At 46.4% G+C, this 653,212-nt stretch carries 661 protein-coding genes, 19 tRNA genes, 2 rRNA genes, 9 pseudogenes, 11 riboswitches and 2 other annotated features (1 of these 704 cut by a window edge); of the genes and pseudogenes, 216 read left to right on the forward strand and 475 right to left on the reverse strand.

Annotated features, from left to right (window positions below; translation table 11 throughout):
* Positions 1-134: 134 nt before the first annotated feature.
* On the reverse strand, positions 135-1,061 hold the full coding sequence (gene cyoE, locus H2R00_RS07085) for a heme o synthase (protein WP_043927531.1): 927 nt from the start codon (positions 1,059-1,061) through the stop codon (positions 135-137).
* A 402-nt stretch (positions 1,062-1,463) separates the two neighbouring features.
* Here cyoE and H2R00_RS07090 point away from each other — a divergent pair, with 402 nt between their 5' ends.
* Positions 1,464-2,372 (forward strand): COX15/CtaA family protein, encoded by a 909-nt coding sequence (locus H2R00_RS07090; RefSeq protein WP_154996633.1) that lies wholly within the window; start codon positions 1,464-1,466, stop codon positions 2,370-2,372.
* A gap of 82 nt (positions 2,373-2,454) precedes the next feature.
* Here the strand turns inward: H2R00_RS07090 and pyc are convergent, their stop codons facing one another.
* The 4 genes from pyc to glsA form a co-directional block, all read right to left on the reverse strand.
* Positions 2,455-5,898, reverse strand: a complete 3,444-nt coding sequence (gene pyc / locus H2R00_RS07095) for a pyruvate carboxylase (RefSeq protein WP_182070732.1) — start codon at positions 5,896-5,898, stop codon at positions 2,455-2,457.
* A gap of 78 nt (positions 5,899-5,976) precedes the next feature.
* Positions 5,977-7,188, reverse strand: coding sequence for a putative lipid II flippase FtsW (ftsW, locus tag H2R00_RS07100; protein WP_154996637.1), 1,212 nt, complete (start codon positions 7,186-7,188; stop codon positions 5,977-5,979).
* 329 nt (positions 7,189-7,517) lie between these two features.
* Entirely contained in the window at positions 7,518-7,799 is a 282-nt protein-coding gene (locus H2R00_RS07105; protein ID WP_003181465.1) for an Fpa/YlaN family protein, read from the reverse strand.
* Between the two features lie 132 nt (positions 7,800-7,931).
* Positions 7,932-8,876 carry a glutaminase A gene (gene glsA, locus H2R00_RS07110; protein ID WP_411802188.1) on the reverse strand — a complete coding sequence of 315 codons (945 nt, stop codon included), beginning with the start codon at positions 8,874-8,876 and terminating at the stop codon, positions 7,932-7,934.
* Between the two features lie 102 nt (positions 8,877-8,978).
* Here glsA and H2R00_RS07115 point away from each other — a divergent pair, with 102 nt between their 5' ends.
* The gene (locus H2R00_RS07115) at positions 8,979-9,461 is read left to right on the forward strand and encodes a peptidyl-prolyl cis-trans isomerase (protein ID WP_154996641.1); all 483 of its coding nucleotides are present in this window, start codon (positions 8,979-8,981) and stop codon (positions 9,459-9,461) included.
* Positions 9,462-9,595: 134 nt separating this feature from the next.
* Here the strand turns inward: H2R00_RS07115 and H2R00_RS07120 are convergent, their stop codons facing one another.
* A complete protein-coding gene (locus H2R00_RS07120) occupies positions 9,596-10,924 on the reverse strand; it encodes a PhoH family protein (RefSeq protein ID WP_154996643.1) in 1,329 nt (442 codons plus the stop codon).
* A 155-nt stretch (positions 10,925-11,079) separates the two neighbouring features.
* Here H2R00_RS07120 and H2R00_RS07125 point away from each other — a divergent pair, with 155 nt between their 5' ends.
* The 4 genes from H2R00_RS07125 (at position 11,080) to H2R00_RS07140 (ending at position 14,235) form a co-directional block, all read left to right on the forward strand.
* On the forward strand, positions 11,080-11,694 hold the full coding sequence (locus H2R00_RS07125; protein ID WP_043927522.1) for a YhcN/YlaJ family sporulation lipoprotein: 615 nt from the start codon (positions 11,080-11,082) through the stop codon (positions 11,692-11,694).
* 120 nt (positions 11,695-11,814) lie between these two features.
* Positions 11,815-12,021, forward strand: a complete 207-nt coding sequence (locus H2R00_RS07130) for a YlaI family protein (RefSeq protein WP_003181456.1) — start codon at positions 11,815-11,817, stop codon at positions 12,019-12,021.
* Between the two features lie 138 nt (positions 12,022-12,159).
* The gene (locus H2R00_RS07135; RefSeq protein WP_182070733.1) at positions 12,160-13,656 is read left to right on the forward strand and encodes a monooxygenase; all 1,497 of its coding nucleotides are present in this window, start codon (positions 12,160-12,162) and stop codon (positions 13,654-13,656) included.
* A gap of 72 nt (positions 13,657-13,728) precedes the next feature.
* A complete protein-coding gene (locus tag H2R00_RS07140; RefSeq protein WP_182070734.1) occupies positions 13,729-14,235 on the forward strand; it encodes a MarR family transcriptional regulator in 507 nt (168 codons plus the stop codon).
* A gap of 22 nt (positions 14,236-14,257) precedes the next feature.
* Here the strand turns inward: H2R00_RS07140 and H2R00_RS07145 are convergent, their stop codons facing one another.
* Positions 14,258-14,578, reverse strand: coding sequence for a YlaH-like family protein (locus H2R00_RS07145; RefSeq protein ID WP_003181448.1), 321 nt, complete (start codon positions 14,576-14,578; stop codon positions 14,258-14,260).
* A gap of 57 nt (positions 14,579-14,635) precedes the next feature.
* A complete protein-coding gene (typA, locus tag H2R00_RS07150) occupies positions 14,636-16,474 on the reverse strand; it encodes a translational GTPase TypA (protein ID WP_154996651.1) in 1,839 nt (612 codons plus the stop codon).
* A gap of 160 nt (positions 16,475-16,634) precedes the next feature.
* Between typA and H2R00_RS07155 the strand changes: the two genes are divergently transcribed.
* The gene (locus tag H2R00_RS07155; protein WP_043927517.1) at positions 16,635-16,823 is read left to right on the forward strand and encodes a YlaF family protein; all 189 of its coding nucleotides are present in this window, start codon (positions 16,635-16,637) and stop codon (positions 16,821-16,823) included.
* A 149-nt stretch (positions 16,824-16,972) separates the two neighbouring features.
* On the opposite strand, the gene H2R00_RS07160 is transcribed toward H2R00_RS07155, so the two are convergent.
* From H2R00_RS07160 to H2R00_RS07170, 3 genes are all read right to left on the reverse strand, one after another.
* The gene (locus tag H2R00_RS07160) at positions 16,973-17,428 is read right to left on the reverse strand and encodes a GNAT family N-acetyltransferase (RefSeq protein WP_154996653.1); all 456 of its coding nucleotides are present in this window, start codon (positions 17,426-17,428) and stop codon (positions 16,973-16,975) included.
* Positions 17,421-18,215, reverse strand: a complete 795-nt coding sequence (locus H2R00_RS07165; RefSeq protein WP_154996655.1) for an inositol monophosphatase family protein — start codon at positions 18,213-18,215, stop codon at positions 17,421-17,423. The genes H2R00_RS07160 and H2R00_RS07165 overlap by 8 nt, the downstream gene beginning before the upstream one ends.
* Positions 18,216-18,356: 141 nt before the next feature.
* The gene (locus H2R00_RS07170; protein ID WP_003181425.1) at positions 18,357-18,545 is read right to left on the reverse strand and encodes a YkzI domain-containing protein; all 189 of its coding nucleotides are present in this window, start codon (positions 18,543-18,545) and stop codon (positions 18,357-18,359) included.
* Positions 18,546-18,788: 243 nt separating this feature from the next.
* Between H2R00_RS07170 and H2R00_RS07175 the strand changes: the two genes are divergently transcribed.
* Positions 18,789-19,424 carry a YktB family protein gene (locus H2R00_RS07175; RefSeq protein ID WP_154996657.1) on the forward strand — a complete coding sequence of 212 codons (636 nt, stop codon included), beginning with the start codon at positions 18,789-18,791 and terminating at the stop codon, positions 19,422-19,424.
* A gap of 51 nt (positions 19,425-19,475) precedes the next feature.
* Here the strand turns inward: H2R00_RS07175 and H2R00_RS07180 are convergent, their stop codons facing one another.
* Positions 19,476-19,751, reverse strand: a complete 276-nt coding sequence (locus H2R00_RS07180) for a UPF0223 family protein (protein ID WP_043928437.1) — start codon at positions 19,749-19,751, stop codon at positions 19,476-19,478.
* Positions 19,752-20,005: 254 nt separating this feature from the next.
* Here H2R00_RS07180 and H2R00_RS07185 point away from each other — a divergent pair, with 254 nt between their 5' ends.
* Positions 20,006-21,478, forward strand: coding sequence for an aminotransferase class I/II-fold pyridoxal phosphate-dependent enzyme (locus H2R00_RS07185; RefSeq protein ID WP_182071036.1), 1,473 nt, complete (start codon positions 20,006-20,008; stop codon positions 21,476-21,478).
* A gap of 43 nt (positions 21,479-21,521) precedes the next feature.
* On the opposite strand, the gene H2R00_RS07190 is transcribed toward H2R00_RS07185, so the two are convergent.
* Positions 21,522-21,641 carry a GapA-binding peptide SR1P gene (locus H2R00_RS07190; protein ID WP_020451249.1) on the reverse strand — a complete coding sequence of 40 codons (120 nt, stop codon included), beginning with the start codon at positions 21,639-21,641 and terminating at the stop codon, positions 21,522-21,524.
* Positions 21,642-22,162: 521 nt separating this feature from the next.
* Between H2R00_RS07190 and H2R00_RS21180 the strand changes: the two genes are divergently transcribed.
* Positions 22,163-22,393 (forward strand): hypothetical protein, encoded by a 231-nt coding sequence (locus H2R00_RS21180; protein ID WP_234112978.1) that lies wholly within the window; start codon positions 22,163-22,165, stop codon positions 22,391-22,393.
* A gap of 111 nt (positions 22,394-22,504) precedes the next feature.
* Here the strand turns inward: H2R00_RS21180 and lpdA are convergent, their stop codons facing one another.
* From lpdA to H2R00_RS07220, 5 genes are all read right to left on the reverse strand, one after another.
* Positions 22,505-23,917, reverse strand: a complete 1,413-nt coding sequence (lpdA, locus tag H2R00_RS07200; RefSeq protein ID WP_182070735.1) for a dihydrolipoyl dehydrogenase — start codon at positions 23,915-23,917, stop codon at positions 22,505-22,507.
* A gap of 4 nt (positions 23,918-23,921) precedes the next feature.
* Complete coding sequence (locus H2R00_RS07205) at positions 23,922-25,214, reverse strand: dihydrolipoamide acetyltransferase family protein (protein ID WP_154999119.1); 1,293 nt, start codon at positions 25,212-25,214, stop codon at positions 23,922-23,924.
* A gap of 163 nt (positions 25,215-25,377) precedes the next feature.
* Entirely contained in the window at positions 25,378-26,355 is a 978-nt protein-coding gene (gene pdhB, locus H2R00_RS07210) for a pyruvate dehydrogenase complex E1 component subunit beta (RefSeq protein ID WP_020451245.1), read from the reverse strand.
* A 3-nt stretch (positions 26,356-26,358) separates the two neighbouring features.
* Positions 26,359-27,474: a pyruvate dehydrogenase (acetyl-transferring) E1 component subunit alpha gene (gene pdhA, locus H2R00_RS07215; RefSeq protein ID WP_003181403.1), complete on the reverse strand. Its 1,116-nt coding sequence runs from the start codon at positions 27,472-27,474 to the stop codon at positions 26,359-26,361.
* Positions 27,475-27,873: 399 nt separating this feature from the next.
* Entirely contained in the window at positions 27,874-28,542 is a 669-nt protein-coding gene (locus H2R00_RS07220) for a YkyA family protein (protein ID WP_154999118.1), read from the reverse strand.
* 258 nt (positions 28,543-28,800) lie between these two features.
* Here H2R00_RS07220 and H2R00_RS07225 point away from each other — a divergent pair, with 258 nt between their 5' ends.
* On the forward strand, positions 28,801-28,932 hold the full coding sequence (locus H2R00_RS07225; protein ID WP_043928431.1) for a YjcZ family sporulation protein: 132 nt from the start codon (positions 28,801-28,803) through the stop codon (positions 28,930-28,932).
* A 120-nt stretch (positions 28,933-29,052) separates the two neighbouring features.
* Positions 29,053-29,607 carry a peptide deformylase gene (gene def / locus H2R00_RS07230; protein WP_154999121.1) on the forward strand — a complete coding sequence of 185 codons (555 nt, stop codon included), beginning with the start codon at positions 29,053-29,055 and terminating at the stop codon, positions 29,605-29,607.
* A gap of 37 nt (positions 29,608-29,644) precedes the next feature.
* Here the strand turns inward: def and H2R00_RS07235 are convergent, their stop codons facing one another.
* On the reverse strand, positions 29,645-30,421 hold the full coding sequence (locus H2R00_RS07235) for a Cof-type HAD-IIB family hydrolase (RefSeq protein WP_154999117.1): 777 nt from the start codon (positions 30,419-30,421) through the stop codon (positions 29,645-29,647).
* A gap of 399 nt (positions 30,422-30,820) precedes the next feature.
* Between H2R00_RS07235 and H2R00_RS07240 the strand changes: the two genes are divergently transcribed.
* Together H2R00_RS07240 and rnjA are read left to right on the forward strand one after the other, a co-directional pair.
* The gene (locus H2R00_RS07240) at positions 30,821-31,030 is read left to right on the forward strand and encodes a DNA-dependent RNA polymerase subunit epsilon (RefSeq protein WP_154999116.1); all 210 of its coding nucleotides are present in this window, start codon (positions 30,821-30,823) and stop codon (positions 31,028-31,030) included.
* A 4-nt stretch (positions 31,031-31,034) separates the two neighbouring features.
* Entirely contained in the window at positions 31,035-32,702 is a 1,668-nt protein-coding gene (gene rnjA / locus H2R00_RS07245; RefSeq protein WP_154999115.1) for a ribonuclease J1, read from the forward strand.
* A gap of 49 nt (positions 32,703-32,751) precedes the next feature.
* On the opposite strand, the gene ade is transcribed toward rnjA, so the two are convergent.
* From ade to H2R00_RS07265, 4 genes are all read right to left on the reverse strand, one after another.
* On the reverse strand, positions 32,752-34,473 hold the full coding sequence (ade, locus tag H2R00_RS07250) for an adenine deaminase (protein ID WP_182070736.1): 1,722 nt from the start codon (positions 34,471-34,473) through the stop codon (positions 32,752-32,754).
* Positions 34,474-34,600: 127 nt separating this feature from the next.
* On the reverse strand, positions 34,601-35,263 hold the full coding sequence (locus H2R00_RS07255; RefSeq protein WP_020451237.1) for a potassium channel family protein: 663 nt from the start codon (positions 35,261-35,263) through the stop codon (positions 34,601-34,603).
* 63 nt (positions 35,264-35,326) lie between these two features.
* A complete protein-coding gene (locus tag H2R00_RS07260; RefSeq protein WP_154999113.1) occupies positions 35,327-36,664 on the reverse strand; it encodes an ATP-binding protein in 1,338 nt (445 codons plus the stop codon).
* Between the two features lie 167 nt (positions 36,665-36,831).
* The gene (locus tag H2R00_RS07265; protein WP_182070737.1) at positions 36,832-37,119 is read right to left on the reverse strand and encodes a transcriptional regulator AbhA; all 288 of its coding nucleotides are present in this window, start codon (positions 37,117-37,119) and stop codon (positions 36,832-36,834) included.
* A 306-nt stretch (positions 37,120-37,425) separates the two neighbouring features.
* Between H2R00_RS07265 and mreBH the strand changes: the two genes are divergently transcribed.
* The 3 genes from mreBH to H2R00_RS07280 all read left to right on the forward strand — a co-directional run bounded on the left by mreBH (position 37,426) and on the right by H2R00_RS07280 (position 39,961).
* Complete coding sequence (gene mreBH / locus H2R00_RS07270; RefSeq protein WP_003181381.1) at positions 37,426-38,433, forward strand: rod-share determining protein MreBH; 1,008 nt, start codon at positions 37,426-37,428, stop codon at positions 38,431-38,433.
* 73 nt (positions 38,434-38,506) lie between these two features.
* Positions 38,507-38,638, forward strand: a complete 132-nt coding sequence (locus H2R00_RS07275) for a protein YkpC (protein ID WP_003181378.1) — start codon at positions 38,507-38,509, stop codon at positions 38,636-38,638.
* Positions 38,639-38,728: 90 nt separating this feature from the next.
* Positions 38,729-39,961, forward strand: coding sequence for an aminopeptidase (locus H2R00_RS07280; RefSeq protein ID WP_182070738.1), 1,233 nt, complete (start codon positions 38,729-38,731; stop codon positions 39,959-39,961).
* A gap of 399 nt (positions 39,962-40,360) precedes the next feature.
* Here H2R00_RS07280 and H2R00_RS07285 read toward each other — a convergent pair whose 3' ends face one another.
* Complete coding sequence (locus H2R00_RS07285; protein ID WP_154999110.1) at positions 40,361-40,735, reverse strand: YybH family protein; 375 nt, start codon at positions 40,733-40,735, stop codon at positions 40,361-40,363.
* A gap of 55 nt (positions 40,736-40,790) precedes the next feature.
* A complete protein-coding gene (locus H2R00_RS07290) occupies positions 40,791-42,410 on the reverse strand; it encodes an ABC-F family ATP-binding cassette domain-containing protein (RefSeq protein ID WP_154999109.1) in 1,620 nt (539 codons plus the stop codon).
* Positions 42,411-42,582: 172 nt separating this feature from the next.
* On the opposite strand from H2R00_RS07290, the gene H2R00_RS07295 reads away from it, so the two are divergent.
* Both H2R00_RS07295 and H2R00_RS07300 read left to right on the forward strand, forming a co-directional pair.
* Positions 42,583-42,825, forward strand: coding sequence for a hypothetical protein (locus H2R00_RS07295; RefSeq protein ID WP_075753038.1), 243 nt, complete (start codon positions 42,583-42,585; stop codon positions 42,823-42,825).
* A 12-nt stretch (positions 42,826-42,837) separates the two neighbouring features.
* Positions 42,838-43,107, forward strand: coding sequence for a hypothetical protein (locus tag H2R00_RS07300; protein WP_003181365.1), 270 nt, complete (start codon positions 42,838-42,840; stop codon positions 43,105-43,107).
* A 51-nt stretch (positions 43,108-43,158) separates the two neighbouring features.
* Here H2R00_RS07300 and lepB (H2R00_RS07305) read toward each other — a convergent pair whose 3' ends face one another.
* The 12 genes from lepB (H2R00_RS07305) to H2R00_RS07355 all read right to left on the reverse strand — a co-directional run bounded on the left by lepB (H2R00_RS07305) (position 43,159) and on the right by H2R00_RS07355 (position 56,002).
* Positions 43,159-43,719 (reverse strand): signal peptidase I, encoded by a 561-nt coding sequence (gene lepB / locus H2R00_RS07305; RefSeq protein ID WP_182070739.1) that lies wholly within the window; start codon positions 43,717-43,719, stop codon positions 43,159-43,161.
* A gap of 166 nt (positions 43,720-43,885) precedes the next feature.
* Positions 43,886-45,781 (reverse strand): PTS fructose transporter subunit IIABC, encoded by a 1,896-nt coding sequence (locus H2R00_RS07310; RefSeq protein WP_182070740.1) that lies wholly within the window; start codon positions 45,779-45,781, stop codon positions 43,886-43,888.
* A gap of 13 nt (positions 45,782-45,794) precedes the next feature.
* Entirely contained in the window at positions 45,795-46,706 is a 912-nt protein-coding gene (gene pfkB / locus H2R00_RS07315) for a 1-phosphofructokinase (protein WP_075753044.1), read from the reverse strand.
* Complete coding sequence (locus H2R00_RS07320; protein ID WP_154999107.1) at positions 46,703-47,458, reverse strand: DeoR/GlpR family DNA-binding transcription regulator; 756 nt, start codon at positions 47,456-47,458, stop codon at positions 46,703-46,705. Before H2R00_RS07320 ends, pfkB begins: the two co-directional genes overlap by 4 nt.
* Positions 47,459-47,744: 286 nt before the next feature.
* Positions 47,745-47,909 carry a hypothetical protein gene (locus H2R00_RS21185; protein WP_244958294.1) on the reverse strand — a complete coding sequence of 55 codons (165 nt, stop codon included), beginning with the start codon at positions 47,907-47,909 and terminating at the stop codon, positions 47,745-47,747.
* A gap of 106 nt (positions 47,910-48,015) precedes the next feature.
* Positions 48,016-48,390 (reverse strand): Yip1 family protein, encoded by a 375-nt coding sequence (locus H2R00_RS21190; RefSeq protein ID WP_244958295.1) that lies wholly within the window; start codon positions 48,388-48,390, stop codon positions 48,016-48,018.
* Between the two features lie 202 nt (positions 48,391-48,592).
* On the reverse strand, positions 48,593-49,786 hold the full coding sequence (locus H2R00_RS07330) for an ABC transporter permease (RefSeq protein WP_182070741.1): 1,194 nt from the start codon (positions 49,784-49,786) through the stop codon (positions 48,593-48,595).
* Positions 49,783-50,475: an ABC transporter ATP-binding protein gene (locus H2R00_RS07335; protein ID WP_182070742.1), complete on the reverse strand. Its 693-nt coding sequence runs from the start codon at positions 50,473-50,475 to the stop codon at positions 49,783-49,785. Before H2R00_RS07335 ends, H2R00_RS07330 begins: the two co-directional genes overlap by 4 nt.
* Positions 50,472-51,608, reverse strand: coding sequence for an efflux RND transporter periplasmic adaptor subunit (locus tag H2R00_RS07340; RefSeq protein WP_182070743.1), 1,137 nt, complete (start codon positions 51,606-51,608; stop codon positions 50,472-50,474). Before H2R00_RS07340 ends, H2R00_RS07335 begins: the two co-directional genes overlap by 4 nt.
* A complete protein-coding gene (yknW, locus tag H2R00_RS07345) occupies positions 51,609-52,292 on the reverse strand; it encodes a YknW family membrane protein (RefSeq protein WP_154995909.1) in 684 nt (227 codons plus the stop codon).
* Positions 52,293-52,411: 119 nt separating this feature from the next.
* Positions 52,412-54,232: an ABC transporter ATP-binding protein gene (locus H2R00_RS07350; RefSeq protein WP_154995911.1), complete on the reverse strand. Its 1,821-nt coding sequence runs from the start codon at positions 54,230-54,232 to the stop codon at positions 52,412-52,414.
* Between the two features lie 12 nt (positions 54,233-54,244).
* Positions 54,245-56,002 carry an ABC transporter ATP-binding protein gene (locus H2R00_RS07355; RefSeq protein ID WP_182070744.1) on the reverse strand — a complete coding sequence of 586 codons (1,758 nt, stop codon included), beginning with the start codon at positions 56,000-56,002 and terminating at the stop codon, positions 54,245-54,247.
* A gap of 266 nt (positions 56,003-56,268) precedes the next feature.
* Here H2R00_RS07355 and H2R00_RS07360 point away from each other — a divergent pair, with 266 nt between their 5' ends.
* On the forward strand, positions 56,269-56,646 hold the full coding sequence (locus H2R00_RS07360; protein ID WP_154995913.1) for a Rok-like winged helix domain-containing protein: 378 nt from the start codon (positions 56,269-56,271) through the stop codon (positions 56,644-56,646).
* A 31-nt stretch (positions 56,647-56,677) separates the two neighbouring features.
* Here the strand turns inward: H2R00_RS07360 and moaD are convergent, their stop codons facing one another.
* The 6 genes from moaD to H2R00_RS07390 form a co-directional block, all read right to left on the reverse strand.
* Complete coding sequence (moaD, locus tag H2R00_RS07365) at positions 56,678-56,911, reverse strand: molybdopterin converting factor subunit 1 (protein ID WP_154995915.1); 234 nt, start codon at positions 56,909-56,911, stop codon at positions 56,678-56,680.
* Entirely contained in the window at positions 56,908-57,402 is a 495-nt protein-coding gene (locus tag H2R00_RS07370; RefSeq protein ID WP_182070745.1) for a molybdenum cofactor biosynthesis protein MoaE, read from the reverse strand. Before H2R00_RS07370 ends, moaD begins: the two co-directional genes overlap by 4 nt.
* Positions 57,381-57,908 carry a molybdopterin-guanine dinucleotide biosynthesis protein B gene (mobB, locus tag H2R00_RS07375; RefSeq protein ID WP_154995919.1) on the reverse strand — a complete coding sequence of 176 codons (528 nt, stop codon included), beginning with the start codon at positions 57,906-57,908 and terminating at the stop codon, positions 57,381-57,383. The genes H2R00_RS07370 and mobB overlap by 22 nt, the downstream gene beginning before the upstream one ends.
* On the reverse strand, positions 57,875-59,167 hold the full coding sequence (locus H2R00_RS07380) for a molybdopterin molybdotransferase MoeA (protein WP_182070746.1): 1,293 nt from the start codon (positions 59,165-59,167) through the stop codon (positions 57,875-57,877). Before H2R00_RS07380 ends, mobB begins: the two co-directional genes overlap by 34 nt.
* Positions 59,168-59,185: 18 nt before the next feature.
* Positions 59,186-60,199, reverse strand: coding sequence for a molybdopterin-synthase adenylyltransferase MoeB (locus H2R00_RS07385; RefSeq protein ID WP_220462698.1), 1,014 nt, complete (start codon positions 60,197-60,199; stop codon positions 59,186-59,188).
* Between the two features lie 105 nt (positions 60,200-60,304).
* A complete protein-coding gene (locus tag H2R00_RS07390; protein ID WP_182070748.1) occupies positions 60,305-60,892 on the reverse strand; it encodes a molybdenum cofactor guanylyltransferase in 588 nt (195 codons plus the stop codon).
* A 152-nt stretch (positions 60,893-61,044) separates the two neighbouring features.
* On the opposite strand from H2R00_RS07390, the gene H2R00_RS07395 reads away from it, so the two are divergent.
* Positions 61,045-62,001: a coiled-coil domain-containing protein gene (locus H2R00_RS07395; protein WP_182070749.1), complete on the forward strand. Its 957-nt coding sequence runs from the start codon at positions 61,045-61,047 to the stop codon at positions 61,999-62,001.
* Positions 62,002-62,145: 144 nt separating this feature from the next.
* Here H2R00_RS07395 and rok read toward each other — a convergent pair whose 3' ends face one another.
* From rok to fadH, 17 genes are all read right to left on the reverse strand, one after another.
* A complete protein-coding gene (gene rok, locus H2R00_RS07400; protein WP_020451209.1) occupies positions 62,146-62,733 on the reverse strand; it encodes a transcriptional regulator Rok in 588 nt (195 codons plus the stop codon).
* A gap of 546 nt (positions 62,734-63,279) precedes the next feature.
* Positions 63,280-63,738: a TlpA family protein disulfide reductase gene (locus H2R00_RS07405; protein WP_154995930.1), complete on the reverse strand. Its 459-nt coding sequence runs from the start codon at positions 63,736-63,738 to the stop codon at positions 63,280-63,282.
* Positions 63,739-63,827: 89 nt separating this feature from the next.
* On the reverse strand, positions 63,828-64,370 hold the full coding sequence (gene ahpA, locus H2R00_RS07410) for a biofilm-specific peroxidase AhpA (protein WP_003181325.1): 543 nt from the start codon (positions 64,368-64,370) through the stop codon (positions 63,828-63,830).
* Between the two features lie 294 nt (positions 64,371-64,664).
* Positions 64,665-64,910 carry a YkuS family protein gene (locus tag H2R00_RS07415; RefSeq protein ID WP_003181323.1) on the reverse strand — a complete coding sequence of 82 codons (246 nt, stop codon included), beginning with the start codon at positions 64,908-64,910 and terminating at the stop codon, positions 64,665-64,667.
* Between the two features lie 62 nt (positions 64,911-64,972).
* Positions 64,973-66,097, reverse strand: coding sequence for an N-acetyldiaminopimelate deacetylase (locus tag H2R00_RS07420; RefSeq protein WP_154995932.1), 1,125 nt, complete (start codon positions 66,095-66,097; stop codon positions 64,973-64,975).
* Between the two features lie 69 nt (positions 66,098-66,166).
* Complete coding sequence (gene dapD / locus H2R00_RS07425; RefSeq protein WP_003181319.1) at positions 66,167-66,877, reverse strand: 2,3,4,5-tetrahydropyridine-2,6-dicarboxylate N-acetyltransferase; 711 nt, start codon at positions 66,875-66,877, stop codon at positions 66,167-66,169.
* Between the two features lie 105 nt (positions 66,878-66,982).
* Positions 66,983-67,435, reverse strand: a complete 453-nt coding sequence (locus H2R00_RS07430) for a flavodoxin (RefSeq protein WP_182070750.1) — start codon at positions 67,433-67,435, stop codon at positions 66,983-66,985.
* Between the two features lie 29 nt (positions 67,436-67,464).
* Positions 67,465-68,358, reverse strand: a complete 894-nt coding sequence (locus H2R00_RS07435) for a WD40/YVTN/BNR-like repeat-containing protein (protein ID WP_182070751.1) — start codon at positions 68,356-68,358, stop codon at positions 67,465-67,467.
* Positions 68,348-68,827 carry a flavodoxin gene (locus tag H2R00_RS07440; RefSeq protein WP_182070752.1) on the reverse strand — a complete coding sequence of 160 codons (480 nt, stop codon included), beginning with the start codon at positions 68,825-68,827 and terminating at the stop codon, positions 68,348-68,350. The genes H2R00_RS07435 and H2R00_RS07440 overlap by 11 nt, the downstream gene beginning before the upstream one ends.
* A 136-nt stretch (positions 68,828-68,963) precedes the next feature.
* Positions 68,964-69,839: a transcriptional regulator CcpC gene (locus H2R00_RS07445; RefSeq protein ID WP_154995940.1), complete on the reverse strand. Its 876-nt coding sequence runs from the start codon at positions 69,837-69,839 to the stop codon at positions 68,964-68,966.
* Between the two features lie 142 nt (positions 69,840-69,981).
* Positions 69,982-70,425, reverse strand: a complete 444-nt coding sequence (cbpB, locus tag H2R00_RS07450; RefSeq protein WP_003181307.1) for a cyclic-di-AMP-binding protein CbpB — start codon at positions 70,423-70,425, stop codon at positions 69,982-69,984.
* A 180-nt stretch (positions 70,426-70,605) separates the two neighbouring features.
* On the reverse strand, positions 70,606-70,785 hold the full coding sequence (gene abbA, locus H2R00_RS07455; protein WP_003181305.1) for an antirepressor AbbA: 180 nt from the start codon (positions 70,783-70,785) through the stop codon (positions 70,606-70,608).
* Positions 70,786-70,923: 138 nt separating this feature from the next.
* The gene (locus tag H2R00_RS07460; RefSeq protein WP_020451199.1) at positions 70,924-71,442 is read right to left on the reverse strand and encodes a ribonuclease H-like YkuK family protein; all 519 of its coding nucleotides are present in this window, start codon (positions 71,440-71,442) and stop codon (positions 70,924-70,926) included.
* A gap of 218 nt (positions 71,443-71,660) precedes the next feature.
* Complete coding sequence (locus tag H2R00_RS07465; RefSeq protein ID WP_043927448.1) at positions 71,661-71,903, reverse strand: YkuJ family protein; 243 nt, start codon at positions 71,901-71,903, stop codon at positions 71,661-71,663.
* Between the two features lie 460 nt (positions 71,904-72,363).
* A complete protein-coding gene (locus H2R00_RS07470) occupies positions 72,364-72,990 on the reverse strand; it encodes a DUF3993 domain-containing protein (protein ID WP_182070753.1) in 627 nt (208 codons plus the stop codon).
* A 110-nt stretch (positions 72,991-73,100) separates the two neighbouring features.
* Positions 73,101-74,321, reverse strand: a complete 1,221-nt coding sequence (locus H2R00_RS07475; RefSeq protein ID WP_182070754.1) for an EAL domain-containing protein — start codon at positions 74,319-74,321, stop codon at positions 73,101-73,103.
* Positions 74,322-74,389: 68 nt separating this feature from the next.
* Positions 74,390-75,154: a 2,4-dienoyl-CoA reductase gene (gene fadH / locus H2R00_RS07480; RefSeq protein WP_154995948.1), complete on the reverse strand. Its 765-nt coding sequence runs from the start codon at positions 75,152-75,154 to the stop codon at positions 74,390-74,392.
* 145 nt (positions 75,155-75,299) lie between these two features.
* Here fadH and H2R00_RS07485 point away from each other — a divergent pair, with 145 nt between their 5' ends.
* From H2R00_RS07485 to H2R00_RS07500, 4 genes are all read left to right on the forward strand, one after another.
* Positions 75,300-76,157 carry a metallophosphoesterase gene (locus H2R00_RS07485; RefSeq protein WP_182070755.1) on the forward strand — a complete coding sequence of 286 codons (858 nt, stop codon included), beginning with the start codon at positions 75,300-75,302 and terminating at the stop codon, positions 76,155-76,157.
* Between the two features lie 177 nt (positions 76,158-76,334).
* Positions 76,335-76,832 carry a L,D-transpeptidase family protein gene (locus H2R00_RS07490; protein ID WP_154995952.1) on the forward strand — a complete coding sequence of 166 codons (498 nt, stop codon included), beginning with the start codon at positions 76,335-76,337 and terminating at the stop codon, positions 76,830-76,832.
* A gap of 88 nt (positions 76,833-76,920) precedes the next feature.
* Positions 76,921-78,222, forward strand: a complete 1,302-nt coding sequence (locus H2R00_RS07495; protein WP_154995954.1) for an MFS transporter — start codon at positions 76,921-76,923, stop codon at positions 78,220-78,222.
* A 141-nt stretch (positions 78,223-78,363) separates the two neighbouring features.
* On the forward strand, positions 78,364-78,825 hold the full coding sequence (locus tag H2R00_RS07500) for a YkyB family protein (protein WP_076794238.1): 462 nt from the start codon (positions 78,364-78,366) through the stop codon (positions 78,823-78,825).
* A gap of 29 nt (positions 78,826-78,854) precedes the next feature.
* On the opposite strand, the gene H2R00_RS07505 is transcribed toward H2R00_RS07500, so the two are convergent.
* From H2R00_RS07505 to H2R00_RS07515, 3 genes are all read right to left on the reverse strand, one after another.
* Positions 78,855-79,772, reverse strand: coding sequence for a chemotaxis protein (locus tag H2R00_RS07505; protein WP_154995956.1), 918 nt, complete (start codon positions 79,770-79,772; stop codon positions 78,855-78,857).
* 73 nt (positions 79,773-79,845) lie between these two features.
* Entirely contained in the window at positions 79,846-81,165 is a 1,320-nt protein-coding gene (locus H2R00_RS07510) for an MFS transporter (RefSeq protein WP_154995958.1), read from the reverse strand.
* Between the two features lie 96 nt (positions 81,166-81,261).
* Positions 81,262-81,786 carry an RDD family protein gene (locus H2R00_RS07515; protein WP_154995960.1) on the reverse strand — a complete coding sequence of 175 codons (525 nt, stop codon included), beginning with the start codon at positions 81,784-81,786 and terminating at the stop codon, positions 81,262-81,264.
* A gap of 171 nt (positions 81,787-81,957) precedes the next feature.
* Here H2R00_RS07515 and H2R00_RS07520 point away from each other — a divergent pair, with 171 nt between their 5' ends.
* Both H2R00_RS07520 and H2R00_RS07525 read left to right on the forward strand, forming a co-directional pair.
* Entirely contained in the window at positions 81,958-82,116 is a 159-nt protein-coding gene (locus H2R00_RS07520) for a protein YkzT (RefSeq protein ID WP_176275789.1), read from the forward strand.
* A 191-nt stretch (positions 82,117-82,307) separates the two neighbouring features.
* A pseudogene (locus H2R00_RS07525) lies at positions 82,308-83,488 on the forward strand (aminotransferase A); the annotation flags it as partial.
* Between the two features lie 14 nt (positions 83,489-83,502).
* Here H2R00_RS07525 and H2R00_RS07530 read toward each other — a convergent pair.
* Both H2R00_RS07530 and H2R00_RS07535 read right to left on the reverse strand, forming a co-directional pair.
* Complete coding sequence (locus H2R00_RS07530) at positions 83,503-85,314, reverse strand: PAS domain-containing protein (RefSeq protein WP_182071037.1); 1,812 nt, start codon at positions 85,312-85,314, stop codon at positions 83,503-83,505.
* A gap of 161 nt (positions 85,315-85,475) precedes the next feature.
* Complete coding sequence (locus tag H2R00_RS07535) at positions 85,476-87,584, reverse strand: peptidoglycan D,D-transpeptidase FtsI family protein (RefSeq protein WP_182070756.1); 2,109 nt, start codon at positions 87,582-87,584, stop codon at positions 85,476-85,478.
* Between the two features lie 345 nt (positions 87,585-87,929).
* On the opposite strand from H2R00_RS07535, the gene H2R00_RS07540 reads away from it, so the two are divergent.
* Complete coding sequence (locus H2R00_RS07540; RefSeq protein ID WP_154995969.1) at positions 87,930-88,691, forward strand: CAP domain-containing protein; 762 nt, start codon at positions 87,930-87,932, stop codon at positions 88,689-88,691.
* Positions 88,692-88,735: 44 nt separating this feature from the next.
* Here the strand turns inward: H2R00_RS07540 and H2R00_RS07545 are convergent, their stop codons facing one another.
* The 4 genes and pseudogenes from H2R00_RS07545 to H2R00_RS21505 form a co-directional block, all read right to left on the reverse strand.
* A complete protein-coding gene (locus H2R00_RS07545) occupies positions 88,736-89,608 on the reverse strand; it encodes an NAD(P)-dependent oxidoreductase (RefSeq protein WP_154995971.1) in 873 nt (290 codons plus the stop codon).
* Between the two features lie 13 nt (positions 89,609-89,621).
* Complete coding sequence (locus tag H2R00_RS07550) at positions 89,622-90,407, reverse strand: SDR family oxidoreductase (protein ID WP_182071038.1); 786 nt, start codon at positions 90,405-90,407, stop codon at positions 89,622-89,624.
* Between the two features lie 107 nt (positions 90,408-90,514).
* Complete coding sequence (locus H2R00_RS21500) at positions 90,515-91,462, reverse strand: methyl-accepting chemotaxis protein (protein WP_411809448.1); 948 nt, start codon at positions 91,460-91,462, stop codon at positions 90,515-90,517.
* 42 nt (positions 91,463-91,504) lie between these two features.
* Positions 91,505-92,380: pseudogene (locus H2R00_RS21505) on the reverse strand (cache domain-containing protein); the annotation flags it as partial.
* Positions 92,381-92,601: 221 nt separating this feature from the next.
* On the opposite strand from H2R00_RS21505, the gene H2R00_RS07560 reads away from it, so the two are divergent.
* A complete protein-coding gene (locus tag H2R00_RS07560) occupies positions 92,602-93,264 on the forward strand; it encodes a GNAT family N-acetyltransferase (protein ID WP_182071039.1) in 663 nt (220 codons plus the stop codon).
* Positions 93,265-93,307: 43 nt separating this feature from the next.
* On the opposite strand, the gene splB is transcribed toward H2R00_RS07560, so the two are convergent.
* From splB to H2R00_RS07600, 8 genes are all read right to left on the reverse strand, one after another.
* Positions 93,308-94,336 carry a spore photoproduct lyase gene (splB, locus tag H2R00_RS07565; protein WP_154995979.1) on the reverse strand — a complete coding sequence of 343 codons (1,029 nt, stop codon included), beginning with the start codon at positions 94,334-94,336 and terminating at the stop codon, positions 93,308-93,310.
* Between the two features lie 73 nt (positions 94,337-94,409).
* Positions 94,410-94,643: a transcriptional regulator SplA domain-containing protein gene (locus H2R00_RS07570; RefSeq protein ID WP_154995981.1), complete on the reverse strand. Its 234-nt coding sequence runs from the start codon at positions 94,641-94,643 to the stop codon at positions 94,410-94,412.
* A 120-nt stretch (positions 94,644-94,763) separates the two neighbouring features.
* Positions 94,764-96,482, reverse strand: coding sequence for a phosphoenolpyruvate--protein phosphotransferase (gene ptsP / locus H2R00_RS07575; protein WP_076793876.1), 1,719 nt, complete (start codon positions 96,480-96,482; stop codon positions 94,764-94,766).
* The gene (locus H2R00_RS07580; protein WP_003181247.1) at positions 96,482-96,748 is read right to left on the reverse strand and encodes a phosphocarrier protein HPr; all 267 of its coding nucleotides are present in this window, start codon (positions 96,746-96,748) and stop codon (positions 96,482-96,484) included. The genes ptsP and H2R00_RS07580 overlap by 1 nt, the downstream gene beginning before the upstream one ends.
* A gap of 100 nt (positions 96,749-96,848) precedes the next feature.
* Complete coding sequence (gene ptsG, locus H2R00_RS07585) at positions 96,849-98,945, reverse strand: glucose-specific PTS transporter subunit IIBC (protein WP_182070757.1); 2,097 nt, start codon at positions 98,943-98,945, stop codon at positions 96,849-96,851.
* A 222-nt stretch (positions 98,946-99,167) separates the two neighbouring features.
* Positions 99,168-100,013: a glucose PTS transporter transcription antiterminator GlcT gene (gene glcT / locus H2R00_RS07590; protein WP_154995987.1), complete on the reverse strand. Its 846-nt coding sequence runs from the start codon at positions 100,011-100,013 to the stop codon at positions 99,168-99,170.
* 132 nt (positions 100,014-100,145) lie between these two features.
* A complete protein-coding gene (locus H2R00_RS07595) occupies positions 100,146-101,117 on the reverse strand; it encodes a LacI family DNA-binding transcriptional regulator (RefSeq protein WP_182070758.1) in 972 nt (323 codons plus the stop codon).
* Between the two features lie 221 nt (positions 101,118-101,338).
* The gene (locus tag H2R00_RS07600) at positions 101,339-102,064 is read right to left on the reverse strand and encodes an NPP1 family protein (protein ID WP_182070759.1); all 726 of its coding nucleotides are present in this window, start codon (positions 102,062-102,064) and stop codon (positions 101,339-101,341) included.
* Positions 102,065-102,550: 486 nt separating this feature from the next.
* On the opposite strand from H2R00_RS07600, the gene H2R00_RS21375 reads away from it, so the two are divergent.
* The gene (locus H2R00_RS21375) at positions 102,551-102,685 is read left to right on the forward strand and encodes a hypothetical protein (protein ID WP_003181237.1); all 135 of its coding nucleotides are present in this window, start codon (positions 102,551-102,553) and stop codon (positions 102,683-102,685) included.
* A gap of 69 nt (positions 102,686-102,754) precedes the next feature.
* On the opposite strand, the gene H2R00_RS07605 is transcribed toward H2R00_RS21375, so the two are convergent.
* The 6 genes from H2R00_RS07605 to H2R00_RS07630 form a co-directional block, all read right to left on the reverse strand.
* The gene (locus H2R00_RS07605; protein ID WP_182070760.1) at positions 102,755-103,849 is read right to left on the reverse strand and encodes a M24 family metallopeptidase; all 1,095 of its coding nucleotides are present in this window, start codon (positions 103,847-103,849) and stop codon (positions 102,755-102,757) included.
* 162 nt (positions 103,850-104,011) lie between these two features.
* A complete protein-coding gene (locus tag H2R00_RS07610) occupies positions 104,012-105,919 on the reverse strand; it encodes a heavy metal translocating P-type ATPase (protein WP_182070761.1) in 1,908 nt (635 codons plus the stop codon).
* Between the two features lie 254 nt (positions 105,920-106,173).
* On the reverse strand, positions 106,174-106,665 hold the full coding sequence (gene stoA / locus H2R00_RS07615) for an endospore biogenesis thiol-disulfide oxidoreductase StoA (RefSeq protein ID WP_182070762.1): 492 nt from the start codon (positions 106,663-106,665) through the stop codon (positions 106,174-106,176).
* Positions 106,666-106,728: 63 nt separating this feature from the next.
* Entirely contained in the window at positions 106,729-108,069 is a 1,341-nt protein-coding gene (locus tag H2R00_RS07620) for a polysaccharide biosynthesis protein (RefSeq protein ID WP_154995999.1), read from the reverse strand.
* Between the two features lie 178 nt (positions 108,070-108,247).
* Positions 108,248-108,859 (reverse strand): cell wall hydrolase, encoded by a 612-nt coding sequence (locus tag H2R00_RS07625; RefSeq protein ID WP_182070763.1) that lies wholly within the window; start codon positions 108,857-108,859, stop codon positions 108,248-108,250.
* A gap of 228 nt (positions 108,860-109,087) precedes the next feature.
* Complete coding sequence (locus H2R00_RS07630; RefSeq protein WP_182070764.1) at positions 109,088-109,282, reverse strand: protein YkzS; 195 nt, start codon at positions 109,280-109,282, stop codon at positions 109,088-109,090.
* Positions 109,283-109,448: 166 nt separating this feature from the next.
* On the opposite strand from H2R00_RS07630, the gene H2R00_RS07635 reads away from it, so the two are divergent.
* Positions 109,449-109,637 (forward strand): YkvS family protein, encoded by a 189-nt coding sequence (locus H2R00_RS07635; protein WP_003181225.1) that lies wholly within the window; start codon positions 109,449-109,451, stop codon positions 109,635-109,637.
* A 349-nt stretch (positions 109,638-109,986) separates the two neighbouring features.
* Here the strand turns inward: H2R00_RS07635 and H2R00_RS07640 are convergent, their stop codons facing one another.
* The 3 genes from H2R00_RS07640 to H2R00_RS07650 all read right to left on the reverse strand — a co-directional run bounded on the left by H2R00_RS07640 (position 109,987) and on the right by H2R00_RS07650 (position 112,027).
* Positions 109,987-110,841, reverse strand: a complete 855-nt coding sequence (locus tag H2R00_RS07640) for a DUF1672 family protein (protein ID WP_182070765.1) — start codon at positions 110,839-110,841, stop codon at positions 109,987-109,989.
* A 416-nt stretch (positions 110,842-111,257) separates the two neighbouring features.
* Positions 111,258-111,572, reverse strand: a complete 315-nt coding sequence (locus H2R00_RS07645) for a MafI2 family immunity protein (protein ID WP_154996005.1) — start codon at positions 111,570-111,572, stop codon at positions 111,258-111,260.
* Positions 111,573-111,742: 170 nt separating this feature from the next.
* Positions 111,743-112,027 carry a DUF1433 domain-containing protein gene (locus H2R00_RS07650; protein ID WP_411802187.1) on the reverse strand — a complete coding sequence of 95 codons (285 nt, stop codon included), beginning with the start codon at positions 112,025-112,027 and terminating at the stop codon, positions 111,743-111,745.
* Between the two features lie 107 nt (positions 112,028-112,134).
* Between H2R00_RS07650 and H2R00_RS07655 the strand changes: the two genes are divergently transcribed.
* The 7 genes and pseudogenes from H2R00_RS07655 to H2R00_RS07680 all read left to right on the forward strand — a co-directional run bounded on the left by H2R00_RS07655 (position 112,135) and on the right by H2R00_RS07680 (position 117,838).
* Positions 112,135-113,562, forward strand: coding sequence for a lipase (locus tag H2R00_RS07655; protein ID WP_182070767.1), 1,428 nt, complete (start codon positions 112,135-112,137; stop codon positions 113,560-113,562).
* Positions 113,563-113,573: 11 nt separating this feature from the next.
* Complete coding sequence (locus H2R00_RS07660) at positions 113,574-113,906, forward strand: hypothetical protein (RefSeq protein WP_154996009.1); 333 nt, start codon at positions 113,574-113,576, stop codon at positions 113,904-113,906.
* Positions 113,907-114,563: 657 nt separating this feature from the next.
* Positions 114,564-115,046, forward strand: a complete 483-nt coding sequence (locus H2R00_RS07665) for a DUF2975 domain-containing protein (RefSeq protein ID WP_154996011.1) — start codon at positions 114,564-114,566, stop codon at positions 115,044-115,046.
* A gap of 10 nt (positions 115,047-115,056) precedes the next feature.
* Positions 115,057-115,278 carry a helix-turn-helix domain-containing protein gene (locus H2R00_RS07670; RefSeq protein ID WP_182070768.1) on the forward strand — a complete coding sequence of 74 codons (222 nt, stop codon included), beginning with the start codon at positions 115,057-115,059 and terminating at the stop codon, positions 115,276-115,278.
* Between the two features lie 129 nt (positions 115,279-115,407).
* Positions 115,408-116,199 carry a DUF817 domain-containing protein gene (locus H2R00_RS07675; RefSeq protein ID WP_182070769.1) on the forward strand — a complete coding sequence of 264 codons (792 nt, stop codon included), beginning with the start codon at positions 115,408-115,410 and terminating at the stop codon, positions 116,197-116,199.
* Positions 116,200-116,395: 196 nt separating this feature from the next.
* Positions 116,396-116,569 (forward strand): annotated as a pseudogene (locus H2R00_RS21195) (DUF8096 family protein).
* A 138-nt stretch (positions 116,570-116,707) separates the two neighbouring features.
* Positions 116,708-117,838: a Rap family tetratricopeptide repeat protein gene (locus H2R00_RS07680; protein ID WP_154996015.1), complete on the forward strand. Its 1,131-nt coding sequence runs from the start codon at positions 116,708-116,710 to the stop codon at positions 117,836-117,838.
* A gap of 781 nt (positions 117,839-118,619) precedes the next feature.
* Here H2R00_RS07680 and queF read toward each other — a convergent pair.
* The 5 genes from queF to H2R00_RS07705 all read right to left on the reverse strand — a co-directional run bounded on the left by queF (position 118,620) and on the right by H2R00_RS07705 (position 122,263).
* Positions 118,620-119,117, reverse strand: coding sequence for a preQ(1) synthase (gene queF, locus H2R00_RS07685; RefSeq protein ID WP_009328607.1), 498 nt, complete (start codon positions 119,115-119,117; stop codon positions 118,620-118,622).
* Between the two features lie 21 nt (positions 119,118-119,138).
* Complete coding sequence (queE, locus tag H2R00_RS07690) at positions 119,139-119,870, reverse strand: 7-carboxy-7-deazaguanine synthase QueE (RefSeq protein ID WP_182070770.1); 732 nt, start codon at positions 119,868-119,870, stop codon at positions 119,139-119,141.
* A complete protein-coding gene (gene queD, locus H2R00_RS07695) occupies positions 119,863-120,303 on the reverse strand; it encodes a 6-carboxytetrahydropterin synthase QueD (RefSeq protein WP_154996019.1) in 441 nt (146 codons plus the stop codon). The genes queE and queD overlap by 8 nt, the downstream gene beginning before the upstream one ends.
* Before the next feature lie 2 nt (positions 120,304-120,305).
* Entirely contained in the window at positions 120,306-120,965 is a 660-nt protein-coding gene (gene queC / locus H2R00_RS07700) for a 7-cyano-7-deazaguanine synthase QueC (protein ID WP_043927469.1), read from the reverse strand.
* A gap of 137 nt (positions 120,966-121,102) precedes the next feature.
* Positions 121,103-121,147: riboswitch (PreQ1 riboswitch) on the reverse strand.
* Positions 121,148-121,228: 81 nt separating this feature from the next.
* A complete protein-coding gene (locus H2R00_RS07705) occupies positions 121,229-122,263 on the reverse strand; it encodes a YkvI family membrane protein (RefSeq protein WP_154996021.1) in 1,035 nt (344 codons plus the stop codon).
* 220 nt (positions 122,264-122,483) lie between these two features.
* Between H2R00_RS07705 and clpE the strand changes: the two genes are divergently transcribed.
* The 3 genes from clpE (at position 122,484) to motB (ending at position 126,356) form a co-directional block, all read left to right on the forward strand.
* Complete coding sequence (clpE, locus tag H2R00_RS07710; RefSeq protein ID WP_182070771.1) at positions 122,484-124,580, forward strand: ATP-dependent protease ATP-binding subunit ClpE; 2,097 nt, start codon at positions 122,484-122,486, stop codon at positions 124,578-124,580.
* A 200-nt stretch (positions 124,581-124,780) separates the two neighbouring features.
* A complete protein-coding gene (gene motA / locus H2R00_RS07715; protein ID WP_020451149.1) occupies positions 124,781-125,584 on the forward strand; it encodes a flagellar motor stator protein MotA in 804 nt (267 codons plus the stop codon).
* Positions 125,577-126,356, forward strand: coding sequence for a flagellar motor protein MotB (motB, locus tag H2R00_RS07720; protein WP_154996025.1), 780 nt, complete (start codon positions 125,577-125,579; stop codon positions 126,354-126,356). The genes motA and motB overlap by 8 nt, the downstream gene beginning before the upstream one ends.
* A 23-nt stretch (positions 126,357-126,379) precedes the next feature.
* Here motB and mhqR read toward each other — a convergent pair whose 3' ends face one another.
* A complete protein-coding gene (gene mhqR / locus H2R00_RS07725) occupies positions 126,380-126,835 on the reverse strand; it encodes a MarR family transcriptional regulator MhqR (protein ID WP_154996027.1) in 456 nt (151 codons plus the stop codon).
* A gap of 237 nt (positions 126,836-127,072) precedes the next feature.
* On the opposite strand from mhqR, the gene H2R00_RS07730 reads away from it, so the two are divergent.
* Positions 127,073-128,584, forward strand: a complete 1,512-nt coding sequence (locus H2R00_RS07730) for a sporulation kinase KinD (protein WP_182070772.1) — start codon at positions 127,073-127,075, stop codon at positions 128,582-128,584.
* Positions 128,585-128,645: 61 nt separating this feature from the next.
* Here the strand turns inward: H2R00_RS07730 and H2R00_RS07735 are convergent, their stop codons facing one another.
* Positions 128,646-128,888 carry an aspartyl-phosphate phosphatase Spo0E family protein gene (locus H2R00_RS07735; RefSeq protein WP_154996030.1) on the reverse strand — a complete coding sequence of 81 codons (243 nt, stop codon included), beginning with the start codon at positions 128,886-128,888 and terminating at the stop codon, positions 128,646-128,648.
* 214 nt (positions 128,889-129,102) lie between these two features.
* Here H2R00_RS07735 and H2R00_RS07740 point away from each other — a divergent pair, with 214 nt between their 5' ends.
* Together H2R00_RS07740 and fosB are read left to right on the forward strand one after the other, a co-directional pair.
* The gene (locus tag H2R00_RS07740) at positions 129,103-129,435 is read left to right on the forward strand and encodes a YkvA family protein (RefSeq protein ID WP_234112954.1); all 333 of its coding nucleotides are present in this window, start codon (positions 129,103-129,105) and stop codon (positions 129,433-129,435) included.
* Positions 129,422-129,886 carry a metallothiol transferase FosB gene (fosB, locus tag H2R00_RS07745; protein ID WP_154996032.1) on the forward strand — a complete coding sequence of 155 codons (465 nt, stop codon included), beginning with the start codon at positions 129,422-129,424 and terminating at the stop codon, positions 129,884-129,886. Before H2R00_RS07740 ends, fosB begins: the two co-directional genes overlap by 14 nt.
* 26 nt (positions 129,887-129,912) lie before the next feature.
* On the opposite strand, the gene H2R00_RS07750 is transcribed toward fosB, so the two are convergent.
* The 5 genes from H2R00_RS07750 to H2R00_RS07770 form a co-directional block, all read right to left on the reverse strand.
* On the reverse strand, positions 129,913-130,452 hold the full coding sequence (locus H2R00_RS07750) for a 1,2-dihydroxy-3-keto-5-methylthiopentene dioxygenase (RefSeq protein ID WP_182070773.1): 540 nt from the start codon (positions 130,450-130,452) through the stop codon (positions 129,913-129,915).
* Positions 130,453-130,471: 19 nt separating this feature from the next.
* Positions 130,472-131,095: a methylthioribulose 1-phosphate dehydratase gene (locus tag H2R00_RS07755; protein ID WP_182070774.1), complete on the reverse strand. Its 624-nt coding sequence runs from the start codon at positions 131,093-131,095 to the stop codon at positions 130,472-130,474.
* Positions 131,056-131,754: a 2-hydroxy-3-keto-5-methylthiopentenyl-1-phosphate phosphatase gene (mtnX, locus tag H2R00_RS07760; protein ID WP_182070775.1), complete on the reverse strand. Its 699-nt coding sequence runs from the start codon at positions 131,752-131,754 to the stop codon at positions 131,056-131,058. The genes H2R00_RS07755 and mtnX overlap by 40 nt, the downstream gene beginning before the upstream one ends.
* The gene (gene mtnW / locus H2R00_RS07765; RefSeq protein ID WP_182070776.1) at positions 131,751-132,968 is read right to left on the reverse strand and encodes a 2,3-diketo-5-methylthiopentyl-1-phosphate enolase; all 1,218 of its coding nucleotides are present in this window, start codon (positions 132,966-132,968) and stop codon (positions 131,751-131,753) included. The genes mtnX and mtnW overlap by 4 nt, the downstream gene beginning before the upstream one ends.
* An 84-nt stretch (positions 132,969-133,052) precedes the next feature.
* A riboswitch (SAM riboswitch) is annotated at positions 133,053-133,152 on the reverse strand.
* 49 nt (positions 133,153-133,201) lie between these two features.
* Positions 133,202-134,392, reverse strand: coding sequence for a pyridoxal phosphate-dependent aminotransferase (locus tag H2R00_RS07770; protein ID WP_154996038.1), 1,191 nt, complete (start codon positions 134,390-134,392; stop codon positions 133,202-133,204).
* Positions 134,393-134,487: 95 nt separating this feature from the next.
* Here H2R00_RS07770 and H2R00_RS07775 point away from each other — a divergent pair, with 95 nt between their 5' ends.
* From H2R00_RS07775 to mtnA, 3 genes are all read left to right on the forward strand, one after another.
* A complete protein-coding gene (locus H2R00_RS07775) occupies positions 134,488-135,267 on the forward strand; it encodes a carbon-nitrogen family hydrolase (protein WP_182070777.1) in 780 nt (259 codons plus the stop codon).
* Positions 135,268-135,350: 83 nt separating this feature from the next.
* A riboswitch (SAM riboswitch) is annotated at positions 135,351-135,494 on the forward strand.
* Positions 135,495-135,576: 82 nt separating this feature from the next.
* Positions 135,577-136,773 carry an S-methyl-5-thioribose kinase gene (gene mtnK / locus H2R00_RS07780; RefSeq protein WP_154996043.1) on the forward strand — a complete coding sequence of 399 codons (1,197 nt, stop codon included), beginning with the start codon at positions 135,577-135,579 and terminating at the stop codon, positions 136,771-136,773.
* A 5-nt stretch (positions 136,774-136,778) separates the two neighbouring features.
* Entirely contained in the window at positions 136,779-137,840 is a 1,062-nt protein-coding gene (gene mtnA, locus H2R00_RS07785; RefSeq protein WP_154996045.1) for an S-methyl-5-thioribose-1-phosphate isomerase, read from the forward strand.
* Between the two features lie 6 nt (positions 137,841-137,846).
* On the opposite strand, the gene H2R00_RS21200 is transcribed toward mtnA, so the two are convergent.
* The 3 genes from H2R00_RS21200 to H2R00_RS07795 all read right to left on the reverse strand — a co-directional run bounded on the left by H2R00_RS21200 (position 137,847) and on the right by H2R00_RS07795 (position 140,767).
* A complete protein-coding gene (locus H2R00_RS21200; RefSeq protein ID WP_003181063.1) occupies positions 137,847-137,960 on the reverse strand; it encodes a hypothetical protein in 114 nt (37 codons plus the stop codon).
* 91 nt (positions 137,961-138,051) lie between these two features.
* Entirely contained in the window at positions 138,052-138,549 is a 498-nt protein-coding gene (locus H2R00_RS07790) for a methylated-DNA--[protein]-cysteine S-methyltransferase (RefSeq protein ID WP_154996047.1), read from the reverse strand.
* 7 nt (positions 138,550-138,556) lie between these two features.
* Positions 138,557-140,767, reverse strand: coding sequence for a PAS domain-containing sensor histidine kinase (locus tag H2R00_RS07795; RefSeq protein ID WP_182070778.1), 2,211 nt, complete (start codon positions 140,765-140,767; stop codon positions 138,557-138,559).
* 309 nt (positions 140,768-141,076) lie between these two features.
* Here H2R00_RS07795 and H2R00_RS07800 point away from each other — a divergent pair, with 309 nt between their 5' ends.
* A complete protein-coding gene (locus H2R00_RS07800) occupies positions 141,077-142,102 on the forward strand; it encodes an acyltransferase family protein (protein WP_182070779.1) in 1,026 nt (341 codons plus the stop codon).
* 52 nt (positions 142,103-142,154) lie between these two features.
* Here the strand turns inward: H2R00_RS07800 and H2R00_RS07805 are convergent, their stop codons facing one another.
* The 5 genes from H2R00_RS07805 to htpX form a co-directional block, all read right to left on the reverse strand.
* On the reverse strand, positions 142,155-142,337 hold the full coding sequence (locus H2R00_RS07805) for a protein YkzE (RefSeq protein WP_154996051.1): 183 nt from the start codon (positions 142,335-142,337) through the stop codon (positions 142,155-142,157).
* Positions 142,334-142,549, reverse strand: coding sequence for a protein YkzP (locus H2R00_RS07810; RefSeq protein WP_043925371.1), 216 nt, complete (start codon positions 142,547-142,549; stop codon positions 142,334-142,336). Before H2R00_RS07810 ends, H2R00_RS07805 begins: the two co-directional genes overlap by 4 nt.
* A 47-nt stretch (positions 142,550-142,596) precedes the next feature.
* Positions 142,597-144,597, reverse strand: a complete 2,001-nt coding sequence (locus tag H2R00_RS07815) for a penicillin-binding transpeptidase domain-containing protein (RefSeq protein ID WP_182070780.1) — start codon at positions 144,595-144,597, stop codon at positions 142,597-142,599.
* 112 nt (positions 144,598-144,709) lie between these two features.
* A complete protein-coding gene (locus H2R00_RS07820; RefSeq protein WP_154997287.1) occupies positions 144,710-146,059 on the reverse strand; it encodes a TrkH family potassium uptake protein in 1,350 nt (449 codons plus the stop codon).
* A 148-nt stretch (positions 146,060-146,207) separates the two neighbouring features.
* Positions 146,208-147,101, reverse strand: a complete 894-nt coding sequence (gene htpX / locus H2R00_RS07825; protein WP_182070781.1) for a protease HtpX — start codon at positions 147,099-147,101, stop codon at positions 146,208-146,210.
* A gap of 141 nt (positions 147,102-147,242) precedes the next feature.
* Here htpX and H2R00_RS07830 point away from each other — a divergent pair, with 141 nt between their 5' ends.
* Positions 147,243-147,962: a DUF1836 domain-containing protein gene (locus H2R00_RS07830; RefSeq protein WP_154997295.1), complete on the forward strand. Its 720-nt coding sequence runs from the start codon at positions 147,243-147,245 to the stop codon at positions 147,960-147,962.
* A gap of 134 nt (positions 147,963-148,096) precedes the next feature.
* Positions 148,097-148,294 carry an alpha/beta-type small acid-soluble spore protein gene (locus H2R00_RS07835; RefSeq protein WP_043925366.1) on the forward strand — a complete coding sequence of 66 codons (198 nt, stop codon included), beginning with the start codon at positions 148,097-148,099 and terminating at the stop codon, positions 148,292-148,294.
* Positions 148,295-148,306: 12 nt separating this feature from the next.
* Here H2R00_RS07835 and H2R00_RS07840 read toward each other — a convergent pair whose 3' ends face one another.
* The 4 genes from H2R00_RS07840 to H2R00_RS07855 all read right to left on the reverse strand — a co-directional run bounded on the left by H2R00_RS07840 (position 148,307) and on the right by H2R00_RS07855 (position 152,095).
* A complete protein-coding gene (locus H2R00_RS07840) occupies positions 148,307-149,398 on the reverse strand; it encodes an anti-sigma factor domain-containing protein (RefSeq protein WP_182070782.1) in 1,092 nt (363 codons plus the stop codon).
* Positions 149,395-150,150: an RNA polymerase sigma factor SigI gene (gene sigI, locus H2R00_RS07845; protein ID WP_154997281.1), complete on the reverse strand. Its 756-nt coding sequence runs from the start codon at positions 150,148-150,150 to the stop codon at positions 149,395-149,397. The genes H2R00_RS07840 and sigI overlap by 4 nt, the downstream gene beginning before the upstream one ends.
* A gap of 294 nt (positions 150,151-150,444) precedes the next feature.
* Complete coding sequence (locus H2R00_RS07850; protein ID WP_154997279.1) at positions 150,445-151,212, reverse strand: TerC family protein; 768 nt, start codon at positions 151,210-151,212, stop codon at positions 150,445-150,447.
* A 271-nt stretch (positions 151,213-151,483) separates the two neighbouring features.
* Complete coding sequence (locus H2R00_RS07855; protein ID WP_412095688.1) at positions 151,484-152,095, reverse strand: DedA family protein; 612 nt, start codon at positions 152,093-152,095, stop codon at positions 151,484-151,486.
* Positions 152,096-152,413: 318 nt separating this feature from the next.
* On the opposite strand from H2R00_RS07855, the gene H2R00_RS07860 reads away from it, so the two are divergent.
* The 3 genes from H2R00_RS07860 to H2R00_RS07870 all read left to right on the forward strand — a co-directional run bounded on the left by H2R00_RS07860 (position 152,414) and on the right by H2R00_RS07870 (position 156,940).
* Entirely contained in the window at positions 152,414-154,066 is a 1,653-nt protein-coding gene (locus tag H2R00_RS07860; RefSeq protein ID WP_154997275.1) for a diguanylate cyclase domain-containing protein, read from the forward strand.
* Between the two features lie 147 nt (positions 154,067-154,213).
* Positions 154,214-155,086 carry a non-homologous end joining protein Ku gene (gene ku, locus H2R00_RS07865; protein ID WP_154997273.1) on the forward strand — a complete coding sequence of 291 codons (873 nt, stop codon included), beginning with the start codon at positions 154,214-154,216 and terminating at the stop codon, positions 155,084-155,086.
* Between the two features lie 3 nt (positions 155,087-155,089).
* Complete coding sequence (locus H2R00_RS07870; RefSeq protein ID WP_182070784.1) at positions 155,090-156,940, forward strand: DNA ligase D; 1,851 nt, start codon at positions 155,090-155,092, stop codon at positions 156,938-156,940.
* Positions 156,941-156,945: 5 nt separating this feature from the next.
* Here H2R00_RS07870 and H2R00_RS07875 read toward each other — a convergent pair whose 3' ends face one another.
* Both H2R00_RS07875 and H2R00_RS07885 read right to left on the reverse strand, forming a co-directional pair.
* Entirely contained in the window at positions 156,946-157,407 is a 462-nt protein-coding gene (locus tag H2R00_RS07875) for a MarR family winged helix-turn-helix transcriptional regulator (protein WP_020451117.1), read from the reverse strand.
* A gap of 459 nt (positions 157,408-157,866) precedes the next feature.
* Positions 157,867-158,022 carry a protein YkzB gene (locus tag H2R00_RS07885; RefSeq protein WP_154997268.1) on the reverse strand — a complete coding sequence of 52 codons (156 nt, stop codon included), beginning with the start codon at positions 158,020-158,022 and terminating at the stop codon, positions 157,867-157,869.
* A gap of 191 nt (positions 158,023-158,213) precedes the next feature.
* Between H2R00_RS07885 and H2R00_RS07890 the strand changes: the two genes are divergently transcribed.
* Positions 158,214-158,546 (forward strand): MerR family transcriptional regulator, encoded by a 333-nt coding sequence (locus H2R00_RS07890; protein WP_020451114.1) that lies wholly within the window; start codon positions 158,214-158,216, stop codon positions 158,544-158,546.
* A 43-nt stretch (positions 158,547-158,589) separates the two neighbouring features.
* Here the strand turns inward: H2R00_RS07890 and H2R00_RS07895 are convergent, their stop codons facing one another.
* The 3 genes from H2R00_RS07895 to H2R00_RS07905 all read right to left on the reverse strand — a co-directional run bounded on the left by H2R00_RS07895 (position 158,590) and on the right by H2R00_RS07905 (position 161,142).
* Complete coding sequence (locus H2R00_RS07895; RefSeq protein WP_182070785.1) at positions 158,590-158,985, reverse strand: hypothetical protein; 396 nt, start codon at positions 158,983-158,985, stop codon at positions 158,590-158,592.
* Between the two features lie 90 nt (positions 158,986-159,075).
* Positions 159,076-160,431, reverse strand: coding sequence for a magnesium transporter (gene mgtE / locus H2R00_RS07900; RefSeq protein WP_154997263.1), 1,356 nt, complete (start codon positions 160,429-160,431; stop codon positions 159,076-159,078).
* Positions 160,432-160,678: 247 nt separating this feature from the next.
* Positions 160,679-160,843: riboswitch (M-box (ykoK) riboswitch) on the reverse strand.
* A 140-nt stretch (positions 160,844-160,983) separates the two neighbouring features.
* Entirely contained in the window at positions 160,984-161,142 is a 159-nt protein-coding gene (locus tag H2R00_RS07905; protein WP_244958296.1) for a transcriptional regulator SplA domain-containing protein, read from the reverse strand.
* Between the two features lie 290 nt (positions 161,143-161,432).
* On the opposite strand from H2R00_RS07905, the gene H2R00_RS07910 reads away from it, so the two are divergent.
* From H2R00_RS07910 to H2R00_RS07925, 4 genes are all read left to right on the forward strand, one after another.
* Positions 161,433-162,386: a S8 family peptidase gene (locus H2R00_RS07910; RefSeq protein WP_003181011.1), complete on the forward strand. Its 954-nt coding sequence runs from the start codon at positions 161,433-161,435 to the stop codon at positions 162,384-162,386.
* A gap of 131 nt (positions 162,387-162,517) precedes the next feature.
* A riboswitch (cobalamin riboswitch) is annotated at positions 162,518-162,706 on the forward strand.
* A 150-nt stretch (positions 162,707-162,856) separates the two neighbouring features.
* Positions 162,857-165,145, forward strand: a complete 2,289-nt coding sequence (gene metE / locus H2R00_RS07915; RefSeq protein WP_154997260.1) for a 5-methyltetrahydropteroyltriglutamate--homocysteine S-methyltransferase — start codon at positions 162,857-162,859, stop codon at positions 165,143-165,145.
* A gap of 207 nt (positions 165,146-165,352) precedes the next feature.
* Positions 165,353-165,667, forward strand: a complete 315-nt coding sequence (locus tag H2R00_RS07920; protein ID WP_154997258.1) for a DUF5082 domain-containing protein — start codon at positions 165,353-165,355, stop codon at positions 165,665-165,667.
* Positions 165,664-166,377: a hypothetical protein gene (locus H2R00_RS07925; RefSeq protein WP_182070786.1), complete on the forward strand. Its 714-nt coding sequence runs from the start codon at positions 165,664-165,666 to the stop codon at positions 166,375-166,377. Before H2R00_RS07920 ends, H2R00_RS07925 begins: the two co-directional genes overlap by 4 nt.
* A 60-nt stretch (positions 166,378-166,437) precedes the next feature.
* On the opposite strand, the gene H2R00_RS07930 is transcribed toward H2R00_RS07925, so the two are convergent.
* Positions 166,438-167,070 (reverse strand): histidine phosphatase family protein, encoded by a 633-nt coding sequence (locus tag H2R00_RS07930; protein WP_154997253.1) that lies wholly within the window; start codon positions 167,068-167,070, stop codon positions 166,438-166,440.
* A gap of 146 nt (positions 167,071-167,216) precedes the next feature.
* Here H2R00_RS07930 and guaD point away from each other — a divergent pair, with 146 nt between their 5' ends.
* The gene (gene guaD, locus H2R00_RS07935) at positions 167,217-167,687 is read left to right on the forward strand and encodes a guanine deaminase (protein WP_154997251.1); all 471 of its coding nucleotides are present in this window, start codon (positions 167,217-167,219) and stop codon (positions 167,685-167,687) included.
* A gap of 28 nt (positions 167,688-167,715) precedes the next feature.
* Here the strand turns inward: guaD and H2R00_RS07940 are convergent, their stop codons facing one another.
* Positions 167,716-168,378, reverse strand: coding sequence for a hypothetical protein (locus tag H2R00_RS07940; protein WP_154997248.1), 663 nt, complete (start codon positions 168,376-168,378; stop codon positions 167,716-167,718).
* A gap of 71 nt (positions 168,379-168,449) precedes the next feature.
* The gene (gene ohrB / locus H2R00_RS07945; RefSeq protein WP_182070787.1) at positions 168,450-168,863 is read right to left on the reverse strand and encodes an organic hydroperoxide resistance protein OhrB; all 414 of its coding nucleotides are present in this window, start codon (positions 168,861-168,863) and stop codon (positions 168,450-168,452) included.
* A 160-nt stretch (positions 168,864-169,023) separates the two neighbouring features.
* Between ohrB and H2R00_RS07950 the strand changes: the two genes are divergently transcribed.
* On the forward strand, positions 169,024-169,476 hold the full coding sequence (locus tag H2R00_RS07950; protein WP_182070788.1) for a MarR family winged helix-turn-helix transcriptional regulator: 453 nt from the start codon (positions 169,024-169,026) through the stop codon (positions 169,474-169,476).
* 244 nt (positions 169,477-169,720) lie between these two features.
* Here the strand turns inward: H2R00_RS07950 and H2R00_RS07955 are convergent, their stop codons facing one another.
* The 13 genes from H2R00_RS07955 to H2R00_RS08015 form a co-directional block, all read right to left on the reverse strand.
* On the reverse strand, positions 169,721-170,146 hold the full coding sequence (locus H2R00_RS07955) for an organic hydroperoxide resistance protein (RefSeq protein ID WP_234113188.1): 426 nt from the start codon (positions 170,144-170,146) through the stop codon (positions 169,721-169,723).
* A gap of 108 nt (positions 170,147-170,254) precedes the next feature.
* Complete coding sequence (locus H2R00_RS07960; RefSeq protein ID WP_154996703.1) at positions 170,255-171,502, reverse strand: glutamate-5-semialdehyde dehydrogenase; 1,248 nt, start codon at positions 171,500-171,502, stop codon at positions 170,255-170,257.
* 13 nt (positions 171,503-171,515) lie between these two features.
* On the reverse strand, positions 171,516-172,613 hold the full coding sequence (gene proB / locus H2R00_RS07965; RefSeq protein WP_154996705.1) for a glutamate 5-kinase: 1,098 nt from the start codon (positions 172,611-172,613) through the stop codon (positions 171,516-171,518).
* 61 nt (positions 172,614-172,674) lie between these two features.
* Positions 172,675-172,892, reverse strand: a binding site (T-box leader).
* 55 nt (positions 172,893-172,947) lie between these two features.
* A complete protein-coding gene (purU, locus tag H2R00_RS07970; protein WP_182070790.1) occupies positions 172,948-173,850 on the reverse strand; it encodes a formyltetrahydrofolate deformylase in 903 nt (300 codons plus the stop codon).
* A 104-nt stretch (positions 173,851-173,954) separates the two neighbouring features.
* Complete coding sequence (locus H2R00_RS07975) at positions 173,955-174,269, reverse strand: DMT family transporter (RefSeq protein ID WP_154996709.1); 315 nt, start codon at positions 174,267-174,269, stop codon at positions 173,955-173,957.
* On the reverse strand, positions 174,269-174,598 hold the full coding sequence (locus H2R00_RS07980; protein WP_020451095.1) for a DMT family transporter: 330 nt from the start codon (positions 174,596-174,598) through the stop codon (positions 174,269-174,271). The genes H2R00_RS07975 and H2R00_RS07980 overlap by 1 nt, the downstream gene beginning before the upstream one ends.
* 59 nt (positions 174,599-174,657) lie before the next feature.
* A riboswitch (guanidine-I (ykkC/yxkD leader) is annotated at positions 174,658-174,760 on the reverse strand.
* 46 nt (positions 174,761-174,806) lie between these two features.
* The gene (locus H2R00_RS07985) at positions 174,807-175,328 is read right to left on the reverse strand and encodes a DinB family protein (RefSeq protein ID WP_182070791.1); all 522 of its coding nucleotides are present in this window, start codon (positions 175,326-175,328) and stop codon (positions 174,807-174,809) included.
* 4 nt (positions 175,329-175,332) lie between these two features.
* A complete protein-coding gene (locus tag H2R00_RS07990) occupies positions 175,333-175,833 on the reverse strand; it encodes a small multi-drug export protein (protein ID WP_182070792.1) in 501 nt (166 codons plus the stop codon).
* 92 nt (positions 175,834-175,925) lie between these two features.
* Complete coding sequence (locus H2R00_RS07995; protein WP_182070793.1) at positions 175,926-176,675, reverse strand: DUF1129 domain-containing protein; 750 nt, start codon at positions 176,673-176,675, stop codon at positions 175,926-175,928.
* A gap of 4 nt (positions 176,676-176,679) precedes the next feature.
* Positions 176,680-177,012, reverse strand: coding sequence for a PadR family transcriptional regulator (locus tag H2R00_RS08000; protein ID WP_075753181.1), 333 nt, complete (start codon positions 177,010-177,012; stop codon positions 176,680-176,682).
* Positions 177,013-177,129: 117 nt separating this feature from the next.
* Complete coding sequence (locus H2R00_RS08005) at positions 177,130-178,437, reverse strand: pectate lyase family protein (protein ID WP_182070794.1); 1,308 nt, start codon at positions 178,435-178,437, stop codon at positions 177,130-177,132.
* Between the two features lie 209 nt (positions 178,438-178,646).
* The gene (locus tag H2R00_RS08010) at positions 178,647-179,381 is read right to left on the reverse strand and encodes a DUF421 domain-containing protein (RefSeq protein ID WP_154996720.1); all 735 of its coding nucleotides are present in this window, start codon (positions 179,379-179,381) and stop codon (positions 178,647-178,649) included.
* Between the two features lie 118 nt (positions 179,382-179,499).
* Positions 179,500-180,018, reverse strand: coding sequence for an acyl-CoA thioesterase (locus H2R00_RS08015; RefSeq protein ID WP_154996728.1), 519 nt, complete (start codon positions 180,016-180,018; stop codon positions 179,500-179,502).
* Between the two features lie 191 nt (positions 180,019-180,209).
* Between H2R00_RS08015 and H2R00_RS08020 the strand changes: the two genes are divergently transcribed.
* Positions 180,210-181,097: a dimethylarginine dimethylaminohydrolase family protein gene (locus H2R00_RS08020; RefSeq protein WP_182070795.1), complete on the forward strand. Its 888-nt coding sequence runs from the start codon at positions 180,210-180,212 to the stop codon at positions 181,095-181,097.
* 91 nt (positions 181,098-181,188) lie between these two features.
* Here the strand turns inward: H2R00_RS08020 and H2R00_RS08025 are convergent, their stop codons facing one another.
* From H2R00_RS08025 to proG, 10 genes are all read right to left on the reverse strand, one after another.
* Positions 181,189-182,202 (reverse strand): ABC transporter ATP-binding protein, encoded by a 1,014-nt coding sequence (locus tag H2R00_RS08025; RefSeq protein ID WP_182070796.1) that lies wholly within the window; start codon positions 182,200-182,202, stop codon positions 181,189-181,191.
* A gap of 19 nt (positions 182,203-182,221) precedes the next feature.
* Positions 182,222-183,109: a C40 family peptidase gene (locus H2R00_RS08030; RefSeq protein WP_182070797.1), complete on the reverse strand. Its 888-nt coding sequence runs from the start codon at positions 183,107-183,109 to the stop codon at positions 182,222-182,224.
* A gap of 15 nt (positions 183,110-183,124) precedes the next feature.
* A complete protein-coding gene (locus H2R00_RS08035; RefSeq protein ID WP_182070798.1) occupies positions 183,125-184,204 on the reverse strand; it encodes a mandelate racemase/muconate lactonizing enzyme family protein in 1,080 nt (359 codons plus the stop codon).
* 17 nt (positions 184,205-184,221) lie between these two features.
* Positions 184,222-185,154: a S66 peptidase family protein gene (locus H2R00_RS08040; RefSeq protein ID WP_234112941.1), complete on the reverse strand. Its 933-nt coding sequence runs from the start codon at positions 185,152-185,154 to the stop codon at positions 184,222-184,224.
* A gap of 73 nt (positions 185,155-185,227) precedes the next feature.
* Positions 185,228-186,883 carry a peptide ABC transporter substrate-binding protein gene (locus H2R00_RS08045; protein ID WP_411802186.1) on the reverse strand — a complete coding sequence of 552 codons (1,656 nt, stop codon included), beginning with the start codon at positions 186,881-186,883 and terminating at the stop codon, positions 185,228-185,230.
* A 1-nt stretch (position 186,884) separates the two neighbouring features.
* Positions 186,885-187,883, reverse strand: coding sequence for an ABC transporter ATP-binding protein (locus H2R00_RS08050; protein ID WP_182070801.1), 999 nt, complete (start codon positions 187,881-187,883; stop codon positions 186,885-186,887).
* 6 nt (positions 187,884-187,889) lie between these two features.
* The gene (locus H2R00_RS08055) at positions 187,890-188,849 is read right to left on the reverse strand and encodes an ABC transporter permease (RefSeq protein ID WP_154995016.1); all 960 of its coding nucleotides are present in this window, start codon (positions 188,847-188,849) and stop codon (positions 187,890-187,892) included.
* Between the two features lie 4 nt (positions 188,850-188,853).
* Entirely contained in the window at positions 188,854-189,780 is a 927-nt protein-coding gene (locus tag H2R00_RS08060; RefSeq protein ID WP_020451079.1) for an ABC transporter permease, read from the reverse strand.
* A 15-nt stretch (positions 189,781-189,795) separates the two neighbouring features.
* On the reverse strand, positions 189,796-190,620 hold the full coding sequence (locus H2R00_RS08065) for a D-aminopeptidase DppA (protein WP_182070802.1): 825 nt from the start codon (positions 190,618-190,620) through the stop codon (positions 189,796-189,798).
* A gap of 217 nt (positions 190,621-190,837) precedes the next feature.
* Positions 190,838-191,650, reverse strand: coding sequence for a pyrroline-5-carboxylate reductase ProG (gene proG, locus H2R00_RS08070; RefSeq protein ID WP_154995022.1), 813 nt, complete (start codon positions 191,648-191,650; stop codon positions 190,838-190,840).
* A 159-nt stretch (positions 191,651-191,809) separates the two neighbouring features.
* On the opposite strand from proG, the gene H2R00_RS08075 reads away from it, so the two are divergent.
* Positions 191,810-193,111: a S1C family serine protease gene (locus H2R00_RS08075; protein WP_425321883.1), complete on the forward strand. Its 1,302-nt coding sequence runs from the start codon at positions 191,810-191,812 to the stop codon at positions 193,109-193,111.
* A gap of 144 nt (positions 193,112-193,255) precedes the next feature.
* On the opposite strand, the gene H2R00_RS08080 is transcribed toward H2R00_RS08075, so the two are convergent.
* Both H2R00_RS08080 and H2R00_RS08085 read right to left on the reverse strand, forming a co-directional pair.
* Positions 193,256-193,618, reverse strand: a complete 363-nt coding sequence (locus tag H2R00_RS08080) for a hypothetical protein (RefSeq protein WP_154995024.1) — start codon at positions 193,616-193,618, stop codon at positions 193,256-193,258.
* A gap of 256 nt (positions 193,619-193,874) precedes the next feature.
* Positions 193,875-194,828 carry a ring-cleaving dioxygenase gene (locus H2R00_RS08085; protein WP_154995026.1) on the reverse strand — a complete coding sequence of 318 codons (954 nt, stop codon included), beginning with the start codon at positions 194,826-194,828 and terminating at the stop codon, positions 193,875-193,877.
* 321 nt (positions 194,829-195,149) lie between these two features.
* On the opposite strand from H2R00_RS08085, the gene H2R00_RS08090 reads away from it, so the two are divergent.
* On the forward strand, positions 195,150-196,478 hold the full coding sequence (locus H2R00_RS08090) for an APC family permease (protein WP_182070804.1): 1,329 nt from the start codon (positions 195,150-195,152) through the stop codon (positions 196,476-196,478).
* A gap of 36 nt (positions 196,479-196,514) precedes the next feature.
* Here the strand turns inward: H2R00_RS08090 and H2R00_RS08095 are convergent, their stop codons facing one another.
* The 22 genes from H2R00_RS08095 to ggt all read right to left on the reverse strand — a co-directional run bounded on the left by H2R00_RS08095 (position 196,515) and on the right by ggt (position 226,409).
* Entirely contained in the window at positions 196,515-197,399 is an 885-nt protein-coding gene (locus H2R00_RS08095; RefSeq protein ID WP_154995030.1) for a carbohydrate ABC transporter permease, read from the reverse strand.
* Between the two features lie 18 nt (positions 197,400-197,417).
* Positions 197,418-198,371 carry an ABC transporter permease gene (locus H2R00_RS08100; RefSeq protein ID WP_182070805.1) on the reverse strand — a complete coding sequence of 318 codons (954 nt, stop codon included), beginning with the start codon at positions 198,369-198,371 and terminating at the stop codon, positions 197,418-197,420.
* A gap of 40 nt (positions 198,372-198,411) precedes the next feature.
* Positions 198,412-199,935: an extracellular solute-binding protein gene (locus H2R00_RS08105; RefSeq protein ID WP_411809446.1), complete on the reverse strand. Its 1,524-nt coding sequence runs from the start codon at positions 199,933-199,935 to the stop codon at positions 198,412-198,414.
* An 87-nt stretch (positions 199,936-200,022) separates the two neighbouring features.
* On the reverse strand, positions 200,023-202,614 hold the full coding sequence (locus tag H2R00_RS08110; protein ID WP_182070806.1) for an exo-rhamnogalacturonan lyase family protein: 2,592 nt from the start codon (positions 202,612-202,614) through the stop codon (positions 200,023-200,025).
* A 177-nt stretch (positions 202,615-202,791) separates the two neighbouring features.
* Positions 202,792-204,789 carry a beta-galactosidase gene (locus H2R00_RS08115; protein WP_182070807.1) on the reverse strand — a complete coding sequence of 666 codons (1,998 nt, stop codon included), beginning with the start codon at positions 204,787-204,789 and terminating at the stop codon, positions 202,792-202,794.
* Positions 204,786-205,430 carry a rhamnogalacturonan acetylesterase gene (locus tag H2R00_RS08120; protein WP_154994602.1) on the reverse strand — a complete coding sequence of 215 codons (645 nt, stop codon included), beginning with the start codon at positions 205,428-205,430 and terminating at the stop codon, positions 204,786-204,788. The genes H2R00_RS08115 and H2R00_RS08120 overlap by 4 nt, the downstream gene beginning before the upstream one ends.
* Positions 205,431-205,445: 15 nt before the next feature.
* The gene (mgrA, locus tag H2R00_RS08125) at positions 205,446-206,438 is read right to left on the reverse strand and encodes an L-glyceraldehyde 3-phosphate reductase (RefSeq protein ID WP_182070808.1); all 993 of its coding nucleotides are present in this window, start codon (positions 206,436-206,438) and stop codon (positions 205,446-205,448) included.
* Between the two features lie 144 nt (positions 206,439-206,582).
* Positions 206,583-208,469 carry a rhamnogalacturonan lyase gene (locus H2R00_RS08130; protein ID WP_182070809.1) on the reverse strand — a complete coding sequence of 629 codons (1,887 nt, stop codon included), beginning with the start codon at positions 208,467-208,469 and terminating at the stop codon, positions 206,583-206,585.
* Positions 208,470-208,537: 68 nt separating this feature from the next.
* On the reverse strand, positions 208,538-210,169 hold the full coding sequence (locus tag H2R00_RS21205) for a rhamnogalacturonan acetylesterase (RefSeq protein ID WP_244958297.1): 1,632 nt from the start codon (positions 210,167-210,169) through the stop codon (positions 208,538-208,540).
* A gap of 20 nt (positions 210,170-210,189) precedes the next feature.
* Complete coding sequence (locus tag H2R00_RS08145) at positions 210,190-212,058, reverse strand: rhamnogalacturonan lyase (RefSeq protein WP_182071043.1); 1,869 nt, start codon at positions 212,056-212,058, stop codon at positions 210,190-210,192.
* Between the two features lie 182 nt (positions 212,059-212,240).
* Complete coding sequence (locus H2R00_RS08150; RefSeq protein WP_154994596.1) at positions 212,241-212,852, reverse strand: YesL family protein; 612 nt, start codon at positions 212,850-212,852, stop codon at positions 212,241-212,243.
* A gap of 14 nt (positions 212,853-212,866) precedes the next feature.
* Positions 212,867-213,526: a YesU family protein gene (locus H2R00_RS08155; RefSeq protein WP_234113183.1), complete on the reverse strand. Its 660-nt coding sequence runs from the start codon at positions 213,524-213,526 to the stop codon at positions 212,867-212,869.
* Between the two features lie 19 nt (positions 213,527-213,545).
* Positions 213,546-214,262 carry a rhamnogalacturonan acetylesterase gene (locus tag H2R00_RS08160; RefSeq protein ID WP_182070810.1) on the reverse strand — a complete coding sequence of 239 codons (717 nt, stop codon included), beginning with the start codon at positions 214,260-214,262 and terminating at the stop codon, positions 213,546-213,548.
* Between the two features lie 13 nt (positions 214,263-214,275).
* The gene (locus H2R00_RS08165) at positions 214,276-216,561 is read right to left on the reverse strand and encodes a helix-turn-helix domain-containing protein (RefSeq protein ID WP_182070811.1); all 2,286 of its coding nucleotides are present in this window, start codon (positions 216,559-216,561) and stop codon (positions 214,276-214,278) included.
* Positions 216,562-216,606: 45 nt separating this feature from the next.
* Positions 216,607-217,641 (reverse strand): glycoside hydrolase family 88/105 protein, encoded by a 1,035-nt coding sequence (locus H2R00_RS08170; protein ID WP_182070812.1) that lies wholly within the window; start codon positions 217,639-217,641, stop codon positions 216,607-216,609.
* An 18-nt stretch (positions 217,642-217,659) separates the two neighbouring features.
* Positions 217,660-218,469, reverse strand: coding sequence for a carbohydrate ABC transporter permease (locus H2R00_RS08175; RefSeq protein WP_234113182.1), 810 nt, complete (start codon positions 218,467-218,469; stop codon positions 217,660-217,662).
* 87 nt (positions 218,470-218,556) lie between these two features.
* Positions 218,557-219,474, reverse strand: coding sequence for a carbohydrate ABC transporter permease (locus tag H2R00_RS08180; protein WP_182070813.1), 918 nt, complete (start codon positions 219,472-219,474; stop codon positions 218,557-218,559).
* 34 nt (positions 219,475-219,508) lie between these two features.
* Positions 219,509-220,810 carry an ABC transporter substrate-binding protein gene (locus H2R00_RS08185; RefSeq protein ID WP_182070814.1) on the reverse strand — a complete coding sequence of 434 codons (1,302 nt, stop codon included), beginning with the start codon at positions 220,808-220,810 and terminating at the stop codon, positions 219,509-219,511.
* Between the two features lie 141 nt (positions 220,811-220,951).
* Positions 220,952-222,118, reverse strand: coding sequence for a response regulator transcription factor (locus tag H2R00_RS08190; protein ID WP_182071044.1), 1,167 nt, complete (start codon positions 222,116-222,118; stop codon positions 220,952-220,954).
* A gap of 2 nt (positions 222,119-222,120) precedes the next feature.
* Complete coding sequence (locus tag H2R00_RS08195) at positions 222,121-223,857, reverse strand: sensor histidine kinase (RefSeq protein WP_182070815.1); 1,737 nt, start codon at positions 223,855-223,857, stop codon at positions 222,121-222,123.
* A gap of 13 nt (positions 223,858-223,870) precedes the next feature.
* A complete protein-coding gene (locus H2R00_RS08200; protein WP_154994990.1) occupies positions 223,871-224,515 on the reverse strand; it encodes a YesL family protein in 645 nt (214 codons plus the stop codon).
* 136 nt (positions 224,516-224,651) lie between these two features.
* Positions 224,652-226,409 (reverse strand): gamma-glutamyltransferase, encoded by a 1,758-nt coding sequence (ggt, locus tag H2R00_RS08205; RefSeq protein WP_154994988.1) that lies wholly within the window; start codon positions 226,407-226,409, stop codon positions 224,652-224,654.
* A gap of 332 nt (positions 226,410-226,741) precedes the next feature.
* Here ggt and H2R00_RS08210 point away from each other — a divergent pair, with 332 nt between their 5' ends.
* From H2R00_RS08210 to H2R00_RS21210, 5 genes are all read left to right on the forward strand, one after another.
* Complete coding sequence (locus H2R00_RS08210) at positions 226,742-227,359, forward strand: DUF47 domain-containing protein (RefSeq protein ID WP_003180884.1); 618 nt, start codon at positions 226,742-226,744, stop codon at positions 227,357-227,359.
* 12 nt (positions 227,360-227,371) lie between these two features.
* Positions 227,372-228,370 carry an inorganic phosphate transporter gene (locus H2R00_RS08215; RefSeq protein ID WP_075753239.1) on the forward strand — a complete coding sequence of 333 codons (999 nt, stop codon included), beginning with the start codon at positions 227,372-227,374 and terminating at the stop codon, positions 228,368-228,370.
* 109 nt (positions 228,371-228,479) lie between these two features.
* A complete protein-coding gene (locus tag H2R00_RS08220; RefSeq protein ID WP_154994986.1) occupies positions 228,480-229,226 on the forward strand; it encodes a type II toxin-antitoxin system SpoIISA family toxin in 747 nt (248 codons plus the stop codon).
* Positions 229,226-229,399: a type II toxin-antitoxin system SpoIISB family antitoxin gene (locus tag H2R00_RS08225; RefSeq protein WP_043925301.1), complete on the forward strand. Its 174-nt coding sequence runs from the start codon at positions 229,226-229,228 to the stop codon at positions 229,397-229,399. The genes H2R00_RS08220 and H2R00_RS08225 overlap by 1 nt, the downstream gene beginning before the upstream one ends.
* A 95-nt stretch (positions 229,400-229,494) precedes the next feature.
* The gene (locus H2R00_RS21210; RefSeq protein WP_003180875.1) at positions 229,495-229,626 is read left to right on the forward strand and encodes a hypothetical protein; all 132 of its coding nucleotides are present in this window, start codon (positions 229,495-229,497) and stop codon (positions 229,624-229,626) included.
* A 62-nt stretch (positions 229,627-229,688) separates the two neighbouring features.
* Here H2R00_RS21210 and H2R00_RS08230 read toward each other — a convergent pair.
* The 40 genes and pseudogenes from H2R00_RS08230 to H2R00_RS08425 all read right to left on the reverse strand — a co-directional run bounded on the left by H2R00_RS08230 (position 229,689) and on the right by H2R00_RS08425 (position 261,238).
* Positions 229,689-230,961 (reverse strand): annotated as a pseudogene (locus H2R00_RS08230) (MFS transporter).
* 50 nt (positions 230,962-231,011) lie between these two features.
* Positions 231,012-232,025: a zinc-binding alcohol dehydrogenase family protein gene (locus tag H2R00_RS08235; RefSeq protein WP_182070816.1), complete on the reverse strand. Its 1,014-nt coding sequence runs from the start codon at positions 232,023-232,025 to the stop codon at positions 231,012-231,014.
* Positions 232,026-232,050: 25 nt separating this feature from the next.
* A complete protein-coding gene (locus H2R00_RS08240; RefSeq protein WP_182070817.1) occupies positions 232,051-232,899 on the reverse strand; it encodes an SDR family oxidoreductase in 849 nt (282 codons plus the stop codon).
* Positions 232,875-233,972: a mannonate dehydratase gene (uxuA, locus tag H2R00_RS08245; protein ID WP_182070818.1), complete on the reverse strand. Its 1,098-nt coding sequence runs from the start codon at positions 233,970-233,972 to the stop codon at positions 232,875-232,877. The genes H2R00_RS08240 and uxuA overlap by 25 nt, the downstream gene beginning before the upstream one ends.
* Positions 233,973-233,992: 20 nt before the next feature.
* Positions 233,993-235,009 (reverse strand): zinc-binding alcohol dehydrogenase family protein, encoded by a 1,017-nt coding sequence (locus tag H2R00_RS08250; RefSeq protein WP_182070819.1) that lies wholly within the window; start codon positions 235,007-235,009, stop codon positions 233,993-233,995.
* Positions 235,010-235,031: 22 nt separating this feature from the next.
* The gene (locus H2R00_RS08255) at positions 235,032-235,709 is read right to left on the reverse strand and encodes a GntR family transcriptional regulator (protein ID WP_182070820.1); all 678 of its coding nucleotides are present in this window, start codon (positions 235,707-235,709) and stop codon (positions 235,032-235,034) included.
* 99 nt (positions 235,710-235,808) lie between these two features.
* On the reverse strand, positions 235,809-236,873 hold the full coding sequence (locus tag H2R00_RS08260) for a peptidoglycan recognition protein family protein (protein WP_182070821.1): 1,065 nt from the start codon (positions 236,871-236,873) through the stop codon (positions 235,809-235,811).
* A gap of 52 nt (positions 236,874-236,925) precedes the next feature.
* Positions 236,926-237,189 carry a phage holin gene (locus H2R00_RS08265; protein WP_154994969.1) on the reverse strand — a complete coding sequence of 88 codons (264 nt, stop codon included), beginning with the start codon at positions 237,187-237,189 and terminating at the stop codon, positions 236,926-236,928.
* A gap of 14 nt (positions 237,190-237,203) precedes the next feature.
* Positions 237,204-237,467 (reverse strand): hemolysin XhlA family protein, encoded by a 264-nt coding sequence (locus tag H2R00_RS08270; RefSeq protein ID WP_176275900.1) that lies wholly within the window; start codon positions 237,465-237,467, stop codon positions 237,204-237,206.
* 85 nt (positions 237,468-237,552) lie between these two features.
* Complete coding sequence (locus H2R00_RS08275; RefSeq protein WP_182070822.1) at positions 237,553-238,728, reverse strand: XkdV family phage structural protein; 1,176 nt, start codon at positions 238,726-238,728, stop codon at positions 237,553-237,555.
* 153 nt (positions 238,729-238,881) lie between these two features.
* Positions 238,882-239,268 carry a phage tail-collar fiber domain-containing protein gene (locus H2R00_RS08280; RefSeq protein WP_182070823.1) on the reverse strand — a complete coding sequence of 129 codons (387 nt, stop codon included), beginning with the start codon at positions 239,266-239,268 and terminating at the stop codon, positions 238,882-238,884.
* Positions 239,269-239,281: 13 nt separating this feature from the next.
* Positions 239,282-240,202 (reverse strand): YmfQ family protein, encoded by a 921-nt coding sequence (locus H2R00_RS08285; protein ID WP_182070824.1) that lies wholly within the window; start codon positions 240,200-240,202, stop codon positions 239,282-239,284.
* A complete protein-coding gene (locus tag H2R00_RS08290) occupies positions 240,189-241,232 on the reverse strand; it encodes a baseplate J/gp47 family protein (protein WP_182070825.1) in 1,044 nt (347 codons plus the stop codon). The genes H2R00_RS08285 and H2R00_RS08290 overlap by 14 nt, the downstream gene beginning before the upstream one ends.
* Entirely contained in the window at positions 241,225-241,650 is a 426-nt protein-coding gene (locus H2R00_RS08295; protein WP_043925288.1) for a DUF2634 domain-containing protein, read from the reverse strand. Before H2R00_RS08295 ends, H2R00_RS08290 begins: the two co-directional genes overlap by 8 nt.
* An 18-nt stretch (positions 241,651-241,668) precedes the next feature.
* Complete coding sequence (locus H2R00_RS08300) at positions 241,669-241,977, reverse strand: DUF2577 domain-containing protein (protein ID WP_154994959.1); 309 nt, start codon at positions 241,975-241,977, stop codon at positions 241,669-241,671.
* Positions 241,974-242,954 carry an XkdQ/YqbQ family protein gene (locus H2R00_RS08305; RefSeq protein WP_154994957.1) on the reverse strand — a complete coding sequence of 327 codons (981 nt, stop codon included), beginning with the start codon at positions 242,952-242,954 and terminating at the stop codon, positions 241,974-241,976. Before H2R00_RS08305 ends, H2R00_RS08300 begins: the two co-directional genes overlap by 4 nt.
* Before the next feature lie 56 nt (positions 242,955-243,010).
* Positions 243,011-243,667, reverse strand: coding sequence for a LysM peptidoglycan-binding domain-containing protein (locus H2R00_RS08310; protein ID WP_182070826.1), 657 nt, complete (start codon positions 243,665-243,667; stop codon positions 243,011-243,013).
* A complete protein-coding gene (locus H2R00_RS08315) occupies positions 243,660-247,586 on the reverse strand; it encodes a transglycosylase SLT domain-containing protein (RefSeq protein WP_182070827.1) in 3,927 nt (1,308 codons plus the stop codon). Before H2R00_RS08315 ends, H2R00_RS08310 begins: the two co-directional genes overlap by 8 nt.
* A gap of 3 nt (positions 247,587-247,589) precedes the next feature.
* Positions 247,590-247,727, reverse strand: a complete 138-nt coding sequence (locus H2R00_RS08320; protein WP_176276257.1) for a hypothetical protein — start codon at positions 247,725-247,727, stop codon at positions 247,590-247,592.
* A gap of 41 nt (positions 247,728-247,768) precedes the next feature.
* Positions 247,769-248,218 (reverse strand): phage tail assembly chaperone, encoded by a 450-nt coding sequence (locus tag H2R00_RS08325; protein WP_003180832.1) that lies wholly within the window; start codon positions 248,216-248,218, stop codon positions 247,769-247,771.
* Between the two features lie 164 nt (positions 248,219-248,382).
* Positions 248,383-248,826 (reverse strand): phage tail tube protein, encoded by a 444-nt coding sequence (locus H2R00_RS08330; RefSeq protein WP_020451024.1) that lies wholly within the window; start codon positions 248,824-248,826, stop codon positions 248,383-248,385.
* A 1-nt stretch (position 248,827) separates the two neighbouring features.
* On the reverse strand, positions 248,828-250,174 hold the full coding sequence (locus H2R00_RS08335) for a phage tail sheath family protein (protein ID WP_154994953.1): 1,347 nt from the start codon (positions 250,172-250,174) through the stop codon (positions 248,828-248,830).
* Positions 250,174-250,398, reverse strand: coding sequence for a YqzN/YkzM domain-containing protein (locus H2R00_RS08340; RefSeq protein ID WP_154994951.1), 225 nt, complete (start codon positions 250,396-250,398; stop codon positions 250,174-250,176). Before H2R00_RS08340 ends, H2R00_RS08335 begins: the two co-directional genes overlap by 1 nt.
* Entirely contained in the window at positions 250,399-250,839 is a 441-nt protein-coding gene (locus H2R00_RS08345; RefSeq protein ID WP_154994949.1) for a phage portal protein, read from the reverse strand. It abuts the gene before it with no gap.
* 12 nt (positions 250,840-250,851) lie between these two features.
* Positions 250,852-251,340 (reverse strand): HK97 gp10 family phage protein, encoded by a 489-nt coding sequence (locus H2R00_RS08350; protein ID WP_154994947.1) that lies wholly within the window; start codon positions 251,338-251,340, stop codon positions 250,852-250,854.
* Complete coding sequence (locus H2R00_RS08355; protein ID WP_154994945.1) at positions 251,337-251,693, reverse strand: YqbH/XkdH family protein; 357 nt, start codon at positions 251,691-251,693, stop codon at positions 251,337-251,339. The genes H2R00_RS08350 and H2R00_RS08355 overlap by 4 nt, the downstream gene beginning before the upstream one ends.
* Positions 251,690-252,064, reverse strand: a complete 375-nt coding sequence (yqbG, locus tag H2R00_RS08360) for a protein YqbG (protein ID WP_023856716.1) — start codon at positions 252,062-252,064, stop codon at positions 251,690-251,692. The genes H2R00_RS08355 and yqbG overlap by 4 nt, the downstream gene beginning before the upstream one ends.
* A 102-nt stretch (positions 252,065-252,166) precedes the next feature.
* On the reverse strand, positions 252,167-253,102 hold the full coding sequence (locus tag H2R00_RS08365; RefSeq protein ID WP_154994943.1) for a phage major capsid family protein: 936 nt from the start codon (positions 253,100-253,102) through the stop codon (positions 252,167-252,169).
* Between the two features lie 17 nt (positions 253,103-253,119).
* Positions 253,120-253,968, reverse strand: a complete 849-nt coding sequence (locus tag H2R00_RS08370; RefSeq protein WP_182070828.1) for an XkdF-like putative serine protease domain-containing protein — start codon at positions 253,966-253,968, stop codon at positions 253,120-253,122.
* Positions 253,969-253,975: 7 nt separating this feature from the next.
* Complete coding sequence (locus H2R00_RS08375; protein WP_182070829.1) at positions 253,976-255,490, reverse strand: phage portal protein; 1,515 nt, start codon at positions 255,488-255,490, stop codon at positions 253,976-253,978.
* Positions 255,469-256,791: a PBSX family phage terminase large subunit gene (locus tag H2R00_RS08380; RefSeq protein ID WP_182070830.1), complete on the reverse strand. Its 1,323-nt coding sequence runs from the start codon at positions 256,789-256,791 to the stop codon at positions 255,469-255,471. The genes H2R00_RS08375 and H2R00_RS08380 overlap by 22 nt, the downstream gene beginning before the upstream one ends.
* Entirely contained in the window at positions 256,788-257,588 is an 801-nt protein-coding gene (locus H2R00_RS08385) for a terminase small subunit (RefSeq protein ID WP_182070831.1), read from the reverse strand. Before H2R00_RS08385 ends, H2R00_RS08380 begins: the two co-directional genes overlap by 4 nt.
* Before the next feature lie 145 nt (positions 257,589-257,733).
* Positions 257,734-258,237, reverse strand: a complete 504-nt coding sequence (locus tag H2R00_RS08390) for a sigma-70 family RNA polymerase sigma factor (protein WP_182070832.1) — start codon at positions 258,235-258,237, stop codon at positions 257,734-257,736.
* A gap of 118 nt (positions 258,238-258,355) precedes the next feature.
* Complete coding sequence (locus tag H2R00_RS08395; RefSeq protein ID WP_154994935.1) at positions 258,356-258,559, reverse strand: XtrA/YqaO family protein; 204 nt, start codon at positions 258,557-258,559, stop codon at positions 258,356-258,358.
* On the reverse strand, positions 258,556-258,897 hold the full coding sequence (locus tag H2R00_RS08400; RefSeq protein WP_182070833.1) for an XkdD/Y8K6 family phage-associated protein: 342 nt from the start codon (positions 258,895-258,897) through the stop codon (positions 258,556-258,558). Before H2R00_RS08400 ends, H2R00_RS08395 begins: the two co-directional genes overlap by 4 nt.
* Before the next feature lie 99 nt (positions 258,898-258,996).
* The gene (locus H2R00_RS08405) at positions 258,997-259,167 is read right to left on the reverse strand and encodes a hypothetical protein (protein WP_182070834.1); all 171 of its coding nucleotides are present in this window, start codon (positions 259,165-259,167) and stop codon (positions 258,997-258,999) included.
* Complete coding sequence (locus tag H2R00_RS08410) at positions 259,167-259,967, reverse strand: ATP-binding protein (protein ID WP_182070835.1); 801 nt, start codon at positions 259,965-259,967, stop codon at positions 259,167-259,169. Before H2R00_RS08410 ends, H2R00_RS08405 begins: the two co-directional genes overlap by 1 nt.
* Positions 259,867-260,691 carry a helix-turn-helix domain-containing protein gene (locus H2R00_RS08415; protein WP_182070836.1) on the reverse strand — a complete coding sequence of 275 codons (825 nt, stop codon included), beginning with the start codon at positions 260,689-260,691 and terminating at the stop codon, positions 259,867-259,869. The genes H2R00_RS08410 and H2R00_RS08415 overlap by 101 nt, the downstream gene beginning before the upstream one ends.
* The gene (locus H2R00_RS08420) at positions 260,692-260,988 is read right to left on the reverse strand and encodes a YjzJ family protein (protein WP_154994926.1); all 297 of its coding nucleotides are present in this window, start codon (positions 260,986-260,988) and stop codon (positions 260,692-260,694) included.
* Positions 260,978-261,238 (reverse strand): helix-turn-helix transcriptional regulator, encoded by a 261-nt coding sequence (locus H2R00_RS08425; protein WP_182070837.1) that lies wholly within the window; start codon positions 261,236-261,238, stop codon positions 260,978-260,980. Before H2R00_RS08425 ends, H2R00_RS08420 begins: the two co-directional genes overlap by 11 nt.
* 173 nt (positions 261,239-261,411) lie before the next feature.
* Here H2R00_RS08425 and xre point away from each other — a divergent pair, with 173 nt between their 5' ends.
* Positions 261,412-261,765: an HTH-type transcriptional regulator Xre gene (gene xre / locus H2R00_RS08430; protein ID WP_154994922.1), complete on the forward strand. Its 354-nt coding sequence runs from the start codon at positions 261,412-261,414 to the stop codon at positions 261,763-261,765.
* A 188-nt stretch (positions 261,766-261,953) separates the two neighbouring features.
* Positions 261,954-262,610, forward strand: coding sequence for an ImmA/IrrE family metallo-endopeptidase (locus H2R00_RS08435; protein ID WP_182070838.1), 657 nt, complete (start codon positions 261,954-261,956; stop codon positions 262,608-262,610).
* 12 nt (positions 262,611-262,622) lie between these two features.
* Here the strand turns inward: H2R00_RS08435 and H2R00_RS08440 are convergent, their stop codons facing one another.
* A complete protein-coding gene (locus tag H2R00_RS08440; protein WP_182070839.1) occupies positions 262,623-263,270 on the reverse strand; it encodes a poly-gamma-glutamate hydrolase family protein in 648 nt (215 codons plus the stop codon).
* Positions 263,271-263,490: 220 nt separating this feature from the next.
* Here H2R00_RS08440 and H2R00_RS08445 point away from each other — a divergent pair, with 220 nt between their 5' ends.
* From H2R00_RS08445 to H2R00_RS08470, 6 genes are all read left to right on the forward strand, one after another.
* Positions 263,491-265,539: a T7SS effector LXG polymorphic toxin gene (locus tag H2R00_RS08445; protein ID WP_182070840.1), complete on the forward strand. Its 2,049-nt coding sequence runs from the start codon at positions 263,491-263,493 to the stop codon at positions 265,537-265,539.
* Positions 265,540-265,543: 4 nt separating this feature from the next.
* The gene (locus H2R00_RS08450; RefSeq protein WP_182070841.1) at positions 265,544-266,026 is read left to right on the forward strand and encodes an immunity protein YezG family protein; all 483 of its coding nucleotides are present in this window, start codon (positions 265,544-265,546) and stop codon (positions 266,024-266,026) included.
* A 376-nt stretch (positions 266,027-266,402) separates the two neighbouring features.
* Positions 266,403-266,816 carry a regulatory YrvL family protein gene (locus H2R00_RS08455; RefSeq protein WP_154994915.1) on the forward strand — a complete coding sequence of 138 codons (414 nt, stop codon included), beginning with the start codon at positions 266,403-266,405 and terminating at the stop codon, positions 266,814-266,816.
* 31 nt (positions 266,817-266,847) lie between these two features.
* Entirely contained in the window at positions 266,848-267,084 is a 237-nt protein-coding gene (locus tag H2R00_RS08460; RefSeq protein ID WP_244958298.1) for a hypothetical protein, read from the forward strand.
* A 110-nt stretch (positions 267,085-267,194) separates the two neighbouring features.
* On the forward strand, positions 267,195-267,773 hold the full coding sequence (locus tag H2R00_RS08465; protein WP_154994913.1) for a TetR/AcrR family transcriptional regulator: 579 nt from the start codon (positions 267,195-267,197) through the stop codon (positions 267,771-267,773).
* 16 nt (positions 267,774-267,789) lie between these two features.
* The gene (locus tag H2R00_RS08470; RefSeq protein ID WP_182070842.1) at positions 267,790-269,214 is read left to right on the forward strand and encodes an MDR family MFS transporter; all 1,425 of its coding nucleotides are present in this window, start codon (positions 267,790-267,792) and stop codon (positions 269,212-269,214) included.
* Between the two features lie 56 nt (positions 269,215-269,270).
* On the opposite strand, the gene H2R00_RS08475 is transcribed toward H2R00_RS08470, so the two are convergent.
* A complete protein-coding gene (locus tag H2R00_RS08475; protein WP_154994909.1) occupies positions 269,271-270,011 on the reverse strand; it encodes a LysM peptidoglycan-binding and 3D domain-containing protein in 741 nt (246 codons plus the stop codon).
* 429 nt (positions 270,012-270,440) lie between these two features.
* Between H2R00_RS08475 and H2R00_RS08480 the strand changes: the two genes are divergently transcribed.
* On the forward strand, positions 270,441-270,989 hold the full coding sequence (locus tag H2R00_RS08480; protein ID WP_154994907.1) for a DL-endopeptidase inhibitor IseA: 549 nt from the start codon (positions 270,441-270,443) through the stop codon (positions 270,987-270,989).
* A 44-nt stretch (positions 270,990-271,033) separates the two neighbouring features.
* On the opposite strand, the gene H2R00_RS08485 is transcribed toward H2R00_RS08480, so the two are convergent.
* Both H2R00_RS08485 and H2R00_RS08490 read right to left on the reverse strand, forming a co-directional pair.
* Complete coding sequence (locus H2R00_RS08485; protein WP_154994905.1) at positions 271,034-271,411, reverse strand: VOC family protein; 378 nt, start codon at positions 271,409-271,411, stop codon at positions 271,034-271,036.
* 47 nt (positions 271,412-271,458) lie between these two features.
* Entirely contained in the window at positions 271,459-272,331 is an 873-nt protein-coding gene (locus H2R00_RS08490; protein WP_182070843.1) for a DMT family transporter, read from the reverse strand.
* Between the two features lie 91 nt (positions 272,332-272,422).
* Here H2R00_RS08490 and H2R00_RS08495 point away from each other — a divergent pair, with 91 nt between their 5' ends.
* Positions 272,423-273,310, forward strand: coding sequence for a LysR family transcriptional regulator (locus tag H2R00_RS08495; protein WP_154994901.1), 888 nt, complete (start codon positions 272,423-272,425; stop codon positions 273,308-273,310).
* A gap of 57 nt (positions 273,311-273,367) precedes the next feature.
* Here the strand turns inward: H2R00_RS08495 and cysI are convergent, their stop codons facing one another.
* Complete coding sequence (gene cysI / locus H2R00_RS08500; RefSeq protein ID WP_154994899.1) at positions 273,368-275,086, reverse strand: assimilatory sulfite reductase (NADPH) hemoprotein subunit; 1,719 nt, start codon at positions 275,084-275,086, stop codon at positions 273,368-273,370.
* A 27-nt stretch (positions 275,087-275,113) separates the two neighbouring features.
* On the reverse strand, positions 275,114-276,943 hold the full coding sequence (locus tag H2R00_RS08505; RefSeq protein WP_182070844.1) for an assimilatory sulfite reductase (NADPH) flavoprotein subunit: 1,830 nt from the start codon (positions 276,941-276,943) through the stop codon (positions 275,114-275,116).
* A gap of 319 nt (positions 276,944-277,262) precedes the next feature.
* Here H2R00_RS08505 and H2R00_RS08510 point away from each other — a divergent pair, with 319 nt between their 5' ends.
* Both H2R00_RS08510 and H2R00_RS08515 read left to right on the forward strand, forming a co-directional pair.
* Positions 277,263-278,153 (forward strand): LysR family transcriptional regulator, encoded by an 891-nt coding sequence (locus H2R00_RS08510; RefSeq protein ID WP_182070845.1) that lies wholly within the window; start codon positions 277,263-277,265, stop codon positions 278,151-278,153.
* 135 nt (positions 278,154-278,288) lie between these two features.
* Positions 278,289-278,648, forward strand: a complete 360-nt coding sequence (locus tag H2R00_RS08515) for a hypothetical protein (protein WP_225852966.1) — start codon at positions 278,289-278,291, stop codon at positions 278,646-278,648.
* Positions 278,649-278,734: 86 nt separating this feature from the next.
* Here the strand turns inward: H2R00_RS08515 and H2R00_RS08520 are convergent, their stop codons facing one another.
* Positions 278,735-279,313, reverse strand: a complete 579-nt coding sequence (locus H2R00_RS08520) for a maltose acetyltransferase domain-containing protein (RefSeq protein ID WP_182070846.1) — start codon at positions 279,311-279,313, stop codon at positions 278,735-278,737.
* Between the two features lie 398 nt (positions 279,314-279,711).
* On the opposite strand from H2R00_RS08520, the gene H2R00_RS08525 reads away from it, so the two are divergent.
* The 3 genes from H2R00_RS08525 (at position 279,712) to abnA (ending at position 281,675) form a co-directional block, all read left to right on the forward strand.
* Positions 279,712-279,784: transfer RNA gene (locus H2R00_RS08525), tRNA-Val, on the forward strand.
* A gap of 240 nt (positions 279,785-280,024) precedes the next feature.
* Positions 280,025-280,075, forward strand: coding sequence for a hypothetical protein (locus H2R00_RS21215; protein ID WP_228767678.1), 51 nt, complete (start codon positions 280,025-280,027; stop codon positions 280,073-280,075).
* A gap of 649 nt (positions 280,076-280,724) precedes the next feature.
* On the forward strand, positions 280,725-281,675 hold the full coding sequence (gene abnA / locus H2R00_RS08530) for an arabinan endo-1,5-alpha-L-arabinosidase AbnA (protein WP_182070847.1): 951 nt from the start codon (positions 280,725-280,727) through the stop codon (positions 281,673-281,675).
* Here the strand turns inward: abnA and H2R00_RS08535 are convergent.
* The 5 genes from H2R00_RS08535 to H2R00_RS08555 all read right to left on the reverse strand — a co-directional run bounded on the left by H2R00_RS08535 (position 281,672) and on the right by H2R00_RS08555 (position 284,918).
* A complete protein-coding gene (locus H2R00_RS08535; RefSeq protein ID WP_182070848.1) occupies positions 281,672-281,947 on the reverse strand; it encodes a hypothetical protein in 276 nt (91 codons plus the stop codon). The genes abnA and H2R00_RS08535 overlap by 4 nt on opposite strands.
* Positions 281,907-282,341, reverse strand: a complete 435-nt coding sequence (locus H2R00_RS08540) for an SMI1/KNR4 family protein (RefSeq protein ID WP_182071045.1) — start codon at positions 282,339-282,341, stop codon at positions 281,907-281,909. The genes H2R00_RS08535 and H2R00_RS08540 overlap by 41 nt, the downstream gene beginning before the upstream one ends.
* 180 nt (positions 282,342-282,521) lie before the next feature.
* A complete protein-coding gene (locus tag H2R00_RS08545) occupies positions 282,522-283,895 on the reverse strand; it encodes a serine hydrolase (protein ID WP_182070849.1) in 1,374 nt (457 codons plus the stop codon).
* A 179-nt stretch (positions 283,896-284,074) separates the two neighbouring features.
* Positions 284,075-284,362: a hypothetical protein gene (locus H2R00_RS08550; RefSeq protein ID WP_244958299.1), complete on the reverse strand. Its 288-nt coding sequence runs from the start codon at positions 284,360-284,362 to the stop codon at positions 284,075-284,077.
* A complete protein-coding gene (locus H2R00_RS08555) occupies positions 284,349-284,918 on the reverse strand; it encodes a MarR family winged helix-turn-helix transcriptional regulator (RefSeq protein WP_182070850.1) in 570 nt (189 codons plus the stop codon). The genes H2R00_RS08550 and H2R00_RS08555 overlap by 14 nt, the downstream gene beginning before the upstream one ends.
* Before the next feature lie 218 nt (positions 284,919-285,136).
* On the opposite strand from H2R00_RS08555, the gene H2R00_RS08560 reads away from it, so the two are divergent.
* Positions 285,137-286,291: a DUF819 family protein gene (locus H2R00_RS08560; RefSeq protein WP_244958326.1), complete on the forward strand. Its 1,155-nt coding sequence runs from the start codon at positions 285,137-285,139 to the stop codon at positions 286,289-286,291.
* 45 nt (positions 286,292-286,336) lie between these two features.
* On the opposite strand, the gene metC is transcribed toward H2R00_RS08560, so the two are convergent.
* Positions 286,337-287,512, reverse strand: coding sequence for a cystathionine beta-lyase (metC, locus tag H2R00_RS08565; RefSeq protein WP_154994883.1), 1,176 nt, complete (start codon positions 287,510-287,512; stop codon positions 286,337-286,339).
* Positions 287,502-288,626, reverse strand: coding sequence for a methionine biosynthesis PLP-dependent protein (locus tag H2R00_RS08570; RefSeq protein WP_182070851.1), 1,125 nt, complete (start codon positions 288,624-288,626; stop codon positions 287,502-287,504). Before H2R00_RS08570 ends, metC begins: the two co-directional genes overlap by 11 nt.
* Before the next feature lie 64 nt (positions 288,627-288,690).
* Positions 288,691-288,807: riboswitch (SAM riboswitch) on the reverse strand.
* 127 nt (positions 288,808-288,934) lie between these two features.
* Between H2R00_RS08570 and H2R00_RS08575 the strand changes: the two genes are divergently transcribed.
* From H2R00_RS08575 to uptA, 10 genes and pseudogenes are all read left to right on the forward strand, one after another.
* Positions 288,935-289,882, forward strand: coding sequence for a helix-turn-helix transcriptional regulator (locus H2R00_RS08575; protein WP_182070852.1), 948 nt, complete (start codon positions 288,935-288,937; stop codon positions 289,880-289,882).
* Positions 289,883-289,962: 80 nt separating this feature from the next.
* Positions 289,963-290,451: a DinB family protein gene (locus H2R00_RS08580; RefSeq protein WP_154994877.1), complete on the forward strand. Its 489-nt coding sequence runs from the start codon at positions 289,963-289,965 to the stop codon at positions 290,449-290,451.
* 11 nt (positions 290,452-290,462) lie between these two features.
* Entirely contained in the window at positions 290,463-290,918 is a 456-nt protein-coding gene (locus H2R00_RS08585; RefSeq protein WP_154994875.1) for a helix-hairpin-helix domain-containing protein, read from the forward strand.
* Between the two features lie 111 nt (positions 290,919-291,029).
* Complete coding sequence (locus H2R00_RS08590; RefSeq protein ID WP_107661697.1) at positions 291,030-291,752, forward strand: esterase family protein; 723 nt, start codon at positions 291,030-291,032, stop codon at positions 291,750-291,752.
* Between the two features lie 64 nt (positions 291,753-291,816).
* Positions 291,817-292,326, forward strand: a complete 510-nt coding sequence (locus H2R00_RS08595; protein ID WP_154994873.1) for a YjcG family protein — start codon at positions 291,817-291,819, stop codon at positions 292,324-292,326.
* A 9-nt stretch (positions 292,327-292,335) separates the two neighbouring features.
* Positions 292,336-292,755 carry a GNAT family N-acetyltransferase gene (locus H2R00_RS08600; RefSeq protein ID WP_076790557.1) on the forward strand — a complete coding sequence of 140 codons (420 nt, stop codon included), beginning with the start codon at positions 292,336-292,338 and terminating at the stop codon, positions 292,753-292,755.
* Positions 292,756-292,919: 164 nt separating this feature from the next.
* A complete protein-coding gene (locus H2R00_RS08605; RefSeq protein WP_182070853.1) occupies positions 292,920-293,315 on the forward strand; it encodes a GtrA family protein in 396 nt (131 codons plus the stop codon).
* A gap of 43 nt (positions 293,316-293,358) precedes the next feature.
* Positions 293,359-293,445: pseudogene (locus H2R00_RS21220) on the forward strand (hypothetical protein); the annotation flags it as partial.
* A gap of 152 nt (positions 293,446-293,597) precedes the next feature.
* Entirely contained in the window at positions 293,598-293,777 is a 180-nt protein-coding gene (locus tag H2R00_RS21225) for a hypothetical protein (protein ID WP_244958300.1), read from the forward strand.
* A gap of 93 nt (positions 293,778-293,870) precedes the next feature.
* Complete coding sequence (gene uptA, locus H2R00_RS08620) at positions 293,871-294,458, forward strand: undecaprenyl phosphate transporter UptA (protein ID WP_043925657.1); 588 nt, start codon at positions 293,871-293,873, stop codon at positions 294,456-294,458.
* Between the two features lie 37 nt (positions 294,459-294,495).
* Here uptA and H2R00_RS08625 read toward each other — a convergent pair whose 3' ends face one another.
* Entirely contained in the window at positions 294,496-294,753 is a 258-nt protein-coding gene (locus H2R00_RS08625) for a hypothetical protein (RefSeq protein ID WP_176275948.1), read from the reverse strand.
* A 121-nt stretch (positions 294,754-294,874) separates the two neighbouring features.
* Between H2R00_RS08625 and H2R00_RS08630 the strand changes: the two genes are divergently transcribed.
* Positions 294,875-297,154 (forward strand): ATP-dependent helicase, encoded by a 2,280-nt coding sequence (locus tag H2R00_RS08630; RefSeq protein WP_182070854.1) that lies wholly within the window; start codon positions 294,875-294,877, stop codon positions 297,152-297,154.
* Between the two features lie 38 nt (positions 297,155-297,192).
* Here H2R00_RS08630 and spoVIF read toward each other — a convergent pair whose 3' ends face one another.
* The 5 genes from spoVIF to H2R00_RS08650 all read right to left on the reverse strand — a co-directional run bounded on the left by spoVIF (position 297,193) and on the right by H2R00_RS08650 (position 298,639).
* The gene (spoVIF, locus tag H2R00_RS08635) at positions 297,193-297,450 is read right to left on the reverse strand and encodes a sporulation-specific transcription regulator SpoVIF (protein ID WP_003180710.1); all 258 of its coding nucleotides are present in this window, start codon (positions 297,448-297,450) and stop codon (positions 297,193-297,195) included.
* Between the two features lie 126 nt (positions 297,451-297,576).
* Complete coding sequence (locus H2R00_RS08640; protein ID WP_011197781.1) at positions 297,577-297,708, reverse strand: YjcZ family sporulation protein; 132 nt, start codon at positions 297,706-297,708, stop codon at positions 297,577-297,579.
* A 79-nt stretch (positions 297,709-297,787) separates the two neighbouring features.
* Positions 297,788-297,997 (reverse strand): protein YjzK, encoded by a 210-nt coding sequence (locus H2R00_RS08645; protein WP_182070855.1) that lies wholly within the window; start codon positions 297,995-297,997, stop codon positions 297,788-297,790.
* Positions 297,998-298,080: 83 nt separating this feature from the next.
* The gene (locus H2R00_RS21380; protein ID WP_255204428.1) at positions 298,081-298,206 is read right to left on the reverse strand and encodes a hypothetical protein; all 126 of its coding nucleotides are present in this window, start codon (positions 298,204-298,206) and stop codon (positions 298,081-298,083) included.
* Positions 298,207-298,282: 76 nt separating this feature from the next.
* Positions 298,283-298,639: a DUF1360 domain-containing protein gene (locus H2R00_RS08650; protein ID WP_182070856.1), complete on the reverse strand. Its 357-nt coding sequence runs from the start codon at positions 298,637-298,639 to the stop codon at positions 298,283-298,285.
* Between the two features lie 146 nt (positions 298,640-298,785).
* Between H2R00_RS08650 and H2R00_RS08655 the strand changes: the two genes are divergently transcribed.
* The 5 genes from H2R00_RS08655 to H2R00_RS08675 all read left to right on the forward strand — a co-directional run bounded on the left by H2R00_RS08655 (position 298,786) and on the right by H2R00_RS08675 (position 301,363).
* Positions 298,786-299,172 carry a spore coat protein gene (locus H2R00_RS08655; protein WP_182070857.1) on the forward strand — a complete coding sequence of 129 codons (387 nt, stop codon included), beginning with the start codon at positions 298,786-298,788 and terminating at the stop codon, positions 299,170-299,172.
* 48 nt (positions 299,173-299,220) lie between these two features.
* Positions 299,221-299,574 carry a spore coat protein gene (locus tag H2R00_RS08660; protein WP_154994859.1) on the forward strand — a complete coding sequence of 118 codons (354 nt, stop codon included), beginning with the start codon at positions 299,221-299,223 and terminating at the stop codon, positions 299,572-299,574.
* Between the two features lie 67 nt (positions 299,575-299,641).
* Positions 299,642-300,148 (forward strand): spore coat protein, encoded by a 507-nt coding sequence (locus H2R00_RS08665; RefSeq protein WP_154994857.1) that lies wholly within the window; start codon positions 299,642-299,644, stop codon positions 300,146-300,148.
* A 132-nt stretch (positions 300,149-300,280) separates the two neighbouring features.
* Positions 300,281-300,763, forward strand: a complete 483-nt coding sequence (locus H2R00_RS08670; protein ID WP_043925650.1) for a CotY/CotZ family spore coat protein — start codon at positions 300,281-300,283, stop codon at positions 300,761-300,763.
* 150 nt (positions 300,764-300,913) lie between these two features.
* The gene (locus tag H2R00_RS08675) at positions 300,914-301,363 is read left to right on the forward strand and encodes a CotY/CotZ family spore coat protein (RefSeq protein WP_154994855.1); all 450 of its coding nucleotides are present in this window, start codon (positions 300,914-300,916) and stop codon (positions 301,361-301,363) included.
* A 37-nt stretch (positions 301,364-301,400) separates the two neighbouring features.
* Here the strand turns inward: H2R00_RS08675 and H2R00_RS08680 are convergent, their stop codons facing one another.
* The 10 genes from H2R00_RS08680 to H2R00_RS08725 form a co-directional block, all read right to left on the reverse strand.
* Positions 301,401-301,880 carry a CotO family spore coat protein gene (locus tag H2R00_RS08680; RefSeq protein ID WP_154994853.1) on the reverse strand — a complete coding sequence of 160 codons (480 nt, stop codon included), beginning with the start codon at positions 301,878-301,880 and terminating at the stop codon, positions 301,401-301,403.
* A gap of 103 nt (positions 301,881-301,983) precedes the next feature.
* Entirely contained in the window at positions 301,984-302,760 is a 777-nt protein-coding gene (gene fabI, locus H2R00_RS08685; RefSeq protein WP_003180687.1) for an enoyl-ACP reductase FabI, read from the reverse strand.
* A gap of 156 nt (positions 302,761-302,916) precedes the next feature.
* On the reverse strand, positions 302,917-303,735 hold the full coding sequence (thiD, locus tag H2R00_RS08690; protein ID WP_154994852.1) for a bifunctional hydroxymethylpyrimidine kinase/phosphomethylpyrimidine kinase: 819 nt from the start codon (positions 303,733-303,735) through the stop codon (positions 302,917-302,919).
* A 24-nt stretch (positions 303,736-303,759) separates the two neighbouring features.
* A complete protein-coding gene (locus tag H2R00_RS08695; protein ID WP_003180683.1) occupies positions 303,760-304,770 on the reverse strand; it encodes a thiazole biosynthesis adenylyltransferase ThiF in 1,011 nt (336 codons plus the stop codon).
* The gene (locus H2R00_RS08700) at positions 304,767-305,534 is read right to left on the reverse strand and encodes a thiazole synthase (RefSeq protein ID WP_009328814.1); all 768 of its coding nucleotides are present in this window, start codon (positions 305,532-305,534) and stop codon (positions 304,767-304,769) included. Before H2R00_RS08700 ends, H2R00_RS08695 begins: the two co-directional genes overlap by 4 nt.
* A gap of 6 nt (positions 305,535-305,540) precedes the next feature.
* Positions 305,541-305,744: a sulfur carrier protein ThiS gene (gene thiS, locus H2R00_RS08705; RefSeq protein ID WP_145680409.1), complete on the reverse strand. Its 204-nt coding sequence runs from the start codon at positions 305,742-305,744 to the stop codon at positions 305,541-305,543.
* On the reverse strand, positions 305,741-306,850 hold the full coding sequence (gene thiO / locus H2R00_RS08710; RefSeq protein WP_182070858.1) for a glycine oxidase ThiO: 1,110 nt from the start codon (positions 306,848-306,850) through the stop codon (positions 305,741-305,743). The genes thiS and thiO overlap by 4 nt, the downstream gene beginning before the upstream one ends.
* The gene (gene tenI / locus H2R00_RS08715) at positions 306,834-307,445 is read right to left on the reverse strand and encodes a thiazole tautomerase TenI (protein ID WP_182070859.1); all 612 of its coding nucleotides are present in this window, start codon (positions 307,443-307,445) and stop codon (positions 306,834-306,836) included. Before tenI ends, thiO begins: the two co-directional genes overlap by 17 nt.
* Positions 307,420-308,121, reverse strand: a complete 702-nt coding sequence (tenA, locus tag H2R00_RS08720) for a thiaminase II (protein WP_154994844.1) — start codon at positions 308,119-308,121, stop codon at positions 307,420-307,422. Before tenA ends, tenI begins: the two co-directional genes overlap by 26 nt.
* Positions 308,122-308,204: 83 nt before the next feature.
* Positions 308,205-308,313: riboswitch (TPP riboswitch) on the reverse strand.
* 59 nt (positions 308,314-308,372) lie between these two features.
* Positions 308,373-310,217 (reverse strand): monovalent cation:proton antiporter family protein, encoded by a 1,845-nt coding sequence (locus H2R00_RS08725; protein WP_154994842.1) that lies wholly within the window; start codon positions 310,215-310,217, stop codon positions 308,373-308,375.
* A 272-nt stretch (positions 310,218-310,489) separates the two neighbouring features.
* Here H2R00_RS08725 and prpE point away from each other — a divergent pair, with 272 nt between their 5' ends.
* Complete coding sequence (gene prpE / locus H2R00_RS08730; RefSeq protein ID WP_182070860.1) at positions 310,490-311,230, forward strand: bis(5'-nucleosyl)-tetraphosphatase PrpE; 741 nt, start codon at positions 310,490-310,492, stop codon at positions 311,228-311,230.
* Between the two features lie 14 nt (positions 311,231-311,244).
* On the opposite strand, the gene H2R00_RS08735 is transcribed toward prpE, so the two are convergent.
* Genes H2R00_RS08735 through H2R00_RS08750 form a run of 4 tightly spaced genes read right to left on the reverse strand, consistent with a single transcriptional unit; the run spans position 311,245 to position 313,998 of the window.
* Positions 311,245-312,120, reverse strand: coding sequence for an RluA family pseudouridine synthase (locus H2R00_RS08735; protein ID WP_411802196.1), 876 nt, complete (start codon positions 312,118-312,120; stop codon positions 311,245-311,247).
* Positions 312,121-312,146: 26 nt separating this feature from the next.
* A complete protein-coding gene (locus tag H2R00_RS08740) occupies positions 312,147-312,947 on the reverse strand; it encodes an NAD kinase (protein WP_154995000.1) in 801 nt (266 codons plus the stop codon).
* 18 nt (positions 312,948-312,965) lie between these two features.
* Positions 312,966-313,601 (reverse strand): GTP diphosphokinase, encoded by a 636-nt coding sequence (yjbM, locus tag H2R00_RS08745; RefSeq protein ID WP_043925636.1) that lies wholly within the window; start codon positions 313,599-313,601, stop codon positions 312,966-312,968.
* A 31-nt stretch (positions 313,602-313,632) separates the two neighbouring features.
* Complete coding sequence (locus H2R00_RS08750; RefSeq protein WP_154994836.1) at positions 313,633-313,998, reverse strand: UPF0738 family protein; 366 nt, start codon at positions 313,996-313,998, stop codon at positions 313,633-313,635.
* Between the two features lie 130 nt (positions 313,999-314,128).
* Between H2R00_RS08750 and H2R00_RS08755 the strand changes: the two genes are divergently transcribed.
* The 5 genes from H2R00_RS08755 to H2R00_RS21230 all read left to right on the forward strand — a co-directional run bounded on the left by H2R00_RS08755 (position 314,129) and on the right by H2R00_RS21230 (position 317,526).
* The gene (locus H2R00_RS08755) at positions 314,129-314,701 is read left to right on the forward strand and encodes a CYTH domain-containing protein (RefSeq protein WP_182070861.1); all 573 of its coding nucleotides are present in this window, start codon (positions 314,129-314,131) and stop codon (positions 314,699-314,701) included.
* Between the two features lie 12 nt (positions 314,702-314,713).
* Positions 314,714-315,367, forward strand: a complete 654-nt coding sequence (locus H2R00_RS08760; protein WP_154994832.1) for a lytic transglycosylase domain-containing protein — start codon at positions 314,714-314,716, stop codon at positions 315,365-315,367.
* Positions 315,368-315,649: 282 nt separating this feature from the next.
* A complete protein-coding gene (locus tag H2R00_RS08765) occupies positions 315,650-316,048 on the forward strand; it encodes a globin domain-containing protein (protein WP_154994830.1) in 399 nt (132 codons plus the stop codon).
* On the forward strand, positions 316,045-316,947 hold the full coding sequence (spxH, locus tag H2R00_RS08770) for a protease adaptor protein SpxH (RefSeq protein WP_043925631.1): 903 nt from the start codon (positions 316,045-316,047) through the stop codon (positions 316,945-316,947). Before H2R00_RS08765 ends, spxH begins: the two co-directional genes overlap by 4 nt.
* A gap of 411 nt (positions 316,948-317,358) precedes the next feature.
* Positions 317,359-317,526, forward strand: a complete 168-nt coding sequence (locus H2R00_RS21230; protein WP_234112886.1) for a hypothetical protein — start codon at positions 317,359-317,361, stop codon at positions 317,524-317,526.
* A gap of 58 nt (positions 317,527-317,584) precedes the next feature.
* On the opposite strand, the gene pepF is transcribed toward H2R00_RS21230, so the two are convergent.
* Together pepF and H2R00_RS08780 are read right to left on the reverse strand one after the other, a co-directional pair.
* A complete protein-coding gene (pepF, locus tag H2R00_RS08775; protein WP_315941034.1) occupies positions 317,585-319,414 on the reverse strand; it encodes an oligoendopeptidase F in 1,830 nt (609 codons plus the stop codon).
* Positions 319,415-319,626: 212 nt separating this feature from the next.
* The gene (locus tag H2R00_RS08780) at positions 319,627-320,775 is read right to left on the reverse strand and encodes a competence protein CoiA family protein (RefSeq protein WP_182070863.1); all 1,149 of its coding nucleotides are present in this window, start codon (positions 320,773-320,775) and stop codon (positions 319,627-319,629) included.
* A gap of 119 nt (positions 320,776-320,894) precedes the next feature.
* Here H2R00_RS08780 and H2R00_RS08785 point away from each other — a divergent pair, with 119 nt between their 5' ends.
* Both H2R00_RS08785 and H2R00_RS08790 read left to right on the forward strand, forming a co-directional pair.
* Entirely contained in the window at positions 320,895-322,490 is a 1,596-nt protein-coding gene (locus H2R00_RS08785) for an ATP-binding protein (protein ID WP_154994824.1), read from the forward strand.
* A gap of 22 nt (positions 322,491-322,512) precedes the next feature.
* Positions 322,513-323,232, forward strand: coding sequence for a response regulator (locus H2R00_RS08790; RefSeq protein WP_154994822.1), 720 nt, complete (start codon positions 322,513-322,515; stop codon positions 323,230-323,232).
* Between the two features lie 19 nt (positions 323,233-323,251).
* Here H2R00_RS08790 and H2R00_RS08795 read toward each other — a convergent pair whose 3' ends face one another.
* From H2R00_RS08795 to H2R00_RS08820, 6 genes and pseudogenes are all read right to left on the reverse strand, one after another.
* Complete coding sequence (locus H2R00_RS08795) at positions 323,252-324,757, reverse strand: tripartite tricarboxylate transporter permease (RefSeq protein ID WP_043925626.1); 1,506 nt, start codon at positions 324,755-324,757, stop codon at positions 323,252-323,254.
* Between the two features lie 22 nt (positions 324,758-324,779).
* Complete coding sequence (locus tag H2R00_RS08800) at positions 324,780-325,235, reverse strand: tripartite tricarboxylate transporter TctB family protein (protein WP_176275973.1); 456 nt, start codon at positions 325,233-325,235, stop codon at positions 324,780-324,782.
* A gap of 98 nt (positions 325,236-325,333) precedes the next feature.
* Positions 325,334-326,350, reverse strand: a complete 1,017-nt coding sequence (locus H2R00_RS08805) for a tripartite tricarboxylate transporter substrate binding protein (RefSeq protein ID WP_244958301.1) — start codon at positions 326,348-326,350, stop codon at positions 325,334-325,336.
* Between the two features lie 276 nt (positions 326,351-326,626).
* Positions 326,627-327,934 carry a family 8 glycosyl hydrolase gene (locus H2R00_RS08810; protein ID WP_182070865.1) on the reverse strand — a complete coding sequence of 436 codons (1,308 nt, stop codon included), beginning with the start codon at positions 327,932-327,934 and terminating at the stop codon, positions 326,627-326,629.
* A gap of 277 nt (positions 327,935-328,211) precedes the next feature.
* A complete protein-coding gene (gene mecA / locus H2R00_RS08815) occupies positions 328,212-328,850 on the reverse strand; it encodes an adaptor protein MecA (protein ID WP_009328831.1) in 639 nt (212 codons plus the stop codon).
* Positions 328,832-328,960 (reverse strand): annotated as a pseudogene (locus H2R00_RS08820) (hypothetical protein). The gene mecA and the pseudogene H2R00_RS08820 overlap by 19 nt, the downstream one beginning before the upstream one ends.
* A gap of 171 nt (positions 328,961-329,131) precedes the next feature.
* Here H2R00_RS08820 and H2R00_RS08825 point away from each other — a divergent pair.
* Positions 329,132-329,794, forward strand: a complete 663-nt coding sequence (locus H2R00_RS08825; protein WP_154994815.1) for a TerC family protein — start codon at positions 329,132-329,134, stop codon at positions 329,792-329,794.
* 31 nt (positions 329,795-329,825) lie between these two features.
* Here H2R00_RS08825 and spxA read toward each other — a convergent pair whose 3' ends face one another.
* The 7 genes from spxA to H2R00_RS08860 all read right to left on the reverse strand — a co-directional run bounded on the left by spxA (position 329,826) and on the right by H2R00_RS08860 (position 336,792).
* Positions 329,826-330,221, reverse strand: coding sequence for a transcriptional regulator SpxA (gene spxA, locus H2R00_RS08830; protein WP_009328833.1), 396 nt, complete (start codon positions 330,219-330,221; stop codon positions 329,826-329,828).
* A gap of 177 nt (positions 330,222-330,398) precedes the next feature.
* Positions 330,399-330,977, reverse strand: a complete 579-nt coding sequence (locus H2R00_RS08835) for a GNAT family N-acetyltransferase (protein WP_003180619.1) — start codon at positions 330,975-330,977, stop codon at positions 330,399-330,401.
* Positions 330,978-331,207: 230 nt separating this feature from the next.
* A complete protein-coding gene (locus H2R00_RS08840; RefSeq protein WP_154994813.1) occupies positions 331,208-332,131 on the reverse strand; it encodes an ABC transporter ATP-binding protein in 924 nt (307 codons plus the stop codon).
* Position 332,132: 1 nt separating this feature from the next.
* Positions 332,133-333,200, reverse strand: a complete 1,068-nt coding sequence (locus tag H2R00_RS08845; protein ID WP_154994811.1) for an ABC transporter ATP-binding protein — start codon at positions 333,198-333,200, stop codon at positions 332,133-332,135.
* A gap of 13 nt (positions 333,201-333,213) precedes the next feature.
* Positions 333,214-334,131 (reverse strand): ABC transporter permease, encoded by a 918-nt coding sequence (locus H2R00_RS08850; protein WP_003180613.1) that lies wholly within the window; start codon positions 334,129-334,131, stop codon positions 333,214-333,216.
* A gap of 4 nt (positions 334,132-334,135) precedes the next feature.
* Positions 334,136-335,071, reverse strand: a complete 936-nt coding sequence (locus H2R00_RS08855) for an ABC transporter permease (RefSeq protein ID WP_154994809.1) — start codon at positions 335,069-335,071, stop codon at positions 334,136-334,138.
* Between the two features lie 95 nt (positions 335,072-335,166).
* Entirely contained in the window at positions 335,167-336,792 is a 1,626-nt protein-coding gene (locus H2R00_RS08860) for a peptide ABC transporter substrate-binding protein (protein WP_154994807.1), read from the reverse strand.
* Positions 336,793-337,253: 461 nt separating this feature from the next.
* Positions 337,254-337,475: a binding site (T-box leader), on the forward strand.
* A 52-nt stretch (positions 337,476-337,527) separates the two neighbouring features.
* Between H2R00_RS08860 and trpS the strand changes: the two genes are divergently transcribed.
* On the forward strand, positions 337,528-338,520 hold the full coding sequence (gene trpS, locus H2R00_RS08865; RefSeq protein WP_182070867.1) for a tryptophan--tRNA ligase: 993 nt from the start codon (positions 337,528-337,530) through the stop codon (positions 338,518-338,520).
* 244 nt (positions 338,521-338,764) lie between these two features.
* Here trpS and H2R00_RS08870 read toward each other — a convergent pair whose 3' ends face one another.
* From H2R00_RS08870 to H2R00_RS08910, 9 genes are all read right to left on the reverse strand, one after another.
* Positions 338,765-339,517: a YjbA family protein gene (locus H2R00_RS08870; protein ID WP_182070868.1), complete on the reverse strand. Its 753-nt coding sequence runs from the start codon at positions 339,515-339,517 to the stop codon at positions 338,765-338,767.
* A 128-nt stretch (positions 339,518-339,645) separates the two neighbouring features.
* Entirely contained in the window at positions 339,646-340,560 is a 915-nt protein-coding gene (opp4C, locus tag H2R00_RS08875) for an oligopeptide ABC transporter permease (RefSeq protein WP_075218384.1), read from the reverse strand.
* A gap of 18 nt (positions 340,561-340,578) precedes the next feature.
* Complete coding sequence (locus H2R00_RS08880; protein WP_182070869.1) at positions 340,579-341,529, reverse strand: ABC transporter permease; 951 nt, start codon at positions 341,527-341,529, stop codon at positions 340,579-340,581.
* A 75-nt stretch (positions 341,530-341,604) separates the two neighbouring features.
* Positions 341,605-343,236, reverse strand: coding sequence for a peptide-binding protein (locus tag H2R00_RS08885; RefSeq protein ID WP_182070870.1), 1,632 nt, complete (start codon positions 343,234-343,236; stop codon positions 341,605-341,607).
* Between the two features lie 112 nt (positions 343,237-343,348).
* Positions 343,349-344,332, reverse strand: coding sequence for an ABC transporter ATP-binding protein (locus H2R00_RS08890; protein WP_182071046.1), 984 nt, complete (start codon positions 344,330-344,332; stop codon positions 343,349-343,351).
* A 42-nt stretch (positions 344,333-344,374) separates the two neighbouring features.
* Positions 344,375-345,349: an ABC transporter ATP-binding protein gene (locus H2R00_RS08895; RefSeq protein ID WP_075753440.1), complete on the reverse strand. Its 975-nt coding sequence runs from the start codon at positions 345,347-345,349 to the stop codon at positions 344,375-344,377.
* Positions 345,350-345,540: 191 nt separating this feature from the next.
* Positions 345,541-346,329: a DUF2268 domain-containing putative Zn-dependent protease gene (locus H2R00_RS08900; RefSeq protein WP_182070871.1), complete on the reverse strand. Its 789-nt coding sequence runs from the start codon at positions 346,327-346,329 to the stop codon at positions 345,541-345,543.
* An 87-nt stretch (positions 346,330-346,416) separates the two neighbouring features.
* Positions 346,417-347,655 carry a beta-ketoacyl-ACP synthase II gene (fabF, locus tag H2R00_RS08905; protein ID WP_073426285.1) on the reverse strand — a complete coding sequence of 413 codons (1,239 nt, stop codon included), beginning with the start codon at positions 347,653-347,655 and terminating at the stop codon, positions 346,417-346,419.
* Between the two features lie 21 nt (positions 347,656-347,676).
* The gene (locus tag H2R00_RS08910; protein ID WP_073426284.1) at positions 347,677-348,615 is read right to left on the reverse strand and encodes a beta-ketoacyl-ACP synthase III; all 939 of its coding nucleotides are present in this window, start codon (positions 348,613-348,615) and stop codon (positions 347,677-347,679) included.
* Positions 348,616-348,784: 169 nt separating this feature from the next.
* Between H2R00_RS08910 and H2R00_RS08915 the strand changes: the two genes are divergently transcribed.
* The gene (locus H2R00_RS08915) at positions 348,785-349,018 is read left to right on the forward strand and encodes a hypothetical protein (protein ID WP_154997989.1); all 234 of its coding nucleotides are present in this window, start codon (positions 348,785-348,787) and stop codon (positions 349,016-349,018) included.
* A 51-nt stretch (positions 349,019-349,069) separates the two neighbouring features.
* Here the strand turns inward: H2R00_RS08915 and H2R00_RS08920 are convergent, their stop codons facing one another.
* The 4 genes from H2R00_RS08920 to H2R00_RS08935 all read right to left on the reverse strand — a co-directional run bounded on the left by H2R00_RS08920 (position 349,070) and on the right by H2R00_RS08935 (position 351,701).
* Positions 349,070-349,240 (reverse strand): ComZ family protein, encoded by a 171-nt coding sequence (locus H2R00_RS08920; RefSeq protein ID WP_073426311.1) that lies wholly within the window; start codon positions 349,238-349,240, stop codon positions 349,070-349,072.
* A 25-nt stretch (positions 349,241-349,265) separates the two neighbouring features.
* A complete protein-coding gene (locus H2R00_RS08925; protein WP_073426282.1) occupies positions 349,266-350,219 on the reverse strand; it encodes a BMP family ABC transporter substrate-binding protein in 954 nt (317 codons plus the stop codon).
* A gap of 85 nt (positions 350,220-350,304) precedes the next feature.
* Positions 350,305-350,880: a hypothetical protein gene (locus H2R00_RS08930; RefSeq protein ID WP_073426281.1), complete on the reverse strand. Its 576-nt coding sequence runs from the start codon at positions 350,878-350,880 to the stop codon at positions 350,305-350,307.
* 86 nt (positions 350,881-350,966) lie between these two features.
* Positions 350,967-351,701: a hypothetical protein gene (locus H2R00_RS08935; RefSeq protein ID WP_154998011.1), complete on the reverse strand. Its 735-nt coding sequence runs from the start codon at positions 351,699-351,701 to the stop codon at positions 350,967-350,969.
* 240 nt (positions 351,702-351,941) lie between these two features.
* Here H2R00_RS08935 and H2R00_RS08940 point away from each other — a divergent pair, with 240 nt between their 5' ends.
* Positions 351,942-352,127 carry a YjzD family protein gene (locus H2R00_RS08940; protein WP_003180576.1) on the forward strand — a complete coding sequence of 62 codons (186 nt, stop codon included), beginning with the start codon at positions 351,942-351,944 and terminating at the stop codon, positions 352,125-352,127.
* Between the two features lie 72 nt (positions 352,128-352,199).
* Here H2R00_RS08940 and H2R00_RS08945 read toward each other — a convergent pair whose 3' ends face one another.
* Complete coding sequence (locus H2R00_RS08945; RefSeq protein ID WP_003180573.1) at positions 352,200-352,379, reverse strand: YjzC family protein; 180 nt, start codon at positions 352,377-352,379, stop codon at positions 352,200-352,202.
* A gap of 181 nt (positions 352,380-352,560) precedes the next feature.
* Between H2R00_RS08945 and H2R00_RS08950 the strand changes: the two genes are divergently transcribed.
* On the forward strand, positions 352,561-353,373 hold the full coding sequence (locus H2R00_RS08950; protein WP_182070872.1) for an undecaprenyl-diphosphate phosphatase: 813 nt from the start codon (positions 352,561-352,563) through the stop codon (positions 353,371-353,373).
* A gap of 34 nt (positions 353,374-353,407) precedes the next feature.
* On the opposite strand, the gene argF is transcribed toward H2R00_RS08950, so the two are convergent.
* The 9 genes from argF to H2R00_RS08995 form a co-directional block, all read right to left on the reverse strand.
* On the reverse strand, positions 353,408-354,358 hold the full coding sequence (argF, locus tag H2R00_RS08955) for an ornithine carbamoyltransferase (RefSeq protein WP_154997991.1): 951 nt from the start codon (positions 354,356-354,358) through the stop codon (positions 353,408-353,410).
* Positions 354,346-357,435, reverse strand: coding sequence for a carbamoyl-phosphate synthase (glutamine-hydrolyzing) large subunit (locus H2R00_RS08960; protein ID WP_182070873.1), 3,090 nt, complete (start codon positions 357,433-357,435; stop codon positions 354,346-354,348). Before H2R00_RS08960 ends, argF begins: the two co-directional genes overlap by 13 nt.
* Positions 357,428-358,492, reverse strand: a complete 1,065-nt coding sequence (locus H2R00_RS08965) for a carbamoyl phosphate synthase small subunit (protein ID WP_182070874.1) — start codon at positions 358,490-358,492, stop codon at positions 357,428-357,430. Before H2R00_RS08965 ends, H2R00_RS08960 begins: the two co-directional genes overlap by 8 nt.
* Before the next feature lie 68 nt (positions 358,493-358,560).
* Complete coding sequence (locus H2R00_RS08970; protein WP_244958302.1) at positions 358,561-359,718, reverse strand: acetylornithine transaminase; 1,158 nt, start codon at positions 359,716-359,718, stop codon at positions 358,561-358,563.
* Positions 359,715-360,491: an acetylglutamate kinase gene (gene argB / locus H2R00_RS08975; protein WP_182070875.1), complete on the reverse strand. Its 777-nt coding sequence runs from the start codon at positions 360,489-360,491 to the stop codon at positions 359,715-359,717. The genes H2R00_RS08970 and argB overlap by 4 nt, the downstream gene beginning before the upstream one ends.
* A 13-nt stretch (positions 360,492-360,504) precedes the next feature.
* Positions 360,505-361,725: a bifunctional ornithine acetyltransferase/N-acetylglutamate synthase gene (gene argJ, locus H2R00_RS08980; RefSeq protein ID WP_182070876.1), complete on the reverse strand. Its 1,221-nt coding sequence runs from the start codon at positions 361,723-361,725 to the stop codon at positions 360,505-360,507.
* Between the two features lie 19 nt (positions 361,726-361,744).
* A complete protein-coding gene (gene argC, locus H2R00_RS08985) occupies positions 361,745-362,782 on the reverse strand; it encodes an N-acetyl-gamma-glutamyl-phosphate reductase (protein ID WP_182070877.1) in 1,038 nt (345 codons plus the stop codon).
* A 342-nt stretch (positions 362,783-363,124) separates the two neighbouring features.
* Complete coding sequence (locus H2R00_RS08990; RefSeq protein WP_075754968.1) at positions 363,125-363,433, reverse strand: metal-sulfur cluster assembly factor; 309 nt, start codon at positions 363,431-363,433, stop codon at positions 363,125-363,127.
* A gap of 62 nt (positions 363,434-363,495) precedes the next feature.
* Positions 363,496-364,263, reverse strand: a complete 768-nt coding sequence (locus H2R00_RS08995) for a prolyl oligopeptidase family serine peptidase (protein ID WP_182070878.1) — start codon at positions 364,261-364,263, stop codon at positions 363,496-363,498.
* A 122-nt stretch (positions 364,264-364,385) separates the two neighbouring features.
* Between H2R00_RS08995 and H2R00_RS09000 the strand changes: the two genes are divergently transcribed.
* The 4 genes from H2R00_RS09000 (at position 364,386) to guaC (ending at position 366,785) form a co-directional block, all read left to right on the forward strand.
* Positions 364,386-365,198 (forward strand): Cof-type HAD-IIB family hydrolase, encoded by an 813-nt coding sequence (locus H2R00_RS09000; RefSeq protein WP_176276000.1) that lies wholly within the window; start codon positions 364,386-364,388, stop codon positions 365,196-365,198.
* A gap of 97 nt (positions 365,199-365,295) precedes the next feature.
* Complete coding sequence (locus H2R00_RS09005; protein ID WP_003180548.1) at positions 365,296-365,436, forward strand: hypothetical protein; 141 nt, start codon at positions 365,296-365,298, stop codon at positions 365,434-365,436.
* A gap of 1 nt (position 365,437) precedes the next feature.
* Positions 365,438-365,626, forward strand: coding sequence for a DUF3813 domain-containing protein (locus H2R00_RS09010; protein ID WP_043925592.1), 189 nt, complete (start codon positions 365,438-365,440; stop codon positions 365,624-365,626).
* Between the two features lie 178 nt (positions 365,627-365,804).
* Positions 365,805-366,785, forward strand: coding sequence for a GMP reductase (guaC, locus tag H2R00_RS09015; protein ID WP_154998000.1), 981 nt, complete (start codon positions 365,805-365,807; stop codon positions 366,783-366,785).
* 101 nt (positions 366,786-366,886) lie between these two features.
* Here the strand turns inward: guaC and H2R00_RS09020 are convergent, their stop codons facing one another.
* Both H2R00_RS09020 and H2R00_RS09025 read right to left on the reverse strand, forming a co-directional pair.
* Complete coding sequence (locus tag H2R00_RS09020) at positions 366,887-367,339, reverse strand: BsuPI-related putative proteinase inhibitor (protein ID WP_280527947.1); 453 nt, start codon at positions 367,337-367,339, stop codon at positions 366,887-366,889.
* A 15-nt stretch (positions 367,340-367,354) separates the two neighbouring features.
* On the reverse strand, positions 367,355-368,197 hold the full coding sequence (locus tag H2R00_RS09025; RefSeq protein WP_182070879.1) for a YitT family protein: 843 nt from the start codon (positions 368,195-368,197) through the stop codon (positions 367,355-367,357).
* A gap of 164 nt (positions 368,198-368,361) precedes the next feature.
* Here H2R00_RS09025 and H2R00_RS09030 point away from each other — a divergent pair, with 164 nt between their 5' ends.
* The gene (locus tag H2R00_RS09030; RefSeq protein WP_154998003.1) at positions 368,362-369,222 is read left to right on the forward strand and encodes a DegV family protein; all 861 of its coding nucleotides are present in this window, start codon (positions 368,362-368,364) and stop codon (positions 369,220-369,222) included.
* Positions 369,223-369,263: 41 nt separating this feature from the next.
* Here H2R00_RS09030 and H2R00_RS09035 read toward each other — a convergent pair whose 3' ends face one another.
* A complete protein-coding gene (locus H2R00_RS09035; RefSeq protein WP_154998006.1) occupies positions 369,264-369,470 on the reverse strand; it encodes a spore germination protein in 207 nt (68 codons plus the stop codon).
* A gap of 155 nt (positions 369,471-369,625) precedes the next feature.
* Between H2R00_RS09035 and H2R00_RS09040 the strand changes: the two genes are divergently transcribed.
* Positions 369,626-369,748 carry a DUF3941 domain-containing protein gene (locus H2R00_RS09040; RefSeq protein WP_154998008.1) on the forward strand — a complete coding sequence of 41 codons (123 nt, stop codon included), beginning with the start codon at positions 369,626-369,628 and terminating at the stop codon, positions 369,746-369,748.
* A 37-nt stretch (positions 369,749-369,785) separates the two neighbouring features.
* On the opposite strand, the pseudogene H2R00_RS09045 reads toward H2R00_RS09040, so the two are convergent.
* Positions 369,786-370,654, reverse strand: a pseudogene (locus H2R00_RS09045) (CvfB family protein).
* A gap of 141 nt (positions 370,655-370,795) precedes the next feature.
* On the opposite strand from H2R00_RS09045, the gene H2R00_RS09050 reads away from it, so the two are divergent.
* The 3 genes from H2R00_RS09050 (at position 370,796) to metH (ending at position 376,794) form a co-directional block, all read left to right on the forward strand.
* A complete protein-coding gene (locus H2R00_RS09050) occupies positions 370,796-371,287 on the forward strand; it encodes a YajQ family cyclic di-GMP-binding protein (RefSeq protein WP_003180528.1) in 492 nt (163 codons plus the stop codon).
* Positions 371,288-371,364: 77 nt separating this feature from the next.
* Positions 371,365-371,476: riboswitch (SAM riboswitch) on the forward strand.
* 79 nt (positions 371,477-371,555) lie between these two features.
* Positions 371,556-373,385 (forward strand): bifunctional homocysteine S-methyltransferase/methylenetetrahydrofolate reductase, encoded by a 1,830-nt coding sequence (locus H2R00_RS09055; RefSeq protein WP_182070880.1) that lies wholly within the window; start codon positions 371,556-371,558, stop codon positions 373,383-373,385.
* A complete protein-coding gene (metH, locus tag H2R00_RS09060) occupies positions 373,378-376,794 on the forward strand; it encodes a methionine synthase (protein ID WP_182070881.1) in 3,417 nt (1,138 codons plus the stop codon). Before H2R00_RS09055 ends, metH begins: the two co-directional genes overlap by 8 nt.
* 71 nt (positions 376,795-376,865) lie before the next feature.
* On the opposite strand, the gene H2R00_RS09065 is transcribed toward metH, so the two are convergent.
* On the reverse strand, positions 376,866-377,828 hold the full coding sequence (locus tag H2R00_RS09065; protein WP_182070882.1) for a helix-turn-helix transcriptional regulator: 963 nt from the start codon (positions 377,826-377,828) through the stop codon (positions 376,866-376,868).
* Between the two features lie 111 nt (positions 377,829-377,939).
* Between H2R00_RS09065 and H2R00_RS09070 the strand changes: the two genes are divergently transcribed.
* Complete coding sequence (locus H2R00_RS09070; RefSeq protein WP_154996694.1) at positions 377,940-378,773, forward strand: dehydrogenase/reductase SDR family member 1; 834 nt, start codon at positions 377,940-377,942, stop codon at positions 378,771-378,773.
* A 177-nt stretch (positions 378,774-378,950) separates the two neighbouring features.
* The gene (locus H2R00_RS09075; RefSeq protein ID WP_154996692.1) at positions 378,951-379,391 is read left to right on the forward strand and encodes a GNAT family N-acetyltransferase; all 441 of its coding nucleotides are present in this window, start codon (positions 378,951-378,953) and stop codon (positions 379,389-379,391) included.
* 41 nt (positions 379,392-379,432) lie between these two features.
* Here H2R00_RS09075 and H2R00_RS09080 read toward each other — a convergent pair whose 3' ends face one another.
* The 7 genes from H2R00_RS09080 to H2R00_RS09110 form a co-directional block, all read right to left on the reverse strand.
* Positions 379,433-381,247, reverse strand: coding sequence for an IucA/IucC family protein (locus H2R00_RS09080; RefSeq protein ID WP_182070883.1), 1,815 nt, complete (start codon positions 381,245-381,247; stop codon positions 379,433-379,435).
* Between the two features lie 16 nt (positions 381,248-381,263).
* On the reverse strand, positions 381,264-382,607 hold the full coding sequence (locus H2R00_RS09085; RefSeq protein WP_182070884.1) for a lysine N(6)-hydroxylase/L-ornithine N(5)-oxygenase family protein: 1,344 nt from the start codon (positions 382,605-382,607) through the stop codon (positions 381,264-381,266).
* Entirely contained in the window at positions 382,582-383,136 is a 555-nt protein-coding gene (locus H2R00_RS09090; RefSeq protein WP_154994125.1) for a GNAT family N-acetyltransferase, read from the reverse strand. Before H2R00_RS09090 ends, H2R00_RS09085 begins: the two co-directional genes overlap by 26 nt.
* Entirely contained in the window at positions 383,133-384,899 is a 1,767-nt protein-coding gene (locus tag H2R00_RS09095; protein ID WP_154994123.1) for an IucA/IucC family protein, read from the reverse strand. Before H2R00_RS09095 ends, H2R00_RS09090 begins: the two co-directional genes overlap by 4 nt.
* Positions 384,896-386,407, reverse strand: a complete 1,512-nt coding sequence (locus H2R00_RS09100) for a pyridoxal phosphate-dependent decarboxylase family protein (RefSeq protein ID WP_154994121.1) — start codon at positions 386,405-386,407, stop codon at positions 384,896-384,898. The genes H2R00_RS09095 and H2R00_RS09100 overlap by 4 nt, the downstream gene beginning before the upstream one ends.
* A complete protein-coding gene (locus H2R00_RS09105) occupies positions 386,391-387,737 on the reverse strand; it encodes an aspartate aminotransferase family protein (protein WP_154994119.1) in 1,347 nt (448 codons plus the stop codon). The genes H2R00_RS09100 and H2R00_RS09105 overlap by 17 nt, the downstream gene beginning before the upstream one ends.
* A 287-nt stretch (positions 387,738-388,024) precedes the next feature.
* On the reverse strand, positions 388,025-389,497 hold the full coding sequence (locus H2R00_RS09110; RefSeq protein WP_182071049.1) for an aminotransferase-like domain-containing protein: 1,473 nt from the start codon (positions 389,495-389,497) through the stop codon (positions 388,025-388,027).
* 98 nt (positions 389,498-389,595) lie between these two features.
* Here H2R00_RS09110 and H2R00_RS09115 point away from each other — a divergent pair, with 98 nt between their 5' ends.
* The 4 genes from H2R00_RS09115 to H2R00_RS09130 all read left to right on the forward strand — a co-directional run bounded on the left by H2R00_RS09115 (position 389,596) and on the right by H2R00_RS09130 (position 393,982).
* Positions 389,596-390,201 (forward strand): LysE/ArgO family amino acid transporter, encoded by a 606-nt coding sequence (locus tag H2R00_RS09115; RefSeq protein WP_154994117.1) that lies wholly within the window; start codon positions 389,596-389,598, stop codon positions 390,199-390,201.
* A gap of 101 nt (positions 390,202-390,302) precedes the next feature.
* Positions 390,303-391,772 (forward strand): spore germination protein, encoded by a 1,470-nt coding sequence (locus H2R00_RS09120; RefSeq protein WP_182070885.1) that lies wholly within the window; start codon positions 390,303-390,305, stop codon positions 391,770-391,772.
* Between the two features lie 6 nt (positions 391,773-391,778).
* Positions 391,779-392,897: a GerAB/ArcD/ProY family transporter gene (locus H2R00_RS09125; protein WP_182070886.1), complete on the forward strand. Its 1,119-nt coding sequence runs from the start codon at positions 391,779-391,781 to the stop codon at positions 392,895-392,897.
* Positions 392,894-393,982: a Ger(x)C family spore germination protein gene (locus H2R00_RS09130; protein ID WP_182070887.1), complete on the forward strand. Its 1,089-nt coding sequence runs from the start codon at positions 392,894-392,896 to the stop codon at positions 393,980-393,982. Before H2R00_RS09125 ends, H2R00_RS09130 begins: the two co-directional genes overlap by 4 nt.
* 103 nt (positions 393,983-394,085) lie before the next feature.
* Here the strand turns inward: H2R00_RS09130 and iolX are convergent, their stop codons facing one another.
* The 4 genes from iolX to H2R00_RS09150 all read right to left on the reverse strand — a co-directional run bounded on the left by iolX (position 394,086) and on the right by H2R00_RS09150 (position 397,830).
* Positions 394,086-395,114 carry a scyllo-inositol 2-dehydrogenase gene (gene iolX / locus H2R00_RS09135; protein ID WP_182070888.1) on the reverse strand — a complete coding sequence of 343 codons (1,029 nt, stop codon included), beginning with the start codon at positions 395,112-395,114 and terminating at the stop codon, positions 394,086-394,088.
* A gap of 166 nt (positions 395,115-395,280) precedes the next feature.
* Positions 395,281-396,324 (reverse strand): LacI family DNA-binding transcriptional regulator, encoded by a 1,044-nt coding sequence (locus tag H2R00_RS09140; protein ID WP_154994107.1) that lies wholly within the window; start codon positions 396,322-396,324, stop codon positions 395,281-395,283.
* Positions 396,325-396,380: 56 nt separating this feature from the next.
* The gene (locus H2R00_RS09145) at positions 396,381-396,938 is read right to left on the reverse strand and encodes a GNAT family N-acetyltransferase (protein ID WP_182070889.1); all 558 of its coding nucleotides are present in this window, start codon (positions 396,936-396,938) and stop codon (positions 396,381-396,383) included.
* Positions 396,939-396,966: 28 nt separating this feature from the next.
* Positions 396,967-397,830, reverse strand: a complete 864-nt coding sequence (locus tag H2R00_RS09150; RefSeq protein ID WP_154994103.1) for an AraC family transcriptional regulator — start codon at positions 397,828-397,830, stop codon at positions 396,967-396,969.
* Positions 397,831-397,950: 120 nt separating this feature from the next.
* On the opposite strand from H2R00_RS09150, the gene H2R00_RS09155 reads away from it, so the two are divergent.
* From H2R00_RS09155 to H2R00_RS09165, 3 genes are all read left to right on the forward strand, one after another.
* Positions 397,951-399,291, forward strand: a complete 1,341-nt coding sequence (locus H2R00_RS09155; protein ID WP_154994101.1) for an MATE family efflux transporter — start codon at positions 397,951-397,953, stop codon at positions 399,289-399,291.
* A gap of 201 nt (positions 399,292-399,492) precedes the next feature.
* The gene (locus H2R00_RS09160) at positions 399,493-399,834 is read left to right on the forward strand and encodes a P-II family nitrogen regulator (RefSeq protein WP_154994099.1); all 342 of its coding nucleotides are present in this window, start codon (positions 399,493-399,495) and stop codon (positions 399,832-399,834) included.
* 55 nt (positions 399,835-399,889) lie between these two features.
* Positions 399,890-401,269, forward strand: coding sequence for an ammonium transporter (locus H2R00_RS09165; RefSeq protein WP_182070890.1), 1,380 nt, complete (start codon positions 399,890-399,892; stop codon positions 401,267-401,269).
* Between the two features lie 110 nt (positions 401,270-401,379).
* Here H2R00_RS09165 and asnB read toward each other — a convergent pair whose 3' ends face one another.
* On the reverse strand, positions 401,380-403,221 hold the full coding sequence (asnB, locus tag H2R00_RS09170; RefSeq protein ID WP_182070891.1) for an asparagine synthase (glutamine-hydrolyzing): 1,842 nt from the start codon (positions 403,219-403,221) through the stop codon (positions 401,380-401,382).
* 164 nt (positions 403,222-403,385) lie between these two features.
* Between asnB and H2R00_RS09175 the strand changes: the two genes are divergently transcribed.
* Positions 403,386-403,952, forward strand: coding sequence for a DUF2777 domain-containing protein (locus tag H2R00_RS09175; protein ID WP_043927357.1), 567 nt, complete (start codon positions 403,386-403,388; stop codon positions 403,950-403,952).
* A 38-nt stretch (positions 403,953-403,990) separates the two neighbouring features.
* Here the strand turns inward: H2R00_RS09175 and H2R00_RS09180 are convergent, their stop codons facing one another.
* The 5 genes from H2R00_RS09180 to H2R00_RS09200 form a co-directional block, all read right to left on the reverse strand.
* On the reverse strand, positions 403,991-404,347 hold the full coding sequence (locus H2R00_RS09180) for a YisL family protein (protein ID WP_043927356.1): 357 nt from the start codon (positions 404,345-404,347) through the stop codon (positions 403,991-403,993).
* 133 nt (positions 404,348-404,480) lie between these two features.
* Positions 404,481-405,533, reverse strand: coding sequence for a ribosome small subunit-dependent GTPase A (gene rsgA / locus H2R00_RS09185; RefSeq protein ID WP_182070892.1), 1,053 nt, complete (start codon positions 405,531-405,533; stop codon positions 404,481-404,483).
* A gap of 459 nt (positions 405,534-405,992) precedes the next feature.
* Positions 405,993-406,202 carry a hypothetical protein gene (locus H2R00_RS09190; RefSeq protein WP_182070893.1) on the reverse strand — a complete coding sequence of 70 codons (210 nt, stop codon included), beginning with the start codon at positions 406,200-406,202 and terminating at the stop codon, positions 405,993-405,995.
* Positions 406,203-406,350: 148 nt separating this feature from the next.
* Complete coding sequence (locus H2R00_RS09195) at positions 406,351-407,256, reverse strand: fumarylacetoacetate hydrolase family protein (RefSeq protein WP_154994091.1); 906 nt, start codon at positions 407,254-407,256, stop codon at positions 406,351-406,353.
* 152 nt (positions 407,257-407,408) lie between these two features.
* Positions 407,409-407,951, reverse strand: coding sequence for a CotG/ExsB N-terminal domain-containing protein (locus H2R00_RS09200; RefSeq protein ID WP_154994089.1), 543 nt, complete (start codon positions 407,949-407,951; stop codon positions 407,409-407,411).
* A 165-nt stretch (positions 407,952-408,116) separates the two neighbouring features.
* On the opposite strand from H2R00_RS09200, the gene H2R00_RS09205 reads away from it, so the two are divergent.
* Both H2R00_RS09205 and H2R00_RS09210 read left to right on the forward strand, forming a co-directional pair.
* The gene (locus H2R00_RS09205; RefSeq protein ID WP_182070894.1) at positions 408,117-409,202 is read left to right on the forward strand and encodes a CotH kinase family protein; all 1,086 of its coding nucleotides are present in this window, start codon (positions 408,117-408,119) and stop codon (positions 409,200-409,202) included.
* 162 nt (positions 409,203-409,364) lie between these two features.
* Positions 409,365-409,544, forward strand: a complete 180-nt coding sequence (locus H2R00_RS09210) for an aspartyl-phosphate phosphatase Spo0E family protein (RefSeq protein WP_154994131.1) — start codon at positions 409,365-409,367, stop codon at positions 409,542-409,544.
* Between the two features lie 82 nt (positions 409,545-409,626).
* Here H2R00_RS09210 and H2R00_RS09215 read toward each other — a convergent pair whose 3' ends face one another.
* A complete protein-coding gene (locus H2R00_RS09215; RefSeq protein ID WP_154994086.1) occupies positions 409,627-409,920 on the reverse strand; it encodes a DUF3784 domain-containing protein in 294 nt (97 codons plus the stop codon).
* A 181-nt stretch (positions 409,921-410,101) separates the two neighbouring features.
* On the opposite strand from H2R00_RS09215, the gene H2R00_RS09220 reads away from it, so the two are divergent.
* Genes H2R00_RS09220 through H2R00_RS09245 form a run of 6 tightly spaced genes read left to right on the forward strand, consistent with a single transcriptional unit; the run spans position 410,102 to position 412,041 of the window.
* Positions 410,102-410,323, forward strand: a complete 222-nt coding sequence (locus tag H2R00_RS09220) for a spore germination protein (protein ID WP_075754903.1) — start codon at positions 410,102-410,104, stop codon at positions 410,321-410,323.
* 12 nt (positions 410,324-410,335) lie between these two features.
* Positions 410,336-410,581: a spore germination protein GerPB gene (locus tag H2R00_RS09225; protein ID WP_043927345.1), complete on the forward strand. Its 246-nt coding sequence runs from the start codon at positions 410,336-410,338 to the stop codon at positions 410,579-410,581.
* 21 nt (positions 410,582-410,602) lie between these two features.
* Positions 410,603-411,208: a spore germination protein GerPC gene (gerPC, locus tag H2R00_RS09230; protein ID WP_182070895.1), complete on the forward strand. Its 606-nt coding sequence runs from the start codon at positions 410,603-410,605 to the stop codon at positions 411,206-411,208.
* Positions 411,205-411,384, forward strand: coding sequence for a spore germination protein GerPD (locus H2R00_RS09235; RefSeq protein ID WP_009328893.1), 180 nt, complete (start codon positions 411,205-411,207; stop codon positions 411,382-411,384). Before gerPC ends, H2R00_RS09235 begins: the two co-directional genes overlap by 4 nt.
* Entirely contained in the window at positions 411,381-411,767 is a 387-nt protein-coding gene (locus H2R00_RS09240) for a spore germination protein GerPE (protein WP_154994084.1), read from the forward strand. Before H2R00_RS09235 ends, H2R00_RS09240 begins: the two co-directional genes overlap by 4 nt.
* 55 nt (positions 411,768-411,822) lie before the next feature.
* Positions 411,823-412,041 carry a spore germination protein gene (locus H2R00_RS09245; RefSeq protein WP_016885923.1) on the forward strand — a complete coding sequence of 73 codons (219 nt, stop codon included), beginning with the start codon at positions 411,823-411,825 and terminating at the stop codon, positions 412,039-412,041.
* A 44-nt stretch (positions 412,042-412,085) separates the two neighbouring features.
* On the opposite strand, the gene sbcC is transcribed toward H2R00_RS09245, so the two are convergent.
* From sbcC to modA, 6 genes are all read right to left on the reverse strand, one after another.
* Entirely contained in the window at positions 412,086-415,478 is a 3,393-nt protein-coding gene (sbcC, locus tag H2R00_RS09250) for an exonuclease subunit SbcC (RefSeq protein WP_182070896.1), read from the reverse strand.
* Positions 415,475-416,656 (reverse strand): exonuclease subunit SbcD, encoded by a 1,182-nt coding sequence (sbcD, locus tag H2R00_RS09255; RefSeq protein ID WP_182070897.1) that lies wholly within the window; start codon positions 416,654-416,656, stop codon positions 415,475-415,477. The genes sbcC and sbcD overlap by 4 nt, the downstream gene beginning before the upstream one ends.
* 65 nt (positions 416,657-416,721) lie before the next feature.
* The gene (addA, locus tag H2R00_RS09260) at positions 416,722-420,414 is read right to left on the reverse strand and encodes a helicase-exonuclease AddAB subunit AddA (RefSeq protein ID WP_154994078.1); all 3,693 of its coding nucleotides are present in this window, start codon (positions 420,412-420,414) and stop codon (positions 416,722-416,724) included.
* Positions 420,401-423,901: a helicase-exonuclease AddAB subunit AddB gene (gene addB, locus H2R00_RS09265; protein WP_182070898.1), complete on the reverse strand. Its 3,501-nt coding sequence runs from the start codon at positions 423,899-423,901 to the stop codon at positions 420,401-420,403. Before addB ends, addA begins: the two co-directional genes overlap by 14 nt.
* A gap of 108 nt (positions 423,902-424,009) precedes the next feature.
* Positions 424,010-424,666, reverse strand: a complete 657-nt coding sequence (gene modB, locus H2R00_RS09270; protein WP_154994075.1) for a molybdate ABC transporter permease subunit — start codon at positions 424,664-424,666, stop codon at positions 424,010-424,012.
* An 8-nt stretch (positions 424,667-424,674) separates the two neighbouring features.
* A complete protein-coding gene (modA, locus tag H2R00_RS09275; protein ID WP_234113169.1) occupies positions 424,675-425,430 on the reverse strand; it encodes a molybdate ABC transporter substrate-binding protein in 756 nt (251 codons plus the stop codon).
* 240 nt (positions 425,431-425,670) lie between these two features.
* Between modA and H2R00_RS09280 the strand changes: the two genes are divergently transcribed.
* From H2R00_RS09280 to H2R00_RS09295, 4 genes are all read left to right on the forward strand, one after another.
* Entirely contained in the window at positions 425,671-426,111 is a 441-nt protein-coding gene (locus H2R00_RS09280; protein WP_182070899.1) for a ferritin-like domain-containing protein, read from the forward strand.
* A 123-nt stretch (positions 426,112-426,234) separates the two neighbouring features.
* On the forward strand, positions 426,235-426,876 hold the full coding sequence (locus H2R00_RS09285) for a response regulator transcription factor (RefSeq protein ID WP_244958327.1): 642 nt from the start codon (positions 426,235-426,237) through the stop codon (positions 426,874-426,876).
* A complete protein-coding gene (locus H2R00_RS09290) occupies positions 426,873-428,240 on the forward strand; it encodes a sensor histidine kinase (protein ID WP_182070900.1) in 1,368 nt (455 codons plus the stop codon). Before H2R00_RS09285 ends, H2R00_RS09290 begins: the two co-directional genes overlap by 4 nt.
* 83 nt (positions 428,241-428,323) lie before the next feature.
* Positions 428,324-429,565, forward strand: coding sequence for a cell wall-binding repeat-containing protein (locus H2R00_RS09295; protein ID WP_182070901.1), 1,242 nt, complete (start codon positions 428,324-428,326; stop codon positions 429,563-429,565).
* A 20-nt stretch (positions 429,566-429,585) separates the two neighbouring features.
* Here the strand turns inward: H2R00_RS09295 and H2R00_RS09300 are convergent, their stop codons facing one another.
* A complete protein-coding gene (locus tag H2R00_RS09300; RefSeq protein ID WP_182070902.1) occupies positions 429,586-431,346 on the reverse strand; it encodes an SgrR family transcriptional regulator in 1,761 nt (586 codons plus the stop codon).
* A 142-nt stretch (positions 431,347-431,488) separates the two neighbouring features.
* Here H2R00_RS09300 and H2R00_RS09305 point away from each other — a divergent pair, with 142 nt between their 5' ends.
* Together H2R00_RS09305 and H2R00_RS09310 are read left to right on the forward strand one after the other, a co-directional pair.
* Positions 431,489-432,679 carry an MDR family MFS transporter gene (locus H2R00_RS09305; RefSeq protein ID WP_182070903.1) on the forward strand — a complete coding sequence of 397 codons (1,191 nt, stop codon included), beginning with the start codon at positions 431,489-431,491 and terminating at the stop codon, positions 432,677-432,679.
* A 74-nt stretch (positions 432,680-432,753) separates the two neighbouring features.
* Positions 432,754-434,373 carry an AMP-binding protein gene (locus H2R00_RS09310; RefSeq protein WP_182070904.1) on the forward strand — a complete coding sequence of 540 codons (1,620 nt, stop codon included), beginning with the start codon at positions 432,754-432,756 and terminating at the stop codon, positions 434,371-434,373.
* A gap of 43 nt (positions 434,374-434,416) precedes the next feature.
* On the opposite strand, the gene H2R00_RS09315 is transcribed toward H2R00_RS09310, so the two are convergent.
* From H2R00_RS09315 to H2R00_RS09325, 3 genes are read right to left on the reverse strand one after another with little or no spacing between them, the layout of a single operon-like run.
* On the reverse strand, positions 434,417-434,986 hold the full coding sequence (locus H2R00_RS09315) for a manganese catalase family protein (RefSeq protein WP_003180413.1): 570 nt from the start codon (positions 434,984-434,986) through the stop codon (positions 434,417-434,419).
* Between the two features lie 21 nt (positions 434,987-435,007).
* Positions 435,008-435,271, reverse strand: a complete 264-nt coding sequence (locus tag H2R00_RS09320) for a spore coat protein CotJB (RefSeq protein WP_182070905.1) — start codon at positions 435,269-435,271, stop codon at positions 435,008-435,010.
* A gap of 5 nt (positions 435,272-435,276) precedes the next feature.
* Positions 435,277-435,510 (reverse strand): spore coat associated protein CotJA, encoded by a 234-nt coding sequence (locus H2R00_RS09325; protein ID WP_152847512.1) that lies wholly within the window; start codon positions 435,508-435,510, stop codon positions 435,277-435,279.
* A gap of 211 nt (positions 435,511-435,721) precedes the next feature.
* Between H2R00_RS09325 and H2R00_RS09330 the strand changes: the two genes are divergently transcribed.
* Positions 435,722-436,876, forward strand: coding sequence for an AbrB family transcriptional regulator (locus H2R00_RS09330; protein WP_154994057.1), 1,155 nt, complete (start codon positions 435,722-435,724; stop codon positions 436,874-436,876).
* Between the two features lie 23 nt (positions 436,877-436,899).
* On the opposite strand, the gene melA is transcribed toward H2R00_RS09330, so the two are convergent.
* From melA to allB, 18 genes are all read right to left on the reverse strand, one after another.
* Positions 436,900-438,198, reverse strand: a complete 1,299-nt coding sequence (gene melA / locus H2R00_RS09335; protein ID WP_182070906.1) for an alpha-glucosidase/alpha-galactosidase — start codon at positions 438,196-438,198, stop codon at positions 436,900-436,902.
* 30 nt (positions 438,199-438,228) lie between these two features.
* Positions 438,229-439,059: a carbohydrate ABC transporter permease gene (locus H2R00_RS09340; RefSeq protein ID WP_182070907.1), complete on the reverse strand. Its 831-nt coding sequence runs from the start codon at positions 439,057-439,059 to the stop codon at positions 438,229-438,231.
* Positions 439,060-439,983 carry a carbohydrate ABC transporter permease gene (locus H2R00_RS09345; protein ID WP_182071050.1) on the reverse strand — a complete coding sequence of 308 codons (924 nt, stop codon included), beginning with the start codon at positions 439,981-439,983 and terminating at the stop codon, positions 439,060-439,062. It abuts the gene before it with no gap.
* Positions 439,984-440,025: 42 nt separating this feature from the next.
* Positions 440,026-441,279 (reverse strand): ABC transporter substrate-binding protein, encoded by a 1,254-nt coding sequence (locus H2R00_RS09350; protein WP_182070908.1) that lies wholly within the window; start codon positions 441,277-441,279, stop codon positions 440,026-440,028.
* Positions 441,280-441,392: 113 nt separating this feature from the next.
* Positions 441,393-442,430, reverse strand: coding sequence for a LacI family DNA-binding transcriptional regulator (locus H2R00_RS09355; RefSeq protein WP_244958303.1), 1,038 nt, complete (start codon positions 442,428-442,430; stop codon positions 441,393-441,395).
* A 171-nt stretch (positions 442,431-442,601) separates the two neighbouring features.
* Positions 442,602-442,718, reverse strand: coding sequence for a hypothetical protein (locus tag H2R00_RS09360; RefSeq protein ID WP_003180390.1), 117 nt, complete (start codon positions 442,716-442,718; stop codon positions 442,602-442,604).
* Positions 442,718-443,815: a Rap family tetratricopeptide repeat protein gene (locus tag H2R00_RS09365; RefSeq protein WP_182070910.1), complete on the reverse strand. Its 1,098-nt coding sequence runs from the start codon at positions 443,813-443,815 to the stop codon at positions 442,718-442,720. The genes H2R00_RS09360 and H2R00_RS09365 overlap by 1 nt, the downstream gene beginning before the upstream one ends.
* A 237-nt stretch (positions 443,816-444,052) precedes the next feature.
* The gene (locus H2R00_RS09370) at positions 444,053-444,343 is read right to left on the reverse strand and encodes a DUF2690 domain-containing protein (protein WP_342355839.1); all 291 of its coding nucleotides are present in this window, start codon (positions 444,341-444,343) and stop codon (positions 444,053-444,055) included.
* Between the two features lie 134 nt (positions 444,344-444,477).
* Positions 444,478-445,731, reverse strand: coding sequence for an MFS transporter (locus tag H2R00_RS09375; protein ID WP_182070911.1), 1,254 nt, complete (start codon positions 445,729-445,731; stop codon positions 444,478-444,480).
* Positions 445,732-445,945: 214 nt separating this feature from the next.
* The gene (gene arcC / locus H2R00_RS09380) at positions 445,946-446,878 is read right to left on the reverse strand and encodes a carbamate kinase (protein ID WP_182070912.1); all 933 of its coding nucleotides are present in this window, start codon (positions 446,876-446,878) and stop codon (positions 445,946-445,948) included.
* A gap of 5 nt (positions 446,879-446,883) precedes the next feature.
* A complete protein-coding gene (locus tag H2R00_RS09385; RefSeq protein WP_182070913.1) occupies positions 446,884-447,654 on the reverse strand; it encodes an oxamate carbamoyltransferase subunit AllH family protein in 771 nt (256 codons plus the stop codon).
* Positions 447,651-448,916, reverse strand: a complete 1,266-nt coding sequence (locus tag H2R00_RS09390) for a YlbE family protein (protein ID WP_182070914.1) — start codon at positions 448,914-448,916, stop codon at positions 447,651-447,653. The genes H2R00_RS09385 and H2R00_RS09390 overlap by 4 nt, the downstream gene beginning before the upstream one ends.
* Positions 448,916-450,673 carry an acyl-CoA synthetase FdrA gene (locus tag H2R00_RS09395; RefSeq protein ID WP_154999596.1) on the reverse strand — a complete coding sequence of 586 codons (1,758 nt, stop codon included), beginning with the start codon at positions 450,671-450,673 and terminating at the stop codon, positions 448,916-448,918. Before H2R00_RS09395 ends, H2R00_RS09390 begins: the two co-directional genes overlap by 1 nt.
* Positions 450,674-450,690: 17 nt before the next feature.
* Positions 450,691-451,740 (reverse strand): ureidoglycolate dehydrogenase, encoded by a 1,050-nt coding sequence (gene allD, locus H2R00_RS09400; RefSeq protein WP_182070915.1) that lies wholly within the window; start codon positions 451,738-451,740, stop codon positions 450,691-450,693.
* A 26-nt stretch (positions 451,741-451,766) separates the two neighbouring features.
* Complete coding sequence (gene allD / locus H2R00_RS09405; RefSeq protein WP_182070916.1) at positions 451,767-452,795, reverse strand: ureidoglycolate dehydrogenase; 1,029 nt, start codon at positions 452,793-452,795, stop codon at positions 451,767-451,769.
* Between the two features lie 15 nt (positions 452,796-452,810).
* Complete coding sequence (allE, locus tag H2R00_RS09410; RefSeq protein ID WP_154999599.1) at positions 452,811-453,599, reverse strand: (S)-ureidoglycine aminohydrolase; 789 nt, start codon at positions 453,597-453,599, stop codon at positions 452,811-452,813.
* A gap of 17 nt (positions 453,600-453,616) precedes the next feature.
* A complete protein-coding gene (allC, locus tag H2R00_RS09415) occupies positions 453,617-454,846 on the reverse strand; it encodes an allantoate deiminase (RefSeq protein WP_154999600.1) in 1,230 nt (409 codons plus the stop codon).
* Positions 454,847-455,399: 553 nt separating this feature from the next.
* Positions 455,400-456,764 (reverse strand): allantoinase AllB, encoded by a 1,365-nt coding sequence (gene allB / locus H2R00_RS09420; protein WP_154999601.1) that lies wholly within the window; start codon positions 456,762-456,764, stop codon positions 455,400-455,402.
* 448 nt (positions 456,765-457,212) lie between these two features.
* Between allB and H2R00_RS09425 the strand changes: the two genes are divergently transcribed.
* Positions 457,213-458,826, forward strand: a complete 1,614-nt coding sequence (locus H2R00_RS09425) for a PucR family transcriptional regulator (RefSeq protein ID WP_182070917.1) — start codon at positions 457,213-457,215, stop codon at positions 458,824-458,826.
* 40 nt (positions 458,827-458,866) lie between these two features.
* On the opposite strand, the gene H2R00_RS09430 is transcribed toward H2R00_RS09425, so the two are convergent.
* Positions 458,867-460,108 carry an MFS transporter gene (locus H2R00_RS09430; RefSeq protein ID WP_182070918.1) on the reverse strand — a complete coding sequence of 414 codons (1,242 nt, stop codon included), beginning with the start codon at positions 460,106-460,108 and terminating at the stop codon, positions 458,867-458,869.
* Between the two features lie 451 nt (positions 460,109-460,559).
* Between H2R00_RS09430 and H2R00_RS09435 the strand changes: the two genes are divergently transcribed.
* Entirely contained in the window at positions 460,560-462,335 is a 1,776-nt protein-coding gene (locus tag H2R00_RS09435; protein WP_182070919.1) for a S8 family peptidase, read from the forward strand.
* A gap of 161 nt (positions 462,336-462,496) precedes the next feature.
* Here the strand turns inward: H2R00_RS09435 and lepB (H2R00_RS09440) are convergent, their stop codons facing one another.
* Together lepB (H2R00_RS09440) and H2R00_RS09445 are read right to left on the reverse strand one after the other, a co-directional pair.
* Complete coding sequence (gene lepB / locus H2R00_RS09440) at positions 462,497-463,015, reverse strand: signal peptidase I (protein ID WP_043927308.1); 519 nt, start codon at positions 463,013-463,015, stop codon at positions 462,497-462,499.
* 12 nt (positions 463,016-463,027) lie between these two features.
* A complete protein-coding gene (locus H2R00_RS09445) occupies positions 463,028-463,639 on the reverse strand; it encodes a TVP38/TMEM64 family protein (RefSeq protein WP_043927307.1) in 612 nt (203 codons plus the stop codon).
* Between the two features lie 206 nt (positions 463,640-463,845).
* Between H2R00_RS09445 and H2R00_RS09450 the strand changes: the two genes are divergently transcribed.
* On the forward strand, positions 463,846-464,211 hold the full coding sequence (locus H2R00_RS09450) for a YhjD family protein (protein WP_152847534.1): 366 nt from the start codon (positions 463,846-463,848) through the stop codon (positions 464,209-464,211).
* On the opposite strand, the gene H2R00_RS09455 is transcribed toward H2R00_RS09450, so the two are convergent.
* Entirely contained in the window at positions 464,205-464,783 is a 579-nt protein-coding gene (locus H2R00_RS09455; RefSeq protein ID WP_154999609.1) for a competence protein ComK, read from the reverse strand. The genes H2R00_RS09450 and H2R00_RS09455 overlap by 7 nt on opposite strands.
* 272 nt (positions 464,784-465,055) lie before the next feature.
* Between H2R00_RS09455 and H2R00_RS09460 the strand changes: the two genes are divergently transcribed.
* Positions 465,056-465,289, forward strand: coding sequence for an IDEAL domain-containing protein (locus H2R00_RS09460; RefSeq protein WP_003180353.1), 234 nt, complete (start codon positions 465,056-465,058; stop codon positions 465,287-465,289).
* Positions 465,290-465,356: 67 nt separating this feature from the next.
* Here H2R00_RS09460 and H2R00_RS09465 read toward each other — a convergent pair whose 3' ends face one another.
* A complete protein-coding gene (locus tag H2R00_RS09465) occupies positions 465,357-466,214 on the reverse strand; it encodes an SDR family oxidoreductase (protein ID WP_043927304.1) in 858 nt (285 codons plus the stop codon).
* Between the two features lie 119 nt (positions 466,215-466,333).
* Here H2R00_RS09465 and H2R00_RS09470 point away from each other — a divergent pair, with 119 nt between their 5' ends.
* The 4 genes and pseudogenes from H2R00_RS09470 to H2R00_RS09480 all read left to right on the forward strand — a co-directional run bounded on the left by H2R00_RS09470 (position 466,334) and on the right by H2R00_RS09480 (position 470,153).
* Entirely contained in the window at positions 466,334-467,884 is a 1,551-nt protein-coding gene (locus H2R00_RS09470) for an FAD-dependent oxidoreductase (RefSeq protein ID WP_182070920.1), read from the forward strand.
* A gap of 216 nt (positions 467,885-468,100) precedes the next feature.
* Positions 468,101-468,472, forward strand: a pseudogene (locus H2R00_RS21510) (protoglobin family protein); the annotation flags it as partial.
* 9 nt (positions 468,473-468,481) lie between these two features.
* A complete protein-coding gene (locus H2R00_RS21515; protein WP_425321884.1) occupies positions 468,482-469,279 on the forward strand; it encodes a methyl-accepting chemotaxis protein in 798 nt (265 codons plus the stop codon).
* A 301-nt stretch (positions 469,280-469,580) separates the two neighbouring features.
* The gene (locus tag H2R00_RS09480; protein ID WP_154999607.1) at positions 469,581-470,153 is read left to right on the forward strand and encodes a histidine phosphatase family protein; all 573 of its coding nucleotides are present in this window, start codon (positions 469,581-469,583) and stop codon (positions 470,151-470,153) included.
* Between the two features lie 33 nt (positions 470,154-470,186).
* Here H2R00_RS09480 and H2R00_RS09485 read toward each other — a convergent pair whose 3' ends face one another.
* The 4 genes from H2R00_RS09485 to H2R00_RS09500 all read right to left on the reverse strand — a co-directional run bounded on the left by H2R00_RS09485 (position 470,187) and on the right by H2R00_RS09500 (position 474,296).
* Positions 470,187-471,209 carry a FecCD family ABC transporter permease gene (locus tag H2R00_RS09485; RefSeq protein WP_182071051.1) on the reverse strand — a complete coding sequence of 341 codons (1,023 nt, stop codon included), beginning with the start codon at positions 471,207-471,209 and terminating at the stop codon, positions 470,187-470,189.
* Positions 471,209-472,207, reverse strand: coding sequence for a FecCD family ABC transporter permease (locus tag H2R00_RS09490; protein WP_182070921.1), 999 nt, complete (start codon positions 472,205-472,207; stop codon positions 471,209-471,211). The genes H2R00_RS09485 and H2R00_RS09490 overlap by 1 nt, the downstream gene beginning before the upstream one ends.
* A 73-nt stretch (positions 472,208-472,280) precedes the next feature.
* The gene (locus H2R00_RS09495) at positions 472,281-473,258 is read right to left on the reverse strand and encodes an ABC transporter substrate-binding protein (protein WP_182070922.1); all 978 of its coding nucleotides are present in this window, start codon (positions 473,256-473,258) and stop codon (positions 472,281-472,283) included.
* A gap of 108 nt (positions 473,259-473,366) precedes the next feature.
* Positions 473,367-474,296: a DMT family transporter gene (locus H2R00_RS09500; RefSeq protein ID WP_154998535.1), complete on the reverse strand. Its 930-nt coding sequence runs from the start codon at positions 474,294-474,296 to the stop codon at positions 473,367-473,369.
* A gap of 384 nt (positions 474,297-474,680) precedes the next feature.
* Between H2R00_RS09500 and H2R00_RS09505 the strand changes: the two genes are divergently transcribed.
* Positions 474,681-475,817, forward strand: a complete 1,137-nt coding sequence (locus H2R00_RS09505) for a S8 family peptidase (RefSeq protein ID WP_182071052.1) — start codon at positions 474,681-474,683, stop codon at positions 475,815-475,817.
* A 57-nt stretch (positions 475,818-475,874) separates the two neighbouring features.
* Here the strand turns inward: H2R00_RS09505 and H2R00_RS09510 are convergent, their stop codons facing one another.
* The 4 genes from H2R00_RS09510 to H2R00_RS09525 all read right to left on the reverse strand — a co-directional run bounded on the left by H2R00_RS09510 (position 475,875) and on the right by H2R00_RS09525 (position 478,787).
* Positions 475,875-477,131 (reverse strand): M48 family metallopeptidase, encoded by a 1,257-nt coding sequence (locus tag H2R00_RS09510; RefSeq protein WP_182070923.1) that lies wholly within the window; start codon positions 477,129-477,131, stop codon positions 475,875-475,877.
* Positions 477,132-477,202: 71 nt separating this feature from the next.
* The gene (locus H2R00_RS09515; protein WP_043927058.1) at positions 477,203-477,514 is read right to left on the reverse strand and encodes an AzlD domain-containing protein; all 312 of its coding nucleotides are present in this window, start codon (positions 477,512-477,514) and stop codon (positions 477,203-477,205) included.
* Positions 477,507-478,223 (reverse strand): AzlC family ABC transporter permease, encoded by a 717-nt coding sequence (locus H2R00_RS09520; RefSeq protein ID WP_011197726.1) that lies wholly within the window; start codon positions 478,221-478,223, stop codon positions 477,507-477,509. Before H2R00_RS09520 ends, H2R00_RS09515 begins: the two co-directional genes overlap by 8 nt.
* Positions 478,224-478,235: 12 nt before the next feature.
* Positions 478,236-478,787 carry a helix-turn-helix domain-containing protein gene (locus H2R00_RS09525; RefSeq protein ID WP_182070924.1) on the reverse strand — a complete coding sequence of 184 codons (552 nt, stop codon included), beginning with the start codon at positions 478,785-478,787 and terminating at the stop codon, positions 478,236-478,238.
* Between the two features lie 189 nt (positions 478,788-478,976).
* Here H2R00_RS09525 and H2R00_RS21600 point away from each other — a divergent pair.
* Positions 478,977-479,243 (forward strand): annotated as a pseudogene (locus H2R00_RS21600) (YhfM domain-containing protein); the annotation flags it as partial.
* A gap of 89 nt (positions 479,244-479,332) precedes the next feature.
* Here H2R00_RS21600 and H2R00_RS09530 read toward each other — a convergent pair.
* The 3 genes from H2R00_RS09530 to H2R00_RS09540 all read right to left on the reverse strand — a co-directional run bounded on the left by H2R00_RS09530 (position 479,333) and on the right by H2R00_RS09540 (position 482,778).
* A complete protein-coding gene (locus H2R00_RS09530; protein WP_154998543.1) occupies positions 479,333-480,874 on the reverse strand; it encodes a fatty acid--CoA ligase family protein in 1,542 nt (513 codons plus the stop codon).
* A gap of 161 nt (positions 480,875-481,035) precedes the next feature.
* Positions 481,036-482,025 carry a lipoate--protein ligase gene (lplA, locus tag H2R00_RS09535; protein ID WP_154998546.1) on the reverse strand — a complete coding sequence of 330 codons (990 nt, stop codon included), beginning with the start codon at positions 482,023-482,025 and terminating at the stop codon, positions 481,036-481,038.
* 18 nt (positions 482,026-482,043) lie between these two features.
* Entirely contained in the window at positions 482,044-482,778 is a 735-nt protein-coding gene (locus tag H2R00_RS09540) for an MBL fold metallo-hydrolase (RefSeq protein ID WP_154998548.1), read from the reverse strand.
* 157 nt (positions 482,779-482,935) lie between these two features.
* Between H2R00_RS09540 and yhfH the strand changes: the two genes are divergently transcribed.
* From yhfH to H2R00_RS09555, 3 genes are all read left to right on the forward strand, one after another.
* Positions 482,936-483,070, forward strand: coding sequence for a protein YhfH (yhfH, locus tag H2R00_RS09545; RefSeq protein WP_076793296.1), 135 nt, complete (start codon positions 482,936-482,938; stop codon positions 483,068-483,070).
* Between the two features lie 306 nt (positions 483,071-483,376).
* The gene (locus tag H2R00_RS09550; RefSeq protein WP_154998550.1) at positions 483,377-484,663 is read left to right on the forward strand and encodes a glutamate/proton symporter GltT; all 1,287 of its coding nucleotides are present in this window, start codon (positions 483,377-483,379) and stop codon (positions 484,661-484,663) included.
* Positions 484,664-484,819: 156 nt separating this feature from the next.
* Positions 484,820-485,017: a hypothetical protein gene (locus tag H2R00_RS09555; RefSeq protein WP_154998552.1), complete on the forward strand. Its 198-nt coding sequence runs from the start codon at positions 484,820-484,822 to the stop codon at positions 485,015-485,017.
* 78 nt (positions 485,018-485,095) lie between these two features.
* On the opposite strand, the gene H2R00_RS09560 is transcribed toward H2R00_RS09555, so the two are convergent.
* Positions 485,096-486,133, reverse strand: a complete 1,038-nt coding sequence (locus H2R00_RS09560; protein ID WP_154998554.1) for a M42 family metallopeptidase — start codon at positions 486,131-486,133, stop codon at positions 485,096-485,098.
* A 106-nt stretch (positions 486,134-486,239) separates the two neighbouring features.
* On the opposite strand from H2R00_RS09560, the gene H2R00_RS09565 reads away from it, so the two are divergent.
* Positions 486,240-487,235 carry a ketoacyl-ACP synthase III gene (locus tag H2R00_RS09565; RefSeq protein ID WP_154998556.1) on the forward strand — a complete coding sequence of 332 codons (996 nt, stop codon included), beginning with the start codon at positions 486,240-486,242 and terminating at the stop codon, positions 487,233-487,235.
* Positions 487,236-487,292: 57 nt separating this feature from the next.
* Here H2R00_RS09565 and H2R00_RS09570 read toward each other — a convergent pair whose 3' ends face one another.
* The 6 genes from H2R00_RS09570 to H2R00_RS09595 form a co-directional block, all read right to left on the reverse strand.
* A complete protein-coding gene (locus H2R00_RS09570) occupies positions 487,293-489,455 on the reverse strand; it encodes a YhgE/Pip domain-containing protein (RefSeq protein ID WP_154998558.1) in 2,163 nt (720 codons plus the stop codon).
* A gap of 73 nt (positions 489,456-489,528) precedes the next feature.
* Positions 489,529-490,101, reverse strand: coding sequence for a TetR/AcrR family transcriptional regulator (locus tag H2R00_RS09575; protein ID WP_154998561.1), 573 nt, complete (start codon positions 490,099-490,101; stop codon positions 489,529-489,531).
* 198 nt (positions 490,102-490,299) lie between these two features.
* The gene (gene hemY, locus H2R00_RS09580; protein ID WP_154998563.1) at positions 490,300-491,712 is read right to left on the reverse strand and encodes a protoporphyrinogen oxidase; all 1,413 of its coding nucleotides are present in this window, start codon (positions 491,710-491,712) and stop codon (positions 490,300-490,302) included.
* 15 nt (positions 491,713-491,727) lie between these two features.
* On the reverse strand, positions 491,728-492,666 hold the full coding sequence (gene hemH / locus H2R00_RS09585) for a ferrochelatase (RefSeq protein ID WP_154998564.1): 939 nt from the start codon (positions 492,664-492,666) through the stop codon (positions 491,728-491,730).
* Positions 492,667-492,739: 73 nt separating this feature from the next.
* Entirely contained in the window at positions 492,740-493,801 is a 1,062-nt protein-coding gene (gene hemE, locus H2R00_RS09590; RefSeq protein ID WP_182071053.1) for a uroporphyrinogen decarboxylase, read from the reverse strand.
* Between the two features lie 125 nt (positions 493,802-493,926).
* Positions 493,927-496,065: a transglycosylase domain-containing protein gene (locus H2R00_RS09595; protein ID WP_154998568.1), complete on the reverse strand. Its 2,139-nt coding sequence runs from the start codon at positions 496,063-496,065 to the stop codon at positions 493,927-493,929.
* 132 nt (positions 496,066-496,197) lie between these two features.
* On the opposite strand from H2R00_RS09595, the gene H2R00_RS09600 reads away from it, so the two are divergent.
* From H2R00_RS09600 to H2R00_RS09610, 3 genes are all read left to right on the forward strand, one after another.
* Entirely contained in the window at positions 496,198-496,701 is a 504-nt protein-coding gene (locus H2R00_RS09600) for an antibiotic biosynthesis monooxygenase family protein (RefSeq protein ID WP_154998570.1), read from the forward strand.
* Between the two features lie 108 nt (positions 496,702-496,809).
* Entirely contained in the window at positions 496,810-498,186 is a 1,377-nt protein-coding gene (locus tag H2R00_RS09605) for a hypothetical protein (protein WP_182070925.1), read from the forward strand.
* Positions 498,187-498,326: 140 nt separating this feature from the next.
* The gene (locus H2R00_RS09610; protein ID WP_182071054.1) at positions 498,327-499,487 is read left to right on the forward strand and encodes a M20 family metallopeptidase; all 1,161 of its coding nucleotides are present in this window, start codon (positions 498,327-498,329) and stop codon (positions 499,485-499,487) included.
* Positions 499,488-499,517: 30 nt separating this feature from the next.
* Here the strand turns inward: H2R00_RS09610 and H2R00_RS09615 are convergent, their stop codons facing one another.
* Genes H2R00_RS09615 through H2R00_RS09625 form a run of 3 tightly spaced genes read right to left on the reverse strand, consistent with a single transcriptional unit; the run spans position 499,518 to position 502,237 of the window.
* Positions 499,518-500,228: an EcsC family protein gene (locus H2R00_RS09615; protein ID WP_154998575.1), complete on the reverse strand. Its 711-nt coding sequence runs from the start codon at positions 500,226-500,228 to the stop codon at positions 499,518-499,520.
* 52 nt (positions 500,229-500,280) lie between these two features.
* Positions 500,281-501,504 (reverse strand): ABC transporter permease, encoded by a 1,224-nt coding sequence (locus H2R00_RS09620; RefSeq protein ID WP_154998577.1) that lies wholly within the window; start codon positions 501,502-501,504, stop codon positions 500,281-500,283.
* Complete coding sequence (locus H2R00_RS09625) at positions 501,497-502,237, reverse strand: ABC transporter ATP-binding protein (RefSeq protein WP_154998579.1); 741 nt, start codon at positions 502,235-502,237, stop codon at positions 501,497-501,499. Before H2R00_RS09625 ends, H2R00_RS09620 begins: the two co-directional genes overlap by 8 nt.
* A 527-nt stretch (positions 502,238-502,764) precedes the next feature.
* On the opposite strand from H2R00_RS09625, the gene H2R00_RS09630 reads away from it, so the two are divergent.
* From H2R00_RS09630 to H2R00_RS09640, 3 genes are all read left to right on the forward strand, one after another.
* Complete coding sequence (locus H2R00_RS09630) at positions 502,765-503,184, forward strand: HIT family protein (RefSeq protein WP_009328949.1); 420 nt, start codon at positions 502,765-502,767, stop codon at positions 503,182-503,184.
* A 199-nt stretch (positions 503,185-503,383) separates the two neighbouring features.
* Entirely contained in the window at positions 503,384-504,457 is a 1,074-nt protein-coding gene (gene serC / locus H2R00_RS09635; RefSeq protein ID WP_003180262.1) for a 3-phosphoserine/phosphohydroxythreonine transaminase, read from the forward strand.
* A 142-nt stretch (positions 504,458-504,599) separates the two neighbouring features.
* Positions 504,600-505,127, forward strand: a complete 528-nt coding sequence (locus H2R00_RS09640; protein ID WP_154998581.1) for a tryptophan transporter — start codon at positions 504,600-504,602, stop codon at positions 505,125-505,127.
* A gap of 91 nt (positions 505,128-505,218) precedes the next feature.
* On the opposite strand, the gene yhzF is transcribed toward H2R00_RS09640, so the two are convergent.
* Positions 505,219-505,410, reverse strand: coding sequence for a membrane protein YhzF (yhzF, locus tag H2R00_RS09645; protein WP_003180258.1), 192 nt, complete (start codon positions 505,408-505,410; stop codon positions 505,219-505,221).
* Between the two features lie 161 nt (positions 505,411-505,571).
* Between yhzF and H2R00_RS09650 the strand changes: the two genes are divergently transcribed.
* Together H2R00_RS09650 and H2R00_RS09655 are read left to right on the forward strand one after the other, a co-directional pair.
* Complete coding sequence (locus H2R00_RS09650) at positions 505,572-505,928, forward strand: YtxH domain-containing protein (RefSeq protein ID WP_154998583.1); 357 nt, start codon at positions 505,572-505,574, stop codon at positions 505,926-505,928.
* Positions 505,929-506,121: 193 nt separating this feature from the next.
* The gene (locus tag H2R00_RS09655) at positions 506,122-506,742 is read left to right on the forward strand and encodes an HTH-type transcriptional regulator Hpr (protein ID WP_043927088.1); all 621 of its coding nucleotides are present in this window, start codon (positions 506,122-506,124) and stop codon (positions 506,740-506,742) included.
* Here the strand turns inward: H2R00_RS09655 and H2R00_RS09660 are convergent.
* On the reverse strand, positions 506,739-507,086 hold the full coding sequence (locus H2R00_RS09660) for a YhaI family protein (RefSeq protein WP_154998585.1): 348 nt from the start codon (positions 507,084-507,086) through the stop codon (positions 506,739-506,741). The genes H2R00_RS09655 and H2R00_RS09660 overlap by 4 nt on opposite strands.
* A gap of 213 nt (positions 507,087-507,299) precedes the next feature.
* On the opposite strand from H2R00_RS09660, the gene H2R00_RS09665 reads away from it, so the two are divergent.
* Together H2R00_RS09665 and H2R00_RS09670 are read left to right on the forward strand one after the other, a co-directional pair.
* Positions 507,300-507,815: a DUF3267 domain-containing protein gene (locus tag H2R00_RS09665; protein WP_154998587.1), complete on the forward strand. Its 516-nt coding sequence runs from the start codon at positions 507,300-507,302 to the stop codon at positions 507,813-507,815.
* A 78-nt stretch (positions 507,816-507,893) separates the two neighbouring features.
* On the forward strand, positions 507,894-508,109 hold the full coding sequence (locus tag H2R00_RS09670; protein WP_003180249.1) for a hypothetical protein: 216 nt from the start codon (positions 507,894-507,896) through the stop codon (positions 508,107-508,109).
* A 53-nt stretch (positions 508,110-508,162) separates the two neighbouring features.
* Here H2R00_RS09670 and H2R00_RS09675 read toward each other — a convergent pair whose 3' ends face one another.
* The gene (locus tag H2R00_RS09675; RefSeq protein WP_003180247.1) at positions 508,163-508,261 is read right to left on the reverse strand and encodes a YjcZ family sporulation protein; all 99 of its coding nucleotides are present in this window, start codon (positions 508,259-508,261) and stop codon (positions 508,163-508,165) included.
* Positions 508,262-508,387: 126 nt separating this feature from the next.
* Entirely contained in the window at positions 508,388-508,474 is an 87-nt protein-coding gene (locus H2R00_RS09680) for a YjcZ family sporulation protein (RefSeq protein ID WP_003180245.1), read from the reverse strand.
* Positions 508,475-508,637: 163 nt separating this feature from the next.
* Between H2R00_RS09680 and H2R00_RS09685 the strand changes: the two genes are divergently transcribed.
* Positions 508,638-509,498: a peptidylprolyl isomerase gene (locus tag H2R00_RS09685; protein WP_154998589.1), complete on the forward strand. Its 861-nt coding sequence runs from the start codon at positions 508,638-508,640 to the stop codon at positions 509,496-509,498.
* 44 nt (positions 509,499-509,542) lie between these two features.
* Here the strand turns inward: H2R00_RS09685 and H2R00_RS09690 are convergent, their stop codons facing one another.
* From H2R00_RS09690 to H2R00_RS09715, 6 genes are all read right to left on the reverse strand, one after another.
* Positions 509,543-509,776, reverse strand: a complete 234-nt coding sequence (locus tag H2R00_RS09690) for a sporulation YhaL family protein (RefSeq protein WP_154998591.1) — start codon at positions 509,774-509,776, stop codon at positions 509,543-509,545.
* A gap of 68 nt (positions 509,777-509,844) precedes the next feature.
* On the reverse strand, positions 509,845-510,789 hold the full coding sequence (gene yhaM, locus H2R00_RS09695; RefSeq protein WP_043927095.1) for a 3'-5' exoribonuclease YhaM: 945 nt from the start codon (positions 510,787-510,789) through the stop codon (positions 509,845-509,847).
* 49 nt (positions 510,790-510,838) lie between these two features.
* Positions 510,839-513,805, reverse strand: a complete 2,967-nt coding sequence (locus tag H2R00_RS09700) for an AAA family ATPase (protein ID WP_182070926.1) — start codon at positions 513,803-513,805, stop codon at positions 510,839-510,841.
* A 13-nt stretch (positions 513,806-513,818) separates the two neighbouring features.
* Positions 513,819-515,045 (reverse strand): metallophosphoesterase family protein, encoded by a 1,227-nt coding sequence (locus H2R00_RS09705; protein WP_182070927.1) that lies wholly within the window; start codon positions 515,043-515,045, stop codon positions 513,819-513,821.
* A gap of 119 nt (positions 515,046-515,164) precedes the next feature.
* Positions 515,165-516,433, reverse strand: a complete 1,269-nt coding sequence (locus tag H2R00_RS09710; protein WP_182070928.1) for an ABC transporter permease — start codon at positions 516,431-516,433, stop codon at positions 515,165-515,167.
* Entirely contained in the window at positions 516,426-517,322 is an 897-nt protein-coding gene (locus H2R00_RS09715) for an ABC transporter ATP-binding protein (protein WP_154999623.1), read from the reverse strand. The genes H2R00_RS09710 and H2R00_RS09715 overlap by 8 nt, the downstream gene beginning before the upstream one ends.
* Positions 517,323-517,439: 117 nt before the next feature.
* Between H2R00_RS09715 and H2R00_RS09720 the strand changes: the two genes are divergently transcribed.
* Positions 517,440-517,625, forward strand: a complete 186-nt coding sequence (locus H2R00_RS09720) for a YhzD family protein (protein ID WP_003180228.1) — start codon at positions 517,440-517,442, stop codon at positions 517,623-517,625.
* 76 nt (positions 517,626-517,701) lie between these two features.
* On the opposite strand, the gene H2R00_RS09725 is transcribed toward H2R00_RS09720, so the two are convergent.
* The 8 genes from H2R00_RS09725 to H2R00_RS09760 all read right to left on the reverse strand — a co-directional run bounded on the left by H2R00_RS09725 (position 517,702) and on the right by H2R00_RS09760 (position 524,847).
* A complete protein-coding gene (locus tag H2R00_RS09725; RefSeq protein ID WP_154999624.1) occupies positions 517,702-517,980 on the reverse strand; it encodes a hypothetical protein in 279 nt (92 codons plus the stop codon).
* A gap of 4 nt (positions 517,981-517,984) precedes the next feature.
* Positions 517,985-518,122 (reverse strand): hypothetical protein, encoded by a 138-nt coding sequence (locus tag H2R00_RS09730; protein WP_182070929.1) that lies wholly within the window; start codon positions 518,120-518,122, stop codon positions 517,985-517,987.
* The gene (locus H2R00_RS09735; RefSeq protein WP_182070930.1) at positions 518,112-519,230 is read right to left on the reverse strand and encodes a Rap family tetratricopeptide repeat protein; all 1,119 of its coding nucleotides are present in this window, start codon (positions 519,228-519,230) and stop codon (positions 518,112-518,114) included. Before H2R00_RS09735 ends, H2R00_RS09730 begins: the two co-directional genes overlap by 11 nt.
* A 126-nt stretch (positions 519,231-519,356) precedes the next feature.
* Positions 519,357-520,133, reverse strand: coding sequence for an enoyl-CoA hydratase (locus H2R00_RS09740; protein ID WP_154999626.1), 777 nt, complete (start codon positions 520,131-520,133; stop codon positions 519,357-519,359).
* 135 nt (positions 520,134-520,268) lie between these two features.
* Entirely contained in the window at positions 520,269-521,786 is a 1,518-nt protein-coding gene (locus H2R00_RS09745) for a coproporphyrinogen III oxidase (protein WP_154999627.1), read from the reverse strand.
* Between the two features lie 143 nt (positions 521,787-521,929).
* Positions 521,930-522,793, reverse strand: a complete 864-nt coding sequence (locus H2R00_RS09750; RefSeq protein WP_043927105.1) for a Cof-type HAD-IIB family hydrolase — start codon at positions 522,791-522,793, stop codon at positions 521,930-521,932.
* Between the two features lie 447 nt (positions 522,794-523,240).
* Positions 523,241-523,594, reverse strand: a complete 354-nt coding sequence (locus H2R00_RS09755; RefSeq protein ID WP_154999628.1) for a YlbF/YmcA family competence regulator — start codon at positions 523,592-523,594, stop codon at positions 523,241-523,243.
* A 122-nt stretch (positions 523,595-523,716) separates the two neighbouring features.
* Positions 523,717-524,847 (reverse strand): DUF445 domain-containing protein, encoded by a 1,131-nt coding sequence (locus H2R00_RS09760; RefSeq protein WP_182070931.1) that lies wholly within the window; start codon positions 524,845-524,847, stop codon positions 523,717-523,719.
* A gap of 330 nt (positions 524,848-525,177) precedes the next feature.
* On the opposite strand from H2R00_RS09760, the gene H2R00_RS09765 reads away from it, so the two are divergent.
* From H2R00_RS09765 to H2R00_RS09785, 5 genes are all read left to right on the forward strand, one after another.
* On the forward strand, positions 525,178-526,263 hold the full coding sequence (locus H2R00_RS09765) for a YheC/YheD family endospore coat-associated protein (RefSeq protein WP_154999630.1): 1,086 nt from the start codon (positions 525,178-525,180) through the stop codon (positions 526,261-526,263).
* Positions 526,260-527,618 (forward strand): YheC/YheD family endospore coat-associated protein, encoded by a 1,359-nt coding sequence (locus H2R00_RS09770; RefSeq protein WP_182070932.1) that lies wholly within the window; start codon positions 526,260-526,262, stop codon positions 527,616-527,618. The genes H2R00_RS09765 and H2R00_RS09770 overlap by 4 nt, the downstream gene beginning before the upstream one ends.
* 143 nt (positions 527,619-527,761) lie before the next feature.
* Positions 527,762-527,980 carry a YheE family protein gene (locus H2R00_RS09775; RefSeq protein WP_182070933.1) on the forward strand — a complete coding sequence of 73 codons (219 nt, stop codon included), beginning with the start codon at positions 527,762-527,764 and terminating at the stop codon, positions 527,978-527,980.
* A gap of 18 nt (positions 527,981-527,998) precedes the next feature.
* A complete protein-coding gene (locus tag H2R00_RS09780; protein ID WP_182070934.1) occupies positions 527,999-528,880 on the forward strand; it encodes a helix-turn-helix domain-containing protein in 882 nt (293 codons plus the stop codon).
* A gap of 115 nt (positions 528,881-528,995) precedes the next feature.
* Positions 528,996-530,102, forward strand: coding sequence for an ABC transporter ATP-binding protein (locus tag H2R00_RS09785; protein WP_182070935.1), 1,107 nt, complete (start codon positions 528,996-528,998; stop codon positions 530,100-530,102).
* A 40-nt stretch (positions 530,103-530,142) separates the two neighbouring features.
* On the opposite strand, the gene H2R00_RS09790 is transcribed toward H2R00_RS09785, so the two are convergent.
* Positions 530,143-530,367, reverse strand: coding sequence for a hypothetical protein (locus tag H2R00_RS09790; RefSeq protein ID WP_076793266.1), 225 nt, complete (start codon positions 530,365-530,367; stop codon positions 530,143-530,145).
* 129 nt (positions 530,368-530,496) lie between these two features.
* On the opposite strand from H2R00_RS09790, the gene H2R00_RS09795 reads away from it, so the two are divergent.
* The 4 genes from H2R00_RS09795 (at position 530,497) to H2R00_RS09810 (ending at position 531,797) form a co-directional block, all read left to right on the forward strand.
* A tRNA-OTHER gene (locus H2R00_RS09795) sits at positions 530,497-530,572 on the forward strand.
* Between the two features lie 31 nt (positions 530,573-530,603).
* On the forward strand, positions 530,604-530,807 hold the full coding sequence (locus tag H2R00_RS09800; protein WP_003180196.1) for an alpha/beta-type small acid-soluble spore protein: 204 nt from the start codon (positions 530,604-530,606) through the stop codon (positions 530,805-530,807).
* Between the two features lie 199 nt (positions 530,808-531,006).
* On the forward strand, positions 531,007-531,150 hold the full coding sequence (locus tag H2R00_RS09805; RefSeq protein ID WP_182070936.1) for a hypothetical protein: 144 nt from the start codon (positions 531,007-531,009) through the stop codon (positions 531,148-531,150).
* A 20-nt stretch (positions 531,151-531,170) separates the two neighbouring features.
* Complete coding sequence (locus H2R00_RS09810; RefSeq protein WP_234112807.1) at positions 531,171-531,797, forward strand: NAD(P)-dependent oxidoreductase; 627 nt, start codon at positions 531,171-531,173, stop codon at positions 531,795-531,797.
* Between the two features lie 19 nt (positions 531,798-531,816).
* Here H2R00_RS09810 and bmrD read toward each other — a convergent pair whose 3' ends face one another.
* Together bmrD and bmrC are read right to left on the reverse strand one after the other, a co-directional pair.
* Positions 531,817-533,835: a multidrug resistance ABC transporter ATP-binding protein/permease BmrD gene (gene bmrD, locus H2R00_RS09815; protein ID WP_154999691.1), complete on the reverse strand. Its 2,019-nt coding sequence runs from the start codon at positions 533,833-533,835 to the stop codon at positions 531,817-531,819.
* Positions 533,832-535,586 carry a multidrug ABC transporter ATP-binding protein BmrC gene (gene bmrC / locus H2R00_RS09820; RefSeq protein WP_154999692.1) on the reverse strand — a complete coding sequence of 585 codons (1,755 nt, stop codon included), beginning with the start codon at positions 535,584-535,586 and terminating at the stop codon, positions 533,832-533,834. The genes bmrD and bmrC overlap by 4 nt, the downstream gene beginning before the upstream one ends.
* Positions 535,587-536,107: 521 nt before the next feature.
* On the opposite strand from bmrC, the gene H2R00_RS09825 reads away from it, so the two are divergent.
* The 5 genes from H2R00_RS09825 to H2R00_RS09845 all read left to right on the forward strand — a co-directional run bounded on the left by H2R00_RS09825 (position 536,108) and on the right by H2R00_RS09845 (position 542,108).
* A complete protein-coding gene (locus H2R00_RS09825) occupies positions 536,108-536,608 on the forward strand; it encodes a universal stress protein (protein ID WP_154999694.1) in 501 nt (166 codons plus the stop codon).
* A 779-nt stretch (positions 536,609-537,387) separates the two neighbouring features.
* Positions 537,388-537,642: a heterocycloanthracin/sonorensin family bacteriocin gene (locus tag H2R00_RS21520; RefSeq protein WP_367303120.1), complete on the forward strand. Its 255-nt coding sequence runs from the start codon at positions 537,388-537,390 to the stop codon at positions 537,640-537,642.
* A gap of 124 nt (positions 537,643-537,766) precedes the next feature.
* Positions 537,767-539,620 (forward strand): putative thiazole-containing bacteriocin maturation protein, encoded by a 1,854-nt coding sequence (locus H2R00_RS09835; RefSeq protein ID WP_182070939.1) that lies wholly within the window; start codon positions 537,767-537,769, stop codon positions 539,618-539,620.
* Complete coding sequence (locus tag H2R00_RS09840; RefSeq protein ID WP_182070940.1) at positions 539,620-541,554, forward strand: TOMM precursor leader peptide-binding protein; 1,935 nt, start codon at positions 539,620-539,622, stop codon at positions 541,552-541,554. The genes H2R00_RS09835 and H2R00_RS09840 overlap by 1 nt, the downstream gene beginning before the upstream one ends.
* Positions 541,555-541,631: 77 nt before the next feature.
* Entirely contained in the window at positions 541,632-542,108 is a 477-nt protein-coding gene (locus H2R00_RS09845) for a DUF4944 domain-containing protein (protein ID WP_154999699.1), read from the forward strand.
* 15 nt (positions 542,109-542,123) lie between these two features.
* Here H2R00_RS09845 and H2R00_RS09850 read toward each other — a convergent pair whose 3' ends face one another.
* Positions 542,124-543,104 carry an aldose 1-epimerase gene (locus H2R00_RS09850; RefSeq protein WP_182070941.1) on the reverse strand — a complete coding sequence of 327 codons (981 nt, stop codon included), beginning with the start codon at positions 543,102-543,104 and terminating at the stop codon, positions 542,124-542,126.
* A 236-nt stretch (positions 543,105-543,340) separates the two neighbouring features.
* On the opposite strand from H2R00_RS09850, the gene nhaC reads away from it, so the two are divergent.
* Complete coding sequence (gene nhaC, locus H2R00_RS09855) at positions 543,341-544,699, forward strand: Na+/H+ antiporter NhaC (RefSeq protein WP_182070942.1); 1,359 nt, start codon at positions 543,341-543,343, stop codon at positions 544,697-544,699.
* A 40-nt stretch (positions 544,700-544,739) separates the two neighbouring features.
* Here the strand turns inward: nhaC and dat are convergent, their stop codons facing one another.
* Positions 544,740-545,591 (reverse strand): D-amino-acid transaminase, encoded by an 852-nt coding sequence (gene dat / locus H2R00_RS09860; protein ID WP_154999703.1) that lies wholly within the window; start codon positions 545,589-545,591, stop codon positions 544,740-544,742.
* Between the two features lie 298 nt (positions 545,592-545,889).
* Between dat and H2R00_RS09865 the strand changes: the two genes are divergently transcribed.
* Together H2R00_RS09865 and H2R00_RS09870 are read left to right on the forward strand one after the other, a co-directional pair.
* The gene (locus H2R00_RS09865) at positions 545,890-546,801 is read left to right on the forward strand and encodes a polysaccharide deacetylase family protein (RefSeq protein WP_154999704.1); all 912 of its coding nucleotides are present in this window, start codon (positions 545,890-545,892) and stop codon (positions 546,799-546,801) included.
* Positions 546,802-546,934: 133 nt separating this feature from the next.
* Positions 546,935-547,429, forward strand: coding sequence for a GNAT family N-acetyltransferase (locus H2R00_RS09870; RefSeq protein WP_154999706.1), 495 nt, complete (start codon positions 546,935-546,937; stop codon positions 547,427-547,429).
* 44 nt (positions 547,430-547,473) lie between these two features.
* Here H2R00_RS09870 and H2R00_RS09875 read toward each other — a convergent pair whose 3' ends face one another.
* From H2R00_RS09875 to H2R00_RS09885, 3 genes are all read right to left on the reverse strand, one after another.
* On the reverse strand, positions 547,474-548,193 hold the full coding sequence (locus H2R00_RS09875; protein ID WP_244958329.1) for an NAD-dependent protein deacylase: 720 nt from the start codon (positions 548,191-548,193) through the stop codon (positions 547,474-547,476).
* A gap of 59 nt (positions 548,194-548,252) precedes the next feature.
* Positions 548,253-549,329, reverse strand: coding sequence for a mechanosensitive ion channel family protein (locus H2R00_RS09880; RefSeq protein WP_154999708.1), 1,077 nt, complete (start codon positions 549,327-549,329; stop codon positions 548,253-548,255).
* A 183-nt stretch (positions 549,330-549,512) separates the two neighbouring features.
* On the reverse strand, positions 549,513-549,620 hold the full coding sequence (locus tag H2R00_RS09885) for a YhdX family protein (RefSeq protein WP_003180159.1): 108 nt from the start codon (positions 549,618-549,620) through the stop codon (positions 549,513-549,515).
* 192 nt (positions 549,621-549,812) lie between these two features.
* Between H2R00_RS09885 and H2R00_RS09890 the strand changes: the two genes are divergently transcribed.
* From H2R00_RS09890 to crcB, 3 genes are read left to right on the forward strand one after another with little or no spacing between them, the layout of a single operon-like run.
* Entirely contained in the window at positions 549,813-550,517 is a 705-nt protein-coding gene (locus H2R00_RS09890) for a glycerophosphodiester phosphodiesterase (protein ID WP_244958305.1), read from the forward strand.
* Positions 550,518-550,532: 15 nt separating this feature from the next.
* Positions 550,533-550,934, forward strand: coding sequence for a fluoride efflux transporter FluC (locus H2R00_RS09895; protein WP_154999710.1), 402 nt, complete (start codon positions 550,533-550,535; stop codon positions 550,932-550,934).
* Complete coding sequence (gene crcB / locus H2R00_RS09900; RefSeq protein ID WP_154999711.1) at positions 550,931-551,287, forward strand: fluoride efflux transporter CrcB; 357 nt, start codon at positions 550,931-550,933, stop codon at positions 551,285-551,287. Before H2R00_RS09895 ends, crcB begins: the two co-directional genes overlap by 4 nt.
* Positions 551,288-551,522: 235 nt before the next feature.
* On the opposite strand, the gene H2R00_RS09905 is transcribed toward crcB, so the two are convergent.
* The 4 genes from H2R00_RS09905 to H2R00_RS09920 all read right to left on the reverse strand — a co-directional run bounded on the left by H2R00_RS09905 (position 551,523) and on the right by H2R00_RS09920 (position 554,795).
* Complete coding sequence (locus H2R00_RS09905; RefSeq protein WP_154999713.1) at positions 551,523-552,200, reverse strand: N-acetylmuramoyl-L-alanine amidase family protein; 678 nt, start codon at positions 552,198-552,200, stop codon at positions 551,523-551,525.
* On the reverse strand, positions 552,163-552,450 hold the full coding sequence (locus H2R00_RS09910) for a hypothetical protein (protein ID WP_154999714.1): 288 nt from the start codon (positions 552,448-552,450) through the stop codon (positions 552,163-552,165). Before H2R00_RS09910 ends, H2R00_RS09905 begins: the two co-directional genes overlap by 38 nt.
* Positions 552,451-552,922: 472 nt before the next feature.
* A complete protein-coding gene (locus H2R00_RS09915; RefSeq protein WP_154999716.1) occupies positions 552,923-553,324 on the reverse strand; it encodes a transcriptional regulator in 402 nt (133 codons plus the stop codon).
* Between the two features lie 97 nt (positions 553,325-553,421).
* On the reverse strand, positions 553,422-554,795 hold the full coding sequence (locus H2R00_RS09920) for a hemolysin family protein (RefSeq protein WP_182070943.1): 1,374 nt from the start codon (positions 554,793-554,795) through the stop codon (positions 553,422-553,424).
* 314 nt (positions 554,796-555,109) lie between these two features.
* Between H2R00_RS09920 and H2R00_RS09925 the strand changes: the two genes are divergently transcribed.
* The 4 genes from H2R00_RS09925 (at position 555,110) to H2R00_RS09940 (ending at position 558,919) form a co-directional block, all read left to right on the forward strand.
* Positions 555,110-555,535: a Cu(I)-responsive transcriptional regulator gene (locus H2R00_RS09925; protein WP_154995036.1), complete on the forward strand. Its 426-nt coding sequence runs from the start codon at positions 555,110-555,112 to the stop codon at positions 555,533-555,535.
* Positions 555,536-555,595: 60 nt separating this feature from the next.
* Entirely contained in the window at positions 555,596-556,915 is a 1,320-nt protein-coding gene (locus H2R00_RS09930; RefSeq protein ID WP_182070944.1) for a hemolysin family protein, read from the forward strand.
* A 130-nt stretch (positions 556,916-557,045) separates the two neighbouring features.
* Positions 557,046-557,642, forward strand: coding sequence for a TetR/AcrR family transcriptional regulator (locus tag H2R00_RS09935; protein WP_154996569.1), 597 nt, complete (start codon positions 557,046-557,048; stop codon positions 557,640-557,642).
* Positions 557,639-558,919 (forward strand): acyl-CoA thioesterase/bile acid-CoA:amino acid N-acyltransferase family protein, encoded by a 1,281-nt coding sequence (locus H2R00_RS09940; protein ID WP_182070945.1) that lies wholly within the window; start codon positions 557,639-557,641, stop codon positions 558,917-558,919. Before H2R00_RS09935 ends, H2R00_RS09940 begins: the two co-directional genes overlap by 4 nt.
* A 30-nt stretch (positions 558,920-558,949) precedes the next feature.
* On the opposite strand, the gene H2R00_RS09945 is transcribed toward H2R00_RS09940, so the two are convergent.
* From H2R00_RS09945 to H2R00_RS09955, 3 genes are all read right to left on the reverse strand, one after another.
* Positions 558,950-559,297, reverse strand: coding sequence for a DUF805 domain-containing protein (locus tag H2R00_RS09945; protein ID WP_182070946.1), 348 nt, complete (start codon positions 559,295-559,297; stop codon positions 558,950-558,952).
* 156 nt (positions 559,298-559,453) lie between these two features.
* Entirely contained in the window at positions 559,454-560,053 is a 600-nt protein-coding gene (locus tag H2R00_RS09950; RefSeq protein ID WP_182070947.1) for a lysophospholipid acyltransferase family protein, read from the reverse strand.
* A 124-nt stretch (positions 560,054-560,177) separates the two neighbouring features.
* Positions 560,178-561,173: an aldo/keto reductase gene (locus tag H2R00_RS09955; RefSeq protein WP_182070948.1), complete on the reverse strand. Its 996-nt coding sequence runs from the start codon at positions 561,171-561,173 to the stop codon at positions 560,178-560,180.
* A 150-nt stretch (positions 561,174-561,323) separates the two neighbouring features.
* Here H2R00_RS09955 and H2R00_RS09960 point away from each other — a divergent pair, with 150 nt between their 5' ends.
* From H2R00_RS09960 to H2R00_RS09975, 4 genes are all read left to right on the forward strand, one after another.
* Positions 561,324-561,866, forward strand: a complete 543-nt coding sequence (locus tag H2R00_RS09960) for a cupin domain-containing protein (RefSeq protein ID WP_182070949.1) — start codon at positions 561,324-561,326, stop codon at positions 561,864-561,866.
* 281 nt (positions 561,867-562,147) lie between these two features.
* Complete coding sequence (gene sigM, locus H2R00_RS09965; protein ID WP_011197692.1) at positions 562,148-562,639, forward strand: RNA polymerase sigma factor SigM; 492 nt, start codon at positions 562,148-562,150, stop codon at positions 562,637-562,639.
* Positions 562,632-563,702 (forward strand): anti-sigma factor, encoded by a 1,071-nt coding sequence (locus H2R00_RS09970; protein WP_154996558.1) that lies wholly within the window; start codon positions 562,632-562,634, stop codon positions 563,700-563,702. Before sigM ends, H2R00_RS09970 begins: the two co-directional genes overlap by 8 nt.
* On the forward strand, positions 563,690-563,980 hold the full coding sequence (locus tag H2R00_RS09975) for a hypothetical protein (RefSeq protein ID WP_003180123.1): 291 nt from the start codon (positions 563,690-563,692) through the stop codon (positions 563,978-563,980). Before H2R00_RS09970 ends, H2R00_RS09975 begins: the two co-directional genes overlap by 13 nt.
* A 30-nt stretch (positions 563,981-564,010) precedes the next feature.
* On the opposite strand, the gene H2R00_RS09980 is transcribed toward H2R00_RS09975, so the two are convergent.
* Positions 564,011-564,445 (reverse strand): GNAT family N-acetyltransferase, encoded by a 435-nt coding sequence (locus H2R00_RS09980; protein ID WP_182070950.1) that lies wholly within the window; start codon positions 564,443-564,445, stop codon positions 564,011-564,013.
* A 112-nt stretch (positions 564,446-564,557) separates the two neighbouring features.
* Between H2R00_RS09980 and pdxR the strand changes: the two genes are divergently transcribed.
* Together pdxR and H2R00_RS09990 are read left to right on the forward strand one after the other, a co-directional pair.
* Positions 564,558-565,967 (forward strand): MocR-like pyridoxine biosynthesis transcription factor PdxR, encoded by a 1,410-nt coding sequence (gene pdxR, locus H2R00_RS09985; protein WP_182070951.1) that lies wholly within the window; start codon positions 564,558-564,560, stop codon positions 565,965-565,967.
* A gap of 77 nt (positions 565,968-566,044) precedes the next feature.
* On the forward strand, positions 566,045-566,932 hold the full coding sequence (locus H2R00_RS09990; protein ID WP_182070952.1) for an AraC family transcriptional regulator: 888 nt from the start codon (positions 566,045-566,047) through the stop codon (positions 566,930-566,932).
* 37 nt (positions 566,933-566,969) lie between these two features.
* Here the strand turns inward: H2R00_RS09990 and H2R00_RS09995 are convergent, their stop codons facing one another.
* The 5 genes from H2R00_RS09995 to H2R00_RS10015 form a co-directional block, all read right to left on the reverse strand.
* Complete coding sequence (locus H2R00_RS09995) at positions 566,970-568,598, reverse strand: pyridoxal phosphate-dependent decarboxylase family protein (RefSeq protein WP_182070953.1); 1,629 nt, start codon at positions 568,596-568,598, stop codon at positions 566,970-566,972.
* A gap of 21 nt (positions 568,599-568,619) precedes the next feature.
* On the reverse strand, positions 568,620-569,978 hold the full coding sequence (locus tag H2R00_RS10000) for a sodium-dependent transporter (protein ID WP_154996548.1): 1,359 nt from the start codon (positions 569,976-569,978) through the stop codon (positions 568,620-568,622).
* Between the two features lie 143 nt (positions 569,979-570,121).
* The gene (locus H2R00_RS10005; protein ID WP_154996546.1) at positions 570,122-570,991 is read right to left on the reverse strand and encodes an SDR family oxidoreductase; all 870 of its coding nucleotides are present in this window, start codon (positions 570,989-570,991) and stop codon (positions 570,122-570,124) included.
* Between the two features lie 82 nt (positions 570,992-571,073).
* Positions 571,074-572,138: a PQQ-dependent sugar dehydrogenase gene (locus tag H2R00_RS10010; RefSeq protein WP_182070954.1), complete on the reverse strand. Its 1,065-nt coding sequence runs from the start codon at positions 572,136-572,138 to the stop codon at positions 571,074-571,076.
* Between the two features lie 121 nt (positions 572,139-572,259).
* Positions 572,260-573,351, reverse strand: a complete 1,092-nt coding sequence (locus tag H2R00_RS10015) for a citrate synthase/methylcitrate synthase (protein WP_182070955.1) — start codon at positions 573,349-573,351, stop codon at positions 572,260-572,262.
* 110 nt (positions 573,352-573,461) lie between these two features.
* Between H2R00_RS10015 and H2R00_RS10020 the strand changes: the two genes are divergently transcribed.
* Positions 573,462-574,340 (forward strand): LysR family transcriptional regulator, encoded by an 879-nt coding sequence (locus H2R00_RS10020; protein WP_182070956.1) that lies wholly within the window; start codon positions 573,462-573,464, stop codon positions 574,338-574,340.
* Positions 574,341-574,387: 47 nt separating this feature from the next.
* Here the strand turns inward: H2R00_RS10020 and H2R00_RS10025 are convergent, their stop codons facing one another.
* From H2R00_RS10025 to hmpA, 3 genes are all read right to left on the reverse strand, one after another.
* Positions 574,388-575,227 (reverse strand): C40 family peptidase, encoded by an 840-nt coding sequence (locus H2R00_RS10025; protein WP_154996537.1) that lies wholly within the window; start codon positions 575,225-575,227, stop codon positions 574,388-574,390.
* A gap of 415 nt (positions 575,228-575,642) precedes the next feature.
* Positions 575,643-577,052: a SpoVR family protein gene (locus tag H2R00_RS10030; RefSeq protein ID WP_154996535.1), complete on the reverse strand. Its 1,410-nt coding sequence runs from the start codon at positions 577,050-577,052 to the stop codon at positions 575,643-575,645.
* 96 nt (positions 577,053-577,148) lie between these two features.
* Entirely contained in the window at positions 577,149-578,363 is a 1,215-nt protein-coding gene (gene hmpA / locus H2R00_RS10035; protein WP_182070957.1) for an NO-inducible flavohemoprotein, read from the reverse strand.
* Between the two features lie 258 nt (positions 578,364-578,621).
* On the opposite strand from hmpA, the gene nsrR reads away from it, so the two are divergent.
* On the forward strand, positions 578,622-579,053 hold the full coding sequence (gene nsrR / locus H2R00_RS10040) for a nitric oxide-sensing transcriptional repressor NsrR (protein WP_154996531.1): 432 nt from the start codon (positions 578,622-578,624) through the stop codon (positions 579,051-579,053).
* 31 nt (positions 579,054-579,084) lie between these two features.
* Here the strand turns inward: nsrR and H2R00_RS10045 are convergent, their stop codons facing one another.
* A complete protein-coding gene (locus H2R00_RS10045) occupies positions 579,085-579,411 on the reverse strand; it encodes a YqzG/YhdC family protein (protein WP_411802371.1) in 327 nt (108 codons plus the stop codon).
* Between the two features lie 196 nt (positions 579,412-579,607).
* Here H2R00_RS10045 and H2R00_RS10050 point away from each other — a divergent pair, with 196 nt between their 5' ends.
* Positions 579,608-579,856, forward strand: coding sequence for a YhdB family protein (locus tag H2R00_RS10050; RefSeq protein WP_003180102.1), 249 nt, complete (start codon positions 579,608-579,610; stop codon positions 579,854-579,856).
* Positions 579,857-579,885: 29 nt separating this feature from the next.
* Here the strand turns inward: H2R00_RS10050 and H2R00_RS10055 are convergent, their stop codons facing one another.
* The 10 genes from H2R00_RS10055 to H2R00_RS10100 form a co-directional block, all read right to left on the reverse strand.
* A complete protein-coding gene (locus H2R00_RS10055; RefSeq protein ID WP_182070959.1) occupies positions 579,886-580,404 on the reverse strand; it encodes an NADPH-dependent FMN reductase in 519 nt (172 codons plus the stop codon).
* Positions 580,405-580,408: 4 nt separating this feature from the next.
* Positions 580,409-581,059, reverse strand: a complete 651-nt coding sequence (locus tag H2R00_RS10060; protein ID WP_154996525.1) for a response regulator — start codon at positions 581,057-581,059, stop codon at positions 580,409-580,411.
* Positions 581,047-582,195, reverse strand: coding sequence for a GAF domain-containing sensor histidine kinase (locus tag H2R00_RS10065; protein ID WP_244958306.1), 1,149 nt, complete (start codon positions 582,193-582,195; stop codon positions 581,047-581,049). Before H2R00_RS10065 ends, H2R00_RS10060 begins: the two co-directional genes overlap by 13 nt.
* 119 nt (positions 582,196-582,314) lie before the next feature.
* On the reverse strand, positions 582,315-582,512 hold the full coding sequence (locus H2R00_RS10070) for a helix-turn-helix transcriptional regulator (RefSeq protein ID WP_154996521.1): 198 nt from the start codon (positions 582,510-582,512) through the stop codon (positions 582,315-582,317).
* Positions 582,513-582,533: 21 nt separating this feature from the next.
* On the reverse strand, positions 582,534-582,992 hold the full coding sequence (locus H2R00_RS10075) for a DUF6773 family protein (RefSeq protein WP_182070961.1): 459 nt from the start codon (positions 582,990-582,992) through the stop codon (positions 582,534-582,536).
* A 129-nt stretch (positions 582,993-583,121) separates the two neighbouring features.
* Complete coding sequence (locus H2R00_RS10080; RefSeq protein ID WP_154996517.1) at positions 583,122-584,870, reverse strand: phospho-sugar mutase; 1,749 nt, start codon at positions 584,868-584,870, stop codon at positions 583,122-583,124.
* Positions 584,871-585,054: 184 nt separating this feature from the next.
* Positions 585,055-586,722, reverse strand: a complete 1,668-nt coding sequence (gene glpD, locus H2R00_RS10085) for a glycerol-3-phosphate dehydrogenase (RefSeq protein WP_182070962.1) — start codon at positions 586,720-586,722, stop codon at positions 585,055-585,057.
* A gap of 144 nt (positions 586,723-586,866) precedes the next feature.
* On the reverse strand, positions 586,867-588,357 hold the full coding sequence (gene glpK, locus H2R00_RS10090) for a glycerol kinase GlpK (RefSeq protein WP_154996513.1): 1,491 nt from the start codon (positions 588,355-588,357) through the stop codon (positions 586,867-586,869).
* A 42-nt stretch (positions 588,358-588,399) separates the two neighbouring features.
* The gene (locus H2R00_RS10095) at positions 588,400-589,215 is read right to left on the reverse strand and encodes an MIP/aquaporin family protein (protein WP_154996511.1); all 816 of its coding nucleotides are present in this window, start codon (positions 589,213-589,215) and stop codon (positions 588,400-588,402) included.
* Between the two features lie 227 nt (positions 589,216-589,442).
* Positions 589,443-590,000: a glycerol-3-phosphate responsive antiterminator gene (locus tag H2R00_RS10100; protein ID WP_154996509.1), complete on the reverse strand. Its 558-nt coding sequence runs from the start codon at positions 589,998-590,000 to the stop codon at positions 589,443-589,445.
* A 175-nt stretch (positions 590,001-590,175) separates the two neighbouring features.
* Between H2R00_RS10100 and H2R00_RS10105 the strand changes: the two genes are divergently transcribed.
* Positions 590,176-591,168 carry a quinone oxidoreductase family protein gene (locus H2R00_RS10105; RefSeq protein WP_154996507.1) on the forward strand — a complete coding sequence of 331 codons (993 nt, stop codon included), beginning with the start codon at positions 590,176-590,178 and terminating at the stop codon, positions 591,166-591,168.
* 93 nt (positions 591,169-591,261) lie between these two features.
* Here H2R00_RS10105 and H2R00_RS10110 read toward each other — a convergent pair whose 3' ends face one another.
* The 8 genes from H2R00_RS10110 to H2R00_RS10145 all read right to left on the reverse strand — a co-directional run bounded on the left by H2R00_RS10110 (position 591,262) and on the right by H2R00_RS10145 (position 599,343).
* Positions 591,262-592,173, reverse strand: coding sequence for an AEC family transporter (locus tag H2R00_RS10110; RefSeq protein ID WP_154996505.1), 912 nt, complete (start codon positions 592,171-592,173; stop codon positions 591,262-591,264).
* A 159-nt stretch (positions 592,174-592,332) separates the two neighbouring features.
* Complete coding sequence (locus H2R00_RS21525) at positions 592,333-592,575, reverse strand: transposase (RefSeq protein ID WP_182070963.1); 243 nt, start codon at positions 592,573-592,575, stop codon at positions 592,333-592,335.
* Positions 592,576-593,004: 429 nt separating this feature from the next.
* On the reverse strand, positions 593,005-593,805 hold the full coding sequence (locus H2R00_RS10120) for a formate/nitrite transporter family protein (protein ID WP_154996503.1): 801 nt from the start codon (positions 593,803-593,805) through the stop codon (positions 593,005-593,007).
* 246 nt (positions 593,806-594,051) lie between these two features.
* Positions 594,052-595,683 carry a ribosomal protection-like ABC-F family protein gene (gene abc-f / locus H2R00_RS10125; protein WP_182070964.1) on the reverse strand — a complete coding sequence of 544 codons (1,632 nt, stop codon included), beginning with the start codon at positions 595,681-595,683 and terminating at the stop codon, positions 594,052-594,054.
* Between the two features lie 334 nt (positions 595,684-596,017).
* On the reverse strand, positions 596,018-597,556 hold the full coding sequence (locus H2R00_RS10130; protein WP_003180073.1) for a bifunctional GNAT family N-acetyltransferase/carbon-nitrogen hydrolase family protein: 1,539 nt from the start codon (positions 597,554-597,556) through the stop codon (positions 596,018-596,020).
* Between the two features lie 23 nt (positions 597,557-597,579).
* Complete coding sequence (locus tag H2R00_RS10135; RefSeq protein ID WP_059230677.1) at positions 597,580-598,242, reverse strand: HAD family hydrolase; 663 nt, start codon at positions 598,240-598,242, stop codon at positions 597,580-597,582.
* A 138-nt stretch (positions 598,243-598,380) separates the two neighbouring features.
* Positions 598,381-598,785 carry a CBS domain-containing protein gene (locus H2R00_RS10140; protein WP_411802123.1) on the reverse strand — a complete coding sequence of 135 codons (405 nt, stop codon included), beginning with the start codon at positions 598,783-598,785 and terminating at the stop codon, positions 598,381-598,383.
* Between the two features lie 189 nt (positions 598,786-598,974).
* On the reverse strand, positions 598,975-599,343 hold the full coding sequence (locus H2R00_RS10145; protein WP_154996497.1) for a YhcU family protein: 369 nt from the start codon (positions 599,341-599,343) through the stop codon (positions 598,975-598,977).
* 112 nt (positions 599,344-599,455) lie between these two features.
* Here H2R00_RS10145 and H2R00_RS10150 point away from each other — a divergent pair, with 112 nt between their 5' ends.
* A complete protein-coding gene (locus H2R00_RS10150) occupies positions 599,456-600,373 on the forward strand; it encodes an RluA family pseudouridine synthase (protein WP_182070965.1) in 918 nt (305 codons plus the stop codon).
* A 32-nt stretch (positions 600,374-600,405) separates the two neighbouring features.
* Here the strand turns inward: H2R00_RS10150 and H2R00_RS10155 are convergent, their stop codons facing one another.
* From H2R00_RS10155 to H2R00_RS10165, 3 genes are all read right to left on the reverse strand, one after another.
* Positions 600,406-600,990, reverse strand: coding sequence for a class D sortase, LPxTATN-specific (locus tag H2R00_RS10155; RefSeq protein ID WP_182070966.1), 585 nt, complete (start codon positions 600,988-600,990; stop codon positions 600,406-600,408).
* Positions 600,987-604,643 carry a 5'-nucleotidase C-terminal domain-containing protein gene (locus H2R00_RS10160; protein WP_182070967.1) on the reverse strand — a complete coding sequence of 1,219 codons (3,657 nt, stop codon included), beginning with the start codon at positions 604,641-604,643 and terminating at the stop codon, positions 600,987-600,989. Before H2R00_RS10160 ends, H2R00_RS10155 begins: the two co-directional genes overlap by 4 nt.
* Positions 604,644-604,755: 112 nt before the next feature.
* Positions 604,756-606,780 (reverse strand): PAS domain-containing protein, encoded by a 2,025-nt coding sequence (locus H2R00_RS10165; protein ID WP_182070968.1) that lies wholly within the window; start codon positions 606,778-606,780, stop codon positions 604,756-604,758.
* A 52-nt stretch (positions 606,781-606,832) separates the two neighbouring features.
* Between H2R00_RS10165 and H2R00_RS10170 the strand changes: the two genes are divergently transcribed.
* On the forward strand, positions 606,833-607,015 hold the full coding sequence (locus H2R00_RS10170; protein WP_154996486.1) for a hypothetical protein: 183 nt from the start codon (positions 606,833-606,835) through the stop codon (positions 607,013-607,015).
* A 455-nt stretch (positions 607,016-607,470) separates the two neighbouring features.
* A complete protein-coding gene (locus H2R00_RS10175) occupies positions 607,471-608,118 on the forward strand; it encodes a spore coat protein (RefSeq protein ID WP_154996484.1) in 648 nt (215 codons plus the stop codon).
* On the opposite strand, the gene H2R00_RS21240 is transcribed toward H2R00_RS10175, so the two are convergent.
* The 3 genes from H2R00_RS21240 to H2R00_RS10185 form a co-directional block, all read right to left on the reverse strand.
* Positions 608,108-608,320 carry a hypothetical protein gene (locus H2R00_RS21240; RefSeq protein ID WP_244958307.1) on the reverse strand — a complete coding sequence of 71 codons (213 nt, stop codon included), beginning with the start codon at positions 608,318-608,320 and terminating at the stop codon, positions 608,108-608,110. The two genes, H2R00_RS10175 and H2R00_RS21240, sit on opposite strands and share 11 nt — an antisense overlap.
* Positions 608,321-608,329: 9 nt before the next feature.
* Positions 608,330-609,007 carry a hypothetical protein gene (locus tag H2R00_RS10180; RefSeq protein ID WP_244958308.1) on the reverse strand — a complete coding sequence of 226 codons (678 nt, stop codon included), beginning with the start codon at positions 609,005-609,007 and terminating at the stop codon, positions 608,330-608,332.
* Positions 609,008-609,126: 119 nt separating this feature from the next.
* A complete protein-coding gene (locus tag H2R00_RS10185; protein ID WP_182070969.1) occupies positions 609,127-609,687 on the reverse strand; it encodes a YhcN/YlaJ family sporulation lipoprotein in 561 nt (186 codons plus the stop codon).
* 145 nt (positions 609,688-609,832) lie between these two features.
* Here H2R00_RS10185 and H2R00_RS10190 point away from each other — a divergent pair, with 145 nt between their 5' ends.
* Together H2R00_RS10190 and H2R00_RS10195 are read left to right on the forward strand one after the other, a co-directional pair.
* Entirely contained in the window at positions 609,833-611,629 is a 1,797-nt protein-coding gene (locus H2R00_RS10190) for a S9 family peptidase (RefSeq protein WP_182070970.1), read from the forward strand.
* A gap of 47 nt (positions 611,630-611,676) precedes the next feature.
* Complete coding sequence (locus tag H2R00_RS10195; RefSeq protein WP_182070971.1) at positions 611,677-612,018, forward strand: hypothetical protein; 342 nt, start codon at positions 611,677-611,679, stop codon at positions 612,016-612,018.
* Positions 612,019-612,063: 45 nt separating this feature from the next.
* Here H2R00_RS10195 and H2R00_RS10200 read toward each other — a convergent pair whose 3' ends face one another.
* From H2R00_RS10200 to H2R00_RS10215, 4 genes are all read right to left on the reverse strand, one after another.
* Positions 612,064-613,449, reverse strand: a complete 1,386-nt coding sequence (locus H2R00_RS10200; protein WP_154999409.1) for an L-cystine transporter — start codon at positions 613,447-613,449, stop codon at positions 612,064-612,066.
* 126 nt (positions 613,450-613,575) lie between these two features.
* Positions 613,576-614,394, reverse strand: a complete 819-nt coding sequence (locus H2R00_RS10205; RefSeq protein ID WP_182071055.1) for a MetQ/NlpA family ABC transporter substrate-binding protein — start codon at positions 614,392-614,394, stop codon at positions 613,576-613,578.
* Positions 614,395-614,415: 21 nt separating this feature from the next.
* The gene (locus tag H2R00_RS10210) at positions 614,416-615,066 is read right to left on the reverse strand and encodes a methionine ABC transporter permease (RefSeq protein WP_182070972.1); all 651 of its coding nucleotides are present in this window, start codon (positions 615,064-615,066) and stop codon (positions 614,416-614,418) included.
* A gap of 2 nt (positions 615,067-615,068) precedes the next feature.
* Complete coding sequence (locus H2R00_RS10215; RefSeq protein ID WP_154999410.1) at positions 615,069-616,070, reverse strand: methionine ABC transporter ATP-binding protein; 1,002 nt, start codon at positions 616,068-616,070, stop codon at positions 615,069-615,071.
* 99 nt (positions 616,071-616,169) lie between these two features.
* Positions 616,170-616,283, reverse strand: a riboswitch (SAM riboswitch).
* Positions 616,284-616,586: 303 nt separating this feature from the next.
* Between H2R00_RS10215 and cspB the strand changes: the two genes are divergently transcribed.
* Complete coding sequence (gene cspB, locus H2R00_RS10220) at positions 616,587-616,787, forward strand: cold shock-like protein CspB (protein ID WP_003155376.1); 201 nt, start codon at positions 616,587-616,589, stop codon at positions 616,785-616,787.
* Between the two features lie 115 nt (positions 616,788-616,902).
* On the opposite strand, the gene H2R00_RS10225 is transcribed toward cspB, so the two are convergent.
* From H2R00_RS10225 to queG, 17 genes are all read right to left on the reverse strand, one after another.
* Positions 616,903-617,844 carry an ABC transporter permease gene (locus tag H2R00_RS10225; protein ID WP_182070973.1) on the reverse strand — a complete coding sequence of 314 codons (942 nt, stop codon included), beginning with the start codon at positions 617,842-617,844 and terminating at the stop codon, positions 616,903-616,905.
* A complete protein-coding gene (locus H2R00_RS10230; RefSeq protein ID WP_182070974.1) occupies positions 617,837-618,760 on the reverse strand; it encodes an ABC transporter ATP-binding protein in 924 nt (307 codons plus the stop codon). The genes H2R00_RS10225 and H2R00_RS10230 overlap by 8 nt, the downstream gene beginning before the upstream one ends.
* Positions 618,761-618,779: 19 nt before the next feature.
* Complete coding sequence (locus H2R00_RS10235; protein WP_182070975.1) at positions 618,780-619,481, reverse strand: ABC transporter ATP-binding protein; 702 nt, start codon at positions 619,479-619,481, stop codon at positions 618,780-618,782.
* Positions 619,478-619,852 carry a GntR family transcriptional regulator gene (locus tag H2R00_RS10240; RefSeq protein WP_182070976.1) on the reverse strand — a complete coding sequence of 125 codons (375 nt, stop codon included), beginning with the start codon at positions 619,850-619,852 and terminating at the stop codon, positions 619,478-619,480. Before H2R00_RS10240 ends, H2R00_RS10235 begins: the two co-directional genes overlap by 4 nt.
* A gap of 4 nt (positions 619,853-619,856) precedes the next feature.
* Positions 619,857-620,624 carry a hypothetical protein gene (locus tag H2R00_RS10245; protein WP_182070977.1) on the reverse strand — a complete coding sequence of 256 codons (768 nt, stop codon included), beginning with the start codon at positions 620,622-620,624 and terminating at the stop codon, positions 619,857-619,859.
* Positions 620,625-620,756: 132 nt separating this feature from the next.
* Positions 620,757-621,089, reverse strand: coding sequence for a hypothetical protein (locus H2R00_RS10250; protein WP_182070978.1), 333 nt, complete (start codon positions 621,087-621,089; stop codon positions 620,757-620,759).
* Positions 621,090-621,102: 13 nt separating this feature from the next.
* Complete coding sequence (locus H2R00_RS10255) at positions 621,103-621,633, reverse strand: NAD(P)H-dependent oxidoreductase (RefSeq protein WP_182070979.1); 531 nt, start codon at positions 621,631-621,633, stop codon at positions 621,103-621,105.
* A gap of 17 nt (positions 621,634-621,650) precedes the next feature.
* Positions 621,651-623,216 carry a DHA2 family efflux MFS transporter permease subunit gene (locus H2R00_RS10260; RefSeq protein ID WP_411802194.1) on the reverse strand — a complete coding sequence of 522 codons (1,566 nt, stop codon included), beginning with the start codon at positions 623,214-623,216 and terminating at the stop codon, positions 621,651-621,653.
* Between the two features lie 63 nt (positions 623,217-623,279).
* Complete coding sequence (locus tag H2R00_RS10265) at positions 623,280-623,912, reverse strand: HlyD family secretion protein (RefSeq protein ID WP_043927260.1); 633 nt, start codon at positions 623,910-623,912, stop codon at positions 623,280-623,282.
* A gap of 307 nt (positions 623,913-624,219) precedes the next feature.
* Positions 624,220-625,386, reverse strand: a complete 1,167-nt coding sequence (gene yhbH, locus H2R00_RS10270) for a sporulation protein YhbH (RefSeq protein WP_154995336.1) — start codon at positions 625,384-625,386, stop codon at positions 624,220-624,222.
* Positions 625,387-625,560: 174 nt separating this feature from the next.
* A complete protein-coding gene (gene prkA / locus H2R00_RS10275; RefSeq protein WP_154995338.1) occupies positions 625,561-627,456 on the reverse strand; it encodes a serine/threonine protein kinase PrkA in 1,896 nt (631 codons plus the stop codon).
* A gap of 398 nt (positions 627,457-627,854) precedes the next feature.
* Entirely contained in the window at positions 627,855-628,556 is a 702-nt protein-coding gene (locus tag H2R00_RS10280; protein WP_154995340.1) for a hypothetical protein, read from the reverse strand.
* Between the two features lie 14 nt (positions 628,557-628,570).
* Positions 628,571-629,281: a polymer-forming cytoskeletal protein gene (locus H2R00_RS10285; protein ID WP_182070980.1), complete on the reverse strand. Its 711-nt coding sequence runs from the start codon at positions 629,279-629,281 to the stop codon at positions 628,571-628,573.
* A 14-nt stretch (positions 629,282-629,295) separates the two neighbouring features.
* A complete protein-coding gene (locus H2R00_RS10290; protein ID WP_182070981.1) occupies positions 629,296-629,910 on the reverse strand; it encodes a YhbD family protein in 615 nt (204 codons plus the stop codon).
* 99 nt (positions 629,911-630,009) lie between these two features.
* On the reverse strand, positions 630,010-630,492 hold the full coding sequence (gene trmL / locus H2R00_RS10295) for a tRNA (uridine(34)/cytosine(34)/5-carboxymethylaminomethyluridine(34)-2'-O)-methyltransferase TrmL (RefSeq protein WP_154995347.1): 483 nt from the start codon (positions 630,490-630,492) through the stop codon (positions 630,010-630,012).
* A 37-nt stretch (positions 630,493-630,529) separates the two neighbouring features.
* Complete coding sequence (locus H2R00_RS10300) at positions 630,530-631,432, reverse strand: amidase domain-containing protein (protein ID WP_154995349.1); 903 nt, start codon at positions 631,430-631,432, stop codon at positions 630,530-630,532.
* Positions 631,433-631,495: 63 nt separating this feature from the next.
* On the reverse strand, positions 631,496-632,644 hold the full coding sequence (queG, locus tag H2R00_RS10305) for a tRNA epoxyqueuosine(34) reductase QueG (RefSeq protein ID WP_154995351.1): 1,149 nt from the start codon (positions 632,642-632,644) through the stop codon (positions 631,496-631,498).
* An 80-nt stretch (positions 632,645-632,724) separates the two neighbouring features.
* Here queG and H2R00_RS10310 point away from each other — a divergent pair, with 80 nt between their 5' ends.
* Positions 632,725-633,354 carry a hypothetical protein gene (locus H2R00_RS10310; RefSeq protein WP_154995353.1) on the forward strand — a complete coding sequence of 210 codons (630 nt, stop codon included), beginning with the start codon at positions 632,725-632,727 and terminating at the stop codon, positions 633,352-633,354.
* Between the two features lie 107 nt (positions 633,355-633,461).
* Here the strand turns inward: H2R00_RS10310 and H2R00_RS10315 are convergent.
* The 7 genes from H2R00_RS10315 to H2R00_RS10345 form a co-directional block, all read right to left on the reverse strand.
* A tRNA-Gly gene (locus tag H2R00_RS10315) sits at positions 633,462-633,535 on the reverse strand.
* Positions 633,536-633,677: 142 nt separating this feature from the next.
* Entirely contained in the window at positions 633,678-633,947 is a 270-nt protein-coding gene (gene rpsN, locus H2R00_RS10320; protein WP_023856470.1) for a 30S ribosomal protein S14, read from the reverse strand.
* A 107-nt stretch (positions 633,948-634,054) separates the two neighbouring features.
* Complete coding sequence (locus H2R00_RS10325; RefSeq protein ID WP_154995355.1) at positions 634,055-634,339, reverse strand: hypothetical protein; 285 nt, start codon at positions 634,337-634,339, stop codon at positions 634,055-634,057.
* Complete coding sequence (locus H2R00_RS10330; protein ID WP_154995357.1) at positions 634,336-635,244, reverse strand: PqqD family protein; 909 nt, start codon at positions 635,242-635,244, stop codon at positions 634,336-634,338. Before H2R00_RS10330 ends, H2R00_RS10325 begins: the two co-directional genes overlap by 4 nt.
* Entirely contained in the window at positions 635,234-636,703 is a 1,470-nt protein-coding gene (locus H2R00_RS10335) for a hypothetical protein (protein ID WP_154995359.1), read from the reverse strand. The genes H2R00_RS10330 and H2R00_RS10335 overlap by 11 nt, the downstream gene beginning before the upstream one ends.
* Positions 636,669-637,415, reverse strand: a complete 747-nt coding sequence (locus tag H2R00_RS10340) for an ABC transporter ATP-binding protein (protein ID WP_154995361.1) — start codon at positions 637,413-637,415, stop codon at positions 636,669-636,671. Before H2R00_RS10340 ends, H2R00_RS10335 begins: the two co-directional genes overlap by 35 nt.
* A 107-nt stretch (positions 637,416-637,522) precedes the next feature.
* Entirely contained in the window at positions 637,523-637,735 is a 213-nt protein-coding gene (locus H2R00_RS10345) for a hypothetical protein (protein WP_020450662.1), read from the reverse strand.
* A 549-nt stretch (positions 637,736-638,284) separates the two neighbouring features.
* Between H2R00_RS10345 and H2R00_RS10350 the strand changes: the two genes are divergently transcribed.
* Entirely contained in the window at positions 638,285-638,491 is a 207-nt protein-coding gene (locus tag H2R00_RS10350) for a helix-turn-helix transcriptional regulator (RefSeq protein ID WP_020450660.1), read from the forward strand.
* Complete coding sequence (locus H2R00_RS10355) at positions 638,488-638,946, forward strand: hypothetical protein (protein WP_065643538.1); 459 nt, start codon at positions 638,488-638,490, stop codon at positions 638,944-638,946. The genes H2R00_RS10350 and H2R00_RS10355 overlap by 4 nt, the downstream gene beginning before the upstream one ends.
* A 29-nt stretch (positions 638,947-638,975) precedes the next feature.
* On the opposite strand, the gene ssuD is transcribed toward H2R00_RS10355, so the two are convergent.
* The 26 genes from ssuD to H2R00_RS10485 form a co-directional block, all read right to left on the reverse strand.
* Positions 638,976-640,106, reverse strand: coding sequence for an FMNH2-dependent alkanesulfonate monooxygenase (gene ssuD / locus H2R00_RS10360; RefSeq protein ID WP_182070982.1), 1,131 nt, complete (start codon positions 640,104-640,106; stop codon positions 638,976-638,978).
* Positions 640,107-640,119: 13 nt separating this feature from the next.
* Positions 640,120-640,956, reverse strand: a complete 837-nt coding sequence (locus tag H2R00_RS10365) for an ABC transporter permease (RefSeq protein WP_182070983.1) — start codon at positions 640,954-640,956, stop codon at positions 640,120-640,122.
* Positions 640,953-641,906, reverse strand: coding sequence for an aliphatic sulfonate ABC transporter substrate-binding protein (locus tag H2R00_RS10370; RefSeq protein ID WP_182071056.1), 954 nt, complete (start codon positions 641,904-641,906; stop codon positions 640,953-640,955). The genes H2R00_RS10365 and H2R00_RS10370 overlap by 4 nt, the downstream gene beginning before the upstream one ends.
* A gap of 56 nt (positions 641,907-641,962) precedes the next feature.
* Entirely contained in the window at positions 641,963-642,730 is a 768-nt protein-coding gene (locus H2R00_RS10375) for an ABC transporter ATP-binding protein (protein ID WP_176276201.1), read from the reverse strand.
* Positions 642,731-643,190: 460 nt separating this feature from the next.
* On the reverse strand, positions 643,191-644,966 hold the full coding sequence (thiC, locus tag H2R00_RS10380; RefSeq protein ID WP_182070984.1) for a phosphomethylpyrimidine synthase ThiC: 1,776 nt from the start codon (positions 644,964-644,966) through the stop codon (positions 643,191-643,193).
* 147 nt (positions 644,967-645,113) lie between these two features.
* Positions 645,114-645,222: riboswitch (TPP riboswitch) on the reverse strand.
* A gap of 149 nt (positions 645,223-645,371) precedes the next feature.
* Positions 645,372-646,136, reverse strand: coding sequence for a type I 3-dehydroquinate dehydratase (aroD, locus tag H2R00_RS10385; RefSeq protein ID WP_182070985.1), 765 nt, complete (start codon positions 646,134-646,136; stop codon positions 645,372-645,374).
* Positions 646,137-646,535: 399 nt separating this feature from the next.
* Positions 646,536-649,343, reverse strand: coding sequence for a M14 family metallopeptidase (locus H2R00_RS10390; protein WP_182071057.1), 2,808 nt, complete (start codon positions 649,341-649,343; stop codon positions 646,536-646,538).
* A 198-nt stretch (positions 649,344-649,541) separates the two neighbouring features.
* The gene (locus tag H2R00_RS10395) at positions 649,542-650,867 is read right to left on the reverse strand and encodes a TGS domain-containing protein (RefSeq protein ID WP_182070986.1); all 1,326 of its coding nucleotides are present in this window, start codon (positions 650,865-650,867) and stop codon (positions 649,542-649,544) included.
* A gap of 431 nt (positions 650,868-651,298) precedes the next feature.
* Positions 651,299-651,380, reverse strand: a tRNA-Leu gene (locus H2R00_RS10400).
* A gap of 14 nt (positions 651,381-651,394) precedes the next feature.
* Positions 651,395-651,483, reverse strand: a tRNA-Leu gene (locus H2R00_RS10405).
* A 10-nt stretch (positions 651,484-651,493) separates the two neighbouring features.
* Positions 651,494-651,564, reverse strand: a tRNA-Cys gene (locus tag H2R00_RS10410).
* A gap of 14 nt (positions 651,565-651,578) precedes the next feature.
* Positions 651,579-651,653, reverse strand: a tRNA-Gly gene (locus H2R00_RS10415).
* A 53-nt stretch (positions 651,654-651,706) separates the two neighbouring features.
* A tRNA-Gln gene (locus tag H2R00_RS10420) sits at positions 651,707-651,778 on the reverse strand.
* A gap of 8 nt (positions 651,779-651,786) precedes the next feature.
* Positions 651,787-651,859, reverse strand: a tRNA-His gene (locus H2R00_RS10425).
* Between the two features lie 20 nt (positions 651,860-651,879).
* Positions 651,880-651,953: transfer RNA gene (locus H2R00_RS10430), tRNA-Trp, on the reverse strand.
* Positions 651,954-651,960: 7 nt separating this feature from the next.
* A tRNA-Tyr gene (locus H2R00_RS10435) sits at positions 651,961-652,045 on the reverse strand.
* A gap of 7 nt (positions 652,046-652,052) precedes the next feature.
* Positions 652,053-652,125 (reverse strand) — tRNA-Thr (locus H2R00_RS10440).
* 3 nt (positions 652,126-652,128) lie between these two features.
* A tRNA-Phe gene (locus tag H2R00_RS10445) sits at positions 652,129-652,204 on the reverse strand.
* Between the two features lie 10 nt (positions 652,205-652,214).
* Positions 652,215-652,291: transfer RNA gene (locus tag H2R00_RS10450), tRNA-Asp, on the reverse strand.
* Positions 652,292-652,305: 14 nt separating this feature from the next.
* Positions 652,306-652,382 (reverse strand) — tRNA-Met (locus H2R00_RS10455).
* Positions 652,383-652,403: 21 nt separating this feature from the next.
* A tRNA-Val gene (locus H2R00_RS10460) sits at positions 652,404-652,479 on the reverse strand.
* A 117-nt stretch (positions 652,480-652,596) separates the two neighbouring features.
* Positions 652,597-652,671 (reverse strand) — tRNA-Glu (locus tag H2R00_RS10465).
* A 14-nt stretch (positions 652,672-652,685) separates the two neighbouring features.
* Positions 652,686-652,777: transfer RNA gene (locus H2R00_RS10470), tRNA-Ser, on the reverse strand.
* Positions 652,778-652,783: 6 nt separating this feature from the next.
* Positions 652,784-652,858, reverse strand: a tRNA-Asn gene (locus tag H2R00_RS10475).
* 9 nt (positions 652,859-652,867) lie between these two features.
* Positions 652,868-652,983: ribosomal RNA gene (gene rrf, locus H2R00_RS10480) — 5S ribosomal RNA — on the reverse strand.
* A gap of 171 nt (positions 652,984-653,154) precedes the next feature.
* Positions 653,155-653,212, reverse strand: a 23S ribosomal RNA gene (locus tag H2R00_RS10485); it runs 2,866 nt beyond the window's last position.

Raw genomic sequence — 653,212 nt, forward strand, 5'->3', positions numbered from 1 at the left:
AAAATACCATCTATGTATGAACGTAAAGCCGCCTTGTTAAACATAATCGAAAAAATCGATAAGGCGGCTTTTACATGATTGTTGTCTGCTTGAAGTGTTAAGTGACAGCCTTCAATGTGATGAATTATAGAGTTCTATCCAATTTTAAAAAGTGTAAATACGACCATGGCAACGAAAAATATGGTCAAGTAATTTAATGAATATACAAACATGAGCGTTGCCCACTTCATGATATTTTTGCTTCTGTAACCGACCAGACCGCAAACGAGCCAGCCGATATTGAGTACCGTCCCTAAAATGACGATCGGCAGTCCGAGTCCGCCAAGGAAAAACGGCAGCGGCATTAAGCAGGCAATCCAAATGATGATTTGCCTTTTCGTCACTTCAAAACCGTGTACAACAGGCAGCATCGGAATATTTGCGGCTCTGTATTCCTCCGTTTTCTTAATCGCAAGCGCCAGAAAGTGGGGAATCTGCCAAATAAACATAATTAAAAACAGCACCCACGCCTCAACTCCGATGGAACCTTGGACAGCGGTCCATCCGATCAAAGGAGGAACAGCCCCTGATACACTTCCGATGATCGTATTAACGGTATAGCGGCGCTTTGACCACATCGTGTAAAGAAACACATACGTAAAGACGCCGACAAACCCTACTGCGGCAGCTGTCAGATTGGTCATCAGCAGCATGATAAAACCGAGCGCAGTCAGCAGAATGCCGAACCACAATGCCTGTGAAGGCTGGATTTTTCCAGTCACCGTCGGCCTTGTTTTCGTCCGCTGCATGAGCTGGTCAATATCACGGTCATAGTAGTTGTTGATGACGCATGATCCTGCAATAATAAGCGAGGACCCCGCTAAAGTGAACAGCACGATATCAAGGTTTCCTAGAAAGCTCAGATTTGAAAAGTAAAAAGCGAGCCACATGCCCGTAAAAGTTGTTATCAGGTTCGAGTAAACAATCCCGACTTTGATCAGGGCGAGGAAATCTTTCCATGCTGTCGTCTCTTCTATTTGTCCATTCATTGCTGTATCAGCTGTAATTCTTGTTTCAGCCATAATACTAACCCCCCTTACTCAAACCTTCATCACGTCAAGAGAAGCGGTATATTCATAAAAAACCTACAACTCTATCATACAAGATTACCGGTTGGAAAAAAACAGCCTATTAAATATTAATCGACAAACCGGTTTATATTTGTGAACTTTTTATGACTTTCTTTACAGATGAAGGAAAAGTTGTGAACAAGAGCGGAAAACCACTGTCATTCTAATATAGTTCTATCAAACGAAGCCAGAATTATCAAGTCTTCAAAACCAATAAAAATGTGAACGCCTTCTATTGCATTTTTGTGAACAATAATCATTATGAATTGCAGCAGAACATCAATTCGCTTACACTTGAAGATGGTAAATATCTTTTTATTAGTCAGTTTGCATTAAAAAAGGAGAATTGAATTTATGAATAAAGCATTAAAAGGCTTGGGAATTATCACAACTATCGCCATGCTTTTCGTGCTGATCGGCGGCGCCCTCGTCACAAAGACGGGTTCAGGAATGGGCTGCGGCAGATCTTGGCCGCTTTGCAACGGAAGCATATTCCCGGCTCTAACCCTTGAATCGATTATCGAATGGAGCCACAGGTTTGTCAGCGGCACATCCGGCATCCTTGTGCTGGCTCTCGCCATTTGGTCTTGGAAAAAAATCGGCCATATCAGAGAAACGAAATTTCTCGCGGTGATGTCGGTCGTCTTTCTCATTCTTCAAGCGCTCTTGGGTGCTGCGGCGGTTGTCTTCGGGTCATCGTCCCTGATCATGGCTTTGCACTTCGGAATCTCGCTTATTTCCTTTGCCTCTGTCCTGCTGTTGACGCTCCTGGTGTTTGAAGCTGACAGCAAGCAGAAAGCCGAATCGTTTTATATAGGAAAAACCATGCAGTTTCATATGATAGGAATCATTATATACACATATATCGTCGTTTATACAGGCGCATATGTCCGGCATACGAAGTCAAGCCTTGCGTGCCTTGATTTTCCGATGTGCAGCACGCAAAACGGCTGGCTTCCCGGGAAGTTTCACGAATGGGTGCAGATGGGACACAGGGCTGCGGCGCTTCTTCTGTTCGCCTGGATCATCGCGGCAGCTGTACATGCAGCCAGACAGTATAAAAATCAAAAACGCATTTATTGGGGCTGGATGATTTCCCTGATCCTGATCATCCTTCAGGCTGCCTCAGGAATTGCGGTTGTCTACAGCAGACTGGATTTGGGATTTGCTCTCGCCCACGCTTTCTTCATTTCCTGCGTGTTTGGAATCCTTTGCTACTTCCTGCTGCTTGTGGTGCGCTATCGCAGGCAGGTGCAAAAATAAAAATAAACGGTTGATCCTCCGCCTGTTGCGGGGGATTTTTTCATTAAAAAGAGGCCGCCGACAAAAGTCAGCGGCCGCAATTTTATTTTTTCAGCTCAATAAGGAGGTCGCCGGTTTGAATGGCTTCTCCGTTTGTTACGTGAATGTTTTCAACAGTTCCTGAAAACGGAGCCTGGACGGTCGTTTCCATTTTCATCGCTTCATTGATCATTAAATGATCGCCCTTCTTCACTGGGTCCCCTTTGCTTACAAGAAGCTTAATCACCGTTCCCGGCATGGATGCCGCGATATGATTCGGGTTTGAACGGTCGGCTTTCACCTTTTGATGAACGGACGATTTGATGCTTTCGTCTTTAATGACCACTTCGCGAGGCTGGCCGTTCAGTTCAAAATAAACGACTCTCGTCGCATCAGGGCGCGGTTCCCCGATAGAGACAAGTTTGACGATCAGCGTTTTCCCTCTTTCAATCTCGACCTCGATTTCTTCGCCGAGCGTCATGCCGTAGAAGAAGGTCGGTGTATCAAGCACAGAGATGTCCCCGTACAGTTCCGCTGTCTTCACATACTCGGTAAACACTTTCGGATAAAGCGCATATGCGACAGCATCCTGGTCGGAAAGCTCCAGATCATGCGTTTCCTTAAACTCCGCTTTTATATCGTCAAACGAAACCGGTTCAAGCAGTTCTCCAGGGCGTACTGTAATCGGCTCCTGCCCTTTTAAAATCAGCTTTTGCAATTTTTCAGGGAATCCGCCGTGAGGCTGGCCGATATACCCTTTAAAAAGCTCAACAACCGAGTCAGGAAAGTCGAGAGATTCTCCCCTTTCGTAAATATCATCTTCCGTCAGGTTATTTTGCACCATGTAAAGCGCCATATCCCCGACGACTTTAGATGACGGCGTAACCTTTACGATGTCCCCGAACAGGTGGTTAACCCGGCTGTACATTTCTTTCACTTCATTCCAGCGTTCGCCGAGGCCGACTCCCTTAGCCTGCTGCTGAAGGTTGCTGTATTGGCCGCCAGGCATTTCATGCTTGTAAATTTCGGTATGAGGCGCATTCATGCCGCTCTCAAACTCGCTGTAATATTTTCTGACAGACTCCCAATATTGAGACAACGACTCTACCGCATCGACATTGAACTGCGGACGGCGCTTATCGCCTTCAAGCGCATGGTAAAGCGAGCTTGCGCTTGGCTGTGATGTCAGACCCGCCATAGAGCTGACCGCTACGTCGACGATGTCGACGCCTGCTTCTATCGCCTTCGCGTACATAAAAATACCGTTGCCGCTCGTATCGTGCGTATGCAAGTGGATCGGAATGTCGATCGTCTCTTTCAAAGCTGACACCAGTTCGTATGCCGCTTGAGGTCTCAGCAGGCCGGCCATATCTTTAATGCCGAGAATATGCGCCCCCGCTGCTTCAAGCTCTTTTGCCATTGACGTATAATATTCAAGGTTATATTTGGTTCTGTTCGGATCGAGAATGTCCCCGGTATAGCAGATCGCCGCTTCGGCAAGCTTGCCTGACTCGCGCACTGCATCAATGGCGAGCGTCATCCCTTTAACCCAGTTCAAGCTGTCAAAAATGCGGAATACATCGATTCCAGCCGCAGCAGATTCGCTGACAAACTTTTTAATCAGGTTGTCAGGGTAGTTTGTATACCCGACGGCATTCGAAGATCTCAACAGCATTTGAAACATCGTATTCGGAATTTCCTTCCGCAGCTCCTCGAGCCTTTTCCACGGGTCTTCTTTCAAGAAACGGTAAGCGACATCAAATGTGGCGCCGCCCCACATTTCAAGGCTGAAAAGCTCTGGCCAGAGTGCAGCCGTCGGATTGGCGATTTTTTTCAGGTCATGCGTTCTGAATCTTGTCGCAAGCAGTGACTGATGGGCATCGCGGAACGTCGTATCAGTGAGGAGCACTTCCTCTTGATCTTTCACCCATTTGACGAGCCCTTCGGCTCCGCGTTCATCAAGAATCTGTTTTGTTCCGCTTGCGATTGGCTGATCGACATCTGTTTTGACGATCTGCGGCTTATCGAACTCAGGCTTCTTCTTTTTATCGATGCCCGGGAAGCCGTTAACCGTTACGTTCCCGATGTATGTCAGCATTTTTGTTCCGCGGTCTCTCTGCTTAGGAAAGACAAAGAGTTCAGGCGTTGTATCGATAAAAGACGTATCGTATTGCCCTGTGAGAAACTTTTCGTGCTTCGCCACATTTTCAAGGAAAGGAATGTTCGTTTTGATTCCCCTGATCCTGAATTCCTGAAGGTTGCGGACCATTTTGGCTGCCGCCTGTTCAAACGTCAGCGCCCAGGTTGAAAGCTTAACAAGCAGCGAGTCGTAATAAGGCGTAATGACAGCGCCTTGAAAACTGTTTCCGGTATCAAGCCTCACCCCGAAACCGCCGCCTGAGCGATATGCCATGATTTTGCCTGTGTCAGGCATGAAATTGTTTGACGGGTCTTCAGTCGTAACCCTTGACTGGATCGCATATCCGTGCAGCGTGATGGCATCCTGGTTCGGAATGCTGATTTCGCTGCTGTCCAGACTGAATCCGGCAGCAATCAGGATTTGCGTCTGTACGATATCGACACCCGTCACCATTTCCGTAATGGTGTGCTCCACCTGAACACGCGGGTTGACTTCAATAAAGAAAAACTCATCGTTCGCAACTAAAAATTCGACCGTACCGGCATTGACATAGTCAACATTCTTCGCAAGCTTAACGGCGGCTTCGCAAATCTCTTCCCGGAGGGATTCTGACAGCGAAACGCTCGGCGCCACTTCGATGACCTTTTGATGACGCCTTTGCACAGAGCAGTCGCGGTCGTAAAGGTGAACAACGTTCCCTTCTTTATCTCCAATAACTTGAACTTCAATGTGCTTCGGCTTTTCGATCAGCTTTTCGACATACACTTCATCATTGCCAAAAGCCGCTTTCGCTTCTGATTTCGCCCTGTTATAGGATTCCTCCAGCTCCGATTCGTCTCTGACGATCCGCATGCCGCGGCCGCCGCCGCCAAGCGACGCTTTAATAATAAACGGATATCCGAACTCCTCCGCAAATTGTTTGACCTCCGCTATATCAGCCACTGGTCCGTCGCTCCCCGGTATGACGGGAATTCCTGCTTTTTCAGCTTGTTCACGGGCTTTTACTTTATCTCCAAACATATCGAGGTGCTTGGAGGTCGGCCCGATAAAGATGATGCCTTCCTCTTCACACCGCTTTGCAAACTGAATGTTTTCTGACAGGAAGCCATAGCCTGGATGGATGGCATCCACATGGTTGCGTTTTGCAATCTCGATGATACCTTCAATATCAAGATAAGCGTCAATCGGCTTTTTCCCTTCGCCGACCAGGTATGCTTCATCGGCTTTGTATCTGTGGTAAGATCCGCTGTCTTCTTTAGAATAGATCGCTACCGTACGGATATTCAGTTCTGTGCAGGCGCGAAATACGCGGATAGCGATTTCCCCTCTGTTTGCAACAAGAACTTTTTGAATAGACTGTTGTGACATGTCGTTCCCCCTCATCCGCTGTTTTAAGTATGTATCTATTCTAAATGAATCGGATGGGCATTGTACACGCTTAGTTTTTTAAAAATTTATACTTTTTTTATATTGATTTTCTTTGGTTTTTGTAGTATTAACAGGCTGTTTTCGTTTGAACCGATCAAAGTATTCATTAAACATGCTGATGTTCACCAATATCCCCGCGCTTGCCATCAGCAGAATGAGCGATGACCCTCCATAGCTGATAAACGGAAGCGTCACACCTGTCAAAGGAATCAAGCCGGATATGCCGCCCAGGTTCACGAAAGACTGGATGGCGATCATGCTCGATATCCCGATCGCAAGCAAGCTTCCAAACGGATCGTCGCATTTTCTTGCAATATAAAACCCTTTTAAAACGATAAAAGCAAGCAGCAGTATGACAAAAAGGACACCGAAAATACCGAGCTCCTCAGCGATGACCGCCATAATAAAATCGGTGTGCGTTTCAGGCAGATACCCATACTTCTGTACGCTCTCGCCGAGGCCTAGGCCGAACAGCCCCCCCGAACCGATCGCCAAGTAGGAATTGACGACTTGAAAGCCTGAATCTCCCGCGTCTTTAAACGGGTTTTGGTAGCTTTCAAACCGCTTCATCCGTCCCTCTGTTAAAATGCTGTCCCAGTTGAAATAAATGAGCGGGCTGACGAGCACAAGGACAGCCCCGGCCAAAAGCACGAGCTTTAACAGCGTTTTGCCGCTGAATCCAGAGCACAAAATGATGCACAATGCGATTAAAGCGATGATAAAAGCTGTTCCCACATCCGGCTGAGCAGCGACCAGCGCGCAAATGAAAAGCGTGATGATCGCAGGAGGTGCGATTCCGGCTCCCAAGTTGTCAATATAGCTTTGCTTTTTGGCATAGACGGAAGAAAGATACAAGATGACGGTCAGCTTGACAAACTCCCCCGGCTGGATGCCGTAATTCGAAACCCTGAACCAGCTTTGGGCATTCCCGGCCACATGTCCGACAACAAACAGCGCGAACAAAGCGACGACGGAAATGAGCAGCAAAAACTTTTGGAATTTTTGATTGGCAAAAGCCTTATACGGAAAAAGCGCCGCGCCTAAAAATATGACGGTTCCAAGCGCTAAAAATATCAGCTGCCTGTCAAAAAAGTAGCTGCTGTCTTGTCCGTACCTTGTCACGGCTGTGATCATGCTTGAACTGTACACCATGACGAGCCCGAACCCGCACAGCAGAAATACAGCAAAGATTAATGAATAATCATAGGATTTAAGCATTCTTTTTATCATATTATCCTCTTCCTTACTTGCCTTCAAAATGTGTTTGTGGTAACTCCTTCGTTATTTTACTACACTTTCTTAAAAAGCACGAAAGATACCTTTTTCATAAGACTTCGAATCTCGTCAGAAAGAAAAGTCCGTCTATTCCAAGACTGCCATTCTATTTTTTTATCGGCATACCGTGCGTCTTCGTTTATTCGGCACGAACAGCGGCCATTCCTTCATCAATGGGCGTTTTCTTTCTCATTCCATAACAAAAAAGCCTGCCGGCAGTTTGTTTCTATCGAAACGTCGTCGACAAGCTGACTCAGACAGAAAGATTCTTCTGAGGTGTTCATTTATTTTTTTGTAAATGCATCATGTAATGCAGACAATTCACGTTCCAGCCTGTAAAGCAGTTCTTTACCCTCTTCTTCATCCACTAATCCAAGGCGGACAGCAAAATCAATTTCCCTAGAGAGTCCGAACATTTGTGTATCTAAAACCTCTTCATAAAGAGGACATTGAGGCATCGTTAAGTTGTCCATTTGCACTTGAATCAGCTTTAAGATTTTATCAGCATCACGTTTTAACAAGGCAAGTGCTTTTTCACGATGGTCGACTACAATCTCAGACGCCAAAAGTATCCCTCCGTTCCCCAGGCGAGTACCTAATTCTTCTATTTATGATAAAGCCTCAGCCGAAAAAAAGCAAGCTATTTCTGTCCTTTCGCCATATTTCCAAGACTCGTGTTTTAAGCTTCCGCTCACATTTTAAAAAATGCTTAAACTGTAATTCGCAGATAATAGCTCTAAAAGCCGGATTCCGGCGATGCTGTTTCCCTTTTCATCGAGCGAGGGCCCGAAGATGCCGATGCCGAAACGGTATGGGGACAGCCCCATGATCCCCCCAGAAACACCGCTTTTGGCGGGAATGCCGATTTTGATTGCGAATTCGCCGCTGGCATTATACATTCCGCATGTGACCATAAATGTCTTGCAAATTCTCGCGATATCCTTCGGTATGATTTGCTCTCCCGTTTCGGGATGTTTGCCGTTCAAAGCAAAAACAGAGCCGATTTTCGCCAGGTCTAGGCTGTTCATTTCAATGGCGCACTGTTTTGTATATACATCCATGACATCCTCAACCTCAGCCTGAAAAATGCCGTGCTCTTTCATGTAATAACACATCGCCCTGTTGACCATTGAGGTTTCAAATTCAGATTCGGCGACCTTCTCACATATGGTAATGTTCCGGTTATTTGCCAGTTTTTTAATAAAATCAAGCAGTCTGCCGATCTTATCAGTGTTCGTCTCTCCCTTAATCATGCTTGTGACCACCAACGCTCCGGCGTTTATCATCGGATTCAGCGGCTTCCCCGGGTTGACGGTTTCAAGTTTGATGATGGAGTTAAACGGATCACCAGTCGGCTCTTGTCCTACATAATGAAACACTTTTTCCGGGCCGTGATCGATCAAGACGAGGGCAAGCGACAATACTTTTGATATGCTTTGCAGAGTGAAGGCTTTTTCCACATCCCCCGCTGATATACACGTCCCGTCTGTAAAGTAGACCGCCGCCGACAAATCGTCCTCCGATAATTCGGCCAAAGCCGGTATGTAAGATGCAACCTTTCCTTTGTCCGTCACTTTTTTCGCTTCTGTGACAAAATATTCGAGCTCCTCATTATCCCGGCAATTCAAGTTTTTTCCCTCCATCCGATCTTCATTGCTGTTATCTTTCCCGGAGAGGGCTTTTGTTATGAGAAGTGACAATTCGAAAGAAAGCGCTTATAATTTTTGTGAGGGAGTGGTAGAGACATGAGCATTGTAACGATCACAGGAAATGTAAAGTATCCGATTACGCTCGATCCGAGCGTCTGGATTTTTGATGACCGAAAATTCGATCTCGATCAGTTCTTTTCACATTTCGGAGAGGTAAAAGATGAAGATGACGACCTTGTGATTGACAGGGAACGGCAAATTAGAGAAGGTGCTGTATCACCGCCGACGCTGAAATCAGAGAAAAAGTATGAAAAGGAAAAATTGCTTGACAGCACTTTCGGGATCAAGCTTGAACCTTTTTTGAAAAATGCGGAGGTGTCAGGCTCCGCCGTCAAATGCCTCTTCAAAACGGAAGGTGAAGACGTCTCCATTCCGATCGAAGAAGCGGGCGGCATGATTCTCTGCTTCAGCAACAAAGGCAAGCCGCTTGGCGAAGACGGGCCTGTACACGTTTATTTTCCCGACGGTTCAAACAGGATGACTCCTGTGAAACAAGTAAAAGAAATTCACATTGTTTAAAGCAGCAACTGGTGCGCCGGAGGCGATGAAACACTCCGCCTCCCCTTTTCCCGGCCGGGTTTTCGGCTCTTGCCGGCGACCCGGCCCGCGTGCTGTGCAAGTTGAAACCTGGGTTAAAAGCCCGGGTTTTTTAATTACAGCAGATCAGCAGCAAGCCTTGCAAGCCGGGAGCGCTCTCCTTTTAAAAGCTTTACGTTTCCGGAAATTTTTTGATCCTTAAAACGCTCTACAACATAGGCCAGGCCGTTGTTCATCGCATCCAGATAAGGATGGTCGATCTGTTCGGTGTCTCCCATCAATACGATTTTGCTGCCTTCCCCGACGCGAGTCAGAAGCGTTTTGACTTCATGCTTGGTCAGATTTTGGGCCTCATCAATGATGATGAATTGGTCGGGAATGCTTCTGCCCCTTATATATGTGAGAGCTTCGACTTGAATGGAGCCCATCCCCGCTAAAATATCATCAAGTTCCCCCGGCTTTTTTGCATTGAACAAGTATTCCAGGTTATCAAAAATAGGCTGGACCCACGGGCGAAGTTTTTCTTCTTTTTCACCCGGAAGATAGCCGAGATCTTTTCCGACAGGAACGATCGGCCTTGTGACAACAAGCTTTTTAAAATTCCCCAGATCCTCTGTCTGCAGCAGCCCCGCTGCCAGCGCAAGCAGAGTTTTCCCTGTGCCGGCTTTTCCGATCAGGGTGACAAGCGGAATATCTTGTCTTAAAAGAAGTTCCAGCGCCATCGTCTGCTGAACATTTCGCGAACGGATGCCCCAAACCTGCTCCTGATCAAAAACAAGCTTTTTCACGGTTTTTCCGCTTTGATCAACGATTCCAACCGCAGAGGATGATCCGCCGAGCGCGTCCTTCATGACGACAAACTGGTTCGGACACAGCGTCTCTCTGCTGATTTCGTCAAGCGGCAAACAGTGATGTTCAAAAAATGAATTCATCTGATCCGAGCGAATGTACAGATCCGTATAACCGCTGTATATATCATCATTGTCGACAACCCTGTCGTGCAAAAAATCCTCTGACATCAAGCCGATGGCATCGGCTTTGACGCGGATCAGCATATCTTTGCTGACAAGGATAACCGGCCTGCCGCCTTCTTTCGTTTCTTCTTCTAGGCTGAGGTTTTTCGCTACGGCTAAAATGCGGTTGTCGCTAGTTTTTTCGATAAAGATTTCCTGAAGCTGCTGAAAAGAGCGATGATTAAGCTCGATTCTCAAGCTTCCTCCGTTTGGGAGGGGAACATTTTCATACAGCCTTCCTTTTAAACGCAAATCATCTATCAATTTAGATACGCGCCTTGCATTCCTCCCGATTTCATCCATGTAGCGTTTCTTTGAATCGACTTCTTCCAATACGACAGCCGGGATGACAACCTCGTTATCTTCAAAAGAAAAGATTGAATTCGGATCCTGCAATAACACATTCGTATCTAGCACATAAATTTTACTCAATCTTCCGCCTCCTGATCAGGATTTTTAGCCTTTTCTTTTCATTTGGGTTAAAAGCTGATGGAGCGCCCGCTAAAATATATGTTTTTATGAATAAAGATAGAAGGTTAATTCAACAATAAAAAATAATGAAAGCATTTTTAAGGAGGCAACCTCAAGTGCGAATCTTTTTTTTGATCCTAATTCAAACCGTTATGCTGCTTTCAGCCTGCGGCATTCAAAATAATGCCCGAAATGAAGCGAATGAGCTTCCCGGCAACAGACCGATTCATGTAAAAAACAGCGCCCAGGAGCCGGTAAACCGTGAAGACGGACAAGCCATCTCACGGCGCCTTGTGAAGATCACAGAAAGCGTTCCGGGTGTCAATGATGCGACCGCTGTCGTGCTCGGCAGGCTCGCCGTCGTCGGAATTGATGTGAAAGACAATTTGGAACGCAGCAAAGTAGAATCCATTAAGTATTCGGTCGCTGAAGCTCTGCAGAATGACCCTTACGGAGCAAATGCCGCCGTTGTCGCTGATCCCGACACTGTAAACCGCCTGCGGGCAATGGGCAGAGAAATTCAAGCGGGACGTCCTGTCAAAGGGATTCTCGACGAGCTGGCAGCCATCGTCGGGCGCGTCCTTCCTGAAGTGCCCAACGACGCAACAGACAACCAGCAAACAAATCCTACAAAATCCAACAACGACCAGCTGAATGAAAGAAACCAGAATCAGCTCGAAAAGAAGCAGAATAACCAATCGAACAAGCATATGAAAAATCGGCAGCAATAACTTTAAAAAAGCCTGTGCCACTGTTTTCTTGACGGCACAGGCTTTTTCCTTTTTTCTAAAGGAGAAAATTTATTTGTCCGATTGATTAAGGTATAATGAATCGTAAGCGAGGTGAATCAAGTGAGGGTAAAGTGTTCATTGTGTGACAAAATCGAAAAAATCGATGATGACACACTCATTGCCAAACGTCTCCGAAACCGGCCGATACATACCTATATGTGCCATGAATGCAGCGAACGAATTAAAATCAAAACCGAAAACCGGATGAAAACCGGCCGTTTTAAGTTATATCCGCACAGAAAAGATAAAGAGCAGATCAAGTCATAAAAGCATGGACAAGCTCCATGCTTTTTCATTATATTTTTGTTACACAAGTAACAAAACAAAAGAATATAGTTGATAAACATTTTCATTTATAGTATCTTTAAATTGTTTCATACGCAACAAAAAAAGGAGTGGTTGATCATGGATTTTGATGTACTGATTGCAGGCGGCGGCCCCGTCGGTCTGCTGACGGCTTCCGAGCTGGCTTTAGCCGGCGTCCGGACCTGTATTGTCGAACGGCTGAAAGAGCCTTCTCCATTCTCAAAAGCGCTCACACTGCATCCGCGCTCAATCGAAATACTTGAAATGAGAGGGCTTGGAGAACGGTTTAAGCAAATTGGCAAGCCGATCCCTTCGGGGCATTTCGCCGGTCTGAAGACTGGATTGGACTTTTCTGCGCTTGACACGCAAACCAATTTTACATTGTTCATCCCTCAGTACGAAACTGAGAAGGTGCTTGAGGAACATGCGCGAAATCTCGGCGTCTCCATCCTTCGCGGTCATGAAGTTCTCGCTGTCCGCGAGCATGAGGAAACCGCCGAGCTTGTTGTCCAGGGTCCGGATGGCCTGTCCTTACTAACTGCTTCCTATATCGTCGGTGCTGACGGAGCCGGAAGTATCATTCGCAAGCAGGCGCGCATCGCTTTTTCCGGAACTGATGCAAATATTACTGCAATGCTTGGTGATGTGTCGCTTGAAAATCCGCCGGAATCTCATTTCTATACTTGCGAGAACCGTGAAGGTGCCGTTGTGATCGTGCCTTTAGACGGCGGCATTTTCCGCGTCCTCATAACGGCGCCGCACATGCCTCAAGCTTTGCTTCACGAGCCCGTCACACTGGAAGAATTAAAAAAAGAACTCAAGCGCATCTGCGGCACGGACCTTGGAATGGACAACCCGGTTTGGATGTCCCGCTTCGGAAATGCCAGCAAGTTGGCGGAGCATTACCGTTCCGGCAGAATTTTCTTGGCTGGAGATGCCGCGCATATTCATTTTCCCGCAGGAGGGCAAGGTTTAAATGTCGGGCTACAGGACGCGATGAACCTTGGCTGGAAGCTCGCAGCAAAGATCAACGGACGGTGTCCCGACTGGCTGCTTGACAGTTACCATAATGAAAGACACCCTATCGGGGAAGCGCTGCTCGTCAATACACAAATCCAAACAAAGCTGTTTGATTTTACGCGTGAAGGGCTGTACCTCCGCGAATTATTATCCGGCATTCTCGAATTTTCAGACGTCAATCGTTATCTGGCAGAACAAATTGCAGCGCTCAACGTGCAATACGAAGCAGATGAAGAGATGCCTAAACATGAGCTGAACGGAAAACGACTGCCAGATATTGACCTGACCCTTTCAGATGGTACTGTCAAACGACTTTACACTTTTCTCGGCGATGGATTCTTTTTATTGGCAGCATTCGGGAAAGAACTGAAGGAATTTTCCGGACTTCCTCATGTCCGGCTCATGCAAGTGAAAGCAATTGACGGCAGGCCTGAATGGAATGGCGTAAAGGCAGCGCTGATCCGTCCTGACGGCCACGTAGCCTGGGCTGTCGACGAATCCATGGAAAATACGGAGCAATTGATTGCTGACGGTATCCGCCGCTGGTGCGGAAACTCTCACCTTCAGTCTGTTTAACCATTTTGTTTCATGCGCAACTAAATGGTATAATCAAAGCAGAAAAATCGATTAAAGGAGCCGGTTTTCTGCATGGAGCATTTAACACACGCCAAACAAGACATATTTGACCTGTACATCAGGCTCATTCATCAGCAGGAACAGCATGAAACCATCATGAAAGAGCGCATCTCCGCAGAAATGAAAAAGATGGAGCACGAATTCCGAGCCGAACTGAAACTCAACATGTCTGACGTCCATACGATCAGCTGCATTGGCGACCACGAACCGATCAACGTCACCTCGATTTCCGAGAAGATGGCATTTTCAAAAGCGACGGTCTCAAGGATCACCGCAAAGCTGACCGAAAAAGGCCTCGTCAATAAAACTCAGCTCAGCGACAATAAAAAAGAAATCTACTTCCGTTTAAGCCAGAAAGGGAGAAGCATCTATCACCTTCACCAGCGGGAACACGAAAAAATCGAACAAAGCTTTAAACGATTTTTAAGCAGGTATTCATCTGACGAGATCCTTTTTGCCAGAGCTTTGTTTCGGGACTTATTAACGGCAGATTTTTGGGCGGATACAGAAAAGACATAGCCTTCTTTGGCTATGTCTTTTTCTACGTATTCGCCCCCGTCTGCTCTTTTTTCGAACGGTGCAGACGGATTTTGTAAATCGAAAGGATTAAAACGGCTACGATCAGCCCTTCTCCAACCGGCAAAAAAACGCCGAAGAAAGTTAAAAACGTACAGCCTAATGCCAGAAAAAAGTAAATGATGGCCGTTTTCAACAGCGGCAGCCGTTTGGCGAAACCCAGTTTAAAGACGACCGCAGACAGAACGAAGATGGTGGCATAAAGCCACCACATTCCCGCCTCAGGATTCTGGTCCACTTTATAGAGAGCGGCAAAAAACGACAGCCGTTCACTTACATCAGTCAAAAAGATTCCCCTCCCCTTTGCTTAGTTGGGTTGCTCTTTTTTTAGGTTCTGCAAATGTTACGACAATCCTGCCAGCTTTTTCTTTTTCGCTGCTTTTTCGCGTTCGTTTTTGTCGAGAATTTTCTTTCTCAATCTGATGGATTCAGGTGTGACTTCGCAGTACTCATCCTCGTTCAAGTATTCAAGCGACTCTTCAAGCGACATGATACGCGGTTTTTTCATGCTGACCGTCTGATCTTTCGTCGCTGAGCGCACGTTTGTCTGCTGCTTCATTTTGTTGATGTTGACGACAAGGTCGTTTTCACGGTTGTGCTCGCCAACGATCATGCCTTCATATACTTCTGTGCCCGGCTCGACAAAAATTACGCCGCGTTCTTCAACGCCTTGAATGCCGTAGGCTGAAGCTTTCCCGGTATCCATTGAGACAAGCACGCCTTGACGGCGCCCGCCGACTTGCCCTGGCTCAACTGGCTGATAGCTGTCAAACGTGTGATTTAAAATCCCGAAACCGCGTGTAAGGGAAAGAAATTCGGTTGAGTAGCCGATTAATCCGCGTGAAGGGACATTGAAAATCAGACGGACCTGACCGTTTCCGTTATTGATCATGTCGATCATTTCACCTTTGCGCGCACCCATTGATTCCATTACAGATCCAGTGTGCTCTTCAGGCACATCGATTTGCACGCGTTCAACAGGCTCACAGCGAACGCCGTCGATTTCTTTAATGATGACTTCCGGCTTCGATACTTGCAGTTCAAAGCCTTCACGTCGCATGTTTTCGATTAAAATCGACAAATGCAGCTCACCGCGTCCTGATACAATCCAGGCATCAGGTGATGGCGTCGGATCGACTCGAAGGCTGACATCTGTCTGAAGCTGCTGTTCAAGACGCTCTTCAATCTTCCTGGCCGTGACATATTTTCCTTCGCGACCGGCAAAAGGACTGTTGTTAACCGCAAACGTCATTTGAAGCGTTGGCTCGTCAATGCGAAGAACCGGAAGCGCCTCCTGATGCTCAATCGGGCAGACAGTTTCTCCGACATTGATGTCTTCCATTCCTGATACCGCGACAAGGTCGCCGGCTTTCGCTTCCTCAATCTCGACTCTCTTCAATCCCTGGAAACCGAAGATTTTCGTGACACGGAACGGTTTGGCAGAACCGTCAAGCTTCATTAAAGCAACTTGCTGTCCGACTTTCATCGTTCCTCTGAACACGCGTCCGATTCCGATACGGCCGACATAATCATTGTAGTCAAGCAGAGCCACCTGGAACTGTAAAGGATCCTCATGGTTATCGACAGGACAAGGAATATGGTTGACAATCGCTTCGAATAAAGCTTCCATGTTTTCATCCTGCTGCTTCGGATCTGCTGATGCGGTGCCGTTGATCGCAGAAGCGTAAACAACCGGGAATTCAAGCTGTTCTTCATTGGCATCAAGCTCGATAAACAAATCGAGCACTTCATCTACGACCTCTTCAGGACGGGCAAAATCACGGTCAATCTTATTGACAACAACGATCGGCGTCAAGTTTTGCTCAAGTGCTTTTTTCAGCACAAAGCGGGTTTGCGGCATGCAGCCTTCATAAGCGTCCACAACAAGCAGAACACCGTCGACCATTTTCATGATCCGCTCAACTTCTCCGCCGAAGTCTGCGTGTCCTGGAGTATCCAAAATATTAATGCGTGTATCTTTATAATTAATCGCTGTATTTTTCGCTAAAATCGTAATACCGCGCTCTCTTTCCAAATCATTGGAATCCATTGCGCGCTCAGCCACGTTTTCATTTGCACGGAATGTGCCGGCCTGATGGAGGAGCTGATCCACAAGCGTCGTTTTTCCATGGTCAACGTGGGCGATAATAGCGATATTGCGAAGATCTTCTCGAAGTTTCACATTTTCATCTCCTAAAAAATTTAGATAATCTTTCATATTATAACTGACGAACGAAGTTATTTCAATTTGTTTCAAATTTCCAGCTTCGTTTGACCCTTTCTATTCAGCGTGATTTTCTGTAAACTAACAGTAGACTTCATACTAAGGGGATGGAAAAACAGTGAAACAAATCAAGTGGATTTTCTTATTATTTGCACTTGCTGCAGTCATCAGCATTATGATGATCGGAGTTGCAATCGCCCAAAAAAGCGCAGCCGGCGTCGCAATCGCCATCGCGATTCTGATCGTGATTATGGGGAGCGGTTTTACACTCAAAAAAAGAATGCGCGAAAAAGGCCTGCTCGAATAGGAAAGGAGCCCCTTCCGGCTGAAGGGGCTTTTGATTGTCAAACACGCACCCCCGCGTAAATCATAGTCTTGCACCATGTTCATCCCTCTATGGTCTGAAATAAATCCGAAAAAAATGAGACCTGTTGTCAAACAAGTCTCATTGCCGCATCAAGCAAGGGGCAAAACCATAATCAAATATCGTTTTCCCTCTTCATCTTTTTCCGTCTTCAGCTGTTCAAATCCTGAACGGGCAAGCATGTTCAGCCACTCGTCCTTTTCATAAGGCACTGCCGCAAACAACGCTTTATGCCCCTTTTCTCTCAAGCGTTTTCCGATCGTTTTCATCACTTCTTTTGCCCGGCCTTTTTTGCGGAAATCGGGATGGACAAGAAGGGTTCCAAGCCAAGGCTTGCCATTAGAAGGCGCCCATTCGAGATGAAAGCTGAGAGCCGCCGGCAGGCCCCTGTCTTCCCACACGAGCCATTCACCGTTATACATCGCATAAGCATTCATATACCGTTCCAGGCTGATTCCGTCAAGCTCTTCCTTCGCCCATCCCGGGCTCGCTTCGGCCAGCTCCTCAAAAAAGGCGAGATCAGAAGAAGAGAAAGACCTGCTATTCATGCGGCAAATATTCGTCGAAAATCGCCCGGTGAGCTGCCGGATTGCCGGCTACGATGCTGTGGTTTTCAAGAAAATTGAGCGGCTTCCCGTCAATGGTCGTATATGTTCCGCCGACCTCGTCAAGCAGGATGCAACCGGCTGCGTAATCCCAAGGAGCCAGCCTCATCGTCACATACACATCCATTCTGCCGGCCGCTACATAAGCAAGTTCCAAAGCCGCTGAACCGTATGAACGGGTCCCTCTGACACGCTTGACAAGCGGGGATAATACGTTTGGATCGATCCGTCTGTTCTCGGTGATCCATGTCGCATTGATGGCCAGAATCGATTCTTCAAGTGGCACTTCTTTCATCTTGCCGAGCTTTGTATCGTTCATGTAAGCACCTTCGCCTTGAAAAGCATGATAAAGCTCATCATGAGTCACATCATAAATCAAGCCGATTTTGCCTTTACCGTTTTCAAAAATGCCGATTGAAATCGCAAAATTGCGTTTTTGATGAATAAAGTTCATCGTACCATCGATCGGATCGATGATCCAAACGATGCCGTCCAAAGATGTGAGCTTGTCCCCTTGGCCTTCTTCGCCAAGAATATGATGATCCGGAAAAACCGATTGGATTTTCTCAATGAAAAAACGCTCTGTTTCTTTGTCAATGTTTGTAACAAGGTCATTTGGATTCGATTTCGTTTCAATCGTCATCTTTTCTTTCATTGATTGCTTAATTCTCTGACCAGCTTCTTTCACCCAGCTTTTCGCCAGACGGTCGATTTCCTTCCAGTTTGTCATCACACTACCTCTTTTCTATGTATACCTGTTGATTTATTCATAGCATACTGATATTAACCGGGAAAAATCAAGAAAAATGACAAATGATCAGGCAGCCCAGATAAAAACGAACCTCTCAAACGGTTCGTTTTTATTATGGTTTCAACCATGTAATCTGATCCATTCTTTTCTGAGTCGTTCCAGTTTGCGCTTGCTCAACTCGATTTGGGTTTCATCCTTTTTTTCCATGGCTTCAAAAAGCGTTGCAAGTTCATAATCGACCTCAAGCCTCCAAACAGCGGCCCGATTGTCTTTTTCCTCTTTCAATCCTTGTTTTACAATTGGTTTCATGTGCCCTACGCCCCCTCCAGAGAAAGTTGATTTCAAAAAGAATCCTTCTGGTTATAGTCCTAAGCGTGATTTATATTAATTTCTTATTCATATCGTATGAAGTGCTCAAGCATTCGCAACGTTATTCTAAAAATTGTGTGTTTACCTAACGATTCCCCAAAATCCGCAAGACGAAACGTAATTTTTTGTTTGAAAAGCCGACTGTGATACAATATCTTTACTGATTGGACAAGGAGGAAAACAATGAGCAGTCTGCGTTTTACTGAAGAAGATTTTCGTACATTTACAATAGAAGGTTTAGATGCGCGGATGAGCGTTCTGAAAGAAACAGTGCGCCCGAAACTTCAAGGGCTCGGCGATCATTTTGCGCCTGTTCTGTCCGCTTTAACAGGAGACGAAATGTTTGTCCACGTCGCAAAGCACGCGCGCCGCTCAGTCAATCCGCCAAACGACAGCTGGGTTGCTTTCGCAAACAATAAGCGCGGCTATAAAAAGCTGCCTCATTTCCAAATTGGTTTATGGGAAACCCATGTTTTCGTATGGTTTGCATTGATCTATGAGTCTCCTCTCAAGCAGGAATACGGCCAGCTGTTTAAGAAGCATCTGCAGGACATTGAGGGCAACATTCCTAGTCGCTTTTTCTGGTCGGCCGATCATACGAAACCTGATGCCAAGAGACAGTCTGAGATGAACGATAAAGATCTGGAAAACCTGTTTGAACGGCTCGTCAATGTGAAAAAAGCAGAAGCGCTTTGCGGTATTCAGCTTTCAAAAGACGAAGTGCTGCAAATGAGCGAAGAGGCGTTTCTATCCGAAATCGAAGCGGCTTTTGAAAAGCTCGCCTTCCTTTACCGCCTGACGCAGAAAGTATCGGTTTAATCAAAAAGGGATGGCCTGTTGTGCCATCCCCTTTTGTTTTGGATTTTCTCATTACATTTTAATTTTCGTATCTTCCGTTTGTTCCTTTGCTTTTTTGACTGCCTGATACGGAGAGTAATCGCTCGCCTCTTCAAACTGGCTGCACAGCTTTTTTTCCTCCGCTTTTCCCGGAACGATTTCTTTAAAGCGGCGGTAAGCACTCATCAGCACGTCGCGTTCTACGCCTTTTTCGTAAGCGAGCTCAACCGTCTGAAAAAACGATATGACGTCTATCGCTTCCTCTGTGCTCCAGTCTTCATTCATCGGATATTGGTACCCTTCTTCCATTTGGTTCATCTCCTTGTGCAGTTCGGCCTGACGGCTTGTTTAGCTATAGTATTGGTTTTCTTTTTTGCGACTATCCAAAGGGACCTAGAAGCCCTTACAGGAAAGATGATAAAATGATCTTTACATTCTTTCAAGAACATAATATAATTCATTTGTTTTATGCCATCAAGCAAAAACGCAAAATAACTCAACGATTTTTGATAAAGAATAGTCTTTAAAGAAATAGCAGGTTTATCATGAAGGTGGGAAAACAATTGTTGCAGCACGAAACACCCCTATATACCGGATTAAAAAAACACGCCGGCAAAAACCCGATCCAGTTCCATATACCGGGGCACAAAAAAGGCTCTGGGATGGACCCTGAATTCAGGGAGTTTATCGGAGAAAACGCATTAAGCATAGATTTAATCAATATCGAACCTCTCGACGATCTGCACGCACCGAAAGGAATTATCAAACAGGCGCAGGATCTGGCGGCTGAAGCATTCGGAGCCGACTACACGTTTTTTTCCGTCCAAGGAACGAGCGGCGCCATCATGACGATGGTCATGGCCGTATGCGGCCCTGGAGACAAAATCATCGTTCCGAGAAATGTTCATAAATCGGTGATGTCAGCGATCGTCTTCTCAGGCGCAATCCCGATCTTCATCCATCCGGAAATCGACGATGAGCTGGGGATTTCACACGGAATCACCCCTGAATCAGCGAAAAAAGCGCTGCTTGAGCATCCTGACGCAAAAGGGCTCCTCGTTATCAACCCGACTTATTTCGGCATAGCTGCTGACTTAAGAAGCATCGTGGAACTGGCTCATTCATTTCATGTCCCTGTGCTTGTTGACGAAGCGCATGGCGTTCACATCCACTTCCATGAAGATCTGCCTCTTTCGGCCATGCAGGCCGGAGCGGATATGGCGGCGACGAGCGTTCATAAGCTCGGAGGCTCCCTTACCCAGAGCTCGATTCTCAATATGAAAGAAGGTCTTGTTTCAAAGGAAAGGGTTCAATCGATTTTAAGCATGCTGACGACCACATCGACCTCCTATCTATTGCTCGCTTCACTTGATGTCGCAAGAAAACGCTTAGCCACAGAGGGACACGCACTGATCGAACAAACGATTAAGCTCGCTGATGAAACAAGGAAGCGCATCAATGATATCAATGGTATTTCATGCGTCGGAAGGGAAATTCTCGGCTCCAAAGCGGCTTTTGATTATGATCCGACCAAATTGATCATTTCAGTGAAAGATCTCGGCCTGACCGGCCATGATGTGGAAAAATGGCTGCGCGAGTCATGCCAAATCGAAGTGGAGCTTTCTGACTTATACAACATCCTGTGCATTTTTACACCGGGAGACCGGAAAGAGGATGCGGATGCGTTGGTCAAAGGCTTAACCGACATCGCTCAACAGGCCGCTTCAGCTGCGGAAAACAGACGCAAGCCTGAAGTGCTTCTGCCAAACATTCCGGCGCTTGCGATGACACCGCGTGACGCTTTTTATGCAAACACGGAAATCATCCCCTTCAAAAAAGCAGCTGGCAGAATCATTGCCGAATTTGTTATGGTTTATCCGCCAGGGATACCGATCTTCATTCCAGGCGAGATCATTACCGAGGATAATATCACTTACATTGAAAAGAACCTGGAAGCAGGGCTGCCTGTTCAGGGACCGGAAGATGACACTCTCCATATGATCCGAGTGATTAAAGAACAGCAAGCCATCCTGTAAAAACATAAAAGCATGCGGCCCTTAAATAGCCGCATGCTTTTTTCTATTCTTCCTCTCTAAGATGGCAGTTGCACTGTCCGCACGTTCCGTAAAGAATCGTCACTTTTTCATCTTCAAAATGCTGAATGGTTTCATTGCAGTCTTGACAAACGATCGTGCCCATCTTACATTCCCCTTTTCTTTTCAAAATGGAAGCGTTTAAATTTGTTACCTCTATAATATTATGTCACATTGATATTGTCAACGGTAAATTGTATAACACATTTAAATCATTTTTGCTCTTTTTTTAAAAAGTCCATTCATGTTATATATGTATTCCTGCTTAAAGCTTAAGCAGAACGCTTCCCCGCTGATCCCGACTATATACCTAGCAAATACGTTCACCCTACAACATCTCATAAAAAAAACAGCAGTTATCAATTGTGTAACAAATGGGTAACAACGAAAGATTATTTCAATTATCATGATAAAATAGGAATTGTTTACTAATCGAACAGGAAAATCGGCTTGCATTATATAGAGAGGTGAAGAGACGTCATGTGGTTTCGAGCAATATTCACCGCCGCAATTTGTTTCCTTTTTTTGACGAGTGGATGTTCTTTATCTCACATCATGCCTGACCAGCATCACCAAAGCGCCAACCAACGCCACCTCAAGCTCCTCTTTTTTTCCGATGACGAGCATATGGAGCAGGAAGTGGCTTATTATGATGCGCTTTTGGATTTAAAAAAAGAATTTCCAGAACAGGTTTCAAATATGGAAATTTCACATGATAAAGGCCAGTGGAAAAAAGAGGTTAAAATCTTTCCAAGCTTGCTGCTTGTTAATGATAAGAAAGTACTAGTTAAAATTGAAGGAAAAATAAAAGATAAAGATAAAATTGTAAAGCTTCTTCAAAAGGAATTGAAGCATTAAAAATCCCCTGCACATGTGCAAGGGGATTTTTAGCTTCACAAATATCTCGGGCAATAGTCATGCAAGGCTAGAAAACATAAAAACCCCCTTTGCAGGGGGTTTTTCTTTAAATTATTTTACAACGTGAATCGGCATGCCGATGGCAACTTCTGCAGCTTCCATTGTGATTTCTCCCAATGTAGGGTGAGCATGGATTGTCATTGCGATATCTTCAGCAGTCATTCCTGCTTCGATTGCCAAGCTCAGCTCAGAAATCATGTCAGAAGCGCTTGCTCCGGCGATTTGTGCACCGATGACTAAGCCGTCTTCTTTGCGTGTTACAAGTTTAAGGAAACCGTCAGTTTCGTTTAATGACAGCGCACGTCCGTTTGCTGCAAACGGGAATTTGGCTGCAGTCACTGATAAACCTTCTTCTTTAGCCTGTGCTTCAGTGTAGCCCACAGATGCAAGTTCAGGCTCAGAGAAGACGACCGCAGGAATTCCGAGATAGTCGATTTCCGCTGCTTCTCCGGCAATCGCTTCAGCAGCAATTTTACCTTCATAAGAAGCTTTATGTGCAAGCGGAGGACCTTCGATGATGTCACCGATCGCATAGATATTCGGAATGTTTGTACGGCATTGTTTGTCCGTTTTGATGATGCCGCGGTCGGTCATTTCGACGCCGACTTGTTCAAGTCCGAGCTCGTCCGTGTTTGCAACGCGGCCGACAGTGACAAGTACGTAGTCCGCATCGATCGTTTGCTCTTCGCCTTTCACTTCGAACGTAACAGTTACGCCGTCAGCTTTTTCTTCCACGCCTTTAGCCATTGCTTTTGTATGGATTTCGACGTTGCCTTTTTTCTTCAGGTTGCGTTTGACAAGAGAGCTCATTTGCTTCTCAAAGCCTGGAAGGATTTCTTCTCCGCCTTCAAGAATGACAACTTCAGTACCGAAGTTTGCATATGCAGTACCGAGCTCTGTTCCGATGTAGCCGCCGCCGATGACAACGAGCTTCTTAGGAATTGCTTTCAGTGCAAGCGCGCCTGTTGAATTCAGTACGCGGTCGCTATATTTGAAGTTTGGCAATTCGATAGGGCGAGAACCTGTTGCGATGATCGCATTTTTGAACGTGTAAGTCTGAGCTGAGTTCTCATCCATCACGCGTACAGAATTGCTGTCTACAAAGTACGCTTCGCCTTTTACGATGTCGACTTTGTTGCCTTTCAGAAGGCCTTCAACACCGCCGGTAAGCTTATTAACGACAGAGGCTTTCCATTCTTGAACTTTTGTAAAGTCAACTTTTACGTTTTCAGCAGTGATCCCCATCTCTTCAGAATGCTTCGCATTCTCATAGCGGTGGCCTGCATTGATCAGCGCTTTTGAAGGGATACATCCGACATTCAGACATACGCCTCCAAGATTGCCTTTTTCAACGATTGTTACTTTTTGTCCAAGCTGAGCAGCGCGGATGGCAGCTACATAGCCGCCAGGTCCCGCACCAATGACAAGAGTATCTGTTTCAATAGGGAAATCTCCTACTACCATTACATTACGCCTCCATTAAAATTAATTGTGGATCGTTCAGCAAACGCTTGATGTGATTTAATGCGTTTTGTGCAGTTGCGCCGTCGATCATACGGTGGTCAAAGCTTAGAGAAAGAGCCAGAACAGGTGCAGCGACGATTTCGCCGTCACGAACGACAGCTTTCTCAGCGATGCGGCCGATTCCAAGGATCGCAACTTCCGGATGGTTGATAACCGGTGTGAACCATTGACCGCCGGCAGAGCCGATATTCGTAATTGTGCAAGAAGCGCCTTTCATTTCAGCAGGAGCAAGTTTGCCTTCGCGTGCTTTTGTCGCAAGCTCGTTGATTTCGTTTGAAATCTCAAAAACAGCTTTGCGGTCCGCATTTTTAACGACTGGCACAAGCAGGCCTTTTTCAGTGTCTGCCGCAATACCGATGTTGTAGTAGTGCTTCTGAATGATTTCATCTGTATTGTCGTCAATTGATGTATTCAGTACTGGATATTTTTTCAGAGCTGATGTTAAAGCTTTTACCACGTAAGGCAGGTAAGTCAGCTTAATTCCTTGATCAGCCGCAACTTGTTTAAACTGCTTGCGGTGAGCGACAAGGTTTGTCACATCGACTTCGTCCATTAGTGTAACGTGTGGAGCGGTATGTTTTGAGTTGACCATAGCTTTTGCGATGGCTTTGCGGATTCCGCTCATTTTCTCGCGTGTTTCAGGGAATTCGCCTTCAGGCACTTGAACCGCCGCTGCAGGTTTTTGTGCAGCAGGCTCTGCTTTTTCTTCAGCTTGAGCAGCCTGAGCGTCTCCGGCAGTTCCTCCGTTTAAGAAGCTGTCGATATCCTCTTTCAGAACGCGGCCGTTTTTGCCGGAGCCTGAAACATTCACGATATCAACGCCTTTTTCGCGGGCATACTTGCGTACAGATGGCATTGCAATGACGCGCTTATTCGGATCTGCATCCGCTTGCTCGTTTGCTTTCGCTGCTTCTGCAGGTGCATCAGTTTCTTGTTTTTCAGCTTCTTCCGCTTTCGCTTCACCTGATTCGTCGCCTTTGAATTGAAGATCTTCGTAACCTGGTGCATCAAATGTGATGATTGTCTGCCCAACGGTTGCGACTGTTCCCTCTTCAACTTTTAATTCTAATACTTTTCCTTTAACAGGTGAAGGGATTTCTACAACTGCTTTATCGTTTTGCACCTCTGCCAAAACGTCGTCTTCGTTTACCTCGTCGTTTGGCTTGACGAACCATTTCACGATTTCGCCTTCGTGGATTCCTTCCCCGATATCCGGAAGTTTAAATTCAAATGCCACAGTTCTCGACCTCCTAAGATTATTACGTAGTTGATATAGTGGTCAGCCTCTTGTTTGAGGCCGACTGTCAGTATACGGCTACAGTTTCTCCGACTGACTGTGGAAATGCATGAAGGGAAAAAGGCTGATATCAGCTTTTCCCTTTTGAATTGTTCAGATCTAATTAAAATTCCAATACTTTTTTCGCAGTTTCAAGCACGTCTTTATGGTTTGGAAGCCATACGCTTTCAGCTTGAGAGAATGCGAATACAGTATCAGGAGCAGTGACGCGAAGCACTGGAGCTTCGAGGCTCAAAATCGCGCGGTCGTTGATTTCAGCAACAACGTTTGCAGCCACTCCAGCTTGTTTTTGCGCCTCTTGAACGACGATCGCGCGGCCTGTTTTTTCTACAGATGCGATGATCGTGTCAATGTCAAGCGGGCTGACTGTGCGAAGGTCGACAACCTCAGCAGATACGCCTTCTTTTTCAAGCTCTTCCGCCGCTTTTAATGACTCGTGAACCATCGCTCCGTATGTGATGATGGAAAGGTCTGTTCCTTCGCGTTTCACATCGGCTTTGCCGATTTCAATTGTGTATTCCTCTTCAGGAACTTCCTGACGGAATGAACGGTAAAGTTTCATGTGCTCAAGGAAAACAACCGGATCATTATCGCGGATCGCAGAGATTAAAAGTCCTTTAGCATCGTACGGAGTTGAAGGAATGACGACTTTAAGTCCAGGCTGCTGTGCAACGAGTCCTTCCAAGCTGTCCGCGTGAAGTTCAGGCGTGTGAACACCGCCGCCGAACGGAGAACGGATTGTCACTGGAGAAGTCCAGCGGCCGCCGGAACGGTAGCGCATCCGTGCCATTTGTCCGGAAACTGAGTCCATCACTTCGTATACAAAGCCGAAAAATTGAATTTCCATTACAGGACGGAAGCCTTGTAAGCCTAAGCCGAGTGCAAGGCCGCCGATACCAGATTCAGCAAGAGGAGTGTCAAATACGCGATCCTCACCAAACTCTTTTTGCAATCCTTCAGTCGCACGGAACACGCCGCCGTTAACACCGACGTCTTCTCCGAAAACTAAGACATTTTCGTCATTTTTCAGTTCTGTGCGTAACGCATCAGTGATTGCTTGAATCATTGTCATTTGCGCCATGGCTTACTTCGACTCCTTCTCTTTATAAATTTCCTTTTGTTCTACAAGGTTGTAAGGAAGCTCTTCATACATGATGTCGATCAGGTCGGTCACTTTTTGCTTCGGCTCTTCGTCAGCTTTTTTGATCGCCTGCTTGATTTCTTCTTTCGCTTCTTCAATTACCTTGTTTTCTTCTTCTTCAGACCAAAGGCCTTTGTTTTCCAAGAACTTGCGGAAACGGACAAGCGGATCTTTCTGCTCCCACTCATTCTCGATTTCTTTCGTACGGTATTTTGTCGGATCGTCACCGGCCATAGTATGAGGACCGTAACGGAAGCAAAGCGTTTCGATCAGGGTAGGGCCTTCGCCGTTTACAGCGCGCTCGCGTGCTTCACGTGTCGCAGCGTATACAGCAAGGGCATCCATGCCGTCAACTTGAACGCCGACGATACCTGCAGCCGCAGCTTTTTGGGCGATTGTTTGAGCTGCTGATTGCTTTTCAACAGGTGTAGAAATCGCATAGCGGTTGTTTTGAACAACGAAAATAGCTGGAGCTTTATACGCACCGGCAAAGTTGATTCCTTCGTAGAAGTCACCTTGGGAAGCACCGCCGTCTCCAGTATAAGTGATCGCCACAGCCTGTTTGCCGCGTTTTTTCAAGCCGAGTGCAACGCCAGCCGTTTGGATGTATTGCGCACCGATAATAATTTGCGGTGAAAGCGCATTAACATCATCCGGCATTTGGTTGCCGCGGAAGTGTCCGCGAGAGAACAAGAATGCTTGATAAAGCGGAAGTCCGTGCCAGATCAACTGCGGAACATCACGGTAGCCCGGAAGAACGAAGTCTTCTTTTTCAAGCGCGAAATGCGTAGCAATTTGAGAAGCTTCCTGACCGGCAGTCGGCGCGTAGAAGCCAAGGCGGCCTTGTCTGTTCAAAGAAATAGAACGCTGATCCAAAATGCGTGTATACACCATGCGGCGCATTAATTCTTTTAATTGATCATCAGATAGATCCGGCATTGCCGCTTCATTAACGACTTCGCCTTCTTCATTCAAAATTTGAAACGTTTCGAACTGCTTTTTAATGGCATCGAATTGCTTTTTGCTATCAACGATTGCTTTTTTCGTTTTTGCAGCCATATTAAAGTCACCTCTTCCTTTCTTTTGACAGTCATAGACGTGTATCCCTTATACATACAGAATTAGGGTGTCCTAAATTGACGGGCGCAACTCATATTTATTTCTTATTAGCCGCTTTGATGGTTGTCGAAACTTTTATGTAAGGACAGCACAACGCGTTCTAAAACTGTATCATTTATAGTTTATGACAAACTAATACAACAAGTTCCACCAAGGCTAAGTTTACACCAGTCGATCATGCTCGTCAATCGATTTCATTCCTGAAATTCAATAAATGTATTCGCTTTACCGGATTTCTGTTTCAGCGTTGTCCAGACTGTTACAAACTGTTCTAGTATAGATGACAATCTGTATTACAATAGCAATACAGATTCTGTCGAAAAAAAGAGGGCTGAACATTCAGCCCTCTTTCATCTCAACCCCCGCAGCCTTGTAAAAATCTTTTCTGGCTTTGTTGTAGTCCTTTGTATACTCATTGAAATGCTTGCTTTCTTTCAGCACTTTGTCATACGATTGATTGATTTTTTTCAGCTGCGCCTCAAGGTCATCCAGTTCAAGACCTTTATTTTTGAGCAGCTTGTACAGCTCTTTGTCAAGGCCGATCGCGTTCTGATAGGCGTCATAAAGAGAGTCGTATGCTTTGTAGCGCTTTTCCATATAAGACGCAGCGTTCTCAGCCTTCTTCCTGACCTTCTGATCATCGATTTTTTCTGCCGACGCTTTATTTGCTTCAAACTCCCGCTTTGCCTCGTCTATGCTTTCTTTCTCAGCATTCAAGTGCTCCTCGCGTTTGCCGGCTGTCTTCAGCGCTTTATCGGAGAGCGCAGCGATCCGGTCAAAATCGTCCATATTGAGCCTGATCATCTCCTCGTAAAGCTTTGATTCGGCTTTTTCCAGACTTTTAAGAGAACCCTGCTCTTGTTTAAAAGGCTCTTCCAATTCCACGATCTTCTCCAACGAGCCGTGAAACGACTCGACAGGATCCTTCCAGAGACAGCCCGTTAATACAAATGCAGCCGTGCAAAAAACGACGATGCCTGCGGGCACCCGCATGTTTGAAAATTTCACTCTGAATTTCCCCCAATCTCGACAAATTCCACTATAAAATGAATTCGTTTGTTTGACAACAGAAGTCTAAAGCATATGGACAAGCCGATATCAGATCGGTATGCCCTCGCCTTCGCTTTTAGACCAAAACATTTAGGGAAAATTCCTTGAAGTTGGGCATTCGACTATACAACCTTTGGACTTTTACATAATTTATATTAGACGCCATGCCTACCAAAAAGAAAAGGCTGTGCGTAAAATAACGGAGGAGGTCTTCATATGTACGGTTATTGCTGCCCTGGATACGGGTACGGCGGCGGCCATGGATACGGCTACGGCCGCACATTCGCTTTGATCGTCGTTCTCTTTATTTTGCTGATTATTGTAGGGGCCGCTTATTTAGGCTGCTAGCCCCGATGAATCCGTCATGACCAGCCTCCTTTAGGCTGGTCATTTTATCGTGCACAGAGATTGCGCGAAAAGAGCAAGATCCGCTATACTTTACATAATGAATCGTTGGGAGTGAAGATGTTGATCACAATGGAAAACATTGTCCGCGACGGCCACCCCGCTTTGAGAACCGTCGCCGAAGAAGTTCAATTGCCAGCAAGCGAAGAAGAAATCAAACAGCTGAGCGAAATGATCGAGTTTGTCAAAAACAGCCAGGACCCTGAAATCGCTAAAAAATACAACCTTCGTCCCGGTGTCGGTCTAGCCGCTCCGCAAATTAATATCAATAAACGAATGATCGCCGTTCATGCCGAAAGTGAAGACGGGACACTATACAGCTATGCGCTTTTCAATCCGAAGATCGTCAGCCACTCTGTGCAAAAATGCTACTTGACAAGCGGCGAGGGCTGCCTGTCTGTCGACGAACCGATTCCCGGATATGTTCCGCGCTATGAACGGGTCCGAGTCAAAGGTACGACACTTGAAGGCGAAAACATCGACATCCGCTTAAAAGGATATCCGGCAATCGTATTCCAGCATGAAATTGATCATTTAAACGGCATTATGTTTTACGACCATATCGACAAAGAAAACCCGCTAAAACAACCTGAAAATGCAACACCTGTCGGCAGGTAATGTCATAAAAAAAACGGATCATGTTTGATCCGTTTTTTTATGATCTCAAAAGTCCGAGCGCTTCTACCGCGTATTGAATGCCGTCTTCATCGACGGGCTTTGTGACAAAGTCGGCTATTTTTTTCAGCTCGGGCACAGCGTTGCCCATCGCCACTCCGGTTCCCGCAAATTCGATCATCTGCAGGTCGTTCAGACCGTCGCCGAACGCGTAAGTATCCTCTCTGTCGAACGGAAGCTTTTCAATGACTTTTTTAATTCCTTCCGCTTTCGAACCGCCGGAAGGCAGCACATCTGTAGAGCGCTCGTGCCAGCGGACAAGATCAAACTCCTTAAACCGACTGTACCGCTCTTCCTCGTCTTGCGTACAGAACAAGAGGACCTGGAAAATGTCCCTACCTTTAAAATAAGCGCGATCCTCTTCCGGCGGATTGACTTTTAAGCTGCCGATCCCTTCATGGACGAACGGATGGCCGGCAGTTGTCGTGCGCATCCCCTCTTCCCCCATGAACACGAGGGGGTGGCCGCAGCTGTCTGAATGCGCAAGCAGCGCTTCCAGTGACTGCTCGGCAATCGGATTTTTATAAATGACCTCTCCTTCAAAAACGACATATTGTCCGTTATAAGAGACAAAAGAATTGATGCCCAGTTCTTCAAGAACAGGCCTGACCATAAACGGCGCCCGGCCTGATGCGATGAAAACATGATGGCCGTGCGCTTTCAAATCGGAGACGGCCTGTTTCGCGGTGGCGGGAATACGTTTATCATGATCATAAATCGTTCCGTCAATATCAAAGAAAATCAGCTTTTTATCCATGGCAGTGAATCCTTCTCCCTTAGCTAGTATGATTGATGGTTCTCCTGTACCATCATACAAAAACTGTGTACGCGAGAAAACCTTTTCACTCCAAAATCAAAACAAAATCAACATGCCAATAATATCCATGTAACAATAGACAGATTCATCATATAATAGAACTAAAGAGATACGGAAGTTACTCAGACAAGTCAGAGAAAGGAGGAATCCGTATGCTTCGCCGTCTGCGGAAAAAATTAAAAAAACAGCTGAATGGCATGATGCGCAGAAAGTCGATTGCCTAAAAGGACCTTCACTCGTGTGGAAGGGTCCTTTTTTTCTCAGGCGCTTTTCTTATGAGGCAATTTCGAATATAATAGAAAGATGAGTCTAACAATCGGCAGTTAAGGAGAGATTTGGATGATCTATAAGGTATTTTATCAAGCAAGCAATGACGAAGTACCTGTTCGTGAAAAAACAGATTCAATTTTTGTGGAAGCTCAATCTGAACGTGAAGTCAGATCTAAATTAAAACAAAACAACTACAATATTGAGTTTATACAGCAAGTTGAAGGCGCTTTTTTAGAATATGAAAAGCAAAGCGAAAATTTTAAAGTATTGGAGTTATGAATGAATGAAATTTGTTAAAAATGATCAAACGGCTGTATTTGCCCTTGGAGGACTTGGGGAAATCGGCAAAAACACGTATGGGGTCCAGTTCCAGGACGAGATCGTGCTCATCGATGCGGGGATTAAGTTTCCGGAAGACGAGCTTCTCGGAATCGACTATGTCATCCCCGACTACACTTATTTAGTCAAAAACGAAGAAAAAATCAAAGGTCTTTTTATTACGCACGGACACGAAGACCACATCGGCGGAATTCCGTACCTGCTCAAACAGGTGAACATTCCAGTTTACGGCGGACAGCTCGCCATCGGCCTTCTCAGGAAGAAGCTTGAAGAGCACGGTCTGCTGCGCCAAACAAAGCTTCATATCATTGAAGAAGACGATATCGTCAAATTCAGAAAAACGTCGGTTTCTTTTTTTAGGACGACCCACAGCATTCCGGACTCATACGGGATTGTCGTAAAAACACCGCAAGGAAACATCGTACATACCGGTGACTTTAAATTCGATTTTACACCGGTAGGCGAACCCGCCAACTTGACCAAGATGGCCGAAATCGGAAAAGAAGGCGTGCTCTGCCTGCTTTCAGACAGCACAAACAGTGAAATCCCTGATTTCACGATGTCAGAGCGCAAAGTCGGAGAAAGCATTGATGATATTTTCCGAAAAGTCGAAGGCCGGATCATCTTCGCAACCTTCGCGTCAAACATCCACCGCCTGCAGCAGGTGATCGAAGCAGCTGTTGCAAACGGACGGAAAGTTGCCGTATTTGGGCGAAGCATGGAGTCGGCGATTGAAATCGGTCAAACGCTCGGGTATATTAAGTGTCCGAAAAATACTTTTGTTGAAGCGAATGAAATTAACAGGCTGCCTGCCGGCAAAGTGACGATTCTCTGTACCGGAAGCCAAGGCGAACCGATGGCTGCACTATCTCGAATTGCAAACGGCACACACCGGCAAATCTCAATCATTCCCGGGGATACGGTCGTATTTTCATCATCTCCGATCCCGGGCAATACGATCAGCGTCAGCCGCACGATCAACCAGCTTTACCGGGCTGGTGCCGATGTCATCCACGGAGCTGTGACTAACATTCATACATCAGGACACGGTGGACAGGAAGAGCAAAAGCTGATGCTCCGCCTCATCAAGCCAAAGTTTTTCATGCCGATTCACGGTGAATACAGAATGCAGAAAATGCATGTTAAACTGGCGACAGACTGCGGAATCCCTGAGGAAAACTGCTTTATTATGGACAACGGCGAAGTGCTTGCTTTGACAAGCGAAGAAGCCTCAGTCGCCGGTAAAATCCCGTCAGGCAATGTTTATATTGACGGAAGCGGCATCGGCGACATCGGCAATATTGTGCTTCGCGACCGCCGGATTCTTTCCGAAGAAGGGCTTGTCATTGTCGTTGTCAGCATCAACATGAAAGAATTCAAAGTGTCCGCAGGGCCTGACTTAATTTCCAGAGGATTTGTCTATATGAGAGAATCCGGTGATTTAATCAATGATGCCCAGGAACTGATTTCAGGACACCTTAAAAAAGTGATGGAGCGCAAAACGACACAGTGGTCTGAAATTAAGAACGAGATCACAGACACGCTCGCTCCTTTCCTCTATGAAAAAACAAAACGCCGGCCGATGATCCTTCCGATTATTATGGAAGTCTGATCGCGGATTCAGCAAAAAACGGATGCACCCCGAAGGGGCATCCGTTTTTTTATGGTTGAACCGGGATATGCCTGAACGCTTTAACATCAAACAATCCTTCCGTCGTCATTTTAATGTCGGGAATAACCGGAAGCGCTAAAAAAGAAAGCGTCAGAAAAGGATTAAACATTCCTGAAAATCCTGTCTCTGTTAATGCAGCATGGAGAGATTTCAAGCTTTCGTTTACCGCCTCAAGCGGTTTGTCCGACAAGAGGCCGGCGATCGGCAAGGCGACGGATTGAAGCTCCTTCCCTCCTTTTGCAATGGTGAGGCCTCCTCCGATTTCTCCGAGACGTTCAATCGCTTTTAAAATGTCTTGATCATTTGTACCGACGGCGATTAAATTGTGGGAATCATGAGAAATTGTTGTCGCGATGGCGCCTTCTTTTAAACCGAAGCCCCTGACAACGCCGAGTCCGATTCCTTTAACGCCGCGATGGCGCTCAATCACTGCAATTTTCAACAGATCGCTTTCCAGATCCGGCTGAAAAAAAGCCCCGCTTTTCGGCTTGGCCAAGGACAGCTTTGTTTCAAGCTGATTGGGGATAATGTCAATGACCCTGATTTCATTCCCTTGAACGATCGGAATTTGCAGATCATCCTCATGTAACTCAGAAAGATGCACAGATCGGAGCAGACCGGCTGCCGCTTTGCTGCCCGTCCATTCGCTTTGTTCTGTCCCGCTCCAGATCACGCCGTTAATCATCGTCTTTGAAATGCTGACGTTCTCAAAATCGCTGATGAAAAGAAGGTCCGCATCATAACCCGGGGCAACCGCTCCCTTCGTCTTTAACCCGAAGCATTCTGCTGCATTCATGCTGCCCATTTGATATGCAAGAAACGGGTCAAGTCCCTCTTGAATGGCAAGCTTGACCTGGTGGTTAATGCTACCTTCATCGACCAGTTCATCCAAATGCTTATCATCCGTACAGAAAAAGAAGCGTCTCGCATTTTTCTCGTTGACCGCTGGCAAAACACGACGCGTATTCTTTGCCGCAGACCCTTCTCTCAGCATGACGTACATTCCTCTTCTGACCCGTTCAAGCGCCTCTTTAGGTGTTGTGACCTCATGGTCTGTAAGCACGCCCGCCGCTCTGTAGACATTGACAAACCCGGCTGACAAGCCGGCCAGATGTCCGTCGATCCGCTTGCCAGCTTTATGGGCATCAATGAGCTTTTGCACCATATCCGGCTCTCCGGCTTCAACGGCCACATAGTCCATTACTTCCGCAAGCCCGAGCACCTCTTCGCGGCTGTAAAAAGGATGTAAATCCGCAGCGTTCAAAACTGCACCCGATTTTTCAAATGGTGCCGCGGGTACACAAGAAGGGAGCATAAAATGAATGTTCAGCCCGGTCATTTCAGCCTGCTCCAGCATGAACTCAAGACCCTTCACACCTGAGACATTCGCGATCTCGTGAGGATCGGTGACAACGGTTGTCACACCGTGGGGAATCACCGCTTTGGCAAATTCGGGCGGCGTCACCATTGAAGACTCAATATGGACATGACCGTCGATAAAGCCGGGAATGATCATTTGTCCCTCAGCGTCAATCGTATTCTCCCCCTCATAATCGCCCAAACCGACGATGGCCCCGTCTGTGATGGCTATGTCCGTCTCTAACCATTCCTGATTAAAAACATCCATGACCTTTCCGTTTTTAATTACAGTATCCGCTTTTTTGCGATGACTGGCGGCGCCAAGCCGGCGAATGAACATCTCTTTGTCCAAAGGTATATGTCCCCTCTCTTTTTTATATGTATATGGTTCAATATCGTAGCCGAATCGCTTGGAACAGTCAATGAAAAGATAAAAAAAACCGCGGGCTGTGGGGTTCCCGCGGCTGATCGATGGCATTTTAATGTTGAAAGACTTTCTTTTCAAATCTCTCAATGTCAGGATTTGAGCCGATGACGATTAAAATATCGTCCTTCTGAATCTCTTCAGTGGCAAGCGGAGATACGATGACTTCTTTCCCCCGCTTGATCGCGACAATATTAATTCCGTATCTGGCCCGGATATCAAGGTCAAGCAGCGTATTTCCGGCTAGTTTGCCGTTCGCTGCGATTTCGACAAGGCTGTGTTCATCAGAAAGTTCAAGATAATCAAGCACATTGTTGGAGACGATGTTGTGGGCGATTCTTTTTCCCATTTCACGCTCCGGATGAACAATCCGGTCCGCTCCGATTTTGGATAATACTTTTTCATGATAATCGTTTTGAGCTTTTACGGTAATCATTTTCACACCAAGCTCTTTCAAGATCAGCGTTGTCAAAATGCTCGCTTGAATGTTCTCTCCGATCGCTACAATGACGTGGTCAAAATTGCGCAGTCCAAGGTTTTTCAGCACAGATTCGTCTGTTGTGTCTCCTATCACAGCGTGTGAAGCAATTTTGGCGTATTCGTTTACGCGATCTTCATCTCTGTCGATCGCCATTACCTCAAGCCCTTCTTCACTCAATGCTTTGCAAATGCTGCCGCCGAACCGGCCGAGTCCAATTACTGCAAATTCTTTTTTCATCGGTAATTCCTCCATGGGTCAATCTTGAACAAATTCTATCATATGAAGTGGAATTTTTCCTCTTTATTTTATCGTTGCGCGGCTGCAGCATCCTTGCTGTATGTCGTTCTCTTCGGATGCCGCACCTTTGTCGATCGGAAGCAAAATGTGGAATGTGCTTCCCTCGCCCAATTCGCTGTCGATTTTCATTTCACCGTTGTGAGCGCCGATGATATTCAGGCAAATCGTCAGCCCAAGACCTGTACCTTCTTCTTTTGTTGAGAAGAAAGGCTCCCCGAGCTTTGCCAAATCGGCTTGGGAAATCCCGCCGCCTTCGTCTTTGATGCTGATTTTCACATAGTCCCCTTCTGCCTCCGAGGAAATCGTGATTTTCCCGCCGTCAGGCATCGCTTCTATTCCGTTTTTAATTAAATTGATGAATACCTGTTTGATTTGATTTTCATCACCGTTTATTTCCCACTCCTCCCCGTGCTGAAACGCTTTTTCGATCTTAATGTGGGAAAGCACGGCGTTGGTCTCAAGAAGCGTTGCTACCTGCTGAAGAACCGAATTGATTTTGATCTTTTTAAATTGAACCTGGTGCGGTTTAGCCAGTACAAGCAGTTCTCCGAGCACAGAATCGATTCGTTTAATCTCAGAGAAAATAATGTCAAAGTAATCTTTCCGGTCAGGATATTCCGCTTTCATCAGCTGCAAAAATCCGTTTACAGATGTCAGCGGGTTCCTGACTTCGTGAGCGATTCCCGCGGCGAGCTGCCCGGCCATCGCCAGCTTCTGAGACTGCATGGCCAGCCGCTGATTCGACTTGAACAGTTCCATCTCCGCTTTTTTCCGTTCTGTCACATCAGTCAGCGTTCCCAAGCTGCCCGTAAATTGACCGTTTTTATAATAAAGTTTATAGTGAACTTCGCCCCAGAACTTGCTCCCGTCTTTACGATGGTAGAGCACCTCGATCCTTCCTTCCGGCTCCTTGTTCTTCAGCTGGGCGATCAGGTGATTCGAAATCCGATCTTCATGATCGAAATAATCGTTGTACATCGTTCCAAGGCTCTGTTCAACACTGTATCCGGTCAAGGATGTCCACGCCTGATTCAAAAATGTTATATATCCTATTCGGTCCGTCTGAAAGACGATTTCCTGAAGGTTATCCATGATGCGGTTGGTTTCTGAGGAAAGCTCTTTATATTTCTTTTCGCTTTCCTTCAATTTATAGACAAGCTGATTTGACTCATCGATATAAAGCGTGAGCCACCAAACGCTGATTAATGTCACCAGCGTAAACAGCAGATCAACCGTCCAATTGATTTTATTTCCCAACACCCCATAGAATAAAAAATTCCAAAACATGATAAAAGTCATTGCCAGCACGGTTGCAATGATTCGTCCTTGATATCTTTTCATACCCCCACCTGCCACTTGTATTTCTCAGTCAATTGTAACATTCTTTACACCACATTTGAGAGGATTGTTCGAAGTATTTATCGTCTCTATGGCTGAATTTTTCAGTGACGGCGGTTTTATCTGCTGCTGGTGCAAGAAAAAGCCCTTCTGATGAAGAGCGTAGAATCTTATGCTTTCACTCCGTTTAAGGCAGCATTGATTTCTTCCAAAAGCAATTCGGCTCCTTCAGGACTCAGCGTAATTTTTCCATTTCCATACTCGCGGTTTTCAGAAGTGATTTCACCGGTCATCAGGCACACACCGTGCGGTTTATATTTTTTCAGGACAATTTTATCTTGGTCGACAAAGAATTCGATGCTGTCCTTGATCGAGATATCCAAAGCTCTTCTCAATTCAATCGGCATCACGATCCGGCCGAGTTCGTCTACTTTTCTCACAACTCCTATTGCTTTCAAAACTTTCGCCTACTTCCTCTATTGTTTCTATTTTTCTAAGATATTGTCTTAGCATAACGATAGACGAACGAAGACTGAAAAAGGTTTCCCTTATCAAGCGTTTCTTCGACAAAAATTCGGTCATAAAAATGAAATAATTTTCTCATCATGTAAATATGAGGACAGCATTTTACAGATTGGTTTCAAAATCGTCACAAACCCCCACAAACCGCCGATCATTTGAGAAAATTTAAATGAAATTCATTTTTTCAGCACGAAGAAAATTTCGTTTTTCGGAAAAATTTTAAATAGAGATTGGGTGAAAACATGTTTCAAACAACCGAGATCGGAATTGATCTAGGCACAGCTAACATATTGGTTTACAGCAAAAACAAAGGAATCATTTTAAATGAGCCTTCCGTTGTCGCCGTGGATACGGAAACAAAGAGCGTATTGGCGGTCGGCACAGAGGCCAAAAACATGATCGGGAAAACACCGGGAAAAATCGTCGCGGTCAGGCCGATGAAAGACGGAGTCATCGCCGATTATGACATGACGACAGACCTCTTGAAGCAGATTATGAAAAAAGCCGGAAAGAACATCGGCTTTACGTTCAGAAAGCCGAGCGTCGTCGTCTGCACGCCGTCCGGCTCAACAGCCGTTGAAAGGCGTGCGATCAGCGATGCTGTCAAAAACTGCGGAGCCAAACAAGTCCATTTGATAGAGGAGCCTGTCGCCGCCGCCATCGGCGCAGATCTGCCTGTCGATGAACCTGTCGCAAACGTTGTTGTCGATATCGGCGGCGGCACGACAGAAGTGGCAATCATTTCATTCGGAGGCGTTGTCTCGTGCCATTCGATCCGGATTGGCGGCGATCAGCTTGATGAAGACATCGTGTCATTCGTCAGAAAAAAATACAACCTGCTGATCGGTGAACGGACGGCCGAAGAAGTCAAGATTGAGATCGGCTACGCATTGATTGACCATGAGACGAAAACGATGGAAGTCAGAGGGCGCGACCTTGTCACAGGCCTGCCGAAAACGATTACCCTGGAATCAAAAGAGATTCAGAAAGCGATGCGCGAATCGCTCCTTCATATTATCGAAGCCATCAGAGCGACGCTTGAAGACTGTCCTCCGGAGCTGAGCGGAGACATTGTCGACCGGGGTGTGATTTTAACCGGAGGAGGCGCGCTTTTGAACGGCATCAAAGAATGGCTGTCACAGGAAATCGTTGTGCCCGTGCATGTTGCTGCAAATCCGCTTGAATCTGTCGCCATTGGAACGGGTCGTTCTCTCGAAGTGATCGATAAATTGCAAAAAGCGGCTAAATAATTTTTATTTTCGCGTCTTTTTTCCCGACTTCTTTCATATCGTGAGGAATGGAGAAACGATAAGGAGGAAGAACATGCTTAGAGATATGGGAAGACGCCTGGCCATCACCGTTATTTTAAGCGGTATTATTCTCGGGGGGATGAGCATCTCCCTTGCCAACATGCCAAGCTCGCCCCCCGGCCAAACGGCCAAAATCAACCGTTAAAAAAGATGCAGCCTGAACCGGGCTGCGTCTTTTTTTCTTTTCAATCAAATATTTGATATGATGTTATGGACAATAAAGGAGGTTTTGCCAATGAATTCGTTTACTGATAAACTGAGCAAATATGCGAAGCTTGTGGCCGAAGTCGGTGTAAACGTTCAAAAAGGACAGCAAGTCGTGATCAACGCGTCAACAGAAGTACGCGATTTTGCCCGGCTTCTCGTCAAAAGCGTCTATGAGAGAGGGGCAAAAAACGTGACGGTCCGCTGGCAGGATGATGAGGTGACAAGGCTGAAATATGAGCTGGCCCCTGCGGAAGCCTTTGAAGAGTTCCCTGAATGGGAAGCGAAAGGTCTGGAGACGCTCGCCAAGGAAGGCGCCGCTTTTATTTCCATTGTCTCTTCAAGTCCTGATCTTTTGAAAGGCATCGATTCCAAAAAAATCGCAGCCCAGCAAAAAGCGGCCGGAAAGGCGATGCATACATACAGGCAAATGATTCAGTCGGATAAAGTCAGCTGGACTGTCGTCGCAGCACCTTCGCCGGCCTGGGCGAAAAAAGTATTCCCTGACGCAGATGAAGAGACAGCGGTGCAAAAGCTGTGGAATGAGATTTTCAAAACGACCCGCGTCGACCGTGAAGATCCTGTTCAGGCGTGGAAAGACCACGATCAGACTTTGCGCGATAAAGTAAGCGTCTTAAATGACAAGCATTATCATGCCCTTCATTACCAAGCAAAGGGAACAGATTTGACGATCGAGCTTCCTGAGAAGCACCTGTGGGTCGGCGCCGGAAGCACTAACGAAAACGGTGTCGAGTTCATGGCCAATATGCCGACAGAGGAAGTTTTCACCGCTCCGAAAAAAGACGGGGTGAACGGCACCGTTTCAAGCACGAAACCGTTAAGCTACGGCGGCAATTTGATCGACGGCTTTACACTGACATTTGAAAACGGACGGATCACAGACGTCAAAGCTGAACAAGGTGAAGAAATTTTAAAAGAGCTGATCGAAACCGATGAGGGTTCACACTACTTAGGCGAAATTGCGCTCGTTGCCCACGATTCGCCGATTTCCAAGTCCAATATTCTGTTTTACAACACGCTGTTCGATGAAAATGCCTCAAACCACCTCGCGATCGGCAGTGCATATGCATTCAACATCGAAGGCGGAAAACAGATGTCGCGCGAGGAGCTGGCGAAAGAAGGATTAAACGAAAGCATCACACATGTTGACTTCATGATCGGTTCAGGAGAAATGAATATAGACGGAATTACAGCAGACGGAAAAAGAGAGCCGATTTTCAGAAACGGCAACTGGGCGATATAAAGCCTTCCGCAAAAAAAGACCTCAGAAAACTTCTGAAGTCCCAGATTGTTGAGAAAATCCCAAAACGACCTTTTGTTTTGGGATTTTGTCATCCTTTCAGCGTGACCCGCAACCCTTGCAGTCTAGGAAGGCTGAGCATCGGAGCGGACTTTCACAGGATGTGATGACGGCGGCGTTCAGGCAGGACGCCTAGGCGGTTATCTGCCGATCCTTCCTCTATTCGTGAGCACTGACGCGCAAGCCTGACAACGAATGCGAGGGTTTGTCGACACGCTGAGACCTCAGAAAACTTCTGAGGTCCTTTTATATTGTGTCCGCATACCGCCAGCACTTCCTGACTTCTCCCGTACATAGATGGCGGCTGCAACAGCTGAAAAGCCGGTCCAATGCTCCGCCTCCTCATGGTTTGGGCAAACTGCTTAAATGTTCATGCTTCAGTTTCCAGCTTCCTGACTCGTCCTTTACAAATACGTTTGTCGCACGGCCTTCCCCTTGAACCGGTTCACCTCTATAAAATCCTTTCCATTCGTATGTATAAAGACAGACGGCCTGTTTGTCTGTTTCCGTGATCCAGCTGACATGACTGGCGCTGTATACTTCATTTTCGATCAGTTTCCAGGCGTTTTCAAAATAACGCTGAATTTCCTCAGAGCCCGAGCACGTTTGATCCGAGAACCAGTACACAGCGTCGGGATGAAGGAGCGCTTTGACATTCTCAAACTCATGTGTGTTAGTTGCTTGAATATATTGCTCAAGAGCCTTTCGGCATGACACGGCAACCATCTCCTTTTTATAAAAAAACCCGCTGTTTAAGGCGGGTTTTCTATCATTATGCGTAAAGTTCAGCAAGCTTGTCCTGAACCGTTTTGTCTTCCAAAAATTCATCGTAGCTCATTTGTTTATCGACGATTCCGTTTGGCGTGATCTCGATGATCCGGTTGGCGATTGTTTGGACAAACTGATGGTCATGAGATGTAAACAGCATGGCGCCTTTAAAGCTGATTAAACCGTTATTCAGCGCTGTAATGGATTCGAGATCCAAATGGTTGGTCGGCTCATCAAGCATCAGCACATTGGCGCCGGACAGCATCATTTTGGACAGCATGCAGCGGACTTTTTCTCCCCCTGACAAAACGCTTGCTTTTTTCAGCACTTCTTCCCCGGAGAACAGCATCCGGCCTAAAAATCCGCGCAGGAAGCTTTCGCTTTGGTCATGCGGCGAAAATTGGCGGAGCCAGTCGACAAGGTTTAAATCGCTGTTTTCAAAATACTCGCTGTTGTCTTTCGGGAAAAACGCCTGGGATGTTGTGACGCCCCATTTAAACGATCCGCTGTCAGGCTCCATTTCCCCGGCAAGGATTTTAAAGAGCGTAGTAGCGGCAAGCTCATTCCGGCCTGTAAAGGCGATTTTATCCTCTTTATTCATCATAAAGCTGACCGAGTCAAGCACCTTGACACCGTCAATCGTTTTCGACAGGTCTTTGACAACAAGCACATCGTTTCCAATTTCGCGTTCAGGGGTGAAATGTACGTACGGATACTTGCGCGATGACGGTTTAATATCGTCAAGCGTAATCTTTTCAAGCAGTTTTTTTCTTGATGTCGCCTGCTTTGATTTTGAGGCGTTGGCGCTGAATCTGGCGACGAACTCCTGGAGCTGTTTGATCTGCTCTTCTTTTTTCTTATTGGCTTCCTGATTCATTTTAAGCGCAAGCTGGCTTGATTCATACCAGAAATCGTAGTTTCCGACATAAATTTGAATTTTGTTAAAATCCAGGTCGGCGATATGCGTACATACTTTATTCAAAAAGTGGCGGTCATGCGATACGACGATAACCGTATTCTCAAAATTGATTAAAAACTCTTCAAGCCACTGGATCGCCTGAATATCCAAGTGGTTGGTCGGCTCATCAAGAAGAAGGACGTCAGGTTTTCCGAACAGGGCCTGTGCAAGGAGGACCTTCACCTTTTCGGAACCGCCGAGATCAGCCATTTTCTTCGTATGAAGTTCTTCAGCAATGCCGAGGCCTTTTAACAAAATCGCGGCTTCCCCTTCGGCTTCCCAGCCGTTCAGCTCGGCGAATTCACCCTCAAGCTCTGCGGCGCGGATTCCATCTTCATCTGAAAAATCAGGTTTCATGTAAATCGCGTCTTTTTCCTGCATGACTTCATAAAGGCGTTTATGCCCCATGATCACGACTTTCAGCACTTCATGCTCTTCATACTCAAAGTGGTTCTGTTTCAGGACGGCAAGGCGCTCGCCCGGGCTCATATGGACCTCGCCCGTCTGAGGCTCAATTTCACCTGACAATATTTTCAAAAAAGTGGACTTTCCGGCACCGTTTGCTCCGATCAATCCGTAGCAGTTTCCGGGCGTAAACTTAATATTTACATCTTCAAACAGCTTCCGGTCCGCAAACCGCAAGCTGACATTTTGAACAGCTATCATTTAATATCCTCCATCTATACTTCATTAAAAAGAGTATAACACGAAAATTCCGCAAGAGAAATGCTTTGCTTTTTTACGATAAAGTTTGAAAGAAAAATATATTAAAAAAACGCCTACTTCCCCTTTCCTTGTGACAATATGTTACAATTATTGAAGAATGGGGGAAGGAATAATGAAATTGAAAGATGACCCTGATATCATCAGATGGATCAATTCAAGGCCGCGCCAAGCGCTTTTCGTGTCAGTGGCCATGGTGATTTCTACAATGTCTATCGGGCTTTTTAAAGGGTTTGATATGTGGACGTCGGACTTTTTTATATTTTCCTGTCTGCTGATCGGCTTCGGCCTCCTTGTGGGATGGCTGCAAAAGATATATTATAAAAAGGTGATATTTGAAGAAAACTCGGATCGTTAGACGGAGGAAAACATGAAGCTTATCACTTTGACGGAATACTGCATGTTTATTTTTTTCGCAGGGGTTTATCTTGCCATAACCGGCTTTACAGCACGTGATCTGGGGCTTTACATCGGGATTGCCATGATTTACGTGTTCGTTCATATCGCGGCGAAACGAATGCTGTCAAAGCGGGGAAAAGAAGCCGCGGAAATCAGAATCTTGTACAGCGTTCTTCTGATTATGGCCTCTGTGTTCGTTACCGTACTGTTTATCGCAGTGCTGGCATCACTATCCGCATAAATCAAGCAAAAGCAAAAATGCCTGATTGTCCAAATGGACATCAGGCATTTTTCAGTCTGTTTTTCGGATTTCGTTGAACGGGAAAAACACAAATTGTGAAGTCCCGGCCACTCGTTTTTTATCAATCAGTCCGAGTCCGTTCCGGCTGTCCATTGACCTCTGACGGTTGTCCCCCATCACGAAATACTTGCCTTCCGGAACCTTCATAGGGCCAAAGTCGCCCGTCAGCTTGACGCCGACTGCTTCAGCCTCTTTTCTGTTTTCCGAAAGATACGGCTCAGACACCTTTTTCCCGTTTATGTACAGCGTGTCATCTTTCATTTGCACAGTATCTCCCGGCAGGCCGATCAAGCGCTTTACATAATGGACATTTTTTTCATCGCCGTCGATAATGACGATATCTCCCCGCTTAAATTCGCCTACGTATTTAACCGTTTTATAGACGAACAGCCGCTCTCCGTCGTGCAGCGTCGGGTCCATTGATGTACCTTCGACTAAATACGGTTCGAATAAAAATGCCCTGATCAATAACGCCAGAACGACTGCAATAATAATGGCTTTTACCCATTCAAAGAGAGAGTTTTTATTTTTGGTGGATTTTTCTTCAGTCAAAACGCTTCCTCCTAAAAACAGTCTGTCACAGCATACATGCAAAAATAAAAGCTTTCCTATACTTTATCACAAGTTCCCGCGGAATACATAATCCCCGCGCTCACTCCGGCAAAAACAGTAAAAAAGAAAGTGCCACGAGAGGGATTACTGTGGCACTTTCAGCACTTTATTTTTCAGTTGGAACCGGCTTTTTCAAGATGCCGAGAATCAAAGCTGTCACAACCGCGCCGATCAAGATGCTGAGGAGATACAGCAGCGCATGATTCGTCGTAAAGAAGAGAACGAATATTCCGCCATGCGGGGCTTGCAGTGTGACATGGAAAAATTGAGACAAACCGCCGGCAACTGCTGATCCGATGATACAAGAAGGAATGACGCGTGCCGGATCTGCGGCCGCAAAAGGAATCGCACCTTCAGTAATAAATGACAAGCCCATCACGTAGTTGGTAATTCCGGCTTCGCGATCCCGTTTTGAGAATTTATTTTTAAAGAAAGTCGTTGCAAGGGCAATTCCAAGCGGAGGCACCATACCGCCTGCCATGATGGCTGCGTGAGGTCCAAAGTTTCCAGCTTCAATCATCGCAATACCGAATGTAAAGGCCGCTTTGTTGATCGGACCGCCCATATCAATCGCCATCATACCGCCTAAAACAATACCCATTACGACAAGGTTTCCTGTTCCAAGACCTTCAAGCCAATGTGTCATACCATCCATAATGAACTTGACAGGCGTATTGACAACATAATGCATGATGATTCCAGTCAAGAATATTCCAAACAGCGGGTAAAGCAGCACAGGTTTTAATCCGTCAAGCACTTGCGGCAGACCAGCGAACACTTTTTTCAACAGTACAACAATATAACCAGCTAAGAAACCGGCAATCAGGCCGCCTAAGAAACCGGCGCCAGCTTGTGTCGCCATGAAACCGCCGACCATACCAGGCGCAAATCCCGGACGATCTGCAATGCTCATCGCGATAAATCCGGCCAATACGGCGACAATTAATCCAAGTGCATTCGTTCCGCCAATATTATTTAATACTGCAGCGAACTCATTATAAGTGGGATCACCCGGTTTGGTCGCGTTAATTCCCCAGAAGAACGAAAGCGCAACTAAGATCCCGCCTCCGACGACAAATGGCAGCATGTTGCTGACACCGCTCATCAAGTGTTTGTAGAAACCGCCGCCTTTTCCTTTGGCAGCTCCGTCTTCTGAAGCGGATGCACCGCCGCCTTTACCCTGATAGATAGGCGCGTCTTGTTTCAGCGCCTGCTCAATCAGCTCTTGCGGACGTCTGATACCTGCTGTTACAGGTACTTCAATGACATGCTTGCCTTGAAAGCGTTCCATTTCAACCTGTTTGTCGGCGGCGACAATGATCGCAACCGCATCTTCGATTTCCTGTGCCGTCAGACCATTTTTAATACCGCTTGAACCGTTCGTTTCAACTTTGATATCAACGCCAAGCTCTTTCGCTTTTTCTTTCAAAGCATCCGCAGCCATGAACGTGTGGGCGATCCCTGTCGGGCATGCTGTAACCGCAAGGATTTTTCCTTTTGCTGATGGTGCAGGAGCCTCTTCGGCCTGCTCTTCTTCTTCATCATCATCTTTATCATGCTGATTGATGATGTCGATGATTTCGTCTTCAGATGAAGCTTCAAGCAGCTGTTTGCGAATCTCTTCCCTCATAAGCAAAGTCGACAGTCTTGACAACGCTTCGAGGTGAGTGTTATTTGCACCGTCTGTAGCGGCGATCATGAAAACAAGATGGCTTGGCTGGCCGTCAAGGGATTCATAATCGACGCCGCCTTTTGAACGGCCGAACGCGATCGCAGGCTCTTTGACGCTTGCCGTTTTCGCATGAGGGATGGCGATGCCTTCGCCGATACCGGTAGAACTTTGTTTCTCGCGGTTGATCACGGCTTCTTTGTAGCCTTCTTTATCATTCAACTTGCCCGCCTGATCCAAAACGCTGACGAGTTCTTCGATAACGTTTTCTTTCTGGCTGCTCTCAAGGTTTAACTTGATCGTATGCTTTGTTAGTAGCTCAGTTATTTTCATAACCTTTCCTCCTTTAAATCGCTTTGACTTGAACTTCCGGAAGCAGCTTGTGAACGAGCTCTTCCGTTCCCAGCTCCTCTGAAAAGGCAGTTGCGCTTCCTGACGCGACACCTAAGCGAAAAGCTTCTTTGATGTCGAGCTGTTTTTCAATGCCTGCAAGAAAGCCTGCAACCACTGAGTCTCCTGCGCCGACTGAATTCACGAGCTTTCCTTTAGGTACGTTGGCATGGTAGACGCCGTCTTTTGTAAATAAAAGGGCGCCTTCTCCAGCCATGGAAACGATCGCGTTTTCGGCACCGCGTTCAACGAGTTTCTTTCCGTAAGGCACCGCTTCTTCCGCTGAAGTGATGGTTGTCCCAAACATTTCACCGAGCTCGTGATGGTTCGGTTTCATTAAAAGCGGCTTCATTTCTGCTGCTTTTAAAAGCGCCTCACCCGAAATATCAACGACAACCCGGACATTTTGCTCTTTACACTTTTCTGCAATCTTTTCATATGTGTCCTGCGGCAATGAAGAAGGAATACTTCCTGCCAATACGACAATGTCCCCTTCTTTCATCGCTGAAAACTGGTCTAAAAAGGCCGCGAAGTCTTCTTCGCTGATGACCGGCCCCTGCCCGTTGATTTCCGTCTCATCCCCGGTCTTCAATTTGACATTGATGCGCGTGTCTCCATTCACCTCATGAAAAGCCGTTTCAAGCTTCTCTTCTTCGAGAAATGATTTGATATATCCCCCGGTAAAACCGCCGATAAAACCGAGAACTTTAGAAGGTACATGGTGTCTGTTCAGAACGCGTGAGACATTGATTCCTTTGCCTCCGGGATATTTCGTGTCATAGACTGAACGATTCAGCCCGCCTACAGAAAATTCTTCAACGTGAACAATATAGTCGACCGATGGGTTGAGAGTTACAGTGTATATCATGTTTTCACTACCTTTACGACAGTTTTTTCTTGATAGTTATCAAATGAATGTTTTGTAGATCCTGCTGTAATGATAGTTGCTTCGTCTAAACCGGCAAAGGCAGAAAATGAAATTTCCCCAAACTTGGAAACGTCAGCTAAAATAAATGCTTTTTTCGCCTGGTTGACAGCTTTTGTTTTCAAAAGCGCTTCTTCAGGATCCGGAGTCGTAAACCCCGCTTCCTTATGAATGCCGTTGACGCCGATGAAGCTTTTGTCAAACCGGTATTGGCTGATGGCTGATAAAGCCGAACCGCCTACGATCGCTCCGGTTTTATACTTCACATACCCGCCTAATAAATAAAAAGTAATGCCTTTTTTACCCAATGCCTCAATGTGCATGACTCCATTTGTAACAACGATAATATCCATCTCTGGATCGATAAAATCGATCATTTGCAATGTGGTCGTTCCGGCATCAAGGTAGATACAATCGCCTTCTTCAAGAAGTGAGGCCGCTTCTTGAGCGATTTTTCTCTTTTCATGAAGGTTTTTGGATGATTTCTCTAGCATGTCAGGCTCGGTACGAATATCGGAAAGCCTTGATGCCCCTCCATGAACACGCTTTAAATATCCGCGGGCTTCCAGCGTCGACAAATCTCTTCTGATCGTTGACTCAGATGCATTCGTTAAATTCATTAAGTACTGGATTTTCACGACATCGTGCTTTTCAATCTCGTCAATAATCAGCTGATGCCGTTCGGGAGTCAACACATTATCACCCCTTTTGGAAACGCCTTCATTTAGCTTACAATTTCATTGTAAACGCTTTTTCGACATAACTCAACAAAAATCTTTCAAAATCATTCAATAACCATCAAAATCTTTCACATTTCAACATATTAACGTGATATGTACCGTTTGTAAACTGTATAAACTATAAAAATCCGCAAAAATATGTGACATTATTATTATCTATTCTTTCAAACATCATTCAGATACCAACGATAAAACCTCATGCTCAGCGCATGAGGTTTTACAATCTGCATTCTGTTCCCGTTTACTGAATATTTTCTATAAATACTTGATACAGGCCAGATAAATAAGACAACACCAACATGAATACAAATAAAACGGAAACGCCGATCCATGATGCCCGTTTTGAAGCGCCGGCAGCTTTTTGCAGGCCGACAGCTACTAATGCATACGACCAGATTGTAAACAAATCAAACATCCCAAGGACACTCAAGAGGAGCTCTTCGGCCGGAATATACCCAGCAAGCGATGCAAACGGAAACACGACTGGAGAATTCGAAAAGTAAAAAACTAAACTAGTAATGAACATCTCTGATTGCAGTTACAAAAGTAGCAAATACAGACAGAGACACCATGCAGATGAAACTGGTTTCTCCATTTCCTATTTTAGAGATCAGCCATAATACTAAAGCGCTGAGAACAAAAAATATAAGCGTTTGAAAAACCTTGCTGGTCGCTGCCATACCAGGATTGATATTCAAACCAAGAGATTGATTCAATTCCCGGTAGACCAAGTAAACTGAAAAGGCGGATAACGCCAGCACGATGAACATCGGCAGCCAAATCGCAGGTCTCTCTCTCATTCTTTCAAACTGCCGGACAGGACTCGTCATGATGCCGAGCAGTGACGGTTTTTTTACTTGCGATGTTGTTTCTACATTTGCTTCCACTTTAAAATTCCTCTGACATACCTTTTCATATAAAGATCATTTCACAGCACTTTCAAGTCTATCATTATGAAGTGAAAAGTTCATTTTCCCATATAAGAAACCGCCTTGGGAGGCGGTTTCGATCTTGCGATAGTCTGACGCACCGGCATGTGGTCACTCTTTCATTTGGATCTTTCTCTGCTGCCGCTAGCCTCTTAACGCTTTACTCATACCTCAGTGCATCAATCGGATGAAGGCGGGCCGCTTTATTGGCCGGGATGAGGCCAAAGATAATCCCGATAGCCATGCTGAACAGGACGCCTCCGAGGACCACCTGCCAGGAAACGAGCGACGGCCAACCGGCAAAAATCGATACGAGGGCTGCTCCGCCGTATCCGAGGCCGATGCCAAACACCCCGCCGATCAGCGTGATCAAAGACGATTCTATTAAAAATTGCATCAGAATCTGGCCTCTTGTTGCACCAAGCGATTTTCGAATCCCGATTTCCCTCGTCCGTTCAGTGACCGACACCAGCATAATATTCATGACACCGATCCCGCCAACGAGTAAAGAAATGCCTGCAATTGAGCCGATGAACATCGTCATAATCGTTGTGATCTGGCTGATTCCGGTCGCTATGGCCTCCATGTTCATCACTTCATAAGAGTCCGTAGTGCCGTGATTCTTGTTGACGGCCGCTGCAGCCTGCTTTCCGACGGCTTGCAGATGGTCGGCAGACTCAGCTTGAACGGAGACAGAGTCATAATCACTGATGCCGAATGACGATTTTAACATTGAATACGGAACATACATCTCATTCATCCCCAACGCAAGCAGCCCGGTTTCTTCTTTCAATACGCCGATGATTTCAACAGGCTGGCCATTTATCCATACGACACGGCCGAGCGGGGACTGCTGAGAAAACAGTTCTTCCGCAAGCTTCGGCGAGACGATGGCGACCCTGCTTCCAGCATGGTAGTCCTCTTCTGAAAATTCTCTTCCCTTTTCGACTTCCATCGAATTGATGCCGATATATCCGTCATTAATGCCGTTTACAGCGGCATCCGTTTTTTCATCCCGGAAGCGGACATTCATGGACTCGGTTGTTTTCGCAACGACATGTTTCACGCCTTCGAGTGACTTTAAACTTCTGATGTCTTCTTCGGTGAAGCCGGCGTCTAAATAGGCGTTGGGATTGGCCGTTAATTCTTCATTGCTGGGCTGATAATAGATTTCGACCGTGTTGCCGGGTCCGCTGATCGTCTGCTTGAGCATCTGCTCTCCTCCTTGCCCCGCTGCGACAACGACAATAACAGAGCCGACACCGATAATGATTCCGAGCATTGTTAAAATCGATCGCAGCTTATGGGAAAGGATGGAACTTAACGCCATTCTCAAGTTTTCGATGAGATTCATTGCACCGTCCCCCTCCGCTCTGTTTCCGGCGAGACGATCACACCGTCCCTCACCATGATGATCCGGCTTGTATAATCTGCAATCTCCGGTTCGTGGGTCACGAGCACCACCGTCGTACCTTCCTCATTCAATTCGGTGAATTGCTCCATGATGTCCCGGCTTGTTTTCGTATCGAGCGCTCCGGTCGGTTCATCAGCCAATATCAGCTTAGGTTCATTGACGATCGCTCTTGCGATGGCTACACGCTGTTTTTGGCCGCCGGAAAGCTCGTTCGGCATATGGCGCATTCTGTCCTTGAGCCCGACTTTTTCAAGCGCCCGTTCAGCCCGCTCCCGCCGCTCTTTTCTTGGAATGCCGGAGTAAATCATCGGAAGCTCCACATTCTTTATGGCATTCAGGCGCGGCAGAAGCTGAAACTGCTGAAAAACAAAACCGATTAAACGGTTTCTGACGCCGGCAAGCTCCCTTTCCCCATATGATGAAATATCCTCGCCGTCCAGCCTGTAAATACCCGATGTCGGGCGGTCAAGACAGCCGATAATGTTCATGATCGTCGATTTTCCCGAACCGGAAGGCCCCATGATGGACAGATATTCTCCCGTTTCAATTTTCATATTGATCTCTCTGAGAACATCAATGGTTTCCCCTCCGATTTGGTAGCTTTTTTTCACTTGGGAAAGCTCAATCATTGAAGCTTCACTTCCGTTCCGCTTTTCATGTCCTCGGCCGGGTTTGCGATAACCCGGTCCTTGTTCGTCAGACCATCGGTAATTTCAACGACGCCATCTGCTTTCTCACCGGTTTTGACATTGATCCGTTTTGCCTTGCCGTCTCTGACGACATACACGTATGATTGATCATCATCCTGCTTGACGGCATCTTCAGGAAGAGCCTGAATGATTCTTTTGTCCGTCTGGATTTTGAGAATCATGTTAAAGCCGGGCTTTGCTTTAGGACGCTCCCCTTTTATTTTGACTTCAAATGGGTATTGAACAGCTTGTTCCTTTCCTCCTGCGGCACCTGCAGACGCCTCTTCTTCGGGAACCAATCCGACTTGTGAGATCCTGCCCCGCCACTCTTTATTTTGGATGACATCCGAAGTGATGGTCACGTTCTGTCCCTTTTTCACTTTCAATGTGTCATACTCTGATAGCACCCCTTTAACGACAAGCTTGTCCTCGTTGCCTATATGTATAACCGGCTTTTGAATATCCGATTGCTTTGCGACGGCTTGTTTGTCAACGGTGATAACCGTCCCGTCAATGCCGCTTTTCACTTGCAGAGCTGCCGATTTCTTCTCGAGCGTTTCCTTTTGCAGATCGGCTTGTTTCAGTTCTAGCTGGAGCGATTTTTCTTCCATTTCAAGCTGTGACCGTTCGTCATCCATTTGCCTCTTGGCTTTTTCCGCTCCGAGCTCAGCCTTCAGCTCGTCTTCCTTGTTTTTTAGGCTGCTGATTTTTCGCTTAACCTGTTCAAGCTGAAGCTCCTTCGATTGAATGGATAAGGCGTTCTGCTCTTTTTCCAGGCGAATTTCTTCATTCGTATAGGTGAAAAGCACATCTCCTTTTTTCACCTTGTCGCCTTCTTTTACTTTGATGTCGGCAATTTCTCCTTTTTCAGGTTCAAAATAATTGTATTGTTCGTTTGCAAACTTAAGGGTACCCGGAACCATGACTTCAGAAGAAATCTCTTTTTCTTCCAATTGCACGGTTTGGACCGCTGTTTCAGCCCCTCCGCTCGTTTGAACCGAGCGGTAGAGGTTGAGTCCGATAAAAAGCACAGCAGCCCCAACAATGACGATGCCGATCCATATTTTTTTCATTTACATTGCTCCTTCAAATGAATCGAAGAAATTGATCGCCATTCCGGCTGTTAAAGCGAGCAGAATGGAGATCACAAATAAAATGATCACACCGGTCCAAGCCGCTTTTTTGGATATGCCCCCAACCTTTTGGAGACCCAGGGCAACCAATGCGAGCGACCAGATGGTGAAAATATCAAATACACCCAATACCGATTTGAGCGGCTCGTCTGCCGGGATGATGCCGTTTAAAGACGTGACGATGATCGTGGGATCAATATTTGAATAATAGATCACAAGCCCGCCTATGAATTGCCCGATAGCCGCAATAAAATATGTAAAAACAGACAGCGAAAACATGTGAACAAAATTGGTTGTTCCTCTTCCGATTTTGACAATCAGCCAATAGATTAAAGCGCTGATCAGCAAGGCAATCACAAAGCCGAAGATCCCGCCGACGATGCCGATTCCCTTCATAGCTGCTTGAAATGTTTCAGCATCCACCGGCATTTCCGACAAATCGGAAGATAACACCGTTTTTTCGCTCAGCATATACCCTCCGGTAACCGACAAGATTAAAACAATGACAAGCGGAAACCAGAAAGCTGGCTTTTCTCTCATTCTCTCGAATTGTTCTCCGGGACGGGTAATCATTCCGAGCAATGACGGATTTTTCACTTTTTCAGTTTCTAAATTCGTTTCCATATGTATCCCCCTTAAAAAATGAATTACCAGTTTATACGCAGAATGGCCTAAAATGTTTCACAACTGTTCTCAAAAAAACGCCCCGGCCGCATTCCCAAAACATGCGGCCGCGGACGGTTTCAGTTTCGCTGAAACATTTGATACTGCGCTTTCACCAGCTCATAATACATTCCACGTTTTTCGATCAATTCCTGGTGATTTCCTTCTTCTATTTTCCGGCCGTGGTCAAGAACCAAGATTTTATCCGCATCCCTTATCGTTGAAAGCCTGTGAGCGATCATAATAGCCGTTCTGCCATTGAGCAGGGTTTTCAATGCAGCCTGTATCTTGACTTCCGTTTCTGTGTCAATGCTTGCGGTTGCTTCATCAAGGATCAGAATCCGGGGATCTGCCAAAAGAGCCCTCGCAAATGAAATGAGCTGCCGCTCACCTGCAGATAATACATTGCCGCGTTCTTCCACTTCTGTGGCATATCCATGCGGAAGCGCTGAAATAAACGAATCGGCTCCGACAGCTTTTGCCGCTTCGATCACTTCTTCATCGGCGGCGTTTGGACGGCCAAAACGAATATTTTCCATAATCGTTCCGGAAAAAATAAACGTATCCTGCAGTACGATGCTGATTTGCGAACGAAGATCGGAAAGCGAGATATCGGTAATCGGTATTCCGTCCACTTTGACAGTCCCGCCTGTTGCATCGTAAAACCTGCTGATCAGATTTGCGATCGTCGTCTTCCCTGATCCTGTATGTCCGACAAGCGCGAGCGATGATCCCGCCGGTATCTCAAATGAAATGCTGTGCAGCGCCTTTCGATTTCCGTCATAAGAAAATTCCACCTGTTCAAATTCGATCCGGCCTTTTAATTCTTTTATTTTGACCGCATCTTCCTTGTCTGCAACACTCGGCTTTTCATCCAGAAATTCAAATATCCTCTCCGACGAAGCCATCCCCATCAACAGCTGGTTGTATACTTGGCCGAGCCTTGAAATCGGCTCCCAGAACATTCCGAGATAGAAGGCGAACGATACAAATACACCGATCGTAATCGTTTCATTGATAATCAAGCTTGAGCCGTACCAGATTAAAATGGCCGTCCCGACAGCATTTGTCATTTCTACAAGCGGGCGGAATGTCGCATTTTTTTTCGTCGCTTCCCGCCAGGCTTCAAAGTTCTCACTGTTGACGCCTTCAAAATACATCATATTCTCTTTCTCCTGCGTAAATGCCTGAGTGACCCGGATGCCTTGAATGCTTTCGTTCAAATGGGAATTCAGCTTGGACTGCTTTAAGCGCACCTTTTGCCAAGATCGCCGAATTTTCCTTCTGAGATTGGTAGAAATGAAGAACATAACAGGCAGCGTCACCATGATGGCGATGGTCAGCTCAGGACTGAGCGAAAACAGAATGACGATAATTCCAAAGAGAAGCAGGACATCCATCAATAGATTGATGACTCCGCTCGTAAACAGTTCCTGCAAGGAATTGATGTCATTCATGATCCGGACAAGGATGGAGCCTGCCGAACGCTCGTCGAAAAAGCGGTGTGACAGCCGCTGAACATGCGTAAACAAATGCTGTCTAAGATCATAAATGACATGTTGGCCAAGCTTGTTCATCCAGCGAATTCTTAGCACATTGCTAACATAATTGACAAGATATAATCCGCTGATGACGGAGATCAGAATCACAAGAAGATTCATATCCCGGCCTGCGATTGCCTGGTCGAGCGCATAGACGCCGATCAAAATCGGCACCGCCAGCCGGATCGCCGCCGAGATCATGACCGTTAAAAACGACAGCGGCAGCAAATTCTTTCGGTAAGGCTTTAAATATTTGAGCAGCCTCCACATCTGCGCCCAGTTAAAAGGCTTTTCAATGATTTGGTCTGAAGTATAAAAAAACCGGTTCATCAACGTTTGTTTTTTCGCCTGATTTTCCATAGCAAGAGCCTCCTATCCTGCAAAATGCGGCTCATTCAACACATTTTGATCTTTATACTGCAAATCAAAAATCCGTTTGTATAAACCGTTTTCTTCCATTAATTGTTCGTGTGTTCCCCTTTCCTTTACAACACCTTTATCGAGAACAAGGATTTCGTCAGCATGCTTTAAGGATGAGATTCTGTGAGCGATGATGAAAGTCGTCCGATCCCGCATGACTTCCCGCAATGCAAGCTGAATGCGGTGCTCCGTTTCCATGTCAACGGCACTCGTTGAATCATCCAGAATGAGAATGCCCGGGTTCAGACAAATTGCTCTCGCTATCGCAATCCGCTGTTTTTGGCCACCGGAAAGCCCGAGCCCCCTCTCGCCGAGCATCGTATCGTATTGGTTCGGAAGCTCCATGATAAAATCGTGCGCCTGGGCTCTTTTCGCGCTTTCGACGATCTCATCCATTGATGCATCAGGCTTTCCATAAGATATATTTGACCTGATCGTTGATGAAAATAAAAACGATTCCTGCGGGACGACGCCGATATTGGAGCGCAGCATCTTTAATGAGTAGTGTTCAAGCGGCTTGCCGTCGATCGTGATCCGGCCGGATGTCGGCTCATAAAAGCGGCTCAGCAGTTGAATGATGCTGCTCTTGCCTGACCCCGTCGCACCGATTAACCCAACCGTTTTGCCGCGCTCGGCCTGAAAAGACACTCCATGCAGCGCTTCTGCATTTTCTTCTGTATATTGAAGGGAAACATCGCTGAATACGACATCACCGTTCAGCCTGCCGTTTTTTACCGCATGTCCGCTGTCGGTGATTTCCTCCTCGGCATCAAGAATTTCCAGCAGCCTCTCTCCTGATGCTTTCGCCTGTGAAAACAGGTTGATGACATAACCCAGGTTCATGATCGGCCACATCAAGTAATTGACGAGACTGAAAAAAGCGACAAGCTCACCCGGTTTTAAGCTGTTCTGCATCACGAGCCAGCCGCCGAACGACAGCAGGGCAACGAGGCAGATATTGCCGATAAACTCCATCAGCGGAAAGAATTTCGACATGATAAACGAAGCGTTTAAATTTTTAGTTCGAAAATGGTCATTTGAATGAGTAAAGTTTTGAATCTCAAAATCTTCTTTTGATAAAGATTTAACGGTATTCATGCCGCTGATATTTTCCTGAACTTTCGTATTTAAACGGGCGAAAGATTTTCTTATGCTCCGAAAAGCGGGATGCACTTTTTTGTCAAACCTGTAGACAGCCGCTCCTAAAAACGGCAGAGAAGCAATCGTAACTAGAGTCAGCGGCACAGAATACGAAAACATGACAGACAGACTGAAGGTGACAAGCAGGATAAATCGAATCGCCTCAGCAAAACCGAAAGATAAAAAGAATCTGATGCCTTCGACGTCAGCCGTAAGCCTCGACATTAAATCTCCCGTTTTAGCGCTGTCATAATACTTGAACGGCAGACGCTGCAATTTCGCATACAGCTCTTTTCTTAACCGGTAGACAGAGCGGATTCCGAACATATCTCCAAGATACTGATGAAAAAAAGTGGCTGCACCCTTCGCCGCCATGACAGCGATGAACCCAAGGCTGATCCATATGACCATACCGTACCTTCCGCCGAGAATCACATCATCAATTGTCAATTGCAGAATAATCGGGTAAACAACGGTGATCGCCGTCATAAGAAGCATCGACACAAGCGACCACAAGAACATTTTTTTATAAGGCCAATAAAAATCTTTTAGTTTTTTAAGGGACTCCATTTGCACCAGCACCTTTCCAATTCATGTAAAACAAGGACACATCATCTAATATATCGGTTTACGAAATAAAATTCCACCGATTTTAAAAAATTCAGACTTATTATGGAGTTTTCCCCCTTCTTCCGTTTGAAATAAAGCCTGTTTAAAATGTGACAGCCGATAAAAAATAGTTTTTCAATGTCAAAGGAAATTTTTTGATGAATGAAGGAAGATGATGTAAAATAATAGAAAATGTTATCAAATTATGAATGACGGAGTTGATTGCAATGTCGAAAAGAGAGGCTTTAAAAAAACAGCTTCTCCTCTTAGGTGAATTGGAACAAAAAATCTGGAAGGACTTCCGGAAAGAACGCGAAGGGATTTATGCAAGGTTAGGAGAACTTGACAGACAAATCCAGCGACATAGACGTTCCAATAAAGAGTATTATGCAGCACATTGCGTAGACATTATTAAACAGCAAAAAGGAAAAATTGTAACGACAAAAGAACTGAAAATGAAACTGAAAGAAAGAACCAATTTTAACGTTCACCGTATTAGTGAGCTTTATGACCTGATTCAAAAATTAGAACCAAACATTTCGAAAGAACGGCGCGGCTGTTTTCTTTATCTTGAAAACGGCTCTAAAAAAAACGTCGGTCGGTGACAGGCTCTATGCCTGAACCGACCGACCGTTCTCATCCTCCGCTGACCGGGGGAATAAGAGCAACCGTATCTCCCGACTTGACCTCACTGTTTCCTCTTCTGTACACTTCGTTCACAGCGATCATCGCCCGGTCCGTCCCCTGAAGATTGTAAGTTTCTTTTAAAAACTGTCTGATATCGTCTGTTGTCGTCTTTTCTTCATCTATATCGATGCTCTGCGTCCCCGCTTGTTCCGCAAGCTGGGCAAACAGCAAAATTTTAATCAATGGTCAGCACCTCTTTTTCTGCCGGAAGCCGCTGCTTCCATATCTGGTTTCCCTTCCGGGTATTCAGTTGTCTCAAGCTGGTCGCCGATCCAAGTCTCGCCGTCCTCCCAATGTTCTTTTTTCCAAATCGGGACGATTTGCTTTATCCTTTCGATCGCATATTCGTTCGCTTCATACGCCGCTTTCCGGTGAGGCGACGACACGGCGATGACAACGGCCGCATCAGAAATGTCCAGCCTGCCGATGCGATGGGTAATCGCTGCAGCTGTACCAGGCCATTTTTCATTGATTTCTTTCCCGATCTGAGCGAGCATGCTGACCGCCATCGGAACATAGGCTTCATATTCGAGATAGAGGGTCTTTTTTCCATTGGTCCATTCTCTCACTGTTCCGATAAACGTCGTAATGGCACCGGCTTCCCTTCTTTCAACTTTTTTGACGACATCTTCGATGACAATCGGCTCTTTTGTTATGACAAATCGTTCAGACAAATGCCTTCCTCCTTTAGATGTTTCAGAATAAAAGCCACGGCACTCGGGTCTTCAATATGAAAGGATGGAACATCCGTTTTCGGCTCGCTCTGCTGATAAATGACGGCGATGATGCCATCCAATTCCTTTAAGAGCTGGCAGTCCGCTTCGTTTCTGATCATGACAACTTTTTGATACGGCGCATGTTTAAATCCTTCGATGAGAAGACATTCAACTGCTAAAACACCGTAAGCGGCAATCAGTTGGTCAAGCGTCCACTCGCCGCGCGCCGTCAGCTGAAAAACGCCTGCTCCTTCGACACCGGACGCAGCCGCCCCAGCCCGAAAAAAGCGGTCGGAATCCTTTCCTTCGGCAAAAGCATCCGGTTCTCCTCCATGTCCGTGATGTTTCAGGCAGCCAACCTTGACGCCGAGCTGATCGAGCTTTTCCGCCAGTTTTTCAACGAACGTCGTTTTGCCGCTGTTTTGGTACCCTACGATCTGGAGGATTGGAAAATGTGCGGCCACAGCTGTTCACTTCCGTTCTCATCCCGGTATAAAAGAACATGCACTCCTGCCCCGGCTTCATAGCCTCTCGTTCCGCCCGGCAAAACCATCAGGGCATTGGCATCTGCCAGAGACGTTACGGCGCTCGATTTATCCAGACCGACAGGCTCCGCATGAAGCGTGCCGTCTTTAATCGATACAAACGAGCGGACAAACCTTGTAAACGGATTAGGTTTTGGAAAATCCTTGGTTAAAACAGCTTCTGCACATAAAGAATACGGCTTCGGATGTTGCAACCAGGTGCGCAGGGACGGCTTGACGAACAGCTCGAATCCAACGAAGCAGGCTGACGGGTTCCCTGACAGCCCAAACAGCAATTTGCCGTTTAATTGAGCGACAGTCGTTACACTTCCCGGACGCATCGCCACTTTATTAAACAGAACCTCGGCACCCAGCTTTTCGTAAATTGCCGGCAGAAAATCAAAGTCCCCTACGGATACCCCTCCGGTCGTAATCAGAAAATCCACCTTGTCCAAAGCTTTTTCCACCGCTGCAAAGCTTTCGTCAAATTGATCAGAAATCTTTCCTAAATAAAGGGGTTTTCCGCCTGCCTCTTCAACCTGAGCGGCCGCCATGCCTGCATTGCTGTTGCGGATTTTTCCGGGAACGAGAGGATCGCTGACATTCAGAAGCTCCGTCCCGGTGGCAATGATGCCTACCACAGGCTTTTTGACTGCAGGAACCGCTGCATATCCGAATGTTGCAAGCAAAGCGACAACACCCGGCGTTATCCGGGTTCCTTTCTTCACAAGAACCGATCCTTTTCTCGCATCTTCTCCGGTTTTTGATATATTTTCTCCCGGCTGCAGTGTGCGCTTCAACACCATATAGTTTTTACCGTCTTCTGAGAAGGTTTTTGTCAGCTCAAGCATGACTACCGCATCAGCGCCCTCCGGAATCTGCGCTCCCGTCATAATTCTGACGGCTTGAAAAGGGCCGAGCTTTTTACCCGATACGGCTCCGGCTCCAATGTGATCAACCACCTCAAATTGCAGCGGATTTTCCCGCGAAGCACCGGCGGTATCGCAGGCTCGGACAGCAAAGCCGTCGTAGGGCGAACGGTCAAAAGCGGGTACATCATGATCAGCCTTGACATCTTCGGCTAAAAATCTATGGAGACTCTCCTCAAGATGAATCCACTCTGTATCTCCCTGCTTCTGGTGCCGAGAAACACGCGCAGCGGCTTCAAAAACTGGAATGGGCGTTCTTTTTTCAATCATTAAAAAAACCTCCTGTTGTTACATTCCGATCACTCTCGCCAATATGGAGTTGGCTTCTTTTATATCATTTGTGCCGTGTACAAGGGCTCTTCCATCGTTAAATATAACGATTCTGAATGTCTCATATTGTACATGCAGCAAATAATCATTGGCATCCACTTTTCCGATGCCCGAAAGCTTTTTCATGAGCTCCTCTTTAGGCAGCCGTTTTAACATATCGCTGCGAATTTGGACGGTCTCTCTTCCGCACAGCACGTCGGCTTTCTTTTGGCTCATGTCGCTGAGAAAAGGATAAACCGGCGTTTCTCCGCACGAAGGGCATTTCTCATTGCGGCCGATCTGCATTCGATAGTGGGTATTAGCCCATAAATCAAAGGTGACAAAAGCGGTTTGCAGCGCTTCTTGCTGGCCCGTTAAGATTTTTAAAATTTCAGCTTGCTGATAAGCCGACACCATTTGAACGGCCGGCGAAATAATCCCCGACGTGTCGCATGTAGCCCCGCCAATCGGAACATCTTCAAACAGGCAGGCAAGGCACGGCGTTTTTTTAGGAATAATCGTCATATACATGCCCTGACTGCTGACACAAGCGCCATAAACCCACGGAGTGCCCGTCTCCTGCGCAAGGTCATTGATGATCATGCGGGTCTCAAAGTTATCCGTTGCATCGATGACAGCATCCGCCTCTTCGATTAGCGGTCTGAGTGTTTCAACGGTGCCGTCTGCAACATATGTACGAAGCTCAACACCGCGATTGATCTGGGAAAGACGGTCTTTTGCAGCTGCCGCTTTCGGAAGCCTTTCCTCCGCGTCTTTCTCTGTATAGAGCTGCTGCCTTTGCAAGTTGCTCCATTCCACATAATCGCGGTCTATAATAGACAGTGTACCGATGCCTGCGCGCACAAGCCCTTCAGCAGCTGACGTGCCAAGCGCCCCGGCTCCGACGATCAAAACATGGCTCTGCCTGATTCTGTCCTGACCCGCCTGTCCGATGTTTTGATATCTGATTTGTCTTGAATACCGTTCATGCATCAGGATGATCCCCTTTACTTCCTTTTCTATATCATACCATTTTTCAGTCTGCTGTCTTTTGAAAAACACCTTCCGAAAAACCCTTGCAATCTATGATAAAATATTTCATCCCGGAAAGAACGGTTCTATTTTATCTAAATCCGACTTTTTATTGACATTTATAAATTCCCGCGGCTCTGCCCCGACCGCTTCTGCTTCAATGTACTTGACGCGAATGCGGTCGAGAAAACTGCTGATCTTCAGTTCGTTCTGCTGAAGCTGTTCGAGGAGGACGGATTTCACCCTTCTGTGGTAGACGGCAATAAGCGGCTGCGTCCTTCCGTCTGCAACCGGCACGACGGCGTCATCCGCCGGTGTCATCTGCCGTTTTAAAGCCGAGATGGTCTCCTTCCGGACAAGCGGGGTATCACAAGCCGAAAAAATATAGCATTCCCCTTCCGTCCGCTCCATGGCTGTGTACATACCGGCAAGCGGCCCTTTCCCTCTGAACGGTTCGAGATCTTCCAGCACCGCTTTTTCCCCGAGTTCTATAAACCGCTCCGTCAGGCCCGGACGGCTCAATATCAGGACGTCGTCTCCCAGCGCCTGTTTGCACCATTGATAAAGCGGCTTACCTTTCCAGCGGGCAAACGCCTTCGGTTCCCCAAAACGGCGCGAAAGTCCCCCTGATAATATGACATGTATTTCTTTCATGCAGCTCAACCTTCCTTCACGTGTTCCTGTCTGCGAACATCATAGCAAAACTTTAGAAATCCGAACAAGTCTGTAAAATCTCTTTTTCAAGAGGCATGGCGGGTTTCATTTATGCATATTGTAGTTGTAACATGTATAGGGGGCTGGTCACCATGAAAAAAACATCGGGTTCGCTGCCTTATTTTCATGATTTATCACAGGAAAACCTTTTTTTAAAGGCGGAGCTGGCAAGATCACATCAATTGATACACGAGCTTGAAGCAAGCTATTTTCATCAGAAAAATCATAAGCTCAGCCGGGAAAACGCAACCATGAAACAGCAGCTTCAGCAGCTGTCAATCGAACTGGAGCGGGTCTCGGCAAACAAGGAAGACGAGTCGGCCGAAACGCTCAACCGGATAAAAAGCGAACTGCTGGGTAAAATCGTTGTCCTTCAGGAGCTCCTTCAAAAAGAAACCTATGCAAGAAAACAAGAGATAGAAGAAAAGCACCGCCTTCATTTAACAAATGTAAAAGCCGAAGAGGAGAAGAAAAGCTTACATAGCCAGATAGAATACGAAAAGCTTCATGCAGAAAGAGAAAAAACGCTGAGGGAAAAAAAGGAGCAGGAGCTCAAAAACGCTGCCCATGAAAATGCCCGCCTGAAAGACGAACTTCACGCTAAAAGTCTTCAGCTCAAACAAATCGAAACAGATGTCGCGGTATTAAAAGAGCGGGTGACAGAAACGAAAAGCCGCCTTTTAGAAGCTGAAAAAACGAAAGAGGCGCTGTTTTACGAAACGATTCTATCTTATAAAAGGCAACTCGATGAAAGTGATAAGTGGATCGCTTCTCATTTTGCCGATATTGATACATTTCAGCAGACGGAGAAAACGCTTGAACAAAACGAGGAGGTCTTTGAACGGTCAGAACAGATCGAAGCGGTGCTTCAAACTGTTACAGAGCAAGTCGATCAGCTCCAACAACAATTGAGCGCCATCAAACAAAATGATACGAAAATGGATCAGAAAATAACAGAGTGGAAAAAACAGACGAAAGAAGAAACACCCCCACAAAAATGGGTCTATCAAATCAAACGGAAAGACAAAGAAACAAAACCTTTAAATTGAATACCACTTTAAGGAATAATTTGGATTTTATAAAAAACCGCTTGAGTCGATTGTCTCAAGCAGTTGATTGGGCGGCGCGTTTAAAGCGGCCGCCTTTATGTTTCCGCAAAATGGAAACGCTATCTGGAAAAGCAAGGGTTTGACCTATTGCTGCTCTGTCTCAGTAGAAATCTCACCCTCTAATATATATTGACCGCGGTATGGTTTTTTGACTTCCGGGTACATTTTAATCAGGCTTTGCATAAAGGTTGTCATATTAGGGATCTCAAGTCCGCTCTCTTTTTCGATTTCCTTTTGAAGTTCGGAGCTTTTAATGGCCGCATTATGGCGTTTTAATGTTTTAATCGCCGCTTCACGCAGTTTTGCAGCTTTTGAGCCTGGACGTGCTGTACCCCTTCTGCGCCTTGTCGTTCCATCTGGAATTCCGGCAGGCAGTGAGGAGGTTTGCGGAGAAGTCTGCTGCTGGTTTTTTTGAGATGCTTGCGGCTGCTGTTGCTGCTGCTGGTAGCTCTTCATCTCCTGCGCAGCTAATTCAGCTAAAACAGGAAGAGATTCAGTTTTACGCTCTGGGCGAAAATCTTTTTTTGTATCATTAAAGCTGGATGGACGATCCAATTCACGCAGCTTTGCATATATGTTATCCCGCTCAATTTGATACTCCCTAATCACCTTAACTTCAGCCTCATTCAGCTGCTCTAATCTTAAACGCAATGCTTCCCTCTCGTTAAACATACCGTTTATACCCTCCTATCAGATAAATAAACCTTCCAATAAAAATATTAGATTACCAAACTAATTTTATCAACTATTTTTTCGTTTTTCTACTGTTGATTTCCGTTAAGAAAATAGAACTAAATTTCCGAAAAACTTGAAGCCTGAGGAGTTTTTGAAGCATTTCGGCCTACTCTAAAGACATTGTCGAAAAATGGTAAATAATGAAGGAACCTAGAAAATTACTTTTCCCTGAAACATAATTTAGGAATAGAATCCACTGTTTAATCATGATGGAAAGTGTGAGATATCAATGATTATTCCGGCTTATAAATCCAGAATATTCAAAATTGCCAGATTTCACTTGTCGAATTTGCAATCTTTTATGCACGGGGAAAGCCAGAAATGCTCCTGAAACAAAAACAGGCTATAAGACTCATCAAATGAAATAAACAGTGTCAAATGATCTATTTGTCAAAAGAGGCGGATAGAGGAAATTTTTTTTGTTTTTTTGTGATTGGGAGACTGAACAAATAAAAAACCCCATGAAAACGGGGCTTTTCATCTTTAGTCAGCAGACTGTTCTGTTTCGGCAAGAACGCGGTTCACACGTTTTTCGAGCATTTTCATTCCGCTGCCTCCAGCTTGAAAATGGCGAAGCTGGCCTGTTTTATCAAATACGTAATAAGCAGGGACATATTCATTTTCGAAAGCGTCAGTCAGCTTATGGTCGCTGTCAACAAAAATAGGTTGAGTGATATCATGTTCAGCGGCAACCTCTTTGATTTTGTTCAGGTCTAAATCGTCTTCTGAACGCGGCATATGCACGGCCACCACGTTTAGTTTATCACTGTAGCGGTCGCGGAATTCATTGACTTGCGGCATCGCCTCTTTGCACAAGTGGCAGCTGATGGACCAAAAATGAATTAATGTCGGCTTTTCTCCGATAAGCTGCTCTTTTGTCACTTCTCCGTTTAACCACTCTTTTGCGCCGGTCAGTTCCGGCATCGGCTGACGTAATTTCATGTTTTTTCCTCCATTGTCATTTTTGTCGATTAAAAAGGTCTAACAAATGTTAGACCTTTCCAATCTGATTTCTTATCTAAGAATAAAAATTAAAGGGTAGCTTGTCCCGGTTTCCAGTTTGCAGGGCAAAGACCGCCTGTTTGCAGCGCTTGGAGCACGCGCAATGTTTCGTCTACATCACGGCCGATGTTGTTATGGAACACTGTTTGATATTGAAGTTCGCCTTCTGGATTAATGATGAACAATCCGCGAAGCGCAACACCTTCTTCTTCAATCAGTACGCCGTATTCACGGGATACTTCATGGTTTGTGTCGGCAGCAAGCGGGTATTTCAGCTGGCCGAGACCGTTATCTTTGCGGTCTGTGTTAATCCATGCCAAGTGAGTGTGGATGGTGTCAGTTGAAACGCCGATAACTTCTGCATCAAGGTCTTCAAACTCGTCATAGCGGTCAGACATTGCTGTAATTTCTGTCGGACACACGAAAGTGAAGTCCATTGGATAGAAGAATAGAACTGTCCATTTATCATTTTTCATGTTTTCTTCAAGGCTTACTTTTCCGAATTCTTTGTTTGCAAGAACCGCTTCCATTTCAAAGCGCGGCGCTTGTTTACCTACCATGCGTTCTGCCATTTTTATGTATCCCTCCAATTGTGATTTTTGGGTTCTGTTACCCATATCAAAATGAGAATTTAAATATTAAATTCTCATTTAGTTAATAACATCACATACATAATTCATTATAATACTTACCATATTTTTAGTCAATATTAATTGATAATAAATTTAAATTAGCGGCTGTTCTTTTATAAGCCTTTAAAAAAGTGTAACATGCCGTCGGATGAGGAAACAACCGTTTAACACGCAGTAGACGTTTTTTTGGAAAAACAAGTTAAAACCGAAGCTGGAACTTCGGTTTTATGTCTATTACTGAAGTTTTTGCTCAACCTGCTGACAGATTTCATCGGCAGTTAAACCAGTCGCCTGGATGACAGATGCTCCGGTCATCGTATCTGAAATCCCGAGCATGTCAGTGTCCAGACCGGTGACAACGCAGCAGTCGCATCCTTTTGCATCGTCTTCGGTTTTCATCGTTACAACCTCATACCCTTTTTCCTTCAAAGCAGCCTCGACATCAGAAAGAGATTGTTCGATTCCGATTTTTTTCGACATGAAGAAACACCTCCACCAATTAAGATGCCACTTTTGCCGATTTTTTATACCAGCCGCTTGATCTAATTGGCTTTGGAAGAAAAATAAGCGGTCATGACACGGACTGCCGTCTCAAGCGCTTCCTCTTTCGGCTGCAGTTTGGCATGGTGAAGTCCGTAAGGTGAATCGACGCCAAGCCAAAACATGAAGCCCGGATACTTTTTCAGCATATAGCCGAAGTCCTCCCCTGTCATCGCTTCTTTTGAACGGACGACCTCTGCAAGGCCGTTTTCAGAAACGAACTGCATAAAGTCTTCGACTAAACCGCTTGAATTGTAGACCTGATAATATGCTGCAGGATAGCTGACTTTACCGCTGCATTGATAAGCCGTTTCCAGGCCTCTCACCATGGCCTCGATCCTTTTCTTTACCTGTTCCATTGACGCTGGGGACAGCGTCCTGATCGTCCCTTCAAGCCTTGCTTCCTGAGCGATAATGTTTTGTGCCGATCCGCCTGTAATCGTCCCGATGGTAATGACAGCACTGTCCAGCGGATCGACATTCCTGGCTACGATCGACTGCATTTGCGTAACGAGCGAACTGGCGGCGACCACCATATCTTCTGCAAGGTGGGGATATGCTGCATGCCCGCCCTTTCCTTCAAGTTCGATTACGAGCTCTGACGTATTGGCAAAGAGCAGCCCGCTTTTCGTTCCGATCGTTCCGACCGGGAGCTCAGGTGCGATGTGTAGCGCTGTGATCATGCTCGGCTCCCACTTTTTAAACAAGTCACTTTCAAGCATCGGCTCAGCGCCGCCCGGTCCTTCTTCAGCCGGCTGGAACAAAAACAGCAGATCTTGTTTAACCGGGTGGCTGACGAAATGATCGATGATGCCGAGGGCGATCGTCATGTGGAAATCATGCCCGCACGCATGCATCCTGTCCTGATGAACGGAAGAAAAAGGGTATCCGGTATCTTCCCGAATAGAGAGCCCGTCCATATCTGCCCTGTACGCCAAAATCTTTTCAGGGGCTGTCCCTTTAACCTTTACAAACAGTCCGGTTCTCCACTTTTCAATTTCAATCCGGTCTTCCGGATGCTTTGCTAAGTGGTTCAAAAGATAAGCCTGTGTCTTATATTCCTGAAAACCGAGTTCAGGAATTTGGTGCAGCTCTCTGCGAATCGCTGCTAATTCGTCCAATTTCATCTTTCTAACCTCCCCGGCGATATGAAAATGCGTGGATTGTCACATCCACGCACTTTTCGCTGCCGCTTCTTAAAGCTGGCGCAATTCCTGTTTGATTTCTGTTTTGCCTTTTGTTTTTTCATCGATGTCTTTGATTTTTTTCGCAGGCGTTCCCGCGACTACTGTGTAAGGCTCAACATCTTCCACAACGATCGCGCCGGCAGCAACAACGGCTCCTTTTCCGACAGTCACGCCTTCAAGTACGACGGCGTTTGCACCGATAACGACATCGTCTTCAATAACGACAGGTTTTGCTGAAGGAGGCTCAATGACACCGGCAAGCACGGAACCGGCTCCGATGTGGCAGTTTTTGCCGACGGTAGCTCGTCCGCCCAGCACGACATTCATATCGATCATCGTTCCTTCTCCGATCACAGAGCCGATGTTGATGGAAGCTCCCATCATGATGACGGCGTTATCGCCGATTTCCACTTGATCGCGGATGATCGCCCCCGGCTCGATGCGCGCTTTAATATTTTTCAAATCGAGCGTTGGGATCGCCGAATTGCGGCGGTCGTTTTCGATGACATAGTCTTCAATTTTGCCTTTGTTTGCTTCGAGCGCAGCTTGAATCTCCGCCCATTCTCCGAATACAACCCCTGTATTGCCTGTAATAAAAGGCTTGGCTGAAGCGCCGAAGTCAATTCCTTCAAGGTCGCCTTTCACATACACTTTAACAGGTGTTGATTTCTTACTATTTTGAATAAATGAGATAATCTCATTTGCATCCATCATTTTCATTATGTAAGTCCTCCTTCTCTTTTTCTCCTCATTACTGTATCAAAGGAAAGATTTAAAAACAAGAAAAAAAGGAAAGGGGCGTCCCGTTTCCTTTTTTATCAAATGTCATGCCGGAACTTCACATTTCTTTGCAAAATCCCTGCCGAATGCAAGCAGCATATCTTCTTCTTCATCCTCCGGATTCATTTCGATTTTAACGGACGAAAGCAACACGTCTCCGCCAAGCTCTGTGATTTTGTCCTCAAGAATGTCGACGGCACCGCAAAAATGCTCGTAAGAAGTATCTCCGGACCCGAAAACGGCAAACGTCTTGCCTGTGAAATCCATCCCTTCCATATCATCGTAAATATCTAAAAACTCATCTGGAAGTTCCCCGTCGCCCCATGTATAGGCGCCAAATATCATGTGCTGATAATCGTTAAAGAGCGCCGCATCTACATCCATCGCTTCATGGCGGTCCACTTCAGCCCCGCCCTCAAGAAGGCCTTTCTCAATTAAATCGGCCATCGCCTCTGTATTTCCAGACATGCTTGCATAAACCAGCAAAACTTTCCCCATCGTTATTCCTCCTATAAAACGCTATAAAATCAGTGGGCTGCAGCAGGCTGTTCATAAGGTCTGACAAATTTGCATTCATAAAGACCTGCGCAAAAGAAGTTCTCCTTTTGATTGGCCACTCTGAACCCATGCCCTTTAATCGTGTCAAACCATTTCAGCTCCCTTTCATAGAAATCAAGCTGATAAATTCTTGAAAAGCCGTCTCGGTCTTGCGCCGATGTGACATAGATGATTCCGTTGTCTTCGGACACATCCAGGAAAGATTCTTCATGCTCAACAAGGCCCTGCCTGATTTGTATTTCATCATTTGTGTGAATGTTGACCAAATCGACGGCACCGTGATTTCCCTTTTTGGACCCCATCGCACATACCAGCCATTCGCCTTCAAATGCGATCATCGAGGCGGTCATGCGGCCGGTTTCTTTTTTGATCATAAAAGCCGACTCTGATGCAAAATCGTATGCCCAAACACCGCCGTGCACTTCATGAATCTGCGTCCCGATGTAAAGGCGCTCTTCATGGAGGCACAGAGAGCGAATAACGGGCGGATGACTCAAACCGGAAAACGGCTTGACGATTTTCCATGAAACGCCGAAATCCTCCGATATGTAAATGCAATGCTTCCCATGTGCACATACGAAGCCGTCTGTTCTCCCTGTGATCGACCAAATCGTGGCGTTTGTCGGAAAGCTTGAGATTGACCAGGTTGCACCTTGGTCTGACGATCTGATAATCGTTCCCCTCTCCCCTACGCCGAACAAATAATCGCCGATATAGGTGATGGAACAGATTTTGCTTTTTAATTGAAAGAGCTTTTTCCAGCCTTGCTCAAGTGAATAGTGAAAAATACCTTCCCGCTTGATGGCGACAAAGTAACCGGAATGCTTTGCCGAAGCAACGGCCGTTGCACCTTTATGAAACATGGGTCTCAGCCTGCCGTTTTTGCTGCTCTGCCCATCTTATAAAGCCTTCGGCAAATTCCTTGCAGCATTCGGCATCTTCATCCGTTTCAGGGGCAAGCTCTATTTTCAGGGTCTCTCGATAAAGATCAGCGCCGGTTCGTTCAAGCATGCTGTAAAACGTGTTGACCGCTTCGCAAAACCGGGGGTACGCATAATCGCCGGATCCGAAGCATGCCGCTTTCTTTCCTTTAAGGTCAAGCGAAGAGACCTCTTCGTAAAACGATTCCGCTTCATAAGGAAGATCCCCGTCCCCCCATGTGTAGGTGCCGATTAAAAAAAGATCATATTCAGCCAATGAGTCGGTATCGACATCATCCATTTCCTGAATTGCGACATCAAAACCGTTCTCTCGCAATGTATCTTTGATGATCATCGCGATATCCTCCGTATTGCCTGACATGCTGGCATATGCAATCAATGCTTTAGACAACAGAATCACCTCTATAATTGATAATGATTTTCATTATTATATAGATACACTTTAAATGATAATGATTATCAATGTCAATAAATCATACAAAAAAAGCAGTCTCCTTTTTGGAGTCCTGCCTTTCTAGTGTTTATTCTTATTCCATTGCCGTACATTCTTTCACAACCTCTACAAACGCCTGTACTTGCTTCAGCTGGAAAGCCGGCTCATAACCGAGCAGCCACGTATCTCTGCCGATTGCTTTTCCTTTAGCGTCAAGCAAAGGGATTTGATGAACATGGCTCGCGCTTCCGTGAAGCGTTACCGATGGAAGGATCGCATAACCGATTCCGTGGAAAGCCATCTGTTTGCATGTTTCAATTTGGTCGACAATAATGGTTTGTTTCGGCGATGTTTTGAACTTTTGGTGCCACCAGTGCTGAATTTCCTGATAGTACGTGCTGTCGCTTTTGAACTGGATGAACGGCCGTTCCGTTTTGGCAATGTCCTCAATGTTTCGGATCTCTGTATCGACAAGGTACAATTCGTCCCGCATCAAGTAGTGCTTCGGCCCTTTCCATTCCGGGTTTCCTCTGATAATGCCGATATGAACATGGTCTTCGTAGAGGCTTTTCAGCATTTCGCTGCTCCAGCCGGTGATGAGGGAAATTTTCACATTTGGATATTGTTTGACGTAGGTTTTCAGAACGTTCGGAAGCCAATGCTGCCCGATGATCGAAGCCGCCGCCAATTTGAGCGTACCGTGAATCTCGCCCTCCAGCTCATCTATATTCTCTCTCACTTTTTCCTGTTCCAATGTCACATCTTTTGCAAACTGGATGATTTTTTCTCCGGCAGACGTTACAGTCAGCCCTTTTTGCGATCTTAAAAAAATTTTCGTTCCCCATGATTTCTCAATGGTTTGCAGCCGCTGGGACAAAGCCGGCTGGGAAACAAACAGGCGTTCAGCCGCTTTCCGCATATTTAATTCTTCCGCCAGAACGACAAGCATGTGAAGCTCTTGAAGCTGCATGGACATTCCTCATTCCAATAAGTTTTTCTTATCATACATTTAATCAAACGGCTGTTTTTTAATCAAGCGGGAAGTCAGGCTTCGGGGTATGTGCGGAGGGTTGGATGTAGCTCTGCAAATAAAAAATAGGCCGCTGTCGCGCCTATTTATTCAACGTCCTTAAATGCTTATTCAGCTGTTTTAATACGACACGCCTTGTAAAAATGCCTTCGAAAACCTGCTCTTCATTTTCGACACATACAAACGCGTTGTTAATGACCAGTCCGAACCCTTTCAAGATCGGGTCGTCAATTTTCAAGCGGGGGATGTCTGTCAACATAACTTCTTCAACATGAATCTTGTCAAGCTTCTCAAATTCGATTCGTTCCAAGCCGAAGATTTTATCCATGATCATATTCGTTCCGATTAATCCGTGCAAACGGAAAGAAGCGTCAAGTACAGGGATCGCGGTATATCCGGTTTTTGTCAAAACGAGAAGGGCATGTTCCAGATTGTTTCCGACTTGAACATGAGCTACTTTATCAGCATCGATCATAAACTGACCTACTGTCGTTTCAAGAAGTTCATCTGATTGCAAACTAATCATGATTTTTCGACTCCTTTTCAGCTTTAATCCATCAACGCATAATTTCCCTATACTACAATAATATAAACAGTATCAATATTTGTCGAAAACTTTCCTTTCTTTCAAGGTCAGTTTATCATTCAATATCCTTTTAGGAAACAAAAAAGATACTCTAATGAGTATCAATTGATATAATCTGACCTAATTTTCAGACCGGACACGGTCGTATAAGGTAACCAGTTTCTTATATGTCAGGCTATCCACATTTTTTGTACCCGTTTCTATATCATTGATCTCACTGCTTAGTAGCTCTACGGCATACTCATGGTCCAAAAGTACGTTCAGCAACAGTTTTCTCTCTTCTTCTGAAAAGCGTTCCATTCTTAACCAGCCCCCTAATTGATTTAGCTAGAGTCAGAAACGATATGTTCTCTCTAGTTTCTATAGGGCTAGAATATGAAATTGCAAATCAAACGTCAACCGCACATTTCGACATCTGTTCGATTTTCTTTCAAACAATTATTTTGTATACCGGTTTGCATAGCTTGAAGCTGTATAGGAGTCAGGTTTAATTTTGGCGCAGATCCCCATCGAAGTGATCCGGCCCGTCATTTCCTGGATTAAATCCTTTGTCATTCCTTTTTTTCCGATATCCAAGTGAACTTCAAGGGTTAAATCTGCTCCCTCGTCTGTAAACGGAAGAAGCAGATCCATGATTTCATTAAAATAATCATTTAAAAGATATGCGGCAATCTCTTGGCTGTAAGCTGTTTCAAGCGATATTTTCTCCCTGAGGCTATGTATCGGTCTGTTGACAACCGTGTTTTTCAGACAGCCCCACGCTCCTTTGCCTTTGCGGTGCAAATGGATAGCGGTGATAAACTTTGTGCAGTTCTGATGGATCTGCGAGTCTGTTCCGACGGACAGCAGGTAGCTAGCCCGCGGATCTTGGCGTATGAACGCCTTCAGTCTCCCGATCACTTCAGGAAATGTCATTTGATCTTCAGAAAGATTGTAAAAAAGAAAAGAATCAGCCATTGGAATGCCCCTTTTCATTTTTGATCCGCACCGAAGATGGAACGATTCGTCTGTCTGCTATCCTTTTTTAGTCGGTATATTTTTCAAGCTGAACCCGCAGCTCCCACATCTGTAAATTACATTCTGATTGGACTGGGCTGTCAGAACTTGATCCATATGCTCGGTTGTTTTGCAATGCGGACAAATAACGCTTGGAAAAGCTTTCATGCCATATCCTCCTATTGCTGAAGCAGTTCAAAGATTTCGATTGAAATCATATCGATGTTATCAAACGGAAATGTAGTAGGCTTATCACCTTTTTGAAAAACTGTCAGCTCAAATGTTTGGTTTTTTTCAAAATATTTTACGCTGCAAATTTTTTCTCCGTTTACTTCAAAATTGCGCTGCGTCGGTTCTCCGGCAGCCTCCGCAGTCTCTTGCAGGCTCTGCAGTCTCGTGATGATACCCATTAATTGTGACATTCTAAAAAAGACTCCTTTCAAAAAAACAACTTCAGGATCAACAAGTATTAATTATAATACAAGTTCTACAATGCATCATACCACAAAGTATCAGCCGATGACATTTTTCCTTTTTGATCATGAAAAAGAAAAACCGCTTTTTCATAGTTTGAGTTTTCTTTTTTCATGTCATACATGAAAAATATTTTTTTGACTGCAGAGGAGCCTATTTTAACCACCAATTTAGATTTATGGAGCAACAAGATTGTCTTATTCCTTTTCCCGTGCCTAAAGCCCAAAAATCCCGCGGCTATTTGAAGTGCGGGATTCCATGCAAATAAAAAACTTGGCGGGGGCAGCGCCAAGTTTTTTAAAATCTTGATCTGATAGAGGGGTTGGGGAACAGAGAGGTTCATCTCTCTATAATTAAATGATAATGATTATCAGTATCATTGTCAATGGTTTTCTTTAAATTCTTTTTTTAGCTGAAAAATCCGGCCAATGTCCAGTTAACATCGATGACAAAAAGCGGGAATACAGCCTGGTCTGCTTCCTTGTTATCCGCAAAACTCGAGCTTGTTTCTTTCTCATCCGGTTGTTCGAACATCATTTCTTTTCCAGCCGGTTTTGTATCAGATTGACCGATATCCGTTACTTTGAAGCTGCCTCCGATATTCTTCAGCGTCACCGTCTGATAATTTTTTTGATATGAAACAGGACCGCCGTTTTGATCTCCAACACATTCATATACGGTATAGCTCCCGTCTTTTTCCGCCACTTTTGTGTCTTCATCATAGCTGAAGAAAGGGATTGCAATTTCAGGCGCGTCTGTCCCGTAAAAAATCCACCCCGCTTGTTCGGGAAAGGCGTTCGCCTCTACATACTTCGCTGCCATGGCGTGTTCCATATAAGGCTCCAAGAGGGATATCATGTCTGTTTTTGTTCTTTCCTTTTCGGTCAGCTGAAGATGGACGTCTGATACGGATTGAAGGGTCTCAAATAACGACGCTCTTGTCGGTTTTTCTCCGGCTTCGGCAAAATCCGCACAGAGGAATACAAAAGTCACAGTCAAAACCGTGCACAGTAAGGATGACCGAACGTTCTTCATATGATCCGCCCCTTTTTAGCATATATATTTTCACATTTTCCTTTATATACGCGAAACAAACCTCTCGGGATTCATTTTTTCCAAAAGAAAAAGCGGCGAATGGCCGCCGCTTAAATTAATCCGTCTTGTTCGTATAAATATGAATAGGACAGGTCAATGAACAGATACAATTCTTCATCCATCGGATAGGAAAACGTTCTGATCATTTCCCCCGTTTCGATATCGCTGTACAAATCGCTGAAAAACCCTTTTCTCATCGTTCTCATCCTCATGATATTCTCGAGAAAATAAGGGCGCCAGCTCCAGTTTTTCCCGATGTATTCAGGCTGAAATATCCATGCTCCGTCATGTTTAAATACGTTTTTCGTCAGCTGAATACCGTCTTCATCGCACATGTAAATTCTAAAGCTGCAATCTGTCAGTTCTTTTCCGAGATTGAAGAGAAACTCATCGTCTGACTGAGCTGTTTTCTTTAGCGATGTGACAAGCTGATGAATCCGTTTGTAAAACTGCTCAGAGTGGTCGTACAGAATGGTTAGCTTCTTCTTCTCATGCGTGATAAACTGGTGAAACTCGGCCTGCAGCCGGTCCTTTATTACATCCCGTTCGATAAATTCATCCTTAGGCAGCTCAAGATACTGCCCCTGAAAATATCGGCCTCCGTTTCTCCATGCGTATTGCAGCTGAAAGCTCGCCTCAATATCTTCGTAAAGCAAAGCGGCTCCAATTTTTCTGGCAAGGAGCGATATGCTGTACAGCACATATTCATAGGAAGGCGAAGGAGAAGACAGCTTGAGCGGCTGAAGGTCAATCTTTAACAAATCCGGGGAAAGAAGAGCGATTCTGTCGAGATTGCTGCTTTCCTTTCCAATATTATCAACAGCGACTTTAATTCCGTATGTACGGTAATAGGTCAGCAAATGATGCAGCTGTTCAATATCCCCTTCAAACTTTTGCTCCGTGATTTCGATAACGAAACGGCTGAGCTCGAGCCCTTTATCCTGATATTCCATCAACAGGTCGAGGAACGATTCACCGTGATCCATCATCAGCACATTTGCATCTTGATTGACGAAGATGAGCAGGTCGCGCCCGCTGTCCAGAAAATGATCAAGTGCCTGGCGGATCACCTTGAGGTCAACCTCTTTCTTGTATTCTTCCGGAATTGTCGGATCAGAAAAAAACGGCCCGAGACTCTTCACTTCAGATTCTACCTTGATACGCCCCAACACTTCATAGCCGATCACCTTTTGTTCTTCAGCACTGAAGATCGGCTGATAGTAAGGAATGACATCTTCAATGTTCGTTAAAATATCGAGTGGATCCAACATGGCATATCACCTGCTTCTAATCTTTGTCTGATTATACCATACCGGCTCACACCTTTGAATTTGAAATCTTAAAACGGACGGGGATTCAGCCACTGACCGCCATCCATCGTCACACACTCCCCATTGACATATCCCGCCTGTTCAGAAAGCAAAAATGCGGCGAGTCCCGCAATTTCTTCAGGGGTGCCCAGCCTTTTGAGCGGAACGCTTTTAATTGTCGCGCGCGCGGCTTCTTCTGATTCAAACAATTTTTCGGCTCCGCCCGTCCTCTCGATCGGACCGGGCGCGATGGCATTGCACCTAATCCCGTATGCACTTCCCCACTCAACGGCAAGCGTCCTTGTCAGCGACAGCACACCTGCTTTTGCCGCCGCGGAATGAACGACACCAGCACCAGCGCCCCATGCATATGTCGCGACCATATTTAAAATCTGGCCGCGTTTCTTTTCCTTGATCCAGTAGCGGCCGGCCGCCTGGCTGCAATAAAATGTCCCGTTCAGCACGATATCGATGACCGCCTTCCAGCCGTTAACCGACAGTTTTTCAGCAGGGCAGATAAAATTGCCTGCGGCATTGTTAACCAAAGCGTCGATCGTGCCAAAGCGTCCTGCCGTCTCTGTGATCATCTGTTCCACATCTTCAACAGACCGGACATCCATCCGGCATATGGCCACCTGTCCCGCAAATGTTTCAATTTCTTCTTTGGCCGCTTCAAGTGTTTCTTGTGTTCTGCCCGTAATCATTACATTCCAGCCTTCTTCAGCCTGCTTTTTGGCGATCGCTTTTCCCATTCCGTTCGACCCGCCGGTCACGATTACAACTTTTCTGTCCATATCCATCCCCCTCGTTATGAATGAGTATTCATTCAATTCATAGTTTATCATATAAGTTAAAAAAAATTAACAAAACATGCGGACTGTCCTAAAATGTCTTTTCTGGATGATATAATGTAGAGATTCTATTAAAGGTTGGTTGATTATGAAAAATCCGTCCAGAAGACAATTTTTAAAAGGCATCTTAGGCCTTGCCGCAGCAGGGCTCTTTACCGCTGCCGGCGGCTTGGGCTATGCGCGCTATCTCGAACCGCACATGGTTGAAACGAACTTGATTCCCATTCGGCATCGGCTCATTCCTAAAGGGTTTGATCAATTTCGGATGGTTCAGTTCAGCGACACCCACTTAAGCGAATACTTTACAGCAGACGAGCTTTCAAATGTTGTCAGCCAAGTGAACGCCCTCTCCCCGGACCTTATCGTATTCAGCGGGGATTTAATAGATAAACCGCATCGCTACCGGGAACACGAGCGTGCTGTAAATGCCTTAAAAAAGCTTTCAGCCCCCTATGGAAAGCTAGCAATATTCGGAAACCATGATCACGGAGGCTATGGAACAAAAGTCTATCAGACGCTCATGACATCGGCCGGTTTTCGGGTGCTGCGAAACGACTTGATGAAGCTTGAATTGATAGACGGAAGCGTGATTGAGATCGCTTCACTCGATGATTTGATGCTCGGCAGCCCGGACTATGAAGGCATCCTGTCAAAGCTGAGCGAAAAAGCCTTCTCGATTTTGCTCGTCCATGAGCCTGATGCTGCTTTAACGGCAAAACAATTCCCCGTCAATTTGCAAATATCCGGACACACCCACGGCGGACAAATTCAGATTCCCGTATTCGGTCCTTTAATCACGCCTCCGTACGGAGAAATTTATACGGAAGGGATGTATGAAACAGCCGGAATGAAAATTTATGTCAATCGAGGAATCGGCACGACCAGGCTGCCGCTCCGCTTTCTGTCAAAGCCTGAAATCACCGTGTTCCAGCTTGAATCCATTTAATCTTGACCGGCCCTTTGGCTCAAAACGCAAGGCATCTGCATACATTAAGTAAAAACCTTCCCGCTCCTTTCATCCAATCTTTATCAAAAAAACGAAACTTCCCCAGCCTCTTTCCGTCTATATATTAGCAGCGGAAAAGGCTCTCTTTTCGTTTTTGAAAAGGAGATGTGCTGATTATTGCTGATGTACCAAGTAAAACCTGGAGAAACCCTGGAAAGCATCGCCGCCGATTTTAGAACGACCCGGCAGGCTTTGCTGCAGGCGAATCCGGGCTTAAACGGCGGCCAAGTGTCCGCAGGCCAATCGATTATCATTCCCGGCATTAGAAACCCGGACACAATCCCTTACCGGATTGTCGTGTCTCTTCGCGGGAGAACGCTCAGATTGTATGAGCAAGCCAGACTTGTAAAAACATATCCGATTGCCGTCGGAAAAATCCTCACACAGACGCCGAGAGGCGAATTTGTCATCGTCAACCGGCAGCCAAATCCGGGCGGCCCGTTCGGTGCCTACTGGCTGAGCCTGTCAAAACAGCACTACGGCATCCATGGAACGAATAACCCTGCGTCAATTGGCAAAGCTGTTTCAAGGGGATGTATCCGCATGCACAATCGGGATGTTCTGGAACTTGCTTCTATCGTACCTAACGGAACCCGAGTGTCCATTACACCTTAGGCTAGTACATTTCCAGACAAATGCAATTTGAACAATCCAACATCTTGTATTAAGATATAATGGGACCTTTAGGGTAAGGAGCGTATATATGGATCTTTTTAAAAATCGTAATTTCGTCCGACTTTTTTTCGCAGCTTTCGCTTCTCAAATGGGAACGACAGTCGGAAATATGGCTTTCGCTTTTTTCTTGCTCGACCGGTTCAGCAGCCAGCCGGCCTATACGACAATCGCCGAGCTGATGTATTCCTTGCCGACGGTTTTCGTATTCTTTATCGTCGGGGTGGTCGCTGACCGTTTTGACCGCAAGAAAGTCGCGGAAAACTGTGATTGGATCAGAGCGGGACTGACTGTCGTTCTTTTCTTTGTATTGTATCTTCAGATGATACCGCTTGTGTTTTTAGTCCTATTTATCAGAAGCGCGGTTACAAAATTTTTCTACCCGGCCGAAGCAAGTTTGGTCCAGGCCATTTTAAGAAAGGATCAGTATGCAAAAGCAGCCGGACTGAACCAGATGCTTTTCAGCCTGTTTCTATTGTTCGGCGTAGGAATTGGAGCTTTTATGTACAAGACGATCGGCCTGCATGGAGCAATCGCTCTTGATTTTGTGAGCTTTATCGTATCCGGCTTTTTAATCCGTTCCTGCGATATTCCGCTTGAAGCGCGGCAGCCGAACGGAAAAAAAGGATGGAAAAATATGACTATTAAAGATTCGATGCACGATTTTAAGGAAGGCATCGTTTATATATTAAAAAACAAATTGCTTGCCTCTCTTGTATTCGGATATTTTGTCTTCGGGCTTGTAAGCGGCGGACTTTCGGTTCTGCCGATGTTTAAAATGAAGTATGAGCTGTCCCCTGACAGTTATGAGTGGCATACTTCCCTCTTTACCATCGTACTCGGTATCGGACTTTTGACAGGGATTGCCGTCGCCGCTCTGCTTGAAAAAAAAGTGAAGCCGGCATACATGATGTCAGTCCCGATTTTTATCGCAGGTGCCTTTATCATCCTGCTTGGCTTTACAGATCAATTGCCCGTATATTACTCGGCTGCGTTTCTTGCCGGAATATGCATCGGGCCGATCAACACAGCTCTTGGCGGCTGGATTCCTAAAATCGTTCATCCAAGGCTGATGGGAAGGGTCAGCGGGTGGACCGATCCGCTGACAATGCTGGCGCAATCCTCAGCGCTTGGCATGATCGCTGTCCTATTCCCGGGAATTATCGCCGATGTGGATTATATATATTACGGTTTGGCAGGAATTATTCTGCTGGCGGCGCTGTACTACTTTATCGCCTTGCCTAAATTAAGCGCCGAGAGTGCGGAAATCGACGTTCAAGCAGCGCTGAAGAGACAAAAAAGTACAAAAGCAAAAATGAACTCTGTTTTATAAAGATGAAAACGCGCGATTCCTTAAAAAATCGCGCGTTTTTTCTATGAGATATTTGCATTTTCTGTTCTATTTCGTATAATTTAGACATAAGCCTTGCATCTTTAGGAGGTGATCTAGAAACGAATGGATAGGAGAGAAAAAATGGACGACCATAATCATACGAAAGAATTAAAACCGACAGTTGAAAACCTTTCAAAAGCGATTTATACAGTTAATCGCCATGCGAAAACCGCGACTAATCCCAAATACCTGTATCTTCTGAAAAAGAAAGCTTTGCAAAAGCTGCTCAATGAAGGAAAAGGTAAAAAGGTAGGCCTTCACTTTTCGAAAAATCCAAGATTCAGCCAGCAGCAGTCTGATGTGCTGATTTCTCTCGGAGACTACTTTTTTCACATGCCTCCAACAAAAGAAGACTTCGCAAACCTTCCACACTTAGGTACATTAAATCATTCGTATCGGAACCCTAAAGCTCATATGTCCTTGAATATAGCGAAACAGCTTCTTCAAAACTACACGGGAATAAAGGAAAAACCGCTCGTCACAAACCGGAAGCGCCCAGCCACAAAGCCCGTCTTCAAGAAGCTTGGCGAAAGCTATTTCTAATATAAAAAAGCCTCGAAAAGAGGCTTTTTTTAGTTTTTGAAAATATATTTATCAAGCTTTTCGATCAGTTCGTTGAGCTCAGGCTTGCTGATTTGTTCATCAGCTCCGACTTGTTCCCCTTTATGGCGAAGATCGTCTGTGATCAAAGAAGAGAAAATCAAGATCGGCAGCTCTGTACTCAGCGGGTTATCTTTTAACAGCTTTGTGAGCCGGTGTCCATCCATCTGCGGCATTTCAATATCCGTGATCATCAGATCGACTTTTTCGTGAAGAGCTGTGCCGTCTTCCATCAATTGAAGCGCATGTTCGTAAGCGTCTTTTCCGTTTTCAAAAGACACGATATTGTTGTATCCCGCTTCATTCAGCTTTTCCACTAAAAGCCGCAAGAGGAGCGGAGAGTCCTCAACAATCATCAGCTTTTTATCAGTCCGTCTCTGATCAAATTTTTCATTTTTCATTTGATAAGGGTCCATACCTGACTCAGACTCAAGATCAAAAATGATTTTTTCGTAATCAGGCAAGAAAATCATTGTGCCGTCGAGCTTAATGATGCCGGTAAGGTGACGGTCCATCCCTTGATTTAAAGCAGTCGGCTTCTCAATTTCTTCCCATGACACTCGATGAATCTGCGAAACCGCTCCTGTGTGAAAGACGATTTTCCGCTTGTTAAATTCCGTCACAATGTATTTTTCTTGATGCTCGTCTTCACCGTGCTCGACGCCGAAGAAAGAGAATAAATCAATGACGGGAAGAATTTCCCCGCGCAATGTGATCATGCCCTCCATATGCTTGTGCGAATGAGGCACCTTCGTAATTTCAACCGGCTGAATGATTTCTCTGACTTTCATGACATTTATGCCGAAAATGTTGAGACCAACTTCGAACTTCACGATTTCTAATTCATTGGTTCCCGAACTTAATAAAATTTCCTGTTGGTTTGAAGACACTGATATCCCTCTCTATCCTACTTTGTGTTTACTTTTTATATCGGCGTCTTTTATTAAAAGTTGATGCTCTAGATTAAGCTTTTGCCTTAACATTTTGATGAATGATCAGGCCGATCGCTGCCAATAACACTAAAGATCCGAAAGCCATTCTGCTGGCCATGTTCCCGAGATCTCTGAACAGCAAAGTAATCGATCCGTAGAGGACCGGACCGAAAATGGAAGAGATTTTCCCCGACAAAGCAAACAATCCGAAAAATTCGCCTCTTTTATGTTCGGGTGTCAGCTCGATAATCAGTGTCCTTGATGCGACCCATGTGCCTCCAAGCGAGATGCCGAACAAGCTTCCCGCAATCCAGAACAAGACTGTTGACGTTGTGCATGCTCCGATCGTCAAAGCGGTGATCATAATGGCGGCGACAAGGCTGACCGCGTGCTTGGCGCCGATTTTTTTCGTCACAAAGCCGAGCAGAAATGAACCGATGATGCTTGATACCGTCGAAACGAGGTAAAGCAAAACGAATTGTCCGGTCGTAAAACCGATGACCGTTTTTGAATAAACCGCCATCATGGCTATTGCTGTCGCAAGCGCATCATTCAGGAAAAAGTAGGCGATCATGAATAAGAAGACCGGTTTGTACAGACGAATGTCCTTAAACGTCTGCACGATTTCCCTGTATCCGCTGAAAAACGATTTCTTTTCTTTCGGTTCCGGTTTTCTTTTCTCTTTCGTGAAGAGCAGATATGGAAGAGAAAAAAGCAGAAACAAAAGAGCCGACGGGATGAATGCGCGGTGAAAATCCTGATTGCCGACAAGAAGGTATACCGTTAAGCCGGCTAAAGTGCCGATATACCCGATCGCAATCCCGAATCCTGATAAGAGCGGGATTTCTTCTTTTGTCCCCAAGTCAGCCAAAATCGTATCATAGAACACCAAGCTTGAATGATAGAAAAACTTTGCGGTCACAAACATGATGACGACAAGGATCAAGGATAACGGAAGACCATATATGTCCTTTTGAAACGAAGCGCCGGCAAAAACCCCCATCAAGATGGTGCACAAAACACAAATCATCGTAAACAGACCGATGTATTTTTTCTTTCTGCCCGTTCGGTCGATCAGCACTCCGAATAAAGGCGTGAAAATGACGAGCAGAAAGCTTGCGGCTGCGTTCGAATAGGAAATAAAAGTGCTTGCCACCTGATTCATGCTGGCATTTTCGCCGACTGCCTCCTGCAAATAAAAAGGAAAAAAGATCGTCACAATATTTGATGAAAAAATCGTGTTTGCAAAATCGTATAACGCCCAAGAAAGAATCGGCAGCGTCAAAAAGAGCTTGATTCCCGTTCTTTGCGCCCGCTTTACAGCTTGTTCACGTTCCGGCTGAGTATCCATCTGGATTGATGCCTCCTTATTTTTATTCCTGCCGTGAAACATTTTCCTGAACAAGACAGCACGCATTCAAGCTGAAAGCGTGCTGTCTTTTGCCCGTTATTTTTTTACGACAATGGTTCCTGCCAACATATCATGAAGCGCCTGGCGCCTTTCTGTGAAAAAGGCCATAATGTAGCCGATCATCAAAATCGGAGATAGAAAGCTTTTGGCTAGAAACCTTCCGGCCGCACGGCCAAAAGAGATTCTTCCGCCTTCTGCTTTCGCCACCTGAACGTTCATGATTTTCTTGCCGAGCGTCCCTTGCCATTTGGATGATTCCATCAGCGTGTAATAAAGAAAATACACAATAAAAGTAATACTCCCAACGATCGCTATGGTTTTGAACATGCTGACGAAAAACGTAAAGATTTCCTGATCGCTCAAATACTCGGGATCAGTCTCCATCATGAGCATGATATCCGAATTTCCCAACATCAACGTCGCTGTTAAAACGTACGTGAAAATATATGCGGGAATCCCGAGAATCAATCCGTCGAGCAGGGAAGCTACAAAACGCGCGCCGATTCCGGCATACTCGCTCCTTTCAGGAGCAGTTTCGTGTTTGTCTAATTCCAATTCCAATGTGCTTTTCCTCCTAACATCTTGACTTCTATATACTACTAAGACTCGCTGAACATTATCAATACGTATTACGTTTTTTTAAAGTTAAATTAAAGTACGGATCACAAGTTTTTCATTGACTTTGACATTTATCGTGTTACAATGGTCAAGGATTTTTCAGGAAAGGTGTTTATGATGGGAACAATTGTAACGATTAAAAATCATGAAATGACCATTTTAGAAGGGGTCAGCCGGGCCGTTTACACAGAAATGCTCAAGGATGCTTCAGACAGTGAAGAACAAATATATATTTCGTGGAAAGAAGATGTTGACTCCGATTACGGCTACTAAACGGAACATAACGTAAGGCAATCGTTTGATTGTCTTATTTTTCTATCTGCCGCCATCCGCATGTCCGCATACCTTGCATTGTTTTGCATATACTTGTTACGAGTTTTTATAAAATTGATTGATTAAAAGATGACAATTGGTCTGATGATGGTAAAATAAGATAAACCATAACATTTTTAAGGTGATGCTAAATGGAACATTTGCTTAATCCAAATGTAAAAGAAATCGAAATCTCAGGGATCCGCAAGTTCTCAAACCTTGTATCCCAGTACGAAAACGTAATCTCTTTAACAATCGGCCAGCCTGATTTCTTCACCCCCCACCATGTCAAACAGGCCGCCAAAAAAGCGATAGATGAGAATCAAACGTCCTACACTCACAACGCCGGATATCCTGAGCTGAGGCAGGCTGTACAGCTTTATATGAAGAAGAAAGCCGATTTAAATTATGAAGCGGAAAGCGAGATCATTGTGACGACGGGAGCCAGCCAGGCCATCGATTCGGCATTCCGCACGATTTTATCACCCGGCGATGAAGTCATTCTTCCGGGGCCGGTATACCCCGGATATGAGCCGATCATCAAAATGTGCGGAGCGTCTCCATTGATTATTGACACCACATCCCACGGCTTTAAGCTGACAGCGAAATTGATCGAGGAAGCGCTGACGCCGAAGACAAAATGTGTTGTTCTTCCTTATCCGTCAAATCCGACGGGAATGACGCTGTCTGAAGAAGAGCTGAAAGACATCGCCTCCCTTTTAAAAGGCCGGAACGTTTTTGTGCTCTCAGATGAAATATACAGCGAACTCACTTTTGACAGACCGCACCACTCCATCGCATCTGTGTTAAGGGACCAGACGATCGTCATCGGCGGGCTTTCCAAATCCCACAGCATGACAGGCTGGAGAATCGGATTTTTATTTGCACCGAAGGAAATCGCCAAGCATATTTTAAAAGTCCATCAATACAACGTATCATGCGCTTCATCGATCTCCCAAAAAGCGGCTCTGGAAGCCGTCACTAACGGGTTTGATGACGCACTGATTATGCGCGAGCAATATAAAAAACGGCTTGACTACGTGTACGACAGACTTGTGACAATGGGCCTCGATGTGATTAAACCGTCGGGAGCATTCTACATTTTCCCGTCCATCAAATCGTTTGGAATGTCTTCCTTTGATTTCTGCATGTCGCTTCTTGAGGAAGAGGGGCTTGCGATCGTGCCGGGCAGCTCGTTTTCTGAATACGGGGAAGGCTATGTGAGGATCTCTTACGCATATTCTCCTGATACGCTAAGGGAAGGTCTTGACCGGCTGGAGTCCTTTGTTTTCAATAAGAGGCAGTCGATACAGACTACGTAAACAACGGCTTTTACGCCGTTGTTTTTTATTTTGGAAATGAAATCTTAAATGTCGTGCCTTTTTCTGCTTTGCTGTCGACTTCGATTGTTCCGTTGTGATTTTCGATGATATTGAATGTAACCATCAAACCGAGGCCTGTTCCTTTTTCCTTCGTCGTCAAGAAAGGCTCTCCGATCCGCTTCAGGACATGTTCAGGTATCCCTTCTCCTTCGTCCTCCACCTCGACGATGACCGAATCGTCGGTTTCTCTGACGCTCAAATGAACTGTCCCGCCGTTTGGCATGGATTCGACGGCGTTTTTGATCAGGTTGATAAACACTTGCTTTAATTGATTTTGATCCCCTTTTATATAGATTTTGTCGTCTGTGAGGATCGGATTGATCAAAATCCCGTTTAAGTTGGCCTGCGTTTCTAAAAGCGCCGTCACTTCGCGGATCAGCCTGATCAGATCAAGTTTTTCTTTCAATGCGTTTTGCTGCGGCTTTGCCAGCATAAGAAGCTCGCTCAAGATCAGTTCGATTCTGCTTAATTCGGAAAAGATAATATTAAAATAATGTTCATTTTCTTCCATCGTGGGCTTCATCAGCTGTAAAAATCCTTTGATCGCGGTGAGCGGATTGCGGATTTCGTGGGCGATCCCGGCTGCAAGCTGTCCGGCGATCGACAGTTTTTCCGAACGCACCATCAGCTCTTCGGTCTGCTTGCGTTCAGAAATATCCCTTAAAATCACCTGAACGGCCGTTTCCCCGAAAAATGTCGTAGGGATGCAAACCATTTCTGTATAGATGAGCCTTTTTTCAAATGTATACCACGTCTGCTTTATAATTTCAGATTCGGATTGGCGGTCTGTGATCCGTTTCAGCCTCGCTTTGACACCTTCATGATCGCATGGGTGCAGATGCTCGTAAATATCTTTGCCGATTAAATCCTCATACGTCTTTGCTTCAAACAGACGAATGCCCGATTCATTCATAAAGACCCATCTTCCTTTATGAATAACGGCTATCGTATCGATTGAGTTTTGAATCAAGAGCTGATAGCGCTCCCTGCTTTTTTGTAGAATGGTCTGAAATTTCTTCCTCGATGAAATGTCAATGAGCAAGAGAAGCTCCGCTTTCTTGTTTTGATAAATGGTCGGCGCCGCCTTGACTTCAAGGTGAATCTGCGTGCCGTCGAGCTTATGCCACGTTTGCTCGATCATTCCGACATCAAGTCCCTGCTGCATCCGCTTGATACGGTTTTTAACGATGTCATGGTACTCTTTCTCGATAAAATCGTAGGAATACTTTCCGATAATTTGCCGTTTATGCTCGGCGCCGAGCAGGTTGACCATGGCGTCATTGACGTAGACTATTTCCCCTTGAACGCTGATGCACAGAGGGTTTGGCAAGCCTTCCACCATCGCTTCGAATTCCTCTTTTGCCGGCAGCCTGGCGGCTTCTTCCGGAGTGTCTTCCTCTTTTATGGAGCTTTTTTTCTTAGAGGGACGGTCTTCAAACACTTTCATTTTGAGTACAATTTCGCGTTCTTTTTCTCCAACATGGGTCGTCACGAAATCGATTGATGCTTCGATCCAGACCATCGTGTAGTCTTTTTTCACAAATCTGAAGGTGCAGGGCAGCAAATGATGCTCATTGTAAAAATAGCTTTCTACCAGAAAAAGATCGTCTTCATGTAAATAGTCCTTCAAATACGTACCGATCAGTTCATTCTGCTCGTAGCTTAAAAGCTCTTTGCAATTTGCTGATATGTATATAAAACGGCCGTTAGCTGACAGGACTGCCTGTAAATTCATATGAGGCTTATATTGCTCAAAACGTTTTGTTTTTTGTTCCATCATATCCCTCCTTTATACCCTATTCATGACCAGCATTCTTTAAAACTATTTTGCTTAAAAGGATTCGCTAAAATACGAGAAATCTCCTTCTAAACTTCTAGCATTCGTCAAATTTTGATAACAAAAAAAGAACCCGGAAAAAAATCCGTGTTCTTTTTTGTCTAATCCTTGCTGTATTTTTTTTGCAGATCGACATAGGCTTTGACGATTTTGGCGGCGATGTTTTTGTTCATCTTCGTTTTGTCGTCAACAGACGGGACGACAACGCTGAAGGCGACCTGCGGATTTTCTGACGGGTAATAGCCGGCAAAGGTGATATTATAAGTATCTTTTCCCCACCAGTTTCGGTTTGTGCCGTAGTAGTGCGTCTCTGCCGTTCCGGTTTTGCCTGATACGTCAAGCGAACCGAATGCGCCGGCTGCAGTTCCCGTCTGGGTTACTCTTTTAAATCCTTGCTTAACGATAGCGATGTCGCTTTGGGAATTGTTGATACGATTCAGAACATTGGCAGAGCGCTCTTCAATGACTGGACCGAGTTTTTCGCTTTCAGGCTGGTGAATGCTTTTCACGACTCTCGGCTGCACCCTGTATCCACCGTTGGCAATCGTTGAAACATATTGGGCGAGCTGCAAAGGCGTATACGTGTCAAACTGGCCGATCGCTTCATCGAGCAGGAGTCCCCCGACAACCTTAGGATTTGTCTGCATTCCGGCAGACTCCTGGGGCAGGTCAATCCCCGTTTTTACCCCAAGCCCAAACTGATTGTAGTAATACCTCATTTTCTTTAAGTCCTCAAGACCAGCCGGAAGTGGGCCGCCCGGTTTATACGTGATTCCTGCCATCCTCATAGCCACATGAAACATATAAACGTTTGAACTTTTTTCCAGCGCTTTAACTTCATTTGCCCAACCGATAGAATTTGTGTAAGATCCTTTTTTTAGCCCCCCTATGAAGGTCAGCTTTCCATTATCATAATAACTCTGCCCATGCGGCATGCCGTCCTGATAGCCGGCCAGCACGGTCGCGCCTTTGACGGCCGATCCCATTTCGTACTGGGTCGTAAACGCGCCGATTGAATAGTCGGTGATTTTGCCGTCGATGATTCGCTTTCCAGCCATGGACAGGATGTCTCCGTTATTCGGGTCCATCATGACGACGAACGCTCTGTCCAGCATGTAGTTTGAGCCGCGGAATTTATTAAGCTCCTCTTCGATAGCTTCTTCGACTTTCTTTTGGAGCTCCATGTCGAATGTCAGCTGCAGATCGTAGCCGCGTCTTCCTTCATCAACCGTTTCCTGGCTGATAACCTTGCCTGAGCGGTTTTCTGTATATTGCACTTTCGCTTTTTTCGGATTTAAATATTCTTCATATTGATACTCGAGATAGCTTTTTCCCACTCTGTCATTCCGGGCATATCCCCTTGTCAGGTAGAAGTCTTCCCGGTCCTTGATAAGCCCTTGCTCAGGCGTTGTGACGCCTCCGAAAATGGAGTAGAGCGTTTTTTCATAAGGATATTTCCTGGTCCAGTCCATGATGACATCAACGCCGGGAAGCTCTTCAAGATGCTCGGAAACGCGTGAGACTTCCTCATACGTTAAATCGTTGGCCGGCATCTGTTTTGAAGCCTTCTCATCAAGGAGCTGTGCATCGTTTTTCCCCGCGGTTTTCGGGCTCATCGCTTTGACGATTTGCGGCTCATACGCATAGCCACCTGAAAACCTTCTGAAAATCGCGGCGACTTTAAGCTCGTCTTTGTCTTTTTCCAGCGCTTTGATCTCTTCCGCCGGAACGCGGTCTACCTGCAGCTTGTATGTTTCGTCAGACTTGAGGGTTTTCTCGCCGTCTTTCAGAAGTGCAGCAGCTTTTTTCGGATGTCTTGCAAGCCAGTAATCTTTCAAATCTCTCTCTTTCAGAAACGATGTATCGATATCGATTAATTCTGCGAGTTTTTTGGCTGTGCTGATTTTTTCCTCCGTTTTTGTGCTAGTCATCACCGTATATGTGATCGCGGGAACGCTTTGGTTGTCGACAACCACCCGCCCGTATCTGTCATACATTTTACCCCGCGGTGCCGGGTATGACGCAATTTTCGCCTCTGTTTTCGAGGCTTCCTGCTCATACGCCTCTCCATTGACGATTTGCACGAGGCCCAGCTTGACAATCAGCGCAGCGAACAAAGTGAACACCGCAAAGAAGTACAGGTTGATCCGCCATATACGCGAACGCCTGCTCTTTTTGATTTCAGCCGGATCATGTTGAGATTCTGTCACTGAAACTCTCTCTCCTCTCACAATATTCAATTTTTACATTAATTAACTGAGATATATTGTAACACTTTTGTAATGGTTGTTACAATCTAAAGTTCTTAAAAAAGCTGTCAATCTCTTTTTATATTAAAATTTAACTAACACATTTAAATTTTACCACGTTTGTAACAAGACGTGTAAAAGAGCGATCTGGTTGCATATTGGCAGCAAAGGGTTTTTCTTTTTTTATGTCAAAATTAACAAAAATACCTTTTCGAAGGGAATATATGGATCTATTATTTCAAAAAAGCCGTGTTATGATTCTAGTGTACGAAACAACAACTACAACATTTAGGAGGATTACTGTTTATGAAAAAAGCTTTTCTTTTATCAGCAGCAGCTGCTGCAACGCTCTTCACATTCAGCGGCGTTCAACACGCAGACGCTAAGGAGCAGCAGCAAGTACAAGTCAAAACCGTTCATTCCATAAATGTAACTGATCTCGCCGGCAAACTGAATATCCAAAACATGGACCAGCTTTCAAAAGCTGACCAGGAAAAAATTCAGTCCCTGCTTCATTCTTATATGAAACAAGCAACTCAACAGCCTAAAGCTTCTGCACCGAAGTCTTCTGCACCTAAAGCTTCAAAGCCTGAAAGCAAGCAGACTCAAAAACAGGAAGCTTCAAAGCCTGCGGCTTCAAAAGAGCAGACTTCACAGCAAAAGCAAGATACAGCGCCTGCATCTTCTTCTGTAAGCGCGTATGAAAAAGAAGTTGTTGAACTGACGAATGCAGAAAGAAAGAAACAAGGGCTAAAACCTCTTACATTGGATGAAAAACTGAGCAAGGTTGCCCGTACAAAATCTCAAGATATGAAAGATAACAATTATTTTGATCACAACAGCCCGACCTACGGTTCTCCATTTGACATGATGAAAAAATTCGGCATCACATACCGCACTGCCGGAGAAAACATCGCGAAAGGCCAAAAAACGCCTCAGGAAGTTGTCAAAGCTTGGATGAACAGTGAAGGCCACAGAAAAAACATTATGAACCCTAACTTCACGCATATCGGTGTTGGATATGTGAAAGACGGCAACTACTGGACTCAGCAGTTCATCGGAAAATAAGAACCAACAAAAAACCACTTGCATGCAGCAAGTGGTTTTTTTCGTTATTTGTATTCTGTCCAAAGCTTGTACAGACTTTGGGTGCCACTGTTTTCTTCACCTTTTTCAACAAGGGTGTCGTAAAGGCTTTTCGCAAGCTCGAGCCCCGGCATTTTCTCGCCCATCAACTCCGCTTCTTCAAGGGCGATGCCCATGTCTTTAACAAAATGTTTGACGTAAAAGCCCGGTTCAAAGTCGCCTTTCAGCATTCTAGGCGCGAGATTTGAGAGCGACCAGCTTCCCGCAGCTCCGGTCGTAATGCTTTTCAACACGTTGTCAGGATCGAGTCCGGATTTTTTGGCGTAGGCCATCGCTTCAGCGACACCGATCATACCTGCAGCAATCGCAATCTGATTGCACATTTTCGTATGCTGGCCGCTTCCGGCCGGCCCCTGATATTGGATGTTTTCACCCATGATCGAAAAGATCGGGTAACATTCATCATAAGCTTTCCGTTCTCCTCCAACCATGATGGCGAGCGTGCCGTTCTTCGCGCCGACGTCCCCGCCTGAAACCGGGGCATCCAAAGCGTAAAGTCCTCTCTCTTTTGCACCAGCCTCGATTTGTTTGGCGAGCGAAGGCTTGGAAGTCGTCATATCGATGAGGTAAGAACCTTTTTTGGCATTTTCAATAATGCCTTCGCTTCCAAAGTAAACCTCTTCAACGTCTTTTGGATAGCCGACCATTGTGATGATCACATCAGACGACTGCGCCAGTGCTTTGACGGATGATTTCCATTCCGCCCCTTTTTCCACGAGGCTGTCCGCTTTCTGTTTCGTTCTCGTATAGGCGCTGACAGGATAGCCTGCAGCCAAAATATGCGAAGCCATGCTGTTTCCCATTACACCGAGTCCGATAAATCCGACCGTTTTTTTCATGGTGTCATCCCCCTTAAATTGCTTTTACCATTCCGCCGTCTATCAGCAGCGTTTGTCCAGTCATATATGTATTGCACTCTGATAAAAGGAAGCTTGCATACTGTGCAAAGTCGTCAGGTTTTCCGTAGGATCCGAGCGGAATCTCTTTCTCATAGCTTTCTTTCACCTGCTGCTCGGAAAGGCCTGTTTGTTCGGCTTTCAGCCGGTCAAGCTCTGCCACGCGGTCTGTCGCGATTCTCCCCGGGGCGAGCGTGTTGATCAAAATGCGGTGTTCGGCCAACTCTTCAGCAATCGATTTTGTCAGACCGACGATTCCCATTCGAAACGTATTGGAAAGCAGCAATCCCGGAATCGGTTGTTTGACTGATGATGAAGCGATATTAACGATGCGTCCTCCATCCTTTTTTAGATATGGAAAAGCTTCGCGGATTAAACGGACATAGCTGAGCAGATGCAATTCAAATGATGAGGTCCAGTCATCGTCTGTCAGATCCAGCAGGCTGCCGCCCTTCGGTCCTCCGACATTGTTGACAAGCATATCGATCGTTCCAAATGTGTCAGCGGTCTTTTGAGCGAGCGCTTTGATCCCGTCGGCGTCTGCAAGATCGCATACTTGATAAGAGACGGTGCCGCCGCCGAGTCCGTTCAGCTCTTCCGCAGCTTTTTTCAAGTCCGCTTCGTGTCTCCCGGACAGCATGACATTTGCCCCTTCTTTCGCAATGGCTTTGGCGATCGCATTGCCGAGTCCTTTGCTGCTTGCAGCCACAAGCGCTGTTTTGCCATTCATCTTTAAGTCCACAATCATCACTCCCTTCCTTCTTATAGTGTAACACGTATATTCTGAAAATTGGGATTGTGAGCGTTGAAAAAAGAGAAGTCCCTCTTTCAACAAGAGGGACCTCTTTATTACACATTAAACTTATTGATCGCATTTAATAATTCTTGGTTGGCCTCGCTCAGCGCTTCAGCCGATTTTGCAATGCTTTCCAGCGCTGTCAACTGCTCGTTTGTCGAAGCGCTGACTTCTTCCGCAGCCGCGGCGGACTGCTGGGAAATGGCTGAAATGCTCTGAATCGAGTCGGTCATTTTTTGCTGCTCTCCGCTCATATCCGAGATTTCAGAATAAATGTGGTCAATTGAGTTGACGAGCGCCTGCATTTCTGCAGTAATTTTGCTGAGCGCCTCTCCTGTCTCGTGAATCATTCCATTTTGCTCTTCATTCATCTTGCTTGCTTCCGTCATCGCTGAAACGGCTTCTTTCGTTTCCAGCTGAATTTGCTTGACCGTTTCGCTGATGTGCTGTGAAGAAACCGCCGATTGTTCAGCCAGCTTTCTCACCTCTTCTGCAACTACCGCAAAACCTCGTCCGCTTTCGCCGGCACGGGCCGCTTCAATGCTGGCGTTCAGTGCAAGCAGGTTTGTTTGATCAGAGATCGCCGAGATGGCTGTAACAACGTCTTCGATGTTTTTCGTTTTTTCTTCAAGCTGCAAAAGCATATGCTCCACTTTCTTCGTTTCCGAGTTTGCTTCATTTGACTTTGCAAGCAGCTGCCCGAGGGCATCGATTCCTGTGTAGCTTGCTTCTTCTGATGTTCTCGAAAGCTGTTTGATGCTGTCGGCATGATGTTCAATTTCCTTAATTTTGACTGACAGCCGTTCGGATTGTTCATTTACATTTTCGACCTCTGCCGCTTGTTCTGTCGCGCCTGTTGCCACTTCTTCGATCGCTTTAGCGATCTCATCGCTCGCAGAAACCGTTTCTTCAGAAACAGCGCTTAATTGATCGGTTGTATCCGACACTTTTCCAGACGATGATCTGACTTGCACAATCATTTCTTTCATGTGTTCGACCATCTTGTTAAAGTCTTTTGTCAATATACCGATTTCGTCTTTTGAGGCAGAGGCTGTTTGGACCGTCAAATCACCGCCAGCAACTGCCTTTGTTTTGGCAATCAGCTGCTTAATCGGGCCTGTGATCGTTTTGGCAAGGAAATAGCTTAAAATGATCGCCGCTGCCAAAGCAATGATTGAAACGATCATGACTATTTTGTTCATTTCCTGTGCGACCCACATCAGCTTCGCCGTGTCGAATTGCGTACCGACTTTCCAGCCCGTACCGCCGACGGTCTGATAAGCGATCACCGTATCTTTGCCTACTTTGATTCCGTCTTTAGATGACGGGATGTCCCGATATGTTTTGTCTTTCGATATATCGTCACCTTGTTTTGACGGGTGGGCGAGCATTGTCCCGTTTTGGTCCAAAATAAATGCGTAGCCGTCATAAGGCATCTTTTGATTTTCGATAATTTTGTTCAATGAATTCAATGACAAGTCCATACTGACAACGCCTTCAACTTGATTATTGACGACGATGGCTTTTGCCGCAGTAACTGTCATATCTCCGGAAACCGCATCTTTGTAAGGTTCCGTCCAAACGACTTTGTCGGGTGTTTTTGCAGCTGACGTATACCATGGCCTTTCAGCCGGATTATAATCATGATCAAAGGTCGTTTTCGGAAATGTAAACATTTCCTTTTTCTTTGTGCCGATATAGGCTAAATTGACATACTCATTTTTTTCTTTTAATTGTTTTAATTCATCATTGACGATTTTTATAATTTTTTTATCCCCGTCTTTTAAGAATGAGTGAGCCATTTCTCCATCACTTATACGATTCAAAGAAATCTCGTAGTTTTCTAATTGAAGCTCAATATTTCTTTTAATTGAACCGAGGAGGCTGGACGTCGATTCTTTCGCTTCATCTTCAAGCATCGATTTCAACAAATATGTTGTCGAAAACTGTAGGACGATAACCGTCAAAACCAACAGGACGGCAACAAATCCAGCAATTTTGACATGCAGTTTTTTAAACAAATGAAACCCTCCTTTACATGCACCTTCATATTCTTTTTATCGGCTAAAATTTCGCAAAATTAAGATAGCCTGCTAAAATAACGATATAATGAAGGAAATATGAAAAGGAGTGATGGGCGATCTATAAACAGTTCTACGTCGATAACGGCACTTCTTATCAGCAGGTGGACATCCGCAATTACAGCAAAAAAGATATTCCCGATTTGATTGCTCTTCAAAGAGAATGCTTTCCGCCTCCGTTTCCGGAAGACCTTTTGTGGAATGAAGAGCAGCTCTATTCCCATATTGAACGATTTCCCGATGGAGCGCTTTGCGCGGCTTCCGAAGGCCGAATCATCGGTTCGATGACGGCGCTCATGACAGATTTTGATCCGCATCATCCACATCACAGATGGGATGAAGTGACAGACAACGGGTATATCGGCACACATCAAAACGATGGAAATTCCCTTTATGTCGTCGATATTTCCGTGTCCCCGGACTATCGAAAACTCGGCATCGGAAAGCGACTGATGCAATCCATGTATGAACTGACGGTTTTTAAAGGGCTCAAGCGGCTCATTGGCGGCGGGCGGATTCCCCATTATCACAAGTCGGCTGCAGAAATGACGCCCGAACAATATGTTCAGGCTGTATTGGACGGGGAAAAGCGCGATCCCGTGCTCTCATTCCTGCTTCATTGCGGACGCTCGCCAGTTTGCGTGATTCCCGGCTACATTGAAGATGAGGAATCGCTTGATTATGCGGTCTTAATGGAGTGGAAAAATCCTTTTTTAAGATAATGTTTTCAAAACAAAAAACAGAGCTTTTCTAATTAAAGCTCTGTTATGTGAAATATTCGATTTTTGCTTCGGGAAAATAGTTGTCGATATACGATTCAAGGGCGCTGCGAAGCTCTGCTTCTTCATCCTTCTGGTAGATATATTTGCCAATCCCGTATCTGCCCCATTTATAGCGCCGTTTTTCTTCATCCAGTTCGAGCTTTGTCTTTGGATAGTTTTTTTCAATGACTCTTTTTGCAGGCTTCGTGAATCTATGCTGGATCATTTCAAAGGTAATGTCGCGCCTCGCATGCTGCGGCAGCGCACGATCGAGCTTTTCGAGCAGCACTCTGTAGCCTTCCTGCCAGCCGTCATGAATATAAATCGGAGCAATGATAAAACCGAGCGGATAGCCCGCCTCCGCTACTTTCACAGCGGCTTCAATCCGTTTATCCAACGGAGATGTGCCGGGTTCAAAGCTTTTGATGACATAGTCGGCATTCACGCTAAAGCGGAATCGCGTTTTTCCGTTGTGCTTGGCATCAAGCAAATGGTCGACATGATGGAATTTTGTCACGAAACGCAGTTTTCCGTGGTCGGATTGACCAAAATGCTCAATTGCTCGTTTTAATGTGTGTGTCAAATGGTCAATTCCAACGATATCAGATGTACAAGAAGCTTCAAAGCGCGTATCTTCGGGAGCGCGTTCTTTCATATATTGATCCGCCTGATCAAGTATTTCCTCCACATTGACGTACGTTCTGATGTACGGCTTGCTGCCCATTGTCGTCTGCAGATAGCAATAATGACAGTGACCCATACACCCTGTTGCAAACGGAATCGCGTATTCTGCGGACGGTTTTGACGAATCGAACTTCAATGTTTTTCTGACGCCGATCACCAAAGTGGATTTCGCATTTCTGTATTTTTGCAGGTGGCCTTCCCCCGGGATATTCCTCACCTGGTTGTGTGAAGTCGTTTCCCTGATCTCAAGCCCCATGCTTGAAAACTTATCCCTCAGCTCTTTTCCAAGCGGATATTCGAGCGCTCTCGGTTCAATATAGACGAGCTGGGGAACAAACGGTTTTACCATTGGAATTAGACACATCCTTTGCTTATTTTCGTTACTTTTTGCATTTAGAGGATGTGATATACCGGTAATGTCTTCATGTCACATCAAATAATTCACGGTAAAGCTGTTCCGCCTCTTCATATGAAGAAAAAACGGCATCATCTTCGGCAAAGGCGTGATATGTATCATACATAAACAATGCCAGTTCACCTTCGTGAAGCGGATGATCAACGACTTCAGCTTCCTTTATATGCGCCACATTGGCGGCATGCGGGTTCCGGTAAATGACATAGACCTCATCTCCCGGTTTGAATGGCTGCCTCGGCATATCAGAATCCCCCTTTCTAACAAATGGTCACATGTATTATCTCCTCCGCGGCCGGGATCATTCAGATAACCAAAAAAACCCGGACGGGCATTGGTTATGCCGGTCCGGATTTTCAATTGCTTATGCCATATTGAAGGTTTCTTTTACGAATTGTACAACCTCTTCTGTTGTGCTCATGGACAGAATTTGCTCTTTGAACGATTCTGTTTCTTTTTTAGAAAGCTTGCTGATTTGCGTTCTTGCCGGAAGGATTGACGTCGCACTCATTGAGAACTCGTCCAGTCCAAGACCGAGCAGGATCGGGATCGCAATTTCATCTCCCGCCATTTCGCCGCACATGCCGACCCATTTTCCTTCTTTATGAGCCGCTTCAATGACAAGCGTGATCAGGCGGAGAATCGCAGGATTGTATGGCTGGTAAAGGTAAGATACCCGCTCATTCATCCGGTCAGCAGCCATCGTATATTGAATCAGGTCATTCGTTCCGATGCTGAAGAAATCGACTTCTTTAGCGAATTGATCAGCGATCACCGCTGTTGAAGGGATTTCAACCATCATACCGACTTCAATGTCGTCGGAAACTTGTTGGCCTTCAGCTTGCAGCTTTTCTTTTTCTTCTAAAAGAATCGCTTTCGCTTCTTTAAATTCGTTTACAGTCGCGATCATAGGGAACATAATTTTTAAGTTTCCATATGTACTTGCCCGAAGCAGCGCACGAAGCTGCGTTCTGAAAATCTCTTGCTCATCAAGGCAAAGACGGATCGCTCTGTATCCTAAGAAAGGATTCATTTCTTTTGGCAGTTCTAAATATGGAAGCTCTTTGTCTCCGCCGATATCAAGAGTACGAACGACAACGGATTTGCCTTCCATACGCTCAAGAACGGTTTTATAGGCATCAAATTGCTCCTCTTCTGTCGGAAGCTGATCTCTGCCCATGTAAAGGAATTCAGTCCGGTAAAGGCCGACTGCTTCTCCTCCATTTTCCAGAACGCCTTTTACATCATCAGGTGTGCCGATATTTGCGGCAAGTTCCACGTGATGGCCGTCACTCGTTACAGTCGGTTCGTTGACAAGCTTCGCCCATTCGGCTTTTTGCGCCAGGAAGGCTTGATGCTTTTCTTCGTATTCGCTGATTATATCCTGGGAAGGATCAACGATGACATCGCCATTGATGCCGTCAACGATAACCGTTACGCCGTTTTGAATGCCTTTCGTTGCCGCTTTTGTGCCGACAACAGCCGGAATTTCAAGCGAGCGCGCCATGATGGCAGAGTGAGACGTCCGTCCGCCGATATCTGTTGTAAACCCTTTAACAAAGTTGCGGTTTAATTGCGCAGTATCAGACGGTGTCAAGTCTTCGGCTACGATGATGACCTCTTCAGAGATCAGGCTCGGGTTCGGAATTTCCACGCCGAGAAGATGCCCTGTGACACGCTTGGTGACATCGCGGATGTCTGCAGCGCGTTCTTTCATATATTCGTTATCCATCGACTCGAACATTGTGACGAACATGTCAGCCGTTTCTTTTAAAGCGAATTCCGCGTTGACAGAGTCCGATTTGATTTTGTCTTTAATCGGGTTCAACAGTTCCGGATCGCTTAATACTAGCAAATGTGCAGAAAAGATTTCCGCTTTATCTTCGCCAAGCTCTTTCAAAGCATGGTTTTTAATAGTTTCAAGCTCTTTCTTAGAACGCTCGATGGCGTCTTCAAAACGATTTACTTCCGCATCAGAATCAGAGATGTTTTTCTTTTCAACCGTTAGATCAGGCTCCTCAAGCCGATATGCTTTTGCGATCGCAATACCGGCTGAAGCGCCTATTCCTTTTAATTCAAGCATTATTCGCCTAAACCTTCGCTTTTCATTGTTTCTTCAAGTGCGGAAAGAGCATCATTTTCATCAGCGCCGGAAGCAGAAATCGTAATTTCAGCACCTTTGGCAATACCTAGTGACATAACACCCATAATTGATTTAAGGTTAACGGTTTTTCCGTTATATTCCAAATTGATATCTGCATCATATTTGCTTGCTGTTTGTACAAGAACAGTCGCTGGACGAGCGTGGATTCCAGAATCTGCAGTTACTTTAAACGTTTTTTGTGCCATTTTTTATCAATCTCCTTTTAATTTAAAGCTTTTAGTACATTCACAATATTATATCATACAGCCGTACATGTCATCTGACAAGTACGGCCATTTTGTGAATTTATTTTTCGATGCGGACGATCTCGTCCTGTGTCAGGCTGACATTGCCTTCTGCCTGCAAGCTCACGCTTTCGCCTTCTTGAAGGTTCGTGAACACGACCGGCGTCATCAGGGAAGGTACGTTGTCCTTCACTTTTTCAATGTCAACTTCAAGCAGTTTCTGGCCAGGCTCAACACGATCACCTTCAGAAACAAATGCAGTGAAGCCTTCGCCTTTCAGGCTGACCGTATCGATTCCAAAGTGGATCAGAATTTCTCTGCCGCCGTCAGACTGCAGACCGATCGCATGCTTTGTCGGGAATACGTTCAGCACTTTACCTCTTACAGGTGAGACAACTGTGCCTTCTGCAGGAAGAATCGCGAATCCGTCGCCCATCATTTTTCCGGAGAATACTTGGTCCGGAACATCTGTAATCGGATGAAGTTCACCCGCAAGCGGTGAAACGAATACTTCTTCACCGGATTCGTTTTGAAGAGGCTCGACCATAGCTTCTTCGATTTGCTGCTCCACTTCCTCGGCAGCGTTCGGCGCTTTTTCAGGACGAGGTGTCCGGCCTGACATAATGTCTTGCATTTGCGATTTTAAATTGTCGGATCTTGGTCCGAAAATCGCTTGGATGTTATTGCCGACTTCCAGTACACCTGATGCGCCGAGTTTTTTCAAGCGCTCTTTGTCAACTTTCTTCTGATCGTTGACTGTTACGCGAAGTCTTGTGATACAAGCGTCAAGGTGCTTGATGTTTTCCTGGTCACCCATTGCTTCAAGAATTTGATAAGGAAGATCTCCTGCTGCTTCTTTGCCTTCATCAGCGGATTCTGCAGCTGCATCTTCGCGTCCAGGCGTTTTCAAGTTGAACTTGCGGATGGCAAATCTAAATCCGAAGTAGTAGATGACAGCCAGGACTAAACCGACAGGAATAACAAGCCACCAAGCAGTACGGTTCGGCAGAATTCCGAACAGGAAGTAGTCGATCAAACCGCCGGAGAACGTCATCCCGATCTTAACATTCAAAATATCCATCATCATGAATGACAGGCCGGCAAACACACAGTGAATCGCAAACAGAATCGGAGCGACAAACAGGAATGAGAATTCGATCGGCTCGGTGATCCCTGTTAAGAATGCTGTTAAAGCTGCTGACCCCATAATACCGGCAATAAGCTTTTTGTTCTGCGGTTTTGCTTCATGATAAATGGCAAGCGCTGCCGCAGGAAGGCCGAACATCATGAACGGATACTTACCGGTCATAAATGTACCCGCTGTCAATTCGACTCCGTCTTTGATTTGCGCCATGAAAATTCTTTGGTCACCGCGGACAATTTCTCCCGCCTGGTTCGTATAGCTGAAGAACTCATACCAGAACGGCGAGTAGAAAATGTGGTGAAGACCGAACGGAATCAGAGCCCGCTCAATCATTCCGAAGATGAGAGCTGCGACCGCTTCATTGGCTGCAAGCAGGTTCGTCGAAAAGCTGTTCAGTGCCCCTTGGATCGGCGGCCAGATAAACAGCATGACGAGACCCAGCAGCAATGCGCAAATAGATGTAATGATCGGAACAAAGCGCTTTCCTGCAAAGAATCCTAAATATTGCGGAAGCTCGATTGTGTAGAAACGGTTGTACATGGCAGCGGCCAGGACACCGACAATAATACCCCCGAATACCCCTGTTGCCAATGTCGGTATCCCGAGCATTGTCGTATATTCCGGATGGTTTTGAGTAAAGAACTGTGCTCTTTCAACTGCGTCGCTTGGAATCGAACCGTTTTGAAGAAGCACTGCACTCATTGTGACATTCATAACAAGATATCCGATAATAGCGGCGATTCCGGCAACACCGTCGCCGTTAGCCAAACCGATGGCAACCCCGACTGCGAAAAGGAGCGCCAAGTTGGTGAACACGACGTCACCTGAACTTTCCATCACTTTCGCAACAAGCTGAACGGTGCTGTTCGTTAAGAATGGTGCGACTTTTGTCATCTGCGGATTTTGCATGGCATTACCAAGCGCGAGCAGAATCCCTGCAGCCGGCAGGATGGCAACAGGAAGCATCAGCGCCCGTCCAATTTTTTGCAGAACGCCAAATAGCGATTTAAACATTTTTTAACCCCCTCTAAGGATAGTTTGACCTTACAGCAAAAATTCATGACAACTTCGTTCAAAAGACTGCTTTTTCATCCAAATAAACCGTTTACATTTCGCCTTTAGAACGACAAAAAAGGCATGGTGAAAGCGGGTACACTAAGAAACAAAAGACAGCGTCTTCATTTCTTCCCTTTTTTCACTCATGCCTGATCGAATCAGTAACACGTTATAAAGGCGTTATGAAATTTTATTAGTTAAACGGTACAAATGCAATGTCAAATAAACGGCTTCTGCCTCATGAACTGGTTTCTTGAGCGCTTGCTGCAAGATCTTGATCATCTTCCAAGCAGTATTGTAACACAGCGGATATTCCGTTTTCAACAACAACATTAATTTTTCCGGTTCCTGAATCGGCTCGTCCCGTTTTATCCTGTCAATCGTAAAGCGCAAGTGCCTGATCAACCGCAAATAGTTCACGCTTTCCCTGTTGACTTGCATCTGGAACGAATCTTCGATGACTTGGACAAGCCTGGAGATCAGTTGTGAATGCTGATTGACTTCAGAAAGCGGGCGGTTCGTCATCGCACTGTGGATATGAAGTGCGATAAACCCGATTTCTCCTTCAGGCAGCTGAATGTCGGATTGTTCATTAATCATATCGACGGCTTCTTTGGCGACTTCGTATTCCTTCGGATAAAGCGATTCCGTCTCAAGCAAAAACGGATTCTTCATATCAAATCCCTTTTCTAAGCGCTTAACCGCAAATGCGATATGGTCCGTCAGGGCGACATGAATGTGTTCGTTCAGCGGCTGGCCGATTTTTTGCGCGATATGGTAGATGACATCATTGGCGATATCAACCATTTTTTCATCGACATAAGTGAGGAGCTTCTTATACTGCGATTGTTCCTTATCATTTTCCAGGATAAACATTTTTTCATAGTTCTCATGTTCGATAAGATCTCCGCGCTTTTTACCAAAACCGATTCCTTTGCCAATCAAGACAACTTCTCTGTAATCATCATGGAGAGCGATTAAAACGTTGTTGTTGAGTACCTTTTCAACGGTAAAGGATCTGTTCACGATCCTCAGCTCCTTTTTGTCATCAATCTCTCATATCGTACAAAACTCATGAAAGCGCGTCAATTTATTTTGACGTTTTTGATGAAAAATGTCGAATTTTGATCACTGTCTGGAAAATGATTGATGTTTTAATTACACAGTCGCCCTTTTGACCAGCTTGTAAGGAACGGTTTGTTTTTCCGGGTCGGCACCGCTGATTCTTTTTTGCAAAAGGCGAAACGCATGCTTCCCCATTTCCTTTATATTGATTTTGATCGTTGAAATGCCTAGCACTTCGCTGATCGGCTGGTTGTCACAGCTTAAAATGGCGAGGCTTCCGGGAATATCTACCTGATGACGCTGCGCTTCAAGAAACATACCGGCTGATACTTGGTCGTTGGCGACAAATACAGCTGTCGGCTTCTCCTCCATCCCTCTCCATTCGGAGAACAGTTTTTGCCCGTCGGTAATCGTCAGCGACCGCTCAAATACCCACTCTTCCCGGTAAGGCTCCCCGATTGCGGCCAAAGCTTCCTTGTATGCCTTGAGGCGAAAGTGGCTGTTCATGCCGTTTTTCCTTGCCAAACCAATCGCGATTTTTGTGTGCCCTTTTTCAATCAAAAAATCCAGTCCAAGCTGGAACGCTTCTTTATGCGGAATGCTGACCGTTGAAAAATGCTGCTCGCTTGAGTCCTGGCACAGGATGAACGGACCGGTCTCACGCCAGTCCAAAAGCGCTTCATCAGACATCGCTTTTGAACAGAAAATCAGGCCGTCCACCTGTCTTTGTTTCAGCTGCTCCAATGCAAAAACTTCTTTTTCCAATTGATAATTTGTTTGATAAAGCGAAAAGTGAACGCCTTCCTTCGCAGCTTCTTCAGCGATTCCTTCCAGCAGCTCGCCGAAATAAGGAAGGCTGATGGTCGGCAGCACAACCCCTATCATATTGGAAAAGCCTTTCGATAAATGAACGGCATGCATATTCCTTGCATATTCGAGCCGTTCAATCGTCTCAAGAACTTTTTGGCGCTTTTCTTCTTTGACATACGGGTGGCCGTTGAGAACCCTTGAAACAGTCGTGATGGAAACCCCTGCGGCTTCAGCTATTTTCCTGATATTTGCCATTCGTTTCCCTTCTTTCATTCAAATCTTTTCGTACGTGCCGGATCATTTCATCATCATAAAGAAATTATATCGCTTGTAGCCATAGATTTTGATCTTTTTCGGGAATTTTTTTCGGGGTTCTATTGATAAGCGAAGAAGATGTTTGGAGGAGGTACAGGCGGCAAAAAAAATCGGCTGATATGAAAACATTTCACCAATCAGCCGGATACACGAAATATTTTTTATCTAAACCATGCTTTTCCTAGGTTATTCGTGAAATTGTGATCATTGAAAGGAACGTTTGCGCTTCCGAAATCCGTTGTGTTCAATGCGTTTCTTGCGGCAGGCGTCAAATCTTCCCATCCGATGAGAGGCTGGGTGCCGCCCTTTGCACTGTCCACATATAGGCTGTGGTTGATCGGTGGTTGCGGAGCATCATAGCGGATCTTTGGATGATCGCCTTCCATAATATTGTTGTTTGGAGCTGTTTTTTGAAATTTACCGTGTTGAGAATAAGCGATGGAAAGCATTTTTGGATTTTGATTTGCCGGATTATCGATCCATACGACGATTCCTTCCCAATCATGTCGATGGCCGAATGCTTTTAAAGGCAGAGGTGAATCTTTAGGAAAATACCATGCATACATAATCGCCCAAACTCCATTATACCATGCAGAACGGGAGTAAACTTGTCCCACGCTTTTGCTGCAGTGGCCTTCGGGCGCTCCTGTAGGCTCCAGGCCTCCGCTTGTGTTGCCTTGCGCGTCAACTGCGGGAAAAGGGACGCAGCCGCTCGCGACCTTCAAAAAAGGCTGAAAACGTTTGGCCGCTTTTTGAGAAAGCGTCACAGGGGTTACTTCGCTGAAACCTTGCACTTTGTCATGATCAATGACTTTCGCGTCAGCTGCCGGTACGATACTGAAAAAAGCAAACATCGACAAAAACAGTACATATCCTAATTTTTTCACTCTTTGCTAGCTTCCTTTCAGAGAGGTAATAAACTTCAAATCATTAGAAAAATCCTTCATGCTTATTTGTTGTGGGGGTGAATCCGCAATCGTTGCGGAGACTGAAATATTTGGATGCGAGATGAGAAGATTTTGCCTAAAACAGATTTAATTTGTCAGCGGTTTTCCCGTTTAATCCCCCCTTTCCTTCTGAGCTTAGTATACAAATTTTTCACATGAGAATAATGATGCAAACCGATTATCTTTTGATCAATCTAAATCACCAAAACGAAAGCAGGTAAGCGTCATCGATTCATTCATCAAACGATCATCATAGGACTTTTTTGGCAGCATCAGTGTCAATAATATGAAGCTGAATTCCTGAACCCCCTGACATCAGGGGGTTTTCTTTATTGATTTAGGGCTTGCTATGGAAAGCATTTCATAATTTAGAATGAAGGCAGCACCGGTGCTGAACACGTTTTCATTCCAGAAAGGAGAAGAAAAATGGGTATCTTCATTCTGATCCTCTTATGTATCGTTATCGTGCTGTCTTCAAAAGCAGCGATGAAACCGCTCAAAGAAAAACACGAGATCAAACCATTCCGTTCCTTTGACGATTTTTTTATTTCAAAGGATTGACGGCGAGATGAAAAGACAAACCATTCACGTCCGGAATAAAAAAGAACCCGCGCAGGCGGGTTCCATTTTTTACGAAATGACAGTCAGCTGTTTTGGATACTTTGTCAGCGCTTCTGCTCCATCGGCTGTGACTAGTACATCATCCTCGATGCGAACGCCTCCGATTTCCGGCACATAAATGCCGGGTTCAATCGTGTATACCATGCCCTGTTTTAAAAGCTCGTCATTGTTATGGCTCATGGACGGGTATTCATGAGGTGAAATCCCGAGCCCGTGCCCGAGACGGTGAGGAAAGTAATCACCATAGCCCGCTTTTTCGATGATGCCGCGCGCTTTCAAATCAAGATCGCCGATTCTGACACCGGGTTTGCTCATCTTAAGTGCCTCCGTTTCGGCCTGAAGCACCGTATCATATATTTCTTTTTGTTTTTCGCTCACATTTTGATAGACGAGCGTTCTTGTAATATCAGAGCAGTATCCGTCAATGATCACGCCTAAATCAAAGAGGACGAAATCGCCCGGCTTAAGGGTGCGGCTGCCCGGGTTTCCGTGCGGCTGTCCCGACTTTTCTCCGAAAAGGACCATTGTGGAAAACGACATCCCCTGGACTCCTTTTTTCTTCAGTTCATATTCGATTTTAGCGACGACATCGATTTCCGCTATGCCCTCTTTTAATGCGGCGGCGCCTGCTTCAACTCCGTAATCGGCAAGCTTGGCCGCTTCGCGGAGTATGCTGATTTCTTTTTCGTCTTTGATGACGCGGATTTGGTTCAGCCTTTCCTCTGCAGAGACAAGTTCCGCACCGTTAGTGACTCCCTGCAGCATTTCAGCGCGCGACAGAGCAAGCGTTTCTTTTTCAACCGCTACTTTTGAATATTGGCCGTTCCGCTTTTGAAGCCCTGAGGATATGAGTTCCCAAGGGTTTTCATGATCCCCGTATCCGATGATTTCATACGCCCAGCCGGCTGCTCTTGCCTGGCCGGCCTCCATTTGCGGACAAACAAAAAACGGCTCTTCATCTTGAAAAATAAAAACGCCCATCAGCCGTTCGTGCGGTTCTGTATAAAAGCCGGTGAGATAAAATACATTTTCTTTTGAATGAATAAAAGCCGAAGATATGTTTTTTTCTTTCAGCCAGGAAGAGATTTGTTCGATTCTTTCCATGCTCTGTTCACTCCTTGAGACAGTTTCCGTACCATACATTTAACATGTAAAAGCATCACATCCATTGTATCAGTTTTTCCCGTCTCTTGCTCACCGGTTATGTATGCGTCGCCTCTTTCTCAAAAAGAAAAACGGCTGCCGTTAACGTGCAGCCGTTTTTTTTTAGGATTTCAACAACCTGAGGCCGTTTAAAATAACAAGCAGTGTGCTTCCTTCATGCCCGATGACACCGAGCGGCAGATCAAGAATTTGAAGGAAGTTGCTGCAGATTAAAAGACAGATCACAGCAAGCGAGAAAATGACGTTTTGTTTAATGATCGTATTCATTTTCCGGGAGAGCCGAATCATTTTGGTCAGTCCTGTCAATTCGTTTTTCATTAAAACGACATCAGCTGTTTCCAGTGCAACATCTGTTCCTTCCCCCATTGCGATCCCCACATCAGCGGCGGCTAGGGCCGGTGCATCATTGATTCCGTCTCCCACCATAACGATTGTTCCGTATGTTTTTTTCAGCTTTTTCGCTTCCTCTACTTTTCTGTCAGGAAGACATTCTGAAACGACGATTTTTAAGCCCGCTTCGCGTGCGATAGCCGCTGCGGTTTCAGGCTGATCCCCTGTCAGCATCGCCGTCTGAACACCAAGCGCGTTCAGCTCTTCGATCACCGCTTTTGCTTCCGGTCTGATTTGGTCTTTTAATGCAAAACACCCCGCGATTTTTTCGCCTTTTTTCATAAACACAATTGTTTTTCCTTGCTTGGCAAGCTTCTGAACAGCCGCCGTGAGAAACTGCCCGGCTGCCTCTTCCCCGACAAATCCGGCTTTGCCGATCAGCCATGTCTCTCCACGGTATTGAGCCTGAACGCCAAACCCTGACGTCTCCTCGATCGACACATTCGCGGCAGGCTCGATGCCTTTTGCTTCTGCATACTCGACAATGGCTTTGGCAAGCGGATGACCTGACTGCTTCTCAATTGCAGCAGCAGCCTCCAAGCATTCGCACTCCCCGATATCAGCAGCTAGAAGCATGTCTTCCACGCCAGGCTTTCCGTTCGTAATCGTTCCCGTTTTATCCAATGCAACAATTTTGCTGTTGCCGAGCTTTTCAAGGAAGACGCTGCCTTTGACAAGCAGGCCGTTTCTTGCGCCATTCGAGATCAGCGACAGCGCGGCAGGCATGATCGAAGCGACAAGGGCACATGGCGAAGCGACGACCATGAACACCATCGCTCTGTAAAATGTCTCGCTCCAGCTCCAGCCAAGCAAAAAATGCGGCAGAAAGAGCAGCAGTCCGACAGCAAGCAAAACCCCTTTAACGTAAATATTTTCAAATCGCTCAATGAACGCCTGTGACGGCGAAACGCTGTTTTGCGCAGACTCAACAAGCCGGATGATCTTTTTGAACAACGAATCTTCATTTGCCTTTGTGACACGGACCGTGAGTGATCCGCTTAAATTGACAGTCCCCGCAAAAACCGCGTCTCCGAGTGTTTTTTCCGCGGGGATTGATTCGCCAGTTAGAGCCGATTCGTCGATACTCGTTTTTCCGGTTTCGATTTCCCCGTCTGCCGCAATGCGTTCTCCAGGTTTAACAAGAATGAGGTCGCCCGCTTGAAGATCGGCTGCCGCCACGGTTCTTGTCCCTTCTTCTTCAAGCAAAGCGGCTTCCTCCGGCTCCAATTTCATCAGCGATGTCAAATCGCGTTTGCTTTTATTTAATGTATACGTTTCAAGCGCTCCGCTGAGAGAAAAGATAAAAATTAAGACGGCCCCTTCAGCCCAGTAGCCGATCAGCGCAGACCCGACTGCCGCAAAAATCATCAGGAGTTCAACATTCAGCGTTTTTTCCGACAGCGTTTCTTGTATACCTTCTTTCGCTTTGGCAAAGCCGCCGATACAAAAAGCTAAAATAAACAGAACAACGGACAATGTTTCATTGCCGGACAACAGCCAGCCGGCAAGAATCAACAAGCCCGACAAAAGCGCAGCAATCAATTCCCCGTGCTGCCTCCAATTTTCAAAGTGAAACGTGTGACGGTTTTGCTGCGATTGCTTCCCGATCTCTAATTGCATCTCCAATATCCTCCCTAATTGAGAATGTAATTCATCGTCAATTTCCTTCTTAAAAAACAAATTGCCGCCTCATCGGCAGCATAAACATTAAGTATTTTATTTATATAAGGGTATGACTGCTTCTTGTCCATTGAACACACCCTTTTCTATTTCTCATTATAGCACGGCATTCTACGTTTTCAAATAATAATTATTATAATTTCCTTATGATATTAATTATCATTTACATACCAAAAAAAAGCTGAACTCCCGGCTCAGCTTTTCCCTGCCCATTCCTTCATCTGTTCTACAGTAATGGGTCCGACAACCGATTTCTCCAGCTCTCCTTTTTCATTAAAGAAAAAAGTTGTTGGAATCGTCATGACATTGTAAGCTTTCATCATTTCGCCCTTTTTGTCAAAAACGATCGGAAATGTCAGCTTGTTTGCTTTAATAAACTGTTTCACCTTCTGTTCGTTTTTTTCAGCATTCAATAAATTCACGGTCACGAGCTTTACGCCGGATTGCTTGCTTTTATAGTAGGATTGGAATCGCGGAAGCTCTTCACGGCACGGCGGGCACCAGGTCGTCCAAAAATGAACGATCGTCTTCTGGCCTTCGGCGGGAATGACGACGCGCTGCCCCTCCACCGTGTTCATCTGCATGACTGCCGGCGAAGCATGTTTTGCAGAGGCCTGCGGCTGAAATACGAATGCCCCGATAAAAAGCAGCAGAATGAGCGGATAAATAAGACTGATTCTTCGCATGTGAACTCCCCTTCTTTTTAGTATTAGCTTCCCCGCAAAAACCAAAACTATGAAGAGAGTCAATTAACGGCTTTCAATTCTCGGAGAGCGAGATTTGTTTGTTAACAAAAGTGTGACGCCCAGCTCTTTGCAAATCGTCACATAATGCAGCGCCGTCAGCAAAATCATACCGGTATTCATCGCAAGAATGATCCCCGTCATCTGCAAAGTCTGCATGGACCCGAGAACATACATCATCAAAAACGACAAGACACTGGCCCAAACGTTATGGTAAAAGGCATCTTTGGCCAACCCCATTCCGATTAAACAGGCCTGAAACGGCATGGCAAAAAAGTGGAATAAAAAATACGGCCACAACATTTTAAGGTAAAAAGACGCCTTGACCGAATCGAAAAATAAATGGGTCAGCGGCTCTGCAAAGTGATACATCACCATGACGGACGGTATGCCGTAAAACAGCGTGATGAAGATCGCCTGTTTAATCCGTTTGATCACTCTTTCGTATTGTCCGTAAGCGTAGCTTTCAGAAATGCTCGGGATCATGACGACCATCAGTGAATGGGCGATAAAAGCCGGAAAAAAGCCGATTGTCATCGCCACACCCGAAAGCATGCCGAACTGGTCGATGGCCGATGTTCTCGATACGCCAGCGGCAAGCAGCGTCCCCTTCACCAAAAAAGGTTCAACGGCATTTGTCACAGCGTGAAATACGCGCAGCCCCGTCGTCGGGATCGAAACAGTGAGCAGGCGCTTTAAAACATCGTTTCTCCGCAAGTGGATCTGCTGCCCCTTTTGAGCGGCGCGCCTGACCAAAACAAACTGCGAAAACAAATAAACAAACACGACCACTTCACTTGCAACGAGGACAAACAATGAGATCAGAAGAGAAGTATCCAAATCAAAGGAATACCATTGAAAAAATAAAAACAAGCCGATGAGCTGAAAGATTTTTTTCAGTGCATTCGCCGTTGCGATTTTACCCATTTGCTGAACGCCCATGAAGTAGCCTCTCGCGATCGATGTGAATGCAACCGTAGGGATCATCCCGATCACAAGTCCTCTGATCAGAGGGTGATAAGAATCAAAAACCGGAATAAATGGAAGTATGATCACTGCAGCCGCCGTGGAGAAAACCGTGCAGACCGCAGTCATCCGCAATGCATGTTTCAGCATGCTTTCGTGCAGCTTCGGGCTGGACTCGGCGATAAACTTCGATATCGATACAGGCAGCTCAAGGCTCGCAATCACCACGACTAAAAAAATGGAAGGCAAAACACTCATGTAGAGCCCCATGCCATGCTCGCCAAGCTCCCGTGCAAGAATCATGTTGATGACGAATTCAAGACATTCTGCAAAAAAAGCAGCTAGCGAAAGAAGAACGATTCCTTTTACAAAACGGTTCATGAGGTCTCTCCTTGTCTCACGGGTTTATCCCATCATATGAGACAAGTCTAAAAATTATTTTCTTTTTAATGAAAATTGATTTTCATAAAGTATCAAAAACAAATTTTTTCTTGGGCTGTGAAAAGTGAGAAAGAATCGCACATAAAAAGCAGCCAAGGCGGATGGCCCTGACTGCTGTTTAGATCGCAAAGACATGATTGCCGATGCGCTTCACGACTTTTCTCGTTTTAATCCAGTCATCAGAAGCGATGTCGGGATTATAGAAAAATAAAGCGTCTGTTTCTTTTTTATTTTGATCTACCGCTTCTTCCACAGCTTCAACTGATTCGCGGTCTGCTTTTTTCTCGATGCTGCCGTTTAGAACGGGCTCAAAAGCGTTTCTTTGATAGATCACGCTTTTTACGCTGTCAGGAAATCGGCTGTCTTCCACCCGATTCAGGACGACATTGGCGACAGCCACTTTTCCTTCAAATGACTCGCCTTTTGCTTCGGCATGTACAAGCCTTGATAAAAGATCTTTTTCTTTTTGTGTAAGATCTGTCGTCTCTTCTTCAACTTCTTCTATTTCCTCCTCCTCTTCAGCTGGCAGATAGGCAGCTTCAATGAAGCTTTTTTCATCTGTCAATTGAGAAAAAGCAGGATTTTCTTCTTGTTTAAGGCTTTCCATCAGCCGTTCCATTTCCTGTTTGTCTTTTTTCGAGAACAACATGACAGCTTGAGCATGCTCGATTCTTGCCGCCGGCAGCATGCAGATTAAAAACGCAGCTAGCGCAGCAAACTTCGATTTCATTTCCTTCCTCCTTGTCAAATCTTCATCGAAAAAAACATATGTTTTACAGTAACAAGACGAATTGCTGATTTCATTGCCAAAATGTTGGCATGACTTCCATCAAACCGTCCGGTTGTCACATTATTGCAGACAGCCGGACGATTTCATGCAGAAAACACCAAAATCTCCAGAAACATATGCCTTCACACAAATAAAAAAAGCTTTCTCAGCCGGTCTGAGAAAGCTTTTTTAGCTTCTTGCCTCTTTCATATATTGAAATATAATATCTCCGCCATGCTGGGCAATGCCGCGAAAATGCTTAAAATCTTCCTGCTTTGTTAAGATGGCTCTGAAAGAAAGAAAATCTTCCTTTTTCACATGGAGCTCATAAATGCTCCCTGATCTTAATTGCTCGATCTGATCGATGGCATTTTGCTCTGTCACCTATTCTCTCCCCTTTTCTCTCATCATCTTTAACTAATTAACTATATCATTAAGTCACACCGGGTACAACAATAGTGATGCCGCTTCCCAAATCGCTTTACTTCTCCAAGAAAATATTGCAAAATACTTTCAATAGGTTAATTTACTTTAAAGGAGAGGAAGTCACTTGAAAATTGCAAAAGTCGGGAACGTCATCGAATTTAAAAACGGACTCACCGGAATCGTAGAGAAAGTAAACGAAAACTCTGTGATCGTCGATGTCACGATTATGGAAAACTACAGAGACTTGGAACTGGACTCCTTAACCGTCGTCAATCATAAAAACTATAAAATTATTAAAGACTCCCTGCATTAATCAGCCGCCCTTCACAGCAAAAATTCACGATTTCCACGCAGCTTTATTTCCACAAGTTTTTCTACAAAAGGAAAAACCGCCTGCCACCCGGGTCCGGCGGTTTTTTTCCTCTGTTCCCACATCGTCCCGAAGAAGTTTGATATTTCAAGCATCGCGCAGTGCCGTAATGGATGTCGCTTTTTGATTGAACAACTGAATAAGCCGGCGACCGTGCGGAATGAAATGAATACCCGACCGCTTTCCGGCTCCCTTAAACATTATTTTAAAATAGATGACTTTATCTTTCCGGCCCTTATCAATACAGAAAATTTGATCGTTCTCCTTTTCAAATTATCAGTTTAGGAAGACATTATCGTCCAAGCGTGCTTTTTCTTGGATTATAACCTAAGTTTTTATCGATTCTATTGTCATTCAAGTAAATGCTGTAAGTCCCTGGGGCCAGCTCTTCCATGTCTTCGATATCCTGCACAACTTGATTATAAATGCGTTCGCTTGGCCTTGTATGTGCTTTTTTCATATATAACTGTATAATGATATCACATGATTTTGGGGTGATTTCTTCATCCTCTAATTTCTCTTGCCAATCTTGTTTACTTCTTTTCGGATTTTCTAAATATGCTGAATAAAGGTCATCCTTCCAATCCGCATTTAAAGAAACAGCATAATAGGGTGTCTGATATCCCTTACCGCTTGTGTTATCAACGGCTGCCTGCGTTTTACCTACAACCGGTTCATCTTCTGTCAGCTTCTCTAAATAGTAATCTAGCGCGGCAAATTCGTCTTCAAAAGCCAGTGCGTATATCGCGCTTGTAATCGAGTCTTTCACGTCCAACTCCGATGAGCTGATCGCGTCAGTCTGCACCTCTTTCTTGTCCAAATCAATTTTAATTTTTGCGCTTGTATAGAAATGCAATTTTCCGACTGATTCAGCATACACAGTAACAAATCCATGCCCTCCGACAATGTTATGGATTTTTACCTTCGTTCTATATTGATCCAAGAAATAATCTTTTACAGTTTTTTTAACCTCATCTCGATGCGCTTCTGCAATCTCAGCGGTTTCTGCTTGATAACCTTTACTATGAATATGGAAGTCTTGTCCTGTGTAATCTTGGACGCTAATTTCAGAATCCTCTCTGTTCTGACATCCGCCTATAAACAAAAGTAAACCAATTCCAAGTGCTGCTGCTTTTTTATATTTCAAAAATGTATCCTCCAATTCATACTGCATCCCTACTATACGATTTTATTGAATCCCATTCCATGTTTGCTAATTCTTAGGTCTGTTTCATTATAAATCATATGAAGTGTATTTTTGGAGTTAAACATATAAAACAGGATAATAGAACTAATAAAATATGAATTATTAAGTTCTTTAGTTCTAGAGGAAAAATTCCTTTCAAAAGGAATAGGCGTGCAACGATGCACGCCTACTCAACACGAATATCTTTTTATTATTATGAACTTGGACGATTTTGAATGTGGTTTCCCGATAACCAACTATGCATATTAAAGCTTTAAGCCATATAATCAGAAAATGGATTCACCTTTCGGTTATTACACGTCACACCATATCTATGAAACAAATTATTATAAATCAAATTTTCGTTGTTTTACAGCTTATCCTATTTCCGCATGCAAGTTATCTTCCCATCTTAAAAATGCCCAAAACTGCAATTTATCCATTTTTAATGGAAACTGATGATTGATATACTCTTCTTCGCAATCCTTAATGACTGGAAAGTCAGCAAGTACCTCTGTACAAGCTACGCTCAGCATTTCTTTTTCATCGTCTGTAGGCTCCCCGTTAAAATAACCTTTCCAGTATAACGTTTCATTTTCTAACTTTACTGCGAGTCCCCTTAATTTGTATGGGATTGCCCCCAATAAAGCGTAATGACAACTGATGATTAAATTATTCATTGTCGAATCCATAATTTCAATATCCACCTCAAAATAATAAGCTTTTTTCTAAAGTATACCCTTCCTCCCACAGATTGAGTTGAACTAAATCGTTCCGGCTATTTATTGTTTGAAGATCGGGAATTTTTGGGAACGTTATAGAAGTAAGCAAAAAAGGGTTTGCTCATTGTTAAGCGGGGCCTTTAATATCCGCAATCTTTATCTCTACACTCTTTTTTCATAACAGCATCAACACTATGACTCATTATCTTATGATTAGACGGATCGTATATACCATCAAATTTTTTATTTTTATCTTTATTGTAATACCCAAACACCTGTACGCCGCCCATTGGGTCTATTTCATATCTATCCTCGAACTGAACACTATCTATCCCTTCATAATTTGCCTTCAAGAATTTTTCCATATGTATTTTTGCAGTTTTAAACTCTTCAATTTCTTCATTATGTTGTGCGTTGTTCTTCACAATAAAACCCCCGACTGCTATAATTACTAAAGCTAGAATTATAAGGTATTCTTTCAAAAAAATTCATCCTTTCAAGACCATTTTACACTAAATTTGTGAGGTTTTGTATGAGTAAAAACATAAAAGTTCCAAATCTGTCGGATAGCACTTATTATTCATTAAGCAGAAATGCGTATAAGTATGATCAACTTAAAGAAAAATTAAAAAGTAACACGCCAATTGTAACAGAAAACAAGATTGGTTGGTACGTTGAGCGCGTTCGAAACGACGACGACACCGGCCTCGATGCGGTTGTTCTGTCACAAGCCGAAAAGAGAAACGGCAAGTGGGTAAAATCCGATAACCCGAAAAACGTCGTTGTAGCTTTTGCTGGAACAGACCCAGGAAAGGACCCGTTAAGTGACGTAGAACAAGCGGACGTTAACAATATTGTCTTAGGAAACGATCCGAAAGATAAAACACAATATGTCGTCAAGAAAGATGCGAGAGATACATCTACGACACTTGGGAGATATACAGGTTCGATGGAACAAACTGCCATGCTTGAGTCCGGAGATTATAAATTAATTACAAAAACCTCGCAAATCGATCAAGCTGATCAACTTGTGCGGGAAGTCAAACAAAAGTATAAAGGTACCTCAACGATTATTTCAACCACCGGACACTCTCTAGGAGGAGCAGAGGCGGAATACAGCGCGGTCAACAATGATATTTACGCTGTTTCATTTAACAGCCCATCAATTGTTAAATTACATTCAGAAAAAAAACAAAAGGAAATTAATAATGGAGACTATAACCCTTATGTAAAGTCAATTGTCAATCCGGATGATATGGTCGGTGCCGGTTGGTGGGACGAGTTTGATCGCCACAATGGGACTACCATTTATACAAAAGATCCTTCTATCGCAATGGCTAATCGCGAAAAGAGGCTTGACGGTAATAAACTCCAACAGGTCGGAAGAAACCTTCTGTATTTCGCTAATACGCTAATCTTTCAAAATCCCGATACACACTGGGTCGGCAGCAATAATTTCTCTTTCGACGAAAACGGCAACGTTCAAAATATAGAGGGCGATGAACTCGTTTATGACAAAAATTTAAAAGCGATGCTTCCACCGGAAGTTGCTTCCGCCAGCGGCACGATTAAAATCACCCCGGAAGTCGCCAAACAGCTCGCGCAAAAAGTAAATGCGATTATCAACGATCTGCGGACGATGAAACGGGAAGCCGAAAACGCTTATCAGGAACACGACGCCGAGATCAACGACCTGAAACATGATACCTACCGTCAAGTCGGTCACGGTTTATACGACAAGCTGACGCTTGACGATGTAAACAATACGCTGAATAACCTGGCGCAGTCTTTTGACAAAAAAGGCAATCCGCTCTTTTACGATGTTCATGCCGAAAAAGCGTATATTGCTTCATTAAAGGACACGATTTCAGATTTAGAAGACATCAGCGGATACCTGGCACAGATGGCAAAAGATTTTAAATCGAAAGACAAAATGCTGGCAAATTGGCTTAAGCTTTAGGAGATGAAACAATGGAAAATTTCAATAAACTGGCTTCACTCAACAACTTAAACGGAGATCAAGAAGATACGCTCCTCATACGGCGCAACCAGCTTCAAATGCTGAAAACGGGCATGAGAGGAACAGCCGCAACTAAGCTTGAAGGCATTAAAACTACACTAAGACCGAAGTTTAAAGTAGACGATATGCAAAAAGAAATGAACAGCGTCTATTCAGCACTTCTCTACAGTTTCGAAGGAAAAGCGCAGCAGGCGCTCGCTCAGCGAATCAGCCAAAGCGCCCAGCAGCTTATTAATACGGAGAAAGACGGAGAAAGTTTTGTGAATGGATTCAAGACAAGATGAAGGCGCCTTAATTGGCGTCTTATTTTAATTTAAATCTACACTCTCTGCTCTGTGTTTACCACAATAAAAAGACGTCGATCATGCGTCAGCGTCTTCTACTTCACCTCAAATAACTCCTCGACTCTTCACGTTAAAAGGAAAGACACGCCAATCGCCAGCTGTTTTATTTTATAACACAACATATGCCAGTCGACTTGTTGATACATATTCCTTTAAAGCTATTCTATTATAAATTCAAAATATGTTTGGGAAAAATCGATTCTTTTTCACTCCTCGACGATCTGTAGGATTCAGTACGCGCTTAACATATTTAGGGCTTTTATTTGCAAATAGGCGGAATGGTTTTGCTGAGTCCCGGCTTAACAACCGCGTAATTCGATCGTGATTTTTGACTTATCCCGAACCTGCGCATATAAGTTATCGTTCTAAACCGATTTGAGCTTGATTGTTTGGGTTCGGCGGAAGCCGTAAAGGCCGGCAAGAGGTGTGTGTAATCCGCTGACGTGTTGTTATAAACGGCTTTGTTTCCGCAAGTAACGCCATCTTGTCTAAAATTTCATAACAATAATAAAATCATCAATTTCAATATATTTTTATTGTAAAACGATAAATAGTGTGTTAAATTCAAATCGACAAAAATAAGTGAGGTGCTTTTTTATGAAACGAGGATCAACACTATTTTTAAAGATAGCTGTTATTCTTATTGGAATTCCAGTTCTTGCTTTGTGCATATTTTTTGTGCCGGGAATAGCGAATTTTACAGCCGAATTGTATCCAGATATTTCTTATCTGAAATATCTCGTTTATATCGATTTGTATGCAGCGGCGATACCTTTTTACTTTGCTCTGTATCAAGCCTTTAAACTTTTAAGCTATATTGACCAGAATAAAGCTTTCTCAGAATTATCTGTCCGGGCTTTAAAGAATATAAAATACTGTGCAATCACCATCAGTATTTTATTTGCGGCAGGCATGCCACTCTTCTATCTCATCGCGGAGATGGACGACGCGCCAGGCATCATACTCATCGGATTGGTCCTTATTTTTGCTTCAATGGTTATCGCAGTCTTTGCTGCTGTTCTCCAAAGGCTATTGCAAGAAGCGATCGATATAAAATCAGAAAATGATTTAACAGTCTGAGGTGAAAACAATGGCAATTATCATCAATATTGACGTGATGCTGGCTAAAAGGAAAATGAGCGTAACAGAACTATCTGAGAGGGTTGGAATCACAATGGCGAATCTTTCTATATTGAAAAATGGAAAGGCAAAGGCCATTCGATTATCAACTTTAGAGGCGATTTGTAAGGCTTTAGAATGTCAACCCGGAGATATTTTGGAATACCGAAGTGATGAAGACAACCAGGATTAAAAAATTATTTAATATGGAAAGAAACAAGATATTCGGCGGTGATCCTATGCGCATACCCGTAAGTCTGTTTAGCTGCTATACTAAGCTGGCCTTGCATATATGCAGAAAAAAACTTCGGAGGCACACATCATGAGAGCACTAAAACAACTCGTTCGTTTTGGTTGGGAGCAGTCCCTGTCATGTTTATTTCCTGTCGTTATTTTTGCCTCTTTGGCTATTACACAAATCATCTCTCTTCCCTTCCTGCCGCGGTATGACTGGCTGCTCATCATCTGTGTTCTCATGCAATGGTGGATGGTGCGTTCCGGTCTAGAAACACGGGATGAACTAAAGGTGATCACATTGTTCCACCTTATTGGACTAGCTCTTGAACTTTTCAAGGTGCAAATGGGTTCCTGGTCTTATCCGGAGGAAGGTTACTCCAAAATCTTTGGAGTGCCTTTGTATAGCGGCTTTATGTACGCAAGTGTAGCCAGTTATCTTTGCCAAGCGTGGAGGAGGCTTAAGGTTGAACTGGTTAAGTGGCCGCCGTTTTTGGTCGTTGTACCTCTTGCCGCTGCGATCTATTTGAATTTTTTCCTCCATCATTATTGGATTGACGTCCGCTATTGGTTATCTGGGCTTGTGATGATTGTCTTTTGGAAATCATGGGTCACATACGAGGTTAATGGCATTCGTTACCGTATGCCGCTCGCACTTTCTTTTGTGCTCATCGGATTTTTTATATGGATAGCCGAAAATATCGCAACGTTTTTTGGAGCCTGGACATATCCAAACCAAACCAGTGCGTGGAATCTCGTTCATCTAGGAAAGGTGAGTTCATGGCTCTTATTAGTGATTGTCAGCTTTCTAATCGTAGCCACGTTAAAACTGGTTAAGGAGAAAGATTCCACTAGAGTGGATGCCGGTCAATTTTTATAACTTATTTTAACGGGTATCAAAGAGCTATGGGACCTGTTGCAGACATCAATAAAAAATTTTCTTTAAGCTGATCATTCACATATCGAATTACTCCTTTAGTAGGTCATAAGACTTGATCACCAAGATTCATTTTCCTGGAGAAAACATTGAATCCTCCGTCCTCTTACGTATCCTATTAGTTGGAGATCGTTGGCGAATGGATTACGAAATAAAAGGATATGATATTACGGTGGTATACGATTATAACGAATAACCGGACGGTCTTTATGGTCGGTGAGACAACTGTGATTATCCGCTATTCAAGAGCTCGGTGAAGGACGAAATTTACCTTCGAGAATGCTGCAGATGTGGCATGAATAAGAGCATATAGAATATCAGGCGCCTTAACAGGCGTCTTTTTGTATTGCTTTAATTGCGGTATGCCGAAAATTTTTTCATTTTTCAACCTATTATCTCCCTAAGTATAGTAATATATTTACAAAAAGGAAATAAAAAGGGAGAGGTGGAAGTGAAACAGTTAATACCCTCGTCAAAAGTCGGAGTGAAAATACACGAATGGTATAAAATGATAAGAGAGTTTAGTGTACCGGATGCAGAGGAGTTAAAAGAAGAAGTAGAGAAGGAAATTAATCAAATGGAAGAGGATCAGGACTTACTCCTTTACTATCAGTTGATGTGTTTTAGACATCAATTAATGTTAGAATATTTAGAACCTACTAACAAAAGAAAACAGGGACGATCAATCCATGAATTGTTGAAACAAATCGAGGAGCCTCGAGGAGATTTAAATGACCTCCTTAGTTACTACTCATTTTTCTTTAGGGGCATGTATGAATTTGAGAAAAAACAGTACATCAAAGCGATAGAGTTTTATCGAAACGCAGAAAAACAGTTGTCTCTCATTACGGATGTTATAGAACAAGCCGAGTTTCACTTTAAAATGGCTGAAGCATACTACATCATGAAACAGACTCATGTATCCATGTATCATATATTGAGGGCCTTTAAAATATACAATAATCATGAACTCTACACAGTCCGTAAAATCCAATGTTTATTTGTTATCGCGGGTAACTATGACGATTTAATGTGCCACGACAAAGCCTTGCCTCACTTGGAAAACGCACTTCAATTAGCGATAGAGATCGACAATAAAAGGCTCATTAGTTCTGCCTATTTTAATATAGCCGACTGTCATGAATGTATGGGGGACATTGATGCAGCAGTTGAATATGCTGAAAAAGCCGTAGAGATTAACCTAAAAGAAGAATATAATAACCTACCACAATCATTATATTACTTTACTCAACTTCTTTTTAAACAGAAAAACTACGGGCGCGCAATCGAGATATTTCGTATTGGTAGACAAACAGCTCAAAAATTCAATGATACCCTATTCACTTCACTATTTGAATATCTCGAGGCGTTATATATCTATTCTGTGAATAAAGAAGAGATTTTAGAGGTATTTAAATACTTGGAAGAGAATAAAATATTTGCATACATAGAAGAGCTTTCGCTTGAAGTCTCCAACCAATACCTTGAAAGAAAAGACCACAGAAACTCAATCGAGTTCCTTCAAAAAATGATGTATGCGCAAACACAAATTAAAAAAGGGGAGTGTCTCTATGAGTATTAAAAAGCTCGTTATTCCCATTTTAGCCGCCGCGATATTAACGATGGGTATTAGCGCTGTTTCAGCAACCGACCAGTCTGACGGCGTATATCAAATCGCTACCCGTAAGCAAACGTAAGAAACGCCCCGCATTGGGGCGCTTTTTCATGTCTACAGTTTCTTAACGTTAAACATCGTAATAAACTTCTTATCAGCTGTCGATAAAATACGGTAAGATTAACGTATACCATTCCGACTCAGTGCCAACCTTCCTTTAAAAACCTCCACAAATTCTTCAACGCTCCTCCCGTCTATAACGATCGATTGTTTCTTTCGTAAGCCCTCTAACATCTTCACGTTACATATTTGTGTGTAAACGTCAGAATGAGACATGCTCTTGACACTATGTTTTAATCGCCGCTCTTCGTCTCTCCTGTATATACCTCCCATCCCCTCCTCAAAGTCAGAATAACTAAATTTTTATGTTTAAAGAAAAAAACAGAAAACATCCTTTTTAACAGGCGGACAAAGCTATATTTTTTCACGAATAAATGAACAAACAAGACTAAAAACAGATAAATACCGAACGCTAGAGCATTCGCAGTTAACGACGAACTGACAAGCGGAGACGTTAACGAGGCGAGTGACGACGAAGTTTCCTCCTCTTTACCTTTCAATTAACAATTCGAATCGTATTTCATATACCCGGACTAGCATTCGACCAATGCGCTGTAATTGTTCGTGGAAATTTCGAACAAAAAAGACGCGTAACAGTACGCGTCTCGGTCACACATCGATGCACCTCTTACCGATTATCAATCGTCTCCGGGTACAGATCATGATTCATCATCCGATACTCGGCCATTTTTTCATACTTTGTGCCGGGCTTGCCGTAGTTGGTGTACGGGTCGATTGAGATTCCGCCTCTCGGCGTGAATTTGCCCCAGACTTCGATGTAGCGCGGGTCCATCAGCTCAATTAAATCGTTCATGATGATGTTCATGCAGTCTTCGTGAAAATCGCCGTGGTTTCGGAAACTGAAGAGATACAGTTTCAAAGACTTGCTTTCTACCATTTTTTTATCAGGGATGTAGCTGATATAGATCGTGGCAAAATCGGGCTGTCCGGTTTTCGGGCACAGCGATGTGAATTCCGGACAGTTGAATTTCACGAAGTAGTCCCTGTTTTCGTGTTTATTCGGGAAAGACTCAAGCACTTCCGGAGAATAGTCAAACAAATAATTGGTGCCTTGATTTCCAAGAAGGGTCACGCCTTCGAGTTCTGAATCTTTTCTTGTCGTCATCATTCATCTTCCTTTCTTAAATCAAACGCCCCGTTTGTTTCCCCAGATCAGGGTGTGGAGCTGCGGGAGAACGCGGACGCGGTTCAATTCAGGGTCGCGCGTGACCGCTTCTACCAGCTGTTCATATTTTTGAAGCAGCCGTTCGACGAGCCGCTCTTGGTCTTCTGTATGAACGTCATCATTTCCGACCTGGAGAAAAAACGGGATATCGGGATAACGCTGGTGAACTTGCTTTGCAAATTGAAGGTCGTCCGCCGTAAAAATGACGACCTTCAAACTTGCCGCTACCGCCCGGCCGTGTTCTTTCAGTTTTTCAACAATATGATCAAGCTTGTTAAAATCGGTTTTCATATTGGAGCTCGGCGGCTTTGGCGAAATTGTTAAATCATCGATTCCGGTAAACCAGTCTTGATAAAACGTCCCTTGCGTCTCAAGCGCTGTCCGTATACCGTTTTCTTTTAAAAGGGAAATCAGTCCGTCCAGCTGTTTTAAAAGCGCCGGGTTGCCTCCTGAAATCGTAACGTGCGAGAAGGCGTTTCCGCCGATGTCTTTAAGAGAATCATATACTTCTTCCGCGGTCATCCATTTGATGTCTTTTTTCGCCGAACCGTCCCAGGTAAAAGCTGAATCGCACCAGCTGCACGAATAGTCACAGCCGGCTGTTCTGACAAACATCGTCTTTTGCCCGATGACCATCCCCTCTCCCTGAACCGTCGGACCGAAAATTTCAAGTACGGGAATCGGCTTAGCCATGCTGAACACCCGGTTTCGGACGGTACACAACATAGCTTGTCGGCGTTTCCCTGACAAACACCTGGACGCAATGCGGACGGTTTTTGAGATCTTTCAAATAAGCCTCTACTTTATCGTAAATCGTTTTCGCCACCACTTCTGTCGAAGGGATCCGATCCGCACTTTCACCCGAAAATTCCTGATGATCATTTAAAAGCGTATGATCGTATTCTCCGTGAATCAATTTTTTAATGGTGCTGAAGTTGACAAGGAAGCCTGATTCATTCAACTCATCCCCGGCAATCGTGATATTGATTGTATACGTATGGCCGTGGACTCTGCTGCATGCGCCTGCATCCTCTCTCGGAATAAAATGCGCGGCTGACATCTGCATATCTTTATTTAATTCAAAAGAGTAAGGATGGCTTGGTTGCGGATAAATTTGTGTAAGCACTGTTAAGCTCGCTCCTTTTTCATTTTCATATATTCATTGTAGCCGTTCGCCCGAAGCTTGCAGGCCGGGCATTCGCCGCAGCCGTCGGCAATGATTCCGTTGTAGCACGTCAGCGTCTCGTTTTTCACGAAATCAAGCGCATCAAGCTCATCGGCGAGCTCCCACGTTTCCGCCTTGTTCAGCCACATCAGCGGCGTGTGGATGACAAACGGGCGCTCCATCGCCAAGTTGACAGTGACATTGCAGGATTTGACGAACTCATCCCGGCAATCCGGATAGCCGCTGAAATCCGTCTCGCATACGCCTGTTATGATGTGCCGCGCGCCGACCTGGTAGGCCAGGATCGAAGCAAACGATAAAAACACGAGGTTGCGTCCTGGAACAAAAGTGGACGGAAGCTCGCCTTCTTTCGCCTCAATCTCGATATCATCCCTTGTCAAAGCATTCGGCGCGAGCTGATTTAACAGTTCCATATCAAGAAGGTGATGCTTGACGCCAAGCTTTTCAGCGATCTTTTTCGCGACTTCGATTTCCTGCTTGTGCCGCTGATTATATTGAAAGGTGACCGCCTCCACCTCCTGAAATTGCCGAAGCGCCCACAAAAGGCAAGTCGTACTGTCCTGACCGCCGCTGAATACGACGATCGCTTTTTCCTGTTTCATAATTCCTCCTTCTCCGCTTTTCGTCACATTTCATAAAAGAAGAGATTCAATGATATTTAAACGAAAAAACACCTTTCTCTGTGAGAAAGGTGCTCTAGCAAAAAAACAATAAAAAAGGCCATACCCCAAGGATACAGCTTTCCTTAGTTTTTTATAGAGGGTTTTGCTAGAACCTCTCCCGCAGTTTCAAGCGGATTTTGTTTCAATTTTCCTTCGCCATCTTATCACAAATCGCACGTTTCGCCAAGTGCAATGCCTGCCATTCAACGGGCAGGCACCCTTTTGACGATCAGAAAGAAAATAAAGATGAGGCTCAGCTGGCCGAATAAAGGATAAATGGTCGATATCAGCTTTCCGTAGCCGATTTGCCCCGTCAAGTAGATTGTCAGCAGGATGAACATGAATACATAAAGACTTTTCATATGAATATATTCATTAATCTGCTTTTCAAGACCGTATAAATTGCCGATGACTGATGTGAAGACTTCCCCGAAAATGATAAACAGATAGATGATATGGACAGAGTGCTGGACAATGAATACGACCTGTGCCATCGGGACTTCGTATAAAAGGACATCAGGCAATGTTGAAAGAGACAGAAAGCTCGCGATCAACACAAGGGTAAGCAGACACCCACCGATTAATGCTCCTTTTATAATCAGCCGTTCAGATTTCAGTTCAGAAGCGATCGGCACGAGAACAGCCTGTGCGAGCGACAAATTAAAAGCGCCGTACGAAACGGCGGATAAAATCCAATCGGGGTTTGCCGAAAATGCCGCCAAATTGTGTATCTCCGGCCCTCTGAAAATAAACGAATCAAACAGGACGATGACTGTGAACAGGAGCAGCAGCGGAACGACAATGACATTGACGCCGAATATCCCTTTGACGCCCTTCATCATGACAAACAGACTCAAGGCAATCGTCGCAATCATCCCCGCTTGGTTTGAAAAGCCGAGCTGTTCCTCAAATATCGCCCCCGCTCCAGACAGCATGACAGACGTCACCCCGAGCAAAATCACAAGCATGAAGACATTCACAAATTTTCCAAACGTATTGCCGAATAAATATTTATTCAGCTCCTGATAAGATTTGGCATTGATTCTGACTGCAATCAGCATCATTTTTGCACCGAGAAACGTAAACATCAGTCCGCTGATCAAAATTCCGGCCAATCCCGGCCAGCCGAATCTTAAAAAAAACTCGACGATTTCTCTTCCAGTTGCAAATCCGGCTCCGACGACCGTTCCTACATAAACAAATGCCAGCTGAAAGGCTGATCCTTGTGATTGACTCATACGACTCCTCCGTTAACGAATTCCCTTTCTACACCATATGAGCCATGTCCTTTAAAAAGAAGGACAACTTCTCATCAAGGAACAAAAAGGAAAAAGCATAGAACTTGAAAGTCAAAGAAGGTCAATGTATACTAATAGTCAGAAATGGTCAAACTGCAGACCATTTTTTCAAAGTCAATTGGTCAAAAAAGGTCAAATTAAATAAAGGGGGTTTTGGCAAATGCGTTGTCAACATTGTCAAAAAAATGAGGCGACGATTCGCCTAAACATGCAAATCAACTTTACAAAAAAACAAATGGATTTATGTGAAGACTGCTATAAAGAGCTGACTCAGCCTTCTATGTTTTCAGGAAATCACTTTTTTGGCGGCGGAGGTTCTTTCTTCAGCCAACCATCACAAGCGCAGACGCAAACCGCTGCCAAAAAAGGTTTGCTCGATGAACTTGCCGTCAATTTAACGAATGCCGCAAAGACAGGCTTAATCGATCCGGTGATCGGCCGCGATGATGAAGTGGCCCGTGTGATCGAAATCTTAAACCGCAGAAATAAAAACAATCCGGTCTTAATCGGTGAACCGGGCGTCGGTAAAACAGCCGTCGCTGAAGGACTCGCTCTCAAAATCGCCGAAGGCGATGTTCCAAATAAATTGAAAAACAAAGAGCTCTACCTGCTTGATGTTGCTTCCCTTGTGGCAAACACCGGCATCAGAGGACAGTTTGAAGAAAGAATGAAACAGCTGATGAAAGAGCTGAAAGAACGCAAAAACGCGATCTTGTTTATTGACGAAATTCATCTTCTTGTCGGAGCCGGCTCTGCAGAAGGCTCGATGGACGCGGGCAACATTTTAAAACCTGCGCTTGCCAGAGGCGAACTGCAAGTCATCGGCGCTACAACATTGAAAGAATATCGCCAAATTGAAAAAGATGCAGCGTTAGAGCGCCGCTTCCAGCCGATCATGGTGCACGAACCGACAATTGAGCAGGCCACAGCGATTTTAAACGGGCTTAAAGAAAAATACGAAGCATATCACGATGTGACTTACACGGATGAAGCGATCAAAGCCTGTGTCGTTCTGTCAAGCCGCTATATTCAGGACCGCCATCTTCCCGATAAGGCAATCGACCTTTTGGATGAAGCCGGTTCAAAAGCGAACTTGAAAATCGACACGGTCAGCGGTGAACAAGCTTCGCAACGCCTGAAAGAAATCGAAGCGGAAAAAGCCAAAGCGCTCCAGGAAGAAAACTACGAGCTTGCAGCAAAGCTCCGCGACGAAGAAGAAGCGCTGCACAAAAAAATGGAAAACCAGGCGGAAGAAAAACGGGCAACTGTTGAAGCTGAAGACATTCAAGCAATCATCGAACAAAAAACCGGCATTCCGGTCGGCAAGCTTCAGCACGATGATCAGAAGAAAATGAAAGAGCTTGAAGCAAACCTTTCAAGCCGCGTGATCGGTCAACAAGAGGCGGTGAAGAAAGTTGCAAAAGCCGTCAGAAGAAGCCGCGCCGGACTAAAATCCAAAAACAGGCCTGTTGGTTCATTCCTGTTCGTCGGCCCGACCGGCGTCGGAAAAACAGAACTTTCTAAAAGGCTTGCGGAAGAACTGTTTGGCACGAAGGATGCCATCATCCGCCTCGATATGAGCGAATACATGGAAAAACATGCCGTATCAAAGCTGATCGGTTCACCTCCTGGATATGTCGGCCACGAAGAAGCCGGACAGCTCACTGAAAAAGTCCGGAGGAACCCGTACAGCATCGTTTTACTCGATGAAATCGAAAAAGCCCATCCTGATGTCCAGCACATGTTCCTGCAAATCATGGAAGACGGACGTCTGACAGACAGCCAGGGGCGGACGGTCAGCTTCAAAGATACCGTCATCATTATGACTAGCAATGCCGGAGTATCTGAAAAGCGGACAACCGTCGGTTTTAACCGAGAAGAACAAGTAATGGGCGAACAATCAATGATCGATTCCCTAAGCGGCTACTTTAAACCGGAATTCCTGAATAGATTTGACAGCATCATCGAATTCCAGCCGCTCGAAAAAGAAGATTTGGTCAAGATCGTCGACCTCTTGCTGCAAGAGCTTGAAGAAACGTTAAAAGAGCAAAACATGACGCTCGAAGTTTCAGATGAAGCAAAAGAAAAAATCGCTGAAATCGGATACCATCCGGCCTTTGGCGCCCGCCCATTAAGAAGAACCATTCAAACAGCAGTCGAGGATCAAATGACCGATCTGCTGCTTGAAGAAGAACACATCAAAGGTTTTGCGGTTATCGTTGAAAACGATGAAATCCGGGTGAAAACCACCGCATAACACAAACACAACGGCCTCCGCAATTGGAGGCCGCTTTACATACAACGTAAGAATCACAAAAGTTCTATTTTTTTACATTAAATAACCCTAAAGTCCCTTTTCACCATGATTTTGCAACAATTTAAGAAACACCCTAAAGTTCCTATCACGCAACACCGATAATAACGATAGAAAAGTTAGTTAAAGGAATTGGTGAAAAAATGGACAAAACATCGTTAATTGGAATCATCTTAGCTATCATCGGAGTAGGTGTCGGCATGGTCATGAAAGGTGTCAGCCCTTCCGTTCTCGTCAATCCCGCGGCATGGCTGATCATCCTTGTCGGGACAATCGCAGCAGTTGTGATCGCTTTTCCAATCCGCGAGATCAAAAAGGTTCCCAAACTCTTCGGCATCTTGTTCAAAGAGAAGAAGATGATCGAAATCAACGAACTGATCCCGATGTTTTCCGAGTGGGCGCAAATCGCAAGACGCGAAGGACTTCTCGCTTTGGAAGCAAATTTGAATGAGATCGATGATGAATTTTTGAAAAACGGCATGAGCATGGCGGTAGACGGCCAAAGTGCCGAATTTATCAGGGACGTTTTAACTGAAGAAGTTGAAGCAATGGAAGAAAGACATCAAGTCGGAGCGGGTATTTTTACCCAGGCGGGCACATACGCGCCGACACTCGGCGTTTTGGGCGCTGTTGTCGGACTGATCGCCGCGCTTGCGGATATGAGCGACACTGAAGCGCTTGGACACGCGATCAGCGCCGCGTTTGTCGCCACCCTTCTCGGGATCTTCACCGGATACGTGCTATGGCATCCTTTTGCCAATAAATTAAAGCGGAAATCCAAACAGGAAGTCAAAGTCCGCGAAGTCATGATTGAAGGCATCCTTTCGATCTTGGAAGGCCAGGCGCCAAAAGTCATTGAACAAAAGCTTTTGATGTACGTCTCTCCAAGCGAACGCTCCAGCATCGTCATCCCAGAAGGAGACAAAGGAGACAGCAGCAATGGCTAGAAAAAAGAAGCACAAAAAAGACCATGAAGAACACGTGGATGAGTCTTGGCTCATCCCATATGCCGACTTGCTGACACTGCTTTTGGCCCTGTTCATCGTACTGTTTGCCATGAGCTCGATCGACGCCAAGAAGTTCGATATGCTGTCAAAATCATTCAATGCCGTATTTACCGGGGGAACAGGAATGATGGATTATTCCAGCTTCACCGAGCCGAAAACGAGTACAACCGAAGACGGAAAAAGCCCTGACCAAGCAAAAGATCTCTCTCAAGATCAAAAAGAAAAAGACAAGCAGTCGCTGAAAAAAATTCAGGAGCAGGTCAACCGGTTTATTAAAGAGAAGAAGCTTCAAAAACAGGTCAATACGAAGCTGACAGACGAGGGCCTCCTCCTTTCCATCGAGGATAATATCTTTTTCGATTCCGGAAAAGCGGAGATCCGCCAGCAGGACATTCCGCTCGCCAAGGAAGTATCCGACCTTCTCGTATTGAACCCGCCCCGCAATATCGTAATCAGCGGACATACGGACAATGTGCCGATTCGAAATTCTCAATTTAAATCAAATTGGCATTTAAGCGTCATGCGGGCTGTCAATTTCATGGGGCTTTTAATCGAAAATCCAAAGCTTGACGCCAAGATATTCAGCGCGAAAGGCTACGGGGAATTTAAACCGATCGCTTCAAATGACACCGAAGAAGGAAGAAGAAAAAACAGACGTGTTGAAATCCTCATCCTGCCGATCGGCCAGGAAAATCTGAATAAAAAAGAATAGGAAGCTGCCTTTTGGCAGCTTCCTTAGTCTTTGCCCTTATAAATATTTCTTGCGTTCAGTCCGACTTTTTTCAGCATTTCGATGCAGGCTTCTTTCTCCTCATCGCTCAACACGCTGATCATGTGGTGAAGCTCTTCTGCATGACCTGGAAAAATCTTCTCCAAAAGCTCGGTGCCTTTATCTGTAATTTGCGCATAGGTCACCCTGCGGTCGGTCGTACAGGCTCTTCTCGCGATAAGCTGCTTTTGCTCAAGCTTGTCAACCACATATGTAATACTCCCGCTCGCCAGAAGAATCTTATCCCCTATTTGCTGAAGGGGCTGATCCCCTTTATGATAGAGGAGTTCTAAAACGGCAAACTCGGTTGGGTTCAGACCATGATGATGAATATGTTTATTCATATGATCATTAATGGATCTGTACGCTCGAGATAATACAATAAATAATTTCAAGGACTGTTCCTGTTCTCTATTACTCATATCTCTCATCTCCAAAGAAACAACTACAGGAAAACATTAATAAACTATGAGGAAAATGTCAACTGTTAACATTCAAACCATGTTATGATGAGTAGGAATTGAACATCAAATAGATATATCCGGAAATTCCCCGGTATTGTGTCCTATTTTCACGGTATTGGTTATCTTTTCTATAAATCGGCTCTGACTAGTGATATAATACCTCTATTCCTGTATCGATTGGGAGAGAGTAAAAACATGCGCAATTTTAAAAATATATGGAAGAAAATCAGGCTTTATTTGATCTTGGTGATGATCCCCGCCTTCATTATAAGCTTTTTTGTATACGAACAAGAACGAGAAAATATCACTGAAAAGCACCGTCAGACTGCGACTCTCATGCTCAATATTCACCGCAACCAAATCAACTACCTGATCGGCGAAACTGAAGCAAGGCTCAGCTCCCTTGCCACGGCCCTCAACCACCCTGTTAATGAGCAGCATATCAAACGAATCCTGACGGAAACGTATAAAAAAGAACCGCGTTTTTCAGCTTTATACCTTTTAAATGAAGACGGCGATGTTATGGTGAGCACGTCTACCGTCAAAGAAAAAAAGGCGCTTTCGTACAAGAACATTCTGCAAAAAGCGGAAAAATCAAAGAAATCCGTGATCACAGACGATATACATACAGTGTCGGACAGGCTGGAGCTGAATATATTTACTCCTGTCTTTGACAGCGAAGGCAGAACGACAAATTTTCTGCTGGCTTCGATCCGCGTCGATTATCTGAAAAATATCATGAACGTCTTAAGCCCTGAGCTTTACATCAAAATTCTCAATCAGAAGAATCAAATTGTCTTTACGGCAGGCCATTCTCCTCCTGAGAAGCCGGACGGCGGTACCGTCGACGCTTTTTTGGACCAGATCGACTGGAAGCTTGAAGTTTATCCGGAACCGGTCCAGCTTGATGAAATCGTTCACAGTCTTCTGCTGTCATTTTTAAGTATTTTCATTCTGCTGAATATTATGTTCCTCCTGCTCCAGTATGTGCTGCTGAAGCGGCGGACAAAGCAGGAGCGCGCCCAAAATGAAGCGCAGAAGCTCGAATTAATCGGCACCCTGGCGGCGAGCACCGCCCATGAAATCAGAAACCCGCTGACAGGTATCAGCGGCTTTATCCAGCTCCTTCAAAAAAAATATCAATCAAAAGAAGATCAAATGTATTTCTCAATTATCGACCAGGAAATCCGGAGGATCAACCAGATTGTCAGCGAGTTTCTCGTGCTCGGAAAGCCGACGGCAGAGCAGTGGCAGCTCAACGCCATGAATGAAATGATTGACGAGATCATGCCGATTATTCATTCTGAGGCAAATTTATATAATGTGGAAGTGGAAGTTCAAGACTGCGGAGAAGATCCGGCTTATGTATATTGTAAAAAGGATCATATTAAGCAGGTTGTCTTGAACGTCGCCAAAAATGCTCTTGAATCGATGAAAAACGGCGGAAAGCTGCTCATTCAAATCGAACATGATCAAGAGAAGGCGCAAATCATTGTGAAGGATATCGGAGAAGGTATTCCAAAAGAAATGATGGAGAGTATTTTCCAGCCTTTTGTCACGTCAAAGGAAAAAGGAACAGGACTCGGCCTTGTCGTGTGCAAGCGCATCATTTCCATGTACGGGGGAACCATTCAAATCGAAAGCGAACGGCATAAAGGAACGACTGTGACGATAATGCTGCCGACTTCAAAGGAACAGGATGACTGAGGCTTCCCCGTTTCCTGTAAAGAGCCTGCCTTCCTTACGGCAGCTCTTTTTCGTTCATCCACTATGCCGTATATTTTTCAACGCTCAGACAGTCGATGCAGCCTAAAAAATCTTGCAGCAGATTGTCCGGCGCGTTTTCATTCATAGACAATTTTTGATATTCATAGATTAATTGATCCAGCTCCTGGCTCCGTCTGATCGTTTCATCCCCTGTATATCCATAGATTTCAGCGGCTTCAACCATCATTTGCCGCTTCTTGCTGATGGAAACGAGCAATGCTTCTTTTTCAACATACCTTTGCATACGCTTCACCCCTTACCGACATATCGTTTCTTAGAACCATCCAGATTTTGCGTACTTGAGCATTATTACAGATTATACTTATTTTGTAAACCTATTTTTCAAAAAAATATTTTGAAATCGAGTATAATAGATTTGTGGAATTAAAGGTGTAATACCCATCGATGAAATATGGTAAACATCTTTACAAGAGTTCATGCGGATAGAAGGAGGTTTTATGATGCGCCAAATGATGAAAAAACCAGTTTCAAGGCTCCGAACCGTCTTTGCCGTGAAAGAAGCGTATTCAGGCCTCTTATTGTTTTTCAGAGCATTTAGAGCCTGGAGAAAGGGAGACTACCCCTTATTCCCGAAAAAAACGATTTTACTGGCCGCGCTGGCATTTATTTATGTGCTGTCTCCGATCGATTTGATTCCCGATGTTCTCGCAGGCATCGGCTGGCTTGATGATGCGGCTGTACTCGCTTTTCTGTTCAGACAGATAACCAAAGAGCTGGACGGATTTGAAACACATCTAATGGGAGGAATAAACGGCAATGGCAAACAATAAAATTCTCGGCATCAATCATCTCTTGTTTTCGGTCTCTGACCTGTCCGTCTCTATTTCATTCTATGAAAAGGTGTTTGATGCCAAGTGGCTCGTAAAAGCCGAGAAAACCGCTTATTTTGACCTGAACGGCATCTGGCTCGCATTAAACGAAGAGAAAGACATTAAGAGACAGGAAATTCACGACTCTTACACCCATATCGCGTTTTCGATTCAACAGGAAGATTTGCCGTTCTGGGAAAAGAAATTACACGATTTAGGTGTAAACGTGCTAAAGGGCAGAAAACGGCACGAAGGCGACAAAGATTCAATTTATTTCTCAGATCCAGACGGCCATAAGTTCGAGCTTCACACCGGCTCTGTATTTGACCGTCTTCAATACTATCAAAATGAAAAACCGCATCTCTCATTTCATGAAGGCCACATCAAGGCCCTTTATGACAGAAACAAATAAAGAAAGCGTCCAAGTGGACGCTTTCTTTATGGCCGGTTCACACTCTCTTTCTCATAAATCGGCACCCAGCCCTCTGTCGTCACAAAGATTCTGACAGCCACGACTTTCCGGTCTTCCTGAAGCGTGAAATAATGGCGGGTGTTTTCAGGAACGGAGATCAAATCCCCCGGATTTAAGAGGACATCAAAAAATGTACCGTCCTTTCCTTCTATCGCAAAGATGCCGTGGCCGCTGACGATAAATCTGACTTCATCGTCTGTATGATGATGCTCCTGTTTGAAATTCTTCAAGAGCTCATCGAGTTTCGGATTTTGGTCGGAAAGCGAGATGACATCGCTCGCTTTATAGCCGCGGCGTTCTGAAATGTCTTTGATTTCAGCGGCAAAGACGTCTAAAATCTCCTGTTTCTCTTCATCGGTCAAATCGTATTTTTCTTTTAAGCCGGCCGGTAGTTTTGTGATGTCCCACTTTTCATAAATAACCTCCTGCCGCTTTAGAAATTGTTCCACTTCTTCCTGCTTTTCAATGGTCGTGTTTTGTTCATCATGGATCCGAATTGTCGCCATGTTTTCTCCCCCTTTTTAATTAAACGTGATAAGCCTGCAAAGCTTTCAGCTTTAAATGCCAGCTGAACAAGAATTCATATGCTTCAAGCATCCGCTTTGCTTCAAATGCCGTTTTTCCCCAGACGGTAATACCGTGGCTGCGAATCAGCACTGCGCCTGAATCGCCTGAAAGGTGCCCGGCAAAATCCGCCGCCAAATCCGGAATATGAGCACTGTTTTCGATAATCGGGATCGTCACCTCCGCATTTTCCTCCCAAAGCCCGAGCGCCTTTATGATTTCCTGGCCTCTGAATGTCACTTGCTTTTCTTTTGCATAAAGCTCTGAGATGACATTGTTGTCAATCGTATGGACATGAAGACAGCAGCCGGCGTTTGTATTTTGATAGACAAAGGTGTGCAGCAGCGTCTCCGCCGACGGCTTCAGCGCATGTCCGGTCTCCGCCGGCCTCCCCTCTTCGTCCGCCAGCAGAAAATCCTCCGCGGTCTCTTTTCGCTTATCTTTTCCGCTTGCCGTGATGAGAAATCGCAGCGGGCCTTCTGATACTTTGATTGACAGATTACCGCTTGTCGCCGGGAACCAATCCCTTTCCGCAAGCTCTTTTTTTACCTCGGCAAGTTCCTGCCGTTTTTGCTCAATAGCCATCCTTTCACCTCCGCGGTCTCTTCAAGTATTCGTTTTGCATCGTGGAAATCGCCGAATGCTGCGTGCTTCAAACCGAGCCCTTCACATTCGCGCAGCAAATAATCGCGCGCGATGCACAAGTCGGAACATTTGGCAGCTTCAACATCTGTAACAGAGTCCCCGATCATGACAACAAAATCGTCCCGACCTTTCAGCCGGCGGATGATGGAAGGCTTGCAGCATCCGCATTCATTTCCGCAGCCCCCGTCACACGGATACGGCCAGCGGATCTCGATATTGCGGCCTGTGAAGCCGGCCTCGTTGCAATAAATGCGGTTCTTTTCAACAATTCCTTCAAGCAGGGGATAGACGAAAAAATCCATCCCTCCGCTCACGACGTAAAACGGAAGACCCTTCTCATCCAGGAAAGAGACAAACTCTTTAAACCCGGGGCGGATCTCGGCTTGTTTCAGTACATATGCCGTAATGTCTTCTTTCAGGCTGCTCGGCAGCAATTCAAACATTCTGCCGACTCCGTCCTTAATCGATATGTCCTTGGACAGAACCCCGTCTTTTAAAGCAATCCACTCTTTTGGAGCAAATTGTTTCATAATGCTGATGATGTTGTCGTTTGTTGTGATCGTTCCGTCAAAATCACAAATGATAAGCGGCTTCCTCATACAGAAACCTCAACCCTTCCCCATTTTTCAAGGGCGAGCTTCAAATCGGGAGAACGCTTTGCTTTTTCTTCGACAGGCTCCGCTTCCAGGACGGCATCAATGACCGCCCGAAACGCTCTTCCTCCGCCTGCCGCTCCGTTTGGATGACCGTGAATCCCCCCGCCTGCATTGATGATATGGTCAATGCCAAAGTCTTTCATCAAGAGCGGGACCATGCCGGGGTGAATACCGGCCGACGGCACCGCGAATGTCGGTTTAAAAACGTCTTCCTTCGTGCATTCATCGTATATGGCAAGCGCAGCCCGCTTCGGCAGAGCAACGCTTCCGTACGGAGAAGGGAACAGGCTGAAATCAGCACCCGCATACCGGTTCAGCTTGCCGAGCAAGAGCGAATGGGAAAAACCGTAATGCGGCGACGAAGTGAGTGCGCCGCTTACTGCCGGGTGCGCCATGATCGGCAGCGGAATGTCGTCGTCTTCCGCAAGGCTTTGCAAAACATCGAGCCCGTAGGCATACACATTAAGCAGCAAAACATCGGCTCCGAGCTCGGCTGCTTTTCTCGCCTTCGATTTCAGCTCCATTGTCCTGCCCGTCAGATTGACGGCATACAGGGTTTTACGCCCTGTTTCTTCAAAGGCAGCCTTAAGCACTTTCCTTCCTTCTGTGATTCGTTTTTCAAAGGGGGCACTGCCTGTTTCAAATAAGATTTCATCGTCCTTGATCAAATCCACTCCGCCAAGCGCCTGCTGCCTCAGCTGTTCCTTCAAGTCTTCCATATCGCGGCCAATGACGCCTTTAAAAATGCTCATCAACAGAGGCCTTTCAAATTCGCCGATTTTTTTCCGGATCCCGTATACGCCGAATTTCGGACCCGGCAATGATTGTTTAAAATACTGCGAAAACTCCAAATCAGCCAATTTGATTTTTCCATCGAGAGACAGCTTGCCAAAAACGGTCGTCAGCACAGCGGGAATGTCGCTTGTAAAATTGGCTTCCGGATAGGCGATGGTAACCGTTGCCTGTTTTTCCCCCAGTGCGCTTTCTGTTTCTTCGACCTTGACGACGCGTCCTTTATGCTTTTTCAGCTGCTCCTGCTTTAAGAGCGGCAGATCTGTCCACGATCCGACCGTCAGCCCGATCGCGATTTGCTCAGCCCGCTTTTCTGCGTCACATCCTGGATCTGCCAAAATATATGTTGCCAAAAGTTCACTCATTGTGTAGCTCCTTCCTGCTTCATTCATATAAAAAAACCTCTTTTGCTGCTTTAGCTAAAAGAGGTTTCGCTTTTCAGGTTCGAATCCTTATCTCTCAGCGTCAGCTGCAAGAATTAGCACCGTGCTTAAAAAGTCGGTTGCCGGGCTTCATCGGGCTTGTCCCTCTGCCTGCTCTTGATAAGAATATTGATTTTATAAATTATTTTGAATTATCCCATCGTTTTTCCCGATTGTCAATGACTGTGGCCGGTCTTTTTGAATATATTCAGCTCGGCAATACGCGAAGCCGCTTCCCGGAGCCGCTCTTCGCTTGTCAAGAGGCCGACTCTCACGTATCCTTCTCCGTGTTTGCCGAAGCCGATGCCGGGCGCTGTGACGACGTTCGCTTTTTCGAGAAGCAGATCGGAAAAAGACTCAGATGTATATCCGTCGGGAACAGGCATCCAGGCGAAAAAAGATCCTTGCGGAGCATCCGCATGCCAGCCGATATCGCGGACCGCACGAATCCATGCATCCCGCCTTTTTTCGTAGCGCTCATTTTGCTCCTTGACACACGCTTGATCTGATAGGAGCGCGGTCGCCGCGGCGTCTTGGACCGCTTTAAAGAGGCTGACATACATATGGTCCTGATAAAGGTTCAGCGCTTCGATCACAGAGGCGTTGCCAACTGCAAACCCGACCCGCCATCCAGCCATATTATACGTTTTGGAAAGCGTGTAAATTTCGATTCCTGCGTCTTTTGCCCCCGCCGTTTCCAGAAAGCTGACAGGCCTCTTGCCGTCGTAGCCGATCGCGCCGTAGGCAAAATCGTGGACGACGCAAATTCCGTTCGACTTGGCAAACCGGACGGTCTCTTCGAAAAAAACAGGTGTGGCTTGGGCACCGGTCGGATTGTTCGGATAATTTAAATACATGAGCTTCGCTTTTTCTTTCACTTCCTTCGGAATCCGACTGTAGTCAGGCAGAAACTGATTGTCCGCTGTAAGCGGCATCGTTTCCATGTTCGCTCTTGCCAGCTCAACGCCCGACCAGTAGTCGGGATAACCCGGATCGGGAACGAGCACGGTATCCCCCGAATTTAACAAACATTGCGGGAGCTCGACAAGACCGGCTTTTCCGCCGAACAATACAGCGACTTCGCGTTCGGGATCGAGCTCTACGCCGTATTCCCTTTGATAGAACGCGGCTGCCGCCTCCTTCAGTGAACGACTGCCGCGAAAGGAGGAATACTGATGGTTTTCAGGGTTGCGGACGGCTTGCGCCATTGTATCAACGATGTGATCCGGTGTCGGCTGATCCGGATTCCCCTGACCGAGATTGATCACATCATGGCCGGCGGCAATTTTTTCATTCACCTTTTTGACCAAGGAAGCGAAAAACTGCTCAGGCAGCTGTTTCAACACATCTGAAAGCTCAAATTTCATACGATTCACCCGCTTTTGAAAAATTCTTGAAATGATAGTCCATCATCATATATTGTTAAATGTAAAATGTAAAGAAAAAAATGAGGTGATCCAGATTGAAGCTGACAATTTCATGCCTGCAATTCGATATCGCATACGGAAATCCTTCTGAAAATTTCAAAAAAGCGGAGCAGCTGATCGAACAGGAAAGCCGAAAGGCGGATGTCTTTCTCCTTCCCGAGCTGTGGACGACGGGTTATGATTTAAAAAATCTCGGCTCCATCGCGGATGAAGAAGGCAGGCAAACGAAGAGATGGCTGCAGGAAACGGCAAAAGCAAACCGGGTCCATATCGTATGCGGCTCAGTCGCCGTCAAGAAAAAAAGCGGTGTATACAATATCATGTACATCGCAGACAAAAACGGAAATTTAATCAAAGAATACAGCAAAGCTCACCTTTTTCAGCTGATGGACGAACACCTCTATTTGTCATCTGGCTCAGGCGACGGGAGCTTCGAGCTTGAAGGGATCACGGCTGCGGGGTTTATCTGCTACGACATCCGATTCCCGGAATGGATCAGAAAACATACGAGCCAAGGTGCAGGCATCATCTTTGTATCGGCGGAATGGCCGCTCGCCCGCCTCGATCACTGGCAAAGCCTTTTAAAAGCCAGAGCAATTGAAAATCAGTGCTTTGTCGCAGCCTGCAATCGTGCGGGAAAAGACCCGGCAAACGAATTTGCGGGCCACAGCATGGTCATTGATCCGCTCGGCCGCACCCTCGCTGAAGCAGGACGCGGAGAAGCGGTCATCAGGGCCGAAATCGACCTCGTGGACATTGAAAAAGCGCGGGGGCAAATTCCGGTTTTTGAGGACATTCGCAAAGATTTATATTAAAAAAGTGTTGACAAAAAAACTGAGATGCTGGTAACATGTTCAACAACTGACCGAACTGAAATTTCAAAATTTTATATTGAATTCTCTTATCGAGAGTTGGGTGAAGGACTGGCCTAATGACCCCAACAGCAACCGACCGTAATACCATTGTGAAATGGGGCGCGAAACTTTGCGCCGCTAGGGCACGGTGCTAATTCCATCAGACTTTAAATTCTGAGAGATAAGAGAGGCGTACACGACAAATCAGCCTCTTTCTCTCGACGAGAAAGAGGTTTTTTATTTGTTAACGACATTTAGGGGGAATTACATATGACCGTAACGAAAACTGCAGCATACGAAACTTTGACTGAAAGCTCCGCGGCCGCGCTTGCCGTCCGTCTCGGGCTTTTTCCAAGCAAAAGCACCTTGACATGCCGGGAGATCGGGGACGGAAACTTGAACCTGGTCTTCCGCGTTTACGACAAAGAGCAGCAAAAAGGGTTGATCATCAAGCAGGCGGTGCCTTATGCAAAAGTCGTCGGCGAAAGCTGGCCGCTGTCGCTTGACAGGGCAAGAATCGAAAGCAGTGCGCTGATCCGCCAGGCTGAGCATGTCCCGCACCTTGTCCCGAAAGTGTACTATTCTGACACCGAGCTTGCCGTCACCGTATTGGAAGACCTTTCTCACTTGAAAATCTCCAGAAAAGGACTGATTGACGGGAAAGATTATCCGCATCTGTCGGAAGACATCGGAGAATTTCTTGGAAAAACGCATTTTTACTCGTCTGAATATGCGCTTGACCCAACGGTTAAAGAGCGGCTTGTGAAGCAGTTTACGAATCCGGATCTGTGCGATATTACAGAAAACCTTGTGTTCACAGACCCTTTCTTTGACCATGAGACGAACGACTTCGAAGAAGAGCTTCGCGATGAAGCGGAAGATCTTTGGCGCAATGAAGCTTTAAAAATTGAAGCGGCAAAGCTGAAACAGCGCTTTTTATCCGCGGAGGAAACGCTGATCCACGGCGACCTGCATACAGGCAGCATCTTCGCCGGTGAAGAAGGCGAAACAAAAGTCATCGACCCTGAATTTGCGTTTTTCGGACCGATCGGGTTTGACATCGGACAGTTTATCGCCAACCTGCTGTTAAACGCGCTTTCCCGCGAAGAAAACAGGCGGGCCCCTTTATACCGCCATGTCGAGACCGTCTGGAATACGTTCAGCCGGACATTCAGCGAAGCATGGGAAAACGATGCTCTTGAGGCTTGCAAAAATGAGAAAGGGCGCCTTGAATCAGTCCTGATACAGACGTTTGAAGACGCAGCAGGCTTTGCCGGCTGCGAAATGATCCGCCGGACGATCGGCCTCGCTCATGTTGCGGACCTTGATACAATCGTTCCGTTTTCCCGGAGAATCAGCCAAAAAAAGCTCGCCCTTAAAATAGGCGCAGCATTCATAGAAAAACGCAGCGGTTTCCGAACGCCAAAAGACATGATTGAAGCGTTTCGAAACGCGCTTAAGGAGTGAATGACATGCCGGAACAATTTGCGGTGCCCCGCTCTGTCGAATGGGAAGAAACATCGGTAAAAATCCTGAATCAGCAAAAACTTCCCGAAAAGACGGAGTACCTGCACCTCACAACTAAAGAAGACGTCTATGATGCGATCCAAACGCTAAAAGTGAGGGGTGCGCCTGCCATCGGCATTACAGCCGCCTTCGGGCTCGCTCTATGCGCACAAAGCATCAATACATCTGACGTTTCCGTATTTCTGCGGGAGCTCGACAAAATCAAAGATGAACTCAATCAGGCAAGGCCGACAGCCGTCAATTTATCCTGGGCCCTCAATCGGCTGGTAAAAAGTACGGAGGGCGCAAAATCGGTCAATGAAGCAAAAACAAATCTGATCCACGAAGCCATTCAGATCCAGGTTGAAGACGAAGAAACGTGCCGGCAAATCGGACAGAATGCACTGCATTTGTTCAAATCGGGCGACAGCATCATGACCATCTGCAATGCCGGCTCGATCGCGACAAGCAGGTACGGTACAGCCCTTTCCCCGTTTTATCTCGCCAAAACAAAGGATCTAGACCTTCATATTTATGCCTGTGAAACAAGGCCTGTTCTGCAGGGTGCGCGCTTGACGGCGTGGGAGCTTATGCAGGGGGGAATTGACGTGACGCTGATTACAGACAGCATGGCTGCCCATACGATGAAAGAAAAAAACATTTCAGCCGTCATTGTCGGAGCGGATAGGATCGCAAGAAACGGAGATACAGCCAATAAAATCGGAACATACGGCTTGGCAATCCTCGCCAAAGCCTTTCAAATCCCGTTTTTCATCGCTGCTCCCCTGTCAACTTTTGATGTCTCGATTTCATGCGGCGACGACATTCCGATTGAAGAACGCGATCCGGATGAAGTCAGACAGATAAACGGAACGCAAATAGCGCCGCAAGAAGTGCCTGTGTTCAATCCTGCCTTTGATGTCACGCCGCACGATTTAATCTCTGGAATCATTACGGAAAAAGGGATTATCACAGACAGATTTGAAGAAGAAATTGAAGCGCTGTTTTCCGCTGAAGCCCTTACTTAGGCCGCTTTAGCGGATTTTAATCGATTTGATGATGTCTTTCTTTTGCTCTTCGGTCAACACGTGCAGCTTGACGAACAATTCCGCGTATCCTGCTATTTTTTTCGGGCGGTTTGTTTTCACTTATTCGTCCTCCTTTTTTACCAAGGCCAACATTTTTAACTTAATAAAATTATATGTCGCGGACGAAAAAAAGAAACGGCGTGCTCGTATATTATTTTCCCTTATACGCAATATTTTCGATGTCGAGCAGCACCGCTTTTTTATCCGTTTCATTTCCGGAATACCCCGTCAATGAACGATTTTTGCCGATGACACGGTGGCACGGGATCAAAATCGGCAGCGCATTTCTTTTATTGGCCTGGCCAATTGCGCGAACCGCTTTCGGATTCCCGACGGCGCATGCGATGTCTAAATAGCTCCGTGATTCACCATACGGGATCGACTGCAGCGCCTCCCACACCTTTTTCTGAAACGGAGTTCCATCCTGGCGGAGAGGAAGGGTGAACGTTTTCCGCTCCCCCTTGAAATATTCTTCGAGCTGGCGCTTGGCCTCCTTCAACAATTCCGTTTCGGCCGGGTGAAGCTCCAAGCCGTCTTGTTGAAGCTGTTTTAGTTCATCTTTTTCAAATAGCAAGTGTATAATGTGGTTGTTTTCCTCGACAATGTAAGCTTGTCCAAAAGGCGAGGTCATTTCAATATAAAAGCCCACGATGCGATTAAGCCTCCTCCTCATGCTGCTGTCTGATCGGGAGAGTCAGGTGGAATGTCGTGCCTCTCCCTTCTTCACTTTCAACTTCGATTTTTCCTTTATGTTCTTCAATAATTTTATAACTGACCATGAGCCCGAGTCCAGTCCCCCGTTCTTTTGTCGTGTAAAAAGGTTCGCCGAGCCTCTTCAATTTGTCTTCTGTCATGCCGATTCCTTCGTCAGCAAGCGAGACAATGATATGGTCGTCTCCTTTCGGTTTGATCGACACATATACGTTGCCTCCGTCAGGCATCACTTCGATCGCATTTTTCAAAATGTTGATAAATACCTGTTTCAGCTGATTCGGCTCGCAGTAGATCAGCGGAATGCCGCCTTCGCACTTCAGATGCATCTGCACGTTGTCAAGGTTTGCCTGTGCGTGCAGCAGATCCATAGTGTCCTGCATGATTTTGACGACATTTTTTTCTTCATACATGATCGCCTGCGGTTTTGCAAGGATGAGAAACTCCGTAATAATCGATTCAATCCTTTTGAGCTCTGATGTGATGACATTAAAATAAAGCGCGTGATCCTCATTTTGGATGCTGCCTTTCAGCAGCTGGATAAATCCTTTTAATGCCGTCATCGGGTTGCGGATTTCATGGGCAATTCCGGCTGCGAGTTCTCCGACGACATGAAGGGTATCAGACTTGCGGAGCCGTTCTTCAAGCTCTTTTCGTTCCGTCACGTCTCTGAGCATCGCCAAATTCATATTTTGAATGATGTTTCGCTTAAATGAAAATTCAAGAATCCGTTTTTGGTCGCTCAGCAGGAATGGAATATCATTATCCATTTCTTCAAAGGAAATCGTTTTAGCGGGAGAAGCCGCGTTTTCTATGTGATAGCCGGAGATGACATCAAGAAGATTGGACGTTTTCAGCTGTTCAAGAGGGATGCTGAGAATTTTTCCGGCAAGGGGGTTCGCATCGATAATATCGTACTGGTTGTTGAAAAGAACGATTCCGTCCATTGATCCGTTGAATACTTTTCTGAACTTCAATTCGCTTTCCCGCAATTCTTGTTCCATTCGTTTTCTGTCGCTGACATTTCTCAAAATGGTTAAGTCCTGGCTGTCGAACATGATCCGTTTTGACGTGAACTCAAGCTCCTTATATTGTCCGTTTGCCATACGAAACAACAGTTCCGCCCGGATTTCCCCTTTTTGATCGTACTGCTTTTGAATGGCATGATACCGCTGATCAGTTTGGTCAATAAAATCTGTCATCTTCTTGTTGAGCAGCTGGTCCATCGGCAGTTCGAAGATTTTGCAGGCCGACTGGTTCGCTTTGACGATGCGGCCGTCGTTATTCATCAGTATGATGGCATCCATCGCATTTTCAAAGACTTCCCTAAAGCGTTCTTCGCTTTTAAACAGCTGTTTTTCCATCGAGCGTTTCTCGGTAATATCCCTCATAATCGACATGTAAAAGCCGTTTAAAATATTCGAGGTTATCGTCAGCTCAAACAGCCTGTCTTCTCCTGATCTGAGCCTGACAGGAAGCTCCCCTTTTGCTTTCCCTCTTCTGAAAAGAGCGTTCCAGATTTTATCGAGCCGCCCCTTGTTTTCAGGAGATACGAATTGAGACAGCTTAAGTTTTGAAAGCTCTGATTTTTCGATTTCGAAGCTCTGGCAAAACGAATGGTTTGCATCGATGAAACAGCCTTGTTTATCAAAGATGACGATTCCTTCTACCGCGCGGTGAAACAAATCTTTAAACAGCTTTTCATTGATGGTGCGCTCCCGCTCCAATATTTTTTTCGATGAAATGTCTCTCATGACGACAAAAAAGCAGTCCTCACCGATTCCTTTGCTTGCAGTAAACTCGATATATTTGACAGATCCGTTGTCAAGCCTGATAGCCACTTCATTTTTCGCATATCCCCGCTCTAAAAAGCGGTGAATGTTCTGGTTCAGTTCATCCGGCGGAACGGCGTGCAGAAAATCGAGCGCCGACCGGTTCAGCAAATTCTTTTTTTGGCTTTGCAGAATCTTGCAGGCGGCATCATTCGCCTGGATGATGGTCATCTGTTTATCCAATATAAAAATAGCGTCCAGCGTCCCGTTAAACAGCAGTTCATACTGATACAAATCCGCTTTCAGCTTGGCGTTTTCTTTCTTCAGTCTGTTCAGCTGGTTTTGCAGATTTAAGGATTCATTCAAATCAAGAGTTTCCTCCATTTATTACACTCCTTCTTGAAAACCTGTCCTCCAATTATTCTACAAACCGGAAAATCTTCCTTCATTTGTTTCGAACTTTTACAACCTTTCCGCCTATTTTACAGGAAGATGACGATATAAAAGTTCCTTACTGTTCAATTACATTGGCCTAACAATAAGACTTAATGCATAGGAAAACACATGCTTTCTATTTTAAAATTTTAAAATGAGGCAAGACTGGTGGAAGACGTCATTCCGGAAAGAATGTGCCGGGGTTCTGACGCTTCCCGCATCGGCGCCTCCTGAGAATGTTTGTGAAAGGGTGATGTTATGGCGAATTCCCGCGACAGCTATTTCGACAATGCAAAATTCCTATTAATTTTTCTCGTCGTATTCGGACATATAATCAGGTCCTATATTCATGATAATGATGCACTGCTTCATATTTATAAATTTATTTACACGTTTCATATGCCTGCTTTTATTCTCATATCAGGCTATTTTGCAAAAGGGTTCAACCGCCCCGGATATGTCAAAAAAATCGCCTGGAAGCTGATCGTTCCTTATTTGATTTTCCAGGGAATCTATACGCTGTTTTATTCTTTTATCGATGATCAAAGCTTAACTGCCGCAAATCCGATTGAACCGCAATGGTCGCTTTGGTTTTTGCTGAGCTTGTTTTTTTGGAATCTCCTGTTGTTTCCGTTCACAAAACTGCCGGCGAAATGGGCGTTTGCCGCAAGCTTTGTGATCGCCGTTCTTGTCGGGTATATCGACCTGATCAGCAACACGCTCAGCCTCTCCCGCACGTTTGTTTTCTTTCCGGTCTTTTTGGCGGGCTATTATTTGCAAAAAGACCATTTTAAAATGCTGAAAGGCTGGAAAGGCAAGCAGGCCGCTCTAGCCGTTTTAGCAGCAACGTTCGTTTTCTACTTTTTTGTAGACTTCGATTACTCCTGGCTGTTCGGTTCCAAGCCTTATTCGGAATTCGGCGATGTCGGGATAAAAAGCGGGTTAAACCGGGTGGCGCTTCTAGTCATGACGTTTGCCTCAACCTTCGCGTTCATGGTGCTTGTGCCTGAAAGGCGGTATTTCTTTACCCTCTGGGGAACGCGCACATTTTATGTCTACCTGCTGCACGGCTTTATCATTAAGTCGTTCAGAAAGACGGGTGCGGAAGAATGGCTTGCCGATTATCAAAGTCTGACGCTACTAATCATCGCTACGGCGATTTTAACCTTCTGCTTATCAAGCGGATTTGTGAAAACGGTGGCCCAGCCGTTCATCGAATTGAAGATGACGAATTTAATGCGGATGTTGAAAAAAGACAACGGATATAACCCTTATTTAAAATAAATGAAGGTCCAAATCGTTTCCGATTTGGACCTTTCTCGTTTGCTCTGCGGTTTCAATCTTTATCCCGCTTCTGCCCGTTCGCCTTATTGTTCTTCTTTTTATTGTTCTCGATCACATCGATAAACTTAAAGGCGTTGACATCGCCCAGTTCGTTCGAAAATTCTTCCTGAAGCACATCTGGATTCATCGGTTTTTTATGGTTTTGCATATCCTTGCTTTTTTGATTTTTTTTCATTGGTGCGATTCTCCCTGCTTCCCGTGTTTCGAGTTGCGGTTGGCGCCCCTGTCTCCGTTTTCGGCATCATATTGGGTCATGTATTGATGATCATGCATGCTTTCAGCAGGCGTTTTATTGTTAAGAGCCGCTTCATTTCTGGCAACTTTTCTTTTCATGATGACATTCCTTTCTTTTGTCGTTTCATCCATATCCTTTCCGTTTCCGTACATTCCACACATCCAGTTTTCGGCAAAAAAATAAGCACCCTGAAGGGTGCTTATTTAAATACTTTTTTCACTTTATTGACGACGTATGAGCTGCCGCCGCGGTCTGAAACATCCTCGACCATCATCGTGATTAAAAGGTTTTTGTTTTTATAATCATAGGCAGTGAACCAGCCGTTTTCTTTGCCTTTTTCGTCTTTTTTCGTTTTCAGTTCGGCCGTTCCCGTTTTCCCTGCAATCGTGAGCCCTTTGACAACCGGCTTGTAAGCCGAGCCGCGCGGGTCTTCTACAACGCCTTTCAACCCTTTTGTAATCGCTTCTGCTCCACCTGTAGGCAGGACGTTTTTATGCCATATTTCTTTCTCTTCGCCGTCCTTTTTGATCAGGTACGGCTTGATCAGATTACCGTCGTTCAAGAAAGGCGTATAGCTTGCCGCGAGGTGTATCGGCGACATCAGCATTTGCCCCTGTCCGTATCCTGAATCGGCAAGGAGAATATCCGAGTCGATTCCTTCGTTTGATATGGAGGAAGACTTCGTCGGGAATTCATAATCAAGCTTTTCCTCAAAGCCGAATGATTTCAGGCCTTCGACAAATTGATCCTTACCTGTGTCAAGAGCAGTCTGCGCGAAATAAATGTTGTCTGATGTGATCAGCGCGTTTTCCAAGTTGACATCGCTTAATCGATCGGAAACCCGTGTGACTTTATATCCGCCCCATGACGAATCTTTCTGCCATTCCTTTCCTTCGATCTTTTTAGGTTCATCCGCTTTGATCGCTTCATTTTTCAGACCGATTGAAGCTGTGATCGGTTTGATCGTTGAACCAGGAGCATAGGTTTTATTAAATTTAGAGGTGAATGGCGCAGACGCATCTTTGTTGAGCTTTTCCCATTCTCCTTTTTTCCAGCCGAACAAAAACCCGTTCGGATCGTATGAAGGCGCGCTGACAAGCGCCAACGTTTCTCCAGTCTGCGGCTCTAACGCAACGGCAGCGCCGGAGTCATCTTTTAACTGGTTGTACAGTTCTTCCTGTTTGTTAATGTCGATCGTGGTGTGGATGTCTTTTCCGTCTTTTGCATCCTTTGAGGCAACCGTCGCGCCTGATTCAGGGATCGAAATCGTCCAGCCGATTTCTCCTCTGAGCTCTTTTTCATAAATATGTTCGAGACCGACGATTCCAAGCAGTGAATGCTCGCTGTAGCCTTCTTTATTCTGTTTTAATTCCTCTTCGGTAATCGGCCGTATGTAACCGGTAAGATGTGCCGCTTTTTCACCGTAAGGATAGTATCTTGATTGCGTATCCTGTTTCAAAACCCCAGGGAGAGAGGTTGCTTTTTTTAGAAGCTCGGTGCTACCAGGCTTCACTTTTTTCAGGGGAACGAATGAATCGTCCGTCACCCAGCTTGCGGACAGCTGTTTTTCAATGTCTTCTTTTTCCATATCCAGCATATTCGTGAGCTTTTTGATGACACCGTCTTTATCATCTCCGAGCTGCCCCGGAACGACGCCGATTTCAGGCACTGTCGCATTCGTTGCGAGGGCCTTTCCGTTTCTGTCATAAATGTTGCCTCTCGCTGGCTCCTTCGCGGTAATCCGAATGGTCTCCCCTTCCTTCAGCTGTGAAAAAATAAAGGATGGGTTCCAGTTGACTTTCCATGAAGTGTCTCCGTCTTTTTTTTCTTTGACAAGCTTTGCCTTGCCTTCAAAAGAAACGGGGCCGGCCAATGTATTCATGCTGACTTTAAACGGTATTGTCACTGCATCTTTTTTCTCTTTATCTTTTTCATCTTCATCATTGTCGACAGTTGAAACCTTCAAATCGGAAACACCGATCTGTTCATAAATGGATTGATTGCGCTTGATGAAATCGTCTTTTGAAATCGATTTTTGCGCTCCAGCCGACAGCTGTTCATACATTTCTTCAAATTTTTGCTCGTTCCATTTGTCTACATATTGGTCCATGCTTTCTTTTGCTGTCGGCTCGTTAGAACAGGCTCCGGCGAGCAATAGAAATCCGGCGGCTATAAACAAATGGATGACTCTCTTTTTCATCGTTGCTTCCCCCTTTTTTTCAAGTCCGCCATTTAAGCATTATATCATACAAATAAATACAGCGACCGACTTTATGATCATAAAAAAAGACAGTTTAACTAAACTGTCTTTCTTATCCGATAATAATTCTTTCCTTTGGATAATGGTAATTCGCTTCGATTTCTTTTCTGCCGAATAAATAGAGCAGCGTGACAATGCCGATTCGGCCGATGAACATCAGAAGGATGATGACGCTTTTGCCAATCGTGCTCAGATCTGGGGTGATGCCCATCGACAAGCCGGTCGTACCGAAGGCCGAACACACTTCAAACAGCAGTTCAAGCAAAGAATGCTTTTCCGTCACTGTCAAAATGAGTGTCGAGCCGAAAACGAGAATAACCGCCATCAGCGTCACAATCAATGATTTCATTAAATCCGCCTGGTGCAGTTCCCTTTTGAAAACCTTCACCGATTTATTTCCCCTCGCGAAGTGGAACAGCGCCAACAGATTTAAGGCAAAGGTCGTTGTCCGGATGCCCCCTCCGACAGAGCTTGGCGAAGCGCCGATAAACATGAGCATGCACATAAATAAAACAGTCGTATGCGTGAATTGGCTGATGTCGATCGTTGCGAGTCCGCCGCTCCTGGTCGTCGTCGACTGAAACAGCGAAAAGAATAATACCTCGTGCCACGATTTCCCTGAAAAAGCAAAGCGCGCTTCCATGGCAAATATGCCGATCGCACCTCCAATCACTAAAAGGAAAAAAGTGACTGATGTCAATTTGGTAAACAGGCTGAAAGAGAATTTGCGCTCTTTGCTGAGCAGAAAATCCTTCACCTCGATGAGAACCGGAAAGCCGATCGCTCCAAGAATGATCAGCATAATCACGATAAATTGAACGAAATAATCATGCTGAAACGGAATCAGCGAGTTGCCTGTAATGTCGAAACCTCCGTTGGTCGTTGCACTGATGCTTGTAAAAAATCCGTGCATAAAGGCTTCTCCAGGTGTCTCAAAGTACTTTAAGAAATAAGTGCCGAGAATCAGCCCGCCAAACAGCTCGATCAGCAGGATTAAGCCGAGCACGTGCTTCATCAGCTTGACAAGGCCCGATAGGTTGGATTGATTTTGATCGGTCATAATCAGCCGGCGCTCTTTCAAGCCGATCCGCTTGCCGAAAATCAGCCAGACGAATGTTCCCAGCGCCATCACGCCGATCCCGCCAAATTGCAGAACAAACGCCAAAATCCAAATTCCCGCCGTGCTGAATGTATCAGCTGTATCAACAACCGTCAAACCGGTTACACTCACTGCGCTCACCGCAGTAAAAAGGGCATCGATAAAAGACCATTCCACACCATTCTTGTGTGCAACAGGCAGACTCAATAAAATAACGGAAACCGTCACCGCCAAAAAATAATAGAGCGCGATCAGCTGTACAGGAGACAGCACGCGCAATAGTTTTCTCAATAAAACCTTCATAATCGTTCCTTCTTTTTAATATTCAAAAGTTGCGCTTCTTCTGTATAACGTGTTCCATTTTAAAGGAAACATGCTCTTATGTACAGCCGCTTTTCGATTTTTAAATTTAAAAAGCAAACCCCCTTGGAAAAGGGGGTTTGCATATTGATTATTTTGCTTCCAAACGGCGGATTCTGTCGCTTAAATCAGGGTGTGTTGAGAAAAGCGATGTGTGCTTTTTCCCGTTGATTTTCAAAGTTGCAACAGATGCCTGCTCTTCTTTAATTCTTGAAGTGTACTGCTCAAGCGAGCGGAGCGCGTGAATCATCTTGTCCTTGCCTGCAAGGTCTGCTCCTCCTCTATCCGCATGATATTCGCGGTGGCGGGAGTACGCAAACACGACAAGGCTTCCGAGAATAGAGAACACAATTTGGAAGACGATGACCGCGATAAAGTGAACGATCGGCGCCAGCTCTTCACGGACAACGCGTGAAACAGCCCATGCCGCAATCCGGGCGAAGAAAACAACGAATGTGTTGACAATTCCCTGAAGGAGCGTCATCGTCACCATATCGCCGTTAGCGATATGCGCCACTTCGTGGGCAAGTACGCCTTCCACTGCGTCGTCATCCATTTCCTGAAGAAGGCCCGTCGATACAGCGACAAGCGAGCGGTTTTTAGACGGCCCGGTGGCAAAGGCATTCACTTCACGTGAATTGTAGATGCCGACTTCAGGCATTTTTGTCAGTCCGGCAGCACGGGACAGCTTATATACCCGGTCAACGAGCTGCTGTTCTTCGTAGCTGAGCGTTTGCTTATCAGGATTCAGCACCTGAACGCCCATCGCCATTTTCGCCATCCATCTTGACATCAACAGCGACATAAAAGAACCGACAAAACCGACAACAGCACTGAATACGAGAAGCGCAACAATATTGATGCCGCCGTCAGCCGTGAAATACGTGCCTACGCCTGTCAGCGAACCGATAATGGACAGCACGATACCGATCGTCGTAATGACTAAAATGTTCGATAAAAGAAAGAGAAAGATTCTTTTTCCCATGATTACCTCCATGTTATAATAAGATCAAATGAACTTGTATAATAAAATTATACGGCATAGAATTGAAAATGCAAGTGATAAGACGTAAGATAATGTTTATATTGTTTGCTATTTCATTTTAATACATAATGAGGTGGAATGATGAAACCTTTTAAACTGACTCGCCTGGAAATGGCCAAACTGATGTACGCTTTAAAAGGGCAGCTGGATGTCAGTCCGCTTGCGATTCTTTTGAGATCGGCCGATATAGCGCCTGATGAGCCGGAAGATAATTTGGACATCCCCGAATTCATTGTCCGGTACGAACGGAAAAAACAAAAAACGGAACATGGACTTTCCACAAATGAAATTGTTGAACTTGGAAATTTGTGCGAACTGACATCTTTAAAATCGACAGCCATCCAAAACTGGATCAAACGCGATATAAAAGATTTGATGGGACATCCGGAACTCGGCAAAAAATATTCCATCGACCAAGCCGTCATCCTTCTCATTGTACGAGACTTAAAATCGGTTTATGACTTCGAAACGATCCGTCCGATCTTAACAACGGTTTTTAATACGATTACAGACCGCTCCGATGATGTGGTGAGTCCGCTGCGCTTTTATGAAGGGTATGCGCGGGTTCTTGATCATGTATACCGGATCAAAGACTATACGCTCAATGAATCGACGCTCGAAAAAATCGTCATCGAACAGACTGGCCAGCTCCGCGATTTTTACAAAGATCTGGCCGATCCCGAATGGAACAAAGCGAGAGACATCACCGCAGTCACAGTGCTGTCCGTCATCGCTTCGCACATTCAGGCGACCGCCCATTCCATGATTGACAGCGTCTTCTTAAAATATGATATGAAATAATCGCCGCTGACCGGCGCGCCTGGCTTTTCAATAGCCAGGCGTTTTTTTGCACCTTCAACAATTGCCAGCATAAAAAGCCTCCGTCCAATTCAAACTAAACAAGCAGTACCAATTGAAAAAGGAGTTGAGAATGCATGGCAAGAACGAATAAGCTCCTCGTTCCAGGGGCAGAGCAGGTTTTAGACCAGTTCAAATACGAAATCGCCCAAGAGTTCGGCGTCCAGCTCGGCTCGGACTCGGTTGCTCGGTCAAACGGGTCTGTAGGCGGGGAAATGACAAAACGACTTGTACAGCAGGCACAAGCTCAATTGAATGGGCATACTGACAAATAAATATCCTTTGGATTATTCGCCGGGACCGCTCGGCGGATATTCTTGTTTATTCGTTTGGTCAGAAGGCTTTTTCTCCTTTTGGTAAGGAGGTGTTTTAGAGCTCTCTTGATTTGAACCGGAACCGCTTTTCGGCGTTCCTTCCTCCGTCCGCTGACCGTCTTTGTCATTATGGTTATGTTCCTGAGGGTTTTGGGTATTAGGGGATTTTGACTCCTTTTCTTTTTCCATTTCTTGATCAGATTGAGACTGATCTTGATCTGAAGGTTTTTCGCCGTCCGGATGATCTTCCGTATCTGATTCTTCATCATCCGTATGTTGTTCCGGCTGATCTTCTTCTTTCACAGCTTTCTCCTTTTCTCCTGTGTTTTCTTCCTGCTGTTGATCATCTTTCTTATCTTTATTGTCATCATCTTTGTTTTTGTCTTCTAATTCATCTTTGTGGGAGCGGATATAACGGCCTGTTGAAATGCCTTCTTTTTGGGCTTTTGCACGCGTATCAAGGTCTGATTCCACCGCTTCCATCTTATAATTCTGCTGCTCGTATTTTTTCGCTACATCATCGATTTCACTTTTTACTGTCGCCTTATACGTGTCATCTTCATTGTTTTCGTATACTGTGGCGATAAGCACTTCTTTAGATTCGGTGACATAACCGCTCTTGTCGCTGTCTTCGACAATTTCACTGATCACTTCTTTAAAGTCAGACTTTTCCCAATTTTTTATACTATCCATTAAGTCCTTCCCATCCTCGTTCAGCGGCACCAAATCGATAACTTCACAGTTTTTGTTGAGCGTCAATTCAAAGCTTGGGTTGATATCGATCGTCATGTAGGCGTATGCTTTATTGTTTAAAACATCAGGGATGATCATGAAAGCGAGCAGCATGATCGCCGCGATTGAAAAAACGCCGGCTTTCAGCGGACGGAGCGCAAGCAGGTCAAAAAAGCCCGCACGCCTCCTCGACATTCTCGTCTCCGCGGGAAAAGCAATTTCCTGACCGATTTCATAATCTTCCTCTGTGCTCTTTGCTTTTAAAAATTGTCCGTCAGGGGTTAGCAATGTGACGAATTTTTTATTTTTTTCTACAATAATTCCTCTTCTCATGAATTGAGCACCCCTTTTAGATAATCTTTAAGGTAAACATAATCGCCCGTTATAATGATCGCCATAGCAATGATATATTTGCGGTTTCTCTCTACGGTTTTTCTGCTGACTGCCACCAGCTTCTCAAGCTGTTTGACGGGAAGCTGCTTCTTTTCAAACAAGATCTTTTTTAATTCTTCATGTTCGACTAGCGTATATGCCACTTTGATGGCGTTTTGCCTTGCATCCGTATGTTTCGGGGAATGCTCCAGCAAATCGGAAAAAGACAGGCCAAAACTTTTAAGCCTTTCTTTAAAATGGAGAATCTCCTCCCGCCTTTGCTCCTGTTCGAGCATGCGGTTGAATTCATGAATGGAAAGCTCCGCTTCAATCATGCTTTGGGAGGATTCCTGTTCTTCTCCTTCTTGCATGTCCATATAGATATTCTGGGCATTTCTCGCTTCTTTTCTGATATAATCAATGACTTTGCGCTTAATGATCAGCTCTGCAAATGCCAGCAGAGAATTTCCTTTATCTGAAGAATATTTTTCAATGGCTTCATTGAATGCAATCAAGCCGATGCTGAATTCATCATCTTTTTCATCTATATATCGTTTGCACACGGATGAAACCGTTTTAGCCACAAAAGGCTTATACTGATCGATAAGCTCGTTTTGCAACTGCTGATTTCCTTTTTGTATGCTTATTACAGACTCTTCTAATGTTTGTTTCTTTTTTCCTGTCTTAAACAAAAGGCTAAGCACTGGTTTCACCTCAGTTCCTCCCTATACTACTCATTAATGATAGCTAATTTGATAGGGATTCGCAAAGGAGAAAACGCGGTATTCATTTCTAATTTTTCAATTGTGACAGTCATTTGTTTGATCTCCTAGAACAATTCGTGATCTGTTTGACGATTAAGGGGGTTTTCCCGCCGTTTTTGTAACATGCCTGTTAATAAAATGAAATCTTATTTCGGTTGATCTAGGGCAATCTTCCCCGTCGCTTCCTCGTGCGGGCAAACAAAAAAGACCGCCGGTAAGACCCGGCAGTCTGGTGAAGGCTGTTTACTCCTCTGCAGCTTTATTCTCGTGTTTGTTCGGATTTGTCATAAACCATCCCCCGAGCGCAATGGCAATCAGCACCGCCCAGAAGATGAACTTCCAAGTACCTGAATGAATAAAATGTTCAGAGACGATGTTGATTTGCGGGTGTGCGAGCGTATAGAGCGTCAGTTTCACACCAACCCAGCCGACAATCAGAAAAGCAGCCGTTTCCAGGCTCGGACGTTTCTTTAACAAGTTCACAAATTGACTTGCAGCAAAACGCATAATAATCAGTCCGATGATCCCGCCGGCTAAAATCACCATGAACTGTCCGCCGTCAAGTCCGCCGATTTGCGGCAGGTTCGTTGTCGGAAGTGTGACAGCCAGCGCAACCGCCGCCAAAATCGAGTCGACGGCAAACGCGATGTCTGCCAGCTCAACTTTGATAACTGTCGGCCAAAAACCGCTTTGCTTCGTCTCTTTCACTTTGTCGTCCTTTTTGAAAACGTGGGTTTTCAAAATATGATGGACGGAAATGTAAAGCAGATAAACGGCGCCGATCGCCTGCACCTGCCAGACGTTGACAAGGAAAGAGATCGCAAACAAAGCGCCGAACCTCATCACAAACGCGCCGGCCAACCCGTAGAAGAGCGCTTTTTTTCTGTCTTTTTCAGGCAAGTGTTTAACCATGACCGCCATGACTAGGGCATTGTCCGCGGCCAAAATGCCTTCGAGCCCGACTAAGATGAGAAGAACCCAACCATATTCAAGTAATAATGCTGCATCCATTTTGTAATTCCTCCTAAGTGATTGTCTCTTTCTCTTATTCCCGCTAATGCGGCAGGGTATTTTCAGAAAACAAAAAAGACCTCTGCCAACATTAGGCAAAGGTCTTGCTAGACATGGTTATCATTGATTAAAACATGCCAACAAAGCCGATGGATGAACATCCATGAACTGACGACTTTGTTTCCGGTTTAACATCCGGACGCTACTCCCCTTTGGGATAAAAGAAAATATTGAATTATAAGATAATATTAACCTCATATGCGCCCGGCTGTCAATCCTTATTTTTATTTAAAAAGGCTGAAACGTTTTGCGATTTGATTTTGTTCCGCCTGCCTTTCATCCAAAGGTAAAGAACGAACAAAACGATGAATCCGATGCCGACCGGAAGAAGGTATCCGTCCAATAAGCTGCCGACCTTACTCCAGTTTTCGCCGAGGTAAAAGCCTAAATAGACATAGACGAACGTAATCGGCGTGATCGCAAGGAATGTATAAATACAAAATACCCACACATTCATTTTAGCGAGTCCGCACGGAATGGAAATCAGCGTTCTGATTCCCGGTATAAAACGGCCGCTGAATGCGACAAACCCGCCGTGCTTTTCAAAAAACCTGTCCGATTTTTCGAGCGCTTCAGGCTTGATGAAGAAGTATTTGCCGTAGCGCTCCAAAAACGGCCGCCCCCCGTACCTCCCGAGCCAGTAAAGCGTCAGCGGGCCTGCAACACCGCCCAGTGAACCTGCTGCAACGACCCCGATCAGCGACATATCGCCTTGATACACCCAGTATCCGGCAAGCGGAAGAACGATTTCAGCCGGCACGAATTCGATACACAGCGCCAGAAAAATACCTAAATACGAGAGGCTTTTAAACGCCTCAGCCATTGATAAGATAAACTCTTCGATATCGACCACAACCTTTGACGATTGATAATTTCAAGTTCTAAAGAACGTACAAAAATGATTTTAACACAAATCGGGAAAATTGAAGAGCAAAACGGGAAGTCCTCCTTAAAAAGAACAGGAGGATATCATTTTTTATTGGCGAATTTCATTATGTATAGTATAATTCACGAATTATACCGGGTTTAGCGCTATTGCCGCTTTTTTTATGTCAACGGTTAAGAGTACGGCAGTCTAGCCTTTCAATACAGTATAGAAATTTAGACTTTTCATCATAAGTACAAAAAGGCGGAGAAGAAAGTGACAGAAGTTTTTGGTGAATATAATGGATGGTTCGTCCTATTATCCTATATCACTGCGGTTTTGGCAGCTTACACAGCCCTTGATTTATCTGAACGGGTCGTACATACAAAAGGCAGGAAAAATATAGGATGGCTTTTGGCCGGTTCCCTCACGATGGGGCTTGGCATCTGGTCTATGCACTTTATCGGGATGGTGTCATTTCAGACAGCCGAAGAAATGAAATACGATTTGAGATTTGTCTTGTTTTCGATTGTTGCCGCTTTCGCAGGCTCGCTCATTTCATTTTATGTTGTGAATGGAAAAAAACCGACGAATGCAAGACTGGCGGCCGGCTCCCTTGCAATGGGAAGCGCGATTGCATCCATGCATTTTATTGGGATGGAGGCGATGGAGAATATGACAATCGTCTATCATCCCGTTCTTTATGCCGCCTCTTTTGCAATCGCCATTTTTGCCTCCTTCGCTGCCTTAAAACTGTCAGTTGTATTCGCCAAAAAAACCGGCTCCTTTCGGATATTGTTCATTAAAATCGGAAGCGCGCTTTTAATGGGCGGCGCGATTTCCGGCATGCACTATACCGGAATGGCAGCTGCTACGCTTTTCATGGCTGACGGCCGTGACACAGGCCATGAAGGAATCGATACAGTTGAACTGGGCATCATGATCGTGCTTGTCAGCCTGATGCTTCAATGCTTCTTGATTTTCGGAGCCTTCACTGACAAGCGTCTGCTCCTTCATATCGAAAAAATTAAAGATAATGAGGAACGATTCCAGTCCTTGATCAACCACAATATTGATCCAATCTACGTTTTTTCGCTTGAAGGCAAGATGCTTTCCGCCAATTCATCGGGATACAGCCTTCTTGAAAAAATGGGAATTGAGCATGAGCGCCTGTCATCCGTTTTTCAGCAGGAGGACCATGACAGGCTGCTCGGCTGGTTTCTTCAAGTCCAAAATGAAAAACAGGCCATCAACCGCGATACGGAAATCGTGACAGCTGAAAAGCGTTATGATTTAAATGTGACGCTGATACCGGTTTACGTCAGAAAGCAGCTCGACAGCATTTATGTCATTTGCAAAGATATGACAAACCAGCGTGAAGCAGAACGCAAAATCCATAGAATGGCCCACTATGACGCGTTGACAGATTTGCCAAACAGACGGTATGCAGTCGACCATCTGGCAAATGTTCTAAAGCGGCAGGAAACGGGGACGGCCGTGTTGTTTTTGGATTTAAACCGTTTCAAAGTGTTTAATGATGCCCTTGGCCACGACGTCGGGGACCTGCTGCTGGTGGCGGCAGCACAGCGTTTGGCTTACTGTGTGCCCGATCAAGGCTTCATCGCCCGGCTGGGCGGTGATGAATTTATCATTGTCACTCCTTTACAAGGGACAGATCAGCTGACCAGGCAATTGATCAGTCAGTTTGAAACGCCTTTTCACATTAAAGAGCACCGCCTCAAAACATCCGTCAGTATCGGAATCGCCGTTTCTCCGGCCGATGGAACAGACGGTGATGAGCTGATGCGAAAAGCCGACATGGCCATGTACGCCGCAAAGCACAAGAGCAAAAGCAGATATCGGTACTTCTCGTCTTCCCTCGCCAGAAAGAACAGACCGTCATTGCAGGAGGAAACCGAGCTGAACTAAGCGCTTTCTCCAAGCAAATCACTGTACCGCCGCAAGCATCCGGGCTGAATTCCGGATGCTTTTTTTCGCTCTGTTATCCATAAGTTGCTATTCATGAAACAATCTGCAGAGAGGCATCAATAAAAGAAAAGGAGTTGAACCGAACCGATGCATACGATGTGGAAAGGCTCAATCAGCTTCGGCCTTGTCAATATCCCCATTAAACTGTTTGCAGCGACAGAGGATAAGGATATTAAATTAAGGTCGCTTCATAAAGAATGCCGCGCCCCTATTCAATATGAAAAAAAGTGCACAAACTGCCATCAGGAAATCGCGCCCGACGACATCGTCAAAGGCTACGAATATGTTAAAGGCAAATACGTCGTCTTATCGGACGATGAGCTGAAACAGCTCAAAGAAGAGCAGGAAGAAAAGGCCGTCGAAATTGTTGATTTTGTGCAACTAAAGGAAATCGATCCCATCTATTTCAACCGTTCATATTTCGTCGGACCGGGAGATAACGGTGTAAAAGCGTACTCACTTTTGCGCGAAGCGCTCAGAAAAACAGAAAAGATCGGAATCGCCCATATGACCATCCGCTCAAAAAAACAGCTCGCTATTCTTCGCGTCTACGAAAACTGCATTTTAATGGAGTCCATCCACTACCCTGATGAAGTCCGAAACGCAGCCCACGTACCCGGTGTTCCGGAAGAAACCGCGGTCAACGAAAAAGAGCTGCAAACCGCGATTTCACTAATAGACGAGCTGACGACAACATTTGCGCCTGAACAATATGAAGATACGTACAGAATCGCGCTGATGGATAAAATCAAAGAGAAAATCGACCAAAATGAAGGTGTCACGCCAAATGCTGGGGCCGCCGCTCCGCGCGAGGATGTCATCGATCTCGTGAGCGCTCTCCAAGCCAGCATCGAACGGACAAAAACGCCTGACCGGGAAGCAGCAAAAGCGCCTGTTGCAAAAGGAACCGGTGAGAAAAAGAAAAAAACGTCGCGCAAAAAAGCTTCAGAGGCAAAATAAAAAATGGGAATCACGATGCAGCCCGTATTGACTACATCCGCTCCCACAGGCGGCAATTGGCGGTATGAAGCCAAATATGACGGGTATCGAGGACTTTTAAAGATTTCGCAGTCCGGCGAAGTTTCGCTGATCAGCAGAAACACGCAGCCGCTCGAAAACACCTTTCCGGAAATTACGGAATTTGCAAAAAGTATGATCGAAAATCTCAAAGAACACTTGCCGATCATGATTGACGGGGAAATTGTGTCGTTGACAAACCGTTTTCGTTCCCGGTTTGAATACGTCCAAAAAAGGGGGCTAAGCAAAAAGGCCGAGTTAATTGAACAAGCTTCCGCGAAGAAACCGTGCCAGTACTTGGCTTTTGATTTATTGGTCTTTAAAGGAGAAAGTTTAACCTCGCTCCCCTATACCGAACGAAAACGCATGCTTTCCGACCTGATGAAAGAGCTCGGCTTGCCGATGGCTCCCGATCCGATGGCTCATGCACGAATTCAATACATCCCTGACACTTCTGATTTCCACGCCCTTTGGAATGCTGTTAAAAGGTTTGACGGCGAGGGAATTGTCGCGAAGAAAAAAGACAGCCGCTGGGCTGAAAATAAAAAATCGGCTGAATGGCTCAAGCTCAAAAACTACAAAAAAGCTGCTGTATTTATGACAGGCTATAACATGGCAAACCGTTATTTGACAATCGCCGTCTATGACCGCGGTCAAATCAAAGAAGTCGGTTCGGTTTCCCACGGACTCGGAGAACAGGAAAGAAACGCCATTCTTTCGATCGTCAAGCAATACGGAACCGAAACAAAGCCCGGCGAATATACCATTGATCCGTCGATTTGCATGACGGTTCATTATTTAACGATTCATTACGGGACATTGCGCGAGGTGTCGTTTGTTTCATTTGAATTAGACATGGCATGGGAAGATTGTACTTACAAGCGGCTGCTGCTGCATTCAAGAAACGTCCATCCCGACTTGCAGCTGACAAGCCTTGATAAAGTCATCTTTCCTAAAAGCAATAAAACAAAAGCGGATTACATCGGATATCTGAATGAAATCGGCGATTTTCTGCTTCCGTTTCTCGACAATCGGGCCCTTACCGTTATCCGTTATCCACACGGTTCCGGCGGAGAATCTTTTTTCCAAAAAAACAAGCCCGACTACGCACCCGAATTTATCACGTCCATTCGGGATGATGAGCACGAGCATATCATCTGCAGCGATTATTCGGTTCTGCTGTGGCTTGCCAACCAGCTTGCGCTGGAGTTCCATATCCCTTTTCAAACGGCCGATACGGCCCATCCGACCGAAATCGTTTTCGATCTTGATCCGCCTTCAAAGTCGGAGTTTCCGCTGGCCGTCAGAGCCGCGGAAGAGCTGTACCGTTTATTTGATCAGCTCGGCCTCTCATCATTTCCAAAGCTGTCGGGAAATAAAGGGATACAAATCTATATTCCGATTTCAAAAAACGCCTTTACTTATGAAGAAACCCGCCTTTTCACAAGCTTTGCGGCTTCTTATTGTGTCTCGCTTTTTCCCGATCTGTTCACAACCGAACGCCTGATTAAAAACAGGGGAGGAAAACTCTATATTGACTATGTGCAGCATGCTCCGGGAAAAACGATCATCTGTCCGTATTCCACAAGAGGCAATGAGCTTGGCACAGTAGCCGCACCGCTGTTTTGGGATGAAGTCCATTCAGACTTGTCACCCTCTAATTTTACGATGGAGGCTGTCGTCAAACGCACAAAGGAACTCGGATGCCCTTTCGAAAGCTTCTTCAGACAGCCCCAAGACAAACAGATCAAAGCTATTCTCGATCACTTAAAAGAAAATGACCGTTCGGAAAACTGACTTTTTCAGCGAAACAATAGGTGCTGGCTGTGGATTCCGGCTTTTTTCAGAAGGGCCATCAGCTGCTCCTGTTCCTCTTTTGTCAAGCCTGAAAAAGCCCGTGCAATTCTCAGGGAGTGGATCGGATAAATCTCATCGAGATATGCCTTTCCCTTCTCCGTCAAATTCGCATAGACAGACCGTTTATCTTTCGGGTCCTGCTCTCGTTTGATGAAACCGTTTTTTTCCAGTTTGTCGATCACATAGGTTACGTTCCCGCTTACAAGGAGCAGCCTCGAGCCGATTTGCTGCAGCTTTTGGGCTCCCCTCGTATACAAAAGCTCCAATACAGCAAATTCTGTAGGATTAAAGCCGTGTTCCTTGCTGTCCCGAATACTATGTTCTGAAACGCTTTTAAAAGCCCTGGCAAAAACCTTGTACAGCGACATAGCACGGTGAACTTCTTCCTCATTAAACGAAAGTCTCATATCATCTACCTCTTATACTATTTTCTTAAAATGAACCCGGGAAATGAAAACCCTTACAAATGTAGAAAAAGAAAGGGTCATGCTTTCCCATATTCTATATGTATATATTTTCGTTATCCGAAAGAAAACTCCTGCTTATTTTTTTTAAGATATTAAAAAGAAGCCCGTTTTTTTCAAAATGGCCGATTTTGAAAACGGGCTTTATTTTTCCGAAAAAAATAAAAATATTCATTTCTGAGTTCCGTAATCGTCATCCTCTGCAAAACATCCTGATTATACTCACCGAGTGAGTTCAGTTTTTTTAAATAGTGGTTTCTTTCCTTTTCCAAAGCGTTTTTTAACAATCTGCTCATGATCTTCTCCTTTCATTTTCGTTGATTGTATACTATAAGAATAGACCTTATTTATTAACCAGGCTTTAAGGGCTTGTAAAGTTTGCTTTCACTCCCCCTTCCGGATTTAAGAGGACTTTTGATAAAAGCCGTTCTGCACCGCTCTCAGCAGCGGAAACGCATCCTTGCCGGCAAGCTTCATTAATGTCTCGAGCAATTCGTCTCTCTTATTGTCTAAGGCAACGATTTCTTTGGCGAGTGAGATTGCTTTGTGTTCCTTCATCCAACGATTCCCCCTCATCAGTCTGTACCTACAGCATACAAAACACTTTTACCCATTGCATGGTTCCTGTAAACTTTTCTTCCGTGGTTTTTTAAAAAGTTTTTCAACAATGTTAGATTTTCTAACAGATGTCAGGTTTTTTCGCGCGTTTTCTTATATAATACAAAAAAAGTCATCTTAGGGGTGGGAAAATGACAGTCGAAGATCTTTCTTATAAAGATAAAAAAGTGATTTCAATTGGCATTGTCAGCGAGCTGACGGGTCTGTCGGTCAGGCAGATCCGCTATTACGAAGAACGCAAGCTGATCTATCCGCAGCGCTCTTCAAGAGGCACGCGCAAATATTCCTTCGCTGACGTCGAACGGCTGATGGAAATCGCAAACAAGCGGGAAGACGGTGTTCAGACGGCAGAAATCCTCAAAGATATGCGCAAAAAAGAACAGAGGCTGAAAAACGACCAGCAGCTCAGAAAGAAAATGCTCGAAGGACAGCTTAACGCTCATTTTAAATACAAAAACCGCTAAAAAAAACGAATCATTCCCTCCGGATGATTCGTCACCTGTTTTCCTACTGTTTCGTTTCCTTTATGTATCCAATGAAATCAATCATAACGCCTTTATCTGGATCATTGCGTATCCGAAACGCGATCGTTCCGGGCTGACCGGTATTTTCCATCTTATAAGCGGCATGAAACACATGGATGCTCGCTTCAGAAATTTGAAAATCATCAGCATGAAGCCCGGAAATTCCCCATTTCTGTTTGTCTTTCAGGATTGTTTCCGGAGAAGGGTTTGCGCCCTCCACGTACAACCGCTTCATCTTTGATAAATCATCGTCCAATATTGCCTCAAGCATATTCTCAACTGCGACGAGCCGCCTGTCCTTTCCTTCATCTTCATTCTGACAGCCGGCAACAATCATTGCAACGGCTAAACAAATCAGCACAGCTGCAATCCTTCTCATACCAATCCCCCCTGATCTCTGCCTAAAATATAAAGGCTTTTACGAATTCTGGCAAGCAAAAAACCCTCCCTAAAAAAGGAGGGCTGCTGCTTACAGCGAATGAATGAATGCAGTTGCAATGCCGAAGTAGATCAACAGTGACAAAATGTCATTTAATGTTGTGATCAGCGGACCTGATGCAATCGCAGGGTCGACGTTGCACTTGTGAAGGATGATCGGGACGATCGTTCCCGCCATCGTTCCGATGATCAGCGTGGCAAAGAGCGAAGTCCCTACCACAAATCCGAGCAGCAGATTCCCCTGCCATACAATCGCGATTCCTGTAATCACGACCGCACACACAATACCGATAATAATGCCGGCCTTGAGCTCCCGGAAAATCAAGCGGAAAATCGTTTTTTTATTGAGCTCTTCTTTTGACAGCCCTCTGATAACGACAGCGAGGGACTGTGTTCCGGTGTTACCCGTCATTCCTGCGATCATCGGCATAAAAAAGGCCAATGCGACAACCTGCTGCAGCGTGTCTTCAAAATAGCTCATGATGCTGCCTGAGATCAAACCGATGAACAGAAGCAAAATCAGCCACGGCAGACGTCGATATGCAGCGACATACGATTTTGTATCAAACGTGATCGCTTTACCTGATGCAGCAAATTTTTCGTAGTCTTCATTTGCTTCTTGGATGACGATGTCAATAATGTCATCGACCGTTACGATCCCGACAAGCTCATGGTTTTTTTCTACAACGGGAATCGCCAGAAAGTCGTACCGCTCAATGAGCCTTGCGACTTCTTCCTGATCTTGAAGAGCGTCCGCCGATATGACCCTTGTAAACATTAATTCCTGTACCTTCTCATCGGGTTCTGCCAAAATGAGATCCCGGTATGAGATAACCCCGACAAGCTGCTTTTGTTCATTGATTACGTATAAATAGTTGATGGACTCTGCGATTTCCGCAAAGCTTTTCAGCTTGACGACCGCTTCTTTTACAGTGTAATGCTGCGGAATCCAGACATAGCGGTTTGTCATGATTCTTCCCGCTGTTTCAGGCGGGTAGTTCATCAGAACGCGGACCGCTTCAGATTCTTCCGCTTCCATGCTGGAAAGAAGCTGGTCTTTCAGCTCTGAGTCCATTTCTTCAAAGAGCGCGGCAAGGTCGTCGTTGTCCATTTTATTCATCACATGGATCGCCTTTTCCTTGCCGACCTTGTTCAGAACGACAAGCTGCTCTTCTCTGTCAAGTTCGCCCATGAGATCGGTAATGTCTTCAACCGTTAAAAAAGACAGATACCGGCCGCGATGCTTTTCGGGCATTTCCTTAAACAGAATCGCCATATCATAAGGCTGCAGTTCCTCTAAAACGTTTTGAAACTCTTTTCGTTTTCCGTCTCTCAGTAAAATAATAATGCGTAAAATCAGTTCATCATATGTCATGTTTTTTACCATGGCAATCTGTACCTCCCTTTTCAGGAGATCCTTATATCACCATAGCAAAAGGGGTGAAGTATAAGGATCTCCTCATCAATCAATGTGTGATGCTGTAAAATATTTCTCGTATGTTTAAACCGCCTCGAATGGGGAGAATCCATACTTCCACCTCCTTGATTAATACGGAAAGTTCACTTTCCTCAAAAAATAAAAAAACACCTATTCATCGAAATGAAGGTGTTAAAAGCCATACAAAATAAAACCCTAACGCCTTCCATCGTAGAGCTTTAGCACTGTATGGCATAGGCAGCATGCCAGCTGCATTAAAAATCACCTTAGATCGATGATTTCTGTTGACCCATTGGCGTCTTTGGACATTTTTGGGCAGCAGCGTATCTCCATACAGGAGCCTCACCTAACGAAGAGCTGTATTTACCGGACACAATGAGATTACAGAAAAAAAGGATAACTGTCAATAAGAAAAGCAACTTTCATGCTCTCTATTATGTGTTGATACCCTTTTTCGTCAAAATTAAACCAGCTCTTTCGCCGAGGTGCCGAGCTCCGTTCTTATTTTTCGCTTTCCTGTTCAAGGTCGTCCTTTGACAGCAGGTGATAGTTTTCGTGCAGCAAAAGCGCGTATTCTCCTTCATATTTTGGATGCGGCACAAACTCCGCCTGCTCGATTGATAATTCGTCTCTTTTTTCATCTTCATGTTCTTTCATCATGTATCAACTCCTTTTTTTTAATAGGATATCCTTTTGCCGGGATAATATGATGAAGCGAAATCTCATATATCTAGTGATTCTCTCGCCCTTTCACCGCTTTCACAGGTCTTTTCGCTTACAATTCCAGCATTGTTCGCAGTTATTCGACTTTTCTCCTCTATTATCTATATTTTTTAACTTTTCATAAAATTCATACAAATGAACCTTTTTTTAACAAAGTGAATGTTTTACAATAAAATCACGCACCTTGTAACCCATCTAAAGCAGCATATAACAAGGAGGGCTTTGAAATGCAAATGCGATTAATTCCTTATGTCACTGACACAAAGCTGATGGACGTGAACGAACTGCCGGAAGGAATCGATGCGATTAAGGCACCGGAGCTGTGGTCACAAGGTTTTAAAGGAAAAGATATCACTGTCGCAGTGCTTGATACAGGCTGTGATGCAACCCATCCAGATTTGGCAGACCGAATCATCGGAGGCAGAAACTTTACTGATGATGACAACGGAAAAGAAGATCAATTTCATGATTATAATGGACATGGCACCCATGTGGCGGGTACGATTGCCGCAAACGATCAAAACGGAGGCATTTCCGGCGTAGCACCCGAAGCGAACCTATTAATCGTCAAGGTGCTCGGCGGTGAAGACGGCAGCGGGGATTATGAATGGATCATCAACGGGATTAACTACGCCGTCGAGCAAAAAGCCGATATCATTTCAATGTCGCTCGGCGGTCCTGCCGACGTTCCGGAATTGAAAGAAGCGGTGACAAACGCCGTGAAAAGCGGAGTGCTTGTCGTCTGCGCCGCAGGAAACGAAGGCGACGGCAATGACCGTACAGAGGAGTACTCATACCCGGCTGCATACAACGAAGTCATCGCTGTCGGGTCCGTGTCATTGACACGGGAGTCTTCCGAATTCTCAAACGCGAACAAAGAAATTGACCTCGTTGCACCTGGAGAAGAAATCCTCTCTACATTGCCTGATCATCAATACGGAAAGCTGACGGGAACATCGATGGCTACACCGCACGTCAGCGGCGCGCTCGCTCTCATCAAGTCAGCTGAAGAAGAGGCGTTTAAACGGAAACTGACAGAACCCGAACTGTATGCTCAGTTAATCCGCCGCACGCTTCCTCTTGATTACTCAAAAGCGCTGATCGGCAACGGATTCTTATATTTATCAGCGCCGGAGGTACTGGCGGAAAAAGCCGGCGAAGCAAAACTTCTTTCCCTTTAACAGCCTAAAGGAGGCTGCCGACAATGTCGGCGGCTTTTTTCATGGCCTTGCATAAGGCTGAATCTTTTTAATTGCAAGAATTCAAAAATTATTTTGACTAAAAGATCGTGGCGGTATATAATCTACTAAACAATTTCATCGCCGGGAACATGGTAATCTAACGAGGTTAGATTTTAAAAGGGAAGTTTGGTGAAAATCCAACGCGGTCCCGCCACTGTGAATGAGGAGGTTATTTCATAAAACCCACTGTTTCTATATGGGAAGGGGGAAATAACCGTCGATTCATGAGCCAGGAGACCTGCCTGTTCTGACGCACCAAAAACCTACGGTCGATAGGAGGTGTTCGAGTTGACGTAACAATCGCTACGTTTATTTCTCGTTCGCAAAATGCTGTTTTCAGGCATTCACCTTCTCATTGTCCGAAGTGTGAGTGTCTTTTTTTATTGAACACTAAAAGGAGGAGACCAGAAATGACTAATGTAAAAACGAGCAGCTTGGGTTTTCCAAGAATCGGCTTGAACAGAGAATGGAAAAAATCGCTTGAGGCTTATTGGAAAGGAAACACTGACCGTGAGACCTTTTTAAAAGAAATGGACGATCAATTTTTAGCAGCGCTCCAGACTCAGCTTGATCAGCAAATCGATATCATACCGGTTTCCGACTTTACCCTGTACGACCACGTTCTTGACACGGCGGTGATGTTCAACTGGATTCCAAAAAGATTCAAGGATGTAAATGATCCTTTAGATACTTATTTCGCAATGGCGAGAGGCACGAAAGATGCTGTATCGTGTGAAATGACAAAATGGTTTAACACAAACTATCATTACATTGTGCCTGAATATGAAAAAGGCGCACAATACCGTGTGACAAGAAACAAACCGCTTGAAGATTACAAAAGAGCAAAAGCAGCATTGGGAACAGAAACAAAGCCCGTCATACTCGGCCTTTACACTTTCGTAGCCCTTGCAAAAGGCTATGAACAACAAGACATCAAAGATATTTATAACCAACTGACACCTCTTTACATCCAGGTTCTGAAAGAGCTTGAGCAGGAAGGCGTCAAATGGGTGCAAATTGACGAACCTGCTCTTGTGACGGCTTCACATGAAGAAGCGGCTGCTGTCAAAGAAATCTATCAGACGATGACAGAGGAAGTCCCTGGACTGAATATCCTTCTGCAAACCTATTTTGACTCGATTGATGCTTATGAAGAGCTGATATCGTTTCCTGTCGCCGGAATTGGGCTTGATTTTGTTCATGATAAAGGGAAAAACTTCGAACATCTAAAAACACACGGTTTTCCTAAAGACAAAGTCCTTGCCGCCGGCATTTTAGACGGACGCAACATTTGGAAAGCCAATCTCGAAGAGCGCCTGGACCTGACACATGAGCTGATCCAGAGAGCGGGTGTTGACGAAGTCTGGATTCAGCCTTCAAACAGCCTGCTTCACGTCCCTGTCGCAAAACACCCTGGCGAACATCTTGCCGATGATCTCTTGAACGGTTTATCTTTTGCAAAAGAAAAGCTTCTGGAGCTTACACTGCTGAAGAACGGACTTGTTTCCGGAAAAGCGGCCATCCAAGCGGAAATCGATGAAGCTCACAGACACCTTCAAGCTCTCAAACAGTACGGTGCAGCCACAAATTCGGCCTTTGCCGAAGAAAGAGACAAGCTGACTGAGGAAGACTTTAAACGCCCGACAGCTTTTGAAGAAAGACTGCGGATTCAAAATGAATCTCTCGGACTTCCCCTATTGCCGACAACAACGATCGGCAGTTTCCCACAGACGGCGGAAGTGCGGAGCGCGCGGCAAAAATGGCGGAAAAAAGAATGGTCCGACGAGCAGTATGAAGCATTTATTCAGGAAGAAACAAAGAAATGGATTGATATTCAGGAAGAGCTCGGACTTGACGTTCTCGTTCACGGAGAATTCGAACGGACAGACATGGTTGAGTATTTCGGCGAAAAGCTCGGAGGATTCGCCTTTACTAAATACGCCTGGGTTCAGTCCTACGGTTCCCGCTGCGTCCGGCCGCCGGTCATCTACGGAGATGTCGAGTTTAAAGAGCCGATGACGGTAAAAGAAACAGTTTATGCCCAATCCTTGACCTCGAAGAAAGTCAAGGGCATGCTGACAGGGCCTGTTACCATTTTAAACTGGTCCTTTGCCCGCTATGACCTGCCGAGAAAAGAGATTGCCTTCCAAATCGCCTGTGCCCTCCGTAAAGAGGTTGAGGCGCTTGAAAAAGCAGGCATTCGAATCATTCAGGTCGATGAACCTGCCTTGAGAGAAGGCCTGCCGCTTAAAGAACGGGATTGGGACGAGTATCTCAAATGGGCTGCCGAAGCGTTCAGACTGTCCACTTCATCCGTGGAAGATACGACGCAAATCCATACGCATATGTGCTACAGCAACTTTGAAGATATCGTAGACGCGATCGAAGATCTTGACGCAGACGTCATTACGATTGAGCACAGCAGAAGCCACGGCGGATTCCTTGATTATCTGGAACAGCACCCTTACCTGAAAGGGCTCGGGCTTGGCGTATATGATATTCACAGCCCTCGCGTCCCTTCCAGCGATGAAATGCTCACGATCATAGAAGACGCGCTGAAAGTCTGCCCGGCTGATCGCTTCTGGGTCAACCCTGACTGCGGTTTAAAAACGAGACAGCCTGAAGAAACGATCGCAGCGCTTAAAAATATGGTTGAAGCAGCCAAACAAGCAAGAGGCAAACTGGCTCAGACTGTTTAATTTCACAAAAAATCCAACACAAACGCCGCCTGTTCACACGGGCGGCTCTTTTCATGGCCTCAGTCCTTTTTAGGCCGAAAGAACCGTTATATAAGGTACGTCCGCCCAAAAAACATTAAGACTTTTGATTCATTCGTACGATTTCCTTCCGTATCCTTTTCTTTTAACATATTTGTAGTAGATGATGGAAGGGAAGGAAAATATGTAGTGATTGACGATGGAATAGCGTTAGAACGAAAAATCAAACGAAAAATATATCAGGAAGACATTCACTCTCTTCAGCTATACGTAAAAGACGTGAATGCCGCCATTGATGAGCTGAGGCAGGAAAGTTCTTCTATTTTAAAAGCACACCAAATGTATATCAACGGATGGCGCGGACAGGCGCGCGAAATGTATGACGCGCTTTTGGACGATCTTGACCGAGCGGAATCGCGCGTGTATGACAGGCTGAGAGCCATTAAAGAGCAGGCGTCCGAAGAAATTGAGCGGCTTCAGCTGAAAGCCGAGGAGCTGACATGACGATCCGGCTGAACATCAATGATCTGCACGCGCTCGCCCGCCAATTTCGCTATTCCCACCAGCGAATCAGCGATTTAATACACCTTTTGAACCGCCATTTTCATGTTCTTTTCTCCAGCGTGAAAACAGCAAGGACATACGGCATCGATCAGGCGCAATCCGAAATGGAACATGAACTCAAAGGATTTTTACACACGCTCGAAGATTTGCACCATCTCCTGCACTTTACAGAAATCCGCATGAAAAAGACCGACCAGATGCTTGCAGAGAAGCTCTTCAACAGCGGCGGGCGTCTGGCGGGCTACCTGCCGATCATGTCTTTTTTGGCAGCAGCCAAATGTTCCTCTGACAGCTACAGACTGACCGCTCCGCCGCTGTCTGAACCGCTCGCTCTCATGAAGCAGATCAAACAAATCGGTCTGTCAGGACTCTTTACGAAAAAACGAGCAGCAGCATATATTCAGTTTGATGAAGAGGGACAGCAGCAGCTGTGGTCAGCACGCCGCATGATCAGCCGCACAATCGCCGACAACCTTTGCCTTCTGGCATATCAGCAAATCGCAAAAGGCCCGCTTTCTCTTACGGTCTTACTTTTCGGAAAAAAAGCGGAAGCAGATGCGGCAGATGTCAAAACCGTTTGTCTTTCAAAAAACAAACCGATTTCCGCTGCCACGCTTCACAGTTTCAGTGCGAAAATATATTCCGGCTAAGAGGTGCAGGCCTCGCTAATAGAAAAAGCCTGATTTCAACAATCAGGCTTTTTGGCATGCCTACCAGGTGGCATTCTTTGCTTCTACTCTATGTTCCCCGTCTCCTTCTCTTTCGATCGTGACGCTTCCATCCTCGGAAACTGTTACAACCGCAAGAGCTGTGTCATGAACATAGCTTGAATTCCATAGTTCACTGACCGGCCTCTTTTTCAACACATTCAAGAGCATCAAAATAAACACGGAATGGCTGACAATGAGGACATTGCCTTCCCGATGGCGGCGGAGAATGAATTCATACGCCTGGCTGACCCGTTTTTCAAAATCGTAAAAGCTCTCCCCTTCATCAGGCATGTATGTTTCAGGCGCATTAAAATACGCTTCGAGCAAGTCAGGATCGCTTTGTTTGATCTCATCATACGTTTTTCCTTCCCAGCGGCCGATCGAGATTTCTTTTAATCTGTCGTCTGTTATAAAGGGAATGCTGCGGTTCTGCAGCATAGCCCGCGCGGAATCAACGGCCCTGCCGCTTGGACTGGAATATGCAGCCTGGAATTGAACACCTTTCAGCCGTTCGCCGAGGGCATTTGCGTTTGCCAGCCCCAAAGCCGTTAAATTGGAGTCTTCCCAGCCTTGCATTCTTTTTTCTATATTCCATTCCGTCTGACCGTGTCTTGCAATATACAATGTAAGCAAAACATCATCCCCCGTTCATCATACTAGCATTCATTGTATGCGATGTGCGGTTTGAAATCAAACATACTGAATATTCTGATACAAGTTTATTTTGCCGGATTCATCAGCTATAATAAGAAGGCAGGACAACCAAGGAGGATACAGAAATGAATCATGAAACATTTTTGCAGCGCGCAATCGACCTTGCGGTGGAGAGCGTGAAAAGCGGCACAGGCGGACCTTTTGGCGCTGTGATTGTCAAAGACGGCCAAATTATCGCCGAGGGAAAAAACAATGTCACAACAAGCAATGATCCGACAGCGCACGCGGAGGTAACGGCTATTCGGCTCGCCTGTGAAGCACTTGGCGATTATCAGCTGAACGACTGCATTCTTTATACAAGCTGTGAACCGTGCCCAATGTGCCTGGGAGCCATCTACTGGGCGAGACCGAAGGAAGTTTACTTTGCCGCTCAGCATTCAGATGCCGCATCGGCCGGTTTTGACGACTCTTTTATTTATGAAGAAATCACCAAAACGAAAAGCGAACGGACAATTCCTTTTTATAAAATGGACCTTCAAGCAAAGCTTGAGCCTTTTCTTACGTGGGAAACGACCGATCAAAAAGTGGAATATTAAAAAAAGCTTCCTTATAAAGGAAGCTTTTTCATTTTGAAGCAGACGGCTCATACCATTCAAGCTTTTGATCTTCCGATTCAAAGTCAAGGCTTTCTGCTTTTCCATCCTTTTCAATTTCAAGCCTGACGATTTTCCCTTTCAGTTTTTCAGGTGCTTCGGCAACATCCCTCTCAAAATCGGCTGTTTTCTGATAAGTTTTTTCCCCTGCTTTTGTTTTGATTGTAATGTTTTGCTCCGACTCACTGACAAACGTGGCGATGATTTTTCGGCTGCCGTCTTTCTCCTGCTCATATACGCCATTTTGGTCGGCTTTTGACTGCGGCATAAGCTCGGCTTCTTCCGCTTCTTGCGTTTTTCCATCCACCTCTACCTTCACAAGCTTCCCGATTAAGTCATCATGGTCTTCTTCGCTGTGAAAGCGGCTGCTTTTCGGGACAATCAGTTCCTTATCCTTTATTTCGAGCGTGATTTGGTCATCTTCGGCATGAACATACTTGCCTATCAAATCAAAATCTTCTTCAGACCGGATATTTTTGTCAAGAGAATATGTTTTCAAATCAGGCGCTTTCTGTTTGGCCGTATCAGCCGAGGGTTGATCTCCGTTGTTCTCCTTAGCTCCGGTTGCGCATCCTGCAAGGACAAAAGCGAGAGAGAGCACGGTGTATACAAGCGCTTTTTTAAGATATGACATATGCTGCTCCTTTCTAAAAAAGAAAGCAAACAAGCTTTGTTTGCTTTCTCGTTTTCACCTTTGTGTTTGAATTATTTTACTTCAAGACTGACGTCGATATTTCCTCTCGTCGCTTTTGAATAAGGGCAAAAGTCATGAGCGGCTTCGACCAGCTCTTTCGCTTTTTCTTTTTCTACCCCGCCCGATGTGACGATCAGCTTGACGCCGATTTTAAAACCGCCGTCACTCTCATCCTTCAGCAAGCTTACATGGCCTTCGACCTCAGAATCGATATCAATGCCTTTTTGTTTTGCGACATGCTCCAATGCGCCACCGAAGCACGCCGCGTAACCCGCCGCAAAAAGCTGTTCAGGATTTGTCCCTGATTCGCCTTCTTTTTTTTCATTTGGCATGACAATGTTGTGGTCCAAAACCCCATCATCTGATTTGACATGTCCGGATCTTCCGCCTTTTGCCGTGACTTTTGCTGTAAATAATGCAGTCATCCTGATTCCTCCTTACGTTTTTTTCCTCTACTCTTTATATTTCACAAAACGAGTTTTTTAAACATCCGTTTTTGTTTTTTTGGGTTTTCAGCCGAACAATGGGAAAAGAACGCAAAATCTTATACAATAAAAAGGAACATAGAAAAGAGTTGGTGAAACGATGGCAAATGAATTTGAACATATGAGGCTTGACAGACAGCTTTGTTTTCTCCTTTATGCAAGCTCGCGTGAAATGACGAAGCTTTACAAGCCGCTGCTTGATAAACTCAATATTACGTATCCTCAGTACCTCGCACTCCTTTTATTATGGGAACACGAGGAATTAAGCGTCAAAACAATGGGTAAGCTCCTTTATCTCGATTCCGGCACACTGACGCCGATGCTGAAGAGAATGGAGCAGCACGGGCTTTTAACAAGAGAGCGGTCGCCTGAAGATGAACGGTCTGTGATCGTCAGGCTGACAGCAGGCGGCCAGGCACTTCAAGAAAAAGCTAGCAGCATTCCGCAACACATGATCGCCCAGACCGATCTGTCGGCTGACGAACTGAAAAACTTGAAGCAAACGCTTGAATCCCTTCTTGCTTCATTGACGAAAAAAACAGATGCGCAGTAAAGACAGCAAAAAGGCGCCTTCGATGTGAAGGCGCTTCAGATTGTTGACAAAATCCCAAAACGGCTTTTTGTTTTGGGATTTTGTCATCCCTTCAGCGTGATTGAAAACCCTTGCAGTCTAGGAAGGCTGAGCATCGGAGCGGAGCGAATGTTGGAATTCGTGAGCACCGACGCGCAGGCCTGACAACGAATGCGAGGGTTTGTCGACACGCTGAGGCGCCTTCGATGTGAAGGCGCCTCTCTTTTTAAGAAATAACTTCAAGGTTGACATCAACATTTCCGGAAATTGCTTTTGAATACGGGCAAACGGTATGAGCTTGATGAACGAGTTTTTCGAGCTCCGGCTGTTCAACGCCGGTTCCCTTTACTTGCAGCGTGACACTGAGCTTATAGCCTCCATCTGCTTCATCTTTCAGAAGGCTGACGTTCGCCGTCACCTCCGTTTCCATTTTAAGACGCGCTTTTTGGGCGGTCAATTGCAATGCACTGTCAAAGCATGCCGCGTATCCGGCGGCAAACAGCTGCTCCGGATTGGTGGCATTTTCGTTCTCTTTGGCTTTTGGCGTTCCCGGCATGGCCAGCTCCAGTTCAAGGACGCGGTCAGATGAGGTGACTTGTCCGTCTCTGCCACCTTTGGCAATAGCTTGCGAGGTAAATAGCGGTTTCATGATTATCGTCTCCTTCAATTTCAATTGTGCACAATTTAATTTTATAAAATTAAATACAATAACGCAACAAAAAAACATCCTGTCTGCATGGCAAGACAGGATGTTACACTTTCATATCCGGATTTGTCCGTTTCCTTTAATGATATATTTAGAAGAAGTCAGCGCTTTAAGGCCCATCGGCCCCCTTGCGTGAAGCTTTTGCGTGCTGATGCCGATTTCGGCGCCGTAGCCGAATTCAAAGCCGTCTGTAAAACGTGTGGAAGCATTGTGGTAAACCGCTGCAGCATCAACAGACGTTAAGAAAAACCGGGCGTTTTCCTGATTTTCAGTCAGAATCGCTTCCGAATGACGTGTGCCGTACTGCCTGATATGCCGGATGGCTTCATCGATCCCGGCGACGGTTTTGATGCTGACAACCGGCGCAAGAAACTCGGTTTCCCAGTCTGTCTCGCGAGCCGGAACCGCAGATGGCAGCATCGTGCATACGGCCTCGTCTCCCCTGATTTCGACGCCTGCTTCTTCAAGCTTTTGAAGCAGCGCTTTCGTATGCTCTTCCGCCCAGTCTTTATGGATGAGCACCGTTTCAATTGCATTGCAGACAGAAGGACGCTGCGTTTTGGCATTGATGACAACCTGCTCGGCCATGTCGGGCTTTGCCGATTCATCAATGAATATGTGACAGTTCCCTGCGCCTGTTTCAAGCACAGGCACTGTGGATTCCCGCACCACCATATCGATGAGGTTTTTCCCTCCTCGCGGAATCAGCACATCCAAGCCGTCGTTTAAAGTGAACAGCTGTTTTGCCGTTTCCCTGCCTGTATCTTCAATGAGCTGAACGGCATCCTGCGGAAGCGCAGATTGTTCGAGCGCATCCCTGATCACGCGGACGAGCGCTTGATTGCTGTTGATGGCTGATGAACTGCCCCGCAGAATGACGGCATTTCCCGTTTTCAAACAGAGGGTTGCGGCGTCGACCGTTACATTCGGACGGGCCTCGTAGATCATTCCGACGACTCCGAGCGGCACCCTGACATTTTCAATGAAAAGCCCGTTGTCTTTGCGGATCGTTTCAAGCGTTTCCCCCACAGGATCTTCAAGCTTAATGAGCAGCATGACGGCGTCTGCCATATCATTCAGCCTTTCCGGCGTTAAGGCAAGGCGGTCAAGCAGCGCAGGCGAAACGCCTTTTTCTTTGCCGCGGACGATATCTTTCTCGTTTTCTGCTAATATCTCATCTTGCTTAAAACGGAGCGCCTCAGCGATGAAGGAAAGCGCCTCATTTTTCTTTTCAGTCGGCTGATGAACCAGTTCTTCCTTTGCGACTTTGGCCTTTTTTGCTTTTTCAATCACTTCGCTCATCTTTTTCATCCCCTTATTCTTTAATGCTTACCCAATCATTTCGATGGATGACTTCTATCCCTTCTTCATGATGGAACTCATCGCTTCGTTTCCCTTTCACCTCTTCAAGCTCTGCAGCGGAGTACAGCGTTTGGCCTTTCCCGGCCAACCCGTTCGGCCCGTAAACTTCGACAACCGCCCCTTTCGAAAAATCTCCGAATATTTTTGTTACGCCGGCCGGCAGCAGGCTCCCGCCGTTTTCGGTAATCGCCAGCTCCGCCCCCTCATCAACGGTAATCTTCCCTGATACAGGAGAATGAAAGGCGATCCACTGCCTATGATTGTTGACGGAAGACAGGTCGGATTGGCCGATATAGGTACCGTCCCCGTTTCCTTTTAAAATCTGAATCAGCTTATCATCTCCCTCTCCGGAGCCTATGAAAACATTGACGCCGAGTGAAAGAGCGGTTTTTGCCGCCAAAAGCTTCGACTTCATTCCGCCCGTCCCGACTTTTGAACCGGCGGAAGCGGCGCAGCCCAAAAGTTCGTCCGTAATTTCGGGAATGTAATCAAAACGGCGGGCATCAGGATGCTCAGCCGGATTCGAGTCATAAAGGCCGTTAATATCCGTTAAAATGATGAGTTTGTCGGCATGAAGCAGTCCGCTCACCAGGGCAGAAAGCATGTCATTGTCCCCAAACGTCAATTCTTCAACAGATACCGAATCATTTTCATTAATAATCGGGACAAGCCCCCGTTCAATCAGTTCCATAATGGTCGCATATGCATTTCGATACCGTTCCCGTTTGGCAAAATCGTTTCTCGTCAATAAGATTTGCGCAGGCTTGATATCGTGGTCTGCAAAATGCTCAATGTATGTTTGCATTAACAAGCTCTGGCCGACGGCCGCTGCAGCCTGTTTTCCCTTTAGCGTGACAGGCCTTGCGGGATAGCCGAGCTGTAAAAATCCCGCAGCGACAGCACCCGACGAAATGAAGATGACTTCGTGGCCTTCTTTTTTCAGAGCAGCTATCGCTCGAACATGGTCATTGACCTTCTCCTCATCGATGCTGCCTTTCGAGTTGGTTAATGAACTGCTTCCGATTTTAATGACAATCCGTTGTTTTTTCACGTTTTTCCCCTCCGAGATGATCTGGCAGAAGCCAATAAAAAAAGCCCTTTTCGTCCAAATAAAAAAGGACGAAAAGAGCTTTCCGCGGTACCACCTTCATTGAATGCGCAGAAAAAAGCGCATTCCTCTTTCCCCTTTAACGCCAGGGTATGCGCCCAGGTTTTCCCCCTGGGACTCCGAGGCAGGTTCGGCAGGTTTCATGTGGTGAAATGTTTCAGCATGCCATTTCACTCTCTTTCACAGAAAGAACTGCTTACTGGCCCTCTTCAACGCTCGTGATTTTTTATTATTATGCCTAGGAAAAACGCCTCTGTCAAGAGGTAGATCTAACAATTTAATTGAAGACGATCGTCTTGTTTCCATGCACGATAATCCGGTCTTCCAAGTGCCATTTGACCGCTCTTGCCAAAACGCTTCTCTCAATCGTGCGGCCGATGTTTTTCAATGCTTCCACATTGTCTCTATGGTCGACCCGTTCGATATCCTGTTCGATGATCGGTCCTTCATCCAATTCGTTTGTCACATAATGCGATGTTGCCCCGATCAGTTTAACGCCTCTTTCATATGCCCGTTTATACGGATTCGCTCCGATAAAAGCCGGCAGGAAGGAGTGGTGAATATTAATGATTTTGTTCGGATGAGCCGAGACAAAATCAGGCGTTAAAATCTGCATGTAGCGGGCGAGAACGATGACATCCGCACGATACTCTTCAAGCCATTCCAGCTGCTGTTTTTCCACTTCCTGACGGATGTCTTTGTTCGCTTTCATGTAAAGGAACGGAATATTCAGCGATTCAACGGTTTCTCTTGCATCTTCATGATTGCTGATAACCGCTGCAATTTCCGCCATCAAATTGCCGCTCTGCCATTCCCATAGAAGTTCATTCAGGCAGTGAAGCTCTTTTGAAACGAAGATAGCGACGCGTTTCAGCTCGCTCGCCAAATTCATGCTCCACGTCATTCGGAAAGACTCCGCCACAGAGGCGAAAGTCGCTTTCATATGTTCGATCTTTTCGCGGATGCCTTCGGCTTCAAACTCAATCCGCAGAAAGAACCGGCCTCCTTCGGGGTCTGTCGTATACTGGCTCGATTCAATAATATTCGCACCGTTTTCAAATAAAAATGAAGACACGGCGGCAACGATTCCAGGCTGATCCGGACAGCTGACCAGAAGGCGGGCCTTATCGTTATTGATTTCCTGATATTGCGATAACTGCTGTTTCATATATGCATTCATTTTCGTAAAAACCCTCTTTGCTTGTAATTCGTAAACTATCTTTTCATTATACTGGAGTTTATTGAAAAATCAATTTACGAAATCCCATTTGCATCAACCAGACTCTAGCTAATGAGTTTCAGCCCGACGGCAGATCCCAAAATGAGCGCGATGAAAAAGATGCGTTTTCCGTCTTTCGGCTCTCCGTAAAACAGGATCCCGACAAGCGCACCTCCAACCGTGCCGATCCCTGTCCAAACTGCATACGCCGTTCCCATCGGCAGCGTCTCCATCGCAAGGGAAAGCAAGAAAAACGAAGCGGCAAAACCGATGATCAACAAAAAGATCCATCTCAGCCGCTTGTCTTTATGAAACTGGTTCATCATCGTCACGCCGAGCATTTCCAGCAGGCCGGCGGCGATTAGGTAGATCCATTCCATTATGACGCCTCCCCTTTCTCTTCATTTGTTACAAGCTTCAAGCCGATCACGCCGCAAAGCAAAACACCGATCAGAGCAAGCTTGGCGATATTTGCCGGCTCATGAAACAAGACGATTTCACAGACGACTGTTCCCGCCGTGCCGAGACCGGTAAATACGGCATACACGGTTCCGACAGGCAGCTTCTCCCCCGCCTTCACCAGTATATAAAAGCTCATCGCGACGGCAGCCGCCGTGCCGATCCATTCAAGAGCCGAATCAGCGTGTTTCAGCCCCATGACCCAGCCAATTTCAAACAAGGCTGCAAGTATGACACTGCCCCATCTCATCAAAATCCCTCCAATTCATTTTCAGCAAAAGAAAAAACCCGGGCTATCGATGAAAACGATACTCCCGGGCTTTTATCCCTCCGTGTGCATATGAACAAATCATATGTGTTTTCTCTCGGACCAGGCCACATCGGAATGTGCGGAACCCTAGAAAACTTTAACGCTTTGAAGTTTGCTAATTAGCATCATACCAAATCATACGAAAAAATCAACTGTTTTGCCTGCGGAACTCTCTTAAGCAGGCCTGGATATGCGCCTGGTGATAGCGGTTATGATCAGACATGTGCCAGATCCCCCAGCGGATCGTCGCAAACCCTCCCTCATACGGAACCTTCTTCAGCAAGTCTTTTTCCGAAAAGCCTTTAGCGGTGTGTTTCAACATCTCCAACACCTCGTCATACCACTCGATGAACACGGATAAGGGTACGCCTTTTACCTCGGGCAATCGTCCGTTTTCATCCGTCATCGGCCCGTATTTCTCTTCCAGCTCTCTTGGAAATTCTCTTCCCTTCAGCCTGTAAACCCAGCGGATATCGACATTGATTAAATGATAGATCAGCTGGGCGATGCTGTTTTTGTCGCCATGCTCACCCTTAAATTCCAGCTCCTCCTGACTGATGCCGGAGACGATTGATTTCAGCCGGTCGATGTTTTCATTGACCGCTGAAAAAAGCACTCCGACTGTCGGCGCCATCTCTTCAACTGGAGATAAATCTTTCAAAAACTGCATGTCTTCACTCCTCCTGTTTAAAGATATTTTTCAGCAGCCCTTCATTTTCAGGAGCGAGGAAACTGAAACCATAGTAGGCAGCGACAGCCGATGCCGTTGTCCATACTGCGAGACTCCCCGTCATCCACAGCGCCGTTTGCCGGCGCCTTGCCCCAAAGCCCATGCACATAAACGCGGTTAAGTGGGAGCCGATAAAGAAAGGTCCGACGAAAGAAAGGCCCGGGATGCCGTAGGTCAGCCATATTTTTTTCGCCCTGCTTTTCCTTTTTGAGAGCTTACCAGTCTCCGTTCCCAGCTCCCCGCGCCTTCTTTCAAGCCACGCCTTTACTTTGTCAATTAAAAAAATAAGCAGCAGTACGGTTAATAGATTTCCGAATAGTGCGATAATAGCAGACGGTACGGGTTTAAGACCGGCAATGATCGCTAGCGGCACGACACCGATCACTTCAAACCACGGAATCGCAGCCAAAATAAAGACGAGTACATAGCCCCACATCATATTCATATATCGGCCACCTTTCATGCTCTGATCATAAACGTTGTGATCGCCAAAAGGCAAGAGTCTTTACCTTAAAAAATATAATGCTCTTTCGGATTTCATTCATATTGAGCCGTATTTTTGGCACGCTTTGTTTCAATGAACATGACGAGCAGCAGCCCGATATAGGGAATATAAGTTTCTGCCATCATGGCTCCCGCTGAATCCCACTTCATATACTGAAACAAAAAATGCGTTCCAGCTAAAAGCAGCGGCAATATGGACAAGGCTCCAGCTTTCAACCTGAAAGACAAACATACGATCACAAGAAACGACAGAGCCATAATCAGCCAGCGGCTTCCCCCTTCAAACGAAAAAACCGGTGTCCCGAATTGCCGGTCAATAAAAATAATGGCCAGAATCGGAAAAAACGTCAAAGCGGCGTACATCATCGTATACATGAAGGCCGTTTTCTTCCCTTTAAACGCTGAAATCCGGCCCAAAAGCGGTAACATAACCGCTGCCAGCAAAATGTAAAGCGGATAGCCTGCCAGCGTATAGACAGAATAATCGAGGCTGTCGTTCACGGCATCACTGAATATAAAATAGGATATCGCGCCGATTAAAATGGCAAAGAACAACTTAGCGATCTCCCCCGGCTTTGATGAAAGCTCTTTTGACAGCGCTTGAACATATGACTTGGGAGAATCCCCCAAAATTTGCCGGACGGTTTTTCCCTCCTTTTCTCCTTCCAAGGCATGAACGGTCAGCTCATCCATGATTCCTTCGATTTCTTTGTCGCTTTTTCCTAAAGACATTAAGTACATTCTCATGTCGTCCAATACGTTTTGCATGTCCTTTGATAGCACGATTTCACTTCTCCTTCAGTTTTTTTTCGAGCAGCGCATTGACGTTCCCGGATAATGCTTTCCAACGGCCGATGAACGATTGAAGCTCCGCTTCGCCAAGGGGCGTAAGTCTGTAATATTTTCTCTTCGGGCCGCTCGCCGACCGTTTTAGTTCGGTCTCCACCCATTTTTCCTTTTGCATGCGGAGGAGAATCGGATAGATGCTTCCTTCGCTGATATCTGAAAAACCGTATCCCGCAAGCACCTTTGTCATTTCATAGCCGTAAATCTCCCCCTCGGATATGACGGCAAGCAGACATCCTTCTAAAATCCCTTTCAGCATTTGCGTTGAACTCATAAGCCACCTCTTTTATGTATCTTGCAATACAAGATACACGAATCATAACATATGCTATTTTGTATTGCAAGATACCTGAACAAAAAAGCGGACATCCACATGTCCGCTTTGCGTATGTTACTTCAGTTTTCCTGCGCCTGCCTGTGCTTCAACGATTGCCGGCACATCTTCTGCGTCGTCGATTTTTTCAAACAGCGTCGGCTTCCAGCCGGCCGTTTTTTTAATAGACGCATGGTTTGCTTGGTTGTATGTGCTGACAACATCGATTTTTGCGACGCTTTTTTGGTCGTTTACGACCGTATCTTTTTCATATAAAGCGTCACCTTTAAAGACTTTCATCAGTTTTTGAGGCTTCGTTCCTTCCGGCAGGTCGAAGTAGTTGTCCTCCGCATAAATTTTTGAAGAATAGCCTACACCCCATGAGTAATTGTAGCTGTCTTTCGTGCTTTTAAAATAATTGTTGTAGATGTGCACTTTTCCGTAGCGGACGCGCGGAGCCCGCTCTTTAATATTTTCGTAGAGATTGTGGTGGAATGTCACCCTTAAATGCCCGTTGTCTGCTTTATAGCTGTCGCTTGAGCCGATAATCGTGTTTTTAGAGTGTCCTGAAAATATGCTGTAGGATACCGTAATAAAATCCGACTGCTTTTTGATATCCAGCAGTCCGTCGTGATGCTGGAATTCGCGCCCGAAATACTTTTCAGTCAGTTCATCAGGCTGATCTCCGTCATTGAATGAGCAGTGGTCGATCCAAATATATTTGGACGTTTCGATCAGCAGATTGTCATATTCCGAATTCCAGTTTCCGCTGCTTCCATCTGTCGGATCCCAGCCAGGAAAGAAATCGTACGCGTTTTCGAACTCGATATTGCGGATGATGACGTTTTCTGCGTTTTTGACATAAAAGCCTCCGCCGACGATTTTCGCATCATCTCCGAGCCCGATAATCGTCGTGTTCGAACCGACTCTGATCAAGACCCGTTCCTTCTGATTGTCTTTCGAGCGGAGCCTTGCCTCTTCAAGCTTTCCTGACGGCTCCTTTTTTCCCCATTTCTTCGGATCATAAGCTTTGAGATACGCTTCGATCGAGTATTCAGGGTCTTTATAATCATCATAGCCTAAAGGATTGTTTTCATCATCAACACTAAGATTGATTGTTCCCTTCACATAGATGATCTTCGGCGTATCATTTTCGCTGTTCTTTTTGTTGTCTCCCCCTAATGCCTCAACAAGCTGCTTGCGGTTTTTGACCGTATATACTTGATCAGAAGAAGCGTCAGCGCCTCCGGTCGTTCCTTTTCCGTAAGCGCCCCAGCCGTCTTTTGATCCGAGAACGTCACGTCCGTAGTCTGCCGCTTCGATTGGCACAGAAGTGCCGAGCAGCAGCAGGGCACCCAAAATCATTACACTAAAAAACCTTTTCATCAATTGCACCTACCATCAAAATTTTTTCACAAAAACTAATATATGCTATAAAAATACAGAAAACAACATATTTTCCTCCTGTTTTTTGTGACACCATTTTCAACTTTTATGACAAATGCCCTGTTTCATTTTATGTACGAAGAAAAGAACAGACTCTTGATACTTTTCTGAAATAGTACGAATTAAAAAAATCGCCTATTCGGCGAAAATTAATGGTCTTGCCCCGGTTTATAAAGATACGGATCATCGGTTAACGGGCTGCCGGGATCTTCCGCATCAATCATAATTTCATTTTTTTCGTTCAGGGTGCCGAGCGTAATGGTTGGCAGCATCGCTTGCTCAATCCCTTTATCCTCTAATTTTTGAAACAACCATTCTTTCGTTTTTTTCAAGTATTTTAAATTGTGTTCGATGATTTCGCCGTCTAAAATGAGCGGAATCGGCACGAAATTCCGCTTCGTCTCCAAGTTGAGGTCCCGCGGCTGTACCGGCCTTGCTTCCGATTTGGGAATCACGCTGATCTGACCCGATTCTTCAATCAGAGCGATGTCGATATCTTTCGGGTCGGCATAGCCTTTTTCGCGCAACTTGCCGAGCAGTTCATTGACAGTCAGCCGCTCTCTTTTTAATCCCCCTTTATCAATATTGCCGTTTCGAATCAGCACGGTCGGGCTGACGACAAGAAACCATCGCCATTTATTGTGTAATGAGAGCTTTTCAATCAACAAATAAAAGATCAGAAAGGTAAGAGCATAATAAATGGACATTGAAATTTTAGAAGTAAGAATCGGTTCGCTGATGATCGTTCCGATCGCAAATGTCAGCAAAAGGTCGAAGTTCGTCATTTGCGAAACGGCTTTCTTCCCTGCGATTCGAAAAAGAATATAAGCTATAGAAAACACTAAAGCAGGCTTGGCTAAAAAAGTCCATACAAATTCAAGCATCTCATTCAAAACTTCTTTCCGTTTTTTGTCATTTATTTTGAACAGATATTGGTTTGTGTATTCATTACACAGCAAAACCCCGGCAACTGATGCTTGAGCCGGGGTTTTGATCGTATGTTTACCAAGGTTTGTCTACAGCCAGCGCCTGAGCCAGCGCTTTGCTGTGTTTGCGATGGTTTTTCCGTTCTTCGGCACGCTGACGGGCGGTCTGGTGCAGCATCATTTCTTCTTCAGACTGCGGTACAACTTGAGGAACGGCTTGAGGGTTGCCGTCTTGATCAAGCGCCACGAAGGTTAGAAAGGATGTCGCCGCAAGCTTTCGTTCGCCTGTCAGCAAGTGCTCTTTAATGACTTTGACGAATACCTCCATGGACGTTCTGCCAACCCATGTCACATAAGATTCAAGGCAGACGGAATCCTCCTGGCGGATCGGTTCGAGAAAATCGACGGAATCCATGGAAGCCGTCACGGTTTCACACCTCGAGTGTCTCGCTGCCGAAATTGAGGCGATATCGTCGATATAGCTCATCAGCTTGCCGCCGAACAAGGTGTTGTGATTGTTCGTGTCAAGCGGAAACACCCTGCTTGTTTTGACAACTTTTGATTCTTTGCAGTATCTTTTCTCAGGTCCATTCATCATCCATTACTCCTTTGATGTCTACTAAGATGCGTTTGTAAAGTGGATTTTTTCTTTATTAAACACTATTAGAATTCATTTGTCTAAACTTTTTTATCCGGCTGACTTGTCAGATTTTCTGGCTAAAATGTTTATTTCCTGATGCAGGAAGGGAATAATGAAATGACTAAAGAGAGGACGGGGGAATCAAAATGGACTCAGCAATATCGAAAAAAAATCGCGGGGCGGGCTGCACAAGCGAATACGATGTCTTAAAAAAAGTGGTGTTATGCAGACCGGAGTATATGGAGATCGCAGAAGTGATCAATGAAACACAAAAGTATTTCCAAAAGGATAATATTGATAAAACGCTGGCCGTCCGCCAGCATAAAACATTGATAAAAGAATTGGAGAGCCGGGGTATTGAAGTCGAGCTTCTGCCTGCTTTAAGCCAATTTCCGGAACAGGTCTTCACGCGTGATATCGGGTTTACGATCGGAGATACTGTGTTTTCCGCTCAGCTTTCAGCCGACATCCGCCAGGGCGAAGAAAACGTCCTGCAGGAATGGCTGGCAAAAGAACAGATCGCCTTTGCCACATTTAATGAAGGATATCAAATCGAGGGTGGCGACATCCTCGTCGACCAAAATACCATATATGCCGGCATCAGCCACAGAACGACGTTTTCGGCCGTCCAAGAGCTGAAGCGCAGGCTTCCCTCTTATGAAGTCGTACCGGTTCCATTTGAAGAGACTTTCCTTCATTTGGACTGCGTCTTCAACATTCTTTCGCCGACAGAAGCGCTCGTCTATCCAAAAGCCTTAGGAGAAAGAGAATACGATGTCTTGAAAAAACGCTATGACATGATCGAAATTACGGATGATGAACAGTTCCGACTCGGCACAAACGTCCTGTCCATCGGCAATAAAAACGTGATCAGCCTGCCTGATAACCGCCACGTGAATCAGGAGCTCAGAGAAAGGGGCTATACGGTCATCGAAATCGACTTATCCGAGATCATAAAATCCGGCGGATCTTTCAGATGCTGTACATTGCCGATTGAACGTACTTCTACTGGATGTCACGACGGCAGCGCCTGACCCTTATTCCATTTGGCATCAGCGACTTAGCAAATGGAGAAGTTGGCGGCAAGCTAAGGAGCCCTTTTTACAGGGCTCCCTTTTTCTATATTCACCTCGCCTGCAGTGTCACCTTCATGCCGGCCTCCTCTTTTCTCACGTCTCTGTCATACAGATGGCAGGCGACAAAATGACCGTCGGCGGCTTCTTTTAACATCGGTTTTTTGGCGGCGCAAATGTCCATCGCGGCGGGACACCTCGTTCTGAAAACGCAGCCGCTCGGCGGATCGATCGGACTTGGCAGCTCGCCTTTCAGTATGATTCGTTTCCGCTTATCCTCCACATCCGGATCGGGAATCGGGATAGCCGATAAAAGCGCCTGGGTGTATGGATGCAGCGGTTCTTGATATAGCCGGACGCTGTCGGTGATCTCGACCATGTGCCCGAGATACATGACGCCGATCCGGTCACTGATGTGTTTCACCATGGAAAGATCGTGAGCGATAAATAAAAACGTGAGCCCTTTTTCCTTTTGCAGCTTTTTCAAAAGGTTGACGACCTGCGCCTGGACAGAGACGTCAAGTGCCGATATCGGCTCATCAGCGACGATAAATTCAGGTTCAAGCGCAAGCGCTCTGGCGATGCCGATTCTTTGCCTCTGCCCGCCGCTGAACTCATGGGGATAGCGATTGGCAAAGCTTTTGTGCAGACCAACTGCTTCCAGGAGCTCGTCCGCCTTTTCAAGACGCGCCTTTTTCCCACCGTACAGGCCGTGGATTTCCATGGGCTCTGTCATAATCTCCCTGACCGTTAACCTCGGATTTAATGAAGCATACGGGTCTTGAAAAATCATTTGAATTTTGCGGTTGTACTGGAATGATTCATCATCGGTCAGATTGTGGATGTTTTTCCCCCGATATGTAATCTCGCCTTCTGTCGGCTGATAAAGGCGCATCAGCACCCTTCCGGATGTCGACTTGCCGCAGCCCGATTCTCCGACGAGTCCGAACGTCTCTCCTTCTTTAATATCAAATGAAATGCCGTCGACCGCTTTGACCGTTTTGCCCCTTCCGGCGTCAAAGTGCATTTTCAGACGGCTGACTTTCAATAAAGCGCCGGTTTGCATGCCAATCCCCCCGTTTTATTTAAAAATAGCGCCTGATGGCACACAGCTCTTTTTCATAAATTGTGCCTTTAAGAGGTATGACCTCAATCGATTTGCCCGTTTTTGGAGAGTGAAGCATCTGTCCGTTTCCGCAGTAAATGCCGACATGATGAACCCGCCCTCTGCCTTCTTCATATGCGAAAAACAGTAAATCGCCCCGCTTCGGGCTGCTGAAGGACACCTCTTTTCCGCCTTTCGCCTGATCGACGGCATCGCGCGGAGCGGAGCGGCCGTTCGCCTTTAGCATATTGAAGACAAAGCCTGAGCAGTCGTAGCCAAACCCGCTCATCCCTCCCCAAAGATAGGGCAGATTCAAAAACGCCTGACCGGTTTGAACGATGTCGTCTCCGCTGCCTTTTACAGGTGTTTCGAGGTCCGCATCTCCTTTTTTCAGCCATTTGCGGCCGAGCGGTGTGTCAACTTCAAACCAGATGCCGTCCGAAGACAAGACCGGCAGCTTGGTGAGAAAACTCAGCTCAAGGACTTTCGTTTTCTTGTCGTCATATAAGAAAGCCGTCGGTTTTTGAATGACGGCGCTTGCCTCAGACTTCGCCGGGCTTTTTTCGACCAGGCAGTCTTTTGGAATCCAGCCCGGGTAGCCGCGTTCGTCTTTTGCAGACGGCTGTCCTGGAATGATGACGAACGCCCAGTCTCCCCGCTCTTGTAGAAGTTGCACATCTTCTCCGAAAAGCACTTGTGTTTGAACAAGGTTTGCCGTACACAGCTCAAGACGCTCCTCGTAGGACAACGCGTCAAGCCAGCTTCTCACATGCACGGGATTTTCCAGCATCATCCGATCAATGCGGCGCGGTGCTTCCGGACTGGTCCAGACATTGGCGACTGAGACGGCTGTCGTATAAAGGCTCATTCGTCTTCTCCCCTCTCAATGATTGACTTTCGTGATTCCAAGTCCGGGAGCATCCGGTATCGTGATCGTTCCTGCATGATAGCGGATGCCGCCTTCAACGATATCCTCCTTCAGCATGAGCGGCGCATCAAAATCAAATTTTGTGACATTTTTCTGGCTTGCTGCGAAATGGGCGGCTGCTGTGATGCCGAGCCTTGTCTCGATCATGCTCCCGGCCATGCATTCCACTCCGCACGCTTCTGCCATGGCGTTGATTTGCAGCGCCTGGCGGATGCCGCCCGATTTCATCAGTTTAATATTGATGAGATCGGCGCTTCTCGTTTTCAGCACGTGAAAAGCATCCCTTGGGGTAAACACGCTTTCGTCCGCCATAATCGGCGTATCGACGGCATCTGTCACCTGTTTCAAGCCTTCGAGATCGTACCGGTGGACCGGCTGTTCGACAAGCTCGATCGAAAGCCCCTCATCCTCCATTTTCCGAATGGCTTTGACGGCCTCTTTCGCCGTCCAGCCTTGATTGGCGTCCACGCGGATCCGGACAGCGGGCCCCGCTTGTTGGCGGATTTCCCTGATCCGTTCGAGGTCTGTTGCGATGTCGTTTTTTCCAACCTTAATTTTGAGCGTACGAAACCCTTCTTTTACATAACGGACCGCGTCTTTCCCCATTTCTTCCGGGCCATTGACGCTGACGGTAAAATCCGTCTCGATCTCCCGCCTATATCCGCCCAGCAATTGATACAGGGGAAGACCGCAAAGCTGTGCCAAGCAATCGTAGACGGCTGTTTCAACAGCGGCCTTTGCGCTTGTATTTCCGATAATCAGCTTGTCGATGTCATGAAATATCGCCTCAGCCATTCGCAAGTTGCACCCGGTGAGGGCGGGTGCGAATATCGTGTTGACTGCCCCCTCAATACTGTCAAGCGTCTCACCGGTAATAACAGCAGTCGGAGGCGCTTCTCCCCAGCCTGTCATCCCGTTTTCAGCCGTTAGTTTAACAATGACGGCTTCTGCGGTGCGGACGGTTCGAAGCGCCGTTTTAAACGGCTTTTTCAGCGGAACGGCGATGCGGTTTGTCGTAATCTCGGCAATCTTCATGGCGGCCTCCTTTCCCATTAAGAAATTCCCGGGTCGATGGTGAGCCGTTTTTTGCCGGCGTCAAGGACGGCTTTCACCCCCACCGGAACGGCGATATTCGGTGAACAATGGCCGATTTTAAAGCCTGACAGCGCCGGTTTTCCTTCAGAGGCAATATAATCTTGGAAAACCTCTTTTAATGTGAGCGACTCATCGCGTTTTTTCTGGGTGCAGTTATGAAAATCGCACAACAGGATGCCGGCGGCGTCCGATAATTTCCCGGCCATTTTCAATTGATTCAGCATCCGGTCGATTCGGTAAGGCTCTTCATCGACATCCTCGATAAACAAAAGCTTTCCTTTCGTATCGATTTCATAAGGCGTACCGAGCGTCGTCACCAGAAGGGCGAGGTTTCCGCCGACGAGCTCCCCTTCCGCCGCACCGTTTACGAGCGTTTCCAAAGGCGACAGTTCTTCTGTATAAGTGAGCGTCATTTTTTGAAACAGCTGCTGAAAGGAGTGCCGGGTGAGCGGATGCACGTCTTCTTTGCCGATGTCCGAACTGAGCATCGGGCCGTGAAATGTAATAAGTCCGGTGTTTTGCCTGATCGCTGTAAGTAAAAAAGTGATATCTGAATAGCCCCAAAAAATTTTCGGGCGGCTTTTGATGAGCCGGTAGTCAATTTTCTCGGCTATCCGTGCCGTGCCGTAACCTCCGCAGGCACAGATAACAGCCTTGACCGAACGGTCTTCAAACATGTCGTGCAGATCCAGCAGACGCTCTTCATCGCTCCCTGCCAAATAGCCGTGTCTTTCGGAGGCTGAGCGTCCCATTTTGACTTCAAGTCCGAGCTCTTTTAAAAACCGGACGGCGCGGTCAAGCTTTTCGGGGACAGGCGGACTGGCCGGTGCAATCACACCAACCGTATCTCCCTTCATTAACCTTTGAGGTGCAGTATTCAACAGAGACATCCCCCTTTATGAAAAGTCCGTCCGCCTCTGTGCGGTGGCACGCACAAAGAAAGTGGCAGACGGACAAGTTTGATCATGACGTTTTTTCGGCCCATTTCAGTTCAATGTAGCCGACTGGATGACGGACGATGCCTTTCACATTCTCCTTTTCCAAATGGACTTGATTGTAGAAGTGGATCGGTATGATCGGCATCCCTTCAAACAGCAGTTCTTCAGCCTGATGCAGCAGCTCAGTCCGCTTTTCTTCGTCAGCTTCATTTTTCGCCGCCTTGATCAGCTCGTCATACTCTGAATTGCTCCAGCCGGTTCTGTTCATTGCATTACCCGTTTGAAAGCTTTCCAGGAAGTTGATCGGGTCAGCATAGTCAGCCAGAAAAGAGCTTTGGGAAAATTGGAATTTGAGCGCCTTCTGTTCTTCAAGGAACGTGTTCCATTCCATATTGGCGAGCTTCACATCGACGCCGAGCGTACTTTTCAGCTTTTGCTGAATCGCTTCCGCCATTTTTTTATGCTCCGGTTTTGTGCTGTATGTCAGCGTAACGGCAGGCAGCTTTTCGTAGTTTTCTTCCTTCATGCCTTTTTCGAGCAGCTGTTTCGCTTCATCGGCGTCATATTTGAGCAAGTCGCCGCCTTCCTCGCGAAAATCCTTGCCGTTCGGTCCTTTGATCCCCGGAGACACAAACCCGCGAGCCGGTTTTTCACCGTTTTTCGTGACATAATCGACGATTTCCTGCTGATCGACGGCCATCGCAAACGCTTTTCTGATCTTTTCATTCTGGAACGGTTCTTTATTGACATTGAACCTGTAATAGTAAAGACCTGCCTGATCGAACACCTTCACCTCGTCAGCGCCCATCAGCTTCTCGCTCATTTCAGCCGGCACATAAGCCGTATCGAGCTCATTCGACTCGAACATTTGGTAGTCGGTATTTCTGTCATCGACCATTGCCCATATCACTTTATCAAGCTTCACAGTATCCCGGTCCCAATACGTATCGCTCTTTACCATCGTAAAGCTTTCATCATGCTTCCATTCTGTCAGTTTAAACGGACCGTTGCCGACGAATGTAGCAGCTTCCTCATGCCATTTCGGGTTTTTTTCGGCGACTTTCTGAGGAACCGGGAAAAAAGCCGGATTGGCTACAATGCTCAAAAACGACTGCTGCGGACTTTCGAGCGTCACCTTAAGCGTCTTTTCATCCACCGCTTTGACTTTGACATCATCCTTTGCACCTTTTCCGCTGTTAAAGGCCTCACCGCCTTCGATAAAGTAGCCTAAAAACGCGGCAGAGGAGCCCGTTTTCGGATCGAGCAGACGCTTCCACGCATATTCAAAATCCCCAGCGGTTAAAGGGTCTCCGTTTGACCATTTGGCATCATCACGGATTGTAAAAGTATATGTCTTCCCATCGTCGGAAATGTTCCACTTTTCGGCGGACGCAGCTTCTGGTTCATGGTCTGCGCCAAGCCTTGTCAAACCTTCCATCAGATTATTCAGCGCTTGCCATGAGACATTATTAAAGCCGATCGGCGGATCAAAAGATGTCGGTTCATTTTCATTGTTCAGCCTCAGGACCTGTTCTCCAGCCGTTTCTTTCGCTTTCTTCTTCGTTTCCTGCCCCGCTTGTTCATTTGCCGTACATCCGAACAGCAAAATGATCGCAAATGCGGCAGCCAACACGCTCGCTAGCCTTTTCATCAAATCCCCCCATTTGAAAATCGATCTCATGTTATGTCGTCAGTAAAGCACGTTTCGCCCTTTCATCTTGAAGCCAGCAGCACACACGATGACCCGCCGAGACTTCTGTAACGGCAGGATGAACCCTGCCGCACACTTCCATTGCATGGGAACAGCGCGCCGTAAACGGACACCCTTCAGGCGGAGAAAACAAATCTGGCGGCGTCCCGTCAATCGGAACGAGGTCTCCACCTTCAAGGTCAAGCCTCGGAACGGAATGCAGCAAGCCTTTTGTATACGGGTGCTGCGGACGGTAAAAAATATCCCTCCTCGCTCCCGTTTCAGCTATTTTCCCGGCGTACATCACGGCGATTCTATCCGCCGTCTGTGCGACTACGCCTAAATCATGGGTGATTAAAATGATGGATACCCCGGTTTTCCGCTGAATGTCTTTAAACAGCTCAAGAATTTGCGCCTGAATGGTAACATCAAGCGCGGTCGTCGGTTCATCCGCAATCAGAATCTCCGGTTCGCAAATGAGCGCCATGGCAATCACGATCCGTTGCCTCATCCCTCCGCTGAATTGATGCGGATACTGCCTCAAACGCTCTTGCGGATTCGGAATCCCGACAAGCTCAAGCATCGAAATGACCGCTTTTCGAGCGTCTGTTTTAGATACGGGCCGATGTTCCAACAGCGCTTCTGTCAGCTGGTCTCCGACGGTCAAGGTCGGATTCAGGGCCGTCATCGGATCCTGGAAGATCATTGAGATTTCGGCCCCTCTGATCTTTCTCATCTCTTTTTCGGACAGATTGCGCAAGTCTTTTCCCTTAAAGCGGATCGCGCCGTCTGTGATCGTTGCCGAAAATTTCGGCAACAGCCGCATGATGCTGTGCGATGTCACGCTTTTTCCGCATCCCGACTCGCCGACAATCGCAAACGTCTCCCCCTCATATAACTCAAAGCTCACACCGCGGACGGCTTTGACCGTTCCGCCGTATGTCGCAAATGAAACATGCAGATTCTCGACTTCCAATACTTTTTTCCGCAAAATACATTACCTCCTCAGCTTCGGATCTAACGCATCCTGCAGCCCGTCTCCAACAACATTAAAAGCGAACATTGTTAATGAAATAAAGAAAGCGGGAAAAAACAGCCGCCACCAGTGACCCGACAAGATCACCGGAAGGCCGTCGTTCGCCATGACACCCCAGCTCGCAAACGGGGCTTGAATGCCCAAACCGAGGAAACTGAGAAATGCTTCGGCAAAAATGGCCGACGGCACCGTCAAGGTCATCTGGACGATGATCGCTCCCATCATGTTCGGAAGGAGATTCCGCCTGATGATCCTTACCGTTTTCGCTCCGAAGGTTTTGGATGCGAGGACATGCTCATCATGCTTCACCTTCAAAACCTGCCCCCTGACGATCCGCGCCATGCCGACCCAGCCGGTGACAGTCAGCGCAACGATGATCGTCCCGAGTCCAGGCCCCATCATGACCATGAGAAGAATGACGACCAATAAATAAGGCAGTCCGTGCAGCACTTCGATGACCCGCATCATGACATGGTCTGTTTTGCCGCCTTTATAGCCGGCGATGCCGCCATAGATGACGCCGATTGCAAAATCGATCAAAGCCGCCATAACACCGACAAACAGAGAAATCCTCGCTCCATACCACGTTCTTGTAAACACATCGCGGCCGAGCTCATCGGTTCCGAACCAATGCTCCATCGACGGAGGCAGGTTTTGCTCGGAAAGCGTCTGCTGGGTGACGCTGTGCGGAGAAAGAACCGGTCCGAGTACAGCCATGATGAACAGGAAGATTAACACGCCCAACCCCGCCATCGCCAGCTTGTTTTTCCTTAAAATCCGCCAGGCGTTCTGCCAGTATGACAGACTCGGCCTTGCGACGGATTCACGCTCATCCTGCTTCTGTTTCAGCGGGGCAAACCATTCAACAGGGATATCACTGCCTGAAGACGCTTCGTTTTCTGTGCGAACTGGAAGGCTCATAAGCTCACCCTTTCTTATGCAGTTTAATACGCGGATCCAGTATTCCGTAGGCCATGTCGACGAGAAACAACATGATGATGAGGATGATGCTGTAAAAAACGGTGGTGCCCATAATCACGGGGTAATCGCGGGAGTTGATGCTTTCAACAAAATATTTTCCCATGCCCGGAATCGCAAAGATTTTTTCGATGACGAAGCTCCCCGTTAAAATCGCAGCGGTAAGCGTCCCGAGAATCGTTACGACAGGCATAAGGGCGTTTTTCAGCGCGTGCTTCATGACAATTTTAAAAGGGGAAAGCCCTTTAGCCCGGGCTGTTCGGATATAATCCTGTGTCAGCACTTCAATCATGCTGGAGCGGGTCAGCCTTGCGATAATCGCCAGCGGCCCCATCGCCAAAGCCGCAGTCGGAAGCACCATATGAAGCGGGCTCGTCCATGTCGATGGAGGGAATATGTTCCAATTGACAGCGAATTGCTGTATCAGCAAGGTCGCCATAATAAAGTTGGGAACCGAAATGCCGAGAACGGCAATGGTCATCGCTATATAGTCGATGATGCCGTTTTGCCGCAGCGCGGCAAAGATTCCGAGTGCGATCCCGGAAATGACCGCCACAATAAGCGCCGTCATCCCCAGCTCAAACGAAACAGGGAACCCTCTTGACAGCAGATCGTTCACGCTTTGCGAAGGCTGCTTGATCGACGGCCCAAAATCAAAGGTAACGATCGACTTTACATAATACAAATATTGAACAAAGAGAGGCTCATCCAGCTGGTAGTAAGCCTCAAGGTTGCGCTGAACCGCTTCATTCGTGTTCCTTTCTTCATTGAAGGGAGAGCCCGGAATCACTTTCATCATCACAAAAGTCAATGTCGTGATCACCAAAATGGTCGCCAGCATCGACAAGAGCCGCTTCATGATGTAACCTGCCATCTTCATCCCACCTTCCTAGGAGAATGTCGTTCTCATCGCTAGCTCGGTCATGACAAGCATCGCTTGATAGGCTTCAAGAATGTCTTTCGCTTGATAGCGGACAGTCGTCGTTTGCGGTTCGATTTCAGCACCCGGCATTAAACTCGCCCACTCGGCTTGGCCGTAATTGGCAAATTCTATCCGCAGCACCGGCCTGTCCGGAGGCGTGAGCGGCTTGACTTGACCGCGGTTTTGAATCGCATATGCCGTCCGTTCTCTTAAAAGCCGCCCCGCTTTCTCCGGTGTCAGGCATTTGATCGCCGAACGGGAGACCGTTTCCTTAACGGCCGCTGTCGTTACGTTTGGAATCAGCTCCTCCGCCTCAACCGCCGCCTCGCTGTCACCGGCAACCATGATGACCGGGACGCCGTAATAACCGGCAACATAAGCGTTGAACCCCATCTCGCCCACCGCCTGATCGTTTATGTAAAAATGTCTGACGCCGAAAATCATGCTGTGCGACATCACGCCTCTCATCGATGCTCTCGCATGGTAACCGACGAACACAGCTCCATCGCATGTATCATCAAGTCCCTGAACCATCGAAAACGGTTTGACATCTCCCGAAATAAGCTGCGCTTCAGGATGAAGCCGCTCAATTAAAAGGTTGTTCATTTTAGAGTGGCTGTCATTGACAAGCACCTCTCTGCATCCGCTTTTGAACGCTTCGTCAATCACATGATTGGCCTCGTCCGTCATGATCTTCCGGCCTCTCTCATAGTTCAGCTTGCTTGAATCGACGAACGTATCATCCGGAAGCCCGGAAATTCCCTCCATATCAACAGACAGATAAAGCTTCACAAAAAACCACCCCTTATGAAAAACGTCTCAAATTTTTTATTATTTTGGGAATATTCTAACAAATTATATTAGAATTTTAATAGAAATGCAATAACCATTGGTAATTTTAGAAATTTAATATAAAATTGGAATTTTGATGAATCTTGTCGAACTCAAATAAAAAAGCTGCCTGATCAGGCAGCTTTGGGATATAAGGATAGGTCGATCATGCCGCGGCTCACTGCCGGCGGACAGCGCCTTTAATATCCTCATATTTCTTCATCGTTCTGGCAAACAGCTCGTCAAAGACTTCCGGCATGGCATCTTGGATGACTTCCGCTCCTTCTGCGGTTATGCCGCCTTTTGTCGCGACCCGATCAAGCGTTTGTGCAAACGTCATGTCTTTTTCCATTAACAGCTTGCCCGTTCCCAGCAATGCATGAATCAAAAAATGAAACGCTTCTTCTTTCGTGAGACTGCTGTTTCTGACGGCAGCTTGAACAAATTCTTCAAAAATCGAAGCGATGAACCCCGGTGAAGAGCTTGTTAAATTGCTCGCAGCGTCAATATCTCTCTCATGTATCTGTTTGACTGTGCTGAAAGCGGAAAGATATTCTTCCAGCCGGCTTTTGTCCGCCTCAGCTACCCGCTCGCCGTGGACAACAAGCGAAACGCCGATCCCGACTTCAGATGTAAGTGTCGGAATGTATCTCGTCACCTGTCCGCTTGTCCAGTCGTGAAGACGGTCAAGCTCGATTCCCGCGGCAATCGAAACAATGTGCACATCCTCCTGAAGAAACGGCTGTATTTTCTCAAGCGTTTCTTTTACCGCCATCGGCGGAACACAGATGAAGATCAGGCCGCACTGTTTGGCGAGCTCTTCCGCTGATTGACAGGCGACATTTGGGTAAAGCTTTCTCAGCTCCCCTGTTTTCCCGTCATTCCTTGAGCTGACGATCACCATGTCATCGCTGATTTTCTCCTGATCAAGCAGTTTGGCCGCAATCATCCGGGCCATGCTTCCGTATCCGATAAATCCAATCTTTTTCAACGTTTAGAACACCTCTGACATGTCATATTATAAATAGGGACCCTATTTATAATATCCTTTTTCTTTGACAATTTCCCACAATGTTTTCATGTTTATCCCACAGTCTTTGTTTATGATTGAAGCATCAAAGGATATGATAACAATAGGAGCGTGAAAATGATGGAATATAATAGAGAAGATCAGCTTGAAACGAAAAACGAACTCATCGTCTCCGATCAAAAGCCTGACCAGGCGATAAAAAAAGCAGAACAGCAAAAGCGGAGACTCTCGTGGATGACGCCGATCCTCAGCGGCATCATCGGAGGAAGCCTCGTTCTCGGCGTCACGACATACCAGCATAACAAAGACGAAACGGCCAATGCATCCGTCCAGACACAAACAAACGAGACGACGAATTCAGCGGCTTCTTCCAATCATGCGAACACCGAAAAATTGTCCAGCACCAATTCGTCTGACATTTCAACAATGGTGGAAAATGTATCTCCCGCCATCGTAGGTATTTCAAACTATCAAAAACAAACAGAGAACGGTATGTTCAGTTTTGAAAGCAACAGCAGCAGCAGTTCAAACGAAGAAGAAACAGGCACAGGTTCAGGTGTCATTTATAAAAAAGCAAACGGCAAAGCATACATTATTACAAATAACCATGTTGTCGAGGGCGCGTCGAAACTGACGGTTTCCCTGTCAAACGGCAAAGAAGTGGAAGGTAAATTGCTTGGCAGCGATTCCTTGACAGACCTTGCTGTTGTTGAAATTTCCGCTGATCACGTGGAAAAAGTCGCATCTTTCGGCGATTCGTCAAGCTTGAAAGCTGGCGAATCGGTCATTGCAATCGGAAACCCGCTCGGCAAAGATCTGTCCCGCACGGTGACGCAAGGCATCATCAGCGGTGTTGACCGAACCGTTTCAGTAGATACATCCGCAGGGCAAACCGAGATGAACGTCATTCAAACAGACGCGGCCATCAACCCCGGCAACAGCGGAGGCGCCCTTTTGAATACAAAGGGTGAAGTGATCGGCATCAACAGCATGAAAATCAGTGAAAGCGGAGTAGAAGGCATCGGATTTGCGATTCCAAGCAATGATGTCAAACCGATCGCGGAAGAACTGATGTCTAAAGGAAAAATCGAACGCCCGTACATCGGAATCGGCATGATGGATCTTGAGCAGGTGCCGGAAAACTATCAAACAGGCACCCTCGGATTAAGCGGGAGCCAGCTAAACAAAGGCGTCTACATCCGCCAGGTCGCTTCAGGCTCCCCCGCTGAAAAAGCGGGCCTTAAAGAGAACGATGTCATCGTCAGCTTTAATGGAAAAGAAACCGATACCGGAAGCGCCCTGCGCAACCTTCTTTACAACGATGCAAAAGTCGGAGATACGGTAAAGGTTACCCTTATTCGAAACGGCAAAACAATAACAAAACAAATCACACTTGACCAAAAAGAATCCGCATCATCTTAACAGCATGCCCCCTTAAGGCCGCCAGCTGTGCCGGATGCCTTTTATATAAAGGCTCTGTTAAATTTGGATGTTGTTAAATACGCAAAAATAAAGGGATATGTAACTCACCCGATTCTGGAACAATTAAAAAATTTAAGAACCGTCTTATATAAGACGGTTCTCCAAAGATTCGATTGCCAGTTTTAGTGCAGTCAAGCGACGCTCATTTAATGTTTTTTGAGGACTGCCTTCTTTTGCTTTTGCTATTTGTTTTTCAATAGATGGAATGATACCTTTCAAAACTTCTTTAGTAGTCAATATGATTTCTTCGTTATAGCCAAAATCTTCTCCATTCCAAGTACCTTTTAGGCTTTCTAAACCAATTTTCACTGCGTTTAGTCTCTTTTTGACAAGAGTTGTGTTTGAACCGTTTTCTGTCGTGCTTTTATAAGCATTTGTTAGTTTATTAAAAGTTGACTCCAAAGATTTAATGGACAAATCTTGGATTTCTTGGCTAACAGTATTCATATACAAACCTCACTTTTCATATTTAATAACTCAACATTTTATAAATTCTATTCAGCAATATAGTTCGATTGTTGAAAACTGGTAATTTGCCGATATACTTTAACAGTTGCAAACGCTTTGCTCACCTTGATAACCTCTAACCGAATGTTTGTTCTCATCTTGATTATACCAATATTTCGGAAATTTATCAAATATCAACATTTACGTTTAACAGAGCCTATATAAAAAACGAGGTCCTTTTCGGGACCTCGTTTTTTTATCGGATCGGTTTCAGCCGCGCTTCAATCTCTTTCCGCCGATGTTCGAGATACGGCGGAAGTGCAAGGCTCTGTCCGAGCTCATCGATTGATTCATCAACGGCAAAGCCCGGCCCGTCAGTCGACAGTTCAAAAAGTATGCCGTTCGGTTCTCTGAAATACAGCGCCTTAAAATAATAGCGCTCCACAATCCCAGAATTCGTAAAGCCGTTCTCACTGATTTTCTCATGCCACTGCTTAAGTTCTTCTTCATTTTTGACGCGGAATGCGACATGATGGACGCTTCCTCTTCCGGGACGCTCTCTTCTGCTTTCATCTGACTCTTTCACATGCACCTCCGTGCCTGCTCCTCCTTCACCCGATTCAAAAATGTGAAGCGTTCGGCCGGTTTCATCAGCCTGTTCCTCACCGATTTTATGAAAGCCGAGAATATCGGTAAGCACCGCCGCCGTCGGACCGGCGTCCCTGACAGTCAGTTCGACCGGGCCGAGCCCCCTGATCGCGACATCCTCAGGAATGACGCCGTTTTTCACAGGCACTCCATGATCTTTTCCCTTTTCATCAACCACAAGCATCATGTTCTGTCCTTCATGGTCTAAAAAGCGGAGAACGCTCCGCCCCGCACGAGTCTCGATACCGTCAATCTCTGCGCCGAGCTCATGAAGCCGCTTCTTCCAAAATTCGAGTGCTTGTTCGCCGGGAACCCGAAGTGATACGGCCGAAATGCAGTTCGTCCCTTCCCGCCTCCGGGCAAGCATCGGAATCTCGAAAAATGTCAAATCTGAACCTGGAGACGCGACTTCATCCCCGTAAAACAAGTGGTACATCGTCGGTTCATCCTGATTGACCGATTTCTTTATCAGTTTCATGCCAAGCCCTTTGACATAGAAATCCAGGTTATGTTGGGCGTTCGCCGTTAAAGCGGATACGTGGTGAATGCCATTTACGTTCATTCTATCATCTCCTCATCAAATATCTCGAATTCAAGATTTCTTCTTTCTCCAAAATAGGCGATTTGATTTGAAAAGTCAACCAAATCGTCTTCCCGGTCGGGCGATTCCTGCCGCTTCCCGAAAAAACTAACAATGAATCCAAAAACATTTATTAAAGTTCGGTTATTGATAGTTCCTCCGGGTTTTACGACCTTAAAACGTTTAACATATACAAGAAATACGAAAATCAGAAAATTTATTTAATTTTTCTTTTTTAAAAAAGGTATTACAATATAAAAATAGTTTTCTATAAAAGAGATCACATCAATGGGAGGCATAGCTATGAATGCAGAAGCAAACGGACTAAAAAAAGAGATAGGCTTGTTATTTGCGCTATCTCTTGTGATTGGAACGATCATCGGTTCCGGTGTGTTTATGAAGCCCGGCAGCGTGCTTTCCTATTCCGGAAACGCACAAATTGCTCTTTTCGCCTGGCTCCTCGGCGGAATCTTAACGCTTGCCGGCGGGCTGACAATCGCCGAACTGGGCGCACAGATTCCAAAAACGGGCGGGCTTTACACATATCTTGAAGAAATTTACGGCGAGTTCTGGGGATTCCTATGCGGCTGGGTGCAGATCATCATCTACGGACCGGCCATCATCGGCGCACTCGGATTATATTTCGGCTCGCTTGTGGCCAACTTGTTTTCCTGGGATAAATCATGGACTGCACTCATCGGCATCATCACCGTCGCCTTTTTATGCCTCATCAACATCGTCGGAACAAAATACGGCGGAGCGGTTCAGGCGGTCACAACGATCGGAAAGCTGATTCCCATTGTATGTATCATTGTGTTCGGTCTATGGCAGGGCGATGAACATATTTTCAGTTCTGTCACGGAGAGCATCGCCAGCCAAAACTTTGGAGCGGCGGTATTGGCGACGCTATTTGCGTATGACGGCTGGATCCTTCTTGCAGCACTCGGCGGAGAAATGAAGAATCCGGAAAAAGTGCTCCCGAAAGCGATGACAGGCGGCATACTGATCGTCACAGCCTGCTACCTGTTCATTAACTTGGCGCTGCTTCACATTCTTCCTGCCGATCAGATTGTCAAGCTCGGCGAAAATGCGACAAGCACAGCAGCGACCATGCTGTTCGGGCCGATCGGCGGCAAGCTGATCTCCATCGGAATTATCGTCAGCATCTTCGGCTGCTTAAACGGAAAAGTTCTGTCTTTTCCGCGCGTGATCTTTGCGATGGCTGAGAAAAAACAGCTTCCGTTCTCCCGCTGGATCTCGCATGTTCATCCGGCATTTCATACGCCGTGGATCGCAGTCATCGTCCAGATGATTTTCGCTGTCATCTTAATGATCATCAGCAATCCTGAAAAGCTGTCAGAGGTTTCGATTTTTATGATTTACATCTTTTATGTCATGGCGTTTTTCGCAGTGTTTATTTTGCGGAGACGGAAGAACGGCCAAGGGAGATCTTACAGTGTGCCGCTCTACCCTTACCTGCCTGTTGCGGCTATTCTCGGGTCATTGTTTGTCCTTGTCAGCACGCTCATCACAGACTTCTACAGCTGCCTGTGGTCGATCTTGATCGGCCTCGTCGGTCTCCCGGTTTATTTTTGGATGAAAAAAAGAAATAAAAACGGCTCAGCTGCCTGAGCCGCAAGCCGCCGGCTCATGAGCCCGGCGGTTTTTTTATCCCTTCACAGACCCGATCAGAATGCCTTTGGCAAAATGCTTCTGCAAAAACGGGTACACGGCTAAAATCGGAAGCGTCGCAATGACGATGACGGCCAGTTTGATCGATTGTTCAGGCGGTACCGTTTCCATCATATCATTCGTCGTCCCCGTCAGATCCGAAAGAATCGTCACTTGGCGCAGTACCATCTGCAGCGGCCATTTCGCGCTGTCATTGATGTACAGCAAAGCATGGAAAAAGTCGTTCCAAATGCCGACCGCATAAAACAGCGCAAAAGTCGCAATAATCGGCTTTGAAAGCGGCAGTGCGATCCTTAAGAACACGCCGATTTCTGAACAGCCGTCAATCTTTGCCGACTCCTCAAGCTCTTTCGGAAGCTGCTGAAAAAAGTTTTTAATAATAATGAGATTGAACGGATTGATAGCCATCGGCAAAATCAGCGCCCAGTAGGAATCGAGCAGCCCCAGTGATTTGACGACGATATACGTCGGAATCATTCCTCCGCTGAAAAGCATCGCAAAAATAACGAGATTCAAAAGCAGGTTCCTTCCCTTGATGTGCCGTTTTGCAAGGGGATAGGCCATCGTAAATGTAAAAAAGAGCTGGACGATCGTTCCCACGACCGTAATGAACACAGACACCCCCATGCTCCTGATAAATGTTGGCGTTGAAAAAATATAGCGGTACGCATCAAGCGAAAATGTCTCAGGAAAGATAAAGAAGCTCTTTTCCGCCAGCTCGGCCTCCGTGGCAAAAGACCCCGCGATAATATACAGAAAAGGCAAAACGGTTATCAGCCCGCAGCAGCCGAGAAAGATCACATTAAACCAATCGAACACCCGACCCGCTTTTGTGTTATGGATCGTTTCCGCACCGGACATCCCTTTCACCTCCATTCATTAAAACAGACCGTCCTGGTCGAACTTTTTCGCGATATAATTGGCTCCGAATATCAGGATGATCCCGACAACCGATTTGAAAAGTCCGACTGCCGTACTGTAGCTGTAGGCGCCCTGCGTAATTCCGACAACATAGACATACGTGTCAAAGATTTCAGCCACGCTCCGGTTTAAGGAGTTGGTCATTAAAAAAATCTGTTCAAAGCCGATGTTCAAAAAACTGCCGATTCTTAAGATGAGAAGCACGACGATCGTGCTTCTGATGGCCGGAAGGGTAATGTGCCACATTCTCCTCAATCTTCCTGCACCGTCCATCACTGCCGCTTCATACTGCTCTTGGTCAACCGACGCGAGCGCCGCCAAAAACAGGATCGTTCCCCAGCCCGTCTCCTTCCATATGCTTTGCAGGACAATCATCGGCCTGAACCATTCGGGATCCGAGAGAAACGCAATCTCTTTGCCTGTTATGCTTTGCAGCATTTTATTAATTACGCCCGTATCAACCGTAAAAAAGACAAACGTCATGCTGACGACGATCGTCCATGAGACGAAATGCGGAACATATATAAACGTCTGAATGCACCGTTTATAGATGGCGTGCCGCAATTCATTCAGCATGAGTGCAACAATCAGCGGAGCCGGAAATGCAAAAATCAAATCGAGAGCGGCCAGCATGAGTGTGTTGCGGAGCAGGCGGAAGAAGTCAGGGTTCATAAAGAAATCTTTAAAATACTCGAACCCGACCCATTCGCTCTGCCAAAATCCGAGATAAGGCGAATAATCTTTGAATGCAATTAACACGCCCCACATCGGCCAATATTTAAAGATGAGAAAATATAAAACACCGGGAACAAGCAGAAGATAGAGCCATTTATCCCGTTTTACGGCTTGCAGCCCAGTCGGTTTCTTTTCTGGCTTAACAGCGGTCTTTCCTGTTTTTGCGGTGATTTCCATGTGCCGCATCCCCCCTTCGTATGCTGTTTAAAGACCTGAGCTATTTAGTCTCCTTGTAGCGCTTGTTCAGTTCTTTCATCAAATCTTCGCCGCCGCTTTTATACCAAAGCTGAACGGCATCTTGAAAGCCTTTTTCATCGATGTCGCCGATGATAAACTGCGTTTTGGCATCGAGGATGATGTTGTCAAGCTGTGCCCCTTTTTGGGTGTATACATCTGAAACGAGCGATTCGGCCGGGTTGAATACGGCGATTTTTTCCCCTTCTTTAAGAATCTGTTCACGGTGTTTGAACAGCTTTGATTCTTGTTTTTCCACATAGTATCTTTGTTCCGGAATGCCCATGCTGAACTGTGCAAGACCTTCGTGCTCATAGAGCAGTTTTTTATTGTTTTTTTCAAGGGACGTGTACGTTCCGTTCTCAAGCTTATAGTTGCGCCCTTTTATGCCGTTGTTGGCAATGATCTGTGCCTCTTCATCGTTCATTTTGTCTAGGAAGCCGAGCACTTCTTTCAATTCTTTTTCCGTTTTGACGCTCGCTTTCGGGATGGCAATCATTCCGGCGTATCCTGATGTCGGGAATGTATACGTTCCTTTCGGGCCTTTGACCGTACCGATGACGTCGATCACATCCTTGTTGCCGGGATCGGCTTCCTCCATTGCGCTTTGAATTTGCGATGCCCGCGAACCGGTATCGACGATCACACCCGCTTTTCCTTTGACGACTGGATCGTTCCACTTCGCTGAGTCCATTACGGCGAAGTCTTTATTGATCAGCCCTTCATCATACAGTTTTTTGAAAAAAAGCAGTGCTTCCATATACTCTTCTGTCGTGAAGTCCGGAATGAGCTCCCCTTTTTCGTCTATTCCGTAGCGGTTTGGAGCGCCGAACCACGTCTGCATAATATCCCATGGGCTTCCGTTGCCAAGCCCCATCCATTTCGGCACTACCATGCCGTACGTATCGTCTTTTCCGTTTCCGTCGGGGTCTTTTTCTTTAAACGCTTTTAGCACGTCGTAAAATTCGTCGATTGTTTTCGGCATCTCCATGCCGACATTTTCGAGCCAGTCCGTTCTGATGATGATCGAAGCGCGAATCAAGTCCCTCGCCCTGTAAATGCCGTAAATCTCGCCGTTAATAGAACTGTTCTTCATCACTTTTTCATCGGCCTTTCCTAGGTTCGGGTAGTCTTTTAAATAAGGTGAAAGCTCCCAGAATGCACCTGATTTGACAGACTTGATAAATCCTGGCGACTTGTCCGTGACGACGATGGCTTGCGGCAAATCTCCCGAGGCCATGACGATGTTGAATTTATCATTATAGGAAGAGTTCGGAACCCACGTCACTTTAATTTGTTTTTTCGTGTATTTTTCGAGCGCTTTTAAAGACGGGCTGTTTTCTCCCGGACTTTCCGGCGACAGGAGCGGAGCCATAATATGAATGGCATCTTTCTCTTTTCCTTTCCCGTCTTGATTGGACGTCTCATTTGCACTGCACCCCATCAAGAGCAAAAAGACAGCGGGTGCAGCGAGCCATTTGTTTCCCTTCAGCTTCAGTCTTGCCATTTTACAATTTCCCCCTTTTGATCGTCTCAATTGTTCCACTCAAATTTAAAGCGCTTACATTTTTCCGACAACCTTCATTTTTTGCCTTCATCCGCGAGCGGGATGATCTTTCATTGCCTGAATGATCTTTTCTTGCATGTCCTGATCAGGTGGCATATCTTTGAGCAGCTCCAGCACGGCTATTGTGTTGAGGCACCATTGTGAGACGCAGTTTGTCGTGACCCAGGGGATTTCCGTGATCGTTTTCCAGGCATGGACCTGTTTTGGAGCGATCGGCAACGGTGTATGGCTTTGTTTTTCATCCAGCAACAGGCGCCATGCTTTTTCGGCAAGCTTCCGGTCTTGGCGGAGCCGGGCAGCATAAGCGGCCATGGCAGCGGAGAACATCGGCCAGTGAAATAGATCATCGTGAAGCTTCCCGCCGCTCCTCTTCCGCTTTTCTTCATCAGTCAACAAATAAAATTCGCCGAATTCGCCGAGCATCTCCTTCCATTCGTCATTCTCCAGCAGTTCTGCAAGCTCCATCCATGTTTGCGGGGCGCCAAAGGCGATGACCATATGATAGCCGCCATGATTCCCGTCACCCATATGAAGCAGATCTGAAGCTTTAGGATCGTATCCGAAAGTCGGCCCGGATAACAGACGCAGCGGCAGTTCTTTAAGCCGGCTGATCCCCCGTTTGATTTTATCAAGGTACGCTTCATCACCGGTCCGCTCCCATTCCGTCAGCCAATTGGAACAGAACGCCGCCCAGTCGGGGCCTACTCTGGCATGGGCGGGGAACTCTTTTTCCGGATAATAGGCTCTCATCGGATCAAGCGTCTCAAGCGCTCGATCGGCATCTTTCACCTCGGTTAACACATCCCCCGTCCTCTCGTCCGCCGTCAAAAAATAATAAGGCTTATGGAGGCCGGCCATGCTGATTCTCGCTTCCTTACAGCCGCAGCCCCAATGAAGGACATTGTGCCTTGAACCGAGGCCTTTATATTCTCCGAAATGGTAGCAGTCAACTTCGCTAGTGTGACGGGTCATCGCTTCCGCCATTCTGAAGACGTCTTCCCTCCCGGATCTGAAAAAAGACTGCCAAAGCCAGAGATTCGGTACGAGTTCCGTGTTTTGCCATGCATAGCCGCCAAGGTCGTATCGCCATACATGCCGGACGGCATCATACGTATGCATCACATCACCGTAATGCCAATAGCCGTACCAGTTCCGCTGATCGACTTCGTTCATGTAAAACTTGAGTGCCTCGTCAAGCTGATCTTCAAGCGCCGCTGAAAGCGGGCGCTGTTTATCTTTCAGGCTCCAAACGCCCAAAGCGCGGGTGTGATAATAATAGTCCGGCTCACAAATAAGCAGCAGGGGGTTTTGCCATTCGTCCGCCGCTCTGTTCAGCTCTTCATCGCTCGGCGGATTTGCAAAACAGGCGAGATTGACTTCGCTCGTATTGGCAATGCCGACGGCCGTCGACCTCATTTCGGCAAACCCTTCATATGCGCTTTCAACATGAGTGTCTTTTGAATAATGGCGGAAGTCCATCGCTTCAGCTTCAGGAGGCCAGAACCAAACCGTCAATTTCGTTTCGCCACCGGCAAGACCTTGCGCTTCAAGCGATGACGGATACTTTTCAAAGAAGTTCCTGAGTCCGAGCGCGATGCCGCCGTTTTCCCCGCCTGCATACATCAGCCCTTTCGCTCTTCCCCCTTGAATCGCATCCACCCAGGCGCAGTCTTTGCCGGTTCGCTTTTTTAAGCGCCAGTGAACAGGTGAATCCTGAATGAGCTTGAAATCGTTCCAGACGGCGTTTCTCTCCGCATCGCGCACAATTTCCGACTCTTCCGGTACAGGCTGTCCCGCAATCTGTCGTTCATAGAACCCGTTTGTTTCATTAAATCTTCTCGTCACAAGCAGCTGAGAAGCCTCTCCGTAAATCCCTCCGTCGGCTGCATAGCGAATATGCCTGTTCCTTGGCGCTCCGCTCAAAACCGCGTTCATCTCTAAAGCGAGTCCTTTGATCCACTCCGTTTCTGCGTTACAGTCGACGAAGATCGTGTGCATGATCCGGATGGACGGGACACCGGCATAGAAAGAAAGCCTGACGGTAAAAGGGAGCCAAACATCCATGCCTTCACCGCGGTGGACGCCTTCAATCTTGATGACTGTCTTGACCGGACCGTTTTGTTCGATTGCCGCACGTTTAACCATGCTCTCAAACCGGGCAATATGATACATGCTTTGTGAATCTGAGCCGCTTCTTTTTTCTTTTAAAGCGATGAGCCGTCCTTCTTTCGCCATCATTTCCCCGGAAATGGAAATCGAACGGATGAGTGACGGCCCCGATTTACCAAGTTTGCAGACTATCGCGCCCGTATTCACCGTGATTTCATCTTTCTGCTCGCTGACATGCACGACGTTTTTCGGTGCGCCGGGCTCCCCTTTTTGCAATATAAGTCGGCTGCCGCTTTCTTTTGGAAATACTGCGGCATGGCCCGTCCATTTAATCGAGCCGTCAGGCCAATACGCGAGCGGCCATGTTTGCAAACACGGGGCGTTTTCCGAAGCAATGGCGACCGTCTCCCCTTTTTGCAGCACTCCTTTTGCCCAAGGCACTCCCCAAGTCACCCCGCCGAACGCGGCAGGCGCCCTATTCAGCCATTTTAGTTCAGCCTGTGCTTTCACAAGCGTTCCTCCTTTCTTTTCAACCGGTTGGTCAGTGAATATTTTCCTGTTTAGCCTATTGACCGTCAATATTCCTTTTTTGCTTATGATAGAAAGGTGCCTGCTCTTTTTTTGCAGGGATCATCCCTTTTTTTGCAAAACGAAACAAAAAAGCCGCGGGCAAGCGCCTGCGGCGATTCATTTATTCTCTGAAAACAAAATCACACGGTATTCGTGCGGGCCGAGTGTCATGCGTCCGGATACGGGCCTGTCGGATAATAGATCGGTTCCGTTTCCGTCAAGTGTCACTGCGCCTCCTTTGCCGTCCATATTGATCACGACCCAGACAAGACCGTCTGCTCCTTTCCGGGGCGCGACGACTGTTCCGGGAGTGGCTTCGGTTTTCTGCGTAACGCCCGCTTCTTCGGCATAATGGCTGATCAGCTTTTTCATCATGATGTCTCCAGCTTCGCCTGCCGGCATCGACCCGAGCATGACGATTTTTCCGTTTCCGCATTTATGTTCTGTGATGAACGCTTTACCTGATGCCGGGCCTTTCTCAATCATCCCGACAGCCTTGGTGCCTCCGGCTTCAAAAACAGCGCTCCACAAGCTCAGCGGCGCCTTTACGCCAAACGCTGTTCCGCTTGAGTTCCGCTCATCCATCGGGAATGTAAAAAGCGTTTTGACACCGGAACATTTCTCCAAATCACCCAATCCGCAATCGGTGTGAATCGTATGGTGCTCTGTTCTTCCGCCCGTCAGCGGACCCGCAATCCAAATGCCGCCGCTTTTTGCAAATGCTTCGGCTTTTTTGATAAACGCAAGCGGAAGATAGTGAATAAACGGCGTAAACAGCAGTTTATAGCCGGCAAGCGGGCTCCCTTCAAGAATGACATCCCTGTGAATGCCCATCTTTAAAAATCTGTCATAAAACTCGGTGATCAGCGTTCTGTAATGAAGATCCCGATGAGGCTCCGTTTTCAAAAACACCTTCGCACGGTCCGAATAGACGACAGCTGTTTCAGCCTGCAAAGGAGCCGTTGCCAGCATGATGTGCTCAACCTCTCGTCTCGCCCGCTCGACTTCGAGCACATTTTCATATCCAACATCAGGCTCCCCCCATGCGCTGAGCACTGCCCCGTGCGGCTGTTCAGACCCGGCTCTCTGCTGGCGCCACAGCCAATAGCAGAACGCGGCTCCGCCAAGAGCATAAGAAGAGACAGCTTCAGCTTTCAAATAGCCGTTTTGATGAGGCACCGCATAACTTTCAAGCGAAGCGCTATAGGAAGGGCTCGTCTCCATCACCCAAAACGGCCGTCCTTTTTTGATGTTTCTCCATAAATCACAATTAAACAAAAAGGCGGCGCTGTTTTCCTGGCTGGCGTACGTATCAAACGAGGCAAAATCAAGGCTCTTGAAAAGGTCTTCATGATCAACCCCGAACATGACGCTGCTGTTATGGGTGATCGGGGCATTGGAGTATGCTCTGATCACTTCAGCCTGCTCACGCGCAAATTCAGAAATCGTGTCCATCGAAAACAGCTGATACATCGTCCTTAAAGAAGAATTGTGCAAAAACGGGGTCGGTCCGGGCTGCGGAACTTGCTCGAAGCATTGATACGTTTCACTCCATACACCCGTACCCCATGCCTCATTCAGACGGTCAATCGTCTGATAGCGGTCTTCAAGCCATTTGTGCCATAATGTGTTGCACGTTTCACACATGCATTCTGCGACATGGCATTTGAATTCATTGTCAAGCTGCCATCCGATCAATCCCGGCAGTTGTCCGAGCTCTTTGGCGATCTGTTTGATGATCAGGCGGGCCCGCTCTCTGAAATGCGGATGGTTTGTGCAGGCATGCTGCCTCGAACCGTGTCCCATCGTCTCCCCTTTTTCATTCACATGCATTCTTTCCGGGTGCCCGTGGGTCAGCCAGATCGGCGGCGTCGCAGTCGGTGTGCACATGACCGTTTCAATTTTGTTGTCGTAGAGCTTTCGGATGACGCCGGCAAAAAATCCGACATCGATCCTCCCTTCTTCCGGCTCCATCCTTGACCAGGCAAACTCTCCGATTCTGACAACATTGATCCCGGCTCGCTTCATCATCCTGATATCTTCATCCAACACATCCTCGTCCCACAATTCGGGATAAAAGCAAGCGCCGTGGTACAGTTTTCCGTTCATCTTCATACCGTCTCTTTGACAAACGGCAGCCCGAGCTCTCGAATGCCGGCCGAAACGAGCTTCGCCATTTCCCGGGCCCCTTTTTTCGTAAAATGTGTGTAGTCGTTGACATTTTCCGAGATCATAAAATATTTAAATACCTCGCTGTACCCTTTTTCCGCAAAGTGCTGAAGACTTTTGTCCATTAAATCGATCAAGCGGACATTTTCTTCACTTGCCACCTGCTTCATCGCAATGCAGTAGTCCGGGAAGTCGTTCAAAAAGACGCCGTCCTTGTAATGGAGCCTTGCGACAGGCGTGATGAGAAGCGGCGAGGCTCCTTTTTGACGCGCGCCGTCGACGTACATTTTCAAGTATTGTTTATACGTCGTATACGGCTCTGTATAGCGTTCTGGTTTGTCTTTTGACGAGTCATTGTGCCCCATCTGAACGAACAGCCAATCATCCTGTTTGATCACATCCAAAATCGATGCAAGTCTTCCCTCTTCAACGAACGTTTTTGAACTCCGGCCCCCGATTGCCCGGTTGATCACCTGTACATTTCCGGATAAATAAGACTGGAGAAATTCGCCCCAGCCTCCCTGAGGCGAATCCGCCTTATAATTCTGCACGGTCGAATCGCCGGCCAAATAGATGCTGATTGTCATCACGACCACTCCTTATTATGAAAGAATTTTATCAATTGTGTCGAGCTCTTCAGCTGAGAATCGAGCGGACTTAAGAGCCGCGGCATTTTCTTCGATCTGTTCGGTTTTACTTGCGCCGATCAGCACCGAGGTGACGCGCGGATCTTTTAAAAGCCAGGCTATTGCCATTTGCGGCAGGGACTGTCCGCGTTCGGCCGCCACTTGATTCAACTTGCGGACTTTGCCGAGCACGTCTTCTGTGATGCCCTCGGCCTGCAAAAACGGACTGTTCGCATCAGCGGCTCTTGACCCGGCGGGAATCCCCGTCAAATATTTCTTTGTTAAAAGCCCTTGGGCAAGAGGTGTAAACGCGATCGCCCCGGCTCCTTTTTTCTGCAGCACTTGCAGCAGGGCTTTTTCCGGTTCTCTGTGGAACATTGAATATTTGGGCTGATGGATGAGGAGCGGAATCCCGTATTCTTGCAAAATATCAGCCGCCTTTTCGGTCTGTTCAGCGCTGTAGTTCGACAAACCGACATATAAAGCTTTTCCTTGCCTGACGATGTGGGCGAGCGCTCCCATCGTCTCTTCCAATGGTGTATGGGGGTCAGGGCGGTGCGAATAAAATATATCGACATAATCAATGCCCATTCGTTTTAAACTTTGATCAAGGCTTGCCACAAGGTACTTTTTTGACCCCCAATCGCCGTATGGTCCAGGCCACATCGTATAGCCGGCTTTCGTGCTGATGACCATTTCATCGCGGTAGCCGGCAAAATCGGTTTTCAGCGCTTTTCCGAATGTTTCTTCGGCAGAACCGGGGGGCGGACCGTAATTATTCGCCAAGTCAAAGTGGGTGATACCCAGATCGAATGCTTTTCTTAACAGCGCTTTGGCATTTTGAAAGGAACTTGCTTCTCCGAAATTGTGCCAAAGCCCTAAAGACAGAGCAGGCAGTTTTAATCCTGAATGTCCGCAACGGTTGTATTTCATATTTTCATAGCGTGAATCACTCGCCTGATACCCCATATGAATCCCTCTTTTCATTTTGTAATGAAATCGCTTACCACTCATTTTATGGGAACAGGCTGTGAGATTACAATCATACTTTTTTGTATATTTAATAATCCTGCCGGTGCCCCGTGCATATGCATGATGAACCGCCGGTCTCTGTCATTCTTCATTTCTCTTACAAGGAACGGTATAAATATTCGGCCGGGGCGGCTTTTTCATTCCGGTTCCCAAATAAAATCCGGGGTGAGGCGGCTGATTGTAAGCGACATTTTGCCATGCTACCCCCAAGCGGTAGACGGGATCGTGCATGAACGTATAGAAACGGTGTTCAGTCAGCTCGGTCGTTGTGTATATTCGCAGAGCATCGCTTCGGACCGTGCGGAACACGACATCTTCGCGCCAATCGCCGAATAGATTGGCCTGAAGCACAGGCGTCCCTTTCGTCCAATTGTTAGACAGCGTTCCATCAGCAGTGAGCAGATTGACCAGCCTGCCGCTGTGATAGTCCCATTTATCAATTTTGGGGATGCCGGCGGGTTCTTTCCAATCGTGGTCAAGCAGCTCGCGGAGAAGATCACCGTCCCACCAAATCGCAAAATTAGCCGAAGCCGGAGCGGCGTCGCTAAGCTTTTCGCCCTTACTCGTATAGAGGCCGTATGATTTTCCTTCATTACCCGGGGGATCGATCGCCCAGACAAGCGCGCCTTGATAGCGGGGATCGATATGCGCGGCCATTCCCCGCCCAACATCTGTATCAGCCGGCACTCCCCAGAGGATTTCCCCTGTACCCGCATCGCGAAATGAGAGGCCGTACGGAAGGCGCGGATCTTCATGCACTTGAAAGACTTCCAGCCCGGGCCGATCCGGGTCAAGATCGCTCACGTGCATGGCGTCACCGTGTCCAAGCCCTGTCGTATAAAGCCCTGTTCCGTCATGATCAACGGCCATCGCGCCATAGACAATCTCATCTTTCCCGTCATCGTCGACATCAGCAACACTCAGACTATGGTTTCCCTGCCCTGCATAGCCTTCGTTACCGGGCTTGTCGCTGTCAAACGTCCACAGCTTGGTCAGCTTGCCGTCCCGGAAGTTGTAAGCGACTAGCACCGTTCTTGTGTAATAGCCGCGCGCCATGACAAGGCTCGGCCTTTCCCCGTCCAAATAGGCGATGCCTGCCAAAAACCGGTCCATGCGGTTGCCGTATCCGTCTCCCCAGTCCTCAAGCCTTCCACGGGGCGGATCGTAATCGACGGTTGCCAATTCCCTTCCCGTTTCCCCGTGAAAAACCGACAAATATTCAGGCCCGTCCAGAATTCGTCCATCTTCATTTCTGTAATCGGCAGCCTGATCGCCGATCACCCGTCCGGTTCCATCAACCGTTCCGTCAGCCGTCTTCATGGCGATTTCCGCTTTTCCGTCGCCGTCAAGATCATAGACCATCAATTGGGTATAATGGGCGCCCGCGCGGATGTTTTTCCCGAGATGAATCCTCCACATGAATGTCCCGTCAAGCTTATAGGCATCAATGATGACTTCCCCGGTATAGCCGTTGTGCGCGTTATCTTTCGAATTGGACGGGTCCCATTTGAGCACAATTTCGTATTCTCCGTCGCCGTCGAGGTCTCCGATGCTCGCGTCATTGGCGCTGTACGTGTACATTGCGCCGTCAGGAGTTGTCCCGCCGTCAGGCTTGTTTAACGGAACATCCAAGTACGGCTTCTGCCAGACAGCTGTTTTGTGTGACGTCTCGACTTCCTTATCTCCGAGAACCTTTGTCACATAATAGACCGATTTTCCGTTTCCGTGTTTATCAAGAAAGTTGGTCGATGATGAAATAGGTGTTGAGTTAATTCTGTGGCCGTTGCGATATAGGTTAAAAGCCGTTTCTTCCGGATCGGTTCCTAAAAGCCGCCAGCTGAGAAAAACCCCTTTTTTTGTTTTTACGGCCACAAGTCCGCGGTTTAAGTGTTCCATTTGCCTCGGTTTTGCCGCCGTTTTCACCGGCCGAACGCGTTCAGCTGCTGCATGTCTGTCTTTTTCTCCCATAGTCCTCTCTCCCCCTTTACGGTTTGGAATGGCGAACAGGAGAACCGGAGACCGGCTCTCCCGACACCTTATTTCTTAAGCAAATGTTTCAGCGGATACATGTTCAAATTGGAGATTTCTTCTGTCACGAGCCTTGCCAACTGGTTGGCACCGAACTCGTGAAAATGCACCCTGTCCTGGATTCCGTCCGGATAATTCGGGCTTTCTCCCGGCTCTAAAAACATAAATACGTTTTTAGTCGCTTCAACGCCGATCTCGTTGTAATAATCGATGCTTTTTTTGTTTAAATCGATCACCGGAACGTTCATTTCCCGTCCGAGCTGTCTCATTGCGTTCGGATATTCTCCAATGCTGTTATAAAAAACGCCCTTTTCATCATAGGTTCGTTTACTTTGAGAAGTGACGAGCACAGGCCGTCCTCCTTTTTCGCGGGCTTTGTCAATATATGTTCTCAAGTATTCCTGAAATGTCGTATACGGATCTGTATGGCGGGCCGGATCTTGCCCGGCGTCATTGATGCCGAACTGAATCAACAAATAATCGCCCCGTTTCATCCGGTTCAAAATCGTATCCAGTGACCGTTCATCCACAAAACTTTTCGCGCTTCTCGCGCGTTTCGCCTGGTTGTCGATGACGATTTCATCCGAGAAATAGCCGTCTAAAAATTGCCCCCAGCCTGCCATCGGCGCATAACCTGGTTCATAATCGGAGACCGTGGAATCTCCCGCCAGAAAGACCGTCGTCTTGTCATCTGTTACATGATAAGCCGTCTTCGTCATGACTAACGCATTGAGGCGCGGCGCTGTTCTCGCCGTTAAAGCTTGAATGGAAAGGCGGCCGCCGGAAATATGAATCGGAAACGTTTTTTCGTTATATCCGCCCGCTTCCGCTCCAAACGAATACAGCTGAAGCATGCCGTTTGCCCGTACATCCATGTTCGTTTTTGCCCGCGCATCTCCGGTTATCATCTGGACATTATATTGACCGTCAGGCAAATCGACAGTAAACGCCGTCCCATCCGGAATGCAGAAGTCTGAACGAAGCGGGTCGGCCGTACCGCGGTCCGTACAAGACACCTTTGCCGTGTCGTCAAATCCGTAGCCTTTTAGAGGGGTATAAGCCGATTGAGAGCCTACCGGAATAAAGCCCGAAGCAAGAGGCCCGTCACCAAAATCAAACTGATACACCTTCGAAATTTCGACGGCATACACTTTTGGCTGAGGCCCTTTCCACTCCAAATCGAGGCGCCCGTCTTCCACCGAAACGGTGAACGCTTTTTCGGCTGAGCTTCCCTTTGCTCCGGCCGGGATCGTTCCCATTTCCTCTCCTTCGGCATAAATCTCTAATTCACCGCGGGATGAGGCAAATACGGTCACGCGGTATTTGCCGGGGGAGAGATCCGCCAGAAAAGCCGTCCGGTTCAAGACACAATAGTCTTTCTTGAGCGCTTCTTTTTTTTGCGTCTTTTTGCACACAGCGCTCCCTGCCTGTGAAAATCCGTAGCCTACACCATTTTGATACGCGGAGGCCTCGTTCACTTTCACATAATCCTTCTCAGCGGGACCTTTTCCAAAATCGAACAGAAAAAGATCCTGACTGTGATGTGCAGCAGCGGCTTTCGGCTGCGCAGGTCCCCCCATTCCCGTGATGAAGAAGAAAAGGAGGGGGATGACCCATACGCAGCGAACATATCGCTTCATTATGCAGCTCCCCTTTTTCATCAGCGTGTATAAATGTTCGGCTTCTCCGGTGTCTGCATGCCTTCGCCTAAATAAAAACCGGTGTGTGGCGGCTGGTTGTAGCCGACATTCTGCCAGGCGATCCCGAGGCGATAGACTGCATCATGCATCAGCGTATACATGCGGTGCCCCGTCACATCTGTCGTCGTGTAGATGCGCAATTCGCTGCTGTCATCCGCTCGCCAGACCACTTCTTCGCGCCAGTCTCCGAGAATGTCAGCCTGCAGGGACGGCGTCGCTTTTGTTCCGTTATTTGCCGACGCTCCGGACGCTGTCAGCAAGTTAACGGTTCGCGAATTTCGATAATCCCATTTATCAATTCTGTTGCTGTCCAGAAGCTCTCTTTGGAGATCGCCGTCCCACCAGATGCCGAAGTTCGTTGATGAAGGCAATGTGTTTCCGATTTTTACGCCTTTTGCCGTATAAAGACCGCCGTTCGCCCATACTTCCGCTCCTTCGTAGCGCGGATCGATATCAGCTGCCATTCCGCGTCCGACATCCTTACCTGCGTGAACTCCCCAGATAATCTTTCCTGTTTTCGCATCCCGGAAGGACAAGCCATAAGGAGAATTGCTGTTTTCATGCACTTGAAAGACTTCCAGTCCCGGTCTTGACGGGTCCAGATTCCCTGTGTGCATGGCATCCCCATGTCCCCATCCGGTTGAATAGAGGCCTTTTCCGTTATGATCGACAGCCATCGCTCCGTATATGATTTCGTCCTTTCCATCTCCGTCAACGTCAGCGACGCTCAAACTGTGGTTGCCTTGACCGGCATAGGCGCCATTTCCGGGAGCATTCGAATCGAACGTCCACAGCTTGGTCAGCTTTCCGCCTCTGAAGTTGTAAGCGACAAGCACTGTTCTCGTGTAATACCCGCGTGCCATGACAAAACTCGGCCGCTCCCCGTCAAGGTATGCGACACCGGCAAGAAAGCGGTCAACCCTGTTGCCGTAGCTGTCTCCCCAATCGGCTACATTTCCCCGGGCGGGTTCGTAGTTGACCGTTGTAAGCTCAGCACCTGTATCGCCTTTAAAAACCGTCAAATATTCGGGCCCTGACAAAATTCTGCCTTGGGCATTGCGATAATCGGCGTTTGCATTGCCGATCACCTTTCCCTTGCCGTCTTTCGTCCCTTCGGCCGTCTTCATGGCGATTTCCGCTTTTCCGTCACCGTCAAAGTCATAGACGAGAAACTGCGTATAATGGGCGCCGGCGCGAATGTTTTTGCCGAGGTTGATTCTCCACATCATGGTGCCGTCAAGCTTGTATGCGTCAATCAGCACATCTCCCGTGTATCCGTCCTGTGAATTATCCTTTGAATTGGAAGGATCCCACTTGAGAATGATTTCATATTCGCCGTCTCCATCAAGGTCGCCGACGCTCGCATCATTGGCGCTGTATGTGAATGACACCCCATCAGGCGTTTTTCCCCCGGCCGGTTTTTGCAGCGGAACAGATTTGTATTGTTTATTCCAAACTCCGACGGTTTCAGAAGGAGCCTGCTCCATGCCGTTCAAAACGGCGCGCACTTGGTAAACGGCATTCGAATCCCCGCCCGCATCTTGATAGTTTGTACTCGATGTAATCGGGGAACCGTTCAGCTTCTTTCCGTTTCGATACACATTAAATGAAACAGAAGACGGCTCGGTTCCGAGCAGACGCCAGCTGACAAAAACACCGTTCCCCGTTTTAATAGCGACAAGCCCCCGGTTCAGCGACTCCATTTGCCTTGCCTGCGCAGCCGTGCGCCCATCTGCTTCCGCTCGTTCCGAGAAGCCGGTCACAAGCGTGATGAATAAAAGAGATGACGCGGCCAACAGTTTCTTCCACCTTTTCTTTCCTTTTTTCATCATCTTCTCCCTTCGTCATTTTTGTAAGCGCTTACTTAAAAGGGATTCTATTACGGCTTCCATTTTTATTCAATTGCACTTTTTTGCCGAAGGGAAAAGATGTGTTCAAGTCCGGTCTTAAGCGGTTCAGCCTTTACAATTGATACTTTTTTGCTCACTTTTCTCATTTTTGCACGGTTTAGCTAGCCTTCCAGACGCAAAAAACAGCGATGTGCGATGAACATCGATACAAGAGCAAACAAACTGACACCATAAAACGGGATCAGACCCGGAACCGTCAACAGCACATAAACGACCAAGCCTCCTGCAGCTGCCATTCCGGCCGTCGTCAAAGGGCGAACGAGACCGATCAGCGCAGCCTGTGAAAAATAGCGGGCAAACGGCAGCTGAACATGAACGTATAGCGGAAAAATATAAACGAAAACCACGAAATACATCAGCCCGGCCATCAGTGTGGCATAGCTGATCATGATCGAAAATAAATCCGCACGGACGCGGAAAAATTGATAGTTTACGAATAAAATTGTTCCGGCGGCGAAGAGGATGAAGCCAAGTCCGTTTGTTTTGAAAAACTCTTTTTTATACGTTTGATAAAACGTTTTGAATACCGGTGCGTCTGTCCGGCCGAGCAGCCACTTGCGCACGACCGTGAACATCGCAGCCGTGCTCGGAGCCCAGCCGAAAACAATGCCTCCTCCCAGCGTGAATAAAACCCAGAGCCCGTTCAGCCAGGCGATTTTCATGATCGCTTCACAAGCGCCGTATATCATCGCCATCACGCCTTTTTCCCGCATGTCCGATTCTCCTTTCAGCCGCGCAGCAGCCTGCGCACTTCAAAGTTGGCATAGGCTGCTTTCAGCGGAGCCATTTGTCTGAAGCCGATTTTTCCTCCGCCGTAAACAGGACCGAAACGCCTGCCGTCATCCGTCCATTCCAAAATGGGCAGCCCGTTGATTGAAAAATGAACACATGCCCCGTCCTTTATGAGCTTCATCCGATAGGGAGGCAAAGCGTCATCAGCGGGCGGAAGCGGATCGGCTCCCTCACAGACGAGGTGAAATCCGCGGCTTTTCCTGAGGTTGCATGTTCGGAATGCTCTTTCATCAGCATGCTTATGCCTGAAATACGACAGGTGCAATGTGTTGATGTCCCCTGAATGATATTGCGGATATTTCCCTGTTCTCTCCGCCAGCTGCCCGTCAAATAAATCTTCCCCATTGATCCCGGTGGCTGCAAAAAATATCATGCATAAGCCAGGCTCCCGCACAGGGTGGAAATCCCACTTCACAACAATTCCATCAGGGAATGTCTCAGGACACCAGTAAACAAAATGGGCATCATCTCCATATTGCTCAGCGTCGAGCTCGTTCTCCATCTGCATGCGGCCCTGCGGAAAACGAACGATTCCTTTCCCTTCCATCACCCAGCCGCGGAGATCTTCAGGGGATGATAAAGGGTTTTGATACATCAGGCTTCCTTCTCTTACATTATACTCCGGCACGGAAATCGCTCCTTCCACAATGAAGATAGGCCGATAGAGGCAGACCAAGCTCTCTGATTCCTTCTGTTACCAGCCTGGCAACTTGACGGGCTCCTGCCTCGGAAAAATGGGTATTGTCTTCGATTCCATTTGGATAATGAGGGTGCTCATGCGGCTGAAAGTGGACAAACAGCCGTTTTGAGCCTTCGATTCCGAGAGATTCATAGAGCGCTTTTGTTTTGGACCATAAATCGATCAGCGGCACTTCGAAGCTGTCAGCGAGCGCCTTCATCGCTTTCGGAAAATCGCCAAGCGTGTCAGCGGGCTTTCCGTTTTGATCAAAACGTCTGCGCTCTGCGGAGGTGATCAAAACCGGAGTCGCCTGTTTTTCACGAACCGCTTCCACATAGCGGGCAAGATGCTCCTGATAGGTTGTATACGGGTCTGTTCCGTATGGCTTTTGATCGTTGTGCCCGAACTGGATCAACACATAATCACCAGCCTCAAGCCGCTCCGTGATATCATCGAGTCGGCCTTCATCAATGAAGCTGTTCGAACTGGCCCCGCCTTTTGCCATATTCACAACCGCCGCCTCATCTGAGAAAAACAGCGGAAGCATCTGTCCCCAGCCGGCCATCGGCGCTTCATGCGGGGGACAGTCTGCGACTGTCGAGTCCCCTGCCAAATATACTGTCACTTTTGGCTTTTTGTCTGTTCGTTTCATAGCACTCTCCCTTTCACGAAGATTCCTGATGAATCTGCCTGTAGCGGCTCGGTGGAATGCCGACCTGCTTCTTAAAAATCCGGTTGAAATAGCTGTGTCTGTAGCCGACCTCTTCAGAAACGTCATGGATTTTTTTATTCGTTTCAAGAAGGAGCTCTTTCGCTTTTTCGATTCTGAGGCGAGTAACATAGTCGATAAAATTGATGCCGGTTACTTGTTTGAAAGCTTTGCTCAGCGTATACGAATTCGTCCCGGCTTGATCAGCGCAGCTTTCAAGGGAGATATCGTTCATATAATCCTGATGAATCATCTCAAGCACCTGTTCGACAAGCCGTTTTTGCTGTCTGTTTTTCCTTCCTTCCATCTCTTTAAGATAAGGGCTTATGACACGCTCCATCATCCAGCCGACGGCCCTTTCCGGCTCCCTCAGCTCTGAAAGCTCCTGCAGCAGATTTTTTCGGCTGAACAATTCATAAGGGTGAAGGCCGGAATGAAAGATCTCTTCTTGGATCTTTGCGAACAGCTGCATCATGCCCGGCTGGATGCGGATTTCCGTTTTTCCTTTTTCAGACAGCTCCCGGATGAACAGCCTGATCCTTCTTTCGACTTCATCCCTTTCTTCAAGGCTCAAAGCCCTGACTACCTCTTTTTCAAGAGCGAACGGATAGTATGATTCAGCGGGAGGCACGTCTTCCCGCCGGCTTAAATCGATCACCTGGCTGGCGTTTTCGAACTGTCTGTAATGCCTGCCTTCTTTCACCTCTTCATAAATGCCGGGAATGTCTTTTAACATGTCAGCGGTTTTTGATACCGTCACTGTGACGTGGAGTCTGGATACGCCGTAGATCACATCCGTCAGCTCACGCACAAATTGGGCGATTTCTTCCTTGAAGGCTGTTTTCCGGCCGCTCATCAGCAGCACCGCGAGCGATAACGAACGGACATCGCTCATATAAATATGGTTGAATGTCCTTCCAGCAAGTTCGCGCGTAATGTTGCCCAACAGAAAGCCCGCCAGACTTTCGTCCTTTTTTGTAAAAGATCCGTTTCCTTCATAGAGTCCCGTCAGCTGAACATCGATGATGGTAAACACATTGTCTTTCGCTTCCCAGCCCCATCTTTTCAGACGATCTCTCAAATTCCTCTCTGATTCATCTGCAAAGTATCCGCTTAAAAGGCGCTGAAAAAAAACGTTTGCAGCCTGGGGCATTTCCTTTTTCAGTCTGCCGCTTTCCTCTGATAGGTCTTCCCAGCGCTTCTCGAGCCAATGAAATTCATCAGGAAAATGGGCGGCCTTTCCCTCTCCTGAGCAGAGCTTGATCAGCCTCGCGACAGGTGAATAAATTTTGTGTGACGCATACCATGCCAGAATGAAGGCAAGAACGATCCCGGCGATGCTGACCGACGCGACGAGCTTCGATAAAAACAACACCGGAGCCGTAATCGCCGACATCGGTGAAGCCGAGACATAGGTCCATTCCTGGTTCAATCTGTCCATTCGTCCATATGAAACGGAATACACCCCTCCGCTCCAATCCATAACAAAGGAGCCCTGTTGCTTCTTTTGTTTCTCAAGCCTCTCTTTTATAACGCTTTCAAAATTGGTTTTGCCGCGTTTGCTCCCAGAAAAAACGGGCTTCTGGTCATGATGAAAGAGGAGCGCTGTTCCTTTTGAATAAGGTGAAAGGCTTTCCAACAAATGTCCCATTTCTCTTTGATCAAGCGTCAAAATCAGCGCACCGAACGGTTCTGAGATGCCTCCGGGAATTTTGTGGACAAGCGCCATTCCGGAAGGAGCGCCGCTCATGTCTTTCCAATAAACGTTTTGACCGCCTTCAAGCAGCGAATGATAAGCCTTTAAGATTTTCCGGTCGGTCATTCCGCTGTATTCCGGATTTAAGAGAATCGGCTCCTTCCCTTGAATGAACAGTTCAACCTTGTGAATGAGCGGATTTTGATCCTGAAGCAAAAACAGCGATTTTGAGAGCCTGTACGTCGTTTGAAAATCCGTTTGCAGATCGGCATCGGCCAGACCGTTCATCAGGCGCGGATCATATGCAAGCTGGGAGAGCATGGTCTCAAGCCCTTCCAGCTTGTCATCGATTTGGCTGATTTGGCGTTTCACCTGGTTCTCGTGCAGATGTTGGAGCTCTTTTTCAATTTTTGCAGCCGAAAACAAATAGATTCCTGCACCCGTCAATAAGCCGGGAATACACGCAATCAGCAGGATCAGCACAAAGCTTTTTTTAAAAAAACTCCCTTTACGCCGTGAAACATATCTTTGATGCAGCTTTTTCATCCCTCTCCCCCCACTGCAATGAAAAGAATGTTTCTTTTTCAATTTCTATTGGAACGCGCGCGACTTGGAGCGGACGACGTCGGCCAAAAAGGTCAGGGCAAGCCCCTGTCCCCAGCCTTGAATCCGTTTATAAGGCACGTCTTTGTAGCCCTGCGCATCCCGCATCACCGCTGTACCCGCTGAAACGCGTTCCACCCTTCCGTCAGGCGCGACCGCATCTGTAATGGCTGATAGCGCCTTCTGAACGGATTTGTGGTATAGCGAGCCTCTGGACAGCAGGCTGGAAGCAATCCCCGCAGATCCTGACACTTCAAGATATGAATCCGGATCCGTCAGTACGGTGTGCCATAAACCTGAAGGATGCTGAAGCCTGACAAGCGCGCTCAACAAGTCTCGGAGTGAACCGTCAATGATCATATATGAAGGATGCGTAACATCGATCAAAGGGAGCGCTTTTGCCATCGTCAAAGCTGCCCATCCGTTTCCCCTTCCCCAAAATATGCCTGACAGATTGTTTTTGGCCACATGGTCCCATCCGTGATAATAGAGATTGGTCTCCATGTCCTGCAAAAATTCTTCATGGCCGTGATACTGGCGGAGCCCGTCTTCAAAATATTCCTCGCTGCCGACAAGTTTTCCGATTCGGAGAAGGAACAAGCCCGCCATCATCATCGTATCGACCCATGCCTGTTCAGGGAATACATGTTTCTCTGAGTTGACGGTGTGCTGCAAAACCCCGTCTGCGAACCGAGGCGCTTCGTGAAGCACAAAGTCCGCCATTTGCCGGGCGGTGTCAAGATAACGGTCATCTCCTGTCGCCTGGTAGAGCGATAGAAGGGTATGGCCGATGGATACCCCGTTGATCGACAGCTTAGGCAAGCCGTCTTCAAGCTTTTCATCTGTCCAGTTTTTCAAAAGCTCGAGGTATTCGTCATTTTCGGTTGCTTCATACGCCTCAGCCACACCGTAAAACGCGACGCCGCCCGGCCAATCCCATTCGAAATCCATCTCAAATGTCCGCTTGACGATTCTGTCGATCACTTCATTCAGCTTTTCTTCATCAAAAACAAGCTTTGTCATGCACGCTTCTCTCCTTTTTTATTTTAATCCGCTCATGCTGATTCCTTGGACGATCGATTTTTGAAAGACGAAAAACACGAGGATCACCGGGACGAGTGAGACGACTGACATCGCAAACATCGCCCCCCAGTTAGACGCCGTTTCCGTATCTAAAAACAGCTTTAGTGCCAGAGACACCGGGTAAAGCTCCGGCTTGTTCAAGTAAAGAAGCGGATTGATCAGCTCCTCCCACTTCCAGTAAAACGAGAAGATAGCGGACGTCGCGAGCGCCGGGGCGATCAATGGCAAAATGATTCTGAAAAAGATGCCGAGACGGCTGCAGCCGTCAATCTTTGCTGCTTCATCGAGTTCTACCGGGATCGTCCTGATGAACTGAATCATCAGAAAGATAAAAAACGCGTGCCCGAAAAATTGGGGAACAACGATCGGCTTGAATGAATTCAGCCAATCCAGCTTTGCAAAAATGATGTACTGCGGAATCATCAGCACCTCGTGCGGCAGCATCATCGTCACCATCATGCAGCTAAACCAGAATGCCTTCCCTTTAAACGGAATCCGCGCGAATCCGTAAGCGATGAACGCAGAGGACAAGACCGCGCCGACCGTCGAGAGGCCGACAATGATAAGCGAATTTTTAATAAATGTGATGAACGGCTGTCCGGCGATCCCTTTCCAGCCCTCTGTATAATTGGACAGGATCAAAGGGTCCGGGATGAGCGAGTGGGATGTGGCGAATATGCTTGCACTTTCTTTAAACGAGCTTGCGATCAGCCAGATCACAGGATACAAAAGGATGATCGCAAGAATGGCCGTCGCGGTATGAAACACGAGATGCCCGGCTCTTTTCTTTCCATTTCCTGCTGGAAGCGGGGCAGGCGCCGCCCGCCCCGAAATGTCTTTTACCGGCTCCACCAGCTACCCCTCCTTCGATTCATAATGCACCCATAAGGATGAAGTTTTGAACAATATGAATGTGACAAGGCCGATCAGGATCAGCATCACCCATGCCATCGCCGATGCGTAGCCCATTTGGAAAAAGTTGAAGGCCCGCTGGAACAAATAGAGGGAATACAGAAGCGTCCCGTCAAGCGGACCGCCTTCCCCTTTTGAAATAATGTAGGCCGGCGTAAAGGTCATGAAGGCTGAAATGGTCTGCATCACCAAGTTAAAAAAGATGATCGGGCTGAGAAGCGGGAGCGTAATGAGAAAAAACCGCTGAAACCTGTTTGCACCATCGACGCTTGCCGCTTCCTGATACATTGGCGGGATATTTTTCAATCCGGCAAGAAAGATCAGCATAGATGAGCCGAACTGCCACACCGACAAAAGAATCAAGGTCCACAATGCGCTTGTAGGGTCCTGATACCAAAGAATTTTCTTGTCAAAACCGAGGAAGAACAAAAGCGCATTGATGACACCGTCATTGCCAAATACATTGCGCCACATAATCGCAACTGCCACGCTGCCGCCGATGATGGACGGAAGATAAAAGAGCGTCCGATAAATGCCGACACCTTTTTCGGCTCTGTTCAAAATCACCGCGATGAAGAGCGCAAACGCGAGGCGCAGCGGCACACCGGCGAGCACGTAATAAAACGTCACTTTCAGCGAGCCCCAGTATTTTTCATCATCGGTCAGCATCGCCTTATAGTTGTCAAGGCCGACCCATTTGGGCGGGGTGAACAGATCGTAGCTGGTAAAAGACAGAAACAGCGAGGCTCCCATCGGAATGACGGTAAAGCACAAAAATCCGATAATAAACGGGGAAATAAAGGCATAACCCGCCAAATTGTCAATTCTTTTTTTTCGCTTCACGTTCACTTCCTCCTGCAATTGATGAGCGGCCTTCCTTCACTTGCCCCGCTTATCATTGTTGATTTCTTTTCAGTATGGCGTCCGCTTCTTTTCTGAACTTCGCGGCTCCTTCTTCAGGCGTGATCTTTTTAAACAAAATTTGGTCTGACGTGTCTTTTAGCAGCTTGATGACTTCGGCGCTGCCGATCGGTTCAGGCGGTTCAGCTTCCCCCGCGTACTCTGAAGCCCGTTCGACATATTCGAAAATCTTTTTCTCCTCTTCGCTCAGTTCTGACTTTACCGTTTCCGCTATTTTGGATGAAACCGGCACGCCTCTTTCTCCTTTGATCAAGGCATTGGCTTTTTCATTGTTAATAAAGAAGTCGATGAATGCAGCCGCTTCTTTTTTCTGCTCGGAGCTTTTCGGAATTGAAAACAGCATGCTCGGCCTTAAAAACAGCGCCTTTTCTTTCCCTTGTTCAGGAGGCAGCTTTAATGACAGGGGCGCATCGGTCAGCTGTGCGAACGCCGCGAACTGATTTGAATAATTCCATGTTGCAGCGGTTCGGCCTTTGACGATAAAATCGTCCTCCATTCCCTTCACTTGCGCGCTTTCATCAGGCGTCGGCGAAGCTTTTTCATCGACGAGCTTCACCTGCCGCTTGAAGTAATCGACAAACAGCTTGTCGTCTGAATAAGCAAGTCCTGTGCCGTCCTCTTTATAAAAGCGCTCGCCCTTCGTCCTCAGGTAATACGGAAAAAAGACATCAGGCGGATGCATGCCGTTTGAACCGTATTGCCCTGTCTTCTCCTCGACCTTCAGCGCCAGGTTTTCAAAATCGGTCCACGTCCAGCTGCTGTCGTCAATCTCAACGCCCGCTTCTTTTAACATGTCGTCATTGGTAATCACCGACAGCACATTCACACCGAGCGGGAAGCCGTATAACTGATCACCGATTTCGCCGCCTTTGATCGTCTTTTCATCAATCGATTCGGTATTGATCGTCCCGTCCTTGACATACGGAGTCAGATCTTCAAGCTGGCCTTTCTTGCCGTATTGGGAGAGATACGCCATATCCATCTGAATCACATCGGGCAGCTGGCCCGCCGCAGACATCGGGGCAAGCTTTTTCCAATAATCGTCCCAATTCGCAAACTCCGCTTCGATTTTGACATGCGGATGTTCCTTTTCATACAGCTCGATGATTTTTGATGTATAATCATGCCGAGGCTGTCCGCCCCACCATGCGACCCTCAAGGTAACCTTCTTTTTGCCGTCCGCACCGGCCGTCTCTTCAGTGTTTGAACTGCATCCGAACAGGCCGAGCATCAGCAAAATGCAAAAAGAGAAACACACAAATCTTCTCATCAACATTCCCCCTCCTTAATTTGTAAGTGCTTACATTTCATTTTAAATTCAACTTTCTGTCCCAGAAACTCAAAAAACAGAGAAGAATGTTAAAAAAACAGAGATTCCGTCAATGCGCAAAAAAACCGCCGGATAGACCCGGCGGCATTAAAACGTGTTTTCTTCTTTTTTTCGAAATTCTGATGGGGTGAGTCCCGTATATTTTTTAAAGACAAGGCTGAAGTATTTCGGATTGTGGCCAAACCCCAGTTCCTCTGCCAGAGTGCCGATGGCCGTGTTTTTAGACTTCTTCATCTTCGCGATCGCTTTTTCGATGCGCACCTTTGCGACATAGCTTGAAAACTTCTCACCGGTTTCCTGTTTAAACAGCTTGCCGAGATAATCCGGGTTCATGTACAGCATGTTGCGGGCTGCCCATTTTAGCGAAAGCTTCGGATTTGAGGCCTCCTTTTCAATGAGATCAAGCACTCTCCCAATTAAAACCGATGTCTCCCCTTCATCTTGGCCGATCTTTGCGTATGCCTTTTCGTACATGAAGGAGGCTTCGCTAATATTGCCGCTTTCGCTGAGTGATGCCTCAGGTTCAAATCGGAGCAAGCGGCGTGAAAGCTCTTGGACGCTTTTCATTTTTTCCTCAAGCACGGCAGGAGCCAATGCTCCGTCTACTGCACAGACAAGCACTTGTTGAACGCGGGCCGAAGCGATGACAGAACCGTTCAGCACCTTATCCGCAATGGACTCAACGCCATGTGCATAATCTTTGTCCTCCCCGTCCCGGACGGAAAACATAATCAGCCTGATGACCTTTTGCTCTGAAAAGAAGCGCAGGCACGCTTCATCCTCGAAGCTGCCGCCAGTAACCAGCTCTTTTAACATCTGCTTCATAAGATGCGGCTTCATCATCTCCAGATCGGTTTTCACTTTTTGCGCCGATTCCTCTTTTTTCAGCTCGCCGATCACGCTTTGAAGCGAATCTGTAATATGGCTCTCATTGCAGGGTTTGAGCAAATAATGCCTGACTCCGTATGACATCGCTTTTTTTGCATATTCAAACTGGCCGAAGCCCGTCAGCAAAATAAACCGGATTGACGGGTGGTCGCGGGACACTTTTTCGATAAGTTCGAGTCCTCCCATCCCAGGCATTTTAATATCGCTGATCACAATGTCAGGCCGCTCTTTCATAATCAGGCGGTAAGCGTCTATCCCGTTTTGGGCGGCTCCGATTAAAGACGTCCCGAACGAATTCCACTCGATCATGCTGGAGATGCCGTCAAGAATAATCCGTTCATCGTCCGCCAACAGCACTTTATACATCATCACACCCCGCTTTGAAATGGTATTTTAATCATCATTTCGGTTCCCTTGTTCTTTTCGCTTGAAATCGTCAAGCCGTACCCTTTGCCAAACATTAGCTGAATGCGCTCATCGATATTTTGCAGCCCGATTCCTCTGCCCCTTGTCCGGACAAGCTCCTTTCTCGCTTTTTCCAAAAAGTCTTCATCCATGCCCGGGCCGTTGTCGGCAACCGTTAAATAAACAAACCCTCCTTTTTTATATGCTTTGATTTGAATATGGCAAGGTTCAATGAAAGGCTCAAGACAGTATGTAATCGCATTTTCAGCCAAAGGCTGGAGAACAAGCTTTGGTATGCGGCATTTTTTCACCGATGGCTCAATATCAAGCTCAAAAACAAGCCGCTCCTTAAAGCGAAACCGCTGAATGGTAAAATAGTGGAGCACGATTTCAGCTTCTTCTTCGATCGTCAGCACGTCGGTTTTCATATTGATGGCATTCCTGAGCAAAAACCCGAGAGATTCCGTCATCTTTGAAATTTGCGGCTGATGGTTCGTTTTTGCCAGCCAGTTGATCGACTCGAGCGTGTTGTATAAAAAGTGGGGGTTGATTTGCGCTTGGAGCGCTTTGAATTCCGTCTCTTTCAGCATCAGCTGCTTCTTGTAGTTCTCTGCAATCAGTTCATTGATCCGTTCAACCATTGTAAAAAAGTTCCGGTTTAAGACGCTGACTTCATCCTGCCGGTCTAAAGGAGCACGAGTGAGCGGCGCCAGTTTAAAATCGCCGTTTTGGACATTTTTCATGGCCGCCACCAGCTTCTCAATCGGACTCGTAATGCCCTTGGCCATTTTTCTTCCAAAGAGAACCGCAATCAGAAAGAAGAGGATAAAAAGGGAAATCAGTATCGTCTTCATCGCAGAGATTTTCGAAAACATAGCGTCAAAGGGGATCAGGCTCCAATACGTCCAATTCTTATACGCTGATTTGACATATGAAACGAAAAAGCGCTGGCCGTTTTCCTCCACAATGTCATATCCGTTTTCAGCATGAGAAGATAAACGGAGTCCATCGGTTTGGCTGAAAGGCATTTCAGAAAAAAACAGCTCCCGCCCGTCCGACATCGCAATCTTGCCCGCGCCTTCCCCCCAGTCTTTCGGAAGGTCGCCAATGACTCGTTTTAAATCGGCGACAATCACCACGGTTCCCAGGTGGTCAAGGTTTAAACGTTCATAGGAGCGAATTTCCCGGACGGATAACAGCTCGCCGGTTTCACCCGGCATAGGCTCCCACGTGTTGCTGCCTTTTTGGCGCGACGCTTTTTCGATCAGCGCATTCTTTTGCTCCCGCAATGCTTCGATTAAATTCGCCCCTGCGGAATACTCAGTGCCTGAAGCATCAAACAAATGAATCGATTTAATGTACCGCTTAGAGCCGGTATATTCGGCAAGCTTATCCCAAATTTTGCTTTTCATCCGGTAGCGCCCGTATTTGTTTTGGCCGCGGCCGGCTTTCAGAAGGTTCGCTTGGATGTCTGCGTCAGTGGTGATTTGATATGACACATCCTCAATCTTTTTCAATTCATCTTCAATGCTTTTTGATGATAACATCAGCACCTGTGACGACTTCCTGTAAATCTGCTGGTCATATACACGGAACGCGTATTGAACACCGCTCAAGATCAGGATGAGCGAAACGGCCATGATCAGTGAAATCAAAATAAACAATTGATCTTTAATTTTTAAATGCTGATAACGGTTCACCGAACGAACACCTTCATTTCAAGCGTGTGACGGCAGCCTGCTTGTCTGTCCGGCGCCCGTCGATTGCACGGAAGGCCTGAAACGAAAGCTTTGTCAAAATGAAGCTTAAAGCACTGCCGCTGAAAAACAGAAGAAATGTGACATGAAATAAAGCGAGCAGAATCAAACCAAACGCGCTGATCAGCATGAAAAACGAGGTGAGCGGACGGGAAAAGCCGATGATGAAGCTGTATTTCAGCACTGCAATCCGTTTTAAATCGTAGTGGACATCGATTGGAAAAGCGTATAAGAGGATGATGGCATAAATGATAAACAAACTGATGAACAGGCTTAAGACAACCGGCTGATCGTGAAAATAGACGACCGCAATTTGAAAATCAACAAACAGCAATAAGCCGACCAAGCCCAATATCAAACCGAGAACGCTTGATTTCGCCCATTTCTTTTTAAACGCCTGAAAAAACGTCTGAAACACCGGAATCTCCGTCTTTCCCAGCGCCCACTGTCTTGTCACAGCGAACATCGCGGCAGTCGCCGGCGCTAAACCGAAGATGACCGCTCCCGCCAGCGTAAAACCGATCCACAGCAGATTCAAATAGGCGAGCCGCATCACCCACTCGCAAAAGCGGTAAAATCCATTTGCCAACGTGTGAATCATGGTATCCCTCCTTCATTTCTCAGTAAACGCTTACAAAAAATATATTTCTCTTCTTTCGAAAAAAATCCTCTTTTCCCAGCTCGCTGACAGACGGAAGAAGGCTTGATCTAAAAGCCTTAGACCAAGCCTTGCTCTGCTATTTAGCCGATGTCTTAATGTTGACGCCGACCGCCGTCCCGTTTCTGCTCGAATCGGCAACCCCCATAAATGTTTTGTTCTCCCGGTCAATGAAAATGCTTTGGACATTGCCGATATCAACCGGATTCGCGCCGAATCTGTGGCCGAAGTCATTGAGCTTCAGTCTGACATCCTTCGGCATTCCGGATTCATAGCGGTACGAAGTCAGGCTGTTCGTATAGATTCTCGGCTCTTCAATCGCATCCTGAAGGCTCATGCCGTACTCAAAATAATTCAAGATCGTCTGGAAAACGGAAGCAATGATCGTCGTTCCGCCCGGGGAACCGACAGTCAGCACCGGTTTTTCGTCTTTAAACACGATCGTCGGCGTCATGCTTGAAAGCGGCCTTTTATTCGGCTGCACTTCGTTGGCTCCGCCTGGAACCGCATCAAAATCGGTCAGTTCATTGTTTAAAAACAGTCCGTACCCGGGCACTAAAATCCCCGTTCCAAAAAGCTGTTCAATCGTTGTCGTATAAGAGACAACATTGCCCCACTGATCCGTGACGGTAAAATGCGTCGTCTCCCCGATCGTTTTATCTTCAGGCTGAGGCACGATTTCATAATTCGGCTCTCCCGCTTCGTATTTCCAAGGATCGCCCGCTTTCACATCGCGGTTCATCGAATCAAGGCTAATCAGCTGCTGCCGCTCCTTAATATAATCGGGATCGAGCAGCCCTTTCAGCGGAACATCGACAAATTCCGGATCGCCCGCATATGCCGCCCTGTCCGCATAGGAGAGGTGCATCGTTTCCGCGAGCAGATGATATTTTTCAAACGATTTTGGATCGTATTGCGATAAATGAAAATCATCAATCAATTTCAGCATCTGCAGCATGAACACTCCGCCTGAGCTTGGAGGAGGCATGCTTGCAATATCATAGCCGTGGTACTCGCCCCAGATCGGCTTATCTGTTGTGACCTCATAACGGGACAGGTCATCAGGTGTCATCGAACCCCCGAAATCCTGCACAACATCTGCAATCGCCCGGCCGATTTCTCCATCATAAAAGGCTTTTGACCCTTCTTTCCGTATTAATTTAAACGTCTTGGCCAAATCCTTTTGTACGAGGGTATCGCCTTCTTTCAAAGGTTCACCGTCCGGAAGGAAAATATCCTTTGCGGCCGTTTTGCTCAGCTTGTCCTGATGGTTCTTTATCGCGTCAGCTAAAACCGAATCGATTGGAAACCCTTCTTCTGCAAGCTTAATGGAAGGCGAGATCAAGTCTTCCATTTTCTTTGTTCCCCACTTTTTATGCGCTGCTTCCAGCCCTTTCAGCGTTCCCGGCACACCGACCGCATTTCCGTGTCTCGACCTTTCTGAAAAAGGAATAACCTTTCCGTCTTCATCCAAAAACATGTCAGGTTTGGCACCCTCTGGAGCACGCTCCCTGCTGTTGATGATCGACGTTTCCTTCGTCTCACCATCGTAGACCATCATGAACCCGCCGCCGCCGATTCCCGACATCATCGGCTCTGTTACATTCAGTGCGTACTGGATCGCAATAGCTGCATCAATGGCATTCCCGCCCTTTTTCAAAACTTCGGCTCCGATTTTTGATGCAAGCGGATGGGCCGTAGCCACCATACCGTCTTTTCCGACGGCGACTTTATCACCATCTCCGCCGCTCATGACCCCTTCTGCTTTCGAGACCGGACTGAAAAAGCAACCAACCGCCAAGCAAAACGCAACAACTAAGAAAGCTAACCGTCTCATCAGATCACCTTCCTTTCCAGTTTATTACTACTATAACAGGAAAATGAACTGAAAATAAGGAAAACTCTCAATTTTCTATTTTTTTGAACCTAAACTCCTAAAATCTATAAAAAAATCCTGTCATTCGTCCTTTTGGCACAATGATATAAAAGGATAAACCGCCTATTATCATCATAAAATCCCGGCTGGCAGTTGGTGCTTGCGCCCAACTAAAAGGTGTGAAGATTTTAAAATTAAATGGTTTTTTTCGACTGCACCTGTTTTTTTTCGACAAAAAGTTATATAATATTTTGATGTGTGCATTGTCTCATTTAAACAATGGAGGGTTACAAATGTTGAAAAGAAAAAAGGACAAGTTTTCCGTGCTTTTGACGGAAATTGCAAAAAATTTAGATGAAACAGCTGAGTATTTTGTTAACTATAAAGTGACGAATCAGACAACCCTTAAAGAATTCGCGGATACCTTAAAAGAGTATGAGACAAAAGGAGATAATTATGTACATACGATGATTAAGGAGCTGAACAAAGCATTTATCACGCCGATCGAACGCGAGGACATCCTTCAGCTTACAAACAGTCTCGATGATGTACTCGACGGCATCGAGCACTTTTCGGCCATGATGGAAATATTCTCGATCACATCTTCAGATGAGCATATTGATAAATTCAGCGGCTATATCAGAGAATGCGCAAAAGAAATTCTGGTGACGATTGAATTGCTGGCGGAAAATCGCCTGAAAGAAATTCAGCCGCACGCCATTAAAATTAAAGAATACGAACATAACTGCGATAACCTGCACCGCAAATCGCTGAAAAATCTTTTCGGTAAAGAGACAGATCCGATTAAAGTGATCCAGTACAGAGAAATCTATGAGACGCTTGAAGAAATCGCAGATTCATGCCAAAGTGTAGCAAACAATTTAGAAACCATCATAATGAAAAATGCGTAACGAGGGATTATAATGGATCTTTTATTTGTATTAACCATATTGATTGTCATCTTTGCTTTGGCATTTGACTTTATCAACGGCTTTCATGATACGGCAAATGCGATCGCCACCTCGGTATCGACAAAAGCGTTAAAACCAAGGCACGCCATCATTATGGCCGCTGTCATGAACTTCGCCGGCGCCATGACGTTTACAGGCGTAGCGAAAACAATTACGAGCGACATCGCCGACCCTTTCAAGCTGGAAAACGGATCGGTCGTGATCCTTGCAGCTCTTATCGCCGGCATTACATGGAACCTAGTGACCTGGTATTTCGGAATTCCCAGCAGCTCTTCCCACGCGATCATCGGAGCGATTGCCGGAGCTGTCATCGCATCGGAAGGATTCGCCGCGATTAAATACCACGGATTTATTAAAATTATCGAAGCACTTATATTATCGCCCATTTTGGCGTTTGTTTTAGGATATTTGATCTACAGCATCGTCAAAGTCATTTTTAAGAACAGCAATCTGGCAAAAACGAATAAGCGGTTCCGGCGCGTTCAAATCGCGACAGCTGCCATTCAGTCCTATACGCACGGCACGAACGATGCACAGAAAGCGATGGGTATCATTACGATGGCTTTAATTGCGGGTAACTTGCACAGTACAACCGACATCCCGTTCTGGGTGCAGTTTGCATGCGCCACGGCCATGGGTCTCGGAACATCTGTCGGCGGCTGGAAAATCATCAAAACCGTCGGCGGAAAAATCATGAAGATCCGTCCCGTCAATGGTGTCTCTGCAGATTTGACTGGAGCCCTCATCATCTTTGGTGCGACGATCGTCCATTTGCCTGTCAGCACGACACACGTCATTTCTTCATCCATTTTAGGTGTGGGTGCCTCCCACCGGGTGAAAGGCGTAAACTGGGGCACCGCAAAGCGGATGTTGATCACATGGGTTATTACCCTTCCCATTTCGGCAACCATCGGTGCATTTGCCTATTTCATACTTGATTTATTCTTTTAATCAGCACACTCCCGTCCGAATCTAGGACGGGAGTTTTCATGTTTAAAAGAAAGCCGGCATAACAATAGAATAGGAACTGCACTATTTCTCGGGAAGAGGGAAACAAGTTATGCTGCTATTTTATCAATTCCTTGTTTGGCTCATTGTTTTGGCGCTGTCTCTGTACGTGGCTGCCGTGTGGTGTTTTGAAAAAAAGCTCACCGAAAAAACGGTCGCGATCCGAAAAACGTGGTACCTGCTTTATGTTATCGGCGCCGTGATTTATTGGACGCACGATCCGCAGTCGATTTTCACGAACCCGCTTCATTACCTGATCGTTGCCGTTTTTTTCACGCTGACAGACGCTTTTATTTTCTTAAACGCCTACTTTAAAAAGCTCGGCAGCTCCGAACTCGCGACAGACACAAGAATGCTTCTCGAAGAAAACAACGACCTCCTCCACACGTATCAAAACAGGCTGAAAACGTTTCAATACCTATTGAAAAACGAACCGATCCACATCTATTATGGAAATATAGAAGCGTATGCAGAAGGCATCGAAAAGCTCATCAAACGGTTTGCCGAAAAAATGAATATATCCGCTGCACTTTGCGAATATAATTCAGAAGAAAGCAAGGATCATTTGCTTGAGCATATGGAAAACCGGTTCGATGTTCAAGAAAAGCTTGAGCGCAAAGACGTTTATTATGAAGAAAACGGAAAAATGGTCCTCATTCCTTTTTCCATCCACGATTTTGACTATGTCATGAAGTTAACCTCAGAAGACCTTGTCACAGAATTTGATTATCTCCTGTTTACTTCTTTAACAAGCATCTATGATCTTCTGCTACCAAACGAAGAGGAAGGTGACGACTGATGGAGCCTGCTTTTCAGCAAGACCAGGAAAGCGTAAAAAAGCGCCTCGCCTTTAAAATGTTTAAAAAGCAATCCAAAACCAATATCGCGAAATACGAAGTCAGCCCCCATACCGAACGGATTTTCCGGCAAAACGAACGGCTGATCGGCGAGTATAAAAGAAAAAAAGCTTAAACGAGGACGGGAAAATTTCTCCCGTCCTTATTCCGTTTTCCCGTTTCATACATACAATAAACCAATCAACTAAAAGCGCTGAATTAGGTGATGCTGTGAAAAAACTGAAAAAACAAGTCAAACACGTCGATTTCGCAAAATTTGGCCTATCGGACTATACCTCTCTTCTCAGAAGAAGAAGCGAGAAAATCATTAAAACGCTGAACAGAAGAAAAAACAAACCGTGAAACTTGCACTTTCACCCTCCTTCTCTGCTGAGAAGGGGGTTATTTTCATGTCTACAGGAGCATCATAAAGGATGCCCCTGTCCGCCTTCTCCAACAGGTTGAGGCAGCTTTTCAGAACGTATCGGTTTCACAAATAAAGCGACGCAAATAGAACCTGCCACCGCCCAGCCCTCCCGCAAGCAAAAAAGCGCTTGTGAAAGCCCCGGTGTACTCGACGATGTACCCTGTAACCGTCGGACCGATTATGCCGGACGTATTGGCAAGAAAATGCATGAATCCGCTCACGCCCCCAACCCTGTCTGGATGAACGATATCCTGTATAATCGCCCAGTATGTGATGCCGGTCAAATACAAAAAGAAAACCGATAGTGCGACAAGTGCAACAGCTCCAAACGCGGTAGTGACAAGCCCGGCAAATCCAATGCATACCGCCGCAGCCAAAAGGCAGCACACAAGCACGGCTTTTCTCGAAAACATCTGTTTGCCCGTCAGCTTGAACAGATAATCTGAAATAAATCCCCCAAGCGCAAGACCTAGAAATCCGACAACCCACGGTATAATCGTTGCAACGCTCATATCGTGAATGCTCAGCCCCCGGGCTGTCGTTAAATAGCTCGGAAACCACGTTAAGAAAAAGAACAAAATATAGTTATAGGAAAAGAATGCGAATGCCGTAAACAGCACGGTCGGCTGCTTCAAATAAAAAGACAGCGGGATGCGGGTGTCCTTTTTCGGACGCACTTCTTTTTCAGCGGACAAACTGTGGGAATCATCCGGCTTATCTTTCATGAATTTTATCCAGAACCAAGTCCAGACAAGCCCGATGATCATGATCAACACAAAGGAAGCTTTCCACCCCCAATGGATGGCAATCAATCCGACGATCGGACCTGAAATGGCTCCGCCGAGCGGCGTTCCGCACATTGTCATGCCGAGCGCTCTTGCTCTTTCTTTTTGCGGAAACCAATTGTTGACCGACTTGCTCGTTGCTGCTGACAGCGGACCTTCCCCCATGCCGAAAATGACGCGGATGATGAACAGTGAAACGAAATTATATGTCAGTGCAATGGCGCCGCTGAAAACCGACCATACGACCATTGCGGCCGACAGCGTATGTTTCGCTCCGTATTTGTCTGATGCCCAGCCGCCGATAAAATTAAAGATGGCATATCCGATGAAAAAACTGCTGAACAGCATGCCCATCTGCGCCGGACGTATGTTCAAATCTTCCTGAATAAAAGGAGCAGCGACAGACAATGCCGAACGATCCAAATAATTAATTACTCCCGCCAAAAAAAGCATCACGATGACAAACCCGCGGCCGTTTGAAAACATGGGCAACCCCCTCTTTCCAGTTTTAGAGAACGCTTTCATTTTGTGCGATCTTACAGATGGATCAACACTTTCACAGGATTGGTTTCCGGAGCAAGTGCTGATTGAAATCTGTCAACAACATCGCGGAACGCAATCTGTCCGGTAATAAACCGGTTCGCATCCGCTCCGCCATCCCTGATGGCTTTCATCACCGTCTCAAAATCGCTTCTTAATGCGTTGCGGCTGGATAAAATCGTCAGCTCCCGCTTGTGGATTTCAGGATCGGGCATGGCCAGATGGTCGTTGATCAGTCCGACATAGATGAGCCGTCCCCCGTGTGCGACGTACTGATAAGCGCTGTTCATCGATGCAAGATGCCCTGTCGCGTCAAAGACAGCCGTCGGAAAGTCGCCGTTCGTCAACCGTTTGATCTCCTCTGCCGCATGTTCTCCCGCTAATACGACTTCATCGGCTTCAGCCCATTCGCGGCTAAACGTGAGGCGCTCTTTTCTAACATCCATCGCGATGATTTTCGCCCCCTTCAATTTTGCGAATTTCATCACGCTGAGTCCGATGGGCCCCGCTCCAACGACAAGCACCGTTTCCCCTTTTTTGATATTTGCCCTTTCTGCAGCGTGGGCGCCGATGCTCAAACATTCAACGACAGCGGCTTCGCTGAGCGTCAATCCTTCTGTTTTTATCAGGTGGTCTGCCGGGATATTTATGTATTCCCGCATTCCCCCATCTGTATGGACACCGAGGACGTTCAGATTCACGCAGCAGTTGGGCCGGCCGTTCCGGCAGGCGATGCATGTCCCGCATTCCAAATAAGGAATAATTGACACTTGATCGCCCGGCTTGAACGTTCCGCCGGTATCATTGATGCTGACAATTTCACCGGACAGTTCGTGTCCGAGCACTCTTGGATAAGAGAAAAACGGCTGTCTTCCGCAATAAGCGTGAAAATCCGTCCCGCAAATTCCGATCCGTTTAATGCGGACCAATGCTTCCCCATCCTTTAGTTCCGGCATTTTCACATCCGTCATTTTAAAATGATAAGGCTTTTCACACACAATCTGCTTCATGTATCGGCCTCCCCTTTATCGCGTTTTAGACACCGGCATAAGCAGTAAATCCGCCATCTACCGGCACTGTTATGCCGGTAACAAACCCGGACATATTCTCATCCGCCAGCCAAAGCAGCGTCCCCAGCAAATCTTCCGGTTTGCCGAAACGCTTCATCGGGGTGTGAGAGATGATCTTCTTTGCTCTATCAGTAAATTCGCCGTTTTGATCAAGAAGAAGCCGTTCATTTTGATTGGTTAGGAAAAATCCCGGGGCAATGGCGTTGACCCTGATTCCCGTTTCGGCCAGATAGACGGCCAGCCATTTCGTAAAATTGTCGATGCCCGCTTTCGCCGCGCTGTATGCAGGCACTTTCGTCATCGGGGTTTGGGCGCTCATTGAAGAAATATTGATCACGGATGCCCCTTTTTGATTCAGCATCATTTTTGCAAATTGCTGTGTTGGAATGAAAGAACCGAGGAAGTTTAAATTGAGAACAGAACCGACATCATCGCAGTTCAGATCAAATAATGTCTTAATGTTGTCCTGGAAGAGGTGCTCGGAGTTGAATGTTTCATCTGATGTCGTGCCATTGGGGTGATTACCGCCGGCCCCGTTCACCAATAGATCACAGCCGCCGAATCGGTCAGCCACAACACGTTTCGCCTGTTCAACGCTCTGTTGATTGATGACATCACACTCAACGGCAATCGCTGCGCCGCCGGCTTTTCGAATAGCTTCGGCCACGAGCTCTCCTTTTTCAACGGTTCGATTAAGAATGGCAACATTCATACCCTGCCGGCCGAGCTCTTTCGCCATCGCGCCGCAAAGCACCCCGCTGCCGCCTGTGATGACCGCAGTTTTTCCCGCTAAATTTTCATGGATTTCAAGCATTGTGAAGCCTCCCGTTTTTCTCTATTAAGCGAATCCCATATGCCCCATAAATACATGATGCCGAGCGCCCTGTCATACAGACCGTAGCCTGGCCTGCACTTTTCATCCCAGATGTGGCGGCCGTGATCCGGACGCACATAGCCTGAAAAACCTGTTTCATGATAGGCTTTGACAATCCCGCAAATGTCAACGGTGCCATCTTTTGTTCTGTGCGATGTTTCGATAAAATCACCGTTTTCGTAGACTTTGACGTTTCGGATATGGGCAAATGGAATCCGGTCGGCATACGCATGGATCATGGCGGAAAGATCGTTTTCGGGGTTGGCCCCCAATGAACCGCTGCACAGTGTCACGCCATTAGCCGGATGATCGACAAGCTGAAGCAGCCGCCCGATGCGTTTTCCTGAAGTCATGATGCGCGGGAGTCCGAAAACCGGCCACGGCGGATCATCGGGATGGATCGCCATTTTGATTCCGCAGCGTGCGGCGGTTGGAATGATGTGTTCAAGAAAATAGTGAAGATGGCTCCACAGATCCTCCTCCGTCACATTTTGATAGGCTTCAAACAGCCTTGTCACATGTTCCAGCCGCTCCGGTTCCCAGCCGGGCATCGTGAATTCGCGGTGATTGGCGATTTGATCGACAAGCGCAAAAGGGTCGATTGTGTGCACCTTTGCGTGCTCATAAAACAGAGCGGTGGAACCGTCTGGAGCCTTTTTGTATAAATCGGTCCGCAGCCAGTCAAATACAGGCATAAAATTGTAGCAGATCACTTTTACGCCGGCTTTGGCCAAATTTTCAATCGTTCGCTTGTATTTTTCAATATACAGATCTCTCGTCGGCAGCCCGAGCTTAATATCCTCATGAATGTTAACGCTTTCAACGACTTCAATGTGAAAACCGTGCTGTTCACACTGCCGTTTCACCTCTAAGATCTCTTCCAATGGCCATTCTTCACCTGGCGGCTGATGGTGAAGCGCCCAAACGATGCCCTCTACACCGGGAATCTGCCTGATCTGCTCAAGGGTGACGGAGTCGTTTCCTTCTCCATACCATCTGAAAACCATTTTCATCACACTTCCTCCTCACCGATTCAATAAGATAAAATGATCTTTGTGACCTGATGGGGACAGTTTTTCGCTTTTTTCAACGCCTCTTCTATTTTCATAAAAGGCATGATCTCAGTGACAAAAGACCGGGCTATTTCAGGGTTTTCATTCAAAAATTGAATAACGCCGGAAAATTGATTGACGCTGTGTTTTGTTCCATAAATTTCAATATCTTTCTTTGTGAGAAGAAGACCCGGAATCGTCACATTCTCCCCCGTTAAGCCGACAATAACAATGCGCCCGGCAGCAGCTGCCAAATGGACAGATTGCTCAATGGTCGCGGGAATCCCGGCAGCTTCGAACACAATCCCCGCTCCTTCTCCGTCTGTCAGCTTCAGAATCATTTGCTCGGCATCCTCTTCACCAGGCTGAATAACGGCATCCGCACCGAATGACTCGGCAAGCTCAAGCCTTTCCCTTACAGGATCGACAGTGATCACACGAACGTCAAAGCGCTTTTTAATCTGTGCCAAAATCGTTAACCCGATCGGACCCATTCCCAATATGACAATCGTTTCGCCTGTTTGAATATCTGCCCGCCGAACCGCCTGCGCTCCGATTGAAAACGGCTCGCACAACGCAGCGGTTGCAAAATCCATTTGCTCAGGAATCGGATGGACATGCGTTTCCGGAACAATGATAAAATCAGCGAACCCTCCTCTGCGAACCGACCCAATCATATCGATATTCACACAGGCGTTTGTCCTCCCTTTCCGACAAGGGTAGCAGCCTCCGCACGGAATAGCCGGTTCAATGACAACCCGTTCGCCTGCGGATCGCTCCCTCACACCGGCCCCCGTTTTTTCAATGATGCCTGCAAGCTCATGGCCAAAGATCTGAGGGTACTGTGCATATGGATTTGAGCCGTCGTAAAAATGCACATCACTGCCGCAAATCCCGGCGGCTTTTACCTTGACAAGGACTTCGCCGCTGGCCGGTTCGGGACGCGGAATGTCGCGAAATTCAATCGAAAAAGGCTTCGTCATCACCGCAGCTTTCACATCACCACTCCTTTTAAAACGCTTACTTTTTGAAATAACCGGGAAACTCATCAACGAGCATCTCTTTATCGACGATAACCAGCTGCAAATGCTCTTCGGCAATCTCCTTGGCTTTTGCCTTCTGTTTTGTCTGAATCGCTTCTGTTAATGCCGCGTGTTGCTGATGAATCGTGTTCCAGTTAAAATCGGCGGCAAGCCTTAAAAAGCGGATTCTTTGGAAGGGAACGTTCATCTGCTGAATCGCAGCCCAAACATTCGCTTTTCCACAGCCTTCAAAAATCGTCTGATGAAAGGCTTCATCTAATTCAAACAAACTTTCATAGTTTTTCTGTGCGATCGATAATTCCTGCATCTTCACATTCTGTTCCAACTTAAACATAGCTTCCTGAGGAAAGTCTTCACACGCCAGTTCAGCTACAGCCTTTTCCAGGTTTTCCCGCATAAACCTCGCTTCCTCCACCAGGTCAAGATCGATGAGCGATACGCGGGTTCCTTTCTGCGGATAGACTTCGAGAAGCCCTTCTCTCGATAGCTGCAAAAAAGCCTCTCTGACCGGAGTGCGGCTGACTTCATACCGTTCTGAAATCTCTTTTTCCGATATCAGCTCACCCGGCACAAGCCGAAACTTCATGATTTCTTCTTTCAGCATCTGATAGATTTGGTCTCTGACAGAACGCGGGTTTAATTGTTTCATTGTCATGACTCTCACCTCCTCTCTGCCATACTACCATACAAGTATGGTTGTGGAATAGATGTTTTTCGAAAATTTCAAAAATATAAAGGAACTTTAAAAGTTCCTTTATTTCAAGAAGGCCATCATTTTCGCTTTTGTTTTCGGTCCGTATATCCCGTCCGCTCCCAAACCGTACATCAACTGAAAACGTTTCACCGCATTTGCCGTCTTCACTCCGTAGTATCCGTCGATCCCGTTGTTTTTGGCCCCTTTATCAGGGTAATAATAAAGAGCCGCAAGGGCTGTCTGGATTTGTGTGACGGCCGTTCCTTTCATCAGCGGGTTTTTCACCTTATAAATGCCGGCCGGGAGGGTCCACGTTTTGCTCTTGCTGCCCGCTGACGCTTCAGCGGCCGAGAGGGCTTTTTCAGTTGACGGGCCGTAAATGCCGTCGGCTTTAATTCCCGCTTTCTTTTGTAAAGAAACAACCGCCTGCACCGTCTCGTCTCCATAGCTTCCGTCCGCCCCGTACTTAGGCAGCGAAAAGCCGGCCGCGATCAAGCGCGTTTGCAGCTTTTTCACATGAGCGCCTGACATTCCTTTTTTGAGTATGATGCCAGATGACGAACTTGTCTGGCTGGTAGAGGCAGCCGACACGGATACGGTTTTCGTTCCCAAAAGGGCGTCTACTCTTTTACGGAAAGCTGACAATTGGCCGGCATCTCTCACCCACGGGGTTGGACAGCTTTTGTTGGTGACATCGTAATGGCGGACAATCCGATCTGCGGACAAACCGTATGTCTTGCACAAATCCGCTACAAGCTCTGCCGCATTGCGAATCGTCTCTTCATGGATAGTACCGTCTTTTTCTACGCACATTTCAACCCCGAGCGCCGTGGTATTGGCATTCGGCTTCAGGAAGCTGACATAGCAGCGGTTTTGATCATGCGCATGATAAGCGACTTCATGATCGGGAATAATATGCTGCGCCTCATGACGGTCGACAAAATAGTGAGCCGATGCATAACGCTTGTCAGCAATGCAGGTGCCATTGAAATAATTGCGCTCATTCAAAGCCGAAGCCCCGGGCGTCGCCGTCCAATGCATGACAATTCCTTTGACTGCCGCAAGCTTCAGCCCGGGACGGGTGTATTGATTGATTTTTACAAAGTTCTTGATTACTTTGACCAAACTTCATCATTCCTTTTCAAATGCAATTCAGGAAGCCGCCTGAAAAGCAGCTTCATTTCGTTAAACCTTTTTTCTGTAAAACTTCTTTTTGCATTTTCCCTTTGCTTGTCACATAGTTGTTCTTATACCAGGCAATCAGCGATGCAGCGATCGTAAAAGCCGCAGACCCGGCTGAATAGAGGGCATCCGCCAATGTATGAATCTGATCTTCTGTGACCGGTAAAACCGGCTTTCCAAACATGATCAACGTCTGATTGACCAGCGCAATAAAAAGAAGCACCGTCCTGACGACCGTGCCTTTGTCCATATGTTTCATGATGATGTCCTCCCTTATTTCTGCAATAAATTATAAAAAACAGCGATCGCGCCGCCGATGATGCCGGTGCTGACCGCTGTAATAATCGCGCCTGTGATGCTGCGCTTGATCCAAGTTGTATTCTCTTCGATTTTGTTCAGCTTTTCGTTAATCGAGATGATTTGCTGATCGTGGCGGTCTGATGTTCTTTCGAGTGTACTGACGCGTTTTTCGAGTATTTTTTGCCCGGACTTTAATTCTGTAATCTCTTTCTGAAAAATATCGTTTGATTGCACCATCTCTTATCCCCCCTTTACACTTGTACCTCGATATTTATTATGCTGACAAAAAAGTATGTTATCGAAATTTATAACCCCTTACTTTTTAAAGGGGAATCACTTCATCTAAACCATAAGATGTAATGTTCTCAAGTTTATCTGCAATCTGGCCTTCCAATCTCATATTTCCATCAGGTTCAATATATAACTTAGTCATCCCTGTGGTACCGAAAATCGGAACAATTCTGCTTCGAAATTTTGACGGCCGATAGGCTTCCGGAAGTGTCCCAAAAACAACACCCCTTTTTGTCACAATTTCCCCCTCTAATATTAGAAGTCCGCCCATTAAACCACAACGCACCTTTCGATCACCATGGGAAGCTCCGTTCTTAAGGGGAACTTCGGTCCATGATGGCTCTAAATCAGCAGCTGTTATAATTCGCTTCCATCCCTTGAAAATTCCATCAGAATGAACAGATCCATGCCATAATGTATTATCATAAGTACGCCATGCATATATTGTTTTTCGTTCTGCATCAGCCTCAATGACATCATAGGTAAACCAGGAACTATCTTGGACCGGGTTATTTTGCACCTCATTCCCTAATGCAACATAAAATCCGGTCGGCAGTTTTAGAATATCTGCTCCACCTTGTAATCTTGTCCTTGAACCTTGATCATTCGTTAACTTGTATAATTGTCCGCTACTCCATTTTTTACGTTCTTGGACGGAAATATGAAGGTCGGGGTTGTCCGCATGAGCATCTACTTTTGTTTGAGACCCTTCCGTAGTTTCCAATTCCGTCCATTCCGTCCATTTGCCTCCCGAAATTGATTTTCGATAGGTTTTATTTGCTCTGTCAAAAGCGATAATTTGTCCTTCATTTCCCTCAGGATTACATGTCCAAATTCCCCTGATAGAAGGCCCTGGGCCGTTTAGTGCCCCTGACTCCGCCGTAAAATGAATAAGCCCTGTATGCTGCGGGAGAACCACATGAAAATCTTCATTTTCACGAATATTAATTTTTCCTTGCCCATCTTCCTGAGTAATATTAAACAATTGACTCTCATTCCATTTGTGTCGATCATTTTCAGTAATATGCAGTGTGCTGTCTTTTACATGTGAATCTAGCTCTTTTTTTGTTGCTGTTTTTTGATCGATCTCATCAATATAGTTTGCAATCAGTTGATCATTTTCATTGAGCTGATCGACAACTTTATTAAAAAGATCAGCATGTGCCCGATCTGTTGTTTTAAAACTCATTGGTCTTTTTATATCCATCCTGTCTTCGCCTCTCATTCAATTGTGATGACTATTGCTGTATTTTTTTTATTTCTGTTTGGCACCACTCTGGTGTATTTTGTTTTCTTATTTAGGATAAAAAACAGGAACCGGGCGTCTCGGTTTTTGGATGTCCACCTTGTTTCAGCTCCTTTAATAAATGTCGTCGATTTCAAAGACGAACTCGATGTCGCCGTCTTTTTGCTTATCTGTCATCGTTCTGACCGCTGTAAATTTTCCGGCTTCATCAACAAGGGCGAGCTCGTTGATCGTTTCCCCTGCCAGTTCGCTTTCTCTCAATGTACATGTATAGCGGACTTTCGCCGGCTCCATGAAGACAAAGCTGTCGATGTCCTTTTGCAGGAGTTCGTTTTTCAGCGCCTGTTCGTTGCCCTGTAGAGGAACAGGTTCGCCTTTATCGTTTGTACCTCCGTTTCCGAAAGCCATTTTTGTGATTTTGGTGAGCTTGCCGCCCTCAGCCCGTGCTTTTGCCATTTGCTGTCTTGCATAAAGCGTTGTCACTGTTAATTGTTGTGCCATTTTGATTTCTCCTTTACAATGCGATTTTTTGCGCCGCTGCTGCCAGCTGCTTTGTACCGTCGAGCAAAAATGCGCCGTTTAGCGTCCACCACTTCTCTCTCATTTCAAGCGCGCCTGCTTGCTTAAATTCATGCTCGCATTTGCAGCTGATTTTGAGGGATTGGACCTGTTTGTTTTGATTGCTGATGCCGGTTTTCATGCCTGCTTTTGCTTGCTGTTTCCACCGGTTTTCAGCGGCCGCCTTCATTGTAAAGCTCGAGGCGGACCGAATGTTTTGCCGCTTCTTGTGGCGCAGTGTGAGCTGCTGTTTAAACCTGCGGGGCAGACCGTCGATTTCTCGAAAACCGTTCAAGTAGAATGCATCATCAAGCAGATACTGTCCGTCCAAATAGACCGGTATCGTACCGAAAAAGCCGTTTTCACTTCTTAAAACGAGCCTGTTATGAACGCTTTTCGGCGGCCGACATTCATAATGAAACCCGCCCCGGAATGTATAAGCCAAATGGGCGGGCTTCATATGATTGACGGTTTGAATGATCGAAGGTATAAACTGCAGATCTTCACCGTTTACACTCAGCAAAAAATGATACCGTCCGGCCGTCAGTCTGACGGAGGCAGACGGCTGTTTTAAAAAAGCATTAACCGCTCGCTCGATCGAGCGGCTTGTAATCGGCGGAATATTGGACATCTTGGTTAACAGACGGGCCCTTCGAATATCGACGCCGTCTGAAGCCTCGCGTCTGACATTCAAAATCTTTTCCCACCTGTCCAGCCCCCATGTGGCCGTCGTGACGAAAAGCTGGTCCGTCATATCGAAAATCTCTTGATTTTGCCTTTCAAATTCAGGCGCTTCAGCCGTTATAATTTCTTGAATCTCCCGGATTTCCGTCAAGTATGGCGGCAGATGAAAAGCCATTTCATCAATCTTGCTCAATGATGGTCACCTGCCCCAGCTTTGGAATTTCCGTTTCTGTCAACTGCAGATTTTTCGCTTCCCCGTTGATGAAGACTTCCGAATAGTCACTGACAGAGGACGATTTATAGATCATATTGTTGATCTGCGAGAGACGGATGACACTTTCTTTAAAGGCCATTTCTTTAAACAATTCTGTGATTTTTTCTTCAATTTCCTGTTTGGCCTCATCGATCGTCCGGCCTGATTCAGGTATGATTTTTGCAGATATGCTCACGTCTTTCCATACCGCGCTTTCAACTGCGGTATAAGCTCCGATCGGCGCCATACCTTCCCCTTTGCCTGGATCGGGATCGATATACTGCTTGACTCTTTCGATTAATGCGTCAGAGGCTGGCTCCATTTTGGCGTTTGTAATGACAACTTTTACGGTTCCCTCGCCATTCCACAGCGGAAAGACCTTCGCTTTGCCGACGCCGTCCACTTCTTCGGCCCATTGTTTGTAATGCAGCTGATTCGCGCTGACCGCTTCCCTACGGACGCGGATCAAATACCTTTCATACAGGGATTCATCCGTCTCCTCGTCGCGGCCGGGAATTTCAAGGCTTCCCATAACCGCTTTTTCAAGTCCGGGAATGGTATCGAGCGGAAGCAAAGGCCGCCCCGAAAAATTGGCGTTTCCTTTTGTCCCGGCTGTTTCACATTCCAGCTTGCCGTCTTCGAGCATGGTAAAATATAAGTCTTCCAGAAAGAAACGGGTTCCGGGGGGAACCGATACTCCATCCGTAAATGCCGCAGACCAAATGGCTTTTGACGCCCGATAGCGCTCAAGACCGGCCTCAGCCGCCCTTCTGTCCAAATATTCGCCTTCAGCCGTATCCGCATAAACCAAATTCAGTACTTGATCAAGCCAAATATAAGAAAGCGCCAGCTCGGCAGCTGCCGGGGCAAGCGCATTCCAAATAACGCTGTTTTCACGCTTGTCAATCTCATCTGAAACCCGCTCAAGCATGCGTTCCATGATCTCTTCAAATGTCTGGTTTTCAAACATCTTCCCCTATCACCTCCTCGATTTCCAACGTCCCTTCATCGGTTTCAACCGAAAAGGACACGTGGAAGGCATCGCCTTGACGCTCAATCTCGAAATCGGTTACCGCAGAAATTCGGTCGTCGTAAATGAGGGCTTCCTCAATCAGTCTCGGTATCTCCATTTCTTTATAAGCGTCGGTCGTTTCATGATCTGAAAGAACCTCCTGCAGCTCATTTCCGATGTTATGGCTGTATACGGCGTATGCGTAGCGCTCAGTTCTCAGCGCCATGTAAACCATTTGTTCGACCGCTTCGAGTCCTGAAATCATATCACCCGTCATCCTGCCTGTTTCAAAATCAATTTTGTACGTTTTTGAAGTCTCAATCACTTCGCTGTCATCCTCGATATCTTCAAAAGATACTTCCGGTGAAAGAGCCACCCGAGCCACCTCCTACTCCTATATCCTGTCAATCACAAAAAACGACTGCCCTCCAGGCATGGCCGCAATCATCACGTGGTCGCCGGCATGCAATTGATTGTAAAAGCGAATCGTTTTGTCTTCTCCGTCAATCCGGATCTGTTCCGTATGTTCTGTCAAATGCCTGGCCACCACCAGTAAGTCGGAGGGGATCACCAATTTATCATGATTGCGGAGCTTCAGCTTAAGCGGAGAAGCGGACACGACTTCAGCCGGCATGACATCGACAGGCGATTCAGCGTTTACGGCTCCAAGAGCCAGCTCTTTTATCGCATCGCTTAATTTCATGAAGACGCTCCTTCAGGTATGGTGTTTTTAGCGACGACATCAATCGTCATCACATGCTTTGTCCCTGTAAAATCGTGTTTATCTTTATCAACCCAATAGGTCCCTTTAATGCCCGCTTCCGGAATCGATATATAAACCGGCAGTCCGCTTTGAACTTCCGGTATGCCGAGCGCCTGTATGCTTTTCAGCTCTTTTTTGACGCCTTTCTTTTCCGCCTGTATCTTCTTCGCCCGGTCGCGCAGCTGCGCCTCGTTAATATCATCCGAAACCGTCTCTGTGTACTGGAGTACGCCGAATTTTTTCATACCGGCTTCATCGCTGGCGGATGCGGTATAGGTTTTGTTATCTTTCTGCTTTCTCAGTTTCACCCGGGTTGCCGTTTCATCAATTGACGTACTGTAAGCGTAATCCGTAATGTTCACACCCGTTTCCAAAACCCAGATATTCTCCGGTTCGGGCCACGCTCTTAAACACAGCTTTCCCTTTTCGGCATACAGCTGATAGTTTTTTCCGGTTTGCTTTTTTGTTTCCCGCAGCGCTTTTAAAATGATGTCATATAGGCTCGTATTGTCTTTAAAGACGAGCGATTTAATCGTATGCCCCGTGTTTGCAATAGCGCCTTTGGGAATTTGAAAGTCGCTCGCAATTCGTTTGACAATGTCAGCGGCCGTTTTGTTCGAGAATACATATACATCCTGATTTTTCACCAAGTACTGAAGCATGTCGTACGCTTTAAACGTAAGCGTATATTCTTTCGGCACCCTGCTGAAAACAATTCCGCGAAACAGTTCTTTTCCTTTCCATTTAAATAAAACGGTATCGCCTTCCTGCACGCTGTAATATTTGTGGCTTCCCTGCTTGATCACAATCGACGCTTCGATCGAACGAGGGGCCTGGTACCTTTCTCCTTCCAAGGTGACGCTTTCGGTGACAAGTTCATACCATTCGCTTTCTTTTATGACAAATAATTCGATCATCGCTATCCCCTGCTTTTGATTTAACAGAAAAACGCCGGTTCACCCGGCGCTTCGTTTTATGGTATTTTCAGCTTTTGCCCCGGAAAAATCCAGTGCCCCGGCTGTTTGATATTTCGCTTGCTTCGTTTGATCATCGCCTGTTTGTTCGCATTCCAAATTTTCCGCCATTCCTGGCTGTTTCCGTAAAAACGGCCTGCGATGTGCCAGAGCGTATCGCCTTTTTTGACAGTGTACATTTTTGGAGCCGGTTTGGACAGCCGTTTTTTCTTCGTTTTCTTTTTTTGTTTGATCTTCCGAGGTGATGCTGTTTGATATTCTTTTAATGTGAGATCAAAATCGCGGTCGCCAATATCCTTTTCACCCTCACGATGCGAAAAGTTTTCGATGCTGCATGTGAAATTGATCTTCGTTCCCGTCACGAGAAATTGAACCGGTTTTTTTGCTTTCATCCACTTCTCAATTTTGAGAATCGCGTTCTCCGGCGAAAGAAACCCTTTGTATTCGGAGAGCGGAGAATACTTTTTCGGAAAATGAGACGAAAATGAAATCGTCTTTGCTCCCGGTTCATTGATAAAGGTGACCTCGCCGAATTTTGACACCTTTACAGATTCGTTGGCAAGATTATTGCTGACGTCAAGCTGCTCGGGAAGCACAGGGAGGCGCAGCTTTTCCTTTCCTTGTGTCAGCCAAAATTCGTACACGGATTTAGTCATAAGCTACGCTTCCTTTCGTCCCAATATGAATATCCCGTTCAAGCTCATCGACAAGAGCGCGCTTGATTTTCGCAATCAATGTTTCCTGGTCGCGCTCACTGTGATAATGATTGTCTCCGGTAATATAGATGTTGACTTCTTTGACGCCGCTTTCAGCCGGCTGCCGGGATCGTGCCCCACCTGCGGTGGCTGCAGCCGCCTGACCGTTTGAAATTGAACCTGACCCTTCAGCCGGGTCATGCACTTCCATCCCGAGCGCGCCTGCAGCCCGCTGAAGCAGATATCTGCCGCGGATGCCGCGTTCTTCGGGAATGATCCATTCGCGCTTGCCGCCTTCACCCACGCGGGCGATCTGCTCGCTAGTGATCAGGCCACCGTTGGCATAGCCTTTATAAGCTCCGCCTCTTGCCATGCTTTTAATCCCTGGGGTGTTAAATGGCGACCCGTATCGCGATTTGATGTAGTTGATGGCCGCTACCGCGTTGTGAACAGGATTGAAAATATCATTCATTCCTTTTCCTTTGTAAGCATTAAACGTTTGGCCGATCGTCTGCATCAAGCCTCTGCTCGGGTCCCCCCGCTTAGCGTTAATGTCCCAGCCGTTATAGGCGCGCGGATTTCCGCCGGATTCCTTTTGAGCAATGACAGAAAGCGGCTGTAGCCACGACACCGGTGAACCGGTAGCCATGATCGCCTGCATCAGCCACGACTTTACATTTCCGCCGACGGCGCCGATTCCGGAAAACGCAGCTGCCAGTGAGCCCGCTTGTTTTTCCGCAAAACTTTTGACATCGACAGAGCTTAAACCTTTGACAATCCCGACCGACGCGAAACGCCCGAGACTCATCATAACCCGGGACGGAGAATGAATATCTAGTTCTTCGCGGAACGCTTTTTCCACTTTTTTCGCCAAGTTTTTTGCAGCTTGAGAAACTTCGCTGCCTTTTCCATTCATGCCGCTGATAAAGTGTCCGACCATTCCCGATCCCCAGCCTGCAGCCGACTGTTTCGAATCAAGGAACGGCTTGTTGATATTTTTATCAACATACTGTGACGTCCCGGTCGGTGTCGCATTTTGCCCGGATGCAAAGTTTCTGACTGTATTTGCGCCCCAGGAAGATGACGTTTTCACCGTTGTTTGATAAGGCGCATTTACTTTTGCTTGAAGAAAACCGCCGGTTCCGGTCGCGGAAGCATTTTGCCCGGAAGCGAACCCGGCAACCGTCTGTTTTCCGTAGTTAGACGATTCTGCCGGCAGGCTGCTAAACGGCTTGCTGATGTTTTTTTGCTTCCATTGATTAAGGGAAGGAGCGTTTGAGCCGATCCCTTTGTCAAAACCGCCGGTGAATTCCCGGCCGAAAGCCTGCGCCTCTGCCTCTATATTCCCGACGCCGACAGCAGGCGACACAGAAGCCGAATATGAAGCTGTGCTTGAAACCGGAGAAGAAGTTCCCCCGTCTCCCGCCGCGGCTCCCATGTCGTCAACAACACGCATACCGAGCTTGGTCGCGGCCTGGGCAAGCAGCATCTTCCCGCGTCCCCGGTTGTTTTCCGTCGGGATGACGAATTCGTTTCCGGCTTCACCGATCCAGGAGATGGTCGGTTTTGTGATGTAGCCGCCTGTGGCATTTTTATCAGGATCTTCTCCTGTCATGAAGTTGATGACGGCATCAATACCGCCGCCAACCTTTTCCCATATTTTGCCTACCCAGCCGAATGCTTTCTCAAAACCGTCGCTTATCAATCCTGCAATCTTTACAATTGGCTTTTGAATATTTTTCTCAAACCAGCCGGCGACGCCTTCCCAAATGTCTGTTACGGTTTTTTTGGCCGCTTGAAATTTTTCTCCAATCGCTTCTTTTACGGTTGAGAACGTATTTTTTAACGGATTCCAAACCGTATTTATAAACCATGAGGAAACCGCGCCCCAAATTCTTTTGATCATGTTCCATGTGAATTGAAAACGATCCCATATTCCGGTTGCCACTTCAATGACTTTTGAAACCACGGGGTTCCAAACATTTTCCGCAAACCAACCGGCGACAACCATGAATGTCTCTTGAATCATCGTCCAGGCTGTTGTCAGCTGATTCCAGATGCCTGTCGCTACTTCGATCACCTTGCCGACAATCGGATTCCAGACATTTTCTGCGAACCAGCCGGCGACAACCATGAATGTCTCTTGAATCATCGTCCAGGCTGTTGTCAGCTGATTCCAAATCCCTGTCGCTACTTCGATCACCTTGCCGACAATCGGATTCCAGACATTTTCCGCAAACCAGCCCGCCACTGTCATGAATGTTTCCTGAATCATCGTCCAGGCTGTTGTCAGTTGATTCCAGATCCCTGTCGCTACTTCGACCACCTTGCCGACAACCGGATTCCAGACGTTATCTGTAAACCAACCTGCTATCATCGACCAGTTTTCTTGAATGGCTCCGAGTGCCTCAGCCGATTTATCTTTTATCGTATTCCACGCTTTCTCGACACCGCCGTTGTCATCGAACATCTTCCCGAAATATTCACCGATGCTTGAGCCGCCTGTACTTCCGATTAAGCCTCCAATAGCACCGCCGATTGCCGTTCCCCCCACAGGGAGAATAGCTGTGCCAATTGCCGCACCTGCTGCTGCACCAGCTAAACCGCCGGCAATTCCTCCGCCTGCTGAACCGACTTTTTCGCCTGCGTTTTCTTTGTTCATATCTAGTAATTCTGTCGCAGACAGTGCAGCTCCAAGGTACGGAACTTTTTTCCCGACACCTTTTCCAAACTTGCCAAGCCCTTTGAGGAACTTTCCGCCCGGCTTCTTTGTTCGATTTTGTTTTGAACCTGTTTTATTGTCGGACTTTTCGCCTTTGCTACCTGGCTTTTTGCTCGTTTTCGGATCGTTTGTTAAAGACTTTCCCCTTTTACCGCAGCAACAACATACACATTTCACAGGTTTTTTTGTGGCATTTTCTTTGTTGTCTTTCTTTTTATTGCTTTTTCCCAGAAGCTTATCCAAGCCTTTATCGAATAGGTTATCCATCATTTTTTCAGGATTAATTGAGATTTTTTCAGCAATTTTTTCTTTTAATCTTTCGACTGTCTTTTTTTTATATTCATCTATTTTACCCTGCCACCATGTTGCGAGCTTTCCTTTTCCAAAATTAGTTAGTTCTCCAAGTTTCTCTTTCCCTTTTTGCAAAACCGTATCCCAAATGGAACTTGCCTGACTAGCCTCAGGAGATTTGCCTGATTCATTTTTCTCGTCTGTTTTTGAGCTTTGCGTTCCTTGATCATTTTTTGTTCTTTTCTTTTCAATATCATCGAGCTTTTTTTGCAAGGCATTCAATTTCGCGGTGGCCTGGTCGTTAATCGTAAGGGTGGCCTGATATTCCCTTGCTAAATGATTTTTCAAATAGGAGGAAATCCTGCTGGCTGTCTGGGTGATTTTATCAATGACATAGAGGGTTGCAGAGTATCCTTTTTGCAATGCACCCTTCATGTAGCCGTAAATTTTTTGAACTGCCGGGGTGACTCGGTCGTTAACGGCTGCAGTTAAGAAGTATTCAGCCGATGCCAAATCAGACATGATGCTTCTGATCTTTTGAATGCCCGGTGTCGCCTGATCATTTATTACAATTGAAAATTGATAGTTGTCAGGCAGCTTTTGTTTGAGCTGATTTGAAATATTGTCGATGGTTCTGCCGGCCTTATCAACTGCTGAAATTTCAAGCTGCCATGATTTCAGGTTGGCTTTTAAGAAAACATTTAGTTTTTTCAATGTTTTCTCTGCTGTTTTCGTTTTTATTTGCATTGTGAACGGGCGGCTGAGCTTTTTTTGTCTTTTTTCCAGGTCTTTAAACCCCTTCTGAATCCTCCGCAGCTTCTTAGACACCCGGTCTTCAAGTTCAAAACGTGCCGTCAGTTTTGCCATGGATTATGTACCTCCTTTCCGCGCTTCTTTTTCCAGGATCTGAAGTTTGTAGCTGATGAGTCCGTATAATAATGCTTTAAACGGTTTTGGGGCTTCGTACAGCTCCCGGAGCTGGGATGGAGAATAGTGAAGTTCGTGCATCGCGAAATAGAGATACACCGCTTCTTTATTCCCATCCTTGATTAGTTTTTTGCTTCTTCTTCCAGATCTTCAAGATCGTCTTCAAAGCCGTTGATTTCAATCGCTTTGTTGAGCCAGTTCGCATATTCCCCTCCGACAGAGAGAACGCGTTTGGCCACTTCGACCGGGTCGGCCGTTTTATAGGCTTCTCTTAATTCCTTTGAACGGAAATCAGGATAGATCGTCGATTCAATGGCGATTCTGGCGTAAAAGCGCTGGGTGTCGAGATCCTTGACGCGGCCTCTGCCTTTGATGTTTTTATAAGTTGTATTTTCTTTTTCAAGCTCGTCAATGCGCTCGGTTGTAATCGGCTTAAACACAAACGGAATGACATTGCCCTTTTTATCGACGAACCGCTTTGAGATCGGCACTTTGATTTCTTCGGCTTCAACGGTTTGTCCCGGCATAAAAAAGGATAAATCATATACTTTTTCTTCTTGTTTTTCACTCATGTCTGCTTGCTCCTTTAACATTCAATTTTTAAATTGGCAATGAAAAAGCACCCTCGGCTTGGCGAGAGTGCTTGGTGTCATATGTCCTGACTACTGAATCGGCTTCCTTCTTTAAGACCAGCCTTTGCAGCCTATGTTTGAAAAGCGGGATACGGGGCTCTTTTTTAAAACGTATCTTTCAGTTTTTCAGGAACGTCAAAATCTTCAAATGTGAACGGAACTTCTTCTTCGAGCGCTTCTGAGTCGACGTCAAGGCCGGCGATTTTGGCTGAGTCAAAATTCACGTCATACAGTGTGACCCGTTCCGTTCCGCGGCCTGATGACTGGTCGTCAAGGACGGCCTGGAGCGTGAAATACGGGTCTTCGCCTTTTTTCACATAGTTCATCATTAATGTGACAAATTGAGATGTGACTTTATAAAATGTCGCCGTTCCAGTGCCGTTTGCACCTGTTGTCTTATGGCCCGTCATGCGGCGGCCCATAATATTGACTTCAGCTTTATTCTTTTCGACGTTTGCCTCAAATGTTTTGATGTGAGCCATCTCTTGTCCGTCGAGAAAAAGACGGCCTTCTTTTCCGGAAATCGTGTTTTGCGCTTTTAATGCCATATTATTTTACCTCCACATTAAAGTAGAATTTTTCTGCTGCATCAACCGGCTGAACGGCCAAATCGATTAAAAACCCGTCGCGGTCTTCATTCAGTGTAATGGCAATATCGCTTTCAGAATCAAAACCGGTGATGCCGCCGGCTTCCTGAAGCGCCGTCATATACTGAATGATCAGCGTTTTGACGTACTGCAAACCATCGTCTGATGCAGGGATATCGCTGCCGCTTGCTTTTCGTGCTTTGATTAAAGCCTTTAATTCGCGGGTCAGGTCATTGTTGACTCCATCGAGAACGCGGATGATTTTATTTTTCGAGAATTTTTTGTTCTTATCGGCAGTGAAGCTCGTTAAAGAATTGATGTCTTTTTCGACGCTGACCGATTGATCGCGTGCATCAAACGTAAATAAAAACTCGCCTTTTTTCAGACGTTCGATGACCTGGTCTTCATCCAGACGGTCCAGGACATCAACAGCTCCTTCGTATTCGACAAATGTGAGCGACTGGTTAAAAGTCGCGCCTGCGCTTGCTCCGGCAACCCATGCCGTCGCTTTTTCAGGAGTGATTTCTGTGCCGTCTTCCAGCACGACGCCTCCCGTTACATTAATGATGCCTTCATAATCTCCGGCATAATCGGCGACAACGCCTTGGACTTTCTGGCCCTGCTTGTCGCGAAGGCGTTTGATGAAAGCAGCAAAAGTGGCTTTCAGCTGTTCATTGTCTGCAACCGGAAGTGCGATCGTATTGAAGTATTCCGTTTCGGCAGCATCCAAAAACGCGGTGTAATCGGCAACGCTTGCTGTTCCGTTCTCTCCGCCTTTCAGCTTTGTGCCCGCTGTCAGTTCAAGCGCGCCTTCCCCTTGAAACGCGACGTACGCATTTGAGGTAAGCTCTTCTGCCGTTTTGACGGTTTGTCGGTCAGCTTCATCTGTTCCGACAAAGGTTGTGACATCAAACTTTTTAGAATCGAGCACATTTTCGGAAATGCGGATCGAGATGTCGTTTCCTTTCTCGCCCCCGTATTTTGCCGTTACGCTCAGCGTTTCGCCGATTTGGGCTTTCGCCGGCGCCCCTGTGTTCAGACGGTACAGCAAAACGGTCTGTGCGTTTTTCTTCGCTTCGCGGAAAAGCAGAAGAGACGGATCATCGATGTTCAATCCTACTTTTTTATTTAAATCTTCAATGCTGGAAATCGATACGAATGTTTTCGGCTCCCCCCAGCTCATGACGACAGGGAGGGCAACTGTGCCGCGGTCCCCGACGGAAACCCGTTCCTCTGCTGTCGTTTTAAAATTAAAATAAATGCCGGCACGATCTTTTTCTTTGCCTGGTGTAAATGTTCCGCCGTTCATTAATTCATGACCTCCTTGGCTAAAAATGTTTGAATAAGCTGACTTGCCTCAGGTTTTGAAATCTGCTCTTCTTTCACATGAAAAAGAGCACCGTCGAGAACTTCCGGTTTAATGCCGAAGAGCTCTTTCGCGTGCTCCCTCAGATCTTCGATGTAGAACAGCGCTTCACGTTCCTCTTGAGGCGCCTTTTTTGCTTCTGTCTTTGTTTTTTTGCTGACTGTCAATTATTTCACCCCGTTTGTAAAATCAATTGTTTCCAGAGAAAGTTCGTTTTCCCGTCTGTACCAGTAGCGGCTGTTCCATTGAATAATAATGGACGCGGTGCCGGAATCCCCTATCCTCGTCTCGATCCGGCTGATCCTCAAGCTGTCCCCTGTGCCTTTACCCGATCGGCCAATGAGCGGTATGATGTGCCGCGCTTCCCTTACGGCGTCTGCAATGCGCTCGGCATGATCGTGAGCCTGCTGCGAATCATGGTGAAACAGTTTCACATTCAGGGTGAAGACTTTTTTAAATGTTGAAACCGTATCATTCTCATCAAAAACAGAAGGGGGAGGAAAATATAGCGACGGTATTTGAAAATGATCAGGTATTTCCTTTTCATAACAGACGACAGGAAAGACTTGATAAAAGAAATTCATGACAGATCCCGTTTCGTCGTTCAAAGCTTCACCTCCTTACAGGGAATTCAGCCATTTTTGCAGCTTTTCATGCAGGCGTTTTTCAAATAAACGCTCAAATATGTAAAGCGCATGCTCCCAATAGCCTGTTCCCTTTACCCATTGCCGTTTTAAGGCCATGCCGGACGATGAACCGGGATCATATTGAAACCGGCCGCCGTGCCATTGTCCCGGAATCCACCTGACTTCATCTTTTCCGCCTGACCAATGGCCGTCATTTACGAATGAGGCATACTCTAACTCCGTCCCGACTTCAAGCGTGAGTCCGCCTTTTTCGATTTCCCACCTGTTCCCTTCGGCCCCCCGCTTGAACGAGCGCAAAAGGCTGCCGGTATCAATCGATCCGGCGCGCACGATTTCGTCACGGACCAGGTCCAAAAAATCGGTTCCCGCCTTTTCAAGCCACTTGGCAGCTTCAGTTCGAAAGCCGCTCTGCCCCGCTTTTTCCAGCGTCTGCGACAGCTGTTTCAATCCTTTGATTTTCATAGTTTTTCATCCCTGACCGCTAAGACTTCCAGGTGATGGCCTTTGATGTTGCGCGGCTGCTGAAGCGTGTAGCTGACACCGTTCCAGACCGCCTGATCGTGAAGGCGCACATCTGCATCCGCCGGAAAATGGGCCAAATATGAATGATAAATGACCTGTTCGGGTTCTTGCTGGACGATCGACTGGTTTTTTTCCGTAAAATAGCAGGGAACATTTTGAAGATCAGGTGTGTCCCCGTATGTGCGGATCGGCTGCAGGTATGGCGCGGGAATGCCGTACCTTGCTTCCTCGGCCTGGTCTTCCTTTAGATGATAGATATCGCAGCGGTCGCTTAATAATTTTTTGTAGCTCATAGCGGCCGCACCTTGAATCGAACAGATTCATAATCAAGAATAAATTCTTCGAGCAGTTTATAGACGTCGGGCTTCGCCAGGCCTCCGCTTCTTGAGAGCGTATAGGAGTAGTCACCCAATTTCTCAGATTTGTAGCCTTTCAAAAGCGATTCATCACCGTTTTTCAATGCAAAGTATTGTGCCAGCTGCAGCAAAGCGAGCCTTGCCTTTTCCGGCAGCGGATCATATTTTTCATCTGTAAAACGATGCCCCGTTATCTGCTCGGCTTCCGCTTCAGCTTCAAGGATATCCTGCCGCAGCAATTCCTGCGGCCGGTTTTTCACGGCTTCAATAACGGAATATTGGATGATATCGTCGGGCGTGATCAGCATGTTCATCACATCCTTCCAGAGCTTTTAGCTGTTGTCCGGGGCGCACGGACTCGTTCCCCGCCGATCGGCTATGCTTTCATTGGAAGCGTTCGGACTCAGCATTTACTCTTTTACATTGACGATTTTTGCAACCGCGTCTTCTTCTTCGAATTTGCTGTCCAGTTTTGCCGTCAGGACAATGATAAATTTGCGTGCGCGAATGTCTTTATCGACTTCAATTCTGATATTGCGCGAGAAACCGAGAATGATATTTTTCGGATGTGTCAAAATAATGTCTGATGCTTCGGCGGCCGCATCTCCTTCTCCGTATGAATACGGCTGAATATTTGAGACCCCTTTAACAGGCACGCCAAAAGCGGTTGAAAGTCCGCCCTGAACTGCCGCATCCCCGAGAGTGGTTTGACGGTCTGCGACGCGGTCTTTCCATTCAATCTCCTGACCGAGCGATGTGTAGAATCTGAATTCCTGTGGAACGCGCATATATTTTGCCGGAACAGCTTTCAGCCCCTGTTTGAAAAGCTGTCGGCTGATTTGCTCCCCGCCCGCATCGACGATGTGGGAGACCGACTGCTTCCGGATCCCGTCGAGCTGGGCAAGATATGGATCTGAAGACGCGACATCACCGTTGACGATCAGTTCTTCAATATCCACAGCAGCCCGTTCCGCCAGCATTTGCATCAATGTCTGTTGAAGGCCGTCTTTTTCAATGTTATTTTCGAGCGTGTCATAAGTAATGTTGACTTCGGCAATGACTTCTTTTGCATTCAGCTCGACCGTGCTGGTCACCGGTGCGGTTAATTGGTCTTTCGCCAATGCTTTACCTTCATCAGCCGCTCTTAAAATCCGCTGGCCAAAACCGATCTTTTCAAATTTTTGCGAGTCGTTTTCCATTTGAATCACGCGCGATTCGCTGAAAATTGTCGGCGTGTTTTGCACCATTCGAATAAATGCAGAAGCCTGCGCCGGATTCATTAATCCTCCGCTTTTCAGCGTCGCAAGCGACATCTCGGCTTTACGAATAATCTCTTGATTTCTCATTGTCTTCCTCCTCCAAATTAAAGCAATCCGCTCCAAATCGATTTTTTAACTTCTTCTTCCCCGTCTTTTTCAGCCGCTGCCTGCTTTGAGGCGCCTCTCATCTTTTCGAGTGCTTCAATGCGTGCAATAAGAGGGGCGAGCATGTCCTCGACGATTTCCTTCACATGTGCGTCTTGGTCTGTCTGCTGCTCTTTTTCGTCTGCCGCTTTATCCCCTTCCAAATCGTCAAGACGTTTGAGAAGCGGAGCCAAGACGGCTTCAATCGTTCCTTGAACTTCTGATCGTTTCATCTTTTTTTCTTCCTCTCCCGTTTTTTGTTTGTCGCCGGCAAAAAACTGCTTAAACAGCTGAAAGAAACTGCCGGTCTCATCGGTTTCAGAGCCGGCGCGGGGCGGGTGCTCGACCGTTTCGGCAGTGCCCGCCATGCTGTAGCCGGTGATGCTTCCTTTTTTAATCTGTTCCCAGATCTCATCACCGGCTTTTGTCACCAGCACCCAAGAGCCTTTCACAATCGTTTCGCCGTTTACTTCAAAATCTGCAGGCGCTACGTAGGACTCCACGACTTCTCCGACGCCTCCCTGGAAATTGTGATCCTTGTCGATCTTCCGGGCATTTTTCAGAAAACCGTGGGCGGCTTTTTGGATTTCTTCAGCCGTCATAAAATCGCCGTGGGCATCCGCAATGTCCGGCTCGTAGACCACGCCGTAGACGAGCTTCTTTTCATCCTCGGCTTTTGCAATCAGCTTGACTTCCTTTTGAAATGTCGGCGGTTCACTCGACTTCGTCATGAAAAATTTCTTTTTGTTCGCCGCTTTGTCGACATAACTGACGAAATTGATCTTGGCATTTTTAAGCTCTCTCGGCACGAAGTGTTCACCTCCTTTCAGTGATCTGTTTCAATGTCTCGACGGCTTCCTGCAGTTCAGGCAGCAGTGCTCCGGCTTCCGCTTCATTATTCTTTAAGCTTTCCTGGTAAACGAGCGGCCTGCTGAATTCTTCCTCCGGCCATTCATCAAGCGTCTTGCCGAGCACTCTGCCAGCCAGGTCGCGCAAATCATTTGCAGATACCGCTCCCGCCTGAATAAAAGGACCGAGTACTTTTGCAATCTCAAGCGGATCGCGAAAGTCCGGTCCTTTCAGCTGGAGCCTCGCGTGAAAAATCTTTAAATCACGGAGAAACAGCGTATTCAGCTTGCCGATCAATATTTTCCGCTCCGGTTCAAAAACCTGTTCTTCGGTGATTTTGCGGGCGGTATCGGCTGTCGCCCTGTTATATTCATGGGCATCACCAGTGTAGAGCGGCGGGAGCCTGAAGGAAGAGCGAATTTTATTCCGCGTTTTCTCGTCATATTCAAGAAACAGCGCATCTTCCTGCAAAATTTCGGCGAGGGATTTGATGTCAACTTTCACCGGCGTAATGTCCTGGCTGCCGTGAATGTCTTTTTCCTGGGCGATCCCCTCCGCTTCGATGAGCAAAAATTTGTGGGCATTTTCAACGCCTTCCAAGTCGTTCATGTATTCCTGCAGCTCTCTGTACGAAGCCTCTGAGAGCATGCCGTTTTCAACCGTAATGACGGCCGGTACGTGCCGGCCTTGTCTGAAGTACATATAATTCAGCTCTTCCGCTTTCCTCGCTCCGTACAGGTTGACAATATTTCCGATCCAGCGGGGAACGCCGTAGACGCCGCTGCCGATTTTAAAATGGATCGCTTCATTCGCGCTTCGTTCAGGAGGAGTCTGTCTGTCAAACTCTCCGGTGGTCATATCCATGATCCGCGGATCGCCGTACTCTTTAAAGTACACTTTCCTGCCGTCAATCATCTGAACGTACTTGCGGAACCTTTTTTCCCTTTTGATGTTTTTTAGCGATCCGTTTTCCATGTAGGCGAATTCAACTTCGATCGGTTCTGTAAATCCGCATACGCGCATATTTTTGACATCGAGATATTCAATTCCGGCCGGCTGCCCCGCACCGTTTCTGAGCACCTCCAAAAACCCGTTCCCCGTTTTTTCGCGGTCCTCTATCATATGGCTTAAAATCGTTTCAGCCGATTCATCAAAATGAAGATGGCGGCAAAAATCTTCAAGCCTTGTCCAATCGGTCTCAGCAGCTTTTTTCTTATCGGGCTTCACATCCGCACCGTTAAAATCAAAAGCGTATTCTACATCGAGCCCGAAACCCGCAATATTCGTTTTATAGGCATCAATGCATTGCTGGAGAATTGAAGAATATTCGGCAATGGCTTTCAGTTCTTTCAAATTGTACGGCGGAGCGATAATATCATCGCCGTAGATCTCCGAAAATTGGTCTTCATAGATTTGTTTTGTTACAGGCCCGTGAAAACGGGATTTCATGACTTTCGCTCTTACCGTTTGCTGAGTGGACATACGCTTCTCCCCCTTTTCCTGTTCGGCCGTTTTCTCGCTTCCGGCTCATCCTTCAAATCGGTGACTTCATAATCATCAAGCGCGTACCATAGCGCGGAAAGCGTGTGCGGATCAATTGTAAACTGATCCTCCTTCAGATTGCCGTCTTTATCCGTCGCATAGGTCAGCGGCTGCAATTCGTAGATCGTATTGGCACATCGGTCAGAACAGAATATTTTTTTAAACCGCTTGATTTTTTTCGTATATTGCAGGCGTGAGCCTTGGAACTTGCGGGCTGCGGTCATGTTGAAACCGTTTTGCCTGAAAAACTGAATGCTTTTCGGTTCGGCCGGATCAGCTTTGATCAGCTCTTTCGTAACCGTGAATTCGTTAAGCTCTTCGGCCGTCTTGTCATCTGTCATTTTATTTTTGTAGTACTCCCAATAGATATATAAATATTTTTTGTCGGGATCGACGGCCGCCCGGACGACGGCATTGTAGGATTGCTCAAATCCGAAATCCATTCCGGTTCTCTTCAGCGGGTTGGAAATGGCGGAGATTTGTCTCATGACCTCCTCATGCTCCATCACTTCAAATTGCGGCAGAACCCTGATGCCGTTTACCCCGAACCGTCCTTTTCTGGCAATCCGGTACAGGTCAGGATCATATGCTTTCATATCATCAAGCTGTTTGAGGTAGCTTTTCGGCAAAAACAGGTTGTCATCCGCTGTGGAATGGTGGTAATACGTATCACCGACGACAGCGACCCGCTTTTTATACAAGACCTCATCATCCAAAATAAACCGCTTGTTCCGCTCATCCTTGAAAAAGTGTCTGTACGTCCAGTTTGACTGGCTGACGGGGTTTGTCGTCAACATCATATACAGCCTGTGATCAGGATGCCTCAGCCGGCCGATCAGTTCCTTGAAGCCCTCATACTTCACTTCCGAACATTCTTCAATCCAAATCAGCGAGATGTTGTTGATGGATTTCAATTTCGCGGGGTTGTCCATCCCTTTAAAAATAATCCGGCTGCCGTTTGCAAACCTGATGTGCATCGGTGAAGAAACCGCCTCGGCCGCCTTATGAACACCCAGCTCATCGATAATGGATGCGAATAAAGAAAAAGTCGAATCCCTGTGTGTTTCAAACACTTCCCTTACGACAAGAGCGGTCCGCTTTTCCTGAAGCAGCTTTAATACGACTTTTAAAGCGGTATGATAGCTTTTCGACGAACCGTATCCGCCGACAAGAAATTGAAACGTCTGATCCCAGTTAAACAAATAATCTTCAAAATGCGGATTGACTTCTTTCATGATCAAGCCGGATCACCTTTTCGGGCGATGACCACTTCAACGGGACCTGGTTCCGCATCTTTGTCGGCTTTTTGTTTGGCGAGCTTCAGCTTCTCATCTTCAATTTTCCGCTTAAATGAATCAGGGAAAAGGTCAAAATACTGTGAGAGCTTATCGAGCGCCTTCATTTTATCGGCCAGCTTGATTGCGATTCCTTCTTTCCCAAGTTTCGCTTCCGTGATGACTGTACCATCGACGAGGTCGGAATGTTTCACATCGACAAAGCTGATCTCTTTCATAACCGGATTGTTTTCTTCATCAAACAGCGGTCCGGACTTTCCGACAGCCTGGACCTCTTTTTTGCCGAAAGTCACATAATCGGTCATATCGGCAAACGCGATTTTCACATAGACTTGGAGAACATCCATCGCCTCGACGAATATCTCCCCTACCATTTCTTTTTTGATCCGCCTGATTTCATCGGCCACCTTTTCGTTTTTCAGAAGCCGGCAGCCTGTCACATGGGCGCTGGCCGGGGAATAGCCCGCTTTTACCGCCGCTTGGGTGGCATTGAAGCTTTTCACATAATAGATGCAAAACAGCCGCTGCCGTTCATTCAGCCCTTCATTGTGGATGTCTGCTTTTGCTCGGTTCGTGTCATCCCCGTTTAAAACCTCTTTCCAGCAGTCGCGGGTTTTCCAAACGCTGACTTTTTTATTTGAAACACCGAGTTCTCTTGCGATTGCAAGATTCGTAATGTTTCCCCCGTATTTTTGATAGAGACGAAAAGCTTCATCCCTTTTTGGATCCCTTTTCCTTGGCATTGTTCATCTTCACCGCCTCTCATCCTCGGAAACAGTAATATTTCATCGCTATATGAATCTTCCATTTATGAACAGTATGCTCTGTTATATTTTTTTCTCTTTTCACTTATAGGTGGCAAACGTATGACAAAAGACAGATATATCGTTATGCCATACAATCGAGAGGCTTTTCGGTTTGTTTCGCGATTTTCAGCTGTGCCCGTTTCACATTGGTTTGAACAGTGGACTTTTTGATGCCGAGCATGGTGGCAATCCGCTCATAGGAAAACTGTTCGACCTTATGTAAAATGAAGATTTCTTTTTCACGTGCCGTAAGGGCAGACAGTGCGGTTTCAATCCGGGCTTTATCGTATGCTGACACTTCCTGAGCCGGTTCAAATGCAATCTGTGCTGAGAACGTGTCGATGATCTGCGGATCTTTCAGGAGCATCCGTTTATAAGCATCTCGCCTGTCAATCGCCCGTCTGATTCCCGGCTCTCTTCCGTTTTCAAGCCAATCGATCACATATTCCAAATCGGTCATCATATTTCTGATCAGTTTTTTATCTTTCAGCTGTTCAGCTGTCAGCCCTTGTTCATCTTGATAAGGCCGATACAGCTTTTTCGTGTTTTTCAGCGCTCTTTTATATTCAAAAAGTAAATCTTCCATTTTGGTGTACCTCCGTTTTTTTGAAATAAAAAAGGACACCAATCAGCCGCACAGTAAGATGTGCATCTGATCAGCGTCCGCAGGCTTTCCGTCTTGGACAAATATTCAAGTTGTAGAGCTATAGCTTATAGCCGATTTCAAATTCGACCCTTGCGAGGTCTCCCTTTCTCGTTTCAATGACGGTTTTGCCGTGTTCAGGCGCCTCGGCCTGCCATGCCGTGCCGTTCATTCCGTCAAGGACGATTACCGTCACCTTTCCTTTTTTGATGCGGCTTGCAAGCGTTGTAGCGTGGATATCTGTTAACTTTGCCGGATGGTTCATCTTTTTTCCTCCTCTTCAAATTCCGCTTTTGCGACGACTTTTTCTAAAATATTCATCAATTGATTCTCAACTGAATCACTGGGAGCGGGCCGTTTTCGCCTCAAATAGGCAAGCGTGAGCTTCGCTGCGGTCAAAAGTTCGGGAGCCGCAGCGATTAAGCGGGCATTTTTTTCCTTGGAATATGCGCTGTAGTCGGCGACTTTGGCAATCACCCGCCCGTTGGAATAAGGAAACCGTTTCTTTTCGGCTTTGCTGTAAGCGGAATAAATGTACAGGTCGGTATTTGTTCTGACGACGCGCCATGGTGATGGGCTGTACGCCTCACTTTCGTTCTTCACGTATATCTTCCTCACTTTCCGTCTTCTTCGTGCCATCGTTTCATTTGTGCGTCTCTTTTTGCCGCTGTCCAGATGATGAGAATCATCGCTTTTAAACATTTAAGCAACTTGTTTCACCCTTGTTTTCATTTTTGCAATCAGCGCTTCCAGATGTTTGATCACATCCGTCAAATCACCGCTTTCAGCGCGGCAGTTTGGACAAGCGCGGAAAATCGTTCCGATCCTTGCGTCCTGATGGACTGATTTTCTCCCATTACATAGCGGGCACATCAAACCATCCCCTCCAGTCTATGATTGATGCCGAAAGAGCTCCCGTTCAGGACGACGAGAAAGTCCTGGCACATTTCAACCAGCCTCGTTCCGAGCGCTTCGTCTATGCTGACAATTTCTTCAACGCTTAGCTCGCTGGACAGCATGATCGGCTTATGGTTCAAATACCTGTAATTGACGACGGCATATGTCTGTTCGATCTGCCATTCCGTCGCCCGCGGCCTGCCTCCCACCGGCTTAAACAGATCATCGAGAAACAGCACATCGACTTGCTTCATTCGGTTCAGCTTATCCTCAAGCAACGAAAAGTCCTGTTTTAAATCATTGAATCCTTCGACAAACGGAAAATAAAGGACGGGTACGAAAAGCTTCCTCATCAGCTCATTGGCGGCGGCCGTCAGCAAATGAGTCTTCCCTGAACCGGGTCGTCCCAAGAGCGCGATGCTGTTTCTGCGGCTTTCCTGAATGTCCCGGTAGGCTTGTACATATTCAACGGCGCATTCATACGCCTCTTTTACAGATTGATGCTTTCCTTCCGTCTTGAATTGAGCAAAGTTTAAGTTTTTAAATTGTTCGGTGATTTCGCTCGACTTCAACAGCTTTTGCGCTTTGCGCCATTCGCGGCAGGTGCATGATACCCATACTTCCATCGTTCCGCGCCGTTCGATAAATCCGAGTTCATCTTTGCACTTCGGACAGTCATACCGTTTTGCGGCGGATTCTTCCGGTTTGTCCCCCTGTGATAGACGGCTCCTGTTCCTTAGTTCGTCCATGACCTCTTCGATTGTTCTTTTGGGCATTGTTCTCCCTCCTGACAGTTGTTTTCGCTTCCGTTTCAGCCAGCCGGCCGATGATATATTTTTCACAGTAGCTGAAGACCTTGATCGTTTCATGGCGGCTTCGGCGCCGCGTCTCATACTCCTCAAAGCATTGTTCAAGCCATTTGATTGTTTGCGGAAGAGACACTCCGCGGGCGACAATCCGGGCGATGGCCTGATAGTCTTTTGATGAGGGATGGACAGGCTTTCCTTCCTGCAAAGACCTGAGAGCGGCAAATCGTTCTGCTATTGTTTTTATGGAACTCATATTATGTTTTGTGTTAATTTGTGTGATATCTTTATTGGATTGGACAAGCTTGTCCGCACGGCCAGTCTCTTCTGTCCGATCAGGCAGTTCTGTTCGGACATGGCTGGCATAGGCAAATTTCTTTGAATGTCTGACTGACAAAATCATTCCGTAAGGTGCTCTTGTGACTGCAATGTAGCCGTTTCGTTCGAGAAGAGCGAGCCACCTTCTGATCGTTTTTTCGTTGACGCCGAATTGAAGAGCCAGTTCTGCTGCTTTCAGCGGCTTGTTGCCGAGCACGATGCCCCATGTCATCCCATCGCGTTTGATTTCCTTTGTTGTTGAACTGATGCACCATAAAAACAGCCAAATGGCATTGCCTATTTTCTCGTAGTGCACAGGTGTTAAAAGCCCTGAGTAAACCGAAAAGGGATAGCTTTGATTCAGCGGACGGGACATTCATCTTCCCCCTTCCTTCTGCCTTTTGCAGTTCAGCCTGAGGTACCGTTCGTATTGGCCTTTATGATCGAATTGGAATACAGGCTTGCCGTCTTTCGTAAAAGCGATGAATCCCCCGGCTTCGCCGAGCCGCCATTGATCAAACCGGTCTGAGCTGTAGGAAATCACAATTTTACCCATGCTGCCTCCTTGTGGATATCCGGCGAGTCCGCCGGGTCTTCGCATTTGCTCTCTGTCGGCTTCCTTTGGATAGCCGTGCGTTCGAATGTGCGTGACCATCGGATGTTCAAGATTCATGACATCGCCTTCTTTCATACAGAGCTTCGTTGATACAATATGTATCAAAACAGACCTGAAAAAGATCGGGAAACAGCAATCGATCAGGCAATGAGTAAAGCGTTTCGAATTTCAGCATCGTTTCTCTGCCGGGATTGCGTGTTCCCCTTTCGATTTTGCGAACATAAACCTCGGAGAGTCCAAGTCTTTCCGACACTTGCTTCTGCGTCCATCCCCTCTTAGAACGCTCTTCGATCAACCGTTTTCGCACATGTTCTCACTCCCTGTTTTTTGATACAATACGTATCTTATGGTTTGATTATATACGATACAATTCTTATCATCAACACTTTTTTGATACTTTTTTTATCATATGTTTATTTCGATACATTTTGTATCTATAATAGAGATAAACATGCCGAATTGAGGAAGAGAGGTCATTCTATGTTAGGCGGCAGACTGAAGAGCCTGAGAGGAAAACGGACACAGGAAGAAGTGGCGAAGCAGATCGGTGTATCTCGGGCCCGCTACTCCCATTACGAAAACGGAAGAAGCGAGCCGGACTATGAAACATTAAAAAAACTCGCCGAATACTATAAAGTGACGATTGACTATCTATTGACAGGAACGGAAAAGAAAAAAACGATTGAAGACGAAATCGCAGATCCGGATCTGCAAATTGCATACCGCGACATGCAGGAATTTTCCCCCGAAAGCAGACAGCAGGCCATCGAGTTCATTCAATACTTAAAAGAAAAAGAGAAGAAACGAAAGCCCGGAGATAAACAAAACGGATAAATAAGGAATTTTTATTAAACATGACCTGGTGAGCGCCGATTTAATAGATAAGACGATAAAAAAGGGAAAGATTTGCTAAAGAGGCTGCTCATCGTATATGATAGATTTGCATGAAATCATGACAGCCCCTTTGACGGGCTTTTCTTTCCCGCTAAAAACAGAACATTCGTTCGAAAGGGTGTCTCGTATTGAAGTTTTATTTGTCTCACCTAGAAGAATACGTCAAAAATATGTATCAAAAGTTTGGTTTTTTTGAACCTCACCACATTGATATGAATCGCATAGCCGCTCATTTTAATATTTGGATTCACTATGAAAATGTCAACAGCATGATGATTAAGCATGACGGCATGTATAGCATTATTCTCAACAGCAGCCTTTCAAAGGAAAAGCAGTGGGAGGATTTTGCCCATGAGCTGTGCCACGTATTAAAGCATGCGGGAAACCAGCTTTACATGAATCAGATGTTTAGGGAGCTGCAGGAGTTCCAGGCCAATCAATTTATGTACCATTTTTGCGTCCCTACTTTTATGCTTTTAAAAATGGATTTTCCTCAGCTGCGATGCCAAGCCGCTAAAATGATCGCCGACCTCTTTAAAGTCACGGAATCGTTCGCTGTCAAGCGGATCGAGCTCTTTGAAAAACGGCAAGCCGGGATCCAGTTTCATGAGGCGTGGATGGCAAGCCTTTCCCAAGAAAGCGAATCAGCGAATGCTGCACGTCTTGAAGAAGAAGACGAACTTGCACGCTACCGGCGGGAAACCCGCCGCCCGTACGCAGCAGCAAACGGCCTCGGCAAATTGGTCGCGGCAGAAAGCCGGCCGGCGTATATGCTGAGAAAATAAAAAACAGCCGGCTCAACTGCCGGCTGCACTCGGCCCATATGCGATGCGGGCCCCTTCCTTCAAAGCTTTGACATAGCGGGAAAACACCTCATTTTGAGACGTTCGCCTGCCCTTTAATGTGAATTTCTCAAACATCGCCTTCCGCTGGGCAGTGCTGATTTCAAATTGCACGCTTAAACCGGTTTGGCAGCGATTGTTGATGCTTGCAGGGTTTGTACCTGAAAGATATCCCCTTTCAGCGGCCAGCTCCGCAGAAAAACCGTGCTTCTCCAATGTCTCCGCAAACATCAAGGCGCGCCTTCGATCTGTCCCCCCGATGAGCGTATGCCGGCGGATAGGCTCATCATATCCGTGAAACGCCAGTATATATCGATGTCCCGCAGCCATTCGCACGGCAAGCGGGCAGTCAAAATGGGCGCTTGTCACATGAAGACTCTTATTGCCGCGCCTTTTCAATCCTTCCAATAAATAAACCGAAGAACCCTCTGCAAAAGCCCTGACAATTTCACTGATGCCCGGCTCGATTCCGCCCCCGTGGGGAGCCATCACAAGCAGAGCGCTCCCTGCATCCCGCGCAGCCACCGAATAATCGGTCCCTTCTATTTCGTTTTCTACCATCTCTGTAAAGCTGCCATATTGGTCAGTTAAAGCCCGCTTCATCTTTCGATTTTTGCACCTGCCTGTCCTGTTTTTATGTAGTGTACCGGGAGTCGCAGCGGTTGTAAATATGTTGCCTCCAGGAAAATGAAATCTCTAGTAGGTATATAAACCTAAATCGAAAGGTTCATTTTATTGGGTATACAGGATGTATTCACCAATACCCTTCCGTAAAGTGGTAAACTCTAAAATGATTGCAACTTTAGTATTAGAGGAGAATGCCATGAAGACTCTGGACGTTCAGGCGCTGCACAAAGCGATTGATCAAACGGTGGAACAATTAAAGCAACAATCGGAAGAAATCGTCAACATTAAAAAAAGCGTGGAAGGTATCACGTCGCTCAACGATGCCTTAAAAGGAAAAGGCGGCGACGCAATACGGAATTTTTATAAAGAGTGTCACACCCCATTCCTTCAATTTTTTGAAACTTTTATCGAGGAATATCAATCAGCATTGAAGAAAATCAAAAGTGCATTGAATTCCCTGGAGCCACAACACAATGGATATATTTCGCAAGCCTTCCTCGATAATGAGCTGGAACAAGGAGTGAAAGATGCCGATCGCACCACGAAGCGTTTGGTTTCTAAAACGAATGCTACGATCGCTAAAGTCAGCCATATAGTCGATTTGCCGGAATTAGATGACAGTAATTTTCACGAGAATTACTCGAAAGCTTTAAAAGAAATCAATCAGACAATTGAAAAATTACATACATTCGACAGGGAGCAGACGAACACCATCAAAGCCGCTGAAAACGACTTAGGAACAATGCAAAGATACATCGCTAGGCTTGAAAAAATGTACACAGGCCCTAAAATTGAAATCACCGGCTATCAGAAAGGTTCTATTTTAAAACAGGATAAAATGGATACCTTGAGTGGAAACCAGGAAACAGCGATGGGCGTTATGTTGGCTAAGCTCGATAAGAGATCAAAACTCGAAAAGGAAGTTAGTGAAGCTAACAAACAGGTTAATAAAATCTCTCACCTAAAGGAAAAGCTCGAAAATGTCATTGATCCTGATGAATTTGTTGAGATTGCACAAGAGATTGGAATTGAAAATCTGACAGAAAAGCAGCAAAATTACTATTTTTACACTATAAATCGAAAACGAAAACAAAGTGGTATCATGGGGCGTATTAAGCAGGGCATTGAAGAAGGAATAGAAGATGTGGCCGTCGATACAGTGACAGGAATACGAGATACCATAACCAATCCAAAAGAAACGCTAGAGGGCATTGCCTACACAGTCACCCACCCTGTAGAAACATTTGAAATCATAAAGAAAGATATCGAGGACTCCTTCGTGAGGGACGTCATCAATGGTGATGCAGAAAGCAGGGCGAGATGGTTTACATACGCTACCGGAATGGTTGCGTCATCCATTGTCGGAACGAAAGGTGCAGACAAAGTTAGCAAGTTGGCTAAGGCGGGCAAGATGGGAAAAGCCGCATCTAAGATAAAGGATGTCTCTAAAAAGACAGCTAGCAAGGGCATAGAGAGTGCGAAAAAGGCAGGTAAGAAAGCAGCTGATAAAGTTGTCAGGGATTTTAAAGATATTAAAAATCTCATTCCGAAAGTCCAAATCGCTTCTCCTCAACTAGCTTTAGCCAATGCTGGTAAAGTTCCGTTCAATACGATAGATGGATCTCGATTGAAAGATAAATTAATTCAACAAACCAAAAAGATTTCTGATCAAGCAAAACAAGCAAGAAATCGAATGGTCAGCATCATTGCGGGTGTTTCTTCCAAAACAAAAACAGACATTAAAGTAGACTCAAAAACCATCCATAAAGTGAAATATGGTGACCATTTCACAAGAGTCAAAAGAAGAAAGGTGTTAAAACCGAACATTGAGTATACAACGCCTGTAGGCTATACTTATAAAACTGATCATAAAGGACGTATTACAAATGTCAGCGGCAAACTAAATTTGGGAGCAGCAAAGAGAAACAAATACGCCCAAAGAATTGCCGGCCGTGAAGATCGATTAAAAACCGATGAGGGCGGTCATCTCATTGCAAGTATATTCGAAGGGTCTGGAAAGCTTGACAACCTTGTGCCGATGGATGGTAACTTAAATAAAGGAGAATGGAAAAAGCTTGAGAACATGTGGGCCAAACACCTCGAAAAAGGAAGGAAAGTTGAGGTTAAAATACAGCCAGTATACAAGGAAAGTTCACAAAGACCTACTATGTTTAGAATAGATTATAAGATTGAGAAAAAAAGATGGGTTCGAGTAGAATTTGAAAATCAACCTGGAGGTAAATAGGAGTATGGATGAAAATAAATTAAACATGCTATATCAGAAGATTGCAGAGACAGTAATTGGGATTATACCTGAAGAATGGTCAAAAGTTTATATTTATGGTGAAATCACTGAAGGTGTACGAAAAGGATTCTTTTTTTATCACCCTGAAGGAAGTGATTCACCAATATATTGCCATGATATCCCTGAAATTTTTGAAATAGGACAAGAAAATTATGATAGCCTTTTAGGAGAAATGTTAGATCATTTAGAAGAGCTGTGGTACGAGTTTAGAGATAGTGATCAAGAGACTTGGACAAATCTAACCATGATGATTAAAAGTGATGGTGAGTTCAATATCGATTATGATTATGAAGAGTTGTCAGATGCTGATGATTATGAAAGAAGTATTATCTGGGAACACAAATATTTAGGACTCTGGCCAGAAGATGAAGATGATAAGGAATTTTTAGAGCAATACCTTGAATCTCATCATGATGAAAAAGAATAGAGAATATAAATGAGATTTAAAAAAAGCAATTGAACCAAAATCGAAAATCATCTAAGTCACGAAAAAGATTCTTTGGGTAAACACGTCGGTTTAAGAACAAGCAAATACGAAATATGATTAACAAAGTGAGGTTGCCGGCTGGCAGCCTTTTTTATTTGGGATCCTATCCTCTTGATTGCAGCCTTTATGAAGACGCTCCAAATATGTTATATGGTGATTAATTAGGTCTCGAAAAACATCTTAGGAACTTTTCAGAATGCTCTCTTCACTCTCCCCATCCACACAAACTTTAACCCCCAAATCTCATTTATAACTCACAACCGGATATTTTTCTGATATCATGAATATACACTGCATGATTAGGAATGAATGTTTAATGATTAAAAAAACTCTCGGTACCATGTTCGCAGTGACTATGATCTTTCTTTTGATCCTCACTGTGTTTACGCTCTTATTCGGGTCTTATTATTTCGGCGTTGCCGGTTTTTTTGCGATTTTCGGCGTTACATACGAATCGCCCTGGTCGCTCTTCTGGTATATCCTTTTATCTTTTGGCCTCGGCGCGCTGTTTGAAATCCCGGAAAAAATTCTGAGCTTTATGATCGGGCATAAAGCCGTGACCTTTATGATCGAATGTTTTTTTACGTGGCTTGCCATCCATCTCGCTGATGAATTGATGGACAGCATCACCATCCCGCTGGATGTCGAAATCATCGCCTGTCTGTTTTTATTTGTCATTCATCTGGCATTTGAAGACAACAAAGAAAGAAACCAGACATACGAGGATTGAGAAACATTTCCTGCGAAGGGAGAACAGAACAGTGACGTTTTTCATTTTACTGGCCGGATTGTTTCTTTTGATTCAACTCAAAAGACCGTTCCGCAAGAAAATGTTCGGCTATGTTTTTTTGGCCGTTTATTTAACGGTGCTCGCACTCTATACCATCAACTCTGCTTTTGTTCACTTCATATCTGACAGCCTTTTGTCGATCTTGGCAGCGATTGCTGTGGCGCCTCTCATTGCCGGCTTTCTGAAGCCTTCAGCGGATTCGCGGTGAACCCCCATATGGACAAATCGTCCTTTTTTTAAAACAGGCCTTCAAAAAAGGTCTTTTTTTTCGTTAAAATTATATAGACCGATCAGTATAAAGTATAAGGGAATGATAGAATGGCAGAAAAAATGAGCAGCCGCGACAAAATATTGCGGGCGGCTTCACGCTTGTTCCGCAAACAAGGCTACCATGCCACAGGTCTGAGCCAAATCACAGCCGAAAGCGGAGCGCCTCGGGGATCGCTTTATTATTATTTTCCCGGCGGCAAAGAAGAGCTGGCGCAAGAAGCGATTCAATTAACCGGGGAAAGAATCAAAGCGTATATATTGTCAGTGATCCGCCGTGAAGCTGATCCTGTCAAGGCGTTTCAATCTTATATCCAGATGATGGCTGACGGAATCGAGGAGTACATCATGGAAGAAAACGATGATATTCCGATCGTATCCGTCGCCGCAGAAACGTGGTCGTTCAGCGAAAGGCTCCGCCAAACGTGTGAACAGGTTTATCAAGACTGGCAGCTTGTCTATCAGGATAAACTGCTCCAGTCAGGCTATGCGCCGGAAACTGCCGAGACGCTGAGCGTCGCGATACAAGCGATGATTGAGGGTGCGTATGTGCTCTCAGTGACGAAAAAAAGCGGCCGGCCCCTTAGTGCAGCCGCCGAACAAATTCCTTTTTTACTAAAACGATCATAAAGGGTGGGACATGCAAATGGAACAAGCTAAAAAAGGCTCCTTCATGATTATCGCAATCTTAATCGTCGGAAATTTTCTCGCTCTAATTAATGAGACGGTCATGAATGTGGCTTTGCCGAAGATCATCGACGATTTCGGCATTTCAGCGAACACGGCCCAGTGGCTGTCAACCGGATATATGCTCATGATCGGCATCGCTGTGCCGATTACCGCGTTTTTAATGCAGCGCTTTACGACAAGGCAGCTGTTTCTGTCTGCGATGACGTTATTTACAGTGGGAACCTTGCTGGCCGGAATCGCTCCGGTCTTCCCGCTCGTTCTCGCAGGACGGATCATCCAGGGTTCGGGTACGGGCCTGATATTGCCGCTTGTGATGAATGTGATACTGACTTTAATTCCGCCGCAAAAACGCGGAACGATGACCGGGATCCTCACGCTCGTTATTTTATTTGCCCCGGCGATCGGTCCGGTCATATCAGGCTATATTGTCGAGCATTATTCATGGCGGGTTGTTTTCTTCATGATGCTGCCAGTATCGGTCTTCATGATTTTTTATGCGGCGTTCCGCTTGAAAAATGTAACCGAACTGACGTATCCGAAAATTGACATATTATCAATTCTTTTATCGACCGTCGGGTTTGGCGGAATCGTTTTTGGCTTCAGCAACGCCGGGGAAGCAGCGGGCTGGAGCAGTCCGAAAGTCATCATCGGACTGGCGGCCGGTGTCATCGGATTAATATTGTTCGTCATGCGCCAGCTCAAATTGAAAGTGCCGATGCTAGATATGAGGCCGTTTCGTTCAAAAATTTTTTCCGTCTCGGTTATCCTGATGTGGATCGTGATGATGCTGCAGTTTTCGATGATGCTGATTTTGCCGCTTTACTTCCAGATGGCGCTTGAGCTGTCACCGCTTTATACAGGCATTCTTATGCTGCCGGGCGGCCTTGTCCTGGCGATGACATCTCTTGTTGCAGGACGCCTGTTTGATAAGCTTGGCTTTAAACCGCTGTTGATCACCGGATTGATCATTGTGATTGCCGTCCTTTCGCTGTTTACGAATATTTCAAGCGATACGCCGATGGCGGTCGGAATGATGCTGTACGCCGGCTTCACACTCGGCGTCGGGTTGACGATTGCTCCGATTATGACGCTCGGTTTGAACCAGGTGCCAAAACCGCTGTACCCGCATGGTTCGGCGATTATGAATACGGTCAATCAAGTGTCAGGGGCCATCGGTCCGGCATTGTACACGACGATCCTGACGACCGTTTCGAATCGCTTTATCGCGCATTCTTCAGGAGGCAGCCGTCAGGAGCTGCACATGCAAGGCATGACAGAAGGCGTTCATATGGTTTATTTCGTAGCCATCGTCTTTGCAGCCGCTGCTCTTGTGATTTCGTTTTTTGTGAAAAGCAGACGCGCGGAACATCATGCAGCATAAATATCGGTCCTCAAAAAAATGCAGGAGGCATGAAACGCCTCCTGCATTTTTTTATATTAGTTTAAAATTTTGACCTTTACGGTTTTGACGCCCCAATTGAAAGCGTCTTTTTTATCTGGAATAAATACGTCTATTTTATGGCCTTTAATGGCGCCGCCGGTATCTTCAGCCGTCGCTTCGCCATAGCCTTCCACATATACTTTCGTACCGAGCGGAATCACGCTTGGATCAACCGCGATGACTTTCGCATCACGGTTCGCATTCAGGTCGACTCCCGTTTTTGTGATGCCCGAAATGCCCCCGTCATTTGCCGTATACGCAGTTGCTGTCACTGTGATTTCCTTTTGCACGTTGACAGGCTGATCGTTTTGTTTTTGCGCGGACTCTTGTTTCACAGGTGCTGTTGCAGCCGTTTCTCCTGCTTCTCCGTTTATCGCAAGCGTTTGCCCTGCAATAATCAAGTCTGACTTCAGGTTGTTCCGTTTTTGAAGATCGCTTACAGTCACACCGAACTCTTTTGCGATTTTTGAGAGCGTGTCCCCTGGCTGAACGGTGTACTGCTTTTCTTCAGATTTTTCTTCTTGAGAAGAAATGTTCAGCTTTTGACCCGGTAAAATCAGATCTGTAGAAAGCTGATTCCATTTTTTTAAGTCCTTGAGGTTCATTCCGTAGTTTTGAGAAATCCCCCAGAGCGTGTCTCCTTTTTGAACTTCGATTTCTTTTGCTGAGGCAGTCGCTCCGAATGCAGTCGCCGACATAGCCGCGGCTGCAGCCAAGGACATGATTGTCTTCTTCATAAGTTAAATCCTCCCTTGTTAGCCCTTTTGAAACTAACAGGGAAAATCGTAACACAGCAAAATGTCATCGCTATGACAGATTGATGCGAATTTCGTTACAGTTTTTTTACTGGTAAAGTTTGATTTTATATAAAATTCTGATTTTTAACAACATTATTCATTTATGTTTCAGTCGTTCTCTTTCCTGTTTTGACGCAGGTTTAAGCTGGAATTCTTTTTCAGTATAAGATGTTTTTTCAACATGATGCTTTTGTGTTTATGAGCAGAGAAATCCGGGAAACGAATCAATATACGTAAACCCCAGCTGCTTTTATGTCGTCATATATAAGAAAACAGCGGAGGAAAATTTTTCCCGCAAACCTCTTGTAATCTATCTGTAATTATTGTAACATTTGTAACATAAGAGATATATTTAAGGAGAGAGGAACATTGAAAAAGTTAATCGCTTGTTTATTAGCTGTTTTACTGATCTTGCCTGCCGGAGCGTCTCTCGCAGCGAAAAATCAAACATCAGGGAATTTAACAAATAAGCAAGTCATGCAAATGACCTTGCAGGCACGGGAGCACTTTTGGAATACGATGAGCGGCCACAATCCAAAAGCGAAAAACTCAACTTGCCAATCCAAAACATTTGAATACCGCGGTCTTCCATATACGTATATGTGCAGTGAATTCAGCACAAAAGCAAAATTAACAGACTACTTGACACCAGTTTTCACAAAAGACGCCATTAAAAAAGGATTTGAAAAATACAACATCATTTCTTATAAAGGAAAAATGGCCGTGCCTGTCGGCGATGGGGATAACCTCTTAGGATGGGACAAGGCAAAAATCAAACTGATCTCACAAAAAAATAATACCCGCACATATGAATTTTCCGTACCGGCATTGGATGGATCAGTGACCGCGAAAAGAAAGATCACGTTTGTGAAAGAAAACAACAAATGGAAAATCAATCAGCTCGATGCTGCCATCTAAACGAAAAAAGCTAATGTCTAAAAACGGACATTAGCTTTTTGCCGTCAAACGGTCAGCTCAACGATGTTGCCGTCAGGATCCAGAATGACGCTTTCATAATACCCGTCTCCCGTGACGCGCGGCTTTCCGGCAACTTGGTATCCTTCCTTTTCAAAATGGCTCGTCATCTCGTCAACCTCTTGCCGCGATCCTAAGGAAAACGCCATATGTGCATAGCCGCAAGCGTTTTCCTCTCCTTTTGCAAGATCGGGGCGTCTCATCAGCTCAAGCCGTGTTCCCGATTCAAATTGAATGAAATATGATTCGAAATGCTTTTTCGGGTTGACGTATTTTTCATTCGCCTTTCCGTGAAAAAACCGGGTATAGAAATCTTTCATTTCCTCTAAATTGTTCGTCCATATGGCGATGTGTTCGATTTTCATCAATCTCCCTCCCATTTCATATTACCATATAGACCCTCTGCCTTTTTTTACACTTTTTTAAATTGATAAGTATTCATAAAAATCCCGATACAGATCATGAATGCGCCGATCAGGATGCTGAATGTGACCGGTTCATGCAACTGCAGCCAGCCGAATAAAAGGCCTAATACGGGGACAAACATTAAAGCCATCGATGCTTTTGACGCTTCGATTTGATTCAGTATCCAAAACCAAACGACGAACGTCAAAGCCGTAGAGAATAAACCGTTAAACAAAAGAGACAAGATCGCTTCATTTGACCAGTGAATCGGCCGGGACGGTTCCAGTATAAAAGAGAAGATCAATAACATCACCGCCCCTGTGAGAAGCTGCCATGCATTCATATGAATCATATCTGTATGTTTAAATTTCAGTTTGCTATAAACATTGGCGATGCCCCAGCTGAGCGCTGCGATTAAAACACAAAGTTCTCCAAATATGACGTTTTGATCAACATGCAGAATCCCTCCTCCTAATATAAACAAAAGACCGATCAAACCAGAAAACAAACCGAGCATTTTATACACATTGATTTTCTCGTTTAATTTAAAATGACTGATGACAGTAACAAAAATGGGCATGGTGTACACCAAAACAGACGTTTTTCCCGAATCGACAAACTGCATGCCGTAAGTTAACACCCCCATATAACCTAAACCCATCAATAAACTCATCACCAGATAATGCTTGATATTCTCCTTTCCTATTGAACGTTTCCTTCCTTTGAACAAGAGAATCACAAACAAAGGAACTGCTCCGATGAACAGCCGCAGTGCCGAAAATAAAACAGGGGGAATGTCAGTGATTGCGATTTTCATTGTCACCCAGGTATACCCCCAAATAAGTGTTACAGAGATGATTCCAAAAAGTACTTTAAACATAACCCGTCACCTTTCTTCTTTGTTTCATGTACAGCATATGCTATATTGACATATAACTGAAATACATTTTTATTATCGGGGGTATAACCAATTGGTTATGAATATGAACAGCCTTCACATCTTTGTGAAAGTCGCGGAGACACTAAATATGACAGAAGCCGCCAACGAACTGTATATTTCACAGCCGGCCGTGAGCAAAGCTATAAAAAGTATGGAAACGTCGCTCGGGGTCAAATTGTTGATTCGGGATAAACAAAACAAGATAAAGCTCACTGACGCGGGGAAGGAAATCGTCGTACTGGCCAGACAGATGATCGTGATTGAAAACAAAATATACCAGGTGGCCGATCAAGAAAATCATCTGCTCAGGGGGAAAGTTAAGGTTGGCTCGTTCCCTGCCGTCTCAGCGAATATTTTGCCGCAGGCTATCGCCTCCTTCAGATCAAAATATCCGCTCGTACAAATCGAGCTGATCGAGGGTACCTCTGATCAAATCAAGCAATGGGTTGAAACTCGCCTGGTTGATTTAGGAATCGTCGCCTCTCCATTTGACGGGTTCGAAAGTCAAGTATTGTTCCAAGACCGGATGGCGGCCGTCATTCCTGAGCAATATCATCACTTAAAAGACGCACCATTCATTGATCTGAAAAAACATCAAAATGAATTGATTTTTTGTAAAGGCGGGCACGAAATTGCCGTATCTCAAATCTTTCAAAAACACCGCCTCGAATTAAAAGAAAATCTGACTGTGCAAAACGCGGAAACATTGGTCAATATGGTCAATAACAACTTGGGGATCGGCTTGATTTCAAACTTTTCGCTTTCCTCCGTGTCCCATCAGTTAATCAAAAAAGACATCTCTCCTCAAATTATCCGCGAGGTCGGCCTGATTACACCTTCATTTGAAGAAGCAACACCTGCGGCTGCCGAGTTTATGAAAATGATCATCGAATCGGAAACGGCCCGGTCATTTTCGTAAACAGAAAAACGCCTCAGCACCAATCAAAGGGCTGAGGCATTTTTTTTAAAATGACCATCAATCATGGAAATTCGTTCCGTCCGTCGTTTCTTTAACAATTCCGGCGCGGATGACGAAATCTCCGAAATGTTCTCCTTCATTGCGTTCTTTCGCATAGCGCGGAAGAATGTCGCGAAGTTCTTTTAAAATTTCTTCTTCACCGATGTTTTCCCGGTACATTTTGCTCAGACGGCTGCCATCAAAAGCCGCGCCGAGGTACATGTTGTACTTTCCCGGAGCTTTTCCGATGAAGCCGATTTCGCCGAGCGCATGGCGGGCGCAGCCGTTCGGGCATCCTGTCATGCGGATCGTAATCTCTTCATTCTTCAAACCGTTTTCCACAACGATTTCATCAATTTTGTCAATCAGCTTCGGCAAATACCGTTCCGCTTCGGCCATCGCCAATCCGCACGTCGGCAGTGCGACGCATGCGATCGAGCTGCGGCGGAGCGCTGTATAATGCTTGCCGTCAGTCAAACCAAACTGTTCGATCAGCTCGCTGATCTTTTTCTTCTTTTGACTTGTGACATTTGCAATGATCAAGTTTTGGTTGGCTGTGAGGCGGATATCACCAGTATGAACTTTGGCTATTTCCCTTAAGCCGGTCATCAGCTTGTAATCATCATAATCAGTAACACGACCGCCCTCAATAAACATCGTAAAGTGCCATCTTCCTTTTACGCCCTTGACCCAGCCGTAGCGGTCGCCGTTATGCTCGAAATAATACGGTTTTGCTTCAGCGAGGCTCCAGCCGAGGCGGTTTTCCAGTTCGTTTTTGACCGTTTCCAAGCCGAGGCGGTCAATCGTGTACTTGAAGCGGGCATTTTTGCGAACCGAGCGGTTTCCGTAGTCACGCTGGATCGTAATCGTTTTTTCGGCGACATCGTATAACTGGTCAGGCTTGCAGAAGCCAATGACTTTGGCAAGCTGCGGATACGTTGCTTTGTCCCCGTGGGTCATGCCCATGCCGCCGCCGATCGCGACGTTGAAGCCGATGAGCTTGTCATCCTCCACAATCGCGATAAACCCGAGATCCTGTGAAAATACGTCGATATCATTTGACGGCGGAACGGCGATGCCGATTTTAAATTTCCGCGGCAGATACAGCGGTCCGTACATCGGTTCGACTTCTTCCGCATCAGGCGTACCGGCCACTTTTTCTTCATCAAGCCAGATTTCATGATATGCCCGTGTGCGCGGCAGGAGGTCATCACTCAGCTTTTTCGACCATTCATACACTTCTGCATGGATTTCTGATTGATACGGATTGGAAACGCACATGACGTTCCGGTTAACATCGCCGCATGCTGCAATGGTATCTAGCATGGCTGAATGGATCGACTGTATCGTTTTTTTCATATTCCATTTTAAAATGCCGTGCATTTGGAAGGTTTCCCGGGTTGTCAGCTTCAATGTGCCGTTTCCATATTTCCGGGCAAGCTCATCCATGACAAGCCACTGTTCAGGCGTTGCGACACCGCCCGGCATCCGGACGCGCAGCATGAACTGATACGCCGGCTCAAGCTTCTGCTTTTGACGCTCATTGCGGAGATCGCGGTCATCCTGCAAATAGCTGCCGTGATGCTTCATCAGACGGTTGTCGTCATCGGAAATTCCGGCTGAAAGCGGCTCGAGCATCGATTCCTTCAGGGTGCCGCGCAAATAGTTGCTTTCTTTCTTAATGCGTTCTACATCGCTCGGCGGTCCTTCAGGCGCTTTTAAAATTTCGTTCCCCATGTTGAAAAAGTCCCCTTTCAATCAAAATCAGTATACATCGCGCTGATAGCGTTTTTGCTTTTTCATTTCTGCCAGGTAGGCTTCAGCTTCCTCACGGCTTTTGCCGCCTTCTTTTTCGATAATTTCAAGCAATGCGTTCTGAACATCTTTGGCCATGTTGTTCTTGTCACCGCAAACGTAGAAAGCCGCTCCCTCTTCAAGCCACTCAAACAGTTCTTTGCTGTGCTCCAGCATGCGGTGCTGTACATATACTTTTTCTTCCGTATCCCGCGAGAACGCGACATCCATTTTTGTCAGCACGCCGTCACTCAGCCACTTTTGCCATTCTGTCTGATATAAGAAATCGGTGACGAAATACTGATCGCCGAAGAACATCCATGATTTACCCGGTGCTCCGGTTTCTTCGCGCTCCTGCATAAATGATCTAAACGGCGCAACGCCTGTGCCAGGACCGACCATGATAATCGGAGCCTCCGGATTCTCCGGCAGCTTAAAGTTTTTATTCGGCTGAATGAAAACAGGCAGCGTGTCGCCAGGCTGAAGGCGTTCGGCACATAAAACCGAGCAGACCCCTTTTCGGTCTCTGCCGTGCGTATTGTAGCGGACAGCACCGATCGTCAAATGCACTTCATCCGGATTTGCAGCGAAGCTCGATGCGATCGAATAAAGACGCGGCGGCATTTTTCGAAGAATCGAAACAAATTCCTGCGGAGCTGCTGCGATCGGACCGAAATCCCGAACAAAATCAATCAGGTCGCGGCCGGCGATATACGCTTTTAATTGATCCGCATTTTCCGAAGCGGCAAGCTCGCGCAGCTTTTCATTTTCAATGAGTTCTGCCGCCTGCTGAATGAATTTCTTTGTCAGCACCGTAATTTCAAAGTAAGAAGTCAACGCTTCTTTTAGTGAAAGGTTTTCCCCTTGATCAACAGTGATGGTAACATTCGGATCCCATTTCAGCTCGGCCAGCAGCATATCGACGAGTTCCGGGTCATTTTCCGGAAAGATGCCGAGCGCATCACCAGGTTCATAAGTCAAGCCTGAGCCTTCGAGCGATAATTCAAGATGGCGCGTTTCTTTATTTGAGCCGCGGCCGTTTAAATTCAAATTTTCCAGCACTTCCGCTCTGAACGGATTTTTTCTCGAATATACCGTTTCTCCTCCTGTGGCTTGCGGAGATGCCGGTTGAGCAGGTGCGGCGCTTGTGCCCTGTTCCTGTCCTTCGTTTAAGCTTGAGATGACACCGTCAAGCCATGTTGCAGCCGGCTCATCATAATCGAGATCGCAATCGACGCGCGGATGGAGCCTTGTGCCCCCAAGCTCACCAAGCCGCTGATCGAACTCTTTTCCGGTCTGGCAAAAAAACTCATACGATGTGTCGCCAAGAGCGAGCACAGAATAACGGAGATCATCGAGCTTCGGAGCCCGTCTGCCATGGAGAAATTCATGGAATGACAGCGCGTTGTCCGGCGGATCCCCTTCACCGTGGGTGCTGACGACGATCAGGAGGTTTTTTAGTTTCTTCAATTGATTCGGTTTAAAATCGCTCATTGCAGAGACGGTGACTTGAAATCCCCGTTCTGTAAGTGTCTTAGCCGCGTTTTCGGCAAGTCCCTGTGCATTTCCTGTCTGCGATCCGAATAAAATGGTCACTTCTTTGGAAACAGGCTGGGCCGGGCTTGCAGCCGGAACTTCCGCCGGCAATGTTTCAAGCGCCGCCGCGGCATCGGCGGTTTGCACAGCCGCCAGATAACCGCTCAGCCAGGCTTTTTGTGATGCCGTCAAAGTTGGCAGAAGGCGGTTGAGGAGCTCTGCCTGCTCCTGATTAAAAGGACTGTTCATTACCTGAAGTTGCAACGATATCCACCTCACTAAGGAATAAAAAAATCATGACTTGTTTTGAAACGGAAAAGGATTACACTCATCATATATCCACTATTCCTATAAATCAAATCGGTTTTATTGACGCAAAACATCTGTCGATCACGGCTTTTGCTGCTAAGAAATATTGTAAGCGCTCACTCATCACGTCCCCTTTGCCGCTCGGCGTCAGCCTGCTTCAAACCAAACATTCCTAAAAAAGATTCTAATTTAAAGTTTACTGGAATACTCAACATTAGTAAAATATATATTAATTATCACAGCTATTAAGATTTTTAATAAAGGAGAGATTCGTGTGCATTATGATGCGCTGAAGACATTCGTTACCCTTGCAGAAGTCAAAAATTTCACGAAAACGGCCGAGCTTCTTCTTATGTCGCAGCCGAGCGTGAGCATGCACATTAAAAATCTTGAAAAAGAATTCCAGACGAAATTATTTGAACGCTCTCCGAAATATTTAAAAATCACGCCAACCGGTGAAATTTTATACGACCGCGCCAAACAAATGATCACCATCTATGAACAAACGCGTCAAGACATTCTCGATCACCACAACTCGATCAAAGGCGAGCTGAAAATCGGCGCAAGCTTCACAATCGGCGAATATATTTTGCCATCGCTCTTGTTCGACCTTCAAAAAGAATATCCTGAGCTCGAACTCAAGGCCGTCATTGGAAATACGGAAGAAATCGTGCAATCCGTCCGCCTGTACAAAGTGGACATCGGCTTGATCGAAGGACAGACAAATGAAAAAGAGCTTTCTGTACACGCCTTTATGCAGGACGAATTGTTTATCACTGCTTCAAGCGATCATCCGCTTGCGGCCAAACAGGACGTGACAATGGCCGATCTGCAAAATCAAACGTGGGTAACGCGCGAAGTTGGCTCAGGCACACGCGAATACTTAAACCATGTCATCCGTTCAAACGGTTTAAAAGTGAAGTCGTTTCTGACGATCAGCAGCAACCAGGGGATCAAAGAAACGCTCATGACGGGCATCGGGCTGTCTCTCCTGTCTGAAAGCGTCATTGAAAGAGACGTACAGCACGGAAACCTTTCCGTGATCCGGCTGAAAAATCAAACCTTTAACAGGACGCTTTCCTATATATATTCACCCGTCATGCAGGACAAGAAAAATGTGAAAACCTTCATTAACGCTTTGAACAAAAGAACAGCTTCGGGATGATGATCCGTTCTTCCTGCCGCTTCACGAATTGTTTGTTTTCGTTTGTCCAATGTGTGAATCATCATTGGAACCGATTGACTAGCGGTCGGTAATACCATATCCTGGAATCATCACATAGGAAAAGAGATGATGGTTATGAAGTGGTTAGGTAAAAGTTTAGTTGCTTCATCATTACTGGCGGGTATGCTTGCTGTTTCAGGAAGTCCCATGCATGTACAAGCCCAGGAACTCTCTAAAACTGAAAATCTCTCTTCTCACGCATCTGCACAAGGAATCATCGCCCCTCAGGCGATCGTCATCAACAGGCCGATGAAAGTCGGACAGGAAGATCAATACGTCGGCATTTCGAACGTTTCCTACAGCGGCAGCGCCATTACCGTCAGAATCACTTCGGACCGCGTGTACGTAAAAGCCGTCAGCCCAGGCAAAGCGACATTTTCTTATCTCAATTCATTGGGACAGCTGGTCATCAACAATATTACGGTCACCCGATAGCACCTTATCCGCGGGAGGAAACTGCTTCCGCGGATGTTTGATCAGCTCTGACTTTCACCGTGACTATTCCAAAATAAAAACACCAATCACATAGAATTGGTGTTTTTGCCGTCAACGTATTTAAGTATTTTCGCCGGATTGCCGCCGACGATGGCATTGTCCGGGACATCTTTTGTCACGACGGCTCCGGAAGCTATCACTGCATTGTCGCCGACCTTGACGCCGGGATTGATGACCGCACTGCCGCCAATCCAAACGTTCCGGCCGATGATGACAGGTATTCCGTACTCCGCACCGCTTATCCTTTCGGACGGATCGAGCGGATGGGACGCCGTATAAATATGGACACCCGGTCCGAGCATACAATGATCGCCTATCCGGATTTCGCATACATCGAGGAAAACACAGTCAAAATTGGCGAAGAAATTTTCCCCGACATGTATGTTAAAGCCGTAATCACAGCGAAACGACGGTTCGATGTGGATCGTTTCCCCTGTTGATCCAAACAGCTCTTTGATTAGCTTGGTCCTTTTATTGTCGTCGATTTCGTTCGAATGGTTGAATTCATTCGTCATTTTGCGCGCCTTGAGTCTGTCATGGCACAGCACCGGATCAGAAGCATGATAAAGCTCTCCGTCCAGCATTTTTTGCTTTTCTGTTTTCATTGGTTTGATCTCCTTGACAGGTATCTTATATTCGCTTTCTGTTCTACAGCAACTGCAAGACTAAACCGCACACTTTTACGATAAAACAAATATTGATGAGCAGCAAAAGCAAAATAACAGCGCTCCTCTTCTCATGTTTGATTTCATAAACGAATTTCCAAATGAAAAAAACGGCTAAAACTACAATTAAAGTACTATCAATGCTTTTAAGTATCAGATCCATTCAATCCCCGCTCCCGTTTGATGTCTATATAAGCCGATTTTTTCATAACGCGCGGGAGTCTGCAAGCCTCTTTCTCAGTTCTCTCAAAAAAAATTAAAAAAACAGTTGACGAACCCATCTAATCTGCATATAATAGAACTTGTCAGCAAAACAAATACCCAGTGTTACATATCATGATTCCGTAGCTCAGCTGGGAGAGCGCTACCTTGACAGGGTAGAGGTCGCTGGTTCGAGCCCAGTCGGAATCATACCGAATCGAAACAGCAGGAAAAACGTTGATTTCCAACGGATTTCCTGCTGTTTTTGCGTTTGATTTTTTCAATTCCCACCTCTAAAAACTCTGTCTTCATTCAACAAAAAACAGCCGCTGATTGAAAGTGTTATGGTAAAATATTCTTTGTACAAAGTTCGGGCTCACTCAAGGGAAGCTGGCTCATCCCCTATGAAAGGGGGTGATGCTTATGACGACATTCGAAACAATCTCGTTAATGATTGCTTTTGGCATGTTAATTGCCGTGTTGTCGAAGAAAGAAAAATAGACTTCCCTTGAGCCCTGGTAAAGTTCATAGGGAAAGTCTATTTTAAAATGACTGAGCCAAGCCCTTGTTGGGCCGATTTGTACACGCGACTCGACTGTTGACGCAGTCGGGTCTTTTTTATTTTATGCATTTCTTAAAGAAAAAATACACCTGAACGTTTGACCCGTGCGTTGGAGACGCACCTGTGGTCTTTTTGTGATGCATTTAATTTTGACAGTCTATCTTCAAATTCATATTACCAATTTCAAACCACTAAATCAACTAAAAGTGTCATTCACCTTCCGGGGCAAATGAAGATATTCGAGGGCAAACCGTGCTCTCCTCCAACGCTTTTTATAATCCACATTATTTTCTCCAGAACATCTCAAAGGTTTTATAATTCATCCAATCTAAAAATATTCCAAGATGAGTCAAAATAATTACATCACCCCTTTAAGATTCAGACAACGAAATGACTTTTGGGTGATTGTTTTTTTAATATGGGTATCTTCTGAGTTTTATGCTTTATTTCAGGACTAAAAAACAAGTCCTTTGTCTGATTGAGAGAGGCCGAACCCCTGCTAAAATAAAGTGCGTGTTGTTGGGAAATATTTCTCTAAAAAGGAGGGCCGATTGTTAAAGGACATCGAAATTTGAAAGGAGAACAACTGTGGCTAAATCTATCATTTCTGGTTTTATTTTATTTTTTCTGCTTATTTTCTCGGCAGCTGAACCAACATCTGCGGCTTTTTGGGATACAAAAGGAGACAACGTTATTCATGATCCTTCCATGATTAAAGAAGGAAATACATGGTATACATTCGGTACTGGTATCGGCAATGGAATCCGCGTCATCAAATCGACAGACGGAAAAACGTGGAGCGCAGCGCCAAGTATATTTCCAACTCCATTATCATGGTGGAAAAAGTACGTGCCACACCATGAAAAAAACCAATGGGCGCCTGATATCAGCTATTATAATGGTCGCTATTGGCTTTATTATGCGGTATCCGCGTTCGGCTCCAATACTTCGGCGATCGGACTCGCTTCAACAGACCGAATCTCTTCCGGAAATTGGCGCGACGACGGACTTGTCACCCGGACGACGACCTCGAACAATTATAATGCGATCGACCCTGAAATGATCGTTGATAAAGAAGGAAATCCGTGGCTGTCCTTCGGCTCGTTTTGGAGCGGCATCAAGCTGACAAAGCTTGATAAAAAAACGATGAAACCTACAGGGAAGGTTTATTCCATCGCATCAAGACCGAGCCATGGCGGAGCGGTTGAAGCGCCGTCTATCACATATAAAAACGGCTACTATTATTTATTCGTTTCGTTCGATAAATGCTGTCAAGGTGTGAACAGCACGTATAAGATCGCTTACGGCCGCTCAACCAAAATTACGGGACCTTACTATGACAAAAGCGGCAAGAAAATGACGGAAGGCGGAGGCACAATCCTCGATTCCGGAAACGACCAATGGAAGGGCCCAGGCGGCGCAGATATCGTGAACGGCAACATCATCGTCAGACATGGTTATGATGCGCTTGACAACGGGGCGCCTAAGCTGCTGATCAATGATTTAAACTGGGATTCCAAAGGCTGGCCGAAGTATTAGTTTTTAAACCAAGCAGATGTTTTCTGCTTGGTTTTTACTGTTATTTTAGCAGTTCCAGCTGTATAAACACTCCATCCCAAAATGATCATGCCACTGTATTCATCATCCAGGGCTCGTTCAACAGATCCTACATCTGCGTATAACAAAACGGATTTTAAAAGTGCCCCATTTTCCTTTTTGGAAGAAAGTCTTGAAAGGCAATAGCCAATCAAGGTCAAATCAAAAAAATATTTAATCTGCCATATCTTCAAAGTATCGATTATTTTGATCAACTTTTTTAATAAATTCCTCTAGAGAGTCAGCTATTTTTTTATCCAAAAAGAATACTGGAGACTTATCCGTATCATTTAAATCAAGCGTTAAATATACACCTTCATTTACCTCATAAAAAACAAGCTTGTCTTCATCTTCATATATATCATCTAAATCAGGGTCAAATTCGTAAATATCTTCCCTTAAAGTGATATCTGCGATAGTAGCGGGATCTAAAAGTCTGTTTATTGCATTATTATTCCCATTTATAAACCCGTACCCAATCTCTAAATAAAATTCTCTGAGCTCTTTAGGAAATAGAAAACCAAGTCTATCTTCCGCTTTTATTAGATCGTTTTCTTTTAGCTCATAAAACTCATGATGACTATTTTTTATAAAATTAAATTTGTTCAGCCTCATTAACCTCCTTAGACATCCTTTTAGATGGTGCACCTTTACTATGAATATTCGCTTGATGTTTCATCAGGAAATTCAGCCGGGCAGATATCCCCAAATTACATAATCAACCTTCCAACGATAAATTTCCTCCTGACAGACAACAGAGCCAGGCCGCCAAACTCTCAATCAAAACGGTCATAGCTTGCTGTTTGATTCCACTGTCCGCACCGCTTCTTCCTCTGCGCCATTTTGATATATAATCAAGCGGGTTACCATACCATTCTCCAAAATAAATTCCACTTCAACAGACAATGACCTGAGGAAAAAGCGCGTTTCCGAGGCTGGAAATAATTCAAAACGGATCTGTCCGGTGATTTGCATATAAATCCGGTCCTTATCAACTGTCACATCAGCGGCGGTGCCATCCTGAAGTGAATAACTTCCGACATATCTTTTGTAAATGGCCGGATCGATCTCTTTTTTCTTTTTATCGGCAGGGCGATCAGGGATTTTGTAGGCCTTGTCAAACAGGATATTTTCAACGGCTTCAAAGATGGCCTGTTCATATTCATCATCCTGTTCCACATTGCTCAAATAAATGAAGGTTTTTCGTTGATCGATATATCGGATCATTACGGTTGAATAGCCTGGCCAGCCGCCGCTGTGACCGACAATTCTCCCTGTTTCAGGACTATCCCGAAGCACCCATCCACACCCGTAATCTATAGACTCTCCGTTTTTCAGAGACGCGGGAGAAAAAGCAAGCTCTTTTGAGACTTGATTGATCAAACAATCTGTATATAAGGCTTGATCAAACAAATATAAGTCATGAATGGTTGAGTTTACGGTTCCGTCCCCCTGAATCCCGTCAAGATAGCAGACATATTTTGTTTCTTCAAGGTCATCAGGCAGAACGTACTGTGCTGTATGCACGTCATACACATATCCATACGCATAGTTCTCAATGGTTTCAGGTTGAAGCCTTCTGTTATACACCCTTGAGTTCCGCATTTCCACCGGTTCAAAGATACTTTTTTTCATATATTCAGCAAAACTCAGACCGGATGCCTTTTCAACGATAACCGCAAGCAGCACATATCCCGTATTGCTGTACAGCCAAGCTTCACCCGGGGCAAAATAGCGTTGCGGCTGATGATTCATCAGCATATCAACGATATCTTGATTAACAGCAATCTTGTTATGATCCCAATGTTGTAGAAACCACTCCATATAATCGGGCAGACCCGACGTATGTGTCAATAAATTGTGAATCGTTATGCCCTGATAGGGAAATCCGGTTATCCACCGTTCTACGGGATCCTCAACATTCAATGCCCCTTGCTGTGCTAATTGAAGGATGCCCAAAGCAGTGAACGGCTTGGATAGCGATGCTAATTCAAATAAGGAATGTTCCTTCAATAAACGCTTATCTACCAAGTTTGCATAACCGAAGGCACCTTGATAAAGAATGTCTCCGTCTTCAGCGACTAACACCGCCGCGTTGATCTGACTTTTTTCATTTAACACACTAAACAGGTTAACAAGTTGTTCTCTTTTGTTCTGTTTCACTTTTCCACCTCCCTTTCTTTATACGCATATGGAAATAAGAGGTTTCAACTGAAAAAAGACAAGAATGGTTTCTTGTCTTTGAAATCACTATTCTACAATTCTAATAAGTTTCTGAACATCCTTTTCGCAAGTCATTGATTGATCTACGATACGATCCATTAGATCCAGCACAATGAATGTCAAATTGACTGTTGATTGCGGCGAAAAAATGTTGCAAACAGCAATAAAACGTTGCTTAAAAGACTTGTGGCCCCTAACCAGACGAGCCATTCTGCGTCTGTCCCCCAGGAACATCCAATGATGATCAGGGCAATGCAACTTGAGAAAAAGGGTCCTGTCCTGTCTAATTTCGTGCCGCGGCGAAAGGTTTCTTTTGTCTGCCGGAATTTATCTTTTGCATGATACAGCTTCTCCTTTACCTTGATTTTAAAAATTGTTACTTTTGCATGAAGATCATTTTTCATCATTTTCTCCTCCATAGCGGCGTTTCTCAAATTCTCCGAGAATCTTTTCTGTATCTAACGGATTCCCCACGCCAAGCTGAATGTTTGCATTCTCCTCAAAACCGTCCTGTTCTTCACCGTCAAAACGGTAAAGCTTTTGCAACAGCCGCCAAAATGTCGCAACCTCTTCGGATGTAAACTGCTGAAACAAGTCGGCCAAGAAATAGACGGACCTTTCGGAACAATCCACCAGCGCTTTCTTTCCTTCAGGGGTCATTTCAATATTAATGGAGCGTTTGTCTTTTTGGCTTGGCACTGATTTGACATAGCCTTTTTTGATCAGGCCGGTCATCAACTTGTTGGCGGTTTGTTTGGTTGTGCCAAGCTTTTTGGAGATATTCGTAAGCGTGGCAGTTTCAGTCGGCAAATGCGCGATGGCGATGAGCGCCATATGTTGCCTGGACGTTAATATTTCCATGTATTCGTCACCTCGGGTTTGCACCTTATTGACAACTGAAAACAATGTCGCATAGCTTTGCTGCATCAAATGTAATTCGTTGATTAAGCCGTTGATGTCCATTTGTTCTCTCCTTTAAATATAGTCAACATGTTGACAAATTTACAATACCCTCTTTCAGCAAACTTGTCAACATGGTGACTATTTTTTCTAAATCTATTATCATTGATCAATTAGGCATTCCGTTTTACACTATTTAATTATCAGATAATTCAAAATACCAATCGCAAACAGGGGGGTTATTTTTGAAATCTTCACTCATTTCACCGGATGATGCATGGATGCTTTGGGGGTTTATTGCGGTGTGGGCGGCTGTGAGCATTTATTTGGAGCAGCGGTTTCGCTGGGCTGCGGCTGTATCGGGGGCTGTACTGGCACTGGGCGGATCGATGCTGTTTACGAATGCAGGGATTCTTCCGGCCGAGTCGCCCGTTTATGATGCGGTGTGGTCCTATGTTGTTCCGCTTGCGATTCCTTTGCTGCTTTTTCAAATCAATGTGCGGAAGATCCTGAAAGAAAGCGGCAGGCTTTTGATGATATTTTGTATCAGCGCCCTCGGCACTGCGGCCGGAAGCGTCATTGCTTTTTTTCTGTTTAAGCATCAGATTCCGCACCTTGATAAAATCGGCGGGATGATCAGTGCCTCTTATATCGGAGGAGGCGTGAATTTTGCGGCGATGGCTGCGAAGTTCTCAACTCCCGGTGAGTATGTATCATCGACGGTGGTTGCGGATAATTTTATGATGGCTCTTCTTTTTTTCATTTTAATGGGGATACCGGCGCTTAAATGGTTTCAAAAACGCTTTGGCGTTCAAGAAGGGGCGGGCGGCCGCGAAAATCAGGCGGAAGCCTATTGGAAGAGAAAAGAGATGTCCTTACAGGACATTGCTTTAAACATCGGAACCGCCTTTGCGATCGTTGCTGTATCTGTAAAAGCAGCGGCCTTTTTCAAAGAGCGTTTTGCTTCTGACGGCGGGTTTCAGTTTCTTGCCTTTATCCTGGGCGACCAGTTCCTGCTGCTGACGACGCTGACAATTTTGCTGACGATCGCCTTTCCCCGCTATTTTGAACGGCTGCGCGGCTCACAGGAAATCGGGACTTATTTGATTTACTTATTCTTTGTCGTGATCGGCATTCCGGCAGACTTGCGGATCATCTTCATGAACGCCCCGCTCCTCCTTGCATTTGTCTTTGTGGTTGCCATGTCCAACCTGATTGTATCGCTCTTCGCCGGAAAGCTGTTTCGTTTTCGGCTTGAGGAAATTCTCTTGGCCTGCAACGCATCTGTCGGCGGTCCGACAACAGCGGCGGCGATGGCGATTGCCAAAGGCTGGCAGGGCCTCGTTGCTCCGGTGATGCTGGTCGGGACGTTCGGATATTTGATTGGTAATTATGTCGGCACCCTCTTGGGCACATGGTTTTCCACCCTCGTTTAAACGGCCAAAAAAGCCGCAGATTCCCTGAAGAATCCGCGGCTTCTTTTATGAACGGGCGAGGGCTCCGGATACGGCTTCCAATGCTTGAGCAAAATCGGCTTGCAAATCATCGGCATGTTCCACGCCGACGCTCAGCCGCAGAAGGCCGTCGGTAATTCCCCGTTTTTCCCGCTCTTCTTTCGGCATGGCAGCGTGTGACATTTTCGCCGGGTAGGAAAGGATCGACTCCACAGCGCCGAGGCTGACGGCAAAGACCGGAAGAGAGACATGTTCCACGACCTGTTTCACGGCTTCTGAATTCTCCAGCTCGAACGAAAGGACGGCGCCGGCGCCGTATGACTGGTGCCTGTGAACGGATGCACCCGGATGCGAAGACAGCCCTGGATAATACACTTGTTTGACGGCCGGATGTTTTTCGAAAAATTCGGCGAGCTGCTGAGCCGTCCTGCTTGCTTTTTCAAGCCGCACTTGGAGCGTCTTCAGCCCTCTCAGCACAAGCCAGCAGTCTTGGACGCCGAGAACAGCGCCGAACGAATTTTGTAGTTTATAGAGTTCTTCTCCGAGCTTTTTGTCTTTCACGACGGCAAGGCCTGATAATACGTCGCTGTGTCCGCTTAAAAACTTCGTCGCGCTGTGAAGCACAATATCGACGCCGAGCTCAAGCGGTCGCTGCAGCGCCGGGGTCATGAACGTGTTGTCAAGGAACGTCAGACAGCCGTGCGCCTTGGCAAGCTTGACGACCCCTCTGATATCCGTAATGCCGAGCGTCGGATTTGACGGTGTTTCAAGATAGATGACTTTTGTGTTTTCCTTTATGTTTAAAGCAATTTCATTTAAATCCGTCATATCGACGAAAGTATGTTCAATCCCAAAGCGGCTCAGCACTTCCGTAATCATCCGGTAAGTGCCGCCGTACACATCTTTTGTGACGAGCACGTGATCGCCCTTTGACAAAAGCAGAAAGGCGGTGGAAATCGCAGCCATTCCGGATGAAAAAGCAAATCCTCTCGTCCCTCCCTCAAGCTCGGCTATCGTGTCTTCAAGCGCCTTTCTTGTCGGTGTGCCTGACCGGCTGTAGTCATATTCGCCGAATTTGTCAAAAGAATCTTGATGAAAGGTTGACGCGTGCTGGATCGGCACGCTGACGGCTCCGGTTGCTCCGTCCGTTTTATTTTGGTTATGAACAAGCCTTGTTTCAAGCGTCCAGTTTTCATGACTCATGCGGAACCGCCTCCCCTTTCACTTTTTCCAGCGCAGCTTTGAGATCCTGCTTCAAATCTGAGACGTGTTCGATTCCGACTGAAAAGCGCAGAAGCCTGTTGCAGACGCCGTTCGCAATTCGGATGTCTTCCGGGATATCCATGTGGGTCTGTGTCGCCGGGTAGGTGATGAAGCTTTCGACTCCGCCGAGGCTTTCGGCGAAACAGATCGTCTTAAGATTTTTTAGAAACGGATTGACCCATTCTTCTTTTTGAACGCGGAATGACAGCATGCCACCTTTTCCCGGATAAAGAACATCGGCAATTTCCTCCTGCTCTTCCAAAAAGGCCGCGAGCTCACGGGCGTTTTCCTGATGCTGTCTCATCCTAAGAGCCAGCGTTTTCATCCCTCTCATTAAGAGCCACGAATCAAACGGCGATAATACCGCGCCGATGGCGTTTTGGTGCTGGAACATTTCCTCAGACAGCTCTTCGCCTTTTGCGACGACAAGCCCCGCCAAAAGGTCGTTATGACCCCCCAAATACTTCGTCGCGCTGTGAATGACAAGATCAGCGCCGAGCTCAATCGGCCTTTGCAGAACCGGTGTATAAAACGTATTGTCGACAATGAGCAGCAAGCCGTGCTCTTTGGCAATTTGCGCGATTTTTTGAATGTCTGCTTCCTGCATGAGCGGATTTGTCGGCGTTTCTACAAACAGGGCCTTTGTATTGTCCGTGATTTTCGACTTGATACAGTCTTCGTCTGAAAAATCGTCGTATAAAAAGCGCAGTCCGTATTTCTTCCATTCGTTTTCAAAAAGGCGGTATGTTCCCCCGTACAAATCGGATGAAACGATGAGCTCATCCCCGCTTTGAAACAGAGCCATGATCGTCTGAATGGCAGCCATACCAGAACTGAACGCAAAGCCGCGCGTTCCCCCTTCGAGTTTCGCGATTGCATCTTCAACAAGCTGTCTTGTCGGATTTTTTGTGCGAATGTAATCAAATCCTGTGGATTCCCCGATTCCTTTGTGCCTGTACGCAGAAGAGAAATAAACGGGAGGATTGACGGTTCCGGTTATTTCATCACTGCGGTTGCCGATTTGCGCCAGCGTTGTTTGTACATGTTCAGTCATATGACACCATCCTTTAAAAAGTAAAAACCCCTTCTTCATAAGAAGAAGGGGGATTATTCGCTTCTTCTTATCTTCCAAGCATCTGCTTGCTGGATTTAGCACCTTGGTACACTGACGTCGTCAGTGCAGACCGGTTGCTGAGGTTTCAAAGGGCCAGTCCCTCCACCTCTCGTGATAAGAATCTCTTCAATATTCTGATTGTTCTTTACTTTAACCTAATTCAAGACATTTTTCAAGGGTCATTTTTAAATCTTTCTTCATATTGAACATGGTATGATGAAATCAAATGACCGGATCGGAGGAATCAGATGCCCAAAACAGAGCGATTAATCGAATTGATGATGACCATTCATACAAGACGAAAATTTACGGCCGGGGAGCTCGCAGCAGAATTCGGAGTTTCCTACCGGACGATTCTCCGCGATCTGGACGAGCTGAGCGCACTCGGCGTCCCGATCTATTCTGAAACAGGCGCGAACGGAGGCTATTATTTGCTGAATGAGCCTGTGCTTCCGCCGCTCTTTTTTACACAATCAGAGGCGGCGGCTATGTTTTTCGCGTATCAATCTTTGCAGTTTTTCGGATCGCTCCCCTTTGATGCGGAAACGCGGATGGTTTTAAAAAAGTTCTACCGTCACCTTCCCGCGGAAACACAGGAGCGGATTGATGCGATGAAAGACAGAATCGTGTTCTGGAATCCGCATCGACCAAAAGCCGCCGAACATTTAGAGACGCTTCTTGACGCAGCCACCACTCAATCCGTTTTGACGGTCGTTTATGACGGAACAGACGATTGCAATGAGAGATCCATCCAGCCCATCGGCTTATACAGCTGGAACGGCTTCTGGTACTGTCCGGCCTATTGCTTTAAAAGGCAGGCGTTTAGACTGTTCCGCGCCGACCGCATCCTCCGTGCGGAAAAAGCGGACAGCGGGCAGGCCCGTCAGCTTCCCTATCCATCGGTTCTCAGCTGGATCAAACATTCGGAGAGCGAGTGCCCTGAACCGGTGCGGCTGCAAGCGGAACTGACACGCAGAGGAGCCAGGCGGGCTGCGGCTGATGTGGATTTATTCAAGATCCTCACCATGCGGGATGACGGAACGGGGGCGATCGATACAAACATCCCCAGGTCTGAACTTGAGTATTTCGGGGAACTTTTGTGGAACCTCGGCACTGAGGCAACTGTAAAAGAACCCGCGGAAATCAAGCTTCAGCTGAAACGAAAGGCTGCTGACATTTTAGCGAAGTACGGCTGACTTTTTTTAAGAATCATGACAAAGCCTGTCAGGATTAGGTGATACTTTTAGAATAAAACCAAATGGAAAGGATGAAGCAAATGAATCAAGTTCAAGCGCTGCGTGGCGATTTGTTCCACGAAATGGAGACGGGCATCCGCTCCACGTGTCATCTTCTGAAAAAAGTGAAGGAATCTGACTGGTCTTACCGGCCCGCCGACCGCATGCGAAGCCTGAAAGAACTGGCAAGTCATTTGGCGGCCATCCCTGAAGCCGACTTGGCCATCATGCAGGAAAAGGAAGAGGACGTCATCGCCCGGATTGAAAAGAAATATGGTGCATTGCAGTCGGCTGACCAAATGGCTGAAGCTATGCAGAAAGGATTCGACGCTTTTCAAACGTATATGACCTCCCTTTCCGACGAGGAATTTTTGACGAAGAAGACAAAGCCGTTTTACCTCGATGAAGGGATGACCCAAAGCCGCTGGCTGACAGAAACGCTTACCCACGTCTTCCATCACAGGGCCCAGCTGTTTAATTATTTAAAACAGCTCGGCTATGACGTCAACATGTTCGATCTTTATCTTTAAAAGGTGATCATATGAAGCTGCCTCTGACAAAAGAAGAACGGTCAAACTTAAAGACAGCCAAGGTAAAAATAAAAAACACGGCACATATGGATCTGTCCGCCCTTGCACATGCGCTCGGTTCGTCTTTGAAACGCGCCGTATACATCAAAGCGCTCGCCCAGTTTCAAACGGTTCCTTCCATCGGGCCGAAAATGGCGCAGTGCGCCGTTGACCTAGGCTATTATTCTCTCGATGACATCAAGCATGAATCAGGTGCGGATTTGATCATCCGCCTCGAAAAACTGAAAGGCTACTGGGAAGACCCTTGTGCAGAAGATGCGCTGCGCTGCATCGTCCATTATGCCAACGATCCCGAAAGCGGTAAAAGCTGGTGGGATTTCACAGCGGAAAGAAAAAGGTACCGCGAGCGATACGGATACCCTCCGGATAGACCGTCAACGCCATGGTACGAAAAAAAACGATCATAAAAAATCACGGCTGCCGAACAAATCGGCAGCTCTTTTTGCTTCTTTCACAAGAGAATTTCGTGTTACAATGAATGGAAACGTTCACAAACATTATTTCTGGAGGAATTCACCTTGGCTATGAAAACAGGAGTCATTCAGGAGAAAAAGCTTTTTTCGGAAGAGCTCGGCGAGGAAATGGAGCTTCTCGTCTATTTGCCGTCATCCTTCTCGCCGCTTTACAAATATCATGTGATCATCGCACAGGATGGACATGACTATTTCCGGCTCGGGCGCATCAGCAGGCAGGTGGAAGAACTGTTGGCGAACGGTGAAATCGAAAGAAGCATCATCATCGGCATTCCGTACAAAAACGTACAGGAAAGAAGGCTTACATACCATCCGGAAGGGTCAAAATTCGAAGCGTATAAACGTTTTTTGGCAAATGAACTCGTCCCTTTCACCGACAGAGAGTATCCGACATACCAAGTCGGATCAGGCAGGACGCTAATCGGGGATTCGCTCGGAGGAACGGTCTCTCTCATGACGGCACTTGACTACCCGAATATGTTCGGGAACGTCATTATGCAGTCTCCTTATGTCGACCGTCATGTTCTCGATAAAGTGAAACAGTCCGATTCCCTGCAGCTTATTTCAATTTGCCACCAAATCGGCGAGAAGGAAACCGCCGTCAAAACGACCGATGATCAAATTTTGGACTTCACAGGTCCAAATGAGCAATTAAAAGAATTGCTTGAAGAAAAGCAGACAAACTACGATTTCAAAGCTTTCGACGGCGATCACAAGTGGACGTACTGGCAGCCGCTCATCACCCCCGCTTTAAAAAAAATGCTGTAGCTCTCTGTATATCGGCCCATCTTTGATATACTAAACCATATCAATTGTTTAAGGAGGGAACAAAATGAAATACGGTATTGTGCTATTTCCATCAAAAAAACTTCAGGACATTGCAAATTCCTACCGAAAACGCTATGACCCGAATTACGCTTTAATTCCGCCCCACCTTACATTAAGAACACCTTTCGAAGTGTCTGAAGACGAGATCGAGGGCGTCGTTCGACACCTGAGGGAGCTTTCAAAAGAGCTGAAACCGGTCACGCTGAAGATTACAAAATTCAGTTCCTTTGCCCCCGTCAATAATGTCATTTACATGAAAGCCGAACCGACAGAGGAATTAACGCAGCTTCATGAAAAAATGTACAGCGGCGTTTTGGAAGGCAAACCCGAATATGCGTTTGTTCCCCATGTCACAGTCGCACAAAAGCTGTCAGATGATGAGCATTCCGACGTCCTCGGCACGCTGAAAATGAGAGACGCGTCACACGAAGAAGTCATCGACCGCTTTCACCTGCTTTACCAATTGGACAACGGATCATGGACCGTCTATGAAACTTTTATTTTAGGAGCGTGAAGAAAGCCAGTGGAAGCCGTCATTGTGAAGAATCAACAACAGCTTGAAGACGCCTTCTTTGTTAGAAAGGAAGTCTTTATCAAGGAGCAGCACGTATCACCGGAAGAAGAAATGGATCATCTTGATCAGGAATCTTCACATCTCGTCATCTATGACGGAAAAGAGCCGATCGGCGCTGGCCGCCTCCGGCTTGTCGACGGCTACGGCAAACTTGAACGAATCTGTGTGCTGAAAAGCCATCGCTCTCTCGGCGTCGGCAACCTGATCATTCAGGCGCTTGAAGAGGAAGCCGCCAAGCAAGGCGCAGCTCAATTCATGCTGAACGCGCAGACACAGGCTGTTCCCTTTTACGAAAAACACGGCTATAAGGTCGTGTCTGAAGAATTTTTAGATGCGAATATCCCCCATGTCAAAATGGTCAAAAAGTAACCGTTCCGCTTTTTAAGCGGAACGGTTTTTCTTTTCCTCAGAAAACATTTCATAGTTTGTTCATCTTTTGTTTATCGTTTATTCAACATTGTCTATTAAAGTTGTTTCTAAGCTTTTACGAAGCCCTACACAAAATAGTCGGGAGGTAACAGCCGAATGCCGTTATGAACAAAAACAACATCACCACACTCGTTCGTTTCGGAACAGTCGGAGCCGGGAACACACTCGTTGATTTCGTCGTGTTTTTTCTCCTTACGTCGCTCCACGTCCCCTACCTGGCCGCACAGTTGTTTTCCTATTCGGCAGGCGTGGCAAACAGCTATATCTGGAATCGGACATGGACGTTTCAAGTAAAGGAAAAAGCGCATAGCGCGGAGATCATCCGGTTTATCATGATCAATCTTGCAGCAGCGGGCGCTACGTTTGTGCTTCTGTATATCTTTCAAAAAGCCGGCCTGTCCCTTTTTGTCAGCAAAATGTCCGTGACAGTCGCGGGAATGGCGATCAACTTTATCGGAAACAGGCTTTGGGTGTTTCAAGAACCCGGAACAGATTCATAAAAAAGACCAGGAGTGAATAACCATGAAAGTAAAAAAAGCAGTCATCCCAGCACGCAAGTTGGAAGGAAGCCGCTTTGATATCGGAGACAAGCTGGGCAGTTTTAAAGCGAGTACGGAAATCGCTCTTATGCCATCAGGGATTATATTCACGTCCTCGATCTGGCTTCCGCCCACCTGGCGGCCCTTTACGGGTTATATGAAGACAGACTGAAGCAAAATGTTTATAATGTAGGGACAGGGGCCGGACATTCCGTAAAAGAAATCATTGAAACCGCGGAAAACATGACAGAGCGAAGCATTGCAGCAAAAACGGACGAGCGCAGAGCGGGGGATCCGCCAGTGTTGGTGGCGGACAGCCGGACACTGCAGGAAGATACCGGCTGGAAGCCGCAATACAGCGATTTACAAACCATCATTCAAAGCGCATGGCAATGGCACAGAGCGTATCCGGACGTTTTTTGAGATTCGCTTGTTTCCCGCGCGGGCGGCAGGGAAACGTCCCGGTGGCTGCTAACGTTCGGCTGATGAAATCAAAAGCAGGGAGAAAAAACGAAAATGGGAAGCATAGTGAATGATATTTTAATGTGGCTGACCGATCTTGGCTATTTCGGCATTGCGATCGGTTTAATGATCGAAATCATCCCGAGTGAAATCGTACTGGCCTACGGCGGATACTTGGTGTCCAACGGCTCCATTACGATGACAGGGGCCGTGATCGCCGGCGTCATCGGGGGAACGATTGCTCAATTGTTTTTATACTGGATCGGCTACTACGGCGGACGGCCGTTTTTATACAAATACGGAAAATACTTATTGATCCAAAAGCATCACATTCAAACAGCCGAAAAGTGGTTTGAGAAATACGGCGGAGGCGTCGTCTTTTCTGCCCGCTTCATTCCCGTGGTCAGGCACGCCATCTCCATTCCGGCTGGCATTGCGAAAATGCCAATTTTAAAATTCACGGGTCTGACAGTGCTCGCCATCATACCGTGGTCGATACTATTCGTCTACCTCGGCGTACAGCTCGGCAGCCGGTGGGACCATGTTGAAAATGTAGCGAGAACGTACACGATTCCGATTATGATCGGGGCGGCCGCTATGATTATTCTGTATTTCGGACTCAAAAAACTGCGCAGAAAATAACGAAAACCCCGGTATAAAAGCCGGGGTTTGTTTCATCTCAAACGGATTCGTTGACATAGCGGCCGCTTTCCGCCTTTTCCGCAACACGGCGGTTGAGCGTTTTTCTCCTCTTCTTTTCCATGACCCGACTAAAAGCCGCAGTCTGGTTTTCCTCTCTTTTTTCGACTTCGCGGTAGGCGCGCTCGCTTGGGATATTGGCGGTTTTTTGTATATAAGCATAGTTCGATTTTTGGCCGATGCTGCGATTGGCGTACTGTATATATTGATCATTGCGGACAGGCGGTAAATACCCCATTCGATCTCCTCCTCATCAGCTTTAATTCCCAAAAATCTACTGTTTTAAACGGTTTTCATTTGATATGATAGACGTTGTCTCATGACACTAGACGACTACCCATTAATTGGAGGACCTCTTTTTGAAATGCGCCCGATTCAATAACCGAGACATTCATATACATACATATTCGAGAGAACACCTGCAATTCCTCTTTGATGAAGCAAGAAAAGACAGAATTACGTGTAAACATTGCGGCTTGCCGCTCAGACTGAAATTGTCGATTCATGAAGAACCGCATTTTTTCCACCGGGAAAACGGGGATTTTTCTCAATGTGAAGCAGCATGCTTAAATGAGGAGACAGAGAAAACCAAACAGAACGATTATACTGAAAGCGGCATGTTCCGCCTTCCGAAAGGCAAAGCGATCGGAGAGGAAAAGAAGGCGGACGCGGACTTCTGGACGCCGCCTCGCGAAGCTTCCATCCATTCTCCTTTCTCTCCAGCGGCAGAAACGGCTCCGGAACCGGTCTTTCCGAATGTGCCGCTGAATGAAAAACAGCTTGCCGCCGTGACGGCCCCCGAAGAACCCCTTCTCGTTCTGGCCGGCGCGGGAAGCGGAAAAACGCGGGTATTAACCGCGCGGGCGGCTTATATGATATCCCGGCTTGATATCCCGCCTTCTGCGATTTTGCTCGTCACATTCACGACAAAAGCCGTGAAAGAAATGAAAGAGCGGATGGCGTCGCAATACGGATTGCCGATGCAGACTGTGAACCGCCTCGTGACAGGCACCTTCCACAGCTTTTTTTACAAAATTCTTTATCACCATGATCCGGCCAAATGGAATGGTGAGCACCTGCTAAAATGGGAATGGCAAAAAGAACAGTACATCAAAATGGCCCTTGCCGAAGAAGGGCTTGATGAAAAAGACTTTCCGGTTGACCAGGCGATCCAGCAGATCGGCTACTGGAAGAACGCTTATCTTCCGGGCGAACAGATTCCGCTTGAAGACGAATGGGAAAAGCGGGTTCACCGGCTGTACCGTCATTATGAAGAACAAAAAGCTGCGCGGCGCCAATTCGATTTCGACGATATGGCATCTGCATGCTGGCAGCTGTTCCAAGAACAGCCGGACATTTTAAAACGATACCAGACGCGCTTTCACGCGATTTTGATCGATGAATTTCAGGACATTAACCCTGTTCAATATGCCATCATCAAGCTCTTGGCAAGCCCCGAAAACAACCTGACCTGTGTCGGGGATGATGACCAGTCAATCTACGCGTTCAGAGGCAGCAGCCCTTCTTTTATACTCGATTTTGAAAAAGACTATCCGAAGGCGAAAACGGTCCGCCTCACGACGAATTACAGATCGAGCCATCCGATTGTGGCAAGCGCCGATATGGTCGTGAAGAAAAACAAAAAGCGTTTTCCGAAAACATTAAGCGCCGCGAGAGATGACCGCCAAAAACCGCTCTTATTTTATCCTTATGATGAAGAGGAAGAAGCGATTATGATCGTCTCTGATATCCAAGAAAAAATTGAAATGGGCGCAAAACCTGATGACTTCGCCATCCTATACCGGACAAACAGCAGCGGCCGCGCAATCTTTGAACGTCTGCACCAGTCAGCCATTCCGTACACGGCTGAACAAGGTGTCCGGTCGTTTTACAGCAGGAGGATCGTCCGGCAGATGCTGGCCTATCTCTACTTAAGCCAAAATCAGGATGACGCGGAAGCCGTCAAACAGATTTTACCCGCCCTCTTTCTCAAGCAGTCCGCTTTAAACACGCTTAAAGCGCTCTCGATTACAGAAGATTGCACGATGGTTCAGGCGCTTGAAAAACTGACCGACATCAAACCGTTTCAGGTTGATAAAATTAAAAAAATCGTTCCTTTTTTCACAGGCTTAAAAACGATGAAACCGGTTGAAGCCATCTCTTTCGCAGAGGAAAAGATGGGCTTTTCCGATTACCTGAAAAAGCGCGGAAACGAAGGAAACAAGCTCGAAAAAGGGTCTGACGATCTGCGGGATCTCAAAACAGCGGCAAAAAAATTCAAAACGATCCCCGAATTTCTTGAGCATGTCGATCATATGAGAGCCGCCGAAAAGCAAAAAGCTGACGGATACGGTGTTCAGCTTTTGACGATTCACCGTGCGAAGGGGCTTGAATTTAAAACGGTCTATATCCTGGGAGTGCAGGACGGCTCGATTCCGCATGACTTTGCCCTGGAGACAGCGAGAAAAGGCGATGAAACCGCTCTTGAAGAAGAACGGAGGCTGCTGTATGTCGCCATGACACGGGCCGAGGACCGCCTGTATATCAGCGTCCCTTCCTTCAGAAGGGGAAGAACGGCATACCGCTCAAGGTTTTTACAGCCTATTTTACGCCCGAATCCCCAAGTCCAGCTGCAATAAAAGACACCGTGCCCTCCTTTTATCGGAAGGCGCGGTGTTTATTTTTTGCTGTTCATCATTTTCGCGATCGTATTGAAATCCATTTTTTCCTTGCCGCTTACAATGGATTCAACAATCTTATCTTCCATTTCCTGCGGAACCCGTTTGTTCGCCAATTTAGCGACGCGCTTAATCACACTGCGGACTGTTTTTTCATCCTTGAAGTTGGCATTTTGCAGCGAATTTGCGAGCTGCATGACGTCATTCATGCTGACGCCCGTTTTCTTTTCGATGTTTTTGAAAAATTGATTGTCCATACCTATGCCTCCTTTTTGGGAGTGATACGCTATCTTATGCATGTTTGAAAAGCCTTGTGCTTTTCCCGTTCAAAAAGAAGAGAGCCCGGCACACATGCCGCCGCCCTCTTCGCATCAACTCAAAAACTAATATTTAAAAGAAGCGCCGACAATAATTAGAAGAATAAACAAGACAACGATCAATACAAACGTTGAACCATAGCCGCCGCCATAGCCGCCGCTGTAGCCACCGCCGTAGCCTCCGCAACAAAAGCCCATCTAAAGCACCTCCTTTTCTCCCTACACGATATGACATTTGATAGGATTCGCTTGGATTGATGCATAGGGCTTCTGTGGATTATTTAAAAATGCCTGGCAGACTCCCGTCCTCTCCCAGCCATTTTTCGGCATTCTCTGCAAACGCCTCGATCTGCCTGCCGAACTGTTCGGCCGAGCGGTCAAACGTCTCCAGTTCTTTCTGCTGCTCAAAGATCACCCGGTCATGGCCGGCTTGCATTTGATCGTGTTGGCGGGATATCGATTCAACCAGCTGTTCAAATAAATTCATCGCTTTTCCCCCTTATGATGGTGTATGCATCAGAAGGAAAATTGGCAACAAAAAAACCGGATATAGTCCGGCTTTTTTTGATATTAATAGGTTCTCCTTTTTTTGCCGCATCCGCAGCCTTTTTTCTTCACTTTTTTTGAGAAAGTGGACTGATGATTGCTGGAAGCGTTCGTTAATCGGCCTTGCTGCCTTCTTTTCACTTGTCTCATTGCATTCCTTCCTTTCTCATGCTTATACGCCATTATATGAGTCTTCTTTTCAAAGTTGCTAATGATAAATCCCCATTCAATCGAGCCATTTGGACACGATCGTTTCCAGTACTCCAGCAAAACCCGCGATGGCAAGCAGAAGAATCAGCCATTCGGCAATGGCCGGAACAAATGCGTAAAAAACAAGCAAAAACGCGGTACACCACACGCCCGTGCACCAATAGCAGCTCAACAGCTCGCCGACCCACGCTCTCACGCCTTTTCCTTTCATGACAAGATACGTCTCGGTCTCTCCCGTTTTTTCGTTTTTTTCTTCAACCTCTTCATGAAACAGACTTCTAAACGGCGCCATGATCGTGTCGAACACAATCAGCCTCGTCAGCCGAAATACCGCGATAGAAAATAAAATAAATAAAAACCAGCTTTGTATCACAGGGCTCCCCCTTCCTGTTTCCAAATATATGCCGGAACCGCCTTCCCTAAAACAGCAAATTTGGGTGCTGAAATGTATGTTTTCCTCATTCCGCTATGGTACCGGTCTGCATTTAATAAAGTGTGGATAAGAAAGGAGTGAAAGTTATGTCGTTTCATGAAAAAGCCGAAGCGCTGTACGCAGAAACATTTGACGAATTATACCGGGAATATGACCAGCTCATTGAAGTAATTGATTCAGAACATGTCACGGTAAACACGGCAAACATAACAGCAGCTCTCTCTTTACAAGCCATTGTGATCTCTTTGACGATTTTATCGGCTCAGCTTGCGATCGAAGACGAGGATACAGCAGACATTGTCTCAGAACACCTTTTAGCCGTACACAGGCTGCAGAGCAGGAGAAGAGTCATCATCAAAGTCATGGGCAGCCGCAATGTCACCATTACGCTTTCCTCGCTGGAGATTCTGCTTTCCGTCCAAGTTTTAACCGAAGTGCTGATCGCGCTTATCACAGAGCTTGACATACTTTAAGCCTTCCTTTCTTTCTAATATTTTTTAAGAAATTGAGGTGAAAAACAATTGGCAGATCGCGAAAAGCTTAAAGCGGAAGTAAATCCGCTGACTAATACGCTTGTGCAAAATATCCTTAGAAAACACGGCGTTTCAAAAGACAATGTGCGGACACTGTCTGAGGAAGAAAAAGAAAACATCTTAAAAATACTCGAAGATTTAAAGGCGCAGTCCGAGGCTCTCATCCAGCGGCAGCAGGAAAAGAAGAAAGAAGCGAACAATGAAGCATCATCACAATCCGAAGAACGCCCGAGACGAAGAAGAGAACGTTCAGGTAAAAATAAATTAAGAGAAAAGCTGAGACAGAGAAGGCAGCAGGAGAACACCGCCCAAACCGAAGAAAAAAATGGGGATTTGGAGTAGGGTATCTGCCATATACAAGTTCGAGCCTTCAAACATTTAATAATAGTAAATGGAAGGAGGAAAACAAATGGAAACTAGACCATATTCTTGGGTTGCATTAGATCCTGAATGCGAGCATCCGGGAACAGAGTATTATCCGAGACATCCAAAGAAACACGTTTGTGACGATTACAACTGCAAATGCGGCAAAAACGATGCATTTATCAATCAGGAGCTCGACCAGCTTAACCTGAACAAACAGCTGTCAGATGAGACGATTATCATCAAGGATTCTTGCGATATCCGAGTATCTACAGAGGATACTCAAGTTGTCGCATCTGTTATGACTGCGGTACAGACGGCAATTGTTACAATCGTTCTGGCAATCATTGACGATGCTGATCTCGCCGAGCTTGTATCACAAGACTTGCTGCAAGTGACAGCAAACAAGCAAACAAACCGTCAAAAATTAATTATCGACAATTCACGCGATGTCACAGTTACAACAGAAGATACCGATGTCGCCGTCTTGGTCAGCACAGCTGTCCAAACGCTTACAGTTGTTATCGCAACACTTATCGTCGGACTCCTTTAATACAAAAAAGCAGAGCCATCAAGCTCTGCTTTTCTTCATTTTTATAGACGATTACCCACACCAACAAGGGCACGGGTACATATGTTGTTAAAGACTAAAGTCAAATATCCCTATAAAAAGGAGCTGAAATCCATGAGCTGCGGAAAACACCATGGCCGGCATGAAAATTGTGTATGCGATGCAGTAGAACAAATTATAAAAGAACAGGATGCAGTTGAAGAAACATGTCCGACGAGCTGCTTCGGCAATCTGCTGAGTCCGACGGTTTCCGGTAAAGACACCATTCCGTTCCTTTTGTACGACAAAAAAGGCGGTTTATTTTCAACATTTGGAAATGTCGGCGGATTTTCAGATGATATGCAGTGCTTCGAATCGATTTTCTTCCGGGCAGAAAGTCTAAAAGATTGCTGTGCAACGCTTTCAATCCTGAGGCCTGTGGACATAAACGGCGACACATTAAGCGTCTGCCATCCTTGTGACCCTGACTTTTTCGGGCTTGAGAAAACGGACTTTTGCATTGAGGTTGACTTGACTTGTTTCTGCGCGATTCAATGTCTGTCACCTGACCTAGTTGATCGCGCAGCAGACAAAAAACACAATCAGCACCACGGTTAAAAGGTGTAGGACTGCATCAAGCCGGCCGATATGATCGGCTTGATGCCAGTCTTTTCACGAAAGCTGCCGGCTTTCGGCAGCTCCTTTTACCAATAGAAAGGCCAGGCCGAAAAACGAAATTTTAAATCCTGAATTAGGAGGGATCATAACATGACGAGATGTTCAGCCGAAAATTGCGTGTGCGAAGCCGTTGAAAACATTCACGATCTGCAAAACGCCATTGAGGAAGAAGGCTGCCCGACAAGCTGCTTCAGCAACCTGCTTTCCCCTTCGAGACACTTAGGCGACACCATTCCGTTTATTATATACACTTCAAAGTCTAAGCCGTTCGTAGCGTTTGGAAATGTCGGAGAGCTTCAGGCAGGCCCTTGCTTCAGCACCGTGTTTTTCAGAGTTGAAAAGATTGATGACTGCTGCGCTACATTGAGGTTGTTGATTGCCTTTGATGATAATCGCCGCGTTCTCGATTTCACGGAAGATAAAGACAAAATTTGCGATGTGTTCCGCTTGGAAAAAACAAATTTCTGCATTGAAGTGGATCTGGAATGCTTCTGTGCGATCGAATGCTTAAATCCGCAACTGATCAATCGTTCAAAATAAAAAGTCCCTGAATCGGGACTTTTTTTATCGTGTGAATTTAAAAGCCGAGCGGGTGCAAGGAAGTAATGCTCTCGATCGGCAGTTCCGCCGGAGCCCCTTTGCTCGACGTTCTGACAAATACGGAACCCCCTTTCTTTTCGACGATCGTTCCCCTGTATGTCTTCCCATCTGCTTCAATGAGACAAAGGGTTTTCGGCATATTGCCGGGAAGGCTTGCCAAAAAGTCGATTTTCTCGGCGATGGTCATCTTGCTGAGCGGCTTTTTAATCGGTTTGACTCCTTTTTGGGACCGATTCGCCTCATCGCTAAGCACCGCTTCAGCGTCGGCTTTTTCGTCGGGCCGGGCGGCTTCATCCTGCTGTTCCTGTCGCAGGGCTTTTTGTTCGGAAGCGTCGGGCTTTGCTTTCTTCTTTCTTTTAATCAGAATATCCTGCATGTTCGCCTCTGCCTTATCATAGTCCGGCTGCACAATATACATGAGCGGCTTTTGCTCCGCATCGTTTTTTCTGCTAGACATCTTGATCCCTCCGATCTGTTCATGGTATATCTATATGCAAAAAAGGAGAAATCAGAAGAAAAGAAAAAGCAATCCTTTAGCGGATTGCTTTTTTAGCGCTATTTTATCGCGCGATGATATGGTAGCCTGAATCAACATGCAGGTTTTCGCCGGTCATGCCGCGGGAAAGGTCGCTGAACAGGAAAGCAGCCGTGTCGCCGACTTCTTCCGGAGTCGTTGTGCGGCGAAGCGGCGCGCGCTCTTCGATTTCTTTTAAAATCGAGTTGAAGTCGCTGATTCCTTTTGCGGACAATGTCCGGATCGGCCCTGCGGAAATGCTGTTGACGCGGATTCCGTCTTTTCCGAGATCGCTCGCCAAGTATTTGACGCTGGCATCAAGCGATGCTTTCGCAACACCCATGACATTGTAGTTGGATACAACGCGCTCGCCGCCAAGGTATGTCAGCGTGACGATGCTTCCGCCTTCAGTCATGATGCCGCGCGCCGCTTTAGCGACCGCTGTCAGAGAGTAAGAGCTGATATTGTGTGCGAGCAGAAAACCGTCGCGGGTAGTATTTAAGTATTCGCCAGCCAAGTCTTCTTTGTTGGCGAAAGCGATGCAGTGTGCAATGCCATGGATGACCCCGACTTCTTTTTTGATGTCGGCGAAGCATGCTTCAATTTCCTGGTCATTTGTGACATCACAAGGAAGTACGATTGAATCGTTTCGCTCCAAAGAATCAGCCAGCTCCTTGACCGATTTTTCAAGCCGCTCACCCGCATACGTAAAAATCAGCCTTGCGCCTGCATTGTGAAGCGAGCGGGCGATTCCCCATGCGATGCTTCGTTTATTTGCTACACCCATGACGACGATATTCCGGCCTTCTAGTGATAAATTCATATGTATGAAATCCTCCTAATGATTAACATTTTATTAGTACCTGATCATAATATATAGTATCACAATTAATAGCAGGCTGACAATTTCAGAATATAAAAAGCGGCAGAGACCGTTTTTGATGCTCTGCCGCGATATTGATTCTTTCTTATTGCGGGACTACAGTTCCAACCCTGCGTTGGATAACTTTTGATATGCAAAATGGTTGGTCGGTCCGTGGCCGGCTCCAAAATCAAGGCTGTGTACAACCGCTTCGTGGACGAAAGCCTCAGCGATGCGGAAAGCTCCTTGAATCCCGTTTCCTTTCGCTGTTTGTGCCGTAAGAGCGGCGGCAAATGTACAGCCTGTTCCATGGGTATTTTTCGTCTTAATATAGGAATTGGTTTTTTCTGTGAACGTCTCTCCGTCAAAGAGGAGATCGGTTACTTTGCCATCCTCAGGCTGATGACCTCCCTTGATGATAATGTTGCGGACGCCCATTTCATGCAAGTCACGAGCTGCTTTTTTGCGGTCTTCCATTGTTTGAATGCTTCTCCCTGTCAGCACTTCGGCTTCGGGAATGTTTGGCGTTACCGCATAAGCAAGCGGAAGAAGGCGCCGTTTCAATGTTTCAACAGCTTCCTCATTCAATAGTGAAGCGCCGCCTTTGGCGATCATGACAGGATCGACGATCACACGTTTAAGCTCATATGTTGCAATTTTTTCAGCACTGACCTCAATCATCTCCGCGCTCCACAGCATCCCTGTTTTCACGGCGTCAGGTTTTAAATCTTCTGCCACTGCATCAATCTGTGCGCCGAGCGCTTCCGGAGAAAGCGGGTAGACGCCGTGAACCCCTGTTGTATTTTGCGCAGTGACTGCTGTCAAAGCTGTCATGCCGAAGACGCCAAGCTCCTGAAATGTTTTAATGTCGGCTTGAATGCCGGCTCCGCCTCCTGAATCCGATCCGGCGATTGTTAATGCTTTATATATGCTCATGATGTTTGCACTCCCTTCGGCCTTTTAGCCAATCCACCTGTGATATATCGTTTTCGCGCGATTGATATCATTCGTTCCGTGAATTAAAGCACGTCCATCCCGAAAAATCACGAACTTAAAATCCTCCGCACGGCAGGAAACTAAATAAGGATTTCCCGTCACATTTAAACCGGCTTTTTTTAATTTGGCAGCAAGCGATTCCAGTTCCAGCGGCTGTTCCGCGGCCGGCCTGATCTGAACCGTTTGTCTGCCGCAAAGAACGGCTGCTTTTGTTTCGTTTTCAGCTGAAAGAAACGGAAACTCACCTTTTCCGCACGTCGGACATGTCTCATGTTTAAGCGTGTCAGCCCGGACTTCAGACCGCTCATTTGTCCAAATATCAAATGAGCGGAGCATCCCTGACGGTTCATGCCCGGTCAGCAGCTTCAGGGCATCTGTTACCTGGTATGCAGCAACCTGCTGGACGACCGGACCGATCACCCCTGCTGTGTCACATGTCATGGTATTCGCAGGCAAATGCCCCAAAAGACAGTGAAGACACGGCGTTTTTCCCGGAATTACGCTATATGTGATGCCATAGCTTGCGACACACGCGCCGTACAGGAAAGGGATGCCTAATTTGACCGCCGCGTCGTTCATGATCAGCCGTGTTTCAAAATTATCCGTCGCATCGACGATCAGGGACGCTTCCTCCGCAAGCTCGAGCGCTTTTTCCGCAGTAACATCCGCTACGATTCCGGTTACTTGAACAGAGCTGTTGATCAGGCGCAGCCTTTTTTCAGCGGCGGCGGCCTTTGGCATATGATCAATCACATCCTGTTCCGTATAGAGCTGCTGGCGCTGGAGATTGCTCCATTCCACATAATCCCTGTCGGCTATCGTCAGCGAACCGACCCCGGCCCTCACCAGCATTTCTGCGCTGGCCGCGCCCAAAGCCCCAGCACCGATCACGAGGACGCGGGCGCGGCTTAATTTTTCCTGGCCGTCCGGTCCGATCGGGTGAAAGAGCTCCTGTCTTGAATACCTGCCGGTCAAATCGTCAACTTCCCTTCTTCAGGGCTGCTGGCGATGCCGTAGTTCTTTTCCGGAATTCGTCCGGCAAGATATCCGAGCCTGCCCGCTTCAACGGCAAGCTTCATAGCCTTCGCCATTTGAACCGGATCTTTCGCCCCGCTCACTGCCGTGTTCAAAAGTACCCCGTCAGCACCGAGTTCCATTGCGTATGCCGCATCTTTCGGAGAACCGATTCCGGCATCCACGATAACGGGAACCTTAGCCTGTTCAATGATGAACGACAGGTTGAGCGGATTGATGATTCCTTGTCCCGAACCGATCGGAGAGGCCCCGGGCATAATGGCGTGCACGCCGAGCTCTTCAAGTTTTCTCGCGAGGACGACATCATCCGATGTATACGGCAGTACAATGAAGCCTTCTTCAAGCAAGGTTTCTGACGCCTTCAGCGTTTCTACCGGGTCCGGCAGAAGCGAACGGTCACAGCCGATCACTTCGACTTTGATCATGTCGCAAAGACCGCTTGCTTTGGCAAGCTTGGCGATCCGGACGGCTTCCTCAGCCGTTTTTGCTCCTGCCGTATTCGGCAAAAGCGTATAACGGCTTAAATCGAGCTGCTCCAAAAAATTAGGCTGAGATTCTTCAAAAATATTCATCCGTCTGACGGCAAACGTCAGGATCTCCGATTCAGATGCGCTGACGGCCTCTTTTTGAATCTCAAATGACGGATACTTCCCTGTACCGAGCAATAATCTTGATGAAAATTGACGATCTGCGATTTTTAACATAACGGTTTATCCCCCTCCGACAAAATGAACGATTTCGATGACATCGTGTTCTTCCAGTTTGACTGATTGATATTGGTCTTTTTCGATAATCTGCCTGTTTTTTTCAACAACGACAACACGATTTTCCAGATTGTAGGACTCGAGCAAATCGTAAATCGTGCCGCCGTCATCTCTCCACTCTATTTTCCGGCCGTTGAGCTGAATGTTCACCTGTGCACAGCCTCCTTTCGCTCCGCTTTAAACGCCTCGATCCACTCTGTTTTGACTGGATTGCCGAGGATCATGTCTGCCATCATCTCACCGGTTGCAGGTGCCAGGAGGATGCCGTTTCTGAAATGTCCGGCAGCAAACAAAATCCGGTCATTTTCAGGGTGTGTGCCGATATATGGATTGCCATCCCCTGTTTCAGGTCGCAATCCGGCCCAGCATTGGTCAATTTTCATGGATTCAATGTCAGGGAACATCGACTTGGCCTTTCGGATCAACTCCTCGATTCCGCCAAGTTCCGGCTGTTCATTCCAATCCCCGGGCTTCATTGTCGCGCCGACAACAAGCTTTCCGCTATGACGCGGAACGATGTAGCAATGATCATGGTAAAGCGTCCTCGTCAAAGGGATGCCGTCATTCCATACGGATAGGCACTCCCCTTTGACGGGATAAAACCTTTTGTCTAAGCCGATCTGTTTAAAGAAAGCTCCGCTCCACACACCGCTTGCAATAACAGCGTGCTCCGCCTCCGCGGTCCCCGAAGCGGTTGTGACGCGAACGGCCCCCGCTTCTGGTTCTACCGATAAAACGGGCGTATACTCGAAGATATCGGCACCGAGCGTCCGGGCCCCTCTGGCAAATGCCCTGCACACTGCAGCCGGTTCGACATGGATGTCGTCTCGAATAAAATTAGCTCCGAAAATCCCATTTCCTGCATGCGGTTCCAGCTTATATACTTCATCAGCTTCAAGCCATTCCACAGAATCCAGTGCAGCCATTTGCATCAGGTGTTCGCGGTCGCTTTCTGAAAATGCCAGCTTTAATATCCCTCCGTCATGCCTTCTGATATCAATGCCGCTTATGTCTTTCAATTCGCCCGTCAGCCGCTGATAGGCTTTTTGGCTGGCTCTGGCGAATTCGAAAAAGGTACCGGGTTTATCGCATTCCGCATGGGCGCCGAGCATACCCGCAGCTGCACTCGTCGCTTTTTTGCCGACTTCCCTGCTTTCAAACACGGCCGTTTTTTTTCCCGCTTTTGCAAGATGATAAGCGATGGATGTCCCGATGATGCCTCCGCCGATCACGATCGTATCATAGCGCTTTCTCATATGAATCTCCCTTCGCGAGACAGGCAAGCCGCGCGGCCGCCTCATCCGGTCTGTCATGGGAAAAGATCCCCGACATCACGGCGATGCCGTCTGCCATTTTGACTTCCGCCAGACGTTGTTCGGTAATGCCTCCGATCGCAATGACCGGAATGCGGACAGCCGCCTTTACTTCAGCCAGGCTCGCAGTCCCTCTTCCTTTCCGGCCCTTTTTACAGTCCGTTTCAAAAATGTGGCCGAACAGCACGTAATCTGCACCTTCAGTTTCAGCCCGAACCGCTTCTTCTGGTGAATGTACGGACTTTCCGATTTTCAAATGCGGAAAACGGCTCCTCACACTTTTGACGGAAAATCCGTGTGAAGGCAGCTGAACCCGGTGAATGTGATGAAACAAAGCGATATCCACCCTGTCGTTGATGATGAGCTTCCGCTTATCAACGCCTTCTTCGGCCAGGCGTTCGATTAAGCTCGATATTTCGCTTACTTTTTTTGACCTTTCCCTGATGTGGATAAAGTCAACGGCATCTTGAATCGAAATGATTTTTGCTGCAAGCTCTTCCACAGAGTGCTTGTCATCGGTGATCGCGTGCAGATGCAAGCTGATCCACCCCGCTTTTTGACCAGCTTTCTTTTTGATAGGCCATATCCCAGAACCGGTATTCGTAGAAGCTGGAGATGACAAAGTTCTCCTTCATCTTCGCGCGCGTTTTCTCATCGGCGTTTTCAGCCAGCTCATCGAAGCGGTTGATCTGTTCCGTCACAGATTTTTTAAACCAGTCTCCTCCGTATGTCGCGATCCATTCCTGATAAATCGCGTTGTCAGGCCTGCACGTTTTCAGCGTTTCGCCGACGTCATAATAAAGCCAATAGCAAGGAAGCAACGCAGCCAGTATTTCCGCAAAACTGCCGCTGACGACAGAACGGTACATATGCGATGTGTACGCATACGCTGTCGGCGACGGCTGAAACGACTCCAGCTCTTCCTTTGTGATTCCCAATAGATCGGTGAATTTCCTGTGAAGCGACATCTCGGCTTCATATGTGCCTTTCGCGTGTTCGGCCATCCGGCTTGTCGTATATAGATCGTGAGCATATGCCGCTCCAAAGGATTGGACTTTGGCAAAGTGGGTCAAATAGTAGGAATCCTGCATGACATAGTATTTAAATCGGTCAACCGGAAGTGTGCCGTCTCCAATTCCTTTAATAAACGGATGGACAAAACTGCCTTCCCACCATGTTGCAGCGCTGTTTCGGCATTCTTCTGAAAACTTCATTTCGAGGCTCCTCCTTCGATTCTGAACATAAAAAAACCACTTTCCCGCAAGGAAAGTGGTTTGGAATTTGCATATATACATACTCAAATACCGTGCCACTTCCCTACGCAGGTTTGAACCTGTTCAGGTTATGAGGGTCTAAAAGTCACACTTTTATCTCAGCCCTTATCAAGGACTCCCCTAGTGGAAAACATTTCTTGTTCATTCAGTTTATACTTTTATCTTATCACGAATTGCAAAATGGTCAAGCGTCAGTCTCCAAGCGTTTTTTTCAATTCCGCAATATATTCGCGCGAACCGGTGGCGATCAGCCTGTCACCCATTTGCAGCCTTGTATCCCCGTGGGGCACGATGCTGTCAACCCCGCGGAAAATCCTGACGAAGATGACATCTCCCGTAAACGGAAACTCCCTTAACAGGACACCGTCAAATCGCTCATTGCTCATATTGATCTGATACAGCGACGCATCCTGGTTCGTCAAGAGTTTCATAACGCCAGGCGCCTCGATAAGCGCGCGCAGCAGCGTTTTCGTAGAAAGCAGAATGGAGAATGTATCAATTCCGTTTTCTTTCAGCCTGGATTCAGCGTCTGGAGAATCTGCGCTGGCGATAATTCTTGCGACTTTCTGCTCCTTCGCATAAAGGGCGATCCCTGTATTGCGCTCTTCGCTGCCCGTGGCCACGACGAGTATATCCGTTTGAAAAACACCGAATGCTTGAAGCGTCTCATATTCATAATCAGGCAAAACTTCAACATCAAACACCGGATCCGCCAGCTTTTCTTCCTTCTTTTCCTGCCGGACATGCAGGATTCTGACGTGATAATCTTCTGGAGAAAGTTCGAGCGTAACCGGCAGCGTCATTTGATTCGCGCCGATAAAGGTGATCGTCTTTTTCTCTTTTTCGCTTTCCGTTTTCGGCATTAATTTTTTAAAGCCGGTCGGTGTGATGATACATGTAATGACAGCCACCAAAATCAGCGCGCCGGACATCTGCGCGTCAATGACGCCGATGCGCTCGCCGATCGTTGTCGCCGCGATCACCAGAGAAAGCGTGGAAGTCAGGAGAAAACCGGAAGCCAGCACGGTTTTCATGTCATACCACTTTTTCAAAAACAGCACCGGAACGACTTTGCTGATTAACAGAGCCACAAACAGAAGCGGGATCATCACTAAAATTTTCGGATTGCCAAACAGCGACCAAATGTCCAATTTGACGCCTGTCATGACAAAGAAGATCGGGATGAGGAACCCGTAGCCGAATGAATCAAGCTGCTGAACGAGCTCTTTGTTCGGCGAAAGCAGCGAAACAAGCACCCCGGCTAAAAACGCGCCGAGAATGTTTTCTGCACCGAGCGACTCGGAAAGCGCCACGAGTACGATGATCAGCGTAAATATCGCCCTTGTGCCGATCTGGATCGTGCCTTTTGACAGCACTTCGACAAAAGGCCGCTTTTTAAATACCCTTCCGAAAAGGTATAAAACGACGCCTGCGGCAAATAAGATCATTAGCAGCCACATATTGCTGTTTTCGTCGCCGTAGATTGAGGCGAACACCGCAAGCAGTATCATCGTGACAAGATCGGCAATCACGGCGACAAGCAAAATAATCTGGCCGATATTCGTCTTCATGAGCCGCTCTTCCTTCAGCGTCGGAACGACAACCCCAAGCGAAATTGTCGAAATGATCAGCGTCATTAAAAAGGCGTTGTCAATAAATCCTGCCATGACAAAGCTGTAAGAGAGGCCGAGCGATAATATAAAGACGGCAATAAAGATGACGGAAGCCGTTTTAAACGTATTCGGCGCTTCCTTTCCGCTCGGAAGCAGCTGCTTTTTCTTTCCTTTTTCAAATACGGAAAAATCGATTTCAAGCCCGCTTAAAAACATTAAAAAGATAAAACCGAGCATCGATAAAGTTTCGAGCCATGTATCGTGCTGGGCCACCAGATCGAACCCGCTTTTTCCGATAATAAGACCCATGATGATTTCAGCGACAACCACCGGTATGCTTAACCTGAAACGGTGCAGCAGAATGGGCGTTAAAAATGCGATAATCAGTACGACAACTAAAGATGAGACAGATGTGTGCTCCATAAACTGGTACCTCCTCTAAACCGGTTTCCGGGTATGATTAGCGTTCCCTTTTTTAAAAATAAAAGGGACATATTTTTAGACATTTTCATGTGGGAAAAGAACCGTCTGAACTCTTTTCTCACAGGTGTAAAAATCGATTTTAACAATGCTCGCTCAGAAAAAAAAGTAATATGCCTGATTTTCTCCGCCGAAAGTTGCAGAAGCTTTATTTATATATGGCTCGGGGCAATGTATATACATATGAAAAATAAACGGACAGGAGGTGGAAACGCATGAAATACGATGTAATCGGTGATATTCACGGGTGCTATGATGAAATGATTGCGCTGATTGAAAAGCTCGGCTACTCGCTGACATCAGGGTTTCCCGTTCATCCGGAAAACAGAACACTTGTCTTTCTCGGGGATTTAACAGACAGAGGGCCAAAATCGCTGGAGGTCGTTGAATTTGTAGGACGGGCCGTTGAAGAAGGAGCTGTGCGATATGTACCCGGCAATCACTGCAATAAGCTGTACCGTTTTTTCAAAGGAAATCCGGTGAAGCTGCAGCACGGGCTGGAAACGACGGCGGCTGAATACAGAAACCTTCCGAAACAAAAACAGAAGGAAATCAGAGAGCTTTTCATGCGCCTTTATGATGAGGCCCCGCTTTATGAGATCCTGCATAACGGCGAACTTGTCGTCGCACATGCCGGCATCAAAGCGGAAGACATCGGCAAAAAGCCTGTCGGAAAAGTAAAACAGTTTGTGCTCTACGGAGATATCACAGGGGAAACGCTGCCTGACGGACGGCCAGTCAGGCGGGACTGGGCTGCTCATTACAAGGGCGAGCCGTGGGTGGTGTACGGCCACACCCCTGTCAAACGCCCGCGGATGGTTCATCATACGATCAATATCGATACCGGTTGTGTATTCGGCAACAGGCTGACCGCTTTCAGATTCCCCGAACGGACAACCGAATCTGTCCCCTCCTCTTTGCCTTATGATGAGTCAAGATTCCGCATGGAGCCATAAAAAAGAGAGCTTATTCAGCTCTCTATCAACTGTCTCATATCATGCGGCACCGGCGCTTGAAACGTCAGCTCTTCCATTGTAAACGGATGAAAAAACGTCAATCTCTCACTGTGGAGCGCCTGCCGATTGATGAAGCCGCGGGTTCCACCGTACAGCGTATCACCGCACAAGGGATATCCGATATGACTCATATGGACGCGGATCTGATGGGTTCTCCCGGTTTCCAGGCGGATAGAGACATCCGTCATGCCGCTGAACCGCCTGTTCACCCAAAAATGCGTCACCGCTTTTTGCCCGTCCGGGATCACCGCACGCTCGATGATGCTCGATGATTTTCTGCCGATCGGCGCATCGATCGTTCCCTGCTCTTCTACGATCAAACCGTGGACGACCGCCCGGTATTGCCGTTTGACGGCTCCCTTTTTTTGCAGTCCCGATAAAAGTGAGTGGGCGAAGCGGTGCTTGGCTACAAGCATGACACCCGATGTATCGCGGTCAAGCCTGCTCACCAGGTGAACGGTCGCGTGTACGCCCGTCCGCTGATAATAATGAATCAGACCGTTCGCCAGACTGCCTGATGGATGCTCACGCGAGGGAATCGACGACAGACATGGCTGTTTATTTAATACGAGGACGTGGTCATCTTCGAACAAAATATTAAGCGGCACTTCTTCCGGGCGCAAAGATTCGCTCATTTTTTCCGGAGGGAACTGAATGACGAGCTCGTCCCCTTTTTGAAGAACGTATCTGACCGTTACATGCCCGCCGTTTACCAGCAGATCGCCGCCTCCGAATTTGATGTCCGTCAGCATCCTTTTTGAAATGCCCAGCCGCTGGACGTATTCTTTCAAAAGAACCCCGCTGTCCTCTTCTGTTATGATCTGTTTCATCAAAAAATCGCTCACAGCAAACCTTCCTATTCTCCTTTTCCGATAAAGGAATCCTGGACCCTTTTCCAAAACGGAAACGGCCGAAAGCGGGCAAACCTGATATTTTCGTTTGCGACGCGGCATTGAATCGACTTGACGTCTTTATGCAGCAATGTCAAGTGGTCAATCGCGACTTGAAACGTCACATCATTAATCGGTTTAATTAAACAAGTGTGATGCTCAGGCAGAATAAGCGGAGATCCGACCGTCCGAAACACCCGGTTGTTGATGGACGCCATTTCAGCCAGCTGGATTGCCCTGATGGACGGATGAATAATCGCACCGCCGAGCGCCTTGTTATATGCCGTGCTTCCTGAAGGAGTCGACAGGCAAAGGCCGTCGCCGCGGAACGTTTCAAAAAGTTCCCCTTTAATCTCGACATCCGTCACAAGCGTCCCTTCAATGCTCTTGATCGTACATTCGTTCAGCGCCAAATATCTCGCTTCATCGCTGCCGTCATTGTAGCGGACGATGACTTCCAATACCGGATATTCAACAATTTGATACGGCGTTTTCGCAATCGCGATCACGAGTTTTTCAATCTCATTCGGGACCCAGTCGGCATAAAAGCCGAGATGCCCGGTATGAACCCCGACAAAAGCCGTTTTGTCAAGGCGGCCGCTGTATTTGTGAAATGCGTATAAGAGCGTTCCGTCACCGCCGACGGAAATGACGATATCCGGCTCTTCTTCATCGCATTCAAGACCGAAATCGAGCAGATACGTCTGAATTTTGCTTTTCAATGAATCTGAAACCGCGTTTCCTTTGGACGATACCGCAAACTTCATCATTCAATCTCCTTTCCCCTATCCGTCATCCTCATCCTTTTTCTTGCGTGAAAATGCCACCTGAGCCTCCTGAATCTCGCCCCTGATCTCGGACATTTCCATATCGAGCCTTGATGCTGCTTCCGAAGCTCTCTGAAGCCTTAATTTTACTTTTTCCGGAATGTTGCCGCTGTATTTATAATTTAAAGAATGCTCAATCGTCGCCCAAAAATTCATCGCCAGCGTCCGGATTTGAATCTCAACCAAAATCTGTTTTTCCCCGTTGATTGTCTGCAAAGGATACAGCACGACGAGATGGTAGGAGCGGTAGCCGCTCTCTTTATGTTCCGCGATGTAGTCGCGCTTATCCACCACCGTGAAATCCTTTCTTGCCAGAAGCATATCGACGACAATGCGAATATCCTCAAAAAATTGGCACATGATTCTGAGCCCGGCAATATCTTGCATGCTTTCAATGTTGTGCAGAGGAATGTTTTTTCGCTTGGCCTTTTCAAGAATACTCGGAACAGGCTTCACCCGCCCCGTCACGAATTCAATCGGTGAATGCTCCTCCTCGTATTCGTAAAGGGTCCGGATCCCTTTCAGCTTCACTTTCAGCTCTTCAACAGCCTGCCGGTACGGCGCTAAAAAATGCTCCCATTGTTTTTCATCCATAAACCTTCCCCCAATTTCATCGCCTTTTTTTCTAGAGGAATATCCGTTTCACTCTCTCTTCCATTTCTTCGCCATAATTTGCATTATCTTTAATATTCTCTATTAAATATCCGAGCTCATCATGGAATCCGTTAAGCTCCAGCTCCGAGTTTCCGATATGTAAAAACACAGGAAGACCGGCGTCCAGAGCCGCTTTAAGATCGGACCAGATGCCTTCGTTTAAAATGACGTATTCATAGGATTCGTCCTGTTCAAGTATGTATACAAATGCAAAATGATCGGAGTCTGTCAGCATGCGTCCGGCCGGTTTCCGCTCCGCTCCGTCATTGATTTCGCTGGTCAACACCAGCCGGTCGTTTCGCAGATTGGCTTCTGTAATCTCAATTCTGTTCTGCATAATGCTCTCCTTTACAATAAAAGTACAGATTCATTTTATCATATCAGCTTCAATATTGATAAACGTTCCTTCTCAAGAGATAATAAGGAAAATGCAATTTTACCAGCTGAGAGGATGAAAAAATTAAAGAATGAGCCAGGAACTTGAAATCGAATTTAAAAATATGCTGACAAAAAAAGAATTTGAGAAAATCAAATCATATTATCAATTTACCTCCGAGCAATTTGTTATACAAAAAAACCATTATTACGATACGCCTTCCTTTTCTTTAAAAGAAAAAGGAGCGGCCTTAAGAATTCGCGAAAAACAGCAGCGATTTGTACTGACATTAAAAGAGCCGGCGCCTGTCGGACTGATGGAAACCCACCAGGAGCTGACCCGGAAGCCAGAATTCGAAACGTTCACGATTCCGCATGGGCTGGTATGTGATCGCCTGAGGCACCTCGGCATTGAACAGGACGAGCTCATCCTTTTCGGAACGCTTGCGACAAGCCGTGCAGAAAAAAAATTGCCGCAGGGCTTAATTGTTTTGGACCACAGCCGATACTTAATGGTAGAAGACTTTGAAATCGAATTCGAAGTGACAGACTATGAACGCGGAAAACGGGATTTCTCTGAACTGCTGAAATCGTTCGGCATCCCTGAGCGTGAAACCAAAAACAAAATCGTCCGATTTTATGAGCAAAAACTTAAAGATCAATAAGGTGGGAAAACAATGAACATCAACCATTTGGCCGCCCTCTTGGAACTCCAGGCGATACGGTCGTTTTATCCGGCTTCAGACAGCGGTTCCGAAGATGCGGGTTTTGATTTCAGCTCGATTTTAAACCAATATTTAAGCAATGTCGGCGGCTTGGAGTCTTCACAGCCCGCGGTTGTTCCGGCTGTTTCGACAGCGTCTCAGCTTCAGGCGCCGCTGACAGCTGAAAAGCCTGCAGCAATTGCGGCCGTCCCATCTGCCGCAGCGAAACCCGTCTCTTTCGGCAGCCAAAATCAGAGCATTGACCAGATCATCAAAAACGCCGCAGAAAAATACGGAGTCGATGAGAAACTGATTCATGCCGTCGTCAAGCAGGAATCGCGCTATCAGGAGAAAGCGGTCAGCCCGGCCGGCGCCATGGGCCTGATGCAGCTCATGCCGTCCACGGCGAAAGCGCTCGGCGTGAATAACGCTTTTGACCCCGTACAAAATATAGAAGGCGGAACAAAATACTTGAAACAGATGCTTGATAAATACAGCGGAAATGTGAAGCTCGCATTAGCGGCATACAATGCCGGGCCGGGAAATGTCCAAAAGTACGGAGGCATTCCCCCTTTTAAAGAAACGCAAAATTATGTAAAAAAAATCACCACAAATTACTACGCTTAAGCCGGAAAGGACGCTTTCCGGCTTTTTTGCCTGCTTTTACTTCCTCTTTGATCCTCCCGGTATTAAAAATACACATTTAATAAGCGAATATGATATGATATTTGAAACAAAAACAGCGATTTTCGCCTACAGGCAGAAGTCGGTTTGTTTGTAGAAATGGAACGAGGTTGCTAAAATAAGTATATACAATCTTGAAATAATAAATGATGCACAAGATAAATATTTTTTTGCAATAGGAATCGGTATATTTTCCTATTAGCCATATTAAAAGGAGTAGTCAACATGGGACAATCGTTTAACGCACCTTTTGAAGCGATTGGAGAAGAGCTTCTATCGCAACTTGTTGATACTTTTTATGAACGTGTAAAGCAGCATCCGCTGCTCTACCCGATTTTTCCGGACGACTTAACGGAAACGGCAAGAAAGCAGAAGCAATTTTTAACGCAATATTTAGGCGGTCCGCCGCTTTATACAGAAGAACACGGACACCCGATGCTGAGGGCGCGGCACCTGCCGTTTCCAATTACACCGGAACGGGCGGACGCATGGCTTTCGTGTATGAAAGAGGCAATGGATCATGTCGATTTAAAGGGCGAAATCAGGGAATTTCTTTTTGAAAGGCTGACATTGACAGCCAGACATATGGTAAATCAGCCTAAAATGGAGGATGGTTCACATTGACACTTAATCAGCGTGACCAATTTTTCTCCCATTGCCACGGACATCCGCAAAAACCGATGGAAATTTATATGTTTGTCGACCCTTTATCTCCCGAATGCTGGGCTTTGGAGCCGGCGATCAAAAAGTTGAAAATCCGCTACGGCCGCTTTTTCACATTAAGGATCATCGCCGCATGCAGCATCACAGCGCTGAACGTTCAGAAGCGTAAAAAGCACCGCCTCGCAGAGGCTTGGGAAAAGATCGCATGCAGATCTGGCATGTCTTGTGACGGGACGCTCCTGCATGACAAAGCACTCTCTGCACCTTACCTTGCCTCGCTCGCTTTAAAAGCGGCGGAACTGCAAGGCAGAAAAGCAGGGCTGCAGTTTTTGAGATGCATGCAGGAAAACTTGTTTCTCAATCAGCAGGATATCACCGAAGAACAGGTGCTGTTAGCGATTGCAGAGCATACACAGCTCGATCTGGAGGAATTCAAAAGGGATCTTCATTCGCAGAGCGCCGTGAAAGCCCTGCAATGCGATTTGAAAATCGCTGCCGAAATGGAAGTGGCATCTGTTCCGACTCTTACGTTTTTTAACAGCCTCCGCGAAGGAGAAGGCTTAAAAGTAACCGGAAATTATTCATATGAGATTTACGAAGAAGTATTGTTTGAGATGCTCGGCGATGAGCCGAAGCCTTCACAAACACCGCCGCTCGAACTTTTTATCGAATACTTTCAATTTGTAGCCGACAAAGAGATTGCCGTCGTATACGACTGGACGCTCGAACAGGTGGAACGGGAAATGAAAAAGCTCGCGTTCGCCCGCAAAGTCGAAAGAGTGGAAGCCAAACACGGCATGTTCTGGCGCTATATAAACGAACATCACGATGCCGGACCGCTCTATCAATGCGAAAAATAGCACGGGTTTCCCCCGTGTTTTTTCTCGCACAAAAAACGAACGCATGTTCCTTTTTAAGTCAATAAGAAACCGCGCCGGGATAAGCGCGGTTTCTATTATGTCTTAACGACAACAAAGGGGATGGGAGAAATTTTTCACGGTCAAACAAAGGGGTAAATGTTTGTTTGTGATCAATTTCACATCTTTATAATATCAAATCATGTCGAGTTTTGACAACTGATTTAATTAGTTTTCACATTTTTGTCACAAAAACATAAATAATAGATGTCCATCATATGATCAAAGTAACAAAGAAAACGAGCCCGCCGAACGCTGCCAAACCACGAATTATGCGGGCTCGTGCCCGGTTTTGCTGCGCTTTTTGCGCCTCGCTCCCACTGTTATATTTTATCAGTCCTTAGGAGGGTTTTTATGCTTCAGATCATTTTGGGACTTGCATCAATATTATTTTTTTTCGTCTTGAACATTTTAGGGTTGATGAATATGTTTCCCCTTTATATTACGTCTCCCCTCTTATTTATATCAATCCTTTTTACGATCAACCGCCTTAACCACCGCAAAACGTTTAAAGGTTTTTGACAGCATCGCGAACAAGGCTGCCGGTATGACCGGCAGCCCCTTTCAATGCATTCGCGTTTTATGAATGATTGACTTTTTGGAGAAGTTCTTCCATTTCGTTCAGCTGCTCTTCAAACTTTTTGCACGCAGCTTCGATCGGCTCTGAAGATGTCATATCGACGCCGGCTTTTTTCAGTACTTCAATCGGATAATCAGAGCTTCCCGCTTTCAGGAATTCAATATAGCGGTCAACAGCCGATTTTCCTTCTTTTAAAATCTGCTGGCTGAGCGCCTGAGCTGCACTGAAGCCTGTTGCATACTGATATACATAATAATTGTAATAGAAATGCGGAATTCTTGACCACTCAAGACCGATTTCCTTATCAATCTCAATATTGTCACCGAAATATTTCTTATTCAAATCATAGTATATGCTCGTTAACAGCTCAGGTGTCAACGGTTCCCCTTCCTGGGCTTTGACATGGATCTCATGTTCAAATTCGGCAAACATCGTCTGTCTGAAAACCGTTCCCTTAAAGCCTTCAAGCATATGGTTCAAAATATAGAGCCGCTGTTTTTCATCGTCGATTGTATTCAGCAGGTATTCTCCCAAAAGCGCTTCATTCGTTGTAGAAGCAACTTCGGCTACGAAAATGCTGTAGTTTCCGTACGGGTAAGGCTGATATTTTCTCGTATAGTAGCTGTGCACGGAATGGCCGAATTCATGGACAAGCGTAAACAAGTTGTTGACATTGTCCTGCCAGTTCATCAAAATATACGGATTGGTTCCGTAGGTTCCTGAAGAATAGGCGCCGCTTCGTTTTCCTTTGTTTTCATACACATCGACCCAGCGGTTGTTCAATCCTTCTTGCAGGATGGATGAATATTCTTCCCCCAAAGGCTTAAGACCCTTCAGCATATAGTCCTTTGCCTGCTCGTATGTGACTTTCATTCCGGAATCCTTTACCAGCGGGGTATACAGGTCATACATGTGCACTTCATCAAGCTCAAGCACTTTTTTTCTAAGCTCAACATAGCGTTGAAGAAGCGGGAGATGCTTGTTGATCGTGCTGACAAGATTGTCGTAGACTTCTTCAGGAATGCTGTTGCGCGACAATGCCGCTTCCCGCGCCGATTTATAATGTTTAACCTTCGCATAAAAGTTGTCTTTTTTCACAGCTCCGCTGAGCGTGGAAGCGAGCGTGTTTTTAAAACGGCCGTATGTTTCGTAAACCGCCTTGAATGCCGCGCGGCGGACATCGCGGTTCTCGCTTTCCAAAAAGGTGATATAGTTGCCGTGCGTGAGCTGCACCTTTTCCCCATTTTCATCGGTGATCTCCGGAAATTCCATATCGGCGTTATTCAGCATGCCGAACGTATTGGAAGGAGATGAAAGAACATCAGACGCTTCGGCCAAAATCCCTTCCTCTTCCTCGCTCAGCACGTGAGGACGCTCTTTATTGATTTCTTCGAGAGCGTGTGAGTAAAGCTTTAACTCCTCTTTTTCCAACAGGAACTGCTGAAGCTTTTCTTCCTGAATCGATAATATTTCCGGCACCATGTAGGCCGTGGCGCTCGCAGCCTGGGTATAGAGGTTGGCCGCTTTATCATTGAGGCCTTGGTAAAAAGAATTTCCCGTATCCTGATCATAGCGCATGTGAGCGTAAGTATACAGCTTCCCGAGACGCTCCATCACCTTATCCTGATAAGTCAGCGCTTCATATAATTCATCGGCGGAATGGCCGAGCCTGCCCTTGAATTCGGAAAGCTTGGGCAGCAGTTCTTTAACGGCTTGAAATTCCTCGTTCCAAGCATCATCTGACGGGAAGATATCCTCAAGTCTCCACGTGTCTTCTTGCCTCACCTCTTCTCTTGAAGGCAGTTTCTTCGATTTTTTTTCTTCAGCCACTGTCAATCCCCTCGCTTTCTTTACTCCAAGTCCATTGTTGTCCAATAAACTTGTATTGTGTTTATCTTCTGTTTTTTCACCGTCTTTTGTCAAATCATATGCGAAAAAAAAGACACAAAATCCCGCCGTTAAAAAATAAAATACATATCTTTTGATCTGAAACAGCCCGGACACCACCTTCCTTTCTTTAGATTGAACGAAAGGCTTGATAATCATTCGGAAAAATAATGTTCATCCCTTTTTAAGAGCGCCTCTAGCCGCGGCTCCGGAACAACAGAACCCGCGGAATAATAAAATTCCTCTTTCCTCTCCAAAAATCCTTTTTTATGCAAAAAACAAATGTATTCACAAACGGCCTCCGCAGCCGTTTTCCGTCCGCTCCATCTCAGCTTCAGCCTTTTGCCTTTGATGAGCCAGTCCATATAATGAACCGCAGACTGCAGGCGAAACGCATCATGCTTCGTCATAAATAAGAAAAGGTACCCTTGCCACACATAAACCGGGTGGGCAAAAATATAGCCTGAGGGCACCGGGAGAAAGACTTCAGAGGGGAAAAACGGGAGCGGAAGCTGATACTTTTCATAAAAGAGCGCGGCAATCTGCTTCGCTTCTTTTGATAAAAAACGCACGGTCGACATTCGAAAACTGCGGATGTTTTCTTTCCAACCTTTAAGCTGGAGAGTCGAACGGCTTTCTCGGGTGGTTAAATCGCCCCAGCCTGCATCAGCAAGGGGAAGAAAACGCAAGGATGCGGATGTTTTGTTTGTTTGAAAGGGAATCAGGTGTTCGAGGATGATGAAAGCCTTTTGTTCGGGGCAAAAAAACAGGAGCTTGAGAGGCTTCTCGCTTTTTTGAATGAACTGCCAGTGAAACCGTGAAAGCTGAAAAAAACTCCCCGTCAAGCGTCTTACCCGGTTACCGCCGAGAATCCACAACGGCTCGATTCCCAGTTTGAGAAAGCCTTCCGTCCGTTTTCGGTATGCTGCCGCATTGAGATTCGCACATTGAAATTCAACCGCAACCTGGCGGGTTTCGTGTTCCAGAAGCAAATCGGGCCTTTGTCTGATCTCTTGCAAATACGGTTCAAGCACCGGGCTGAATCCTTGTCTGCCGAGCCATTCGTACAACAGCCGTTTTCCTTTCAGGTGGTAGGGACTCTCCGGTTCATGGGGCACCGGGCATGCTTCACCAGGCTTATGAGCGAAATGCGGGAGCTTGACGGGACCGATTTTCAAGTCGAGTTCACACCGGCAAACCGGACAGTAAAATGCATGTCTTTTTCTCAATCGCTTGAGATCTTCGGTTTTATATCCGTCGGCAAGACAGATGATCTCTTCTTGATCGATCATTGCGCTGAACATATTGTCTCTCTCCTTCCTGTTTGATCAAGTATTCAACATGGACGGGAGCTTTCCTTTTTTTGAAAACGCTTCAAATTCGGGCCGATTTTATATAAAGTAGTATTATAGAACTCGAAATTTTGAGAAAAGGAGTTTTTGACATCAAACGGAAGCTGACGACCAAGCTCACTTTGCTGATTCTTACCCTGCTATTGATCTTGCTTTCTGTCATGAGCGGCCTCTATTTAATCATTTTAGAAAATTCTTTAAAAACACAAATCCAAGCCAGAGCGCTCGATATGGCGAAAACGCTCGCCCAGATGCCTTCCGTTCAGGAAGCGTTTGAAACGGATGATCCGTCTCGAACCCTTCAGCCAATTGCAGAAAATGCGAGAAAACAGTCCGGTGCGCATTACATCGTGATCGGCTCGGCGGATGCGATTCGCTATGCTCATCCGGATCCGAGAAAAATCGGCAAACCGATGGTCGGCGGAGACAATCAGCGCGCTCTTGAAAAAGGAGAAGCATACATTTCGGATGCCGTCGGCACGCTTGGCCCGGCTATCAGGGGCAAAGCGCCGATCCATAATGAAAACGACGAAATCGTCGGAATCATTTCAGTCGGTTTTTTAAAAGAAAATATTCAGGATATCGTCTATCAATATCAGACAAAATTAATATTTTTATTGGGATTTGTCGTACTGATGGGGGTTTTGGGAGCCGTCTATATTTCCCACAATGTCAAAAAGTCCATTTTCGGCCTTGAACCTTATGAAATTAATCAATTATATACTGAAAAACAGGCGATTACAGAATCTGTGCACGAGGCCTTGATCGCCATCAATAAGCATGAAGAAATCACGCTTTTGAATAGAAAAGCGTGTGAGCTGCTTCGCGTCGAAAGCGAAGATCAGTGGCTCGGCAAACCGATTTCAGAGCTTCTTCCGGATACGCTGCTCCCCGAAGTGCTGAAAACGAAAACGGCGCAAAAAGATCAGGAATTAACGATCGGAAACGAAGAATTAATCGTCAACAGAGTGCCGATTTTCGAAAACGAAAAAATCCGCGGTGCCGTTGCGAGCTTCAGGAGAAAGACGGATATTGACGAACTTTCCAAAAAGCTGGCGCAAACTTCGCAATACGCGGAAGGTCTGAGAGCCCAGACTCACGAATATTCAAACAAGCTGAATACAATCGCGGGACTGATTCAGCTGGAAAGCTATTCTGAAGCGCTCGAATTGATCCAAAAAGAGAATAAAAGCCATCAGGAAATGCTGCGATTTCTCATCCATTCGATTCCTGATCCGCTTCTTTCCGGATTGCTGCTGGGAAAGGTCAACCGAGCCAAAGAGCTGCACATCAACCTGGAAATCGATGAGAGCTCAAAATTAGACGCTTTGCCGGAGGAAATGGATAAAGGGAAATTCATTACGATTTTGGGAAATTTGATTGAGAATGCCTTTGACGCCGTTTCCCACAAAAAAGACCGCAGCATCCTTGTCTTTTTGTCAGACGGGGGAGATCACATATTAATTGAAGTCGAAGACTCGGGAGACGGTATTCCCGCGGGGGAACAGGAGCGGATCTTTCAAAAGTTTTATTCGACAAAAGCGGCTAACCACCGCGGTCTCGGCCTCTTTTTAGTCAAAGAAGCCGTCAATGCGTTAAACGGGCAAATTAAAGCGGATAAAAGCGACCTTGGCGGAGCATTGTTTACTGTCGTGATACCAAAATAGAGAAACGCTGGGGGACTGACCTATGAAAGCATTACAAGTGTTTATCGTGGAGGATGACATCAGGAACGCTGACATTCATCAAAAACTGATCAGCAAAATTGAAGGATTTTCTGTTATTGGAATCGCAGAAAACTTTCAAGATGCAAAAGATTTGCTTCCGGACGTGAAACCCGACCTTGTCCTGCTCGACATTTTTCTGCCGGACGGCTCCGGTATGGAGCTTCTCTGGCTGATCAGACAAAAGCTCAGGCATACAGACGTGATGATGATTACGGCGGCTAAGGAAGTCGAATATGTCGAACAGGCGATTCGCGCGGGAGCCGTCGATTATTTGATCAAGCCGATTATGTTTTCCAGGCTGAAAGAAACGCTGTTAAACTATCGGTCTTACCGCCTCAAGGTAAATGAAATGTCTTCAATCGATCAGACAGACGTTGACAGCTTGATGGCAAAAAGGCGAAGTATCATGAAAGAAAAACAAACCGCTGAAGCCGATTATCCGAAAGGAATCGACGGCCTGACGCTGAAAAAAGTAGCCGGTGTTTTAAACAAAAGCGAAAACAGCGATGGCATCACCGCCGAAAACCTCGGGCGCACCATCGGTGTCAGCCGGACGACCGCAAGGCGTTATTTAGAATTTTTAGCTGCCGAAAAGCATGTAAAAACAGAACTTTACTATGGAACCGTCGGGCGTCCCGAGCGGCGCTACAAGCCCGTAAAAAATGAAAGTCCGGAAACGTAGCGTTCCGGACATCAAAAGCCTAGCCTTCCAAATCGATCGACTTTTTATTTCTGTTCTTCATTGCCCGGGAAATCGGCGGCACGATGAGAGACAAAAGAGCCGTAATCAATAAACCGATTGTGACGGGACTTTCAAAAAACACGGACAGGCTTCCTGATGACAGCGTCATCGCTTGTCTGAATGATTCTTCCATCAAACTTCCAAGAATAAAAGCCAAAATAAACGGAGCCGCTGGAAAAGACAGCACTCTCATAAAATATCCGAGTATCCCGAAGAACACGAGAATATAAAGGTGTACGACATTAAATGTCACGGCATAGACGCCGATCAGGCAGAAAACAAATATGAGCGAAATCAAAAGCTGCTTCGGAATCAGAAGAATTTTTGACAAGAAAGGAATTAACGGCAAATTTAAAATCAGCAGAAATAAATTGCCGATATACATGCTTGCGATCACGCCCCAGAACACGTCGGGATGATCCGTCAGCATGAGCGGTCCCGGCTGAACGCCGACGACCAAAAGTGCTCCGAGCAGGACGGCCGTTGTCCCTGATCCGGGAATTCCGAGTGTCAGGAGGGGTACGAATGCGCCGCTCGTTGCCGCATTGTTCGAAGTCTCAGGTGCAGCGACTCCTTTAATATTTCCCTTGCCAAACGTTTCAGGATGTTTTGAGATTCTTTTCTCCGTAATATAAGAAATAAATGATGCAATCGTCGCCCCTGCACCAGGCAGGATGCCGAGCAAAAATCCGATGACCGAATGCCTTGCGATCGGTCCCGAAATCTCTTTCATTTCGCTTTTCGTCACCTTCAGGCTGCCGACTTGAGACGCTCCCTCTGTCATCGGCTTGTTCCGCGTCTTGATTAAAAACGCAACTTCAGCAAGTGCAAACAAACCGAGAGCCACGATCAGAAAATCGATTCCTTCCAGAAGGCTTGCCGCACCGAATGTAAACCGTTCGGTCCCCGTCTGCGGATCAATCCCGATGGTAGCCGTCATAAAGCCCAATGTCGCAGAGATCAGCGCTTTAACCGTCGATCCTTCGGAAAGGCTTGAAATCGCCACCAAGCCGAGCATCATCAATGCAAAATATTCTGTCGGCCCAAATGTCACCGCAATGTTTGCCATTGTCGGCGCGACGAGCATCAGCGCAACCACGGTAATCGTTCCGCCTGCAAAGGAGCAAATTGCAGCGATGGCAAGGGCTTTTCCCGCTTTCCCCTGCTTTGCCATCGGATAGCCGTCAAACGATGTTGCGACAGTGCCCGCCACTCCGGGGGCATTTAACAGAATCGATGACGTTGAACCGCCAAAGACCGCTCCGTAGTAGACGCCCGCCATCAAAATTAACGCGGAGGCCGGGTCCATTCCATAGCTTAATGGGATCATAATGGCAATCGCGGTGATCGGCCCGAGCCCGGGCAGCATCCCGATAACCGTCCCGATCAGCACCCCGATAAACGCGAACATGATATTCTGCGGAGTCAGCGCCACCTGAAACCCGTATAAGATACTATCTAACATGCACTTCCCTCCTTATGTTCGATTAAAGAGGCATAACCCCCTGTGGAAGCATGATGTTGAGTACATAATTGAATGAAAAATAAATTGTGCTGCTGAAAATTAGTGAAACGATCGCAGCCGTTTTCCAATTTCGATATCCCAACACCGCGGGCAAAACGATCAGCAGCATCACCGTAGAAAGCAAAAATCCGATGAATTCTAAAACCGAAATGTAGATCAACAGAGAAACAACACAAAGCATCATGACTTTGACGTCTTTTTTCTTCAGCTGAAACAGCTTTTTCACCGTTGTATCCTTTTGATCTTTTTCAAAAAACAGAAATATTCCCAAAATGAGAAGTAATATGCCTAAACTTTTCGGCAGCACATCCGCATCGATTACCGCGTACGGATAGCTGTCTAAATTAAAGCTGAGCGCCAAGTAAATGGCTGCAACAGCCAAAATGATGACAGAAACGGCCCGGTTTGTGATTCTCATGGTTTACACCAGCCTTTCTCGATTTCAGCTTGCCGGTCGCCGGCTGTGCCGGGCAAAGCTTTTAGGCCCTGCGGACCGGCAACCTTGCGGAGACCATTTTATTTGTCACCCAATCCGATATCATCAAGGAGCGCTTCCATTTCTTTATATTGAGCGTCAAGATAGTCTTTGAATTCTTGATGGCCCATAAAGTTATCCGTCCACCCATAGCTGTCCCGAATCGATTTCCAGCTGTCTTTTTCCATCATCTCTTTGATTTTTTCCTCATAATACTTTACGGCGGACTCACTCATTCCCGGAGGTCCCATAAATCCTCTCCAGACCGTAAATTCATCATCTATTCCCTGCTCTTTTAAAGTCGGGAAATCCTTGACGGTATCTCCTTTCATGCGCTCGGGAGCGGTGATGGCCAGCACTCTGACTTTTCCGGCGCGCGCCTGTTCGGCCGCTTCACCGACACCCGTCGAGTAGACGTCGGCTTTTTTCCCGAGCAGCATGCTCATTCCGGCGCCGTCTTGCGCCGTAATGTATTTCAGCTCTTTCGCATCAACGCCCGCCTTTTGAACAGCGCTGACAAATTGCATATGGTCCATGCTTCCCGGAGAAGACGTCCCTACAATAGAGGCTGCTTTCGGATCTTTTTTAAGCGCATCCACAAGGTCTGTCATCGACTGATAAGGCGAATCTTTATGAACGACAAACGCTCCGTAATCGGCAATCACGCTTGCAATCGGCGTAAAATCACTGTGGCCGTACTGGGATTGTCCGTTTAAAGGCACGAACAAAATCGGCGGTGATGTGACAAACAACGTATGATTATCACCTTTTTTGCGGTGGACATACGACCATCCGGACGCTCCCCCGCCGCCCGGTTTGTTGACGACAGCCATCTTTTCAATCATTTTTTCTTCACCCAAGATTTTTGAGATCGTTCTGGCCGTTGTATCCCATCCCCCGCCGGCTCCGGCAGGCGCAACGACCTCAATTGCTTTTGAAGGCTTAAAGTCTTTTTCATTCGCGGCTTTATTTGAAGCCGTGTTTCCGCCGCATCCTCCCAAAATCAGCGCAAACACAAGTAAAATCGTAAAGCCGGAACATCTGCCCCTCTTTGTCATGTTGTGCTCCCCCTTCATTGTAATCGCTTTCATTATAGCTTCCTTGTCTTTCCGTGCACAGTTTAACTGCATAATATTCTTTTTGTTCATAAAGTTCACAAAAAAACCTTCCCCAAATATAGATGGGGGTTGAAGTCCCTGATACTCATTACAATTACACTTCTTCATCAAAGGAGAGGATATTTACGAAAGACTCACAACGACGGAATACTCCTGCCAATTAACAAACCCTTCTCCGCAGAGAAGGGTCAGTCTATCAATTTGAAATTACATTCTTTAAGGAAGATACATCGTAAATTTGCCGTTTGCCACCAGGCTGTTCAACATGTAAAGGCAGGATCCGTAATAATCTTCAGGAATATAGGCGCTGTTAAACGCATTGGCAAACCCTGTCCTTAATGAAGCATCGCTTGCTGCAGTCGCGCCGCCTGCATTGGCGGCAATCAGGCCCACCGGACTTCCTTTTTTAACGGCCGTCCCATTCAGCGTATATTCATGGGCCGTTCTCCCGTAGTTTTCCCGTTTCATAAACGTCAAGAACTTGTTAACCGCTTTTTGCTCGCTGGTGCGATATGCGTTATCTGCCGAGGACCAAAGTGTATAATCCATGGCGATATGAGACACCGTCCGCCAGGCATCATAACTGAAATTGCGGTCTGTTTCCGTTGAGGAATGTGCCGCGTCGCTTACACCGTCGAAGCCGGCTTCATCAGGAAAGAGCCCTGTGGCGGCATTGGTGACGGTTGATCCGTTATTTAAAACACTTTTAAACGTCGTTTCTGACAAGTATGTTCGAGATTTGTTTGCTGCATCTTTCCAAAAATACTGCTGACTGCTTCTGGCGCTTTTAGCGAATAACTCAAAAAAAGCAGGAACGTGATAGGAAGGATCCGTCCAATTGACATAAGGGCCGAATCGAACCATCGCATAGCGCTGATCCTTGCTGTTTTTAATAAAAACTCTCGATTCCTTGCCAGCTTTGGCGTATTCACCGTCACCGGCCAAAGCGTCAAGCATGTCTTGAGCCCGCGCTTTGTAATCATACGGGTATTTTTTATCACCCCAGCGGCCAGACGCCATCATGAGCGCTGCAGCAAACCAGACTTCACCGTCAGATGCAACGTTCTGATCAATGGTTTGCACGTCAGAGCCGTTCGTTTTCATATGCCAGCTATGGTAGCCGTACAAACTGTCATTTCTGTCAGAATGGCGCATATGTTTGCGGACGAAATCCCACAGCCTTTGGAATTTATACTCATCATTCATTTGCAGCGTAATCATCATCCCATAGCTCATACCCTCTGTTTTGACGCTGTAGTAACCATTGCCCAGGTTATCGTCCGTCATCGAAGCGATGTAAGCTGAACCGTCCTTCATATAATGAAACAGCGATCCGCCTTTACCATCGCCTTTCGCATCAAAATACTTTTTATAGGCCTGATTCAAATTGTTTTTGCCCATTGTTCCGAGAATATCCGGGGTCTTGGAATGTACGGCCGCCATGGCTGTTTGAGAATAAGCAGCACAAAAACATGTTAAACCAATAAAGACAGCCATGATCCATTTTAAACATTTTCGTTTCAAATCGTTCTCACCTTTCAATATTTGTCATGATACCTCATCCATCTTAATCATTGAGGTTGGGAAGTGTATAGATGATATTGACCTATTCGGTTTGGGCCGAAATAATTGTTTTCTTTTGAAAGTGGTAAGCCGTTTGAATGATGCAGAATGGGAGGATTGAAGCTGTGGGGAACTTAAACTAATGAAAATACTTCTTATCATTGTCTTTATTATATTTGTTCCCACTGTGTATAGGAACGGAGAAAATTAAAGCCGGCTTCAAAAGAAACCGGCTTTTTTATGCAAAGTGCTTTTTTATTGTATGAAGAGCATGATCCGCTGCAATCAGTTTTCCATACTCTTTCAGCATATGAATCGTCATCTTTGATTCTGAGGCATACTCCAGCAGAATGCTCAGCTGGTTTTCCACCTCTTCATCAGGCAGTTCATTGAAATCCACGAATAAATAATAGCGGTTTTCATGAGAGTACAATGTCGTTTGGCAACCGCTGACAGACATTTTTGACAGTGAGATTAAATCCTCAAAATCGTCAAATTTTAAAACAAACTGCAGTTTCTGCTCTTCTGCCTGCTCTTCTTTTTGAAAGTCGTCAAGCAAAGCATCAAGGCTTTCTTCTGCTACATGCTGTTTTTTATCTTCAGGAATCGGCAGTTCCAGCTTTTGTCCGTCTTTGGACAGCTGAGCTCTTGTCACAATGATTTCCAATCCCTTGTCAAGGGCCTGCACTTGAATCCAAAGGGGGCCTTCAACGGCAAACTCTTCTTCTTCGTGCACTTCGTCCATCATTTCCCAAAAAAGCTCTTCACTGCGTTCTCGATTGTACCAAATTTCTTCTCTGTCAAACCCGCGGTCTTCGATATCTCCGTAGGAAATATAAAACTTAACCGTGTGTTCGTTTATTCTTTCGATTTCCATTTGCCAACCTTCCCTTCTTTGTAAGATGTTGAAGGGATAACTAAGCTCCCAATTAATTGTACTTTACTACACTTTACCCATTACGTCCACTTCTTAACCTTATCCCTGATCAATCTTTATTTTCTATTTTATGATAAAAAAGGCGGAAAAGAAATAAAAACGCCTCCAAGGTCAAGCTAACATATTTTCCGGCCTGCTTCATATATTAGTTGTACAAGCAGCAGCTATAGATTTGGGCGACTTTTTAGGCAAGTCCCAAAGGCAAAGCGAGGTGCCAGTTGATGGAACACGATATACTGATGTCGTTCCTTGTGATCATCGGAATCGATCTCATACTTGGCGGCGACAACGCTGTTGTGATTGCAATGGCAAGCCGTCATTTGCCTCCCCGGCAAAGGCAAAAAGCGATCATCATCGGCACATTGATCGCCATCATGATGAGAATCGCGCTAACCATGGCAGCAGTGTACCTGCTCGCGGTTCCTTATCTGCAATTTATCGGAGGAATCTTCCTGTTGTACTTAGGATATCAGCTTCTGATCGAGAAAAAAGATGCCCAGCAAGTCAAAGGCGGGACATCTTTATTTAAGGCGATCCGCATCATCGTGATTGCCGATTTGTTCATGTCCCTTGATAATGTGATTGCGGTCGCTGGAGCTTCGCACGGACGCCTGATGCTTGTCGTTGTCGGCCTGATGGTCTCCGTTCCGGTCATCATTTGGGGCAGCAGGCTGATTCAAGCGGCCCTTGCTAAATTCCCGCTCTTCATATACGCAGGAAGCGGATTGCTCGCTTATACTGGCGGCGAAATGATTGTCAGGGAGCAGGAGTTGTCTTCCTTTATGGCGCAGCACAGCACCCTCGAAATGCTGCTGCCCGTCCTTACGGTTATTTTTGTGATTTTAGCCAGTATTTATTATGAACAGACGAGTGAAAAGCATTAAAAAAAAGAAGGCTGAAAAATTCAGCCTTCTTTTAGTTTGCGAGACGCTGCGCTTCACGAAGCTGGAATGTGCGCACTTTGCGCGGCAGGAAGCGGCGGATTTCGTCTTCGTTGTATCCAACCTGCAGGCGCTTTTCGTCAATGATGATCGGACGGCGCAAAAGGCCCGGATGTTCATTGATGAGCTGGTACAGCTCTTGAAGCGGCATTGTTTCAAGGTTGACGTTCAGCTTTTGGAACACTTTGGAACGGGTTGAAATAATTTCGTCTGTTCCGTCTTCCGTCATTCGTAAAATCTCTTTTATTTCATCAATTGATAAAGGCTCTGAAAAAATATTTCTTTCCGTAAACGGAATATCATGTTCTTCTAACCATGCGCGCGCCTTTCTGCAAGACGTGCAGCTTGGGGATGTATATAATGTAACCATATTGCTTCACTCCTTAAAAAGTAGAATGAAATTAGCCTATTCTTAAATTGAAATAACTCTAAAAAAGTAATCTTTATTGAGTATTATACTATAAAAAAGTAAGTGTGAACAGTCTGTAACAGAAATTTTTTGACAATCCAGCGACTTTTGCTTTTTTATGCCATGTGTTATTCTCATTTAGCTTAATTCATCGAAAATGTTCTTCTGTTTATGATCGTCAACAATTGTAAGGACGTCATCCACATCTTCATAAGATTCTCCATACCATTTCTCATCTTTGTATGTATGGATTTTTTCGTACGTTTCTTTCATCGCGTCAAACACTTCTTTCTCTGTGTTTGATTTTGGAGACCAATACAAAATCTCCATTTTGTTCACTTTGCCGGTTGCAAGTGACCGGCGGCGGTAACCAATCGACTCAGCGTGTTTAAAGTTTTCCTTTTGATAAAATTTTAGACGTTTCGCCGTATCGGCATCATCTTCATCCACGGGCTCGACTTCGAGGAGGATCGGTTTGTTTTTCTTTTTCAGCTTCTCAATCAGCTTGGAACCAAGTCCCTGTCCTCGCGCGTCTTTAGAAACGAATAAATAGTCGATGAAAATAAAAGAGTCGAATTCAGCGTACATCAACACATGATGACGGCCTTCTTCTTTATGGTAAATATCGTTTTGTTCCTTTAATAATGCTTCCATGTGCTCTTTTGATTTCATTTCTTCAATTGGGAAATACTCGCTAAGCTTCTCATACCAGTTCATTGATTTGCTCCTTATGGATGTTCTAATTTCACACTTTAGATATACCCGCTTTCTTTTTAGTTTAAACAAAATCTTTTTTAGAAAGGAGCTTCAGTGAGCTGAGCATGTTACCTACATATACTAAGACGGTTGTCTTCCGCTAAGGTTTCAAATTTTTTCTCAAAAAAATTGCCGGCGGTTGTTCGGCATTAAAAAAAGACAGCCGTCAAAAGGCTGTCTTCCTGCTTCATTTATTTAGATTGATAGGTTTTAAATTCTTCCTCTGTACACATGACGAAATGGCCGGGCTTTACTTCGCGGAGTTCCATTTGTTCGTCACCTTTCAGCTGATGGACAGACGGATCATACGCCTTCCGCACGCGCGTGCGCTCATAATCCGGATCAGGCAGCGGAATGGCGGAAAGCAATGATTGTGTATACGGATGAAGCGGATTTTCATACAGTTCATCTGCCGGCGCCAATTCAACAAGCTTCCCGAAATACATGACGCCGATCCTGTCGCTGATATATTTGACCATCGACAGATCGTGGGCGATGAAAAGGTATGTCAGTCCTCTTTCCTTTTGCAAATCCTTCATTAAATTGACGACTTGCGCCTGAATGGACACGTCCAGAGCAGAGATTGGTTCATCGGCAATGATGAATTCCGGTTCGACCGCAAGCGCCCTTGCGATTCCGATTCGCTGGCGCTGTCCGCCGGAAAACTCGTGCGGATAGCGGTTCGCGTGCTCTTTATTTAAGCCGACGAGATTGAGGAGTTCATGAACGCGCTCAAGCCGCTCTTTTTTCGTTTTGGCTAAACCGTGGATGTCAATTCCTTCTGCGATGATGTCGGCAACCGTCATCCGCGGGTTCAAGGATGCATACGGATCCTGAAAGATCATCTGCATCTTCCGGTTGAATTCGAGAAGGTCCTTGGCAGACTTTTTGTCGTGGACATTCTTTCCCTTAAACAAGACTTCTCCGGAAGTCGCTTGATACAAACGAATGATCGAACGGCCGGTCGTCGACTTTCCGCAGCCGGATTCTCCGACAAGACCGAGCGTTTCTCCTTTGTAAATGTCAAAAGAGATTCCGTCAACAGCTTTCACAATCCCTTTCGGTGTTGAAAAATGCTGTTTTAAATTCTTGATTTCGAGCAGTTTTTCTGCCACGTCATTCACCTTCTTTCACTTGAACCGGTTTTTCATACTGATTTTTAAACTCTTTCATCTTGCTTTGGACAGCCGCCGGCGGCTCGACTTTTGGAGCGTCCGGATGCAAAAGCCATGACTTCACATAGTGTGTATCAGATATTTTAAACATCGGCGGTTCTTGTTCAAAATCGATTTTCATTGCATACGGGCTTCTTAATGCAAAGGCATCGCCCTTCGGCGGATTGGTCAAATCAGGCGGAGATCCCGGTATCGCCATTAATTCTTCATCACCGTCGTTGTCAAGGCTCGGCATTGAGGCCAACAGTCCCCATGTATACGGATGCTTCGGATTGTAGAAAATCTCGTCGACCGTACCGATCTCCACAATCTGTCCCGCGTACATGACGGCGACTCTGTCTGCGACGTTCGCAACAACGCCGAGATCGTGTGTAATAAAAATGATGGATGTCTCGATCTTTTTCTGCAGGTCTTTCATCAGCTCTAAAATCTGCGCCTGAATCGTCACATCAAGAGCTGTCGTCGGTTCGTCCGCGATTAAAAGCTTTGGATTGGCTGCAAGCGCCATCGCGATCACAACGCGCTGCCGCATCCCGCCGCTGAATTCGTGCGGATACTGGTTGACGCGGCGTTCAGGCATCGGAATTCCGACCAGGCTGAGAAGCTCTATCGCCCGCTTATTGGCCTCTTCCTTTGAGATCTTTTCATGCTTAAACAGCACTTCTGTGATTTGACGGCCGACTTTCATCGTCGGGTTCAAAGAAGTCATCGGATCCTGAAAGATCATGCCGATTTCTTTTCCCCTGATCGACTGCATTTCTTTTTCCGTTTTCGGAACCAGGTCTTGTCCGTCAAATAAAATTTGTCCGTTTTTAAAATAGCCCGGCGGCATCGGAATCAGTTTCATAATTGCCTGTGAAGTGACGCTTTTACCTGATCCGGATTCACCAACGATCGCAAGCGTCTCTCCTTTGTCAACATGAAAGTTGACGCCGCGGATCGCCTGTACTTCTCCGGCGTATGTTTTAAAAGAAATGGCTAAATCTTTCACTTCAAGTAAGTGTTTCATCTTTCTCACTCCTTTATTTACGCAGCTTCGGATCTAAAGCGTCGCGCAGTCCGTCGCCGATAACGTTGAATGCAAACATGGTCAGACAGATAAAAGTAGCCGGGAAGAACAGGCGCCACGGGTAATATTCCAATCCCTGCACACCGTCTGTTGCCATCGTTCCCCAGCTTGCAAGCGGCTGCGGAACCCCGAGGCCGAGGTAGCTTAAAAACGCCTCATAGAAAATAGCCGTAGGCACGGTTAATGTCATGGTGACCAAGATCGGGCTCATGATGTTGGGCAGCAGGTGCTTTCTGATGATGCGCGAGTTTTTCGCTCCCAATGTTCTTGAGGCGAGCACAAACTCTTGATTTTTAAGCTGGAGTACTTGTCCACGGACGATTCTCGCCATGTTGATCCATCCCGTAATAACCATCGCCACGATCATCGTGATCAAGCCTTTTCCCATAACAACGAGCAGCAGGATCGTCATTAATAAGGAAGGAATTGCCCATAAGATATCTGCAATTCTCATCATAATTTCATCCGTACGTCCGCCTCTGATGCCGGAAATCGCACCCCATATCACACCGATCAAAACGTCGATCAGCGCAGCAGCGAGTCCGATTGTCAGCGAGATGCGCGCGCCGACCCATGTACGGACGAATACGTCCCTTCCAAGGTCATCTGTTCCAAACCAGTGCTCACCGCTTGGCGGCTGGTTCGCATTCGTTAAATCTGTTTCTTCATATTGAAAGCTTGAGAACACCGGCGCGAAGATAGCCATCAGAGCGATCAGGATCAGAACCACCAGTCCAAACAGCGCCAGCTTGTTTTCTTTAAATCTCAAGAATACGTCTGTCCAAAAAGAAAGGTTTTTCTTTGAGATCTTTTCGGCTTCGCTATGGTCAACAGCTGCAGGTTCAAACATGTCTTTTGGTATTTGCTGCATCCTCTTACTCCCCTTTCTTAGCGCCAAACAGTTTAATGCGCGGATCAATTAAGCCGTATAAAAGATCGACAATCAAGACGCAAAGCAGCAAGATTGCCCCGAAGAAGACGGTAACGCCCATGATCACCGTATAGTCTCGGTTCGTAATGCTTGTGACAAAGTGCATGCCGAGTCCTGGTATACCGAAGACTTTTTCGACGACAAACGTTCCTGTCAAAATGGACGCCGCCATTGGCCCCATATATGTAACAACCGGCATGATGGCATTTCGTATCGCATGCTTAAACGTAACGGCTGATGTGCTCAAACCTTTTGCACGCGCCGTGCGGATATAGTCGCTGCTCAACACTTCAAGCATGCTCGAGCGCGTCAAACGGGCGATAAACGCCATCGGCATCGAGGAAACAGCGATTGCAGGAAGCACAGTGTGTCCCCATGACTCCCATTGCGCGACAGGGAACATGCCCAGCTTCATTGCCAGCACGTATTGGAGAAGTGCAGCCATGATGAAGTTCGGCACAGAGATCCCGACAACCGCAATGATCATCGCTGTGTAGTCCTGCCAGTTGTTTCGCTTAAGCGCGGCGATCACGCCGAACAATACGCCGAAAGCCAGAGCAAGGCAAATCGCTTCCAATCCGAGTGTAAAAGAAATCGGAAAACCTGAGCTGATCAAGTCATTCACAGTTTGTCCCTTATATTTAAATGACGGCCCGAAATCCCACTTTGCTACCGATACTAAATAATCGAGATATTGTTTAAAAAGAGGCTGGTCTAAACCATAGTAGGAATTGAGACTGGCTTCAATTGCAGGGGGAAGTTTCCTCTCGCCTGAAAAGGGTCCGCCCGGTATCGCTCTCATCAGGAAGAAGGTAGCTGTTACGATAACCCAGAGAGAAATTAACATATAAACAAGACGACGGCCTAAAAATTTAATCAATTTTACACACCTCCGAATATTCAGTCTATTAACTTCTTTTCATAAATAAAAGTATATGGGGGGAAAGTCTAAGCCCCATATACTTTCATGCAATTTTATTCAAAATGCGCGGTTTTGAAATAGATCTCACCGGTACCAGTTAGAACAAAGTCTTTTAAGCTTTCATCATGAAGATACGGCATTGTGTAGAAGTAGATCGGCGCGACCGGTAGCTCATCCATGATGATGCTTTCTGCTTCTTTCATCAGCTCGATGCGTTTCGCTGAATCAGTTTCTCTTGATGCTTTATTCAGCAGCTCTTTATACTTCGCGTTTTCCCAGTTCGTATCATTGTTTCCGCCTTCTTTGTCGCGGTATGTTTCAAGGAAGTTCATCCCGTCGTTGAAGTCGGCGGTCCAGCCTAAACGGCCGATTTGATAGTTTCCGGCATGGAGCTTATCGATGTATACGTTCCATTCTTCATTGCCTAATTCGACATCTACGCCCAGTTCCTTGTTCCACATTTCCTGAACGGCTTGAGCGATTTTTTGGTGCGCTTCATCCGTGTTGAAGGAAAGCGTGATTTTCGGAAGATCTGACGCTTTTTTCAAACCGAGCTCTTTCAAGCCTTTTTCCAAGTATTCTTTCGCTTTATCAACATCATGGTCTTTGAAATAACCTTCATTGGACTCAAAGCCGTGGACTGCCGGCGGCACTAATCCCATCGCAGGCAGCTGTTCCGCTTGCGTGATATTTTTGACGATCGCTTCGCGGTTGATCGCGTATGTCAGGGCTTTACGGATGTTGACATTGTTCAGCGGAGCCGCTTCAGTGTTGAATTTGTACAGGTAAACCGATGCGAACGGATCGATTTGCAGGCCTTCTTTTTTCAGGCTTGGAATCGCATCCGTTGAAATCTGATCTAGCGGCTGTCCTACAAAGTCAAGCTCGCCTTTTTTGTACATGTTCAGACCCGTGTTCGGATCGTTGACCATCGCCATATTGATTTTCTTCAGCTTAACAGCGTCTTTATCCCAGTACTGGTCGTTTTTCTCCAGTACGATGTTTCCGCCGTGCTTCCATTTCGCCATCTTGAATGGTCCGTTAGATACGTAGTTCTCGTCTGCGTTTGTGTACCATTTCGCATTCTTCTCTGCTACCTTTTTATTGACTGGCATATATGTGTAGAATGCTGTCAGTTCAGTAAAATAAGGTGTCGGTTTTTCAAGCTCGACTTTTAAAGTCTTATCATTAACAGCTTTAACGCCGACATCTTCAATTTTCCCTTTGCCGGTGTTCGCTGCTTCCCCGCCTTTTAAGTAGTAAAGCTGATACGCATATTGCGATTCATTTTTAGGGTCGAGCGCCCATTTCCATGCGTATTCAAAATCCTCTGCTGTTACAGGATCTCCATTTGACCATTTCGCGTCGCGGAGCGTGAATGTGTATGTTTTCTGGTCGTCGCTGACTTCGATTTTTTCGGCTGCCGCTTCAACCGGCTTTCCGTCTTTACCGATTGTCGTCAATCCTTCAAAAGTCTGACGAAGCACGTTCGCAGACACCGAATCGTTTGCAAGTCCCGGATGTAGTGAAAACGGTTCTGTTTTAATGTTGACATTTAATGTGTCTTTCCCTTTGCTGTCTTTTTTACCGCCGTCACCGGAGCTTGAGCCGAAGCCGCAGGCGCTGAGGACGAGTGTGAAAATGAGCATTAAACTGATAAATGACAAACGCTTCTTCAAAGAGAAACCCCCCCAATTTCTTGTTTTTTTAGTTCCTTACTCCTGAACATTCAGATTTATCATAAAAAAGTAATAGGCCCACTTGCCATACTTTTTCCTCTGTTTCGTCTTTTCTGAATATTTGTTATGTAAGAAACCTGTAACACCGAGGTGAACAAATTCATTATAATTAATAGAATAATTTATTGCAATATTAATTTTCAATTATTTTTTTATTCAAACTATTTATGATTGTCAGGTTTTCTGCCAAATGTACAAATACACTTCTCTGTTTTAAAGCGTAACCACATTAAAAGGAAAGTTAATGTTTTACAGGTTAAAACGTTTTACACGTATAACATTAACCATTCTTTATATCGAACCAGATGCCGCCGCGCCAACTTTATTCAGCCCGGTATTCGTTTTCTTTTCCCCGAGGCTGTCGACTTTCATTTAAAATTTATATATAATAAAATTACGAATAACATGCGATGAAGAAGAAGAGTACACATTTCTCCCCATTTAAAGAGAGTCCGCGGTGCTGGGAGCGGATAATGGCGAATGTGGAATGGGCTTCGGAGCAGCTGACCGAACACGGATAAGTAGGCTCAGCCGGAGAAGACTCCGTTACAAACGTCTAGAGCGATTTCATTTTGACCATAATGAAATAATCAGGGTGGCACCACGGTTCATTCGTCCCTTTTCTTTTAAGGGAAGAATGGGCCTTTTTATTTTGAAATGGAAAGAGGGATTCACATGAAAAAAACGATTTTTTCCGGTATCCAGCCGAGCGGCTCTGTCACCCTCGGCAACTATATTGGAGCGATGAAGCAGTTTGTCGACTTGCAGGATGACTACAACTGTTACTTCTGCATCGTCGATCAGCACGCGATCACAGTCCCGCAGGACCGGCTCGCGCTGAGAAAGAACATCCGGAACCTTGCCGCGCTGTATTTGGCGATCGGCCTCGATCCGAAAAAAGCGACGCTGTTTATCCAATCGGAAGTGCCTGCACACGCTCAGGCGGGATGGATGCTTCAGTGCGTCGCCTACATCGGCGAGCTTGAGCGCATGACGCAGTACAAGGATAAATCAGCCGGAAAAGAAGCCGTCGTCTCCGGGCTTTTGACATATCCTCCATTAATGGCGGCCGATATCCTGCTTTATGGAACAGACGTCGTCCCTGTCGGCGAAGATCAGAAGCAGCATCTTGAATTAACCCGGAATTTGGCGGAGCGTTTCAATAAGAAATACAATGACATCTTCACGGTTCCAGAGGTTAAAATACCGAAAGTCGGCGCCCGCATTATGTCGCTTGCCGACCCGCTCAAAAAAATGAGCAAATCCGATCCGAACCAAAAAGCGTTCATCACCCTGCTCGATGAACCAAAACAGCTCGAGAAAAAAATCAAAAGCGCTGTCACGGATTCCGACGGAATCGTCAAATATGATAAAGAAAACAAGCCCGGGGTATCCAACCTTCTGACGATCTATTCGATTCTCGGACAAGTTTCAATCGAAGCGCTTGAAGCAAAATACGAAGGCAAAGGCTACGGCGAATTTAAATCAGACCTCGCCGAAGTCGTTATCGGCGCGCTGAAGCCGATTCAAGACCGTTACCACGAATTGATCGAATCTGAAGAGCTGGACCGGATTTTGGACGAAGGCGCAGAACGCGCAAATCAAACAGCAAACAAGATGCTGAAAAAAATGGAAAATGCAATGGGGCTTGGCCGAAAAAGACGCTGATCCAAGAACACCTTCTGATTGTTCGATAATCAGAAGGTGTTTTTCATAGAGAACAGCCGCCGCTCCGAATTCACCTGCCTTCGGATCACGATACTCCTATAATAAATGATTCAAAACACATATCTACAGTCCTTCATTGACCGCTTTGTCAGAAAGACAGCTCACATTTTTTATTTTTCAATATAGGATTTTCACTTTTACAAATAAAAAGACCGCCGCACTCCCGGCAGTCTTGATTCTTCATTTAGTTGACTTTAGACTCATTCTCAATTTCCCAAAGCTTTTCAAAAAACGGCTGTCCTTTAATCAAATTTTCACAAAAGTCCCTGTGCTTGTCTGACCACCCGTCGATCGTCTCATTGAAAAGCATGTCCCAAATCTCTTCAAATGTCATGCGCTTGATCTGTTCATACATATACGGGTTCCATTCGGTGTACCAATAGGCGATTTCGGCTCGGTTTTGAAGCCCTTTGAGCTGATCGAGCGCCATGAACAGCAGCTGTTTGAGCTGGCGTTCTTTTCTCGTTAATCCTCTGACATGCTCCGGTGATAAGGATAAAATGTGGTATTCCTTGGAAGATTGCAGCTTCTCTGGTGCAAACTCGTAAGTATCCGCTTCAACGTCCTTCACCATTTCATAAACGAGCTGCTCCTGTCTCGGAATGAGGCGGCTTTTTCTTACCGGTATTGTATAACCGGCCGTATCGACCGCGAGAATACCAATGCCATCCGTTACGACGAAACAATGATCAAGCTGTGTCCGCTCATGATTTTTGCGAATATACGCTTTTTGATGAACATCGTTTAATAATTCGGCCGGAAGCTCTGACAAATCATTTTCTATGTAGTGAAACAAAACAGACGACACCCTTAACAAAGGCACCTGGTCAAGCAATTCAACACTGTCTTCCTTCCGCCATTCATGAAAGTGGCAGACGTTGTAGCCATTTTCTTCTCCCTCAAACCAATTCACCCACACATCATGAAGAAACAACATTTCTAACCCCTCACTTTTAATAAAAACTGTTGTCCACAGTATAGGCAAGGGGGAAGGAATTTATTCCAACCGGCTGAGATTATGGCAATTACAATCAAAAAAAGCCAAGGGCGGCACCCCTCAGCTTTTTATTTAATATTCTTCGGATCAAGCGCATCGCGGAGTCCGTCTCCTAAGAAGTTAAAGCACAGCACAGTGAGCAGGATCATCAGGCCCGGGAACAGAGGGTACCACCACGCCTGGATCATAATCGTAAAGTTCTGTGCGTCCTGAAGCATATTGCCCCAGCTTGCCATCGGCGGCTGAACCCCGAATCCAAGATAGCTTAATGCCGATTCCGCAAGGATTACGGTACCGACGGAAAGCGTCGCGGCAACGATAATTGGCCCCATCGCATTCGGAAGAATATGAGAAAAAATGATTTTGTAATTTCTTGTGCCGATCGTTTTCGCCGCCAAGACGAACTCCCTCGACCTCAAGGACAAAAACTCGCTCCGCACGAGGCGCGCCGTCGTCGTCCATCTCGTTAAGGCGAATATTAAAATCAGTTTATCTATGCCCGGCTGAAAGATGGTGACCAGCGTGATCAACAGAAAGATGTCGGGTATGGATAAAATAATATCAACGATTCTCATCAAAATGGCATCAATGATTCCCCCGAAATAGCCGGCGATCGCCCCGACAACCGTGCCGATGGTGATCGAACCGAGGACGGATGCAAAACCGACGAGCAGCGAGATTTGTGCGCCGTACAGCAGGCGGCTGAAAATATCCCGGCCGAATTTATCCGTTCCCATCAAATGCTCCGCGCTCGGCGCTTTTAATTTATTCATGAGATTTTGCTGTTCCGGCGGGTATGGAGCAATCAGCGGTGCAAACAAGGCCGACAGTACAATGATAAGCAAGAGAATTCCGCCGATGACAGCGAGCTTGTTTTTGAAAAACTTCTCGAAAAAGATTTTTGTCATCGTTTCCGGTTTTTGCGAAATGTTTTCTTGAAGCCCGATCTCAGCTGAAGGCACTTGTGGATTTGGCTGTGTCATGATTAACTCCCCTCTTTCTTAATACTCAATCCGCGGATCGATGATCGCATACAGGATGTCTGCTATTAGATTGCCGATGACAACCAGTACAGCGGATATGACGGTCATCGCCATAATCACGGGATAGTCTCTTTGAAACGCGGAATCAATAAACAGCTTCCCGAGTCCAGGCCAGCTGAAGATCTGTTCGGTCACCACCGCGCCGCCGATAAAGGATGGAATCATCAGTCCGAAAATCGTTACAACCGGGAGCAGTCCGTTCCGCAGTCCATGCTTGTACACGACCCGATTTTCTTTAAAACCTTTTGCTCTCGCCGTCCGGATAAAATCCTGGCGCAGCACATCCAGCATGCTTGACCTTGTATATCTTGTAAGCCCGGCCATATCCGCGGTGGCGAGTACGAAAGCAGGCAAAATTAAGTGATGAATCCGATCCCACAAACTAAAGCCCGAATTCAGCGTCATCACGCCCCCGGTCGGAAACCAGCCTAAATTAACGGATAACACCATAATTAAAATTAAACCGAACCAAAAGTTCGGAACGGCAAGTCCGATAAAAGACGTAAACGTAATGCCGTAATCAAGCTTTGAATAGGGCCGCCTTGCCGAGAGCACGCCGAGCGGGATCGAAATCAAAAGCGCCAAAATCGTTGATACGAGCATTAATAAAAGCGTATTGGGAAGCCTGGCAAGAATCAAATCGATAACAGGCGTTCCTTTCCTGACGATCGATGTGCCGAAGTCCCCTTTCACCATATTGCCGAGCCATTTCAAATATTGAATATGTTCGGGTTCATTCAGTCCGTATTTTTCGATGAACTTCTCGCGGTCAGCCTGTTTGATGGACGGGTCCACCATCAGTGACACCGGATCACCGGGAGCCGCTTTCATGATCGCGAAAGAAAGAATGGTAATCCCAAACAGGATCGGAATCGACATCAGCGTTCTCCGAATAATGTATGTAACCATCTTCTATTCCCCTTTTATCATGGATTTTAAAGAGCAGGGAGAGGACATCCCCTCTCCCTTTTAGAGAATATTAGATTATTTTTTCAGCCACCATTTGTTCACTTCATAGAAATCGTTTTTCGGATGGAATTCGAAGCCTTGCAGGTTTTTAGGGATCGCCCGGTGGTAGTTGTAATAGAACAGGAATGTATACGGCTGATCTTCGGCGATCATTTTGTAGATTTTCTCGTAAGCTTTCGAATATTCTTTTCGGTCCTTCAGTTTCTTCGCGTTGACGAGAAGCTTATCGACTTCTTCATTTTTGTACCATATGTTATTTAAGCCCGCTTTCGATTGGCTGGAATGGAAGATGTCATATTGATCAGGGAAGGTCGCCAAGCTCCAGCCGAGCAGGAGTGCATCATAATTCCAGTTCGGCGCGCTCGTTTGTTCAATTAAAGCGCTGAACTCGACGATTTGCGGCTTCGCTTCGATACCGATTTCTTTCAGCTGCTGCTGAATGACAACTGCGGCATCTTCGCGCACTTTATTTCCCTGGTTCGTTTTAATGGTAAAGGAGAACTTTTTGCCGTCCTTGTCTAAAATGCCATCACCGTCTGTATCTTCCCAACCCGCTTCTTTGAGCATTTTCTTCGCTTTTTTCGGGTCGTATTCAAAGATCGGAATATCGGCTTCTTTCGGATAGTTCCACGATACAGGGCTTTCCGGAATATTCGCGACTTCCCCATCGCCGTCCAGAACATTTTGAACGATCGATTCGCGGTCAATCGCATGGGTTAAGGCCTGGCGGATTTTTTTATCTTTAAACAGCTCATTTTTTTCGTTCCAGCCGATGTATGAATAGTTCAAGCCAAGATCAGACTCAAGCTTGACATGATCGAATTTTTCGACCGTCTTCACATCAGTGCCCGGGACGACGAAATAATTAATGTCTCCAGCCTGAAGCTGGGCGATCGCCGCATTGGCATCCGGAATCACTTTGTATGTCAGCGTGTCAAGGTATGGTCCTTCACCGTAGTAATCTTTAAATGCTTCAACTTTAACGTACTGTCCTTGTTTCCACTCTACGAATTTAAACGGTCCCGTTCCGATCGGTTTTTTCCTGTTAAATTCGTGTTCGCCAAGGTCTTTAATCGGCACGTCCCCTAAAATATGCTCAGGAAGGATTCCGTAGCTTAAAGAGACAGGCAAAAATGAAGGGTCCGGATGCTTAAGCTTGAATTCAACCTCGTAGTCTCCCTTTTTCGTCACTTTATCAATCATTTCAAAATTGGAGCCGCGTTCACCGGCATAGTCTTTGCTCAATGGGATGTTATACGTAAACACGACGTCATCGGCCGTAAAGTCCTCGCCGTCATGCCATTTTACGCCTTTTTTCAAAGTCACGTTATACGTTATGCCGTCTTCCGACTGATCTATTTTTTCAGCAAGCTTCATCGTCGGATTTAAATCGGTGTCAGAGCCGACAAGGCCGTCAAAAATAAACCCTTCAATATCAGAGCTTGACGCATCGGTTGAATACAAAGTGTTGAACATCGTAGGCTCCCCTGTAGAACCGATGACCAAGTCTCCGCCCTGCTGCGGCTTCCCGTCAGATTTGCCTTCCTTTTCGTCCCCTCCGACTTCGCCGCTGTTACAGGCCGTTAGAAAGATCGATAAGATCAGCAGCAAGCTTAAAATTGAAAATCCTGTTTTGCGTTTGCTCATTTTATGAATTCCCCCTTATTAAACTGTTGTCCTTCTTTCCACCCGATTGACCCCCGTTTTTTAAAGAAGACATTCCCCCTCTCAAGGATTTAATATGTGACGGCTTCCCCCTTTATTCGTAAAGGTGGCACGCCACAAAATGGTTTGTTTTCACTTCCTTGAAAGCGGGTTCGGCTTCCGCGCAAATCGCTTTTGCGGCCGGACACCTCGTATGAAATACACAGCCTTTCGGAGGGTTGGCGGGGCTCGGCAGCTCGCCTTTTAAAACGATTCGCTCCCGCTTTGTCCCGCCTTTCTTCCTAGTGACGGGAACGGCGGACAGAAGCGCCTGCGTATATGGATGAAGCGGATTGTCGTACAGCTCATGCTTGTCTGTCAGCTCCATCATTTTGCCGAGATACATGACACCGACCCTGTCGCTGATATGGCGGACGACGCTCAAATCATGGGAAATGAACAAATATGTCAGATTGAATTCTTCCTGAAGCTCTTCCATCAGGTTGATTACTTGAGCCTGGATTGACACGTCCAATGCGGATACCGGTTCATCGGCGATAATAAGCTCCGGATTTAAGGCGAGCGCCCGCGCGATTCCGATCCGCTGGCGCTGCCCCCCGGAAAATTCGTGGGGATAGCGGTTCGCAAACGACGGGTGCAGCCCGACCTTAGCCAAAAGCTCTTCGGCTTTTTCGTTGCGCTCTTTGAAATTGTACATATGATGCGTGTTGAAGGGTTCTTTGATGATGGATCGCAGCGTTTTTCTCGGATTCAGTGAGGCAAACGGATCTTGGAAAACCATCTGGATGTTTTTGCGGACGCTCTTTCTCAACGCTTCTTCCGACAAACTTGAAATGTCGCGGCCTTTGTAAAAGATCTGTCCTGCCGTCGGTTTATAAAGGCGGATCATCGTCCGTCCGGCGGTCGACTTTCCGCAGCCCGATTCACCGACAATGCCGAGCGTTTCGCCGCGTTTAAGCGAAAAACTGATGCCGTCCACCGCTTTGACGTCGCCGATTTTTTTCTGAAATATCCCTGAGCGGATCGGAAAGTACTTTTTGATGTCTTTCAGCTCCAGAAGGGATTGTTGTGGGTTCATTTCCTGTCCGGGCTGTAATTGTTCAGCTGATGAAGTCATCCCTTATTCTCCCTCCTCATATAAAAAACATCTGACAGACCGGCCGTCCGGGCGCGTTTTCAAGCCCGGCTGCGCTCCCCAGCATTTGTCGACCGCGCTCGGACACCTCGGAGCAAACCGGCAGCCGGCCGGAAGGTTGTCAGGCGTCGGCACATTTCCTTTAATGGCTGTTAATTTTTCAATGGAGCCTTCAATGACAGGGATGGAGTTTAACAGTCCTTTTGTATAGGGATGCAGGGGTTCATCGAATAGTTCGTCTACTGTGGCATTTTCAACAACTTGTCCGCAATACATGACGATCACACGGTCCGCAATTTCGGACACAACGCCGAGATCGTGGGTAATGAGAAGTATGGAGGTATCGAATTTGTCGCATAGGTCTTTCATCAGTTCCAGCACTTGGGCTTGAATGGTGACGTCAAGCGCTGTTGTCGGTTCATCCGCGATGAGCAGCTTCGGATTGCAGCTTAAGGCAATGGCGATCATGACCCTCTGCCTCATGCCGCCCGACAGCCGGTGCGGATATTCTTTCATCAGCTCGCCTGCCCTTGAAAAACCGACAAGCTTTAATAATTCTACCGCTTTTTTGGCGGCTTCTTTTTTCGATAGCTTTTTATGATAGATCAGCACCTCTGTGATTTGTTCGCCGATCGTCAAAACCGGATTGAGCGAGGTCATCGGCTCCTGAAAAATCATCGAGATTTCATTTCCGCGGATCTTGCATAAATCTTGTTCCTTGTATGTAACGAGATCCCGTCCTTCGAGCTTGATAGAACCGTTCATGATCTTTCCGCCCGAGCCCTCGACGAGTCCCATGATTGACAGAGACGTGATGCTTTTACCGGATCCCGATTCGCCGACCAGCGCCACGGTCTCCCCTTTTTTAATTGAAAAATCGACGCCGTCCACTGCGGGTATCGGCTGCTTTTTTCTGAAAAAATAAGTTTTTAAATCATTGACTTCCAGCAATGCGCTCATCCAGATTCCCCTTCCATAGACCAGAAGTTAAATATCACAAAAAACTAATATATTACTTTTTTAGAATTTTCTTAATATGACTGAATTATCTTAAAATTTTATAGTTGTATATTATTACATCATCATTACAAAAGCAAGGAGTTTTTTGATTTTTTGTAATAATATTAATTTAATCCCATAATTTTAGTATTTTAAAGCGATAGCTTTATAAAGTCTTCTGACGGAAAGGCTAAAACATCGGCAACCTTCAAATTTCGAGCCGATAAATGTTTTTTTACAATACTGTAACCGACAGCATATCCGAGCATGTCTGGATAATGTCCTTTTCCAAATAAAATATTGGAGAATAGTCGGCCATCGTGTCGGCGCAGCTCGAAATGCGGCTTTACGAACCGGTCTTGAAAATGGCGAAGCTGTTTTTCGGTGTAATATGACGTCCATGCGGCTGTTTCAGCTTCCCCCAACCGTTCAAAAACGGCATTTTCTGCAAGGCCTTCGAGAATAATTGTATCAAGCAGCGTCATCTTATTTTCTTCTTTCGGCATATTTTCTAACCGGCAAACGTGATTATATTCGTGCGTCATGATAGCAGAAATCGATGGCCGGGGAAGATCGGCCGATAAAAACAAAAATAATTTGTCGCTGAACGCAAGGCCTGATTTAGAGCCGAATTCGACGCGGATTCTGCGGTTTCTTTCATCGACCGGCAGGATGAAAATCGGAACATCCGGCCCGTTCCATCTTTTGCAGAGCAGCTGTTCTTCCCGTCTGACATGCTGAAATACGCCGTTTTTCTTAAGCTGCTTCATCGTATGCTCACCGTCCGTCCACGAACGGAACATGCCGTGGGTCTGCAGGTGGCTGACAATCGCCGCCGCATCCGCTTTTGAAGCGCCTTTAAAGTACGGGATGAGAAAGTTTGACAATTCCTGCACGGATGAAGCCTGTTCAAGCCATTCATACGTGCTTGCTATACTCATTTTAGATCACACTCCTTTTTCATCTGTATGGTATGCATGCTAAAAAAAACGGCCACCATCTAAAATGGCAGCCGTTTATATTTGCGGTTATTCATATTTTTTGAAAATCAGCGTTGCGTTGTGTCCGCCGAAACCAAGCGAGTTGCTGAGCACAACATTTACGTCCTGGCGGCGGGCTTTGTCCGGTACATAGTCCAGATCGCAATCTTCATCAGGTGTTTCGATATTGATTGTCGGAGGAATGATGCCTTCCTTAATGGCAAGGACGGAGAAAATCGCTTCGATGCCTCCGGCAGCCCCGAGCAAGTGCCCTGTCATCGATTTTGTCGAGCTGACGGCAAGCTTGTAGGCATGCTCTCCGAACACTTCTTTAATCGCGATCGTTTCAAATTTATCATTGTACGGTGTGCTTGTTCCGTGCGCATTGATATAATCAATGTGCTCAGGGGACAGACCCGCATCTTTGATCGCTTCTTTCATGGCTCTGACGCCGCCTTCCCCATTTGGCGCAGGAGCCGTGATATGATAGGCGTCTCCCGTTGATCCGTAGCCGACCACTTCCGCGTAGATTGTCGCTCCGCGGTTTAATGCGTGCTCAAGCTCCTCAAGAACGACGATTCCCGCTCCTTCTCCCATGACGAAGCCGTCGCGGTTTTTGTCAAATGGACGGCTTGCCGTTTTCGGATCCGGATTAGTGGAGAGCGCTTTATTGGCCGAAAAGCCGGCAAATGACATTCTTGTTAGCGGGGCTTCCGTTCCTCCGGAGATCATGACATCTGCATCGCCGCGCTGAATGACTTTAAAGGCGTCGCCGATTGAGTTTGTCCCCGTTGCGCAAGCTGTCACCGTACAAGAGTTGACCCCTTTTGCACCGAGAGAGATCGAAATCTGGCCGGTCGCCATATCAGGAATCATCATCGGTACAAAGAACGGGCTGACGCGCCGCGGTCCTTTTGTTAAAAATGTTTCGAACTGCTGTTCAAGCGTTTCAAGGCCGCCGATCCCGGAACCGACCCAGACGCCGACCCGGTCTGCGTTGCTCTCGTTAATGTCGAGCCCCGCGTCTTCCACGGCCATTTTCGCCGACACAACGGCATATTGTGTGAAGCGGTCCATTTTTCTCGCTTCTTTTTTATCCATATAATCTTCTATCTTAAAATCTTTCAGTTCTGCGGCTACTTTAGCAGGATACTCGTCCGCGTTCACCCTTGTAATCGGGCCGACCCCAGAAACCCCGTTGACCGCGTTGTTCCAGCTCGTTTTGACGTCATTACCAAGAGGTGATAAAGCTCCTAATCCGGTAATGACTACTCTTTTACTATTCATAAGTTGCACCTCACCTTTCTTTTAGCGGCCCCAGCGCATGGCGATGGCTCCCCATGTCAAACCTCCGCCGAAGCCGACCATCACAATGACGTCACCGTCTTTTATTTTACCAGCTTCAAGCTCTTCCACAAGAGAAATCGGAATAGAAGCAGCTGATGTGTTTCCGTATTTATGAACCGTTTTAGACATTTTTTCGACTGGAAGCTCCAAACGTTCGCGCGCCGCTTCCATGATCCGGATGTTGGCTTGATGCGGCACCAAAAAGTCGACATCCTCTTTGGATAATCCGGCTTTTTCAATAACATTTACACTGGATTCACCCATTTGGCGGACGGCAAACTTGAACACTTCTCTGCCATTCATGATTGTATGATCTTTTTCATCCAAGTACAAGTGCTTTCCGCCTCTGCCGTCTGCACCGAGCTCAAAGGACAGAATCCCTTTATCGTCGCTGACAGGCCCGACAACTGCGGCGCCCGCACCGTCTCCGAACAGAACAGCGGTATTGCGGTCATCCCAGTCCGTAATGCTTGAGAGCTTTTCAACTCCGATGACAAGCACATGCTTATACGTTCCGGCTTCAATAAACTGTTTTCCAGTGACTAAGCCGTACATAAAACCGGCGCACGCTGCGCTGATATCCATTGCACAGGCATTGAATGCGCCGAGCTTTTCTTGAATCATGCAGGACACTGTCGGAAATGCCTGATCAGGAGTAACGGTGGCGACGAGAATCATATCAAGATCTTCCGCCTCGATGTTTGCATCTTCCATCGCTCTTCTCGCGGCGGCGACAGCCATGTCGGACGTCATCTCATCTTCGGCTGCGATTCTTCTTTCTTCTATGCCTGTTCTTGTACGAATCCACTCGTCAGAAGTTTCAACCATTTTTTCCAAGTCGAAATTGGTCAGCACCTTTTCAGGGATGTACCGGCCGATTCCAATAATTCCAGCTTTCATAGGAAAGACTCCTTTATTCATGATTTTTTCCAACTAATGTTATGAGTAATTATTAGTATCTGGTACTAATCCTACCCTATTTTTTTTTAGTTGGCAATATATTCGTCTAATCTAGCAGACCAAAACCTTCATATAGTAGTGATATATATGAAAAAGGAGGAGATGAAGAGTGGCGAACGACGATTTTTTCACAAAAATGATGTTTGGTGCAAACGCACCCGGCAGGCATGAAGAAGAGCCGGAGGCGGAGACTGAAACCGCCGAAGACGCTGAAGTTTCCCAGGAAGCCGATTACATGCACGTGTTAAATCAAGTCGGACAAATCATGGATTCGATCGATGAGCTGAAGCCCGTGTTTAAAGAAATCGGGTCAATGGTCAGCGCTTTGAAAAATAAGATATAAAAAAGCCACTTCTTCTGAAAAGTGGCTTTTTAACCGTTTGCGGGCGTTCCATCAGGCGTCTGAACCGGCGTCCGCTTTACCGAGCTCGTAAGCCTCGGCCATCACTTTTGTAAACAAGTTCATGAACGGCTCAAGCATTTCCGGCGAAAGTTCGATTCCCGCTTTCTCCATCTCTGCCTTCGCTTCCGGAACGTATTTCATAGCAATTTGCAAAAATTCCATCGATTTTTCGTGCACTTTGATCACCTCAATGTTCGTTTGGCAGTTTGTTCGTTTTTTTGTATTCGTCAATCAGCCGTTTCATCTCTTCTTGAAATGACTGATCGACAACAGGGCTGAATTTCCCCATCTCGATGACGCCTTCTTGAATGTCAAATGACCGCTTGCCGCCTTTAAGCGTTCCTTTATTAAATTCGTCGGCGGTGAGTTCATAAGCGTCGTCTACATGCTGTATGGTGCTTGTCAAAACGACATTCTCACCCAATTCCGACTGGTCGCTTACATAGCCGATAGCGTACAGCCCGTCCTTTTTGATTTGTTCAATGACAGGGACATTATACCCGTCTCCGGCCGGATACACAACATCCGCGCCTGCCTCCTTCATTTTTTCATACAGTTTGACGGCATTTTCACTGTCGTCCCACTGGCCGACATATTCTGTCATCACCTCAATGTCCGGATCGAGGTATTTTGCTCCTTCTGCAAACCCTTCTACTTCAGGCTGCCATTTATACGTTGCGAGGACTCCGATTTTCTTTGTTTTTGACTGATGGGCCGCCGTCATTCCGCCGAAAAATCCCATCGCTTCGCCTTCAAGCGATATGCTTGTCACATTTTGGTGTTCGGCTTTAGAGTTCATTAAAACAAAATGAATATCAGGATAATCTTTGCATATCTCATTAAAGGCTTTTTCGTATTCGCTTCCGTGCCCGTAGATGAGGTTGACGCCTTTTTTGTGAAAATCTTCTACAGCCATTTTAATGGCCGCATCATTGTTGATTCCTTCTTTATAATAGACGTCGACATTGTAGACGGATTGTATTCTTAATAATCCTTTATATCCTTTGGTTCCCCATACTTGATCACTTATCGTATCAGGGACAAGCAAACCGACTTTTTCAATTTTCCCTTTCAGCGGCGATTGTCCGCAGCCGCTTAGCGTCAGGAGAATGAAAAAAATCGCGACAAGCCTGTACACCATGCCATGTTCAACTCCCTTTCGAAAAAAAAGCAATTCAAATCTATCTTTATTGTATCCTTTCAAGTGTAAATTAGGAAGATCTTTCTTATTTTTTGTCGAAAAATGTAGACATTTGTCTGTTCCATTCTTTAATGATCTCATCGGCTTTGTCGTATGGCGTCCTCTGTACAAACCGCAATGCTGAAAAGTCTTTTTCGACAGCACAGGCAGCGGCTTGTGCGGCCGCGTCGTTTACAAAAAGCGCTCCGTCCCTGTTTTGTTTATCCTCGGCCCTGACGTCCCACGGACCGAACAGATCCGGAAGCACAATCAGTTCAACCCCCTTTTCCTCCATGCTTGCCCGTAAAGCCTCTTCGAATTGTTCTTGATAGACAAACAGAATAACAGGCTTGTTTTCAACGCCTGCAGCCAACGCTTCTTCCGGCACGGAGCCTGTGTATTGGATGAAGACTTGTTCGTACGGGGCTTCAAGCTCTTTTTCGATGAGGCGGAAATGCTGGTTTCTTCCCAGCCACATCAGCCGCTCTTCGAGGTACATCAACTTTTTTTCGTCGCTTGTCTGCTCCAACTTGACATCTATATTTACACCCTCTTCAAGAAGATGTTCACAAAATGAAAGGCCGAAGAACTCATCTGCTCCATATACAAGTGCCGGCTTCATTCGATGGACCACCTTTCGTTTCAGCTTTTTTAACCAAGCAAAAAACAGCCCTTTTTACCATTTGCGGGCTGCTATTATTCTATTCTCTATAAGACTTTTTCATGCGTTTTGAAAAAGTTCGCGATTGCTGAATGAATGCGCTGAGGATGTTCAGACAGGTGCAGGGTGAGCCCCACGCTGTGACGGCCTTTAAGCTGACGCTCCTCAAACGTTTTGGCATGAATCATATACGGATACGGTGAGCCGTTCAGCCTTTGCCAAATATGGACAGGCACGAGATTGTGATAAGGGGAGATGCTTTTGAACGGATAATCGGCAGCCTCCCGCTCCGAAATTCCGTAGCTTTCGGCAATTTCTTTAATAAACTGTTTGTAGAAAAACTTGTTTTCTTTTTCTCGTTTATGATGAGCCTGAAGATCGAGGCAAGGATTAACCATCGCTGCAGAACGTATTTGGTTCGGGATCGAGCGAAGGAGTTCATCTGCAATAAGCGCGCCTGTGCCTTCCGCCAATAGATGAATTTTTTTATTTAAAATCTCTTGTTTGAACACGTAATGTATCAGCTGTTTGGCGTATGCAACCGCTTTTTCGGAGCCCCAGTGCCGGCCGAATAAATTGCTGTTTACCAGTGTATAGCCTTTGTTTCTCAGGCCCGTTAGAAGCTGATTCCTCCCGTAATGCTGAAGCCAGAAGCTCGAATCTTCCCCGACGAAATGGTTCCGGTCGCCGAAAATGAACACCAGAAAACCGTTCGGTCTGTACGGAAGATGAACCACATTCCATTCTGAATCCACTTGAAAAAAACGTTCGGTTATTTTCATCACTTGCCTGCCTCCTTCCTGCCGTAATCTGCTCATTATTTTATGTCGTACGTGCATCAAACGAATAAGGAAAAGTCCCAGTCTACATGATGAAAAATGAACTTTAATTAAATGCCCTTTCTGATATTTCTGAAATCAGGGTTGAAAGCCCTGTCTTGTTCACTAAAATGTCTTTTCCAGCTGGCTATGTATATGGTATGATAAGTTTTAGAATTGAATGAGAAGGACGAGGTGGGAAACATGCGATTTGTGGTCGCTTTTTTCTGGACATTTCTTTTGACGCAGATGGCCTGCTACATTGTCGGCGCCATGAACGGTGCTGGGTATGACCTTCAAACCAGTGTCATTATGGGCTTTATCATCACCGCAGCCGTTATTGTTCTTGGAGAAATTATGCCTGTTAAACAGGATGCAAGTCAACATTAAAACCCCGGCTTTAAAAAGCGGGGTTTTTTTGCTTTAGGCAGGCAGCCGTCCGAAAATACCGACGGCTGTTTTTTAAGGCTTTCTTTTATATGTCCAGAGCCGGTTATGGTTGGAGGTTTCAGGGAAGAACTCGCCGGCGCTCAATTTGATTTGCTGAGGGTTCTGAACCATGCTTCCCGTTTCGCCGATCTCCACATACACTCCATTATTGGGCGCTTTTTGGCCCGGCCGGAATTGACGCTGCTGTCCCATTTGCTTCACTCCCTTTTACCATTAGATTGCCCCGTTCTCTCAAAAAACATGTCGATTTTATCTTTACATTTGTTTGCTTTGTATAGTTTAATGAGAAAAGCGTTCCGAAAATTGAAACGAATCGCCCGTTCATTCCGTCTTTTAAAAGGGCGTCACAACTTGTGGGAAACGGAGGAATATCATGGATTTTTTAATGTTGATCAAGTATATCCTTTTAGGGTTGCTTCAGGGATTCACAGAGCCGATCCCTGTTTCGTCAAGCGGCCACTTAGTGCTGGCACAGCACTTTTTGGGCTTGAACATTGAAGGCTTCAGTTTTGAGCTTTTGATGAATGCCGGTTCTTTAATTGCCGTACTTCTCGTTTATAAAAACGATATTTTCAGGCTGGCGGTAAACGGGCTGTCTTATGTCACATCAAAAAATGAAAAAGGAAAAGCGGACTTCAGGTTTATCATCTATCTGATCATCGCCACGATTCCTGCCGGTGTCATCGGCGTTTTATATGATGATGAGATTTCGGCTTTCTTTAAAGACGGCGTCCGGATCACCGCGGTTACTTTGCTGATCACGGGTCTGGCATTGTTTCTCATTCGAAATTTGCGCGGCCGGAAAAACGACGGCGAAATCAGACTGAGAGACGCCGTGATCATCGGCTTGTCGCAAATGGTTGCACTTGTTCCCGGCATCAGCCGTTCGGGAGCGACGATCGTTCCTGCGATGGCGCTCGGCCTCAAATCTGAAACTGCGCTCAGGTTTTCATTTTTACTGTACATACCGGTCAGCCTTGGCGGAACCATTTTAAGCATTACCGATATTTTTCATGATCCGCGTTTAGGAGAGCTTTTCCTTCCTTATTTGTTTGCGTTCATCGCATCGATTATAGCTACATACTTCTCATTGCGCTGGTTCATGAATATTATGGCGAAAGGAAACTTGGTTTATTTCTCAATTTACTGCTTTGTCATCGGCATCGCCGTTTTGATATTCGCCTAAAAAACAGCTGATCAACTGATCAGCTGTTTTTTATTTAAGATAACAGTGCTTTTAATAAAGCTTTCTGGACGTGCAGGCGGTTTTCAGCCTGCTGAAATACCGCTGAATTCGGACCGTCGATGATCTCTGCAGTGACCTCTTCCTCCCGGTGGGCAGGAAGGCAGTGCAAAAAGACGTAATCCGGTTTGGCATGGGAGACAAGCGTTCCGTTGACTTGGTAAGGAGCAAAGATGTTCATCCGTTCTTCGGCTTCCTCCTCCTGACCCATGCTTGTAAAAACATCGGAATAGATGACATCCGCTTGTTGAACGGCTGACACGGGGTCATTTGTGATTGTGACGGCCGCTCCGGATTCTTCGGCGAATGCCTCGGCCAGTTTTACCACGTCCTGATTCGGCTCATACCCTTTAGGCGAAGCCACCGTAATGTCGCATCCCACCTTCGCGCAGCCGATTAACAGCGAATGTGCGACATTGTTTCCGTCTCCAACATAAACGGCTTTCAGCCCTTTTAATGTTCCTTTCATCTCTTGCATCGTCAAGAGGTCACTAAGCGCCTGACACGGATGAAAAAGATCAGTCAATCCGTTGATCACTGGAATCTCGGCGTGCTTGGCAAGCTCTTCGACTTTTTCGTGTTCGAATGTGCGGATCATGATCGCGTCGACATACCGCGAAAGCACTTTCGCGGTATCTGCGATCGTTTCCCCTCTGCCCAGCTGCATGTCTTTACTGCTTAAAAACAGGGCGTTTCCGCCGAGCTGCGCCATTCCAGCTTCAAACGATACGCGCGTTCTCGTCGACGATTTTTCAAAGATCATCGCCAATGTTTTTCCTTTAAAGATGTCTTGAATTTTATTTTGCTTCATTGCTGCTGCCTCTTTCAGCAAATAGACGATCTCTTCTTTTGAAAAGTCCTTGAGGCTTAAAAAATCCTTGCCCGACAGATTGATCTCCCGGGTCGCCCCGATGTTTACAGTAGACATGTCTCCACTTCCTTTTTATATAAATCTTTTAGCGACACGGCTTTAGTCGTTCCATGCCCGCTCGTCAAAAATGCCCGCACCGTCTCTTCCTCCGTCATCACCGCCACACCGTGGGTGACGGCTTCCATCCGCTGCTTTCTCGCCTCTTTTGACTCAGCTAAATGGATGTGCAGCGCTTTGTCTTTCCGTTTGATCCAGCCCGGAAAATCGTCCGACTGTACGGTGAAGCCCGCCTGCTCTGCGAGAGAACAGAGTTCCCCGGCCCCTTCCATGTAAATGCAGCCTTTCGTTTGCCAGATTCCCGCAAAGATTTTCTTCAGGGCGCTTTCCGGATTGAAGCCGACATACATGCCTTCACCGGTCGATTTCATTTCCGGCCCAAGCTTCAAATCGACATCCTGAATAGCGTGTGATGAAAAGACAGGGAACTTCACGGCAACGCCGCGTGAATTTTTGGCGGAGGGCTTCAATTCTTTGAGTGACGAACCGGCTAACAGTTTCGCCGCAAGCGGGATCATCGGAACTCCCATCACTTTGCTGACAACCGGAACTGTCCGGCTCGCCCTCGGATTGACTTCAAGGATGAGCAGTTCATCCGCGTCCGCTATAAATTGAATGTTCATAATGCCTTTAAATCCGAGCTTGCGGACAATTTTTGCGGCAGCATCCCGAGCGGCGCTTTTCATCTCCGGAGTGACCGAAGGCCCCGGCAAAATCGCGTAGCTGTCACCTGAATGCACGCCCGCTTTTTCAATATGCTCGATAAAAGTCGGGATATAAAGATCGTCGCCATCGCTGACAAGGTCGATTTCAAACTCTTTTCCGGATACGTATTGATCGATCAGAATCGGGTAAGGCATTTGCGATGCTCCGCCCAGCAGCTCTCTGAGCTCCGCTTCAGAGTGAACGATCATCATGCCCATTCCGCCGATCACATATGACGGCCTGATCAGCACAGGATAGCCGATTTCGTTTGCTTTCTGCACCGCTTCCGCTTTTGATGAAGCCGTTTCTCCTTTGGCATGGGAGATGCCGAGCTCGTCAAGAAGCTGATAAAATTGATCGCGGTCTTCAAGTATGTCAAGGGTTTCCGATGATGTTCCAAGCAGGGTGATACCCGCTTTTTCAATCGCTTCCGCTACATTGATGGCAGATTGGCCGCCGAATTGAACAATCGCAAAGTCAATGTCTTCTGCTTCAGCGACATTGAGAATATGCTCGGGTGTAATCGGTTCAAAGTACAGACGGTCTGCCATTTCATAATCCGTGCTGACGGTTTCCGGGTTGTTGTTCAGCATGATCGTTTCAAACCCGAGGTGTTTCAGCGTCATTACGCTATGAACGGCGCTGTAGTCAAACTCGACCCCCTGGCCGATCCGAATTGGGCCTGAACCGATGATCAATGCCCGCTTTTTCGTTTTTCGAGAGATGTCTCCGTCGCTTTTCCCGAAATACGTTGAATAAAAATAGTTTGTCTTCGCATCAAATTCAGCTGCGCATGTATCGACGATTTTAAAGGATGCAGTAATGCCCATTTTTTTGCGGAGCGCACGCACTTCTTCTTCCGTCTTTCCGGTAAGGGAAGCGATCGTAAAGTCGGTAAATCCCTTTTCTTTCACCTTTTGCAAAAGGCTGACGGACAGCGCGTCCCCCTGCTCCATTAACGAGTTTTCCAGCTCAATGATGTTAGAAAAGACATGAAGGAAATAATCATCAATTTTCGTTTTCTCGTGTATCTCGCTGATGGAAGTCCCCCTGCTCAGCAGCTCCATAACCGCAAAGAAACGACGGTCATCAGGGGTCTCAAGCAGCTTCCACAACACTTCTGAAGATACGCCGCCAAGTTCGGGCAAATGTGTTCCTGACGTTTTCAGCTCAAGGGATGCGACGGCTTTTTGCAGGGCCGCTTCAAGATTACGGTCAATCGCCATGACTTCCCCTGTCGCTTTCATTTTCGTGCCGAGCTTACGGTCGGCATGTTTGAATTTGTCAAACGGCCAGCGCGGAAATTTGACGACGACATAGTCAAGCGCAGGCTCGAAGCTTGCATACGTCGAATCTGTGAGCGGATTTTTCAGCTCGGCAAGCGTGTAGCCGACTGCCAGTTTAGCCGCCATTTTTGCGATCGGATAGCCGGTCGCTTTTGAGGCGAGCGCTGATGAACGGCTTACTCTCGGATTAACCTCGATGACATAATAGTTTTTGCTCTCCGGGTCAAGGGCGAATTGAATGTTGCAGCCGCCGACAACATCGAGCGCGGAAATGATCTTTAAGCTGGCAGAACGCAGCATTTGATAGTCCGCATCCGTTAATGTCTGCGACGGGGCGACAACGATCGAATCCCCCGTATGGACGCCGACCGGATCGATGTTTTCCATATTGCAGACGGTAATGCATGTATTGTTTCTGTCACGCATGACTTCGTATTCGATTTCTTTAAAACCGGCAATGCTTTTTTCGACAAGGCATTGATGGATCGGGCTTGCGAGGAGGGCGCTTTCGATTAAAGGCAGAAACTCCTCTTTCGTCGCCGCGATGCCGCCTCCTTTTCCGCCCAGTGTATAGGCCGGCCGCACGATAATCGGAAAACCGATTGAGAGCGCAAAACGAAGCGCATCATCTTGATTGTCAACGATTTCTGAATCCGGCACAGGTTCGTTCAGCTCTTTCATCAAGGCGCGGAACTTTTCCCTGTCTTCACCCTTTTCGATCGTATCGACAGATGTTCCAAGCAGCTTCACTCCGTATGCTTTAAGAATGCCTGCCTTTTCGAGCTCGACAGCTAAATTCAGCGCTGTCTGTCCGCCCAGATTGGCGAGCAGTCCGTCCGGTTTTTCGCGCTTGATAATTTGTGTGAGGCTTTCCATTGTCAAAGGCTCAAAATAGATTTCATCTGCAAAAGATTCATCGGTCATGATTGTCGCCGGGTTGCTGTTGACGAGAATCACCCGGTAGCCTTCGCTTTTCAGCGCCATGCAGCCCTGTGTTCCGGAGTAGTCGAATTCAGCGGCCTGCCCGATGATAATCGGCCCAGATCCGATAACGAGAATGCTTTTGATGGTTTGATCTTTAGGCATGGGCGATCTCTCTCCTTGCTTCGTTCAATTTCTGCAAATATTCGCCGAATATCCATTCGCTTTCAGCCGGTCCCGGATGGGCTTCCGGATGAAACTGAACGGATATGACAGGCAGTGTTTTATGCATCAGCCCTTCTACTGAACCGTCGTTGACATGATGAAACCTGACGGAAAATTCATTTTGGCTGATCGTGTCCCGATCCACGACATAGCTGTGATTTTGGCTTGTCATGAACACGCGTCCGGTCTCTTTGTCCATGACCGGATGATTGGCTCCCCTGTGGCCAAACGGAAGCTTATACGTATCGCTTCCGAATGCGAGAGCGATCAGCTGATGCCCGAGGCAGATGCCGAGAGTCGGATATGAAGAGATGATATCCCGGAGCGCATCCATATATGGAAGGATCGCTTTCGGATCGCCCGGCCCGTTTGAAAGGACGATCCCGTCCGGATTTAGCTTTGAAATGCCGTCCATCTCTTGATAGGGAACGACCGTTACTTTGCAGCCCCGGTTTGCAAGCGATGAAGCGATCGACTTTTTATAGCCGAAATCGATCAGCGCAATATGCGCATTCCCTTCCCCATAAGGGCCATTTTCGTTTTGTCCGGCAACCTGTGCCGCATAGTTTTCCAGCTGGCGCGGAGCCGGAATGCCGTCCTTTTGTTTTGTCAATTTGGCATTCAGCGTCCCCTTTGCCCTGATATGCTGAACAACCGCTCTTGTGTCCACGTGCGACAAAAGCGGAACATCCCACTTTGCCAAGTATTCCCGAAGGCTTTCTGTCGCCTGATGGTGGGAAAACCTGTCGCACGCTTCATAGACGACAACACCTTTCACCTGTGGCCGTTTGCTTTCATCATCGCTTTCATTGATTCCGTAGTTGCCGATCAGCGGATACGTAAAGACAATAATCTGGCCTTTATATGAAGGGTCTGTCAAAACCTCCTGATAACCGGTCATGCCCGTAAAAAAGACGACTTCACCGGTGCATCCGTCAAGACCGTCCAGTTCACCGCTGAAGGATGTACCATCTTCAAGAACTAAATATCCTTCCATCTTATGCCCACCTTTGATGAATAAATAATGATATTCATGAATTTTTATACCGACATATCGAAAAAAAATTACCGTTTTACAACCGAATGATTTGCCATGACAGCTTTCAGCTTCTCCACGGCCGCTTTGATTTCGCTTTTCGCAACCGTCAATGGCGGCAGGAGTCTGATGACGTTCGGACCCGCAGGAAGAACGAGCAACCCTTCCTTTTGAAGCGCTTCGATCAGCGGCTGCACGGGTTCTTTGCACTCGATTCCGGCGATCAGCCCTTTCCCACGGATATCTTTCACAAGCGGAAATTGGAGCTTATCTTTCAGCTGTTGATGCAAAAATGCTCCTTTGGCGCTCACTTCTTCGAGAAAACTGCTCTCAAAAATGGTCTCCAACGTGGCGTTTGCAGCAGCCATCGCCAGCATGTTCCCTCCGAATGTCGTGCCGTGGGAACCCGGCGAGAACGCTTCTGAAAGCTCTTTTTTCCCGATGACCGCTCCGACCGGAAAACCGCTGCCTAGCCCTTTCGCGACGGTGATGATATCGGGTGAGAGCCCTTCGTGTTCGTATCCGAAAGCTTTACCGGTGCGGCCGATTCCGGTTTGAACTTCGTCAATGATAAGGAGAGCCTGCTTATCGCGGCAAAAATCTTGAACGCTCTGCAGAAACTCTCTGCTCGCCGGGATGACGCCGCCTTCGCCTTGTATCGGCTCCAGCATCACTGCCGCGATATCTTTTTCGTCCTGCAATTCGGCAAATGCTTTCGGCTCGTTGTAAGGGAGGTAATGGAATCCTTCAAGCATCGGTCCGAATCCAAGCTTGATCTTTTCCTGTCCGGTTGCGGCCATTCCCGCATACGTGCGTCCGTGGAACGATTGCTGAAACGTTACGATTTTTGTTTTTTGCGTATGTTTTCGCGCAAGCTTTACCGCCCCTTCATTCGCTTCCGCCCCGCTGTTGCAAAAGAAGACAAGATCGCCTGCACTGTTTTTCGCAAGGAGCTGTGCAACCTGTTCTTGAAGCTCATTTTGAAACAAATTGGAAACATGCCAGACATCATCAAGCTGTTTTTTGACAGCAGCTGTTACTGAATCAGGGCAATGCCCGAGATTGCAGACCGCGATTCCCTGGACGAAATCGAGATAGGCGTTCCCCTTCTCATCCTGAACGATCGTGCCTTTCGCTTTTTTAATATTGATATTCCAGCGGCTGTACGTCTGAAATAAGTGACTCACGATACGGCCTCCTTTTGTTTGATGATTTTAGTGCCGATGAAATCGTCTTTCGTCAGGAAAGATCCTTTCCCGCTCACAATCATCACTTCATTCACTTCATCTGTGAGAGCTTCTTTTGCGGAATGTACTTTTGGTATCATGCCTCCCGAGATCACACCCTCAGCAATCAGGCTTTCAATGTCTTCGGACGTCAGCTCTTTCAGCATTTCTTCGTTTTTCATAATCCCTTTGACATCTGTCACAAACATCAATTTGTCAGCGCGCAAGGCTGCGGCAACAGCCGACGCCGCCAAATCGGCGTTCACATTCAAGGTCTCACAGCCATCCGTCATCGAGAGCGGTGCGATAACAGGAATAAACCCTTTTTCCATGAGCGCTTCGGCCATTCGGCCGTTTACTTTTTTAATGCGCCCGACCTGCCCGTATTCTTTTTCATTTAAATAGTCAGCGAGGAGCAGTCCCCCGTCTTTTCCTGACACGCCGACAGCCGGAAGGCCGTGCTTTGCCAGCTCAGCAACGAAAAATTTGTTGATCGAACCGGACAAGACCATTTCAGCGACTTCAAGAACCGCTTTTGTCGTCTTGCGCTGTCCGTTGACGAATTCGGTTCGAATATTGAGTTTTTTCAGCATCTTTGTAATATCGGGTCCGCCCCCGTGGACGAGCGCGATTTTCCAGCCGCTTTCAGTCAGCTCTTTCAGATTTTGAAAAAATTCGTCCGATAGTTCGCGGATGACGCTTCCGCCGCATTTAAAAACGATTGTTTTCCCCATTGTGATCCCCTTTTTACGTACGATAGCTCGCATTGATTTTGACGTATTCATAAGTTAAATCGCAGCCCCAAGCCGTACCCTTTCCTTCACCTTCCTGCATGTAAACCTCGATTTTCACTTCGCTGTTTTCTAAATATGTTTTGGCCAGCTCTTCTGAAAACGGCTGCGGTTCGTTATTTTTAAAAAGGCATTGACCGCCCAGGCGAATTTCCACCATCTCCGGTGTCACAGCAGCCATGCTGTCCCCGATCGCGACAACGATTCTGCCCCAGTTCGCATCCGTTCCGTAAACCGCGGTTTTTACAAGGTTTGAGCCGACGATTTTTTTGGCGATGATTTGCGCTTCAAGATTGCTTTTGGCGCCGTTCACTTCAACCTCGATCAACTTTGTCGCCCCTTCCCCGTCTCTCGCGATTTGTTTGGCGAGGTCTGTGCAGACAAGCTGCAGGCCTTTTTTGAAAACCGGCCAATCTTCGTGTTCTTCATGGAGGCGCTCATTTCCGGCGCATCCGTTCGCCATGACGAGCACCATATCGTTAGTCGATGTGTCGCCGTCGACCGTTATCTGGTTGAACGAAACGTCCGTAATTTCCCTTAATGCCCTTTGCAGCGCGCTTTCTTCGATGCATGCATCTGTCGTGACAAAGCCGAGCATTGTCGCCATATTCGGGTGGATCATCCCCGACCCTTTGGCCGCTCCGCCGATCGTTACTTTTTGTCCTCCGATCATCAGTTCATAGCACGTTTGTTTGATCACGGTGTCCGTCGTTAAGATCGCTTCTTCGAAATCGCCTTCGGCAGGCTTTGTCTCGGCGAGAAGGCTGATGCCTTTTGTGATGTTCTCCATATTGAGGTATTCGCCGATGACGCCGGTTGAGGACACGGCCACCAGTTCCGGCTCGATCCCGAGCATATCAGCGCTTTGACGGCGCATTTCATATGCATCTTTTAAGCCCTGCTCTCCCGTGCATGCGTTGGCATTGGCACTGTTGACGATGACGGCTTGCAGATGCGCGCTTTTTTTGAGGCTTTCCTGCGTCACCTTGATCGGCGCAGCTTGAAAGTGGCTTTGGGTATAAACGGCGGCGCTCACCGCCGGTCTTGAGCTGATGATGATTCCAAGATCTTTTTTTGAATAGCGGAGGCCGCAGTGGACCCCTTTTGCCAGATAGCCCTTAGGCGAAGCGACGCTTCCGTCTGTTTTTTTTATGCTGTCTTGACTCACCTGAATCATAAGTTTGTTCTCTCCCGTCTTATGGATAAATTGGCGTAAATTCAAGCCCGGCGGTTTCGCTCCAGCCGTTCATAATGTTGAAGTTTTGAACCGCCTGACCCGCAGCTCCCTTCATCAAGTTATCGATCACTGACACGATCGTCACTCTGTTCGTCCGTTCATCAACGGTAACGCCGATATCGCAAAAATTGCTGCCGTACACCTCTTTAGTTGCAGGGTACGAACCGTTTTCTCTTACCCTGACAAAGTACGAATCTTTATAAAATTTAGAAAAAACAAGTTGCAGCTGTTCGGCATCCATGCTGTCTTTCAGCTCTGTATAGATGGTCGCCATAATGCCTCTTGTCATCGGAACTAAATGCGTGCTGAATGTGATCGGTTTAAATGCGGAGTCCCACTGTTTGACAGCCTGCTCGATTTCAGGCGTGTGCTGGTGTTCGTTTACCTTGTATATTTTAAAGTTGTCATTGACCTCTGAAAAATGAGTGCCCATCGACGCCTTTCTGCCTGCCCCCGACACCCCTGTTTTTGCATCGATGATGACAAAAGATTCGTTGATGCTGCCGCTTTTGACGAGCGGCGCCAAGCCGAGAAGAACCGCTGTCGGAAAACATCCTGGATTGGCTATGTACTGCGCCGTTTTAATGTCTTCCCGATTCAGCTCAGACAGTCCGTATACCGCTTTTTGAAGCACGTGTTCAGGCGCGGCTTCCCTTTTGTACCACTTTTCATAGACGCTTGGGTCCTGTATCCTAAGATCGGCGGACAGGTCAATAATCGGTATGTCATATGCATCAAACTGTGGCGTCAGCCGGCTGGATACCCCGGGAGGCGCTGCCATAAATAAAAAATCGATTTCGTTCGCAATCTTCTTAACCTCGATTGGTTGCAGATGTTGATCTGTCAGTTTTACAAGGTGCGGGTATGCGGCATCATAGCGGGCTCCCTCATCACTCGATGAATACAATATGCATTCACTTGCATAAGGGTGAGTCCTCATAATCCTCATGATTTCTGCCCCTCCATAGCCAGTAGCACCTATAACACCTATTTTCAAAACAAGTTCACCTTCTTGGTCTTTGTGAAATTATTTAACATTATAACATGAATAAAAATTAATTCAATTGTATATTTAATATTTTTTTATTCATCTTTCATATTGGTGCTTTCCTCCCGTCGGCGGTCCTTTTCTTCGGCTTGGTCGTGCTCCGTTCTTCCCTTCCCGGGTTCTCCGCTTTTCAAACCGGAAAATGTGCCGGTTGCCGTTTTCAATAAAAAAGAACGCTTGTACAAGCGTTCTTTTTTATAACGTGAGAGGCGATCTGCCTGGATACTCTTCGGCGGCTCCCTTATTCGAAAAAGAAAGAGCCTGTCACGGTTGAGCAGGCTCTAGAATCGTTTATTGTATGCCAAGTGCGATTTTCGCATATCGCGACATTTTGTCCCGTGTCCAAGGCGGATTCCAGACGATTTGAACGTCAACTTCCTTGACTTCCGGAATATCTGCCAGCGCTTTTTTGACTTCATCTACAATGATCGGCGCCAGTGGACAGCCCATTGAAGTCAAAGTCATGGTCACGTCTGTTTTGCCGTTCTCATCCATATCCACGTCATATACAAGGCCGAGATTAACGATATCGACGCCCAGCTCAGGGTCAACGACCTGTTCAAGGGCGCCCATGATGTTTTCTTTTAATGCTTCATCCACTCTTCCTCACTCCTTTTTTCATCAGTATAACGCACTTCGTTCATTTTCTAAAACGATAGTACTTACAGGTGCGCATCAAACCATTCGACTGTTTTCAAAAGACCTTCCCTCGATACTTTATGTCCGGCCCGCTCGTCTTCGATAAAATGCAGCAAATCAGGCTGAGCTTCATACAGCGGAATAATCGATTCATAGAAGCGGCGCGTCAAAGCAAACGGAACGGTGCCATCCTGTTTGCCGTGCCAAAATAAAAGCGGCCTCGTGTTCAATTTGTCCGGCTGAAGACTCAAGTCAAAACGCTTCAGTTCTTCGCGCTGCCGTTCGATTTGTTCTTCTGTGAAAGGAAGTTCAATTTTCTTTTCACGCATAAATGCGAGCTGCTGATCAAAAAATTCTACATAGGCGGGACTGCCCATTAAACTGACGGCAGTTGTAATCCATTCGTATTGGGTCAAAGCGCCGAGCGTGACAATGCCGCCCATCGAAGTTCCGGCGGCGCCGATACGGCCCTTTTCAATCAGGTTTTCCTGTTCAAAGTGGTTTTTCAGCACTTCGAGCTCTTTGATTTCATTCGTGACAATCTCCCAAAACCTCGGGGCGAGCTCTTCCTGGGTGAGCTGTTCATCCCTCTCCCCGTGATAGAGAGCCTCGGGCAGAATCACGCGCATTCCTTTTTCGGCAAGCAGGTATGCGAAGTGAAGGTTATGCTCTTTTGCGCTTGTAAAACCATGTATGAAGAAAACAAGAGGAAGAGCTTTCTCTTTTTTCTCCTCTTTTACAATATGCAAAAGAGGAATGTTTGAAATATGTTGCTTCTCGATTATGATCACGACTGTTTCTTCCTCCTTTTAGGATATCCATCATCATCAGTTTAACATGTAGACAATAAAGAAGGTAAAAAGATACACTATAGGTATGTCAGAACTTTCAAATTCACAATAAAGGAGCATTTATGGAGACAAAACCATATTTAATTGCATTGGACTTAGACGGTACATTATTAAAAGACGACAAGACCATCTCGGAAAGCTCCAGCGAAGTCATCCGCAAGCTGCGGGAAGATGGACATTACGTGTGCATTTCTACGGGAAGACCGTTCAGAGCAAGCTCCATGTATTATGATCAGCTCCAGCTTGATACGCCGATCGTCAATTTCAACGGGGCGTTTGTCCATCATCCTAAAGATCAAAGCTGGGGACGCTTCCATACATCTCTTGATCTCGAGGTGGTCAAACAGATCATTGAAGTCAGCGAGACGTACAACGTACATAATATCCTTGCTGAAATTGTCGATGATGTTTATTTTCATTATCATGACGAAAAACTGATTGATGTCTTTACGATGGGCAGCCCGAATATTACAGTCGGAGATTTAAGAACAAACCTCGGCCAGGATGTGACAAGCGTACTGATTCACGCAAAAGAAGAGGATGTTCCGGCGATCCGCTCCTACCTGTCAGACGTTCACGCGGAAATGGTCGACCATAGAAGATGGGCGGCCCCGTGGCATGTGATCGAACTGATTAAAAGCGGCATCAATAAAGCGGTCGGCTTAGAGAAAATCACGGACTACTACGGGATACCGCCTGAGCGGGTGATTGCCTTCGGCGATGAAGACAACGACCTTGAAATGCTCGAGTTCGCAGGCTGCGGCGTGGCGATGGGCAACGGCATCGAAGGGGTAAAAAGCGTTGCAAACAAGGTCACAAAATCGAACGAAGAAGACGGTATCGCAGTCTTTTTAAAGGATTACTTCGCTTTATAATTTTATAATTTGCCATTCATAAACGGCTTTTCAAAACGGCAATACTATGAGAAGACGGCCGCATCAGACCGTCACTCGTGTTAAGGGGGAATTCAAGATGGGTAAACGCAGCAAATCAAAACGGTTTATTCAGCAAGGCAAGGATTCGCTTAAACAGCATGCCGCCAGGTTCCCTTACCGCTCCACATTAGAAGAGGCTGAACAGAAGAGTGGCCCGACGGAATGCGGAGGGCTGTAACATGAGAAACGAACTGTTTCAAATGGCCAAAGCAGCCGTACATGAAGCTGAAGCTTCGGCGGATTCAGGCGAAAAGGCGAAAGCTGTTGCAAGAGCCAAAAACGCCCTTTCCTCAGCATTTGCCAATTCAACTGATGCCGAACGGCGCCAGCTTCACAATCTTCAGGAGCAGCTAGATCAACTATCATAAACACCCACCGGCTTTTTTGACAGCCGGAAAGGAGTCTGTGCCATCGGCACGGCTCCTTTTTTATTTTTCTGCTTTCAAAGCATAAAAATTTGACATCGGAAGCAAAAGGAAGTACATTATAAAAGGCGAACATTTTATATCAACAATAAATAAATATTCGTTTTTGGGGGTTTTTATATTGGAAAATGTGTTTGATTACGAAGATATTCAACTAATTCCTGCAAAGTGCATCGTCAAGAGCCGTTCTGAATGTGATACATCCGTGCAGTTTGGCGGAAGGACATTTAAACTGCCTGTGGTGCCGGCCAATATGCAGACCATTATAGATGAGGCGCTGGCTGTTTCATTAGCGGAAAACGGTTACTTTTATGTGATGCACCGCTTTGAGCCGGAAACACGGATCGATTTTATTAAAGACATGAAGGCGCGCGGTTTGTTTTCTTCAATCAGCGTCGGAGTTAAAGATGAAGAATACGCATTTATCGAAGAGTTAACGAGAGAGAATCTCACACCTGAGTACATCACGATCGATATCGCCCACGGTCACTCGAACGCCGTCGTCAACATGATTCAGCACATAAAAAAACATCTTCCGGACAGCTTCGTGATCGCAGGAAATGTCGGAACGCCTGAAGCTGTCAGAGAACTTGAAAACGCCGGAGCCGACGCTACAAAAGTCGGCATCGGTCCCGGAAAAGTCTGCATTACAAAAATCAAAACCGGTTTTGGAACGGGCGGATGGCAGCTGGCTGCGCTGCGCTGGTGTGCAAAAGCGGCGAGCAAGCCGATCATTGCAGACGGCGGCATCCGCACCCACGGGGACATTGCCAAATCGGTCAGATTCGGGGCGACGATGGTCATGATCGGTTCGCTGTTTGCCGGACACGAAGAATCGCCTGGAGCAACGATCGAAAAAGACGGCAAGCTCTACAAAGAATATTTTGGTTCGGCTTCTGAGTACCAAAAAGGCGAAAAGAAAAATGTCGAAGGCAAAAAAATGTACGTGGAGCATAAAGGGGCGCTCATGGATACGCTGACGGAAATGGAACAGGATCTGCAGTCGTCCATTTCTTATGCGGGAGGAAACAAGCTCGATGCGATCCGCAACGTAGACTACGTCATCGTTAAAAATTCTATTTTCAACGGGGATCAATATTAACGGTCACAGGATGGGTGGCAGCGGTGTTCAGTCAGCCGCCAATCCTTCTGCCTGGCAGAATACAAAAAAAAGCATCCTTCCCGGGATGCCTTTTTTGATGGCTATTTTACTTCAAACGTTTTGCCGGCCCTCAAAGTCGCCAACTGTTCCGATCTTCCCAAAAATGTCACGTTTACTTCATATGTGCCGGGTTCAGGCACCTCTTTCCATACATCAGTAAAATCGTAAGACTCTTTCGGATTAAGCGTCATCGTTTGGAACGCCTGTGTAAACATTTTTCCTTTCGAGTAGCGGTACCTTTCATTCCCTTCTTTGTCGCTGACGATCAGCTCAAATTTCTGTCCGCTGCTGAATTCAAACTCTGCCGTATCATCCGTATGGTTCACAACCGACATTCGAAATTCGATTTCTCCCTGCTTCTGGACGGGTTCAACCGTCAATGTCACGCTCCCGTTATCCACTTCCCCTGATACCTCCTTATCGGGGACTTGATCCCCGTTTTGCCCGCATCCACTGACAAACAGCAGCATCACAATCATGGAAATCAGCCGCATTCATTCACCCTTTCATTAATCTTTGCGGAAAAACCCTAAAACCTGTGTTGTCTGTACGACGTTTGTGAAAGCTTTTGGATCAACTTCTTTAATAATTTTTTCCAAGTCGTACAATTCATACCTTGTGATGACAATCATCATCATTTCTTTCTGTTCATTCGTAAAGGCGCCTTTCGCCGGAACGGTTGTAATTCCGCGGACCATCTTTCCGTAAATGGCTTCTTTGATCTCCTCCGCTTTCTTTGTGACAATCATAACGGTGAGCTTGGCGTGGCGGGTGTGGATGGCATCAATCACCCTGGTTGTCACATATAGTGTAACGAGCGTATATAATGCTTTCTCCCACCCGTTCAATAATCCTGCTGTTAAAATGATCGCACCGTTTAAAATAAAGAAATAGGTGCCGACCGGTTTGTCTTTCCACTTCGCCAGGATCATCGCAATGATATCCAAACCGCCCGTTGAAGCCCCGTATTTAAGGGTCAGGCCGATTCCGACCGCGGCGATCACCCCGCCGAACACGGCATTGAGCAAAATATCGTTTGACAGGCTCGCCTCAGGGAGCATCCCTAAAAAGACCGTCGTCAAAGCCACGCTCAAAATGCTGTAAACCGTAAATGAGCGCCCGACCTTCAGCCAGCCTAGAATCCCGACGGGAATGTTTAAAATAAACAATAGCGTCCCCGTTGAAAAATAAATCGGGCTGTACTGGTCAAGCGCACTCGATAAAAGCTGCGCCACCCCCGTAAAACCGCTGGCGTAAACATCGGCGGGAATCAGAAACAGATTCAATCCGATGGCATTTAACAAGGCGCCGATGATGACAATGAACAATTTTTTTGCTTCCGCTATGACCATATTTAGTTCCTCCGCTACTTTCGTATATATTTGGTTTACCCTTAAAACAATATTTTGAAAACGTCAATGTAAAAATATATGATATAGTTGACCTAAAAAACGAAGTATGCCGAAGGACAGCTTGTTGTCCTTTTTTAACCATTTTTTAGAAAGAAGGGGTTCAAATGAACGTTCACCTTTTAGCAGACAGTGCGGCAGATTTGCCGAAATCTTTTTATGATGAACATCGCATCTCATTTATTCCGTTAAGGGTGCTGCTTGATGAAAAAGAATACGATGATCTTCTGACGATTCAGCCTCTGGACGTTTATGAAGCGATGCGCGAAGGCAAAGCGCCGAAAACGTCCCAGCCGTCCATGATGCGGTTCAAGAATGCATTCAGCGAGCTGGCCAACGAAAACAAACCCGCTCTCTATATCGCCTTTTCTTCAGAGCTTTCCGGAACATACCAGACGGCTGTGATGGCGGCAAACGAAGTCAAGGAAGAGTTCCCTGATTTCGATCTGCGGATCATCGACTCAAAATGCGCTTCATTAGGCTATGGGCTCGCGGTCAAGCACGCCCTTAAACTCGCAACTAACGGCAATACAATACAAGAAATTGAATCGTCTGTAAAGGACTTTTGCGAACATCTTGAACATATTTTTACCGTTGATGACCTGACTTATTTGGCAAGAGGCGGAAGAATCAGCAAAGCATCGGCATTTGTCGGCGGTTTGCTGAATATTAAACCGCTTTTGCATGTTGAAGACGGCAAGCTTGTCCCCCTGGAAAAAATCCGGGGCAAAAAGAAGCTGCTCAGACGGATGATCGAATTGATGAAAGAAAGAAGCGTCGATTTGAGCGGCCAGACCGTCGGCATCAGCCACGGAGATGACGAAGAGACGGCAGAAGAAGTCAAACGGATGATCGAAGCCGAATTTCAGCCGGGGGAAATCGTCGTCAACATGGTCGGTTCAGCAGTCGGCGCCCATTCCGGACCCGGAACATTGGCGGTCTTTTTTCCGGGGAAAGACAAAAGATAAGGTAAAACAGAGGCCTGCTTGATAAAAGCAGGCCTTCTTCGTCAGCTATCTTCGGTGACTGTCCTTTCATCAGCGGCCGGTGTAAGCGCTCCATCAAGAAAGCCGGCAGCCGCCGTCGCGACATCAGGGCCTCCAGACCCCTCGACCACTTTTTCCATTGTGATCGGACAAATTTTGAACGCACCGCCGAAATTGACGACCCCTCCTGATGAAACACGATGAATGTAAACTGAGCAGCAATGTTTCATACCAAGTCTCCTTTTATTGGGTCTTATGATATGTGTATGCTGACTGAACAATAAGGCATAAACTTCCCGGCAAAAAACATCGCGATTGGTAGAGTACATAGTTTCGCCGGCAGTGAGCAAGGTAAAAGCGACATTTTGACGGGAGGTGCTTCCTCATGAAAGATAATGATAAAAAGCCGGTTGACAATAACGCCGTCAACCAGCAGAAAAACCGGCTCGCCGAAAAGAACAGACAAGCCGGTAAACACCAGGGATCAAAGAAGCCTCATCACCTGTAAAAACCGGCGGCGTCCGCATCGGAACGCCGCCTCATGATTATTTTTTCTCGTACGTCCAGCCCTCTTCCTGATAAACTTTATCCTGTTTCATCAGATGGCCGAGCGCCCTTTTAAATGCTGCTTTGCTCATGTTGAAGCGCTCTTTAATATCCTCCGGGTCGCTTTTATCCCAGAACGGCATCGCGCCGTTTCTCGTTCTCATATAAGTCAGAATTTGTTCCGCATCAACCGACAAGGCATCCTGCTTTCTCGGCAGAAGCGACAGATTAACAGAACCGTCTTCTTTTACTTTGATCACCCTTGCGGTCAGCTTTTCGCCGAGCCTCGGCTCTTCCTTTCGCTCAGAAGAATGGATGAAGCCTCTGATGCCGGCTTCAGAAATCATAAAAGAGCCCGATGCGATCAAGCGGTAGATCGTCCCGGTGAGTTCTTTATTCATCAGGTCGGGTGAAGCTTCGGTAAACAGCTCGCTGATCTTGTCCTCCGGCGCCGGTTTGGCAAACATCCTTCCGTGCCCCGTGATTTTCAGCATACAGTACAGCCTGTCCCCTTTTTGCGGCCATACTGATTCATACGGCGGGAGATGCTCTGTCGCGACGAGGGCGTCTTTCGAGAGCCCGACATCGACGAAAACCCCCATTCCGCTGACGGCATCAACGACTTCCACCCAGCCGTACTGTTCAGCGCTGATGATCGGCTTTCTCATCGTAGCCGCCAAACGATCTTCATGATCGACATACAAAAAGACATCGACCTCTTCTCTGTCTTCAATATCCTCGGTGATCTCGCTCTGATGCAGAAGGACCGCCGTATCGCCGTCCGTCAAAAAGTAACCGTAATCGGCTTTATGATCTATTTTCAATGTTAGCTGCTGTCCTGGTTTCATACTGCTTCTTCCTTTCTTATCCGCCTGTTTTTCTTTTACTTATTATTCCTCCAATGTTCAAATTATTGCCAGATCGCGGCCAGGCAAAACCGCTCGATATTGGAAGTTTCACCTTATTCTACTATAATTGACTCATAAGTAAAATGGATGGAGGTTTTCACATGGCGAAAGAAAGCTCATTTGATATCGTCTCAAAGGTTGAACTGCCTGAAGTTCAAAACGCAATCCAGACCGCTCTCAAGGAAATCGGCACACGCTATGATTTCAAAGGGTCAAAAAGCAGCATCACACTCGAAGGAGACGAGCTCGTTCTCGTATCAGACGACGAATTTAAAATGAACCAGCTGAAAGACGTGCTTGTCGGCAAACTGATCAAGCGGAACGTCCCGACGAAAAACATCGAATACTCAAAGCTCGAGAACGCTTCAGGCGGCACGGTCAGACAGCGCGGAAAGTTAGTTCAGGGCATCGATAAAGAAAACGCAAAGAAAATCAATAACCTGATAAAAAAATCGGGTCTGAAAGTTAAATCGCAAGTGCAGGATGATCAAGTCCGCGTAACCGGAAAAAATAAAGACGACCTTCAGCAAATCATCGCGATGGTGAGGGAAGCCGACCTGCCGATTGATGTCCAATTTATAAATTTTCGATAAATTCTTAATTTACTGTTGATTATTCCCCCGATTTTCGGTAAATTGAGTAAAAGTAATCAATAGAAACTAAATAGCTGTTCTTATCAAGAGAGGCAGAGGGACTGGCCCGATGAAGCCTCAGCAACCGGTGAATGAATATTCATGACCAAGGTGCTAAATCCAGCAAGCAGTCTGCTTGGAAGATAAGAAGACGGACAAATGTCGATGAAAAGTCTTCTGCTCCACAGAAGACTTTTTTGTTTATCAAGAATGATTAAGGGGGAAAACGATGGGTTTTTTGGAGGATATAAAAAGCAAAACGTTAATCGCTGACGGCGCAATGGGCACGCTTCTGTATTCCTATGGGATCGACAGGTGTTTTGAGGAACTGAACATCTCCAAGCCCGAAGAAGTGAGACGCGTCCACGAAGCGTATGTACAGGCCGGTGCCGACATCATTCAAACGAACACGTACGGCGCAAACTTCATCAAGCTGTCCAGATACGGACTCGAAGACGAAACAAAACAAATCAATGAAAAAGCGGTCCGTCTCGCCCGCTCCGCCGCCGGCTCTGCTTATGTTCTCGGTACGCTCGGCGGTATCCGGACGTTCAACAAAAACTCGTATTCTCTCGAGGACATTAAAAGAAGCTTCCGCGAACAGCTCTATCTTCTGTTAAATGAGCAGCCGGACGGACTTCTGCTCGAAACCTATTATGATTTAGAAGAAGCGCGCGAAGTTTTAAAGATTGCCAGAAAGGAAACGGAGCTGCCGATCATTTTGAATGTCTCGATGCACGAAGAGGGCGTTCTTCAGGACGGAACCCCGCTTGTGGACGGTCTGAAGCAGCTGGCATCACTCGGCGCAGACGTCGTCGGCATCAACTGCCGCCTCGGCCCTTATCATATGATCAGAGCGCTTGAAGAAGTCCCGCTTTTAGAAGACGCCTATCTTTCCGTCTATCCGAACAGCAGCCTCCCATCCCTTGTCGAAGGCAGGCTTGTTTATGAGACGGATGATGAATATTTCAGGGAAAGCGCGGAGGAATTCCGCAATCAAGGCGCACGGATCATCGGCGGCTGCTGCGGAACGACGCCGAACCACATCAGAGCGATGGCTGAGGCGGTCAAGGGGCTTCCTCCAGTCACCGAAAAACGCGTGAAAATCAGAAAGAAAGCGGCGCTTGCCGTTCAAAACGAAAGGACAGAGCCCGCTCTTGACGATCTGGCCAAGCAGAAACGGTCCATTATCGTCGAGCTCGATCCTCCAAAACAATTAAACTTTGAGAAATTTTTGCACGCCGCAGAGGAGCTAAAATCAGCCGGAATCGATGCACTGACATTGGCGGACAACTCGCTTGCAACACCGAGGATCAGCAATGTCGCCTGCGGCGCGCTCTTAAAACAGCGCCTCGATATGAGGTCGCTGATCCATATCACATGCAGAGACCGCAACCTGATCGGCCTGCAGTCCCATTTAATGGGCCTCGATACTCTGGGGCTGTCAGACGTGCTGGCGATTACCGGCGATCCGTCGAAGATCGGCGACTTTCCGGGAGCGACTTCCGTCTATGACCTGACATCGTTCGATTTGATCAGCCTGATCAAGCAGTTTAACGAAGGCTTGTCCTATTCGGGTAAACCGCTCGGCAAGAAAACGAATTTCTCAGTGGCGGCCGCCTTCAACCCGAATGTCAGACACATTGACAAAGCGGTGAAACGGCTTGAGAAAAAAATCGCCTGCGGCGCAGACTATTTCATTTCTCAGCCCGTCTATTCAGAGGAGCAGCTCATCAAAATCCACGAGGAAACGCGGCATCTTGAAACACCGATCTATATCGGCGTCATGCCGCTGACCAGCAGCCGCAATGCGGAATTCATCCACAACGAAATCCCCGGCATCAAGCTGTCCGATTCAATCCGCGAAAAGATGGCGCTGGCAGGAAACGACAAACAAAAACAGGCCGAGGAAGGGCTCGCGATCGCCCGCTCCCTGCTTGATGCAGCGTGCGACCTGTTCAACGGCATTTATCTGATCACACCGTTTTTGCGGTCTGATTTAACAGCCGAGCTGACGGCATATATCCACCAGAAAGAAAAGGAGAAGACAAATGTCTAACATCAATGACCAGCTGAAGAAAAAAATCCTCGTCCTTGACGGTGCGATGGGAACGATGATCCAGGACGCCGGTTTGTCCGCCGCAGACTTCGGAGGCGAGGCATATGAAGGGTGCAATGAATTTCTAAGCATCACGGCGCCCCATGTCATTCAGGGTATCCACGAAGCCTATCTCGCCGCTAAAGCCGATATCATCGAGACCAATACGTTCGGAGCCACCCGGCTCGTTCTGGACGAGTACGACCTCGGACATCGCGCCTATGAAGTCAACCTCGCTTCAGTCAAACTCGCCAAAGCGGCCGCCGAAAAATTTTCAACACCTGAATGGCCAAGGTTTGTCGCCGGTGCGATGGGTCCGACGACAAAAACCCTTTCCGTCACCGGCGGCACAACCTTTGACGAGCTGATCGATAACTATGAAGAACAGGCAAGCGCGCTGATCACGGGGGGAGCCGACCTCTTGCTGCTCGAAACGAGCCAGGATATGCTGAACGTTAAAGCCGGTTTTATCGGCATCAGACAAGCCTTCGAAAAAACCGGCAAAACTCTTCCGCTCATGGTGTCAGGCACGATCGAACCGATGGGCACGACACTGGCCGGCCAGGATATCGAATCGTTCTATATCTCCCTCGAGCATATGAAGCCGGTCAGCGTCGGTTTAAATTGCGCGACGGGCCCGGAATTTATGACAGATCACATTAGAACCCTATCATCCCTTGCGAGGACGGCCGTCAGCTGCTATCCGAATGCCGGCCTCCCCGATGAGGAGGGGCAATACCATGAATCACCGCAATCGCTGGCGAAAAAAATCAAGGCGTTTGCTGAAGAAGGCTGGCTGAACATTGTCGGCGGCTGCTGCGGAACGACGCCCGCCCATATTGAAGCGCTGGCCGATGAAGTAGCCTCACTGCCGCCGCGGACTGTCCCTTCGGGAGCAAAGCCGCACACCGTCTCAGGAATCGACGGATTAATTTATGAAGAAACGATGCGTCCCCTTTTTGTCGGGGAAAGGACAAATGTCATCGGATCGAGAAAATTCAAGCGGCTGATCGCCGAACAAAAATTTGAGGAAGCATCCGAAATCGCGAGAGCCCAAGTGAAAAACGGCGCCCATGTCATCGACATCTGCCTCGCAGATCCGGACCGCGATGAAGCGGAAGATATGGAAGGGTTCTTAAAAGAAGCGATGAAAAAAGTAAAAGCCCCTTTTGTCATTGACTCGACAGACAAAACGGTAATCGAAAAGGCGATGAAATACTCACAGGGAAAAGCGATCATCAATTCGATCAACCTTGAAGACGGCGAAGAACGGTTCACTGACATCCTGCCGTTCGTCAAACAGTTCGGAGGCGCGCTCGTCGTCGGAACGATCGATGAAGAAGGAATGGCGGTCACCGCGGAAAAGAAGCTGGCCGTCGCAGTCCGGTCGCATCAGCTGCTCACCGAAAAATACGGAATACCAGCCAGCGATATCATCTTTGATCCGCTCGTCTTCCCGGTCGGAACGGGTGATGAACAATACATCGGCTCAGCTAAAGAAACGATCGAAGGCATCCGCCTCATCAAAGAGCGGCTCCCTGAATGTTTAACGATTCTCGGCGTCAGCAACGTCTCATTCGGTCTTCCGCCCGTCGGCCGGGAAATCTTAAATGCTGTATTCTTGTACCACGCAACACAGGCTGGGCTCGATTACGCGATCGTCAATACGGAAAAGCTTGAGCGGTTCGCTTCCATTCCCAAAGAAGAAGTCGAAATGGCTGAAAAACTTCTGTTTCAAACTGATGACAAAACGCTCGCATCCTTCACTGACTTCTACCGAGGAAAGAAAAAAGCGGACAAACAGCCAAAAACGTCCCTTTCCCTGGAAGAGCGCTTGGCTGAGTACGTCATCGAGGGTACGAAAGAAGGCTTGATTCCCGATCTCGAACAAGCGTTGAAAAAATTCAACACCCCGCTCGACGTGATCAACGGTCCGCTCATGGACGGCATGGCAGAGGTCGGACGGCTGTTTAACAACAATGAACTGATCGTCGCTGAAGTGCTGCAGTCGGCAGAGGTCATGAAAGCTGCCGTTTCCTTTCTCGAACAATATATGGAAAAGAAAGACGACAGCGGCAAAGGAAAGATCATTTTGGCAACCGTTAAAGGCGATGTCCATGATATCGGCAAAAACTTAGTCGACATCATTTTAAGCAACAACGGCTACAAGGTCGTCGATCTTGGGATTAAAGTGACACCGCAGGAGTTAATTGAAGCGATCCGCAAAGAGAATCCCGACATCATCGGTCTGTCCGGCCTGCTCGTCAAATCGGCTCAGCAAATGGTCGTTACGGCACAGGACCTCGACAAAGCGGATATTTCCATCCCGATCATGGTCGGCGGAGCCGCGCTTTCAAGAAAATTCACGAACATGAAAATTTCGCCTGAATATAAAGGACCTGTTTTATATGCGAAGGACGCCATGGACGGCTTATCGCTCGCCAATCAGCTGCGGACGGACCCGTCGCAGTTTCTCGAGAAAAAAGAAACGGCTGCACCCGCCGCCGTCGCAGAAAAGAAGCAGACGAAAGCTGTGATTGAAATGCTTGAAAAGCGGGCGCACGTCCCGAAGGCGCCGGTCTTTCAGCCGGAAGACTTGAAGCGGCACTATTTGAAAAACATCGACCTTTCCTATATCGTGCCGTATGTCAATGAACAAATGCTGCTCGGCCATCACCTCGGCTTGAAAGGAAAAGTCAAAAAACTCCTGGCTGAACAGCATCCGAAAGCACTGGAGCTGAAAGAGCTGATTGACGAGTTGCTGAGAGACGGAAAAGAACAAGGCTGGTTCGATCCCGCGGTCGTCTATCAATTTTTCCCTGCGTACAGCGACGGGGATTCGCTCCATATTTTAGACCCCGGTAATAAAGACAGCATCCTTGAAACGTTTGTTTTTCCAAGGCAGGAAAAACTTCCGTACCGCTGTATTTCCGATTACGTCCGACCGAAAGGAGAGCTTGATTATGTCTCGTTCTTTGCCGTGACGGCGGGCAGGCATGTAAGAGCAGCCGCCAACCGCTTTAAAGAGGAAGGCGACTACTTGAAAAGCCATGCGGTACAAGCGCTCGCTCTTGAGCTGGCCGAAGGGCTCGCCGAACGGACGCACCAGGTTATCCGCGACCGCTGGGGCTTCCCTGATGCACCCGACTTCACGATGGAACAGCGTTTTCAGGCGAAATACCAGGGACAGCGCTATTCCTTCGGATACCCGGCCTGTCCGAATCTCGAAGATCAGGAAAAGCTCTTCAGACTCATTCAGCCCGAAGGAATCGGCGTTCACTTAACAGAAGGCTTTATGATGGAGCCCGAAGCTTCCGTATCAGCGATCGTTGTCTCCCATCCGGAAGCCAGATATTTCAATGTTCATTAATAAACGACCCTGCCTGCCGTTTGCAGCCGGCAGGGTTTATCATGTATGTTCGTAAATATGCCGCGAATATTTCACGATTTATAATGAGCAACAATAGATTCAGCCATTTTAAGTATCTTTCCGTGCAGTTCTTTAGGCTCAATAATCCTCATGTGCTCTGCGAATCCGAGTATATACCTTTTTGCTTCATCTTCCGTATCAAAAGATAATGTAACGGGTACCCAGCCCTCCTGATCGATCTCATTTGTTTCGATGATCCGCACAAAATGATTGGTAAACGACAGCCTCGGCAAGATGGCCTGCGCCGCCTTCACCCGCACTTCATACGTCGGTAACTTTTCGATAAATTCCTTTGTTGAAGACTGCCATACGTGAGCAAGATCAAAGTTTTCGGGCCTTTCAAATGTTTCACGAACAGGAATGGCAGATTGAATCCGTGAAGCCCTGTAATTTCGAATCTCCCCATTTTCTTTAGATGCAATCAGATACCAGTTTGACCCTTTAGCCACCAGTCCAAGCGGCGCTACAATACGAGCAGCCGTTTGTCCGTCTGCCCGCTGATAGACGATTTTTAATTTTCGATCTTTCCATATGGCATCTTTCAGCACTTCAAAGGATACTGCTTTTTCTTTCTTATGACGCCATGAACGGGTATCAATATATATTCGGTTCCATACATCTTTTGCGTTTTGACGATATACCGAAGGCAGCGAGGCTATCAGTTTATTTCGGGCTTCTTCGGATATGCGGGTTAATCCGAGATCGTCAAGCAATTGTTCAGAAAGCGGGACAAATAATGCGCGTATTTCAGATTCTTTTAAGCCGGTTAAAGTGGTTTGGTAATCATCAAGCAATGACCAGCCTCCGTTTATGCCGCGTTCGGCCACAACGGGAATCCCCGCTCCGCTTAAAGCCTCCATATCCCTGTAAATCGTCCGCTCAGAGACCTCCAGCCTTTCCGCTAATTCTTTCGCCGTCATTTGTCCTTGTGCCTGAAGCATTAAAAGAATAGATATCAGTCGATCCCCTCTCATATGACCACCTTTTTTATCAATGAATGAATTTATTTAATAAAATAAGACAATGGTTGTCAAGATTCATCTTTTATAATCAACATATCTTTTATGTTGAAAGGAATGGGATGAATGAAACCGCTGAAAGGAAAAATCGCTCTCGTAACAGGCGGAAGCAGAGGCGCCGGCCGCGCCATTGCTGCAGAACTTGGAAAAGCCGGTGCAACTGTTTATATAACAGGCCGCAGCATCAGGGGGGCTTCCACGAATCAATGGCCCGGTACAATTGATGACACCGTGTCACAAATTGAAGCTGCCGGCGGAAAGGGTATAGCTGTAAGATGTGATCATACGAACGATTCAGAAACAGAGGCTGTCATCGCTAAAATTCGCGAAGAACAAGGAAAACTGGATATTTTGATCAACAATGTGTGGGGTGCGCACGATTTGGGTGTCGAGGCAAAGCCTTTTTGGGAATTGTCATTGAAAAATTGGGATACGATGTTTACCGCAGGGGTGCGTGCCCAGCTTGCGACGAACCACTTCGCCGTGCCGCTCCTTCGCGAAAATAACCAAGCTCTTATCATTCACACGACCTTCTGGGATGAGAACAAGTACACCGGACAGTTTTATTACGATTTAGCCAAGAATGCAATCGTCCGCATGGCGTACGGACTTTCATTGGAATTAAAACGGGACAATATTGCCGTTCTTGCCGTTTCGCCGGGATTTATGAGAACCGAACTTGTGCTGAAACACCATGAATCAGATGAGGCGCATTGGCAGGAGTCAGAAGATTTAAGGAGAACCGAAACGCCTTATTATGTCGGACGCGGAATCACAGCATTGGCTAAAGATCCGGATGTGATGGAGAAAAGCGGACGTGCGTTAAGAGTTGGTGATTTAGCCAAAGAGTATCAGTTTACCGATGTGGATGGACGATATATTCCGCCATTTACGATATAGGGATTAGGGACCGCCTCCCGGGGGAAATGATTCTTTAAAGGCAGATCAGGTGATGATGATCATTCTGCTTTGATCGTTTCCGCCAGCGTTATATATAATAGAATGACAGTCATGATTTATAGCAGCATGCTGAAAATCGATCGCCCTCATCTGATCTGCAACTGAAGGAGGAATCATATGATTGAAGTCAAACCAATAAACGCGGAAGATACGTATGAGATCAGGCACCGCATTCTCCGGCCGAATCAGCCGCTTGAAGCATGTATGTATGAAACCGATTTGCTCGGGGGTACGTTTCACCTCGGTGGATATTACCGGGGCAAGCTGATCAGCATCGCTTCCTTTCATAATGCCGAACATTCAGAGCTTGAAGGCCAAAAACAGTATCAGCTGAGAGGGATGGCGACGCTTGAAGGGTACCGCGAGCAAAAAGCGGGAAGTACGCTTATCCGCCATGCCGAAGAGCTTCTTCGAAAAAAAGGCGCGGACCTTTTATGGTGCAACGCCAGGATATCTGTGAGCGGCTACTATGAAAAGCTCGGCTTCAGCGAACAAGGCGGGATCTACGACATACCGCCGATCGGACCTCATATTTTGATGTATAAGAAATTGGCATAAAAAACCCCGCCGGAAGCGGGGCATTCTCGGTCGCATGAGCTTTACAGCTTTGCGGCCTCTTTTTTAAATTGCGCAAGCGCGTTTGTCACTTTTCCGAATTCGGAGGCGTGCGGGCGGTCATCGCCGTCCTTGTAGCCGTAGTCGACCATCCGGTTTCTGTTGAGGCAGAGCTTCGTCAATTCCGGCTTGAATAAGTCGAACAATTCGAAGCGCTCACGCAGTTCCGGGAATCTCTGCTGATAATCCAAAATCGCATCAGCCAAAGCTTTCCACAGACGCTTTTCAGGAAGCAGACCGTCATTTTCCAAAATGTTGGCCACATAACGCAAATGGCAAATGAAAAGCCCTGTAAAGATAAATTGCACAAGCCCTTCCGGCGGCTCGCTTCTGAGAACGGCTTTTAAATCTTCTGTCAAACCGCTCAGTTCAGGAAGCGGCTGGTCGCTGATATTGACATCATCAACAAAATCTTTAATCGCCAGCCTGTACGGCTGATGATCTTTTAAGACGAGAATCGTATTTTGTCCGTGCGGCGAAAATACGGTTCCGTAGCGGTACATGAAATGCAGAAGCGGCGGCATCACGGTGTTAAACAGCTTTCCGATCCACTCCTCCGCTGACAGCCCCGACTTTTCGATCAGGCGCCTGATAAACGGCACGCCGTCTTGATCAATGTATGTTAAAGAAGCGAGCGTCACAGGCTGCTCTCCATCTTCCAAATACGTATAAATGCTTTCTCTGAAAATAGCGCCGAGCATTTCCAAATATTGATACGGGGCTTTTTCAAGAGCTTGATAGTATTGATGATCAACGTTCAGACTGGCATTTTCGCCTGGCAGGATCACCCCGCATTCGTCTTTTAGAAATGCGTCGTTTTCGGCGATCCCTTTAATATGCTCAGTAATTCTCGGGGCGATCACCGTCCGTTCCGACGGCAGTCCTCTGTATACAAGCGTATTTAAAATGCTCATCGGCAGTTTAATATGATGCTTGTGTTTGTTTGTGATGTTTGTAAAGGTTCTGATCGATTGCTGCGGCAGGTACTCGTCTCCGCCTTCCCCTAAAGGAATGATCGCTTTTGAAGCAATTTCTTCTGGAAACTGCTGAATGATCGTATTTGTCCACTGCCATTCATGAACGGGCAGATAATAGTAGTCTTCACTGGCTGCGCCCTGCTTTTCTATGACTTTAGCGAATTGCCTTAAAGTCAGCTCATCAAGCTCTTTGTGAATCAGCGTTTCATAATCGAGCCCTTCAACCGAGTGGAATGACGCGGTCTCTTTGTGAACAGCGATCCACAGCAGCCGTTCGGCTCTCTGATTTTCCGGTGCAAACCTGAGGTAGTCATCATAGCCAAAACCGATTCTTCCTTTGTTATAGACGATCCACGGATGGCCTGTCATCTCGCCTTCAATCACGGCATAATCGGCTTCGGCCAGCTCGTCAGCCGTAAGCGCATCCTTTGCCAAAAGGTGGGCATCCGCCAGCATCGTATGGTTGAACTCCTTGATCAAATGCCCCGCTGTTTCCGGGCTCATCGGGATATGCGGCTGGATATCCAGAAGAAATTCAATCGCGCTCACGTGTTTTGTCCATTGTCCTCCCCTAAAGACTTCAATCGTCTCCGGCACCGCGTCAAAACTGTCAAACATGCGGGGTTTGGCGGCAAACCGGTAAACCTTATCCTCCGCCGTTCTCAGCTCATACCGGTTGATGCCGTCTTCAGTTTCAATGAAATCGGGCTTGATGATATCCTCATACATATATTCAGAAAGCATCTTCGCCAGTAATCGCCGATTGACTTCTCTCCACCTGTCCGGATTGAGGACCCTCTTTAATTCGTCTTGAAACAACATGAAAATGCCTCCTTTATTAGCCGTTTGGCACAGCTGTTTTTTCCGCGATTCCTGTTCCGAATGTCTGGAAGACCGTTTTATGGCTGACGTTGTATACTTCTCTCCCGGCTAGCTGATTGATGATCACCGAGTTCCGGTAAGCGCCGAGTCCCAGGTCAGGTGCACCGACACCGTGTGTGTGCAGCTCTCCGTTTTGAACGAAAATATGGTTTTTTGATGTTGCAGCTGTCACCAGCCTGTAGTCGCGCGTAATGACATAGCGCCCGCTCGCGTCCTTTTCAATCAGGCTGTCAACAGGTGCCAGACATTCCGGCAGCCTCTCTTTATAGCCCGTCGCCAGGACCACCATATCTGCCTGCCGCTGAAACCGGTCTTCATTTACCCGGTTTGTGCAGTGTAGAATCAGCGTTTCCCCATGCTGTTCGATCTGCTCGACTTCTGTCATGGACTGAAGATCAAAAGCCGCTTCCCGCCCTCCGCAGGTCCGCTCATACAGCAGATGATAAATATCGCTGATCGTCTTCGCGCTGATTCCTTTATAAAGAAGATCCTGCTGTTTCAGCAATTCATCTTTTTTCCACTGCGGAAGCTGATAGAAAAAATCGATATAGTCAGGCGAAAAATATTCGAGACCGAGGTTCGAATATTCCATCGGGAAGAAGCCTTTTGAGCGGGTGAGCCAGCTGACATGCTCAGCTTCATCTTCACCGACCAGGTCATAAAACACCTCGGCTGCGCTTTGCCCGGAGCCGACGACGGCCACCCTTTTCCCTTTAAATCCACCGGGCTTTCTCTTTAAGTACTCGGCTGAATGGAACACCGAGCCCCCCAAAGCGTCTGAGAGCGTTTCGGGAACGTGCGGGCCCGTCCCAATGCCGAGCGCAATATGCTTCGCGTAATATACGGCTTCCCCGCCATTTTCCCGATTCGCGACCCGCACCTTAAAAAGCGGATCCGGGTTCGATTCAATAAGTGCAATGCTTTCGACATTCATCCCGAAGCGGCACGAGTCGAGCTGTTCTGCCACCCAGCGGCAGTAGTGGTTGTATTCCTTTCTCGGAATATGAAAGTCTTCCAGAAAATAAAAAGAATACAGACGGTTATGCTGCTGGAGATAGTTTAAAAAGCTGTATTCGCTTTTCACATCGGCCATGCTCACCAAGTCGGCCAAAAACGGCACCTGCAGTGTCGTCCCTTCGATCAGCATGCCGGGATGCCAGTTAAAGCTCTCGTTCCGTTCAAAAAACAGCGCATTGATCTCAGACACGGAATCAGCCAATGCGGCAAGGCCGAGGTTAAACGGCCCGATGCCGACGCCGATGACATCATAAACATCAGTGGGTCTCTTTGTAGAGTTCATCTTTTTTCTCCTTTTCAAAAAAACGTTCTCGTTCGCAAAACATCAATAATCCGGTTTTATCAGGGAGGTTCACAGGTTTAATAGGGCGAAACCCGCATTTTTCAAAAACATGAATCATTTTTTTGTTGCGGATATCCGGCTCTGCGATGACCTTTTTTGTTTCAGGCTCGGCAAATTGCATGCTGACCATCGCTTTTAAAAGCGGAAGGGCAAGACCTTTTCCCAAATACGCTTTTTCTCCGATCAACAGATGGATGCCCTGGTCAAAAGGTTCATTGTCATAGTGGTGTTCAATGACGTCCCCCTTGACCCAGTACGACTCCCAGTAGCTCATTGGCACACCGTCAATAAAACCGATGTACAGCGTTTGGTGAGGGTCTGTGATGGCCTTGTGAAAATGGGCTTCAAATTTTGCAAACGGCATGTTTAAGTGCCAAAACGGGATGACATGCTCCTCCTGCATCCAGCGGTAGACGAGCGATACGTCTCTTTCATAGTCCGCTTTTTGAAATGTGATCCTGTCATTCATTGGACAGCCGCCGCCTCCTTTAAAAGCGGATTGTTGACAGACGTATAGCGAGACTGGGTTTCAAGCGAGCCCGTCAGCTCATCCATGTCGTAAAATCTCGTCAGCAGATTGGCCTTGCACGGAAGCTCCGAAAAACGAAGCAGGCTGTCCGTCAACTCAGTGATGCCGTAAATTTGTTCCGCTTTTTCAAGCCGCTCTCTGATCATGGACAGGAGCGTTTCTTCCCGGATCAGCCCTTCGCAGCCAAAGCCGTTCACCAGCCCAAACAGATGGTTGAAGAAGAAATAATAGCGCAGTCTCTCAACAGCCACGCTGTCCGAGCAGATCGTCTCGCTCCTTTTGCTTAAGCCTTCGATCAGATTGGAAAGAATCCCGGCTTTTGATTCGCTGTAATAATAGCCTTGGTTATCCCTGTAGTAAAACGTCTCCGGATAGCCGTTTTTTAAGCGGATAACGGCGTTTTGCTGGTGCGCTTCAATCGCCAGCCCGTATGTTTCAAACAGCCATAAAACAGGCTCAAGCGAAATGGACAAGTATTTGTCAAACCAATCGATGCTCACTTCTTCCGTCGTCCGCCCTTCTTTTAAAGCCAGTCCGCGGATGACAGAAGACAGCCGCGACTCTTTCCCGTAGGCGTGATCCTGGCAAAGCCCGGCGATCAGACATGCTGAACGGTCGTCTTCATAAAACGGATTCTCCCTGATCACGACTTCAAAGCCGGACTCCCCGTTCTCTCCCCGAATGGAGATGTAGGCAGGATCTGTAATGACGCGAAAGCCCGGAAACTCCTGTTTCAACCTTTGACCGAGCTCTGTCTGAAGCAGCCGGGCCATTTCAACACCTCTGTCCAATTCTTTCTGCTTGTTCACACGAAGCGAATTCGTGATTTTGATCGGCACCGAAAATTTGTACATATAGCGCGAGTGCTTGCTGTAAACCGTGCGGACGGAAGATGTCGCCGTGAACGTCCGGCCTTTTGCACCGAGATATGTAAGGAGGCCTTGATCGATCAATTGTTGAACATACGGCTCCGCCAGCAAGGCTCTCGCCTGGAGCGGGTGTGCGGGAAGAAGCGCAAAGTCCGGATCGGCCGTTTGCTCATCTAGCCACGCGTTGTCAATCATCGAATCGTTCTTCAATTCCTCTTGAATGACTAGCGGCGCTTTTGTTCCTGTACTTGAATCGTGCAGAACGAGCGAGGCATGCGCCTTAAAGTAATGAAGCTGAAACTCCCCTTTCAATTCAGGTGAGAAAATGTTCTCCTCTTCAGGTTTCATCCCCTGCCTGCTTTTTGGCGTCGGATGCATCAGATGGCCGAGCAAAAGCGACTGCTCCGCTTCGATAAACGTAAAATCAGCGCGGCTAAGCTCATTTTGATCATCGGCCCGTTCTTCAACATAACGGCTGATATTTCGGCAGCTCAAAATGATTCTGAGCATGAATTCATCCTCGGCATTCCCGCGGTTTTGCTGAAGAAGCAATTCTTTTGAAGCGAGGGAGACGAGCGTGACATAGTCGAGCGGAAGCGGCTTTCCGTTTTGGGTTGTTTGATAGTAAAGCGGAAATGAGAAAAGGTGCCTTCCCGTCTTCGACCAGTACTTGATCGGAACGATCAGCTCGATTTGCTGGCGTTTCAGCGGGACAATCAGCGTTTTTTGAGAGCCGTCCGCGATCCCACGGGTTTTGATGCCGGTTTCACGCAAATAGCAATTTAAAAAGCTTTGAATCGTGGCGTTTTCTGCTATTTCTTTAAATGAAATCATCTTGTTACCCTCCTGCTATTCGTATAAAGACTTGCCAGCTCTTGAATCCTGCCGAGAATGTCGTCAAGATCCGAAAGTGTCGTCCGCGGATTCAGCAGCGTGAATTTTAAATACGTTTTCCCAGCTGCTGCCGTCTTGGCGATCACCGCCTGTCCCGTTCTGAACAATTCTCTGTGGATACATTTATTCAAACGGTCGTTTTCCGCGCCATCTTCTGAGGCGAGGCAGCGGAAGACGACAGCGTTCAGTTCAGGGTGCGGATTCAGCAGTTCGAACCGATCGCTTGCGGAGATTTTTTCCGCTGCCGCTTTAGCCAATGCGAATGTCCAGTCAATCATCTCGGCGAATGTATCTTCTCCAAGCACACGGAGCGAGACAAACAGCTTTAAAGCGTCAAAGCGCCTCGTCGTCTGAATCGATTTATTGACGAGATGAACGATTCCCTCCGCTTCATCCTCCTCAGGATTTAAATAATCGGCATGATAATCAATCAAGTGGAAATGCCTTCTGTCTTTTACAAGAAAAGCGCCGCAGCTGACCGGCTGATAAAACTGCTTGTGGAAGTCGACGCTGATGGAGTCGGCTCTGTCGATCCCGGCCAATTTATAGCGGCGGGTCCTGCTCAAAATCAACGCCCCGCCATACGCGGCATCAACGTGGAGCCAAAGCCCGTCAGCATGCGCGGCATCCGCAAGCTCGGAAAGCGGATCGATGCTTCCGAAGTCCGTCGTACCGCATGTTGCAACAATCGCAAATGGATGTAAGCCCGATTCCTTCAGCATAGCGGTTTTTCGCTTTAAATCGTAAAGGCTCATCCGCTTTTCATCATCGGTATCGACGAGCACGACGGCGCGCTCTCCGAGTCCGAGCTGGGAAGCCGACTTTTTCACGGTAAAATGAGCATCCTTTGAACAGAGGATCCGCAGCCTGTTCGCTTCCGGCGGCAGGCCGTCCTTCTGTACGTTCCAGTTCCACTGCTTTTCGCAGAAAGCATCGCGGGCCAACAGAAGCCCCATGTAATTAGACTGTGTGCCTCCGCTCGTAAATGTTCCGTCAGCACCCTTTCCGTACTCGAACTTTCGGCAAAGCCACCGCACCATTTCTTCCTCGATTAATGAAGCCGCTCCGCTTTGGTCAAACGAATCCATCGACTGATTCAGCACGCTGATCAGCATCTCTGCAGCTAGCGCCGGGATCAGCGGCGGACAGTGAAGGTGTGCAGCGCATTTTGGATCTTCAACATGAATCCGGTGCGGCAAATAGGCTTCTTTCAGATCCTTGAGAACATCCGCAAGCGGTTCTCCCGCTTCCTGAAACGAAAATAAGCTTTTGATTTCGAGATCCAATTCATTCGGCATCTTCCCGCTGTAGGGCTTCGTCTTGTTCTTCCAATCGGCCCACAGCGTCTCTACAGCGGTCTCGACCGCGTCACGGTATGCTTTGATCCCCTGTTCACCGTTGTGCATGAACAGGGAATCAAAGTTTTTCTGTTTACTTGACTGCTTCATAGACGGCCTCTCTGAAGATCGTGATGATATCGTCGATTTGCGCCTCTGTTACGATGAGCGGCGGCAAGAAGCGGATCACGCTTCCGTGACGGCCTCCAGTTTCAACGATCAGGCCTTTTTCAAAGCATTTTCTTTGAATCACGCTTGCAAGCTCCGCATCAGCCGGATAGCTGCCGTTTGCGTTTTGCTTTTTGTGCGGTGCGACAATTTCGGCGCCGATCATCAGCCCTCGTCCCCGGACATCGCCGATTTCAGGAACGTGTTCCTGAATGTCTTGCAATTCCCGCATGAGCTTCGCACCGACTTTTTCTACATGTGATAGTACATCGTGCTCTTTTATATATTTTAATGTTGCACTTCCGGCCGCCATCGCCATCTGGTTCCCTCTGAATGTGCCGATGTGCGCCCCCGGTCCCCACTGATCAAGATCTTGATCATAGATGACGACAGACAGAGGAAGGCTTCCGCCGATCGCTTTTGAAAGGACGATGACATCCGGTATAATGCCGGCGTGCTCGAACGCAAACATTTTTCCGGTTCTGCCGATGCCGGTCTGCACTTCATCGATGATCAGAGGAATTCCGCGTTCTTTTGTGATCCTTCTCATCTCTCTTATCCATTCAGCCCGGGCCGGAACTGAGCCTCCTTCTCCTTGTACGGCTTCAAAGATCATCCCTGCCGGCTGTAAAACTCCGCTTTCCGGATCATCCAGCATATTTTCGATATATGCGCTCGACAGCTTGTGGCTTGCCTCTCCTCCTCTTCCAAACGGGCAGCGGTATTCATACGGATATGGCAGGAAATGCACATCAGGCATGAGACCCTGGACGTTTTCCTTAGGAGATAAATTCCCGCTCAGCGCCATCGTTCCGTGAGTTGCTCCATGATAGGCGCCGTGAAACGACAAGATGGTTCTTTTCCCTGTTGCCGTTTTGACAAGCTTGAGAGCGGCTTCGATCGCATCGCCGCCGGTCGGGCCGCAAAACTGTATCTTCGCCCGTTTGGCAAACGCCTCAGGAAGGCTTGCAAATACTTCGTTGACAAACTCTTCTTTGATTTCCGAAGTAATATCAAGGGTGTGCAGCGGGCGTTTTTCATCAATCATTTTTTGAATCGCTTCAATCACAACTGGATGATTATGACCAAGCGCAAGCGTCCCCGCTCCTGCCAGGCAGTCATAATATTGCTTTCCATCCGCATCAGTCACCAGGACGCCTTCCGCTGTTTGCATGGCAAGCGGAAATCTTCTCGGATATGAACGCGCATTAGATTCTCTTCTATTTTGCTGCTCCAAAAACACTTGATTTTTAGAACTCGTTTGTACAGGCATAGAAAGCATTCCTCCAATTGATAAAGATTATCATTTTCAATGACAAAAAAAGTGTATATTTTGTGACACCGGCATGTCAATAAGATTCAGAAAAATAGGACGTTTCTCATAACGAGGCAACATGAAGATTTCCTCTGCTGCAAATTCATCTGCTAATATGAATCAATAGTTCCTTGAATGATATGTTAATGGAATTTTATGGACTGTTTTTAAATAACCTGAGGCCTGAAATGTAAAGCGGGGCAGCTGCTGAACATCGATTTTTCAGCAGCCGGTACAGCCGGGGCTCACATGAGTTTCCCGGCGAGTTCTGCGATTGTTTGAATGCTGTAGCGAAGTTCTTCTAAAGAGGCGTACGAATAGGACAATCTGATGCTGTATTTGGCTTCCTTATCGTAGAGGGTGCCCGGATTGATGAGGATGTTTTTTTGTAATGCTTGTTCGAACAAAGCGCTGAGCGAGAGCGGTTTTAGAAATGTGACCCAAATGTAAAACCCGCCTGAGGGCTTTTCCCAGCGGGCGATTCCTCTGCAATAGGTCTCAAGACACCGGAGCGCCTCATCCCGCCTTTGTCTCAGTTCGCCTTTGACCCGGCTGAGATTTTCATCATAAAGCCCGCTAGAAAGCCACTTTGCAGCCGCCCATTGCGACAATGAACTTGATCCGTAGTCTGTCTGCATTTTAATATCGGCAAGCCTCTCGATGACGGGTTCCGGACCTGCGACCCAGCCGATGCGGAGGCCGGGGCTGACGGTTTTCGATAGTGTGCCGACATAAAGAATGCTGCCTTCTCTGTCCATGGCCTTCAGCGGCGATGACGGCGGACCGTCAAGCTGCAAATCGCCGTATGCATCATCTTCAATAACAGGGAGCGACAGCCGCTTGCTGATTTGAATCAGCTCGCGCTTCCGGTCTTCGGACATCAGTTTGCCCGTCGGATTGTGAAATGACGGAATCGTGTACAACAGATCGGCGCCATGCCGTTTTTTTACCGCCGGAATGACGGACGGGTCTAATCCCCCGGCATCCATTGGAAGCCCGCAAAGCCGCATGTCCATCGATTGAAAAACGTGCAGCGAGTATAGGTATGACGGCTTTTCCGTCAACACGACGGCTCTCCGCTTCAAAAGGCCGATCGATATGAGCTGCAGCGCCTGAAGTGCTCCGGAGACGATCAGAATCGAATCGGCTGATACACGTACACCCTTTCGGCTCAGATGCTCCGCCAGCACCTCTCTTGTATAGCGGTTTCCTTTCGGTTCTTCATACCCGAGCATCAGCCTATCAGATGCGGCGCCGCGAAGAATCTTTTCCATCTGTTGATAAGGCAGCAATTCAGGTGCCAGTTCACCTGTGCCGAGCCTGATGATGCCTTCTGCAAACTCCTGCCTGTTGATTTCCTGAACCGTCATTGAATTGGGGCGGTGAATCCCCGATCGTACATAACTCGTCCAATCCAGCGGCGGCCCCGCCGTAAATCCTGACCAAGTTTGATTGGCCACCTTTGTACCTCCGCCCCGGTTGCCTTCAAGAAACCCTTGAGCTGTCAGCTCGTCAAGAGCCGCGGTCACCGTGCTTCTATTCACTTGAAACATGGAGGCCAGCTTGCGTTGGGAAGGGATTTTCGTCCCGGCCGGCCATTCCCCCTGCAAAATCTTCTCTTTTATGATTTGTTCGATTTGCTGGTATAGCGGAATGTCTGAATGTCTGTTCAGCTGTCTGTGCACTTCATGTTCAGCTCCTTTTTTAAAGGATAGCATTTGGCTGGGCAATTAGACCAGCCAAATGGCCGGAGACATTCCCCGTTTCTTGCTCTACAATAAAACGGATGTTTTGAATGAAAGGGGTTTTTGCAGTAATGAACGCAGCTATTCACGGAATCATTCTCGCTTTTGGACTGATCTTGCCGCTCGGCGCGCAAAATGTCCTGATTTTTCAGCAAGGGGCTGCATCATCTAGCATTTGGCGCGTTATGCCGCTTGTCATCTCCGCATCGTTGTGCGATTCCCTCCTGATTATACTTGCAGTCACAGGTATTTCCGCGGCTGTCGCTGGTCTTCCCGAAGTTAAATTTGTCCTTTTGGCCGGAGGATTTCTGTTTCTCATTTATATGGGATGGGCCACATGGAGAAGCAAGCCAGCAGTGGGAAGCGCGTCCGAAGCTATGCCGGCCAAAAAGCAAATCGCCTTTGCTGCGGCCGTGTCGCTCTTAAATCCGCACGCCTTGCTCGATATCGTCGGCGTAATCGGCACGAACTCTTTAGCGTATGAAGGAGCGGATCTTTGGCTATTCACCTGTGCATGCATGATGGTTTCGTGGCTATGGTTCCTAGGACTTGCCGCAGCGGGAAGACTTCTCAAACAGCTCGATTCGCAAGGGTTCGTACTGACCTTGTTCAATAAAGGATCTGCGGCTGTTATGTGGGGGCTGGCCGCCTACCTCGGCGCCTCGCTGTTTACCTGATTTTGAGAACGCGGCTTCTGTCCGCATAAACCTGAGAAGCAGCGAGCACAATAAGGACATCCGGTAACCCGGTATTGACCAATCGCTGATGAGGGATGTCCATGTTTCGAAAATATAAAAGAAAGGGAGCCGGATTGCGGAGCGCTCCCATTACGAGAGATGCCCTTCGTGATGCCACCGCCGGTATGGCTGATGCGGTGATCGAAGAGCATGAAACAAAAGGCGGACAAAAAGCAGTAATTTACTATTTACATACGATCATTGACCGGGTGCTGTTGCAGCAGTCGATCATCAGGCCTCTGATCACGAGTGGCGAAGAAGAGTTAATATATCGCTGTTTAAAAACCTTTGTTTTGCACGTGGAACCGATCGTATCTTTGGAAAATGCAAAAGAGTGGCTGATGTCCGGTTCGATCATCATCCATGATCCGGCTCAGCAGCAGTGGTTTGCCATTCCTGCTGAAAATCGGGTCGGCCGGCCAATCGAACCGTCTCAAACCGAAACGGTGATGTACGGTCCGAAAGACAGTTTTACCGAACAGCTCGACGTCAATCTTTCTTTGCTGCGGCGCAGGCTGCCTTTAACCAATTTAAAAGCGGAAAGGCTGACGGTCGGTTCGCTCAGCAAAACATCCGTTGTCATCGTTTATATTGCCGGATTAACCAATCCAGAATTGATTGAGGAAGCCAGAAAAAAAATCGCGGAAACCGATTTTGACATGATCTTCGATTCCGCACAGCTCACTGAATTAATTGAAGATCATCATCATTCGATTTTCCCGCAGTTCCAGCAGACCGAGCGTCCCGACATTTCCGCATACAATTTAAGCATTGGCAAAATCGCCATATTGGTCGATCAGACGCCGTTTGTTTTACATGCACCAATCACGTTTTTTCATCTATTTCACTCCGCTGAAGATTATACGACGCGCTGGCCGGTTGCTAGCTTTTTTAGAATGCTGCGCTACGCCAGTTTTTTTCTGTCTATTTTGTTAATACCTTTGTATGTCGCCTTGTCGACTCATCATTATCATATGTTTCCGCTCCAGATCCTTTACGTGCTGATCGAATCAAGGAGCAAAGTGCCGTTCACCCCGTTTTGGGAAGCGGTCCTTATGCTGCTCGTCATTGAAATTATTAAGGAAGCCAGCGTGCGGATGCCGACAAAATCAAGTTCAACATTGGGGGTCATCTCGGGGATTGTGATTGGGGAAGCGGCGGTGCAGGCCGGCTTTGTCAGCAAAGTGCTGATCGTTTTGGTCGGCATCTCAACGGTCGCGTCATTTTTGGTTCCCAACTACATCATCGCCAAAGGGCACACTATGATTCATTTTACGATGCTTGTATTCTCCGCCTGTCTCGGTTTTTTCGGATTGATCTTCGGAATGATCGGGCTGTTTGTTCATTTGAACGGGCTCACTTCTCTCAAGCAGCCTTATTTTGCACCGATTACTCCATTATATTGGCGCGATTGGCTCGATCTTTTTATACGAAGTCCATTGATTTGGCTGAAAAAGCGCCCCGAATACCTGCATCCCCTGCAAAAATGGCGGTACGTAAAAAGGAGATGAAGCGGCTTGAGTTCTTTTCAATTATTTCATAAGACACGGCCTCTCGGCGGCATTTACATCGCCCTTATCGCCAACCGTATGCAAGTCCTTTTTTTCATTTTGGTTCTGCCGATGTATCTCGTTCACCCTTACATGATGTTCGTCATGCTCGCTGTCGGAATGCTGTCCCAGCTCAACTTGTACCTGTTGTCCAAATGGCTGTCTTCTCCAGCTGCCGCAAAAGGCTACGAAGGCTTCGCCGCCCTCTTCGGCGAACGCAAGCTGCGATTTTTTATTCTGATCGGCTTAATTCAACTCGCGCTAAAGATCGCGATCATGATCACAAGCTACGCCGAAACAGTGAGACATTTCATCTTTCCCGCGATCAATATCAACTGGCTCGTGATCTTTATTCTGGTTATCAGCGGGTATGCTGCCTCCCGAGGCATGGAAAATACGATGCGCTTTGTCATTATCGCCTTTATGTCATCATTTTGGATGGTGTTCCTTTTTATCAGATTTTATATACCCCCGATCGCTTCCTTGACTGATTTATACCCGCTGATTCCTTTTGAATGGACTGAACATTCTTGGAAGGCACTACTCGTCATGTGGTCTTCTTTTTCCAGTCCCGAGTATTTGATTTGTCTGGCTCCGTGGTTCAGCAAGGAAGCAAATGTGCTGAAATGTTTATCGGTCGGTAATGCGATTTCACTCTTCGAATACTTGTTTTTGTTTATCGGTGCACTGTTTTTCTACGGCTCCTCTTATTTGCGGGAAACCGTTTTTCCGGTGATGAACATGCTCCGCTATTTGCAGTCGCCGATTTTGGAGCGGATCGATACGTTTCTTCTGTCTGCCCATATGTTTCATTTTGCGTTTGTGATCGCAATTTTTTTGCTCTGCTTTTACGGAGGCATCCGTATTTTATTTAAAAGGGTGTCCAAACCGGTAACACGAAGAGGATTTCTGTTCAGCTTCCTTCTGATCATGGGATGTTCGCTCATCATGAGCACCTGGTTTTGGCAGTCCGGAAAGGAGCAGAATATGTGGTTTTTGATCGAAGTATCCATCGGAGCCGCCACTTATGCATTGATTCCGGCTATTCTTGTCATCGCCGGAAAACGAAAGGGGCGCATACCATGACCAGCGGAAAACGCCTCATATTAAACTGCTGTATCGTACTTGGGATTTTCATAGCGGTTGCAGGCTGCTCTCCATTTGTCGAAAACAATGAGATCGAAGAAATCTCACCGGTTACCTTTTGGTACATGAAAGAAGGAAAAAAAGGAAAGATCTCGATGAGCACCGTCGTCCCTCCGGTAGGCCTTGAAAAAAAGCGGCTGTTCAGCACTGAAGTCGATATGATCAAACAAGCAGGAAAGCGCTTTAATTTAAATTATTACAACGAGCTGAAAAACGGGCAGCTGAGAATGGTGATGATCGAAGAAAATCTCGCCGACAAGGGCATACTTCCGATTGTCAACACGCTCCTGTCAGACCCGAAAATCGGCCCCCGCCTTTATCTCATCCTCGTCAAAGGCGATTTTGACAAATATATACTGAGCGAATTGAAGCAAAGCGAGAATTTTGACTTTTATCTTTATCAGACGTTAAGGCATTTTGAAAGAGCCAACCAGGGTGAAATGAGCATCGTCAACCTGCATCAATTCAAAAACCAGCTGTACACCCACTTTTCAGATCCATACGTGCCTGTTTTCAGAACCGATGGAAACCAGTTCACATATGAAGGAACAGGACTTTTCCGAAACGACAAATTCGTGAAGGTCCTGGCCGGCATAGACGATCAAATTTTTCAGCTGATCAACAATAACAGGTTCCTGAAGTTCCTCACGATCCCCAACTTGTCTATCGTGATCGGCCAAGTCCGCTCAACCGTCACGTTCGACTTGAATCAAAACAATACGGCTTTATCAATGAAGGTCAGCCTAAACGCGGGAATTGAAGAATATACAGGCGATAAAAACTTGCAGGATCAAAGCGAATTCAACGCACTTGTCCATGATGTAGAATCTGAATTGGAAAAGAAAACGGCGGATATGATAAAGGACATGCAAAACATTCGGGTTGATCCGCTTGAAGTCGGCGGCGAAGCGCTGTTTCCGTTTACAAAGCCGATGAGCGACAAAGCGTGGCTGAAGCGTTGGGAGAACATGGATGTTAAGGTGGACTACCAGCTGAATCTGAGACCGATTGAGAATACGCAATAAGGTGACAGTTGGTTGAAAACGCGGGGAGAAAGGCCGCACCGGGCGGAGAAACGTTTTCTTCCGCCCTGCTTTCTGTTGATCCTATGTGACCGCAGTCCCCATTTCATACCGTAAGCTGTTTCGTCTGATACTGGATCTTGACGGGCTTGCCTGTTGACCAGGAATGCGTGGCCGCAAGCGCGATTTCCAAATTGACTGCAGCATCCACTTCAGTCACAATCGGTTTCGTTTTGTTGCGAACACACTCGGCAAAGTGCTGCAGCTCCAAGCAGTACGCTTCATGGAACCTCGCCTGGAAATCGGGAATGATATTATAGCTGCTCCCCTGTCCGGTCCGCACGGTAACCGCCGGGTTCCGCAGCGTCCCGATGAAGATGCTGCCGTCCGTTCCGATGATTTCGGCGCGTATATCGTGGCCGTAAGACGAATTGCGGCTTGCTTCCGCATCACCCGCCGCTCCCGACTCAAACTCCATATAGGTGAGTGCCTGATCGACGTCATGGCATCCCGGCATAAACGCGTGCTTCAAAACCCTTCCGTGACCGGAAACAGCAGTGATTTCAGCCCCCATTAAATAACGCGCGATATCATAATCATGAATCGAACAATCGACGAAAATACCGCCGCTTTTTTTGATGAATTCAGCCGGAGGAGAGCCAAAATCGCGCGTGAACCCTTTATAATAGATCGGTTTGCCGATCTCTCCGGTATCGATCCTCCTTTTGGCATCCGCATAAGCAGGATCAAACCGCCTCATAAACCCTACCTGGCAAATCACGCCCGTTTCTTTGATTTTGGAAATGACTTCTATTGATTCTTCAAGATTTAATGTCAGCGGCTTCTCGACGAAAATCTGTTTGCCGCATTCGGCCGCCTGTTTGATGACTTCGGCATGAGTAGATGTCGGCGTAACGATGACGACGGCATCAATCTCTGGGTCGCGCAGGCATTCAAACGGATCTTCAAACCACTTTCCAACACCCAGTTCAGCAGCAATCTCCCTCGCCCTTCCCCCTGCCGGGTCGGCTACAGCCGCGAGCAGGACTCCGGGCACCTCGGTTTTGAGGTTTTTCGCGTGGTAATAGCCGAGCCTTCCGAGCCCCAATACGGCGCATCTCACTAATTCTGTCATTTTCTTCTCCCCCTTTGCATCTTATGAAAGCGCTTTATTAATTAGAGAAAGCGCTTGCTCATTTCATTTCGGATTTTACCCTGTATTTATTTTATCCGCAATGGTTTTTAGAATTTAATTAGGTCAAGCGCTTGCTCTTTATAAACGAAAAAAGAGCGTTTTTCTATTAAAACCCGCTCTTTTCGGCATATGCTTCTTTTTTAAATGGAGGGGCCGTCGACTGTCTGACGACAAGTTCAGGCGTGAGAATGATTTTGCTTTTCGAGCTTTTCTTGCCGCTGATTTCTTCGGCAAGCAGCTCGGCCGCACGGCGGCCCATTTCTTCAATCGGCTGCGACACTGTCGTCAGCGGCGGATCGGTCATTTCGGCTAAAAACGTATTATCAAAGCCGATGACCGATAAATCAGTTGGAACATGAAGCCCCCATTCCCTTGCAGTCTGAATGACTCCGCACGCGAGCACATCATTCATGGCGAAAACGGCGGTCGGAATGTTGCTTTCGAAAATTTGACCGGCTGCTTTTTTGCCGCATTCCAGGGAAAAACCGGCTCCGGCAATGAGCAATTCATCCACTTTGATGCCGGCTTCATCCATCGCTTTTTCGAAACCTTTCAGCCTGTCTTTTTCTCCGGTTGTCGATCCGTCGCCGGCGATGCAGGCGATTGTCTTATGGCCGAGCGAAATTAAATGCCGCGTCGCTAAGTATCCGCCCATAAAATCGTCGATGACCACGACATCCATCGGAACAAGAGCGCGGTCCTGGGAAATCATCACGAGCGGTATGCCCTCTTTTGCAATATCCTCGAGGGCAGCCATGCTCTCCTGATTTTCGATGCCGGTTGCAAAAATGATCCCGTCGGCGCTTTTTTGCTTGAGCACTGAGAAATACGTTGTCTCCTTTTTCGGATCGCGGTCAGTACTGCACATCATAATACTGAAGCCAAGCTCGCCCGCCCGCTTTTCAATGCTTTTGGCAAGCTCGCCGAAAAACGGGTTTGCAATATCGGGCGTCAACAGGCCGATAATGTTCGTGCGCTTTCCCGTAAGCGCAGAAGCGTGAACATTCGGCTGGTAATCGAGTTCTTTCATGACGGCATGCACTCTTTCCCTTGTCGACCTGCTGATTCTCCCGGTATTGTTGATCACCCGGGAAACCGTGGAAATCGAAACGCCGGCCGCTTCTGCTACATCATAAATGGTTTTTTTCATTTTGGTCCCCTCTAGTCCGCTGATGAAAGATTTCTAATATTATATTATAGAGCGTGTCAACTTCCGCCGCAAATCAGCTCCCACTCCTCCCGCAGGATTCCGTATCTGATTGAATCGTAATAGACTCCGTCATAATATCTGACTTTGCGAATTCGGCCTTCCATCTTAAATCCGGCTTTTTCGGCGCACCTCATCATCCGCCTGTTACCGGACCACGTCGTCATTCCGATTCTCGGCACATCGACGTTTTCAAACAGGAAGCTGACCCATAATTCTACGGCTTCCGTGCCGTATCCTCCGTTCCAAAATCGCGGATCATAGATGCCGATTCCGCATTCCAGCCAGCGTGTCGGCCGGCATTCCCAATAGTAAGAAACGGTTCCTTTCAGCTCTCCTTCGATCTCTATCGCCAAATAGCGCGGCGGTTTTTCTTTTAAAGCCGGCACAAAAGAGTCGAGAAAATATTGAAACGGTTCGGGCTGAAGCGGAAAATAAGGGGCATCCCATTTTTTCCATTCAGGGTTTTGAGTTCCGTAAATCATCCTCCATAATCCGGGCAGGTCATCCATTGTGATCGTACGCAGTTTTACTTTTTCACCATTGATGGATGCCAAACTTTTCTCCTCCTATGCTTTGAAAATATCACTCAATATTTCTCTTCATCATCTTTCTGTATTCAACGGGCGAAATCCCTTCTATTTGTTTAAACAGCTTTGAAAAATATGTCGGATCATCGATTCCGACTTGTTCGGCAATCGATGACATTTTGTCGTTTGTAGAAGAGAGGAGCCGCTTCGCTTCAAAAACCTTAGCCTTATTGGCGTATTGACCCGGTGTGATGCCGAACACCTTTTGCATGCAGCGGGTAATGTAGTCCTGGTGATAATGAAGGGCAGCCGAGAGCTGCTCCATGCTGAGCTTTTCCTTATAGTGACGGTCGATGTAATGCTGCGCTTCGGATGCCACACGCTCACTCGCCGAAGGAATGTGGAACGCCTCCTTTTGCAAGTGAATCAGCAGCTCTTCGAATAAGAGCTGCTTCCGAAGAGGCAGGTCGGAATTTTGGGCGGAATCGTCAATCAAACGCCTAAACTGCTGTTCAATAAACGCTTTTTGGTCGATCTTTCCCTTTCTCGGAATCTTTAAATGATATAATGTCGGCGTTTCAAACGTCCCCTTCTTCAGCTTGAGTTCGGTCCAGTTCTCACCTCCCTGCTGCGCGAAGCCATAGGACGGCTCCTGAAAGTGCAGCCAAAAATAGCGGGTATCGTTTTGACAGCCGTGGTGTCCATAATGCTCGAGCCCCGGAACAAGGATGATGTATTCCCCTTCCCGGATCTGATGGGGCTCGCCGTCCTCAGTTAAAAATAGTTCCCCCTGTATTACATATAAGAGATCAAACACGGAATATTCACGCCTCACATGCTTTTCCCCTCTTTTGAACAGTCCTTCTCCGCCGGTTATCAACACAGGGAGCGGCGGAATTGTAAAGATGATATGTTCCATGTTCTCTCCCCTTTTCATCAAGTCGGATTTCTCCAAGAAGTATCGGTTTCGTCTCTTCTTATTATAAGAAAATGGCGTTACACTATAAAACGGATTTTTAAAAGAAAGGGGTTAAACGCCATGAAAAAAACAGCACCTCAAAACCTCTCTTTATTCACATTGACTTGGCCTATCTTTATCGAGGTTTCATTATATATGTTAATGGGCAACGCAGATACCCTGATGCTCAGCCAATATTCCGACGACAGCGTGGCAGCCGTCGGCGTCAGCAACCAAATGCTGAACTTGATCATTGTGATGTTCGGTTTTATCGCAACAGGAACAACCGTCATTATTTCTCAATTTTTAGGAGCACGGCAAAAAGCCGAAGCGATGGAAGTCGGCTATGTTTCCATCAGCGCCAATTTTATCATCAGTCTATTCATCAGTGCGGCAATTTATATATTTGCCAAACCGCTTTTATTGATGATGGGTCTGTCCGCCAACCTGCTTGCCGAGGCCGGCATCTTTCTCCAGATCGTCGGCGGACTGTCCTTTATCCAAGCGCTCATCATGACGTTCAGCGCTATTTTGAAAAGCTACGGGCATACAAAGGACACAATGGTTGTCACCATCGGCATGAATATCCTGAACATCGCCGGCAACTATCTTGTCATATTCGGACCGTTCGGCTTTCCGGTTTTAGGCGTAGCCGGCGTGGCAATGTCCACTTCAATCGCCCGCATCATCGGCCTTTTGGCGATCGCTCTGCTTGTCAAAAAGCGCGTCGGCATGCCGCTGTTGTCCAAACGGCTGTTTGTCTTAAAGAAAAGTCATCTGAAAAAACTGCTGAAAATCGGGATTCCTTCAGCAGGGGAGCAGCTTTCGTATAACGCGTCACAGATGATTGTCACCTATTTTATCACGCTGATGGGCGCGCAGGCGCTGACGACAAAGGTCTATACCCAAAATTTGATGATGTTTATCATGCTTTTCGGTACAGCGATCAGCCAAGGAACGCAAATCTTAATCGGACGCCATATCGGCGCGAAACAATTTGATGAAGCATACAGCCGCTGTCTGAAAAGCCTGTGGTGGGCTCTGGCCATTACAACATTTACTTCCGTTCTCTTCGCTGTGTTTTCAAAACAGCTGATCGGCATTTTCAGCAGCAATCCTGATATTATCGCAACGGCCAGTATACTGATCCTTTTGACGATTATCCTGGAGCCGGGCCGCTCGTTTAACGTGGTCATCATTAATTCTCTCAGAGCTGCGGGAGACGCGAAATATCCGGTTTATATGGCGATTGTCTCAATGTGGGGAATCGGCCTTCCGATCGCTTATATTTTCGGCATTCAGCTTGGATTCGGCCTGGCGGGAATTTGGTTTTCTTTCATCGCCGACGAATGGGTCAGAGGCATTTTGATGTACAGAAGATGGAGATCTAAAATGTGGCTTCAAAAAGGATTTGCAGCATAACCTGCTTTCAACAGAAAGCAGGTTTTTCATGTTATAAAAGTTAACGAAAATTTCATTCTATGAACACAGACCTCTCGAAGAATAGGTCTAATAGATTAATTTTTTTGAAAATTCGTATTGATTTTCAATTTACTTTTACGTATGATAATAAACATAACAATACACGTAATAAAACCTTACACCAAAAGGAGGATTTACATTGTGAAAAAAATCGAAGCGATTATACGCCCCGAACAGTTTCCCCGCCTCCGTAAAAAGCTTGAAGAGGTTGGCATAAACGGATTAACAGTCTCAGAGGTTGCCGGCTGCGGCCAGCAGCGCGGGAAACAGGCTTTGTTTCGCGGCACCTCCTATGAAATCAAGCTGCTGCCTAAAGTGAAAGTCGAGATGGTGATTGAATCGGAGAGCGTTGATGAAATTATCAAAATCATCGAAAGCACATGTTCGACAAATACGGTCGGCGACGGAAAAGTCTTTGTGCTTCCGATTGAAAACGCGATTCGAATCAGGACAGGGGAATCCGGAAAGGAAGCGATTGTGTAAAACGCCCAATTCCCTTTTGCCTCTTTTAGCCGATACTTTAGAAAGGATGATTCTTATGAAAACCAAGGTATCTTTCGTCCTGTTCCTCAGTTTTTTCCTCGCAGCATCAGCTCTGGCCGCCGAACCGACGGCGCAAACGGTCAATGATTCGGTCAACATGACTTGGGTGGCCATCGGCACTCTGCTCGTCTTTTTTATGCACGCCGGTTTCGCGATGGTTGAATCAGGCTTTACGAGAGCTAAAAACACGTTAAACATTTTAATGAAAAACTTTCTGACGATCTCTATCGGCTCCATCCTTTATTTCTTCGCCGGATATGCGTTGATGTTCGGGGACAGTGCCGGCGGGTTCATCGGCACAAGCGGTTTTGCTTTAGCGGGTGATCAGGATGTCGGATTTTTCGTCTTTCAAGCCGTGTTTGCCGCTACATGCGCAACCATAATTTCCGGCGCTGTCGCTGAACGGATGAAGCTTGGCAGCTACATGATCTTGACGCTGTTTATGACCGGTCTCATCTACCCGGTTGTCGGCCATTGGACTTGGGGTGAAGGCTGGCTGTACGACCTCGGATTTGTTGATTTTGCCGGATCTGCGATCGTTCACTTAACAGGCGCCGCGGGCGCGGTTGCGGCTGTCATGTTTCTCGGGCCGCGGATCGGAAAATATGCAAACAGAAAGGTCAACGCCATTCCAGGACACAGCATTCCGCTGGGCGCACTCGGCGTCTTCATCCTGTGGTTCGGCTGGTTTGGGTTCAACGGCGGAAGCACGCTTGCGGCTGATCCCGCCGCCGTCCCCCACGTCATCACCACAACCCTTTTATCGGCATCGGGCGGAGTCGTCAGCTCGGCGCTTTTCACTTATTTCCGTTACGGCAGGATCGACCCTTCCCTGACGCTGAACGGCGCGCTTGGCGGACTTGTCGGAATTACCGCGGGCGCGGACGGCGTTTCATTTACAGGCTCGATATTGATCGGATGTATCGCCGGTGTCATTTTAGTTGTCGGCGTTCAGTTTATCGACCAGGTGCTGAAGCTTGACGATCCCGTCGGCGCCATTGCCGTTCACGGTGTTTGCGGTGTTTGGGGGACGCTTGCAGTCGGGCTTTTCAATACATCGAGCGGTCTCTTTTACGGAGGAGGAGCCGCACAGCTCGGCATTCAAGCCGTCGGCATTTTGGCGATCGCAGCCTGGACCCTCGCTGCCACATCGGTTGTCACTGCTGTATTGAAAGCTCTCGCTCCGATCAGGGTATCAAAAGAAGAGGAAATTTCCGGACTCGATTATGCCGAACACGGTTCTTCCGCATACGAGTATAAAGAAAGCTACATCGATCAGGGCAATGTTGACGAAAGCTCCGCTTTCGGAACGGATCTTGTCTCTCGGCTCAACAATTTAAAGCCGGGACCGTCTTCCAAAACAGAACAGGTTTGACTCTCATCCATTCGGTCAGCTGATCATTAAAATCAGCGGCGGTGTTCAAAAAACGCCGCCGTTTCTTTTGCCAAAACGCATAACACCCGGCATATGCCGGGTGTTTTATGTTATTCCTCGATATCAATTCGATAGGTCTCAAACCAAGTATGGATTTGGGCAAGGTGCGCGATCAGCTGCGGCCCCTTCATCAATTGTCCGTACCAGGGAACTTGAAATGATGCGCCCTCCGTCTCAATCAACCGCTCCAATTTTTTCTTGTCTAAGAAAACATAAAGCGCCGAGTCTTTTTGCTCCAGCAGCGACTCCAGCCAGCGAATGACAGCTTTCGTATAAGCCGGGTGGTGCGTTTTCGGATATGGGCTTTTTTTGCGGTACAGCACTTCATCAGGTAAAATGCCTTCCAGCGCCTTGCGGAAGATGCCTTTTTCACGGCTGCCATGCATTTTGACATCCCACGGAATATTCCAGACATACTCGACAAGCCTGTGATCCGCAAACGGAACCCGGACTTCGAGGCTCGCCCCCATGCTCATTCTGTCTTTTCGGTCCAAGAGCGTTGTCATAAACCAGAGCATATTTAAGTAAAACAGCTCTCTCCTTCGTTTCTCCGTACCCGTTTCTCCTTCCAGCAGCGGTGTTTCTTTAACCGTTTCCTCGTATTTCGCCTTCACATATTCGCTGAGATTCAGCTTTTTCTGCCAGCCGTCCTGCAGAAGTCCGATCCGTTCTTCCATTGATCTCATCCATGGGAAACCTTTCACATCTTCTGCCGAATGGAACCAAGGGTAGCCGCCGAAAATTTCGTCCGCGCATTCCCCGGAAAGGCTTACGACAAAATCTTTTTTTATCTCGCGGCAAAACCACAGCAGGGAAGAATCGACATCAGCCATCCCTGGCAAATCCCGGACCAGTACGGCTTCTTCCAAATAAGCGGCCAGCTCCTCCTGGGAAATCACGCAGTTGTGGTGAACCGTTCCGAATGCATCGGACATTTTTTTAATCCACGGGCCGTCGGCGTTTGGCTGAAATGAGCTCGACGTAAAATATCGCTCATTGTCTTCATAATCGATCGAAAACGTATGAAGGGGCGCCTTTCCTTCTTTCTCAAAATGCTTGGCGGCCGTTGCGGTAATGGCGCTCGAATCGACCCCTCCTGATAAAAACGTACATACCGGCACATCAGACACAAGCTGCCTTGTGACGGCGTCCTGAAACAACGACCGCACATTTTCCACCGTTTCGTCAAAGCTGTCCGTATGCTTCTCGCTTTTCACATTCCAGTAGCGCCAAACCGTTAAACCGTCTTTTGAGAAAATCATCGCATGCCCCGGGCGGATCTCCTTTATTCCTTTAAAAACACCGCTCCCCGGCGATCTCGACGGCCCGAGGCCGAAAATTTCGGCCAGCCCTGAACGGTCGACCTTTGCTTTCACTTCAGGGTGAGCGAGAATGGCTTTGATTTCAGATCCGAACAAAAAAGATGAGTCCTGTTCGGTGTAAAAGAACGGTTTAACGCCGAGCCGGTCGCGTGCCGCAAAAAGAAGATCGCGCTTTTCATCCCATACCGTAAATGCAAAAATTCCGTTCAGCCTGTTGATGCATTCCTCTTTCCATTCCATGTATGAATGAAGCAAAACCTCTGTATCTGAGTGGCTCCTGAATTGATGCCCCCGCTGCCTAAGCTCCTTCCGCAAATCTTCCGTATTATAGAGCTCGCCGTTATAGCAAATCGTATAATCGTATCCTTGATGTGTGCGGGTCATCGGCTGTCTGCCGCCTTCCAGATCCACAACTGCCAAACGTTTATGTCCGAATAAAACATGACGCTTTCCCCAAATATTCGTATCATCCGGTCCTCTTTTCGAAAGCGTATCAGTCATTTTTTCCATGATTGACTGCTCTCGGACAAGCGGCTTCTTAAAATCGACCCACCCCGTTATTCCACACATTGTCGATCAGCTCCAATTCTAATGTTCTTCCTCTGCTTTAGGCTTCACTTCCTTTGTCACTTTACCTATTTTATGCACCTTAAAATAATAGTTGAATTGTCCAACAGAGTCTTGTATGAGACAAGCTCGTTTTGGAAAAAACGAAATAAGAAAGGAGACCGCCCATGGACACCGAACGCCAAAAACGACTTTATGCCGAAAAGCGCAAATGGATTTACGGCAAAATTTTGATGGAAGACGGGATCTGCCTGATTGAAAATGAAGAAGGAGATTTATTTCTGGTTGAAAGCCTGAACAGCCCAGGAGTTTTCATCAGCATAGACGGAGAATGGCAAAAAGCCGAACTGTTTGATCAATTCGCCGTAACGGAAAAGCCGGAGACCGTGAAGCTGACAGGCGGAGAATCGATCCGTTATCTGAAAACGGTAAAACAGGCATTTCTCGAATTTTTGAACGATCTGGAAGACGGACAGTTCTATTCTTTTTTGGATCAGCTGAACAGCCTCGGCTTCTCCGTCTTTGACTGCGTCTTCGCCTATAACGGCCTGAGTTTTTGGCCCGGGAAAAAGGATGTGAAGGGCGTTTCGTTTTATCAGTTTTCTCATGATATGAAACAATGCGCCTTGCAGCATCATTACGAACGAAAAGAGGAATGGAAGGACAGATTCGAATGGACCGCTTCAGACGGGGAACGAATCGTGATGATTTCAACCTTCAAGCCGCCGACATAAAAAGACACCAGTCCTGATTAAGAACCGATGTCTTTTAATTAAAACACTTTAAAGCCCAGAGGAAGCCGGAGTCCAAGCACAACCGTCAAAAGCAGAACGACAATAAAGCCGATCCAGATCCCAGTGGCCGCTTTTCCGTTTTTCCTGCGAATTAAAAGCATTTCCATGAATCCGATGGTGATGAGACCGAGCAAGGCCTTTGCTATGTATTCTCCGTTCCATGCCGTAAACATTAAAAAGAGCTGCGCCCCGGTAATGATCACGATAATATAGAATAAGCGGAGAATCATATGTGTAATTTTTGCGCCTTTGCTGTTTCCAGATGAGTAAAGTCCGTAAGCAACGAACACTAAAATGAGCGCGATCACCCAAGACGTGATATGCATATGCGTCATATTCGTTTTTCCCCCTATCAAATCAGGTATCGTTCTTATCTTATCATGAACCGGTCCATTAAACAAAACAATGTGAACGCTGTCATTTCCGCAGTAAAAAGACGCTGAAGCCATTTATCAGCGCCTTTTTCATTTATTTGTTTTTGTTCTTTTTCATGCTTTTCGATATCTGTTTCCACCGCTTTTTTTCCTGCTGCATCGCCCGTTTATCCGTTTTTCTTTCGAGGTATTCGAGCTCTTTTTTTAATTTCAGGTAGCTTTGGAACCGGCCCGCATCCAGTCTGCCGTCAGCCAGCGCCTCCTGCACGGAGCAGCCGGGCTCTGTTTGATGCCGGCAGTCTGAAAATCGGCATGTTTCCGCAAGCTGGTCAATATCGCTGAAACTCTGCCTGAATCCTTCTTCCGATTCCCAAAGCTCCAAGGCCCGCATCCCCGGCGTATCGATTAAAAGCCCGCCTTCAGGCAGCATAAACATCTCCCTGTGTGTCGTCGTATGCCGCCCTTTGTCATCATCTTCACGGACGGACTGCACGGCTTGCCTGTCTTCCTTTAGAAAAAAATTGATGATCGTTGATTTGCCGACGCCTGACGACCCTAAAAGAGCGACAGTTTCCCCTTGTTTCACATACGCTTTCAGCTCATCCATCCCACTACCTTCACGGGCGCTGATGACGTGAATCGGCACCCCGAATGCCACGGATTCCGCCTGGCGCACCTTTTCTTCCATCCGGTCAGCGATGTCGGCTTTGCTCAAGACGATGACGGGATTGGCTCCGCTTTCCCATGCCAGCAGCAAATAGCGTTCGATTCTTCTCACATTAAAATCCTGACCGAGCGCATTGACAAGAAAGATCGTATTGACATTAGCTGCGGTGATCTGTTCCTCCGCCGGCTCACCCGCCGCTTTGCGCGAAAATTTGCTGAATCGGGGAACGACCTCCGTGATCATCCCCTTCTTTTCGCCGCCACGGGGGCGCATATACACCCAATCGCCGACAGCAGGGTAGTCTCCACGGCTTTCCGCTTCAAACCGCAACCTGCCGGAGACTTCGGCCAGCCACTCTCCTTCTTCCGTCCATACCCGGTACACCCTTTTATGCTCAAGGGCGATCCTTCCTAAAACCAGACCTTCCTCGTCCTTTAAAGCTTCCATGATATATTTGATGCCTAATGCTGATAAATTCAATGCGGTTTCCTCCTAAAGATCTGATGATTGATTAAACAAAAAAAAGAGCCGCAAATACACGGCTCTTTCAACACATAAACACTCCATGAGCCGCTTCGACAGCCCATGGAAATATCACCAGATCCATTTGAAGAATACCAGTCGAAATATTACATGGGCTGTGCAATGATCGTTTGTTGGGCAAAAAAGACAATATCCATTCTCATCACACATCCCTCATTTCTTAAAAGTTTGACAGCTTCATTATATGCTAAAGCCAATCATTTGACAATCCTTTATTTAACTGGATTGGAAAGCATTTTTGCCGAAGCTCTGCCTGAATCCTTCCTCCGATGTCCAAAGCGAGAACCTTTTTTCAGGCAGTTATAAACATTTCACCGTGTGTCTCAAGCATGGCGTCCTTTATCATCATTTTCACAGATTGCCTGTCTTCCTTCAGAGAAAAGTTTGATGATTGTTTTAATCAGTGATTTTATTGAATATAAAATCACTGGTAAAAAATACGATTAAACCAACCATTAAAATCAAAAATGAAATATTAAATCCAGAATCTATAAAAAATGAATATGCGGAACTCACCGATAAAGCAATCATATAAAAAACAAATCCTACTCTTGTCGCTTTTTCGGTACTTTTCTTTTCTTCTTCCGTCATTTTTCTAAAAAACAATTTCTTTCCTCCCAAACATATAACCTTTTCACAACCATTATTTATAAAATCTGCGAGCAGCCCTAACACCGTCGAAAGCGGACTGTGCACTTGCCGTTTATTCGGAAAAATAGCCCCTGCCAATCTCGCATATTTTCATAAAAGTTACTTATTTAACTGGATTGGAAAGCGTTCCAATCGGTTCGATCGTAATGTCGACTTGATCGCCTTTTCGGAGGAACTTCGGCGGATGAAAGCCTTTGCCGACTCCTGACGGCGTACCGGTGGCGATAATATCCCCCGCTTCAAGCGTCATTCCTTTGGACAGCGTTTCGATCATTTCCGCAATCGGAAAAATCATGTCCTTTGTGCTGCCCGACTGCCGCAGTTCGCCGTTCACTCTCGTTTCCACCCTCAAGTCGCCTGCGTCTTCAACCATTGATTTATGTACAAGAAACGGTCCCATCGGGCAAGTCGCATCAAGGCTTTTGCCGATAAAAAACTGCTTGTGCCTTTTTTGCAGATCGCGCGCCGTCACATCGTTAATGATCGTATAGCCGAACACATAGTCGAGCGCTTCAGCTTTCGGGATGTTCTTTCCCGTTTTGCCGATGACAACCGCGAGCTCGCCTTCATAATCGAGCGCCTCTGTCACGCCTTCGTGGGCATCAATCCCTTCCATGTGGCCGATGACCGAAGTCGGCGCTTTTGTAAACACCATGATATGTTCGGGAATATCTGCTTCACTTCCCATTTCAATCGCATGATCCCGATAATTTTTTCCGATGCAGATTACATTTTTCCGCGGTTCAGGAATCGGTGCAAGCAAATCGACGTCTGACAGCGGATAAATATACGAACCGCTCTCTTCGCTGTTTTTCTTCTTTGACCATTCCACTAGCTGTTCGACATGGCGGACAAACTTCTCTCCCTCGCTTACGCATTCGATAAGCGTTTCAGGTATCGTTTCAAGCTCAAACAGCTTTTTTTCCGCCTTTTGCAAATCCATTATCTTCTCATCCATGACAAGCCCTACAAATGTACGGCTGTGTAGCTTTGCTGTCGCAAACTTCATAAATATTCCCCCGCAGTCTGATTTAAAACTATTCTACATATTCTCTAAAAAAATGAAAATTCCTTTCCTCTTTCTGCAAACCGCTTCTAAAGTCCCGGGCGTTCCTTCCCGGAAAAGTAAACGGCGGCTCACTATGCAGCAAGCCGCTTTTCTTATTTTTTCCGGTAGATGACTTCGGTCAGATTTCCGTCAGACCATTTTGTAATGGTTTCATAGCCGCCTCTTTTATGATGGTGAGTCTTCTTGCAGCGATGATGATCGGGGTGTTTGCGGCCGCATTTGTCCCGTTTTTTGCAGTCGTGAGGCTTTTTGCTTTTATCCGGTTTCTTACAGTCGTCTGGTTTCTTGCTTTTGTCAGGCTTTTTGCAGTCATCTGGTTTCTTGCTTTTGTCAGGCTTTTTGCAGTCGTCTGGTTTCTTGCTTTTGTCAGGCTTTTTGCAGTCATCTGGTTTTTTACTTTTGTCGGGCTTTTTGCTTTTATCCGGTTTTTCACGGTCGTCAGGCTTTTTGCTTTTATGATGTTTTTTGCTTCTGTCCGGCTTTATCCCCCACCAAAGATCCCAAATGTTATGCGGATGCCGCTCTTTTCCCGAGCCGGCGGATTCTTCGGGTTCACGGTCTAAATAATGGTCTCTGCCTTCACTCTTCAGCTGATCTACTGCCTTTTTAATGTCATGATCATGGACACCACTCATCTTGTAACCTCCTGTTCTTCCTTTTTTATGTCCTGATTTATCATACGCACCGTAAAGACAGGTGTACTGAGGCAAATGACTGTTTTTGGTCAAACTTAGGCGGTCTGCTTCCGGGACAGGCTTTTTTCACATATGATATGTCAGCTGAAAAAGGAGGAAATGATGATGAGTGCCACTGCCTTGCCGGCCTTCTGGCTGCACATTCATCCGAAGCATCTGCTTGAGTTGAAAAAAGACGTCTGGAGTGATGAAGCCGTTCCCGGCATGCTCTTGACCGGTTCAGCAAAGATGCCTGTCGCAGTGTCATACAGAGGGGCCCACACCCGCAAACTTACAAAAAAATCCTATTTCATTCAATATCCGGACAAAAAAGAAAAGGCTGCCGAGGCTGCGTTTCATTTGAACGCGGAATATCACGACCCGTCTTTCATCAGAAACAGGCTTTCCTTTCATTTTTTTGAACAAATCGGCGTCCTTGCGCCAGCAGCATCGCACGTTTTCCTTTATCTCAACGAAAAAAAAGAAGGCATCTATTTAAAAATTGAATCTGTTGACGATCATTTCTTAAAGAGGAGAAATTTAGAAAGGGGGGCCATTTATTATGCCGTTGATGACGATGCTAATTTTTCTCTGCTGAGTTCCTTCAATAAAAAGGCTAAGCAAAATCTCATGCAGGGATACGAAAGAAAAACGGGGTCAAACCGCCACGATGATTACCTCCAAGAATTTATCTACTTTATCAATACCGCCAAAGACGACATATTTGAAAAGGAAATCAAACGCTATCTCGATGTCAAACAATATTTGCTGTGGCTCATCGGCGCCGTCTGTACCCAAAATTTCGACGGCTTCGTCCATAACTACGCGCTTTATTTAAACGATCGCACAAAAACGTTTCAAATCATTCCATGGGATTATGACGCGACATGGGGACGGAATATTCACGGGGAAGAAATGGAACACAACCGGATTCCGGCGAAAGGCTATAATACACTGTCTGCGAGGCTGCTCGAAATCCCGGCTTTTCAGTCCCAATACTTTAATTTAATGAAAAACGTCTTGCACCGCCAATTTACAATCAGCCGGCTTTCGCGGTTTGCGGTAAACTGGCATGAGACAATCGCGCCTTTTCTTGAACATGATCCTTATTCAACCGTCACATACAGCCGGCTCGAAGATGAGCAAAAACAAATTTTTCATTTTATCGAACAGAGGAAGCGGTTCCTGCTTTTCGAGCTTTCCCGATTATAAACGGGCGCTGTCCTCCGAAAAAAATGTCACATTTTTTGTCATATTGGCGAAAAAAATCCCTTTAACACAAAATAAGGTATACTAGCAATATCAAGGGACATCAATGCTGAATACCTGAAATCACCGACTCAAAATACAAATCGAAAGTTGGAGACTGCCATGATGAACAATAAAATTGAAGCAAAAAGACTGGCCTTATTTGAAGCTGCCGAAAAGTTCGGCATCAACTCAAAAGAGGCCATTCAATGCAGTCAGGAATTGGACAACTTGCTGAATCAAAGAATGCAAAAGGATGATAGCTGCGTACATGTGGAAGAAAGAAAGGGCCGCCACACGTCATGACCTCCGACTGCAAGCTGCGCCTGATGCCCTGCCTTCCCTCTCCTCCGTTTCATCATCCGTTGATTTCAGGACGCAGCTTTGGCTATTCGGCCATTGTTTTTTGAACATAAATCATCGTGCAAACACCATAGGCAAGAATGACTGAAGGCGTAAAGGACTCTTGATACGGGATATAAACAAACCCGTTCAAGAATAACAAAAATCCGCTGTTCAAAAAGAAATACCCTGCGATTTTGGCCAGCTTATCCTGATCCCTTACCCTTTCCCGGCGAAATCCCCGCAATATCCAGGTTTGCTTTTTTATTCCGACTGCATAGGCGGCCGCAAAGAACAGCAGGGCTGCAGCGATTGACATCGCATTCAATTGAAAATACATACGTCTCCTCTCCTTATCGCACCGTTTTCCTTATTCATACGTTTTCCCATCTGATGAGTTTCACCCGCACGTGAACAGCACTCACGGAAAAACCTCTTTTTTATCACAAAAGCGCCTAATTAACATAGGATATGGTGTATAGCCCATAAAAAACGTTTGATTACTTAAAGGGTGTGCCATCATGCCAGCTATTGTCGGAGCTTTTAAAGTAAATGCCGTCGGTACGAGCGGCGTTGTTCATGTCGGAGACTGCATCACGATTTCTCCTTATGCAGAAGTTAAAACATTCGCAGGCGCCGGCAGCTTCAATACCGGAGACGGACTCAGCGTATACAACCAGAACAGCATCACCAACACATATGACAACGATATGATCGATCAGCCGGTCGCGGGCAACCTGTAAGGGGGTGGGGACATGAATTTTTATATCAACCAATCGATTCAAATCAACTATTTAAGAGTCGAAGGCATCAGCAACTCTTCCGTCTTGCAGATCGGGAGCGCGGGCTCCATTAAAACACTTGCCAACCTTTATAATACAGGCAGCTACACGGAAGCCGCCCCGCCTGTCGCCGGCGGCGAAGTTTTTGACGACGCTTTTGAAGACGGGACTCAACCAACTCTCGTTCCTCTTCATGCTCCTTCTGTTACAGTACCATAGGATACACGGGGGTGTAATCTCATGAAACAAAGCAATCCACAAAACTGGTATGGGTATTTGCAGCAGCAGGCTGCGCAAATCCAGCGCCTCGAAAGGCAGATTGCCGCATTGCAGTCGGAATTGAACCAACTGAAAGAAAATCCCGGTACCCGGATTGACCGGATCGAATACAAATTTGATCAATTAAAAATTGAACGCTTGGACGGAACGCTCAACATCGGGCTCAATCCGACAGATCCGGATCAAGTGGAGAACTTTGAAATCAGCCAGCAGCCGCCGGGCATCGGAATGCTTCAGCAGGAGGTCGACGGCCAGCTGATACAGCAAACGAGACAGCTCGTCGATGCCTACTTAAATGAAGAAACCCCTCATTTGCTGGAACAGCTAGAAGACCGGTATGACAGTAAATTGGACGATACAAACCGCCACCACATTATCGAAGACATCAGAAAGCAAATCGACAGCCGCATCCGCTATTACGTCAAACATGTGAAGCCTGACGGAAACATCCAGCCCCGCGAGCATGCAGAACGGCTGGCCGATTACGTGAAACGTGATATTGCACGGGCAATCGAGCACTTTCTCAAATCGATACCTGACGAAATGAAAGGAAATGAAAACGAATGAATTTTACCGTTGTGAACCGCTGTTTTGATGTAGGCAATATTGTGATCACTGGAGTGTCCACTTCTTCTGTTTTCCTGGTTGGTGATACGGATTGCATTTCTCTGTCATCGATTTTTGATACACCGCCTGAATCTCTCATTGTCGGGCCGTTTGTCCCGCTGGCGCCGGAATCATGATTCTCAGAACGTCCAAAGTGAAATTTTTAAAAGTACACTCTGTCGGAATAAGCAGCACGCTGCAAATCGGGGATACGGAAGAGCAGTTCCTCAAAACAAAAGTACTCGCTGTTCAAAGATACCTTTCTCTTTTTTACGGTAATGAAGGGTCATTTAAACAGGATGATTTTCAGCTTTTCAGGCAGCCGATCCCGTACCCTCTTCCCGAAACCGGCGTCTGCTCGGCTTTTTTCCATGAGATCCCCTTCATCCGAGTAAGGGCGATTAAAATTAACGGTGTATCATCCTCCTCCGTTGCTCAGATTGGATCAACACACCGAATCAATGCCGATTCAAGAGTCAAACATATCAGAAAGCTTCCTCCTGCAAGGAACTCACAATAACAGCCCGCCCGACATATACTGGTTCAGAGACTTCTACAAAGGATGTCGATCAATCATGCCAGCCATTGTCGGACCCATTAAAATCAATGAAATCTCAGGAGGAGTAGTGAATTTCGGCGATTCTTTTTATCTATCTCCAAAAAGCTCTTCAAAGTCTGCACTCGGTTCTGGTGCTGGTAATACTGGAGATTTTCTTATCGTCAACAATGGTATAAACGCGACAAATTATATAGACCCGGATGTAAGCGACCAGAATGTTGTCGGAAATGCATAAAGCAGCCTCTTCCATTAGAAGAAGGCTGCTTTTTGGTTATAAGATTAAATCATTTCAAGCGATACGGCTGTACCTTTGCCGCTTGGTTCAGCCGGATGGACGATCAGCTTTTTCGGCAGCCTTGCCCGAAGTTCCTGAACGTGGCTGATCACACCGACCGACAGATTGTCAGACTGAAGCTTCTCCAATGCAGTAACGACCGTGTCCAGCAAATCCTGATCAAGCGTGCCAAACCCTTCGTCCAAAAAGAAGAATTGGAGCGGATACTCTCCGCGAAGCTGGATCTGTGCCGAAAGTGCAAGCGCCAGTGCAAGCGAAGTCAGAAAGGTCTCCCCGCCTGACAGACTCGTAACAGGGCGCTTGACTCCGCCGTTGGCATCGTCCCTCATCACAAAGCCGCCTTCTGAGTCGACTTCAATCGCATAGCGCTGCCTTGTCAGTTCTCCGAGCCTTGCAGATGCGTCTCTTGTGACGCTTTCAAGCTGCTCTTCTGCCAAGTATTCAACAAAGCTGTTTCCTTTAAAGACGGCTTGGAGTTTATCAAGGCGGTCGATGTATGTCTGCCATTCAGCTAACGATGCTTCAAGCTCCTTAAACCTTTTATGGTTCTCGCGGATGACGGCGAGAGCTTTGCCGGCCGCTCCCCTTTCTTCCAGAGCTTTGCTGAATGCCTCTTCCGCCTTTTCTTTGGTTACGGCGGCTTTTTCCCAATTCTCCTCAGAAACCGATCTCCCGTCAAGCTTTTCCGTAATCCGCTTCATATTAGATTCGCACTGCTTTGTCTGATCCCAATACATTTGAATGTCTTCTTTCAGCCGGGACAGCTCATCGCGGTCTAAAATGCTCGCTTTCACTTCAGTGGCCTTTTCAAACGGTGTATCTCCGGCTTTTTCCTGCCAGATGTCCGCCGCTTTCGCAAGCCTTGCTTTCGCTTCGCGCAAAGCGAGCTCACACCCTTTTGTCTGTCCTCTTAAACGGCTGACCTCAGCTTCGGTCTCCTTGAGCCGTCCGTAAAGCGTCTGTTCCTGCTCGTGCAGCTTGGCCAATTGCGTTTTCACGTCTTGAAGCTTTTTGTCGATCGCGGCAGTATCAGGATAGCCCATCAGCTCTTTTTGATAATCGTTTATGTCTTTTTTGAGGCTTTCGACCGCATAGTGAAGGTCAAGCTTTTCTTTATCAAGTGCAAACAAGCGCTCGGTGAGCTTCTCTTTTTGCTGTTCATGTTTTGTGAGAAATTCGACGCTCGTTTCGATACGCTTTTCGAATTCCTCTGCGGCCAGATCTTTTTCTTCAATGGTTTTTTGCCATTTTTCAGCCTGTTCATAAGAGAGGCCGTCGAATTGTTCGCCGAAGCTTTTTCGGCGTTCATTTAACTGGTCATTCAGTTCGCGGACACGGTTTTGAAGCCTGTTCTGCTCTTTTTCTTCATGGCTGATGCGCTCGCTGATTTGGTCGCGTTTTTTGCAAAACTCTTTATATGTGTGAAGGAGCTTGGCTATCCGGCTTTTTGTCTCGGCGAGATCCTGTCTGATTCCTTTCCATTCAAAGCTGATGCGGCTGTACCGTTCGGGAATGGTGCCTTCTTCTAACGATGCAGCGGTTTCAGGCAGTTCGTGTTTGCTTTTGACTAAAAACGGGCATTCGCTCACCAGGTGGTCGGACTGCTGTTCGAGCGCCACTTTGGCCGAGAGAAACTCCTGAGCCAGCGCGCCGGCTTCGGCGATGATGGCTTCCGTTTTTTCCAGTTCGGATTCCGCCTCTTTAAAGGACAGGCTTTCCGAGCTGGCGCGCGCCGGCATTTCATGATGTACAGATCCGCAGACCGGGCAAGGCTCCCCATCTTTGAGCTGCTTCGCAAGTTCGATTGCCAGCTGATCACGGTTTGCCTGTTCCCGTTTCGCCACAATCTCTTCTTTCTTTTGAGACGCGAGACGGACGGTCTCAGAGAGCGATCTGTCTGTTTCGCAAACGAGCGCATACGCTCGTTCGACAGCGGCAAACAATGCCTGGATGCGTTCGGTTTCATCCTTCACCTTTTTTTCCACCGCTTGTTGTTCTTGCTGAAGCTCTTTGATCAGCGTCTCCTGCTGGTCAAGCCGTTCTTTTTCTATAGCGGCATCGCTGTTAAGCTGCTGAATGTGAAAAGCAAGCTGATTGGCATTCCGGCAGTTTTTGCGCTCTTCGCTAGATACCTGGACAGATTTCAGCTCAGCTTTCAGCTGATTTTGCTTGGCTGTCCCGCGTTCAAGCAGGCTTTTCACCTTAGCCAATTCGTCTGCCGCATGCTTGATTTCCTCTTCTTTCAAGCGCTGTTCCTGCTGCTTTTGCTCAGCTTCTGCCTGTGCGGCAAGCCGCTTGTTTTCAATTTCCTTTAAAGCGGTGAGCTGTTCTTCTTGCTTGAGAAGCTCCGGTTCTTTTTCATTTTTATGAAGCCTGAAATTCTCGTATTCGCGCTCTGTTTTTTTATGAAGCTCTTCGTATTGTTCTAATTGTTCCTGCGCTTGTTTTTCTTCCCGAAGTGCGCGTTCGGTATCTTCCCGCGCTGCCAGAAAGGCGTCTGCATAAGGCTTGAGCGTATTTGCCGTTTCGGCGAGGTGCAGACGGCTTTCTTTTTCCCGGATCTGTTCCTTTTTCTTTAAAAGCTCCGCCTCTTTTTGTAGATAGCTTTCTTTTTCCTGCTGCAGATTCCAAATCTCCTGGTACTCCGCAAAGCGCTGCACTTCTGCGTCTCGTTCGCGCTTCTTGCTTTGCAAAAGGTTTTCGGCTTCTTCGAGATGCTGTTCGGCCTGCTTCAGCGCTTCTTCTCCCGCATCGCCCAATCCAGCCTGTTCGGCAAGCATCTCATTTTTTCTGGCCTGCGCTGTTTGCGCCTGTTTCTTCAGTTTTTTGACAAGCCTGTCCCCGTATTGTTCGAGATTGAACAGGCGCTGAAGCATTTGCCTTCGCTCCGCTCCTTTTAAGGAAAGAAATTCGGCGAATTTTCCTTGCGGCAGGACGACTGCCCTTGTAAAATCGTCGATCGTCAAGCCCAGCAGCTCTTCGATTTTCCGGTTCACTTCATTCGCTTTATCGGCCAGAACGATTTGTTCCTCTTTCATTTCAATGAAGCGGCAGATCGACGTTTTGACCTTGACGGCATCTGTCCGCTTAAAGACCCGTTCCACTTTATAAGCCGTCTCATGGCCTGTCTGCAGTTTAAACGTAAACGATACGGCAAGCTCATCTTCGGCATGGTTCAAAATGCCGTGCGTATTATTGGCGGCCCGCTCCACTTTCCCGTACAAAGCGAGAGTCATCGCATCAAGAATCGACGACTTGCCGCTTCCGGTCGGCCCGAAGATGCCGAATACACCGGCATCGCACAGGCGATCAAAATCGATGACCTGCTCCTGCCTGAAACTGTGCAGACCCTTAATAGACAGGGAAATCGGCTTCATGTTTCCTCCCCCTCTTCCTGTTCCGATCCTGAGGCGAGCTCCAGAAACAGCTTGACGGTTTCTTCATCGGGAACCGCTCCGCCGGTTTGTCTTTCATAAAACGCTTTAAACCGTTCTTCAATCGAAACGTTTCTGGACCGGGTCTTCTCTTCAGCCGACGCGGCTTCCTCAAAAACCGGACGAATATGGATGATGCCTTGATGCGCTTTTCTCAAACGGTGAATCTCTTCAATCGACAGCTGGTCTGTCAGATGGATTTCCAGGTCGATCCACGCGTTTTTATCCCGCTCTTCCTCCAGCCAGCTGTACACTTGGGAAATTCCTTTTTCCGCCTTCCATTTGACAAGTGGTTTTCCGCTCGTCAAATAGACCTCTTCCCATGATGCTGTTTGACCGGGTGCGGCTTCGACAATGGTGACCGATTTTGCGTATCCCGCTTCGGAAAAACTGTAGGCAAGCGGGGAGCCTGAATATCTGGCAAGCGTGCGGGCTCTTTTGATCGTCTGCGGGCGATGAAGATGTCCCAGCGCCACATATGCGGCGTTTTCCGGCAGGCTTTCCGCAGCCACCGTATATGCGCCTCCGACTTCGATCGGCCGCTCGGAATCCGTCTGGCTGCCGCCCGCCACATAGATATGGCTTGCCGCAATCTGCACCGCATCCTTTCTCGCCTTGCCGCACATACGCTGAAAGGTTTGCTTGATTTTCTCATCATACTGGTCGCGCAGCAGCTTTTCATCAAATGTCTCAGACAGCACTTCATTCAGTCTGGACTCGGAAGGGTAGGCGAGCGCCGCGACTGACAGGATCTCCCCCGCAGAGGCGACTTCTATGTCAACTGGCTCAGTCCTCGGGTACCCGATCAAGTGGATGCCATGATCTGTCGTTAACGGAGAGGCCGCGGAAAGCCGGTCCGGATTATCATGGTTGCCGGCAATCACGACCACCGGACGGTTTCCTTTGTCAGATAAAGCGGAGAGGCTTTCATAAAAAAGCTGTTCAGCCAGTGCAGGCGGATTCACTGTGTCAAAAGCGTCTCCCGCCATGATAACAGCGTCGATCTTTTCATCTTTTACGATCCTTGTGAGCTCTTCAAGAAAGTCCTCCTGTTCCTTCAGGCGGCTTCTCCCTTCAAGCGTTTTTCCCAAATGCCAGTCCGCTGTATGTAAAATTCGCATGTGTGCCTCACCTCTCTTTTCATTAAAGCTCCCCCCGAAATCGTCAGGGGGAAGCCGGCTTCATATTAAAATAAGAGCACGTGTCCTCCGTCAAAAAAGTACAGCGCACGCCCTTTGAGCGGCATTTTAATCATCGTTTCAACCGCTCGTGCATAAAGCTGAATCTGTGTTTCGTAACGTTTTCTTAAAATCGGTTCCGCTCCTTCAAAACCGTTCCGGTATTTTCCGTGTATCCGGTCGGTTTTGTAATCAAGAAGGTAAAAACCGTCCTCCGTCTCGAATAAACAGTCGATAATTCCCTGTATCAATACAGGTTCATCGGCTGACTCGAGATCCGGATAAACCTCTTTGGCGGACAGCGTCATGTTAAACGGAACTTCCCGTTCGACGCGGCGGGCGCCGAGAAGCTTTTGTCCGATTTCCGTATCAAAGAATGCGAGAATATCGTCTTCGCCAATAGCTGCCCGCTGATCTTCTGTTAACAGTTCTTTCTCAACAAGTCTGTCAAGGAGACTGCTGAGCTCATTCATTTCAGGCGTACGGGTCAGCGGAATATGCTGCATGACGGTGTGCATCGCCGTTCCCCGTTCGGCCGCAGTCAGGCCTTTTGCCATCATAAAGGACGGCCGTTTAAACAGGAAAGCCTCCTGGGATGGGCGGATCAGCGAACGGTCGCCGTATTCATCCTCATATTCCTTCTGTCTTTTCATTTCTGAGACAGACTGTTTTGTTCGGACTTTGGCGGCGTCATTGTATGGATATGACCATGTCAGCCGTTCTCTGACTTGTTGCTCATACTCAAACGAACCGTCGATCGGAAGCCCCATTTGAATTTGGGCGAGCCGGCCGTGTCTTTCTTCACCGGCCCGATCAACATCCTCAGCTTGAAGATCCGCGGCGGACAGCCAGCTGACCTGAAAGCGCGCAGGATGTTTACGGATCTCATCAATCACCGGCGGCGCTCCGGATTCATCCATATCTCTGTGTCTCATCAAAGCAGGTCCGATGAAATCCAGGTATGATTTCGCCTGAAACCGTTCATAATCCGGGAGCAGCCACTCAGACCCGGCCGCTTGTGACCGCCAGTCGGCAAGCAGCTTTTCTTTATCCTTCGCCGTCCCGACCAGGTACAGCTTTTCCTTAGCCCGGGTAAGGGCGACATACAAGACGCGCAGCTCCTCTGATAAAAGCTCGCGGCGGAGCTTTTTCTTCATCGCGATCAGCGGCAGCGTCGGATAGCTGATCCGCCACTTCGGATGGATAAACTTCGTTCCGAAACCGAGCTCTTTATCCAGCAGATAAGATTTGTTCAAGTCCATCATATTAAAATTCCGTCCGAGACCGGCGGTAAATACGACAGGAAATTCAAGCCCTTTGCTTGAGTGGATCGTCATCAGCCGAACAACGTCTTCCTGTTCGCTCAGAGCTCTTGCCGTACCGAGGTCATCGCCCCGCTCCTGCATCCGCTCAATAAATCTTAAAAAGCGGAACAAGCCGCGGAATGATGTCGCTTCATAGGATCTCGCCCTGTCGTAAAGCGCGCGTAAATTGGCCTGCCGCTGTTTTCCGCCCGGCATTCCGCCGACATAATCCAAATACTTCGTATCCCGGTAGATTTCCCAGATCAGCTCTGCCACAGAGTGGTTTTTCGCAAACGCTCTCCACTTTTTGAGCAGGCCGTCAAAGCGGCGAAGCTTTTCGCTAAGCCTCTCGTCGCCGTCTGCTGCAGCAAGGTATGCTTTCACCGCTTCGTAAAACGGCGCTTTTTTATCCTTGATTCTGATCAAGGAAAGCTCATTTTCGTCAAGACCCACAACAGGCGATCTGAGAACGGATGCAAGCGGGATGTCCTGATAGGCATTATCGATGATTTTTAATAAAGACAGTGTGACCGATACTTCTGTCGCTTCAAAATAACCCGTTGAGAGGTTCGCGTATACGGGAATCCCCTGCTGTTTAAACTCGTCCATAATTTGAGGCGCCCAAGGCATCGACCGTAAAAGCACGACAATATCACGGTACTGGATGTTCCGCGACGCTTTCGCTTTGGCATCATATACTTGAAATTTTTCTGTAATCAGCCTGCGGATTTGCCCGGCCATCGCTCTTGCTTCAAGCTGGACCGCCTCAAGCTCTTCAGCCTCTTCATCCGGCACGCCGCTCTGGTTTTCGATGAGCAGAAGCTCCGTTTTTGTCGCTTCGTTCGGCGGATAAGACGCGCCGAGCTTCAATTCGGCTTGTTCGTCATATTCGACTTCCCCGACCTTTTCTCCCATGAGCTGCTTGAATAAAAAGTTCGTGCTGTCCAAAATATCTGAACGGCTTCTGAAGTTTTTATTTAAATCGATTTTTTGGCCGGAACCCGAGCCATCGTCTGTAAAGCGTTTATATTTCGAGAGGAACAAAAGCGGCTCAGCGAGGCGGAACCGGTAAATCGACTGCTTAACATCGCCCACCATAAACAAGTTCCCCTCATGCTCCTCTTTGGCGACGAGCTTTAAAATCGCTTCCTGGACCAGGTTCGTATCCTGATATTCATCGACAAGCACTTCGTGGAACTGATGGCGGTAAAACTTCGCCGCTTCGCTCGGCACGGCCTCGCCCGCTTGGTTTTTTCCGGATAAAATCGCAAGGCAGTCGTGTTCGAGGTCTGAGAAATCGACGATCGCTTTTTCCTTTTTCGCTTCCGCAAACCGCTTGCCGTACTCTAGTACGAGCTGGACGAGTGTCTGAATGACCGGCTTCATTTCCCTCAGACTCTCAAGGTGTTGCTCGGGAGTTCGCGTAAAATAATCGCTTTTCAGCTTTTCAAGCTGCTTTTTCGCACTGTTGCGAAGGTCTGCCGCCTCATCAACCAATCGAGGATCGTACTCATCTCCTTTGCATGGCTTCAATCTTTGAAACGAAACAGCAGGCACAAGCTCATGCAGGGCTGAAAAATCATTCTGCTGCTGAATCAGCCTGTCAATCTGCGCTAAATCATCGAGGAAATTTTCGGCGCGCGGAGCAGGCCCCCCGGGCTGTTTTGTCAAATCAAGCGCACGCGTCAGCTTTTGCCGCATACCTTCCAGAACGAGTGCGATGTCTTCTTTAATGTAAGAATAAAACGGCAGAGCCTCGACTTTTGTATCTGAAGCCGCGTCATACAGATCAACAAATGTGTGAAGCCAGCCCTCAGGATCGGGATGCGAGCGGGAAAACTCGTAGACCCGCTTGACAAGATGCTGCAAATCGAGGTCATGACGGTCTGTCGTATATCTGTCCACAAGTTCGAAAAAGGCCGGATCTTGCTTTTTGTATTCTTCTTCAAACAGTTCATCCAGCACCTCATCGCCTAGCAGCTCGCCTTCCGTCTGATCGGCGATCCGGAAAGCCGGATCAACATCGATCATATAATAGTATTTGCGGATGACTTGAAGACAGAATGAGTGCAATGTTGATATGCTCGCTTTATTTAATAAAGCAAGCTGTCTGCGCAAATGAAGCGATCCCGGATTTTCGGCAAGCTCTTTTTCGAGCGCTTCGCCGATCCTGTGCTTCATTTCAGCCGCAGATGCATTCGTAAAGGTGACGACGAGCAGCCTGTCGACATCTACTGGGTATTCCTGATCCGTTATTTTCCGAATGATCCGTTCAACCAGCACGGCCGTTTTTCCGGAACCGGCCGCTGCCGCGACTAAAATGTCCCGGCCGGATGAGACGATCGCCTTCCATTGGTCATCAGTCCAAGTGCTGCCCTTCGGTTTAGAAATCTCCATCTGCCTCATCCTCCTTTTTCAGCCGCTCCAATATCACGTTGTCTTTTTCAGGTTTTAATATCCGATATTCATTTTCCTCAAGCGATTCGTCAAACTGGCAGAATGACCGGTACGAACAATATGTGCACGGTGTCCGGTCTTTTAGCTTGTAAGGCTCGATCGACACTTTGCCGTCTGTGATCTCCTCGCCGGCCTTCTGAAATGTCCGGCGGATATGACGCCTCAATACATGAAAATCCTCTTCTGCAACAACGTCAGAATCTGAACGGAGCGAACCGTCTTTTTTCAAACCGGCGCTGATGATGTTCGACCTGCCTTGTTCCAGTGTGGTGTCCATCAGCTTGACCGCTTCCTGGTCTCCCAAGAGCAGCCCTTTCATCTTGAACTTTTTGAAAATCTCTTTTTCTATCTCATCAAGGCCGAGCGGCACCGAAGCCTGGATCATCGGATCGTGCACATGAAAATAGAGCACGCCTGCCGGGGATGCTTTCATGCCGAGCCAATCGGTTGAATGCGTGATCGACAAATCGAGATATGTCAGCATTTGCAGGGCGAGGCCGTAATAGACCTCGGCCAAATCGAGGCCTTTATCGCTTGATTTATAGTCGACAATCCTAAGCAGCAGCCCTTTTGAGCTCTCCGCTTTATCCACTCTGTCGATCCGGCCGACAAGCTCCATCGTGCAGCCGTTCTTCAGTGTAAAACGCATTGGAGGAAGCGGACCTTTCCCCCCGAATCCGAGCTCTATGCCGACGGGAGCAAATCCGCTGGCCTTTGCATGCTCACTTAAAATGCCCGATACCCTGGCAATGATTTTTTGCAGCTTCTGCTTCACATAATGATGACGGTTCGAGCTGAGCAGAATCTCCTTTTGCAGTTTAGGCGCGAGCCGTTCAACCGCATCGCTTGACAAAGTCTCGCATTGGGCTTTCGTTAAGTCGCGCCAATCCATTTTAAGCTCGTGAAGACGGTCTGAAATCAGCTTCAGCGCCGAGTGGAACAGCTGACCGATATCCGGAGCTTCAAGCTTGAAAAATTGGCGTTCCTTCAGCTTTAAACCGTGCGAAGCAAAATGAGAAAACGGACAGGCTTTGAACGTCTCCATCCGCGACACGCTTCCCTGAATGTGCTCCCCGTACAAATCGCGGCTCACATGCCGGTTCAAGTTTTCAACCTTGTTTCTGAAAAACAGGCTGGACAGGATGTTTTGAGAAAAGATGCGGTCAGGCTCATTCATTAAAAAATTGTATGTACTCCACCATACATCGCTGATCGCATACTGCCTCGTCCAGATGCCGAGCTGCCCTGCCAAATGGCTCAAGGCGGCGCCTTTATTCACGAGAAATTCAAGCTGGGCATCATCGTCCAGCTGCTCGGGTTCATGAATCAGCATCTTTTCTTCGCCATCCGGGAACAGTTCATTCAGACGCTTCACCACTGTTGAAGGAAGCAGCGTCTTCCCTTCCGAATCCGCGATCGGATAGGAGACATATAGCTTTTCAGACGGGCTTGAAAGCGTCATATAGATCAGAAAATTCTCGTCCAACAGCTGCTCTCGCCCTGTTGCCGCAAGCTGTGCGCCGTTTCGTTTCAGCCACTCCCGGTCATCGTCTGAAAGCACGCCGTCATCCGCAGGCCTCGCCGGAAGTATGCCGTCGTTTACACCGATGAGAAATGTGCATTTCGTGCCGTACATTCTTGAAAGGTCCATATTGCCGATAAACACTTGATCAAGTGCGGGCGGAATCAGCGCGAATTTCAAAGACTCCAATCCGGTTTCGATCATTTGCTGAAATAAAGCAAACGATATCCGCTCTGTGCCCATCATTTCAACAAACTCGTCCAACAGTTGAATAACGGCATCCCATACTTGCTCATGCTGGCGCGACTCGGCAATTCTTCCGCTTTCTTCGGCTAGCCGCCTTTCCTGTTCAAGCTTCATCGGAACATCGGCTTCTTCAAGATAAAGGTAAACGGCTTCGGCCATTTCCCTGACTGTTTCAGCTTTTTTCAAGCGCTTCTGCAGCCTGTGGATCGGCGGAACGATCCAGCCCTTTAGTTCATTGAGCATATTTTCCGTTTCAATCTCTTTGTCTGTCTTGGCAAAATCCTCATCCAGTGAAGCGTATCTTCTGTAAACAAACGGATCTTTGCTTGTCCATCTGTCTCCTTTAATGCCATACGCAATACAGTAGTTTTCAAGCTGGTCAATCTGTCCGCGCAGCCGTTCCTTCGGTTGTCCTTCCGGGAATAAAAGTTCCGTTTTAACACAGCGGAACACCGCTTCATACCGCCAGTTTCCTTTAATGATATCAAGCGTCGAACGGATCAGCTCAATAAGCGGATGATTTTGCATCGATTCCTTGCCGTCTATGAAAAAAGGAAGTTCGCAGTCTTTAAAAACTTCTTTTATCGTATCTTTATAATCTTCGACATTGCGGGCGATAACGGCGATATCCCTGAGCCGGAAACGGCCCTGGCGGATTAAAGAATGAATCTCGCGCGCAATTCCTTCAATCTCGGTTCTTCTGTTCGACGCCTGCATGATGCGGAGCGATTCCGTCCGTCCGGGATACGGTTTTGCAGGCCTTTCGTCAAAATAGCGTTCAAGATGCTGAAGCTCCGGATGATGTTGGTGCCGTTTCGTCTCTTCCAGCCGCACTTCAGACGGATCAAGGCCGAGTTCCTTCGCCTTCTGGTAAAGGTCATAGTACGCCTTCCCGGTCATCCTGAACAGATGGAGATCATTCGGGCTGTTGGCCGTAAACGGCTTATCAGCCGTCAGCGAAAACGTGATCTCTTCCGCATGTACCATCAGCTGTTCTAGTACGCTCATCTCCTGAGGCGTAAATTGATGAAATCCGTCCACATAAACGGCAGCGTTTCTAATCTCATCCGCATACGGAATCTGCTCGGCCAAAAGCGTCAAATAATCTTCAGATTGAACATATTGATTCTCCAGATTTTCCTCAAGCTTGCTGTACAAAATATATAAGTCGTGCAATTTATCGGAAAGAATCCGTTCATCTTCGTATTCCGACTTGCCCGTCCCTTCCATCATGTCCCGGATGCTTTCAGGTTGCAGACAGTGCCGTTTAAATTCGGTCAGCATCCGTTCCACCTGCTCCGTAAATCCGCTTTTATCGCTTGCATTTTGATAGACTTTAAACTCGCCCTTATGCTCTTCAATCAGTCTCCGCAGCAGCATCTGAATGCCCGTCCCCGTCAAAAACGGCCGGTTCATGCCTCCGGTATGTTGGAGCACTCGCCAGGCAAGCCTTGAAAAACTGTACACCTGGGCGCGGATGGTTCCGCCCAAATCGGGTGTTTTGCTAAGCTCGTATTCCATTAAAAACGTCATTTGATCCGGGACTAGAAAAATGATCGGTTTTCCAAGCGGTTCATTGCGAAGTTTTTCTCTGATTTCATTCAGGATAAAGGTCGTTTTTCCACTCCCGGATCTGCCTGATAAAAATACTGCTCCCACTAAGCCCGTCTCCTTTCTGTTTCTTACTCTTATTCTATCGAAACATCTGCAAAATAACCATTCTCCAAAACTGGGAAAAAACCGTATGAGCACTTGCACCCCATACGGCTATTTTTGCTTGAACTGCACAAAAAACAGCATCAAAAACGAGATGATCGCGATAGAGGCGACCCACATCCATGCCAGCGTCATATTCCCCGAATCGATCGCCAAGTATATCGCCGTCGGCACCGTCTGCGTCACCCCCGGGATAATGCCCGCAAACATCAGCGTTGCGCCAAACTCGCCAAGCGCCCTCGCAAAGCTGAGCACAACCCCCGTCATGATTCCATTTGATGCAAGGGGAACGGTGACAAAGAGGAACACCCTCCATTCGTTTGCTCCGTCAACCCTCGCGGCGTCCTCGATGTCGCGGTCGACAGCCAGAAATCCTGATTTTGCAGACTGATACATTAACGGGAACGCGACAACCGCCGCAGCGATCACGGCTGCCCACCAGGTAAAAATAACCGGTGCTTGAAATACATTTTCAATCAAACGTCCGATCACGCTCTGCCTTCCGAAGATCACAATCAAAAAGAATCCGACAACGGTCGGCGGCAGAACGAGCGGCAGCATCATCACCGTCTCGATAACGGACTTGCCTTTAAAGTTTCTGTTCGCCAGTAGCCTCGCCGCAGCAGTTCCAAACAAAACGGCGATGATGCCCGCTGCGGCTGATACTTGGATGGAAGTTTCAATTGGGGAAAAGAATTCCTCAAGCATAACGGAGGTCAGCCCTTCTTAAATCCGTACTTTTCCATTGCCTTAACGGCTTCGTCGCTTTGCAGGAATTGATAAAATTCCTCAGACTGTTCCCTGTGCTTTGTATTTTTTACAATTCCGAGCGGATAGACAATCGGTGTATGCAGATCGCTTTTCGCCGTCTCTACGGTCTCGACCTGATCTGATGAAAGGGCGTCCGTCCGGTAAACGATTCCGGCATCCGCGTTGCCTGTTTCGATATAAGAAAGGACCTGCCTTACATCTTTACAGTAGACGATTTTAGATTGCACATTAGACCATACGTCAAGGTTCGTCAACGTTTCTTTTGCGTATTTTCCGGCTGGCACTGATTCAGGTTTGCCGATCGCAAGCTTTTCGACTTTGTTATCCGCCAAATCTTTGAAGCTGTTGACATGCTGGTCTTTCCCTTTCGGAACGATCAGCACCAGACTGTTTTCGACCAGCTTGACAGAGTCTTTTTTGTCAATTAAACCTTGATCAACTACTCTATTAAATTTGTCTTCAGCAGCAGAAAAAAACAAATCAGCAGGAGCGCCCTGTTCGATTTGCTGCTGCAATGCACCCGATGAACCAAAATTAAACTTTATAGTGACATTCGGATGATCTTTCTCATATACGGAGGAAAGTTCTGTTAATACATCCTTGAGACTCGCAGCCGCAGAAACTGTAATTTGAACTTTTTCAGACTGCCCCTTGGCTGATCCCCCTTTTTCCGCTTGGCAGCCGAACAAAACAACCGACATCAATACAGCCAGAGCCGTCAATATTGTCTTTTTCAATCGTCTCACTCCATTTTGATATGTATGTCACTAATTCGGCACTAACAACCATTTTACGTCAAACTTCATTTTTTTAAAATAGATTGCGCTCACCCCACACCATTTTGACACATATTCGAGATGCGTCCTTCCCATAGGCACATGCCAGCAGCGACTTACATATAATGACAGGACGATAAAATATAAGATGTTGAGGTGAAAGACATGTGGTATGTTCAGCCGTATCATCCCGCCTATCCCGCCAGGCAAAACGACAGGCTGATCAAAGATCTTGAAAAAGCGGTAAACGGAGAGCACAGCGCGGTTGTCTGCTATCAAAAAATCGCACAAAAGGCCCCGGATTCTGAAACAAAACAGCAAATTTTAGAAATCAGACAAGATGAAATCCGCCACTTTAATGCGTTCCTAACATTTTATACGTCTCTTACCGGTCGCAAGCCTGACATTTCCATTACGGAGCCTTGTCCGGAACAGTATCGGAACGCGCTGGAGTCCGCATTTAAAGATGAGCAGGAAACGGTCGATTTTTACTTGGACATCGCAGAATATGTCAAAGACCGGACGATACGGGAGGCGTTCAAGCGGGCGGCAGCTGACGAACAAAACCATGCAGTCTGGTTTTTATACTTCTTGTCAAAGAGGTGATCCGGTTCGTCCCGCCTTGATCAATATACCCTTATAGGGTATATTTTTAAAATAGCGGACTTATATTTTGATTAAAGAGGTGCTAAAACATTGAACGTGCTGCTTGTCGATGATGAAATCAGGATGCTCGATCTGCTGGAGCTTTATTTAGAACATTATTCGTGCACAAAAGCCGCCACCGGAAAAGAAGCCCTGAATTTAATAAGAATACGCAATTTCGATCTTGTCATCCTCGATATTATGATGCCTGAAATGGACGGATGGATGGTTTGCCAAGAGATCCGAAGATTGACAAGCGTTCCGATTATCATGCTGACGGCAAAAAACGGGCAGGATGACATTGTTCGCGGACTGAATTGCGGTGCAGACGATTATTTAACAAAACCGTTCAGCGAAAAAGTGCTGCTTGCCAGAATAGAAGCCCTCCTGCGCAGAACCTGCCGGTTTCATGAAATCCGGTTCCGCGGTTTAATCTGGAATAAACAGCATCATACCCTGCATGTCAATCACCGGGAAATCGGCATTACGCCAAGTGAATTCGATCTGCTCGGAACGCTCTTAAACCACATGGATCAAGTGCTTTCCAGAGACCAATTGATTGAGAACATCTGGGGATTCAACTCTGATATCGAGCCCCGCACCATCGATTCGCACATGAGAAATTTGCGAAACCGATTGAAAAAAGCGGGCTTTCCGGTTGAAGACCATCTCCAAACCGTCTACGGCGTCGGCTACAAATGGACAAGCAAAGGAACCAGAGCATGAAAAAGATTTCATTTAAGCTCGCAGGTTCATTTTTCATTATAATCCTTTTCATCGAAGCCATCCTTTTTGCCACGCTGTATACAACGATTGTCAACACGAGAATAAACGAAGAAATCCGCGCGCTTCAACTAAGGGGCAACAGCCACAGAGACGTCCTCGAAAAGCATTTTGACAAAAGGACGATAGACCACGTCACCCTGATGGAAACCGAAGCCCGGACAAACGTGATCATCACGGACCAAAATAGACGCGTATTGGCGCAATCTGCCTCGGGAGACATGACGGAACACCTTCATTTCGAAGAAAAAAACATCCCGAGGAAAGGGACCGCTTTATCTTCCCATTGGAATACATCAAAGTACATTTGTACGATCAGTCCGATCATGAACGGACGGGAAACGGCCGGCTACGTTTTCATGTATTTGGAGACCTCCTCGATAAAAGCCTTGGTGGCAAGCATTACGAAGCGGTTTTTCCTCAGCTTCGGCTTAACCGGCCTCTTAACGGTCGCAGCTATTCTTTGGTTCAGCCGCGTTTTAGCGAAGCCGATAATTAAACTGAAGGAGGCAACCGAAAGCATCAAAAACGGTCAAGCTTCGATTCCGCTTGATATCAAAAGGAATGATGAACTCGGCGAGCTCGCCGCATCGATCGAAAGCCTTTCCTCAAATCTCAGCAGGCTTCAAAAAGAACGAAACGATTTTCTGTCAAGCGTCGCTCATGAGCTGCGGACTCCAATTACATATATAAAAGGCTACACAGATGTCGCGATGAGAGATAAGCTCGAACCACAAGCCAGAAATCAGTACTTGTCGATCATCAAAGAGGAAGCGGACAATTTAAACACCCTTGTTGACGATTTATTTTTGCTGACAAAACTGAAACAGCCCGGATTTCAAATCAGGAAGAAACAGGTTCACCTATACACATTCGTGAAAAAAGAAGTTCAGAAAGCGGCGGTCGCTTTTTCGGAAAAACGAATCAGACTTTCGTTCGACATCCCGACGGATCTATATGTCACAATCGATGAAGTCCGCTTTTCACAAGTGATCTCAAATTTGCTGAACAACGCCCGCCAATACTCCGATCCTGATTCAACAGCGGCCGTCACCGCATCAAAATTAGAGGACCAGGTCAAGATTACGGTAGCGGACGAAGGCTGCGGCATTCCGGAAGAAGAACGGGATTATATCTTTGAGCGCTTTTACCGAGTCGATAAGTCGAGATCCAGACAAACCGGCGGTACCGGGCTGGGCCTGGCCATCGCGAAAGAAATCGTCGAGCTTCAAGGCGGTCAGATTGCAGTAAAAAACAGAACCCCGAAAGGAAGCGAATTTATCATCACGCTGCCTTCTGATGTGTAACAAATATCGAGATGTCTGCACCAGTTTTGCACATTTCCCGGGTATACTACTCAGTAATCTGAACCAATAAGGGGGAAAACACCATGAAGTTGAAATCCGGTTTACTTTTTGTCATGCTTGTTTTCGCGCTTCCGCTTGCAGCATGCCAAAATTCCGGCTCAGGAAACACGGGCGAACATGAGGAGCATCAAACGATGGATCATTCGGAGATGAAAGAAAAAGACGCTGCTTCTCTTCCGAGTGATTTCAATAAGCGGGCGGAAGAAGGGCTCCTGGTGAAAAACACAAAGAACACGACAAGGCTTGACGCGAATACACCGGAAGAAATGAGCATCAAAACGTCTCAAACGATATGGCCGGCCACTCATAAACAAAACAGGCCGGGCGCAGTGATTTTAGTTTCGGGCGGATCATGGCAGGCAGCTCTTGCATCAGCTGATTTGATCCATCACCCAAATAACGGACCTGTTTTAATCGCGGAAAAAGGGAAAATCTCCGGGCAGATTCAGAATGAAATCAAGCGCTTAAACCCGACGGGCACTTCAGACGGGACGCAAATCATGGCTGTCGGAGAATTCGATTCAAAAGCGCTTCAAGCGTTGAACTCTTTTAAAATAAAAGAGCTGAAAGGGAAGAACGCGGCTGATCTGGCAAAAGAGATTGACAAAGAATACGCCGATGCAGGCGATGAATATCCGAAGAGCGTCATCATCGGATCATCCGAAGATGATGCAGAACTTTATTCGCTCCCAGCTGTAAACTGGATCGCCCACATGCCTGAGCCGATCCTGTATGTGAACAAAAAAGGCATTCCCGAAGAGACGGCTGAAGCCTTAAAAAAAAGAGACGGCAAAGCAAACATCTATATTCTCGGCCCTAAAAAAGCGGTTTCTGAAAAAACGGAGGATGCATTAAAGGAATTCGGAACAGTCAAAAGAATTTCCGGAGACACTCCTGTCGCAAACTCAATTGCGTTTGCGAAATTCAGCGATAAGAACACCGGCTTTGGCTGGGGAATCACAGATCCGGGACACGGACTGTCCTTCGCATCAACGGCTGCGCCTGAGCTGGCGCTTGCCGGAGCACCTTTTTCCCATTTAGGAAAACACGCTCCCCTGCTTTTACTCAAAAATGGACAGGCAGACAGCACACTATACAGCTATCTATCCGAGATCGAGCCTTCTTTTCAGGACAGACCGCAGGACGGCCCATACAACCATGCCTTCATTCTCGGATCGGAAAATGAGATTTCATTTCGGACACAAGGCATTCTTGATGACATTCTGGAAATTAAGTCCGCTCATGGAGGACATTCTGGTCATTAAGAGACACAATGAAAGGGCTCTTACAGAAGAGCCTCTTTTTTGTACCAGATGCCGTAAAAATCAATCCACCCTTCTTCGTTCAGCGCAATGCCTTGAATAGCTTCCCCCGCTTTGACGCGTATATTGTTTTGATAAAGCGGAATCGCGTAAACATCTTCTGCCAGGGCGCTGTCCGCCTCACAAAGAAGGCTGATCCGCTTGGAATGGTCATCAATAAAACGAAGCTCATCCCTCATCAAGGCGGACTTCCTCTGCCATTCCTCCGGCAAGTGAACGTGTAAAAAGCTGTTTTCCGTTAAAAAGAGGTGAAGCCAGCTCATTTCTTCTGAACGGCTGAATGTCGCACTGTCGTGAATCAAATCGGCTTTGGCGATCACTTCTTCCTTCATGAGCTCATCCGCTTTCATATAACATACCTCTAGTGCAATACCGTACCGCCTGCACCTCTTTTGTATCCATGACGCGTCCTCCCGGTGATCCGGTTCAGAATACGTATAAAGCAGAAGCGGATCGCCTTTGTAATGGCCTTCCGCAAGCAGCTTGCCGATGTCGTCCCCTGATTCAGGCGGAAGATCCCAGTTTAAAAAGCCTCCCACCGGGGCCGTCCGTTGTCCGGCTAATTCATCGACCATATCAGAAGGGGAAATGATTTGCCGCAAAGCCTTCCTGAACGCCTTATACCCGAGAGGCCCCGATTTGTTTGCATTCAACGAGAGGTACTGAACATTCCTTTCCTCATGCCATTTATCCCAAACCCGGTTTTGTTCTTCTTTTTCCATATAAAAACCGTAGTCGACCGAAGAAACATCCCCATCCATATACCATAGTTCGATCCGGTCTAAAAAAGCCCGCCCTTTAAAATATCGCTCATGCGCTTCAAGCATAAGAATCCGGTCATCCCGGCGGGCAAGTCTGAAAGGCCCCGTCCCGATCAACAGCCCGTCATTCTGGTGCCGGTTTAAAATAGACAGCCTTTCATCGCAGAGATGATGCAGAAACAGTGAGTTTTTCGCCTTTAAACAAATATCCAAGCTATGTTCATCCCTGACGGCAACATTTTCGATATCCTCTGTGAGCCATTTGCATTTATTTATATCATCCAGCATAAAACGCTCAAACGAATATTTAACATCTTCGGCCGTCAATGCTGTGCCATCATGGAAATAGATCCCTTTCCTCAAATAGAACGTCCACGTTTTTTGGTCGTCGTCACATTCCCAGTGGTGGGCAAGATGCGGCATAAAACCTCCTTCCTCTTCATTAAAACGGATCAATGTATCACATACCTGCTTAACGATATGGCTCTCTGAACGCAGATAAATACGGCACGGATCGAGACGCTTAAAATGCTCAGGCTCCATCGCTGTCATAAGCCTCAGCACATCTTTTTGCTTGCTGCCCTCCGATTCGGTCTGAAAGCCGAAAACGCGCTCAAGCCAATCTTTATATGACGACAATGCACTCGGACATGAATGCTGATATGCTTCGAGAAAGTATTTCGCCCGGTCGATTTTACCTTCTTTCGTATCATTTTTCGCCGTTTCAAGCAGCAATTCACAAGGTGCTTTTAAAAAGCGGATTTCTGATTTGTTTCCTCTTCCCCTTCCCCTTCTCCAAGTAATCCATTGTAAATCTTCAAGTTTCGCTAAAATCAGTTTTGCGTTCCTCGGTGTGCAGTATAGAATTTCCGCAATTTCATTGACTGAAATCTCTTCTGCCTTCTCTCCGCTTTCGCATTTTAATCCGGCGGTGAGTTCCATGTAATGCTCGATCGGTTTCATTTCCGTTATCCCCCGCTTTTAAAAAGGGGAAATTTCTCCCCAGGTTTTCTGTCCTTTTTACTGATGATTTCCCATTTTACACTAATTGCACCGCTATCCCATTTTACACTAATTGCACCGCTATGTTGAAGGAGGATATGAAATGAACCGTTTAAAACAAAGGTACGGTTCCCCTGTGCTGATTTGCTTTTTCGGAGAGTTCCTGACCGGAGTAACAGGAGCTATGCTCGCCCCTTTCCTCCTTTTTTACCTGTATGATGTGTTGGGAACCGGAGTATTGCCGGTGATGCTTGTCATCGGAGCAAGACCGCTGACCGAGGTCGCGGTAACGCTGGCCGCCGGAGGACTGACGGACCGGATCGGAAGACGGAAGGTCATTCTGGCAGCGCTTGCCTTTCAGACCGTTTCAGCCGCCGGTTTTATGATGGCGGATCATATTTGGCTGTTCGCCTTTTTTTATGTGCTGAACGGCATCGGAGGAGCTTTGTACATCCCTGCGCAGCGGGCCCAGATAACGGACAGCACCGAAAGCGGGCGTCGCTCTGAAGTATTCGCTGTCCTTCATGCCATTGAAGGGTTGGGCGCGGCGGTCGGTCCTGCCGCCGGCCTTGCAGTTTACTCCTATGAGCCAAGCCTGATGTTCAGCTTTCAGGCATGTGCATTTTGTCTGTATTGGCTTGCTGTTTATTTTAAAATGCCCGAGGCATGGCGGTCAAAAAAGCAAAAGGAGCTTTTGGAGAGGGAAAATCTTCTTTCCGCAAAAAAGGTATTTCTTCATCATCGTCCGGTTTTGACCTTGATGTTCTTGTCGGTCCCCGTCAGCCTGTTCTATGCTCAGCTGGAGTCCAACTACCGCCTTTATCTCGAAACTCTTTTTGACGATTTCTTATTCACCTTGACTATTTATACCGTCTGCCGCGCCCTTCTTAGCATCACAATGCAAATTCCGCTTGTCAAATGGACGGAAGGACTGAACATCAAAACGATCGTTTCCATATCATACGTATGCTACGCTGTGGCAGCGATTGGTTTCGCTTTTTCATCATCGATCTTTTGGCTGCTCTCGACTGCCGTTTTATTTACGGCGGCAGAAAGCATGCTGTTGAATCACATGCAAACCTTTGTCTCGCGCCTTGCTCCCGATCATATGCGGGGCAGATATTTTGCATTTTTCGGCCTGCATTGGGATATTTCCCGGACAATTGGACCTTTTTTAGGCGGTGTGATGTTCATCAAGTTCGGCGGGGCAACGCTTTTTCTTGCCATTGCAGGAATCGTGGCAGCCGGGGGGATTGCACAATATCGCGCAGTGTCCCGGTTAAGAAAAAACTAACCCTTTCTAGTACCTGGTACTAGAACAAAGTGCTATAATAGAAACAAATTTTATCCGGGAGACAAGGAGGCATTATGGTTACATTAAAAAAACAAACGATCGGCGAGCTTTTAAAATCAACCGCCGGCCGGTTTCCGAATCATGAAGCGGTTATATATTCTGAGCTCGATTTAAGATATTCGTATCAGGAGCTTGTTGAAGAAACTTCTAAAATTGCAAAAGGGCTGCTCGCGCTCGGTATTCAAAAAGGAGAGCATGTCGCCATCTGGGCATCCAATATTCCGGAATGGATTCTGCTCCAGTTTGCTACGGCGAGAATCGGCGCTGTGCTTGTCACCGTCAATACAAGCTATCAGGCGAGAGAACTCGAGTACTTATTGGAACATTCCGATTCCACCGCCCTGTTTCTAATGGACGGCTACAAAGGGACATCCTATATCGATATGATCGATGAGATCATGAAAAATCGTGAAAAGCTGCCGAAGCTGAAAAATCTCGTCTACCTTGGCAAGAATGAGGCCCCTGGACATATGACGGCTTTTGTCGACATCGCCAAAATGGGCGAAACGGTCTCTGATGCCGACCTTTTCGAAAGAGAGCAGTCACTCACACACGACGATGTGATCAATATGCAGTATACGTCGGGAACAACCGGCTTTCCAAAGGGTGTTATGCTGACTCACTACAATATCGTCAACAATGCGGCGATCGTTGCCGATAGAATGGGGCTGACGAGCGCAGACAGGCTGTGCATCCCGGTTCCTCTGTTTCATTGCTTCGGCTGTGTACTAAGCACGCTTGCCTGTGTCGCGTCAGGTGCGGCCATGCTGCCGATCATCGAATTCAAGCCGGACATCGTCCTGCAAACGGTCGAAAAAGAAAGATGTACAGGGCTGCAAGGTGTGCCGACAATGTTTATCGCCGAGCTCACCCACCCCGATTTTGCAAACTATGACCTCTCTTCTCTGCGAACCGGGATCATGGCAGGCTCCCCGTGCCCTAAAGAAGTCATGAAAAAAGTGATGAAGCAAATGAATATGACGGATATCACAATCGCATACGGACAGACGGAATCTTCACCCGTGATTACGCAGACAACCGTCACCGACACGATCGAACGCCGCGTCGAAACCGTCGGAAAAGTGCATCCGCATGTAGAAATTAAAATCGTCGATCCTGACACGGGGGAAACACTCGGCCCGGATGAGCAAGGCGAGCTGTGCACAAGAGGATACCTCGTCATGAAGGGATACTATAAAATGGACGAAGCCACAAAAAAGGCCATCGATGAAGACGGCTGGCTCCATACCGGCGATTTGGCCGAAATGGACCGGGACGGATACGTGAGGATTACCGGGCGCTTAAAAGATATGATCGTCCGCGGCGGTGAAAACATTTACCCGCGTGAAATAGAGGAATTCCTTTATGAACATGAGGATATTGTCGATGTACAAGTTGTCGGCGTTCCGGATGAAAAGTACGGGGAAAAAACGGCGGCCTTTATTAAATGCAAGCCGGGCAAAAAGCTGACGCTCGAAGAGGTCAGAAGTTTTTGCAAAGGACAGCTTTCGTATTACAAAATTCCGGAGTACGTATTTCTGATCGACGAATACCCGCTGACCGCATCCGGAAAAGTCCAAAAGTATGTGCTGCGCGACCGTGCAGAAGAACTGCTTGCGAGCCCGGTGCAGTAAATAAAAAGCCGAAAATACGATCGTATTTTCGGCTTTTTGCTGTTTAAAACACTTTTTTACGGTCGCGCTCTTCCTTCAAAATTTCGACAGCTTCGCGGAAGCGCTGTGAATGAACGATTTCCCTTTCCCTTAAAAACGCCAGCCCGTCATTTAAATCCGGATCATCCGACATGTCAATCAGCCATTGATACGTAGCCCTCGCTTTTTCTTCAGCCGCTATATCTTCATATAAATCGGCAATCGGATCGCCTTTTGCCTGGATGTATGTAGCGGTGAACGGAACGCCGGCGGCGTTATGGTAAAACAGGGCTTTGTCATGGTCTGCGTAATGATCGCCGAGCCCGGCTTCCTTCATCTGTTCGGGTGTCGCGTCTTTTGTTAATTTATATACCATCGTGGCAATCATTTCAAGGTGAGCAAACTCTTCCGTACCGATGTCCGTCAGCAGTCCGACGACTTTATCAGGGATGCTGTAGCGCTGGTTCAAATAGCGAAGCGCCGCAGCCAATTCGCCGTCCGCTCCGCCGTACTGCTCAATCAAAAATTTGGCAAGTCTCGGATTGCATTCTCTCACCCTAACAGGATACTGCAGTTTTTTCTCATAAAGCCACATGAACCTGACTCCCTTCCTCTATTAAACTTGCCATGGCCAAGGACTCCTTTTCCAGCTCCAATAGGATTCCGTCTGATCCGGGCTTCCTTGAATCAAAGGGCCGTATTTTGATTCAAACTTCGCTTTCAGTTTTCTTGAATATCCGGCATACTGGTTGTATTGTTTGATGGCATCGGTATCATCGGGATGTGTGTCAAGGTAAAGCATCAGCTCAACGATGACAAAATCAACAGCCTGAATTTCATGAAGCCTTTTATAATAGTCTTGCGGTAAAGAGTTCGTCACCCTCCTTACCTCCCATCTTCATACGGATTTTCATAATGATCGTAAAATACGGGCCAAAGCGTCCCTTTTTGGAGCGCCTCCATCGGAGAGAACTGCGGAAGGCCGCGGGGCTGAAAACCTAGATATAGATTTGGGGGGGTTCTGTAGTATTTTTTGCCGATCGGGGGACACGGATCAAAAGCGCTGTGAAACGGGCGATACGATTTGACTTTGGTGAATGATTCCTTGGAATGTTTCATATCGGTTCACCTCTATTTGTGATCGAATCTAATTTAATCTATTCATATGTTCCATCTGTTATGTTCAAAAATGAACGATCAGTTTTTCTTATTAATCTTTTAAATAAATTCGTATTTTACCAATCACTAAAATTATTATATAGTAATATATAGAAATACTTCACTTAGTGAACAAAATGATTGTGCAGTAAACAGGAAGAAGGTTTTTCATTTGAGGGAAAAAAGAGATTTCCTTCGGGATATATTATTGATATTGATCAGCAGTTTTGGGGGATTTCTTCTCTCATTGACCGGCATGACGATCGGCTGGATGGTCGGCACAATGAGCGCTGCCGCTTGTCTGTCGCTGTTTCGCCCGTCACCGTTAAAAGCGGCGGTCAGACAAAACGGCATCCATCATGGATGGCTTCAGTTCGGTCAAATGCTATTGGGAATTGAGCTCGGCCAGAAAATCAACATGTCTGTGATTTCGATCTTTAAGGAAAATTGGCTGATTGTCGGCGTCATGCTTCTCCTTTCCGTCGTGTTCGCCATGCTGTCGGGCTTTGTCTTGTGGAGGTTCAGCAAGACCGATATGCTGACGAGCTTTGTGGGAACTGCTCCCGGCGGGCTTTCCGCGATGCCGGGCATCGCTCAGGAAGTCGGAGCGAACACGGCAATCGTCAGTCTCGTGCAGATGATACGTGTGCTCCTGGTCGTCATGACCATTCCCTTTTTCGTTTTTTTCATAAATGCGAAGCAACCTGACACCTATGCTGCCGGCAGCCAAGCGATCGCCGCGGGAACATCGGCATTTGAAGCGCCTCATATCGTATGGACTGCGCTGATCTTGCTGGGCGGATTCGGGGTATGCAAAGCTATGAAAGCACTGCGGTTTCCTGCGCCATGGCTGCTCGGAAGCATGACCGGTGCGGCCGTTCTGCAAATCGCAGGCGCCTCAATGACCGGACTCAGCACAACAGCCTGGTGGCCCCATGGCTTTTCAGTGCTGTCGCAAATTTGTCTCGGCGCAACGATCGGTTCAAAAATCAGCAAAGATATGTTTATCGGCGTCAGAAAAACGCTGATCGTCGCACTTGTCAGCTCCGTCGGACTGATCATTGCGATGATTTTAAGCGCCGCCGTCACCGCTAAAGCGGCAGGCATTTCGCTGACAACGGCCATATTGGCGTTTGCTCCGGGGGGAATCGCAGAAATGGCGACAACATCTGTCACGCTTCACGCCGACTCTACGTTCGTCGTCGCCGTCCAAGTGTTGAGGGTGGTGCTCGTGATCGCTATGCTTCCTCCATTCTTCCGATTGCTTCACCAAAAATCGGAAAAATATTCAAACCCTCGCATCAAAAAAGCCAGAGCTGAAGGCTGATCCCTTCGCTCAGGCTTTATTTTTTATTCAAATTCCGGCAGCCAGTCACCGTGTGCTTCGATCAATTCATCGCACATGTTTACGATTTCATCCATCGATAATTCCGCTGCTGTATGCGGATCAAGCAATGCAGCATGATAAATGTGTTCTTTTCTTTTTGTTATTGCCGCTTCAATCGTTAACAGCTGTGTATTGATATTGGTGCGGTTTAAAGCAGCCAGCTGTTCAGGCAGCTCACCCGCAACGCACGGAGTGATCCGGTTCCGCTCAGCGACGCACGTCACTTCAACGACTGCTTTTTCCGGAAGGTTTGTAATCAATCCTTTATTCAAGACATTTCCGCCGAATGTAAACGGCTGACCGGTTTCCATCGCTTCTATGATTCTTGAGCCGTATTCGTTGGACCGCTCGTGGGTTAAATTGCGGTTGCCGACGATTTCACCGCGCATCTTTTCCCAGTTTTGAATCTGCTTCTCGCACCTTCTCAAATATTCGTCAATCGGAATATTCAGCTCTTCAATCAGTTCGGGATAATGGCTTTTAATGAAATAAGGGTGGTACTCTGCATTATGTTCGGACGATTCGGTCACATAGTAGCCGAATTTATCCATCAGTTCAAACCTGACCATGTCACCATGTTTCATTTTCTGTTTTTCTTTTGCCTTTTTTTTGATTTCTGGATACAAGTCTTTCCCGTCTTGCTTTACTTCAAGAAGCCAGGCCATATGATTGATGCCGGCGATTTTTTCTTCGATTCGTTCATGCTTCATGCCGAGGGATTTAAAAAGATCTTTTGTGCATACTTGAACGCTGTGGCAGAGGCCGACCGTTTTCACGTCCGTGTAACGGAGAAGCGCACCGGTTAAAGAAGCCATCGGGTTTGTGTAATTTAAGAGCCAGGCGTCGGGCGCCGCGCTTTCGATATCTTTTGCCATATCCAATAAAACGGGAATCGTCCGCAGCGCCCTGAATATCCCGCCAATTCCGACCGTATCGGCAATCGTCTGCTTGAGTCCGTATTTTTTCGGAATCTCAAAATCGATGACTGTGCCTGGTTTATAGCCGCCGACCTGAATGGCATTGATCACGTATTTCGCTCCCGCCAAAGCTTCCTTTCTGTCGCCATAGGCGCGGATCGATACCGTGTCATTATAGCGGTTTTTTAAATGCTCAAGCATATCTTTAGATTCTTTGAGGCGCTTCGGATCGATATCATACAAAGCAAATTCAAATCCGTTGATCGCCGGGACCATCAGGCAGTCCCCCAGCACATTTTTCGCAAAAATCGTGCTTCCCGCTCCGATAAAAGCAATTTTAGTCATTCATATCTTCCTTTCCCCGTGAAATTTCCGCTAGCCTTTTAGCGCTCCAGCTGATAATCCTTTTATAAAGTACTTTTGCAGGAATAAAAATAGAATCGTCATCGGCAGCATCGCCATCAGTGAAGCCGCAGCAACCAAGTGCAGGTTGTTCGCATTTTGCCCAAAGAAACCGGCAATCGCCACAGTCAAAGTCTGCACACTTTTGTCTTGAAGGAAAAAGATCGAAAACTGATAGTCGTTCCAGATGAATACGCAGGCAATAATGCAAATCGTCGCAGTCACCGGCTTTAATAAAGGAAAGACGATTTTGAAGAAAATCCCCGCAGTGCTCGCCCCGTCGATTCTTGCCGCCTCTTCAAGCTCTTTCGGAATCGTTGATCGTATAAATCCGGCATACAAAAAAATCGTCAAGGGCATATAAGCCGCCGTATTATTCAATATCGCGATTTCGAGCGTATTCAGCATGCCAAGCTCCACCACCATTTTGTATAAAGGAACCATGGATGTCAGCGGCGGAATGATCATAATACCGATAAACAGGAAGTAAACGGCTTGATTGAGCTTTGTTCTGCGCCTGGCGAGCGGATAGGCCGCCAGAGAGCCGATCACAATCAGCAGAGCCGCCGAAGCAAAAGTGATCACGGCAGTATTGAAAAAAGAGCCGGCAAGACCTGCTTTATCCCATGCTTCTGCGAAATTACCGAGGCTGATTTCGTCCGGGAACTTCCATTTTGAACTGAAATCTCCCTTTGCTTTCAGCGCCGTCGTCAGCAAAATATAAAACGGAATCAGGTGAAAAACGGTAATGCATGCAGCCAGCACGGTCCACAGCGCCCGTTTCTTTTTCTCTTGGCGATTCATCTAGGCTTCGACCTCCTTGCGCTTAAAATAGATGAGAGCCGTAAAGCTGATTAGCAGTATCAACACCGCCATGAAAACCCCCTGAGCGGCTGCATAGCCGGCATCCTGCCTCTTAAAATACAAATCGTACATAAAAGTCGACATCGATTGCGAAGCATTTCCCGGACCGCCGCCTGTCAGCGCTAAAATGACATCAAACAGCTTCAGCCCGCCGATGATATTGATGACCATGTTGATCGTGACAGAAGGCATCAACAGCGGCAGCGTAATCCTCCAAAACTGCTGAAAACCGCTTGCCCCGTCGATTTGTGCCGCTTCATAAAAATCTTTCGGAATGCTTCCGAGACCTGCTAAATAAATGACCATCGCAATGCCGACGAACTGATAGGAATTAACAAATACGATGATCCACGGATTGATTTCCGGGCTGCTCAAGGCATTGACAGGACCTGCCCCGAATAGTTTCAGCAAATCGTTCAAGGCGCCTCCTTCATAGGAGAAGAAGAAGTACCAGATATACCCCATGATCAGCGGGCTGATGATGACGGGCAAATAGACAACAGTTCGCGTCAACGCTTTCATTCTGATGCTTTTAAACAGCAGGAGGGCATAGAGAAGACCGATGACATTTTGCAAAACCGTACTGCCCAATCCGTACAGCAGGGTGTTTCTGACGACAAGCCATGTCGCCGGGTCGGCCAGCATCCGTTTATATTGGGCAAAGCCGATCCAGTCATACGACTGTGAGAAACCGTTCCAGTTCGTGAACGTGATTTTAATGCCGCTCGCAAACGGATAAATCATAAAGATGGAAACAAGCGCCAAGGCGGGAAGGTACATCCACCAGAGCGATCCGGTTTTCTTCATAAATCCGCCCTTTCTTTTCACAATAGTCAGACTTTTTTCTTTAGCTAATTCGCTCATCATTTCACCCTTCTTTTTTCATCATGATGAAAACGATCCTTTCTATTGGTCTTGTAATCTGCTGTATTCCTGTTTCATTTTTTCCGATACCTGCTTCGGCGTTAACGTACCGGCTAAAAGTTCCTGTCCCGTCGTCCCCATGACGTCCCACATTCCGCTCGGGAGGTAGATGCGGTCAAAGTACGGTTCGATTTCGATTTGTTTATATTGATCATAAAACTTAGAATAGTAGTTTTCGGCTTCTGTGTTGGTTAATGCTTGAGGAAATGAGGTGGCTTCGGCGATCTTTTTCACATATTTGGGCTGTGCGGCGAATTCAATAAACCGCTTTGCTTCTTCGAGGTATTCTGAGTCTTTCCAAACAGCAACGGTATGGCGCTCTCCTCCAATCCAGCTCGGTTTGTCGCCTTCATAAACGGCTGGAGTCGGCGTCACGCCTAACTGGATATCGGGATTGACTTCCCTCGTATCAGGGCCGATCGATGTGACCGAGAGGGTAAAGCCGATTTTTCCTTGCGCCATCAATTCGACCAATTGCGACGGTTTTGCCGTCAGGATATCTTTATTGACCAATTGCTTTTCCTGCATTTCTTTAAAGGTTTCTGCGAGAAGTGTGTAGCCGGACCAGTCGAATGTGCCGTTTTCCAAAGCTTTTTTTTCATTGCAGCGATCATCTGTGATGAGAAGCGGGGTGGCAAACTGATCATAAAACTGAGCTAAAGCGCCTTTATCTGAACCGGCAAACCAAAAAGGAATGATGTTCCCTTTGCTTTTTTCTTTGATCGTTTCCAGCGCGTGCATCAGTTCGTCCAACGTCTGCGGAGGCTTGAGACCGTATTTCTTCAAGAGACCGGCATTGTAGACGATCCCGTCTTTTGCCTGATTGAAAGGGTAGGCATATACTTTGCCTTTTTCATCCTTCAAAATCGGATCGAGGTTTGGATCGAGATGCTTCACCCAATCCATGTCTTTTAAATCTGCAGTGTATTCTTTGTAGCGGATCTTCGCCCAGCCGTGCGTATCGAACAAGTCAGGCATGTCATTTGCCGCCATTTTGACACGCAGCATATTTTCATAGTCCGGGCCGGGGAAGCTGATATCAATTTTGATGCCTTCATTTTCTTTTTCAAAATCATCTGCGATGCTTCTGAGCGCATTTTTTTCACTGTCGTTTGTCATTGTCGAAAACATCGTGAGCGTGACCTCTCCGTTCTTTCCGGCATTCTTTCCGGAGCAGCCCGCAACTATTGCAGACAAAATGATCAGGAGAACAAAAGAGAAAATGATTTTTTTCATCAAATTCACTCCAATTATGATATTTTGATGGCGAATAAAAAGCGCTTTCATTTTTTACTGGAATTTAGTAAACCCATTTGCGTCACCTCCTTTGAAAGCGCCTTATCTTACCATTAGCTCCGTTTGCTGAATCCGCAGCTTTCCCGAATAATTAGCTCTGAAGGTACGGTCACTTTCAGCGGCAGTTCCCTGCCTTTCATTCTGTCGAGCAGCAGCTTCACACCCGTCCGGCCCATCTCCTCTGTATGAACCTTTACGGTTGTCAATGGCGGATTAGCAAATTCGGACGCTTCAATGCCGTTGAAGCTGACGATGGCAACATCGTCGGGAACGTTGAGACCCGATTCGCGAAGAGCCCGGAGCGCGCCGATGGCCATCGAATCGCTGGCGATAAAAAATGCTTCGGGAACGTTCTTCTCAAGAAGCGCTTTTTTCATCAGTTCATAGCCTTGCTGCATCGAATACTCGCCGATATAAATGTGCTTCGCGTTTTCTGCACCGGCCATCTCCAGAAACGCAGTCAGCCGTTTGTCTTCGATTTCAACGGCGCTTGTCTCCTGATCGCTGATTCGAAAGTGCTCTTTTTCTCTTCCGCCGATATAACCGAGCCTTGAATAGCCGAGCGATTTCAAATGGTTCAGCGCCCTCCCCGTCGCCTTCTCAAAATCGACGACAACCGAGTCGCGCAGCTCTTCATTGTCTATATGGTTGATGTACACGACGTTGTTGAGCGCGCCCATGCACTGCTGCAAACCGGCATAATTGATCCTTCCGATGACGATTAAGCCGTCGACATCGTCTACAGGCTGATTTGAGCGGATGCTGCTCAGCTGAATAAATTTCGTAATAAACGCTCCTCTTTCAAAACACTCACTTTCAATTCCTTGCCTGATGGAATAAAAGTATGGATCGCTCAGCTCTTCTTCCTGTGATTGGCAGACAACAATGCCGATGCGCGGGTTTTCACCGCTTCCTGAGGCATATACCTCACGGCGCCTGCGCGTACTTTTATAGCCGAGCCGGGCTGCTATATTCAAAATCCGCTGCCTTGTTTCAGGCGCTACTGATAATGACTGGTCATGGTTCAGAACCCTTGAAACCGTTGTGCTTGATACTTTAGCCTGAAGCGCAATCTCTTTAATCGTCGCCATTTTCATCCCGTCCTGTCTTTGGAATCCATATTCACTAAACTTTACTAAAAACATCATAACAAACTAAGGAAAGCGTTTTCAATACTAAAAAAATTAAGATTTCTTCACGAAAAATCCGCCCCGTTTCTCAAGGGCGGGGCGGATGTTCAATATTTGTTCCGAGTATTCGATTTAACCGACCATCTTTTCAGCAACCTGCATGTCACCGGATGCCCAGTGAGTTTCTGCCGCAAACCATCCCGAACATACGACGGCAGCAATCGCAGCAACAATGAACAGTTTTTTCATCACATTCCCTCCACTTTTTTCATTTTTTCTTCCGCTTTAATCGCTTCCAAAAAGAAATGTGCGGCTTCTTTATAAAGTGACTTTGATCTGTAAACATTGGCCGTTAAGAGCGAAAGTTCTCTGGCGCTGTCGTATTGCTTTGTTTGAAACAGGATTTTAATGTTGTCTTTGCAGTCTTTAACCGCCTGTTCACCATCTCCTGCATAAGCCGCATATAAAATATCGATTTTGGCGTCAAATATTTTATTCGCCGCGGATTTCGACCTTTCCTTCCCTTCTTTGTAAAAGGCTGCAGCGCGTTTATGGTTTCCGACTTTAAACAGCTCTTTGATCATTAAAAACACAGCATTGAAATAATAATCTGATGCAGCATATCCTTGATCATCCAAAACGATTTCTAAAAACTGAATGCTTTTTTCCGAATTGTCCATCGCCGAATAAAGCAAGGCAAAATTATGAAGGAGCTGCATTTCTTTAAAACGGTCGCCGGCTTTTCTTACCGTATGGATGGCTTCTGTTAAATATTCTTCCGCCTCTGTATATTTCCCCATCTCGGTATAATTTCCAGCCATTGTAATATAAGTTGAGACAAGGTTCATGTCATGGTCGCCATGGCCCTTAAAAATTTCCATCGCCTGCCGGGTATGATTTAAAGAGACGATATTCTGGCCCAAGTAATAGTAGAGCTTTCCGACTTTATCGTGAAATTGGGCAACTTCAATTTCATCATGTACATGAGCAAGCTTCTTCTCTGCAATTTTATAGAAGCTGATCGCCTGCTCATAATTCTTTTTATACACTTCATAAGCTCCTGAAAACAGGTAGTAGTAATAGGATGTCATATGTGATGCAGCACTGTCGCCGGCCGTTACTTCGTGCTGCTCTATCTTTTTGCCTCTCGCATCGTAGAGCATAATTTTATGCCGCAGTTCCAGCAGGGAATAGTAGATCAAAACCTCCTGATCTTCCTCCATGTCTGCCAGCAGCGGTTTGATTTGTTCAAACAGCCTGATCGACTGTTCAGCATCGCTTTTTCTAATGGCGCGGTACCATGTATTCAGCATGTTGGCGACTTCTTCCGCGGCGATTTTGTTCATATGGAGCTCCTTTCTGCCGATATTCAATTTTTTTGTGTTTTATTCATTATTCATATCATACTATATTTTTCCCCTTGTATAAATTAATAGTAATAGTTCATTTTACACTGTTTTCTGAATTCCCCACTGTTTCCGCTCCTTTATTAGGCCAAATGACTCTTCAAGAGCTGTGAAACCGGGACTGATAAGACAGCAAAAAGCACCCTTGCTGAAAGGGTGCTTTCATCCACTCCTGCTTCAATATGAATACGAACTTGTACAGGCATAAGTGAGGGCTCCGGTTGATGGTTGATAATATTTCCCCATCGCATATGAAGAACGCGGATCGAGATCATAAACCATCGGTGTATAACAGGATGTCTGCCCCGGGAGCACTTTTCCTTTTCCTCCAGCCGGGCTGCAGCTCAGTTCTTTTCCGTCTTTGTTTCTTTTCACATATGCATCTGTCTCCAAGCCTGAGGACACTGCTTTGTCCAGCGTCATTTTAGCCCATGCTGTTTTGCAGACGCTGCTGAATTTTAACACCACGATTCCGAATTGTTTATTATTTGCATCTATCAGCCTCTGGCTGTCGCCTTTGTTGTGCCGCTTGAAGCGTAATTACAGTGAATGGGTCTCTTCATACTTAATCTGACTTCCTAGAAGTCATAAGCTTTTACTAACTAATGATGTTTAGCTGTTTTATCAACAGATCGCAAATTACTTTCATCTATTAAATATGTTGCAATCAATGCGATGACTAACAGAGCTGCTGCAAAATAAAATCCTATATTCATACTTCCTGTAGTGTCTGTAAGCCAGCCAGTAATATACGGAGCTAAAATGGAACCTAACATTCCAACAAAGTTGTAGAATCCAAATGCTGTACCTAATGATTGCTTTGGCGCATTATTTGCTACAACAGCAATTAAAACGGGGTTAACGCTAATTTTCCCTACAATTCCATACACAATTAGTGTCATATACAGAATTGGTAAGCTATCAAAGTAAACAATTGCAGCTGTTGATAAAATACCAAACGGTAACATCATGAGCAATACTGGTTTACGCCGGCCTAACTTATCTGACAGCCAACTAAAAAATAATGAACCTGGAATCGCTGCCCATGGAACAAGTGATGCCACAAAGGCAATATTTCCTCCGGTTAAACCGCGTGCTGTTTCTAAATAGTACGGTAACCAAGTAATAATCATAAAGAATCCGTAAATAGAGCAGAAAATAATAATATATGCCAAAATTAAGTTTCTATTAAATAAAGATGAAAACTTAAACGGTTCAGCGGTGCTTTTAACCTCTTTATCAGCTTTTGGCTTGTCTTTAATTACAATTGCCATTGCGATGCCGATAAGTACAACCGGCACTCCGATGATAAAAAATGGAATTCTCCATCCGAATCCCCATTCTCCTACAACATAACTGGAGATATAATAGCCAATTGAAGTACCAAAAGCCATCCCTGCATTAATCACAGCACTGCCTAATGTTAAACGGTTCTTCGGGATAATTTCGGATGATATTCCATATTGCGGCCCATAATATACCCCCTGAGCCATACCAACCATAAGCCATGCAGAGATAAACAGAAAGAATGTAGGCATCATCCCTGTAACTGCTGCGAGCGAGCCAAATAGAATAACACCTGGAACCAACACTCGTTTTTTTCCAATTTTATCTCCTAATATTCCTGCAGGAACGTTCATACCTGCATAACCGATGAAAAATATACTCATAATTAAGCCAAGTTGTGCCTTGCTTAATGAAAACGCTGATTCAATATCCCCCATAATCGGGTTTAATATTGTTCGCGTTGCATAAAGAGCCACCCAACCGAAGAAAAATACGATAACAACTTTTACCCAATAGGGAACCAGTGGTTGTTTTCCTTCACCTTCAACTGATCCCGCCTCTTTTGTCATCAAACTTCCTCCTTCACCTTTTAAATGATCCATTATTTTCTGCTCATCCTTTGACTTTCGATTTAGCCTTCATAGATTGTTTCTTTTCGAAATCTACCTGCTCAGCATAAAGAATTCCATTATAAAGATGTTCAGAAATTTTTGATGGAAGGTCATATCTGAAAAAGAAGGAATTTTGGCTTTTTATCCTCCTTATGAACATACACGGATTGTCTTATTTTGTTATGCGTGTCCCCGCTTTTCCATCTAGTGCAGCTACCGCTTGATCCAATGAACAAATAATTGCCTCTTTACCTAACTTTGCAAATTCTATAGCCGCTTGCATCTTTGGCAGCATACTGCCAGCAGGAAATTGCCCTTCTGCCACATATTGTTCTGCTTCTTCTACTGTAATTCGGCTTAGTTTTTGCTCATTTTCTTTGCCGAAATTGATAAATACATTTGGTACGTCTGTCAACATCATGAAAACATCAGCATTTACTTGTTGTGCAAGCTTTAATCCTGAACGATCTTTGTCTATTACTGCTTCAAGACCGTGTAATAGACCGCTGTCGTCACGATATACAGGTATACCGCCGCCGCCAGAGGAGATAACAATCGTTTTATCAATTAAACGTCGAATCTCTTCTATCCCATGGATCACTTTCGGTTCTGGGGAAGGCACAACTCGTCTATAGCCGCGCCCTGCATCTTCTGACATAGTAAACCCTTTTTCTTCTAATTGCTTCGCTTCTTCCTCTGAATAAAATACTCCTATTGGTTTCGTTGGTTTTTCAAATGCTTTATCATACTTGTCCACTTCAACCATTGTTAGAAATGTAGCTACATTCGCAGCAATGCCCCGTTCTTTAATATGGTTTTTTAAAGCCTTTTCCAGCATATAACCAATGAATCCCTGTGATTCTGCGTTACAAGCATAGATTGGCAGTGGTTCAACGACATTTTTGGCAGCTTCGTTTTGAGCAATAATATTCCCCACTTGTGGACCATTGCCATGTGTAATCACAATTTTATGTCCTGCTTCTTTAATTTCAATCATATGACGTGTTGCAGAGATTACATTTTTGAATTGATTAGCATAAGTTGCTTCTTGTTTTGGCTTTAAAATGGCATTACCTCCTAGTGCCATTACTACTCTTTTCCCCATCTCTCTCACTCCTTTGTTAAAGCCATATAAATTCCATATAAAGTATCCATCCCAGAAAAAGAACCTACTTTTATCAGGCTTTTCATACTTTTTAAAGATGAATCATGTTGTAATCTTGTAATTTTCGAACTAAATAAACCTTCTATAGCACAAGTTAAAAAGCGCGTGCTTACAATGGTTGTTAAGGGTTTTCTGATTAAATCTCCCAATGTTTCAAGGTGTTTTTGTGCGATAAAAGAGTCGATGAAATGTCCATATAATATACCGACCAATATATCGTCACCCGTTGGCGTTAAACCTTGGCCTCGTCCGATAAAGTAACGAAACTCCTCTTCCAAATTTTCAGTTGGATCGTGTAATTTATTTATCAAATCCGCCACACGAGCTGATTTAAAATCAGTAGATTCATACGATTTAAATGAAACTTGTTTGACGTTTTCTTTTAATTTATTTATATTTGCATGTTTAAAATCCGTATATAACGGAAGTATTTTCGCATTAAAATTGAGTTCAAAACAGTTGTGGGAAAGATGGTTATTGCGAACGTGAAATGTATCTCCCACCTCAAGACTGGCTTTTAATGTTTGCTTCGTTTGTGAGTCAAGCAAGATTCCAAATGGAAAGGTCCCATTTTCATTTGTGCCGATAAATATCAATTCATCATTCCGATCAACAATATTCAAACCTTTTTCAAAAATGCTGTGCACAGTAAACGTTTTTCCCTCAGTTAATAGCTGAAGTGCGATTGAACCAATCGCACTTGCCTGTAAAATCATCCTTGAAAACCTAGTTTTTCAGCATATGCTGTGATTGCTTTCTCAAAACATTCGATTGGAGGATGAACTGTGCCAGCACCAATTTGCCCATATCCAGCAATTTTATGTGCAATACCTGTGTTGATTACCGGCGTGATACCTGTTTCAACAACTTTACGTGCATCAATACCTAAACACGCTCCTTTGAAATCCCACGTCGGAATAACAAAGTTCGGATTTTCTCCAACACAAATTTCTGTCATTTGATTGCTTGTTTCAAGCGCATCATTAAATCCGCCTGTTCCAACAAAACGTGTTACTGCAGGGGCAGCAATCATTGCTACGCCGCCAACACCGATTGTTTCTGTAATCGCTGAATCACCGATATCTGTGTTTGCATCTTCCGCTGAGTAGCCAGTAAAATATAACCCTTGTGGTGTATGAACAGGTGCTGTAAACCACTCATCTCCCATACCTGCAATACGGATGCCAAAGTTTTCACCGTTTCGGCACATTGCAGTAACGACTGTACCATGTTTGATTGTACGCGCTGCATCCATTATTGCTTTTCCAGTCGCCATGGCAATGTTTAAGAAAAATTGGTCCGTATCAGCTAAAAATTGGATCACTTCTGTCCTTTGTTCGTTTTCAACATCATCTAATGCCGCAATTACTGGAGCAACTTCTTTTAAAAACACCAATGATGCTGCAATATTGCGCTGGTGAAATTCATCCCCCATTGCAATAGCTTTAGCAATCAATATATTAACGTTTATGCCTCCATCAATTTTTCTTAATGCCTTACTTAACACCGGACCCAACACATCTTTCATCCAGTGCAGGCGATTGATTACCTGCTCATGATAAGCACCGAAGCGTAATACTGCACCAATGCCTTCGTTCATTTGACAGTACGCCTCGTTGCCGCTCTCTTTGTTCATAACAACAAGAACTGGCATATTAGGTGATGTAATGCCTCCCATTGGTCCAACCGCATTCACATGATGACATGGAATAAATGTAATCTTATTGTTTTCAAGCAGTCCACGCGCGTCCTCTTCATCTTCTGCCCATCCTTCAAAAAGAATCGCTCCAACACAAGAGCCTTGCATAGGATCTGTCATATTTTCATATTTAATTGGAGGCCCAGCATGTAATAACACATAATCTTCTAATTCAGGAATCACAGACTTGGCAGGTACAACATCCGTTAAGAATGGTTCAGCTGCTATGATCTTCTGGATAACAGCTTCGTTTGCTTCATTTATTGTTTTGTACCCCATTAAATTGTCTCTCCTTCATAGTAGTTTAGAAATTGAAGTACTTTCATTAACTTTTCATCACCGCCAGCAATTGGACGCCAGTTAAATTGAACACACTCTGAACCGCTGTTCTGAACAGCTGCTGTAAAACTTTTCAGCCCAATATTGATGACACTTGGTTTCGTATTGATTAAGGAGATAATTTTTTCGTCTACTGTCAAGTCTTCTGGGGTATGTTCAAATTTTTGTATATCTAGGACTGGCTGTTCCACTTTTCCTCCTGCCAGTTTAATCGCTGTACGAACCATTTGGTCGTTTGTCTCACAAATCATTGCTCCACTTTCTTTTAAGGTGTCAATTTGCTTTTCGTAACCTTGAGGATCTTGTGCTGTACCTACAACTGTTGCAAGTACTGCAAGTTCACGACCACTCTGATGTGCGTTGGCTAAAATACGTTTAATGGCTGGTGCTAATTCATTTGCCATATCATCATGACTGCCATAGCCAATGACGTTATCAATCATGATGACTGCTGTTTCAGGATCGTTTCCAGACGTCTCAAGCATTTCGATACGTTTTTCAGGATCAATCATCGGGTGCGGCTTCCCTTGGGTATACATGTCATCGCCTAAGTCAATAATTTCATGATGTTTTGTTTTTAGGATATAGGCATCTTTCGTCTCTTCAGGTACTTCCTCTTTGAATGCCTCTTTCACTAACACAGCTGCTTCAGCTGCCAAAGTACCACCTGAGTAATAACCTTTAATACCAACTTGCGAATCTTTTAACGACACGTTTACATTTTCAACCACTGTCGGTTTAAAATTCGGTTTGTCACCATTGGATAATTGAACAGATACAACCGCTGCTTCTTCAAGTGTGTACGCATGATAAATATTTTCTTCCTGATAAGTTGGTTTATCTCCTAAAAATAACGTAACAACTGGTTTTTCAATATTTCTTAATACGTTTAATACTTTTTGCTGCACTTCCTCTGCAGGCGGTTTAGAAATTACTGTAATCACTTTTACTTTTGGATCTTGATTCAATGCTTTGATACTATCTAAAACCGTGGTAGCACCAACCTCTGTTGATAAATCCCGACCACCTGTACCAATTGCGTTTGTTACACCTTTACCATAACGGTCAATGATGCTTGTCACTTCCTGAATCCCTGTACCAGATGCACCCACAACGCCAATATCTCCTTCATTCACGATATTTGTAAATGCAAGTGGCACGCCATGAATAATTCCAGTACCGCAGTCTGGTCCCATGACTAATAATCCTTTTTCATGCGCCTTTTGTTTCAACTTAACCTCATCTTCTTTAGATACATTGTCACTGAATAGAAATACATGTAACCCTTCATTCAATGCATTTTCCGCTTCCATTGCTGCATACTGACCCGGAATGGAAATCAATGCCAAGTTCGGGTTGTTCGCAAGCTCCATTGCACGCTTCCAGTTATGTGCTTCCTGGTCTTTAGATGTATTTTGTGAAGCGGAATCACCTTTTAAAGCTGCTTCTACTTCTTCTTTTACTTCCGATACTTTTTCTTCTTGATTTGTATCTATAACGATGACGATGTCATTTGGGTTTGCTTTTTCCAATTCATCTGTGCCCATACCCGAAGATTTAAAAATGTCTTTGTTAGCTGGTGTTCCCATCATGATCGATACTTTGTTTACACCATCTATTGCAGATAACTTGTTTGATAAAAGCATTAACACGATAGAATCTTGATAGGTGTTTTCTTTTATAATTGTGTATAACATAATGATCCTCCATTTTGTTATTCTGCAAATCTATTCTTTCCATGATAGCGATTAAAATGAACATCGCCTGAAACGAGGTAGTTATAAATATCGTCTACAATTTCAATTCCTTCTTTATCATATTTTGCGCTTCTTAATTTACCGCGCTCACCCGGATAATAAATTTCTCCATAGCCTTCTGCTGCCGGGTGTGCTTTTAATTCATCGAGCATCGTCGAAATCTGTTGTTTAAAAGCAGTTAAATCTGTGAAGTATGCAGGGTTAATCACAATATGAATTTGCCCTAAATCGCGACCTTTTGTCAGGTCTTGATACATGGAAGATACATGTACGCCATGAGGTACTCCAAGAAGGCTGCCTGATAAGATATCCACCATCATCATCAATCCATAACCTTTTGGACCGGCAATTGGCACAAGTGCATGGACATCTCTTGCATTCGTTGTTGGTTTGCCGGCTGCATCTACTGCCCATGTTTCCGGGATCGATTCATTTTTACTTCTTGCATCCAATACTTTTCCCCACGCCTGAACAGTTGTCGCCATATCAAATGTGATCATGCGTTCATCAGCCGATGGTGCACTAAAAGCAATTGGATTGGTGCCAAAGTATGGTTCTGTTCCTCCAAACGGTACGACCATTGGATCTGATTGGCACATGCTTAAAGCAACCATGTCCTGTTCTGCTGCCATTTCAACAAAGTAACCCAATGCACCACTATGCGAGATATTCTTCATGCCTACAACAGCAACACCTGAATTTTTTGCCATTTCGATTGCTTTTTCCATCGCTTGTTTTGCCGCTTGGTGACCTGGACCATTATCTCCGCTAAAGACAGCGGATGCAGGTCCTGTTTGTTCAAATGTGTAGTTTGGGTTTGCTGTAATACCGCCTTTTGCGATTCGTTCGGCATAATATTCCACACGTACTGCACCATGGGAATGGATCCCTCTATGATCGGCGAATGTCAATACATCTGAAACATCGTGTGCGGCTTCTTCATTTAATCCAGCTTTGATTAGCTTCTGTTTGATTAAATGAAACAGCTCCTGCTTAGATACACGCATCTGATTCTCCCCCTTCCATTACATGATTAGTAAATTTTGTCTGACTCTAAATAATCTAAAATTTCCTTTGTAACTGGGATACCTGTTTTTTTATACTGTTTCATCACATCTATTTGAATTTCACCGGGATAATACACTTTGTCAAATCCTTCAGCAGGTGGGTTGTCATGTAATTCTTCAACCATTTGAGATATTTTTTCCAAGAATTGCTCCTTCCCACCAAAGTATTCAGGATTGATTACGAGATGAAGCTGCCCTAAGCGACGGTACTCTGATAAATCTTGATACATGGAAGTGACATGCTTGCCAAATGGCAAGCCGAGTAAACTCCCCGATAAAATATCAACCATCATCATTAACCCGTATCCTTTAGGCCCAGCTATTGGTAATAGTGCATTTACCTTAAACGGGTCTGTTGTTGGTGCTCCATTTTTATCCACTGCCCATGAGTCTGGGATAGATTTGTTTTTACTTCTAGCATCTAAAATTTTCCCCCAGGCTTGTACCGTTGTTGCCATATCAAAAATTATTGGACTACCATCTTTTCTAGGCGCACTAAAAGCAATTGGGTTGGTGCCAAAGTACGGTTCGGTACCGCCAAATGGCACGACCATGGGATCAGATTGACATACTGTTAATGCCACCATACCTTCTAATGCTGCTTGACGTGCATAATAACCAATAGCACCACTGTGTCCCATTTCTTTTACACCGACAACACCGATACCTGATGTTTTTGCTAATTCGATTGCCTTTTTCATTGCTTGATAACTCACATAATGCCCTAACGCATTATCTCCATGGTAAATCCCTGATGCTGGGCCCGTTTTTTCGAAGCTTAAGTTTGGTTTCAGGTTATATCCACCCTTCAATGTACGTTCGGAATAGTATTGCATTCTCACTGCACCATGTGAGTGAACACCTCGTTCATCTGCAAAAATGAGTAAGTCAGCTGTTTTATCCGCTTGTTCTTCAGGTAAGCCTGCTTTCACTAATTTATCTTTCATTAGCTGCCGGAGACGATTACTTTCTACATACACTAATGGTTCACTCATTAAAATTGCCCCTCTTTATAGATTAATATCTCTATTCGCATCCTTTGAATAAATATACGAGAATGGTTCATCCAAACCAATTGCATAGGTTGCTTGCGGCGTATAAGCTCCCATAAAAATATAGTCACCTTTGTCAACTGGCATCCACTCGTTATCTAAGTTGTAAACACCTCGTCCACTTAATATATAAGCACCATGTTCTTGAACGTGCGTTTCAATGTAACCATGCGAAGCACCCGGCTCAAATGAAAGAATATGAATGTTCATGTCATATGCAATTTCTTTTGGCAGCAAATCTTGAATTAATACTTCTTTCATACCTTCATAGGCTTCTTGTTTGATGTTATTCACATTACCTGTAACAATTTCTGGTGTGTATCCTTTAAGCGGCTGATAACGCTTTTTGTATAAAAACAAACGGCTATCCTCACCATTATTATTATTGTCAAACGTCAATTGTAAGTGTGGAGGCACATATAAGAAGCCGCCTTTTGTTAATTCGTATTTTTTACCATCCGCGAAAGCGTTGATTTTACCATATTCAACGTACACAAATGATTGGATACCATCACCAGCAAAACCGGTTTTGTTTCCGCCCTGGTTTTTAACTGTTACCAAATAATCTACAAACCTTGCACCTAAACGCGGAGATCCTAAAATGGTTACATCACAGTCTTCAAAGCCAGGTACAACATTATTAACCAAGCCATCAGGGGTGATTACCGCATAATTATCTTTTTTTATTACTGAACGTGTTTCTAATAAACCTTCTCTGTATCCTTGATTATGATTTAAGTAACTCATGAGTATCTGGCTCCTTTTCATTCTTTATAAGCTAGTTCAAACAATACATCTTTCAATACTTCAATCCCCTTCACAAGGTCTTCTATCTTCGTTTCTTCATTGGTATTGTGGCTAATTCCGCCAATAGAAGGTACAAACAACATGGCTGTAGGAACAAAACCCGCAAAAATTTGTGCATCATGACCTGCACCAGATGGCATCAATTTATAGCTGTCCCCCACATTATCCTTAGCTGCTTGTTCAACGATTTGAATGATTTCTTTATCCATCAATGACGGTGCTTCATCCATCCATAAATTAATGTCATAAGTCATGCTGTTTGCTTCTGCTACCGCTTTAACTTTATCTTCAATTTCTCTCGCAAAATCATTTAATAGTTGTTGATCAATATGACGACAGTCTATCGAAAAAGTAATTTCCCCGGGAACGACATTTACGGTGTTTGGAACAGGAGTGACATGTCCAAACGTTAATACAAGAGGCTCCCCAATTTCTCTAGCTCGTTTCGTTAAGTCTGTTACAATTTCACTATATGCAACAACTGTATCTCTTCGTAATGACATCGGTGTTGTGCCAGCGTGGTTTGCTTCACCTTTCAAGTTAATTGTGTAACGTTTTTGACCAACAATCCCAGTTACAACACCTATCGCTTTATTTTCCGCCTCTAATACTTTCCCTTGTTCAATATGTACTTCAACAAATGCTTTAATATCGTCCCGAACATCATCTGTTTTACGGTAATCAAAACCAGATTCGTGCATAGCATCTTCGAATTTAATTCCTTCAGCATCTTCTATTGTGTCAACATCCGCTTTTTTGGCTAAGTTAAAGAAGTTTTTACTTCCCCAAAATGTATATGGGAATCGACTGCCTTCTTCTTCTGCGAGCGATAATACTTCTATTGTTCGTAATGGTTGACCATATTTTTCTTTTAAATATTTCACAGCAACCAGTGCAGATAAGATACCGAATTGTCCATCTAGATGACCACCTTCAACAACCGTGTCGATATGTGATCCTGTTAAAATAGTTTCTTCAGAATATTTACTTCCAACAAGACGACCAGATAAGTTCCCAACATCATCAAAGCTTACTTCTAAACCTTCTTCCTTGAATGTTGCTTCCAGTTCACGAACTGCATCAATCCATTCAGGAGAGTATAACAGACGCGTAATACCACCTTGTTCTAAACCGCCAAAACTTGTGAATTTCTTATCTAACGTTTCAAAGGTTGATCGAATATCCATTCTTTTTCTCCTCCTTTCTCTATTTACTTCCATCATAGAACCCTGCTTACAACCATTCATTGACATAACCAACAATAATGGAAGAGCATTTTATGCACTTTCAACAAATACACCTTTTAATGGTATCTAGATAAAAGAAAATCACAGAGCGCTCGTTTAAAGATTGGAGCGAAGCGACATCTTCTGGTTTTTGACGATTGACTATCTCTCTTACCCAACAAATAAATAAGGTGCAAATTTTATACTTCCTTATTCAAGAAAAAAACTACCCTATAAATCAATAAAAAACATTGATTTATAGGGTAGTTTATCTGTTTCATTACATCATAAATAATATGCCAAGAGTCAGGATACATACGAGCAGCAGTCATTCCAGGCTGTACCTTAATGTATATTCAAGATATTACTCCCCAACCAACATGTGCAATTAACACCAAATAAAAACATCCTCTTTATCTCTCACGAAATGGCAGATGAATAAATCGAATCTTCAGCGGAATAATCCGCATTTACATCTTCGTTTGCCTCAATGAAGGGACAACTGTCCCGTCACTCAAGGAATAAATCTTCCTACTTTTTCATTTGAAATCCCTTTTTCTTTATCATAGATTTCGACACCGCGAAGGATTGTTTTCACTACCTGCGCACCAATTTCGCGGCCAATATATGGACTAATTTTGTGTCGATATGCTAAGTCCTCAGCTTTTAATACATAAGGTGCATCTTTCTTAATAAATACGAAATCCGCATCTTTCCCTACTGCAATACTGCCTTTTGATGTTAGATTAAAACGTTTCGCAGGGTTTGTAGCAATAATGGCTGCAAATTTGGATAATGACATATTACGTTTTTGCACTCCCTCATCAAATAATACGTCAACATTATTTTGTACACCTGCGATACCCCCCCAAGCTTCAAATGCATTATCCGTAGCTTTTAAGTCTGGGGTACATGGTGAATGGTCTGATGTTACGAATGAAATATCTCCGTTTAATACCCGATTCCACATGCCTTCTAAGCGTGATTGCTCACGGATTGGCGGAGAGCATTTTACAACTGGTCCGATATTATCCAGTTCTTCTTTATAGAAATATAAATAGTGTGTACATGTTTCGCATGTAATATCGACCCCTTCCTGTTGTGCTTTGACAATTTCATCTACGCCTTCCTCACAAGCTATATGAACGATGTGTACACGACATCCCGTTTCTTTCGCAAATAGAATTATTTTTCTAATCGGTTCTACTTCAGTAAATACGGGTCGAGAATCTACATAAGCGCGTAATGAGGTTTCACCATTTTTGAATGCTATTTCCCCTAACTTATCCGTAATTGCAGCATTTTCAGCGTGTACAGATAATATTTTGCCTGTTTTCGCAATTTGTTTCATACCTTCGTAGAGGGAATAGTCATCCACATTCATGAAATCTCCTTCTATAGAACGGTCACCACATGTTGCTACAAAACATTTATATGCAACAACACCGTTGTTATCTAACTCTTGAATACCTCCATCCAAGTTAAATGGTACTAAACCCCCGTAACTCGCAACGTCTACAGATAATTTTCCTTTTCCAGCTTTAAATTTTTCTTGAATAGATTCCTCATCTACCGTTGCTGGCACTTGATTTAATGGCATTTCAATAATCGTCGTTACACCGCCTTTTGCAGAGGCACGTGTTCCTGTGTCATAGCCTTCCCATTCATCACGATAGCCGCCGCCCGGCTCTGTGATATGCACATGTGCATCAACCATACCTGGAGATACAATCGCTCCTTTTGCATCGATAATTTTTGCACTTGTTCCTAAATCATTGCCGATTGCTGCAATTTTGCCATCTTTAATCCCTACTTCGACTTCTTGTTCACCATTTTCCAGAATGACTAATCCATTTTTGATAATGGAATCAAAATTCATTAAAATCATCCTCCTCTTTTAATGGTTGGATATAAAATACTGCCTTTCGTAATTGCAACCAGTCATAAGGCTATCTAAGAAGGAACTTATAACAAGGGATACTATTACTTGCAACGGTGATAATCCCAGTTGTGAAAAATCACCAACAGCTATATAATTCGGAATATTATCCACTGCTCCCATCCACAGGTTAAAAAAATTAAATAGGATGAATTTCTTTGTTCAAGTGATCTTCGGCATGATATCTTTGTTATAACCACACTTTTCAAAAAACGAAGAATCATGTTCAAGCATTAATGATTCTCCTTTAATATTTTTAACTAAAGGATTATACGTATAATTACCTTCAAAAACAGTGTACTATCAGAGTGAGAATTTATCCTTGTAACATCTGACATATTTCATTTTTATTTTATCTTTTTCTAACAAAGATAAGGAGGCAGCCTTGATGACAACATTAAAAGAAATATTATCTGTACTGCAATTTTCAGATTTAACATTGCTGAATGAGCAGGGCGATTTGGAAAGAGTGGTAGAAATGGTTGATATTACAGAAACGCCTGATATTAAAAATTTTACAACACCACACTCACTTATCGTAACAACAGGAATGAATTATCAGTATGATCAATCCGGACTAATCAGTCTTATTAGTGAGTTAAATGATATACAAGTTGCTGGTCTAGGTATTAAGCTATCCCGATTTTTAAAAAAATTAGATGATGAGGTTATTGCATTTGCAAACAAATTAAAATTCCCAATTATTGAAATTCCAGAAAGTTGGAATTTGGGATCCATTACTCATCATATATCGTCATTTATCTTGGATGAAGAAACAGAAAAATTACACTTTGCATTAGATATCCAACAAGAGTTAAATGCTATGCTTATGCAAGGTTTAAGCCTGAACATGATGATTGAACGTTTAAGTAGGCTTATAAAGGTTCCTGTCATGCTGCTAAATTCTTTTCATCAAGTTGAGTCAGTGAGTCATCACTTTCATCAACACTCAGAACATGTTCAAAAAAACCTTAATTATTTCAGGAGATATTTAAATTCAGAGCAAATCGAACCAAATCATAATGGTGTTTTCCAGGAAGAATATGCTATATTTAAGGTTCCTGCATTTAAATATTTTCCGTATTATCTAATGATTTCAAATGTTAATTTGCTCAACTATCCGTTTAGTTTATTAACAATAGAACAAGCAGTTAACACACTTAGTCTCACAATTTACAAAAATAGTAAAATCAAAGAAGCAGAGCAGCAGGATACGAACCATTTTTTCACATCGCTGATGTCCGAACATCCTGATAACCTTGTTTCACTAACACAACACACCGACCTTTTAAAAAAATATCACATTCAACCCTCTAAATTCTACCAAGTGATGATTTGCGGGATAGACAAAGAAAAGAATGTAGAAAATAGCGCCTACTTAAATGAGCGATATCAGATGACTTTTGAGTGGTTAACGCATAAGTTTACTGGGATTGACCCTTCTATTAGTATATATATGTCTCAGGGTGAACGCAGATTTACGATACTTTTACAAAGAAGACATCATTATTATTTGGAATACTGTAGATATATCCAAAAAGAGTATCAGCTATTTTTTAATAGCTCCCTTTCATTTGGCATTGGTAATGAGGTCTCCGAGCTTTCACAATTACCACTGTCTTTTTTCGAAGCGAATGAGGCTTATGATAATAAATATGAACAAGGCGAAATAGAATTTGTAGAGCCCTATAAATCTAAAAGCGTAGAAGAATTATTGCAACTCATTCCAACGAATAAATTAAAACCATTTATCATTTATACACTCGGTCCATTAGCTTATCCCCAAACAACGAAGGAAAAAGAACTAAGGTTTACGTTAAATGTCTATATGGCAAACCAATGTGATCTTACAAAGACCTCAGAAGATATTTTTATTCACCGTAATACTGTGAAATATCGTATTAAAAAATGCGAAGAAATATTAGGTCAATCTGTAGAATCTCCTGATACATCCCTGAGCATTCGATTGGCATTATTTGCTTCAGAGAAAATATCGTTGTAAATCAAAAGTAGAACCACCGGAAGTTTTCTTTTCTATTTATTTAGTTAGCTACTGTTTTATTCTGTCTTAACATAACAACAAGGAAAAATAGCAACGCTGCTGCTGCGAGAAGGATGGTTGCAATATAGAATGCTAATACTTGCGAGCCAGTTACATCACCAATATAACCAGTAAGTGTTGGTGCAATAACAGATGAGCTCATTCCAAAGAAGTTAAAGAGAGTTAATGCTCTGGCCACTCTATCTCCTGATACGGAATCAGATACATAGGTTATTAAAACTGGATCAATCGCAAGTTTACCTAATAAGCCATATAAAATTAATGCAATATACAGCACTGCAGGATTTGGTGCAAATACTGTCAAACTAATTGTTATTGCCGCAGCAATTAATAGAAATAAAATTAAACGCAGACGCAAATGTGCATGTTTGTCTATGTATTTAGTAAATATCAAAGCACCAGGCACTGCAGTGACTGCAACTAGTGCAGCTACATACCCTACTGAACCTTGAGCAAATCCTTTTTCTGCTACAAGGAAGGATGGCAGCCAAGTGACAATCATATAATAGCCATAGCATGTTGCAAAATATACAAAATATACAACTAATTGTCTTGGAGAAAATAAGCTTTCATTTTGAATATCTGTGCTTTGTATGACATCTTTCTTCTCTTCAGCCACTTCCTTGTCTGATGTTTTATCTTGTTTAATAAACAACACAAACACAAATGTTACAGCTACGATAACGATAGCTGTTATAAAAAGCATATAATTCCATTGAATTTCAAAACCGCCTACTAAAACCGATGATCCGATTAGTCCAATTACCATTCCTAATGCTGAACCGCTATTTATTATCGCATTGGAAAAGCTTTTTTTATCTTTTGGCGTATGTTTGGCTGATAAGGAAAAGGCTGCACCGTAATATGAACCAGTCGAAATACCAGCCAATAACGAACCAATGTATACTTGCATGATAGTTGAACTTGTGCCAATTACAAATGCAGCTAGCGCAAAAACGATAAATGCAGGAATTAACACCTTTTTTTGTCCAAACTTATCAACAAGTGCTCCTGACGGAATTTGCATACCCGTATAGGCAAAAAAATAAATAGAAGCAACCAACCCCATTTGTGTGTCACTAATATGTCCTAATGATTCTTGAATCTGTGGATATATTGGCGTAAGGATTGTACGATAAATCCAAATGGCTACCCATCCTAAACACAATGCAATAATGATCTTTTTGTAATAATTGGGGTCATGTTTAATTGTTTTTTCCACGGTATGACACGCTCCCTTTTTATTATTTAATAAAATTGTAGGTTATAAGCCAGTCAATAACATTGTTCACTTTCAACAAAAACAAAAGTAACATTATACATTTTAGACAAAAGGCATCTGCTTAAAAATATCGATGGAATGATTCATCGATAGAAGCTATCCTTATTTTTCCCAGCTCTCCCATTTCCATAAAAGTAATTATTTCACAACAAAAACACTTAAGAGCAAAAAGATGGCTCTTTTTTAAAACAAACTTAGGAGTAACCATTTATTAAAAAAAGCACTTCCCAAATAAATAGGAAGCTCCGCAAACGTTGATATAACAGTGTTCTTAACATGTAGAGAACCAAGGTACACGACGAGCGCCCTTAAGACCGGCTTTCTTTCTCTTTGAAAATTCAAAAATTCTCCGATATATATAGCGAATGCCGCTAATAAGGAGGAGAGCCGGATGAAAAAATTATGGAAAATCGCAGTTTCCGCTGCAATGTTCGTCGGTTTTTTCGCAAATTCACCCCGCATTCAAGCGGAAAGCAATAAGCAGGAAAACGAAGTCATTGTCGTATATAAAAATGCCAGTGGAAAAGAAACTGTCATCGAACAAGCAGACACGGTAGATCACGTTTACCGGCACATTCCCGCAGCCGCTGTCACTGCGGACGACAAAACAGTGCGCGAACTTGAACAAGATCCCGACGTCCTGTATGTCGAAGACAACCTCCCGGTAGCTGCTGCCGACAGCACCGCTCTAAAAGCTGTCTCCAGCAGTACAGTGCAAAACGCCTCCGCGTTTTCACAGTGGAACATCAAGCCGATACAAGCCGCACTGGCTTGGAATAAAGGTTTGACAGGGAAACAGGTGAAGATCGCGGTTATTGACAGCGGGATTTCCCCCCATGAAGAGCTGTCAATCGCAGGCGGTACATCGATGGTCGGCTATACCGCTTCATACCGTGATGATAACGGCCACGGAACACATGTTGCCGGAATCATCGGAGCGAAGCATAACGGACGGGGGATCGACGGCATCGCGCCTGGCGCGCAGCTGTATGCCGTAAAAGCGCTGGATCGGAATGGTTCAGGGGATCTGAAAGGCATCTTACAAGGCATCGATTGGTCGATTCAGCACGGAGTCGATATCATCAATATGAGCCTCGTCGTTTCAGGCGACAGTCAAGTTCTCCACGATGCAGTAGATAGAGCATACAAAAGGGGAATCATTTTAGTCGGCGCGAGCGGAAATGCCGGAAACGGAAAATCCGTTTATTACCCGGCCGCCTACAGCAGTGTGATAGCCGTCTCGGCCACCAATGAAAAAAATCAGATCGCTTCATTTTCAAACACCGGCAGCGCCGTCGAGTTTTCCGCTCCCGGCACATCGATTATCAGTACATCTTCCGATCGCGGCTATGCAATCGGAAGCGGCACTTCACAGGCAACGCCGCACGTCACCGGAATGTTTGCTCTTTTGAAACAGCTGTACCCAACCGCTTCAAACACTGAGTTGCGCAAGAAAATGCAGTTTTATACAAGCGATTTAGGCGCCCCCGGCCGTGATCATTTGTTCGGCTACGGATTAATCCGCTTCAAAGAGATCACACAGCCATTGGAAAAAGCGCAAAAAGCAGTTGGACAAGCGGAAAAGACAAAGAAAAAAGCGGATATCCAAGCCGCGCAAAAAGCGATCGAACCGCTGCCTGCAAACGCCGATAAAACCGCTTTGAAAAAAAGACTCGATACTGTTAAAGAGCAGCTTAAAAAAACAGCCGAAAGCAAAGTGAAACTCGCTGAGAAGCAAAAAAAGAAAACCAATGCCGATGCAGCCCAGAAAGCGGTCAATGAACTCGACAACAGCACTTTCAAAACGAATTTGCAAAAACGAATCAACGCGGTCCGCTCAAGCCTCTTGAACACCGCAAAGCAGGCCGTTGCCAAAGCTGAAAAGGCGGCAACAGACTCAAACCTCGGCAAAGCACAAAAAGCGATCAATGAGCTTCCTGCCGGAAAAGACAAATCAAATCTGCAAAAAAGGCTGAACACCGCAAAAAAGCAAGCCGCAGCAGCCTATAACAAAAAAGTGGCAGCGGCGAAAGCCAAAGTCAAAACGGCCGAACAAAAAAGAACGAAAAAAACAAAATCGGCAGCGCAATCAGCGGTCAGCAAGCTGAAAGCATCCGCCGAAAAAAAGAAGCTGCAAAAACGGATCAATGCGATCAAACTGAAGTAGCACGAAACAAAAAAAGCCCGGAATTCCGGGCTTTTCTTGATGAACGTATTTAGCGAATACGTCTTTTTTGATGCTGTTGTACAAATTGACATTTTCGGACACGACATTTGTGAAATCGTATTCCTTTCGGTCGGCCGCTTACCTTTCGCCGTATTCTCCAATCACTTTTTATCAATTCTTTCTGTCACGATCCCAACGATGTCCCGTTCTGAAACAAAGCCGAAATGGCGGCTGTCAAAGCTGTGGATCCGGTTGTCCCCGAGGACGAAGTACTCGTTTTCGGGCACTTTCTCCTCTCCGGTCACTTCCTTCAGCGTAAAATCCCCTGTCAAGTCCCCTCCGGCAGTGACGGCCTTTAAGTCGTCCAGATAAGGCTCTTTGATCTTTTCTTCGTTGATATACAGCTGATCATCTTCATACCTGAGGGTTTCGCCCGGAAGCCCGATCACCCTTTTAATGAATATATCTTTGTCAGGTCCTTTAAACAGCACGATATCAAATCGGCTGATCGTTTTAAAGTGGTGGGCGAACCTGTTGATCAAAAGCTCGTTGCCCTCCTGAAAGGTCGGATTCATGCTGACGCCTTCTACTTTATATTCAATGAAAACGGCATTTTTGACCTGAATCCCGACGACGATGATAAGCAGTACCCCGGCTATGACCAAAAAACGCTTTTTCAATTCTGTGTCCCCCTAGTCTTTCTCTCTCTGGCTGAATCTCACGTTCAGACGATGTTCAACCCGTTTTCCGGCATACCATAAGATCAGCATGACGATGATCACGGCGGCTGTCCGCAAAGGCTGGGTAAAAAGCGCCTTCAGATCGTGACCGACAAAGCTCACCATAAAAATCATCACGAACTTGCCGCAAAGCACCGCCAGTGAAAAAGGCAGCAGGCTGACTCGCGAAAGTCCTGCCACAACATTTACCGCCGCCGAAGGCGTGAATGGAAAGCAAAGCAGGAGAAACAGCGGACCGAAGCCCCGTTTTTCCACCCAGATCATCAGTTTTTTTACGGATGGATGCCTGCGGATAAAACCGAGTGCTTTTTGCTGGCCGAAATGGCGGATAAAAAGAAAAACCGCTATAGAACCTAAAGATGCCCCAATCCACGTCAACAAGAACCCCTGCCATAAACCGAACGAATTTACATTGGCAACAACAAACACGAGCAGGGGTAAAAACGGGAGCAGCGCTTCAATAAACGGCAGCAGTACGGCTACAAAAGGACCAAAAGCCCTGTAGCTCTGAAAAAACTCTGTTAAATTCTCTTCTGTAAAATAGCTGAATAATTGCTCCAACATTGATTCTCCTCAGGGCGGTTGTCTACTTCTATTCTACACTTTAAATCAAAAACTTTAAATCATCCGTCTCGGTTGTTTCTGTATTAGTCTGAAACAACCTGATCATTTTAGTCATTTTTTCCCGTTCTTGATTAAAAGGCCGTATTTCGTGTAAAATAAAAACAGAACAAACGTTCCTGATCAAAAAAGAAATGAGGAGAAAAGCCATGACAAGAATTCCCGCCGAAGCCAGGGATATGATTGAAAAGGCGATTTACCTCCCGATGACCGTCAGCATATTAAACCGGGACATGAAAATCATCCAGCAGGGGCCGTTTAAGCTGAAAGACCCCTATCTGCGTCTGATCGAACAGGCGTTAAAGCTTGCCCAGCGCGATCTGTACGACGTAAAAAATGAACTGCGCCGGCGGAAAATCAAGGTGCATGAAGTGTCACGGGACGAAGCCTTTACGATGTATTCCTTTATATATGAGGGATACGAAGAAGAGCATAACTACTTTAATCCCCGCATCCGCAACCAGGTATCCGCGCTTCTTGAGCACTATTTATTCAAAGCCGCTCCAGATCAATAGCGCTTTTTCAGCTCCCTGAGGATGAATTCGTATATCAGCTCATTCCGGTCTTCTTTCGGATAGAGCATAAATTCCTGTTTCTTCTGCATGGCGTTTCCTTCAATCCGGTCGATAAATTTTGTTCTCAGCCATGCCGTTCGGTATACCTGGTTTTCGAAAGATGTGATGGATACAGGCAGCTCCAGCGTTTCCCCGTTGACAAAGGTGACAAACGTGTTGTCATACTTTGCCGCGCAAAACTCGTGAACATGCGCATGGGAAAGCCACCCGCACTGAGGACGAGTTGAGGAAAATGTAGGAAAAAGAAAAATGTTGTTTGAGTGATCCACCATGATCGGCGGTTTATGGGAAACTTTAATGACTTCATATGTGCCCGCTTTTCTTCCCGCATAGCTCGATCCGAAATAGCGGCAGCTTCTTTCGATGATCTGAAACGGCTTCATATTGACGAGGAAAGTCCTCTCGGTCTCAAGTATTTTTGAGGCGGGTTTCTCCCCCTCTCCCAGAGGCAGGACAGCCATTGTCGAACCGTTTACTTCATACGTATCTTTTGTCATATCCTCTGTGCTCATCATGATCCTCCTAATCGTTAGTAAATTTATACTATTAATCTAACATTATCCTTTACAAAACGACAGGATTTTTTTCAATTAATTTGAAAATATGTTTTTAAAATTCCATTTTTATGTTTTGTTCGATTAAATCCGTGTTTCTTTGTCCAAATATACAAACTTTTATTCTCATAAACACGCAGCTTCGAATAATTATCTAAAAATTATAAATACTTATTGATTTTTTGTTGCGTAATCCATATACTATAAAAAAGGCATCAGGGGGAATCTTTATGAAAGAGAAAAAGTCGTACGCTGAGCTCATGAAGTCCCGCAATACCCAAAAGGTTAAAGAACTTGATGTAACCATCACGGATATCTACATTCAAATGGTCCTTGATGAATCGCTTTTCAAACGGCGTTTACACACGCTGAGCAAGAAGATTAATGAAGCATTAGACAAAGGAGATAAGCAATCTTTCCTTGAGCTTTCAAGAGAATATACAGCGCTGAAAAAGCACGCATAACGGCCAATCCCTCCCGGATTGGCTTTCTTACGCGAAAAAAGCCGGCTGATAAATAGTCCCGGCTTTTTCATCCGTTTATAATCGTTCCGCCGTTGACATGGAGCACCTGGCCCGTCATGTAAGAAGAATCATCGCTGGCTAGAAACAGATAGCTCGGCGCCACTTCAGCAGGCTGCCCGGGCCGTTCCATCGGCGTTGTTGAACCGAATATTTCGACCTCTCTCTCCGTAAACGTCGACGGGATAAGCGGCGTCCAAATCGGACCCGGTGCCACCCCGTTCACACGGATGCCCTGATCGACGAGCGACAAAGCGAGCGAACGCGTAAATGATGTAATCGCTCCTTTTGTCGAAGAATAATCGATCAGCCTTTCATTGCCGGCATAAGCCGTAATCGAGGTCGTATTGATGATTGAGCTGCCTTTTTTCAAATGTGGCAGCACAGCTTTTGTCAAATAAAACATGGAAAAAATATTCGTCTGAAACGTTCGGATCAGCTGATGGCTCGTGATTTTTTCGATTCCCTTTTGCGGATGCTGTTCAGCCGCATTATTGACGAGAATATCGATCGTTGGGAATGCTTCCTTTGCCTGGCGCACCACATCGTTGCAAAAAGCCTCGTCCCCGATGTCCCCTGCAATCAGCTTGCATCCGACGCCTTCTTTTTCCACATACCCCTTTGTTTCTTCTGCATCGCGGTGTTCATTTAAGTAAACGATGACAACGTTCGCGCCTTCCTTCGCAAACAAAACGGACACGGCACGGCCGATTCCGCTGTCTCCTCCCGTAATAATCGCGGTTTTCCCAGCCAGTTTTCGCTCTCGTTTCGGCCGGTCGAAAACGGGCCGGGGATCCATCAAATACTCCAATCCGGGACGCTGTGTTTGGTGCTGGGGAGGCAGTACTTTCTTCGGCTGCTTGCTCAAAACCATTCCTCCTTCACATCGATTCAACCTTACTATTTTATGAAAACGCCCCTTTTTTATGACAAGCCGCTTCACATGCATGAATATTTCTCAATTGGGAAAATTTAAGAACAAAACGGATGCATGATGGAGGGAACCTTGTGAGCAATCAAGAACAAAAACTGCCGGATTCGCCTGAATCGTATTGGAGAAACAGTACAGACCTTCCTTCGTTCGAGGAACTGTCTGAAGATGTCAAAACAGATGTCGCCATCATCGGCGGCGGCATGACCGGACTGACAACGGCTTATTTGCTGACGAAAAAAGGCTACAGCGTCGTCTTGATCGAATCCGGACGGATACTCGACGGAACAACCGGCTATACGACAGCCAAAATCACCGCGCAGCACGATCTGATCTATGACGAACTGATCCAGCATATCGGGATGCCGAATGCAAGACTGTATTATGAAGCAAATCTCAAGGCGCTGTCCTTTATCAAAAACCTCGTGCTTGAGCAAAAGATACCGTGCGATTTTGAAGAACAGGACGCGTGCATTTACACAACTGAAGAACAATCGGTCCAAAAAATCAGAAAGGAATATGAAGCATACCAAAAGCTCGGGATTGACAGGGAATTCATCAAAGATCTCCCCGTCCCAATCGATGTAAAAGCAGGACTCGTCATGAAAAACCAGGCCCAGTTTCATCCGCTGCACTATTTGAAATACCTTGCAGAGGCCGTCCGGGAAGCCGGCGGAAAAATATACGAAAACACGGCGGCTAAGGAAATCAAAGAAGGCGATCGGCCGAAAGTGCTGACAAGAAGCGGGCATCAAATCTTCAGCGATTATGTTGCGTGCTGCACGCACTTTCCGTTTCATGATAAAAAAGGATTCTATTTTGCAAGGCTTGAGCCGAGCCGATCATACGTGCTCGCCGTCAAGCCGAAAACGCCGTATCCCGGCGGGATGTACTTAAGTATTGACCAGCCTTCTCGCTCGCTTCGCTCGGTGACGATCGACGGAGAAAAAATGGTTCTTGTCGGCGGTGAAAGCCACAAAACCGGCCAGGGCGAAGATACAATCAAGCATTATCAGGCGCTTGAATCATTTGCAGAAGGCGTGCTCGGCGTTGAATCGATCCCTTATCGCTGGTCAGCGCAAGATTTAATCACGCTTGACAAAATTCCGTATATCGGGCCGATCTATCCGAAAGAAAAGCGCATTCTCGTCGCCACCGGATTCCGGAAATGGGGCATGACAACGAGCACGCTCGCCGCGCAGTTGATGACAGACCATATTACAGGCGAGGACAATCCTTATCAAGCCGTCTTTCAACCGGCCCGTTTCCACCCGGATCCAAGCATCAAAAAAGCGATTTCCTATAATGCGGATGTTGCAAAACACTTTGCCGAAGGAAAACTCGAGCAGCCGATCAGGAAGCCGGAAAACCTTGTCAACGGAGAAGGCGCGGTCGTGTCGCATGCCGGAAAACGGGCGGGCGCTTATCGCGATGAAAAAGGCGAGCTTCATCTGGTTGACACAACATGCACCCATATGGGCTGCGAAGTCGAGTGGAATGACGGGGAAAAGACATGGGACTGTCCGTGCCACGGATCAAGGTTTTCGATCGACGGCGATGTCATCGAGGGTCCTGCCGTAGAACCTCTTAAAGATCCGGAAAGCTGAGGTGTCCAAGTTAAAAAGTAATGAAAAATTGCCGATAAAAAGATAAATGCTGGAAATTTTAAAAAACGGCAGTTTTATCATTAACGATTACAGGGGGATACGATCGTGTTATTCAAAAAGGATAGAAAGACAGAACGATCATTTTTGGCTGAAGAAAGCCCTGAAACAAAAAGAATCAGGCTCAATCAGCACGCAGAATTTAAAAAACAGCTGGCAATGGTCGATTTGACGGATGAGGATCTTTGGGTGCTGAGCAGGCTGAAGCCTTTAGTCACTGAACATATCGAAACCATCGTCACCCGGTTTTACAAAAACCTTGAGCATGAAAGATCTCTCATGGAGATCATACATGACAACAGCTCGGTCGACCGTCTCAAAAAGACATTGACGATCCACATCCAGGAAATGTTTTCAGGCGTCATCGACGAAGCCTTTTTAGAAAAAAGAATCCGGATCGCCCACGTTCATCTTCGCATCGGACTGTTGCCAAAGTGGTATCTGGGGGCATTTCAAGATCTCCTTCTTTCCATGCTGACAATCTTTGAAAACGCCTTATCCGATGAGGAATACAGGCGGTCTGTCAAAGCCGTCACCAAAATTCTCAACATCGAACAGCAGATCGTCCTGGAGGCCTTTGAAGACGAACACGCGAGGCTCCGCAGACTTGATGAAGAAAGCAAAAATGAACTTCACAGGCAAATTAAAGATACTTCCGGTTCTTTGGCCGCTATATTTGCCGAAACGACGGGCGCCGTACAGGAATTGGTCGACAAATCTTCCGAGATCGCCGAAACGTCAAGAGCCGGAACGAAGACAGCCGTGTCTGTCGAACAAAAATCGATCGGCGGAAAAAAGGAGCTTGAGGAGCAGGAACAGCAGCTGAATCAAATGGGAAGCAGCATGACGCAAATCGAGCAGGAAATTAAAAAGCTGGAAGAAATCGCGCTGCAGATCGAAAAGATTTTCGGGATCGTAACAGGCATTGCCGAACAGACGAATTTGCTTTCGCTCAACGCCTCGATCGAATCGGCAAGGGCAGGAGAGCACGGCAAAGGTTTCGCAGTTGTCGCAAACGAAGTCAGAAAGCTGTCCGATGATACGAAAAAAACCGTTTCCACCGTATCAGAGCTCGTCAATAACACAAACGCGCAAATCTCGATCGTCACGAAGCATATTACAGATGTAAACCAGCTCGTGAACGAAAGCAAAGACAAGATGTCGGAGATCAATCATCTATTCGATGATATCGTCTCCAATATGAAAACGAGCAAAGAGCAAAGCGGCCGAATCGAAGGCGACCTGCAGTCGTTTTTAAGCGGCCTTCAAGATGTCAATGCTGCCGTCTCACAAGTCGCAGTTTCAGTCGATTCTCTCGTAGAGCTGACAAAAAAATGAGGCGTTACCCTACACAGGTCAATTCATGACCTGTGTATTTTTCTTTCGCATCCTTTTGCAACCTGATTCTATTACGTTATTTGAAAGTCTGCTATGCCAAAGATATGATTGATATTCGCAGCATCTTGGCCACGCTCAGCGATGTCTGCAGATCCGCAAAATCGGCGCTGCGCTCCTGTTTGAAAAAATCGTGTAAATGTTGTTCTGTGCCAGTCATATTTCGTGGTTCTGTTTTTTAAATTTAGTATAATGGCCATATCACCGAAATGTGCACCCCTAGTTTGAAAGGAGACTTTTTAGCATGACTGCGATTTGTTTGATCCGGCACGGCGAGACAGACTGGAATGCTTTAGGAAAACTGCAGGGAAGAACTGATATCCCTTTAAATGAAACGGGTAAAAAACAAGCAAAAGAAACCGGGGCGTTTTTGAAAGGGTCTGACTGGGACGTCATCATTACAAGCCCTTTAAGAAGAGCGAAAGAAACCGCTGAAATCATCAATCAATACTTGGGACTTGAAATCATCGAAATGGAAGATTTCATCGAAAGGAATTACGGAGATGCAGAAGGAATGCCATTCGAAGAAAGAACGAGGCTCTATCCCGATAAAGAATATCCGAATCAGGAATCAAAAGAAGCACTTGCCGAACGGCTGATGGCCGGCGTTCAAAAGGTCAGCGATCGGTATCCGGACAAAAAAGTGCTGATCGTCGCACACGGAGCCGCGATACACGCGCTTCTGTCAAAAATCTCAAACGGCGACATCAACCTGGAAAACACGAAGCTCGTCAATGCCTGCCTGAGCAACATCAAATTTCACGAAAATAAATGGCATGTGAAGGATTACAATCTTTCACACCATTTGTCAGATTAAAAAAAAGACGGCATCAAGCATGCCGTCTTTTTTTTATGCTCTCCCCCGCTTCGCTTCGCGGCGCAGCAAATAAATAAAATACGGACCGCCGATAACGGCTGCGATCAATCCAGCCGGTATTTCAAGCGGCGGAACAAGGCCTCTTCCAGCGGCATCGGCTATCAAGAGGACGATGCCGCCGACGAGAGCTGAAACGGGAATCAAAATCCTCGTTTCAGCACCTGCCAGTTTTCTTGCGATATGGGGCGCCATCAGCCCGATAAAGCCGATTGTTCCCACGGCGGTCACAGCCGCAGCTGTCAGCAGGACCGCACCGGCAAGCAGCAGAAACCGTGTTCTTTCAAGCCGGATGCCGAGGCCGACGGCAATCCCGTCCCCTGATTTGATGATATCGAGCGGTTTTGCCGCAAACCATATCGGAGGGATTACAAGACAGCACCATATGAAAAGAGACAGAACATCATCCCAGCCTCTCCCCCACAGACTTCCGTTCAGCCAAATTAATGCATTGTTGACATTCGGGCTCCCCCTTGAGATGAATAGCTGAATGCCCGAATGGCAGAAAGCATTGACCGCTATCCCGACGAGCGCCAGCCGCACAGGAGAGATCCCATTTCGATAAGCCAATAAATAGACGAGGCTCGCAGCCAAAACGCTTCCTGAAAAGGCGGCGCCTGTCAGCAGCAGCGAACTTTGCTGTGAAAACAAGACCGTAACGATCACAGCGCCCAATCCCGCTCCTCCTGTAATCCCAAGCGTGTCCGGTGCAGCCAGCGGATTTTTCATCAGCGATTGGGCGACCACACCTGCGATTGAAAGCGCCCCTCCGGCAAGCACAGCGAGGAGGATTCGCGGCATGCGAAATTCCATCACTAAAAAGCGGACTCCCGCATCCCCTTGCCCTGCCAGCGATTTCATTACGTCCCACAGTCCGATGTTTTCATCGCCGATCGCCAAATTGAGCACAATGAGCACGAACAAACAGGCAAATAGCGCACAGAGAACTACCGCCGATTGTCTGCGCCGTCTTTTCGTTTTTCTTGCCGTATTGTTCATCATGCCGCCCCCTTTTTCCGTCTTCTCGCCAAATAGATAAAAAACGGCGACCCGATCATTGCCGTGACAACTCCGACCGGCGTTTGGTACGGAAAATATACGAAGCGGGACAGAAGATCAGCAATCAGCAAAAGAACGGCTCCAAGCAATGCCGAATACGGAATCACTACCCGGTAGTCAGCCCCCATGAGATAACGGATCATATGAGGAACCATCAATCCGATGAAACCAATCGGTCCGGCAGCAGAAACGGATGCTCCCGCCAGCGCGACAACAGTGAAGGCGATTAACAATCTGCTGAGCCATACGTTTTGTCCCAACCCATGAGAAACATCATCTCCGAGACTCATGACGGACGCCGCCCTTCCTAAGGCCAAAGCCGTCAACAAACCCGCAATGCTTACCGGAATCAATAAATGAAGCTTATCCCACGAGCTCCCCGCTAAAGAACCGGAAAGCCAAAACAATAACGTTTCCGTCGACTCTTCATGAAAAATGAGCAACATTTGCGTCATCGAAGCCATGATCGCCTGAATGACGACACCGATCAAGGCAAAGCTGATATCCCTGTCGTGTTCGCTGAATACTGAGGCAACCGCGTACACGACCAGCGCGGCCGCGGCACCACCGGCAAAAGCGGCTCCCATCGCGATCTGGGGAACAGCAAGCGCAGGAAACATCACCGTCAAACATACGACAGCAAGAGAGGCCCCTGCATTGATGCCGAAGATGCTCGGAGATGCGAGCGCATTTCTTGTCACCGCCTGCATCAGTGCGCCCGCGGCTCCTAGATTCGCTCCGATTAATGCGGCGGCCAAGGCGCGCGGAATTCGGATGGCCTGAATAATCGCGTGCAATTTTGAACCGTCGTACGCAAACACAGCTGCCCAAATGTCGGACAGTGCAATCGTTGACGAACCGATTGAAACAGAAAGCGCAAAACTCGCGAGCAAAAGAAAAACAAAAATGAGCGGTGCAAAACGTTTCACATATATCAAACAGGTCACTCCTTTAGAAAAAAACAAGCGCATGCTTTTATAAAAAGCATGCGTCATCCCGTCCAACAAGCTCCTAAGATTTCTTTTGATCCTCAGACAGAAGATGCTGACCGATATCATTCATCAGCGCATCTGCTCCGTCAATACTGCGTCGGAGCGACCAGGCAAATCTGTCGGCTTCATAAACCTTGCCGTTTTTGACTGCGCTAAGCTTTTTCCAAAGAGGGTCTTTTTCGATCGGTCTTTTCCCGTCTTCATCGACTTTATCCTTTTCTCCCGTCATCAGGACTATCATGTCGGGGTCTTTCTCAAGCAGCTGTTCGAGCGTCATTTTAATATTGACGGATTCACCGTTTTCGCCATCGCCTTTGCTGCTGTCTCCGACACCGTACGTATAGCCGATATTCGTCAGAAGCTGAGACGTGAAAAAGTTTTCGTCGCGCACGGTGATTTCATCATTTGTGTTTCCGAGCAGAAGAATGCTCTGTTTCCGGTTGCCGAATTTCTGTTTCAATTCATTCAGCTTTTGTTTATGTTCAGCCAACTTTTTCTCCATTGCGCTTTCTTTGCCGACGGCTTTCGCAATCGTAAGAGACGCATCAAGAGTGTCCTGATAATCGGCATTCAAGTTTTTCAGCGCGATTGTCGGCGCAATTTTTGACAGCTTATCATAGACGCCGCTATGCCTGCTCGAATCGGCAATAATTAAGTCGGGCTTTAACAAAGCAATTTTTTCAAAACTTGGCTGGGCGCGCGAACCGACTGAAGTATACCCTTTGATTTCTTCTCTGACCTTCTCGTTAATAAACTTAGGTTTGCCGTCGTCCGCAATTCCGACAGGCTTAATGCCCGCATCAAGGAGCGCATCAATAAAACCCAATTCAAGGACCACAACTTTTTTTGGATTATTCCGGACTTTCATTTCTCCAAGATCATGCTTAACTGTCACAGAATCCTGACCGGAAGTTTTCGTACTCTCGCTTCCCCCAGAGCAGGCTGTCATCACTGATATCATCAATAGGAATAAAATAGCAAAATATTTGGGCTTCATATGTATCTCCTTTTCTGGTAGTAGACGAAATTATTATAGCAACACTTCATATCAATGACAACGATAATCATTATCATTATAAAAAAGAAAGGAGCCTCTCCCTCCTTTCTACACCCGTTCATTCACAGAATCCTCCGCTTTGCTTTCCCTGCTGAGGGAAAGGATGATGACCGTGATAATCACCATCACCGTACCGGCACCTTGAAAGGCATTGAACGGCACATCCAGCCAGACCGCCGACGACAGAACGGCCGCAAGCGGTTCGGCGCAACTCAGGCAGCTCGTTTCTTTAGCAGAAAGATAAGAGAGGCTGCCGATGTATAGTGCAAACGCCAAAGCTGTGCCGCACAATACAACAAATAGAATGGCTGCCGCCTCCTCTGCCCCAATGTGCGAAAGGTCAAACCGAAACGGCGGAAACAAAAAAGAAATTCCGGCTCCTCCGATCAGCATGCCCCATCCCGTAACCGTCAAAGCACCGAACGATTGAATTAAACCTCCTGCAAAAACCGTATAGAAAGCAAGCGCACCACCGGATAAAATGCCCCAAACGGCGGCCTGGGACGGAATATACAAACTATCCGGCCTTCCGCCTGTCAAAAGAAGAAACACGCCGGAGAGCGCCAATAAAGTAAGCACGGCATCTTTCCATTTAGGCGGAAGTTCTTTTTTAACATATAGGTAAAGCAATACGAAAAAAGGCGCTAAGTATTGAAGAATTGCAGCAGCAGCGGCATTTCCCTTTTCGATTGAGGCAAAAAACGTATATTGGACGGCAAGCATTCCAAAAATGGAAAATACCAAAATTGAACAAATATCTGTTTTTTTCTTCCATACCCGACACGCATGTTGAAAACCGTTTTTCATTGAAACATATAACAAGAGAATGACTCCCGACGCCAGAAGCCTGACGGAGACAAGCGAGCCGGCGTCAGCCGCTCCCCTTTCGAATACATACTGTGCAGCGCTTCCCGACAATCCCCACAACGAAGCCCCTGCCAGCACCATCAATACGCCTTTCACATGACCTGATTTCATATCTTTCACCCATTTCTGTATGCGATATATTGCATATTTTAATAGATGATCGACAAGGCCGCAACCTCCTTCACCAAAATATTATGTTATAAAATAAACGAATAGTATTTTCATAAAATGAATCAGGTGAATCAATCTCCTGTCATTCGCGAACTCCGGGACATCTTTCCCTGCCAGAATGAAGCGGTCTATTCATACTTTTGGACTGAATATTTTTCTAAAACAGTTATTAATAACCAATAAATTTTAAATTGGTCCTTCAAAAAAATAGGTCTACCATATAATTCATTTTTCTTCTATAATAAATTAACAGAATAATTCGAATAGATTATATTATCCATCTATTTCAATTATTCTGAATTAAATGGAGGAGAGTGAGTAATGATGAGGAAAAAGAGTTTTTGGCTTGGGATGCTGACGGCCCTAATGCTCGTGTTCACGATGGCCTTCAGCGATTCGGCTTCTGCTGCTCAGCCGGCGAAAAATGTAGAAAAGGACTATATTGTCGGATTTAAGTCAGGGGTAAAAACCACATCCGTCAAAAAGGACATCATCAAAGAGAGCGGCGGAAAAGTGGACAAGCAGTTTAGAATCATCAACGCGGCAAAAGCGAAGCTAGACAAAGAAGCGCTTGAGGAAGTCAAAAATGATCCGGATGTCGCTTATGTGGAAGAGGATCACGTAGCTCATGCTTTGGCGCAAACCGTTCCTTACGGCATTCCTCTCATTAAAGCAGACAAAGTGCAGGCTCAAGGCTACAAGGGAGCGAACGTAAAAGTCGCCGTCCTGGATACAGGAATCCAAGCTTCTCATCCGGACTTAAACGTAGTCGGCGGAGCAAGCTTTGTAGCTGGCGAAGCTTATAACACCGACGGCAACGGACACGGCACGCATGTTGCCGGTACAGTAGCTGCGCTTGACAATACAACGGGTGTATTAGGCGTTGCGCCGAGCGTATCCTTGTACGCGGTTAAAGTGCTGAATTCAAGCGGAAACGGATCATACAGCGGCATTGTAAGCGGAATCGAGTGGGCGACGACAAACGGCATGGATGTTATCAACATGAGCCTTGGAGGACCATTAGGCTCAACAGCGATGAAACAGGCGGTCGACAATGCATATGCAAGAGGGGTTGTCGTTGTAGCGGCTGCTGGGAACAGCGGATCTTCAGGAAACACGAATACAATCGGCTATCCTGCGAAATACGACTCTGTCATCGCAGTTGGTGCGGTAGACTCTAACAGCAACAGAGCTTCATTTTCCAGCGTCGGAGCAGAGCTTGAAGTCATGGCTCCTGGCGCAGGCGTGTACAGCACTTACCCAACCAGCACTTATGCAACATTGAACGGAACGTCAATGGCTTCTCCTCATGTAGCGGGAGCAGCAGCTTTGATCTTGTCAAAACATCCGAACCTTTCAGCTTCACAAGTCCGCAACCGTCTCTCCAGTACGGCGACTTATTTGGGAAGCTCTTTCTACTATGGAAAAGGTCTGATCAATGTCGAAGCTGCCGCTCAATAACATATTCTAACAAATGGCATATAGAAAAAGCTAGTGTTTTTAGCACTAGCTTTTTCTTCATTCAGTTGAAGACTGTTCAATATTTTGAATCCGTTCCATTATGGTCGGATGGCCGTATTTAAAAATCTTGACGAGAAACGGCGGGTTCGCCTCGCTCAACCCGGCTTTTGAGAGCTCTTGAAAAGTCGCAACCGCTGCATCGCTGTTGTTCGTCAGTTCAATCGCATACTGGTCAGCGGCATTTTCCTGATGCCTCGAAACTGCGTTTGTAAATGGAGAAGACGCGAAAGAGATGACCCCCATCAGCATCAGGAGAAGCGGAAGTGCGGCAAGATCGGATTTTCCCGCAATGTGAAGACTTTTTCCATAGCGGCCGATGATCCGCTTGTACAGCTTGTCGATCACATAAAAGACGGCAAGGGATAATAGCAGGTACCCGCCGAGTCCTATGTAAACATGCTTCATCACATAGTGCCCCATTTCGTGCGCCATAATGAATAAAATTTCCGGTTCATCCAGCTTGTTCAGCGTGGTATCCCAGAGCACAATCCTTTTATTGGCGCCGATCCCTGTCACATAAGCATTTAACGCATTCGTTTTTTCAGACATGTTCACTTCATAGACGTGATTCGCAGGAATATCCGCCTGATCGGCCAGCTTCAGAATGCTTTGTTCGAGCTCTTTATTTTTCAGCGGATAAAAGTCATTGTATAAAGGATCGATGACAACCGGCTGAAGGAAAAATAAAAACAGTGTAACCGGAACCGTCAGGCACCAGGCATAAAACCACCAGCGTTTTTCATGCTTTTTGATCAAATAGTAAAAGACGATCACCGCCGCAGCCGTTATCGGAAAGCTGATCCAGAAGTCGATCACCTGGTCTTTGATCCAGCTTGCGGTTGTCTGCGTTGATATGCCGTAGTCAAGCGAATATTGATAGCTGATCCAGTCAAGCGGTACAGAAACGATCGTGACGATCAGAAACAAAGCAAAAACATATGCCGTTATTTGAATCGTTCTCCGTTTTGACGTCTGCTCCGCCCAATTCTTCATTTTCTTCGATAAACCGGCAATCAACAATATAAAAAATAAGAACCACTCAAACGGAATCCGAATAAAAAACAGAAAGTCCTTTATTTTCGAGTACTCTTCCGTCAGCATGAGTTCCCTTTCGTTCATAAATGTCGCCGGGTCTGCGCTTGTCCCTTTCAGCGCCTCGGGAACGGAGGGTTCACCGGCCATAAAGAGATACCAATAGAAAAAAAGGCCGTACAGCACATACAGGAGACCGGCTCCCGCGATCCATTTCCGCATGGCGAATCACTTCCTCTCACATAGCAGTTACTTCTATTGTAAGCTTTTCCTGCGAAAGTTAGAACCAAGCCTTACAATGAGAGCAAGAGGCCGGCACCTGCGAGCGTCAAAATCGTCCCCATCACGACGACTATGACGCTTGCTCCAAAATAGGAAAATAAAAATGCGATAAGAGCGCCGGCAAGTCCGTAGAGCATACCGCTTTGCACCGAAAAAATTCCCGGAAAAATGAGAGCGCCTAAAACGGCGTACGGCACATTTTTCAGCACGCGCTCCAAAAATCCGGGAAGCTTCAGGCTTTCAAAAGCAATGAGCGGCACCATCCGCGGTATATATGTAACGGCAGCCATGCCGATAATCATCCAGATGATCGGACTAAACATAGTTTCTCTTCCCCTCTGTTCTAAATTGGTACAGCCATTCGATCAGGATGGCGGATAAAAGCGTAGCACAGACGATCGACCATCCTGCCGACAACATTCCGTTCATTTGGAAAACCGTATTGAATAGAGCGGCAGCTCCCGCCAGCAGCAGGACTTTACGCTGTTTTTTCAAAGGCGGCACCAACAATCCGATAAACATAGCATAAAGGGCGATGCTCATGCTTTCCTGGAGAACAGCCGGCATGGCAGCCCCTGCAAAATGCCCGGCCGCACTCCAAAAAACCCAGCTTACATATCCGATCGAACCGAGGCCGATCATATATCCGGTCGTCAGCTTTTCCTTCCTTAAAGCAGCGACAGCAAACGATTCATCTGTCACCGCGAAAAATGAGTAAAACGCTTTTTTCCAAGGTGAATCTTTTTCTACCAATTGATTCAAAGTCGCTGAAAATAAAAAATGTCTGATGTTCACAATGAACGTCGTCATAACGATTTCGATAATTCCTGTCTGAACGGCGAGCATGCTTAAAGACATATACTGGGACGCTCCTCCGAAAACAAGGGCGCTCATCAAAAACGTTTCAAAAAGCGACAGCCCCGTTGTTTTTGCTAAAAGTCCGAATGTCAAAGCGACCGGGATGTAGCCGACGGCCAGGGAAACCCCTGAACGAAGCCCGTCTAGAAAGTTGAGTGAATCCTGCTTTTCCATCTTGACACCTCTTTACGGATAATAAATGAGTGTATAGCATGATGCCGTTTGTTCCGTGTTGTTTTCGTACGTATGGACGGTGTTTGCGGTGAAATGCATTGCATCACCTTCGCTCAATTCGCAGGTGTAATCACCCGCCGTCACTGCGATCGCTCCTTTAGAGACGAGCACGTACTCTTCAATCCCGCCGTGGTGAGGCTCTGATTCGTGCACACAGCCGGGCGCAAGTTCAATATAAAAGATTTCAAACTTCTTTTTTTGGTCGAACGGAAAATGCGGAAATGCCGCGTATTTTTCTTCTCCGGCCATAACGGGCGTTTTCTCGTGCTTTCTGACGACCGTCGGCTCCCCGGCAGGCTTTTCTGCTAAGGAAGTAAATGATACTTGCAGCCCGTTTGCGATCTTCCACAAGGTTGTGATCGTCGGACTTGAAGCGCCTTTTTCGATTTGCGCGAGCATGCCTTTGCTGACGCCGGTCATCGATGACAATTGATCAAGGCTGTAATTGCGGACTTTTCGCAGTCTCTTTATGTTTTCTGCTACTTGTTTTTCAATCGAATTCATCTTCTGCCCCCCTCGCAATAAATTGAACATATGTATAATTTATTGAACATTATAGCATAATTTTTCAGGATGAAAAGGCCTTTAAACGGAGAAAATACATAGCCTGGGGTGATCATTCTGAAAAAAATAATGGGTGTCATACTTTTTTTCGGTATTTTATCCATCGCTGTCTTTTATGTATTCCACTTGATGGCGGAGCCTTTCGACTCAAGAAATGCTGAAGAAATCATCTTGAAGCAGGCGGAAGACAGCGAAAAAACGGTCAGCATCAAAGACAGGCACAACATAGACGTTCTGCTTGATACATTTAACAAAGGGAAAAGGATGAAGGAAAAGACAGTGCGCCTGCCTGCTCCGGCGTATCACGGATACATCAGCATGACCGACACACATCGCGTTCACTTCACCATCTGGCTGAAGAGAGATGAAGCCGTCATCCTGAAAGAAGAGGAGGGCACATATTTTGTTCTCCGACAAAGGGAAAAAGATGCTCTTCTCAGAGAACTGCAGAAAAGGGACGCGGCAGGCGTCCCTTTTAGTGTAAATCAAGATTGGTTTGTCAGAATGTCTTTTAAAGCGCGCCTTAAAATTTTGCCGGTCGAGTTTTTCGGAATTTCATCCATGAAAACGATCGCCGACGGGCGCTTGTATTTCGCAAGATGCTTTTTGCAGTGCGCCAAGACATCATCCTCTGTCAGCGTTTTATTCTTCGGAACGACATAGCAGTGGACGGCTTCTCCCGTATTCGGATCGGGCACTCCGATGACCACCGCTTCTGCGATCTCCGGATGGAGGTAGAGCACTTCTTCGATTTCCCTCGGATAGACATTATAGCCCCCCACGATAATCATGTCTTTTTTTCTGTCGACGATATAAAAATAACCGTCTTCATCCCGTCTTGCCAAATCACCTGTATACAGCCATCCGTCTTTAATCGTATGGGCTGTTTCTTCCGGCATTTTGTAGTACCCTTTCATGACATTCGGCCCTTTAACGATCAGCTCCCCGACTTGACCGGCAGGCAGCTCTTCCCCGAGTTCATTGACGACTTTGTTTTTCACATTGAGAATGTTCGTCCCGATCGATCCTGGCTTGCGGCCGGTGCTGAACGGGTTAAAGCATGTAACAGGAGAAGCCTCCGACAAGCCGTAGCCTTCTAAAACGAGGACGCCGAACCTTTCCTCAAAGCTTTTCAGGAGAGCGACAGGCATGGCCGCTCCGCCTGAGATGCAAAGCCTGATGGATCGAAAACCTGCTTCATCCGCCCCTTCATACTGGTAAAGATAATTGTACATTGTCGGAACGCCTGAGAAGATCGTCGCCTGATGCTTTTTAATCAGCTTGAAGACCTCGGCAGGACTAAATTTCGGCACGATCAAAATCGCTGCGCCGTTCATGAGCGGTGCATTCATGCAGACCGTTAAACAAAAAACGTGGAACATCGGCAAGGCGGCGACGACAAGGTCAGATTCATTCATTGTCAGATAGCGGGCCGTATCATTTGCATTCGAAAATAGATTTTGATGTGTGAGCATCGCCCCTTTTGGTCTTCCCGTGGTTCCTGACGTATAGAGGATGGCGGCCGTATCTTCGTCATCGATTTCAGGAAACGGCCGGACAGGAGGTCTCATGATGCTTGTAAACGATTTCAATTTCATCTTAACCTCGGTGCTTTCCGGTTCTTGAAGCGGCTCCCCCGTTTCGCAAAGCACGACACAGCTGACTTTCGGAAGGGATTCATGCACCTTCTCGTAAAGCGGGAGCAGCTGTCCCAGAGCCACGATCACTTTTGCATCGCCGTTTGTCAGCATATAGCCGATCTCAGTCGGCGTATAGGCCGGATTGATCGGTATGACAACGGCTCCGGCTTTCAGCGCACCGTAAAACGAAATCACAAAATGCGGTGTATTGCCAAGAAGCAAAGCGACATGATCGCCCTTTTCCACCCCGATTTCGCGCAGCCCTTCGGCAAAGCAATCAATTTTCTGCTGCAATCCCCCGTATGTTTCCGTCTGTTCCCCAAAAATATAAGCGGTTCTGTCAGGCTTTGATTGAGCTGTTTCCCCTAATTTTGAAACTAAATTCATTCTCCCACCCCTTAAAAATGAATGAATGACCATTCATTTTGTGATAATCAAAATCTATTCCCATTATAGTAAATCAACAGAAAACACTCAAGAGCTGCCGGGAAATATCTTCCATTCCTAACATGTTAAAAAAGGGGCCGCGGAAACCGCAGCCTCTCTTTTTAGTAGACAAGCTCCAAAAATTCTTCTTTTTGAATATTGCCGAAGTAATGCTTGATGTCAACGCCTTGAAGGGCTTCTTCAATCGCTTTTCTTTCATACTGCACGCCTGTCAGCTTTTCTTCAATGTCGCTGACATCGCCGACTCCGAAAAAGTCACCGAATATTTTGCACTCGCGGATCACGCCTTTTTGCACTTCCAGGCGGATGTCGACCGATCCCGCTTGAAAACGTTTTGAATGCTGAAGATTGAATTTCGGAGACTTCCCATAGTTCCAATCCCAGTTTTGATATCGTTCCTTTGAAATTTGATTGATGATTTCCCAGTCTTTTTCAGTCAGCTTATACTCCGGTATTTCCCCCTCGGTATCAAAAATATAGCGGAGAAGCATGCTTCGGAATTCCACTGTCGTCATCTTCTGATCGAGAAACTCGCTGATATTGGCTACACGGCTCCTGATCGATTTGATGCCTTTTGATTCGATTTTATCTTTTTTCACTTTTAAAGCTGATACGACATGTTCAATCTCAGAATCGAACAACAGTGTGCCGTGGCTGAACATTCTCCCTTTCGTTGAAAACTGGGCGTTTCCCGAAATTTTCCGGCCGTTTGCCATCAAATCGTTTCGCCCGCTCAGCTCCGCATCGACGCCAAGCTTCTTTAAAGCAGCCACAACGGGCTCCGTAAACTTCTTAAAGTTGTGGAAGCTGTTGCCGTCGTCTTTCGTAATAAAGCTGAAGTTCAAGTTCCCGAGGTCATGGTAGACAGCTCCGCCGCCTGACAGCCTGCGGACGACAATGATCCCGTTTTCATCCACATACTTTGTGTTGATTTCCTCGATCGTATTTTGATTTTTGCCGATAATGATCGACGGCTGGTTGATATAAAACAGCAGATACGTCTCTTCAGGATCGAGGTGCTTTAAGCAGTACTCCTCAATCGCCAAGTTGATCCTCGGATCTGTTATATTTTGATTATCGATAAACAGCATGTTTGTCAGTTCCTCCTTCTATTCTCCCCACACATAACCGGTGTGCGCCAGATCAACCGCGCCTTTATAAACGGTTTGGGCCTCTTCTGCTAGTTTTTGATGTTCCCCGAAATGCGGGAGGTGTGTCAAGAGAAGATGCCCCGCACCCGCTTCCGCAGCGATGCGCCCCGCTTCGAGGCTGTTCATATGACCGGCGCTTCCCCCATTCTGACCCGCATAAAAATTGCACTCTGAGATCAACAGGTCGGCTCCTTCGCTGAACGGGATAAAGGCTTCCTGAAAGCTCGAGTCGGCCGTATAAACGACAGAATGAACACCGTCCGTCACCCTCATGGCAAAGCAGTCAACAGGATGAACCGTTTTTAAAAACGTGAACGTAAACGGTCCGATTGTCAAAGGTTGTTTCGGATCATACGCCAATCCAGCGGTATGCGTTTTATATGTAAGCTTTGAAAACTGCTCTTCATCAAAAGGATGTCCATATATCGGAAGGGCATTCGCCCCCTTGCCGAGGAATGAGCCGACCAGTTTGGCAAATTGCAAAGGCCCGACATCCGCAATATGGTCGTGATGATAATGGGATAATATAACGGCATCTAGCTCCTCAACGGGCAGAAACAGCTGAAGCTTGGATAAAACGGCACTGCCGCAGTCGATTAGAACAGAATAATCCCCGGATTGAAAGAGATAGCCTGAAGTCGCTTCATTTGCAGCCGGAAATCCTCCGCAGCAGCCGATGACTGTCACCTTCATGTATACACACCTCTTTTTCGTGTCTATCGTCCCCCTATTCAATATACCCATTTTTCTTAAAAATTGCATGTTTTATATTTTGTCATAAAACAGACATTGATTTTCCGACAACTGTTATAATACAATGATAACAACAAACGAATTGGGGGAATCAAACATGCTCGCTAAAATCACCGAGTTCTTCAGAAATTTGCCTTCAAAGAAATGTTCAGAATGCGGCCACGATATTGATGAGCAGCACGAATGCTACGGAAACACTTGCTCTAAATGCTTAAATGTAAAAGATATATAGACTTTATTAAAAACGCCCCAGCGGATTCCCCGGGGTGTTTTTTTGTCATAAAGTTAGTCATAAAGAGAGAGATTCGTGTCAAAATTCATTATTTTAATAACATTTTACTATTTCACTTAGGGAAATATACACCGATGATCGTCCCGATTTGAATTCAAGACAGGATGATCATCTCATATTTGAATTTTCGATATATTCAGACGTTATTTTTTTAATGGACGAGCTGCTTTTTCTTTCGCTATACTTAATTTACGATCTCAAGTTTAATATTCTAGTATAAATTAAGTATGCGTTGGGAGGGCATCTATGAAAAGACTTAAATTCGGATTAGCTACACAAATTTTCCTCGGGCTGATTTTAGGTGTTGCAGCAGGAGCGATTTGGTTTGGAAATCCTGCGGTGGCAACATATTTGCAGCCCGTCGGCGATTTGTTCTTAAGATTAATCAAAATGATTGTTATTCCTATTGTCGTTTCAAGCTTGATTGTCGGGGTTGCGGGGGCCGGCAGCGGCAAAAAGGTCGGCAGGCTCGGCTTTCGGACGATCCTGTACTTTGAAATTATTACGACTTTTGCGATTGTGCTCGGACTTCTCCTTGGAAACATCGTTCAACCTGGACACGGCGTAAACTTTTCTGGTGCTGAAAAACAGGATATCAGCCAATATGTAGAAACAGAAAAAGAAGCAAGCACCAAATCTGTCGCAGACACTTTCCTGCACATTGTGCCGACAAACTTTTTCCAATCGCTCGCTGAAGGCGATCTGCTTGCGATCATTTGCTTCACTGTTCTGTTCGCACTCGGAGTGTCTGCCATAGGCGAAAAAGGCAAGCCTGTGCTCTCCTTTTTTGAGGCAACGTCTCAAGCTATGTTCCACGTCGTCAACATCGTCATGAAATTCGCGCCGTTCGGCGTTTTTGCTTTAATTGGTGTGACGGTTTCAAAATTTGGTTTTTCTTCGCTTTTATCATTGGGAAAGCTCGTTTTACTTGTCTATCTGGCTCTTGCTTTCTTCCTGATCGTCATCTTTGGGATCGTCGGCAAGCTAGCCGGTATCAATATATTTAAATTTTTGGCCTATTTGAAAGATGAGCTGCTTCTTGCGTACAGTACATCAAGCTCTGAAACCGTGCTTCCGCGCGTCATGGAAAAGATGGAGAAAATCGGCTGTCCAAAGGGCATTGTATCGTTTGTCATTCCGATCGGCTACACATTTAACCTTGACGGCTCTGTCCTGTATCAGGCGATCGCGGCGCTGTTTCTGGCGCAGGTCTACGGCATCGATCTGTCCATTGGGCAGCAGCTCACGCTCATCCTTGTTCTAATGGTCACTTCTAAAGGAATGGCTGCCGTTCCCGGCACATCATTCGTCGTTCTTCTTGCGACCCTGGGCACGATCGGCGTTCCTGCTGAAGGCCTGGCCTTCATTGCCGGAGTCGACCGGATTATGGATATGGCGAGAACGGTCGTCAACCTGACCGGAAACGCTCTTGCCGCTGTGGTCATGTCAAAATGGGAAGGTGAATATGACGCCATTAAAGGGCAGACCGTCTTAAATCAAAGGGAGCCGGCAGATATGAAAATATCCGGCTGACAGCTCGAAAAAAAAACGTATGTTTTCCGCTTTTGGAGAAACATACGTTTTTTCAAAAATATGCAAATTACTCAAGAAACCTGTCCAAACAACTTCCTTTCGTTTACATACGATGTACTGTAGTTAAATTAGAAAAGAAAACTGGAGGGAAGTTTAATGTATTTTTACCATGACCATTGCAAGAAAGATTATGACTTTGACTACCACAAGAAAGACCACGACTGCAAGAAATACTACTACTACTATTATTACTACTATTATCCATGCTATAAGAAGTTTGATTATGACTATGACTACAAGAAGTTTGACCACTTTGATCACTGCAAAAAGAAAAAACACTATGATTACTGGTAAGTAAACGCCATCCTTTACGGATGGATGACTTCCACTCTTTTTTCACTCCCAAGGGACCGGGGTCCTTTGGGAGCTTTTTTATGCCATGTCAGACTGAACATAGTGATACAGCAGCTTTGCCGTCTGCTCCAAGGACGATTGATGCGTCCTTTCAAACGCATGGGATGCGTCAATTCCCGGGCCGATCAGCCCGTGGACGATATCATGGCCCGCTTTGACGGCTGCTGAAGCATCTGATCCGTAGTACGGGTAAATATCAAGCTTATAACCGATTCCGTGTGCTTCGCAAAGGGCGGTCAGACGCTTTCGAAGCCCGTAGTGATAAGGCCCGCTGGCATCCTTTACACAAATGGAGACCGTATATTCATCGGTTGACTGTCCATCGCCGATCGCTCCCATATCAACAGCCAAATATTCCACCGTTTCAGGCGGGATATTGGAGTTGCCGCCATAACCGATTTCTTCATTGTTGGAAATTAAAAAGTGAGTCGTGTAAGGCAGTGTCATCCCTTCTGTGTTAATCGTTCTGATCAGCTCGATGAGGAGGGCGACGCTTGCTTTATCGTCAAGATGACGCGATTTGATAAACCCGCTCGGCGTGATTTCAACGCGCGGATCGAAGGAGATAAAATCGCCGACATTGATGCCGAGCGCCCGGGTTTCTTCTTCACTACGGACCGGTTCGTCAATGCGGACCTCCATATTCTTCTGGTTGCGCTCGGCTTTTCCGGCGTCTTTGTATACATGCACTGATGTCTGATGCATTAAGATGGTGCCGGTGTAAGTTCTCCCTGATGCTGTTTCAATTTTGCAATACTCGCCTTCAATCGAGTTGTAATTGAAGCCCCCGATTAAATCAATTTTCAGCCTCCCGTCCGGTTTAATCTCTTTCACCATCGCTCCGAGGGTATCGACATGAGCGGTCAGCATCCGGTGCCGGGATTTGTCGCGGCCCGGTATCGTCGCGATCAGGCCGCCTTTACGGTTAAGCCTTGTTTCGACTCCTTCTTTCTGTAAAAGGCGATTGATATAGTCTATGATGTCATACGTATTTCCAGTAGGGCTCGGGATGGAGACGAGCTCCTTAATGAGCTCCATCGTTTTCTGTCCTGACATGGTTCATTCCTCCCAACTTGTGATGTTTATAGTATACCTCAGATCAACATTTTAGTACCAGATGCTAATACTAGGTGATATAATGAAAGAAAGGAGAGTGAATTTCATGAAAACTTTATCAAAAGCGCGAATTTCCGCCATCGGCACCTATGTTCCCGAAAAGCGCATGACAAACAAAGACTTTGAAAAGATCGTCGATACTTCTGATGAATGGATCATTCAGCGGACAGGAATGAAAGAAAGGCGAATCGCGGGGAGTCACGAATTCACATCAGATCTTTGCATAAAGGCGGTTGAAGATCTAAAAAACAGATACAGAGGCACGCTTGACGATATTGACATGATCATCGTCTCTACCACAACAGCGGATTACGCTTTTCCAAGCACGGCATGCCAGGTTCAGGAACACTTCGGATGGAACGAAGTCGGCGCGGTCGATGTAAATGCGACCTGCGCAGGATTAGCATACGGATTGCATATAGCCAACGGCCTGATCACTTCCGGGCTGCATAGAAAAATTCTAGTGATCAGCGGTGAAACCTTATCAAAAACAACCGACTACACAGACCGCACATCTTGCATTTTGTTCGGAGACGGCGCCGGCGCCCTGCTTGTCGAACGGGACGACAAAGCCCCAAGCTTCATTACTTTTGCCCAGGATACGAAAGGTGACGGAGCCCGCCATTTATACAGAACCGGCTTGCGAAGCGACCTTAAAGGGGAGCCGCTCTCAGGTGAAGGAAAAATGGTTCAAAACGGTCGTGAAGTGTATAAGTGGGCGGTCAGGTCCGTTCCCGAAGGCGTCAAAAAGCTGCTTACCCAAGCTGAAATGGAGCTGAAAGATATCGATTGGTTCGTCCCGCACAGCGCGAATCTGCGAATGATCGAATCGATTTGCGAAAAAACCGGAATTCCAGCCGAAAAAGCGCTGACGAGCGTCGAATGGTTTGGCAACACCTCATCCGCATCAATCGTGCTCGCCCTTGATGAAGCCGTCAAAAACGGAAAGCTGAAAGAGGGTGACACCTTGATTCTGTTCGGTTTTGGTGGAGGTCTTACATATACGGGGCTGATTGTAAAATGGGGCGCGCCAGCTTCCTGATTTCAAAAAAAAAACATCTTTTCTTGCCCTTGCCGGGCTTGAAAAGATGTTTTTCTTTTATGCATGCTGCTCTTCAATTTTTCCTTTTCTCAGCAGCACTTTAAAATAAATCAGCGTCAAAGCCATCATGACGATCGCAACACCGCCGAGCACGGCAGCCTGTTCCCACATATACGCGTAGTCTCCGCTTGAAATCACCGCTCTGTATCCCGCAATGCTGTAGGTCATCGGCAGTGCAGAATGGATGACCTGGAAGAACTTAGGTACAAGAGCAAGAGGAAAAGTTCCTCCGCTTCCTCCAAGCTGAAGCACAAGCAGAATGACGGCAATGAATCGTCCCGGATTTCCCATTGTCGCAGCCAAAAACTGAATGATCGCAAGGCATGTAATGCTCATGATCATACTGAACAGATAGAATCTCCAGACGCTTTGCACTTCAAGCCCGATGCCCCAGAGAATGATCGTGCAGGCAATCGCCGCTTGAAGTATTCCCACTGCAAAAAGGACGCTGAATTTGCTCATAAACCAGCCAAAAGCTGATTCGGGCCGGACAGCCGGCTCTTTCACATCGAAGACAACGGTGATCATTAATGCACCGACGAATAAGCCGAGCGACAAAATATACGGGGTTAATCCTGTTCCGTAGTTAGAAACCGGATCGATTTTATCGCCTTTCACATCGACGGGGTTTGAGAACATATTGTAGTTTTCGTCTCCCGCTTGAATATCGCCGGTTTGGTCGGCAGCGTCAGATAGCTTATCAAACAGCTCCCCGCTTCCGTCAGACAGCTTGCCAAGACCTTCATCAAGGGATTTAGCCCCTTCTGCAAGCTTGGAAGAACCGTCTTTCAGTTTATCAGCCGCGCTTTGCAGATCGCCGAACTTCCCGACTAACGTCTGGCTGCCTTCGGCGATTTTGGATGATCCGCTTTTCGCTTCTGCGAATTTTTCGTTGTAAGCACCCAAACCGTTTGTCAGCGCATCGAGCCCTTGCTGAATCTTTTGCGATCCTTTATAAAGCTTATTCACATTCGAAGGAACTTGCTTCAATTCCTCAAGCTTCTGTTTCAGCCCGGATAAATCGGGAAGTTCGCTGACATCGGGAATTTGCGCTTTCAACTTGTCGAACTCAGGCAGCTTCACTGTTCCCATTTTTTCGTCGACTTGTTTCATAAGCGCGGTTTTCTGTTCTTGTGTCAGCATGTTGCTGGATTCAATAATTTGTTTAACTTCGCTGTGCTGGTTTTTCAATGCTGCTTCTAGCTCATCAATATTTTTCGAAATCTGGCTGATTTCTTTTTTCGCCTTTTCAGCGTTTGAAAGCGCCGTTTCAAGCTGCTGAATCTTTTCATTTGAAATTGCTTCTTCGAGTTTGCTTATCATCTGCGCTTTTTCATTCATCTGCTCCAATCCCGCCACAATCTGAGGCATGCCTTGTTGGAGCTGTTGAGCACCGCTGTGCAGCTGGCCGCTTTTTTCCAAAAATTGCGCAAGCCCTGAATCAAGCTCATGAATTTTGTCGTTCAGCGTATTGAATGCTGTGCCGAACTTCTCCATTCCGTCTTTGTTGAACTGAATTTGGCTTTTCGCGAGCTTTTCAAGGTTCTTTTTCAGCTTTTCGCTTCCTTCTTTCGCATCTTTCAGTCCTTTATCCAGTTTTCCGGCTCCTTCGCTGGCTTCACCGAGACCTTTTGCAATTTTGCCGAAATTGTCAAAGATAACTTCAGCATATTGCTCCGTGATTTCAGAACCGACTGAATGCTGAAGCTGTTCAATCGCTTTATCGCTAATCTGGGCGCCGACATAGTTTCGTCCGGCGTTTGTATGATAAATCAGATTCAGCTTTTTCGGATGTTTATCCATCACCGTGCTGGCATCCTTCGAAAAGTTTTCAGGAATTTCTACAACCATGTAGTATTCCTCATTTTGCAAGCCTCTCAGCGCTTTTTCCTTCGTTGTAAAATGCCAGTCAAACTTATCGTTTTTTTTCAGTTCTTTGACAAGGTCGTCACCGATGTGAAGGTCTTTTCCTTCATATGTCGTCCCCTTGTCGGAATTCACAACCGCTACGGGGAGCTGATCGACGTTTCCGTATGGGTCCCAGTACGCCGCCAAAAATATGCTGCTGTAAATCAGCGGTATAAAGAGAACCCCGATCACGGATATCAGTAGTTTTTTATTGGTTATCAGTTCTCTCCACTGGTTTTTGAAAACATTCATGTTGATACGCCTCCTAGTTAGTAGCCGCTCTCTCTATGCGGCTAAGCACCCCTTTAAACAAAGAAAGGATAATCTAATGAGATAATCCTTTTAAAATATACATTTTCAGCATCTCTGCCAACTCTTCATCTTTCAGCGGTTCATGGTTTTTTTCCCAGTCAAAGATGAGCGCGATGTAAAGCTTGAAGATGACAAACGCGTTCAGCTCGGGGTCACACGGTCTAATATCGTCATTTTTAATCGCTTCTTTAATTTTTCTCTTAATATAGCTGACGACCATGCGTTCCAGCTTTTCAATGACTTCGCGGGCCGCCGGTGTGCCGAGCTCCGCACCTTCCTGAAAGATTTTAATGGTCAGCTGGTGCTTCTTTCTGTACTCCAATATTGCCATCATCGCGCGATGGGCATTTTCGTGAAAAGGCAGATCAGGATCAATCGCTTGATCAGCCGTTTGCTTCATTTCAATCAGAAGCGAAGAAAAAATGTCATCGAACAGTTCCTCTTTATTCTTGAAAAAAGTATAAATCGTACCCTTGCCGACATTGGCAAGCTTCGCCACCAGATCCATCGTCGTCGCTTTGTAGCCGAATTGTGTAAACGATTTTGTCGCCGCTTCTAAAATCAGTGCTTTTCGATCTTTGCTCACGGTTTCTCACCCCGAAATTGACTATTTGAACATTTTGGTCAGTAAGTACAAAAAGTAATTTAACACACTTGAAAATAAAATGCAATTATTTAAATGTTATCTTTTCCATAAACAAACTTTAAAATGATGAAAGCTATAAAAAGAGTGAAAAATAAAAAAAGCCGCCGAATGGATTCGGACAGCTTTATTTGCTCTTCTTTATTCGAAAAGGTGCGAGAGTACATCGGCGACGGCCTGCTTGCCTTGGTCGATGCAATCCGGGATGCCGACCCCTTCAAAAGAGGCTCCCGTCATGAAAATGCCCGGATATGACGCTTCTAAACCTTCCCTTATTTCTTTAATTCTTTTCTTGTGGCCGACATGGTATTGCGGCATCGCTTCATGCCACCTTGTGATGCAGGTCATTTCCGGCTCGCCGTCGATCTTCATAATCCGTTTTAAATCGTCGAGGACGATTTTCACCATCTCGTTATCCGACTGTTCGACAACGGACTCATCGCCTGCTTTCCCTACATAAGCCCTTAACAGGACTTTTCCTTCAGGCGTTGTGCTCGGCCATTTTTTGTTTGTCCATGTACACGCCGTAATCGAAAAGTCGCTGTTTCTTGAAATGACAAAGCCTGTGCCTTGATGCTCCATTTGGACGGCTTCTTCCGGAAATCCGAGGGCCACATTGGCGACAGATGTTGACACCATATCCTCTAAACCTTTCAGCCAATCCTCTTCTTGAAACATCGCGGCAGCTGCTTTATGGGGAGCAGTGACCACGGCTGAATCGGCGTGAAGCACTTTGCCGTTGTCAAGCTTCATGCTGTAAGCCGAGCCCGCACGCTCGATGTTGACGACCTTTGTGCCTTTATAAACCTTTGTGATGCTGAGCTGCTTTTCCAATTCTTCAACAATTGTCTGCAGGCCGGTTTTCACTGTCTGGAACTGGCCTTTCTTTTTGTTTGCAGGCTTTCCGGCGCTCTGGGCGCCCCGCGATTTTTTCATCCCGATGATCAAGCTTCTGTACTTCTGCTCTGTCTGATAGAACTGCGGGAAAGTCGACATCAGACTGAGACGGTCGATGTCCCCGGCATAAATGCCTGACAAAAGCGGTTCGATCAGATTCTCCACCACTTCACCGCCGACGCGTCTTCTGAAAAATTCTCCAAGCGATTGGTCTTCCTGCGGCTTGCTCGCCGGAAGCACCAAATCCATTCCGGCTCTCAACTTCCCCGGCAAGGAAAACAAGCCGGTTGTCAGAAAAGGCCCGATTTTTGTCGGCACCCCCATCACGGCCCCTTCCGGAATCGGATAGAGCGTTTCGCTGACAAGCACATAAGACTGGCCTGTCGCATTGTTCACGAGCAAATGCTCCAGCCCGAGATCCTTCACGAGCTGAGGTGCGCTTTGTTTCCGTTCCAAAAATGAATCCGGCCCCCGTTCAATCACATAGCCGTCTTTGTGTACCGTCTGTATCTTTCCACCCAGTCTCGGACTTGCTTCAACAAGCGTGACTTCGGCCGGGAGATCATTCTTTTTGATTTCCTTCTCCAAGTAGAAGGCGGCGGCCAATCCGGTAATACCGCCGCCGATGATGACAATCTGCCTGCGTTCTCCACTCATTTACAATCGCCTTCTTTACTGTTCTTTCTCCAATTGTTTTAATACAACATCCGCTAAAGCATCGATAAACTCATGTTTAGCGTTAGGCATTTCAGGTCTGTAATAGCTTGCTCCGATATCGTCAGTGACGACTTTGCATTCATAGTCATTGTCATAAAGGACTTCCAGATGGTCGGCTACGAAGCCGACGGGAACATAAACAAAAGCGCTGTACCCTTTTTGCTCTGACAAGTCGCGCGTCAAATCCTGAACATCCGGTCCAAGCCACGGATCAGGGGTGTTTCCTTCGCTTTGCCAGCCGACGGCGTAATCTTTTACACCTGCCGCTTCGGCAATCAGCTTCGCTGATTCTTTAAGCTGTTCAGGATATGGATCACCCATTTCGACGATCTTTTCGGGAAGGCTGTGCGCCGATACAATCAAGACGGCGTTTTCCCTTTCTTCCGAAGGCATTTCGTCATATGTTTTTCTCACCTGATCCGCCCAATATGCGATGAATTTCGGCTCATCATACCAGCTGTTGATCGATGTGATCGACAATCCGCCGAGCTTTTCAGCCTCATCTTTCGCCCGCTTGTTGTACGACTGTACGCTGAAGGTGGAGAAATGGGGCGCGAGCACGATGCTGACGGCTTCTGTAATCCCGTCTTTGTGCATCTCCTGAACGGCATCCTCAATGAAAGGTTCGATATGTTTTAGACCGATATATGACTTGAATACCACATCATCCTGAAGCTCGTTTAAGCGTTTTTCCAGCTGCTTCGTCTGCTCCTGCGTGATCTTTGCAAGCGGAGAAATTCCGCCGATCGCCTTATAGCGGTCTTTTAAGTCCTGAAGCATGTCAGGCTCAGGCTTTCTGCCTCTTCTGATGTGTGTATAATAACGTTCAATGTCTTCCTCCTTGTACGGCGTCCCATACGCCATGACAAGAAGCCCCATTTTCTTTTTACCCAACGTGAACACCTCTTTAAAGATCATGATCTATACGTATTTTGACAGTTTATATTGAAAAGACCAACTGAAATGCTCATGTGATCAGGCTCGATTTTTTTGAGGCGGAATACTCATGAACAAATGCCGTCAATTTTTTCAGTGTGTCGGGACTCACTTCGGGAAAGATCCCGTGTCCGAGGTTAAAAATAAACCGGTCCGTCTGCATGCCCTGATCGAGAATGGCTTTCGTCCTTTCTTCGATGACTTCCCACGGAGCAAGCAGGATCGAAGGATCCAAATTTCCCTGAAGCGTTTTTGTCAGCCCTATATCCCTGGCTTCCTGTACGCTCATCCGCCAGTCCAGCCCGACGACGTCGAGGTCAAGATCGTGCCATTCAGACGCGAGGTGGCTTGCGCCGACCCCGAACATAATCAGCGGAACGCCTTCTTTTTTCAACTCTTTGAAAAGAACGTCCATCGTCGGTTTGATATAGCGGCAGTAATCACCGGCATTCAGCGCGCCGACCCAGGAATCGAACACCTGGATGGCTTTGGCCCCGGCGCGGATTTGAGCTTTGACGTATACAGCCGCCATCTTCCCGAGCTTTTTCATCAAGAGTTCCCATGCAGCAGGCTGGCTGTACATAAACGCTTTTGTTTTATTGTAATTTTTGGACGGGCCGCCTTCAATCATATAGCTGGCCAGTGTAAACGGCGCTCCTGTAAAACCGATCAGCGGAACGTTCAGCTGTTCTTCTGTCAAGAGCCTGATTGTCTCCAGCACATATGGAATATGCTCCTCCGGCTCGAGTTCGCCGAGTTTTTCAACATCTGCGAGAGATGTGATCGGCTGATCGATGACAGGACCGATGCCGTTTTTAATTTCGACGTCAACGCCAATACCTGGAAGCGGTGTCATTATGTCTTTATAAAGTATTGCCGCATCGACACCGTACTGTTCGACGGGCAGTCTTGTCACGTAAGCGCACAATTCGGGCTGATGGGTAATTTCAAACAGTCCGTACTTTTCCTTGAGCGCTCTGTACTCAGGCTGTGATCTTCCGGCCTGCCTCATGTACCATACCGGTACATGGGCGGCCTTTTCTCCTCGGCATGCTTTTAAGAATGTGTCGTTAAAAGCCTTGTCGTTTTTCATCATGATATCCACCTTTCAAGCTGCAACCATACGTTCGCAAAATTACTCCTTCCAATATACCGTTTTTTTATTGAACGGTATACTCATGAGACTTATTGTTCAAGAAATTGATGAATTTCGGGTACCTAATGACCCGAAGGAAACACTTTCGGTTCGACATAATCAGTCCCTTTCCCCTCTGTTTTCGTCTGCGGATTGTATGGAACAATTTTATAGGAAGCATTGGAAAAGATGTTTGCATAAGGGATCGAAAAGCTTCCTTTTCCCTTAACCGTATCAATGAGCGTTTCTTTTCCGTTTTTCCTTTCATATATTCGGTATTCAACCCTTTTATCCTCTTGTTCATGCCATTTTAATGACACCGTAATCAGCCCCATCGGCGTAAAGGAATAGTCTGCTTTAACACTTTCCAGGTCTTCGAGTCGGATCGGCCTGTCCAGATCTTTTACTCCTTCAGGCGTCTTAAACCGTTCAGACTTATGGTTGGAGCGTTTTAAAATGTCTTTAAACAGCCTTGTCGGATAGGTGCTGCCGCCTTTTAAATAATGGGATTCATCCGTTTTGTCGTAGCCCATCCAGACAGCTCCCGTCACTTCGGGCGTGTACCCTGCAAACCAGGCATCTTTTGTTCCGCCCTCTTTTCCGGTATACGTGGTCGAACCCGTTTTTCCTGCTATCTCTCCGGAAAAATCACCGGCTTTTCCCGTTCCGCTTTTCACGACCTCTTCTAGCATCCGCGTCATATTCCAGGCTGTTTGTTTACTGAAAACCTTTTCTGATTTTTCCTCGTGGCGGAACATGACATCCCCGTTTTCATCCGTGATTTTTTTAATAAAGAACGGCTCGGTGTATTGTCCTGAATTTGCGAATGTCCGGTATGCCCCGGCAAGCTCGAGCGGCGATACCCCTTTCTCTAAGCCGCCTAGTCCCAATGCCAGACCCTCATCCGGCACGTTCATGCCCAAACGGCTGAGATAAGGCTTCACTGTTTCGATTCCGATCTCATTTAACGTCCATACAGCAGGCGCGTTTTTGCTGTAGGTCAGCGCATCCACCATTGAGACCTTGCCCTCGTATTTGCCGTCATAGTTTTTTGGCGAGTAGCCGCCATATGACAGCTGTTTATCCTCAAGCATGGAGTACGGCTTGAACAGCTCTTCTTCAAGAGCGGGGCCGTAAACGGCAAGCGGTTTAAACGTCGAACCCGGCTGGCGCGGGGCGGTTGCCCTGTTGTAGCCTTTCGGAGCGTATTCCCGTCCTCCGAGAGCAGCCACTACGCCGCCTGTCCGGTTATCGATAAAAACAGCGCTCCCTTCAGCTTTGTTGTCTGTTCCGGGAAAATAGCCGTCCTGTTTCATCAGCGTGTAGGCCGCTTTTTGAATCGAAACGTCGAGCGGAACACTGATCGTGTATCCGCCTTGGAGAAGCTGTTCGCTCGATATCGAATATTTGTCTTCCGCTTCTTTCATGACAAGATCAATATAGCTGTCAAGCCACGGATTTTTTGATTTTTCTTTCACATGGAGCCCCAATGTGCTGCCTTGGGCCCTGACGGTTTCCTTTGAGCTGATATATCCCTGCTCGTTCATCATGCCGAGAATGACATTGCGCCGCTCCCGGCTTTTTTCCGGATTGAGAATGGGCGAATACGTTGACGGCGCTTTAGGGATGGAAGCCAGCACCGCTCCCTCACTGACCGTCAAGTCTTTCACATCTTTGTTAAAAAAGTAGTTTGCCGCCGCCTGGATTCCATAGACGCCGTGCCCGAAATAAAGCTGGTTCAAATACATTTCCAAAAGCTTGTCTTTGCTGTAATCCCGCTCTAAATTGATGGCGATAATGACTTCTTTCGTTTTTCTTAAAAACGTTTTGTCGTGTGTCAAAAAAGTGTTTTTGGCGAGCTGCTGGGTGATCGTGCTTCCCCCTTCCACTTTTCCTCCTGCTAATATATCTTTATAGACCGCACGGCTCACCGATTTCAAATCGATGCCGTGGTGCTCATAAAAGCGCTTGTCTTCAACCGCGATAAAGGCATTTTTTACGCCGTCCGGCACCTCGGCAATTGAAACAGGTTTTCTGTTTTCGGTATAGAGGCTTGCGACTTCTTCTCCATTTTGGTCGACGATTTTAGAAGAAGCATGGAAAATCAGTTTCTTTTCATCAATCACATAATCCCCCAGAAACAAAATCGTAATATATCCGATTAAAGATAAAAGGAATATCGCCGCTGTAATGATGATTGGAATGAAAAATCTCTTTCTCATATGGTCACCTCATTCCTTTCTATAGCTAGTATGGGAATTTTTTCTTCAAATTATGTTGCAGCATTTATGGCGGGTAATAGATAGAATTTTAAATCGTCCTTTTGTTATACTATCAAAAAAGGGGTGATGAAATTGAATTTTTACATTACATACGGAACTGTCGATTTTTTAAAAAAGCTCGCCAAACAGCACGGTCTTGAAAACATGTTATTTATGAAAAGCCACGATTCCGCCATTCTCTTTCACGAAACCGACGGAGAAAGCGTCTTTCATTCTCCTCACCGCTATGAAATCATCGATCAGTCGGGAACATTGGAACATTCCGGATTCACCGTCCTCAACAACATCCCTGTCACACCGGAAGGAAGGCCGCTTTTCGAAACCCGTTTTAAAAACAGAGCCGGAAAAATCGAAAATCAGCCCGGCTTTAAAGCCCTCAGGGTACTGAGACCGAAAGACAGCGATACGTACATCGTATTGACGCTGTGGGACACAGAACAGTCATTTCAGGACTGGAAAAACTCCAAATCGTTCGGCGAAGCCCATCAAAAGAAGGAATCTTCCGCTGGAATCAACCAAGGCGGAACGATTTTTTCACGCCCATCCTATATTTCTTCGTATCATTCTGTCGAATAACTGCCTTTTAAGGCAGTTTTTTTATTTCCGAGGAAATGAGCCCTTCCTTCACACTCTGACAGCCCAGGAATAAGCTGTATGAGGTTACGTTAACGGGGGGATCGGGAAATGGAAATTGAATTAACATCCGTTCACTTTTTATATTTGGGCTTTATCGCAGCTATTCTCGCGTTTATGCTTCTTCGTCTTGATACCACCTTTATATCGCTTGCCGGGATTTTTTTCATTTCATTAGCGGCGACCCATTCTGTCATTGCCTCTGTGATGGGCCTGTTTAACAGCTTAATCTACGCCGCCGGAGAACTTCTCCCGACCATTTTCATCATCTGCTTTACCGTTTCGATGAGCGAGCTGCTGACAAAGACCGGCGTCAATGAAGCAATGGTCACTCCGATTGCCAAATGGATGAAAGGCCCTGTCTTGGCCTACTGGATCACCGGAGCTTTAATGTTTATCATTTCTTCATTTTTTTGGCCCTCCCCGGCTGTCGCATTGATCGGCGCCGTCCTCCTGCCTGCTGCGTTGAAAACCGGCCTCTCCCCGATAGCGGTAGCATGCGCCATGAATTTGTTCGGCTACGGTTTCGCTCTATCAGGCGATTACATCATCCAGGCAGCGCCTAAATTGACCGGAGATGCAGCCGGGCTGCCCGTTGCGGAAGTGATGTCTGCAAGCGTTCCGCTCGTCCTGATCATGGGCTTTTCGACAACAGCGGCAGCCTTTTTTATGCTCAGGAAAGAGAAAGGCAATAGAGCAGCGGCAAAAAGTGAGCAGCAGCAAAGCGAGCCTGAGTGGCTTCTACCTCCAGGTTCCAGAAAATGGATCGCACTGATGATTCCGGTCATTTTTTTAGCGGATATTGCCGCGATGCTGATACTGGAACTGCAAGGAGACGAAGCGACGGCGCTTGTCGGAGGAACGGCTGTCTTCGTCATGATTCTCATTCATTTTATCGTCCACAAACACCGACGTCTTGAGAAAATCACCGGCTATTTCATTCGCGGATTTCAATTCGGCTTTAAAGTGTTTGCCCCCGTCATTCCGATCGCCGCCTTTTTTTACTTGGGCGATGCGGGTTTCGAAAAAGTACTGACAACCGAGATGCCCGGTTTTTCTAATAGAATCGTGCAGGACCTCGGCTCGGCTTTTGCCCACAGCGTTCCGCTCTCTCCGGAAATCGCCGCGGTTGCGCTCACTGTCACAGGAGCGGTGACCGGTCTGGACGGCTCCGGTTTTTCAGGGATTTCTCTCGCCGGATCAGCCGCTTCGATGTTTGCTGCGGCGGTTGACGGCAACCCGGCTGTTCTGACCGCGCTCGGCCAAATCTCAGCCATTTGGGTCGGCGGCGGTACGCTTGTGCCATGGGCGCTCATTCCGGTTGCAGCGATTTGCAAAGTTGACCCGTTCGATCTTGCCAGAAAAAATTTTATTCCTGTAGTTGCCGGATTAACCGTCACAACAATTGCCGCCATTTTTCTTCTATAAAACGTGACAACAAAGTTGAACAGCGGCTCCAATTGTCATAAGATTATAAAAACTCACTATTCCTAAAAGGAGGAATTTTTTTGAGCGCATCCGCATTTGTCCGACAAATCAATGAGCAGCTTGATGCACACTACGATGAAATGGTTAAATTGAGGCGCCATTTTCATCAGCACCCTGAGCTTTCTTTTCAAGAAAAGAAAACAGCCGCATTTATCGCCTCTTACTATGAAGCGCTCGGTATTCCTATCCGCACTAACGTCGGCGGAGGCGGCGTTCTCGCGTACATCGAAGGCGGATCGCCCGGCCCCGTCATTGCGCTTCGAGCCGATTTTGACGCGCTCCCCATTCATGATGAAAAAGACGTACCTTACCGATCAACGGTGCCGGGAGTCATGCATGCCTGCGGACACGACGGGCACACGGCCACCCTGCTCGTCCTCGCGAAAACGTTGAATGATCATGCGGACCGTTTAAAAGGAAAGATCGTCTTTATCCATCAGCATGCCGAGGAGTATTCGCCGGGCGGAGCCAGGCCGATGATTGAAGACGGCTGTCTTGACGGTGTTGACGTCATTTTCGGAACCCATTTGTGGGCTACGGAGCCGACTGGAACCGTTCAATATCGAACAGGACCGATCATGGCCGCTGCGGACCGTTTCACGATTACGATTAAAGGCAAAGGCGGACATGGCGCACAGCCTCATAAAACAAAAGACGCCGTGTTGATCGGATCGCAAATCGTCACTTCCCTCCAGCAGATTGTCAGCCGCAGGCTCGATCCGACTGAGCCGGCTGTCGTTTCGATAGGTTCATTTGTTGCCGAAAACTCCTTTAATGTCATCGCTGATAAAGCCGTTTTAATCGGAACGGCGCGTTCCTTCAAAGAAGAAATCCGCTCCTTTATTGAAAACGAAATTGAACAGGTTGCCAAAGGTATATGCAGCATGCATGGCGCTGACTGTGACTATTCCTTTGAAAGGGGCTATCCGCCGGTCTGCAACCACCCGGAAGAAACGGCCTTTCTCGCCAAAATCGCCAAACAGACGGAAGGCGTAGAAAAAGTTGAGGAAAGCGGCATGCAAATGGGCGGGGAAGATTTCGCTTACTACCTGCAGCACGTCAAAGGTACATTTTTCTTTACAGGCGCCCGTCCTGAAGATCCGGACGCGGTATTTCCCCATCACCATCCGAAATTCGATCTTGATGAAAAAGCGATGCTGATTGCAGCCAAGGTGCTGGCAAATGCCGCGGTCTCCTATCAGGAGAAAGAGCAGGCGCTCCGCGAAACGCCTGCAATATAACAACCGAAAAAGCAAAAAACAGCCGGATCATCAATATCCGGCTGTCTCATGAATCAACCTCATATGGAAAACGTGCCTCGCTGTTTCCCCAAGATGCCCAAGCAGCTTATAGTTAGCCGTTCCGCCTACGACCGCGCCGAAGCCCGGCACAAGCTGAAACAGCTTTACAAGATCGAGATAGTCCCGGTATTCCTGCTGAAATGCTTGCCAATCGATTTCGCGTTTTTCGGTTTCCCAATGTTCAATCATGCGGAAAATTTCTTTGCGGTGCGTTTCCCCGGAAAAGGCGAGCTGAAAAATATACAGAAGAAACAACCGCTCTTCTTTCTCCTTGATATCGTATCCGTAAATCGATGCCAATTCAAACAGGCATTTCATTTTGATGCCGAGCAAGAGCGGAAAGTCCGCCAGTCCGAGAAAAATCCCGCCTGCGCCTGTTCCGATCCCTTCAACGGCAGCCGCCTTTTGATACTGGGCGATCGTTTTCTGGGCCAGCTCATCTTTTTCCCTTAGTGAAAGCGTGCCTGTTTTCTTGTCAAAAGTCGTCAAATTTGAGCCGAGCAAAGTGGCCTCGACCATCTTTTTAATGCTTTCAGTTATCGCTTTGTGAACTTTGGCGGGAATGCGGGCATTGATTTTCGACTGTACCCCTTTCGACATCCGCTCAGCCATCGACGGCTTTCTGAGAAACTTCATTTTCCAGCGGATCGCTTCCTCCAAATAAAGCTGGTTTTCATTCATGCGCCACTCACCTCTTCTTTCATCATACTTGCGGAAAAAGAAAAGGATTCACCTATCTCTTGGCATTTTTCTTTAATCTGCTGCTGAAATAAGGCTTCAAAATCACAAATATAAGCAATGCGGAGCCGGCCAGTCCGGCGAGCATCCCGGTCCACTGCATCATGGCTCCGGCAACGGCAGACAAAACAAGCGCCTGGACGCTCAGAACAATGTGAAGCAGGCCGAAAAAGCTCTTCCGCTTTTCTTCTGCTTTGACGGGATAAAGCTCCTGCAGTGACAAGTGTGAAAAATGATCAAACAGCGGCGTCAGCTGAATTCCTGTAATGAATACGGTAAAGACGATGAGCGCGGCAGATACCCACTCATATGTCGAAAAATAAGCGATGATGATACCAAAAATCACGGTCAACCTGACGACGATACCGAAATAGTCGTTTGATCTGATAAATGCCCTTCCGTACATATATGTAAATGTCCGGCGCTGTTCATACGGAATAAACCGGAGCATCCAATCGAGATATGCTCTTCTTTTCGCCTGCTTTCTAAGGTGGGGAACGTCCGTGAATAGGTTCGCAATTCTGTAGAACCGCTGCTTTCTTCTGATCTCGTCTTCTATATGCAGCTCCCATTTAAACGATTTTTTCTTATCGATCATTTTAAAATACACATACAGGGCGGCCATGATCAGGTAGACAGCTGCTGCAAATGCGTACGAAGACTCTAAAGCGAAATAGATCACGATCGTGTTGAGAAGCAGTCTGACAATCCAGTCGGTGACCCTCATGTTTTTTTCGCCGAAAAACGTCATCCTCCATTGCATCGCTGTGTTCCATCCTTTTAAGACGAGCAGTTGAATCAGCAAGATGAAGTACGCGGAAAACGCCTTGCCGCTCGCTTCAAGATAGAGCGGCGCCAAAGCGAGAGCCGCGGCGGCCAGCGGAAACAGTTGCGTCAAAAAACTGAACCGGAAAGCCTGCTGAAAATACGGCTCCATCTTTGCTTCGAGCGGCAGCAAAAAGACGAGGTCCGCTTCTTTAATCAGCGTGCGGACGTACGAGCCTGTCAAAATGAACGAAAAGATGACGGCCATCACCCAATAGGCGGGAAAACCTTCGGGCATCTCTTTCAACCATTTGCTGTACCAGCTCGCAGCTCCTGCAAGGAAGAAAATCATGACGATGACAAGGTGGTCATTCAGCATGTATTTCAAATATGATCTTGTCTCTTTGACATACTCCTCAATTCTTGTCTTCCAAATCCCCAGGATGCTATTCATAGCTCTCTTCCTTCGTCAGTTCAAGATACAGGTCATCGAGGCTCGCTGCTTCCATCGAAAACTGTTCTCTCAGCTCTTCAAGCGTTCCTTTCGCCCGCACTTCGCCGTTATGGAGAATGATGAAGGAGTCGCAATACCGCTCTGCCGTTGCCAAAATATGCGTCGACATCAAGACGGCCGAGCCGTTTTTCTTCGCTTCGTTCATCCGCTCGAGCAGGGCATTGATCGCCAGTGGATCAAGGCCGAGAAACGGTTCGTCTATAATGTACAGGTCGGGTTCGACAAGGAAAGCGCACATGATCATAACCTTCTGCTTCATTCCTTTTGAAAAATGGGCCGGGAACCATTTCAGACGCTTCTCCATTCTGAATTCTTTCAAAAGCGGCGGCAGCCTTTTCTCGAACGTTTCCTTCGAAAGCCCGTACGCCATCGCTGTCAGCTCCAAATGCTCCTTCAATGTCAGCTCTTCATATAAAATCGGTGTTTCCGGAATAAACGTAAATTGGGAACGGTAGCTTTCCGGATCGTCCATGAACGTTTTGCCGTTTAATTCAACGGATCCTTTGTGCGGTTCCATTAAGCCGATGATATGCCGGATCGTCGTGCTTTTCCCCGCTCCGTTCAAACCGATCAGCCCGACGATCTGCTCCCGTTCAATCGCAAATGAAACATCGCGCAGCACCGGGTTTCTTGTATACCCTCCAGTTAACTCTTTAACAGTCAGTAGTGACATACGTTCGTTCCTTTCCTGCATTTTTCTTAATAGTACCAAAAACAAGAATGTATTTGAAACGTTTTCCCTCCCGCTTTTCGGGCTTAAAATAAAACGAATAATCGAATGCGCCTCAGGACATTCTAATTCTTGAAGAAGGGAAAGCTTATCAACTCTGGCGAATGAGGTGTTTGTCAAAGACAAAATCCGGCAAGAGTTCCTGAGTATGAAACATGTCAAGCTTAGAAATTTCTTTCATCCACTGAATTGAGAAAGCACCTGCTTTATTTGACGTCTTCGTCATATAAAAAAGGTGTGACGATCAAATGAGGTGTTTGTCGCAGGAAATGTATAGGCGTTACAAGTCTTCATTTTGACGAAAAAATGGGGTGCTTGCAAAAGGCAGTTAACGTTTCTTCATTAAAGCGTACCTTCTTCAGGCAGGGTGAACGTTGGAGCCGTTCATCCTGTTTTTCGTGTTTCCGCGCAAATTGTGGTAATATGTTGCTTATACATAACCTTTCCCTAATGGAAAAAGGAGGAAAAGTATGAGCGACTGTATTTTTTGCAAAATCATAAACGGAGAGATCCCTTGTGCTAAGGTATTTGAAAATGAACATGTGCTGGCCTTTCTCGACATCAGCCAAGTCACAAAAGGACACACGCTTGTCATTCCAAAAGTTCATAAAACCAATATTTACGAAATGACACCTGAGGTTTCAAGGGAGTTTTTTGAAGCGGTTCCGAAAATCGCGCAAGCCATCAAAGACGAATACGAGCCGATCGGCTTAAACCTTCTGAATAACAATGGCGAAAAAGCGGGGCAGTCCGTCTTCCACTATCACATGCACATCATCCCCCGCTACGGCAAAGGAGACGGATTCGGAGCCGTCTGGAAAACACATGCGGATGACTATTCACCGGAAGACTTGCAGAACATTGCAGCTTCCATTAACAAACACCTGTAAACGAGACGTTGTCCAAGGGCGTCGGCAGCTGCCGGCGCCCTTTTTTTCGTTCAAAAAAACTCCACATTTATCAGATCGCCCGGCACGGCTAAATAGACTTGCTCTATATTTCACACAATTCAAATTTTTTATGTATAACCGGAACCTTTTATGATAGGATTGTTTTATATTTTTTATACACGAACAGGGAGCGATTGTGATGATACGTACAACGAACTTTAACGCAGGACCAGCAGCACTGCCTTTAGAAGTACTGCAGAAGGCAAAAGACGAATTTCTCGATTTCAATGGTGCGGGGATGTCCGTGATGGAGCTGTCCCATCGCAGCAAAGAGTATGACGCCGTTCATCAAAAAGCGAAAGCTCTGCTAAAAGAACTGATGGACATACCTGATGATTATGAAGTTATGTTTCTGCAAGGCGGAGCAAGCCTTCAGTTTTCAATGATTCCGATGAACTTTCTCTCCAAAGACAAAACGGCCCACTTTATTATGACAGGCGCCTGGTCTGAAAAAGCGCTGGCCGAAGCAAAGCTCTTCGGAAACACATCGATCATCGCGTCCAGTAAAGAAGATACGTACAGCTATATTCCCGAAGTGCCGGAGATTCCGGCAGACGGAGCTTACCTCCACCTGACTTCCAACAACACGATCTTTGGAACGCAGTGGCAAAAGTTCCCTGACGCTCCGATTCCGGTTGTCGCAGATATGTCCAGCGATATTTTAAGCAGAAAAATCGATGTTTCCCAATTTGACATTATCTATGCCGGCGCTCAGAAAAACCTCGGACCGTCAGGGGTGACCGTTGTCATCATGAAAAAAGACTGGCTCGGCAAAGAAAACGAGCAAGTTGCCAAAATCCTGAAGTACTCAACACATGCCAAGGCGGATTCGCTCTATAATACCCCTCCGACTTTTGCGATTTATATGCTGTCTCTCGTGCTGGAGTGGCTCAAGGAAAAAGGAGGCCTTGATGCCATTGAGAAACGCAATCGCGAAAAGGCCGGAATTTTATACAATGCGATCGACGAAAGCGGCGGATTCTACCGCGGACATGCGAGAGAAGACAGCCGCTCAAACATGAACGTCACCTTTACGCTCAAAAACGACGAGCTGACAGCATCATTCATCGCAAAGGCAAAAGAAGAAAAAATGTCAGGGCTTGGCGGACACCGTTCGGTCGGAGGCTGCCGCGCTTCAATTTACAATGCCGTATCAGTTGAAGACTGCGAAAAACTGGCGGCCTTTATGAAGAAATTCCGCGAAGAAAACTGATGTTTATCCTGATGATGGAAGATGGCGAAAAAGGCTTCCCCATTCCTTCGAAAGTTTGATATACTACTAGAAAGCTTTCGCAATAAATGACGAGCATATTATTGGAAAGCGTAAAAAGAGCCTAGATGAGGAGAGAATAGACATGAAAACAAAAGAATTAGTGGCTATGGCCCTGTTTGTCGCCATTGGAGCGGCGCTGCACGCTGTGATTCCCCCTTTTTTCTACGGGATGAAGCCGGATATGATGCTGATCATGATGTTTATGGGAATCCTTTTGTTCCCTAGATTGCAAAATGTTCTCGTCATCGGAGCCGTGACAGGCGTCATTTCCGCGTTGACGACAGCTTTTCCCGGGGGACAGCTGCCCAACATCATCGACAAACCGCTAACAGCCTTGATGTTCTTCGGCGTATTTCTGCTTGTGAAAAAGCTGAACAGCAAATCGCTTGCTGCCGCCGGATTAACTGCTGCAGGAACGGTTCTTTCCGGAACCATTTTCCTCACGGCTGCGCTGTTCATCGTCGGCCTGCCTGGAAACCAGGGGTTCATCACCCTGTTCTCTGTTGTCGTTTTACCGGCTGCCGTCATCAACACGATCGCCATGGCGGTCATCTTTCCGATCGTGCAGTCGATCATGAAGCGCTCAAGGCTGATTGAACAAGTCAAATAAAACCAGAACCTCTTCTTGAAAAAGGATATCCTTTTTTTGAAGAGGTTTTTTTCGTTTTGATGGTCAAAAAAAGGGGAATCCGCCCGATATCTTATATAAGAAGCTGAATAAAAAAAAGGAGCAGGAGCGCCAATCCTGCGCTTCCCGTACAAAAAAGCGCTTTTTGTTTAAGAATGCGTTTCGGCGGATAAGATGCAGAATATCCGAGAAGCCTTAAATAATAAAAGGAGCCGGCGGTAAACACAGCGCTTATAATTGTCAAAACAATAATAATGACAGACAACCCTCTCCCTCCTTTTTAAAAAAGTATGCTAAAATAAAGCAAGCTATGCAGAAGTTTCTAAGAAGAGGAACGGATTGCCTGGCTCGGACGCCAATATTTAATCATGAGAAGACGGGCGCCTGCCAAGCCTGATCTTTAAAAATATAACCGGGGTGATGTACATGTCAAAAGGCCGATCTTTAGCAGCTGGACTGATTGTAGGCGGTGTTATCGGCGGTGTTGCAGCATTGCTGACCGCGCCGACTTCAGGAAAACACTTGAGAGGACAGCTTAAAGCCAACTGCGGTAAATGGGAAGACACCGTCAAAAGGCTGAAAAACGACGGAATCGCATTAAAAGAGCAATTCGTTAAAACCGCCATAGAAGGCGCGGAAATCATCAAAGACGTCGGCAGCGAACTGCAAACGTCCATCCAGGAATGGCGCGAGGAAATCAAACCTCACCAGCAGGACTTAAAAAAGGAAATCGCTGAGATTGAAGAAAAGATAAAACAGCTGGAGAAAACCTTACAAAACTAATATACTCAGCGAAAAAAATGAACCTTAAAAAAGGGGTGTGAATGGAAAATTTTCACGCTCTTTTTTTAGGTAAAATCCTGATTTCACACCGTAAAACTGGATTTTTTAAAAATTTCGTAAATTTACATCTTTATTAATCTTTATTTTATTGGCATAATAGAAATTATAAGATAAAGAGAAGCAGGTGAAGTGAATGAATCGAGCGGAAGAGCCCTATACGGTGAAAGAAGCCCTTTTATTCAGTCAAAGAATGGCACAGCTTAGCAAGGCGCTTTGGAAGTCGATAGAAAAGGATTGGCAGCAGTGGATTAAACCTTATGATCTGAACATTAACGAGCATCATATTTTGTGGATCGCCTACCAGCTGAACGGAGCATCCATTTCAGAAATCGCCAAGTTCGGCGTCATGCACGTATCCACAGCGTTTAACTTTTCAAAAAAGCTTGAGGAAAGAGGTTACCTGGAGTTTTCCAAAAAATTGAATGACAAACGAAACACTTACATTCAGCTGACTCCGAAAGGTGAAGAAGTTTTCCTTAAAATCCTCGAGTCTTACGATCCGACCCGGAACGCCGTCTTAAAAGGCGCTCAGCCCCTTCATCAGCTGTACGGGAAGTTTCCAGAAATCGTCGAGATGATGTCGATCATCCGCCATATTTACGGCGATGATTTCATGGAAATTTTCGAAAAATCGTTTTCAAACATCGAAAGTGAATTTACGAGCGAAGAGGGCAAAATGAAGAAAAAACAAGAAGCAAAAGAAGCCGGGGAATCGATAGAGATGGACAAACCGCTTGAGCCTCTTAAAAACTAAGCCAGATCATATTGCCTGATAATGCTGATGAATTCGCTCATCAGCGGTTTGTATAGACCTTGTCTGTGAAGGGCGAAAATCGTTTCGTGCACTTCAAGTTTTTCATTTAACTGTCCCGCAAAAAGCGTGAGGAGATGGTCGAACATCACAAATCCTTGCGCTTTTTGTGCTTCAAGCTCCTTTGAGAGCTCTTCGCACAGCTTTTCCGTTTCCTTTGCTTCTTCCTCTGATAAGCCCTTTTCGATCAATATTTTATAATACGGATAACCTTCCATATCCGCATTGTTCAATAACAGTTTGATGTAATATTCCAGCCGCTCAAGGCGTTGCTCCATTGAGTTCATATTTGTCCCTTCTCTCCCTTTCTCTTATTTTAGCCGATATTCCCTTCTGATGAAAGTTCAACACGGGAGATTTCTGTTCCTTTTACACCCTTCTAAATTCTTTGGAAAATGACGAAATTTTTTTCGGAAAAGGGATTGATTTTTCTCATCCAGAGGAGTAAATTATTCTGAGGATTTCATATAACAGTTTGTTGAAACGGAAGGATGTCATTTATGAGTTGCTGGAAAACCATCAATCTCGTTAAAGATTATGGAGGCATGCGCATCGTGCTCACTGCCGTCAGTTTAATGATTTTATTTTTTATTCCCGAATATTTAGCGATGCAGCTTATTCATCCGCAAACTGTTCAGAGAGGCGATCATGCCCTTTTGTTTGCAGGACTTTTGGTTGCGGCTATAATCGCCCATAAAATTCTTCATATCTTGCCGATGATCAGCAAGAAAAAAATAGAAAAAAAGATTTATTGGTTGAAAATGAGAACATGGAGAGAAATTCCGAAAAACACGATGCTTGTCTCTCTTCTCTGCCCTTTTTTCGTCATCACGCCTGTATTATTTTACGCGGGGGCAGTGATGCCGAGCTTTGCTCATTATTTCTGCATCATTTCAAGCATTCATTTCGGCTATTGTCTGCCTGATTTTCTGTTTGCCTGGAAACTGATCAAAGCGCCTAAAAACTGTTTTGTCGATCAGGAAGCCGACGATTTTGATATTTTAATACAAAAATAATCCAGCTGCTAGGCACTTGGAAAATCCTTTTTTTCAGTCTATTTTCTATCTTTTTTAATAAATATTTGGTAATGTAGTATGGAGCAGAAACAGAGAGGGGGATCTCCTATCATCCTTTTTTATTTCATCTTGTTTGCGGTTTTTACTGTCTTCAACATAAACAAGCTTACAAACTCTTTATGCCTTGTCAGAGAGATTCCTGAAGAGCGGCAGGATAAGGTATTTAGAATGATTAATGTGCTGATCTTAATTTTATTGATCTCATCATTCATTGAGATTTCCTTTACGGTGTAAAGAAAAAAGGATAGCTGCCGATCGTATTGATCCGGCAGCTATCCTTTTGTTGATTAGCATATCCAAGAAGCACCAATAATAATTAATAAGATGAACAGTACCACAAGCAGCGCAAAGCCGCCAGCGAAACCTCCTGCATAACCGTCGCCCATAATGACACCTCCTCTGCCCCAGTCGTTACATTAGTGTATGCACGAATGTCATGAAACGATTAGGCTATCGTCCAAAAGAAAAGAACCGCCTGAAAAAATGACGGTTCTTTTCTCATTTTCTAAGATTTAGTACAGATAAGCTGCACCAACGATGATTAATAAAATGAACAACACGACCAATAAAGCAAAACCGCTTGAGTATCCTCCGCTCATGTTATTGACCTCCTTTTCTTGATCAATATATTTGTATGAGCGGAATGAAAATTTGACTAGACGGATGCCCCTCTGTTGAAAATCTTTTTACAGCATGTCAGAATATGATATGATACAATTCAAAGGAAAGTTTAAACTGTTATGATTAGGAGTGTTTGCATTTATGAAGAAGATTGCAATTGCGGCGATTACAGCGACAAGCGTGCTGGCTCTCAGCGCATGCAGCGGGGGAGATTCTGAGGTTGTTGCAGAAACAAAAGCTGGAAATATTACAAAAGAAGACCTTTATCAAACATTAAAAGACAATGCCGGAGCGGACGCACTGAACATGCTTGTTCAGCAAAAAGTACTTGACGATAAATACGATGTCTCCGACAAAGAAATCGACAAAAAGCTGAACGAGTACAAAAAATCGATGGGTGACCAGCTCAACCAGCTCATTGACCAAAAAGGCGAAAAATTCGTCAAAGAACAGATCAAATACGAACTTCTGATGCAAAAAGCCGCAAAGGATAACATAAAAGTAACTGATGATGACGTAAAAGAATATTATGACGGCCTGAAAGGCAAAATCCACTTAAGCCACATTCTTGTGAAGGAAAAGAAAACGGCTGAAGAAGTTGAGAAAAAGCTGAAAAAAGGTGAAAAATTCGAAGACCTTGCAAAAGAGTATTCAACTGACGGAACAGCCGAAAAAGGCGGTGACCTCGGCTGGGTCGGCAAAGACGATAACATGGACAAGGATTTCGTCAAAGCGGCATTTGCTTTGAAAACCGGTGAAGTCAGCGGACCTGTGAAATCGCAATTCGGCTATCACATCATTAAAAAAGACGAAGAGCGCGGCAAATATGAAGACATGAAAAAAGAGCTCAAAAAAGAGGTTCAAGAACAAAAGCAAAACGATCAAACTGAACTGCAATCTGTCATCGACAAACTTGTCAAAGATGCTGATTTAAAAGTAAAAGACAAAGAGTTGAAAAAACAAGTCGACCAGCGCCAAGCTCAGACAAGCAGCAGCAGCTGACGCCAAAAAAGCTGTCCTCCCCTCGCGGGGCCGGACAGCTTTTTTTATGCGATGGAATGGCTGTCAGCCGATTTTTCATGCTGTTCTTGATCTTCATCCAATGAACGCTTCGTGCGCTTTGCTTTTTCTTTTTCCATCCGTTCGATATAAATGCGGCCTTCTTTTTCGATAAAAGCCTGATCGATCTTTTCCTCTTCCTTTGCCGTCGTCATCAGCTTATAGGCGCTGAAAATAATGCCAACGATGCAAAGGTACACCCACCACGGAAACAGCAGCACGGCTTTTCCCCCTTTTTTGAATAAACTGTATATCAGACATTATGCAAAAGGGAGACAAGTTATGACGCTTATTTGTGAAAAACGGGCTTGTAAAAGGAACGGTTATCCAATGCAAAGACGCGTTCGGTATATTCTCCAGGCTTGACCCGTTCGAGCGCTCTGTCCATCATATTGATCTTCGCGTCAAGGTTGTCGATATAGTGAAGAATTTCCGCTTCCTTGACCATCGGCGGCTTCGGACTGCCCCATTCGGGTTTACCGTGATGGCTTAAAATCAAATGCTGAAGAATCAGCACTTCTTCTGAATCAATTTGAAGCTCTTCAGCGGCTTTTGCAATTTCTGTCACCATAATCGAAATGTGCCCCAGCAGGTTCCCTTCGACAGTATATGTCGTGGACACCGGGCCGGATAGTTCTTTTACTTTTCCAAGGTCATGCAGAATAACGCCTGCATACAAAAGGTCGCGATCGAGCGACGGATACAGGTCTGCGACCGATTTGGCCAGGTTCAGCATGGAGACAACATGATATGCGAGGCCTGACACGAACTCGTGGTGATTTTTTGTCGCAGCCGGATAATCAATGAATTCCTTGCCGTATTTTTTGACGAGGTGCCTCGTGATTCGCTGAATACTCGGGTTTTTCATTTCAAAAATATATTGAGTGACCGCATCCATCATTTCGTTTTTGGGAATCGGTGCAGTCTCAAGAAAGTCATCGATTTTGACATTTTCATTCTCGCCCGCAGGTCTGATGTTTCTCAGCTTCAGCTGGTTCCGCCCGCGGTAATGATGAATGTCGCCGACCACTTTCACGATCGTCTGCGGGCCGTAGGTCACTTCGTCCTGCTGCTTGGCGTCCCACAGCTTTGCTTCTATATCTCCGGACTGATCCTGCAGCATCAGCGTTAAAAATGGTTTCCCGTTGCTTGCGATTCCTTTCGTTGACGATTTAATAAGCAAATACAAATCCACCTGCTCGCCAACTTCGTGCAGCATGATACCTTTTGCCATGATAAAGCTCCCTCCGTTTTCCTACATAAAATCATTATAGCACACACTTTTATTTGTTAGTTATACCCTTCACTTCCACATTTTCCATAGCGGAAGGAAGCAGAATTACATCTTCGTCGCGAAAAGCTTCTCTTACATGTTCATGACACGTAAAATACAAGATTTGCTGATCTTCGCCTGAAAGCTTTTTTAAAATGTTCAGCACTTGTTTAAACCTCTCGTGGTCGAAGTGGACAAAGCTGTCATCCAGCTGGAACGGCAATTTGACTTCCTTTTGATGGGAGAGGGCCAGAGCGAATCGGATCGCTAAATAGAGCTGTTCACAAGTCGCCTGAGACAGTTCGTGGGCGTAAAAAACGGCTCCGTCTTTCCGCATGACCATCATGGAATCATCTGTTTCAGAAAAATAAATTTTTTCGTATTGTCCAGCAGTCAATGGGTTCAGTAATGTTTCAGCCATCTGTAATAACTTCGGAAGCCGAACCTTTTTATGTTCATCTATCTTGTTTTTGACCGCCTGCCGGATCAGCTTGACTGCGGCCCACTTTGTGGCCAGTTCGGCGACACGCTCTTTTTGCATCCCGGTCTGATAGGCGAGCTCGGATACCGCTCCCGATTCCTCAAGTCTGACCAGCTCTGCATGAAGATTAGCCGCCTTTTGCCTTTCTTCTGCCAGCTGTTTTTCTGTGCGGGCTCTTTTTTCCTGCGCCTCGGCCAGCTTTCCTTTCAGTTCTGCAAGAGAGTGGCCTGATGCGAGCATGACGGCCTTCTCGTCCTGCCTGCCGAGCTCTCTTTTGAGCTGCCCGAGCCTTGCCGTTAATTCTTTTTTGGTTTGGTCGCGCTTCGCCAGTCTGATAAACATCTCACGTCCGTCCGCCCCTGCTTTTTGAAAGAGTTCGGCAATTTGGGATTGGAAGTATTCCGTCTCTTTTGTCAGCTCTTTGATTTGTTCGGCTGTATGCTTTAAAGACACGTCTGCTTCCTGTTTTTGCCGAAGTTTTTCTTTTTGGGACTCAAGCGTGCTTTTCAGCTGAAACACCTGCTCTTGGACGCTTCCTCCCGTGAGGCTGAGGGATGAGACAAGCTTTCTCAAGCCCGCTTCAAAGGATGCTTTTTTGGCCTGAAGGCGGCTCAGTTCCTTCTCGATATCCCGCTTTTTCAACATTTCCTCTCGGAGTTCCTTGATCAAAGCGTACGCATCAGCTAAAAATGACGGGTCGATTGGCAGGTTCAGCTCTTTCAAATAGCGTTCGGTCTTCTCCTGATACGGACGGATATCCTTTTCCCACTCTTCGAACTTCTGAATCGCTCTTTCATATTCCGCTTCTTTCTGTCTGAGTTCAGCTTGTTTTGCGATGAGAAGCTGCCGGGTTTGGTCGTCCTTCCACAGCTCTTCCCTTAAAGCGTTGTCACTCACTCCGCTTTTTGAACCGCTGCGGTCAATGTCGTCCAGCTGTTTTTGAATAAAAGCCGCTGCCGCGGAAGGCTCAGGCTTTTTTAGAACAAAAGCGGCAACTATGAGCAAGATCGGCACGAGCAAAGCGCCCGGAAACCACTCCTTGAAAAAGAGCGCCGCACAAGCTGCCGCACAAGCAGCACAAAGCGCTGCCGCACAAGCTGCCTTTCTTCTTTTCATCCGAACTTTTTGTTCTTTCTTCAGATAGGAAAGCTGAAGGATCAGCTCTTCCCGCCTTCCGGCATGACCGCCGGCGGACGCAAGGCGGCTAAGGGTTTCTTCCTTTTGCTTGCGGACATCATCCGGCATCACTTCATTGCTGAGAGCGGCATGGGCCTGTTCAGCTTCCTCCAAATCAGCCCTCGCCTGCTCAAACCGCTCGTCGAGCGACCGCTTCAGTTCGCGAAACTCGATGTATGCCTGGACGGTTTCCTGCAACTTCCATTCGTATTCATACGTGGTGTTTGCATTGAGGATATCGTATTCCTCAATTTGCAGGCGCTCAAGCCCCGCTTGAACCTGTCCGTTTATCTGGTGAAGCTGTTCAGTCAAAGACGCGATTTTTTCGGTATACGACTGGTAAAACGGATATGCTGTTAAAAGCTCTTCCGCTTCGGCTTCGTGCTCGAAGAAGGCTTCAACCGGTGCAAAAGCGGCGGCGCGCTGTTCCAAACCGCGCTTTTTTTCTTCCAGCGCCTCCAGCTGAGCCGCTTTTGGATGCAGGTGGGATTCGAGCTTTTCGAGCTCAAAAAGTCCGCCTTCGGGGAAACGGCTTTCTCCTGAGCCGCCGAAAGATGCGAGCTGCTCTTCCAGCTGGCGCTTTTCCGCGGCCGCCGGCAGAATCTCAATCGCCTGCTCGATTTGTGAGACGAGGTGCTCAAGATCTTTCAGCAGTTGACCGCTTTCCTTTATCGACGCCTCAGCGCCTTTTTTTTCGTTTAAGAGACGGTGATAGTCGCCTTCCCGCGCCTTCGCCTTTTTCAAATCTTCGGAAAGCCTTTTTAACCGATCGAGCTCTTGATTCAGCTCAGGCTTCCGTCCGTTCGGTTTAAACAGCTCTTCCTGTTTTTTCACGAGGCCGGCATCCATCTTGGAAATCGCATCAGAGCCGAACAGACTCGAAAACAGCAGAAAACGGCCGATTTTGTCGCGGTTGAATTTATGAATTTCCTGAAGGCCGAACACGTCAAATGAGTAGATCGCTTTATACAGCTGCCTGTCGACGCCTGACAGCAGCTCATTTAAAAAAGCTTCCGGCTTCATGCTGCCGTCTTCCAGATAAACGGTGACCCGCTCAGGCTTTCCGGCCGTCCGTTCGATTCGGATCTGACCTAAATCAGGGTGTCCGACTTCAAGCATCCCCCCGTAAATGACGCCCGTTTTCGGCTCGTACCGTTTCGTCTTCGGAAAACCGAACAGCACGCTTTCAATAAACGACATGAGCGTCGTTTTCCCGGCTTCATTGAGCCCATAGATCAAATGCAGATTTGAAGGAGACAGGCGAAACGTCTGATTGGCAAATTTACCGTATCCATATATATGTATCGCATGTATATTCATCCTGCATCCTCCCTTATCTTTTCAATGTCTTCAGTTCATGAAGCAGCAGTTTTTCCGCCTGTGCGCGAATGTCCCGGAAGTCTTCCTCATTAAACCGCTCTCCGTGCCTTCTAAAGACCGGATGCCGCTCCAAATCGTCAAGAATCAGGCTGAAATCCTGAAATTCATGCATTTCTTGCAAAAGCTCCTGGAAAAAAGCGTCCCGTTCGATTCCCGACAAGGCGGCATCGGTTTGATCTTCGATTGCGGTAAGCCAGATGAACGCGTCTTCCTCCCGCTCTTCTTCATGGAAGATGTCAAGGATCTCGTCCGCAATGCCGGCCTGTCCTTCCGCCAAATAAGAGGGTGTTTCTCCTGTCAATACCATCTTAACGCATGCGGGCTTGCCTCTGTTTCTGAAGGATTGAAAGGCATCCTGCATCAGGCTGATCAGCTCTGTCATCTGCTTTGTCCCGGAGATTTCGATGCAGGCCGTTTCCCACAGGACATCCGATACGGCTTTAAATTCGAAGGACAGTTCTCCGCCGCAAACATTGACGAGATAGCAACCTTTCTCACCCGTTTCCTTCATGTGCCGGGATTGCGTATTTCCCGGATAAATCACAGCCGGATCGGCGGCTGAAATGACCTGTCTTTTATGTATATGGCCAAGCGCCCAGTAATCCATCTGGCCTTTTTTTAAATCTTGAAGGGAAAAAGGACAGTACGGGTCATGGACGCTCTCCCCGGAAAGCGTCCCATGTATCATCCCGATATGCAGAGGTGCGTCGGTCGTTCTTTTGATTTCAGCTGCCTTATTGGCAAAAACAGCGCGCTCGGGATAGCTGTAGCCGTAGATGGTTGCGGCAAGCCGGCCGGCCTTGTAAAATGATTTTTCTTCAATGTCTTCCGATGAAAAGATGTGAACGTTGTCCGGCCATTCAATCGGTGTCCAATCGCCGCCCAGATGATCGTGATTGCCAAAAATCACATAGACTTGAATGTTGTTCTCTTTAAGCTTTAAGAATTGCTTTCTCAAAAACATCTGTGCTTTTAAACTGCGGTTTGCTTCGTCGAAAAGGTCGCCGGCAAGCAAAATGAAGTCGGCCTGTTCATCAATCGCAAGCTTAAACACATTTTCAGCGCTTTTAAATGTGCTGTTTTTGATCCGCCGGTAAACCTCTTCAGGTAGCCGGCTGATGCCGTGAAACGGACTGTCCAGGTGCAGATCGGCCGCATGAATGAAAGTGATGTTTGTCAATCTTCTGCTCCTTTTCTTAAAACATTCTGCTCCCATTCTATCACGGGTTGAAAGCGAATGCACGTTCTACTCTTTGCATGCAAAAAGCAGCTTTTCTTTCAAGCTGCTTTTCTCTTTTATTATTGATCTTTTGACAGACGAAGTGCCTGTTTGATATTTTTCAATCCGCCGCCGCTCGTGTACATGAGCACGCCACCTTTATACACCCTCGCCCCGATGACGGCGAGAATCACAATGGTAAGAGCGGTGATGCCGATGCCGAGAGCCGCTTCCCAAAACGGAATATCAAGCACGCCGACTCTGAGGAACATGATCATCGGCGCAAAGAACGGAATGAATGAAGTAACGGTAATGAACGTTGAATCTGGTGTGCTTAGCCCGACCATGGCAATTACGAATCCGGCGACGACCAGCAGAATCATCGGCGAAATCATCTGCTGAACATCTTCAATCCGGCTGACGACGCTTCCGAGAAATGCCGCAAGAGTTGCGTAGAGGAAGTAGCCGAGCATCAAGAAAATGGCCGCGTACACAAGCGTTGCAGTAGGTACTCCGGAAATGTCAAGAAATCCTTTAATCATATCGGCTGCATCCCCTCCCTTTTCCTGGCTGGACTGAAGAGAAAGATAGCCGACAAGAAACAGCGCGGCAATCTGTGTCAATCCCAACAGAGCGACGCCGAACAGTTTGGCGAACATTTGCTGGACAGGCGGCACGCTGGAAATTAAAATTTCCATCACGCGGGAAGACTTTTCCGTCGCAACTTCTGTCGCGATCATTGACGCGTACGTCAAAACCGAAAAATAGATGACAAACAGCACAACATATACAAGCCCTGTCGCCTTTTGAAGCTCTTCCTCGGTTTTCGCGCCTTCTTTCAAGGCGACACTGTTGATTTTTACCGGTGTAAACAGTTCACTCAGCTTTTCCTGCGGTACGTTCAATTCAGCCGTTCCAACGGCGATCTTTGCTTGTGAGAGCGCCTGTTCAATCGTGGAGACAGCTGTGGAATCAGCGATTTCGAGCGCTTTATACGTTCCCTTCAGCACGCCTTTTTTATCTCTGTCCAGGATTAAAATGCCTTCGAGCTTTTCGTCTCTGACGTCTTTTTCAAGCTCTTTTTCCGGCTTATCCGCTTTTTCGACTTCCAAAGCTTCATTATTGTCGAGTGCTTTCACTTGCTGGGCAAACGTGTCGTACAGCTGATTTGAGCGGTCAATGACAGCGATTTTATCACCCTCTCCGCCGTCATCAAACATGGAAATAATCGATCCCAGATTTGTGACGAGCACGACAAGCGCAAGCGTGATGGCCGTTGAAATGATGAACGACTTCGTTTTCAGCTTGCTGAGATATGTATGAAAAAGAACAATCCAAAACTTATTCATAACGGGCACCTACCTTTTCGACGAAAATATCATGCAAAGAAGGCTCTTCAAGTTCAAACTTTCTGATAAACCCGCGTCCTTGAAGCATTGTAAACAGCTCTTGAGAGACTTCCTCATTTTCGACCTGCAGGCGGACTCCTTCGGAATGATCCCGCCATTTGACGATGCCGTCCGCCTCTTTCAAGAAGCTCAAGTCGCCGTCTGCGTGAATCGTGACATTCTTTCTGCCAAAAGAACGTTTGATTTCTTTTAATTTCCCTTGAACGACAGGCGTCCCGCGCTGCAAAATGCAGACGTGTTCGCACAGCTCTTCGACATGCTCCATCCTGTGACTTGAAAAAACAATCGAGGTGCCGTCGTCTTTCAAAGAAATGACCGCATCTTTTAAAAGCTCGACATTCACCGGATCGAGCCCGCTGAACGGCTCGTCAAGAATCAAAAGCTCCGGCTTGTGCAGCACGGCCGTGATGAACTGGATTTTTTGCTGGTTCCCTTTGGATAGCTCCTCAACTTTTTTGTCGGCGTATTCCGTAATATGAAACCGTTCGAGCCACTTCTCCATTTCCTTGAGCGCAGTTTGTTTTGTCATGCCTTTCAGGCGGCCGAGGTACACGAGCTGATCTTTCACCTTCAGCTTCGGGTACAGTCCGCGCTCTTCAGGCAAATAGCCGATGCTGTTTGTGACACCGTAGTTAATCGGCTGTCCTTTCCATGTGACAGTACCCTCTGTCGCATTCAAAAGGCCGAGTATCATTCGGAATGTCGTCGTTTTCCCTGCTCCGTTGGCGCCGAGCAGACCGAACATTTGCTTGTCTGGAATCTCCAGCGTCAGATCGTTTACAGCTGTGAATGAACCGAACTTTTTCGTGACGTGATCGATTTTGAGCATTATAACTCCTCCTTCCAATTTACAATCATACGTTAGTCATACCATTTTAAAAAGGATTTTTTTGATTTTTATATAATTTTAAACAAATAGATCATATTTTGAGAAAGGGGAAGAGAAATGGAAAATTATTATGTAACCGTTTTCGATACTAGTGGAGAAACGCTTTTAAATGAGCGATTTGAAGCGGCAGATGATGAAGAAGCGAAAGAGAAAGGAAGAGGAATGCTGAAGGAAAAGCAATTTTTGGAGCATACACACCGGGTAGTACATTCGTCCGGTAAAATCATTGTTTTCCGCAGCTGACTAAAATACGGGGTAAGGCGGCGCTTCAGGGGGAAGGTCTCTGGCTGCCGCCGCCTGCCCTTTGATCCGCCAAACCCTAGCGGATCATCAAAACAATGAGCAGTCCCATGTTGATGAAACCGAGTAAAAACGATACGTAAGCGACGCCTTTATTTTTTGGCAGAAAATAAAGGCCATTGACCGCCAGCACACAGATGATGACAGCATCAAACATTCGAAACAAAAGATCCTGCAAGCGGTAGGCCGGAGCGAAAAAACAAATCACAGAGACGATCAGGATGAAAAGGCAAGAGACTGTAATATACATCGTCCATTCTTTCGCTGCGTCAGCCCGCTCATTCTCAGATGAAATCATGTCCTTAAACTCGGGCCTCCTTGTCAGTCGTGATCATTTTGTCCGCATACAAGGAAGGGGCTTTCCCCGCATTTGCCAAAAAGCTTGAAGACGTTAACACAACAGCCAGCGACACCATGACGAACAACAGTTTAGCTTTCATACAACGCATCTCCCCTTTTGATTTTTCGTCTTGCCTGAGCACACTTTTCATAGTAAAAAATGGAATCTTCAAGCCGCTCAATTTGATTATAATACTGGGCTGCGTCTAAAGCCAGCTCTTCAACAGCAGCATATAAATGGTTTGACTCCAAATAATCAAATCCGTTTTCCACAGCTTTCTGATCCCCGTCGTCCAAATACAGCCCACACAGGATGCTAAGCTTTGCCGCGTGTTCTTCATCCCCGAGCGATGCCGCGCTTCGGATGCCTTTTTCATAACAGGCGGCAGCTCCGGAATGGTTTCCCTGCTTTAGACGAACGTACATCAAGTTGTACAGCACTTTTGGAATATATGATGAACTTTCCTGTTCAAAAATGGAAAGGGCGCTCTCCATATGATCTGAGGCTTCCCGGTACGATTCTTGATGGAAGTAGCAATTTCCCAAATTAAAATGAGCGGCTGCCGTCAAATGGCTGTTTTTGATTTTCCTGGCGTCTTCAAGCGCATTGGCCAGGCTTTTCAGCGCGGGTCCGTATGTCATTGATTCAACCCAATTGCCGGCAATGATAAAATCGCAGAAAATCTTTTTTTCTTTTAGCGTTTCATACCGGTTAAAAATATCGGAAGCGAGCGTCGCATAGTTGATCGATAGGTATCTCTGGTTGATATAATAGTAGATTTCCGCAAGCTTATAATAAAATTCGGCTTTTTCAACCTCGTCTTCCAATGCGCTGACCTTTTGTTCAGCCGTTTTATAGCAGCCGATTGCCTTGACGAACCGTTTTTGTTTGAATTCATACATCCCTTTAAAAAACCAATAATAGTAGTTCAGTAAACCTGTCATTTGGTCTTCTCTTTCTTCTAAGTCGCGGAGGTTTTTTTCGATATTTTCAGTCTTTTCCGGTTTCAAATAGCTGAGCATCAGCTTATGCCTGAATTCAAGCAGCGAATAGTAGAGCAGGACGTCCTGATTTTCTTCCATGTCTTGAAAATCATTTAAAATTTCCGCTTTCAATGATTCACTGGCGGCGACCTGATTTTTCCGAATGGCGTTGTACCAATCATTCAGCTTTCTAGCAACGTATTCAGATGGAATCTTTTGTTTCAATTTCCCCGCCTCCCGTGAGCTCGTACAGACCTGTGTCTTATGAATCATTTTATAGAAACTTAAATTTTTTTACAATTGCTTCTGTACATCATTTCCCAAGATCAATTTCCTGCCGGGCCGCTCTTGTTATACTTGCTGACGGTTAAATTGCGGCTGACGCTTTTCTAAAAATGCGCGGATCCCTTCCTGATGGTCACTCGTCAGCCGCATTTTCATCTGGGCCACTTTCTCGAGTTCGAGCGTTTTTTGCAGCCGCCCGCCATTCAGCGCCTGATAGATCTTTTTCGTTTCAATCATCGCTGCCAGCGGAGCGTGCAGAAGCTTTTCAAGATAGATGCGTGCAAAATGGCCGGAGTCCCCGCTGAATACGGCGTCTGCGATCCGAAGCTCGTGCGCTTCGGCCCCCGTCAATTTTTTCCCGCTCCAAATCAATTCTTTGGCCGCAGCTTCACCGACTCTCCGCTCTAAAAAGAAGTGTCCGCCCCCATCGGGAACAAGCCCGATGCCGATAAAATTCATCGCCAGCTTCGCCTCTTTTTCGACCAGTACATGGTCGCAGCTGAGCGCGAGGCTCAATCCCAGACCTGCGGCCGCACCGTGTACAGCCGCTACAGTTATTTTCGGCATGCTGTAAAGCTTCACCGCAATTTCAGAAATCGTGTCAATGAGGCGGGCGGAGCCGTCTTGATCTCCGGAAGAGAGCATCATCTTAATGTCTCCGCCTGCAGAAAATCCTTTGCCGCTGCCTCTCACGAGGAGGAGCAGCGATTCGCTTTCCTCTGCAACACGCAAAGCTTCATTCAGCTCTTCAAGCATTTTTTCGTTCAGGGCATTGTACGCCTCAGAGCGATTCAGCACAATTTCAAATATCCCGTTTTCGTCTTTCCATTTGATATACTCCATCTTGCACCTCCGTGAATACGTTTACAATTGTTACTATTTAAACTATTCCACCTTTGCCCTCTAAAACCTTTTTTTGTTGCCGATTCCGGCTTGATTCCGCAATAAAAAAGCTGCCGGTGATCCCGGCAGCAGCTTCTATTCTTGTTGAGAGCCGCTTTTTGCATGCTTCTGAAAAAGCTCAGACAAATAGCGGATTTTTTCGTTTGTATAGTGTTCAAATCTGTCATTGTACGTTTTCGGGTCTTTCGGATTGGAGAAGTGCGTGATTTTTCCCGTTCGCGGATCGACAAATTTGCTCGCAGCTCCGCAGCCGATCCCGATAATCGTCTGTTTTTCCTCCATGATCATAATGTTATAGATGCTTTCCTGGCCGGGAAGGGAATAGCCTATATTCTCCAGGTTGCCGAGAATGTTTTTCTGCCTGTACAAATAGTAGGGATGGTAGCCGTGCTGTTTCGTCCACGAGACAGCGTCATCCATCATCGCGACAATCTCCTCGCGGTCAGCCACCTTATACTTATGCTTGTTCTTCGTCATTTCAGACGCGCGCTTAAATGACAGCGTATGAACGGTCAATGATTCGGGCATTAATTTTTCAGTTTCGGAAAGAGAGTTTCTGAATTCTTTTACCCCTTCGCCCGGAAGGCCGATGATCAAATCCATATTGATATTCGACATGCCGGCATTTCGCGATAGATGATACTTTTCGATCGTTTCTTCCACGGTATGGTGGCGTCCGATCGCTTTCAGCGTTTCATTTTCGTAAGACTGCGGGTTAATGCTGATTCGGTCGATGTTCCATTTTTTTAAGACCGCGAGCTTTTCCTCTGTGATCGTATCGGGCCGTCCAGCCTCAACTGTGACCTCGCGGATATTTTTCACATCGGGAAATGAACGGTACATTTCTTCATACAATAGATCCATTTCTTCAGCGGTAATGCTTGTCGGCGTTCCGCCGCCGAAATACACGGTCGTGATGCTGACATCGTTCTCCTCGAGCCATTCACCGATTTTTTGCATTTCATAGTGAAGCCCCCACAAAAATGAGCCGACCCGTCCGGCTTGTCCTCTGATCGCATACGCCGGAAACGTGCAGTAGGCGCACTTCGTCGGGCAGAACGGGATGCCGATGTAAATGCTGACCTCTTGACCCAGCTCATACAAATCGGGTACAGCTTTCAGCTGACGGTCAATGATGTTTTGCATCAGTTCGATCTTTTCGTCGTGAATTAAATAGTCCCGCTTCAGCTCGGCATGGGCCTCTTCCTTTGGCATGCCGCTCTCAAGCTTTTTGTGAAGCAGCTTTGTCGGACGGACACCGGTGAGAATCCCCCATTTCTGAATGATCCCGGTATGCTCCTGAAGCATGCTCAAAAAAACGTAGGAAACGGTGTTCTTCACCTGTTTAAACGCTTCCTTTTCCGTCAGTTTTGGGTCAATGTTTTTCGCATATTCTGCTGTAATGTCCGTATCTTTTATCGTACCCGAAGCCTTAACACCGTTCTCTTCCCGTTCATAGCCGAGAACGATTGCAAGGTCTGCCGGCGCTTCTTCGCCAAAAGCGACTTCGCTTTCTTCAAAGAATAAGTTGGCTATATGCTCAAGCGGTCTCTGGAACCTTACGTCTTGGAGCCCTTCTATATAAATGCGCAATGTCATCACCTTTTTCGTTTCAAAACTTTCTTTAGTGTACAAAAATAAATGGGCAAAATCAATCCGGGAAACAAACATTCCTTTAAGGCAGCGATGAATGAACAATCCCCGCATTCAAGTTGAAAGCGGGGACCCTATAAGAATCAGACTTTTTTAATATGGAATTTTTTAAGAAACCCTTTGCTTTGCTGCATTCTGAAGTATTCTTTAATCATATAAGCGACGCCCTGTTCATCATTGGAGCGCGTTACCCAATCCGCTTTTTGCTTGACCTCCTGAGGAGCATTGCCCATTGCGACTCCGAGCCCGGCAAGCTCGATCATCGGAAGATCGTCGATATCATGGCCGATCGCAACGACATCTTCCATTTTTAAACCGAGGTCGGCGGCGAGCATCGTCAAGCCCGCTTCTTTCGAAATCCCTTTATGGACGATCAGCATTTTTTCTCCCGCTTCAATGATGTCGACGAGAGGAAACGCATTTGTGATCGTCTGCCTGATTTCTTCGGACTGTCCTGTTGAGCAATAAACCTCGATCACCGGTGCACTGACCGGTTCATCCATCAGCATGTCGCTCAGCGAATCGACAAACTGGACGGGATAAAAAATCGGGTCAGACGGGTGAATCATCGTTTTCCCCAGCAGGTTGGAATTCGTTTTTTTCCGGTTTCCAATCGAATATTTTTCATGGAGAATTCTGATATTGCAATCATAGCTTTCCAGTATTTGAACAAGGTTAAATGTCTGTTCTTCGGAAATCCTTTTTTCTAATAAAGGTTCGTCGATTTTGTCCGCTATAATCGCTCCGCTGTGTGTAATCAGCTTCGTATCCAGCTTTAAAGATTTGGCGATTTTTTGAGCGGAGCGGAAATGTCTGTTCGTCACAAGCGTAACATATACACCTTTCTTCTTTGCATATTCGATCGCTTCCTTCGTTGCGGGATGAAGCCGTCCGTTTGTCCGAAGCAGCGTTCCGTCTATATTCAGCGCAAGCATTTGTTTTGACACCAGGAGGTCCCCCTTCTTTGATGACTGAATCTGTTATAGAGGATATGTCCCGGTCCCTTTTTTTAGAACAGCCCTCTTGATGTACATACTAAAAAAAGCCTGTTTTCACAGACTTTTTACTTCGCATCGTTTGGATACGATCATGATTCTCCCTCATATTCAAAACAGTGAATTCAACGCCCCTTTCGTTCAATTCACCGTATATTGACAACCCCTTTATTTGACCAGCAGACGTGCTTTCAGTCTGTCAATTTCCTCTGTACCCCTTATCATTTTGCCGCCAGTCCGTTTTTCATGATCGTATCCCGGCAAAAAATGAAAGCACTTACATTTAGTATTATCGCAACTATTTCACGAATTGACAAGTCTTTTTTTAAATCTTTATGAACGTTATTTGTTCACTTAGTGAAAAAATCCCCTCTTGTCTTGACAAGGGGGGATTTTTTATCAGCTCTCTGGATTTCCGTAAAGCTCTTCCAAAGGCTTCATGATGATTTTGTTTAATTCAGCAATCAGCATGCTCATCCGCTGTTCCGCTTCCATCAGCTGCGAGATTTTTTCATGCTGCTGGACGAGCGCCACGGATTTTTGCGCTTGTTCGACCTCTTCCTGAGTGATGTCTTCGCCGTTCATCTGTTTTTGCTGAAGGTTCAATTGAATATCGCGAAAGTTATCAAACATCTTTTTAGCAGATGGGTCGCCATTCACCTCATCATAAAGATTTTTCAATCGGGAATATTCATCGCTTTGACGCAAGGCTTGTTCCAAGTCATAAGCCGAGTCATGTAAATTGACCGTCATCCTGATCCGCTCCTTTCCTGCCTGTATTCTTCTTATGGAATCGGCACCACTCCACTATAACAAACTATGGAGTGTTTTTCACAGTTATACGATAATTCCGTTTGAACAGGCCGTCTTCAGCCTCATATCAAAATCACAAAGATGGCTTGCACGGCTCCGATGATTCCGCCAAGCAGGCCGCCTAAATACGTGATCATTTTGAACTCCCGCTTGGAAATGGACAACACCATTTCTTCAAGACGTTCAACGGGGAAATTGTCCACCTGTTCCTTGACGATTTGCTCGAGCTCTAGCTGCTTGAGCACTTGATCCAGGCGGCGGCCCGCCTCTTCGAGAATGCGGTCGGCCATCTGCGGCAGGCGCAAAGCGATGTCCCGCTCAAAACTAGAAATAGAAGAGCCAATCGTCTTTTCGAAAAACGGCTGAAGCGAGAATCGTTTCAAAAACTTTTCCTTCAAATCGAAAATGAGAGGCTTGAGGTTCCATTTGTCATCCGCTTCCTTGAACGTATATTCTTTCAGCTTGTCCCATTCGTTTTCAAGCAGATCTGTTAAGAACCGCGCGGTCTCGCCGTTCTTTAAAAACTTCACAATCTCCGGCTGAACGCGGTCAACCAGACTGCTGTTGCCTAAAAACATCTGCACCATGCTGCCGAGCATGCCCCGTTCTTTCAAAAAATCGTCAATCATATGTCCGAGGCGTTCCTTTCCTTCATCGCTTTCAAAGTAGCTGACAGCCCGGCTTAAAATATAGCCGGACACCATTGGAATTTTCTCTTTCAGCTTTTCCTGGGCCTCAAGAGGGATAAGCTCTTTCAGCGGTTCATTTTCATACGCCTCTAAAAATGCGGACAGCTTCTCATCCGCCCATCTGGATACCGCTTGATCCGCTTTTTGAGCGGGATTTGAAATTCCGATGCTTTCCAATGCTTCTTCAACGGTGGCCGTTGATTGCGAGAGATGCGCCAAGAGCCGCTCTCCAACCTGCACCGCCTGGCTTTTGACCGCATCGGATGCAAGCCTTTTTTTGATCCCTTCTGTTGTCAGCAGATGGCCTGTGACCATCTGTCCCATCTGCCTCGCCAATTCATCGCGCCTTTTCGGAATTAACCCGGGTGTAAAAGGAACCCTTTTTCCAAATATGTAGATCGCTTTATATGGGCGAAAAAGCATTTTAATCGCAAAATGATTCGTTACAGCGCCGATAAGTGCACCGACTGCAATCATAACGGCAAAAATCCCTAATACATACATGTTTTTTTCAACTGCCTTCCTTTTTACCTGACATCATAGCTGCACAGCGTGGGCCTTGACGATCGATCCTCACCGTCTTGCCTAACGTTATTATAGTAGCTGAATAAAAGACGGGCAAATAACGGAATGGAGCAAGCCGCTTCAAAATACAATGGGTCAGATGGCAATTGTATGAAGGGCGCTCTAAAATTTTTAATCATTTCCAATTTGCAAAAGCCTATTTCTGCAATCTCAAGCGTATCATGAAACAGAAGTCTATATATTAAAGTTTGCCCGAAGTTTGACAGTCTCAGCCTTTTAAGCCTTGTTTTTCATGAAGGAGGTATAATCATGATGACGCTTGGATTTATGTCGCTGTCGCACGAACATGAAAAAGCCTATGCCGAAGAACTGGCCAAAGCGGCTTCGGACTACGGAATCCGGTTTATCCGGTTCACGCCCCTGGATATTTCCCCCGGTTCCCTGCTTGTGAAAGGACTCTCCTTTCACCCGAAGTCAGGACAGTGGAATGAAATTGAACGAGAAATCCCGGAATTGATTTATGACCGCTGCTTTTACGGCAGGGATCAGCAATCGAAAAAAGCAAAACCGATTGTCGAATGGCTCAAAAAGTATCCTAAAACGACATTTTTAGGACTCGGACTTCCTGACAAATGGACGGTTTACAAAGCATTGAAAGCCGATCCCGTCATCAAGTCCTACCTTCCTGCAACAACGATTGCAGAAAATGCCCAGGATATCCTGCGCAAGCTTGCAAAAGAAAAATCGTGCATCTTGAAGCCTGCATCCGGATCAGGAGGCCGCGGCATCATTCACCTCGAGCTTACGGGAAAAACGGTGAAGGCCGCCTACCAAACCGGAAAACACAAACAGTTGAAGTCATTTTCGAAACAGGCCTCATTTGAAACTTGGTGTCAGAAAGTTCTTCAGCACCGCTATCTGCTGCAATCGTTCCTCGATATTCAAGACAAAGACGGTTTTCCGTGTGATATCAGACTGCTGCTTCAGAAAAACGGCTATGGCGAATGGGAAACAGCCGGTAAAACGGTAAGGCGAAGCTATCAGCACGGACTGCTTGCAAACCTGGCCGGAGGCTCAGAGGCGGTGAGCTTTGACAGCTGGCTTTTATCCGTGCCGAAAAAGCGCCAGCCCGTTCTTCTCGATGATTTAGAGACAATGGCGCAGGCCGTTCCCCTTGCGCTTGAATCGAATCACGGGCCATTATTCGAGCTCGGCCTCGATATCTGCCTGACGAAAGACGGAAGAGTCTGGCTGCTGGATGTCAATTCAAAGCCCGGAAAGCACGCTTTTATCAAACACTCTCCTGAAAAAAGGGAGCTTTTGTATAAAGGTCCTTTGGAGTACTGCTCATTCTTAACGGCTTCAGCCGGCGCGAAAGGGGCTGAGAAAAGATGACCGGTCAACCGCTGACGGTCGGCATCCACCAGACGAGCGAAAACACGATGCTCCTGCCCGCTTCTTTCAAACAGGACGGTTTGTTATTCGCGGCTTTCGGTACGAGTGTTGAACGATGCCATGTCTCATTTGACAGCCATTTGAAGCGCACCGTTTTATTATCTGAAAATCTGTACAAAAACCTGCGGATTCCGTACCGCGGCAAAGCCTCCCTGCTTTTTCGCGACAATACCGTCTATATCGGACCTTTAATCGGGATTTTCACGGCCGGTTTCACAAAATCGCAGCTGGATCCTGTCAGAGGGAGGTCTTTATTTTTTTCGAAGCTGCTGACGATGGATCTCCCGGCAGGGGGCTACAGCTATCTGTTCGGAGCGCACCAGATTAATTGGGAAGAAGGCACGGTTCAGGCTCTCATTTTCAGAGAAAACGGCTGGGAAGAGACCACAGTCCCGCTGCCCAATGTCGTTTACGACAGACTTCCGAACCGCAAAGCCGAAGAAACCGCCGCTCTGCGGGAAACAAAAACCCGGCTTATGGATGAATACCGCATTCCCTGGTTTAATCCGCGCTTCTTTAATAAATGGGAGATCTATGAATGTCTGCAGCAAGACGAGAGGACAGCGGAATTGCTTCCATTTTCGGCATTGGAGCCTGATGCCGATAAAATCGAAGATATGATCGACCAATACGGCTTCGTTTATGTAAAGCCCGCCGGCGGCAGTTTTGGCAAAGGCATATTTCAGCTTTCAAAACGGGAAGAAAACGGCATTCTCGCCAGACATGCCGAAGGCTTCACATCTTATTCATCCGCTGCTGAATGTTTAGATGAATGGCAGAGGCAACACAAACATACTTCTTTTCTTGCCCAGCAGGGCATTGAACGGATCGAAGTGGATCATCACCCGGCAGATTTCAGGGTTCATACAAACAAAAACGGAAAAGGCCAATGGACCGTCACAGCCATCGCGGCCAAAATCGCTGGAAAGGACGGAATTACAACCCACATGTCGAGCGGCGGAGCCGTCAAAACGCTTGCAGAGATTTATGATGATCCTCAGGAAAGGCTACACATTCTGCAAAAGCTGACAAAAGCGGCGGTCCTCCTCAGCCGGGTCCTTGACGAAAAGCTTGACGGTTTCATCGGGGAAATCGGCTTTGACCTAGGATTGGACCGTTCGGGAAAGGTGTGGCTGTTTGAAGCCAACTCCCGACCCGGCAGGGGAATCTTCTCCCATCCCCGTCTGGCATCTGTCAGCCGCTTAACGAAGAAAAGAAGCTTCGAATATGCTTCTTATTTAACTGAACAGTCAATCCTTAATCCGGAGGACATGTGGCATGACCTCAAGCCGTGAAGAATCTGCTTCTTCACGGTATTTTTTTGAAAAACTCCATTTGAAAAGAATCTATGATCTTTTCTGTGAATGAGATACAATGATAACAAATCAACGATTAGTCAGCTCGCTGGATTTTACCCACCTGAAATCAATGAAGGAGCGTGGCGTTAATGATTTCTCACTTTCAATGGAAGCCGCTGTTTAAAAAAGAAAGGCTTCCCGGCTGGAGAATATCGTTTTATCATAAAGGAATTCATTATGAAGGAATTTATCATAAATCCGGGGAAATCGAGTGGGGCAGCACATATCCCCCGCATGATGACGAGCCTTCCCTGAAAAGCGAAATCCACGAATTAATGCTCTTCCATATTTACGAGTAAAGAAAAGGACGTTGTCGTATGCTGGAGAAATTAAAGACGCTTTACGGTGAACGGATGGTTGTATCTGAGGCTGTTTCAAAACACGATGTATTATGGTTTCAAACCGACGAAGGCGAAACCTTCGGCGTTTTGAAAAGCGCGGTTACCGACCGGGAAAAAGAGCTGCTCCATTGCCTGTTCCGGCCTTTTTCAGAACCGCAACCAGCACAGCAGCTGACAAAGCGGGAGAAAGAATGGCATGAATATTTCTTTCGCGATGTCCCCCTTCAAAACCCGGGGAACATTCAGCTGATACAAGGCCATTTTTTTAAAATGGAGCATGTCCCTGAAGAAAGACAGGCGATCAAAGAAGCGGTCAGCGGCTTTTTTAAAGACCCGCTTGTTGTATGGTACGACCGGCATGAAGCCGTTATCGTCCACGAAAATCCTTCACCGTTTCTCGCAAGAAAAGAGCTGTCTGAGCTTGCGGATGCACTGACAAGCGATTTCATGGCAAACCCTGTGTTTTTCAGCGGCCAGCTTCATCCAGTCAACGGATCGCTTCAAGGCAAAATCCGCTTTGAAAAACAAATGTTTCATTATATGCTGGAAGCGGGTGACATCGAAAACGTCGCCACGTTTTGCCAGTTCCTCCCGTCTTTTTTGACAGCAAAACCGGAGCGGGTTCATGCTTCATCATTTTCGGACGCCGTAAGAGATGCGCTGTCTGATCCCGAGACATCCCTGACCATCAAAACGTATATGAGATGCAACCTGAATGCCTCTCTGGCAGCAAAACGTTTGTTTATCCACCGAAACAGCCTGCAGTACAGAATTGATAAATTCATCGAACGGACTGGGATTGACATCAGACAGTTTGAAGAAGCAGCCGCTGTTTATTTGATGATGCATCTCCTTTAGCGGCTTTAGCAACATGCACGAAAGGGATTTGTGCACCATGTCCATTTACACCGCACCGCCGTTTTTTATAAACTAAGATTATATAAAGCGCTTACATAAAAGAGGGGGAGAAAAAATGGCGGAACTCGTGCTCGATCAGATATATAAAGTATATGACAACAAAGTCACGGCTGTGGATAATTTTAATCTTCATATCGAGGATAAGGAATTTATCGTCTTTGTCGGACCGTCAGGCTGCGGCAAGTCGACAACGCTCAGAATGATCGCAGGCCTTGAGGAAATTACGGATGGCGAATTCACAATCGACGGCAAACGGATGAATGATGTCGCTCCTAAGGACCGCGACATTGCGATGGTATTCCAAAACTATGCCCTTTATCCGCACATGAACGTCTATGACAATATGGCTTTCGGCTTAAAGCTGAGGAAGTTTCCGAAGGATGAAATCAAACGGCGTGTCCATGAAGCGGCCAAAATTCTGGGCCTTGAACAATATTTGGACAGAAAGCCAAAAGCGCTTTCCGGCGGACAGCGCCAGCGCGTCGCCTTAGGCCGGGCAATCGTTCGGGACGCAAAGGTGTTCTTGATGGATGAGCCGTTATCAAACCTTGACGCCAAATTGCGCGTACAAATGCGCGCTGAAATCACAAAGCTTCATCAGCGCCTGCAGACGACGACCATCTATGTCACCCACGACCAGACTGAAGCGATGACGATGGCTACGCGGCTCGTCGTCATGAAAGACGGAATCATCCAGCAGGTCGGCGCGCCGAAGGAAGTCTATGAAAATCCGGAAAATGTGTTTGTCGGCGGCTTTATCGGGTCTCCTGCGATGAACTTTTTTACCGGCACTCTGAAAGAAGACATGTTTACATTCGAAGGCATTTCGATTCGCGTGCCGGAAGGAAAAATGAAAGTTTTGCGCAGCCAAGGTTATGCCGGCAAGGAAATTATCATGGGAATCAGGCCTGAGGATATCCATGATGAACCTGTTTTCATTGAAGCGTCAAAAGACTCGAAAATCGATGCGAAAATTGAGGTAGCCGAGCTGATGGGCGCGGAAACGATGCTTTATTCGCAAGCCGGCACTCAGCCGTTCATCGCCAGAGTCGATTCAAGGACCGATGTCCAGGCCGCCGATACACTTCCACTGGCGCTTGACATGAATAAAGCTCACTTCTTTGACAAAGAAACGGAGCTTCGCATCCGCTCTGAAGGATAATCCGGATTCAAACATTCTCCATGACCGAAGCATGCTACGACTATGCTTCGGTCGTTTTAATTTCAACGGTTTCTTCATAAGTACAGTCCTGGCAAGTATATAAATGAACGCATTCGGTTTGCGTTTGTTTAAATGAATCGAACTCCATATACGGACTGTAGGGACCGAAAAAATCGGTTGCTCTCCCGGCGTCCGCCATTTCCCCGCCGCACTTCGGACAATGCCTTGTCTGGACGAGAATGCCATTGCATACTGGGCACATCATCTTCTTCATCCTCCTGGCTTTTTCCCTTAGCTTGCCCCAATCCTAACCTTTTTGCCTTTCAACATTTACCAGATTAAAACGCGCATTTATTTTATCGAATCCACCATAATACGTAGTACAAAACAACATTGGGCTTTAGCCGAGAAGGCAGCGGTTTTCTATCGGTGAAAGCCGTCAGCTGGTGCAATTCCAGTCAGCCCAACCATACCATTTTTTATAAAGGAGTTTGATGACAAATGGCTAATCAAAATTCTTCAAATCAACTGCTTGTCCCAGGAGCAGCACAAGCGATCGAACAAATGAAATTTGAAATCGCTTCTGAGTTCGGCGTAAACCTTGGCGCTGACACGACTTCCCGTGCAAACGGTTCTGTCGGCGGAGAAATTACAAAACGTTTAGTTTCCCAAGCTCAAGCATCTATGGGCGGTCAACAATTTTAAACAACTTCATATTCATGGATAACAGAAGGTGCATATCCTGCACCTTCTTTAGCGTGTCGACAAACCTTCACATTCATTGCCACGACGGCGGTCCTCCCTGCATAAAATGATGAGCGGCGGCCCGCACCGTTGGCATATCTTATGAAAGCCCGCACTCGCTTCTCCTTTTTTCATATGCTGGTATAAAGGAGGAGTCGGCATGCAGGTGATGTTGAGCATCAATTGGGAATTGATTCAATTTGTCGGGATTTCTCTATTGAATGAGTATGTCTCAAATGTACGCCCTTATCATGGACCCTTTTGTTTTCGCGGGGCTTTTTCTTCCGGACGATCTGACGTATGATAGATCCGATGGGAGTGATCATGTTGAAGATTGCACTTTTTGGAGGTACAGGCCGTGTCGGACAGGCCTTTCTCAATTTAATTGAAGAGGATGGGCATCATTCCGTTTACGCTCTTGTCCGGAGGACGGAAGGTGCCCGCATTCCGGATAAATGCTGCCAAGCACTTACAGGGAACGCCAGGAACCGGCATGACGTCGAGTCTTTAATAAAAAATTGCGATATCGTTGTCAGCTGTTTAAACACAGATGGAGACGATACATTGACCGTCTCCATCGAACATATTATAAACGCTATGAACGTACATCGAATCAAACGGCTGATTACCATCGGAACCGCCGGCATTTTAAACGCCAGGCAGAACCCGTCCCTTTACCGCTTTGAAACAAACGAGTCAAAACGGCGCTCGGCGCGCGCAGCGCAAGAACATGCCCGGGTGTACGAACGGCTCCGCGAATCTGATCTGGATTGGACGATCGTCTGTCCGACGTATCTCCCCGCTGGGCCGGCATTGAAGACATACCGTTTTGAACGGGATGTTCTGCCGCCCGGCGGAAAAGAAATATCCACCGGCGACACCGCTCATTTTCTTTTCACACAGCTTGAGTCTGACCAGTTTGTCAAGGCAAGGGTGGGACTCGCTTATTAAGGCCGGGTGAAGATCCGGCTTACCCTATCAGGGTTCCTTTCCCCTTTTGCAGTTCATACATTTGATAGTATTGGCCTTTTTGCTTCATCAGCTCTTCATGATTTCCCCTCTCGATAATCCGGCCTTTTTCAAGTACCAGAATCTGGTCGGCGTTTTTGATCGTTGACAGTCTGTGGGCGATGATAAAGGTTGTGCGCCCTTGTTTGACGACGTCAAGCGCTTTTTGAATGACCGCTTCTGTTTCGGTATCGATATGGGCCGTCGCCTCGTCTAAAATAAGAATAGCCGGATCGTATGCCAGCGCACGCGCAAACGAGATCAGCTGCCTTTCCCCTGAAGAAAGGGTGCTTCCTTTTTCGATGACCGGCTCGTCAAGGCCTTTCGGCAGACGGGCGAGCACCTCAAGAGCCCCGACCTGTTTCAAGGCGGCTTCTATTTGCTCTCTAGTAATATCAGCATTGTCAAGGCTGACATTTGAAGCAATCGTGCCGGAAAATAAGTAAGGATCCTGGAGAACGATGCCCATATGCTTTCTGATTTCCTGCCTTGACATATCATATATGCTTCTGCCGTCGATTTTGACATCGCCCTTTTCAATATCGTAAAAGCGGAAAAGTACATTCATAATGGAGCTTTTGCCTGAGCCTGTATGTCCGACCAGTGCAACGGTCTCCCCTTGCTTCGCTTCAAATGAAATGTTTTTCAGCACATCTTCACCGTCATGATAGCGAAATGATACATCCTCAAACACGACTCGCCCCCGCGCTCTTTCGCTGCCCGGCTCTTTGACGTCGACACCCGGCTCATCCAGCAGGCGGAAAACCCGCTCCGATGATACGCGCGCCAATTCAAGCTTGGCAAACTGGTTGACGATGCCCGTAATCGGCTGAAATAAACGATTCAAATAATCGACGAATGCATAGAGGACGCCGATTGAAATCATTCCTTCCGCGTTCAGGGCAGATCCCCCGAAATACCAGATTAAGGCGGTGAACATCACGTTTCTCAGAATGTTGACCAAGTTGTGGGACATGAGCGAATTTAATTTCAGCATTTTATTTTGGTAATGAAAGTGGCTGTCGTTCAGCTGTTCAAATTCTTCTTTTGTGTCCTGTCCGCGCCGGAATGCCTGAATAATCGTCATGCCTTGAATCGATTCATTCATTTTGGCGTTGATCTCACTGTTGATTGACCTGAGTTTATGATTGTAGCCTGAAGCAAATTTTCGATAAACAGCCGCCCAAATGACAATCAGGGGCACAATCAACAGACAGACGCCGGCCAGCCTGACATCAAGGAAAAACAGTGCGGCGAATATTCCGGCCATATAAATGATATTTGTAACAAACGTCGAAAGAACGGTCACATACAGATCGCGGATCGCTTCGGTATCATTCGTCACCCTTGCAACGATTTTTCCTGCCGGCAAATTATCAAAATAGCGGATAGGAAGCCTTTGAATGTTGGCGAATACATCCTGTCTCATCTTTTGAATGATGCGGTTTGCGCTCATCTGCAAGAGGTAGAATTGGCCGTAATGGAAAAAGATCGAGAAAATGAGAAGGCCGAAATAAATAGAAACGAGCGAGATCAGCCCTCCTATTTCAGGCTCGTAAAAAGCATACACTTCAGACAAAGACAGGCGATCGGCCTTGTAGGTTTCCGTCCGGTCTCCGCTCGTCATTCTCAGCTCTCCCCCGGAAACCGTCCGCTCCCCGTCAAAGGAAACCGGTTCCCCCACAAAGTAGTAGTTCATACCGACTTGAAAGATGTGAACTTCCTGCAGCTTTTCAGCTGAAGGGTCTGTCCTGTCTTCCCTGATATATTCCTTTCCTTTGTAGGAAACAGTATATTTCGAGTTCTCTGTCGTTTCATACCACGTTTTTTCAATTCCGAGAATATGATCGTCGATCATCTTTTTGGCGATCATCGGCCCCGTCAGCTCAGCTGTGACGGCGATCGTCAGCATGACGAGCGCCCAGATGAGAATTTTTTTATAAAGAAGCGCATATTGGAAAAGCCTTTTTCCTGTTGTCATGCTACAGTCCCCCCTTCTTCTCCCGAAGGAAGCTGCTGTGCTTCATATTGTTCAAAATACCAGCCTTTCCGGCCGATCAGTTCCTGATGCGTCCCTCTCTCAACGACCCTTCCATCCTCCATGACGAGAATGAAATCGGCGTGTTCGACAGCCGACATCCGGTGTGATGTAATAAACGTCGTTTTGCCTTTCCGTCTGCTGCGGATGTTTTCAATAATCGCCGCTTCCGTTTTCGCATCGACAGCGGACAGCGAATCATCCAAGATCAAAATATGGGGCTCCGCAATCATCGCTCTCGCAATTGAAATCCGCTGTTTCTGTCCCCCGGATAAAGCGACGCCCTTCTCTCCGACCATTGTCTCCAAGCCGTCTGAAAGCATCTCAATATCCTTTTTCAGATGTGCTGCAGAGATGACGGCGTGCAAATCGCGTTCTTCAGCGAGGTGTCCGCCGAACAAAATATTGTCTTTCACTGATTTTGAAAACAGCACGTGATCCTGTGGCACATACCCGATCCAGCTGCGAAGCTGATCAAGCGGCAGGCGCTCAATCGGCACGCCCGAAATGGTGATCGTTCCTTTTCCTTGCGGATACTGCCTCAGCAACTGCTTGACTAATGTCGTTTTGCCGCTCCCCGTCTTTCCGACGATTCCGACCGTCTGTCCTTCTAATACGGTAAATGAAATATCGGCCAGGTTTTCCGACGCAGAGCTCGGATACGTAAAAGTGACCCCGTCAAACACAATATCGCCCGGCTCCGCTGCTTCGGGTTCAGCGGGCTCTCTCACATCAGGCTCATATGCCAATGTTTCATTTACCCTGTCAAGCGAAGCATTTCCCCTCTGCATGACATTGATCAGCTCTCCGATCGCAAACATCGGCCAGATCAGCATGCCGAGGTACACGTTGAAAGAGACGAGTTCACCCAATGTCAGCTGGCTGCGGAAAACAAGATAGGCGCCGTAGCCAAGACCGATTAAATAGCTGATCCCGACCAAAAGCTTCACCGTCGGTTCAAACAGCGAATCGATCAAAGCGACTTTCATATTTTTCTTGTACACATCAGCCGTCATGCTGTTGAACCGGCTGACATCGTTTTTCTCCTGTACATAGGCCCGGATCACTCTTACTCCTGATACGGACTCGAGCACTTGATCATTTAAAGCGCCAAACGCATCCTGCGCTTCTGTGAAACGCTCATGAATCTTTTTCCCGTAGATGCTGATGGCAGCCGCCATTAGCGGAAGCGGAATGATCGAAGCAAGCGTCAGCTTCCAGCTGATCAAAAAACCCATCGTCAAAAGGATCGTCAGCATATACATCGTCGAATCGACCAAGGTCAAAATGCCGAAGCCCGCCGTCATGGAAATCGCTTTTAAATCATTTGTCGCCCTCGCCATCAAATCCCCTGTGCGGTTCTTCTCGTAAAAAGACGGCGTCATTTTCAGCAAATGGCCCATCAGCTTGGATCTGAGAATTTTTTCGACCAGGTTCGCTCCCCCAAACAGCTGATACATCCAATAATAGGACAAGATATAAACAACTGCGCCAAGCGCGAGAAATAAACCGATATAGCCGAGCATGCCGGCCTTGGAAAAAGTGCCCGCCTGCATGTCGTCAATCGCGTTGCCAAGCAGCTTCGGCGGAAACATTTCCAATACGTTTACAATAATCAACAGGACGACCGCTATCGTGTAGCGCCGCCAAGAGGCTTTAAAAAACCAGCCCAGCTTCCATAAAACAGAAAACATCTGATATCCTCTCCTTTTTTAGCCGCCTTCAAGTTTTTCCTTACAATCTTTGATTTCGTTTTTTCTGATACTCGGCATAAAAAATTCCTCCTTATGTGCGATTTATTTATTAGAAAAACATGCTGCTCCGCATCGGAAACAGAATGTTTTTTCCCAGAAAAAAAAAGGCACACTGTGTACCAGCATGCCTTTTCCGATATAAAAAAGGCGCATGTACGCTTGTTCACGCGACATGCGCCCTCCTTTGAAGGTGTTAGAGTGAAACGGTTTTCCGATCATAAGGAAGGTATGGAAATGTCACGTTAAGGTGCTTTTGTTGTTGAACTGATGCTTTGATATTTGTAATCATGACGATACCCTCCAATCTTATTAATATTTTCCATCTTATAGTACGGCCCTTTAATTGTCAATTTGTTTTTTTGGCGAATGGCAGGCTTTTGATTCATATTCTCATATTTCGTTAGATTTGTTGGGAAAACGGGTAATATAACAGTAAATCCATTCTGAAAGGAATGATCAATTTGTTTAAAGCTGACCGGATCATAGTCGCGTTTGACGGAAAAGAGGAAAGCAAAAAAGCGCTGAAAAAAGCGATCGACCTGTCGAAAAGGCTCGGCTCACAATTGACCGTCGCCCATGTCCATGAACCGAGGCAAGTGAGAACAGAGGCTGCGGCCGAAAGACCCGCTGCCGGCGCGCCATACCTTTACAGCGGCTTCCCGGCCGCGCCCCGGGTCCCCCACGATGCAGACTTGGCCGGTGAACCCATGATCTACGAGGACAGCGCGGAAGAAGCGATTGCGGCAGCGAAAATCATTTTAAGCGAAAACCAGTACGACGCGGAAATTGAGGTGTTGGAAGGAGACACGGCCAACGCAGTTCTGCAACATGCGGAAAATATCGGCGCTGATCTTGTCATCACGGGTACGCGCGACCAGAACCGCCTGAAAAAGCTCCTGTTTGGCAGCGTCAGCGACAAGATATCGACAAAATCGGAGATCCCGGTGCTGATTGTAAAATAACGATTTTAAAAGAGGCCGGTCTGTTGTCCGGCCTCTCATCCTGTTATGACCTTCTTGATTTTCTAAACCTGTTAATAAAGGAGACAATCCCCCAAACAATGAATAGTAAGACTCCTAAAACAATGACCGCATTTATGATTGAAAAATTGACCAAAGCAATCTCTCCTTCTCTATCAAATCATTAGAAAACATACTTGTTGAAAGAACCTGTTTTTGTAGTAACTGATACATAAGCAGTCGCATCAGTATAAAACTGCTAGAATGATGCTCAGCTGCTATATAATTATACAACGCCAATTGATTTTTTCCTCCTAAGCCGAATGGTTACCTTTACCCTCTATATTTTCTTCACTTTAGATGTTTCTAGAAATTATATTTGCATTCAATTTAGACTTTCACTCCACATGACTTACAATTGATTTTCTTTCTCCACCTTGCCTCGTATTCTTTGGTTTTACTTATTGTCCTCCTCTCTTCAGCCCCGCCGATCTTTATATCAATAAATTGCCGCAAGTACGGCCGCAAAATAAAAGCCCCTCTTCAACAAAATCCAATAACAGGAAAAATAGGCGTTCAAATTAGTAACAACCACCTAACAGACCTCATAATTTGATCTTGTGAGTACCCGGGGTATTTGACATAATCTGACTTTGCTTATGTTTCATTCTTCTTTTACTGTGTTTTGGTCAAAAATTTTAACGATGAAGGGGGATATTAAAATGCAACCATTCCATGATGAACTGCAGTCGTTGGAGATGGATCAATTCCAGGCAGACGATATGACGCATTGGGATCCGGACCGCCATCACGCCAATGTTAAACACTGCGCAAGCTGCTGGAGCTGCGGAAGCTGTGCCAGCTGTTGGAGCTGCGCGGGACACAGCTGTTGGAGCTGTGCGGGACACAGCTGTTGGAGCTGCATGGGACACAGCTGTTGGAGCTGCGCGGGCCACAGCTGCTGGAGCTGTGCGGGCCACAGCTGCTGGAGCTGCGCGGGACATTGCTGCTGGAGCTGCTGGCACGGAGGCATGTAGTTTTTATATAAAAAAGAAGACTTCCCCTGCCTCTTTTACCGCAGGGGTCTTCTATTGCATAAAGGACAAACAAAATTACATATAATGGTATGTCTTGTTTTTAAAACATTAAAGGAGGAGGAGCATGACACACCTGACTGCTTCCGCTCGCCTGAAAGTAAACCGGGATACATGGTTTCTTCCTGATCCGAACGGCGGCGCGTATTTTAGAAATAATTCCGGGTCGTTTCGCATAAAAGGATCTTCGATTGCTCAATGGATCGAAAAACTTCTGCCGATGTTCAACGGGGAACATTCGCTTGAAGATTTGACAAAAGGACTGCAAGCTCCGTACCGAAAGAGAGTATATGAAATCGGAGAAACGCTTTATAAAAACGGATTCGTTCGCGACGTCAGCCGCGATCACCCGCACAAACTGGAAAGCTCAGTGCTTAAAACGTATGAAGCCCAAATCGAATTTATTGAAAGCTTTGCCGATTCCGGCGCTTACCGCTTTCAGCTGTCGCGCCAAACCAAAGTATTGGCTGCAGGGACCGGCTCCTTTCTCACGAAATTGGTCCGGTCGCTGATCGATTCCGGTTTTTCAAGAATCCGTGCGATCGTGACGGATGCATCCGGGCACGCTTTAGACGAACTGGCAGAAATATCAGAGCGAACAGAAAGCGGACTGGAGATTGGCTTCGCCGAAACGCAACATTGGCGGGAAGCGGTGCGATCTGCCGATTGGATTTTGTATGTCTCTGACCGCGGCTTCACAGATGAGCTCCGCGATCTTCAAACGTTTTGCCTTGAAGAGAACAAAGGATTCATACCCGGCATCTGTCTGAAACAAGTCGGACTGGCAGGCCCTGTCTTCCAACAACACGGAGACGGCTGCTTCGAGGCTGCCTGGAGGCGCCTCCATCGGTCTGCGCTCCATGAAGATCGGACGCTTGGAACCTTTCCTTTGGCAGGAAAAGACATGCTGGCAAATGTTATTGTGTTCGAATTGATGAAAGCATCTGCGGAGCTTGAGCCATTATCTAAGAAGAATCAAGTGTACCTGCTTGATTTGGCAACGCTCGAAGGCGGCTGGCATGCGTTTCTTCCCCATCCGGACTTCAGTTGCGGCAAGGATTCGGCTGAACTCATCTGCGACCTTGAAGCGAAACTTTCGGAGCGCCCCGGAAGAGAAACAGAAAGCCGGCTATTCCAATGTTTCACCGAACTGACCTCACCCGTAACGGGCATTTTTCATCTGTGGGAAGAAAAACATTTGCGACAGCTTCCTTTAGCACAATGCTTTGTTCAGACAGCAGATCCGCTCTCTTCCGGACCTGCGGAGCTTTTGCCTGAGACGATTTCGGTCGGTTTGACCCATCAAGAGGCGCGGCGGGAAGCCGGGCTGACGGGTATTGAAATGTATGCATCAAGGTTGACCCGTTCTTATCCGAATAGCGGGGATTTCGCGATCGCCGCCGGAGAAACGCTGGCTGAAGGCGTATTAAGGGGATTGGAGAAATGCCTGGAACACCGGTTGCGCGAACGGATAAAAAGCGGAAAAGAAATGATTTCCCTCGTTCAGCTGGACGGAATCGAAGACCGGCATTCTGCATTTTATTTAAAAGCGCTGACAGTCTTGTACGGCAAACCGGAAATCGGTTTAGGGAAAAACATAGAAGGCTTCCCTGTTGCATGGGCGGGAATTCGCGGCCGCTGGTACGGAAGTTCTGGACTCAACATCACATCGGCTCTCAGAAAAGCGCTCGAACGGGCGCTGACAGACAAAGATCCTTTGAAAGGTGCGGATGTTCTGCTGGAGCCTGGTGAGCTGAAGCTTGCTATCCCCGTTTCCGCTGCTTTGCAAAAAACACTGCTTTCCACCTTGAAAAACAACCGGGGCTTGCAGCTGTATGTCTATGAGCTGCCTGTTGAACCATTTTTAAAAGAAAAACTAGCAGGAATCTATTGCGTGCAGTTGCGAAAGGAGGAACCTTGATGAAGCGCTGTATTTTGGTCGTTGGCGAAGGATTGATGGCTGAAGGCGCATCACAACAATTATCCGCTGAATATAACGTTATCCGCAGGTCTGATTTTGAGAGCAGAATACCGGCGGAGACTTCGTTCGTTCTTGTGCTGCACGACGCTTGGCGGCCTTTGTTATATCGCGAGGCCGAAAAAGTGCTAAGGGCGGCAGGGATTCCGTGGCTTCGCGGGTTTGCATCTTTTGGGGAAGGGGTAATCGGGCCGCTCGTTTATCCGTCAGAGTCAGGATGTTCAAAATGCGCCGATATGAGGCGGTATGTCTCCGGCCCCGACAGCATAGAGACGCTTGAACTGGAACAAAAAAGCAATGACATAAACCGCGATCCGTGGGCTTCAAAGACCGGCTGCCGCCAGATGGTCAGCCTGATCTGCACAGAAGTCGACACCATCATGAACGGCGGGCGCGGCCGATTGGAAAAAAAGCTGTACATCGTCAATTTGAAAACGCTAGAAAGTTCGCTGCACGCTTTCATACCGGAACCGACATGCCCTATATGCGGCAGTCTGCCCGAAGACGGACCGGAATCCGCGCGGATATCGCTCCGGCCCAGCCTGAAAACGAACCCGGACAGCTTTCGCGTGCGGAACACGGACGACTTAAAACAAACGCTCTCCAAAGACTATTTGGACCAGAGAACGGGGATATTCAACGCCAAAATTTATGACGCGATTCTGCCGTTTGCCGATATGATCGTCAATATGCCTTTATGGATGGGAAATGAAGGGGTAGGAGGGCGGAGCCATTCGTATGAAGACAGCGAATTAACCGCCATCTTAGAAGGTTTGGAACGCTATTCCGGGATTGAACCGCGCGGCAAACGGACGATCGTACATGACACCTACGAAAATGTAAAAGATCGTGCGCTCGACCCGGCAAAAGTCGGGCTTCATCAAGCCGAAAAATACACGCATCCCGATTTTCCTTTTCAGCCGTTTCATCCGGCCCGCCCGCTCCGCTGGGTATGGGGCTATTCATTTCTGCAGAAACGGCCGATTCTCGTTCCTGAATCGCTCGCGTATTACAGCCTGGGGCGGGAAGACAGCTTTGTCTATGAAACATCGAACGGCTGTGCACTCGGAGGGAGTTTGGAGGAAGCGATTTTCCACGGCATATTAGAAGCGGCTGAGCGCGATTCATTTTTGCTTGCCTGGTATACCAGGCTTCCACTTCGGCAGCTGGATCTCGACTCTTCAGGAGATCTGGAATTGCGCCTCATGACAGAGAGGGTGCGAAGTGTGGCGGGATATGATCTGCATGTCTTTAATTCAACGATGGAATACGGCATTCCAAGCATTTGGGCGATCGCCAAAAACAGAAAACGGGAAGGATTGAATCTGATTTGTTCCGCAGGCGCCCACCCCGATCCCGTAAAAGCGGTGAAAAGCGCCCTTCATGAGCTGGCAGGCATGATGTTGAAGCACGACCGCAAATTTGAATCTGAAAGGAGCAAATATCAGCAGATGCTCCGCAGTCCTGCTTTAGTGCGGGAAATGGAGGATCACAGCTTCATGTACGGACTGCCCGAAGCGGAAGAGCGGCTCCGTTTTTTGCTGAATCAAAGCCGGCCTCTGCAAACATTCGACAATGCCTTTAAAAAAAGAAAGAAATACCTTGATTTAACCGAAGATCTCTGCGACCTGCTTGAAGCTTTCCGGAGTCTCAACCTTGAAGTGATCGTCGTTGATCAGACTTCCCCTGTTATCAAACGGAATGGACTTTATTGTGTGAAAGTTCTCATCCCGGGCCTGATTCCGATGACATTCGGACAGCGCTTCATCCGCCTGGAAGGGCTTGAGAGAATTTTCACCGTGCCGAAGAAGCTCGGCTTTGCGGAAGAACCGTTAAGACCAGAACAGCTGAACCTGCACCCGCACCCGTTTCCTTAAAAATTTAAGATAATGGCTTTTTTTCCGATTGTTCTGCTTTATGATTATAAAGCAGAACTTTTTAGGCGGTGGTTAATATGAAACAGGAATACAAGCGGCCGGTTCTATTCATCTCCTCCCTCTTCATGGCCTTTTGCGCCGTTTATTTCGGCGGCAGGCTGATCGGTTTCTATATGGCGGAATACCCAAAATGGAACGGGCAAAGCGCTGACGGAAATTGGGAGGCCGTGATTAAAAAAGGCGATGAAGGCCGCGAATTCAGCGGGAACCTGTATTGGACAGGCAGCCGGGAGCGGCTGGACGATACATATTTGGAAAAATTGGTCGTAAAGTTTGGTGATGAAATTGTTTTGAACGCCCAAATCGAAACGCCGATGAAAGATTACGCGGGAGGCGAATTTCCCGCCGGAGGGTCAAAAGAACAATCCGTTTCTTTTTTGGAAGGGCTTGAAGAAGCCGAATTCGCCGGCCGCAAGGTGACAATTCAATTGGATTGGAGAGAGGGCAAACAAGCATCCCATACAGCATTTACGCTTGATAAAAGCTCATGGTAAAAGGCGGAATATCGATTATATTCCGCCCACCTCAATTTTGCTTCGCATCGTCAGCTCTTCCTGCGGCCCCAAATCCCGAAATCCAGTCACATTCTTCGGAAGGTTGAGGTTCGGTGCATTCGTCATCCAAGTGTATGGCTCTATACAAAGCAGATCATCTTGATCAGATGTACCGTTAAACACGACCCAGTGCTTAAAATGACCGTCGCATTGGTAGCGGACGCGAATGCCGGCAAGGCTGTCCGCAATGACGGCGGTGCTGTTTCCTTCCCGGTCTTGCTCAGCAGCCAATATATCATCAAGCCTTTCTCCCGCTGCCATTTTTCCCGCTTTGAACGCCTCTGTCATCCGATACTCGCCTGTCGGCAGCATGCGGTCTGTCAGCGTCCATTGCTTTGAGGCAGGAAGAGTAAACAGGCACTTTTCTTTATCCCCTGCTTCATTTAAAGGATAGCGGAAAGATGTGTGATACCCCAATCCGATCGGCATCGGGTCTTGACCGCGGTTGACAGCCGATGCATCGATTTTCAGATGCTGTCCTTCTAATGTGTAGGTGATGGTGATGGAAAACGAGTGAGGGAAGATTGCTTTGATGCTCGGATGATCATCAGAGTCCAGCTTCGTCTGCACGATGATCCGCTCTTCTGTTGCCTCCATTTTTTCTACCGTCCACTTTTTATCGTAAAGAAATCCGTGCAGGTGGTTTTCGAACGGCTTTTCATTGATCGGCAGCTCGTACGTTCTTCCCGCATATGTAAATCTCCCGTGATCGATCCGGTTGGGAGGAAAAAGAACAGGGATTCCGAATAAAAACGGATTCGCGTTATATTCTTCCTTTGATTCAGGTGTTTTCAACAAATTCAACCCGCCCGGCTTCCACTTCAATGAAATCAAATTGCTTCCCCATCCTGGTACAAGTACAGCCTCTAAATCATCATTTTCAAACCAGATCGCTTCCTCATGTAAAAACCGGCTTTTCTGAACAGTGCAAGTCATCGCATTTCCCCCTATTTTAGCTAAAGGATCATTGAAACATGTATCAAATACATATCTTTCTCCAATCTATTATATCTTAAAAAAGTCAGCGCTTTCAAAATAGAATGGGCGAACCTTTGAAAAATGTTTGAAATATTTTAATTTAAGTATATGATCTATTTTTCTGTTATAATACGTTTATGCACAAAAGCATCAAAGTATTAAAGAGAGATATTTCTTCTAATGAGGTGTATGATTTGTCAAACGAAAAACGACTATCGTTTTCCATATCGGCTCTATTGTTTTTGGCCATATTGTTCATTATTTTTACATGCTTATTCATATTTAAAGCAGAAGCGCACATACCGCTGTTGATTTGCGTCGGTTTTTTGGCCGCGGTCGGCGCGGTGAAAGGCCATTCCTGGAAAGATCTTGAGAGCGGCATTGTCTCAGGCATTCGGAATGGCGTTCAGCCAATTATCGTCCTTTGCTTAATCGGCATCTTAATCGGAGTCTGGGAGTACAGCGGCGCGATTCCGACGGTAACGGTTTACGCGTTGAACCTGATTGAACCGCAGCACCTGCTGCTCACCGCACTTTTCAGCTGTCTTGTGATCAGTTCATTGGTCGGCTCAAGCTTTACGACGGTCAGCACGATCGGCGTCGCTCTCATCGGTGTGGCCGCGGCGGCCGGCGTACCCCTGACATGGGCGGCGGGAGCTGTGATTTGCGGCGCCTGCTTCGGCGACAAAATGTCTCCGATGTCTGACACGACCAATTTTGCCGCAGGAGTCGGGGAGCTTCCGATTTTCAAGCATATCAGACATATGGCGGGAACGACGATCCCTGCTCTTTTGATCACGATTTTGCTTTTCTTTTTCATGGGCCGTTCTTTAACGGCAGCACCGGCTTCAACCGAAAACATTCAAGCGATCATAAACGGAATAGAAGGCACAGTCAACATCAGCGTCTGGTCGCTTCTGTCGCCTCTTCTTGTGATTGTACTTGCTGTCAGGCGGATGCCCGTCATCCCGTCGCTTGCAGCAGGGATCATTTCCGCCGGAATTCTTGCCGCGTTGATTCAGCCTGGCGCCAGCATTTCATCGTTTTTGTCAGCGATGCAGAATGGTCCGGTTTTCTTAGCCGACACTGAAGCCGTTGAGAAGATTTTAAACCGCGGCGGCCTTCAATCGATGATGGGTTCTGTTTCCCTGATCATCATCGCATTCGCGCTCGGCGGTCTCATGGAAAAGATCGGCCTGATTACAAGCCTGCTTGAAGGTGTGATCAAGGGCATTCATACGAAAGGCCGGCTTGTGTTCTCAACCGTTTCATCAAGCATCGGCATGAACCTGGCGACAGGTGAACAGTATTTATCGATCTTGATTCCCGGACAGTCCTTTAAAAAGCTGTACGACAAGCTCGGAATCGATCGGAAGCATTTGTCGAGATCGCTTGAAGACGGAGGGACATTAATCAATCCGATGATCCCTTGGGGAGTCAGTGGCGCGTTCATGTCCAGCGCGCTCGGCGTTCCCGTCATTGAATATTTGCCGTTTGTGTTTTTCCTTTATTTATCGCCGATCTTTTCAATCTTGTTCGGTTTCCGCAAATAAAAAAACGCCGTTTCCTTGGGGGAAATGGCGTTTTTCTTTGTTAAACCGTTTTGGCTGTTTCTGACAAAATGCTGTTTTGCAAAGCGGTCTGCACATTTTTGGTGAACGGTCCGGGCGCTCCGGAGCCGATTGTTTGCCCGTCAATCGATGTGACCGGAATGACTTCGGCTGTCGTTGACGTGATGAACACTTCATCCGCATCCAGCAATTCATCCTTTGTCACCGCTTTTTCTTCAAAATTCAAGCCGTTTTGCTCACACAGCTGAAGCACTTTCATCCGCGTAATGCCGTTTAAAATGAGCGTTGTCACAGGATGGGTATAGATAACGTTTTGCTTGACGACGTAAACATTTGAGGACGTCCCTTCCGTCACCAAACCGTCGCGAATTAAGATCGCTTCAAATGAAGAAGCTTCATGCGCTTTTTGCTTGATCATTACATTGTACAACAGATTTAAGCTTTTAATGTCGCATCTCAGCCAGCGCATGTCGTCCGCAGTAATAGCCGAAACACCATTTTGCTGTTCTTTTTCAGGCTTCTGAATAGGAAATGTATAAGCCGTCACCTGTGGCGTAAGCCCTGCTTCGTATTGATGCTTCCTCGGGGCTTTCCCCCTTGTCACTTGAAGATACAGCCCCCCGTCCCGCATCTGATTGATATCGACGAGCTCTTTCAGCTGGCTTTTCAGTTCGGCTTCTGAAAAAGACAGGTCGATTCCGATTTCGGCTGCGCTTTTATATAAGCGGGCAATGTGTTCACCAAGCGTGAACAAGATTCCATTGTAAATGCGGATGACTTCATAGACGCCGTCTCCAAATTGGTAGCCTCTGTCCTCAATATCAACCGCACACTCGCCCCGTTCCATCAGCCGGCCGTTAAAAAGAACTTTCATTTCTCCATCCCCTTGTTTTTTGTTGACTTCTGAATTTTCTCCATTCCATTCTAACACGACCCTGCCCTTCGAAATAGTGCAATATTTCCAAAAACTTTTTTCCGCCTTCAGGATCAAAAAAACAGCATTCCCTATCGTTCAACATTTTCTCTTAAAATTTGATATATTTTTCCCTTCATCCTGTATTCATCTTCTTTCCAATCCTGTATACTTAGACATTGTGATCCATTATTTTATGAGACTAGCATTCTATCTCATAATGGAATTGGAACGAGAAAAATGATACGGAGAGAGTGACATGCGCCAAGTATCAAAGAAAACTGCCCCATCTGTAGCTTATCTGTTGACGAAAGCAGCGTGCTTTTTCGTGTTGTGTCTGATTCTCCTGTACGTGTGGGACCTTTCACAGTCCTCTGCCGCTACTGAGAAAAAAGAGCTTACGGTGTCGGAAAACAGCCAAATGAGGCATGAAGGAGACAGCGTTCCGCTCAAAAAAGCAACGCAAGGCGAACTTCTCGATCACTTGAGCACAAAACAGCAGATCGAAAAGCGCAAGCAGGAAAAAGAGAAGCAAAAAGCTGCTGCGGAAAAAAAGAAAGAAAAATCGAAGAAAAAAACGGTTTATTTGACGTTTGACGATGGGCCTTCAGCCGTAAGCCAAAGGCTGCTGCAAATTTTATCCGAACATGATGCTAAAGCGACATTCTTCATGCTCGAACCGAACATGAAGCTTCACAAAGAAGCCGTTCTCAATATGAAGCAGCAGGGCCATGCACTTGGACTTCACGGGGTAACCCATGACCAAAAGCAATTTTATAAAGGCGCCAATTCTCCTAATCTGGAAATGAAGCAGGCTCAAAAAACGCTGAAGTCTATCACCGGGGTTGAAACCCATTTGATCAGAACACCGTACGGAAGCAAACCTTCGCTGACCGAAGCGCAGAAAAAAGTGCTGAAAAAGAACGGATTTATTTATTGGGACTGGAATATTGACAGCCTGGACTGGAAATACAGAAGCCAAAAATTCGTTCCGGAAGTCATGAACCAGCTGAATACGCTTGAAAAGCGGAACACAAAACAGCCGATCGTGATCCTGATGCACGATATTCCTTCAACGGTTCAATCATTGCCGTTATTGCTGACAAATTTAAAAAACATGGGGTATTCATTTGCAACACTTGATGAATCGATGACACCCGTGCATGAATAGCATCCCATGTCTGATCCCCTGATGAAGGGGATTTTTTTATTTCCTCCCTCGAGTGTGATCATCTGACACACTTGTTGCCAAAAAAAAGTTTTCTGATTATGATGCAGTTATCTTTATATCATGGGGTGGGTAAATGAAAATTGAAGAGTTGCATTCAACTGCGGAATATACCAATCAATTGGCAGAGCTTCTCATCCGCGTCGTCGATGACGGGGCATCGGTCGGCTTTCTGCCTCCGCTTGAAAAGCGGCGGGCGGAGGCTTATTGGAAAACAGCCGTTACACCGGATTCGGTTTTATGGATTGCCAAACAAAACGGCCGGATCGCGGGAAGTGTTCAATTGCACTTATGCACAAAACAAAACGGCCGCCACAGAGCGGAAATCTGCAAGTTAATGACAGATCCCGCCTTCAGGCGGCAGGGCATCGCTCGATCGTTAATGCAAAAAGCGATCGACAGAGCGAAACAGGAAGGCAGATCCCTTCTCGTGCTGGATACAAGGGAAAAAGACCCGTCCAACCTTCTTTACACTTCGCTCGGCTTTGCTGAAGCCGGCCGCATTCCCGCATACGCGGAATCTGCAGACGGCCGCTTCGATGCATCCGTTTTTTATTATAAAAAATTGTGATGAAGCTCAGAAAAAGGCGCTCCAGTCTGGAGCGCCTTCTTTTTTTAACGGTTCAGTTTCCGAACAAACTCGGCGATTTTTTGATGGATGACAATATCGAATAAATGATCGTAAGGTGTCTCATCGAGATTGATCATGGCTTTCTTCAACCCGGGGATCAGGTGCGCTTCTTCAGGAACAAACCTGACAGGCGCCACTTCAAGTGAAGTGCCGATCACCAAAAGCAGGTCAGATTCGTTGAGGACTTCAAAAAGCGTGTCGAAATGCTGAACGGCATCGCCGAACAGCACGACATCCGTTTTTAATATGAATCCGCATTCTCTCCCCTTGCCATTGACGCGATTGCACCTTGGCACTTCTTCTTGAAGAATGTGGTCAAGACCATAGCGCGCCCCGCATTTTGGACATGTGGCTGTTTGGATCGAACCGTGCAGTTCATATACATGGCGGCTTCCCGCCTTAAGATGCAGCCCGTCGATATTTTGCGTGAACACTCTGACATCCTTACCGCTCTTCTCGAGTTCAGCTAAATAAAGGTGCCCGTCATTCGGCTGATAAGTTCCGGTCATTTTCATTTGAAAAAGCTCTTTAAACTTCGGCCAAAACAATTTTGGATATCGTTCGTAATAATCACGGCTCATCGCTTCCATTCTCGACAGATCTTCCGTCCATATGCCGCCGGCTGAACGAAAATCAGGAATGCCTGATTCCGTGCTCATACCGGCGCCTGTCAAAACGGTAATGCGCTCGGCATTTTCGATCATATCCGCAAATCTCAGGGCTTCTTCCTCCATTTGGCTTGTCTCCTTTCAAAAACCGTTACCTAAGCATTTCCTTGCTGATCTTTCATTTTCTTCAACTCAAAGAGGCTGTGACCCGGGGAAACAAAGTCAACCTGCTCCTCTTTCATAATGTCAAGAATGCGGTAGTTCACATCCTGTCTGACGTCCAAGTTTTCGGCCCAGACCGTCGTATTGGTATAGTAGTTGAAGAAGATGCTTAAATGCGTATCCTTCAGGACATCGAAATTGACCATAATGACATCCGGGTTGACCCCTTCGTGCGATTTGAGCATTTCTTTAAAACGCTCCACACACCGTTCGACTTTCTCCCGCGGTGTTGACGGATCGATTTCGAGCGTAAAGGTGACCTGACGCTTTCGCATTTTCGTCCAGTTCATGATCGCTTCGTTAGCCAGCACCGAGTTGGGAACGGTAACGAGAGCCTCTCCGGCCGTTCGGACTTTCGTGCTTCTGAACGATATATCTTCAACAGATCCGGTCACAATATTCGTTTCAATCCAATCGCCGATTGTAAAGGGCTTCTCCATAATAATGACAATTCCGCCGAAAAAGTTGCCGACAGTGTCTTTTGCCGCAAGAGCAAAAGCGAATCCGCCGAGCCCGAGTCCGGCAACAAACCCGTTGACATCATAATTAAACTCTCCGGCGATAACGCTGATTCCAAGCGCTACAATGATAAAGCGAAGAATCTTGGACAGAAACGGCGCAAGAATATCATCCATATCAAGCTCAAGCCGCTTATTGATTTTATCGAATAAAACCGACGAAGCCGCCGTTAAGTTGTATAGGCCGCTTACAATGACCAAAATCACGGACACTCTGTACAGTTTATGAACGATCGCCATATGCCCATCAAAAAACGGGGAATAAATGATGGCCAGATAAATACCGAGTATCGCAAAAAACCACCGAGCCGGCTTTTCAAACGCCAGCACCACCTGATTGAAAAAGTCCGTTTTCGTCTTATTCGTCAATTTCAGTATCAGGTTGAATAAGTACTTCGTAAATATTTTTCTAAACGCGAAAAATAAAAGAAGGATACCGATGCTGATTCCGATATCGGCAGCGAAATCCATTGTCATATACTTTTCGAACATTGCTTTCTCTCCCTTATTTCACTCATCAAGCTTTTATTATACTAAAACCAGCAAAAAATTTCTCACTTTATTGTAAGCCAAAAATATCCGTCGACACGCATAAAAGGCCGCCGAACACCTTCGGCAGCCTGATGATCATCATATTTTATTGTTCCAGAGACAACGTGATTCGGGCCAACACCGCTATTTCTTCTTCTGAGACTGTGTTTGATCAAGGAGAGTCGCTTTAAACATTTCAGCATCGGTTTCGATCTTGATCCGTTCTTCCACTTTAATTCTCCCTTTACCCATCATCTCGCCTCCTTTTGTCCATTATAAAATATCAGAATTTTTAGTAAATGATGCTTTTGTACCATTTTGCCGAAATTTGTCGCACATCTCTTCTCCCTGCCTTTTTGTCCGCTTCAGTCTAATGATTTACTTGCATCGACAAAATCGGGTATCCTTGTGATGGAAAGATTTTATCAAGAGGAGCTGACATGTTTGCATATTATCGCACATCGCGGAGCCTCGGCTTACGCCCCCGAAAATACGTTTGCCGCTTTTGAAAAAGCGGTGAAGCTCGGGGCTGATTTTATCGAACTCGATGTACAGCTGACAAAAGACGGCAAACTTGCCGTCATCCACGATGACAAGGTTGACAGAACGACGAACGGTACCGGTTTCGTTCGCGAGTATACGATGAATGAGCTCGAAAAGCTGGATGCAGGAAGCTGGTTCGGCCCGGAATTTCAAGGCGAAAAGATCCCTTCACTTGAAGCTGTTCTGGAGAAGTATCAAAACAAGACGGGCCTTCTCATCGAAATCAAGTCGTCCAAAACCCAGCCCGGAATCGAAAAAGCGACCGGACAACTGATCAGCCGGTTTGGCCATTCGATGAACACGATTGTCCAGTCGTTTGACGCCGGCGCCATGAGGGCGCTTCATCACATGTATCCTTCGATTCCTGCTGCCGTTTTGATCAGGCCGAGATTCGGAATGCTGCCGCGCGGCCGGCTGCGGCAAATCGCGTCGTTTGCCCGATACGTCAGCCTGAAAGCTACGATGGTCAGCCCTTTTCTGATCAAATCGATTCACAGCTGTGATTTGAAGGCGCTGGCCTGGACGGTTAACGGGCAGAAAACGGGACGCCGCCTCAAAAGCTGGAAAATCGATGGGATCATTACCGACTACCCGGATTATTTTTGAGAAAGAAGGAAGAGTATGAAATCATATGTTGCCGTTTTTATCGGGGGAGCTCTCGGCTCGCTGCTGCGTTACTTCGTCAATCTGCATGGCGGCACCGCCGGTTTTCCTTGGCCGACTTTTATTGAAAATGCGTCTGGAAGCCTTCTGCTCGGCCTTTTGACAGGTTTTTTTGCGGCTCGGGCAAAAAAGCCGCTCGTCCAGTTATGTATGGGGACGGGGTTTTGCGGTGGGTATACGACAATGTCCGCTTTTTCTAAAGAAACCGTACTTTTGCTGCAATCGGCTGCTCCGCACATCGGAGCTCTGTACTTGATGGCGTCACTTGCCTGCGGGGTATGCTTCGCATTTTTGGGAATCGCGATCGGCAAAAGGGTCAGCGGAGCGGCAGGGAAAGAAAAGGAGCGGTATCAATCATGATGGCAGCTGGTTTTATGATCGCGGGAGGAATCGGTTCCGTTTTAAGATTTTGGCTGGGCAATGTGCTGATAGCGATGTTTCCGCGCCCCCGCATTCCGGTCAGCGTGATGGTAATCAATATTCTCGGCTCATTCGCCCTCGGCATATTCGTCAGCCTCGGCATTGACAATCAAACGGTCTCTATCGTGGTCGGAACTGGATTTTTCGGAGGTTTCACAACATTTTCGACGTTCAGCGTCGAAGCGGTTCAGCTTTTGGCTGCAAAGCGGGTAAAGGCTTCAGCGGTTTACATGCTGCTTACAATGGCATGCTCACTCGGGGGATTCTGGGCCGGCAGCATGCTGATTTCGTGAAAAAATGATGTTATAATGAAACAATTATTCTCGTTTGGCTATGAACCGGCATTAGCGTGTGTGTTTCCGGCTGTCATTTTTCTTGCGCTCACCGTCACAAAAGCGGTGTCCCGCTACGTTTGATTTTATTGATTTGTATGGCATTGTTCAGAAAGGAACACCACCGACAAATGAAAAAAGATACGAACACATTAAAGAATCCATTTTGAATGATTCAAAATGGATTCTTCCCTTTCTACTCTTTTTCAATAGCCGCTGTTTGAAAGCTGTTCCAATTTGCAGAAATAACGTTCAAAACATCGTCTTTTTCTTGGTAAGCTCCGATTTGCCCTCCGTCCATCGTCACTTTATACAGGGGAAACTCGCGCTGCGTCAGACCGAGGCAGAGTGCGATGCCGGCTGCATGTCCCCGCGCCGTTTGTTCGATCCAGGCGGCGCTTTTCATTTTTGCCGAATCTTCGGGATGATCAATAAAGCCGTTCTCCGTCAAAATGGCGTGCATCACTGTTTCCCGAAGAACATGAAAGTTCGCCTTTTTCATTCCCCTGTCTCTGAGTCCGTTCTGCTTGATCACTTCGCCGTGAATGATCCGTTGATAAAGAGCGGTAACTGATTCATCGGTCAAACCGCTGTAGATGTAATCTTCATACCCGTACGCCGTACCGTCAAAAGCGTTTGTATGAATGGAGACAAACAAATCGGCCCCCCACGAATTGGCATCGTCTGTGCGCTCCTGAAGTGTGACCGTTTTGTCTGTTGTTCTGCTCAGCCTTGTCTCTGCGTTATCATACTCTTTTAATAGAATCTCATTGATTTTGAGAGCAATGGCAAGCGTCACATCCTTTTCTTGCAAACCGTTTCCCGTTGCTCCCGGATCACTTCCGCCGTGTCCCGGGTCCAAATAAATCTTCATGTTCAATCTCCTCCTTTGATAATGGTTTCAAGACGTTTTTTGAACCGGAGTAAAATCCAACTGATGACAATCCAAGCCAAGTTCCGATCATCATGTCTTCCTTCCAGTTCCCTGCAGTAAACAAGAGAGAAATCGAGATGCCGAAGACAATTGCACAGATGGGGAGAAATCGTTTCTGAATGCCGACAAGCTTTACCGTATGCACCAATCCCGTAATCAGCGGAACGAGCGCGATTTCAGAAAAATCCATGTTCTTCCTCTCCTTTCCTGAAGCGTTTGTCTCAAACAATGACCGGCATTTCTTTCATCACATGTGTTAAACCTCCCCGCTGTTTAAAGCTTGTCTTTATCATAAAAGAAAAGCTGCTCTCTCCCGTGTCATCATCGCGTCAAGAACCTGAAAAAAAACTGAAGCAGTGCAGAAAAGAAGGGCTTGTGTTAAACAAGCCCTCAGACTGTTGACAAAATTCCAAAACGGCTTTTAGTTTTGGGATTTTGTCATCCTTTCAGCGTGACCCGCAACCCTTGCAGTCTAGGAAGGTCGAGCATCGGAACTAACTTTCACAGGAGGTGATGACCGCGGTGTTCAGGCAGGACGCATGGGCGGTTAGCCGCCGGTCCTTTTCCTATTCGTGAGCACCGAAGCGTAGGCCTGACAACGAATCCGAGGGTTTGGCGACACGCTGAAGGGCTTGTCTCAAACAAGCCCCTCCCGCCGTGCGTTAAATATTTGTGATCGCCGCCAAGCTGACAAGCAGCTTGTCCAGCAGCGATTTCTTCATTAAAAACAGCGTTTTTTCGCTGTAGCCGATTTCCATCGCGCATTTTCTCATGCTCCAATTATGAATATACCGGCATTCCACCAGCTTCCGCTCGAGTTCATCCAACTCGGAGACAGCCGTTTCCATCGAATCAAGCAAAAATTGATAGAGCCTTTTTTCGGCGTCGATCTGATATTCAGCGTTTCTTTCTTTGACGGCGAGCCCATTCTTTTGCTCCTTCTCCATTCTCCTTTCTAAATTGAGCACGGCGGCTTTGTAATTTTTCCAATTCCGCAAATGAAATTCGATCCGCTTAATATACGTTTTCCTCTCTTCCTCCGAAATGATTTCGTACCACAGCAAATCAATCACCCCTCAAACAGAACATTTGTTCCCATTATATACGAACGAATGTTCCTGTTCAAATGACTTTTTTCTTAAAATAAAAAATCACCTTGAGCTATTTTTCGCTCAAGGTGACTTCGTTTACGACGACCGGATTTGCCGGTGCCAGCTCTACATGTTCTATTGTTTGTTCCCGCTTAACTTCGACGTGCTTAATCAGACGCCCTTCCATTTCGAGAACCGTTATCGTATAAGAACCGATATGCACCGCCTGGCCTTCCGCGATATCTATGTTTTCTTTCAGCACAAGTCCGCCGACTGTTTCGACTTCCTCTTCCTCGATATCGTCTTCAAACAGCTCATTGACCTGATCGATTCTCACTTTTCCATCCATGATGTATTCATGGTCGGAGACTTTTTCGATGAGCGGTTTTTCGTCTTCATCGAATTCGTCCCTGATCTCCCCGACGATTTCTTCAAGAATATCCTCGGCCGTCACAAGGCCCGATGTCCCTCCGTACTCATCCGTTAAGATCGCCATGTGAATCCGTTCCCGCTGCATTTTGATCAGCAGCTTTTGAACAGGCACGGTTTCAATGACTTCAATAACCGGGCGGACATAGACTTCAAGGGAAAGCCGCTTTTTCTCAGCCTCTGACATCATGAGCATATCCGTAAACAGCTGTTTCGTATTGATCATGCCAATGACATGATCCTTATCACCTTCATAGACGGGCCAGCGCGTATACTTTTCCTGCAGCATAACCGAAATGGCCTCATCGATCGGCATATCGAGCGGGACAGAGGCGATTTCCGTGCGCGGCACCATAATTTCTTTGGCGATCCGATTGTCGAATTCAAAGATTTTATTAACGTATCTATATTCAGACGGATTGATTTCTCCGCTTTTGTAGCTTTCTGATAACAGGATTCGCAGCTCTTCCTCCGAATGGGATTCATCCTTTTCCGAAGCAGGCTTCAAACCGAATAACCCTGTCAGCACTCTGGCTGAGGCGTTCAGCGTCCAGATGAACGGGAACATGACAACATTGAAAAAGTGCAAAGGTCCCGCCAGCCACAGAGTCATCTGTTCGGCTTTTTGAATCGCGATTGTTTTTGGGGCAAGTTCTCCAACCACGACGTTCAGGAATGTAATCACTGAAAATGCAATGGCAACTGAAAGAGCGTGTGATACAGCGCCAGAAACATGCAAGCTTTCAAAGACCGGATGCAGCACCTTTTTAACCGTCGGCTCCCCCATCCAGCCGAGTCCCAGTGCTGTAATCGTAATGCCGAGCTGGCAAGCTGAAAGGTATTCATCCAAATCCGATACCACTTGTTTTGCGCGAACCGCCTTTTTGTTTCCTTCAGCAATCAGCTGATCAATACGGGAGCTTCTGACTCTGACAATCGCAAATTCCGATGCCACGAAAAAAGCAGTTAAAGCAATCAGAATCCCGATGATTATCAGACTAACAATATCGTCCATTTAACCTTATCCTTCACAAAGGATAAGGAGTCACCTCCTGATGAATTCAAATTCCCTTAATAAGGCTGATGTGCGTTCTGTAAAAATGACTATGCAGAGGGCCCCATCTAACCACCTCCAAGCCAAATATATACTATTATCTTACTTTATTAAAAAAGAGTCAGTCAAATGTCTAAACTTTAAATCTAACAATATTTTCTCGAATATTTAGATAAATAAAGGTTTTCGCATCAATTTTACGCCTTTTTTTGATCAATTAACTTGTATAAACAGCTTCTAATATATTAAAATGTTTTATAACTATAACGTGATGGTTGAGGAGGGATGCAGATGGGGCAGAGAAATATCGCATTGGCGAATTAGCAGCAGCTGCTGGCGTAACAAAACGGACTGTCGATTATTATACGAATCTCGGGCTGTTAACGCCTGACAGATCATGTTCAAACTACCGTTATTACGATGAAGCCGCTCTCAAACGGCTGAAGTTTATTATGGACTGCAAGCAGCAGAGATTGGCCCTGTCCGACATTAAAGTAAGGCTGGAAAACCAGTTTCCCTCTTCAACTGTGAATGATGATGAAATTGGAAGCCTGACAACGGAAATTGATCATGTCAATGACAATATCTCCGTGATCTTAAACAGATTGAAACGGCTGAATCCCGATGAACGGAAGATTCTGAAAAGCCGGCTTTCTCCTGAAAAAATGACGGTCATCCAGTCATTTTTGCTGCTGCTTTAGTTAATCTTTTACTAAACAGGAGGTGTTACCTTCATTCTCACGCTAGAGTGAAGGTCCTAATTGGAAATAGTTAATTTGATTTTTGTTGCTGTATTAATTGCTTTAACAGCATTTTTCGTAGCGTCTGAGTTTGCGATTATCAGAATCAGAAGCTCGCGGGTTGATCAGTTGATTGCTGAAGGAAACAAGACAGCGGTATCGGTGAAAAAAGTCATTACGCACTTAGACGAATATTTATCGGCCTGCCAGCTCGGTATCACTTTGACGGCTCTCGGTCTCGGATGGCTTGGGGAGCCGACGGTCGCCCGGCTGCTTGAACCGCTATTTGTGAAGTGGAACATTCCGAGCTCTGTATCACACATCGTTTCAGTCGTGATCGCCTTCAGCTTCATTACGTTTTTGCATGTGGTTGTCGGTGAGCTCGCTCCGAAGACGCTTGCGATCCAAAAAGCGGAAGCCGTTTCCTTCCTTTTTGCAAAACCTTTGATCTGGTTCTACCGCATCATGTTCCCATTCATCTGGGCGCTGAACGGATCAGCAAGGCTGTTGACGAAAGCGTTTGGCCTTGAAGCAGTTTCTGAAAATGAAATGGCGCACTCAGAGGAAGAGCTGCGAATTATTCTGTCAGAAAGCTATAAAAGCGGCGAAATCAATCAATCTGAGTTCAAATATGTCAACAAAATTTTTGAATTCGATGACCGTCTTGCCAAGGAAATCATGATCCCGAGAACAGAAGTCGTCAGCTTTCCAAATGATATGAAAATCGCCGAGATGATCGACATCACGAAGGTCGAAGGCTACACCCGCTATCCCGTTGAAGACGGAGATAAGGACAACATCGTCGGCGTCATCAATGTCAAGGAAATACTGACGGCCTGCATCAGCGGAGACTGCTCCAAAGAAGACACGATTGAACAGTTTATCAATCCGATCATTCATGTGATCGAAACCGTTCCGATCCACGATCTGCTTCTGAAAATGCAGAAAGAACGCGTTCATATGGCGATCCTTTCTGATGAATACGGCGGAACGGCCGGACTCGTGACAGTCGAAGACATCATTGAAGAAATCGTCGGCGAAATCCGTGACGAATTCGATATTGATGAAATTAATGAAATCCGCAAGATTGGCGAAAACCACTACATTCTCGACGGTAAAGTGCTCGTCAACCAAGTCAACGATTTGCTCGGCACTCAGCTCGACAATGAGGAAATTGACACGATCGGCGGATGGTTCCTGACGCAAAAATATGACGTCCAAAAAGGCGACATGATCACCGAGCAGGGATTTGAATTCACGATCAACGAAATCGACGGCCACCACGTTTCATACGTAGAGGTGAAGAAAGCTGCGGAAACGCTGCTTGAGGAAGCGGAATAACACTGTGAATAAACCGGAGGATACAATGAATTTGTATCCTCTTTTTTTGCGTTCAAAATATGTAACCACTTGATTACACGGCAAAGTTCAATTATGATGTAATCAATCGGTTACATTTTAGGAGGAACTTATGTCAACACAATCTACAAGGGATCGATTAATCCAAGCGGCGCTTGCCCTTTTTAAAGAAAAAGGATATACAGCCGCATCCACCAGAGAAATTGCCCAAAAGGCAGGAGTCAATCATTTAACCCTTTTTAGACACTTCGGAAATAAACAGAATTTATTTCGGGAAAGTGTTATTCAACATGTTGCATCAGGAGATTTTATTGGAGAACTTAAAGCAATACTGACCGGCGATTTACGAAAAGACCTCTCATTCATTGCAAAAGCGTATTTAAAAGAAAACCTGGAAAAAGGTACTGTTTTTTTACTTTATTTCAATGACGCAGTACAGGATAAAGAAGTTTGCGAATTAATCATGGATATTCCCCGCCGTCTCAACCGCTTTTTAGAGGCTTATTTTGCAGAGCTCTATGCCGAAGAAAAAATTTCAGGCGGCAACTTTCAAATGTTAAGCCAAATGTTTTTCGGTTTACTGAATCAATACATTATGTTTCAACATTTGCCCGCATTCAAGGATTCGTTCGATGATCGGATTGATGACTATGTTGAGGAGTGCGTCGATTTATTTTACACAAAACTTGAAAAGGAAGTGCCGTCTTGATTACCCTGCAACCGGTTTTACACATACCTGCAGTTTCCAAATGGAATGAAAAAATAAATCTGAAGATAAGCGGACTTCAACCGTTTGACATCATTGAAATCATCGTTACAGTGAAAGATGAAGCTGACGCAGAGTGGAGATCACACGCTGTTTTTCAAGCGAATAGATTAGGAGAAGTCGACCCTGAAACAGCAGCTCCTATAAAAGGAACCTATCAATCTAAGGATCAGATGGGGCTTTTTTGGTCAATGCAGGCTGTTGAATCTTCCTGCTCGTTTCATAAAAAATCGGTCAATCCCTCCGTTTACCGCATTGAAGTGAAGCAAAAAGAACGCATCATCTTGCGTAAAGAAATAAAACGAGTGCTGCTTTCTGAAACAGTAGAGAGACAGGAAGTAACCGAAAATGGATTGTCCGGCACTTTTTTTCGTCCGCTTGCCGTTAACCGGCCTCCCGCAATCATCGTATTAGGGGGCTCTGACGGCGGTCTTGATGAAACAATGGCAGGCATGTTAGCAAATTACGGATATGCAACATTTGCAATCCCTTATTTTCAATACAAACAGCTTCCTAAAAAACTGCTTGAAATCCCGCTTGAATATTTTCGGAAAGCGATTGATTGGCTCGGTCGCCAAGAAGGACTTCATCATCGTCAGATCGGAATATGCGGACGGTCAAAAGGCGGCGAACTGGCGCTGCTAATAGGTTCCCATTTTCCTGAAATCCGTTTTGTTGTTTCTCATGTAGGCGGCGGAGTCGTCTTTCAAGGGGTTGGATTAAAAAAACTCCGGCAGACATCTTCCTGGAGTCTTGATGGCGCACCGCTCGCCTTTGCCCCGCTGCCGCTGTTTTCGCTTTCTCAGCTGTGGAATATCATGAAACATAAGCTCACAAAAAAGCCTCATGCTTTTCTTGATCTTTACCAAAAGGCTTTACGAAAAGTGAAAGATGATCATCCTGCAATCATTAAAGCGGAAAATATTAAAGGTCCTATTCTGTTAACTTCAAGTACTGATGATTTGGTATGGCCTTCTGCCTCTATGAACGAGAAAATCGTTGAACGGCTGAAAAAGAATAGATTCCCCTATTCTGTTAAACATCTATATTTTGAAAATGCCGGCCATAATATCAGGCCTCCATACTTTCCGACATCCGGGCGAAAAAGCAGAAATATCGCCTATGGCGGAAAAACTGAAGCCGATGCCATTGCAGCTCAAACATTTTGGCAGGAACTGCTTTTGTTTTTAGAAAAAGCAACTTCTCCCCCCGGCAACTAAAAAAACCGCCTGTCCTCAGGCGGTTTTCGCTTAGATAGCTGTCTTCGGGTTCGGCCCGTATTGATTTTCCCCTTTTTCACTGTCTTGACAATTGAGGATAATCAAAATAATCTGTCCGACAACTGGAATAAAACCGATTAAAATCCACCAGCCGCTTTTTCCGATATCATGAAGCCTCCGGACAGTGACCGCCAGCGAAGGCAACAGCAGCGCAATTGTATAAAGGTTGAGCAAAAGGGAAAATCCCGTAAAACCTTTAATAAACCCCAAGACAAAAGAAAAGATGAAATTGAACAGATAGAACATCCAATATTCTTTACGCCTTGCCCTTCCCTGAAATCCCACATAATTTTTTACCACTTTGATATACCATTCCACACAAACTACCTCCAACACAACATAGTTCTAAAATACTATATGAAAGAATAAAAACATTTCTATTGTATCATAAAAATGGAGTGCAAGGTGAATTTTAGAAAAATAAAAAAACAGCCTCTATGCATAAGAAGCTGTTTTTCTTTGCGTATGTTTGAATTATATCTGCTCCAGCTTTTTCTCTAAAGCTTTAATACTGTCATTCAAAGCCTCCGTCATTTTGACCAGCTTTTCTTTTGACGAATATTGAGCGAAATCTTCCTGATTGAGCGGTTCGCCGATGATCAGTTTCATTTTGCCTCTCTTGAAAAGCCCTTTTCCGTTGGAAGGACCGCTGTATGCAGCCGGCACAAGCGGCGCTTTTCCCATCTGGGCGATCGTGACAGCCCCTCTTTTCAATGGAACGTCTTCAGATGATCTCGTTCCGCTTGGGAAAATGCCGACGATTTTTCCTTCTTTCAACAGCTTGATCGGGGTTTTGATGCTGCTTGGCCCGGGATTTTCCCTGTCGACGGGAAAAGCGTTGATGCTTGAAAGAAAAGAACCGCTTAATTTATTTTCAAAAAGCTCTTTTTTCGCCATGTAATGAATTTCCATAGGCAAAATGCCGACACCCAGTGCGACGACATCCACCCAACCTGCATGTGTGCACGCTATAACGAAACCTGTGTCTTTAGGAAGATTTTCTTTATTGTATACTTTAATTCCGCCGCGCAAAGAAAGAATCGCTTTTGCAGCATAACCAGTAAATTTATACATATGGCACTTCCTTTATTGATGTAGTCGAATGAGGTTTCCCTTTATTATTATAACAATTTTTTTTATTACCTGGTACTAAAAAATGATTTTTCACAAAAAAACCGGGGAATTCCCTCCCCGGTTTTCAGACTTTTTCTTTTGTCGGCGGAGCCATGAATTCAGGCCCGATCTGTTCTGAAATCGTCTTGTCCAATATGTCGTCAATTTCTTTTTGATCACTTTCCGTCAAGCTCCAGCCGGTGATTTCGCCGACGGGACGGATCTGATCAGGGCGTCTGGCCCCCCATAAAGCAATGCTTGCGCCAGGCTGATCAAGCACCCATCTTGCTGCCAGATGGAGAACCGATTTGCCGAAGCGCTCGTTTGCAAACTCATCAAGCTTCCTGACGGCCTCAAGGTATTCTTTAAATCGCGGCTTTTGAAACTTAGGGTCCCGCTTTCGAAGGTCGTCTCCTTTGAAAGTGTAGTCCTCATCCATTTTTCCTGACAGGAGCCCCCTGCACAAGCTTCCGTATAAGAGCGTTGACAGCCCTTGATCCTTCGCATACGGAAGAATGTCTTGTTCGATTTCCCTTTCAAACATGTTGTACGGCGGCTGTACGGTATGAAGCGGGGCCGCGGCTCTGAATGTGTCCATCTGCTCCGGGGAAAAATTGCTGACGCCGACCGCTCTGATTTTCCCCGCATCATACAAATCTTTCATCGCTTCCGCCGTTTCTTCGATCAGGACGAGCGGATCGGGCCAATGCACTTGATACAGATCGATGTAATCCGTATCGAGCCTTTTCAGCGAATCATCAACTTCCTTAATGATCCGCTCCCTTGATCCGTCGCGGTAAAGCTGTTCATGTTTCCAATCAAGCCCTGTTTTTGTCGCGAGAATGACTCGGTCGCGTTCTCCGTATTGCTGTATGGCCTTGCCGACGATTTCTTCCGACTGTCCGAAACCGTATGCCGGAGCGGTATCAATCAGGTTAATTCCTTGATCAAGCGCGGCATGAATCGTTTGAATCGCTTCTGTTTCATCGCTTCCTCCCCACATGAAGCCTCCGATAGCCCATGTTCCGAGACCGATGCGCGACGATTCGATCGATGTACCGGATATTTTAGTGTATTCCATGGCTCTCTCCCTCCTGTTGTATATCTGATATCACGTTTTCCCTGAAGCCCCTGTAAAAAAACGTGTTTTATCACCTTAAGACATGGGACGCTCCATATGCCTATTGCATACGATGATGTTAATAAAGCTAATGAAGGGATCTAAAGACATATGCATCCATATCAATTTCCTTATCACCTTCCTTCGCCTTACAGCACCGGCTGGTTTGAGGGATCAGGGTATGCAGGCGCTTTTCGAACACCCGGCAGCGAAGAACGCATCGTGTTAAGAGATTATGGACAAAAGCCGTTTGCCGCGAACATCAATGAAGCGGCAAAGCAGAACAAAACGTTTCGGACCGCTTTATGGACAGGAAGGCATTTGCAAGTTACCCTGATGAGCCTCAAACCCGGCGAAGACATCGGATTGGAAATGCACCCTCACGTCGATCAATTCCTTCGTGTTGAACAAGGCAGGGGAATTGTTCAGATGGGGCCGAGCAAACATCATTTGCAATTTAAAAGAAATGTATATGATGATACCGCTATTGTCGTCCCTGCCGGAACATGGCACAATCTCACCAATACAGGCCATGCTCCACTGAAACTCTATTCGATCTATGCTCCGCCCAACCATCCTTTCGGCACCGTCCATCGAACGAAAGCCGATGCGCTGGCTTCGGAAGGACACCGCGGTCATGACCATTACTTTTGACAGAAGATGAAAACAGCTTATCCGCACTTCTTCACCCTCAGAAAAATAAGCCTTTTAGCATATAATAAAGATCTCATATGCTAAAAGGCTTATTTTGTTGCTATGTTTTATATTTCGACCGCTTTACATCATGAAGATTAGTTTTTTTGAACGTGTTCAGTTATTATATAGGATAGATGATTTTTAAAGGTAAGAAATTGGAGGAAAAATGAGCCGTGGGCATATTTAGTGCAACTTCAAACCTTTCTTATGCGTTTATAACATAGAGGGGAGAAAAGGCAGTGACTATCGACGAAATTTACCAAATGTATATGAATGATGTTTACAGGTTCCTGCTCTCCATGACGAAAGATAAACATCTAGCAGAGGATTTGCTTCAGGAAACCTTTATGAGAGCTTACATACACATCCATTCTTACGACCACAGCAAGGTGAAGCCATGGCTTTTTCAAGTGGCGCGCAATGCGTTTATCGACTATGTCAGAAAGCATAAAAAAGAAGTGACGATTTCTGACGACATGATCGGAAACCTGTTTCAAAACGCGGTGCAAAGCCCTGCTCACCAGGTCGAAATCAAGGAAGTGTTAACCTTATACATGAACCAGCTCCCCGATAACTACCGGGAAGCGCTTACGCTGTACTATTTAAAAGAATTGAACTACAAGGAAGCGTCAAGCTTGATGAATATCTCAGAGGCTAATTTTAAAAGTGTTTTATTTCGTGCCAGACAGCGGCTGAAAGCACTTTACAACAGAGGTGTTAACGATGAATGAAGATTTTAAAAAACGTTGGGAAAAATATAAAAACGGTGAACTTTCCGAATCGGAAATGCTCCGGGTCGAAGAAGAGCTTGAACAGCTTGAAGAATACCAGGACATGCTGGAACAAGAAATGAAAGACGAAGACTGGGATTTGGCGATCAGCCCTGAAAAGCAAAAAGCGATTTTAAGATACGGAAAAAATAAATCATATATGCGGATTTCCACCCTTGCCGTTATTTCTACGCTTATTATTCTGCCGCTTTGCACACTCGGCAGCTATCTATACTACGGCTTGGGCGGGCATGAAAGCAAAGGAAATGAACTGGTGCAAACCGCTTCAATGACAGTTGCCGTCACAAACCCGAATATTCAAGTCGATACCGAAGCACTTGTCAACAAAGTAAAACTCTTTGGCATCCAAACCCAATTCCCGTTAAAGAAGCAAATTGGAAACGTCACAAAAGTAGTTGGAAATGAAGAGGTGGAAATGTTCTTCGATCAGCTGAAGTCTCCGCAGATTCATCAATACAATCAAGAGCTGTCAAAAGAAGAACGGCATTTTGTCTACCCTGACGGCATCAAAGAAAAATCAGTGTCCAAAGCCGAGTCGATTTTAAAACAGCTGCCTGACGGAACCGTAACTGAAGCTTTCCTTTCCTTTGAAAGAGCATATCCGACGAAGGAGCTGTATGATCAATTAAAAGGCTATGACATTCGCGTTCTGTGGAATGCGATTGAGACAGAGGACGATTTAAAAGACCATCCATACGCAGAGCCGATCGGTTTTCCTGGAAAAGATTCAAACCGGATTTTTGAAATTCAGCACCCTGCCAAAAACGATGACGAGCAGTTTAAAACGGCGCTTTCCTATATGATCAAGCACAATAAATGGGCTGAAACCATTTCAGGCAGGAAAGACCTGAAGCTTTCCAAACGGCTTGACTATGTGGAAAAGAACGGTGTGAACGTGTATGGAGCAGTCATTACCGGACCGTCAAAAGAGGTTGAACGGCTGATCAAAAAAGGGCCTGTCAAAGCAGCTAAAGTAGGTGAGGTGGAATTATGGAACTGGTAAGAATCTTTAAGGAGCACAACGTATTTGGATGGGTGTCTGTCGGGACGGCCATTCTATCCCTGTTCGTCTTAAACTTGGCTATTTTAAGTGACACGATCGCATATTCGTATAAGATGCTTCCTTTTGCAATGGCCGCTGTTCCGCTCGGAATTATCGAGCTCTTCATAAAAAAAGGACGGACCGGGCTCGGATTTCTCGGCGTCGTCCTCAACATTTTCATTCTGGTTTGCGTATGGACCATCGTCTCCATCGATACGAATCTGCAGCTCGGCTTTTAATAAAACCCCCCGGTTATACCGGGGGTTTTTTCATTTCAGAGCCTTGCGAAATAGGTAGCTTGCTTTTTGATACCCCATTTTATCTTCATAAAAACGGTGGGCGTCGGTGCGCTGCAAGCCTGATGATAAAGCGACTGAACCCAATCCGTTCCGTTTGGCCCACTCTTCAACAGCGCCTAAAAGTTTCTTTCCATAGCCTTTTGAACGGTGTTTTTCACACGTCACCAGGTCTGCTACCCAAACATGACGGCCTTGGTTCAAAGAGACCCTCGGCAAAAAGCCGGCCAAAGCCACCGGAATATCGCCGTCGTACAGCGCAAATAACGTGTAGCTTTCAGCCTCCCGCGCTTCTTTGACGAGCTCCATAAAAGACGTTTTATCCAAATGGGGGCGGAGCTGTCTCATAATTGGATAGACTTCCTTAAGCTCTGTTTCAGAATGCAATTCCCTACAATCAAGCAACATCGTCATTCCCTTCTGTTGGTTATGAAACTACTTTAACCCGGCAACTGACCTTTTTAAAATGTCCAGTTTTGATAAAATAAAACATACCAGATGAATTGAAAGGGATGATCGAATGGATATAACCCCTTTTTTAAACCGCAGCGGCAGCGAGCCGCTTTATCAGCAGCTGTACGCGTTTTTCAAACGCAGCATTCATTCGGGGCATATAAAGCCTGGAACAAAGCTTCCCTCCAAACGAATGCTTTCCAAACATTTAAATATCAGCCTGACTACCGTTGAACACGCGTATGAACAGCTGGCTGCAGAAGGATATTTGCTCAGCAAGCCTAGAAAGGGCTGGTATGCGGCCGAAGCGGAAGGAGACTTTACACAGACTGCACCTCCTCCCCCTGCCGAAAAAGAAATGGAAGAACATGAGACGGCGGCGCACATGATCGATTTTCACCACGGCCATGTAGACCTCGCGTCATTTCCTGTTTCCCTATGGAAAAAAACGCTCGCCAAAACCTTTGAATCAGGGCACGGGCTTTTTCAAAGCGGCCCCCCGGCCGGAGACCTTCCGCTGCGGAAAATGATTGCGGTTTACCTCAGAGAATCGCGCGGCGTGGTCTGTTCACCTGAGCAAATCATTATCGGAGCCGGCACACCGGTTTTGCTGCAGTTGCTGTGCCATCTGTTTCCTAAGGGCACAACCGTCGGGTTTGAAAATCCCGGATTTCATCGCTCGAAAACGGTCCTGAAAACCGGCGGCTTCAATGTGGTGCCAATAGCAGTCGACGAGAGCGGAATTTCCGTGCAAGACCTTGAACAATATCAGCCGCAGCTCGCATACACCACCCCGTCCCATCAGTTTCCGCTCGGAATGATCATGCCGATCGGCCGCAGGCTGCAGTTGCTTGACTGGGCAGCATCGACCGGAGCTTATATCATTGAAGACGATTATGACGGGGAATTCCGCTATGCGGGACAGCCGATTCCTTCCCTTCAAGGGCTTGACCGGAACCACCGGGTCATCTATTTAGGGACTTTTTCAAAATCGCTGATTCCCTCCCTCAGGATCAGCTATATGGTTCTCCCCTTTCCGCTCGTCAAAAAGGGGCTCAACATGGCATCCTTATTTAAACAAACGGTTTCCCGTCATGTACAGCATGCCATTGCTCGTTTTATGAAAAACGGGGATTATCAAAGGCACTTGAACCGAATGAGAACACTCTACCGCAAAAAGCGAAAAACGCTCCTTGATGCCATCAAGCATGAATTTGGCGATCATGCGGCAGTCAGAGGAGAGAACGCCGGTCTTCACATCATCCTTGAGGTGAAAGGCGCCCCGAGCGAAGAGTGGCTGACCCAAAAAGCGCTGGAAAAAGGGGTCAAAGTATACCCAGCCTCTGTCTCGTATGTGACTCCCCCTGAAACACACGCGGTCCTCCTCGGGTTTGGCGGACTTTCGGAAAAAAGCATCGCAGACGGCATCAAAAAGCTGAAGACAGCATGGTTGAACGGCGGACAGTCTCGGGAATGACCCTGCACAATCGGGCACAGAAAGTCGGATGCGGGGATTCTGCTCCTGCTATTCTTGTAAACATAGGAGGTCATCAAATGGATTTGCTGAAGAACATGAATCAAGCCATGACGTATATTGAAGAACACCTGACAGACAGTATTGACTTTCAAACGGTTGCGAAGCTTTCTTACTGCTCTGAATATCATTTTAAAAGGATGTTTTCTTTTCTTGCCGGGGTTTCGCTGTCCGAATACATCCGCCGCAGGCGGCTTACCCTTGCAGCGTTTGAGCTGAAGAACACGAATCAAAAAGTGATTGATATCGCGGTGAAATACGGCTATCACTCGCCGGATGCTTTTACGCGCGCATTTCAAAAGCTGCACGGCATCACGCCGACAGAGGCCAGACACGATATCAGCACACTGAAAGCATATCCTCCGATGACCTTCCAGCTTACAATTAAAGGAGGAAACGAAATGAATTACCGAATTGTAGAAAAGAAGGCCTTTCGGATTGCCGGAATCAAAAAAAGGGTTCCTGTCGTCTTTCACGGAATCAATCCGGAAATCGCCTCGATGTGGAAAGCTTTAAGCTGTGAAAACATCGATGAATTAAAGGAACTGTCAAATGTGGAGCCGCTTGGACTGATTCAAGCATCAACGAACTTTTCCGAAGGCCGGATGGAAGAGCAGGGAGAGCTTGACCATTATATCGGGGCAGCGACAACGAAGGAATGCCCGGACCGATATCAACAGCTTGAAGTTCCCGCCTCGACATGGGCTGTATTTGAAGCGGCCGGTCCGTTTCCGGACACCCTTCAAAATGTCTGGGGACGCATTTATGCTGAATGGTTCCCGTCTTCACATTACGAGCAAACGAAAGGGCCGGAAATCCTCTGGAATCAGGATCAAGATATCAGCTCCCCAACGTTTAAAAGCGAAATATGGATACCTGTCCAAAAAAGAACCGCATATAAAGACTAAAGAAAGAACGGGAGGTTTAACCCTCCCGTTCAATTTTTTATCCGGCTGCTACATCCGACGGTTCAACATGCGCTTTTAAAAAGGCGATAAATTGGTCAATTGTATCAACCGTCGTGTAAGGCGAGACACTGTAGAATTTCTGGACATAAAGCGGCACGGGCAAACGGCTGTCAGCAGGATAAACGTATGTTTGCTTTTTCGTGCTGCCGAAATAGGTGTGAGTGCGGTACCTTCCCAATGTTTCGGCGATTTTTTCATTGAATTTGTTAATATTCCGCACTTCTTCCTCCGTGATGGCACCGCTGATTTCTTCGTGATAGCGAACATTTCCCGGATAGAAGCGGAATGTCGTCACAGGTGATACATCATTGGTGACGGCTGCATTCGGAAAAGCCTGCAGCAGTTTTTTTCGAAACGCCAGGTTAACCCTGATGTAATTGGCCAAGATCTCCTGGTAGCCTTCGATTCCGAATGCGAGCAGAGAAGCATAAATCGGTATGCTGCTTCCCATTCGCGAACACTCTAGCGTATAGCTCGTATGATAGCTGCCAAACCCTCTGTTACCGACATAAGGCGTCTCATCCGGATCCAAATCAACGGCTTTCAATGCCTCACGGTTTTTCACCAAGAAAAGGCTTGTGATATACGGCGTTTGTCCGAGTTTATGAAAATCAAAGACCAAGCTGTCCGCCAGGTGCAAATGCTGAAAATGTTTTTTGTAGCGGGCAAGCGTCTCAAGCACATGATCTTCAAGATGAAGCGGATTTCCGGAGAAATCGTATTCGTTAAAAAAGCTGTACATCCCGCCCATCGCCGTATCGGCATGAATATAGACAGGAGGCAAACCGTATGCGTCCTCTATTTCTTCAGTCACTTTCTTGATTCCCGCCAAATCATCGATGCCAAATGAGTCGGTTGTGCCGAGCGTTGCCAAAACATAAATCGGATGTCCGCCTTTTTCAATCACGGCTTGCATTTTTTCCCGCAAATCGGCCAGATCCATCGAATGATCGTGATTCGTCTTGACCTTGATCAAATGGTCCGTCCCGATTCCGGAAGCTTCCATCGATTTGTAAAGGCTGAAATGCGATAGCTCTGAACAGAACGCGTATAGGTGATGCGGCGTTCCTTGCTGATTCGCTTCAGGGTACGCGCTTGCGATCGCCAGCCTGAGCGACTGAAAAACGGCTCCCTGCCCGCCCCATGTGGTAAAACCGCCGCTCTTTTGCCTGTCATAGCCGACAATGTCTGAAAGCATCGCCGTAATCTGCACTTCCGTTCTGGCTGCAGCCGTGCCGTCGACATCCCATAAATTGTTTCCGTTTAAAAGAACCATTAAAAGATTCCCGGCGATGCTGGCGTTGTTCGGCAGAGGCGTCGCGTTGGCCACATAATGCCTGTTTAAAAAGCGGTGGCCGTCAAGCAATTTCAATAGCTCTTCAACGCTTTTTTCCGCGCCGAAGCCTTTTTCCGGCAAGACGGCATCTTCAATGACGCTTTGATAGTAGTCAGATGAAACTTCAGATTCGCGGCCAAGCGTCATCCGGCCGGGATCCTTCAGCCTGTCCATTCCGGCCAATACCGCTTCGAGCAATGCCAGCAGCTGATACCGCGCCTCGTGATTGCCATCCTCGCTCGGAAACATCTGTTGAAAGTCTAACACCATATTCACCCATCTCCTGATCTTTTAAAATGAAAACACTCCGATTAAATTTAAAAAGACAAGTACAATCGCGAGCGGAACAAGGAAACGGAGAAGATAAAACCACACGATAAAAAAGCCTTTCCCCGATTTTGATCCGCTTTTCATCTCTTCATATAGATCGTGTTTGGACAATTTCAGCGGAATAAAAATGGAAATAAAGAGCGCGCCAAGCGGCATCAAAATATTGCTGACGACATAATCCGCCGCATCAAAAAACGTCTTCTTAAAAATGAACGGCTCATCGAGCACCCCGTAAGACAAGCAGGAAGGAATGCCGACGGCAAAAATCAAAAGGCCGATCGCCCACGTCCATTTTCCCCTTTTCGTTTGGTCGCCTTTTGTGATAGCCGCAACAATGATCTCGATCATCGAAAAAGCCGAAGTCAGCGCGGCAAATAAAAAGGCAGTCAAAAATCCGATAAAAAACAGCATCCCGAATGGAAGCCGGTCAAAAACTGCCGGCAGAACCGCAAATAATAAAGTCGGCCCCTGATCGGGCTGAATGCCGAATGAAAAAACGGCCGGAAAAATCGCCAGGCCGGCAAGCAGCGTGACGGTAAGATTCATGATCACTATCGACAGCGCCGACTTCGGAAGGTTTTGTGACTTTGACAAATAAGAGCTGTACGTCACCATCACAGATACGCCCAGCGTCAGCGTAAAGAAAGCTTGTCCGAGCGCAAAAAGAATCGCCTGCGGCGTCAGGCTGCCAAAATCGGGCACAAGCAGAAAACGCACGCCGTCGATCGCATGCTCAAGCGTCAGAGCCCTTAAAACGAGCGCAATAAATAAAATAAATAATAGCGGCATCATAATCGAACTGACGCGCTCGATTCCTTTTTGCACACCTTTCGCCACGACGAGGATCGTCATGATGATAAATGCAAGCTGTGCTGCAAGTGTCTGCAGCGGATCTTGGATGATCGAACCGAATAGCTCCCCGTATCCGGCCTGCGTAAGCCCCGACAATGAACCGGTTACCGCTTTGATGATATAAAGCAAAATCCATCCGCCGATCACACTGTAAAACGACAGGACAAGGAAACAGGCGGCGATTCCGATCCAGCCTGTGATCATCCAAGGCGTCCCTGGCGCTATTTTTTGATAGGTGCCGATAGCGTCCGATTGGCTTTTTCGGCCTAATATAAATTCCCCCAAAAGCAAGGGATACCCCAGCAGTATCGTAAATAGGACAAACACAAGGAAAAATGCGCCTCCTCCGCTCGTTCCCGCCACATAGGGAAACTTCCAAATCGCTCCCAGACCGATGGCGGATCCCGCGGCGGCGAGAACAAATCCAAGTTTGGATGCCCACTTTGCTGTCATTCTGCGGTCGCTCATTCATACACATCCTTTCTCTTTCTGTTTCTATTATCTCTTACAGGGCAGCTTTTTTGAAAGTGATCTTTCAAATTCTTATTTTTCCGAAAAAACAAACAGAAAAAACCGGCTGCCTTACAATAGGCAGCCGGTTGAGATTATGATTATGTCGTCACATATCTTCCGCCGTTGATGTGGATCGTCTGTCCTGTCATATAAGAGGAATCGTCTGAAGCGAGCAGAACATACACTGCAGCGTGTTCTGAAGGCTGTCCGGGCCTTCCCATCGGCGTATCTGTACCGTGTTTTTCCGTTTTTTCCGGCGAAAAAGTAGCCGGAATGAGCGGCGTCCAAATGGGCCCCGGCGCTACCGCGTTGACGCGTATTCCTTTTTTGACAAGGGATGCAGCCATCGAACGGGTAAACGCGACAATCGCACCCTTTGTGCTCGAATAGTCAATCAGCGCCGGGCTGCCCTCATACGCCGTGATCGATGCAGTATTGATGATCGCGCTGCCTTCCTCTAAATGCGGGAGGGCGGCTTTTGTCATGTGAAACATGGAGAAAATATTCGTTCTGAACGTTTGTTCAAGCTGTTCGGTCGAAATATCTTCGAGCCCTTTTTGTGGATGCTGTTCGGCAGCATTGTTCACGAGTATGTCAAGCCCGCCAAAGTGATTCACCGCTTTTTCGACAGATGTTTTGCAATGCGCTTCATCACCGACATCTCCGGAAATCAAGAGGCATTCTGCACCTTCTTGCTCGATCCGTTCTTTCGTTTCCTCGGCATCCTTGTGTTCGTCCAAGTACATGACGGCAATGTTGGCACCTTCTTTGGCATACGCAATGGCGGCCGCCCTGCCGATTCCGCTGTCTCCTCCGGTAATAATGGCGGTTTTTCCTTTTAATTTGCCGCTTCCTTTGTAGTCGCGGTCTTCCGAGAGCGGAAGGGGCACCATCTTGTGCTCAACCCCGGGTTGTTTTTCTTGTTTTTGCGCTTTCTGTCCATCCGTCTGTCTGTTTGCCGGATTCATTCGTCTCACCTCTTCACCATTGTTTAGTGCTCAGTTACCACGATTCCGGCATCCTTAAACGCAAGAACTCAGCGAGACAGGTTTACTGGTCAGACAGAGGTACGCGGATGAGCCGGTCGTCTGTCTGTTTTTTTTCGCCTCTTCCGTCGCCATTGTTCGTAATGAAATACAGATCATCGCCGATTACTTTCACATCCCTGATTCTGCCGTATCCGCCAAGCCATTTTTCCGCTTTGGCTTCCGCCGGATCGACTCGGAAAACGCCCTCTCCCCGCAGGCCGGCCATATAGAGGACGTCCCCTTTCTGCACTAAACCGGATGGCGCCCACGTTTTTTCTCCCGAATGTATGAGCGGCGCTTTCATTCCCTGCTTCTCATCGCTTCCTTCAATCACCGGCCAGCCATAATTGGCTCCGGGTTCTATTTTGTTCACTTCATCATGTCCAGACTGCCCGTGTTCGGAGCTATAAAGCTGCCGGCCGATCCATGCGAGGCCTTGCGGATTCCGGTGCCCGAAACTGTATACATAAGACGAGCTAAAAGGCTGATCAGCCGGTATCGTACCATCAAGCTCCATTCTTAAGATCACACCCGCCATCTTTTCAGGCTGCTGGGCCCATTCCCTTTCCCCCGCATCACCTGTCGTGATGTACAGCTTTTGATCGGGTCCGATCGCCATCCGGCCGCCGTTATGAATCACGCCTCCAGGCAAATCGGCAAGCAGCTCCTCCGTTTCCGTCCAAGTGAGGCGGTCAAGCGTCAATTTGATGATCCGGTTTTTCAGATGGTCCCCGTCTTTGTATGTATGGTAAACGTATGCCTCCTGATTATTTTTGAAATCCGGATGGAGTACAAATCCGAGAAGCCCGCCTTCCCCTTCTTGATGAACGGGCCTTTTCAACTGAAGCTGCATGCGCTCCTTTTTGCCATCAGCAATGGACACGATTCCCCCGTTTCTTTCGGTAATGTAAAAAATCTCACCAGTGTGAGCGATCGTCCAAGGCACATCAAGGCGGTCTGCGATGACTTCGGCGCCGCTTCCGCCTTCTTTCGCGCTCGTCGCTTCATATTCAGCATCAAAGTCCCGGCCTTCCGTGCAAGCACCTAGAAAAAACAGCATGATCAACATCAGCAAACCTTTTTTCATCGTCTCCTCCTTAAAGGACTTTCTTAATGAATACTTCAAGAACACCGGCATGATTCCCTACTAAACATTCAAAAAATCCTATTAAAAAACACGCGCTTCGATGAGAAGGCGTGTGTCCGCATTACTGAGAAACCAATTCTCCGACGTATTTAGCCGAAGGCCTGAAAATCATGTTGTTGTCAGCCTGCTCCAGGACATGGGCGCACCAGCCGACCATTCTCGCTGCCGAAAAAGTAGGGGTAAACAAAGCGGCATCAAAATCGATTGCCTTCATGACAGCGGCTGCGTAAAATTCGACATTCGTATAAAGCTTGCGTCCCGGCTTGTATTCTTCCAAAAGGCGGATCGCCGTATTTTCAACATGAAGAGCAAGGTCGATATCCCGGTCGCCCCCGGCAATTTCCTCAGCTTTTACCCTTAAAGCCTTTGCTCTCGGATCATGCGTTTTATAGACGCGGTGTCCAAATCCCATCAGTCTCTCGCCTTTTTCAAGCTTTTCTCTTATATAGCTTTTAGCGTGCTGTTTTTCCCCGATGCCTTCCAGCATATCCGTCACCGCAGACGGCGCTCCGCCGTGCAAAGGTCCTTTCATCGTCCCAAGTGCAGATGTGACGGCAGAAACAAGATCGGATTCCGTAGACACCGTAACCCTTGCCGAAAAGGTTGAAGCGTTCATGCCGTGTTCCATCGCAAGAATCATGTACGTTTCGAGCGCTTTTTTCTGAGCTTCTGTCGGACGCTTCCCTTTCAGCATGTAAAAATAATGTTCCACAAAGCCAAGCTCATCCAGCGGCTGAACAGGCTCTTCTCCGTCAGTCAGCCTCTTTCTGAACGCGATAATCGACGGGGCCGCTGCAATCAGCCTGAGGGCCTGCTCCATTGTCGGCTTGAACGCAAACGATTTGTCCCCGAATGAAGAGACGGCCGTGCGCAGAACCGCCATATCGTCTAATTCGGCCGGAAGACTGCGGATCAATTGCTCGCATGCTTCTGGAAGCACACGGAATGAAGCGAGCATCTCATTAAATCGGCTGAGTTCCGCTTCCGTCGGAAATGCCCCGTTGAGAATCAGGTAAGCGACTTCTTCAAATGTGGATGTAAGCGCCAGTTCATCAGCATTGTACCCTCTGTAGATCAGCTTTCCTTCTTCGCCGTCAATGCGGCTGATGGCTGTTTCAACACAAGTAATCCCTTTCAACCCATGATAAACCAAATCAATTCCTCCTTTTTCCTTTGTAAATATCATTATAGTTGATATAATATTTAAAAAATATTGAATTATATTGATGTCTTTGATTAACAAAATTAATCAGGAGGACTGCAATGGATTTTAAATGGCTTCATACCTTTGTTACTGCCGCAAAATACGAAAATTTCAGAAAGACGGCGGAAACCTTATTTATTTCTCAGCCGACCGTCACTGTCCAAATTAAACTGCTTGAAGAAGAACTCGGGTGCCAGCTGTTCACCCGCAAAGGAAGAAGCATTCATTTAACGAAAGAAGGCCGGGCTTACCTTCCTTTCGCCCTTCGCCTGTTGGAAGACTATGAATCGAGCATGGCAGAGCTTCACAGAATCAGACAAGGCTATTCGCAGACATTGAATCTAGCGGTTTCACCGCTTATCGCCGATACGATTCTCCCATTCGTATTAAAAAAATACACAGCGCTTCATCCGAATTCGGAGATCAAAGTAAAGATCGCCGAATCAGCTGAAATCGCTCCCCTGATTTCAGCTGGCCATGCAGATATCGGATTAAGCTGCTTAAACGTGCAATCGTCAAACCTGAACTGTTATTCGATGTACAGCGATCCCATCATTTTGGTTGCCCCTCATGACGGCCGCGATTCAGAACAAGCGCCGCCGCTCGATGTCGAAGATTTGCTTGAAGAATATTTGCTGTTGACCCACAATCACCCCGAGTACTGGGACGACCTCGTCAGGCAGCTGAGGATCAAATTTCCGTTTGTCAGAACGATGCTCGTAAGCCAGACTCATATTACGAAACGATTTATTGCAGAAGGACTCGGTATATCATTTTTGCCGCTGTCGACCGTGCGCCGCGAGCTGATGGAAGGAAGATTAATAGAGGTGCCGTGCGATTTCATGAAGCTTCCCGTTGCAGGGGGATATGCGATCAGTCTGAAAGATAATGAGAAGGTCGAGCACTTTTTGGCGTTTTTAGCCGAGTTTCGTTTCTAAACGGAAAAAACCCGTTCATCATGATGAACGGGCTTGTCCCTGCAACATTAGAAACGTTTTGCTCCAAGATAGCGCGGCTTCCAATAGCTGTTTGTCATATCGCTGATCGTTACGCCGTCAGAACCGGCATGAACGAATTGATTGTTTCCGATGTAAACCCCCATATGTGAAGGTCCCGGCTGATATGTCGTGAAGAATACGAAATCGCCTACTGCCGGACTTGATACGCTCTTCATCGAATTCCAGTATCCGACTGTATTCGTTCTCGCCACATTTGTCTGTTTGTTGAGGATGTACCAGACAAACCCGCTGCAGTCAAATCCTGATGTAGATGTTCCGCCCCATTTATAAGGCGTTCCGATAAGGGCTTTTGCATCCGAAACAAGTTTTGATGTATTAAGCGCTGAAGAGGTTTGCGCAGGTGCCTTGCTTGTTTTGCTTGTCCCGCTTGATGCAGAAGGCTTGGTTGTTGATGCTGCTTTTACGCTTTTCGTCCCTTTAACTTTTAATACTTGCCCGATCCGGATTAAATCTGTTTTTAAACCGTTCAGAGATTTCAGTTCATTGACAGTCATGCCGTATGTCCGTGAAATTTTCCAAAGGCTGTCTCCTTTGACCACTTTGTGCGTAGCTGATGAAGCTTGCGATGCTTTTGCAGACGAAGAACTGCTGCTTCCATTGATCGATAGCCTTTGTCCTATGTAAATGATATCGGAGTTCAGCTTATTTTCCTGTTTAATCTTGCTGACAGATGTGCCGTACTTCTTCGAAAATCCCCATAACGTATCCCCTTTTTTCACCGTTATGGTTTGCGCGGAAGCGGCTCCCGCAAACAAAGTCGATCCTAAAACAACCGCTGATGCTGCTGTAATTACTTGTTTTTTCATGTTGTCCTCCCACTAGCAGAATTCTTTATATTTTTAAAGGCAAAAATTAGCAGTTTCATTATTTTTGAGAATGGCTGCTTCAGCCTTCCTCTGCTTCTATTATAAGGAGGGAATTCCATCAGGTATAGTCTTGACTTACTAAGTCAAATTCCTTAATTATTCGTTTTTAAAAAAAGTTTTTAAGGGTAGATAATATTTCATTTACATTTCAAAGGTAACTTAAATACTACATTTTCGCACTTTCCGGCAGCTAAAATTACAATTTTACAAAGTGCATTAAATACTTTATTTTACATTTTTATAATTAACTCGTAAAACTGGACAAACGTTCTTTCATTTGGCATTTCCTTTTGAAGGGATGAACGTCGTTGCGCTTTAAAATAAAAAAGGCTGCCCGTATGCAGCCTGAAACTTTTTATAAATATCTGCGGTGGACAGCCTTTCCATCATAGGAAAACATGACGGGCTTATCTTCGAGCACGGTTTCGACATGCACGCTTCTTCCCCATAGCTGGTGGAGGTAAGGCAGAACTTTTTCAAGATACTTTAAATCGAGTTCGATCCCTTCATACCAATGCTTGATGTATAATTCATTGTTCTTTAAGTAATCTCCGTCTTCAACTGTCAAATAAGGAAACCCTCCGTTGACTCTCATGCTGACAAGCTGATCGCGCACAGCTTCCCAATCCTTGTCGACGATTTTATAATCCCTTCCCTGTTTTTGAAACAAGTAGAGATCTTCCCGCATCACGAGATCTTTCGTTAAATAGTTCCTGATAAATGAAATGTCTGATTCGATCTCCCTGACTTCAAATATTTTTTCTCTCCCCGAGTTCGGCTCTACACCCATCTTCTTCATATCTTCTGTCGGATTGTTGTAGCGCTCCTCTATGTCCTCAAATATTTTCAATCCGAGATAATAAGGATTAATGCCCGTTTTGGACGGCTGAACCACTCCCGCGTTCAGCTTGGCGAATTCGATTGCTTCACTTGATGTCAGATCAAGCTCGCGGATGATTCGCTGATGCCAGTAGGACGCCCAGCCTTCATTCATGATTTTCGTTTCAAGCTGCGGCCAGAAATACAGCATTTCCTCTCTCATCATCGTTAAGATGTCGCGCTGCCAAGGCTCCAGCTCCCGCGAATGCTCTTCAATGAATAGCAGAATGTCTTTTTCCGGCTTCGGCGGAAACTTTTTTTTCGTCTTTTTCTTCTTCTCTTTCGATCCTTTGTGATCCATTTCCCAGAGGTCGTCATAAGGAGTAGCCAGTGCGCCGGTTTCTTCTCCCTCTTCATCATCTATGCTCCACGACAGCTTCGGCCTCACGAGCGAAGGATCAATGTGTTCTTCAATCGCCAGCACCGCATCGAGAAATGCCTCGACTTCTTTTGAACCGTGGACCGTCTCATAATGTTTAATCCGCTCTGCAGTCGCCGACATGCTTTCAACCATATCGCGCTTCGTATTTTGAAAACGGCAGTTATTTTTAAAGAAATCACAATGAGCAAGGACATGTGCGACAATCAGCTTATTTTGAATCAATGAATTGCTGTCCAACAAAAACGCATAACACGGATCTGAATTAATGACAAGCTCATATATTTTGCTCAAGCCAAAGTCATAGTGAAGCTTCATTTTGTGAAATTGCTTGCCAAAACTCCAATGGCTGTATCTTGTCGGCATCCCATATGCACCGAATGTATAAATAATTTCAGCAGGACAAATCTCATATCTCATCGGGTAAAAATCAAGGCCGAATCCTTCCGCGATCTCCGTAATTTCTTCTATCGCCCGCTGCAGCTCTTTTTGCTCCCGTATGCTCAATACTCAAATCCCCCCCGGTTGGACTTCTCTTTATTGTATGAGCCGGGTTTTGAAAAGATGAAAGGCAGCTGTCGGTTTGACAGCTGCCTTCTTTTGTTAGTTCGCTATTTGCATGTCAAGGGATGAAGCAAAGCTCTCATAGCGGATGTTTTCCGTCGAAACGCCAAGATTTTGCAATCCTTTAATCACGCTTTTCATAAATGAAAGCGGACCGCATACATAAAATTCGCCGTTTGGATCTTTCACGACCGATTTCAACAGCTCTTCATTCACCCGGCCTTTTACAGTATGATCTTCCGTCGCTTCAGCACCCCTGCTGTAGACAAACAGGAGACGGTTCGCCGGATTGGCGCCGAGCAGCTTCTCCGTTTCTGCCTTGAAAGCGTGATGCCGTTCAGTTTTCGCAGCATGCACGAATGTGATCTCGCGGCTGCTTTCTTTGTGAGCCAACGTTTGCACCATGCTCATAACAGGCGTGATGCCTGATCCGGCGCTGATGAAATAAACCGGATGATCCGTTCCTTCGGAAAGTGTGAAATCTCCGGCAGGAGCGCTCACTTCCAAGCTGCCGCCGATTTCCATATTTTCATGCAGATAGCTTGATACCCTTCCGATCGGTTGGCCTTCCTCCGCTTCTAATTTAACTGAAATGCGGTAGTAGTCTTTATTCCAGGCATCTGACAAGCTGTACTGTCTTGTTAAGAAATACGGTTCGCCTGGAATTTTAATGCGGACAGATACGTACTGTCCGGGGCTGAAAGCGGGCAAATCCGTTCCATCGGCAGCCTTCAAATAAAAGGAAGTAATCGTATCGGATTCGACCCGCTTATCCATGATGACAAACGGTTTAAATCCTTCCCAGTTTCCATCCTGCTTTTTGTCTTCTTCATACATTTGTTTTTCTACTTCAATAAATACGCGGGCGATCTCTTCATAGGCTTCTGCCCATGCCTGGAGAATGTCCTCTGTCGCAGCTTCGCCGAGCACGATTTCAATGGCTTCCAAAAGGTGCTGACCGACAATAGGATAGTGCTCTGGTTTCACATGCAAACTTTTGTGTTTATGTCCGATTTGTTTGACAACCGGCAGCAGGTCTCCGAGCCGGTCGATGTTCTCAGCCGCCTGCAACACAGTAAAAGCCAAAGCTTTCGGCTGTCCGCCGGTTTGCTGGCGAGACATGTTGAAGATGTTTTTCAATTCAGGATGCGCATTAAACATCCGCTTGTAAAAACAAGTGGTGATCTCTGTTCCCTTTTCTTTTAAAACAGGGGCGGTCGATTTGACAATTTGCATGGTTTTTTCAGATAGCATAACGCTTGCTCCTCTCCAGTCGCTTTAAAAATGTATTTGAAATACATCTTTAAAGGTGCAATAAGATCTTTTTTAAAATGGGACTGATACTTTTGATTAAAGATGTATTTAGGATACATCTTTATACTAGACTTTTAATGGAATTAAAGCAATATTTTCAAGGAATGTTTTATATTTTTGTAACAATTTCCGTTCCACCCTCATAATTGAAAGCAAATGTGATAAGATAATGGAAACTTGTTTGATTGAGGTCATGCGATGAAATTAACAAATTATACGGATTACTCATTGAGAGTACTGATTTTTCTAGCAACCAAAAACTCAAACGAGCTTGTCAATATAAAAGACATCGCCGATTCTTATTCCATATCAAAAAACCACCTTATGAAGGTGATTTACGAGCTTGGCAAGCTTGGCTACGTTGAAACGATACGGGGCCGCAACGGCGGGATTCGTCTCGGAAAAGCGCCTGAACAGATTAATATCGGTGAAGTCATAAGACATACAGAAGATGATTTTAACATTGTCGAGTGTTTTAGCGGAGAAAAAAACAACTGTATACTTTCTCCGGTCTGCGGATTAAAGCATGTTTTAAACAAAGCCCTATCCGCCTATTTGGACGTATTGGATCAATACACTCTGCAAGATATTATCGTTAATCAGGACCATATACGTAAATTATTGAGTTAACGAAGGAAACGGTTTCCTTCGTTTTTTTTTGCTATAAGGGAAAAATATTGACGTTGATAATCGCATTGGTCACCGGGTGAAAATACACTTCGGCGTGCGCTGAAAATGATTTGCCTTCCTGATTGACGGTTACCCTGAAGACATCCTTTGTCTCTTCATCATTGACTTGTGTGCGCCCTAAATATTCATAATCCTCGAGCTTTGCGCCATCGTATTTTTCTTCAAGCGCGCTCCAGGCGATTCTTTCCCACCGTTCAGGTGCATCGGAAACACCTGCTTGAAAGTGACTTTTCGCCGGGAATGATAAAAGCGTTAGTATACAAAAAAAGTACGTGCAATATCGTTTTTTCATTTCCATTCGCTCCGCATGTATTGTACATACGTTAGCTTGACCGTAAACGGCGAATGTCATGCAGACATTTTTCGCGGTCTGCGTATACCATCCTCATATTTCTAGGCCGCCAAACAAGGGAGACCAAGTTTTCCCCGGAGAAAAAAACACCCCGCCACATAAAATAATCATGACTCCTCAGAAAGAAGGGAGAGTGGCGAAATTGAATTACGCTGATTATGACAAAGCTCTATACTATACGCACCGCTCGCAGTGGGACAACCTGCTGATTCTGATGGTGCGGACAGAAGACGATTTATTATCAAAGCGGATCGAACATTTTTTGCACGCCTACAATTTTGAAAGAGATGACGCCATTGTCGAAAAAAGGCTTTATGATCTGCTGCAGTATATTGATCACGCCTCATTTTCCGGACACGAACACGAAAACGGCGTGCTTGTCTTTACGTAAAATAAAATAAGCCTGGCGCTCTTTCAGCGTCAGGCTTTTTGAAATTCGGCAAAGAGCAGAAGCTCTTCAATTACATTTTTGATATTGGCTTTGGCTGCTTCAGTAACCGTTTGGTGTTCTTCATCAATATGAATCGGATCGAGCACAAGCTGCTTTGTGATGACGTTCGCATAAACTCCGCGTGCGACAATGCGCATATTGGCGAGCGCGTTCATCCCGCCTTTACCGCCTCCTGCACAAGCAAAAAGCGCCACCGGTTTGCCCGAGAACTGCTCATTGCTTAAAAAATCGAGCGCATTTTTCAAAGCACCGCTCATACCGCTGTGGTATTCGGGAGATAATAAAACGACAGCATCTGCTTCTTTAACCGAAGCTTTCAGTTTTCGAACATTTTCCAGAGAGCTTTGCTCTTCATCTCCGTTGAAAATCGGAAGGATGAACTCGCTTAGATCGATAAGCTCCGCCTGATAGGTGCGGGCGATATAGGAAGCGGCAATCCGCGTTCTGCCTTGTTTTCTCGCGGTTCCGCTGATTACGGTTATTTTCATTTGATCATCTCCCGTCATTTTGTTGTAGTCCGTGTTTTACTGCAAAGAGCGCGGCTTGCGTGCGATCGGATAAGCCAAGCTTTGACAGCAGATTGGATACATGGGTTTTTACCGTTTTTTCGCTGATAAATAAAGATGCGGCAATTTCCTTGTTGCTTTTCCCTTTTGTAATTTCCAATAAAACATCTTTTTCTCTATTTGTCAATTGATGTATTTTTTCTTTCTCATCAGCCTGTGACACATGGTGAAAGATGTGGGACATGATGTTCGGATCCAATGAGTATCTGCCGCCATAAACAGCACGAATCGTCTCGACAAGTTCATCAGGCTCGGCATCTTTCAGCTGATAGGCACAGGCTCCCGCCTGGATGGCAGGGATCACATAGCTTTCGTCCGCATAGCTTGTCAGCGCTATGACTTTGACAGACGGATATTCCTTTTTTATTCGCTTTGTCGCCTCAATTCCGTCCATTTCAGGCATTGATAAATCCATTAATACGATGTCTGCCTCCCGTTTTCGCAAGACATCGAGCGCCTCGATTCCTGTCGAAGCCTCTCCGACAACGTCAAAATCGCTTTTTGTTTTGAAAAAAAACAAGAGGCCTTTTCTGACAATATGATGATCATCGGCAATGATGATTTTCACCTTTTCCATCCTGCCTCCCCCTTCTCCTTCAAAGGCAAAACCGCCCGGATTTTCGTCCCCTTACCGATTGCGGAGGTGATCAAGAGCGTGCCGCCCGCTTTTTCCGTCCGCTCCTTCATTCCTTTCAGCCCAAGCGTCGGAATGCCCGCATCAGGATCGTACTGAAACCCTTTGCCGTCATCTTCGATTTCCAAGACGGCAGACGACTGGAATACATCGATTTTCACTTGGATGCGGCTTGCACCGGCATGCTTTTTGCAATTGTTGAGGGCTTCCTGGCTCAGCCGCCACATCAATTCCTCAACAGAAGGTGGCAGACGGAGCACACCGCTGAGCTTGAAGATCACTTGAAGGCCGAGCACTTCCGCATATTTTTCAAGAGCCGCAGCCAATCCTTCTTCCAAGCCCTGGGGCCTGAGCTGCCAAATTAACGCCCGCATCTCAAGAAGCGCTTCATGAGAAAGATTTTGCATAAACTCGAGCATTTCCCTGATTTCAGGCTGGTCTGTCATTTCACCCGCCGCTTTAGCGGTCAAGCTGAGCGAAAAAAGCATTTGATTGACGGAATCATGCAAGTCCTGAGCCAATCTGTTTCTTTCGGTCAGCAGCATGTGTTTTTGCTGTTGTTCAGCAAGCCTCATCCGTTTGATCGCCATCCCGATTTGCAGAGCAACAGCTTCGAGGAGCGCCAGTTCTCCGCGGCTGAAATGAATTTTGCCCGGAGCCGCAACGTTCAGCAAACCGAACCGTTTCTTTTGGTCGCTGAGCGGGACGGTTGCATGATGGGTGATGCCTTCCGGATCACCAGTTTTCTGTTTCATGGCCGTCGTAATCCGCCGGCAGTGGATGATATTTTTCGCCCTGTCCAGCTTTTCGTCCCTGTATTGTTCAAGACAGTAGCAGCTTCCTTCGCATAATAAACGGTTGTGCCGGTAAGAAAGGGCCTGAGGCAGGCGGACCGAAGCGGCCAGTTCAAAGCTTCCCTTTTCATCGATCAGAAAAAGCCATGCCGTTTTCAGTCCCGTTAAGCGGAGCAGCTTCTGTAAAACAGCATGAAGCGTTTCCTTTAGATGGTTCCCTTCGTTTAACGTTTCCGCTATTTCTTTGAGCGTTTTCAATTTTTCAAACTGCGTGTCTTCCCGCAAAAGCTTCATCCCCTTAAACCGGAGTTTCTTTTATTATACCGATATTTGATAAAAAAAAGCCCGCCCTCATGAGATGAACTTTTCTAAGACTTTTGACTGAGAAAGGGCAAAACTCATCCTTAAGCTTCTTCCTCCCAGAACAAATCGTCAAGCGTTTTGTCCAACGCCTTTGCGATCGCGATGCAAAGCTGCAAGGTCGGATTGTATTTATTTTTTTCGATCAGCCCGATCGTCTGCCTTGTCACATTGACCCGCTCGGCGAGCTGGGCTTGTGTCAAAGACTTTTCGATCCGGGCGAGTTTGACCCGGTTAACCATATGCTCACCCGCCGTTTTGATTTAATCATCTAATAGATCTTGATTTTTCTGAAAGGATTTACGCAATGAGATAAAGTTGATCACAAAATGAAAGAATACAAACAACATCACCATGGCAATAAAGTCAACCCAACTGTCGAGTTGTTCCGGTATGCCGATAAAGATAAGCGTTAAAATGGCAAATATGAGGCCGGAGGCGAGGCTGAGGGCTGCGATTTCTTTTCTTTTTTTCCGATACGCGGATTGACCTGCAATCTCCGGGTATTCAAACCCCGACAAAAGATAGCGGAACAATATCCAACCTGCATAGACCGCAAAACCGATGGCACTGATAATGTATTCGGATGCCGGTCTCCCTAAAATGAGGCCCCTGATGATCATATCCAAAAATAAGATAGCAGCGACAATCATACCGGCTTCGCTGAAAAATTGTGTCATTTTCTTTTCTATGTATTCATCCCCGGTTTTGCTCCACTTCATGTCAGCCATTCTCCCCTTTTAAAATGCAATTTATATCTGACTTATTGTTAAATATATATTACATTATCCATTGCCGCTTATCAACAAAAATTGAAAAACCCGCCATTTGGCAAGGCGGGTTTTCAGCGATTATGAATTTGAAGTCGATTTTACAATATCGTCGATTTTTTTCATTACTTCGTCTGTTAATTGATTGAGAAGCGCTTCACTGTCTTTATTTGTTTGGCCTTTGACCGCGAAATAAAATTTCACTTTAGGCTCTGTTCCTGATGGACGGAGGCAGAACCATGAGCCGTCTTCCAGGAAATATTTCAAAACATTGGACTTCGGAAGATCGATTGTTTCCGTTTTGTTTTCCTTCAGCAGCGTCCGCTTCCCTGTCAAATAGTCTTCGGCGGATATAACGTCTTTTCCGGCGATGGATAGAGGCGGGTGTTCTCTGAATGTGCTGAGGATGGCTGCGATTTGTTCCGCTCCCTCTTTTCCTTTTAAGGTCAGGGACTTCAAGCCTTCTCTATAGAAACCGAACGATTTATACAATTCGAGGAGCCCGTCATACAGCGATTTTCCCTGCTTTTTATAGAAGGCGCATACCTCAACGGCAAGCAGTGCTGCCTGGACGGCATCCTTGTCCCTTGCGAAATCGCCGATCAAGTAGCCGTAGCTCTCCTCATAACCAAATTGGAAAGCATATTCGCCCGATGCTTCAAATTGTTTGATTTTTTCTCCGATGAATTTAAAGCCGGTCAGCGTGTCGATCGTGTCAAGTCCGAAAGAAGCGGCGATGTCGCGCCCCATTTCGCTTGTTACAATCGTTTTCAGAACAACTCCGTTATCAGGCAGCGTGCCTTTCTGCTGTTTTTGCGATAGCAGATAATGCAGGAGCAGCGCGCCGGTTTGATTTCCTGTCAGGACCACGTACCGGCCTTCTTGATTCTTTACAGCGACGCCGAGGCGGTCCGCGTCAGGATCGGTTCCGATCAGTATATCGGCTCCTTTTTCTTCCCCGAGTCTGATCGCATATTCAAAAGCGGCGTGCTCTTCCGGATTAGGAGAAGATACGGTCGAAAAGTCAGGGTCAGGCAGCTCTTGTTCAGGGACGACTGTGACATGTTCATACCCGAGAGCTTTCAGGCCCCGTCTGACGGATTTGTTTGCCGTGCCGTGCAGCGGGGTGAAGATGACTTTGACTTCGGTCTCCTTTGCCAGATCAGGGTTGACGGAAATCGATGTCAGTTTATCAAGATACGCTTGGTCGATGTCTTCGCCGATCATTTTGATCAGCCCTTTTTCGGTTAAAGCAGCTTCATCGCCGGCTTCGATTTCCAGTTCGTTTTCAATCGCGTTAACATAGCCGATCAGTTTGTCTGCATCAGCTGGCGGAAGCTGCGCGCCGTCCTCTCCGTAGACTTTATAGCCGTTGTATTCAGGCGGATTATGGCTCGCCGTGATGACAATACCTGCAAACGCATTCAGTTCTCTTACCGCAAAGGAAAGTTCAGGTGTCGGGCGCAGTTCGTCAAACACGTACGTTTGAACGCCGTTTTCTGCGAGCGTTTTAGCAGCTTCCATTGCAAATTCAGGCGATTTGTGGCGGGAATCGTAGGCGATCACAACGCCGCGCTTTTTAGCTTCTTCGCCGTTCGCTCCTATGTATGCGGCAAGGCCTGTCGATGCTTTGCGAACCGTATAAACGTTCATGCGGTTCGGGCCAGGTCCGATTTCTCCGCGCATACCGGCTGTACCAAACTCAAGTTTTTTATAAAAGCAATCCTCTAGTTCTTTTTCATTTCCTTCCGCTTTCAAAAGAAGCGATTTTAATTCGGAATCTAAGTTTTCTTTGTTTTTCCAGCGTTCATAGCTCGTTCTCCAGCTCATGATTACCTCCAATGTTCCAGCTAAGTAATTGCAGCTTTTCTTTTATCATATCGACAAACAGCCGCTTTGTCCAAATTTAGCATGTCGAACGAAAAAAATGAGGCTGCCTGATCAAGACAGCCTCATGTCAGGCCATTCGATTGATTATTAACGAAAATTCATCAAGGCCATTTGACCTAATAAATCATCTGCTTTCCAGCGGGACAACAGCGTCGTGAAGAAGTCCATCCAATGCCTGGACATGCCGGGCCTTCGTTTCGCCATCCCAGTTCAGCTTCTCGCTCATGTAGTCCGTAAGGCTGTCTTTGTAAGTGCGGACCCAATTGATGTCAAAGAACAGCGCACCCGTTCTGCGTACGAAGAAGTCTGCCGGAACGGCTGCCATCTCTTCCTCGATCCCGTAATCCATTTCTGCTAGTACATGGACAGGGATGCGGCGTTCTGCTGCTTCATCTTTCAGCGATGGAATACGATCAAACAGGCGGTCTGCGTTCGAACCGTATCGTGCGGCGATCTGTTTGGCCGTTTCTTCGGACAGTCCAGCCTCGATTCCTTCGGCTGCTTTCGCTTGAATAAAAGCCTCCAGATTTTTGGAGCCGCCGATATGGCCGCCTGAGATCGGCATCGTTTTTGTTCTGCAAGGTCCGAAGTCTCTGTCGCCTTCTTCTTTTAAACGGTCTCTGACAAGGTCGACGATATGTTCAGCCATTTTTCTGTAGCCGGTCAGCTTTCCGCCGGCAATCGTGATCAGTCCGGATTCAGAAGTCCAGATCTCATCTTTGCGGGAGATCTCAGACGGGTCTTTTCCCTCTTCATGAATCAGCGGTCTGAGCCCCGCCCAGCTTGATTCGACATCTTCGGCCTTGATCCCCAGTTCAGGGAACATATAGTTGATTGCATTGATGACATAATCCCTGTCTGCAGTCGTCATTCGAGGGTGTTCCAGATCTTCGTTATAGACGGTGTCCGTTGTGCCGACATATGCCTTTCCGTCTCTCGGAATCGCGAACACCATGCGGCCGTCAGGCGTATCAAAATAAACGGCTTGTTTTAAAGGAAAGACCGATTGATCAAAAACAAGATGCACGCCTTTTGTATGCTGAAGATGTTTGCCCTCTTTTGAATGGTCTTTTTCCCGCAGACGGTCGACCCACGGCCCCGCGGCATTCACGATTTTTTTCGCGTAGACGCGGTACGTTTTTTTCGTGAAGACGTCTTCAATGACCACTCCGGTGACCTTGCCGTTTTCATAAATAAAATCGCTTACTTTTGCATAATTGACAGCCTCGGCTCCGAATTTAACCGCTTCTTTCATCACTTCGATCGTCAACCTGGCGTCATCCGTCCGGTATTCGACATAATAGCCGCCGCCTTTCAGGCCGTTCTTTTTCACGAGCGGCTCTTTTTGAAGCGTTTCTTCGGCATTCAGCATGCTCCTCCGCTCAGCTTTTTTGACGCCTGCCAAAAAGTCGTACACCCTCAGCCCGATTGAAGTGCTGAATTTGCCGAAAGTGCCTCCCTTATGCATCGGTAGCAGCATCCATTCGGGCGTTGTAACGTGCGGCCCGTTTTCATAGACGATCGCCCGCTCTTTACCGACCTCGGCAACCATTTTCACTTCAAATTGCTTTAAATAGCGAAGTCCGCCGTGTACAAGTTTCGTGGAGCGGCTTGACGTTCCGGCTGCAAAGTCCTGCATTTCGCAAAGTGCCGTTTTCATTCCGCGCGATGCGGCATCCAATGCCGTCCCTGCACCCGTAATCCCTCCTCCGATAATAAACACATCATATTTCTGCTTCGTCATATTCTGTAACATGTCGTCCCGTTTACGGCTTGAAAATAATGATTCCATGTTCATGTCCTCCCTTGTTGTCACGGTAAAAAATAGAAAAAGAGACCACAAACATCCAAAGCGCTGATACTGCTTTGGTGTTGTGGTCTCTCCTCTTCTCCAACCGTTTCTATTAACTTAATTAGATTGTAACATACATGCAGCTTATTTAAAAGCCCTAGCTGCATTCACAGCTTTCTTCCACCCGCTGTACAGGCTCTCACGCTCTTTTTCTTCCATTTTCGGTTCAAAGCGTTTGTCAAGCTGCCACTGGTCTTTGATCTCGGAACGATCGTTCCAGAAGCCGACAGCAAGGCCCGCTAAATAGGCTGAACCGAGCGCTGTTGTTTCATTGATTTCAGGACGTTCTACAGGGACATCCAAAATGTCACCCTGAAAATCCATCAGGAAGTTGTTTTTGACAGCTCCGCCGTCGACTCTCAGCGTTTTCACCGAGATCCCGGAGTCTTCCTTCATCGCGTCAAGCACGTCTTTCGTTTGATAGGCAAGCGATTCAAGCGTTGCTCTAACAAAATGCTCTTTCGTCGTACCCCGGGTCAATCCGAATACAGCGCCGCGGACATCGCTGTCCCAATAAGGCGTGCCTAAACCTACAAATGCAGGAACCACATAAACACCATCGGCAGATTCTGCTCTTACAGCGTATTTTTCACTTTCTTTGGCGTCTTTAAACATTCTCAGTCCATCTCGCAACCATTGAATGGCGGAACCTGCGACGAAGACGCTGCCTTCCAGCGCATATTCCACCTTTCCGTCGATCCCCCAAGCGATTGTCGTCAGCAGGCCGCGCTCTGACTTGATCGCTTTCTCGCCGGTATTCATCAGCATAAAGCAGCCTGTTCCATACGTGTTCTTAACCATTCCTTCTTCAAAGCAAGCCTGCCCGAACAATGCTGCCTGCTGGTCACCGGCTGCACCTGCTATCGGAATGTTTTTGCCGAAGAAATGATAATCGACCGTTTCAGCGTATACATGCGATGAAGGCTTGACCTCCGGGAGCATCGATTTCGGCACGCCGAGAATATCGAGAAGTTCATCATCCCATTTTAGGTCATAGATGTTGAACATCAATGTTCTTGAGGCGTTTGAATAATCTGTCACATGCGCTTTTCCGCCGGACATTTTCCAGATCAGCCAAGAATCGATCGTACCGAAGAGAAGGTCGCCGTTTTCAGCTTTCTCCCGTGCACCTTCCACATGATCCAAAATCCATTTCACCTTCGTGCCTGAAAAATAAGGATCGATTAAAAGGCCTGTTTTTTCTCTGATCGTCTCTTCATAGCCCTTCTCTCTCAATTCCTGGCATATTTCCGCCGATTGGCGGGACTGCCACACAATCGCATTGTAGACCGGTTTGCCGGTATGTTTATCCCAAACCACGGTCGTTTCCCGCTGGTTTGTGATCCCGATTCCGGCAATTTGTCCGGCTTCGATCCCCGATTCTGAAAGCGCAGAAGCGATCACCGACAGAACAGAGCCCCAGATTTCATTTGCATTGTGTTCAACCCAGCCGGGGTTTGGAAAATATTGCTGAAATTCCTTTTGTGCAATATGGACGATTTCGCCTGCTTTGTTGAAAACAATCGCTCTTGTGCTCGTGGTGCCTTGATCAAGAGACAAAATGTACTTTTCCATTTTTGAAACTCCCCCTTATATGTCTGTTAAGATTGCGTTTTTTTAAATGTTGACCGATTGATCAACCGATTGTTTTTTCATATGAATATAGAAACCTAACAATATCACAACTAGTATAACGCTTACAATCCAAAATGTGTTGGTGATGTGCCCTTTGAATGCGGCATTGTAAAAAACGCCTGCAAATGAACCGCCGAGCGCCGGTCCTAAAACAGGAATCCACGCGTACTTCCAATTTGAACTCCCTTTGCCTGCAATCGGAAGGACAAAGTGGGCAATTCTCGGCCCCAAATCGCGGGCAGGGTTAATCGCATAGCCTGTTGTTCCGCCGAGCGAGATCCCGATCGCCACGATCAGAAATCCGACAACAAGCGGATTCAGTCCGTCAGTAAACTTGTTTGCACCGATCGTTAAAAGTCCGAGAACGAGGATAAAAGTCCCCAATGTTTCACTGAACAGGTTTGCAAATGTATTTGGAATCGCCGGACCTGTCGAAAATACTCCCAGCTTCGCGCCTTGATCCTCGGTTTCTTTCCAGTGCGGCAAGTAGTGAATAAAAACGAGCACCGCCCCTAAAAATGCGCCGATCATCTGCCCCAAAATATAGGAAGGCACTTCTTTCCAAGGAAAATCTCCGACAAATGCCAGCCCCAATGTAACGGCGGGATTTAAATGCGCTCCGCTGATGCCGCCGACGGCATATACAGCCATGGCCACGCCAAGCCCCCAGCCGAAGACGATCACAATCCATCCGGATTGATGGGACAGCGATTTTTTCAAATTAACTCCTGCACAAACTCCAGCTCCAAAGACGATGAGCAGCATCGTTCCGATAACTTCCCCCCAAAATGCTGTCAAGGCTATCCCTCCTAAAATCTATTATGAAGTGTTATTCTAAGATGAACACCATGGGTTCACCTTCTTCACTGTGTCTAAAAGACCATAAAAAAACACAGCAAACTTTCTTTACATCATACTGAGTAAAGAACTGCTGTGGTCTCCGGGTCTCCGTCACAATGTATTAACTTAGTAAGATCGTATCGTATAGTGAAAGCGTTGTCAATAATTTTTCACATTTTAAATTTTTAGTTCCAGTAATTTTTCCATAAATCAGTATCTGAGGTGGTGACTGCGGACGCCCCTGCTGCAAGCGCCTGCTCGACGTCTTTTTCGGTACGGATAAACCCGCCCGCAAAGATCGGAATGCCGGTTTTTTCTTTGACTTCCCTGATCAATTCTGGTACCACTCCGGGAAGCACTTCTATATAGTCAGGTCTGTGCTTTTTCACCAATTCAATACTCTTCTTCATGGCGCTTGTGTCTATTAAAAACATGCGCTGGATCGCATACACTTTCTTCTGCTTTGCTTTGGCGATAACGCTTGATCTTGTTGAAAGAATGCCCGCAGGCTTCATTTCCTGGCAAATGAATTCCGCACCGTATTCATCATGCTTAATTCCTTGGATCAGATCGACGTGAACAAACATTTTTTTCCCATGGGATCTGGCCGCGCTGATGACGCCTCCCAGCTGACCAAGGTGGATGTCAAGCAGCACCCCGTATAAAAAAGGGCTGTCCAGGAATGTATCAAACTGCTTCATATTGCGCACCGCAGGTAAAATATTTTGATCGTGAAAACTCATGTTCCATCTCCTTCACTTGCTATCTAGCTTCTGTACTACACTAATGGAATTTCCGTCTCATTGCAATCCTTTATAAAACAGAAGCCTCTCACGGCCCCCGGGCAAATCATTTTACATTTACCTTCATTCATGTCCATAATTTAACACAACCAACTCGAATGGGGGGAATTTTTTTATGAAAGCGATCATCCATGAAGGAATCAAGGGCCTTTCAGGGCTGAAATATACAGACGTTTCCGACAAAACGCCCGGCCCGGGTGAGGTCAAAATCAGACTGAAAGCGGCCGGGCTGAACCACCGCGACTTGTTCCTCTTTCAGTCCAGGCAGGCAGGCGATGTCCCGTTTATACCCGGCTCCGACGGAGCAGGCATTATTGAAGAGACAGGTGAAGGCGTTCGGGACCTCGCCGTTCACGCAGAGGTGATCATCAATCCGAGCATCGGCTGGGAATATACGGATTCTGTTCCGCAAGTACCAGACATTCTCGGCGGCCCATCTGACGGGACTTTTGCAGAGCATGTCATCGTCCCGGCGAATCACGTGTTGAAAAAGCCGGCCCACCTTTCCTGGGAAGAAGCAGGCGTCCTGCCGTTATCGGCTTTGACCGCTTATAGGGCTTTATTTACGAAAGGACTTTTAAAAAAAGGCGAACACGTCTTAATACCGGGAGTCGGCGGAGGCGTCGCCACAAATGCGCTGCTCATGGCAAAGGCCGCGGGCGCGCGGGTGACTGCAACCTCCCGAAGCGAAGAAAAAAGAAAAGAAGCGCTCCGCTATGGAGCCGACTTCGCAATGGACAGCCGCGGCCTGTGGAAAGACAGCTTGGACGGGGAACGGGTTGATTTGATTCTCGACAGCATCGGTCCGGCCACTTTTGGGAATTATTTCGATGTCATCAAGCCGAACGGAAGGATCGTCAATTTCGGCGCCAGCTCGGGAGACAGCATCCAGCTTCCGCTGCGTTCGCTCTTTTTCCCGCAAATCAGCATCATCGGCACTTCGATGGGCAGCCTCGAGGAATTTCGGCAAATGATTGATTTTATCGAACGCCATTCACTTAAGCCTGTGATCGATCAAGTGTTTCCTTTATCAGAAGCGGTTCCGGCCTTTAAACGGATGAAAGACGCGGAGCAGTTTGGAAATATCGCTTTGCAAATAGGCGGGTAAACTTAGGGGAACGGCGGCTTGCCATGTCATCAGCCGCCGTTTCAAGTTGCCTTTTTGTTTTCGCCGGAAAAAAGGCCGCCTGAAAGATTCAGGTCAGCCCCATAATGAAAGCAGCCACAGCACCACCGGAAGAGTGGCGATGCTGAGCATTGTACTGATAAAAGTTGCACTTGAGACGATTTCCGGCTTTGTTTTAAACTGCACCGCCATCAAAGTCGTATTCGCCGCCGTCGGCATGGCCGCCGCCAGCACCATGATTTGTTTGACAAGGCCGTCGACGGGAAGAATCAGTGCAAACGCCAAGGCAATGAGCGGAGACACGAATAATTTCAGCAAAAGAGAGTAAGAGATTTTCCGGTATTCGATATGTTGAAAGGAAATCACCGCAAGCTGCATGCCGAGAATAATCATAATCGTCGGAATCGCGGCATCTCCCACCAATTTAATTCCCGTCATTAACTGTTCGGGAATCGAAATATGCCCCAGCTGAAAACATATGCCGAGCAACGCACCGTATGCAACCGGCATCCGGATAACCCTTGTCATCACGATTTTAAATCCGCCCGCTTCAGGGCTTCCTTTCGCTGCGTAATACATTCCGATCGTGCTCATAACAAGCTGCTGAAGCACCATCAGCACAACGGCGATATCAAGCCCGGCCGTGCCGTAGACAAGCAGGACGACGGGAGTCCCGTAGTTTCCGTTATTCATGAAAGCGGACGATAAAACGAGAGCGCACCGCTCCTGATTGGAATACCCGTGAACATATGAAATAAGATAAACAAATAGAATCAAAGTTAAACAGAGGCCGAGACAATAGACAGACATATAGATATAATCCATCGTCAGCTTGTTCTCATAAAACGTATCAAACGCTAAAAACGGAGACATTAAATACAGGGACATTTTAGATAGGTTCTGAATATCAAAATGAAGCAGCTTTTGTCCGATGAACCCGATCGCAAATATCCCGAAAACCGGCAGTAAAACAAACAGAAACTCCATGATGCACCTTCTTTTTATGTATAACCGTTCTCATTAATACTATCCATCATATAGAAAATTCCGTTTGTTTTCAACGGTGTTTCCGGCCCGGTTGCAGAAAAAGAGCTCCCGCATCCTAGCCCTGCTTGGCTAGATATGCGGCAATCTTCTTCTGTTCTGTCATGCGGCTGTGAGGAGAACTTGTTCACTCACTTTCCGTTTTCCCCTCAACCTGCAATAGCGAAGCCCATGCCATGCAGCTGTTTTGAATCTGCAAAGCTTCGCTCTATTTTTTCTTTTTTTATAGAGGGTTTTCCCTGAAACAGACAAACGATGTTGTCTGACCTTTTCTTTGTGATCCTCCCATACATGCCGGGTGATGACTTTCTGGCGGTTCTTTGATCTTGTACAGTGCTCAAACAATGGGCATGCGGAACAGTTTTCAGGATTTGAATGATATGACCGGCAGCCTTTTCAGTCAGTTGTTGAGTATGTAAGTGTTTGCCGGTTCGGGCAAAAATGGAACTGTCTTTTTCACTGTCATAATGAAACTTCCATATATCGCTCACCCCCGGCATCATTTCTTCTGCCGCGGGCAAATAAAAACCGCAGACAAAAGAAGACACCAATACCTCTACTGCCTGCGGGGAGTTGCGTATGTCCGTCTATTTCGATTTTAATGCGTGCGATAAGCATCGGTTAAGGAAGGACACGAACTCTTCCACAGGCTGAATGAACCATGAACTTTTCCTTGTGTATCACGTCCAGGTTGACGTTGCTGTCTCATTGTCATTTTGTTCAGCCTCCTTTGCTTTTTTCTTGTATGTTCCATCGAGTGGATTTGCCTTTTGTTTATGATACCTGCTTCAATTCTTTTCTGGAGCGGTCTTTCTTGTAGTATCCAATAAAATAAATGAGACCGACAAACACGGCTCCGCCAATGACATTGCCGATAAAAGCCGGAATGATGTTTCCGATAAACTGCCCCCATGAGAATGAGCCTGCAAAAATGGCTGCGGGAATCACAAACATGTTGGCGACAACGTGCTGAAATCCGATTGCCACAAAAGCCATAATTGGGAACCAGATGCCAAGGATTTTTCCTGCTCCGTCTTGTGCGCCGAAAGAAAGCCATACCGCAAGACATACAAGCCAGTTACAGCCGATGCCGGAAATGAGAACCTTGCCGAAGCTCATATCGAGTTTTCCTTGTGCAACGGCGATCGTTTTTTCTAAATAAGGACCTGTTTCAGTCAATCCAACCAAATGTCCGAAAAAGTAAGCAACAAACAGTGCGCCGATTAAGTTCATAATCGTGACGATTCCCCAGTTTACCGCCAATTGTTTTAGTGATATTTTTCTTGAAAATAAAGCCATCGCAACGGACATCATATTCCCTGTGATCAATTCAGCGCCAGCGAGCACCACAAGTATCAGACCGACAGGAAATACGGCAGCTCCGATCAGGCTGGACAGGCTTCCCCATTCTTTCGGCAGGTCGCCGATTACCCTGATATCAAGCAAGTACCCAAGCGCGATAAATGCGCCGCCTAAAAACCCCAATACAAGCAGAGAAGGCAGCGGGAGCTGTACTTTTTTCATCCCTGCTTCAATTGCTGCATCCGCTATTTCATCCGGTTTTCGAAAAGCCATACTAACACCCTCCATTATTTCTTCTTTTCCTCACAGTTATGGCAGAAAGACAATAAAAAAAGGCAGCACTCAAATAACCTGTGTCAACCAGGCGTTCGAATGCTGCCTAACTTGTATGCATACCCATACAACAAAATCAAGCAGAATTAAGATATTGAAAGAGAATATATACAGTTCGTGCATACATTCCATTGCTTTTGTCTTTTATAACTGTAGCAATATCCTATCAAATGTGATAAAAATGTGTCAACCCTGCTGCCGCCGCTTCTCCCTTGCGAATGTATAGTTCCCTTCATACTTGACGAGTTTCCTGCCGTCAAGCCACCAGGTGACATTGAAAAGCCGGTCAAGAAAATACCTGTCATGCGAAACAGCAATAATCGTCCCTTGAAATTGGCTTAATGCTTCTTCAAGCATCTCCTTTGATTCGATATCCAAATGGTTAGTCGGCTCATCGAGGATAAGCACGTTATGGTTTTGGTGAACGAGCTGTGCCAAGCGAAGCCGCATCCGTTCGCCTCCGCTTAAATCTTTCACTTTTTGAAAGACTGATTGGCCGAAAAACAAAAACTTTGCAAGCATCATTCTGGCTTCGCCTTCTGATGCGGAAACATGTTCACGGAATTCGGCTAAAACCGTGCGCTCTTCCTCCATTTCACCGACATGCTGAGTCAGATATGCAGCCGATAAATTGCTGCCAAGCTGCACGTCACCGCTGTCTGGCGTTTCCTTTCCGCTGATGATGTTGAGCAGCGTCGTTTTGCCGCTGCCGTTCTCCCCGACGATGGCTGCGCGCTCCTGAAAACGGACATGCATACTGAGCTTGTCAAAAAGCGCCCGCTCACCGAAGCTTTTGCAGACATCCTCAAGCCTGACGACATCTTTTCCGCTTCGTTCATCCATGCTGAAAGCTAAATCGATCTTTTTGCGTTCCAGTACGGGTTTTTTCACCTTCTCCATGCGTTCCAAAGCTTTTTCCATGCTTTTCGCTCTCCGGTGCAGGCCGTCATTCGGAGGATTGGCGCGATTCGCCCATTCCTTCAGCCGCTTGATCGTTTCCTTCATTTTTTTGATTTTCTTCTGCTGATCCTGATAGTCATGAAATTCTTTCATAAGGCGCTCTTCCCGTTCATCAACATAGTGTGTATAGCCGCCTTTGTAAAAGTGAAGCTCTCCCTGGTCGATTTCGAGAATTGAAGTAACCGATTCATCCAGGAAATAGCGATCATGCGATACGATGACCGCAGTACCTTTGTACTGCTTTAAAAAAGATGTCAGCCATTCGATCGATGTCAAATCCAAATGGTTTGTCGGTTCATCCAGCAAAAGCAGATCCGGAGCCGACAGAAGAAGCCTGGCAAGACCCGCTTTCGTCCGTTCTCCTCCGCTTAACTCCCGCCACTCGGCATCGAATAGCCGCTCGATATTCAAGCCGTGCGCCACCCGTTCGATTTGCGCGCTGATGCCGTAGCCGCCTTTTCGCTGAAATTCATCCTGCAAAGATCCGTACTTCTCCAAAAGGAGACTGAGTTTTTCCGCGTCCTTTTCAACCGACAACTGACGTTCAATCCGGGAAAGCTTCTGCTGTGTGTTCCATAATGATGAAAAAACGTCATACAGCAGCTCTTTTACCGTTTTGCTGCCGTCCCATGAAGGATTCTGCTCCAAGAGCCCCATTGATAATCCCTTTTTCCAAGTCACAAGGCCTTCATCAGGTTTCATTTGGCCGCTGATCAGCTTCAACAACGTCGTTTTCCCTTCCCCATTTCGTCCGATCAGACCGATTCGCTCCCCTTGGTGCAGGTCCCATGACAGCCCGTTGAAAATCGTATGTCCTCCGTATGTTTGCCCGACATGTTGCAAACTGCATATCATCATCTATCTTTCCTCCGCATCCCGTGAAGAGACACTGAGCATAAAAAAGACGGCAGAGCTTACACCCCGCCGTCTGCATCAGAAAATCCGATTGTGGCAGATGTCTCTCACTGGTATTTTTTCCAATTGAATGTGTAAAAAAGGGCAGACTGATCCCGTAACACACATTCCCCGGAAAAAATCGCGCGACAAATATACAGATGGGCTTGCATATCTGTCATACGCTTACCAGTTTGATTCATCTTTTCCACCTCCTTTTAATAGTTACAATATATGAAAAATAAAGAGAAAAGTCAATATGAAAAAGCCGGCCTCAAGCGGCCGGCACACGATTCTGCTATTTTTTATAATGTATCCTGTAGATGTCATGGCGTCTGTCCTTGAGCTGCCGGACCGTTCCGTCCTGCCGCTGTCTTCTGAGAATTTCCAGGTCGACATCGCCGATGACCACCATCTCAATGTTCGGATTGCATTCGCCGACGATTCCATCCCTTGCAAATTCAAAATCTGAAGGAGCGAAGATCGCGGATTGCGCATATTGGATATCCATATTTTCGGTTTGCGGCAGATTGCCGACCGTGCCGGAAATAACCGTGTATACCTGATTTTCAACCGCTCTTGCTTGAGCACAGTATCTGACTCGCAAATAGCCTTGGCGGTCTTCCGTGCAGAAAGGGGTAAAAATAATCTTGGCCCCTTTTTCGGTTGCGATTCTGCCGAGCTCCGGAAACTCGATGTCATAGCAGATCTGGATCGCGATTTTGCCGCAGTCTGTGTCAAAGACGCGTACTTCGTCCCCCCTGCTGATGCCCCACCATTTTCGTTCATTCGGGGTAATATGAAGCTTATATTGCTTTTCGATGGTTCCGTCCCTTCTGAACAAGTAAGCGATATTGTAGATCTTCCCTTCTTCTTCAACGAAGTGGGAACCGCCGATAATGTTGACATTGTATTTAACGGCAAGGTCTGTGAACAAGCTGATATAGTCTTCTGTATATTCGGTAATCCGCTGAACGGCCAGGCTCGGTGAGCGCTCTTCAAGAAACGACATCAGCTGCGTCGTAAAGATTTCGGGATAGACGGCAAAATCCGCTCCCGCGTCTGAAGCTACATCTGCATAGTATTCGACTTGGTTGGCAAACTCTTCGAAGGAATGAATCTGCTTCATCTCATATTGAATCACACAAATTCTCACCGGAAAAGCTGATTTGTAATAGCGCTTCGTCTGCGGCAAGTAGTCGACATTATTCCACTCCATCAATGTCGCATATTTGCTTGATGCTCTGTCATCCGGGAGATAGTTCGGGTTGATCCTCATCATCGTAAATCCGTTCAGCAACTGAAACGAAAGGACCGGATCATAGATCTGGTGGTGGATGACTTGTTCGACATACTCCCTCGGCGTCATCTCGGAAGCGTACTTATGATAGTTCGGGATCCTGCCGCCGATGATAATGCTCTTTAAATTCAAGCGCCTTGCCAGATCTTTTCGCGCTTCATAGAGACGGTGGCCGATCTTCATCCGTCTGTATTCAGGATGAACCATGACCTCGATTCCGTACATGTTTAAGCCGTCGGGATTGTGATTCGTAATATATCCGTCATCTGTAATATCCTGCCATGTATGTCTGTCATCATATTCATCAAAGTTGATCAACAGGCTTGAACAGGAACCGATCACTTCTCCGTCAAGCTCTGCGCAAAACTGGCCTTCCGGGAAGTGTTCCAAATGGCTTTCCAAATGCTCCCGTTTCCATGGGATCATTCCCGGAAAACAGAGCTCTTGCAGCCCGATGATGCTGTCGATATCTTTTTCTTCAATGTTGCGGATGACGATCTTTTTTTCAAAGCGGGAAAGATCCAGTTTTTCAGACACGTCCCATTCCTCCTCTGCCTTCTTTATGATGGATCGGAAATTTTTTCGATCAGCTGTTCCAGTTCCATTTCTGCCATTGATTCAAGCCGGTGGTCATAATGTTCGAACAGCAGGCTTTTCGTTACTTTGTTCGGTACAATGACACATTTCATTCCGGCCCTTTTCGCGGCGATTGATCCGTTGACAGAGTCTTCGAATGCAATGCACTCCTCAGGCTTCACACCGAGGCATTCCGCCGCCTTCAAATAGAGTTCAGGGTTCGGTTTGACTTCCTCAACATCATCGGCCGTTCTGATGCACTCGAAATCATCGTACAGACCGATTTGTTTCAAATGCTGGGACACCCATTTATAATCCGAGCTTGACGCCAGGCCGATTTTTAAACCGAGCTCTTTCGCCGCGGACAAATAAGCTTCCACACCGGGACGCGCTTTTTCGCTTTCCATTCTTTTCGTAAAACGCTCTTGCCTCAATTTCGTCAATTGTTCATGGTCCAGCTTTTTTTGCAGCTGTTCCTCCAGATAAGAAAACGGCTGGAATCCGGCGGCCGTGCCGATGACATTTCCCCAAACCGACATTGGCAGCTCTGAGCCGTGCTCTTCAAAAATTTCCTGGAGCACTTCATATTCGTGCGTTTCTGTATCTAAAATAAGACCGTCAAAATCAAAAATCACTGCTTTAATCATCGCGCTTTAGCCCAACTCCTTTTGACTGTTTGCACCATTCATTGTATCCTTCTTGCCGCCCCTTGAAAAGAGAAGACACTAAAAACCGGTATGTATAAATGAAGAAGAGCCTGCTGTAAGAGGCAAGCTCTTCCGTTCTTACTGAGTCCGTGCCGGAGTGGAAATGTTTGTAAGCGCCTGTCCGGCAGATTCATTGGACATTTCGTTTACCGCCAGATCCCCGAGTGCCAAAATGCCGACTAAATGGTTGTTATCGACGATCGGCAGACGGCGGATTTGGCTTTGAGCCATCAGCTGTGATGCTTCTTCAAGGCTCATGTTCGGATTCCCTGAAACAACATTTGTTGTCATGACGTTTGAAACAGGTGTCTGTCCATCCTGGCCTTCCGCTGTCGTTCTGAGCGTGATATCACGGTCTGTGATCATTCCTTTTAACACGCCTTGATCTACAACCGGGATCGCCCCTATATTATGGCGGCTCATCAATTCAGCCGCTTCTTGAACCGTTTGATTGGAAGAAATTGTCGCTACTTGTCTAGACATCGCATTGCTGATTGTCGTCAATAGACTGCACCCCTTTCGATTGTTAGTATGTACAGGTCATGCACATGCTAAAAAGGAAGTTGGCACCATTTCATTGTGTTTTCCGCTTTTTTCTTATATCATCTTTTCATAAAAAGAAGAGCTTTTCCGAAAACGGAACAAGCTCTTTCAATTCAGACAAACCCGGCTTTACATCAGCATTTTATTGTCGGTATTCACGATATGAAAGTCGGCAGATGTTAGAGGGAAGTACAGACCGCAGTCATTCAGCTTGCGGCAGTTTTTATCGAACAAATCACGGTCTTTCAGCACCCACCGGCGTTTCGCCTTAGTTAATAAGGCATGGATCAATTGCAGGCTTGTCATAATCTGAAACGCTTCATCGAGCGTACCTTTGTATACATCCTCTTTCAATTCAAGCACGCCCTGCTTTTTGAGTTCTTTTATTTTTTGTTTATTCAAGTACAATGGAAATATTTGATACAGCTCTGATACAAGCTCTTCTATATAAATTTCTTGTTCTTCAGTTGCTGCCTTTACAATTCGCAAATTGATCACCCTTCATCCCTTGTTCAAATCTCTTCAAACAGGATAGCATACATAAACAATGGGCTGTGAAGGTAAGTGTTTCCTAATGGCTGAACGCTTTTTACAGAAAGGAGCAGTAAAAATGAACCAAAAAAATCACAGCTTATTCTTCAGTGCAGGCAGCCGTCATCACGGCGAACATTTATTTGCATATTTAAAAAGAGAAGCGAAAGCATCGAAGCCTGTCATTCAATACTGGATCGCAAACGAGAAAGTTAAAGTGAATCATAAACCCGTAGATCATAACGTTCAGCTTGAGAGCGGAGACAGCGTGATGATCGATCTCAGAGAGGAAGAAGAAAGCGGAATCGCCCCTGAATACGGGGAACTTCCCGTCCTGTTTGAAGATGATCACATGCTCATTGTCAATAAGCCGGCGGGAATGGCGACACATCCGAATGAAGCTGGCCAGACCGGCACGCTGAGCAACCTTGTGGCGTTTTATTTTCAAATGAACGGGGAGGAGCGAAAAGTCCGGCACGTCCACCGTCTGGACAAGGATACGAGCGGCGCCGTCGTTTTTGCAAAGCACCGCCTCGCCCACGCCCTTTTAGACGAACAGCTGCAAAGAAAAGAACTGTCACGGACATATGTAGCCGTAGCGGAAGGGAAATTCAAAAAACAAACAGGTACCATTTCAGCACCGATCGGCAGAGACAGGTACCACCCCGTCAGAAGAAGAGTGTCCAATTCCGGACAGCCCGCCGTTACCCATTTTGAATCGAAAAGGTATGACAGCCATCACGATGTTACACTATGCAGACTGCAGCTGGAGACAGGCCGAACCCACCAAATACGTGTTCACCTTGCAAGCATCGGTCATCCTTTGTCAGGCGACACTTTATACGGCGGTTCAGAGGGGCTTTTTCCGAGGCAGGCTCTTCACGCGATCGAAATCAATGTCACCCATCCGATCACAAAAGAACGCGTCACTGTCACAGCACCGCTTCCGGATGACTTGAAAGACGAAATCGGACGACTGTTTGGTACGGTTGATTAAACAGTAAAAAAGGCTGTCCTCGATGGACAGCCTTAAAGCGGCTTTGCATAAATAATATAGCGCTCAGGCGCATTTCCGATATAAGAAAACGGATAGCATGTCGTTAACAGCAGCTCTTCTTTTTCACGCTGCAGCGTGATGATGGACGTGTCACTTTGGTCAACAATTTTCGTGTGTGTGATTTCATATTCGAAGCTTCCGTATGGAAGCTCAATTTTCAGCTTATCGCCGATTTCCAGCTCCCCTGTTCTGCGAAAAACCGTATCCCTGTGCCCCGAAAGAACAATTTGCCCGTTTTGTTTTGGATAATAGCTGCCTTTATAATGTCCGACGCCTTTCTCCAAATCATCGGGACTTGTCCCTTCAACGATGGGAAGCTCCGCGCGCAGTCTGGGAATATGGAGTATGCCTGCCGCTTCGCCGTTGGCAGGCTTAAATGAAGCGGGCGCTGAGGGGCGCTTTACCGAACGGACAGATTGACTCGATGCAATGACTTCTTTTGCTTCAGTTAAAGAAATATCGGTCTGTCTGTTCATATCGAATATCTTCCAGCCGCCGTATGCAAAAATGGCAAGCCCTGCTGTCATCAGCAGAAACGATAACATTTTGACTTTCATAGTCTTGCAATACCCCTTTTCCGTATATAAAGAATCGCTCCGAACATAAACGTCAGGAAGCCGTACAAAAGGAAGCTGCCGTAAGCTGCCGCCGTATCGGGTAGCTTGTGCTCTTCACGCGCGTCTGGCAGAAACGCATCATTTGACAGACCGGCCGTCTTCTCCTCCGGCGCATCTGATCCTTTACCGAGCATCACGCCCGCAACAGGAATAGCGCCGCTCTTTGAAGCATCGCCGGTACCGTCATGAACCGGCTTTTCTCCGCTGTCATTGCCGGGCTTTTCCCCATCGCCCTTATCTCCAGCCGGTTTTTCTTCGTCATTCGGATCAGCGCCTCCGCTTCCGGGTTTTTCTTCATCATCAGGATCAGCCCCGCTTCCGGGTTTTTCTTCATCATCAGGATCAGCCCCGCTTCCGGGCTCTTCTCCCGGACGCGAATCATCTTCTGCTAATTTTTTGATTCGCCCTTCCGCAGTATAAGCGATCGGTTCTTTAAAGCTTTTGACAAATTCTACTGTGGCTTCAATATCTTCCGGGCCTGTGACCGGATTTTTTCCAAGCCGGGAAATCGGCAAATACTTGCTTCCTGAAGCAGATGCCATAAAGTTGTTTACGGTCAGCGTATACGTCCGGTCTAAATCAATCGGTTTTCCGTCCTCAAGAAAAATATCCGCGGTTTTGTTTGTTTTCGGGTCCCACGTATAATTAAAGCCGCTGATTGAGTAATCCGGGCCGTAAGATGGGGATATTTGTGCGTCTATAATATCGTATAAATCCCTGCCTTTAATTTCAAGCCGGACGAGTACATTGCCGAAAGGCTGGATATTGAATAAGTCTCCCCATGTAATCGTTCCTTTTTTTAAATCTTGACGGATGCCGCCCCCGTTCATTAATGCGAAATCAGAATTCATCGCGTGCCGCATGCCGTCAGCAATCAGATTCCCGAGAGGGGTGTCTCCGTCATTTGAATAGCCGCCGGCCATATCGTGTGCGGCTTCACCGACTTTCTCGCTGATGATCGGCGCAACCATCCGCTCATATTTATCCAATATCTGACCGACCGCCGGATCCGGCTTGAGCTTTTCCTGATTCACATATTCGATTTCCGCTTTCTTGTGAACGATGTCTTTCGTTTCCCGGTCGATTTCAAGATCGACGACACCGATTGCCTTCCCGTATTCGTATGCTTGGACGATTAAAATATCATTCACTTGGCCGTTGACCACTTCATGATTATGACCGGCAAAGATGACATCAATCTCAGGATCTGCTTTTTTAGCAAGTTCGGCTGATTCACCGGTCACAACTCCGCCGTCCTGGGAAGCTGTCATATGGGCGAGCACCGCTATTGCCCGGACCCCTTTCGCTTTCAGTTCTTTTGCAGCCTGGTTGACGGCCTTTGCTTCATCTGTAAATTCAATTGAGCGAATACCTTCGGGCATGACCATATTGGCGGCCGCCTGTGTCACAACACCGATAAAAGCGACAGGCACTCCTTCAACTTCAATGATTTCATATGGAGGAAGAAAGCTTTCCCCGTTTGTTTTCAACTTGCAATTGGCGCAGACAAGCGGGAAATCCTGTCCGTCATAACCTTTTGTCCCTTTCCCTTCAGGGTGTTCGCCGCCGTTCAAAATGCGCAGCAGCTCTTCGGTTCCTTCATCAAACTCGTGGTTCCCGACGGTTCCTACATCAAATCCGATTTCCTCCATGATTTCAACTGTCGGTTCGTCCTGGAGCAGGGAAGAAACCGGCGAGCTTCCGCCGATCATATCGCCTGCGTGGACGATCAGCGTATTTTCCCGCTCGGCTTTTTTCTCTTTGATCAATGCTGCCGCATAATCCATCCTGCCGAATGTTCCATCCGTCCGGCCATCCCCGTTTAGATCGAGCTGATATTGCTGATCGATCTTTCCGTGCAGATCATTCATGCTTAACAGGCGCAGCGGAATATTGCCGCTTTGCTCTTTTTTCGAATAACCTGCAGCTTCCGCTTCTTCAGCCGACGCAAAGAAAATTCGTCTGTCCACCGGAATCTCTCGCCACTTTTCAGGCGCGACATACGTTTTTTCCGCAGAGTCTCCGACATGCCGCGTGAGCCCTTTGCCTTGCTCCCTGGCACGAAATTCAAACGGCATTTCGAGGAGCGGATCAGCGGGATTCCAAATGCCGATTTTCTCGTCTTTCGCCTTTTTGACGGCGTTTTGAAACAATTGATAGTCTTCATTACTTCCAACCGGCCAAATGAAATAGGTAACGGCCATCCCTTTTTGGACAAGCTGCAAATTCGTATTGACGCCGTCTTCAGTGATGACTTGGGCAAGCAGGCGGCCGTAGCTGTCTTTTGCTTCCTTGCCCACTTTCACGGTGACTTTGTCTCCCGGAGCCAATATAGACTGCAAATATTCCTTCGCTTTGTTGCCGTGCTTCAGCTGGTTTTCATCTAATTCATTTTTCGGCTTATGGTAAGTTTCGGCTGTATCAATGTTGACATAGCGGACTTTTGTAGATCCGAGAACCGGCTCTTTTAAGTGGATCGTATCACCGTCGACAACTCGTTCCACAACGCTTTCGTATTCCCCTTCAGCAGCGGGGGGCGGATGCGCGATACCGTCTAATTTCCGAAGATCTTCCTGTTTTCTCGGCAGAAGCTGTACCGTATCATAGCGGCTTAATACGCCGGTTATTTCGTACCATTGTCCTTGTTCTATCGAATCGGCGGCATTCGTTTGTTCCATCACCCTTAGCGTGAGCGGATGATAATTTTCATCGATCATCGTGATATTATAGCCGCCGCCTGCCGGCGCATCCGGCTTTGTTTCAATAAAGCCTTTCACCTTTACTAGCCGGCCTTCGTATTCAGCTGCCGTTCCCTGATCGAGCACATCTTTAATGGTCAGCGGAACAGGGTCGGGCAGTACCGCTCCTTCTCCGGTTACTTCAATGCCTGACGGTGCGGGAACGATTTCTGTCAAACCTTTGTATGTCGTGATCTTCCCCGTGACCGAAACGGACATTCCCTCTTTCAGCTCCGGAAAATCGCCTTGTGCAGCGGAATAGATATTGATTCCCGCCGTTCCGTCCTGAATAAATGTGGACAGCTTTCCGCCTCCGACAGCCGCCTGATCCGCAGTGACAATTCCTTTGATTTTGACCGTTTCATTTAAAAGCTTGCGCGCTTCGGCTATCGTTTTGATCTCAGGCTTGGCAGGCGGTACATCGCCTCCGGAAAATGTGATGGATTGAACAGATTTCAAACCCGGGGAATTAAAATATGTAGAGCGTTCGCCTTCGATGATGAGTTTTTTTCCGATGAGTTGAGGGTTTGTCTTTAAACCGAACTGGTCTCTGAAGGATGCGGGTATCTGCACGGGGAGTATATTCTCCGGTGATGTTTCCTCTTTTTTATCAGCGATTGCGAAGTTATAATCGTTCGCGAAATTTCCGCTGAAATGATAATGGCCGCTCGATACAGTGTGCCCGACGACATAGCCTTCAACGGCTGCATGCCCTTCGTTATGCTTAATGGCTTCTTCTACGGTAATCGTTTCTGAAGCGCGCGATACGTGTGCAAACGGCGTCAAAAAAGACGCAATCATCATAAGCGTGATCGTCAAACCAGCCATAAAACGACTCTTTAGAACATTGACCATATATTCGCCTCCCGTTTTTTGCTTCCTGTCAAATTTATCTGATGATTATAAAGGCCATATGATTTTTTTGTAAAAATTTTAAAAAAGAATGAGAACAGGGATGGCCGCATTCTCATTCTTTAATCGGAAGCTTCAATTTTACGATCGTTCCTTTTCCTTCTTCGCTTTCAAAGTGAATGCTTCCGCCGTGATTTTCAATAATTTTAAATGTAACCATTAATCCGAGCCCGGTTCCTTTTTCCTTCGTTGTATAAAATGGTTCCCCGAGCTTTTCAAGCACATCTTTTGAGATGCCCTTTCCCTGATCTTCAAAGGTGATGAATACGCTGTCTTTTTCAAAATAGGAACGTATCGTAATAAAGCCTTCAGCATCCTCCATCGCCTCGATTGCGTTTTTTAATATGTTGAGGAAAACCTGTTTCAGCTCATTTGAAACAGCGAGTATCTCAGGGAGATCTCCGCTCAGCTGTTTCTCGATCCGTACATTGTTCAGCACGGCCTGCGACTCCAATACCATGCAGACATCTTCAACAATCGAGTTGACCTGAACCGGATCAAATGTAGTCGACTTTGTTTTGGCCAATACGAGAAATTCGTTGATAATCGCTTCAAGCCTGATGAATTCAGACATCATCACTTCCGCATAGTCTTTTTGATATTTTTTAGACTGGATCATCAGCTGGAGAAACCCTTTCAGGGAAGTGAGGGGGTTCCGGATTTCATGAGCGATTCCGGCAGCGAGCTGCCCGACCGCTGACAGCATTTCCGATTTCATGAGCATTTTTTCAGATCGCTTTTGGTTTGTAATGTCCTCGGATATCAGCATTACCTGCTGAACGTTCCCCGCGCTGTCCTCCACAGGAACAAGGGAGATTTGCTCCCACCTGTCCTCTTGCTCCTCATCCTGGTAATTAAGTTCCCCTGACCATGGTTTCTTTTCAATGACACGTTTCCAGAAGCGATTGAGTTCCTCACGGTGAAAATGCTTGCGGTAAATGTCAAATACATTGCAGCCGATGATGTCATCCTGATGTTTTCCAAGCATCCGGCAAAAGCGTTTGTTTGCATAAGTGACCGAACCGTCGACAGAAGTGATCAATATGTTGGCCGGACTTTGATCAATAGCCTGCGAGCTGATATGCAGCGCCTCGTTTGTCATTTTCAGTTCAGTGACATTCGTGAACGTGACAACAATGCCTTCAACCTTGTTTCCCGAAGCATAATAAGGGATCATTTTCACGGCATACCAACCGCCGTTTGGCATTTCGAACTCTTTGATGACCGTCTTGTTTTCATAAAGCGTGCGCCTTAAGTCATCGGCATACTCCTCATACTTAAACCTCTCTGTCAGCTTATCTGCAGGTCTTGAAAGGTCCTCCTCTTTCAGGTCGAACAGATTGGCGGCTTCTGGCGTAAATAATTTCAATTTCAGTTCCTGATCCAAAAAAACGGCGGCGATGTTCGTGCTGGTCAGCAGATTGTTCATATCATTCTTCAGGGTGTTCAGCTCATTCACTTTCTTTTCAAACGCCCTGTTGAGCGCCGTCAATTTTCTGTTTTCCTCCCGCAGCTTTTGATTGGCAGACACCAAAGCATCGTTGGACGCTTCGAGCTCTTTTACCGACCGGTACAGATGTTGCAGATGAAGCTGACCGTCCTCTTCGCCGGATACCGGCGCGCGGGCGGCCCCTTCTTTTGATTTTTCGATAAACAGCACATAAAGCTTGTGATACTGACGGAAGAAACTTTTTAATGTCAAATGAACAAAGGATAGTTCACCGCTTAGATAAATCGGGACGTTTTTAAACGACACTTCTTTTTTCTCTTTCTTTGCCCTCTGTAAAGCGGCATTGACCTGTACGGATAAGCTCGCGGGAAAAACTTGATGTATGTTGCCTTTTGAGCTTTTCAAATATTGATCAGCACTTTCAGAGGATGCGACAATTTCTCCCCGGTCATTCAGGATCAGACAAGGAAACATATACTGGTCAATCAAGGAAAGATAAATATCATCCAGCTTATGAAAACCACTCAGTTCATTGATTTTCTTATAAACTTCTGTTTGCACCTTCGGATACACAGAATCATTACCAAATAAACCTGACATTTTTCCAACCGTCTCACTTGAGCCCAGCATTACAAAACTCCTCCTTTTCTAAGTGCAAAATCAAAAAGGAAAACACCTTTTTTTGCATTTTCTTGATGATTGGCAGCTGAAATCATTTACGGAGGGAGAATCCTTTACAGATCGCGCAGGGGCAATAAAAAATTTGCAGGCATCTTCTTTAAATGCCAAAGTTATTCATGCCGATATCCAGCCAGGCATTGCTATTCGATTGTTTTTCGGTCCTTATATGAACAATAGTGCATGAACACAAGACCAACATCGGCTTTATTCTTCTTCCGGCAGCCTTTATTTGAATCCGACCTGTTTCGGTTCATTTGTTTTTTCGGATATCAGACATCCATCTACTCACCGAATTCCTTTACTGCCGGAAACATGCGTGAACATTTCATCATCGCCCGGCAGATATGTGCTCCGTTTTACATAGTTACGAGGGATCTCAAAACCGGTCTGAATTTCCTCTCCTGATACTCAGTTTTTTCAGTTTGACGCCAAAATGACTGTTACTCCCATTTTCGACCAATGAGATGATAAACTGTCTTGAACACAAGACCCCCATAATATTTTCTTCTGAACTAAACTATTCGACGGTTAGAATAAAATCCCTTTAAATCCAGTTTATCGATTATTCCTTTTTTGAATAAACATGCCGGCAAAAACGAAATATAATAGTTGAATTACATTTAAGGAGGATACGTTAGAGTGGAACAGCAAAACCAGCCGCAAATGCAAATCAATCAAGGCAATGAAGGAATGCAGCATATGAATCACGGTGGCCACGAAGTGTTTGACATGCATGAAGTGTTGTCCGGAATGATCGGCGTTCTCGAGCAATATATGATGTTCAGAGAGCATGTCAAAGATCCTGAGCTGCTCGATATTTTGGAGAGGCAGCATCGGTTTATTTCTTCTCAGTACAACATCACGACAGAATGTTTCAGAACGGGGCAAAAGCCGAGTCAGGAAACGGCAACGTATATGATGAAAGAGGATCGCCAATTTGTCTACGGGTTAAAAGATGCCCAGCCGAAACAGCCGAAGCAATCCGTGCAGGCCATTGATGACGCATGCATCAGCAGCTTTATGCTCGGCTTGATGAAAACTTGTTGTTCGTCATTGGCCATGGCGGCTCCCGAAGTGACAAACCCTGTCTGCAGAAGGGTTCTGGCAGACCAGATTCCTCACTATATCGAAATGGCTTATGAAATTTTCCTTTATCAGAACAAACACGGATACTATCAAGTTCCTCAGCTTGCACCGCAAGACATGCAGAAGATGACTTCAGCATTCGCTCCGGTGCAAGGTCAGCCGCAAATGCCTCCGAACGGGCAGCAGAGACCTATTCATTGATGATGAAAACGGCACGGAAGGATGAAACCTTCCATGCCGTTTTTTTTGCTTCGTATTTCCGTTTGAATTCTTTTTCAAAACCTGTTAACGACTGACCGACGGCGGCCTTAAATCCGTCTTCAAAACTTCCCCGCTCAGCCGTTTCTTCGATAATGTCGAGGATGACACCCCTTCCTTTTTTCTCCGCGAGCTCTTCAATCAAATAATAACTTTATAAAAAAATATCGGTTTCATATCCAGTACGGGCTTTTTGCCACTGCCGGTCGGTCTTCAGCTTACTCAAGGGAACGACTGACGGCAAAGTCCGGATCTCTATAGTGTCATGAGCAGAAGCCCATTCCGCCACTCCTTCGTGAAACCAGAGCGGATAAGCTGCCGGGTCGGCATTCAGCTCTCTCAGCTTGACGTGAAAAGCATAATGGGTATACTCATGTACCAGCACCCGTTTGTACAGGAAGACGGCGAATCCCTCGCCGTTATTCAGATGCCTTCTCTCCTCGGGCAAAAGCCCGATCATCCGCATATCATTTGAGTAAAATCCGGTTATATCCTTTAATTTTGAAAATGACTCCATATCATCGCGGTTTGAAAAAAAGATCAAATCAACGCTGTCTTGAAGAGGACTGGCAAACAGTTCCCGATTCATGCCAGCGGCATCCCGAAGCGTCTCCTTTGTCAGCTCCAGGATCGGTCTATCTTCTTCAGCGTAATAAATACCGACACTTTCATATTTAACCATTTCCAGCGATTCTTTCAGTTTTTCTTTTTTCCCTGAAAGAACAGCCGCCTCTGGGCTCTCTTGGCTGAACACGACAAAAACAGCCAATAACAGAGCGGATAGAGTGCCCGCCATCATTAAAACAAAGGCCGCTTTCACCTCTCCCGTCACCGACTATCCCTCCATCCGCGTTATGCTTCTCTGTACTACACACTATGCGGGATCGTTCAGGAAGTGGCCTGTCTGAAAAGCGGCCAATAAAAAAAGCCGCGTTTGCGGCTTTTTTATCATTATCTTTGATTCGGGAAGACTCTGTTGATCGTTTCACCAAATTCTTCAAACATGCCCTCGATCGGTTCGCCATTTTGAATTCTGTCGCCATAATTTCTCATCCGGTCAACAAAATCAGGATTTGCCGAAACGAAAACATTGTTGATGTTATTGTCTGTTTCTTTAACCTTTTTCGAGATTTTCCCTTTCAGCTCATTCGTCACGTCGCCTTTCGGATTGCCTTGCAAAACGACCGCCACATAAGCGTTGCGGTTTGTCACAATGACGTTTGCGTTTCTGACTTCTTTCAGTTCTGTCACTTTGTCTGCGGCTTTATCCGCCACTTCCATATTATTGTCTTCCCGATTGGCATCGCGGTTGTCTGTCACATTCATTTGGTCATTAACATTTCTGCCGTCATTGACATTCGTGCGGTCGTTGTCTCTGTTTGTTACATTTTGAAGCGCATTGTCCTGGTTGCGTCGGTTGTTATCCGCCCCCTGATTTGCCATGCCGCATCCGGCTGTGAACAACAACGGAAGGAGCAAAGCAGCAATCGCGCTTTTTTTCATATTGAACATTAAAATTGCCTCCTTTAATGATTGACGTATAGGTTTTTTCTTTTTCGTGTTATTTATTTGTCTAAAGGATATTTTTTATACGCGACTTTTGTTATGATCTTATTGAATGAAAAAATACCCAAATTAATCCGGAGGTGTATACGAAATGGAAAAAGCGGAAAGCATTTTGCATGTGCTGCGCATTAAAGACTTTGCGGTCCATCCCGATGAGACGCAGCTTGTTTTTGATACAAACCTCAACGGAACTTCAAACCTGTGGGCGATGGATCTCCCCGATACGTATCCATATCAGCTGTCATTTTTGAATCAGGATTCAAAAGGAATCGCCTACAATCCCGACGGCTCTATCCTTTTTGCCGGTTTTGACAATGACGGAAACGAACAAAGCGGGCTGTACAAGCTTTCTTCAAAAAACGGGTCGCTACATTCATTAAACGGAAATCAAACAGATCGTCACTTCGAGCCCATCCCTGTGCAAAACGCAGTTTACTACTCTTCTACAAAGGACAATCCGACATTTTTAAATACATACAGATACGATTGTCTCACTGAAAAAGAAGAACTTATTTTTGAAGGAAAAGATGGAACTTCAATACTGGCTGATGTAAGCCCGGGCGAGAAAGCCGTCAGCATTCATGTCTACTATGTCAACAGCCACAATGTCTGTATGATCCATACAGCTGAAGGTGTGACGACAGGAATCGTCCCCGATGAAACGCTGCATCATATGGTTTATTCTTCTCATTTTGCATCTGATGATCGGTTATTCGTCACGACAAACTACGAAGCCGAGTTCTCATACCTTGCCTTGTACACTGTTTCATCCGGTATTTTTACGCCGGTGCTTTCGATTGACAAAACTGATTTAACATCCATCCACGCTGACCCAAATGGAACTTTCCTTTATCTTATTGGAAAAAAAGGTGTCAAAGAGGTGATGTATGAGTACAACACAGCAACGGGAGAAAGCCGGCAGGTGGACTATCCTTGCACATCCATTTCGAAAATACATTGCGCCTCTTCGGGTGCGCTGTACATGCTCGGCTCGACGCCGACCAGGCCGGCTAACCTCTACGTATTAATGAAAGGACAGGCAAAATGGCGGCAATTAACGAAACATTCGGTTCCGGGCTTCTCCGAACAGGAGCTGTCATATCCGGAAGTTGTGACATACCCTTCTTTTGACGGCCTGGCAATAGAAGGACTGCTGTTTAAGCCCGCCCCGGAAGAAGCGAACGGCTGGACGATTATTTGGCCGCACGGCGGACCGCAAGATGCAGAAACCTTTATGTTCTACGACATCTTTCAACTCGCTGCGAAAATGGGCTACCAGTTATTCGCCCCTAATTTCAGGGGGTCAGCAAATTACGGTTATTCATTTTTTAAAATGGTCGAACAAGATTGGGGAGACGGACCGCGCCTCGATATGACCGCGGGCATCGACTGGCTTATCGATCAAAAGCTTGCGGACCGCGAAAAACTCTTTTTGATGGGAGGCAGTTACGGCGGGTATATGTCGCTTTTGCTTCACGGGAGGCATCCCGAGTATTTCCGCGCCGTCGTCGATATATGCGGAGTCAGCAATCTGTTTTCGTTTGTCAAATCCGTACCTGATTTCTGGCAGCCGATGATGGAAAAATGGGTCGGCAATCCGGAGCGGGATTATGAAAAAATGAAAGCCGATTCTCCTGTTACATACCTGGAGAATATGACTCAGCCGATGCTGATCATCCAAGGCGCAAACGATCCGCGCGTCGTAAAGGAAGAGTCCGATCAGGTTGTTGATCGGTTGAAAGACATGGGGCGGAATATTGAGTATCTCGTTTTGGAAAATGAAGGGCACGGTTTTTCTAAAAAAGAAAATAAAATGAAAGCCTACCGCGAAATTTTCGAATTTTTTGAAAAGCATCGCTTATATCTCACGGCACAGCTTGAAGAATAAAACCGATCAGGACAGGGGATGGTATACGTAAAAAGGAGGTTGACCCTTTGTTTAGAAGAAGATCAGGCATCCATCCCGCTGTATTAGTTTTAGGATCAGCTGCATTAACCGCAGCTTTTTCTCCCGAAATCCGCAAAAGATTAACCGGCATGTTCGCGAAGAGCATGGGAGCGCGGCAGCAAGGAAACGGTAGCAATCAGACGATGATGAATCCGGCTGACATGATCAAACAGGCTTTCAATACCGGAGGACAATCACATGAACACCGCCAGTCAGGCCATACGGCAAACGACCAGCATCAATCAGGCCATATGACTGCCCCGGTGAATGTCATGAACGATCAGACTGCAAATCAGACGATGTTCGATGACGATCAAAGCTATTCATAAAAAACGGCCCGCACGCGCTATCAAGCTGTGCGGGCCGTTCTTCTTTTACACTTCTGCTTCAATGATATTTGTACGGTCTTGGTACGTGTCTTTTTCAAGTTCATTTGTTACTTTGCTCGTCACAAGTCCTGACGTCATGCTGCCGCTGACATTGAGAGCCGTACGCCCCATGTCGATCAGCGGCTCAACCGAAATCAGCAGCCCGGCAAGCGCTACAGGCATGTTTAATGCCGAAAGGACGAGAAGCGCTGCAAATGTCGCACCTCCGCCGACGCCTGCCACTCCGAAAGAGCTGATCGCAACAACAGCGATAACCGTGAACAAAAATGACGGCTCAAGCGGATTTTGTCCGACAGTCGGCGCAATCATGATCGCGAGCATTGCAGGGTAAATTCCGGCACATCCGTTTTGTCCGATGGACAGCCCGAAGGATCCGGCAAAGTTTGCAATGCCTTCAGGAACACCAAGGCTTCGTTGCGTTTTAATGTTCAGCGGCAAAGCGCCTGCGCTTGATCTTGATGTAAACGCGAATACAAGGACCGGAAACGCCTTTTTCAAGTATGTGACAGGATTTAAACCGCTGAATGTAATGAGCAGCAGGTGAATGATGAACATGACGATCAGCGCCGCATACGAAGCGATGACAAATTTGCCGAGCTTGGCAATGCTGTCGAGGTCGCTCGTTGCAATCGTTTTTGTCATGATCGCCAGTACACCGTAAGGCGTCAGCCTCAGAATCAAGGTCACTACACGCATAATGATCGCATACACGGCATCAACCATCTTTTTGAAAAGTTCAGCTTGTTCAGGCTGTTTTCGATTGACCCCAAGATAAGCGATCCCAAGGAAAGCCGCAAAAATAACAACTGCGATCGTTGATGTCGGTCTTGCTCCCGTAAAGTCTAAAAACGGATTCCCCGGAAGAAGCTCGACAATTTGCTGCGGAAGCGTTTTGGCTTCCATGTCCTGCGATTTCTGTTCGAGTTCCGCCCCTCTCATGGACTCCGCCTGGCCTTGATCCACATGGACGGCCTGCAGGTCAAAAGCAAGCGCGGACGCGATACCCACCGCAGCAGCGACGGCTGTCGTCGCGATCAAGAGCCCGATGATCAGTCCGCTGATTTTTCCGATATTGTGCGTCAGTTTAAGCTTTGTAAAAGCACCCAAAATCGAGATGAATACAAGCGGCATGACGATCATCTGCAAAAGCTTGACATAGCCGCCGCCTGCAATATTAAACCAATCAGAAGTCTGCGTAATCGTTTCTGAAGACGAACCATATATAAAATGCAAAGCGAATCCAAAAACAATTCCGATTCCCAGAGCGGTAAATACCCGCTTAGAAAAAGAAACATGCTTTTTTTGCATCATATAAAGGAGCGCCATCAGGCCGAGCATGACGATAATATTAATAACAACAAATAATGTCATGGTAACAAAAGCACCCCCAGAATTTTATACATTTAAAAACTATAGTACAACAAACCTGATTGGTCAAGTAGGAATTATCGATGCATTTCAATATATGACCCGGGAATCAATTGCGCGACTGACATTTTATTCGCCGATGTCTTTCAGTGGAACAAATGTCGGCAGCTGTGCACCGTCAAACTCTTTTTTGATCAATTCAGCGGTATCGTCTGATTGGTACAGCTCGACGATCTTTTTCAAATCTTCGCGATTCCGGTCTTCTGTTCTGGCCGCAATAATGTTGATATATGGTGTCGCTGTTTCGTCTTCCAGTTTGATCGAATCTTTGACAGGATGGAAGCCGGCGTCAACCGCTATGCCGTTGTTGATGACGGATGCAGCGACATCGGGAAGCACGCGTGGCGTTTGCTCTGCGGCCACCGTTGTGATTTTGAGTTTTTTCGGATTTTCTTTAATCGCATCAAGCGTTCCGTTTCCGTCAAATCCGTCCTTTAATTGAAGCAGGCCGGCGGACTCCAACAGAAGCAAGGCTCTGCCCATGTTCGTCGCTTCGCTCGGAACGGCGATTTCCGCGCCGTTTGGTATATCGTCAGGCGAATCATACTTCTCGGAATAAATGCCCATCGGAGCGATGATCGTTGTGCCGATTGGCGATAGTTCAAGATTGCGTTCCTTTTTGAATGCATTAAAGTAAGATATCGTCTGAAAAGCGTTGGCGTCAATGTCACCGCCCGCCAAAGCCTGGTTTGGCTGAACATAGTCAGAGTATTTGACGATTTCAAGCTTTAAGCCTTCTTTCTCGGCTTTTTTCTTCACAAAGTCCCAGATCCTCGTATCCGTTCCGCTGATGCCGATTTTAATGGTTTTCGCATCAGAGTCTGCCGCGCACCCTGCGATCACTCCCGCAAGCAGCAATAAGATCACTACAAATGCAAATTTTTTCATCATAGCCGTCTCCCTCTCTGTTTATCTTCTTCTCAATTTTTTTGACAGCACGTTTCCGGATGTCTGCAATCCCTGCACAACGATGACGAGAATTGCAACCGTGATGATCATCGTCATTGTGTCAAATCTTTGATAGCCGTATGTGATCGCCAAATCCCCAAGACCGCCGGCACCTATCGCACCAGCCATCGCCGACGCTCCGACCAATCCGACCGTTGCTACCGTAAAACTCAGCACCAGCGAACCGAGCGCTTCCGGAATCAAAAACCTGAAGATGATCTGCCTCGGAGTCGCTCCCATTGCTTCAGCAGCTTCAATGACTCCCGGATCGACTTCAAGCAGAGAGTTCTCAACGAGCCTAGCGATGTAAGGCCCAGCATAAAAAGTCAGGGGAACAATCGCTGCCGTTGTGCCGATGGACGTCCCCACAATCAGCCTTGTCACCGGAATTAAAGCAACCATCAAAATGATAAACGGGACGGACCGGAAAATGTTAATGATCATATTGACAACCGTAAAAACTGCCGGATTTTCAAGCAGATGCCCCTTCCTTGTGACAACCAGCAAAATGCCGAGCGGAATGCCGATCACGCTTGAAAATAAAAGCGAAAAAACTGTCATTTGAATCGTTTGAACCAGTGCGTCAATGATTTGGTCATATGTAACAAGCATGCTTATACCTCCCTGATGCGAATGTTTTCTCTGCGTATATATTCGAGCGCGCGCCCGATTTCACCATCTTCCCCCTGCAGTTCGACCGTCATGCTGCCAAACGGAATTCCCTGAAGCTCTGTAATCGTTCCGTGCAGAATGTTGACTTCTACGTCAAATCGCTTTGCCACTTGAGAAAGAAAAGGCTTCCCAGAAGATTCACCGACAAATTGAAGCTGGTAAAGGTGCTTCACATTTAATTTTTGAATCGATTCAGGTATCTCGTGGTCGATGGCTGATTTGACAAAGCTTTTCGCCGTTTCGGTTTCCGGCGCGGAAAATACGTCAAACACACTACCTGATTCAATAATTCTTCCTTTTTCAATGACCGCGACTTTGTCGCAGATTTCTTTTGCCACATTCATTTCATGGGTGATTAACAGTATCGTGATGTTATATTGTTCGTTGACGCGCTTCAGCAGCTTCAAAATATCGCCGGTCGTCTGCGGATCAAGCGCGGATGTCGCTTCATCGCAGAGCAGAACTTCCGGATTTGTCGCCAGCGCCCGGGCAATGCCGACGCGCTGCTTTTGGCCGCCCGAAAGCTGATCCGGATAATCGCGGGCTTTATCCTCAAGCCCGACAAAACGGAGCAGCTCCGTCACTTTTTGCTTTATTTCGGCTTTCGGCGTTTTGACAAGCGCGAGCGGCTCTGCGACATTAGCAAAAATCGTTTTTGAATTTAGCAGGTTAAAATGCTGAAATACCATGCCGATCTTCCTTTTTACAGTGCGAATCTCTGCTTTCGACAAGGACATTAAGTCTCTTCCGCCGACGAAAACCTTTCCGGCCGTCGGTTTTTCAAGGAAGTTCACACAGCGGATCAGCGTGCTTTTCCCTGCACCGCTGAATCCGATGACGCCGTATATTTCCCCTTTATCCACATGAAGGTCGACTCCATTGAGCGCATGGACCTTCTGTCCGCCACTTTCATAGACCTTTTCAACGCCTTCAAATGTAATCATGATGATCTTCCTCCTCTTTTTGGCTAACAAAAAAGGCTTCTTCTTAAAAATAAGAAGAAGCCTTTGACGACACAAAGTAAATAGAGTGGGTCCGCTCTCTTCTTATCTTCCAAGCCCGTACGGCTTGTTGGATGTGGCACAGTATTCTGCTGTTTGCAGAACCCGCTGCCGAGGTTTCTCAGGGCCAATTCCCTCCGCCTCTCTGAATAAGAAGTGTTGTTGCATGAAGTTTTACCTAACTTTACAGCTTCTTTGAAATGTTGTCAATCAGATTCGTGAAAATTTCAAAAACTCTCTTTTCAATGCTTTATTTCTCACCCTGATCATTAAATTTCACTTTTTTTAAAAAAATTGTGTTTAGCAGTTGTAATTTCGCTTAAACACTGGTAAAGTAAAGGTAATTATTTTTGTTCGAACTATCTTTAAGAAGAAAGTTTTGTAAGAGTTTTCGTCTTGGAAGTTTGTTTTAGAGCAAGAATAGTGAATTTAAGCGTTATCGCTTTAGGAGGAAATTTCATGCTAGAAGGTAAAGTAAAATGGTTTAACTCTGAAAAAGGTTTCGGATTCATCGAAGTTGAAGGACAAGACGATGTATTCGTTCATTTCTCTGCTATTCAAGGCGAAGGCTTCAAAACTTTGGAAGAAGGCCAATCTGTATCTTTCGAAATCGTTGAAGGAAACCGCGGACCACAAGCTGCTAACGTAACAAAAGCGTAAGCTGTGAACCGCTGATCTTCATACAGGACTGCTGACCGAATGTCAGCAGTCTTTTTATATTTTAAAAAAGCCTCACGCCCGGAAACCGGCGTGAGGCTTTTTTTGAGAATACCGCTTATGAAGCAATGTCTCTTTTTGTGAATACACCAAAAGCGAGCACATGAAAAACGAGAAAATAGACAGCGAGCACCACAATCGAGAATCCCAGCGTCATATCTGAAACAAGCGGAGATCCGTCAAAGTATTGAGTGAGATCAGTGTTGGCAAATAAGATGTATTTCACCCATTCAAATTTCGTCGCAAGCAAGTTTGTCACCGTTCCGCCCATTGCCAAAAGAAAAATTGAAATACCTACGGCAAGCGAGCTGTTTCTGAAAACCGTTGAAATCATAAAGGCCATAGTCGCCATCATCAGAAGCGAAATTGAATTCAGCAAATAGCTGCCGGCCAAGTGCAGCAGCAGGCTTTTTTCTTCAACTGTTCCATCGGTGTACGCCAAGTGAACCTGGCTGCCGTCGCCTGTCCCGAATAAAGCAAGGCCTGTGATACCCGCGCATGCGAACAGAATGAAAAGCAAAGCCAATGCAAAAAGCAGGACTGTAAAATATTTTGCCAGCAGAATTTTAAAGCGGCTGATCGGCCTGATGACAAGCAGCTTCACCGTTCCCCAGCTGAATTCATTCGCAACGATTCCCGCCGCCACCGTGATCACAAACAGACCGGCGAGGGGAATGATGCTGCTCGCGTCGCTGATGAACGACAGGGCCGAATAGTCCCCGTCTTCCGGCAAATCGTGCTTGATTCGATACTCATTAATGGCGGTCGACCGTTCATAGCTTTTTTCAAGTGCCGGATTATTGACCCCTTTAAGTTGTTCTTTCATATCTTTATTTTCTTGCATCAATTCTTTTTTCCAGTCCGGGTTTTGGTCTGTCTCTCCGATCGTCTTTGCGAGAACGCCCAGCCCGATGGCAGATAACAGCAAAATCCCGATCATGACGTATGTGCCTTTTCGATTAAAAATTTTGATCCATTCATTTACGATGAGATTAAACATGCTGAGCTTCCTCCTTATCAGCGGTGATTTCCAGGAACCGGTCTTCCAGCGATTTGTTCACGGCCTTCACTTCATATAGGCGGACACCGCTGTCTGTCAAGTGTTTGATCAAATCAGGCACTTCATCCTTTTGAAGGCTGAGCTCTATCCCGCCTTCCGCTTCGTCAACCTTCACCTTTCTGAAAGCAGCCGCTTCCCGCAACAGAGCCTGATTATCATCCGCTTGAATATAATAGCGCTTCTTTTCATCCTGAGCGGGTCCGTGCACATGCTGAATATCCCGGAGCTTTCCGTTCTGGATAATGGCGATTCTGTCGCACATCAGTTCCATTTCTGAAAGCAGGTGGCTTGAAACGATGACCGCCATACCTCTTTCTCTCGTCAGCTTTCTTAAATGATCGCGGATTTCCCGGATACCGGCCGGATCAAGCCCGTTCGTCGGCTCATCGAGAATCAACAGCTTCGGATCGTGCAAAAGGCTTTGGGCAAGGCCGAGCCTTTGTCTCATTCCTAAAGAATACGTTTTGACCTTGTCGTTGATCCTGTTTTTCAATCCGACAAGCTCGACGATTTCGTCAATTTTCTTTTTCGTCACACCTTTCGTCATGCGCGCGTATTGCTGAAGGTTTTGGTAGCCTGTTAAAAACTTATACAGTTCCGGATTTTCAACGATCGCTCCGATATGCCGTGCAGCCTTTTCAAAGTTTTCTTTTACGCTGACGCCGCACACGGCGATTTCACCGGCGGTGATGCCCATATGTCCGACAATCATCCGGATCGTCGTCGTTTTTCCGGCGCCGTTCGGACCCAGGAAGCCGAATATCTCGCCTGCCCGCACGTCAAAGCTCAAGCCGTCGATGATCTTTTTCCCTCTGATCGTTTTTGATACATTTTTTAATTCCAAAAGTGTTTCCAATGTTTCTCCTCCAGCCTTTTCAATATTTTTCTTCGATAAACCGTTTCAGCCATTCCAAAAGCGACATTCCCGATTCCTCGCGCAGCTGTTCGACATCCTTTTTTTCTTCAATTCGGCCATTTAAGACGACGATGACCTCATCCAAAATTTGTTCAATCTCATGAATTTCATGGGTGGCGATGACGATTGTCTGCTTATCAAGCTCCAGATATGTAAGAAGGCTTTTGACTATCGACTCCCTCACCATCGGATCAAGACCGGAAAATGGCTCATCAAGCAGCACGACCGCTGCATCGCGCGCCAATGTGAGCGCGAGCTTCAGCCTGCCCCGGTTGCCTTTGGAAAGCTTGCCGATTTTTTTATCCCCGTCGATTTTCATGTCCTTTAAAAGGTCCCACGCTTTATTTATACGGAAATCGGAGAACTGGGTTTCATAAAAGTGAATCATATCCTTGACCCGAAATGGATCGTAGAACATATCAAGCTCTGTTAAATAGGCGATGTTCTTCATCTCTTTTCTGGCTGCCGGCCGTCCTCCGATTAGCACCGTGCCCGAATCCGGAAACGAGAGCCCTGTGATCAGCTTCAAGATCGTAGATTTGCCGCTGCCGTTCGGTCCGGTCAACCCGTAAATTTTCCCGGGAGAAAGAGACAGATCGGCCTCTTTGAGCGCATACTCTTTGCCAAACTTCTTCGTGACATTTTTCAGCTCAATCTTCATTTGGGATCTCCTTTCTGAAGATAGCGGTCAAGTTCTGACAGCATGTCTTGTTTAGACAAGCCAAGCTCTTCCATGCTTTGGACAAATTGCCCGATAACTTCCGATCTCATCTCCCGCTTTAAATCATCGATGACTTCCGTATGTTCAACAACAAAGGTTCCCTGTCCCCTTCTGGTCTCCACCACGCCCATCCTTTCCATCTCATTGTATGTTCTTTGAATCGTATTCGGATTTACTTGCGTCTGAACAGCCAGCTCACGGACCGAAGGCAATTTTTCTCCCGGCTTGATCTCTCCGCGGATCATTTTTTTGAAGAGCTGTTCGGCTATTTGTCTATAGATCGGCTTTGAAGCAGAAAATTCTTTTTCCATTCTTTCACACCTCAACTCTTCTGGTCAGTAATTTGCAGGAGAGATAGAAGAGACAGACGCCTAAGACTGCGTAATACACCAGGAGAATACCCGGCAAATCAACTTGAGAAAATGTAACAGTCCATCCTGAATGTTCGTAATGGAATTTGAATTCAGCTGTTAAAGAAATGCCCCAGAATTTCTGCAGTTTCTGGAACAAGCCGCTCTTGATGAACAGCGCCTCGATTAATCCGTAAACATTGTAGATCAACAAGGGAATGATCCAGCGGATTTTTTTGATAGCCGGATATTTTCTGAGCGCTTCATATATCGTCCACAGAAACATCACCCATGTAGAAAAAATAACGGAGCCTAAAAAGACAGCGATATTGACGAGAAGCAAATCCAACACGGAAAACATGTTGTCGCTGCTGGAGAGCAGAACGCTTCTGACAATCAGCCCGAAAATGAATAAAACAGCGTGGGAAATCAATTGGTATACGGCAGCTGAAACAAGCTTTGACAGCAGCAAAAGCGCACTGTTGTTCGGATTATATAACCAAAGCTGCGTTTTCCCTTCCAGCCGGAGCTGAGCAAGCATCATCAAAGGACAAAACAGGCTATGAAATACTAAAATGGTCACAAGCGCCCCAAAGAGAGCCATTGATTCGCCTGTATAATGAGCAAACCCAAAGCTTGCAATAATCGCACAAATCATGCACAGCATCCAAACTAAAGACCAAAATCTGGCCATGAGAAAATCTTTTTTAAATAGGCCGCTGAAAGATTGCAAATCATATCCTCCTCTACTCTCTGTATCGGTGTACTACGACAATAGTACACTGATACAGAGAAAATCGCAATCAATATTTCAAAAAAAATGCAAATAAAAAAGCAAACCCGCTGGCTCCCAGCGAATTTGCCTTTAATCTTGTTCCCGTTTTTTCATGGATTTTAGTGCTTTTCGGTAATCCATATCGTCCATTTCCGTCTTCTCGGGTTGTTTTTTTTCCTCTTTTGGGTGTTGAAGTTTTTGCAGGATCTCTCGATAAGTTTGATCATTCATCTCGAACGGATCTTGCTGAGCGGCTTCAACTTGCTGAGGCTCTTCTTCTTCCTGAACCTGAGGAATGTCAGCTGCAGCTGCAGCGTTATCCTCATGTTCTTGTTTATCGTGAGAAGACGCCGACCGCACATTAAATACCACCAGACCGATAATGACGAGGACAGCAGCGATGATGGTCAATATAATGGTCATGTCAAATCGCTCCTCACTGTCCTGCTGTAAAGCTGTCTGTCACCTGGGCGACGCGTCTGCCTAAAGCCCGGCCCAGCTCCAGGCCTTCCTCGCCGATCAATTCGTTACTGTCGACAGGACACGTAATGCCTGCACCGTAATAAGACCCGTATAGGGCATTTTCAGGTACATTTCCAGGCAAGCCGACGATCATCATTCCTTGATGAAGCATCGGTGTTATTAAATTGAGCATTGTCGCTTCAAGACCGCCGTGGGTCGTCGCCGTTGTGCAGAAGACTGCGCCGATCTTATTGATCAGCTTTCCTTCCGCCCAAAGGTAGCCGAGCCTGTCGATCCAAGTTTTTAAACCGGAACTGATTGTACCGAAATGGCCCGGGCAGCCCCAGATGATGGCGTCCATTTCTTCGAGCTTTCTGATATCCGCCTGGCTGACATGATCGATCAGCACGTCTGCAGCCTCATGTTCCCCTGCGCCTTCTGCAATGGCTTCGGCCAGCTTTTTCGTATGCTCGCCTTCACTGTCGTAAACAACATAAATTTTCATGTCAGAACCTCCTCATTTTAAGATTCTTTCGCTTCTTTAGGAGCCGGAAGCAATGTCAGCTCCTCCGCTTTGTTCTTCCTGTGCAGCTTGTCTTTTCTGACATCCCTCAAAAACAGGCTGAGAACGAGACCGATGACACAGAACCCGGCCGCCCACATAAATGCGTCATTAATCCCCATGACATTCGAGTTGAGCTGGGCCTGTCCGGTCAAATATTTCACGACATATTGTTGTGCTTGTTCGAGAGATATATGCATCGATTGCGCTGTTGACTGAATCGTTGACTGCAATGTGCTCATGAATGACGGATCAGCCGTATTTGTCTGATCAGCCATTGATGCATAGTGGAATGTCGTGCGATTTGTATAAATCGTCGTGATCAAGCTCGTTCCGATCGAACCGCTGATTTGGCGAAGCGTATTCGACATCGCCGTTCCGTGGCTGTTTAGATGCTGCGGAAGCTGGTTCATACCGGCAGTCATAATCGGCATCATCAGCATGGACATCCCAAACGCACGAATCGCATAGATCAACACGATGTACATATACGGTGTATCGATCGTAAGCGTCGTAAATTCGTAGGTCGTCACAACGGTGATCAATAAACCGACAATCGCCAGCGGCCTTGGGCCGACTTTATCAAATAAAATTCCTGAGATCGGCGACATCACAAGCATGACGAGTGCGCCCGGCAGCATAAGAAGCCCCGACTGAAGCGCAGTAAAACCGACCAGGTTTTGCAAATAAATCGGAATCAGAAACATTCCGGCATACAAAGCAACTGTAATGATGGCGTTGATTACGCTTGACAGTGAAAACATATCGTATTTGAACACTCTGAAGTCAAGCATCGGCTCTTTCGATTTCAACTGCTGGATGATAAAAGCGGCAATGCCGATCACACCGATCACAACTGTGGAAAGTACGATCGGATCATCCCAGCCGTCTGAGCCGGCTTCACTCACGCCATACAGCAACGCCGCAAATCCGACAACTGAAAGAATCGCGCCTGCTGTATCCAATTTGATTTTTTTAGGCTCCGTCATATTTTTAAATAGGAAGAACCCTAAAATGATGACGATGACACCAACCGGCACAAGGCCGTAAAACATGATCCGCCAGCTGTAGTTTTCAATGACCCAGCCGGATAGAGTCGGACCGACAGCAGGAGCAAACATCATCGCAAGGCCAAAGATTCCCATTCCTTTCCCGCGGCTTTCCGGAGGAAAGATAAAGAGAATCGTCGTCATGACCAAAGGCTGAAGTATGCCCCCGCCGACTGCCTGAATGAGGCGTCCGGTTAACATCGTCGAGAAATTAGGCGAAATTCCGCATATCAGCGTTCCGGCCGTAAACAGCAGCATTGCTGTTAAAAACAGGCTCCGTCCGCCGAACCGCATAATCAGGAAGGCTGATAAAGGAATCAAAACGCCGTTGACAAGCATATATCCGGTTGTCAGCCATTGAATCGTTGTGGCGCTCACATTGAATTCTGTCATGAGATGAGGCATCGCCACATTCAGCAGCGTTTGGTTTAAAATGGCCAGAAACAAGCCGGCCATTAATATGATGAGCAGTGACATATTTCCTTTTTTCTGAGAAGCCACTTATGACATCCTCCTTTCGCTCGTTTTTATTTCCCCCGGTTATTTTGAAATTTTCACGGATGCGTTCATTCCCGGCAGCACTTTGTCAGACGGGTTTTTGATTGAAATTTTCACAGGTACTTTCTGCGTCACTTTCGTGTAGTTTCCGCTTGAGTTGCTTTGAGAAAGCAAGTCAAATGTTGAGTTTGTCGCATAGCCGATTTCTTCGACATTTCCTTCAAATGTAGTGCCTGAATCACCGTCAACGACGATATCGACTTTGTCCCCTTTTTCGATATCTTTCAGGTCGTTTTCTTCAATGTTAGCTGTAATGTACAGATGATCCATGTCGATTGTTTTCGCAAGCGTTTGACCGGCTTGTACGATCTGGCCTTCTTTCGCTTCGTTTTTGACAATCGTTCCGTCCATGATCGACTTCACGTCAACCGTTTGTTCTCCTTTGATTTTCGCTGCTTTTTCGTCCTTTGAAACTTTTGATCCTTCTTTCAAATCCCAATCTGCGAGCTTCCCTGATGCAGGCGCCGTAATGTCGGCCATCTCACCTGCCACGTGCGCTTCGTCGGTTTTCACATAGCTGATGCTGTCATAATAGAAATACGCACCTCCTGCTAAGATGGCAAGCACGATGATGAGTCCGATAATGTTCGTCGCAATTAAACGTCCTTTGCTCATGTTTTATTTCTCCTTTCATATCCTTATATTTTGGATGAAGCCGGTTTGATCGGCTCCCTCGGTTTTGCTTTTCCTATTTCCTGCCCAGCAACTTGCGGGACGTGTACTGAATAAGTTGTTCAAAACTGAGCAAGAAAGATCGGAAGCGGTAAATTTGTTTTTACCTCTGCACAACAAAATAAATAGTTAACAAGATTAAATATTAGTTAAAGTAATAAAGAATGTCAATAACCTTGCACTTAAAATTTTGATTTAAATATTTTCCAAACAAAAAACCTCCGACAGCGGAGGTTTCATTCACGTTTTTTCATGTATATTGGTGCCGTTCTTCATTGCTGAAGAAGCTCTTCAGAGCCTGAAAAACATCAGCTTTTTGTTTCAGCACATAATACTTGAATTTTTCATTTTTAATATTTTTATAGGCAGACATTAAAGTTGAATGTCTGTTGTACTGGTTGACTTCACCATAGCAAAATATATTCGCTTTCTCCATAATCTCTCCGACAAGCTTGACGCACCGCGCATTGTCGGATGTCAGATTATCGCCGTCCGAAAAATGAAACGGATAAATGTTATAGCGTGTCGGATGATATTTGTCTTCGATCAGTTCGAGGGATTTGCGGTATACAGATGAACAAATTGTTCCCCCGCTTTCCCCTTTCGAAAAGAAATCTTCTTCTGATACCACTTTGGCTTCTGTATGATGGGCGATAAACTCGATATCGACCGTTTCATACTTTGTCCGTAAAAAACGTGTCATCCAAAAGAAAAAACTTCGCGCCATATATTTTTCCCAAACGCCCATCGATCCGCTCGTATCCATCATTGCGAGCACAACGGCTTTTGATTCAGGCTTTACAGAGTCATTCCACGTTTTAAATTTTAAATCTTCGGGATAGATCGGATAAAATGAAGGTTTTCCCGTCATTGCGTTTCGTTTAAATGCGCTGAGCATCGTTCTTTTCTTATCGATATTGCCGGTCAAACCCGTTTTGCGGATATCGTTGAACTCAATATCTTCCACAACGATATCATCGCGTTCTTTCTGCTCTAAATTCGGCAGCTCCATTTCGCTGAAGAGCGCCTCTTCCAAATCGATTAACGAAACTTCCGCTTCATAATAATCTTCACCGGCCTGATCGCCCGCTCCCTGGCCTTTGCCAGCGCCCCGTTTATCAGAACCGTCCCTTGCGACGATATCTCCTACCTGGCTGTCGCCGTCTCCCTGGCCGGCATGTTTATTTTTATCATAGTTATAGCGGATTTTATACTCATCTAACGACCGAATCGGAATTTTGACAACATCTTTGCCGTTGGACATAATGATGCTTTCTTCTGTAATCAGGTCAGGCAGATTGTTTTTGATCGCGTCCTGCACCTTTTTCTGGTGACGCTGTTGGTCATCATACCCTTTTCGGTGGAGGGACCAGTCTTCCTGAGAAATAATAAATTGGCCATTGTCTTTATGGGACATGAATTCCCCTCCTTATTGATAATCCCTTAAATGGCTTTCGTTTTACAGATCAAAACCATGCAAATGCAAGTCTAAAAATGGTTATTGTTATCTTATGCAGATATAAATAACTTTTGACAAACAATTTTGAAAATGGGACAAAAGGACCCGCCCTTCTCCGGACGGGTCTTCAAATTACCGGTTTAATAAGCTTCCTACATATTTTAAGAGCTCGTTTGCGCTTGTCGAGTTGTAGCCGTGCTCATCAATGAGACGTGCGACGACCTCGTTGATTTTCTTGAGCTGCTGTTCGTCCGGCGTTTTTGTCGACGTCGTGATTTTGACAACATCTTTCAAGTCTGCAAACAGCTTTTTCTGAATGGCTTCCCTGAGCCGCTCATGCGAATTATAATCAAACCGCTTCCCTTTTCTTGCATAGGCAGAAATGCGAATGAGAATTTCTTCACGGAATGCCTTTTTCGCATTTTCAGAAATGCCGATTTGTTCTTCTATTGACCTCATCAGCTTTTCATCTGGATTCATTTCTTCTCCAGTCAGCGGATCGCGGAGCTTAATTTTATTACAGTACGCTTCGACATTATCAAGATAATTGTCCATCAGCGTTTTCGCCGATTCCTCATAAGAGTACACAAACGCTTTTTGGACTTCTTTCTTCGCCATTTCGTCGTACTCTTTTCTGGCAGCTGAAATAAAGTTCAAATAGCGCTCGCGGTCTTCTGTCGAAATCGATGGATGCTGGCCGAGTCCTTCTTTTAAAGAACGGAGGACATCAAGCGCATTGATCGACTCCATATTTTTGCGGATGATCGTCGACGAGATCCGGTTGATGACATAACGCGGATCGATTCCGCTCATTCCTTCATCAGTGTATTCTTTTTTCAAATCCTCGACATCGACTGAATTGTAGCCTTCAACACTCTCTCCGTCATACAGCCTCATTTTTTTGACGAGATCAATGTCTGACCGCTTCGGCTCTTTCAGCCTTGTCAAAATTGAAAACATCGCGGCCACTTTTAGCGTGTGCGGCGCAATATGAACATCAGACACATCGCTTTCAGCGATCATTTTCTCATAAATTCTTTCCTCTTCCGATACTTTTAAATTATATGGTATCGGCATGACAATAATCCGCGAATGGAGCGCTTCGTTTTTCTTATTGGATATAAATGAACGGTATTCGGTTTCATTCGTGTGGGCTACGATCAATTCATCCGCTGAGATGAGCGCGAACCGGCCCGCTTTGAAATTCCCTTCCTGTGTAAGCGATAAAAGGTGCCAGAGGAATTTTTCATCGCATTTCAGCATTTCCTGAAATTCCATCATTCCTCTGTTCGCTTTGTTTAATTCTCCGTCGAACCGGTATGCGCGCGGATCGGATTCCGATCCGTATTCGGCAATCGTCGAAAAATCAATGCTTCCCGTCAGATCAGCGATATCCTGCGATTTAGGGTCTGACGGACTGAACGTGCCGATCCCCGTCCGTTTATCCTCTGAAAAAAAGATTCTTTCAACCTTCACGTCTTCTATTCTTCCGCCGTATTCCTGTTCAAGCCTCATCATGTTCAACGGGGACAGGTTGCCTTGAATGCGGATGCCGTATTCATTGTAAAAATCGTCCCGCAGATGCTGAGGGATTAAATGAAGCGGATCTTCGTGCATTGGACAGCCCTTAATCGCGTAGACAGCCCCTTCATCTGTAAGTGAGTATGCTTCAAGCCCCCTTTTCAGCATGGTGACCAAAGTCGACTTTCCCCCGCTGACAGGGCCCATCAAAAGCAGGATTCTTTTTCTGACATCAAGGCGCTTCGCGGCCGGATGGAAGTATTCTTCAACTAGGCGTTCCAAAGGCTCTTCAAGACCAAACAACTCTTTGTCAAAGAAGCTGTATACTTTTTTGCCGTCTTTCTCTTCAATGCCGCTGTCTTTAATCATATTGTAAACGCGGGAATGAGCAGATTGCGCGACAGTCGGATTTTCTTTTACGATTTCCAAATATTCAGCGAAGGTTCCTTCCCATTGCAGACGCTGCTCTCCCTCTCTATACTGTTCAATCTTTTTCAATATATCCATAAGAACCTCCTATATGATGATAAATGCAAGGTGCCAAGTGAATCACTGTTACATTCACTCTATGCGGAGATGTCCCTTTAGATGCTTTTCTAAGAAAAATGAAATGTACTTTCCTCGAATTGACAAGGATGGAGCAAACCATTCATAATAAAAGCAGAAAAGTTCCGTCCGCATGTGCTCCTGCGGTACGGCTGATCGCATCGGTGCAGCTGACAACAAGGGATCAAGGATGAGAGGGGGATTTCAATGAGAACGTTGATCATGATGGGGGTCATCCTCGCGTTTCTCGTATCCATTTTTACTGCCGGATATGAAAGCAAACCCGGGAAATAAAATGAAAAAGAAAAAGGGACGGCTCACCTTTGAAGCCATCCCTTTTTTCGTAACATAACACTGTTTTATTCTTGTCGATCTTCATTTACTTCAGACTTTGGAGATACCCGATAGCTGCTTTTGTATTCAACTTTCTCAATCTTGCATCCGGGTCCTATATGCACGCGGTTTCCCCTGACCATCTGGGCCTCCGTGTTTTCCAAGTAAATATCGTCTCCTTCAATTGTCCCTGCCGAGAGAAAGCCTCCGTTTCTATTAAACAAGAGCCCGCGTTTTTTGACGATCTTAATATCCGTACCGCCGATATCGCCAATCGAACTGTTTCCGTACTTTAAGCCGATGTCAATCATGCCGGCGTTCAGCAGACCCTTTACATCGAGGCTGCCTGTCAGTGTAAAATCCTCTGCCTCGCAATCGCCTCTTACGTTCAGCGCGCCTTTGACATCGCACGTTTCAGCTGCCATATTACCCCCGACATTGATGATGCCTTTTACGGCTGCATCGCTGATGTCGGCGTCCTCAGAAACATCCGCCGTGCCGTATACTCTGGCTTTGTCAGCTTTCAGCCTCCCCAGGATCTCTGTTTCCCCGTGTACACTAAAGCTTTTGATTTTCGCATCGCCTGAAAGTTCGCTTGTACCGTGTGTACTGAATTTTTCACACTCAATATTTCCCGTTATCGTTCCTTCACCTCTGATAAGAACATGATGGAATGATCCACCTCCGGCATTTCCGGATCCGTGTATTTTCAAGTCGTGTTTCTTCATGTCCTATCCCTCCGCTATATTTTCCTTTTCTCTCCGACTTTTGCCGTTTCCGCCACCCGGATATCTTCCTTATACTCAATCAGGCCGATGTCGCAATGTTCGCCGATGATAACCGAATTGCCGCGGACAACTTTTGCAGTTGTATTGGCGAGTTCGATTTGATCCCCTTCAATCAGCTCGGCAGACAGCCTTGGAGGAGAAATAAGCGGCGTTAAAAACGAGAACAGCTTCGATTGATGTGCTGTGCAGACGATCCGCCGGCAGCCGATTTCTTTCACTTTACTTTCGCCGCCGTGAACCTTAATTTCGATTTGCTCCGCGTTTAAAAGCCCGTCGATTGTAAAATAGCCTTCCGCAGAAAAATGTTCCACTTCACAGTCTTTGCCGATCGACGTTTTTCCGCGAACGATCGCCTCGTCGCCTTTCACATGTCCGCTAATCCCGGCATAGCCTAAGATTTTAAGCTTTTCTGCTTCGACATCGCCATCCACCTTTGCAGAACCGTCGATTCTGACCTTGGAAGCTGCGATTGCGCCGTTTAGTTTTGCATGGCCGCTGATTCTCAGCTCATCCGCTTTTACGTCTCCGTTTACAGTCCCGGTGCCGCTGCAGCTGAACTTTTCACAATCAATATCACCGTTAATCGTTCCTTTGCCGTTTAATTCAACCGTTTGATACGTGCCTCCGCCTGAACTGCCAAATCCGTTTATCAATAAATTCTCCATCTTTGATCCTCCATTTACATAAATTTTGTCTTCAATTCTTCGCTGCTCGCCGCCAGATTGATGTCAGCGGCTACCTTGACTCCCTTTTCCAACACAATGCTGCCCTCGGTGATCAGACATGTTGCAACGCCGAGCTTCCGAAGCACAATCAGTCTCCCCTTGTTTTCCGCCTCATTCGACATGATGACATCCAGCACCATTTTTCCTTCATCCAGGCTGATGTCGCCGGATTGGAGCAGGCCTTCCAGCACGTAAGCCGCAAGCGCTTCTGTCAGATCAAATGGATCATCGCGTTTTCCGGTGCATTCTTCAAAAAACGTCATGACCGCTTGTGAAACGATGCATTTTTCAAGCAGCTCCTCGCGGCTCGCGTTTAGTTCGGTCAGACCCGGTGAGAACATTTCCGCCATCTCATCAAGGGACAGGTTTTCTTTCATGCTTTGGATGGTTTCAATTCTTTTTAAAATGTCTTCCCTCGGAAAAAACGTTTCTTGTCCGGTGAACGTCGACTTCCGGATAAACCACTCTTCAGGTATTAAATTTTTCCGTTTCCATCTGTATAGCTGCCCGTACGAGATCGAAGTCAAATCCAGCAGCTCTTTTTTTGAAATTAAATCATCCTGAACCATCTGTTTCAGCTCCTTTACACACATTGTAACATAACACTGTTACATTAGAAAGTGAAAAAAAAAGCCCCTTATTAAAAGGGGCTCTTTACCTGGTGAAGCTTAAGTCAAATCTCTGTAATTCTGCTGGCGAAGCGCCTCATACACGAGGATTGCTGCAGTGTTTGATAAGTTCAGTGATCTGACATGCTCTGTCATCGGCAGGCGCAGACAGCGATCCATGTTTTGTTCGATCAGCTCTTTCGGCAAGCCGTTCGTCTCTCTGCCGAAGACAAAGAAGTAATCTTCGTTTTGATCTGAATAATCAAAGGAAGTGTGCGGTTTTTGACCAAATTTTGTAATGAAGAAAAAACGGCCGTCAGGATGAGCACTAAACAATTCATCCAATGAGTCATGGTAGACGACATTGACAAATTCCCAATAATCAAGACCTGCCCGCTTGAGCATTTTATCGTCGGTTGAAAAGCCGAGCGGTCTGATTAAATGAAGCGTTGTATCTGTTGCTGCACAAGTCCGTGCGATATTTCCTGTGTTTGCAGGAATTTCTGGTTGATATAGTACGACATGCAATGCCAAAGTATTCACCTCTGTTTTTCTGATCCGCTGTTTATTATACCACTCATTACGATTTTGTCGTATCATCTGATATATGAAAAAACGCATATCGAATCGATGAAGTATAAGCTGGCGAATCCTCGTAAGACCAGTACCTCATCCGGCAATCGTGCGTTTGCGCGTTCACCAGCGGCATATTGCTTTTATCCTTCGCCGTCACAAGGGCCACGTGGTCAAATCTGCCGTCTCCGTTAAAATCATAGCAGATGACATCGCCTTCGATCAGCTCTCTGGCAGCCGGCTTTTGAACCGCTCGGAGACCGGCTTTTGATTGCTTCAAAAAGGTTCTGAGCGAATGAGCGACAGTCCAGCTGTAGCTCCAGGAATGGTTTTGCATCCACCAGCCCTTGCCTCTGTTCGGATAGCCGCGCATCGGCGCATCTCCGGCCCTTATGCACTGGGAAATAAAGTTTGTGCAATTGTCTTCAAAGTTTTTGTAAGCAGGATTTCGTTTATTCCAATACGTTTCCGCATAGCGCACCGCGGCCAGCCGGTCATAGCGGAACGCCCTTCCCAGCAATTCGCGCATCTCATCATCGCCGCTTTCAGGCTTAGGATAAGACTGTGCGGCCGGACGCGGGGTCTCGGAGTCTTTGATGACCATCTGATCATACAAAAGGGCGTTTCTGTCTTCCATATGTTCTTCCATATACATATCATCCCCGTCTTTGCACAAGTATGCGGTATGGGTTTGATAGTTCACATGTGACGCGCCGTCTTCATCAAGCCAAAGCTCTTTTACAGCTGCTTTTATATTGGCCTTCACGATCTGCACGCCGCGTTTTTGAAAAAGCCTCCGCTTCCGTTCAATGACTTCAAAACCTCCGGCATCCCGCCAGTTTGTTTCATCATTGCCGTTGATTAAGTAATGAAGTCTGGCTTTCAGGAGCTGTTCGATGATCTGTTTCAAGGGCTACACCACCATATGTTTGTTAATTCATTTCTCATCATTAAACATATGTCAGGACAGCCCTCAATTAGTCGCACTCGTTTCTCTTAAAAGACCGATGCCTTTTTGGATTTCAGCTTTCGCTTCTTCATCCTGCTCATGCGCGAGCGCGCGCTCCAATTCACCCATCACTTCAACTCCGCCGATTTTTCCGACCGCCCATGCGGCGGTCCCCCTGATGACCGGCCGCGGATCTTTGTGCATCAGCTCAATCAGTTCAGGGAGAGCGTCCGTTTCTTTAAAATGGGCAAGTGCGATAATCGCATTTCTCTGAATCGGCTTTTTGCCTCTCCATGAGCCGGCCACGCGGCCGAATTTTTCTTTAAATTCGCGATTCGACATCGTCAGAAGCGGTTTTAAAAGCGGCTTGGCAATCTCAGGGTCCGGCTCCATTTCAGGATGCAGGTGAAAATCGACCCCTTTATTTTTCGGGCATACCATCTGACACGTATCACAGCCGTAGATCCTGTTCCCGATTTTCGTACGGAACTCGTCGGGCAGAAAACCTTTTGTCTGCGTCTGAAAAGCGATGCAGCGCTGGGAGTTAAGCTGCCCGGGGTTGACGAGCGCGCCGGTCGGGCATGCCTCGATGCACTTGTTGCATGAGCCGCATTGGTCTTCGATTCTCTCATCAGGCTCGAATGGAATATTCGTAATCATTTCCGCCAAGTAAACGTAAGACCCGAATTCAGGGGTAATGATCATGCAGTTCTTTCCGCTCCAGCCGATGCCCGCGCGTTCTGCGACAGCTCTGTCTGAAAGCTCACCGGTGTCAACCATCGATTTCGTTCTGACATCGCTGCGCTGTGCTTTCAAAAATTCCTCAAGCTGATCAAGCTTTTCACGCAGGACATGATGATAATCCTTTCCCCAGGAAGCTCTGCAAAAGATGCCCCTTCGTTCGCCTTTCTTGCTTCTCGGCGCGTCTTTCATTTTTGAAGGGTATGCAAGGGCGATGGCGATAATCGACTTCGCCTTCGGCAAAAGCAGATCCGGGTTCGTCCGTTTTTCAAGATCGGGTTCTTCAAAGCCTGATTCATAGCCAAGGGCCCGGTTCTCAATCAATCGTTCTTTTAATGTTTCAAATGTATCTGCACTGGCGAACCGGATTTTATCAATGCCGATTTGTTGTGCGAATTCGATAACATCCTGTTTCAGTTTTTTCACATCCATCGTGCAGAGCCTCCTTTCTTTGTTTTCGTTTTCGCTCTCTGTATAATAGAGTGTACCATGACACGGGAGTTGAGTTTAAATTGGAACTTCGTTTGCAAATTGCGCCTGCTATTTTAAATCGCATTCCTTCATTTAAGGTTGGCGCTGTATTATATCAAGATATTGAGATCACCGGCTCCCCGCAAATGCTCAAAGGCCGGCTCCGCCTTTTTCAGGAATCGCTGTTTTTTGACTATGCTGATCACAGTCTCGAAGATGAATCGGCCGTAAAAGAATGGCATGATGCCTTCAGGGAGCTGAACCCGTCTTTTTCTGGCCGGGAAAGCGGACTCGAACGGATGTTGGAAGACATCAAAGAGCAGCGCTTTGTCGAGCCGAAAAATTCAGCGGTTGATCTGAGCCGTTTTTTCTCTCTCAAATATTTGATTCCGGTTCATATATATGATGCCCGGAATTTGAAGGGTCCGATCAAAATCGAACCCGGAGGCCCGGGCGAGATCATCACGTTCTCCGATGATTCGGGAGCATTCGGCACGATCACCGAAAACCTCAGCCTTCATCATGCAGGAACGGAAACAAAAGATGCCTTGCAGCTCGTCTTTTTCAGGCCGTCATTATCTAAAGAAGAAGCCCGCCGGCTGCTCGAGTCTTTGACAAAAATGTTTGAACAAATTCACGGCGGCGAACACATCTCAGCCGTCTTTCCGTAAAAACCTGTTCTTGAAGAGAGCGGGTTTTTATGATGATTTCATACATGAAAAAACGCAATGCTTCGTTTAATCTGAGAAACGAAACACTGCGTTATAAACAGTATGTATGGAGCGGGTGATGGGAATCGAACCCACGACATCAGCTTGGAAGGCTGAGGTTTTACCACTAAACTACACCCGCATATGATCACTAAAAACAACATCATCGTTTTGACTTTTATTATGTTACACGTTTATTAAAATTTCGTCAAGGGTATATTAAAAATTTGTCGAAAAAAAACGCCGATATGAACATCGGCAGCTTTTTTCCTGATATTGACAGATTACCAGCTGGATTTCTTCACACCTGGAACCTGGCCTTTATATGCTAACTCTCTGAACGCGATCCGCGACATTTTAAACTTTCTCATATATCCTCTCGGCCTTCCGGTCACTTCGCAGCGGTTATGCAGCCTTGATGGTGCCGAGTCGCGGGGAAGCTTGCTCAAAGCTCTGTAATCGCCTTTTTCTTTTAGTTCTTTTCGGAGTTCTGCATATTGTTCAACAAGCTTTTGGCGCTTTTTTTCTTTAGCAATTTTTGATTTCTTGGCCACTCTGAGTATCCTCCTTCTTTACAAAGCGTAATGATTACGATTTAAATTTATCATAACCTGACTGCCGATGCAAATAAAAAAAGCCTGCCTCAGGGAAGCAAGCTCTTTTAAGATTCACCCTTTTTTTTCTGATAAATTGATGAAATCGCAGCCGTTATAATAAAAATGCCGATAAACAGCCCGATCATAATGAAGAAAAAGTTTGGCTTCACCTGGAATGAAAAAGCCGATTCGCTCTCCATGACAAACGACAAACTGTTAAACAAGATATCGTTGCTCGTTTGATTTGAAAAAAGGTGATAAAACAAAAGCGCAGCCGCAAGCATCGGAAATGCGAGAAAGCTTGAGAAACTGGCAAAGATTAGTCCCTGCTTGAAAGAGTTTGTATTCATGATGATTTACCTCCAATTCCTCTGATCATCAGCTGTTTCATAATCGACTTTCCGTCACCCATAAACGGAAGCAGATACATCATATGCAAAGCATAGGTCGAAAAGAACAGAAGCACCCCGACGGAAACCGCGTTTTCCTGAAGAAAAAAGATCGTAAACAGCACGCCGGCTATACCGAGCACACCTGGTATAAGCGGCCCCAACGCCGTAATCCAAATCGACTTTTTATCATACGGCGATATGACAGGCCTGATAAATTTGACGGACATCATATCAGCCGCTAAAAACCCTTGAGGCCCATTTTTTCCGACAAATTTCCGGTGCGCGATGCCGTGCACCACTTCATGAAGGGCTGTGCCGGTGATCAACCCGAAATAGATGACGGAAAAATAAGCGGCGATGCTGATGATTGAACCGTCCGGAACGAAAATGTAAGCCGTAAGCGACAGCATCAAAAAGACGAGCCAGAAAACAATAATTTTCTTAGAAATCACATGAAGAAATTTCATGTACAAAAACAGAAATGAATCAGAATCGCTTGAAAACCTTTCCTTGTAGCGAATATGGTACTGGCCGAAAAACTGATAGAGAAAACCGAGGAAAGACGGGCGTTCGCCGTACTTCCAATTGATTAAATAGTTGCGGTTGAGCCCTGTCAGCAATTGGTGCAAATCCTTTAGCAACACCTCTTCACTGACGCGAAAGACGCCAGCCAGATCCCCGGCTATCTCCAGTTCGTCTTTTTTTCCGTCGACTTCTTTCAGCATTTGATACGCTGTCGGATTGATGGGAAAATCCGCATCGAGATCGCGATCTGAAATATGCTTCCGATCCAGCTTCACATGCTCTGGAAAATAGGGAATTTTTTTGATTCCGACCAGTGCTTTCAACATCCTAATGATCATAATGGTACCTCCATTTAAACCCTCCGTATAACAGCAGGATCAGCAGTAATTCGAGACACGGTATGAAAAACAGCAGCGCTTCGCCCGTGACTTTATCGACCGCATAATTCACGATGAAAAACAGCGGGATCATAAAGATGAGGAGCATTCCGAAAGAAAAGATCCCCATATAAGGGTTGTTGCGGTCAAGCGGAAAAATAATGCCCGCTAAATAGAACATTGCAATCGAGTTTAAGAGCACGGCAACCGTCTTTAAAAAGACCGGAAAGCTCTCCGGGAAAGTCCACGTCAGCACGGAAAACAAAAGGAGCTGAATGAGGCCGAGCACACAGAGCCCGAGATACTTTGACCACAAAACCGTTGTTATTTTCAAGTGCATCGCCTTGTACATCTGCATCATCCGCAGATCATTCCCATATGAATTGAAGGCGATGATGCCCGTCAAGCCTCCAAGCAACAAATAGCTCTCCCCGGTAAATCCGAACTGAAATTTGTATTTTAGAAAGCATAGAGCCAAAAGCAAAAAAATGAAGTTTAAAATATTTTCTTCATTTCTGGCCTGTGATTTTATTTCTTTCACCGCTAAAGACAGCGGTTTTGCTGACGGGATTTTAATAAATGAAAACAGTTTGGATGATTTTTTTTCAGTGAGGATCGGCACAACATTCAGCGACATAAACGAAGCAGTTACTGCGGCTGCCAAGATCAGCACCACCAGTATGATTCCGGCACCTGCCGACTGACCGTTCAGCACGAGAAACAGCGGCGCTGCAAAATACGTCAGGTTATAATCAAAGGTTGAATAAGCGTTCTGAATCTTCCCCAGATCAAAAGAGGTGAATCCGTAAATAACAGCTAATACGACAAGAACAAACATTGAAAAAAATTTTTGCAGCGGGAAACCGAATTTCAAGATCACCATATACACCAAGTTATAAACAAGGTTGAGAAGCGAAAAGAAAAAAATAATCTGTACAAAAAGCAGGGCAAAAAACGTAAAAGCAAACCAAAAGCCTACACCGCTGGCGACAAAATTCGGAATCAGCAGAATAGACATGATAAACAGGACAAGGAATGAAACCGCACCGGCAAACGGAATAAAATATCCGAGACTCCTCTCGAAAGCCGTCAGCGGGAACCAGCTTAGCTGCATGGAGAAGCTGTTCTGTTCCGGCGTCCTTACTTTAAATAAAATGAAGAAAACAAACGTAAAAATCGAGACGTTCATGAACATTGAAATCACGAACAACCCGAGTGAGCGAATTTCTCCATTCAGAAAAGCGCTTAAAAACATTCCCGTAAAGCTGTAGCCAATGATGCTTCCCATCGCTACCGCCAAAATTAAAAAAAGGGCGGCGATCATTTTTTTGGTGCCGGTATTTAAGAGCTTGCCCATTTCCTTCTGCCACATTTTCAGCATCATTTTAGAAATTTCGAATGATTTGATCAAAATGCGCACCCCTATCACTCAGCATCGAAGCTTTCAAGAACACTTCTTCAAGCGAATTACTGTTGTATTTAACCTTTAATTCTTTGACTTTTCCTTCATCCATTTTGACGCCTTTGGAAATAATCGCAATTTTATCGCACAATTCTTCCGCAGAAAGCATGTCATGAGTCGCTAGCAGTATCGACCCTTGTGAGGCCGCATAGCGCTTCATCAGCTTTTTCGTATTGATAACCGCTTCTATATCGAGCCCGCGAAACGGCTCATCCATAATGACAAATTCGCTCTCCAGCATAAAAGCAGCGATCAGCTGCGTCTTTTTTTTCATTCCGTGTGAGTACGTTTCAATCGGCTCCTGCAAAGCCTCTTTCATATCGAAAAGCTCAATTAATTGTCTCCGCTTTTCATTTGATGTACAATTATACATAGAAGAAACAAAATCCAAATATTCGGCAGCTGAAAGGGCATCCGGCAAAAGCAGTTCATCGGGAACATACGCCAGCTTTTGCTTGAATTCCGCCGTCGTGTTCGGCAGGTCATCCAAAAGAATGGTTCCTTCGGTAGGCGTGATGATTCCTAAAATGGAATTAATAATCGACGTCTTTCCTGAACCGTTCGGACCCGCTATCGCGACAATCTGGTTTTTTTCAATCTTTATTTGAAACCCGCTAACGGCAGTCACATTGTTTTTATATGTTTTAGATAGGTTATCTATAATAAACATAATGCCTCCAGGGTATGATTAATGTCAGGAAAAGCTTAACCGCCCCCCACAGACGGTTAAGCCTCATCAAATATGTCTCTTATTGTGAACAGATACTTTAAGTATGGCTATTTCCTACATTCAATGTTGACTTTCAAACCGCTGACCCATTGGACGGATCCTGTGAAGCTGCCGTTTCCGTTAACTACACACCATACAGCGGCGCCAAGAACAACAGTTGCGCCAAGTGCCAAAAGCACTGCAACAAACACCAAGAACCAAGCCTGATCTTCGATCGACGGATTGACAGAATAGTCAACCTGAGGTGCTGCGTATGTCATTTTTCCCCCTCCTTTCTATCAAGTAACCAAAGAGTAACATATCCAAAATCATACTGAAATCTATGAAATTTCCTATTTCATAAACACTACGTTCCAACTATTTATTTAAGGATCTCTCGGTTTTTCAACCTAATGGCCTACGCTTTTCGGCTTGGAAGAGAAGATGAAAGCCCCGTTTCCATTTTACGATGTCTTTATAATCTTTTTGTCTTATTTCTCCTCCTTCTTTTTCTCTTATTTTTTCTTTTTATAAATCTCTCGTCTTTCAAGGATGCTAAGAAAAAAGAACTGGATAATAAGACCCTTCTTCTCCTGAAATCCAAACCCCAAAATACCCTCAAAGTCCCCTTTTTAAAAAATTGAGATGATTCTATTTTATCTATTCCATTTCTGTTAATTTTATGTATAAATTTAAATGTTACAGTTAATAACCTGCCGATCCTAGATCAAAAGATGTTGATTACATTGTAAAATCAAGTTAACATTATGTCAAACCCATTTAACAATATGTCAAATATACTATATAAACGAAGAATTGCAGGTGGTAGGATGAACAACAGGGTTAGAGAATTGAGAGCAAGGTACGGGTATTCACAGGAAGCCCTTGCAAATGCGATCGGGGTTACAAGGCAGACAGTTGCGGCCATTGAAAAAGGCAATTACATCCCCTCGCTTCTTTTGGCTTTGAAAATTTGCGAGGAATTTCAATTAAAAATGGAAGACGTATTTTGGTTAGAAGGAGGCAAACACGAATGAATATGATAACACGAACTTTCTTTCACATCCTTCTGTTCGGACTCGCATGCTGGACGTTTATAACCTTTTTTCACACATCGGAGCAAATCGCCAAAAGCCTGAAAACAAACGCTTCAGAGCTCCATTTTGTTTTTAATCTGATTCCCATCCTTCTCTTTGGGCTCGTCCTTTCGATTTACACATACTTGGAGAAAAAAAGCGGTTCACGCAAGCAGCGCTTTATGCTCGTCCCTGACGAATTTAAAGAACAGGATGAAAGAGAACAGATGATTACCGCAAAAGCATGCAGAACATCTTATATCGTGCTGTATGTGGCGATGCCAGTCGCAGCGCTTCTATTGATCTTTTATCCGTTTTTCCAAGTCAGGATCCCGTATTTTCCGATCATCGTCATTTTTGTGCTGATCATTATTCAGCATCTTTCGTATATGTTTTCATTTTATAAAAACAGATAAAAAACTCCAGAGTGTCTGGAGTTTTTTATTTAAATCGTTCTTTCCTTTTGCCTCGACGGAAAATGATCATTTCCGATGACTTCGCCTGACACTTTTCTTTGAAGTTTTGTACGAAACGGAAGGAGCGGAAAGACCTTTTCGGCAAAATGGTACGCTTCTTCAAGATGAGGATAACCTGAGAAGATAAAGGATTCGATGCCGAGGTCGGCGTATTCTTTTATCCGGCCGGCCACCGTTTCCGGATCACCGACGAGCGCTGTTCCCGCTCCGCCTCTGACTAGTCCGATGCCAGCCCAAAGATTCGGGCTGATCTCAAGATTGCTTCTGTTTCCCTGATGAAGCTGAACCATCCTCCTTTGCCCTGATGAATCCGTCCGTTTCATCGCGTTTTGGGCTGCGGCAATCGTTTCATCATCCAAGTGGCTAATCAGTCTATCTGCCGCCAGCCACGCCTCTTTTTCCGTTTCCCTGACGATCACGTGCAGCCTGATTCCAAAACGGACGGTTCTCCCTTCTTTTTCAGCCTGCCTTTTGACAGATTGGATTTTTTCTTTGACGAGATGGGGCGGCTCTCCCCATGTCAAATAGACATCTGCGTGTTTGGCGGCAGTCTCCTGCCCGGCCTTTGACGAGCCGCCAAAATAAATTGGCGGATGAGGCTGTTGGGCGGGCGGGAAAAGCAAGCGGCCGTTTTCGGTCTTCAAGTGTTTCCCTGAATAGCTGACAGTCTCGCCTTTTAAAAGTGACCGCCATATGTCGAGAAACTCATTTGTCGCTTCATACCGTTCATCATGGCTGACAAACAGTCCGTCTCCAGCTAATTCATAAGGATCCCCGCCGGCGACCACATTGATGAGGAGCCTGCCCTCTGCAAGCCGGTCGAATGTGGAAGCCATCCGCGCCGCAACCGACGGCTGCATCAAGCCGGGTCTTACAGCGACTAAAAACTTCAGATTTTTCGTGACTGACGCCAGAGCGGCGGCGGTAATCCACGGGTCTTCGCACGATCTTCCCGTCGGCAGAAGAACCCCTGTATACCCAAGCCTGTCAGCCGCTTGCGCTACCTGCTGAAAATAGGTGTGATCTGCAGCTCTCCCTCCCGTGTTTGTACCGAGATAACGTCCGTCGCCATGAGTAGGAATAAACCATAAAATGTCCAAAAAGATCTCCCCTTTACTTTTTGTTTCCTTGATAGCTGTTTCTCCAGCCAAGGCACTTTTTTTCCAGAATTCTGACGAATGAATCCGTCAGCTTGCCGACGGCTGCAAAAATCAAAATTCCGACAAACACCTTATCGGTTTGCGAAAACTGTCTGGCATCCATAATCATATAGCCGACTCCAGCGCTTGATCCCATCAGCTCAGCAACAACAAGGCCCAGCCACGATACGCCGAGCGACAGGCGGATTCCTAAGAGGATGTTCGGGAGCGATGCAGGAAGAATGAGCTTTGTCACCTGCTTCAGCCAATGGAACTCCAATACTCTCGCCACATCGAACAGTTTCGAATCGACGCCCCTGATCCCTGAAAATGTGTTGATATATACCGGGAAGAAGGCGCCAAGAGCGATCAAGAGCACCTTTGACAGCTCATCAAAACCGAACCATAAGATAAACAGCGGCGTGACGGCGAGATGCGGAACGGTTCTCAGCATTTGCAGAGAAGGATCGAGATAATCCTCGGCGATTTTTGAAAACCCGATCACAAGCCCCAGCAGGAGTCCGAGTCCAGCCCCCAGGAAAAAGCCGAGCGCGGCGCGCTGAATGCTGATGCCTAAATGAGTGAAAAGCTCTCCTGATACGATAAGATCCCGAAATGTAAGCAATATATCTAAAGGAGCCGGAAGCACGGTTTTTGATATGAGCTCAAATGATCCGACAAGCTGCCATAATAAAATCAATATGACGGGTAATACAACTCCCTTCCCCCATGCCAATCGAAAAGCGGCCGGTCTCAGTTTTGCGCCTGTTTTCGGCTGGATCGAGGGGGTGCTTGATGAAACAGCCCTCATTTGTCATCTCCCCCTTTCAGCGCTTTTTTTATAAATGAATTGTCGACCACTTCTTTTACATCAATCTCTTTATTAATCGCTTTTAATTTGTATTGAAAATCGGCGGTCTCCTGCTGTGTTCGAATGATGCGGTCTGTGATCGGCTCATTTAACGGTTCGGTGTTATTCAGCACGTTTTCAACGACCTCTTTGTCGAGGTTTTTAATTTGGGCATACGCTTCAACCGCTTCTTTCTTATGGGTTTTCTGCCATTTCACGGCCTTGTCATACACCTTTAGAAAACGGATCACCTCATCCGGATACTGTTCAGCGAATTTGCTTCGTACAAGCGTAAAGCCCGGGGAATACTTGTCGATTTGTTCCCCGTCAACCAATATTGCCGCGTCACCTTTGATCGTTTTAAGGGACAAAAACGGCTCCCAAATCGACCATGCATCAATCGCGCCGCTGTCAAATGCCGGCATGGCTTCGTCAGGCTGAAGCTGAATGATGTTGACGTCTGTTGGCTTCAGACCCGCTTTGTCGATCACTTTATACAGAAAATCGAACCCGCTGCTGCCCTTAGCCACCGCCACCTTCTTTCCTTTCAAATCTTTTATGTCATCGATGCCGCTCCCTTTTTTCACAAGAATACCGTTCGCCTTTAAACCGTCTTGCGAAAGGCCGATTTCTTTAAAATCAATGCCAGCCGCCTGCCCTGCGATCACCGGTGAATTTCCCACCTGGGAAAAATCGAGTTTGTCTGCGGCAAGACCTTCAAACTGCGGCGGACCGCTTTGAAACTCTGTCCATTTCACTTTAATCCCTTCTTTTGCGAACTCTTTTTCAAACCAGCCTTTTTCTTTCGCAAGGAGCAACGGGCTTAAGCTTTGCTGCACTCCGATGTTGATCTCTTTTAAATCTCCGCCCCCTTTGCTTGATTGGGCTGCTGAACAGCCCGCAAGAAGCATCAGGCAGCACAGCACATACAACGGCCATTTTTTCACGTTTTTTCGCTCCTTTCTGCTCAAATCCCTGAGCCTTCCTGAAAGCTGAATGTTTCCGTTGTCTCGAATTCTTTCAGTACTTTTTGTCTGATTGATTGAAAAACGGGCGATGTTCTGCTGCGCGGAAATGGCAGATCGACCGGAATCAGCTTGTGGATTCTCCCCGGTTTTGCCGTAAGAATCGCGATCCGGTTGGCTAAATACACCGATTCGTCAATATCGTGCGTCACGAGGATCATCGTCATCTTCTTTTCTTTCCAAATGTCTGTCAGTACATCCTGCAGATGCTTTCTCGTAAAGGCGTCCAAGGCGCCGAAGGGTTCATCAAGCAGCAAAATCTCAGGCTCCCTGAGCAAAGCCCTGGCAATCGCGACCCGCTGCGACATTCCGCCGGACAGCTCGCGCGGGTACTGTTTCTCCGCACCTTTCAGCCGTACCGTTTCAATCAATTCATCGACTTTTTTTCGCACCGCTGGTTCTTTCAGGCTTAAATCTGCGGCGATATTTTGCTCAACCGTCATCCATGGAAAAAGCCGATGCTCCTGAAAGATGAAGCCTTGCTGAATCCCCGGGCCCTTGATTTCTCTTCCGTTCATGCTGATTCGCCCTTCATAATCCCCATCAAGACCGGCAGCGATTTTTAAGAGCGTACTTTTCCCGCACCCGCTTGGACCGATGACAGTCAGAAATTCGCCGTTTTCGACCGTAAGCTTCACGTCTTGAAGCACGCTTTTTTTAAGGCTGCCGTTTCCAAATGCTTTTTCATTTACACGGATTGATAAAGACATCTTGTTCCCCTTTCTTTTCTAAACTGAAAATAAAAAGCTCTTATCCCAATTGAGATAAGAGCCTTCGGTTGACCGATCAGCGCTGATGGAATTTTCCGAAATATTAAATAACATACTAATTCATATTATTCCGACCTGTCAACCCTATATTATAAAAAAACAGATGAAAGGTTCCCCTTTCATCTCAGATTGTTGACAAAAGCCCAAAACGGCACTTAGTTTTGGGCTTTTGTCATCCTTTCAGCGTGATTGAAAACCCTTGCAGTCTAGGAAGGCCGAGCATCGGAGCGGACTTTCACAGGAGGTGATGACGGCGGCGTTCAGGCAGGACGCCTGGACGGTTAGCCGCCGATCTTTCTCCTATTCGTGAGCACCGACGCGCAGGCCTGACAACGAATGCGAGGGTTTCTCGACACGCTGAGATGAAAGGTTCCCCTTTCATCTGCTGTATTGCCCGTCTTTAACTGTAAATGTTGCCGCCTGCTTTTTTAAATTCCTTCGCCTTCTCTTCCAATCCTTTTTGGATAGCCTTTTCTTCATCAAGGTTGTTTTCCTTGGCGTAGTCGCGAATATCCTGGGAAATCCTCATGCTGCAAAATTTAGGCCCGCACATTGAACAAAAGTGTGCCGTTTTGGCGCCTTCCGCCGGAAGGGTTTCATCATGGTATTCGAGCGCTCTTTCCGGATCGAGCGACAAGTTGAACTGATCCCGCCAGCGGAATTCAAAGCGCGCCTTTGAAAGCGCGTCATCGCGGATTTGCGCGCCGGGGTGCCCTTTTGCAAGGTCAGCCGCATGGGCCGCGATTTTGTATGTTATGACGCCTTCGCGGACATCATCTTTGTTCGGCAGTCCCAAATGCTCCTTCGGCGTCACATAGCAAAGCATGGCCGTTCCGTACCAGCCGATCATCGCCGCTCCGATCGCCGATGTAATATGGTCGTAGCCCGGTGCAATATCGGTCGTCAGCGGACCGAGCGTGTAAAACGGTGCCTCTTTGCAAATCTCCATCTGCTTGTCGACATTCTCTTTGATTTTATGCATCGGCACGTGTCCCGGGCCTTCGATCATTACTTGAACATCATGCTTCCAGGCGATTTCCGTCAGCTCGCCGAGCGTCTCCAATTCGGCAAATTGGGCCTCATCATTCGCATCGGCAATCGAGCCGGGACGAAGACCGTCTCCGAGCGAAAATGCGATATCGTATGTTTTCATAATCTCGCATATCTCTTCAAAATGGGTGTACAGAAAGCTTTCCTCATGATGAGCCAAACACCATTGCGCCATGATCGCCCCGCCGCGGGATACGATTCCGGTGACGCGCTTTGCTGTTAACGGCACATACCGGAGAAGGACGCCGGCGTGAATCGTGAAATAATCGACGCCTTGCTCAGCCTGTTCGATCAATGTATCGCGGTAAATGTCCCAAGTAAGATCTTCCGCGACGCCGTTTACTTTTTCAAGCGCCTGATAAATCGGCACGGTTCCTACAGGAACTGGACAATTGCGGATAATCCACTCCCTCGTTGTATGAATATCTTTACCTGTGGACAAGTCCATCATCGTATCGGCACCCCAGCGGATCGCCCATGTCATTTTTTCCACTTCTTCTTCAATCGAAGAGGTGACAGCGGAATTGCCGATGTTGGCATTAATTTTGACGTGGAAGTTGCGGCCGATAATCATCGGTTCGCTTTCCGGATGGTTGATGTTTGACGGAATAATCGCCCGTCCGCTTGCCACTTCATCACGAACAAATTCGGGAGATACGTGCTCTCTGATCGCAATAAATTCCATTTCGGGCGTAATGATCCCCTTTCTTGCGTAATGCAGCTGAGTGACATTTTGTCCTTTTCTCCCGCGCAGCGGTTTTCGTTTCAACCCTGGATAGCTGTGGCTCGCTTTCTCTTTGCATTTATAGCCGTTATCCTCCGGTCTTATTTCTCTGCCTTCATATTCTTCGGTATCGCCGCGCTCCCTGATCCAGGTCGCCCGCAAAGGTTTCAGCCCCTTAAGAATATCAACGTCCGCATTGGCGTCCGTATAGGGACCGCTCGTGTCGTAGACGCGGACAGGCTGGTTTTCTTCATCGCCAAACGAACCCGTCGTCGGACTTAACGAAATTTCTCTCATCGGCACTTGAATGTCAGGACGCGACCCTTCGACATACACTTTGCGGCTCCCTGAAAAACTTGACATTATCGAGATGTTTTTTTGCTGTACTGATTCCTGTTTCATGTAAAAATCCTTCCCCTCTAAAAAATTGATCAGGACGAAACTCCAGAACAGCACCAGCACAAAAAACCAGGCTCATATGATGAACCTGGTTTTACAGTCAGTAAAATCGCTAGAAGACAGACGGACCATACCCATTCCCCATCTTCTCTCGAATCCTTTTTACTTCCCCACGCTGGTACGAACCAGATCAGGTCCAAAGGGTTAAGAAACGCATGTCTCTCTCTCAGCCCGCATTCGGGCACCCCTAGTAATGCTATTAAATTTCGTGATTATCGTATCACAACCCATTATGAATGAAAAGGGAAAGTTAAAACGATTCCGAAAAGAAAGATAAATGAGTCGTTAGGACTACGAAAAAACTGACAAAGGAGCCGGCTGTCAGCCAGGCTCCTCTCAATCATCAAGTTATAAATTGCGATGCAATATATGAAGGATTTCCTTGAGCTCACCAGCTGCAATCTGCCCCGGTGCTGAAGCTTTCTTTGCGGCACCGAACGTCATTGCTGAACCGAATACCTCGCCCGCCAGGCGGCTGATGATACCTTTGCCGGCCATTGACATCGTAATAATCGGCCGATCTGCATACTTCTCATTCATCGTACAAGTGGCTTCAAGCAGACGCAAGACATCAGCCGGGGTTTCCGGCATCACCGCGATTTTAGGCAGATCAGCCCCTAATTCCTGTGCTTTTCGCAAACGGGAAACAATTTCTTCTGCAGCCGGTGTCTTTTCAAAATCATGATTAGATATAATAACGGACACTTCATGACCATGTGCAGCTTCCACCAGCGCTTTCACTTGCTCTTCGTCATTGAACAGCTCGATATCAATCACATCAGCAAGCCCTGTTTTAACAACCGCTTCATTTAAAGAAAAATAGCGGGCTGTGCTGATCTCTTTTTCTCCGCCTTCGGCGGCGCTGCGGAAAGTGAAAATGATCGGAGTGTCCTCTAAAAGGCGGCGGATTTCCGCCAATGCCGCGCAGACTTGATCAACGTCATCTACATCTTCATAAAAATCAGCACGCCACTCCGCAATATCGGCATCAAGCGTTTGAAAATAAGCCGCTTCTTCTTTTAATTGGGCAAGGTTTTTTCCGACAAGCGGCACACAGATTTTTGGCCGTCCTTCACCCAATGTAATTCCTCTGACCTTCACCAGTTTCTTCAATGTTTCAGCTCCCGTCTTTCTTTATTCGAATTTCCTTTATCAAATCACTGTGACTACCGAATGTCAACAGTTCGCGCAGGTAAAATTTTTTATGCGAACCACTGCATATTCTCCGCTCTTCATTTTATTGCACAAGTATGCTGACCTTCAATAGCTATACCTAGAGGCCCGCCAATCGGAAGCTTTCTGATAGAGGCAACTCGAAAGAATGACGATACTGCCATGGACCAAGAAAAAACTGCCCTTCGGATCGAGGGCAGTTTTTAGAGCCTTGCTATTTTAATGCGTGAGGCGTCTGAACATTTCTTTACGAGCGATAACATACTTCAGTTCTGCTTCCGACGCCTTGGACGAGACGCCTCACTGCGGCAGCCGCTTGAACTTCAGCTTTCCAGCCTCTCATCGTTTTGATGATGAAGCATTTTCAGTTTTTCCGGGGCCGGCATTGAAAATCGAATTAGCCAGCAACCGATATTGATGCTGCGGATGATCGTCATTGGTTAAATCGTTAGCGAAAACAGTTAAGTTCTTGTTGTTATCTTTATACGTGAAGGCCATAATCTTTCCTTTGGCAGCATCATGTCCCGGCCACCAGCCTGCCTTAAAGAAATGGTCTTCATCAGCGATCACTGCAAGCACTTTTGCCGTTTTAGGCACAGCGGTAATATAAGAACCAGTGACTGTGTAGAAGTATTCCTGTTTATTGTAAGGGGCTGTAATGGCATGATCTTGCATGACATTTGCCAAGAAGACGCCTTCGTATCTCTCCCATTCAGGTCCTTTAAAAGAAAATCCAGGCATCCACTTCTGAACATTGGTCATACCCATATTTCCAAACGCAATGTAAGGTTTTCCTTTATTAACATATTTAGAAGAGTCGAACGTATTGACAAGTACATCTGCGCCCGACTGTTCTGAGGTGACTTTAAAGCCCAGATTTTTCAGTACATATGCCGCTTCACCTAGCGCTCCTACAGTAGAAGCCTTGAGAACTTTGCCGCTTGGTTTCTTATGGCTGAATCCGCTCACGTCAAGATAGTACTTGGAAGCCAATGGGGACAGATCCTTGTAGGCAACCACGAAGTCGCCCGCTTGATAGGCTGATCCGCTCTTGGTGAGCATTGTAACGGTCTTGCCGGCTGCCAGTAACTCGTTGACTGCCTTTATCGCATCATTGTTTGTGTTCTGGATCAGAACATAAGCTGAGCGTTTTGGCATTTTAGTCCCCGGAAACGATATGGATGTGACTCGAGAAGTCTTGCCTGTGAACACGCCGGCATTCCGAATCACATAACGGTCAAATCCTCGCATATCATGGAAATTTTGAATGATCTCACCGGCTATCATTTCATAATCAGATACATCGATTCCATCATACAAGACCAAGTTCGCGAGGCCGCGGTTTGCCTGGTGCATGTTTACAATAAATGATCCCGCCGGATATGTTTTTCCGTTAACAGTTACCGCTTTTGTTGATCGTTCAACCTTTACGCCGTTGCGAAGGAAGTACTCAACCATCTTATAGGTTTCCAACACATTCTTTTGAATGTTTTTATCGACCGGCAGTACGTAGTATTCTGGGAAGAAGTTTTGATTGCCCTGCCGCGGACGGCCGATCTCTTCGTTTTTGGCGTTGACCAAATAATGATCGACAGCACGATCATCGATATTGTTTACCCCGCGCTCGAATATTTTTAATTGATTCAGGAACAGTTCTTCTTTCTTTCCCGCTACATATTTTGCAGCTGCCGCAGAACTGTAATACAGAGCTTTGGTAGACTCTTCATTCGACTCGGGCGTTTCCAGCGTGTGCCCCATCGCACCGTGATACATGGCGAATGCAGCTGTATACGCTGCAGATGCATCATCCCATCCCGAAGCCGTGCCTTTTGACACATAATTCGGATCTTCTGCAGTTTTCCGATGTTCTTCATAAGGGATGTGATAGTAGTTGTACTTTGTATTTGCAATCCCTGCTTCACCCATAGCCTTTGCCTGTTCCACCATATGATCAATCAAAAGATCATACTCAACGTTCGGGTTATGAGGCGGAGTAGAGGGCTCAATCAGGAAATTGGAATCGAATCCGTGCATATCCAGAAAAGACAGCGGCGACCACTTTGCGATTTGTTCCGTTACGCTGCGCGTTTCAGGCTGGGTTTGATATGAATTATCCCGGTTCAAATCAAAATCCTCAGCATTAGAACGTGTTGTATGAACCCGGCCATCTGGATTGTCAGTGTAAACGAACAGGAAGAAAACATTTTTCAATGCATCGTCTATATTCAAAGTTGTCTTGCTTTTCTTGCCATTCGGCAGGACTGTATCATACGTCATGCTCTTATCCAATGCCATTGACTTAAAGTAATTCATGATCGCGTCGACTCCAGGCGCTTCATTCGGATGAATATTGTTCAACCAAATCGGCACCTTATAGTCGCCAAATGCACCGGATTTAATGTCTGCCTGCAATTTCTTCGGGTCATTCAGCATGGCAGGGTGGGTCACCTTCTGATACTTATCGACAGAGGCTTTATCCTTGGCAAGTACCGTCAAATAGATATCACGGCCTTCGACCGATTTTCCAATGGAAGTCGTTTTGATATATCTGTTGTTTTTTTGCGCAGCTTTTGCTGTGACGGCATCGATCTCCGGTTTCAGCTCATCGTAAGTGCGGAAGCTGTCATATGGCGTCAATTTTACGGGTGCATGGGCAACCACTCGTCCGTTCACTGTTGCCGCCAAATCATATGTGCCCATCAGAGATGCGTATAGCGGACGCTGCAATCGCGGCTCTGACAGGTTGTCTGTATCGTATGGAAGATCGAAGTTGATGTTAGCATGAACCTTGCCGTTGGTCACTTTTACATGGCTAACCGTAATGAAAGGTGCACCGGTGTAATCACGGTCCTGATATTTTTTCCATTGAGACAGCGGTTTGCCGTCATACGTCCAGCTTAAGCTCTTCACATCAACACCTTGCGGAAGCTTAAACGTAGCATGAAGCGTTCGTTTCTCTGTCATCGAAGCAACATTGTTGTCCAGTTTTAACTTCAGAGATTTTTTAGTCTTTACTTTTGTCTGCTGACCGGACGCCGTCCCCTTGGCAGTCTGCGCCATAGCAACGCCGGGGACTATCGCTCCAAGCAGCATCATAAACGATAAAACCAACATCAGATAACACTTTGTGAACGATTTCTTAAACATAGAAAAATGCCATCCCCATTTCGTGATATTTTCAAATTGTACTAGCTGCATTTCATTTTAGCCTGCAGAATTTTGGGTTCTACAACTTCCTCGCACTCAGCCACCGCATACTCCGGTATATTTCGGAATTCCCGATAGGCTAAAAGCTGAAGGAGCTGCCTGCTCAGACGGTTCCTTCAGGCAAAATGTTGAGACCGCCTACCTCGGTGTCCTCGGTCCTGTGACGGGTCCCAAGGTGCTGAATGCCCGGTCAAAGCGTCGCATCGCTGTCTCGAGCGGACCGTTAGGAAGCCGTGCAATCAGCCACCCTGTCACCGTCGCCACGGCCGCGACGAACAGATCACCGAATGGAATGGCCCCGATATCATACTTGGCCCCCGAGATTTCAAGAGCCCATATGACAACAAACTGAGCTGCATACATCGTCAACGCTACACGTCCGACTCCCGCGAACGGCTTTAACACGGCAGAAATCTTCTGCGGCACGAGACATACCAATCCTAGAACCAGAAATGCAACCCCAAGCCCCAGCATCGTCTGGAAAGTTGACGCACTGTGCGGAGCGATCGAAAGAAGATTGTGCCAAAGCGGCGGTGCCACGTTGTGCGGCCAGATTGCATACTGATCCGGTTCGGCGCCGGCGGTGCCTTGAACACTTACGAGCCACTCTTCGAAGGAACGGCTCAGCCCTGGAAGAACGAAAGTGCCCAATAATTTAGAGACGATAAGCATGATGGCGCCGCTGCTTACTAGCGAAAGTGCAGTACGCATCTTGGTCAGATCGAAGCGCCCGATTGCCATACCTGCGACGAAAGCGGGTGCAAGTGCGAGCGCGGACATCGGGCCGCCTGCAATATCACCAAGTAAGTACGCTCCCGACAGGACGCTGCCTCCGAGAGTCATCAGCGGCGGGCTAACTGCAAGCAAAACAGCTGCTGTTGTAACTAACACACGTGTCGAACGACGAATCAGCACCAACGCCAGCACAAACAGTGCCGCATAAGCTGGCAAAATCACCCCGAACGGAGTATTCAGCATGATGAGAAGGTATCCTATAATATCGATAAATACCGCGCGGGCAAGCATCCGCGTCCGAAATGCGGCCGGCTCCATTCCTCGACCCATCATGCGCCTCGCCATGATCGAATAGGAGATGCCGCCGCAAAGCACAAATAGAAGCGTCGTATTCCCGGAAACGATTGAACCGTTCGTTTCGTTCAAGGCGAAATGCTGCAAATACATCCCGATGACCGCCAGCCCCCGAGCTGCGTCAAGTGCCACAATACGCCCTGTCCCCTGCGATTTTTCACGCATGAACTTCTGACCTTCAGCCGAGTCCCGGGTGACAATTTCAACGAGCGCACCGTCCTGAAGCGGAGTTGATAAATCTACAATCTTTCCGTTTAATTTACCTGCAACCGCATTTTCCAGACCGCAGCTAATGGAAGCAGCAACATCTTCAATGCTTGCTTCCTCCTCAAATTCTCTGACGGACCCGTCAGGCAATTTAATGCTAATTGACAACTGTATTCCTCCTCAAAAAAATTAATCCTTTACGTGTTCCATTGTTTCTTTGCCTATATTTGGATGAGATCTTGCTGTATTCAATATAGCGGACAGATGTCGCTAAAGTTTGATCAACTTGTAAACAAAACGTAAAAAGGCGATCGGAGGATCGGAACATATCATTTGTATAAAGAAAAGCACCTTGCCGATGACAAGGTGCTTCATTCTCAATGAATGTGATCTTGATTAAATGGACTTCAATGAAGGGACAGCTGTTTAAACGGTATGAATCATTTCACGGTGTGCGCTGAATGAAGAGTGAGAGTGCGGATAACAATTGATCATTGTGTTTATGTTGGCGGCTCTCCGCTTTGTTGAGGAATAAACAAAAAGAGCGTTCCTTTTGTAAGGAACGCTCTTTCATCGTTTGGCAATACGATGTTTAGTGATACCGGTGGTCGGGGTCGAACCGACACTCCCGAAGGAACACGATTTTGAGTCGTGCGCGTCTGCCAATTCCGCCACACCGGCATGTGTGTGATCAATGGTGCCGAGGGCCGGACTTGAACCGGCACGGTAGTCACCTACCGCAGGATTTTAAGTCCTGTGTGTCTGCCAATTCCACCACCCCGGCACGGGAAATAAGGCGACACCCGGATTCGAACCGGGGATAAAGGTTTTGCAGACCTCTGCCTTACCACTTGGCTATGCCGCCATCATTTTAAGAATTGGAGCGGAAGACGGGATTCGAACCCGCGACCCCCACCTTGGCAAGGTGGTGTTCTACCACTGAACTACTTCCGCATTTTAACTAATATTCATCTTATCATATGCAGGATGATAAAGAAAGATGAAAACTGGGCTAGCTGGATTCGAACCAGCGCATGACGGAGTCAAAGTCCGTTGCCTTACCGCTTGGCTATAGCCCAATATGAAGGGCGATTGATGGGAATCGAACCCACGAGTGCCAGAGCCACAATCTGGTGCGTTAACCACTTCGCCACAACCGCCATAAATTGTGAATTAAAATTGGCAGGGGCAGTAGGAATCGAACCCACACCGGAGGTTTTGGAGACCTCTGTTCTACCGTTAAACTATGCCCCTAAAAACATGGTGGAGGGGGACGGATTCGAACCGCCGAACCCTGAGGGAGCGGATTTACAGTCCGCCGCGTTTAGCCACTTCGCTACCCCTCCAAAACAGTGCCGGCCAGAGGACTTGAACCCCCAACCTACTGATTACAAGTCAGTTGCTCTACCAATTGAGCTAGACCGGCAAATGGTGGCTCGGGACGGAATCGAACCGCCGACACACGGATTTTCAGTCCGTTGCTCTACCAACTGAGCTACCGAGCCTTTATTTAAATGGCGGTCCGGACGGGACTCGAACCCGCGACCTCCTGCGTGACAGGCAGGCATTCTAACCAACTGAACTACCGGACCATTAATGAGTAATTTGGTTGCGGGGGCAGGATTTGAACCTGCGACCTTCGGGTTATGAGCCCGACGAGCTACCGAACTGCTCCACCCCGCGATAATATGATTTTCATAGAAATGGTGGAGGATGACGGGATCGAACCGCCGACCCTCTGCTTGTAAGGCAGATGCTCTCCCAGCTGAGCTAATCCTCCGCAGTACAGGACGTACAAGTGCATGCGTTGCAACAGGATGTTGCGTCTTTAGCATGCCTTCCTTTAAAAAACTCAGGCGTTCACCTTCTGCTTTTCAACATGCTGTCCAAAGAGTAATGGTGACCCGTACGGGATTCGAACCCGTGTTACCGCCGTGAAAGGGCGGTGTCTTAACCACTTGACCAACGGGCCAGATGTATTTAAAGTGGCGGAGAGCAAGGGATTCGAACCCTTGAGACGGCGTTGGCCGCCTACACGATTTCCAATCGTGCTCCTTCGACCACTCGGACAGCTCTCCAATAAATGGCTCCGCAGGCAGGATTCGAACCTGCGACCGATCGGTTAACAGCCGATAGCTCTACCACTGAGCTACTGCGGAATAATGCCTGCCTGGCGATGTCCTACTCTCGCAGGGGGAAGCCCCCAACTACCATCGGCGCTGAAGAGCTTAACTTCCGTGTTCGGCATGGGAACGGGTGTGACCTCTTCGCCATCATCACCAGACAATTCAGTGACAAAGATCATTATACTATGTATTTGAAAAAATGCAAGAGCATTTTTCGAGAAATTATTCTCTCAAAACTAGATAACGGGTAGACAAGGGCCCACAGGATGTGGGTCATGCAGGCGTTGCCACACGATGTGGCGTATTTAGCCAGCGTTCACTTATTTTATTAGGTTAAGTCCTCGATCGATTAGTATCTGTCAGCTCCATGTGTCGCCACACTTCCAC

It is taken from the genome of Bacillus haynesii (assembly GCF_014042035.1).
GTDB lineage: Bacteria > Bacillota > Bacilli > Bacillales > Bacillaceae > Bacillus > Bacillus haynesii.

Bases quoted from the DNA above. Each gene is read 5' to 3' on its own strand.
- H2R00_RS21230 (WP_234112886.1), top strand. From the start codon at position 317,359: ATGCTTCAGATCATTTTGGGACTTGCATCAATATTATTTTTTTTCGTC.
- htpX (WP_182070781.1), bottom strand. From the start codon at position 147,101: ATGGGAAAAAGAATCTTTCTCTTTCTTTTATCGAACATTTTAGTCATT.
- H2R00_RS08585 (WP_154994875.1), top strand. From the start codon at position 290,463: ATGAAGCTGCCTCTGACAAAAGAAGAACGGTCAAACTTAAAGACAGCC.
- H2R00_RS08470 (WP_182070842.1), top strand. From the start codon at position 267,790: ATGGAACAAGCTAAAAAAGGCTCCTTCATGATTATCGCAATCTTAATC.
- mreBH (WP_003181381.1), top strand. From the start codon at position 37,426: ATGTTTCAAACAACCGAGATCGGAATTGATCTAGGCACAGCTAACATA.
- H2R00_RS08925 (WP_073426282.1), bottom strand. From the start codon at position 350,219: ATGGTGTACAGGCTTGTCGCGATTTTTTTCATTCTCCTGACGCTAAGC.
- H2R00_RS07875 (WP_020451117.1), bottom strand. From the start codon at position 157,407: ATGAGACTTTCGTTTAATGAGGAAGAAGTTCACCGTGCTATGTCGCTG.
- mtnA (WP_154996045.1), top strand. From the start codon at position 136,779: ATGCCGGAACAATTTGCGGTGCCCCGCTCTGTCGAATGGGAAGAAACA.
- metC (WP_154994883.1), bottom strand. From the start codon at position 287,512: ATGAGTCATGAAAACTGGACGCTTGAAACAAGGCTTGTTCATAACCAA.
- H2R00_RS07180 (WP_043928437.1), bottom strand. From the start codon at position 19,751: ATGGAAGAAGGGTACCAATATCCGATGAATGAAGACTGGAGCACAGAG.
- H2R00_RS07115 (WP_154996641.1), top strand. From the start codon at position 8,979: ATGAGCATTGTAACGATCACAGGAAATGTAAAGTATCCGATTACGCTC.
- H2R00_RS07950 (WP_182070788.1), top strand. From the start codon at position 169,024: ATGGCAAATGAATTTGAACATATGAGGCTTGACAGACAGCTTTGTTTT.
- H2R00_RS07460 (WP_020451199.1), bottom strand. From the start codon at position 71,442: ATGGCTGATTCTTTTCTTTTTTACAATCTTTCTGAAGATCAAATGACA.
- H2R00_RS07530 (WP_182071037.1), bottom strand. From the start codon at position 85,314: ATGGAACAAAAAACAAAACGTTTTGAGCAATATAAGCCTCATATGAAT.
- H2R00_RS07850 (WP_154997279.1), bottom strand. From the start codon at position 151,212: ATGGATGCAGCATTATTACTTGAATATGGTTGGGTTCTTCTCATCTTA.
- H2R00_RS08800 (WP_176275973.1), bottom strand. From the start codon at position 325,235: ATGAGAATCACAAACCGGGCCGTTTCTGTCATCATTTTGGCTGTTGCA.
- H2R00_RS10325 (WP_154995355.1), bottom strand. From the start codon at position 634,339: ATGAATACAAACTCTTTCAAGCAGGGACTAATCTTTGCCAGTTTCTCA.
- H2R00_RS08490 (WP_182070843.1), bottom strand. From the start codon at position 272,331: ATGTTTAAAGTACTTTTTGGAATCATCTCTGTAACACTTATTTGGGGG.
- H2R00_RS08270 (WP_176275900.1), bottom strand. From the start codon at position 237,467: ATGGTGCAATCAAACGATATTTTTCAGAAAGAGATTACAGAATTAAAG.
- H2R00_RS08640 (WP_011197781.1), bottom strand. From the start codon at position 297,708: ATGGGCTTTTGTTGCGGAGGCTACGGCGGTGGCTACAGCGGCGGCTAT.
- H2R00_RS09520 (WP_011197726.1), bottom strand. From the start codon at position 478,223: ATGGAAAAGCAGGATTCACTCAACTTTCTAGACGGGCTTCGTTCAGGG.
- thiC (WP_182070984.1), bottom strand. From the start codon at position 644,966: ATGAAACAGGAATCAGTACAGCAAAAAAACATCTCGATAATGTCAAGT.
- hemY (WP_154998563.1), bottom strand. From the start codon at position 491,712: ATGAGTGGAGAACGCAGGCAGATTGTCATCATCGGCGGCGGTATTACC.
- H2R00_RS10215 (WP_154999410.1), bottom strand. From the start codon at position 616,070: ATGATTACATTTGAAGGCGTTGAAAAGGTCTATGAAAGTGGCGGACAG.
- H2R00_RS07740 (WP_234112954.1), top strand. From the start codon at position 129,103: ATGATGCGCCAAATGATGAAAAAACCAGTTTCAAGGCTCCGAACCGTC.
- H2R00_RS07730 (WP_182070772.1), top strand. From the start codon at position 127,073: ATGCGCAATTTTAAAAATATATGGAAGAAAATCAGGCTTTATTTGATC.
- H2R00_RS08200 (WP_154994990.1), bottom strand. From the start codon at position 224,515: ATGATTCACACGTTGGCAAATGGATTTTACCGCTTTTGCGAGTGGGTG.
- H2R00_RS07755 (WP_182070774.1), bottom strand. From the start codon at position 131,095: ATGGCTATTGAGCAAAAACGGCAGGAACTTGCCGAGGTAAAAAAAGAG.
- H2R00_RS08010 (WP_154996720.1), bottom strand. From the start codon at position 179,381: ATGCTTGAATTTGTATGGACTTTTTTAGCCAAGCCTGCTTTAGTGTTT.
- H2R00_RS07975 (WP_154996709.1), bottom strand. From the start codon at position 174,269: ATGGAATGGATCTACCTAATCGCCGCCGGCCTGCTGGAAATGCTCGGC.
- H2R00_RS10155 (WP_182070966.1), bottom strand. From the start codon at position 600,990: ATGAAAGTCAAAATGTTATCGTTTCTGCTGATGACAGCAGGGCTTGCC.
- H2R00_RS09390 (WP_182070914.1), bottom strand. From the start codon at position 448,916: ATGGGGTACAAAACAATAAATGAAGCAAACGAAGCTGTTATCCAGAAG.
- H2R00_RS09950 (WP_182070947.1), bottom strand. From the start codon at position 560,053: ATGTATAAATTTACTGGTTATGCTGCAAAAGCGATTCTTTCTTTGCGC.
- H2R00_RS09665 (WP_154998587.1), top strand. From the start codon at position 507,300: ATGAGTTGCTGGAAAACCATCAATCTCGTTAAAGATTATGGAGGCATG.
- H2R00_RS08910 (WP_073426284.1), bottom strand. From the start codon at position 348,615: ATGAAAGCTGGAATTATTGGAATCGGCCGGTACATCCCTGAAAAGGTG.
- H2R00_RS09100 (WP_154994121.1), bottom strand. From the start codon at position 386,407: ATGAAGCAGTCAAGTAAACAGAAAAACTTTGATTCCCTGTTCATGCAC.
- H2R00_RS09025 (WP_182070879.1), bottom strand. From the start codon at position 368,197: ATGGTCATAGCGGAAGCAAAAAAATTGTTCATTGTCATCATCGGCGCC.
- H2R00_RS08870 (WP_182070868.1), bottom strand. From the start codon at position 339,517: ATGTTGTTTCTTCATGATGTGTGGGTGAATTGGTTTGAGGGAGAAGAA.
- yqbG (WP_023856716.1), bottom strand. From the start codon at position 252,064: ATGCTGATCACGCCCGACGATATCATCCAATATTCCGTTATTGAAGCC.
- H2R00_RS07290 (WP_154999109.1), bottom strand. From the start codon at position 42,410: ATGATAGCTGTTCAAAATGTCAGCTTGCGGTTTGCGGACCGGAAGCTG.
- H2R00_RS08310 (WP_182070826.1), bottom strand. From the start codon at position 243,667: ATGACTAAATCCGTGTACGAATTTTGGCTGACACAAGGAAAGGAAAAG.
- abc-f (WP_182070964.1), bottom strand. From the start codon at position 595,683: ATGATGATATGCAGTTTGCAACATGTCGGGCAAACATACGGAGGACAT.
- H2R00_RS08755 (WP_182070861.1), top strand. From the start codon at position 314,129: ATGAGCCAGGAACTTGAAATCGAATTTAAAAATATGCTGACAAAAAAA.
- H2R00_RS08595 (WP_154994873.1), top strand. From the start codon at position 291,817: ATGAAATACGGTATTGTGCTATTTCCATCAAAAAAACTTCAGGACATT.
- H2R00_RS10370 (WP_182071056.1), bottom strand. From the start codon at position 641,906: ATGCTTCTTGCGGGCTGTTCAGCAGCCCAATCAAGCAAAGGGGGCGGA.
- H2R00_RS10365 (WP_182070983.1), bottom strand. From the start codon at position 640,956: ATGAGGGCTGTTTCATCAAGCACCCCCTCGATCCAGCCGAAAACAGGC.
- mgrA (WP_182070808.1), bottom strand. From the start codon at position 206,438: ATGGGGTATCAGGCGAGTGATTCACGCTATGAAAATATGAAATACAAC.
- H2R00_RS10080 (WP_154996517.1), bottom strand. From the start codon at position 584,870: ATGAGCTGGAGAACGAGCTATGAACGCTGGAAAAACAAAGAAAACTTA.
- H2R00_RS21380 (WP_255204428.1), bottom strand. From the start codon at position 298,206: ATGAGACAAGTGAAAAGAAGGCAGCAAGGCCGATTAACGAACGCTTCC.
- purU (WP_182070790.1), bottom strand. From the start codon at position 173,850: ATGAATGCATATATGAAACAGCAGTTATCGCAATATCAGGAAATCAAT.
- H2R00_RS10330 (WP_154995357.1), bottom strand. From the start codon at position 635,244: ATGATCATTAGGATGTTGAAAGCACTGGTCGGAATCAAAAAAATTCCC.
- H2R00_RS08145 (WP_182071043.1), bottom strand. From the start codon at position 212,058: ATGAAAAAAGGAAAGAAAAGGTGGAAGAAACTGTTGGCCGCGTCATCT.
- H2R00_RS08330 (WP_020451024.1), bottom strand. From the start codon at position 248,826: ATGGCATTAAAAGCGCAAAACACGATTTCCGGAAAAGAAGGCCGTCTT.
- H2R00_RS09360 (WP_003180390.1), bottom strand. From the start codon at position 442,718: ATGAAAAAACTGTTCATTGTTGCTGCGATTGCTGCCGTCGTATGTTCG.
- queF (WP_009328607.1), bottom strand. From the start codon at position 119,117: ATGACGACAAGAAAAGATTCAGAACTCGAAGGCGTGACCCTTCTTGGA.
- melA (WP_182070906.1), bottom strand. From the start codon at position 438,198: ATGACTAAAATTGCTTTTATCGGAGCGGGAAGCACGATTTTTGCGAAA.
- H2R00_RS07890 (WP_020451114.1), top strand. From the start codon at position 158,214: ATGACAGTCGAAGATCTTTCTTATAAAGATAAAAAAGTGATTTCAATT.
- fabI (WP_003180687.1), bottom strand. From the start codon at position 302,760: ATGAATTTATCACTAGAAGGCCGGAATATCGTCGTCATGGGTGTAGCA.
- metE (WP_154997260.1), top strand. From the start codon at position 162,857: ATGACTAATGTAAAAACGAGCAGCTTGGGTTTTCCAAGAATCGGCTTG.
- H2R00_RS09200 (WP_154994089.1), bottom strand. From the start codon at position 407,951: ATGAGTGGTGTCCATGATCATGACATTAAAAAGGCAGTAGATCAGCTG.
- H2R00_RS09375 (WP_182070911.1), bottom strand. From the start codon at position 445,731: ATGACAAAAGAGGCGGGATCAGTTGAAGGTGAAGGAAAACAACCACTG.
- H2R00_RS07355 (WP_182070744.1), bottom strand. From the start codon at position 56,002: ATGGAGTCCCTTAAAAAACTAAAAGATTTTTATTGGCCTTATAAAAAA.
- H2R00_RS10205 (WP_182071055.1), bottom strand. From the start codon at position 614,394: ATGAAAAAATTTGCATTTGTAGTGATCTTATTGCTGCTTGCGGGAGTG.
- H2R00_RS07225 (WP_043928431.1), top strand. From the start codon at position 28,801: ATGTACGGTTATTGCTGCCCTGGATACGGGTACGGCGGCGGCCATGGA.
- H2R00_RS07645 (WP_154996005.1), bottom strand. From the start codon at position 111,572: ATGGATTCGACAATGAATAATTTAATCATCAGTTGTCATTACGCTTTA.
- H2R00_RS07870 (WP_182070784.1), top strand. From the start codon at position 155,090: ATGGGAATCACGATGCAGCCCGTATTGACTACATCCGCTCCCACAGGC.
- H2R00_RS08215 (WP_075753239.1), top strand. From the start codon at position 227,372: ATGGATCTTTTATTTGTATTAACCATATTGATTGTCATCTTTGCTTTG.
- allC (WP_154999600.1), bottom strand. From the start codon at position 454,846: ATGGATATTCGATCAACCTTTGAAACGTTAGATAAGAAATTCACAAGT.
- H2R00_RS09140 (WP_154994107.1), bottom strand. From the start codon at position 396,324: ATGAAAAAAACCATTTATGATGTAGCAGAAGCGGCCGGCGTTTCGATT.
- H2R00_RS09215 (WP_154994086.1), bottom strand. From the start codon at position 409,920: ATGTATTTTCAATTGAATGCGATGTCAATCGCTGCAGCCCTGCTGTTC.
- queG (WP_154995351.1), bottom strand. From the start codon at position 632,644: ATGGATGTGAAAAAACTGAAACAGGATGTTATCGAATTCGCACAACAA.
- H2R00_RS07665 (WP_154996011.1), top strand. From the start codon at position 114,564: ATGAAACGAGGATCAACACTATTTTTAAAGATAGCTGTTATTCTTATT.
- ggt (WP_154994988.1), bottom strand. From the start codon at position 226,409: ATGAGACGGTTAGCTTTCTTAGTTGTTGCGTTTTGCTTGGCGGTTGGT.
- H2R00_RS09240 (WP_154994084.1), top strand. From the start codon at position 411,381: ATGATTCTCAGAACGTCCAAAGTGAAATTTTTAAAAGTACACTCTGTC.
- rok (WP_020451209.1), bottom strand. From the start codon at position 62,733: ATGTTTAACGAGAGGGAAGCATTGCGTTTAAGATTAGAGCAGCTGAAT.
- H2R00_RS09760 (WP_182070931.1), bottom strand. From the start codon at position 524,847: ATGTATGTATTAGGGATTTTTGCCGTTATGATTGCAGTCGGTGCACTT.
- lplA (WP_154998546.1), bottom strand. From the start codon at position 482,025: ATGCTGTTTATCGATAATCAAAATATAACAGATCCGAGGATCAACTTG.
- H2R00_RS07990 (WP_182070792.1), bottom strand. From the start codon at position 175,833: ATGAATATGATGTGGGGCTATGTACTCGTCTTTATTTTGGCTGCGATT.
- H2R00_RS21520 (WP_367303120.1), top strand. From the start codon at position 537,388: ATGACGCATTGGGATCCGGACCGCCATCACGCCAATGTTAAACACTGC.
- H2R00_RS10290 (WP_182070981.1), bottom strand. From the start codon at position 629,910: ATGGTTCAGGATGATTTAATTTCAAAAAAAGAGCTGCTGGATTTGACT.
- uxuA (WP_182070818.1), bottom strand. From the start codon at position 233,972: ATGAAAATGGTTTTCAGATGGTATGGAGAAGGAAACGACTCCGTCACC.
- mtnK (WP_154996043.1), top strand. From the start codon at position 135,577: ATGACCGTAACGAAAACTGCAGCATACGAAACTTTGACTGAAAGCTCC.
- yhfH (WP_076793296.1), top strand. From the start codon at position 482,936: ATGCTCGCTAAAATCACCGAGTTCTTCAGAAATTTGCCTTCAAAGAAA.
- glpK (WP_154996513.1), bottom strand. From the start codon at position 588,357: ATGGAAAAGTACATTTTGTCTCTTGATCAAGGCACCACGAGCACAAGA.
- H2R00_RS07340 (WP_182070743.1), bottom strand. From the start codon at position 51,608: ATGAAAAAAATATGGATCGGCATCGTCATTGTTGGGGCTGCTGTGCTT.
- H2R00_RS09210 (WP_154994131.1), top strand. From the start codon at position 409,365: ATGAACAATAAAATTGAAGCAAAAAGACTGGCCTTATTTGAAGCTGCC.
- H2R00_RS08455 (WP_154994915.1), top strand. From the start codon at position 266,403: ATGATTAAAAAAACTCTCGGTACCATGTTCGCAGTGACTATGATCTTT.
- H2R00_RS07795 (WP_182070778.1), bottom strand. From the start codon at position 140,767: ATGGAGGAAACTCTTGATTTGAATGAATCCTTAAATCTGCAAAACCAG.
- pdhA (WP_003181403.1), bottom strand. From the start codon at position 27,474: ATGGCTGCAAAAACGAAAAAAGCAATCGTTGATAGCAAAAAGCAATTC.
- dapD (WP_003181319.1), bottom strand. From the start codon at position 66,877: ATGAAAATGATGGATGCAAATGAGATTATCTCATTTATTCAAAATAGT.
- H2R00_RS08025 (WP_182070796.1), bottom strand. From the start codon at position 182,202: ATGCAAACCGGCGCTTTATTGAAAGTCAGCCGTCTGAAAATGCACTTT.
- H2R00_RS09840 (WP_182070940.1), top strand. From the start codon at position 539,620: ATGAAGCGCTGTATTTTGGTCGTTGGCGAAGGATTGATGGCTGAAGGC.
- H2R00_RS08365 (WP_154994943.1), bottom strand. From the start codon at position 253,102: ATGAGAAATCAAGAGATTATTCGTAAAGCCGAGATGTCGCTTGCGACG.
- H2R00_RS10135 (WP_059230677.1), bottom strand. From the start codon at position 598,242: ATGATTAAAGCAGTGATTTTTGATTTTGACGGTCTTATTTTAGATACA.
- H2R00_RS08090 (WP_182070804.1), top strand. From the start codon at position 195,150: ATGAATGCAGAAGCAAACGGACTAAAAAAAGAGATAGGCTTGTTATTT.
- H2R00_RS07655 (WP_182070767.1), top strand. From the start codon at position 112,135: ATGAGTAAAAACATAAAAGTTCCAAATCTGTCGGATAGCACTTATTAT.
- H2R00_RS09000 (WP_176276000.1), top strand. From the start codon at position 364,386: ATGGAGACAAAACCATATTTAATTGCATTGGACTTAGACGGTACATTA.
- H2R00_RS09345 (WP_182071050.1), bottom strand. From the start codon at position 439,983: ATGAGCGAATTAGCTAAAGAAAAAAGTCTGACTATTGTGAAAAGAAAG.
- H2R00_RS09155 (WP_154994101.1), top strand. From the start codon at position 397,951: ATGAAAAAAACAGCACCTCAAAACCTCTCTTTATTCACATTGACTTGG.
- H2R00_RS08105 (WP_411809446.1), bottom strand. From the start codon at position 199,935: ATGGCAAGACTGAAGCTGAAGGGAAACAAATGGCTCGCTGCACCCGCT.
- H2R00_RS09570 (WP_154998558.1), bottom strand. From the start codon at position 489,455: ATGAATGTTTTCAAAAACCAGTGGAGAGAACTGATAACCAATAAAAAA.
- ftsW (WP_154996637.1), bottom strand. From the start codon at position 7,188: ATGATAAAAAGAATGCTTAAATCCTATGATTATTCATTAATCTTTGCT.
- H2R00_RS07545 (WP_154995971.1), bottom strand. From the start codon at position 89,608: ATGAAAAAAACGGTCGGATTTATCGGACTCGGTGTAATGGGAAACAGC.
- H2R00_RS09730 (WP_182070929.1), bottom strand. From the start codon at position 518,122: ATGAAAGCTAAACTGTTGTTCGTCATGGTGTCGCTGGCTGTTGTGTTA.
- H2R00_RS09090 (WP_154994125.1), bottom strand. From the start codon at position 383,136: ATGAATGACAGGATCACATTTCAAAAAGCGGACTATGAAAGAGACGTA.
- H2R00_RS10120 (WP_154996503.1), bottom strand. From the start codon at position 593,805: ATGGCTTTTCGAAAACCGGATGAAATAGCGGATGCAGCAATTGAAGCA.
- H2R00_RS10070 (WP_154996521.1), bottom strand. From the start codon at position 582,512: ATGGTTAACCGGGTCAAACTCGCCCGGATCGAAAAGTCTTTGACACAA.
- H2R00_RS09395 (WP_154999596.1), bottom strand. From the start codon at position 450,673: ATGTTATACACAATTATAAAAGAAAACACCTATCAAGATTCTATCGTG.
- H2R00_RS09655 (WP_043927088.1), top strand. From the start codon at position 506,122: ATGAATCGAGCGGAAGAGCCCTATACGGTGAAAGAAGCCCTTTTATTC.
- pdxR (WP_182070951.1), top strand. From the start codon at position 564,558: ATGGATATAACCCCTTTTTTAAACCGCAGCGGCAGCGAGCCGCTTTAT.
- H2R00_RS09080 (WP_182070883.1), bottom strand. From the start codon at position 381,247: ATGTTGTTTCAAGACGAATTAAAGAGGGTCCTCAATCCGGACAGGTGG.
- argJ (WP_182070876.1), bottom strand. From the start codon at position 361,725: ATGATTCAGGTGAGTCAAGACAGCATAAAAAAAACAGACGGAAGCGTC.
- prpE (WP_182070860.1), top strand. From the start codon at position 310,490: ATGAAATACGATGTAATCGGTGATATTCACGGGTGCTATGATGAAATG.
- H2R00_RS09725 (WP_154999624.1), bottom strand. From the start codon at position 517,980: ATGATTTCATCTGAGAATGAGCGGGCTGACGCAGCGAAAGAATGGACG.
- H2R00_RS10060 (WP_154996525.1), bottom strand. From the start codon at position 581,059: ATGGAAAAGGTGAAAATCATCATTGCCGATGATCATCATATTGTCAGA.
- H2R00_RS09530 (WP_154998543.1), bottom strand. From the start codon at position 480,874: ATGAATTTAGTTTCAAAATTAGGGGAAACAGCTCAATCAAAGCCTGAC.
- H2R00_RS09970 (WP_154996558.1), top strand. From the start codon at position 562,632: ATGAATGAAGATTTTAAAAAACGTTGGGAAAAATATAAAAACGGTGAA.
- H2R00_RS07625 (WP_182070763.1), bottom strand. From the start codon at position 108,859: ATGAAATCGAAGTTTGCTGCGCTAGCTGCGTTTTTAATCTGCATGCTG.
- allE (WP_154999599.1), bottom strand. From the start codon at position 453,599: ATGAGTTACTTAAATCATAATCAAGGATACAGAGAAGGTTTATTAGAA.
- H2R00_RS10390 (WP_182071057.1), bottom strand. From the start codon at position 649,343: ATGTTTAAGAAATCGTTCACAAAGTGTTATCTGATGTTGGTTTTATCG.
- H2R00_RS09895 (WP_154999710.1), top strand. From the start codon at position 550,533: ATGAAATCATATGTTGCCGTTTTTATCGGGGGAGCTCTCGGCTCGCTG.
- yknW (WP_154995909.1), bottom strand. From the start codon at position 52,292: ATGGAAACGAATTTAGAAACTGAAAAAGTGAAAAATCCGTCATTGCTC.
- cysI (WP_154994899.1), bottom strand. From the start codon at position 275,086: ATGGGGAACGAAATTTTAAAAGCGCCTGAAGGACCGCCGAGCGATGTA.
- H2R00_RS07160 (WP_154996653.1), bottom strand. From the start codon at position 17,428: ATGAATAGCAGGTCTTTCTCTTCTTCTGATCTCGCCTTTTTTGAGGAG.
- H2R00_RS09460 (WP_003180353.1), top strand. From the start codon at position 465,056: ATGAAAGAGAAAAAGTCGTACGCTGAGCTCATGAAGTCCCGCAATACC.
- H2R00_RS09055 (WP_182070880.1), top strand. From the start codon at position 371,556: ATGGGTTTTTTGGAGGATATAAAAAGCAAAACGTTAATCGCTGACGGC.
- H2R00_RS08130 (WP_182070809.1), bottom strand. From the start codon at position 208,469: ATGGGAGAAAAAGACAGACATGCAGCAGCTGAACGCGTTCGGCCGGTG.
- H2R00_RS09365 (WP_182070910.1), bottom strand. From the start codon at position 443,815: ATGAACAAAATCGCCGCGGAAGAAGTCGCCAACATGCTGAATACATGG.
- H2R00_RS09070 (WP_154996694.1), top strand. From the start codon at position 377,940: ATGAAACCGCTGAAAGGAAAAATCGCTCTCGTAACAGGCGGAAGCAGA.
- H2R00_RS07415 (WP_003181323.1), bottom strand. From the start codon at position 64,910: ATGTCGAAAAAAATCGGAATCGAACAATCTCTTTCTGATGTCGAGGCT.
- H2R00_RS09905 (WP_154999713.1), bottom strand. From the start codon at position 552,200: ATGAAGATTTATTTGGACCCGGGACACGGCGGAAGTGATCCGGGAGCA.
- H2R00_RS08165 (WP_182070811.1), bottom strand. From the start codon at position 216,561: ATGAAAAAGCTGCATCAAAGATATGTTTCACGGCGTAAAGGGAGTTTT.
- H2R00_RS08120 (WP_154994602.1), bottom strand. From the start codon at position 205,430: ATGACAATCAGCATCTATTTGGCCGGCGATTCGACCGTGCAGAATTAT.
- H2R00_RS10010 (WP_182070954.1), bottom strand. From the start codon at position 572,138: ATGAAAAAAGGTTTGCTGATGTTGATCATGCTGTTTTTTCTAGGTGCT.
- H2R00_RS08515 (WP_225852966.1), top strand. From the start codon at position 278,289: ATGAAGTGGTTAGGTAAAAGTTTAGTTGCTTCATCATTACTGGCGGGT.
- H2R00_RS09550 (WP_154998550.1), top strand. From the start codon at position 483,377: ATGAAAAGACTTAAATTCGGATTAGCTACACAAATTTTCCTCGGGCTG.
- H2R00_RS07140 (WP_182070734.1), top strand. From the start codon at position 13,729: ATGGAGCATTTAACACACGCCAAACAAGACATATTTGACCTGTACATC.
- H2R00_RS07960 (WP_154996703.1), bottom strand. From the start codon at position 171,502: ATGAGCGAAGTGATTGAAAAAGCAAAAAAGGCCAAAGTCGCAAAGGAA.
- clpE (WP_182070771.1), top strand. From the start codon at position 122,484: ATGCGTTGTCAACATTGTCAAAAAAATGAGGCGACGATTCGCCTAAAC.
- mecA (WP_009328831.1), bottom strand. From the start codon at position 328,850: ATGGAAATCGAAAGAATAAACGAACACACGGTTAAGTTTTATATTTCC.
- H2R00_RS08520 (WP_182070846.1), bottom strand. From the start codon at position 279,313: ATGAAAACAGAAAAGCAAAAAATGCTGGACGGAGAGCTTTATCATGCT.
- H2R00_RS09995 (WP_182070953.1), bottom strand. From the start codon at position 568,598: ATGGTGTTAGACTTTCAACAGATGTTTCCGAGCGAGGATGGCAATCAC.
- H2R00_RS07360 (WP_154995913.1), top strand. From the start codon at position 56,269: ATGTCGAAAAGAGAGGCTTTAAAAAAACAGCTTCTCCTCTTAGGTGAA.
- H2R00_RS08645 (WP_182070855.1), bottom strand. From the start codon at position 297,997: ATGAATTTATTTGAACAGCTGGTTGAATCGATATCCCGCCAACACGAT.
- H2R00_RS09340 (WP_182070907.1), bottom strand. From the start codon at position 439,059: ATGAATCGCCAAGAGAAAAAGAAACGGGCGCTGTGGACCGTGCTGGCT.
- abbA (WP_003181305.1), bottom strand. From the start codon at position 70,785: ATGGAACGCTTTTCAGAAGAAGAGAGAAAACTGTTGCTGAACGTACTT.
- H2R00_RS09120 (WP_182070885.1), top strand. From the start codon at position 390,303: ATGTTTCGAAAATATAAAAGAAAGGGAGCCGGATTGCGGAGCGCTCCC.
- H2R00_RS09500 (WP_154998535.1), bottom strand. From the start codon at position 474,296: ATGAAATCAGGTCATGTGAAAGGCGTATTGATGGTGCTGGCAGGGGCT.
- H2R00_RS09150 (WP_154994103.1), bottom strand. From the start codon at position 397,830: ATGGAACATATCATCTTTACAATTCCGCCGCTCCCTGTGTTGATAACC.
- H2R00_RS08420 (WP_154994926.1), bottom strand. From the start codon at position 260,988: ATGAATCTTGAACATCCGATGGTCACGCACATTCGAACGCACGGCTAT.
- iolX (WP_182070888.1), bottom strand. From the start codon at position 395,114: ATGACAGAATTAGTGAGATGCGCCGTATTGGGGCTCGGAAGGCTCGGC.
- H2R00_RS08035 (WP_182070798.1), bottom strand. From the start codon at position 184,204: ATGAAGATTGCCGAGATTACGACAAACCGCATCGCCGTTCCGCTGAAA.
- H2R00_RS08555 (WP_182070850.1), bottom strand. From the start codon at position 284,918: ATGGACATCAACGGCTTAATCAACGAATTACATTTGATGCAGCAAAGC.
- H2R00_RS07750 (WP_182070773.1), bottom strand. From the start codon at position 130,452: ATGGCGACAATTCGGATCCATGATGAACAAAACACGACCATTGAAAAG.
- crcB (WP_154999711.1), top strand. From the start codon at position 550,931: ATGATGGCAGCTGGTTTTATGATCGCGGGAGGAATCGGTTCCGTTTTA.
- H2R00_RS08795 (WP_043925626.1), bottom strand. From the start codon at position 324,757: ATGTTAGATAGTATCTTATACGGGTTTCAGGTGGCGCTGACTCCGCAG.
- yjbM (WP_043925636.1), bottom strand. From the start codon at position 313,601: ATGGATGAAAAACAATGGGAGCATTTTTTAGCGCCGTACCGGCAGGCT.
- ptsG (WP_182070757.1), bottom strand. From the start codon at position 98,945: ATGTTTAAATCGCTATTTGGCGTTCTGCAAAAAATTGGACGGGCGCTG.
- splB (WP_154995979.1), bottom strand. From the start codon at position 94,336: ATGGTAAAACCGTTTGTTCCCCAGCTCGTCTATATTGAACCGAGAGCG.
- pyc (WP_182070732.1), bottom strand. From the start codon at position 5,898: ATGTCACAACAGTCTATTCAAAAAGTTCTTGTTGCAAACAGAGGGGAA.
- H2R00_RS07855 (WP_412095688.1), bottom strand. From the start codon at position 152,095: ATGGCTGAGGCGTTTAAAAGCCTCTCGTATTTAGGTATTTTTCTGGCG.
- H2R00_RS07520 (WP_176275789.1), top strand. From the start codon at position 81,958: ATGATGGGAACAATTGTAACGATTAAAAATCATGAAATGACCATTTTA.
- H2R00_RS08725 (WP_154994842.1), bottom strand. From the start codon at position 310,217: ATGGAGCACACATCTGTCTCATCTTTAGTTGTCGTACTGATTATCGCA.
- addA (WP_154994078.1), bottom strand. From the start codon at position 420,414: ATGGAGATTTCTAAACCGAAGGGCAGCACTTGGACTGATGACCAATGG.
- H2R00_RS21205 (WP_244958297.1), bottom strand. From the start codon at position 210,169: ATGAAGCGATATGTTCGCTGCGTATGGGTCATCCCCCTCCTTTTCTTC.
- H2R00_RS09680 (WP_003180245.1), bottom strand. From the start codon at position 508,474: ATGAGCGGAGGATACTCAAGCGGTTTTGCTTTATTGGTCGTGTTGTTC.
- H2R00_RS09205 (WP_182070894.1), top strand. From the start codon at position 408,117: ATGAGTGCCACTGCCTTGCCGGCCTTCTGGCTGCACATTCATCCGAAG.
- H2R00_RS08055 (WP_154995016.1), bottom strand. From the start codon at position 188,849: ATGAGCCTTCCAGTTCGCACAGAAAACGAAGCGTCTTCAGGCAGTGAT.
- H2R00_RS09910 (WP_154999714.1), bottom strand. From the start codon at position 552,450: ATGGATTTTTCTGAAATCGCGCTCGTTCCGCTGATTACGGGATTGGTG.
- H2R00_RS08895 (WP_075753440.1), bottom strand. From the start codon at position 345,349: ATGAGCGCATTGCTGGAAGTCAATGATTTAAAAACTTATTTTTTCAGA.
- H2R00_RS07395 (WP_182070749.1), top strand. From the start codon at position 61,045: ATGAAAAAAACATCGGGTTCGCTGCCTTATTTTCATGATTTATCACAG.
- mtnX (WP_182070775.1), bottom strand. From the start codon at position 131,754: ATGAGGAAGCCGCTTATCATTTGTGATTTTGACGGAACGATCACAACA.
- H2R00_RS08300 (WP_154994959.1), bottom strand. From the start codon at position 241,977: ATGAAATTAAGCGATGCGATAAAAGAGCTGGCTCTTGGAGCCGTAAAC.
- H2R00_RS07300 (WP_003181365.1), top strand. From the start codon at position 42,838: ATGAAGCTTATCACTTTGACGGAATACTGCATGTTTATTTTTTTCGCA.
- H2R00_RS09285 (WP_244958327.1), top strand. From the start codon at position 426,235: ATGCTCGATCTGCTGGAGCTTTATTTAGAACATTATTCGTGCACAAAA.
- H2R00_RS08750 (WP_154994836.1), bottom strand. From the start codon at position 313,998: ATGCAGAACAGAATTGAGATTACAGAAGCCAATCTGCGAAACGACCGG.
- H2R00_RS09560 (WP_154998554.1), bottom strand. From the start codon at position 486,133: ATGTCAGGACAGAAAACGATGGAGCTCATTAAGGAGCTCGTCTCCATC.
- H2R00_RS08485 (WP_154994905.1), bottom strand. From the start codon at position 271,411: ATGAAAATCGAACACATCGCCATATGGACGAACAATTTAGAGGAAATG.
- uptA (WP_043925657.1), top strand. From the start codon at position 293,871: ATGGGAAGCATAGTGAATGATATTTTAATGTGGCTGACCGATCTTGGC.
- H2R00_RS09350 (WP_182070908.1), bottom strand. From the start codon at position 441,279: ATGAAAAAAATCATTTTCTCTTTTGTTCTCCTGATCATTTTGTCTGCA.
- H2R00_RS07500 (WP_076794238.1), top strand. From the start codon at position 78,364: ATGGACGACCATAATCATACGAAAGAATTAAAACCGACAGTTGAAAAC.
- serC (WP_003180262.1), top strand. From the start codon at position 503,384: ATGATACGTACAACGAACTTTAACGCAGGACCAGCAGCACTGCCTTTA.
- H2R00_RS07805 (WP_154996051.1), bottom strand. From the start codon at position 142,337: ATGAAAAAAAATCAAAAAAGCAAGGATATGCAAAACCATAAAAAACCG.
- H2R00_RS10110 (WP_154996505.1), bottom strand. From the start codon at position 592,173: ATGGAGTTTCTGTTTGTTTTACTGCCGGTTTTCGGGATATTTGCGATC.
- H2R00_RS07810 (WP_043925371.1), bottom strand. From the start codon at position 142,549: ATGTACGGAAACGGAAAGGATATGGATGAAACGACAAAAGAAAGGAAT.
- ohrB (WP_182070787.1), bottom strand. From the start codon at position 168,863: ATGACTGCATTATTTACAGCAAAAGTCACGGCAAAAGGCGGAAGATCC.
- H2R00_RS08335 (WP_154994953.1), bottom strand. From the start codon at position 250,174: ATGAACGGCGGAACATTTACACCAGGCAAAGAAAAAGATCGTGCCGGC.
- H2R00_RS07335 (WP_182070742.1), bottom strand. From the start codon at position 50,475: ATGATTGAGCTTTCCCAAGTGAAAAAAAGCTACCAAATCGGAGGGGAA.
- modB (WP_154994075.1), bottom strand. From the start codon at position 424,666: ATGCTTGAGGAATTCTTTTCCCCAATTGAAACTTCCATCCAAGTATCA.
- H2R00_RS08085 (WP_154995026.1), bottom strand. From the start codon at position 194,828: ATGAACGTAAATGGCATTCACCACGTATCCGCTTTAACGGCGAACGCC.
- H2R00_RS08580 (WP_154994877.1), top strand. From the start codon at position 289,963: ATGAATCAAGTTCAAGCGCTGCGTGGCGATTTGTTCCACGAAATGGAG.
- H2R00_RS08790 (WP_154994822.1), top strand. From the start codon at position 322,513: ATGAAAGCATTACAAGTGTTTATCGTGGAGGATGACATCAGGAACGCT.
- H2R00_RS08845 (WP_154994811.1), bottom strand. From the start codon at position 333,200: ATGAAACACTTACTTGAAGTGAAAGATTTAGCCATTTCTTTTAAAACA.
- H2R00_RS09790 (WP_076793266.1), bottom strand. From the start codon at position 530,367: ATGATGTGCCCAGTATGCAATGGCATTCTCGTCCAGACAAGGCATTGT.
- allD (WP_182070915.1), bottom strand. From the start codon at position 451,740: ATGCGTGTATCTAAGCAGGAGCTGTTTCATTTAATCAAACAGAAGCTA.
- cspB (WP_003155376.1), top strand. From the start codon at position 616,587: ATGCTAGAAGGTAAAGTAAAATGGTTTAACTCTGAAAAAGGTTTCGGA.
- H2R00_RS09470 (WP_182070920.1), top strand. From the start codon at position 466,334: ATGCATGATGGAGGGAACCTTGTGAGCAATCAAGAACAAAAACTGCCG.
- H2R00_RS08570 (WP_182070851.1), bottom strand. From the start codon at position 288,626: ATGACTGAACATGTACAAACAACGCTGGCGCAAATCGGCAACCGCAGT.
- H2R00_RS09625 (WP_154998579.1), bottom strand. From the start codon at position 502,237: ATGTCACTACTGACTGTTAAAGAGTTAACTGGAGGGTATACAAGAAAC.
- H2R00_RS09685 (WP_154998589.1), top strand. From the start codon at position 508,638: ATGAAGAAGATTGCAATTGCGGCGATTACAGCGACAAGCGTGCTGGCT.
- H2R00_RS09955 (WP_182070948.1), bottom strand. From the start codon at position 561,173: ATGGAATACACTAAAATATCCGGTACATCGATCGAATCGTCGCGCATC.
- H2R00_RS08275 (WP_182070822.1), bottom strand. From the start codon at position 238,728: ATGGATATAAAAAGACCAATGAGTTTTAAAACAACAGATCGGGCACAT.
- H2R00_RS09020 (WP_280527947.1), bottom strand. From the start codon at position 367,339: ATGCGGCTGATTTCCATGATTGTGATGCTGCTGTTTGTCAGTGGATGC.
- H2R00_RS09435 (WP_182070919.1), top strand. From the start codon at position 460,560: ATGAAAAAATTATGGAAAATCGCAGTTTCCGCTGCAATGTTCGTCGGT.
- H2R00_RS10265 (WP_043927260.1), bottom strand. From the start codon at position 623,912: ATGAGCAAAGGACGTTTAATTGCGACGAACATTATCGGACTCATCATC.
- H2R00_RS08950 (WP_182070872.1), top strand. From the start codon at position 352,561: ATGGATTTTTTAATGTTGATCAAGTATATCCTTTTAGGGTTGCTTCAG.
- H2R00_RS09810 (WP_234112807.1), top strand. From the start codon at position 531,171: ATGTTGAAGATTGCACTTTTTGGAGGTACAGGCCGTGTCGGACAGGCC.
- H2R00_RS07835 (WP_043925366.1), top strand. From the start codon at position 148,097: ATGGCAAGAACGAATAAGCTCCTCGTTCCAGGGGCAGAGCAGGTTTTA.
- H2R00_RS21375 (WP_003181237.1), top strand. From the start codon at position 102,551: ATGGGTATCTTCATTCTGATCCTCTTATGTATCGTTATCGTGCTGTCT.
- H2R00_RS09225 (WP_043927345.1), top strand. From the start codon at position 410,336: ATGAATTTTTATATCAACCAATCGATTCAAATCAACTATTTAAGAGTC.
- thiO (WP_182070858.1), bottom strand. From the start codon at position 306,850: ATGAGAAAGCGCTATGATACGATCGTGATCGGCGGAGGCATCATCGGG.
- H2R00_RS10020 (WP_182070956.1), top strand. From the start codon at position 573,462: ATGGATTTTAAATGGCTTCATACCTTTGTTACTGCCGCAAAATACGAA.
- dat (WP_154999703.1), bottom strand. From the start codon at position 545,591: ATGAAAGTTCTTTTTAACGGCCGGCTGATGGAACGGGGCGAGTGTGCG.
- H2R00_RS08670 (WP_043925650.1), top strand. From the start codon at position 300,281: ATGAGCTGCGGAAAACACCATGGCCGGCATGAAAATTGTGTATGCGAT.
- H2R00_RS10100 (WP_154996509.1), bottom strand. From the start codon at position 590,000: ATGAGTTTTCACGATCAAAATATTTTACCTGCGGTGCGCAATATGAAG.
- H2R00_RS09085 (WP_182070884.1), bottom strand. From the start codon at position 382,607: ATGAACTCTACAAAGAGACCCACTGATGTTTATGATGTCATCGGCGTC.
- bmrC (WP_154999692.1), bottom strand. From the start codon at position 535,586: ATGTTTTCTGTTTTATGGAAGCTGGGCTGGTTTTTTAAAGCCTCTTGG.
- H2R00_RS08000 (WP_075753181.1), bottom strand. From the start codon at position 177,012: ATGAGTTCAACGCAAATGCTGAAAGGGATTTTAGAAGGATGTCTGCTT.
- H2R00_RS09980 (WP_182070950.1), bottom strand. From the start codon at position 564,445: ATGTTGCTTGATTGTAGGGAATTGCATTCTGAAACAGAGCTTAAGGAA.
- H2R00_RS09175 (WP_043927357.1), top strand. From the start codon at position 403,386: ATGGACACCGAACGCCAAAAACGACTTTATGCCGAAAAGCGCAAATGG.
- H2R00_RS09865 (WP_154999704.1), top strand. From the start codon at position 545,890: ATGCGCCAAGTATCAAAGAAAACTGCCCCATCTGTAGCTTATCTGTTG.
- spxA (WP_009328833.1), bottom strand. From the start codon at position 330,221: ATGGTTACATTATATACATCCCCAAGCTGCACGTCTTGCAGAAAGGCG.
- H2R00_RS09455 (WP_154999609.1), bottom strand. From the start codon at position 464,783: ATGAGCACAGAGGATATGACAAAAGATACGTATGAAGTAAACGGTTCG.
- H2R00_RS09040 (WP_154998008.1), top strand. From the start codon at position 369,626: ATGAAAGATAATGATAAAAAGCCGGTTGACAATAACGCCGTCAACCAG.
- H2R00_RS09290 (WP_182070900.1), top strand. From the start codon at position 426,873: ATGAAAAAGATTTCATTTAAGCTCGCAGGTTCATTTTTCATTATAATC.
- H2R00_RS08390 (WP_182070832.1), bottom strand. From the start codon at position 258,237: ATGGAAGATTTACTTTTTGAATATAAAAGAGCGCTGAAAAACACGAAA.
- H2R00_RS09425 (WP_182070917.1), top strand. From the start codon at position 457,213: ATGACAACATTAAAAGAAATATTATCTGTACTGCAATTTTCAGATTTA.
- lpdA (WP_182070735.1), bottom strand. From the start codon at position 23,917: ATGGTAGTAGGAGATTTCCCTATTGAAACAGATACTCTTGTCATTGGT.
- H2R00_RS09075 (WP_154996692.1), top strand. From the start codon at position 378,951: ATGATTGAAGTCAAACCAATAAACGCGGAAGATACGTATGAGATCAGG.
- H2R00_RS08060 (WP_020451079.1), bottom strand. From the start codon at position 189,780: ATGGCAGGTTACATCATGAAGCGGCTCTTGTCGATGCTGGCGACCATT.
- H2R00_RS10345 (WP_020450662.1), bottom strand. From the start codon at position 637,735: ATGACATACGCAGCACCTCAGGTTGACTATTCTGTCAATCCGTCGATC.
- H2R00_RS07675 (WP_182070769.1), top strand. From the start codon at position 115,408: ATGAGAGCACTAAAACAACTCGTTCGTTTTGGTTGGGAGCAGTCCCTG.
- H2R00_RS09650 (WP_154998583.1), top strand. From the start codon at position 505,572: ATGTCAAAAGGCCGATCTTTAGCAGCTGGACTGATTGTAGGCGGTGTT.
- H2R00_RS09835 (WP_182070939.1), top strand. From the start codon at position 537,767: ATGACACACCTGACTGCTTCCGCTCGCCTGAAAGTAAACCGGGATACA.
- H2R00_RS07170 (WP_003181425.1), bottom strand. From the start codon at position 18,545: ATGAAACCAATTGTAAAACAAGGATTGAAAGAGGAAAAAGACAATCGG.
- H2R00_RS10200 (WP_154999409.1), bottom strand. From the start codon at position 613,449: ATGACATTATTTGTTGTTATTAATATTATCGTCATGCTCGGCCTGATG.
- H2R00_RS07190 (WP_020451249.1), bottom strand. From the start codon at position 21,641: ATGGGCACGATCGTTTGTCAAGACTGCAATGAAACCATTCAGCATTTT.
- H2R00_RS09005 (WP_003180548.1), top strand. From the start codon at position 365,296: ATGGGTAAACGCAGCAAATCAAAACGGTTTATTCAGCAAGGCAAGGAT.
- sbcC (WP_182070896.1), bottom strand. From the start codon at position 415,478: ATGAAGCCGATTTCCCTGTCTATTAAGGGTCTGCACAGTTTCAGGCAG.
- H2R00_RS09385 (WP_182070913.1), bottom strand. From the start codon at position 447,654: ATGATTTTACAGGCAAGTGCGATTGGTTCAATCGCACTTCAGCTATTA.
- H2R00_RS08290 (WP_182070825.1), bottom strand. From the start codon at position 241,232: ATGTTTGAAAACCAGACATTTGAAGAGATCATGGAACGCATGCTTGAG.
- H2R00_RS09715 (WP_154999623.1), bottom strand. From the start codon at position 517,322: ATGCTCAAAATCGATCACGTCACGAAAAAGTTCGGTTCATTCACAGCT.
- H2R00_RS09660 (WP_154998585.1), bottom strand. From the start codon at position 507,086: ATGAACTCAATGGAGCAACGCCTTGAGCGGCTGGAATATTACATCAAA.
- H2R00_RS07380 (WP_182070746.1), bottom strand. From the start codon at position 59,167: ATGATTGAAAAAAGAACGCCCATTCCAGTTTTTGAAGCCGCTGCGCGT.
- motA (WP_020451149.1), top strand. From the start codon at position 124,781: ATGGACAAAACATCGTTAATTGGAATCATCTTAGCTATCATCGGAGTA.
- ku (WP_154997273.1), top strand. From the start codon at position 154,214: ATGCATACGATGTGGAAAGGCTCAATCAGCTTCGGCCTTGTCAATATC.
- prkA (WP_154995338.1), bottom strand. From the start codon at position 627,456: ATGGATATATTGAAAAAGATTGAACAGTATAGAGAGGGAGAGCAGCGT.
- H2R00_RS09165 (WP_182070890.1), top strand. From the start codon at position 399,890: ATGAAAACCAAGGTATCTTTCGTCCTGTTCCTCAGTTTTTTCCTCGCA.
- H2R00_RS09960 (WP_182070949.1), top strand. From the start codon at position 561,324: ATGCATCCATATCAATTTCCTTATCACCTTCCTTCGCCTTACAGCACC.
- H2R00_RS08665 (WP_154994857.1), top strand. From the start codon at position 299,642: ATGGAAACTAGACCATATTCTTGGGTTGCATTAGATCCTGAATGCGAG.
- H2R00_RS10055 (WP_182070959.1), bottom strand. From the start codon at position 580,404: ATGAAAATAACCGTAATCAGCGGAACCGCGAGAAAACAAGGCAGAACG.
- mhqR (WP_154996027.1), bottom strand. From the start codon at position 126,835: ATGAGTAATAGAGAACAGGAACAGTCCTTGAAATTATTTATTGTATTA.
- H2R00_RS08550 (WP_244958299.1), bottom strand. From the start codon at position 284,362: ATGATGAAAAATGATCTTCATGCAAAAGTAACAATTTTTAAAATCAAG.
- H2R00_RS10025 (WP_154996537.1), bottom strand. From the start codon at position 575,227: ATGAAAAAACAAGTAATTACAGCAGCATCAGCGGTTGTTTTAGGATCG.
- H2R00_RS07770 (WP_154996038.1), bottom strand. From the start codon at position 134,392: ATGAAATTTGAGCTTTCAGATGTGTTGAAACAGCTGCCTGAGCAGTTT.
- H2R00_RS07390 (WP_182070748.1), bottom strand. From the start codon at position 60,892: ATGAAAGAAATACATGTCATATTATCAGGGGGACTTTCGCGCCGTTTT.
- H2R00_RS07235 (WP_154999117.1), bottom strand. From the start codon at position 30,421: ATGGATAAAAAGCTGATTTTCTTTGATATTGACGGAACGATTTATGAT.
- H2R00_RS08475 (WP_154994909.1), bottom strand. From the start codon at position 270,011: ATGAAGAAGACAATCATGTCCTTGGCTGCAGCCGCGGCTATGTCGGCG.
- allD (WP_182070916.1), bottom strand. From the start codon at position 452,795: ATGAGTGAACCATTAGTGTATGTAGAAAGTAATCGTCTCCGGCAGCTA.
- H2R00_RS07580 (WP_003181247.1), bottom strand. From the start codon at position 96,748: ATGGCACAAAAAACGTTTAAAGTAACTGCAGATTCTGGAATCCACGCT.
- H2R00_RS10235 (WP_182070975.1), bottom strand. From the start codon at position 619,481: ATGAAGATTGAGCTGAAAAATGTCACGAAGAAGTTTGGCAAAGAGTAT.
- hmpA (WP_182070957.1), bottom strand. From the start codon at position 578,363: ATGCTATCTGAAAAAACCATGCAAATTGTCAAATCGACCGCCCCTGTT.
- H2R00_RS09235 (WP_009328893.1), top strand. From the start codon at position 411,205: ATGAATTTTACCGTTGTGAACCGCTGTTTTGATGTAGGCAATATTGTG.
- H2R00_RS09310 (WP_182070904.1), top strand. From the start codon at position 432,754: ATGGTTACATTAAAAAAACAAACGATCGGCGAGCTTTTAAAATCAACC.
- H2R00_RS09095 (WP_154994123.1), bottom strand. From the start codon at position 384,899: ATGATTTCATTTAAAGAAATAGCAGAAAACGCCACGATTCAAAGCTTT.
- H2R00_RS08445 (WP_182070840.1), top strand. From the start codon at position 263,491: ATGAAGACTCTGGACGTTCAGGCGCTGCACAAAGCGATTGATCAAACG.
- H2R00_RS10260 (WP_411802194.1), bottom strand. From the start codon at position 623,216: ATGTCACTGCTCATCATATTAATGGCCGGCTTGTTTCTGGCCATTTTA.
- stoA (WP_182070762.1), bottom strand. From the start codon at position 106,665: ATGCGAAGAATCAGTCTTATTTATCCGCTCATTCTGCTGCTTTTTATC.
- H2R00_RS08825 (WP_154994815.1), top strand. From the start codon at position 329,132: ATGGAACACGATATACTGATGTCGTTCCTTGTGATCATCGGAATCGAT.
- H2R00_RS08415 (WP_182070836.1), bottom strand. From the start codon at position 260,691: ATGTCCCGTCCGCTGAATCAAAGCTATCCCTTTTCGGTTTACTCAGGG.
- glsA (WP_411802188.1), bottom strand. From the start codon at position 8,876: ATGGAGGGAAAAAACTTGAATTGCCGGGATAATGAGGAGCTCGAATAT.
- H2R00_RS07385 (WP_220462698.1), bottom strand. From the start codon at position 60,199: ATGCATGAACGGTATTCAAGACAAATCAGATATCAAAACATCGGACAG.
- H2R00_RS08255 (WP_182070820.1), bottom strand. From the start codon at position 235,709: ATGACAATGAAACAATTAAACCCGCGTTCTGTCAGAGACCAAATCTAT.
- H2R00_RS09305 (WP_182070903.1), top strand. From the start codon at position 431,489: ATGAACCGTTTAAAACAAAGGTACGGTTCCCCTGTGCTGATTTGCTTT.
- spoVIF (WP_003180710.1), bottom strand. From the start codon at position 297,450: ATGGACAATCAATTTTTCAAAAACATCGAAAAGAAAACGGGCGTCAGC.
- H2R00_RS07885 (WP_154997268.1), bottom strand. From the start codon at position 158,022: ATGAAGGAACACAAAGCAATCTCACTCGCCAAAGAAATCGTTGCCTTA.
- H2R00_RS08675 (WP_154994855.1), top strand. From the start codon at position 300,914: ATGACGAGATGTTCAGCCGAAAATTGCGTGTGCGAAGCCGTTGAAAAC.
- H2R00_RS07605 (WP_182070760.1), bottom strand. From the start codon at position 103,849: ATGGAAAGAATCGAACAAATCTCTTCCTGGCTGAAAGAAAAAAACATA.
- H2R00_RS08605 (WP_182070853.1), top strand. From the start codon at position 292,920: ATGAACAAAAACAACATCACCACACTCGTTCGTTTCGGAACAGTCGGA.
- H2R00_RS09525 (WP_182070924.1), bottom strand. From the start codon at position 478,787: ATGAATTCGATTGAAAAACAAGTAGCAGAAAACATAAAGAGACTGCGA.
- H2R00_RS09780 (WP_182070934.1), top strand. From the start codon at position 527,999: ATGCTGGAGAAATTAAAGACGCTTTACGGTGAACGGATGGTTGTATCT.
- H2R00_RS09030 (WP_154998003.1), top strand. From the start codon at position 368,362: ATGAACGTTCACCTTTTAGCAGACAGTGCGGCAGATTTGCCGAAATCT.
- H2R00_RS08040 (WP_234112941.1), bottom strand. From the start codon at position 185,154: ATGTCTCTGTTGAATACTGCACCTCAAAGGTTAATGAAGGGAGATACG.
- H2R00_RS07705 (WP_154996021.1), bottom strand. From the start codon at position 122,263: ATGAGTCAATCACAAGGATCAGCCTTTCAGCTGGCATTTGTTTATGTA.
- gerPC (WP_182070895.1), top strand. From the start codon at position 410,603: ATGAAACAAAGCAATCCACAAAACTGGTATGGGTATTTGCAGCAGCAG.
- H2R00_RS08450 (WP_182070841.1), top strand. From the start codon at position 265,544: ATGGATGAAAATAAATTAAACATGCTATATCAGAAGATTGCAGAGACA.
- H2R00_RS07980 (WP_020451095.1), bottom strand. From the start codon at position 174,598: ATGAGATGGGGCAGTGTCATACTTGCAGCCTTGTTTGAAATTGGCTGG.
- H2R00_RS08235 (WP_182070816.1), bottom strand. From the start codon at position 232,025: ATGAAGCAGATTGTGTGTGAAAAGCCTTATCATTTTAAAATGACGGAT.
- H2R00_RS07405 (WP_154995930.1), bottom strand. From the start codon at position 63,738: ATGAAATTACGTCAGCCGATGCCGGAACTGACCGGCGCAAAAGAGTGG.
- H2R00_RS07280 (WP_182070738.1), top strand. From the start codon at position 38,729: ATGAATTCGTTTACTGATAAACTGAGCAAATATGCGAAGCTTGTGGCC.
- H2R00_RS07240 (WP_154999116.1), top strand. From the start codon at position 30,821: ATGATCTATAAGGTATTTTATCAAGCAAGCAATGACGAAGTACCTGTT.
- H2R00_RS08155 (WP_234113183.1), bottom strand. From the start codon at position 213,526: ATGTATCAAAACCCTTTATCATCCCCTGAAGATCTCCGCGGCTGGGTG.
- hemE (WP_182071053.1), bottom strand. From the start codon at position 493,801: ATGAAAAACGACAAGGCTTTTAACGACACATTCTTAAAAGCATGCCGA.
- H2R00_RS07420 (WP_154995932.1), bottom strand. From the start codon at position 66,097: ATGAAATTGGACGAATTAGCAGCGATTCGCAGAGAGCTGCACCAAATT.
- H2R00_RS07510 (WP_154995958.1), bottom strand. From the start codon at position 81,165: ATGGATACTCAGCCGGAACGTGAACAAGCTGTAAAGCGGGCGCAAAGA.
- H2R00_RS09505 (WP_182071052.1), top strand. From the start codon at position 474,681: ATGAGGAAAAAGAGTTTTTGGCTTGGGATGCTGACGGCCCTAATGCTC.
- H2R00_RS07430 (WP_182070750.1), bottom strand. From the start codon at position 67,435: ATGGGGAAAGTTTTGCTGGTTTATGCAAGCATGTCTGGAAATACAGAG.
- H2R00_RS09765 (WP_154999630.1), top strand. From the start codon at position 525,178: ATGATGACGCTTGGATTTATGTCGCTGTCGCACGAACATGAAAAAGCC.
- H2R00_RS08965 (WP_182070874.1), bottom strand. From the start codon at position 358,492: ATGGAAGGATATTTAGTTCTTGAAGATGGTACATCCTTCAGCGGTGAA.
- H2R00_RS07350 (WP_154995911.1), bottom strand. From the start codon at position 54,232: ATGGAAAATCAGGCGAAAAAACAAACGTTGATGAACCGGTTTTTTTAT.
- tenA (WP_154994844.1), bottom strand. From the start codon at position 308,121: ATGAAGTTTTCAGAAGAATGCCGAAACAGCGCTGCAACATGGTGGGAA.
- pfkB (WP_075753044.1), bottom strand. From the start codon at position 46,706: ATGATATACACTGTAACTCTCAACCCATCGGTCGACTATATTGTTCAC.
- H2R00_RS08700 (WP_009328814.1), bottom strand. From the start codon at position 305,534: ATGTTAAAAATCGCAGATCGTCAATTTTCATCAAGATTATTGCTCGGT.
- H2R00_RS08210 (WP_003180884.1), top strand. From the start codon at position 226,742: ATGTTGAAAAGAAAAAAGGACAAGTTTTCCGTGCTTTTGACGGAAATT.
- H2R00_RS09115 (WP_154994117.1), top strand. From the start codon at position 389,596: ATGAACGCAGCTATTCACGGAATCATTCTCGCTTTTGGACTGATCTTG.
- H2R00_RS07610 (WP_182070761.1), bottom strand. From the start codon at position 105,919: ATGCAATTAGAGATCGGGAAGCAATCGCAGCAAAACCGTCACACGTTT.
- fosB (WP_154996032.1), top strand. From the start codon at position 129,422: ATGGCAAACAATAAAATTCTCGGCATCAATCATCTCTTGTTTTCGGTC.
- H2R00_RS08005 (WP_182070794.1), bottom strand. From the start codon at position 178,437: ATGAAAAGGTTTTTTAGTGTAATGATTTTGGGTGCCCTGCTGCTGCTC.
- H2R00_RS08805 (WP_244958301.1), bottom strand. From the start codon at position 326,350: ATGACAAAGAGGGGCAGATGTTCCGGCTTTACGATTTTACTTGTGTTT.
- H2R00_RS10140 (WP_411802123.1), bottom strand. From the start codon at position 598,785: ATGTCTAGACAAGTAGCGACAATTTCTTCCAATCAAACGGTTCAAGAA.
- H2R00_RS09870 (WP_154999706.1), top strand. From the start codon at position 546,935: ATGAAAATTGAAGAGTTGCATTCAACTGCGGAATATACCAATCAATTG.
- H2R00_RS07330 (WP_182070741.1), bottom strand. From the start codon at position 49,786: ATGAATCTCATCGAAAACTTGAGAATGGCGTTAAGTTCCATCCTTTCC.
- H2R00_RS08030 (WP_182070797.1), bottom strand. From the start codon at position 183,109: ATGAGCCTTTATACGACAGCCGTCTCAGTCGCCAATGTCTGGACCAGT.
- rnjA (WP_154999115.1), top strand. From the start codon at position 31,035: ATGAAATTTGTTAAAAATGATCAAACGGCTGTATTTGCCCTTGGAGGA.
- opp4C (WP_075218384.1), bottom strand. From the start codon at position 340,560: ATGACACAGCCAAATCCACAAGTGCCTTCAGCTGAGATCGGGCTTCAA.
- H2R00_RS08265 (WP_154994969.1), bottom strand. From the start codon at position 237,189: ATGAAACATATGGACAAAGGCACGGTCGTCAGGACGGTGCTTCTTTTT.
- H2R00_RS09325 (WP_152847512.1), bottom strand. From the start codon at position 435,510: ATGAAACATTCCAAGGAATCATTCACCAAAGTCAAATCGTATCGCCCG.
- H2R00_RS08850 (WP_003180613.1), bottom strand. From the start codon at position 334,131: ATGCAGCAAATACCAAAAGACATGTTTGAACCTGCAGCTGTTGACCAT.
- H2R00_RS09630 (WP_009328949.1), top strand. From the start codon at position 502,765: ATGAGCGACTGTATTTTTTGCAAAATCATAAACGGAGAGATCCCTTGT.
- H2R00_RS21225 (WP_244958300.1), top strand. From the start codon at position 293,598: ATGACAGAGCGAAGCATTGCAGCAAAAACGGACGAGCGCAGAGCGGGG.
- H2R00_RS09010 (WP_043925592.1), top strand. From the start codon at position 365,438: ATGAGAAACGAACTGTTTCAAATGGCCAAAGCAGCCGTACATGAAGCT.
- nsrR (WP_154996531.1), top strand. From the start codon at position 578,622: ATGAAATTAACAAATTATACGGATTACTCATTGAGAGTACTGATTTTT.
- H2R00_RS21180 (WP_234112978.1), top strand. From the start codon at position 22,163: ATGGAGCAGGAAGTGGCTTATTATGATGCGCTTTTGGATTTAAAAAAA.
- H2R00_RS10165 (WP_182070968.1), bottom strand. From the start codon at position 606,780: ATGCTGGGCTCAAGTGAGACGGTTGGAAAAATGTCAGGTTTATTTGGT.
- H2R00_RS09670 (WP_003180249.1), top strand. From the start codon at position 507,894: ATGGAGCAGAAACAGAGAGGGGGATCTCCTATCATCCTTTTTTATTTC.
- H2R00_RS10350 (WP_020450660.1), top strand. From the start codon at position 638,285: ATGAACAACAGGGTTAGAGAATTGAGAGCAAGGTACGGGTATTCACAG.
- H2R00_RS08945 (WP_003180573.1), bottom strand. From the start codon at position 352,379: ATGGGACAGCAGCGTCAATTCCGGCCGGGCCAAAAAGCGCCCAATAAT.
- H2R00_RS07255 (WP_020451237.1), bottom strand. From the start codon at position 35,263: ATGAAAAAAGAATTTGCAGTAATTGGACTCGGCCGGTTCGGCGGCAGC.
- H2R00_RS08320 (WP_176276257.1), bottom strand. From the start codon at position 247,727: ATGCACGAACTTCACTATTCTCCATCCCAGCTCCGGGAGCTGTACGAA.
- cbpB (WP_003181307.1), bottom strand. From the start codon at position 70,425: ATGATTAGTTTGCAATCAGATGAACTTCTTGAAACGACAGTAGGTCAG.
- H2R00_RS09755 (WP_154999628.1), bottom strand. From the start codon at position 523,594: ATGACGGTCAATTTACATGACTCGGCTTATGACTTGGAACAAGCCTTG.
- metH (WP_182070881.1), top strand. From the start codon at position 373,378: ATGTCTAACATCAATGACCAGCTGAAGAAAAAAATCCTCGTCCTTGAC.
- H2R00_RS08940 (WP_003180576.1), top strand. From the start codon at position 351,942: ATGCGATTTGTGGTCGCTTTTTTCTGGACATTTCTTTTGACGCAGATG.
- H2R00_RS08015 (WP_154996728.1), bottom strand. From the start codon at position 180,018: ATGAATGGACCTGAGAAAAGATACTGCAAAGAATCAAAAGTTGTCAAA.
- H2R00_RS08930 (WP_073426281.1), bottom strand. From the start codon at position 350,880: ATGAAGCCGGCACTTGTATATGGAGCAGATGAGTTCTTCGGCCTTTCA.
- H2R00_RS09480 (WP_154999607.1), top strand. From the start codon at position 469,581: ATGACTGCGATTTGTTTGATCCGGCACGGCGAGACAGACTGGAATGCT.
- H2R00_RS08375 (WP_182070829.1), bottom strand. From the start codon at position 255,490: ATGTCCACTCAGCAAACGGTAAGAGCGAAAGTCATGAAATCCCGTTTT.
- H2R00_RS10000 (WP_154996548.1), bottom strand. From the start codon at position 569,978: ATGAGCGACCGCAGAATGACAGCAAAGTGGGCATCCAAACTTGGATTT.
- H2R00_RS07485 (WP_182070755.1), top strand. From the start codon at position 75,300: ATGAAAAATCCGTCCAGAAGACAATTTTTAAAAGGCATCTTAGGCCTT.
- H2R00_RS08220 (WP_154994986.1), top strand. From the start codon at position 228,480: ATGCTGCTATTTTATCAATTCCTTGTTTGGCTCATTGTTTTGGCGCTG.
- H2R00_RS09540 (WP_154998548.1), bottom strand. From the start codon at position 482,778: ATGAAGGTGACAGTCATCGGCTGCTGCGGAGGATTTCCGGCTGCAAAT.
- H2R00_RS08075 (WP_425321883.1), top strand. From the start codon at position 191,810: ATGGAATATAATAGAGAAGATCAGCTTGAAACGAAAAACGAACTCATC.
- H2R00_RS08920 (WP_073426311.1), bottom strand. From the start codon at position 349,240: ATGGAATTTTTGCAAATTGCTATGAAATACGTTCCGGAAGCGAAGGCA.
- H2R00_RS09935 (WP_154996569.1), top strand. From the start codon at position 557,046: ATGTCAACACAATCTACAAGGGATCGATTAATCCAAGCGGCGCTTGCC.
- yhbH (WP_154995336.1), bottom strand. From the start codon at position 625,386: ATGTCCCATAAAGACAATGGCCAATTTATTATTTCTCAGGAAGACTGG.
- H2R00_RS09495 (WP_182070922.1), bottom strand. From the start codon at position 473,258: ATGAAGCCCAAATATTTTGCTATTTTATTCCTATTGATGATATCAGTG.
- H2R00_RS08020 (WP_182070795.1), top strand. From the start codon at position 180,210: ATGGACTCAGCAATATCGAAAAAAAATCGCGGGGCGGGCTGCACAAGC.
- H2R00_RS07495 (WP_154995954.1), top strand. From the start codon at position 76,921: ATGGATCTTTTTAAAAATCGTAATTTCGTCCGACTTTTTTTCGCAGCT.
- H2R00_RS08835 (WP_003180619.1), bottom strand. From the start codon at position 330,977: ATGAACTGGTATGAGAAGCTTAGCGAGTATTTCCCAATTGAAGAAATG.
- H2R00_RS09605 (WP_182070925.1), top strand. From the start codon at position 496,810: ATGGAAATTGAATTAACATCCGTTCACTTTTTATATTTGGGCTTTATC.
- H2R00_RS07165 (WP_154996655.1), bottom strand. From the start codon at position 18,215: ATGACAAACTGGAAGGAAATCGACCGTCTGGCGAAAAGCTGGGTGAAA.
- H2R00_RS09445 (WP_043927307.1), bottom strand. From the start codon at position 463,639: ATGTTGGAGCAATTATTCAGCTATTTTACAGAAGAGAATTTAACAGAG.
- H2R00_RS09515 (WP_043927058.1), bottom strand. From the start codon at position 477,514: ATGTTTAGTCCGATCATCTGGATGATTATCGGCATGGCTGCCGTTACA.
- H2R00_RS08150 (WP_154994596.1), bottom strand. From the start codon at position 212,852: ATGCGGGAAAAAGGCGTGATGGCGATGATATACGGCGCTTGTGAAGCG.
- H2R00_RS09130 (WP_182070887.1), top strand. From the start codon at position 392,894: ATGACCAGCGGAAAACGCCTCATATTAAACTGCTGTATCGTACTTGGG.
- H2R00_RS07985 (WP_182070791.1), bottom strand. From the start codon at position 175,328: ATGCAGTTTTTGAAAGATTTATCTCCAGTTGAAGAGATGGCGCCGACA.
- H2R00_RS08880 (WP_182070869.1), bottom strand. From the start codon at position 341,529: ATGGTTACATACATTATTCGGAGAACGCTGATGTCGATTCCGATCCTG.
- H2R00_RS07840 (WP_182070782.1), bottom strand. From the start codon at position 149,398: ATGAGAAGAGGAATTATTGTAGAAAAAAATAAAAAATTCGTCACATTG.
- H2R00_RS07800 (WP_182070779.1), top strand. From the start codon at position 141,077: ATGGCGAATTCCCGCGACAGCTATTTCGACAATGCAAAATTCCTATTA.
- H2R00_RS09610 (WP_182071054.1), top strand. From the start codon at position 498,327: ATGGTTAAATTGAGGCGCCATTTTCATCAGCACCCTGAGCTTTCTTTT.
- H2R00_RS08935 (WP_154998011.1), bottom strand. From the start codon at position 351,701: ATGAAAATAACCGAACGTTTTTTTCAAGTGGATTCAGAATGGAATGTG.
- H2R00_RS09975 (WP_003180123.1), top strand. From the start codon at position 563,690: ATGGAACTGGTAAGAATCTTTAAGGAGCACAACGTATTTGGATGGGTG.
- H2R00_RS08385 (WP_182070831.1), bottom strand. From the start codon at position 257,588: ATGCCAAGGAAAAGGGATCCAAAAAGGGATGAAGCTTTTCGTCTCTAT.
- H2R00_RS07925 (WP_182070786.1), top strand. From the start codon at position 165,664: ATGACGATCCGGCTGAACATCAATGATCTGCACGCGCTCGCCCGCCAA.
- H2R00_RS09195 (WP_154994091.1), bottom strand. From the start codon at position 407,256: ATGAAGTTTGCGACAGCAAAGCTACACAGCCGTACATTTGTAGGGCTT.
- H2R00_RS09300 (WP_182070902.1), bottom strand. From the start codon at position 431,346: ATGAAACCGATCGAGCATTACATGGAACTCACCGCCGGATTAAAATGC.
- H2R00_RS09565 (WP_154998556.1), top strand. From the start codon at position 486,240: ATGAAAACTTTATCAAAAGCGCGAATTTCCGCCATCGGCACCTATGTT.
- H2R00_RS08355 (WP_154994945.1), bottom strand. From the start codon at position 251,693: ATGAGCTACAAAAAATTATTAAGCGACCGCTGCGATATCTATCATCTA.
- H2R00_RS09875 (WP_244958329.1), bottom strand. From the start codon at position 548,193: ATGATCGAAAATGCCGAGCGCATTACCGTTTTGACAGGCGCCGGTATG.
- H2R00_RS10285 (WP_182070980.1), bottom strand. From the start codon at position 629,281: ATGGAGAATTTATTGATAAACGGATTTGGCAGTTCAGGCGGAGGCACG.
- H2R00_RS10075 (WP_182070961.1), bottom strand. From the start codon at position 582,992: ATGAAGTGGAGCAAAACCGGGGATGAATACATAGAAAAGAAAATGACA.
- H2R00_RS08900 (WP_182070871.1), bottom strand. From the start codon at position 346,329: ATGAGTATAGCAAGCACGTATGAATGGCTTGAACAGGCTTCATCCGTG.
- H2R00_RS10240 (WP_182070976.1), bottom strand. From the start codon at position 619,852: ATGGAAAAAGAATTTTCTGCTTCAAAGCCGATCTATAGACAAATAGCC.
- H2R00_RS10280 (WP_154995340.1), bottom strand. From the start codon at position 628,556: ATGAAGAAACACGACTTGAAAATACACGGATCCGGAAATGCCGGAGGT.
- H2R00_RS08080 (WP_154995024.1), bottom strand. From the start codon at position 193,618: ATGAATACTGTTAGCCAAGAAATCCAAGATTTGTCCATTAAATCTTTG.
- H2R00_RS07475 (WP_182070754.1), bottom strand. From the start codon at position 74,321: ATGTTGGATCCACTCGATATTTTAACGAACATTGAAGATGTCATTCCT.
- H2R00_RS08740 (WP_154995000.1), bottom strand. From the start codon at position 312,947: ATGAAGTTTGCGGTATCGTCCAAAGGAAACGCGGTTTCAGATTCATTG.
- H2R00_RS09805 (WP_182070936.1), top strand. From the start codon at position 531,007: ATGCAGGTGATGTTGAGCATCAATTGGGAATTGATTCAATTTGTCGGG.
- H2R00_RS09355 (WP_244958303.1), bottom strand. From the start codon at position 442,430: ATGGCGACGATTAAAGAGATTGCGCTTCAGGCTAAAGTATCAAGCACA.
- H2R00_RS07895 (WP_182070785.1), bottom strand. From the start codon at position 158,985: ATGAGAAGGATTGCAGCTGTGCTGATTTGTTTAGCCGTTGCAATGATT.
- H2R00_RS08760 (WP_154994832.1), top strand. From the start codon at position 314,714: ATGAACATCAACCATTTGGCCGCCCTCTTGGAACTCCAGGCGATACGG.
- H2R00_RS10150 (WP_182070965.1), top strand. From the start codon at position 599,456: ATGAACCAAAAAAATCACAGCTTATTCTTCAGTGCAGGCAGCCGTCAT.
- modA (WP_234113169.1), bottom strand. From the start codon at position 425,430: ATGTCGGTTGTTTTGTTCGGCTGCCAAGCGGAAAAAGGGGGATCAGCC.
- H2R00_RS08115 (WP_182070807.1), bottom strand. From the start codon at position 204,789: ATGAAGATGAACGGAAAACTGTACCACGGCGCTTGCTTTTATCCCGAA.
- H2R00_RS09880 (WP_154999708.1), bottom strand. From the start codon at position 549,329: ATGTTCGAAAAGTATATGACAATGGATTTCGCTGCCGATATCGGAATC.
- H2R00_RS10250 (WP_182070978.1), bottom strand. From the start codon at position 621,089: ATGACCATTATATTGACCATCATCGCTGCTGTCCTCGTCATTATCGGT.
- H2R00_RS09105 (WP_154994119.1), bottom strand. From the start codon at position 387,737: ATGCCTGTACAAACGAGTTCTAAAAATCAAGTGTTTTTGGAGCAGCAA.
- H2R00_RS08240 (WP_182070817.1), bottom strand. From the start codon at position 232,899: ATGCTTGAAATCCATGAAAATTTAGCGGGAAAAACTGCGGTCATCACA.
- H2R00_RS08625 (WP_176275948.1), bottom strand. From the start codon at position 294,753: ATGGGGTATTTACCGCCTGTCCGCAATGATCAATATATACAGTACGCC.
- H2R00_RS09280 (WP_182070899.1), top strand. From the start codon at position 425,671: ATGTGGTATGTTCAGCCGTATCATCCCGCCTATCCCGCCAGGCAAAAC.
- H2R00_RS08225 (WP_043925301.1), top strand. From the start codon at position 229,226: ATGGAGCCTGCTTTTCAGCAAGACCAGGAAAGCGTAAAAAAGCGCCTC.
- H2R00_RS08045 (WP_411802186.1), bottom strand. From the start codon at position 186,883: ATGAGATCGATTTTCAAATGGGGGGATTTGATGAAAAGGCTAGCGAGC.
- H2R00_RS09220 (WP_075754903.1), top strand. From the start codon at position 410,102: ATGCCAGCTATTGTCGGAGCTTTTAAAGTAAATGCCGTCGGTACGAGC.
- H2R00_RS09035 (WP_154998006.1), bottom strand. From the start codon at position 369,470: ATGAAACATTGCTGCTCAGTTTACATTCATCGTGTTTCATCAGGAGGG.
- H2R00_RS08655 (WP_182070857.1), top strand. From the start codon at position 298,786: ATGTCGTTTCATGAAAAAGCCGAAGCGCTGTACGCAGAAACATTTGAC.
- H2R00_RS09920 (WP_182070943.1), bottom strand. From the start codon at position 554,795: ATGGACGATATTGTTAGTCTGATAATCATCGGGATTCTGATTGCTTTA.
- H2R00_RS07275 (WP_003181378.1), top strand. From the start codon at position 38,507: ATGCTTAGAGATATGGGAAGACGCCTGGCCATCACCGTTATTTTAAGC.
- H2R00_RS10255 (WP_182070979.1), bottom strand. From the start codon at position 621,633: ATGAAAATTTATGTTGTTTACGACAGTGAAGGCGAGCATACGAAAAAG.
- queC (WP_043927469.1), bottom strand. From the start codon at position 120,965: ATGAAACAGGAAAAAGCGATCGTCGTATTCAGCGGCGGTCAGGACAGT.
- argF (WP_154997991.1), bottom strand. From the start codon at position 354,358: ATGTCTACTGTAAACATCGGGGCGACCCGGGAGATCAATCTGTCGGGC.
- H2R00_RS07620 (WP_154995999.1), bottom strand. From the start codon at position 108,069: ATGAACCGTTTTGTAAAAGGAATCGTTCTTCTTTCGCTAGCTGCTTTT.
- H2R00_RS09710 (WP_182070928.1), bottom strand. From the start codon at position 516,433: ATGAATAAGTTTTGGATTGTTCTTTTTCATACATATCTCAGCAAGCTG.
- H2R00_RS07670 (WP_182070768.1), top strand. From the start codon at position 115,057: ATGGCAATTATCATCAATATTGACGTGATGCTGGCTAAAAGGAAAATG.
- cyoE (WP_043927531.1), bottom strand. From the start codon at position 1,061: ATGGCTGAAACAAGAATTACAGCTGATACAGCAATGAATGGACAAATA.
- H2R00_RS09800 (WP_003180196.1), top strand. From the start codon at position 530,604: ATGGCTAATCAAAATTCTTCAAATCAACTGCTTGTCCCAGGAGCAGCA.
- H2R00_RS08305 (WP_154994957.1), bottom strand. From the start codon at position 242,954: ATGATCGAATTATTTGTCATAAAAGAAAGCGAATGGTATGAACTTGTC.
- H2R00_RS09845 (WP_154999699.1), top strand. From the start codon at position 541,632: ATGAAACAGGAATACAAGCGGCCGGTTCTATTCATCTCCTCCCTCTTC.
- H2R00_RS07435 (WP_182070751.1), bottom strand. From the start codon at position 68,358: ATGTTTCATAAAGGTGCAACGGCCGTTGCTTCGGCAAAGCATTCCGGT.
- H2R00_RS07910 (WP_003181011.1), top strand. From the start codon at position 161,433: ATGCAAATGCGATTAATTCCTTATGTCACTGACACAAAGCTGATGGAC.
- H2R00_RS08890 (WP_182071046.1), bottom strand. From the start codon at position 344,332: ATGAACCCACAACAATCCCTTCTGGAGCTGAAAGACATCAAAAAGTAC.
- H2R00_RS10185 (WP_182070969.1), bottom strand. From the start codon at position 609,687: ATGTTCAATATGAAAAAAAGCGCGATTGCTGCTTTGCTCCTTCCGTTG.
- H2R00_RS09110 (WP_182071049.1), bottom strand. From the start codon at position 389,497: ATGCTATCCTTTAAAAAAGGAGCTGAACATGAAGTGCACAGACAGCTG.
- H2R00_RS10355 (WP_065643538.1), top strand. From the start codon at position 638,488: ATGAATATGATAACACGAACTTTCTTTCACATCCTTCTGTTCGGACTC.
- H2R00_RS08780 (WP_182070863.1), bottom strand. From the start codon at position 320,775: ATGTTCAGCGCAATGATCGATCAAGAAGAGATCATCTGTCTTGCCGAC.
- H2R00_RS07735 (WP_154996030.1), bottom strand. From the start codon at position 128,888: ATGCAAAGGTATGTTGAAAAAGAAGCATTGCTCGTTTCCATCAGCAAG.
- H2R00_RS08185 (WP_182070814.1), bottom strand. From the start codon at position 220,810: ATGTTGATGAGAAGATTTGTGTGTTTCTCTTTTTGCATTTTGCTGATG.
- H2R00_RS08765 (WP_154994830.1), top strand. From the start codon at position 315,650: ATGGGACAATCGTTTAACGCACCTTTTGAAGCGATTGGAGAAGAGCTT.
- H2R00_RS10340 (WP_154995361.1), bottom strand. From the start codon at position 637,415: ATGTTTATTATAGATAACCTATCTAAAACATATAAAAACAATGTGACT.
- H2R00_RS09700 (WP_182070926.1), bottom strand. From the start codon at position 513,805: ATGAATATACATGCGATACATATATATGGATACGGTAAATTTGCCAAT.
- H2R00_RS08170 (WP_182070812.1), bottom strand. From the start codon at position 217,641: ATGACAAAGCTTGTTTTTGATGAAGAAAAGCTGAATGAAGTGATCGAC.
- H2R00_RS07570 (WP_154995981.1), bottom strand. From the start codon at position 94,643: ATGCCGAGGCAGCCATTCAAACCGGGAGATGAGGTCTATGTCATTTAC.
- H2R00_RS09785 (WP_182070935.1), top strand. From the start codon at position 528,996: ATGGCGGAACTCGTGCTCGATCAGATATATAAAGTATATGACAACAAA.
- H2R00_RS09450 (WP_152847534.1), top strand. From the start codon at position 463,846: ATGACAAGAATTCCCGCCGAAGCCAGGGATATGATTGAAAAGGCGATT.
- H2R00_RS09640 (WP_154998581.1), top strand. From the start codon at position 504,600: ATGAAAACAAAAGAATTAGTGGCTATGGCCCTGTTTGTCGCCATTGGA.
- H2R00_RS08160 (WP_182070810.1), bottom strand. From the start codon at position 214,262: ATGAAACGAACAGACAAAAAGCCAAAAGTGACAGTATATTTGGCAGGG.
- H2R00_RS09770 (WP_182070932.1), top strand. From the start codon at position 526,260: ATGACCGGTCAACCGCTGACGGTCGGCATCCACCAGACGAGCGAAAAC.
- H2R00_RS08410 (WP_182070835.1), bottom strand. From the start codon at position 259,967: ATGCCCAAAAGAACAATCGAAGAGGTCATGGACGAACTAAGGAACAGG.
- glpD (WP_182070962.1), bottom strand. From the start codon at position 586,722: ATGGAATCATTATTTTCAAGCCGTAAACGGGACGACATGTTACAGAAT.
- H2R00_RS08960 (WP_182070873.1), bottom strand. From the start codon at position 357,435: ATGCCTAAAGATCAAACCATCAAAAGCATTCTCGTTATCGGATCTGGG.
- guaD (WP_154997251.1), top strand. From the start codon at position 167,217: ATGAATCATGAAACATTTTTGCAGCGCGCAATCGACCTTGCGGTGGAG.
- asnB (WP_182070891.1), bottom strand. From the start codon at position 403,221: ATGTGTGGAATAACGGGGTGGGTCGATTTTAAGAAGCCGCTTGTCCGA.
- H2R00_RS10105 (WP_154996507.1), top strand. From the start codon at position 590,176: ATGAAAGCGATCATCCATGAAGGAATCAAGGGCCTTTCAGGGCTGAAA.
- H2R00_RS10210 (WP_182070972.1), bottom strand. From the start codon at position 615,066: ATGCTTGTTACATATGACCAAATCATTGACGCACTGGTTCAAACGATT.
- H2R00_RS07090 (WP_154996633.1), top strand. From the start codon at position 1,464: ATGAATAAAGCATTAAAAGGCTTGGGAATTATCACAACTATCGCCATG.
- H2R00_RS08680 (WP_154994853.1), bottom strand. From the start codon at position 301,880: ATGTCTAGCAGAAAAAACGATGCGGAGCAAAAGCCGCTCATGTATATT.
- arcC (WP_182070912.1), bottom strand. From the start codon at position 446,878: ATGGGGAAAAGAGTAGTAATGGCACTAGGAGGTAATGCCATTTTAAAG.
- trpS (WP_182070867.1), top strand. From the start codon at position 337,528: ATGAAAAAAACGATTTTTTCCGGTATCCAGCCGAGCGGCTCTGTCACC.
- H2R00_RS07540 (WP_154995969.1), top strand. From the start codon at position 87,930: ATGAAAAAAGCTTTTCTTTTATCAGCAGCAGCTGCTGCAACGCTCTTC.
- H2R00_RS07660 (WP_154996009.1), top strand. From the start codon at position 113,574: ATGGAAAATTTCAATAAACTGGCTTCACTCAACAACTTAAACGGAGAT.
- bmrD (WP_154999691.1), bottom strand. From the start codon at position 533,835: ATGACAACAGGAAAAAGGCTTTTCCAATATGCGCTTCTTTATAAAAAA.
- H2R00_RS08095 (WP_154995030.1), bottom strand. From the start codon at position 197,399: ATGTCCGGTGCGGAAACGATCCATAACACAAAAGCGGGTCGGGTGTTC.
- H2R00_RS07295 (WP_075753038.1), top strand. From the start codon at position 42,583: ATGAAATTGAAAGATGACCCTGATATCATCAGATGGATCAATTCAAGG.
- H2R00_RS09850 (WP_182070941.1), bottom strand. From the start codon at position 543,104: ATGACTTGCACTGTTCAGAAAAGCCGGTTTTTACATGAGGAAGCGATC.
- H2R00_RS09720 (WP_003180228.1), top strand. From the start codon at position 517,440: ATGGAAAATTATTATGTAACCGTTTTCGATACTAGTGGAGAAACGCTT.
- H2R00_RS08325 (WP_003180832.1), bottom strand. From the start codon at position 248,218: ATGAGTGAAAAACAAGAAGAAAAAGTATATGATTTATCCTTTTTTATG.
- H2R00_RS08315 (WP_182070827.1), bottom strand. From the start codon at position 247,586: ATGGCAAAACTGACGGCACGTTTTGAACTTGAAGACCGGGTGTCTAAG.
- H2R00_RS08885 (WP_182070870.1), bottom strand. From the start codon at position 343,236: ATGAGCAAACGCAAAACAGGATTTTCAATTTTAAGCTTGCTGCTGATC.
- H2R00_RS09050 (WP_003180528.1), top strand. From the start codon at position 370,796: ATGGCGAAAGAAAGCTCATTTGATATCGTCTCAAAGGTTGAACTGCCT.
- H2R00_RS07595 (WP_182070758.1), bottom strand. From the start codon at position 101,117: ATGGCAAATATCAGGAAAATAGCTGAAGCCGCAGGGGTTTCCATCACG.
- H2R00_RS08280 (WP_182070823.1), bottom strand. From the start codon at position 239,268: ATGGCACAACAATTAACAGTGACAACGCTTTATGCAAGACAGCAAATG.
- H2R00_RS08560 (WP_244958326.1), top strand. From the start codon at position 285,137: ATGCTTTGGGGGTTTATTGCGGTGTGGGCGGCTGTGAGCATTTATTTG.
- H2R00_RS09065 (WP_182070882.1), bottom strand. From the start codon at position 377,828: ATGAGAGGGGATCGACTGATATCTATTCTTTTAATGCTTCAGGCACAA.
- H2R00_RS07905 (WP_244958296.1), bottom strand. From the start codon at position 161,142: ATGATGAAAGAACATGAAGATGAAAAAAGAGACGAATTATCAATCGAG.
- H2R00_RS10225 (WP_182070973.1), bottom strand. From the start codon at position 617,844: ATGTTTAATCTCATCGTAAATGAATGGATCAAAATTTTTAATCGAAAA.
- H2R00_RS09990 (WP_182070952.1), top strand. From the start codon at position 566,045: ATGGATTTGCTGAAGAACATGAATCAAGCCATGACGTATATTGAAGAA.
- sbcD (WP_182070897.1), bottom strand. From the start codon at position 416,656: ATGCGAATTTTACATACAGCGGACTGGCATTTGGGAAAAACGCTTGAA.
- H2R00_RS07175 (WP_154996657.1), top strand. From the start codon at position 18,789: ATGAGCAGTCTGCGTTTTACTGAAGAAGATTTTCGTACATTTACAATA.
- ahpA (WP_003181325.1), bottom strand. From the start codon at position 64,370: ATGGCAGAACGCATGGTAGGTAAACAAGCGCCGCGCTTTGAAATGGAA.
- H2R00_RS09510 (WP_182070923.1), bottom strand. From the start codon at position 477,131: ATGCGGAAATGGATCGCGGGAGCCGGTCTCCTGTATGTGCTGTACGGC.
- H2R00_RS08440 (WP_182070839.1), bottom strand. From the start codon at position 263,270: ATGAAGCGGGCTTTAACTGACCAATATGGCAGCTTTACAGAGATGGTA.
- H2R00_RS07445 (WP_154995940.1), bottom strand. From the start codon at position 69,839: ATGCAGCTTCAAGAGCTTCACATGCTTGTCGTTCTGGCGGAAGAATTA.
- H2R00_RS07820 (WP_154997287.1), bottom strand. From the start codon at position 146,059: ATGAAGGTTTTATTGAGAAAACTATTGCGCGTGCTGTCTCCTGTACAG.
- ptsP (WP_076793876.1), bottom strand. From the start codon at position 96,482: ATGCTTGAATTAAAAGGAATAGGCGCTTCAGCCGGTATTGCGATCGCA.
- H2R00_RS09555 (WP_154998552.1), top strand. From the start codon at position 484,820: ATGTATTTTTACCATGACCATTGCAAGAAAGATTATGACTTTGACTAC.
- fadH (WP_154995948.1), bottom strand. From the start codon at position 75,154: ATGGACAGAAAAGTTGTAATCGTGACCGGCGGGTCGAACGGAATGGGA.
- H2R00_RS21500 (WP_411809448.1), bottom strand. From the start codon at position 91,462: ATGGTCGAACACATGAAAGAAATGATTGTGCAAGTCAGATCATCGTCT.
- H2R00_RS08190 (WP_182071044.1), bottom strand. From the start codon at position 222,118: ATGTATAAAGTGCTGTTGGCGGACGATGAACGGATTATTCTTGACGGC.
- H2R00_RS07310 (WP_182070740.1), bottom strand. From the start codon at position 45,781: ATGAAAATAACTGAGCTACTAACAAAGCATACGATCAAGTTAAACCTT.
- H2R00_RS08395 (WP_154994935.1), bottom strand. From the start codon at position 258,559: ATGAACCATCCGGCAAAGTTAACAGATATCCACGCTACAACGCTTGCA.
- H2R00_RS07470 (WP_182070753.1), bottom strand. From the start codon at position 72,990: ATGAAGAACGTTCGGTCATCCTTACTGTGCACGGTTTTGACTGTGACT.
- pdhB (WP_020451245.1), bottom strand. From the start codon at position 26,355: ATGGCGCAAATGACAATGATTCAAGCAATCACTGATGCGTTACGCACA.
- H2R00_RS10190 (WP_182070970.1), top strand. From the start codon at position 609,833: ATGGAAAAAGCGGAAAGCATTTTGCATGTGCTGCGCATTAAAGACTTT.
- H2R00_RS09315 (WP_003180413.1), bottom strand. From the start codon at position 434,986: ATGTGGCTTTATGAGAAAAAACTGCAGTATCCTGTTAGGGTGAGAGAA.
- H2R00_RS07940 (WP_154997248.1), bottom strand. From the start codon at position 168,378: ATGTCATATCTTAAAAAAGCGCTTGTATACACCGTGCTCTCTCTCGCT.
- H2R00_RS10375 (WP_176276201.1), bottom strand. From the start codon at position 642,730: ATGTCTTTATCAATCCGTGTAAATGAAAAAGCATTTGGAAACGGCAGC.
- H2R00_RS09615 (WP_154998575.1), bottom strand. From the start codon at position 500,228: ATGAATGAAAACCAGCTTTATTTGGAGGAAGCGATCCGCTGGAAAATG.
- H2R00_RS09740 (WP_154999626.1), bottom strand. From the start codon at position 520,133: ATGGAGTATATCAAATGGAAAGACGAAAACGGGATATTTGAAATTGTG.
- H2R00_RS08465 (WP_154994913.1), top strand. From the start codon at position 267,195: ATGGCAGAAAAAATGAGCAGCCGCGACAAAATATTGCGGGCGGCTTCA.
- mtnW (WP_182070776.1), bottom strand. From the start codon at position 132,968: ATGAGTGAACTTTTGGCAACATATATTTTGGCAGATCCAGGATGTGAC.
- H2R00_RS08575 (WP_182070852.1), top strand. From the start codon at position 288,935: ATGCCCAAAACAGAGCGATTAATCGAATTGATGATGACCATTCATACA.
- H2R00_RS08405 (WP_182070834.1), bottom strand. From the start codon at position 259,167: ATGTGCCCGCTATGTAATGGGAGAAAATCAGTCCATCAGGACGCAAGG.
- H2R00_RS07135 (WP_182070733.1), top strand. From the start codon at position 12,160: ATGGATTTTGATGTACTGATTGCAGGCGGCGGCCCCGTCGGTCTGCTG.
- H2R00_RS07815 (WP_182070780.1), bottom strand. From the start codon at position 144,597: ATGAAAAAGAGAGTCATCCATTTGTTTATAGCCGCCGGATTTCTATTG.
- mgtE (WP_154997263.1), bottom strand. From the start codon at position 160,431: ATGGTAAAAAACATGACATATGATGAACTGATTTTACGCATTATTATT.
- H2R00_RS07260 (WP_154999113.1), bottom strand. From the start codon at position 36,664: ATGAAAAGATATCAAGGACGAATCATTGCAACCGTGCTGGCAATGACT.
- H2R00_RS09485 (WP_182071051.1), bottom strand. From the start codon at position 471,209: ATGAACAATACGGCAAGAAAAACGAAAAGACGGCGCAGACAATCGGCG.
- H2R00_RS09595 (WP_154998568.1), bottom strand. From the start codon at position 496,065: ATGAGAAAGAGATTTTTCATTCCAATCATCATTACAGCGGCGATATTC.
- queE (WP_182070770.1), bottom strand. From the start codon at position 119,870: ATGGCTAAGCCGATTCCCGTACTTGAAATTTTCGGTCCGACGGTTCAG.
- H2R00_RS09885 (WP_003180159.1), bottom strand. From the start codon at position 549,620: ATGGGTAAAGGGAGAATTAAAGTGGAAGAACGGATCAAGATCGAAACC.
- motB (WP_154996025.1), top strand. From the start codon at position 125,577: ATGGCTAGAAAAAAGAAGCACAAAAAAGACCATGAAGAACACGTGGAT.
- H2R00_RS09620 (WP_154998577.1), bottom strand. From the start codon at position 501,504: ATGAATAGCATCCTGGGGATTTGGAAGACAAGAATTGAGGAGTATGTC.
- H2R00_RS10005 (WP_154996546.1), bottom strand. From the start codon at position 570,991: ATGAATCCGGCAAACAGACAGACGGATGGACAGAAAGCGCAAAAACAA.
- H2R00_RS08735 (WP_411802196.1), bottom strand. From the start codon at position 312,120: ATGAAACAGATCATAACAGAAGAGGACAGCGGGGTTCTTTTGAAAGAA.
- allB (WP_154999601.1), bottom strand. From the start codon at position 456,764: ATGAATTTTGATTCCATTATCAAAAATGGATTAGTCATTCTGGAAAAT.
- H2R00_RS09245 (WP_016885923.1), top strand. From the start codon at position 411,823: ATGCCAGCCATTGTCGGACCCATTAAAATCAATGAAATCTCAGGAGGA.
- thiD (WP_154994852.1), bottom strand. From the start codon at position 303,735: ATGAGCATATATAAAGCATTAACAATCGCCGGATCGGATTCAGGAGGC.
- H2R00_RS09295 (WP_182070901.1), top strand. From the start codon at position 428,324: ATGAAGTTGAAATCCGGTTTACTTTTTGTCATGCTTGTTTTCGCGCTT.
- H2R00_RS08350 (WP_154994947.1), bottom strand. From the start codon at position 251,340: ATGAAAATCAAAGGATTGAAACAGCTGTCGCAGACGCTGGAAAAAGCG.
- H2R00_RS09180 (WP_043927356.1), bottom strand. From the start codon at position 404,347: ATGACGCATATGCATATCACGTCTTGGGTGATCGCGCTCATTTTAGTG.
- H2R00_RS09675 (WP_003180247.1), bottom strand. From the start codon at position 508,261: ATGGGCGACGGTTATGCAGGAGGTTTCGCTGGCGGCTTTGCGCTGCTT.
- argB (WP_182070875.1), bottom strand. From the start codon at position 360,491: ATGGGGAAAACAATCGTTTTTAAATGCGGCGGAAGCGTCATCCGCGAA.
- H2R00_RS10045 (WP_411802371.1), bottom strand. From the start codon at position 579,411: ATGGAAATGAAAAAACGATATTGCACGTACTTTTTTTGTATACTAACG.
- H2R00_RS07465 (WP_043927448.1), bottom strand. From the start codon at position 71,903: ATGTCACAATTAATGGGTATCATCACGAGACTGCAGAGCCTGCAAGAG.
- xre (WP_154994922.1), top strand. From the start codon at position 261,412: ATGTTAGGCGGCAGACTGAAGAGCCTGAGAGGAAAACGGACACAGGAA.
- fabF (WP_073426285.1), bottom strand. From the start codon at position 347,655: ATGAATAGTAAAAGAGTAGTCATTACCGGATTAGGAGCTTTATCACCT.
- H2R00_RS07830 (WP_154997295.1), top strand. From the start codon at position 147,243: ATGAAACCTTTTAAACTGACTCGCCTGGAAATGGCCAAACTGATGTAC.
- H2R00_RS10160 (WP_182070967.1), bottom strand. From the start codon at position 604,643: ATGGTCAATGTTCTAAAGAGTCGTTTTATGGCTGGTTTGACGATCACG.
- yhaM (WP_043927095.1), bottom strand. From the start codon at position 510,789: ATGGCAAAAGGTATCATGCTGCACGAAGTTGGCGAGCAGGTGGATTTG.
- H2R00_RS08100 (WP_182070805.1), bottom strand. From the start codon at position 198,371: ATGGAAATCACCGCAAAAACAGGAAAGACCGCTGTTAAGCCAGAAAAG.